At 41.6% G+C, this 922,746-nt stretch carries 810 protein-coding genes, 7 tRNA genes and 1 riboswitch (2 of these 818 running past the window's edge); of the genes, 484 read left to right on the top strand and 333 right to left on the bottom strand.

What is annotated here, in order from left to right:
- Positions 1–1,881 carry the 5' portion of a thioredoxin domain-containing protein gene (locus tag BFP97_RS05935; RefSeq protein WP_069841528.1) on the bottom strand. It extends 264 nt beyond the left edge of the window, so only the first 1,881 of its 2,145 coding nucleotides appear in the window; the start codon lies at positions 1,879–1,881; its stop codon lies off the left edge, out of view.
- A gap of 71 nt (positions 1,882–1,952) precedes the next feature.
- On the opposite strand from BFP97_RS05935, the gene BFP97_RS05930 reads away from it, so the two are divergent.
- Complete coding sequence (locus tag BFP97_RS05930; protein WP_170827412.1) at positions 1,953–5,258, top strand: VCBS repeat-containing protein; 3,306 nt, start codon at positions 1,953–1,955, stop codon at positions 5,256–5,258.
- Between the two features lie 16 nt (positions 5,259–5,274).
- Here BFP97_RS05930 and BFP97_RS05925 read toward each other — a convergent pair whose 3' ends face one another.
- Together BFP97_RS05925 and BFP97_RS05920 are read right to left on the bottom strand one after the other, a co-directional pair.
- A complete protein-coding gene (locus tag BFP97_RS05925) occupies positions 5,275–6,681 on the bottom strand; it encodes an MATE family efflux transporter (RefSeq protein WP_069841527.1) in 1,407 nt (468 codons plus the stop codon).
- 157 nt (positions 6,682–6,838) lie between these two features.
- Positions 6,839–7,528 (bottom strand): SIR2 family NAD-dependent protein deacylase, encoded by a 690-nt coding sequence (locus BFP97_RS05920; RefSeq protein WP_069841526.1) that lies wholly within the window; start codon positions 7,526–7,528, stop codon positions 6,839–6,841.
- 108 nt (positions 7,529–7,636) lie between these two features.
- Here BFP97_RS05920 and BFP97_RS05915 point away from each other — a divergent pair, with 108 nt between their 5' ends.
- Positions 7,637–10,750 (top strand): gliding motility-associated C-terminal domain-containing protein, encoded by a 3,114-nt coding sequence (locus tag BFP97_RS05915; RefSeq protein ID WP_221406591.1) that lies wholly within the window; start codon positions 7,637–7,639, stop codon positions 10,748–10,750.
- On the opposite strand, the gene BFP97_RS05910 is transcribed toward BFP97_RS05915, so the two are convergent.
- The 3 genes from BFP97_RS05910 to topA form a co-directional block, all read right to left on the bottom strand.
- A complete protein-coding gene (locus BFP97_RS05910; RefSeq protein WP_069841524.1) occupies positions 10,747–11,289 on the bottom strand; it encodes an HD domain-containing protein in 543 nt (180 codons plus the stop codon). The genes BFP97_RS05915 and BFP97_RS05910 overlap by 4 nt on opposite strands.
- Positions 11,286–12,266: an alpha/beta hydrolase family protein gene (locus BFP97_RS05905; protein WP_069841523.1), complete on the bottom strand. Its 981-nt coding sequence runs from the start codon at positions 12,264–12,266 to the stop codon at positions 11,286–11,288. The genes BFP97_RS05910 and BFP97_RS05905 overlap by 4 nt, the downstream gene beginning before the upstream one ends.
- A 64-nt stretch (positions 12,267–12,330) precedes the next feature.
- Positions 12,331–14,823 (bottom strand): type I DNA topoisomerase, encoded by a 2,493-nt coding sequence (topA, locus tag BFP97_RS05900; protein WP_069841522.1) that lies wholly within the window; start codon positions 14,821–14,823, stop codon positions 12,331–12,333.
- A 145-nt stretch (positions 14,824–14,968) separates the two neighbouring features.
- Here topA and BFP97_RS05895 point away from each other — a divergent pair, with 145 nt between their 5' ends.
- From BFP97_RS05895 to BFP97_RS05885, 3 genes are read left to right on the top strand one after another with little or no spacing between them, the layout of a single operon-like run.
- Positions 14,969–15,463 (top strand): SixA phosphatase family protein, encoded by a 495-nt coding sequence (locus BFP97_RS05895; RefSeq protein WP_069841521.1) that lies wholly within the window; start codon positions 14,969–14,971, stop codon positions 15,461–15,463.
- Between the two features lie 54 nt (positions 15,464–15,517).
- On the top strand, positions 15,518–16,798 hold the full coding sequence (speE, locus tag BFP97_RS05890; RefSeq protein ID WP_069841520.1) for a polyamine aminopropyltransferase: 1,281 nt from the start codon (positions 15,518–15,520) through the stop codon (positions 16,796–16,798).
- Entirely contained in the window at positions 16,795–17,835 is a 1,041-nt protein-coding gene (locus tag BFP97_RS05885; RefSeq protein ID WP_069841519.1) for an agmatinase family protein, read from the top strand. Before speE ends, BFP97_RS05885 begins: the two co-directional genes overlap by 4 nt.
- A 24-nt stretch (positions 17,836–17,859) precedes the next feature.
- On the opposite strand, the gene BFP97_RS05880 is transcribed toward BFP97_RS05885, so the two are convergent.
- Together BFP97_RS05880 and BFP97_RS05875 are read right to left on the bottom strand one after the other, a co-directional pair.
- Positions 17,860–18,513 carry a hypothetical protein gene (locus BFP97_RS05880; protein ID WP_069841518.1) on the bottom strand — a complete coding sequence of 218 codons (654 nt, stop codon included), beginning with the start codon at positions 18,511–18,513 and terminating at the stop codon, positions 17,860–17,862.
- A gap of 66 nt (positions 18,514–18,579) precedes the next feature.
- Positions 18,580–19,971 carry a hypothetical protein gene (locus tag BFP97_RS05875; RefSeq protein ID WP_069841517.1) on the bottom strand — a complete coding sequence of 464 codons (1,392 nt, stop codon included), beginning with the start codon at positions 19,969–19,971 and terminating at the stop codon, positions 18,580–18,582.
- A gap of 214 nt (positions 19,972–20,185) precedes the next feature.
- Between BFP97_RS05875 and BFP97_RS05870 the strand changes: the two genes are divergently transcribed.
- The gene (locus tag BFP97_RS05870) at positions 20,186–21,595 is read left to right on the top strand and encodes an alanine/glycine:cation symporter family protein (RefSeq protein ID WP_069841516.1); all 1,410 of its coding nucleotides are present in this window, start codon (positions 20,186–20,188) and stop codon (positions 21,593–21,595) included.
- Here BFP97_RS05870 and BFP97_RS05865 read toward each other — a convergent pair.
- Positions 21,588–22,202, bottom strand: a complete 615-nt coding sequence (locus BFP97_RS05865; RefSeq protein ID WP_069841515.1) for a TlpA family protein disulfide reductase — start codon at positions 22,200–22,202, stop codon at positions 21,588–21,590. The genes BFP97_RS05870 and BFP97_RS05865 overlap by 8 nt on opposite strands.
- 152 nt (positions 22,203–22,354) lie before the next feature.
- Here BFP97_RS05865 and BFP97_RS05860 point away from each other — a divergent pair, with 152 nt between their 5' ends.
- Both BFP97_RS05860 and BFP97_RS05855 read left to right on the top strand, forming a co-directional pair.
- The gene (locus tag BFP97_RS05860) at positions 22,355–22,753 is read left to right on the top strand and encodes a DUF4399 domain-containing protein (protein ID WP_069841514.1); all 399 of its coding nucleotides are present in this window, start codon (positions 22,355–22,357) and stop codon (positions 22,751–22,753) included.
- A complete protein-coding gene (locus BFP97_RS05855; RefSeq protein ID WP_069841513.1) occupies positions 22,754–23,128 on the top strand; it encodes a RidA family protein in 375 nt (124 codons plus the stop codon).
- On the opposite strand, the gene BFP97_RS05850 is transcribed toward BFP97_RS05855, so the two are convergent.
- The 7 genes from BFP97_RS05850 to BFP97_RS05820 form a co-directional block, all read right to left on the bottom strand.
- Positions 23,129–23,554 (bottom strand): VOC family protein, encoded by a 426-nt coding sequence (locus BFP97_RS05850; RefSeq protein ID WP_255399363.1) that lies wholly within the window; start codon positions 23,552–23,554, stop codon positions 23,129–23,131.
- A gap of 2 nt (positions 23,555–23,556) precedes the next feature.
- Positions 23,557–24,456 (bottom strand): GyrI-like domain-containing protein, encoded by a 900-nt coding sequence (locus tag BFP97_RS05845; protein ID WP_069841512.1) that lies wholly within the window; start codon positions 24,454–24,456, stop codon positions 23,557–23,559.
- Between the two features lie 47 nt (positions 24,457–24,503).
- Entirely contained in the window at positions 24,504–25,454 is a 951-nt protein-coding gene (locus tag BFP97_RS05840; protein WP_069841511.1) for a tetratricopeptide repeat protein, read from the bottom strand.
- Positions 25,455–25,565: 111 nt separating this feature from the next.
- Positions 25,566–27,878, bottom strand: a complete 2,313-nt coding sequence (locus BFP97_RS05835; protein WP_069841510.1) for a S9 family peptidase — start codon at positions 27,876–27,878, stop codon at positions 25,566–25,568.
- A 154-nt stretch (positions 27,879–28,032) separates the two neighbouring features.
- Positions 28,033–28,593, bottom strand: a complete 561-nt coding sequence (locus tag BFP97_RS05830) for a DUF2911 domain-containing protein (protein WP_069841509.1) — start codon at positions 28,591–28,593, stop codon at positions 28,033–28,035.
- Positions 28,594–28,656: 63 nt separating this feature from the next.
- A complete protein-coding gene (locus BFP97_RS05825) occupies positions 28,657–29,889 on the bottom strand; it encodes a nucleoside recognition domain-containing protein (protein ID WP_069841508.1) in 1,233 nt (410 codons plus the stop codon).
- A 9-nt stretch (positions 29,890–29,898) separates the two neighbouring features.
- Positions 29,899–30,588: a 16S rRNA (uracil(1498)-N(3))-methyltransferase gene (locus tag BFP97_RS05820; RefSeq protein ID WP_069841507.1), complete on the bottom strand. Its 690-nt coding sequence runs from the start codon at positions 30,586–30,588 to the stop codon at positions 29,899–29,901.
- 56 nt (positions 30,589–30,644) lie between these two features.
- Here BFP97_RS05820 and BFP97_RS05815 point away from each other — a divergent pair, with 56 nt between their 5' ends.
- Positions 30,645–32,120 carry an ArnT family glycosyltransferase gene (locus BFP97_RS05815; protein ID WP_069841506.1) on the top strand — a complete coding sequence of 492 codons (1,476 nt, stop codon included), beginning with the start codon at positions 30,645–30,647 and terminating at the stop codon, positions 32,118–32,120.
- Positions 32,121–32,169: 49 nt separating this feature from the next.
- Here the strand turns inward: BFP97_RS05815 and BFP97_RS05810 are convergent, their stop codons facing one another.
- Complete coding sequence (locus tag BFP97_RS05810) at positions 32,170–32,634, bottom strand: hypothetical protein (protein WP_069841505.1); 465 nt, start codon at positions 32,632–32,634, stop codon at positions 32,170–32,172.
- Positions 32,635–32,750: 116 nt separating this feature from the next.
- Positions 32,751–32,930 carry an acyl-CoA-binding protein gene (locus BFP97_RS05805; RefSeq protein ID WP_317039313.1) on the bottom strand — a complete coding sequence of 60 codons (180 nt, stop codon included), beginning with the start codon at positions 32,928–32,930 and terminating at the stop codon, positions 32,751–32,753.
- Between the two features lie 139 nt (positions 32,931–33,069).
- On the opposite strand from BFP97_RS05805, the gene BFP97_RS05800 reads away from it, so the two are divergent.
- Positions 33,070–33,714: a porin family protein gene (locus BFP97_RS05800; RefSeq protein WP_170827411.1), complete on the top strand. Its 645-nt coding sequence runs from the start codon at positions 33,070–33,072 to the stop codon at positions 33,712–33,714.
- Positions 33,715–33,789: 75 nt separating this feature from the next.
- Here the strand turns inward: BFP97_RS05800 and BFP97_RS05795 are convergent, their stop codons facing one another.
- From BFP97_RS05795 to BFP97_RS05765, 7 genes are all read right to left on the bottom strand, one after another.
- Entirely contained in the window at positions 33,790–34,278 is a 489-nt protein-coding gene (locus BFP97_RS05795) for an SRPBCC domain-containing protein (protein ID WP_069841503.1), read from the bottom strand.
- Position 34,279: 1 nt separating this feature from the next.
- Entirely contained in the window at positions 34,280–34,606 is a 327-nt protein-coding gene (locus tag BFP97_RS05790) for an ArsR/SmtB family transcription factor (protein WP_069841502.1), read from the bottom strand.
- A 139-nt stretch (positions 34,607–34,745) separates the two neighbouring features.
- Entirely contained in the window at positions 34,746–35,366 is a 621-nt protein-coding gene (locus BFP97_RS05785) for a DUF998 domain-containing protein (protein ID WP_069841501.1), read from the bottom strand.
- Positions 35,363–36,013 carry a YdeI/OmpD-associated family protein gene (locus tag BFP97_RS05780; RefSeq protein WP_069841500.1) on the bottom strand — a complete coding sequence of 217 codons (651 nt, stop codon included), beginning with the start codon at positions 36,011–36,013 and terminating at the stop codon, positions 35,363–35,365. Before BFP97_RS05780 ends, BFP97_RS05785 begins: the two co-directional genes overlap by 4 nt.
- 19 nt (positions 36,014–36,032) lie before the next feature.
- Complete coding sequence (locus tag BFP97_RS05775; protein WP_069841499.1) at positions 36,033–36,533, bottom strand: DinB family protein; 501 nt, start codon at positions 36,531–36,533, stop codon at positions 36,033–36,035.
- Positions 36,534–36,607: 74 nt separating this feature from the next.
- A complete protein-coding gene (locus BFP97_RS05770) occupies positions 36,608–36,964 on the bottom strand; it encodes a hypothetical protein (protein WP_069841498.1) in 357 nt (118 codons plus the stop codon).
- A gap of 147 nt (positions 36,965–37,111) precedes the next feature.
- Positions 37,112–38,002: a 3-hydroxyacyl-CoA dehydrogenase family protein gene (locus BFP97_RS05765; RefSeq protein ID WP_069841497.1), complete on the bottom strand. Its 891-nt coding sequence runs from the start codon at positions 38,000–38,002 to the stop codon at positions 37,112–37,114.
- An 85-nt stretch (positions 38,003–38,087) separates the two neighbouring features.
- Here BFP97_RS05765 and BFP97_RS05760 point away from each other — a divergent pair, with 85 nt between their 5' ends.
- Positions 38,088–38,753, top strand: a complete 666-nt coding sequence (locus BFP97_RS05760) for a copper homeostasis protein CutC (RefSeq protein WP_069841496.1) — start codon at positions 38,088–38,090, stop codon at positions 38,751–38,753.
- Here the strand turns inward: BFP97_RS05760 and BFP97_RS05755 are convergent.
- Positions 38,750–39,463: a hypothetical protein gene (locus BFP97_RS05755; protein WP_069841495.1), complete on the bottom strand. Its 714-nt coding sequence runs from the start codon at positions 39,461–39,463 to the stop codon at positions 38,750–38,752. The two genes, BFP97_RS05760 and BFP97_RS05755, sit on opposite strands and share 4 nt — an antisense overlap.
- Positions 39,464–39,487: 24 nt before the next feature.
- On the bottom strand, positions 39,488–40,594 hold the full coding sequence (locus tag BFP97_RS05750) for a hypothetical protein (protein WP_069841494.1): 1,107 nt from the start codon (positions 40,592–40,594) through the stop codon (positions 39,488–39,490).
- A 48-nt stretch (positions 40,595–40,642) separates the two neighbouring features.
- Here BFP97_RS05750 and BFP97_RS05745 point away from each other — a divergent pair, with 48 nt between their 5' ends.
- On the top strand, positions 40,643–41,500 hold the full coding sequence (locus BFP97_RS05745; RefSeq protein ID WP_069841493.1) for a S1 RNA-binding domain-containing protein: 858 nt from the start codon (positions 40,643–40,645) through the stop codon (positions 41,498–41,500).
- A gap of 257 nt (positions 41,501–41,757) precedes the next feature.
- Here the strand turns inward: BFP97_RS05745 and BFP97_RS05740 are convergent, their stop codons facing one another.
- The 3 genes from BFP97_RS05740 to BFP97_RS05730 are packed head-to-tail and all read right to left on the bottom strand — an operon-like array spanning position 41,758 to position 44,631.
- Positions 41,758–42,126 carry a hypothetical protein gene (locus BFP97_RS05740; RefSeq protein ID WP_069841492.1) on the bottom strand — a complete coding sequence of 123 codons (369 nt, stop codon included), beginning with the start codon at positions 42,124–42,126 and terminating at the stop codon, positions 41,758–41,760.
- 1 nt (position 42,127) lies between these two features.
- Entirely contained in the window at positions 42,128–43,369 is a 1,242-nt protein-coding gene (locus tag BFP97_RS05735) for a sterol desaturase family protein (protein WP_069841491.1), read from the bottom strand.
- A gap of 35 nt (positions 43,370–43,404) precedes the next feature.
- Positions 43,405–44,631, bottom strand: coding sequence for a sterol desaturase family protein (locus BFP97_RS05730; RefSeq protein ID WP_069841490.1), 1,227 nt, complete (start codon positions 44,629–44,631; stop codon positions 43,405–43,407).
- Positions 44,632–44,768: 137 nt separating this feature from the next.
- On the opposite strand from BFP97_RS05730, the gene BFP97_RS05725 reads away from it, so the two are divergent.
- The 9 genes from BFP97_RS05725 to rplT all read left to right on the top strand — a co-directional run bounded on the left by BFP97_RS05725 (position 44,769) and on the right by rplT (position 56,791).
- A complete protein-coding gene (locus BFP97_RS05725; RefSeq protein ID WP_069841489.1) occupies positions 44,769–45,239 on the top strand; it encodes a hypothetical protein in 471 nt (156 codons plus the stop codon).
- Positions 45,240–45,388: 149 nt separating this feature from the next.
- Positions 45,389–47,254 (top strand): DNA topoisomerase IV subunit B, encoded by a 1,866-nt coding sequence (locus tag BFP97_RS05720; RefSeq protein WP_069841488.1) that lies wholly within the window; start codon positions 45,389–45,391, stop codon positions 47,252–47,254.
- A gap of 6 nt (positions 47,255–47,260) precedes the next feature.
- Complete coding sequence (locus BFP97_RS05715; protein ID WP_083262447.1) at positions 47,261–50,020, top strand: DNA gyrase/topoisomerase IV subunit A; 2,760 nt, start codon at positions 47,261–47,263, stop codon at positions 50,018–50,020.
- Between the two features lie 153 nt (positions 50,021–50,173).
- Positions 50,174–50,857, top strand: coding sequence for a TrmH family RNA methyltransferase (locus BFP97_RS05710; protein ID WP_255399360.1), 684 nt, complete (start codon positions 50,174–50,176; stop codon positions 50,855–50,857).
- 82 nt (positions 50,858–50,939) lie between these two features.
- Positions 50,940–53,447: a DUF5686 and carboxypeptidase-like regulatory domain-containing protein gene (locus tag BFP97_RS05705; RefSeq protein WP_069841487.1), complete on the top strand. Its 2,508-nt coding sequence runs from the start codon at positions 50,940–50,942 to the stop codon at positions 53,445–53,447.
- A 105-nt stretch (positions 53,448–53,552) separates the two neighbouring features.
- Positions 53,553–55,505 (top strand): threonine--tRNA ligase, encoded by a 1,953-nt coding sequence (gene thrS, locus BFP97_RS05700; RefSeq protein ID WP_069841486.1) that lies wholly within the window; start codon positions 53,553–53,555, stop codon positions 55,503–55,505.
- Between the two features lie 92 nt (positions 55,506–55,597).
- Positions 55,598–56,143 carry a translation initiation factor IF-3 gene (gene infC / locus BFP97_RS05695; RefSeq protein ID WP_069841485.1) on the top strand — a complete coding sequence of 182 codons (546 nt, stop codon included), beginning with the start codon at positions 55,598–55,600 and terminating at the stop codon, positions 56,141–56,143.
- 18 nt (positions 56,144–56,161) lie between these two features.
- Positions 56,162–56,356, top strand: coding sequence for a 50S ribosomal protein L35 (rpmI, locus tag BFP97_RS05690; RefSeq protein WP_069841484.1), 195 nt, complete (start codon positions 56,162–56,164; stop codon positions 56,354–56,356).
- An 87-nt stretch (positions 56,357–56,443) separates the two neighbouring features.
- Entirely contained in the window at positions 56,444–56,791 is a 348-nt protein-coding gene (rplT, locus tag BFP97_RS05685; RefSeq protein WP_069841483.1) for a 50S ribosomal protein L20, read from the top strand.
- Positions 56,792–56,838: 47 nt separating this feature from the next.
- Here the strand turns inward: rplT and BFP97_RS05680 are convergent, their stop codons facing one another.
- Positions 56,839–57,273, bottom strand: a complete 435-nt coding sequence (locus tag BFP97_RS05680) for a hypothetical protein (protein ID WP_139135199.1) — start codon at positions 57,271–57,273, stop codon at positions 56,839–56,841.
- 221 nt (positions 57,274–57,494) lie between these two features.
- Between BFP97_RS05680 and BFP97_RS05675 the strand changes: the two genes are divergently transcribed.
- The 8 genes from BFP97_RS05675 to bshB1 all read left to right on the top strand — a co-directional run bounded on the left by BFP97_RS05675 (position 57,495) and on the right by bshB1 (position 65,324).
- Positions 57,495–57,568 (top strand) — tRNA-Met (locus tag BFP97_RS05675).
- 173 nt (positions 57,569–57,741) lie between these two features.
- Positions 57,742–58,137 (top strand): START-like domain-containing protein, encoded by a 396-nt coding sequence (locus tag BFP97_RS05670; RefSeq protein ID WP_069841481.1) that lies wholly within the window; start codon positions 57,742–57,744, stop codon positions 58,135–58,137.
- A gap of 79 nt (positions 58,138–58,216) precedes the next feature.
- Positions 58,217–59,920: an LptF/LptG family permease gene (locus BFP97_RS05665; protein ID WP_069841480.1), complete on the top strand. Its 1,704-nt coding sequence runs from the start codon at positions 58,217–58,219 to the stop codon at positions 59,918–59,920.
- Positions 59,921–59,992: 72 nt separating this feature from the next.
- Positions 59,993–60,268 (top strand): 30S ribosomal protein S15, encoded by a 276-nt coding sequence (rpsO, locus tag BFP97_RS05660; RefSeq protein ID WP_069841479.1) that lies wholly within the window; start codon positions 59,993–59,995, stop codon positions 60,266–60,268.
- 93 nt (positions 60,269–60,361) lie between these two features.
- Entirely contained in the window at positions 60,362–62,500 is a 2,139-nt protein-coding gene (locus BFP97_RS05655) for a polyribonucleotide nucleotidyltransferase (RefSeq protein ID WP_069841478.1), read from the top strand.
- Between the two features lie 90 nt (positions 62,501–62,590).
- Positions 62,591–63,454 carry an RNA polymerase sigma factor RpoD/SigA gene (locus tag BFP97_RS05650; RefSeq protein WP_069841477.1) on the top strand — a complete coding sequence of 288 codons (864 nt, stop codon included), beginning with the start codon at positions 62,591–62,593 and terminating at the stop codon, positions 63,452–63,454.
- A gap of 127 nt (positions 63,455–63,581) precedes the next feature.
- Positions 63,582–64,550 carry a thioredoxin-disulfide reductase gene (gene trxB / locus BFP97_RS05645; protein WP_069841476.1) on the top strand — a complete coding sequence of 323 codons (969 nt, stop codon included), beginning with the start codon at positions 63,582–63,584 and terminating at the stop codon, positions 64,548–64,550.
- A gap of 57 nt (positions 64,551–64,607) precedes the next feature.
- Positions 64,608–65,324, top strand: coding sequence for a bacillithiol biosynthesis deacetylase BshB1 (gene bshB1, locus BFP97_RS05640; protein ID WP_069844216.1), 717 nt, complete (start codon positions 64,608–64,610; stop codon positions 65,322–65,324).
- Here the strand turns inward: bshB1 and pdxH are convergent.
- Positions 65,321–65,962, bottom strand: coding sequence for a pyridoxamine 5'-phosphate oxidase (gene pdxH, locus BFP97_RS05635; protein ID WP_069841475.1), 642 nt, complete (start codon positions 65,960–65,962; stop codon positions 65,321–65,323). The two genes, bshB1 and pdxH, sit on opposite strands and share 4 nt — an antisense overlap.
- Before the next feature lie 105 nt (positions 65,963–66,067).
- On the opposite strand from pdxH, the gene BFP97_RS05630 reads away from it, so the two are divergent.
- The 3 genes from BFP97_RS05630 (at position 66,068) to BFP97_RS05620 (ending at position 69,056) form a co-directional block, all read left to right on the top strand.
- A complete protein-coding gene (locus tag BFP97_RS05630) occupies positions 66,068–66,643 on the top strand; it encodes a YqgE/AlgH family protein (protein ID WP_069841474.1) in 576 nt (191 codons plus the stop codon).
- Between the two features lie 60 nt (positions 66,644–66,703).
- The gene (locus tag BFP97_RS05625) at positions 66,704–68,881 is read left to right on the top strand and encodes a DUF349 domain-containing protein (RefSeq protein ID WP_069841473.1); all 2,178 of its coding nucleotides are present in this window, start codon (positions 66,704–66,706) and stop codon (positions 68,879–68,881) included.
- Positions 68,882–68,983: 102 nt separating this feature from the next.
- Positions 68,984–69,056 (top strand) — tRNA-Thr (locus BFP97_RS05620).
- 50 nt (positions 69,057–69,106) lie between these two features.
- Here BFP97_RS05620 and BFP97_RS05615 read toward each other — a convergent pair.
- Positions 69,107–69,472, bottom strand: coding sequence for a GerW family sporulation protein (locus BFP97_RS05615; RefSeq protein WP_069841472.1), 366 nt, complete (start codon positions 69,470–69,472; stop codon positions 69,107–69,109).
- Between the two features lie 4 nt (positions 69,473–69,476).
- Positions 69,477–69,983 carry a hypothetical protein gene (locus tag BFP97_RS05610; RefSeq protein ID WP_069841471.1) on the bottom strand — a complete coding sequence of 169 codons (507 nt, stop codon included), beginning with the start codon at positions 69,981–69,983 and terminating at the stop codon, positions 69,477–69,479.
- Between the two features lie 216 nt (positions 69,984–70,199).
- Here BFP97_RS05610 and BFP97_RS05605 point away from each other — a divergent pair, with 216 nt between their 5' ends.
- The 3 genes from BFP97_RS05605 (at position 70,200) to BFP97_RS05595 (ending at position 71,323) form a co-directional block, all read left to right on the top strand.
- A complete protein-coding gene (locus BFP97_RS05605) occupies positions 70,200–70,400 on the top strand; it encodes a dodecin family protein (protein ID WP_069844215.1) in 201 nt (66 codons plus the stop codon).
- 31 nt (positions 70,401–70,431) lie between these two features.
- Positions 70,432–70,779: a hypothetical protein gene (locus BFP97_RS05600; RefSeq protein WP_139135198.1), complete on the top strand. Its 348-nt coding sequence runs from the start codon at positions 70,432–70,434 to the stop codon at positions 70,777–70,779.
- A 91-nt stretch (positions 70,780–70,870) separates the two neighbouring features.
- A complete protein-coding gene (locus BFP97_RS05595) occupies positions 70,871–71,323 on the top strand; it encodes an Hsp20/alpha crystallin family protein (RefSeq protein WP_069841469.1) in 453 nt (150 codons plus the stop codon).
- Between the two features lie 2 nt (positions 71,324–71,325).
- On the opposite strand, the gene BFP97_RS05590 is transcribed toward BFP97_RS05595, so the two are convergent.
- Positions 71,326–71,736 carry a hypothetical protein gene (locus BFP97_RS05590; RefSeq protein ID WP_069841468.1) on the bottom strand — a complete coding sequence of 137 codons (411 nt, stop codon included), beginning with the start codon at positions 71,734–71,736 and terminating at the stop codon, positions 71,326–71,328.
- 192 nt (positions 71,737–71,928) lie between these two features.
- On the opposite strand from BFP97_RS05590, the gene BFP97_RS05585 reads away from it, so the two are divergent.
- A complete protein-coding gene (locus BFP97_RS05585) occupies positions 71,929–72,348 on the top strand; it encodes a cyclic nucleotide-binding/CBS domain-containing protein (RefSeq protein WP_069841467.1) in 420 nt (139 codons plus the stop codon).
- A gap of 19 nt (positions 72,349–72,367) precedes the next feature.
- On the opposite strand, the gene BFP97_RS05580 is transcribed toward BFP97_RS05585, so the two are convergent.
- The 3 genes from BFP97_RS05580 to BFP97_RS05570 are packed head-to-tail and all read right to left on the bottom strand — an operon-like array spanning position 72,368 to position 75,419.
- Positions 72,368–73,069 carry an ABC transporter ATP-binding protein gene (locus tag BFP97_RS05580; RefSeq protein ID WP_069841466.1) on the bottom strand — a complete coding sequence of 234 codons (702 nt, stop codon included), beginning with the start codon at positions 73,067–73,069 and terminating at the stop codon, positions 72,368–72,370.
- On the bottom strand, positions 73,066–74,325 hold the full coding sequence (locus tag BFP97_RS05575) for an ABC transporter permease (RefSeq protein WP_069841465.1): 1,260 nt from the start codon (positions 74,323–74,325) through the stop codon (positions 73,066–73,068). Before BFP97_RS05575 ends, BFP97_RS05580 begins: the two co-directional genes overlap by 4 nt.
- Positions 74,322–75,419: an efflux RND transporter periplasmic adaptor subunit gene (locus BFP97_RS05570; RefSeq protein WP_083262446.1), complete on the bottom strand. Its 1,098-nt coding sequence runs from the start codon at positions 75,417–75,419 to the stop codon at positions 74,322–74,324. Before BFP97_RS05570 ends, BFP97_RS05575 begins: the two co-directional genes overlap by 4 nt.
- 151 nt (positions 75,420–75,570) lie before the next feature.
- Here BFP97_RS05570 and BFP97_RS05565 point away from each other — a divergent pair, with 151 nt between their 5' ends.
- Positions 75,571–76,416, top strand: a complete 846-nt coding sequence (locus BFP97_RS05565) for a universal stress protein (RefSeq protein WP_069841464.1) — start codon at positions 75,571–75,573, stop codon at positions 76,414–76,416.
- 29 nt (positions 76,417–76,445) lie between these two features.
- Here the strand turns inward: BFP97_RS05565 and BFP97_RS05560 are convergent, their stop codons facing one another.
- The 9 genes from BFP97_RS05560 to BFP97_RS05520 all read right to left on the bottom strand — a co-directional run bounded on the left by BFP97_RS05560 (position 76,446) and on the right by BFP97_RS05520 (position 81,829).
- The gene (locus tag BFP97_RS05560; protein WP_069844213.1) at positions 76,446–76,808 is read right to left on the bottom strand and encodes a DUF6567 family protein; all 363 of its coding nucleotides are present in this window, start codon (positions 76,806–76,808) and stop codon (positions 76,446–76,448) included.
- A 205-nt stretch (positions 76,809–77,013) separates the two neighbouring features.
- On the bottom strand, positions 77,014–77,373 hold the full coding sequence (locus BFP97_RS05555) for a DUF1801 domain-containing protein (protein WP_069841463.1): 360 nt from the start codon (positions 77,371–77,373) through the stop codon (positions 77,014–77,016).
- A gap of 4 nt (positions 77,374–77,377) precedes the next feature.
- Positions 77,378–77,776 (bottom strand): TerB family tellurite resistance protein, encoded by a 399-nt coding sequence (locus BFP97_RS05550; protein WP_069841462.1) that lies wholly within the window; start codon positions 77,774–77,776, stop codon positions 77,378–77,380.
- Positions 77,773–78,603 (bottom strand): universal stress protein, encoded by an 831-nt coding sequence (locus tag BFP97_RS05545; protein ID WP_069841461.1) that lies wholly within the window; start codon positions 78,601–78,603, stop codon positions 77,773–77,775. The genes BFP97_RS05550 and BFP97_RS05545 overlap by 4 nt, the downstream gene beginning before the upstream one ends.
- A gap of 1 nt (position 78,604) precedes the next feature.
- Positions 78,605–79,444, bottom strand: coding sequence for a universal stress protein (locus BFP97_RS05540; RefSeq protein ID WP_069841460.1), 840 nt, complete (start codon positions 79,442–79,444; stop codon positions 78,605–78,607).
- 6 nt (positions 79,445–79,450) lie between these two features.
- Positions 79,451–80,284 (bottom strand): universal stress protein, encoded by an 834-nt coding sequence (locus tag BFP97_RS05535; protein WP_069841459.1) that lies wholly within the window; start codon positions 80,282–80,284, stop codon positions 79,451–79,453.
- Between the two features lie 102 nt (positions 80,285–80,386).
- Positions 80,387–80,842 carry an Hsp20/alpha crystallin family protein gene (locus BFP97_RS05530; protein WP_069841458.1) on the bottom strand — a complete coding sequence of 152 codons (456 nt, stop codon included), beginning with the start codon at positions 80,840–80,842 and terminating at the stop codon, positions 80,387–80,389.
- A gap of 82 nt (positions 80,843–80,924) precedes the next feature.
- Positions 80,925–81,461, bottom strand: coding sequence for a hypothetical protein (locus BFP97_RS05525; protein WP_069841457.1), 537 nt, complete (start codon positions 81,459–81,461; stop codon positions 80,925–80,927).
- Entirely contained in the window at positions 81,458–81,829 is a 372-nt protein-coding gene (locus BFP97_RS05520) for a hypothetical protein (RefSeq protein ID WP_069841456.1), read from the bottom strand. Before BFP97_RS05520 ends, BFP97_RS05525 begins: the two co-directional genes overlap by 4 nt.
- A 140-nt stretch (positions 81,830–81,969) precedes the next feature.
- On the opposite strand from BFP97_RS05520, the gene BFP97_RS05515 reads away from it, so the two are divergent.
- Both BFP97_RS05515 and BFP97_RS05510 read left to right on the top strand, forming a co-directional pair.
- Positions 81,970–82,824 carry a hypothetical protein gene (locus tag BFP97_RS05515; RefSeq protein ID WP_069841455.1) on the top strand — a complete coding sequence of 285 codons (855 nt, stop codon included), beginning with the start codon at positions 81,970–81,972 and terminating at the stop codon, positions 82,822–82,824.
- Positions 82,825–84,498, top strand: coding sequence for a Na/Pi cotransporter family protein (locus BFP97_RS05510; protein ID WP_069841454.1), 1,674 nt, complete (start codon positions 82,825–82,827; stop codon positions 84,496–84,498).
- Here BFP97_RS05510 and BFP97_RS05505 read toward each other — a convergent pair.
- Positions 84,491–85,606, bottom strand: a complete 1,116-nt coding sequence (locus tag BFP97_RS05505; protein WP_069841453.1) for a site-2 protease family protein — start codon at positions 85,604–85,606, stop codon at positions 84,491–84,493. The genes BFP97_RS05510 and BFP97_RS05505 overlap by 8 nt on opposite strands.
- Before the next feature lie 200 nt (positions 85,607–85,806).
- On the opposite strand from BFP97_RS05505, the gene BFP97_RS05500 reads away from it, so the two are divergent.
- The 16 genes from BFP97_RS05500 to ilvC all read left to right on the top strand — a co-directional run bounded on the left by BFP97_RS05500 (position 85,807) and on the right by ilvC (position 100,819).
- Positions 85,807–86,337 (top strand): DUF4136 domain-containing protein, encoded by a 531-nt coding sequence (locus tag BFP97_RS05500; protein WP_170827410.1) that lies wholly within the window; start codon positions 85,807–85,809, stop codon positions 86,335–86,337.
- A gap of 4 nt (positions 86,338–86,341) precedes the next feature.
- Positions 86,342–86,749 (top strand): cyclic nucleotide-binding domain-containing protein, encoded by a 408-nt coding sequence (locus BFP97_RS05495; RefSeq protein WP_069841451.1) that lies wholly within the window; start codon positions 86,342–86,344, stop codon positions 86,747–86,749.
- 113 nt (positions 86,750–86,862) lie between these two features.
- Positions 86,863–87,882 (top strand): PAS domain-containing sensor histidine kinase, encoded by a 1,020-nt coding sequence (locus tag BFP97_RS05490; protein WP_069841450.1) that lies wholly within the window; start codon positions 86,863–86,865, stop codon positions 87,880–87,882.
- A complete protein-coding gene (locus tag BFP97_RS05485) occupies positions 87,879–88,529 on the top strand; it encodes a response regulator (protein WP_069841449.1) in 651 nt (216 codons plus the stop codon). Before BFP97_RS05490 ends, BFP97_RS05485 begins: the two co-directional genes overlap by 4 nt.
- A gap of 160 nt (positions 88,530–88,689) precedes the next feature.
- Complete coding sequence (locus BFP97_RS05480) at positions 88,690–89,376, top strand: Crp/Fnr family transcriptional regulator (protein ID WP_069841448.1); 687 nt, start codon at positions 88,690–88,692, stop codon at positions 89,374–89,376.
- 3 nt (positions 89,377–89,379) lie between these two features.
- A complete protein-coding gene (locus BFP97_RS05475) occupies positions 89,380–89,835 on the top strand; it encodes a pyridoxamine 5'-phosphate oxidase family protein (protein ID WP_069841447.1) in 456 nt (151 codons plus the stop codon).
- 16 nt (positions 89,836–89,851) lie between these two features.
- The gene (locus BFP97_RS05470) at positions 89,852–90,787 is read left to right on the top strand and encodes a sodium:calcium antiporter (protein ID WP_069841446.1); all 936 of its coding nucleotides are present in this window, start codon (positions 89,852–89,854) and stop codon (positions 90,785–90,787) included.
- 97 nt (positions 90,788–90,884) lie between these two features.
- Complete coding sequence (locus BFP97_RS05465; protein ID WP_069841445.1) at positions 90,885–91,352, top strand: PepSY-like domain-containing protein; 468 nt, start codon at positions 90,885–90,887, stop codon at positions 91,350–91,352.
- A 440-nt stretch (positions 91,353–91,792) separates the two neighbouring features.
- Positions 91,793–92,749: a sugar phosphate isomerase/epimerase family protein gene (locus BFP97_RS05460; RefSeq protein ID WP_069841444.1), complete on the top strand. Its 957-nt coding sequence runs from the start codon at positions 91,793–91,795 to the stop codon at positions 92,747–92,749.
- 11 nt (positions 92,750–92,760) lie between these two features.
- On the top strand, positions 92,761–94,485 hold the full coding sequence (locus BFP97_RS05455; protein WP_069841443.1) for a GMC family oxidoreductase: 1,725 nt from the start codon (positions 92,761–92,763) through the stop codon (positions 94,483–94,485).
- A 5-nt stretch (positions 94,486–94,490) separates the two neighbouring features.
- The gene (locus BFP97_RS05450) at positions 94,491–95,192 is read left to right on the top strand and encodes a gluconate 2-dehydrogenase subunit 3 family protein (protein ID WP_069841442.1); all 702 of its coding nucleotides are present in this window, start codon (positions 94,491–94,493) and stop codon (positions 95,190–95,192) included.
- Positions 95,189–95,581, top strand: coding sequence for a rhodanese-like domain-containing protein (locus tag BFP97_RS05445; protein WP_083262444.1), 393 nt, complete (start codon positions 95,189–95,191; stop codon positions 95,579–95,581). Before BFP97_RS05450 ends, BFP97_RS05445 begins: the two co-directional genes overlap by 4 nt.
- Before the next feature lie 237 nt (positions 95,582–95,818).
- Positions 95,819–97,492, top strand: coding sequence for a dihydroxy-acid dehydratase (gene ilvD / locus BFP97_RS05440; RefSeq protein ID WP_069841441.1), 1,674 nt, complete (start codon positions 95,819–95,821; stop codon positions 97,490–97,492).
- Between the two features lie 6 nt (positions 97,493–97,498).
- Positions 97,499–99,220, top strand: a complete 1,722-nt coding sequence (gene ilvB / locus BFP97_RS05435; protein WP_069841440.1) for a biosynthetic-type acetolactate synthase large subunit — start codon at positions 97,499–97,501, stop codon at positions 99,218–99,220.
- Position 99,221: 1 nt separating this feature from the next.
- Positions 99,222–99,728 (top strand): acetolactate synthase small subunit, encoded by a 507-nt coding sequence (gene ilvN / locus BFP97_RS05430; protein ID WP_069841439.1) that lies wholly within the window; start codon positions 99,222–99,224, stop codon positions 99,726–99,728.
- 17 nt (positions 99,729–99,745) lie between these two features.
- Positions 99,746–100,819, top strand: a complete 1,074-nt coding sequence (gene ilvC, locus BFP97_RS05425) for a ketol-acid reductoisomerase (RefSeq protein WP_069841438.1) — start codon at positions 99,746–99,748, stop codon at positions 100,817–100,819.
- A 66-nt stretch (positions 100,820–100,885) separates the two neighbouring features.
- On the opposite strand, the gene BFP97_RS05420 is transcribed toward ilvC, so the two are convergent.
- The 4 genes from BFP97_RS05420 to BFP97_RS05405 form a co-directional block, all read right to left on the bottom strand.
- Entirely contained in the window at positions 100,886–102,283 is a 1,398-nt protein-coding gene (locus BFP97_RS05420) for a Gfo/Idh/MocA family protein (protein WP_069841437.1), read from the bottom strand.
- Positions 102,284–102,476: 193 nt separating this feature from the next.
- Positions 102,477–102,941: an SRPBCC family protein gene (locus BFP97_RS05415; protein WP_069841436.1), complete on the bottom strand. Its 465-nt coding sequence runs from the start codon at positions 102,939–102,941 to the stop codon at positions 102,477–102,479.
- A 21-nt stretch (positions 102,942–102,962) separates the two neighbouring features.
- On the bottom strand, positions 102,963–103,352 hold the full coding sequence (locus tag BFP97_RS05410; protein WP_069841435.1) for a VOC family protein: 390 nt from the start codon (positions 103,350–103,352) through the stop codon (positions 102,963–102,965).
- 106 nt (positions 103,353–103,458) lie between these two features.
- Entirely contained in the window at positions 103,459–104,544 is a 1,086-nt protein-coding gene (locus BFP97_RS05405) for a helix-turn-helix domain-containing protein (RefSeq protein ID WP_069841434.1), read from the bottom strand.
- Positions 104,545–104,737: 193 nt separating this feature from the next.
- Between BFP97_RS05405 and BFP97_RS05400 the strand changes: the two genes are divergently transcribed.
- From BFP97_RS05400 to BFP97_RS05390, 3 genes are all read left to right on the top strand, one after another.
- A complete protein-coding gene (locus BFP97_RS05400) occupies positions 104,738–105,418 on the top strand; it encodes a GOLPH3/VPS74 family protein (protein ID WP_069841433.1) in 681 nt (226 codons plus the stop codon).
- A 71-nt stretch (positions 105,419–105,489) separates the two neighbouring features.
- The gene (locus BFP97_RS05395; RefSeq protein ID WP_069841432.1) at positions 105,490–105,825 is read left to right on the top strand and encodes a PadR family transcriptional regulator; all 336 of its coding nucleotides are present in this window, start codon (positions 105,490–105,492) and stop codon (positions 105,823–105,825) included.
- A complete protein-coding gene (locus tag BFP97_RS05390; RefSeq protein ID WP_069841431.1) occupies positions 105,822–108,464 on the top strand; it encodes an ABC transporter permease in 2,643 nt (880 codons plus the stop codon). The genes BFP97_RS05395 and BFP97_RS05390 overlap by 4 nt, the downstream gene beginning before the upstream one ends.
- 13 nt (positions 108,465–108,477) lie before the next feature.
- Here the strand turns inward: BFP97_RS05390 and BFP97_RS05385 are convergent, their stop codons facing one another.
- Complete coding sequence (locus tag BFP97_RS05385; protein WP_069841430.1) at positions 108,478–110,022, bottom strand: hypothetical protein; 1,545 nt, start codon at positions 110,020–110,022, stop codon at positions 108,478–108,480.
- 174 nt (positions 110,023–110,196) lie between these two features.
- Here BFP97_RS05385 and BFP97_RS05380 point away from each other — a divergent pair, with 174 nt between their 5' ends.
- The 9 genes from BFP97_RS05380 to BFP97_RS05340 all read left to right on the top strand — a co-directional run bounded on the left by BFP97_RS05380 (position 110,197) and on the right by BFP97_RS05340 (position 120,878).
- Positions 110,197–111,360: a 2-isopropylmalate synthase gene (locus tag BFP97_RS05380; protein WP_069841429.1), complete on the top strand. Its 1,164-nt coding sequence runs from the start codon at positions 110,197–110,199 to the stop codon at positions 111,358–111,360.
- A gap of 1 nt (position 111,361) precedes the next feature.
- Positions 111,362–112,756 (top strand): 3-isopropylmalate dehydratase large subunit, encoded by a 1,395-nt coding sequence (leuC, locus tag BFP97_RS05375; protein ID WP_069841428.1) that lies wholly within the window; start codon positions 111,362–111,364, stop codon positions 112,754–112,756.
- Position 112,757: 1 nt separating this feature from the next.
- Positions 112,758–113,345, top strand: a complete 588-nt coding sequence (gene leuD, locus BFP97_RS05370) for a 3-isopropylmalate dehydratase small subunit (protein WP_069841427.1) — start codon at positions 112,758–112,760, stop codon at positions 113,343–113,345.
- The gene (leuB, locus tag BFP97_RS05365) at positions 113,345–114,457 is read left to right on the top strand and encodes a 3-isopropylmalate dehydrogenase (protein WP_069841426.1); all 1,113 of its coding nucleotides are present in this window, start codon (positions 113,345–113,347) and stop codon (positions 114,455–114,457) included. The genes leuD and leuB overlap by 1 nt, the downstream gene beginning before the upstream one ends.
- Before the next feature lie 93 nt (positions 114,458–114,550).
- Entirely contained in the window at positions 114,551–115,027 is a 477-nt protein-coding gene (locus BFP97_RS05360) for a histidine triad nucleotide-binding protein (RefSeq protein WP_083262443.1), read from the top strand.
- A gap of 59 nt (positions 115,028–115,086) precedes the next feature.
- Positions 115,087–115,824, top strand: a complete 738-nt coding sequence (locus BFP97_RS05355) for a YebC/PmpR family DNA-binding transcriptional regulator (RefSeq protein ID WP_069841425.1) — start codon at positions 115,087–115,089, stop codon at positions 115,822–115,824.
- A 124-nt stretch (positions 115,825–115,948) separates the two neighbouring features.
- Positions 115,949–116,359 (top strand): hypothetical protein, encoded by a 411-nt coding sequence (locus BFP97_RS05350; protein ID WP_139135197.1) that lies wholly within the window; start codon positions 115,949–115,951, stop codon positions 116,357–116,359.
- A 147-nt stretch (positions 116,360–116,506) separates the two neighbouring features.
- A complete protein-coding gene (locus BFP97_RS05345; RefSeq protein ID WP_069841423.1) occupies positions 116,507–119,041 on the top strand; it encodes a PIG-L family deacetylase in 2,535 nt (844 codons plus the stop codon).
- A 130-nt stretch (positions 119,042–119,171) separates the two neighbouring features.
- Positions 119,172–120,878 carry a sodium:solute symporter gene (locus BFP97_RS05340; RefSeq protein ID WP_069841422.1) on the top strand — a complete coding sequence of 569 codons (1,707 nt, stop codon included), beginning with the start codon at positions 119,172–119,174 and terminating at the stop codon, positions 120,876–120,878.
- Here BFP97_RS05340 and BFP97_RS05335 read toward each other — a convergent pair whose 3' ends face one another.
- Entirely contained in the window at positions 120,879–121,709 is an 831-nt protein-coding gene (locus BFP97_RS05335) for a restriction endonuclease (protein ID WP_069841421.1), read from the bottom strand.
- 48 nt (positions 121,710–121,757) lie between these two features.
- Here BFP97_RS05335 and BFP97_RS05330 point away from each other — a divergent pair, with 48 nt between their 5' ends.
- The 6 genes from BFP97_RS05330 to msrA all read left to right on the top strand — a co-directional run bounded on the left by BFP97_RS05330 (position 121,758) and on the right by msrA (position 126,369).
- Complete coding sequence (locus BFP97_RS05330) at positions 121,758–123,089, top strand: exonuclease domain-containing protein (RefSeq protein WP_069841420.1); 1,332 nt, start codon at positions 121,758–121,760, stop codon at positions 123,087–123,089.
- Between the two features lie 164 nt (positions 123,090–123,253).
- Complete coding sequence (locus tag BFP97_RS05325) at positions 123,254–123,439, top strand: hypothetical protein (protein WP_139135196.1); 186 nt, start codon at positions 123,254–123,256, stop codon at positions 123,437–123,439.
- Between the two features lie 151 nt (positions 123,440–123,590).
- Positions 123,591–124,514: a class I SAM-dependent methyltransferase gene (locus BFP97_RS05320; RefSeq protein WP_069841418.1), complete on the top strand. Its 924-nt coding sequence runs from the start codon at positions 123,591–123,593 to the stop codon at positions 124,512–124,514.
- Between the two features lie 61 nt (positions 124,515–124,575).
- Positions 124,576–125,118 (top strand): peptide-methionine (R)-S-oxide reductase MsrB, encoded by a 543-nt coding sequence (gene msrB / locus BFP97_RS05315; RefSeq protein WP_069841417.1) that lies wholly within the window; start codon positions 124,576–124,578, stop codon positions 125,116–125,118.
- Positions 125,119–125,181: 63 nt separating this feature from the next.
- The gene (locus tag BFP97_RS05310) at positions 125,182–125,658 is read left to right on the top strand and encodes a nucleoside triphosphate pyrophosphohydrolase family protein (protein WP_069841416.1); all 477 of its coding nucleotides are present in this window, start codon (positions 125,182–125,184) and stop codon (positions 125,656–125,658) included.
- 102 nt (positions 125,659–125,760) lie between these two features.
- Positions 125,761–126,369 carry a peptide-methionine (S)-S-oxide reductase MsrA gene (msrA, locus tag BFP97_RS05305; RefSeq protein ID WP_221406590.1) on the top strand — a complete coding sequence of 203 codons (609 nt, stop codon included), beginning with the start codon at positions 125,761–125,763 and terminating at the stop codon, positions 126,367–126,369.
- A 1-nt stretch (position 126,370) separates the two neighbouring features.
- Here the strand turns inward: msrA and BFP97_RS05300 are convergent, their stop codons facing one another.
- Positions 126,371–126,889: a hypothetical protein gene (locus tag BFP97_RS05300; protein ID WP_069841414.1), complete on the bottom strand. Its 519-nt coding sequence runs from the start codon at positions 126,887–126,889 to the stop codon at positions 126,371–126,373.
- A gap of 55 nt (positions 126,890–126,944) precedes the next feature.
- Here BFP97_RS05300 and BFP97_RS05295 point away from each other — a divergent pair, with 55 nt between their 5' ends.
- From BFP97_RS05295 to BFP97_RS05260, 8 genes are all read left to right on the top strand, one after another.
- Entirely contained in the window at positions 126,945–127,421 is a 477-nt protein-coding gene (locus tag BFP97_RS05295; protein ID WP_069841413.1) for a DUF456 domain-containing protein, read from the top strand.
- A 120-nt stretch (positions 127,422–127,541) separates the two neighbouring features.
- Positions 127,542–129,209, top strand: a complete 1,668-nt coding sequence (locus BFP97_RS05290; RefSeq protein WP_069841412.1) for an alpha/beta fold hydrolase — start codon at positions 127,542–127,544, stop codon at positions 129,207–129,209.
- A gap of 224 nt (positions 129,210–129,433) precedes the next feature.
- Entirely contained in the window at positions 129,434–130,234 is an 801-nt protein-coding gene (locus BFP97_RS05285; protein WP_170827409.1) for a hypothetical protein, read from the top strand.
- Positions 130,235–130,240: 6 nt separating this feature from the next.
- The gene (locus BFP97_RS05280) at positions 130,241–130,666 is read left to right on the top strand and encodes an OB-fold protein (RefSeq protein WP_069841410.1); all 426 of its coding nucleotides are present in this window, start codon (positions 130,241–130,243) and stop codon (positions 130,664–130,666) included.
- Positions 130,667–130,684: 18 nt separating this feature from the next.
- Positions 130,685–131,242, top strand: a complete 558-nt coding sequence (locus BFP97_RS05275; RefSeq protein WP_069841409.1) for a YceI family protein — start codon at positions 130,685–130,687, stop codon at positions 131,240–131,242.
- A gap of 6 nt (positions 131,243–131,248) precedes the next feature.
- Positions 131,249–132,109 (top strand): DUF5777 family beta-barrel protein, encoded by an 861-nt coding sequence (locus tag BFP97_RS05270; RefSeq protein WP_069841408.1) that lies wholly within the window; start codon positions 131,249–131,251, stop codon positions 132,107–132,109.
- Between the two features lie 162 nt (positions 132,110–132,271).
- On the top strand, positions 132,272–133,582 hold the full coding sequence (locus tag BFP97_RS05265; RefSeq protein WP_069841407.1) for a sodium-dependent transporter: 1,311 nt from the start codon (positions 132,272–132,274) through the stop codon (positions 133,580–133,582).
- On the top strand, positions 133,579–134,661 hold the full coding sequence (locus BFP97_RS05260) for a 2OG-Fe(II) oxygenase family protein (protein WP_069841406.1): 1,083 nt from the start codon (positions 133,579–133,581) through the stop codon (positions 134,659–134,661). The genes BFP97_RS05265 and BFP97_RS05260 overlap by 4 nt, the downstream gene beginning before the upstream one ends.
- Positions 134,662–134,678: 17 nt before the next feature.
- On the opposite strand, the gene BFP97_RS20695 is transcribed toward BFP97_RS05260, so the two are convergent.
- The 5 genes from BFP97_RS20695 to BFP97_RS05240 form a co-directional block, all read right to left on the bottom strand.
- Positions 134,679–134,822, bottom strand: coding sequence for a hypothetical protein (locus BFP97_RS20695; protein ID WP_170827408.1), 144 nt, complete (start codon positions 134,820–134,822; stop codon positions 134,679–134,681).
- 37 nt (positions 134,823–134,859) lie between these two features.
- Positions 134,860–136,290, bottom strand: coding sequence for a Gfo/Idh/MocA family protein (locus BFP97_RS05255; RefSeq protein WP_069841405.1), 1,431 nt, complete (start codon positions 136,288–136,290; stop codon positions 134,860–134,862).
- Positions 136,291–136,343: 53 nt separating this feature from the next.
- Complete coding sequence (locus BFP97_RS05250; protein ID WP_069841404.1) at positions 136,344–137,234, bottom strand: alpha/beta hydrolase; 891 nt, start codon at positions 137,232–137,234, stop codon at positions 136,344–136,346.
- Positions 137,231–138,478: a DUF885 family protein gene (locus tag BFP97_RS05245; RefSeq protein ID WP_170827407.1), complete on the bottom strand. Its 1,248-nt coding sequence runs from the start codon at positions 138,476–138,478 to the stop codon at positions 137,231–137,233. The genes BFP97_RS05250 and BFP97_RS05245 overlap by 4 nt, the downstream gene beginning before the upstream one ends.
- Before the next feature lie 145 nt (positions 138,479–138,623).
- Positions 138,624–140,540, bottom strand: coding sequence for a hypothetical protein (locus tag BFP97_RS05240; protein WP_069841402.1), 1,917 nt, complete (start codon positions 140,538–140,540; stop codon positions 138,624–138,626).
- 311 nt (positions 140,541–140,851) lie between these two features.
- Here BFP97_RS05240 and BFP97_RS05235 point away from each other — a divergent pair, with 311 nt between their 5' ends.
- On the top strand, positions 140,852–142,111 hold the full coding sequence (locus BFP97_RS05235) for a hypothetical protein (protein WP_069841401.1): 1,260 nt from the start codon (positions 140,852–140,854) through the stop codon (positions 142,109–142,111).
- 3 nt (positions 142,112–142,114) lie between these two features.
- Here the strand turns inward: BFP97_RS05235 and BFP97_RS05230 are convergent, their stop codons facing one another.
- From BFP97_RS05230 to BFP97_RS05220, 3 genes are all read right to left on the bottom strand, one after another.
- A complete protein-coding gene (locus BFP97_RS05230; RefSeq protein ID WP_069841400.1) occupies positions 142,115–143,449 on the bottom strand; it encodes a sensor histidine kinase in 1,335 nt (444 codons plus the stop codon).
- On the bottom strand, positions 143,449–143,922 hold the full coding sequence (locus tag BFP97_RS05225) for a hypothetical protein (protein WP_069841399.1): 474 nt from the start codon (positions 143,920–143,922) through the stop codon (positions 143,449–143,451). The genes BFP97_RS05230 and BFP97_RS05225 overlap by 1 nt, the downstream gene beginning before the upstream one ends.
- Before the next feature lie 61 nt (positions 143,923–143,983).
- Positions 143,984–145,357 carry a sigma-54-dependent transcriptional regulator gene (locus BFP97_RS05220; protein WP_069841398.1) on the bottom strand — a complete coding sequence of 458 codons (1,374 nt, stop codon included), beginning with the start codon at positions 145,355–145,357 and terminating at the stop codon, positions 143,984–143,986.
- Between the two features lie 176 nt (positions 145,358–145,533).
- Between BFP97_RS05220 and BFP97_RS05215 the strand changes: the two genes are divergently transcribed.
- From BFP97_RS05215 to BFP97_RS05185, 7 genes are all read left to right on the top strand, one after another.
- Positions 145,534–147,957, top strand: coding sequence for an ABC transporter permease (locus BFP97_RS05215; RefSeq protein WP_069841397.1), 2,424 nt, complete (start codon positions 145,534–145,536; stop codon positions 147,955–147,957).
- A 6-nt stretch (positions 147,958–147,963) separates the two neighbouring features.
- A complete protein-coding gene (locus tag BFP97_RS05210; protein ID WP_069841396.1) occupies positions 147,964–150,372 on the top strand; it encodes an ABC transporter permease in 2,409 nt (802 codons plus the stop codon).
- Between the two features lie 10 nt (positions 150,373–150,382).
- The gene (locus tag BFP97_RS05205; RefSeq protein ID WP_069841395.1) at positions 150,383–152,785 is read left to right on the top strand and encodes an ABC transporter permease; all 2,403 of its coding nucleotides are present in this window, start codon (positions 150,383–150,385) and stop codon (positions 152,783–152,785) included.
- Positions 152,786–152,825: 40 nt separating this feature from the next.
- The gene (locus tag BFP97_RS05200; protein WP_069841394.1) at positions 152,826–155,261 is read left to right on the top strand and encodes an ABC transporter permease; all 2,436 of its coding nucleotides are present in this window, start codon (positions 152,826–152,828) and stop codon (positions 155,259–155,261) included.
- A gap of 32 nt (positions 155,262–155,293) precedes the next feature.
- Positions 155,294–157,741 carry an ABC transporter permease gene (locus tag BFP97_RS05195; protein WP_069841393.1) on the top strand — a complete coding sequence of 816 codons (2,448 nt, stop codon included), beginning with the start codon at positions 155,294–155,296 and terminating at the stop codon, positions 157,739–157,741.
- 16 nt (positions 157,742–157,757) lie between these two features.
- A complete protein-coding gene (locus tag BFP97_RS05190) occupies positions 157,758–160,175 on the top strand; it encodes an ABC transporter permease (RefSeq protein ID WP_069841392.1) in 2,418 nt (805 codons plus the stop codon).
- A gap of 144 nt (positions 160,176–160,319) precedes the next feature.
- The gene (locus tag BFP97_RS05185) at positions 160,320–162,776 is read left to right on the top strand and encodes an ABC transporter permease (protein ID WP_069844210.1); all 2,457 of its coding nucleotides are present in this window, start codon (positions 160,320–160,322) and stop codon (positions 162,774–162,776) included.
- Positions 162,777–162,863: 87 nt separating this feature from the next.
- Here BFP97_RS05185 and BFP97_RS05180 read toward each other — a convergent pair whose 3' ends face one another.
- From BFP97_RS05180 to BFP97_RS05170, 3 genes are all read right to left on the bottom strand, one after another.
- Positions 162,864–163,259 (bottom strand): hypothetical protein, encoded by a 396-nt coding sequence (locus BFP97_RS05180; RefSeq protein ID WP_139135194.1) that lies wholly within the window; start codon positions 163,257–163,259, stop codon positions 162,864–162,866.
- A gap of 77 nt (positions 163,260–163,336) precedes the next feature.
- A complete protein-coding gene (gene mnmA, locus BFP97_RS05175) occupies positions 163,337–164,539 on the bottom strand; it encodes a tRNA 2-thiouridine(34) synthase MnmA (protein WP_069841390.1) in 1,203 nt (400 codons plus the stop codon).
- Positions 164,540–164,611: 72 nt separating this feature from the next.
- Positions 164,612–165,619, bottom strand: a complete 1,008-nt coding sequence (locus BFP97_RS05170; protein ID WP_139135193.1) for a helix-turn-helix domain-containing protein — start codon at positions 165,617–165,619, stop codon at positions 164,612–164,614.
- Between the two features lie 160 nt (positions 165,620–165,779).
- On the opposite strand from BFP97_RS05170, the gene BFP97_RS05165 reads away from it, so the two are divergent.
- Together BFP97_RS05165 and BFP97_RS05160 are read left to right on the top strand one after the other, a co-directional pair.
- Positions 165,780–168,194, top strand: coding sequence for an FtsX-like permease family protein (locus BFP97_RS05165; RefSeq protein ID WP_069841388.1), 2,415 nt, complete (start codon positions 165,780–165,782; stop codon positions 168,192–168,194).
- A gap of 144 nt (positions 168,195–168,338) precedes the next feature.
- Positions 168,339–168,905, top strand: coding sequence for a hypothetical protein (locus BFP97_RS05160; RefSeq protein WP_069841387.1), 567 nt, complete (start codon positions 168,339–168,341; stop codon positions 168,903–168,905).
- 96 nt (positions 168,906–169,001) lie between these two features.
- On the opposite strand, the gene BFP97_RS05155 is transcribed toward BFP97_RS05160, so the two are convergent.
- From BFP97_RS05155 to BFP97_RS05145, 3 genes are read right to left on the bottom strand one after another with little or no spacing between them, the layout of a single operon-like run.
- Positions 169,002–170,336 (bottom strand): amidohydrolase family protein, encoded by a 1,335-nt coding sequence (locus tag BFP97_RS05155; protein WP_069844209.1) that lies wholly within the window; start codon positions 170,334–170,336, stop codon positions 169,002–169,004.
- An 8-nt stretch (positions 170,337–170,344) separates the two neighbouring features.
- On the bottom strand, positions 170,345–171,706 hold the full coding sequence (locus tag BFP97_RS05150; protein WP_069844208.1) for an amidohydrolase: 1,362 nt from the start codon (positions 171,704–171,706) through the stop codon (positions 170,345–170,347).
- Between the two features lie 28 nt (positions 171,707–171,734).
- The gene (locus BFP97_RS05145; protein ID WP_170827406.1) at positions 171,735–173,426 is read right to left on the bottom strand and encodes an amidohydrolase family protein; all 1,692 of its coding nucleotides are present in this window, start codon (positions 173,424–173,426) and stop codon (positions 171,735–171,737) included.
- Between the two features lie 245 nt (positions 173,427–173,671).
- Here BFP97_RS05145 and BFP97_RS05140 point away from each other — a divergent pair, with 245 nt between their 5' ends.
- Both BFP97_RS05140 and BFP97_RS05135 read left to right on the top strand, forming a co-directional pair.
- Positions 173,672–175,612: a histidine kinase gene (locus BFP97_RS05140; protein WP_083262438.1), complete on the top strand. Its 1,941-nt coding sequence runs from the start codon at positions 173,672–173,674 to the stop codon at positions 175,610–175,612.
- Positions 175,612–176,370, top strand: coding sequence for a LytR/AlgR family response regulator transcription factor (locus BFP97_RS05135; RefSeq protein WP_083262437.1), 759 nt, complete (start codon positions 175,612–175,614; stop codon positions 176,368–176,370). The genes BFP97_RS05140 and BFP97_RS05135 overlap by 1 nt, the downstream gene beginning before the upstream one ends.
- A 371-nt stretch (positions 176,371–176,741) precedes the next feature.
- Here BFP97_RS05135 and BFP97_RS05130 read toward each other — a convergent pair whose 3' ends face one another.
- The gene (locus BFP97_RS05130) at positions 176,742–179,231 is read right to left on the bottom strand and encodes a zinc-dependent metalloprotease (RefSeq protein ID WP_069844206.1); all 2,490 of its coding nucleotides are present in this window, start codon (positions 179,229–179,231) and stop codon (positions 176,742–176,744) included.
- A gap of 122 nt (positions 179,232–179,353) precedes the next feature.
- Here BFP97_RS05130 and BFP97_RS05125 point away from each other — a divergent pair, with 122 nt between their 5' ends.
- Both BFP97_RS05125 and BFP97_RS05120 read left to right on the top strand, forming a co-directional pair.
- Positions 179,354–180,244, top strand: a complete 891-nt coding sequence (locus BFP97_RS05125) for a sterol desaturase family protein (RefSeq protein WP_069841384.1) — start codon at positions 179,354–179,356, stop codon at positions 180,242–180,244.
- A gap of 40 nt (positions 180,245–180,284) precedes the next feature.
- Positions 180,285–180,800: a hypothetical protein gene (locus tag BFP97_RS05120; protein ID WP_069844205.1), complete on the top strand. Its 516-nt coding sequence runs from the start codon at positions 180,285–180,287 to the stop codon at positions 180,798–180,800.
- 9 nt (positions 180,801–180,809) lie between these two features.
- Here BFP97_RS05120 and BFP97_RS05115 read toward each other — a convergent pair whose 3' ends face one another.
- Positions 180,810–181,586 carry a S1/P1 nuclease gene (locus BFP97_RS05115; RefSeq protein WP_069841383.1) on the bottom strand — a complete coding sequence of 259 codons (777 nt, stop codon included), beginning with the start codon at positions 181,584–181,586 and terminating at the stop codon, positions 180,810–180,812.
- Positions 181,587–181,850: 264 nt separating this feature from the next.
- Here BFP97_RS05115 and BFP97_RS05110 point away from each other — a divergent pair, with 264 nt between their 5' ends.
- Positions 181,851–184,100: an alpha/beta hydrolase family protein gene (locus BFP97_RS05110; RefSeq protein WP_069841382.1), complete on the top strand. Its 2,250-nt coding sequence runs from the start codon at positions 181,851–181,853 to the stop codon at positions 184,098–184,100.
- 233 nt (positions 184,101–184,333) lie between these two features.
- Here the strand turns inward: BFP97_RS05110 and BFP97_RS05105 are convergent, their stop codons facing one another.
- The 4 genes from BFP97_RS05105 to BFP97_RS05085 form a co-directional block, all read right to left on the bottom strand.
- The gene (locus tag BFP97_RS05105) at positions 184,334–185,641 is read right to left on the bottom strand and encodes a dicarboxylate/amino acid:cation symporter (RefSeq protein ID WP_069841381.1); all 1,308 of its coding nucleotides are present in this window, start codon (positions 185,639–185,641) and stop codon (positions 184,334–184,336) included.
- A 198-nt stretch (positions 185,642–185,839) separates the two neighbouring features.
- Positions 185,840–186,994 carry a DUF4105 domain-containing protein gene (locus tag BFP97_RS05100; protein WP_139135192.1) on the bottom strand — a complete coding sequence of 385 codons (1,155 nt, stop codon included), beginning with the start codon at positions 186,992–186,994 and terminating at the stop codon, positions 185,840–185,842.
- 178 nt (positions 186,995–187,172) lie between these two features.
- Complete coding sequence (locus BFP97_RS05095; RefSeq protein WP_069841379.1) at positions 187,173–188,273, bottom strand: MBL fold metallo-hydrolase; 1,101 nt, start codon at positions 188,271–188,273, stop codon at positions 187,173–187,175.
- Positions 188,274–188,609: 336 nt separating this feature from the next.
- On the bottom strand, positions 188,610–191,795 hold the full coding sequence (locus BFP97_RS05085) for a WD40/YVTN/BNR-like repeat-containing protein (protein WP_069841377.1): 3,186 nt from the start codon (positions 191,793–191,795) through the stop codon (positions 188,610–188,612).
- 236 nt (positions 191,796–192,031) lie between these two features.
- Here BFP97_RS05085 and BFP97_RS05080 point away from each other — a divergent pair, with 236 nt between their 5' ends.
- The gene (locus tag BFP97_RS05080; protein ID WP_069841376.1) at positions 192,032–192,721 is read left to right on the top strand and encodes a YciI family protein; all 690 of its coding nucleotides are present in this window, start codon (positions 192,032–192,034) and stop codon (positions 192,719–192,721) included.
- A 38-nt stretch (positions 192,722–192,759) separates the two neighbouring features.
- Here the strand turns inward: BFP97_RS05080 and BFP97_RS05075 are convergent, their stop codons facing one another.
- Genes BFP97_RS05075 through BFP97_RS05060 form a run of 4 tightly spaced genes read right to left on the bottom strand, consistent with a single transcriptional unit; the run spans position 192,760 to position 196,231 of the window.
- The gene (locus tag BFP97_RS05075) at positions 192,760–193,734 is read right to left on the bottom strand and encodes an NADPH:quinone oxidoreductase family protein (protein WP_069841375.1); all 975 of its coding nucleotides are present in this window, start codon (positions 193,732–193,734) and stop codon (positions 192,760–192,762) included.
- Positions 193,734–194,456: an SIMPL domain-containing protein gene (locus BFP97_RS05070; RefSeq protein ID WP_170827405.1), complete on the bottom strand. Its 723-nt coding sequence runs from the start codon at positions 194,454–194,456 to the stop codon at positions 193,734–193,736. The genes BFP97_RS05075 and BFP97_RS05070 overlap by 1 nt, the downstream gene beginning before the upstream one ends.
- 49 nt (positions 194,457–194,505) lie before the next feature.
- Positions 194,506–195,108: a YdeI/OmpD-associated family protein gene (locus BFP97_RS05065; protein ID WP_069841373.1), complete on the bottom strand. Its 603-nt coding sequence runs from the start codon at positions 195,106–195,108 to the stop codon at positions 194,506–194,508.
- A 55-nt stretch (positions 195,109–195,163) separates the two neighbouring features.
- On the bottom strand, positions 195,164–196,231 hold the full coding sequence (locus BFP97_RS05060) for an agmatine deiminase family protein (RefSeq protein ID WP_069841372.1): 1,068 nt from the start codon (positions 196,229–196,231) through the stop codon (positions 195,164–195,166).
- Positions 196,232–196,376: 145 nt separating this feature from the next.
- On the opposite strand from BFP97_RS05060, the gene BFP97_RS05055 reads away from it, so the two are divergent.
- The 4 genes from BFP97_RS05055 (at position 196,377) to BFP97_RS05040 (ending at position 201,151) form a co-directional block, all read left to right on the top strand.
- On the top strand, positions 196,377–196,985 hold the full coding sequence (locus BFP97_RS05055) for a 2'-5' RNA ligase family protein (protein ID WP_069841371.1): 609 nt from the start codon (positions 196,377–196,379) through the stop codon (positions 196,983–196,985).
- Between the two features lie 93 nt (positions 196,986–197,078).
- A complete protein-coding gene (locus tag BFP97_RS05050) occupies positions 197,079–197,531 on the top strand; it encodes a four helix bundle protein (RefSeq protein WP_139135191.1) in 453 nt (150 codons plus the stop codon).
- Positions 197,532–197,755: 224 nt separating this feature from the next.
- Positions 197,756–200,362, top strand: a complete 2,607-nt coding sequence (locus BFP97_RS05045) for a PAS domain S-box protein (RefSeq protein ID WP_069841369.1) — start codon at positions 197,756–197,758, stop codon at positions 200,360–200,362.
- Positions 200,363–200,422: 60 nt separating this feature from the next.
- Complete coding sequence (locus BFP97_RS05040; RefSeq protein ID WP_069841368.1) at positions 200,423–201,151, top strand: LytR/AlgR family response regulator transcription factor; 729 nt, start codon at positions 200,423–200,425, stop codon at positions 201,149–201,151.
- Positions 201,152–201,281: 130 nt separating this feature from the next.
- Here the strand turns inward: BFP97_RS05040 and BFP97_RS05035 are convergent, their stop codons facing one another.
- From BFP97_RS05035 to BFP97_RS04970, 14 genes are all read right to left on the bottom strand, one after another.
- The gene (locus BFP97_RS05035; protein ID WP_069841367.1) at positions 201,282–202,478 is read right to left on the bottom strand and encodes a glycosyltransferase family 2 protein; all 1,197 of its coding nucleotides are present in this window, start codon (positions 202,476–202,478) and stop codon (positions 201,282–201,284) included.
- 105 nt (positions 202,479–202,583) lie between these two features.
- Complete coding sequence (locus BFP97_RS05030) at positions 202,584–203,468, bottom strand: glycosyltransferase family 2 protein (RefSeq protein WP_069841366.1); 885 nt, start codon at positions 203,466–203,468, stop codon at positions 202,584–202,586.
- Positions 203,465–204,271 (bottom strand): class I SAM-dependent methyltransferase, encoded by an 807-nt coding sequence (locus BFP97_RS05025; protein ID WP_069841365.1) that lies wholly within the window; start codon positions 204,269–204,271, stop codon positions 203,465–203,467. Before BFP97_RS05025 ends, BFP97_RS05030 begins: the two co-directional genes overlap by 4 nt.
- The gene (locus tag BFP97_RS05020) at positions 204,262–205,569 is read right to left on the bottom strand and encodes a flippase (RefSeq protein WP_069841364.1); all 1,308 of its coding nucleotides are present in this window, start codon (positions 205,567–205,569) and stop codon (positions 204,262–204,264) included. The genes BFP97_RS05025 and BFP97_RS05020 overlap by 10 nt, the downstream gene beginning before the upstream one ends.
- Entirely contained in the window at positions 205,569–206,723 is a 1,155-nt protein-coding gene (locus BFP97_RS05015; protein ID WP_083262433.1) for a glycosyltransferase family 4 protein, read from the bottom strand. Before BFP97_RS05015 ends, BFP97_RS05020 begins: the two co-directional genes overlap by 1 nt.
- A 110-nt stretch (positions 206,724–206,833) precedes the next feature.
- Positions 206,834–208,018 carry a glycosyltransferase gene (locus tag BFP97_RS05010; RefSeq protein WP_069841362.1) on the bottom strand — a complete coding sequence of 395 codons (1,185 nt, stop codon included), beginning with the start codon at positions 208,016–208,018 and terminating at the stop codon, positions 206,834–206,836.
- A 166-nt stretch (positions 208,019–208,184) separates the two neighbouring features.
- Positions 208,185–209,630 carry an O-antigen ligase family protein gene (locus tag BFP97_RS05005; RefSeq protein WP_083262432.1) on the bottom strand — a complete coding sequence of 482 codons (1,446 nt, stop codon included), beginning with the start codon at positions 209,628–209,630 and terminating at the stop codon, positions 208,185–208,187.
- 86 nt (positions 209,631–209,716) lie between these two features.
- The gene (locus tag BFP97_RS05000) at positions 209,717–210,877 is read right to left on the bottom strand and encodes a glycosyltransferase (RefSeq protein WP_069841361.1); all 1,161 of its coding nucleotides are present in this window, start codon (positions 210,875–210,877) and stop codon (positions 209,717–209,719) included.
- The gene (locus BFP97_RS04995; RefSeq protein WP_069841360.1) at positions 210,874–212,952 is read right to left on the bottom strand and encodes a GumC family protein; all 2,079 of its coding nucleotides are present in this window, start codon (positions 212,950–212,952) and stop codon (positions 210,874–210,876) included. The genes BFP97_RS05000 and BFP97_RS04995 overlap by 4 nt, the downstream gene beginning before the upstream one ends.
- A 1-nt stretch (position 212,953) precedes the next feature.
- Positions 212,954–213,673, bottom strand: a complete 720-nt coding sequence (locus tag BFP97_RS04990; RefSeq protein WP_069841359.1) for a TolC family protein — start codon at positions 213,671–213,673, stop codon at positions 212,954–212,956.
- On the bottom strand, positions 213,670–214,848 hold the full coding sequence (locus BFP97_RS04985; RefSeq protein ID WP_069841358.1) for an acyltransferase family protein: 1,179 nt from the start codon (positions 214,846–214,848) through the stop codon (positions 213,670–213,672). The genes BFP97_RS04990 and BFP97_RS04985 overlap by 4 nt, the downstream gene beginning before the upstream one ends.
- Before the next feature lie 3 nt (positions 214,849–214,851).
- Entirely contained in the window at positions 214,852–215,610 is a 759-nt protein-coding gene (locus BFP97_RS04980; protein ID WP_170827404.1) for a sugar transferase, read from the bottom strand.
- 216 nt (positions 215,611–215,826) lie between these two features.
- The gene (locus BFP97_RS04975; RefSeq protein ID WP_069841356.1) at positions 215,827–217,866 is read right to left on the bottom strand and encodes an LruC domain-containing protein; all 2,040 of its coding nucleotides are present in this window, start codon (positions 217,864–217,866) and stop codon (positions 215,827–215,829) included.
- Between the two features lie 10 nt (positions 217,867–217,876).
- A complete protein-coding gene (locus BFP97_RS04970) occupies positions 217,877–218,272 on the bottom strand; it encodes a PleD family two-component system response regulator (RefSeq protein ID WP_069841355.1) in 396 nt (131 codons plus the stop codon).
- Between the two features lie 213 nt (positions 218,273–218,485).
- Here BFP97_RS04970 and BFP97_RS04965 point away from each other — a divergent pair, with 213 nt between their 5' ends.
- Both BFP97_RS04965 and BFP97_RS04960 read left to right on the top strand, forming a co-directional pair.
- Entirely contained in the window at positions 218,486–220,219 is a 1,734-nt protein-coding gene (locus BFP97_RS04965; protein ID WP_139135190.1) for a DEAD/DEAH box helicase, read from the top strand.
- Between the two features lie 234 nt (positions 220,220–220,453).
- A complete protein-coding gene (locus BFP97_RS04960) occupies positions 220,454–221,425 on the top strand; it encodes a fatty acid desaturase family protein (protein ID WP_083262689.1) in 972 nt (323 codons plus the stop codon).
- Positions 221,426–221,452: 27 nt separating this feature from the next.
- On the opposite strand, the gene BFP97_RS04955 is transcribed toward BFP97_RS04960, so the two are convergent.
- The 4 genes from BFP97_RS04955 to BFP97_RS04940 form a co-directional block, all read right to left on the bottom strand.
- Positions 221,453–222,397, bottom strand: a complete 945-nt coding sequence (locus BFP97_RS04955; protein WP_069841352.1) for a hypothetical protein — start codon at positions 222,395–222,397, stop codon at positions 221,453–221,455.
- Between the two features lie 6 nt (positions 222,398–222,403).
- Positions 222,404–222,766, bottom strand: a complete 363-nt coding sequence (locus BFP97_RS04950; RefSeq protein WP_139135188.1) for a hypothetical protein — start codon at positions 222,764–222,766, stop codon at positions 222,404–222,406.
- A gap of 100 nt (positions 222,767–222,866) precedes the next feature.
- On the bottom strand, positions 222,867–223,991 hold the full coding sequence (locus BFP97_RS04945) for a helix-turn-helix domain-containing protein (RefSeq protein ID WP_069841350.1): 1,125 nt from the start codon (positions 223,989–223,991) through the stop codon (positions 222,867–222,869).
- Positions 223,992–224,037: 46 nt separating this feature from the next.
- The gene (locus tag BFP97_RS04940) at positions 224,038–225,252 is read right to left on the bottom strand and encodes a DUF763 domain-containing protein (RefSeq protein ID WP_069841349.1); all 1,215 of its coding nucleotides are present in this window, start codon (positions 225,250–225,252) and stop codon (positions 224,038–224,040) included.
- A gap of 110 nt (positions 225,253–225,362) precedes the next feature.
- Between BFP97_RS04940 and BFP97_RS04935 the strand changes: the two genes are divergently transcribed.
- The 8 genes from BFP97_RS04935 to BFP97_RS04900 all read left to right on the top strand — a co-directional run bounded on the left by BFP97_RS04935 (position 225,363) and on the right by BFP97_RS04900 (position 231,222).
- Positions 225,363–226,451: an adenylate/guanylate cyclase domain-containing protein gene (locus BFP97_RS04935; RefSeq protein ID WP_069841348.1), complete on the top strand. Its 1,089-nt coding sequence runs from the start codon at positions 225,363–225,365 to the stop codon at positions 226,449–226,451.
- 94 nt (positions 226,452–226,545) lie between these two features.
- Positions 226,546–226,983: a thioredoxin family protein gene (locus BFP97_RS04930; RefSeq protein ID WP_069841347.1), complete on the top strand. Its 438-nt coding sequence runs from the start codon at positions 226,546–226,548 to the stop codon at positions 226,981–226,983.
- Positions 226,980–227,972: an FAD:protein FMN transferase gene (locus tag BFP97_RS04925; protein WP_069841346.1), complete on the top strand. Its 993-nt coding sequence runs from the start codon at positions 226,980–226,982 to the stop codon at positions 227,970–227,972. The genes BFP97_RS04930 and BFP97_RS04925 overlap by 4 nt, the downstream gene beginning before the upstream one ends.
- Positions 227,969–228,193, top strand: a complete 225-nt coding sequence (locus tag BFP97_RS04920; protein WP_069841345.1) for a DUF4266 domain-containing protein — start codon at positions 227,969–227,971, stop codon at positions 228,191–228,193. The genes BFP97_RS04925 and BFP97_RS04920 overlap by 4 nt, the downstream gene beginning before the upstream one ends.
- Positions 228,178–229,389, top strand: coding sequence for a DUF3570 domain-containing protein (locus tag BFP97_RS04915; RefSeq protein WP_069841344.1), 1,212 nt, complete (start codon positions 228,178–228,180; stop codon positions 229,387–229,389). Before BFP97_RS04920 ends, BFP97_RS04915 begins: the two co-directional genes overlap by 16 nt.
- A 68-nt stretch (positions 229,390–229,457) precedes the next feature.
- The gene (locus BFP97_RS04910; RefSeq protein WP_069841343.1) at positions 229,458–229,883 is read left to right on the top strand and encodes a Rieske (2Fe-2S) protein; all 426 of its coding nucleotides are present in this window, start codon (positions 229,458–229,460) and stop codon (positions 229,881–229,883) included.
- 7 nt (positions 229,884–229,890) lie between these two features.
- Positions 229,891–230,076 (top strand): hypothetical protein, encoded by a 186-nt coding sequence (locus BFP97_RS04905; protein ID WP_069841342.1) that lies wholly within the window; start codon positions 229,891–229,893, stop codon positions 230,074–230,076.
- A gap of 102 nt (positions 230,077–230,178) precedes the next feature.
- Positions 230,179–231,222, top strand: a complete 1,044-nt coding sequence (locus BFP97_RS04900) for a PepSY-like domain-containing protein (protein ID WP_170827402.1) — start codon at positions 230,179–230,181, stop codon at positions 231,220–231,222.
- 94 nt (positions 231,223–231,316) lie between these two features.
- Here BFP97_RS04900 and BFP97_RS04895 read toward each other — a convergent pair whose 3' ends face one another.
- The 5 genes from BFP97_RS04895 to BFP97_RS04875 all read right to left on the bottom strand — a co-directional run bounded on the left by BFP97_RS04895 (position 231,317) and on the right by BFP97_RS04875 (position 238,453).
- Positions 231,317–233,941 (bottom strand): carboxypeptidase-like regulatory domain-containing protein, encoded by a 2,625-nt coding sequence (locus tag BFP97_RS04895; protein ID WP_069841340.1) that lies wholly within the window; start codon positions 233,939–233,941, stop codon positions 231,317–231,319.
- A gap of 28 nt (positions 233,942–233,969) precedes the next feature.
- A complete protein-coding gene (locus tag BFP97_RS04890) occupies positions 233,970–234,920 on the bottom strand; it encodes a FecR family protein (protein ID WP_069841339.1) in 951 nt (316 codons plus the stop codon).
- A gap of 54 nt (positions 234,921–234,974) precedes the next feature.
- A complete protein-coding gene (locus tag BFP97_RS04885) occupies positions 234,975–235,490 on the bottom strand; it encodes an RNA polymerase sigma factor (RefSeq protein ID WP_069841338.1) in 516 nt (171 codons plus the stop codon).
- Between the two features lie 9 nt (positions 235,491–235,499).
- Entirely contained in the window at positions 235,500–237,356 is a 1,857-nt protein-coding gene (locus tag BFP97_RS04880) for a glycoside hydrolase family 13 protein (protein ID WP_069841337.1), read from the bottom strand.
- A 98-nt stretch (positions 237,357–237,454) separates the two neighbouring features.
- Positions 237,455–238,453: a hypothetical protein gene (locus tag BFP97_RS04875; RefSeq protein ID WP_069841336.1), complete on the bottom strand. Its 999-nt coding sequence runs from the start codon at positions 238,451–238,453 to the stop codon at positions 237,455–237,457.
- Positions 238,454–238,609: 156 nt separating this feature from the next.
- On the opposite strand from BFP97_RS04875, the gene BFP97_RS04870 reads away from it, so the two are divergent.
- From BFP97_RS04870 to BFP97_RS04850, 5 genes are read left to right on the top strand one after another with little or no spacing between them, the layout of a single operon-like run.
- Positions 238,610–239,944, top strand: a complete 1,335-nt coding sequence (locus tag BFP97_RS04870; protein WP_069844203.1) for a M24 family metallopeptidase — start codon at positions 238,610–238,612, stop codon at positions 239,942–239,944.
- A 46-nt stretch (positions 239,945–239,990) separates the two neighbouring features.
- Positions 239,991–241,877 (top strand): sensor histidine kinase, encoded by a 1,887-nt coding sequence (locus BFP97_RS04865; protein WP_170827401.1) that lies wholly within the window; start codon positions 239,991–239,993, stop codon positions 241,875–241,877.
- Positions 241,874–242,257: a response regulator transcription factor gene (locus BFP97_RS04860; RefSeq protein WP_069841334.1), complete on the top strand. Its 384-nt coding sequence runs from the start codon at positions 241,874–241,876 to the stop codon at positions 242,255–242,257. Before BFP97_RS04865 ends, BFP97_RS04860 begins: the two co-directional genes overlap by 4 nt.
- A gap of 55 nt (positions 242,258–242,312) precedes the next feature.
- Positions 242,313–242,897 carry a YqaA family protein gene (locus BFP97_RS04855; RefSeq protein ID WP_069841333.1) on the top strand — a complete coding sequence of 195 codons (585 nt, stop codon included), beginning with the start codon at positions 242,313–242,315 and terminating at the stop codon, positions 242,895–242,897.
- A gap of 59 nt (positions 242,898–242,956) precedes the next feature.
- A complete protein-coding gene (locus BFP97_RS04850) occupies positions 242,957–243,466 on the top strand; it encodes a hypothetical protein (protein ID WP_069841332.1) in 510 nt (169 codons plus the stop codon).
- On the opposite strand, the gene BFP97_RS04845 is transcribed toward BFP97_RS04850, so the two are convergent.
- Both BFP97_RS04845 and BFP97_RS04840 read right to left on the bottom strand, forming a co-directional pair.
- Positions 243,463–244,155: a DUF6090 family protein gene (locus BFP97_RS04845; protein WP_139135187.1), complete on the bottom strand. Its 693-nt coding sequence runs from the start codon at positions 244,153–244,155 to the stop codon at positions 243,463–243,465. The two genes, BFP97_RS04850 and BFP97_RS04845, sit on opposite strands and share 4 nt — an antisense overlap.
- Before the next feature lie 33 nt (positions 244,156–244,188).
- A complete protein-coding gene (locus BFP97_RS04840; protein ID WP_069841330.1) occupies positions 244,189–245,250 on the bottom strand; it encodes a bestrophin family protein in 1,062 nt (353 codons plus the stop codon).
- Positions 245,251–245,323: 73 nt separating this feature from the next.
- Between BFP97_RS04840 and BFP97_RS04835 the strand changes: the two genes are divergently transcribed.
- Positions 245,324–246,229, top strand: coding sequence for a hydroxypyruvate isomerase family protein (locus BFP97_RS04835; RefSeq protein WP_069841329.1), 906 nt, complete (start codon positions 245,324–245,326; stop codon positions 246,227–246,229).
- 21 nt (positions 246,230–246,250) lie between these two features.
- On the opposite strand, the gene BFP97_RS04830 is transcribed toward BFP97_RS04835, so the two are convergent.
- Positions 246,251–246,937, bottom strand: coding sequence for a hypothetical protein (locus tag BFP97_RS04830; RefSeq protein ID WP_069841328.1), 687 nt, complete (start codon positions 246,935–246,937; stop codon positions 246,251–246,253).
- 63 nt (positions 246,938–247,000) lie between these two features.
- Entirely contained in the window at positions 247,001–247,363 is a 363-nt protein-coding gene (locus tag BFP97_RS04825) for a hypothetical protein (protein WP_139135186.1), read from the bottom strand.
- A 116-nt stretch (positions 247,364–247,479) separates the two neighbouring features.
- On the opposite strand from BFP97_RS04825, the gene BFP97_RS04820 reads away from it, so the two are divergent.
- Positions 247,480–248,031 carry a CIA30 family protein gene (locus BFP97_RS04820; protein WP_069841326.1) on the top strand — a complete coding sequence of 184 codons (552 nt, stop codon included), beginning with the start codon at positions 247,480–247,482 and terminating at the stop codon, positions 248,029–248,031.
- Here BFP97_RS04820 and BFP97_RS04815 read toward each other — a convergent pair.
- On the bottom strand, positions 248,028–249,035 hold the full coding sequence (locus BFP97_RS04815) for a dienelactone hydrolase family protein (protein ID WP_069841325.1): 1,008 nt from the start codon (positions 249,033–249,035) through the stop codon (positions 248,028–248,030). The two genes, BFP97_RS04820 and BFP97_RS04815, sit on opposite strands and share 4 nt — an antisense overlap.
- Before the next feature lie 142 nt (positions 249,036–249,177).
- Here BFP97_RS04815 and BFP97_RS04810 point away from each other — a divergent pair, with 142 nt between their 5' ends.
- Positions 249,178–251,388: a DUF5916 domain-containing protein gene (locus BFP97_RS04810; RefSeq protein WP_069841324.1), complete on the top strand. Its 2,211-nt coding sequence runs from the start codon at positions 249,178–249,180 to the stop codon at positions 251,386–251,388.
- A 328-nt stretch (positions 251,389–251,716) separates the two neighbouring features.
- Here BFP97_RS04810 and BFP97_RS04805 read toward each other — a convergent pair whose 3' ends face one another.
- The 4 genes from BFP97_RS04805 to BFP97_RS04790 all read right to left on the bottom strand — a co-directional run bounded on the left by BFP97_RS04805 (position 251,717) and on the right by BFP97_RS04790 (position 258,057).
- Complete coding sequence (locus tag BFP97_RS04805; RefSeq protein WP_069841323.1) at positions 251,717–254,992, bottom strand: S41 family peptidase; 3,276 nt, start codon at positions 254,990–254,992, stop codon at positions 251,717–251,719.
- Between the two features lie 107 nt (positions 254,993–255,099).
- Complete coding sequence (locus BFP97_RS04800; RefSeq protein ID WP_069841322.1) at positions 255,100–256,194, bottom strand: carboxylate-amine ligase; 1,095 nt, start codon at positions 256,192–256,194, stop codon at positions 255,100–255,102.
- An 84-nt stretch (positions 256,195–256,278) separates the two neighbouring features.
- Positions 256,279–257,232: a GNAT family N-acetyltransferase gene (locus BFP97_RS04795; RefSeq protein WP_069841321.1), complete on the bottom strand. Its 954-nt coding sequence runs from the start codon at positions 257,230–257,232 to the stop codon at positions 256,279–256,281.
- A 15-nt stretch (positions 257,233–257,247) separates the two neighbouring features.
- Positions 257,248–258,057: a 1-acyl-sn-glycerol-3-phosphate acyltransferase gene (locus BFP97_RS04790; RefSeq protein ID WP_069841320.1), complete on the bottom strand. Its 810-nt coding sequence runs from the start codon at positions 258,055–258,057 to the stop codon at positions 257,248–257,250.
- A gap of 225 nt (positions 258,058–258,282) precedes the next feature.
- Between BFP97_RS04790 and BFP97_RS04785 the strand changes: the two genes are divergently transcribed.
- From BFP97_RS04785 to BFP97_RS04750, 8 genes are all read left to right on the top strand, one after another.
- Positions 258,283–259,365, top strand: a complete 1,083-nt coding sequence (locus tag BFP97_RS04785; RefSeq protein ID WP_069841319.1) for a DUF4249 family protein — start codon at positions 258,283–258,285, stop codon at positions 259,363–259,365.
- Positions 259,366–259,432: 67 nt separating this feature from the next.
- Entirely contained in the window at positions 259,433–259,804 is a 372-nt protein-coding gene (locus tag BFP97_RS04780) for a cupin domain-containing protein (protein WP_069841318.1), read from the top strand.
- Positions 259,805–259,909: 105 nt separating this feature from the next.
- A complete protein-coding gene (locus BFP97_RS04775; protein ID WP_069841317.1) occupies positions 259,910–260,182 on the top strand; it encodes a MoaD/ThiS family protein in 273 nt (90 codons plus the stop codon).
- Between the two features lie 83 nt (positions 260,183–260,265).
- Complete coding sequence (locus tag BFP97_RS04770; protein WP_069841316.1) at positions 260,266–261,357, top strand: sialidase family protein; 1,092 nt, start codon at positions 260,266–260,268, stop codon at positions 261,355–261,357.
- 71 nt (positions 261,358–261,428) lie between these two features.
- Positions 261,429–261,560, top strand: a complete 132-nt coding sequence (locus tag BFP97_RS04765; protein ID WP_069841315.1) for a 30S ribosomal protein THX — start codon at positions 261,429–261,431, stop codon at positions 261,558–261,560.
- 100 nt (positions 261,561–261,660) lie between these two features.
- Complete coding sequence (locus BFP97_RS04760) at positions 261,661–262,161, top strand: antitoxin Xre/MbcA/ParS toxin-binding domain-containing protein (protein ID WP_170827400.1); 501 nt, start codon at positions 261,661–261,663, stop codon at positions 262,159–262,161.
- The gene (locus BFP97_RS04755; RefSeq protein WP_083262430.1) at positions 262,161–262,616 is read left to right on the top strand and encodes an RES family NAD+ phosphorylase; all 456 of its coding nucleotides are present in this window, start codon (positions 262,161–262,163) and stop codon (positions 262,614–262,616) included. The genes BFP97_RS04760 and BFP97_RS04755 overlap by 1 nt, the downstream gene beginning before the upstream one ends.
- A gap of 120 nt (positions 262,617–262,736) precedes the next feature.
- Positions 262,737–264,116 (top strand): GH1 family beta-glucosidase, encoded by a 1,380-nt coding sequence (locus BFP97_RS04750; protein ID WP_069841312.1) that lies wholly within the window; start codon positions 262,737–262,739, stop codon positions 264,114–264,116.
- Positions 264,117–264,119: 3 nt separating this feature from the next.
- Here the strand turns inward: BFP97_RS04750 and BFP97_RS04745 are convergent, their stop codons facing one another.
- On the bottom strand, positions 264,120–266,756 hold the full coding sequence (locus BFP97_RS04745; RefSeq protein ID WP_083262429.1) for an ABC transporter permease: 2,637 nt from the start codon (positions 266,754–266,756) through the stop codon (positions 264,120–264,122).
- Positions 266,753–267,100 (bottom strand): PadR family transcriptional regulator, encoded by a 348-nt coding sequence (locus BFP97_RS04740; protein ID WP_069841311.1) that lies wholly within the window; start codon positions 267,098–267,100, stop codon positions 266,753–266,755. The genes BFP97_RS04745 and BFP97_RS04740 overlap by 4 nt, the downstream gene beginning before the upstream one ends.
- Before the next feature lie 295 nt (positions 267,101–267,395).
- On the opposite strand from BFP97_RS04740, the gene BFP97_RS04735 reads away from it, so the two are divergent.
- Positions 267,396–267,848 carry a cold-shock protein gene (locus BFP97_RS04735; RefSeq protein ID WP_069841310.1) on the top strand — a complete coding sequence of 151 codons (453 nt, stop codon included), beginning with the start codon at positions 267,396–267,398 and terminating at the stop codon, positions 267,846–267,848.
- 46 nt (positions 267,849–267,894) lie between these two features.
- On the opposite strand, the gene BFP97_RS04730 is transcribed toward BFP97_RS04735, so the two are convergent.
- The 3 genes from BFP97_RS04730 to BFP97_RS04720 all read right to left on the bottom strand — a co-directional run bounded on the left by BFP97_RS04730 (position 267,895) and on the right by BFP97_RS04720 (position 270,575).
- Positions 267,895–268,293 (bottom strand): hypothetical protein, encoded by a 399-nt coding sequence (locus BFP97_RS04730; RefSeq protein WP_069841309.1) that lies wholly within the window; start codon positions 268,291–268,293, stop codon positions 267,895–267,897.
- Positions 268,294–268,523: 230 nt separating this feature from the next.
- On the bottom strand, positions 268,524–269,555 hold the full coding sequence (locus BFP97_RS04725) for an AI-2E family transporter (protein WP_069841308.1): 1,032 nt from the start codon (positions 269,553–269,555) through the stop codon (positions 268,524–268,526).
- Positions 269,556–269,729: 174 nt separating this feature from the next.
- Positions 269,730–270,575 (bottom strand): hypothetical protein, encoded by an 846-nt coding sequence (locus BFP97_RS04720; RefSeq protein ID WP_139135184.1) that lies wholly within the window; start codon positions 270,573–270,575, stop codon positions 269,730–269,732.
- Between the two features lie 132 nt (positions 270,576–270,707).
- On the opposite strand from BFP97_RS04720, the gene BFP97_RS04715 reads away from it, so the two are divergent.
- Positions 270,708–272,798 carry a winged helix-turn-helix domain-containing protein gene (locus BFP97_RS04715; RefSeq protein ID WP_221406589.1) on the top strand — a complete coding sequence of 697 codons (2,091 nt, stop codon included), beginning with the start codon at positions 270,708–270,710 and terminating at the stop codon, positions 272,796–272,798.
- An 84-nt stretch (positions 272,799–272,882) separates the two neighbouring features.
- Positions 272,883–275,606 carry a prolyl oligopeptidase family serine peptidase gene (locus BFP97_RS04710; protein ID WP_083262428.1) on the top strand — a complete coding sequence of 908 codons (2,724 nt, stop codon included), beginning with the start codon at positions 272,883–272,885 and terminating at the stop codon, positions 275,604–275,606.
- A 61-nt stretch (positions 275,607–275,667) separates the two neighbouring features.
- Here the strand turns inward: BFP97_RS04710 and BFP97_RS04705 are convergent, their stop codons facing one another.
- Positions 275,668–277,122: a serine hydrolase gene (locus BFP97_RS04705; RefSeq protein WP_069841305.1), complete on the bottom strand. Its 1,455-nt coding sequence runs from the start codon at positions 277,120–277,122 to the stop codon at positions 275,668–275,670.
- 258 nt (positions 277,123–277,380) lie between these two features.
- On the bottom strand, positions 277,381–278,361 hold the full coding sequence (locus tag BFP97_RS04700) for a helix-turn-helix domain-containing protein (protein ID WP_069841304.1): 981 nt from the start codon (positions 278,359–278,361) through the stop codon (positions 277,381–277,383).
- A gap of 127 nt (positions 278,362–278,488) precedes the next feature.
- Here BFP97_RS04700 and BFP97_RS04695 point away from each other — a divergent pair, with 127 nt between their 5' ends.
- The 4 genes from BFP97_RS04695 (at position 278,489) to BFP97_RS04680 (ending at position 281,832) form a co-directional block, all read left to right on the top strand.
- The gene (locus BFP97_RS04695; RefSeq protein ID WP_139135183.1) at positions 278,489–278,959 is read left to right on the top strand and encodes a hypothetical protein; all 471 of its coding nucleotides are present in this window, start codon (positions 278,489–278,491) and stop codon (positions 278,957–278,959) included.
- Positions 278,960–279,032: 73 nt separating this feature from the next.
- Complete coding sequence (locus BFP97_RS04690; RefSeq protein ID WP_083262426.1) at positions 279,033–280,142, top strand: DUF2911 domain-containing protein; 1,110 nt, start codon at positions 279,033–279,035, stop codon at positions 280,140–280,142.
- A gap of 21 nt (positions 280,143–280,163) precedes the next feature.
- Positions 280,164–281,240, top strand: coding sequence for a hypothetical protein (locus tag BFP97_RS04685; protein WP_069841301.1), 1,077 nt, complete (start codon positions 280,164–280,166; stop codon positions 281,238–281,240).
- Positions 281,241–281,289: 49 nt separating this feature from the next.
- Complete coding sequence (locus tag BFP97_RS04680; RefSeq protein WP_083262425.1) at positions 281,290–281,832, top strand: retropepsin-like aspartic protease; 543 nt, start codon at positions 281,290–281,292, stop codon at positions 281,830–281,832.
- Here the strand turns inward: BFP97_RS04680 and BFP97_RS04675 are convergent.
- Both BFP97_RS04675 and BFP97_RS04670 read right to left on the bottom strand, forming a co-directional pair.
- Entirely contained in the window at positions 281,821–283,149 is a 1,329-nt protein-coding gene (locus tag BFP97_RS04675) for a sensor histidine kinase (protein ID WP_069841300.1), read from the bottom strand. The two genes, BFP97_RS04680 and BFP97_RS04675, sit on opposite strands and share 12 nt — an antisense overlap.
- Positions 283,139–284,458, bottom strand: a complete 1,320-nt coding sequence (locus tag BFP97_RS04670) for a sigma-54-dependent transcriptional regulator (RefSeq protein ID WP_139135182.1) — start codon at positions 284,456–284,458, stop codon at positions 283,139–283,141. Before BFP97_RS04670 ends, BFP97_RS04675 begins: the two co-directional genes overlap by 11 nt.
- A gap of 162 nt (positions 284,459–284,620) precedes the next feature.
- On the opposite strand from BFP97_RS04670, the gene BFP97_RS04665 reads away from it, so the two are divergent.
- Entirely contained in the window at positions 284,621–287,044 is a 2,424-nt protein-coding gene (locus BFP97_RS04665) for an ABC transporter permease (RefSeq protein ID WP_069841298.1), read from the top strand.
- Between the two features lie 97 nt (positions 287,045–287,141).
- Here the strand turns inward: BFP97_RS04665 and BFP97_RS04660 are convergent, their stop codons facing one another.
- From BFP97_RS04660 to BFP97_RS04650, 3 genes are all read right to left on the bottom strand, one after another.
- Positions 287,142–290,018, bottom strand: a complete 2,877-nt coding sequence (locus tag BFP97_RS04660; RefSeq protein WP_069841297.1) for an ATP-binding protein — start codon at positions 290,016–290,018, stop codon at positions 287,142–287,144.
- 323 nt (positions 290,019–290,341) lie between these two features.
- Positions 290,342–291,043: a YybH family protein gene (locus BFP97_RS04655; RefSeq protein WP_069841296.1), complete on the bottom strand. Its 702-nt coding sequence runs from the start codon at positions 291,041–291,043 to the stop codon at positions 290,342–290,344.
- Between the two features lie 86 nt (positions 291,044–291,129).
- On the bottom strand, positions 291,130–292,143 hold the full coding sequence (locus tag BFP97_RS04650) for an AraC family transcriptional regulator (RefSeq protein WP_069841295.1): 1,014 nt from the start codon (positions 292,141–292,143) through the stop codon (positions 291,130–291,132).
- 138 nt (positions 292,144–292,281) lie between these two features.
- Here BFP97_RS04650 and BFP97_RS04645 point away from each other — a divergent pair, with 138 nt between their 5' ends.
- A complete protein-coding gene (locus BFP97_RS04645; RefSeq protein ID WP_069841294.1) occupies positions 292,282–292,689 on the top strand; it encodes a c-type cytochrome in 408 nt (135 codons plus the stop codon).
- 9 nt (positions 292,690–292,698) lie between these two features.
- On the opposite strand, the gene BFP97_RS04640 is transcribed toward BFP97_RS04645, so the two are convergent.
- Positions 292,699–295,566, bottom strand: a complete 2,868-nt coding sequence (locus BFP97_RS04640) for an ATP-binding protein (protein WP_069841293.1) — start codon at positions 295,564–295,566, stop codon at positions 292,699–292,701.
- A gap of 537 nt (positions 295,567–296,103) precedes the next feature.
- On the opposite strand from BFP97_RS04640, the gene BFP97_RS04635 reads away from it, so the two are divergent.
- The 8 genes from BFP97_RS04635 (at position 296,104) to BFP97_RS04600 (ending at position 311,431) form a co-directional block, all read left to right on the top strand.
- Entirely contained in the window at positions 296,104–302,895 is a 6,792-nt protein-coding gene (locus BFP97_RS04635; protein ID WP_069841292.1) for a beta strand repeat-containing protein, read from the top strand.
- 385 nt (positions 302,896–303,280) lie between these two features.
- On the top strand, positions 303,281–303,622 hold the full coding sequence (locus BFP97_RS04630; protein WP_069841291.1) for a hypothetical protein: 342 nt from the start codon (positions 303,281–303,283) through the stop codon (positions 303,620–303,622).
- Between the two features lie 183 nt (positions 303,623–303,805).
- The gene (locus BFP97_RS20915) at positions 303,806–304,375 is read left to right on the top strand and encodes a 2'-5' RNA ligase family protein (RefSeq protein WP_069841290.1); all 570 of its coding nucleotides are present in this window, start codon (positions 303,806–303,808) and stop codon (positions 304,373–304,375) included.
- Positions 304,376–305,593 (top strand): DNA polymerase IV, encoded by a 1,218-nt coding sequence (dinB, locus tag BFP97_RS04620; RefSeq protein ID WP_069841289.1) that lies wholly within the window; start codon positions 304,376–304,378, stop codon positions 305,591–305,593.
- 126 nt (positions 305,594–305,719) lie between these two features.
- Positions 305,720–305,956 (top strand): four helix bundle protein, encoded by a 237-nt coding sequence (locus BFP97_RS04615; protein ID WP_139135180.1) that lies wholly within the window; start codon positions 305,720–305,722, stop codon positions 305,954–305,956.
- A gap of 214 nt (positions 305,957–306,170) precedes the next feature.
- Positions 306,171–309,197, top strand: a complete 3,027-nt coding sequence (locus tag BFP97_RS04610; protein WP_069841288.1) for a DNA polymerase III subunit alpha — start codon at positions 306,171–306,173, stop codon at positions 309,195–309,197.
- A 54-nt stretch (positions 309,198–309,251) separates the two neighbouring features.
- Entirely contained in the window at positions 309,252–310,565 is a 1,314-nt protein-coding gene (locus BFP97_RS04605) for a dipeptidase (protein WP_069841287.1), read from the top strand.
- 335 nt (positions 310,566–310,900) lie between these two features.
- Positions 310,901–311,431, top strand: coding sequence for a DinB family protein (locus BFP97_RS04600; RefSeq protein WP_069841286.1), 531 nt, complete (start codon positions 310,901–310,903; stop codon positions 311,429–311,431).
- Positions 311,432–311,435: 4 nt separating this feature from the next.
- Here the strand turns inward: BFP97_RS04600 and BFP97_RS04595 are convergent, their stop codons facing one another.
- The gene (locus BFP97_RS04595) at positions 311,436–312,221 is read right to left on the bottom strand and encodes a LytR/AlgR family response regulator transcription factor (protein ID WP_069841285.1); all 786 of its coding nucleotides are present in this window, start codon (positions 312,219–312,221) and stop codon (positions 311,436–311,438) included.
- Positions 312,214–313,341, bottom strand: a complete 1,128-nt coding sequence (locus BFP97_RS04590) for a sensor histidine kinase (protein ID WP_139135179.1) — start codon at positions 313,339–313,341, stop codon at positions 312,214–312,216. The genes BFP97_RS04595 and BFP97_RS04590 overlap by 8 nt, the downstream gene beginning before the upstream one ends.
- Positions 313,342–313,509: 168 nt before the next feature.
- Between BFP97_RS04590 and BFP97_RS04585 the strand changes: the two genes are divergently transcribed.
- Positions 313,510–314,145, top strand: a complete 636-nt coding sequence (locus BFP97_RS04585; protein ID WP_069841283.1) for a DinB family protein — start codon at positions 313,510–313,512, stop codon at positions 314,143–314,145.
- Between the two features lie 240 nt (positions 314,146–314,385).
- Here BFP97_RS04585 and BFP97_RS04580 read toward each other — a convergent pair whose 3' ends face one another.
- The 3 genes from BFP97_RS04580 to BFP97_RS04570 all read right to left on the bottom strand — a co-directional run bounded on the left by BFP97_RS04580 (position 314,386) and on the right by BFP97_RS04570 (position 316,732).
- A complete protein-coding gene (locus BFP97_RS04580) occupies positions 314,386–315,126 on the bottom strand; it encodes a hypothetical protein (protein WP_069841282.1) in 741 nt (246 codons plus the stop codon).
- 135 nt (positions 315,127–315,261) lie between these two features.
- Positions 315,262–316,110: a DUF2911 domain-containing protein gene (locus BFP97_RS04575; protein ID WP_069841281.1), complete on the bottom strand. Its 849-nt coding sequence runs from the start codon at positions 316,108–316,110 to the stop codon at positions 315,262–315,264.
- A gap of 85 nt (positions 316,111–316,195) precedes the next feature.
- Positions 316,196–316,732, bottom strand: a complete 537-nt coding sequence (locus tag BFP97_RS04570; RefSeq protein ID WP_069844199.1) for a DUF2911 domain-containing protein — start codon at positions 316,730–316,732, stop codon at positions 316,196–316,198.
- Positions 316,733–316,801: 69 nt separating this feature from the next.
- Here BFP97_RS04570 and BFP97_RS04565 point away from each other — a divergent pair, with 69 nt between their 5' ends.
- The 6 genes from BFP97_RS04565 (at position 316,802) to BFP97_RS04540 (ending at position 322,666) form a co-directional block, all read left to right on the top strand.
- Positions 316,802–317,398 carry a DNA-3-methyladenine glycosylase gene (locus BFP97_RS04565; protein ID WP_069841280.1) on the top strand — a complete coding sequence of 199 codons (597 nt, stop codon included), beginning with the start codon at positions 316,802–316,804 and terminating at the stop codon, positions 317,396–317,398.
- Complete coding sequence (locus BFP97_RS04560; RefSeq protein WP_069841279.1) at positions 317,380–318,315, top strand: 2-hydroxyacid dehydrogenase; 936 nt, start codon at positions 317,380–317,382, stop codon at positions 318,313–318,315. Before BFP97_RS04565 ends, BFP97_RS04560 begins: the two co-directional genes overlap by 19 nt.
- Positions 318,316–318,438: 123 nt before the next feature.
- Complete coding sequence (locus BFP97_RS04555) at positions 318,439–318,777, top strand: PadR family transcriptional regulator (protein WP_069841278.1); 339 nt, start codon at positions 318,439–318,441, stop codon at positions 318,775–318,777.
- Positions 318,764–321,403, top strand: a complete 2,640-nt coding sequence (locus BFP97_RS04550) for an ABC transporter permease (protein WP_069841277.1) — start codon at positions 318,764–318,766, stop codon at positions 321,401–321,403. Before BFP97_RS04555 ends, BFP97_RS04550 begins: the two co-directional genes overlap by 14 nt.
- Before the next feature lie 80 nt (positions 321,404–321,483).
- Positions 321,484–322,167 carry a hypothetical protein gene (locus BFP97_RS04545; RefSeq protein WP_069841276.1) on the top strand — a complete coding sequence of 228 codons (684 nt, stop codon included), beginning with the start codon at positions 321,484–321,486 and terminating at the stop codon, positions 322,165–322,167.
- Positions 322,168–322,234: 67 nt separating this feature from the next.
- Complete coding sequence (locus BFP97_RS04540) at positions 322,235–322,666, top strand: hypothetical protein (protein WP_069841275.1); 432 nt, start codon at positions 322,235–322,237, stop codon at positions 322,664–322,666.
- 171 nt (positions 322,667–322,837) lie between these two features.
- Here the strand turns inward: BFP97_RS04540 and BFP97_RS04535 are convergent, their stop codons facing one another.
- From BFP97_RS04535 to BFP97_RS04525, 3 genes are all read right to left on the bottom strand, one after another.
- Positions 322,838–323,422: a hypothetical protein gene (locus BFP97_RS04535; protein ID WP_069841274.1), complete on the bottom strand. Its 585-nt coding sequence runs from the start codon at positions 323,420–323,422 to the stop codon at positions 322,838–322,840.
- Between the two features lie 54 nt (positions 323,423–323,476).
- Entirely contained in the window at positions 323,477–324,298 is an 822-nt protein-coding gene (locus BFP97_RS04530; protein ID WP_069841273.1) for a hypothetical protein, read from the bottom strand.
- Positions 324,299–324,379: 81 nt separating this feature from the next.
- On the bottom strand, positions 324,380–325,060 hold the full coding sequence (locus BFP97_RS04525) for a tetratricopeptide repeat protein (RefSeq protein WP_069841272.1): 681 nt from the start codon (positions 325,058–325,060) through the stop codon (positions 324,380–324,382).
- 95 nt (positions 325,061–325,155) lie between these two features.
- Between BFP97_RS04525 and holA the strand changes: the two genes are divergently transcribed.
- From holA to BFP97_RS04490, 7 genes are all read left to right on the top strand, one after another.
- Entirely contained in the window at positions 325,156–326,178 is a 1,023-nt protein-coding gene (gene holA, locus BFP97_RS04520; protein WP_069841271.1) for a DNA polymerase III subunit delta, read from the top strand.
- A gap of 73 nt (positions 326,179–326,251) precedes the next feature.
- Complete coding sequence (locus BFP97_RS04515; protein ID WP_069841270.1) at positions 326,252–329,314, top strand: tetratricopeptide repeat protein; 3,063 nt, start codon at positions 326,252–326,254, stop codon at positions 329,312–329,314.
- Positions 329,314–330,969, top strand: coding sequence for a hypothetical protein (locus BFP97_RS04510; protein ID WP_139135177.1), 1,656 nt, complete (start codon positions 329,314–329,316; stop codon positions 330,967–330,969). Before BFP97_RS04515 ends, BFP97_RS04510 begins: the two co-directional genes overlap by 1 nt.
- A gap of 75 nt (positions 330,970–331,044) precedes the next feature.
- A complete protein-coding gene (locus BFP97_RS04505) occupies positions 331,045–331,998 on the top strand; it encodes an SPOR domain-containing protein (RefSeq protein WP_069841268.1) in 954 nt (317 codons plus the stop codon).
- A 1-nt stretch (position 331,999) separates the two neighbouring features.
- Entirely contained in the window at positions 332,000–332,680 is a 681-nt protein-coding gene (locus BFP97_RS04500; RefSeq protein WP_069841267.1) for a MotA/TolQ/ExbB proton channel family protein, read from the top strand.
- Positions 332,680–333,069, top strand: coding sequence for an ExbD/TolR family protein (locus BFP97_RS04495; RefSeq protein WP_069841266.1), 390 nt, complete (start codon positions 332,680–332,682; stop codon positions 333,067–333,069). Before BFP97_RS04500 ends, BFP97_RS04495 begins: the two co-directional genes overlap by 1 nt.
- A 1-nt stretch (position 333,070) precedes the next feature.
- Positions 333,071–334,051 carry a hypothetical protein gene (locus BFP97_RS04490; RefSeq protein ID WP_069841265.1) on the top strand — a complete coding sequence of 327 codons (981 nt, stop codon included), beginning with the start codon at positions 333,071–333,073 and terminating at the stop codon, positions 334,049–334,051.
- Here BFP97_RS04490 and BFP97_RS04485 read toward each other — a convergent pair.
- A complete protein-coding gene (locus BFP97_RS04485; RefSeq protein WP_069841264.1) occupies positions 334,048–334,701 on the bottom strand; it encodes a head GIN domain-containing protein in 654 nt (217 codons plus the stop codon). The two genes, BFP97_RS04490 and BFP97_RS04485, sit on opposite strands and share 4 nt — an antisense overlap.
- 119 nt (positions 334,702–334,820) lie before the next feature.
- Here BFP97_RS04485 and BFP97_RS04480 point away from each other — a divergent pair, with 119 nt between their 5' ends.
- Genes BFP97_RS04480 through BFP97_RS04470 form a run of 3 tightly spaced genes read left to right on the top strand, consistent with a single transcriptional unit; the run spans position 334,821 to position 337,346 of the window.
- Positions 334,821–336,041, top strand: coding sequence for a bifunctional folylpolyglutamate synthase/dihydrofolate synthase (locus BFP97_RS04480; RefSeq protein WP_069841263.1), 1,221 nt, complete (start codon positions 334,821–334,823; stop codon positions 336,039–336,041).
- 1 nt (position 336,042) lies between these two features.
- Complete coding sequence (gene trmB / locus BFP97_RS04475) at positions 336,043–336,705, top strand: tRNA (guanosine(46)-N7)-methyltransferase TrmB (protein ID WP_069841262.1); 663 nt, start codon at positions 336,043–336,045, stop codon at positions 336,703–336,705.
- Positions 336,702–337,346 carry a phosphatase PAP2 family protein gene (locus BFP97_RS04470; RefSeq protein WP_069841261.1) on the top strand — a complete coding sequence of 215 codons (645 nt, stop codon included), beginning with the start codon at positions 336,702–336,704 and terminating at the stop codon, positions 337,344–337,346. The genes trmB and BFP97_RS04470 overlap by 4 nt, the downstream gene beginning before the upstream one ends.
- Positions 337,347–337,350: 4 nt before the next feature.
- Here BFP97_RS04470 and BFP97_RS04465 read toward each other — a convergent pair whose 3' ends face one another.
- Complete coding sequence (locus tag BFP97_RS04465) at positions 337,351–338,934, bottom strand: ArnT family glycosyltransferase (RefSeq protein ID WP_069841260.1); 1,584 nt, start codon at positions 338,932–338,934, stop codon at positions 337,351–337,353.
- Positions 338,935–339,015: 81 nt separating this feature from the next.
- Here BFP97_RS04465 and BFP97_RS04460 point away from each other — a divergent pair, with 81 nt between their 5' ends.
- A complete protein-coding gene (locus BFP97_RS04460; RefSeq protein ID WP_069841259.1) occupies positions 339,016–339,960 on the top strand; it encodes a glycosyltransferase family 2 protein in 945 nt (314 codons plus the stop codon).
- On the top strand, positions 339,941–340,867 hold the full coding sequence (locus tag BFP97_RS04455; RefSeq protein ID WP_069841258.1) for a lysylphosphatidylglycerol synthase transmembrane domain-containing protein: 927 nt from the start codon (positions 339,941–339,943) through the stop codon (positions 340,865–340,867). Before BFP97_RS04460 ends, BFP97_RS04455 begins: the two co-directional genes overlap by 20 nt.
- Before the next feature lie 365 nt (positions 340,868–341,232).
- Here BFP97_RS04455 and BFP97_RS04450 read toward each other — a convergent pair whose 3' ends face one another.
- Together BFP97_RS04450 and BFP97_RS04445 are read right to left on the bottom strand one after the other, a co-directional pair.
- A complete protein-coding gene (locus BFP97_RS04450; RefSeq protein WP_069841257.1) occupies positions 341,233–341,727 on the bottom strand; it encodes a SixA phosphatase family protein in 495 nt (164 codons plus the stop codon).
- A 91-nt stretch (positions 341,728–341,818) separates the two neighbouring features.
- On the bottom strand, positions 341,819–342,400 hold the full coding sequence (locus BFP97_RS04445) for a hypothetical protein (RefSeq protein ID WP_069841256.1): 582 nt from the start codon (positions 342,398–342,400) through the stop codon (positions 341,819–341,821).
- Between the two features lie 210 nt (positions 342,401–342,610).
- Here BFP97_RS04445 and BFP97_RS04440 point away from each other — a divergent pair, with 210 nt between their 5' ends.
- The 3 genes from BFP97_RS04440 to rpe are packed head-to-tail and all read left to right on the top strand — an operon-like array spanning position 342,611 to position 345,639.
- Positions 342,611–343,351 carry a hypothetical protein gene (locus tag BFP97_RS04440; protein ID WP_069841255.1) on the top strand — a complete coding sequence of 247 codons (741 nt, stop codon included), beginning with the start codon at positions 342,611–342,613 and terminating at the stop codon, positions 343,349–343,351.
- On the top strand, positions 343,335–344,951 hold the full coding sequence (locus tag BFP97_RS04435) for a S8 family serine peptidase (RefSeq protein ID WP_069841254.1): 1,617 nt from the start codon (positions 343,335–343,337) through the stop codon (positions 344,949–344,951). The genes BFP97_RS04440 and BFP97_RS04435 overlap by 17 nt, the downstream gene beginning before the upstream one ends.
- Positions 344,952–344,982: 31 nt before the next feature.
- Positions 344,983–345,639, top strand: coding sequence for a ribulose-phosphate 3-epimerase (rpe, locus tag BFP97_RS04430; protein WP_069841253.1), 657 nt, complete (start codon positions 344,983–344,985; stop codon positions 345,637–345,639).
- 547 nt (positions 345,640–346,186) lie between these two features.
- Here the strand turns inward: rpe and BFP97_RS04425 are convergent.
- Positions 346,187–346,537 carry an arsenate reductase family protein gene (locus tag BFP97_RS04425; protein WP_069844198.1) on the bottom strand — a complete coding sequence of 117 codons (351 nt, stop codon included), beginning with the start codon at positions 346,535–346,537 and terminating at the stop codon, positions 346,187–346,189.
- A gap of 190 nt (positions 346,538–346,727) precedes the next feature.
- Between BFP97_RS04425 and BFP97_RS04420 the strand changes: the two genes are divergently transcribed.
- The 5 genes from BFP97_RS04420 to BFP97_RS04400 all read left to right on the top strand — a co-directional run bounded on the left by BFP97_RS04420 (position 346,728) and on the right by BFP97_RS04400 (position 353,358).
- On the top strand, positions 346,728–347,186 hold the full coding sequence (locus BFP97_RS04420; protein WP_069841252.1) for a hypothetical protein: 459 nt from the start codon (positions 346,728–346,730) through the stop codon (positions 347,184–347,186).
- A gap of 118 nt (positions 347,187–347,304) precedes the next feature.
- Positions 347,305–348,465, top strand: coding sequence for a hypothetical protein (locus BFP97_RS04415; protein WP_069841251.1), 1,161 nt, complete (start codon positions 347,305–347,307; stop codon positions 348,463–348,465).
- A gap of 80 nt (positions 348,466–348,545) precedes the next feature.
- Positions 348,546–351,089 (top strand): DNA gyrase subunit A, encoded by a 2,544-nt coding sequence (gene gyrA, locus BFP97_RS04410; RefSeq protein ID WP_069841250.1) that lies wholly within the window; start codon positions 348,546–348,548, stop codon positions 351,087–351,089.
- A gap of 28 nt (positions 351,090–351,117) precedes the next feature.
- A complete protein-coding gene (locus BFP97_RS04405) occupies positions 351,118–352,296 on the top strand; it encodes a tetratricopeptide repeat protein (RefSeq protein WP_069841249.1) in 1,179 nt (392 codons plus the stop codon).
- 723 nt (positions 352,297–353,019) lie between these two features.
- Positions 353,020–353,358, top strand: coding sequence for a TfoX/Sxy family protein (locus tag BFP97_RS04400; protein WP_069841248.1), 339 nt, complete (start codon positions 353,020–353,022; stop codon positions 353,356–353,358).
- A 21-nt stretch (positions 353,359–353,379) separates the two neighbouring features.
- Here BFP97_RS04400 and BFP97_RS04395 read toward each other — a convergent pair whose 3' ends face one another.
- The 7 genes from BFP97_RS04395 to BFP97_RS04365 form a co-directional block, all read right to left on the bottom strand.
- The gene (locus BFP97_RS04395) at positions 353,380–355,815 is read right to left on the bottom strand and encodes an ABC transporter permease (protein WP_069841247.1); all 2,436 of its coding nucleotides are present in this window, start codon (positions 355,813–355,815) and stop codon (positions 353,380–353,382) included.
- A 2-nt stretch (positions 355,816–355,817) separates the two neighbouring features.
- Positions 355,818–358,214, bottom strand: a complete 2,397-nt coding sequence (locus BFP97_RS04390) for an FtsX-like permease family protein (RefSeq protein WP_069841246.1) — start codon at positions 358,212–358,214, stop codon at positions 355,818–355,820.
- Positions 358,207–360,573, bottom strand: coding sequence for an ABC transporter permease (locus BFP97_RS04385; protein WP_069841245.1), 2,367 nt, complete (start codon positions 360,571–360,573; stop codon positions 358,207–358,209). Before BFP97_RS04385 ends, BFP97_RS04390 begins: the two co-directional genes overlap by 8 nt.
- 14 nt (positions 360,574–360,587) lie before the next feature.
- Positions 360,588–362,981 carry an ABC transporter permease gene (locus BFP97_RS04380; protein WP_069841244.1) on the bottom strand — a complete coding sequence of 798 codons (2,394 nt, stop codon included), beginning with the start codon at positions 362,979–362,981 and terminating at the stop codon, positions 360,588–360,590.
- Positions 362,982–362,983: 2 nt separating this feature from the next.
- A complete protein-coding gene (locus BFP97_RS04375) occupies positions 362,984–365,389 on the bottom strand; it encodes an ABC transporter permease (RefSeq protein ID WP_069841243.1) in 2,406 nt (801 codons plus the stop codon).
- A gap of 11 nt (positions 365,390–365,400) precedes the next feature.
- Positions 365,401–367,767, bottom strand: coding sequence for an ABC transporter permease (locus BFP97_RS04370; RefSeq protein ID WP_069841242.1), 2,367 nt, complete (start codon positions 367,765–367,767; stop codon positions 365,401–365,403).
- A 155-nt stretch (positions 367,768–367,922) separates the two neighbouring features.
- The gene (locus BFP97_RS04365) at positions 367,923–370,313 is read right to left on the bottom strand and encodes an ABC transporter permease (RefSeq protein ID WP_069841241.1); all 2,391 of its coding nucleotides are present in this window, start codon (positions 370,311–370,313) and stop codon (positions 367,923–367,925) included.
- Positions 370,314–370,508: 195 nt separating this feature from the next.
- On the opposite strand from BFP97_RS04365, the gene BFP97_RS04360 reads away from it, so the two are divergent.
- The 8 genes from BFP97_RS04360 (at position 370,509) to BFP97_RS04325 (ending at position 379,626) form a co-directional block, all read left to right on the top strand.
- On the top strand, positions 370,509–371,888 hold the full coding sequence (locus tag BFP97_RS04360; RefSeq protein ID WP_069841240.1) for a sigma-54-dependent transcriptional regulator: 1,380 nt from the start codon (positions 370,509–370,511) through the stop codon (positions 371,886–371,888).
- Positions 371,878–373,221 (top strand): sensor histidine kinase, encoded by a 1,344-nt coding sequence (locus BFP97_RS04355; protein WP_069841239.1) that lies wholly within the window; start codon positions 371,878–371,880, stop codon positions 373,219–373,221. The genes BFP97_RS04360 and BFP97_RS04355 overlap by 11 nt, the downstream gene beginning before the upstream one ends.
- 72 nt (positions 373,222–373,293) lie before the next feature.
- On the top strand, positions 373,294–376,212 hold the full coding sequence (locus BFP97_RS04350) for an FAD-binding and (Fe-S)-binding domain-containing protein (RefSeq protein ID WP_069841238.1): 2,919 nt from the start codon (positions 373,294–373,296) through the stop codon (positions 376,210–376,212).
- Positions 376,209–376,961 carry a molybdate ABC transporter substrate-binding protein gene (modA, locus tag BFP97_RS04345; protein WP_069841237.1) on the top strand — a complete coding sequence of 251 codons (753 nt, stop codon included), beginning with the start codon at positions 376,209–376,211 and terminating at the stop codon, positions 376,959–376,961. The genes BFP97_RS04350 and modA overlap by 4 nt, the downstream gene beginning before the upstream one ends.
- Before the next feature lie 177 nt (positions 376,962–377,138).
- The gene (gene tnpA, locus BFP97_RS04340) at positions 377,139–377,627 is read left to right on the top strand and encodes an IS200/IS605 family transposase (RefSeq protein WP_317039312.1); all 489 of its coding nucleotides are present in this window, start codon (positions 377,139–377,141) and stop codon (positions 377,625–377,627) included.
- Positions 377,628–377,684: 57 nt separating this feature from the next.
- Positions 377,685–378,083: a molybdopterin-binding protein gene (locus tag BFP97_RS04335; protein ID WP_069841235.1), complete on the top strand. Its 399-nt coding sequence runs from the start codon at positions 377,685–377,687 to the stop codon at positions 378,081–378,083.
- Entirely contained in the window at positions 378,083–378,754 is a 672-nt protein-coding gene (modB, locus tag BFP97_RS04330; RefSeq protein WP_069841234.1) for a molybdate ABC transporter permease subunit, read from the top strand. The genes BFP97_RS04335 and modB overlap by 1 nt, the downstream gene beginning before the upstream one ends.
- Positions 378,751–379,626 carry an ATP-binding cassette domain-containing protein gene (locus BFP97_RS04325; RefSeq protein WP_069841233.1) on the top strand — a complete coding sequence of 292 codons (876 nt, stop codon included), beginning with the start codon at positions 378,751–378,753 and terminating at the stop codon, positions 379,624–379,626. The genes modB and BFP97_RS04325 overlap by 4 nt, the downstream gene beginning before the upstream one ends.
- Here BFP97_RS04325 and BFP97_RS04320 read toward each other — a convergent pair.
- Positions 379,623–380,018: a hypothetical protein gene (locus BFP97_RS04320; protein ID WP_069841232.1), complete on the bottom strand. Its 396-nt coding sequence runs from the start codon at positions 380,016–380,018 to the stop codon at positions 379,623–379,625. The two genes, BFP97_RS04325 and BFP97_RS04320, sit on opposite strands and share 4 nt — an antisense overlap.
- A gap of 108 nt (positions 380,019–380,126) precedes the next feature.
- Positions 380,127–380,483, bottom strand: a complete 357-nt coding sequence (locus BFP97_RS04315; RefSeq protein WP_069841231.1) for a DUF6249 domain-containing protein — start codon at positions 380,481–380,483, stop codon at positions 380,127–380,129.
- 149 nt (positions 380,484–380,632) lie between these two features.
- On the opposite strand from BFP97_RS04315, the gene BFP97_RS04310 reads away from it, so the two are divergent.
- Entirely contained in the window at positions 380,633–381,193 is a 561-nt protein-coding gene (locus BFP97_RS04310; RefSeq protein WP_069841230.1) for an RNA polymerase sigma factor, read from the top strand.
- Positions 381,190–381,588 (top strand): hypothetical protein, encoded by a 399-nt coding sequence (locus BFP97_RS04305; RefSeq protein ID WP_069841229.1) that lies wholly within the window; start codon positions 381,190–381,192, stop codon positions 381,586–381,588. The genes BFP97_RS04310 and BFP97_RS04305 overlap by 4 nt, the downstream gene beginning before the upstream one ends.
- Before the next feature lie 7 nt (positions 381,589–381,595).
- On the opposite strand, the gene BFP97_RS04300 is transcribed toward BFP97_RS04305, so the two are convergent.
- Positions 381,596–382,636, bottom strand: coding sequence for an oxygenase MpaB family protein (locus BFP97_RS04300; protein ID WP_069841228.1), 1,041 nt, complete (start codon positions 382,634–382,636; stop codon positions 381,596–381,598).
- Between the two features lie 246 nt (positions 382,637–382,882).
- Between BFP97_RS04300 and BFP97_RS04295 the strand changes: the two genes are divergently transcribed.
- The 4 genes from BFP97_RS04295 to tyrS all read left to right on the top strand — a co-directional run bounded on the left by BFP97_RS04295 (position 382,883) and on the right by tyrS (position 386,780).
- Positions 382,883–383,758, top strand: coding sequence for a hypothetical protein (locus tag BFP97_RS04295; RefSeq protein WP_069841227.1), 876 nt, complete (start codon positions 382,883–382,885; stop codon positions 383,756–383,758).
- 140 nt (positions 383,759–383,898) lie between these two features.
- Positions 383,899–384,954, top strand: a complete 1,056-nt coding sequence (locus tag BFP97_RS04290; protein WP_069841226.1) for a ParM/StbA family protein — start codon at positions 383,899–383,901, stop codon at positions 384,952–384,954.
- Positions 384,954–385,427 carry a polymer-forming cytoskeletal protein gene (locus BFP97_RS04285; RefSeq protein ID WP_069841225.1) on the top strand — a complete coding sequence of 158 codons (474 nt, stop codon included), beginning with the start codon at positions 384,954–384,956 and terminating at the stop codon, positions 385,425–385,427. Before BFP97_RS04290 ends, BFP97_RS04285 begins: the two co-directional genes overlap by 1 nt.
- 66 nt (positions 385,428–385,493) lie before the next feature.
- A complete protein-coding gene (tyrS, locus tag BFP97_RS04280) occupies positions 385,494–386,780 on the top strand; it encodes a tyrosine--tRNA ligase (RefSeq protein WP_069841224.1) in 1,287 nt (428 codons plus the stop codon).
- 10 nt (positions 386,781–386,790) lie between these two features.
- Here the strand turns inward: tyrS and BFP97_RS04275 are convergent, their stop codons facing one another.
- From BFP97_RS04275 to BFP97_RS04245, 7 genes are all read right to left on the bottom strand, one after another.
- Positions 386,791–387,648 carry a DUF4249 domain-containing protein gene (locus BFP97_RS04275; protein ID WP_069841223.1) on the bottom strand — a complete coding sequence of 286 codons (858 nt, stop codon included), beginning with the start codon at positions 387,646–387,648 and terminating at the stop codon, positions 386,791–386,793.
- Positions 387,649–387,650: 2 nt separating this feature from the next.
- Positions 387,651–390,002: a TonB-dependent receptor gene (locus BFP97_RS04270; RefSeq protein ID WP_069844197.1), complete on the bottom strand. Its 2,352-nt coding sequence runs from the start codon at positions 390,000–390,002 to the stop codon at positions 387,651–387,653.
- A 186-nt stretch (positions 390,003–390,188) separates the two neighbouring features.
- Complete coding sequence (locus BFP97_RS04265) at positions 390,189–390,965, bottom strand: patatin-like phospholipase family protein (protein ID WP_069841222.1); 777 nt, start codon at positions 390,963–390,965, stop codon at positions 390,189–390,191.
- A 2-nt stretch (positions 390,966–390,967) separates the two neighbouring features.
- Positions 390,968–391,816 (bottom strand): MBL fold metallo-hydrolase, encoded by an 849-nt coding sequence (locus tag BFP97_RS04260; RefSeq protein WP_069841221.1) that lies wholly within the window; start codon positions 391,814–391,816, stop codon positions 390,968–390,970.
- Between the two features lie 9 nt (positions 391,817–391,825).
- Positions 391,826–392,488, bottom strand: a complete 663-nt coding sequence (locus BFP97_RS04255; RefSeq protein WP_069841220.1) for a DUF6090 family protein — start codon at positions 392,486–392,488, stop codon at positions 391,826–391,828.
- Positions 392,488–393,156 carry a DUF6090 family protein gene (locus BFP97_RS04250; RefSeq protein WP_069841219.1) on the bottom strand — a complete coding sequence of 223 codons (669 nt, stop codon included), beginning with the start codon at positions 393,154–393,156 and terminating at the stop codon, positions 392,488–392,490. The genes BFP97_RS04255 and BFP97_RS04250 overlap by 1 nt, the downstream gene beginning before the upstream one ends.
- An 85-nt stretch (positions 393,157–393,241) precedes the next feature.
- A complete protein-coding gene (locus BFP97_RS04245) occupies positions 393,242–394,189 on the bottom strand; it encodes an acetyl-CoA carboxylase carboxyltransferase subunit alpha (protein ID WP_069841218.1) in 948 nt (315 codons plus the stop codon).
- Positions 394,190–394,327: 138 nt separating this feature from the next.
- Between BFP97_RS04245 and BFP97_RS04240 the strand changes: the two genes are divergently transcribed.
- The 5 genes from BFP97_RS04240 to BFP97_RS04220 all read left to right on the top strand — a co-directional run bounded on the left by BFP97_RS04240 (position 394,328) and on the right by BFP97_RS04220 (position 399,947).
- On the top strand, positions 394,328–395,410 hold the full coding sequence (locus BFP97_RS04240; protein WP_069841217.1) for an AI-2E family transporter: 1,083 nt from the start codon (positions 394,328–394,330) through the stop codon (positions 395,408–395,410).
- Positions 395,411–395,418: 8 nt separating this feature from the next.
- Positions 395,419–396,312 (top strand): FAD:protein FMN transferase, encoded by an 894-nt coding sequence (locus tag BFP97_RS04235; RefSeq protein WP_069841216.1) that lies wholly within the window; start codon positions 395,419–395,421, stop codon positions 396,310–396,312.
- A gap of 41 nt (positions 396,313–396,353) precedes the next feature.
- Positions 396,354–397,703, top strand: a complete 1,350-nt coding sequence (locus BFP97_RS04230) for a Gfo/Idh/MocA family protein (protein ID WP_069841215.1) — start codon at positions 396,354–396,356, stop codon at positions 397,701–397,703.
- Positions 397,704–397,733: 30 nt separating this feature from the next.
- Positions 397,734–397,976 carry a PLDc N-terminal domain-containing protein gene (locus tag BFP97_RS04225; protein WP_255399339.1) on the top strand — a complete coding sequence of 81 codons (243 nt, stop codon included), beginning with the start codon at positions 397,734–397,736 and terminating at the stop codon, positions 397,974–397,976.
- A 261-nt stretch (positions 397,977–398,237) separates the two neighbouring features.
- A complete protein-coding gene (locus BFP97_RS04220; protein WP_069841213.1) occupies positions 398,238–399,947 on the top strand; it encodes a carboxypeptidase-like regulatory domain-containing protein in 1,710 nt (569 codons plus the stop codon).
- Here BFP97_RS04220 and BFP97_RS04215 read toward each other — a convergent pair.
- A complete protein-coding gene (locus tag BFP97_RS04215; protein WP_069841212.1) occupies positions 399,924–401,420 on the bottom strand; it encodes a hypothetical protein in 1,497 nt (498 codons plus the stop codon). The two genes, BFP97_RS04220 and BFP97_RS04215, sit on opposite strands and share 24 nt — an antisense overlap.
- A gap of 122 nt (positions 401,421–401,542) precedes the next feature.
- A complete protein-coding gene (locus BFP97_RS04210; RefSeq protein WP_069841211.1) occupies positions 401,543–402,283 on the bottom strand; it encodes a hypothetical protein in 741 nt (246 codons plus the stop codon).
- A gap of 95 nt (positions 402,284–402,378) precedes the next feature.
- Here BFP97_RS04210 and BFP97_RS04205 point away from each other — a divergent pair, with 95 nt between their 5' ends.
- A complete protein-coding gene (locus BFP97_RS04205) occupies positions 402,379–403,449 on the top strand; it encodes an N-acetylmuramoyl-L-alanine amidase (RefSeq protein ID WP_083262421.1) in 1,071 nt (356 codons plus the stop codon).
- Positions 403,450–403,520: 71 nt separating this feature from the next.
- On the opposite strand, the gene BFP97_RS04200 is transcribed toward BFP97_RS04205, so the two are convergent.
- From BFP97_RS04200 to BFP97_RS04160, 9 genes are all read right to left on the bottom strand, one after another.
- Positions 403,521–405,821 carry a family 65 glycosyl hydrolase domain-containing protein gene (locus BFP97_RS04200; protein ID WP_069841210.1) on the bottom strand — a complete coding sequence of 767 codons (2,301 nt, stop codon included), beginning with the start codon at positions 405,819–405,821 and terminating at the stop codon, positions 403,521–403,523.
- Positions 405,799–406,476 (bottom strand): beta-phosphoglucomutase, encoded by a 678-nt coding sequence (pgmB, locus tag BFP97_RS04195; RefSeq protein WP_069841209.1) that lies wholly within the window; start codon positions 406,474–406,476, stop codon positions 405,799–405,801. The genes BFP97_RS04200 and pgmB overlap by 23 nt, the downstream gene beginning before the upstream one ends.
- Positions 406,473–407,465, bottom strand: coding sequence for a carbohydrate kinase family protein (locus BFP97_RS04190; protein ID WP_069841208.1), 993 nt, complete (start codon positions 407,463–407,465; stop codon positions 406,473–406,475). Before BFP97_RS04190 ends, pgmB begins: the two co-directional genes overlap by 4 nt.
- Positions 407,466–407,472: 7 nt before the next feature.
- Positions 407,473–409,071, bottom strand: coding sequence for a sodium:solute symporter (locus BFP97_RS04185; RefSeq protein WP_069841207.1), 1,599 nt, complete (start codon positions 409,069–409,071; stop codon positions 407,473–407,475).
- A gap of 25 nt (positions 409,072–409,096) precedes the next feature.
- Positions 409,097–409,915 (bottom strand): family 16 glycosylhydrolase, encoded by an 819-nt coding sequence (locus tag BFP97_RS04180; protein ID WP_069841206.1) that lies wholly within the window; start codon positions 409,913–409,915, stop codon positions 409,097–409,099.
- A 137-nt stretch (positions 409,916–410,052) separates the two neighbouring features.
- Positions 410,053–411,282, bottom strand: a complete 1,230-nt coding sequence (locus BFP97_RS04175) for a family 16 glycosylhydrolase (RefSeq protein ID WP_083262420.1) — start codon at positions 411,280–411,282, stop codon at positions 410,053–410,055.
- Positions 411,283–411,286: 4 nt separating this feature from the next.
- A complete protein-coding gene (locus tag BFP97_RS04170) occupies positions 411,287–412,849 on the bottom strand; it encodes a sugar porter family MFS transporter (RefSeq protein WP_069841205.1) in 1,563 nt (520 codons plus the stop codon).
- 30 nt (positions 412,850–412,879) lie between these two features.
- Positions 412,880–413,746 (bottom strand): glycoside hydrolase family 16 protein, encoded by an 867-nt coding sequence (locus tag BFP97_RS04165; RefSeq protein ID WP_083262419.1) that lies wholly within the window; start codon positions 413,744–413,746, stop codon positions 412,880–412,882.
- 76 nt (positions 413,747–413,822) lie between these two features.
- The gene (locus BFP97_RS04160; RefSeq protein WP_139135176.1) at positions 413,823–414,719 is read right to left on the bottom strand and encodes a hypothetical protein; all 897 of its coding nucleotides are present in this window, start codon (positions 414,717–414,719) and stop codon (positions 413,823–413,825) included.
- A 229-nt stretch (positions 414,720–414,948) separates the two neighbouring features.
- On the opposite strand from BFP97_RS04160, the gene BFP97_RS04155 reads away from it, so the two are divergent.
- Positions 414,949–417,819, top strand: coding sequence for a triple tyrosine motif-containing protein (locus BFP97_RS04155; protein WP_069841203.1), 2,871 nt, complete (start codon positions 414,949–414,951; stop codon positions 417,817–417,819).
- Here the strand turns inward: BFP97_RS04155 and BFP97_RS04150 are convergent, their stop codons facing one another.
- From BFP97_RS04150 to BFP97_RS04130, 5 genes are all read right to left on the bottom strand, one after another.
- Entirely contained in the window at positions 417,820–418,827 is a 1,008-nt protein-coding gene (locus tag BFP97_RS04150; protein WP_069841202.1) for a LacI family DNA-binding transcriptional regulator, read from the bottom strand. It lies immediately after the preceding gene.
- Positions 418,828–418,829: 2 nt separating this feature from the next.
- Entirely contained in the window at positions 418,830–419,267 is a 438-nt protein-coding gene (locus tag BFP97_RS04145) for a (4Fe-4S)-binding protein (protein ID WP_083262418.1), read from the bottom strand.
- A gap of 95 nt (positions 419,268–419,362) precedes the next feature.
- On the bottom strand, positions 419,363–419,923 hold the full coding sequence (locus tag BFP97_RS04140) for a hypothetical protein (protein WP_069841201.1): 561 nt from the start codon (positions 419,921–419,923) through the stop codon (positions 419,363–419,365).
- Positions 419,924–419,958: 35 nt separating this feature from the next.
- A complete protein-coding gene (locus BFP97_RS04135; RefSeq protein ID WP_069841200.1) occupies positions 419,959–420,549 on the bottom strand; it encodes a YceI family protein in 591 nt (196 codons plus the stop codon).
- A gap of 82 nt (positions 420,550–420,631) precedes the next feature.
- Positions 420,632–421,417, bottom strand: a complete 786-nt coding sequence (locus tag BFP97_RS04130) for a LytR/AlgR family response regulator transcription factor (RefSeq protein ID WP_069841199.1) — start codon at positions 421,415–421,417, stop codon at positions 420,632–420,634.
- Positions 421,418–421,579: 162 nt separating this feature from the next.
- Here BFP97_RS04130 and BFP97_RS04125 point away from each other — a divergent pair, with 162 nt between their 5' ends.
- The 10 genes from BFP97_RS04125 to BFP97_RS04080 all read left to right on the top strand — a co-directional run bounded on the left by BFP97_RS04125 (position 421,580) and on the right by BFP97_RS04080 (position 437,084).
- Positions 421,580–422,818, top strand: coding sequence for a DEAD/DEAH box helicase (locus BFP97_RS04125; RefSeq protein WP_069841198.1), 1,239 nt, complete (start codon positions 421,580–421,582; stop codon positions 422,816–422,818).
- Between the two features lie 117 nt (positions 422,819–422,935).
- On the top strand, positions 422,936–423,301 hold the full coding sequence (locus tag BFP97_RS04120; protein ID WP_069841197.1) for a VOC family protein: 366 nt from the start codon (positions 422,936–422,938) through the stop codon (positions 423,299–423,301).
- Between the two features lie 232 nt (positions 423,302–423,533).
- Positions 423,534–423,860 carry a PadR family transcriptional regulator gene (locus BFP97_RS04115; protein ID WP_069841196.1) on the top strand — a complete coding sequence of 109 codons (327 nt, stop codon included), beginning with the start codon at positions 423,534–423,536 and terminating at the stop codon, positions 423,858–423,860.
- A gap of 2 nt (positions 423,861–423,862) precedes the next feature.
- Positions 423,863–426,466 (top strand): ABC transporter permease, encoded by a 2,604-nt coding sequence (locus BFP97_RS04110; RefSeq protein ID WP_083262417.1) that lies wholly within the window; start codon positions 423,863–423,865, stop codon positions 426,464–426,466.
- Positions 426,459–429,074, top strand: coding sequence for an ABC transporter permease (locus tag BFP97_RS04105; RefSeq protein WP_069841195.1), 2,616 nt, complete (start codon positions 426,459–426,461; stop codon positions 429,072–429,074). Before BFP97_RS04110 ends, BFP97_RS04105 begins: the two co-directional genes overlap by 8 nt.
- Positions 429,067–431,712, top strand: coding sequence for an ABC transporter permease (locus BFP97_RS04100; protein WP_069841194.1), 2,646 nt, complete (start codon positions 429,067–429,069; stop codon positions 431,710–431,712). Before BFP97_RS04105 ends, BFP97_RS04100 begins: the two co-directional genes overlap by 8 nt.
- Positions 431,705–434,302: an ABC transporter permease gene (locus tag BFP97_RS04095; RefSeq protein ID WP_221406588.1), complete on the top strand. Its 2,598-nt coding sequence runs from the start codon at positions 431,705–431,707 to the stop codon at positions 434,300–434,302. The genes BFP97_RS04100 and BFP97_RS04095 overlap by 8 nt, the downstream gene beginning before the upstream one ends.
- A 68-nt stretch (positions 434,303–434,370) precedes the next feature.
- A complete protein-coding gene (locus BFP97_RS04090) occupies positions 434,371–435,465 on the top strand; it encodes a serine hydrolase domain-containing protein (protein ID WP_170827399.1) in 1,095 nt (364 codons plus the stop codon).
- Between the two features lie 126 nt (positions 435,466–435,591).
- A complete protein-coding gene (locus tag BFP97_RS04085) occupies positions 435,592–436,359 on the top strand; it encodes a CDP-alcohol phosphatidyltransferase family protein (RefSeq protein WP_069841192.1) in 768 nt (255 codons plus the stop codon).
- A 59-nt stretch (positions 436,360–436,418) separates the two neighbouring features.
- Positions 436,419–437,084 carry an NAD(P)-dependent oxidoreductase gene (locus BFP97_RS04080; protein WP_069841191.1) on the top strand — a complete coding sequence of 222 codons (666 nt, stop codon included), beginning with the start codon at positions 436,419–436,421 and terminating at the stop codon, positions 437,082–437,084.
- A gap of 162 nt (positions 437,085–437,246) precedes the next feature.
- Here the strand turns inward: BFP97_RS04080 and BFP97_RS04075 are convergent, their stop codons facing one another.
- Positions 437,247–439,178 carry a c-type cytochrome gene (locus BFP97_RS04075; RefSeq protein ID WP_170827398.1) on the bottom strand — a complete coding sequence of 644 codons (1,932 nt, stop codon included), beginning with the start codon at positions 439,176–439,178 and terminating at the stop codon, positions 437,247–437,249.
- Between the two features lie 411 nt (positions 439,179–439,589).
- Between BFP97_RS04075 and BFP97_RS04070 the strand changes: the two genes are divergently transcribed.
- Together BFP97_RS04070 and BFP97_RS04065 are read left to right on the top strand one after the other, a co-directional pair.
- Positions 439,590–439,985, top strand: coding sequence for an iron chaperone (locus BFP97_RS04070; RefSeq protein WP_069841189.1), 396 nt, complete (start codon positions 439,590–439,592; stop codon positions 439,983–439,985).
- Between the two features lie 294 nt (positions 439,986–440,279).
- Positions 440,280–440,912: a DUF4386 domain-containing protein gene (locus BFP97_RS04065; RefSeq protein ID WP_069841188.1), complete on the top strand. Its 633-nt coding sequence runs from the start codon at positions 440,280–440,282 to the stop codon at positions 440,910–440,912.
- 126 nt (positions 440,913–441,038) lie between these two features.
- On the opposite strand, the gene BFP97_RS04060 is transcribed toward BFP97_RS04065, so the two are convergent.
- From BFP97_RS04060 to lpxB, 4 genes are all read right to left on the bottom strand, one after another.
- Complete coding sequence (locus BFP97_RS04060; RefSeq protein ID WP_069841187.1) at positions 441,039–442,703, bottom strand: FAD-dependent oxidoreductase; 1,665 nt, start codon at positions 442,701–442,703, stop codon at positions 441,039–441,041.
- 5 nt (positions 442,704–442,708) lie between these two features.
- Positions 442,709–444,109 carry an ATP-binding protein gene (locus BFP97_RS04055; protein ID WP_069841186.1) on the bottom strand — a complete coding sequence of 467 codons (1,401 nt, stop codon included), beginning with the start codon at positions 444,107–444,109 and terminating at the stop codon, positions 442,709–442,711.
- A gap of 488 nt (positions 444,110–444,597) precedes the next feature.
- A complete protein-coding gene (tnpA, locus tag BFP97_RS04050) occupies positions 444,598–445,050 on the bottom strand; it encodes an IS200/IS605 family transposase (RefSeq protein ID WP_069841185.1) in 453 nt (150 codons plus the stop codon).
- 5 nt (positions 445,051–445,055) lie between these two features.
- Complete coding sequence (lpxB, locus tag BFP97_RS04045; RefSeq protein WP_069841184.1) at positions 445,056–446,183, bottom strand: lipid-A-disaccharide synthase; 1,128 nt, start codon at positions 446,181–446,183, stop codon at positions 445,056–445,058.
- Positions 446,184–446,300: 117 nt separating this feature from the next.
- Between lpxB and BFP97_RS04040 the strand changes: the two genes are divergently transcribed.
- From BFP97_RS04040 to BFP97_RS04025, 4 genes are all read left to right on the top strand, one after another.
- Positions 446,301–447,287 (top strand): Gfo/Idh/MocA family protein, encoded by a 987-nt coding sequence (locus tag BFP97_RS04040; protein WP_069841183.1) that lies wholly within the window; start codon positions 446,301–446,303, stop codon positions 447,285–447,287.
- 118 nt (positions 447,288–447,405) lie between these two features.
- Positions 447,406–448,230 carry a prohibitin family protein gene (locus BFP97_RS04035; RefSeq protein WP_069841182.1) on the top strand — a complete coding sequence of 275 codons (825 nt, stop codon included), beginning with the start codon at positions 447,406–447,408 and terminating at the stop codon, positions 448,228–448,230.
- Between the two features lie 100 nt (positions 448,231–448,330).
- The gene (locus tag BFP97_RS04030; RefSeq protein WP_069841181.1) at positions 448,331–449,617 is read left to right on the top strand and encodes a citrate synthase; all 1,287 of its coding nucleotides are present in this window, start codon (positions 448,331–448,333) and stop codon (positions 449,615–449,617) included.
- Positions 449,618–449,719: 102 nt separating this feature from the next.
- Positions 449,720–450,130, top strand: a complete 411-nt coding sequence (locus tag BFP97_RS04025; RefSeq protein ID WP_069841180.1) for a nuclear transport factor 2 family protein — start codon at positions 449,720–449,722, stop codon at positions 450,128–450,130.
- A 44-nt stretch (positions 450,131–450,174) separates the two neighbouring features.
- On the opposite strand, the gene BFP97_RS04020 is transcribed toward BFP97_RS04025, so the two are convergent.
- Positions 450,175–450,669, bottom strand: coding sequence for a hypothetical protein (locus BFP97_RS04020; protein WP_069841179.1), 495 nt, complete (start codon positions 450,667–450,669; stop codon positions 450,175–450,177).
- Positions 450,670–450,849: 180 nt separating this feature from the next.
- Here BFP97_RS04020 and BFP97_RS04015 point away from each other — a divergent pair, with 180 nt between their 5' ends.
- Together BFP97_RS04015 and BFP97_RS04010 are read left to right on the top strand one after the other, a co-directional pair.
- Positions 450,850–451,794, top strand: coding sequence for an AraC family transcriptional regulator (locus BFP97_RS04015; protein ID WP_069841178.1), 945 nt, complete (start codon positions 450,850–450,852; stop codon positions 451,792–451,794).
- Between the two features lie 55 nt (positions 451,795–451,849).
- Positions 451,850–452,515 carry a hypothetical protein gene (locus BFP97_RS04010; protein WP_069841177.1) on the top strand — a complete coding sequence of 222 codons (666 nt, stop codon included), beginning with the start codon at positions 451,850–451,852 and terminating at the stop codon, positions 452,513–452,515.
- 352 nt (positions 452,516–452,867) lie between these two features.
- Here BFP97_RS04010 and BFP97_RS04005 read toward each other — a convergent pair whose 3' ends face one another.
- Positions 452,868–453,947, bottom strand: a complete 1,080-nt coding sequence (locus tag BFP97_RS04005) for an o-succinylbenzoate synthase (protein ID WP_069841176.1) — start codon at positions 453,945–453,947, stop codon at positions 452,868–452,870.
- Entirely contained in the window at positions 453,944–454,531 is a 588-nt protein-coding gene (locus tag BFP97_RS04000; RefSeq protein WP_069841175.1) for a riboflavin synthase, read from the bottom strand. The genes BFP97_RS04005 and BFP97_RS04000 overlap by 4 nt, the downstream gene beginning before the upstream one ends.
- Before the next feature lie 191 nt (positions 454,532–454,722).
- Between BFP97_RS04000 and BFP97_RS03995 the strand changes: the two genes are divergently transcribed.
- The 5 genes from BFP97_RS03995 to BFP97_RS03975 all read left to right on the top strand — a co-directional run bounded on the left by BFP97_RS03995 (position 454,723) and on the right by BFP97_RS03975 (position 457,857).
- Positions 454,723–455,118 carry a DUF4345 domain-containing protein gene (locus BFP97_RS03995; protein WP_069841174.1) on the top strand — a complete coding sequence of 132 codons (396 nt, stop codon included), beginning with the start codon at positions 454,723–454,725 and terminating at the stop codon, positions 455,116–455,118.
- Between the two features lie 72 nt (positions 455,119–455,190).
- Positions 455,191–455,688, top strand: coding sequence for a thiol peroxidase (gene tpx, locus BFP97_RS03990; protein ID WP_069841173.1), 498 nt, complete (start codon positions 455,191–455,193; stop codon positions 455,686–455,688).
- Positions 455,689–455,796: 108 nt separating this feature from the next.
- Positions 455,797–456,444 carry a protein-L-isoaspartate(D-aspartate) O-methyltransferase gene (locus tag BFP97_RS03985; protein WP_069841172.1) on the top strand — a complete coding sequence of 216 codons (648 nt, stop codon included), beginning with the start codon at positions 455,797–455,799 and terminating at the stop codon, positions 456,442–456,444.
- Positions 456,445–456,650: 206 nt separating this feature from the next.
- Positions 456,651–457,175, top strand: coding sequence for an acyl-CoA thioesterase (locus tag BFP97_RS03980; protein ID WP_069841171.1), 525 nt, complete (start codon positions 456,651–456,653; stop codon positions 457,173–457,175).
- 94 nt (positions 457,176–457,269) lie between these two features.
- A complete protein-coding gene (locus BFP97_RS03975; protein ID WP_069841170.1) occupies positions 457,270–457,857 on the top strand; it encodes a hypothetical protein in 588 nt (195 codons plus the stop codon).
- Positions 457,858–457,865: 8 nt separating this feature from the next.
- Here BFP97_RS03975 and BFP97_RS03970 read toward each other — a convergent pair whose 3' ends face one another.
- The 3 genes from BFP97_RS03970 to alaS are packed head-to-tail and all read right to left on the bottom strand — an operon-like array spanning position 457,866 to position 463,077.
- Positions 457,866–458,984: a TlpA family protein disulfide reductase gene (locus tag BFP97_RS03970; RefSeq protein ID WP_069841169.1), complete on the bottom strand. Its 1,119-nt coding sequence runs from the start codon at positions 458,982–458,984 to the stop codon at positions 457,866–457,868.
- Between the two features lie 2 nt (positions 458,985–458,986).
- Positions 458,987–460,450, bottom strand: a complete 1,464-nt coding sequence (gatB, locus tag BFP97_RS03965) for an Asp-tRNA(Asn)/Glu-tRNA(Gln) amidotransferase subunit GatB (protein WP_069841168.1) — start codon at positions 460,448–460,450, stop codon at positions 458,987–458,989.
- On the bottom strand, positions 460,447–463,077 hold the full coding sequence (alaS, locus tag BFP97_RS03960; protein WP_069841167.1) for an alanine--tRNA ligase: 2,631 nt from the start codon (positions 463,075–463,077) through the stop codon (positions 460,447–460,449). Before alaS ends, gatB begins: the two co-directional genes overlap by 4 nt.
- Positions 463,078–463,187: 110 nt before the next feature.
- Between alaS and BFP97_RS03955 the strand changes: the two genes are divergently transcribed.
- The 3 genes from BFP97_RS03955 to dprA all read left to right on the top strand — a co-directional run bounded on the left by BFP97_RS03955 (position 463,188) and on the right by dprA (position 465,699).
- Complete coding sequence (locus tag BFP97_RS03955; RefSeq protein ID WP_069844191.1) at positions 463,188–464,180, top strand: M23 family metallopeptidase; 993 nt, start codon at positions 463,188–463,190, stop codon at positions 464,178–464,180.
- Between the two features lie 77 nt (positions 464,181–464,257).
- The gene (locus BFP97_RS03950; protein WP_069841166.1) at positions 464,258–464,596 is read left to right on the top strand and encodes a MerR family transcriptional regulator; all 339 of its coding nucleotides are present in this window, start codon (positions 464,258–464,260) and stop codon (positions 464,594–464,596) included.
- Between the two features lie 2 nt (positions 464,597–464,598).
- On the top strand, positions 464,599–465,699 hold the full coding sequence (dprA, locus tag BFP97_RS03945) for a DNA-processing protein DprA (protein WP_069841165.1): 1,101 nt from the start codon (positions 464,599–464,601) through the stop codon (positions 465,697–465,699).
- 217 nt (positions 465,700–465,916) lie between these two features.
- Here dprA and BFP97_RS03940 read toward each other — a convergent pair whose 3' ends face one another.
- On the bottom strand, positions 465,917–467,296 hold the full coding sequence (locus BFP97_RS03940; RefSeq protein WP_083262415.1) for a serine hydrolase domain-containing protein: 1,380 nt from the start codon (positions 467,294–467,296) through the stop codon (positions 465,917–465,919).
- Between the two features lie 4 nt (positions 467,297–467,300).
- Positions 467,301–468,152: a hydroxymethylglutaryl-CoA lyase gene (locus BFP97_RS03935; protein WP_069841163.1), complete on the bottom strand. Its 852-nt coding sequence runs from the start codon at positions 468,150–468,152 to the stop codon at positions 467,301–467,303.
- A gap of 211 nt (positions 468,153–468,363) precedes the next feature.
- On the opposite strand from BFP97_RS03935, the gene BFP97_RS03930 reads away from it, so the two are divergent.
- Together BFP97_RS03930 and BFP97_RS03925 are read left to right on the top strand one after the other, a co-directional pair.
- Positions 468,364–468,690, top strand: coding sequence for a PadR family transcriptional regulator (locus BFP97_RS03930; RefSeq protein ID WP_069841162.1), 327 nt, complete (start codon positions 468,364–468,366; stop codon positions 468,688–468,690).
- Positions 468,691–468,725: 35 nt separating this feature from the next.
- Positions 468,726–471,299, top strand: coding sequence for an FtsX-like permease family protein (locus BFP97_RS03925; protein ID WP_069841161.1), 2,574 nt, complete (start codon positions 468,726–468,728; stop codon positions 471,297–471,299).
- Between the two features lie 103 nt (positions 471,300–471,402).
- Here BFP97_RS03925 and BFP97_RS03920 read toward each other — a convergent pair whose 3' ends face one another.
- The 5 genes from BFP97_RS03920 to BFP97_RS03900 all read right to left on the bottom strand — a co-directional run bounded on the left by BFP97_RS03920 (position 471,403) and on the right by BFP97_RS03900 (position 475,657).
- A complete protein-coding gene (locus tag BFP97_RS03920; RefSeq protein WP_083262414.1) occupies positions 471,403–471,900 on the bottom strand; it encodes a fasciclin domain-containing protein in 498 nt (165 codons plus the stop codon).
- 75 nt (positions 471,901–471,975) lie between these two features.
- Positions 471,976–472,794, bottom strand: coding sequence for an anti-sigma factor domain-containing protein (locus BFP97_RS03915; RefSeq protein WP_069841160.1), 819 nt, complete (start codon positions 472,792–472,794; stop codon positions 471,976–471,978).
- Positions 472,794–473,351, bottom strand: a complete 558-nt coding sequence (locus BFP97_RS03910) for an RNA polymerase sigma factor (protein WP_221406587.1) — start codon at positions 473,349–473,351, stop codon at positions 472,794–472,796. Before BFP97_RS03910 ends, BFP97_RS03915 begins: the two co-directional genes overlap by 1 nt.
- A 79-nt stretch (positions 473,352–473,430) precedes the next feature.
- Positions 473,431–474,711: a DEAD/DEAH box helicase gene (locus BFP97_RS03905; protein WP_069841158.1), complete on the bottom strand. Its 1,281-nt coding sequence runs from the start codon at positions 474,709–474,711 to the stop codon at positions 473,431–473,433.
- A 106-nt stretch (positions 474,712–474,817) separates the two neighbouring features.
- The gene (locus BFP97_RS03900) at positions 474,818–475,657 is read right to left on the bottom strand and encodes a dienelactone hydrolase family protein (protein ID WP_069841157.1); all 840 of its coding nucleotides are present in this window, start codon (positions 475,655–475,657) and stop codon (positions 474,818–474,820) included.
- Between the two features lie 190 nt (positions 475,658–475,847).
- On the opposite strand from BFP97_RS03900, the gene BFP97_RS03895 reads away from it, so the two are divergent.
- Positions 475,848–476,354, top strand: coding sequence for a ClbS/DfsB family four-helix bundle protein (locus BFP97_RS03895; RefSeq protein ID WP_069841156.1), 507 nt, complete (start codon positions 475,848–475,850; stop codon positions 476,352–476,354).
- Here the strand turns inward: BFP97_RS03895 and metF are convergent.
- The 7 genes from metF to BFP97_RS03860 form a co-directional block, all read right to left on the bottom strand.
- On the bottom strand, positions 476,346–477,299 hold the full coding sequence (metF, locus tag BFP97_RS03890) for a methylenetetrahydrofolate reductase [NAD(P)H] (RefSeq protein WP_069841155.1): 954 nt from the start codon (positions 477,297–477,299) through the stop codon (positions 476,346–476,348). The genes BFP97_RS03895 and metF overlap by 9 nt on opposite strands.
- A 57-nt stretch (positions 477,300–477,356) precedes the next feature.
- A complete protein-coding gene (locus BFP97_RS03885) occupies positions 477,357–477,722 on the bottom strand; it encodes a four helix bundle protein (protein ID WP_069841154.1) in 366 nt (121 codons plus the stop codon).
- Between the two features lie 67 nt (positions 477,723–477,789).
- Positions 477,790–480,474 (bottom strand): methionine synthase, encoded by a 2,685-nt coding sequence (gene metH, locus BFP97_RS03880; protein WP_083262688.1) that lies wholly within the window; start codon positions 480,472–480,474, stop codon positions 477,790–477,792.
- 4 nt (positions 480,475–480,478) lie between these two features.
- Positions 480,479–481,489: a homocysteine S-methyltransferase family protein gene (locus tag BFP97_RS20910; RefSeq protein ID WP_069841152.1), complete on the bottom strand. Its 1,011-nt coding sequence runs from the start codon at positions 481,487–481,489 to the stop codon at positions 480,479–480,481.
- 43 nt (positions 481,490–481,532) lie between these two features.
- Positions 481,533–481,637, bottom strand: a riboswitch (SAM riboswitch).
- A 46-nt stretch (positions 481,638–481,683) separates the two neighbouring features.
- Positions 481,684–482,400, bottom strand: a complete 717-nt coding sequence (locus tag BFP97_RS03870) for a hypothetical protein (protein WP_139135175.1) — start codon at positions 482,398–482,400, stop codon at positions 481,684–481,686.
- Between the two features lies 1 nt (position 482,401).
- Entirely contained in the window at positions 482,402–483,148 is a 747-nt protein-coding gene (locus BFP97_RS03865; protein WP_139135174.1) for a hypothetical protein, read from the bottom strand.
- Complete coding sequence (locus tag BFP97_RS03860; RefSeq protein ID WP_069841149.1) at positions 483,148–483,687, bottom strand: hypothetical protein; 540 nt, start codon at positions 483,685–483,687, stop codon at positions 483,148–483,150. Before BFP97_RS03860 ends, BFP97_RS03865 begins: the two co-directional genes overlap by 1 nt.
- 150 nt (positions 483,688–483,837) lie before the next feature.
- On the opposite strand from BFP97_RS03860, the gene BFP97_RS03855 reads away from it, so the two are divergent.
- On the top strand, positions 483,838–484,734 hold the full coding sequence (locus BFP97_RS03855) for a Ppx/GppA phosphatase family protein (protein WP_069841148.1): 897 nt from the start codon (positions 483,838–483,840) through the stop codon (positions 484,732–484,734).
- A gap of 50 nt (positions 484,735–484,784) precedes the next feature.
- Here BFP97_RS03855 and gyrB read toward each other — a convergent pair whose 3' ends face one another.
- Both gyrB and BFP97_RS03845 read right to left on the bottom strand, forming a co-directional pair.
- Positions 484,785–486,743 (bottom strand): DNA topoisomerase (ATP-hydrolyzing) subunit B, encoded by a 1,959-nt coding sequence (gyrB, locus tag BFP97_RS03850; protein ID WP_069841147.1) that lies wholly within the window; start codon positions 486,741–486,743, stop codon positions 484,785–484,787.
- A 110-nt stretch (positions 486,744–486,853) separates the two neighbouring features.
- A complete protein-coding gene (locus tag BFP97_RS03845; RefSeq protein WP_069841146.1) occupies positions 486,854–487,219 on the bottom strand; it encodes a CoA-binding protein in 366 nt (121 codons plus the stop codon).
- 102 nt (positions 487,220–487,321) lie between these two features.
- On the opposite strand from BFP97_RS03845, the gene BFP97_RS03840 reads away from it, so the two are divergent.
- Positions 487,322–488,539 carry a thioredoxin family protein gene (locus tag BFP97_RS03840; protein WP_170827397.1) on the top strand — a complete coding sequence of 406 codons (1,218 nt, stop codon included), beginning with the start codon at positions 487,322–487,324 and terminating at the stop codon, positions 488,537–488,539.
- 83 nt (positions 488,540–488,622) lie between these two features.
- Here the strand turns inward: BFP97_RS03840 and BFP97_RS03835 are convergent, their stop codons facing one another.
- Positions 488,623–490,203: an NAD(P)/FAD-dependent oxidoreductase gene (locus BFP97_RS03835; protein WP_069841144.1), complete on the bottom strand. Its 1,581-nt coding sequence runs from the start codon at positions 490,201–490,203 to the stop codon at positions 488,623–488,625.
- 140 nt (positions 490,204–490,343) lie between these two features.
- Entirely contained in the window at positions 490,344–491,312 is a 969-nt protein-coding gene (locus BFP97_RS03830; RefSeq protein WP_069841143.1) for a tryptophan 2,3-dioxygenase family protein, read from the bottom strand.
- 63 nt (positions 491,313–491,375) lie between these two features.
- Between BFP97_RS03830 and BFP97_RS03825 the strand changes: the two genes are divergently transcribed.
- The 5 genes from BFP97_RS03825 (at position 491,376) to BFP97_RS03805 (ending at position 497,302) form a co-directional block, all read left to right on the top strand.
- Entirely contained in the window at positions 491,376–492,590 is a 1,215-nt protein-coding gene (locus BFP97_RS03825; protein WP_069841142.1) for an acyl-CoA dehydrogenase family protein, read from the top strand.
- A gap of 169 nt (positions 492,591–492,759) precedes the next feature.
- Positions 492,760–493,041, top strand: coding sequence for a hypothetical protein (locus BFP97_RS03820; protein WP_069841141.1), 282 nt, complete (start codon positions 492,760–492,762; stop codon positions 493,039–493,041).
- Between the two features lie 9 nt (positions 493,042–493,050).
- A complete protein-coding gene (locus tag BFP97_RS03815) occupies positions 493,051–494,898 on the top strand; it encodes a MutS-related protein (RefSeq protein WP_069841140.1) in 1,848 nt (615 codons plus the stop codon).
- Between the two features lie 142 nt (positions 494,899–495,040).
- Complete coding sequence (locus BFP97_RS03810) at positions 495,041–496,405, top strand: hypothetical protein (RefSeq protein WP_139135173.1); 1,365 nt, start codon at positions 495,041–495,043, stop codon at positions 496,403–496,405.
- Positions 496,406–496,531: 126 nt separating this feature from the next.
- Complete coding sequence (locus BFP97_RS03805) at positions 496,532–497,302, top strand: SGNH/GDSL hydrolase family protein (protein ID WP_069841138.1); 771 nt, start codon at positions 496,532–496,534, stop codon at positions 497,300–497,302.
- Positions 497,303–497,316: 14 nt separating this feature from the next.
- Here BFP97_RS03805 and BFP97_RS03800 read toward each other — a convergent pair whose 3' ends face one another.
- On the bottom strand, positions 497,317–497,994 hold the full coding sequence (locus tag BFP97_RS03800; RefSeq protein ID WP_139135172.1) for a hypothetical protein: 678 nt from the start codon (positions 497,992–497,994) through the stop codon (positions 497,317–497,319).
- Between the two features lie 172 nt (positions 497,995–498,166).
- Here BFP97_RS03800 and BFP97_RS03795 point away from each other — a divergent pair, with 172 nt between their 5' ends.
- The 20 genes from BFP97_RS03795 (at position 498,167) to BFP97_RS03700 (ending at position 518,947) form a co-directional block, all read left to right on the top strand.
- Positions 498,167–498,730, top strand: a complete 564-nt coding sequence (locus tag BFP97_RS03795; protein WP_069841136.1) for a helix-turn-helix domain-containing protein — start codon at positions 498,167–498,169, stop codon at positions 498,728–498,730.
- A 75-nt stretch (positions 498,731–498,805) separates the two neighbouring features.
- Complete coding sequence (locus tag BFP97_RS03790) at positions 498,806–499,870, top strand: hypothetical protein (protein WP_139135171.1); 1,065 nt, start codon at positions 498,806–498,808, stop codon at positions 499,868–499,870.
- Position 499,871: 1 nt separating this feature from the next.
- Complete coding sequence (locus BFP97_RS03785; RefSeq protein WP_069841134.1) at positions 499,872–500,741, top strand: carboxypeptidase-like regulatory domain-containing protein; 870 nt, start codon at positions 499,872–499,874, stop codon at positions 500,739–500,741.
- 115 nt (positions 500,742–500,856) lie between these two features.
- On the top strand, positions 500,857–502,275 hold the full coding sequence (locus BFP97_RS03780) for an MATE family efflux transporter (protein WP_083262413.1): 1,419 nt from the start codon (positions 500,857–500,859) through the stop codon (positions 502,273–502,275).
- Positions 502,276–502,459: 184 nt separating this feature from the next.
- On the top strand, positions 502,460–504,148 hold the full coding sequence (locus BFP97_RS03775) for a formate--tetrahydrofolate ligase (RefSeq protein ID WP_069841132.1): 1,689 nt from the start codon (positions 502,460–502,462) through the stop codon (positions 504,146–504,148).
- Positions 504,149–504,164: 16 nt separating this feature from the next.
- A complete protein-coding gene (gene fdhD / locus BFP97_RS03770) occupies positions 504,165–505,007 on the top strand; it encodes a formate dehydrogenase accessory sulfurtransferase FdhD (RefSeq protein WP_069841131.1) in 843 nt (280 codons plus the stop codon).
- Positions 505,004–505,366: a DUF7009 family protein gene (locus BFP97_RS03765; protein ID WP_069841130.1), complete on the top strand. Its 363-nt coding sequence runs from the start codon at positions 505,004–505,006 to the stop codon at positions 505,364–505,366. The genes fdhD and BFP97_RS03765 overlap by 4 nt, the downstream gene beginning before the upstream one ends.
- A 15-nt stretch (positions 505,367–505,381) precedes the next feature.
- Entirely contained in the window at positions 505,382–507,031 is a 1,650-nt protein-coding gene (locus tag BFP97_RS03760) for a (2Fe-2S) ferredoxin domain-containing protein (RefSeq protein WP_069841129.1), read from the top strand.
- An 11-nt stretch (positions 507,032–507,042) separates the two neighbouring features.
- A complete protein-coding gene (gene fdhF, locus BFP97_RS03755) occupies positions 507,043–509,835 on the top strand; it encodes a formate dehydrogenase subunit alpha (protein WP_069841128.1) in 2,793 nt (930 codons plus the stop codon).
- A gap of 16 nt (positions 509,836–509,851) precedes the next feature.
- Positions 509,852–510,388: a molybdenum cofactor guanylyltransferase gene (locus BFP97_RS03750; protein ID WP_139135170.1), complete on the top strand. Its 537-nt coding sequence runs from the start codon at positions 509,852–509,854 to the stop codon at positions 510,386–510,388.
- A 47-nt stretch (positions 510,389–510,435) separates the two neighbouring features.
- Complete coding sequence (locus BFP97_RS03745) at positions 510,436–510,771, top strand: DUF6970 domain-containing protein (RefSeq protein WP_069841126.1); 336 nt, start codon at positions 510,436–510,438, stop codon at positions 510,769–510,771.
- A 327-nt stretch (positions 510,772–511,098) separates the two neighbouring features.
- A complete protein-coding gene (locus BFP97_RS03740) occupies positions 511,099–514,155 on the top strand; it encodes a gliding motility-associated C-terminal domain-containing protein (protein WP_069841125.1) in 3,057 nt (1,018 codons plus the stop codon).
- Between the two features lie 47 nt (positions 514,156–514,202).
- Positions 514,203–514,934, top strand: a complete 732-nt coding sequence (locus BFP97_RS03735; protein ID WP_139135169.1) for a DUF1080 domain-containing protein — start codon at positions 514,203–514,205, stop codon at positions 514,932–514,934.
- A 153-nt stretch (positions 514,935–515,087) separates the two neighbouring features.
- Positions 515,088–515,867: a tRNA pseudouridine synthase A gene (locus BFP97_RS03730; RefSeq protein ID WP_069841123.1), complete on the top strand. Its 780-nt coding sequence runs from the start codon at positions 515,088–515,090 to the stop codon at positions 515,865–515,867.
- A gap of 76 nt (positions 515,868–515,943) precedes the next feature.
- Complete coding sequence (locus BFP97_RS03725) at positions 515,944–516,429, top strand: RNA polymerase sigma factor (protein WP_069841122.1); 486 nt, start codon at positions 515,944–515,946, stop codon at positions 516,427–516,429.
- A complete protein-coding gene (locus BFP97_RS20610; RefSeq protein ID WP_069841121.1) occupies positions 516,416–516,907 on the top strand; it encodes a hypothetical protein in 492 nt (163 codons plus the stop codon). The genes BFP97_RS03725 and BFP97_RS20610 overlap by 14 nt, the downstream gene beginning before the upstream one ends.
- Positions 516,897–517,403, top strand: a complete 507-nt coding sequence (locus BFP97_RS03715; protein ID WP_170827396.1) for a DUF4252 domain-containing protein — start codon at positions 516,897–516,899, stop codon at positions 517,401–517,403. The genes BFP97_RS20610 and BFP97_RS03715 overlap by 11 nt, the downstream gene beginning before the upstream one ends.
- Positions 517,404–517,516: 113 nt before the next feature.
- Positions 517,517–517,954: a hypothetical protein gene (locus BFP97_RS03710; protein ID WP_069841119.1), complete on the top strand. Its 438-nt coding sequence runs from the start codon at positions 517,517–517,519 to the stop codon at positions 517,952–517,954.
- Between the two features lie 61 nt (positions 517,955–518,015).
- On the top strand, positions 518,016–518,555 hold the full coding sequence (locus BFP97_RS03705) for a dihydrofolate reductase family protein (RefSeq protein WP_069841118.1): 540 nt from the start codon (positions 518,016–518,018) through the stop codon (positions 518,553–518,555).
- 122 nt (positions 518,556–518,677) lie between these two features.
- Positions 518,678–518,947 carry a carboxypeptidase-like regulatory domain-containing protein gene (locus BFP97_RS03700; protein WP_069841117.1) on the top strand — a complete coding sequence of 90 codons (270 nt, stop codon included), beginning with the start codon at positions 518,678–518,680 and terminating at the stop codon, positions 518,945–518,947.
- Positions 518,948–518,961: 14 nt separating this feature from the next.
- Here BFP97_RS03700 and BFP97_RS03695 read toward each other — a convergent pair whose 3' ends face one another.
- The gene (locus BFP97_RS03695; RefSeq protein WP_069844189.1) at positions 518,962–520,452 is read right to left on the bottom strand and encodes a YfcC family protein; all 1,491 of its coding nucleotides are present in this window, start codon (positions 520,450–520,452) and stop codon (positions 518,962–518,964) included.
- Between the two features lie 252 nt (positions 520,453–520,704).
- Between BFP97_RS03695 and BFP97_RS03690 the strand changes: the two genes are divergently transcribed.
- From BFP97_RS03690 to BFP97_RS03660, 7 genes are all read left to right on the top strand, one after another.
- Positions 520,705–520,896 (top strand): cold-shock protein, encoded by a 192-nt coding sequence (locus tag BFP97_RS03690; RefSeq protein WP_069844188.1) that lies wholly within the window; start codon positions 520,705–520,707, stop codon positions 520,894–520,896.
- A gap of 160 nt (positions 520,897–521,056) precedes the next feature.
- A complete protein-coding gene (locus BFP97_RS03685; RefSeq protein ID WP_069841116.1) occupies positions 521,057–522,193 on the top strand; it encodes a Re/Si-specific NAD(P)(+) transhydrogenase subunit alpha in 1,137 nt (378 codons plus the stop codon).
- A gap of 4 nt (positions 522,194–522,197) precedes the next feature.
- The gene (locus BFP97_RS03680) at positions 522,198–522,509 is read left to right on the top strand and encodes an NAD(P) transhydrogenase subunit alpha (RefSeq protein ID WP_069841115.1); all 312 of its coding nucleotides are present in this window, start codon (positions 522,198–522,200) and stop codon (positions 522,507–522,509) included.
- 1 nt (position 522,510) lies between these two features.
- Complete coding sequence (locus tag BFP97_RS03675; RefSeq protein ID WP_069841114.1) at positions 522,511–523,920, top strand: NAD(P)(+) transhydrogenase (Re/Si-specific) subunit beta; 1,410 nt, start codon at positions 522,511–522,513, stop codon at positions 523,918–523,920.
- 105 nt (positions 523,921–524,025) lie between these two features.
- On the top strand, positions 524,026–524,625 hold the full coding sequence (locus BFP97_RS03670) for a hypothetical protein (protein WP_069841113.1): 600 nt from the start codon (positions 524,026–524,028) through the stop codon (positions 524,623–524,625).
- 9 nt (positions 524,626–524,634) lie between these two features.
- Complete coding sequence (locus tag BFP97_RS03665) at positions 524,635–524,832, top strand: YwbE family protein (protein ID WP_069841112.1); 198 nt, start codon at positions 524,635–524,637, stop codon at positions 524,830–524,832.
- Entirely contained in the window at positions 524,832–525,521 is a 690-nt protein-coding gene (locus tag BFP97_RS03660) for a pseudouridine synthase (RefSeq protein ID WP_069841111.1), read from the top strand. Before BFP97_RS03665 ends, BFP97_RS03660 begins: the two co-directional genes overlap by 1 nt.
- On the opposite strand, the gene ppk2 (BFP97_RS03655) is transcribed toward BFP97_RS03660, so the two are convergent.
- The 3 genes from ppk2 (BFP97_RS03655) to BFP97_RS03645 all read right to left on the bottom strand — a co-directional run bounded on the left by ppk2 (BFP97_RS03655) (position 525,518) and on the right by BFP97_RS03645 (position 528,327).
- Complete coding sequence (ppk2, locus tag BFP97_RS03655; RefSeq protein ID WP_069841110.1) at positions 525,518–526,321, bottom strand: polyphosphate kinase 2; 804 nt, start codon at positions 526,319–526,321, stop codon at positions 525,518–525,520. The genes BFP97_RS03660 and ppk2 (BFP97_RS03655) overlap by 4 nt on opposite strands.
- Positions 526,321–527,220, bottom strand: a complete 900-nt coding sequence (gene ppk2 / locus BFP97_RS03650; protein ID WP_069841109.1) for a polyphosphate kinase 2 — start codon at positions 527,218–527,220, stop codon at positions 526,321–526,323. The genes ppk2 (BFP97_RS03655) and ppk2 (BFP97_RS03650) overlap by 1 nt, the downstream gene beginning before the upstream one ends.
- 99 nt (positions 527,221–527,319) lie before the next feature.
- A complete protein-coding gene (locus tag BFP97_RS03645) occupies positions 527,320–528,327 on the bottom strand; it encodes a DUF1573 domain-containing protein (RefSeq protein ID WP_170827394.1) in 1,008 nt (335 codons plus the stop codon).
- 129 nt (positions 528,328–528,456) lie between these two features.
- On the opposite strand from BFP97_RS03645, the gene trpS reads away from it, so the two are divergent.
- Together trpS and BFP97_RS03635 are read left to right on the top strand one after the other, a co-directional pair.
- Positions 528,457–529,431, top strand: a complete 975-nt coding sequence (gene trpS / locus BFP97_RS03640) for a tryptophan--tRNA ligase (RefSeq protein WP_069841107.1) — start codon at positions 528,457–528,459, stop codon at positions 529,429–529,431.
- Between the two features lie 83 nt (positions 529,432–529,514).
- Positions 529,515–530,057, top strand: coding sequence for a hypothetical protein (locus BFP97_RS03635; RefSeq protein WP_069841106.1), 543 nt, complete (start codon positions 529,515–529,517; stop codon positions 530,055–530,057).
- On the opposite strand, the gene BFP97_RS03630 is transcribed toward BFP97_RS03635, so the two are convergent.
- Positions 530,054–534,181 carry a T9SS type A sorting domain-containing protein gene (locus BFP97_RS03630; protein WP_069841105.1) on the bottom strand — a complete coding sequence of 1,376 codons (4,128 nt, stop codon included), beginning with the start codon at positions 534,179–534,181 and terminating at the stop codon, positions 530,054–530,056. The two genes, BFP97_RS03635 and BFP97_RS03630, sit on opposite strands and share 4 nt — an antisense overlap.
- 419 nt (positions 534,182–534,600) lie before the next feature.
- Between BFP97_RS03630 and BFP97_RS03625 the strand changes: the two genes are divergently transcribed.
- The 5 genes from BFP97_RS03625 (at position 534,601) to BFP97_RS03605 (ending at position 540,091) form a co-directional block, all read left to right on the top strand.
- Entirely contained in the window at positions 534,601–536,640 is a 2,040-nt protein-coding gene (locus BFP97_RS03625) for a M3 family metallopeptidase (protein WP_069841104.1), read from the top strand.
- A complete protein-coding gene (locus BFP97_RS03620; RefSeq protein ID WP_069841103.1) occupies positions 536,637–537,803 on the top strand; it encodes an MFS transporter in 1,167 nt (388 codons plus the stop codon). Before BFP97_RS03625 ends, BFP97_RS03620 begins: the two co-directional genes overlap by 4 nt.
- Positions 537,800–539,068 (top strand): RNA polymerase sigma factor, encoded by a 1,269-nt coding sequence (locus tag BFP97_RS03615; RefSeq protein ID WP_069841102.1) that lies wholly within the window; start codon positions 537,800–537,802, stop codon positions 539,066–539,068. Before BFP97_RS03620 ends, BFP97_RS03615 begins: the two co-directional genes overlap by 4 nt.
- 68 nt (positions 539,069–539,136) lie before the next feature.
- Positions 539,137–539,493 (top strand): YciI family protein, encoded by a 357-nt coding sequence (locus tag BFP97_RS03610; protein WP_069841101.1) that lies wholly within the window; start codon positions 539,137–539,139, stop codon positions 539,491–539,493.
- A gap of 118 nt (positions 539,494–539,611) precedes the next feature.
- Positions 539,612–540,091 carry an SRPBCC family protein gene (locus tag BFP97_RS03605; protein ID WP_069841100.1) on the top strand — a complete coding sequence of 160 codons (480 nt, stop codon included), beginning with the start codon at positions 539,612–539,614 and terminating at the stop codon, positions 540,089–540,091.
- On the opposite strand, the gene BFP97_RS03600 is transcribed toward BFP97_RS03605, so the two are convergent.
- Positions 540,092–540,679 carry a peptidylprolyl isomerase gene (locus tag BFP97_RS03600; RefSeq protein WP_069841099.1) on the bottom strand — a complete coding sequence of 196 codons (588 nt, stop codon included), beginning with the start codon at positions 540,677–540,679 and terminating at the stop codon, positions 540,092–540,094.
- Positions 540,680–540,708: 29 nt separating this feature from the next.
- The gene (locus BFP97_RS03595; protein WP_069841098.1) at positions 540,709–541,821 is read right to left on the bottom strand and encodes a DEAD/DEAH box helicase; all 1,113 of its coding nucleotides are present in this window, start codon (positions 541,819–541,821) and stop codon (positions 540,709–540,711) included.
- 85 nt (positions 541,822–541,906) lie between these two features.
- On the opposite strand from BFP97_RS03595, the gene mog reads away from it, so the two are divergent.
- The 5 genes from mog (at position 541,907) to BFP97_RS03570 (ending at position 552,910) form a co-directional block, all read left to right on the top strand.
- Positions 541,907–542,452 carry a molybdopterin adenylyltransferase gene (gene mog / locus BFP97_RS03590; protein WP_069841097.1) on the top strand — a complete coding sequence of 182 codons (546 nt, stop codon included), beginning with the start codon at positions 541,907–541,909 and terminating at the stop codon, positions 542,450–542,452.
- A 237-nt stretch (positions 542,453–542,689) separates the two neighbouring features.
- Entirely contained in the window at positions 542,690–545,551 is a 2,862-nt protein-coding gene (locus BFP97_RS03585; RefSeq protein WP_139135168.1) for a TonB-dependent receptor, read from the top strand.
- Between the two features lie 11 nt (positions 545,552–545,562).
- The gene (locus tag BFP97_RS03580; RefSeq protein ID WP_069841095.1) at positions 545,563–547,053 is read left to right on the top strand and encodes a hypothetical protein; all 1,491 of its coding nucleotides are present in this window, start codon (positions 545,563–545,565) and stop codon (positions 547,051–547,053) included.
- A gap of 46 nt (positions 547,054–547,099) precedes the next feature.
- Positions 547,100–549,940, top strand: coding sequence for a TonB-dependent receptor domain-containing protein (locus tag BFP97_RS03575; RefSeq protein WP_069841094.1), 2,841 nt, complete (start codon positions 547,100–547,102; stop codon positions 549,938–549,940).
- A gap of 168 nt (positions 549,941–550,108) precedes the next feature.
- Positions 550,109–552,910: a TonB-dependent receptor domain-containing protein gene (locus tag BFP97_RS03570; protein ID WP_069841093.1), complete on the top strand. Its 2,802-nt coding sequence runs from the start codon at positions 550,109–550,111 to the stop codon at positions 552,908–552,910.
- Here BFP97_RS03570 and BFP97_RS03565 read toward each other — a convergent pair.
- Positions 552,907–553,782, bottom strand: a complete 876-nt coding sequence (locus BFP97_RS03565; protein WP_170827393.1) for a TolB family protein — start codon at positions 553,780–553,782, stop codon at positions 552,907–552,909. The genes BFP97_RS03570 and BFP97_RS03565 overlap by 4 nt on opposite strands.
- Before the next feature lie 121 nt (positions 553,783–553,903).
- On the opposite strand from BFP97_RS03565, the gene BFP97_RS03560 reads away from it, so the two are divergent.
- The 4 genes from BFP97_RS03560 to BFP97_RS03545 are packed head-to-tail and all read left to right on the top strand — an operon-like array spanning position 553,904 to position 556,316.
- Entirely contained in the window at positions 553,904–554,917 is a 1,014-nt protein-coding gene (locus tag BFP97_RS03560; protein ID WP_069841091.1) for a pirin family protein, read from the top strand.
- Between the two features lie 57 nt (positions 554,918–554,974).
- Entirely contained in the window at positions 554,975–555,403 is a 429-nt protein-coding gene (locus BFP97_RS03555) for a hypothetical protein (RefSeq protein WP_069841090.1), read from the top strand.
- A 56-nt stretch (positions 555,404–555,459) separates the two neighbouring features.
- A complete protein-coding gene (locus BFP97_RS03550; protein ID WP_069841089.1) occupies positions 555,460–555,765 on the top strand; it encodes a hypothetical protein in 306 nt (101 codons plus the stop codon).
- A gap of 20 nt (positions 555,766–555,785) precedes the next feature.
- Complete coding sequence (locus BFP97_RS03545) at positions 555,786–556,316, top strand: hypothetical protein (RefSeq protein WP_069841088.1); 531 nt, start codon at positions 555,786–555,788, stop codon at positions 556,314–556,316.
- Here the strand turns inward: BFP97_RS03545 and BFP97_RS03540 are convergent, their stop codons facing one another.
- Positions 556,317–556,742: a hypothetical protein gene (locus tag BFP97_RS03540; protein WP_069841087.1), complete on the bottom strand. Its 426-nt coding sequence runs from the start codon at positions 556,740–556,742 to the stop codon at positions 556,317–556,319.
- A 187-nt stretch (positions 556,743–556,929) separates the two neighbouring features.
- On the opposite strand from BFP97_RS03540, the gene BFP97_RS03535 reads away from it, so the two are divergent.
- The 8 genes from BFP97_RS03535 to BFP97_RS03500 all read left to right on the top strand — a co-directional run bounded on the left by BFP97_RS03535 (position 556,930) and on the right by BFP97_RS03500 (position 564,216).
- Positions 556,930–558,648: a phospho-sugar mutase gene (locus BFP97_RS03535; protein ID WP_069841086.1), complete on the top strand. Its 1,719-nt coding sequence runs from the start codon at positions 556,930–556,932 to the stop codon at positions 558,646–558,648.
- Positions 558,645–559,097 (top strand): DinB family protein, encoded by a 453-nt coding sequence (locus BFP97_RS03530; protein WP_069841085.1) that lies wholly within the window; start codon positions 558,645–558,647, stop codon positions 559,095–559,097. Before BFP97_RS03535 ends, BFP97_RS03530 begins: the two co-directional genes overlap by 4 nt.
- Positions 559,097–560,110, top strand: a complete 1,014-nt coding sequence (gene murB, locus BFP97_RS03525; protein WP_069841084.1) for a UDP-N-acetylmuramate dehydrogenase — start codon at positions 559,097–559,099, stop codon at positions 560,108–560,110. Before BFP97_RS03530 ends, murB begins: the two co-directional genes overlap by 1 nt.
- Positions 560,111–560,112: 2 nt before the next feature.
- Complete coding sequence (locus BFP97_RS03520) at positions 560,113–560,457, top strand: hypothetical protein (RefSeq protein WP_069841083.1); 345 nt, start codon at positions 560,113–560,115, stop codon at positions 560,455–560,457.
- A gap of 40 nt (positions 560,458–560,497) precedes the next feature.
- Positions 560,498–561,706, top strand: a complete 1,209-nt coding sequence (locus tag BFP97_RS03515) for a TCR/Tet family MFS transporter (RefSeq protein ID WP_069841082.1) — start codon at positions 560,498–560,500, stop codon at positions 561,704–561,706.
- A gap of 32 nt (positions 561,707–561,738) precedes the next feature.
- A complete protein-coding gene (locus BFP97_RS03510) occupies positions 561,739–562,614 on the top strand; it encodes a dimethylarginine dimethylaminohydrolase family protein (protein ID WP_069841081.1) in 876 nt (291 codons plus the stop codon).
- 52 nt (positions 562,615–562,666) lie between these two features.
- Positions 562,667–563,716 carry a helix-turn-helix domain-containing protein gene (locus BFP97_RS03505; RefSeq protein ID WP_069841080.1) on the top strand — a complete coding sequence of 350 codons (1,050 nt, stop codon included), beginning with the start codon at positions 562,667–562,669 and terminating at the stop codon, positions 563,714–563,716.
- An 83-nt stretch (positions 563,717–563,799) separates the two neighbouring features.
- Entirely contained in the window at positions 563,800–564,216 is a 417-nt protein-coding gene (locus BFP97_RS03500) for a cupin domain-containing protein (RefSeq protein ID WP_221406586.1), read from the top strand.
- A 47-nt stretch (positions 564,217–564,263) separates the two neighbouring features.
- On the opposite strand, the gene BFP97_RS03495 is transcribed toward BFP97_RS03500, so the two are convergent.
- The 3 genes from BFP97_RS03495 to BFP97_RS03485 all read right to left on the bottom strand — a co-directional run bounded on the left by BFP97_RS03495 (position 564,264) and on the right by BFP97_RS03485 (position 568,691).
- Positions 564,264–566,372, bottom strand: coding sequence for an OmpA family protein (locus BFP97_RS03495; protein WP_069841079.1), 2,109 nt, complete (start codon positions 566,370–566,372; stop codon positions 564,264–564,266).
- A 137-nt stretch (positions 566,373–566,509) separates the two neighbouring features.
- The gene (locus tag BFP97_RS03490; RefSeq protein WP_069841078.1) at positions 566,510–567,478 is read right to left on the bottom strand and encodes an ABC transporter ATP-binding protein; all 969 of its coding nucleotides are present in this window, start codon (positions 567,476–567,478) and stop codon (positions 566,510–566,512) included.
- 61 nt (positions 567,479–567,539) lie between these two features.
- Entirely contained in the window at positions 567,540–568,691 is a 1,152-nt protein-coding gene (locus BFP97_RS03485) for a PQQ-dependent sugar dehydrogenase (RefSeq protein WP_069844186.1), read from the bottom strand.
- Between the two features lie 108 nt (positions 568,692–568,799).
- On the opposite strand from BFP97_RS03485, the gene BFP97_RS03480 reads away from it, so the two are divergent.
- Entirely contained in the window at positions 568,800–570,713 is a 1,914-nt protein-coding gene (locus BFP97_RS03480; protein ID WP_069841077.1) for an ABC-F family ATP-binding cassette domain-containing protein, read from the top strand.
- Here BFP97_RS03480 and BFP97_RS03475 read toward each other — a convergent pair whose 3' ends face one another.
- On the bottom strand, positions 570,714–572,144 hold the full coding sequence (locus tag BFP97_RS03475) for a hypothetical protein (RefSeq protein ID WP_069841076.1): 1,431 nt from the start codon (positions 572,142–572,144) through the stop codon (positions 570,714–570,716). It lies immediately after the preceding gene.
- The gene (locus tag BFP97_RS03470) at positions 572,141–572,698 is read right to left on the bottom strand and encodes an RNA polymerase sigma factor (RefSeq protein ID WP_069841075.1); all 558 of its coding nucleotides are present in this window, start codon (positions 572,696–572,698) and stop codon (positions 572,141–572,143) included. Before BFP97_RS03470 ends, BFP97_RS03475 begins: the two co-directional genes overlap by 4 nt.
- A gap of 98 nt (positions 572,699–572,796) precedes the next feature.
- Between BFP97_RS03470 and BFP97_RS03465 the strand changes: the two genes are divergently transcribed.
- Positions 572,797–574,068, top strand: a complete 1,272-nt coding sequence (locus BFP97_RS03465; protein WP_069841074.1) for a DUF5103 domain-containing protein — start codon at positions 572,797–572,799, stop codon at positions 574,066–574,068.
- Here the strand turns inward: BFP97_RS03465 and cas6 are convergent.
- The 3 genes from cas6 to BFP97_RS03450 all read right to left on the bottom strand — a co-directional run bounded on the left by cas6 (position 574,065) and on the right by BFP97_RS03450 (position 576,603).
- Positions 574,065–574,877: a CRISPR-associated endoribonuclease Cas6 gene (cas6, locus tag BFP97_RS03460; protein ID WP_069841073.1), complete on the bottom strand. Its 813-nt coding sequence runs from the start codon at positions 574,875–574,877 to the stop codon at positions 574,065–574,067. The two genes, BFP97_RS03465 and cas6, sit on opposite strands and share 4 nt — an antisense overlap.
- Before the next feature lie 132 nt (positions 574,878–575,009).
- Positions 575,010–576,107, bottom strand: a complete 1,098-nt coding sequence (ychF, locus tag BFP97_RS03455) for a redox-regulated ATPase YchF (RefSeq protein WP_069841072.1) — start codon at positions 576,105–576,107, stop codon at positions 575,010–575,012.
- 151 nt (positions 576,108–576,258) lie between these two features.
- Positions 576,259–576,603 (bottom strand): DUF3276 family protein, encoded by a 345-nt coding sequence (locus BFP97_RS03450; RefSeq protein ID WP_069841071.1) that lies wholly within the window; start codon positions 576,601–576,603, stop codon positions 576,259–576,261.
- A gap of 182 nt (positions 576,604–576,785) precedes the next feature.
- Between BFP97_RS03450 and BFP97_RS03445 the strand changes: the two genes are divergently transcribed.
- Complete coding sequence (locus BFP97_RS03445; RefSeq protein WP_069841070.1) at positions 576,786–577,691, top strand: DUF58 domain-containing protein; 906 nt, start codon at positions 576,786–576,788, stop codon at positions 577,689–577,691.
- A 58-nt stretch (positions 577,692–577,749) separates the two neighbouring features.
- Here BFP97_RS03445 and BFP97_RS03440 read toward each other — a convergent pair whose 3' ends face one another.
- Entirely contained in the window at positions 577,750–578,094 is a 345-nt protein-coding gene (locus BFP97_RS03440) for a 4Fe-4S dicluster domain-containing protein (protein WP_069841069.1), read from the bottom strand.
- A gap of 148 nt (positions 578,095–578,242) precedes the next feature.
- On the opposite strand from BFP97_RS03440, the gene BFP97_RS03435 reads away from it, so the two are divergent.
- Positions 578,243–579,253 (top strand): acyl-CoA reductase, encoded by a 1,011-nt coding sequence (locus BFP97_RS03435; RefSeq protein ID WP_069841068.1) that lies wholly within the window; start codon positions 578,243–578,245, stop codon positions 579,251–579,253.
- Here the strand turns inward: BFP97_RS03435 and BFP97_RS03430 are convergent.
- Entirely contained in the window at positions 579,242–581,806 is a 2,565-nt protein-coding gene (locus tag BFP97_RS03430) for an ATP-binding protein (protein WP_069841067.1), read from the bottom strand. The genes BFP97_RS03435 and BFP97_RS03430 overlap by 12 nt on opposite strands.
- A 78-nt stretch (positions 581,807–581,884) precedes the next feature.
- Here BFP97_RS03430 and BFP97_RS03425 point away from each other — a divergent pair, with 78 nt between their 5' ends.
- Together BFP97_RS03425 and BFP97_RS03420 are read left to right on the top strand one after the other, a co-directional pair.
- Positions 581,885–582,670, top strand: a complete 786-nt coding sequence (locus BFP97_RS03425) for an avidin/streptavidin family protein (RefSeq protein WP_069841066.1) — start codon at positions 581,885–581,887, stop codon at positions 582,668–582,670.
- Between the two features lie 21 nt (positions 582,671–582,691).
- On the top strand, positions 582,692–583,870 hold the full coding sequence (locus BFP97_RS03420; RefSeq protein ID WP_069841065.1) for a pepsin-like aspartic protease: 1,179 nt from the start codon (positions 582,692–582,694) through the stop codon (positions 583,868–583,870).
- A gap of 52 nt (positions 583,871–583,922) precedes the next feature.
- Here the strand turns inward: BFP97_RS03420 and BFP97_RS03415 are convergent, their stop codons facing one another.
- Positions 583,923–584,642 carry a hypothetical protein gene (locus BFP97_RS03415; protein WP_139135167.1) on the bottom strand — a complete coding sequence of 240 codons (720 nt, stop codon included), beginning with the start codon at positions 584,640–584,642 and terminating at the stop codon, positions 583,923–583,925.
- An 80-nt stretch (positions 584,643–584,722) separates the two neighbouring features.
- On the opposite strand from BFP97_RS03415, the gene BFP97_RS03410 reads away from it, so the two are divergent.
- From BFP97_RS03410 to BFP97_RS03325, 18 genes are all read left to right on the top strand, one after another.
- Complete coding sequence (locus tag BFP97_RS03410) at positions 584,723–586,087, top strand: short-chain fatty acid transporter (RefSeq protein ID WP_069841063.1); 1,365 nt, start codon at positions 584,723–584,725, stop codon at positions 586,085–586,087.
- 2 nt (positions 586,088–586,089) lie between these two features.
- A complete protein-coding gene (locus tag BFP97_RS03405; RefSeq protein ID WP_069841062.1) occupies positions 586,090–586,839 on the top strand; it encodes a hypothetical protein in 750 nt (249 codons plus the stop codon).
- A gap of 119 nt (positions 586,840–586,958) precedes the next feature.
- Complete coding sequence (locus tag BFP97_RS03400; protein ID WP_069841061.1) at positions 586,959–589,223, top strand: aconitate hydratase; 2,265 nt, start codon at positions 586,959–586,961, stop codon at positions 589,221–589,223.
- Between the two features lie 126 nt (positions 589,224–589,349).
- Positions 589,350–590,900 carry an L-serine ammonia-lyase, iron-sulfur-dependent, subunit alpha gene (locus BFP97_RS03395; protein ID WP_069841060.1) on the top strand — a complete coding sequence of 517 codons (1,551 nt, stop codon included), beginning with the start codon at positions 589,350–589,352 and terminating at the stop codon, positions 590,898–590,900.
- A gap of 83 nt (positions 590,901–590,983) precedes the next feature.
- Positions 590,984–591,442 carry a hypothetical protein gene (locus BFP97_RS03390; protein ID WP_069841059.1) on the top strand — a complete coding sequence of 153 codons (459 nt, stop codon included), beginning with the start codon at positions 590,984–590,986 and terminating at the stop codon, positions 591,440–591,442.
- A gap of 131 nt (positions 591,443–591,573) precedes the next feature.
- Positions 591,574–592,461, top strand: coding sequence for a hypothetical protein (locus BFP97_RS03385; protein WP_069841058.1), 888 nt, complete (start codon positions 591,574–591,576; stop codon positions 592,459–592,461).
- A gap of 149 nt (positions 592,462–592,610) precedes the next feature.
- Positions 592,611–593,102, top strand: a complete 492-nt coding sequence (locus BFP97_RS03380; protein WP_069841057.1) for a DUF4440 domain-containing protein — start codon at positions 592,611–592,613, stop codon at positions 593,100–593,102.
- Positions 593,103–593,384: 282 nt separating this feature from the next.
- Positions 593,385–595,493: a tetratricopeptide repeat protein gene (locus BFP97_RS03375; RefSeq protein ID WP_170827392.1), complete on the top strand. Its 2,109-nt coding sequence runs from the start codon at positions 593,385–593,387 to the stop codon at positions 595,491–595,493.
- 278 nt (positions 595,494–595,771) lie between these two features.
- Positions 595,772–596,149 (top strand): DUF1428 domain-containing protein, encoded by a 378-nt coding sequence (locus BFP97_RS03370; RefSeq protein ID WP_069844185.1) that lies wholly within the window; start codon positions 595,772–595,774, stop codon positions 596,147–596,149.
- 185 nt (positions 596,150–596,334) lie between these two features.
- A complete protein-coding gene (locus BFP97_RS03365; protein WP_069841055.1) occupies positions 596,335–596,742 on the top strand; it encodes an EthD family reductase in 408 nt (135 codons plus the stop codon).
- Between the two features lie 34 nt (positions 596,743–596,776).
- Positions 596,777–597,574 (top strand): nucleotidyltransferase domain-containing protein, encoded by a 798-nt coding sequence (locus tag BFP97_RS03360; RefSeq protein ID WP_069841054.1) that lies wholly within the window; start codon positions 596,777–596,779, stop codon positions 597,572–597,574.
- A gap of 133 nt (positions 597,575–597,707) precedes the next feature.
- Positions 597,708–598,307: a short chain dehydrogenase gene (locus tag BFP97_RS03355; protein WP_069841053.1), complete on the top strand. Its 600-nt coding sequence runs from the start codon at positions 597,708–597,710 to the stop codon at positions 598,305–598,307.
- Positions 598,308–598,362: 55 nt separating this feature from the next.
- Entirely contained in the window at positions 598,363–598,587 is a 225-nt protein-coding gene (locus BFP97_RS03350) for a putative signal transducing protein (protein ID WP_069841052.1), read from the top strand.
- 72 nt (positions 598,588–598,659) lie between these two features.
- The gene (surE, locus tag BFP97_RS03345; RefSeq protein ID WP_069841051.1) at positions 598,660–599,493 is read left to right on the top strand and encodes a 5'/3'-nucleotidase SurE; all 834 of its coding nucleotides are present in this window, start codon (positions 598,660–598,662) and stop codon (positions 599,491–599,493) included.
- Between the two features lie 68 nt (positions 599,494–599,561).
- Entirely contained in the window at positions 599,562–600,272 is a 711-nt protein-coding gene (locus BFP97_RS03340) for a class I SAM-dependent methyltransferase (RefSeq protein WP_069841050.1), read from the top strand.
- 88 nt (positions 600,273–600,360) lie between these two features.
- Entirely contained in the window at positions 600,361–601,464 is a 1,104-nt protein-coding gene (locus BFP97_RS03335) for a flavin monoamine oxidase family protein (RefSeq protein ID WP_083262406.1), read from the top strand.
- A 146-nt stretch (positions 601,465–601,610) separates the two neighbouring features.
- Complete coding sequence (locus tag BFP97_RS03330) at positions 601,611–602,471, top strand: substrate-binding domain-containing protein (protein WP_069841049.1); 861 nt, start codon at positions 601,611–601,613, stop codon at positions 602,469–602,471.
- Between the two features lie 40 nt (positions 602,472–602,511).
- Positions 602,512–604,152 (top strand): hypothetical protein, encoded by a 1,641-nt coding sequence (locus BFP97_RS03325; protein ID WP_069841048.1) that lies wholly within the window; start codon positions 602,512–602,514, stop codon positions 604,150–604,152.
- 2 nt (positions 604,153–604,154) lie between these two features.
- Here BFP97_RS03325 and BFP97_RS03320 read toward each other — a convergent pair whose 3' ends face one another.
- The 5 genes from BFP97_RS03320 to BFP97_RS03300 all read right to left on the bottom strand — a co-directional run bounded on the left by BFP97_RS03320 (position 604,155) and on the right by BFP97_RS03300 (position 611,456).
- Complete coding sequence (locus BFP97_RS03320) at positions 604,155–607,517, bottom strand: ATP-binding protein (RefSeq protein WP_083262405.1); 3,363 nt, start codon at positions 607,515–607,517, stop codon at positions 604,155–604,157.
- A 9-nt stretch (positions 607,518–607,526) separates the two neighbouring features.
- Positions 607,527–608,393, bottom strand: a complete 867-nt coding sequence (locus BFP97_RS03315; RefSeq protein WP_069841046.1) for a response regulator — start codon at positions 608,391–608,393, stop codon at positions 607,527–607,529.
- Between the two features lie 247 nt (positions 608,394–608,640).
- Positions 608,641–609,681 (bottom strand): hypothetical protein, encoded by a 1,041-nt coding sequence (locus tag BFP97_RS03310; protein ID WP_069841045.1) that lies wholly within the window; start codon positions 609,679–609,681, stop codon positions 608,641–608,643.
- Positions 609,682–609,750: 69 nt separating this feature from the next.
- Entirely contained in the window at positions 609,751–610,188 is a 438-nt protein-coding gene (locus BFP97_RS03305) for an energy transducer TonB (protein WP_069841044.1), read from the bottom strand.
- Complete coding sequence (locus tag BFP97_RS03300; protein WP_069841043.1) at positions 610,188–611,456, bottom strand: hypothetical protein; 1,269 nt, start codon at positions 611,454–611,456, stop codon at positions 610,188–610,190. Before BFP97_RS03300 ends, BFP97_RS03305 begins: the two co-directional genes overlap by 1 nt.
- A gap of 235 nt (positions 611,457–611,691) precedes the next feature.
- Between BFP97_RS03300 and BFP97_RS03295 the strand changes: the two genes are divergently transcribed.
- From BFP97_RS03295 to BFP97_RS03275, 5 genes are all read left to right on the top strand, one after another.
- Entirely contained in the window at positions 611,692–614,415 is a 2,724-nt protein-coding gene (locus BFP97_RS03295; RefSeq protein ID WP_069841042.1) for a WD40/YVTN/BNR-like repeat-containing protein, read from the top strand.
- Between the two features lie 74 nt (positions 614,416–614,489).
- Positions 614,490–614,984 (top strand): GNAT family N-acetyltransferase, encoded by a 495-nt coding sequence (locus BFP97_RS03290; protein WP_069841041.1) that lies wholly within the window; start codon positions 614,490–614,492, stop codon positions 614,982–614,984.
- 32 nt (positions 614,985–615,016) lie between these two features.
- Positions 615,017–615,454 carry a GNAT family N-acetyltransferase gene (locus BFP97_RS03285; protein ID WP_069844183.1) on the top strand — a complete coding sequence of 146 codons (438 nt, stop codon included), beginning with the start codon at positions 615,017–615,019 and terminating at the stop codon, positions 615,452–615,454.
- A gap of 70 nt (positions 615,455–615,524) precedes the next feature.
- Positions 615,525–616,058 carry a hypothetical protein gene (locus tag BFP97_RS03280; RefSeq protein ID WP_069841040.1) on the top strand — a complete coding sequence of 178 codons (534 nt, stop codon included), beginning with the start codon at positions 615,525–615,527 and terminating at the stop codon, positions 616,056–616,058.
- 61 nt (positions 616,059–616,119) lie between these two features.
- Complete coding sequence (locus BFP97_RS03275) at positions 616,120–618,558, top strand: ligase-associated DNA damage response DEXH box helicase (RefSeq protein WP_069841039.1); 2,439 nt, start codon at positions 616,120–616,122, stop codon at positions 618,556–618,558.
- On the opposite strand, the gene BFP97_RS03270 is transcribed toward BFP97_RS03275, so the two are convergent.
- Positions 618,555–619,442 (bottom strand): LysR family transcriptional regulator, encoded by an 888-nt coding sequence (locus BFP97_RS03270; RefSeq protein ID WP_069841038.1) that lies wholly within the window; start codon positions 619,440–619,442, stop codon positions 618,555–618,557. The two genes, BFP97_RS03275 and BFP97_RS03270, sit on opposite strands and share 4 nt — an antisense overlap.
- 280 nt (positions 619,443–619,722) lie before the next feature.
- Between BFP97_RS03270 and BFP97_RS03265 the strand changes: the two genes are divergently transcribed.
- Positions 619,723–620,415 carry an aspartate/glutamate racemase family protein gene (locus tag BFP97_RS03265; protein WP_069841037.1) on the top strand — a complete coding sequence of 231 codons (693 nt, stop codon included), beginning with the start codon at positions 619,723–619,725 and terminating at the stop codon, positions 620,413–620,415.
- Here the strand turns inward: BFP97_RS03265 and BFP97_RS03260 are convergent, their stop codons facing one another.
- Both BFP97_RS03260 and BFP97_RS03255 read right to left on the bottom strand, forming a co-directional pair.
- The gene (locus BFP97_RS03260; protein WP_069841036.1) at positions 620,416–623,058 is read right to left on the bottom strand and encodes an ABC transporter permease; all 2,643 of its coding nucleotides are present in this window, start codon (positions 623,056–623,058) and stop codon (positions 620,416–620,418) included.
- Positions 623,058–623,399 carry a PadR family transcriptional regulator gene (locus tag BFP97_RS03255; RefSeq protein WP_069841035.1) on the bottom strand — a complete coding sequence of 114 codons (342 nt, stop codon included), beginning with the start codon at positions 623,397–623,399 and terminating at the stop codon, positions 623,058–623,060. The genes BFP97_RS03260 and BFP97_RS03255 overlap by 1 nt, the downstream gene beginning before the upstream one ends.
- 161 nt (positions 623,400–623,560) lie before the next feature.
- Here BFP97_RS03255 and BFP97_RS03250 point away from each other — a divergent pair, with 161 nt between their 5' ends.
- Positions 623,561–624,577 carry a DUF6090 family protein gene (locus tag BFP97_RS03250; RefSeq protein WP_069841034.1) on the top strand — a complete coding sequence of 339 codons (1,017 nt, stop codon included), beginning with the start codon at positions 623,561–623,563 and terminating at the stop codon, positions 624,575–624,577.
- A 49-nt stretch (positions 624,578–624,626) separates the two neighbouring features.
- On the opposite strand, the gene BFP97_RS03245 is transcribed toward BFP97_RS03250, so the two are convergent.
- From BFP97_RS03245 to BFP97_RS03240, 3 genes are all read right to left on the bottom strand, one after another.
- Positions 624,627–626,723 carry a S9 family peptidase gene (locus BFP97_RS03245; RefSeq protein ID WP_255399327.1) on the bottom strand — a complete coding sequence of 699 codons (2,097 nt, stop codon included), beginning with the start codon at positions 626,721–626,723 and terminating at the stop codon, positions 624,627–624,629.
- 26 nt (positions 626,724–626,749) lie between these two features.
- Positions 626,750–626,911 (bottom strand): hypothetical protein, encoded by a 162-nt coding sequence (locus BFP97_RS20690; protein WP_170827391.1) that lies wholly within the window; start codon positions 626,909–626,911, stop codon positions 626,750–626,752.
- Between the two features lie 153 nt (positions 626,912–627,064).
- Entirely contained in the window at positions 627,065–627,847 is a 783-nt protein-coding gene (locus BFP97_RS03240; protein WP_069841033.1) for a LytR/AlgR family response regulator transcription factor, read from the bottom strand.
- Between the two features lie 108 nt (positions 627,848–627,955).
- Between BFP97_RS03240 and BFP97_RS03235 the strand changes: the two genes are divergently transcribed.
- From BFP97_RS03235 to BFP97_RS03225, 3 genes are all read left to right on the top strand, one after another.
- Positions 627,956–628,330, top strand: a complete 375-nt coding sequence (locus tag BFP97_RS03235; RefSeq protein ID WP_069841032.1) for a hypothetical protein — start codon at positions 627,956–627,958, stop codon at positions 628,328–628,330.
- Between the two features lie 38 nt (positions 628,331–628,368).
- Complete coding sequence (locus BFP97_RS03230; protein ID WP_069841031.1) at positions 628,369–629,793, top strand: alpha/beta hydrolase family protein; 1,425 nt, start codon at positions 628,369–628,371, stop codon at positions 629,791–629,793.
- A 125-nt stretch (positions 629,794–629,918) separates the two neighbouring features.
- Positions 629,919–630,335 (top strand): GNAT family N-acetyltransferase, encoded by a 417-nt coding sequence (locus BFP97_RS03225; protein WP_069841030.1) that lies wholly within the window; start codon positions 629,919–629,921, stop codon positions 630,333–630,335.
- Here the strand turns inward: BFP97_RS03225 and BFP97_RS03220 are convergent.
- Positions 630,322–631,626 carry a M28 family metallopeptidase gene (locus BFP97_RS03220; RefSeq protein WP_069841029.1) on the bottom strand — a complete coding sequence of 435 codons (1,305 nt, stop codon included), beginning with the start codon at positions 631,624–631,626 and terminating at the stop codon, positions 630,322–630,324. The genes BFP97_RS03225 and BFP97_RS03220 overlap by 14 nt on opposite strands.
- Positions 631,627–631,681: 55 nt before the next feature.
- Here BFP97_RS03220 and BFP97_RS03215 point away from each other — a divergent pair, with 55 nt between their 5' ends.
- Positions 631,682–631,984: a DUF3817 domain-containing protein gene (locus BFP97_RS03215; RefSeq protein ID WP_069841028.1), complete on the top strand. Its 303-nt coding sequence runs from the start codon at positions 631,682–631,684 to the stop codon at positions 631,982–631,984.
- Here the strand turns inward: BFP97_RS03215 and BFP97_RS03210 are convergent.
- Positions 631,981–632,595 carry a MarR family winged helix-turn-helix transcriptional regulator gene (locus BFP97_RS03210; protein WP_069841027.1) on the bottom strand — a complete coding sequence of 205 codons (615 nt, stop codon included), beginning with the start codon at positions 632,593–632,595 and terminating at the stop codon, positions 631,981–631,983. The genes BFP97_RS03215 and BFP97_RS03210 overlap by 4 nt on opposite strands.
- Positions 632,596–632,690: 95 nt before the next feature.
- Here BFP97_RS03210 and BFP97_RS03205 point away from each other — a divergent pair, with 95 nt between their 5' ends.
- From BFP97_RS03205 to BFP97_RS03175, 7 genes are all read left to right on the top strand, one after another.
- A complete protein-coding gene (locus tag BFP97_RS03205) occupies positions 632,691–635,063 on the top strand; it encodes a TonB-dependent receptor (RefSeq protein ID WP_069841026.1) in 2,373 nt (790 codons plus the stop codon).
- Position 635,064: 1 nt separating this feature from the next.
- Positions 635,065–635,766, top strand: coding sequence for an SDR family oxidoreductase (locus BFP97_RS03200; protein ID WP_317039310.1), 702 nt, complete (start codon positions 635,065–635,067; stop codon positions 635,764–635,766).
- Between the two features lie 136 nt (positions 635,767–635,902).
- Positions 635,903–638,143 carry a sodium-translocating pyrophosphatase gene (locus BFP97_RS03195; protein ID WP_083262404.1) on the top strand — a complete coding sequence of 747 codons (2,241 nt, stop codon included), beginning with the start codon at positions 635,903–635,905 and terminating at the stop codon, positions 638,141–638,143.
- A 305-nt stretch (positions 638,144–638,448) separates the two neighbouring features.
- Positions 638,449–638,976 (top strand): RNA polymerase sigma factor, encoded by a 528-nt coding sequence (locus BFP97_RS03190; RefSeq protein WP_069841025.1) that lies wholly within the window; start codon positions 638,449–638,451, stop codon positions 638,974–638,976.
- An 84-nt stretch (positions 638,977–639,060) separates the two neighbouring features.
- Positions 639,061–640,098 carry a FecR family protein gene (locus tag BFP97_RS03185; RefSeq protein ID WP_069841024.1) on the top strand — a complete coding sequence of 346 codons (1,038 nt, stop codon included), beginning with the start codon at positions 639,061–639,063 and terminating at the stop codon, positions 640,096–640,098.
- 201 nt (positions 640,099–640,299) lie between these two features.
- Positions 640,300–643,614, top strand: coding sequence for a SusC/RagA family TonB-linked outer membrane protein (locus tag BFP97_RS03180; protein WP_069841023.1), 3,315 nt, complete (start codon positions 640,300–640,302; stop codon positions 643,612–643,614).
- Between the two features lie 28 nt (positions 643,615–643,642).
- Positions 643,643–645,187 (top strand): RagB/SusD family nutrient uptake outer membrane protein, encoded by a 1,545-nt coding sequence (locus tag BFP97_RS03175; RefSeq protein ID WP_069841022.1) that lies wholly within the window; start codon positions 643,643–643,645, stop codon positions 645,185–645,187.
- A gap of 531 nt (positions 645,188–645,718) precedes the next feature.
- Here BFP97_RS03175 and BFP97_RS03170 read toward each other — a convergent pair.
- The 7 genes from BFP97_RS03170 to BFP97_RS03140 form a co-directional block, all read right to left on the bottom strand.
- Positions 645,719–646,372, bottom strand: a complete 654-nt coding sequence (locus tag BFP97_RS03170) for a molybdopterin-guanine dinucleotide biosynthesis protein MobB (protein WP_139135166.1) — start codon at positions 646,370–646,372, stop codon at positions 645,719–645,721.
- A 207-nt stretch (positions 646,373–646,579) separates the two neighbouring features.
- Positions 646,580–647,254: a hypothetical protein gene (locus BFP97_RS03165; protein WP_069841020.1), complete on the bottom strand. Its 675-nt coding sequence runs from the start codon at positions 647,252–647,254 to the stop codon at positions 646,580–646,582.
- Position 647,255: 1 nt separating this feature from the next.
- Positions 647,256–647,933 carry a hypothetical protein gene (locus BFP97_RS03160; protein WP_069841019.1) on the bottom strand — a complete coding sequence of 226 codons (678 nt, stop codon included), beginning with the start codon at positions 647,931–647,933 and terminating at the stop codon, positions 647,256–647,258.
- 270 nt (positions 647,934–648,203) lie between these two features.
- Positions 648,204–648,878 carry a hypothetical protein gene (locus BFP97_RS03155; RefSeq protein ID WP_069841018.1) on the bottom strand — a complete coding sequence of 225 codons (675 nt, stop codon included), beginning with the start codon at positions 648,876–648,878 and terminating at the stop codon, positions 648,204–648,206.
- A gap of 103 nt (positions 648,879–648,981) precedes the next feature.
- On the bottom strand, positions 648,982–649,593 hold the full coding sequence (locus BFP97_RS03150) for a hypothetical protein (RefSeq protein WP_069841017.1): 612 nt from the start codon (positions 649,591–649,593) through the stop codon (positions 648,982–648,984).
- A 95-nt stretch (positions 649,594–649,688) separates the two neighbouring features.
- A complete protein-coding gene (locus BFP97_RS03145; RefSeq protein ID WP_069841016.1) occupies positions 649,689–651,023 on the bottom strand; it encodes an ABC transporter permease in 1,335 nt (444 codons plus the stop codon).
- 2 nt (positions 651,024–651,025) lie between these two features.
- The gene (locus BFP97_RS03140) at positions 651,026–652,306 is read right to left on the bottom strand and encodes an efflux RND transporter periplasmic adaptor subunit (RefSeq protein ID WP_069841015.1); all 1,281 of its coding nucleotides are present in this window, start codon (positions 652,304–652,306) and stop codon (positions 651,026–651,028) included.
- A gap of 284 nt (positions 652,307–652,590) precedes the next feature.
- On the opposite strand from BFP97_RS03140, the gene BFP97_RS03135 reads away from it, so the two are divergent.
- The 9 genes from BFP97_RS03135 (at position 652,591) to BFP97_RS03095 (ending at position 660,914) form a co-directional block, all read left to right on the top strand.
- Complete coding sequence (locus BFP97_RS03135) at positions 652,591–654,450, top strand: ABC-F family ATP-binding cassette domain-containing protein (protein WP_069841014.1); 1,860 nt, start codon at positions 652,591–652,593, stop codon at positions 654,448–654,450.
- Positions 654,451–654,540: 90 nt separating this feature from the next.
- The gene (locus tag BFP97_RS03130) at positions 654,541–655,089 is read left to right on the top strand and encodes a hypothetical protein (RefSeq protein WP_069841013.1); all 549 of its coding nucleotides are present in this window, start codon (positions 654,541–654,543) and stop codon (positions 655,087–655,089) included.
- A 121-nt stretch (positions 655,090–655,210) separates the two neighbouring features.
- The gene (locus BFP97_RS03125; RefSeq protein ID WP_069841012.1) at positions 655,211–656,140 is read left to right on the top strand and encodes an adenylate/guanylate cyclase domain-containing protein; all 930 of its coding nucleotides are present in this window, start codon (positions 655,211–655,213) and stop codon (positions 656,138–656,140) included.
- Between the two features lie 36 nt (positions 656,141–656,176).
- Positions 656,177–657,073, top strand: a complete 897-nt coding sequence (locus tag BFP97_RS03120; RefSeq protein WP_069841011.1) for a carboxypeptidase-like regulatory domain-containing protein — start codon at positions 656,177–656,179, stop codon at positions 657,071–657,073.
- A 54-nt stretch (positions 657,074–657,127) separates the two neighbouring features.
- The gene (locus BFP97_RS03115; RefSeq protein WP_069841010.1) at positions 657,128–657,346 is read left to right on the top strand and encodes a hypothetical protein; all 219 of its coding nucleotides are present in this window, start codon (positions 657,128–657,130) and stop codon (positions 657,344–657,346) included.
- 17 nt (positions 657,347–657,363) lie between these two features.
- On the top strand, positions 657,364–658,194 hold the full coding sequence (locus BFP97_RS03110; protein WP_083262402.1) for an alpha/beta hydrolase: 831 nt from the start codon (positions 657,364–657,366) through the stop codon (positions 658,192–658,194).
- A gap of 193 nt (positions 658,195–658,387) precedes the next feature.
- Entirely contained in the window at positions 658,388–659,224 is an 837-nt protein-coding gene (locus BFP97_RS03105) for a serine O-acetyltransferase (RefSeq protein WP_069841008.1), read from the top strand.
- Positions 659,221–660,099 carry a cysteine synthase CysM gene (gene cysM / locus BFP97_RS03100; RefSeq protein ID WP_069841007.1) on the top strand — a complete coding sequence of 293 codons (879 nt, stop codon included), beginning with the start codon at positions 659,221–659,223 and terminating at the stop codon, positions 660,097–660,099. Before BFP97_RS03105 ends, cysM begins: the two co-directional genes overlap by 4 nt.
- A gap of 170 nt (positions 660,100–660,269) precedes the next feature.
- Positions 660,270–660,914, top strand: coding sequence for a toxin-antitoxin system YwqK family antitoxin (locus BFP97_RS03095; RefSeq protein ID WP_069841006.1), 645 nt, complete (start codon positions 660,270–660,272; stop codon positions 660,912–660,914).
- Between the two features lie 37 nt (positions 660,915–660,951).
- On the opposite strand, the gene BFP97_RS03090 is transcribed toward BFP97_RS03095, so the two are convergent.
- Entirely contained in the window at positions 660,952–662,028 is a 1,077-nt protein-coding gene (locus BFP97_RS03090) for a methyltransferase domain-containing protein (protein ID WP_255399324.1), read from the bottom strand.
- Between the two features lie 217 nt (positions 662,029–662,245).
- Here BFP97_RS03090 and BFP97_RS03085 point away from each other — a divergent pair, with 217 nt between their 5' ends.
- From BFP97_RS03085 to BFP97_RS03020, 14 genes are all read left to right on the top strand, one after another.
- Entirely contained in the window at positions 662,246–664,402 is a 2,157-nt protein-coding gene (locus BFP97_RS03085; RefSeq protein ID WP_069841005.1) for a prolyl oligopeptidase family serine peptidase, read from the top strand.
- Between the two features lie 269 nt (positions 664,403–664,671).
- Positions 664,672–665,142, top strand: a complete 471-nt coding sequence (locus BFP97_RS03080) for a nuclear transport factor 2 family protein (RefSeq protein ID WP_069841004.1) — start codon at positions 664,672–664,674, stop codon at positions 665,140–665,142.
- 175 nt (positions 665,143–665,317) lie between these two features.
- Positions 665,318–666,193, top strand: coding sequence for a LamG-like jellyroll fold domain-containing protein (locus tag BFP97_RS03075; protein WP_069841003.1), 876 nt, complete (start codon positions 665,318–665,320; stop codon positions 666,191–666,193).
- Positions 666,194–666,363: 170 nt separating this feature from the next.
- The gene (locus BFP97_RS03070; RefSeq protein WP_069841002.1) at positions 666,364–666,789 is read left to right on the top strand and encodes a VOC family protein; all 426 of its coding nucleotides are present in this window, start codon (positions 666,364–666,366) and stop codon (positions 666,787–666,789) included.
- 16 nt (positions 666,790–666,805) lie between these two features.
- A complete protein-coding gene (locus BFP97_RS03065) occupies positions 666,806–667,183 on the top strand; it encodes a DUF2200 domain-containing protein (RefSeq protein ID WP_069841001.1) in 378 nt (125 codons plus the stop codon).
- A 103-nt stretch (positions 667,184–667,286) separates the two neighbouring features.
- Positions 667,287–668,816 (top strand): prolyl oligopeptidase family serine peptidase, encoded by a 1,530-nt coding sequence (locus BFP97_RS03060; protein ID WP_069841000.1) that lies wholly within the window; start codon positions 667,287–667,289, stop codon positions 668,814–668,816.
- A gap of 141 nt (positions 668,817–668,957) precedes the next feature.
- Positions 668,958–669,704, top strand: coding sequence for an energy transducer TonB (locus tag BFP97_RS03055; protein WP_069840999.1), 747 nt, complete (start codon positions 668,958–668,960; stop codon positions 669,702–669,704).
- A gap of 138 nt (positions 669,705–669,842) precedes the next feature.
- Positions 669,843–670,655 (top strand): helix-turn-helix transcriptional regulator, encoded by an 813-nt coding sequence (locus tag BFP97_RS03050; RefSeq protein WP_069840998.1) that lies wholly within the window; start codon positions 669,843–669,845, stop codon positions 670,653–670,655.
- A gap of 71 nt (positions 670,656–670,726) precedes the next feature.
- Positions 670,727–671,200 (top strand): VOC family protein, encoded by a 474-nt coding sequence (locus BFP97_RS03045; RefSeq protein ID WP_069840997.1) that lies wholly within the window; start codon positions 670,727–670,729, stop codon positions 671,198–671,200.
- 161 nt (positions 671,201–671,361) lie between these two features.
- Complete coding sequence (gene greB, locus BFP97_RS03040) at positions 671,362–671,835, top strand: transcription elongation factor GreB (RefSeq protein ID WP_069840996.1); 474 nt, start codon at positions 671,362–671,364, stop codon at positions 671,833–671,835.
- A 295-nt stretch (positions 671,836–672,130) separates the two neighbouring features.
- Entirely contained in the window at positions 672,131–672,529 is a 399-nt protein-coding gene (locus BFP97_RS03035) for a DUF1801 domain-containing protein (protein WP_069840995.1), read from the top strand.
- 68 nt (positions 672,530–672,597) lie between these two features.
- Positions 672,598–673,167: a Crp/Fnr family transcriptional regulator gene (locus BFP97_RS03030; RefSeq protein WP_069844179.1), complete on the top strand. Its 570-nt coding sequence runs from the start codon at positions 672,598–672,600 to the stop codon at positions 673,165–673,167.
- A 69-nt stretch (positions 673,168–673,236) separates the two neighbouring features.
- The gene (locus BFP97_RS03025) at positions 673,237–673,686 is read left to right on the top strand and encodes a nuclear transport factor 2 family protein (protein WP_069840994.1); all 450 of its coding nucleotides are present in this window, start codon (positions 673,237–673,239) and stop codon (positions 673,684–673,686) included.
- A 139-nt stretch (positions 673,687–673,825) separates the two neighbouring features.
- Positions 673,826–675,208 carry a mercuric reductase gene (locus tag BFP97_RS03020; protein WP_069840993.1) on the top strand — a complete coding sequence of 461 codons (1,383 nt, stop codon included), beginning with the start codon at positions 673,826–673,828 and terminating at the stop codon, positions 675,206–675,208.
- 100 nt (positions 675,209–675,308) lie between these two features.
- Here BFP97_RS03020 and BFP97_RS03015 read toward each other — a convergent pair whose 3' ends face one another.
- Positions 675,309–678,416: a S41 family peptidase gene (locus BFP97_RS03015; protein ID WP_069840992.1), complete on the bottom strand. Its 3,108-nt coding sequence runs from the start codon at positions 678,414–678,416 to the stop codon at positions 675,309–675,311.
- Positions 678,417–678,597: 181 nt separating this feature from the next.
- Here BFP97_RS03015 and BFP97_RS03010 point away from each other — a divergent pair, with 181 nt between their 5' ends.
- The 4 genes from BFP97_RS03010 to BFP97_RS02995 all read left to right on the top strand — a co-directional run bounded on the left by BFP97_RS03010 (position 678,598) and on the right by BFP97_RS02995 (position 680,489).
- Positions 678,598–678,924, top strand: a complete 327-nt coding sequence (locus BFP97_RS03010) for an ArsR/SmtB family transcription factor (RefSeq protein ID WP_069840991.1) — start codon at positions 678,598–678,600, stop codon at positions 678,922–678,924.
- Positions 678,921–679,382 (top strand): SRPBCC domain-containing protein, encoded by a 462-nt coding sequence (locus BFP97_RS03005; RefSeq protein WP_069840990.1) that lies wholly within the window; start codon positions 678,921–678,923, stop codon positions 679,380–679,382. The genes BFP97_RS03010 and BFP97_RS03005 overlap by 4 nt, the downstream gene beginning before the upstream one ends.
- Positions 679,383–679,452: 70 nt before the next feature.
- Positions 679,453–680,277 carry an alpha/beta fold hydrolase gene (locus BFP97_RS03000; protein ID WP_069840989.1) on the top strand — a complete coding sequence of 275 codons (825 nt, stop codon included), beginning with the start codon at positions 679,453–679,455 and terminating at the stop codon, positions 680,275–680,277.
- 5 nt (positions 680,278–680,282) lie between these two features.
- Positions 680,283–680,489 (top strand): hypothetical protein, encoded by a 207-nt coding sequence (locus BFP97_RS02995; protein WP_069840988.1) that lies wholly within the window; start codon positions 680,283–680,285, stop codon positions 680,487–680,489.
- Between the two features lie 2 nt (positions 680,490–680,491).
- On the opposite strand, the gene BFP97_RS02990 is transcribed toward BFP97_RS02995, so the two are convergent.
- On the bottom strand, positions 680,492–680,929 hold the full coding sequence (locus tag BFP97_RS02990) for a DUF2147 domain-containing protein (protein WP_069840987.1): 438 nt from the start codon (positions 680,927–680,929) through the stop codon (positions 680,492–680,494).
- Between the two features lie 73 nt (positions 680,930–681,002).
- Between BFP97_RS02990 and pdeM the strand changes: the two genes are divergently transcribed.
- The 23 genes from pdeM to BFP97_RS02875 all read left to right on the top strand — a co-directional run bounded on the left by pdeM (position 681,003) and on the right by BFP97_RS02875 (position 705,397).
- On the top strand, positions 681,003–681,635 hold the full coding sequence (gene pdeM / locus BFP97_RS02985) for a ligase-associated DNA damage response endonuclease PdeM (protein WP_069840986.1): 633 nt from the start codon (positions 681,003–681,005) through the stop codon (positions 681,633–681,635).
- 73 nt (positions 681,636–681,708) lie between these two features.
- Positions 681,709–682,608, top strand: coding sequence for a cell division protein FtsX (locus BFP97_RS02980; protein WP_069840985.1), 900 nt, complete (start codon positions 681,709–681,711; stop codon positions 682,606–682,608).
- Positions 682,609–682,612: 4 nt separating this feature from the next.
- Entirely contained in the window at positions 682,613–682,822 is a 210-nt protein-coding gene (locus BFP97_RS02975; RefSeq protein ID WP_069840984.1) for a DUF3098 domain-containing protein, read from the top strand.
- A gap of 3 nt (positions 682,823–682,825) precedes the next feature.
- Positions 682,826–683,617, top strand: a complete 792-nt coding sequence (locus tag BFP97_RS02970) for an undecaprenyl-diphosphate phosphatase (RefSeq protein ID WP_069840983.1) — start codon at positions 682,826–682,828, stop codon at positions 683,615–683,617.
- The gene (gene truB, locus BFP97_RS02965; protein ID WP_069840982.1) at positions 683,618–684,319 is read left to right on the top strand and encodes a tRNA pseudouridine(55) synthase TruB; all 702 of its coding nucleotides are present in this window, start codon (positions 683,618–683,620) and stop codon (positions 684,317–684,319) included. It abuts the gene before it with no gap.
- 3 nt (positions 684,320–684,322) lie between these two features.
- The gene (locus BFP97_RS02960; RefSeq protein WP_069840981.1) at positions 684,323–685,255 is read left to right on the top strand and encodes a bifunctional riboflavin kinase/FAD synthetase; all 933 of its coding nucleotides are present in this window, start codon (positions 684,323–684,325) and stop codon (positions 685,253–685,255) included.
- A 10-nt stretch (positions 685,256–685,265) separates the two neighbouring features.
- Entirely contained in the window at positions 685,266–685,967 is a 702-nt protein-coding gene (locus BFP97_RS02955) for a CoA transferase subunit A (RefSeq protein WP_069840980.1), read from the top strand.
- On the top strand, positions 685,967–686,626 hold the full coding sequence (locus tag BFP97_RS02950; protein WP_069840979.1) for a 3-oxoacid CoA-transferase subunit B: 660 nt from the start codon (positions 685,967–685,969) through the stop codon (positions 686,624–686,626). The genes BFP97_RS02955 and BFP97_RS02950 overlap by 1 nt, the downstream gene beginning before the upstream one ends.
- A gap of 121 nt (positions 686,627–686,747) precedes the next feature.
- A complete protein-coding gene (gene gldC, locus BFP97_RS02945) occupies positions 686,748–687,095 on the top strand; it encodes a gliding motility protein GldC (RefSeq protein ID WP_069840978.1) in 348 nt (115 codons plus the stop codon).
- A 199-nt stretch (positions 687,096–687,294) separates the two neighbouring features.
- A complete protein-coding gene (locus tag BFP97_RS02940) occupies positions 687,295–690,114 on the top strand; it encodes a TonB-dependent receptor (RefSeq protein WP_410527945.1) in 2,820 nt (939 codons plus the stop codon).
- 14 nt (positions 690,115–690,128) lie between these two features.
- The gene (locus tag BFP97_RS02935) at positions 690,129–691,796 is read left to right on the top strand and encodes an SGNH/GDSL hydrolase family protein (protein ID WP_069840977.1); all 1,668 of its coding nucleotides are present in this window, start codon (positions 690,129–690,131) and stop codon (positions 691,794–691,796) included.
- Between the two features lie 383 nt (positions 691,797–692,179).
- Positions 692,180–693,376 carry a DegT/DnrJ/EryC1/StrS family aminotransferase gene (locus BFP97_RS02930; protein ID WP_069840976.1) on the top strand — a complete coding sequence of 399 codons (1,197 nt, stop codon included), beginning with the start codon at positions 692,180–692,182 and terminating at the stop codon, positions 693,374–693,376.
- Entirely contained in the window at positions 693,373–694,104 is a 732-nt protein-coding gene (locus BFP97_RS02925) for a 3-deoxy-manno-octulosonate cytidylyltransferase (protein WP_069840975.1), read from the top strand. Before BFP97_RS02930 ends, BFP97_RS02925 begins: the two co-directional genes overlap by 4 nt.
- Positions 694,104–695,183 carry an iron-containing alcohol dehydrogenase family protein gene (locus BFP97_RS02920; protein WP_255399320.1) on the top strand — a complete coding sequence of 360 codons (1,080 nt, stop codon included), beginning with the start codon at positions 694,104–694,106 and terminating at the stop codon, positions 695,181–695,183. The genes BFP97_RS02925 and BFP97_RS02920 overlap by 1 nt, the downstream gene beginning before the upstream one ends.
- 54 nt (positions 695,184–695,237) lie before the next feature.
- Positions 695,238–695,777 (top strand): VOC family protein, encoded by a 540-nt coding sequence (locus BFP97_RS02915; RefSeq protein WP_069844176.1) that lies wholly within the window; start codon positions 695,238–695,240, stop codon positions 695,775–695,777.
- Between the two features lie 50 nt (positions 695,778–695,827).
- Positions 695,828–696,709 carry a sugar phosphate isomerase/epimerase family protein gene (locus BFP97_RS02910; RefSeq protein ID WP_069840974.1) on the top strand — a complete coding sequence of 294 codons (882 nt, stop codon included), beginning with the start codon at positions 695,828–695,830 and terminating at the stop codon, positions 696,707–696,709.
- A complete protein-coding gene (locus tag BFP97_RS02905; RefSeq protein ID WP_083262399.1) occupies positions 696,710–697,171 on the top strand; it encodes a GNAT family N-acetyltransferase in 462 nt (153 codons plus the stop codon).
- A 45-nt stretch (positions 697,172–697,216) separates the two neighbouring features.
- A complete protein-coding gene (locus BFP97_RS02900; protein WP_069840973.1) occupies positions 697,217–698,557 on the top strand; it encodes a sugar porter family MFS transporter in 1,341 nt (446 codons plus the stop codon).
- Between the two features lie 100 nt (positions 698,558–698,657).
- Positions 698,658–700,619, top strand: coding sequence for an LVIVD repeat-containing protein (locus tag BFP97_RS02895; protein WP_069840972.1), 1,962 nt, complete (start codon positions 698,658–698,660; stop codon positions 700,617–700,619).
- Positions 700,620–700,696: 77 nt separating this feature from the next.
- On the top strand, positions 700,697–702,646 hold the full coding sequence (locus BFP97_RS02890) for a hypothetical protein (protein ID WP_069840971.1): 1,950 nt from the start codon (positions 700,697–700,699) through the stop codon (positions 702,644–702,646).
- Positions 702,647–702,666: 20 nt separating this feature from the next.
- Positions 702,667–703,869, top strand: a complete 1,203-nt coding sequence (locus tag BFP97_RS02885) for a YncE family protein (RefSeq protein WP_069840970.1) — start codon at positions 702,667–702,669, stop codon at positions 703,867–703,869.
- 79 nt (positions 703,870–703,948) lie between these two features.
- Positions 703,949–704,021, top strand: a tRNA-Gln gene (locus BFP97_RS02880).
- A gap of 512 nt (positions 704,022–704,533) precedes the next feature.
- Complete coding sequence (locus BFP97_RS02875) at positions 704,534–705,397, top strand: hypothetical protein (RefSeq protein WP_069840969.1); 864 nt, start codon at positions 704,534–704,536, stop codon at positions 705,395–705,397.
- A gap of 140 nt (positions 705,398–705,537) precedes the next feature.
- Here BFP97_RS02875 and BFP97_RS02870 read toward each other — a convergent pair whose 3' ends face one another.
- Positions 705,538–706,197, bottom strand: a complete 660-nt coding sequence (locus BFP97_RS02870; protein WP_139135164.1) for a hypothetical protein — start codon at positions 706,195–706,197, stop codon at positions 705,538–705,540.
- A 133-nt stretch (positions 706,198–706,330) separates the two neighbouring features.
- On the opposite strand from BFP97_RS02870, the gene BFP97_RS02865 reads away from it, so the two are divergent.
- The 6 genes from BFP97_RS02865 (at position 706,331) to BFP97_RS02840 (ending at position 711,510) form a co-directional block, all read left to right on the top strand.
- Positions 706,331–707,953 carry a M1 family metallopeptidase gene (locus BFP97_RS02865; protein WP_069840967.1) on the top strand — a complete coding sequence of 541 codons (1,623 nt, stop codon included), beginning with the start codon at positions 706,331–706,333 and terminating at the stop codon, positions 707,951–707,953.
- Positions 707,953–708,954, top strand: coding sequence for a glycosyltransferase family 2 protein (locus BFP97_RS02860; protein WP_069840966.1), 1,002 nt, complete (start codon positions 707,953–707,955; stop codon positions 708,952–708,954). Before BFP97_RS02865 ends, BFP97_RS02860 begins: the two co-directional genes overlap by 1 nt.
- A gap of 55 nt (positions 708,955–709,009) precedes the next feature.
- Positions 709,010–709,930 (top strand): ribose-phosphate pyrophosphokinase, encoded by a 921-nt coding sequence (locus tag BFP97_RS02855; RefSeq protein WP_069844174.1) that lies wholly within the window; start codon positions 709,010–709,012, stop codon positions 709,928–709,930.
- 10 nt (positions 709,931–709,940) lie between these two features.
- Positions 709,941–710,582: a 50S ribosomal protein L25/general stress protein Ctc gene (locus tag BFP97_RS02850; protein ID WP_069840965.1), complete on the top strand. Its 642-nt coding sequence runs from the start codon at positions 709,941–709,943 to the stop codon at positions 710,580–710,582.
- A gap of 66 nt (positions 710,583–710,648) precedes the next feature.
- Positions 710,649–711,209, top strand: coding sequence for an aminoacyl-tRNA hydrolase (gene pth, locus BFP97_RS02845; RefSeq protein ID WP_069840964.1), 561 nt, complete (start codon positions 710,649–710,651; stop codon positions 711,207–711,209).
- Entirely contained in the window at positions 711,202–711,510 is a 309-nt protein-coding gene (locus BFP97_RS02840; protein WP_069840963.1) for an MTH1187 family thiamine-binding protein, read from the top strand. The genes pth and BFP97_RS02840 overlap by 8 nt, the downstream gene beginning before the upstream one ends.
- On the opposite strand, the gene BFP97_RS02835 is transcribed toward BFP97_RS02840, so the two are convergent.
- From BFP97_RS02835 to metG, 3 genes are all read right to left on the bottom strand, one after another.
- Complete coding sequence (locus BFP97_RS02835) at positions 711,507–712,058, bottom strand: hypothetical protein (protein ID WP_069840962.1); 552 nt, start codon at positions 712,056–712,058, stop codon at positions 711,507–711,509. The two genes, BFP97_RS02840 and BFP97_RS02835, sit on opposite strands and share 4 nt — an antisense overlap.
- A 63-nt stretch (positions 712,059–712,121) precedes the next feature.
- A complete protein-coding gene (locus BFP97_RS02830) occupies positions 712,122–713,354 on the bottom strand; it encodes a M20 family metallo-hydrolase (RefSeq protein WP_069840961.1) in 1,233 nt (410 codons plus the stop codon).
- Position 713,355: 1 nt separating this feature from the next.
- Positions 713,356–715,416, bottom strand: a complete 2,061-nt coding sequence (gene metG / locus BFP97_RS02825) for a methionine--tRNA ligase (protein WP_069840960.1) — start codon at positions 715,414–715,416, stop codon at positions 713,356–713,358.
- A 136-nt stretch (positions 715,417–715,552) separates the two neighbouring features.
- Between metG and BFP97_RS02820 the strand changes: the two genes are divergently transcribed.
- Positions 715,553–716,128 carry a carbonic anhydrase gene (locus tag BFP97_RS02820; protein ID WP_069840959.1) on the top strand — a complete coding sequence of 192 codons (576 nt, stop codon included), beginning with the start codon at positions 715,553–715,555 and terminating at the stop codon, positions 716,126–716,128.
- A 55-nt stretch (positions 716,129–716,183) separates the two neighbouring features.
- On the opposite strand, the gene BFP97_RS02815 is transcribed toward BFP97_RS02820, so the two are convergent.
- Both BFP97_RS02815 and BFP97_RS02810 read right to left on the bottom strand, forming a co-directional pair.
- Positions 716,184–717,137 (bottom strand): universal stress protein, encoded by a 954-nt coding sequence (locus BFP97_RS02815; RefSeq protein WP_069840958.1) that lies wholly within the window; start codon positions 717,135–717,137, stop codon positions 716,184–716,186.
- A 16-nt stretch (positions 717,138–717,153) separates the two neighbouring features.
- Complete coding sequence (locus tag BFP97_RS02810; RefSeq protein ID WP_069840957.1) at positions 717,154–718,116, bottom strand: sodium-dependent bicarbonate transport family permease; 963 nt, start codon at positions 718,114–718,116, stop codon at positions 717,154–717,156.
- Positions 718,117–718,206: 90 nt separating this feature from the next.
- Between BFP97_RS02810 and BFP97_RS02805 the strand changes: the two genes are divergently transcribed.
- From BFP97_RS02805 to rlmF, 3 genes are read left to right on the top strand one after another with little or no spacing between them, the layout of a single operon-like run.
- Entirely contained in the window at positions 718,207–719,133 is a 927-nt protein-coding gene (locus BFP97_RS02805) for a LysR family transcriptional regulator (RefSeq protein WP_069840956.1), read from the top strand.
- A gap of 57 nt (positions 719,134–719,190) precedes the next feature.
- The gene (locus tag BFP97_RS02800; protein WP_069840955.1) at positions 719,191–719,436 is read left to right on the top strand and encodes a VF530 family DNA-binding protein; all 246 of its coding nucleotides are present in this window, start codon (positions 719,191–719,193) and stop codon (positions 719,434–719,436) included.
- Positions 719,437–719,445: 9 nt separating this feature from the next.
- On the top strand, positions 719,446–720,495 hold the full coding sequence (rlmF, locus tag BFP97_RS02795) for a 23S rRNA (adenine(1618)-N(6))-methyltransferase RlmF (RefSeq protein ID WP_083262398.1): 1,050 nt from the start codon (positions 719,446–719,448) through the stop codon (positions 720,493–720,495).
- A 27-nt stretch (positions 720,496–720,522) separates the two neighbouring features.
- On the opposite strand, the gene BFP97_RS02790 is transcribed toward rlmF, so the two are convergent.
- Positions 720,523–721,008 (bottom strand): hypothetical protein, encoded by a 486-nt coding sequence (locus BFP97_RS02790; protein WP_069840954.1) that lies wholly within the window; start codon positions 721,006–721,008, stop codon positions 720,523–720,525.
- A 228-nt stretch (positions 721,009–721,236) separates the two neighbouring features.
- Between BFP97_RS02790 and BFP97_RS02785 the strand changes: the two genes are divergently transcribed.
- The 6 genes from BFP97_RS02785 to BFP97_RS02760 all read left to right on the top strand — a co-directional run bounded on the left by BFP97_RS02785 (position 721,237) and on the right by BFP97_RS02760 (position 728,264).
- Positions 721,237–722,850, top strand: coding sequence for an ABC-F family ATP-binding cassette domain-containing protein (locus BFP97_RS02785; protein WP_069840953.1), 1,614 nt, complete (start codon positions 721,237–721,239; stop codon positions 722,848–722,850).
- A 107-nt stretch (positions 722,851–722,957) separates the two neighbouring features.
- Positions 722,958–723,350, top strand: coding sequence for a hypothetical protein (locus tag BFP97_RS02780; RefSeq protein ID WP_139135163.1), 393 nt, complete (start codon positions 722,958–722,960; stop codon positions 723,348–723,350).
- Positions 723,351–723,400: 50 nt separating this feature from the next.
- Positions 723,401–723,955 carry a GNAT family N-acetyltransferase gene (locus tag BFP97_RS02775; RefSeq protein ID WP_069840952.1) on the top strand — a complete coding sequence of 185 codons (555 nt, stop codon included), beginning with the start codon at positions 723,401–723,403 and terminating at the stop codon, positions 723,953–723,955.
- Entirely contained in the window at positions 723,948–724,838 is an 891-nt protein-coding gene (locus tag BFP97_RS02770) for a DNA-3-methyladenine glycosylase family protein (RefSeq protein ID WP_069840951.1), read from the top strand. Before BFP97_RS02775 ends, BFP97_RS02770 begins: the two co-directional genes overlap by 8 nt.
- A 145-nt stretch (positions 724,839–724,983) precedes the next feature.
- A complete protein-coding gene (locus tag BFP97_RS02765) occupies positions 724,984–726,579 on the top strand; it encodes a serine hydrolase domain-containing protein (protein ID WP_083262396.1) in 1,596 nt (531 codons plus the stop codon).
- A complete protein-coding gene (locus BFP97_RS02760) occupies positions 726,576–728,264 on the top strand; it encodes a serine hydrolase domain-containing protein (protein ID WP_170827390.1) in 1,689 nt (562 codons plus the stop codon). The genes BFP97_RS02765 and BFP97_RS02760 overlap by 4 nt, the downstream gene beginning before the upstream one ends.
- A gap of 35 nt (positions 728,265–728,299) precedes the next feature.
- Here BFP97_RS02760 and BFP97_RS02755 read toward each other — a convergent pair whose 3' ends face one another.
- The 4 genes from BFP97_RS02755 to BFP97_RS02740 all read right to left on the bottom strand — a co-directional run bounded on the left by BFP97_RS02755 (position 728,300) and on the right by BFP97_RS02740 (position 734,993).
- A complete protein-coding gene (locus BFP97_RS02755) occupies positions 728,300–730,882 on the bottom strand; it encodes an ABC transporter permease (protein WP_069840948.1) in 2,583 nt (860 codons plus the stop codon).
- On the bottom strand, positions 730,875–733,451 hold the full coding sequence (locus tag BFP97_RS02750) for an ABC transporter permease (protein ID WP_069840947.1): 2,577 nt from the start codon (positions 733,449–733,451) through the stop codon (positions 730,875–730,877). Before BFP97_RS02750 ends, BFP97_RS02755 begins: the two co-directional genes overlap by 8 nt.
- Complete coding sequence (locus BFP97_RS02745; RefSeq protein WP_069840946.1) at positions 733,448–733,786, bottom strand: PadR family transcriptional regulator; 339 nt, start codon at positions 733,784–733,786, stop codon at positions 733,448–733,450. Before BFP97_RS02745 ends, BFP97_RS02750 begins: the two co-directional genes overlap by 4 nt.
- Before the next feature lie 106 nt (positions 733,787–733,892).
- Positions 733,893–734,993: an adenylate/guanylate cyclase domain-containing protein gene (locus BFP97_RS02740; protein ID WP_083262395.1), complete on the bottom strand. Its 1,101-nt coding sequence runs from the start codon at positions 734,991–734,993 to the stop codon at positions 733,893–733,895.
- A 116-nt stretch (positions 734,994–735,109) separates the two neighbouring features.
- Here BFP97_RS02740 and BFP97_RS02735 point away from each other — a divergent pair, with 116 nt between their 5' ends.
- The 4 genes from BFP97_RS02735 (at position 735,110) to BFP97_RS02720 (ending at position 739,670) form a co-directional block, all read left to right on the top strand.
- Positions 735,110–735,655, top strand: coding sequence for an RNA polymerase sigma factor (locus BFP97_RS02735; protein ID WP_069840945.1), 546 nt, complete (start codon positions 735,110–735,112; stop codon positions 735,653–735,655).
- On the top strand, positions 735,652–737,583 hold the full coding sequence (locus BFP97_RS02730) for a hypothetical protein (RefSeq protein ID WP_069840944.1): 1,932 nt from the start codon (positions 735,652–735,654) through the stop codon (positions 737,581–737,583). The genes BFP97_RS02735 and BFP97_RS02730 overlap by 4 nt, the downstream gene beginning before the upstream one ends.
- A gap of 75 nt (positions 737,584–737,658) precedes the next feature.
- Positions 737,659–738,660: an NAD-dependent epimerase/dehydratase family protein gene (locus tag BFP97_RS02725; RefSeq protein WP_255399318.1), complete on the top strand. Its 1,002-nt coding sequence runs from the start codon at positions 737,659–737,661 to the stop codon at positions 738,658–738,660.
- 26 nt (positions 738,661–738,686) lie between these two features.
- Complete coding sequence (locus tag BFP97_RS02720) at positions 738,687–739,670, top strand: glycosyltransferase family 2 protein (RefSeq protein ID WP_069844169.1); 984 nt, start codon at positions 738,687–738,689, stop codon at positions 739,668–739,670.
- A 59-nt stretch (positions 739,671–739,729) separates the two neighbouring features.
- Here the strand turns inward: BFP97_RS02720 and BFP97_RS02715 are convergent, their stop codons facing one another.
- A complete protein-coding gene (locus BFP97_RS02715; protein ID WP_069840943.1) occupies positions 739,730–741,103 on the bottom strand; it encodes a M28 family peptidase in 1,374 nt (457 codons plus the stop codon).
- A gap of 446 nt (positions 741,104–741,549) precedes the next feature.
- Here BFP97_RS02715 and BFP97_RS02710 point away from each other — a divergent pair, with 446 nt between their 5' ends.
- A complete protein-coding gene (locus BFP97_RS02710; protein ID WP_069840942.1) occupies positions 741,550–742,134 on the top strand; it encodes a hypothetical protein in 585 nt (194 codons plus the stop codon).
- 12 nt (positions 742,135–742,146) lie between these two features.
- Here the strand turns inward: BFP97_RS02710 and BFP97_RS02705 are convergent, their stop codons facing one another.
- The 9 genes from BFP97_RS02705 to xerD form a co-directional block, all read right to left on the bottom strand.
- Complete coding sequence (locus BFP97_RS02705) at positions 742,147–743,013, bottom strand: nucleoside phosphorylase (protein ID WP_069840941.1); 867 nt, start codon at positions 743,011–743,013, stop codon at positions 742,147–742,149.
- Complete coding sequence (locus tag BFP97_RS02700) at positions 743,013–743,978, bottom strand: rhodanese-related sulfurtransferase (protein WP_069840940.1); 966 nt, start codon at positions 743,976–743,978, stop codon at positions 743,013–743,015. Before BFP97_RS02700 ends, BFP97_RS02705 begins: the two co-directional genes overlap by 1 nt.
- Positions 743,979–744,014: 36 nt before the next feature.
- Positions 744,015–744,647, bottom strand: a complete 633-nt coding sequence (locus BFP97_RS02695; RefSeq protein WP_069840939.1) for a NeuD/PglB/VioB family sugar acetyltransferase — start codon at positions 744,645–744,647, stop codon at positions 744,015–744,017.
- Between the two features lie 62 nt (positions 744,648–744,709).
- Positions 744,710–745,984, bottom strand: a complete 1,275-nt coding sequence (locus BFP97_RS02690) for a DUF2851 family protein (protein ID WP_170827389.1) — start codon at positions 745,982–745,984, stop codon at positions 744,710–744,712.
- Positions 745,985–746,008: 24 nt separating this feature from the next.
- Positions 746,009–746,824: an orotidine-5'-phosphate decarboxylase gene (gene pyrF / locus BFP97_RS02685; protein WP_069840938.1), complete on the bottom strand. Its 816-nt coding sequence runs from the start codon at positions 746,822–746,824 to the stop codon at positions 746,009–746,011.
- Positions 746,821–747,462 (bottom strand): LolA family protein, encoded by a 642-nt coding sequence (locus tag BFP97_RS02680; RefSeq protein ID WP_069840937.1) that lies wholly within the window; start codon positions 747,460–747,462, stop codon positions 746,821–746,823. Before BFP97_RS02680 ends, pyrF begins: the two co-directional genes overlap by 4 nt.
- Positions 747,463–747,482: 20 nt before the next feature.
- Entirely contained in the window at positions 747,483–750,005 is a 2,523-nt protein-coding gene (locus tag BFP97_RS02675; RefSeq protein WP_069840936.1) for an FtsK/SpoIIIE family DNA translocase, read from the bottom strand.
- A 91-nt stretch (positions 750,006–750,096) separates the two neighbouring features.
- Positions 750,097–751,125 carry a quinone-dependent dihydroorotate dehydrogenase gene (locus BFP97_RS02670; protein WP_069840935.1) on the bottom strand — a complete coding sequence of 343 codons (1,029 nt, stop codon included), beginning with the start codon at positions 751,123–751,125 and terminating at the stop codon, positions 750,097–750,099.
- A gap of 115 nt (positions 751,126–751,240) precedes the next feature.
- Positions 751,241–752,140: a site-specific tyrosine recombinase XerD gene (gene xerD / locus BFP97_RS02665; RefSeq protein WP_069840934.1), complete on the bottom strand. Its 900-nt coding sequence runs from the start codon at positions 752,138–752,140 to the stop codon at positions 751,241–751,243.
- Between the two features lie 67 nt (positions 752,141–752,207).
- Between xerD and aroQ the strand changes: the two genes are divergently transcribed.
- From aroQ to ppgK, 6 genes are all read left to right on the top strand, one after another.
- Complete coding sequence (gene aroQ, locus BFP97_RS02660) at positions 752,208–752,630, top strand: type II 3-dehydroquinate dehydratase (RefSeq protein ID WP_069840933.1); 423 nt, start codon at positions 752,208–752,210, stop codon at positions 752,628–752,630.
- Positions 752,593–753,936, top strand: a complete 1,344-nt coding sequence (locus tag BFP97_RS02655) for a carboxypeptidase-like regulatory domain-containing protein (protein WP_069840932.1) — start codon at positions 752,593–752,595, stop codon at positions 753,934–753,936. Before aroQ ends, BFP97_RS02655 begins: the two co-directional genes overlap by 38 nt.
- A 35-nt stretch (positions 753,937–753,971) precedes the next feature.
- Positions 753,972–754,544: a MarC family protein gene (locus BFP97_RS02650; protein ID WP_069840931.1), complete on the top strand. Its 573-nt coding sequence runs from the start codon at positions 753,972–753,974 to the stop codon at positions 754,542–754,544.
- Positions 754,541–754,999: a ribonuclease HI gene (gene rnhA, locus BFP97_RS02645; RefSeq protein WP_069840930.1), complete on the top strand. Its 459-nt coding sequence runs from the start codon at positions 754,541–754,543 to the stop codon at positions 754,997–754,999. The genes BFP97_RS02650 and rnhA overlap by 4 nt, the downstream gene beginning before the upstream one ends.
- Positions 755,000–755,007: 8 nt before the next feature.
- Positions 755,008–755,715 (top strand): tRNA1(Val) (adenine(37)-N6)-methyltransferase, encoded by a 708-nt coding sequence (locus BFP97_RS02640; RefSeq protein WP_069840929.1) that lies wholly within the window; start codon positions 755,008–755,010, stop codon positions 755,713–755,715.
- A 77-nt stretch (positions 755,716–755,792) separates the two neighbouring features.
- The gene (gene ppgK, locus BFP97_RS02635; protein ID WP_069840928.1) at positions 755,793–756,536 is read left to right on the top strand and encodes a polyphosphate--glucose phosphotransferase; all 744 of its coding nucleotides are present in this window, start codon (positions 755,793–755,795) and stop codon (positions 756,534–756,536) included.
- On the opposite strand, the gene BFP97_RS02630 is transcribed toward ppgK, so the two are convergent.
- Positions 756,527–757,198 carry a hypothetical protein gene (locus BFP97_RS02630; protein ID WP_139135162.1) on the bottom strand — a complete coding sequence of 224 codons (672 nt, stop codon included), beginning with the start codon at positions 757,196–757,198 and terminating at the stop codon, positions 756,527–756,529. The genes ppgK and BFP97_RS02630 overlap by 10 nt on opposite strands.
- A gap of 120 nt (positions 757,199–757,318) precedes the next feature.
- On the opposite strand from BFP97_RS02630, the gene BFP97_RS02625 reads away from it, so the two are divergent.
- Entirely contained in the window at positions 757,319–759,667 is a 2,349-nt protein-coding gene (locus BFP97_RS02625) for a penicillin-binding protein 1A (protein WP_069840926.1), read from the top strand.
- An 11-nt stretch (positions 759,668–759,678) separates the two neighbouring features.
- Here the strand turns inward: BFP97_RS02625 and BFP97_RS02620 are convergent, their stop codons facing one another.
- Positions 759,679–760,404 carry an SGNH/GDSL hydrolase family protein gene (locus BFP97_RS02620; protein WP_069840925.1) on the bottom strand — a complete coding sequence of 242 codons (726 nt, stop codon included), beginning with the start codon at positions 760,402–760,404 and terminating at the stop codon, positions 759,679–759,681.
- A 142-nt stretch (positions 760,405–760,546) separates the two neighbouring features.
- Entirely contained in the window at positions 760,547–761,890 is a 1,344-nt protein-coding gene (locus tag BFP97_RS02615; protein ID WP_069840924.1) for a saccharopine dehydrogenase family protein, read from the bottom strand.
- A gap of 123 nt (positions 761,891–762,013) precedes the next feature.
- Between BFP97_RS02615 and BFP97_RS02610 the strand changes: the two genes are divergently transcribed.
- On the top strand, positions 762,014–762,502 hold the full coding sequence (locus tag BFP97_RS02610) for a cytidine deaminase (RefSeq protein WP_069840923.1): 489 nt from the start codon (positions 762,014–762,016) through the stop codon (positions 762,500–762,502).
- Positions 762,502–763,146, top strand: coding sequence for an alpha/beta hydrolase (locus BFP97_RS02605; protein WP_069840922.1), 645 nt, complete (start codon positions 762,502–762,504; stop codon positions 763,144–763,146). Before BFP97_RS02610 ends, BFP97_RS02605 begins: the two co-directional genes overlap by 1 nt.
- On the opposite strand, the gene BFP97_RS02600 is transcribed toward BFP97_RS02605, so the two are convergent.
- The 3 genes from BFP97_RS02600 to BFP97_RS02590 all read right to left on the bottom strand — a co-directional run bounded on the left by BFP97_RS02600 (position 763,143) and on the right by BFP97_RS02590 (position 766,583).
- Positions 763,143–764,141 (bottom strand): beta galactosidase jelly roll domain-containing protein, encoded by a 999-nt coding sequence (locus tag BFP97_RS02600; protein ID WP_069840921.1) that lies wholly within the window; start codon positions 764,139–764,141, stop codon positions 763,143–763,145. The two genes, BFP97_RS02605 and BFP97_RS02600, sit on opposite strands and share 4 nt — an antisense overlap.
- Before the next feature lie 200 nt (positions 764,142–764,341).
- Complete coding sequence (locus BFP97_RS02595; RefSeq protein ID WP_069840920.1) at positions 764,342–765,031, bottom strand: response regulator transcription factor; 690 nt, start codon at positions 765,029–765,031, stop codon at positions 764,342–764,344.
- Entirely contained in the window at positions 765,024–766,583 is a 1,560-nt protein-coding gene (locus BFP97_RS02590) for a sensor histidine kinase (protein ID WP_139135161.1), read from the bottom strand. The genes BFP97_RS02595 and BFP97_RS02590 overlap by 8 nt, the downstream gene beginning before the upstream one ends.
- A 135-nt stretch (positions 766,584–766,718) precedes the next feature.
- Here BFP97_RS02590 and rpsF point away from each other — a divergent pair, with 135 nt between their 5' ends.
- From rpsF to BFP97_RS02540, 10 genes are all read left to right on the top strand, one after another.
- The gene (rpsF, locus tag BFP97_RS02585; RefSeq protein WP_069840918.1) at positions 766,719–767,081 is read left to right on the top strand and encodes a 30S ribosomal protein S6; all 363 of its coding nucleotides are present in this window, start codon (positions 766,719–766,721) and stop codon (positions 767,079–767,081) included.
- On the top strand, positions 767,078–767,329 hold the full coding sequence (rpsR, locus tag BFP97_RS02580; protein ID WP_069840917.1) for a 30S ribosomal protein S18: 252 nt from the start codon (positions 767,078–767,080) through the stop codon (positions 767,327–767,329). Before rpsF ends, rpsR begins: the two co-directional genes overlap by 4 nt.
- A 20-nt stretch (positions 767,330–767,349) precedes the next feature.
- Positions 767,350–767,793 carry a 50S ribosomal protein L9 gene (gene rplI, locus BFP97_RS02575; RefSeq protein ID WP_069840916.1) on the top strand — a complete coding sequence of 148 codons (444 nt, stop codon included), beginning with the start codon at positions 767,350–767,352 and terminating at the stop codon, positions 767,791–767,793.
- Between the two features lie 204 nt (positions 767,794–767,997).
- Positions 767,998–769,059 carry a hypothetical protein gene (locus BFP97_RS02570; protein WP_139135160.1) on the top strand — a complete coding sequence of 354 codons (1,062 nt, stop codon included), beginning with the start codon at positions 767,998–768,000 and terminating at the stop codon, positions 769,057–769,059.
- Entirely contained in the window at positions 769,049–770,401 is a 1,353-nt protein-coding gene (locus tag BFP97_RS02565; RefSeq protein ID WP_069840914.1) for a hypothetical protein, read from the top strand. Before BFP97_RS02570 ends, BFP97_RS02565 begins: the two co-directional genes overlap by 11 nt.
- A 428-nt stretch (positions 770,402–770,829) precedes the next feature.
- Positions 770,830–772,773, top strand: coding sequence for an alpha-1,4-glucan--maltose-1-phosphate maltosyltransferase (locus BFP97_RS02560; RefSeq protein WP_069840913.1), 1,944 nt, complete (start codon positions 770,830–770,832; stop codon positions 772,771–772,773).
- 9 nt (positions 772,774–772,782) lie between these two features.
- A complete protein-coding gene (locus BFP97_RS02555) occupies positions 772,783–774,405 on the top strand; it encodes a hypothetical protein (RefSeq protein ID WP_069840912.1) in 1,623 nt (540 codons plus the stop codon).
- A 2-nt stretch (positions 774,406–774,407) separates the two neighbouring features.
- Positions 774,408–776,360, top strand: a complete 1,953-nt coding sequence (glgB, locus tag BFP97_RS02550) for a 1,4-alpha-glucan branching protein GlgB (RefSeq protein WP_069840911.1) — start codon at positions 774,408–774,410, stop codon at positions 776,358–776,360.
- A 12-nt stretch (positions 776,361–776,372) separates the two neighbouring features.
- Complete coding sequence (locus BFP97_RS02545) at positions 776,373–778,796, top strand: DUF3536 domain-containing protein (RefSeq protein WP_083262393.1); 2,424 nt, start codon at positions 776,373–776,375, stop codon at positions 778,794–778,796.
- A gap of 231 nt (positions 778,797–779,027) precedes the next feature.
- The gene (locus tag BFP97_RS02540; protein ID WP_069840909.1) at positions 779,028–779,423 is read left to right on the top strand and encodes a hypothetical protein; all 396 of its coding nucleotides are present in this window, start codon (positions 779,028–779,030) and stop codon (positions 779,421–779,423) included.
- Positions 779,424–779,573: 150 nt separating this feature from the next.
- Here BFP97_RS02540 and BFP97_RS02535 read toward each other — a convergent pair whose 3' ends face one another.
- On the bottom strand, positions 779,574–779,882 hold the full coding sequence (locus BFP97_RS02535; RefSeq protein ID WP_069840908.1) for an isoamylase early set domain-containing protein: 309 nt from the start codon (positions 779,880–779,882) through the stop codon (positions 779,574–779,576).
- A gap of 243 nt (positions 779,883–780,125) precedes the next feature.
- Here BFP97_RS02535 and BFP97_RS02530 point away from each other — a divergent pair, with 243 nt between their 5' ends.
- The 3 genes from BFP97_RS02530 to priA all read left to right on the top strand — a co-directional run bounded on the left by BFP97_RS02530 (position 780,126) and on the right by priA (position 785,738).
- A complete protein-coding gene (locus BFP97_RS02530; protein WP_069840907.1) occupies positions 780,126–781,106 on the top strand; it encodes a GSCFA domain-containing protein in 981 nt (326 codons plus the stop codon).
- A complete protein-coding gene (locus tag BFP97_RS02525; RefSeq protein WP_069840906.1) occupies positions 781,099–783,135 on the top strand; it encodes a thioredoxin domain-containing protein in 2,037 nt (678 codons plus the stop codon). Before BFP97_RS02530 ends, BFP97_RS02525 begins: the two co-directional genes overlap by 8 nt.
- A gap of 86 nt (positions 783,136–783,221) precedes the next feature.
- Positions 783,222–785,738 carry a primosomal protein N' gene (priA, locus tag BFP97_RS02520; protein ID WP_139135159.1) on the top strand — a complete coding sequence of 839 codons (2,517 nt, stop codon included), beginning with the start codon at positions 783,222–783,224 and terminating at the stop codon, positions 785,736–785,738.
- On the opposite strand, the gene BFP97_RS02515 is transcribed toward priA, so the two are convergent.
- Complete coding sequence (locus tag BFP97_RS02515) at positions 785,735–787,117, bottom strand: cation:proton antiporter (protein WP_069840905.1); 1,383 nt, start codon at positions 787,115–787,117, stop codon at positions 785,735–785,737. The two genes, priA and BFP97_RS02515, sit on opposite strands and share 4 nt — an antisense overlap.
- Positions 787,118–787,330: 213 nt before the next feature.
- Between BFP97_RS02515 and folE the strand changes: the two genes are divergently transcribed.
- From folE to BFP97_RS02490, 5 genes are read left to right on the top strand one after another with little or no spacing between them, the layout of a single operon-like run.
- Positions 787,331–788,020 (top strand): GTP cyclohydrolase I FolE, encoded by a 690-nt coding sequence (gene folE / locus BFP97_RS02510; protein WP_069840904.1) that lies wholly within the window; start codon positions 787,331–787,333, stop codon positions 788,018–788,020.
- Positions 788,017–789,528: a cysteine--tRNA ligase gene (gene cysS, locus BFP97_RS02505; RefSeq protein WP_069840903.1), complete on the top strand. Its 1,512-nt coding sequence runs from the start codon at positions 788,017–788,019 to the stop codon at positions 789,526–789,528. The genes folE and cysS overlap by 4 nt, the downstream gene beginning before the upstream one ends.
- A gap of 4 nt (positions 789,529–789,532) precedes the next feature.
- Positions 789,533–790,051 carry a dCTP deaminase gene (gene dcd, locus BFP97_RS02500; RefSeq protein ID WP_069840902.1) on the top strand — a complete coding sequence of 173 codons (519 nt, stop codon included), beginning with the start codon at positions 789,533–789,535 and terminating at the stop codon, positions 790,049–790,051.
- Complete coding sequence (gene yidD / locus BFP97_RS02495) at positions 790,051–790,299, top strand: membrane protein insertion efficiency factor YidD (RefSeq protein WP_069840901.1); 249 nt, start codon at positions 790,051–790,053, stop codon at positions 790,297–790,299. The genes dcd and yidD overlap by 1 nt, the downstream gene beginning before the upstream one ends.
- Positions 790,283–791,218: a polysaccharide deacetylase family protein gene (locus tag BFP97_RS02490; protein WP_069840900.1), complete on the top strand. Its 936-nt coding sequence runs from the start codon at positions 790,283–790,285 to the stop codon at positions 791,216–791,218. The genes yidD and BFP97_RS02490 overlap by 17 nt, the downstream gene beginning before the upstream one ends.
- Here BFP97_RS02490 and surE (BFP97_RS02485) read toward each other — a convergent pair.
- From surE (BFP97_RS02485) to dnaG, 7 genes are all read right to left on the bottom strand, one after another.
- Complete coding sequence (surE, locus tag BFP97_RS02485; RefSeq protein WP_069840899.1) at positions 791,215–791,991, bottom strand: 5'/3'-nucleotidase SurE; 777 nt, start codon at positions 791,989–791,991, stop codon at positions 791,215–791,217. The genes BFP97_RS02490 and surE (BFP97_RS02485) overlap by 4 nt on opposite strands.
- Before the next feature lie 111 nt (positions 791,992–792,102).
- Complete coding sequence (locus BFP97_RS02480) at positions 792,103–792,927, bottom strand: hypothetical protein (protein WP_069840898.1); 825 nt, start codon at positions 792,925–792,927, stop codon at positions 792,103–792,105.
- Between the two features lie 57 nt (positions 792,928–792,984).
- Entirely contained in the window at positions 792,985–793,713 is a 729-nt protein-coding gene (locus BFP97_RS02475) for a hypothetical protein (protein ID WP_069840897.1), read from the bottom strand.
- Between the two features lie 379 nt (positions 793,714–794,092).
- Positions 794,093–794,821 carry a hypothetical protein gene (locus BFP97_RS02470; RefSeq protein ID WP_069840896.1) on the bottom strand — a complete coding sequence of 243 codons (729 nt, stop codon included), beginning with the start codon at positions 794,819–794,821 and terminating at the stop codon, positions 794,093–794,095.
- A gap of 74 nt (positions 794,822–794,895) precedes the next feature.
- Complete coding sequence (locus tag BFP97_RS02465; protein WP_170827388.1) at positions 794,896–795,534, bottom strand: hypothetical protein; 639 nt, start codon at positions 795,532–795,534, stop codon at positions 794,896–794,898.
- Between the two features lie 117 nt (positions 795,535–795,651).
- On the bottom strand, positions 795,652–796,815 hold the full coding sequence (ribB, locus tag BFP97_RS02460; RefSeq protein WP_069840894.1) for a 3,4-dihydroxy-2-butanone-4-phosphate synthase: 1,164 nt from the start codon (positions 796,813–796,815) through the stop codon (positions 795,652–795,654).
- A 50-nt stretch (positions 796,816–796,865) separates the two neighbouring features.
- Complete coding sequence (gene dnaG / locus BFP97_RS02455) at positions 796,866–798,803, bottom strand: DNA primase (RefSeq protein WP_069840893.1); 1,938 nt, start codon at positions 798,801–798,803, stop codon at positions 796,866–796,868.
- Positions 798,804–798,914: 111 nt separating this feature from the next.
- Here dnaG and BFP97_RS02450 point away from each other — a divergent pair, with 111 nt between their 5' ends.
- From BFP97_RS02450 to BFP97_RS02430, 5 genes are all read left to right on the top strand, one after another.
- On the top strand, positions 798,915–800,009 hold the full coding sequence (locus BFP97_RS02450) for an Mrp/NBP35 family ATP-binding protein (RefSeq protein ID WP_069844166.1): 1,095 nt from the start codon (positions 798,915–798,917) through the stop codon (positions 800,007–800,009).
- 4 nt (positions 800,010–800,013) lie between these two features.
- Positions 800,014–800,250 carry a NifU family protein gene (locus BFP97_RS02445; protein ID WP_069840892.1) on the top strand — a complete coding sequence of 79 codons (237 nt, stop codon included), beginning with the start codon at positions 800,014–800,016 and terminating at the stop codon, positions 800,248–800,250.
- Positions 800,251–800,396: 146 nt separating this feature from the next.
- Positions 800,397–801,197 (top strand): PASTA domain-containing protein, encoded by an 801-nt coding sequence (locus BFP97_RS02440; protein WP_069840891.1) that lies wholly within the window; start codon positions 800,397–800,399, stop codon positions 801,195–801,197.
- Positions 801,142–803,073, top strand: a complete 1,932-nt coding sequence (locus BFP97_RS02435) for a T9SS type A sorting domain-containing protein (RefSeq protein WP_069840890.1) — start codon at positions 801,142–801,144, stop codon at positions 803,071–803,073. The genes BFP97_RS02440 and BFP97_RS02435 overlap by 56 nt, the downstream gene beginning before the upstream one ends.
- A 1-nt stretch (position 803,074) precedes the next feature.
- Complete coding sequence (locus BFP97_RS02430) at positions 803,075–803,371, top strand: rhodanese-like domain-containing protein (protein ID WP_069840889.1); 297 nt, start codon at positions 803,075–803,077, stop codon at positions 803,369–803,371.
- On the opposite strand, the gene BFP97_RS02425 is transcribed toward BFP97_RS02430, so the two are convergent.
- The 3 genes from BFP97_RS02425 to BFP97_RS02415 are packed head-to-tail and all read right to left on the bottom strand — an operon-like array spanning position 803,368 to position 805,677.
- Entirely contained in the window at positions 803,368–803,955 is a 588-nt protein-coding gene (locus BFP97_RS02425) for a class II aldolase/adducin family protein (protein WP_069840888.1), read from the bottom strand. The two genes, BFP97_RS02430 and BFP97_RS02425, sit on opposite strands and share 4 nt — an antisense overlap.
- Entirely contained in the window at positions 803,948–805,048 is a 1,101-nt protein-coding gene (gene mtnA / locus BFP97_RS02420) for an S-methyl-5-thioribose-1-phosphate isomerase (protein ID WP_069840887.1), read from the bottom strand. The genes BFP97_RS02425 and mtnA overlap by 8 nt, the downstream gene beginning before the upstream one ends.
- Positions 805,045–805,677, bottom strand: a complete 633-nt coding sequence (locus tag BFP97_RS02415) for an HAD family hydrolase (protein WP_069840886.1) — start codon at positions 805,675–805,677, stop codon at positions 805,045–805,047. Before BFP97_RS02415 ends, mtnA begins: the two co-directional genes overlap by 4 nt.
- Positions 805,678–805,752: 75 nt before the next feature.
- Here BFP97_RS02415 and BFP97_RS02410 point away from each other — a divergent pair.
- Positions 805,753–805,826, top strand: a tRNA-Ile gene (locus BFP97_RS02410).
- Between the two features lie 175 nt (positions 805,827–806,001).
- Here the strand turns inward: BFP97_RS02410 and BFP97_RS02405 are convergent.
- From BFP97_RS02405 to BFP97_RS02355, 11 genes are all read right to left on the bottom strand, one after another.
- Positions 806,002–806,475 (bottom strand): YHS domain-containing (seleno)protein, encoded by a 474-nt coding sequence (locus BFP97_RS02405; protein ID WP_069840885.1) that lies wholly within the window; start codon positions 806,473–806,475, stop codon positions 806,002–806,004.
- 32 nt (positions 806,476–806,507) lie between these two features.
- Positions 806,508–806,864 carry a hypothetical protein gene (locus BFP97_RS02400; protein ID WP_069840884.1) on the bottom strand — a complete coding sequence of 119 codons (357 nt, stop codon included), beginning with the start codon at positions 806,862–806,864 and terminating at the stop codon, positions 806,508–806,510.
- Positions 806,865–806,878: 14 nt separating this feature from the next.
- Positions 806,879–807,232, bottom strand: coding sequence for a hypothetical protein (locus BFP97_RS02395; RefSeq protein WP_069840883.1), 354 nt, complete (start codon positions 807,230–807,232; stop codon positions 806,879–806,881).
- A gap of 101 nt (positions 807,233–807,333) precedes the next feature.
- Complete coding sequence (locus BFP97_RS02390) at positions 807,334–808,386, bottom strand: helix-turn-helix domain-containing protein (protein WP_083262392.1); 1,053 nt, start codon at positions 808,384–808,386, stop codon at positions 807,334–807,336.
- Positions 808,387–808,501: 115 nt separating this feature from the next.
- Entirely contained in the window at positions 808,502–808,882 is a 381-nt protein-coding gene (locus BFP97_RS02385) for a DUF6768 family protein (protein ID WP_069840881.1), read from the bottom strand.
- Entirely contained in the window at positions 808,875–809,429 is a 555-nt protein-coding gene (locus tag BFP97_RS02380) for an RNA polymerase sigma factor (RefSeq protein ID WP_069840880.1), read from the bottom strand. Before BFP97_RS02380 ends, BFP97_RS02385 begins: the two co-directional genes overlap by 8 nt.
- A 99-nt stretch (positions 809,430–809,528) precedes the next feature.
- On the bottom strand, positions 809,529–813,233 hold the full coding sequence (locus BFP97_RS02375; RefSeq protein ID WP_083262391.1) for a hybrid sensor histidine kinase/response regulator: 3,705 nt from the start codon (positions 813,231–813,233) through the stop codon (positions 809,529–809,531).
- 121 nt (positions 813,234–813,354) lie between these two features.
- A complete protein-coding gene (locus tag BFP97_RS02370; protein WP_069844165.1) occupies positions 813,355–814,254 on the bottom strand; it encodes a 3-hydroxyacyl-CoA dehydrogenase NAD-binding domain-containing protein in 900 nt (299 codons plus the stop codon).
- A gap of 257 nt (positions 814,255–814,511) precedes the next feature.
- Positions 814,512–815,564 (bottom strand): phosphotransferase family protein, encoded by a 1,053-nt coding sequence (locus BFP97_RS02365; protein ID WP_069840878.1) that lies wholly within the window; start codon positions 815,562–815,564, stop codon positions 814,512–814,514.
- 45 nt (positions 815,565–815,609) lie between these two features.
- Positions 815,610–816,806, bottom strand: a complete 1,197-nt coding sequence (locus tag BFP97_RS02360) for an acyl-CoA dehydrogenase family protein (RefSeq protein ID WP_069840877.1) — start codon at positions 816,804–816,806, stop codon at positions 815,610–815,612.
- Between the two features lie 112 nt (positions 816,807–816,918).
- Positions 816,919–817,686, bottom strand: coding sequence for a glucose 1-dehydrogenase (locus BFP97_RS02355; protein ID WP_069840876.1), 768 nt, complete (start codon positions 817,684–817,686; stop codon positions 816,919–816,921).
- A gap of 146 nt (positions 817,687–817,832) precedes the next feature.
- Here BFP97_RS02355 and BFP97_RS02350 point away from each other — a divergent pair, with 146 nt between their 5' ends.
- The 9 genes from BFP97_RS02350 (at position 817,833) to BFP97_RS02315 (ending at position 825,532) form a co-directional block, all read left to right on the top strand.
- The gene (locus tag BFP97_RS02350; protein ID WP_069844164.1) at positions 817,833–818,807 is read left to right on the top strand and encodes a zinc-dependent alcohol dehydrogenase family protein; all 975 of its coding nucleotides are present in this window, start codon (positions 817,833–817,835) and stop codon (positions 818,805–818,807) included.
- A 26-nt stretch (positions 818,808–818,833) separates the two neighbouring features.
- Entirely contained in the window at positions 818,834–820,123 is a 1,290-nt protein-coding gene (locus tag BFP97_RS02345; RefSeq protein ID WP_069840875.1) for a serine hydrolase domain-containing protein, read from the top strand.
- Positions 820,124–820,771: 648 nt separating this feature from the next.
- A tRNA-Thr gene (locus BFP97_RS02340) sits at positions 820,772–820,866 on the top strand.
- Between the two features lie 299 nt (positions 820,867–821,165).
- Positions 821,166–821,251: transfer RNA gene (locus BFP97_RS20685), tRNA-Tyr, on the top strand.
- Positions 821,252–821,283: 32 nt separating this feature from the next.
- Positions 821,284–821,365 (top strand) — tRNA-Leu (locus tag BFP97_RS02335).
- A 636-nt stretch (positions 821,366–822,001) separates the two neighbouring features.
- Entirely contained in the window at positions 822,002–823,102 is a 1,101-nt protein-coding gene (locus BFP97_RS02330) for a slipin family protein (RefSeq protein WP_069844163.1), read from the top strand.
- Between the two features lie 154 nt (positions 823,103–823,256).
- Positions 823,257–823,775: a hypothetical protein gene (locus BFP97_RS02325; RefSeq protein WP_170827387.1), complete on the top strand. Its 519-nt coding sequence runs from the start codon at positions 823,257–823,259 to the stop codon at positions 823,773–823,775.
- A 71-nt stretch (positions 823,776–823,846) separates the two neighbouring features.
- Positions 823,847–824,074 (top strand): hypothetical protein, encoded by a 228-nt coding sequence (locus BFP97_RS02320; RefSeq protein ID WP_069840873.1) that lies wholly within the window; start codon positions 823,847–823,849, stop codon positions 824,072–824,074.
- Positions 824,075–824,098: 24 nt separating this feature from the next.
- The gene (locus tag BFP97_RS02315) at positions 824,099–825,532 is read left to right on the top strand and encodes an RtcB family protein (protein ID WP_069840872.1); all 1,434 of its coding nucleotides are present in this window, start codon (positions 824,099–824,101) and stop codon (positions 825,530–825,532) included.
- Between the two features lie 97 nt (positions 825,533–825,629).
- On the opposite strand, the gene BFP97_RS02310 is transcribed toward BFP97_RS02315, so the two are convergent.
- From BFP97_RS02310 to BFP97_RS02280, 7 genes are all read right to left on the bottom strand, one after another.
- Entirely contained in the window at positions 825,630–830,099 is a 4,470-nt protein-coding gene (locus BFP97_RS02310; protein ID WP_069840871.1) for an Ig-like domain-containing protein, read from the bottom strand.
- Between the two features lie 282 nt (positions 830,100–830,381).
- Positions 830,382–831,407, bottom strand: a complete 1,026-nt coding sequence (locus BFP97_RS02305; protein ID WP_069840870.1) for a c-type cytochrome — start codon at positions 831,405–831,407, stop codon at positions 830,382–830,384.
- A gap of 18 nt (positions 831,408–831,425) precedes the next feature.
- Positions 831,426–832,751, bottom strand: coding sequence for a hypothetical protein (locus BFP97_RS02300; RefSeq protein ID WP_139135157.1), 1,326 nt, complete (start codon positions 832,749–832,751; stop codon positions 831,426–831,428).
- Between the two features lie 19 nt (positions 832,752–832,770).
- A complete protein-coding gene (locus tag BFP97_RS02295) occupies positions 832,771–833,184 on the bottom strand; it encodes a YeeE/YedE family protein (RefSeq protein ID WP_069840868.1) in 414 nt (137 codons plus the stop codon).
- 7 nt (positions 833,185–833,191) lie between these two features.
- On the bottom strand, positions 833,192–833,758 hold the full coding sequence (locus BFP97_RS02290) for a YeeE/YedE family protein (protein WP_069840867.1): 567 nt from the start codon (positions 833,756–833,758) through the stop codon (positions 833,192–833,194).
- 16 nt (positions 833,759–833,774) lie between these two features.
- Positions 833,775–835,184 (bottom strand): MBL fold metallo-hydrolase, encoded by a 1,410-nt coding sequence (locus BFP97_RS02285; RefSeq protein ID WP_069840866.1) that lies wholly within the window; start codon positions 835,182–835,184, stop codon positions 833,775–833,777.
- Between the two features lie 89 nt (positions 835,185–835,273).
- A complete protein-coding gene (locus BFP97_RS02280) occupies positions 835,274–836,989 on the bottom strand; it encodes a SulP family inorganic anion transporter (RefSeq protein WP_255399314.1) in 1,716 nt (571 codons plus the stop codon).
- Between the two features lie 154 nt (positions 836,990–837,143).
- Between BFP97_RS02280 and BFP97_RS02275 the strand changes: the two genes are divergently transcribed.
- The 3 genes from BFP97_RS02275 (at position 837,144) to BFP97_RS02265 (ending at position 838,628) form a co-directional block, all read left to right on the top strand.
- Positions 837,144–837,710 (top strand): Crp/Fnr family transcriptional regulator, encoded by a 567-nt coding sequence (locus BFP97_RS02275; protein ID WP_069840864.1) that lies wholly within the window; start codon positions 837,144–837,146, stop codon positions 837,708–837,710.
- Between the two features lie 73 nt (positions 837,711–837,783).
- Complete coding sequence (locus tag BFP97_RS02270; RefSeq protein WP_069840863.1) at positions 837,784–838,245, top strand: carboxymuconolactone decarboxylase family protein; 462 nt, start codon at positions 837,784–837,786, stop codon at positions 838,243–838,245.
- Positions 838,242–838,628: a DUF1330 domain-containing protein gene (locus BFP97_RS02265; protein WP_083262389.1), complete on the top strand. Its 387-nt coding sequence runs from the start codon at positions 838,242–838,244 to the stop codon at positions 838,626–838,628. Before BFP97_RS02270 ends, BFP97_RS02265 begins: the two co-directional genes overlap by 4 nt.
- 43 nt (positions 838,629–838,671) lie before the next feature.
- On the opposite strand, the gene BFP97_RS02260 is transcribed toward BFP97_RS02265, so the two are convergent.
- From BFP97_RS02260 to BFP97_RS02245, 4 genes are all read right to left on the bottom strand, one after another.
- Positions 838,672–838,956 (bottom strand): GNAT family N-acetyltransferase, encoded by a 285-nt coding sequence (locus BFP97_RS02260; protein WP_069840861.1) that lies wholly within the window; start codon positions 838,954–838,956, stop codon positions 838,672–838,674.
- Positions 838,956–839,237 carry a UBP-type zinc finger domain-containing protein gene (locus BFP97_RS02255; RefSeq protein WP_069840860.1) on the bottom strand — a complete coding sequence of 94 codons (282 nt, stop codon included), beginning with the start codon at positions 839,235–839,237 and terminating at the stop codon, positions 838,956–838,958. Before BFP97_RS02255 ends, BFP97_RS02260 begins: the two co-directional genes overlap by 1 nt.
- A 90-nt stretch (positions 839,238–839,327) precedes the next feature.
- A complete protein-coding gene (locus BFP97_RS02250; protein ID WP_255399549.1) occupies positions 839,328–839,996 on the bottom strand; it encodes a hypothetical protein in 669 nt (222 codons plus the stop codon).
- A gap of 87 nt (positions 839,997–840,083) precedes the next feature.
- Complete coding sequence (locus BFP97_RS02245; RefSeq protein ID WP_069840858.1) at positions 840,084–842,477, bottom strand: tetratricopeptide repeat protein; 2,394 nt, start codon at positions 842,475–842,477, stop codon at positions 840,084–840,086.
- A 154-nt stretch (positions 842,478–842,631) separates the two neighbouring features.
- On the opposite strand from BFP97_RS02245, the gene BFP97_RS02240 reads away from it, so the two are divergent.
- The 17 genes from BFP97_RS02240 (at position 842,632) to BFP97_RS02160 (ending at position 859,889) form a co-directional block, all read left to right on the top strand.
- Positions 842,632–843,507 (top strand): hypothetical protein, encoded by an 876-nt coding sequence (locus tag BFP97_RS02240; protein WP_069840857.1) that lies wholly within the window; start codon positions 842,632–842,634, stop codon positions 843,505–843,507.
- 73 nt (positions 843,508–843,580) lie between these two features.
- Positions 843,581–845,278: a DUF885 family protein gene (locus tag BFP97_RS02235; RefSeq protein WP_069840856.1), complete on the top strand. Its 1,698-nt coding sequence runs from the start codon at positions 843,581–843,583 to the stop codon at positions 845,276–845,278.
- Between the two features lie 5 nt (positions 845,279–845,283).
- Positions 845,284–846,327, top strand: coding sequence for an aldo/keto reductase (locus BFP97_RS02230; RefSeq protein WP_069840855.1), 1,044 nt, complete (start codon positions 845,284–845,286; stop codon positions 846,325–846,327).
- Between the two features lie 8 nt (positions 846,328–846,335).
- Complete coding sequence (locus tag BFP97_RS02225; protein WP_221406585.1) at positions 846,336–847,736, top strand: Na+/H+ antiporter NhaC family protein; 1,401 nt, start codon at positions 846,336–846,338, stop codon at positions 847,734–847,736.
- Entirely contained in the window at positions 847,733–848,110 is a 378-nt protein-coding gene (locus tag BFP97_RS02220) for a TIGR04076 family protein (RefSeq protein ID WP_069840853.1), read from the top strand. Before BFP97_RS02225 ends, BFP97_RS02220 begins: the two co-directional genes overlap by 4 nt.
- Positions 848,111–848,146: 36 nt before the next feature.
- Positions 848,147–849,190, top strand: a complete 1,044-nt coding sequence (locus BFP97_RS02215) for a helix-turn-helix domain-containing protein (protein ID WP_069840852.1) — start codon at positions 848,147–848,149, stop codon at positions 849,188–849,190.
- A gap of 81 nt (positions 849,191–849,271) precedes the next feature.
- On the top strand, positions 849,272–850,837 hold the full coding sequence (locus BFP97_RS02210; protein WP_069840851.1) for a PQQ-dependent sugar dehydrogenase: 1,566 nt from the start codon (positions 849,272–849,274) through the stop codon (positions 850,835–850,837).
- 111 nt (positions 850,838–850,948) lie between these two features.
- Entirely contained in the window at positions 850,949–852,190 is a 1,242-nt protein-coding gene (locus tag BFP97_RS02205) for an MFS transporter (RefSeq protein WP_069840850.1), read from the top strand.
- Between the two features lie 156 nt (positions 852,191–852,346).
- Positions 852,347–852,790 (top strand): hypothetical protein, encoded by a 444-nt coding sequence (locus BFP97_RS02200; RefSeq protein ID WP_069840849.1) that lies wholly within the window; start codon positions 852,347–852,349, stop codon positions 852,788–852,790.
- Positions 852,790–853,014, top strand: a complete 225-nt coding sequence (locus BFP97_RS02195; RefSeq protein WP_069840848.1) for a helix-turn-helix transcriptional regulator — start codon at positions 852,790–852,792, stop codon at positions 853,012–853,014. Before BFP97_RS02200 ends, BFP97_RS02195 begins: the two co-directional genes overlap by 1 nt.
- 29 nt (positions 853,015–853,043) lie before the next feature.
- Positions 853,044–854,015, top strand: a complete 972-nt coding sequence (locus tag BFP97_RS02190) for an NAD(P)-dependent alcohol dehydrogenase (protein ID WP_069840847.1) — start codon at positions 853,044–853,046, stop codon at positions 854,013–854,015.
- A gap of 269 nt (positions 854,016–854,284) precedes the next feature.
- A complete protein-coding gene (locus BFP97_RS02185) occupies positions 854,285–854,503 on the top strand; it encodes a hypothetical protein (protein ID WP_069840846.1) in 219 nt (72 codons plus the stop codon).
- Between the two features lie 80 nt (positions 854,504–854,583).
- Positions 854,584–856,485 (top strand): beta-N-acetylhexosaminidase, encoded by a 1,902-nt coding sequence (locus BFP97_RS02180; RefSeq protein ID WP_069840845.1) that lies wholly within the window; start codon positions 854,584–854,586, stop codon positions 856,483–856,485.
- A gap of 3 nt (positions 856,486–856,488) precedes the next feature.
- Complete coding sequence (locus BFP97_RS02175; protein ID WP_069840844.1) at positions 856,489–857,346, top strand: helix-turn-helix domain-containing protein; 858 nt, start codon at positions 856,489–856,491, stop codon at positions 857,344–857,346.
- A 93-nt stretch (positions 857,347–857,439) separates the two neighbouring features.
- Positions 857,440–857,943, top strand: coding sequence for a DUF1772 domain-containing protein (locus BFP97_RS02170; protein WP_069840843.1), 504 nt, complete (start codon positions 857,440–857,442; stop codon positions 857,941–857,943).
- Between the two features lie 18 nt (positions 857,944–857,961).
- Positions 857,962–858,786: an SDR family oxidoreductase gene (locus BFP97_RS02165; protein WP_069840842.1), complete on the top strand. Its 825-nt coding sequence runs from the start codon at positions 857,962–857,964 to the stop codon at positions 858,784–858,786.
- A gap of 194 nt (positions 858,787–858,980) precedes the next feature.
- Positions 858,981–859,889 (top strand): phosphate/phosphite/phosphonate ABC transporter substrate-binding protein, encoded by a 909-nt coding sequence (locus BFP97_RS02160; protein WP_170827386.1) that lies wholly within the window; start codon positions 858,981–858,983, stop codon positions 859,887–859,889.
- Between the two features lie 3 nt (positions 859,890–859,892).
- Here the strand turns inward: BFP97_RS02160 and BFP97_RS02155 are convergent, their stop codons facing one another.
- The 8 genes from BFP97_RS02155 to BFP97_RS02120 all read right to left on the bottom strand — a co-directional run bounded on the left by BFP97_RS02155 (position 859,893) and on the right by BFP97_RS02120 (position 871,175).
- Positions 859,893–860,522, bottom strand: coding sequence for a Crp/Fnr family transcriptional regulator (locus tag BFP97_RS02155; protein WP_069840840.1), 630 nt, complete (start codon positions 860,520–860,522; stop codon positions 859,893–859,895).
- A 24-nt stretch (positions 860,523–860,546) separates the two neighbouring features.
- Complete coding sequence (locus BFP97_RS02150; RefSeq protein ID WP_069840839.1) at positions 860,547–861,089, bottom strand: ferritin; 543 nt, start codon at positions 861,087–861,089, stop codon at positions 860,547–860,549.
- A 72-nt stretch (positions 861,090–861,161) separates the two neighbouring features.
- Positions 861,162–862,661, bottom strand: coding sequence for a TolC family protein (locus BFP97_RS02145; protein WP_083262388.1), 1,500 nt, complete (start codon positions 862,659–862,661; stop codon positions 861,162–861,164).
- Between the two features lie 4 nt (positions 862,662–862,665).
- Positions 862,666–864,024 (bottom strand): HlyD family secretion protein, encoded by a 1,359-nt coding sequence (locus tag BFP97_RS02140; protein ID WP_069840837.1) that lies wholly within the window; start codon positions 864,022–864,024, stop codon positions 862,666–862,668.
- Between the two features lie 3 nt (positions 864,025–864,027).
- Positions 864,028–866,199, bottom strand: coding sequence for a peptidase domain-containing ABC transporter (locus BFP97_RS02135; protein ID WP_083262387.1), 2,172 nt, complete (start codon positions 866,197–866,199; stop codon positions 864,028–864,030).
- Between the two features lie 11 nt (positions 866,200–866,210).
- Entirely contained in the window at positions 866,211–866,888 is a 678-nt protein-coding gene (locus BFP97_RS02130) for a TetR/AcrR family transcriptional regulator (protein WP_069840836.1), read from the bottom strand.
- 954 nt (positions 866,889–867,842) lie between these two features.
- Positions 867,843–868,703, bottom strand: a complete 861-nt coding sequence (locus BFP97_RS02125; protein WP_069840835.1) for a DUF4249 domain-containing protein — start codon at positions 868,701–868,703, stop codon at positions 867,843–867,845.
- 3 nt (positions 868,704–868,706) lie between these two features.
- Positions 868,707–871,175: a TonB-dependent receptor gene (locus BFP97_RS02120; protein ID WP_083262386.1), complete on the bottom strand. Its 2,469-nt coding sequence runs from the start codon at positions 871,173–871,175 to the stop codon at positions 868,707–868,709.
- Between the two features lie 144 nt (positions 871,176–871,319).
- On the opposite strand from BFP97_RS02120, the gene BFP97_RS02115 reads away from it, so the two are divergent.
- The 7 genes from BFP97_RS02115 to speB all read left to right on the top strand — a co-directional run bounded on the left by BFP97_RS02115 (position 871,320) and on the right by speB (position 879,655).
- Positions 871,320–872,381, top strand: coding sequence for a sensor histidine kinase (locus BFP97_RS02115; protein WP_069840834.1), 1,062 nt, complete (start codon positions 871,320–871,322; stop codon positions 872,379–872,381).
- Entirely contained in the window at positions 872,368–873,096 is a 729-nt protein-coding gene (locus BFP97_RS02110; protein ID WP_069840833.1) for a LytR/AlgR family response regulator transcription factor, read from the top strand. The genes BFP97_RS02115 and BFP97_RS02110 overlap by 14 nt, the downstream gene beginning before the upstream one ends.
- Before the next feature lie 139 nt (positions 873,097–873,235).
- Entirely contained in the window at positions 873,236–874,534 is a 1,299-nt protein-coding gene (locus BFP97_RS02105; protein WP_083262385.1) for a DUF4270 family protein, read from the top strand.
- A gap of 1 nt (position 874,535) precedes the next feature.
- Positions 874,536–875,531, top strand: a complete 996-nt coding sequence (locus BFP97_RS02100; RefSeq protein ID WP_069844160.1) for a Kelch repeat-containing protein — start codon at positions 874,536–874,538, stop codon at positions 875,529–875,531.
- A gap of 2 nt (positions 875,532–875,533) precedes the next feature.
- Complete coding sequence (locus tag BFP97_RS02095; protein ID WP_139135156.1) at positions 875,534–876,775, top strand: outer membrane beta-barrel protein; 1,242 nt, start codon at positions 875,534–875,536, stop codon at positions 876,773–876,775.
- Positions 876,776–877,166: 391 nt separating this feature from the next.
- Positions 877,167–878,834: a glutamine--tRNA ligase/YqeY domain fusion protein gene (locus BFP97_RS02090; protein WP_069840830.1), complete on the top strand. Its 1,668-nt coding sequence runs from the start codon at positions 877,167–877,169 to the stop codon at positions 878,832–878,834.
- Entirely contained in the window at positions 878,834–879,655 is an 822-nt protein-coding gene (gene speB / locus BFP97_RS02085; protein ID WP_069840829.1) for an agmatinase, read from the top strand. Before BFP97_RS02090 ends, speB begins: the two co-directional genes overlap by 1 nt.
- Here speB and BFP97_RS02080 read toward each other — a convergent pair.
- The 3 genes from BFP97_RS02080 to BFP97_RS02070 form a co-directional block, all read right to left on the bottom strand.
- Complete coding sequence (locus BFP97_RS02080) at positions 879,648–881,555, bottom strand: DUF3857 domain-containing protein (protein WP_069840828.1); 1,908 nt, start codon at positions 881,553–881,555, stop codon at positions 879,648–879,650. The genes speB and BFP97_RS02080 overlap by 8 nt on opposite strands.
- Before the next feature lie 23 nt (positions 881,556–881,578).
- The gene (locus BFP97_RS02075; RefSeq protein ID WP_083262384.1) at positions 881,579–883,600 is read right to left on the bottom strand and encodes a DUF3857 domain-containing protein; all 2,022 of its coding nucleotides are present in this window, start codon (positions 883,598–883,600) and stop codon (positions 881,579–881,581) included.
- A gap of 142 nt (positions 883,601–883,742) precedes the next feature.
- A complete protein-coding gene (locus BFP97_RS02070) occupies positions 883,743–884,927 on the bottom strand; it encodes an aminotransferase class V-fold PLP-dependent enzyme (protein ID WP_069840826.1) in 1,185 nt (394 codons plus the stop codon).
- Between the two features lie 303 nt (positions 884,928–885,230).
- Here BFP97_RS02070 and mltB point away from each other — a divergent pair, with 303 nt between their 5' ends.
- The 3 genes from mltB (at position 885,231) to BFP97_RS02055 (ending at position 888,370) form a co-directional block, all read left to right on the top strand.
- Positions 885,231–886,241: a lytic murein transglycosylase B gene (mltB, locus tag BFP97_RS02065; protein WP_083262383.1), complete on the top strand. Its 1,011-nt coding sequence runs from the start codon at positions 885,231–885,233 to the stop codon at positions 886,239–886,241.
- A 208-nt stretch (positions 886,242–886,449) separates the two neighbouring features.
- Positions 886,450–887,367: a helix-turn-helix domain-containing protein gene (locus BFP97_RS02060; RefSeq protein ID WP_069840824.1), complete on the top strand. Its 918-nt coding sequence runs from the start codon at positions 886,450–886,452 to the stop codon at positions 887,365–887,367.
- 97 nt (positions 887,368–887,464) lie between these two features.
- Positions 887,465–888,370, top strand: a complete 906-nt coding sequence (locus tag BFP97_RS02055; protein WP_069840823.1) for an SDR family NAD(P)-dependent oxidoreductase — start codon at positions 887,465–887,467, stop codon at positions 888,368–888,370.
- Between the two features lie 12 nt (positions 888,371–888,382).
- Here the strand turns inward: BFP97_RS02055 and BFP97_RS02050 are convergent, their stop codons facing one another.
- The 8 genes from BFP97_RS02050 to BFP97_RS02015 all read right to left on the bottom strand — a co-directional run bounded on the left by BFP97_RS02050 (position 888,383) and on the right by BFP97_RS02015 (position 894,487).
- Positions 888,383–888,769 carry a hypothetical protein gene (locus tag BFP97_RS02050; protein WP_069840822.1) on the bottom strand — a complete coding sequence of 129 codons (387 nt, stop codon included), beginning with the start codon at positions 888,767–888,769 and terminating at the stop codon, positions 888,383–888,385.
- Entirely contained in the window at positions 888,769–889,998 is a 1,230-nt protein-coding gene (locus tag BFP97_RS02045) for a sulfite oxidase (protein ID WP_069840821.1), read from the bottom strand. The genes BFP97_RS02050 and BFP97_RS02045 overlap by 1 nt, the downstream gene beginning before the upstream one ends.
- Positions 889,999–890,224: 226 nt before the next feature.
- The gene (locus tag BFP97_RS02040; protein WP_139135155.1) at positions 890,225–890,500 is read right to left on the bottom strand and encodes a hypothetical protein; all 276 of its coding nucleotides are present in this window, start codon (positions 890,498–890,500) and stop codon (positions 890,225–890,227) included.
- Positions 890,501–890,777: 277 nt separating this feature from the next.
- Positions 890,778–891,467 carry a hypothetical protein gene (locus BFP97_RS02035; RefSeq protein WP_069840819.1) on the bottom strand — a complete coding sequence of 230 codons (690 nt, stop codon included), beginning with the start codon at positions 891,465–891,467 and terminating at the stop codon, positions 890,778–890,780.
- A gap of 3 nt (positions 891,468–891,470) precedes the next feature.
- Complete coding sequence (locus tag BFP97_RS02030) at positions 891,471–892,226, bottom strand: hypothetical protein (RefSeq protein ID WP_139135154.1); 756 nt, start codon at positions 892,224–892,226, stop codon at positions 891,471–891,473.
- Between the two features lie 173 nt (positions 892,227–892,399).
- Positions 892,400–893,179 (bottom strand): hypothetical protein, encoded by a 780-nt coding sequence (locus BFP97_RS02025; RefSeq protein WP_139135153.1) that lies wholly within the window; start codon positions 893,177–893,179, stop codon positions 892,400–892,402.
- A gap of 77 nt (positions 893,180–893,256) precedes the next feature.
- The gene (locus BFP97_RS02020) at positions 893,257–894,024 is read right to left on the bottom strand and encodes a HEAT repeat domain-containing protein (protein ID WP_069840816.1); all 768 of its coding nucleotides are present in this window, start codon (positions 894,022–894,024) and stop codon (positions 893,257–893,259) included.
- Positions 894,011–894,487, bottom strand: a complete 477-nt coding sequence (locus BFP97_RS02015; protein WP_255399308.1) for an RNA polymerase sigma factor — start codon at positions 894,485–894,487, stop codon at positions 894,011–894,013. Before BFP97_RS02015 ends, BFP97_RS02020 begins: the two co-directional genes overlap by 14 nt.
- 180 nt (positions 894,488–894,667) lie before the next feature.
- Here BFP97_RS02015 and BFP97_RS02010 point away from each other — a divergent pair, with 180 nt between their 5' ends.
- Entirely contained in the window at positions 894,668–895,432 is a 765-nt protein-coding gene (locus BFP97_RS02010) for a YdcF family protein (protein WP_069840814.1), read from the top strand.
- Positions 895,433–895,444: 12 nt separating this feature from the next.
- On the opposite strand, the gene BFP97_RS02005 is transcribed toward BFP97_RS02010, so the two are convergent.
- Both BFP97_RS02005 and BFP97_RS02000 read right to left on the bottom strand, forming a co-directional pair.
- Positions 895,445–895,747: an ArsR/SmtB family transcription factor gene (locus tag BFP97_RS02005; RefSeq protein ID WP_221406584.1), complete on the bottom strand. Its 303-nt coding sequence runs from the start codon at positions 895,745–895,747 to the stop codon at positions 895,445–895,447.
- A 174-nt stretch (positions 895,748–895,921) separates the two neighbouring features.
- Positions 895,922–897,334, bottom strand: a complete 1,413-nt coding sequence (locus BFP97_RS02000; RefSeq protein WP_170827385.1) for an OmpA family protein — start codon at positions 897,332–897,334, stop codon at positions 895,922–895,924.
- A gap of 183 nt (positions 897,335–897,517) precedes the next feature.
- On the opposite strand from BFP97_RS02000, the gene BFP97_RS01995 reads away from it, so the two are divergent.
- Positions 897,518–898,024 (top strand): metallophosphoesterase family protein, encoded by a 507-nt coding sequence (locus tag BFP97_RS01995; protein ID WP_069840811.1) that lies wholly within the window; start codon positions 897,518–897,520, stop codon positions 898,022–898,024.
- A gap of 47 nt (positions 898,025–898,071) precedes the next feature.
- Here BFP97_RS01995 and BFP97_RS01990 read toward each other — a convergent pair whose 3' ends face one another.
- Positions 898,072–898,413 (bottom strand): hypothetical protein, encoded by a 342-nt coding sequence (locus BFP97_RS01990; protein WP_069840810.1) that lies wholly within the window; start codon positions 898,411–898,413, stop codon positions 898,072–898,074.
- A 156-nt stretch (positions 898,414–898,569) separates the two neighbouring features.
- Between BFP97_RS01990 and hisS the strand changes: the two genes are divergently transcribed.
- The 4 genes from hisS to BFP97_RS01970 all read left to right on the top strand — a co-directional run bounded on the left by hisS (position 898,570) and on the right by BFP97_RS01970 (position 903,152).
- Positions 898,570–899,934: a histidine--tRNA ligase gene (hisS, locus tag BFP97_RS01985; protein WP_069840809.1), complete on the top strand. Its 1,365-nt coding sequence runs from the start codon at positions 898,570–898,572 to the stop codon at positions 899,932–899,934.
- 92 nt (positions 899,935–900,026) lie between these two features.
- Positions 900,027–901,787, top strand: a complete 1,761-nt coding sequence (locus BFP97_RS01980) for a gliding motility-associated C-terminal domain-containing protein (protein WP_069840808.1) — start codon at positions 900,027–900,029, stop codon at positions 901,785–901,787.
- A gap of 22 nt (positions 901,788–901,809) precedes the next feature.
- On the top strand, positions 901,810–902,142 hold the full coding sequence (locus tag BFP97_RS01975) for a YbaB/EbfC family nucleoid-associated protein (RefSeq protein WP_069840807.1): 333 nt from the start codon (positions 901,810–901,812) through the stop codon (positions 902,140–902,142).
- Positions 902,142–903,152 carry a glycosyltransferase family 2 protein gene (locus BFP97_RS01970; protein ID WP_069840806.1) on the top strand — a complete coding sequence of 337 codons (1,011 nt, stop codon included), beginning with the start codon at positions 902,142–902,144 and terminating at the stop codon, positions 903,150–903,152. Before BFP97_RS01975 ends, BFP97_RS01970 begins: the two co-directional genes overlap by 1 nt.
- Here the strand turns inward: BFP97_RS01970 and BFP97_RS20815 are convergent.
- Positions 903,149–903,367 carry a PspC domain-containing protein gene (locus tag BFP97_RS20815; protein WP_069840805.1) on the bottom strand — a complete coding sequence of 73 codons (219 nt, stop codon included), beginning with the start codon at positions 903,365–903,367 and terminating at the stop codon, positions 903,149–903,151. The two genes, BFP97_RS01970 and BFP97_RS20815, sit on opposite strands and share 4 nt — an antisense overlap.
- Positions 903,368–903,493: 126 nt before the next feature.
- On the opposite strand from BFP97_RS20815, the gene BFP97_RS01960 reads away from it, so the two are divergent.
- The 4 genes from BFP97_RS01960 to BFP97_RS01945 all read left to right on the top strand — a co-directional run bounded on the left by BFP97_RS01960 (position 903,494) and on the right by BFP97_RS01945 (position 907,741).
- A complete protein-coding gene (locus BFP97_RS01960) occupies positions 903,494–905,269 on the top strand; it encodes an OmpA family protein (protein WP_069840804.1) in 1,776 nt (591 codons plus the stop codon).
- 136 nt (positions 905,270–905,405) lie between these two features.
- Positions 905,406–906,383, top strand: coding sequence for a pyruvate dehydrogenase complex E1 component subunit beta (locus BFP97_RS01955; protein WP_069840803.1), 978 nt, complete (start codon positions 905,406–905,408; stop codon positions 906,381–906,383).
- A 58-nt stretch (positions 906,384–906,441) separates the two neighbouring features.
- Positions 906,442–906,939 (top strand): AAA family ATPase, encoded by a 498-nt coding sequence (locus BFP97_RS01950; protein WP_069840802.1) that lies wholly within the window; start codon positions 906,442–906,444, stop codon positions 906,937–906,939.
- 58 nt (positions 906,940–906,997) lie between these two features.
- On the top strand, positions 906,998–907,741 hold the full coding sequence (locus BFP97_RS01945) for a hypothetical protein (protein ID WP_069840801.1): 744 nt from the start codon (positions 906,998–907,000) through the stop codon (positions 907,739–907,741).
- On the opposite strand, the gene ffh is transcribed toward BFP97_RS01945, so the two are convergent.
- Entirely contained in the window at positions 907,742–909,076 is a 1,335-nt protein-coding gene (ffh, locus tag BFP97_RS01940; protein WP_069840800.1) for a signal recognition particle protein, read from the bottom strand. It lies immediately after the preceding gene.
- Between the two features lie 138 nt (positions 909,077–909,214).
- Here ffh and BFP97_RS01935 point away from each other — a divergent pair, with 138 nt between their 5' ends.
- Complete coding sequence (locus tag BFP97_RS01935) at positions 909,215–911,647, top strand: YfhO family protein (RefSeq protein WP_083262382.1); 2,433 nt, start codon at positions 909,215–909,217, stop codon at positions 911,645–911,647.
- 3 nt (positions 911,648–911,650) lie between these two features.
- Here BFP97_RS01935 and BFP97_RS01930 read toward each other — a convergent pair whose 3' ends face one another.
- On the bottom strand, positions 911,651–912,835 hold the full coding sequence (locus tag BFP97_RS01930; RefSeq protein WP_069840799.1) for a glycosyltransferase family 4 protein: 1,185 nt from the start codon (positions 912,833–912,835) through the stop codon (positions 911,651–911,653).
- An 80-nt stretch (positions 912,836–912,915) separates the two neighbouring features.
- On the opposite strand from BFP97_RS01930, the gene BFP97_RS01925 reads away from it, so the two are divergent.
- Together BFP97_RS01925 and BFP97_RS01920 are read left to right on the top strand one after the other, a co-directional pair.
- A complete protein-coding gene (locus tag BFP97_RS01925; RefSeq protein WP_069840798.1) occupies positions 912,916–913,635 on the top strand; it encodes a hypothetical protein in 720 nt (239 codons plus the stop codon).
- Entirely contained in the window at positions 913,635–915,113 is a 1,479-nt protein-coding gene (locus tag BFP97_RS01920; RefSeq protein WP_069840797.1) for a lipopolysaccharide biosynthesis protein, read from the top strand. The genes BFP97_RS01925 and BFP97_RS01920 overlap by 1 nt, the downstream gene beginning before the upstream one ends.
- On the opposite strand, the gene BFP97_RS01915 is transcribed toward BFP97_RS01920, so the two are convergent.
- Positions 915,102–916,400: a hypothetical protein gene (locus BFP97_RS01915; protein ID WP_069844158.1), complete on the bottom strand. Its 1,299-nt coding sequence runs from the start codon at positions 916,398–916,400 to the stop codon at positions 915,102–915,104. The genes BFP97_RS01920 and BFP97_RS01915 overlap by 12 nt on opposite strands.
- A gap of 111 nt (positions 916,401–916,511) precedes the next feature.
- On the opposite strand from BFP97_RS01915, the gene BFP97_RS01910 reads away from it, so the two are divergent.
- A complete protein-coding gene (locus BFP97_RS01910) occupies positions 916,512–916,958 on the top strand; it encodes a hypothetical protein (RefSeq protein WP_069840796.1) in 447 nt (148 codons plus the stop codon).
- Here the strand turns inward: BFP97_RS01910 and miaA are convergent.
- Positions 916,935–917,855: a tRNA (adenosine(37)-N6)-dimethylallyltransferase MiaA gene (gene miaA / locus BFP97_RS01905; protein ID WP_069840795.1), complete on the bottom strand. Its 921-nt coding sequence runs from the start codon at positions 917,853–917,855 to the stop codon at positions 916,935–916,937. The genes BFP97_RS01910 and miaA overlap by 24 nt on opposite strands.
- A gap of 54 nt (positions 917,856–917,909) precedes the next feature.
- On the opposite strand from miaA, the gene BFP97_RS01900 reads away from it, so the two are divergent.
- The 4 genes from BFP97_RS01900 to BFP97_RS01885 are packed head-to-tail and all read left to right on the top strand — an operon-like array spanning position 917,910 to position 920,090.
- A complete protein-coding gene (locus tag BFP97_RS01900) occupies positions 917,910–918,665 on the top strand; it encodes a response regulator (protein ID WP_069840794.1) in 756 nt (251 codons plus the stop codon).
- Positions 918,666–918,670: 5 nt separating this feature from the next.
- Positions 918,671–919,057 carry a response regulator gene (locus tag BFP97_RS01895; RefSeq protein WP_069844157.1) on the top strand — a complete coding sequence of 129 codons (387 nt, stop codon included), beginning with the start codon at positions 918,671–918,673 and terminating at the stop codon, positions 919,055–919,057.
- Positions 919,057–919,332, top strand: a complete 276-nt coding sequence (locus BFP97_RS01890; protein ID WP_069840793.1) for a hypothetical protein — start codon at positions 919,057–919,059, stop codon at positions 919,330–919,332. Before BFP97_RS01895 ends, BFP97_RS01890 begins: the two co-directional genes overlap by 1 nt.
- On the top strand, positions 919,329–920,090 hold the full coding sequence (locus BFP97_RS01885; protein ID WP_069840792.1) for an MBL fold metallo-hydrolase: 762 nt from the start codon (positions 919,329–919,331) through the stop codon (positions 920,088–920,090). Before BFP97_RS01890 ends, BFP97_RS01885 begins: the two co-directional genes overlap by 4 nt.
- Before the next feature lie 43 nt (positions 920,091–920,133).
- On the opposite strand, the gene pyk is transcribed toward BFP97_RS01885, so the two are convergent.
- Positions 920,134–921,567: a pyruvate kinase gene (gene pyk / locus BFP97_RS01880; RefSeq protein ID WP_069840791.1), complete on the bottom strand. Its 1,434-nt coding sequence runs from the start codon at positions 921,565–921,567 to the stop codon at positions 920,134–920,136.
- 1 nt (position 921,568) lies between these two features.
- Entirely contained in the window at positions 921,569–921,997 is a 429-nt protein-coding gene (locus BFP97_RS01875; protein ID WP_069840790.1) for an IPExxxVDY family protein, read from the bottom strand.
- A 112-nt stretch (positions 921,998–922,109) separates the two neighbouring features.
- Between BFP97_RS01875 and BFP97_RS01870 the strand changes: the two genes are divergently transcribed.
- The gene (locus BFP97_RS01870) at positions 922,110–922,343 is read left to right on the top strand and encodes an acyl carrier protein (protein WP_069840789.1); all 234 of its coding nucleotides are present in this window, start codon (positions 922,110–922,112) and stop codon (positions 922,341–922,343) included.
- A 29-nt stretch (positions 922,344–922,372) separates the two neighbouring features.
- Positions 922,373–922,746 carry the start of a beta-ketoacyl-ACP synthase II gene (gene fabF / locus BFP97_RS01865; RefSeq protein ID WP_069840788.1) on the top strand. The gene runs 877 nt beyond the window's last position, so 374 of the gene's 1,251 nt are visible here — the first part of the coding sequence; its start codon is at positions 922,373–922,375; its stop codon lies beyond the right edge, outside the window.

Genomic DNA, 922,746 nt, shown 5'->3' with positions numbered 1-922,746 from the left:
GTTTGAATCTCTGAGGCGAGCCTGAATCCAGGAGCCAGCAAAAGCCAAAGCACCATTTATCTCATTTTGCCCTTCTGCTAGCATATTCTTGGCTTTATCTTTCCAATTGCTCCGGCTATCATAATAGAATTCTGAGAGCATTAACAAGTTGTTAGCAGCTTGGGCATTTCCTGAGGGTAGATCGGTATCTAAGACGGGAACGCTTTGCATGAATAGTCTGGTACTTTCAGCACTCTGGGTTAGCAAGGACTGTCCTTCCACTTCAAAAGCTTGTAGCATACCTTCAGAAAGAGTTTCCGCAGTCTTCAGCCAAGGCTCTTCAAAGCTTACTTGGTAGAGTTGGATCAACGCACCAGCCATTAGTGAATAATCTTCAAGAAAGCCGGCCTGGCTTATGTCTTCTGTTCTTGAAACCTGGGATTGTTCCTTAAGGGTATGATTGTCTATTAAGTAGCTACCTAATTCTTTAGCATAGTCCAGGTAAGTCTGATCAAAGGAAGCACGATATAGCTCAACGAAGCCTTCGAGTGCTAGTGCGTTCCATCCAGTGATGATCTTCTCATCTTTAGGTGGAGCTTGTCGCCTTGACCTTTTGCTGAGTAAACTTTCCTTGAATGGACCATCTATAGCCTCTAGATAATTTTCTTTTGACGTGCCAAGGGCAAAAAGCACATTCTGACCATTTTCCCAATTTCCTGTCTGACTTATGTTGAAGAGGTTCATCACTTGGCCGGATTGGTCTATTGCCTCAATTTCGGCTAAGGTCCAGGTATAATAACCTCCTTCAACCTCATCGCTTACTGCATTGATAGAGGAGAAGAATCCACCTTCAGTACTCTTGAATTCATTGATCAGACATTGAGCCGTTTGTTCTGCGATATACAAATAGAAGGGGTCATTGAACTTCCGGTAGGCTTTGGCATAAATGCCCATGAGTTGAGCATTATCGTAAAGCATTTTCTCGAAGTGAGGTATTTTCCATTCACTGTCTGTCGAATAGCGTGTAAATCCACCACCTAGATGGTCGAACATGCCACCGAGTGCCATATTATCGAGTGTCTTCTTCAAGAATTCATCAAGATTTTGACTTGGTCGATAATAGGTAAAATCAAGCAGTGCTGATAGATAAGGAGAGTTCGGGAATTTCTGAGCACCATTGATTCCCCCATTGGCTGTGTCACTCTGGCTTAACCATACTTGTTCAATTTCAGAGAGTTCAAGATCGAATGCCTGATCTTCAATTGCTCGCTTCTGGCTTAAGGTATTAGCCAGGGCTTCAGCCTGCGCCAGAATTTCTTCAGGGTTGTCTTGGTACAGATAGCTTGCGCGTTGAACGATGGCCTGCCAATCGCTATTCTCGAAATAGGTGCCTGCAAAAAGAGGCGTACCGTCAGCAGTGGCAATGATATTCATCGGCCAGCCTGAAGTGCCAGTCATTTTTTTGGAAGCTTCGGCATATACCTGATCAATATCGGGTCGTTCCTCACGATCCACCTTGATGGAAACAAAATTATCGTTCATGAGGCGAGCCACCGTGGTGTCCATAAACGTTTCTTTTTCCATTACCTGACACCAATGACAGGCATAATAGCCAATGCTAATGATCAATAGTTTTTCTTCCGCTTTCGCCTTTTCAAAAGCTTCGTCCCCCCAAGGGTACCAATCTACTGGGTTGGAGGCATGTTGAAGGAGGTATTGACTGCTTTCTGATTGTAGACGGTTAAGTTTTTGGTTTTCTTTCCTTGAAGTGTTACAACTTACGGATAATAGAATAATTCCAAGAGATGTCAATAAATTGATAAAAACCTTAAAAACCGTTTTTTTACCGCCCAAAGCGGATTTTAGGGGTGAATAGTCTATATTCGAATCTTTACTGGGCATATATGGTGATGAAAGGTGTAATGTTACGAGAATGCAATACGAATTGCAAACCGCTTTTTTTTACTTTTTCTGTGATTTTGGCGCTAGCCATTCTATCGGCTTGTAGCTCGAACAATGAGAAGAGCAACCTAGACTCTGAGGCTAAAACACCTATAGAAGACCCAATTTTCAAGGAGATTTCCTTCACACAATCTGGCATCAACTTTCTTAATACCATTCGGGAAGATGAAACCCACAACTTCTTTAATTATAACTACATCTACAATGGCTCTGGTCTGGCGATTGGCGATTTCAATAATGATGATCTTAACGACATTTACTTCGTTTCGAACCAGGCGAGGAATAGACTATTCCTTAATAAAGGGGAATTAAAATTTCAGAATATTACCGATTCAGCTGGTGTACATGCACAGGGAGGGTGGAAAAATGGTGTGACTGTGGTCGATATCAATCAGGACGGTTTCGATGACATCTATCTATCAAAATCCGGCAGGTATGAGGATGCCAATGAAAGGGCTAATTACCTCTATATTAACAATGGTGATATGACCTTTACCGAAAGTGCAGCAGCATATGGTCTGGCAGACAAGGGTTACGGTATTCAGGCTTATTTCTTTGATTATGATCGGGATGGAGATTTAGATCTCTACCAAATGAACCATCGTATTGATTTCAATAATAAGAATACGATCATGTTCCTGCGTAATGAGAAACCAAAGGACTATGATCCATATTCAAGAGACAGGCTCTACGAGAATAGAGGAGGTCGTTTTGTGGATGTTTCAGATAAGTCTGGCATAGTGAATAGCGCCTGGGGCCTAAGTGCTGTTATGGGTGATTTCAATGAGGATGGTTGGGATGATATCTATGTAGCTAATGATTATCTCTCACCTGATTTCCTTTATATCAACAACCAAGACGGGACTTTTACAGAATCCATTCAGGATTATTTTCAGCATATGTCATTCTTTAGCATGGGAAGTGACTGGGCTGATATTGACAATAATGGTCATTTTGATTTAGTGACGCTTGATATGGCCCCAGAAGATCATGTAAGGTCAAAGCGCCTTATGGCAAGCATGAGCAATGAGTTTTTCAGAACTATGGTGGATGAAGGTCTACAGCACCAGTACATGATCAATACGCTACAGTACAACCACGGTGACGGGAATTTCAGCGAGGTTTCTCAAGTATCTGGTATTGATAAGACCGATTGGAGCTGGACAGCACTCTTTGGAGATTATAATGCGGATGGGCTTAAAGACTTGTTTGTAACCAACGGTATTCGAAAGGACATCACGGATAATGATGCAGTAACGGCTACCGATAGTCTTTATGCCTTGGGTCAGCGCGTTGCACTGGGACAGGTGCTTAAGCTACTGCCTAGCGAAAAACTACAGAACCCCATTTATAAGAATGTAGATGGACTGAGATTCAAAAGGAGTAATCTGAATTGGGGACTAAAAAGAGCCTATAATTCCAATGGAGCAGTTTATTCGGACCTTGATAATGATGGTGACTTGGAGATCATAACCAATAACATGGATTTGATGTGTACTCTCAATCAAAACCTAACGGTTGAAAAGAAAGGTAAGAGACTTCGAAAGTTTGAAGTGATAGGTCCAGAGGGCAATCGGGAAGGTTTTGGAACAACACTCAAGATCAGAACTACTGATAACAAGGTAATACTTGAAAAGGTGAGAGGCAGCAGAGGTTACCTGTCTAGCTCAGATCGAGCTATATACCTTTCTGAATACATTCAAATCAAAGAAATTGAGGTTTACTGGCCTACTGGTCAACAATCGGTTATTAGCGAGCTATCTCAAATTGCCGATGGCATCATAGACTTTGCAGATGCGGCTTTCACAAATATTGAGACAGAAGAAGTCAAAAGTTACTTCACCGAGGTAGAAACTCCTGTGATTGATTTCAAACATGAGGAGAATCAATTCGATGATTTCATAAAGGAGATTCTGTTGCCCCATAGACAGTCGGAACATGGCCCATTCATCGCCAAAGCTGATGTAGATGGCAATGGATTGGAAGATGTTTATGTGGGAGGTGCCAAAGGGCAGGCAGGAAGCTTGTATACCCAAGGAACTGATGGAAGGTACAGCAAGTCAACTCAGGTAGCTTTTTCTAACGATGCAGATCATGAGGATATGTACTCAACCTTTTTTGATGCCGATGGTGACAATGATTTAGACCTATATGTGGTTAGTGGAAGTGGAGAATTCTATCAGGGCAACGCTAACCTTTTAAGAGATAGACTATATCTGAATGATGGACAAGGCAATTTTACCCGTGCTTCAGATGCTCTTCCAAATGATCAGATGGGAGGGAGCAAAGCACTCACTTCAGATATTGATAAAGATGGAGATCAGGATTTGATTGTACTCAATAGAAACGTTCCAGGGGAGTATCCACAGGGTCCTAGAAGTTTTATTTATGTGAATGAAAGCGGTCGTTTTGTTAATGCGACAAAGAATGTTTCTTCGGACCTCTATGATTCTCCCCAAATGCTAACAGATGGTATTATGGTCGATTTGGACCAGAATGGATTCGAAGATTTGGTGGTAGTCGGAGAGTGGATGAGCCCAAAAATATACCTAAATGATGGAGGCGAATTCGAGGAAGCCGATAATGATTTTGAAAACCTAAAAGGCTGGTGGCATAGTGTTAAGCCCATAGATATCGATAATGATGGAGATATAGACTTTGTGGTGGGTAATATTGGATTGAACAACAAGTTTCACCCAAAACCTGAGTCACCTTTGTATCTGTTCTACAACGACTTTGACGAGAATGGTATTGGTGATATTGTACTATCTAAGAGCAATGGAGAGGAGTTACTTCCTGTCCGAGGCCGCGAGTGTAGTTCTCAGCAAATGCCTTTTATCCTTGAGAAGTTCGATAATTATGAAAAGTTTGCCAACGCAGATTTGACCGCGATTTACTCGGAGGAGAGGCTTGATGCATCCCTCAAACTAGAAGTCAATAATTTTGCCTCAGGCATACTGATCAACAATGGTGACATGAATTTTGAATTCAAGGAATTACCAACCTTGTCTCAATTTGGAGCGGTTCGAGATATTATTTTGAAAGACGTCAATAATGATGGCCTAACCGACTTGATTTGTGCGGGCAATTTCTATGGATCGGAAGTAGAAACCGTGCGTTATGATTCCAATTTTGGTTCTATTGTAATTAACAAAGGCAATAATGAGTTTCAAACCCTTTCACTCAAGGAATCCGGATTGATCTTAAATACAGATGTCAGAGACCTGGAGACTGTAACCATCAACAATGATGAGTATCTCATAGCAACATCGAATAATGATGTGCTAAAGAGTTACAAGTTCACCAAACGTCCCTAACATCTGATTTAACAGTTTATACCTGAACTGTTTTCCATTTACCTTTTCTGAATAACCAGATGGAAACCATGGCAATTAGAATTTCCGCCAGTGTAATCGCTGAGAATACGCCCATAGGCCCCCAATCGAAAGTGATTGCTGCCAAATAGGCAAATGGTAGCTGAAATACCCAGAAGCAGAAAAAGTTGATTATGGTCGGTGTTTTTGTATCTCCTGCACCATTGAAGGACTGGGTAATTACCATTCCATAGGCATAAAAGATATAACCAGCAGCGATTACCTGCAGACTTAGTGCGCCATAATTGACCACATCATCAACATTGCTAAACAAACCGATGATGTACTTCGCGAATATGAGATAGATCACAGAAATCACTGCCATGAAAATGGCATTGTACTTTCCTGTTTTCCAAACTGATATTTCAGCACGATCGGGTTGTTTGGCTCCTAAGTTCTGGCCCACTAGTGTTGCTGCGGCATTACTCATACCCCATGCAGGCATCAATGTAAACATCATCACTCGGATGGAAATCGTATATCCAGCCAGTACATCACTACCGAATTCCGACATGATCCGCATGAGAAAAACCCAACTTGAGGTACCGATTAAGAACTGACCAATTCCACCCAATGAAACTTTGATCAGGTTCCACATCACGGCAAGGTTAATTACGAAATCTCGGATACCAATCTTGATCCTTCCCCAACCAAAGAAGAGAATCATAAACTGACCGACAACGGCCACACCACGCCCAATGGTTGTGGCAATGGCCGCACCTTCCACGCCAAAGGCCGGGATAGGACCCAGACCAAAGATGAATATCGGGTCGAGAATAATGTTGAGTCCATTGGACAACACTAGTGTCCACATGGCCACAGAAGCATCACCAGCACCTCTGAATACAGCATTGATCAGGAAGAGCAACATAATGGTAATATTACCTCCGATCAGTATTCTCGTGTAACCATAGCCTTCTGCAATTAAGCTTTCCTCACCACCCATTAATCCCAAGATTTCTTTCGGGTAAATGATGCCTAGTACACCGATTATCACTGCGATGGTTGCTCCTAGAAATATGGCTTGTACAGCCGCTTTTGCAGCTCCAGCCTTATCTTTTTCACCAATTCGCCTTGCCACTACAGCAGTGGCCGCCATACTTAAGCCAATGGCTACAGCATAGAGCAGGGTGATTACCGACTCTGTTAATCCTACAGTGGCGACCGCATTCACTGATACTTGCGAAACAAATATGATATCCACCAATGCAAAGGTCGATTCCATCAGCATTTCCAGAATCATGGGTATGGAGAGCATGAAGATGGCTTTGCGTATGCTGCCCGTAGTGAAATCTTCTTGTTTACCACCGATGGCCATTTTAAGGTATAGCCAATACCTATGTATAGTATTTTTTGACTGTGTCATTTTTGAAAGTTATGTCGTATAAAAAAGTAAAAGCGGGGGTGCTCGCAAGTTGCTTAGCAACTCACGTTCAATGACAGCTCTGGGATGGCTGTTGATATGAACGTGGATTTTCTCATAACTTCATGATGACGCAAATGAAGTTTAATTATTTAGAATTTCAAAATCCTAATTGGTCTGAGAGGATGTTTTTTAGCTTTTTCATGCCCGATGTCGCATTTTCTGGGATAAAAATAATGTCTGAGCTATAGCTGGGAGGGTTGGGGTCAACCAGATATTTCCTACTCTGGGCCTTTACAAAGTCGATGAGGCTAGCTGCTGGATACACTTGTAGTGATGTGCCCACGATAAGAAATATATCGGCTTCCTGACTGAATCTCACAGCTGGTTCCATCATCGGTACAGCTTCTCCGAACCAAACAATATTGGGTCTCAGCTGACTTCCCTTCTCACAGAGATCGCCAAGCTTCAGTTCCCAATGATCCATCTTGTACACAAGATTTTCATCGAAAGTACTTCGTGATTGAAAAAGCTCGCCATGAAGATGTAATACATTGGAGCTTCCCGCTTTTTCATGAAGATTGTCGACATTCTGCGTAATGATTTGAACATCATAATGACTCTCAAGCTCCGCTAGAATGGTATGCGCCTCATTCGGCTGAGCCGTTTGGGCTTGCTTTCTTCTTTGATTGTAAAACTCTAAGACTAGTTCTGGATTGGAAGACCATCCCTGGGGAGAGGCTACTTGCATAACATCATGCCCCTCCCAAAGCCCATTCGAATCCCTAAATGTCTTCAGCCCGCTCTCTGCACTAATTCCTGCTCCCGTAAGCACTACCAGTTTTTGCATCATTTTTTATGTCTTTAATTGACGCATTACACGTTTATTAGAAGTAAAGCTTCAACCAATGAGGTTTAGGCTGTATTTTGACCCAACAACTGAAAGGCAAAACACGCTTTGACTCCTAAAATCGTAAATAATTTTATTCTTTTCGTGGCGACTGTCTTGCTATGGTCAATTTCTCAACCTGTATTGGGGCAAACAGGAAGTACAGAAGGGAGAGAATTTTACGTAGGGTTTTTGGTAAATGGATCGGGTAACAACGACAACAACATCAGCATTTTTGTAAGCAGTAAAACGAATACTTCTGGTATTGCTCAAATAGCCGGGACTAATTATCGGGTTCCTTTCGATGTAGTTGCAGGAGGAAGAACAGAATTGGCAATACCGTCTGAGTTTAAACCGACAGGACCTGAAATTAGAGAACGTATTGCTGTGAGGATCACTACGGTTGATGAAGTGACCGTTCATGCTTTGAACGAAGACATCGCCTCGGCAGATGCTACTATGGTTTTGCCCATTAATTCATTGGGAGAGAGTTACCTAGTACATACTTATAACAATGACAACTTCCAGGTAGGAGCGACCCAAAATCAGCTTTTGTTGGTAGGCACAGCTGACACTACCATATACGAGGTTAGACCTGTGGTTGACATGTTGGATACGGATGGCACAGTGTCACACCCTGCGAATGTAACGTTTCAAGATACACTGCTGTTGGGAGAGCAGATCGCGTATTATGCCACCCTCAATTTATCGGGAACTACAGTGAATGTCATTAATAATGATCCCGAGGTGTTCTGTAAGCCAATTGCTGTATTCTCTGGTCATATCAGCACACTAGTTGACAATTGTAACTCTGCCGATCACTTATACAACCAAATGTATCCCACAGCAGACTGGGGAAAGGAATATGTTGTGGTACCGTTCGAAACCAGATCACGGGGTGATATTGTTCAAATCCTTGCTGCTGAAGATAATACCAGTATTACCACCACTACAAGCCCAGTGCCGATTACGCTTGACCGTGGGGATCGAACAACCTTGCGTGTAGAGAACCCATTATATATCGAATCCAATAGGCCTATTTCCGTGATGCAACTGACCACCGGAAAGGCTTGCGATGCTGATATTAGAGGAGATAATCTCGCGGACCCTTTCATGATTATTTTGAGTCCGTCTAATCAGATTATTCAAGACGTGGTTTTTCAGGTGATGACGAGTCCAAGAACCCAGAAATACTTTATAAGCATGGTGACGCCCACTCAGAATTTGAGTGTTAATTATGATGGTACAGATATTAGCAGTCAGTTTCTCCCCGTTCCTGGGAATGCTGATTTGTCTTATTTAACCATAGAAACAAATCAAGGACCCAGAAGGCTAATTAGCCCCAATGGAGTGGTCGCTCATGTTTATGGTTTCGGTGATTCTGAATCCTTCGGTTATGCAGTAGGAGGTGATTTGGGAGAGTTCGATGTTGAAATCAGAGATGAACAACTTGGGGTTATCCAAGATGAGATATGCGAGGCTTCTGAGTTGACCTTAACGGTCACTTCAGACATCCAGATTTTAAAAGATGCATACACTTCATTCAGATGGGAAATTAGCGATGGTACCATACTTTTTGGTGACGTGGTGACACATGAATTCACAGAAGATGGTGAATATGTCATCGACATGATCGCTTCCAAAGGGACTAGTCAGTGCAGCAACTTGGTGGTTCGAAGAACAATTAACGTGATTGCCGATGGCGTAGATGGTATTGTGGGACCCGCTTCGGTTTGCCCTGACGCTCAAGATATACAGTACTTTGCCTTAGGAACGTTGCCAGATTACACCTATGAGTGGTTTGTAGATGGGGGAACTATAGACGGTTCTAGTATAGGCAATTTTGTGACCGTGGACTGGGATATCAGCAATCCAAATCCGAGAATGAGGGTTTTGGCTAAGTCGCCCTCGGGCTGTCTTAGCGATACAATAAGCTACAATGTGCTGCTTAGCGAAGCCCTTGAACCTTTAGCACCGACTGGGCCAATTGACCTGTGTTCGGATGATTTCGAAGGCATTTTATATACAACACCATTTGCTACCGGCTCTACCTATACTTGGGAAGCTATTGGAGGATCTATAATTTCAGGGCAGGGCACTAATGAGGTCCTTGTCGACTGGGATGGTCCTGGTCAGCATACGCTTAGGTTTTTTGAAACCACAATCATAAGCAACCAATGCGATGGTGTTTCTCAAGACTTGACAGTTATTGTCTATGAACCGCTGACGATCACGGAAACCGTAATGCCGGTCTCATGCTTTGGAGAAGCAGATGGAAGCATAGAAGTATCCATAAATGGCGGTTTGGGGCCATATACTGCTACTTGGGATGTCGGTGTCACCGGAAATAGCCTTACTGATCGATCGGCTGGGACTTATTGTGTCAACATCACCGATGCTTTGGGTTGTACATTGACTCAGGAAATAGTTATTGGCCAGCCAAATGAACTTGGTGCCACGGTAACACCAATAGATGCGGTTTGCAATGGTGCTAGAGGAGGAGCCATGGTATCTGTAACAGGTGGCACAATGCCTTATTCCTTCAATTGGAGCAATGGAGTGACTACATCAACATGTGATATAAATGGTCTTTCCAAAGGCGATTACAGTGTACAAGTCGTTGATGCCAACAATTGTGAGGTTAACCTAGATTTCAGTATTGCCGAGCCCGCAGCAATAGAAGTTGATTTTGTTGAGAAACAAGCGTGTCCAGATGTTGCAGATGGGGGGCTTACGTTAGAGGTAAGTGGAGGGACAGCACCATATACATTCCTTTGGGCTCAAAACACTTCCACCACTGGTAATGAATTAAACAGTCTTGGTGCAGGGGACTATAATGTCACTGTAATGGATGCTGCGGGTTGTTCATTGTCAGTGACAGGCACTGTCACTAACCTGAAGCCATTAGTTAACTTCCCCACAGCTTTTTCACCGAACAATGATCAGACAAATGACACCTTCGGTGCAGTGTTTAATTGTGTGCTTGACTTTGAAATGGTGATCTACAGTAAATGGGGAGAAGTGGTCTTTAGTACCAACGAAATTACTGGACAATGGGATGGCACTTTTGGCGGTGAACTTGTTCCTCAGGGAGTCTATACCTATCGTGTTCGCTACACGGCTGACTTCAATGGAAATGAGTTTGTAGAAAATGTAAACGGAAGAATTAAAGTAGTCTATTAGCCAATTTTCAACTCTTCCTTGTTTTCTAATAAAACATTGATAATGAATTGAATATGTTCAGTGATGTCAAGTTTTAATAAGTCAACTCCTGCCTGAATCTCGTCTCGTTCTACCTTAGCTGCAAAGCTCTTCTGTTTCAGCTTCTTTTTTACCGATTTCGGTGTCAAACCTACTATACCGTCTGGCCTCACTTGACAACAAGCCACGATAAAGCCAGTCAATTCATCAGAAGCCAATAAAGCTTTGCTCAAGAGCGTGTCATATGGGACATTCCACTTGGTATAATGAGCGGAGATTGCATGTGCTATTTTTTCCTCGCCTTTCTCTCGCATCATGGCTACAATTCGGTTTGGGTGTTCCTCTGGGTAGGCCTCATAATCGGCATCATGAAGCATTCCTGTAATGGCCCATTCTTCGGGATCTTCATTGTAATGCTTGCCATAGGCTTCCATAACTAACTCTACCGTACGTGCATGGCGCAATAAACTTTCACCCTTCGTCATTGACGCTAGGATTTCTCTTGCTTCTTCTCTTGTCATTTGGTTGTAGCGAGATGTTCTTTGAAAAAGGAGGTAACCACCAATTTGAAATCTGGATTCAGTGGTAAATCAGGATTGCTATAGGTAGCAATATTGGCATTTCGTTCTTTTGGGGCATTCTTTAAGACATGATTCATGCCATCTATAATGATCATCCTTGCGTCAGGATTTGCCGCTTTCAAGCGATTTGCATCATCCATAGTGACTTGAATATCAGTAGTGCCATTCACTACCATACTCGGAATACTCAATTTTTTGAACTCCTCTTGTGGATCGTATTTGAGCCATGAGCTTATGAAGGGTTGAATACTTGGACGAAACAGACTAGCGAAATAGGAGGGGATATCACTGACTTTGTTGCCTTTTTTTAGTTCATCCATAATGTTTTTAGCCTCATCTATGATCGCAGGAGGGTTGGCTGGGTTGCTTTTGAGCTGGCCCATGATCGTCTCACCAATACCCAGCGAAGGACCTGCAATAGAAACGAACACAGATGCCGATTTCTCTTGAGCGACTAGCATACCGATCAATGAACCCTGGCTGTGACCAGCGATTCCGACCTTGGTAAAACGCTTTTGGCTTGATAAATAGTCAAACCAAAGGCTTGCATCAGAAACAAAGTCATCAAAGACTAAATTTTGCTCTTGCTTGCCAGCTGATTGGCTCAGCCCCATACCGCGCTTATCAAACCTCAGGCTTGCAATGCCTTGTTCAGCAAGTGCCTCGGCAAGCATTTTCAAAGCATTGTTTTTTCCTGGTGCTCCGATCGAGTTTCCATCTTTATCGGTGGGGCCTGAGCCCTGAATAATCATAACAACAGGAAATTTCTGTCTTTTCTTCCCCTCTGGCAAAATGATTATGCCACCCAGGTTGCCATTTTCAACAGGGAGTATAACCTCTTCTTCCTGATAAGATTGTGCATTGCTTACAGATAATGTAAGGGCAAATATGAGGTAACTGAAGGCAAACTTTTTCATAGCGGATCGTTACTGAAAAATAGTGAAATCAGCCGAAAGCATGAAAAAAATGATGTTTGAATGGCTACTTTTTACGTTTTGCCCGAGGCTTTTTGGCTGGCGTATTCTTCTCTATTAAGGTCTTGGCTTCATCAAGTGTCATTTTGGATACATCAACGTTTTTCCCCAATTCCACTTTAATCTTGCCTTTTAAAACATTATGACGACCCCAGCGGGCTTTTTCAACTCTGATGCCTTCTTCTTCCCAATTGTGAATGACTTTGTCCTTCTCCTTTTGGATTTTGTCTTCAATGAGCTCCACAATATCCGCATCTGACAGATTATCCCAATCATACTTCTTGTTCACGTTGATGAACATATTGTTCCATTTGATAAAGGGACCAAATCTCCCTTTTCCTTTTTGAACAGGCAGGCCATCATGGACATAAATGGGAGCATCAGCAGCTTCTTTTTCCTTAATCAATACAATGGCCTCATCTTCGGTAATACTTAGTGGATCAGCATCTTTTGGAAGTGAAACAAACTTGTCATCAAACTTGATATATGGGCCAAAACGACCTATAGCAGCAATGATTTCTTTGTCTTTGTACTGGCCAACCTCACGCGGAAGCTTAAAGAGCTCAAGGGCCTCGTCCAAAGTAATATTTTCGATAAACTGACCAGCCTTTAAGCTGGCAAACTGTGGCTTGTTTTCCGGATCATCAGGATCGGTCTCACCAATCTGGACCAGAGGTCCAAACTTACCAAGCCGGGCAATTACTGGCTTACCACTTTCGGGATCAATACCCACTTCTCGGCTCGAACCTACATCACTACGGCTAATCTGTTCTGTAGCTTCAACCTTCTCATGGAAACCTCCATAGAAGTTCTTGATCATTTTCTCCCATTCCTGACCACCACCAGCAATATGATCGAATTCCTCTTCGACTTTGGCAGTGAAACTGTAGTCAATCACATTAGGAAAATGCTCCACAAGAAAATCATTTACTACCATCGCGATATTGGTAGGGAAGAGCTTGGCTTTTTCGGCACCCGTAATTTCTGTTTTGCTGGCAGATGATACTTGATCATCTTTCAGCGTTAGTTCTGTATAGTGTCTTTCAACACCCTCGCGATTCTCCTTAACCACATACTCGCGCTTTTGAACAGTAGATATGGTTGGCGCGTAAGTAGAAGGTCTACCGATACCCATTTCCTCAAGTCTCTTTACTAAACTTGCTTCAGTATAGCGTGCAGGAGGCCTGGTGAAGCTTTCTCTGCCAAGAATATGGTCTAATATAAGCCCCTGACCAATGCTGAGTGGTGGAAGCATTCCCTTGGCCTCTTCATTAGGCTCCTCATCATCAGATGATTCAATGTATACTTTTAGGAACCCTTCGAATTTGATGACTTCACCATGGGCAATAAGCTTTTCGCTAGTCGAAGAAATCCCAATGGTTACAGTAGTTCTTTCTAATTGTGCTTCAGCCATTTGTGAAGCGACAGCCCGTTTCCAGATCAAATCGTAAAGTCGCTGCTCATTGTAATCTTTACCAGCACTACGATTAGAAAAATCCGTGGGTCTTATAGCTTCGTGAGCTTCTTGAGCAGACTGCGATTTAGTCTTAAACTTTCTAGTCTTTACAAACTCTTCACCAAATGAAGATTTGATTTGGTTCACAGCACCAGCTATAGCCTCATTCGATAGGTTAAGCGAGTCAGTTCTCATATAAGAGATCTTACCAGCTTCATATAGCTTTTGAGCCACTGTCATGGTTTGTGAAACAGAGAACCCTAGTTTTCTACTGGCTTCTTGTTGCAGGGTAGAAGTAGTGAATGGAGCAGCTGGAGATCGCTTAGCAGGCTTTTTCTCAAGATTCTCAATTGTGTAATCAGCACCGACACAACGTTCCAGAAAACTCTGGGCTTCTTCCTTGGATTCGAATTTCTTAGGAAGTTCGGCTTTCATCTCGCGTCCTTCCACATTAAAGAGCGCACTTATTTTAAAGAAAGACTTTGCTTCAAAGGCATCGACCTCTCTTTCTCTTTCTACGACCATTCTCACCGCCACGGACTGAACCCTTCCAGCCGAAAGACCACGTTTTATCTTTTTCCAGAGCACTGGGGATAGCTCGTAACCTACCAGTCTATCTAAGATTCTTCTTGCTTGCTGTGCATTTACTAAGTCGACATCAATATCTCTCGGGCTAGACATGGCTGCTTGAATCGCAGACTTGGTAATTTCTCTGAATACAATCCGCTTGGTATGGGCGGGGTCTAGTTTTAAAGCCTCTTTTAAATGCCAACTGATGGCTTCTCCTTCACGGTCATCATCACTCGCTAGATAGATGGTATTCGCTGCTTTGGAAAGCTTTTTCAGCTCTTTTATCACCTCCCTCTTGTCAGAGGTGACTTCATAAGTAGGTTTAAAACTATTCTCAATGTCTATAGCTTTATCACCCTTAGGCAAGTCTCTTACATGTCCGTAACTTGATACTACTTTGAAGTCTTTACCGAGATAACCTTCAATTGTTTTCGCCTTGGCGGGGGACTCTACGATGACAAGATTTTTCGACATTCCTTACTTTGTGTTTTTATTCAGAGCGCTCAAAGATGCGCATAAAACTTTCAAAAAAACAAACTAAAACCATTCTGCAGTCGATAGACATATATCAAAAAAGCAAAATTGTCGTTGTTTTGCACATAACTGAAACAACAACACAATGGTTAAAAACTTATTGCTAATTCGTCATGCAGAAGCTGAGTATCCGGATAGTGACAAGCGTGATTTTGAAAGAAAGCTAACAGAAAATGGCAGTAACCAAGCAACAATCTTGGGAGAATATATTCATGGTCTACCTATTAAGCTTGACGCCATCTATATAAGTCCAGCCTTTAGAACATTAATGACAGCCAAGGCCATTGTAGAACAAATGGATTATAGTCCTAGGTTGATGGATGCCGAGGAACTCTACGAAGCCACTCAGAACCTAATGAAGGCTTTTGTGAATAGAGTTGACCCTCTCTTTAGTAATGTGGCTATTGTGGCACACAATCCATCGATAGCACAACTCTTTGCTTACTTAACATTGTCTGTCAGAGATTACTCGCCAGCGACCTGCGCTTGGATTGAGTTAGCTACAGACGATTGGAAGGCAGTCTCTGGTAATATGGGTACTGAGAAGGGGTATTATTACCCTGGAATGTCTGCACAATAAATAATTTTCAGAAGGGTAGTATCAACCAATAAGTTTTGGTTTTAATTTTGGCACATGGCGTCATTAGGTAGACATATCATCGTGGAGTATTATGATTGTACTCCAGAGATTCTGAACGATGTTACTCTCATTCAAGAGAGTATGGAAGGAGCAGCCGAGAAGGCTGGAGCAACAATTATCAATTCTACGTTTCATCATTTTTCACCCTATGGGGTTTCTGGAGTAGTGGTGATTGAAGAAAGTCATTTGGCCATTCACACGTGGCCAGAATTTGGCTATGCTTCTGTGGATCTATTCACTTGTGGAGAATCCGTGGATCCATGGATATCTTATCAGTATTTGAAAGAAGCCTTCGAAGCAGGTCATGGATCGGCAGTAGAACTGAAGAGAGGTGAGATGGCTCTTTTATCCAAGAAAGACTTTGATGTAAAGCAGCTTAGAGATGATAAGAGTGCTGATGATGGAAGTCCAATCAGAACAAAAGATGTTTGGTTTACTGAGAGAGATGATAAGATCGCTCTGTCTTTGAAACATGATGGTAAGCTTTACGATCAACAATCAGATTTTCAAAGAGTAGAGGTCTACAATACTCAGGCATATGGCAACATGCTTACGTTGGATGGTATGGTGATGACCACGGAAAAGGATGAGTATGTCTATCATGAAATGATAACTCACATTCCATTGCTAACACATCCAAACCCAAAGAGAGCACTCATTATAGGAGGAGGAGATGGCGGTACGGCCAGAGAGATGCTTCGTCATGAAGGCCTAGACGAAGTCGTGATGGTAGAGATTGATGACAAAGTAATTGAAGCCTGTAAGCTTCATTTGCCAAGCATCGCCTCGGCTTTAGATCACCCTAAATTGAAGCTGATTGTCGATGATGGAATCAAGTATGTGAAGGAAGCTGCAGCCGGAAGTTTCGATGTGGTTGTAGTTGATTCTACCGATCCAGTTGGGCCGGCTGAAGGCCTCTTCTCTGTTGAGTTCTATAAAGAAGTATATCGTATTTTGAGTGATGACGGAGTGATGATTACCCAGAGTGAATCTCCTCGTTTTAACAACAAAGTATTCAAGGAGATTTACGAAGTCTATGGCTCCATTTTCGGGAATGAAAAGGTACACTGTTATCTGGCTTATATACCGACTTACCCTACAGGTATGTGGTCATTTTCCTATAGCGCAAAAGGGAATGCGCATCCTTTAAAGGGTTTTGATTCAGGAAAAAGCCGTAAGTTCTCAGAAGTACATGGTCTGAGTTATTACAACGAATCCATTCATGAGTCGGCTTTTGCACTGCCTAACTTCGTTAAGAAAATGATTAACAAGTGAGCCAAATAAATGACTTCGATCCTAACAGCGTAGGTGTCAAAGGCACTCTTTTCGGTTTGCCTTACACGACCGAAAATGCACAAATAGTAGTTATCCCAATACCATGGGATGTCACAGTTTCCTACAATGCTGGTGCAGCCCAAGGACCGAAGGCTATTTTGGAAGCATCTACCCAGATAGATTATGAAGTTCCAGGTATTCCAAATGCTTGGAAATTAGGTGTCGCAATGGCCGAAATTCCTGAAGTGTGGGAGTCTTTGGGCAGATCACTTAGAGTCAAATCGGAAATCTATATCGAATGGTTAGAAGCCGGAAGTGACGAGGCGCTGAAAGATGAAATGGACGAGCGTCTTGCCCAAATCAACGCAGAGTGTACTCAACTGATGCGCTACGTTGAGCAAGAGACTGAATATTGGCGACAACAAGGCAAAATGACTATACTCTTAGGCGGAGATCATAGTACGCCCTTGGGGCATATGTTGGCTTGTGCTAAAGAAGGAGAGTTCGGTATTCTACAAATTGATGCCCATGCCGATCTTAGGAAGGCTTATGAAGGTTTCGATTACTCTCATGCCAGTATTATGTTTAATGCACTTCAGTCTTCCAAAATCAATAAGTTGGTACAAGTGGGAGTGAGAGACTACTGCGAGGAGGAAAAGAATTACATTGATGCTTCTGATAAAAGGGTTGTGACTTTCTTTGATCAAGACATTAAAGAAGCTCAGTACAAGGGAAAAACCTGGAGTGAGCAATGCACTGAGATCATTAAGGAGTTACCAGATAAAGTTTATATCTCTTTCGATATAGATGGTTTAGACCCAAAACTTTGCCCTAACACAGGTACGCCAGTTCCTGGAGGCTTGGAATTAGATCAAGTCAACTACCTAATCAAGGAAGTAGTCAAAAGTGGTCGAAAGATAGTAGGAGCAGACCTGACTGAAGTTTCTCCCGGAATTGATGAATGGGATGCTAATGTGGGGGCAAGGGCTTTATATAGATTGACTAGTTTGATTGGAGTAAGTCAGAACATGTTGTGATCGTTACTGTAACCTGACATAACATTATTTCCTTAGAAAAGTCACCTTTCTAATGTTCATAGCTCTTAGTTTGCTCATAATAAAGTTCACGAATTCACTAGGAGTCGCAGGATCTGCTCTTAATATGAATTGAGCATTATCCATGCTTACATTACGTTGTGAAAGCTTATCAACCGATTCAAAAATGACCGCTTCGAAACTGTTGATTGGAAGGTCTTTACCTTTAAACTGCACAAGCCTTTTGTCTTCCAAGTACAATTCAAATTGGGCGTATTTTTCGGAGATGAGTTGGTAGTAGGTAAGCAGTGCTATGGATACTTGGTCGTTATCGTTTAGTGCCAAGATATCGACACCATTTCTAAGGCCCGTAATTGGGGCTTTATCAAGGAGCTTGACTATACCGAAATCTTTTGGTTGAGCTTTTTCGGCCATAGCATCAAGTTTGGTATAGAGCTGTGATGGATTGTTTAAATCTTCTGGAGCTAAATATTTCTTTTCTAAAAGCTGATCTCTGAAGTTTGTGAGTAACGAAGAAACGTTAATCTCAACTCCCTCTTTGCGATATTCTTTTTCGAGTACCTCAGTAATAGGTTGTGAGGTTTGAGCAATAAATATTAAGGGGATCAGAATTATTCCCAATGATAAGGTAATGGTGTTTTTGAGTTTTTCCTTTTTCATGATATTAATATAACTAATTAGTTAGTTAATAAAAATCACTACTCAATATTCAAAAGGGGAGGTGGTCTAATTACTACAATTTCCGTCTAGGATATCTTGAAGGGAAGGGTTGAACCCATTCTCAGAGACCTTATACTCTCCACTTAGTCCACCGGCACTAGCAGCATTTGTAAGACCGCAGAAATCACTTAATGACTGATTAATTTCTATAGTAATAGACTGGATTACCTCTTCAAGTGCTGCAAAGCCATCAACATTTGTAATGATGGGGTTTTCACTTACTAATAGACGATATGTTGATTTTATACCTGATAAACCATTTACATTTTCCAGTACTGGATTTTTAAGTATTTGTATATCTGCACCAAATACAATTTCATTAAGCTCATCAATATTATTAAGCTTGTCATTCTCAGCAATCACCAGTGTGACCACACTATCCTGTTGGGTAATAGTCGGCAGTTTTTCGACTAAGGGTAGATCAGCAAAAACTAGGTCAGAAAGTTTTCCACTGAAGGTGTAGGCTTCGAAACTTTGAAGTTTTGGCAGACTCCAGAAGGAGAGTGTACTTCTTTCTTGCACAAAGCTAATATTGGTTTGAAGACCGTTTAATGACTCCAAGTTTGCATTTTCTGCAATAATCAGATTGCCTCTGAAATTCGTGATATTGTTCAACCCTGTTAAGTCAGTAAGCGCAGAGTTTCCTCTAAGGTATAAACCAGTAGAGCCCGTAATGCCTTCTAGTCCTGATAAACTGGTGAGGCTGGGGTTATCTTGTATGGTTATGTCAGAAATAGCGTTTAGGTTAGAAAGTCCTGTGATGTTTTCGAGCTGAAAATTTTCTATAAGCCTAATACTGAAAGACACTGTTTGCAAATTGCTCAGACCGTCCAAGTCAGTGATGTTGGGTAATTCAGATAAGAGTAAACTGCCTACTGATCGAAGACTACCAAAAGCATTCAGGTTCGGGATAGACAGTCCCCCTATTGAGAAATCTCCTCCAACCGTTGTGAGTGACAAGTTCAAATTGAGGTTTTGTAGAAGGTTATTGGTGCCTATATTAAAACCTCCGCCAACTGCTGTTAGGTTCTCGATTCCATTGATACTCGTCAAATCAGCATTATAGATTATAGATACACTACCTCCTACATATTCAAGGTTTTGGAGCCCTCCTAAATTCGTAAGTGTTGTCGTACCGACTATATTCAAATCACCTTTTATAGAGTCAATTGAGTTAAGAGGAGTGAGGCTTACGATATCTCTCGGGTCATTTAGCGATCCACCTATTCGGATAGAACCTTCTACTGTTGAGTATCCATTGTTTCCGAAGTCCTCGATTTGGGCTTGGGTTTGTAATTGAATATCCCCAATGAATGTTCCTGCTTCTTCAGGGCTATCGTCATTCTTGCAACTCAAGGGTGCTACTAGTATCAATAAGAATCCAAGTCTTTTTATCATTTCAATGGAGAAATTGGTGTAGTCAATTTAATAAATTCTTCGAAATCTTAGCCGGCTTGAGAACGGAACAGTCTTAACCGGACTGGTACTCTAGCTCATGGTATGGTTCATCCAATTTTGCCGCTGTTACTATGGTTTCCCTATAAAATCACCATAGTGCTTGTCGCTTCTGGTCAATTGGGCTATTATAGGGGTTTACTTAACGCAAGAAATTTTGGAATTCATAGAAAGCGCAGTACGAGATTTTAGTAATTGGATTTGGGGCATTCCACTTCTTATTTTGGTAATGGGAGGAGGCTTATACTTTATGGTTTATGCTCGGTTTACTCCCTTCCTTTACTTCCGGCATGCCATCAATGTATTGCGTGGTAAGTATGATGAAAAGGACAAAGAAGGGCAGATTAGCCACTATGAGGCGCTATCTACAGCGATAGCATCTACCGTAGGGATGGGGAATATCAGTGGTGTAGCGGTTGCTATTACGGCAGGTGGGCCTGGAGCAATCTTTTGGATGTGGGTCTCTGCATTCTTTGGTATTGCAACTAAATTCTTCACTTGTACACTTGCGGTGATGTACCGTGGTAAAGACTCAGAAGGAGAGGTAAGAGGTGGCCCCATGTATGTAATTACCGAAGGTTTAGGTCAAAAGTGGAGACCTTTAGCTGTATTCTTCTGTATTGTTGGTTTGGTAGGTGCCCTTCCAATTTTTCAGGCCAATCAGCTTACAGCTGCTCTAAATACGATTTTGGGTCCTGCTGTGGGATATAACACAACTTCTTCCTTTAACTTCCTAGGAGCCAATATTGCCTATTCTTCCTTGATTACTGGTTTAGTGTTAACCGTGTTGGTTTCCACCGTGATTTTCGGTGGTATTAAGAAGATTAGTAAGGTGGCCTCTAAGTTGGTGCCATCTATGGTGGTGATGTATTTTGTTTTGGTGATTTACATTCTACTCCAGAATGCAACAGCAATTCCGGGTATTTTCGGTTCTATTATAGATGAAGCTTTCACGGGTAACGCCATTTTAGGTGGTGGTTTGGGTGCTATCATTATTCAAGGGGTAAGAAGAGCTGCATTCTCTAATGAAGCTGGCATTGGTACAGCGCCAATGGTTCATGGTGATACAAAAACAGATGAGCCAGTGAGAGAAGGGCTTGTAGCCATGTTAGGCCCCGCGATTGATACTTTGGTTGTATGCACGTTAACTGCATTAGTGATATTGAGTACAGGAGTTTATGAACCTTATTTAGGAGACAGTATTGAGGGGATTCCGTTGACATTGGAGGCCTTCAATGCAGCTATTCCGGGAGGAGCCGGTGGATATCTGCTGGGACTCGCTATCTTGATTTTTGCGGTTTCTACACTGTTATCATACTCTTATTATGGCGTAAAGTGTATGTCTTTTATGCTGGGCGCTAAAAGGGGAAATATCTATAACTATATCTATATCGGTACCATAGTAGTTGGTTCAGTGGCTTCTTTAGATTTCGTATTTACCTTGATCGATAGCAGTTTTGCGCTTATGGCCATTCCGACTATGGTTTCTGCAGTAATCTTAGCACCAAAGGTGATTAAAGCTTCTAAAGAGTATTTCGCCAAATTGAAGCGGGGCGAGTTTAGTTAGAAACGGAACTTGTTTCTGAAAGCTTGCTAAGCAGTTTTCTAAACTTTCGAGTGTTATAGTTGGCTAATCCTGTATGCTTTACGACAACTTCTCCTTCAGGAGATATCACGAAGGTAGAAGGAACATAACCTGTTTCATACATATCAGGTAATGGAGTAACAGTTTTGTAGATGGGCAGATCGAACCCTTTCTTATCTACCCACTTTATAGCGGTTTGTAGGTCGCGGTCTTCAGATATCATGAGGAAATGAACATTGGGATCATCTTTGAATTTTTCTCTCAACTTGTTGATTCCAGGCATTTCAGCTACACATGGAGCACACCATGTAGCCCATACGTTGATAAAAATCGTTTGACCGCTCAAGTCTTTTACATCTAAAATATTTCCATCACGATCGGTAAGCTTAAAGTCGAGATTGGCCTGTTCGTAAGCCTCTTCATCTAGCTCAGATGCATTCATGACTCCCGTATGAAGAAATACTTGTTGAACCTTACCGAAGACTTCGGCTTGGGCACCTGTTAAGTAGATAGTCGCAAATATGCCAACAATAACAATGAGTTCAATAATGTCTCTTTTAGTAACGCTGGCCTTCTTTTGTTTCTTCATACACTACTCTATACAGTAAAGCTAAACAACAAGTTCAGATTAAAATTGTAATGTGTCTTTCAGATATCTTAAAATATTCAAAACCTTAGACACATGCTTGTGTTATTGTTCATGATCGCTTCATATTTTAGCGGCCTTAAACAAAACCAAAAATGAAATTAGTAAAAAGCCTTTCACTTACCCTTCTCATTTCTATGGCTGTACTGTCTTGTGGGACAGCAGATGGTGTTTATTTTGAAAACCTTGAAGACGGACAAGAGGTAGGCACTTCTGTTTTAGTAAAAATGGGAGTGAGTGGAATGGAAATTAAGCCTGCTGGCGAGATTATTAAAGGTACAGGACATCATCATATCATCATTGACGGCTCTTCGCTAAAGACTGGAGAGATGGTTCCAGCCGATAAAACACATATTCACTTTGGAAAAGGCCAAACTGAAACAACATTGGAATTGACTCCGGGAGAACACACCTTAACGCTTCAATTTGCTAATGGTGTTCATCAGTCTTATGGACCAGAATGGAGCAAGACTATTACCGTTATTGTCAAGTAATTGGAAAAGATTACTGCCAAAGGAGCTCCCAAGGCCTTAGGGCCTTATGTTTCAGCTATCAAATCTGGTAACCTGGTTTTCTGTTCAGGACAGACGGGTATAAATCCTGATACCGGAAAGGTGGAAAGTAGCACCGTTGAGGGCCAGACCAAACAAGTCATGACCAATTTAAAGGCAGTACTTGCCTCACAAGGTTTAACGATTCAAAACATTGTGAAGTGCAATGTTTACCTCAGCGATATGACCAATTTCGAAAAGATGAATCAGGTTTATGGGGAAATGCTTGAGGGGCATACACCAGCCAGAACAACTGTGGCAGTCGCAGGACTACCACTCGATGCACTGGTCGAAATAGAATGTATTGCTGAAATGTAGTTACTTATGCTGATCGATCAGGATGGAGTTACCATCTGGATCTAATAGTGTAAATGAAGCTGGCCCTTCTGATTTATCCATACCAGTGGAAAAGGTTGCTTTCAGTCCACTATCTGTGGCACCTTTAAACATACTCCTTGCATCTTTTGGGTTTATGGTGATTGTGTTTTGAGGAAAAAAACCTTGGAATAGACCTACTTTGGCTTTTCCGTTCTGCATGATTAGCCATTTCTGCTCCACGCCACCCTGCCCATCGAGTGCTGAAAAACCGAGCTTCTCATAAAAGGCCTTTGAGGCGGCAACATCCTTTACATTTAGGGAGATGGAAAATGCTTCTATCTCTGACGTGCTTTCTTTAGAATTGTTGGCAAAGATTAATGTTGCTGAAAGCAAGGTGATCACAGTGGGTACTAAGTATCGCTTCATATCTATTCTTTTATTTTTTCAATTGGTACACAACAAAGCAAGTCGAAAGTCTCCCAGCCAATTTCTTCTGGGCCTTTCAAAAAGGATTCGATCGCTGGAGAATGCCTAGGTACATAACTACTATTGGGTAACCAATCCTTGTAAAGAAAGTCCCAAGCTTGAGCTACTTTAAGGATGTCTCCCTGGCAATGTACGATGGCGTATAACCCTTCTGGTATTACAGCCTTTTCAATTTGACCTTCTGAAGAGAACTCTTCTTCCATTTCAACCGCAAAATCATATCGGTAGTGGTTGGCAGGAGTAGTATCTGGATCATCAATCGACATACCATGTCTTCTCGACTTAGATCTACTTTTGCCGTCTCTTTCATACCAAGTCATGAGTTTTTCATAAGCTGCTACTAATTCAGAACCATCAGCACCGAAAATTGCCTTGATCAGCGCTATGGGTCTCTCACTTTCTTGCCCTAGCTCAACTTCAAATTCCATAGCAGGAAGTTCTCGACTTTTATCATAAGCAAGATGGAAGCTGTTTTCTGAACTGTCTTGATAAATCCTGCTATTCAGTAATTCTTTATTATTTCTCAGTTCACTGGGACTTATCTCAAACCGAGATTTGAATTGACGGGTGAAGTTTTCAGCGGAGCCAAAGCCTACCTTCTCAGCAATCTCAAGCATTTTGAGTTCAGGGTGGTGCTTAAGGTAGAAAACTGACTTTTCAAGTCTTCTTCTTAGAATGGTGTCGTAGGGAGATTCTTCTTTTAGAGCTTTGTATAACCTTTGAAAATGGAAAGTCGAAAAACTAGCAGCTTCAGCAACCTGGTCTATTTTAATATCTTCTGAGAGGTTATTGTCTATAAAGTCTAAAGCCTTATTAATCCTTGTGTAGTAATACTCTTTCATTATCCATCAGCAAGATAATAGAAAGCCAATTATTACAACGGTGAGACTTACTTCAATCTTTTGAGTCCATCTTTGGCTAGCTGCATGTTTGGATCTTCTTTAAGAGAAGCCTCATAAAGCGTCTTCGCTTTTGCTTTATTACCCATCTTCTCATAGACCATAGCAAGTCGCATTTTTGCGGCAGCATAGGAGGGAGAACCCTCTTGCAGCTCCAACGTCATATAAGTCTCCAGCGCTTTAATTCCTTTTTCAGGTTGAAGACCAGATAATGCACTGGTTCGACCGATCTGGTATACTGCATTAGTATTCTCTGGCTGAGAGACGCTCATTTTTTCGAAATGAGCAAAGGCTTTATCATACATCTGGCGAGATTGGTAGAAGGTACCTAATGACGTAGCATAGTTGCTGTCAAGAGCGACTAATTCAATGAAGGCTTTTTCCGCTTCTGGATACTTTTCATCTCGCTGATAGACTGTAGCTAGGGCCCTATAACCCTCTTTTTCGTTGAAGCTCATGATTACATTAGCAGTGGCTGTCGCTTTTTCCATACTACCACCCATCATGCGGGGTGCCTGAGTATAATACTCGATTAGGCCCCACTGAGCATCTAGGTTTTCTGGGTCAAGCGCAACGGCTTTTTCGTAATTCTTCTTGATTTTTGGCGCGACCATTCCCTGACGAATTTTACTAATGTTTTGGGTATAAACACCATAGGCATTTCCCAGCCATGCATAGTAATCGGCACTTTGGTCGTTCTTTTTTATGGCTTCTTTAAAGTAGTCAATCGCATCACTATACTCGTCCTGATTAAAGGCAATTCTACCTAGATAGTATTGAGCTTTTTCATACTCTTCACTTCTTGAGCCATAGTCCTCAAGGTTAGCTTTGGCTTCTTTTAGCTTCCCTTCTTTGTAGAGCTGAATTCCTTTTTGAAGGTTTTGAGCAAAGCCATTGATAGCGAGTGAGCAGAGCAGAATAATGAGAAATGACCGTTTCATGATTTGAGCTTTTGATTGAAGATGGCAAAAAATGATTTACAGTTGCATTGTGAATCAAAAAAAATGCCAACCCGATGGTCCGGATTGGCATTTGATTTTTGGAGATGTTCATTAATTGCCATCAGGCAGATCTATCTCCACATTGTTTCGATAATCACCCAGTAGGTGCTCAGCGAAGAAATACCACATCATTTGCTCGTAATAATCTCTCTTACTGCCATATCCGTGGCGTGCGCCTGGAATAGGCATGTAATCAAATCGCTTACCTGCTTTGATTAACTCATTCGCCAGGCGCAAACTATTCGCAGGGTTCACGTTATTATCTCTTGTGCCATGCGTGATCAGAAGGTGCCCTTTTAAGTTCTTAGCAATAGAAGGGTTAGTTTTCACTTTAGCCTTCCAGGTAGTTTCAGTGTACTCGTTGCCATCATCGTCCTTTTTCTTCTTATCAACTCGAGTAACGCCATTGTGCGTTTCACTCCACCATTTGTTATAAACGTTGTTGTCATGGTTACCGGCCGAAGAGGCGGCTGCATCGTAGAAGTCAGGGTACATCAACATGGCTGCGGTGGACATAAAGCCTCCGCCAGAGTGGCCAAAGATTCCAACGTTGTCCAAGTCAATGAAAGCGTGTCTTTCTGCAAGTTGCTCTAACGATCGCTTGTCATCTGCCAGGGCATAGTCCCTTAGGTTTTCATAGCCATAAGTATGGTAGTACTTGTCTCTCAATGGACTACCGCCTCTGTGGCCCATACTAACCACAATAAAACCAAGTTGCGCTAATGCTGTATTGTAGCGTCCCGTTATGGTAAAGTCATTTACGAACGACTCAGTCTGTGGCCCAGGGTATACGTACGAGATCACTGGGTACTTTCTTGTTGAATCAAAATCGAATGGTTTGTACATCACCCCATAGAGATCGGTAATACCGTCATCAGCCTTAACCATAAAGCGTTCAGGCATTTTCCAACCTGCTTGGTGAAGCAGAGAAAGGTCTGCAGTCTCTAAATCCATGATTACATTGCCATTGCTGTCTTTCAATACCGACTTTGGTACCATATCAACAGCCGAATAATTGTCTACATAATACTTCGATGACTCCGACATGTTCATAAAGTGATTAGCAGGCTCAGTACTGATTGGTCTAAAACCTGATCCATCGAGATTCGCCTTATACATTAATGCATAATATGGGTCAACTCCTTGCTCGCGTCCACGTCCTTCGAAATAAACCTTGCGGCCTACAGTATCAACCTGCTGGATTCTTCCTGTCACGAAATATCCACTGTTGGTGATTTTGTTTTTAAGTGCTCCAGTGTTACCGTCATAGAGGTAAAGTTGGCCCCAACCATTTCTTTCCGACCACCAGATTAACTCTTCACCTTCATTCAGAATAGAAAGCTGAACATTAGGAGAGTAGAAGTAAGGATAATTAGCATCGGTAAATAACTCTTTTACTTCGCCAGTATTCGTATTGATGGACACAACATCCAAAGAGTCACTGGTTCGGTTCATTCTGGTCATGAACATTCTGTCAGAAGTTTCACCAGGTAGGTATGGTCTTATCGTCTGATCAATGTATTTATCAATATCCACATCGATACGATTACCATCTGGTATTTCAAATATGCTCAAGTAGCTCTGTGGAACGTCTTGCTCACCAGGCATAGCATATTTATATATCTCTACTTCCGGTCTTGGATTGCTCAGATCATCGATTACGAAAAGTTCTTTCACCTTTCTGGAATCTGATCGGCTAACATAGATTTTTGATTCATCCTTGAACCATCGAGCTGCTGCTCTGTACTTCTTATCTTTTGTGGTGTCTCCACGATCAAAACCATAGCTAAACCAACGTTCTCCATCATCAGCAAGTAAGATTTCTGTCGAATCAGGATCATCAGCCTTCATCATGTAGAGATCGTAATTCTTAGCATAAGTAATGTAAGTACTGTCAGGAGAGTAGGTAGCCCAATTATTTCTTTTATTAGCTTTTTCTGTTGAGTCACCCTTAGTGATCAATTTGCTGTTGATGTCGAAATGATAGTCGACACTATCCACCATAAAGGTGAACGTCTTATTGTCATCTTCTAGTTTCCATGCTTTTAGACTTAGGTTCCTATGATCCCACGGCTTACTGGTGAGTTCACTAAGCTGCGCAGCAAAGTCCAGATTGTTAAAAAGTAAGGATTTGTTCTTTTTAGCTGGATCTACCAGATAGAAGTTTTTTCCTTCTGTAGTGGTATAAGTGTACCAAAACTTGTCACTGTCTTTAAACCACCTTGGGTTTACTCTAGTCGACTTCAACATCTTTCTAATATTGGTCGATTTGAATTTCTCGGCCGCCTTGAAGTCTGCTTTATGCTGCGAAAATGCAGGACTTGCAAAGATTCCTAAGACGAGAAGTAGTATGATCTTTCTCATGATATGGTTGATTTGAAACCTAATGTTATGGCTTGAAAACTATTATTGCAAACCGTTTATGCGACAGACCCTTTTCTGGGGATAAGCGGAAATAAAAAAGGCCCCAACTTCCATGATATAGGAGTGAGGCCTTAGTTTTTAAATTAGTCTCTTTTTAGAACTTGATTGGCATTTCCGCAATAGTGTTTTGCCATCCAACTACTAAGTGAGCTCCACCATCAACTTCTTTAAACATCATTGAAAGGGCTTCGATTTTTTCATCGGACTTACTAACAACTCCATTTATACGGGTTATTTCGGAGCTTCCTTTGTCTAATGTATATCTACCCCATGTGTTTAACTTGCTGTGCAAGATGAAGGTCCAAGTATTTTCAGTCACTTCGGCAAACAAAGAATAAGTACCAGCATTAATTTTAGCATCTCCAATGGTTACATCTTGGTAGAATGTGATCTCGTTTGCTTCATTCGCACCCATTCTCCAAATGGAGCCGTTCATGTGCTTAGTAAGCTTGTCCACACCTTTTAACTGAGGGCGGCTATAGTATATTTTCATTTTTGCAGGCACATAGTCTTCTCTAAAGTCAGATTTTGGAACATTCGTAGGAAAAAAAGCTACATCGAGTGGACTTGCATCCAGGTCTTCAAATTCCTGCGCAACTGCACCAAAAGAAATTAAAGCAAAGGCAAGCGTGAATAATAAAAATGATCGTTTCATAGTATGTTTTAAAATTTAAGACTTCTAATAAACTGTTGAAATTCAACAAAGGTTCGAAGCTAATTAATAGAAGAAGATATAGGAGATGATTATAGCTGCTATTACACCTACAAAGTCAGCTATAAGACCGGCAGTAGCCGCATAGCGTGAGTTTTTAATTTTTACGGCTCCAAAGTACACGGCTAATACATAAAAAGTGGTCTCTGTGGAACCCTGAAGTACGCTGGCTACACGGCCAGGAAAGGAGTCAACACCAAAGTTCGTATAGGTTTCTAGCATTGCGGCACGAGCTCCAGATCCGCTTAAAGGTTTCATCCAGGCAACTGGTAAAGCATCTACAAAGTCAGTATTTACTCCTAAAAACTCAAAGAAGACCCTAAATCCATCATTGATGAAGTCTAGCGTTCCTGATGCTCTGAAAACACCTATGGCAACCAAAATGCCTACTAGATAAGGTATGATCTTTATTGCCACATTAAAGCCATCTTTTCCGCCTTCAATAAGGGACTCATAAACATTCACCTTATTTTTCATTGCCATAATAATGAAGGCTGAAACGATGCCAAGTAATATCAAGGCAGCCACGGTGTTGGAGATCGTGGTCACTTGTTCCTGAGGAATTGACTGGAAATATAATAGCGAAGCAACAATTAATAGAGTGAGGCTGCCTACATAGGCGAGTATCACTTTATTGAATAGGTTGATCTTTTGGAAAATTGATACGGTAATCAAACCGGCTAGTGTTGAAAAGTAAGTGGCAAGGAGTATTGGTATGAAGATATCTGCGGGGTTTGCTGCACCTTCGGTGGCGCGATACGCCATGATAGAAACAGGAATAAGGGTCAGCCCTGAAGTATTCAGTACCAAGAACATTATCTGTGAATTGGAGGCTTTCTCTTTTTCGGGATTCAATTCCTGTAAACCCTCCATGGTCTTAAGGCCAAGCGGTGTTGCTGCATTATCAAGCCCTAAAAAGTTCATCGAGAAATTCATAAGCATTGGACCAAAAACCGGGTGGTTCTTCGGTATTTCGGGAAAGATTCTGGTGAACAAGGGGCTAATACCACGGGCAATTACCGCCACAACGCCACCTTTTTCTCCAATTCTCATAATACCCATCCAGAGGGTTAATGCTCCAGTAAGGCCTAGTGAGATTTCAAAGCCGGTTTTAGCCATGCTGAAGGTGCTTTCCATCATCTCTGGAAAGACCTCAGTATCTCCGAAGAAAATGAGCCTGATAAGTGCTACGATAAAGGCAATTAAGAAGAATCCTATCCAGATGTAGTTCAAGGCCATGGGACAATCTTAAGGAAATAAATTCAAAATATGTACTGCGGCAATAGCAGCTGTCTCAGTTCTCAGTCGACTTTGACCTAAGGAGACCTTTTGAAAACCATTGTCAATGGCTAGGCCAACTTCTTCAGGTGTGAAGTCACCTTCTGGCCCAATCAAGACAATATTCTGTTCAGTAACCACAGATTTGAGTTCAATGGGGTTATCAAAATCTACGTAGGCTATGAATTTATTCTCACCTTCGGCTGAGTTTAGAAACTCCTTGAATGTGACCATTTCATCAATGGCCGGAAGCTGAGCTTTGATTGACTGTTTCATCGCACTGATCGCTTTTTTGACCAAACGATCGGTCTTAAGGACCTTTCTTTCAGAGTTTTTGGTGAGGACAAAGGAGATCCGATCTACACCGATTTCCACAGCCTTTTCGACAAACCACTCGGTCCTGTCAAGGTTTTTGGTAGGGGCTATTGCGATGTGTCTGAAACCCTTTCGCTTTGATTCTTCCGTTTTATCAACGATCTCGAACTCACACTTCTTATGGCTGTCATTAGTGATGTGTGCTTTATAGAATGTCCCATGACCGTCAATGAGGTTGATCTCATGGCCGATTTTTAAGCGTAGCACTTTAATGGCATGTCTTGATTCATCTGCATCCAGATGACGAATTCCATTGACCAGTTCCGGTTGATAAAAGAGTTGCATGGCTTTGTCTCACGAAAATATAAAGAGTAAGTGGCTAATCAACTATATTCGTTTCAATGATGCCCAAGGAGTTTATCGATTCCCGTCAATACCGCAGCATTCAGGTATTGTCTAATGTATTTTTTTTAGTGGTCTGGTATCTGGCAAATGACGGCTTGGCCTTTTGGGATGATTTCACTTATGTCAATTTCGCTAACCAAATCAGTCAGGGTAGCTTTGAAATTACTACCAACCACTTTACCAGTAGGGTGGGCTTACTCTATCCAGTTTCTTGGTTGATCGATATTTTCGGAGTCAATCAGTATACGATCACTATATTTCCACTTTTATGTGCACTGATAATCCTCAACCTACTTTTTTGGATAGGCCATCGGCATGGACATTGGATTGGGATTATTTCTGGTGTACTGCTGATCGCTGACTACCATACGATTACTTTTGTTACCCATCTTTTCCCTGAGATTCCTATTGCCTTAGGCATTTTCATAGCCTTGCTGTGCTATGATTTTGTCAATAGAAGGGAAGGGGATTATCGTTTATTGGCGCTACTGATGGCTCTGGCACTTTTTGGCGCCTTCCTGATCAAGACAAGTATTTTGATCATATTTCCACTCTTTGTTTACCTCATATTCAATGATTTTAGAAGAGATAACAACAGAGGCTTTTGGTATATCTCAGTGAGCCTACTGGTTTTCTTTTTCTTACTTCATGGCTTTTGGTACAAGGAAACTTTTGGGGATTTCTTCTATCGTTTTAATAACATCTCAGACAATCACGAAGCTTCTGTGAAGACCTTTTTCGATAAGGATTCTGTTGAGATATTGAAAAGGCTAACCTATTTGCCATTCCTGGGCTTCTTACGGGGAGGCTTCTTTATACCCCTTGGTTTTGCCTTGCCAGCCTTGCTTACATTAAGAAGAAATGACTGGCGACTCAATAAGCCAGAAATGCTCTGGCCGGTGGCTAGTGTTTTCATGATTGGCTCATGGTGGTTTATCAGTACAAATTGGAAATACTATAGCCCCATGCCGGTGGATACCAGGCACATTACCTTTGTGATTCCAGTACTCATTATGGCTGGAGCTTATTATTGGTCGGATAAGGTGGTGTTTGCCAAGGTGATGGGGGCAAAGCTCAAATGGCTGCCTCTGGCAGTAATGCTTGCGATTCCTGCCTATAAAATCTACAGGGCAGGAGATAAGAATTATGCTGAACTTCAATCCATAATAACATCAGAGTTTGTTGAAAATCCAGCGGCACAAACGATCATCACGGATGGTCTCGTTTCATACGGCTCACCTTATTTCTATAGGTTTGAAGCCTCTAATGACACTTATCAGTGGTGGGTGGAGTTGGACTTTAATGAGGTAAAACCCGGAGATTATCTACTGGTAAATGAGTCTACACTTAATGATCGCTATGAAGAACCCGGTTACTTGTCTCTATTGAGAAACAGTATTGCGTCTAAGGGCTGGAGATTAGAAACAGTGTACGAGGGCAAGGTGGTCTTACAAGTGATCGAAGAGCAATAAAAAAGCCGCCTCGATCCATCGAGACGGCTTTGATTTTATTGGCCTTGAATTAGCCTATTTTTCTTAGTTGTTCTTCACCAGCTTTCATTACGGCATATTCCTTCCATTCTGAAAACTCTTGCTCATCAAGGATTTGATCAGCAGCTCCTACTTCAGGAGGAGTAAAGGTAAAGCCTGATTCCCACCACTCTCTGGCGTATTCTCTGGCTTTGTCTCTGTCAATTTCAAACTGAGTGACCTGACCGTCACCTACTAACCAAGGCTTGTCCTTGGAGCTGTATTTCTGAAAGATCATCGTTCTCATTTTGGTACCCATTTCGTCATTCTTTTCGAAATGCGCTTTAGAGTAAGCCAAAGTCTCTGGCTCAATCATCTTATTATCCCAAAATCTTTTTGATTTAATGATCTGTGCGGAGGTAAGCAAATAACCTTCTCCGTATTCTAATAATGAACCTTCTAATTCGCACGCTCGTGCAGGTTTCTTTTTCTTCTTACCGAAGCTGAATAATCCCATTGTTGTTAATTCTATTTTGAGTTTTAAAACCGGGCGCAATATGCGAATAATATCCCAATTTTTAAATAACCTTTTGTTATACGAGTGTAAACGATTTCAGGGTTCAGAAACTTAACCTAAACGGATTTTAACCTGCCTATAAGGTCGATGTACTGGGTCATGGCTGATTCGCTGCTTGTCCCTTCAAGACTTTTCCAGGCATTATATTTTGCCGCTGCCTTAAAATCGAAGCCCCCTGGCGCATCGCCTGTACAATCCCCTTCCGTGGCTTGCTTATAGAGTGAATAAATTTTCAATAGATCTTAGTTTGAAGGTCGTTCAGCTATGCTTGAAGATGCTTTTACTGCATTTTCGAAGTCAGTTTCCAGTGCCATGTGAGTTATTCCTGTTAATTTTATGCCGAATTTATTGATAAATCATACGATTTTCCAACGAATGCCTACTAAGCTGAAGACTCTTTTATTGGTTTTGATCATGATGTGTATGTCATCAGTGGTTTCGGCTCAGGTTTATAGCACTGATCATCAGGCAGGAGCCATTCTCAAAATTGTTAGTGCAAGGATGAATATCAATAGTGAATTGGTGAGTACTTCGAGTACAGAATCAGAAGTGGGTTATCAGTTTGGAGGATTCTATCGGGTTAATATTGACCGAATTTATGTTCAACCTGAACTACTATTTTCTAAGATTAAGACGCAACTGGTTTTCAATGATTACAATGGAGTTTCTGGCTTTAATCCATTGGCGCAATTCGAATTCAATACGTTAGAAGTACCCATCAATATTGGATATCGCATTGGTAACCTGAGATTAATGATGGGGCCTTCCTTTAGTATACTCATATCTGGAGAACGTTCATTTCTCAACGAAGTCCAGAAGGTAACTTCAGAGTATAATCGAACCAACTTTATGTGGCATTGGGGAATTGGAGGAGACTTTCAGCGGATTTTCATTGATATCAAATACGAGTCAGGTCTCAGCAAAACAGGGGAGAGCCTGAGTAACCTCATAGGCCGAGAGTTTGTACCTAAACAGAGGCAGTGGGTATTTAGCGTTGCCTTGAACCTTTTGCGTAATTGATGTCAATCAATTGAAGTTGGGTGGATAAAAAAGTGCGTCTGCTGACACCATTTACCAGCAGACACTTATCCTAGATTAGTCAGTTGATATTGATGTAAGTACGATTTCTAAACTATCGAAAGCCATATTCAAGCCTTCTTTCATTCCCATTTCAATGACTTGCTTTAGGTGTTCCTCGGAAGCGTATTTTGTGATAATTGTCACGCTTGTACCGGTACTCTGTGCAACGAAATGATTGTGGAATTCAGCTACAGGAAAAGCGTCATTAACATTACCCTCACTATCGCAAAACGCATCTTCCCCTGAAAATTCAACCTGTGCCTGAATGGATTTGTATGTAGTAAGTCCCCAGTGCTCTTCTCCTTCTGGACCTACCATTGCGTATAGGCGCTGTCCAGATTCCTTGAAGTCCATTGATTTTGTTTTAGACTGCCAAGGAGAGGGCGCCCACCATTGATCCAGTAACTCTGCTTCTGTCCAAGCTCGCCAAACAGCATTGAGGTCTGCATTGAATGTTCTTTTGACGGTGAGTACATTTTTGTCTGCTTCGAATTGTGTTTTCATGTTACTTAAATTTTCCAGGTCCTTTGATATTTTCTAATAAGTGGTCTAATTCATTAAAGCGTGCCTTCCATAGTTCTTTGAAAGGCAACAACCAATCAGCTACCTGAGCCAACTTTTTGGTTTCTAACTTGCAAAATCTTTCACGTCCTTCCTTTTCAATACTAATGACCCCACATTCATCCAAATACTTAACATGAAGCGAGACGGCTTGTCTGGTCATATCAAACTTCTCGGCCAATGCATTCACATTAGATCGTTTCTCAGTCAATGCAATAAGTATGTCGCGTCTAGTAGGATCGGCAATGGCATTGAATACATCTCTTCTCATAAATCTCAGTTTACGCAAGTAATTGCTTGCTAATATATGCGCAAGAATTAGCTTGCGCAAATAATTCGACTAATATGTTTTCAAGACAATTCTGTAAGTGATTATCAGGAGCTAGTCATAGTCCTACTGGCATTATGAACTAGTCGTTGGAATCTTCCTGCTTAGGCTGTCCCTTGAGCAAGTGAAGAGATGTTACAAATGTCCACCCAAAGACAACACCAAATACAAGTCGATGGGTGATGGGCATAGAAAAGAGATTGATAGCACCGCCTATCATAGACAAAACGAGTATTATGGCAGCTACATTGGCTCTTAACTTGGTGTTTTTGCTTATTGATGCCTTTCCGCTTATTCTGGCAAGCCCAAACAACCAGAAAGCCAAGGCAAGACAAATGGCTACTACATGAGCCTTGGAAAAAGTCGTGTCTGTTTCTCCTAAATCAATTGGAACTGAAGTGAGGGTAAAACCTAAACCGAACAAGGCCAGAAGAAGTCCTGTAAGCCGATCGTTGAGTACTTTTCCAAAGCTGATGCCGAATCCAATCAGGAGTATTCCTACCATCACAAAGCCAATGATGTTCCACCAAAGTGCATTGGGTTGACCATATGCTCCTAGTTTGCTAATCACGTCATCCAAGAAATTGAATGTCGGATTTAGCAGCCCGAAGATGATGATTGAGGAAAGAAACAGTGTAAATGAAGCGATGCCAAATACTGCTGTATTCGATGTCAAACGATCGGTACGTGTAGCTGGCTTCATGATTTTGACTTGACCCTCATAGATTTATAGTGATCGTGGAAACCTTCACCTTTCAGGATTTTTGGAATGCACTTTTCTATCCGAGAGACTCGGGTCTTTGATTGCTTGGGTTGTGAGAAATGAATGATATATCCCCTTTGGCGTCCAGGCGTGAGGGATTCAAAAGCGTTTTGAAGAGATGGGTCTTCATCAAACTTGGTTTGGAGTTCTTCTGGTACAGGCTCTGGATTCTTTTTGAAAGTAACTTCCAAACCTGCTTTTTCAACCTCTATGGCTTCGAAAATATAAGCTTTTATATCTGGTATTATCTCTTGGATTTCCTTGAGCGATGTGAATTTTAATAGCCGCGCAGATTGCGAATTTTCTCCTGGTTTTACTAAGTTTCCTAAGCTATCATTCAGTAAAACACCCTTGAAGAAACTGATGGCACAGTAATTCTTGAATGCGCTTATCATCAATACGTTTTTACCATTAAATGTATAGCAGGGAGCGCCCCATTTACATTCTTCCACAAGACCACATGCTTGAACTGTACTTCTCAAGAGTTTTAGTTCAGATGTCCAATTATGAACTTTGCAGTCAGGTGTTGCTCCGAGAGGACATCGGCCACAGCCTTCGATTAAATAGTTGTCAACGGTTTGATTCATTATGATGCATACTAAAAAATTATGTTGGATCGAGATATCGTTTCTTAATGATGTTTATATGATGTTTCTCATGTCCTATGATTGATTTAAGGAACTCTTCCAGTGTTACTGTGTATTGGCGTGCTTTGCCTGTGAGCGTAAGCTGAGCTTCTGAAAACCCTTCAATCAAACTAATTGAGGATTCTCTGACTTTCTTAAAGTCGGTAAGCAGCTGATCAAAACTTAGTTCATCAAAACGACTGCCTTTGACTAATGCCTCCTGATCATAGCCCCAAAGTTCCAAACCCTGTCCTCTGCTTAAAAAGAAGGCTCTATTGATTTTTATTCTTTCATGATCAGTAATGTGTCCTACTACTTGCTTAATGCTCCATTTACCAGCTGCATATCTATGTGTCGAACTTTCCTCGCTGATTGAATCAAGAAATTCAAAAGTGTCATTTGAACGAAATAACGAGACTGCTCGGTCAACACCAATAAGGTCTAAGTAGTAAGGAAATCCATCTTGGGGTAAATACTTCATATCCGCTATGAATGTATTTAAATATACAGTCCACTGCAAGCGGGTAAATTAAGAGCACTTAGGTCAGGCAGTTTCTAGTCCTTTGTCCAAACAGAACTATCCTCTATTCTTCTAATAGAACCAGCATCGATAATCTCAAAGCTGATATTGAATGAGCTTGTAGTACCCAGGTCAATGATGATTTGACTACCATTGACAGAGTAATTTCCATTCATGACAATGTCACCACCACCAGCGAGTATAGAGACTTCTGTTCCGCTTGTAAATTCGACCCATTCGACACAATTCATTTCAGGGTTACCAGTATTGTCACAGTTGGGAACCTCATGCGTAAATCTACTTCCAACCAGGGCAGAGGTGGTTTCTTCTTCACAAGAAGTCACACCAATGAGTACTATCAATACTGAGAGAACGAAATAAGACTTCTTCATGGCTGATAAATTAACGAATTACCTAAACGAAAGACACACTTCAGTACGGCAAGGTTGTTAAAAAGCAAAAAGCCACCACGATTTCTCGCAGTGGCTCGGCTCTTCTTGAACCTTGAACCTTGAGGCTTGCACCTTACAGCTCGAAAGCTATTTCTTAAACTGATCCGATACAATCAAATCCTTAGTGCCATGCCCCCAAGAGTAGAAGCCCTCGCCTGATTTTACACCCAGGTAGCCTGCAGTCACCATATTCACCAAGAGTGGGCAAGGTGCATATTTGGGGTTACCGAAGCCTTCATACAACACATTCATTATCGATAGGCAAATGTCCAGACCAATAAAGTCTGCGAGTTGTAAAGGTCCCATAGGGTGGGCCATACCTAGTTTCATTACGGTATCGATTTCCTCTACGCCAGCAACACCTTCATGCAAAGAGATGATCGCTTCATTGATCATAGGCATCAAAATACGGTTGGCGATAAAGCCAGGGTAGTCATTTACCTCGGTTGGCACTTTACCCAGCTTCTTTGAAGTCTCCATAATCAAGCTAGTTACCTCGTCAGAAGTAGCGTAGCCACGGATTACTTCTACCAATTTCATTACCGGTACAGGGTTCATAAAGTGCATTCCAATCACCTTATCAGGTCTTTTCGTGACAGAACCAATTTTCGTAATCGGAATTGAAGAGGTATTCGAAGCAAGAATACATGAAGGCTTAGTGAATGATTCTAGGTCTTCAAATATTTTCAACTTGATGTCCACGTTTTCGGTAGCGGCCTCTACTACAAGGTCAGCATCAGAAACACCTGTTTTTAGGTCCGTATGAGTAGTGATATTAGCCAATGTCGAAGCTTTTTGAGCCTCTTCAATTTTTTCTTTGGCTACCATTCGGTCCAAGTTCTTTTCTATAGTTTTCAAGGCACGATCGAGGGCATCCTGGGAGATGTCGATCAAATTCACTTTAAAACCACTCTGTGCAAAAACATGGGCGATTCCATTACCCATTGTTCCTGAACCTATTACTGAAATTTGCTCCATTATATTATTCTAGTTTTCCTGATCGCAAATATAAAAGCAACATCGGCAATAATTGTTTAGCTTCGAATTTATTGAACAAACGGTAATGTCTAAGCTTGAAATATGTGCTAATTCGATTGAGTCTGCCTTGAACGCTCAAAATGGCAAGGCGGATCGAGTAGAATTATGCTCAGAGCTTTCAGTAGGTGGTATAACACCGAGCAAGGGCATGATTCAAATGGCCCGTGAACTGCTGGATATTCCCCTTTACGTACTGATTCGGCCCAGGTCGGGAGACTTTTGCTACTCCATTATGGAGCTGGAAATCATGAAAGAAGACATCGCCTATTGTGCTGAAGTTGGCTGTGAGGGTGTGGTCTTTGGAGCACTAACTACAGATCGCAGAATCGATGAGGCCAAAACCATGCTTTTGATGCAGGAGGCAGGCTTTATGGATGTGACATTTCACAGAGCTTTTGATGAAGTCCAGAATCAATTTGAAGCACTAGATACCTTAAAGGAGCTAGGTGTTCAACGAGTTTTAACTTCAGGCGGAGCAGAGACTGCGCTATCAGGTATTGATACGCTGGGTGAATTGATCGATGAAGCCGAAGATGAAATCATCATCATGCCGGGTGGAGGTATTAGACCGGAAAATATTGAGCTATTGAAAGGCATCGGAGCAACAGCATATCACAGCGCTGCTATGGTGAATGGTGCTAAGCATGCGGATTTGGAGATGATTAAGTCCTTAAGGAAGGCCTTGACCTAGTTAATCTCTTCACCCCAAAGTTCAAGTTCCCTATTCACCGCTACAACGATGAGGCTATCACTTCCTCTATTATTGACTGTTGAGTTTCTAAGGCTGTAATAGCCCTCTATTAGTCGATTGAGTTTATTAATGGCAACATTACTAAAAAGGATGGATCGGTTTGCTGGTGTACCGCCTGCATTCAGATTGAGCTGATCCTCAATCTCGTAGAATTGCTTTACATAATCGTTGATCACTTCCTTTCGATTTATCCTGCTCTGGTTATTGCGAAAATGCATTTGAAGCTTGCCTTTGAGATCGTCATTCTTAATGTATGAGTAATATTCGCTATCCAGTTTTTCATACTGAGGAGATACAAAGATCCATGGGGTCAGACTATTGATAACACCGTCATTAATCAGGTTGATGATTGAATCGGCACTCGTCCTTGTTGGGATTGCCATGAGAGAATCAACGACCTCAAGTTGTCGGATAGTACCATTGATATAACCTTGACCGTTAGATCGCCTGTATTCACTATTAAGTTCATAATTGAATTTCCCTTGATTTTCTTCTAGATCACTCTTGAAGTCTTTGAGATATCTTATGTACTCATTATTCTTATCTCTTTGGTCCTTTATATTGTCAAAATAGAAGGCACCCAGTACGCTGAGAAAAATCAACAATGCCTCTCCAAACCACCGACCAATTGGCTTTTTATCTCGTCTCATAGTCGAAATCTACTAAAAACGGCACTATTTTAATACTAAGTCCAATAGAATGGGGAGGTGGTCGCTGTAGCCACCAATGTATTTCGGGCCTTGATATGTTCGCAAGGGTCTAGTCGCTCCGGTGGCACCTTCGGTAAGTAAAAAGGGCATATCGAAGACTTGTGCGGTTTGTCCCAGGATGGAAGTATTGGCAGAAACATCCAACAGGTTGCCTGAAACAATAAACTGATCAATGATACTCCATTTGTTCTGAAAGCTGTGCGTCCCTGTCTTGAAGCGAATTGGGTACATCAGGTTGTAAAGGTCTGTGGACTTTAATTCACTGAGGTCATTATTTACCGCCAGGCCTTTTATAATGCTATCCTCTTGTGGCTCATCATTGAAGTCACCAGTCAGCACAATTAAGGTTTCGGGGTTTATTGAGAGCAAAGAATCTACTTTGCCTCGAAGAAATTGAGCTGCATACATACGCTTAGGTGCTGTTTCAAATTCGCCTCCATATTTAGAGGGCCAATGATTAACAAAAAAGTGTAAAGTATCTTGGTTGGGTAGTTTTCCAATGACATGGAGAATATCTCTGGTTCGGTTAGCAGTATCGAATGGGAACTTTACTGTGTAATATTCATAGTTGATCAATTCAAACTTGTCAGGTCTATATATGGCCGCCACATCAATACCGCGATTATCGTGAGAGTCTTGATGAATAACCTCATAACCCGCATTTTTTAAAGCAGTAAAAGCAGTCAGACTATTCAGGACGTAGCGGTTTTCTATTTCGCAAAGTCCAATCAATCCAGGTGGTTCCCAACCTCCGAGCGCCATGATAGTCTGGGCCAGGCGATTTTGTTTGGTCTGGTATCGAGCTTTTGTCCAATACCTTCCACGGTTAGGCAAAAACTCCTCATCCATTTTGGTAGAGTCATCGAAGTAGTCAAAGAGGTTTTCAACATTATAAAAGACGATCCTGAGGCGATCATTTCCTCTTATAGACTCATTAAAGCTTTCTGAGGCTAAATAAGGTTTTGGTTTCTGCCCTTGGCATAGAAGTACATTGATTACTAGTAGGTAGAGTATTAAAACTGACCTGGTCAGAATATTGTGATATGTAGATTCGAAGACCTTTTTAATCATACCTTTGTGCGTGTATTTAGTGAAAATACAAAGACGAAGAGACTTTAAATGATAGAGATAGGAAAAATTCAGAAGTTAAAGATCGCTCGTGCAGTAGACTTTGGCTGTTACTTGAATGATGGGGAAGACTTGGCAGATGAAATTCTAATTCCCACCAAATACTTGCCTGAGGCATATGAGATAGGTGATGAGCTGGAGGTATTTGTTTACACCGATCACATGAGTCGCCCTATTGCGGTTACGCGTATGCCGAAGGGCCAAATCGGGGATATGGTTGGCTTAAGGGTCAAGCAGGTTACTGACTTTGGTGCATTTCTGGATATTGGCCTTGAAAAAGACCTGTTCGTCCCAAATAAGGAACAGGCAATCGAGATGGTCGAAGGACGATCCTACCTGGTGAGACTCTTACTGGATCATAAGACTAATCGTATGATCGGTACGAGCAAGATCTCAGCTTTTTTGAGTAACGCCTGCCAATTGGCTGTAGGTGATGAAGTCAAAGTACATATTTGGCAAAGAACTGACCTGGGTTTTAAAGTGGTGATCAATGAGATGTGTCAGGGATTGATTTACAGTAATGAGGTTTTTGAACACCTCAGCATAGGTGATGAAAAGAGGGCTTTTGTTAAGACAATAAGAGAAGATGGTAAGATTGATCTTTCCCTTCGAAAGCAAGGTTATGAAGCGGTCAAAGACATGAGTTCTGAAGTCCTGGAACGCCTTGTTGCGGAAGGGGGAACTTTCGAAATGGGGGATAAAAGTAGTCCGGAGGAAATCAAGGAAGCTTTCGGCATGAGTAAGAAAAATTTCAAGAAGATTTTGGGAGGCCTATACAAGGCAGGTAAGATCGAGATTTTTGATTTTCAGATTAGGCTTAAAAAAGTGGAAGGTCAGCCTGAGGAGTAGCTAACCTTCACCTAAACTACCTATAAAACTAAAACTAACTTTGAGCTAATTTTAATCTTTACTGACTTACCATTTTAACGAGTAAAACGATTGCACGAAAGCCAATAAATCAATCAGCTTATTCATCTGATTAAATCTTAATTTATGTAATTTTTTCGATTTGAGAAATATTATTCTGGAAAAAATAGAGACGAAAAAATAATCCCCTTCTAATTTCCGGAATGACCTTATTTTCTACTAAATAATTAGTTGGTTAGTTATTTGATATTCACCTCGTTAGCGATTCCAAGGGATGTAAATCGCATCTCTAGAATTCTAGGTTCTTCAGGACTACTTTCACAACCAGGGGCTGGATCGATATAGTAGACATAATAGGTTTGGCTTCGCTTGTACAGCTCCTGGTCTTCTGGTTGCCCGAGCGACTTAATGATGGCTTTCTGATAGAGACCAAGAAACTTCGACTTCACTTTGACCAATTCGTCAATCATTTCAGCACGATCTCCCTTGCAACCATTGATATCTTCCTTCCACCTTTTGGTATCGAAATCACCCAAGTCAGTGGGGCTTGAACAACCTACAGTGAGTATGATGATGAAGAAGGTAATAAGTAGAGATATGCGCTTCATATTAGCTGTTTTTCACAGCCTGCGAAGTTACTGATCGGGTCTTCAGTAACCAAAACAATGACCCAAAGATAAATACCAATGTTGCCGTTATCGTTATCGGAGACAGGTCAAAATTGGTCAGAAAGTAAAGGAGTGTTACCGGAACAAGAAATAGCCTAAGGATTTCCAGAGGCAAGGCCCAGCTTCTAGATTCAAATAAGCCACCAAAACTTACGGTAGAAATAATGATTAAGCCAGCCACGGCTGATTTCTCTAGGAGGCTTTCATCAAAACGAGCCATATTGAAGAGAAAGAATGCTGTTCCAGCTAAAAGAATAACATAGTGCATAAAGACATAGGCATTCACAGCCTTGATCGCATGAAGATCATACTTCTGATAGGTTTTCCTATCGACATCATAAGGAGCTCGATACCCACCCATACTCTCAGGGAGCCATCCGGGTTTTTGAAAAACATACTTCAGTTTGTCGGAGAATTTTGGGATACGTTTGATGTCAGCAATCATGTCTGAGTAGTGGGCTATATTAGCCCAAATGGGGTTCCAACTGTTAAGGTTCTTAGTTATGCCGTAAGTAGGTTTTTCTTCTTCCACCTTGAAGGTGCCGAACATTTTATCCCATATGATAAATGTTCCTGCATGATTCTTATCAATGTATTTCGGGTTTCTCGCATGATGTACTCGATGATGGGAAGGTGTATTCATCACGGCTTCAAACCATTTTGGAAGTCTGTCGATCGATTCGGTATGAATCCAGAATTGATAAAGGAGGTTGAAACCAGAAACCGACAGGAGTACAAGTGGATCGATGCCTGCAAAGGCCATGGGGGTATAGAAAAGCGATGTCCAAATGATCTGCGTGGAGCTTTGCCTAAGTGCTACAGAGAGATTGTATTCTTCGCTTTGATGGTGCACACTATGCCCTCCCCAAAACAAGTTTACTTGATGACTCATCCGATGTGCCCAGTAGTAAAAGAAGTCGTAGGCTATAAAGGCAATAACCCAGGTTAAGGCACTGTTTTCTATCGTTTCAAATCGAAAATGCTCATAGAGGTAAGTATAGAAACCAATGGAGAACACTTTGAGGAAGGCCCCGGTGACTTGAGAAGTGACGCCACAATTGATATTCGCAATGGCATCGTTCAGTCGGTATGACTTAGTTGCCTTGATGCGATGAACGATCAATTCAATGCCGATGAGGAGGAAGTAGACAGGAATGGCAATGACGGTCGGGTTCAGACTCATTCCACTAACTTAATGAAAAAAGAATTCTGAGTAAATCAGGTCGAAAGGGTAACTGCTTTTTGCCTTGTTGTTTTAAACCAAATAGATGAGGATAGGAGGTATACAAGGGCAATGATCAGCAATGTGAAGCCCGGATTAAGACCACCGAAGATATAGACAAAGCCGATGGACATAAATACAATTCTTATGACTTCAAGTCCTCGACTCCATTTTCTATGTTCAAACAGAAGGCCAAAAGAGGCCACAGAGAAGATGATCAAGATGGCTGATATTACCTTTTGGGCAATATCCATCTCGGTAAGAAAGTACAAGAAAGAGAGGGTGGTGAGCATAATCACTACAAACTGTATGATTACATAGAGATTGAGTCGGGTAGAGGTTCGGTTTTGGAACTTCTTATAGTTAGGGTCTATTTCAGGAGCAGGCTGATAGCCACCCAGGTACTCAGGTTGCCAGCCAGGTTTGTTCACCAATAGCCTCAGCTTGTCCTTCAGTTTAGGAATTCTCTTGAGATTCTTATAAATCTCTGTGTAGTGTGCAAAGTTTGCCCAGACTGGATTCCAACTTTTCAATGGTTTTGTGATGCCGTATTGGGGTCTTTCTTCTTCTGCCGCGAAACTTCCAAAGAGCTTATCCCAAATGATTAAGGTCCCTGCATGGTTTTTATCAATGTATTTTGGGTTTCTGGCATGATGTACCCTGTGATGAGAAGGCGTATTAAAGACAGCTTCGAACCATTTGGGCATTTTAGAAATCGACTCAGTATGAATCCAGAACTGGTATACCAAATTGATCCCCTGAGCAACGATAAACACGATAGGATCAACACCCAAAAGTGCGATGGGCAAATAGAACAGAAAGGTCCAAAGAATCTGGGTTGAACTTTGTCTGAGCGCCACTGAAAGATTGTACTCCTCACTTTGATGGTGCACGCTGTGACCTCCCCAAAAAAGATTGATTTCATGACTCAATCTATGTGCCCAGTAGTACATAAAGTCAAAGGTGATAAAGGCTACAGGGAATGCCCACCATACCATAGGAATGTGGAAAAGTCCATAATTGGCTTCCATGTAGGTGTAAGCATTAAAAAGTATAACCATGAGGAAGGCTCCAGTAATCTGAGATACAACACCACAATTGATGTTGGTCATGGCATCCTTTAGGTTGTAAGATTTGGTAGCATTAACCCTGTGAATGATGAATTCGATGCCTATCAGAAGAAAGTAAACAGGGATAGCAATTACAGATGGGTTAATGCTCATTGACCAACTATTATGTAAAGTGTCTTGGTTAAAGACTCTAATCTCTCTTAAGAGGTTGCCGCAATCACCGAATATTAAATTGATATACCATGAAACCGGTTCTATTAATTATCTTCGCGCTCGATTAATAGTGAGCAATGGATAAGTTTATAGGGTTCTTCAGAAATGTGACGATTTTATTATTTACTGGAGCTTTGATCTGGTCTTATGCCTTTATGGCCAGTCAGGTAAATTACAGGTTTGATCCTGCTGGGGATGCGCTCGGTACAGCCAACAAGAATACCTACTTTTTCGGAGCCATGGCCATCTTTCTTCTGGCTAACGTAGTTTGCTATTATTTCACAAGAGTACTCAAGAAAATCGATACGACAGAAGATGGTAAGGGGATCAGAAATCGATCTCTGAAGAAAGACCTTATAACATGGATTAAAGGTTTTGCAGGGGTACTCAATTTGTTCTTCAGTTTGATACTTGTTTTCCTTGGTTTAATGAACATGTCGGCAGACTACAATATCAAGACTCTAGGCTTTTATGTTTACTTAGGACCTATATTGATTTTGGGTTGGTTCTTTTACCTGGCAGTCATACTTGGCAAACGAAGAAATTAGTAATCTTCTCATTATCAGAGCATGAGCAATTGCTTCTTCGGAAGCTGGCTTATTGACGTGCATTTCTAGATTTTTAATTCTAAATTCCGCTTTCAATTTTGTGCTAATGAGCACGGTTGATTTAGAACCTTTTTGTTTTGAAATTTTGAATGGCGAATCAAGTAGCGAATTATACCGAAGATAGCATTCGGTCCCTCGATTGGAAAGAGCACATTAGACTAAGACCCGGGATGTACATTGGGAAGCTTGGCGATGGATCGGCTCAAGATGATGGCATTTACGTATTGGTAAAAGAAGTTGTCGATAATAGTATCGATGAACATATGATGGGTTTCGGAAAAACCATCGATGTCAAAGTTTCCGAACACAAAGTCGAAGTTAGAGACTATGGAAGAGGTATTCCTCTGGGTAAAGTAGTCGACTGCGTTTCCAAGATCAACACCGGTGGAAAGTATGACTCAGGAGCTTTTCAAAAGTCTGTGGGTCTTAATGGGGTAGGTACCAAAGCAGTGAATGCCTTGTCCACTTATTTCAAAGTACAGTCTTACCGCGATGGCATGACCAAAATTGCCGAATTTGAGCGAGGTGAGATTACTAATGATGCAAAGGAGATTAAAAGCAGTGGTAGAAATGGTACTCAAATCGTATTTAAGCCAGACGACACGGTTTTCAAGAATTACCACTTCATTCCCCAATACTTAGATGATCTCATTTGGAACTATTGCTTCCTGAATGCAGGGCTCACCATCAATTTCAATGGAGAAAAGTATCACTCCGAAAAGGGACTATTTGACCTGCTATCGAGAAAAACTGATGAAGACAACCTAAGGTACCCAATTATTCATCTGAAGGGTGATGACATAGAACTCGCCTTATCTCATACCAATCAATACGGAGAAGATTATTATTCATTTGTAAATGGTCAGTATACTACACAGGGAGGTACGCATCAGGCGGCCCTTCGCGAAGCAGTTGTTAAGACCTTAAGAGAGTTTTACAATAAGAATTTTGATGCATCCGATATCAGAGCTTCGATAGTTGGTGCTATTGCGGTGAGAGTACAAGAGCCAGTCTTTGAATCGCAGACCAAAACTAAGTTAGGTTCTCAGAATGTTGCTCCCGATGGACCTACCATGAGGACTTTTGTGAACGACTTTGTGAAAAAAGCCCTTGATGATTATCTCCATAAGAATCAAGCAGTGGCCGATGCCTTGTTGAAACGTATTCTACAGTCAGAACGCGAACGTAAAGAGATTGCGGGCATTAAGAAATTGGCCAATGAAAGGGCCAAAAAAGCAAACCTTCACAATAAGAAGTTGAGGGATTGCAGAGTGCACCTTAACGATACTAAAAAGGATGAGGAGCTGCGAAATGCAACTACGCTTTTTATCACAGAAGGAGATTCTGCTAGTGGATCGATTACCAAATCAAGGAATGTACAAACCCAAGCGGTTTTCAGTTTGCGTGGAAAGCCATTGAACTGTTTTGGACAGACCAAAAAAGTGGTTTATGAGAACGAAGAGTTCAATCTCCTGCAGCATGCACTCAATATAGAGGATGGACTTGAAGGACTTCGCTATGACAAAATCGTAATTGCTACCGATGCCGATGTTGATGGCATGCACATACGATTATTGTTGTTGACCTATTTCTTGCAATTCTTCCCAGACCTGGTGAGAAGGGGGCATGTCTACATCTTGGAAACCCCACTTTTCAGGGTGAGAAACAAGAAGGAGACGATTTACTGCTACAGCGATGAAGAAAGGCAGCGTGCCATAATGAAACTAGGTAATAAACCTGAAATCACCCGCTTCAAAGGGCTTGGTGAGATTTCTCCGGATGAATTCAAGAATTTTATTGGTGAAGATATGAGACTGGAGCCAATCATTCTCAAGAAAGACACGAGCATCCAGGAGCTGTTGAAATTCTACATGGGAAAGAACACACCAGACAGACAAAACTTTATTATCGACAATCTAAGAATAGAGAAAGACTTGGCTGAGGAGGCCGCTTAGACTAGCATGAGTGACGAGACTATTGACGATTTAAGCAACGAGGAAGACGGAAAGATCAGGGAAGCGATTCCCGTATCGGGTATGTACGAAGGTTGGTTCCTTGAGTACGCATCATATGTAATTCTTGAAAGAGCAGTACCTGCCATTGAAGATGGACTGAAACCGGTTCAAAGAAGGATTCTACACTCCATGAAGGAGATGGATGACGGTAGGTTCAACAAGGTGGCCAATGTGATTGGTCAGACTATGCAGTATCATCCTCACGGAGATGCTTCCATTGGCGATGCCATCGTAAACATCGGTCAGAAAGACTTGCTGATTGAAACTCAGGGTAACTGGGGAGATATTAGAACTGGAGACAGAGCAGCAGCAGCCAGGTATATTGAAGCCAGACTTTCGAAGTTTGCCCTTGAGGTAGTTTTTAATCCACAGACTACCGAATGGCAGCTATCTTACGATGGACGTAAGAAAGAGCCAGTAACACTTCCCGTTAAATTTCCACTTCTACTTGCACAAGGGGTAGAAGGTATTGCAGTTGGGCTTTCAACCAAAGTGCTTCCGCACAACTTTATTGAGCTTATTCAAGCTTCTATTAAGGTGCTTCAAGGTAAGAAACCGAAAATCTATCCAGATTTCCCGACAGGGGGAATGGCTGACTTTTCTGAGTACAATGAAGGAAAGCGTGGAGGAAAGGTAAAAGTTAGGGCAAAAATAGAGGAGGTCGATAAGAAGACAATCGCAATTAAAGATATACCGTTTGGTACCACAACCACTGGATTGATTGACTCTATCATTAAGGCCAATGATAAGGGCAAAATCAAGATCAAGAAGGTTGTTGATAATACGGCAGAGGACGTTGAAATCCTTATAGAATTAGCCTCAGGTCAATCACCTAACATTACCATTGATGCCTTGTACGCCTTTACAGATTGTGAGACAAGCATTTCACCAAATGCATGCGTGATCATTAAAGACAAGCCTCATTTTGTCACGGTGACGGAAATGCTCCAGGTCTGTACTGAGCAGACCGTAGAACTGCTAAGGCAGGAACTGGAAATCCGCAAGGCTGAACTCTTAGAGAAGATTCTATTCAGTTCTTTGGAAAAAATCTTTATCGAGAATCGCATCTATCGCGATATCGAGGAGTGTGAAACTTGGGAGTCGGTTTTAGAAACTATTGATAGGGGGCTAGATCCTTTTAAGAAAGAGTTTTATCGAGAGATTACCACTGAAGACATTGTTCGACTTACCGAAATCAAGATCAAGCGAATCTCCAGATTTGATGCCTTTAAGGCGGATGAGCTCATGCGAAAGCTCACAGAAGAGCTTGCAGAGGTAGAACATAACCTAAAGAATCTGGTAGAGTATGCCATCTCTTATTTCCAACGACTTCTTGAGAAGTATGGAAAGGGACGTGAGCGTAAGACAGAAATCAAGTCTTTCGAGAATATCAAGGCTGCAGTGGTGGCGGCTAACAACGCCAAACTTTACGTAAACCGAAAGGATGGCTTTATTGGTTATGGACTAAGGAAGGACGAGTTCGTCTGCGAATGCTCGGACATTGATGATATCATCGTTTTCAGAGCTGACGGAAAGTTTCAGGTTGTGCGAATCTCAGACAAGATCTTTGTTGGTAAGGACATCCTGTGGGCTGGTGTGTTTAAGAAGAACGATGAGCGTATGGTCTACAACATGATGTATCTCGATGGTAAGTCGGGTCGAACCATGGTGAAGCGCTTCCAGGTTTTGGGTGTTACCAGAGATCGTGAATATGATCTAACCAAAGGTGAAAGAGGCTCAAAGACACTCTATTTCACCGCAAACGCTAATGGTGAAGCGGAGCTAGTCACGGTTTATCTGACTTCGGGTGCTAAGGCCAGGGTGAAAGTATTCGATTTCAACTTTGCCGATATCGACATCAAAGGAAGAGGCTCTGGTGGAAACATCGTCACTAAGTACCCAGTAAGAAAGATTCAGCTCAAGATGGAAGGCCGTTCGACTCTCGGTGGATTAGATATCTGGTATGATGAGTCTGTCGGTCGATTGAATCGTGATGAACGAGGAACCCATTTGGGTAACTTTCAGGCCGATGATAAGGTATTGGTGATTTACAATAATGGAGAGTACGAATTGACCTCATTCGACTTAAGTAATCGATACGATCCACCAAAGATTCACTATATCCATAAATTCGATCCAGAAGGAGTCATCTCTGCCATTCACTATGATGCCGCTACTGGAACACATTATGTGAAACGTTTTCAAGTAGAGACTTCCACTAAGGATAAGAAGTTCATGTTCATAAGTGAGGAGAAAGGCTCGAAGCTACTTCTGGCAACGACACTTCAGGATGCACAAATTGAGGTGCATTACACAGTGAAGGGCTCTAGAGAAAGAAAAACCACGGTCTTTGATATGGACATGCTCATTGATGTCAAAGGCTGGAGGGCTACCGGTAATAAGCTATCACCTCATAATGTTAAAAAGGTGGTACTTCTTGGTGGAAATGACAAGTCCGCTGCGGAAGGAGAGTCAGCACCAGAAACTGAAGCTGAAGAGGAGGTAACTTCAGTGCCAAAGGTTGAAGCGGAAAAGACTCCAGTCGAAAAGGAGCCGGCTGAACCAAAGGAGGAAAAGCCAGTAGAAGAAAAGAAGGCTCCTGAAACACCAAAAACGGAAAAACCAAAGCCAGCACCAGAAAAGAAGGATGATGACAAAGGTGGTGCAGGTAATTATAATGTAGGGGACACGATAGAATTGTTTTAAGAGTTAATGCTCGGTAAGGGTGTCAACAATATGGATTGTCTTTAATTCAGACGGTCTTGAACAGCCGTTCTAAGGTTGTTAAAATATTGTTTGTTCATCTTCCGAAGCTGTTGGCCTTTTTGTCAACGGCTTTCTTTTTTTAATGACCACACCTTGAGGAAACAAATAATTGATATGTTGGAGGAGTATGTGACTCCTCATAAGGTAGCCACCATAGATGAAGTCCTTTCCCAAAGAACACGTCATCTTACGGTCGTATTGGAGGACATCTATCATGCCCAGAACGCGAGTGCTGTGATGCGAACTTGCGATTGCTTCGGCATACAGGACTTATACATTACCCAGCGCTTGCATGACTATGAGGTGAATCCTAATGTGGTCAGAGGAGCATCCAAATGGGTGAGCCAGTACAAGTATGAGCGAGAGGAGGAAAGTACCGCTAAATGCTTTCTCGACCTGAAAAAGAAAAATTATCGCATAGTTGGGACAACCCCATCTAAGGAAGTTGCATCTATCCACGAACTAGATATAAGTCAGAAAACTGCCATCGTTTTTGGTACGGAACTAGAGGGCTTGACGGAGTATGCAAAAGAGCAGGTAGATGAATTGGTTCACATACCGATGTACGGGTTCACCGAATCATTTAATATTTCGGTGAGTGCAGCGTTGTTGCTCCAAGAATTAGTCTCAAGACTAAAAAGTAGCAATATCGTCTGGCAATTGACAGAAGATGAGAAAGAAGAATTGAAACTTGAATGGTATTCTAGAATAGTGAAACGATCAGATATTCATATAAATAATTTCATGAGGGAACATTCTCAGAATTCTAAGAGTTAACAACAGAATTAAATTAGCCTTACCCTGACTTTTTATCTCTTTATTGCGTTAAAGAAGAGTTTGTAATTAAAAACACGCCACTTTGAAACTGAGAATACTTTTATCTCTTACCATTTTACTCTCCTTAGTTTACACGCTCCAAGCACAAACAGTGATTGAGGGTAAAGTGACAGATGCCGAAAGTGGTGACCCTATTCCATTTGCCAGTGTTGTAATCAAAGGTACTGCTGTAGGTTCTCCGACAGATTTTGACGGCTTCTACCGAATTGAAGGAGATGCGGCCTCAGATACCTTATTGGTTTCCTTCATAGGTTATGAAACTAAGTATAAGGTTTATCAAAAAGGGATCACTCAAACGATCAATTTCCAATTGACCCCAGAAGCAAAAAGCCTAGATGACTTTGTGGTGTTTGCAAGAAAGCAGGAGAACCCTGCTTTTGCCATCATGCGTTCGGTGATCAAAAACAAGAGCAAGAACGATAAGAGAACACTAGATGCCTATGAATACGAGAGTTATAATAAGATTCAGATAGATGTAGATAATATCTCTGAGCAGTTGAGGCAAAAGAAGTACATGCAGAAGATTACTGCAGTACTAGATTCCATTGAAGTGATAGCCGGTGAGGATGGGAAACCCATCTTGCCATTGTTTATATCAGAATCACTCTCTAAGTTTTATTATCGTGATGATCCAAGGTTACAAAAGGAGGAGATTCAAAAAACTCGAATAAAAGGTGTGGCCATTGAAGATGGGTCGCTGATTTCTCAGATCATTGGTTCTTCTTTTCAAGAGTATAATTTCTATCAAAACAGAATGAACATTGTAGAGAAGGAGTTTGCTTCGCCTATTGGGGATGCATGGCGAATTATCTATGATTATGAACTTCAGGATAGCCTTTATCTGGGAGATGAGTTTGTTTATCTACTTGACTTTAAACCTAAGAATGATCAGGAGTTAGCATTCTTTGGGAAACTGTGGATTAGTAAAGAAGATTATGCGGTCAAGCAGATTGATGCAACAATGCAGCCAACGGCCAACTTGAATTTTATTGATAGAATCAAAATTCAGCAAGAACTAGAGAGAACCGAAGCTGGTGCCTGGTTACCCATTAAATCCAGAGTATTGATTGATGCTTCGGAAATCACAAAGAAGTCTGCTGGATTCCTTGCCAAATTCTACACGTCCAACAAGAACATCAAGATTACCGAACCTAAGCCTACTAGGTTTTTTGAAAGAACAGTAGAACTAGCCGAAGATGCCCGATATACTGATGAAGACTTCTGGAAGAACAGCCGTCACGACAAGTTGAGTGATACAGAGGTCAATGTAATGGCGATGATAGATTCGTTGAACAACATCAGGTTTGTGAAAACCTGGACCAACATTCTCAAAACCGTTGCAAGGGGATATTTTGAAGTTGGAAAGTTAGACTTGGGCCCATGGCCTTTTGTTTTCGGTATCAATGATGTAGAAGGCGTGAGACTTCGACTTGGCGGTAGAACGAATGAAAACTTCAGTCGTAAGTGGCAGTTCAATGGCTATGGTGCCTATGGATTTGATGACGAGCGATTTAAATACGGTGTTGGAGCGAATGTAATTCTGAACCGAGAGAAGTGGACAACACTCAACTTAAGTTATCGGAATGATCTGGATCAATTCGGAATTCAACCTGATGCTGTTACCTCACTATCGGATGGGAGTGCCTTTTTGGCTTTGACCCAATTGGGGAATCTTGTAAGGCCTTTTAGATATGAAAGGTATCAAATCGAAGGTTTCAGGCAATTCTCAAGATCCTTTTCAGCAGCCATTCAGTTGAAGAAACAAAACTACAATCCTGAATTTAATTTCAGGTATAGCACAGATTTCAACAGGGTTGATGCACCGCTGGCGTCTGATTTTGAGACAGCTGAAGCAACCATCAGACTCAAGTTTGCCAGAGACGAGACTTTCTTGGTCAATGATAACAACCGTTTCAGTTTGGGTACGCTCAGATGGCCTATCTTCTTACTTTCCTATACAAGAGGCTTCAAAACGCTGGGTGGAGACTTTGAGTACAACAAGATCAATTTTGGCGTTTCACAAAGAATCAAATTAGGCTTTTGGGGAGTTTCAAGATATCAAGTAAACGCTGGACATATTTTCGATGATGTACCTTACCCGCTATTGACTGCGCATATCGGCAATGAGCAATTCGTATACACTGATATCGCCTTCAATACTATGAACTTCTACGAGTTCGTCAGTCAGTCTTTTGCTTCCCTTCGATATCAGCATAGCTTTGAGGGCTTTGTCTTCAATAGAATACCGTTGCTCAGAAAACTGAAGTGGAGGCTTGTTGGTACTGGTAATGTACTCTTTGGTGGTGTAAGTCAGAGCACTTTAGACGCTCAAATTAGAACCGATGAAGGTGGCAATGATCTGCCTTTTTTCAATGTACTTGAAAATGGAAGGCCTTTTGCCGAGGTAGGTTTGGGTGTTGAAAACATATTCAAAGTTTTCAGAGTAGATTTCATCCGTAGACTGACCTATTTGGAAAACCCAGGAGTGGATAGAACAAGTATCAAACTCAGTTTCAATTTATCGCTCTAAATCAATCAATAAAGAGCCTTTTCAGTAATTATTATTGCATATTTGCATTCGCAAAATTTGATTTTAATAAATCCTGTTGGTTTGTAGCAGCAGGTACCGATTAAAATGAGCCAAGAGCAAATAAAAATCACCTTACCTGACGGTAGTATCAGAGAATACGCCAAGGGATTATCAGCGATGGATGTCGCTTTAAGTATTAGTGAAGGATTAGCCAGAAATGTACTGGCTGCTGAAGTAAATGGAGAGGTTTGGGACGCCAATCGAACCATAGATCAAGACGCTACGGTAAAACTACTCACCTGGAACGACCAAGATGGTAAATCGACCTTTTGGCACTCTTCAGCACACTTAATGGCTGAGGCATTAGAAGCGCTCTATCCAGGAGTGAAGCTTGGTATTGGTCCATCCATTGAGCATGGCTATTACTATGATGTCGACTTTGGTGATCAGGAATTTGATGCAGCACATCTCGATGTGATCGAGAAAAAGATGTTAGAGTTGGCTCGCCAGAAGAATGTTTACGAAAGAAAGGATATTTCTAAAGAGGAGGCCGTGCGCTATTTTGAAGAGAAAGGTGATGAGTACAAGCTAGAGCTCCTCGAGGGACTTGAAGATGGTAACATTACCTTCTATCAGCAAGGAAACTTCACGGATCTTTGTCGTGGCCCTCATATTCCTCATACTGGTTCTATCAAAGCAATTAAGTTGTTAAGTGTGGCAGGGGCCTATTGGAGAGGTGATGAGACCAGAAAGCAACTGACCCGTATATATGGAATTACTTTCCCTAAGCAGAAGGAACTTACAGAGTATCTGCACATGCTTGAAGAAGCAAAGAAGCGGGATCATAGAAAGCTCGGTAAAGAACTAGAGCTATTTACTTTCTCAGAAAAAGTGGGGATGGGGCTTCCATTGTGGTTACCAAAAGGGGCTAAGCTGCGAGAACGCCTCGAATCCTTTATGAGAAAGGCTCAGGTTAGATCTGGATACGATCCTGTGGTTACACCACACATCGGTCATAAAAACTTATATGTGACTTCTGGTCACTATGAAAAGTATGGAGCTGATTCTTTCCAGCCGATCACTACACCGCATGAAGGAGAAGAGTTCTTGTTGAAGCCAATGAACTGTCCTCATCACTGTGAGATTTATAAATCGCAACCAAGATCTTATAAAGACCTTCCGATTCGCTATGCTGAATTTGGGACGGTTTATCGATATGAGCAAAGTGGAGAGCTTCATGGTCTGACAAGGGTTAGGGGTTTTACTCAGGATGATGCCCACATTTTCTGCATGCAAGAGCAGGTAAAAGGTGAGTTTATCAAAGTGATCGATTTAGTACTCTATGTTTTCGAGTCACTTGGCTTTGAAGACTTTACCGCTCAGATTTCTTTGAGAGATCCAGAGAACAAAGAGAAGTACATAGGTACGGATGAAAACTGGGAGCTAGCAGAGCGAGCAATCATCGAAGCTTCTGAAGAGAAAGGTTTAAATACAGTCACTGAACTAGGTGAGGCTGCTTTCTACGGACCTAAGCTGGACTTTATGGTGAAGGACGCATTGGGTAGGAAGTGGCAATTAGGAACCATTCAAGTTGACTATACATTGCCAGAAAGGTTCGAACTAGAATATACAGGTTCTGATAACCAGAAGCATAGACCGGTAATGATTCACAGAGCACCTTTTGGTTCGATGGAACGATTTGTGGCCGTGCTGATTGAACATTGTGGAGGTGAGTTTCCGCTTTGGCTAACACCAGATCAGGTTGCTATTCTTCCTATTTCAGAAAAGTATGCTGATTATGCTCAAAGTCTTTACAAGCTTTTAGAGTCAGAAGATATCACAGGATTTGTGGATCACCGTGATGAAAAAATCGGAAGAAAAATCAGAGATGCTGAGGTAAAAAAGATTCCAATCATGCTTATTGTTGGTGAAAAAGAAGCTGAGGAAAATGCAGTTTCTGTTAGGCGCCACGGACAGGGTGATGTAGGAAGTTTTAAAATCGATGATTTCATTTCCTATTTTGCTAAAGAAAAGGCTGCCTCAATGGGGCAGCAATAATAATTTAATAAAAAACGTGAGTATTGGTTATTAGAAAATATTGCCGATATTTGCAGTCATTTTGATAAAACAAGGAGGTAAAAATCGCTAAAATGAGAAGGCGCTATCCCCCGAGAGGAAGGGTAGAAGAGCCATATAAAGTAAACGGTAAGATAACTGCACGCGAGGTTCGTGTTGTAGGAGAAAATGTAGAACAAGGTGTGTTTCCGCTAAGTAAGGCCTTAGAAATGGCACGCGAGCAGAGTTTAGACCTTGTAGAAATCTCACCGAAAGCGGTACCACCGGTTTGTAAAGTAATTGATTACTCGAAGTTTAAATACGAGCAGAAAAAGAAGCAAAAGGAGATTAAAGCCAAAGCTGCTAAGACTGTTCTGAAAGAAATCAGATTCGGACCCAATACAGATGATCATGATTTCGACTTCAAATTAAAGCATGCAATCAACTTCCTAAAAGAGGGAGCTAAGGTAAAAGCCTATGTTCACTTTAAAGGAAGAACCATTGTATACAAAGAGAGAGGAGAAATCTTACTCTTAAAATTTGCTCAGGCTTTAGAAGAGTATGCTAAGGTGGAGCAATTACCAAAACTTGAGGGTAAGAGAATGTTTCTCTTTTTAGCCCCCAAGGCGACTAAGAAATAATTAATAAATAATTATATAATGCCTAAAGTAAAAACTAAATCAGGAGCGAAGAAACGTTTCAAATTGACAGGTACTGGCAAGATCAAAAGAAAGCATGCTTTCAAAAGCCACATCCTGACGAAGAAAGAGACGAAGCAAAAGCGTAATCTTACTGGTACAGGTTTGGTAGACAAATCTGACGAGAAGAACGTTAAGCACATGCTCAACATTTAAAAAACCATTAAAGGTTTCATGTTTAACCGGAGTTTTGGTCTTAAGAACCTTCGAAAGTAGGACGCCAAAAATCAAAAACTTAGAAAAATGCCTAGATCAGTTAACACAGTAGCTTCAAGAGCTAAAAGAAAAAGAATCCTCAAGCAGGCCAAAGGCTATTGGGGAAGAAGAAAGAATGTTTGGACGGTAGCAAAAAATGCCGTTGAAAAAGGTCTCGTATATTCTTACAGAGACAGAAAAGCTAAGAAAAGAGAGTTTAGAAAGCTTTGGATCCAGAGAATCAATGCTGGGGCGAGACTTCACGGAATGTCATACTCTCAGTTTATGGGAAAACTTGGCCAGTCTGGTATCGAGTTGAATAGAAAGGTACTTGCTGATTTGGCAATGAACCACCCAGAGGCTTTTGAAGCTGTAATCAAGAAAGTAAATAAGTAAGATAGCTTACTGCTTTAAGAACCCCGACTTGAGAAAGTCGGGGTTTTTTATTTTAGATACAGTTTGGTAGAATGCATGAATTTGATTTTTAAGCCCTCATCTGACTTTTCCAGAAGCATGCTCTCATACCAGGATCTGTCGCTGGGAGTGATGCCTTGATTAAAATAGTAGAGGTGAGCTAAAGAGCCTTCGGACTGAATCACTGGATCTAAGATGGACCACTTTCGGCCTAAAGTGTTTGGCATTAGAGATAGAAGGCTATCGGTATTCCAAATCACATCATGTTCGAACATTTCGAAGTCTTCTGTAAGTATTGAGCTCATCAGTGTTGTGTCGCCAGTCCCAAGCGCTACAAAGAAATCCAAAGCAACAGAGTTCACTTCGTCATCAGTGATAGGTGAACTAGATGTTTGTCTATCCACGGACATGCAGGCAGATAAGAGAAAAAGGGTAGTGAAGAGTATTGAAATGAGCTTTTTCATAGCGATTTATTTTGTCCTTACAAGTATCGTCATATTGACATAGAATTTTTGAAAAAAGGTGTCAATATATGTTGTGTTTTCAAACGATGAATACATATCTTTGCACCTCCAAAAATGGCGAGGTACCTGCCTGCGGCAGGCAATGCTCAGAACTGAGCAAGGGTACACAATCAATTTTGGATCAATGTCATGCCAAGGAGTGTCATTGATTATACCAACATGGCGAGGTAGCTCAGTTGGTTAGAGCGCAGGATTCATAACCCTGAGGTCACGGGTTCAACTCCCGTCTTCGCTACTAAAGCCCGGTTCTATTTGAGCCGGGCTTTTTTGATAACCAATCAAATGATTGTAAGTGCATTAAATCAATTGTGAATGCGATCATTCATGACAAAAGACTGCTCATTAGGTATGCGGTTTGTTATGTAATAAATAAGTCATATATTATTTCATCAAGCGATTTTTTAGCCTATGGGAAAGAACAAGTTTATCACCGAATTCGAGATTAACGCTTCTCAAAAAATGCTTTTTCCATACCTGAGCACAGCCAGTGGTTTGGCTCAATGGTTTGCAGATGACGTTAACATTAATGAAGACAAGGTTTATAGCTTTCTTTGGGACGGAGAAGATCACAGAGCAATAAAAGCAGCTCAACGTGCTAATGTGAGTGTTAAGTTTGAATTCTTGCCGGAAACGGACGAGGACAAGGATGATCCAAACTATATAGAGCTCAAGTTGAATGTGAACGAACTGACTCAGTCCGTTTTTATTCAAATTACCGATTACTCAGACTTGGATGATCCAGAAGAGCAGCAAGACCTATGGGAAAACATAGTCTACTCGCTTAAGCAGATCATTGGGGGCTAATCTTTATTTCTTCATTTCTTTTGAAAAAATAGCTTAAAGGCATGATCTTTGAGACGTTACCGCGCGTATTGATATTTGAATGAAGAAGATAGACAGGTTAGTATTTGGGTCGTTTATAGGGCCCTTTTTGTTGACACTAGTCGTAGTAGATTTCATATTACTCTTGGTTACGCTCCTTAAGTACTTTGACCAAATAATGGGCAAAGGTTTAAGTGTAGCTACGTTTGGTGAACTTATTACATACTTCTCCATATCAAGCTCTCCCGATGCTTTTCCTTTGGCAGTGCTGCTGAGTTCCATCATGACCTTCGGTAATTTGGGAGAGCACTCAGAACTCACTGCGGTTAAGAGTTCAGGTATTTCGTTGGTGCGCGCCCTGCTGCCAATCTTCCTTTTTGTCGTGCTCTTGACAGGTTTTACATATTATTCCAATACGCAATTGGTGCCAAAGACCAATCTTAAGACTTATAGTCTGCTTTGGGACATGAGAACTAAGAAGCCAGCCTTGGATATTAAGGAGGGTGTGTTTTATACAGGAATCCCGGGCTATAGTATTAAGGTGAATGAAAAGATCGGTGACGAACAACTTAAGGATATTATCATCTACGATCATACAAATCCTAATGCTCAAGGTAATACCAAAGTGATCTTGGCTGATTCTGGTCGTATGTATTCATTCATGAATCAAAGATATCTGGCCTTGGAGCTTTATCGTGGTGTGCGGTATGAAGAAGGAGTGAGTGAAAAGTATGAGGAAAAGGTAGCTGGCGGTCAGTTTGTGAGAGATAAATTCACAAGCAGCCGTATGTACTTCGACCTGTCATCTTTCGACATGGGTGATACGGATGAGAGTTTGTTTAGGCGTAGTCGATTGGTTCAAACACGTGAACAGTTGATTACCGGAATCGACTCAATGCAAAGGGACATCCATCAGAAGGAAGAACAGATGTTCAATTTCGTGGCTAATACCTTTACCTATCACTATGTGAAAGATGTTCCAGTGCCGGACCAAATCACGATCCCAAAGGCATACTATGATTCCTTGAGAGATGCCAGGCGAGAAGTTAAAGAGACTTTGAGAGACTCGATTGATGTAGTGCCTAATCCCGAAGATAAGAAGTTGGCCGTTGTTGAAAATAAGCAGGTACTTGATGTTCAGGAAGGAAAGGAGCCTTCAGGTGGTTTGAAGGTCGCGGCTAAAGGCATTACCGCTAAAACAATTGCTCAGCAATCTAATGAGCCTGTAGTAAATAAGAACACCTTTGAGCAAAACATGAGGCGTTTTAATGATTACTACAAAGGGGATGGTACAAGAATGAGTAATGCGCTGAGTTATGGAGTGAATAAATCTCGATCGGCCAGAAACGTACTGAATTCTAGAGTGATCGCCTTAGACGGGGTCAAAAGAGACCAAAGAAAGTTTGTAGTGACTAAGAATCAGCAAATTGCAAGGTCATTGGCGTGCTTGGTGATGTTTCTCATTGGAGCACCTATAGGGGCGATTATTAAGAAGGGTGGTTTAGGGTTGCCAGTAATCGTTTCCGTTATATTCTTTTTAATCTACTATGTGTTCAATACGACTGGCGAAAAGTGGGGGAAGGAAGGGGTAATGGACCCTGCCATTGCTGTCTGGATTTCTAATGCTGCATTGTTGCCTTTCGGTCTTTTCTTCTTACGACAGGCAAGAAATGATGCGCGTCTCTTTGAACCAGACTTTTATGTAAATGCCCTTGATAAGGTCAAAAAACTCTTCAAGAAGAAGAAAGAATTAAAAACAACCTAGTTTGCTAGTTCTCAGTTATATGCCTACCTTTGCGGCTGTTTAATTATTTATTACATTTTATTTTAGCTAAGCATGTATTTATCAAGCGAAAAGAAACAAGAGTTGTTTGAGAATCATGGTCGGTCAAAAGCAAAAACAGATACGGGTTCTCCTGAGTCTCAGATATCGCTTTTTACCTTCCGTATCAACCACCTTACAGAACATTTAAAAGTCAATAAGAAAGATCACTCTTCAAGATTAGGTCTTTTGAAATTGGTGGGTAAAAGGAGAAGATTGCTAGATTACCTTTATGCAAAGGATATCGAAAGATATAGAGCAATCATCGCAGAATTGAAATTGAGAAAATAATATATGAGGGAATTCGTAAGAGTTCCCTCTTTTTCCTTTCGAACTAAACGCAGGTTGTAACGACACCCTGCTTTCTTATTTTATAAAACATATATGACAAAAGTTATCACTAAGTCCATCAAAATGCCCGATGGCGCTGAAATTACAATAGAAACGGGTAAACTGGCAAAACAAGCAGATGGCTCAGTTGTGGTTAGAATGGGTGACACAATGTTACTCGCCACTGTAGTATCTTCTCAAGATGCCAAAGAAGATGTAGACTTCCTTCCACTATCAGTGGACTACCAAGAGAAGTTTGCAGGAGCAGGTAAAATACCTGGAGGATTCCTTAAAAGAGAAGGAAGACTATCAGATCACGAAGTATTGATCTGTCGATTAGTTGACAGAGCTTTAAGACCACTCTTTCCTGATGATTACCATGCTGATACGCAGGTAATGATCTCAATGATTTCACACGATGAAAATGTAATGCCTGATTCATTAGCGGCTCTAGCTGCGTCTTCAGCATTAGCAGTTTCAGATATTCCTTTCAACGGACCAATTTCTGAGGTACGTGTGGTAAGACATGAAGGAGAGTTCAAAGTGAACCCTAGCAAAGCGATTACAGAAGAATCTGATCTTGAAATCATTGTTGCTGCCGATAAGGACAACATCATGATGGTTGAAGGTGAAATGAGTGAAGTTTCTGAAGCAGATATGCTTGAAGCAATGAAAGTCGCTCATGATGCCATTAAAATTCAGTGTCAAGCACAAATCGAACTTTCAGAAGAGGCAGGTACTACTGAAAAAAGAACTTACGATCATGAGAAGAAGGATGATGCGCTTTACGAAAAGATGCATGCCGAACTCTATGACAAGCTTTACGCTTCTGTTTCACAGGCAATTGCAGACAAATATGTAAGAAGCTCTAATATTGGAGCTATCAAAGATGAATGGATGGAATCACTTCCTGAAGATCATGAATACGATGGTTTCCTAATCAAACAGTTCTTTAAGAAGATTCATAAAAAAGCAGCTAGAGACTTCGTTCTTAACGATTCTAAGAGGCTTGACGGTAGAGAGTTCAATGAAATCAGACCGATTTCATGTGAAGTAGACTACCTTCCATCAGCACACGGTTCAGCTCTATTTACTAGAGGTGAAACGCAATCTTTGACTTCATGTACTTTAGGTACGAAGCTTGATGAGCAGATGATCGATGGTGCTACCATGAACGGTTATAATAAGTTCATTCTTCACTACAACTTCCCTGGTTTCTCAACTGGTGAAGTAAGACCAAACAGAGGTCCTGGTAGAAGAGAGGTTGGACACGGTAACCTTGCCATGAGAGCTATCAAAAAGGTACTTCCACCAGAAGATTCTAATCCATACACAATGAGAATTGTTTCTGACATTCTTGAGTCTAATGGATCGTCTTCAATGGCAACCGTATGTGCTGGTTCATTGGCACTTATGGATACAGGTATCAAGATTTCGGCTCCTGTTTCTGGTATTGCAATGGGTATGATCTCAGATGCTGAAACTGGAAAATATGCTGTACTATCTGATATTCTTGGAGACGAAGATCACTTGGGTGATATGGACTTCAAGGTAACAGGTACTGAAAAGGGTATCACTGCTTGTCAGATGGATATCAAAGTAGACGGATTGTCTTACGAGGTATTAGAGCAAGCCCTTAACCAAGCGAAAGAAGGTAGACTTCACATCCTTGGTAAAATGGCTGAAGCGATTACCGAACCTAGAGAAGACTACAAACCACATGTGCCTAGAACTGAGCGTTTCAAAATTGACAAAGATCAAATTGGAGCGGTTATTGGACCTGGTGGAAAAGTAATTCAGGAAATTCAGAAAGAAACTGGTGCTACAATCAATATCGAAGAAGTGGATGACAAAGGTGTCGTTACAGTGTTTGCTGTAAACAAAGACGCTATGTTGGCTGCTGTCGGTCGAATTAAGACTATTGTAGCGGTTCCTGACGTTGGAGAAGTATATGAAGGTAAAGTGAAGTCAATTATGCCTTTTGGTGCATTTATTGAGTTTATGCCTGGTAAAGATGGCTTACTTCATATTTCGGAGATTAAGTGGGAACGTCTAGAAAAAATGGACGGAATACTGGAAGTAGGAGAAGAGATTAGTGTTAAACTAATCGGTATTGATAAGAAGACTGGTAAGTTCAGACTTTCTAGAAAAGTGCTTCTTCCGAAACCAGAGAATAAAACTGAACAGAAATAGAATATTGAGCGTTTGATAAAGTAGGAACTTTTCCTACTTTTCATATTGTTCGAAATGTTTCTATTACACAAGGATAAACCCAAAGTTTGAATGAGACAGCTTAAGATTAGTAAGCAGATTACCAACAGAGAGTCGCAGTCTCTTGATAAATACCTTCAGGAAATAGGCAAGGTGGATCTTTTGACCCCTGACGAAGAAGTAGATTTAGCGAAGAGAATCAGAGAAGGCGATCAACTTGCGTTGGAAAAATTAACTAAAGCTAACCTTCGTTTCGTTGTTTCTGTTGCCAAACAATATCAAAACCAAGGGCTTTCATTAGGCGATTTGATTAATGAAGGAAACCTGGGACTGATTAAAGCAGCACAGAGGTTTGACGAAACGCGTGGTTTCAAATTTATATCGTACGCAGTTTGGTGGATTAGACAGTCGATTCTACAAGCATTGGCTGAGCAATCTCGTATTGTACGTCTGCCATTGAACAGAGTAGGGTCTTTAAATAAAATCTCAAAGACATTTTCAGAGTTAGAGCAGCGGTTTGAGCGTGAGCCATCTCCGGATGAATTGGCAGAAGTATTAGAAGTAACTACCAAAGAAGTGGTAGATACTATGAAGATTTCTGGCCGACACGTATCAATGGATGCACCATTTGTACAAGGTGAAGAAAACAGCTTGTTAGATGTACTCGAAAATGATCAGGAAGAGAAGCCTGACACCGGCCTTATGAATGACTCCTTAAGAAGAGAGGTTCAGAGAGCTTTGTCTACATTGACGCAGCGCGAGGCAGATGTCATTACACTTTACTTCGGTCTTAATGGAGAACACTCCATGACGCTCGAAGAGATAGGTGAGAAATTCAACTTGACAAGAGAGAGAGTAAGACAAATTAAGGAAAAGGCAATCAGGAGGTTAAGACATACTTCTAGAAGTAAAGCTTTGAAACCTTATTTAGGTTAATTTATAAGATAATTGGCAAAAGGAAGGCCTTCGAAAGAGGGCCTTTTTTATTTTGACATGATCGGGGAACAATCCTTTGATAAAAAGTTGTTAATCGATTAGTTTTGATGAAACAGGAAATTTGGAGATGACGACAGAAAACGTAAAAGTATTAATCATCGGCTCTGGCCCGGCAGGATATACAGCGGCCATTTATGCATCAAGAGCAGGTTTAAGCCCAGTGCTTTATACCGGAGGCCAGCCAGGTGGCCAATTGACAACGACAAATGACGTAGAAAACTATCCAGGCTATCCTGACGGAATTAATGGTCCTCAGATGATGGTTGATTTTCAGAAACAAGCAGAGCGTTTTGGAACCGATTTAAGGTTTGGTCTTGCCACCAAAGTTGATTTCTCTAGTTATCCTCACAAGGTTTGGATTGATGATAAGCATGAGATAACTGCTGAGTCAGTAATCATCTCCACAGGGGCAAGTGCTAAGTATTTAGGGCTTCCTTCTGAGCAAACTTTCGCTAATAAAGGTGTTTCTGCCTGTGCAGTGTGCGATGGTTTCTTTTATAAAGGAAAATCTGTTGCTGTTGTTGGTGCTGGCGATACTGCAGCAGAAGAGGCTACATACCTTGCCAACTTATGCCCGAAGGTCTACATGATTGTAAGGCGTGATGAAATGCGCGCTTCTAAAATCATGCAAGAACGTGTTAAATCCACTCCAAATATTGAAATCCTTTGGGATACTGAAACAGAAGAGATTCTCGGTAATGATGAGGTTGGCGTAACAGGAGCCAGAGTTGTGAATAACAAGACTGGAGAAAAGAGAGAGCTAGAAGTAAGCGGTTTCTTTGTGGCCATTGGTCATAAGCCAAACACCGATATCTTCAAAGGCTGGTTAGATATGGATGAGACAGGCTACTTGAAAGTAAAGCCGGGAACATCTCATACAAATATAGAAGGTGTATTTGCAACGGGAGATGCCGCAGATAAGGTATATCGCCAAGCGGTCACAGCTGCAGGTACTGGCTGTATGGGAGCATTAGACGCGGAGAGGTTCCTTGCAGAAAAAGAATTTGAAATGTCTACAGCGGAAGTAGCTGAGTAGACAAAAGCCAAAAGCCACCCCGATATGTCGGGGTGGCTTTTTTATTTCAAGAACATGATAAAACTAGATATTCTCGCCTTAGCAGCCCATCCGGACGATGTGGAATTGTCATGTGCTGGTACCCTGATCAAGGCTGTCCAACAAGGAAAAAAGGCAGGTATTGTCGATTTTACAAAAGGAGAACTTGGTACAAGAGGTACTCCTGAAATCAGAATGCAAGAGGCAAAAGCGGCAGGGGAGATCATGGGGATTTCAGCACGTGAGAACCTTGGGTTCAGAGATGGTTTTTTCAAAAATGATGAAGCGCATCAATTAGAGGTCGTTAAAGCGATCAGAAAATATCAACCAGAAATTGTTCTTGCCAATGCAATTGATGATCGCCATCCAGATCATGGAAGGGCCTCATTTTTATCTAAGGAAGCTTGTTTTCTGGCCGGTTTAGCCATGATCAAAACAGAAGTTGATGGTGTTGAACAAACGCCCTGGAGACCTAAGGCAGTTTATCATTATATTCAAAGTATCCCACATACACCAGATTTTATAGTCGATGTAAGTTCTGCTTGGGAAACTAAAATGAAGGCTATCAGAGCCTTTAAAACGCAGTTTCACGATCCAAATAGCGATGAGCCAGAAACCTATATCTCTTCTCCGAGATTTATGAAAATGATCGATTCTCGCGGAATCCATTATGGTCACGAGATTGGTGTCGAATATGGAGAGGGCTTCACTGTTGAGCGAACGGTAGGTACTAATTCAGTATTTGATTTGATTTAAGGCGCAAGTCGAGAGGCCTTCCAGTTCTCACTTTCCTTTTCGTAAAGAAGGCGATCGTGTAGGCGACTTTGCCTGCCTTGCCAAAACTCAAAAGATGTCGGTTTGATCTTATAACCACCCCAAAAATCTGGCAACGGTACTTTGCCTTCCTTAAATTTTCGTTTCATTTCGGCAAGCTTCATTTCTAAGACATTGCGAGAGCTTATTACGGAGCTTTGCTGAGATACCCATGCTCCCAATTGGCTTCCGTGAGGCCTACTCGTGAAATATTTGAGTGATGTAGCAGTACTTACCTTCTCGGCAACACCTTGAATGCACACCTGACGTTCCATAGCATACCAAGGAAATAATATCGACACTTGATGATTTTCCTCAATCTGCTGAGCCTTGCGACTCTTGTAATTCGTATAGAATACAATGCCATCAGTATCTAGGGCTTTCATGAGTACCGTTCTTTGGAAAGGTTGACCTGATTTGTCAGTGGTACTCAATACCATTGCGTTTGGTTCAAGCAGCTCGCCTTTTTGAGCTTCCTGAAACCATCTTTCAAATTGTTTGAAAGGATTAGAGTCAGCAGATTCTATATCAAGAGAAGCTTTGGTATACTCCTTTCTTAAATCAGCAATGGTGTCTGTCATGTATCCAATATTTCAGTGCAAATATAACAACACCTTTAGACGAAAGTTTTTCTAATTCGTTAGGCAAAGTAAAAATGCATTTATAATTTTCTTTGAAGCGAGCATATGTTTCAATACGACAAAAATATTCCCGATCCAGAACCAGGAGATTTCCTCTTATCTGAACCGTTTTTAAATGATCCGAATTTTGAAAGAACAGTCATTCTTATTTGTGAGCACAATGATGAAGGAACCTTCGGCCTTGTGCTGAATAAGCTTTCGGATTTGAAGCTGGATGATGTATTGGAGGAGAGGATTACTTTTCCGACTTACTTGAATATAGGTGGCCCTGTAGAGCAGAATACCCTACATTTCATTCATCGACTTGAGGATAAAGTTGAAGGCTCAATTCAATTAAACGATGGTCTATATTGGAGTGGGGATTTTGAGCAAATCAAGTTTTTGCTGAATTCTAATCTCATTAGAGAAGAAGATATTCAGTTTTATCTCGGTTACTCGGGTTGGGGTGTTGGTCAGTTGAGATCTGAATTAGACAAGCAGTCCTGGTTCGTCCGTAAAAAAGCCACAGCTAACGAGATTTTCGATATGGAATCAGACATCCTCTGGAAGTCTATTTTGAAGCAAATGGGAGGTAAGTACAAGGTGTTTTCAAATTACCCGGTTGATCCTCGCTTGAATTAATAGTTTTACTAAATTTGATACTGTAACGGTGCGGCTGCAAAGCCGATAGCAATTAGAGACATGAGTGAAGACAAGAATAAGAAGGTGGAGGAAAAGGATCAGCCAGAATCTGCGGCTGAAGAGCAACAAGAAGTAACCCCACAAGAAGAAAAGGACACAATCGAAACACCTCAGGCTGTAGAAGAACCATCTTCTGACAAAGAGGACTCAACAGATGCTCCAGAAGTAGAAGCTAAAGTTGAGGAAGACGCTCCTGAGACTGCTGAAGAACCAAATCCAGTGGTTGTTACCGAAGAAACTGAGGATAAGACTGCTGAAGAACCGGCTACTGAGGTTGCCACTGAAGAGGTGGAGGATAAACCTGCTGAGGAGGCTGCTGTGGTTGAAGTTCAAGAAGCCGAGTCCCCTGCTGAAGTAGGTACTTCTGAAACACCTGAATCTAGCACCACAGACGAGGTCTCCAACGAAGAAACCACCGATAAAACTGAAGAAGAGTCTAGTGCGGAAAGCGAAGAGGAGGAAGAAGAGCTTCCTGATTACACCACTTATACTCGCGAGCAGCTAGTTGAGGCCATAGAGGAGCTCACCCAGCAAGATAGCTTCAAACGTGCCGATCGTGTACTAAAAGAAATTGAACCCCTTTTCACAGAGTTTGAATCGAATCTCAGAAAAGAAGCAGAAGAAAAGTTTAAGGCTGAGGTAGGAGAGGAAGAAGAAGGTTTTGAGTTCAGGCATGATGAGCTCTATAATCGTTTCGATGCTTCTCTTAGACTATTAAGGGATAGAAAAGCCTCTTATTACAAAGAGCGTGAAGCCAATAAAACCCGTAACCTTGAAAAGAAGCAGGAACTGCTTGAGAAGCTAAGATCACTAGTCGATGGTGAGGAAGCTACCACAAGCCTAAAACCTATTAAAGAAGTTCAGGAAGTTTGGAAAGCGATCGGTCCGGTGCCGAGCCAGTACAACAAGACGCTTTGGGCCAATTACAATGCCCTATTAGACCGTTTCTACCACAACAGACATATACTTTTTGAGCTCAAAGATCTTGACAGAAAGAAGAATCAGGTAGCAAAAACCGAGTTATGTGAGAAGGCAGAGGCCTTGAATGACCTTGAGAATGTCAAAGACGCTGTGATTCAATTGAATGAATTACACGAAGAATATAAGCGCATTGGGGCTGTACCAAGAGAAGTGCAAGAAGAACTTTGGAAAAGGTTCAAAGCGGCTTCAGATGTTATCTATCAAAAGCGTAAAGGCTTCTTAGAGCATTTGAAAGGTGACCTCAAGGAGAATTTGGTCAAGAAGCAAGAACTCATCGATGAGTTGGCCACTTTCTCGTCATTCAATTCAGACCGAATAAATGATTGGAACGCTAAGACCAAAGAAATCCTCGATTTGCAAAAGCGTTGGGAAGCCATTGGTGGTGTGCCTCGTGAAAATGCGAAAGAGATTAACCGATCGTTCTGGTCTACTTTCAAGGGGTTCTTCGCTAACAAAAATGAGTTTTTCAAGAAGCTCGAGTCTTTAAGAAAAGAGAATCTTGCTAAGAAGGAAGCTTTAGTAGAAGAGGCCGTTGCTCTTCAAAGCAGTGAGGAATGGGATAAAACCGCAGAGCAGTTAAAACAGCTGCAGCGTAGGTGGAAAGAAATAGGGCCAGTTCCTGAAAAGCAACGTAATGCAGTTTACGCCAAATTCAAGGAGGCCTGTGATGTATTCTTTAATAACAAGCGTCAACAACTCAATCAAACCGAGTCGGCTTACGTGGAGAATCAGGAGAAGAAAGAGGCAGTACTGGCTGAAATGGCTGAGAAGGCTAAAGGCAAAGCAGGTTCTCAAGAAGAGTTGATGGGATTGATTGCATCTTATAACGAAATTGGTTTTGTACCTCGTGGTGCCATTAAATCTATTGAAGCAAAATTTCAGGAGTCTGTCAAGGTATATGTAGATAGCCTTGGACTTGAAGCTTCAGAGGCTGAGTCATTGATGCTAAAAGCAGAACTCTCTAGTGGAAATAAAGGAGGGGGAGCAGACAAGAAATTCCAGAAGAAGGAGTCTACGTTAAGAAGGAAGATTTCCGAACTGGAGGATAATATTTCACTTTGGAACAATAACCTCGCATTCTTTGCTAATTCTAAGACGGCTGATAAGCTGAAAGAAGAGTTTGATGAAAAGATTGCTAAGGCTGAAGAAGAAGTCCAAAGCCTTAAAAAGCAACTAAGAATCTTAAGAAGTATTTGACAACCAAAGGGTTGAAAAATCTTTGAAAATTTGACATTAGCAGCTTTGCAATTTTAGAAGACACTTCTATCTTTGCACTCGCTTTGAACGAAAAGCAAAAAAGCCTCCTTAGCTCAGATGGTAGAGCAACTGACTTGTAATCAGTAGGTCATTGGTTCGATCCCGATAGGAGGCTCATAAAAGACAGTTACGAAAGTGACTGTCTTTTTTGTTTTACCCCTTCCTTCAAACTTTCACAGTGTCCTTTTTACTCGCCATCATTTTTTCAATCAGTTGAGGTACTTTCTCGAAAACCGCGGATAGCCCCTTGTTCTGATGCGTACTAACGAACGAGATTTGGTCGCCTTTCGATACCAGGAAACCAATAGGGTCTATACCCATTCCAGCACCAGCTCCACCACCTTCTCCTGTTCCGGTTTTTGGGGAAGAACCAGTTCCTCCACCGCTACCAAAACCAACTCCTAGGCGTATTACGGGTACACAAACGAAATCTCCTAGTTTGAATTCGTCACCTACTACTGTTTCTGTTTTGGCCTCAGTTTCTATAAAGTCTGTTAATTTCTGAAGCATTGTCTCAAAATTCATTTCCATAATATTATCTTTTAAATAGTTGTTGAATAAGTGCGATCAGAATGACATGCAATCTGATATGGGCTTCTAACTTCAAGGTGGTGATACCTTCAAAATTGAAATGAACCGATCGATGCCTTTCAGCATTTGTCAAGAAGTACCCTATGGGCACCAGTTTTGCATTCAAAACAACATCTCCCGTATCCACGTCTATCAATAGCTTTTTAACCTTGAATGCCCTCATACACCTTTTAAATAGCTTTATCGGGTGCCGAACCTTGCGTTTGCCGTCCTTCTTCTTCGACTTCTTTCTTTTCTTTTTCTCGTTTGAATCAGTTCGAACTCTTCTTCCAAGAATTCTTAATTCTGTTGTGATCAACTCACCCGTGAGAACTGAGAAAGAAAATGTGCCTTTTTGAAAAACCTGGTAGGTATTTGAATGCGAATCACAAATAATGACGATAGGCTTTACAAGTACCCATATGACCACGATCACGACAACCAATAAAGGGATATAGATCACCCAATACACTTTAATTATTTAGTCTACGAAGTTACCCATTGACGTTGGCTGATCAGATGAGCCCGGTCATCACCAGCCGTGATTCCAATCACTATAGGGTTGTTTTGCCAGTAGATTACTGAACAATGGCTGTCCTTGATGATCAATGTCATCCAGCTCAAAAACCAGTGTCATTGCTGTCGACACAATTCCTCACTTAATTAGGACCCATTTAAACAAATGATCATGGGAGTTCATAAAGTAGTAGAAGTGCTTGCCTTTTCTACCAAGAGTTGGGAAGACGCGGCACAAGAAGCAGTAAAACAAGTCTCAAAAAATGTCAGAAACATTGAGTCGGTATATATCAAGGAAATGAGTGGAAAAGTAATTGATAATCAAATTGTTCAGTATCGAGTGAATGCAAAGGTGACATTCGGTATAGAGTAAATGTACCTAGTACCTCATACTTAAAATAATTATGAGCAATCGCATAGATAGACCTTTTCTGTTTTACACTCCTCGATTATTATCGATGGTTTTATTGGTCGTGTTATCAGTCTTTGCCATCGAGGCATATCAGGAAGCAGCGACTGATGGCATATCGAATTCACCCTTCATCGTCTACCTATTCCCAGTTTTTGTCCTCTTAATCATTACAGCCATTTCATGGCGAAAGGCCCGCATTGGTGGAACGCTCTTTATCATGGGAGGTTTCTTTTATGCTTTCTTTATGGACGAGTTCTCTGCTTCATCACTTGCAATGGTCGCCACACCTCTAATCCTTCTCGGGGTCCTATTTCATGTCAGCCAATACTTTCGAAAGTGACTACAATCACCCAGGAGGTTGACTCGCATCATAGGCTTCTGGGTACTCAGTGTCTAATTTCGGAGGGAAGAAAAGACTTAAACACAGAAATATGCAACGAGATAGAAACCCAAGATGGAGAAGAATAAAGAGTAGTCCGTTTCACAGGATAGGGGATGCTTATGGAAGTTTCTTTGATGGAGAGCACTTCCTGGGACGCAACGCTTTTGATGATAGTTGGATCGCGCCCAAGATACCTGCTAACATTAAGAAAACGTCTAAAACCTATGAAATCGAAATGGCCTTACCAGGCTTTGTCAAAAAAGAAATCACGATTCTCGTAGAAGGAGATTTATTAAAAGTTTTAGCGGAGAAGGACATGAAAGGAGAAGTCAATGATTCTGAAAACTTAGATTATGACATACTGGGAAGAAGCTTCCAGCTAGAGCCTGATATTGACAGAGACCGCATTAGTTCAAAGTTCAAAGATGGATTACTTAAGATTTACCTGCCGTATAATGGTGAGGTAAAGAAGAAGCCTAGGGTTAAAGTTAAGGTGACTTAATTTTAACTTCGCTGTTTATAGAAATCCCTGATGGCAGCCTTTATCTGATTGGTTGTCATCTTATCGGCCCTACCAATGGGGTGTATGTTAAACGTGCGGTCATTCGCTTTATCCAAATGATTAAGCAACCCTACCTTGGCTTCAGCAGGTCCTGTTATCATTACTTCCAGGCTTCCTTTTAAGTGCGCTTGGATCCTATCGTAGTAGTTCTTGGTTTGGTGCTTTCTGCGTTCCAGATGTTTCTTTTCTGAAACAGCCTCTTGAGGTCCATAGGGTGTCGAACTTCCAGAGCCTCCAACCAAATGGAAATGCTCAACCTCAGAATCGACAATCACAAAATCATTCTTACCCTTTTGGAGGTGATAAATAAATGCCTGATCAAAATCCAGCCATATCCCTGTTACTCTTTCCATTTTATTAGCTTTTGATACAAGATATTTTGAAAGTTATCGCTAGGCAATGACAGATGTTAGGGAAGAGGTTGACAAGCATCAGCTAAGTCTATGACTGTGTTTACGGAACTGATATAAATCACCTATTCAGCTAAGCGATCTCAGGTGCTGCAGGCTATTTGATCATGTAGCTTTAGTCAAATTAAAAAGCCTATGAATATTAAGATAGCCGACTTAATGGTCAAAAATGTAGTAACTACAGAACCACATAAGTCAATCGGTCATGTCAAGGAAATGATGACCAAAAATAGAATCAGCTGTGTTCCTGTGGTGAATTCTGATAACGAACCGGTGGGTATCGTAACCACAAATGATTTTAAGATCAACCCGGGTGATAGTTCTCAAGTGAGTCAACTCCTGTCCGGTCATGTGTATACGGTTCCTGCATACAATGACGTTTCAGTGGCTGCCAAAGTGATGCGTAAACACCACTTTCACCACCTGATAGTGACACACGAGAAGGAGATTGTTGGCATTATTAGTTCATTCGACTTATTGGCACTGCTTGACGATCATAAATTTGTGATGAAAAATCCGCCTACACCTAATAAGAAAAGTAAGCAGAGGATATAAAGAAGGTTTATGGGACGCCTTATGCTCGATAGGCGTTCCCATTGATCTGGCCATCAGCCATCTCAATGATTCGGTCAGTTTTCTGTGCAAAGTCCAGGTCGTGTGTGACCACCAGTAGTGACATCCCTTTTTGATCGCTGAGTTGTTTGAGAATGTCAAATACATTATCAGAATTCTTGCTATCCAGGTTTCCGGTAGGTTCATCGCCCATAATGATAGTTGGTTCATTGATTAAAGCTCGTGCTATAGCCACACGTTGTTTTTCTCCACCGGAAATTCTGTAGGCTAGTTTATCCGCTAAATCTCCAATATCTAAGAGGTCTAGCTTTTGCATGGCATCTTCTCTTATTTCTGCTAAAGACTTCTTTGCCAATTTCTTCGCAGGAAGCATAACATTTTCTAGAACGGTGAACTCAGGAAGCAAGTAATGAAATTGAAATACAAAGCCTATATGCTCATTTCTGACCACGGAGAGTTCCTTATTTGACTTTCCATAAAGTTCTTCACCATTGAGTAGCAGGCTGCCATCATAGTCTGTATCCATTGTAGATAAAATGTACAACAGAGTAGACTTACCACAGCCTGACTTGCCCATGATTGATACAAATTCACCAGGCTTAATGCCAAAGCTGATATCCTTCAATACATGAAAAAGTACTGGCTCTCTGAAATACTTGTTGATATTTCGAGCTTCGAGTACATATGGTGTATCAGTGTTCATTGTCCTCGAATTATATCCACAGGATCAATTTTCTCAGCCTTTGAGGCGGGCAGGTAGCCAGCAAAGAAGGTAGCCAATAAGGCGAAAGTTATGCCGATGATGTAGAAACTCGGATCATTGTTTACTGGAAAGGTAGTGATGGTTGGAAGCGCCTCAGTCTCAAAAGGAATGTACGATATGCCCACTGATAACCCGAAACCAATCATCAGGCCGAGTACACCTCCAATGCACCCTATAATCAGAGCTTGACTTATGAAAATCATCTTTACGTCCTTACCAGAAAAACCTGTTGCCTTGAGAATCGCAATGTCATTCATTTTCTCATAGATCATCATATTCAGGATATTGTATATCCCAAAGCCAGCTACTATGAGTAAGGTGACTGATACAGCATAGGTAATGATATTCCTGATTTGAGTGCCTGTCTCAAATTGAGCATTGGCGGTTTTTATATCAATAGCAGTAAGATTATACTGGCTGCTGATTTGTGATGCCATTAATGGGGCTTCTTCCATATCGAAGAGCTTCACATTAATATCGGATATATAGTTTTTGCCTTCTCCCAAAATGCGTTGTGCTGTGGGCAGGTTCACATAGCTCTGAACATTATCAATATCGGCAAGACCGCTTTGATAGAAGCCTACAATTTTGAGTGGGAATAAGCCTCCATTGACAGAACTCAGCTGTACACGATCACCAACTTTGAGGGACAATTTTTTGGCCAGTCCGGCCCCAAGAATAATTCCATTATTATTTCTGGCCAGGTCTTGAACACTGCCTTCAATAATATAGTCGCCTATGTTGAATAGCCGATCTTCTTCCATTACATCCACCCCAAAGACCACGCCATTCAGCTCAATTGAACCAGCTAGATAGAATACCTGAGCTTGTACCTGTGGAATTACCCCTCTGACACCTTCTTGGTTTTTAAGGTGATTAATCAAGGGTAGGGCGTTGTGAATACGGAGTTGACTTTTTTTCGGCTTGATCGAATGAATGATGTTGATTCCATCCACAAACTCATCTGCAAGCGTTATCGGCTGTTCTTCTGAAGGGGCTATTTCGTTATAAATATGAATATGCGGGGTACGATTCAGTATCAGACCATCAAGCAAGCCGTTGAGCCCCGTCATAAAGCTGCCGAGTGTAATAAAGGTGCCAATACCGAATGTGACCCCTAAGGCGGCAATGGAGGACTGCTTGACTCTTGACTTTAAGTGTGTTTTAGAAATACCAAGTATCGTTGACCAATTCATTGCTTAGGGAGATAAATTTTTGTCGTTGCATCAATACCTGATAAAATTTCTACCTGATCCAGGCTCTGAAGTCCGGTTTGGACAGGTACCAAACCATCCTCGGTCTTAACCTCATTCTTATCTGTTAAGTATGTTCTTGGGATTACCAGAGCTTCTTCTTTCACTCTTGTTATGATGTTAGCTTCTCCTGAAAGTCCGGAAAACAGTTTAGTAGGAGGGTTTAAAAACTTGGCTTCTACTTTAAAGGTCTGGGTGGCCATGTTTTTACGGGGATAGATTTGGCTAATGAAAGCGTTGAATACTTCATCGGGATAAGCATCCAGTGATATGATTGTGCGCTGACCAAGGACTATCTTGGTAATATCCACTTCATCAATCTCCATTTCAATAATGAATTGCTTGGCATTTCCCAGGACAGCCAATGGTTCTTGAACATTTACAATTTCGCCAGGCTCTTTCATTACCTCATAGACACGTCCTTCGATTCTACTTTTTATTGTGTAATCACCTTGAGTGCTTTTTGCATTGCGATAGTTGTTTTGGGCTTCTTCCCATTTCGTTAGCAGGTCTTGTTCTGTTCTCAAGAGTCGGTTATTCAATAAATTAAGATTGGCCTTGGCCGTGAGGTAGGCAAGTTCCCGGGTTTCATAGGTATTTTGTGTACCGATATTTTTATTCCAGAGATTTCGCTGCTTGACAAAGTTGATTGAATCGTTCTCGAGTTTCAATTGGGCAATAGAAATCTCATCCCTGATTTCATTCAAGACATTTGCCCTGCCTTCATAATTGCGCTTGGCTAAATCCAATGCCAGTTGTGCATTTCTTAAGTTCATTTCAGGGTTGGTGCTCTTAATCTGTATCAGTGGTGTTTCGTATGCGACTGAATCACCCTCTTCAACTAAGACATCCTTGATAATACCTCCTACGGACGAGTGGACATTGTAAAGGTCCTCCGGTTGGACGGTAATCGAAGCATATACCGATTCAGTCAGTGTAGTCACTTCTGGGCTCAAGGATTGCTCTGCTCTTTGGCAATAGGAAAGTGCAAAGAGCGGAACACCAATACACATCAGCCGATATACTTGCTTTTTCATTATTAGAATTTAGTCGCTTTGTTTTACTAGTCATAAGTAAGCAGTCAAGGTTCAATTAAAGCGCTACTAAAATCAGTAAATGAGATGATCCTCATCATGTTATAATCTTGTCATTATTAGTTGTTTAAGGTGTAATTAAAATTGAAGAAAGATGGAGGAAAAATATCAAATTCTAATACCAACAGACTATTCTGAAACGGCTGATCATGCCTTGGCCATTGGTGCTGATCTGGCAAAACGTTCAGGTGCTCAAGTACATGTCTTGCATATTGCGGATATTCCACCGGATTGGGTTTCAATGGTTGAGAAATCGGAGGGAACCATGTATGCTATGGTGAAAGATCAATTGGGCATCACTAGAAAAGAATTGGCCGATAGAACTACTTTGCTACATGATAAAGGAGTGCATGCTGAAAGCTTTATGGTATATAACAAGGGGTATAGAGCTATTTTGGGACACTCAGAAAACTATGAGTCCGATTTAATTATAATGGGGGCTCATGGACGATCTGGAATCAAAGGGCTCCTGATTGGCTCGTTTACCTTGAGGGTACTTCACCATACAAATGTGCCTGTTTTTGTGACCAAGAAGACAGACATGCCGACTGATTTGAACAAGGCGGTATTCGTCTCTGATTTCGATTCAGAACATAAAGGTGAATTAGCAGAGGCGATAAAGCACATTCAAAAATTCAATATGCGATTGCGATTGTTTTTTGTCAATACACCGGCCACCTTCAGAGAGTCTCACGAAATCCAGAATAGGATGAATGAATATGTCAAATCTATTCCTGAAGGTTTAGTGGAGCAAGTCGATATCGTCAATGCCTATAAGTTTGAAACAGGCCTGCTTAGGTACTGTGATGATAACGCAATCGACATGGTATCCATGCCAATTTACGGCAAGCGCCACTCTTGGGAAGCGATCGGCAGTACTATTGAGGATGTAATCAAGTTTACAGAAATACCTGTTCTGGGCATCCCAGAGGGTAAATAGAGTACGAATAATCGGCTTGGTTGGATTGGCTATTTTGTAAATTCGACCACATGTGCACTAACTGTTATGGTCCGCTCATAATAAAATGGGGGAACTCCACCAATGTGCTCTTCAGTGACAATGTTCACAAGAGCCCTGGAACCGGTTAACTCTGCTTTTTTGACCATCTCAGCGTAGGCATTCTCATATAGACGCTTTTTGTTCATACCTCCAAATATCAGGACATAGGCAACCTCTGAGCTTCCACTAACTCTGCTAATCACTTCATAATTATTATTTGAAAGGTGTACCTGAGTCGAAGTTTGGCTATTAATGTAGGCCGCACTTGTTCCACAAGAACTTAGTAAGCCCAAAGCCAAGATTATTGCTGAGTACTGGATTGTTTTTTTCATGTCTTTTGTTTTTGATAATGCGTTTGATTCGATCAATAAATCAGTTTGCGTTAATGAAGGCATTAAGTTAAGTGTCTTAATATCAGTATGCTATGACTGAGGTCATTTGTGAAATTGACCTTGGTTATCACATGGTGCCAAAGTCAAATTGCCTTGCCTCTTGACAACAATGAAGTATCACTAAACCTAAGAAAGTAGATGAGTTTTATTGTTTGTTTTGAGTCGAACTGACTTGAGTGCGCTCATGTACTAAAAGGATAAGCTTCACGACTCTCTTTTCTTCTATTTTCTCTAAACTGAAAACCTCAAGATGTCTCATCGTTTTCCCCTTTCCTTTGAGTAGAAGCCTTTCCGCCTTGGACAAACCTTTGAGTGCAAAACCGATATTAACATGGGTTTTGAGTGCTACGATATAATAATTGCCGTGATCATATGAAGGAACTCCCCATTTCATCTCTTCCTGAACACCAGGAAGTGCTTCCAGAATTATGCGCCTTAGCTCATAACAGATTTCCCTCTGAGGAGACTGTTGCTTTTCTATATAGGCATTGACATGCTCATCCATTCGGTTAAGTTTTTGGGGTGCCCCACATGAGAAAATATAATCTGCTGACCAGCACACTTTCGGATTTACTGGTTCCTCCAAAAGCATTCGCAATCTGATTCACTCCGTGCATGATTTTTCGCTTTAAATCTTTCGTAAAGGTTTCACGGTGTGCTAAAAAATAGGCTTTAAACAGTTGGAAGGCTTCTTCCTTGTCAAAGGCTTCTTCAAACAATACTTTCAATTGGGAATACATTACCTGATTACTATCCAACGAAGATGAGGTGTCGTCCCATTCAGTTTCGATAATCTCCTTGATTTTCCGCTTCTCGACAGTTCTTACGTGGTTGTCTACCGTTGCCATGGCGTAGAAGAGTCTTGCCAAGTTTTCATAGAAGGGGAGGTCAAGCTTCTCCGGCTTCATTTTGGAAGGACCAAAAGTGGAAGCGTGGTATGATAACTCAGCTTTTTAGATAGGCTTTTATGAAAAAGTCTGTCAATGAAGCGATAAGATCTACCTATTAATGCGATCATCTGGATTTCATTTTCCAGTGCATATTGGGTGATACCATGCTCTATGTCATCATCATTTACAAAGTGATAATGATGATCAATATGGGGCAATTCAGCATCATAGTGACTCATTTGCGCTTGATTCAAAGACACTTCACTAGGCGCTAGATCCTTGATTACATTTACTATATGCAATTCCGATTGTAGCGTAGTCGCAATAGCATTCAATACCTTTGTGCCCTCCTGCTGATGTTCATCTTCAAAATCTAATGCAAGGAGTATGCTTTTGATAGACTCTACTTGAGCGTTTTCTGGAACAATCAGTATTGGAATGTCCGATCGCTTCATAATTCCTGAGGCTACGCTGCCGAAGAACTCCCCGATGCGATTGTTACGACCTTTTGTACCCATAATCATGAGGTCGGCCATTTCTTCCTCAGCAACATCCCGAATTTTGTCTACCGAAAACCCAGTCGTTTGCACAAATTTATGTGAGACCTGTTTCAACTTTGGGAACTTATCCAAAAGCTCACGGAATGACTGGTCAACTTCTTTTTCTGTTCTATCCAGAATTTCCGCGTTAATAAAAAACATAGCATCACCACCTGCAGCTACAGGGTTGATATGGCAAATGATCAGTTCGGATAGGTCCTTAGTGGCCATGCTGAGTGCGAGCTCAAGTGCTCGATCGGCACAAGTAGAAAAATCTGTTGGTATAATGATTCTATCTATTGCCATTTTATTTGATATCTGGAATAGTCAGTAATGGGAGTTCAGTATGCATGACTGTCCTTCTCGTGATTTTCTTTTTAAAGAGAGAACCTGGAAAATGGTGTTTCCTGGCAATCAATACCAGAAGCTCATTTTGGTGTTCACTTATATGATTATCAATGGTGGATTCTATGGGAGCATTGTCCTTGATAAAGTGATAAGCATGATCGGTATGTCCAAAGAACTCTACTATGGCCGAGGCCTCTTCTGTCTGATGCATGTTCAATTCAGACCAACCATGGCCTACGTGTAAAATTTCAATTTTGGCATTGAATAGGGTAGAAAGTGTCTTGATAATTTCCAGGTTTTTCAGGTCTGCGACAAACTTAAAATCTGCAGCAAATAGAATTTTTTTGAGAGGTTTGAAAGTAGCCTCTTCAGGAATGGCCAGGACAGGCAGTTTAGACTTTTTAATGGTTCGGTAAGTATTGCTACCGAAAAAGTTATCTATTCTATTATCGGCCCCTCGAGTACCCATTACGATCAGATCAGCTTCTATTTCTTTTGCGGTATTGGCAATTCCATCATTGATGAAGCTTATTTTGATCTCCTCTTGGAAATCTACTTTTGACAGTGATTGGAGCCGTTCTTTCAAGAGCTTGAAATTTCGCTCGGCAGTCTGCCGATATTCATGGGCCAGTTCAGGTTGTAAATCGGTGGTTATTTCAGCTGCTGGAATATGCACCACATAACAGTGTAGCAGCGTTAGTTTCGCCTCTGATAGCGCAGCCAGCTCAATGGCATACTCCAGTGCATTGTTAGAACATTCTGAGAAGTCAACAGGAACAAGTATGTTTTTTAGTTTCATTATCTCTTAGTTTTCATGAAGAACCAATAGTGGAATCTTAGAATGATATGCCATTTTCTTTGTCACACTGGCTTTGAATATTCTTTCTAGTAGTTTATGCTTTTTCGGTACAATGACGAGTAGATCAATATTATGCTCATCGATGTAATCATTGATACCATCATCTACATGCTGGTCTAACTTAAAGTGAAAGCTATGTTTGATGTTTTTGAAGTACCGATCGAGTTTTTGAGCTTCATCTGTTTCACCTGATTGAATTACAGGTTCTTCGCTTACATGTAGCACATGAATTTCGGAACCCGAAGCTTTCGCGATTTTTGATAGCATATCAAAAGTGTCTTTACCAGGTGTTTCCTGATAGTCTCCAGCCATTACAATGTTTTCAAAACTTGTGACCGATGATGCTTCAGGAACCGCCAGTACAGGACATTGTACATTTTTGATAACCGAGTGCGTATTGCTTCCATAGAGTATTCCCTTAAGGCCACTGGCTCCTGTTGTACCCATCACAATGAGATCTGTATTTCCTGCTTGAGCATGGGAGATAATGGCGTCTTTTGGAAATGCATGCTTCACCTGAAATTGATGCTCCACATCTCGGAGTGCACCTAATGAAGCTTCTACACTTTTGAAGGCGTCTTTTGCATTGACTTCAGCCTCTCTCATAAGGTCTCGCGAGTAGGCTGTAACGCTTGCATCCGTATAGGCCGCTGGCTTTTGACAGGCATTCATAATGGTAATAGTGGCATCAATGCCTTTGGCCAGATTAATGGCTACTTCTAGTGCTTTGATTGAGCACCCTGAAAAATCTATCGGAACTAGTATTTTCTGTTTTGTCATAAAGTATAAATGTTATTAGGCTGGCTCAATCTCTCTTACAGAATGCTATGTCAGACAATTTTGAAATTGAACCAGCCTGGAATAAATCAACCACATCAAGTGCTATCCAACCTTGATTTCTTTTTTGGTTGATAATTTTTTAGCCTCTTCTTTTTTTGGTAGAGAGACTACCAACACCCCGTTCTCGTATTTAGCCTTGATTTTATCCTCGTTGATCGACTCGGGTAGTCTAAATGATCTCGTAAAAGAGCTGTAGCTGAATTCTTTACGCGTGTAATCATCCGACTTGTCTTCTGATTCTTCTTCCTTCTCAGAACTAATGGTAAGAGCACCATTTTCAATATCGATTTTAAAGTCACCTTTTGCCATTCCAGGAGCTGCCAAATCAATGATGTATTCATTTTCGTTTTCTTTGACATTCGCTGCCGGAATACGACTAGGCCAGCCATTGCCCATTCTTGGAAAGTCAAGATTGAAAAAACTGTCATCATCAAAAAAGCCTGAAAGCAAGGAAGGCGTTTCAGGAAAAAGACGGGAACCTTTTACTAACTGTGTCATTGTGATATCCTCCTTTATTTAAATGATACATTGATTTATACCTAAAGTTCCTTTAATCCACCCATCATTTTAATGACTCGAATCAGTGGACAATATGATTTTGATCAATGGGTTTTGAGAGTATATGAGGCCTGAGTTTATCGAGAATTTGAACTGTGTAATTTTCGATTTGATCTTCCTTAGATGCTCCGCTGATTGCATCCACATCTTCTAATGCATATCCACCATCACCGGAAGTAGAGAAGTAGACGATATGATCAAGTTCCTTCCAGTCAGATGCGAATTGTCTGACCGCGTTTGGTGCTTTGTAGTATTCCCAGGTGTGAATGACTAATATGGCATTCCACTCTTCGGGTGAAATGGATTCTAGGCGAGAAATGTCCTTGACTTGAATGAATAGGGGGTGTTTTTCTAGGGAATCAACAAGTTGATTGACCAATCGATCCTTGAAAGGGCTGCTTTGTGTAGCAATGAACAGGCTGGTCTCAAAATGAGGTGAATTGACCTGATAAGACCGGGCAATATCCATCGAATAAATGGCTCTATAAACAATTGCGAAAATCGTAAAAGCAACAATTACAATGGCGAGACCAATAAAAAAGGCTCTGGGTTTTTTCATGTCTTGCGTTTTTGGTTGAGAATTGAAAAGGCTTTCAACTGTTGTAGCGCAACGTTGCCATTATCTGGATGCCCATTGATACTGAGCAGGTAATTGGCAAGCTTGGATAGCTTCCAATCCCGATAGATTTTGTGATTAGTACCACGGAAAGCAGTACGAATATGATAGTGCACAGGCACTTGAGCGGCCTCCAGAATTCTGTAGGTTCGTTCAAGAGCTTCTTCGAAAGCAGCAAGATCATTGTAGACCGAACCGATAAGTGATTCTGACGCATAATATACAAGGTGAGCATAGTCAACGGCATCCAAGAAAGATGCCGGACCACTGAAGGTCTGTGAGCCGTATGAAACCACAATTGATGTCTTCATTCTCAATGAGTTGAGTTACCTACATAAAACTAAATTGAACACTGTATTTTGTTAATGATGGTGATCACTGAAGACAATGACAATGGTCATGAGATATGCTCTGGCATCTTCGTTGATTTATGGAGCTAATAGTTAAGTCAATGAGAAATATCGCTATTCATACAACTGATTTTAGTGCTTTGGGTATGCTGACCACGATCTTAGCTACGCTGTGTTTTTTCGCAACCGTCCTTGGTTTGGTCAACAATGATCTGTACATGGATGGGGAATGGGTCAATGCACAATGGCTTGGTCAGGATTTCATGACACTAGTTGCGGCCATTCCCACACTGGTTTATTCTTCCTGGATGGCCATAAGAAAGCGTTCGCTGAAATGGGAATTGGTCTTGGGGGGTACACTTTTCTATTTGGTCTATGTGTACACTTTCTATGTTTTTGATGCCACATTCACACTACTCTACTTTCTTCACCTGCCAATATTTTCGATAAGCCTACTCTGCCTCTTTGTCGTTTTTCACCATATGCTGAATGCCAGAAATGACTATGCTTATAGAAATCGGTTTAGTCTTTACCTGATCATTGTCTTTCTTTTGATGATTGCTGTGATGTTAGGATCTCTTTGGATGCGTGATCTGGTAAATCACCTGATTGTGCCCGATTACTTCTCAGAAACTCCGGATGGTCAACCTCCGCTAGTAATCTATTCGCTCGACCTTGGTATCATTATTCCAATGATGGTGATTGCTGCACTTTTATTATTTCAAAACCATAGCTTAGGACTTATTATGACGGGTGTAATGCTGGTCATGACTGCATTAATAGGCTTTGCCCTAATGGCGATGTCTGCCAGCTTGTATTTTAAGGGTCTACATCCGAGTACTTTGCTAATTTTATTATGGTCATTGATTGGTCTCGCTGGTTTTTTGTTGTCAATAGTCTATTTGAGGCGTTTAGAAGTTTTTCCCCGAATGGTTGACCAAACTGATTTAAAATAGGTGTTAGAACATATCGACATATGGAAGTTTGCCGCTGGCTTAGGCTTGTTCTTGTTCGGTATGGCCCAATTGGAGAAGGGCGTCAAGGAATTGTCAGGGAGACGATTCAAAGTCTATATCAAGAAGCATACGACTAACAAACTCAAAGCAATTTTCAGCGGAACATTGATTACAGCTGTTTTACAAAGCAGTTCTGTGGTCACCCTAATGCTTCTCGCATTTGTGGGTGCTGGTGTAATTAGTATGCAAAACGCCCTGGGTGTTATTCTAGGGTCCAATTTGGGCACCACATTCACCGGTTGGCTTGTGGCAACGCTTGGCTTCAAGGTAGATATTGAAAATTTCATCATGCCTTTTATCGCAATAGGAGGACTTATGGTGGTATTATTTCCGAAGCGAGAGAACTTCTACAATACCGGGCTTTTGACAATCGGCCTTGCACTCCTTTTTCTAGGACTTTCCTTTATGAAGGATAGCATTGTTTACCTGGCGGAGAATTTTGACGTCAGCATTTTCGCGGAGTATGGTCCCATTGTTTTTCTATTAGTAGGGTTCGTATTTACTGCCATTATTCAGTCAAGTTCAGCCTCCATGGTAATTACCTTGAGTGCCCTGAATGCTGGAATTATAAGTTTTGAGGCCGGAGCCGCCATGGTAATTGGTGCGGATTTGGGGACAACCATAACTGTGATGATAGGAGGTATACAAGGTACATCATCAAAGAAGCGAGTGGCATTAGGTCATTTTCTGTTTAATCTCATCACAGATTTAGTGGCCTTTCTTCTTTTAGGCGTGCTGATCACTTTTGTTACTGATGTACTGAATGTCAAGGATGAGCTTTTTGGGTTGGTGGTTTTTCATAGCTCATTCAACATTCTTGGAATCATAATCTTCTTTCCATTCCTAGATCGTTTCGCCAAGTTTCTAATCAGCAAATATTCAAGTAAGGATGATAAGGTCGGTATTCTAGTTCATGAAGCCACTGTTGAGGTACCAGAAGCAGCGCTTGAAGCGCTACACCTTGAGACTAGGCACCTCATTTCATTGGTATTGAGGCTCTATGGCATGGCTTTTCTTCAGGAAACGTCAGTTGGAGACAATGCCGCGAAGAATGGTGGGCTTCTGAGGTCGGGTAACAGGTTTAAGGATCAATACCATAAGATAAAGAGGCTACAAGGTGAGATGATCAATTTCTATGGTGACCTACAGAAGCAGTCGTTGACCGAAGAAGAATCATCCAAACTATCTATGATAATAGCCACTACGAGTAATGCGCTTTATGCGGCTAAGGATATAAAGGATATTGAAAAAGACCTTGTCAGTTTTCGTAAGTCAAGCCGCAGTAGTTTAGAGAGGATTTATAGTTTCCTAAATGACTATAGCAGTGATATGATTCAACGATTTATCGGTATGCTTGATTCTGATGACGATGAGGTTTATTTCGAAGAGCTGGGAAAACTTATGGTTGATATTCAAAAGGAATATGATGATCTCTTAAATATGGTTTACGATCGGCCTAACCGAAGACATTTACGCGAAGAAGAAATTGCGACAGTGCTTAATGTAAATAGACAGTTATTTTCCTCTAATCGAGCGATTATACTTTCACTAAAAGATTATCTATTAGACCCGGAACAAGCCAGCGAATTTGAGAACCTTCCAAGTTTTAGGTAGGCTTGTGACGTTGTAAAATGGACTTCCATTGAGGAGTAGCCTGTTTTATAGCCAAAAACTCCAGAATGTTTTCCAGGTTGATCACTCCAACCACTTCACCATTTTCAGTAACAGGTACCATTACATTATTACGAAGTATTTGACTCGTATAGAGCTCCTTAAGGGAGGTTTCAGCAGGAATGTGTTCTAATACGGGATTCATGATAGATGAAAGCGTGGTCTTGTGATCCATCACTTTCAATGACTTAATAATTTGGTCTCTATTGACGGTACCCACGACCTCTTTGCTATCTGAATAAATTACAAAATGTGTTGACTGTCTATCAAGCACAGCCTCAGAGGCTTGTGCGATGGATAGGTCGTGATTAAGGGATGAGAAGTTGTGCATTACAATGTCTCCTGCTTTATGACCCTCCAATAAGGCCTGAGCGCTGACTATGGAAGATTCCGAAGAGGCTGATAGGATAATAAATCCTCCAATGAAAATGAGGAACGGATTGTAATAGAGACCCAAAACGATAAACCCTAACGCCAATAATAACCCCAGCCGGGCAGCATTCTTTGTGGCCTTTTCTCTGGGTTGAAACATAGATAAGATGGCTCTAAAAATTCTGCCACCATCCATTGGAAAAGCCGGTATTAAGTTAAAGAGACCCAAAGAAAGATTGACTATCCAAATGAGTGTCACAAAATTCTCCTGATTGATTGAACTCAAATCAAGGTTCAGGATCATGTGTGCACTGGGTTGGGTAATAAAGTACAGCACAAATGCGATGGCAAAATTGACCATGGGCCCAGCGATGGCCACAACAAACTCTTGAATAGGGTTTTCTGGAAGCTTTTCAAATCTTGCGAGTCCCCCGATGGGTAAGAGAATGATATCCTTGGTCTTAAAACCATATCTTCTCCCTGTCAGGGCGTGACCAAACTCATGTAGTATAACGCAACCAAAAATTGTGATTAGGAAGAGTAGGTGCCAGGCAATGGCATCAACCGATTGGCCAGCGGAAACTCCCGAATAGATAATAAAGGCAAACAGGATGAAGAATGTCCAGTGAACATAAACTTTGATTTGGGCAAATTGACCTAAAAATAAAGAGCCTTTCATTCCGCTTATTTTTTATTCAAGTAGGGCACAATCCCTTAAAAACAGAATGATACAGGTCATCTAGTATGTTGATTTATATTCGGAATTGTCCACTTTCTTTCCACTGATCAAAGTCATTACCGCTGTTGATGGCTATCATAACTTAGGCTTGCTCTGCACATTAGGTTTGTAGAAGTGTTCAAAACACAAAACCTATGTCAATGAGAAAATTCGTAGTACTAATAATAGTTTTCCTTCAGTTGAGCTGTTCTCAGAAGCTGTATGTTTCATCAGATTATGATAAAGCAGCTGACTTTAGCACTTATAAGACTTTTGCCTGGGCCAGGGAGCAAGAACCTGTTGGTAAGAGTCACCCTATGTATGATAATGAGCTGAATAGAAAGCGGATCAGAGATGCTATTGAAGCAGAAATGGCTTCCATTGGTTTCAAGAGATTCGATCTGGCACCCGATATTTTGGTTGACTTTCACATCACCATCGATCAGAAGATGGACTATATGGTCCATGACTACTACCCATTTGGTTTCAACTACTGGCCTGACTATGACATGGCTTCCTATAGTTATAAGAAGGGCGCTTTGGTCATCCATTTTGTAGATACCAAAAAAGAGCAATTGGTGTGGCAGGGGGTAGGTACCAAAACCTTATCGGATGTTCCCCCAGAGAACCCGGAGGAAAGAATCAAAAAGGCCGTTGAAAAGATATTATCAAAGTATTTGACCGTCAAATAATAGCATGATACTGACTTATAAACCAGAGCCAGAATCACCTAGAGGAGAAGTATCCGACAAGGTGAAGGACAAAGAAATCAGGATTGTCAAGAAGTTCTCAGGTGGGCTTTACCGAGAGGGAGAACGACTCAATAAACTGTTCTTTTTGATCGATGGTAAAGTCTCACTATTCAAAAGGAACGGTTATGGACAGGAAGTGAAGATTTTGACGATAGGCCAAGGAGGGTTTCTTGGTGTAGAAGCCTTTCAAGGAAATCATATACTCGACCATACGGCAAAGGTCATTAGGGCGGCAAAGCTTTTAGTGATTCCGCTGGTTCGGCTGCCTGAAGTCATGACCAGATGGCCAAAACTTAAGCATCAGGTGACGCTTCAGTTGATTGGTCAGTTAGATTTGCTTGAGGATATCTAAGTTGTTGGCACTCAATTTTTTGCCGTTTCTAACAAATACACTCCTTCGAGCATTAGTTATTTCCTTTTTATAGTCAAAGTGGATAACTTATTTACCTGCTTTAACCAAAACGGATGCCTCAGGATTATATAAAGGATAGTATAGTTTTTCCTTTGATATTCAACTGCTCAGTTGAAGGTATCCTAGTTACGAATTCGAAAGCTGAAATCGTCAGGATTAACCCAAGTTGTACAAGGATATTTGGCTATACCGAGGAGGAACTGATCGGTAAGAAAATCGAAGTCCTTATTCCAGAGAAGTTTCATGAAAGGCATGTTAAGCACCGTGAAAATTATGCCAAGGCACCTCAGGTCAGACGCATGGCAGCTGCAACGGATTTGTACGGCCTAAGGAAAGATGCAACCCAAGTGCCACTTGAAATAAGTTTGACTTATATCAAGCATGAAAAAGAGCTATTCGTCTTGGCTTTCATTGTGGATGTAACAGATAAAAGAAAGCTTGAAAAGGCTAAGAGTCTGGCACTTGTCGAAGGCGAAGAAAATGAAAGAAGAAGAATTGCGCAGGAACTGCATGACGGAATTGGTCAGGCCATTTCATCCATTAGCCTAAATCTTAATGCACTAGAACCTGAACTGGAAAAGTTCAATCATCGCTTTCAGGAAATCTATGGAGTTCTCAAGGGAGAAATTGAAAATACCATGCAGGAGGTAAGGACTATTTCCCATAATCTCACACCGCGCATATTGGAAGATTATGGTTTGCAACATGCCTTGGAACACCTTTGCGCCACTATAGACGATTCCACGGATGTTGAACTGCACCTGCACTTCAACGGTGAGGCCCTAGATTTTAAAGATGGTATTGGTATTGGGCTTTATAGAATGATTCAGGAAGCCGTGAACAACGCATTACGCCATGGAGCACCTAAAGTGGTAAATGTGCACTTGACCAGAACCGATCATGAGCTTTTAGTGCTTGTAGAAGATGATGGTTGCGGTTTTGACGTTGAAAACACACCCAAAGGCTTGGGAATGAACAATATTGAGTCACGGGCTCATTTATTGAAAGGAGAAGTTCATTTTGATTCAAATGAGCAGAGTGGAACAACGGTGTCTATAAACATTCCGATATGAAGAAGATCTCTGTTCTCCTTGTAGATGATCATACATTGGTTCGGGAGGGCATCAAGAACTCTTTGGTGACGCAAGAGCATATTCAAATTGTTGGCGAGGCGAAGAATGGTCTAGAAGCCCTGGATATCTTAAAGAAGTCAACACCGGATGTAGTGATCATGGATGTGAATATGCCGATCATGAATGGCACGGAAACCACCAAAAGCATTAAGAGGCTATATCCCGACATCAACATCATAGTGCTTACCATGCACAATGAGGAGGCGCTGATCAGTGAACTTTTACAATCCGGAGCGACAGGTTATCTTTTGAAGAGTACGAGTATGGCAGAACTGGTAGAAGCTATTGAAGTAGTATCTGGCGGAGAGACTTATTTCACCAAAGAAGTAGCCTTAAAAATGATGAATCGTTTTGTAAAGGGTACCGGCAGAACCAAGGCACTCAAGGCTGCTTCGCTGACGAAAAGGGAAGTAGAGATTCTAAAACTCATATCTGAGGAGTATACCAACCACGAAATAGCGGATATGCTCTTTATCAGCCCTCGGACTGTCGATACACATCGTAGAAACCTTATTCAGAAGCTGCATGCCAAGAATACGGCAGGTCTTGTACGCTATGCTATTCGAAACAACATTGCGGAGATTTGACATTGAAAACTAGTGAAAGGAAGTCGTGCTGACTTCATCTTTCTACGAATTTTTCTTAGATAAATACGCGTTTTCATTAGCCTCAAAATACGCTTTTCACGTCTACCATTAATGTCTATTCTGTGTGACCTTTAATCAACACTCACCAAAAGATATAGACATGATCGCACAGAAAGAACAAGTACTCGACACCCCACAAATAACCGAACTCCCCTCATTTTTTAAGATTGCCTCTGACAACTCACCCACTGGAGATTTTGAGGAAGATTTCTATGCCAAAGGACAGGTAGTTTTTAGGATCGACAGTTTGCCTCATGGTTTATACTATGTGAAGTCTGGCAAGGTCAAAGTATTTAAATATGGCAGCGATGGTAAGGAGCAAATCCTCACAATCGCAGGGGCAGGAAGGTTCTTAGGGTATAAAGACTTGCTGGCAGATCGAAGGTATACCTCCGGGGCAACTGTAGTTGAAGATGCAACATTGATTTTTATACCCAAGAGTGATTTCTTTGAGATTTTTAAGTCCGATGAAGCCTCAGACTATTTTACTGGTCTACTTTGCCGAGATCTGGCGGAAGCTGAGGAAAGAATGGTCTCAATGGCCTACAAGCCAGTAAGAGGCAGACTTGCCGAAAGCTTGCTTTCTCTTAATAAGACCTATAAAGATCAAAGCAGAGGCATTGATTTGACACGCGAAGAACTCGCTAACTTTGTCGGTACAGCCAAAGAGACTGTTATCCGACTCTTGTCTGAGTTCAAGGCAGAGAAGCTCATTCAGATAGAGGGTAGAAATATTGAAGTATTGAACCTTCAAGGGCTTAATCACATCCACAATATTTACGCTTAAGATATGCAAGGTATCCTCAATGATAGTCAGATTGATAGCCTGCTGAGATCGGAACTGGTTGGGCGATTGGCCTGTAGTGCCGATGGAAGACCATATGTAGTACCGGTGGTCTATGCTTACGATGGAGATTATATTTATAGCCATACGCGTGAAGGCAAGAAGATTCAAATGCTTAGAGAGAACCCTCAAGTTTGCTTCGAAATAGATCAGGTTGATGATCTTGCCAATTGGCGAAGTGTTCTTTTAAATGGAGAATTTCAAGAGTTGGATGATAACGGAAAGGCATCTGAAAATGCCATAAGACTCCTGACAAATAGAATGATGCCTTTCAAAGTAGGAGAGAGTAGTTTACCGAGGTTCGGCATGGAAAAACTCCCTCATATGATTGGCTCCAGTACAAATTTGGTTACCTATAGAATCAAGATTACTGATAGATCAGGAAGGTTCGAAAAAGAATGAGTCAATATTCTATTCTATGACATTGCCTTTGCTCATTCTTGGTTTATTGGCTTTATGGGCCGGAACTGAATTGCTGCTGAAGGGTGTAATGAGAGTTGCCGATCATTATGAGCTTTCTCATGTCTTTACAGGCATTGTCATTCTTTCCATTATTACTGATTTACCCGAGACCGCTATAGCCGTTACCAGTTCTCTAAAACAACTTCAAGGCATTGAAGCCTCAGGGCTCATCATCGGAAACTCTATTGGCAGCAGTATAGCTCAAATCACTGCCGTTCTGGGTATAAGCGGATTATACGGCTATTTCACCCTTACCAAATCTCAAATTTTCAATGACGGTGCCTTCTTTGTTGGTTCCGTGGCATTGCTCTTTTTCATCGCCCTGGACGGTCAAATCACAATGCAAGAAGGGAGTTCTATGCTGATCATCTATTTTCTCTATTACTGGACAATGATTCGAAGAGAAAAGATGGCATTGAAACTCAAGAAAAAGAGGATAAAGAAACTGCATATCATTATTGGCTACATTTTAGGCGGAGCATTTATTTTAATTACCGGATCGGAACTGGCCGTCAGAAACGCTCTTTTACTTGCAGAAAGCTGGGGCGTTTCTCAAACGTTTATTGGGATAGTGATTATCGGTCTAAGTACCAGCTTGCCTGAACTAGCAGTATCTATCTCAGCTGCTTTGAAAAAAGCTCCAGGGCTTTCAATTGGAAATATCATTGGTAGCAATATTTATGATATACTGGTTCCTATAGGGATAAGCTCGGTTATTTTCCCATTGAACTTCGAAAAGAGAATCATTCACGTAGATGTGCCCTTTCTTCTCTTCGTATCTGCTCTAGTAATATTCTTTTTCTGGAAGAAGAAGGGACTGCAACGAAAAGAAGCAATCGCCCTGATTGTGCTTTTTGGTATGTTTTGTTTATACAAAATCATACTGCCGTAAATCAATGTTGATCTAAGTCTTCTCTACTCAGAATACAAGTCATCGGTTAAGCTGTGGTTAAGAACTAGCTTTAGTCAAGCGATCTAAAGAAATACCTATGAAGACATTAAGACTCATTTTAGCCCTATGGTTGATGTGCTTGACACAAGTACTTGCGGCACAAATTATTCCTAACAAAACCAAATCAGTTTTCGATGCTAAGTACCCAGAAGCCACTCAGGTAAGTTGGTCTATTCTGGAGAATAGCAATGGTTATCAGGTCGGTTTTATAGATCAGAAAAAACATCGACATGCCATATTCTCCACTGAGGCAAAATGGGTCGAAACCATCACAATCATAAACAATAAAAGAGAACTGCCGGGATTGGTAAGGTTGACAGTTGACGAGACATATCCCAAGAGTAGTTATGATTGGATGAAGCTATCAGAAAAGCCAGAGGGAAGCTTCTACGTAGTGGCGATCACTTCAGGAACCGAAGAGAATGAGCATATGCTATTGACACTTACGAAAGAAGGTGACATTACAAGTGTATCAAGGGATAATAAAAGTCATCGCAAGCGATGACGAAGGTCATCGGTAGAGGAGGTAGTCTGCTCTATCTTTATATCATCAAGTAAGAGATAAAAGACAAGCGTTAAGTCGCTAGGTTCAATTATCAGATAACTCAGAAATTTTGATCACTTCGGTGACCAATTGGGAAAAGTGAAAGGTTAGTTGAATCAGATTTTGAAAACCATTCTTGCAAAAGATTGAATTAGTAGGATGAAGTCATAATAACTGTAGCTTGAGGTTTTGTTGTCTCTACGGAGTTAGTAGAATTAAATGGGTATTTACTTTGAAAGAAGTGGGTACCCATTTCTGTTTGGTTTCCTAGCTCGTGATTTGCTCAATTTTCTCACTTATACTCAGTCTTTTTCCAAGTCGTTCTAATCCTATGGCAAAAGTATATTGAGGCTCGAGTAAAATAGGTCTTGAATCTTGAGTGAATTATTTATCTTAAGGGGATGATTGATTCTGGACGAAGAGAATTTTTGACCAAAGCCTCGGCACTTTCTCTATCTGCCATTTTGCCAACATCCATGTGGCTCCCTAATCAAAGAATCAAACGTCAATTCAGAATTTGCCTAAACCCCGGAAGTATTGGTGTTCAGCTATCACAACAGGCTTTGCTGGATAGTGCCATAGCTTACGGTTTTGAAGCCATAGTGCCACTTACTGATCAGCTCGCCACTATGCGAGATCGAGGTCTTGACACTTTTCTGGAAAAGATGAAGGAGAACAATATCACCTGGGGTACTGCTAATCTTCCAGTACAGTTTAGAGAGTCTGCGCCAGATTTTCGATCTGACTTTTCGAGACTCAACGAAGCAGCTTATGCCTTAGAACTCTCGGGCGCCAAGAGAATGTCTACATGGATTATGCCTACGCACGACAAGTTGACTTATCGTCAAAATTTCGATCGGCATACGCGCAGACTTAAAGAAGTAGCGCAGTTACTGGCAAATCATGACATTATGTTGGGACTTGAATATGTTGGACCAAAGACGCTTATGTCGAGGGATAAATTCAGTTTCATCAGAACGATGACCGAATTGCAGGAGTTAATCGATGCGATTAATGAACCGAATGTGGGTTTTCAGCTTGATGCCTTCCATTGGTATTGTGCCGGGGAGTCCGATCAAGATATTCTAGGCCTAGATCCCAAAAGCATTGTCACAGTGGATTTGAATGATGCGAAAGCTGGAAGAACAGCAGCAGAACAACTCGATTGGGAAAGAGAATTGCCTTCAGCGACTGGAGTAATAGATATTGAAAAGTTTTTAATTGCTCTATTGGAGATTGGCTATGATGGGCCAGTCAGGGCAGAACCCTTTAATCAGGAACTTAATAGTTTAGATAATGAAGCGGCATTGCAAAAGACCATTGATGCTATGCGACAGACCATTTCCATTATTGAATAATAATCAACCTTATGCAGATAATTGAATCAGCCAAAACGTATGATGTAGCCATAGTAGGATCAGGTGCAGGTGGCGGAATGGCCACTAAAATCCTCTCCGAAGCAGGTTTCGATGTTGCGGTTTTAGAAGCAGGTCCATTCTTTGACCCAGCGCAAGATGAATACAGAAATCAATTGCGATGGCCTTGGGAATCTCCCCGAAGAGGAGCCAGCTCAGATAGAAGATCTTTTGGAGACTTTGATGCCGCTTATGGCGGATGGAATTTGGAAGGAGAACCTTTTACGAATGAAAGCGGAACCGACTTTCGCTGGTTTAGGTCCAGAATGCTTGGGGGTAGAACCAATCACTGGGGAAGAATATCGCTGAGGTTCGGACCTCTCGATTTTAAACGAAAAAGTATTGATGGTTTAGGCGATAACTGGCCCATTGGTTATGATGATGTCAAGCCTTACTATGATAAAGTAGATAAGCTGATCGGAGTATTCGGGAGTAAGGAGAATATCAAAAACGAACCTGATGGTTTCTTCTTGCCTCCTCCAAAGCCCAGATTACATGAGTTACACTATATCAATGCCGCTAGAAAAACAGGAATTCCAGTAATTCCTTCACGGCTATCTATATTGACCAAGCGTATCAATAACCAGCGTGGAAGCTGCTTCTATTGTGGGCAGTGTAATCGAGCATGTTCGGCTTATGCCGATTTCTCATCAGGAACATGTTTAATTTTTCCTGCCCAGAAGAATGGCGGAAAGGTTGAGCTCTTCACGGAAGCTATGGTAAGTGAAGTCACTACGGATAAAGAGGGTAAGGCCACAGGTGTTACTTATGTTAATAAGCTGGATAGAAAGACCTATCATTTGAAAGCAAGAACAGTGGTAATGGCAGCCTCTGCATGTTCTACCGCAAGGATACTTCTGAATTCAAAGAGTTCAGTGCATCAAGATGGCTTAGGCAATAGTAGTGGAGTAGTGGGTAAATATTTGCATGATTCTACAGGAGCCAGCAGAGCAGTATTCATTCCTAAACTGATGGATCGCAAGATTTATAACGAAGACGGTGTTGGAGGAATGCACGTTTATACACCTTGGTGGTTAAATGACGCGAAATTGGACTTCCCTAGAGGATATCATATTGAAGTCTGGGGAGGCATGGGAATGCCGAGTTATGGCTTTGGTTTTAACCCGAACGACCTCAATAAGATCACGGGTATGGGTGAAGTTGGTGGCTATGGTGATTCACTGAGAGAAGACATCAAGCGTTACTATGGTGCTGTCGTTGGAATTTCAGGCAGGGGAGAAAGCGTTCCTCAAAAGGACAACTACTGTGAAATCGACAATGAAGTAGTCGATGAATGGGGTATTCCAGTCTTGAAATTCAATTATCAATGGACGGACAATGAAGTCAAGCAAGCCAAGCACATGCAAGATACCTTCGAGGAGGTATTAAGTGCTACAGGTGGAATTCTCCTAGGAGATAAACCGGGTGCTGATCGCGAATATGGATTGACTAAGCCTGGAGAAATTATCCACGAGGTGGGAACTACACGAATGGGCAATGACCCAAGAACATCTGTGACCAACAAGTATAACCAATTGCATGATTGTGAAAATGTCTTTGTAATGGATGCAGGACCATTCGTTTCGCAAGCAGATAAAAATCCTACTTGGACGATTTTAGCCCTTGCATGGAGAGCATCTGATTATTTAGTAGACCAAGTCAAAAAACGTAATATCTAAGAGTTATGGATAGAAGAGATTCATTAAAAGGTTTGTTAGTAGGCTCCGTAGCAGGTGGCTTGTTAGTTACTGGATGTGCTCCAGATGTTGTGGAAGAAACGACTGAAGAAGCTGGTTTACCTGGCTACGGTAGAACGGTAAGGGAACAAGAACATGACAAAGAAGTACTCGCTGAAGTATTTTTGAACGAACATGAATTGGAAACTATAGCGGTATTGTGTGATATAATTCTGCCCGCAAAAGCAGAGATAGGTGGAGCAATAGATGCTGAAGTTCCGGCATTTATCGAGTTCATTGTCAAAGATATGCCAAGACAACAACTGCCTATTCGTGGAGGACTTGCATGGCTTGATAATCATTCCAATAAGTTGCACAACCTTGAGTTTAAGAAGCTAAACAACGAGCAGCAGTTGGCCATTTGTGATACGATTGCATTTCCAGGTAAAACAGCTCCAGAGCTAATGGCGGGAGAGAAGTTCTTTACCAGAATGCGCAATTTGACCTTGACGGGTTACTACACTTCTGAATTAGGCATTAAGGATCTGGGCTATCAGGGAAATCGACCTGGTGTCTGGGATGGGGTACCTCAGGATGTATTGGATGAGCAAGGTTTATCCTATGACGAAGAGTGGTTGGCTAAATGTGTAGACCAAAGTAAGCGCATGGATATTGCCCAATGGGATGATGATGGCAACTTGTTGACGTGATAAAGGTCCTAATACTATCGGTTTTGACGTTGTTTTCCTGTTCGAATTCGACTGAACAGGGAAATATCATCTCTAAAGTAATTTCAGTTGATGAATTGCAGCAGCTGATTAAAGAGAAAGCTGATTTACAACTGATAGATGTTAGAACAATAAGAGAATACAATGCTGGGCATCTCTCTGATGCCAAGTTGATTGATTACTATAAGTCTGATTTCAAAAGTCAACTTCAAAAACTCGATAAGGAAAAGCCTGTTGCAGTTTACTGTGCTGTCGGGGTTCGAAGTAATAGTGCCCTAAAAATTCTTAGGAAAATTGGCTTTAAAGAGGCCTACGATCTGGCCGGAGGAATAGAGGCCTGGAGAGAGAAAAGGCTTCCGATAGTTAAATGACAAAAAAAGACCCACTCCACAGTGGGGTTTTTATTGGATAATACACGAAAGCCGGCTAAAACGATGATCGTAAATCGATTGCAAAAACAGCTTTAAAGGCGTAGTTGAAATACATATAACTATCTATTAGTCAGTGGTTAGTGGTTTTTTTTCCTCCGCGAGAGATTGTATTCATCCAAAAGATTAGTGAAAGGAAGAATGGCATGATTTCTAAGTTCATTCATCAGAAATGATGTGATGGAACTGAACAAATACAGCAAAAGACTCACCCAAGACCCTACACAGCCAGCCTCTCAGGCCATGCTTTACGGCATTGGTCTGACGGAAGAAGACATGAGCAAAGCTCAGGTGGGAATTGTAAGCACTGGCTACGAGGGCAATACGTGCAATATGCATTTGAATGACCTTGCAGTTCAGGTAAAGGCAGGAGTCTTGGAGGCTGATCTGGTAGGTTTAATTTACCATACTATAGGAGTTAGCGATGGCATTTCCAATGGAACGGAGGGAATGAGATATTCACTAGTTTCCAGAGAAATCATTGCCGATTCCATCGAAGCGGTTGCGGGAGCCCATTACTACGATGGTTTGATCACAGTGGTGGGCTGTGATAAGAATATGCCAGGAGCACTAATGGCCATGGGCCGATTGAATAGACCATCCTTAATGGTTTATGGGGGTACGATAGCTTCAGGGTGCTACAAAGGCAAGAAACTCAATATCGTATCTTCATTTGAAGCTCTAGGAGAGAAATTCGCGGGCAATATCTCTGATGAAGATTACAAAGGTATTATCAAGAACTCTTGTCCTGGAGCGGGTGCATGTGGAGGCATGTACACTGCAAATACCATGTCATCGGCTATAGAAGCACTAGGCATGTCACTGCCTTATAGCTCATCAAACCCAGCGATCAGTTTAGATAAAACCGAAGAGTGTGCCAGGGTGGGGAGAGCTGTTCGAAGACTCCTGGAACTAGATCTTAAACCTAGAGACATCCTCTCAAAGAAATCATTCGAAAATGCCATTCGGCTTATCACTGTCTTAGGTGGTTCTACCAATGCCGTAATGCATCTGATCGCTATTGCCAAAAGCGTTGATATTGACTTGACGCTCAAAGACTTTCAAAGACTTTCCGATCAAACCCCATTTCTCGCAGACCTTAAGCCTAGTGGACAATATCTGATGGAAGATTTACATGAGGCAGGCGGAGTTCCTGCTGTGATGCGGTTTATGCTTGATAACGACATGCTTCATGGGGATTGTATGACAGTTACCGGCCATACCATTGCTGAAAATCTATCGGAAATTGAGGCTATTAAGCCTGAGACTAATCTCTTGAAGCCATTGAGCAATCCTATCAAAGAAACAGGTCATCTACAAATGCTCTTTGGCAATTTGGCCGAAGAAGGCTCAGTAGCAAAGATTACTGGGAAGGAAGGAGAGCGTTTTGAAGGGAAGGCCATTGTCTTTGAGGATGAGTTTTCCGCGATTGAAGGGATAAGAAATGGATCGGTAAAGGCAGGCCATGTCATTGTCATTCGCTATGAGGGGCCGAAAGGCGCACCTGGAATGCCCGAAATGCTGAAACCTACGTCCGCCATTATGGGTGCCGGCCTGGGTAAGTCCGTGGCCTTAATTACTGATGGAAGATTCTCCGGTGGAAGCCATGGCTTTGTGGTTGGGCATGTTACGCCTGAGGCACAAGTAGGAGGAGCGATTGCTCTGGTCGAAAATGGAGATGAGATTATTATTGATGCTCAACAGAACACGATCACACTTAATATCAGTGATGAGGAAATGACGAAGAGGAGAGCCAACTGGAAATCCCCTTCACTCAAAGTAAATGCAGGAGTACTTAAAAAATACGCCAAAACGGTCGCTTCAGCCTCAGAAGGCTGTGTTACCGATAATTGATTCAGTATGGAAGCAACACTAAAACCGACAACCGAGACAAAACTCCATATATCCGGAGCCGAAGCACTTATAAGGTCATTGTTAGCGGAGCAGGTCAAGATGTTATTTGGCTATCCCGGAGGTGCGATTATGCCAGTATATGACGCCCTCTATGACTTTGAAGATGAGCTTCAACATGTGCTCACTCGTCATGAACAGGGTGCGATTCATGCCGCTCAGGGTTTTGCCAGAGCAACGGGTGAAGTCGGTGTGGTATTGGCCACTTCTGGGCCAGGCGCTACTAATCTTATAACCGGCATTGCAGACGCGATGATAGACTCGACTCCCTTGGTTTGTATAACGGGTCAGGTAGGTTCTGGTCTGTTGGGCTCTGATGCTTTCCAAGAGACTGATATTGTCAGTATCTCTATGCCTGTAACCAAATGGAATTGCCAGGTGACCAAGGCTGAAGACATACCAGCCGCATTGGCAAAGGCATTCTATATAGCGAAATCAGGACGCCCAGGTCCAGTGTTAGTCGATATAACCAAAGACGCTCAGTTCAAGCCTTTCGATTTTGAGTATCGAAAGTGTGTTGAAATAAGAAGTTACAAACCTGCCCCATCATTAGACCCAATTCAAATTAAGAAAGCGGCTGAATTGATCAATGAAGCTCAAAAGCCAATGATCCTTTTTGGTCAGGGAGTCATTCTCGGTAAGGCGGAGGAGGAGTTCAAACAGTTTGTTGAAAAGACAGGAATACCTTCGGCTTGGACCCTTTTAGGGCTTTCTGCATTGCCGACCGATCACCCTTTGAATGTGGGGATGCTTGGAATGCATGGGAATTATGGACCGAATAAGCTGACCAATGAATGTGATGTGCTGATCGCGATCGGCATGCGCTTTGATGATCGCGTGACGGGTAACCTAGAACATTATGCAAAGCAAGCCAAAGTCATTCACTTGGATATCGACCCAGCGGAGGTCAACAAGAATGTCAGGGTTGATATTCCCGTATTGGGTGATTGTAAAAAGACTTTAAGTGCTTTAACACAACAAGTACGACTTAAGAGTCATCGTACTTGGCTAGAAGAATTCAGAGCACTGGATAAAATAGAATATGACAAAGTCATAGAAAATGAATTGAAGCCTGAAGAAGGCGCTCTGAAAATGGGAGAGGTGATCAATGAGATCAACGAACTAACCAAAGGAGAGGCTATTTTGGTTACGGATGTTGGCCAGCACCAAATGATGGCCTGCCGATATACTAAATTCAATCAGAGCAGGAGCAATATCACATCGGGAGGTCTTGGAACCATGGGGTTTTGCTTGCCAGCAGCCTTAGGTGCAAAACTGGGAGCACCTGAGCGTGAAGTTATTGCGGTAATCGGTGATGGAGGGTTTCAAATGACCATTCAGGAGCTAGGAACAATATTTCAGACAGAAGCTGCTGTCAAGATTGTGATCCTAAACAATAACTTTTTGGGAATGGTACGCCAGTGGCAACAACTATTCTTCGACAAGAGATACTCAAGTACTGAGTTAGTCAATCCGGATTTTATAAAAATTGCTGAAGGCTATGGCATCAAAGGAAAGTCTTTGAGCGATCGTGATGATCTAAGCAAGTCAATCGAAGAGATGATCGCATATGATGGAAGCTTCCTATTAGAAGTAAAAGTGGGTAAAGAAGACAATGTCTTTCCAATGGTACCATCGGGTGCATCGGTTTCAGACATAAGATTGTCATAAGATGGTTAAATCATTTACCATATCAATTTTCACAGAGAACAGTATTGGTTTACTGCACAGGATCACTTCGATTTTCACAAAGCGACATCTGAGCATTGAAAGCTTAAATACCTCAGAATCAGAGGCTGAGAATGTTTTTCGTTTCACGATCGTGGTCAACGCAGAGGAAGAACTTGTTCAGAAAATTGTAAAACAAATAGAGAAGCAAATAGAGGTCTTACAAGCAGTTTATCACCTGGATGGTGAGACTGTTTTTCAGGAGATCGCTTTGTATAAAGTATCAACAGAGAAGGCTTCCGAAAACAACCTGGTAGAGCGACTTATCCGTGATAACCACGCGAGAATACTATCGATGGAACAGGAATTTATGATCATAGAAAAGACAGGTCATAAAGAAGAAACACAGGAATTACTCGAGTTTTTAAAGCCTTATGGCTTAATCGAGTTTGTCAGGTCTGGCAGAGTATCTGTCATTCGACCTAAAAATGAATTACAAAGAGAACTATAAACTTTAATCTGAATAAAATGGCTTTAATCAATTTTGGTGGAGTAGAAGAAAATGTCATCACGAGAGATGAATTTCCACTTTCAAAAGCACAAGATGTATTGGCAAATGAAACCGTAGCGATTATCGGCTATGGTGTTCAAGGGCCTGGGCAATCGCTAAACCTTCAAGACAATGGTATCAAAGTGATTGTAGGCCAGCGGCAGGAGTCTAAGACTTGGGACAAGGCGATTGCGGATGGTTGGGAACCGGGTGTAAGTCTTTTTCCAATAGAGGAGGCACTAGAAAGAGCTTCCATCGTTTGCTACTTGTTATCTGATGCTGCACAAATTCAGCTTTGGCCTACGGTTAAGAAACACTTGACGGCCGGAAAGATGCTTTATTTCTCTCATGGCTTTGGTGTAGCATACGCTGAAAAGACGGGGATCGTGCCTCCTGCCGATGTAGATGTTGCTTTGGTAGCTCCAAAGGGATCTGGTACGAGCTTGAGACGCCTTTTCCTAGAAGGAAAGGGGCTTAATAGTTCTTTCGCTATTCATCAGGATGCTACAGGAAAAGCCAAAGACAGAATTGTGGCACTTGGTATAGGTGTTGGCTCAGGGTATTTGTTTGAGACTACTTTTATTAAAGAAGTTACTTCTGACCTGACTGGGGAGAGAGGTACACTAATGGGAGCTATCCAAGGTCTCTTTATGGCTCAATATGAGGTATTGAGAGCCAACGGTCATTCACCATCTGAGGCCTTTAATGAAACGGTTGAGGAAGCTACTCAGTCTCTGTATCCATTAGTTGCAGAAAATGGAATGGACTGGATGTATGCCAACTGTTCTACCACAGCCCAAAGAGGAGCACTGGATTGGAAGGATAAGTTTCATGCCGCCACAAAACCTGTTTTTGAAGAATTGTATGCTTCTGTTGTTGCTGGTACTGAAGCTCAGCGATCAATTGACTCTAACTCTCAAGCTGATTACAGAGAGAAATTGCAAGAAGAACTTGATGAGCTTCACAACTCCGAAATGTGGAGAGCAGGGAAGGCTGTAAGGGCCTTAAGACCAGAAAATGCTCCTGCTATCAAGGAAGAAGAGTTGGTCTAATCAATCCTCTTATTAAATGAAATCCGTGGCTTATTATATGTCTAAGTCACGGATTTTTATTTCAAATCAGCTGATGATTCCAAGTGGAGCCGTTTCACCCCATCCACCTCGGGTGAAGTCAGGAAACTCCTGAGGCATTCCATCTTGCAACACAGAGGCCTCACTCAATGGTGACACTGCACTCCAGAAGCAGCCTTCATACACGTTTTGATCCATTGGCCAGCCATTTCGAAGGCACTCTACAATACGATAGCGCATTATACCATCCATACCACCATGTCCACTACCTTTGGCTGACTCAGACAGTCTTTTGTACAATGGGTGATCATACTTATCATATAAGGCTTGTAAGTCTTTTCCCTGAGCCCATTGGTGATGACTGTCAGTAACTCCCTCAACACCACCTTCTAAAGCTACGCGGGTCGGAAAGCCTGCTAATGTGCCCTTAGTGCCTTGTACGAGGTTTAATCTAGAATAAGGTCTTGGGCTGGTCTCGTCCCATTGTACCATGATGGTACGACCAAGGTTTGTTTTAATGATCGAGGTATTGAGATCTCCACCTTGATAGTCTAACTGATTCCATTTATGATCAGCAGCGTAGTTCTTCTTGGCGTAGTCTTGTCTACCCAAGGCAGGTGTAGAGAAAGACACTAGTTTTTTGAAAGTATCATCCGTTCGGGCAATGTTCATGTATTGAGCCACCGGACCTAGTCCATGTGTAGGGTAGAGGTTTCCATTTCTTTTCGCGTAGTGGTGTGTTCTCCAAGAGCCGGTGCCACGTTCCTGCTCTTCCATTTGAAATCTAAGTTCATGGATATAGGATGCCTCTGCATGTAACAAATCACCCACGATTCCTTGACGACACATGTTCAGATACATCAACTCATCTCTTCCATAGTTGACATTCTCCATCATCATGCAGTGCTTCTTTGTTGTTTCAGAAGTATCTACAATTGCCCACATTTCCTCAATCGTCAGTGCGATAGGGACCTCTACAAAGGCGTGCGCTCCCTTTTTCATAGCCTCTATGGCCATTGGGGCATGATTACTCCAATTCGTGCTGATAAATACAGCATCAGGCTTCACCTCATCGAGCATCACCTTCCACTGGTTTTCATCTTGAGTATATAATGCAATGTTTTGATGTCTTTGTCCAGCGCCAATCTCTTGACAGGCAGTTTTTGATCGATTTGCCCAGTCCTCGTAGAGATCACTAATCGCCACTATCTCTGTGCCTTCCAGCATGGCTAAATTTCGAGCATGTCCGCTTCCTCGCGCTCCAACACCTATAAGTGCTATTCGCACAGTTTCTAGTTTCGGAGCACCGAACCCACCCATGTATTGTGCATTCGAGGCCCTTTCGGGAGCATCTTGAGCACAGCTGTCAAAGGCAGTAGCCGTAGCGATGGCTGCAGCCGTCAGTGATGTCTTCTTGAGGAATTTGCGTCTGTCGAGGTTTTTCATGGGCCTTGAAAAGATTAGGTCGACCTAATTTGCAAAATAATCCAAGAAAATCAGCACCCTATTCATTTAAAGGGCAACTAAGGTCATGTCAATCGTCCTACTAGAAGGTAAGGGGCCTGATTGACAATGGGTCTATCCGTTAGTTTTGAACAGCAGAAGTGGCTTACATATAAAGCAGATTTAAATTTGATGATTATTTGTTTTCATCACTTTCCAGATCATAGTTCTCAACGAAGTCCTTAAAGTTATGCATCCATTTTTCAGCAGGCTTTTTATACATATTTGGAAACAGGATAGCAAAGAACCTGGGCAAGAACCAATCTATTCTTGTGTACTCAACTTCCGTTTCATAGCGTGTTGAGTGATCGGTCAGCGGAATGAATTTACATATCATTGTATTGTCCATATGCTTGTGATGGTAGAAGGCTTTAAGAGATTCCGGCATGTTATTGGAAATGATGGTTTCAGTGAGTTCCATTTGTCGCTTACCATGTTTATAATAGAGTTTTGATACTGCTCCGTTTTTCCCTGCCTGTCCACTGATCAGTTCTTTTCTTTCAAAGCCCTCTTGGTATTTTGCCAAATATCTAGGGTCCATGAATAACTCTGCCACTACATGTGCGGGTTTTTCGATAATAATATTTCCATTGTGCTTCATTTTTGTAAAGGCTATTATCAATCAATGTTTATTTAATACAATCATCCATTGCGTACCAAATTGATCTTTGAGCATACCAAAGCCATCTTTCATTGGGAAGAGGGTCTTTCCATTTTGGCTTAGGTCTTTGAAAAGGGAATGACATTTGTCTATGTCATCGATTAGAATGTATAGTGATATACCTGAACCAGGGGTCATTGGGTGATTGGGTAAATCATCCGAAGCTTTAATTCTGAGATTACCAGATTGTAATTCAGAATTGAAAATTCTTCCACTCACTTCATTAGGTACATCTATGGGAGAATCATTGTAAGTAGTTTTCGTAACTATCGTTCCACCCAGACAAGTGGCGTAGAATTCCATGGCCTGTTCGCAAGTACCAGGAAAAGTCAAGTAAGGTATAAGTTGCATACTCAATTATTTGTTTTGAGCTACTATGATGAAAAAGTATCTGGTTTAGGAGGTTACATTACCAGCGTTTAACCGTTTTTAGTGTTAATTGGTCAGATGCTAATGTTTATGGTTCTTTCCTTAAATCAGCATAGAAGTCAGAGGGAGACTTGTTTGTGTGCTTTTTAAAGGACCGGTAAAAACTTACCTTGTTATTGAAACCGGATTCTAAGGCGATATCAATTAAGTGGGTTTTGTTCTTTATAGATTGTTGCATCAATGTTTTTGCCTCTTTTACCCGATAGGAGTTTATAAAGTCTTTGAAAGATGAATTGAATTTCTGGTTGATCAACTCAGAAACATATTTCTTTGGCAGGCCAATCGCTATAGAAAAATCGTCTAAGGTGAGGTTGCTATTGAGGAAATCTTTGTCAGTTTCAAGCTTATTAATAATTAATTTCTCATCCTCTAAACGCTGATTTAGATTTGCCAACATGGGAGGGGTAGATTGTGTGAAAATATCTGCACCCAGAAAAAAACTATATGCCATGGATTGAATGACAAAACTCATAATCAACATTGTTACAATGTTGAACATGGGAATCTCTAACTGTCCAGATGGTAGTAAGACAAAATATACCAGACTTATGGAAAGGAAAAGGCTATAAAGCCAAAGAACCTTTTTATACCAGTTCGCTGGTTTATTATTTTTAACATGCCGGGTATAATTGTTAATTCTTAACAGTGATACTACAACATAAGACCCGATATGACCATAAAAGAGCAGGAATAGGTAAAAGTTAAAGTCGTCATAACCTGGGACTGAGGCAATGAATTCTTTGACCATTTGAAGCTTGTAAGTTCCACTCTGAAAATACATTGGGATATTCAAGCCTAGCATGAGGACAAATGGCAGAAGGTGAAAAAGATGAGTTCTTTTGAACTTAAAATCACCATTAGTAATGAGCATTCCTGCGAAGAAAATAGCAGGAGCCTTAAGGAAGCTAAGGGGATAACTAATTCCAATGAAATGGGGAAGCGCTTCAATTAACCCTGTTTCGGCCAAAAGCCTCTCAAAGAGTGTAATCCCCTCAATACTGAGTAAAATCGCCAATATTCGCTTTACTCTGGCACCATTTACCTGAAACAAGAATATTGAGGAGATGAATAAAGCTTGAAGCGCACCGAAACCTATTAGAATGTTCGCAATCATAGAAAAAAAGATAGCTGCATGCTGTTAAATCAAAAGAACACTTAGGAAGGTCTTATGTGAAAAATTAAAGTCACTGTCACATCTAAATTAAGAAAATTGGATAATTGTCATTCTCATTGAACCTGATCAAAAAAAGTCCGACTTTTATGGCGTGGTTGGCTACCGAAAAAATGCTCATTAGAAAGCCCGTAAAATGAATCTCGATCTGCTAGAAGAATACTTATTAATAGCCTTAGACGATAGTAAAGGTCAATTTGTAATTGATTCAACCCACCTTCATTATGGCTTTGCCGGTGCTGTTCTGTTAGAACTGGCTTTGCGAGAGAAAGTCAGTATTTCAGGAGAGTATGTGAGAGTGAACGACAGTTCTGCAGTGACCGAGGTGGCTTTGAACAAAGCATTGGAATACATTGGAGAAAAGGCGAAGTCAAGCAAGGTCAAAGATGTCATCAATGGCTTGGCTAAACAAGCTAACGACCTTAAACAGGATGTTTTACAAAGGCTAATCAATAAAGGCATTCTTAAAAAAGAGGAGCATAAAATCCTGTGGCTTATCCCCAATAACAAATATCCGGCAAGTGATATGACACCGGAAAACAAAGTGCGAGAACGGATCAAAGCCGTTATGCTCTACGGTGCTAAGTCGGAACCTCGAGATATTATGTTGTTGAGTCTTATCGATGTTTCCGACCTTACGAAAGAGGCTTTCAGGGATAAGGAGGACTATAAAAAGGTCAAGAAGAAGATCAAAGAAGTCACCCAAGATGTAAAGATCAGTGGTGCGATCAACAAAAGCATTCGTGAAATTCAGGCAGCTATAATGATTACGATTATGGCTTCTGTTGTAGTGACCACTACCATTACTTCCAATTAATTATAGCAGGAATGAAACCAACAATCCTTTCGGGCGTATTAATACATTGTTTAACAATGCATTGAAATGCCATGCAGTCTTCACAATTACTTAAAGGAACTTTTCAGACCATTATTCTCTCTGTACTTGCTAAACAGGGGCGCATGTATGGCTATGAAATCACACAGAAAGTGAAAGTGCTCTCTGATGAAGAGATCGTAGTCACGGAGGGCTCACTTTATCCCATTCTTCATAAACTCGAAGAGCAAGGCTGGGTAAAGGCCGAAAAAGTCAACATTGGCAATCGGGTTAGGCGCTACTATTCGCTCACTGAATCAGGCACCGATCAAGTGCAGATCAAACTTAATGAGTTCGAACGATTCGTGTCCATTGTCAAAGGAGTACTCTATTCAAAGCCAGCTTTATGAAAGATGCTCAGGTAGATTGGATTAGGGAAGAACTTAAAAAGCGAGGTGTTTCCTATGGTCCTTTATTTGATGACCTTCTAGATCACGTGTGTACCGAGGTAGAGTATGGCATGGCAGAGGGATTGAGCTTCGGGGAAGCCTATGAAAAGGCCATTGTCGGAATAGAACCGCAGGGCTTGCATACCATTGAAGAACGAACTATAAGAACTTTAAACTTCACTACTTTGATCAGGCATTACTTACTCATCTCTCTGCGTAATCTTTGGCGAAATCGTTGGTATACCAGTACTAATTTATTAGGACTGACAGTGGGACTAACCGCTTGCATGCTCATATTTCTATTTATCCGTTATGAGAAGAGCTATGACCAGGCACACCCTGAAAAAGACCTTTGGAGGCTCTATACTATCAGGCATGAGGGCAATGGTGTAAGTACACGAACCGCTTTTAGTGGCGCACCCTGGGGACCAGCCTTGGTAGATGAAATTCCGGCTTTGAAATCTACCATAAGGTTTATGAAATACCGTCTGCCGGTGCGCATCAGCGATCCAGCCACAGATGAGTACTTCTCAGAACCAAATCTCATTTGGGCCGATCAATCTGCACTCCATCTCTTTGATCTACCTCTGATAATGGGTAACCAGGAAACAGCCTTGCGTAATCCTAGGAGTGTGGTGCTTAGTGAGAGTACCGCCATTAAGTTTTTTGGAACTCGTGATGCGATCGGCAAGGCAATTACCTACAATGATGAGTTTGACCTTCAGGTAACCGGGATCATGAAAGACATGCCTGAGAACGTGCATTTCAAAGCTGATCTAATCGGTTCTTTTAATACCATGGGTGATGCTTTCTGGGATATTGTAGACAACTGGGGGATCTTATACTACTATACCTACTTTGAATTAGAGGAGCAAGCCGACCCTTCGGTAGTATCTGAGGCTGCCAATGACTTCTTTGCACGATACATGGGCAAGGAATGGACCGATAACCGATCGGTAGGTCTTCAAAAAGTTACAGATATCCATTTAAAGTCAGATCTTGAAAATGAACTCAAGGCTAATTCGGACATCAATAGGCTTTACTTACTTGCAGCCATTGCCGGAGTGATCTTACTACTCGCTTGTGCCAATTTTATTAATCTGAATATGGCACGTTCGGTAAAAAGAACTCGCGAGGTAGGGGTCAGAAAGGTCATGGGTAGCCTGAGGTGGCACATTGTAGTTCAGTTTATTTCTGAAAGTTTTACACTGGTCTTCTTGGCCACATTACTTTCCGCCTTGTTGGTATTGACCGTGCTGCCATCTTTTAACCAACTGCTGGGTTTAAATCTGGATCCTATCACTATGACCGATCTGACTTTGGTTGGTTATATAGTCTCAGTCCTTGCGATGATTAGCTTTTTGGCGGGTTTTATCCCTGGTCTTTTGAGCTCGCGTTTGCAGACGGTCAATGCATTAAAAGGGAGTTTTTTAGGTCTGAAAGGTTCATTGTCCATTAACAATGGGCTACTTCTTTTCCAGTTTACTATCTGTACCGCATTGCTTATCGCGATCGGTACGATTAGGCTTCAGCAGCATTATATCACCGAAAAGGACTTGGGTTATGACCAGAGCCAATTGTTGATGGTTTCAACCAACGATATCAACCAAGAGCAGGTAGATTTGGTGAAGCAAACTTTAAAAGAAATTCCTGCGGTAGATCAGGTATCCTTTACTTCACATAAGCTTGTGGGGGATCAACCTTACTATGCGAGCTACGCTTTCAATGCACCCAACACGTTGGTAGATACACTGTTGTTAGGTCGGCTGCACATCGATCAGGACTTCCTGGAGACTTACAAGGTGGAATTATTGGCAGGGAGGGATTTTAATCCTCAATTGGTAACAGACACGGCTTCTTTTCTGGTAAATGAAACTACCGTACGTAAACTAGGGCTTAAGACCAATGAGGATGCTCTAGGTTATCGTATTGAGTACCTTACCCAGGGCGTCAATGGTCGTTATCCCAGAAATGGTCGAATCATTGGTGTAGTGGAAGATTTTCACTTCCAAACGCTGCACCATGACATTGAAGGATTTGTCATGGACATTCAGCCTGCACGTTATCACTTTTATGCTTGTCGTATCACTGGTAAGGATTATCAGCAAGCAGCTGCTTCTGTATCGACTGCGCTCGATAAACTGATGCCAAATACCAGGCCTGACTACTTTTGGCTCGATGAACATCAGGCAAGCCTTTACCAGGCGGAAAGTACTTTTTCGACCTTGATTACAGTTGCGGTGCTGATTTCAATTGTACTTGCCTTAATGGGTTTGCTTAGTCTCGTATTGCAATTAGTAGCTACTCGAAGGAGGGAAGTAGGGTTGAGAAAGGTATTAGGAGCAAGTATACTCAGCATTATACAGCTCTTTTCTAGGCGTTTTTTCGCGACCATGTGCTTAAGTTTTCTTATTGCATGGCCATTGGTATATCTCTGGATGAACAGCTGGCTAAAGCAGTTTCCTTATCGAATAGATATTCCCTGGGTTTATTATGGTTTAGCCCCGGCCACCTTACTGATCTTGGCCTTGATTACCATTGCAGGTAGTACGCTAAAGACTGCCATTACCAGTCCAACTCAAAGCTTGAGATATGATTAGGGCTTAAGTCAGATCATTTAAGACTTTTGAATTTCTCTCGAACTACTTCCTGGACAGGCCTGTTTTCAATCCTGCTTTTAAGGTAGGAGAGTATGTCAAGGTATAGGAAAGGTCTCCGCTCATAGAGGTTTTCATTGAGCAATTCAAGCCTGTCATAAAGCTTTATGAATTCTCCTTTCAACTCGTCAGGCTTAATTTTGCCAGTTTTTCTTAAGAATTGAATGATCTCTTTCTGCACTTCTTGCTGATCGTTCATTTTACCAATAAACTGGAAGGTAGACTTGATCTGATACTCTAAATGAAAATCCTGGCCGTCTTCAAAGTGCGCAATTAGGTTGAGTATTCTGGCAAAGCAGTGGATGTCTTCTCGCAGCTTAACATCTTTGAAATAGATGATTTGATTGAGGTAGAAAATAGCCTTGCGATAGTTAGCATTTCCGAAGTATAGAGAGGCAAATTTATAGTAGAACATGAGCACCCGTTCTGGGTCAATTTTCCCTTCATACAATTTGAGTTTTTCAAGTATCTCGGGAATCAGGTCAATGCCCTTTTCGAACTGACCTTCCATAAAATGCTTATTAATTTTTGATATATATAAAAACTTGAATATCAGTATTTCAGAGTTCAAATCTTTAACAATTTGTTGGTCTTTGCTCAGTAACTCCACTTCGTCAAGAACTCTGCAGAATTCAGAGTAGTATTGTAATTGAAAAAGTGCCGCCAACAAGTTCCTATAACCCTTAATAAATAGGACAGGTTGTTTCCTTGCCATGGCGCTGTCTACTTTAAATAATTCGACCCAGGCTTTGGCATGCTTATAAGCGTTAGGAAAGTTCTGAACGATCTTATTAAACCATACATGAGACTGATGGTAGTAGAGCTTCTCATAGAAACTCAGTTCCTCCATTTCTACTTTTGGAAGATTTAACTCAAAATATGATCGGACCTGCTCAAACTCTGTTTCGGTTCTAGCATAGCCGTTTTTGAGAAATAGGCCGTATAGGTTAAGTGAAAGATTAGAAAGGCGGTGTGCGCTTTTAATTTTTGCGGTGGTACTGTCTACCTCATGTGCCAGTTGTTCAGCCCTGTTTTCAATACTCCTGGTGATGTACTCGGACTCGATCAGCTTTTCAAACTCGAGCACTTCCAAAGCGATCGTAAAATGTTTCGTATCCTGGGCTAGCGTCTTAGTCTTGCCAAGCATTTTTAGCGCTTGTTTATAGAATCCTTTGTTGTAGAGCACTTTCGCATGATCCATGTTTTCTCTCAGCTGAATATCTATGTTTTGACCGATATGGTAGTGGCGTAAACTGGCTAAAATCTGCTTGTAGAGATGAGCTTTTTGGTTGGAAAACTGACTCTTTTTGATACTCGGGACTTTGGCTAAAATCTTTTTGTCATCGTAGGTTTTACTCCCTTCCATGGCATCGAAGAGTTTGATGAACTTGACATCCTCCGTATTGCCACTACGATTTACGAAGAGGCGAAAGTGTCTTTTTTCCGTCTGAGTGAGGGATTTTATAAGGTCAAAAAGAGCATCGCTTTTAGTATTTGCCATTGTAAATAGAAACTTATTAAGTATCTGATTTTTAGGTAATTAAAATTAGAAAGAGATCAATTTGAAATAGTAGATAAATAGACTTCTACTATGGCATCAAAATGTCACAGGTCTAAATTCAATTATTCTGTAAAAAGCGATTTATAGAAAGACTGAAGACTGATCAAATAAACGATGTCAAATCAAAAAATACAAATCTTCGACACAACTCTCCGGGATGGAGAGCAAGTGCCGGGTTGCAAACTCAATACCCACGAAAAGGTTGAAGTGGCCAAGCGCCTGGAGACCCTTGGTGTGGATGTCATTGAAGCGGGGTTTCCCATTTCAAGCCCGGGTGATTTTGAATCGGTAGATGCCATTGCCAGAGTTGTAAAGCATGCGACTGTGTGTGGCCTGAGCCGAGCTGTCGAAAAAGATATCATCACTGCAGCAGAGTCCCTCAAGAATGCGGTTCGCCCAAGAATTCATACAGGTATTGGTACTTCTGAATCTCACATTAGGTTTAAACTCAATTCAACTCCCCAAAAGATTGTCGAGCGAGCAGTAGCGGCTGTTTCATTGGCCAAAAAACATGTGGAGGACGTGGAGTTCTATGCGGAAGATGCTGGTAGAACTGAAAATGAGTTTCTAGCACATATTTGTGAAGAAGCGATTAAAGCAGGGGCCACGGTATTGAATATTCCAGATACAACCGGATACTGCCTACCAGGCGAGTACGGAGATAAGATTAAGTTTTTGAAAGAAAACGTGAAAGGCGTGCATAATGTCACACTCTCCACACACTGCCACAATGATTTGGGAATGGCTACGGCCAACTCCATTTCGGGTGTAATGAATGGCGCTACGCAGATAGAATGCACGATTAATGGCATCGGTGAGCGTGCAGGAAATACCGCCTTAGAAGAGGTGGTTATGGTGCTGAAACAGCATCCTTATTTGAATATGACCACGGGAGTTGATACCAAACAGCTCAATGAGTTATCGAGGTATGTATCTGAAACCATGCGTGTGCCAGTACAACCCAACAAGGCGATTGTTGGAGCCAACGCTTTCGCTCATTCATCAGGGATTCATCAAGATGGAGTGATCAAGAAAAGAGAGACTTATGAAATTATCGACCCTAAGGAAGTAGGAGTTGATCATTCATCCATAGTCCTGACAGCGAGAAGTGGTAGAGCTGCTTTGGCTTATCGTATGAAGAATATCGGTTACGAGCTGACGCGGGACGAACTTGATGTGGTTTACAAAAGCTTCTTAGAGGTAGCTGACGCTAAAAAGGAAGTGATGGATGAAGATTTGCATGAGGTTGCCTCACTAAGACATAAAGTGGCCGTTTAAAATGGGAAAGACATTATTCGATAAGGTGTGGGATGCCCATGTGGTGAAAAGCCTTGAAGGAGACATAGATGTACTCTATATCGATCGTCATCTAATTCATGAAGTAACGAGCCCGCAAGCCTTCTCAGAGCTGGAAAAGCGAGGGCTGTCGCTCTTCAGAAAGGAAAAAATGGTGGCAACACCAGACCACAATATTCCAACCAAAGATCAGCACCTGCCAATCAAAGAGGCCCTTTCGAAGCATCAAGTAGATACGCTTCTGGCCAATTGTGCAAAGCATGAGGTTGAGCTGTATGGGTTAGGACATCCTTTTCAGGGTATTGTCCATGTAATTGGGCCTGAGTTGGGCATAACATTGCCAGGTAGAACAATGGTTTGTGGTGATAGCCATACATCCACCCATGGTGCTTTTGGAGCTATTGCCTTCGGTATAGGTACTAGTCAGGTGGCTCAGGTGATGGCCAGCCAGTGCTTGTTGCAAAGTAGGCCTAAGACCATGCGAATCACCGTGAACGGTGAATTGAAAAAGGGTGTTCTGGCCAAGGATATCATCTTGTACATCATCTCAAAGCTTACAGCGGCCGGAGGAACAGGATACTTCATAGAATACGCAGGCTCCACCATTGAGGCACTTTCCATGGAAGCCCGGATGACCATTTGCAATATGAGCATTGAGATGGGTGCCAGAGGTGGAATGATAGCCCCAGATCAAGCAACTTTCGATTATATCAAAGGGAGAGAGTTCGCTCCCCAAGGAGATGACTATGAGAAAGCGGTTGCCTACTGGAAAACGTTGAAAAGCGATTCGGATGCCAGCTTTGATAAGGAATATGCATTCTATGCTACTGATATTGAACCTATGATCACTTACGGTACCAATCCGGGCATGGGGATCAAAATCACAAACCAGGTTCCTATGGCAATCGGTGATGGAAGCCAGGATAGCTTTAATAAGTCATTGGATTACATGGGCTTCAAACCCGGTGAGTCTTTACTCGGTAAGCCGATTAATCATGTATTTATAGGAAGTTGTACCAATTCAAGGATCGAAGACTTGAGGGTTGTCGCTGACTATGTAAAAGGTAAAAAGAAAGCTGATAATGTGACGGCTATGATCGTACCTGGATCGAAGCAAGTGGAACAACAAGCCATTGCTGAAGGACTTCATGAAGTATTGTCGTCAGCGGGCTTTGAATTACGAGAACCGGGTTGCTCTGCTTGTCTGGGTATGAATGAAGACAAGGTGCCGGCCGGAGAGTACTGTGTTTCAACCTCAAATAGAAACTTTGAGGGAAGACAAGGACCAGGGGCTAGAACATTACTGGCAAGTCCCCTTGTGGCAGCCGTTACGGCCATTGAAGGCAAAATTGTAGACATAACTAAACACCTTAACTAGCATGGACAAATTTCAGAAAGTGATATCTACTGGTGTTCCATTGTCAATTGAAGACATTGATACGGACCAGATTATTCCAGCGAGATTTCTAAAGGCAACTTCCAGAGAGGGTTTTGGTGATAACTTATTTCGTGATTGGCGCTATGAGCAAGACGGAAGTCCAAAAGCCGATTTCGTGCTAAACGATCGGACTTACGGTGGAAAAGTATTAGTTGCTGGAAAGAATTTTGGTTGTGGATCTTCGCGCGAGCACGCGGCTTGGTCTATACACGACTATGGCTTCAAAGTGGTCGTATCAAGCTTCTTCGCAGATATTTTTAAGGGCAATGCCCTAAACAATGGACTCCTTCCTGTGCAGGTAAGTGATTCCTTTTTACAAGGCCTGTTGGATGCAATTACTACCGATCCTTCAACCGAAATTGAGGTCGACTTGGTAAGTCAAGTGATAAGCTATGATGATCAGAAGGAGTCTTTTGAGGTAAATGCGTATAAAAAGGAGTGCCTCATTAATGGATATGATGACATAGATTATCTCATCAACTTAAAATCAGAAATTGAAGCCTATGAAGCTTCTTCAAGCGTAATATAATGGGAGTTAGGAAGAACATTGGAATGCTACCCGGAGATGGCATTGGCCCTGAGGTAGTAATGGAAGCTAGGAAAGTGCTGGACGCAATAGCTGAGCGACACGGACATACTTTTGTGTATGAATATGGAGATGTTGGTGCTATAGCCATTGATAAGGCAGGCGAGCCCTTACCGGATGAAACACTGAGAACATGCGAGCAGTCGGATGCTTTTCTCTTCGGAGCCATTGGCGACCCAAAATATGACAATGATCCTTCGGCAAAAGTGCGTCCTGAACAAGGTTTACTGAAGCTAAGAAAGAGTTTGGGGCTTTTTGCCAACATTCGACCGGTGACGGCATATGATAGCCTTATCCATATGTCTCCACTCAAGACTGAGAAGATCTTAGGCGTAGACATGGTGGTCTATCGTGAGTTGACTGGGGGTATCTACTTTGGAGAAAAGGGGAGAACCGAGGATGGCGCTTTTGATCACTGTACCTATTCCAACTATGAAATTGACAGGATAGCCCACTTGGCGTTTCAGGCAGCTGAACATCGATCGAAGCGGGTCACTTTGGTAGATAAAGCCAACGTCCTGGAGACCTCGAGACTTTGGCGTGAGCGTGTTACCGAAATAGCTAAAGAATACCCTGCTATAGAACTGGACTGCATGTTTGTGGATAATGCAGCCATGCAGATGATTCAAAACCCCAAGCATTTTGACGTTATACTTACGGAGAACATGTTTGGTGATATCATTTCTGACGAAGCAAGTGTTATTGGTGGGTCTTTAGGCTTATTGCCCTCGGCTTCGGTGGGCGAAAAGACAGCCATGTTCGAACCTATTCATGGATCATACCCTCAGGCCGCTGGAAAGAACATTGCAAACCCTTTAGCCACGATTCTATCAGCGGCAATGATGTTGGATCATTTAGGTTTGGTCAATGAGGCTATCGAGATTAGACAGGCAGTGAATGCTTCTTTGAGAAACGGAATGGTCACAGAAGACCTCGCAAAAAGTGAGGGTTACGGTACCGATCGAGTCGGAGACTTTATTGCCAATTGCATTGCCGAAGGCGAGGAGTCCTGTGCTCAGGATAATATAAAATTAGGATTGAGTACGATCATCTAGTACTTGAAATTCAGGTTTGTTGATTTTAAAGCCCCGATTAGTCGGGGCTTTTTCTTTTAACTTTCCTAGTGATTTACCGTTTTGACAACCACTATGAAAAAGATTTTTGTCTTCGCATTCCTTGTAATAGGCTTTTATGCCAATGCACAATCCAAGGAGTATACAACCCAAAAAGAGAAAAAGCTCTCTGTTAAATCTCCTTTTGAAAAGATTTGGGATGGTGAGCTACCGGCCGAAATAGTCTATAAGGACAATGAAATCATTGCCTTTGTGCCCTTGAGAAGACAAACTCCTGTTCATTACCTCATTGTTCCCAAAAAGCGAATTCCCACCATTAGCGATCTTAAGGACGAGGATTTGCACTTAATCGGAAAGATGTACAAGGTGGCTAGAGACCTAGCCAAGAAGTATGGTATTGCAGACACGGGTTATAGACTTTCAATGAATACCAATGAAGATGCAGGACAATCTGTTTTTCATATTCACTTGCACTTGCTAGGAGGAATGAAAACAGGGCCAATGGTAGATCAGACCTTTATTGACCCTCGATCAAAAAAAGACGATAAATGAGGGCTCTGAATTTTCAAGACTTTTTAATTTTGATACCTCAATAAGAACCAAAGATTATAATGGGAAGAGCATTTGAATTTCGTAAAGGTAGAAAGATGAAACGTTGGGGTATGATGTCTCGCGTTTTTCCAAAACTTGGTAAGGCCATTACTATGGCTGCGAAAGAAGGTGGTCCTGATCCCGATATGAATGCAGCATTGCGTACGGCTATTCAAAATGCCAAGGCGCAGAACATGCCAAAGGACAACATCGATGGAGCCATTAAAAGAGCTACCAGCAAGGATGTTGAGGCATACGTAGAAATGAACTACGAGGGCAAAGGACCTCACGGTGTTTTGGTTTTTGTTGAGTGTGCTACAGATAACCAAAACAGGACAGTTGCCAACGTAAGATCCTATTTCAATAAAGTAGATGGGGCACTGGTGCCAACTGGTTCATTGGAATACATGTTTAATCGCAAGGCAGTCTTTGAATTTGAGAAAAAGGACGAAATGGATCTCGAAGAACTTGAATTCGAGTTGATAGATGCTGGCCTCGAGGAGATAGAAGAGCAGATAGAAGAGAATCAGGATGGAGAGGAAGTTACTTCTGTTTATGTCTATGGAGATTATACCAATTTTGGCTCACTGCAATCTGCATTAGAAGGCTTGTCTATTGATGTAAAGAGTGCCAACCTCAAAAGATTCCCAACTACTCCGGTCGAGTTTTCAGACGAGCAATTAGAAGAAATCGAAAAACTTCTTGATAAACTCGAAGATGACGATGACGTACAAGCAGTCTATTCTAATATAGCCTAAAACGCTAATTTCAAGTTTTTAAGCCCCTTTTTGATAGGTTCAGAAAGGGGCTTTTTTCATGCTCACACATTTTTGGCATCATTTTGGAAATGTACATAGCAACATCAACCAAAAGGAGGTCAAAATGAAAAAAGGTTTACTCATAGTATCTGTACTAGCACTATTGTCGAGTTGTGATATCACGCTCGTTGAGGTGCCATATGATGACAGAGATAACTATCTCGGTCGTTTTGAAACAGAAGAATACAGTGAAACTTACGATCAGCTGACTTATTACAATACGCGCATCGTAAGAGATTCGGATGACTTCAGTAATGTCATCTATATCAGAAACTTCTACGCTGTGGATATCGAAGTATTTGCCGAGGTAAGGGGAGATAGACTCACGATTCCTAGACAAATAATCGGTGGGTATGTAGTAGAAGGCACTGGAAGAAATGAATTCGGAGATTTGTATTTAACCTACTCTGTGGACGATACATTCTCACCTAATAAGCCAACAGATTTTTGTAATGCTGTGCTTGTCAGAAGATAAAAAATTGTTGTTTTGAGTTTTGATCCGGAGGTCGCTAGGAGTAGCGGCCTCTTTCATTATATACCGTTTACAAAAGTGTCTATATGTAGGTACTCACAACTTCCTATATTCGCATCCGTAGACAAATCCATTAGTTCAACGAGCCTTATGAAACTACAATTCAAGATTCTTCTCTTAATCTCACTATTCACGTTCGGCAATTTCGCATCAGCACAAGCACCCAAAAAGCTTAATGCGGCAGAAATAAAACAAGCTTTAAATAAACTAGAGGTGTTAGGATCTGTACTCTATGTGGCAGCACATCCAGACGATGAGAATACCCGACTGATTGGCTATATGTCACTGGAAAGAAAACTCCGCACGGGCTATTTGGCTATGACAAGAGGAGATGGTGGACAGAATTTGATTGGTACAGAAATAAGAGAATACTTGGGTATTATAAGAACCCAAGAGCTTCTAGCGGCTCGTAGAAAGGACGGCAGCGAGCAATTTTTTACAAGGACCAATGATTTCGGATTTTCGAAAGATCCTGACGAAACTTTTAATACCTGGGATCGGGATGATGCCCTTGCGGATGTAGTTTGGAATGTCAGAAAGTTCAGGCCTGATGTGATGATCGCAAGATTTGATACAACGAGAGGAAGACCTGGAATGCATGGTCATCATACCGCGTCTGCATTGCTTGCTATGGAGGCCTTCGAAATAGCAAATGATCCAACCAAGTACCCAGAACAACTGAAATATGTAAAGCCTTGGCAACCCAAAGGACTTTACTGGAACACCTATAACTTCGGTAGAGGTGGTGCCAATCACGAAGGTCAAGACGGTTATTATACCGTTGACTTGGGAGAGTATAATGCATTATTAGGCAAGTCTTATGGTGAGATTGCCGCACTGAGTAGCAGTGAGCATAAGTCTCAAGGCTTTGGGAGGATGGGTTCTCGAGGTCAGAACAAGGAATTTTTGATGAGCTGGAAAGGCGCTCTACCGAAGGGGGATGTCTTTGCCGATATCGATCAAACTTGGAATAGAGTCAAAGGAGGAGAAAAGGTGTCTGCGTTGATCTCAAAGGCCAACAAAGACTATGACCTGGAAAATCCTTCGGCTATTGTTCCAACGTTATTACAAGCTAGAGAGGCCCTGCTTAGCCTCGAAGATGAGTATTGGAAGAACGTAAAATTGAAAGAGCTAGATGTAGTTATCAAGTCGGCCATGGGGCTTTATCTTGAAGTCGCGGCTAGAACTTACAGTGCTGTACCCGGAGAATTAGTACCCATTTATTTCGAAGCCATTAACCGTTCTAATCTATCTACAAGACTCAAGTCAATCAGGTTGCCGTCTGTAAGTAAGCGCATAGCTGTTGGCAAAACGCTAAAGAATAATGTGAGATTGATCCAGAATGATTCTATCAAGATTCTTGATGATATGGCTTACTCTCAACCTTACTGGTTGGCGCAAGAGGCTTCTTTAGGAATGTACCGAGTAGATGATCAAGAAATGATCGGACTCGCAGAGAACCCAGGGGCTATTACCGCCACCTTCGAATTAGAAATTGACGGAAAGCCTTATGAGTACACCACCGATATTATTCATAAGAGAAGCGATCGTGTTAAGGGAGAGGTGTATAGACCATTTGCAATCACTCCCCCTGTAATGGCGGAGATTAAGGAAAGTGTATTGATCTTCCCTGATAATGAGCCAAAGACCATCAATGTGGTAGTGAAGGCTGGTAGATCTAACGTCAACGGTGTTGTAAGCCTTGACTTACCTTCAGGTTGGAAGTCCAACCCGGCATCGGTCGACTATGACCTAAAGCAAAAGAATGAAGAGCTATCTGTGGCTTTCAGTGTTTTACCTCCAACAAACCCAGAGGAGGCATATATTGGTGTAAGTGCTTCATATAATGGAAAGACCTATGACAGAGGTTTGAAAACGATCGAATACGATCATATCCCGGTTCAGACCATTTTTCCTAAGAGCAATACGAAAGTGGCTAGGGTAGATATTAATAGAACTAGTCAGTATATCGGATATATCATGGGCTCTGGAGATGCAATTCCAGAAAGTTTGGAACAGGTCGGTTATACCGTCACCATTCTTGACCCTAACAACATTACTGCCGAAAGCCTAGAGGCCTTTGAAACAGTTATTGTAGGTGTAAGAGCATACAATACAATAGAGCGAATGAGCGTGGTCCAACCTCGTTTAATGGAGTATGTCAAAGGCGGAGGTACAGTAATTACTCAGTACAATACTTCAATGAGAAATCAACGAGAAATAGGCCCATATCCATTTCGCATTTCACGAGATCGCGTGACCGTTGAAGAAGCTAACGTAACGATTCTGGCACCAGATCATCCAATTATTAATGGTCCAAATAAGATCACAGAGAAGGATTTTGAAGGTTGGGTACAGGAGAGAGGGCTTTATTTTCCAAATCAATGGGATGCAAAATATACACCAATTCTCTCGAGTAACGACCCTGGTGAAACACCGAAGAACGGAGGGCTTTTGGTAGCTGAATACGGTGAAGGATACTTCGTCTATACAGGTTATTCATGGTTTCGTGAGTTGCCGGCAGGGGTGTCGGGTGCATTCAGAATATTCACTAATATGATTTCACTAGGTCAGGAAAAGCCAAAAAACACTACCTTGAACTCAGTGGAAAACAATAAGAAATGACCGAAAAGATAGAAGAGGCGAATCAAGATAAGCCTCCATTTTTTAATTCCTGGTCTAAAATGTACTGGCTTGTAATGACAGTTTTAGGCATTTTAATCCTCTTGTTTCATCTCTTTACCCAATATTATTCATGAGTACTATTGACTGGATTGTACTCTTTGGTACGCTTCTTTCCATTGTGGCCTATGGTGTTTGGAAAACGCGTGGTACCAAAGACATGGACAGCTATTTAAGAGGTGGGAGCGATGTGAAATGGTGGGCCATTGGTTTGTCCATTATGGCGACTCAAGCCAGTGCCATTACCTTCCTTTCCACTCCGGGTCAGGCCTATACGGATGGCATGCGTTTCATCCAATTCTACTTTGGTTTGCCGATCGCAATGATCTTGATAGCGGTCTTTTTCTTACCGATTTACTATAAGCTAAAAGTTTATACTGCCTACGAGTATCTGGAGACACGATTCGATATGAAAACTCGAATGTTAGCTGCTTTTATCTTTTTAATACAGAGAGGTTTAGGTGCTGGTATTACAATCTATGCTCCATCTATAATTTTATCTTCTTTATTGGGTTGGGATCTCAAACTGACCAACATCATTATTGGTGTTATGGTGATTATCTACACAGTTTCAGGTGGTACCAAAGCAGTCACTCAAACACAGAAGGCGCAAATGGCCATTATGATGGGTGGTATGGTCTTGGCGGGATACCTCGTGATTGTTTCCTTGCCCTCGGGGGTTGGCTTCGGAGATGCGCTTCAGGTAGCTGGAAAAATGGGCAAATTGAACGTGGTTAACTTCGAATTTGACCTGAGCGATCGTTATAATTTCTGGTCGGGTATTACAGGGGCTGTATTCCTGTTTATGTCATATTTTGGCACAGATCAATCTCAGGTGCAGCGCTATTTATCCGGCAAATCGCTTTCAGAAAGCCGATTGGGGCTTATGATGAATGGCCTGCTGAAGGTACCGATGCAATTTATCATCCTGCTGATTGGCGCGATGGTCTTTGTATTTTATCAATACAATCAACCACCAGTCTTCTTCAATGAAACAGTGAAAGAACAGGTTTACGAAACGCCCTATGCCGATGAATTCCGTGGCTTAGAATCAGACTATGAAGACGTATTTGAGCGTAAGCTTGAGGCTGTAAATGACCTTACTGCAGCCGTTGACTCTGGAGATGAAACTCAAGTGGCAGTGGCAAAAGCACGTGTTAACCAGATGCAAACCCAATCTGACGCCATCAGAGATGAGGCAAGGGCAATGATAGGTGAGGCCGTGCCAGGCGCAGAAGTCAATGACAAGGATTACATTTTCATGAACTATGTCATGAGTGTTCTACCCATTGGTATCGTAGGTTTGCTCTTTGCGGTTATCTTTTCAGCTGCCATGTCATCAACCTCTTCGGAGTTAAATGCACTGGGTAGTACGACAACCATAGATTTTTATAAAAGACGTGTCAAACAAGACGGGGATGACCTTCATTATCTGAAATCTTCAAAGATGTTCACGCTTGCATGGGGCATATTGGCCATCATTGTGGCTTCCACACTCTCACTATTTGAGAATCTAATTCAGGCAGTCAACCTGATCGGTTCTTTGTTCTACCCAACCGTATTGGGAATCTTTGTAGTGGCTTTCTTCTTTAAGAGCATCAAATCAAATGCAGTGTTCATTGGAGCGGTACTCAGTCAGATAGCTATTATAGTTATACACTACCTGAATACGATCGGCCAGGCAGGAATATTCAAAATGGGCTTTCTATGGTACAATGCATTTGGGTGTATTCTGGTGATTGTTTTCAGCTTTATTATCAAGGTAGTGAGGGATAGATAATTAATCGCCTTTGACGAGTGACTTACACTCCTCAATGACTTTATCGGTCTTTTTAGAACGAATAAAGTTTAGCAGGGCTGGACGATCTAATATCTCCTTGCAGAGCACGACTTTTTGATCGAGTAAGAACTGTTTTTCTGACTTAGTCAATGAGCAGAGGCATGTAATCGGATATAAACCCGAGATGTCAATCCTGTCTCTAAGGCTTCCTTTGCTCGGGAAGTTCCAGGCCATTAGCTCAATGTTTTCTCCTGAAGCATAAGCAACTGCATCAGCAGTAAAACGAGTATTGGTGACAATCCAACACTTGTACTGTAGTTTGGGTGACTGCTGTTTCTTCAATTGTGACACCACATCATTGAATCGAGAATGTACATATAGGACAACTTTAATATCTGATTTGTAATTCTGGTTACTGTGATGTTTGCATTCCACTATGTATTGCACCTCGTGGTTTTTTGCCCAGACATCCACCTCATGTGTAATGCGTTTGCCTTTCATAATAACCCCCACATCTGAATCCAAACCCTGAAATGCAAAGAGATGAGAGACATACTCCTCGAAGGGGTAGCCAGATGGACCCAATTCCAATATTGCCTTTTGCAACTTGTATCGTGCGGCAAGCTGGAAAGACGATTTTCTGAGCAACTGAAAGGCATGTTTATATACCTCTTTTGTACTCAGGTTTTGGGTGGGTAAAGCTAGCACCGAATTGGTGATTTTTTGAATGAGTTCGGGGCTTGCCCCAGAACGAAAAAGCGAGTGTTCCAGCTTCTCGGTGGAGAAGGGAACCAGTTCTCCAGAAGACTTTTTTATCAATGTGCTTTTCATGCTTTTACAAAATAGTGAAAGCAAAAAATCTTCCCTAAATTTCATTCAATGTACGCGATTGTCGACATAGAAACTACAGGTAGCTCAGCGGCCTATGGCAAGATCACTGAGATTGCCATACTCATTCATGATGGCAAACGAGTGGTCGATGAATTCCAGTCATTGGTGAACCCTGAATGTGGTATTCCTATAGGGATCACTTCGCTTACGGGTATTTCTAACGAAATGGTGTATGACGCTCCCAAGTTTTATGAGATAGCGAAAGAGGTTCATCAGCTCCTGGAAGGCAATATATTTGTAGCCCACAATGTCAATTTCGATTACTCTTTCATCAAGAAAGAATTTCAAGAGCTTGGCGGAAACCTCAACCTCAATAAACTCTGTACTGTGAGATTGAGTCGTAAGATATTTCCAGGCTTAAAATCCTACAGCCTGGGAAGGCTTAGCGAGCACTTTGGAATTGAAAATGGGGCACGACATAGGGCTATGGGCGATGCTAGAGCCACGGTTGAATTAATGGACCTTTTGATCCAAAACGATACGGGGCAGATCGATCAATTTTTAAAGCGAAACTCGAAAGAGGCAGATTTACCGCCAAACCTTCCTAAAAAGACTTTTGAGGACCTTCCAGAGCTTACAGGGGTTTATTATTTCCGCGATGAACATGGAAAGGTGCTTTATGTCGGTAAGGCAAATAAGATCAAGGCCCGTATCAGAAATCATTTTTCTGCCACTGATGTAGTTTATAAACAAGGCTTGAAGGATCAGATTTACGATATCTCTTACGAGCTGTGTGGCGATGAACTGATCGCCTTTCTTCTGGAGTCCTTCGAAATAAAAAGACTGTTTCCTCCGTTCAATAAGGCGCAAAAATATCCTTCGGCCAAATACGGATTGTATCATTATGAAGATGTAAGAGGCTTTCATCGATTGTCTATAGGGAAAGTGCAAAAGGGGCACGTTCCAGTCAAGGCATTTACGTCTTTTGATAAGGCAAGAACCTTCCTGATCCAATTTGTAAAAGAACATAACCTCGATCCTGAACTGTGTAGCCTTCCAGCTTCAATGATGAAGTATTTCGGCTATTCTTTCAAAGACTCTGAAAAAGAAGAACTGAAGGAACGATTTAAAATCGCGATAGCCTCATTAGATGATGCCAAGCAGACCTATTGCTTGTTGGGTGAGGGTAGAACCATAGGAGAGAAGAGCGTGGTTCTGGTAGAAGAAGGTGCTTATAAGGGGTTTGGTTTTTTTGATAATGACTTCAAGGGAGATTCACTGGACGAATTGAGAGACATTGTTCAAGTTTATCCTGACAATCCCGAGGTACACCGGATTATCAATCAATTCAAAGAGAAGCGACAAATCTTGACATTTTAGTGGCACCCAAAAGTAGGGTGAGTGCTGACTTGGTTGTTTAATTTATTGAACAACATACCAACCGTAGATATAATTTTCCGTTGGAATAAATATTGGATAGAGCGTATCTTTTAGTAAACATCTAAGTGCTGGAAGATGTTATTATTACGTTAGATAAAACACCTATGAAAAAGACTAAAGAAATCGGAGGAAAATTGTTGAAGTATGCTGAAGAAAGCATCCAACAGCGATCTCTGAAAACAAGCAAGCGTATCAGGAAGTACGTGGATAACGTTAGTGACGTGAGCAAGGAGTTAATGCTTTCTAGTTCTCTAATGGCCATCCACAAGAAAATGAAGATCTCTGAGTAGGTCTTTCATCAAGGCTGTTTCGAATTAAGACGAATTTCCCAAAAAGAGAATTCGAAATTCGTTTTTGTGCATGTGAACAGTTAATTTTAAGCTTTGATCGATTGGTAGGGTTATTGACTACTTAACCGTACTATTATCAATTAAAGCATTTATGCTACAAGACACTGACTACTATTCCTATCTAAGCTGTCCGTTTACCGGTCGAAAGTTGCGTTTCCTTTCCGAACAGGAATTGGAAAATGTAAATGAACGAATTGGTAGACGCGAACTGTATTTCCACCCCGGAATATTAGTCTCTACAAAACTCACTCGCGCACTTGTTACAGAGCATCAGAGTTATATCTATCCAGTATTTGATAATATCTTTTACCTCAAGAGAGAGACCGCGATAGTTGCAAAAAATCGTACGGAAAACTATCTCAAAAGAGTGAGTCAAAATGTGATTGATGACTTTGAGTCAAGGTATGAGTTGAACACAGTGAATGAACAAGTGGTCACGAGTTCGTCTAAGAAACTCGAAATGCTCAGCCCTGATCGGGTTACTTCCCTGAGGGCCAACTATCCTAAAACTGGAGAAAACTTCGTTTCGATATGTGCCAATGATATTGATGCTATTTATAATCTGGTTTTTGAAACAAGGTATAAGCGATATATTCATGTGGAGTTCGACCTAAGAAAACTAAAGTCTATCGAGGCTGAACTGAAAGAAAACACGGTTTTAATTCTGGCAGATAATGGCAAGTTGCCATTCGAAGATGGGGCAATAGATGCAATGTTTTCTTTCGACCCCATTAATAAGTATGCTAAAGCCGATCAGAAATTCATCTATGATGACTTCAAAAGAGTCTTGAAGCCTGGAGCTCTCTCAACGGTGCTCTTTGAGAATGATAAACCTTTGCATGCTAAGCTGCTTTCAGGAGTAGACAAATTATCTAAGACAGCCAGGAGTGTTGTGATGCCTTGGAAAAGGTCCAAACTAGCAAAAATTGATTTTCAAGGAGTAAAACCAGCTCCAATCGAATCACAGTCCGATGAAATTGTCAGCAAGACTTCTCTTGGTAGACAATTTTCCTAATAACTCAATCCGAGACAAACCTTTTGTTCGTATATAAGGTTAGCAGTTTAAAATTATTCATATGAAGTCTAAAGTAATCTTGTTGTCAGGACTTGTGGTTATACTGGCAACTAGCTTTTTTGCTTTGAAAGGACAAGAAAGCGTGTCTCAGGATAAACAAAAGGATCAGTCAGAGAAATACGAGATCCAATTGTCAGAAGAGGAATGGAAGAAGAGGTTGACACCAGAACAATATCATATCCTTAGAGAACAGGGTACCGAACGTGCATTCACAGGAAAACTGAATAAGTTCTATGAGAAAGGAACTTATTATTCTGCTGCTTCGCTTCAACCCGTTTTTAGTTCTGAGACGAAGTATAACTCCTACTCAGGGTGGCCAAGTTTTTGGAAACCTATAGATGATGATGCCATCAAATTGGTGAAGGATACCACTTTCGGAATGGTAAGATGGGAAGTGGTGGATAGCAAAAGTGGTTCGCATTTGGGACACGTATTTGATGATGGTCCTGAACCCACAGGGAAGCGCTATTGCTTGAATTCGGCAGCTCTCATTTTTGTACCAGAAGGCGAAGAGCCTCCAAAATTTAAAAAACCTGAGAACTAATTCAGGAGAACAAAATATTTGATTAACATTGGCCTGATTTATCAGGCCTTTTTTATTTGACTTATGGAAGAACCGAAAGCACTCAACAGCGTAGCTGAATTTCACAAAACTTTTAAACACCCGATTTTACCATCACCACAAATTCCTTCTGCAGACAGGTGCAAGCTTAGAGTTTCTTTGATTGCTGAAGAACTGAAAGAGTTGGAAGAGGCAATTGCCGATAACGACTTAGTAGAAGTAGCAGATGCATTGGCCGATATACAGTATGTACTTTCTGGGGCTATTCTGGAATTTGGTTTAGGTGACAAGTTTAAGACACTGTTTGATGAGGTACAAAGATCAAACATGAGTAAGACTTGCAAGACTATGGAAGAGGCAGAAGCCACCAGAGCCCATTACCAGCAAAAGGATGGTACGGAAAGTTACATTGAGGAGTCTGACGGGCACTTTTTGGTGTATCGAAAAGGAGACAACAAGACGCTCAAGTCAGTTAATTACTCACCTGCTGATTTAAAAAGCATTTTAGCTGACCATCTCTGAAAACTTTTGACCTGTGCAGATCGTTAGGGAACCTGAAACGATTATAGGAAAGAAATGCAGGGAATCTATTCAATATTAATATCAGTTGTCTTCAATTTATCAATGAGCTCTTGTGCTCAAGATGGACAGACTAAACTTGTTGCCTTAGAAGCTCAGGACGGAGACGCCATTGCCACTTTTGCAGGAGGGTGCTTCTGGTGTACCGAGGCCGTCTTTGAAAGGGTAATTGGTGTGAAAGATGTTTATTCTGGCTACACTGGTGGCAAGGAAGAAAACCCAACTTACCGTCAGGTGAGTTATGGTAAATCGACTCATGCAGAGGCCATTCAGATTATTTATGATCCAGAGGTCATAAGCTATCAAGAGTTGCTTGATATCTTTTTTATTAGTCATTACCCAACACAGGTGAATGGCCAAGGGCCAGATCGAGGTGCACAATATAGAGCCGTTGTATTCTACCATGATGAAGCTCAAAAGAAAGCTGCCGAGTCGATCATTCAGAAATTGACTGACTCGGGAAAGTATAAGGAGAAAATTGCCACGACTGTTGAGGCATATGATAAATTCTGGATGGCTGAAGACTATCACCAGGATTATTACGAATTGAACCCTGGTAACCCTTACATCATTCAAGTGGCCATCCCCAAAGTCAAGAAGTTGAAAAAGTACTTTCCTGACAAGATCAAGGCGAAGTATAAGACAGAGAAATAATTCAAAGTTTGTTTAGGGCAGAAATGATTTTCTGCCCTCTGTTTTTAAATCCCGCTGTACCATAAGGGAGCTGGTCTTCTATCACAATGCGTAATTCATCCTTGAGCTCAGGAATGTTTTTGATGATGTTGTAGGCCACCGTCATCGAGAATACTTTCACTGCGACTGTCTCGTCATTTTTGGACAGGAACTTCATGGCGATATCCAATAAATCACCCCAAACATCTTCCTCGAGTTCGATTTCTTGTAGGTAGCGCATAGTATTGCGCTTGGCAGCTACATGGACGTCTGGGTTTTTTAGGTTCTGAATCATTTGAGGAGTGTAGGGTTTAATCCAGTCAGGCCTTGACCGTCCTAAATCACCGACTACCCAGGCAGACCTTTGAATAAGCCGGTAGGATTCATTTAAGAATATATCCATTAAATCGTCAACCTTTCCGGGATGAGCTTCAATGTATGATACGATTAATGCGGTATTCTCTTTTGAGTGTTCTTTTAAGAGTTGTTTTCTCAGGTCCATATTTTTATATCAGTGAAATTTAGGCATCTTTAATTTCGGTCAAAAGCAAAATTGAATGGATATTATTCTCGTCATTTTAGGGTCAATCTGTATGATTGTGGGTATTCTTGGGTGTTTTCTTCCAATTATTCCCGGCCCTCCTGTTAGCTTCATTGGCATATTACTGCTTGAATGGACTGAAAAGTCTCCCTTTGATTCAGATACTTTGTGGTTATGGGGGCTAGTAGCTGCAGGGGTTACGGCATTAGACTATGTGGTTCCTGTTTACGGCACCAAAAAGTTCGGAGGTACCAAGCGAGGTGTATGGGGTAGCACAATTGGCTTGATTGTAGGTTTGTTCTTTGGCCCACTAGGAATAATTCTCGGACCCTTTATTGGTGCTTTTTTGGGTGAGATGAGTACGGGGAAGGCCACTAATAAACAAGCCCTAAGAGCTGCATTTGGTGCTTTCGTTGGCTTTGCGGTTGGAGTGCTGATTAAATTAATCGCCTCCGGTTGGATGGCCTGGATTTTCTTCACTAATATCTTCTAGACATTCCTTGCAATCAATTTGAGATTCTCAGACTCCCGCCTTACTATTTTAGACATCAATTTGTATCTTTTGTTAAGCTGTGTTTCTACAGCTTAGATATAGAATTAATAAGCGTTAAGAATGTCTCAAAAGCCTGTCACCCGATATACAAAAAGTGGCCGAATCAACATTGCCTACCAAGTTTTTGGTACGGGATCAGTTGACTTAGTATACATCCCAGGGTGGGTGTCCAATATTGATTGGATGTGGTCATGTCCGGAGCTGGTGAATTTTCTCCAGGAACTTGGCAAAATATGTAGAGTTGTTCTTTTTGATAAGCGAGGGACAGGTTTATCTGATAGGGTAGTTGAACTGTCTACCTTGGAAGAGCGAATGGACGATATTCGAGCTGTAATGGATGCGATCGGCTCAGAGAAAGCTGTTTTGTTTGGACATTCTGAAGGTGGATGTGTATCGGCACTATTCGCTGCTACTTATCCGAATAGGGTAATCTCCTTAATCACTTTTGGAATATTTGCTAAACGTAGGTATGCCCCTGAATATCCCTGGGCTCCCACAGATGAAGAGCGCCAGGCAGTTTACGACATGATAGAGAATGGATGGGGCAGTGGGAGAATGAACCTAGAGTCTCTTGCTCCCTCGAAAGCTAATGATGATGTATTCATGAGCTGGCTGGCCAACTATTTTCGTTCTGGTGCTAGTCCTAGTGCTGCCATGGTACTGACCAAAATGAATACTGAAGTTGATATCATTAATATTTTGGGCTCAATCAGGGTGCCTACTTTAATTATGCAGCGCAAGCATGACGTTGATGTGCATATAGAAGAGGGAAGGTTTATTGCTGAACGGATTAGAGGGTCAAAGTTCGTTGAGCTTGAGGGCAATGATCACTTATTTTGGGTGGGTGATACTTCTAGAGTATTAAACGAGATGAAAGCGTTTATTACCAATGTTCAGCCAGCAAAGATTTATGGAGAAAGACTTTACACCCTGTTGGCTGCGAATGTGGTGCAGTCAAGCAAGACCGGCCCAAATCCACAGGAGATAATTAGAAATCTTGTTATTCAATATAGAGGGCAGATTGTTCAGTATAACCAAAAGACTTTTACAGCTATTTTCGAAGGCCCAAGTAAAGCCGTTCATTGTGGTATTGATCTAATCAGTACAATGTCTCGACTGAATATTCAGCTTTCTGTGGGGGTTCATATCAAAGAGAGTTTGACGAATGAGACTCACTTTATAAATGACCAAACCAAGCTGCTAATCGAATCTATCCTAAAACCAGCTGGACCTAACCAAATTTTAATTACACAACCTGTTAAGTTTTTGCTTTCTGGAGCCGGACTTAATTTAAAAGAGCATAAGACTATCATTGAACCGATTACAGGAGAATCTCTTCCATTGTTCCTTGCAACTGATCATTTGGAGGTCGAAGTCTCTCCTTTAGATAACGAGCGAAGGGCCTTGCCTCAAAATGACTCCTTCTTAGAGAACGTGTTGCAAGTGATAGAGAAAAATTTGAGTGATGAATTTTTTGGGGTAGAGAAGCTGTGCAAAGAGATCGGTGTTAGTGAGCGTCAGGTGCAACGGAAGTTAAAAGCGATAACGAATAAATCTCCCAATCAGCTGATTTCCTCCGTGCGGTTACATCGTGCCAAGGAGTTGTTGTTTAATAATACATTAAATGTGTCTGAGATAGCTTTTCAGGCAGGTTTTTCCAACCCATCTTATTTCTCCAAAGTCTTTAAAAAGGAATTTGGTTCTAGTCCTTCCGAATTGATCAGATAGAGACTTGCCTGTCTTTGTCGGAATTGTCTTAGACTATCGAAACCCTCTGAATATTTGTCGGAAATGTTAATGCATTCACCGGATTTGTGCTAGTCGGCCCTGTTCGGATGAGATAATTTTGTGTTGATAAAACACAAAAACGACTTCAGTTGAAATTAAAAATGAAAGTACGCAGCCTTTTTAAACCTCTGACTGTAATAACTACAAACCATAACACTAACTCAATGAAACAGATTAAACTCTTCTTGATACTATCCATGGCGACACTGCTCACATGGGCCTGTACCAATGATAAAGAACCACTGCCAGACACAACAGATTGTACTAATGTACTTAGCATTGCAGCCACCAGTCAGGTTGACTCGAATTGTGGTCAGAGTGATGGGGGATTTACGGTAGCCGTAACCGGAGGTTCTGGAAACTATACTTACCAAATTGCGTCCAGTGCCAGTCAGTCCTCACCGGTATTTGAAAACCTTGAAGCAGGTGTGTATACGGTTATAGCCACTGATACTGACCTAGGCTGCACCGCAGAAATTGAGCTGCAGGTCAGAAATCAGGATGGTGTCAATGCTACCTTAGCGACTACGGAAAGTGACTGTAATGTGCCAGGAGGCACCATACAAGTGACTGCTGCGGATGGCGTACAACCTTATGAATATAAGGTAGATGACGGTGCCTTCCAGGCATCATCAAACTTTAGTGATCTAGCGCCAGGTGCGTATGCAATAACTGTAAGGGATGCGAACGGATGCGAAGTGGAGTTGCAAGCTCAGGTCGGCTCTACTGTAGTGTTTGCGGAGATTAGAAACATTGTACAGACTAATTGTGCAGTCTCAGGCTGTCATAATGGTAATATTTCCCCTGATTTTAGAAATGATGCCAACATTCTTGGAAGGGCATCAAGAATTCAAGCTAGAACCAGCTCGAGAACAATGCCTCCGGCTACAAGCGGTAGATCTCTATCGAATGAAGAAATTGCTAACATAGTGTGCTGGGTTAATGATGGCGCATCAGGAAATTAAGAAATTATGAAAAAGAAAAGACTTTTAATCGCAGTCGCAATCATAGGTGCTATAGCAGCATACTTTGTTTGGGCGAATTTTTTGAAGACGGCACCTTCTATGAGGAAGCTGGATGCTGAATACGAGGTACAAGCGATACCCTTTTATAATGAGTTTGATAGCAATGAAGCCACTGCGAATACGAAGTATCTCAATAAGATAGTCCAAGTGACTGGAGAAGTGGCGGACATTGAAGTAACAGAAGGTAGTAAGCCTATAATAAGCCTTAAGACAGAAGGTTTTGGAGTCATCAAGTGTACCATGGAGTCTGATTTAGATCAGGAAGAGCTCTCTAGAATTGAGGGAAATGCTGAAATAACTATCAAAGCGGAGTGCATAGGTATGTTACTGGATGTGCTACTGAATCGCTCTATAATTATTGAATCGAACTAGTAATTGAAACCTAAGACAATGAAAACTATAAAAACACTTTTTACACTAACCTTATTATTAACTGCCATGGCAGTCCAAGGTCAAGACAGGTATTTGACCAGAACAGGTCATATCAAGTTTTTCTCACATGCACCGCTGGAAGATATAGAAGCGCATAACAACAAGGTGCTCAGTATTGTGGATTTGGCCAAAGGTCAGGTGGCCGTTGATATGCTGATCAAAGCATTTGAGTTCGAAAAGAAGTTGATGCAAGAACACTTCAATGAGAACTATATGGAGTCTGATAAGCACCCTAAATCAACTTTTAAGGGGACTTTTGAAGTCCCCGATGGGCTCAAATCAATGACTGAAGGTTCTTATGAGGTCGATGTGACGGGAGATCTTACAGTTCACGGTGTAACGAAACCTTTGAGTACTAAGGCTACTTTGGCAGTTGCAGGAGGTAAGCTCTCTGGAGGTCTTGTTTTTAAAGTGAAGGTAAAAGACCATGACATCAAGATTCCAAAAGTTGTAGTGAGAAATATCGCTGATGAAGTAGAAGTCACCGCTACATTCGATTTTGAACCTTATAAGTAAGCCCATATGAAAAGGATAAGTACATTTTTATCATTGTTTTGTTTGATCACTATGAGTCTAAGTGCTCAGGACGACCTTTTGGATTTGTTAAATGAAGAGCAAACCGAAGAAATCAACTTTACTTCTGCGACATTCAAAGGCCAACGCTTGATCAATGGTCATACGGTTGTTACCAGAAAGAAGGCTGAACTCGAGTTCCTTATTTCGCACAGGTTTGGTAGAATCAATAGCGGTATTGATGAGTTTTTTGGATTGGATGCTGCTAACGTTCGTTTCTCTCTGGAATATGGTCTCAGTGATAATATCACCGCAGGAATAGGCAGAAACTCACTCGAGAAAGTCTATGATGGGTTTGTCAAATACAACTTGATGAGACAGTCAACAGGAAAGGTAAATAACCCAGTGACGATTACCGGATTGAGCAGTATTGCCATACGTACAGCAGACAATTTTGACTTTGCTGACGATGATTTCGCATCAAAAGTATCCTATACACATCAACTTCTTATTGCTCGAAAGTTGAATGATAAGTTTTCTGTTCAATTGTCGCCAACATATGTACACAGAAATAAAGTACTGGAGAACCAAGAAAACGATATAATGGCTCTTGGAGTGGGAGGAAGAATGAAGTTGTCTTCACGAATAGCGCTAAATGCAGAATATTTCTATCGACTTACCGAAGAATTGAATAGTGATTTTAAGGACGCGATAGGAGTGGGTATAGAGATTGAAACAGGGGGGCACGTTTTCCATCTTAACTTCACAAATGCGCGGTCTATGGCCGAAAGAGCATTTATTACGGAGACAACGGGAGATTTCTTCGGTGGTGATATCCACTTTGGGTTTAATATCTCGCGAGTATTTTAAATGCTTATAGTACACTATTAATATATTAATATACATTTACTTATACATATTTAAATATGTTAAAATATTAATATATAATACGATTTCAGATTAGACTGTTTTAGGCGTTGGGTTTTGACTAATTTAGATCATAGATGATCAGTCAAGCTCAACGCCTTTTCTTTGAATAATACTCCACGCTTTACTTCAAAACTTGCAGCCATCCTGACCATGATAGGAGTGTCTGTTGGTTTGGGTAATGTATGGCGCTTTCCCTATATGATGGGCCAGAATGGGGGGAGTGCATTCTTATTCATTTACCTCATCTTCACACTCTTGTTTGCTGTCCCCGCACTGGTGAGTGAACTCGCACTGGGCAGAGAGACACGCAAAGGTCCTTTAGGCGCATTCACTTCCATTTTCGGAGTACGAATTGGCAAGTGGGTGGGTTACTTGTTGCTGCTCACCGTCTTGGTGGCAGACTCCTATTACTTAGTGGTTATCGGTAACGTAGCATTCAGTGCGTATTTCTCTTTAGCCGAAGGATTTTCATCGGACACCAATGAGGCTTATCAGCAGGGACTAAACAATGGGGGACTTCAACTTCTCATCACTTTTGTGATACTGTTATTGAGTCTCCTTATTATTCGTCTAGGATTAAAGCGCGGTATTGAAAGAGTGAGCAAAGTTCTGGTGCCCTTTTTCCTAATTGTGATTATCTATCTGACTGTTCAAACCCTCAATTTGGAGGGCGTAGGTGAGCAGCTAAGCACTTTCATTAGACCCGATATCTCAGCCATTACCATAGATGTAATTTTTGCCGGTTTAGGACAGGCCTTCTTCTCATTGGGCTTGGGAGGAACCTTTCTGCTCTTATATGGAAGCTATATGAAAAAGGATCAGGAGATAGTGGGAGTGGCCATTTCTACGGGCCTTGGTGACATGGCTGCAGCTGTATTGGCTTCGCTGTTTATTATTCCGGCTATTCTTGTGTTTAATCTCGATATGACTTCTGGGCCCAGCTTGTTATTCAATACACTGCCCGAGTTGTTCAGTCAAATGCCAATGGGAAGATTTTCAGGAAGCCTCTTTCTTTTAGCCCTAACGGGAATAGCCTTTCTCTCGAATATTGCTGCGCTCGAAGTATTTGCTAACGCCTTGAGGGAACAGAACAAAGTCAAAATTTCAAAGAATCAGATCATTTGGCTGTTGGGAGGAATCGAGGCAGTACTGATCATTCCTAGTGCCCTTTATCCTGAACTAATAGGCCATTTGGACTTGATCTTTGGTTCGGGTATGCAGACTTTCGGAAGTGTTATATCCATTATAGGTTTGGCTTGGTTTGTGAAAAGAAGAAGAGCGCTTCTACAAGTTTTCGGAGAACAATCCAAGGGAAAAATACCCTCTATATACTTCTTGTTGATCAAATGGGTAATTCCTGCCATATTGTTATTAATACTAATTAGCTATATCTATTCATCCATATTCTCATGATTAAACCCTCTAAAGAACACGGCATTGAAGCTGTAAATCAAGAGTTCAAAAAATACGAACAGGTAGATAAGGATCAGACTTATAATCTGGCTGAAAACGAGTCTGAGGACCAATTCGACAATGAATATGTCATCGAGACTTGTGACTTGACGGAGTTTTTTCATGGGGGTGATGAAGGAAAAGAGGCTTTTGCAGAAAAGCTGGGTAAGGCCATGGAAGGGATCGGATTCGTGGTATTGACAGGTCATGGTATTGATACAAGCTTATATGATGAAGCTGAAGAAAAGACAAGGGAGATATTCGAAGACATTAGTCTTGAAGATCGATTGCCATTTGAAGCACAAAGGCATGGATCGGTGAATCAAGGTTATTTCCCCATCAAAGAGACCACAATTATCCATCCCGATCTGGTCGAAGGATGGGTGTTTTGTAGAAGGGCCTTTGATATGCCAGGAAATAGAAATCCTGACTATAAGGCATCTGACTTCTGGCCAAAACCGGGCTATGAGCCATTTTTTAGGTCACTATGCCTAGAGCATGAGAAATTGATATTGCCCATCATGCAAAGCATTTTGAGGTATTTGGGCTGCGATCCGCATGCCTACGATCAAAAACTGACGAACACAAATTTCGGCTTTCGACTCAACTATTATCCACCAGTCACCCATGAAGATGATGCTTCTGGAGCCGGCCGTATGTTAGGGCATGAGGATGTTGATTTGTTCACCATACTGCCTTCTTCAGCGGTCGAAGGACTTCAGGTATTGAACCGTAAGAATATGAAATGGATTCGCCTAAATCCCCCGAAGGGAAGTATCATTCTAAATACGGGTGATTATATGCAGCGAATTACCAACGATCGATTGCCATCTACAACGCATAGAGTATCCAAACCAACCTCAAAAGGCCTGTATCAAAAGCCTAGAATCAGTGTTCCCATGGCCGTATATGTTTGGGAAGAAGAGATGCTTCAAGTACTTCCATGTTGTGGAAAACCTAAGTATGAGCCTATCAATGCTGAAACTTTCCATACACGCATCACCAGCAAGTACTATGGTGATGATTATTCGGATGACTGAAGTTCTTAAGAGATAATTCAGTCCTCAGACTTGTTTTCAAGTTTTTTGAGTCTTTCATCAATAGACTCCATGCCTTTAATGACTTCATTAAATCCTTTCTTAAGGACTACTATAGTTCCTAAGAGAAGCGTTATGCATGCTATACCAAATATTAAGTCCATGGGTTTATTGGGTGTCTTTAATTCTTAGTTAGAAGCTTTACCAACCAGTTCTGTATTCACGCTTGACGTACTGATTGGCCTCATCAAAGTTGGTGACTTTCATATTTTCAGCATCCCACAGCAATCTCTTTCTGCCATGGTATTTTGTACCACCCCAGAAACCTTGGTTTTTTGCTTTTGGATCAACTTCGAAATAAGCCTTGAGCGCCAGATTACCAATAAGCAAGCTTTCTGTAAATGGCCCTGCATAGTCAAAGGAAGAACTGGTATAGGCATTACCAAAGCCCGCAATACAGGCATTGACCCATTGTATATAGTGTCCTTCAGGAACTCTCGGGACGGTTTCTTTGACAGATACTTGCTCATTTAACGACAACGGCAGTAACCTTGGGTTAGCTCCATAGCAGTCTGCCAATAGTTTTCCTTTTGTTCCGATGAAAAGAACTCCGCCATCCCAGTTGCCAAAGGCTTCATCATCGCCTAATTCTTCAGGTCTTTCGGGCATTAGACCGCCATCCATCCAGGACACTTTTATAGTTCCTTTGCCATCTGTTCTAGGATATCTTAGGTGAATCTTGCTTGCCGTAGGGAAACTCTTAGGATAACTTTTTGTCTCAAAATTGGCCTTGAAGGCATCGGCCACGCTGCACTCTACACGATCGGGATATAGGATTGGCAGAATTCTATAGACAGGGTCCATAATGTGACAGGCCATATCGCCTAATGCTCCGGTACCAAAATCTGACCAACCTCGCCAATCGAAAGGTAAGTAGGCATCGTTATAGTCTCTTTTTTCGGCCGTTCCCAACCACAAGTCCCAATCTAATCCATTCGGAACCGGATCTTTAACGGTAGGGGTTTCCAACGCCATGGGCCAGATGGCCCGATTTGTCCAGCACTGTACGCTATGAACTTCGCCAATCAGGCCAGCATCATAATACTCTTTCATCTTACGAACTCCATTCCCTGAAGCTCCTTGATTACCCATTTGCGTAACCACCTTATATTTTTGGGCAGCTTCGGTCAATTGTCTCGCCTCGGCTATATCATGCGTAAGTGGCTTTTGTACATAAACATGCTTGCCACGCTCCATGGCATTCATCGCCTGTATGGCGTGCATATGATCGGGAGTTGAGATGGTAACAGCATCAATCCCCGTTTCTTTATCCATCATTTCCCTATAGTCCTTGTAATAGGAAGCTCCTTTGTGATCCCTTCTGGCTCTGGCGGACTGTCGGTCATCCACATCGCATAGAGAAACTACTTTTACACTCGCACTTTTGGCGCACTCGGCCAAGTCTGAATACCCTTTTCCACCTGCACCAATTCCCGCAATGTAGAGCGTGTCTGAAGGAGCAGTGAAGCCCTTACCCAAGACATGTCGTGGTACTATAGAGAATGCAGCGCCAGCAAAGCCGAGGTTTTTGAGGAATTTTCTTCTGGAGGAGTTGTTAGATGTAGAGCTCATACTTAATAAGGTTGAGCTTTAATTTAACGATTCACCCGATAACGACCATGTGATTATCGGAGTTTTGAGAGTGATTTTCCTTTAATGAACTCGATAATGGCTAGCTGGTATTTGTTTGAAGAATCACCGGATAAGTGCTGATAGAAATCTTTGTGATCAAACTCATGAGCATGCATTACTTCAAAGTCAATATTAGGCATCTCCTTCAAGGCCCTTTCTAGAATAAGCGTGTAGCGATAACTCTGACTTTCAGAAATGAGAAGCATCGGTGCAGATAAGCTTCTGAGATGTGTAGTGGGTGAGGCCTCATGAAGTTCTTCTCTAGTATCTCCAAAGACACCTTTCACATGGTTTTCTGCCAGGTCAGGACCGTTGTATTTCAGGTGCGTATCATAATAAGCAGGTATATCGTAGGCACCAGCAATAGGGATTACTCCTGCGATAAGATTTAGGGTAAGTCCTTCAGTTTCGAGGTACTTAGGATCGGTAGCGAGCAATGCTGACAGGTGACCACCAGATGAATAGCCTGAAACAAAAATTCTGTTTCTGTCAAAGCCATATTCCTCAGCATTGGTATAAATCCACTTGAAGGCACTGGCAACATCCTTAATGTGATCAGGATGTCTGATCCCAGTATTGAATTTCGGATCGGCCCATATGGCTGGACTCAGGCGGTAGTTTATCACAGCGACTGAAACCCCTTGATTAGCCAAAAACTTTGCTAAGGCGGCCTCATCCTTCTTGTCGCCAAAGGCCCAGGCACCACCATGAATCCATAATAAAATGGGGGAGTCCTTTTCATCCGATAGATAGAGATCAAGCATTTGCTTTTCGTTATTCGGAGCTTTTTCCGAATAAGCTAGATCTCTTATTACTTTGACCTCCTGAGCTACCAGTTGACTAATTGAAACTAGAAATAGGAGGGTGAGGTACTTTTTCTTCATATGATGTCCTGCATTAAGGTAGCCATTAAATGAACCGGGATTGGGCCTTTTGAAAGCAATTTTCTATGAAATGTTAGGTAATCGAAGTCACCAGAGGTTTTGGCAATGGCTAAGGCTTGTCTTATGGCAATATCTCCCAGCTTATAGGTGAGCACTTGAGCTGGCCACCTTTTCATTCGATTGATCTCTCTTAAGGCAATATCATCTTGTCCTCTGATGTGCTCTTTCCAAAAAGAAAGGGCCTCATCATCAGACCATCCATGATAGTTGAGACCTATATCCATTACAACCCTAGCCGAACGTATGAGATCCCAATTCCACTTACTAAGCTCTTCAAAAGGAGTCTGATATAGTCCAAGTTCCCAACCTAGGTTCTCTGTATATGCTGCCCAGCCTTCTATGAAGCCCATAGAAGGGGACAAAGCTATATGCTCTGGAATGTATAACTGCGAATGATAGTTTCTTTGATAGTGATGTCCGGGAATGCCCTCATGAATCAGTAAGAAGTCAACATCTGAGAGATTGAAGGGTTTATCGAACAGGTTGTAATAGAATGTATTGTTCGAATAGTAAGCTGGTGTTTGTGCCAGGGCTACATTTCTTCCTCTAGCTACGTTCAGTGAAGGCATTCTAGAGAATTTTGGAAGAAGTTTACCGAATTGTGTCTCAACTTTACTCAGCTTTGCATGGATTGATTTTTCAATAATCGATCGGTTATTGGTAAAATTAGAGCTTGGTATTTCTTCTTTTATGTCCAGTTGCTGAATGTGATTTTTCACTCGCTCGATTTCGGCCAAACCGAGATTGTAAATTTGGTTCATGGACAGGTCACTTCCCGTCCACTTTTTAACCAGATATTGATACCAGATACTTCCTTGCGGAAAGTCAAATATTTTGGGTTCAGTGCTAAGCTTCTTTTTACCTGCTGAGGCGATGAGCCTACACTTTTCTATTTGCAGTGCTGATTCAAATGATAAGAACTGATGATCAAACTGTTCTTCATTACTTAGTTCTTTTATCTCGATAGACAACAGTCGTTCCTGGATCGATTCGAAAAATGTAAGTTGTTCGTTCACATCTACTTCACCCAGTAGTGCATTGATATACGTTTTGAAGTCAATGCGCAGCGTTACGGGAGGGTGTATATGAAGGAACTCGTTGTAGTCATTCAGCAGTCTGTCGAGGCTTTCAGCCGATTGAGCCTGAGATTGAATAGGGAAGAGCGCGACTCCAAGTAACACCATGATGCAAAAGCCCTTAACCATCCTCTATTAAACAGACTTTTCTTAAAAAAGGATATGCCAAGTTTGCGAAAGACAAATTGAGTGATAAAGAACAAAAAAGGGGCTGAATAATATCCAACCCCTTTTCTCTATCCTTTGCTTGAAACTAGTTCGAAGCTACTTCCAACCAATATCTTCTAAGCTTAAGCTGCTCAGGGGTGGCACCCAAGTTAAACTCAAGCGCAAGAGGTGTTGGTACATCAACTTGTTGGTTAGGGGCACTCAATATAATTTCTTTTTTCTTTCCATCAATATCCCTTAAGACAGTAAATGTGAATGTCTCGAGTTGAGGGATTTTTGAAAACTGGTCAGTAATAAAAGTGTTAATTTCAGGTCCTAACGGAGGAAACTGCTCTCCGTTCATTTTAATCAGGATGTCACCATTTTGAAGCTTTAGTGCTCTACCCATATCGTCCATGGCCTGATCATTACCAATTGATAGGTAAGGCTTTCCTTCATGCTGAATTACCTGAATGTTAGACTGGTTCAAAACTATGCTGTACTGTTTGGTAGTACCATTGAGTACAACATCAACACCTACTTGATCGAACACTTCTTTGTAATCAATTGGCGTATTGCCAGCAACGTAGGTATTTAGAAAATCTCTGATCTCAGGATAGGTTAGGGCAACGATTTCGTCAAATAGTTCTTCATCTTTAAAGGATACATCTTTTCCATATTTCTTGGAAAGATCAGCCATCATGCTCTGTACACCATAAGCGCCATCAGAAAGCTTTCTTAGTTTGATATCTAGTGCAGCACCAATCAGCGCACCTTTTTGATAAACATTGTAATATTGATCTGCATACTGATCCAGAGCGCCAAGGCTCAAGTCGGTGAATGCCAAGGTATCCTTGAACTGCTGGGCGATCACCATTTTTTGACCTAACATGCCTAAATACTCTTGTGGTGAAACAAGTCCGTATTTGACTTGTACACTTCCAGCAAAGTATTCAGTCATGCCCTCATACATCCATAGGTGACGAGACATTTTCGGGTCATTGAAGTCGAAGCTGCCAATCTCTTCTGAATGAATATTCAGAGGAGTCACAATGTGAAAGAATTCATGCGCTGCAAAATCTCTCAATTGCTGATTCATTGGCCCAATGGTGCTTTCAGGCATGAAATAAAATGAGCTGTAAGAATGCTCTAATGCACCAAATGACTGTACAGGTTCATCTGTGAAATAGAAGATGAACGCATATTTGTCAACAGGTAGCTCTCCACCCAAAAACTTGCTCTGTGCATCTAAAACCTCACCAATGCTCTCAGCAATTTCCTTGGCTGTCACCTTATTGTTGGGAGAATAGCTAGCCACCAAAACCTCGGTATTTGCCACTTTAATGATGGCCGTGTCCGCTTGGCTATACATTAGAGGCGAATCAACGAGTCTATCGTAGTCTTCAACTATAAATCGATCAACAAACTTATCCTCATTACCCTGACGAATCTCTTCATTCTTTAATGACATTGTAGATATTGAACCCATCATGGCCGGTTTCAGTCCAGTAGCACCATAGAATTCTTGATCTCTAAGAAAGTTTACTACGAATGGCTCCTTTTTCATGCCTTCGAAATAGCCAAAGAAGCCACTTGGGTTGATGATAATGTTCTTATCTGCTTCAATATTGGTCCCTGCTGGTTGGAAAATGGTAGGCCCTTCTTTCTGAGTGTCATATGTGTCTTCTACCCAGTAGGTGATCTTTCGTAACTTCTTGGCATTTTTGATTGTCCAGGAGTTGTCATCTAAACGCTCCACTTTGATTTCACGACCTTTCTTATCAAAGGCTTTAAGTTCTGAAACCATTCGGCCATAGTCGGCAATGGCATAAGTACCCGGAATGATTTTGGGCATGTAGAAAGTAATCTCTTTCTGTTTGATTTTGGGAGTCGACAATTCTACGTAGACTTTATCATCTACTACTTTAGTCAAGTCAACAGTATACTTATATGGATTTGCTGCCCAGAGTGAAGTTGATAGGAACAAGCCTATAAACAGCACGAGCAATTTTGATTTACTCATAGGATTCTCTTTAAACGTTGTTTTTTGACGGCATTTGATGCCTTTTGGTTAATACCTTGTCAATTCTGGGGCCAAACATAACATAATAAGTAGTGACGACATATTGGACCGATGAAAAAGAGGTGGTGTCTTTTGCTAATCACTTTATGTGACTTAGGGTGGTTAGCATGATTAATGCCGATATCTATGTCACATAAACATGTGAATTTTTTCAATGAATCACCCCTAGAATCAAATCAAAGCAGGTGGATATTATGTAAGTGGTTTCCTAATGGCCAACCATCGTTCTTAAGGAAAAGAACCGAATACATATGAAACTGAATTTCCTTTCTTTGTTAATTATCCTTGTACTGATCTCTTGTGATTCGTCAGATGGTGACGAGTTAGCTCCGGTCATATTTTCACCCAGTGGCATTGAACATTTTGATATTAATAACCGAGGGAATGCCTCGGACATTCGCCTGTTCTTTGAGTTCTCACAATCTATACAGCATGTTAGAGAGTTCCGGATAATATTAGTTCCTGAAGGCAAACAGCCAGAAGTAAGTATTTCTTCATTCTTATCGGCTAGTAGTCAGGTGCAAATTGTTCCTGCACAACAAGGGGAGATTAAGCTGACATTGAATGCCTCACTGAAGGATTTGGATGGGAACAATATCAGCGATGGCACTGCCTACGCTGTGGCTGTGGCCTCTATTCACAAGACGAGCGAGGAGGACAGCAAGTTTTTGATTAGCAACCAGTCTGTGACTTTGACGCCAACAGAACTGAAAGACCTGTATATCAGTAACAGTAGGGGTAACTCCGTGGTCGTAATTGACGAGGTAACAGGAGAGCTGATTGGTAACTTCATTTCACCTGGAATTGGTGGGCTTGGAAATACTCAGGAATTAATCATCAATGAGGCGGGTAATTTTCTGGTAACTGGGGTTGATAATACTGCAGTGAAACTGTATGATGGAACAACTGGAGCATTTATTCGAGATTTTACCTCTGGCTATGTACTGGGAGCACCCACAAAAACCTCAATTGGACCCGATAACTTGCTTTACGTGAGTCAATGGACGAATAACATTAACAATGTCGCACGATTCAACTATGAAACAGGCGCCTTTGTGGATGAATATATCACCGGGGTAGATCGCGCCATGGGACATGCCTGGGATAGTGATGGCAATTATTATTTGGCTTTGTTCGGAACACCTTCGGTTGTTAAGTATGACAGTCAAGGAAATGAGGTGGCAAAGATTGGTGAGGGTCTGCTTCAAGGTCCTGTAAATGTCTGGGTAGACGAGAGCAGAAACGGACTTTTTGTAGTGGACTGGTCAGTAGGGCAGGTTAAAGAGTTCGATTTAACAACCGGCAGTTTTAAGGCCAACCTTGTCACAGGAATGCAAAGGGTTGAAGGCTTTCTATTCGGAAGAGACAATGCACTGTACCTGTGTGATTGGCAGAATAACTCAGTCAATGAATACGACTTAACTTCGGGCGCTTCCAGAAGAGTTATGCAGTTCGATATATTGAATAACCCCAATGGGGTTATCTACGGACCTAATATTGATCCCAACTAAGGGCTAAAATTTCAGTAGGAAAGAGGTGCCTCGATCCTTAGTAGAGCGCACCTCAAGGCTGCCTTTGTGCAATCGCATTATTTGTCGTGAAAGTGAAAGTCCAATACCTGATCCTGAAGTCTTTGTAGTATAGAATGGAACAAAAATATTCTCCACGATTTCATCAGGAATTCCAGGCCCATTGTCAGAAACCGTAATGGAAGTTCCTTCTTCATCTCGATGTGCGTGCAAAGATATGGTTGGTTTTTTTTGGCCTTGCAAGGCCTCAATAGCATTTTTGAACAAGTTGATCAACACCTGATCTATCAGGTCAGGGTCAATTTCAATTGTTAGTTCCTCCTCGAGGTTCAACGCTAGTTGAATGAGGTTTTGGTCAATATCGGCTTTAAATAGATTAACGAGCCTACTAATAAGCTCTTCGACCTTGACCGTTTGAATATCAGGTTTGGGAACTTTGGTAAGCTGATCGTAAGTCTTTACAAAATTGGCCAAGCCTTTACTCCGTGATTCTATCGTCTCAAGTCCACCCACCAAATCTTCAATACCTTCATCATCCAATTTGGATAAATCTGGCTGTCCCGAATCATCTTTGATCATTTGTAGAATTACGTCTGACAGCGTTGAAATGGGAATTACGGAGTTCTTGATTTCATGGGTCAATACTCTAATAAGTTTCTGCCAAGACTCAATTTCGTTGGCCTCAAGTTCGCTTTTAATGTCTTGAAAGGAGACCAACTTAAAAGCTTCATCTTGAAGTTTAAACTCAGTTGCAAGGATAGAAAGGTTCATCAACTTTCCTCCCAAAGTCAACTTCACCAATTCACGTTCGCCATTCTTTATATTGGTTATTGTATCTCTAAGCTCCTCCGAAAGATGCTTTAAAGATCGAATTGATGTGATCAGGTTTTTATCGAATAGTTCTTTTGCTGCGTGATTAACCAATTGAACTCTCATTTGATCATCAAAACAAACCAGTGCCACACGTACGTGCTCTACAATGGTCTGAAGGTAGATAAGGTTAGAGGCCTTCTCATTACGTAGTGTCTTGAGGACTTGATTGATCTCATGAAAGGCGTAATTCAAGTCATCCTCCTTTTTGTAGTGGTATGTATTGCTAAAGTCTTGTTGCTTGATAGCCAGTAAGAAGTTAGCCAGCTCGCGTCTCGATCGTTCAACGTACCGGACCAGGTTGATCAAAGTGACAATTAGTGCAAGAATCAGCCAGAAGGAAACGAGCCAAAAGTGAGTCTGAGTGATCACATAAACGGACCCGTAACCGAAAAGAATAATGAGAGAGATCCTGATGATGACATTCCATCGGAAGTATTTATACTCCATTAATCATCAACGGTTTTATTCACATAGAAGACTAATAGGCGAAATTCTGTATCGATCATTTTTTGACAACCCCAGCGTAAACCGTAATTAATATTCATCATGAATTCGTCCGGAGTGGTATATATGGAAGTAGCGGCTTTATATCCCATCAATTCGGTTTCCAAGCTAATGTCGTCATTTGACCCAAAAATGTAAGCTTCCTTTTGATCCCGGACATCGAAGAACATATAGCAGTCAGTTTTTGCCAGCAAGTACATTCTTACTGTAGTATTGCCCTCTACTCGTAGATAGCTGGTCGTCTTATTATTAACCCCTTTTAGTGTATAGTCGAAAGTGCCAAAGTGAACCCAGTCAGTGGTCTCATCTTTCATTTGGCTTTCGCGAATTAGATTGGCTGCATCATCTATAGACTCCTGACCCAAGACGGGCTGAATCCACAGCATGAGGACAAGGAAGGCAGTGAGGCTTTTCATCCAGGTTGAGAGATTGAGTTAGTCAAGACTAATCTAGTAAATACTTTCCTAAAATCTTAGACTACAATCCGTATTTCGACATCTTTCGATATAGGGTGCTGCGACCAAGCCCCAGAGCCTGAGCGGCTTTGGTAAGGTTACCTTCAGCGTTTCTTACAGCATTCTGAATGGCCTGTTTTTCCATTTCCTCAATATTGTAATTGTCGCTGGCAATCACATTTTGAGTCGGCCTTTCAATCAGTAAGAAATCTTCCGGGGCAAGCAGGTGTGAGTTGGCCATGATAACGGCTCTTTCAATTGCATGCTGTAATTCACGTACATTGCCTGGCCAGGAATATCGCTTCAATTTGTTGAGTGTAGTCTCATTGAGACGCATCTTTTCTTTGCGGTACTTCTTTCCGTACATTTTCAAAAAGTGCAGCGCGATCGGTTCAATGTCTTCAATTCGTTCCCTAAGGGGAGGAAGCTTAATCTCTACCGTATTGATTCGATAAAGAAGATCTTGTCTGAACTCGTTTTCTACAATCATATCGTAGAGCGGCATATTGGTAGCACAAATTAAGCGAGTGTCTAATGGTGTCACTTTATTCGACCCAACTCTCGATATCTGCTTGAATTGAATGGCAGTTAGTAGTTTTGCTTGCATCGCAAGCGATAGATTGCCAATTTCATCCAAAAATAGAGTGCCATCATTCGCCATTTCGAATCTTCCCGGCCGATCCTCTTTGGCATCGGTAAAAGCACCTTTGGCATGACCAAACAACTCAGATTCAAAAAGAGACTCAGAAACTGCCCCGAGATCTACCTTAATAAAGTTCTCGTCAGCCCTTGGAGACCTATTATGAATGGCTCTGGCAATGAGTTCCTTACCCGTGCCGTTTTCACCTAGAATAAGCACATTAGCATCTGTTACCGCCACTTTATCAATGGCATCAAAGACAGGCTTCATTGTAGGACTTACGCTGATGATGTCATCGAATTCTCGTTGCTGATCTCTGACAACAATCTTCTGACTAGTTTTTAGCTCCTTAACCTGTTTCTTGGTCTTACTTAGTGTGTAGATAGACTGCACCGTAGCCAGAAGCTTTTCTTTTTGCCAGGGCTTAACCAAGAAATCAACAGCACCTTCCTTCATGGCTTCTACAGCAATGTCTACTTCGCCATAGGCCGTGTTCATTAGAACATGCGCATCAAGATCCTTTTTCAGGATTTTCTTGAGCAGCTTAATCCCTTCTTGACCACTTGTGAGGCCATAAGAGAAGTTCATATCAAGGACAATGACATCGTACTTATGTTGATTCAATAGAAAGTCCAGTTTCAATGGATCCTTCTCTGTGATAACAGTTTCAAAATGCTGTTTCAAGATCATCTTGGCAGTGTATAATACTCCCTGATCATCATCGAGAACGAGAATTTTGGCGTCAGCTTTGTCCATTTTGCGTAGGGCTATTACCTAATTGTCCCCTTAAGGTATTTATTGTGTCAAACTGATACAAGTACTCGTGTCAATTTGATACGAAATTCTTTATAAGAGCCGGCTTTTTATTGGTAAGTGGTTGATATATAGTCTTATAGAATAATTGGTATAGTATTGGGCTATACTGTGTCAACATGTTCAAACACTTGGCTACTTTCAGTATCAGAATGGCTTTCAAGCATAGAAGCTTATCCATTGTCAACCTATTGGGTCTAAGCATAGGTTTGGTGGCCTTTGTGAGCATACTTTATTACGTGAAGTATGAAAGTAGTTTTGATACTTTCCATTCTAAGAACGATCGCCTACATAGGGTAATAATGTCTCGTTATGTAAATGGCGAATTAGCCAGCACAAGGCCTGATAACTACCCAGCATTAACCGCAGTGTTGGAAAATGACGTTACTGGCATTGAAGCTGTGGAGCCTCTTCTTTACAGTTCCAGAGGTGGTACCTTAATAAAGTTCAATAACCACAATGATTTACTCAGAGACGACCTTAAGGTACTCAGTACTTCAGCCGGTTTTTTTAGTCTATTCGATCTAGACTTGCTAGCAGGTGACTTTGCTAGGTTGGATGAACCCTTTACAGGTTTAATCTCTAATGAAATGGCCAGCACCATATTTGGTACTGAGAGCCCAGTCGGTAAGACATGGACAGAAGATGATGGGCATGAATATCTAATTCTTGGTGTTTACAAAAAATGGGAGGACAACTCTCACTTGGACTTCGACCTGATCAGGTCTTTTGAAAGTATTGGTGCCCGGCATCAGTCAACAGATCATCATGATTCATGGAGCTGGGGCAGAATGAAAACCTATGTGCTCCTTGAAGAAGGTGTTGACAGAAATCTTGTAAATGATCAAATAAAAGACATCATAGCCGATTATAAACCTCAACAAAGTGGTCTTGATTTAAGAGAGGAACTTTTTCTACAAAGGGTAAGTGACATTCACCTAAAGTCTGATTTTGACGAAGATCAGCTACTCAACAGAGCCACTAGCCAGGTTTATGGTCTTTTGGCAATCGGGATCATCATATTGCTACTTGCCTGGATCAATTTCGTCAATTTCTCGGTTGCAGGAGCCTTGGAAAGTATTAGGAGTTCCGGAGTTCAAAGGACCTTTGGAGCTAGTTCGAATTATTTGCTCTATAGACAGTTGTTCAATGCTTTCCTTGTGAATGGTATTGGACTTGTGTTAGCACTGAGTATTTGGCAATTAGCCCAGCCTCTTATCAATCAAATTGCCGGAATTCCTTCTTCCTATCAGCCTGAAATGAGCTTTTACTTAATAATCCTTTCTGTGGTGTTCACAGGTGCAATAATTAGTGTTTTGGCACCTCTGAGTATTTTAAGGAGAACGAAAATAGCTGATGCGTTAAAAGGTGCTACGGCTGGTGGCCATTTGGGTACAAAACTGATGAGAAAGGGATTAATTATCTTCCAATGGGCCGCGTCCATCTGTTTGATCCTTGCCGTAACTACCATATGGTCACAATCAAACTATTTGCACGGGATTGATCGGGGAGTCAAGACTTCGGGTATTTACATAGTGCAGCAGCCAAGGGATTTCGACTATGATGAATTTGCCAGCAATCCAGACCTAATTAAGGAGAAATGGCTGACTATTCCTGGCGTTAAGTCGGTTGCTTCTTCATATGCCATTCCAGGTAGTAGGCCATCTGCTTATGAAATAAGAGAGCTGAATGCTCCAATATCTGACAATGTGCCAATCCATGAACACCAGGTAGATCAGTCTTTTTTATCCCTCTATGGAAACAGGTTTTTGGCGGGAAGGAATTTCTCTAGTCAGTTTAGTTCAGATGATCAGGGGGCTATTCTTAATATTTCTGCAATGATGGCCCTATTCGGTAATATTGATCCAGAAGAAGCTTTGGGCAGACGAATTACCAGTCCTGAGAATGAGTACATCAGAACAGTAATTGGTGTAGTAGAAGACTATTATCAACTTTCTCCAGCAGAGCCTCAAATACCTATCAACTTCGTTTTTGACAGTGAAAGTCGTGGCTATTATTCAATTGCATTTGAAGGGCAGCAAATGACTAATATGATGACATTGGTAAAAAGTCGCTTCGAAGAAGTGTTTCCCGGAAACATCTTTCACTCTTTCTTTTTAGATGATTTCTACAATCGACAATTTGAACAAGAAAGACACACCACTCTGCTTCTTGGGGGCTTTTCGGTCATTGCCATATTGCTCAGCCTGATCGGAATATGTGCTTTGACGGTACTTGATCTGATTAAGCAGATGAAGGCTTTGAGTATCAGAAAAGTGCTTGGGGCTAATCTCAAGTCCTTATATCTACAAGTGGCAAAAGGGAATATTATGATGTTCGTGGTAGCGGCCCTAATCGCATTTCCATTGAGCTTTATTTTTCTAGATAAGTGGCTGGAAAAATTTGCCAACCGAATAGACCTGTCTGCCTATAAACTATTGATTCCGGTCATCGCAACAGTCGCTGTATTGGGAGCAGTGCTATGGCTTGTTTCCTATAAATCACTGATTCAAAATCCAATTGATCACCTTAAAGAAGACTAAAAGAAGATGTTTAGAAATTACTTCAAGACTGCTTTCAGAATTCATGTAAAGAATAAGCTTTACTCATTTATCAACTTCATAGGGCTGTCGATTGCTTTAATGCTCTGCTTTCTGGTTTACCTGTTTGTCCAGGACGAATTCAGCTATGACAACTTTCATCAGGATGGTGATAGGTTATTCCTTTTCCACGCCATAAACTATAAAACTGATAATCCTCAGTTGGAAGCTGGATTCTGGGATACAGAGCCTTTAAAGGGTGTTCGTAAGGAGGCTACTATGAACTTACCCTTTCTGAAACTTATCGAGACAAGTTTACCAGAAATAGAGAATGTAACGCGTATTGAATATCAACGATTGACTACAATTAAAGATGGAGAGGAATCTAGAGAGATCGTACATTATGTGGATCGAAACTTCTTTACCAATTTCTCCTACACCTTCCTTGATGGAAGTTCAGAAGTTGCCTTCGAGACAATCAACGATGTAGTTATCACCAAGGCATTCGCCATCAAACATTTTGGGACTGTCAATGCGGTGGGTGAGGATTTAGTCGTTCTAGGCTCGACCAATACGATTTATAATGTTAAAGGGGTTATTGATTTGCCACATAACACAATGCTCAACCTCAATATTATCGCCCCTGTTGAGAACTCCTATTACTTCAAAGAGCATCAAGATGACTGGAACTATTATGCTATATCAGTATTCTTCAAACTAAAGGAAAATGTTGCGGTAGACGCAGTCAATTCCAAGATTCGAGATGTTTTCCTTGATAATAAGGAGGAGACTTATCTATCCAGAGCTCGTGAAAATCTGAAGTTGTCTGAAAACAATCCAGTTGTCCAGTTCGGTTTAAAAAGTGTCTCGGAAGTATATTTAGATCCGACCCTCCAATATAATAAGAGTTCTTCTCCGCTATATTCCTATATACTTATTGCCATTGCTCTGGTCATACTCCTTATCGCAAGCATAAATTATCTGTCGATTAGTATTGCTTCTTCGGCAGTTAGAAGAAAAGAAATAGCCGTAAGAAAGGTAGTAGGGGCAAATATTCCTCAGTTGAGAGTTCAATTCTATCTAGAGGCATTAACCTTGACGTTGTTAGCCGTTCTCGGTGGTTTCACATTGATGCAAACCTTATTGCCAACATTTAACGAAATGTCTGGTAAGGCCTTACTTCCAAGTACCAGTGAGAACATGGTGTTATTGGGCTACGGGTTACTATTTGGCCTTTTTATTTCTTTTGTTGCAGGTGGTTATCCAGCTCAAATTCTATCCAGATTCAAAGTTTTATCAGGCCTAAAAGGCCAAATGACCAGTCGAGTGAGTCCAGGCTTGATTAAAGGAATGATGGTCTTCCAGTTTACGCTATGCCTTGTCTTCATTTCTATTAGCATAGTGATGCAAAAGCAATTCAGTTACATCAGTCAAAAGGACTTGGGTTTTGATAAGGACCAGATAGTAATGGTGGGTGGACTTTGGGGCCAAGCCGAATTAGTCAAGCAAGAGCTCATTAAGTCTTCATCCGTCAGAGATGCAGGAACAAGTAATGGGATATTCATTGGAGGAAGTGGTTTTGGTTCAATGATTATTGATGGCGTTCAGCACAGAATTAGACGTGTCAGAGTAGGTAAGGAGTTCCTCAGAACATTAGATATCTCCTTTGTTGATCGTGAGGGTTACCCATCACCTGAACAGTTCGAACTTAAGGAGGGAAAAAACTATGTCAGTGAGACCTACTTCGATTTGATTGCGGGGGACTCAACTATGTTTAGTTATCACAAAGATAAAATTGGAGGTGTCGTCAAAGACTTCCATTTTGAATCTCTTCAAACAGCTATTTATCCTATAATCTTTGAGTTAGCAAAACCCGAAGTGCTTTCAACGCTCTTTGTAAAGTTGGAAGCTGGAATGATAGAACAGGGAGTTCAAGATGTAAAGGCTGCTTTTGAGAAGGTTACTGGAGACCCACTGAATGAGGTGCGTTTTATGGATACTTTCTTGGCAACGCGCTACAAAGATAGTCAGCGGTGGCAACGGATCATTAATGCATCTACCACGCTGGGAATTCTCATAGCCAGTATCGGACTGTTTGGACTTACTGGAATCAACTTGGGAAATAGGATCAAGGAGATCAGCATTAGAAAGGTACTGGGTGCAGATTTTAATCAAATAGCCTACCTGTTGAACAGACAGACACTAGTGCTAATCTTCATATCCGCTATCATTTCGATACCGATCGCTTACCAGTTGACGACTAAGTGGTTAGACTCATTTGCCTATAGTACAGCTGTATCAGCAGATATTTTTATCATTTCAGTATTGGTATTACTAGGTATTGCTTTGGTCACAGTGCTATTTCATTCTATAAAATCAGTAAGGACTAATCCTGCGGAAGTACTGCGCAATGAATAAATAGAGAGCTATGCTAAAGAACTATTTCAAAACTACGATCCGATCACTGGCAAAGAATAAGCTCTTTTCCTTTATCAATATTATTGGTTTGGCTGTCGGAATGGCGGCTGTGCTTGTGATTTTCCAGTACGTAACTTATGAATATAGTTTCGATAAGTTTCATGAGAACAAAAGTGAGATATATCGATTGAACCTTGGAAGGCTTGATACCGGTGTCCCTTCTAGTGCGACAAGTGCAGGCGTGATGGGACCTATACTAAAGGATAACTATGCTGGCATCAAGTCTTTCGTCAGGCTCAGACAATTCCCTTCATTGGTTGAACATGATGAAACGAGAGTCCATGAAGAGAACTTTTATTTCACTGATTCTTCCTTTTTTGAGGTCTTCTCATTTGAGCTTCTGGAGGGAAAGAAAGATGAAGTTTTACAAGGACCAAATACCATTGTCCTAACTGCTTCCTCGGCCATGAAGCTCTTTGGAAGAACAGATAATTTAATTGGAGAATTTATCGAAGTAGATAATCGAATGACTTATAGGGTTGATGGAATTGCCAAAGACCCTGAGAAAAATTCTCACTTCAGCTTTTCGTATCTGGCTTCGATCGCTTCAGTGGCTAACCATTATAACGTACCACTTAGGACCTACCAATTCAATGAATGGTATGCACATTATGTGCATACTTACTTGTTATTAGAGGAGAATGCGGATGTCGAGCATCTTCAGGGTCTGATCGTCTCTGCTTCAAAGGAACACTCAAATCCTGAATACTATGAGCTTTATGGGACCAACATGGGCTTGTATTTACAACCTTTGACAGATATCCATTTGAATCCAATGTTTGGGGAAATTGGAGTGGCTGGTGACATGGACAATCTATATATTTTGGCGAGTGCTGGATTTATCATTTTACTCTTAGCCATTGTCAATTATATCAATTTGTCGACTGCCCAGTCAATGAAAAGGGCTAAGGAGATGGCTTTGAGAAAAACTCTGGGTGCTTCAGGGCAACAGTTGGTCATTCAATTCTTGAGTCACTCTGTATTACTGAGTCTTATTGCTTTCTTTTTTGCGATTACACTTTTACAAATTCTCCAGGAACCCTTAATTCAAGCTTTAGGGTTACCGAGTGAGAGTCTTTCTCAATTCTATTCAAAGTATTTGTTAGAAACCACTGGACTTGTCTTACTCATCGGGTTGCTTTCAGGCATTTATCCGGCAATTCGACTTTCATCTTCAGAACCCAATAACCTGTTTCGGGAACGATCGTCAGGCAAACAAAGGTTCCTATTGAGGAAGGTTATCATTTTCCTTCAGTTCTCAATTTCAATCGCTCTTATATCCAGTACGATTATTGTCTTTTCTCAGGTTCAGTTTATGAAAAGCCAGGATCTGGGCATTGATACAGAGCAAATACTTCTCTTGCCTACCTATGGCAACGATGAGATTCATGCCTCTTATGAGGTCTTCAGACAAAGATTAACTGAAATACCGGAGGTAGCATCATCGACTCTGGCAGAGCTATCTCCAGGAGAAAGCATTTTTGGTATTATCTCAAAGTTTGAAGGAATGGGGGAGTCTAAGTCTTTCGCTACAATTGGTGTGGACTATGATTACCTCAAAACCTATGACATATCGCTTATTTCGGGCAGAGGTTTCTCTCGAGAGATTGCCACAGATACCCAAGAAAGAGTCATCATTAATCAAAGGCTTTGTGAAGAACTCGGTTGGTCTGTCAACGAGGCAATTGGTAAGACCTATGATATGGGAGGAGATGGAGGAACTCCAGGGTTTGTGATAGGCGTTGTCGAAGATTTTCATTTTAATTCTTTGAAGCAGTCTATAAGACCCGTGGCCATGGTTATAGCACCAAATTTCTATCAAAAGGTTGCAATTAAACTCAATACTTCCGATTTCTCAGGGAGTTTGGCAGCACTGAGGGATTCATGGAACCAAGTCTTTCCACAATGGCCGTTTGACTACAGTTTAGTCAAGGAGGAGTTTGATCAGCAGTACAGCTCTGATCGCAGGTTCGGTAACCTGTTTCTTCTTTTCACATTCTTGGGCTTGTTTATTGGAGCACTTGGTGTATACGGTCTTATTCAGTTAATAACAGAGTATAGGAAAAGGGAATTAAGTATAAGAAAGGTGCTTGGTGCTGAGCTATGGAGGCTGGTCAATTTGCTATCCAAAGAGTATGTCAGTTTAATGCTGCTCGCTTTTGTATTCAGTGCTCCACTGGTCTATTTCTTTATGACGGAGTGGTTGGCAGACTTCGCCTTTAAGGTTGATATCGGTTGGTGGATGATAGGACTTTCGTTAGTCACCATCGCCTTAATATGCTTTTGTACCATAGGGTTAAAGATTTACCAAGCGGCCAAATCGAACCCTATTGATCATCTTAGATATGAATAAACAAGTAGGAAAAGGCCCAAGAAACTCAAAGTTGTAGGTTATGTTAAAGAACTATTTCAAAACAACATTAAGGTCAGTAATAAGGAAGAAAGTATTCTCCTTGGTCAACCTCGCTGGGTTGTCGACTGGTCTGGCTGCCTGCATAGTTATTTCGGCATTTATCATAAGTGAGACTTCATTCGATAATTTTCATACAGATTCACAAAGGACCTATCGCGTCATAGAACAAGTTGAGGGTGGTGAATTAGGACTAAGATTAAACGCTCAAGTCCCGGGAGCTGTTGGGCCGGAGGCTAAACAAAATATTGCTGGGGTGGATGAATACCTGAGAATTTTTGAACTAGGCGTTTTAAATATAAGAAATGGTGAGAATGAGTTTGGAGAACCCTTCTACAGCGTTGACCCTAACTTCTTTTCATTTTTTGACTATGAATTGATACTAGGAGATCGTTCGACAGTCATGAATGAGCTAATGGGCGTGGTTCTTTCGGAATCAGCCGCAAAAAAATACTTTGGAGATGAGAATCCGATAGGTAAATCTCTGGAGGCCCGAACTAACAATGGTGATTTCACGCTGGTGGTCTCTGGTTTGATGAAAGACATGCCGGAGAATTCACATTTGCATTTCGATATAGTGTTCCCGCATAGTATACCTGATCAGATGTTCAATGATTTCTTATCGTCATTTAATAGTAATTGGGGGTACAGTAATTTCACCACTTATCTAAAACTAGGAACTTCTGCCAATCAGGCGGTGGTTACAGATCAGTTAAATCGACTTACCTCAGCCAACAGACCTAAAAGTGAAGACAGGCTGTTTGCATACTCATTGCAACCCCTAACTGATATTCATTTTAAATCAGAATTACTTGAAGGAGACCTCAATTATAGAGAGAGTAGCAGTGACTATGTTTATATATTTTCCATTGTAGGTCTTGTACTGCTTACCATTGCCTTGGTTAACTATATCAATTTGTCAACCATTAAGGCGACTGACCGAATAAGAGAAATTGGTTTAAGAAGAGTAGTCGGTGCCAGTAGAAGACAATTGATTCTTCAATTTATGACCGACTCGGCCTTCTTCTCTACTTTCTCACTTGTTCTCGGGTTTACGCTGATTCAATTAATAAGACCATTTCTGACCTCAATGTTTGGGGTAGATATTATTATCTATCTGTTACATCCAACGGCAATCGCACTCATCATAGGGGTTGTTCTGATATTAGGCCTGCTAGCAGGTTACTATCCAGCTCTTATTGTTTTAAGAAGTAAGATGATAGCTTCTTTAAAGAATCAAACCATTGGAATGCATCGGCAAACTTTTTTCAAAGGAGTCACACTAATTCAGTTTGTAGTTTCTATTACCATGGTGTTGTCGACAATAGTCGTCTATAGTCAGCTTAACTATATTAATAATAAGAACTTAGGTTATGAGAAGGAAAGTGTTGCACTAATCGAAATTAACAGCAATCTGGCCAGAAGAAATCGACAACAAATAATAAACGGATTTCAGAGTATTCCTGAGGTCATGCAAGTTTCAGCAGTCAGTCGAGTACCAGCGGAATGGAAACAATATTATGAAATTGAATTGACTAACGAAGCAGGAGTTGTTGTTCCTAAAATTCCATTCATGACTGTGGATGAAAACTTCCTTGACCTTTTTAATATCGGTTTAGTTTCAGGCAGAAACTTTAGAACTGATAGCAGGGATTCATTAAAGGTTTTGATCAATGAAACACTGGCACAGCAGCTTGGAATTAGTCAAGTTGAAGGGCAAAATTTAACACTGAGTGGAATTAAAATGGGCGCTCAGGAGCTCGGTTTAGCCAGAAATCCTGTTTACGAGGTAGCTGGAATAGTTAAAGATTTCCATTTTCAATCCCTAAGGGAAAGAATACCCCCAATGGTCATGGGCTTCAAAAGAAATGTCCTTCAAAATATAGATTACTTTACGGTCAAACTTCAATCTGCAAACCCATCAGAAACTATGCTTCAACTGAAAGAGGTAATGAAGCTATATGACCCAAGCCCATTTGATTATAATTTTTTAGACGACAAGGTTGCCAGGTATTATGAGGAAGATGCTAAGAGAAGTAGCCTATTTATAGCCATGTCTTCAATAGCAGTGTTCATTGCCTTTATAGGGTTGTTCGCGTTAGTCAATGCCGCAATTCAAAGGCGAGTGAAAGAACTTGGCATAAGAAAAGTGCTTGGTGCTGGTTCAAAGTCGTTGGCTCTCTTACTATCATCAGAATATGCAGTTTTACTGGCTCTGGCAATGATTATTGCGAGTCCAATAGGTTATTGGGGCATCTCTCAGTGGTTAAATGACTTCGTGTATAAGACCGAAATCCATTGGTGGTTCTTCGGTTTTGCCTTGGTGATTTGTCTAATCATCACGGCACTGGCAAGTTTTACACAGATTTATAAAGCAGTTTCTAAGAACCCCTCCGAAGTATTAAGAACGGAGAATTAGAAGGTCAATAATAATTATCTAAACAAACAGAAATGTTAAAGAACTATTTCAAAACAACACTCAGGTCACTCAGAAAGAACAGATTGTTTTCTCTGATCAATATTTTTGGCCTGGCCGTAGGCATTACTGCCTCAGTATTTATACTTCAATACGCCTTTTTCGAATTGAATTTCGATCGCTTTCACTCGAAGTCTTCGACTATCTATCGTGTCATGAATGAGCGGTTTGAAGGGGAAAGAATGATCCAGCGAGGACAGATCACTTACTCTGCTGTGGGTAAGCAGATGTTTGAAGATTACCCGGAAATCGTGGATTACTTTACCCTCAGCACGTTCGGTCAAAACGTTATTGAACATAATCAAAACCCTGTAAAAATTCCTTTCTCGATTTTAGTCGAGCCAAGCTTTTTCGACATGTTCTCATTCAAGGTGTTGGCTGGGAATCCGAAAGAGGTATTTGATCAGAAACGTAAAATGATCTTATCAGAGAGCGTGGCTGAACGGTTGTTCAAGTCAGATGAAGGTGATTGGGATCAATACATTGGACAGATTATCCGAATGGGTTCAAGCCGTTTAGAGTATGAATTGGTAGGGATTCTGGAAGACGCACCATCTAACTCAAGCCTTCAATATGATGTGATTTTATCACGAGCTACAACTTTTGATTTTTTCGATCAGGCTGAGTTTGGCTGGTTAGGCTCGGATTACTTCCACTATATCCAATTAGATGAGAATGCTGATCCGGATGCTTTAGTAGCAAAGTTTGAAGATTTTAGCAGTAAGTATTTCAAAGGGGATGAGGTCACCGGAACTTTTGAAAAATTCCATTTACAGCCTTTAGAAGATGTTTATCTGTATTCCGACTATGAATATGAGAACCATAATACCTCAGAAGGCAGCACAGTCTGGATTTTGATTCTGATTGCCGTGTTCATTCTTGTCATGGCATGGATCAACTATATCAACCTAACCACTTCAAAGTCATTGCAACGTGCAAAAGAAGTGGGAGTAAGGAAGGTGGTCGGAGCCACAAAAAGACAGTTGATCATTCAGTTTTTGACAGAGTCATTGGTGCTTAACTTTTTGGCGTTTGTCTTAGCAATCACATTGGTGCAGTTTTTCCAATCTTTTTTCAACATGTTGGTGGAAAGAAATCTGGATTTGATCGAGTTTTTATCCTCTGAACTCCTTGGTACATCTGTGATTGTATGGGTATTGGGAGTGTTATTCCTGGGGTCATTTCTTTCAGGGGTTTATCCCGCGTTTATACTAGCTGCTTTCAACCCTTCAGAATCCCTCAAGGGGCAATTCTCCAAGAGCTCTAAAGGTCAGTTGCTAAGAAAAACATTAGTGGTATTTCAGTTTTCACTGTCAATCGCTCTAATAGCCGGAACCATACTGGTTTATCAGCAGACCAAGTTTATGAAAAGCCAAGACTTAGGTGTTAACATGGACAGGGTAATAACACTCGAAGCACCTGCTCTGACTAGAATGGATACCACCTTTGTAGAACGTATTTACCAATTCACGAACACCTTAGAAAGAAACGCCAGAATCAATAAAGTAGGCACATCAATGTCTGTTTTTGGAAGCCGATTGCCAAGAACTTTCAATGTGAGAACCAGTGCCGAAGGAGAGGGACACATGCTCAATAGACTCAATGCCAATTTTGGCTTTCTCGATGTATATGAAGTAGAGCTACTCGCTGGTAGGAACTTTCTACCGACCGATCATAACAGAGACTTTAACTTGATCAAGGGAACCATATTGAATGAGAAGGCGGTAAAGCTATTGGGTTTTGAAAATGCAGAAGATGCCGTCAATAAGAAGATAACCTTTTTTGGAAGAGATTGGGAAATCATAGGCGTGACTGCCGATTTCCATCACAGGTCGCTCAAATCGTCTATAGAACCATTAATGATTTCGCCTTTTTATAATGGAGGTGACGATACCTATCATATTCGAGTTGACGGGTCTAATTTGCCAGAAACCATTTCCTACATTGAGAAGACATTTGACGAGTTCTTTCCTAACGATCTCTTTGAGTATAACTTCATGGATGCTCGGTTTGATAGTCAATACAAAGCGGATCAGCAGTTTGGGAAAATTTTCAACCTTTTCTCATTGTTGGCCATTGCCATTGCTTGCTTAGGCCTGTTTGGCCTGGCAGGGTATACAGCAATTCAAAAGACCAAAGAGATTGGGATTAGAAAGGTATTAGGTGCATCAATTGGGAATATTTTGCATATGCTTTCCAGAGAGTTCTTCCTACTGATTCTCTTATCAAGCTTCATCGGCTTGCCTTTGATCTTCCTCGGTGGTAGAGCTTGGCTGGCTGGTTATGAGTATCAAACGAAAATTGGAACGCTATTTTTCTTATTACCGGTATTGATCGTCCTCTTGGTTGCTGCTACCATCATTGTGGGGCAGAGTCTTAAAACGGCACAGTCTAATCCGGTGAAGTCGCTTAGACAAGACTAAATCTAAATTGAGAATCATGATTATATCTAACATACGTTTCGCATTTAGACAGTTGAATAAGAATAAGGTCTTTACCACGGTTAATGTGGTAGGCCTGGCACTTTCAATGGTTGCCTGTCTCTTGATCTTTAAGTATGTCAGTTTTGAAAAAAGCTATGACACATACCATCAACAAACGGAAGATATATTTAGGATTTATCGTATCGCTGATGGTGAAGACCCGGACGATGGAGTGGCTTCTATCTTCCCAGGAATTACTCCGCTCTTGAAGCGGGAAATTCCCGAATTCAAGTATGTTACCAGAGTCATTGGGTCCGATAAAATCTTCCAGTCCTTTGCTTTCACACACTTTTCAAGCGAAGGCCAGGCAAGGACCTTCAACATTCCAAAGGCTTTTTTTGCTGATCATGATGCACTAGATATTTTCACTTTAAGTTGGCTAGAGGGAGAGGGCTCTCGCTCTTTGGCTAACCCGAACGAGTTGGTCATTTCAAAGTCATTTGCAAATCGGTTCTTCGGTGATGCCGAGGCAGTTGGAAAGGTCTTGAGATTTAAGAACATGGAGGTGGATTACCTGGTCACTGGAGTATTCGAGGATGTACCTGACAACAGTCATTTCAAGTTCGATATATTATGTTCATTTAGCTCTTTACCAAAGGAATGGGAGCTTGATACAAGCTTTGGATGGGGTAATTTCTATACCTATACCAAGCTGATGGATAACACCGATTTGGCATCTCTGGAGCCAAAAATGAATGATTTAATAGGTCAACATGGAGAGGCCTGGTATAAGGAGGAAGGTATCTACTTTAAGTTTCAGAACATTGCAGATATCCACTTGAATTCGCACCATAGTTTTGAATTAGAAGCGAACGGAAATAAATCCACCGTATCATTTCTTTCTATCATTGGTGTCTTCATTATGGTGATCGCCTGGGTTAACTATATCAACCTGAGCACTTCAAAGTTGGTAGACCGAGCGAAGGAGGTAGGTATCCGAAAGGTTATGGGAGGGTACAGAAGACAATTGATAGGGCAGTTTTTGTCAGAATCATTATTGGTTAACCTCTTTGCTCTGACCTTAGCACTCACGGTCCTTCAATTAAGCAGAAGCTTCTTCGAATCACTGATTGGTATTGAAGTCAATTATTTCACTGGCAATAACCTTATGGTGACATTGGGCTTTGCCATACTCTTCACACTAGGTTCCTTACTCTTTGGACTTTATCCGGCAGTACTCTTTTCGCGCCAGAAGATATCCAGTGTTTTAAAAGGGAGGTCCAGAGTGAGCAAGTCGGGACTTCAACTGAGAAGAGGCTTAACTGTATTTCAGTATGTGATAGCAGTGGTTCTTATTTTGGGGACGGTTGTCGTCAAAGCGCAGCTAGAATATATACAGAGTGAGTCGCTAGGGATGAATATTGACAGGACCTTGGTCGTGAAAAAACCCTTCATGTCTGAAGAAGGTCGAGCGTTGAGCAAATCTGCTTTTATGAACAGTGTAAGGCAAATGAGTGACGTAAACGCTATAAGCGCCTCTTCTGAAATTCCGGGTTATGAGATCTCATATATGCGATGGGTGGCCTTAGGGCCCGGTGAAGAGGATAAGGCGCTGTATGCTAAAGAGATAGCAATCGATGAGTCATTTATTGATTTATATGAAATTGAGGTGCTCCATGGGCGTAATTTTTCCAAAGAATTTGCCGATGCCAATGCTTTGGTACTAAGCTTATCAGCGGCTCAGGAGCTTTTGGGGACGGAGAATCTTGATGAATGGATTAACCAAACCATTTATTATGAAACAGCCCCTTACCGTTTGGTGGGCATTGTTGCTGATATCAGTCAGCAGTCCCTAAAAGCGGAAACGGAGCCTCATATTTATACCTATCGCAATCGGGATAAGTTCTATTCCATAAAGATCAATGACAGCAATCTGCAAGCTACCATTGGACGAGTTCAAGAGGCTTTTAATGCAAGTTTCGCAACGAGTCATTTCGACTACTTCTTTCTAGACTCTTATTTTGATCGTCAGTACAAGGCAGATAGATTATTTGGTCAAATATTCACTTTCTTCTCCCTGTTGGCCATCGTGATTACTTCATTAGGTCTATTCGGCTTGTCACTGTATAATATCGGTCAGCGATCTAAGGAAGTGAGTATAAGAAAGGTACTTGGAGCCTCAGTGAATAATATATTCTACTTATTGACAAGAGAGTATTTGCTGTTGATGCTACTTGCTTCAGTCATAGCACTACCGATTGGATACTATTTTGTAGACCAATGGCTGAGCGGCTTTGCGAGCAGAATGAGCTTAACCATGGTCCTTTTTATTCTTCCGGTCGTGATTGTTTCTGCTTTGACACTGTTGACCATTTTATATCAGGTGATTAAAGCAGCCTTTGCCAATCCTGCTGATTCGCTTAGGTACGAGTAGTAATAGGCGTATCATGATGAAACAAAAGTGTGTCATCATGATACGCTTTTTTTGGTTGAAAAATACCTATGTTATTGATAATCAGTAGTATAATGTTTTGGTACACGTATTGTAAATTACTTGGCAGATAAAACTCAAAATATCATGATTAAGAATCACCTTTTTGTAGCCTTAAGAAACTTTCAAAAGAGAAAGTCCTTCACATTCATCAATATTTTAGGCCTAACAGTAGGCATGACAGTCTGCCTGCTCATCTTGACATATGCTCGTTATGAAATGAGCTATGATAAGTTCCATAGCAATGCAGATGATATCTATCGAATCACTGTCGATTTGTATAATGGGACAGACTTCCAGATTGCTGATGCACAATGTTATCCTGGTGCCGGTTTACTGGCTAAGGAGGAATTTTCTGAAATCGAAGACTACGCCATGGCAAGACATTTTGGTCGAATGCTTTTGAAAAATGGTGATAGAGCTTATAACGAGGATAGGCTCTACTGGGCAAACCCAGCTTGGTTGAAAATTTTTGATTGGCAAATGATCAGTGGAGATGTTGAGACTGCACTTAACGACCCTGACGCCTTGGTATTGACGGAAAGTGCCGCCAAGAAATACTTCGGAGATGAAGATCCGGTTGGTAAGATGTTGACGGTAGTACCAGGAGGAGCAGAGGTTCCTATGATGGTCAAGGGAGTGGTTAAAGATGTACCAGAGAATGCGCATTTGAAGTTCGATGTACTGGGTTCCTATGAGTCTGCGGTTAAGTACATGGGCAGTAAGTACGAGGAGTTTGGAGGCAATAATGAGTTCTTGTATGTACTGGCAAATAAGCCCTTGGATCAGGATTTCAAAAGGCGCTTCAATACCTCATACTACTCCAAAACAGGAAGTTTTGAAGACAGAGGAGATAGTCTGGAGATTCAGCCTTTGACAGAAATTCACCTCAACTCCGATAAAACATATGAGGCTGATGTCAATGGAAGTCAGTCTATAGTAAATATCTTGTTAGTAGTTGCTGGTTTTGTCTTGTTGATTGCATGGGTAAACTACATCAACCTTTCTACAGCTAGAGCCATGGAGCGAGGCAAGGAGGTAGGTGTTCGAAAAGTCTTGGGCTCCAATAAGCAATCGTTGATTGTGCAATTCTTGTTGGAGTCGTTTATGCTAAACTTTCTAGCCTTAGTATTGACGATCACTTGTATTCAAGGTGTCCTACCGTTTTTCAATGATCTTGCCGGAGTATCTCTATCATTCAATGTTTTTAGTGAGCCTGATCTATTGATGCAGGTCGTAGGTATCTTCTTTTTTGGTTCAATCGCTTCGGGTATTTATCCGGCTTTGGTGCTATCAAACTATCGTCCGCTGGCGGTGTTAACAGGTCGCCTGAAGGATTCGAAAGGTGGTTTGATCCTTCGTAAAGGATTGGTTGTCTTCCAGTTCATGATCACTATGCTTTTGTTGGTTGGTACCGTTACCATTTACAACCAGGTAAATCACATGCGTTCACAGTCTTTGGGTGTGAACATAGATCAAACTATAGTGATAAAGGCCCCAATTCTGTCCGAAGATGATGAAGCACAAGTCTCTAAGCGAAATACTTTTAAGTCTGAGCTTAAGAAAATAGCCCAAGTCTCAGCTGTTACATATTCCGAGACGGTATTTGGTCAAGGTACTATTGATATGAATACCACTACAGGAATGACTACCATAGAAGGCAACATTGGTGATGGGATTAATTGGTCATTTTATCGAGTGGATGAAGATTTCATACCAACGTTTGAATTCGATATTCTTGCAGGAAGGGCTTTTGATAGCAACCTAGAGCAACTGGTACCAGAAAGAAACAGTCTTTATGAAGGAGTTATCATTAATGAAACGGGCAGAAAAGCCTTTGGCTTTGAGTCAAATGAAGAGGCAGTTGGGTCCAAAATCAATCGCTTTGGAATCGTATCGACTATTGTTGGTGTAATTGCCGACTACAATCACCATTCTCTAAAGACGAAGGTGGATCCTACAATGCTTTGGTTTGACAAGAATGCTTATTCAACCAGCTATGTATCGATTAAGGTTAACGGGGGAGAAAATCCTGGAGAGAGTTACAAAACACTCTTGAAAGACGTTGAGGGGGCTTACCGAGGTGTATATCCTTCAAGTGACTTTGATTACTTCTTCCTTGATGAAAGCTTTGAAAAACAATATCAGGCGGACAGACAGTTTGGATCTGTTTTCACAACATTTGCTGGGATAACGATTTTTGTTGCAGTTCTCGGCTTATTCGGTCTAGTCTTGTACGAAGTACAGCAGCGTATTAAAGAGATTGGAATTAGAAAAGTGCTGGGCGCGAGTGTGATGACGATTATTCAACTGCTTTCTTCTAGCTTCTTGAAACTCATCATGATTGCAATTGTGCTCGCTTTGCCGATCGCTTATTTCGGAATGAATGAGTGGCTATCGGGTTATGCTTATAGAATTGATCTTTCAGCATTACTGTTCATTGTACCGGCTGTCTTACTCTTAGCTGTGGCATTGATCACAGTGGCAACTCAGGCCATAAAGGCTGCCAATGAAAACCCAGTGAAGTCCTTGCGATACGAGTAGTACTCAACAGAGACAAACAAAAAGCCCCGACCCCCGAAGTTTCGGGGCGGGGCTTTTTTACAACCAAAAACATACTAAGCAAAACGGTTAGTTTCCACCACCGCGTCTGGCTCCTCGTTGAGCAGCCCTTTCTTCTTTCCACTTTTCATAAGAAGCCCATTGCTTCTCATTGAAAATGGCTTTTAATTTCTTATCGCTTTCTTCCTGAAACTTGGTTATTACATCACGCATTCCAGTTCTATCGCCACTTGCCCTCATTTCCTGGAGCTTTTCAGTGCGTGCTTTTCCTGTTGCTAGCAGCACATCATAAGTTTTCTTGTATTGGTCATCTGACAATCCAAATTGTTCCTGGAAATTCTCAGCTTGGGCCTTAGCTGCTTCTTCAGGACTCATTCTTTGTCCTCTTTGACCTCCGCCTCTCTGGGCCTGAGCTGCCATGCCTATAAACAAAAGCATACTCATTAATAAAAATGTCTTTCTCATGATCTTAGGTTTGTTAAGTCTAAGACAATTAAGTGCCGAGAAAGTTTAATAGATCAGAAAATATAGGTCTTGTCGGTTTAGGAAATTTCCCCAGAACCCACTAATTCATTGCCGTCATACCAAGCAACAAATTGTCCAGGAGCAATTCCCTTCTGATGCTCATCAAAAATGACATAGAGGCCATCTGGTTCCAGAAATAGCTCGGCACTCTCAAGAGGCTGGCGGTACCGGATTCTGGCTTGGTACTTTTTAGATTCGCCAATCGTGAGTTTGAGGTCTTCTCTGACCCAATGAATGTTTTCATTGGAGACAAAGAGTCCCTTTCTCAATAGTCCGGGGTGATTTTCACCTTGCCCCGTATAGATCACGTTGTTCTTGGTATCCTTTTCAATCACAAACAAAGGTTCTGGTGTACCGCCAACGGCTAGCCCTTTTCTTTGTCCTATAGTGAAATAATGCGCACCATTGTGTTCACCCACTAACTTTCCATCATCTGGACTATAAGTATAGGGAGTGGTCAATGCCACAAGAGACTCATGCTTTTCTTCAGTGTCAATGCTTACCTCGGGGTTATATGTACCGAAGTTATCAGCACTAGATGCGAGCTCTCTTATCTCACCGGTTTTCGGTGCCAGTTGCTGCTGCAAAAAGTCCGGAAGCCTCACTTTACCTATAAAGCAAAGCCCCTGTGAATCCTTCTTTTCAGCAGTCACCAGATCAAGAGACTTAGCAATCTCCCTAACCTCAGACTTTTGCAAATGTCCGATAGGGAAGAGGGCCTTTGAAAGTTGCTCCTGATTAAGTTGACAAAGGAAATAACTTTGATCCTTATTTTGATCAGCACCGGCTAATAGCCTGTGAACTTCCTGACCGTCTTTGATAATCGTTTCCTTCTGAACGTAATGTCCTGTAGCTACAAAATCCGCTTTAAGCTTCATAGCCGCCTTTAAGAAGATGTCGAATTTCACCTCTCTGTTACAGAGGATGTCTGGGTTAGGTGTTCTGCCTTTTTCATACTCATCGAACATATAGTCAACAATACGTTCTTTGTACTGCTCACTCAGGTCGATCACATGAAAGGGGATGCCTAGCTTTTCAGCCACGGCTAAAGCATCGTTACTATCTTCCACCCACGGACATTCTTCAGAAATAATGACAGAGTCGTCCACCCAATTGCGCATAAACATCGCAATTACCTCATATCCTTGCTCAATCAGCAAGTGTGCAGTAACACTTGAATCAACCCCGCCTGAAAGCCCAACAACTACTCTTTTTCCCATGATTTTCTCCGATTACGAAGCTTAACAATGATTCTGCAAAAATAGTTGAAAGAATGATAGATTTCTAGGTGCTCAAATTTGAATACTCTTCCTATATGCCGAAGGCGTTTGCCTTGTGAACTTTTTAAAGGACTGATTAAATGAAGACAACGAATTGAAACCACAATCAAAGGCAATGCTTGCAACCGTGAGATATGGTTGATCGATTAGTGCTTGCTTAGCTCTTTCAACTCTCAAATGATTGATATGGTCGTTGAAATTGACTTTATAGAATTCGCTAAAAGTAGCGGAGAGGATATGTTTCGGTACTGCGATTTGATCAGAAAGTATTGCTAGTGTAAACCCATTGTCTAGATAAGGGGTGCCTTCGTTCAAGTAAGAGTTTATTCTATTCGCATATTCTATTAATTCATCTTTCGACAGATGAAGGTTGCGATATTTCTTGTCACCCTCTTGTACAATTTTTGCTAAGTGACGAATAAGGTAAAAGCTTAGAGAATAGATGACAAAAGAATAGGTGAGCGGAGCTAGATAATAGGGATTAAATCTAAGCACATAATTGGTGAAGTATCCCAATAGAAATGCCCCAATGCCTAAAAGTAAAAGTAGAATCCAAGTTTTTTTCTCACCAGAGATTTTTGGCAAGAGCTTTTTTAAGTCAGAAATAGCAAGCGTCAAATAGATCAGTGATTGGATGAGCAAGAGGCTGTATGCTCCTTTGTACCAAAACGATTCCAGACTTAGCCAATTAGCGGCAACTAGTACTAATAAGGCAGGTATATAATGCACAAGGCTCCTTCGGGTCAACTTGTGACCTCCTTGCCTTCTTAAATAATGCCAAAGTAATGGTCCCGTTGCGAAATGAGCACTAAAACCAATGTTCATAACTACAATGTCAATGGAATCTGTAAAGAGGTAAAGTGTTGATTTTGCCACCCGAAGGCCTATGAGTAGTAGTAAAATGCTCAAAAGAAAGGTGCTCTTATTGCGCTCCTTGATCGACATTAAGTATAGGGACCAAAAGAAACTTTGAGCTGCCCCCAGACTACATACTATCAATAATATATCCCTTTGTTCCATAACTGCTCTTTCGAAATATAAGGACTTCAATCATCTGGCTGGTGACGAAGGTCGAGCTTTTCCCAAATATGTATAGTGATTAATTAATTCGTCAGAGTGTATTCTTAAATCCTGTCATATTCAATCCTGACTCACTTAAACTCGATAAACGATTTTAAATATGATTAGACATTATTTGATATCAACACTTAGGCAACTTTATAAATCACCAAAGTTTTATTTACTCAACATATTCGGACTGGCGATCGGCATTTCAGTTTTTCTAATCATTTATCAATATGGAAGCTTTCAGTTGAGTTTTGATAAATATCATCCAGATGCTTCCAGAATTCATCGACTCAATTTTGTCTATACGCCAGAGGAAGGACAAGAGCCATATGTAGGAGCGGCCATTTTTAGTGGTGTTGGACCAGCTATGGTGAATGACTTTCCACAAGTTGAACAAGCAACGCGCTTAGGGGAATCCTACGGTGGAGCAATACTGAGATATGAAGATGAATATTTCAAACAAGAACAGATTTTTTATGCCGAACCTTCTCTTTTTGATATGTTTCGTATAGACTTACGAGTCGGTAACCCAAGAACAGCGTTATCTGAGAAAAACACAGCGGTCATTTCGGAGAAGGTCAAGTTGAAACTTTTCGGTGATCAAGAGGCGGTTGGAAAAACAGTTGAGTGGAGAAATACTGCTGGAACCCGTACGGTACTAATCACAGGTGTATTTAAGAAGTCGCTTAATTCTCATTTAAAAGGTGAAATATACCTGTCATGGCTATCTCAGAGGTTGTTACTAAACCATGATCTTGAGGCGAATTGGAGATGGTTTGATTATGTGACATACATTAAGCTGGCAGAAGGTACAGATCCGAAATTGCTAGAGGCACAAATACCTGAATTTATTGATAGATATCGTGGTGATGGACGAGGTAGCAAAGTGGTAGATTTTGATTTGGTCAAGCTGACTGACATCCATTTACACTCAAATGTCAATCAAGAGTTAGGTGAAAATGGAGATTTTCAGGCAGTATTGATTCTGATACTAATTTCCGGGGTTGTCCTGTTAATTGCCTGGGTCAATTATATCAACCTCTACACGGCCAAAGCTGTGCAAAGAGGCAAGGAGGTGGGTATACGTAAGACCTTAGGTTCTTCAAAGACCGAATTAAGATGGCAATTCTTTGTTGAGGCCCTGTTTATAAACTTATGCGCTGTTTTGCTCGCGATTGTCCTGATTGTTCTCTTCTCACCAGGTATTGGGAACTTAACAGAGACTAATTTTCCGGTCTCCTTTTTAACAACAACTGAGTTTTGGATTATAGTGATTACAATATGGGTTGCTAGTACCTTTTTCTCAGGTGTTTATCCAGCATTGCTTATTTCCAAATTTGATATACTGGAGGCGCTGAAATCGGTATCTCAGAAGAACTCAGGAAGAATACGAAGGATAATTGTTTCATGGCAATTTTTGGCTTCAGCCACACTTATGACTTTCTCCACTATGGTCTATCATCAAATTGAGGCTATGAATAATCGACCTATTGGTATCAATACAAATGAGATTCTTGCTATTAACGCTCCTAATTTCACAGGCAGCGATGCTGTATATATAAATAAAATTCAAAGCCTAAAGACTCAGCTCACCGGAATATCTGGAGTTGAAAGGGTAGCATTATCTTCTGATGTACCGGGAATGCAAATAGGATGGAGAGGAAGCTCTTCGCTGTTGGGAGAAAATTCTGAAGATCCCGAAAATGCACTGGTGTTTAAGGCAACTGTTGGTAACGACTTTACTACGCTTTACGGTATGGAATTTTTGGCAGGTAGAGGCTATGAAAGGGATTCGGATAGCTTATCCGTTATAATCAACGAAAGCGCCTTGGCTTTGTATGGCTTCTCAGAGGCTGAAAAAGCTTTGAATAGGAAGATTGTTTTCCTTGGTATCGACACTTTAAGCGTCTTAGGAGTGGTGGCTAATTATCATCAAGAGTCACTTAAGGAGCCTTTTAAACCTACTGCCTTTATTAAGATCAGTCGTGAAATTGATATGCTTTCCGTGAAAATCCAGTCTTCGGAGATATCACGAATAGTACCTAAAATAGAAGAGATGTTTTCAAATACTTTCCCGGGAGTACCTTTCCAATGGGGGCTGGTCGAAGACAAGCTTGAGAATCGTCATCAAAATGAAAGTTCATTTCTGAAAACCTTCAATATTTTTGTAGGTCTATCGATTTTAATTTCTGTTTTCGGCTTGCTTGGCCTTGTTTCATTTACTATCCAAAGTAGGTTGAAAGAAATTGGCATTAGGAAGGTGCTTGGTTCTAGTATTCTTTCTATGGTAAAACTTCTGGTGTTTGATTTCGCAAAACTTGTCATCATTGGCAACCTTATCGCATTGCCAATCGCTTATTATCTGACTGATCAATGGCTGGCTCAGTTCTCATTCAGGATTTCCTACTTATGGTGGACACCGGTCTTAGTGCTGATTATATGCCTTATCTTAGCTTTTGTTTCTTCAGTATTCCATGTGCTGAAGGCTGCGAGGTTCAATCCAATTGATGTATTACAGACTGAATAACCCTTGCTATCGATTTTGAAGTTTGATGATATGGCCACCATGTTGGCATAAGCAAATCACAAGGTTTGTACTTACTAAAGCCAGTTTGGCATAAAACATAAAAAGCAGAGTTCTCAATTTCGTTCATAATGCAAAATCATCATTATGAGTACAAGATTGATCTTTACGTTATGTCTTCTCTCTTTTTTATTAAAAGATGTAAGTGGCCAAAGCAATACCACAAGCGAAAACCCAAATGAGCAATTGGCCTATTTAGTTGGCACATGGAAGTTGGCACTGGAAGGGTTCACTGCCTTCATGGATTTTGAGTGGGGTCCTAATAGAACGTATATATTCTCAAGAAACCGGAACATTCGGGATGGTGTTGAAACTATCGAAAATAGCGCTTTGATTGCATGGGATGGCGTTGAAGAGAAGTTTGTGATTAGTTCGGTGTATAACGATCCTGGTGGTCTCTTAGTCGGTAGGGGATTTGTTGAGTACAAAAATGGTGTAATTGCCCGTGACATCGAACTCCATTATGCTGAAGGTCAATATGCACCCTTTCTTAAGAGAACTGCACCTAAAGGAGGTTTAGTGATGGATTACCGCCAGCGCTGGACAAAAGTGGATGAGAGCTCTTTTGAGGGCGTTTTTGAAGTCAAGGTAAATGGAGAATGGATTGCTCCATTTAAGTCAAAGGGAGTGGAGCTTTGGGTTAAAGTGAAATGAAAACAAACTCAGGTTTACGCCTGACTGGGTGAATAAAAAAAGCCCCGACCACCGAAATCTCGGGGCGGGGCCTTTCTAAGGTTGAGGTTGAAGTGGTTATCTTTTCTTGATGTCGATGGCTTTCTTGTCCTTGTCAACACCAGGAGTTCTATTTAAGAATTCGTCATAAAGTCTGATTTGACGTGAAGTCATCGGTACTTTATATCCATCAATAAATAGGTCTGTAATTTTTGTAGCTGTCTCAAAAGGATCGCCAGTAGCAACGAAGATATTAGCCTTCTTACCTACTTCAATTGATCCAACCTGATCGCCAATGCCGAGAATTTCGGCTGCATTGATCGTAATTGCTTTCAAAGCTTCTTCACGTCCCATGCCGTAAGCAGCAGCAAAACCTGCATGGTAAGGCAAGTTTCTGACATTCTCAGAATCCATTGTTCTTAAGGCAACTTTAACACCTGCTTTAGCCATAATACCAGGATTTGCATAAGCGGCATCATAAGCGTCAGATTGGCGGGTAGGAATCGCTTGAACCGGTCCAGTAATCACTGGTAGTCCTGATTCTGCAATTTGATCCGCTACTCTCCAGCCTTCGGCTACACCCGTTAGGATTACTTGCTTGTAACCTCTCTCTTTTACCCACTCGATGGTCGCAACAATATCCTTAGCAGCATTTGCCTCAATGAAAAGCATCATTTCACCCTTAACTACAGGTACTAAAGCTTCAATTTCAGGGTAAGACCTTACTTCATCAGAATTCTCAAGCTTAGCATAAAGTTCAGCCTTGTCCCAAGCATCGTTAACTGTTTTGAGTGCTCTTTCCTGTCTCTTTTTAGCTTCCTCAGGAGAAAGTCTTCTGAACCTTCTTCCACCACCAGTAGAAGGGAAGTTCATTACAACTCCTTTAGAACCTGCGAACATCTGATCTGGCGTGTAACCGAACAGGTTGATTGTCGCGGCAGTACCAGAAAGAACACCACCTCTAGGCATAGTCCAAACCGTAGTGACACCGCTGACTCTTGTCACCGGAATGGCAGTTGAGTTAGGGTTTACTGCAGTCAGTGCCTGCATTTGAGGAGTTAGTGTACCAAATTCTCTGAAGTCATTGGCTTCTGAGATACTTCCAATCTCAGCCAAACCTAGTGTAGTACCTCCATCGATCATACCTGGGTAAATTTCTTTCCCCTGATAGTCAAAGACTTCAGCATCAGCTGGAATGCTCACGTTCGCGCCAACAGCTTCAATAATACCATTGTTAATAATGATCGTACCGTTTTCGATAATACCATTCGTAACGGTATAAATCTTGGCATTTGTTAAGGCAAACTTGCCAGAACGCGCTTTCATTACCTGATCATCCTCTTGCGCAAACGACATAAGAGGAGTGATGGCAAGCATGAGTAACGCTGCGAATAATGTTCTTATATTTTTCATCTCTCTTATCATTTTTTGTTAGAGAATAATTCTTCGAGTGACAATACATTAGCCCCTTCAAGGCATCTGTGATCATCATGTCTGTCATAAATCATTACTTCTTCAATAGAAGACTCCGGATTGATGAAAATTCTAACATCGCCTTTATCTTCAGATTTGTCAAAGTATTTGATACCATCCACAAAAGTCATCAATGGAATAGCGTAAACAGATAGTGGGTGACCTTCGAAAATTGCAATGTCAGCATCTTTGCCTTCTTCGATCGATCCAACTCTGTTGTCAATGCCTAATTGCTTTGCAGGGTTGAGTGTGATAAGGGCTAGTGCCTGATCATCCGATAGGTTACCATATTTCTGCGTTTTTGCGGCTTCATGGAAAAGGTGTCTGATTAATTCTCCTGAATCCGAATTAATTGAAGTAAGCACACCATTTTCAGTTAAGATGGCCGCGTTGTATGCAGTAGAGTAATATACTTCCAGTTTATATGCCCACCAATCGGCAAATACTGAAGCGCTTGCCCCAAAAGCAGCCAGTTCAGGTGCCACTTTGTAAGCTTCATTAGCATGTTGGAATGTCAATTTCGGAATACCGAAATCGCTAAACACCTTCATTAACATATAAATCTCATCTGCTCTATATGAGTGACAGTGAACAAGTACATCTCCATTCATTATGTCTACCAAGGTCTGCATTCTGAGATCATACTCAGGAGCAACTTTTCTGGCAGATTTATCGGCATTGTAAGCATCCCATTTTTTGCGATAAGCGATCGCTTCTGTGAAAGAGTTTCTGAGCATGTTTTCAACGCCCATACGACTTTGAGGTTGGATGCCTCTAGATCGGCCACCACGAGTTGGGTTTTCACCTAAGGCGAACTTGATGGTTCTCGGAGCTCCTTCAAACCTTAGATCATCCGGATTAGTCGTGCCATACCTTAGCTTCATCGTTTCGTTCTGACCACCAATTACGTTAGCCGAACCGTGCATCAGGTGAATGCTTGTCACACCACCGGCTAAAGCACGATAGATGGAGACATCAAGCGGGTTCACAACATCTTCCATGCTTACCTCAGCTGTCACTTGACTTGTTCCTTCATTAATAGCGCTACCCGCAATATGGGAATGTGCATCAATGATACCAGGCATTACGAATTTTCCTGTGGCATCTACAGTTTCCACGCCTCTAGGAGCTCGAAGCCCTTTACCGATTCTAGAGATTTTACCATTTCTCACTAATACATCGGTATTTTCAAGCGTACCATTGGTAACAGTTAAAACTGTTCCATTCTTTATAAGTATATCTCCTTTTTGGACTTGTGCCAGTGCCACTGTGCTAAAGAAGGCGAGGAGAAGGGTTAGTATATTTTTCATTTTCATGATTTGTATCTTTTTGAGTCGATTACTTACCGTCTTTTGAAGCAGTAAATCCTAATTCAAAGCTTTGACCGCCTACGGAAACCGAAGCTTCAGCATCAAATTCGGTACCGGAGATGCTACCCTCAACTACAACAGTTACAGATTGGCCACCAGCATCAATGTCAAAATCGAATGTTAATTGACCATCTCTAAAATTGATGTTATTCATGTCGTTGTCAGGTGTTCCATCATTGCTTGTCAATACTCCAGAGTATTTACCGTCTTCTCTCTTGATGATCATTTTACCACCTTGAGGTTCTCCTGGTGTTACCAGCTCATAAGACCAAGTACCTACAAGCGCATCTCCTCCTGCTGCAGGGGCCTCTTCAGCGTCTGCAGTGTCGGTGTCTTTCTTAGCCTTTTTCTCTTTTACTTCATAAACATGCTTGGTACCATCTACAAACATCATTTTAATCTGAGAATCCTTAGTGAAGTAAGGAGCGGTTGAAACCATGAGGTTAGCCATTTTACCGTTCTCGATGGATCCTGCTACTTGATCAATACCAAGCATTGAAGCAGGATTGGTAGTCAAAGCGGCTAATGCATCACTTTCACTGAGACCATTTTCAATCAAGGTCATAACACTCTTTTTGATCTTGCTGGCACTAGTACCTCTGGCTGAGAAACCGAACTTAACACCTGCTGATTGCAAGGCTGCAGCTTGACTTACATATTTGTTATAGAATTCCATACGTCTGGCCTCGAGCGCTCTGACTTCGTCTGAAACATCATCACCCTTGGCATCTTTTGGCTTGTCTGGAAGATCAAGCGATAAGAATATCGGTGTGCCAGTAGCCTTTAATTCGTCTACCAAATCCCAAGCTTGCTTAACACCTGAAACGATCAGGTCGAAACCAAGGTCATTTTGAAGGCGCATAGCGCGTCTTACATCCAGCATACTGCTTACATCGAACATTACTGGCTTACTTTTCCCGATCACAGGGTGGAAAGCTAAGCTTACTCTATCATTAACAGGTCTTGGTAGACCAGCAGGGTTCTGAGCATATAGCTCTGTATGGTTCTTGTGGTTTTCCGCATTACGGTAAAGGTTTCTCCACTTGGCCATCATACCTAAGATATTGCCAGGGTATGCTCCTGGAGCACCTACCCATTGTGCATAAAGCGCTACATCCTTGGCCAGAATGATCTCATCCATATGAGTGGCTTCGTTGAGCAGTAAAAGTGAACCTGAACCCGGAAGCATTCTTCCGTAAGGCACACTATGAGAGATGGCAAAACCAACTTTCCTCATGTTGGTGATGCTGCTACTCTTAATATCTATTTGACTGATTACGCTGTTTTCGGGAGTAATACCCGCATAATCGTTCGGTGGATCTGGTGTAAAGAGGTTTTGAGGTCTTGGTAGACTTTCAGGTCTTTTGGCACCGGTATTAGACATACCATCGATAAAAGCTGGGTATACGTATAGCCCAGTTGCATCGATTACCTCTGCGTCATTCGGTATGGAAACATTTTTTCCCACACCTATTATTAATCCATTTTTGACTACCACAGTGGCATCCTTCATTTCACTACCCGGCATCGTTATCACCGTAGCATTGGTAATTGCATAAGTACTGGTCACAGCAGACTTACCCGTAGGGTCACTCTGAGCTAACAAACTTGTTTGCAATACAGTGAATGAAAGCAGCAACACTAAGTGTAGGCGTAACATTCGAAGCGATTTCATATTGAGAATTTTAGTTATGATTTGTTCAAGGGGATAATATACTTCAAAGGTCCTATCATTTCAAAGTCAAATATGAGAGTGGTTCAATAATGATTTTGGGGGTAAGCTGATACCTGTTTTCACTCACATTTATCAACTGAGGGGCTACACTTATCAATTGACCTCAAGCTTTGGGGAATGAGTTATTACAATAGCTTAAATTAGATTGACAACTAAAACTAAACTTGACGATGATTCCAATTAGGATGAGGGCTGGCCTCGTAATTGGCGCCCTGATTTGCATAAGTACTATGTCCTGGGCTCAAAACGCTGAAGAGAAAGCGTTGACGGGTGTTTTAGACTCTCTTTATCGTGTAATATTCACTTTTAATTATGCCGATGAATCCACCTATGAACCCGGTTTTTCCCAGTTCGATAATTCGCTCGATTCTGTATTGAGCATTAGTGCCGAAAAAGATTACAAATCTGTTTACTACAAGGCGATTAACATACGTTTCATTCACCTCAAATATCAGGATGAGGTGGTCAAATCAAGGGCTTTACTTGACGAAACGATCGATCACGCCTTGAGCAATGGAGATTCATTGTACTATGCGCAATTCACCTACTTCATCGGTAATCTGTTTGCCAGAGAAGATCAGGATGACTCTGCCTTGGTTTATTTCGAAAAGGCATTAGACATATCCAGATCAATTGGTAAAAGGCAAGTAGAGGCGGCTTCGATTAATGCCATAGCAGTGACTTATGCCGGTCTTGATAGGGATGACCTGGCGGTAAAATACTATTACAAATCACTTGTCCTTGCCGAAGCCTTAAAGGATTCGTCTCAGATTGCCACAGCTGTTGGAAATCTGGCGACAGCATATAGCAGAATGGAGGTAGGAGACTCCTCATTTTATTATGCCAAAAGGGCCTATGACCTGGCGCTGGTGACTAATGAAATTGCTATCAAATGGCATGCCCTGAATTCGTTGACCATTGGGTCCTACCTCAATGGTGATTATCGAGGTGCTATTAAGTATGCTAATCAATTGAGGGATGAAGTGACCCCGATAGAGGAGTATGGCTTCCTCATTACTTCTCATCTGTATCGAAGCAAGACACTCGCTGCTCAGAATCAGCTGTCTGAGGCTTATAACTATGCGGAAGAGAGTTTGGAGCTAGCAAGGGCCTATGAAGTAACACGAAATGAGATTAATGCTTTAAACTGGCTGGTTGAGTTGGCTAGCGACAGGCGAGATTACAAGAATGCCCTTGGTTATGAACAAGAGAGAGGCCGTCTCCAGGACAGTTTGAATCAGGTAAAGGCCAATCAAAGAATAGAGAGGCTTTCTGCCAAGTATGAAACTCAGGAGAAGGAGGATAAAATCGCCTCATTGAACTTACTTCAAAAGGAAAGCGAGGCACGCCAAAGGACACAATTATTACTTTTCGGTGCTCTCGTGCTACTTCTCATTGTTACATTCTTATACTTCTATAAGGTCTTTAAATCCAAGTTAGAAATGGAACAGCTGGCTAAACAAAAGGCCAAGAATGATCTTTTAAGGTCTCAGTTGAATCCACATTTCCTTTTCAATGCGCTTTCTTCCATCCAGCTTTTTCTAATTGACAAAGGACAAGGTTCCAATGCCTTAAACTACCTCTCCAAGTTTGCGAAGTTGATGAGAAGGATTTTGGAAAACAGTCGGAGAGATTTGGTGTCGCTAGATGCCGAGGTATCAACGCTTAGGCATTATCTCGATCTTCAAAAGATTCGTTTCGATAACCGTTTCGACTATCGAATAGATATTGATACGATAGACGACATTAATGAAATTATGATCCCACCCATGTTTGCCCAACCCTTTATTGAGAACTCACTAGAACATGGCATTGCAGAAATCATGGATGGCTTAATACAGGTCAGCTTTAAGCAAGAGGGAGACCTTTTAATGTTCAAAGTTGAGGACAATGGAGTAGGGCTTTCTAAGGCTACAGCGCTGAAAAAGGCTAAAAGGGATAAGGGCAGTGATCATGAACCCCTCGCTACTAAGATTACAAAAGACAGAATCGAGCTCTTGAAGAAACAGCTTAAGCGGAATATTTCTTTTATTGCTAAGGATAAACTCGGTGAAAATCATGAAGTCATTGGTACCGAGGTGATTTTTGAACTTCCTATTCAATTCGATTGATGAATGCTGTCGTCATAGACAATGAACCTCATATCAGGGCAGGTCTAATTAAACTGCTCGAGATATACTGTTCGGAGATAAATGTAATCGGAGAGGCACAGAGTTGTGCATCTGGTCAACAACTCATCGATGAGAAAGCACCAGATCTAATCTTTCTTGATATTGAAATGGATGATGGTACAGGTGTTGATCTAATCAAGTCAAATCCCCATCTGGCAAGTCAGGTGATCTTCATTACAGCTCATGACAAGTATGCGATTGACGCTTTCAAATGTAGTGCTTTAGACTTTTTGCTAAAACCTATTGATTCAGAGGATCTTATAAATTCTGTAGAGAAAGCGAAGGCAAGCAAAATTGGTCTTAATCTACAGGCCAGAATTGAGATTTTAGAAAATCATTTGAATAGGAACAACCATGGAGCTAAGATTGTCCTAAGCGATTCTGAATGCATGCATGTCGTAGAAATGAATGACATCCTGTGGTGTGCAGCTGAGGGTAGTTATACGCGATTTGTTCTCTTGAATGATGAAGAGATCTTGGTGTCGAAAAACCTCAAGTCATATGAGGAGTTTATGAACGAATCAAATTTTGTCCGAATCCACCATTCCTATCTGGTAAATATTAACCATGTCAAGCGATTTGAGCGAAGTGAAGGTGGGTCTTTAATTATGACAAATGGGGCCACATTACCTGTTTCCGTGCGGAAAAAGGACAATTTGATGCAGGTACTCAAAAAGTGGAATAACATACACTTATAAGAAAGAAGCCATCATGTATACAAGTTGCCTAGCTGATTACCAATTACTAGTTCTACAGACGTTTATTTCATTTCATATTAGTACTGAAAGCACAAAGGCTATGCTGAATTTACTGAGATAAGGCTTAGTTAAGTGCTTGATGTTGGGGTTTCGATTCATACTTCGTGTGGGTGATTTTACGAAGTGAAGACAATCAGTCAAGTCAATTCTCTGGGCGCTTCTAAGCAATTCTGCCCAAAAGTTTTGGTTGTGTCAGGCATGGGGTCAGCACGTGATCCCATGCATTTATTTATGTCAAATCTTAGTTGAGTTGAGAATGAAAAAAGGGCCCACACGGGGCCCTTCCTTATTTATACTGAAAATAGACTGCTCTATTTAGGATCTAGAATATCTGCAATCCTATCCTTCAAGTCTTCCAAGTGAACTCGGCTTGCTCTGTCAGAGTACCTGCCTATAGCACTATTAACTTCTCTTTGCAGTGTCTTCAACTCAGATTTCACAACTGGTCTTATATCAGATTGACTCATATCCACCTGTCTCGCCTGAAACTGACTCACTTCATTGGTCATCATGAATTCTAAGCGCTCAACAAAGGCTCTCTGAAGATTCCTTCTATAGGTATTAATGGCCGTACCACTGGCTAACTCGGAAAAGAGACCTTTTCTAGTATCAGCAAACATCTGATATATGGTATAGGTATTTCTTCCTTTGAAAGCTTCAGCTTCGATAAGGCGCTGTGCCCTGGTTGGATCGAGTAGTCTGTTTAAGAAAGACACTTGTGTCGCTCTGATACGGTTAACAGCACCATAGCTTTCCATTTTCCTTAGTAAATCCTCGTCAAGAAGCCAATCTGGTTTAGCAAAGGCATATTTGTGCATCCAGTTCATGGCAGATACTTGCTGTGCTTCAGGAACTACATTATAAACAGTGCCTTCCTGATCGGTAGACTTAAAGTCTTCAGTAATACCACCCACATTGGTAATCACGTGACCCACAAATCTTCTCCATTGTCCGATCACCTCATTATAAATTTCTCGCGTATCGTCATAGTTTTCACCGTCAGTAGTCGTCCAATCTAAAAGATTAGGCACCACCTTCATGATGTTTTCCATGCCATAGGTACTCGCCAGGACGCTGTTATCGCCAAGGTCTTCTGTCTGGGCTTCTGGGTTAGAACCATTGCTACTACCGAAACGGAACATGCGATCATCAGCTTTGTCCAGAATCCACTGGTCTAAAGTGGCTTTTTCTGCTTCAGGGTTAGAAGCATTAGGAATCACTCGGTAGCCCCAATTGATTACATACTTATCGTATGGACCGATTTTGCGGATAAACCTAGTCACCCCATCACCCGGTTGAGCAATGTAGTTCACACGAGCATAGTCCATAATGGTTGGTGCTACTCCATATTCTTCAGCAAACTCTGGATTTCTTAAAGACTCCACAGGATAAGAAGAACTCGCTTTCATGTTATGCGGTAATCCCAGCGCGTGACCAATTTCGTGAGCGATGACGGCTCTCATCATTTCCCCGATGTCCTCAGCCGGAGTGTTCAGTGTTCTTGCTCTAGGGTTAGCCGCACCAGTTTGAATCAAGTACCAGTTTCTATAGGATCTAAGGTGATTGTGATACCAAATGATGTCACTCTCAATGATCTCACCAGTTCTTGGATCAGCAGTACTTGGGCCAGTCGCATTTCTCGTCATATTGGCGATGTAGCGCACGGTGGAGTAACGTGTGTCTTCTGGACTCCAATCTGGATCTTCTTCTTTAGAAGGAGGGTCTTTGGCTATGATTGCATTCTTAAAACCAGCTGCCTCAAAAGCCACTTGCCAATCTTCAATGCCCAATTTGAACCACTTTCTGAATTTCTCAGGAGTTGCGGGATCTAGATAATAAACGATCGGTTTTACAGGCTCAACTAATTCGCCTCTGGCATAAGCTGCCGGGTCCTTAGGCTCTAATCTCCATCGCTTCAAGAAGCGTACCTGATCTCCTTTGAGCTTATCAGAGCTGAAATTGATATTACCCATTGTAAACCAACCCACGCGTTGATCGGCAAGTCTAGGCATCATAGGGTTTTCTGGCAACTTGATCATGGACTGCGCCACCTGCATAGTGATTAAGCCAGTATTGCCATTAGAAGGAGGCCTACCAGCATCATAAGTCATTACCTGACGTACTTCAATATTTTGCGGAAAACTCTTTACGGATTCGGTATAGCTTTTCTCAGCATCGAGCCTCCTTACCTGAAAGGAGCTTCTGAAACGAGAGTTCATCGCACTAATGGCCTTAGTATCGCCAGTGAAGAACTTGGTTACGTCTACCAGGTAGGCGCTTGAGTCTTCGGGTTGGCCAGTCACTTTAAATGATCCAATGATGGGAGCAAAGTTGTTGTTCATTACCGATTTGTAGATAGCATCGGTACTATCGGCCACATTATTGAAAGAGATTTTTTTCAGAAGGATTTTGCCTTCTCTGTGTTCCCATCTTACTACCTGCTCAATCATCTTAGAGCCTGAGCCAACGAAGCCTCCACCGAAATTCTCAGGAGCAGAAACTAGCCTGGTTACCCATAGCATATCTTTTCCAAGTTCAGCCTTAGGGATCTCGTACATGATCTTGCCATCCTTTTGGTAAACCTTAAAGAGGCCCTCATCAGCGTTCATCCCTTTAACCAAGGATTCGTATGTCTTCTCTTTTTTCTTTGGAGGGGTTTGCGCTTTCTCCGTAGGAGTATCGGCAGTAGTTTGATTCTTTTTCTTTCTGCGTTGTGCTAAAGCATCATGACTTGGTGTTATTAGGCTCACAGTGAGCAAGCCAAGGCAAATCACTTTGAATACAGTCTTTGTCCTTTTCATAGGGTTAATTTTCATTTGAATGTAAAGAAGCATTATTCAGTGAAAGCATGAAAAGTTATTCTCAAAGTGGGTAATTGATTATGTTAGTGGTCAAAGAACAATGATAACCACTAATATTTAGCATGATTGACTGGCAGTTTGTAGGAGATGCATATCGAGGCTATGCCAATTATCTGTGGCAGGAAATTACCTTTCAATATGATTACAAGCCTTGGTGGCAAAATTACTTCTGGGCACTGATCGGTATTTCTCTGATATTTCTGGCCTGGGAGTGGCTTAGGCCATGGCGGAAAGATCAACCAAAATTCAGAAAGGACTTTTGGTTAGACGCCTTCTACATGTTCTTCAATTTCTTTCTCTTCTCGCTGATCATCTTCAATGCCTTATCAAACGTAGTTGTAGATGCCTTCAATGGACTGCTGTCAGACATGGGCATTACCAACCTTGCCGCTATTGAAATTGGTTCCTGGCCGGTTTTTCTTCAGTTGTTCACCTTATTCATCATAAGAGACTTTATCCAATGGTGGACGCATAGGTTACTTCATGCAGTTCCAGCGCTATGGGAGTATCACAAGGTGCATCATTCTGTAGAACAAATGGGCTTTGCAGCACACCTGAGGTACCATTGGATGGAAACCATTGTTTACCGGACCATTGAATATCTACCGCTCGCCATGATTGGTTTTGGCATAGACGACTTCTTTTTTGTGCACATGTTTACTTTGGCTGTAGGGCATTGGAATCATGCCAATATCAAAGTGAAGCTTGGTCCGCTGAAGTATATCTTGAATAATCCCAATATGCATATGTGGCATCATGCCCATGATTTGCCTGAAGATCGGCAAAGGGGGGTGAATTTTGGTTTGACCCTGAGTCTATGGGATTACCTATTCGGTACTGCGTATATTCCTTCGAGTGGAAAGTCGATCAAGCTGGGCTTTCCAGGAGTTTCTAAATTCCCAAAGACCTTCTTCGGACAGATATTCCATGGTTTCAGCAAGAAAAACCAATGACCGAAATCTGGTTATCTCTAATTTCCAAAAAACTAAGACCATGAAAAGACTTTTTAGCCTAGCTCTCTGTTTTTTAATATCCACATCTCTGAATGCACAAGACGCAAAACCCGAAGATGTTAAGTCTGCGGATGCCATCATCGCTGCTTTGTACGATGTGATTTCAGGCCCGGCAGGTGAGAAGCGAGATTGGGATAGAATGAAGAGTCTGTTTATTCCGGAAGGTCGATTAATGCCTACAGGAAAAGGACCCAATGGTGTAGGATATAGAACTTGGACAGTACAAGAGTACATTGATCAGGCGGGTGCCAACTTGGAGAAAATGGGTTTCTTTGAAGTGGAGATCAGCCGTAAAAGTGAAGCTTATGGTACTATATCGCATGTCTTTAGCACTTATGAATCGCGTAAAACCCTCGCAGACGAAAAGCCTTTTGCCAGAGGTATTAACAGTATTCAACTGCTAAATGGTGGTGATCGCTGGTGGATCGTCAGCGTATTTTGGATGGGAGAGACTCCAGAGTATAAACTGCCAGCGAAATACTTACCAGGCAACTGATCTCATCTTTTACTTATAGATATCGTTGATCACACCAGCCAGGCGAACTCCAGCTTGAAGCACTCTTTGCTTTACAAGATCAAAATTGTCGTAAGAGTAGCGGTAGCTCAGTCTTCCATTTTCAGGAACAGCATAGACTTGGTCTCGGAAGGACATGGATTCCATAGCCCAATCTCTAACTGTTGCAGATTGCCATGCTTTGATTTGTGATTTTGAGGCATGATTTACCCAATTGGCAAACTCAGTGTAGCTGAACTGCTTTCCGTCAATCATACGACTGTCCCATACACTGTGTAGGTTGGTATTGGTGCCGAACCACTGAACTTTCACATCATTTCCACCACGATCTTCTCCGTTGCCCACATGCAATGGCTGGTGAATGTCACCCACCAAGTGTACTAAGAACTTCAGATTTTTGGCCTCATCTTCGGCACTTAGGCCTCCGGCTTTTAACTCTTTGATAATCTTCTCAATGGCCCAAATTACATCACCGCCTTCTTGCGTAGGCGCTGTTTCGTAGGTCATTCCATCAGGGATAGTGCAATAGTGCCATGTGTTGGCGTATCGGTAGCTATTATCGGATCGAATTTCATCCATCCAGGTACTCACTTCTGCTAGTGTTTCAGTGCCCAATACACGTTTCACATGCTTGGTGGCTTTCCTCGAAAGCATGCCATCAGCAATATGTCCAATGGTCCTATGACCTATTTGTCCCCAATAAACCGGAGCAGAAGCGGTAAATGAAATTGCAGTGAGCAAAACGATCGGAAGCAGTAAACTTTTCATTGTAGAGGTCTTTGACTGCAAGCTTACGAAAAAGTCGGCTATCCTAAATTACCATTGGTTTAAATATTGGTGAACTTCCTTGATTACGTCACTCTGGACCATTTTAAAGTATACGTCATGCTGAACTCGTTTCAGCATCTAAATCGGAAAGACCCTGAAACACTCCGAAGGTTCGGAGCAGGGTGACGGTATCAAAGACCAGTTGTATAAAGATTATTAGCAATCCGGTGTCGATTGACTATTTTGGATCACAAACCATCAACCATGAAAAGATATATCCTATCCCTTACTATTCTATTCGCTCTTGTAACTTCTGTCTTAGCCCAGAAAACGGCTTTTACGGTCGAAGATGCCATCAATGTCAAATCACTAGGCAGCCAAACCCTTAGTAATGATGGGCAGTACCTTGCCGGTATCATTGCAGATGGCCGTGCACGGTTTGGTACAGATCATTTCCGTTTTAGAGACCCGAGCTACCTCAATTTAAGACCGGGCAGGCTGGTCATTATTAATACCGAAACAGGTGCTGAGACTAACGTATTTGATCAAGACACACGCGTGACAAGCTTAAGGTGGGATGATAATGGCGAGAAACTGATCTTCTTTGAGCAAAAGGATGATAAACTTGTCTTGGCCTACTACGATATGAAATCGGAGAAAGTCCGGTATGTAAAGGTCAAGGATGATAGAATCATCAGTACAAATGTTGGAATAGATGTAAGTGCCGATGGTAGTTCCGCGGTACTCGCCATGCGAAAGAAGGGTTGGATGGAAAAAGCTATGGCCGAATATAAGGAAGCTACCGAAGGGCCGATCGTTGTCTATGATGGCAATGATAACTTCTTGAAGTGGGATAAAATAGGCCTGACAGGTAGCCTTGCGGAAGTAGTGAAAGTAGACCTGAAGTCCGGCAAGGTACAAGACCTGTTGCCTGAGTCGAGCTATTCAGGTGTTAGTCTTTCAGATGATGGTCAATACCTCCGTTATAATGAGACTTTCAGAATGAAGACCTCTTACAAACGAAATGATGGAGTCGAATATCAGGCTTCAATAGTTAACATGGATAAGCTTGACGAGCCAAAGCATATTTACCCGAGAAATAAGAGACGCAGAAACTTCAGTTGGGATAGAACCAATGCACATTTTGCATGGGTTGACTCAGGTAATGTATATGTGAGTAGCGTCAGTACCTTCGGTGACGAAGAGCCTTTAAACCTAACAAAAGGCAAGGCTTTTGAGGATGATGACGAAGAGAAGGCGGTTAAGTTTTCGATAGGTAGATGGCATGCCAATGGAGATAAAATGCTTCTGACTTCGAAAGGCGGCTGGTGGACTATTAACGTTGATGGTTCTGATCTAAAACAGATCTATGAACTTCCTGAAGACGAGGAAGAAAAGAAGGAATTACCTAACAGAAATGTGGTAAAATGGTCTGAAGATGGTCAGTACCTGTATGTTTCATATTCGGAGAAAGAACAATGGAAAAGAGGTGTTCAGCGATATAATATCAATTCAGGAAAGTTTGAAGACCTCATGACCAATGACAATCTTTATTCAGGTTGGAGGTTTGCAAGCACTGGAGACAGAGTGGTGTATAGTAAATCAGATGGGGACAAGCCGAATGAAGTATTCGCTAATACTTTGGTATTTAATTCAGAGAATCGGCTTACAGATCTGAACCCATGGGTGGCCAATAAGAAATGGACCAACACTGAGTTAATCAGCTATCGTGATGCCGATGGCAAGGAACTCAAAGGTATTTTATACTATCCAGTGGATTACGAACCAGGTAAGCAATATCCACTAGTGCTTGAAGTTTATGAGACCTTCTTCAATAACGGATATCGTTCTTCTATGAACCTTGTGGCCAACCAGGGTTACTTTGGTCTTAGACCTTCGGTTGATTTGGTGCAGGGTTATCCAGGTGAAGGTTGGTTAAAAGGAGTCACCTCGGCCATCAATATGTTGGTGGACAAAGGGATGGTCGATAATAATAAAGTGGGTATCCATGGTACCAGCTATGGAGGTTATGCTACCTCGTTGATCATTACCCAAACCGATCGTTTTGCAGCGGCCATCAATATATCTGGGAAAGTAAACATTATCAGCTTCTTGGGTGATAGCCCTAAGATTGGTACAAGAAATTATGCAGCCGCAGAAGTAGGACAGGATAGGATAGGTGCTTCATTCTGGGATGCTCCAATCAAGTACTTCAATACCTCAGCAGTCTTCTTTGCCGACAGAGTCAAGACACCTCACTTACTGCTCAGTGGTGAAGGCGACTGGAATGTGCCTGGTACAAACTCCCGAGAGATGTACTATGCCCTAAGACGCCTGGGAAAAGATGTTCAATGGGTCAACTATATGCGTGGTGGCCATGGTGCTGGCTGGGCCAGTGTAGAAAGTGATTACTACGACCAGTGGCAGCGTATGTTTGACTTCTACGACAAACACTTCTTTCCCAAAAAAGACGAAGAGAAAACCGAGGAATTAGAAACAGATCAAGGCAATTAGAAGAACAGACAAATGGTGCTCACATGCTGTGAGTACATATCTTGAATAAGATGAGTCCGCACTGCAAGTGCGAACTAGGCAGTAGATTCGTGCACTACATAGTTATCTCGACATAGAAGAGGTAGTTTAAACTTTCAGACAATGAATTTATTTGGTTAGCTGTCCAAGTATCTTTTGGTAATGTCAGCCATAAATAATGAGTCAGCTGGTCTTTGTTATAGGACGAAATGTGATTAGGGAGTTTCATTCTTTTTTTGCCATCGATCAAACACGACACAAGCGGTCAGGTCTCCGGTGACATTCACAGCAGTACGGAACATTCCTAATATCCTGTCCACTCCGACAATAATGACCAAGCCTTCCGTGGGAATACCGGCACTTTGTAATACCGAAGCAAGTATTACTACACCACCACCAGGGATGGCGGGGGTGCCAATGGAGGCTGCCACAATCGTTACGGTGATTAATAACGTATTCATTACTCCCATTTCTATACCATATGCTTGCGCAATGAATAGCGCAGATATGCATTGAAATATAGCTGTTCCATCCATATTGATTGTGGCCCCTACGGGGATCACAAAGTCGCTGATTTTAGAAGCCACGCCTAGCTTTTCATCTGCAGTTTTCATAGATAAAGGCATAACCGCAGCCGAACTCGTAGTAGAAAATGCCAGCAACTGTACCTCACGGATTTTACTTAAAAATGTAAACGGGTTCATACCTCCTAATACAAAAACCACGATCATGTAAAGTATAAGCAGGAGAAATAGGCCTAGCAAAACCACGCCAATGTAATAGCCGATCCCAGCTAGTCCCTCAATCCCCACACTGGCAGTCATTTCAGCAATAAGTCCGAAAGCCGCATAAGGCACTAGTAACATGGCCCATGATACAATGGTCATGCTGATCTCTTCGATAGCTTCCAGAAAACCTAAAACTGGTTGAATGGTCTTTTTAGGTAATTGGATGATTGCAATGCCAATGATTATGGTAAAGACAACAATGCTAAGCATTTCACCGGTTACCATGGCTGCTAATGGATTTTCAGGTATCAGATCAGAAATTGCTTCGGGGATATTTGTGAGTGGGAGAGCTTCTGTGTCGTTTTGTATTGAGGTAGTCTGATCAAGACTGAAACCATTCTTCTCATGGATGTACCTACCTGGCTGAATTAATATTGTCAATGCCGACCCAATGGCAATTGAGGCTGTAGTAGTGAGCAAAAAATATGTGAGGAGCCGAAATCCCATTTTTTTAAGTTGATCGTTGCTGTTGCTAACTATCCCTGAAATGATCGAAGCGAAAATCAAAGGGATCATAATCATTTGTACCAACTTAAGAAAGAGCCTGCCGGGAAGGGAAAGCCAATTACCTATTGTTTGACTTAGAGCTTCCGAGAAAACACCTGAAGCCGGGTTCATGATCATCCCAACGATCAAGCCTAGAATTATGGCGATAATCACTTTTAGCCATAGCTTTCCTTCAATAAGCTTTCTGAGATATATGACCAGATCATTTAGCGGTTTTACTTCTACCATATCTTCTAATCAATTTATCTGCAAATTGAACCACTCAGAGTTCAAAAACATTGACTTGAGTCAGTTCTAGTGCTAATACTTATCAAAGTATATGAGTTTACACTCTTTCGTTATAGTGTTAAAATTGTAGAATGGACGGTCATAGAGTAAGTCATGCTGAACTTGCCTGTGCGCCTCAGGCAGGTTTCAGCATCTCGATTAAGTAGACCCTGAAACACTCCGAAGGTTCGGAGCAGGGTGACGCGTAAGGGATTTAAAATTAACCAAACCCAAAATCAGCATTAGGGGAATGACAGCAATGTCAAATTGTTGTATGCCGCTTAGCCAGACGATAATGGTCAAGATAAGGCTTCCTGAGAGGGTATAAGTAAGCAGCTTACTCACCTTGTTTCTGATCAATAAAGGAATGTAAAGCAAATACAGAGGATTACACCATAGGATATCTAGATTGTTCCTTATTTCAGGATGGCCAGAGAAGATCCAAAGCAGACCAAGCAAAACGCCCACTGCACCTATAATCAGGCAAAGCATAACCTTAACGGGCTTAGGGCTCCAGAATAACAAAATGACTAAGAGCACAGAGAACACTTTCAAAGGGGAGAAGATTTTCTGATAACTCGTTCCCAAGTCTTCGGGTAAAGGATTGAGGTTGTTTTCGCCAATGACCATTCCTTTGTTATGGAGTAAAGCCTTATCGACTTCTTCCTCAAATGAGATCGGTAAAAAAGCACTTTGAAAGCGATTGGAATTGCTGTCCATCATCTTACCGAGTAGCATATTCACTCCGAGCCTTAGCCAAGGGGTTCTTTCGAGGTAAGGATTGATTAGGTCTCGATTAGAAGCCTCAAGGGTGTCTTTTGAGAAGACCGCATCTATGCCTGAAAGCAGGTCTCTTAATTCCGTAGAGCAGTTTCTATTTAGAAATGAGTAATAATAAAACCTGTTTTCGGGTAAGTATAAGTAGTTAAGTCTTCTAACAATGGCAATTTCTTCTTCGTCAGTAAGCTCCAAGACCTGCTCTGAAACAAGTCGATTTTCTGAGGTGTAAGTTTGTACAAAGTAGGGGGTTGGGACGATGCCCAATTGATATTGTAGTTTTCCTTTTAAGAACTTGTATGCAAAATTGGGAGTATCAAAATCGAATATGCCGAAGTTATACACCTGATCGGTATCGTTTTGCCTGTCTATCACGCGCATAGAGGAGTGCCCAAAGACGGAATATACTTCAGTGCCAGGAGAGCATGTGAGTATACTGATGACGAATCTATCTTGTGAGATTGATAGACTGTCCTGCGACATGGCGAATTGACCTGTGGCGAGGAGTAGAAAAAGTAAGAGTGTTTTTGTTTTCAAGGCTCGGTACTGCTTTCAGTTCGAAAATAAGCAATCGTTCGTTGCTCAGAAAGTCTAAAGAATGGATCAGGAGATTCCTTCGGTCGATGCTCCCTCGGAATGACGTGAAGAAGGATTGTTTATATGAGGAAATTCTCCTCTTGACAAGGGGAGATACAGAGGGGTTGGCTAGAGGTGTCTATTTCAATTCAGACCACCAGTCCATTGTCGGTTCATCACCGAAAGTCACAACCTGACCAATTTCAGGGGTAGAGATTTTCTGGCCTTTGACTTCTGCAGCAGTAGTGAATCGCTCAATCGGGTCTTTCCAGGTGTGTAAAGCCAAAGGAAAGCCTCCCCAGTGAACAGGGATGGCAATGGATACGTGAGCATCTATGGAAGACTGTACAGTCTCTTCGGGAAACATGTGAATGGGATGCCATAGTTTATTGTACTGACCACATTCCATAAAACCCCAGTCAAAGGGTCCTAAACGTTCACCTACTTCCTTGAAGTGCTCATCATAGCCACTATCACCACTCCAATAAATGTTGTGATCAGCAGTTTTGAAGACCCAACCACCCCATAAGCATTTGGCACGATCGCCCAGACCTCGTCCGGAGAAATGCCTGCTTGGCGTAAAGGTGATATCAATGCCCTCGAGGGTCTGTTGGTCCCACCAATCAAATTCAGATATCGTTTCTGCTGGAATACCCCAAGCTTCTAAGTGTCTGGAGACACCGAGTGCCACATACCATGTACTCACTTTGGCTTTAAGCTTTTTGATACTGGCATAATCCAGATGATCGTAGTGATCGTGCGTCATTAAAACCATATCGATTGGAGGCAGTTGGTCAATGATGTCCAATGTGCTTTCACTAAAGCGTTTTACAGCAAAGGGAGCGATCGGTGCAGCATTCGGACCAAGCATTGGATCGATTAACAGATTCTTACCATTTAATTGAAGTAGCAAGACAGAATGACCATACCATATAAATTTAGGCTTGGTGGTATCTGTTTGAAAGGCTTCTTGATCAAAAGGAATGATAGGGATAGGTTGTTCTGGGCTTCTAAGTTTTCTGCCTGTGAACTGTTGTCTGAGTAGACCTGGTAATGTTTTGAGGTTAATATCCATCAGCGTTTCTGACTGATTCTCAAAAATCTTCCCATTCCATTGTGGTGACTTTGAGTACCTCTCGATGAGTTCTTTATTGACTTTGGCGCCAAACTGAGGGTGGAAATTGAGGAAGGCCCAGCCGATTAGGGCAAGGGCAACAATAATGGATAAGGTGATCAGCATATAGTTGCCAAAATAGAAACTAGAAATCAGTAAATCAGGAATGAAGACAATTGTTTTGGGCCAAGTATTGATTGATGGACTATTTTTAATCAGCCGGCATAGATATAATGCTTGCCGTAAGGTTGAAATTCTCCCCTTGGCAAGGGGAGATGCAGAGGGGTTCTTCTTTTAAAGTTGCTGATATTTTCAGAATGGTTAAGATTTCTCTCCCGATTCATCGGGATCGAAATGACGTTCCAATTGTGCTTGGGTATAAAACTAATCCATCCGACCGCTTAGAGCGGTCGGATGGACAGTTCTCGGCCTTGGACCTGAATTCTGCTTTCTGATAACTAACTACTTATCCCCGCCAGTTTTCTCAATTTCAATGGTTCTGTTCTTACGCTCGAGGGCTTTATTGAACTTTTGGATGTCCTCTTTGATCAGTTTGTCGAATTTGGCAATGGCATTCTCCAATCGATCACTTAGTACTTCTTTTACTTCACCTTGCTGATCGGTAGGTTTGAAGTCAATTCCGCTGCTATTGATATCGCTGGCGAGAGCACTCAAACGACCATATAGCTTAATAGGGGAGCGGAAGGCATCTTCTCGCGCACCTGTCAAGTGAATATCATAAAGCATGCTAGCCACTTCCTCTGCTGCAGCTTTTAAGCGAACGGCTTCACGTTGCGTTCTTCTATCGCTTACTTCGGCAATGATGTCTTCTAACTCTTTGCGAAGCACCTCAACAGCATTAATATTCACCACGGCAAGGTTCATAGCGTTTCTCAACTCCAGAGAGAAGGCCACCTGTGCCTCAATATCGGCTTGCGTTCCTTCTGCCTTAGGATCTTTCAATACATTAAGGGGCTTGCTAGTTGATTCAATTACATTCCCTTCCTTGTCTTTGATCACCAAGTGAGCCTCATAAGTACCTGGTGCTACTCTAGGGCCTAACTGACCTGCATTAAGGTCAAGGTCCCATTGTACCAATGGTCTCCAGCCTTCGCCATTCAATTGTACCCATGGTCGGCCTGGAGGTTGAACCCTAAGCTTAGGTCTGTAGGTAGATTCATATCGCAAGTTCCAGATCGCTCGATTTATGCCTTCATTGGCTCTGGTGTTGACGGTGCGAATTAGGTCGCCATCCTTATCCTTGATTTCAATACTGACGCTTCCCTCTACCTTCTCAGGTAAATAGAAGTTGATGATAGCGCCATTCGGAGGATTTTGTCCAGAGTTATAACTTGGTCCATCGGTTTTGATACTCTCTCGATTATTGAACCTGTAAGTATCTCTTATATCTACGATTTGAGCTTTTCCGCTGAGTTGATCTGCATTTCTAATAGCATTCATGTCATCAAGGATGTAGTAGCCACGTCCATATGTGCCGACTACTAAGTCGTCAAAGCGCTCTTGTATTTCAAGCCAGTAGACGGGAGCAGGAGGTAGGTTCAGTCTGAGGCGCGCCCAGGTTTGACCATCATTATGACTTACATAAATGCCCTTGTCAATTCCTGCATATAGTAGGCCTTTTCTTTTTGGGTCTTCCTTGATCACATGCACGAAGCTTGATTCTGACCTAGGGATGCCGTCAGAGATCTTGGTCCAGGATTGGCCGAAATCCGTTGTTTTGTAGATATAAGGATCAAAGTCTCCCATTTGGTGTAGGTCTACAGAGATATAGGCGGTACCAGCATCATTTGCTGAAGGGTGAATATTGGCAATGGTTCCCCATTTCGGTAGGTCAGGAATATTCGCTGTGAGATTCACCCATTCCTTACCACCATCTTTGGTCAATTGAACCTGACCGTCATTGGTACCCACCCAAATCATACCTGCCTGTAAAGGTGATTCCTCTATGGCAAATAGGGTGGACCCATCGAATGTCATTAGGTTGTCGATGGCCACACCACCAGAACTCTGTTGGTGACTCTTATCATTTAGGGTAAGGTCTGGACTGATGATTTGCCAGCTCTGTCCACCATCATCCGATTGATGCACGAATTGACTTCCTGCATAAACCCGATGTTTAGTGTGTGTAGAGAAGCTCAATGGGAAGTTCCAATGCCAGCGATATTTCATATCTGCCGGTGCCCAGCCGTATCCGGCTTCGGGCCATACCCGCACATCTCTTGTATGACCTGTTCGGAGGTCATGTCTGTCAAGTCCACCATCATAACAACCTGACCAGACAATGTTATTGTCATTTGGATCTGGTTTGGCAAAGCCACTTTCGCAGCCACCTACACCTTTCCAAAGCCCTAGTGGAATATATCCTTGCAAAGAATTGCTTGGTCCCATATAAGACCATCCATCTTGCCTGTTGCCGAATACGTTATAGGGAATTTGATCATCAACGGAAACGTGGTACATCTGAGCTATCGGCAAGACTACACGTTGAAAAGATTTACCGTGATTATAGGTGATTGAGGCACCACCATCGTGGGCTACCATATAGTGATCAGGGTTCTTTGGATTGATCCAAATGTCGTGATTATCGCCACCGCCTCTTGGTGGTCTTCGGTTTCGTGTTTTCCCTCCATCTAAAGAATGCGTAAAGCGAACCGTCATTGAATAGATTTCGTTCGGATCGCCAGTATTGACCCTCAAACGGGTATAGTAAGGTGCTCTTTCGTTCCAGGCATGCTCCTGGCTCATCAGTTCCCAGCTTAAACCTGTGTCTTTAGAACGCCATACTTCAGGGCTTTCGGCCTCAAAAAGGGCGTAAATGATGTTTGGATCGCTATGCGCCACGGCCACTGAGGTTTTTCCTACAGGTCTTTCAGCTCCAAAACTCAGACCGTACTTATTAAGAGGTTCCCAGTTGTCGCCACCGTCTACGGACTTATAAATGCCACTACCGGCACCTCCAGAATTCAAGCCCCAGGTATTGATATTAACCGACCACATGGCAGCATAAATGATTTCAGGGTTCTCGGGATCGATCGCCATATCTGATACTCCTGTACCTTCATCAATGAAAAGTACTTGCTCCCAGGTGTCCCCGCCATCTTTGGTGCGATAAACCCCCCGTTCTTTCTGAGGTCCATAAGTATGTCCTAATGCTCCAGCATATACCACTTTTGGGTTGGTCGGGTGAACAATTACCCTTCCGATTCTTCCTGTCTTTTCCAAACCCTTATGTTCCCAGGTCTTTCCAGCATCAGGCGAGAAATAAATGCCATTACCCATGGCATGCGCTGGGCGAATTACAAAGGTTTCCCCTGTGCCCACCCAGACCTGCTTGGGATCAGAAGGTGCTAACTCTACCGCGGCAACGGAAGAGATGTCTTGTTTGTCGAATATAGGTCGCCAGTTAATGCCCATATCTTCAGTTTTCCAAAGACCACCAGATGCAGCGCCAATGTAGGCTACTTGAGGATTATCTGGTTCTGCGATTACTGCGATGGTACGATTACCTTCTGGCCCAATAAATCGAAAGCGATGACCATTTAGATTATCATCTAAGGTTTCTTGTGCCGATAGCGTGAAAACGGTGAGAAATAGAGATAGGAGGATGGTGATTCTCTTTTGAAGCATAGTTGTAATGATAGTTCTGCTTTAATTTAATCAATCTGATACATTGACAAGGCTAATGTTTTGAAGGACAGTCAAATTGTGATGTGAATGGATAGGAGTCGGAAGGCTGAAGTCAGAAGCTGGAAGTAAGAAAGTGAATAAGCTAATAAGTGAATTGCAAGAGACTTAAGGCTTGAAGCTCATAACTCAAAGCTTAAACCCATATTTTCATTAAATTCGATGATAGCTTTTCAATCATGAGACTACTTGTTACATTTTTTGCGCTAGTCATAGTCACTTCACTATCTGCTCAGGACCCAATGCAGGGCCGTTATACTTTTGTTTTTCTAAATACTAATGAGGATAGAGCAGAACTGCCCAAAGAACAGGTCGATAGCCTCCAGGCTGGGCATATGGCAAATATTAACAATTTGGTCAAGGCTAGGAAGATGATTGCTGCAGGGCCGTTTTATGGTGGAGGCGGGATCTTTCTATTCGATACAAACCTTCAAGAGACGCAAGCGGTATTGGACACTGACCCAGCTATCGCGGCAGGAAGGTTTAAACTGGAAGTTTTACCCTTTAATATGGAGATAGGGAAGATCTGCCCTTTGTGGGATGTGCCGGAGGAAACCATCGAAATGACGACTTACTTTATCATACGCTATACAAATAAGTTTGACAGTGATGGTGCTTATGCTGCCAAGACCAACCGTTTTACTTTGGGTCACCTGAAAAAGGCCAAAAGAGAATTCAAGGACATTGAAATCTTGAGTGATATGGCCTTCGATGGGAACAAAGGACAGGTAGTGATTTTCAAGGGTGCTGAATCAAGCATGAAAGAATACGCGTCTTACTTTAGGAAGCAAAAGTTGGTAAAAGACGGTATTATGGACTTTTACTTGAGGCAGCTCTATTTTCCTAAAGGTGTTTTTTGTGAGAAGTGACGAGCGTAGCGAGTATTGAGTAATGCGTATTGAGTCTATTAAATTACCACCACATTTTTGCCGATCACTTTACGATCCATTAAATCGCGGATGGCCTGAGCACCTTGTTCTAATGGGTATTGCTTATAGATATTCTGCTTTAGCTGTCCCGATTTGATCCACTCAAGGATTTGTTGAAAGTTCTCAAAACTCTCTTTAGGTTGTTTCTGAGCAAAGGCTCCCCAGAAAACACCTACAACTGAAGCTCCTTTTAATAAGGGTAAGTTGAGTCGGATTGAGGCTGGTACACCCGCAGCAAAACCAACAACCAAATAGCGGCCTTCCCAGGCCAAGGCCCTTACTGCTGGTTCTGAATATTGATCACCTACCGGGTCGTAAATGACATCAGCCCCTTTTCCATCAGTGAGGTCTTTAATACGCGTCTTTAGATCTTCTTTTGTGTAATTGATGGTTTCATCGGCTCCAGAGGCTTTGCAGAGTTTTAGTTTCTCATCAGAACTGGCAGCAGCTATCACATGAGCGCCCATAAGTTTTCCGATTTGCACCGCGGCTAGGCCTACGCCTCCGGCTGCACCAAGCACAACTAATGTTTCACCGGCTTGAATGTTTGCCCTTTGTTTTAAGGCGTGAAGCGAAGTACCGCAAGTGTACATGGTAATGGCTCCAGTGACAAAGTCCATCCCTTCAGGCATTGGAAGGCACTTGTGTCCATCCGCTAATACATATTCTGCAAAACCACCCCAAATGGTAAGCGCAAATACTTTATCTCCGGGTTGTACATGCTTTACTTCTGAGCCCACTGCTTCTACAACTCCGGATACTTCACCGCCAGGAGCAAAGGGCAATTCCGGCTTAAACTGATACTTGTCTTGAATAATTAAGGTATCCGGAAAATTGACACCGCAAGCTTTTACCTTGATCAATACCTGAGCAGGGCCGGGGCTGGGTGTTTCAATATCTGACATCGTCAGTGTTTCAGGTAATCCAAATTGATGGCAGAGGAGGGCTTTCATTAATTCTTCTTTTGATGAATGAAGTATGAGATTCGGATGCTTTTCTGAAATTCCTGAGGTGCTAGGTTGAAATTAGCAAAGCTTCTATCGTCTGATGATTTCATGGCCATGGATTCCATCCGAGCTAAGGCATTGACTTGAAAAGGTTCGCCTTGAGTGTAATCTACACTTCTTACCGCTCCAACTTCAAAATTACCGGCACTGGCGAGCATTTGGGCTTGTCTGCTGGCATTTTCAAAAGCCGCCTTTATCAAGGCTTCTTCGGACTTGGCTTTAGCTTTATCACTGAAGTAACTGCTGGTGTTTACATTCACAGGCAAGTTGGTGTCTGCAATTACATTCAGCAATTTTATGATTTGCTCCTTATCCGCACCAATCTTCAACTGTAGTGTTTGGCTGGCAGTATAGGTGGTTTTGACTTCAGGTCTGTATTGATTGTCATTGATGTTTGTATAGAAGCCAATCGTCTTTAAGCTGTCTTTGCTGATCTTTCCTTTCTTAGTGAGGCATTTGATCATATAGTCTGTCATGTCATTGAGACTGTCGATCGATTGACGCTGGGCTTCGGTAGTCACATTAAACCTGAGATCAAATTGAAACAGGTCTGGCATCATTTCGATCTGTGCCGAACCTTGAACTTTTAAGGTGTTGGCCTCCTGATCTTGTGCGAAGAGGCTAAAAGGTAGTAGTACTACCAAGAGGATTGCATATGTTCTTTTCATAATCACTTTTAACACTGGCACTACAAGTACAATGCCATTGAGGTGAAATCTACTTTTTATACTTGTCATTAAGTCCAATGCCATTCTGAATCATAGGGATAATTTTTTCCAGACGCTTCTGTTTGGTTTCATCCCGTTTTGCAGTAGCGATATGTTCGGCAAAGTCTCTCTTATTGGTAAGGGAATGTGCTTCAAAGCTTTCATTGAGTTTGGGATCGGCATCCAAAACTGCCTTGAGTTCTTCTGGAATGATAAGGGGTTTGGCAGCCTTCTTTTGAGGTTTGAATTCCTTTCCTGCCAGTTGATTGTCAATGGCTTCCTGAATATAGGTTCGAATCAAATCTTCATTTTCCTGGATTTCCTCTATTGTATTAAAACGCCATTGACGCATGCCATGTGTCTTGCCTTCCTGGGCATTGATCAACTTTTGCGAAGCATCTTTAAGAAATACACCCTGAAAAAACCAGACTCCGGTATAAGCTTTGAATCCTCCCAGACCGATCACATTTTTCCCATTGATCATGTAGACAGGGAAGGCCCACTTCACTGTTTCATCAAAAGGGAAGGACATAACAATGCTCCTTAATAGATTCATTGCTTCTGGATGTGGTGCGTCTGCTGAAAAGTATTCCTCAATATTCTTCTTCTCCATGGTCGATTAATTATGACCATGGGAAGTTCCTAAAATCCGATGGGGGATGCAAGCACTATTGTGCTCTGGCAGCTAGGATGAGTCGCTCAGCATTCTCACCAGCTAATTGCCAGGTGAGACATCTTACACTACCACCCATAGCGCATATGCCTTCGGCATTTACTTCTATCACATTCTTAGTCGTATTCTCTCTTATTGTTCTCAAAGCAGCAGCTTCGTGACTCATTCCAAAAGTTGGCACATAGATATTATTAAAGGTAACTGTCGCATTGAGATTGATACCACAAGCCGATTCAAAGCCATCCCATTGTCCGGGAGGGTTAGTCGCGTACTCAACAGGCACCTCTATGATTGATATACCGGGAAAGGCCTTGTTCAACTCATTCATTACTTCCGTTCTTAAAGCTGGGTTAGTGCTATAGTCATTGATCAATAGTGTATCATTATCCACCCAGCTTACCATACCATCTGAATGAGCCAGTACTTCTTCATCTGGTGTGATGATGGCTACTTCACTTGCACCAAGTAAGTCCTTGAGCCGAGAGACACCTTCGGCATATGAGAGGTTATTGTCTTCCAGGAATCGGGTAGTGGTGATTACTCTTCCCTTGTAATTGTCTACAATATTCCCTCCATCGATTAAAAGGTCGGTTTTGGTTCGTACAATGTTGAGTTGGTCAGCCAATTGGCTAAAGCTTCCCTGAACTTCTCTGCTTTGCTGTCGCAACATGGAGGCCCAGGTATAGGTAAATTGTACAGGCGATAGTGGATTGACTGTTGTAAAGTCTCTCACCCAGATATCATATACATCTGCAGTGATCAATATGTCCTCAGGTACTTTGCCCTCATAGAAAGACTTAGTTTGACAATCAACGATAATCACCACATTGTCATTTCCCATGATTTGCTTTGCGTAGTTAATCTGAAAGTCAACGATCAGATCGAATGCAGGAGCGTAGTATTGCTCATTGACTGATGGTGCTGACAATACCAAGAGCATTCTTTCATTGCTCAAGGTGTTAGTTTGATTCTCTTTTGAATCTGAGTCCGGTGAAGGGGAGTTGCTGCAGGCTGCTAATGCAATTAGCACTAAGCTGATTAGTATCACTATTGTTTGTTTCATGATTTTGGTCTTTGGGTTGAATACGTTAAGGACAGAGATACCCTACCGATTGGTTAAAAATGTGCGATTCCTTTCAATTGGGATGTATTTCAGAAATACTAAAAATAGTAGTTTGTAATACTAATATATTTAGTATATTTGAGTCATGATTACAGAAAACACCAGCAAAATGTTTACCTATACCACGCTTAGTGAGTATATGGTCATTGCGCTTCCTTATGCCGAAATAAACGAGGAGGTAAAGCAATTCAAGAAAGAGTTTTTCCTTAAGTATGGGGCTTATGCTGGTCAGAATTCATGTGCTCATATTCGTTTGGTTTCCTTTTTTCAACCGGAGGAAAGAGAACAGAGGATATTAAATGCCACGCAAGAAGTGCTTGACGAAATCAATGGTTTTGAAGTGTTTTTGAACGGATTTGGGTTTAATGGAATAGAGAAGCATGTGTATCTGGATGTATTGAATAAGCAGTCGCTTTTAGATGTTTATAATCAACTAAGGCTTAGGCTTTTTAAAGAGCTAATCTCACTGGCCTTTCTGAATAAGCACTATCAGCCTGCTATGAGCATTGCGCGTGATTTGAATGCCTTTCAGTTTATGGAGGCGGTTAAGGACTACGAGCATGTGGCTTATACTAATAATTTTAGAATTACACGATTACATATACTAAAGAGAAAAGCACCTTTTAATACCTGGGAAAGTTTGACGACACTGCCCTTTGCTAAATCAGAAGGAGAGTTGCTAGGGCTTAATTAATGTTTAGGTTAGTCCCATGTCAGTTTAACTGACCAGTCTCCGCCATACCAGGTGGCGGAGATTGCAAGGGGCGTTAAGTTTAAAGAACTTGAGATGAAGACTTTTGGAAGTTTAAAAATATTGGAACAAGGCATGGAGATCGTGTCGACCACCCACCAGTTGGCCAGTAAATACACACAAACTAATATGGCTGGTTTGATTAATGAAATCAGCCTGTTGGCTATTGGTATTCCTTCAAGTATTGCTGCAAGCAGTAAGGAGGATACTACAAACGCTTATCAGGAAGGCTTACAATCTGCTTTAACCTCAGTTGAGCGGATTGATGAAAAATTAGCATATCTATCGGATGAAGAGCCTACTTTGGATAGGCTCAAATGCCTTATACATTTAGAGCATGAGTTAATCGCTCAGGCATTGGGTAAGTCTGGTCAAATGACCTTGAAAAGACCTGCAAAAACATCCAGACTGGCGCTGGCTTCAATGAAATCGAGAGCACCTATGCCTCATATCAAAGTTTCTCAAGGCGTACAGGGAGAGCTTTTTTAGATTTCATTCATCGAATTATTTGGTCAGTTATCGAAACATACCGTCAGTTATCGAAGGATGATGGTCAGTCAACGAATTATTAGAATTGTAGCATGATGGTTTAGTTCTTTTGAGTTAAAGTAACTCAACCCAGGATCAAACCATACATAAAGATAGGCCATGATGGCTTCTTGAAAGAAAGAAGCAGTATCTCTAATCATTTGATTAGTAGATATCAATTATGTGTGGGACAAAAACCTGATGAGCGCCTGCTAAAGCTTATTCTTGAGTCTTCCACGTCCGAATCTAAGGATACCCCACAACTTACTTTAGACGACATCATTGTTGATGTAAAAGTTGAACCTTCCAGCGATTTATACCATATTACTTTTTCTGAAAAACAGGATAGGGTATTGACGAACAAATTCAAAACAGACAAGTACAAGCTCCTAGTAGAGGCTGCCAATGATATTATTTATGAGATAAATCTACAGGGCCAGTTTACCTATGTAAACCCAAAGGCAAGCGAGGTTACTGGTTATTCCAGAGAAGAGTGCCTGGATATGACCTATCTGGAATTAGTAAGAGAAGACTGGAGAGGAAAACTTCAAAAGCACTACAGAAACCAAGTCAATGAGTCTATTCCATCAACCTATATGGAGTTTCCTATAGTTGATAAGAATGGTAATAAAGCCTGGTTAGGCCAAAATGTGCAGTTGATTGAGAATGGCACTGAGATTACAGGTTTAATGGCAATTGCCAGAGATATTTCTGAAAGACATGACAACGAAAGGGTCTTGGCTCAATCTGAAGAGAAGTACCGCGGTATCATTCAAAACCTTCAGTATGGATTGATGGAAGTCGATCTTGATGAGCGAATCGTATATGCGAACGAGGCCATGTGTATCATATCGGGATACACACAAGATGAGCTTGTGGGACAAATCGCTTCGGACATACTGGTCGATGATGATACGAAAGACATAATAGAAAGAGAGCATGAGAAACGCGGAGATGGTGTAGCTTCTGTGTATAAGATCAAGCTTAGGCATAAAGACGGTTCCCCGATCTATTCTCTCATTTCAGGAGCGCCCATTTATGATATTGACGGTAACCGAACGGGTTCCATTGGTATTCATATGGACATTACAGACAAGCAGAAGGATGAAGAAGCACTTATCGCAGCACGAAACCAGCTTGAAGCTCAAAACATCGAACTGAAGAATAACGAGAAATTTCTAAGTGCTATCAATGGTTTTGTGACAAAATTATTGGATGATGACTCATTGACTGACATTGCCTGGGAAATTGCAGAAAATGTCATTGATCAATTTGACTTTGAGGATTGTGTGATCTATGTGCTGAATGAGGAGTCAGAGATGCTCGAGCAGCTTGCTGCCTATGGTGCCAAAACAGAGAAGAATCGCATTATTAAAAACCCCATCCATATTCCATTAGGCGAAGGGATTGTGGGTAGTGTAGCACTTACCGGTAAGGCTGAGATAATTAATGATACTTCTAAGGATGATCGCTACATAGTAGATGATTCCATGCGCCTTTCGGAAATATCGGTGCCAATTGTTGCTAATGGCAGAGTGATCGGTGTGATTGATTCGGAGCATCCTCAAAGAAATTTCTTTACACAGCAGCATCTGGAGACCCTCAATACGATCGCTGTATTAGCCTCGAATCGCTTGAATAGGGCTTTGGCACATCAGAAGCAAAAGGAGGCCGAGGAGGAACTTAGGGATAATGAGAATAAGCTTCGTAAGATCCTTGATTCTGCTATTGACGGGGTGATCACTATTGATACAAAGGGTATTGTGACAGAGTGGAATCGTCAAGCGGAGGTGATCTTTGGCTACACTGCAGATGAAGCTATCGGTAAACCTCTGACCGATACGATTATTCCTCCTAATTTCCGTGAGGCGCATGATCGTGGAATGAAGCATTACCTAAAGACAGGTGAAGGACCAGTGCTCAATCAAAAGATAGAGATATCTGCCATCCGCAAGAATGGAGAGGAATTCCCAATAGAGTTGGCCATTATTCCTGTCAAGACAAAGCGTATTGAGACTTTTACCGCATTTGTTAGCGATATCACCGTTCAGAAAAAGGTGCAGGAAGAGACTGAAAAGGCGCTGAATAAAGAAAGAGAACTGAATGAACTGAAATCAAGGTTTGTGGCTATGACCTCTCACGAGTTTAGGACACCTCTTACTACCATAAAACAGAACACTGACCTCATTAACTTCAAGCTGGGAAGCCTTTTACCTGACGGAGCATCATCTTTTGATAAGTATTTCGATCGGATATCTTCGGAAATTGGTAGGGTAACCGGTCTTATGAATGACATTCTAATGTTAGGTAGAATAGAGGCTGGGAAAATAGAGATTAAGAAAAGAGAAGATGATTTAGTGGCCTTCTGTGAGCACTTGGTCCTTAAGCACAGATATGATGACGCTGATCCTAAGACGATTGATTTCAAGGTGGTTGGTGTTCCGAAACCAGTGGCCTATGATCGTCAACTACTTGATCATGTGATTAGCAATTTGGTTTCCAATGCGATCAAGTACTCGGAAAATAAATCAACTCCTGAGGTCACACTTGCATTTAACAAGTTGAAAACCGTGAACATACATGTCAAGGATTTCGGCATTGGAATTCCTAAGAAGGATCAGAAAGGACTCTTTCAATCTTTTTATCGCGCTACTAACGTTAAGAATATCCAAGGTTCAGGATTAGGCTTATCTATTGTCAAAGAGTTTACAGAAATGCATGGTGGTCATGTTTCTGTAATCAGCGAGGTAGGCGAGGGTGCTGAGTTTATTGTCGAACTTCCTTATAAGTAATTCTTATTAACGTGTGAATTAACTCCTAATTCCTATATTGATGGGAAATAAAACCACAGTATGAGTCAATTGAAAGTGCTGGTCGTTGAAGACGACCCTATGATAGCAGATAGTGTTAAAGACATCCTTGAATTATTAGACCATCAGGTTGTTGGAATCGCACCAGATGCTGAAACAGCCATTAGTTTATGTAATGAACATGAACCGCAGATTGCACTCCTGGACATTCAGATTGGTGGTGATATTGACGGAGTTGATTTAGCAGAGTTGATTAATGATCAATTTGATATTCCTTTCATCTTCACAACTGCCTTCGCGGATAACACAACCGTATCTCGTGCGAAGGAAAGAGGTCCCTTTGGATACTTAGTCAAGCCTTATGGAGTGAAAGAGATTAATGCGGCTATTGAGGTAGCAATGTCTGCTTTTCAGCGACTGAAGAAGGCTGAAGATAAGCCAGGCATGTCTAAGATTATAGACAACAGCATGTTCTTAAAGGTCGATTCTAAACTGATTAAGATCAATATCTCAGACTTATTGTACATTGAAGCAAAAGGTGATTACGCACTTTTCAAGACCAAGGAGAAGGGCTATATCGTACACTCTACCATGAAGCGTGTTATTGATCGCTTGAATGAGTACAACTTCGCTAAGGTGCACAGGTCTTATGTGGTTAACCTATCCAAGATTATCGACATCGAAGAGTCTAATCTATTGATTGAAGACAAAGTGATCCCAATTTCCAGAGCCAATAAAGAAGCACTTATTAAAAGGCTGAACTTATTGTAGTTGCAAGGTTCGAGGTGAAAGACTTAAGGTTTTTGTAATTAGTTGGTAAATACAGTGCTGGCAAAGTCTCTTACAATAAGTGATTTTGCTCTAAATATCTCATTAATTTTTTTGGCTCCTTGAACAACCTCTATTTCAATAGTTGGGTCTGACTAAGACTTATTGTTGAAGCTACTCTCTTGGATTTCTCCCAAGTCACCTGCTGTTTTCCACTGAAGTATTTGAGCCAGCCTAATACTATGCAGAGGTGCATAAAGATGAAGTAATAGGGGATATGTAGCCATTTGACATTGGTTTGGCCATCTCTGATCACATATCCGACAAATGCCAACAGGTAAAAGATCAATTGTGTCCTTAGCAACCCTTCGTAGAGCCAGAATTCACTCGCCAGCTGAAACGAGCATATCAGTATGAGCAATAAGGCAATGGGATTTAATGTCCATCTCAAGGCGCGGTGTGAAACGTACTGAAATGTAAGTTTACCATACTTAAAGAAATTCAGTAGCGGTAAGAGCTTAATGACGGCTTGTATTCCCCCGGCACTGATTCTGACTTTTCGCTTTTGTTCCTCGGCCATTGTTGCTGAGGCTGTCTCTATCGCCAAGGCCTTAGGTTCGTAGGCCACTGTATAGCCCTTGGCTGCCAAGTTCATGGTCATTATAAAATCTTCGATTAGTGTATTTTCTTCAATCGTCTCAAACAAATGGGTGCGAATGGCAAAGAGTTCACCAGCAGATCCCACTAAGGTGTTCCACTGCGCGTCCATGCGCTTTAGATAAGACTCATACTTCCAATAAAAGCCTTCTCCCGATGCGCTAGCACTATCCGAGGCTGCGCTCATTACGGTTTTTTCACCTGATACTGCAGCAACCCTGTTCCTTTGAAAATGATCCGTCATTTGCCTTAAACCATCTTTGTTGATCATGACATTAGCATCTGTGAAGACGGTATAGGGAGTGCTTATCAATGGCATAACTCGATTGACAGCGGCAATCTTTCCTTGTCTTAATGGTTTAAAATAGAGCTCGACCTCTGGATGCTTTCTGACAATGTTATTGGTATGATCATCTGAGCCATCAGATACTACGACTATTTTTAGTTTGTCTTTTGGATAGTCAAGAGATATGGAGTTGAGGATCTTTTCTTCAATAATGTCTTCTTCATTATAAGCCGCTATCAGCATTGTAACCTCTGGCAAATCAGTGTCGGAGAGAGGTGCTGGAGAAGGTTTCCCGCTTTTTAGTCTATTGAGCAAAGTCAAGGTTACTCCATATCCAATGAAGTGATAAAAAATAATTCCAACTGACGTCCAAAGTATGATTTCCATGTCTTTAAATTTTAGATCAAATTAGTTCAGACCAACACCTGATTTTGATTCTATCGATAACATGTCACATTACTTCGTTCAATGGCAGTTGAAAAGTGTTGACCATCAAAAAGCTTGTATTCCTACTCTTGGAACTATTAAGCCATGGATTATGGCTTTAGAAAAAGCTCTGAGGTGCACTAAATCTCTTTTAATTAAATGTTTCAGAAGGTTTTTTGGGGTTGATATGAGCACAAAGAAAGCCAGAAAGAAGATCCATTGTTTTCGATTGGATTTTCTCATAAAGTGAATTCTGTTTCTATTTTGATAGTAAACTTTAAGTGGACTGTTTTTACCTGTGGTTATGGACTCTTTGTGTAAGACTTCAATATCAGTTCTTACCTTAATCTCATAGTTCTTATTTCTAATGATTCTTGACCAGTCAAGCTCTTCATAATAGAGGAAGTATTCCTCTGGCATAAGACCACACTTTGTAATGACATGTCTGGGAATCATCACTGCTGCCCCATGAAAGTAGGAGGTATCTGCCAGCAATTTCTCGGGTTGTTCTTGGATCAATTCATTTCTTCCTGTAAGCGGATTGACTTCCGTGAAGCCAGCAAATTGAATCTGATCAGGTGTATCATAATATTTTAGAATGGGGCTAACGGCACCAATTCTCTCGCTTTTACTGAAGCTTTCGAGCATCTTTTTAATAATCCCTTCTGTTACTTCTGTGTCGTTATTTAACAAGAAAATAAAGTCTCCGTCCGATGCTTTAATGCCTACATTATTGCCACTAGCAAATCCAATATTCTCCCGTACATTGATGACTTTTACTTTCGGTAAATGCATCTTATAGATTTCGCTGTCGTCAGATTCTTGGGCATTGTCCACGATAATCGTTTCTAAATTTGGATATGAGAGTGCTGCAATAGAATCGAGTAATTCGCAGGTGACTGCACGTTGCTTATAGTTGACGGTGATGATACTTACTTTTGGATGTTTCATGATAATGGCTTTTGTCCGATAACCTGAATGGCATTTCCCCAATTGTTGGAGTGTACCAAGCGATCGGCATGAATGAATAGTTTAGCAATGGGGAGGGTGACGAGTTGCCCAAGCAACCCTGTCTTTTTCCCTAAATAGGCCAATTCCCAAGCGAACCTTGAGAGCCACCCATCTGAATAGGAGGCGTGAGTGATAATGAATCCTTCCCTTCGAAAACGACTTTTCAGGCCTTCCAGATCATAGATCTGACCAATGTGCTCTTCTTCCAGCCAGTCATGATGTTCGTCAAACCACTTTTCAGGGAATAGCGTTCTTTGGATGGCATTAGGGATTTTTACAATGAAGTGACCTCCAGGTTTTAGTTTGTCATATGCCACCTGGAAGGGCATTTTTTCAGGGGCAATATGTTCGAACACATCTATGGAAAATATAAGGTCAAAAGCCTTATCCCTCAAACCATCTATGGGTTTGCAATGTGTATGCATATTGTCTAACTCCAGTTTTTGAGTGGCTCTTTTTACTGCAGCAATGCGTTCAGTATCTATATCCAAGGCATGTACGCAAGCATTTGGGTATGCACTGGCCAAACTGATGGCATATTCACCATAACCGGTTCCCAGGTCGAGTATTTTGCCATTCTCAATTGAATGAGTATGCCGTAGGAGCTTCTTGAAAACGGTAAACCTAGCATAGTTGCCCACATTGGTGTATCCGAATATCTTATGGAAAAGCTTTGCTATACCAGGCCTACTTTTCAGTCTTTCACTGGTGTGTATTTGGGCTGTACCGAAGGTTAATTCCATGATAATGTCTTTAGCGTTTTAAAAATTGGTTTAGACGAATTCCTAATGTCTCGGATAGGCCTAATAACACTATGCTTCATCAGTCCGACTTGGCCAATCAGAATGGTAATGAGAATGCTTGAACTAGTCGCAATTGCCGCACCAGGTAGACCATATATAGGTATCAGGAGAGCGTTCATCACTAAGTTCAGTGCAACACTGATCAATAGCATTCGAAAGTTGATTTCTGGCTTACCAATGGCATCTAGTGTTAGTCCCAATACTCTGCCAATAGGCTTAAAGATCATGCCCACACTCAGTATAATTATCAGTTGCGATGAGTTGCTGTAATCCACTGAAGATAAGATTGATATGATTTCTCTATTAAACATTATGAGTATGAGGCATATAGGTATTACAAAGACTAATAATCTTAATACTGAGCTTCCATATTCAGTATTTAGATCACCTGTCCTTGGGCTCTGATAACTTGCAGATATTCTAGGGTAAATGACTTGGGATAAGGCATGAAGTGGCAGCTCGGCATAGTTCATGATCTTGGTGGCAAAATGGAAGATGGCAACAGCAGTCGGATCCATAAAAAAGGCAATCATCAGTACATCTGATTTATGGAATACCATGGACATAAGGTTTGTCGCGCTTACATATTTTCCAAAGCTCAAAAGGCTCAGTACATTGGTTTTCTTAGGCATTTGCCATTGAGGCCGAACCTTAATGAGGTAATAGAGGACTGGGCATATCAAAGCGTACAATTGACAATTGATTACTTGGACTAATGACAGCGTTTCTATTTGTGATCGTGTAATCAGAAGTAGGCCGGTAAAGCAAATCAGGTAGATCGTATTTACCTTGAAGTAGGTTTTAAAATCACCTTTGGCTTGACAATAGGTCGCAATGAGTTGGATGGTTCCTAAAACAGTCAGTGTCTTCAGGGCGTGCCGAAGTAGTTCGGTCAGTTTTAAGTCAGCAGTTAAGTATTGTGGAAGTATGAAAAGAAGAGTTCCTGCCAGACCTATGAATGCGTAGTTAATCATAAAACCCGCTGTACTGATTGCTTTAGCATTATCAGGCTGATGAATGATATGTCTAGTCAAACCGTTTTGTACTAAACCTTGTCTGACGGAGTCTGCAATTGAGATGGCTGTGATATATAAGGCCCAGCTACCAAATTCAGCTGTTGAGAACCTGTTGACCAATAAGAGGAATAGAATAAAGTTAGCCATTAAGAAGGCGATTTGACCTCCAAAGGCCCAGGCCGTATTTGTCGCAAATTTGCTTTTGAAGAGTTTACTGATCATTACTGAGCAATTTTATAGTAGGTGTCAATGGTGCGCTCAGCGATGGTAGACCACTTATACGAATGTTGTACTTTCAGCATGCCCTTAACACCCATTTGATGAGCAATTGTGGGTTTGCTGGAGAGATATTCCATGGCCTCAATGAATTCTAAGGGCTTACTAGGGTCACATAAAAGTCCATTGTGCTCGTTTTCAATAGTTTCTCGAATGGCCGGGATATCTGAGGCAATCACAGGAATTGCATGAGCATTGGCTTCAAGTAGGACAATGCCTTGTGTCTCATATTGACTCGGCAGTATAAGGGCCTGATAGTAAGGCAGCACTTCATGTACTTTGGCATTACTGTGCTCTCCAAGTAGCCGAACCCTGCCTTCTAATGCATATTGCTTAATAGAGGCTTGAATCTTCTGTTTTTCACTGCCATCACCAATAATATCCAGACAGATATTCTGGTTCGCGAACCTCATATGTTCAACGATTGCACTGATGCCCTTGACGGGATGGAGCCTGCCTACAAAAAGAAAGCGTTGAAATGCGGATCGTTTAGCCGTATTTGTGGAATGATCCGTATTGACACCATTTGGGATTACATGGACCTCATTGTCCGTGGATCGAGATACCTTCATTTGCCCTTTAAGGGTTTCGCTGACTGAAATACTAATCTTGGATTGTTCTAGGAGTTTAGACTCGAAGCTCTTTGCTAAATACCTGTGAATATGCCTGTTCAGGTCATACCATTTGATATGATTGTTTTCTAGTTCCACAAGTCCATGAACTGTACTGACTAGCTTTTGACGGATGCCCCTAAGTCCAAAAAGAAGGTAGCCACTTCTTCCTTGTGCATGAATAATATCAAAGTTGTGATGATGGTTTTTGACCCACTTTCTCACTGTTAGGTTGAAAGCAATTTCCTCTGCAGCAAAACTTATCGGCTTAATGTATCTCCCTGGAAAGTAGGGAAGGCTAATGATTTCAACACCTTTTCGCAGGGTTTTGACTTCATTACTTCTAAAGGGTCCACCCACGACAATCGAGACGTTATGATCAGCTTTCTTGAGTGCTTTGGCCAGTTCCCAGGTATGTGTTTGAATACCGCCTTTGAACTGCCATGGCATGGTCTTGCAGATTAAAAGTATGTTCAGCTTATTTTTCATGGTTACCTTGCTTTGCCTTTTTTTCTTCTTTCATTTCCCGTTTGGACATCATGATGCCATAGGCCATAGCCATTAGGGCTATTGGGATTGCTATCGGCCAGGGCATTCCTTCAAACATGAGCCTTCGTTAAACCATGAGGTGTATGTAGAAAAGTTCTTTTAGAGGCTTTCATCAATGTCAAAGCCTTACATGTTGAGATCACTAGGGATGGCATTGTCCGTATAATGGTCCATACACTTTTCACTAGGGATGGTAATGGCAAAACCATTAGATAAGCACCTGCGGTTGCTAGAAGACCAATTGAACTAAGGATTGTGAGTTCCGTAGAACCAGCGATTATTGAGCTCATTAGGCCAATGGCCAAAATAAAGGGGCTCAAAACCCTCGGTGGTAGTGCTAGCTGGATCGCTTTATGGAAATGATCTCTGTTCCCAGCCATCAATGATTTCACTCCTGGGTAAATGGATTGAAATAGAAAGCTATACTGTGCTTGTAGCCATCTACCTCTTTGTCTGGCAAATGATCGGTTGTCAGATACCTTTTCATCATAGGCAACCAAATCATGGGCATACTTGATGAAGATGTTTCTTTCGGTAATGGCCAGCTCTAGTTCCTTATCGAAACCTCCAACCGCTTCTAGACAGAAGACCAATGATTTGAATAGTTGATAGTCAAATACCATGACCGAGCCCGATAACTTGGAGGAAAGCCCCAGACGGTTGGCACCTGCACAAAGCATAGCTGTATTTGCTGCTTCAGATAGACCATCCATCAGTGCAATGTTGGTTTGTGTATTAGCGGCTTTCCTAAGCCCTTGAATGGCTTTGTGGCCACAGCTCAAGTAGTGACTGGCTTTATATAGAAAGTTGGTGTCAACCGTATTATCTGCATCTAAAATTACCACGCCATCATAATTACCATCATACTTTCGCATGGCCGCTTGCAGTGCCTTCACTTTTGTACTCTTTTCAAAGTTCACTTCTAAGACCTCGGCACCCAGCTGAGTCAGCCCTTTGTTTGTATCTGGTTGGAGGCCATCACTGATTACTACGTAGTCGAACCGGGCCGAAGGGTATTGATATTTTAAACTCATGTTGATTTTGGTACTATTGATGATCACTGCATCTTCTCGATATGAGGGTACTAAAACCAAAAGCCTTCTGGCTTCACCATCAAATTCACAGATGCATTTTGCTTTAAATCTGGAAGCTATAGCAAGTGTCAATTGATATAAACCTGCTAGCATCAGAAAGCCTATTAGGATGTAAGCGAGTATGTAGATAAGTCCGGTCATGGTTCTTTGTTTTTATTTGTTTAAAGCTAATTGAGGCGGTTTTGACTATTCAGAATAACCGTTGACTGACAGTGAAATGAGGATGAATGGAGATGTTTTGACGATGGGTAATGTGTAGAGCGTAGTGAGTAATTCGTAGTGCGTATTACGTAATGAGTAGTGGGTATTAGGATTGGGTTTTTCTAGTGAGGATAAAGAGGAAAGGGATCATCATATTCATAATCGGGCCTGTTGGCATTTGACCAAGGACTTGGTTGCCATAACTGGCGAAGACTATGCCGACAAATGAAGCATAAAAGCCCATGGCAATTGACTTGCGTTGTGATGAGGGCATGACCATAATGGCATGGCCAGACTTGCCGAGTATGTATCCGATAATCATTAGGTGAAGCAGTAGACCTACAAAACCCGTCTCGGCCCAGATCTTGACATACCAACTATCTGTAGCGGTATTGGCCATTAGGGAGTCCGGATTGAATCTGGCACCCCAAAACCCTGCGGTACCAATACCGCCACCAAAAGGCTTGTTGGCTAGGTATTGGCCAAAAATCTTTTGGTTGTCTAGCCTTACGCTCATCGACTTATTATTAGGGTCTAAGGCCGTGCGCATACGCCTGACTTGTTCAACGCCTTGAAAAAGAAAGGTGTATTTGAGTATACAAAAGACAATAACAATTCCAGCAAAGCCACTGGCCAATACTTTGAAATTTTTCATCAGAATGAGGTAGGCAATGCCACCGGCTAATGGCACCATTAGAGCACCTCGTGTTCCTGATATCGCAAAGCCCAAAAAGAAGATTAGTCCAAGTATTAAGTATTTAATCCTTTTCATCATAGGAGAGGGTCCCATAAAGAGAATCCCACACAGCAGAGCCATCATGGCCTGAGAAGCACCAAAGGCTCCTGCGTCTGAATAAAAGGAAAAGACCCTAAGCACTCCATGCAATACATGTTCTTCGTGATGGTCCAGGTCATAGAGCCAATAATACTCAGCCGCATCAACACCGAAGATTTGTTGCTTGAAGCCCCAAATAGTGCCCAGTAGGGATAGTCCAATAATGATGTTAAGGAACTTTTGTACATCACGATCTTCTCGAAATAGAAGGAAGACCAAGGGAATGGTCAGAAATTGATAGAAACCAATACCACGCATAGCATAGAACCAGGCGATGGGGCCATTGCCACTTGGGTTGACCATTTCCAGACATAGGTATAGCATCCAGATGCAGGAGATCCATACTAGATCGTTTTTGGCATTTTTCCAATTGACTCGGATTTGTTTATTCATCAACACAACCAACCAACACAGCGCGAGCAAGATATCAATTGACAATCCCCAAGGTCCGGGAACATAGCGGGTCAATCCCGAAGAGAGAAAACCCATCAATAGCGTAGCCCAAACGCCATATTTCGGCTGATTCCATAAGATAGAGATGACCAAAAGGCCTACGGGAAGCGCTAATAAAATCATTCCACCAGCGAGCCCGAGTATTTTGATCAAGAGGAACGCAGCGCCAAGGATAGCAAGAAGTAATAGAATGCCATAACCAGTATTAATCTGGCTAGCTCCTTGCGGCTGAATATAGCTAAGATTTGATCCTTGGGGTTTCACAGTGTAAAGATTAATTTTTCAGGTCTGCTATTTCCTAGGATTGGTCGAGCTGTACTGATTTGAAGTTAAATGGAAGAGTGCTAGCGTTAATTGCTCAAAAGACTTCTTATGGTTTGAGCCCTTTCATCCCACGAATTGCCTTTGGCAAAATCAATTCTAGATTGTGCTTTGAGACGATTGTTGTATCTGATTTCCCTTTTTACCAGGCTTACAAAGTCATCGTTATTCTTTGAGACACTTATTTTCTGTCCAAAGTCGGAAAGATCAGCAAAATCAGTACTGATCACAGGTTTGCCCATGGCTAGATACTCATTGACTTTCAGAGGATAAATGGCGGCTGTTAGATCGTTTTTCACAAAAGGGATTAAGCAAGCATCCATTTGACTGATTTTAGTGGGGAGCGCTTCCTGTGGAATTGCTCCATGGAATTTTACTCTATCCACCAGAAGTTTTGGTAAAACCACTTTCATGGGTCCATAGATATCGATTTGATAATCGGGCATGGCTTGACTGATATGATGCAGTAGATCGAAATCTATCCTGTCATCTACCGCACCGATGTAGCCCAGTGTTTTCGTCTTTTCGGTGCTAATCTTTGGGTTTTGAAATATGTCCAGATTGACTCCATTGGGTACGAGGTGACAGTTGACATTGTACTTTGACTTTTCCTTTTGTAACTGCCTGCTGGTTGTAATAATCATATCAACCTGTTTGGCAAAGGCTTCTTCAAAATCAGGTCCATGTTTTCCCGCCCATTGCGTGCCTGAAATCTCGTCATAGCAATAGTAGATGGTCTTTTTGGCTTTCCAGGCCTTTCTGGTATTCAGACCATAAATAGGATTGAGGGCGTTGAAAAGCGTAAAGTTATTGATGCCTAACTGGCGCTTGATTCTTCTGATGAAATGCCCTAACCACCAAGCATTGAGCTTTGCAAAAACCTTAAATATAGAGCGGTTGTTGATCCAGTTGACCGGGAGTATAGGAGGAAGGCTGACTACCTCTATCGTGCCATAAGGTGTTTTCTCCTTACGGATTCTATTCTTGATACCCATGAGCCTCTTTTTAGGCGCATTGGGATGTTTAAATAGGTCCTTCCAAGTGTAATGGTAGTCAATAAAGATGGCACGATGCGTGGCACTAAGCCTGGTCATCAACTCCAAGGTGGATTTAATATAAGGCGTATCCCAGGCAGGGAAGGAGTGGCAAACAATCACTTCCTTTTCTCTATTGTTGTGCCTCATATTCATACAGTAGCACTTTTAAAGCCTTGTGTCATCCAGTGATGTACCAAGGAGCGTAAACGACCTCTTCTTTTAGGGATGGAACCAATTACTTCCTCCATAACATCCGGTGAAACTCCGTTTAAGAAGAGCAGAGGCTCTTTTCCGGCTAGTTCATGATATACTTCTAGTGAATGTTGGTCAGCAGTGGTCCATTTACGATTAGCACGAGCGACCAGAAGATGCAAGTCGGCTGCTACCAAATCATTCTCCTGGTATGGCTCGTGCTGTATTGCCCCAATTTCTTTAAATCGGAATTCTAAGTTTTCTGCTCGGTCTTTTTCAGTAAGATATGTTTTGAAGTAGGTGCTTAACTGTTCTATTAGAAAGCTTTTACCTTCTCCATATTGCATGCTGAAAACGTTCACAGTTTTAGGGGTTGAAACACCTTTGGTATTTGCCCTAATTTGTTGTATTAATAAGTTCAATGATTGCTTATTAACTTGTTGAAAATCAATTGACTGTTTTTTTGTACTTGCTGGCTGCTTGATCATAAGGCCGCCAACTTTTAGTCCTGTTTCCTCAATTGCTCTTTCGGGTTTTTTGAGACTGCTGTCCAGTAGTTCAAGGCCAATCAAAAGTCCGATAGGTAAGACCAATCCTACCACAAAGGATAGAATAACAATCATCATTCTTTTAGACTTCAAGGGCTCCAATGGGTAATAGGGCGCATCTATCACCTTCAAATTGCTTGACATCATACTGCTATACTTATGAAGTCTTGCTTGATTATAGCTATGCAGGTTTTCTAAATACTCTCTTTCGGCCACATCAATTTCTCTTTCCAGTCTCTTTAGCGTAGATCCCAATGGCGCGAATTGGTCGTAAATCAGCTCATATTCTCTCTTGCGGTTGTCCATGACGGCCAGCTTGGCTTCTGACTCCTCTTTCGAGATGGTCTGGTTTAACCATTGGGTCAATAGCTCTTTTGTTTCGATACCATCTGGCGTTTGATTTACCATAATCAATCGATCTGCTATGTCTGACATTTCTTGCTTCAATAGGGTGATTTCTCCATTGAGGTTGGATTTTTTGATAGTCCGGGCATTGTCAGGGATAGTGTCCATTACCAATTCTAGCTGCGTCAGTAAAGTGGTTTGCTTAGATATTTTTGATCGATTGCTAGCAATACGAGACTGGAGCTCCGGAATAATCGATTTGTCTTCAATTTCGACCTGAATTTTGGATAAAGCCGATCGTGCACCAGCGGCTACTTTCAGCTCTTCCTGATACTGTCTTTCTAATTCCTCTTTATTACCCGAGATAAAACGCGTTTGCTCGTAGTAATTGATGATTCGATTGCTAACGCGAAAATTCAATAACTCATCTTCGGCACCCTTAAGCTTCGCATCAGATTTATCAACTGCAGCCTTAAAGAATCCAATAACAGAGTCTGTTTGGCCCTCTTTGATATTCTTTTGTTGATTGATGAAGATGTCTGTAAGTAGCTCCAGGGTGACTTGACTGAGGTAAGGGTCTATCGACTTATATTCAACCCTAATCATATCGCTTTTGCCTTCGCGACTCACTAGTATAGTTTCTAGCTGCTTGTTGCCGAAAAAAGGGTTTTCGGAATTAGTCAGCTCGTAAAATGGGTTAGACCTGTCTGCATCCCGTTGACGAATGATTTTGTACAGTACGGTCAGGTCGGTATCCTTGTCTCTTATTTCGATAGGAAGTCCTTTAATACTTTCTAAAAAGTCAGGATAATTTTCCTTTAGAATAGGCAACTTTTGCTGATGGTCTAGCACTAGAAAGCGAGCCAGTAACTTGGCCGATAGCTCCTTATTCGTTTCATAGGAAGTGGCCAGATTGATAAGGTTTTCCAGTTCATTGTTGGTCTTCGCATAATCAATGCGGCCTGCGCTACTACTTTCAATGCTATATCCTGAGATCAGCCCTGTATTGAGCAGGGTATGGGTTTCGTATTCCCGCTTATCGTTCTTGGTGGTAAAGAATACCAAGAGCGTCAGGCTAATAGCCGATAGCGCTATGTAATGGAAGTGCCTAACTAGTAATCTTATGATTTCTAAAGCATTCATATTATTTCATTATAGATTGACCAACCAATTCTTTCAAACTGCGCATGCAGTACCAGGCTTCGTTTTTCGATTTTTCTAATTCAAGCTGTGAGGTGTAATGTGAGTCAACTGCCATTCGATACTGCTCCATGGCCAGCTTTCCAGCTTTGAAGAAGTTTTCAGCAACCTTTAAGGCGATCTCATTCGCTTCAACTACTTCGGTTTGTAATTCCATTGACTTCAGGCATGATCGTAGGTCTTTATAGATTCTAATCACCTCTCTGCGAATGAATTCCTTTCTCTCATTCTTAAGTCCTTCTAGACGTTCGATTTCGAGCTTCTTAATCTTTATTTCATGCTTTCTGGACGAAACCTCGGTGAAAGGGAGTCGAAGGTTTAGACCAACGTTATAGGTGACGTTCTGTCGTGATAGATAGGTGAGTCTATTATCTGTAGAACCATCTGTTAGTTGGTCAGAAACAATGCCATTTCCGTAGTTCACGCCAGCTGTTAAGGCCAGGTGCTGAAGCCATTTTTTTTGGGTGATTTTTGTCTCTTCCCTATAGATTTCCTGACTCGTTGTGAGTGTATTTAGTGCAGCCATATTTCCAATGGCTAGATTAAGCAATTGTTCCAGTGGCTTGATTCGATCCATCGCAAGCTCTTTTTGTGATAGGTCTTGACCTTTTAATTGTAGAGTCACTATTACTATTAGGATGGAAATAAACTTTAGCTTTTTCATTGTTCTTCAGCGTTTATGGTGTGCTGGTCTTTTAAGTGATTCTCTTTAGCTTGAATGACTTTCACCAAAATTGTGAAGGCTTCTTTTTTCATAAAGGGTTGTTCAATACACTTGTAAAAGATCATGCTGCTAAGTAAGACCATAGGTAGGATGAGGATTAGACTTATCGATAACTGTAGCCAATAGGGGGATGAGTAACCGAACCGTCCGATGAGTGAATACACCAGTTCTAAGAGGGGTAGATGTGTTAAATAAATGGTATAACACATGCCGCCAATGATGCTGACCCAGGAATGGGTTAAGAATTTATAAGTCAACCTGCCCTTTAGGCATGCTGCGAAAAAACCTATCATGCCGATCGAGAAGATGAGCGACTTTCCAAGTTCTTCGGTCCAGGTGAACATCATAAGTACTATGGATCCAATGCCAATGAGGTCGAATCCATAAGACTTTTGGTTGTGCCAGTTCTTATTATTAGCATATACATCAGCCATAAACATTCCGATCAGGAAGTGCTGTAGTTGGCCAAGAATAGATGCACGGAGCGGTAAGATTTGCCAGCTAAAAGCATGCTGATAGATAATGAAAAGTGCTATCATCGAAAGGAGCAATGCGTGCCTGGATCTTATGTCTTCGAGCTTGAAATAGAAGATGGCAATAAAAGGCGCTATGAGATAATACTGAACCTCAACTTCCAATGACCATGCTACAGGGTTAATAATTGAAAATTCACCGAACAGCTGATTGTGTACATAAAAGATACTCGCCAAGTAGTGTTGACCGATCGTTTCCAGAGGTATTCCCGACTGGAAAAAGAGGATTAAACCAAATAGGGTCATCCAAAATATGTAAGGAGGTTCAAGACGGGTTAATCGTCTTTTCAAATAATCCTTGTAATGGAATGATTTGGTTCTTTTTGCAAAAGGAAGGCTAAGAATAAAACCACTGAGGGCAAAAAAGATCATAACACCGATTGCACCACGACTGATAAGATAGGACAGCTGTTGCTCTGCGGAACTTAAAGTATCCGGGTTAATGACATATCGCTGAAGCCTTTCATTTGCATGTAAAATGACGACTGGTATGATGGCTATAAACCTTATTCCATCTACAAAGGCTAGGTATTGCTTACCGGAAGTATCTCTCTTGAGGGATTTAAAGAATCTTGCGAACATGATTTAAACGTTTTCATGTTGAAGTGCTGCCAGAGGTGTTTTGAAAAGGATTTTCAAATCCATCCAAAAATTATGATGCTCGGCATATTCAATGTCCAGCGCAACTCGCTTTACAGGGTCGGCATTGTCTTTTCCGCGTTCGGTAACTTGCCAAAGTCCTGTGAGTCCTGCTGGTCCCAGAAACCTGCCTACTGTTTGGTCTGTGGTTAATTTTTCTGCTTCGTATAATGGGAGAGGTCTGTTACCAACCAAGGACATGTCTCCTCTAAGAATGTTGAACAGTTGGGGAAGTTCATCTATACTTGTATTGCGAATAAATTTGCCCACTCGCGTAATTCGAGGGTCATTCACGAACTTTACAAAGGCATTTCCTGTATTGTTTCTCTTCTGCCATTCGAACTCATCTAACTGGGCATAAATGCCATCTCCAACCACGATGCTTTTATACTCAGCGTTGGCGATTAGATTCCTAGTAAGCTTTAAGGTACGTGTTTCCTGTGCTTCAGATTTATATTGGTTGAGGTGCTTCATTTTCTCTACCAATTGATCGGCATTCACGCGCATAGATCTAAACTTGTAGAATTTGAATGTGTGATAGTTTTGGCCCACCCGATGTGCGTAATAGAATATGGGACCTTTAGACTCCATTCTTATGGCGATTGCAACGAGAATCCAAACAGGGGTAAGGGCCAAGATGAGCAGTGCTGATACTACAATGTCAAGGCTTCTTTTTAAGATGGGGATATGACGCTTTACCTTCATTATTTCTGCTTTTAAGTACATTACAAAGCTATTTTTATTGATTCCAGTAACCCGTTTTATTAGATGATTGAACTGTTTTGTAGGGTGGATGAAGGCTAGGCTAGGACAACTAAAATCAAGGGTTTTGAAGGTGAATATTTGACAGTAGGCCTTATACAAAAAGAGGCGCCTCCCGTGTGGAAGCGCCTACTTTTAACCTCAACCATTTAATCACCCTTATCGGGAGTAAATACCGTTTATGTTTCTGTAGCCTGTCTGGTTTCTATACCAGTCAAGGTAGCTATAGCCAAAACTCCTGGCCCAGTCGTCAAATCGCAAGTGACTATTTCGAATGTCAACTTTTTCTCTTGGGTAGGCGAAGCTTTCCGGCAGATGAATACCCCAGGGGAGGTCTGTTTTAGATCTATAGTATTGACCTATTGATAAGTCTGTATCATCATCTTGAGTACCTAAGAGAGATAAGTCCACGAGATCTGTTGGAGCATAGCCGGGTAGGTGGACTTCTCTTCCTCTGTTTTGGGAGATGATGACGAAGGGATTATAGGGAACGGTCCCAATTTCCGCATAGGTTTTAGGACTGGCTAAGTCAATCTCCAATGTCACTTCTTGTGGTTCATGATAAGCTGAAGTTTCCTCCGTATTTACGAATCCACCTGTTGTGAAATGGTCGTGCGCATTAGTTGTAACGATGAATACTGCATTGCTTTGTCCACTTTCTGTTCCGTTGCCATTTAATGTTACGCCTGCTCCATTAATGGAATGTCCAGACACTGTGGTGACGTCTGATGGTAGTAAGTCAGTAGCAAAACCAAAACCATTTCTGTAACCTGCACCGATCGCTCTAATCTTGAATTTAGGCGACATGCTTACCACTTGATTATCTGCATTTAAAGTGTGCTTGAATTGGTAATCTATTACCAGATCATTGAAATCGTAATCCCCGTAGTCAGGCCAGTTGTCTTCAAAGGCAAATGTGCCATAGGATGTTGAGGAAGGGTAGAAGCTGTCGTAAGCTTTGTTTCCATCATTTGGATATTCGTCCAGTATATCGTTAATACCATCTCCATCAGTATCTAAAACGCCAGGTCGGTCCACAGGACTTACATTATCTGTACTAATCGCTTCAATGGGATTAGAGGTAACAAAGAGGATGGCATCATTGAAATCCTGATCGCATTGGAAAGGAATGTTATCTCTACGAACATCTTCAAAGCCCAAGAGAAAGAGTTTGTTTTCATTATCCCAGAGCAGTACGTTATGCTGCCTTAAATCTTCATCTGGTTCAGGGTTTAAGTTCTTATCGGCAAAAACGATATGTTCATAATCTTCAGAATTACTGCCATCCCATCCGTTAGCGAGCAGTACTAAGCCAATAGAAGTACCAGCTTCAAATTGCCCGATGTTCACCTTGTCCCCAGATGTCATTCCACCTCCTGATCCAGAGAAGGAGAGATTAGGGAAGATCACATTGATGTTATCAATGTCTTCCAAAGACTGTGGAGGCGTAGCTGTTGGATATGTATAAAAGGCAATGGCATTTCTCCATCCGGCACCCTCATGAACAAAGGTGATCCAGACATCGCAATAGTCCTCAATGTCTAAGGTTGTTTTCTTTCCATTGGCCAAATAAGTAGGATGATATTGTGGAACGGGTTGACTCTCGGGAAGAGATGCGTTGATGTAATCTAGTAAAGTACTGGAAATAGCATCACGTTCTGACTCTAAATAATCTGGAACACCTCTTCCATTGTAATCACCCATATAGCTGATTGTAAAACTGTTGGAAGTCTGAAATGCCGCTGAGGCCACACCGTTTCCGTTATGTTCATTCGAACGCTGGTAGGTATCAATCGTTTTGGAAATAACCTGACCGTTATTGTATTCAAAATGAAATTGGTTTCCCTCAATGGGCACGTGAATGTTGTTAGGTATACCGATAAAAGACGTTTCTAATACTAGGCGATCGACATATGTAGGTAGTTCTACTGCGCTTTTCAGTTGACCATTACCGTCAGTAAATGCTTTGAATGCGACTTCTGTTTTAACACCATTAGCAACCTTCCATAGTTGAACCTTAAGCCCGGTGAAAGGGAGTCCTAAGTTATCTGTAAACGACAGGTCCAAGTTTACGGTTTGTGTACTTTTGAAATCAAATGAACTACCTTGTTCGGGTTCTGTATCCACTTGGATTTCAGGCTTTTCAATACAGCCTACCAATAGTAGACTCACGATGAAGTAAGTGTATATCTTTTTCATAATTTCTTAATTAGGCTACTGTTCTGATTGTATTTAATGATGAGACATGGAGCATAGCATCAATCCGCATGACGAGTTCTTTAGGGTTAAAGGGTTTGCTCAGGGTGTCTTTAGCCCCTAGCTCTAGCGCGTTGATTCTTTCCTGGCTTTTGTCCTGATCCGTTAATACAAACAGTGGGATATTTCTCCATTCGATTTGCATGCAAAGACATTGAAGCATTTGAAAGTCCTTCGATTGTTTGTCTTTGTAATCGCTCAAAATCAAATCCGGAAACGTGTTTTTCGTGCTATAATCAAGTGCCTCTTCAGGAGTAGAAACAGTAGTTACCTCGTAACTTTTGCTTAAGTAGTTTTGAAGAAACATGCGCATCATAGGATGATCTTCAATGATTAGGAGCTTTTTCATATCGGTGAATTTTATTTTTTGTTGCTTCGAAATTATGGTGAGCTCCTAAGACCAAATTAGGATTTAGATGAGTCGTTGTAATCCTTCGATGAAGTGATGCATATCAAAGACGATACTTTGATGGTCGAACGAGGGCTACTTGAGATAAATAGCAGAGATGCACAGTTTTACCAAAGCATATGGTTACCTTTGTGGCTCATTTAACAATTCCCATTGAGTCATTTTAGCAAATTAGGACTGTCACAGCCGATCTGTGATGTTTTAGAAAATATGGGCTTTGAACAGCCCACCCCAATTCAAGAAAAAGCCATACCTATGTTGTTGGAAAATAATCCAACGGACTTTATTGGCTTAGCACAAACCGGTACAGGAAAAACAGCAGCATTTGGACTTCCTTTGATCGATCTTATAGATTCCAAGAATTCGGCTACACAAGCCTTGATTATGGCTCCGACACGAGAGCTCGGTCAGCAAACTGCTCAGCAGTTGGTTAATTTCTCTAAGAGTAAGCGAGGTGTTAATGTGGAAGTGGTTTATGGCGGGGCCGATATTAGTAAACAAATCAAAGCCTTAAAGAAACCTACTCAAATTGTGGTGGCTACTCCAGGACGTCTTCTTGATTTGATAAAAAGAAGAGCGATCAACCTTCAGAATGTCGAGTTTGTTGTCTTAGATGAGGCAGATGAGATGCTCAATATGGGATTCAAAGATGATATCGATGAAATTCTATCACATACTCTAGAGAATCGAGTGACATGGCTTTTCTCAGCCACCATGCCCAAAGAGATCAGAAGGTTGGTGAATACCTATATGAAGGATCCGCTTGAGGTTTCCGTTGATGCAGCCCAAAAGAGTAATAAAGACATTTCTCACCAGTATGTGGTCACAAAGACCAACAATAAGCTCTCGGCATTAAAGCGCTTTCTGGATATCCAACCAGATATGAAGGGTATTATGTTCTGTCGTACCAAAATGGATACGCAGGAAATTGCCGATGAACTTTCTAAGCTGGGTTATGCTGTGGAGGCCCTGCATGGTGATCTCTCTCAAAGACAGCGTGATACAGTGATGAAACGCTTCAAAACCCGCTCAATGCAGTTGCTCATTGCTACTGATGTTGCTGCTAGGGGTATTGATGTTAATGATTTGACCCATGTCTTCCATCATAAGTTGCCAGATCAGTTGGAGAGCTATACGCACAGAAGTGGTAGAACGGGCAGGGCAGGCAAGAAGGGTATTTCTATGGCCTTTATCAATCCACGTGAAGGCAGGAAAATAACTGATATCGAAAGAAAAGTGAATGTGAAATTTGAAAAGGTCGCTATTCCAACGATTGATGAATTGAAGGTAAGTCGCTTGAACAATTGGGCGAGTCTTATTCTCAATACCAAGGTGGACGAAAAGGCAGAAGATATTCTTAATAGTCTCCACGGCCAGTTTGCTGATCTAACCAAAGAAGACCTTCTTAAAAGACTTATTACAAGTCAATTAGACCATTTAATGGTTGAAAGTGGAGGTGAAGACGACCTAAATGAGGGTCAAGGCAATGATCAAAAAGACAATAGAGAAAGAAAATCAAGGGCCAAGGATGGTGCTAATCGTTATTTTATCAATGTAGGTAGAATGGATGGCGTTACTGAAGCCGATTTAATTCACTTCATATCCGATGTAACCGGGATAGGTAGAAGACTCTTTTCGGATATATCAATACAAAAGAATTGTAGCTTTTTTAACCTAGATTCTAAGCATGATGATGGTTTGAGCAAACACTTTGAGTATATTGAGGTCGAAGGAAGACCTATTCGTGTTAATAGAGACGAAGAGGGAAGGCCTTCAGGCAGGCAAAATCATAGAAAAAGCAACAATAGGAATGACCGGGGAGGCAAGAATAGGTCCAAGCACTCCGCCAATCCTGCAGGCCGAAGAAACAGAGGCCGAAGAAGGTAAATCAGACAAAACTATTGACTATTAGTTGTTTCCTTTCAGACCAATCAATGAGTATTCGCTCAATGCTGAGGCCTAGTAGTTGCTTTAAAGACTAACATTATCAAGCATCCTAAATTTAAGAAGGGCCAAGGCTCTGACTTTTCGCGCGAAGTAAAAAGCCGTGTAAACAACTACTTTTCAGAGAGAGGTATTTGTAAGCAAGCCAACACAGGTATGGTCCTCAAAACCATACTCATGTTGTCTCTATTTATTGTACCGATAGTACTTATCAATATTGGAGTGGTTGAGCACGTAGCTTTGCTCTTTGCATTGTACCTCACCAGTGGCTTCGGCATGGCAGGTATTGGTATGGGGGTAATGCATGACGCAATCCACGGATCTTATTCTAAGAATAAAACCGTCAATCGATTGCTTGGCTATTCTATGAACATGATCGGGGCAAATGCTGGTGTATGGAAAATTCAACACAACGTATTGCATCATACCTATACCAACATTGATGAGGCTGACGATGATATTAATACACCGCCTTTCCTGCGTTTTTCTCCCAATAGAAAGTGGATGAAAGCGCATCAATACCAACACATTTACATCTGGTTCTTCTATGCCATCTCTACCATTTCATGGATCACGACAAAAGACTTTATCCGAGTACATCGCTATTGGAAAATGGGCTTAGTAGGCTGTAAAGGGACTTATAGAAAACAAATGATGCAGGTGGCCATCTGGAAGGCACTCTATTATACATATGCTTTAATTCTTCCCATGATCTTTTTGCCCTTTAGTCCTGGGGTGATCTTTTTGGCGTTCTTGAGCATGCATATGGTCACTGGCACGTGCATTAGTGCGGTGTTTCAAACTGCCCATATTATGCCTGATGTTGAATTCCCTAAGATGGACGAAGACGGTGCTATTGAGAAGGACTGGGCAGAACATCAGTTGGAGACAACGGCTAACTATGCACCAGGAAGTCGCGTATTTTCATGGTTGATCGGTGGGCTTAACTATCAGGTAGAACATCATCTATTTCCCAACATATGCCATGTTCATTACCGGAAGTTGTCGGAGATAGTGAGAGAAACGGCAGCCGAGTTTGGCGTGCCTTATTATAGTCATAAGACTTTTGCCAGTGCACTGGTACAGCATACTAGGAAGCTTCAGAATCTCGGTCAAGAACATAGTCAAGAATCTCCTCTGATGCATTAAAAAGGGCTTAGGTTTTCAATAAACCTCCTATTTCAGGTGAAGTCCATTTTGTTCGAATAGTGATTCGAAGTAATCTAAATCCTTCAGTATCGTTCTATATACCCATCTATAGTATTGCGTAGTCATAAACTGAAAGTGTTCTATTGCCTTATCCCTTCCAATAACCTGTGATAAAGTGTGGAACTCGAGATAACAAACACCTAAATGCAAGAAGGTGCTTTGTTCACTTCCAGCACCCTCAGGTGCTTCTGAAGGAAGGTTTGGGTACTTTTTCAGAAATGCTTCTCCGACTTTCTGAAAGCCCTCATTATCAGTCAGTGAATACCAATGCATTTGTTCATGAAGAAAAGTGGCAATAAGCTGAGTGTCTGTTTCAAAATCCGTACTCAGTGTCAATACTGGATGACTATGAGGAATAACTCCTTTCTCAATATTGATACTCTTAGTGAAAATGTAGGGTTCGAGGTCATACTTTATCAGGAGTTTTTCTAATCTCTCTTTTATGGCTATCTCCTCGGCAAGGTTGCCTTTGGACTTAATGATAATGGGTTCGTCCTTATTGGGTTTAACGACAGTCTCTATGATTCTCTTATTTGATACTTCTAGCCAAAAACTAGATTGAGACATGCCTTCTTTGTCCATGACGCCTTCAATTCTCTCATTTGTCATTTTGGCCTTGCAGTATGCGGGTCCTGAACGGAAACCGATAGAGAAAAACAAGGAATCGCCCTTTATCAATACAGCTTTAAGGTTCAAAGGGACTGGAATCAGGTTTGGCAGCATAAGCACTCCTTCATTCTTGTCAAAATCAAATTGAGCGCTGGCTTGTTGCTCACCTCTGGAGGCTAGATCAAAAATGCCTTTCCAGGTTTGATTGCCATCTTGAAAGGCCATGCCCTGGCAACTGGTAAGTATCATTACTATAAATGCAGCAATGGCAATTTCACGTTCTATTTTAAAAAGTAAGTTCATATCGGATTATTCAATAATGGTAAATGTGTTTTGCAGCTGGCTTAGGTTTTTGATTGAGCCTTGATCAGACCAGGTAATTATATTTTCCTGAAAGTGTCTCCAAACTGAGGAATGATAAGCAAATTCAAATTCCTCTTTGCTGCGCCAAGTCCAGGTGATGAGTATTTCACGATTGTTATCGTTGGCCATGATCTTTAAGTCTATTAAGCCTTCGGCTTGCCAGAACTTTTGAAGTTGGGCGGGGAGATAATCACTCGTTAGGAAGTCATAGTGGCTGGAGGGTGTTGTGAAGTGTAACTGATACAAATGACATCTCCAGTCGGTTTTGATTGCTAGGGACCGGGTTGTTCTTTCAAGTATTGACTCCATAGGCTTTAAGTTTCTGAAGCCAAACATAAACTTAGTTCTGGAAGCAATTGGGACTTGTGCAGTAAATAGGGTTCGACTTTCTAAAAATCGAACCTAAAAGTCAATTCAAGGCAGTTTTTAGGTAGTCAGACGGTGTCTTGCCCTTGATCTTTTTGAAGGCCGTGTTGAAAGAAGACTTACTTCTAAAGCCAACTTCTTGGGCTTTTCCCATGATAGAGAGATGGTTGTAATGGCTGTCTTTTGAAACCTCAATGAATGCTTCAATTCTATATTCATTGACCAACTCGAAAAATGTTTTATTCAGTTCTCTATTCAGTAATGCTGAGAATTGGTGAGGGGGAATCTCCAACATAGAAGCAACAGATGATTGGTTAAGGTCAGGGTTTGTAAAAACTTTTTGCTCCTTGAACAAGGTGTTGAGTCTTTGAGTAAGCAAACTTTTATCTCTGGAGATTTTGCCGCCAGACTTGTATTTAATCTTGAAGTCTGGAACTATGTTTCTTTCGTCCGAAAGTGCCTGATAAGCGATAAGATATACAAATACTGAGTAGATGAGGGTATTGATATAGTTGGCATCAGCATTATAGTAATGGGTGATCAGGGCATCTATAAAAAACCAAATAACGGCTACTCCAATGGCTATCATTACCCAGTTTAACCTTCTTAGCCATTTAATGCGAGATTCCTTAGATATCAGATAATCCTCACTGAAGGTGTGTTCAGCAGAAAGGATAATTCGTCTAGACAGGAAAAGATAAGTGGTAAGATGGAGTGCATAGAGGGCAAATCGGGTAAGGACAAGTGGCGTAGTTCGAATGCCATCCATGAGAAAGGCCTCAACTTGTTGCATGGAATCAGCTACGTTTCCGCCTGAAGGTTGGGCCATAAGAAGTACCAGACCCAAAATATAGCCGCTTAAGTGGAGGGTATGTTTCCATTTTAGTTTGAAGCTAGGTTTTACTACTGAAAGCACATAGAGGTAAATTGCTGGGCCAATGAGCAAAGTAGTTCCTCGACCAATGCCTGTTAAATAAGGGACTTCCAGATACAGTCTTGCTGAATACCAAAGGTTGCTCACGTTCATAAACAGGAGTATGACAAGCAGCAGTATCATCAACCTAGTAGCCGTCTTGTTGGTTGAAGGCCTAAGTAGAAAAAAGGCAATCAAGAATAGACATTGTGAAGCCGAGGCAATTAACAAGACAGACCAGAGATTGAGCGTCATATTTCAAATATAGAAAAGGACATAAGAAAGTGTGCAAATCAGGCCGCTAGAACAGTTCAAGCTGCCGCTTTACATTTTTTCGAAGTTTTCTTGCAGGTCCTTTCACTGTCATGCCTCCGTATTTATAGCTTTCAGCTCTTTCTTTAGCGATTACTTCTTCAAAGTTGGCATTTGGACTGAATGAATTCTCAAGTTTTTGAGCAATTTGGCTCAAGCTCTTAACAGCTTTAAGTTTATCACTATGGCCAATTTTAGCCTTTTCAAGACCAGTTCTTAGTATGTTTAGCGTCTCATCATAAGTCTTTAGCGGAACAGGAAAGGGATGACCGTCTTTACCGCCATGGGCAAAAGAAAACCGAGCAGGGTCGGTAAACCGAGATGGAGTACCGTGAATTACTTCGCTGACGAGAGTCAATGATTGGAGCGTGCGCGGTCCTACACCTTTCAGTAGCAGTAAGTCTTCAAAATTGCTAATATCGGTATCATGGGCCAGCGCCAAGGTGCTACCCAGTCGTTTGAGATCAATGTCCTCGGCTCTAACATCATGATGAGTGGGCATCAATACATACCGCTGAGCTTCTCTTGAAATGATATCGGGCTTCTCTTTTGTCATCTCCAGAATACCCTCTTTGGTTTGATCTGCTTCATTGGCCGTCAGGTTCAGTATGTCTCCCTGATTGTGACCAATAACTGAGGTGTGAGGCTCCTTTAGAAAGTCTTGAAATGCCTTTGAGTACCAATGATAACGCCTGGCGTAACCAGTAGCTTCATTCATTCCCTGTTGAACGACTGCCCATTCACCATCCTTCGCTAGAAAGAAGGAGTGAAGGTAAATGGAAAACCCATCCTGGACAGCTGTATTATCTACTTTAGCACTCAGTTTACTAGACCTGACCAATTCGTCTCCATTCAAACCCGTTTTCATGGCTACCTTTACAAGCTCATTAGGTGTTTGCCGAGAGTATTTGCCTCTACCACCACAAACATATAGTCCTAGTTCATCGGAAATTGGGTTGATGGCTCTTTTCAACGCACCGACCACCGAGGTAGTGATGCCTGAAGAATGCCAGTCCATTCCCATGACAGCACCGAGTGACTGAAACCACAGAGGATCACTCATTCGCTGTATGAAGGTTTGGATTCCATACTCGATAAGGATAGACTCGGTTATAGCCCTGCCCAGCTGTGCCATGCGACTGGCCAGCCATGGCGGAACTGTTCCATAGTGCAAGGGTAAATCTGCATGACCTGATCTATTCATTAATCTAAATTACTAAATATTTTAGTAAACTATATAAATTAGTATTCGTAATATGAATCTTGTGCATCGTCCTTAGCATGCACTCGGCTAGAATGACTAATTTGTATACAATGAATGAGAAGCTCAGAATAAAATGGTCGAAAATGCGCGTGATTACGATCGCGTGGATATCAGTGGCGATAGTGTTTGCTCTTGTGGACCACTGGACGATCAATTCCTCTTTTTCAATAGGTACCTCTGAGTTGTATTCATTTAGTAGCAACCTGACTTTTCACATTCTTTCAACGGTGATAGCTATTACTATAGGCGCGTCATTCTTAGTATTCTACCTTCATGATCGCCTAATCGATCGGCCTTACTGGCAGGGAATACTTACGATTGTTATTGTTTATATCACTGTAGTGACATTTATCACTTTGGTCTTCGGGTTAATACTCGTTCCGATTAATTCCAGTATTTCTATTGGGGAAGAGGGTTTTAGAGATGCGTATCAGGATTACCTCTTAGACTCGATCCACTTAAGAAATATTATGCTTTGGTCAATCGTTGTGGGTTCGACACAATTGCTCTTACAGATAAATGACAAGTTCGGACATGGTCTTTTAGGTAAACTCATTCTGGGGAAATATCATAAAGCAAGGGAAGAAGATAGGATATTCATGTTTCTTGATTTGAAGTCTTCTACCGCAACAGCAGAAAAGCTTGGTAATAAACTGTATCATGAATTCCTGAGAGATTATTTCTCGGATATGACGAATGCCATCATATTCAATAGGGGAAAGATATATCAATATGTAGGAGATGAGGTGGTGATTACGTGGACCAAGCAAGAGGGCATATCAAATTATAATTGCCTTAAATGCTACTTCGATATCAAGGAATCTATTGAGGAGAGGAAAGAAAAATATATTCAGAAATATGGTTTTCTACCAGAATTCAAGGCCGGATTACATACCGGTAAAGTCATTGCAGGAGAGATAGGCATAATCAAAAGGGACATCACGTATTCTGGAGATGTATTGAACACCGCTGCCCGAATTCAATCTAAGTGCAACGAGCATAATGTCTATCTATTAGCCTCTGAGAAGCTATTTGAGCTGTTTCCCAAAGGAATTCCATTCAAGAAGAAGAGTATCGGGGAAATTGAATTGAGAGGCAAGTCCCTGAAAGTGGCATTGAGTACATTTTCATTGAAGTAAGGAGTTCCGTTCTTCAGTCAGATAATTTTTTTAGAAGGGGGGTGGGGTAAACTCATAACTCCAGTATTCTCTAGTGATCAAGCAAAAACACTAGATGAAAAATTTACTCACCGTCCTCTCCTTAATCCTGCTACCATTCAGTGATTCCGTTGATTGGACTTTCGACTTCGAAGCGGCAAAAGCCAGTGCAGCAACATCCAAAAAGACCGTCTTGGTAGTCTTTTCAGGATCTGACTGGTGCAAGCCCTGTATACAATTACACAAAGAGCTTTTCGAGTCTGACGAGTTTAAAGCTTATGCAAAAGATAATCTGGTCTTAGTAAAGGCTGATTTTCCTTACAGGAAGAAAAACAGACTCTCAAAAGAACAGACCAAGCATAACGAAAAACTCGCGAGTCAATACAACCCCAATGGTGAGTTTCCTCTAGCGGTTTTCACAGGTGCCAGTGGAAAAGCCCTGGGAAGTTTTGGATTCGATAAGACCAAGCGTCCTGAAGATTACATCAAGGAATTCAACCAATATTTGAGATGAGACTGTTTTTGACCGTGATAAGTCTTCTGATATGCTGTTGTGCCGCCTTGGCACAACAGCCTCAGAAGTACCACAAGGTGCTGGAGTTAATGGGCTCGCGTTTTGAGATCAGCGCATTCGATGCAGATGCTCAAAAGGCCTGGGATGGCATTAATGCCGCTATTACTGAGATATCTAGAATCGAGCGATTGATCTCTTCTTGGGACCCGAATTCACAGACTTCCCTTATTAACCGAAATGCTGGAATCAAGCCAATCAAGGTAGATAATGAGCTATTCCAACTCATTCAGCGTGCTGTCCAAATATCAAGAATTACAGATGGGGCTTTCGATATATCCTATGCGTCAATGGACCGCATCTGGAAGTTTGACGGATCAATGAAAGAAATGCCTGATGCAGAAATTGTAAAAGAGGCTAGATCCAAAATTGGGTTCAGAAATATCCAATTAAATCCGGCCAAGCTTGAGGTATATCTAAAAGTGAAGGGAATGAAAATCGGGTTTGGAGCCATTGGAAAGGGCTATGCTGCTCAAAAAGCTAAAGAGAAAATGTCGGCCTTGGGGATCAAAAGTGGAGTAGTGAATGCAGCGGGAGATTTGATTGCCTGGGGCAAAGACATTGATGGCGAAAGTTTCAAAGTAGGTATTGCAGACCCGAGAAAGAAAAATCATGTTTTGTCATGGTTGAAGGTAAATAATACCTCGGTCGTTACTTCAGGAGATTACGAACGCTATGTCCTGTTTGACAATGTTCGATATGCACACATTATCGACCCCAGAACGGGTTATCCAACCACTGGAATCAAAAGTGTCACTATTGTCTCTGCAAACCCTGAGTTGGCAGATGCACTGTCTACCAGTGTCTTTGTACTCGGTATAGAAAAAGGACTTTATCTGATCAATCAATTGCAAGGAGTGGAATGCCTGGTGATTACAGATAATGATGAAATAGTAACCTCTAAGCACTTGGAAATCAACAATAAATCATGAACAAGAAACGACTTTTTATAGGACTGATAACCGCCTTAGGCTTTACACTTACACAATCGTGTACGAGTGTAAAGGGTTATCAAAAAATGTACTTGAATGATCAGGAAATGTCGCTGAGCGCTCGCTCAATAGACTATTTCTGTATCAATTTTCAATCGTATCGTGAAGGTGCTTCAGGTGCCAACGGTGGTAAAGTTGGCGGGGGATGCGGTTGCAATTAAGAGGAGTATTTTTCTTGGCTTTGCTGTCACTCGTTACGGCCAAAGTTGCTGCTCAGCGTGAAAAATCAGAAACCGATACTACTGGTTTCGAAATAAAGAAGCTGGCTGAATCAGATATCAGCCTTCTGTTCAGCTACTACACTCAGGACGGAAATAATTCACCTGTTACAGGTGGTCTGGGTACAGAGCAACTGACTGATCTGACATCCAAGGTCATTGTCAACTTGGTGCTGGATGAGAAAAACACCGTGTCTTTCGATGGCGGTTTTGACATGTATTCGTCTGCTTCAACAGACAATATTGATGACTTTGTGTCGTCTGCGTCAAGCAAAGACACCCGTGTACATGCGAATTTTGGGTATAGCCGAAAGGCCAAAAATGATTTGACATGGGGACTTAAACTTGGTGGATCAACGGAGTATGATTATAACTCTTTTCAGTTCTCTGGTTACGTCTCCAAGACCTCAAGAGATGGTAATCGAACATTTGGCTTGGCTGGGCAGGCTTTCATTGATAGATGGGAGATTATTTATCCAAGAGAGTTGAGAGACCGGCAATGGGTGACTACGGATCAAAGAAGGTCTTATAGTGTCTCAGCTAGTTTCTCTACAGTCATCAACAGGAGAGTGCAAGCAAGTATATCGGCCGATGTGGTAGCGCAGTCGGGACTCTTGAGTACGCCATTTCACAGAGTATACTTCACAAATCAGACTGAGGCTAGGGTAGAACGTTTGCCATTCAATAGACTAAAAATCCCTGTAGGACTAAGATTGAATTACTATGTGAATGACCTGTTGCTCTTAAGAAGTTATTATCGTTTTTACTGGGATGACTGGGGGATAACAGGCCATACAATCGCATTAGAAGCATCAGTGAAGCTGAACCGTTTCTTCTCGGTCTATCCGTTCTATCGATATCATACACAGTCGGAGGCCAATTACTTTGCGCCATTTGGTGAGCATACGGGTGAATTCCAGTATTACACTTCTGATTATGACTTGAGTAATCTATCGAGTCATCAGTATGGCATCGGCCTAAGGTATTCTCCCGCAGACGGAATAGGAAGATTAAGGTTGCCAGGTAGGAATAATAGACTTCTTACACTGAAGGAGATCAATCTCAAGTATGGGCATTACACACGAACCCCGAGCTTAAGCGCTAATATTTTCAGTATAGGAATGAACCTTAGTTTTTAGAAACATTAATAAATTAAAATATTAATACATGTAAAAATGTATATATGTTAAAATGATAAATATTAAATATGAATCGGAAAGACTTTTTAAAGAAACTGGGTGGGGGAGCTGCATTCGCACTCACGGCCACCTGCTTGGGAGGTTGCGCTGTTGAGAATATCAACCCAGACCAGCCTGGTAACAATGCTGCAATTGATTTTACACTAGACCTCAATGCAGCAGGCAATTCAAATTTATCGAATAACGGTGGATATGTCATTGTGAACAATCAGGTGGTGGTTGCAAGAACCACTGGAGGTGAATATGTGGCAGCTACAAGAACTTGTTCTCACGACCCCAGAAAAGAGGTCATTCTGAGAAATGGTGAGTGGTACTGCACTGCACACGGTGCGCGCTTCAGACTAGATGGCGCGGGATTAAATGGCAATGGTCGTAATGGACTAACCATTTATAATACTCAGTTAGATGGAAATATGCTTAGAGTTTTCGCTTAAAGAATGAATGATGAAGAAGCTAACAATGCTCATTACGCTTATCGTATTAATCGGCTTTTCAGGCTGTGAACAGATGAATCCGCCTGCTAATGCATCTGCTAGTGGCACAGATGTTCAGGTCACTCAGGGAGATCAAATGGGAGGCAATGAAAATGATGATGATGACGATGAAGAAGATGATGATGACGATTAATGAGAAATACCTCACCTAAGAATACCGCGAGAGCGTGTTGAAGAGGGCTTTGAAAGCCTGCAAGTGATAGAAATGATTTTAAAGTATTCAAAACTAGAAACAATGAAAATGATTAAAAATGTAAAGACCTATTTGGGCATGACAGCCCTGGCACTCTTAACGATTATGACATCTTGTGATAATCAGAACACCGATACTGTACCCATAGAAGAACAGGGCACGGCAGCGAGTAAATCACGACTTCGATTTGTTAATTCAAAAGACTATGATACTTCCGGAATGGACAGTTGGCAAGAGGTCACTGACGTACCAGGTGCGATACAGCAGTATGTAACCGACAATCACGCTAATGAGACTATTGAAGAGGCATGGATTACCAATACAGGTGAGTACATCATTCTTTTGAGTGATGATACTGTATTAGTTTTCAATGCTTCGGAGCAATTTATAATCTCGTTCAACTTAGAGGCCTATGCCGATGAATTTGAGGATGACTTTGAAGAGGTGGATTCTGCGGCATTACCGCAAGCGATTCTGGACTATCTAGTGGCAAACCATGCAGGTGTTGAAATAGATATAGCTGGAATAAATGCCGAAGATGGTGAATATGTGGTATTACTTGAATCAGGTGTTGTGTTGATCTTTGATATGGACGGTAATCTTCTTGATGAATTCACGGAAGACGACTATGATGACGATTACGATGAATATGAAGAAGTAGACACAACTTCGCTTTCTCAAGCTATTAAGGACTATTTAGCTACAAATTATACTGGTATTGCCATAGATTTTGCAGCCTTTGATACAGAAGAAGAAGAGTATCTGATCTTCCTGGAGAATGGGGTAATTGTGATTTTTGATAAGGATGGTAATTTCATCGAAGAAGAACAAGATGATGAAGACTATGAAGACGATTGTGAAGAAGTTGATATTGCCGATCTTCCAACAACCATCACCGACTATATTTCTGCTAACTACTCAGGTATTGAGATAGAAGAAGCATGGTATGATGCTGAAGAAAAGATATACTATATCGAATTGGCAAATGAAGTTGTGTTAGTCTTCAATGAGGATGGTTCTTTTGTAGAGGAATATACGGAAGATGATGATGATGATGAGGATGACGATGATGATGACGATGATTAGTCACCGATATTAGCTTATAAAAAGGCCCCGCCCCGAAACTTCGGGGGTCGGGGCTTTTTTAAGTTTAGAGATTTAAAATTGTTTAAGTCAAATACTAGAACCAGACGCGAAAGCTAAGGTTAGGAGTGAAGCCTAAAAAGAACTTAGTTCTTTCAAGTACGCTAATCTGATCATCCCGATCGAAGTCTACTGAATAAGCTGTGTTGAAGGTGTTCCTACGGTTCAGTAAATTGATAATACTGAGTCCTACTTCGCCACGAAATTTGGTGTTATCATTGCCGAACTTGTGCCAAACGGATAGGTCCAGGCGGTGATAATTAGGGAGCCTGAGCGCATTTGGAGTCGCAAATTCAAGGTCATAGATCAAATCGTCATCAGAAGGGTCTGGATCATCGTCATCATCATCGTCATCGTCAGATTCAGTACTAACCGTAAGGGTGGGAGTTGCCGTGGTAGGTAGACCTGTTTTGAATATATAACCTAAAGAAAACTCCCAGTTCTTCCAGTTGTAGGTGGTAGACAAGCGCAGCTGGTGTCTAATATTGAATGTTGAAGGAAAAGGGTTGTCAAAAATAGAATTTAATTCTACCTGCGAGTCTTGAAAGTTATAACTCAACCAGGACCTGAAGTATTTCCATCGTTTTCTAATCGTCAGGTCAAACCCTTGAATTAATTCAAAACCAGGTTCAAATGCCTGATCATTTTCGAATCCAAAACCTTGATTTACTGCCAAGATCCCGTCAATGTCCTTCACGTATAAATCAAGGTCCACCAACCAAGAGCTGTTATTATACACTAAGCCTAGAGTCGCTTGTCTGTTAATAATAATTGGTACGGTGGTTATTTCATCTTCATCGTCATTTAAGTCTGAGAGTAGCCAGTGTCGTTCGACTGCATTAGACAGCGTAAACTCAGACTCCTGTATAGTGCTCAAATATTGATGATAGATGCCAACCGAAGATTTAAATATCAAGTTAGACTTTAAGTTATAGTTGAATTTGGCCTGAGGGCTGAAATAAGCCTCTCCTAATGTTCCAACATGAGTCAGTCTTCCACTAAGAACAGCTTCTAATTTGTCATTCGGCCGATGGTTAAAGTCAAAGAAGAGGCTATTAACCAAACCTTCTGATCCAATGTCAGTAACGGCATCTTCCTCGAAGAACTCTGTTTCTGAGATTACATTGTCGACTGTGAATTGATTCAACTGGTAGCCGTACTCCAACATATTATTGTTATTGACTCTCCAGCTATTGGCTAATCGTAATTCAATGTTTCTAATGGAATTGCTTCTTGCAATTTCGTCATTGTCCTCTTCAAGTAAATCATCTCTCAAATTGGTAAAGGCATACTCCATGTCATAGTTAGAATAGCTTAGACTTGCCTTTAGAGAGTTGTTATCGTTAATTCTATGGCCGTACCCTAGGTTGAAACCAAAACTTTGGATTTTATGTCTTTGCTCTATATTGATTTCCTCAATTTCGTCTTGTTCGCGATAGTTGAAGTCACTGGAACTATTGACAATACTAGCCGTAAGCAGTGATCTGCTGTTCGGCTGGTAATCCCATTTCAGGTTGACATCATAGAAGCTCAAGTTGTTATCGAAGTCGTTTTCATCTTCTGTAACCTGATACAAACCTTGAGCATCTCGAGTTTCACTTCCAAAAAGCTTTGTTGAATAGGAATTATAAGTCCAAGTAGGGATGGCATCATTGTAAGACCTGCGTAATGCGATCATTAGAGAGCCCATATCTTGTTTGAATGGAAGCTTGGCATAAACGTCAGCGTGGGTCATATTGACGCTAGCTTCTGCCTTGGTTTCTCCATTGATCTGGTTTCTGGATGAAATGGAGATTAAACCGGCTGTGGCTCCACCATACCTCACTGGTACATAGTTCTTGTAAACATCTAAGGAGCCTATTGCCGAGGGAATAAAACTAGACACGTTGCCGAAGTAATGAGCCGTGTGATAAACCGGGATATCGTTCCAGTATAACAGCGTATTATCAGGAGCGCTACCACGGACGTTAATACCTGAGGCTGATTCATCATTTGAGGTAAGCCCTGATATAATTTGAGCTGAAAGCAAGACATCACGCTCTGAGAGGCCCGGCAAGATCTCCATTTGCTGAGGAAGTATCCTAAAGCTATTAGCTTTCGGGTCAGAGCCAATTCCCACATTAATATATTCCTTGATTTCGAAGTCTGTCAACTCAATGGGGGTAGGCTTCAACTTTACCTCAAACTGTTGCTTGCTATCAATTTCAGTGACATCAATAGTAAAGTCCTGAAAGCCCAGGTAGGAAATTTCTAAAATGGCCGATTTTGGATTCTGAAGGACCAGTTTTATCGTACCATCCAATCCAGCAACTTGTCCTAAAGCTGTGCCCTGGAGCCGTAGCGTAGCATAGGGTAGTGGATTACCTGTTTCATCATCTGAGATTTTTATGTCCAAGAATTTAGAAGCTGGTCTTTTAACAACATAGAACTGATCCTTGATTTTTTCTAATTCGAGGCTGGTCTGATCAATAATTTGCCCGAGAAGTTCCGATAAGTCATTATACCCTTGGGAAAGCGTGATCCGTTCATTCTTTATTTCATCAGGATTATAGGAAAAATAGATGGTAAACTGCTTTTCCAGATCGTTGAGTACCTGCTTCAAAGATCGGTTATTAGCACTGTAAGGCTTGTTGTCTTGCGCCTGGGTGTTAAGCGAGAACATTATTAAACAGACAAGTAGGATCGTTGATCTACTGACCTTTGATACCCAAGAGTACCAATCGCTTATTTGTTGAGTCGTATTGATATTCAATATTGTCTGCTCTTAGAACGAGTTTGATAGCCGCATTGACATCGTCATTCGGGAAATTACCAGTATATGGGGTTTCATCCAGCACTGATGTTGATTTAATGTCTATCCCAAATACATTCCTCAGTTCATCAAGTGCTTCCTTTAAAGTTACGTTTTCTAGCTCGGTTACCCCACTCATGATCCAGCTTGGTTTGCTTTCTCCGACTTCTTTCTTCCAAGCCCTTTTAAAAGATCCTTGATCAATTCTAACACCATCTCCAGGGGTTAGGTCTTTAGAAAATTCTCTTTTACTTACGTTGACCTTGCCGGTGTAGCAAACCACATCCAACAGTTCATTTCTGTTCCAGATATTGAATGATGTCCCCAATACCCTCACTGTACCCTGATCTGTCTCTACTTCAAAATTGATCCCTTTCGTTACTTCAAAGAAAGCTTCACCATCTAGGAGCAATCGTCTATTCTCGTCAAACTTGTCAGGATCGAATCGCAAACGAGAATTACTGTTAAGCGTAACCACCGATTGATCTGGCAGTGTAATGTTTTCAATTTGTCCTGCAAGGGTCTCGTAAACCGTATAATTAGGTCTTGTTAAGAAATAAACTAAAGATATGCCGATGACCACCACTGCGGCAGCAGCATATTTGAATAGGCTACCGAACTGAACTACTTTAGTTTCCGTAGGAGCAGAGGTGCTTCTTCTTGCCTTAAGCTTGGCCAGTTCGCTTTCAACATCGTATTCTGGCAGGGCTATTTTGTCTACGGAGCCAATGATCTCTTTAAACTCAGCTCCATCAGCAGAATTCTCAAATTCTTCTTTCTCCTGAGGTGTAAGGTCACCGCTCAGCCATCTGGCTAGAAAGTCTTCGCTATCGTTTATTTTATCGGCCATTTATACCAACTCTGCTTCTAAATACGTTGGGTCTTGTTTTACCCTACCTCTGGTTTAAATATTTTTATGAACCTGTCTAATTTTTACTAAAGCCTTGTGCATACGCTTCTCCACGGCTTTTACGCTAACATCTAGCATCTCTGCTATTTCATTATATGTTTTCTTTTCTATACGGTTTAATAAGAAGACCTCTCGCTGCCCCTCAGACAATTGGTTAATGGCTTCCTGAATTTGAAGGTCAAACTCAGAAAACTCCATTTGAAATTGAGGATCTTCTTTGTGTGTGGTTTTAGAAATAAATTGAATATGCTTTTGCTTGACCTTATCTTTGTCTACAAGCTTTAGCATTTGATTTTGTGCTACTCGATAGAGATATGCCTTGGCCATGTCTGGCATAACCTTTTCGCAGTTTTTCCAAAGCGTTAAGAAAGCTTCCTGAACCATATCAGCAGCTCTTTCAGCATCTTTGTATTTGTAAATTAGAAAATTGCGAATGGTAGGAGCTAAGGTTCGAAACAGCGATTCATAAAATGAATTATCACAGCTATTCTTTAAACCTGAAGTGTCCAAGTTCCTGTTTTACTTTAAGGTTAATACAGTGGTAGTCTTGCCAGCCACTGTGAAGTCCTTGCTAATATCGACTTTTTCGTCAGTTATCGCATTATGTCCTTCCGAATAACCTCTCAACATCTCAATGTGCTTTTGACGAGATATGGTAATGGGAGTATCATTCATATTCATGATCACCATTACTCGCTCATTATCGGTGTACCTGAAAAAAACATAGCTGTTGTTCTCTGGCACAAAATGTAACAGCTTTCCATGGTGGATCGCTTCGCTGTTCTTTCTCCAATTCGTGATTTTCTTGACATAGTTGAACATGTCGTTTTCCTCTGATGTTCTTCCTGATGCAGTAAAAACAGACCTTTCATCACCTTCCCAACCGCCTGGCATTTCTGCTCTTTTACCTGCATCTCCGCCTTGATTACCTTGTTTAAAAGCCAATTCAGTACCGTAATAGACCTGAGGTATACCTCTTGTGGTCAAAAGAAAGGTGTATGCCATCTTTAAATGCTCAGGTTTCTCCCCAAGCGTGGAATAGATTCTTCCAATGTCATGATTATCTAAGAAGATCACGTTCTTCATAGGGTCAGAGTAGAGTCTATCCTGTGAAAGCGCGTAGTAGAGTTTCATGAGACCACTTTCCCAGCCAAAATTGGAGTTGAAACCATCTCTTACGGCAAAATGGATCTGAAAGTCAGTTACGCTTGGAAGAAAGGAGTTGTATCCATCATTTTCACCTTCTCTATCTTCTTGCCAGTATGATTCATGGGCTACCGTCTCGACCCAAGACTCACCTACAATATTGAAATCGGGGTAGGCCTCGATCACTTCTTTCGCCCAACGGGCCATATATTCCTTATAAGGATAGACATAAGTATCCATTCTAATACCGTCAATGCCGCTATATTCGATCCACCACAATGTATTCTGGATCATGTAATCGGCCAATGTTTCATTCCTTTGGTCAAGGTCCGGCATTTCATCTACGAACCAGCCTTTGATCAGTCGGTCTTTGTCATGTTTTGAGGCATAGGGATCGGATGCTACGGGACTGCGGTAACTTGTGTTGCCATACACACTTTGGTCATGTACCCAGTTTTTAAACGGCAAATCCTTCATCCACCAGTGCTGATCACCGATATGATTGTGAATCATATCCATGATGACTTTCAGTCCTTTAGCATGGCAAGCATCAACAAATGCTACAAATTCTTCATTACTACCAAATCGCCTATCAATTTTATACATATCAGTAGCTGCATAACCATGATAAGCTTTGTATTCAGGTGTCTGATCATTTTCAAAAACAGGGGTCAACCATACGGCAGTCATTCCAAGTTCCTTAATGTAGTCTAACTGTTCTAAGACTCCCTGAATATCTCCACCGTGACGACCGCTTGGGTCATCTCTTCTGGCGGGTTCCAGCATGCCTTCGATGGTGTCATTATCAGGGTTGCCATTCGCAAAGCGATCAGGCATGAGCAAGTAAATCACATCCTCACTGGTAAAGCCCTGGTTTCGGCCATCAGGTGATGGTCTTTCTTTTAACTCAAACTGAACAGGCCGTTCCTTCTTCTTCTTTTTAAGGGTCAGATCAAATTTACCAGCGGTTACATCCGGCCCTAATTCAAGGTTTAGGAAGAGGTAGTTGGGACTATCGCCCGTTACTTGATTGACTAAGGTGATACCCGGTACATCTACACTTGCACGCCATGAAGAAATATCTTCACCATAAAGGGAGATTTGCAGCTTTTCGGTAGGCATGTTGGCATACCAAAAAGGTGGCTCTACCTTTAATTCTGGCAACTTCTGACCGAAGGCTACCTGTGATAAGAGCATTAGGATGATGAGAATCTTACTTGAGTTTTTCATTTTGCGCGTCTGAATGAATTTGAAACTAAGGAATTCTTGAGAATACCAGAAGCTAAACAACGTCTGATTGGGCTTAAGAGAGCTGCAAACGTTTGTTATTACTTGATTAGAAAGTCAATGACTTTGTCAACCACCGAGGCTGCGATCCAGGTCAGTAGTGGAATGATCAGAAAAAATACAAAACGAGAGGCTGTTGGAATGTTGACAGGTATTTCCAAGGTATTTTCAATAGTCTTCTTATAGCTAATCAGGTCAATTACGTTGATGTTCTTAAGGTTATTTCCAATCCGAGATCTTTTAAGAGCCTCATTGTCGCCCTCAATTGCGGCTTCTATCAGACGAATTTCTTTCTCTTTGGCTTCGACAATGCGCTTTCTTATGCCCTTTAAGGGTCGCTGAATCATAATAATTATAGTCGGCACCAATACAAGCATGGCGGGGTTGGTGGTAAGGTCATTAATACTGAAAGCAAAAATGAACAAGATGGCATAAACACCTGTAAATGCGAGCATGCTAATAATACCTGCACTGGTCAGAGGCATAAACCGTTGTAGGTTGAGCAAATCAACTTTGATCTTTTGAGAAAGTTGATTCATGATGGTCATGTTCCTGGTGTAAATGGAAATCGACTGGGTGATCACAATCCAAAGCATAACGAGGTGAACTACCCTCCACCAGTTGAGGTATTCGAACCTTGCCTCACCTTCCAAAATAGTTCTTATAAGGCCAAAATATGCGTGTCCTAAACCTACCATGGCGGCAATTAAGGTTTCGACCCAGAGACTTCTGTGATGATTGAAGCCTGAAGACCACCTCGTTCTTTCTTCTTCATTGAGCTCTGCATATCCCAAAAGCTGATTAAACTGCTTTTTGTGGCTGTTGTTTATCAGGTGAGAGATGTACACCAGGTATCCGAAAGATAAGACGTAAAAGGAGGAAATGTTCTCGTAGTTGTTCCAAGACAAAGCAATATTGTCTGCTTTAAAGACGATCGTCAAGGTAATAATACTAGGAATCGGCACCAGCAGTGCAACGATTAATGGTGGTACTTTGCCGGATGTTAGCCTAAGTAGAAGAGGGGTGTGAGGTTTCTTCATTGGCTTAAAATAAGAAATGATTTTCTACTTCTCACTAATGGCACTGAAGTCGATGGCTCAGGCATTCGTTTGCAATTCAATTTTTGTTCAAAGCTTTAGTATTGAGCATTTGATGTTAAGGGTGTTTTACCTATTTTGAAGGATCAAACCTTCGACATGAAAAGACTATTACTGGCGTTCTGCCTGCTGACTATCTACACCATTTCTTTTGCTCAAAACTCAGGTCCAGAAATACTCTCAATGAAGGAGAGGGCTAGCGTAATCAATGAGTTACTGGAAGACAAAGTGCAAAACTACCTCCCTGCGATAATGAGGCGAGAAGGCATTGATATGTGGGTCGTTATTTCCAGAGAGTATAACGAAGATCCTGTAATTAAGACGCTTTTGCCAGCAGAATGGCTGGCTGCAAGAAGGCGAACCATTCTGGTCTTTTTTGATAAAGGAGGAAACGAACCGATTGAGACTTTAGCCGTGGCACGATATGATGTGGGTTCTGTTTTTAAAAGTGCTTGGAATAAAGAAGAACAACCTGATCAATGGGCCAGACTATCTGAAATCATTGAAGAACGGAAACCGAAGAAGATCGGCATTAATAAATCAGCGTATTTTGGTTTGGCAGACGGCATCGTTGCTACTGATTTCGAGGAGTTTCAAGGAGCACTTAGTAAATCCAATCAAAATAAGATCGTTTCGGCCGAAAAAGTAGCCATCGGTTGGCTTGAAACTCGAACCAAAGCCGAAATGGCAATCTATCCACATATTGCTCGAATTTCTCATGATATAATCAAGGAGGCTTTTTCTGATAAAGTAATTACACCTGGAGTCACAACCACGGAAGATGTGGTTTGGTGGATGAGAGAAAAAGTCAGGGAATTGAAATTAGTGACCTGGTTTCATCCAACAGTAGATGTTCAAAGAGCAGACCCAGAGAGTTTTGAACACCTAAGGACATTTAGCAAAAGACCCGATAAGAATGTGATTCTCCCGGGGGACTTACTGCATTGTGACTTTGGAATAACGTATTTGAGATTGAATACCGATATGCAAGAACTGGCGTATGTGCTAAAACCGGAAGAGAAAGATGTACCACAGTTTTTGAAAGATGCACTAAAAGTGGGAAATAGGTTACAGGACATTTTCACCAATAACTTTAAAGAGGGTAGAACAGGAAACGAAGTATTAAAACTCAGCCGTGAACAAGCCATATCAGAGGGAATCAAACCATCAATTTATACCCACCCTATAGGTTATCATGGTCATGCTGCTGGAACTACTTTGGGCATGTGGGATTCTCAAGGAGGGGTGCCAGTTACGGGAGACTACCCCTTGCACCTGAATACTGCCTATTCAATTGAATTGAATGCTGCGACTTATATCAAGGAGTGGGATAAGGAAATTAGAATTATGCTTGAGGAAGAGGCCTATTTTGACCGCTCAGGAGTTTGGTATATAGATGGTAGACAGGAAGAGATATTTATTGTCAATCAATAGCATTCTCAATGCACAACTACTGTATGTTTCCGATAAATCTACTGAGTTGCTCAGATTAACTTTAATCGTCTTTGCCACCATATGCTTTCTGGGTGCTTTTCCAGCGCTTGGTCAGGAATCTAATGTCCTTGACTTGCGCTCAGCATCTTTCGAAAAGCCGATAGCGATTGATGGAGCATGGGACTTTTACTGGTCTGAATTAATTGAAGATCCGTCATCTGCAGAATCAATTCCGATTATCGCAAATGTGCCTCACCAATGGCCCGATCTTGAATTAAATGGGGCAACCTTACCAAGAACAGGTTTTGGTACGTATATAAAAAAAGTACGACTACCTTCCAGTAGTTCTGACTGGGGCTTGGAAATACCACATTTCTTTTCGGCATATAACCTTTATGTCAATGGAGATCTGCTCCACTCTTCAGGGCAGGTAGCCAAGACTAGAGAGGACTACTCTCCTCAGCGGGTTCCTAAGATTGTCTCTCTTGCATCAGTAGACAGCAATTACCTAGAGATAGTCATCCAAGTGGCCAATTTCGATCATCATAAATCTGGCTTTTTCTATAATATTGAAATTGGGGATCTTTCGATGCTTGAAAGAAAGTTTAACAGAAGACTCAGCTTTAGTGTATTTGTGGCGGGAGGGCTTTTTATCTGCGGATTAATAGTGATTTTCTTTTCCATAGTATTTCGTCAGTTATTGAATCAGGTATCGTTCTTTGGAATGTTCTCATTAGCCATTCTCTATCATATTCTGGGCTCAGATACTTATCCATTACACATCATTTTCCCCAATTATGATTTCTATTTAGCATTAAGAGTAGAGAGTCTAACCGCCTATTTGGCTGCTTTGGCGGGCGGTTTGTTTGTGTTTAATTTTTATGATCGCCAGACTAAGCCATGGATGAAGTGGTTTGTATTTGGAACTATAGGAGCTTTCTTATTATCCTCTTTAGTCTTACCTCCGATTTACGTTAGCGAAGTATATTTCTACTCGCACATTGTTCTCATTGCGTTTAATCTCTTGTTCTTTTATCTCATTGTTGTTGCAAAGGTAAGAGACGGTTTTGCGCCACCACATATTGTAGGAGCTTTCGCATTGATATATCTATGGTCATTCATGGAGATTTTTGAACATCTAGATTGGGTGGATGTGGATTTTACCTTGCGAGTGTCCTCTATGGTCATCATTCTGATTCTAAGTAATCTAGCCATCTTAGCATCTCTAGTATATCAGGTTAATAATGCTGAATTAACACAGGCTGAGATGGGGTATCAAAAGAATCGGCAAACGATGCTTTCTCTTATTTCCCATGAAATCAAAATGCCTATTGCCTCTCTCCAAATGAATATGGAGATGCTCAAGATGTCTAGTGAGAGGCCTGAGAAATTTGAGAAGGTCAAAGACAAGATAGTTGGCTTATCACTGAATGCAGTTGAGACCATAAAACGCATGCTGCATGACTTTATCTATTTCATGTCCTTGGATCAAAAGTCGAATGATCAATTGTCGTTTGATGACATTAAGTGCTTTATCTCGGACAATTGGAGCTTGCAGTTATATGCCAATGCCTCTGTTGATCTAGACTTGAAGCAATATCCCACTGATAAGCTGACGCTCAAATACATCTTAAATACAGTGGTAGGCAATGCCGAAAAGTATACGAAAAGTGTTGATAAGCCAGTAGAAATTCACCTGGAAGGAACTCGTGAAGCAGTAACCATTGAAGTAAGAGATTTTGGTATAGGCATGTCAGAGGAACAACTGGCGAAAATGGGCACCGAGCAAGCTAAAATTGATGAGAATCAGGAAATAACTGGGATGGGTTTTTATCTTGCAAAAGAATTAGCACAACGCCTGGGGCATGAGCTTTCGATTACTTCGAGAGGTGGCGAGGGTACTAGCGTGTTTGTTCAGATTAAAAGGGTATGATTAGTTTATTAATTGTTGAAGACGACTTTGCTGTAAGAGATACGCTCAAGGATTTCATTGAGTTTATGTATGATGATGTCAAGGTATCTGAGGCCGTTGATGGTAAAACAGCAAGTGCCAAACTGGATGCTGAGCAGTTTGATATTATGATAACGGATCAGATGATGCCTGATATGAAGGGCTCTGATTTGATTACTAAGTACTTTGAAAAGCTGACCAACGATGGTACTTGGATCTATGTATATAGCGGTCAGATGAGCAATGAGCTACGCAAACAATTTGAGGAGTTTCCCCAAATTGAGATCATCGACAAATTTACAAACCCGACCTTCTTTAAAGAGATCATTGATAAATTCAAAGAGTCTCAAAATCTGGCCTGAAATATTGATGCGATTAAAGTTTTTTCAATTACTTTAATCAGATCAACCGTTCTAAATGGCTCACAAGAATAAGGACTTCTACAACTATTTTTCCCAAAATCTAATCAAGGGTTTCATCTACCTCTTGGTGCTTATTGGCTTGATCATAGTTTTCAAGAGTACTTTTAAGAGTCAGTATGATATGATAGAGCATGCCGTTTCGGATAGCTATTATCTAATGTTCTTCATTTTTCTTATTTCTGAGTTTTTTGTAGGCATACTTCCCCCTGAACTTTTTATGATTTGGTCTAGCGATGACCCTTGGCACTATTATGCCACAGCTGTGACCACAATGACTATGGTATCCTTATTTGCGGGGTGGTTGAATTACCGCATTGGTTTAAAACTGGGAGAAAAGGAGTTCTTTATGAATTTTGTCAAAAAGAGACTTAGGTTCAAAAAGTATCAACAACGTTACGAACAGTATGGCAGCGGACTCATTATCGTTTCCGCATTGACGCCATTACCTTTTGCTCTCGTAAGCATGTTAACAGGCACATTAGCCTATCCACAGAAGAAGTACCTGATGTTTGCCTCTTTCAGAATCATTCGATTTGTCGTCTACGGGATCATTGTTTGGAATTTGCACGGAGTTATCTGATACTAAATACCAGTTTTTGAGTTATATAGATAAGTTGATTTAAAAATTGCTCCATAACTATGCATAAGCTTCTGAAATGTTTCTCAATTCTTTCAGTGTTGGCCTTTGTTGCCTGCAGCTCTAGCGATGAGGCTGTTGACCCTGAGGGATATGAAGGGGTTGATAGGCGATTGTGGTACTTCTTTGATGTATTTCAGCAAGAAGCTGAGGCTAGAGGTGTGTCTGTAGATCTAAGAGCGAGCGGATTGACAGGGCGTATCGGTAATATCGATGGTGTAAATGTGGCAGGTGGGTGTAACTTTCATGGCTCAGCGCCTAATCAGATCATATTGGACGCTACGTTTTGGAATACCTTGAGCTTTATACAGCGTGAGTTGATTGTGATGCATGAACTTGGTCATTGCGTTTTGTATCGCGATCATAGAGAAGCAATGGATGTCACTGGTCGGTGTTTATCGATAATGAGAAGTGGTCTGGGGCAGTGCAATGATGGTTACAGTGAGACTACTCGTGAAGGTTATCTCAATGAGCTATTCGATCCAGCCTTTGCAAATGAGATAACTCCTTAGTTCTCGAGCCTTTCATTAATGGCTTCTCGAAAACCGACAAGTTGTTCTCTAAAAGTATCGACTTGTCTCATATAGTTTCCATAGATCAATATATACCTCCAACTCGCCTGATTTCTATAGGTCTGGTCGGTAGTGGCAAATTCCATGTAGTCGTCTGACACAATCTCTTGTGCAAAATCAGAAAACCAATCATGCTGATCTCTCCAGGATTCAAGGTCCTTTGTAATGCTTTCTCGAATGAGTTCATCGATGTCGTTAATGTTCTCTATAGAAGCTGTCATAGACTGAACGATTTGATTGACCAGAGAATCTTCGTCATATGCAGAATTGAAGCTTTTTAATGCTTCATAGCCACGAATTTCAATGTTGAAAGAGTTGTGTCCCGTGATTAAAAAGGTGCAGTCTCGGCACTCTTTGAATTGTGCCTTGTTCATGGAGCCATTCATGATTTGCTCAAAGGCCTCCTGATTGCCGCTGTAGTATTTAACAACCCTGTCGATATCTGCTATGTCATTTTCGATGTCCTTCTGAAAGGTTAAGAAAATGTTTCTTAGCCTACCTTCTTGTTTTCTTCTTTCGCTAAAATTGTTGATTGAGAGCGCGATTAGAATACCTACAACTACCAAAGTTATTTCCCCGATAACATAAGTGAGATATCTTCCAAATCGATTACTTTTTAGTGTGCTCATTTTTGACTTTCTAAATAAGGTCATGATAAAATGTTACATCTGTATGTCATAAATAGGCTGGTAAGGTTCAGGAATATCCTCTTTGTCCTCATCCATCATTTCCCTCATGTCAATTTCAATCCCTCTTGACATGGTGGTAATAGGTACATCATTCGATGTTCCTTCAAATGGGTTTTCACCAGCAGTACCTATCCGTTGCATCGTGTTAAAAATCCATGAAACAAGTGCTGAGAACGGGACAGATAACCAGACAAAATAGGTGCCGATTTCATGGCCATTGGCTACTAACTTGGTGCCTATTTCTGAAAACTCCGGTACCACACCTAGCGGTAATAGAAAGATGAACAGGTTGACAAAGTCATAGGTAAGCGTGGCATACTGCCGTGGATAAGGAAAGTTTTTGATTCTCTCAGATTTACCTTGTAAAGTGAAGAACTCCTTCAGTACGCCCTCTAATTCTAAGAACGAGAATTCCCATATATGGCCACTTTCTTTTAATTCGCGAATGTGTTTTGACTGTAACGTCAATACGGCATTGGCTTTATTCTTCTTGGACATTACATACTCCAAATCTTCCTTTGAGAGTAACCTCGATAACTCTTCTTCCAGAGGTACATTCGTTTCAGGAAGGTTCAACATTTCTGTCCATTCCTTGTGAGACTTTGATTTAGATACCGTTTCCCAAGGCTTACCTTGTCTAAGTGCATATCTAAGGGCACTCATCCAGGCGATTTGCCTATGAACCAATTTGGTACGCTCTTCATTCAGAGATTCTTTTGACCGCGGTTCAACCGCATGGTCATTGTTAATCATATCTCTAACCATCATGGTCCACGTCCTGCTATTGTTAACTATACCACCCCAGATCATTCTGGCCTCCCAGATTCGGCCATAGGCTGCGTTGTTCTGAAAACCTATTAAGAATGCTACAGCTGTACCAACGAGGGCTATGGGTGTCCAGGGTAGTTGCATCCATTGTAAGCCCAATAATTCATATAAGGAAGTAATGATTAAGGCGAATATGAGGAAGAAACGAGTTTCTCGTTTTGTCCAACGCATCATATCTCGCTTAGAATATTTCTTTTTAGTGTACATACAGCAGGGTTTCTGTTTCTAAATATAATCAGCTCACGATATTTTGTATATTGATTACTTCCAAATTGCATTTATGAGAAGAAGAGATTTTATCCAATCCAGTGCCTTAGCGTCAAGTGGTTTCTTGTTGGGTATTGAAAGCTTAATGAAGTTTTCTGGTAGAGAGGAATTCCAATTGAACTATGCTCCCCATTTTGGCATGTTTAGGAATTCAGCACCGAATGGTTTCTTGAATGAGTTAGACTTCATTGCCGAGCAGGGATTCAGATCTCTTGAAGACAATGACATGAAAAAGCGCTCTTTGGAAGACCAGATGGCAATTGCCAATAGGATGGAGAAGCACGGCCTGACCATGGGTGTCTTTGTAGCGCATACTATTTATTGGAATGAACCTAATCTTGCAAGTGGCAGGAGTCAATGGAGGGCGGAGTTTCTTAAGGAGATCAGAGAGTCTGTGGAAGTAGCTAAACGGGTAAACGCAAAGTGGATGACAGTTGTGCCGGGCCATCTTGACCTTAGAAAAGATATGGGGTATCAAACTGCTAATGTGGTAGAAACTTTGAAACAGGCATGTGATATTCTAGAGCCTCATGGGTTGGTTATGGTATTAGAACCCCTCAATCCCAGAGATCATCCAGGGTTATTTCTAACTAAGGCATCACAAGCGTATGAAATTTGTAAGGCGGTCGATAGTCCATCATGCAAGATTCTATACGATATCTATCACCAGCAAATTACAGAGGGAAACCTTCTTCCAAACATTGAGGCTTCTTGGGATGAGATCGCTTATTTTCAAATAGGGGATAATCCGGGTAGAAAAGAACCGACTACTGGTGAGATAAACTATCGAAATGTTTTTAAATACATTTATGATAAGGGTTATCGCGATGTTTTAGGAATGGAGCACGGCAACTCCATTAAGGGAATTGAAGGGGAGAAGGCTTTGATCAAAGCTTATAGAGCTTCAGATAGTTTCTAATAAGTAGACTGCGTAACTGTCCTAGTACGCGGTTACAGTTTGTATCATTAAATCAAATGACTCCTTATCGGGAATCCATTCTCTGAATTTTCGATGTTTTAATAAACTCAAATCTGAAGTGGGGAAGAGGTATTTGATATGTGTCAGTGCCATCAAAAAGCTTCCGGTCATAGAGGGATGGAATTGGTCTCTTTGGTATAATTCGATCGTATCGTAGGACTCTCGGAAAGAACGCCAAATTTCTCCTCCCTTTATTAAAAGGGCCTTATTCAATTGGGCAGCATCCGTGTGATTCTTTATTACACCATCGAATGTTTGATAATACTGAACGGATGGCCAAACCATGAAATACGCGGGTTTTGCTTCATGCTTAATTGACAATTTGGAAATTCTGCCGCCAAAATCTATCAATGAAGTCCTGCCATAGGCTTGTGAAGACGGACCTTGTTGAAAGATCACATAATCGAATTCACCCTTGCTGACGCTAGCCTGGATTAACCCATCATTCCAGTGATCCTCTAGTCCATAATTTGGAAAGCAGATGCACTGTGTTTCAATTTTCTTATTGAGGCTTTTGCCAAGCCTTTCAACTATCTCAGGTAAGTCATTAGAATAGGTGAGGCTATTTCCTACGTACAGTATCTTCTGAGCATAAGCCCAATTTATGGAGCCTAAAAGTAAAAGGGCATAAAAAAGTGTTCTTCTCATCTTTCAAGTGGTAAACCGTTCAATCGAGAAAAACCCTTATTAGAAGGACGGTAGTGATGATGATTATCTAAGCTCCGAGAAGATCGTTTCCCCGTTGTATTCAACTTTGGAGACGTGATGTGTTGATCCATTATTAAGTAGGGACCAATATTCGGGGTATTTCAACGTGATTTGATTCCCTATAAGTTGTTTTTTTAGTGCTTCAATTTCGAGGCCCTGTTCAAGCCCTCTATTGATATAGAACATCTCATCGGTCTCTTTTAATCTGAAAACAATGTCTTTTTCTCCACCTTCAAAAATGTGAGAAACAGTGCCATTGGCAATTGACAACTGATTTTCAGGTAAGGAAGGAACCGGACGAAGTGTAAGGCTTAAAAGAATGATAACTGAAAATCCAGAGATTAAAAGGATTACAGGCTTCTTCATGTCAGTAAAGATTGATTTGGAAGACTTAAGTTCCTCAAAAAGAATGGAATATGCAATTCTCATACAATTCCGTAACAATCGAGAGAACAGTCTGTTAACATCCCAAATTCTTAAAAATGATCTATTGTTTGATATTGTTTACCAACCTTTTCTTCAATACAAATTCATGGGTGTTTGATTTTGGAGAAGGTAAGACTGGGGAAGAGTGGATGATCGTGAATGATGGCGTCATGGGAGGGCTTTCCCGTGGAAAAGTAGAGTTTAATGAAACAACCATTACATTCTCAGGAGATGTTTCATTAGAAAATAATGGAGGCTTTACCTCATTTAGATCACCTTACGGACTTTATGACCTATCTGAATATGACAAGGTAGAAATCAAGTATAGACTTGACGGCTTGAATTGTGCGTTGTCTTTTGATCAGAACAGGCGTTTTTGGCGACCTAATCATAAGATGCCATTGCCCAGTACGGATAATATTTGGATGACATTAGAAGCTAATCTTTATGAACTAAGTCAATATCAAATGGGCAGAGAAACCGGCAGAAGAATGTCTCCTTATAATGCAAAGAATACGATAAGGTTGGGTATCATCACTGATTCTAAGGAGGCTGGTAGCTTCAAACTGGAGATTGACTACATCAAATTTTTTAAAGCAGAGAACTAGTTGATTCCCAGCTTGGCCTTCAAATATGTCATCGTACGTTGTCTGGCCAATGTGCTTGCATCTCCATTAATCCCAGTGGTCTTTGAGTCGAAACTATGGTCAGCGCCCTGATAGTTATGTATTGTCGCTATGCCACCTCCATTGTTTGATACTGTCTCCAGCATACAATTGGAATTACTTGTCAACGGATCTTCTGAGGCCAAATGGATCATGAAATCCACTGTGGTCTGAAAGATGCTTGTTCCATTGCATGGATTGCCATAATAGCTATTATGAAATGATCCAGGATAATACATAACGCCTGCAACAAAGCCTCCAGCTTGTGGTGACGGGGCAGGACTTTGTATCTCATTAGTATAAACTGTCCCGCTATAGGATTGTGACCACTCCCAATCAGTCGGTATTACGCTTGTATCGAACAAGGTGCTTTGAACAGCCGTGCCGCCATGTGAAAAGCCTAGAATGGCCACATTATCTGACTGAAGTACTGGTGTACCATCTTCTCTCACTAGTTTTCTTAGTAGTTCAAGTGTACTATAAGCATCGTAGTTACGAACGAAGGATGCACTGATTTGAAATTGCCGGGGTGGATTCTTCCAGTCTCCTGCATTTTCTACAGTTCCTCTTCGGTAATAACTGCCTGGAAAAGCTGAGACAACATTCTCATTGTCGAATAACGCCTTCCATTGATTGTTTTGGCTTGATAATTCCCATTCGACTATCGTGTCATCAATACCATCATTGTCTGTGTCGGAGTCATTCCAATTACCTCCTGAGCCATGCATTACCACCATGCCTGGTAAATTGACGGAAGATGTAGGGATTGAAATGAAAATAGGGAGCGACACATTGTCTATGGCGTTTACAAAGAGCACCGTATCTCTTGTCGCATTGGGGATAACTATCTTTCCAGATAAATCTTGCTGCATCCCGCCTCCGTCATCATCTGATTTACAAGAGACCAAGACTAGAATCATTGCTGCCGCAATAAAAAATCGATTCATGGTTTGAGAATTTGATGGAAAGTTAGTTAATCGCCCCGATAATTTAGTGTCAATTTGTCTCAAGGAGGTCACTAAAGGAAAGAATCATATCCACTGGTGTAAATCTTAAGTCCCGAACGAAAAGAAGATTTAGTTTTGCAGGATGCGAAAGCGATTGTTCGGGGCACTCATCTTCCTTGTGGGTGCCTTTAGCTATGGTCAGGATATAGAGATTAAGAGGATTAACGAGCGGATCGTAATTGATGGGCAGATCGATGAGATTTGGTCATATGCTGATTCTGCCTATGATTTCCAGCAGTTCTTTCCAATGGATACCTCGTTGGCCTATGCTCAATCTGTGGCCAAGGTATTGTACGATGATCAGTTCATTTATGTGCTGGGAATTATGTACAACCCTGAAGGTGACCGAGGTTATATAACACCATCACTCAGGCGTGATTTTTTTGGCGATGCCAACGATTCCTTTTCCTTCTTGATTGATGCATTCCAAGACAATACTAACGCCTTCATTTTCGGTATAAACCCTTTTGGTGTAAGGAGAGAAGGGCTGATTTCCAATGGTGGAAGTGGGCGAGGAGGGTTCAGTCTTGACTGGGACAATAAGTGGAAGGGCGAAGCACGTCAGGAAGATGGGTATTGGGTCGCTGAAATGGCGATTCCTCTCAAGACGATTCGTTATGCCGAAGGCCAAACCAAATGGAATGTGAACTTCTATCGCGTGGATAGCGAATATGCCGAACGATCCACCTGGTCTCCAATTTCAAGGAATTTCTCAATCATTAACCTTGCGACAATGAGGAAAATGAATTGGGATGAACCCACGAAAAAGCCTGGTTCAAATATCTCTTTCATACCCTATGTGGCCTCTGGTATCAGTAAGAACTTCCAGTCAGGCGATCCGTCAGAAACGAATTTCGATGCTGGTTTTGACCTAAAGTATGCCGTAACTCCAGGCTTAAACCTCGATGTAACGGTTAACCCTGACTTCTCACAGGTGGAAGTAGATCGGCAAGTGACGAATCTGGATCGCTTCGAGATCTTCTTCCCAGAGCGAAGACAGTTCTTTCTGGAGAATGCTGATTTATTCGCCAACTATGGAAATCAGGGAACACGACCATTTTTCTCAAGAAGAATTGGTGTGGCTCGAGACGAAACCACAGGTCAGAACATTCAAAACCCTATACCGGCAGGCGCCAGGCTCAGTGGTAAAGTCAATGATAACTTGCGGCTGGGTTTTCTTTCTATGCAAGCTGGCAGGGAAGGAGATGCTGCGCTTCCATCTTACAACTATTCTGTGTTGTCACTGCAGCAAAAAGTCTTTGCCAGGTCAAATGTGTCCTTTCTAGTCGTGAATAAGCAGACATTTGATGACCTTGGCTCGTTTGATACGAATTTATATTCCGAATGGAACCGAACGATTGGTGTGGACTATAACCATGCTTCTGCCGATAATGTATGGAATGGAAAGGTATTCTATCATCAATCCATAGATCAGGTGCAACCTGATGATGCTTATGCTACTGGTTTAGAACTGAACTATGGTGTGCCCAAATGGTCCTGGAGACTATTCACGCAAAGGGTTGGGGCTAACTATAATCCCGAAGTAGGTTTTGTAAGAAGACGAGACATTCAGCAGTTGGCCAATACAGTGCGCTATTCTTTCTTCCCAGAAAAAGGTGGGATACAACGCCATGGACCAGGGTTTGATTTCGATATGGTTTGGAACGATGAGTTTGGCTTCCTAGACTGGGATATGAATATTCTCTATGATATCAACTGGAGAAGTTCGGCCCGCTTTAGTGCTCGTTTAAGAAGGCAATACACTTTTCTTTTCAATGGTTTTGATCCAAGTGGATCGGGAGGGTTGGCCTTGCCTAGCGGAACGGGATACCACAATAATTTGATTATCGCGAGCTATAATTCTGATCAGCGCAAGCTTGTGAATTTTAGCGTAAGTACCCGGTCTGGTGATTACTTTAATGGAACGCGAATCAACCTAGAAGGTAGTCTGAACATTCGCTATCAACCGCTCGGTTTTACCAGCATTAACTTTGCTTATAACAGAATCAGGCTGCCTGATCCTTATAGTGATGCCAACCTGTTCCTGATAGGACCTAGGTTTGACTTCACCTTTACCAAGAAACTCTTTTGGACCACTTTTGTGCAGTACAATACCCAGATTGAAAACTTGAATATCAATTCAAGGCTTCAATGGCGTTTTGCTCCTGTATCAGATTTCTTCTTGGTCTATACGGATAATTACTTGGCCACCAATGATGATGGCTTTATCAATATTGGAGACTCCAGGTCAAGGGCACTCGTTTTCAAACTCACCTACTGGTTGAATTTCTAAAATGGGTTATCGGTATGGGTGGTCAAGATTCTTCGTTGCTCTCAGAATGACGTTCTGAATTGATTTTATTGTAACATTATAACGTAGTCATCCCGAAGAATGAGGGATCCTATTCTCAAAGAAAGTCCTGTTCAGTGTTAATGGTTAAGGTTCTTCGCTGCACCTGTTTGCCGAGAGGCAGGCTCAGAATGAAAAGAGGAACGTAAACTTATCCTGAAGCCTTCTTATCCCGAGTTTATCGAGGGATCTTTACCGCCATACATGTACTTGTATTAATGGTAAAGATTCCTCGTACCTCGGAATGACTTATTTTATTTATTCTTGACTGCTAATTCCCCTTCTTAGCAGGCGTATTGTAAGGTGGTGGCGTAATCTTGGCCTTAGGTGTATTGCCTAAAAGTCTCAAAACTTCCTGAACCGCCCTTTCCAGTTGAGGGTCTCCACCATTGGATAAAGACTTAGCATCCTGTCTTACCTCAATATCAGCAGGTACACCTTCGTTCTCAGCCACAAATACATTGTTGATAGGGTCAAAGACAGCATTATCAGGCGCGGTCATTGAACCGCCATCTATGAATCGGTAGTGTGTTGATGACTTCACTAATCCACCCCAGGTTCTGGCACCAATCAAGGCTCCAGCCTTTTGCTGACGGAACACCCACGGGAAGAAGTCTCCACCTGATCCCGCCAGTTCGTTAATCAAGAGGACTTTAGGTCCCAAAATACCGGCAGGTAGCCTCATGGCTTGTCCATTTGGTACCTCGTTGGTCAGTCCAGCTCTTACGGTTCTGGTCATCAAGTCAACCATGTAATCATCAAGCAGACCACCGCCATTGAAGCGTTCGTCTATCACGGCACCTTCTTTATTCTGCTGCGCAAAGAAATATCTGTTGAAATTAACAAAGCCTGGTCCGCCAGTATTTGGCACCCAGATATAGCCCAGTCTACCATTTGATAGCTCATCAACTCTTCTTCGATTGTCCTCAACCCAAGCCCTTTGACGTAAAGCATTCTCACTACGAATTGGCTCAACTACCTCTCTCCATGCGCCCTCAAATTCTGGTTTGTCATTGATATGCAAAACCGTTTGTTCACCAACAGTGCCATCCAATAATTCGAATGGATCTTGCCCAGCAGTGAGTTCTTGGCCATTTACGCCAACGAGATAATTACCCTCGGCTACTTTGATCCCGGGTCTATCCAGCGGACTCGTTAAACCTGGGTTCCAGCTTTCAGTTGTATAAATGCGATCAATTCTCCATCTGTTTTTATTAATAGATAAGTCAGCACCAAGCATACCCATGGTCGAGCGATCAATCGAAGGGTAGTCGCCTCCACCAACGAAGCTATGCCCTACGGAGAGCTCACCATTCATCATGTCAAAGATGTAGTTAAGGTCCGCTCTATGTTTGACAAATGGAATTAGAGGGGCATAGCGATCGTAAACTGCATTCCAATCCCTGCCATGCATATTTGGGTCATAGAAGTAATCTCTTTCGTACCTCCATGCTTCTTCAAACATCTGCTTCCATTCTTCGGCACGATTTAGTTTCATTTTGAGACTCACTCTAACGGGCTTTCCACCTTTTCCACTAGGTCCGGCAGTACCTGAAACAGCCCAACGACCGTTCACTCTTGCTAGCATTTTCTTGCCATCTGCCGACAATGTGAATGTTCCAACCCCAGTTAAATAGTCTTTGGCCTTCCGGTCTTTCAAGGTGAATTTGTGAAGGGTTTGACTGAATGATCCCGGCTTTCTCTCTGCTATGAACACGGAACCCGCAGGCCCTGGAGCAGTCGTGGTATAGTTTCCAGAAGGTAATGGAAGAGCAATTGTTCTTCTATCAATACCCTCGAAATCGATTTTGATACCAGCATCTTCCTTGGCTTCCTCTTTTTTATCTTCCTTGCCTTTCGCTTCAGGCTTATCTTCTTTTTTAGGTTTTTCCTCCTTAACCTCTTCTTCATCACTACGTGGGATAAATGGTGAGTCAACCCCTTCTTGTAAAACAATCACATAAGGAGAGTAGCTAGGAGAAGCCGTAATTGAACTGGTATTGGCCCATCCTGAACCTAGCGCCACATTAGTACTGGCTAAGAAGTAGAAGTGCTTTTTGTCATTGTCCCAAGATGGGGCAAAGGCGTCCGCAAAGTCATTTGTTAATTGGCTGGTAGTATTGGTTTGACTGTCCCATACCATCACCTTTCGGAACATGTTTTCACCTGCCTTGGTATAGGCTAACTTTTTAGAGTCAGGAGCCCAAGCCAAACCGGAGCGACCCCTTTCCAAGTTAGTGCCACCGACACCAATGGTCTGTAAGTTGCCATTTTCCATGTTCATTACACGAATGCGAACATCATCATCCACAAAGGCAATGTGCTTGCCATCAGGAGACCACTTAGGTTCCCATCCTAACTTTGACTCGCCAATACTAAAGCTAGTGGGCTCTGAAAGGCCATCTTGATCAGCTAGGTAGAGCCTGTAGCCTTGGCCATCCATATCGGAGAACCAGGCGATTTTATCACCTTTTGGTGACCAAATGGGACGTCTATCTGCAGCACCAGAGCTTTGTGTGATGTTTCTAGCATCCCCGAATTCGGTGGGAACCGTGAAGATTTCTCCGCGTGCTTCCATCACTACACGCTTACCTGTGGCAGATAGTGATACTGCAGAAGCTCTATTTGTTACTGTTTCCCACTTGGTCTCAGCCCAAGGGAAGTCACCGATAACGTTGATGTTCAATTGCGTGGTATTACCATTCGAAGGGTCTACGGTATGTAGGTAACCGTTTTGTTCTATGATCAACTGGCCATTAGCACCCTTATTGAGTGACTTTACATCTGTGCCAGTGAACTGTGTTACTTGACTGAGTGCTTTAGATCTTACATCATAAGACCAAACATTCATATTCCAGTCACGATCAGATAGGAAATAGACTTTATTACCCATCCATAGGGGGTGAATGTCAGTAGTGCGTTCTTCATTAGGAATAAGTGTTTCACTCTGATCCCTTAGGTTGAGTATGATTAAAGGTGTGTTTTGTCCGCCTCTATAGGCTCTCCATTCCACATCCCATCGGCTCATTTTATCAACAGCAATTTGTCGGGCGTTTGATGAAAAGGATCCATCAAAGCCCCATTGGTGACTGAGCATGGTAGAAGGACCGCCTTCTACAGGAACAGTCCAAAGTCGGTTGTAGCCTGAAGGGGCTGTTTCTCTTGACGATGCATAGAGAATGCGCTTTCCATCAGGGGTCCAGCCTCTAACGATGGCTGCTGAAGGTTGCCATGTAAGTCGTTTAGGCGTACCGCCTTCTTTAGAGACGATATATACCGCTGTGTTACCCGAACGGTTGGATGAAAACGCTATCCAATTACCATCAGGAGAAAACTGAGGCTCACTCTCGATGGCTGGTGTACTGGTAATTCTTTTTAGATTTTGACCATTCAGGTCGGTGATCCAGATATCGCCACCATAAGTGAAGGCAATGTTTGAATCGCTCATGGTAGGTTGTCGTAACAAACGCGTTCCCTGAGCAAAAATACTTGTTGAAAAAAGACAAAGTGCGACCAGAACGGTCAGATTCGAGGATAATCTCTTCATGATTGATGTTTGGTTTGTAAGTGTATTTGACCAAACTCAATGTAGTTAATAATGCGGGGAATCGAAACCGCACTAGTGCCGATGGTGCCACAGTACTTTAAGTGTCATTAAAGACCTAAAACAGTCTGCTCCGCGATGTAATCAACGACTGACTCTACTTTCGAAGTTTCTTCAAACACTTTAAGTTGACGATCGGCACCCGTACCATTCTTCAGGATCTTAAATACATTTTCGACTTCTTCTCTAGAATCAAGATCATCCACAACATCATCTACAAAATCGACAAATTCAGCGATCAATTCGTGTACTGGAACCTCCGCTTCACGTCCAAAATCAATGAGTTTTCCATCAATTCCGTAGCGCGAGGCGCGCCACTTATTCTCAGTAATCAAGGATCTCTTGTAACTCATGTAATTCATATTGCCATGTCGCAATTTCACAAGTTTGGCAACCAAGGCTTGAATCAGAGCTGCAATGGTAACAGTCTCATCGATGGTCAATGGGATATCACAAATACGAATCTCAATGGTTGGAAATTTTGGATGAATTCGACAGTCCCACCAGATTTTGGTTGCTTCATCGATACAACCTGTCTTAATCAGTAGGTTGACATAGTCGTTATATTCTGAGACACTCTCGAAGTAATCAGGAATACCAGTCCTTGGGAATTTGTCAAATACTTTGGGCCTGAAAGACTTGAAGCCCGTATTTCTTCCTTCCCAAAAGGGTGAATTGGTTGACAAAGCATAAATATGCGGCAAGAAATAACGAATTGAATTGGCTACGTGAAGCCTCATGGTCTCGTCTTCAATACCCACATGCACATGTAAGCCGAAGATTAGGTTAGCTCTTGCCGTGTCTTGAAGCTCTCGGATGAGCATCTGATATCGCTCTTTGGGTGTGATGGGTTGATCTTTCCAATGGGAGAAGGGGTGAGAGCCTGCAGCACCAATTTTGTAGCCTAGACCATTAGCTATATCTGAAATACTCTTTCTAAGAAAGCTTATTTGTCTACGTGCATCTTTAATGTCAGTGCAGACTTTGGTGCCTACTTCCACCATAGCTTCATGCATTTCAGGAGTGGCCTGACCGGCAATCACTTTTTGCGCTTCTGTTACTATTTTTTGGTCGTGAGAAACCAGTGCTCTGGTTTCAGGATCTATGACCATGTACTCTTCTTCTATACCTAAGGTAAAGTCCATTGGATTCAATTAATCAAAACAATAGACCTAAGATAAAAAGGAATGTGATTAATCAAATGAAGGGAACGATCCTTTTAAGCCTGATTAAGGCTTTGTATAGCCGGAGCAATGCCTTTCAATCACTGATTCGTGTATGTCGCCTATGGTCACCATGAGACCCGTTTCTTCAACACCACCAAAATCAGGGTTAAAGGCAGTGCCAAAAGACATCATGGTAGAAGAAAGATTCATGTAAATGTTGATCAAAGGAGGGATCCATTCACCTCTTTCTTTCAAGAGCTTTTGCAATACCTTGAAACCGTCCTCAAATGAGACGTTATCATCAAAATTGGCTTTAAACAATTCATCAGAGTAGCCAGAAAAGAGTTCCTTCTTTGGTGTTGATAGATTGTCTTTGTCAGGGAAATAATTGGCCATAAAAGCGAGCAGTATATCCCTGGCTTCTTTGTTGTAACTGGTATACATGGTCACCTTGCCAAAGAAGTAATTCATTTGGCCTTCGTAATTGACTATCAATGCTCCAAGACCATCCCAAATATTAGCAAGGGCGAAAAGTCCCTTCCGTGGATTAACCGAAGGCTGATAGTTAGGCTGTACCCATGACCTGCCTAACTCAATAGAGTAGGGCAGATAGTCTTTTTTCATCTGCTCTGAGAAATCGAAGTAATGTGCAGTAGAAAGGTCAAAATCTCCTGTTTCGGGATTGTAGGCTCTGTCTCCTGTAATGAATCGATAGCCTCCGATAATTTCCTTGTCCTCAGGACTCCATACAATCAGTTGTTCATAGCATCGGTCGGTAGTGTCATATTCATCGATATCGATCTCGTGACCGGTTCCACCTCCAGCACCTCTAAAAGAAACCTCCCTTAGCCTACCAATCTCCCGCATTGTATGAGGGGAGTTATGATGATTTACAATGTAAATCTCATTGCCTCCTTTGTTTGTTGTTCTGACAAAACGATTGTTTTTCAATTCGTCTTCAATCAGTTCTCTTTCAACTGCTGGGATGATCGGCTTAAGTTCTTTGCTTTGCTTCATTTATTCCATTTAAGCTTATGCAAGCTTGTATACTTCTTCTTTTACCCATTGCGCCCATTCTTTCTCGTTCTTTGATGCATCGAAAGTAGAAGCTGGTATGGGTTGACCAATAGTAATCTTCATTTTAGTATTGTGTTGTTTATAAAACTCGTCTGCCAAATAGAACATTTCGATGTTTAGCTTGATTCCCAATGCCTTTCTAATGTTGGCTAATCGATAAAATCTATCGGTGAGTCTTCCCTCAATATACACTGGAACTATGGGTTTATTATACTTTATGGATTTGACCACAAAGGTTTTTTTCCAATCCAGGTCTTTAACCACTCCTTTGGTTCTGCGACTGACCAGCCCGGCAGGAAAAATAAATGTAGCATAGTCAGAACCGAACTGTTCGTCAACTCTTTGCAAGGAGTCTGCCTTATTTTTTCCTACCTTATTAACACCAATAAAACTGTCTTTCAGGTTGTTGAGACTTAGTAAGAAGTCGTTGACTATGAACTTGATATCAGGCCTAATCTCTTTTAGTGATGTGATGATGGCAAGTGCATCGAAGCCACCAAGGGGGTGATTGGCAGCAAAAATGATCCCTTCCGGAGGACGAGGCACGTTATCAAGACCGTGAATGTCAAGAGTCACATTGAATTTCTCCATTACCGCCTTGCTAAACTCATAAGAATCTGCCTCGGTATGGGCGGCCATAAATGCGTTGATATCATCTTGATGAATGATGCGTTCGATGTATCGAATGATGAATCCAGGTAACCACTTTAGTAGGGTTGGATTCTTATCGTGAATCAGCTTTCGGACATCTACGAATTTCTCCATTAAGGTCAATTAGCGCTTTGGAATAATTGGCAAGTATAAGGGCATTTATCACAGAAATCAAACTTGATTTGGCAAAGCCCTTGTCATAAGTCAGTTACTCATTTCCAAGCTTATCAAAATAGTTTTTATTCACGAAAAACGGAAGGTTTAAAATGGACAATCTCTTTTGACTAAATTATTAGTGATAAACCGTACGCTTAATTAAATTCAACTACTTCAACAGTAATGAATAAAAAGGTCATCTCGAAGCGCATGATATCAGCTGTCTTAGCAATTGCCATCACCTGGTTGATGATGGCTGGTTGTGCCGAGGTAATCGAGCTGGGTAGTAAACCCACAGCGCCTTCTCTAATTGTTTATGGAAGAATTACTGACGGAACAGCTGGGAACGAAATTACCATCTTTGAATCTTCAACCAGGAGCGATGGTGCGCAGCAAGCTTTAAGTGGGGCGACTATCGATCTTTTAGAGGATGGGAGTGTAATTGCTCAGTATGAAGAAGAACTTAATAATCCTGGCAATTACAGGTTGGTTATGCCGAACGATTCAGCAAGAGAGGGAAGGAGCTATCAGATAGCTATCACACTGCCTTCCGGAGAACAGGTTTTGTCTGAGCCCTCCATTATGCCTGGGCTCAAAGCCAAAGACTCCATTTATGTAGAGGTAGACTTGGTCGATGTTGTCGTTGATCAAGGAGGTATTCGTGAATTGAGAAGGCTTTCACAACTTCTGGTCGACACCGAAATACTGGAAAAAGAGACCGATTTTTATTTAAGGTGGAATGTAATCGAAACCTACACTGCGGTGCAAACGCAAGTCTGTTGTGGCCCACCACCACCACCATGTTATGTAACCAATGATATCACAGGGCAGGCACTAAGGCTTTTTAATGGAGCAAAACTAAAACCGGACTTAATCCCACGTCAAAATCTTGCTAATACCACCGTGGATGGTCGGTTTGCTTTCACCTATTTCTATCAGGTGGTCCAATCTACGATAGATGAAGGGGCCCATGCCTACTGGACCAAAGTAGAGGAAATAGCCAACTTATCAGGTTCTATTTTTGATAAGACACCAGCAAATATTGTAGGTAATCTTTATTATCCAGATAGACCAAAAGACCCAATTTTCGGTTACTTCGAAGTCGCAAGGGTGGATACTACAAGAACATGGTTGAACAGTGATCGCTTTGATTTCTTTCTAAGAGAACCCTGCCCCGCAGCTCGACTTGATGAAGCACCACCTGAGTGTGGGAATTGCCTTCTCATTGAGAATAGCTCTCATCATAGGCCTTATTTTTACCAATAAGACCATTTAAATGACCTTTGATGTTTTCTGGGTCAAAGGAATTATAAGGTTTCACTAATTTCGATCCATGGACCTTTCTAAGAAAAATATACTGGAGAAATTCGAATTATTCCAAGACCAATGGAAGCCCCATATTATTGGTGAACTCAATGGTCAGCAAGTGAAACTGGCCAAACTTCAGGGAGCATTTGTTTGGCATAGTCACGAACATGAAGATGAATATTTTCAAGTGTTTAAGGGGAAGTTATTCATGGAGTTTCGTGATAGAACGGAGGTTTTAGAAGAAGGAGATATGATCATTGTTCCGAAGGGAGTAGAGCACAATCCTTTTACCCGTGCCGATGAAGAAGTATGGGTGTTGCTTTTCGAACCAATGTCTACCCAGCATACTGGTGAGGTTGTACATGAAAGAACCCACAACGATCAAAAGTGGATTTGATTAGAGTTGAAGGACGAATTTAAGTTCAATAACCTCAAGAGGTCTCGATCGTTTGATACATCAACTTTGATTTTATAAATTCAATCGATTTGTGAGATTATAATTATGGCAGTAGTAAAGTTTACCAGCAACCTCAAACGGTTTTATCCGGATTTAGCACCCCTGGAAGTAAGTGGCAAGACGGTCTCTGAAGTATTAAATGAGATTGAGAATAGATATTCTGGCCTCAAGGATTACATCGTTGATGAGAATGGAACTTTGCGTAAGCACGTTAATATCTTCATTGGAAATGAGATGGTGAAAGACAGAGAGCGGCTGATGGATGAGTTGGTAGAAAAGGATGAGGTTTATGTGATGCAGGCCCTGTCAGGCGGATAATGTCCCTTTAACAAGGTGGCGATCGTCATGGATTGAGTATACTTTTTAGACAATAGATTTTTTAATCTTAATCATACCATATCATGGCTCAAAATCATCTTTTGATCGGTACCCGAAAGGGGCTGGTCACTTATAAGAAATCAGGTTCAGGAAAATGGGAGTATGACCATACTTCATTCGTTGGCATTCCAGTTACCATAGCCACAATTGATCAGGTCACTGGCACTTGGTGGGCCTTATTAGATCATGGTCATTGGGGTTGTAAATTACATCGATCGAGTAATGGCAAAGACTGGGAAGAACTAGAAGCTCCAAAGTATCCCGATGGAGAAGAAATCAAGGATGGTGTTCCTGCTTCAACCAAACTGCTCTGGGCATTCTCCAATGGAGGTGCCGATCGTCCCGGAACAATCTATATCGGCACTGAGCCAGGTGGTTTGTTCAAGAGCACGGATAATGGTGATTCTTTTGAATTGGTTAGAGGGCTATGGGATCATCCAAGTAGGAAAGATCAATGGTTCGGTGGTGGGAGAGACCATCCCGGGCTACATTCTATACTGGTTGACCCGAACGACTCAGATCATATCTATATAGGCATCAGTTGTGCTGGTGTTTTCGAATCTAATGATGGTGGTGATAGTTGGCATGTGATGAATAAGGGCCTAAGGGCAGACTACTTACCAGACCCTTCATCTGAGTATGGCCAGGATCCACATCTAGTGGATTGGTGTAAGGCAAACCCAAAGGTCATGTGGCAGCAGAACCACTGTGGTATTTTTAGAACAGTTGATGGAGGAAACAACTGGTCTGACATTACGGAGAAGGATGGTATTGCCAATTTTGGCTTTGCGGTAGCAGCACATGACACAAATCCAGATGTGGCTTGGGTTGTTCCTGGGGTAAGCGATGTGATGCGTGTAGCCATTGATCAATCGCTTTGTGTGAGTAGAACGGACGATGGTGGTAAAACATGGCAGCATTTTAGAGATGGGCTTCCACAAGGCTCTGCATTTGACATTACCTATCGCCACGCACTCAGCTTGCTTGGAGAAACTTTGGCCTTTGGTACTACGACTGGTAACCTCTATTTATCTGATAATGGGGGTGAACGTTGGGAAACATTGAGTAATAATCTACCTATGATTCACAGTGTTGAATTTGTTGAGACTGATTAATTGTTGATAATCAGTGATTTGGCATGTTCTGCTTCAATTAGTATCTTTCAATACACCAATGATTCAAAATTATGGGAAAGGGAGATGTCAAAACCAAAAAGGGTAAGATTTCTATGGGCACTTTTGGTGTTCGAAGACCTCGAAAGAAAAATGTTAAGAAAGTAGAGGCGCCAGTAGCCAAGAAAAAGAAGGCTAAGAAATAGTCTAATTAGGCCTTTCTGAAAATCTTGAACTGAGGTAAACTTTTTATTCTCAAAGCTCGTTTATATATTTGAGTCCCAATTGGGAATGAATAAGTTTCATATGAGACAGTCTATAAATGATCTTCAGAACGTACAGCGCTTCAGTGGCGTGTTCCAAATCAGTGATGATAGTACTGACTTTGGAAGACAGTTCAATATTAAAGGCAAGCGAATGACGGTGGCATTTCATGCTTTGGTCAACTATGACGGTATGGAGCCTGTAGATATTCCCGGTGCCTTTTTATCAGCCATTCCCGGCATTACAAACTTACCTGTTACCGATATTGCCAAAATGCTCGATATGAGTAAATCTTCTTTCTATCGGGCTAAGGAAGAGGATAAACTGGAGATGGATACGGTAGACAAAATCTCAAGTCTCATGAAGATTTATAGGAAGGGCCTTGAAGCATTTGAAGGTGATAAAAATGATTTTTATGACTGGCTAGATACACGAATCGCATCCTTAGGAGATGTAAAGCCGGCAGAATTGCTTAAAACTGAAACCGGCAGATTGTCTGTATTGAATGCTATAGATCGCATAGAGCAAAACGTCTACGGTTAATGCTCGTCTACAAAATTGACAAGCTAAAGTATAGCGATTACTTTCCCCCAAGAGGATCATTTTACAGTTCAGGTCGCTGGAGTAAGCGCGATATGTGGGTGGTTTATACTTCAGAAAACATCGCCTTAGCCAAGCTTGAGACATTGGCGAATACAGGCCAGTTCATCCCCAAGAATAGAGTCTTGAGAGTAATAGAACTCAAAGAAGACGCACCGATTGTCAATATCTCTATTGAAGACCTGCCAGATAACTGGTCGGATGTTCCTTATTCTGATCAATTGGCGAACAGTATCAGAAAGGTGATTGAATCTAAAGCTTATGTAGCGGCTATAGTACCTTCGGTTCAATCTGTTCGGGAGCGAAATTTCCTTCTATTTCCAGATTTCCCTGATTTTGATAAGTATGTAAGGCAGGTTGAGGTGATTGAGGAGTACTTTGATAGGCGACTTAAATAGCTCATCTGACTTTCCACCCCTCCAGTATTACTACATCAATATTACAACAGAGCATACTTTCTGCTATCAATAGATTGATGGTATTAAAGAGTATTTTATGTTTGTAAGAGAGACGCGATTATGAAAAACTTTCCTGAAAATTTTACCTGGGGTTCGGCTACCTCATCTTATCAAATTGAAGGTGCACACGATAAGGATGGCAAAGGGCCATCTATCTGGGATGCCTTCTGTACAATTCCCAATAGAATCAAGAACATGGACAATGGCAATATTGGTATTGACCATTATCATAGATTCAAGGAAGATGTTGCCTTGATGAAGTCCCAAGGGTTTAAGGCTTATCGTTTTTCCATTGCATGGGCTCGAGTCATGCCTGAAGGCAAAAGAGCTGTTAATGAGAAGGGTATACAGTTCTACTCTGATCTGATCGATGAATTGCTTGCCAATGGAATTCAACCTTGGGTAACACTCTACCATTGGGATTTGCCCCTGGCACTGCAAACAGAAGAAGATGGGTGGCTCAATCCAGTAGTAACGGACTATTTCAAGGACTATGCTGATCTATGTTTCGAAAGGTTTGGAGATCGTGTGAAGAATTGGATTACATTCAACGAACCTTGGGTGATTTCTGTGCTTGGTTATGGGCATGGTAGTTTTGCACCAGGTAGAAAGTCAAATAGTGAACCTTATCTAGCAGCTCATCATATCTTGCTTTCTCATTCAAAGGCTGTTGACTTATATCGCAGTAAGTATGCATCTCAAAACGGTTCTATAGGCATCACTAACAATTGTGACTGGCGTGAACCACTGACAGACAAACCAGAAGATAAAGAAGCTGCAGAACGTGCTTTACAATTCTTTCTGGGTTGGTTTGCCGATCCGGTTTATTTCGGTGACTATCCGCAAGTCATGAAGGACAGGCTGGGAGACAGGCTGCCTGAATTCACTTCGGAAGAGTCGAAAATGTTGAAAGGATCATCAGACTTTTTCGGTCTGAATCATTATACTACCATGTACGCTGCAAATGAAGAGTCGGCTGCACAGAACAATATCAAAGGTAACGGTGGAATTTCAGAGGATCAGGGGGTTAGTCTCACACTTGATCCAGAATGGACACTTACGGCTATGGATTGGGCTGTGGTACCATGGGGATGCAGAAACTTGCTTCAGTGGATAAGCGCTCGTTATAATAGCCCATCCATTTACATTACCGAAAATGGTTTTGCCTGTGATGATGAAATGATCAATGGTGAAGTTGACGATTCATCCACACGATTGGCTTACTACAAGGGCTATTTGATGGGTTGTCACGAGGCAATCGAAAGTGGGGTTGATCTTAAGGGATACTTTGCATGGAGTATGTTTGACAACTTTGAATGGGCTCATGGCTATGGTTCTCGTTTTGGGATCAACTATGTTGATTACGAAACACTTGAACGAACCCCTAAGGCCTCTGCCAAATGGTTCGCTCAAGTATTCCGAGACAACGGCTTCGAATAGGCGCTATTCTGTCCTTAAGTTCTTGATTGGGTTGGCCTTAGCGGCTGAAAAAGTCTGATAGGCAACGGTCAAGAAAGCAATGATCAAGGCCAGAAGGCCTGTTAGGGCGAATATCCACCAAGATAGATTGATTTGATAGGCGAAGCCTTCAAGCCAGTTCTTCATTAAGTATGCTGCTATGGGTGTGGCAATCACGAATGACCAGACAACGAGCTGCAAAAAGTCCTTTGAGAAGAGCTTGATAATACTGGCTACCGAAGCACCTAGAACCTTTCGGACCCCAATCTCCTTAATGCGTTGTTCTGCTGAGAACATGGCCAGGCCGAGCAAGCCAAGACAAGAAATCATAATGGCAAGTATGGCGAATATATTAGAGAGGCTGCTTACTACTTTTTCGTTTTTGTAAAGTTCAGCATATTCCAAGTCCATGAATTGATATTCAAGTGGATAGTTGGGGTTAATATTGGCGGAAACTTCTTCTAGGCTCTCAATCGCCTTTTGTGTTTGACCAGGGAGTGTTTTTACCATGATAATTCCAAAGTTCAGATCCTCCTTAACATCAACGATTAAAGGCTTAATTGGCTCGTGCAGCGAGTGCGTGTGATAATCCTTCAGCACACCTATGATTCTTCCTTGTTTTGTCCATGCAGAAATACGCTTGCCCAAAGGTTGATCGAGGTTCATTTGCTTCAATGCAGTTTCGTTGATCATAAAGGCAGCGGTGTCAGTAGGTATTGTTTTGTCAAAGCCCCGGCCTTCAACAATCTCTAAGCCCATCATTTCCAGGAAGTCAAAGCCTACGGATGTGGGTTTGAAACTCATCTGTCGATTCTCTTCCATGCCTTCCCAGGCAAAAGGGCCTGCTATTTCGAAAGCCATGTCATGAGGTGCTTCGCTGCTTCTATCAACCATAGCAATTCCAGATTTGGTCAATAAACTTTCTTTGAATAAGTGATACTTGCTGACAAGATCCCCTTCGATTCTTACGTAGATGACGTTCTCTTTGTCATATCCGAGGTTAGTGTTTTGAATGTAGTCAGTCTGTCGAGAAACGACCAGGGTAGCGATCAGCAAAAGGATGGATAGGCTAAACTGAAACGTGGCAAGGCCTTTTCTAAAGAATTTGGCAGTGTTAGTAAACCTTGCCATTCCCTTCAACACCTTTGCAGGCTGCAAGGAAGATAAGAATACAGCCGGATAGGCCCCAGAAAGGACTCCGGTGACTAAGACGATAATTATGAGAAACAACCAATAAAAAGGCTCGGACAGCGGTAGCGCCATTTCCTTACCCGTGAAGTTATTGAAGTAAGGAACAATTGCACTGACAGTGATAACAGATACAATCATGGCAATCGAAGTGAGAAGTATTGATTCGCCAAGGAACTGACCAATCAAGTAACCTTTTGAAGAACCTATTACCTTCCTGACACCAACTTCTTTGGCTCTTTTGAGCGAACGGCTTGTCGCTAGGTTCATAAAGTTGATACAGGCTATAATCAACACGAAAATGGCCACACCACTGAAAATGTTGATGTATTCAATGCGTCCTGAGACGGGTTTGCCATTTTCGAATTTCGAGATGAGATATTGATCGCCATAAGGTTGTAAGCCTAATTCTAACCTTTCGTAAGCAGGGTTATTACTAGAGTCATCGAATGCCTTAAGTTTTTGTGCGACTAATTCAGGATCAGCATTGGCATGCAATTGTATGAATGTAGGGGCTTTGTTATCGGACATGACAATAGGCAGGCTTTCGGCATCTTCCCAACTGATTAGGTAATCGAACTGAAGGGAACTATTGGCTTGTATGTTCTTAAAAACACCTGTGATTTTCATATCCAGCGTGTTCTCATAGCGGATCGTTTTGCCCACAGCGTCTTGAGGGTTCTCAAAGAAAATGGATGCCATGTATTCTGAAATAACAAGTGTTTTGGCTCTGGTGAGAGGGTTCTCTTTGTCTCCATATAGTATTGGATAAGAGAACATCTTAAAGAAGTCGTTTCCAGTAATGGCTCCTTCAAGTCGATGTTTTACATCTCCGACTTGGAAGGTGTTAGGGTATCCCCATGGAAGCTCATAACTTGTGATATAGGTAGCTATGTGCTTTATTTCAGGGATTACTTTGGGTAACTCTTCAGCTAGCCATACATTTCTATTACTAAAGAGCTCCCATTCTTTAATATCATAATCTCCGGAGACCTCACCATTAATCTCTGAAGTCAAATAAAGTGCGTATAAGTCGCCCTGATTTTCATGGAAGTTGTCGATTGATCTTTCGTCATTTACCCACAAATTGATCAGTAAGAAAGAAGATATGCCCAAAACAAGGCCCATTACATTAATGAATGAAAAGGATTTATTGCGGATAATGTTTCTTGTTGCCGTAGTGAAGTAGTGCTTAAACATAGCGGTAAATTGGGTTTTAGATCTGTTTGATTTCCTTTTGAATGAGACTGTGGATTTTAAATAAACTAGGACTTCAAGAGGGTATCTTAGTTTGGCATGCCTGAGTCCCTTTTTATCAACCATGTGCTGAAATCGCTCATGTAGATCACCAAAGACTTCTTCATGCAATTCATAGGGACAAAGCCATTCTACGAGCTTGTCCAGCCACTTGGGAGTGGACTTGTATTGGCTCATTGACTATTTAAGTTTAGTGAGGGGAGTGATCCAGGAGCAATGTTTCCCCATAGGTTATCCCGGACAGATTTGACGGTATGAAGCATTTGGCTTCCGAGGGTGGTCACTGTAAAGAGTCGTTTTCTTCTTCCTCCGCGTTCTTTCGTGGCCTCGCCCATAGCGGACTCCAGATAACCTTTCTTTTCAAGTCTCTGAAGAGCAGAATGAACAGCACCAGTCGTCACCACTTTACCTGTCTGTCTTTCCAATTCTTCGGCTACGGCTACGCTATATGCCGAAGGAAACAATACTGCAACTGTTAACAGTACAAGTTCCTCAAACTCACCTAAATCGCTCCTTCTCATAAGTTCATTTTGTATAACATCTATTTCGGTATAACAAATACTTTACCAAAAACGAAATATTAGTATTAGAGGCAATAGGCAGGGGTAGTGCTATGTAACTCGGGACTTACTTGTTCGATCTTGTACAATAATTGAATTAATAGCGTACAGTTGTTTGAGTGCGTTAAGGTCTTTCACCGAAGTGAATGAATCCTTTTATTCCTCTTTTAGAAATCTTTTGAACTGATGGGGCTCATAAACCCACACAAATTGGCTAAATTGCATCGAACCTAATTATCAAAGATTTATAGACTGAATGGCAAGATCACAGAACACGTTCCAGAAAAAAGAAAGAGAGAAGAAGCGCTTACAGAAGCGTAAAGAAAAGGAAATGAAGAAGGAGGAGCGAAGAGCTAATGCTTCTGGTGGTGGTCTTGATGAAATGATGGCTTATGTAGATGAGTTTGGTAACATCACCGATACGCCACCTGATCCGACAGTAAAGAAGAAAGAAGTTAAGGCTTCTAGTATTGAGATTGGAGTTCCAAAACAGGAGAAGGAAGATATGACTGCCGAGAGACGTGGCAAAGTGTCCTTTTTCAACGATTCAAAAGGCTATGGTTTTATCAATCAAGATGGAACCCAAGAACGATTCTTTGTCCACGTAAATGGCTTGATGGAGCCAATTCAAGAAGGAGATAAAGTGAGCTTTCTCTTAGAGAAGGGAATGAAAGGTATGAATGCTGTCAGCGTGAAAGTTATTCGCTGATATTCTGAATTACCTCTACATCTAAAAAATAAAAAACGGAAGAATATTATTCTTCCGTTTCTTTTTCTGCCTCTTCTTCAGGGGCCTCTTCGGTTTCATTGGCTACAGGAGTGCAGCTGATATTGAGCATAAACTGCTTGTCTAATTCGATGTGATAAGTAGCAACATCCATAAGCTCAATGGCCTTGCCCGACTGTTTGATCATTTCCATAAAGTCTTGCGCTACTAACGAAGTCTTGATGGCAACCAAAGGCTTGCTTTGGAAAATGTCGATTTTAAAGGAGTATACAATGTTCTTCTTAGGAGCTAGATCAGTAAACTCATGCTTTGAAAGGGGGTAAGACTGAGGTCCATTTTCGGCATCAACCATCAATTTCAGAACTACAGGCTTGTATTTTTTCCACAAAGGATAGAAAGCACTAATCTGGAGGTTATCGTTTCGCATAATTTGTTTTTGACCTTAGAAAGGTCGATTTGTTTTTAGAGAGGCTTAGATGAGCTGAACAAAAAAAATGATATTTAAGGCCAGCAGCAGTTAGTTATATTTTAGGCCTCAGGTTTTGTTTAAGCATAATTGTATTGCAAGTTAATGAAACCCTAGAGATATGTCGGGTATACCAGCCAATAAGTTTGACTCGCTTTTCAAGATTGATCGGTTTTTTGTGGTTGTCGCGACTAATCTTGCTGAATATCCCCATTTTGAGACAGCAAGATGGCCACCCTTCTAGTATTCTCGAATTGTGAAAATACAATTACCATTATCACGGTGATGGGTGTGCTCAAAAGCATTCCTGTAATCCCCCAAATCTGACCCCAAACAATCAGAGCAAGGATGGTGACAAGTGGACTGAGATTCAAAGAATTGCCCATGATTTTTGGCTCTACCACATTTCCAATCACCCATTCAATCACTCCCAGGCCGATCAGGATGATAAAGAAAGGTCCGAACTCTCCGAATTGCATTAAACTAAATACGGCTGGAAAAACGGTGGCTACTAAAGATCCAATGGTTGGGATATAGTTGAGCAAAAACATTAACAGGGCCCAGAAAAATGGAGAGTCAACTCCCATTATGGCCAAGAAGATATATCCCACAATACCAGTCAGCAAACTCACATACGTTTTCAGTCTGATATAGTCTCCAAATGAGTTTCCAATCTTGTTCAGCATTTTTGTTACTCTAGATTCTTCATCCGAAGACTTAAACATCTTTGTGAGCTTGTTCTTAAAGCTGGTCTCTTCAGAAAACATAAACGCTGCATACACCAGGATGATGATGGCGTCTCCCAAGACACCTGATATAGAGCCTGCTATACTTCCCAGAATATCGCCATAATCGAAACCATCTTGGGCGGTATTGAACTGCTCTTGAATATTTATATTAAAACTCTCGTTTACCTGATCTAACAGGCTGTTAATGTTTACTTTATAGATTTCATATGAGAGCATCAATGAGTCAATACTTGACGTGATTAACCTGGAAAGTCCACCAAAACCAATGACCAGAATGATGAAGACCAGAACATTCACCATGGTGGTGTTTAGTTTCTTTCCAATGACCGGAATTTTCGTAGTTAAGGACTTGAGTGATGTTCCCAAATACCAAAGGATAACACCAAATACGAGTGGGATCAGGATACTTTCGGCATAGATGAGAAGGGCCAAGATTCCAGCAATGGCTATGACACTGTACGCAAGTTTTTTCATGGATCTACAAATGAGTCAGAGCTGTGAAGGTAATCCTTGAATTCAGTTAATACAATGTCGATTGAATGAACTTGAGCATTGATCAATGTTGAACAGTAATAAAAAAGGCAGTAATCCAAATGAATGAATTACTGCCCAGCAACGCTTTGATCTATTAAGAATAGCTGTTAAGTCTTATTTCTCATCTAGATATTCAAAGTGCTGCAACTTCAACCACCAACTTGTTACTTTCTTTTGATCCGCATTGTAAAGGCCTTGCGCCAGTACATAAGGAGCCTCATTAATAATGTGGAATTGATGCATTATGGCTGAGGTAGGGTTGTTTGTGTTTTCGACAATGAAGGGCCTTTTCTTCGTTTTATCTGGCATGGTAAAGTCCACCTGATCCGTAACAATGCCTGCCGCTAAGGTGCTTTGTGCCGATGGTGCATTATAAAGTGGCTGTAGTTTGATTTTCTTACCAACCTCTAGATCCATAGCACCCCACATAAGAAAACGCAATTGGCGAAACCCAAAGCTTGGGGCCGAAGTCTTTAATTCTTTAAAGTCGACCTCACCGGTTGAAGTGTTCAACCTTGAGGTAGTGATCTTATCTTCTAAAACCCTCACACTGGTATAGTCTTGTGGTGTTCCGGCTTTCGGGCCAACGGCCATATACATTTGTAGGGTCTTTTCGTCCAAGTAATAGAACTGTGTTCTTGCATTTGTATCGTGGAACTCCTTAGCACCCACATCATGGTATTCAAAGAGTATCACTCTTTTTCCGTACCAGTAGACATACTGAGCCGACATTATGATCTGGTCATTGACTTTTTCGCCTCTGGCATTGGTATAGGTACGTCCATACACAGCTCTATAAGGGCGGAAGTTCTTTAAGTTAATATCCTTTGGTGCTGTAGGCGCCCAAGTCTGCATATCCGCAAACTTCTGCTTATAAGGATGTAAACCCTGCGCAAAAGCACCGCTTGAAATCAAAGCCAGTGTTATGGCGAGGGTAATTATTTTTGAGTTCTTTTTCATGATTTGAGATTTTGTTTTCATTTAAAACCATTCAAATCTTGTCCTTTCAACCTCGCTAAAAAGGATGGAATAGGACTTTTTATGTGACGATTTTGTGACTTGACCAATCAGAATTGTTATCTCCCGTATATTGTGTCAAAGAAGTATATGGGAATTAAGGAATCGTTCAAAATAGGTGATTGGTTGGTTGAACCCGAGTTGCTGATGATCTCTAAGGGGTCAGAAAATCGCAAGTTGGAATTCAAGACAATGGAGATTCTGACTTGCTTGGTGTCGCATCAGGGTGAGGTCGTCAGTAAGAAGAAACTTCATGATGAAGTTTGGTCTGATGTCTATGTGACTGACAATGCCCTCACAAGAGGAATGTCAAAACTCAGGAAGGCACTTGATGATGATCCCTTGAGCCCAAAGTACATCGAGACGATCAGCAAGTCAGGCTATCGTTTGATTGCGCCTGTGCGTTTTGGTGACTTTGCTTCCCAATCCGGTACTAACATTTTTAATGAGTCATCACGAACAAATGGTTGGCTCTGGCTTGTACTATCAGCTTTGGTGGTGAGTGCTGTTGGCCTGGTGAGTTCGCTCTCAAAAGATCAGTATACCGGCTTTTATGATCCAATTCCTGTTTCCACACTTCTAGGACCTGAGAGAGCACTCGCCATTTCTCCTGACGGTCAAAAAATATCCTTCAGTTATGCCGAACCGGGTTCACCTAATTCAGATGTCCATATTAAAATGTTGGACGATCTCAGTGAAATGAAATTTACAAAGCTGCCAAGTCCACAAGGTTACGGTATATGGTCACCAGATGGTAATTACATGGCTTATGTGAGTGCCGAAAATCGAAGTTGCGAGATCTTTAAAGAGCCTAGCTTTGGTGGAGAGAAAGTGAAGATAGGGAACTGTTATCGATCACCTGATGACTTTGTCTGGTCACCTGACGGGAAGACCATTGCCTTTACCGATATAAAGTCAGAAGGCGATAATCGAAAGATCTATTTCTTGGATATCGAATCAGGCGAGACTTCGGAAGCCATAGCTGCTGGAGGAATCGGAGATCGAGACCCAGTTTTTTCGCCCGATGGCAGTCACTTGATCTTTAGAAGAAATCTAAGCGGTCAACAGAGGGATATCTATAAAATGGAATTGGCCAGTGGCGATTTAACACGACTCACATTTGATGATGCCCAAATATTGGGTTTGGACATTTTCGATGAGGGCAAACAGATTGTATTTTCCTCCAATCGGGCAGGAACCTGGGCACTTTGGAGAACTTCTATTGACGGAGGTCTTATTTCCAGGCTTCATATCAACGATCGAGTACCCACAGAACCAAAGTTTGCTAGGCAGGAGGATAGAATGGTATATAAAAGCCTAAGGGATCAAACAAGAATTTGGTCTACAGAAAAAACCAATAATCAATTTGGACAGCCAATGGAGGTGGCCAGTTCTACAAGGGCTGAAATTCACCCGTCACTATCTCATGATGGGAAGAAGGCGGCCTTTATTTCCGATCGATCCGGTCACTTTGAAATCTGGGTCAAGAATTTCGAGGACAACAACCTGACTAAAATGACTTCATTGGAAGGAAGCTTTCTGAATATGCCTTCCTGGTCAGCTGATGACCGACAATTGATTTTTGATGCCAGAATTGATGGAGACCACGCGATATACTCTATTGATCTTGCTTCGAAAATGATGACTGCACTGGTTGACTTAGATGGCGATCAGGTCAATGCGCGTTTTGCAAGAGACGAGGAGTTATTTTACTTCGCTTCCAATCATGAAGGCAGTTGGCAGATTTGGAAACAATCTATTGAGGCGACTGAATCGGAACCTCAGGCAGTAACCAAGGAGGGCGGATATTTCATGCATGAAAGCCCTAAAGATGGCCTGCTTTATTATACTAGGATAGACACGATCGGCATATGGAGGATAAATAATGAAGGCAAAGAAGAACTATTCATTCCGACCATGAACAATGTGGACTGGGGTAACTGGATACCAACAGTAGAGGGTATTGTTTATGTCGATAGAAGCTTTGGCCTGCAGTTCTTTCTTCAGTCTTATGATATCAATGTTCCACCTGTACCCATTTTCACTCCAGCAAAACGAATTCAAGGTGCTAGCCCAAGTCTATTTGCAAATCCCGAAGGCACTAAGATCTTCTATGTGCAAATTGAACAAAGCGAAGATGAGATTATGATGGTGGACTTTAGGTGAGTCATACGCACCTTGTCTATAGCCTTATTTAAGTAGTATATTTAATGTGTCAAAAAGACATATTCTCAACCAAGTATACTAATCATGAAGATCACCCTCAATCAACGCGTTTTCAGTCTTTTATTTGTTTTGACTCTGTTTTTCCAGCCTATTGTTGGACAAGAGCTGAAACCGCTGACGCTAGAAGACTATGCCCAATGGAACAGAATAACCAACACATCTATATCACCTGATGGTCTGTGGATGACTTACGCCTATGCGCCCAATGAAGGCGATTCCAGGTTACATGTTAGAAGAATTGATGGTGACACGATCAGGACATCCATCAACGGGAAAAGAGTTTCATTCTCAGAAAACAGTAAATGGGTAGCCTACCTAGTGGATCCTGCTAAGGCAGAAGCAGACAAATTAAAAGCCTCGAAGAAGCGAGTACAAAGCAGCCTGCATTTGCTAAGTCTGAATGACAATAATATCCAGGAGTTTAAAGGAACCAGGTCGTTCTCATTTTCTGAGGCCACAAATTACATTGGTATTCACAAAAACGCAGTCGATCCAAAAGCAGAACACAAGGGAAGTGACCTGCTTCTGAAGGATTTACAAGGGAACCGGACATTGAACATTGGTAATGTCTCCAGTTATGCTTTCAACAAGACTGGAAGCCTTTTTGCCTATACGGTGGATGCGGACGAGGATAGCGGGAATGGACTCTATGTGATTAACTTGACAGACCTAAGATCATGGCCTCTGCATACGGGTGCCTACACCTATGCTCAAATGTCATGGAATAAGGGAGGGGACAAGATTGCAGTGCTATTTGGTGATAAGAAAGACGGTAATGTTGAGCGAGATAATAACATCTATTGGGCCGAAGGCTTGGCTGCTGGTATGACAAATCCAGCAAGCCAAAATGAGTATGCTATTCAGAAAGAAAATTATGTGATCAGCGAGTACAGTCCTCTTCGATGGAATGAGGCTAATACCCAGCTCTTCTTGGGTATTAAAGCGCAATCAGAGGAAGTTAAGAAAAGTGACATGTTAAAGGCCAACGTGGACGTTTGGCATTGGAAAGATGAAGTCGTCCAATCTCGACAAATGATTACGGCCAATCGTGATAAGAGAGCCACGCATACGGCTGTGCTGAATCTTGGCAATAAGCGATTGATTCAAATCGGTACTGAAGACATGTCTTTCGCACGGACAAATCAACATTCAAACTGGGCGGTTGCTTCGGTCGATACTGCCTATCGTGCGGTTAGAAATATGCCGGCCGGCTATGCTGATTTGTATGCAGTGAATACTTCCACAGGCGATCAGTCTTTGATTGCTGAGCGGGTGTATAACAATATGGGCATCTCACCAAAGGGTGATTATGCTTTATATGCTCGAAATGGAGCAACAATGCTTTACAATTTTGAAACCAAGGCCACGACCAACCTTTCAACCCGTTCGGATCTCAATTTTCAAAACCTTGAATTCGATAGGCCCGTGGAGAAACCCACCTATGGTATTGCTGGCTGGTCTGCCGATGGCAAATGGGTCATGCTGAATCATAAATACGATATATATGCTTTTTCACTTAACTCGAATGAAGTAATTAACCTAACACAAGGAATAGGTCAGGATCAGGAGATACGTTTTAGGCTTGTGCAGTTAGATCCCGATGCCGATCGTTTTGATGTGAGTGAAAATCTATTACTCAGCGCTTATGGTGAGAAAACCAAGAAGTCAGGTTATTACCAGGTAAAGGTGGGCAAAAAGCCTAAGGCCTTGCGTTTCGAGGATAAGATGATCGGCAGGTTGAATAAGGCCAAGAGTGCTGATAGGGTCATCTATACCGAGCAAACCTTTGTTGACTTTCCTGATTATTGGGTGTCTGACCTAACCATGAAAAGACCCAAGAAGGTGACAGATGCCAATCCCCAGCAATCAGGATACAAATGGGGCAAAAGAGTCCTTGTGGATTATACAGACAAGCGAGGTCATAAACTGCAAGCAACACTGGCACTTCCGGCTGATTATGAGGAAGGAAAGAAGTATCCAATGGTGATTTACTTCTATGAGAAAATGTCTCAGCGACATCATCAGTATTCTATGCCTACTTATGATGACCGACCGCATATGTCTACTTATGCCAGCAATGGTTATTTGGTGTTGATGCCAGATATCATCTATACCGAAGGCAAGCCGGGTACTTCTGCACTGGATGATGTGACTAGTGCAGCACAGGCTGTGATCGATCTAGGTTATGCCGATCCGGATAGAATCGGTCTACAAGGGCATAGCTGGGGTGGTTATGAGTCTTCATTCATCGTAACCCAAACGGATATGTTTGCCTGCGTAGTAACAGGGGCTCCATTAACCAACCTAATCAGTATGTACAATGTAGCTTATAAGCGATCGGGTAACTTGAACGGACCTATTCTTGAATGGTCACAAGGTAGAATGGCGGTAAGCCCATGGGATGATATGGAGCTTTATAGAAGCCAATCACCCATCCACCACGCACAAAACATCAACACGCCTTTTATGATATTACACGGTACTGCAGATGGGGCTGTGGACTGGGTACAAGGACTTGAGTATTACTCCACTGCCCGAAGACTGGGCAAAGAAGTGATTCTATTGTCTTACCCAGATGAACCGCATCACCTTTCCAAAGAAGAAAATCAAAAGGACTTTCAAATCAGAATGAAACAGTATTTTGATCATTACCTCAAAGATGCAGAAGCTCCTTTATGGATGAAAGAAGGGGTGAAGCACTTAGACAAGAAGAAGATCAAACCAGAGATGATGGGGAAGGAGAAATGATAGAGCTGCAACTTTTCACTAACCTTTGTCCTGGTTAGTGAAAAGCTGTCATTGTCATTCATCACTCTACTTTCACAAACTGTAAGCCTCCACCTGAGATTTCTTTTACTTCTCCTTGCTCGGTGACATGAAAAAGAAAATCCATAGGTCTTCCCGGAATTAGCTCCGCCAGTATCATGTCCTCATTAGCAGTGGGGACGGCTATGGCTGATAACTCTCCAAACCTGAATGACAGAGTTTCTTTCTCGATTGTAACTATGACATCGCCCATAAAGTCATTTTTGTAAGTTCCTGTATAGGCTTCTAGTTTCGTGGACAGACGCAGGTCATACTGCTTTGTCTGTTTGTCTCTTTCGATAGAATTGTTTTTTAGGTTTTCTATGAAGCCTTCAAGGTCCTTCAACTTTGACTCGTATTCTGTCTCGTCAGGTTCTAGACCCAAAAGCAGGTCATATGCATATGATGCAATGATACTATTGAGATTATCTCCAAAGTGTTGCTCATTAGCAAATACAGCAACACCAAGGTCTTCATCCGGTATAAAAGAAATGTGTGACTGATAGCCTATATAACCTCCAAAGTGATAGACGACTTGTTTATTTTTGTATGTCCCATTGTGCCAGCCTAGAGCGTACCCATTGTCAGTAAAGATTTGTCCCTTTTCCTCGGGATATTTTACAGTCTGCTTATGAGATTTTGAGATCACTCCTTTATAGGGCTGACTATTTCCTAGCCCTCCATTACTTAGGTTAAATTTTATCCATTGAGCAATATCTGCCACCGAACTGACCAAACCACCGGCTGAATGCATCAAAGCATCCGTTTTCATGGAGCCTTCAATGGTGCCCTCTGGCTGTGCTGAAATATATGGTTTAGCCATTGACCCGTTATTTGATATGATACTCGAAGTATTTATCATTCTAATAGGTTCAAAAATCTTTTCCCGCAACAAGTTTCTCCAATCATCACCAAATTCTTCACTCAGAAGTAATGCAAAAAGGTTGTATCCCAAGTTTGAATACTCATACTTAGAGTCGGTTTTTTGGGTTGCAGTTTCCAGTAATTCTATAGTTTTTTTATGGCTAAGGTTCCCTAGGTATGAACTTCTGAAGGTTATGAAGTTATTCGTTAACCCACTTGTATGGTTAAGCAGGTGGGTTATTGTCAGGTCATCGAATAAGGCATGGTTGCTTAATTCTTTGAAAGGCTTATAATTAGTCAAAGGAGCCTGTAAATCAACCCATCCTTCTTTTTCGAGTATTACTGCCAATGCTCCGATAAACGATTTGGTAGCAGAAGCAATATAAAACGCAGAATTTGCTGAAACGAGCTCTTTTGACTCTATGTCGGCATATCCATAACCCTTAGTAAAAACGGTTTCGTTGTTTTTAACTATCGTTATTGATAGTCCTGGTATTTCACTAAACCTCGCCTTAACGCTGTCTATAAACTTATCAACTCTATCGATTTCTTGTTGGTAGGGCTGGGCTTGGCAAACCACATAAAATAATAGCATAAAAAGACAAATTGGCCATTTGAAACTAGAACAGGTGAGTGATGGTGAAGAGCAATTTTCAGACTGTTGAGCCACATTTATTGTCTGACCTTTAGCACTTATCTCGATTGGGGTTTTAGTCTTATGTAGATTCATAAGGGCAATCTGCCATATTCTTAAAGCTCGAGTATCCTGATTTCGGAAATTCAGATATGAAAATGTATCAATAACTTATTCAGCTATTGCCCTCAAAGCTTGAATACAATTGTAAAAGAAAATTTAGGCAATGAGTTTTCTTTGGTACTCCCTTGGCGTCATGGATGTTTCCTTTTTGAAAACTGCGTAGAAGGTGGAAAGAGTGTTAAAGCCAGCATCAAAAGCTAATTGTTCAATTTTGGCCCCTTTGGCATCAGATTGCTTTAACTTTTCTTGTACATCAGAGATTCTTAGACTGTTTACCGTCTCTGGAAAAGTCTTCTTATAGACCTTCTTCGTTACTCTAGAAATAATGTACTGAGGAACACCTACCAGTTCAGAAAACTCTGATAAAGTTAAAGCTGACTGCCTGTAAACCTCATCTAACTCCAATGCATTTATGATTTTCTGCTCCAGCTGCAAGTTGACCTCTAGTTCATTTACCTTGGTCGAAAGTCTTGGTGCATATTTCAGAAAGTAAAAAAACATGCAATAAACCACAGCAGAAGAGATCGCGGTGCCTATGGCATATGAGTGTACATACTTGAAAAAGTATGGAAAAGTGAACGCGACTAGAAGGACCAGCATGAGCCTATAAAGCATCAAATCCCAGGGAGACAAATCATTATACGATGGGGAGCGAAAGATCAGAAGTAAATAAAAGCCTAGACTTATGCTACAAGCCAAATAAAACTGATCCAGGTAGTTGCCTAAAGTTATTATCCCTATGAAACCTGATACTGGGATAATGATATGAACCAAGTCGATCTTTCTGAAACTGAACTGATTTTCCTTGTGATATGAACCTTGAAAATAAAAGTAGAGAAGGGGTCCAAGGAGTGAAAACCCCAGGAAGCCCAAGGCAACACCAAAAGTTGATAGCTGTGGAATTAAAAAGAAAAATACTGACTTGGCGATCCTTACAGCCAAGGCCGAAACGATTAAGGCCAGTAATTTGGTCCTTGTGTTTAGTTGTTTTTTGACAAAAAGGAGATAGCTAATCATGAAAAAACACATGGCTACCGCAATGGAAGAGAATACAATAAGTACCACGTAAACGTTCATTCTACAATTTGTTGATTTTTCAAAACTGGCACTTGAGAATCCAGAAAAACTTTATCCGAATTTCTGAAATCAGGAACTTTGAAGCATTTTCCTGAGGCAAATTGGCATCGAAAACATATTGAATGCCATGCGAAATAAAGGAATTGTTGTCGTTGTCACAGCTCTACTTACCTGTTTAAACTTAAGTGCACAATCTTCTATAGACGATACTGATCAATTGAAAGAGTTGATCAACTCTATTTCAAAGGGAGTAAATAGTCAAAAATCCAACCTAATATTGGACGCATTTATTCATCCCTCGGCACTTATCTATTCTACTTTTCGGGGACTCTCCAGTGGTGAGTACTCTAAAAAATCAACAACGGCCCAAGGTCTTGCTGATTTTGTCAAGAATTCAGAAGAAAAGATCAATCAGGAATTTGACTTTATAGATGTTGAAATGATAGATGCAGGTAGAGCGATTGTCAAGACCTATTATAGGGTTCAAATAGATGGTAAAAAGTCTCACATGGGCGATGAGTTCTACTCTGTTATAAAAACAAAGGGCGGTTGGAAGATCATCTCGCTCATGTTCACTATGGAACTCTGGTCAGATTAACCCCTCCTGTTGAATCAAATTAAACCTTCCGAAAACAACATTTTAATATCAAACAATATCAAACCTCTTTAAGATGAAAGTCAGAAACCTAACTCTAATAATTCTATTTCTTACCACAATCAACCATTTGCAAGCACAACGGGCGAACGCATTTCACACGCTAAATTTACCAAGTGCTAGTCCACAGGTGAGAGAAATGCAGAAATTGGGAGTGACAGAAATCGAAATTGACTACCACAGCCCTGCACATAGGAATCGGGATGTTTGGAATAATCAATCGGTTATCCCTCAAAATGGGAATCCCTTTCCATGGAGAGCTGGGGCCAACATGAACACCACCATCTCATTCAGTACAGATGTAATGATTGAGGGCCAGAGCCTAAAAGCCGGTAAATATGGGTTTCACATAATACCCAATGGAAATAGTTTCGACCTGTTATTTGCCCACAACAACGACCTTTGGGGGAGCTATTACCTTGATGTTGACAAAGACGTGACACTAAGGGTAAATGTCACAGGGGTTGACACAGAGAATCAAGAGAGGTTGACCTATCGCTTCCTGGACAGAAAAGAGGACAGTTTGATAATTGGTTTGGAATGGGCAGATAAGCGAATTCCATTTACTGTCAGCGTAGATTTAAATGAGACAGTAGTTGCCAGTCTGAGAAGTGAGTTACGTGGTCTTAATACATATCGTTGGCAAGCTTGGAATGATGCCGCCAATTGGTGCTTACAGCATAATACTAACTTGGAGGAAGCATTACAATGGGTAGAAAGATCCATTTCCGGTGGAGTAAATGGTTTTGGGGCAAACAAGAACCTGACTAACCTAATGACCAAGGCAAACATCCAAAAGAAACTTGGTCTGGCTGAAGCTCTGGATTCAACCATTTCTGAGGCTATGAATACGATTGGTACACCAGCTGATGTAAATTACTTTGGTATTTTTTTAATGCGAGATCAGGAATTTCAAAAAGCTCAAGTACTTACCCAAAAAGGTCTTGATCAGAACCCCGAAACATGGTATTTACAGCTAAATCATGGCATTTGTAGTTATTTCCTAGGAAAGAAAAAGCAAGCCATTGCCATGCTGAATAGAGCTAAGGAAAATACTCCGGAGGCTTATAAGAGTTATGTCGATCGGGTTCTGAATGAAGTAAGAAATGGAACCTACAAGCTTTAGTCGAACGTGGTGGTGAGACGGATGAGAGCGACTTATTTGGCCTTTATAACTATTCTACTTACTGCTTCTAGTTGTATTAACCTTGATAGACAAGAGATTGAGTATTACAGTAAGCTCACTGGTATTATATCTCCTTATCTGGATTATAATCCCAGAGGTCAAGTTGACCTTGATACGTTGATGCCTCCTAGTTACTATAGAGTGAAGTACAACAGACGTGGTCAAATTTCTGATCTATCCTATTACAAGTCAGGTAAGCCAAGCAACAACAGTTATTATGGCACCCATAGGGTAGTTTATGAATACTCAAGGGGGCGCCTAATAAGGAAATACTTTGACACTGAGGGGAATAAAAGTGATATGAGTAGACACTATTATGGAGGTGGAGCTATTCATATGGAGGAATTTGAGCTTAGCGATTCTGGTATAAAGCAACGCCTATTTTTGCGAGATACTAACGGAATCAGGCTAACCTCTGGATTAGGACATTATGAGTTTAGATGGTCTTTGGCAACGGATAGTAGCGTTGTTCAGGAACAGTTTGATCAAGAGGGTAACCCGATTTATTTAACTTCCTATTTTCCCTTTCGGAAGTCAGTCATCTCCAAGGACAAAAGAGGTTATTTGGCGACAATTTCAAACCTAGACAACCAGAGCAACCGATTCGCCATGCAAAATGAGGCTGGCTATGCACATGTTGTTTTTGACTTTGACAATTACGGTAATGAAAGAGGCTGGTCGTTTTATGACATTCAAGGTGAGTTATCAAACCGGCAGGCTGTGGCTAATATGGAGTATGGTTATGCCCAGTGTCGATATGAATTTAAATATCGAAATCAGCCACTTGGTTTATCAGAGTATTTCTCCATGAATTTCTACGATAATCAGGATAGACCAGTAGAAAATGAATTAGGTATTCATAGGACTGTTTTTGAACTCGATCACAATGATAATTTAGTCGCCATGACATATTTCGATCAAAATCGGGAGCCCTGTGAACATCCGACACTTGGGTTTCATAGGGTGGAAATCAATTACGATGAGCTAGGGAATGAATTAAGCACAGTAAAATATACTGCGGATGGACAAGTCCAATAATTAAGCCCTTCAGAAAGTATTAATTGAATTAAGCCTAAACCTTTTCAAAATGATTTCAATAAAACAAGTATTCTTTATAGCATGTGTTAATCTCTTCTGGAGTTACCAGTCGACAGTAAACGCACAAGAGACGATAGCCAATTCTACGACTGAAATAGCTCTAGAGCACTTCTTAAAAGGGAAAGGGTATCGAAAGTTGCAAATGACGAGAATTGCTTCGGGTCATTTACATCTGGAGTGCACGCTTAATGGAGTAAACGGTAAGTTTATTTTAGATACTGGAGCCTCAGGTACTGTGATTGAGGTTCAAAACAGGGATAAGTTTAAAATGGCTGTTAAAAATGTAGACCAAGAGGCAGCAGGTGCAGGAGGAGCCAGCATTCAGATGTTCGTTTCTGAAGAGAATACCTTTGAAATGGGTGCATTGACCATAAATAAGATGCCACTTGTTCTTATGAGCCTAGATCATGTCAATAGTGCTTTTGAGCGCTTGGGCTTAGGCCGGGTAGATGGGGTAATAGGAGCAGATATTCTAACTAGTAAAGAGGCAATCATCGATTACACTAACCTAGCGCTATATTTAAAAAAGTGATATTTGATGAGATAAGAGAATTGTAAACTGAGAACGACCATCATCTCTAGCGTATTCTAGATTCCCTTTATGGGCCTTTATGATCTTTCGAGATAGCGCTAGTCCAATACCAGAACCGTCTTTTTTGGTGGTATAGAATGGGACAAAGATTTCTGAAATAGACTGTTCTGATACGCCAGGACCATTGTCTTCCACCTGAATCACTACATGATCGGATTCAGCGTAGATCTTTAATGAAACCATGGGGTCTTCTAATCCTCCCACAGCATCCATGGCATTTTTGAGCAAGTTGATCAGCACTTGAGCCATCAGTGCACGATCAACCTCCAAAGTCCCTTTATACTGATCATTTGTTCTTATACCGATCGCGGATGTTGAAGCAATCAAGGGAGCAATAGAATCAATCAACACTTTGCTTTCTACCGTTTCTAGGTGAGGCTCAATGGATCGATTGATTTGCTTATAGGCCTCTACAAATTTCAACATGCCAGAAGTGCGTTCCTCAATGGCTTCAAGGCTAGTGGCAACATTCTTTTGGTCTTTTGGTCCGAGATTAACTAGTTCATCTTCTTTGATGAGCTTCTTATTCACTACTCTGATCAATGATAGTATGGGCGTAGTCGAATTCATGATCTCATGCGTCATCACACGCATCAGCTTTTGATAACTCTCAAGCTCCTTAGTCTCCAATGAACTGCGAATGTCAGTCAGGGAAACGAGTGTATACGCTTTTCCCTTCAATTTGAAGGCTTCTGATTTGAGCAAAAGCTTCTGTCCATTTTTATGATCGATCCACTCTGAACTACTGATGGTCTCGCTGGTCATTGCCTGATGAATGTTGGGGTAGTCTTCGGCCAAACGATCGATATGTGTCAGACTGACAAGTTCAAGTAGGGTATTGAAGGTCTTGTTGGTAAAAACGACTTCACCATTTTCGCGATAGCAAATCACAGCAACAGAAACATGTCTCAATACCGTTTGGAGTAACCTAAATTCTGCTTCACGATCGGTGTGAAGACTTTCCATTCTTTCGGTTATCAGTTGGTAAGCTTCTTGAAGTTTTTTGGATTGTGTCTTTTTCTCGTAGGTACGATTGAAATCACCATATCGGACGGATTCAAGAAAACTAGCCCAGTTTCTTTCCTGAGATTGTTGCCTCCATGTCAGTTCGATGCTCACTATAAGTATGAGCACGGCAAACATATATGGGGTAATGGAAAGCTCAGTTTCTAAATAGGTGTAGACCATTCCGATTGAAAAGGCAACGATCAGGAGTACCCGAATCAGAACCATTAAGAAACCCTTGCTAAAGATCATATTTCTTCATTTTACGATAAAGGGTGTTTCGGCCAATACCCAATTCGGCTGCAGCATGGGTGATATTGCCGGAGTGACGTTCAATGATCTCCGCAATCTTTCTTTTCTCAACCTCATATAAGTTGTCGGTAGGCTTCTCTTGGTTTCCTGCCAAGTCAATGGCACTGCCCATAATCACCATTCGCTCAATGCTGTTTTTCAACTCCCGAATGTTCCCCGACCAATGGTATTCCTCCAAAGCTCTGAATTGATCTTTAGTCAGGTCAAAATGCTTGTCATACTTGCGATTAAATGCTTGTAGGAAATGCTCTGCTAATGGTTGGATATCGGCTTTTCGATTGCGTAAGGAGGGGAGTTCGATATGTACTGTATTGATTCGAAACAACAAGTCCTGCCGGAATTCGGAGGGATCTGTCAAGACGTCTATGGATTTATATGATGTGCTGATTAAGCGAATATCAATAGCCCTGGGTCGATGTTCTCCCACGCGATGAACCTCCCGATTTTGTAAGGCAGAAAGTAGTTTTGATTGTAAGGAGAGAGGAATACTGGCGATTTCATCGAGAAGGAGAGTTCCCAAATTGGCGCCTTCCATCATTCCGAGTTTATCTTCACTAGCATCGGTGAATGCTCCTTTGACATGTCCAAATAGGGTAGATTCAAATAGTCCTGGTGTAATGGCAGCCAAATCTGTGCTAATAAATGGTTGTGCGGCTCTCATGGACTTTCCATGAATTAACCTCGCGAGGGCTTCCTTGCCTGTACCATGAGCCCCTGTGATGAGTACAGAGGCATCAGTATCCGCAACTTTGCTGACTATATCCATGACAGCCTTCATGCTCTCTGACACGCCTACAACCAGGTTGTTGAATTGAGTGCTCTGATTGATCAATAGATCACGACTTGAGGTGACATCGGCTAAGTTCAATTGTGAGTTAGCCAGATTTAATCCAGCCTGAACAGTAGCAATGAGCTTCTCATTAGAAAAGGGTTTCTCAAGAAAGTCTGTCGCTCCTTGCTTGAGCGATTTGACTGCTATGTCCAGAAACCCATGTGCCGTAAGCACAATGATCGAGACATGGGGCCTCATGTCCTTGATTCGCTTAATCCAAGCCAGGCCTTCGGCACCATCAGAATCTCCAATGGCGAAATTAAGATCCAATACAATCGCCTTTACCTGCTCACTTTCAAGAACAGGAAGCGCGTTACTGGGGTGTTCTGCCGTATGAATATCTCCATAGGATTCTTCCAGTACCATGCTGATGGTATGGAGCATTAAGGGGTCGTCATCTATGGCTAGAATTTCCACAAATAAATATAGTAATTTACTGTTCTAGGTTGGAACAGTTGCCTGTACTATGGCGATCACTTTGTTGAAAGAATTACTTGGAAAAGTAGCTAACTACTTAATTGTTAATTAGTTAATTATTGTGGCAGATTTTTGGCCTTATATGGTCAAATACTAACAATTATGACCCGAACATTCATTCTCTCGATTATTAGAAACCTCTGGAAAAACAGAGTCACTTCTGCCATTAACATAGTGGCGCTTACTCTTGGGCTAAGCAGTCTCTTGTTTTTATACGTTCAAGAGCGCTATGAAAATAGTTTTGACATGGATCAACCAATGGCTGATCGAATCTACCGCGTCAACCTTACTCAGAATTATCCGAACAGGCTTCTCAAGACGGGGAATAGCCAATCTATGTTGGTTAAGGCCATTCGGAATGAATACCCTGAATTAGAGGCAGCCGTACAGGTTATCGGGCCAAACTTCTCTTTGGTTACTATCGATCCGGGCACTTCTGCAGAGAAGGTATTTGAAGAAGAAAGAAAGATGCTATTTGCCGATAGTGCCTTCTTGAAATATTTCGATTATGACTTTATCGCTGGAAATAATAGGACAGCTTTGGATGACCCAAGTTCACTGGTGCTCTCGACAAAAATGGTTGAGAAATATTACCCTGACTTTGTAGGTAAAGAAGCGGGACTTATGGGTAGGGAAGTGACCTTATTTGATTCACTGCGAGTATTCATTACCGGAGTGATCGATACACCTCCGAGTAATAGCAATACACCTTTCCAACTACTTACCTCTACTGAGATATATTATAGAATGAATGATTGGGACCGAGATAATTGGGGTAACGTTTCTTCCGGGCTCACCTATGTAGTGTTGAAGGAAGGACAGCGCCCTGAAGATTTTGAGGAACGCTTCCCACAGTTAGTGGATAAATACAGGACAGAAGCAGATGCCGAAATTACCAGTTATAGCCTGATCAACCTGAAGGATATTCATAATGATCCGCAATGGGGATTTTCAGGCAACTACACTAATGATCCATCCATTGCGGTTGCATTCTGGGCACTCAGCTTGTTTATCGCGCTTTCGGCATGTATCAATTTCATCAATATTCAAACCGCTCAAGTGGTCACTCGGGCGAAAGAAGTTGGGGTTAGAAAAGTATTAGGAGGTAGCCGTACTCAGTTAATCTTACAGTTCTTGGCAGAGACCATTTTCCTCACTACCATTTCGTTCTTCATTGCCATGTGGATCACAGAGTTGGCATTGAATGGCTGGAATGATTTGTTGACCATTGTTCAAATGGATATGCAAATAGATGATTCGGTCTGGATTTTTGGAGCTGGCCTCATCTTGCTGATCAGCCTACTCGCAGGCATTTATCCAGCAGTAAAGTTATCAGCTTATCGTCCCTCTGAGGCCTTAAGGAGTGGTTTCTCCGCATTGACCAAGAATAAGTCTGGACTGAATTTGAGACAGGCCCTGGTCCTTACTCAATTCTCTATTACCCAATTAATGATCATTGGTACCATTGTCGTCTCTGTACAGATGGATTATTTCATCAATAAAGACATGGGCTTTGATAAAGACCAGATGATTACGATAACTACTTTCAGCCCTGATAAACAACAGGTGGATCGACTTGCGATAGCCATGGAGTCTATGCCAGAGGTGATTTCTTATTCATTCGCTTCAGGTCCTCCGATGGATGCAGGGCGCTATTCTACATCATTTAGAGAGGTAGGACATGAAGATAAAGGGGATATCAGAGTACGAAACAAGTGGGTGGATGATCGTTATTTGGATACTTACGGCATTGAGTTGATAGCTGGAAGAAACTTCCGTCCAGGAGAATACAATGATACTATTGGTGGCTTTATTGTAAATGAAAAATTGGTCGAGCAACTAGAGGTAGAAGGTCCTCAGGAAGCGATAGGCAAGTTGATACGTTGCTACGGTACTCAGGCCCAGATAGTCGGTGTGGTCAAGGATTTTCATGTAGATAAGCTGAATCTTCCAATCGAACCTGTGATCATGTTTCCATGGCGGAGACAAGTGAACGGAGCTAATATCAAGGTGGCCTCTGGTAATCTGCAGAAAGTACTGACAAAGCTTGAGAGTGAGTGGTTACAGGTCTTTCCATCGCGCACTTTCCAATACCAGACCGTAGACGATTATATCAAGGAGTCCTATATAGTTGAAGATATTATGCTTAAGAGCATCCGCATTTTCTCACTGGTGGCCATCATCATTGGTTGTTTGGGGCTTTATGGTCTTGTCTCCTTTATGGCGGCAAAAAGAACCAAAGAAATTGGGATTCGAAAGGTCTTAGGTGCTTCCTTGGGGCAAATATTCTTTAGTTTCTCCAAGAGGTTCTACATCCTAACATTTATAGCTTTTCTACTTAGTGCTCCTTTGGCTTATAAAGCTATGTCCTTATGGCTTGAAGAGTATACCTATAGAATTCCCTTAAGCTGGGATCTTTTTGCAATAGGTTTGTTGATGACGTTGACTTTGACATTGCTTACAGTAGGCTATATTTCACTTAGAGCAGCACGTACCAACCCGGCAGAAACGCTTCAAGTAGAGTAGTTTTTATAAAAATGTATTTCAATAGGGGGGCTCAGCTATTAATATGGCTGAGCCTTTATGTATCTCTAGAAGGATAGCAGTTCCGTTCGGTTCAGGATCATTCCAAAAAGTCCTTGGTGTGCTTTTTCATTAAGTCACCAGCAGTAATGCCGAATCGCTCCTTAAATTTTTTGAAGAAGTATGATTTACTGTTGACGCCAACGGCAAAACAGACTTCACTTACCGTTTGATACTTAGATTTGGCAATAATCTCATAGGCTTTCAGGAGCCGTATTTCGAGAATGATTTTCACAGGACTCAAACCTGTTTGTTCCGTTACAATTTGGTTCAATCTGCTTTGGCTATAGCCGGATGTTTCTACCAGTTCCTTAACACCAAACTCCCCGTTGCCGAGATTTTCCAAAATGACTTCATTCAGTTTTTGCATGAGATCCGTATGCTTTCCTTCGAACTCCAATTTTTCCCCGCTGGTTTCATGCAATTGTTTACGGTACATTTTGTTTTGGAGCAGGAAGTTAATCCTTGCCACCAATTCTGAGGGTACAAAGGGTTTAAGAATGTAGTCAGTAATCCCCAAGGAGGACACTAAATCTTCAGGCTGTTCAGTAAAAGAGGCAGATAACATAATGAAAGGTGTGGTTTCATACTTTTCAACTTTGCGCAATTCATTGAATAATTCCACACCACCCATAATTGGCATTTTCATATCTGATATAATCAGGTCGAACTGTTGGGATTCAACTGCTTCTAAGGCCTCCTTACCGTTAAAGGCGTAATGGCAATCATATTTTTCTTTGAAGAGATCAGTTAAATAGAGCATCAGCTCAGCATTGTCGTCTACAACTAATAGCCTTGGCCTGTTTTGCTTGCTGTCAGTAGCTGGCGCATGCTGCTCTTGGTCCGTTATACATTGGAAGCTATCCTCGTAGTCCTCTTGTAGGTAGAGATCATCAGATTCAATAGTAAGTGGTAAGCTTACCTTAAATTGACTCCCTAAATTCAGTGCACTCTCTACATCTATAGTGCCATTGAGAGCATCTACCAATTGTTTGACCAATGCCAAGCCTACTCCAAAACCGCCAACATGTTGATGCCGCATAGACTGATAAAACCGATCAAAGACATGTTTAACTTCATCCTCATCCATACCCATTCCCTCGTCCTTTACCGCAAAAACCAGTCGGCCATCACTGATCATTGCGGAAATATGAATTGACTTTCTCGCGGGTGTATACTTGACAGCATTGTTTAATAGGTTGGAAATGATTTTTTCTAAATGACCAAAAGCATATTTAATGGAGGTGTCACTTTTGATATTAGATTTAAAATAGAGCTTCTGCTGTTTTTGTAGGGCAACTGCCTCAAAAGACTCCACCAATTCTTCGATAAAATTACCGAGTGGTTTTTGGGTCTCAACCTTATGGTCATCTATGGAACCATCTAATTTAGATAGCAGTAGATAGTTATTTAGATTATTGACTAGCGCATTACTATTTCTCGTAGCACGTGCGATGTACTTGACGGCATTGTCCCGGTTAAAGATGTTCTTGTTTAGAAGGTCCAAATAACCTGAAATCACGGTCAAAGGCGTTCTTATTTCATGAGATAGGTTATTAAGGAAATTACCCTTGATAAGGGCGACTTCCCGTGATTTTTGAAGCTCGACCTCCAGAACAGTCCTTCTTTTTATAGCCCTCAGTTTTACTACTACAAGTACAATGATAAAGAGCAAAACACTGACGCCTGCCAGTAGATAATTTCTTCTTTTTGCCCTTTCATTGTCAATTGCGGTTTTTCTCCTTAATTCTGCCACCGCTTCTTCCTTCTGTAGGTTATTATTGAGTGCAGCTGCTCTGAAAATCGCTAAGCTGGTTTCTACTGAATCAGAGTATGCTTGATAACTATTATATACATCTAAAGCCTCATATGGTTTATTCTGGTTTCGGTAGGCTTGTATCTGAGTTTCATAGAGATGAGACTGATAATGTGAATTACCGAAATACCTACCTTGAATACTATCCAAGTATATCATAGCCCTTTCGCTATCACTTTGAGATTGATAGACCTGTGCTCCGGCAAGCCTTCTAAGGTTCAATGCTTCCGACTCGACTAATTCCAGTTGATACATTCTGTTCAATATCATGAATGCACTATCGGGCATGTTGTTTTTTAAGAAGATGTTAAGCTGAGTAAAATAGACTTGGGCATTGATGTCAGCAGTTATACCTCCCTCGTTTATTTTACTATTATCAATTGTATTTAAAGCACTTTGATAATCTCCGATCATCATAAAGTATTGCCCCTTTAACCAACTAAATCTCCTGGTATAAGTGCCTTTTGTCCATGTTACTTCAGAGTTATCATAAGGGTAGTTATCAACAAGCTCTATTACCTCTTGAGCTAAAAAGGGAGCTTCTAACTGGAGGTATAACTCAATCAGGTTTAAGTATGTGCTAATGAGGTTCCCATTCTCTTCAAGAATAGGGGTATACTGGATGGATATTGCCTTGTTATAGAAGGCAATGGCATGATCATAAGCTCCCTTTCCTAGTAATGTTCCAGCTGTAAAAACAATGTTGGATAGCAGCCGTGGCAAGTTTGTTTCAGAGGCTTCGTACCGTTCAAAAAGTGCCAGAATATTCTCAACAGATTGATTAGAGGGTTCTCTGGATGCGAGTAGTTGAAAGACAACTGTCTTCTTCTGTATTTTCTCCAGCGCTTTGAACTCGGGGCTGTCTTTATCCTCTATTTGATCAATAAGCCTTTGTAGGTCTTGATCTAAATTTCCATACTCGCGAAGGTATAGGTTATTAAAGCGTCTAATGTTCCCTGCTAACCCAGCGGCCTCTTTATCAATTTCTCTTATTCGGTCATTATAGATTAAAGTGTCACTTAACCTAAAGACCTCTTGGCCAATGGTCAAATGGGTAGCGAATAAGCAAAACACTAACAAGCCCAACCTGGACATGGTCATGAATAAATTGATTTTCAACAAAAAATCTAAGGACTAAATAGCGTCAAGTGTGTTGTGTTTTGCTCTTTTAGAAATAAGACTAGACCACTAAATAGTGCCCCTTAGCGTGTCCCTAATAACAATAATACATTAACTGTGCACAGATGGCAAGAACATCAACCGGATTTATGTCCGAAAAACCGATTGATGAATTTGAAATACTTTTTTATGTATGTGTTTGACTCAAAACTGAGAAACGGACGCTTCACGAGAAAGGGATAGCAGACTATTTGGTCTGTTTTGAAGTGTGACCAATCGGAAAAGCAACGTTGATGAACTTAGTATCAATAATTGGAATCCATTTTCACCTGCCAGTTTCCATCAGATTGCTTCTCCCAGAGTAACATATAGGGCAGAGGATAAGAACCGCTACAGCGCCCGATTTCGTAGGCTATAGTGGGCGAAACGAATGCTATGTGTTTCGGTGTGAGCTTAAGAGAATAGTTTGAAGCATTCATATAGCTATACTCCTGACTGATCGCTTCCGTGCCTTTTATTACTCTGCCACGGTTGTAATAGTATGCTTCAGGTGTGTATAGCTGTTTGACCAATTCTGTGGCTTTGTGACTATTGCAGAGTTCCATCCATTTAGTGCGTCTGGATTCAAGTATAGAGGAAACATCCATAGGAGAATCGCGCTGATAAATTACAAGGAATTCGATATTCTGGGAAGGACTATTATTCTCACCTCTTATAAACATGACTGCGTATGATCCGTTATTTGATTGGATTTGTCCGATCTCATAGCTTAGGGATGAATTGACTTCCACACTGAATTCATGCTTATAAGAGTTGTATTGGTTGTTGGCCAAGAATTCTTGGACAAATTGCCTGATGTCTTTCTTTTCTGTTAAGAGACCCGACTTCGTAAGTATCAGTGCATCATTAGTTATTTGTTCAAACAGTGAGTTATCAGTTTCAGTCTGTGCCTGTATTCCTAATGCGATAACACACAGCAATATGGAAGTGAATAGTCTTTGTCTCATACCGTTTTATTTGTCCTTGCTAGTATAATTCAATACTTCTTTTGTGGTTTTGAGTTTACGTGCTAAGAGAATAGAAGTTAATAAGTTCATGGTTTTGAGCGATCCCTTTGATTTCTGAAAGTTTTTGGAGTTTGCCTGTGAGCTTTTCTGAAGGCAGAATAAAAGGCTGACAAGGCATTAAATCCACTTTCATATGCAATGGCCTCTATGGTGAAATGACTTTTGGAATGGTCCGTCAATAGCGCTTCTGCTCTTTTTATGCGAAGTGCATTAATCAATTCAGGGAAGCTCTTATCAAAATGTGCATTGACTGCTAGTGACACTAGATAGGCCGGCTCATTAAGTTGTTTAGCAAGCAAAGTGACACTCATAAAAGGGTTTGTGAATGTTTCTTCTTTTTCTAAGAGATTTGCTATGCGATGGCCCAATACTTCAATCTGTTGACTATTAGATCCTTTCTTAGGCTCATGCATAAATAGCTTGACTTGTTTTAAAGCATATAGGGTGAGTCCATACAAAATGAAAGCAGAAGCTATTATAATCCCCTGATAGATCAATGCATCAAAGAATAGTGATTGACTGAAGAATAAAACCATCAAGAGTCCAACCCCTATATTGAAGTATCTGGTCCATTTCCATCTCATATCATCTTTGCGATACATAGCACTAGACCTTCTGATATGTATCAACCCTGCAATGGTATAAGTGATCATTGCCAATAGAGCTATCAGGTAAAGCCCAAAGGCCAGTTCTACGGTTAAAAAAGGTAAGGCAGCAAGCGTCAAGATGAGGATGCTCAAATGATAATAGTGCTTGATAGTAAGTCGAAATGACGGACTCCATAGGCTTCTTAGGTAGAAGTAATACAATGGGCCGATAACAGAGAAGGACAGGGCCCCGATGTAAAGGCCTGTTAACTCAAAATCATCATATATGAGCCCTGCAATACAACCTCCGATTCTGATGGCAAGAAAGAAGAGTGTTGCAGCCAGTAGTTTGTTGGATAGTTTACTGCTTAACATTCTTAAGGCAACTACAAGAAAGAAGCAGTGCGCTATGACTGCAGCCCCTATTAGTAAAGGCAGTAATTCAATCAACATCTGTCAGTCGTTTAAACCCCTTGATTATACCTCTACAAAGAAGCAAGAAATTGGAAATACAGATGTCCTGATTTGCAAATGAGTATTTCAATAACTTCATGTGAGACTAAGTTTAGTGCGTATCAAACATGAGCACCAATGCAAAAGAAGTTAAAAAGAAGACTCGTTTATCTTATAGCTATCCCTATTTCTTTAGTCATTTTACTCTTAGTATTCCTCACAGTCTTTGAGTATTCAACCGTAGCCGATATCAAAGAATCACTGTCTAATGTAGACAAGCAGGAGTCCTTAGCCTATGGAAAAGTACTATTCGGCACTAGAGGTTGTGCCAGTTGTCATAGCATTGTGCCGGACGAGAAAAGCCTCGGCCCAAATCTTTTTGGCATTGCTTATCGCCAATCAGAAGCATATATCAAACAGTCTATTGTTACCCCTGGTGCGGTCATCATAAAAGGTTTCGATAATGTGGTTATGCCTAATTTTGGAGATATTCTGGATGATCAGCAGGTAAATGCCTTAGTAGACTATATTTCAACTATCAAATAGGGGTGGTCACTAAGCTGAAAAATCTTTGGAATGCTTTTTCATTAAGTCGCCAGCAGTAATGCCGAATCGTTCTTTAAATTTTTTGAAAAAGTAAGACTTACTGTTGATACCTACGGCAAAGCATACTTCACTTACTGTTTGGTACTTGGATTTTGCAATGAATTCATAGGCTTTCAATAAGCGTATTTCGAGGATAATCTTCACAGGGCTTAAACCGGTCTGTTGGGTCACAATTTGATTGAGTCTACTTTGGCTATAACCAGATGTCTCTACTAATTCCTTTACTCCAAACTCTCCTTTGTCCAGATTCTCTAAAATGATCTCGTTAAGCCTTTGCATTAGATCGGTATGTTTAGCTTCAAATTGAAGTTTTGCACCGTTAGTCTCGTGCAATTGCTTTCGGTACATCTTATTCTGCAGTAGAAAGTTGATTCGAGCTACTAGTTCTGAAGGCACAAAGGGCTTCAGAATATAGTCAGTTATCCCTAAGGTCGAGACCAAATCTTCCTGATGCTCAGTGAATGAAGCGGAGAGTATTATGAACGGAGTTGCTTCATAGTTTTTATCCTTACGTAGCTCATTGAATAATTCAACGCCTCCCATAATGGGCATTTTCATATCGGAAATAATCAGATCAAACTGCTTTGACAAGGCTATGTCTAAAGCTTCCTGTCCGTTGAACGCGTAATGACATTCATATTTGGTCTTGAACAAATCTGTTAAATAGAGCATTAGTTCAGCATTATCATCAACCACCAATAGCTTTGGTCTATTTTCATTGATTTCGACTGCGGCTGGAGTCTCCTCACCTTGAGTGATACATCTAAAGGTATCCTCATAATCATCTTGGACATAGAATCCATCGGACTCGATTGAAAGTGGGAGTGTGACCCTGAATAAACTACCTAAGTTTAGCGCACTCTCCACCTCGATAGTCCCATTTAGGGTGTCCACGAGCTGTTTTACTAATGCCAGCCCGACACCGAAGCCTCCGATATGCTGATGGCGCATTGATTGATAGAAGCGATCAAAAATATGCTTAACCTCTTCCTCATCCATACCCATGCCTTCATCCTTGATCGTGATCATTAGATTTCTTTCACTAATCATTGCCGAAACGTGAATTGCCTTTCTGGCCGGAGTATACTTGACGGCATTGTTCAATAGATTTGAAATCACTTTCTCTAAGTGTTCAAAGGCGTAATTGACAGGAACGTCTCTCTTTATATTAGATTGGTAATAGAGCGTTTGTTGCTTTTGGGATGCAATAGCCTCAAAGGACTCCACCAGTTCTTCGATGAAACTGCCCATTGATTTGTTGGACTCTATTGTGTGATTGTCTTGGGAGCCATCTAATCTGGATAATAGGAGATAGTTATTGAGGTTGCTCACCAGGGCATTACTGTTTCTTGTTGCCCGTTCAATGTATTTAACCGCATTGTCTCGGTTAAAGATATTCTTACCTAAAAGGTCAAGGTAACCCGAGATCACGGTCAAGGGAGTTCTTATTTCGTGAGATAAGTTGTTGAGGAAATTACTTTTAATTAGGGCAATCTCACGTGATTGGCTGAGTTCACTTTCCAGTAAGGTCTTCTTCCTTTCCGTCCTTATTCGATAATATGCCAAGGCTGTGATAAAGCAAATCAGAAGAATGCCAGCATACAGAATTGTGTCCTGTTTAGCTTTTGCCTCAGCAACCTCCTTTTGTCTGCTGATCTCAATTTGGGCTTCTTCGTTTTTCAAAAAACTGTTGAGTCCAATGGCCCTGGATAACGAGAGAGTCGTTTTGACAGAGTCAGAATAGTTTTTGAATGCCTCATATTCTTTGAATGCAAAATCGAGTGTTCTTATCTTTTGATAAGTCTCAATCTTTGCATCATAGAACAAGGATTGATAGCGCTGATCGCTGAATTGAAACTTCCCAATGCTGTCAATAAGTGATTCTGATTTGTCCCATCTTTCTTGCAGAAGGTTTACCTGAATAGCTGCCAGTCTTCTCAAGTTCAAATCTTCTTTTTCTTTTAGCGGTATTTCATACATGCTTTTTACAATACTTGAAGCGCTGTCGAGCATATTGTTCTTTATTAAAGCATTGGCAAAAGTGAAGTGAACTTTCGTATGCAAAGCTAGCTGTTGTTTGGATTTGTCTAGATTAAGCCCTTTTAATATCTCCAAAGCTTGACTATACTCGCCTACCATCATATGATATTGTACCTTATAGAGGGTCACGGCTTGACTAGACATTTCTTTATAGTTCCTATCAGGATTTTCTGGATGGTTATCGATCAATTCAATAATGCTCTGCGCGAGATAAGGCGCTTCTAGCTCCACGTACAATCCTAGAATGGAAACATATATATAGTATAAGAATTCTTCATTTTTGTTTTCCTTGTATAATATTGAAATCCCTCTGTTATAGAGCGTTATTGCTTCTTGGTAGGCTCCTTTTTGCTGAAGATATTGAGCAGTATAATCTAATATTATTTGAAAGAAGCCTAGATTGGTCTCATATTTCTCATATCGCTCAAAGAGTGCCAAGATGTCGCTTACAGATTGTGTTGCCGGCTCTCTCGATTCTCTTAATTCATACATTAATACTCGTCTAAGAAGTCTCCTTACTGCTTGATACTCAAGGCTGCTCGTATCTTCAATTTGGCTTATAATGTTTTCTAGCTCTATATCCACTTTTTTCAATTCCTCTAAGGTCTTGTCCAACATGAGTCTTTCATCAGAGGCATATTGTTGAACCTGATCAGGAATAGCCATGATACGCTCAAAAATCGCTGTTGTATCACTCAATTGAAATGCTTGTTGAGCAGTAGCTAGATGAGCTGTGATAGTGAATGCTAGAGTCAGAATAAACCTAGGTGCTGTCATAAATTGATAATCTTATTTCACAAAAATCTCCGGCTCCATAATACCAATTGAATCAAAGCTCTTCTTTCGCTCTCTTTCGAATAGAAAAACTAGACATTATGCAGCTCTCCCGAGACGAACTTCTTTAACAATAATACATTAACGACCGACAGATGACAAGGGCGCCATTTTGCTGTTCTGTGTCCAAAACGCTTAAATCTATCTGTATAGGTCTTTTTTATGTATGTGTATCAAAATAAGCATCGAATCTATTGAAATGAGCACCGACTCATTAAAACGAGCACTCATTTCATAAATACCGAAACCTTCCCAAGCTCTTGTTAGAGCCAATTTTGTAACGTGAGGTGTGAAAATCCTAAGGGGTTACAATTTTCGGGAAGGACGCAACATATAAGGCTCGGCAATAAGGTTTGCAAACAGATCTTATTCAAAGCCTCTTATGCGATAAGCTTATGCCTTGAAAAAGCCCCCAATAATTCCTTTCTTCTTAAACTTCCTATCTACAGTTTACTTCTTCTATTATGGTTAACACAACCAGTGCTCGGTCAAGATACGGATGGTGATGGCGTAGCTGATACTATCGACTTGGATGATGATAACGATGGTATACTTGACCTAGTAGAAAACAGCAATTGTGATATTGCGCTGAAAACTGAAGATATTGTCCTTTTTAGTGAGAATTTTGGTACCGGAACATCAATAACTTCCAATTCTGATGTTACTAACCTGACTTACGATCCAACAGGTAATATAAATCAGGGTGACTATGCAGTGGCTTCATCTCTGTCTCCAGGCTTGGATAAGAATGCTACAACTAATTTAACCGGTGATCTTGATGCTAATATCGATCAGTTTGGTGGTCCCGCAAATGGCAGTACAAATGGTCGCTATTTGGCGATCAGTCTTGATCAAGACAATATTGATATTTATCAGAAGTCCATTTCTGGGCTTATTATCAACGAGGATTATAGGTTTAGAGTAGATTTGGTAGGCCCTTGTGGAGCCAGAGATTGTGAGGGTGTTGGCTTTTTTAGGATAGAAATTAGAGATAACTCTAGCAATGTGCTGGCTTCCTTTTCAACATCTGGATTAGGCCTGGTACATGATGATGTTTGGACAAGAATTGCACTCAATTTTACGGCTAGTACTACTGATATAGTCATTGCTATTGTCAGTGAGCAACTTGCAGCTTCTGGAAATTTCGTAGGAATTGATAACATTGTAGTCAGCAGCTTGACTTGTACTGGCAGCCTAGCCGATTTGGATGCTGATGGAGTCATCAACTCTTTAGATTTAGACTCAGATAATGACGGTATTCCAGATAATATCGAAGCACAAACTACCACGGGCTATATCGCGCCCAATGCAGATGACCTTGCCACTTATGCGACAAACGATGGTGTAAATACCGCTTATCTGGGAGGCTTGATACCAGTTGATACGGATGGAATAGGAGAAGCAGACTATCTCGACCTCGATTCCGATACTGATGGATTGTTCGATATTAATGAATCCGGAGGGGGGTTGGCCGATGCTGATAATGATGGTCGTACGGATGGTGCTGTTGGGAGCAATGGCCTTGATGATACCCTGGATAATGGTGGAGTAGATGACTACTCTGATATCAATGGATCTTATGACAATACCCAAACAGACAACTTCACAGATGCTGATAACGATGTTGGTCTGGGAGGTAATGTTGATTATAGGGATACCAGTATCGGACCGGATAGCGACATGGACGGAGTTGCCGATGCAGTGGACCTGGATGATGACAATGATGGTATTCTGGATAATATAGAGGATGGTAATTGTGATATATCTATCAAAGAACCAGCAGATATACTCTTTAGTGAGGATTTCGGTACAGGTGCCACTCGAGCGACAAACGCCTTTGTTACAATTCATGCTTATGAAGCAACTATGGCTATTAATGATGGCTATTATGCCGTTATTTCTTCGGGACAGACTGGTGGCCTGGGACTTTTCAACAGAACTGATCAGACAGGTGATTTGGATGCGAACATTGATTTAAATAGCGGGCCTGGAGGTGGTTCCACAAATGGGCGGTATCTCGTAGTCAATTTGACTAATTCAGCCCCGATTGAATTTTACAGGCAGTCTATCACAAATTTAACCCCAGGAAATGATTATCAATTGAGATTAGACTTCTCAGGCCTTTGTAGTGGCTGCGCTGACCTTCCGATATTCCGTTTAGAGATTCGAAATACCAGCGGCACGGTACTTCATTCTATGACATCCTCTCAAATAGGTATTGCCAATGATGATGTATGGAGACGAGGTTTGATTGAGTTTACTGCTACTGTCCAAGAGGTAGATATTGTAATGGTCAACGAACAACCTGGGGGCTCAGGGAATGATTTGGGGATTGACAATATTGTACTTAACAGTTTGTCATGCCCCGCTCCACTGAATGATACAGATGGAGATGGTATTATCAACTCACTAGACTTAGATGCCGATAACGATGGTATTCCTGATAATACCGAAGCCCAAACCACAGCTGGATATATATCTCCCAATAATGATGACTTGGTTTCTTATATCACTAACAACGGGGTGAACACCGCTTATTTAGGGGGCCTAAGCCCAGTGAACACGGATGGTACAGATAACCCCGACTTCCTAGACACAGACGCTGATAATGATGGATTATTTGATATTGACGAATCGGGAGAAGGGCTTACTGATGCAAATAATGATGGGGCCACAGATGGTGCAGTAGGGGCTAATGGCCTTGATAATAGTGTCGATAATGCTATGATGGATGACTATAGCGATGTTAATGGACAATATGATAATACGCCAAGTGACAATTTTACCGATACTGATTCAGATGCAAGTCAGTCCGGTGGGAATGTCGACTTTCGAGACCTTGTTGCCGGTGTCGATCATGACGGTGATGGAATTGACGATGATACTGATTTGGATGACGATAACGATGGCATTCCCGATTTTATCGAAGATGGTAATTGCGATATCACAGCAAAGGAGGAAGTAGAAGTCTTATTTAGTGAGGATTTTGGAACAGGAGACACACGTACAACAAATTCTAATGTCCAAAATCATAATTATAGGGCAACAGGCTCAGTCCCTGACGGAGATTATGCAGTAGCTCGCTCTTTAAATGCTGGTTTGGCCGGCTATAACAGGACAGAGTTGACGGGGGATAGGGATGCAAATATAGATCAGTTCACTGGACCAGCTGGTGGAAGCACAAATGGCAGGTATCTCATTATAAATATGATCAACCAAGGCAATACCGAATTTTATAGACAGTCAATCACAGGCCTTGTCATTGGAGACGATTATAGGTTTCGTCTGGATATGGCAGGTTTATGTACGAAAACCTCTTGCCCAGATATTCCGATTTTCAGACTTGAAATCCAGAATACTAGTGGTGGAGTATTGCATGCTGTTTCTTCCGCGAGCTTGGGAATAGCCAACGATGATGTCTGGAGGCGTGCTGTGCTCAACTTCACGGCCACTACAAATGACATTGAAATTGTTATTATTAACGATCAACCAAGTGGTTCTGGAAATGATGTTGGTGTAGATAATATTGTTTTCGGCCGTTTACTGTGTCCAGTTAATTTGAATGATTCAGATGGTGACGGCATCTATAACTCTCTGGATTTGGATTCAGACAATGATGGTATCCCTGATAACATAGAGGCACAAACTACGATAGGGTATATCGCTCCTAGCGGTGTGAGTTCGAACATCACTGATGCAAATAACAATGGATTGGATGATAATTATGAAAGTGGACAGGGTGGAACAGACCTAAGCCCAGTCAATACGGATGGTACTGATGAACCCGACTATTTGGACTTGGATTCGGATAATGATAACGACTTTGACATTGTAGAATCAGGCTTAGCATTGACTGATGCAAATGTAGATGGCCGAACAGATGGCACAGTTGGTGCCAATGGTCTGGACAATGCGGTTGACAATGGTGGAATAGATGATTACAGTGATGTGAACGGAGCATTTGATGATACACAGACTGATAATTTTTTAGATGTCGATGAAGACGTTCTCTTAATTATGGGGGATGTTGACTATAGAGAGACTAATAATAATGTAGACACTGATAGAGACGGTATTGAAGATTCAATTGACATTGATGATGACAATGATGGCATTCTAGATACAATCGAAGGGAACATAAGCCCTTCTGTTGATACTGTGGTATTCCAATTCACTGGCGCTGACCAGACATATACAGTAGCTGATGATGTTACATCTATTACAGCCAAAATTTGGGGAGCCGGAGGTAGGGGAGATACTGAAGCAGGCAGAGGAGTAGGAGGTGCAGGAGGGTATACTGAGTTTACGATTAGTAAGGCCAGTTTGCTCAGCAATGATTTAATACTGACCGTGGGGGAAGGCGGTAACTCGAGTGAAGGAGCCGTCAACTATGGTAATGGTGGTGCAGGTTTAGTAGGTACAGGGACTGGTAACGGCAGAAATTATGGTTCTGGTGGAGGCATGTCGGCCATTAGTTATTTGTCTTTGTCTGATCCTAATTCAGTAGACCCTCAAAACCTTCTGGCGATTGCTGGAGGAGGGGGGTCAGTACCTTCTTTCACGAGTTCTGGAGATAGAGGTGGTGTAGGAGGAGGAACAACAGGTGGCAATGGCACCTTCAGTGGTAATTCAAATGGTGAAGGAGGCTCTCAGAGTTCAGGTGGTTATTCAGAGGGAAACCCAGGTGCATACCTATTAGGAGGAAATGCGGTAGTTGATGGTGCTGCTGGAGGAGGAGGTTATTATGGTGGTGGCTCCGGCTACCTTAAAATTACAAATGAGGGTTTAGGAGGTGGTGGCTCCGGTTTTGTCTCAGGATATGGTACCGGAAATACTACCCCCGGCAACTTGCAAACCCCTCCAAATACTGGAGACCCCGACTATATATTAGGTGTAGGAGAGGGTGGAAACAGTGGAGGTACCAATGGCGGCAACGGTCTTATAGTGCTATTGGTTACGAGGAATAATCCAGTCGATGATGATGATGATGGAATTATCAACTCGCTAGATATAGATTCAGATAATGACGGAATTCCGGATAATGTAGAGGCCCAAACCACTACCGGCTATATCGCCCCAAGCGGTGTGGCAAACTCTATTACAGACAATAATGGCAATGGGCTGGATGATAATTATGAAACTGCTCAGGGAGGAACAGACATTGTTCCAGTAAATACAGATGGTACTGACGACCCTGATTATTTAGACCCTAACAGTGATAATGATGATGACACTGATGCTCGAGAAAATGGTTATTCGAGCTCATCAATAAGTGGTTTTGATACAGATGGAGACGGCCTAGACGATGCTTTTGAAGGTAGTAATCTTGACGACCCAAATGATGTCAATGACGAAATTGACACGCCATCAATCAATCTGCCTGATTTAGACACAGACGTGAATGAGGTATTTGGCGATGTTGATTATCGAGATGTTTTGGCAAGTCCTGGAGGAGTAACAAATGATCTTCTATTATGGTTGAGAGCAGATGAAGGTGGGATATCCTGGAATGACCAATCGGGACAAAATGTGACCGTAACTGAGGCGTCTAGCGCCATTACATCAGCTTCTCTGCTAAATTTCAATGCAAATAACAGTTTTCCTGGTTCGACTCACTATGATACAAATCTGAGCATCAATGCTGGAATCTTTAGTGAAATAAGTGCTATTTCAGTCTTTATTCCATCGATTGGAACAGCCAATTCCGTTTGGGGAGAAACCCAATCAAATAGTGCTAGCTATCTCTATTTTGAACATAGCGCGAATGAGTTAAGAGTGTCTGATGGAAACTCACTTGATTTGATTACCACTAGTAATCAAGGTGTTCCAGTATTGGTTTCTACTATTATTAAACAAAGTAACTCTGTTAATTCAACGGTATATATTAATGGTGAGGCCACTTATGATTTTTTATCCAGTCACTCGACAACTCCAAATAACTTACTGGATGTAGGTGCTTCAGGAGATGGTGGTAATCAATTCAATGGACAAATAGCTGAGATTATCTTCTATAACGCTAATTTAAGTAATGGTCTAGAACTTCAAAAAGTTGAAAGCTATTTAGCACTCAAATATGGCTTTACCCTTTCTAGAGATACCGATGGAGACGGAAATGTTGGCGAAAGTGGAGAAGGAGATTATTTGGCTTCAGATGGTGCCATTTGGTGGAATGCCTCCTTGAATAGTGTCTATACCAACAATGTAGCTGGCATTGCCAGAGATGATGCCTCCAACTTCATGCAGCGTCAATCCAAAAGCATCAACCCTGATGCTATCGTTACTATCGGTTTGGATAGTGAGACAGACGGATTGGAAAATAGCAATGTCAGCAATCCTAATTACTTTACCCTCGACAAGTCTGCATTAGTTTGGGCACATGACGGTGCCAATTTGAATGATGGTACTGCTGGCCTCTCGGAATACGATCCAAATCAGGTTGAAAGCAGGTTGAATAGAGAATGGATTGCTCGTAAAACAGGTACGGTAGGTTTTGTCACCATAGAGTTTGACGTCAGTAATCTCCTAGGGCCGGATAATAATATTGGCACAAGTGACGAAAGTCAGATTCTATTAATGCTTGATGATGACGGTGACTTCTCAAGCGGAGCAACTACTGTCAGTCAATCTTTTGTAGAAACACATACTGATGGTAAAGTGGCCTTCAGTGTAAACCTCACTTCTATCACCGACCAGGTATATTTTACACTAGCTTCAGGCGAACCAGGGGCACTGCCCATCACATTGATGAACTTTGAAGCAGAACTTTCTGGAGATCAGGTCCTAATCGCATGGCAAACCATTACAGAAACGAATAATGCCCTCTTCAGGCTCGAACGATCTTCCGATGGGCTAAACTTTGAAATCCTGAGCTTAGTAGATGGCTCGGGGACAAGCGAGCTTTATAATGAATATGAATTCATTGACAAGTCTCCGATTGTCGGTTATAACTATTACCGACTAGTCAATATTTCAAATACTGGGGAAGAAGAGACTTCTGATGTCATTTCGGTGCTTTATCAGGTAGACTCAGAGTACATAATAGTGCCCTTTCCAAATCCGGTCAAAAGTGGCCATTGGCTAAATCTAGATGTACCAACAAACGCACAGGTAGGCCTTATCAAACTCTATGATATCAAAGGAACTTCTATTGAATTTGAATACTCGGCTCAAGCTAAGAGCATAAAAATGGCATCGACATTTTCAGGATTAGCCATTCTCACCATGGTGGTAGATGGAAAGGTTCATAAACACAAAATAAGAGTAAACAGATGATTAGGGTAGCACGAAGAAACATGTAGTGTGTCCTTCTACCAACTATTCGAGGTAGAGATTGGTAGAACTCTAGTGATTCCGGTAGTCAGACGGGCTGCCGGACTTCATAGCAGAAGGGACCACTAAAAGTCAGATTTAGAATCTCTGGGAAATTGGTCGCCTGTACTTCCAGGCATCACCATGTTTTGGTTTGTCCGGTGAACATTTAAGCCACTGGAATTTACTTTAACAAGTCTTATAGCAAGTATAAGACCCGAAAAAAACAATTAAATAGCCAAACACCGGTTTTCCAGCCGAGGGTTTGATATTAAAGTAAATCCGTTGGCCAGCGGCTGACGAATCTACTTTTGTATCTGCTATTAGTCATCGAATATAGAAATGAGGAATGTATATTCAAAAACATCATTGGTTTTATCGATGTAGGATAGAGCCACACAAAATTTACTACAAAGCACGAAATCTCTGGTTAAGAAGACTTATTCTACCTTGGAGCATTGCCAGGCGACTTGAAATCGAAACCTCTCAGATAGAGAGCTTCGAAGTTGCTCCATGTTGGTTAGGCTTTGTTATTTCTATTATGCCGAAACAATCAAAGACCTTAGGTTCTGAAAAAATGGTAAGACTATGGTTTGGCTATGACCCCCAGACTGTGGTTTACCTTATTGAAATCTTAGCTGGCCTTAAAGAAGAAAAGAAGATCGAATTACTAAGACGTACAGGTTCTTAAGTAATCAATATGACAAGCTAGTGACCTTAAGAGAATCAATCTAGCTTTTCGTAAACGGACGATTCGCCTGTTTTGGGGAGGACTCCATAGAAGCTAAAAGTCATGACATTAGTTAGATTTTATCTAATATTTTTAGTAACTAATAATTTTAGCTAAGTTTATGCTCCAATCAATAAATCAAGCATGTTGGAGTCAAACAGTCTATACTATTATTTAATAGTTATAAACCCTTCTGACCATGTCAGTAAAGAAGTAAGATGGATTAAGTCAGAATTTGCAGAGCGGTATGGTAGGTACAAGAGTCTTTATTCTCTTCCTCACATAACCATTACCAACTTCTTTCAGAGCTTAGATAGAAATGATCGAATACTTGAATGCATTGCTGACACTGTAAGTACAATACCGGCATTTGATGTCTCTTTATCAGGTTTTGATTTCTTTGATAGCAACAATACACTTTTCATTGACATAGAAGATAAGACCTCATTAGTAAGCTTATATAGCTCACTATGGTGCGAACTATACTTGAATTGGGTTCCCCTTAGCTTCTTTAAGAGCACCTACATACCTCATTTAACTATTGGTAGGACACTATCTAGTCGTCAGTTTATAGCATCTCAAAACGAATTCTATAGGCGTTCATATCGTAACAGTTTTAAAGCGAAGTCCCTTACCGTTTTAGGAAAAAATAGCCTTATGGCTAAATGGGACTGCATAGCAGATTTTCCCTTTAAACAATCACATATAAACTAAATGTCTACAGATAAAACCATAATGCACATGGATTTGGATACATTTTTTGTGTCTGTAGAGCGGTTATTGGATAGTCGTTTAAATGGAAAACCTGTGCTTATTGGTGGAGTAACCGATAGAGGTGTAGTAGCAGCCTGTAGCTATGAAGCCAGGGCCTTCGGAATACACTCAGCCATGCCTATGAAGAAGGCTAAGGAGCTTTGTCCCGAAGCGATTCAGATTCGTGGAAACTCAGGCACTTACTCCAAATACTCTGAAGATGTGACATCCATCATTAAAGAGACAGTACCGCTTTATGAAAAGACCTCAATTGATGAATTCTATGCTGATCTAACAGGTTTGGACAAGTTTCATAACAGTTATCAAATGGCGACAGAGTTACGCCAGCGCATTAAAAAAGATACTGGACTGCCCATATCCTTCGGCCTGTCAAAGAATAAAACAGTTTCAAAAGTAGCTACAGGTGTTGCTAAGCCCGATAACCTGCTGAAGATAGAGTATGGCACTGAAAAGCCTTTTCTGGCACCACTATCCGTGAGCAAAATTCCAATGGTGGGAGAGAAGACTCAACAGACGCTCTTTAGCCTTGGGGTAAAGAAGATTAAGACCATCCAGGAAATGCCTGTAGAACTGATGGAGAAAGTACTGGGTAAGAATGGTGTAAGCATTTGGAAGAAAGCTAATGGTATCGATAATGCACAGGTAGTTCCATACAATGAAAGGAAGTCAATTTCAACAGAAAGAACCTTTGACAAAGACACTATTGATGTACTTAAACTCAAAGGAATTCTTTTGGCCATGGCCGAAAACCTGGCTTTTCAACTAAGGAGAGGTCTTAAATTGACAGCCTGTGTCACAGTGAAAGTTAGGTATTCGGATTTCAATACCTATACACTTCAGTCCCGAATTCCATATACCTCAGCCGATCACGTATTGATTGCCAAAGTGATGGAACTCTTCAATAAGCTTTATAATAAGAGGTTGTTAGTCAGGCTAATAGGGGTGAGATTTAGTCATTTAGTTGAAGGTGGATATCAAATCAACTTATTTGAAGATGCAGAAGAAATCATCAGCCTCTATCATGCTATGGATAAGATCAGAGACAAGTTTGGCGACCGTAAAGTAATGCGTGCCTATGGCATAGGTGCTAAGACCATCAGCAGGTTTAATCCATTTACAGGAGAGCCGCCACCGTTGCTTGCTAATCGAAGACAGTGATGGGGTTACGAGTTGTGAGCCGCGAGCTATGAGAAATTAGTTACGAGCTATGAGCTCCGAGTGACAAGCTATAAGCTGCAAGTGCGAATAATTAGAGTGATCGATTATAGACATAGAAGATAAAGGATGAGAGACTTCAAGAAGTTGAAGATTTGGCAAAGTGGGATCCAGTTAGTAGAACAGGTTTACCAAGTCACAAATACGTTTCCTAATGCCGAGAAGTTTGGGTTGACAAGTCAAATGACAAGAGCAGCAGTTTCTATTCCATCAAATATCGCGGAAGGAGGCGCTAGGAACAGCCAAAAGGAATATAAGCGTTTTCTAGAAATAGCACTTGGTAGCGCTTTTGAGTTGGAAACTTAGTTGATAATAACCGAAAAACTTGGATGGATAAAGGGTGATGGATATGAACTTCTTATGAAGTTCCTTATTGAAGAACAAAAAATGATCTCAGGCTTTATAAGGCAACTAAAGACCTAAACACTTGAAGCTTGAAACTAGTATTTTGAAGCTCAATAATAAAATATGAATAAAACAACATATGTAAATATTTATTAATACATATACATAAATATTAATGTATTTAAATTCTCACACATATTATAGCTTCAAATACGGCACCATCAATACTAAGGAATTGCTTCTGCAAGTACAAAGGGCAGGGGTGAATCGTTTTGCACTCACGGATATTAATAGCACTGCAGCTTCTCTGAATTTCGTTCGCTTATCTGCTAAATACGATGTTAAACCAGTATTAGGGATTGATTTTCGTAATGGAGCAAATCAGCTTTTTGTGGGGATTGCCAAGAATAATGAAGGTTTTAAAGAGCTTAATGATTACCTGTCTGTTTACTTGCATTCCGGAGAACCTATCCCTGCCAGGGCGCCAGAGTTTAAGCATGCTTATGTGGTGTATCCCTTTAGTAAATACACTGGCTTCAAACTAAAAATATTAGAGTTTGTAGGAGTAAAGCCTACTGATTTACCTCGACTGGTCTATCCACCGCATCAAATGGATAAGGCTAAAATGGTGGTGCTTCAGACCCTTACTTTCCGGAGTAAGGTAAATGATCTAGGTAAGCGGGAGGTATTGAAAAGAGACTTCAATGCACACCGTCTACTCAGAGCGGTAGATAATAATACCTTGCTCAGTATGCTTCCAAAATCAGAGGAAGGGAGCCCAGAAGATTTCATCTACCCACTAGATGAATTGCTTGATCTATATAAGGACCATCGTTATATGATTGAGAACACAGAGCAACTGCTAGCTGATTGTTCTATTCACTTTGACTTTGAAGGAGAAGGACTCAATAAGAATCAGAAATGCTATACCAATAGTGAGCAGGAAGATTATGAGTTGGTGGAGCGACTATGTCATGAAGGTTTACCTTATCGTTATAAGAACCCTGATGATAAGATTCTAAAACGTATCAAAACAGAGCTTGACGTGATCAAGCAGCAGGGCTTTATGTCTTACTTTCTCATCAATTGGGATATCTGCAAGTATGCCCGAAGCAAAGGCTATTTCTATGTTGGGCGTGGGAGTGGAGCTAACTCTGTAGTCGCTTATCTTTTAAGAATTACGGATGTAGACCCGATCGAACTGGATCTTTATTTTGAAAGGTTTATCAATCTCTATCGGCAAAACCCTCCGGATTTTGATGTTGACTTTTCTTGGAAAGACAGGGAGGATATCACGCAATATATCTTTAACCGTTTTCCTCATGTAGCCTTATTAGCGACTTATAGCACATTTCAATTTAGGGCAGTAGTGCGTGAATTGGGCAAGGTTCTAGGAATTCCGCCACATGAGATTGACCACATTCAAAAGGCTAAACTTAGTGAGTTAGATGATGTTCACAAACTTGTCCTTCGCTATGGTAAATATATAGAAGGATTTCCTAGTCACTTAAGTATTCATGCCGGAGGAATTCTTATTTCTGAGAAGCCTTTACATTATTACACAGCAACTGACTTGCCTCCAAAAGGCTTTTCAACTACTCATTTTGATATGGTCATTGCCGAAGACATCGGTCTTTACAAGTTTGATATCCTGAGTCAGAGGGGCCTTGGAAAAATTAAAGACAGCCTTGAAGTAGTTCGGAGAAATCATCCAGATCATGAGCTCATAGATATTCATGATATCTCAAGGTTTAAAGAAGACCCTAAGGTGAAAGCCATGCTCAGAGAAGGGAAGGCCATAGGTTGCTTTTATGTAGAGTCCCCTGCTATGCGCATGTTACTTAAAAAGCTTCGGGTAGATGAATACCTGGGCTTAGTAGCAGCCAGTTCAGTCATACGTCCTGGTGTAGCGAAGTCAGGCATGATGCGACAATACATCCTTCGCTTTAGAGAACCGCATAGGAGAGAAGAAGCACATCCTATACTCCGAGATATTATGCCGGAGACCTATGGGGTCATGGTTTACCAAGAAGACGTGATTAAGGTAGCTCACTACTTTGCCGGACTTACGCTTGGAGAAGCAGATGTCTTGCGAAGAGGTATGTCGGGCAAATACCGATCGAGAGAAGAATTTCAAAAAGTAAAAGCGAAGTACTTTGAGAACTGTCTCAATAAAGGACATAGCTATCAATTGGCAGCAGAGGTTTGGCGACAGATAGAGAGTTTTGCAGGCTATGCTTTTGCCAAAGGCCACTCCGCATCTTACGCAGTGGAAAGTTATCAGAGTCTATTTCTCAAGGCTTATTACCCTTTAGAGTACATGGTGGCTACTATGAACAATGGTGGTGGTTTTTATCGTGTAGAACTCTATGCGCATGAAGCCTATATGCATGGTGGTGATATTCAGGCGCCTTGTGTAAACCAAAGTGAATACCTCTGTACCATATATGGTAAAACCATCTTTATGGGCTTAGCTTTTGTGAGTGAATTAGAAAAGACCACTGCTGAGGAAATATTAAGAGAACGCTATGGAAATGGTGTGTTTATGGGCTTTGATAATTTCTTAAAGCGCGTGAATATTTCTTTGGATCAATTAAGTCTGTTGATCAAAATAGGTGCTTTTAGATTTACAGGACAAACAAAGAAAGCCTTGCTATGGGAAGCTCATTTCCAGTTGGGAAGCCACAAGAAAACCAATCCAGTGAGAATGCTATTCGATCCTGAAGTCAAACGCTTTGAGCTTCCCGAACTCAGTTATGATATTTTGGAAGATGCTTTCGATCAGCAAGATCTATTAGGCTTTCCACTATGCAACCCTTTTGACCTCTTAAAAGAGCAACCTCCAAGGAATGTATTGGTACGCGAGATGGACCAGCATATCAATAAGACCGTTCGAATGATTGGCTATTTGATTCATATTAAGAATACCAATACCTCTAATGGTAAAAGAATGCAATTCGGCACTTGGTTAGATCGGGAGGGTTACTTTATTGACAGTACACATTTCCCATCTGTAGCAGCACGATACCCATTTAGAGGCAAAGGTATCTATGAGCTAACAGGTAAAATTGTAGAAGAATTTGACTTCCTGAGTTTAGAAATGATCGCTATGCGAAAACTCCCTTACGTACATGACCCTCGCTATGCCGAAGAACCCAGACATGCAACAATGGGTATAGCTAATTTCCTTCCACCCACATAAATCTGCCTGTGCATTTCTTAAAACATACTTAGGTTTGGGTAAAACCAACCTAAAATGAGAAGACTAACCTATTTTTTAGCCGCCTTGGCTTTAGTGTTTACAGCTTGTGAACCTAAAGAGAAATCAGTTGATGAAATGACGGAAGCAGAATTGCTGGAGTATGCCAAAGGCATTCATGAGCGTGTTATCACACTGGATACGCATGATGATATTAATACCACCAATTTCACTGAGGATAATAACTATACCAAGAAACTCCCTACACAAGTAAATCTTCCTAATATGGAAGAGGGCGGTCTAGACGTAGCCTGGTTTATAGTTTATACCGGACAGCGAGAATTAACAGATGAAGGTTTTGATCGTGCCTATGCCAATGCGGATGATAAGTTTAAAGCCATTCACCGATTAGCTGAAGAAATAGCGCCAGATAGAATTGAAATAGCCTATTCTTCTGACGATGTCAGAAGAATTAATGCTACAGGAAAGAAAGTTGCGATGATCGGAATCGAGAACGGTTATCCGATCGGTAAAGACATCAATAGAGTAAAGGAATTCTATGATCGTGGTGCACGCTACATGTCTCTAGCACATAATGGACATAGTCAATTAAGTGACTCTAATACGGGAGAAAGAGACAGTGTTTGGCTGCATAATGGCCTAAGTGATCTAGGCCGAGAGGTGATTGCTGAGATGAACAAATGGGGAATTATGATCGACTTATCGCATCCCTCAAAAGTGGCTAACATGGAAATGATGAGGCTTTCCAAAGCACCTGTGATTGCATCTCATTCAGCGGCTAGGGCCATGAATGATGTGAGCCGTAATCTAGATGATGAACAGTTAATGATGTTGAAAGAGAATGGCGGAGTGATTCAGACAGTGGCATTTAAAAGTTACTTGAACTCAGAAAAGCATAGAGCTAATCGTACAAGATCAAGTGAAGTGATTGCGCAGATTGCAGAGGAAGAAGGCTTTGAGATTAAACCTGGCAGTTTGTTTAGGGCAATGAGTCGAAATGAACGAACTGCCTATTTTGATGAATACAATGCCTTTCAAGAAAAGCACAAGGAACGTATCGATGCTGAGATCAATAGCGTAGCTCCACCAGTAAATGTTTCAGATTTCGTAGATCACATTGATTACTTGGTCAAGAAGATTGGAATAAAGCATGTTGGCATTAGTTCCGATTTCGATGGAGGCGGGGGCGTTGAAGGCTGGGATGATGCTTCAGAAACTTTCAATGTAACTTTGGAATTGGTAAGAAGAGGCTATTCCGAAGAAGAAATAGGTATGATTTGGAGCGGTAACCTGTTACGTGTATTAGACGAAGTGCAATCAATTGCCAAGCAAATTCAGGCTGCCGGATAAGACATTTAATATTCACAGTTTAGGGAGTCGATTGACTCCCTTTTTTATTGTCTTTTTGTTTGGCGAAATGGAAATCCTGCTCTTTATTTGTATTTAGATTAAGTCTAAATAAGAATGCTGAAATTTGAGGAGTTTGAAGAGGAGCAGGTGAAGGACGCAAGTCCATTTTCTACATTCATTGGCGGTCAATGCGACTGTTCTTTAAAGAAGTGCTGCAAGAAGTACAAGAAGAAGAGTAAGAAGATGTGCAAGAGCTGTCCTAAGCGATAATCTCTTATTTAATACAATAGAACTTAGTCCAATTCTATTTATCTTTTCATTACAATTCTCTCAATATGAAAAGGTTACTAAGTACTCTGGCACTTTTTTTCCTATTGTCCATACCTCAACTTTCTTATGGGCAAACCGGATTAATCAACGACATTCTATCTACCTGGGACAAGCACGCTGAGATGAATAGCCTGCTGATGACGGCAGTTAAAGATGACTATTTAAGGGATACTACAACTTCCGGAGGCCGCAATATTGCCGATCAGTTTGCACACTTGCATAATGTAAGAATGATGTGGCTTTCTGAGCTGGCTTCTGAGGCTCAAGCAGAGGGCTTGGATACCGAAATCGACAATGTCGAAAGCCTCAAGTCCGGCTATGTAAGTGATCAACTGACCAAGTCCAATCAACTTTTAAGAAGCGTGCTTTCGGATGCACTTAAAAGAAACGAGAAGAATTGGCCCATGTCTCCGGTACGATTTATGGGTTACCTTATATCACATGAATCCCATACCAGAGGGCAAATCATTCTGGCCTTAAAGCAATCAGGACATCCCGCACCGCCTCAGGTAGCTTTCGGGATTTGGCAATGGTAAGGAGCTACTTGTATTGATTTAGAATAAACTCAAGTCGGTCTTTATATCCTCTACTGAGTTTTAGCGTCTTCCCAGCCTTAAGATTGATCATATATTCTCCATGAAAATAGGGTTCGATACTATCGATTTGATCAACATTCACCATATGGGATTTATGAATCCTTAAGTGGGTTGTTGGGTCGAGTAAGCCTTCGAGTTGCTTTATAGAAAGGTTGGTGATTTGCATGCCTTTGGATAAATGAAGCTTACAAAAAGCCCCTTCACTTTCAACCCATATTACTTCCTCCACAGGCACAAACTTGATCACACCTCTGTGTTTGCACCCGACTTTCTTTAGGTATTTCGAATCACCTTTGCCGATAAGTATTTCTTCAAAGACGCTTAGTAGATCATCTAGTTTGTTAGCTTCACTATTGATCCTTGCTTTAAATTTATCTCTGATTCTGATTAATGCCTTGCTAAACCTTTCTTCATCGAATGGCTTGAGAATATAATCGAGGGCGTTTTCTTCGAATGCCTGCACCGCGTATTTATTATATGCCGTGACAAAGACTATCGTTGGTAATGGAGCATTGAGTTGACTAATTAACTCTATGCCAGAGATCTCGGGCATTTCAATATCGAGAAAGACCAGTTGGGGCTTTAGGCTTTCAATTTTCTCTATGGTGTCAAGCCCATCACCACACTCAGCCACAACCTCAAAATCATCTTCCTTTTGCAAGAAATGAGATATTACCTGTCGTGCGACTGGCTCGTCATCTGCGATTAGTACAGAAATCTTGTTACTCATGAATTAGCTGACTTGAAGTAGGTAAATCCAATATAGTCATTACACCTTTACCTGAAGTATCACTTTCTATTTGGAAACGATAGTCATTTCCATAGAGACGATCCAGTCTGTTCTTAATGTTTTGTAAACCAATTCCTTTCTCCGATTCATGATCATATGATGGGCCGTCATTATAAAGTTGAATTGATAACCGATCGTCAGACATTGATATGGATAATTTGATCAACGATGCCGATTTACTCTTCGCGATCCCATGTTTAACCGCATTTTCAACCAGGGGTTGCAATAACAAATTCGGGACATTGAGTGCGAGGCAATCGGATTGAACATCTTTCTCAATTACCAGTCGATCCTGGAAACGGACGGATTCAATTTCCAGATACAAATCAAAGAATTCCAACTCTTTGGCTAGTGATACCAGTTGATGTTCTTCAAAGTCCAATGTCCTTCTAAGGAAATCTCCCAATCGGGTTGTTACATTGGCCGATGACTCATTTTGTCCAATAAGGGTAAGCGATGAAATGGTATGAAGCGTATTAAAGAGAAAATGAGGGTTCAATTGAAGCTTGAGTGCCTGTAATTGTGCTTGTGTTAGCTCGTTCTGCAATTGATCGTTTTTGAGTTGAGCCAAAGCCAGGTCAAGTTCATTTTTCTTACGAATGCCATAAGCTCTAACACTTATGATAATGGCCAAAACGAAGAGGTAGATCAAAGTATCATTAGAAATCCTTGAGAAGAAATAAGGACTGTATTCCTGAATGTTCGTGTTTCTCAGATCTATATAACCGTGAGTCATAAACATATAAATCAAGGTGATATTGGTCATGATGAATAGCAGTCCCAGACCGAAAAACACATAAGCCAATAACGGTTTTAAGAAGTCATTGACACTTATTGGGTACTTGTTCACCATATGAAGAATGAGAGGAGTAACGATCGCCCAGAAATACCATATCGGAATTTGTCCTTTAAAGACAAACCACCATGTTGTGGTTACGCCATTTTTAACCCCATTAAAGTAGAGTTGTGTGCTCAGAAACACTGCCACGAATGTCCAGAACATAAAGAGCACTAGCCATTGCCTCCACCGAATACTCTTGTATGTTTCTATGATGCGCAACTCCTGAAAATAGGGTTTAATAAAACAAATTAAGCAATTCTCGATTCCAACAGTCCTTCAAACTGAACCAAGCGCTCCTTAAGCCACTTAAAGAGGCCTATTTCTATAAAGATCTTATCACAAGCGTACCATCTTGGGTTTGGAGTTTTGTGATCAATCTGAGCCCAGATGAAAGTCAATCAGGCCACTTCAGACTTTCTGATCAACTCGAATAGGTGGTTTCGCGCTTCATTAGCTAAAACAATTATGACTATGAAAATGAAATTCACGTTAAAAAGAACATTGATGGTTTTGGTGCTATTGGGTATCCAGCTATCGACCAAGGCCCAAGCCATCACAGCAGATGATGTATTGAAAACTTGGGACAATGTAACAAGGATGGTAGTAGAGTCTGCCAAATTGATGCCGGCAGAACACTTTGATTATTCACCAGGAGACCCGTTAAGAAGCTTTGCGGATCAAATCAATCATACCACACGATCGAATATCGGTTTTGCAGCCAGTGTAAAAGCCGGTCAGCCGAACTTTCCTGTTGACCCTAGAAACCCGCCTAAAGACAAGGAGGGAGTCATTGATCTCTTGGAGAAGTCATTCCAACACTTTAGAAGTGGACTTGAGAAGTTGTCTACTGAAGATTTATCGGAAACTGTCCCTTGGGGCAGACGGGGAAGCCAAAAGCAAATCACACGCTTGAAGGCAATTCTGATTGTCACAAGCCATTTGCAAAGAGAACATGGCAAGACCATGATTTACTTAAGAGAAAAGGGAGTTGCACCAGCACCGGCCGGCAGTTGGGTGTTTTAGTTGAAAGCTTTGATCTGAAGGCACTGAAAACGCGAGGTGAACTGGACCATGACTTTCACCAGAACCAAATAACACGAGTCCGAGAGACTCAAAAGAACTTCGTTTCATGGTTGTAAACTGAAGTATTCTGATTCTCAACGGGGTCAGAAAAAAAGGGGGCGAAAGCCCTCTTTTTAATTGTAGACAACCATAATTAATAATGGTATTAGAGGTATAGGCTTTTGCTAATTCAGGACTGCCTTATCCAGCTTGATATTTCCATTTGAACCTGACACCGCTATTCTTCATTTCGAGGAAAACTGGTCTCTCCTTGTGCAGCCAAAAAGTTTTCAGTCTGCTGCCATCAGAAATGATTTTCCATACTTTGATCCACTTCCCATCAAGTTTGTAATCCTCTTCAGCTACGACTTCTACATTCGCCCAAACGATTTTTGAACCGTCAGCTAATTCTAACATAGGCAAGGATGCAGTATAGCCAACTTCTAAGGGTAGGGCACTTAAGATATAGTGTAGAGTAGCTGGTTCAAATACTTCGTGGCTATAGGACTTATTATAGAGAAGTTCGGAATCAAGGCTGGAGTTTTCACCAGGAGTAATGGTTCCAGTTAAGGTGTTGTTAATAAAGTCGAGTCTTCCAGTGTAATCCGAAAAAGCATTATAGAACCATCTTTTCGTAACGCCCAAAGTTTTTGTAGAGAAGTATACTGAGTCTGGTGCTTCTTTACCGTTCACCTTAAAGTCAATAAAGAGACGATAATCTTCATCTGAGTTCACGGATGGTTTCGTGAGATTATAAACCATTGTGCCTCTGAATTTAGTATAGGTGATCTTTTGTGCTTCTACTTTGCTCAAATCGAGCTCGGAACTACCAGGGTAGACCTTGTGGTAAATGGCACCAGGGTGAACCGTAGTCTTTGAACTGCAAGAAATTAGGGAGGTGAGCAGTAAGATGCCACCATATAATTGATAAGGTTTTTGCATTTTTTAGCCCAAGTAATCAAGAGTATATGGTGGTCGAAAGTATTTAATACTCAGTGGGCATTTCTTGATATTGAACTGCTCTAAATCAAACAAAAAAGGGAGCGAAAGCTCCCTTTTTATGTACTAACAGTAGTGTTATTTTAAATCTGCAATCAACTTCTCATTAAGCCTTACATAGTCAGGATTACCTCCCGTTTTCGCTAATGCTATTGATTCTTTTGCTGTCGCGATAGCCTCACTCTTCATACCGAGTCTGGCTTGCAGTTTAGCTTTTAAGTGATATTCCCAATATTTCTTTTGTTCTCCACTACCTTCAATAGCTTTATTAGCCCAGGCAAGCGCTTGCTTTGAATCTCTTTCGGTATCATAGTAATAACCCGCTGCCTGGAAATAAACACCAGGGTTAGAAGGTGTAGCATCAATAACCTGTGCCTTGATGTCAGCCATTACGATGTCATCTACATCACTTTCAATGGTGAACATGGCTTTGGTATGTTCCCACTTCATATTGAGATTAGCCGAACTTCTGGTGAAATCCGAAAAACTCATGGTAAATGTCTCATAGTGGCTACTTGGGTGTTTCACTGGGACTTCAAATCTTAAAAGATCGTCTTTGGCATCATAGCCAAGCGATCCCCACCAAGTAAGGTTCTTGCTAAGAATTATAGTAGCAACTTCTTCAGTGAACATAGTATAGAGTGCATATTCACCCGCTGGAACGGCATTCCCGTTCAGTTTGACATCTGTGCTGAAAGTAATTTTAGTAGATGCATTAGCGCCAGTTCTCCAAACTTCATTATAAGGAATCAAGTTACCGGCCACTTCACGACCTTTAGCACTTGGGCGTGAGTAAACTACTTTAACCTCAGCTAAACCTACAGTCCCTTTCAATTCGAAAGTCGGGCTGGGAGGGGGCATTTTGATCTGTGCTATAGCACAAACTGAAAGTGTAAGTGCAATAAGTGTTAGTTGAATTCTTCTCATAGGTATCTTAATTATTCACACCAAAGATATAAAAAAAGCCTCCTACATATCCATGCAGAAGGCTTCTTTCAAAAGCTTATCTCGATTAGTTCTTAACGACAATCGGGAATTTTACCGAAACATTTCCCCAAGCCAATTCTAAGTTAGCTTTGTCCTTAGCTTTATTATCAAAGTCTGTAAGGTCAATTCTGAAAGTCTCTACAGAACCATCAGTAGTCGTTGCCTTTGCTGTGAAGCGTACTGCATCCTGTGATTCATCATACTGAGTTCCCCAGCTTTTCGCCTTGTTGATGATAATGGTCCATTCACCATCACCAGGGATCGAATACATAGAATACTCCCCAGCTGGTAAAGCTTTTCCACCAATAGTTACGTCCTTATTGAAGTTGATTTTGGTGTTTGCGTTAGCGCCCGTTCTCCATACTTTACCGTTAGGGGCAAGTGAACTTAAGGAACGACCCGCTAAACTAGGTCTTGAATAAATAATCGTCATTTCAGTATTACCAATAGCCTGTTTGACAGTAGCCGTAGGACTAGCAGCAGGACCTCTTTGTGCTAATGCACTATTTTGAAAGAAGACGAGTAATGCCAGTGAAGCGATAAGTGTTAAAGTTTTTTTCATTTTATTCATGGTTAAGTGGTTTCGATCCTTTAAACTGATTTCTCGGTTTTTGGTTGTCCTAATTTTAACATGAAGCTAAGTCCCACGTTTTATCAAAGCGAAAATGTCGTACAAGTTGCCAAGTCTTTGCTGGGAAAAGAATTGCACACCCATTTACGCGGAATACATACTTCGGGGATTATTACTGAAGTTGAGGCATATGCTGGTAGAGATGATAAAGCCTGTCATGCCAATAATGGATTAAGATCAAAACGGACCGAAATCATGTACCGTGCAGGTGGTGTAGCCTATGTCTACCTTTGCTATGGTATTCATCACTTATTCAATGTGGTGACCAATGTAGATGGTATGGCCGATGCAGTATTAATTAGAGCCATTCAACCATTGGATGGAATAGAAAGCATGTTGAAAAGGCGAAAGCTATCAGCGGCTGAATATAGATTAACTTCCGGGCCTGGCACCTTGACCGCAGCGTTGGGCATAAAAACAAAAGAACACTATGCAGCAGACCTTCAGGGTGATCAAATATGGATCGAAGATGCTCCAAAAGTTGGGGATAATTATATTGTGACCTCAAAGCGAATCGGTGTTGACTATGCCGAAGAAGACGCACTCAAACCTTGGCGATTTTACATTAAAGACAATCCATGGATAAGCAAAAAGTAGACATCCTTATTTCATCATCAGTATGGGACCCAAAACCTTGGGTAGAAGGTCTATCAAAATCAGACCTAGTTGGAAACATACATGTTTGGCCTACTCAGGCCGATCTTACGAATGTAAAGGTACTTTTCGTTTGGAAACCGCTTGATAAGGGAGTAATCGATTTGATACCCAATCTTAAATGGATCAGTTCGCTAGGGGCAGGAGTGGATCACTTAATGACAGACCCACAAATTCCTGAGCATATTCCAATCACCAGAATAGTCGATCCCTTTCTGGCTAGAGACATGACCAACTATGTCATTATGGGACTCATGATGCATCAGCGGAGTATGCTGAGGCATTTAGATAACCAAAAGTCTAAGACATGGGATAGAATAACTTATAAACCACTCAAAGTGGGAGTGATGGGGCTTGGAGCATTAGGAGGGCACCTTGCCGAAAAGCTAGTTGGTCTGGGCTTTGAAGTATTTGGCTATAGCCGAAGGCTAAAGCGTATAGAAGGGATAAAGTGTTTTGATGAATCTGACCAAAAAGAGTTCCTCTCGCATGCCGAAGTTTTGGTAAACCTATTACCCGTCACACCTCAAACGGTCAATATCCTCAACAAGCAACTCTTTAGTAGTCTTCCAAAAGGGGCTTATCTCATCAATGTGGCAAGGGGCAATCACTTAGTCGAATCAGACCTGATAAATGCGCTAGATGATGAACAACTCTCAGGCGCCTTGTTGGATGTCTTTTGGGAAGAACCTTTGCCTCCAAGCAACCCACTCTGGGAACACACCAAAGTGACTATCACTCCGCATGTGGCTAGCGTTACCACGCCAAATTCTGCCATTGCCTTGTTGCTCGATAACCTCAAGAGGCTTCGAGAGGATCGTGAGCTCTTGCATACAGTAGACTTGAACAAAGGCTACTAATTCATTACTGAGCATTTCCAGTTCAGTCACATGATCTAACGGTTCAGTACGGTAGTCATTTATTTAATTTGCAATAGTGAAACATATAGATTTCATTTACTATTGTGAAACAAATAAAAACCAATGGCTAGGATTAATATCGGGGAGTTCGAAGAGCTCGTGTTGCTAGTGGTCGCCATCCTTAATGACAATGCTTACGGCATTAGTGTAATGGAGGAGATAGAAGTTCAAACCAATCGTAAGATCAACATTAGTGCGGTGCATTCTGCCTTGGACCGATTGGAAGGCAAAGGATTCTTGAACTCTCATGTTGGCGGAGCCACCAAAGAACGGGGGGGTAGGAGAAAGCGGTATTTCAAGATTAATACAGCAGGCCAAGAGGCATTGAATTTCATCAGAGATCAGCGTAACAAGCTACATGATCAGATACCAAACTTAGGTTTAGAATATGTCTCAATTTGATCAGGAGCCTCCTCAGTGGGCCATCAGGTTTCTGCGATTCTATTGCAAACCCAGAGCCTTAGAAATCATTGAAGGAGATGCCTATGAACTGTTTTATAAAAGAATTGAAAGTGAAGGTATTCAGACCGCGCGTAAGAAATTCTCTTGGGATGTCCTTCGATTCTTTCGCTTACGATATATCAAAGGTCTGGAAGATATAAACTCTCTAAACAACATTGCTATGCTTAAAAACTATTTAAAAATCTCGATCCGCAGTTTGGTCAAGCAGCGGTTTTACTCATTCATCAATATCTCTGGTCTGGCCCTGGGTCTGGCCGCTTGCTTGCTCATAGTGCTTTACATTGGTCATGAACTGAGCTATGACAAATATCACAAGGACATTGATAAACTATTCTATGTCGCGAACAATCAATCAGGAGCATACACTCCCGCTAGATTGGGGATTCAAATGAAGCAAGACTTTCCAGAGGTGGCAGAGATTGCACGAATCCAAGGTCCGTACGCTCAAACCTTCATGGCTAATGGTCAGGCTTTTAAGGTTTCGAAAGGTTTTAATGCTGACTCTACATTTCACAGAATATTTTCTATTCAGTTCATAGAGGGCAATCCGGATGAGGCGTTAACGGAGCCTAATTCTATTGTGCTCACGAAGTCACTTTCCGATAGAATTTTCAACTATGAGAGTGCCTTGGGAAAAATTGTTACCGTAAATGGTGAGACAATTCAGGTAACGGGTGTAGTTGCCGACCCACCGAAGAACACTCACTTTGATTTCGATTATATCAATTCATACCCGAATGAGTCTTGGGTCACCATAGGTAATTGGACAGGGAACAACTTTTTTACCTATGCTAAACTCACCCCAGGTGCTACAGCGGAACAAGTAAAGGCTAGAATCCCTGATCTGGTTAGAGAACACATAGGACCAGAGTTAATAAAATATTCGGGGCATGCGAGTTTTGATGACTTTGTGGCTGCAGGTGGCAAGAAGACCTTCTCATTAATACCTATGTCAAAACTACATCTTCACTATCCAAACCTTGCTTTGAGATCAAGTGGAAGTATTGACAATGTATATGTTTTCGGGGCCGTAGCGCTCTTTATTCTGATTATCGCTTGTATCAACTTCATGAACTTGAGTACTGCTCGTTCTGCTATGCGATCAAAGGAGATCGGCATGAGAAAAGTACTCGGATCTCTCAGAAGTCAATTGATTAATCAGTTTCTATTAGAATCCTTTCTTGTTTGTACCTTGGCGACAGTTTTGGCACTTGTTATCGCCTCAGCAGTCTTGCCTTATTTCAATCAGTTGGCGAATAGGGAATTCAGTTACAGCGAGTTATTCGATATAAGCACTTTGGTGAGATTATTTGTTTTGATGCTTATCGTAGGGTTTTTGGCGGGATCTTATCCAGCATTCGTGTTGAGTGCGTTTAAACCAATAAAGGCCTTAAAAGGAGAGGCACAGAAAGGAAGCAAAGGGAAAGTGTTTTTAAGGCAAGGTCTGGTGGCTTTCCAATTCGCTATTTCCATTTTTCTACTCGTAAGCACAATAATCGTATATACCCAATTGCAGTTTTTGGGTAAACAAGAACTAGGCTTTAAGCCAGACCAGGTACTATTGGTAAAGAATGCTTTTCGTCTGGAAGACAAAGGTACTTCAATGATGAATCGTCTCAGGGCAATGCCCAGCATAGAGGCCGTCACACTCTCTAATCAATACCCATCAGGAAGTGTCTCTGATTGGGGTTATCAAACTGTAGAAGACAATCCGAGAAGTTATAGCTTCAATACCTTCTTTGCTACCGATCGGTTTATAGAAACTATGGGTATAGAATTGCTGGAAGGACGAAATTTCAATAATGATATGGTTTCAGATACGGCCAATATTATTGTCAATGAGGCAACAGTTCGCTGGTTAGGAGCAGACGATCCATTGGGGCAAAAGTTGAGCAGAGGGGATGGAGAAGATTACACAATAATTGGTATTATGAAGGACTTCAATTTCCGTAGTCTAAAGCAAGATATCAAGCCCTTTGTCCTTAGACTAATGGGAAAAGATGGTAGAATGGAAGCTGATTGGTTTGCAGGTAATTATCTCAGTCTAAAAGTCAGCGGAGATTATCAAAATACGCTAAAAGCTGTAGAAGACTTGTGGTATGAGACTGTGCCGGATGAACCATTTGAATACACCTTTTTAGACGAGTCATTTAATGCTCTGTATCAAGAAGAGGAGAGGTTTGGTAATCTATTTACCGCTTCTTCAGGCTTAGCCATTGCCATTGCATGTCTCGGCTTATTTGCATTAGCCGCCTTTACTCTTGAAAGGCGTTATAAGGAGATTGCCGTACGCAAAGTTTTAGGTGCATCTGTTCAGAAACTTACCCTAATGATAATCAGACAGTTTACCTGGTTGGTTTTGATTGGCGCCTTGATAGCGCTTCCTTTTGGTTTCCTTGTAATGAAAGACTGGCTCAGCGCATTTGCATATCAGATCGACTTGTCTAACCCAATCATTTGGTTGATTCCGGTATTGGCGGTTAGTACCATTGCCTGGTTGACCGTTGGTTACCAATCGGTTAAAACCGCTATGGGTAATCCGGTGAAAGCCCTTAGGAGTGAGTAACAAGGTATTTGATGATCACAATTTATTCCCTTTGTCCCATTAGGCGGCAAAGGGAATTTATGTTTGGATTAGATTGAATTATGATAAATAAGATAATCTATTCCACACTCTTAGTTTTTTGTGTCACCGGTCTAATCGCTCAAGATGTATTGACCAACACGCGTTTTGAAGAAGTCATACTGTCCAATGGCCGAAGTTTAAAATACGCGATTCACCTTCCCGAAGATTATGATGCATCAAAACCTTACCCTGCCATTATTGGACCAGGGGATGGGGTAAAGGAGGATTCACCTAGCTACTACTGGCATGGTACTCCTTCGAAATATGGATGGATTATAGTAGAGAGTTTGGCTCATTTTGGGTCGAATGGAGTCAGTCAGACCAGGCAGCTGATTGATCATATTAATGCGAACTACAATGTAGAAGGTGATAAATTTCATATGGTGGGTTTTAGTGCTAATAGTGCTAACTCCTTCAATGTAGGCATTGCGCTGGCCGATCGTTTTTACAGCCTTGTTGGAGTCGCTGGCTTTCCTAGGAAGAACCCGTCAGGTGCAGATTTGGAAAGAGTCAAGAACACCAAATTCTATTTTATTGTGGGAGACAGAGACAGGTATTGGATGAACGCCTCTAAAAAGGCACACGAATATCTCCTGCAGCAAGGTGTAGATTCTACAATAGAGATCATCAAAAACGGTCCACATGTACTTAAGCAAATCGATGGACAGCCCTTTATCGATTTAATGGAGAGGATGAGGAAGTGATCAAATTTTTCGGTGTGATTTAAAATGAGTTTTTGTAATTTCCATTTTAACCAAACCACACGTAAACATGGGAAGAGCAGAAAGGCGAGCAAATCGTCAAGCACGCAAAACACAAAGAAGAAGACTGATAGCGGCCGTTAAGAATGCTATTGAGAACAACACGATTACCTTCAAGCCAGATGATGATGGTGCAGAACCACCTTTTGCAGATGTCTTCAATCAGATATGGCCAATTTTGGACCCGGCTTTGAAGTTCACCGAAACCTATACCAACGATGCTACGGATGCTGTACTTCAGGAAGTATGGGCAGCCGGTAGTGCTATTGCCAATGGCGGGGGAGATGCAGATGCATCAGCTTTTCAAGCCAAGTTTGATCAAGTATGGGACAAGATTAGTTTCTACCTGGAACTGGCACAAACCTTTACCAATGACGCTACTGACAAAGTGATAGATGAGGTATTAGATATTGGAGACTGGATTGCTGGAGACGGTCAATAACACCTTTTAGAGCTGTCTTGGAAAATAATCAACGTCACCCTGAACCTGCCTGTAGCAGACAGGCTCGTTTCAGGGTCTGTTAGACTTCAATAAGAAATGACTTAGATTCTGAAATACCCCGAATTTTCGGAGCAGAATGACGAAAAACTCACCAAGACAGCTCTTTTTTTATTAATTGCCAGACCTGGGCGTAATCATAATATGTGCTCTGTAAAGACCCGGAAACATCACCCAAGGGTGCCCACCTCCATTGGGCTTTTCTGGTAAGCCTGTAGTCAATGACGTAGCAAGTGGTGTGTAGATTACATACCTGAAAGATCCACCTTCGACCAGCCCCGTTTCCGTATTGTATCGGGCATCCTTGCCATAATAGATTTGCAGAGTAGATCCATAACCGGGCTTTTGAAGAGAACCATCCATCATTTCCTTTTCACGGATATCGAATATCTCACCTCGATTTTTACCCTCAGCCTTTAATTCACGGCCACGAGCCATAAAAGGCTCTACATCCTTCGGGTAACACACTATTTCGAAGCCATCTTTGTTAGGATCATCTGCTCTTACAACAAAATTATTGGTGCCTTCTCGAAGGGTTATGAACTTTCCGTCATCATCAAAACCGTATACATGAGCACCGTCTCTGGCCTCAGCCGGAGCCGCTTGAACAGCCATTTTGATTTGATCTTCTTTATTCTTTTGAGCCAATGCGACAGTACTGATCAGCAATGTCAAAACGATAATATTGAGCTTTTTCATAGGTTGATTTTATCATTAATGAACGAAACTGAGAAATTAAGTTTAGCGAAATTATTATTCTCCAGTAATTCCATCTATTAAAAACACTTCATTGATGGATGAAGGAAGGAATAGGAAGAACATTAAAAACACAAAGCCCAAAACGAAACCAACACCTTTTCTAAAGCCTCTAAGCTGATAGTAATTCATCAACTTAATAAGAAAGTAGCATGATTGAATTAAGGGAAGAAAGTAAACGAAGAATATCAATGTGTTTGATTCGTCCGATGACACGTTCAATCCAAGAGGCCCGTTCACAATAAATGAGATGATGTAGATGGTAGCATATTGATAAATTAAAAAACCAATAAACACTCTCGCGTCCCTAGTCTTGATGCCAACAACTCTTTTCCAAAGCCACATTGCACCTATAAAAACAAATAGCAAGGCAACAAAGAAAAGGAAGAAAACCACCTGACTTATCCATTCTTCTTCAGTGGCATTGGTGGCAACTTCTTCTACCACCAAAAAAGTGAGCGATAGCATAAAAATACTTTTCATGAGATTAAAATCAGTGAAATAGCGAGCCTTTAAACCTTCTCCAGCCCGTTTCAAATTTTCTCTTTCAATATCACGGACATTTAGAGATATAGGCTTTATAATCCACTGAGATATGGTTTTCACGATAGACCAAAAAAGTTTAAAGTCCCCAAAAATAGAGTTACCTAAGCCCATGATAGTGTCTTTGATCTCTTGAATGAAATTATCCTTTGCCTCGATAATTTCTTCTTTGACATCGTCAATAAAATCGTCAGCTTCTTGTTTTACTTGATCAGTGAGGTTTTCAATTGAATTAACGCCTTGAAGTGCGTCAAGTGGATTTTTATCTCCGGACATGATGTAAGTGTGTTTTGGTTGATGAACAACAAATTACAAAAATCTGGAGCAAAGGAATATACAAGCCTTCTCTATGTTCGACTATTTCTTGCCTCGGTTTCCCTTAAAGAGATTCTTAGAGAACTCAGTAAAGTCCTTGAAGCCATCTTTTGTAAAGATTGATTTGATGACTTGCCCTCTGGATGGTTGCTTGCTTGAAGTTTCATCCGTGGGAGTAGGGGAATTTACTGGCTCAGTTTTATTCTCTGGTTTGTAGCCAACGAGTTCGTTCGACTTATCAAAACTCTTTTTGGCTTTATCCTGATACCCAAGCTTCTCTTCCACAAGTCCTTTATTGTTAAGCGCAATCGCATCTTCTGGGTCAAGTTCTATGGCTTTCTCATAATCGGCAATGGCACCCTCCAAGTCGCCAATTCGATCCTTAAAGAAGGCTCGGGAGGAGTAACGGTAAGGATTATTGGGTTCCAAAGCGAGTGCTTTTTCAAATGCTAAACTCGCTGAATCATTTTCATTATTTAAGTGAAGAGACACTGCATAATCTCCTATATATGAAGCATTTGAAGAGTCAATTTCAGTGAGTCTTTTGAAGTCAGTTAGTGACTCTTGAAGCTTACCAACTCTTGACAACGCTCTGGCTCTGTTGTACAAAGCCTCAACATTATTCTTATCTGATTCTAAAGCCTCAGTAAAGAATGAAACCCCTTTTCCAAAGGCTCCATTTCGACAAGATTCAATTCCTTTTTCAACTAATTTCGATGACATCTCAACCCGTTTGATGCAAATATAAACAGCTTATAAAAGTCTTAGTTCAATCACTCGAAAAATAGAAAGGACTGACTATATTTGATTCCAAATCTATGAGTCTGCATCCCGATCAGGTATTAAGCGATTTGAAGGCCGGAAAGTACGCTCCGGTATATTTCCTTCAGGGCGAAGAGTCCTTCTACATCGACCAAATTTCAGATTTTATTGAGACGAATTGTTTGCAAGAAGCCGAAAAAGGTTTCAACCAAACCATTATGTATGGCAAAGATGTGGTCATGAGTCAGGTGATTACCAATGCCAGACGTTTTCCAATGATGGCTGAACGTCAGGTAGTGATGGTAAAAGAAGCCAAAGACATTCAGGATATCGGCAAGGAGGAAGGGCAAAAGCTACTCATGGACTATCTCGATAATCCTGTGCCATCTACGGTTTTAGTCTTCGCCCACAAGCACAAGAAAGTAGATGGCAGAAAACCGCTGTCAAAAGCGCTGACAAAGAAATCACTCTTAGTCACTACGGCTAAGCTTAGAGATTATGAATTGCCTAAGTGGATCGAGGCTTATGTCAAGGACCAGGGGCTCAGAATTAACTATTCATCGGTACAACTACTGGCCGAATATATCGGTACCAATTTAGAGCGATTGAGTAATGAGATCAGCAAGGTGGCGATAAACCTAAAGGAGGGAGAGGAGATCAACGAAACCCTAATTCAGAAGTATGTCGGCATCAACAAAGACTATAATGTCTTTGAGCTGCAAAAGGCTATTTCTGAAAGAAATGTGCTTAAAGCGGGCAAGATTGTCAGCTACTTTTCAGCCAACATTAGAGCGCATTCCATTATCCCAATGATTGCCCTTTTGTATGGCTATTACACGAAATTATTAAAGGTGCATAGCGCAAAGGACAAATCTGATTCGGGATTGGCCAGGGCGATCGGTGTGCCGCCTTTCGTGGTCAAGGAGTATAAAATGGCGGCCTCTCATTATGCTTTGACTAAGGTGATGCAAAACATAAAGCATTTACACGAAGCGGATTTAAAGTCTAAAGGGGTCAATGCTGGGGCCATGAAAGAAGAAGAGGTGTTGAAGGAATTAGTATTTAAATTAATGCATTGATGTACTTGGTCGACAAGCTGACAATAATCATTGCCAAAAGGAGTTTAGAGTTTAAGCGAGCAAATAAATATTGATGAGAAAGATAACTTTTTTACTCACTATCTCACTTTTTGCTCTCGGGTCATTAAATGCTCAAAATACGCTACATCAAAACAACGAAAACCGATTTTATCGATTTGGTTTAGAGTTGCTTGATAAGCATAAGTATAGTGCTGCTCGAGAACAGTTTGAGAGATACCTCAACGAAGGGAATGACGAAATCAAGAAGGCCGATGCAGAGTATTACGTTGCCTATTGCGCCTTAAACCTTGAAAACCCTGACGGCACCCAACTGATTGCCGATTTTGTAGCCAAACGCCCCAACCACCCCAAAGCAGCTAAAGCCTATTATAACTTAGGGATCAACGCCTTCGAGGCGAGAGATTGGCAGACTGCCAATAAGTATCTCAAGTTGGCGAATATCAACGTACTGAATGATACCGAGCGGTCAGAAACCAACTTTAAAATTGCCTACTCTGCCTTTAGTCTAAATAATAAGAACGAATCCATCGAGTATTTCGACTTGGCGAAGAAGCAAAACAGTCCTTATTATGCTGACGCAAATTACTACTCCGGTTTTCTAGCCTATCTCGATAAGAACTATGATAAGGTATTGGTTGATCTGAAGCGAGCCGCTGAGAGTGATAAATACAAGTTCCGTGTGCCGATCATGATCACGAGTGCCTACTTCAAGCAGCAGCGCTTTGGAGAGGTTTTGAGTTATGCAGGCAACTTCAAAGACATTGCAACAGAGAGTCGCAGGATGGACTATCTCTATCAGATCTATCAACTGGCAGCAGAATCGGCTTACAATCAAGAGCGCTTCGAGGAAGCCATAGAATTCTATGATCTATATCGACAAATCGCTGGCCAGAGCATCACAGATGAGACATTGTATAGAATGGCCTACTCAAACTTTGTATTGGGCAATGGAGAGAAGGCCATAGAAGACTTTAAGAGAGTAGCCTTAAAGGAGGATACAGTGGCACAGTTAGCTTCCTACTATCTAGGACAACTTTACGTGGAGCAAGAAAACTACCTCTTTGCGGCCTCGGCCTTTGATAAAGCAAGTAAACTTTCATTTAATACAACGATCCAGGAAGAGTCAGCCTTCAACTTTGCCAAGGTGAATTTCGAAGCAAAGAAGTATTCTCAGGCCATCGTTTCTCTCGATCGCTTTATCAAGCAGTTTCCAGCTTCATCCTACATTCCAGAAGCTAACAACCTATTATCTGAGGCTTTTCTAAATACTAATGATTTCCAAAGGGCAATCGCCTTTATCGAAAGAATAGAGAATAAGACAGACAGGATTAAAGAAGCCTACCAGAAGGTCACCTTTTACAAGGGAACGGAGTACTTCAATACAGGCAAGTACAAAACAGCTATTCAATTATTTGATAAGTCGCTCACTTACCGAACGGATAAAAACTTAGAGACCGGTGCGTTATTCTGGAAAGCAGAAGCGCAAGCTACCTCTAGAGCTTACGCAGAAGCTATTCGAAGCTACCAGAAGGTTTTTGAAACAAGAAACAGAAACTCCGAATACTACCTGAAAGCTAATTACGGTGTGGGCTATGCTTACTATAATACTCAGGACTATTCGAGAGCACGTGTTTATTTGAAGCGATACGTTGATGCCCTTCAAAATGCTCAAAACCGTCTCAATTATGATGATGCGATTCTTAGGTTAGCCGATTGCTACTATGTAGACAAGGAATATGCAACTGCTATTTCTTATTACCAGCGAGCCATTGATAACAATAACCCCAATGTCGACTATGCCTATTTCCAGAAGGGGGTAGTGAGAGACTTTCAGAATAAGAGTGCTGAGGCCATTCAAGCTTTAGATATTGTCATAAATCGATACAGTCGCTCTAGATATTATGACGATGCGATCTATAAGAAAGCCCAAATCCAGTTGGAAGGAAATGATTACAGAGCCTCTATCCTTGGCTTTACCAGAGTGATCGACAGACTGAAACAAAGTCCTTTTATTCCTTACGCTTATGAGAGCAGGGCCTTGGCCTATTTTAACTTGAATGAATTGGACAAGGCAGAAGAAGATTATAAGACCATACTCGATAACTATGTGACCAGTAAAGTGGCGAATAGTGCATTGTTAGGGCTTCAGAATACTTTAAAGCTTAATAACAAGGTATTAGAGTTTGATCAATACCTGGCTAAGTATAGAGGAGCGAATCCAGACAATCAGTCTTTGGAAACCATAGAACTCGAGGCAGCGAAGAACAAGTACTACGGACAAGAGTATAGCGCAGCCATTGGTGCTTTCGAAGATTATGAAAAGAACTATGCTGAAAGCCCATTACGTCATCAGGCCAAATTCTTTAGAGCGGAAAGCTATTTCAGATTAGAAGATGCAGACAGGGCATTAGAGCTTTATTATGAGTTGGATAGAGAGTCGCAGATCAATGATATGGATGTAGTTTTTCAGCGCATTGGGCAATTACAGTTGCAGGCAGGTGACTTTCAGGAGGCAGCAAATTACTTCTCCAAGCTAGAATCCATTGCACGAAGTAAGCGCCAAGAGAATGATGCCTGGATCGGATTACTCGATGCAAATTTCAAGCTCGGTAAGTATGATCAGATGAGAACCTATGCGAACAACATCTTGACAAAAGGGAATATTTCGCAGGATGCGACCAACAGGGCTCAGCTTTATCTAGCCAAGGCAGCTTACAGTGAAGGGAATTTTGATGAGTCTATCGATCAGCTTTTGACTACAATAAATGATGCTAAAGACCAATATGGAGCTGAAGCACAGTATTTACTCGGTCAGATCTTCTATCAGCAGAAGCGATATCAGGAATCATTGAATACGCTTTTCGAGTTTAGTGAGACCTTCTCCGATTACGAAGACTGGTTGGGTAAGGCTTTCTTACTAGTGGCAGATAACTACATCGCCTTAGAAGAACTTTTCCAAGCGAAAGCTACAGTAAACTCTATTATAGAGAATTCACCCATTAAGGAAATAGTAGACGAAGCGCGAGTCAAATTGACACAGATAGAAAAGCTTGAAAAAGACCTTGAACAGGTTGCCGCTCAAGACACCACACAAAACAGGGGAGGGAATCAGTAATGAAAAGGTTTTTGACAATCATCGCTTTGTGTTCCCTTGTATCTATTGAAGGATTGGCCCAAGTTGGTACAACGGGCAGGCTTGAAGAAGAGGCTGAAATTGTAATCCGTAAGGACAGAAAAATCGTGTTGCCACCTGCAACAAGAAATTTTGAGAAGATTCCTCAATTGCCTGTATCGGGTGCGGTAACTAAACAAGAGTACCAGTTCAGGAGATTTCAGTACAATTTGAGTCCCTTAGAACCATCTTTTAGAACTGCGAATTATAGGTCAAGCCAACCAGCAGCCAATTTTACTTCCAATTATGTGAGAGCTGGTTATGGGAACTACGGCACACCTTATTTCGAAGGATACATTGGTTCGCCTAAGAGTCAGGACTATATAGTAAACCTTTATGTAAGGCACTTATCCTCTCAAAGAGGGCCCATTTTTGATGAGAATTCGGCCAGTGGTAGAACAGAGGCAGCCGTTGGTGGCAAGTTCTTCAATGGAGTTAATACAGTTTCAGGTAGCTTGAACTATACTGGCCAGAAGGTTCACTTCTTTGGTTATAATCCGGTGTTGGATCTAACCAGCGATGCCATAGAGCAGAAGTTCACGAGATTCTCGGCAAACGTAGGCGTTCAAAAGACGGAGAGAGACGAACAACTCAATTACAGTTTTGAGACCGATTGGGTATTCTTCCGAGATGCTTTAGAAGCAAAAGAAAATAAATTCGATTTTGACGTAGCTGGTGATTACCAACTATCTGAGGAATTAAGCCTATCATTAGAGGCAATCGCAGTCTTATCAAAGCGATCTGAAGGAGCTGTTGAAGCGAATAGAAACTATTTGAGCCTTCAGCCTAGGGTGAATTATGCTGGCGATAAGTTTGCCCTTAAGGCGGGAATTAATTTTGCAGGAGACAATGATTCTGGAAATGGTATGTCGCTTTATCCAGTAGTTGAGGGTTCTGTGAATGTGGATGCAGGACTGAGAGTTTATGCTGGCTATGAAGGTTTTCTGACCATGAATACGCTGGAATCTTCAATTGACCAAAATCCTTTTTTAAGACCAGGTTTTGACCTGAGAAACACTGAGACGGAGAGTAACATCTATGGTGGTGTAGAGATAGACCTATCAAAGGGTTTAAGGCTCAATGCTGGAGGTTCATTGGCTTCATTGAATAATTTGCAATTGTTTACCAATGCCGTGTCTGACTCATCTCGTTTCGAGATTTTGTATGACCCGGGTACAGTAGATCGTTTGAATATTTTCTCAGAGGTGAATTTTGAAAAGGCGGGAGAGGTGAGATCGTCCTTAAGGTTTGATTTCTACAATTACGACCTGAGTACAACAGCGGCCAATCTTGAAGAAGCCTGGCATTTACCGTCATTCAAAGCAGCATTTAATAATACCTTCTTCCCGATAGAAAACTTGACGGTGACGGCAGACTTATACTATATGGGAGGCTTGAATGCCTGGAATGGTGAGACAGCGCAGAAATTTGAATTAGATGATATTGTAGATTTAAATTTGGGAGGGAAATACAATCTAAATCAACAATTTGGTGTATTTTTACAATTGAACAATCTATTCGGCAGCGAATACCAGAGAAATCTTAACTATCCATCGCGAGGTATTCAATTTTTAGGCGGAATCTCAGTTTCATTCTAATTTACTGGTTACAGTACACCTCGTGTAGTTTAGATATATTGTACATTATATATTCTAACCATTAACCTTAAACCTATGGCAGCAAAACAGACAAATGACTCTTCAGAGGAGAATGAAAAGCCAAAAAGACCGGCTCGAAAAGCTCCTGCTAAGAAGACAGCTGCCAAAACTACTGGTAGTACTGCGAGAAAGAAACCAGCTGCAAAAAAGACCACCGCTAAGTCTACTACAGCTAAAAAGACCACTACAAGAAAGACAACAACTAAGTCTACAGCAGCAAAGAAACCTACTACAAGGAAGCCTGCACCTAAAAAAGCAAAGCCAATAGCATCGGATGATGACTTGGGTTTAGAAGATATCAGCTTAGAGGCAAATGATGATGCGGTCTTGCCGGTAGCTCAAGAACAAAAGAAACCTGAGAAGCCCAAGACAAAACCAAAGCCGAAAGCAGCTCCCAAGCCACAACCTGTAGAAGAAAGTGCTCCACCAATCAAAGAGGAGCCAAAAGCTGAGGTAAAGGAAGAGCCCGTCAAACAGTCAACAGAGCCAGAGGAACAGAAAAAGAAGAGTGGTGCAGGACCAGTTTTAATTGTGATTGTTGTTCTGGCACTAGCTACGGCATTCTATTTCCTGTTCTTTAAATCAGATGAAGAACCGGTGATTACACCACCTGTTCAGCAAGAAACAGAACAGCCGGTTGTTGAGGAAGAGACTCCGAAAGCTGAGCCAGAAGTGGTTGAGCAAACACCTGATCCCGAACCGGAACCTACTGTTGCTTTGACCACAATTTCAGAGCGTGGCGGACGTTTTTACATTATTGTTGGAAGCTTCTATGACGAAGATCTGGCCATTGATAAAGGCAACGAAATAGTAGCCGCAGGAATTAATGCATACCTACTAAAACCGACAGGAGACAAAACCCTCCATAGAGTAGGAATAAATGTAGTTGATGAACTATCTGAAGCCGCGAGTGCGATGGAGGATTTAAAATCGACATACGGTGAAAATATCTGGGTATTGAAATATTAAAATGACGTTGATTCAAAATTTAAGTGCTGCTGATACCACGAATGTTGGGGCAGGCGAAGATCAAGTATTGTTCTTTTTCGAACTGATCCTAAAAGGAGGGTTTTGGTTAATCCCCATCGCAGGTTTATCAATTGTAGCCATCTACATCTTTTTCGAAAGATTAAGAAACCTGAACAGGGCTTCGAAAACTCCCTTTGAGTTCATGGAGAAGATCAAGGATTTAGTGGCCAATGGAGATGTGAATGGCGCTAAACTCCTTTGTTCACAGACTGACTCACCGATTGCCAAGATGATTGAGAAAGGCATCCATAGAATAGGAAGTCCACTGAAGTCGATCGAGGCATCTATTGAGAATGTAGGAAAGATCGAGGTCTATAAACTAGAGAAGAACCTTTCCCTGCTAGCAACAACGGCAGGTGCTGCGCCAATGATCGGTTTCTTAGGAACCGTATCGGGTATGATTCAGGCCTTCATCTCTATAGCACAAGAAGAGGGCTCTGTCAGTCCTAAGTTGCTTTCAACGGGTATTTATGAAGCTATGATTACTACAGCTGCTGGTTTGGTAGTGGGGATTATCGCCTACTTAGGCTATAATTACCTGGTATCAAAAGTGCAGAAAGCGATCCATTATATGGAGTACACTTCGATTGATTTTATTGACTTACTTCAAGAGCCTCAATAATGGATATCAAATCAAAACATAAGGTTGATTCTGCATTTAGTATGTCCTCGATGACGGATATTGTATTTCTGTTATTGATCTTCTTTATGCTTACTTCATCCTTTATCACACCTTCGGGTCTACCGGTAGATTTACCATCCGCAGCCGCAACAAGCATCTCTTTGCAGAAGAATAGCGTTACAGTAGGGGAAGGCAATATCTTCTATGTGAATGATAATGAAGTTACCCTCGCCAATCTCGAAAGGGAGTTGGCCAAAGTAATCGGTGAACCAGGTGGAACAGTCAGTCTTCATTTAGATAAAACCATTACGGCCGAGATTTTCGTAAAGGTGACTGGGATTATTGCCAAGCTAGAGCAAAAGACAAATTTGGTAGCAAAAGCAGAATAGAATGTCGGATCAGGAAAAGAAAGATAAGAAGTTCAGCATTATCATGACCAGCGTGGTGCATGGGCTGATCATATTGCTCTTAGTTTTTCTTGTGGCATGGCGCGCTCCTGATCCACCTATCGAAGAATACGGTATAGAATTGAATTTCGGCTTTCAGGAACAGGGAGGCGGTGATATCGAAAGAGATACCGAAGCCCAATTAGAAGAAACCGAAGAAGATACTCCTCCGGATGCTGAAGTAGAAACTGAACAAACCGAAACTGAGACGGAAGAAACTGACCCGGTTGAAGAAGTTGTCGAAGAAGTAGCTAAACCAGAGCCAGAGGTTAAGAAAGAAGTTGTGCCTGCTAAGGTGGAGACACAAGAGACTGTAAAAGATCCACCCACTGAAGAAGTTATTGAAGACCCAATTACCACTAAGGAAGAATCTGAGGTAAAGGTGGAAGAAGTAACTCCGGTTAAGAAAGAAGAGATTAAAGAAGAGCCCCCAGTAGAGGAAAAAAAAGAAGAAGTCAAACCTAAACCAAAACCTAAACCTGTTGTGGACCAAAGAGCACTTATGGGTGGCAAAAAGAAGGATTCTGATTCAAAAGAGGCGGCATCAAACAATCAAGGAAAGTATCCTGATAAGAAAGGGAATCAGGGAGATCCAGAAGGCAATAAGAAGACAGATGGCATCAACCCTGATGGCTCAGATATCGGTTCAGTGAGTTATAGTCTTGATGGTTGGAAGTGGGAAAGACCTCCTGCTGAAAAAGATGACTCCCAAATTGATGGAGTAATCAAATTTGGTATTGATGTAGACGATAGAGGTAAGGTATTAACGGTTTCAGTCCTTCCAGGCACAACGATCAGTGATAATACGATTGTAGAGTTCTATAAGAAACAAGTGCTCAAGCTTAGTTTTATTCAAACTGACGGCTCTAAAGCACCTGCTCCAATTTCAAAGGGGGAAGTTACCTTTGTGATCAAGACCAATTAATTGGCCTTTCGGACGACACCCGCCCCGCTGATATTACTCGTGATTTCAGGATTTCCAATATATCGGACCACTCCTGCGCCTGATATATCCACATTTAGTGTCTCAGACACCCGAGTTTGAACTTCTCCTGAACCAGATACGGTAACGTTGGTATTCAGGGCCTGAAGGTCGTATGCCTCAATTTTTCCAGCACCAGTGATTTTGGTGTTCAGGCTTTCGGCATTACCACATACTTCGATAAGTCCTGCGCCCGTGATCTCTAATGCTAGGTTATCTACCTCAAGGCAGTTCTCAACGCGGATGGCACCAGCTCCTGTGATACTCAATTTTTCATAGTCTAGTGCCGAAACGTACACCTCCAATGTTTTTACGTTTCTCAGGTTATGATTCGTAGTAATTCTCAAGGTTGTGCCAATCACATCCGTATCAATGACCCTTAGTAAGTTCTCATGCGTCTTAATTCTGAATGATTCCCCAGGTTCGTTGGTGATGTAAACATTCGCAGGAACACTGAGAGATATTGAATTGAAGCCGTTGATTTCACGTTCTTCGTTGACAATGGCTCCATTGGCATCAATGGCATCGTTATCGCAACTAACTGTAAAAAGTACGATGAGCAAAAAGCCTAAAAAAGTGGTTTTGGTTTTCATGATTTTATGTTTTTGACGTTGTTCATTATTAAGACGGGAGAGATCAGTATCACACGTAAGCGCTCCTAAATTTTGCCTGACATACCTCAATAAATAAACACTAATTCTATCTTCGCAGCATGAATTACCAAGAGACGCTTGACTTTCTCTTTCAGGCACTCCCCATGTATCAAAGAGTGGGTAAAACCGCTTTTAAGAAGGACTTATCCAATACAATAGCATTGTGTGAGCATCTTGGTAATCCTCAAGAGAAATTCAAGAGTGTCCATATTGCTGGAACAAATGGAAAGGGAAGTTCATCCCATATGCTGGCTGCTATTTTACAAGCTTCAGGCTTGAAGGTGGGGCTATATACCTCGCCACACCTAAAGAACTTCACGGAACGTATCAGAATCAATGGAAAGGAGATTTCGAGGGACGCTGTAGTCGGTTTTGTTGAGAACAACAAGGAAGCCATAACTGCTATTAAGCCCTCTTTCTTTGAGATGACCGTAGCTATGGCCTTTGATCACTTTGCTCGAGAAAAAGTAGATATAGCGGTCATTGAAGTTGGTTTAGGTGGAAGGTTTGATTCAACTAATGTAATCACACCTGAACTATCGCTTATTACCAATATTGGCTATGACCATATGGATATGCTAGGCGATACATTGCCTCAAATTGCTAAGGAAAAAGCTGGGATCATTAAGCCGAATGTTCCAGCGGTTATTAGTGAGTCCGATCCAGAGGTTAATCCCGTATTTGAAGCTGTGGCTAAAGAAAAAGGAGCAACACTTTATTACGCTGATGGTCAAAATGAGATTCCCCCCACAGATCTTATGGGAAACTATCAGTCCAGAAATGTACGAGGAGTGTTAAAATCTATTGAGATTTTGCAAAGCCAAGGATGGTCCATCAGCAAGGAAGCCGTTTACAGAGGCCTATCTCAAGTAACCGCGCTTACGGGCTTAAAAGGCAGGTGGCAAATATTGAATATCAATCCTTTAACTATTTGTGATACAGGGCACAATAAAGAAGCATTTCAACTGATTATTAATCAGTTGGAAGGGTTAGACTTTTCTACCCTGTACATGGTACTGGGCTTTGTGAATGATAAGAATGTCGATGACCTTATCCAGATGATACCCGATAACACAAACTTGGTTTTCTGTCAGTCATCAGTGCCTCGCGCTATGCCTTTGCAAACCATAAAGGAAAAGGTTGAAAGTCTGAACATCGAAGCTAGGTATATCACAGATGTGAATGAGGCGATAGCAACAGCCACAAAAATGGCTAATGCAGATGACCTGATATTTGTGGGAGGTAGTACTTTTGTCGTGGCCGAAATAGATAACCTTTGATATGCCAAGAGCTAAGCTAAAGCGATTTGATGAGAATAAATCACTACACAACCTACTTCAAGATGGTAAGGAGGGGTTTAATGAGCTAAAAGGAAATTGGAATAAGGATCACTTCAAGAATGAATTACCTATAACAGTGGAAATGGGTTGCGGAAAGGGCGAATACACGATCGGCTTGGCGAGACAATTCAAGGACGCAAATTTTATAGGGGTTGATATCAAAGGAGATCGGCTTTGGGTAGGGAGCAAGCAAGCGATTGATGAAGGGCTAGAACAAGTGGCCTTTTTGAGGACCCTAATCCATAATATTGAAGGTTTTTTCGCTCCGCAAGAAATTGATACCATTTGGATTACTTTCCCTGACCCAAGACCTAAAGACCGGGATATCAAAAGACGATTAACTTCACCAAGGTTCTTAGAGATTTATAAAAAACTCCTTAAAAAAGGAGGGAAGGTGTATTTTAAGACCGACAATACGGCCCTCTTTGAGTATACACTTGAGGTATTGAATGAAAGAAACGATGTCCTTGATCTAAACTATACCTTCGATCTCTATGACTCCGACTATGTGGATGATCACTATGGTATTAAGACCAACTTTGAACAAAAGTACCTAGACTTGGGGGAGAAGATTAAATACCTGAAATTCACATTCGATACATGAAACATCGAGAACTTTTTGGAAAGCAGGTTAACTGGTTGACCGCTATTTACTTTTTGATTTTTGGGGTATTGCTAGTCTTGACCGCTCATGGTGATATCGTACTATGGCTAAACGATCGGCATACACCATTTTGGGATGTGTTCTTTAAATACTGGACTTATCTAGGTGATGGAGCGATTTTAGGTGTTTTGGGGCTTATACTCCTTTTTATTAACTACTATGAATTCCTGACCTTGTTGATTGCCATAGCGCTTCAAACCGTCTTTGTACATATTTTCAAACAATGGCTTTCGGCAGGTGAGCCTCGTCCTAAAACCTTCTTTGCAGATCAAATTGATACATTGAACTTCGTAGAGGGTGTAACTGTCCGGGGCTATGATAGCTTTCCTTCGGGTCATACAGCTTCAGGTTTTGTACTGTTTTTCTTCTTGGTTCTACTTGTTAAGAGCAAAGCCTTAAAAGTACTATGCTTTGTAACGGCCGTTTTGGTAGGCATTTCCAGAATCTATCTTATCCAGCATTTTGCCAGAGATGTATATGTCGGAAGTCTCTTTGGAGTATTAGCGGTTGTTTTAGCTGTTTATTTGATGCGCAATCAGGTTGATAATCAGAAGCTGCAAAAAGGCTTATTGAGGAAATAACAGGCTACTCTTTCGTTCTGTCCCACATCATAATCAAAGTGGTAGGATTCTCAAACAAATCTCTGGCTTCTGAAACATATTGAACACCCGGTATCTGCTCTAAGTCTTCTCGATGGTTAGTTCTTGAAATAATGTAGCCTTTTTCATGCTGAAGCATTGTTGCTTGTATTTCCGCCAATTCCGTAAATCGGGTAATCTCTCGCTCCAATTCGAAAACGAATGCAGCATTCAGCCTTTGATATGAAATGATTTTGGCCGTTGTGTCCATTTGCGGCACCAACTTGCTTACTGGATTCTCGGCATCAACTTTCGGAAAAATGAGATGAAAGAAAAGAATGATCACCACAATCCAAGAAGTAATATTGATTCTCAACACTACTTCAATATTTCTTTTAACAAAGGCGTAGAAGAGCATGAGTGCGCCTGAAATACTCAGGACTATAAAGTAGAAGCTTAGGTCAGTAAGTCCATAGATTGTTTTATCTCCCTGTATGCCAAAATAAATTCCTACAGGGAAGCCAATCATCAATATGGAATAAGCAATTAAGCCAATTCTGTTCCCAAGATTGTTGAGCCAGTCTGCCTTGATTTGGCTTACATAGATACCAACCAGAACAGCTAGCAGTGGATAAGCAGGGACAGTATAATTGGGAAGCTTAGTACTGGAGGTTGCAAAGAAGATCAGAATGATCGTTACGGCTAAACCACAGTATAGTAACACCTCATTTTTCCTTTGTCGAAAGGCATGCTTCAAAGACTGAAAAACGAAAGGAAGGTAGGTGAGCATACCCAGGAAAAAGACAAAGACGAAGGTCAATAGAAAGAGCCCCTCATGTCCTTCCATGGCTTCGGAATAGCGGGAGAAGTTATGCTTAAAGAAGAAATCATCTGTCCATGCACCATCCGTGGCTTTATGTACCGACCAATACCATGGAAAGGCCACTAGAAGGGAGAGGATTATCCCACCAAAAGGTTGAAGTCGCCAAATGGTTTTCCACTTCAGGTCTTTATTGAAAATAAGAAATGCTAGTGCGGTCAAACCGGGCAGAGCCAATGCAATTGGGCCTTTGGTCAATAACCCACAGCCAATGGCAAAATAATAGGAGAGCAGGTGCCATTTACTATGGGTCTTATAGGCTTCATAGAAAGAAAAGAATGCCCAAGTGGTAAAGAATACCAGATATGGATCTGGCACCGACATATGAAATTGCAAGTTAAAATGTATGGAAGCGATCAGCACCAAAGCACTGTTGATGGCCGCTTTCTCACTGAAATTCTTTCTAACAAAGAGGAAGGTGATCAATATCGTCAATATCCCCATCAGGGACGAAAAGAATCTAGCACCGAAGGCATTGACTCCAAATACTTGATAGCCTGCCGCCATGAAATAGTAGTGGAGAGAAGGCTTGTCAGTTCTTAATTCCCCGTTGTAATAGGGTACGACATAGTCCCCTGATTCGAACATAGCTCTGGCCGCTTCGGCATTTTTGGCTTCATCCAGAGCATAGACATCCAGTCCTCCAATATTGGCAAAGGATACTGCAAATGCGAGTGCTAGAATAATGGCAAGGGAGAGTTGCTTACTCATGGAATGGCAAAGCTACACGAAATGCGCTTTATTAGGTATTTGAGGTAGAACTCTTTTACTTTGCAACTTCAAATTTTCCCTATGAAGCTATCCGTTGTTGTTACCGTTTACAACGAAGAAGATAATGTAATCCCGCTCTGTGAAAAAGAGTATGAAGCCCTAGAAGGAATTGATTACGAATTGATATTAGTTGATGATGGATCTACTGACAAAACTGTAGAGAATGCCAAGTCCATTGCCAACGACCGCACCAAGCTCTTGATTTTCAATAAGAACTATGGACAAAGTACAGCCATGTCTGCCGGTATTGATGCTGCGCAAGGCGAGTACATTGTAACCATGGATGGAGACCTGCAAAACGATCCGGCTGACATTCCTAAAATGATACGTAAGCTCGAAGAGTCTGGAATGGATGTAGTCGCTGGTGTGAGGGCTAATCGAAAAGATGGTTTCGTGCTAAGGAAGTTTCCTAGCAAAATCGCCAATTGGATCATTAGAAACACGACTGATGTACGCCTCAGTGATTATGGATGCTCTTTGAGAATCTATAAGCAGGATATTGCCAAGAACTTAGGCCTGTATGGAGAGTTGCATCGATTCATTCCTGTTTTAGCGAAACTTCAAGGCGCTAAAATGACCGAGGTTGATGTTAATCATCATGCGAGAATTCATGGCGAATCGAAATATGGAATCAACAGAACCTTCAAGGTAATGGCAGATTTGATCTTAATGATCTTCTTCCAGAAGTACCTTAGGAGACCTATGCACCTGTTTGGAGGCTTGGGTATTCTGACTTTTGCCATAGGTTTTATGATTGACCTCTATCTGGTAATCTACAAGTTTGTAACCGGTGCCGATATATGGGGCCGACCCTTGCTCTTACTAGGTAGTATTATGATTCTTGCGGGTATTCAGTTTGTCACTGTGGGAATCATTGTAGAGATTATGATGAGGACCTACTATGAGTCTCAGAATAAGACAGTCTATCGCTTGAAAGAAACTTACATTGGACAAGCAAAGGCTTAAACGTTGGGTTAAGCTTTTTAGCCAAATTGTAATTGCTACGATCGCAATCTATTTCGTTCTGAACGAAATTGACGTTGACGAATTGAAGCGTAGCTTATTGGGAGCAAGGATTGGTCCTTTGATCATCGCCTTCCTGGCCTTCAATGCCAGCAAGATGCTGAGTGCCTTCAGGCTCAATTACTTCTTTAGAGTGCTGGGCCTGAAACTATCCGAAAACTTTAATCTGAAGCTATACTATCTGGGAATGTTGTATAATCAGTTCCTACCAGGTGGTATTGGAGGCGATGGCTATAAGGTTTACTTACTGAATAAAACCTATAAGACACCGCTGAAAGGATTGATCGCTGCAACGCTGTTAGATAGAATCAGTGGCGTTGTAGCCTTGGGTTTCTTGGCTGTTGGCCTCGGCTTATTAGGCTCGGCAAAGGATGCCATGGAGGGCTATGGTTTTCTGCTGTGGGTGGCTTTAGTCTTGGCTTATCCTGCCTACTATTTATTAGTGAATATCTTCTTCAAAACCTTCAAAAAGGTCAACCATATTACCAATCTGCAGGCACTTGGAGTTCAATCTTTACAATTAGTTTCTGCTTACTTCATCCTGAAAGCCTTACATGTTGAAACAGGCTTTATCGATTACTTCACACTCTTCTTAGTTTCATCTGTTTTAGCAGCTTTGCCATTTTCCTTACCAGGTGGCTTAGGTGTTAGAGAATTGACCTTTACTGTCGGACATGAGCTTTTCGGACTTAACGAAACTGCCGCTGTGGCACTGGCGTCACTGTTCTTTTTGATAACGTTGATTAGCTCGCTAATCGGAATTTTTTACCTGAAGATCGGAAAGCATCTACCTAAGTCCGATGCCACCACACCCACAGCATCAGAATTGGGTGAACAACCAAAAGCCTGACCCACATTACCCACACCGGTACACAAAGTCCTTCATGCACACACCCTCCCAATTCTATGAAATAAATATGAGAGGGAAGAAAAGCAATGAGCATGGCTATGATAAGATATGCACTGACTGTTCGTGTCCGCTTGAAGATTAAACCAATTGCCAGTATAATCTCACTTAGTCCGCTAATCAGATTGATTTCACGCGGCCATGGTAGGTATTCCGGGATCAATGGGTAATAGAATTCCGGATCAATGAAGTGATTTGCTCCAGCGAATAGGTAAAAGCCAATGAGACCATAAAGTGAAACAAGTCTTAAACATTTCTTCAATTGAGGTTTCATATTACCTCAACTTGAAGGAAGAAGATATGTTAGATCAGTAAGTGAGAATAGTTGCAGTTCCTTTACCAATTTCGGAGACACTGACCATATAGATTTTGCTATAGTCATCTTCAGACAGTTGTTTGAACTGATCAGAACCTGTCAATAAGTTGGCGACTAAAGGAGTCGTATTCGAGTGACCTGAAATGACAACCGTTTTTCCTTTGTGCTTCTCCATGATGTCCTTTAGAAAGTCTGCGCTTCTCGGATCGTAAATGTTTATTTCGAGTCCCTTCGCATCAGCGATCGGCTGAACGGTGCTTTTTGTCCTTTTATAAGGGGTAGAATACAATGCAGCGATATCAGCTTGCATTAAAATCTTATTTAGGGATTCCGCTCTCTTAATTCCTTCTTCGGACAAGCTTGGATCACGAGGATCGTCCTTTGATTTTTCCGCATGACGAACTAAAATAAAAGTGGTGACATCAGTTTGTGCATTCACGTTGATGGCTAGTGCTGAGATAAAAAGTAAGAGCGCAATTCGTTTCATAGCTATATCAATTATGAAATTAAGGTAAGGAGTCGAAGCCGATATTCGTACGCTAGAGGTAAGATTTTATAGGAATGGCAAGAATCACCTATTAGGCCAGGTCATCTATTTCCAGTAATTCCAAGATATCAGCTAGCTCATCAAAGTCTTTATAGCCAGGTCTTATTTCGCTTCCACCTTCTAAAACGATCCCTTTGGCATTTGAAGCTTCAAGTATCGAATCTAGGTTATTGGCATCAAAGCCATCAGATAGTAAAACAGGAAGATCCGATACAGAGTCGTCTATTAATGCAGCAGGGATAAGAACATGAGACAACTGCCCATTTGAACGTTTCCATGCCTCTTTAGCTTCTTCTAGGGTCCTAGCTACAAAGCTCACTTTCAAGCCCGTGTCCATGGCCGCTGCAATTTGTTCCAGACTTTCGACTTGTAGTGCATTCAAAGAAAATCCTGTGATGGTGTTAGCTATATCTGTAGCGGCATTTGTGATTTCGCCTACAAATTCGACTCCCGAGAGCCAATCACTCAACTCTTTGAACTTATCAGGATCAGTATAATTTGGGTGGCTCGATTCTATATTGAAGCCTAGTTCGTTTACCTCCATGCCTGCACAGTAGCGTGCATCGCTGAGGTTGTTGATTCCATTTACCCTTACAAAAGTCCTTAAAGCCATATTGAATTGATCGCGATTCGACCGCAAATTAAGCCAATAAAATCTATAATCGACAAGCTAATAAGTCAGTGTTGAAGCGATTTCTGGACATCAATATTAGGGTCTTTAGGCAAATGCATGTATTGAATAAGTGACAGCCAATTGTCAATGTGCTAAGATTAGTAGTTCATCGTTAACTATACATCACCTAAACCTGTTAATTTTACATCAATGCGCCTAAGATTTGAATACCTGCTGCTGTGCTTACTTCTGATAATTACTTCATGTGGTAATACAGATGTTGAGGATGCAGAACCGCCCTTAGATCCTGACTTAGGCAAATCCTATTTCTTTTTGGCTCCAAATAAGTATAGAGAATACGCTGTTTATGAAATTAGGTATTTGGCTGTGGATATCAGCGATACGCTTGAATATCAGTTAAGAGAAGAAGTACGCGAAGAGTTTACGGTAAATGGTGTTGAGTCGCGGCTAATTCATCGACTTACTAGAAATGATGAGAATGAAAACTGGCAACTTGATTCTGTTTGGTCTGCACGCGTTGAAGCAGGGTGGGCTGTGTCTGTTGAGAACAATGTGCCATTACAAAAGATGGTGTTTCCAGTAGATACAACGCGCAGATGGGATAGAAACCTGTTTAATAGTAGGGAGTCACGAGTTCAGAAATATTTGACTTTCAATCAACCTTTTACGCAGGGTTTCAATACCTTTTTAAGGGCTACGGTGGTAGAGGTGAGCAATGAAAGAAGCCAGAATCCGGATGGCATAGACGTAACGTTTAGGGACCTGCGTACAGAGGTCTATGCTGATAGTATTGGCTTGGTAAGAAAAGAGTATGAACAATTAAGGTTTTGCACGGTCGGACCATGCGCATTGCAAGAAATCGTTCAGTCGGGCCGTTATTACAGAGAAGAACTTATAGCTCATGGCTTTTTAGATGAAGCAGGTAACTAGCGTCATATTTCTATTCCTTTTCATTTCAGCGAACCTGTTCGCACAAGACCGGTATATGGTCTTCTTTAAGGATAAAGCCAATAGTCCCTATTCGATCAATACCCCAGAGGATTTTCTGTCTCACAGGTCACTCGCCAGACGGTTGAAGAATGACGTACAGGTTACGGAGGAAGATCTACCCGTGAATCCATCCTATATTGATCAAGTAGCGGGCTTAGGAATTGAAACTTATTTCTCCACCAAGTGGATGAATGGTGTTTTAGTCCAAATGACAGCAAGTCAGGCAAATAATGTGACTTCACTGGACATTGTGGATCGCATAGAGTATGTAGCTCCCGGTAATATTCTTACACCGATTCCATTTGCAAGGGCAAAGTTTGCCGATAGCCCTATTGAACCATCAAGAATTAGCGAACGCCAATATCAATTACTTGAAATGGACTTGATGCATCAGGCAGGTTTTATGGGCGATGGTGTTATGGTCGGTGTTTTTGACGATGGTTTTCAAAACTATAATTCCTTATCAGCATTTCAGCATGCTGTTTTGAGCGATAGGATGGCCTACACTTTTGACTTTACAAGAAATAGGGAGGATGTTGATAACAACTTCAATCACGGCCTGCGTTCCTTGTCACTGATTGCTTCGAACAGTGTTGACATTGTTGGTGGTGTTCCGAATGCCGAGTTCTTTTTGGCCATTACAGAAGCTCCTGGGGAATATCGAGTTGAAGAATACAATTGGCTCTTTGCTGCCGAGAAAGCCGACAGTGCAGGAGTGGATGTGATCAATACATCACTTGGGTATGGTGATTTTTTTGATGATAGTAGCATGGACTACTCAATTTCAGATATGGATGGTCAAACGGCAGTGATTACGAGGGCATCAAATATAGCTGCGTCTAAAGGGATCGTGTTGGTGACCAGTGCCGGGAATGCTGGTGATGACCGCTGGCGTATCATTACTGCCCCTGCTGATAGTGAAAATGTTCTAGCTGTGGGTGCTATCGATGAAGGAGGGATACTAGCCGCTTTTAGCAGCCAAGGTCCAAGTGCGGACGGTCGTATAAAACCCGATGTTGTAGCCCAAGGAGTAGCCACTCGGTTGCTCACAAGTTCAGGAGGTGTTGGGTTTCAAAACGGCACATCTTTTTCAGCGCCATTAATTACTTCCTTAGCTGCGGGACTTATTCAGGCCTTTCCAGAGATGACCGCAAGCGAAATCCGAGATATCATAAGAAGAGCGGGTGACATTGCTGATGAACCTAATAATCTGTTTGGCTATGGCCTTCCGGGCTTTATAAAAGCCTCTAGGATTGCGGATGAGGCATTGGCGCCAATAGAGGAAGGGGTTCTCACGTATCCTAATCCAACGACCCTACCTCACTTTACCGTGGCCTTTGAGGAAGGGTATATTGGTCAGACCATCGATGGTCAGTTATTGAATGGGGAAGGAGCAGTGATTCAGCACTATGATTTTACCCCGAATTTCTTTCAGAACAAATTCCAAATTGACCTTAGTGGTGTAAAAAGTGGCTTATTACTCTTGAAACTCGTCACGCCCGATGGTATTGTCACCAAAAAGATCATCAAGGGCCAATAGTTCAACAATCAATATTGGATTATATTTGAGAATGAATTCCCCAATTGTTGCCCCATCCATTCTTGCTGCTGACTTTGCTAACCTCCAACGAGATGTTGAAATGTTGAATCACAGTCAGGCCGATTGGATTCATATAGACATTATGGATGGTGTTTTTGTGCCGAACATTTCCTTCGGAATACCAGTATGCGAAGCAATCAATGAGCATGCAAAGAAGCCTTTGGATGTGCATTTGATGATTGAGAAGCCCGAGAAATACCTAAAGGCTTTTAGAGATGCAGGAGCTGCCAATATCTCCGTGCACTATGAAGCTTGTGATCATTTGCATCGCACACTTCAGGAAATTCGCTCAATGGATTGCCGGGCAGGCGTTGCCATTAATCCTCACACCAATGTTCAGTTGTTGGAGGACACCATATGCGATATCGACTTGGTATGCATTATGTCTGTCAATCCAGGCTTTGGAGGTCAGAAGTTCATTGAGAACACTTATAAGAAGGTGAGGCAACTGAAAGAGATCATAGCCGAAAACAGTGCTCATACGCAAATCGAAATTGATGGTGGTGTTAATATTCACAATGCCCCCAAGCTGATGGAAGCTGGTGCAGACATTCTCGTTGCCGGAAGTTTCGTCTTTAAGTCTGTGGACCCTCAAGAGACCATCCTGGAGTTGAAATCTATCGGCTGAGCTAATACCATCGCCACACCCTTTTCATCCTGAGCAGAGCGAAGGAACTCACTGGCCCTAGATATTATTAGATTCTTCGTTTCACTCAGAAAAAGAAGAGGTGTGGCTGGAGTTCATCGAAACTAAACCTAAAGTCACTTCTACAATAGGGAGGGCCAAGTACCACAACTACGTTATCCTTTTCATCCCGAGTTTACCTAGGGATCTTTACCGTGTATATGTGCTTCTATGCATGGTTAAGATTCCTCGTTCCTCGGAATGACGTTCTAAAATGACTTTTCCCGTACCGCTATCCCTTAGTCACCCTGACGATAGGAAGGGTCTTAACCGCCCATGGCCTGTCTCTCGCTAGGCAGGCTCAAAAAAGAAGAGGAGAGTAAAGGTGAACTCCTATGAACTATAAGAGAACTAAACATTACTCAGCTAGGGTTACGTACTTTCTTTTTCATCCTGAGTGCAACGAAGGAACTGGTGTTCTTGTAGTGAGATTCTTCGCATTCTCTCAGAAAAAGAAGGGAGTTTTCAAGGTTAATAGCCCAATGAAAGCCTAAGCATTCAATAATTCAGAAAGGGCAGCTACAGTCTTTTTACTATTGCCTATAAAGATTTGACCATCGACCAGGAAAACTGGACGCTTAAGAAAAGTGTATTCCTCTAAAATGTACTTTCGAAAATCATCTTCTGAAAGATCCCTTTCATTCAAACCAAGTGCTCTATACTTCCGCGCCACCTTACTGAATAAGCTTTCATAAGAAGCGGACAAGGCGTGCATTTCTGTAAGCTGATCGGCAGTAATTGCTTCTGTTTTAATATCCTGTTGAGTGAAGCCTTCGAGGTTGAGGCTGTTCATTATTCTTTTGCAAGTATCGCAGGTGGAGAGGTAATAAACTTTACGCATGATTGAAGAATATTCGTCAAATTTTAATAATGTGTCCAAAAATATCAGCTTTCTGTCAGAAATGGGGTGCTTTCGTTTGTATGTTTTCAACAAATCCCTTTTTTTGTATCGCTGTTAAAAGCAAACCAAACTACTAACTATATAGAAGAGAGTGTAACTACCTTTCTTACAAACTAAAAATTTAATTGAGATGATGAGATTAACGAAGGCCGTATTGGCGACATTAATGTTTGTGTTCGTTGGGGTGAACGCAGCAAGTGCACAAGACTTTACTGATGAGGACGTAAAAGATTATGCAGTAATCCTAATGGCACAAAAAGCGATCACTGATAAAATTAGCCCTTATGTGAATAGCCTGATTGAAAAGCAAGAGGGTATTGATGGTAACCGTTATGTAGAGTTGGATAAAGTAGCCAAGGGAAAACCTGCTAACCTGCCAGCCGATGCTACAGATTTTGAAAAGCAGTTCTACACTAGTGTTCAAGGACAGGTAGATAAAAGAAAGAAAGCAGCAGGCACAGTAGTAAGTAACCTGGCAAAATATACACTAGGCGGTAAAAAATACAATGCCATTAAAAAGGCTTACAAAAGTGATAGCGCTTTAAAAGCAAAAGTAGATGGCATTATGGCTGGAATGTCAGCTGAATAAGAACCTTAATCAACCTTAATATACTAATGCAAAGAAGACTGCTTTTAGCAGTCTTTTTTTATGCCTTCCATAATAATTGGTTTAGTTTGCCTTTAATAAAGTAAACGTTCCCAAACGCTTGAAAAATAAATCCTTTCTCCTCTTAGTCGTTTTTGCCTTGGTATGGAGCCATCAGGCAGAAGCCCAGCTCTTTAAGAGAAAGAAGAAAAAGACAAATGTATCCGGGCTTGTAATAGAAGAAGCACCAGACCTTGAGAAGGAAGAACGTAAATTCCAGAGGAGACTTGTCAATCCGATCCGAAAAACCATTAACCGTTTCAACTTTAGTATTGAAAAGGGTGTGGGTTACTTCTCTTATCGAAACCCGTTGAATGATGTATCGGTGATCAGAGACCCCAGGGGAGATCAGCTATACATTGTCCCGCTAGATGAAGAGCAAGGCCTCACAAGTCCAATAAACGCCTTTAACAACTGGTTTACAGACCTCACACCAATCGGCATCGAACGTATAGATGATGATAGCCATATCGTCAGAACCGACACTTCAAGTTTTACCTATAATAACAATGGTCGAATCAATCCATTGACCTTTCGCTTCTCCATAAGCCTTAAGAAGCTAGACAAAGGACATTACGAACGCACCAAGGAGAAAATCTATTTGGATGACGACATGATCCGCATAGGAGGTGGTATTGGTTTTGGAGGACTCAGGTTTCGAAATCCAGCTTCGACCCAGGATGTAAGTAGTTTGTTAAGGGGGTATACCTTGCCAGAGACTAAGCTTTCGACTACGAAACTCTTCGCTTCCCTGAGCTATAACATGTATACCATAGGCGATTACTCCATTCATGCAGATGTTCTGGGAGGTGTTTGGAAAGTGAAAGCAAAACAGGTGAATACGGATGTGGTGAATTATGATCCTTTCTTCAATATAGGTGTCATGTTCCAGATGAAATTCTCCAAATATTTTAAAGGGTATATACGTCCCTCATTCGAATTGAGAAGCTACACGGTTTCCAACGATTTGGTGAATATTCAGCATAAGTTTTCTGTCTTCACGATCGACTTGGGACTGCTATTTAAATATCCCATCTATCCGCGCAATAAATACCAGGCTGATCAGGTGCAAATGGAGCATATTTTCAACAATAAGATTTACCGCGGAAGACCCTTTTATCGCAAGCAAAACCCACGTTTTGGACAAAACAGAATCAGACGCAAACCCATAGGATCGTCTTTCCCGAGAGCCAGAAAAAATAAGTCTAGAAAAGGCAATTAAAGCCTTAGTTTTCGACTCATAAAACGGAATATTTTTGGTATCTTGCTGCCTTAATTAAACCATACTTTTTTAAGTAGTTTATGGCAGAAGGAGATAAGGAAACAATCATCCCGATTAACATAGAAGATGAGATGCGGGGTGCGTACATCGACTATTCCATGTCGGTGATCATTTCAAGAGCACTACCAGACGTAAGAGATGGCCTAAAACCCGTTCACAGAAGGGTTTTGTACGGTATGTTAGACCTGGGTGTTAACTGGAACAAGTCTTATAAAAAATCAGCAAGAATAGTAGGAGAGGTACTCGGTAAGTATCACCCACATGGTGACTCATCCGTGTACGATACCATGGTGAGAATGGCTCAGGAATGGTCATTACGCTACCCACTGGTTGACGGTCAGGGAAACTTTGGATCCGTTGATGGTGACTCGCCTGCAGCGATGCGTTATACAGAGGCACGTCTGCGTAGAATTGCAGAAGAATTATTAACAGATATCAATAAGGACACGGTTGACTTTCAGTTCAACTTTGATGATTCTTTAAAAGAACCAACCGTACTACCGGGTAAGTTGCCAAACTTACTCCTCAATGGTAGTTCAGGTATTGCTGTAGGTATGGCCACCAATATGGCTCCACATAACCTTACAGAGGTAGTCAATGGTGTGGTAGCCTATATTGATAACAACGACATAGATGTAACTGAATTGATGCAGCATGTGACTGCACCTGATTTCCCGACTGGAGGTACCATTTATGGCTACACCGGTGTCAAGTCGGCTTTAGAAACGGGTAGAGGTAGAGTAGTACTCCGCGCCAAAGCGGACATAGAAACTACTAAAACCGGCCGTGAGCAGATCATTGTGACCGAAATACCATATCAGGTCAATAAAGCCAGCATGATTGAAAAGACTGCGGGCTTAGTCAATGAAAAGAGAATCGAAGGCATTTCCGATATCAGAGACGAGTCTGATAGGAATGGAATGCGCATTGTTTATGAGCTGAAAAAGGACGCCATTGGCAATGTTGTTTTGAACAATTTGTTCAAGTATACGCAGCTACAATCATCCTTCAGTGTTAATAATGTAGCACTTGTAAAAGGACGTCCTTATACACTGAACCTCAAAGACTTAATCAGACACTATGTAGACCATAGACATGAGGTAGTCATCAGACGTACTGAGTACGAATTAAAAGAAGCTGAGAAGAGAGCCCATATTCTAGAGGGTTACTTGATTGCACTGGACAACTTGGATGAGGTCATTGATTTGATCAGAAGTTCAAGAGATCCGGAGATTGCCAAGGCAGGCTTGATTGAGAAGTTTAAGCTCAGCGAAATTCAGGCGAAGGCCATTCTGGAAATGCGTCTGCAAAGGCTAACAGGTCTTGAAAGAGAGAAAATCCAGAAGGAATACGATGAGATCATGGAGTTGATCGCCAAGTTGAAAGAGATTCTTGAGAAAGAAGAGCTTCGAATGGGCATCATCAAGGATGAATTACTTGAGATCCAGGATCGCTATGGAGACGAACGTAGAACGGATATTATCCACTCTGCGGAAGACTTCACCACTGAAGACATGATTCCTAATGAAGAGATGTTAATTACCATTTCTCATCAGGGATACGTGAAGAGAACCTTGTTATCAGAATATAGAACACAGGGCAGAGGTGGCGTAGGTTCTAAAGGAGCAGGCTCCAAAGACGATGACTTTACAGAGCACCTATTTGTGGGTATGACCCACAACTACCTGTTGATCTTTACGGAGTTTGGTAAAGTATACTGGAAGAAAGTTTGGGAACTGCCAGAAGGCGGAAAAACTTCCAAAGGTCGTCCGGTTCAAAACTTGATCAATATAGAGCCTGGTGATAAAATCAGGGCAGTGATCAATGTGGCCGACCTGAAGGACGAAGATTATATCAACAATAACTATGTGGTAATGTGTACTGAAAAAGGTACCATTAAGAAGACCACATTAGAAGCATATTCGCGTCCTAGAACGAACGGAATCAATGCGATTACCATCAACGAAGGCGATCGATTACTGGAAATAAAGCTCACAAATGGTGATAATCACATCATCATTGGTAAGCGTTCTGGTAAGGTTGTTCACTTCCACGAAAGTCAAACTCGAGCCATGGGCCGTACGGCGGCTGGAGTGAGGGGAGTGACCCTCGAAGGAGAAGACGATAGGGTAGTTGGCATGGTATGTGTAGCTAGGGAAGATGCTAACCTGTTAGTCGTATCTGAAAAGGGATATGGCAAACGCTCTCCAATAGATGATTACCGAATTACCAAAAGAGGTGGTAAGGGTGTGAAAACCATTAACATTACCGAGAAAACTGGTAACTTAGTTGCAATTAAAGAGGTAATCGATACCGATGACTTAATGATTATTAACAAATCTGGGATCACAATCCGTATTTCTGTGAGTGGTTTGAGGGTCATGGGACGAGCTACACAGGGCGTTCGCGTCATTCGATTAAACGATGGAGATGAGATTTCATCTGTAGAGAAAATTGAATTGATTGAGGGGGAAGAAGAAGAGGTTCTGGCCTCAGAAGACGAGAATACTACCACTGAGGCGTCAACAGATGAAGCTTCAGATGAGAATAATAAAGAGGAATAAAATAAGACTTAACTAGAATTACATACTCATGAAAAAGCTATTTTTCACAGCGGCATTAGCACTTTTGGCAATGGGCGTATTCGCTCAGAAGAAGGTGATGAAAAGTGCGCAAAAGGCCTTTAAGAAAGGTTCATACGAAGAAGCCACAACTTTGGCTAAACAAGCGGCAGAAAATGCTGAAACCAGCGGTAACTCAGATGTTTATTCATTATTGGGTAAAATCAGCCTTCAGAAATTCATTGATGGCGGACTTGAGGATCTGGAATTAGCCAAGGAAAGCTTAAACTGGTTCAACAAAGCATTAGAATTAGCTGATCCAAAAGCAAAAGAAGACATTTTGGAGCAAGCGCTAACCAATCCACTAAATGATCAAGAGGCAGTAGGTGGAGAGCAGTTAGGGCTATTAGAATACTGGTTAGTAGGAGTAGCTAACGTGGCCTTGGAAGATGAAGATTATGCCAAAGCATATCCTTACCTAGATCTTGCTTACCAAATTACACCAAGTGTTGACCGTGCATTCTTTACCGGTTATGCGGCTGATAATGCAGATAATGAAGAAAAAGCGGCAGAATACTTCAAGATTGTGGTTGCAGCGACAGAGGCTTACGGAAACAAATCCTATGCTTTTCAAAAGCTAATCCAAAGTAATATTGATGGAGAAAAGTTTGACGATGCCCTTGGGTACATCAGAACGGCAAAGGATACTTTCCCTGATGAAGAGCTGTATGGCAACTGGGAGGTGGAAGTATTGATTAAGGCTGAGAAGATGGATGAAGCTATCGCCAACCTAAATAAGATCGTTGAAGCTGGCAATGCCGATAAAGTAACCTATTACACTTTGGGCTTCTTACAGTGGAACAATGAGCAATTGACTGAAGCTGAAGTTAGTGCGAAGAAAGCTTTGGAAATGGATCCGAATTATCTAGACGCCTTTTACGTTGCTGGATCTGTAATCTTTAACCAAGGGGTAGAGATGATGAAGGAAGCGAGCATGAGTGTAGACGATGATGCGGCTTACGAAGCTAAGAAGAAGGCAGCGCAGGACAGATTTAAGGAAGCGCTTCCAATGTTTGAGAAATTGATCGCGGCAGATGCTGATGATGTATATGCACTTAGACCATTAAGTACGATCTATGATCAGTTAGGCATGGACGCTAAAAGAGACGAAGTTCTCGATAAGCTAGAGAAACTAGACGGAGGAGAATAGTCTAAAGATATTAGGGAGGAGAGATCTTCCCTTTCTTTATATTGGCTCTATTTTACATAATATAAATTATATAACACAACCCCAGTAATTTGCGTCCACAGCGTGGTTTACATAAGATCAGTTATCGTCACATTTGTGCTATAACGGTCGATCTTATGTTAAAGCAAATTATGGCCAGCCCAGACAAGCGCCTGTTATATAATAATATCATTTAATCCCGAGAGAAACCTCGGGAACCGAACGCTTTCGTTTTCCTTTGAAGATCTTTTGGGTCTCGTGAAGCGATTGACTTTGGCACCATTGTTATATAATTAGTTTTACCTGCCTGTCGGCAGACAGGTTTTAAATAGCCGCTTCGGCCAGCGCTATTGGCTACGAGAGCTTTTTGCTTTTGATAGCAAAAACTCTCGCGCACCAATCTGCATCCGCACGGCCGCCCTGTTCCAAAGCTGCTATTTTATTCTACCCGCCCGCTGTGCCGTGCCGGCAGTTCCCTGCGCTAAGCATAAGATTTAAAGGCTGTCTATTTTCTCGTGTACTGTACGTAGATATGAGGCCCAATTGGTCTGATAGCTATATGGCAGATGATGTCCATTACAATCAGGCTGGTGCCAAAGTGGTAGCGGACAGATACTATGCAGCCATGCAGAGTTTTCTACAATAAGTAGAATTGTCCCCTTTGAAGCTTTAAAATCGTCTTAGGCTTAGTTAGATTTGATTACTATGGCTTATAGCGATTTTTTAGTAGATAGAGTGCGCCAAAGACTCCACAATGCGGGACATGTAGTAGAAAAGAAAATGATGGGCGGCCTGATTTTTATGGTAAACGACAAAATGTGTGTTGGAGTCGATATTGACAAAAAGACCAACTCAGACCGATTAATGGTTAGGGTCGGAAAACTTCCATACGAAGACCTTCTCAATACCAAAGGCAGCCGAAAAATGGATTTTACGGGAACAGTAATGCGAGGCTTTTTATTTATTGATCCAGAGGGTTTTGATACCGAGGAAGATCTTGACTTTTGGATAGAGAAGGCCTTGGACTTCAATCAGATGCTGTAATTACGTCTAGGGTCAAATCAATTATTCACAACGTAATGAATCAACAGGATTAGATCTGGCTCCCTTAGCCACCTTCGAACCTACCGTCAATAGTGCGATGATCATCACGATAAGGCCCGAGGCGAGAAAGAATGTCCAATTCAAGCCTATTCGATAACTAAAATCGGTAAGCCACGACTTCAAATAGATATAGGCCAGTGGCCATGCGACCAGATTGGCGATTGCAAGCAGTTGAATGAAATCACTTGAGATCAATACCACGATGCGCTGAACGGAAGCACCAAGTACTTTTCTGATTCCAACCTCTTTGGTTCTGCGCTCTACAACAAATGATGCTAGCCCAAATAATCCAAGACAGGCGATAAACAGTGCGAAACCTGTCAGTACTGGCAAAATCTTTAGCAAATTAGTTTGTGCCGCATATTGTTGACGAATGGATTGATCCAGGAATGATATATTGAATGGCCTGTCTGGATAAAACTCACTGAAAACCTCTTTCACATTCTCGGTTAACCCCTCGTAGTCCTTCGTATTGGTTTTGAGGAAGATATTCCAACGACCTGAGGCCAAAGCGTTCGGATAAATCCCAACGATTAGTGGGGAGATTGGGTTATAAAGCGATTCAAAGTTGAAATCAGGAATAATGCCCTGAACCAATCCACCATATTTGGTACCTGTACTTGTTGGTTTGTCCATCTGCCTACCTATTACATCGTTGGGATCCCAACCAAAGGCCTTAATGGCGCTCTGATTTACAAAATATCGGACGGGGGCACCACTTTGATAAGTACCAATCTCTCCTTCTAACAGCTCTATATCAAATGTTTTGAAGAAATGATGATCAACAAACATCAATGGCATTCTAATTTGATCCTCTAAGGTCTTTCCTTCAGGGACAATGAACGAATTGTTTACAAATACACCAGGTCTCTGTTCTGTCGAAGTCACCCCTTCAATGCCTTCCAGGTTCCTCAATCTGTTTTGCATAAGCCCATACTTCTGGAGGTTTGCGGTGGTAACACCTGATGGCATTTCCATGTACATCAGTTGTTCCTGATCAAAACCCAAGTCCTTTTTCGAGACAAACATCAACTGTTTGTAAATGACGATAGAACCCAAGACGAGTAAAATTGAGACGGTGAACTGAAAGACCACCAACACTTTTCTTAGCGAAAACCTACCCTTTGCCTGTGCCTGCTCTCCCCTTAAGGCTACTAGAGGTTTGAACCCCGATAGAACCAAGGCTGGATAAACTCCTGCCAAAAGACCTATACCGAGCGTCACCAAAGCAAGCTTGCCTAGACTGTTCATAGACAATAAATTGAACGACAATGGTTTTCCAACGGCACTTTCAAAAAGCGGCCCGAGGGACTCTACCAGGACTATTGCTAAAACCACTGAAGCGAGTGTCAGCAAAATTGACTCTGTAATAAATTGAGTAAAAAGCTGTATTCTCTTAGCGCCTAAAACCTTCTTAACGCCTACTTCTTTGGCGTAAAGTGAAGATCTGGCCGTAGTTAGATTAATGAAGTTGATGCAAGCAATGATCAAAATAAAGAGGGCAATGCCAGATAGTACCTTGATCCCAGATGGATTTCCGACTACTTCAAAGCCATTGGCAATGTCTGTTCTTAGATATACATCCTTAAGAGGAGTCAGACTCAGGTCGGAGACGTCACGAATCTCTTCAGGGTATCGACTAGCTCTAAATTCGTCCAGGCGATCTTCAAAAGATGTCTTCGACTCTTGTTCATTGAGTTCCAGATAGACCATAAAGGCATTCCAACCCCAATACCAAACAGGGGTTTGTCCTTTCTGAAAACCCGTTAAGGCTTCAAAGGCTTTCATGGGTGCTAGAAAATCAAGCTGAATATGTGAATTGGAAGGGAGGTTTTTCAGAATGCCCGATACCTCAAAATCATTCGTCACATTCCAATATTGCTCAGTAACGGTGATCACTTTTCCGATTGCATCTATGGTACCAAAGTACTTCAATGCCGTTTCCTCAGTGATCAAGGTATTATCTAATTGATTTTGAAAGCCTTCGGCTGAACCAGACAGTAATTCAAAATCAAAAACTTCAAGGAAATTCTCATCAGCAAAGATGAAGTCATTTTCCATAAAGATTTGATCACCACTTCTTGTCAGCGAGTTGTCTGACTTATATAGCCTCACCGCCTGCTTCACCTGAGGAAAGTCTTCGGCTATGAGCGGCCCCTCTGGGTAATTCACCTCACCCAATAACGAAGTACCTGAAGAACTCTTTAACGACTTGGTTAACAGATAGATACTATCCTTCTTCGCATGAAATGAATCAAATCCAGTTTCGAATTGAATGTATAGGCCTATCATCACAAACAAGGCGAGACTGATAGATAACCCGGTCAAATTGATGAGTGTAATGAACCTTCTCTTTACCAGATTTCTAATGGCTGTTTTGAAATAAATCCCTAACATATCTATTGTTCTCTTAAGGTTTGAACTGGATTGATTCTCGTAAACTTTTGAGTGCAGAAGTAAATGGTAACTAGTCCAATGAATGTCATTCCCAACACCACAATTAATGGAATAATGGCAGTGACATTAATTCTATGGGCAAAACCATTCAACCACTCACTACCAAGGTACCATGCCAGCGGTACTCCCAAAACTAGGGCCGTCAACATGGTATATTGAAATTGCCTCGAAACAGCTGCAAAAATGTCTCTATAATGGGCCCCAAGTATTTTTCGAATACCTAGTTCTTTCATTCTGGACTGAATGTTGAGGCTTGTCATACCAAATAGACCGAAAAATGATATGGCAACGCTTACAACAGTGAAAAACAGCAGCGTATTACCTGAGGCTTTATCCTTGGCCAAAATCCTGTTATATCCCTCAGCGAGTGATTGGTACTCGAATGGCTGATCGGACACTAGCGAATTCCAGACACTTTCAATACCGGCAATGGCATCTGCTCTTCTGTTCTCAGATAGTTTGATATAAGCTCTGAAAAGCCTGTTTGGGTTTTGGTACATTAACATTGGCTTGTCTTTCTCTCTCAGTGTACCCGTCTGAAAGTTCTTTACAATACCAATAACATTAAGCTGCTTTTCATTCTCTCCTCTACCCCTAGTGACCATTGGTGAACCTTCCAAAGATTCAATCCCCATTAGCTTGGCAGCTGCTTGATTAAGTATCACTGCATCCTTGTCTGTGCTTAATTCAAAATCGAAATTACGTCCTTCAACGACCGATATATTCATTGAGGTGACAAAGTTGTCATCAATACTCATGTGATAGATTGTAATGTCATCTTCTTCCGATTTTCCTTCCCAACTATAGCCTTTACTAGAGTTAAATATTCTGATCACATCACTATCGGTGAAGGTTACAGCTTCAATCAGAGGGTTTTTGTTTAAGGCCTCAACGAAAGTTGATTTTATACCGTCATCGAATAAGTCGACCGAAACCACCGCATCCCTTTCAAAACCAGGATCTTTGGCCTGCATATACTTCACTTGGCTGTACACTACCACTGCTACCACCCCAATGGTCAAAGTGATGGTAAACTGCAATACCAAGAGTACTTTTCGTAAGCTTACACTTGATCGACCTATATTCACTTTGCCCTTCAAGGAGTCTACGGGTTTGAATTTGGAAATCACGAGAGATGGATAAAAGCCAGAGCCAATCACCAGAACCACCCATAACGATAGAATGAAAAGGCTAAAATTCAGATAGCCTAGCGATTCGACCATGGTGCCTGTATTGAAGCGAAGGCCGGTAAATTCAGTTAGTAGGTCTCCTAGAACTTCGAACAGGATAATACTCAAAACCATCCCTACGGTAACCTGTAAGGCCGACTCTGTCATAAACTGGACCATAACATTGGAACGACTTGCACCAATAGATTTTCGAACCCCTATCTCTTTTGCCCGCTCCAACGATCTGGCTGTGGACATATTGAAGAAATTAATGCAGACCAAAAGCACGATTAGGAAGCCTATTCCAGCCAAAATCAACATGTTTCGCTTACTAACTTGACCTGGAATATCTCCGAAGGCTACGAAATCCTGCATATGTATGTCACTTACTGCCTGTAGACGCAAGGCATAACCCGTCATATCATACTCACTATTCTCAACAACTATGTTGGAAATTTGACTATTGATTTGATCCTCAGTGACGTCTGGAAGAAGTTTGAGGTATGTGAAGCAATTAGAATTACCCCATTCCTGATCTATCGGTCTGCTTTGAAAGCCTCTGATAATATCAATACTGATGAGATAGTCGGGCCTGAAATGTCTATTAGCAGGAACATCTTTGAACACTGCCGCTACTGTAAGCCGCATTGGTTTTCCGTCAATGTCTTCATCAGTTTGAATTTGTTTGCCCAGAGGGTTTTGATCACCAAAGTATTTTTGAGCGAATTTTTCGGAAATGACTATTGTTTGTACTCCTTTTAGGGCTTCTTCTCTTGAGCCTAGGGCTAAGTCGATGTCAAGGACATCGAAAACTTCGGGGTCTGCATAGTAACCGTTTCTTTCACGGATGATGACATCTCCAACCTTAAAAACAAAGGGACCTGTACGCTGCACACGGGTAGACATCTCTACCTGCCCCATGTTTTTATCCATGTAAGGTTTGATAGCTGTTTGGACTATTACACCTACCTGACTCTCTTTCCAGACACTATTCACACGATATGTTCTTTCAACATCATCTATCTCTTTATCATAGCTAAATTCATAAATGACATAGGTGCCGATAAACAAGGCACATACTAAGCCAAAAGTCAGACTGGTGATATTTACGAAAGAAAACAGCTTTCTTTTGATCAGGTTACGATAGGCACTTTTGAGATACTTATTCATTTCTGAGAGAGTTTACAGGATTTGTCTTTGCCGCCTTATAGGCTATAATCGAAACGGTTAACCAAGCTATGAGTAAAGAAGCGACCACTACCCCTGCCAGACTCGATGGCATAATATCAATGTGATACTGAAAGTCTTGTAACCAAGAATCCATGGTATAATAGGCCAGTGGAACCATGAGCACCAAGGCGAGTACAGGAAGTGATAGAGACTGCCTTGAAAAGCCCAACAGAATCTGCCAAACACTGGCTCCAAGCACCTTTCTAACACCAATTTCCTTAACCCCTCTTTGCGCATTAATAGAAGTAAGGCCATAAAGCCCTAAACAAGAGATAACAATCGCGATTAGACCGAACACTTTGGCTAGGTCTTTAATTAAAAGCTCGCTTTTATACATAGCCTCATGCTCTTCCGATAAGAATTTATAATCGAAGAGATAACCTGGCATAAAGGCTTCGTATTTTTCCTTCAGCACCTCTACAGCACGTTGCTCCTGACCTCTAGCTGCTTTTATAGTCACATAATCACTATTCTCAGCATAATTCAAAATGATCAGAGGTTCGATCTCATCGTAAACAGAACCGGTATGGAAATCTTCGACTACCCCAATAATCTTTACATCATTGTCCCAAAACTTAACAGCCATACCCACAGGGTTCTCGACATTCATTCCTCTGACAGTGGCTTCATTTACTAATACCGTAGAGACATCTGATTCAATCTCCCTTGAGAAGTTTCGGCCTGCCACTATCTTGAGGTTCATTGTCGGAACAAAGTCCTGTTCGGTGAAGAGTACATTAAAGCTCGTTTTATCTCTTAATGGATCTTTCCCTTCCCAATCGAAGTCCCCTGTGCTGGCCTCTACATTCACCGGTGCGTGTCCAACGACAGTTACAGACTGTATGCTTGGGTCTTTCAGTAATTCAGAACGAAAACTCTCATATCTCTCCAGCAAGGCACCATCATTTTGAAGCATAATGACTCCCTCCTTGTCTACATTTCTTTGATTTTCGAAGATGTACTCTACCTGACCATTAATAATGAGTGTGGCAAAGATTAGAAAACCGGCAATAACGAATTGAAAAACTACTAAGCCCTTCCTAAAGTAGCCTCCTGCTCTAGATGTTCCTTTGGCATCTACTTTTCCCTTGAGTGCCTTTACCACATTAAAACTCGATAGCACGAGGGCTGGGTAGAGTCCGGAAACTAGGACAGTGAATATTCCCAAACCTCCCACCAAGCCCAGTAAATTGGTATCCAGCCAGTTAAGGCTTACTTCTTTTCCAGTCAGCGTATTAAAAGGGCCTAAAGCGATCTCGATAAAAATGACAGCTATGACCACAGACAAAACCACAATCAGGCTGGATTCGGTTAAGAACTGTTTGATTAGTATCAAGCGATTAGCTCCTGAGACTTTTCTGACACCTACCTCCTTTGCCCTCTTGAAAGCATCAGCAACCGATAGATTGATGAAATTGATGCAGGCTATGAATACGATGAATATACCTATTAGGGTAAACAGTCTTACGTACTCTATTCTTCCACCTGCTTCCTCACCTCCTTCATAGCTGCTTCTCAAATAGATATCATCGAATGATTTTAAGAAAAGCGACTTTGTATTTCCTTCTTGGTTCTTGCGAATTAAGTCTTCAATCTTTGTCTCCAAAGCCAATGGAGATGCATTTTCTTTTAATTGAATGAAGGTGAAGATTCCAGAATTGCCCCACCGCATGATCCAACTATTTCTTTTCGTCCAGTTTTCAATCGACAGGACAAAGTCAAATTGAAACTGACTGTTCTTTGGTGGATCCTTTACTACTCCGCGTATAATTCCGTCTCGGGTATTATCAATTTTAATCAACTCACCTACCACATTCGTTTTGTCAAACAGTTTGATGGCCATGCTCTCAGTCAAAATCACATCACCATAAGTAGCCAAGCTATTCTCTTCTAACTCCCCCTCGATAAATGGAAAGTTGAACATCTGGAAGAACTCTTCATCGACCATAATCCCCAATTGCTTGAATTTGCGATCGCCAACGGCTAGTTGGTGCTCTCGGCTATCTACCCTTGTGGATCGCTCTACTTCTGGAAAGTCGCTATCCATCACATTCTTGATAAGACCGTTTTGTCGACTTTCCGTTGCTATGTCTCCATTGTCCCGATAATCATGTGCCCAAACACCATAGACTCTGTCTGAACCCTTATGAAATTTGTCAAAATTGATCTCGTCATTGACCCATAGAAAAATCAATAAACTTGTAGTCAGCCCTACAGATAGGCCAAGTACATTGATCAAGGTAAACTCTCTCTTATTTAAGAGTTTTCTTACAGCGATTTTGAAGTTAGTTCTGAGCATCTGATTCGAGTTTGTTATTCGTAGCGAATAGAATTAACAGGGTTCATACGAGCTGTTTTTACCGCATGATATGCCACCGAAACAAAGGCAATGACAACGGCTCCAAGACCTGTCCAGAAAAATACCTTCCAGGAAATACCATTAGAATAAGCGAAGTTTTGCAACCACTTATCCATTAGATAGTAAGCCAATGGCCACCCCAGTACATTGGCCACCAAAACAAGCTTTAAAAAGTCTTTAGAAAGGGTATTTACCAAACCAAAGACTTCGGCACCAAGCACTTTTCTTATGCCTATCTCCTTGGTCCTTTGTTTCATCATAAAGGCGGTGAGACCAAAGAGACCGAGGCACCCAATAATTATGGATAAGAATGAAAAGCTCGTGAAGACCTTTAAAAAGCGATCTTCTGCTTGATAATGTTGGTTAACATCTTCATCCAGAAAGGTGAAATCAAATGGAATTGCTCCGGCAAACTGACGCCATGTTTCCTCAATTTTAGCAATGGTGTTCTGCAAGTCACCAGGAGCGACACGAACACTCATAAAGTTCAGACCCCAAGTAGCTTCAGAGTTCAAGGAGAAAACGGTGGGCCTAATTTCGCTATGCAAAGAAGCAAAATGAAAGTCCTTTACCACACCGATCACTTTGGCATTTTTTTGAGACCATTGAGACCCAGTATAAGCACTCCCTCTTAAGGAGGCTCCTACAGGTTCTTCAAAACCAAAAAAATTCACTGCAGCTTCATTGATCACATAGGCTTCCATGTAGTCCGTTTCAAACGACCGATCGAAAGCCCTGCCTTCCGCCATCTCTGCACCAAGGGTTTCAAAGAAATCATGTGAGATGATGACTGTTGGTGCCGAGATTTGCTCCTCTGCGTTTTCGGGATAATAACCCCTCCAGTGTCCTACACGATTCGCAGGATGATTATTGCTGGCCGTGACATTAACAATATTGGCATCACGCATTAACTCCTGTCGCAACAAATCATACTGATTATTGATGATACCAATTGGAACTACTACCACCTGCTCAGTATCAATACCCAAATCAGCATTTCTCAAAAATTTGATCTGATTGAGTATGATGAGCGTAGAAGCGATGAGAACAACAGCAATGAAGAATTGAAATACGACAAGTGCATTTCTCAAACTGAACTTACTCTTGCCATTTGAAAGTGTGCTTGCTCTTAAGGCATTAGTAGTTTTCATTTTAAGCAAAAAGACCGCTGGAAAACTGCCAGATACAAAGCCGATGATCAAGGCCACACCGAAAATCGCGAGAGATAACAGAATGTCTTCCTGAAGGTTAAAATCAAAACTACCTCCGGTCACCTGGTTGAAGAATGGCAAAGAAAATTCAACTAAGACAACTGCTACAATACAGGCCAACAAGGCCACTATCGCTGATTCTACTTGAAACTGGATTACCTGAGCCAATGGTTTAGCACCAAATACCTTCTTAAGCCCAACTTCAGTACCTCTTTGAAAGGCTGTGGCAATGGATAGATTGATATAATTGATGCAAGCCAGTAGCAGAATAACTATGGCCGTAGCAATGAATATCAGTACTGTGGTCTTGTTCCCATTTACGCCAAGCTCTCCTACCAAATCAGATTCAAGGTGAATTGACTCAATGGCTTGAAGGGAATATGCTGCCGGTGTTTCTTGTTCGTAGTTTTCATTAAGGAAAGCATTGATCCTTTGAGCCACATCACTCGGATCCATTCCTGCCGCAAGTTGCAAATAAGTGTAATGACTAGTTCCATTGAATAAAATGTGCACCCAGTCGCCATACCACTGAATGCCAGTAGACATTGGAATAAATATTTGGGCCTGAAAGTGGGTGTTTTCTGGTAAATCCTTAACCAAGGCAGCTACTTTGAAGTCTGTCTCTTGGACCCTGATTACTTCATTGATAATGTCTAGTTTGTTGAAAAGGGTTAATGCCGCTGCCTCTGACAGCACTATGGCATTTGGTTCGTTCAACACATTGGTCAAGTCTCCAGAAATGGCTTCAAAGCTGAACAGATCGAAGAACGTGGAATCAACGATAAGCATTTCGTCTTGGTAGATTACCCGATCACCTATTTCAATATTGGCGGCAAAATTATCTATCCGTGCAGATGTCTCAATTTCAGGAAAGTTGGCCTGAAGGAGTGGCAGTAAGGGATAAGTTGTCGTTGCAGAATATGTTTTGGCATCACCTCCCTGATTATAGGCTCCAGTCACCCTATAAATGTCCTCAGAATTGCTAAAGTGTTTGTCAAAACTCAACTCATGTCTAACAAAGAGCACGATCAGAACACAGGCCGCTAGACCTACAGAAAGGCCTGCAACGTTAATAGAAGAATAGAGCTTATTCTTCAATAAGTTTCTAATGGCGATTTTAAGGTAGTTCTTAAGCATGACTATTCATTTCTAAGTGAATCCACTGGGTTTGCACTAGCTGTCTTAAAAGACTGTACAGAAATGGTCGCACCGGCTATCCCAAAGGTGATTAGTGCTGGAATGAGAAAGACTGTTGCGTTCAAATCAATGCGGTATTGAAAGTTATCCAACCAGTTATTTACCAGATAATAAGCTATCGGTGTAGACACCACCAATGAGGCCAATACCAGCTTGGAAAAAGTCAGGTTGAGCATTACGACAAGTCTCTTTACAGAGGCCCCTAACACTTTTCTTACGCCAACTTCTTTGGCTCTTTGCTGTGCTGACAAGTGAGCCAAACCAAATAACCCAAGACATGAAATCAGTATCGCTAGGACAGTAGAAGTGGTAATGATTGACTTCCAGCGTTTTTCGGTCTCGTATGCCGCTCTGTTCTCCTCATCTACGAATTCTAAAGACATAGGCTGATAGGGTTCAATCTCTCGCCAAGCCGCATGCATTTCCTCTTTCAACTCTGTTAAATACTCTGGCTGGTACTTGATTAATATCTCATTGAATTTTGTGGACTCATCGCTAGGTAATAGCATCATCCCCATTATTCCTGATTTGGCACTCGAGAATATATAATCACTCACTACACCCACGATGCGATATTGAAAAGTGGCTGTCTCTGGATCGTCATCACCATCAGTGATTAATGCCCCAATAGGGTCCCCCTCGATCTCAAGCTCCTCAACAAACTTTTGGTTAACAACCACATTCGTAAGAGTGTCTTCGCCAAAAATGTATTGATCCTTACCGCTTTTCAATTCACGACCTGCGATGAGTTCCAGGCCTAGTATGTCCAAGTAATCTTCATCGATGGAATTGGAAATACTAAAGCTCGTCTTTTCCTTATGCCCAACACTCGTTCCTGCATTGTAACCATCTGTGAGTGATATCTTCTCAATACTTGGGTTCTGACCAATAATGTTCTTCAACAATTGGCCTTTGTCTTCATTACCAGTCAGGACAATTTTGGCCAAGTCCTGATCATCATAACCGAGATCAACTTTGAGCATATGACCAATTTGTTTGTTCATAGCGATCGTTCCGACCACCAAAACTGCGGCTATGGTAAACTGAAAGAGCACCAAGCCTTTGGTGACATACTGCTTTCCATTCAATTTCACCTTTCCTGAAAGGCTCTTTAACACTGAGAACCTGGATATGACGAAAGATGGGTAGCTACCAGCGATAAAGGCCGCTAGCATAACAAGAGCAAAACAGCCCGCCAAAAGCCCCAAATCACTGGTAACATTGTTGTTAAAAGTCTTTTCCGTTAACCTTCCGAAGAATGGGAGTAACAGCTCAGCGATCAGTAAGCCAATCACAAAAGCCATCAATGAAATACTGAATGCCTCCAATAAAAACTGAAAGCTCAATTGTTTTTTTCTGGCACCAAGTACTTTCCTTACACCGATTTCCTTGGCTCGAGGAAGAGATCTGGCAACTGAAAGGTTTGCAAAGTTGATACAGGCAAGTATCAGAATCAACAGTGCTATTCCGCTAAGTATGTAGGAATATGTGGGATCACTACTCCCCTTTACACCAACTCCTCCAGATAGGCTAGTGTCTAAATGAAGACTGGCCAGAGGCTGTAATATGGTTTTCACCCTGCGGGCAAACTCACCATCCTTATCTGGGTTTTGAGTATCTCTAACTTCTTTGAACTTGGGCAGTATGGCTTGTGCATCGGTACCCTCTTTTAAAAGAAGAAACGAAGTAAAACCAATAGATGTCCAAGGCTTCGGACGGTAAGTATGGAAGGTTTCAAACTTCTTCCATGGAAATACCATTTTTATTTCGAGCGATGAGTTTTCTGGTATGTTAGCGATTACTGCTCCAACCACATACTGCTCCATTTTGCCCTTGACCCTAATTGTCAGCTCTTGACCTGCAGCATCTGTAGTTCCTAAATATTTTTCTGCTAATTCTTCGGTAATCACCACACGATTCAACTCATTAAGAGCAGTCGACAAATCACCCGAAAGGGTCTCAAAATCAAAAATATCGAATAGCGAAGGGTCACTGAAAACTGTTTGGTGCTGATCGATATATTCCTCGCCCTTCTTAACGATGACCTGGGCAGACTCCATTCTGGTAAAGTCCTCTACCTCAGGTATATTCTCTAAATAGGCCGGAGCCTCTACAGGGCTCGATGCCGAAATATTACTAATTCCACCAAAGAAATCTATCTCCGAACCAATACGATAGATTCTATCAACTTTGGACTGATAGCGATCATAGGTTAACTCATCCTTTACATAAAGAAAAATGAGCATACAGCAGGCAATTCCAAGGGCTAAACCAGTGATATTGATGGCTGAATAGCCTTTATGCCGTGCGATGTTTCTGAAAGTGACTAAAAAATAGTTGCGAATCATGACTTTGAGTTTTATTCGTTTCTAAGGACGTTAGCAGGGTTCTTTCTGGTGTTGAAGTAACTGTGCACACCCAGTATTAATATAGACAGTAGCAATACTGCACTGATGGCAATACCGAAATACGGCACCACGCTCTCGATTCTATAAGGAAAAGATATCAACCACTCATTGATGAGGAGATATGACGCTGGAACTGAAATCAATATAGCCAGGACAATCAGCAAGGTGAACTTCTTGTTCAGGACTCTTATGAGGTTCATATAACTAGCGCCAAGCACTTTGCGAATGCTCATTTCCTTTTCTCTCAACTGATTCTCAAAAGTGGACAGGGCAAACAATCCTAAAAAGGCCACCACCATCAACAAACCGGTTAATAGGTCGAAAATATTCACAAGGCTCTCCTCTCGCTTATAGGTATCTGCAAAGAAGTCCTCTACCTCTTCCATCTCGAATTTTCCTTTTGTATTAAAGCCTTCCCATACCTTTTCTACTTGCGCAATAACCGCGGCTCTATCCCCTTCGCGAAACTTGACCTGGAGCTTACTGATTTGATCCATTTGATTATCGATCAGTATTGGACCAATCTTGGACTTACCTGATCTATAGTGAAAATCTTTGGTGACACCCCGAACTACCTTACTCTCCAATAGCTTTCGGCCGATCGGATTTCCCTCCCAACCCAAACGCTTCAATGCAGCCTCATTGATAATGACTGCGGTTTCAAGTTCAGAATCTGTCAAGCCCTCAAACCCATTGCCATAGATAAACTCTAAGCCAAAAAGGTCATTGAAATCCTTATCAGCTGCGCCATAGAAGTAGGTAACATCAAACTTATCCTCGCCCTCACCTACTGGAATATTAATGATTGAATTAAAGTTTGGTAATGGCGAACCACTGACCATCTCGATTTGAGGAATCCGTTCAACTTCCGTTCTAAACTCAACATACTTTTCGAAAAGACCTGCTTTAGTGAGGTCTAGACCAAGAACATTCTCCTCATTATAACCCAAGTCGAGATTAACTAAATACTCGGCTTGCCCTCTAATAATCAAGGCACTAGAGAGAAGACCTGCACAAATCAAGAACTGTAAAACGATAAGTGCCTTTCTGAAAATCGCCTTTGTGGACTTGGGATTTGTGCCCCTTAAAACAGAGGATAAGCTAAATGCAGACACTGTCAATGCAGGGTATAAACCGGAGATCAAAACCACTACTGACAAGATGCCAATCGGGAGCAAAAGGACCTGAGGTGAAGTGATGAAGTCTAAAGCCAAAGACTTATCTAAAATGCTATTAATCCCCGGTAGCGTAACCTCTACAGACACTACTGCAATAACAAGTGCAAAAAGCGATAAAAACAGCGTCTCTCCCATTTGATAGAGTACCAACCTTGTTTTTGTCGCTCCGATAATTTTACGGACAGCTACATCTTTTGACCTGGCAAATGATCTGGCAGTTGTCAAATTGATGTAGTTAAAACAGGCCACTAGCAATAAAAGTCCGCCAATAAGTGAGAAAATATAGACGTACTTCATTTGACCACCGAACATGGCTTTTTCTGAACTTCTCATGGTCCCATTTTCCATGTATAGGTCAGTGAATTTTGTATAACTGTACTCACCTGGAGTACCAGTGGTATCCTTGGACATTAAGACCCTTTTAGTGTCTTCCAATAATTTCTCTTCTGAGTAATCTGGCATGGTCAGTATGTAATTGAGCCCCGTCCCAGTATCCCATCTATCTACATAGAAGTCATAAGGTGCCTTTTTTGTATTGATTAAGGCCAAAAATTCAAATTGAAGGTGAGACTTAGCGGGAATGGGCTTCAGCACACCTGAAATTCTGAATGTTCCTTTGCCAATGATTTCTATGAACTCACCCACCGGGTTTTGACCGGAAAAATGCTTCTTAGCGATTTCTGAAGACAGTATGATATCATCTGTAGTACTCAAAGCTGTCTCTTCGCTGCCATATTTTAATTCAAAATCGAAGACGTCAAAGAGGCTTGGTTCGGTATAGAAAAATTCTTTTGATTCAAACTCCTCATCCTTAAAAGTGTAACTGACCCTTTGTGCCAAACTGATATTGACAGCGTCTAGGACGCCTGGGATTTCTTCGGTCATTGCCTCCCCTAACTTTACTGGTGGAAATAGAAAGAAGCTATTCGATTCGCCAAAGCTCATCATCATCTTAGGCATGTAGATATTATCAGCATTTCTATGCCACCTGTCATGTGTTAACTCATCTTGAACGTAAAGGGAAGTCACCAGAAAGCAGTACATACCAAGGGAAAGACCTATGATATTGACTACTGCAAAAAATCGTTCTCTTTTGAGACTCTTAATTCCAGACTTGAAGAATCTTAAGATGTTGTTCATGGTATTTTGAGATTTAGAGCCCTGGGCTTATCAATGGTCATTTCAAGCACCGTACCAAACTTAATTACTTGATTTTCAATTGATTGAATAGACTTCCTCTAATGCAATCATCCGTCAGCGAACTGTACCGACCGCCAGCGGACACCTACTCAGAATCAGTCAGTACGCAATGCGTTTATTGGATTTGTCCTAGCGGACTTATAGGATTGGAACATGAGTATACTCCAAACAATTAGTGTTAAGACCAGCAAAGGTGCGACTAACAGAATTCCATTAAGAGTAATATGAAAAGCAAAGTCAGAAAGCCATAAACTCATAAAATGATATACCAATGGAAGTGTTATTATGGCAACAACAACCATCAACTTGGTAACGCCATTATTCATAACCCAAATGATGTGGCCAACACCTGCTCCTAATACTTTTCTAATGCCAATTTCTTTGATTCTCTGCTCGGCCATAAATATGGACAATCCAAATATCCCTAAACCAGCGATGAAAATTGCGAGTAGGCTGAAAATGGAAAAGATATCGGAAAGTCTTTTCTCGCCTTCATACATCTCAGCGAAGTGATCGTCTAAGAACTTATACTCAAAGGGATAATCGATTGAGAAGTCTTCAAAGACCGACTGGACATGATTGACGGCTTCTTTTACATTAGCTCCATTGATCTTAATATAAGCCTGACTAAACCCTTCCTTAGAGGTCATCATTACCATTGGAGCTATCGCTGTTTTGGCAGAACCATAGATAAAATCATCAACAACTCCTGTTATGGGCGCCTGAAAGATTTTCTCTTCAAGTGGATTATCCCAACCAAACTTTTCAGCTGCTGTCTCATTGATCAGCAAGGCATTAGTCACTGCACTCTCGTCCATATCTGCAAAGGATTGTCCAGTATTAACCTTTATACCTAATGTGTTGAGGAAATTTGATTCCACCGACATGTAACTCACAGGTTGACTTTCTTCCATTCCAGCTATACCTGCATAAACAGACATATTCCCCTTGAATACGGAATAAGAAACACCAGTCACAGCGGAAATTGACGCATTAGAGAGCAATCGATCCTTAAATACAGGGTAGCTTTTCTGAAGGTTTGTGTCTCTCATTGAAACACCGATTATCTGATCTTCTTCGATTCCTAAGTCCATGTTTTGCATGTAGCTAAACTGGCTATACACAATGCTGGTGATAGCAATTAAACTAAGGCATACAAAGAATTGGAAGCCGACAAGCACCTTTCTGAAAGCAGCACCTCCTTTACCACCAGACACTCTACCGGTAAGCATTTGAATAGGGCTGAACTTAGAAAGGAAAATAGATGGATATATTCCCGACAAGAAGCTGATCAGCACCGTAAATAGTGCCAGTGTCATGTAGGTTAAGGGTGAGTCGTAAGCTAGAGCCAAATCCTTACCGATAAACCCGTTCAGTGTAGGCAGAGCCATTTCTGTGAAGCAAATTGCGAGTAAAAGAGAGATAAATGCCATTAAGGTGGATTCTAGAAAGAATTGCTTGGCAATTTGCATACGATGCCCTCCAACCGTCTTACGAATTCCAACCTCTTTTGCCCTTTTTGAATGGCGTGCAGTAGCCATATTCATATAGTTAACTATAGCTACGCCAAGAATGATAAAGGCAATAATTAAATAAAGCCGAGCATTAGACTCCTCTCCTTTTCTACCAAAGTAACCCTTATTCAATTCAGAAAAGTAAATCTCTGTCAGCGGGACCAACTTCACTAAATCAGATGGCCTGTGCGGAGCAAGTGCGCTTTGCAGACTCAATTCTACATTTTCGATATCGATAAGATCCGATCTAAGTTTGAGATACACCGGAAATGCCGAAACTGTACCCCAATCCATCACCGACTTGGCATCAGCACCCAGTGCAGCGTTATTTGGTCCAAAAACATGGGCCATAGCCTTGTCTGCATTTTCGAAAGAAATGAGATAATCAAAATCTAGATGCGTGTTATCTGGCAAATTCTCGAAGACTCCACTCACGGTCAAAGCACCAAAATCAACGATCTCAATCGTTTCTGATATTGCCTCTTCCACTGTGCCAAACATTCTAATGGCCACCTCTTCTGAGATTGCCATATGATCACCTGAGGCCAGTACACTTGAAGATGAGCCTGCTAAAAGCCGAATAGAGAAAAAGTCAAACACTGACTCATCGGTATAATAAACTTCGTCAGCCTGATACTTAATTCCTGTTTTCAATTTGATCACACGATTGTTCATTCTGCCAAACCGAATTGCCTCTGTGACTTCAGGAACTGTTTCCTTGAAAAGCGGTGCCATAGGAGCCATTGTCTGATAGGCATAATCACTTCTGCTACTGCTCGTATCGCTTAAATAAACTTGGTAGATAAGATCCTTATCCTCATGATATTGGTCATAGCTGAATTCCTTTCGGACAAATAAACTCAGCAAGATAAAGCAGCTCATACCAATGGATAAACCCAGTAGATTAATGAGGCTGTAAGATTTATTCTTCCAAAAGAATCTGAATGTCGTGGTGATGTAGTTTTTGAGCATAGCCTTAGTTTAATAGATTACTTTCCAATCACTGTACCAAATTTATCATACTGATAATCAACTAATTACATTAAAACAAACACCTATACCTATCCGCACACGAACTTTAGCGTCCGCTGGCGGACGGCTGTATTTGTTTGTATATTATCAACAGATTTTCTTTGTTGAAAACCTTAGGTCAAATACTCAAATCATATGAATTCAGGACGCATACTTATAGTTGATGATAACGAAGACTTGCTCAAGGCAGCAAGAATGTTCCTTAAAAGACACTTCAGCCAGATAGATCTGGAGAAAGATCCGACACTCCTTCCCGATCTTTTAAAAAACCAAAGTTACGATGTCATCCTTTTGGACATGAACTTTACACAAGATGTAAATTCTGGTGCCGAAGGTTTTCACTGGTTAGATCAGATATTAGAAATCGATCCATCGGCAGTTGTCTTATTAATCACCGCCTTCGGTTCTGTAGACCTAGCGGTCAAAGCGATCAAGGCTGGTGCCTCTGACTTTGTCATGAAGCCATGGGAGAACGAGAAGCTACTCGCCACACTTCTCTCTGCTATGAAATTGAAGTCCTCCAAAACGGAGATCCAGCAATTAAAGGATCAACAAGCCGTCCTTACTGCGGATTTAGATGAAAAATTCAAGGATATCATTGGGCAATCACCCAATATGATGCAGGTATTCGATACCATCGATCGTGTGGCAGAAACGGATGCCAATGTTCTGGTATTGGGAGAAAATGGTACTGGGAAAGAGCTGATTGCGCGATCCTTACACCGAAATTCCAAAAGGGCTGACAATCCATTTGTAAGCGTAGACTTAGGTGCAATTACTGAAAGCCTCTTCGAATCGGAACTTTTCGGTCATGTAAAAGGATCATTTACAGATGCTAAGACCGATCGACCTGGAAGATTTGAAGTTGCCAACAGAGGAACTCTATTTCTTGATGAAATTGGTAACCTTTCTCTTCCATTACAAGCCAAGCTATTAACTGCTCTTCAGAATAAAAAAATCACACGTGTCGGCTCTAATCGAGTCATCGATGTGGATATTCGATTAATTTGTGCAACCAACATGCCTTTATATGAGATGGTGCAGAAAGGTGAATTCAGACAAGATTTGCTTTACAGAATTAACACTATTGAACTACGACTTCCTTCTCTGAAGGAGCGGATTGAAGATATTCCCCTACTAGCCAGTCATTACCTGACTCAGTATGCTAAAAAGTACAATAAAGACATCTACAAGTTCAGCGAGGCAGCTATGACGCGGCTGGGTAAATATCATTGGCCAGGCAATGTAAGAGAGCTTCAACATGCTGTTGAACGGGCGGTGATCATGAGTAGAGATAATATTCTTCAACCAGAAGACTTCTTCTTTAATGCTGCGCAACAGCCTAAGGAAAACAGTGGAGAAATTAGCTTGGAGCAGTATAACCTTGAAGATGTCGAGCGCATACTGATTCGTAAAGTCCTTGCCAAACACAACGGAAACGTGACGCATGCTGCACAAGAATTAGGGCTAACCAGGTCATCACTTTATAGAAGATTGGAAAAGTATGGGCTTTAATCGATTTAGGCTTTTTGTCTTAATAAGAGTTATCGTACTGTTTTTGACAGTAGCTGCTTTTGTTTACCTCATATTCTTCGATGAGAAATATGTAACCACAGTGGTTACTGGTTTCCTGATCATCTTCGAGGTCTTCGAACTCTTTAACTATATAGAAAGCACTAATAAAAAGTTGAGGCGATTCTTTGACGCCATTAAATACAATGACTTCAATATGAGTTTCACCCATGACAATAAGCTGGGTAAGACTTTCAAAGAGCTCAATATTGCATTTAAGGAAGTGATTGATGCCATTCTGATTGAAAGGCAAAAGCGTGAAGAGTTCTTTCAAGAATTACAGGTGGTAATAGAGAACATTGCCTCGGGTATAATATCCATAGATAATGATGGACAAATCAAACAGATCAATAACTCTGCTTTTGATCTGCTTGGAATCACCAAACATCGGCATTCAAATCAGTTGAATATAAAAACCAAAGAGATTGCCAGCCTCATTGACCAACTGGATGGTAATCCAAGAGCTACCTATAAAACTCATGATGGACGTGAATTGGCGGTGTTCGAGACCAAATATAAATTGGGTGAGGGTTCGTATCGACTGTTTGCTATACAGGATATCAAGGCCGAATTGCAAGCAAGAGAATTGGAGGCTTGGCAAAACTTGACCAAAGTACTGCGCCATGAGATTATGAATTCAATTGCCCCTATTTCCTCATTGACTTCGACCCTTACGGAAATTATCGGTGAGGATATTGATAAGAAGGACGAACATAACATCATCTCTCATGAAAGCCTTGAAGACATAGAAGAAGGTTTAAAAACCATTTCTGGCCGATCGGATGGTCTTATCAACTTCATCAACGCTTATCGAGATTATACCAACTTACCAGAACCACATCGAGTGGATACCCCAATCAATCAGGTAGTTCAAAACACGGTCAACCTATTAAAGACTGATTTTAAAGAAGGTCAACTCGCAGTTAAAATGCCGAAGACAGAACAAAAATTGATGCTTGATGAGCAGTTAATTGAGCAAGTACTCATCAATCTGATCAAAAATGCCAGAGAGGCAACCGAACATCAGGATAATGGCCTTGTAATGGTAGAGGTGAAAGTTCAAAACCAGAGAACCTCAGTCATTATTCAAGATAATGGTCCCGGTATAGTGGAAGAAGCCCAGCAAAAGATCTTTATGCCTTTCTATTCTACCAAAAATCGAGGTTCAGGCATTGGCTTAAGCCTTTCCAAGCAGATAATGCAACTCCACGATGGTGACATACTCCTAGAAAGTGAGCTTGGAAAGGGATCGAAGTTCGAATTGATCTTTGGCTAATTTCAATCGAAACCATAATTTCTAAAACCTCTGACTTCCAGATTAACAGCAATACTCCTAATTTGCTGACGCATGAGTTTTACAGACTTACAGGCCTCACTTAAAGGCGAACTTTTTACTGACAACACCACTCGGAGACTTTATGCCACGGACGCCTCGGCCTATAGAGAATTACCTGAGGCAGTAGCTGTGCCAAACGGCAAGGAAGACTTGGTAACACTGGTCAATTATGCCAGAGAGAATAACACCTCCCTGATTCCAAGAACTGCAGGAACCAGTCTTGCTGGGCAGGTTGTAGGAAACGGTATCATTGTGGACATCTCGAAGCACTTTAACAAGGTCATAGAAGTCAACGAAAAAGAGGGCTATGCCTGGGTTGAACCTGGTATTATTCGGGATGATCTCAATAAGCACTTGGAGCCCTACGGTTTCTTCTTTGCTCCTGAAACATCTACTGCCAATCGTGCGATGATTGGTGGCATGATTGGCAATAACTCATGTGGCTCTAATTCAGTAGTTTATGGCAGCACAAGGGAACATTTACTCGAAGTAAAAACCATATTAGCAGATGGGACAGAATCTTGGTTTGGGGGCCTAGACAAAGGTGCCTTTTTGGATCGATGTAACGGACTTTCTGTTTCGGGCGAATTGCAGAATATCATCTATTTCGAAACACGCGAAATATTAAAGGATAAGGCCAATCAAAAGGAGATCATAGAGGGCTTTCCAAAGGCCGATATACCAAGAAGAAATACAGGATATGCCTTGGACATGCTGCTCAGACATCAACCCTTTGATGAGCAAGGAGATGACTTCAACTTCTGTAGTCTAATTGCTGGCTCTGAAGGAACATTGTGTCTGGTCACTGCGGCCAAAATTAAGCTCACTCCTCTTCCTCCAAATAACAAACGTCTAGTTTGCATTCACTCCAAAACCATAAACGATAGCCTCAAGGCAAATCTGGTTGCACTCAAATATCAACCATCTGCCTGTGAGCTTATGGATCACTACATCTTGGAAGCTACCAAACGCAATGCCATGTATAATGCGCTAAGGTTCTTTGTAGAAGGTGATCCTCAGGCAATACTAGTAGTCGAATTGAATGGAGATAGTCCGGAAGAAGCCGATCAGAGGGTAACAGACTTGATTGCTGACCTCAAAGGCCAAGGAAGAGGTTATGCATACCCTGTTATCAAAGGCAAGAAGATTAAATCCGTTTGGAACCTAAGAAAAGCGGGGTTAGGCCTATTATCCAATATACCTGGAGATGCTAAGCCTGCCCCAGTCATCGAGGATACGGCTGTTGATGTAACCGATTTACCGGCTTATATCGCTGAGTTCAATGAGATTCTGGAGAAACATGGACTATACTCGGTCCATTATGCGCATGCCGGTTCAGGTGAACTGCATCTCAGACCAATAATCAACCTGAAGACTTCAGAAGGTCAACAACAGTTTAGAACCATTGCCGAAGAAATCGCCACATTGGTGAAAAGGTACAAGGGCTCTTTATCAGGAGAACATGGAGATGGACGCCTTAGAGGAGAATTCCTTTCCCAAATGATCGGAGAACACAATTATGAATTGGTCAAACGTGTCAAAAAGATTTGGGACCCACAAAACATCTTCAATCCAAATAAAATTGTCGACACGCCTCCAATGGATACTTCCTTGAGGTATTCAAAGGATCAGGAGACGCCCGATTTTGAAACGCAATTTGATTTCTCCTCAACAGATGGCATCCTCCGCACAGCAGAGCTTTGTAATGGCTCTGGAGACTGTCGTAAATCAGAATTAAGCGGTGGCACCATGTGTCCCAGTTACATGGCAACACGTGACGAAAAGGATACTACAAGGGCACGGGCGAATATTCTAAGAGAAATTCTAACGAATTCAACTGACAAGAATCCATTTGCCAATGAGGAGATAAAAGAAGTAATGGATCTCTGCCTGTCCTGTAAAGGATGTAGCTCCGAATGCCCGTCTAATGTGGATATGGCTAAACTCAAGGCAGAATGGCAACACCAGTATTATAAGGAAAAAGGGATTCCATGGCGAACTAAACAGATTGCCGCTTTCTCCAAAAACATGAAACTTGCCAGCCTGGCGCCTTGGGCTTATGATTTTGCCTTTGGCAATAAGATCACAGGCAACATGATGAAGTCATTCGTTGGCTTTGCGAAAGAACGGAGTGTCCCCACACTTTCCAGGCAGCCATTATCTAAATGGCTCACAAAGGAATTCAAGCCCAAAGTCACAGACAAGAAGGTCTATATTTTCTGTGATGAATTTACCAATTACAACGATGCTGAAATTGGCAAAAAAGCTATTCTACTACTCGAAAAGCTGGGCTACCAAGTCATTTTCGTTCCTCATGCTGACTCCGGAAGGCCACAACTCTCAAAGGGTCTATTGGCAGAAGCAAAAGAGCTTGCAGAAGCCAACATAGATGTATTCAATGAGCTTCTAACTGCCGCCACACCTCTGATTGGTATTGAGCCTTCTGCGATCCTGACTTTCAGAGATGAATACATCAGCCTTACACGGGGCAAAAAGCAAGAACAAGCCAAACGCATAGCACAACATGTGTTTACCATTGAGGAATTTTTGGCAAACGAGATCGATGCGGGGCGTATCAAATCAGAACAGTTCACGAAAGAACCAAGGTTGATCAAAGTACATGGGCATTGTCATCAAAAGTCCTTGTCTTCCATGGTCCCGACTAAAAAGCTGCTCTCGCTGCCTGAAAACTTCAAAGTTCAGATGATACCTTCCGGGTGTTGTGGTATGGCTGGATCATTCGGTTATGAGAAAGAACATTACGAGGTCTCTATGAAGATTGGCGAGCTAGTACTCTTCCCAACCGTACGAGAACAACCCCAAGATGTAATTATAGCAGCCGCTGGTACCAGTTGCAGACATCAGATCAAAGATGGCACGAGTAGAAAGTCATATCATCCTGTGGAGGTTCTATGGGACAACCTGGTATGAAGAGGCAGTGGACCATATTACTCCTTCTAGTCCTTTGCCTCTCCTGCTCTAATCAGAACTCTAGTAAACTAACCATTGCAGCAGCGGCTAATATGCAATTTGCCGTTGAACAATTGGAAGAAGCATATGAATCCGAAACTGGAGAGGACATTGAGGTAATTCTAGCTTCATCTGGTAAGCTTACTAATCAAATCATCGCTGGTGCCCCCTATGACCTACTCCTTTCTGCCGACAGCCTATACCCTCAAACCCTCCTTCAAGAAGGCTTTGCCTATGACCTACCTGTAACATACGCCTACGGAAAACTGGTATTATGGACTTCAGTAGACTCTTTGCAAGTCGCTTCGGGAGCGATCGGTTTAAAAGAAATGAAGTTCGCTATGGCCAACCCTAAGACCGCTCCTTACGGCAGGGCGACTGTTGAATTTCTGAAGTCTGTCGGAGATTGGGAGTTGTTTCAGGAAAAGCTAGTCTATGGAGAAAGTATTTCACAAGTCAATCAATTCCTATTATCAGGAGCTGCGCCTGCAGGGTTTACATCCAAATCGAGCATCCTATCAGAAGCCTTCAGTGATAAAGGTTCGTGGATTGACGTTCCAACCGGCACATACACACCAATCGCTCAACAAATGGTTATACTTAACGCAAGGTCGGAAATGTTGAACCAGGCAAAGTCATTCTTTGATTTTATCCTTTCGGCAAGAGGTCAGAAAATTTTAGCAGATTTCGGGTATACCCCATATCCTTAATGTCACTCCTACGGAGTTTTGGTATCAATCTATTTTAGAAACCTTAAGACATTAGACTCCTACGGAGTAATTACTCACAGAACTCTGAATTAACTTAACAAAATCACTCTGATAAAATCATAAACATAACAGGCCTCGGAGAGGTCAAATGCCCATAGCTATCATTAAATTCAAGTAGTGCAAAAGCTCCAGAGGAGCGAAATCATGGCCAATACCTACACGCAACTTTACATCCAACTTGTTTTTGCGGTAAAATATCGCGAGAGCTTAATCGATGAAAAGATTCGGATTGATGTTCAAAAATACATTACTGGCATTGTCTCAAATCAGGAGCACAAATTGATGGCTATTTATGTCTTGCCAGATCATTGCCACATTCTTATTGGACTAAACCCCAAACAATCCATTGCCGATCTAGTAAGAACTATAAAATCTAACTCTTCAAAATGGATTAACGAATCAATGTCGCTTAAAAAGCGATTTCAGTGGCAAGAGGGATATGGTGCGTTTACCTACAGTCAAAGTCAAATCCCCTCAGTCATCAGCTATATTTTGAATCAAAAAGAACATCATAGGAAGAAGGGATTCAAAGAAGAGTACTTTGAGTTTCTTAGGAAATTCAATATTGATCATGACGAGAAATATTTGTTCGACTGGATAAGTTGAATCACTGGACTCAGATAATTCCCCAAAGACCATTAGATTTATCTCAATTTAGATCTTTTGAATTCCATCCAAGGCAAAATATCATCAATAGAGACTTCTGGCAGCTTGTCTTTGGTTGGTATTGAAACAGGGGCAATTCACCTTACTTCTATCGTTATTGACACCCCAGACTCACTCCCGCTTCTTAAAATCGGCAATGAAGTTCAGGCCATCTTCAAAGAAACTGAAGTGGCTATTGGTCTTGAAGAAAAACAGAAGATTAGCCTGCAAAACCAACTCCCAGGCACTGTTAAACGTATTGAAGTTTCGGAATTACTGACCAAGGTTGTGATCCAAATTGAGACAAACGAAATCTCTTCAATCATTACCACCAAAGCATTGCAAACTTTGGGCTTGGTAGAAGGAATGTCGGTGACAGCATTGATAAAAACTAACGAAATCATGATCTCCGAATAATGGATTGGGGACCGATCATATTGACCCTAAAGCTGGCCACTGTCACCACAATCCTCCTGATTCTGATTGCCATTCCATTGGCCAATTGGTTAGCGAATACCAAGACCAAGTTCAAACCGGCCTTAGAGGCACTTATCAGCATGCCCCTAGTCTTACCCCCTACCGTTTTGGGGTTCTACTTGCTGATTGCTTTCAGTCCCAATAACGCTTTTGGAGAATGGCTTGATCAATGGCTCGGCTTGCGCTTAATATTCTCTTTTGAAGGTCTAGTCTTTGCCTCAATAATTTACAGCCTTCCATTTATGGTTCATCCTATTCAATCAGGCTTGACCAATCTTCCAAATTCTTTAAAGGAAGCCTCATATGTTCTGGGCAAATCCAAATTTCAAACCCTCACAAAAGTTTTGTTGCCAAACATCAAGCCAGCAATCTTAACAGGTATAGTGTTATCCTTCGCACATACCATGGGCGAATTCGGGGTTGTGTTAATGATCGGAGGCAATATACCCGGACAAACAAAAGTTGCTTCCATTGCCATTTATGACGAAGTAGAATCTCTCAACTATGGCCTCGCCAACCAGTATTCATTAATACTCTTGGGTATTACGTTTCTCATACTGCTGATGGTTTATTCCTTGAACCGAAAAGGCATAAAAGCATTTTGGAAATGATACTCTTAGACCTACATAAGCAACTTAATGCCAATCAGGGCAGTATGGATCTGGAAGTCGAGCTGGATATAGCTCAAGGAAATTTCACGGCCATACAAGGAAAATCAGGGGCGGGTAAGACCTCATTACTGAGAATGATTGTTGGCTTGATGCAACCAGACAAAGGAGTCATAAGTGTTAAGAATCAGCCCTGGTTTGATAGCAAAGAGAAGGTTAATCTCGAGATTCAGAAACGAGGCGTTGGATATGTTTTCCAAGACTACGCGCTCTTTCCGAATATGACCGTCAAAGAGAATTTAGAATTTGCACTGCCCAAAGGTGATTCTGGAAGCATCATCCAGAATTTGGTGGAATTAATGGAGTTAGGAGACCTACAGTCTGTCAAGCCGGAAACACTCTCTGGTGGTCAGAAGCAGCGAGTAGCCTTGGCAAGAGCCCTTGTTCAGCAACCCAAGCTATTGCTACTGGATGAACCGCTTTCGGCTTTGGATGTCGAGATGCGGGGCAGGTTACAGCATCATATCCTCATGCTCCATAATGAGTTCAACCTTACTACACTCATGGTGACGCATGACGATGCTGAAGTTCTCCGCCTGGCCGATACTTTGATTGTCATGGATTCCGGCAAAGTTATTAAACACGGAAAACCCGCAGAGATATTGGGAGGCAGCACAGTCACAGGGAAATTTCAATTCACCGGAGAGATTATAGACATTAAGGCTGAGGGCGTTGTAAGCATCATCACCGTGATGGTTGCCAAAGAGCTTGTAAGGGTAGTTTCAGATGTTGAGGAAGCTACCTCCTTATCAGTTGGCGACAAGGTTTTGGTAGCTTCCAAGGCATTCAATCCGATTATTAGAAAGTTGTCTTAGTTTATTTCACCAAGACCACATGGATCAACAAAGCGGATATCAATATACGTTTGTGGCATGTTTGCAAGTGTTGCAAGACAAACAATACAATCACTATTGTCCTTTTCATCCGCAAAAGTGACAAAGAAAGAAGATTCTGGGTTGTCCGGATAATTATCAGCACAAGGGTTCATAAATGTGCTGAAGGTATTTTGGTGAACATTACCGTCACTATCTGTCCAGGTTTCGAGATTTAGGGCCTGATAGCCATTGACCACCTGTAAAACAGCGTTTCCACAAACGTTAGCTACCACACGGACCTCAATACAGTTAGGAACAACTTCACTTTCATTTTCACAAGAAGAAAAAGAAATAACAACCACTGATAGTATTGTCAAAAAGAATCGCTTCATAAGATTATGTTTAGTTTCAATATCTCTGACAGCGCCTATCTTATTTTGGTTGTAAAAGAAAAGGCCGAAGATTAATCTCTTCGGCCTTCAATGCTTCACGTTAAGGTTTTATACATCCTTATCCATTTCCTTCCTCATAAACATAAAGTATATCAAAAAGCCCAAAGAGGCAGCTGTAATGACAATTCCATAGGCAGCGGTTGAATCGTAATAAATGTCCATTGAGTTAATAATCACAAGACCTATACCACTGAAGAATAGAATCAAGCCCCATTTCAAGGAGCTATAATAACTGTCTTTAGCCCCCTCTTTCAGTAGTTCCATTGCCTCCTCATTGATTAGACCAGCCTCAATCATCTTTCTTCTTAACCTGTAATTTGTGATGCCTTTGATAATACCTATGGTTGTAAATCCAGTAAAGGCAAATGTGATCAAGACGGTTAATACGATATCAAATCCTTCCATTATTTCGAGTTTTTAAATTCCATTTGCCCCATCAGACAGCCAAGTGATTTTCAATGTTGCAGTTTAATAAAAAAAATATCGAACTTATTCTCCACAGTCTTTAGACTGTAGTGCAACATCTCAACACTCAACTTTGTCTAACGACTCATATGGATGATCATTCGCTGGTTAAAAGCGTATTAGGCGGAAACCAACAAGCCTTCGAATTTTTGATTCGGAAGTATGAAAAACTGGTTTTTCATATGATTCACAAGTTGACCAGCGAAGAGGTAATGGTCGAAGAGTTGGCACAGGACGTATTTATGAAGGTTTACGAAAAATTACCTGGCTTTCGATTCGATAGCAAACTATCCACATGGATAGGAACCATAGCTTACAGACATACGATCAACGTACTTAAAAAGACGAGTAAGATGAATTACAAAGCACTGGAAGAAGCTAATGAGGATCAATTCTTTCAAGAAAAGACTACTCCTGCCGATATATTGGAGTCGAGCAGCGTATCTGAATTCGTGCAAAAAAACATTGATAAGCTTCCCTCACATTACCGAAATGTACTTTACCTCTACCATATTGAGGAAATGAGCTATCCCGAAATAGTTGAGATCACAGGAATGCCAGAAGGCACTGTCAAAAACTATCTGTTCAGGGCAAGAAAGCTCCTCAAAGAAGAACTATCTAAATACATGCAAAAGGAGGAATTGCTATGAAAAGACAAAATGGAATCCACGAACAAATTGAATTCGATACTTCTGCTGATCATCAGGATCAAGAGCTTTACCAATTGTTGTTCGACCAGTTGGAAAAGGAGAAGGACATCTCCATTCACCCAGACTTTTCGAGCAATGTGATGAAAAAACTAAAAGAGAAGCACAGGAAAGAGGCGAGGAAGGACAGCATTATGTTTGCCCTTGCAATTATTGGAGTGTTGTTCTTTGGGTTTAGTGCTCTGAAAGTGATCTCTTCTTTTGGAGAATCGAATGCTTTCGTTTCTATCGGGATGCTAATGCCAGTACTTGCATTGGCCGCGCTTCTTGTCACCTTTCAACTGATTGACCATAACCTAGTTCGCAGAAAGAAAATAAAGCGACACTTGGGAATATGAGATAGATCTAAAGTGTGTCTTCTTTTGTTTCTTTAAAGCGAGCAAAGGCTTTGGCATAAGAATCTTGAGAGGCAAAGAAGTAATTCCTGAAGTTCATAAACATCTGATATGGCTTGAAGACCATGCGATCGTAGTTGCTAATTTCCATGCCTAGCTGCCGGGCGACTTTATCGCCTAAAAGATGAATCATAAAAGGTTTGGTTAGGCCATCTAATGGAGAGTCTTTTACGGCTTTTTCGTAATACTTGTACAAAGAATCTGTCAACTGCACCCCTGCTTCTGATGTTCTGAAATGTCTGAATCTAATCTGCTTTTCCAGATAAAAGGCCTCTTTATTGGTTTCAGGGATTAAATCTGGATGAAGCCCTAACAGCAAGCCGATTTTATTCCAATAGTCAATATAATCGAAGGCCTTCTTTGGTTCAATAAACTTTCCAAGCTTCCTCAATCCCCTAATAGCAATCAATGAAAAGGACAAGTTAGTCCCAGCCATATCTTCCTGATTAATCGGTTTACCTTTCTCATCACTATCCCAGTTGCGCGATTGATTGATATACCAGCGAGTGGCAGCATGTAATAGTCTGACCTTTAAAATACTCACCAATGCCTTACCATCGGACTCAAAAGCCTTCTTATTCGTGACATCGAAAACAAAAGAGGCCGTATCCATTAAGCGTCTTGCTGGGTCTTCCAAAATACGTTTTGATTGAACCAGCACCTCAGCACCATAGGCGGCCGTATAGCAGTAGGGCAAACTGAGAAAGCCCAACAAGAGCATAATGTCTGAGGCATACTCATCAAAGAAGTCTTGGCCTTTTGCTAAATCCTCTGATTTGAATGAACTGGAAGTCTCTTGTATGGAATCATAGAGTTCTTTAAGTTCTGCGACAGCATCTTCGGGTAAGACGTCATTATTGTCAGCAAGAGAAGATAGATGTAACTGCAGTAAATCTTTATTTGCCGGAAAGTACTTATCAATCACCTGATCTGCTAAGGGATCTTGAAGTGCACGAAAAGTATCCAGCCTTTTACTCGTGTATAATTCCATAATGGTAGTGTGTGTTAACTAAACCTAGATAATAAAGTTTAGTGTAAAAGCACTAGAATCTGGGTGTATTTTGGTTGCTAAAAAAATGAGCAATGTATTTTATTAAGTATATAAAAGTCTATAAATCAAATAATTAAATTATTTTTAATAAACTTATACTTCACATTTAATTTTAACCACTTGTACAAAGGTGTAACGGCATTATCTTTCAATTTTCTATCTTGTGAATGACCACAGAACAGACTTATGAAGACATTTTTTACCTGCATTTCGTTATTGACCGTCATCAACTTCGGGCTATCGCAAACTCCCCCACCAGATACTGACATCTTTGTTTTTGACTTGAAAGAAAAGAAAGGCAAACTCAGTATTTCCAACTCCAAAAACGTTACAAATCGAAAAGGTTACGACAACCAGCCCGCATTTTTCAACAACGATTATATCATGTACTCGGCTTATGAAAATGGTCAAAACGACATTATGATAGTTGATTTATACGATAACAAAGTGACCAACCTGACGAACACTACCAATACCAGTGAATACTCCCCCTTCCCCATGGAGAAATACAATAGTTTTGGAACAGTACGAGTAGAGGAAGACAATACCCAAAGGCTATGGTTGTTTCCTATGGAAGGAAAACAGTCTCCTCGTGTCGTTTTCGAAAAAATAGCACCAGTAGGCTATTTCGCCTGGAATCAAGATCAAATTCTAATGTTTGTCCTTGGCCAACCGGCCACTTTGGTAAAGGCCAACCCCAATAGCGTGGATGATAAGATCATTACAAGCAACATTGGCAGAACCATCAAAGTAATTCCTGATAGCCCTGACTTTGCCTTTGAAAAGCGCGAGGACAATGGTGATGTAATAATCCACAGGTTAAATAGTGTCAACAATGAAACGACTGCTATCATCAAAAAACCGCAAGGCGCTAGTGACTGGGCCATTACACAACAAGGAACATATATTACTAGTGTAGGCTCTAAACTCTTGTCTTACAATCCTAAAAGAGATGAAAACTGGGTAGAAGTGAGTGATCTGGGAGAAACAGGGGCTAAAGGTATTACCAGAATGGCTGTCAGCGGCAACAATAAAAGATTGGCTCTGGTGATTAATCAATAAGCTATTTTCAATTTTATATCTCAAAAGTATTTCGGAACTTCCGCCTGATTTTTTCAAGGCAAATGAGCAGTCAATGGTCTTTTAATCGTAATATTGCTGTTCATTTATTTTGGCTATTTCACTAGAACAAAACTCACAGCATGTTTAAGACTTATACATTCCCAAGTGTTTTCGAGGGAAATAATACGGATTTAAGAAACGTTTCTCCAGACCTGATCAATGGTCTAAAATTATATCATAATGGCGATGGTTACGTGGTTGGTAACCTTGCACTTACCGAAGGAGTATCTCCACACAGAAATATCAATAGTGCTCCGGACGAGCTAGACTATCATTTACTATTGAAATCAGGTATGCTGATCGCAAACCAGAAATTAGGAAATCCGCTTACACTTTCTACCGGCTTTCCATTCTCAACCTTTCAGCTTTATAAAGAAGTAGCCAGCGAATTGATCAATACACAACATGTAATCGAGTACGATGCCGCTACTTATGGCGGAGGCACTAGAAAGAATGTACAGGTTGAAATCGACAGTGTTCAGGTCATACCAGAGGTAATTAGCTGTGCCATTGCACTCCGCAAGGGACTTCAGAAAGCAACGGGCAACTTCTTTGTCATGTCACTTGGGTACGGAACACTAGAGGGGCTTTTGAGTACTGAAGGTGGTATTGTTCAAAGAACATCACTTTCAACTTACGGATTGAGATACGCTGTTAACCTGCTAGAAAAAGAACTGGCAAAAACTTACTATTTAGAGCTCAAAACTGAGCATCAGATTGATGCAGCTTTTCAGAAGGGAGTAATATTCTTAAATAGAAAACGTATTGATATTAAGGAGATTAGAGACAAAGTATTAAAGCAATACTATGAGGATGTAATCTCTCCTGCCATGAGAAAAGCTTTTAATGACAATGACTTTACCATCTCTCACGAGATGTTCTTAGCTGGAGGTGGTGCAATGTATCCGATGTTAGTTGATTGCTTCAAGAAAGAATTCCAGGACATCCTTGATCTTCAAGTAGCGAATGAGCCACAAACACTGGCAAGTAGAGGCTATTGCATTAACTCCGCTCAATTGAATGGCGGGGTAAAAAGCAATGCTGTCGGACTTGATATTGGAAATGCGACTACTATTCTTTCGATCTTTGACGAAAATGGTGCAACTTCAAATTCATCCATTCCATCTGATTACTAATGAGTAAGAGAGAATCAGCTTCGGTTAACCCATCGACCTACATCACACAGGTCAGGAATGGCTCTGTGATTTCAGGTAATATGAAATCTGAGCACAGCATCCGAGTAGATGGGTTTGTGACAGGGGATTTGATCTCAAGCGAGAAGATCATTATTGGTAGTCATGGTGAAATTGGAGGAAACCTAAGCGGTACAGATATCACCATCGATGGCTACGTCAACGGAGATGTTTTAGCCAATGGTCTCCTGCATATCTCTAAGACAGCCAAAATCTATGGTAAAATCTATTCTAAAAGAATTTCTGTAGAAAATGGCGCTGAAATGAATGGAAAGGTGAATGTCGGGGCAGAAGTCGAGATGCCTGAATTGAATAGTAGCTCACCTTCTAGGTCTACACAGAAAATTACTTTTACGACCAATACATCAAATGATGATGAGGATCGTCAAGACAATTACGGAGGAGTAGCCTGGTAGAACCGGGCTTTTTCCTTTTCCTCTCCCCTTTCATATTCTATATTTGCCCCCAAATCTAATTCCCTAATGAGTAACCCACTGGTTGAAGAATTGAGATGGCGTGGAATGATTCACGACATCATGCCTGGTACTGAAGAACAACTGTCTAAGGAGCTTACGGCTGGATATATCGGGTTTGACCCAACTGCTGACTCACTTCATATTGGCAACCTGGTACCCGTTATGCTGCTAGTTCACTTACAACGAGCAGGCCACAAACCAGTAGCCCTTGTCGGTGGTGCTACCGGAATGGTCGGAGACCCATCAGGCAAATCAGCGGAACGTCAGCTTTTAGAAGAAGATGTCCTCAATCATAACCTGGCAGGTCAAAAGGCACAATTAGAAAAGTTCTTGGACTTTGACTGTGGCGATAATTCCGCGGAAATCGTCAATAACTATGATTGGTTCAAGGGAATGGGTTTTCTTGAATTCATTCGTGATGTGGGAAAACACATCACCGTGAATTACATGATGTCTAAGGACTCGGTGAAAAATCGATTGGAAGGCGGAATGTCCTTTACCGAATTCACTTACCAATTGGTTCAGGGATACGACTTCTATCACTTATACCAAAACAAGAATTGTAAAATTCAAATGGGTGGTTCCGATCAATGGGGCAACATTGTCACAGGAACCGAACTCATCAGAAGGAAGGCTCAAGGCGAAGCATTTGCCTTAACGGCTCCATTGATCAAAAAGGCTGATGGATCCAAATTCGGTAAGTCCGAAGGTGGAAATATATGGCTGGATAAAGAGAAAACTTCACCATACAAGTTCTATCAATATTGGCTAAATACCTCAGATGAGGATGCTAGCAACTTCATTCGAATCTTCACTCTACTTGGCAAGGATGAAATTGAGGCCTTAGAAGCACAACATGCCGAAGCACCTCACATGAGAACCTTACAGAAAGCACTTGCTGAGGATGTGACCAGAAGAATTCATTCAGAAGAAGACCTTCAAATGGCCATCAAGGCCTCTGGAATTCTATTTGGTAAGTCCACCAAAGAAGACCTCACATCTTTAGATGAGAGCACATTACTGTCCGTTTTCGAGGGGGTTCCTCAGGTAACTATTGCCTCAAGCGAACTTGAGAGTGCAGCAAACTATATTGATTTACTCTCAGAGCTTACTAAAGGCATCATCTTCAGCTCTAAAGGCGAGGCTAGAAGAATGCTGCAAGGCGGTGGTGTCTCTATCAACAAGGCTAAAATTGCCGACATGAATGCCAAACCTGAATTGACCCTGCTTCAAGGAAAGTACTTCTTAGCTCAAAAAGGCAAGAAGAATTACTATCTGATCACTGTTGAGTAAACCCCAGAAACTAGTTTCCGGGGTCTTCAATTAATATATCATCACTATCCACAGCACTTACCTGAAAGTAGCCTAAAGCTCCATTGCTCAGGTTAGTTCTTGGATTTGCAGGTGGTGGGCTGAACATACCACCGTCATTATTGAGTAGATTAAAGAGGTCTGAATAAAATATAAATGCCTCCTGAGTTAGACTGTACATTTCCACCGTCACAGTCTCCCCTAGCGCATAATAACCTGCTATTTCTAGATCGTCAATCTTCTCTCCCAATAGTATATCATCAGAGAAGTAAATGTCAGTAGGAAAATCCTTAACGATCTCTCCATCACGATAGAACTTAAATAGGTATTGATCCTTTCTATCCTGAGGTTCTGAAGCATAAAATAGGACTTCGTAAAATCGTCCTTCTTCCTCTGGGTCTTCGAACTCTTCCTCATTCAATATTACCGTCAGAGAATCAATAGCTGTCACCGGTAACAACTCTTCCTGTGCCCCATACTGCTCTCCATCTACTTGAACATCCAAGGTGTAAACCGATCCTATTTGCCCTTGAAAATTATTCACCGGATAGTAGAAGCCATCTTGCTCAGGATTATCCGTTGGGTTATGAACAAATTGAAAGGTATTTCCATTATCATCAGAAACACTGACTAAAGCATTTTCGATAGCCTCAGCAGGCCCTGTTGCATAGAAGGATCGCGTTCGTGTGAGTTTCACATAGTGGTTTTGCTGATTGGTCACAAGACCTTCTATCACCACCCTTTCATCCAAATCATTGGTTTCAATGGTTACCGTCTCTTCACATGCACTGAAGATCAATATGACCAAGGCGATCAATGGTAGACTTATGTTTTTTAATTGCTTCCTCATGACTAAAAATTGATATTGAAGGTTACTGAAGGTAAAATTGGGAATAGGTAAATGAGACGGGCCTCTTTCTCTGTGCCGTCACCGATTACATTGTCATCATCATCTAGTCTCACTCGGGTGTAGATTGAAAAAGGATTCTTTCTGCTATAAACATTATAGAGCGAGAATACCCATGAAGTCTCATACTTCTTGTCTCGATTTTTTCTGGGAACCAAAGTGGCACTAAGGTCTACTCTGTGGAAATCCTGTAGCCTGAATCCGTTTCTCTCGGTAATAATATCCGCAACTTGCCCATCTCCAAATTCATAAGAACCGGATGGTAGCGTTATAGGGCGACCTGTTCCATAGGTAAAGCTTCCACCAAAGGTCCATTTATCATTATGATCATAGGTACCCACAATATTGAGGTTGTGACGTCTATCGTAGTTGGCCAAAAAGGACCTACCCTGATTCACACCGGGCACCGTCCTATCTACTCGAGACAGTGTGTAGGCTATAAAACCTGATAAGTCTCCTTTCTTCTTCTGTAACATTAGTTCTAAGCCATATGCTTCAGACTTTCCTTGTCTGAATTCTGTAGACAAATCCTGATTAAAGAAGATGCGAGCATTATCTGCAAAGTCTGTCACATTGCTGATGTCCTTGTAGAAAGCTTCCATTGAAAACTCAAATCGATTGTCATCGAAGTTTCTGAAATACCCTAAGGCAAATTGATCGGCAATCTGAGGTTTCAAATAAGTAGAACTTGGCGCCCAGGTATTAAAAGGCAATGGTACGGTACCACTTGAAATCAAATGCGTATTCTGGACCATTCTGTTATAGCTCGCTTTCAGACTACTCTCGTTATTCAATATATATCGTGCTGAAAAACGCGGTTCAAAATTGACATAGGTCTTTATATTCTCGAAGCTTCCATATTGTGTTGAATCTATCCTAATTGGATTTGTATTATCGAGCTTATCCAGGTAAGTATATACCGTGTTCTCTCCAATGTTTTGAAATACTGAAAGCCTGGCACCATATTCAAATGTAAGTTTGTCACTAATTTGATGTTGTAGACTTGCATACAAAGCATGATCTAAAGCAAATTCATTCTGGAGCTCAACAGTTTTGAAAATCGACTCCTCACTCGGAACAATTTTACCTGGCGCAAACTTTCTATAGGTCACATGATAACCAAAGTCCATCGTTAAACTAGGGTTAAAAAAGTAATTCAAATCTTGCTTAAAGCTGTACTCTTCAAGATTAGAATCCCATTGAAAGCCATCCGACTGCTCTTGGGAACCGAGTCCATAGTCAAAAGAACTGGCGATTAAAGAAGTATTTGAAAACAGCTTATCGTTAAAGAGATGATTCCAGCGGAAAGTTGCTGTTCTATTACCCCAATCGAAGCCAAAGTTACCATCGAAGTTAAAGTCATCTCGCCCTGTATAAAGCGCCAGAAAGAACCTATTCTTATTGTTAGCGCGCCAGTTAACTTTTGCATTGATATCATAAAAGTAAACGAGGTTCTTTTGATCGGCCAGTCTTAAAAAAAGGTCCACGTAAGACCTTCTGGCAGAGATGATAAAAGAACTCTCATCCTTTTTTATTGGGCCCTCTAGCATCACACTGCTGGCCAGAAGGCCAATACCTGCCTCTCCCTTTAACTCCTTGTTGTTACCATCCTTGGTTCTTACTTCCAATATGGACGAGAGCCTTCCGCCAAACCTTGAAGGAATACCCCCTTTATACAATTCCGAATCCTTGATCACATCCGCGTTAAAGACCGAAAATAGCCCAAACAAATGCGAAGGGTCATAAACTGGGGCCTCATCGATTAAAATTAGGTTTTGGTCTGCACTTCCTCCTCGGACAAAGAAACTCGATGTTCCTTCCCCTGCAGAAACTACCCCCGGTAACATTTGAATGGTCTTAATGATATCAGGTTCACCAAATAGAGCGGGCAGCTTTTTAAGCTGCTGAATATCTATTTCATTCTTACTCATCTGGATTCCGGTGACATTGACATCCTGACGCTCAGCTGTCACTACAACTTCGCTGAGCTCAACTGTTTCCTCTTCCAAGTTGATGTTCAGAGACAGATCCTTATTGAGCTGAATCTTTTCAACCTTAGTTTCAAAGCCTACATACCTAAATTGAATAGTGTACTCTCCTTCTGGAAGTGTCAATGAATAGAATCCATATGGATTTGTATTTGCCCCGCCACCTGTTTGTTCTATTAAAATGGTGACTCCAATGAGCTCTTCTCCGGACTTGGCATCCCGCACATATCCGTTCAATGTGAATTTATCTTGTGCCCTGACCACATTAAAAAATAACAAGGCACATACTGTAAAAAGTAGTGTTCGCATAGCGTGTTTTTGATTGAGTTTTGCCAGCACTCGCTGGCGACCTTTGTTGTTTGACGTAGCTGACAGAAACTACACGTATCGGTTTCTAAAATAATTCTCTTTATTAGTCGATTCTAATTGCAAAAGGTTGACCTCAAATCGATTTTTTTTCAATCCTGGTGCCAGACTCACACGGGGTGAGCTTCATTACACTAAGAGTTTTTGAATTACTTCAAGCTGTTGTTCGGTCTCAAAGATATGGTGGGTGGCTTGATAGCCAATGTCATATATGCTATCTGCACTTTTGATGTCAAATGTACCATACTCCCTAAGGGACTTTGGTTCAATGACCAAATCACATTTAGACTTACTCTCAGTTACATTAGCGTTGATGCTAACCATAGAAATCCGCTCAATCATTTTTTTGGTGCCGCTGAGGGTATCCTCTTTCAAAACAGGTGAGACGTTCACACCAATAACCACATCACATTCGTCCCTTAAGGTTTCTGTAGGCAAATTGTTAACGAGACCTCCATCGACAAATACGCTCTTCCCTATTCTTACTGGGTCGAATATGAATGGAATACAGCAAGAAGCCATCATTGGTTTAATAAGGGAACCCTCCTTAAAAACCTCTGGACGTCCGGTATTCAAATTGGTTGCAACGATTTGCAATGGGATTTTAGTAGCAGAAAAGTCGTCTTTCGGAAAGTGTTTTTTGAAGATCTCCTCACTTCTACTCATACTGAAGACTCCCTTCCAACTAAAGGCGGGCCAAACAACCTTAAAGAGGTTTGTCTTTGAGACTAGGTGTTTTGCTACTTCTACTTCAAAACCAAATGCGTGAAAGGCTCCAACAATAGAGCCAGCACTGGTCCCGGAAATGGCATGAACCTCTACACCCAATTCTTCCAAAGCCTTTAAAACTCCAAAGTGAGCAAAGCCTCTCGCTCCTCCACCTGATAATGCTAAGCCTACTTTCATTTCTACAAAATCTCTTTTAAAGGGAAGGTTCGATCTAGTTTGACACCTCTTTCCGTTCTTTTGACCGTACAACACTCATTGACGGCATCATGTTCTAAAAAAAGAACATATTCATTATCGGCAGCTTCTTCCAAAAATGCCTTCTTTTCTTGCAATGTGATCAAGGGTCTTGTGTCGTAACCCATTACATAAGGCAAAGGAATGTGTCCCACTGATGGCAGTAAGTCTGCCATAAATACAATGGTCTGGTCTTTATACTTGATTTTGGGCAACATCTGTTTATCGGTGTGACCGTCAACGGTATGAATATCAAACTGACTAAATGGAGAAGCACCCTGAAGGTCAACAAACTCTAACTGACCACTATCTTGCATCGGTAAGATATTCTCTTTGAGAAAAGATGCCCTCTCTCTGGCATTTGGCTCAGTCGCCCACTTCCAATGGTCCTGATTAGACCAATACTTCGCATTGGGAAAGTGTAGTTCTAATCGCTCTTTATTATCGCCTACATAATCAACGCCTCCACCGCAATGATCGAAATGAAGGTGAGTCAGGAACATATCAGTCACATCAGTCCGGTCAAAACCAGCTTTATGCAAAGATCTATCTAATGATGCATCACCATGTAAATAGTAATAGCTAAAGAACTTAGCGTCTTGCTTGTTACCAATACCGTTGTCAATTAGAGTGAGTCTATCCCCATCTTCAATCAAAAGACAACGCATAGACCAGGTGCACATGTTTTTTTCATCAGCAGGGTTGGTTCGTTGCCAAAGTGACTTAGGTACAACACCGAACATGGCGCCTCCATCGAGTTTGAAGTTGCCGGTGTTTATTATGTGAAGATTCATGCTTGCCTCCTATTCTAAGTAGGCCTCTAATTTAGGGATTAGTGCTTTGATATCTTCAAGTGTATTCTCATAGATACTGAGTTTTCCTTCCTTTAAATCTCGCCATCGCCCCAGTAGGTTCTGAAACTCTATATCTCTTACAAAACCGTTATCCGGAATATCACTGATAAAATAGTCAGAGTGCTTAGTTAGGTAAGGATTCATCTGATTCTGTTCAAAGGCTAAATTTTGTTCAAGAATCACATCTGTTTGATAAGTTCTGATACGGTAGAAAAAACTGATATCACTTCTTAATTCAAAGTCAGTGATGATATCAAGCTTTCCCCCACTCTTCAGTATTTCATATGTATTGCTATTGATGAGCCAATTATTCTTGTTCATGAAATTCCCTACATACCATCGCACAGAGTCCTCTCGAAAGTCCTTTCTTCGGCACATGTCCATAAAGGACTCCACGTTAGAGATATTTTCCTGCACATTGGCAATTTGATAGACAAAAGCGGCACTGTCTGATTTGAGATCATTGATCATAGTTCTTACGAACTCATCTCCCATTCGCACCTCCTTCCTTCTTTCGCCCCAATTACTCAGGCCAAAAGCAATGGAGATACCAATAATCACGATGATGATCTCTAACAAAATTGCCCCAAAAGTGACTCTTCTTCCTTTCATCAGTTTTTAAGGTTGCCAATCATTACTTTCAACTCTTTACACCTTGTAATCATGGCTTGATATTCTTGCTGCCTACTACTTAAGAGGTTATAAAAGCTCCCTAGAAGGTTAAATGCCTTATTGGTTGTTAACGGTGTATTGTCTTCAATCCCGTCCCTTCTTGCTGAAAAATGAATATTGTCAATCATGTAGGACTGTATTCTATTATCCGCCAAGTTCTTAATTACCTGATCCATTCTTTCCAGTTCTTTATACTTTACATTGTAAAGATCTGATAAGGCTGCTTTCAGTTCAAAATCTTTTATCACGTTGATATCACCGGAATTCATCAAAGACAGGTAGGTGCCATTCTGAGGATAGAAATAGGTAGCCAAATAACTGCTGGTCACATGATGTCTTTTATAGTATTCAACTGGTGCCTTTTGATAGTAAAACTGAAAGACTTCTGAAACATATCCAAGGATGACAGTGGTCGAGTCCACGATTTTTTGAAGGTCATTAATGTCCTTGTCAATATCCACTTCAATGGAGGCAAGATAGCTCTCCTCAAGTTCGTTCCTTTTATTCGACTCAGACCAGCCTTCCAAAGCAAAGGCAATGCTGATTCCGATGATGACTACAATAAGTTCTATAAGGTGCAGTCCCCAGGATATTTTTTGTTTGGCCATACTGACAAGGTTGTGACTGAAATTAGTTAAAAACAAAAAGACCACAAAGCAAAGCGATGTGGTCTTCAATTGATGTTTTTAACGGCTATTCTACTACCTCTCCCATATTGGAGAATTTTTCAATTCGAGTATTGATTCTCTCCTCACTAGTTTTGGACATGAGATCCTTTAACTCTGACTTGATGCGCTTTTTGAGGTTTTTGTACATCCAGTCCGTATCTCTGTGAGCTCCTCCTAACGGCTCCTCTATAATGCCATCCACTAAACCGAAGCTCTTCATGTCTTCAGCTGTAAGCTTCAAGGCTTCTGCCGCTTGCTCTTTAAAATCCCAACTTCTCCATAGAATGGATGAGCAAGACTCTGGCGAAATTACCGAATACCATGTATTCTCGAGCATCAACACTTTATCCCCGATAGCAATACCTAATGCTCCACCTGAAGCTCCCTCACCAATGATGATGCAGATTACAGGTACTTTTAGCATAAACATTTCCTGAATGTTTCGAGCGATAGCCTCACCTTGGCCTCTTTCTTCAGCCTCAAAGCCAGGATAGGCACCAGGAGTATCAATTAGGGTAACGATCGGCTTACCGAATTTCTCAGCCATTTTGAATAATCTCAAGGCTTTACGATAGCCCTCGGGGTTCGCCATACCGAAGTTGCGCATTTGGCGCTGCTTGGTATTTCTACCTTTCTGTTGGCCAACAAACATTACTGTTTGTCCGTCAATGGTTCCAAAACCACCTACCATGGCTTTGTCATCTTTAACGGTACGATCACCATGTATTTCTACAAAGTCATCTGTGATATTATAAAGGTAATCGAGTGTATATGGCCGGTCTGGGTGTCTTGACAGCTGGACTCTTTGCCAACGTGTCAAATTCTTGTAGGTATCCTCTTTTAGGCCTTGTATTTTCTTTTCGAGCGAAGCGACAGCTTCAGAAACGTCTACCTGGCTGCTTTCTGCCAATTGTTTCATCTCTGCTAGTTTGCCTTCGAGCTCAGTAATGGGTTGTTCAAATTCCAATGACATCAAGTAGTTGATTGATCAAGCTACAAAACTAAATATTAAACTGCTTTCGCACTTAATTTTTTGACATAAATGCCAATGCATCTTTTTTTGGTTATTTTCAGCCTTTAAGTAACTCCAAAACCCAAAAGCGAACTTTTTATGGCGCAAGGAATAAATTCAGATGTCCGGACCATTAAAAATATTCTGATGCTTTTTGCTGCGATCTTGTTGATCGTGCTGATCAAAACACTGTCCGGATTACTTATTCCTCTAGCCTTTGCCTTGTTCATAGGGATTCTACTTTCCCCCATCATTGAATATTTAGAAAAAAAGAAATGGCCTTACACCGTAAGCATTACCATGATCACCGTACTTACATTGGGTTTTATGTTCTTGATCGGCCTGGTAATCTATGACACTGGTTCCCAAATCCTTGATGAGAAAACGAAACTACTAGCCCAGGTTGAAGCCAGATTTGAGGTAATTCTTAGCCAACTAGAGTTTATTCCTGGTGTGAAGGAACTAGAAGCTGATGGATTTACTGCAGCCCTGAATAGGATCATCTCAAAAGACTTCATCCTTAATACATCTGGCGTAGTAGCAGGGCAATTAGGCACATTTACCTTCAACTTTATTCTCTCTGCTGTTTACCTGGTGGCTGTACTAGGCAGTATTGTCAAATACGAAATGTACATCAACTATCTGGAAGGAGATGATCAGCAAGGCAAAGAACGGCTCTTAAATTCATTCACAGAGGTGAAAGCGTCAATTGTCAGTTATATGAAAGTCAAATTCTTCACTAGCTTTTGCACAGGGCTCTTCTTTGGGGTGCTTAGCTGGATCTTTGGTATTGACTTCGCTTTGTTTTGGGGTTTCTTAGCTTTCCTGCTCAACTTTATCCCCACAGTGGGTTCCATTGCTGCCACGATTCCCCCGGTACTTCTTGGACTTATTCAAATTGATAGCAGCGGATCTTTTGTCCTTTTCATAGCCCTATTGATTGCAACACAATTCGTTTGGGGCAATGTGATCGAGCCTTACCTTATGGGTACCTCAGTAGCATTAAATACAGTAACGGTTATTCTTGGCCTTATTATCTGGGGCTACATTTGGGGCATTTCTGGAATGCTACTTTCTGTTCCGCTAATTGTTATGGCTCGTGTGATACTAGCACAAATACCCGATGCAGACTTACTGGTCAAACTTATGGGGCGTAGTAGGCTCGGGAAAGAAAACCAATAGAATTGGCCATGGAACACTTCGAGCACGATGCGATGGCAACGCAGTTTACACTAACCATTGAAGGTGAGTCTAAGGAGGATGCTGAAAATGCCTCCCTACAGGTATTTCAACTTATCGATCAATTAGAGCTTCAACTCAGCAGGTTTATACCCGATAGTGATATCTCACGCATCAATCGCATGAAGGCAAATGAACAACTTCCGATCGATTTTGAGACTTGGGAAGTGATGAAAATGGCTATAGAGATAAGTCAAATGACGAAAGGAGCCTTTGATATTGGCGTTGCGAGGCACATGGATATCTTCAGAGCATCGAAGCAGGGCATACTGAATGAGTTTGAGATGACCAAAGCCCTGGCAAATGTTCAGGAGGAAAAGCTAGCTGCAGGAATCTTCATAGATCCTGACAAGCCAATGGCTTATTGCGTAAAGGAAGGTGTTCAATTTGACCTTGGAGGCATTGGAAAAGGTTATGCACTTGACAAGGTAAAACTGAAGCTTACGCATTTGGGTATTGACACATTCACGCTGAGTGCCGGAGATAGCACTCTCTTAGTGAGCAACAATACTGAATTCAAAGACTCATGGCAGTATAGCATTGCCAGTAGCCAGGACAAAATGGAGTTAGAGCTTAGCAATGTGGTCGTGAGCGCTTCGGGTACTTTTTATCAGGGCAATCACATTTTCGATCCTAGAACAGGAAGCAATCAAATATCCAATAGTTATCACAGACTCTGGGTCGCTTGTCCATCAGCTGCCTATTCTGATGCATTTTCGACCGCTCTCTTTTTAACTGCGGAGGAAGAGATTAGAAAAATCTTGGCCGAAAGCGACAAAATTATCTGGGTGGCTTATTCAAAGGATGGAAATCTTCAATTCCTTTCAAAAAATCACATATATTAGGTTTTAATAAACCTAAGGCCTAAAACTTAATTCTGAGGAGTATGAAAGAATCTAGTAGACGAGATTTCATCAAGACCTCTGCCCTTTTCGGTGGTGGATTGATGTTAGGAAATCCATTTAACATAACAGCAAACCCACTAAGTGTTGCTGACAAAGTCAACATAGCTGTTGTTGGTTGCGGTGGACGTGGTAGCGGTGTATTATTCAACAACATACCAAAAATCCCGAGTGCCAATTTGGTAGCGGTCTGCGACATTGTGGAAAGCAGACGAGAAGGAGCAAAAGAGCGTTTTAATTCTCAATTTGGGGGCAAGGTCAATGCCTATGAGGACTTCTATGAAATGCTTGAGAAGGAAGAGCTGGATGCAGTTGTTCTAACCACTCCAGACTTTTGGCACAAAGCACATGCGGTTGATGCTATGAATGCGGGACTTCATGTCTATTGTGAAAAGGCAATGTCGAACAATATCGAAGATGCCAAAAAGATGGCTCAAGCGATGAAATCGACTGGTAAACTTCTACAGATTGGTAGACAAAGAAGATCAAACGACAGGTACCGTTTTACACACCAGGTTCTTCTGGAACGTGAACAAATGTTTGGTCGATTGACACATGCCATAGGCCAATGGAACAGATCTCGCATTTGGTCACAAAGACCCAATAAAAGAGATAATATAGACCTTAAGAAGCTGGATCGTTACGGTTTCAAAACCATGGATCAGGTTTACAATTGGAGAAACTATAAAGAGCTTGGCGGTGGTGTAGTATCAGATCTGGGTTCTCATCAAATCGATATCTTCAACTGGTTCTTTGGGGCCTTCCCTCATACGGTGTATGCCTCTGGTAATAACTCTTACTTTGGTTTAGAGCAAGCGGATACAATGGCGACCATACTTGAGTATGATACACCGAAGGGACCCGCTATCGGCATTTACGAGAATATATCGAACTCTAGGGCTGTTGGCGTGTATGAGCGCTTTATTGGAGACGATGGTGCCTTTATTATCTCCGAAGGCAAGGACAATAAGATTTACCGTGAGTCACGTGTTTCTTCCAAACGATGGAAAAAGTATATCGATAAAGGTTATCTCTCAAACCTGGCTGATATGCAGCAGTACAAAGAAAAGGAATCGGGAGATTCAGGTATTAAGGAAACTGCGCCTCAAATCAGTTATGACATCAAGGACATGAACGATATGGACAAGGTGTATAACCTGGCAGCGCACACGGCACACTTGTACAATTTTGTCGAGACAGTGCGTGGTGAAGAAACCTTGAATTATGATGCAGAGGAATCTTACAAATCAGAAGTCTGTATTTACAAGATTCACGAAGCGATCAATGCCGGTGGTAATAGGATTAAAATAAATCCAAAAGAGTATAAAATCTAGACCTACTTGATCAAAAATTAAGGCTTCATTTTGAAGCCTTTTTTAATTATCGATCCGTCCATTCACAGCATAAATGGTACTTCTATGTTCTTTATGATTATCGCATTCTATATCATTCCATTCCTAATTGTCGCACTGGCATTGATAGATGTGCTTAGAAATGAATTCGAAGGCAGTAATAAACTGATTTGGGTACTCGTAATCATCTTGATGCCCGTCCTAGGATCAATCCTGTACTACTTTATCGGGAGGAATCAGCGGATTAAGCGGTAACGAAATTAAACGTCCCAGTCTTTTTTGTGAGAGCTTACTTTGCTGTTTGGAAGGATGTAAGGTGCAACTATAGCAGCAATAAACAGGGCGATTACAATAAGTATAAACATCTCGTTTTTTTTTGACGCGAAGATGCGAATTAAAGTGAAATGAGAAAAGTAATTACATCAGAAATTACCTTCTATACCTTATCATAAAAGAAATTTAACAAAAGGCTGAAATAGGTTGCCACCTTTAATGGATAACTTGCGTCAGTAAAGTATGCGTTTACTCCTCTTCTGCTTCTTTCTGACCACCATCACCACCTTGACCGTCCGTGCTCAGGACTCGGTGTTGGTATTAAGAGGTCAGGTCATCGAACAGAAAAGTGAAGAGCCAGTGCCTTTTGTGAACATCAGGCTCAATGATTACTACTACGGAACGTCCACCAATCTGGATGGACGATTTGAGTTAAAGCTAAAACAAGGACGCTTCTCTGATAAAAATGAGCTTCAAATATCTTGCATAGGATACCAGTCTCTCGTCATCAAACTTTCCTCCCTGGATCCAAGCTTATATCAGACCATTCGATTAATACCGCGACAGAATAGCCTTGATGATTTTGTGGTAAGAAGCTCGAGGCTTAGGCGTAAAGAGAGCAATCAAGCCAGGACAGTGGTTATGGATGCTATAGACAGGATCCCGGCCAACAGAGCCAAAACTAATTATCTGGCCAAATCATTTTATAGGCATTACTGTAAAGAGGATACCAGTTATGTGAGGCTAACAGAAGCGGCTATAGCGCTTTTTCAGCATAAAAAGGGAGGTAAGTTTGTCCAGATCCCTGAGCAGCGACTTCATTTTGGCCTAAATCATATGCGAAGGAGCTTTGATTATACAAGCTTCGCAAAACTCTCACACCCCCCTATTTCCCTCAACTTCATCATGTCGAATGACCTGACCAATTATGAGTTCCACAATCCATTGAGACGAAATTTAGATCATTATGAATTCATGATTGAGGACACTACTTCTCTAAATAATGAGCCCATTATCGTGATAGGCTTTGAACCAAAAGAGCCTCAAAAGCGAAAGCTCAATTATGAAGGCAAGTTGTTCATCAACATGAAGGATAAGGGTTTTGTAAGAGCTGATATCAAAGAAATTCAGGTCTTCTCCAACGCTATTGATAGTATTCGTTCAACTGTAGACAAACAGGTCTTTTTCCAGAAGTTCAAAGGAAAGTACTTCCCACAGCGTTTACTATCAGATGTAAATGCCGAGCACTTCTTTTCGGGTTCGGATCAATCCGTTAGTCACCAATCTCATGTAGAGATCATGGTGAACGAGTTGATCCCCAAATCACAGGCTGAATTCGCAGCTGGGGAACCCTCTGAGGAAGATTTACGAGCCATTCAATATGATTCGGCCTTCTGGAATTCCTATACAGTACTAGAAGCAACACCGCTAGAGAAGAAAATTATTGATGATCTCTCCAAAAAAGTATCGCTACAGAATCAGTTCGAAGCGATCAATAGATTTAAAGAAGGCGTTCAGTCCATTATTGATAACTCAGACTTTCAAGCAGCCATAAGCGATTACAATGGAACCCCTGTTTATACCGTCTTATGGGCAAAGTGGGGCGTCCCAAATTTCTATGAAATAATTCCATCGCCTTACCTTAGAAAGTTGATGAAAAAAGGAAAAGTCAAACTCTTGATGATCTCTCTTGACGAGGATGAAGCCACGTGGAATGAAAACCGAGAAATCTACGGCCTGAATAGAGACTTTGTAATTCACAAGCGAGTTCCATTGGGATTAGGAGATGATATCGTTCAGAAGTTCTTTGAGGAGCTTGTTCCAGACTATTTGGTACTTGGCGTAGATGGAAAAATTCTAGACCACTTCCCTCCATTACCGAGCGTATCGGATGTCAAGTCTTACTACAATGAACTAATGAAACAAAAATCAGTTGAGTCGCAGAACCGATAGATTCAGTCGTTTATTATCCTCATCAAACTGGACTTTCAAAAGACGATCTTGAGACCAATTCATTAAGGATATATCCTCGTCTACCTTCAATGAATTAAGAGCTTTTGAACTGACGTCAAACGATTGATAGGTGTGGGCTTGAGGATATTGAAAATGGCTACCTATAAAGTGGTTCACCCTTGCCAATCTACCAAAATCGATCAGGTCAAAGGCAAGGCCTTGAGATTCAACTATCTTCAAATCAGAAGCTATTTTCAAATAGGCGGTGTGATTATAAGATATGCCCTGATTGACTGCCTTGCTCAAACTTTGATTCATAAATCTCATTTGTATCTGATCTGTGGCGGAGGCCCTATCAATCCGTCCTTCTAAGTCCCTTCCACCATTGGCCTCGAAGACATTCCTTCTTCCATATACATTCTGATCAATCTGGGCCGTACGATCCCTCGCGATAAACTCTCTTTCTAAAGCTCCCCTACTTCGGTATTCAGGCTTAAACACCTCAAGAGCCACCATTAACTGTCCATTCTCATTCAATCTCAACCCGTCCATGAATACAGATGCATTGGCCCCTCGAAACTTCTTTTCCTTGGCTTTCTCAAAACCTTCGGAGGATAAGTCCTCAAATGTCTGATAGGTCGAAATGCCCTTTAGTGATTTAAATGCTTCATGACTTAAAGCCCCTTCTCTACCATCAATTTTTCCCCAAAAAAGCCCCTCAACCTTATCTTTCGTACCAACACTGTAAGTACCCGCAATAAGCGCATTGTTAGCTGTATAGATCGCTTTCACAGCTCTCACCTTCTTCTTTTCAAAAGATGCCAGCATTTCATTTCTCAGAACATTGCCTTGCAGATTAAGTGATCTCCAGATCAAAGCATCTTTCTTTTGAATATCTGCCAGTATCAAAAAATTCAATCCCTTCGTTTCTGGATCAAACTTAGTTTCACCGATATACTTTACTCTGCCCGGCACCCCTACAGGTATTGTTTCAAAAGAGTTATCGGACTTCAGTTTAAAGATGACTGGATTCGGACCGATGAGCCCAGTCATCCACACATGATCATAATAAGTCTCTACTTGACTAACCTGAACCGCACCTGAAAATTCATACCTGGAACGTTCATAATCTCCGTATTCTGTATTCGCTTTGATTAACTCATAGCGCTTGCCTGATTTATCGGCAAAGAGGAGTATTATTCCTTTTGGGGATACTTGTTGAAAGACAGGAGACATTCCTTTGGAAAAGGGATACATGTTCTTCCATGTCTGCTCTAATTCATGATTCAGTCCCGAATATTCTAAGGCTAGGTCTCCAGTGCTAAGCTGCACCATATTTCTGTTCAGCAATACTACGCCCAATGTATCAACAGGATACACATTGTATGCCCCTTTAAAACTCGCAGTAACATCATCCTGAGCCAAGACGCCAAGGTTGAGAAGGGTAAAAAGGCCAAAAAGTAGTCGCTTCATAGTATCATTATGTCAAAAGTGAATTTAGAAAAGAACCTAGGAAGGAATCCACCTCAGAATATATCTTTTCATTTAGACTGACAAACACTATGTCTAATACGTTGTAAACGAGGAGTGCGTTTTCACTTCTTTTTATACCAATATTTGTTGGGGTTCGCTGGATCAAAAACATCTTTTGATAGGCCCTTAGATGCGTCAATATCCAAATAGTGCTCTATTTGCAACATTCTTCCATCCAAGAAAAAGGTTACGGTTTGTTCTACCCATCCCCCTTCTACTTTTTTATGGTCACTGTATTGAACATCTAATACAGCTCCCCTCCCCGTTTTACTAATTCTTCTTACGGTGTAGAAGTGATCGGCATCGATCCAAAACTGCTTCGTTTCCAAATCTCCTTCCTTCGCCCCAACAACATATGCTCGTTTGCCATTTAATCGATCCTCGCGGAAAACGGATGTGTCATAACCATATTCTTTGAGCTTATCCATCACCTTGGCAGGCGAAATAAAATACATTCCTCCTTTAAAGAGTAAGAACTCTTGAGGCTCAAAGCGAGCCGATTGGAAGTTGTAATCATGAAAGCGATAGGCAGAATCATTTCTGAAAATCACGAAACGTCCTTGATCGTTATAATCAATTCTAAATAGGTCAGGATAACTCACTGCCTCGTACCATATGGCTGTATCTCTGACGGCTCCATTCTGATTGTACCGAATCGTCTCTTGCGTGAAAGTGAATTCTTTGAACCAGTCACTACGATTCTTCACTTGCATGGCATCCAACAATTGACCTGTACTGGTGATTTGGGCATTTGAAGCTTGAAGTGAAATGCCTAAAACGAAGAGTATCAAAATTTGCTTCATGGACTAAAGCTAGTACTATCTAAAAACATACGAACGTGAGAACTTGCTAAAACACATCCCCAATCAAAGAAGTGTTCTTCACATAGCCCAAAACTATGTTGACAATCATCCTAAATTTTAGCATCTTCAAATCTGATTGCGATGGCAGCTCAGTGAAAAGATTTTTACTTCTCTTTATACTCCTTCAAGCCTTCTGGATTAATACCTCCATCGCCCAATCGACCCCAAAAACGGTTATTGCTGTATCTGGAGATGGCATCCATAAAATACTGATTAAGAACGGGTTTGACCCAATTAAGTATTACAAAGAGTTCGTACGCCTGAACAAAAAGAATATCAGCCGCTCCAATGGTCTGTTCATCGGCAAGAAGTATATACTTCCAAACGAAGGTAGTGGTACAACAAGTTCTTCATCTGCTGATGACAAGTCAATCGACTTTCCTCTTTTCGGCAAAAAGTACGCTAAAGTACCCATAGAAAGTAACGCCCTAAAAGGAGCTATCTATTATCTCATTTCAGGCCATGGCGGACCCGATCCGGGAGCGGTTGCAAAACGTAGTGGAAGAACCATCTCAGAAGATGAGTATGCCTATGACGTAACCCTCAGATTGGCCAGAAGTCTGTTAGCTCAGGGTGCTGAAGTTTACTTAATAATTCAGGACAAAAATGATGGTATCAGAGATGAGAGTATTCTCAAAGTGGACTATGATGAAGTCAACTACCCGAACCAGAAGATTCCAAGAAGTCAGAAACTGCGCTTAAGACAGCGAACGGCTTCCGTTAACAAGCTCTTTAAGCAAAATGGAAAGGCCTATCAACGCCTAGTGGTTACTCATGTGGATAGCCGTAGTCAAAGAGAGAAAATTGACGTTTTCTTCTATCATCATAAAAACAGTAAATCAGGCAAGCGATTAGCTACTAACCTTCAAAAGACCTTCAAACAGAAGTACGCCAAGTATCAACCCAATCGAAAGTATACCGGCACAGTAGAGAGTCGAAGCAATCTCTATGTTATTCGGAATACTCTTCCCCCGGTGGTTTATATCGAACTGGGCAATCTAAAAAACACTGCAGACCAAAGGCGTATTCTAAATGCTACTAATCGGGATGCTTTGGCCAAGTGGATTGCCGAGGGACTAACTTTGGACTACAGCAAATCCAAGTGATTATGATAAATGAAAGCCAAAAAAAGCCTATTGATTTCTCAATAGGCCTTTTTATATACTCGTAAGAGCTGTTAAGGCATATCAATGATGATTTCACTATTTCCAGCTAATGAATGCTTATCGTCAAAGACGTAAAGCTCTAAACCCTCAGCTGAATCATTCTTTATAGTGACAGCATTCTTTGAGGCAGAGATCTTGAGGTTACGCTCTCTAAATTTAATTTTGAACGAGTATCCCTCCCATTGATCTGGCAATGAAGGGCTGAAGTAGAGTTCTCCATTTCTAACCCTCATCCCTGCAAAACCTTTGGCGAAGGCCATCCATGTACCGGCCATTGAGGTGGTATGACAGCCATCTTCGGTATCATTATTATAATCATCTAAATCAAGACGAGCCGTACGGATGTACATCTCATAGGCCTTCTCTTTGCGACCTAGCTTAGAAGCAAGGATTCCATGCACACATGGAGATAATGATGATTCATGAACCGTTAGTGGTTCGTAGAAATCAAAGTTCCTTTCGATGGTTTCTATATCAAACTCATCCTCAAAGAGGTAGACGCCCTGAAGCGTATCAGCCTGTTTGATGTAACATGAGCGTAGAATCCTATCCCAAGACCACTTCTGGTTGATCGGACGATCCTCAGGGTTCATATCATCGGTTTTGATGAGCTCTTTATCCAAGAATCCATCCTGCTGCAAGAACACACCCAATTCTTCGTCATAGCCCAGGTACATGTTGTCTAGAATATGCTGCCATTTGTTTGTCTCTTCTACACCCTTGAAATTGATTTTCTCAAGGAGTGCTTTTAGTTTGGGGCTCTCCTTATACTGTTGTAATCCCTCAATTGTGTATTTCAGGGTCCACAATGCCATTTTACTGGTGTACCAGTTATTGTTGACATTGTTTTCGTACTCATTAGGTCCAGTTACACCCAGCATTACATACTGCTCCTTGGCTTTAGACCATTGGACACGTTGTGCCCAGAATCTTGATATAGCAATCAGTACCTCTAAACCATAGTCAACGAGATATTCATTATCGTCATGGTAATTGATATAGTCATAAATGGCGTATGCGATAGCGCCATTTCTATGAATCTCTTCGAAGGTGATTTCCCATTCATTGTGACACTCTTCTCCATTCATAGTCACCATTGGGTAAAGTGCCGCTCCATCGGTAAAGCCTAGTTTTTCTGCATTTTCAATGGCTCTGTCTAAGTGCTTATAGCGGTACATAACCAGGTTTCTCGCTACTTCCTGATCAGAAGTTGCCAGGTAGAATGGTAAACAGTAGGCTTCAGTGTCCCAATAGGTACTTCCACCATATTTCTCTCCTGTAAAGCCTTTAGGACCAATGTTCAGTCTTTCATCTTTACCAGTATACGTTTGATTCAATTGAAAAATATTGAATCGAATACCTTGCTGAGAAGACACATCTCCATCAATGGTGATATCACTCTTTTTCCAGCTTTCAATCCAAGCAGCTTTTTGCTCATCCATCAAGGCATCGAAACCTGTAGACATGGCATCTTCAACCTGAGTCTGACATTCTTTGGCAAGCACATCCTTCTCAAAGTTCATCGAAGAGATATTCGCTGCATACTTATAGATGGTGAAGGCCTCTCCCTCTGAAACACTTCCTGTTTCAGTCACTTCAACGTATTTGTCGCGATCGGCAGTTGTTCTTCCTTTAGAGGTCCATGATCCTCCTATTTTAAACGACATACCCGTTGCGACCCAGAAATCCGTCTTTTTCGTACTCGCCACGATATAAGAGAAATCAGAACCGGCCTGTTTAGACTGTTCTACCCAGAACTTCTCATCATAGTTTGAGTCTGCGTTCACTACATCAAAATCAACATATGGAGTGATTTTGGCTTCTCCAGAGAAATTCAATGGAGTTACTTGATAAGCGATGGCCCCAATCCTATTACGCACCATGCTGTTAAATCTGGTGGTAATGACTGAAACAGACTTTCCACTCGGAAGAGTGGCGGTAAAAGAGCGCTGTAGATAGCCCTCTTGCATATTCAATTCACGTCTGAAATCGGAGACTTCAGCGGTATGCAGATCTAAAGCTTCCCCATCGAATTCGATATTAATTCCAATCCAATTGGCAGCATTCAATACTTTAGCGAAGTACTCTGGGTAACCATTTTTCCACCAGCCAACTCGAGTCTTATCTGGATAGTACACTCCCGCGACATAGTTGCCTTGAAGTGTGTCTCCCGAGTATTGCTCTTCGAAGTTGGCACGTCCACCGAACATGCCATTTCCTATACTGAATATACTTTCTGAAATTCTATTGTACTCTGGAACAAAGCCTTCTTCTATGATCGACCAAGGATCATGCTTGATGTAATTCTTCATTACTGTATAATGCTTTTAAAAAATCAATATCTACTTTGGTTAAATCGCTGATTACTACATCAGCTTCTGATAACACGATTGGGTCTCCAACTCCAATACACTTCATGCCTCCGGCCTTTGCCGCTTTTACACCTGATATGGCATCTTCCAAAACCAAACAGTCTTCTGGGAAGAATCCAAGCTGTTCTGCTCCTTTTAGAAATACTTCTGGGTTGGGTTTTGATTGGGTGATCTGGTTACCATCCACAATCACTTTAAAGACCTTATCAAGCCCTACACACTTTAAAATGGTAGGCGTGTTTTTACTGGCAGATCCAATGGCTATGGCAATGCCATTGGCCTTGAGTTTATCAATGAAGTCAACAACACCGGGTAAAATATCCGATGGCGTCATAGAGGAGATAATATCCACGTATATCTCATTCTTACGTTCAGTATAGGCCTGAATCTCTTCGTCAGTCTTTTCAATATTGCCCAAGGAGAGTATATGCTTCATAGAGTCGAAACGACTTACCCCTTTAAGGTTCTCATTCTCGGCTTCGTCAAAGGCCACACCTACTTCATCTGCCATGGCCTTCCAGGCAGTGTAGTGTGCTGGTACGGTATCAACTATAACACCATCCAGGTCAAATATGCATGCTTTAGGTAAAATCATTTAAAATCAGGGTAGTGACCTCGCATCATGTCCTCCGTCTCATCAAGAGACTTGAAGACTTCGAAGGTCGTGCCTTGTGTACGTTGTGCGCCAAGTGCATTGGCATACATAGCGGATAAAATAAAGTTGTCGCCACCATCCTTCAAACCGTAGGCCAAGCCTCCTGCAAAAGAGTCGCCACAGCCTGTTGTATCGATAACCTGTTCCATAAAGATGGACGGGACAAATTCTTCTTTCAACTCACCATTGGGCTTTGTGAATACTTTGCAGCCAGACGCATCTGTGGTGATTATTAGCGCTTTTGGACCCCTGTCTAAGATGTAATCAGCCATAGGCCTTAAGTGATCCTGTCCGATATCATCTAGAAGGTCGGTCAATTCGCTTTCAGCATACTCATGCTTATACCAGGTACACCATGACTCTTCAAGGTTCATCTTCAGCACATCGATGTATGGTAACCATAGATCTCTTTCGACCCAAAACTTCTTATGCCGATCTCCTCCTATAGTCATGGTATGTGTAGGTCCATGGCCATCGAAGATTATGGTCCCTGAGCTATGCTCTTTGAGATACTTTAGGGTATCCAAAACGATCTCATGATCTGTGATCGGTACAAAGACAAAAGCATCACAGTCAATGTATGGCGCTAAATCCTTCGGCATGATTGGATTCATAAATGCCGTCTGCTTTTCTTCTCTGAAGTTTTGATCGATGAACTTCAGTTTGATAACGTCCCCACTGTCAGCTTCGTCACTCACCCCTGACATATCAATCGCAGGAAATGGCTTGAATATTTCCCGAACGGCTGGGGTATCAATTTTACGAATATGTGAGATCGGGTAAACCGTACCCTGATCTCTCAGTAGTTGCGCCAAGCCAATCACTGGATGAGTAATACAACCATACTTTTCGATCACCTCACCTCTGTGTGTGGTAATGTGATCTCGAGGGATTGGCCCTACAACCGCTACTTTGTATTTTCTGCTCATTTTATCACTAGCTAAAGTATATCCAAAGCGCTGCGATTATCGCAATAAGTACGATGGTTAGCAAAGTATCGAGCTTCTTTTTCCCTGATTCCGTTTGCACTCCCCGTTCATAGGTAATTCCATCTGTCTTTTCGGGTGCTGGAGCGGGAGTCATCAAACTCACAACGACCAAGACAGCACTACAAATGACAAAGAGGAATATGGCAAAATGAAGGAAGTTGAACGTAGCAAAATCATAGACAATTCCGGAAAGGGAATCTTGCATTTGCTCTAACACAAAACGCAAAGCTCCAATACCTAGTCCAGTCAGAAGTGCTGCCATAGCACCTTGTCCATTCAATCGTTTAAAGAAAATACCAAGCAAAAAGACCGCTGCAATTGGTGGTGAGATATAACCTTGAACACTCTGTAGGTAGACAAAGAGCGAGTCGCTCACATTCTCCATAAATGGAATCCACAGTAAACCGATAGCTACCATGATAATGGTTGCAATTTGGCCGATTACCACCAACTTCTTTTCCGGGGTTTCTGGCTTCCACCTTTTATAGACGTCAATTGTGAAAATTGTGGAGCAAGAATTAAAAACAGAGGATAATGAGCTCATTAAAGCCGCAAGCAAACCAGCAATCACCAACCCTCTAAGACCTGCCGGCACCATGGCCTTGACCATCACTATAAGCGACTGATCGTTACTCTCCAACTCTAACATCCCCTTTTGAGAAAGTGCATAAGCGATAATTCCAGGAACTACGAATAAAAATAGCGGAAGCATTTTCAAGAAACCGCCAAAGATGGTTCCTTTCCTAGCTTGTTCTATATTTCTGGCCGAGAGTACACGCTGTACTATGTATTGATCGGTACACCAATACCAAATTCCTAGAATTGGTGCTCCAAAAAGGATACCTGTCCAAGGAAAGTCGGGATGATCCATAGGTTGCCACATATCAAAGTAACTGTCTCCTACAGTCGCTTGAAGTTCTCCCCAACCACCAAGCGCTTGAAGACCAAAAATTGTAACGGCAATAGAACCACCGATCAGTACGAACATTTGAATCATATCCGTGTATAGTACTGCTTTGAGGCCTCCAAAGATTGTATATACACCTGTCGCGACAACAATGATTAGTGCACCTGTCCAAAACTCTACACCTATCGCTGTAAAGACTATTGCCCCTGCTGCAATGGTCACGGAGATCTTTGTAAGGATATAAGCAATGATTGAAACCCAAGTGAGGTAAGTTCTAGCCCCTGATGAATATCTTTTTTCCAGAAATTCAGGCATGGTAAAAACACCACTTCTAACATAGAATGGTACAAACACCCAACCCAAAAGTAGTAACATAAAACCTGCAAGAATTTCGAATTGGCCAACAGCAACTCCTGAACTGGCACCAGAACCAGCAAGACCTACTAGGTGCTCTGAACCAATATTGGAAGCAAATAATGAGGCTCCAATGACAAACCAACCCACATTCTTACCTCCCAAAAAGTAATCTGACGAAGAGGCATTAACCTTCTCTTTAATTGTCGCCCAGGCTGCAATACCAAAGACTACCAAAAAATAGCCAGCTATAATGACGTAATCGAGGCTAATTAAATCTACCATGTTTTTAAGTTAAGGTTGAGTTGTGTTAAAAGCTATATATCCTGACGTAGTCCACTTCCATGGATTGTGGCCATATGGAGTCATCAACTCCCCGAGAACCACCCCATGATCCTCCAACGGCTAAATTCAATATTACATAAAAGGGATGATCAAATGGCCAATCGTCCGCATCCTTCCCTGTATTCTCAAAAGTATGATACTGTTCTCCATCGATAAACCATTCAATTTTATCGGCTGTCCACTCAATGGCATACTCATGAAATACCTCCGAAGCATCTGAGATCATTGTGGAATCTCCTTTTTGTGTTCCCTTCATATGGTTGAATGATTGGGTGTGCACTGTCCCGTAAATCATACCTTGGTTATAGCCAACATGCTCCATGATGTCAATTTCTCCGCTTCTGGGCCATCCACCATATTCGTTCTTTGCGGGAAGCATCCATATGGCCGGCCATGTTCCAGTGCCCTGAGGGAGTTTAGCGCTTACCTCAATCCTACCGTACTTCCAATCACCTCTATTTTTTGTCATTACTTTGGCTGAAGAATATGCACTATTCTCTATGGAATCGTGCAAAGCAGTAATGACCAGTTTGCCGTCTTCAATGCGTAGGTTTTCAGAACGATCGGAGTAATACTGAAGCTCATTGTTACCAAAGCCACAAAGTTGAGGGCAACCATCGCCTACGGAGATAAACCATTTGTCCTTATCAAGATTAGCACCATCAAACTCATCTGACCAAACCAGTTTCGGCTCATTTGACCTCGTGCTCAAAAGAAATAGTAACAGGAATATTGCTGAAGCCGAAAAAGCCAAAGGCTTTATGAGCTTTTCTCTAAAAGTCATTCAATGTGTTTTAAATCAATGATGTTTCCCCCATTTCATTGTTTTCTACACAATTCAAAACTACAAGAAAAAGCCAAAGCGGAAATGACTTTGGCTTTAATTTCATAGTTCAATCCTATTATGGACGCTCAACCTAATCAGTTAGCCAATTCGTATACTCTGACATAATCCAAAATGAATTGCTGGCTCTGAATGCTTGGATCAATGGCTCCTCCCATTCCGCCACCCATAGCAAGGTTCACAATGAGATTCTGAGGCTTATTGAAGGGCCATTCTAATTCATCAGCTGTTTTGTCATAAGTGTAATAATACTCGCCATCCAAATAAGCTTTTACACCTTCAGGCGTCCACTCAATGGTGTAATTATGAAAGGTATTGGTCATGTCCTCTACCTCCTTTACAGCCGTAATATGAGTCCCCTCCTTGAAATAGTAGGTTCTGGTGTGGCAAGAGGCGTGGTTAATACCATTGCCAGTCTCGTCATCAATTTCGCTGCCAATGTTCTCAAGAACATCAATTTCTCCGCAATAAGGCCAAGAAAGCTCATCTCTGTATTCATCACCCAAGAGCCAGCCAGCTGCCCAAGTACCATCTTTTGAAGGAGACTTAGCTCTAAATTCTATTTTTCCATATAGGAAGCTAACTTTTCCTCTGGTCGTTAACCGAGCAGAAGTCCAATCTTGTCCCATATCGTTCTTGTGAGCTTCAATAATCAGGTTACCATTTTCAACCCGAGCATTTTCTCTTCTATCCTTGGTATAATATTGAGGTTCATTGTTACCCCAACCCCAGTTTCCAACATCATAAGTCCACTTGGTGAGATCGGGTGCACCATCTACATCAAACTCATCTGACCAGACCAATTTCCATTCAGATCCGCTTGTACTTTGGGTCATTGACTCAGGAGTCATTTCATGATCAATCATTTTAGTGAATTGAACACGATCCACCTCAACGTCACCTGACATGTGCAGCTTCATTTTGTGGACACCGGTGTTTAAAGGGCTACCATCTTTTCCCACCAATGAATAATCATTGCTATTGGCCACAATGGCTCCGGTGATATTGTATGTTCTTCCATCTGGATTATCATGGTAATCTTCAACCCAGACTGAACCGTTTCCTTTGGTCAAGACTTCCGTCTTATATCTGCCCACAGCGGGTACATTTAACTCAAATGTCACCCATGAATCTCCTGATGATTTTATACCCGAGGTATTCTTTTCGACACTTCCAGATGATTCTATGAAGTCTTCAGCTTCAAAAACCGCATCAGCATCGATGGTGGTTTTATCTCCAGAAGTTTGTCCACAGGCAATGCAAAGGACACAGAGTATTAGTATAGACAAATATTTTAAATGCTTCATTGAATTACTTTTTAACCAAGATACTTTCCAATTCTTCCAAACTCTTACCTTTCGTCTCAGGTACTTTGAGTAGAATAAATACTAAGCCAAAAACAGCAAAAACCCCATAAATCAAGAAGGTCATAGAACTTCCTAAAGTGGATAACTCCCAAGGAAAAACAGACTGAACACCAGCGCTGACCATTGAGTTGACAAAGCCAACAAATGAGATGGCAATGGCCTTAATCGATAGTGGGAATAGCTCGGAAAAGAGCACCCACATCACTGGGCCCAATGAAATCGCAAACGAAGCGATAAAACCTAAAATACCCACTAGTATCAATGTAGGATTCATTTCGATCGCTGCTGTGATCAATTCTGATTCGTAAATCTTCGCATCCTCAGGACCCAAAGCTTCTCTCAAGGCTTTTTTATAGACCACATCGTTTTCAAATGAATTACCAACTAAACCGTCTAATTTGGTCAACTCAATCTCTGCTGATAAACCAGACAAATTTTCTTCTTTTAGTTCATAGGTAGCCTGATTAAAGCCATAGGCAATGATGAACATAAAAATTGCAATACCGGCAACACCGAACGAGAGGAGCTTTTTTCTCCCCAGTTTATCAATGTATATCATGGCGATAATTGTGAATACCAGATTGACGAGTCCAACGATAATCGCTTGTTGAAAAGCTGCGTCAGTTCCTCCTCCAGTCTGTTCAAAAATCATAGGTGCATAGAAGAAAACAGAGTTAATACCCGTGATCTGTTGAAGGATACCTATTACCAAACCAATAGTAAGCACAAGCCCCATAGCCGGCTTGAACAAAGCACTTAACGGAGCCTTTGGCTTTCCTTCATCGGCAGCCAAAGTAGCCTTAACACCCTCAGCATCTGCTACAGCCTCTTCCTCACTTCTAAACATCTTCATCACGCTCAGTGCCTCTTCGTCATGACCTTTCATTAACAGCCATCTTGGGCTCCTTGGTACTGCATATAGTCCAAAGAAGTATAAAACAGCAGGAAGTGCTTCCAGTCCGAGCATCCAACGCCAGTTGTGCTCTCCAATGCCTAGGCTTTCTACCCAAGTAGCATCTGAATCTCCTAGAGACAAAATCAGGTAATTAGTAAAGAAGGCAAGCGAAATACCGATTACAATATTCAGTTGATTAAAGGAAACCATGGTTCCTCGAATCTTAGGAGGCGCAATCTCTGCGATATACATTGGGGCAAGAATCAAAGATGCTCCAACTCCAATACCTCCCAACATTCTAAAGATCAAAAACAGAATGAAATTGGGAGCCATGGCAGAACCTACTGCCGAAACCGTAAAGATTATAGCACAGGCTTTCAGTACTACCCTTCTGCCAAAGCGATCGCTTATGGTGCCAGAAAAGAGCATTGCAACAGCCGCAATGAATGTCAAAGAGCCAACAGAGAGCCCAAGCTGGGCATCTGTCATATCAAATTCTATTTGTACAAACTTGTTAACACCGGAAATTACGGAAGCATCGAAGCCCATTAATAACCCACCAAGCGCAACGATTGCCGCGACTTTATAGGTAAATCGTGATTGACTTTTCATAGGAAGAGGTTAAGTAAGAAGATTCGGATCTTACTGGAAGACCCGAACGTAATCTACAATTAAATATTGGGGAAATGTAGTAGTGCTATTTGGAGCACCTGGCCAATTTCCACCAACTGCTACGTTAAAAATGAAGAAGAAACTATTTCTAAATTCACTGAGTTGCGCTGGAGTTGTATCAATCGCATGATATTCTTGATTATCCATATACCAAGTGATGCGAGATGAAGTCCAAACGATTGAAAAGACATGAAATTCATCATGAAAAGTTCCTGATGGTAATGTTACATCGCCACCGAAGTTAGCATGCTGTCCATCATGTTGCCAGTGTACTGTACCATGAACCGTATTCTCACGACCACTACCACCAACCATTTCCATAATATCAATCTCACCAGAAGCAGGCCAGCCCACGGAATTAAAGTTTGATCCCAACATCCACAGTGCAGGCCAAATGCCTTGACCTTCAGGAAGAGCCGCTCTGATATCAATACGGCCGTATTGGAAGTCTTCTTTTCCTCGCGTGATCATCCTGGTGGAAGTATAATCATATCCCTGAAAGCTTTCCTGTTTGGCTTCAATGATCAAATGGCCATCTTGTGTATAGGCATTTTCAGAACGATAGTATTGAAGTTCATTATTTCCCCATCCATTGGTTCCATTCCCAATTTCAAAGGTCCAATCAGATTGATCTATTGTACTTGCTGAGAAATCATCTTCCCAGACCAAAGTCATATTCGGATAGGAAGTCGGAGAAGTAAAACCAGTAGCAGGAATATCTACACCTGAATCGGTGCCATCGTCATTATCATCTGGAGTATCACTATCGCTTCCTCCATCGCAGGACATAATTCCTAGAATTAAGCCCAGACAGCCTATTCTTAGTAGCTCTTTCATAGTCTCAGTATAAAAAAAGCACCCACCCTACACTATGAATGACTTCATAGGAGAGCAGGCGCCTTAAAAGAGCATCTTATTGTCTTATAAGTCTGAATGTCCAGTGAACACCAGCTGTAGTCTCAATTCTGAGTTCCATTCTTAAATCAGAACCAGTCTCAGTTACTGATTGTACTTGATACGTAATTGCAGATTGGAAATCTGTGGCACCGATGTGGTTACCCAATTCCCCAGCATTCGTCACTTTTGGTAAGCCTAGGTAGGCAGCAGTACCATTTACTGTTAGAGTGGCACCGTTGAAAGAGTAAGTGAATGAACCACCGTTTATTGGTGCAACAGGAGCGCCACAAGCATCTCCACCACCTTGCCATCCTTCGATCCAGGTATCAGCACCTACGGCTATAGTGAAAGAACCGTCACTTCCGAAGGTATAAGTATCGTCATAGAAGCATGCTCTTGTACCAACATCACCTGCCGAAATAGACCACCATTCTCCGCTTCCAGGGTTAGGACCAACAGCCAAAGATCCTGCAACCGGCTCCATTACCCATGTACCAGTAATATCCGGAATAGCACTGGCTACCGTAAAGTCAGCAGAAGCAGTTCCAGTATTACCATTAGTATCCGTTGCAGAGACAGTAATAGTATGGTCGCCAGCAGTTAAACCAGTCGCTGTGATTGTCCCATCCCAGTTATCACCTGTAGGAGTCAATGTACCATTCGCTACTTGAGCGCCACCAGATGTGATATTCCAGGTTCCGCTCGCTAACGTACTTGTAGTACTTCCTTCTGCACCATCATTAAAGGTTACATTTAAGGTAAAAGTACCTCCTTCAACTAAACCATCCATTGTTCCAATTGTAATAGTTGGTTCAACATCGACTATATCAAAGTCTGCGTTTCCATTGTCGCAAGATGCGACTGCCACTACTAGAGCGAGTGACAATAAACTTGAGAGAAATTTATTTTTCATAGTGTTAATTTTTGCTTCAATGTCCAATCATCTTTACATAGAAGCAAAAAAAACACCTTCACAAGAACACATCAGTATGGAGAAATTATATACATCAATAACTCATCAATGGTAGCAAATTGTTTGGTTTGAGACGAATAATCCCCATTTTTATAAAATCAAAAATCATACAAGCAAAATCTTCAATTTCACAAGCATCAATTCATCTTCAATCGTAGGCCAGCTTTATATGAAGTTTTGGAAAGCAATATTTTTGGCCAGTCTTACAGCCTTTTGTACACCCGTTCTGTCTCAAGACAGTCGCATTCAGGGGCTGCCTCTGATTCAAAATTACAGCCCCGAAGAATATAATGCTGGCATTCAAAATTGGTCTATTCTTCAACAGTCGAATGGGCTTCTATATGTAGCCAATAACATGGGCCTTTTGGAGTTTGATGGTCATAACTGGCAAAGTTATTCCGTACCCAACAGAACGAAAATAAGGAGTCTGTTCATAGACCAAAGTGATAACATCTATACCGGTTCTCAAGGAGACTTTGGTTACTTCTCTACAAATGAAATGGGAACATTGACCTACACTTCCTTAGCTGACTCATTGCCTGGTGGCTTCCGAGATTTCGATGAAACTTGGAAAATCTATGGCCAAGACAACTTGGTTTACTTCTGTACCTTCTCAGAAATCTTTGTATATGATGGTTTCAAATTTGATGTAGTTACCTCAGACTTTCCGTTGGAGATCTCTTTTTTTCATAATAACCAATTATATACTCAAGAATGGGGAAAAGGCCTTTCCAGGTTAGAAAACAATCAACTCAACCTGGTTACTAATGGAGAGTTCTTCAGCGACAAGCGCATTTCCAACATCTTTAACTATGACAATGAGAACTGGCTCATTAGCACCTTTGATCATGGCTTATTCATGTACAACAACGGAATCATCAAGCCCATGCCTGTTGACCCTTCTTTAGATTTAAAAAGGTTGATTGTTAATTACTCCACTCGGCTCAGCAATGGACAAATTGCCTTAGGCACCCAGAATGGAGGTCTGGTCATTATCAATAAAGAAGGTCAACTCATTCTCCAGATTGATCAGTCCACTGGGTTAAGAGATAGAACTGTCAACTACATCTACGAGGATCTACAAAGCAACCTCTGGTTAACCCTGAATAATGGTATTGCCAGAGTGGATCTTAACTCCCCCTTTACCCTTGTCAATGAACGTATGGGGCTCAGCGGTTCTGGGTATACTGCTTTGAATACGCCAGAGGGAATTTATCTGGGCACCAATAATGGACTCTATCTTTTCAATAATGGTCAAATGCGTTTCATAGAAGGCACTGCCGGACAAGTCTATTCTATTCAGCGTATATCAAACCGGCTATTTATTGGACATCACAATGGGCCGATGGAAATTAAAAGCGGAAAGTCTATACAGCTCTTCGGGGAAAAAGGCGCTTGGGTTTTCAAAAGGCACCCCAAATTATCGGATGTCATTTTCGAAGGAACATATCTTGGTCTAAACAGATTCAGACTTAGCGAAAACTCAAATCCCAGATTCCTGAAATTACCAGGCTTTAGCGAATCATCACGAGTAATGGAGTTCGATGATGAGTATTTGTGGGTAACTCAAGGTTATAAAGGTGCCTATCGTCTAAAAATTTCTGAAGATCTCAACGAAATCGAGGAGGTAAAGCTCTATAACAGTAACAATGGTTTCCCGTCCGATCTATTGATCAATGTTTACAAAATCAACAATCGACTCATCTTCACATCTGAAAGTGGTTTCTTTCAATACAATAAAGAACGAGATCATTTCGAACCCATTGAAAACTTCAACCAACTCTTGGGAATGCAATCCTCTATTGTTGATATGGAAACGGATGAAATTGGCAACATCTATTTCATAGAAAGCAACAAGTTAGGAGTACTTGAACCCAAGGGTGACTTTGATTATGACCTGTTTACCAACTCCTTTAATAAAGTGCGAAAATTGTTGAATGACGACTTGGGAAATATTACCGTAATCGACAATGAAAACGTACTCATTGGTGCTAGAGAAGGGTTTATCCACTACGCCCGAACTAAGGACGTACCCAAGCGCAACGCATTCAATATTATGTTTAGAAATGTATCCAACTCCGGTAGGTTTGATACAACCTTAGTAAATGGCCATTTGGTAGAGCAATCTGATATTCACAGGTTTAAGTTTTCTCAAAACTCCTTTTCGTTTGGATTTGCTGCACCCCATTTTGAGAGTGGAAACCAAATTAGTTATCAATTTAAGCTGGATCAATACGATGACGAATGGTCTAATTGGACGCCTTCTAATTTTAAGGAATACACAAACCTAAGAGAGGGAGATTATACCTTCTCTGTAAGAGCAAAAAATATATTTGATCAGGAAACGGAGACGATTCATTATGAATTTAAAATTGCCCCTCCTATTTACCGAACGACATTCGCCTATGCTTTCTATGGGCTTGGGAGCCTCATGCTACTTTTTACAGGATTCAAAACCTTAGATGCGCGTCATAAAAAGAAGGCGCTGTACCTAGAAAAAAAGAAGAACAAGGAAATTGATGAGAAACAATCTCAAATTGACCAGATCACATTGAAGTCCGAGGAAGAGATTATCAAACTGAAGAATGAAAAGCTGACAACAGAGGTTGGCTTAAAAAGTCAGGCACTTACTTCTTCTGCCATGAACTTGATTCAGAAGAATCAGCTACTCAATCAAATCAAGAATACCTTAAAAAACCTGAACAAGGAGCTTGATGACAAACAGCACATAACACAACTCAATAGAATCGTCAAATCAATAGACCGAGATTTAGCGTCTGGAGAAGAATGGGGACAGTTTCAGGACAACTTCGACCAAGTGCATGGACAATTTATAACTCGGTTGAAAGAAGCCTACCCTGGATTGACCCCTCAGGAACTTAAGTTTAGTGCATACATAAGAATGAACTTGAATACCAAAGAGATCGCAAACCTTTTGAACATTTCCGTTAGGGGTGTCGAAATAGGGCGCTATAGGGTCAGAAAAAAGTTAAACTTAGAGCGCAAGGATAACCTGAGCGATTTTATCCTTCGTTTCTAATTATCGAGACGAGTCTCTAATAATCACCCTAGAATCAAACTTTCTATTCTTCAAGTGAGGTGGAATATGCTTATTATGAATAACCTTAAACAATAGGTCGGCTGCAGCCTCTCCCATTTCTATCGGCTCATGAGTGACACTTGTTAGATGTGGTTCTACAATCTCACACAGATTACTATTCCCAAAACCCACCACTGACACATCCCTAGGCACATTCAATCCCATGCTCTTTAGCTTAAGAATTGCCTCTACAGCCAACTCATCACTGAAAGTAAATAAAGCGTCAGGCCCTTTCTTTGGGTCAGCAAACATCTTCTCAATTATCTCTCCATGGTCCTTATCAGGATCAGTGAAAACCACATAGTCTTCATTGATCTCATAATCGTATGTCTTTAAGGCCTCCATATAACCCTCATAACGACTCTTACTGATTCCCAAAAGACCTGGTCCACCTAAGTGAGCAATTCTCTTCCTGCCCCTCTTGATCAAATGCTCTACAGCTTGAAAACCTCCCGTAAAGTCATTTGCCTCAACGGTTGGCATATCAAAACCTGGCGCAATTCTATCGAAGAAAACGAATGGCGTATCATATGCTTCAAGCATTTCAAGATGGTCATACTCATTCGTTTTACTTGAAAGCGACAAGATTACCCCTTCAACCTTACAAGAAAGTAAAGAACGGATTTGATCTATCTCATTATGATAATCTTCATTTGATTGACAAATGATGGTGAAGTAACCATTGTCACTCACCACCTTCTGGATGCCATCAATGGCTGAGGCAAAAAAGGAGCTCGTGATGTGAGGTACAAGAATACCGATTGAATTTGATTTCTTGGTTCGTAGACCCGCAGCGATGAAATTCGTTTGATATTTCATCTCTTTCGCTTTCTCCGAAACTACTTTCTTTGTTTCCTCGCTGATATTCGGATGATCATTCAAGGCTCTAGACACCGTTGAAGGAGAAATCCGAAGGGCATTTGCAATATCTTTAATGGTAACAGCCATAGTTAATCTTCTTTTGGTTGGGCGTGCGTGCCATCACAGTACGGAAAATTCTTCGATCTCTTACATCGACAAAACGATACCGTTTCATGAAAAACTTCGGTGCTCTTTCTTTCATGCACCGTAGCACCCCCTTTGACTATAATCGGACCGCCTGGAATCAAGGTAACTTGTTGGTCGCTTCTATCCTCTTCCTTAAATCTCACACCTTTAATCGAAAGCGCTTTTGAGGGACAATCCCTCACCAGTGCTACGATGTCCTCAGAAGAAGCGGCTGTCATATTAATCCATGGCCGCTGTTTCAGGTTGAAGACCTTTGGGAGACCTCTCAGACAAATACCCGAATGAATACATTGCTGGGGCTTCCATATGACGGTAAGCTCTCCATTAGTGTACTCTTTTACCACAGGTTCTTCCACTTTATAATCTATTGAAAGACTCAAATTAGTGTAAAATGATCACTTAAGGAAACCCAAAAATCAGATAATTGTTTGTACACAGATTGTATACATATTAATAAATTAACATTTATTATTATTTACATATATTCATGCAAACGTTGCAACTCAGATGAAACAAAGGTTTGCCATCTCTGTTGTTCACTTATAAGTGTTCCATGATTGGTTTCTTCATCGTATTCAAAAGATTTTTCCTTGAATTTGGACAGCAAATATTTTATTGCCTTTCGATATTCCGACAAATCATCCACTCCTTTTTTCCCCATGGCAGCTATCTGCTTGCGCAACATTCTTCCATACACCTCGGCAATATCAAAGTGCAGTTTCTCATGTGCAAAAAGTGTGCTATCGGAAGTATCCGTTACCCAGGAATCTTCTTTTTTAAAGAGCACATAGACTTCGAAACTAGGTTGACCCTTGCTCATCCCTCCTCTTACAGAGTGTATTACAGCCGTAAGGGCCGTAGCATCCATGTATTCAGTATCTAATTGTTTGTAATCTGACCATGAAATGGGTCTTTCCTCACTCCAAACAATGTATTTAGTCGTGTCTACATTAAGATATTTTCCTGATTGGGCTGAAACCCAATTGGCTACTATTAACAGCTGGAGGACCCAACTCACTCTTAAAACCTGGCGCATATGCAAATGAATGCGCTGGTTATCACTAATTCAAATTAATTGCCCTGATCTTTGGCCTTTCTTGTCCAAAAGTCCACCTCGACACCAATTTCATCACCAATGAAGTTTTTAATGGAGGTATGTTTAAAGCCCACGCCAACACCAAAGTCTTTTCGGTTAAGCTTCCAGCTTAGCCCTATGGCAACTTGCGTTTTCCCCAGCTGCGTAGCCTTAAATGGAATATTCACCGTTTTGGTTACGCCATGCATGGTGAGATTACCTTGAAGTTCATATGCATCGTCAACCTGCTTTATACTTGTTCCTTCAAATACTATTTCAGGATACTTTTCAACTTCAAAAAAGTCGGCAGACCGCAAATGGTTATCCCTGTCTTCAATACCCGTATCTATACTCTTAGCCTGAATAACAAACCTGACTTTGGATTTGGTGAAGTCAACATCGTCATAATCCATGTACAGCTGGAAATCCATGAATTTCCCTCTCACCTTGGTGATTCCTCCTGCTATAGGCACCACAAAACCCACAGTGGAATGATTAGGTTCTACATTCAGTTTTACAATGGCCTTGTCTGCTCCAAATAACAGAGACAATACAACACCCAGGGATAGTAGTTTCAGAATTTTCATGATTTGATCTTTTGCTCAAGATTACGCCTTCAGACCATGCCAGTTGGTGAAATGTGGTGAAATGCAATTTTTCGGGGCGAACCTAAACGCGGATCGAATCCTCTATCGATTTTTTGAAAGTGCGACTAAGCTTAAGGGTGGAATTATCCTCTAGCAAAACTCTATATTGACCATTGTCTTGGTGGATCGCTACGACTTCTCTGATCGCAACTATCGTTGACCTATGAATTCGTTTAAAATGACCTGAATCTAACTTGGCTTCGATTTCCCTCAGGGGCATTCGCACCAGATGAAACTTATCCTTTTTGGTTCGGACTTTTATGTAGTTGTCATAAGCTTCGATCCATCTGATTTCCTCAACCGGGACAAAGCTTACCAGTCCTGCTTCCTTAACTTTTATCTGAGTCCAATATTCAGGCTTTGACGCCTCTGAGCCCTTCTTCTCAAAGACCAAAAATCTCCATGCTAAAACAAATAGAAAATACGCTATAAGCTCGAAATGAAGCCATTTTGATATTAAGAAACGGTATGAATTCCAGAAAGGATCTTCAGTCCATTGATAGATTTGCAGCCAATTAACAAAGTGCATCACAAACAAATGAAGCATACTCACCAAGAGCCCTGAAAGAACCAGTAGCAGCATCCTTTGGACACGGTTTTCTAGATTGGAGAAAGCAGATTTGGCACTATAAAAGACCAGTGGCAAAAGGAGCAGGTAGGTATAAAAAGTCCCAAAAGAGTTGACTAGGTTAGCAGTGTATGGAAATGGATAACTGCTATTATAAAAGATATAATACTGCAGGAATTGAATTCCGGCAATCAAAGTAAACGAATGAAAAACCCATAACAAGAGTCGTTTTTGACTCATAGGTCTTTCCCATATCAGAAGCTTTTTAAAGGAAGTCACAAAGAAAGATAATCAAGAAATTGGTTCTTAAATCATGACAATTTGGGCCTTGAATAAGTCAGGTGGCCAAAACAATGGCAGAATTTGATCAAATGGCAGTAATATCCGGTATCTTTGCGGCCCATGAAGTTCGAAGAATATCGTATAGCCGATGGCATTAAAACCAGCATTAGCAAACTAGGTTACAAGAAGCCTACAGATATTCAGTACAAATCCATACCCGCAGTACTCAAAGGTGAAGATGTTCTGGCCATTGCTCAGACTGGTACAGGAAAGACTGCCGCCTTTGCCATCCCAATTCTTCATGTCCTTCAAGAAAGAAAGTCAGCCAAACTCAGGCCCGATGGAGTAAAGTGTCTGGTGATGGCCCCTACTCATGAGCTTGCCTTACAAATTGAAGATGTATTCAAAACTTTAGGAAAACATACACGGGTCAATACACTTTGTATCCATGGAGGTGTAGATCAGGCGCCCCAAATTAAACAACTCCAAAAGGGAGTCGATGTGCTCGTAGCTACTCCAGGTCGCATGTTTGATCTTGTCAGTCAAGGTGCTTTAAAATTGTCGCGCATCGAAATTCTGGTACTAGATGAAGCTGACCACATGCTGGACCTTGGCTTTATCAAAGACATCAGGGATTTAATGCGTCACTTGCCGAAGAGAAGGCAAACCCTTTTCTTTTCGGCAACGATCAATCCTGAAATCAAGAAGCTTGCTTACTCTCTTGTTACAAATGCGATTCGGATTCAAATCTCACCAAAAAACCCGGTGGCAAAAAACATTGAACATGCCGTGGCTTTCGTTGAAATGGACCACAAGCGCTTCTTTCTGGAAAACATGATCAATAATGATCCGGAAAAGAAGATGCTGGTCTTCGTGAGAACAAAGGTTCGCGCTGAACGAGTGAAGAAAGCACTGGAAAGAGTGAAGCTAGTTGCTGACACTATCCACAGTGATAAACTTCAAAGCGAAAGAGAACAAACTATGAGGCGCTTTCGAAAAGGCGAACTCAAAGTGCTTATCGCTACAGATGTAAGTGCTAGGGGCATTGATGTGCCGAATGTCGAGTATGTGATCAATTATGACCTTCCCGAATCATCTGAAAACTATGTTCACCGCGTGGGTAGAACTGGTCGCGGCCGTGAAAAAGGACAGGCAGTGTCCTTTTGCAGTACGGAGGAAAAGGATCAGCTAACCGAAATTGAAGAGGCACTAGGTAAGCGCATTCAAAGGATAGAAATTTCAAAAGGTGAGTACCAGCTTATCCTGGACACCACAGAAGACACTTCTGATAATTGGAAACAATTGATGCGTGAAGCTGAGTCATCTAAAGACAACAGAAGGAAAAAGAAAAAAAAGTAGGCTATCGATAGCCTGTAGTCCCAACTACCCCATCCGCTTAGCTTTTGACAATTTGTGCCGCTTGAGTGTGCATCTCTGATCAAAATATGTGAAATTGAGTCAATCAACTCAAAAAATATGGACAATCCAGTACAATGGTTTGAGATTGCCACAAAAGATCTCGAACGGGCCAAAGATTTTTATGCTACACTTTTTAAGCTAGACTTTCAGTTCATCGAAATGCCCGACAGTAAGATGTATATGTTTGGTGCACCAGGTGCTCCTGGTTCTTCAGGTTCGCTGGTACAGGCCGATGAAAGCACACCGAGTTCAGAAGGTACCGTGGTTTATTTTACTTGTGAAGATGTTGCCAACCAATTGGCACAGGTGGAAGCCGCAGGCGGTAAAATCATGGTACCGAAAACCGATATTGGAGAATTTGGCTTCTTTGCTCATGTAATAGATACCGAAGGCAACAGAATCGGTCTACACTCAAACGTGTAAGACTGTTCCTCTTTCATTGAAAAGGAGTTGCTTTATCGTCTGCAACTCCTTTTTTATTTCATATCACTGCTTAATAAGTCACAACTCCCCCATTCTCGAGTGTCTAATATTTTTTTCACACTCATGCATCCTTTGCTTTATGAAGGAGTCACTTAATCAGATTTTTTATTAAAACTGCAATTACGAATAATATATTTCTATATATTTACTGCAATTACGAATAATATAAGAAATGAAAAAGACGAAACTCGGTGAATTTGAAGAACTCGTACTAATGACGGTAGTGGTTCTGCAAGCGGACGCCTATGGAGTAGAAATCAAGCGGGAGCTTGAAGATCGACTCAAGGAGACACTCAGTGTGGGTTCAATTCAATCGGCACTTAAGCGCATGGAAGAAAAAGGCTTTCTCACCTCCGAATTTGGAGAGGCAAGCCAAAAGCGAGGTGGAAAAAGAAAGCGCATTTACCAAGCGACACCTCATGCACATAGGGTATTGCAGGAAATGAAAGACGTTCGCTCACAACTTTGGGCGTCTATGCCCTCAATTGCCAGAAGCTAACCTTGAATCAATTACAAAACGATATTCACCCACCTCGCTGGTCACTGCGGTTACTTAAGTTCTTTATTAAGAGGGACTATCTCGAAGAAATCGAGGGTGACATGGAAGAGGTTTTCGAGGACAACCTTGAAATACATTCAATTAAAAAAGCCCGGAGATTATATAACCGGGAGGTCATAAAACTCCTAAGGCCCAATTTGGTCAGAGCCTTAGGTGGAAATCATCAACTCAATTATATCGGTATGCTACAACACAATTTACTTATTACGCTAAGAGGTTTTAAAAGACACAAAACCACGTTTCTAATCAATCTAATCGGCCTTTCTACAGGACTGGCTGCGGCCTTACTCATCTTTCTATGGGTAAACGATGAGCGTTCGGTTGACACATTTCACGAAAAGAACGACCGCCTTTATTGGGCTTTCACACATTTTCAGCTGACTAATAACAAATTCACTTGGGATTATACTTCTGGACAGCTTGCTAGCGCTATGTTAGAAGAATTCCCTGAGGTTGAAGAATCCTTGCGTATTTCAAACGCCATGCATAGACCTCGAGGAATCATTTCATTTGATGAAGAGAATTTCGAAGTAAACGGTCTATTCTCTGATCCCAATATCTTCGATGTCCTCACCTACCCTGTTCTTGTGGGTGACCCGCATTCTTTGGAAAATAAATCTTCGGTGGCCATTTCAGAAGACTTGGCAAAAAGAGTCTTTGGCACGGTCGAATCAGCTGTGGGCAAGACCATTGAATGGGAAAATGGATTCTTTAAAAATGAATTTGTTGTCCAGACTGTTTTCAAGGCTCCACCGGCAAACGCCACACACCAATTTGATATACTGGTAAACTACCAATGGCTTATCGATTATGACGAGTGGTCAAACGCCTGGAACGGTGGATATGCCCAAACTTTTCTTGTTCTGAAAGAGGGTACCAACATTGGAGATTTCAATAAAAAAGTGGCTGACTATATGGATCAAAAGATCGAAAATGACAACTTCACTCTTTTCCTTCGACCATACGCTGAAAACTACCTCTATGGCAAATACGATAATGGTATTCAAGGTGGAGGAAGAATTGAGAGCGTCAGACTCTTCACTTTTATAGCGGTATTCATTCTTATGATTGCCTGCATCAACTTCATGAACCTTAGCACGGCACAAGCATCTAAAAAGATGAAAGAAGTTGGGGTTAAGAAGACTATAGGAGCCAACAGACGCTCCCTAGTCTTTCAGTTTATCTCCGAATCACTGCTTCTCTCCTTCTTATCACTTACTGTTGCAATATTACTTGTCAATTTTCTACTCCCACAGTTTAATACATTAACATCCAAAAGCATTGTACTTAATTTAGCCGATTATCTGCCTCAATTGTTGCTTTTAGTACTGGTCACTGGACTTTTTGCTGGGAGTTACCCTGCTTTCTACCTTTCTAAATTTCGTCCAATTGAGGTACTCAAAGGACGATTCACAAACTTCAAAGGCGAAACTTGGATACGAAAAGGGCTTGTGGTTCTACAGTTCACCTTGTCTATCGTTTTCATTACAGCTGTTATTATCATTAACCAGCAAATCTCATTTACACTTAATGAAGACCTTGGCTATCAAAGAGATAACATCATAACTTTTGAACGGAAAGGTCAATTTGATAGAACCCCTCAACCGATGCTTTCAGAGTTGAGCAAAATTCCTGGTGTATTGTCTGCTGGAAATATGGCAGGAGATTTTCTCTGGGGATTTGACTCAAGTAGCGGTTATTCTTGGGATCCTTCCACTGAAGAGGACCAAAACCATCTATTCAAGTCACCCAAATTTGGCTACAACATCATTGAAATGATGGGACTTGAAATCGTCAATGGTAGGTCATTCTCAAAAGAGTTGAACGATGACCACAATAAAGTAATACTCAACGAATCAGCCGTAGAGCTTATGGGTCTTGAAGACCCAGTTGGCTTCATACTAAAAGACGGAGACAGACCACGTGAGATTATTGGCGTGGTCAAAGACTTTCAGTATGGCTCAATGCATCAAGAAATAGAGCCAATGGTGATTCGATTTAGGAATTTGGGTACTAACTATATGCTCAAGGTTCAAGAAGGCACTGAGCTAGTCACATTGAAAGCTGTCGAGGAAGTCTACAAAACATTTCATCCTAAGTATAATTTTGATGTAACCTTCTTGGATGACAATTATGAGGCACTATACAGTGCTGAAACCAAAGTGGCTAGACTTTCCAACTACATGGCTGGCATTGCGATCATCATTTCATGTCTCGGCCTATTTGGACTGGCAGCTTTTACCGCTGAAAGAAGAACAAAGGAAATAGGTATTCGAAAAATATTGGGGGCTAGCCATGCTACAATTGTGAGATTACTGACTGGTACTTTCACAAAGACAGTAGCATTATCCATATTGATCTCTGTTCCAATAGCCTATTTCGTTGCCCAAAAGTGGTTGGAAAACTTCGCATACACTGTTGATCTACAGTGGTGGGTTTTTGCGATTGCAGGAGTATCTGCAATTATCATCGCTTGGTTTACTGTTGGTTTTCAGACGATCAAAGCCTCTATGGTCAATCCCGCTCAGTGTTTAAGGAATGAGTAGAAATTCGGCACCACAAGACATCAAGCCACCGCATTGGCTTGTCAGAATTCTTAGGTTCTTCATCAAAAATGAATACCTCGAAGAGATAGAAGGCGACTTGGAAGAAATCTATTATGACTTAAGGAGTGTGCAGAGTGCCAAACGTGCGAATATCAAATACCTAACCGAAGTGCTTCGACTCTTCAAACTCAATCTTATTAAAAGCGTCATGAACAATCAAAAACATACAGCTTTTGGCCTCTTGGCCCATAGCATCAAACTATCATTTAGAGGTTTTAACCGTTATAAAACGTCATTTATAATCAATATCACAGGGCTCTCCACCGGAATTGCAGCGGCCTTACTTATCCATTTATGGGTCAATGATGAGTATAGCGTAGATCGATTCCACACAAATGGAGATCGACTCTATCAAGTGCTTTCAAACGAAGCTACACCTGAAGGCATTGAAACGGATTTTGGGTCGCCTTTTATCCTTGCTGATCCTTTAAAGGAGAAGTTTCCTGAGATCGAGCATGCCGTTACTATAAGCGATGCGGAAATGAGTCGAAGGGCGATTTTCAAGTCTGAAACTGACAACAAAGAGGCCAGTGCGAGTGGTATTTTTGCCAATCAAGACTTCTTTAAGGCCTTTACTTTTAATCTTTTATCGGGTAGCAAAGAAGAGGTTTTAACTCCAGAAAATGCCATCGTTATCTCTGAACAGTTAGCCATTGCACTCTTCGGTTCTATTGAAAATGCCAATGGCAAAGTCTTGAAAGCAAATCGCGATCTGTACAATGATTTATACTTAGTGACCGGAGTATTTCAAAACACACCAAAAAACTCTACCCTGAAGTTCCAATTCGTTGCGAACTACAAGATGGCCTTAAAACATGAAGAATGGCTGCGAGAATGGACCGCTAATGGTGCCATAAACTACATCACACTGAGAGAAGGTACTGATCTAAGCGCTTTCAGTGAAAAATTCGAAAAAGCCATTATCGATAAGCCTTACAGGGAAGAAGAACGCTTGGTTGCCTACCCTTTCGAGGAGCTTTATCTAAAGGGTGAATTCACAAATGGCAAAGTATCTGGAGGAAGAATAGCCTATGTCACACTTATGACGGCTGTAGGTATCTTCATCCTGCTGTTGGCATGTATCAATTTCATGAATCTCTCCACCGCCCAGGCCTCTAAAAGAATAAAGGAAATCGGAGTAAAAAAGGTCTTTGGAGTAAGACGTGATGCCTTGGTTTTCCAATTGCTAACCGAATCGTTCTTAATAACACTCATTGCATTACTCGTCTCCATTGGCCTTGTGAACTTAGTGCTATCCCCAGTAAATCAAGTCATCAGCAAAGAACTGTCATTGTTTGCTGAACCGTCAATGCTTTCTTTATGCCTTGGGATATTGGTGACCGTAACGATAATTGCAGGCCTCTATCCTGCTCTTTACCTCTCTAAGTTTCAGTCTCGAGATTTGATCCGCGGAAGACTCAAACGTGGAGCCAGTGATTTGTGGGTGAGAAAGGGCTTGGTTATACTTCAGTTTTCTGTCTCAACCCTTTTTGTCAGTGGGTTCTTAGTCTTAAACAACCAGATAGCTTATATCCGAACAGTGGACCTAGGCTATAACAGGGACGACTTGATTCATTTTACATTGAGGGAAGCAGATTTACGCCAACCCTTCCTCAATGAGCTCAACAAGATTCCTAATGTTGTTGCGTCAACCAGCCTGTATGGTGGAAGCATTGCCCAATTAAGAGGTAGCGGAGGAGGTTTCAGCTGGGGAGACCCGATTGAAAACGAGGAAGTAACCTTTAGAAGACCTCAAGTTGGTTATTCTTTCTTCGAGACATTGAATATTGAACTGCTAGAAGGCAGAGCATTCTCTCCAGATTTCAAAAATGAAACGGAAAAGCTGATGATCAATGAAGCAGCTGCCAAACTTATTGGTACTGAAGATATTGTGGGCAAAACCATCATGGATGGCGATACAGAAAAGGAAGTCATTGGTATTGTGAGGAATTTTAAAATCCAATCGCTTTATGAGCCCTTACAACCCGCTATTATCCGTTTCATACCGAATGGAAATCACTTTATGGTCAAAATTGCCAAGGAAAACCAGCCCGAAACACTTGAAGCCATCGAAGATGCCTATAATCAATTCAATTCTGAGTATCCATTCAACCCTAAGTTTGTAAATGATGAATATGACCAGGTCTATCAGGCTGAAGGAAAGATTGTTACACTCTCGGGCTATTTCACTATTGTGGCTATACTCATTGCTTGTTTAGGCCTATTCGGTCTAGCACTATACAACACTGAAAGAAGAACCAAGGAAGTTGGAATCAGAAAAGTACTCGGCTCTAGTACATTGTCTCTTGTGAAGCTCCTCTCTACAGACTTCATTGTCCTAGTTGCTATCTCGCTTTTTATCGCTTTACCCGTTAGCTATCTATTGGTTACAGATTGGCTTAATGGATTTTCCATGCACTATAAGCCAGACCTCTTGCTTTATCTGGTCGTAGCCATAGCAACTCTCCTACTGTCCTTTGCAACGGTCGGCTTTCAAACGCTAAAAACTTCTTTGATCAACCCTGTTGAATGTCTACGCAATGAATAACCCCAACATTCCACAATGGTCTAAAAAGCTCCTTCGGTTCTTTCTAAAGGAAGATTATCTCGAGGAAATAGAGGGTGATATGGAAGAGGTCTTTCAAGAGAATGTAGAGAAGTATTCAATCAAAAAAGCTCGAAGAATATATCATCGAGAAGTCATTAAACTAATTCGTCCAAACCTTTTAAAAAGACTAGGCAATAATCATAAGATAAATATCTACGACATGTTTAAGCACAATATTCGAGTATCTGTTAGGTCATTAAAAAAGGGGTGGCTGTACTCAGTGATTAACATGGTTGGACTTACAGTAGCCATAGCATGCTTCCTTCATTTGATTATGTTCGTGAAGCACGAGTCTTCTTACGACCAATTTATACCTGATCAAGAACAAATACATCGTGTAGCGCTTAACCAATCCTCCCCTGAAGACAATACAATTTCTAAATATGTACCTCACTCTTTGGCAAGCGCATTAAAACCTGAGGTACCAGAGATTATTGAATCAACCATATACTCAGGGCCATTCAGGGATATGCTCGTTTCTGTGTCAGCTGACACTGAGCGGCAATCATATCTTGAGGATGTATTAGCTGCAGACGGAGATTTTCTTTCTCTTTTTGGGTTGAAAATGATTGTTGGCAATTCGAAAACTGCGCTGAAAGCACCCAACTCCATAGTGCTCACTCGAACCATGGCTCAAAAATATTTTGGTAAGGAGAACCCGGTTGGGAAAACCCTAAATATGGCTAGAGATGAGTTCAAGGTAACAGGAGTTTGCGAAGATTTACCAGAAAACACACACCTGAATTTTCAGGTTTTGATGTCCATCAACACGATTAGGAGGTTTAATGAAGTGAATTTTACACGTCCGGATGTAGGCTACTATGTAAAATTACAAAAGGGCATTAATGCTACCGAAGTAAACACCAAAATGAGCAATGCAACATCCAAGTACGTCAGATCTGACTTTGAAAGGTCAAATGGTATATCTCAGAGTGCCGGACAAGGGCTAAACCTCTTCCTTGTACCACTTAAAGATCTCTACCTATACCCAAAAAATCTAGGGGGTATGAAAGCAGGTGGCAGTAAGCTCACCAATAATATTTTGCTGTTTGTGGCTTGCCTCATTTGCTTATTGGCATGTGCTAATTTCATAAGCCTAAGCACTGTCAGAGCAAATGCTAAAGCAAAAGAAATTGGGACGAAAAAGGTACTTGGCTCTCGTAGATCACAGCTCATATCTCAAATTCTTACCGAAACCTCCATTATTGTTATACTGAGTGTGTTATCGTCTCTCGTTTTAGTCACACTGACTCAGCCTGCATTCAACGGCCTCACAGGTAAAAGTTTAGGGCTACAATTCAACCTGTATACAGCATGTTGGCTTATTGCCTTTATTGTCTCTATTACCCTAATCACAGGGCTTTGGCCAGCAGTATTTGCTTCAAGATTGACACCCTTAAAGGCGCTAAAAAAACAATTCACCTCTGGCACTAATAGCCACTTATTAAGGAATGGGCTTGTGGTTTTTCAATTTTCAATCGGAGTAATCCTAGTACTATCTATGCTTGTTGTGAAAGATCAATTGAATTTCCTAACGAACAAAGACCTTGGTTATGATAAAGAGCAATTACTCATTATTGCCGGAGACTTCCATATGGATCCGCAATTTGCCGAGTCTTTTATTGGAGCCCTAGAGGGAATTCCTGAGGTTCAATCTGCCTCGGGAACACTGTCAATGCCTGGCTTTGGGATTTTTTGGGAAGACAATTACAAACAAACGAACGCCAATGATCCAGTCAACATGACATCCATGAAAGTTGGAGATGGTTTTCTTGAAACAATGACTGTACAACTGAATGAGGGTGTTCTATTTAGAGATGATTCCTCGGATTCACTATCGGTAGTGCTGAATGAATCAGCTGTTAAAGCATTGAACATACAGAAACCCATAGGTAAAAGCATAATTAAATTGACATCTGAAGGCATCCCCATTAAACATAAAATCATTGGTGTGGTTGAAGATTTCAATTTTGATGTTCTGTATAATGAAATCTCCCCACTCGTTATTCATAGCAACGAAAGTATCTTTGGAAGAAGCAGCAAAATCATAGCCCGACTTGCTCCAGGCATAAACATAAGAGGTTTTATATCCAAAGTAAACGCCAAATGGGATGAGATGAGACCAACTGACCCATTCACTTACAAATTTGCTGATGATGTGGTGGATGGCTTCTATAAAAAGGAGGCCAAATTATTAAGTATGTTCAAAATGTTTTCAAGTTTAGGCATGCTAATCGCCTGTTTGGGACTCTTCGCTCTATCAGCCTATACCACCAGTCTCAAGATGAAAGAAGTTGGTATAAGAAAGGTCTCTGGAGCCAGCTTGTCAAACATCATTGTACTTCTCGGTAAGCCTATCACTTGGATGGTGCTACTATCATTCTTGATTTCAATTCCCATTACATTGGGTTTGCTAGAAAACCTATGGTTAAATGGCTTTGCTTATAGAATTAACATTAGTTCGACACCAGTATTGTTAACCTTGGGTCTGATTTTGATCCTTTCATGGTTAACAGTTCTTTTTCACATCATCAAAGCGGCTACTGCTAACCCAATCAACTATCTCAGAAGTGAGTAAAAAGAAAGAAAACATAATACCACCGCATTGGCCAAGGCGTCTCCTTCGGTTCTTTCTAAAGGAAGATTATCTCGAGGAAATAGAGGGTGATATGGAAGAGGTCTTTCAAGAGAATGTAGAGAAGTATTCAATCAAAAAAGCTCGAAGAATATATCATCGAGAAGTCATTAAACTAATTCGTCCAAACCTTCTAAAGAGGTTAAGTGGCACTCAAAAACTCAACAACATCGGTATGCTACAACACAACTTAAAACTTACAATCAGAGGCTATTTAAGATATAAAAGTGCCTTTCTTATTAACCTGCTAGGTCTTGCCTCAGGTTTGGCCTGTACACTACTTATCTATCTATGGGTAAATGATGAACTTCAGGTCAATCAGTTTCATGAAAAAAGCGATCGGCTGTACCAGATTCTATCCAATAGTACTACCTCCAGTGGGGTTTTGACAGATAGAGCTACTCCTGGTCGGTTAGCAGCGGCTATGGCAGATGAATTGCCAGAAGTAGAATTGGCAGTCACCAAAACCTGGACGAATACTTATACGCTTTCACACGAAGAGACCAACTTAAAAGCAGTTGGTCAGTATGTCGGAAAGGATTATTTCAAAGTCTTCTCTTTTGAGCTCCTTCAAGGTGATCGAGACAAAGTGCTCGAACAAAAGAGAAACATACTTATTTCAGATGACCTGGCGATAAAGCTGTTTGGAAACACAACTGATGTGGTAGGAAAGACAATTCGTTTCCAACAGTTTCGAGATTATCAAGTCTCAGGGGTTTTCAAGAAACCACCACCATCTTCCACCCAGCAGTTCGACTTCCTGATGACTTATGAGGAGTTCGAAGAGTTGAATTCCTGGGTACTGAACTGGAAGAATAATGGACCTTCTACTTTTGTTGTATTGGCCGAAGGGATTAAGCTTGACGAATTCAATAACAAAATTAAAGACTTTGTCAGAGATCATAATGGAGAGGAAAATATTACTCCAATTGCCACTCTATATGCCGATCTATACCTGCATGGAAAGTATGAAAATGGCAGCTCGGTGGGTGGTCGCATTTCAAACGTTCGATTGTTCACCCTTATCGCTCTTTTCATATTAGGAATTGCCTGTATCAACTTCATGAATCTAGCCACCGCCAAAGTGTCACGAAGAATGAAGGAGATCGGTATCAAAAAGACCATCGGTGCTAGCCGACAGTCATTAGCTGGCCAATTTTTGAGTGAGTCTCTTTTGATGACGGTCCTGTCTTTGGCCCTCGCCCTGTTGGTAGCCTGGCTGGTTTTACCGGAGTTCAACCATATTACGGGAAAGCAGCTCTCCATTTCGTTTTCAACACAATTTGCACTGATACTCTTATCTATTCTTTTCCTAACTGGGCTGCTTGCTGGTAGTTACCCTGCCGTCTATTTATCTGCCATTAAGCCCATCAAAGTGCTCAAATCACAGGCTTCTAATTCGCTGCGGGAGCTTTGGCTTAGAAAAGGTTTGGTCGTTTTTCAATTCTCGATTTCCATCATCCTGATTGTATCGGTGTTGGTGGTCAACAACCAAATACAATACACACAAGAAAAGGACATCGGCTTCAATAAAGACAATATTCTATACCTCGAAGCAGAGGGTCAGATTGAATTGAACATGGAAGCCTTCATCACTGAGGTCAAAAAAATACCGGGTATTGCCATGGCCTCAAGTACAGCCCACAGCTTTGTTGAAGGAGGATATACTGGATGGAGGTATGATGTTGATTGGGAAGGGAAAGATCCTGAAGCCTCATACGGTATGGAATATCTACGTGTGAACTATGATATGATAGAACTCTTGGAATTCGAGATTGCCTCTGGCCGATCGTTTTCTCGTGATTTTAAAACCGACTATAACAAAGTCATTTTTAACGAAAAGGCCATTAGTCTTATGAACCTTGACCAACCTATTGGTTCGACAGTAAATATTGGAGGCCAAGACACGCAAATTGTCGGGGTCGTTAAAGACTTTCATTTCAGAACATTTCATGAAGAGGTCGGTCCAGCCTACTTTGTCCTTCAACCGGATGACACCTGGCTCATAATGGTACGCTTACAGCAAGGTCTTGAACGTGAAACCATTTCCCAGCTCGGAGAGCTTTATGCCCAATTCAATCCAGATTTCAACTTTGACTATAAGTTTTTAGATCAGGATTACGAGGCACAATATGTGGCTGAACAGCGTGTAGCGACTCTGTCAAAGTACTTTTCTTTCATAGCCATTCTTATCTCCTGCTTAGGTCTACTTGGGCTTGCTTCGTTTTCAACCGAAAGGAGAATCAAAGAAATTGGTGTGCGCAAGGCCCTAGGATCTAGTCGATTCGCAATAGTTCAATTGATATCCGGAGAGTTCACCAAAATTGTCTTAGCCGCAGTCGTACTTTCTTTACCCATAAGTTATTTCGTGACTAAGTCTTGGCTCAATGGTTTCGCCTATCGTATTGAACTCTCTTGGTGGTTCTTCCTACTTGCGGGAGTTTCCGCCTTGCTTATCGCTTGGTTGACCGTTGGTTTTCAAACCGTTAAAGCCTCAATGGTTAATCCTGCCCAATGTCTTAGGAACGAGTAGTTCACTTTTAGGGATAAATGGCCCAGTTTTTGAGTAGTAGGGTTCTCATAATTGACACCATAAAAACCATGAGAACCCTCACTACTCTCCTATGCCTTTCATTGACCTTTTCTGCTCATGCACAAGAAATTGAGCGCCTTATTGAAAAGCAAGGCAGATCACTACGGAAGAACAAAGAATTTCGTGCACTATCTATCGGAATCTATAAAGATGGACAAACCTATACGGATCATTTTGGGACACTGGATGGATCATCAAAACCCACCAATGAAACCATTTATGAAATAGCATCTGTGTCAAAAACCTTTACAGGATACTTGGTTGCTAAGGCCGTAATCGAAGGCAAAATCAACCTAGAGGACAACATTGATGACCTTATAGACGGAGACTTCTCAAACCTATCATTTGAAGGCAAACCCATAAAAGTTAAGCACCTATTGGCGCACACCGCAGGGCTTCCTCACTTTATGGCCCCTGGAATGGCTGAAGCCTTTGAGAAACCGGATGCAGAAGTACCAATAGCCTTTCAGGCTCTAGAACAAGAGATGAGCAAAGAGAGGTTTTTAGAACTATTAAAGGCGTTTAAGCCCCAAACAGCTCCCGGCACAAACTACAAATACTCCAATGCAGGGGCAGAATTACTAGCCTATATCCTCACCTCAGTCTATGACAAGCCCTTTGATGCAATTCTAAAAGATCAGATTTTCAGTCCTCTAAACATGAATGACTCTGGGATTAGACTTACGGCAGAACAGAAAGGTAGGCTTGCTCAGGGCTACTGGTCTAAAAACAAAACACCCTCTCCTTCTCAGATCATCCCATTATGGGGTGGTGGCAATGGAGTAAATTCTACTTTACCAGATTTAATGAAATGGGTTGAATTTAACCTGAACAGCCAGGAAGAAGCTCTCAAAGAATCCCAGCGGATAATCTACGAAAAGAAAACACGCTGGATGGCTTACTTGTGGAATGGGTGGAAAGACAAAAACGGCACTTCCTATAACCACCATGGAGGCACAACAGGCACCCAAAACTGGATTTTTCTTTTTCCGAAATACAATTTAGGATTTTCAATTATCGTGAACCAAAGTGACGAAAAGACACCAAGACAGCTGAGCAGCGCGATTTCCAAAATGCTCAAAGAAATTACAAAGTCACGTTAGTTAATTAAACTTGACTTTTTTTAGAACTTAAATGTGGGCTTCTTGTTAGTAGATGATTCCTGACCATTTGGATTGGCCAAATGCTAATAATTCAAGAATCAGGATCATCAACAACTTTAAGCAAACTTGTCCAAACTACCCCAATCGTTTCAATTCTTAGACCTTTCAGACTATGGAAGATCAATTGCTCGGCTTATTGCCAATGGACTGAAGAACACACGTTTTACCCCCATTCATGTTACCATTGGATTTATCATTTCGGGTATTTTGGCCATTTTTTGTATGTTCAATGGTAACTATTGGGCCGCTGCTTTCTTCCTCATCTTCAAATCCATATTAGATGCTGCCGATGGCGAATTGGCCAGAATAAAGAAGACTCCTTCGTACACGGGACGATACTTTGATTCGATAGCCGATATCATTTTGAATTTCCTATTCCTTACTGCCATATGGTACATTACGGAAGAGCACATTGGTTTTGCTCTACTGGCCTTTATGTTGATCCAATTGCAAGGTACCATGTACAATTATTATTATGTGATTCTGAGAAATCAACAAAATGGAGATAAGACGAGTCGAGTAATGGAAGACCATGCACCGACAGCACTTCCAGGTGAAAAACAAAAACATGTAGACCTCCTTTATCGGATCTACAACACGCTTTACATCGTATTCGATAAAACCATTTATTGGCTTGATAAGAAAGCACTTGACAATAAACCACTGCCAAAGTGGTTCATGACTGCTCTTTCAACTTTCGGTCTTGGTTTTCAGCTATTAATCATCAGTGTGATGTTAGTCTCAGGCTGGATTGATTTCATCATTCCGTTTTTTATTGGATACTCTTTTATGATCTTAGTCTTTGTAGGTATCAGAAGAGGTTTTCTGAATTAGATTAGCTCTTGATGCTTTTCGAATCACTATATACCTTGAATGTTCATAAAACCGAATAAATGGTTAATAAAAGGATCTTACTACTTGGGGCTACCGGAAGAACAGGAAGACTTGTTTTGGAGCAGGCCCTGGCTGAAGGATATCAAGTAAATTGTCTGGTCAGGAGTCCTGAAAAGATAAAAATCAAGAGCGATTCACTAGACATTTTTCAAGGTGATACGCAAAACAGAGATGATTTATCAAAAGCCATCGAAGCCTGTGAAGCCGTTATTAGCATATTGAATATCTCAAGAGCGTCAGACTTCCCCTGGGCACCCTTGCGAACACCGAAGGACTTTCTATCTCAGACAATGAGCCAGCTGAGCACTGTCGCCTACGAGCAAGGTGTAAACCGGATAGTGGTTTGCAGTGCCTGGGGCGTGGCAGAAACCAAGGCCGACCTCCCTGGCTGGTTTCGGTGGTTCATAGACAACAGCAATATTGGCGTTGCTTACAGAGACCATGAAAGACAGGAAGCACTTCTGGAGGCATCAGACCTCGATTGGACCATCGTAAGACCCGTGGGGCTCATCAATTCCAAAAAGGCCAAGGAAGTCATCGAAAGTCAAAATAATCAGCCCAAACCTAAACTGCTTATTAGTCGATTAAACGTTGCCAAGTATATGATCAACGTCTTGTCAAAACCAAAGACTTCGAAGATGAAAGTTGTGATTTCGACCTTATAAGGCCTCAAGCCCCACTCTCCAAGCCAATCCATATCAAGGCTTCCATTAGGTCTTTTCGAGCCTGTTGATCGCCTAGATTCTTACTCCTAACTTCTTACTCCTAACTCCTAACTCCTAACTCCTAACTCCTAACTCCTAAAATAAACTAACTCCTAAAATAAACTAACTCCCATTCCGAACCGGAAATCCCATTTGCGCCCAAACTAAGATACCCTCATCAATGATCGCTGCATTCTTAAACCCATTACGTTTCAAAGTACTTAGTACCCGTTCTGATGCCGCATGTGGACATGCACAGTAAATCACGATTTGCGTGCCATCATTAGGGATATCATTGATAAACTCTTCGGGTTCTTGGTAGTAGGGAACTGGTATCGCTCCAGGAATATGCATTTGTCGCCAAGCTACTTCGGATCGTGCATCGAGGATAACCATTCGCTTGTTATCCTTGATCGCCTGATTTACCTGTTCTGCAGAAACGAATTTGCCATCTTTCAATTCGAAAACAGGTGCTTCATTATCTTCATTCAATACATACTCCTCTGGTTTAGGAACGACAACACTATCTAACTTAGGAATATCCCAGCCAGATGCTCGGCTTCTTAAGAAAGCGGTCAACCCATCAATCTTTTCGTCACTCAAGCTGTCTTTAAAGGCGATCATTGGTGTACCATCTCGCCCTTCGGCAATTGCATACCTCAAAAAGTGATCGGTAGCCGTAGCCAGCAACATCGGATTTGCTAAGGCCGGAGCTGAGATTCCCTCACCATTTTCACCGTGACAAACGGCACAATTTTCTTTGTAAACACGCGCACCAAGGTCAATATCTCCCAAAACAGGTTCTCTGGAAAGATCTATCGGTTCTTCTACTTCGGCCATTTGGTATAGCCACTCCAGCAGTAACTCGATCTCAATATATTCCATCGGGCCACCCTGATTCTTCAAGTAACCCGCCATCGCACTATTTCCACGGCCAAATTGAATCGTATACCTCATGAAGTTATTATTCTTGCTTGTCGCAAGCAGGGATTTTGAGCGCAGTGAAGGCGCATTATCGGCAGCATAACCTTCGCGGTTATCCCCATGACATAAGGTGCAATATTTGGTATACAATTCCTGAGCGTGTACAATAGCGACACTATCAAGGTCTGGCTTAGGCATGAGTTTTCTAGCCATCAGACCTTGCTCATCTGACTCCTGCTCAAACTCTAATTGAACACCAAAGGCATGTTCTGGTAGTATTGTGATTAGATCAGCTGACTTCGAAAATGCCTCTTCCGGAAGTTCATTTTCAAAGTACTGATAAGTAGAATCCAGCTGCTCTACCTCGAACCTGAGTGCAAAAACACCCTCTCCTCTTTTTGCCACAAAGTCCTGGAGCGATTGATCCGTCTTGGCGGAAACTAAATGAAGTTCATGATTTCGATAAAGTTCATACCTGGCTGTGGTTTCCGTTTTATCGATCAGTTCGAAGCCCATCTTTTCAAACTCATCATGCGAAGCATCGAGGTCTTCTACCGCAACACGGATGGCAGACATCCCAATCACACCATTTGCATGCCCGTTAAACATTCTACCATAGACGTAGTAGGTTCTCCAGTCGCTATCTGTACCTGCATAATCATAACCTACACTCTCAATAAACCTGGGAAGATGAGCAGGTGGATTTGACACATCAAAATCCAGGCTTTTGGCTGTGGGCTCGCCATCATCCCAAGACCAGCCTTCAGGCTTTCGGGCGGTATTTCTAAAGGCCTCAACAGAATCCATAGCATAGCCATTCGTGGTTAATGCGCTAAAGGTAGAATCGGCCGAGGAACTTGACAGGGAATACAACCTTACGCCTTCATCACTTGACAAAAAGGTCTGTATAAATTCGGGGACGGTATTTTCTTCGGCCGAATCACTGATCCCGAGTAAGTTAAAAGAACTCATATCCGCAATGGAAATGGAAGCTGTCAAAGATCCATCAAAAGCACCTGCTTGGGCACCTCGTACATTGAAGCCTAGGGTATCGCGGTAGTAACTCATGGCGGTTTCTAAGTCCTTGACCATTAAAGTCGCATTGTTAATGCCAGTTCCCTGCCCTAGCAAAAAAGCCTTTTGAGGCGCTTCAGATTGACAACTGGAAAGTAAAAGACCCGATATAATAAGAGTAAAAAATAGGGGTAAGTTTCTACGGATATTCATGTGGTGGTAATGCTTAGATTGATTTTGCGGCTAGTGGTGTTTTTGTCACCTATCAATTTAATGTAACGAAATTGCATTATCACCAGAATCCTAAAAAAATATGAATTCAGCCAAAAAACAGAAAGCCTTGAACCTACTCCCCATCAGCATGTCTCCTCACTCGATCAGTGTCTCTCGAAGAGGACTCTGATCATTAAGCACATGAAGTTCCCTCGGTAAATTCGGGTGAAAAGGATTCCTCTCAAGCACAGATGATTTTATACAATGTTAGAAAACCGGAACTAGAAGCTAAATTGAAATAAAAATGAGAGGAACATGGAATTTAAAAGTGTGAACGAATACTTTGACTCGCTACCCGAAAACACGAAAGAGGTACTTTTGGAATTGAAGGATTGCATTCTTAAAGCAAAACCGAATGCAACTGAATTACTGAACTATAACATTCCTGCTTATGCTTTAGTGGAAAATGGAAAAAGAGAACAGCAGATTATGATTGCAGGATATAAAAAACACGTTGGACTTTATCCACACCCAACGACCATGGAAAAATTCGACACTGAATTGAGTGAATTTAAAAGGTCGAAGGGTTCAGTTCAGTTTCCATTGGATAAACCACTGCCCAAAGAGTTGATTATTCGAATGATAAAATATCGAATCGAATTATTCGATACTCTTGGCTATGATATCCTTAATTCATCCCGAGATGCATAGTTGGTTCTTTCTGGTTAAGTACACCCAAACCTCTATAACCTCCAAAATTTTCAACCCATCTGACCGCTTCGAGCGGTCTGATGGATAAGCACCAACACTTTCCTCACTCGATCAGTATCTCTCGAAGAGGACTCTGATCATTGAGCACATCAAGTTCCCTCGGTAAACTCGGGATAAAAAGGATTCTTCTAAACGTAGATGACTTTCCTCATTGTATTGGCAAAATCGAGAAGATAAATTGTTTCAAGTAGTCCTAAGCTTAGATTATGTTTAACAGTAGTCAACGGAATTCATATGAAGCATTACATTTCCAATACATCACCAAGAAAGGCCGCGATTACCGTGGGAGTTGCATTTATCACCTCAGTAGTTCTGGTAACGATAATTGATGATTTCCTGCTAGCCAATTTTGTTATTCCCGGTGACACATCAACTTTAGAAAAAGATATTGAGGCTGATAGACAGTCATTCATTTTGGCTGTTATTGGGTATTTCTTTGTGCTCATACTTGATTCGGTTATTGGACTTGCGCTTTACATAGTCCTCAAACCGGCCAGCCGGAAGCTTGCCTGGTATACCGCAGAACTTAGGTTGCTCTATGCATTCACTTTAATGTTCGGATTGTTTGCCTTGGTATTTCAAATTATTGATGTTCCTGACTATGCCTCATTAAAACTATTTGGGTATATATTTTTCGCCTTGCACCTCCTTGTATTGGGTTATTCAGTCTTCAAATCAGGTTATATACCAAAAAGCCTGGGCATATTATTGATGTTCACATCATTCACCTATATCGTTTTCTTTATAGATAGCAGCGGTCTAACTGAAATCCTTTCCCTTGCCATTATGCTTCTTATGCTTATTGCAGAACTTTCGCTAAGTATCTGGCTACTCTGGAAAAGAAATGGATTGCCTCAAAGAACTTAAACTACTCCTCCCTATCAGTGTCTCTCGAAGAGGGATCTGATCATTAAGGGAATCAAGTTCCCTCGGTTAAACTCGGGAGAAAAAGGGTTGCGCACGGTGACATATAGTTGGCTTACCAACTCGAAATCACATCTCCGCTAAATACTCATGTACAAACTTAATGGCCATAGCGCCTTCACCTACGGCTGAAGCTACACGGTTCATTGCTCCTGCTCTTACATCTCCAGCGGCAAGTATGCCTGGGGTACTAGTTTCTAATAAATAAGGCTCTCGCTCCTTTTTCCAAATTTTCTTATGGTCAGCTTCTTTGAGCAAGTCACGCCCTGTGATCACAAAGCCTCTATCATTCTTGATTACATCATCTCCCGTCCAATCGGTATAAGGCTTAGCGCCAATAAAGATGAGTAAAGCCCCAGCAGGTTTCTTGACTACTTCATTAGTATCTAGATTTCTCAATTCAACACATTCCAGGTTACCATCGCCTACCGCACCATCGATCACGGTTTTTGGCACCAATTGGATATTATCAGTACCATCAATCTGATCGATCAAATACTGACTCATACTAGACGATAAATCTGGCTTACGGATCACAATATGGACATCACAAGCAAATTTCGCCATATACATGGCAGCTTGCCCTGCGGAGTTGCCTCCACCTACGATATACACATTCTTTCCTCTACAGGCATTGGCTTCAGTGGTAGCCGCACCATAATAGATACCCTTTCCGGTAAAGTCATCGATTCCGCGAGATTCTAAGTGTCTGTATTGCACGCCTGTTGTGATAATCACTGCTTTGGCGTTGATCTTCTCACCACTCTCCAATTGAACAATCTTGTAATTATCCTTAGTCTCAATGCCTGTCACAGATTGTGGTGAGAGAAACTCTATACCAAATCGTTTGGCCTGTGTGATGGCCCTATGGGTAAGATCGGCACCGGAAAGCCCTTTCGGGAATCCTAAGTAATTCTCTATTCGAGAACTTGTTCCTGCCTGTCCACCTGGCGCATGCTTCTCGATCAATAATGTCTTGAGCCCCTCTGAGCCACCATATACCGCAGCAGCCATTCCCGCAGGACCAGCTCCAATAATCACGACATCGTACATTTCCTCCGTAGCCTTGGTTTGAAGACCAATTTTGTCTCCCAATGCCGTCATAGACGGATTTTTCAAATGGCTACCATCCTCAAAAAAGACAGCTGGGAGTTCTGAATACTCAATTTCGGCCAACTTCAATAATTCCTGACCTGCCTCTTCTGTCTCGACATCGAGCCACTGATAAGGCATTAGGTTTCTGGAAAGGAAATCCTTGATATCATGCGACTTTGGTGAATACTGATAACCCACTAATCTAATTCCTCTGAAAACGGGAATGTGATTGATTTGCCACTCATCAAGCAGATCATTTAATGTTGGATAAAGTTTCTCTTCAGGCGGATCCCAGGGTTTGTTCAAATAGTAATCAAGCTGCACATCATTGATCGCTTTAACGGCTGCCTCAATATCTGAGTAAGCGGTCAAAAGAACTCTTTTGGCTGTAGGATAAAGCTCTTTGGCCTTTTCAAGAAACTCAACACCCGTCATCTCTGGCATGCGCTGATCTGAAAGGAATAAAGCCACGTCTTCCCCTTTTTGTTTCAATTCCTTCAGTGCTTCCAGTGCCTCCTGAGCGGAGGTAGTGCTCATAATACGATAGTCTTGCCTATACTCTTTTCTGACGTCCCTTCTAATGGCAGCGAGTACTTGTTCGTCATCGTCAACAGTAAATATGATTGGTAATTTAGCCATGTGTATTATTGCGCATTAATGGGGAAACAAAATTCAAAAGTAGTTTTTCCTGGTTTGGAATCGAGTTTTATATGGCCGTGATGCCTGTCAACAATGTTTTTAACCACCTCGAGGCCCAAACCTGTTCCTTTACCAACGTCCTTGGTGGTAAAAAAGGGTTCGAATATTCGACTTTGAATATCTTCTGGAATCCCGGGGCCCGAATCGGTAATATGAACCATCACGTTAACGGCATTTTTTGTAGTCGATAATTCGAGTGTACCACCCTCTTCCATAGCATCCAGTGCATTGTCAATGACATTGGTCCAAACCTGATTAAGCTCTCCCGAGACCGCCTTAATCTTCGGTAAATCGGGATCTAGGTTCTCTACTAGGTTGACCTTACTCTTTTTCAACTTATGGTTGAGGATTGTTATCGTGCTGTGAAGGCCTTCGTGTACATTGGTCGGTTCAAATTCCGTGGAACGATCCATATGAGAATAGCTCTTTACTGAGTTGACCAGCTTAGAAATTCGGTTTGAAGCTTCTTTGATCTCTCCAACCATCTTTTCGGTAGTCAGGACATTTTCGACCCACGTGAGTACAGAAGGAAAGGTTTCCGCACCCAGCATATCCATCATAGTATCAAGTTCGGTATCACAAAAACCATATTCGGCCAAAGTCTCGCTTAGCATATAGCAATCGCCAAAGCCATTATCATCTAGCCAATCGGTGAGTTCATCTTCTCGATTGGTGCGCTCCATCAGCGATTCATCTTTGTTGATACCACCCTTTATTTTTCCAAAGAGTAATTCATTCACCTGATCCACCTGTTCGTTGGTCACCTTCATAGAGATCACCTTTTTGAACTTATCGGGAACATGCTGCAAATGCTCTTGCAGTGATTCGGAACTTCTGACGATGGCTGCCGCTGGGTTATTCAACTCATGGGCCAGGCCTGCGGAAAGCTTACCAAGGGCCATCAATTTTTCGCTTTGTTGTTGAGATTTGGTACTGCTCCTCACTCTGTCCGTCATCATGTGTACCAAAACCTCCGTGAAGCTTTGGCACTCACAAATCATATCGTGGAAGTAAGACTTGTTTAAGGTAAATACCTTGGAATCCAAGACTGCAGCTCCGTTGGCCGAAGAGGACTGTGCTCTGCTATAGGGCAATGCCCCTGAGATGTCGCCAGCATTAATGCGACCCACTTCCATATACTGGCCGTTACGCTCCATCATGAAGTTGGTGGCACCTTCCAGCATGATAAACAATCGATCAATGCTGTCGCCTCGATTGAAGAAGGTCTCGCCTGTTTTAAATTCTTGTAACTCCCCTCTTTCAACCACCCACTCGATTTCGGTACGTGGTACTTCTGTCAAAGATGGGAATTGGGAAATCTTATCGACTATGGTTTGCTTATCCATGATTGTGAAACTATCAATTTTCCAGATTAGTTTCCTTTGTCTTTGGTGTCTTAATCTAACCTACAAAAACGATGGCAATAGAGAGCAGATTCTGTAATAATAAATGACCAGATCCACGATCTTCTTATCAATGCTAGAAATAGATGGGTTCAAGAAGTGCTTTTAAATGAGCATGGTCAGAAATCCCGAAGGGATTACACATTGATAATCAGGGACGACCGATAAAGTTCGACCCTGATGGGGTCGTAATGCTAATATCAGCAGGGATTATATATATCGCACCCCTTCAGGGTACTTCGAGAACATATTAATTTCCGAAAGCTCCGAAGGGCTCCTACTTTCTTGCCAAAGTTTTTTTAAATCCCGAAGGGATTAGATATCGATAATTGGTAAATCTATATTTTATTCGCCCCCTAAGGGGTCGTACCTTCTTACCGAAGATATTATAAACATTGTACCCCTTCTGGGTAACAAGCTTCTACAACTCGTCAATCGAATAAGTACTTGTCCTCATGATCGATTTCAAATTTGGTCATGAAGTTTTTGTACTCTTCTTTAAAGGAAAGTTTCGCATGATGTTCTTTCTGGTTCTGTATGTAGGCTATCACATTTGAGATGGCCGATTGGCTATATGAAAAAGCACCATAACCCTCTTGCCACTCGAATTTCATCTTAGAGAGTCGATTCTCATTGATAAAGGCATTGGAAGACTTTTTAATTTCTCTTACCAAATCAGACAAGCGACAGGACGGAGACAAACCTACTAGCATATGGACATGATCTTCGACACCATTAATGGCTAAAAGCTTATGCCCCTTATTTGTCACTATGCCGGTGATGTATTTAAACAATTCACTTTCCCATTCAGGAGAAATCAATCTTCTCCTACCCTTGACTGCAAATACAACTTGAATATAAATTTGTGAGAAGGTACCTGGCATTATGATTAATTATTCTTCTTCAAATCATCGATCATCATTTGAGCCACTCGTTCGGAAGCACCTGTACCTCCTAGTTTTGTTTCTAATTCAGCGTAGTCAGCAAGAATTCTTTCTCTGGTCTCTGGCTTGAGTATCTCTTGAAGAGTCTTCGTCATTCGCTTCTCATTCAGGTCTGCCTCAATCAATTCGGGAACTGCTCTTCTATCCAGTATCAGATTGACCATGCAGATATGATTGATACTGATGATCCCTTTGAGCAAATAATAGGTCACAAAGCCAGGTTTATAACAAACCACCTGCGGTACTTTGAATAAAGCAGTTTCCAAAGTCGCGGTGCCCGAAGTAACCAATGCAGCCTCAGAATTATTTAGAATATCATAAGTCTTTCCGAAAAGTACCTTGACGCTACTTTTGGTATACTGATCATATAGGGATGTATCAATGGTTTCAGAACCCGCAATCACAAACTGGTAGTCAGGAAAGTTTTTGACCACCTTGAGCATCTTAGGCAGCTTGGTTTTGATCTCCCGCTTTCTGCTTCCAGGAAGTAGCGCAATGATCGGCTTATCATCTAGACCATTGTCTAATAGAAACTGATCCCGTTCGACTAGCTCGGGCTTTCGCTTCTCCATGGAATCGAGAATCGGGTGCCCTACATAATCCACTTTGTATCCGTAGGATTCATAAAAATCCGGTTCAAAAGGAAGTATGGCAAAGCGTCTATCGGTCCATCCCTGAATGGTATGAACCCTTTTCCTTTTCCAGGCCCAAGCCTGAGGAAGTATATAATAGAAGATGCGAGTCGACAGTTTCGAATTCTTGACAAACTTGGCGATCCGCAAGTTGAAACCTGAATTGTCTATCAAAATGAGCACATCAGGCTGAAAAGCCATAATATCCTCTTCACAGAACCTGAAGTTTTGCTTGATGGTCTTCAAATGCCTGACAACGGCAAACACTCCCATAAATGAAGTCTCACGAATGTGTTTTGCAAGTTCCTGTGCCTCCTCCGCCATTCTATCACCACCCCAAACCCTAAAATAGGCTTCAGAATCTCGCAGTTTTAACTGCTTCATCATGTTGGCGGCATGCATATCGCCAGAGGCCTCACCTGCTATGATATAATACTTCATTTATCGGTTTCTGATTCGAAGTTCTTAGTTCCTCGTTAATAATCAAACTTGAAGGTTCAAACTTAGAACATAGAACGATTAATCGTTACTTTTGCCCTCAGCAAAACCTCATCATTTATGCTTAAAATAGGCGTTCTCGGAGCAGGCCATCTTGGCAAAATTCATATCAAGTGCATCAAAGATATTCCAGAATATGAACTGGTTGGGTTTTACGATCCGATTGCTGAAAATGCCAGTGCTGTTTCTGAAGAGTTTGGCATCAAGAGTTTCGACACTATTGACGCGCTATTAGAGGTGGTCGATTTAGTGGATATTGTTACCCCGACACTATCCCACTTTGATTGTGCCAGTCAGGCCTTAAAAGCTGGTAAGCATGTTTTTGTTGAGAAACCTGTCACCAATACGATTGAGGAAGCCGAAGAATTAATTCGTTTATCTACGGAGCAAGGTTTAAAGATGCAGGTAGGTCATGTCGAAAGGTTCAACCCTGCCTTTGTAGCTGCTCAAGATTACCTCAAGCAGCCGATGTTTATTGAAACACATCGACTTGCACAATTCAACCCTCGCGGCTTAGATGTACCCGTGGTACTAGACTTAATGATTCACGATATCGATGTGATTCTCAAGGCTGTTGGTTCTGAAGTCGAAAAGATTTCTGCGAGTGGGGTTAACGTGGTTGCTGATACGCCAGACATAGCTAATGCCAGACTCGAGTTTGCCAATGGCTGTGTTGCCAACCTGACCACAAGCCGTATAGCAGTGAAAAACATGCGCAAATCACGTTTCTTCCAAAAGGATGCTTACGTAGCCGTAGACTTCCTGGAAAAGAAATCTGAAATCGTGCGCATGCAGGAAGCCACAGGTGATGAAGGACCATTCTCAATGGTATTGGATTTGGGAGAAGGAAAGGGCAAAAAAGAGATCATTTTCGAAAACCCGAAGGTGCATCCAACCAATGCCATCCGCGAAGAACTTTTCACCTTCCATGAAGCAATTGTCAAAGACACTGAACCAATTGTTACCATTGAAGATGGCTATAAAGCATTGAAAGTAGCGCACGAGATACTAGACGAAATTCAAAAAAAACTGATGAAAATCGGTTAATGTCCTCCCCTTGGGGAGGTGTCTAAAAGACGGAGGGGGCCCTTTTAGGCTAACTATTTATACCCTCATTAACCCCACTCCTTTTAGGAGTCAAATTTGAAACTAAAACCCTATTAATATGGACAATAGAAAATTATTACCCATCGTAGTGATTACGGTAATTGCGCTGATCGTTGTGATCGGCTTGTCATCGAGTATCTTTTATACGATTCAATCTAACGAACGTGCAGTAATCTTTAAGAAGTTTTCCGGTGGACTAGACAAAGAGGACATCAAGCAACCTGGTTTCCACTTGAAAGCACCTTGGAATGATCTTTATGTCTATGATGTATCAGAAAATCAAGCTGAAGAAACAATGGACGTGCTAGAGAAAAACGGTCTTTCGATCCAAGTTGATATTTCAGTTCGTTTCCACCCTATGTATGACAAGATCGGTGAAATTCACGAAACATTTACGAGAGATTATGTAAACAGATTAGTCATCCCCGAAGTAAGATCTACAGTGAGACAGGTAATGGGACGATTTACCGCTGAGGAAATCTATTCCACAAAACGCTCTGAAGTAGAACAAGCCATCATCTCCGAGACAGGAGAAGTACTAGGTAACGAAAACAACAACATCCAGATGAAGGCACTTTTAATCAGGTCAATCAACTTACCTGAGAAAATCAAGACGGCTATTGAGAACAAGCTTCAACAAGAGCAAGAAGCGCTAGCTTATAGATTTCGCTTAGATAGAGAAAAGAGTGAGGCGGAAAGAAAGCGTATTGCCGCAGAAGGAGAGTCTAATGCCAACAAAATCATTAACAACAGTTTAACTCCTGCACTACTTAAAATGAGAGGTATTGAGGCTACTTTGAAACTGGCGGAATCCACAAATTCAAAGGTCGTAGTGATCGGTCAGGGTAAAGACGGATTGCCTCTAATTTTGGGCAATAATTAAAAAGAATTGACACATCGGGAACAAGTGTTTTATTTCCGTGTTTAATAGTATAAATTCGCTCGCTGAAAAGGAGCACAATTACGTAAACACTATTTAGATAATGTCGAACACTGCAGAAATCAAAGTTGGCGGACAGGCATACGAACTTCCAGTTGTCACAGGCTCAGAACAAGAGCAGGCAATTGATATTTCTAAGCTAAGAGGCCAAAGCGGTATCATCACCATCGATCCGGGTTTTAAAAATACCGGTTCAACTACAAGTGCTATCACCTTCCTAGACGGTGAAAAAGGTATATTGAGGTATAGAGGCTATTCGATTGAAGACCTGGCTGAGAAGTCAAACTTCCTTGAAGTCTCTTATTTATTGATCTACGGTCATTTGCCTTCGAATGAAGAGTACAATGATTTTGTGGAAAGTATTACCAAGCATACTTTGGTACATGAAGATATCAAGAAGATATTAGAAGGCTTCCCTTCTACTGCCCATCCAATGGGCGTGCTTTCTTCTTTGGTTTGTGCGCAGACAGCATTCTATCCTGAGTCACTTGATCCCAATAGATCAGCAGACGAGGTTGACATGAGTATCATTCGCTTGATCGCTAAAATGCCAACTTTTGCAGCTTGGTCTTACAAAAACCAAATTGGACAGCCTGTTAACTACCCTGACAACAAGCAAAACTATGCTTCAAACTTCTTGAAGATGATGTTTGCTAACCCCGCAGAGCAGTACGAGGTTGACCCAGTAGTGGCTAATGCGCTTGACAAGTTGTTAATTTTGCATGCTGATCATGAGCAAAACTGCTCTACAGCAACAGTAAGAGTTGTAGGCTCATCTCATGCAAGTATGTACGCCTCTATTTCTGCTGGAATCAACGCACTTTGGGGGCCACTTCACGGTGGAGCCAACCAAGCTGTGATTGAGATGTTAGAAAACATCAAGAAGGACGGTGGAGATACTAAAAAGTGGATGGCTAAGGCCAAAGACAAGGATGATCCTTTCCGTTTGATGGGCTTTGGACACAGGGTTTATAAAAACTTTGATCCTAGGGCGAAAATCATCAAGAAAGCTGCTGACGATGTATTGTCTAAACTAGGCGTTAAAGATCCAGTATTGGATATTGCGAAAGGTTTGGAGGAAGAAGCATTGAACGATCCGTACTTCGTAGATAGAAAGCTTTATCCTAATGTCGATTTCTATTCAGGAATCATTTATAGAGCACTAGGAATTCCTACTGATATGTTCACCGTGATGTTTGCCATGGGTAGACTTCCAGGGTGGATCGCTCAGTGGAAAGAAATGAGAGAAAACAAGGAACCTATCGGACGCCCAAGACAAGTTTATACTGGTGCGAACGAAAGACCTTATGTCAGCATGTCTGACAGATAAATATTTGCTTAACCGCAATTGAAGGGTGCCTGGTGCACCCTTTTTTTATGCCCTAACGAATTATTTGAAGCCGCAAACTGTTGCACTACAAACGATAGAAAAATGGAACAGAAATTCCCTCTACCTCCTTTCACCCAAGAAACTGCCAAACAAAAAATTCAAGCTGCAGAAGATGGCTGGAACTCGAAAGACCCGATAAAAGTATCAATGGCCTATACCGAAGACACGGAATGGCGAAATAGAGATCAGTTTGTCAACGGTAGAAAAGAAGTGCAAGAGTTCCTTGCCGACAAGTGGAACAAAGAACTCGATTACAAGCTAAAGAAGTCTTATTGGGCGCACACGGATAACCGAATAGCCGTTCGTTTCGAATATGAATACCACAATGCCGAGGGCCAATGGTTCAGAGCCTATGGTAATGAAAACTGGGAGTTTGACGAGAATGGTTTAATGGCCAAGCGATACGCAAGTATCAACGACTTAGCCATCAATGAATCTGATAGAAGGCTATAACCCTGAGAAGAACTTTCCTCAGGGTTCTTTTGGCTGAGTTTGAGCTATTTTACACTCACTAACCAGTGCCAATGCTCTTCTCCTTTTTCTACTTTGGTAGCAGCTTTGGCAATACCTTCAGCCAAACCTATGCCTGCACCTAATTTCAAAGCAGATTTTGTGTTTTTTGCAAAGAAACCACTGGCAATAGCTGCTGTAGAAGCCGCTTTCTTAATCTCTTCTCGTCTCTGAGCTTCAGTCTGATCCAGTTCCTGGAAACCCACGATCATTCGAAGCGGAATTTTGTGACCTGAAAGCGTATTCTCAATTCCCGTTACTTTTACGATGTCGCCTTTTATCTCTTTAATTCTTACCTCTAGGCTTTTTACGTGCTTCCCTTTCTTATTGAGAAAGTGAAGCTCCACATAATCACCTATACTAAACTCTCGAGTCTCAGTGGAATCATCAGGGTTTGTCATTACAAGCGTAGTAGATACTTGGGCCTGTAAGGCTACAGAAAAACCTACTATTAGAAATAAAGCTATGATTGATCTTTTCATGTGTCTGTGTTTGATTTTACAAATGAGCATTACTATGTAATTACTTAATTTAGGCAATTATGAGATACGTTTCTAAGATTTAGCAAGTCGATTAATCTCAGTTATTACATTAATTAAGAGATATATCAGGACAAAATTCATTTGTATTCGTATGATTAGTCAATAGCTTAATATCTAAGAATGCGATTAACTGAGTTTCCGGATATTCAATGGCTACGAAAACAGGCCAATAACAACTTCCAAAACGGAAGGGATGTCAATAACCAGCCAATTACTCAACAAGGTTGGCCAAGTGTAGTGCTCAATACTACTTCTTTTGGTGCCGAACGAAACGGCATCAAAGGACCTTTTAGCATTTTCTTAAATCTCTCTGGTAAAAGCTTGGTAAAAGTTGGTGGTAAAACGGTAGAACTTACCAACGACAACCTATGCATGGTGAATAGCGGAGAGTTCTACGATCTCATCATTCCCGAAGGATCTGGCACGGATACCTTCAATGTTCACTTTGGTGAGCGACTATTCAATGAAGTACTCTCCTATTCCAACAGGTCAACTGATCAACTCCTTGATGACCCCATGAGGTCTTGTGAGGCGAATTGTACGTCCAAAATTCACTCTACCTGGAAAAGTGGTCTAATTCATGAAAAAGTGCTTGCCTTAAGTCAATTCTATCAAGTTCACAATGGAGAAAAAGATTTAGAATATGAGCTAATGGCCGATTTGCTTTCGACTGTTCTTCGGGACAAGGAATATGAGCATTCTTATGATGATGCCCTAGGCGCAACAAAGAACTCCACCAAACAGGAGTTATCCACCCGAGTTGGAATGTCAGTTGACTATATGCATGCTCATTTCAGGGAAACGGTCACTCTTGATGAATTATCTGCCATCGCCTGCATGTCTAAGTATCATTACCTCCGCACCTTTAAATCCATCTACAGGTGTACACCGCAGCAAATGATTGCGGAATTGAGGCTAAAAAAGGCTAGCCAACTCCTTATAGAAAACGATCAACCCATAAGTGAGATAGCGCCTTCTTTAGGCTTCAGCGAACTCGCTGCATTCACCCGTTTTTTCACAAAACGAATGGGGCTATCTCCCAAAGCCTTTCGATTGAGTAATTAGCAATTTGGGTTAAATTTATAACCTATCCACCGCATACATTTGAATAAAAAAAGAGATGGTACAATTCGGTTTCTATGCACTTACGGTTGCAATGCTCTCATTCGTATTCTATTTGCTCAAGTATGCGGCTAACCCACAAAAACTTAGAACAAATGCTGTAATTCTTCTGATCACCTGGGTCAGCTATGTAGTGATTATGAGCTTTACAGGAATTTTGGATAGTCTCTCCATGCCTCCAAGAGCACCCATATTCATCATCATCCCAGCCTTCATCATTGTCTTCATTACTACCTCAAGAAAGGGTTTCCGAAGTGTTCTACATAACACACCCAAGCATGTGGCCGTTTTGATTCAGTCTTTCCGGATCATTGTTGAAACCCTGATTTATGGTGCATTTGTCGAGGGATTCTTCCCACAGCGGGTCACGTTCGAAGGGCTTAACTACGATATTTTAATGGGAATCTTGGCCCTTCCTGTTGGGTTTCTGATTTATAAAGGTTTAATCAAAAGGCAAATCATTCTGGCATATAACATCCTTGGGCTAGTTGTGCTATCCTTGACAGGTTATGCCTTTATTTCCTCCTTCTATTTCTCAGACTTTATAGGTGTTGGTGGTGAGATTGCCCTAGTTCAAGTTCCCTTCATACTCCTACCTGGTGTATTGCTGCCTTTTGCCATCTTTTACCATGTGGTTTCGATAAGGCAGTGCCTGAGGTCATGAAAGTGGGTTTCTCTAAAGGTCATCGATCCCTTCGCTATAGTTTGAGTCAATAAGAGGAACTGTTGTCGTAATTAGTATCTCTTTTTATCCTGAGCATGGCGAAGGAACTTTCGTCATACGGTAGGCCCTTCGTAAACTCAGGGAAAGAAAGAACTGGGAAGGTTTTGATTCACCCTCCTGCCACTCTGTGTTCCTAATAATCGAGACCAGTTTCTACCCTTAACCGATGCAAATCCCTAAACAACTAGCCCGTCCCTCTTCGTATCCTGAGCTCAGCGAAGGAACTATCACAATACATAAGACTCTTCGTAAACTCAGGGATGAAAGAATTAGACTAGAATAAAAGTGAAGGCTACTCAACAATATCCCAAGCCTTAGGTGAGTTATACAACAACTCACCCCTTCGAATCTCAAGTGGAGATTCAATATTATTGTGATAGAGTTGCCCGGTACCCAAACCTTGGGGTAAGTTTGGTTTGTATTGCGAAGCGAACTGCGCAATGGCATTCAAGCCTACATTAGACTCCAGCATAGAGGTCATCCACCAGCCGATACCCTTATCCTCAGCTATCTTGATCCACTCTCGACAGGATTGGATGCCACCGACCAATGAGGGTTTGAGTATGATGTACTGTGGTTTTATAGTGTTCAGGAGTTCTTCTTTTGTTTTATAGTCGTGTACTCCGATCAACTCTTCATCCAAGGCGATCGGTAAGAGCCCTGAAGCACAAAGCCGCGTCATTAAACCATGTTGACCCCGCTTAACCGGTTGTTCAATGCTATGGATATCGAGAGCTGCCAATTGCATAAGCTTGCCCTCAACATCCTCTTCCGTAAACGCTCCATTCGCGTCAACACGTAGGGTAATGTCACTGGCTGAATATCGCTCTCGAATGTTCTCAAGCAATGCTATCTCCTGCTCAAAGTTGATGGCCCCTACTTTCATTTTGATGGTATTGAATCCGGCCTTGAGCTTCTCTTCAATCTGTTGATGCATAAAAGCCTCATCACCCATCCAGATCAGGCCATTGATCGGCATGCGATACTTACCTTCAAAGAAGTCGGTATGAAATAGTTTTCTGATTCCACCATTTACTAAATCGATTAAGGCGGTTTCTAAACCAAAACGGATAGAGGGTAAATTTGAAGGGATTTCTCGGGAAACTAGCGCCTGAATATCTTCAGTAGTCTCAGGAATTTCAACCTTCTCAATCGACTTTAAGATTTTTATTAAAAATTCCTGATAATCAATACTATAATCCTCACTTAACCCTTTCAATGGACTGGCTTCTCCAAGGCCGAAAACCTGATCATTTCCTACTATGAAGGCCTTGATAAACCAAGTCTCCTTTTCAGTAAAAGAACCACGGGAAGTTCCGGCCTCGAACCGAAACTTTAAAAGATGAGGAATTACCTCGAAGCGGACTTTCATGATTGTCCTAGCAGTCTCTTAACGTACTTACCAATGATATCAAACTCCAGGTTAACCTTGTCTCCAACCTTTAATTGATGGAAGTTGGTATACTCATAGGTGTAAGGAATGATGGCAATTCTGAATTTACCTTCCTCAGAATTAAAGCAGGTTAAACTTGTTCCATTTACACAAACCGATCCCTTCTCTACCGTTACATTTCCCTGAGAAATATCATATTCAAAGTCAAAAAGCCAGCTGCCATCCTGTTCTTGAATATTGGTGACTGTACCAATTTGATCCACATGCCCTTGAACCACATGCCCGTCAAATCGACCATTAGCGACCATACAACGCTCTAAATTCACAATTGAACCCGTTTCCCAATCTCCTAGATTGGTCTTTTGTAGCGTTTCGTCAATGGCAGTCACGCGGTGCACATTATCCATTACCTTCACAACAGTAAGACAGGTGCCATTATGCGCAATGCTCTGGTCTACCTTCAACTCCTTACTCACTTCACTCTTGATATCGTAGTGATAATTGGTACCCTCTTTCTCTATTGCGACCACCTCGCCTATCGTCTCTATAATTCCTGTGAACATGTTTGAATCTTTGAATGCGAATATACTCAGAAGTGGGGAGTTGATATGTAGAAATTAAGGACTGTATTGCAAGCTGCAAGCCACAAGGTTCTAGCTTCTAGCTTCTAGCTTCTAGCTTCTAGCTTCTAGCTTCTAGCTATAAGAAAAGATAATCAAGGCAATTGTTTAAATTCAAGCACTGATCCTAAAGTGTGAACAAAAACAAATTCTCCATTCTCAAAAACCTACATCTACTGGTCTCATTGACCATTGTAGTTCCGTTTGCCTTTATTTACGGACTCTCTCCAGCCGATACCCTTCCTGAGTATTTCGATTTTAATGTAGAAACCACAGATCTCAAGAATGTGTTTCGAGCCATTATGGGTTTATACCTTGGTATTTCATTTGTCTGGATATTAGGCATTATTAAACCGAACTTATGGAAGACAGCGACCATACTTCATGTAGTCTTTATGCTTGGATTGGCTTTGGGCCGTGCATTGAGTATGCTAATGGATGGCATTCCATCTCAAGCTTTCGTGACGGGCTTCATACTCGAACTTGTCTTAGGTTACTATGGGCTCTTGCAACTGAAAAGAATCAAGTGACAGCTAAACTTCTGCGACCGAAATTGAGTTACTTAGTCATTCAATAGAAATCAATTAAAACTAAAACGTCAGATGGCAAATATTACACTTGGAGGTACTCCTACTCACACGAACGGAGAACTACCTAACACGGGAACCGCAGCAAACAACTTTGAACTATCAGCTGTAGATTTATCAACGAAAACGCTCAGTGACTACAGCGGAAAGAGCATTGTGCTCAATATTTTCCCTAGCGTGGACACAGGTGTATGTGCCACTTCGATACGTACCTTCAACAAAACAGCGGCTGATTTAGACAACACTGTCGTGCTTTGTATTTCAAGAGACCTTCCTTTTGCTCAGGGTAGATTCTGTGGCGCAGAAGGTATTGAAAATGTAGAAATGCTATCAGACTTTAAAACCGGGCAATTCGGTAAGGATTATGGCTTAGAGATTATGGATGGCGCCTTTGCCGGCTTACACTCAAGATGCATCGTTGTGATTAACCCTGAAGGCAATGTAGTCTATACGGAGCAAGTGCCGGAGATTGGTCAGGAGCCGAATTACGAGGCTGCATTAGCGAGCTTATAGAAGAAGTTATCATTTAGAATTAAAGAGCCAATGGATGAAATCTGTTGGCTCTTTTTTAATAAAAGCCTCACAAATCTCATGGCTTAAACTATCTTCGCCTTAGCATAAATGGAAGACAGTTACAGACACAAAGGTATGCGCAGACAGTTGGTAAAAACTGTACAAGCGCAGGGTATTAAAGACGAACGCGTACTCGCAGCAATCGGTAAAATTCCACGTCATTTCTTTTTTGAAAACGCCTTGGTTGAACATGCTTACGAAGACAAGGCCTTCCCTATTGGTGCCGGCCAAACTATCTCACAACCATATACCGTTGCCTTCCAAAGTGAGCTGCTTCAAATCAAACCTGGGGATAAAGTCCTTGAGATCGGAACTGGTTCGGGTTATCAAGCAATAGTGCTTCTGGAATTGGGTGCCGATGTCTATACTATAGAGTATCAGAAGACGCTTTATGAGCATACTAAATCTTTCTTGCCCAAGATGGGTTATAAGCCCCACTTCTTCTATGGTGATGGTTCCCAAGGTTTGAGTCGATTTGCTCCCTATGATAAAATCATCGTTACTGCGGGTGCGCCTACCGTCCCCAATGCCTTGATAGATCAACTCAAAGTTGGTGGTTGTCTGGTGATCCCTGTCGGTAATCAGAAAACACAGCAGATGATGCGCATTACCAAGACCGGTGAAAGTAAAATCACGAGCGAAGTCTTCAATGACTTTAAGTTTGTGCCCCTACTCGGTGACGATGGGTGGAAGTGATCGTAGTGCGTAGCGCGTAATACGTAATCCGTATTGAGTAAAGCGTATTCCGCGGTGGTATTTTAGTGTTTTTAAATATATAAATTATCATAATTTAATATTTATATATGTTAATTTATTAATACATAATATTCCATTAAGATTCTCGCACTACATAGAAGATTTTATTGCTCCAATCGCTAATTTTGCAACAGACAGAATTTACTATGGCAAAGAAGCAGAAAACTTGTAAGGACTCATGTGTCACCATGACCGAGTTGGTACTTCCTAACGACACCAATACGCTTAACAATCTTATGGGTGGACGTTTGATGCACTGGATGGATGTTGTTTCAGCTATTGCTGCTCAAAAGCACTCCAATCGCATCGTAGTGACTGCTTCTGCCGATAACATCTCATTTCGAAATCCGATACAATTGGGTGATGTGGTAACACTCGAAGCTAAGGTAACCCGAGCATTCAGCTCTTCTATGGAAGTCTATGTTGAGGTATATGCTGAGAACATCCCCTCTGGGACACGTTTTAAGAGCCATAGCGCCTTCTTCACCTTTGTAGCGGTAGATCAGGGTGGTCGCCCAATTGATGTGCCTGAATTGAAGCCAGAGACTTCTGAGGAGAAAGAACTTTACGATGGCGCACTGCGCAGAAGGCAACTAAGACTTGTTTTGGCCAAGCGTATGAAGCCGGAGGACGCTACCGAGCTTAAGAGTATTTTCGAGACAGAGGTATAGCTTCTAGATGCTTACGAATGCTTGGCTGACAGGATAATTAACATTTTCCGTTTCAAGTCTGGGTAAACAGCTGTTTCGATTTATCTTTGATCGTATGAGTGATCAGAACTTCCTAGCGCATTTCATTGAAGAACCTCTCTATGTTATAAAGGAAGACGCAACCCCTACTCCAGATACCTCTACAACAGAACCCATGGAGAAAAAAGAGGAACCAAAACCACAAGAAGCTACACTTTCTCTTGAGGTGGGCGTAGTCGATGCACCAACAACGGTTGAGGAACCTGCAGCTCCTGTCTATGTCAAACCACTGCCGACCGCAGGGAATAACCTCAAGCACTGTATCGTATTGGTAGACTCATCTGAGGAGTTACTCGAGGAACCTCTCAAAGACTTACTCTACAAGATCATTGGAGCAGTTAAAAGAAACCCAGAGGACATCTTGCTCGCCAACTGCCGTGATGCTGGAAAGGACCAAATCGAAGCACTATTAGCTAATAACAACCACAAGCACCTGCTAGCATTCGGAACCGATGTATTAACCGAACTCAACGGCATTCAACCTTATGCAATTCACAAACCGAAGTACGTTGCTATGCTCAAAGCAGACCCTCTAAGTGAAATTGCTTCTGATGTAGACAAGAAAAAAGCGCTTTGGAAAGCGCTTCAAGAAATGTTTTTGTAAAAAGAGGCTTATTCCGTCTCTCCAAAAATACTAGCCAACTTATTCTGTAGAGCTCTTCCTCTTAAGTTTTTGCCAATTACCCGTCCTTCAGGGTCTAACAATAAGGCGAATGGTATGGCATTCACTTTATAAGTCATCGCGGCTGCAGACTGAAAGTATTTCAGATCAGAGACATGTGTAGACCACACTAAACCATCTTTGGCAATAGCATCTAGCCATTGGTTTCTCGTCCTGTCTAAACTTACGCTGAATACCTCAAATCCTTTGTCATTGTACTTATTGTACATATTCACCACGTTCGGGTTTTCGGCCCTACATGGCTTACACCATCCAGCCCAGAAATCGAGCAAGACATACTTACCTCTTAAGTCTTCAAGGCTTGCTGTCTCTCCACCTGGAGTAGGCAAAGTAATGTTAGGGGCAATCTCTCCCATTGCTACTGCAGGTCTAAAAAACTCAAGGTTTGATGTGAAATACTCCACGTCCTTTGAGTTGGGAATCTCCTTTTGAAGTTTGGTCGCCAATGAATCCAGAAAATTGAACTCATCGGACTTATTCGGGATATAGTCCGTGATCAATAGAGAAACAAGCGATCCATCGAAATCCCAAGCCATTTGCTTTAGCTTTTCGATCTTACCAGCTTCCAAAGCCAAACCTTCTGTTGTCAACTCTTCTAATAGCGTTCCATTACCTGAATCACGAGCATTGATATACTTTTGATTAAAAGCGGTAACCACATCACGATATTCACCTAGATAGTCGTACAACTGTTCGATGTATTCTGCATCATCAGATCCTGTAACACGAATCATGCTTCCGCCCTGCCCCTCGGCCTCTACTTTTAAATCATCACCGTCCAACACGATCGTCTCGAATTGTTGCCCATAGACATTGATTCGGTAAAAACCAGGCCCATCAATTTCTGTTTCAATCTCGAAATTGCCTTTGTGGTCAGAATAAGCGGTCAGTACCGGGGTAATTTGTCCAGTCTCATAACGCTCGAGAATCACCTCACCTTGAGGAATTGGGTTTTCAATAGTACCGGTAATTTTAATCATACCGTCTTTTGAACTACCACAAGCGTTTACTACAAATGCGATGATCAAAAGGTTTAAAAACTTCTTCATTCCTATCCGTTTAACTTCTTATTCAATATTTTCTGGACCTGTTTTGCATCTGCTTTGCCCTGGCTCTTTTTCATCACTTGGCCCATAAACAGTCCCATTAATTTCTTTTTGCCTTGTTTAAAGGCTTCCACTTCCTTGGGTAAAGATAATAATACCTCCGTTACCATGTCATCAAGGGCGTCTACATTATCAACTGAGAGTAAATCCTTGCTTTCAGCGATATGCAAAGCACTCAAATCATTGTTGAGCATCTCAGGCAAAACGGTATGAGTGGCAACTGTATTATTCAAGCGACCCGCTTCTAAGAGATCGATCAAACCTGCCATTCTTTCTATCGAAATTCCAAGTTCATCAATGGACAAGTTTCTTTCATTCAACAGACCCTTTACTGCACCATTGAGCCAATTGGCCGCAGCCTTCTTGTTCGCTACCTTCTCACACAACGCATGAAAGTATCTGGCAGTTTCCTTCTCTTCCGTTAAAAGCGCAATATCGTAGTCAGATAGCTGATATTCAGCTTTGAATAGTTGCCTGTACTCACTTGGTGTGGTTTCCATATTAGCCTTCAATGAGTCTAGATATGGTGCTTCTATTACCACAGGAGGCAAATCTGGGCAAGGAAAGTAACGATAATCATTCATCGTTTCTTTAAATCTCATGCTGGCAGTCTTTCCTGTATTTGGGTCAAAGGTCCTTGTCTCGACATCAATGTGTTCATTAGACTGGAGCATCTTCAATTGACGCTCGAGTTCATGCGAAATCGCCCTACGAACATTGCTAAAGGAGTTCATGTTCTTCACCTCTACCTTATTTCCCAACTGTTCTGAACCAATTGGCATGATTGAGATATTGGCATCACAACGAAGTTCTCCTTTCTCCATATTGGCCTCACTAATGCCTAAAAAGCGTACAATTCTTCGAATTTCTTGTAAAAAGGCCGATGCCTCATCCGGACCTTTGATACTTGGTTCGGTCACAATTTCAATTAATGGACTTCCTGCCCTGTTCAAGTCGATTAGAGTAGATTCTCCTTCATCATGAATCGACTTGCCCGCATCCTCTTCCATATGGATATGGTGGAGCTCTACATAAGGCTGCTGAAAACCTTCTCCGAATAATTCTACCTTTCCGCCAACACAGATCGGTGTTTTATCCTGTGTTGTCTGATAACCCTTCGGTAAATCCGGATAGAAATAGCTCTTACGGGCAAAATGATTGACTTCCGTAATCTCACAACCACAGGCTAAGCCCATAAGAATGGCCTTTTCTACCACCTCCTTATTCAAAACGGGCAGTGTGCCAGGATGTCCTAATGAAATGACACTGATGTTCTCATTGGGTTGTGCATCAGAGGTATTCGGATCTGAAGAAAATATCTTTGAATCCGTATTCAGCTGTACATGAACCTCAAGGCCAACAACCGCCTGAAAACCCGCGTCTCTTAATTTGGTGATGACTTTGTTCACAAAGCAGCAATCATTTCATTGGCCTTCTCGGCTACTCTATCCAAACCGAAAAGATCTTTACCACCAGCGGTAGCAAAGAATGGCTGTCCACCACCTCCACCTTTGATCTCCTTAGCCAGTTCGCGAACCATCTGACCAGCGTTGAGCCCTTTATCCGCAACGAGCTTTTCATCGATTACCACGGCTATCTGAGGCTTACCATCAACGTCAGCAGCCAATACTGCAACAAGGTTATCTACTTCATTTTTAAGCTCAAAGGATAGCTTTTTTAGCACATCACCATTAGGCAATAAAACTTTAGTAACCAGGTAATTAAACCCATTTCCTTCAACCACTTGACTCAATAGATCTTGCTTGATCAAGCCAGACTGCTTGGCATGAAGTCCTTCAATGATTTTAGTCAATCGCTTCTGATCATCAATAAGGCTTGATATGGCTTTAGTTACTTCTTTAGGATTCTTTAGAAGCTCCTTCACCTCATTCAATTCCTTCTCTTGTTTCTGAACAAAAGCGAAGGCTTTCGGGCCTGTATAAGCCTCTATCCTTCTCACACCTGCAGCAACAGCGCTTTCTGAAACTATCTTGAACATTCCAATATCTCCGGTGGCCGTAACATGCGTTCCTCCACAGAGCTCAACAGAGTACTCAGGGTCAAAAGTGATCACACGAACATGATCTCCATACTTTTCTCCAAAGAGCGCCATTGCACCTAAAGCCTTTGCATCAGCGATCGGGACATTTCTCTTTTCATCCAGAGCAATGTTTTTGCGAATATGGTCATTCACAATGCGCTCGATTTCTTCTATCTGCTCATCTTCTACTTTTGAGAAGTGCGAAAAGTCAAACCTGAGGACATTATCAGACACCAAGGAACCTTTCTGCTGAACATGTGTGCCCAATGTATCTCTCAGCGCTGCATGTAGTAAATGCGTTGCACTGTGGTTACTTCTGATCAGTGTTCTTCTATCGCTATTGATAACTGCTTTGAAAGTCGCTTGTGGATTGCTTGGTATTTTATCCGTGTAATGAACGATCAGGTCATTCTCCTTCAATGTGTTGATCACTTTCACCGTTTCAGCATCATTGGTCAATACTCCAGTATCGCCTATCTGTCCACCACTCTCTCCATAGAAAGGAGTTTTGTTTAAAACCACTTGAAAGACTTTGCCTTTCTTCTCTTTGATTTCACGGTATTTGATGATCTTAGCCTCTGATTCTTCCTGATCATAACCAACAAATTCTACCGAATCTTCTCCATGCACTTCAATCCAATCACCCTTCTCTGAAACGGCATCAGCCTTAGAGCGTTGCTTTTGGGTTTCCATAGCAGCCGTAAAGCCAGCCTCATCAATCGTCAAACTGTTCTCACGGGCGATCAATGCAGTAAGATCCAATGGAAAACCAAAAGTGTCATAAAGTTCGAAAACTTCCTGACCATCAATGGTTTTAGTGCCACTTTCTTCAAGTCTTTGTTTTATTTGATCGAGTCGCTTCAGTCCATTCTCTAAAGTTCTTAGGAATGAGGATTCTTCCTCACGAATCACTTTAGCAATCAGGTCTTTTTGACTTTCTAACTCATCAAAGAATCCCTTGTATTGACCGGCTAATACCTCGACCAGTTCGTACATAAAAGGCTCTTTCAAGTTGAGGAAAGTATAGCCATAGCGCACAGCTCTTCTTAGAATTCGCCTGATCACATAACCAGCTTTATTATTCGATGGCAACTGATCGTCTGCTATAGCAAAAGAGATCGCTCTGATATGATCAACAATCACGCGAAGCGCAATATCTGTTTCTTCCTTTACACCATACTTCACTCCTGCTTTAGCAGATAGGTGATCGATTAATGGCATAAAGATGTCTGTATCGTAATTAGATAGCTTTCCTTGTAAAGCCATCGCCAAACGCTCAAAACCCATTCCTGTATCGATATGCTGAGCCGGAAGGTTATCCAAATGACCATCGGCTTTACGATCGAATTGCATAAATACAAGGTTCCAAACTTCAACCACCTGAGGATGATCCATATTGACAAGATCCTTACCTGGCACTTTTGCGATTTCTTCTTCAGAACGCAGGTCAATGTGTATTTCTGAACATGGCCCACACGGTCCCGTATCGCCCATTTCCCAGAAATTATCCTTTTTATCTCCATTGAGGATGCGTGATTCATCGATAAACGCTTTCCAGTAATCATAAGCCTCCTGATCAAAAGCCAGGTTATCGGCCTTATCTCCTTCGAAAACCGTTACATAAAGTCGATCTTTTGGTAATCCATAAACCTCCGTTAGCAACTCCCAGGCCCAACTGATCGCATCTTTCTTGAAATAATCACCAAAAGACCAATTACCGAGCATTTCAAACATGGTATGGTGGTAGGTATCAATACCTACTTCTTCCAAGTCATTGTGTTTACCAGAAACCCGCAGACACTTTTGACTATTCACTGCACGCGTATAATCAGCCTTAGCATTCCCCAGAAAGAGGTCTTTAAACTGGTTCATACCAGCATTGGTAAACATCAATGTCGGATCATTTTTCAGCACCATAGGGGCTGATGGCACGTACTTGTGTTGCTTCTTTTCGAAGAATTCGATGAACTTCGACCTTATCTCTCTCGACTGCATACCGGAACTGTTATCTGCTAAAGTGCGTTTGATTAATTTTATTAATTTTGCTGGGTCTATGCATTAAAAGCAAAGCCACAAAATTAGGAGAATTTCAAAAAGGATTCTTAATGTCTAAAATAAAATATTACTACGATACCGAGACCTGTAAATACGAACGGGTAAAGGTTAAAAAAAGCGATATAATCATCAATGCATTGGGTTTTACGTCCCTCGCTGTGGTGCTCGCCATAGGCATTATTGTAGTACTCTCTAGGTACTTCGAATCTCCTAAAGAAATGGCCCTTATCAAGGAAAATGAGGAGCTTAAACTGTATTATGATCTAATGCAGGAACAGTTGACGGGCATGGACAACATGCTTGGGGTCTTGCAAGAAAAGGACGATCACGTTTACCGAACTGTTTTTGAAGCTGAGCCGATCGCTAGTACAGTGAGAGAAGCAGGATCCGGAGGCGTTCTTAAATACAGGAACCTGCTGGAAAGTGACTTAGACAATAAAGACTTGGTTGTCGGTACCTTGGAAAGGATAGACAGGGTTAAGAAAAAGATGTACATCCAGACCAAGTCTTATGACGAGATTCTTGATCTGGCTCGAAACAAAGAAGCCTATTATGCGGCAATGCCCGCCATTCAACCCGTTTCAAACGAAGAGCTAAGAAGACTTTCTTCTGGTTTTGGTAGAAGAATGGACCCTATTCTAAAGGTGAGAAAGATGCACTACGGCACAGACTTCTCCGCTGAACGAGGTACTCCTATCTATGCCACGGCAGATGGCACTGTGTCCAGAACAAGAAAAGACCTTACAGGGCTCGGAAATCACGTGAAGATTGACCACGGCTTTGGTTTTGAAACCTTATATGGTCATATGGTCCGTTACATTGTCAAAAAAGGACAAAAAGTAAAACGTGGCGATATTATTGGCTACGTTGGTAACTCAGGAAAGTCTACTGCTCCACACCTCCATTATGAGGTTCATGTGAACGGTAAAGCAGTGAACCCTGTGTATTATTTCTACAAGGATTTGGATGCCAATGAGTTTGAAGAAATACTGAGACTTTCTTCTATCGAAAACCAGTCGCTCGGTTCTTATTCTAATCGATAATTATTTCTTTTATTTCGGTTGATATTTAATCTTTAAGATTAAAGTTATTCTTTCAACATATTTTGTAACTTTCTGATATGCCGTACAAAGAGAAGCCTATTGTCAAAAAATATTTCACCATAGGTGAAGTAGCAAAAGAGCTTGGCGTGGCTACTTCTCTGATTCGTTTTTGGGAAACCCAGTTTGATTTCATTCGCCCCAAAAAGAACTCAAAAGGCAACCGCAAATTCACGCAAGACGATCTTAAAAAACTGAAGTTGGTTTACCACCTGGTAAAAGAAAAAGGGTATACCCTGCATGGTGCCCAAGACCATATCAAAAACAGTAAGGATAGCATTGATGATAAAGCGGAATTGGTAGAATCTCTCCAAAAGGTCCGTTCTTTCCTTGAAGAGATGAAAAACAATCTTCCTTAAAGATGGAGCAGCGTTACCAAGTGGCGCTCTCGCTTATCTCTGGTATAGGCCCTGTTCTATCCAAACAACTTATTAATCATTTCGGTAGCGCACAAGAGATCTTTAAGGCATCAAAAGGAAGAGTTTCTAAGGTAAACGGTTTCGGAGTAAAACTGTCCTCCCTACTGTCTGATGAAGAAAAGCTACTTCGACAGGCTGATCAACTCATTGAAAAGTCGTACAGACAAAACATTGCCATTCACTGCTTGAAAGATGACAGCTACCCAAAAAGACTCCTTCAAATACCCGATGCACCTTTAGTGCTTTACACCAAAGGGAAAGTAGACTTAAACCCCAATAAATCAGTCGGTATTGTGGGTACTCGAAAAGCAACTAAATATGGCCTGGCCACTACCGAAAGCATTGTCGCTGATGCTGAATCCAACCGACCAACGGTTATCTCCGGCTTGGCTTATGGAATAGATGTTAGAGCCCATGAGGCCGCTTTAGAAGAAAGCCTACCGACCATAGCAGTCTTAGCCTGCGGGCTGCAAACAGTTTACCCTGCGGGCAACAGGGAAACTGCGAATAAGATGCTTGATGCCGGAGGATTAATCAGCGAGTATCCGATCGGCACGAAGGCTGACCCAAGATATTTCCCAGCTCGCAACAGGATCATTGCTGGTTTATCTGATGCACTAATCGTGGTGGAAGCTGCCAAGAAAGGAGGTGCTCTGATAACGGGTAATATTGCTCATAGTTATGAGAGGCCGGTGTTTGCTGTACCTGGGCAACTAGATAAATCTAATTCCGAGGGATGCAACCAGCTTATTAGGAACTATAAAGCATCTATCTATACAGGTTTTCGAGATGTTGTGGAGGCATTGAACTGGGATAGGGAAAAAGAACAAAAAGTTCAAATGATCACTGCCAAACTCGAGAAGCTTACAGGGCTTGAGAAGAAGGTGGTTGATACCTTACTAGCGAATGGCCAACAGATGAAGCTTGATGACCTGAGTTGGCAAAGTCAGATCCCCTTGAACCAATTGGCATCTATCCTGTTACAACTAGAATTTGAGGGAATTATCAAACCTCTACCGGGTAAGGAGTATAGATTGGGATAGGAAGGTGATTAGGTGATTAGGTGATTAGGTGATTAGGTGATTAGGTGATTAGGTGATTAGGTGATTAGGTGATTAGGTGATTAGGTGAAGTTCAGGTTTGGCAAGAGCATTCCAACTATTCATTATTAATTCTTCATTAAACATTCGGCATTGCCTGGACATATTGACTAAACAAAAACTTGTACGGAATAATGAGACCAGGAAATTGTAAGTCACTTCACCAATGCATCCCCATCGTATAGGTTCCTTGTTTAACCCTTAACAACTCATATACCAAATTATGAATGTCGGGACGCACATTGAGTTGGTAGATTTTACTATTGTTTCTTGTGGGGTAAACTCTATTAGACAGAAAGACAAAGAGTAAATCATTATCAGGATCGGCCCATACCAGAGTGCCGGTATAGCCAGAGTGCCCAAAGCTTGCTTCGCTGGCACCTTTGGCGACACTGCTCAGGTTGGCATCATATTCCACCAAGGGCTTGTCAAACCCCATCCCCCTTCTATTACCAACTTCACAAAACTGACAATCCGTGAACTCCTGAATAGTGCTTTCTTTTAAATAGGTATTACCTTCGAACTGGCCGCCATTGAGCAGCATTTGATATACTTTAGCCACGTCTGCTGCACGGCTAAACAATCCAGCATTACCCGAAACTCCAAGCATCATTGCAGCACCTTCATCATGCACAACACCATGTAATATCTGCATCCTGAAAAAAGTATCTACCTCCGTGGGTACAATTCTATCTAAGTCGAACTGCTTACCTGCATTAAAGCGAAGCGTATTAGCCCCCATTGGCACGTAGAACTCGTCATAAAGGAATTGATCAAAGGACTTTCCAGTTAATCGCCTTACCAGTTCTGGAATGAGATAGAAAGTTAGACCAGAGTAAACATATCGCTTGTCTTTACTCACCTTCGACTTTCTGATCATTTTATAGATCTTCTTTTGAATAAAGTCTTTGTGCATGAAAAGCCCTGCTTCAGAAATTCTGTAAGGGTAGTTAGCCGATGAATCTCGGCTCACTGTCTTATTTCGATACTTGCCGTTTCGCTTTTGAGACTCGGACCAATAGGGAATCCATGCCCTCAAACCGGCTTGATGCGCCAGTACATCACGCATTACAAGGTTTTTCTTCTTGCCCTTGGCAACATCAGGAAAGTATTCACCCATCGTTTTATCAGGGTTGAACAAGCCCATATCATAGAGCTTCATTAGCGCTAAAGTGGATGCAGTGGTTTTGGTGACGGAAGCCAAGTCGTAGATATCAGTGGTATCGACAGGAATCACCTTATCATAAGTATGATAGCCAAATGCTTTGTGATAGATCACGAGCCCCTGCTTCGCGATCAGTACCTGTCCACCAGGAAAAGCCATCGAATCAATGGCTTGTTGCATAATCCGATCGATTCCGTCATTTAACTTCTTCGCATCTATCTCAAACACATCTGGTCGACCTGATCGGAGTCCATCCCCTGCTCGATTGATGCCCCTTACTACCTGTTTTTGAGTTATAAAAACTGGATCGTCCTGTCCCTGAACTTGAATTGCTATAAAGAGCATGGATAACCACAAACTACATCTTACGCTCATGACATTAGTTTACAGGGAAAACATCTAAACTCATTACCATAGCCTGATCAAACGCATTCTTGTTCAGTCCAGTTTCCTGACCAACAGTATTCAAATAGTCAAGGAGTCGCTCCGTTGCAATATTTCCGGTAAGATCATCCTTTGCCATTGGACAGCCTCCGAACCCTTTGATTGCCGTATCGAATCGTCTGCACCCCGCCAGATAGGCCGATTCAAGTTTTTCTTTGGTCTTTTCTGGTGTTGAATGAAAATGGGCACCAAATTCAATATCTGGGTATGTCGAAATACTCGTAGCAAACACACTTTCTATTACATCCGGTGCAGCCACACCTATGGTATCTGATAAACTGATAATTTGGACTCCCAAGACATTGAGTTTTTCAACAAAATCGGCAATAATTTCTTCATTAAAAGGCTCACCATACGGGTTTCCAAAACCCATTGAAATATAAGTTACCAGCGTCTTCCCATGCTTCTCACAAAGATTTTGAATATCAGCTACCGTAGCCAGTGCCTCATCGATCGACTTATTGGTATTTCGCAGCTGAAACTGCTCTGAGATTGACAGCGGAAAACCCAAGTAGTCTATTTCCTCAAATTGAATAGCTTGTTCAGCCCCTCTAACATTCGCGACTATAGCAAGAAGCTTTGTCGAAGTCTCAGAAAGATTGAGTTTGTCTAATACCTCGGCCGTATCTCTGAGCTGAGGTATGGCCTTTGGCGAAACAAAGCTTCCAAAGTCGATTGTATCAAAGCCCACCTTCAAAAGTTGATTGATATATAGCGCCTTTTTCTCAGTTGGAATAAATTCATGCAATCCCTGCATAGCATCTCTTGGACACTCTATTATTTTCATTGAGTAAGTTTATACCCTTGATTGGTTACATCCAAACTTATCTATCAATTTAGTGCCCTGACGATTTTATTAGCGACTATCCCTCCAAGGGATTGAAACCTGATACACTCTCCCCTATTCCTTCAACTAAGAATCATAGCTTATTAGTTCTACTATATCGAACATATAAAGTAATTTCTTATATTTGATCTACTTAGTAGAACAAATCAAGATGGTAAAAGAATATCTCGGAGAGCTTGAAGAGCTAATACTTCTATTGATTATAACCTTGAAAGATGATGCCTATGGTCTCTCAATTAGACGGTCGTTGAAAGACCAAGCCAATAGGACGATGACCATTGGCTCTGTACACGGAACCCTCAATCGCCTAGAAAAAAAGGGTTTAGCCATCTCACACTACAGCGATGCGACAGAAGTTCGAGGCGGAAGAAGCAAGAGAATTTTCGCTGTTACAGCCATTGGCAAAAGAGCACTAGAAAAGAGCAGGGATATCAAAGTAAATCTCTGGAAGCAAATCCCTGAATTGACAATAAGTTGAAGAGGTCTTCCCACATACCGAAGTTCGCAAGGCAGATGCTCAAGTGGATCTGTAAAGAAGAATATATAGAAGAGATCATTGGTGATCTCTATGAATACAATGATGAATTGAGAGAAAGGCCAGTTTGGCAGAAAAAGCTGTTCTTCTGGTTTCAGGTATTCAATTTCATAAAACCATGGTCAGTCAAAAACTTCAAAGGAAATCAACATCTAACACAAACAGCAATGTTCAAAAACTTCATCACTTCAGCCTTCAGGTCAATCAAAAGGCAAAAAACATTCTCGTTTATTAATATAATGGGATTAGCGATCGGCATATCCGTATCTCTTATGCTCTTCCTTTTTATACAAAATGAACTCCAATACGATAAATTCCATGAAAACAAAGAGGATATCTTCAGAGTAATCTCGCGTTACACGACCACCAGTGGGAACACAAACAGCTCGGCAATTACTTTCGGGTCAGTGGTTCCAGAGATGATCAAGTCTATTCCGGAAGTGCCGTATGCCACGAGAATTTACAATTATGGTGCGACTGAAATCATCTCAAACCAGACCAAGTATAAGGATCGTTCCATGTACTTTTCTGACCATGATTTCTTTAAAATATTCTCCTTTGAACCGCTCTATGGTAAAAGTATTGATCAAGAAGCCTTTGAAAACAATGGCGTAGTCATAAGCACCACGCTGTCCAAAACACTCTTTGGAGACACATCCCCGATTGGAGAGGTTATCAAAATCCTTGAGCACGACTACAGTATTATATCTGTGGTTGAGGTACCGAAAAAATCTCACCTCCAGTTCGACCTTCTCGTTTCACTCAGTGGCTTTCCAGACCTTGACACCTGGGCTTATAAAAGTGGTTTAGACTTTCACAGCTATGGCATGTACGCGAGTGATGTGAATCGCGCTACAGTGGATGCCAAAATTGAGAAACTATACAATGATCAAATGAATCAAAGATTTGCAGATTTCATTTCAATGTCAGACAACTATGTCCAACCCTTTGAAGATGTCTACCTTAATTCTCAGGGTATTTCTAGCAACATCAGGAGTGGAAGTAAGCAGACCATGTATGTCTTGGCAGGAATTGACATACTCATATTGCTCATTGCTATCATCAATTATATCAACCTTACTACCGCACAATATGAAAGAAGGATAAAGGAAATAGGAGTTAGAAAAGTCATAGGAGCGGACAGGAACAGCCTGATTATCCAATTTCTGGGAGAGTCTACCATACTCACCTTTATAGCCTTTGTCATTGCACTTGGCATAACCCAATTGTTAGTAGAACCCTTCGGTCAAATGATGCAGATACCTGCTGAAGTAACCTATTGGTCTGAGCCCGAGGTCATGCTAGGCATGTTCGTATCAACCTTTGTATTGGGCATTATTTCTGGTATTTATCCAGCATTGTTCGTTTCAAAATTCAAGCCTTCCAGAATTCTCAAAAGAGATTTCTCGAATGTCAAAACAAACATGAAGGGTAGTAAGATCCTTGTGACTTTTCAGTTCGCAATAGCCATCATACTTGTAATCAACTTCACTTTCATCAATAAGCAGATCTCTTATGTCAAAAATATAGACCTTGGTTTTTCAAAGGACCAGATTCTGGTTGTAAACAATCTTAGCAGCAAAATCAAAGCTTCTTATGATGCCATTGAATCGGAGGTGCTTACCTCTCCCAGCGTTATAGAGATGACTTCTTCTCAGTCTGCCTTGGGAAGAGGATCAAGTGGTCAAACGGCTCATTTAGCAACTGAAAGTCCTAATACAGCTCAGCCCATTGGAGAGCTAAGAACTGGCTACAACTTCATTAAAACCTATGACATAGAAATCCTTGAGGGAAGAGATTTTTCAAGAGATCTTACAACCGACAAAAACGCATTTCTGATCAATGAATCTGGAAAAAGACTACTCTTCTCAGGCAATGAAAGTCCGATCGGTAAATCGATTGTTGTAGCAGGACGGAAGGGCCCAGTCATTGGTGTAGTGAAAGACTTCAACTATTCACATTTAAAAAGACAAATCTCTCCCGTTGTGCTAAGCCTGGGAAGCCCATATAATCTTGCACTATCCATTAAGATTAGTACCTCAGGCATTCCACAAACAATTGAGCATATTGAAACATCACTTCAAAAAGTTGATCCTGATTATGAAATCGGGTATTACTTCCTTGACGACTATTTCAACGATATGTTTGAAGCTGAAGAACGAAACGCTTCACTTATCTCCTACTCAAGCATCTTAACCATCTTGATTTCACTAGTGGGTTTAGTCGCTCTCATTGGACACGGCCTAACCAAGAGAATGAAAGAGGTTGCGATTAGAAAGGTACTTGGTGCTAAAGTGAAGCAAATCCTTTGGAACCTGACTATAGAGTATTGCTGGATCATTATCATCGCTAACATACTGGCCATTCCTCTTTCTATAATTGCTATAAATGAGTGGCTACCGTCTTTTGCTTATAGAATTGATCCTGTGGATTATTGGAGTGTATTTGTTCTTATTGCGGTCTTGTCATTCACCCTTGCCTTGATGCTCATCTTCGTTCAAGTCTATAAACGCTCAAGAATGAACCCTGTGGAAGTACTTGCAAACGATTAGATACATTCCTTCACTTTCTTAGCAATCAGAAAGAATCAAGTCAAATGCCTTATAACAAAAAAGGCCCCGATTTCTCGGAGCCTTTCAACCTTAAACTTAACGCTTACATGTTAGGTGGTAAAATCACCTTGTCAATAATGTGAACAACACCATTTTTTGCTTTAACATCTGCAGCGACAACTTTCGCTCCACTAATCTTAACGGTACTACCGCTAATAGAAACAGATACATTTTGTCCTTGAACTGTTTTTGCCTTTTGTCCATTAGATAAATCCGTAGACATTACTTTACCAGCAACTACATGGTAAGTAAGAATAGCAACTAATTTGTCTTTATTCTCAGGCTTCAAAAGCATTTCTAAAGTTCCTGCAGGTAGTGCAGCAAACGCCTCATCAGTTGGAGCAAATACAGTGAAAGGTCCATCTCCCTGTAAAGTTTCTACTAAGCCTCCAGCTTTTACGGCTGCCACTAATGTTTTCAAGTTATCAGCACCAACTGCTAATTCTACGATGTCTTTTGACTGTGCTTTAGCAACAGATACGGTTAGTAACATTGCGAAAAGCGTTGCAGCTAATGATCTAAAAATTTTCTGAGTTTTCATAATTGGATAATTTTTCAATGTTTGATTAAAACTATCCTAGATACGACCTGCTCGGAGGGCTTGGATTTCGAAGTGTTAACTTTTTTTCAAAAAACCTTTAACAAAGGTCTTATCCACAGTGGCAATTGGGCTTCCACCCTCTTTTTCAAGCGTCACGGCAAATGCCTCAACGTTTCCTTTGATCACCTTCAATTCCTGAACCAATTGGTTATGATCAAATATACCAGCATCAATTGGCGCCAGTCCTGGCTTTATTGCCCACAGCTGATATTGATGCCCGTGGGGTGGTTCCGGAAGGTTGTCTACACTGATAAAAACAGCGTTACTCTTAGTATTCCAAAATACGTTTGCAAAAGACTCTGGTGATAAGTCAAGACCCTCCATCCTTATATGCACATTATCTTCACTTAAGAAATGAGCAATTCTCAATTGAGCATATTGAAGTTGTTGATCGGTTTGACTCACACGATTAGCCAATGAGGTCTGATCAGACTCCAAAGCGGCCAATTGATCTTTGGTATTCTTGAATTGAGAATAAAAAATGTAATTGAAACCCAGACTAATAAATAAAAGAATACTAGCCGCAATAGACCAAACCGGCACTATGTTAACACGCTGAATTTTAACTTCAGGCTCATCATCAAGAACTTTAAAAAACTTCTCCTTCTCAATTTCTTGAATTGATTCCAACGCTCCTTCAAGAATCTCTGAATTTGGGGATTTGGATTCTGCTTCTGCAAATTTCAACAAACTCTCCCTAAGCGAATCCAATTCCAAACGAACCTCGTTGTATTGACTTGCAATTCTATCCACCTCCTTCATCTCTTGCTCATTGAGCTCACCTGCCAGGTAGGCCTCTAAGATTCCCGATGATATGTACGCTTGAATATCCATTATATGATCGATCTCAAGTGCTTTATAGCAGTTCTAATTCTTGTTTTGACGGTGCCTAAAGGTATACCGAGCTTTTCGCATATCTCTTTATGAGTATAGCCTTCAAAGAAGGACATCTTTATCAGAGTCTTCAAATCCTCCGGAAGCTGTGCAATCAACTGTTTAGCATACAATGTCTCCATTTCGTCACCACTAGAAACACTCTCTGCTATACTTACGACTTCAACTCCGTTTTTAGATTCCTGAGAGAGTCGATAATCTTTAGTTCTTGTCTTATCGATCGCAGCATTTTTACTAACACGAACGAGCCAAGTAAATAGAGAGCCTTTAGAGCCGTCAAAATTATGCCCATTCTGCCAAATTTTCAATAAAACTGACTGCAAAACATCTTCGGACATGACCTCATCCCGAAGCACCCGATTAATGACATTCAGTAGCAAAGGACCGTAATGTGTGAAAACTAATTGAATGGCCTCCTTATTCCTTTCTGCGAGCAGATGGCTTATTTTACTTTCGACTGAGGAGGTCATCGTAAGCTGTTGGACTGAGAGTGACAAAGTTTTTCGGTTTGTGGTACAAACGCTCAGAACTTACCATTTGTTTAAACTTTTTGTTAATTCATTAAACAAAAAAACATTACCTTCTTTTCTTTCGCCTGGGCTTAGTGTTAGCTCCGTTGAAAGGCTTCTTTCTCTTATGTCGAGAATCGTTAGGTTTGTTCTGACCAGATTCTTTCTTCTTCCTGGTCAAAGGCTCCTTCTTGGCTTTAGGCTCCGCAGGTTGGTCAGTGACTTTGTAGCCTTCAGGAATTTCCGAAGGAATTCTTTCCCCCAACAACTTTTCTATCCCTCTTACTAAAGGCAAGTCATCATTTGACACCAAAGAGATTGCCTCACCACTGGCTCCTGCTCTACCAGTCCTTCCGATTCTATGCACATAGTCTTCAGCTACCTTTGGTAAATCGAAATTGATAACATGGGGCAATAAGGGTATATCAAGTCCCCGGGCGGCAATGTCAGTAGCTACTAATACTCTAACATCTCCCTTCTTAAACCCCGCTAAGGCATTTGTTCTCGCTCCTTGACTCTTATCGCCATGAATAGCAGCCGAAGTGATCCCCCGTTTATCTAGTTTTTTGCTTAATCGATTAGCTCCATGTTTCGTTTTGGAGAAGACCAATACTTGTCGCCATTCTCCTTCTGAAATCATTCTGATCAGAAACTCTGCCTTATCGGCCCTATCTAGTCGATAAATCTTCTGAACAATGACTTCTACAGCAGTATTTTCGGGAGTTGCTTCTACCGTCACAGGATCCATCATGAATGAGCCTGCCAACTGCTTGATTTCTTTTGAAAAAGTGGCTGAGAATAATAGGTTTTGCCTCCTTTCAGGAATCAATGACATGATTTTTTTGATATCCCTGAGAAAGCCCATATCCAACATTCTATCTGCCTCATCCAAGACAAAAACCTCAACATGAGCCAAAGAAACGAGCCCTTGTTGATGTAAATCCAATAACCTTCCGGGGGTAGCCACCAAAATGTCAACTCCATTTCTAAGCTCTCTTACTTGAGCCCCTTGTTTAATCCCACCGAAAATCACTGTAGAATTTAAATGTAGAAACTCACTATACGCGATAACATTTTCTTGAATTTGGGCCGCTAACTCCCTTGTAGGCGTCAGAATCAGTGAACGTACTGGCCTTCTCTTTGGCTGCTTTTCTTCTGAAAGAATTTGAAGAATTGGCAATACGAAACCAGCGGTCTTACCCGTCCCGGTTTGCGCTGAGGCCAAAACATCTTTTCTTTCTAGTATGACGGGAATTGCCTTTTCTTGAATAGGAGAAGGCGTATTGTATCCTACTTTGTCAATTGCATGAAGCAATGAGGTCGATAGACCTAGAGATTTAAATGTCATAAGAGTTGTTAGTGAAATGACAACTCTTCATTAAGCTCCATTTCCGGGTGAGCTGCTAAGGTAGGCTAATTCTGACCAAGTCTACCACTAAACCAGAACAATCGGCTTACTTGAATACTTCTTCAAAAAGAGATTTCATTCTTCCCCAGGAATCTTCATCTGCTGCTTTCTGATATTTCAGCGGCATATTGAATTGAGCACCCAATGTATCGGCATCAGGATTCGTAAAACCGTGAAGGGCTCCTTCATAAGACATGTACTCGTAACTGGCATTTACTGCATCCATAGCAGCTTTATAATCCACCACAGTCTGTGCTGGAACGAAAGGATCATCAGCACCATTAGCGACAAAGACACGCGCTGTTAAATCTTCTGATGGAGGAATTGGCAATCGTACACCAGCGTGAAATGCAGCTACTGCATCTAGATCATATCCGGCATTGGCCATGCTCAGAATAACACTACCTCCAAAGCAATAACCTATTGCTCCTATCTTATCTGGATCAACATCTGGATGGTTCTGCAGAACTTCAATCGCCTTTTCAAATCTGGCTTTTGCTTCATCCATATTAGCAAATGTCTGACTCATAAACTTTTGCGCATCCCCAGGATGTTCAGCCACTTTACCGTCACCATACATATCTACTGCTATGGCCACATAGCCCAATTCGGCAAGCATTTCAGCTCTCTTTCTCATATAAGGCGTGTGGCCCCACCATTCATGAACCACTAGAATACCAGGTCTTTTTCCAGACTGATTTTCATCCAAAACGAGGTATCCTTTAAGGTTAGTGGAATCTGTTGCGTAGGAAACCTCCTCGCCAACAATGTTAGGTACATGACTATCATTGATCGACTCTGAGGACTTCTTTTCACCTGAGCAGTTAGAAACAATTACAGCAATGATCGCTAGACCAAAAGTGAGTATATGGATTTTCTTTATCATAGCAGAAAAGTTTAATCTCTTCAAATTACAAAAGTTATACTGAAAGGGCTTATAGAAGTAGCACGGATGCTTCTTTATTCAAAAAAAGGAATGGCACCTTTCAAATGATGACAAATATTGGCTAATCAATTAACCTTAATCATTATATATTCGTCAGGAACACACGAATATTGATTTATCAAAACGGGTTATGGCACGACCGAAGACTAAAACAGAGCTCTTAGAGCTCGCTGAAAAAAACTATGAGAGACTGATCAATTTCATATCTGATCTACCTGAAGACAAATTAAATAAAGAGTTTCCAACTGGTTTTCTAAATCGAAATATCAGGGATGTGATCGCTCATTTATATCATTGGCATACCATGGTTCAAAGCTGGGTTGAGGTGGGTATGGCAGGTGACAAACCAGATATTCCTGCTAAAGGATATACTTGGAAGACTTGCCCTGAACTCAATAGATCAATTCAGGCAAAATATTCAAAAACACCCCTGGATGAAGCCAAGGATCTATTTAGCAAAAGTCATAAAGAAATGATCCAAACGATCGAGGCATACAGTAACGAGGAACTCTTCGAGAAAAAAAGATACAAATGGACCGGTACCACCTCGATGGGCTCCTATCTAACATCCTGTACTTCAAGCCACTATGACTGGGCGTATAAATTGATTAAAAAATGTCTTAAGACATCAAAATAAGGCCTCAGCAATCTTTTTAGTCACCAGTGACTTACTCATGGTGTAGTAGTGTAAGCACGGCACTCCTGCCTCTTTTAACTCTCTAGACTGCTCGATAGCCCACTCTACTCCCACTTCTCTTGCCGCGGTATTGTCCTTGCAGTCTTCAAGTGCATCCACCAAATCATCGGGTAAGTCCACATGAAATATACTTGGCAATACGTTCATTTGCTTGAGAGTAGTGATTGGCTTCAGGCCAGGAATTATCGGCACGTGGATATCATTGGCTCTACACTTCTCGACAAAATCAAAATACTTCTGATTATCGAAGAACATTTGAGTAACAATATACTCTGCACCCATTTCAACCTTCATTTTTAGGTATTTTAAATCGGACTTGAGGCTTGGGGCTTCAAAGTGTTTTTCTGGATATCCGGCAATACCTATGCAAAAATCCGTTTTGTTACGCTTCACTTCTTCATGCAGATAGGCGCCATCGTTTAAGTCTAGAACTTGTTGTAAGAGGTCACTGGCATATGAATGTCCATTTGGGTCGGCCTCAAAACGACCTTCGGACTTAATCGCGTCTCCTCTCAGCACCAAAACATTGTCAATACCCAAGAAATCCAGATCGATGAGGGCATTTTCCGTTTCTTCTTTGCTGAACCCTCCACATATGATATGAGGCACGGCATCAACTCCATATTTGTTGATAATAGCAGCACAAATACCAACCGTACCAGGGCGCTTTCTAGTAGAGACCTTTTCCAACAGGCCGTTCTCTCGCTTTTTATAGATGTATTCCTCACGATGGTAAGTCACATCAATAAAAGGGGGTTTAAACTCCATTAAAGGATCAATAGCATTAAATATACTCTGTACACTTTCTCCCTTCTGAGGGGGAAGTATTTCGAAACTGAAGAGTGTCTTTCCCTTTGCGTTTTTTATATGTTCGGTGACTTTCATAAGCTCATGTGATTAAGTGTTGATGTAATGGGGTACTGAAGTCAAGTCTATGACTAGTCATTTATTTCTTAAATATTTTATTAAAGCCAAGATAGTCGCCTTTGTTTCCTCTGTTTGACTTTGAAGATTTTCTATTCTGTCTCGTGAGAAATACTCAACATCTAAGAGTACATAACTCATACTTTTAACTTCGAGACATGAAGCCACAGAATAGTCCAAAAACTTCAGAAAGTCCTTATTTGAGTATCGGCCAAACCCTTCTGCTATGTTATTCATAATTGATAATCCAGCTCTTTTAAATTGAGATTTAGTATCAAAGTCTTTGGCTAATTCGCCCTCTCTGCTCATTCTGAAGATTTCACAAGTAAGCTTTCTAGCTAATTGCCAACACTTTAAATCTTCGAACTTTGTCACTTTTGCCATTCTTACCCTTTTTTTTAAAACCTAATTTTTTAGTCAACACGTCCGAACATCTATACTTCAGTTCTTACTAAATATCATAACTCAGGTTTGGGGCTAACCATTTTTCAGCTTTCGCTAGAGAGAAGCCCTTTCTACTGGCGTAATCTTCCACCTGATCTTTTTCAATTTTACCTAAGCCGAAGTATTTGGCTTCTTCATGCATGAAATAAAATCCAGAAACCGAAGAAGCCGGGTACATAGCAAAAGATTCTGTCAAACTGATGCCTGTATGCTTTTCAGCTTCTAGCAGGTTGAACAGTAGTTCCTTTTCAGTATGATCCGGACATGCAGGATAGCCTGGTGCCGGTCTGATGCCCTGGTAGCGTTCTTTGATAAGTGTTTCATTATCAAGTGACTCGTTCTCAGCATAGGCCCACAATTCCTTCCTCACTTTTTCGTGCATTAACTCTGCAAAGGCCTCAGCTAACCGATCGGCTACTGCCTTAATCATGATTGAATTATAGTCGTCATGATCCTTTTCATACTTTTCAATCAAAGACTCGATACCGATGCCTGCAGTCACGGCAAATCCGCCTATATAGTCTTTATTGCCTGTTTCCTTTGGAGCTACGAAATCAGCTAGGGATAAATTAGGAAGGCCAGCTCCCTTTTTACCCTGCTGACGGAGCATATGAAAGGTTGTCAGTACTTCTTCTCTACTATCATTGGTATACACTTCGATATCATCCCCAATTGAATTGGCAGGATATAATCCAACTACAGCATTTGCATACAAGAGATCATTCTCAATAATCTGATCTAAAACTATCTGTGCATCTTCAAAAAGTTTCTTAGCCTCTTCACCGATGACTTCATTATCGAAGATTGCTGGGTACTTTCCTTTCAACATCCAGGTATTGAAGAAAGGTGTCCAATCTATGTACTTGCGAATTTCTTCAATTGAATAATCCTTAAAGACTTGATTACCCAATTGTTTGGGTTTTACAAACTCTTTGGCACCCCAATCTACTTTGACTTTATTCTCCTGAGCATCGGTAAATGGGATGTAGTTCTTCACCTGCTTTCGATTAGCATGATCCTCACGGAGTTTGGCATACTCTTCTTTAGTCTTGCCATGAAACTGATCATAGGTTTCTTCACTGATTAGCTCTCCTGCTACAGGAACACTCTTAGAGGCATCGAGCACATGGACAACTGAACCCGAGTAAACCGGATCAATCTTTACGGCAGTATGAATCCTTGACGTGGTCGCTCCTCCAATCATCAATGGGAGTTTCATATTTCTGCGCTCCATTTCTTTAGCCACAGTCACCATTTCATCTAGTGATGGAGTGATTAATCCACTAAGACCAATGGCATCAACATTCTCTTCAATCGCTTTGTCCAGAATCTTATCTGCGGGTACCATCACTCCCATGTCTACTATATCATAGTTGTTACAGGCCAGCACCACCCCCACAATATTCTTTCCTATATCATGAACATCGCCTTTTACTGTAGCTAGCAGCACTTTCGAAGCCGCAGAAGTATCTTTATTGGCCGCTTTCTCAGCCTCTAAATAAGGTAGCAGATAAGCAACCGCCTTTTTCATCACCCGTGCACTTTTAACCACCTGAGGCAAGAACATCTTCCCACTGCCGAAAAGGTCACCTACTACATTCATTCCATCCATTAAAGGACCTTCAATCACATGAAGTGGCTTTGCGTGTTGCTGACGAGCTTCTTCCGTATCTTCCTCAATGAACTCTACGATACCCTTCACCAAGGCATGTTCCAATCTTTTCTCAACAGGTTCTTTACGCCACGCGTCATCCTTTACCTGTTTCTTACCTTCTCCCTTGACAGTCTCAGCAAACTCGAGAAGTCTTTCCGTTGCATCATCCCTTCTATTGAGCAACACATCTTCGACTCGTTCTAATAAGTCTTTAGGAATATCATCGTAAACCTCGAGCATAGTTGGGTTTACGATGCCCATATCCATTCCTTCTTTAATCGCATGATACAAGAAGGCTGAATGCATGGCCTCACGAACAGGGTTGTTACCTCTAAAGGAGAAAGACACATTAGAAACTCCTCCACTTACGTGGGCACCTGGAAGGTTTTCTCTTATCCAACGGGTAGCTCTGAAAAAGTCTGTAGCGTTATTATTGTGTTCTTCAATCCCTGTGGCTACAGGAAAAATATTCGGATCAAAGATGATATCTTCCTTTGGAAAGCCGACCTGATCCACCAGGACTCTGTAGGATCGTTCACAAATCTCGATTCTTCTTTCATAAGAATCTGCCTGTCCTTCCTCATCAAAGGCCATTACTATGACAGCGGCACCATATCTTTTTACCTTCTTGGCCTGCTCTATAAACTTTTCTTCTCCTTCTTTCAAAGAGATTGAGTTAACCACTCCTTTACCTTGAATACACTTTAACCCTGCTTCGATAATCTCCCATTTCGAAGAGTCAATCATGATAGGGATTCGAGCAATATCTGGTTCCGCTGCAATAAGATTGAGGAACTTCACCATGGCTTCTTTACCATCGAGCATCCCTTCGTCCATATTTACATCGAGTATTTGAGCCCCTCCTTCGACCTGATTTCGAGCAACTTCCAAGGCTTCATCATACTTTTCCTCTTTAATGAGTCGTGCGAATCTCAAGGAACCTGTGACATTGGTCCTTTCACCGACATTGATAAAATTCAACTCAGGTGTCACAATTAATGGCTCAAGGCCAGAAAGTCTTAGTGTAACTTTGCTCATCGGATTAAGCTTCAATAAGTTTTTCAATAGGACGCGGCTGATGTTTTGAAGCTACCTCCGCAATCATTTTTATGTGATCTGGAGTAGTACCACAGCAGCCTCCAACAATATTTAAGAAGTTATCTTCCAAGAAGCCGTCTATAAGGCTTGCCATCTCTTCAGGTGATTGATCATACTCACCAAATTCATTTGGTAGACCGGCATTTGGATGTGCACTCACATGAAATGGAGCCTTCTTTGAAAGTGTCTGTAGGTATGGTCTTAGTTGTTCAGCACCTAATGCACAGTTCAACCCGATGCTTAGCAGAGGTATATGTGATAACGAAACTAAAAATGCTTCCGTGGTCTGGCCAGATAAGGTCCTTCCACTAGCATCAGTAATAGTTCCTGAAACCATTACAGGCCATTCTTTTCCTCTATCCTCAAATACTTCTTGAATGGCAAATACGGCAGCCTTTGCATTTAGGGTATCGAAAACAGTTTCCACAAGCAAAAGATCCGCTCCTCCGTCTAAAAGGGCCTCTGCCTGTTGTCTGTAAGCAGTAACGAGTTCATCAAAGGTCACTGCTCTGAAGCCTGGATCATTGACATCTGGAGAAAGGGAAGCCGTTCTGTTCGTGGGGCCCATGGAGCCTGCTACAAAACGTGGCTTATGAGGTTCGCGAGCTGTGAACTCTTCTGCAACTTCCTTAGCAATCTTAGCCGACTGATAATTGATGCCATATACTGCATCTTCCAGGTGATAATCGGCTTGAGCTATGGTCGTACCACTAAACGTATTCGTTTCAGCAATATCAGCACCGGCCTCATAGTATAATCCATGAATCTCTTTGATGATGTCAGGACGTGTAATAGACAATAGATCGTTGTTTCCTTTTAAGGGATGATCGTGATCTTTGAACCTATCTCCTCTGAAATCTTCTTCCTCCAGTGTGTGCCTCTGGATCATGGTGCCCATTGCCCCATCCAAAACCAATATTCTATCCTTGAGGATTTCTTGAATCTTTTTCGCCATTCTTTTAATTATATGGCTTACCTAGAAAGTTAGAGAGTATCTATCCTCATCTTTTCCTCGATGGCTCGAGGCTAGGAATTAGCACCAGGTATTACCCAGGTTGCTAAGACATCATCGGGCCTAGTCCCTCCGTCTTTCTTGATAAGCAATGCAAATAAAATGATTTAGCGGAAATAGTTAATATGGTTTCCAAATTATTTAATGGAATACATCAGTTTGAAACTAAAGTTCAGCGAAGGCACTATTCCCTGGAATTCATCATCATAATCTCTACCGTACATACGGTCAAAATTTTCGGGTCTTCTTGCGTCTGGTGTGAAGTCTTGATTGATGAATCCAATTGCTCCTAAAATCTCTAGATCTATTGGGCCTATGAGGTGAGTAAGGAAACCGATATTCCAACGTACACCAATATCTTGCCTAGTAATTCCATAGGTCGCCTTTTCAAAGTACTCACAACCACTGCCACAGTCTAGCCTAAATACCCTAGTCCGATCATAATTGATTTCATTGAAGAGTAATTCAAGCCCAATGAACGGCAGTATACCAGTCCTTGGATTTCTATTCAACCAGCCTCTTAAACCGGATAAAGTCTGCGGTTCGCTGGCATACACTTTTAAAGTCACAGAGCTCTTAAATCCCGATTTATCGGCAAAATAGGTTACGTCATCTTCAAAAACATCCCAAGGCAAGATGCTTCCGTATCTATATTCAATGTTGAAGTTATTGCCCAAACGATGTTCTATAGCAGCAGTTACCGAGGGGAATCTCCAGGCTAGTTGAGTGGGAACAACTTTCACAGCAAATTTTGGTACTACCAGCTGACTATCTACTTCAGGTTGATAATACTCCTGCGCCTTTAAGTTGAGCGCAATGAGCATCAGCGTTGTGGTTAAAAGACTCTTAATCATTTTAATCAGCAGTTACGCTTCCCTGAACAGCACCTAAACTCGTATCACCATAGGTTATATTATAGAAACCATTATCAGTTCTAATAATAAGGTTCGTGTCTGATATAATTACATCTAAGGGAATTGCACCTGGTAACTCCTTGAAGTCTATCTCAGTCAAAGTTCCTGTATCGGTGTAGTGATACATGGTCAATCCGCCTTTCTCACAAACAAATAGTCGGGAATTACTTACAGCCAAGCCAAATGGCGATCGTGTTTCATACACTCGAAGTACTTTGGGGTTCTCAATATCAGATATATCGATAGCCTCCAAGAAGTCTATTGTTCCTGACCTGCAATCCGAAATCTTAAGAGTCGAAAATGCAATACCATCTCTCGCCACCACCGGATCACAAGCGGTCAAGTGCTCGTAAGAAGATATGTAACCAATTCTATCATCACTTAGAATCCCTAGAAAGTGAACAGCATTGCTGCTGCCAACCAACAGATTATTGTTACCGTACGGGAATATGGTTTCTAACTGCCCTCCTACAAATACTTCATTAACAAAGGTCAACTCTCCTCCAGGTTCTATGGTGTAGTTACGGACATTCTGACCATTTAAGACTACCAAGTGATTGTTTATAACAGTGAACTTGGCCAGCGATCCACCGGTACCTGTACCAGACAGTTCAGGACTGAAGTCATTGGCGTCATCGCTACAAGCAAAAAAGGCAAGTGTTATAAGTAATAGGATTGTCTTCTTCATCACTTGTAGCATTTAGGGTTTGTGATGGTCGTTAATCTCCAACCAACAATGATTCCTCTCGATTCATCTGGGCATTCGAAATAGTAGCCCGAAAGTGGTGGCAGCTGATCATCATACTCACCTGATTTTAGCACATCGAGGTCTCTTGAGATGATCTCAATATTATCCGGATCATTCACATCTATTGCCAATAAGGAGTTGTACTGATTCACATAGACAATTCCATTTCGAATGACCATGTTCTCGCTACCCTGAACCTGAAGAAAACCTCGATTTACAGGGTTAGATGGATCAGCATTGTCAATAATATGAATACCCTTTCCCACATCATTCAAGAAAACTAAATCTCCTAACACATAGATTTGACCTGGGTCTTCTACTGGCCGTGTAGCTGTGAGTGCTATGCTATTGTCAACTTCGGTTAGATAAACTGGTTCATAACCTACTACGTCTCCTTCCGGAAAGCTTGGAGGGGGCGTATTGAAACAGCTTGTGAGGAGACAAACCATCAGGAGCGTTAGAAAAATGGAGTTCTTCATAAACTAATAACTCTTATTCGACCGAAAGGCGCAACATTGTTGCATTAAGAATTTGTTAAGTATTCTCAGCGTTGCTTTGTGAATAAATTACCAAGCCTGCCCAACAAAACAGCGTGAAATGAATAAATTAATTGCTGTAAACTATAAGAATTGAAATTAGCTGCAATTGACATTGGCTCAAACGCCATTAGATTTCAGGTAACCAATGTGATCAACTATGATGGAGAACTCTCTTTCAAGCGATTAGAATACATTAGATTTCCGCTTAGACTTGGAAATGATGTTTTCAAAAATAGAAGCATTGGCCCTGAAAAGGAGGATAAGTTTTTCAGGCTGATGAACGCTTTTAAGTTATTAATCGATCTATACGAAGTTGATGACTATTATGCCTGTGCTACTTCTGCCATGAGGGAATCTCAGAATGGCAGAAGTATCGTTCGCAGCGTGAAGGAACTTTTGGGCCTACACATTCATATCATTGATGGTGATGAAGAGGCCAAATTCATCAACAATGTGGTGCTAAAAGACTTGCCCCCAGACACCTTTCTCCATATTGACGTTGGTGGTGGAAGTACTGAGTTGAATATCATAAACAACAGGTCCAATCTAAATTCCCAATCCTTCAAATTAGGCTCCGTGAGAACATTAGAACTGGAGTCTGCTTATACTGAAATGGAGAAAATGACCTCCTGGATTAAGGACAACCTTGGTAACAACATTGAAGAAATTAAAGCGATCGGCACGGGAGGCAATATCCAAAAGCTTTATGAACTCAGTCATAAATCGACCAAAGAGCGACTAGCCGAAATCGACAATTTAGAGGTGACTTTGGAATTTCTAAAAGACCTCTCGACTGATGAAAAGATCAACAGACTAAGACTTAATCCAGATCGTGCCGATGTGATTGTTCCCGCAGGGAACATTTATCTAAGTGCCATGAAGGCCGCTAAAGCTCAAGAGATTCTCGTACCTGATGTCGGTCTTAAGGATGGCATTATGCAGATGTTGTACGAGAAACACATACCCGATGCACTGTTGGGAATATGAATGCATAAAAAAAGGGACCGAAGTCCCTCTTTATATCGTTTCTAAAAATGCTAAACATCGACTTTGGCGTACTTGGCATTCTTCTCGATGAAATCTCTTCGAGGTGCTACCTCATCTCCCATCAAGACTGAGAACAAGTGATCTGCTTCAGCCGCAGAGTCAATTGTAACTTGCTTCAAGCTTCTGTGAGAAGGATCCATGGTCGTTTCCCAAAGTTGCTCTGGGTTCATTTCGCCCAGACCTTTGTATCGCTGCACATTCACAGTATCCTCTTTCCCTTCACCAGCCATTTCTCTTGTCAAGATGGCACGTTGTGCTTCATCCCAGCAATATCGCTGGTCTTTACCCTTCTTCAACAAGTAAAGCGGTGGTAAGGCAATGTAGATATAACCTGCATCGATCAATGGCCTCATATACCTGAAAAAGAAGGTTAGAATCAAAGTACGAATATGACTACCATCAATATCAGCATCCGTCATGATGATGATCTTATGGTAGCGTAGTTTTTCCATATTCAATGCCTTCTCGTCTTCCTCCGTACCGAAAGAGACACCCAATGCTGTGATCATATTCTTGATCTCATCATTGTCATATATCTTATGCTCTTGGGCTTTTTCAACATTAAGTATCTTACCTCTCAAAGGCAGAATGGCCTGGAAATTCCTATCTCGTCCCTGCTTAGCTGAACCACCAGCAGAATCTCCCTCCACAAGGTAGATTTCGCATAACCCTGGGTCCTTTTCGGAGCAATCGGCAAGCTTACCTGGCAAACCTGTACCCGAGAGTACATTCTTACGCTGAACCATTTCACGAGCTTTTCGCGCAGCGTGCCTGGCTTGAGCTGCCAAGATGACCTTAGAAACGATCTGCTTAGCACTTTTAGGATTCTCTTCAAGATAAGTACTCAAAGTCTCACCCACGGATGACTCAACTGCTCCAGTAACTTCTGAGTTACCTAGTTTCGTTTTTGTCTGACCTTCGAACTGAGGCTCAGCCACCTTCACAGAAATTACAGCTGTCAGTCCTTCTCTAAAGTCATCACCACTGATTTCAACCTTTACTTTATCCAGCAATCCAGATTTATCGGCATAGGACTTCAGTGTTCTTGTAAGTGCCCTTCTAAATCCTGATACATGTGTACCTCCTTCTATGGTATTAATGTTATTCACATAACTCACCACATTCTCAGAGTATGACGTATTGTAAGTCATGGCTACCTGAACGGGTACACCATTCTTTTCTCCTTCAATGTAGATCGGTTCGTCTACTAGGTTTTCTCTCGTCTCATCTAAGTACTCAACGAATTCGGTCAGGCCGCCTTCAGAATGGAAAGTGTCAGACAAGAAGTTTCCGTCATCATCAGTTTCTCGTTTGTCTTCAAGGGTAATTGTTATCCCGGAATTCAAGAAGGCCAATTCTCTTAATCGCGAAGCAACCGTCTCATACTTGTATTCACTAACTGTGAAAATCTCTGTGTCTGGTAAGAAGTGAACCTTGGTACCATTCGAACTGGACTTACCCGTTTCCTTAACAGGGTATTTCGGAATACCTTTAGAATACTCTTGCTTAAATTCCTTTCCTTCTCTGTGGACAGTCACTTCTAACATAGAAGAAAGTGCGTTCACACATGACACACCAACACCGTGCAATCCACCAGAAACTTTATAAGTATCCTTGTCGAATTTACCTCCTGCGTGGAGTACTGTCATTACAACTTCTAATGCCGATCTTTTCTCCTTCGGGTGCATCCCTGTAGGGATACCTCTACCGTTGTCTTGGACGGTGATAGAATTATCTTCTTCAATGACTACAGATATGGTGTCACAGTGACCTGCTAACGCTTCATCAATTGAGTTATCAACTACCTCCCAAATCATGTGGTGCAGACCTTTAATTCCTACATCACCTATATACATAGCAGGACGCTTCCTAACCGCCTCTAATCCTTCTAAAACCTGAATATTACCTGCTGAATAATCTTTTTTCTGATTCGCTTTTTCTTCGCTCATAGATCTTTCGAAAACAATAATTTTTAGGGTTAAAATCCGTCTTGGCTGATCCCAAGAAAAAGTGGGTTCGGACTACCCAAAAACAAAGCACGAATATAAGGAAAAAAAGCTTAGTAAACGCCAGTCGAAAGCATAACTAAAGTACAGGCTTCGATACATTCAATACCTGCTTTTTCGGCCTTAATTTTAAACTCCTGATTCTCAGTACCGGGATTAAAAATTATTCGCTTTGGAGAAAGGGAAATCATGTAGTCATACCAGTCTTTTTGCCGGGTTGGATTGATATACAATGTGAGTGTTTCAACGTCATCAATTTTAGGTCTGTTGTTGACATTCAATATCTCTCGGCCGAGCACTTCTCCTTCTTGTATTCCTAACGGAATAAAATCAAAATCACGCTCTTCTAGCATTACTGCTGCTTGATGTGCATAGCGGTAAGCCTTTGGCACACTCCCTACAATCACTGTTTTTCCCATTAACCTAAATTAACAACAGATGGAACTATTTCTGCCTATTTTTGTCATTGATTATAATCAATGCAAATACCCAGCGTTGATTGTGAAACATTGAGAGGAGTTATGAAAGTTCACCTGATTGGAATATTGCTATTGTTAGGCAGCTTTGTCAAGGCAAATGACCTTGTCCAAATTCCATTTATTGAGGTAACCAATGCCAACGAATGGCAGGCGGCTTTCGATCAGGCCAAAACCGAAAACAAACTGGTGTTCGTGGATGCTTATACTGACTGGTGCAGCTATTGCCACAAACTCGATAAGGAAGTCTATACAGACCAATCAGTCGTTGACTACTACTCCAAGAATTTTATCAATGTGAAATTCGATGCCGAAAGCGATTTCGGGTACCCAAAAGCCGATCAACTCAACATCTCTGGCTACCCTACTTTGCTCTTTATGACTGGGCAGGATCAGGTATTCAAAGTTGTGGATGGTTTTGTACCTGCTGAGGCACTTCTTTCTTATGGCAAAGAGATTTCACGTATGATTTCCAGGCGGCCTGATCTGGAAGCGAAGTTTGATGCTAATACAATCACCAGAGATGAGCACCTTGAATTCATCGGTATTTTGGAAGGGACAGATGAGGTTAAGGCCAGCGAGGTAGCCAAAGCATATGTCAAAAAACTTAAAGAAGAAGACTTTCTAGACCTTCAGAACATCTGGCTCCTAGCAAGACATCAGAATCAACTCAACGGTTATCCATACCTATACATCTCAACCCATAAAGACTTATTGGTTGAAGCCCATGGCATCAATGAGTATAACGATTACATGACGGCTGTTTACAATGACAACCTAGAGTTGGCCATCAAATATGGTGACGATCAGTTGATGAACGATATCGTCCTCAACGTGCTACCGCATTTTGTTGAAAACGATCAGCTCCCGAATGCCAGATTCTCGACTCGATCTGTTTATTACGGTCAACGTGGTGAGTTTGAGCGCTATAAAATAGAGGTTAATTCTTACATGAATAACCATCTTTCAAATGACAGTAAGGCTGACTTTGCCCTATCAACCACTTATGAGATTATCGAGAACTATGCATCTAACGACATGATTGCATTCTCAACACAACTCCTCAAGCAGGCACTGGATATTGACGAGAAGAATTTCGAATTGAATTCTATTATTGGTTATGCCAAAGGCCTTTTGGGTGATTATAAGGATGCTGATAAGTATATCGAAATCGCGAAGTCGCTAGCCGAAGGTGAAGAAGAACTGGAAATCGTTCAGAGCCTTGCCGATGCTGTCCAAATGATGAAGGAGGGACAGGATTAGCTTCTAGCTTCTAGCTTCTAGCTTCTAGCTTCTAGCTTCTAGCTTCTAGCTTCTAGCTTCTAGCAAAAGTTAATTCTTAATTCTTAATTCTTAACCTTTCCATACGCAGCGATCAATCGATCGGCACACTTTTCTCCATCCATTGCAGCTGAGAGAATTCCACCGGCATAACCGGCTCCTTCTCCACAAGGATATAGTCTTTTGATTTGAAGGTGTTCACAAGATTCTTTATCTCTTGGAATTCTGACCGGTGATGAAGTTCTGCTTTCCACACCAACGATTTGGGCCTCATTCGAGAGATAACCTTTCATCTTTCGGCCAAAGGCCCTTAAACCTTCTTTCATGCGCATATGAACGGCTTCTGGGAGGACTTCACTCATGTCTACCGATACTAGGCCGGGCTGATACGAAGTATCATTCAGCGTGCCGGAAACATGGCCATTAATGTAATCGGACATTTTCTGAGCCGGAGCAGCTTGTGTTCCACCAGCGACCGCACAGGCACGCTGCTCGACTTCCTGTTGGAAGGCGAGCCCGGCCAAGTTACCGTGCTTCTGATAGTCTTTTAAATCCTCTAGTTCAATTGCCGTCACAATGCCTGAGTTGGCAAACTTGGAATCTCGTCTGGAAGGGCTCATGCCATTTACGACCACTTCACCGGGCGCTGTTGCCGATGGTACAATAAAGCCTCCTGGGCACATACAAAAACTGAACACACCTCTTTGCTGGCCTTGGTACTTGGTCTGGTGCACCAAGGCATATGATGATGCCGGTAACCATGGTCCACGATCGGTAGCACAGTGATACTGAATTCGATCGATCAATTGTTGTGGATGCTCTATCCGTATGCCAAGTGCGAAAGGTTTGGCTTCAATCAAAACCTTCTTCTTATCTAGTAAATGAAAGATATCTCTGGCCGAGTGTCCTGTTGCTAGAATTACGCCTAGTCCTTCTACCTCACTCCCATCTTCAAGGACCACTCCCTTCATTTCGTCTTCCTTGACAATGAAATCAGCCACTTTGGTATCGAAGTGAATTTCACCACCAGCACCTAAAACTGACTCACGGATTTCCTGAACCACCTTGGGCAGCTTATTTGTACCAATATGGGGGTGAGCATCTACCAGAATGTCTTCTGTAGCACCATGTGCCACCAAGATTTCCAATGACTTTTGAATATCTCCTCGCTTTTTGGATCGGGTGTAAAGCTTACCGTCCGAGTAAGTACCTGCACCACCTTCGCCAAAGCAATAATTGGATTCAGGGTTAACCACATGGTCCTTATTGATGGCTGCTATATCTCTTCTCCGTTTCTGAACATCACTCCCTCTCTCGATCACGATCGGCTTATAGCCCAGTTCAATGAGTCGCAGGGCTGCAAACATTCCAGCAGGACCAAATCCTACAATCACAACCGGTTCTGCACTAGCCACATTTGGATAGTCTCGCTTGTAAGAAATCAGTGGTGGTAGGTCTTCTTTGATCGAAACGAGCGCTTCGACATTGATTTTCACGCGTTGTGATCGTGCATCAATCGACCTTCTTACGGGTCTTACTTCCGCATCAGGCGAGTGGACTTGGGCTCTCTTGAGAATGGTTTCCTCGAATAACTCGGGATTGTAAGCCTGCTCTGGGCTTAATGTGGTTTTTACAGTCTTTATCATGGTCTTGTAGCCTATTTATGGCCAAATTTTATCTCCTTCCTTGGGGAAGGTGTCCGCAGGACGGAAGGGGATTTTCACCCCTGCCCCCGCCAGTTCCCGCGCTGAAGCTTCGGCACAAGAGTAGCCGGGAATATCCTTATCTAATGCTTTCCTCCAAGTTGTTGTATCACCCAGTGTTTACCCCAATCTCTTCTTTCCTCTTCACTCCAGAGTTCTGGAAAGAAAATCACCCCTTGAAAACGGGGCGGCAAATACTTTTGCCAATTTGTCCCACCGGTAGCGGCAATATCTACAGGGTCTTTATGAAGATAGCGCACTGCCGATCGATAATGCGCCAATGGCCAATCCACGTTAGCCAATAGATCATACTTTCTCAGTTCAGCCTTCAGTTCATCATTACCTTCTGCATTGGCGTAATGTTTCTGGTAAAGCGCGTATAGGTTTGTTGTTTCTACATCCTCCGCCAAGCGCATAAACTCTTTCGAGTACTTTTCCTCGAAATGCTGGAGTGTCAAGGTCTTCTTCCCAGACTTGAGTTCCGTGGCACCCGTCTTCCAATAAATTGCATCATAGAGCTCCTCTAAAGAGGAATCTTCACTGACTTCATCTCTCTTATCCTTATTCACCAGGTTGATCAGGCTAGTTGAGCCGATTTCAATCATCCTATACTGACCAGATTGAAAGCCAGAGGAAGGTAATAAAGACATTCTAAACTGGAGGAATTGCTCTCGCTCCATACCATCTGTCATGATACTGAACGAGTGGCATAAGTGCTCGAAGTAGTTATTCAAACGCTTCACTCGTGCAGTAAAGAACTTCAAATCAGGGTGTACATGCTCATGAAGCTGTTTCAGCTCCCACATAGCCAACTTGAAATACAACTCTGTAGACTGATGATAGATAATGAAGATCATCTCATCTGGAAAATCTGTTTTGGGTTGCTGAAGGCCTAAAAGTGAATCAAGGTTGATGTAATCCCAATATTTTAAGAAGTCGGCATGCAGTAAGCCATCCAGATAGGAAGACATATCTTGACCCATTGCCTCATACTTCGCTTCCAGCTTCTTAATTCTGTCAATTATGTCTTGGTCGATTTCCGAGTTGTTCATACGTTTGCATACATTAAAAAGTGGCTCAAAATTGACCACATTTAATTCAGAAAACAAATCACTATGAGCACTGATTCTTCTTCAAAAATTCAAAAATCTGCCAAGCAAGATGTTTTTGAACATCCCGACTTCTATGGTATGGATGACTTACTGACAGAAGAGCACAAAATGGTGCGCGGTGCAGTGCGTGATTTTGTTAAAAGAGAAATCTCTCCTTACATCGAAAGCTGGGCGGAGAATAATCACTTTCCTTACGAGATCGTGAAGAAATTCGGTGAGATAGGTGCTTTCGGCCCTCAATTGCCCGTTGAGTATGGTTGTGGTGGCATGGACTATATCTCCTACGGACTGATCATGCAGGAAATTGAGCGTGGTGATTCGGGTATGCGATCTACAGCATCTGTACAAGGATCTTTGGTGATGTACCCTATATACAAATTCGGAAACGAAGAACAGCGCAATAAGTATTTACCAAAGTTGGCTTCAGGTGAATGGCTAGGCTGCTTCGGTTTGACAGAACCAGACCATGGCTCAAACCCTTCAGGCATGACCACCAACTTTAAAGATATGGGCGACCATTACCTTTTGAATGGTGCCAAAATGTGGATTTCCAATGCTCCGAAAGCCGATGTTGCAGTGGTTTGGGCAAAAGATGAGACTGGTCGTATTCATGGCTTGATCGTAGAACGCGGCATGGAAGGTTTCTCTACCCCAGAAACCCATGGCAAATGGTCTTTAAGAGCCAGTACCACTGGTGAGCTTGTTTTCGATAATGTGAAAGTGCCTAAGGAAAACCTACTTCCTAACAAGAGCGGCTTGGGTGCACCGATGATGTGCCTTGACTCTGCCCGATATGGTATTGCCTGGGGAGCTATTGGTGCCGCGATGGACTGCTATGAGTCTGCCAGAAGATACTGTGCCGAACGAATCCAGTTCGATAAACCGATCGGATCCTTCCAGCTACAACAAAAGAAACTGGCAGAAATGCTCACTGAAATCACCAAGGCACAGTTGCTCAACCTCCGCCTAGGTCAGCTTTTCAATGAAGGCAAACAAACGACTCCGCAAATCTCTATGGCCAAGCGTAATGCCGTTGAAGTAGGATTGAACATCGCCAGAGAAGCGAGACAAATTCATGGTGGTATGGGTATTACTGGTGAGTATCCAATGATGCGTCATATGGCCAACCTTGAATCAGTGGTAACCTACGAAGGAACCCACGACATACACTTGCTAATTCTTGGTGCTGAGATTACCGGGATTCCGGCTTTCAAGTAAAGCCCCTCTAAATCTCCCCTTAGGGGAGACTTTCGAAAACTATATACAAGTCCTCTCCTTTGGAGGGGTTTGGAAGAGGCGGCAGTATCGCTATATAATATTACTTCAGTTGCTAATTCCTAAGGTTTTGATCATCTTCCAAAATGCAAACTCTTTATTCTCAGTCTTAATGCCTCGATACTTTAAACGGAACTGGCAAGAAACAAGAGGTGATGAATTTGATTCATGGGGGACTTCCGTCTGGTTCTTTGAAGTTGATGATCATAACTTTCCAACTCGCCAAATTGAGGTTTATCAGAATGGGAAGAGACTGAGGTATGATTCAAAAAACCCTTTTGATGATTACGGGCAACTAAGTGATCAAGCCTTAGATCTGGAAGAATTCAAAGAATTGGAAATTAGGCAAGATCAATTTCAACTAGAATGGGAAAAACCTGAACCACGATCCTAGTAGTAATCCGTGAAGATTTACCAAGACCATATAGAACAGTACAAGCAAGAGGCTGAAGCACTGGAGGAGCAGACTAGGAGGTATTCTTTGCTGAGACTAGTCGCTTTTATCTTCTCATTTATTCTGATCATCATTCTGGCCAATGAAAGGTTATTGGAAGTTGTTTGGGTCGTAGGCCCGATCTGCATTTTTGTCTTTGTCTCCTTGTTGAAGCATTACAACGAATTAATGCGACAAAAACAGCGGGCTAACTTCTTAAAGCAGATCAACGAAAATGAGCTCCTCAGACTAAAAAATGAGCTTTCAGGCTTTGACAAGGGTTTATCGCAGCTAGATGAGGAACATGCTTACATGGCCGATCTGGATATTTTTGGATCGCACTCACTCTTTCAACTTTTAAATAGAACCACCACAGAATCCGGCAGTCTCCGGCTGGCACAGTGGCTATCCCGACCAGCGACTAAGCCCATAATTCTGGAGCGCCAGCAGGCAATACAAGAGTTGAACCCTAACATAGTATGGAGACAGGAATTTGAAGCGGCTGGGCTACCTTTTGCCAATACCAATAGCGAGTACCAAAAACTTCTCAATTGGGTCGCTGGTGACAATCAATTGTTGTCAAAAAAGAATGTCTACCTGGCGGGTAGCGTAGTCTTGGGTGTACTGGCGTTGACTTTGGGATTATTGAGTTTCTTTAACTCCACTTCCCCCGATCTAAAGTTCTACCTCCCTCCCTTTCTGATTGTGATGTTTCTTAATTACCGCATCCTTAAAAAGGTAGCACCACTGTCTGAAGACATCATAGACAGCACCCACCAGAATGTTCAGACCTTAGGCGGTTATCAAATGCTAGCCCGGACTATTCTATCCGAAGAGTTTCAGTCAAAGAGACTTCAAGGGCTTCAAAAGGATTTGCAGCAGAAGGATTCTTCTGCCATCGATGAGATGGGCAGTTTAAAGAAGATACTCAGTTTCTTCCAGCTAAGGGGTACTAAGCGAAGTGACAACAACAAGTTCTATGGTCTGTTGAATCAGTTCTTACTTTTTGATATCTATTGTATTCTCAAGGCAGAGCAATGGAAGAGTAGAAACAGGGCTCACATTCAATCGTGGGTCGAGGCGATCAGTGAATTCGAAGCCCTCAATAGCCTCGCAGGCTTTGCCTATTCAAATCCTGATTTTGCATTTCCAGAAATTAAAGAAGCACCTTATCATATTCAGTTCGAAACACTCGGGCACCCATTGATCAATGCTGAAAACAGGGTCTGCAATGATTTCAATCTCAGTGGGCAAGGACAAATCACCATGATCACAGGCTCCAATATGGCGGGTAAGAGTACTTTCCTCAGGACCGTGGGCACAAACCTTGTTTTGGCCTTGATGGGCGCACCTTGTTGTGCCAAATCAGGACAGGTATCGCATATGAAGATGTTTACTAGTATGCGTACCAAAGACAACCTCGAAGAAGGTGTTTCTTCCTTCTATGCTGAATTACAAAGAGTAGAGCAACTGCTCGCATTGATCACCAGCGGTGAACCGATATTCTTTATGTTGGATGAAATGTTCAAGGGCACCAATTCTGAGGATCGTTACAAGGGTGGAGTATCCTTAATCAAGCAACTCAACGAGTTAAATGCTTTTGGTATTGTTTCCACACATGATCTGGAGTTGGCGAACCTATCGGGCAAACATATGATTGTTTCCAACCTTAGCTTTAACAGTAAAATAGCCGATGGAGAATTGAGCTTTAATTATAAACTCACGGAAGGTATTTGCACAGACTTTAATGCCAGCGAGTTGATGAAAAGAAGTGGTATTAAGGTGCTGAAGGATATTGAAAGCTTGTCGTTGGACTGATAAGAGTAGCCTCCCTAAGTCCATGCCATCTTGGGTTCTCCTGACCTAAGGAGAGACAAATTGAGTTGCTTATCCGAGAACTTATTGACATATTCCTCAAAAACCGGATTAACAATAACCCTCATCTTGAAATAAGATTAGTATGTCACACCTAAGATTGTTTTTAATACTAGCCCTCCTCACAAGCAGTTTAAGCACTAGAGCGCAAGATACTTTGACGGTTTGTGGCTCTAGAGCAATCATGGGTACAAATGCGAAAAGGGAATTCAAAGAGAACCCCCCAATGATTGAAGAGGGTGAAAAGGTTCTTACTCTTAAACACTATAAGTCAGATTTCTCATATCACATCAAGGTCTTAACAGGGGGGTTGAAAGGGAAAACTGGCTTTGTCTCAGAATTTGATCTATGCAGTGAAGAAGATATAATAAGAAAGTACTCCTATGATTCTTCCCTTGTTCGTATCGACTATGGATTTACTTACGACAAAAAAGTCAATGGACAAAGTTTACTGTCGGCAGGAGACACTGTGATTTCTTGTGGTGATTTAATCATTTACCGCGAAACAGTTGAACGCTACAAGGGGAAAGAGTATGTCCAAATGGAGCGTTATCGTGATGACAGAAAGGTCCCCTTCGGAACAGCCGCAGTGATTATAAGTGAGGTACAAGATTCGAGAAATAGTAGATATTTCAAGATAAAGCTATTGGAAGGTAAAGAAGAAGAATACATTGTCGGTCGCACTTACTTTTGTCCATCGGAAAGAGTTTATGCGCAAATGGTGGCGTCCAAAAAAAATAAAGCGAAAAATGAGACTCTTTATCGCTCCATCATGAGTGAATTGGGCCATACAAGAAATGGGCTTTTATTTTTGAGTCTATCATTAATATATAGCATAGTGCTCTGGATTCTCACCAAACTATCACCAAAATTAGATTTACTCAGAATGATTGAGCGCTTGGGAAGGCTTATAAGAAATTTCTTGTACCCGGTAGCTTTAGCCTTACTCATATATGTAATTTACCTCTGGACTGCGCTCCAAGATGGGTATGGAGGAATGATATTCATGTTCATTTGGCTAATCGCTCCAGCCATGCTGGTTTTCGCCTTAATCGCAATGGACAGAAATAGAACCGAAACCCTATCAGGCACTGTAGGTGGTGTTCCAGCCCGGTTTAGTAGAGTAATTGGCTCAGAAGATGGAGACCCAGATTTGGGTATTGATCGAGCATATAATACGATGGCTTGGTCTCTGGTCTTATTTTTCATTTATATACCAATCCACATACTGATCTATTTTGGCAAAATTGATTCTTTTATGTTCAGAGATATTAAAATGGCTCTGGACGACACTATTGGAATGGTCGCTGTAGCAGTGCTGTCAATGATTTTTGGTCGACTCATCACACTTCCAAAACCTCTTATAAACTTCTTTACTTTCTTTGGACGTGGATTATATCTCAATTATTTCATTTTCTTGATTATTTGGGGCTTAGAGGTGGGTCTCTGATGGCACAATCAAGTCAAAGTACTATAACCTTGTTTTCAGTGTGTAAATAAAACTTTGTTAGTTACTTTTTTACTCATCTTTCTCTCGTGAAAAATCCTGATCACATAAAATAAGCGTTTTGACCAGATGAACCTGAAATACATTCTTGGCACTATCATTTCCATTCCCCTCCTGCCCATTATGTACTATCAAGGCAAGCGAATTCGAAAGACTATTCCTTCGTTGCCGGAAGCAAAGGGGCCTTCAGGTACAGTAAAGCAAGAGAATGAGGCTAAACCGATAACCATCCTTGCTATCGGGGAAAGCACCTTTGCTGGCGTTGGAGTAGCGACACATGATGAAGGTTTTACGGGTTCCTTTGCCAAGGCGATTGCAGCATCATACAACACTTCAGTAGACTGGAAAGTATATGCTCGAAGCGGCTATACGGCTAAGAAGGTCACGGAAAGAATATTACCTAAAGTCGAGGAAGCATCCGCAGACCTCATCCTCATTGGGCTTGGAGGCAATGATGCGTTTACTTTAAATCGTCCCCATCAATGGAGGAAAGACATCAACCTTCTAATCGAAAAACTAAGAAAGAAGTATCCAGAGACACCGATTGTCTTTACCAATATGCCGCCAATTAAGGAGTTCCCAGCCTTTACCCCATTGATTCATTTTGTGGTCGGTAACCTGGTCGAGATACTTGGCGAAGAACTCAATGAGTTAATAAAGCATCATCCCAAAGTCTATTATAATAGCGCGGTTCTCACTATTGCCCATTGGAGCAAAGTGCTTGGCGTACCACCAGATAAATCTACTTTCTTCAGTGACGGTGTTCATCCCTCAAGGTTCACTTATCAGGTATGGGCACAAGAGATGGCTAGGTTTGTAAAAGAGAATGAGATTTTATAGCTCAAACAGGAGGCTCAATCCTTATCAGACTTGAGGGCCTTATCGGCATTTGTGATCGGCCAAACTAATGCTCCATTAGGATTGACTTTCCCTGAAGCTCGTGTGATCAAATTGTGGAAGGTACTATTTAGTCTCTTTCTAATTCGGTTGATGATGATGCCGTTGATATTGATCAACATTTTCTGGTCTTGATAAACTCCCAGATAGGTGACTTTGACGTCTTTTCCTCTATACTTTTCAAGTCGCCATTGGGCAGAATAGAAGTCTACCAAATCATAATCTTCGTCTCTATCATATTCCCTGATTTGAGTGGACTTGGTATAAAAGGTTTCGTCTTTATAGTGAACATCTACTCTCACGCGGCCTGTTTTTTTCACAAACAACCAGGGAATCCGAACGAAGAAGTCAAACGTGAAGGAAGAATCCATTTGGTCTACTGAGAGCATTTTCGATTTACTTTCTCCTTCTACCCAGTCATAGCCATCTACATCCAATATCAGATTCATCACCTCATAGATGGTCGAGTTTTCAATAATGAAAGCGCCTCTCAACGCCTCATAACCATCAGCTAAAGTGTCCAGCTTAGTTATAGTCACACCATCATCCACCCATGTTTTTTGAGCAAAGGTTAGGTTAAATAAACCAACCCAGAATAGGAGCAAAAACATGGTCGGTCTCATTGATGATTTCATCTTTCGGCAAAACTATCAAGAATGGTGAAGAATCAACCTTCCGACTTCATGAATTAAGCATCATTTCTGTTAATCTTTGTGAATCTGATAAACGTCATAAAGAACACGTTCGGACGATCGGCACTTCGAAAACCTTGGTTATTCATCAACTTTTAAAGAACTTCCAGAGTAAGTGAAGAGCATTGTCAAAGCATACAGAGAGAAACAGGGGGCTACGCAGGCAGACCTCGCTAAGGGTACTGGCCTATCACTCAGAACTATTCAGCGCCTTGAGAGTAGCGGAAAAGCACCTAAAGGGCATACGCTGACCGTGCTTTCGAATGCATTTGGTTTAGAAGCGGCTGATTTTAAAAGTGAGTTTCAAAATTTGAATCAGTCCAAAACTTCTGATACCCTTTCCATCAAGTTCATTAACCTCTCTGCTCTTTGCTGTGTGGGTATTCCCTTTGGAAACATAATTCTTCCATCCATTCTTTGGAATCGGAATCGTCATTCTAAGATGGTGGATGAAGTGGGTAGAAAGATCATCAACTTTCAAATACTCTGGAGCCTCTCGCTCTGTCTACTGTTGTCCATATCTCCTTTCATAAATCAGTTTGTTCTCCCCTCCCAACCATTAATCTTATTTGTTTTGGCAATAGGGTTTCTTTTCAATTTCGTTGTCATCGGTTTGACAGCCCACTCCATCAACAAGAACAATCTGAGCGTACTGAACCTCCGTATAAGACTGCTCTAAGGCAAATGGGCAGCGAATTGTCGTAAAATTGGCGGATCGACCGCTCTCAATTCCGACTTGCATTTCCATTTATTTGTGGACATACATTTCGTTCACGGATTGGAAAAGATGATGGTCAAAAGGAAAACTAAAATATGGAAATACTTAAAATATACACTGGCTGCTATTCTTGTAATCTTTGTCATTGCAGCATCTGTTGGAATCCAAAAATTCAATAACTCCTTATTTGGAGAAAAACCTAACCTCCTGACTTTCACTCATGAGCCCAAACCGATAACCTTTGCTTGGGCCAATGACTCCATTGACCATTACTATGAAACGAAAGCCGCCATTATCATTCCCCTGAGAATTAAAGCCTTAGCTCATAAGTTCTATATGCAGTTTGATACTGGTGCTCCTTATTCCTATATCTATGAAAAAGACCTTCTCTCATTGAAGAAGATTGGGTTAAAACTTGAAGAGGTAGTGAAAGAGGAATCGCGATACATCAAGCACCTAGAATTTGAACTTGGCGGTAACAAGGTCAGTGCTTCCATGATTAAAATACTCGATAACTATGGTCACACTTTTAGCGCTACCGACACCATAGGTAACCTCAAAATTGGAACAATTGGTAGTGATCTTTTGGATGACTGCATTACGGCAATAGATTTTGCAAACCAACAGATTCAAATATACCAGAATCGGCCTGATTGGATGACTTCTCTTTCACCCTTTCAACCCTTCGACTTCAAAGGGAGGCGCATCATGTTACCGGCAGTAGTTGACGGAAAAAATCTAGAGTTGCTGTACGATTCAGGCTGTAGCGCTTTTGGTATAATCACCACTAGGAATCGGTTTAAAAGGTATACTAATGAAGAGACAGAAGCAGTAGAATATGGTGCGAACAGTTGGGGAAGTAGTATTCCTATTCTTAGTAAAACCACTAATGAGCCCATACAAATTGGGAGCACGAACCTAAGTATGGAACGAGCCAGCTATGTGAACATGTATGCCTGGACGCAGAGGTTTGTGACACCATTTACTCGAATTGGTGGCTGGTTGGGCAATAGACCATTTGTCGAAAGCACGCTGATTCTTGACACCAAAACGGAAGAGTTTACGATTGTAAAAAGTGCTCTCTTAGAAAATCTGCAGTGATATGGCGAGATTTACTTTGTGCATTTTATGCCTGACTTTTTTTGAAGTCATTATTTCTGGACAAACCCTCAAAAGCCAGGTGATTGATCGCAAAACAGGACAGCCCATTCCTTATGTTAATATTGGAATCGTAGGAAAGAACATTGGCACCGTGTCGGACAATAATGGAAGGTTTCAGCTGTCAATAGAGAATGCCGTTGACAGTGATACATTAAGGCTATCTATGATCTCTTATGTCACACAAGAATTCATAGTAGGCGATTTGAGAAGGTTGGAAGTTTTCGAGCTCATTGAAATGGATCAAAGACAAATTGAGCTAAAGGAGGTCACGGTATTGAGTCAAAGGCCATCACAAATCAAACTTGGTTTGGAAAAAAGGCACTGTTATCCGATTCCCTTATACAAAGGTGCTAGTTCCAATATAGCCTTTCCTCAAAATGGATATCGCCATGAGATTGGAACTCGATTTTCAAACGACCGGCCCTTATATCTCGACAGTATTCAGTTGAATTTTGCGGTGTCCTTTGTCGACACCATAGAATTTCGACTCAATATATACTCAATCCAAAATCAAGAAATTAGCAACATACTCTCCGAACCCATTTACATCTCTCTCAGTAAGAGTGAAGCGGAAAACTCCCCAGTAATCTACTTATCTAAATATGAAATTGAAGTCCACTCGGACTTTTTAGTAACAATCGAGAATTATCAGCAAATGCCGGTAGCCGCTGTGAAAATATTGGCCAACTTCAAATCCAAAGGCAGAGTATACCCGACCTACTACAGGTCCAATAGTCAAGGCAATTGGGTAAAGCTGCAAACGAAAAAGTCAAAAGACATTGGCATAAGTTTTATAGTATTTGGTCAGTAGTACGATAAGGCTATCTCTGAAGTGATAGAACTAGTTTATTGTAACTGGTCACAACAGAATAGGGTCTTTCTGACCCAACTGTATACACTCTTGAACCTCGCAACTAAGAGTCTATATGAATCAAATATTTCGACTGTCTTTCCTCCGATACTTGTTACTTTCGCTGCTACCCATGAAGCAAGTCAAGACATCGCTCACCGAAGGTAATATCCTCAAGGCACTGATCGCCCTGGCTTTCCCTATCATTGGAGCGAACTTGTTGCAAACCGGTTATCAGTTGGTGGATGCCTTCTGGGTGGGGCGTCTAGGTGCAAATGCCGTAGCTGCCGTTTCCGTCAGCTATCCGGTAAACTTCCTTCTGATTTCATTGACTTCAGGTTTTGCCTTTGCGGGCACCATTCTGGTGGCTCAATATGCGGGTGCCAAGAACCTCAAAATGGTCAACCATGTGGCCATCCAGTCGATGGTGATGGTTTTTCTCATGTCGCTTGTACTATCGGCAATCGCTTACAGCCTGTCTCCTCAAATACTGACCTGGCTGGGTGTCGAACAGGAAATATTCGCTGAAGCCAACTTGTTTCAGCGTGTTATTTTCATTGGTTTAGTATTCAATTTTGGCTTCATTCTCTTTCAATCACTACTGAGAGGTATTGGAGAGGTTAGAATTCCCTTATATATCAATGCATTGAGTTTGGGACTTAACTTTCTGCTTGACCCACTCTTTATCTATGGCTGGGGACCCATTCCAGCCTATGGCGTAGCTGGTGCTGCTTATTCCACTTTGGCTACTCTAGGACTCTCTGCTCTGATTGGTCATTACATTTTATTCTATGGAAAAACAGATTTCAACCTGAAATTGAGGGGCTTCAAGTTTGACTTTCCATTACTCAAAAAGGCTTTCAAACTGGGTATGCCTTCTTCCCTGGAGATTTCCGCACGTGCACTTGGTCTGACCTTGCTCACCGGTGTTGCCGCTAAATTTGGCACCGAAGTGTTGGCTGCCTATGGCGTAGGTGCGCGTCTGATCAGCTTTGTGGTGATTATCGCTCTTGGTCTTATGAAAGCCAATGCAACATTGGTCGGACAGAACATTGGAGCCCAAAAGATGGATCGAGCCGAGAAAACTTCCAACTACGCGGCTACTATAGCTTTTGTCTCTATGAGTATCATTGGTGTACTTTTCTTTGCCTTTGCCGAGCCGATTGTGAGAACCTTTCTTGATTCTACCGATGAAGTAGTTGCCATGGGCGTCTCCTTTGTCAAAATCACCGCCCCCTCCTTTGGCTTCATGGGCATGCAGTTAGCCCTTGTTGGGACTTTAAGAGGTTCTGGTAATACTGTAGAATCGATGATCTTTACCATCATTGGTATCTGGGTCATTCAATTCCCTTTCGCTTGGATATTCTCTAACATGGAGTCCATGGGTTACCTTGGTATCTGGTGGTCCTTCCCTGTCTCCTATGCCCTTCCTGCTATCATTACCTTCATCTGGTACAAAACCGGTATCTGGAAAAAGAAGCAGATTATTGGTTGAAGCGTAGTGCGTAATACCTAGTACGTATTTCGTACGAGGTACGCTGTACGAGATACTCGGTACTCAATACGCAATACTCCGTACACTCCTCAAACCACTCAGATAAAATAATCGAACAGGGCTCTGCAAACGATTGAAATGTCAGCGAAACTCTTATCTTCAGGGCCGTAAACCACTTTTGCCAATGGATAAGAAGACCCACAACCTGACTGATATAGATATTGCACAAGCAGCTGAGATCAGACACATCAATGAAATTGCAGCTAAGCTCAACCTGACACCAGACGATTTAGAGCATTACGGAAAGTATAAAGCCAAACTCCCGATGCATTTGCTTAACCTGTCAAGGATCGATGAAGGTAATCTTATTCTTGTAACCGCCATGACACCCACTCCTGCTGGGGAAGGTAAGACCACTACTTCTATAGGTCTTTCAGAGGGACTCAATAAGATTGGTAAAAAGACTTGCGTTGTCCTGCGAGAACCTTCCTTAGGACCAGTATTCGGAATCAAAGGCGGTGCAGCTGGTGGTGGCTATTCACAAGTCATTCCAATGGAAGACATCAACCTCCACTTTACTGGAGACTTCTCCGCTGTGGAAAAGGCCAACAACCTCCTATCAGCCTTAATTGATAACAATATTCAAAGCCGAACGCATAATCTCAATATAGACCCAAGGACCATCGCCTGGAAACGCGTAATGGATATGAATGACCGATCGCTAAGGCAAATTACCATCGGCTTAGGCGGTAGTACTAATGGTATTCCAAGAGAAGACGGCTTTAATATCACCCCTGCTTCTGAGGTAATGGCCATTCTCTGCATGGCTGAAAATTTCAGCGATCTTAAAAAACGATTAGGTAACATTTTCATCGGTTATACATTTGACAAACAGCCGATTTATGCTCGCGACCTGAAAGCAGAGAATGCTATGGCTATTCTGTTAAAAGACGCCATTCAACCTAATCTGGTCCAAACCTTAGAAGGAAATCCTGCCATCATCCATGGTGGACCATTTGCAAATATTGCTCAAGGTACCAATACAGTTATCGCGACTAAAATGGGGCTTTCCTTATCTGATTATGTGGTGACTGAAGCTGGTTTTGGAGCGGATTTGGGTGCCGAAAAGTTTTTTAACATTAAATGTGCTTCCTCTGGCCTTAAGCCAAAAGCAGTTGTCCTGGTCGCTACCATTAGGGCACTAAGACACCATGGTGGTGCCGAAAAAGAAGAATACAATACACCGAGTGCCGATCGCGTAAAAGTTGGCTTTGCCAACTTAGGTAAGCATATCGAAAACCTACAAAAATTTGGTTTTAATCCAGTAGTAGCCATTAATGCCTTCCCTTCAGACACAGAAGCGGAAGTAGAACTGATCAAAAAAATGTGTGCCGGACAGGGAGTTCATGCAGTAGTTGCTGACGGCTGGGCCCAAGGTGGCGATGGAATGACCGAACTTGCTGAGGCGGTTGTGAGCACCATCGAAAACTACGATAATGGATTCCAGCCATTATACAACTGGGATGCCCCAATCAAAGAGAAGATTGAAATAATAGCGAGAGAAATCTATGGCGCTAATCAGGTAGACTTTTCCAAAAAGGCCAAACTGCAAATGAAGCGCATCGAGCGATTAGGCTTTAGTGATTTGCCTATTTGTATGGCCAAAACCCAGAAGTCCTTAAGTGATAACGAATTCATCCATGGTAGACCGGAAAACTTTGATGTCAACGTTAGAGAGTTTGAATATGCTACTGGGGCAGGTTTTATCATCCCTATCCTAGGTCAAATGATGCGTATGCCAGGCTTACCGGCAGTTCCAGCTTCAGAAGGAATGTCGATTGATGATGATGGCGTAATATCTGGATTGTCTTAGAACCGTAATCTAATATATGGGTGTTCCTGTTCAACCGATACAAGTAATAAGAGTTGGAACTCAGTCAACCGAGGCCAAACCTGATCTAGTGGTTTCAGAAGAGCCATTGGAAATTCGTATCGGTCATGGACCTGAAGATAAAAGGGAACAATTCAGTGTTTCCGTTACCATGCGTACGCCCGGAAACGATGAGGCGCTTTGTCTTGGCTTTCTCTTTACTGAAGGAATTATCAACTCCATGGATGAGGTAATGAGTGTCAAGTATTGCGAAGACTTGGGGCGTGCCGAAGGTTTGGAAAACCTAATGCGTGTTGAACTCAAGCCTTCTGTAGTAATAAGCGATGATCAATTCAAACGAAACTTCTACACCACTTCGAGCTGTGGTGTTTGCGGAAAGGCTTCCATAGATTCCATTAAAGTAAGTTGTCAGCCATTATCTGGAGAAAAAATCCAGATCAACAAAGAAGTACTATTTGGACTATCGGAAAGCTTGAGATCTAGTCAAGACGTCTTCAAGCATACCGGAGGGTTACACGCCTCAGGACTTTTTGATACGGAAGGCTCATTGATCGCCCATCAAGAAGATGTCGGCAGGCATAACGCCCTCGACAAACTTATAGGGACCGGGTTGATAAAGAATACGCTTCCCTTCTCAGAGGCTGTACTGGTACTCAGTGGTCGCATTAGCTTTGAATTGGTGCAAAAAGCCCTAAGAGCTGGAATCCAAGTCATTGCAGCTGTTGGGGCACCTTCTAGTCTGGCGGTAAACTTAGCCGAAGAGTTCGGCATGACGCTGATAGGCTTTCTCAAAAACGATCGGTTTAACGTTTATTCAGGAAAGGAACGGCTGGTTTTATGAAACTGAGAATCCAAGACAATAGTATTCGATTTAGGCTCACCCAAACCGAGGTGAGCAATTTCGGCACAACCGGTTCTTGCGTTGCCACAGTGCAATTCCCAAACGGAAATGAGTTGGTCTACCAACTTACAATTGGTGATAAGATAGCAAGTAGTTTTGCTGATAACACCATCGATATAAGCCTTCCTAAGACAGCTATTGAAAGCTGGATTCAATCCGATCAGGTAGGAATCAAGGGAGAATTACCCCTAGAAAACGGGGATAAATTGAGTATTTTAGTTGAAAAGGATTTCAAGTGTTTGACTGCACGCTCCGAAGATGAGAGCGATATGTTTCCAAACCCAAAAGAAAGCCATTAACAGTTATACAATAAGATGTCAGAAAATCTTAGTGCATTATCAGGAAGAAAAGGCTTAGAGGACAATCTCTTCGAACAGCTGGTAGAAAAGTCTAAAGTAACTGGATCGCCAGACAATAAAGAGCTGAAGGCTTTGGCCGAAAAATACCTGATGGGTAACGCGATCACCTATGGAACTGCTTCATTTTATGATTTCATGAAAAAGGAGCACGAAGGTGTCAAAGTGCATGTTTGCAATGGCAGTGCGTGCATGGTTGCTGGTACTCAAGACAGTGTCAAAGGAAAACTCTCAAGACACTTCAAAGACGCTGAAGTTGGACATATGTGCTGCCTTGGCAGATGTCATGAAAACAGCGCGTTTAACTACAATGGCACGAATTACTCAGGGGATGCGATCAACCATTTAGAAGAGATAGTCAAAGACACTGACAAGGACTTAAGCGACAATTACTCCGTTGGCGCTACGGGTGAACGAGTGCTGACGGGTGAGGCAATGACTGCTCAACAGTTCAAGGATGAGTTCTCGAAAATTTTAGCAAATGGTCCAGAATGGGCATTAGAACAAATAAAGGCCTCAAATATCAGAGGCCGTGGTGGTGCAGGTTTTCCTATGAGCTTCAAGCTTAATGCTTGTAGAAATGAACCAGAACCACAGAAATTCATTGTATGTAATGCCGATGAAGGAGACCCCGGAGCTTATTCCGATCGCTATCTTCTTGAAGAACAACCTATGTTGGTCTTGTTTGGAATGATGACAGCCGGTTACATAGTAGGTGCAGATCATGGAGCTGTCTATATCCGTGGAGAATACCCTGAATCTGTAAGAGCTTGTACTGAAGCTGTTGAAGCCTTGGAAGCCATCGATATGCATGGCGATAACATTGGAGGTAGTGATTTCAATTATCGATTCAAGGTAATCGAAGGTGCCGGGGCATATATCTGCGGAGAAGAAACCGCACTTCTATCCTCTTTAGAGGGGCAACGACCAGAGGTTAGAGTGAGACCTCCCTTCCCTGCACAAAAGGGACTATTCAATAAACCCACAATCGTGAACAATGTCGAGACATTGGCGGCTGTGCCATGGATTATCAGAAATGGTGGCGATCAGTATGCGAAGCTTGGAACAGAAAAATCTACTGGAACCAAACTGGTTTGTCTGGACTCCTTCTTCAATAAACCGGGAATGTATGAAGTAGAAATGGGGCATTCCTTTAAAGATTTGGTCTATGAAACCGGTGGAGGTTTCAAGGAACCTGTAAAGGCAGTTCATGTCGGTGGGCCGCTGGGTGGAATTGTACCAACCCATAAGATAGACGACCTGAATCTGGACTTTGAGAGTTTCGCCAATGGTGGATTCTTACTAGGTCATGCGGGAATCGTCTCTGTTCCCGAGAAGTTTCCAATGATTGAATATTTGGAGCATCTATTTGAATTCACAGCCGATGAGTCATGCGGAAAATGCTTCCCATGTAGCATCGGATCTGTTCGAGGCAAAGAGATGATTGCTAACTCAAGAAATGGAGAGAAAATGGATCGCCAGTTGATGGACGATCTGCTGGAGACCTTAGAAATAGGCTCTTTATGTGCCTTGGGTGGAGGTTTGCCATTGGGCATCAAGAATGCCTTACAGTATTTTAAAGAAGAACTTAGAAGCTACTTTCTGTAAACACGATTTATATGAGTGATTCAAAAAACATAGCGTACATCAACAACGAACCCTTCCAGTTCGAAAGTGGTGAGACCATTCTTTCGTTGTTAAGAAGAAACTTTGGAGACAATCCTGTCCCGACCCTATGTGATGCACCAAACTTAGACCCATTCGGATCTTGCCGTGTATGTAGCGTAGAAGTAGCTCGAGAACAGGACGGTCCAACAAGGGTTCAAGCTTCCTGCCACACCCCCGTTATGGAAGGCTCATTCATCTACACGCATACTGAGAAAATGGAACGCTTGCGAAAGAACATCGTAGAGCTTGTTTTGACTGATTACCCCAAAGAGAAATTTGAAACTGACAACCCTAAGCATAACGAGCTCAAACGAGTTGCCTATGATGTAGGCATAAAAATGGAGGAAGTCCGCTATGCTCCTGGAAGAAACCACCTGGACAGAACTGCAGATACGGGTCATCCTTACATGCGTGCCAGTCTAGATTCATGCATCAACTGTTTCCGATGTGTGAGAGCCTGCGATGAGGTTCAGGGTGAAATGGTCTTGACCATGGAAGGTCGAGGCTTTGACAGCAAGATCGTTATGGGCATGAACGAAGGCTTTATGGAGTCTGATTGTGTTTCTTGCGGAGCATGTTCCCAAGCCTGTCCTACTGGAGCTATCACCGATGTTTTCGATTCTAAAACCAATGAAGCAGAGGAAACAACCAGAACAGTTTGTACCTATTGCGGGGTGGGTTGTAATCTGGATGTGGCCACTTCAAGTGGAGAAATTGTAAGCATTACCGCACCATACGATGCTGAAGTAAACCAGGGACATACCTGTCTCAAAGGAAGATATGCCTTTAAATTCTATGACCATCCGGAGCGCCTGCGCTCACCAATGGTGAGAAAGAACGGTCAGCTAGAAAATGTGTCCTGGGACGAAGCATATGACTACATAGTCAATAAGATTACCAATATTAGAGAAGAGCACGGTCCAGATTCTATTGCGGGTATATCTTCAGCGAGATGTACGAATGAAGAGAATTACCTCATGCAAAAATTCATTCGCGCTGTGGTTGGAACAAACAATATTGATTGTTGTGCTCGCGTGTGCCACTCCCCTACGGCCCTGGGTATGCAGCGTTCCTTTGGCACAGGAGCAGCGACCAATTCGGTCATAGATATTCAGTACACTGACTGTATGATGGTGATTGGTGCCAACCCTACTGCCGCTCACCCTGTAACCGGTGCTAAGATTAAGCAGGCTGCTATGAAGGGCACCAAGCTGATTGTGATCGATCCACGGGAAATTGAATTGGCGAAATACGCTGATCACTTCTTGCAACTGCGACCCGGTACTAATGTGGCCTTGTTGAACATGATGCTCTACTACATCATCGAAGAGGGATTAGCCGACAAAACATTTATTGACACTCGAACAGAGGGCTTCGATGACTTTGTCGAGAACATTAAAAAATTGGACATCAATGCTATGGAAGCTATCACTGGCGTTGATCGTGAGGATGTTCGGGCAGCAGCCATTACCTATGCTTCTGTACCAAATGCCATGTCTTTCCATGGCCTCGGGGTTACTGAGCATTCCCAAGGAACATTTACTGTACAGCAAATCGCTGACTTAGCCATGATCACAGGAAACATTGGCCGTAGAGGTGTTGGCGTAAACCCACTTCGGGGACAGAACAATGTGCAAGGAGCAGCCGATATGGGTGCGCAGCCACATCAAGGTGCTGGTTACTTGGACGTCACTGACCCAATGATCAACCAGAAATACGTTGACTTCTACAAAGCCGACAATATTCCATTACATATTGGGTATAAAATCCCTGAGATGTTCGATGCTGCCATTGCCGGTGACTTAAAAGTGATGTGGATCATTGGAGAGGACGTTGTTCAGACCGACCCCAACACAAGCAAGGTTAAAAAAGCATTGACCAGCCTAGATTTGTTCATTGTACAAGAACTTTTTATGACTGAAACAGCCATGTTGGCCGATGTTGTACTACCCGGTGCTTCCTTCCTGGAGAAATCAGGAACCTTCACTAATGGCGAAAGAAGAGTACAGCGTGTCAACAAAGTAGTTGAGCCTGTACCAGGCACCAAAGCGGATGGTCAAATTATAGTAGACGTCATGCAACGCATGGGCTATGATCAAGCCGATTATGCTCCTGATACTATGCTGGAAGAAATCTCTCAGATTGTACCTTTCTTTAAGGGTATTAAATGGGAAGAATTGGCTGAAAACGGAAAACAATGGCCTGTTCCAGAGGATGGTTCAAGCACTGAAATCATTCACATAGATGAATTCAAAAGGGGAAAAGGACTCTTTACTTATTTCGATTGGCGTGAATCCGAAGAGATTGTAGAGCATGGCGAAGAGTACCCATATATCATCACCACCAACCGCGAATTGGAGCACTATAACTGTGGTGCTATGACACGAAGAACTGGCAATGGCGAAATCCTTAAAGAAGACGTTCTATTAATCAACCAAAAGGATGCCAGTGACAATGGTATCTCAGATGGTGACATGGTTTGTGTTACCTCTGCTCGTGGTAAAGTAGATATTAAAGCAAAAGTGACGGATGAAGTGAAACCAGGGGTGATGAGCACTACCTTCCATTTCCCTGAGATTATGGTGAACTTGATTACTTCTGACGTTCACGACTCTGAAGCCAAATGTCCTGAATACAAAGTAGTTGCCGTGAAAATCAGAAAATCTAAGGGCGTCAATAAACTGATGAAATCCGGCCAAAGTGTAGGTATGGAAACTGCTCCAGCAGACAAATTGAAGGGCTAGGATTAAAAGGAAAACATTGGTCAAAGGCTTAATCTTAATGGGTGGGCAAAGCACCCGAATGGGAAATGACAAGGCCTTTGTTCAATGGAAAGGCAAAACATTACTGGATCATGCCCTATGTAATCTTCAGGAGATCACATCAGACATTTATCTATCGGTCAATACTGAGCAATTCAAGGCACTAAGTCCTCAGCATAAGTGCATTAAAGACCTCTACCCGGACAAAGGACCGATGGGTGGCATATTATCTGGACTGGAAACGCTCCAGAAAGACTTGCTCGTTGTTGCTGTTGATATGCCTGAATCAAGTGCTCCAATGATGGAAAGGCTAATTCAGAACTCCTCCAAGGTATCAGCTTTCAAAAACCCTGATCAAAAATGGGAACCTTTACCCTCCTTTTGGCCAGTATCTATTACTCCCGTGCTCAAAGGATATTTAATGAATAATGAATTATCACTTAGCAGCTTTCTCAACATACATGGCATGGCCGTAATTTCTGATGCAAACTCTTCATCCTTCAGAAACTTGAATCGTCCTGCTGACTTATCCTGATTCCAACCTCTTGAAGATCTTTTGGGTCAAAGTAGAAAAGGCACATTATGAAAAAGCTTCTCACTTATTTCTTCTTTCTCTCATGCTTAGTCTTATCCTGTGAGAATGATGACGTGCTTTCAGATTTACCCTCATGCATCCAATCAGAAATTGAAAGTGCTTCACAAGGCGGTTCAAGCGAAGCTTCATTGACCCAATACAGATACAATGGTCAGGTTGTTTATTCTTTTAATCCGGGAATAGTTTATCCAGATATGATGACAACCGTAGTCAATGAAGACTGCGAAGTTGTTTGTTGGTTTGGTGGTTTTGCAGGAACGAATACTTGTCCGGACTTTGTCGAAAATGCTGAAGTAATTGGCGTCATTTGGAGAAATGACTAATCAACACCTCACCAAAACACTATCAAGCATTTTAAATTCATGGCCTTGCAACAAGACCTGACTGGGTGAATTCAATATAACATTCCCTCCTACTATCGAACATACCAGTTCTTTTGTCAATTTGAATATTTCCTATATCGATCTCCTTAAACAGGCTGATGTCTATTAAGAAAATACATCAAGTATCTTTTCGGGTTAATTCAGTTATTACATCAGAAGGCTTTATAACAAATAAAATAAGAGAGTACTTTCTTCAGACAGGAAAGAATGATGCATTTCTGTTACTTTAAGTAAACAATAAGAATAAAGACATCTACAAATCGAAATATGTTAAGGCAGGTTTTAAAGGTTTTATTTCTTCTATTCACTATCTCAACTTCCTTACCTGCCCAGATCTACAACAACTCTGTTTTCATAAAGCATGACGCCAACCTTAGGGGAAACGCAAATCGTCTTCAGCAGTCGGTGCTGAATAAGAACAATAATTTAGTTTCCGTAATAAACAACACGCTAAACACAGTTACAGCCAAAGTTGTTGACTCAAACCGTGAAATCGAAATACCCACGAATAATTATATGGTCATGGAATCCAATGGTGACGGCAAAGTAGTCTGGTCGACTAGTATTGAGTTCATTAACAATGAACCAACTGCTTTATCTAGTTCTGCGGCTGTATCACTCAAGATAGGCTACACGAATGACCATTACTATATTCCTATTACGTTCCAAGGAGACCATGACTTAATACTTAATGGATCGCGGGCGATTAACCTAAATTCCAGAATGAATACGCTTGGTGTCATCGAATTGGATAGTCTTGGACAATTAACCAGATTCATGAGAGGAGACTTTGATGTGCGTACTTCTCGAGATTTCAAAGTGAAAGGTGATTACATGTATCAGCTTTATACCAAGATAGAATCAAATATAAATCAAGCCAACGCAGAATGTCCCGAACTCATCTATTACCTCAGAAAGACCTCATTAATTGATGGAACCTTCAGGCAAATAGATTTTAATGGTAAAGGATTTGATGCCGATGGAGACGATTTTTGTAGTAACAGTGGAGATAATGAGAGCTTTGGTGTATTTCAGGTTGATATAGATGATGAGGGGAATGTACTATTAGGTGGTAGCTTGCGAGGATCGTATCGATCAACACTGTCCAGAAATATACTGGCAGGAAATGATGAACATCGCAGCTTTATAGCCAAGTTAAACTCTGGCCTAATTACAGAGTGGGTTAGGCAAATCAACACGTTACGTGGAGAAAACCGAACCACATCGGGGCCTTTCGAAACTAAGCGCGTAATGGCACTTAAATCCGGGGAACTTTTGTTCATTTCCTCAAACAACAACCCCAACTACCAATTCGACCTCAATGGCTCATCTATAAACACCTCCGGTTTTAAAAAATTCTTCCCTGGCCTAACAAATTCAATTACCAAAATAGACCCTGATGGTAATTTTCAATGGGTAACTTTTTTAGACAGACCTGTCCAAGACATTCAAGAGATTCAAGATTCAGAAGACTTAATGGTTGTTTTTTCTACGTTTGGCTCCCTGAGTCCAACGGGGCCAAGAGCAGAAGTCTATTATTACAACAGCACAGGAAGAGAGCATACGCTAGTCAATCCAAAGTATCCCAATAATGAGAATCATGCAGGTTATATAAGAATCGACAATGAAGGAAACTATCTTAATCACAAATCCTGGTCGAAAATTTCTGTCCAGCCGAGAAGTATGTATGTTCATTTCTATCCTGTCAATATGCCCTGTAACGAATTTTATATGATAGGCTTTCCTTTTGGTCAGGTTGACATGTCGTTAGATTCTAATGTTCAAATCATAGAGGGTGAATCCGGTTCGGATACTTTTATTGCCAAATACGCTCCCCTACCTCCTGAGATAAATGTTACACCGCCTAATGAAGAGCAATGCATCGAAAGCGTTTACATGCTGCCATTCACAGTGACTGATGCATTGCCCGGTGAAATTGAGCTTGAGGTCAGTTCAAGTGATGAGAATATCTTGCCAAATGATAGTTTGACCATTTTGTTAGATAGCCCTGAAAATTTCATAAAAGTCTCGTCCGGTAACAGCCATGGGAGTTTTGAAATCATCCTTAGAGCCACCAATGAGTGTGATAAAACATCGGAAGTGCGTATACCTTGGGTAATCAAAGAACCAGTATCGGCACCATCGATTTTGAACGTAGAACGGAGCTATAATCTTTGTGAGGAAGAATCTGTCGTTTTAACCGCTTCAATAGACGATCCCCTTTGGTCTAATGGTGAGACAACCAAGTCTATCACTGTAGCAGAAACTGGTCTTTATTGGGTCTCAGCAATAGATCCCTTTGGTTGTAAAAGCGCCAACTCCGATACTGTTGATGTATTTATTTTTAAGACATCCGTCAAACCTATTATTGAAGCATCAGGGCCTACCGTTCTTTGTGAGGGAGAAGAGCTCACACTTACCACCAACTTAGATCGGAACATAGTATGGTCCACTGGGGAAAGTACGCAGTCTATAACGGTTACTGAAAGTGGTACTTACTCTGTATATCAATCATCTGTCAGATGTGGAGATGGTGTTCTTTCTGACCCTGTTCAGGTCGTATTTAACTCCCTACCTGAAAAACCTGAAATCATTATTGAAGACACCAATTTGGCGGCTGTCGGTGCCGATAGCGTAGCTATCTGCGAAGGCGCCAGTATTAACCTTACTGGACCTTTAGGTCAAAATATGATCTGGAGTAACGGTTCCACAGATAGAAGTATTGAGGTGACTACTTCAGGCAAGTATTGGTTGCACGTAGAAAGAAATGGGTGCTTAAGCCCAGCATCCGACACATTGGAAATAGTCATAGATCGCGATTTTGATATGCAAATTGCCACTGAAGCCACCATCTGTACGGGAACCGAAGAACTTGAGCTGTCGCCCGCACTCAGTGAATCTGATGTTGACCTCAGTTGGTCAAACGGTTCAAACACAGAAACACTTCTGGTCACCGAGAGAGGTGACTATTGGTTAGAAGCTAGTAGAGGGGCTTGTAGGAAGGAAAGAGTATACATTAGAGTTGATCACCTTTGCATCCCTCGTTTGTTTATACCCAATGTCTTTTCGCCAAATGGTGATGGTTCACATGATACTTTTGAGATAAAAGTCCTCCATACCACTTTCTTCGAAATCAGCATATTTAATCAATGGGGAGGAATGGTTTTTAATTCAAAAGCCCCAGACGAACAATGGGATGGCCTGTATCAAAACCAACAAGCCCCAGCCGGAAAGTACGCCTATCACATAACATATGGCGGTGCAGATGTAAATGGCAAGACCCAACTATTTAAAAGAAAAGGTACCTTGACCTTGATGCGTTGATTGCCTTTCTTCTTAATTTCCTATCTTCAATCCCAGAACTGAAAATCATGAAACTAAGACTTTTTACCTATTTGATTCTTGCTACTCTTATGGCAAGTTGTGGGAGCAAATCACAGACTGAATCTTCAAAAGAGGCAGATGTAAAAGAAACAACAAAGTGGATTACTCTTTTCAATGGAGAGAATTTTGATGGCTGGGAAATGTATGGCGAAGAGCCCTTCACAGAACATTGGTCCATTGTTGATGGATCGATCGCTTGCAATGCCGGTATTGGTGAAGAAAATGTTGGCTTCTTTAGATCAATCATGACGACAAAAGATTTTGGAAATTTTGAATTAGAACTAGAGTATAAAATCGCCAAAGGTGGAAACAGTGGTATCTTCTATCATGTGGTAGAAAAAGAAGAATGGGGCCACGATTATGTAAGTGGTCCAGAATACCAGGTGCTGGACGATGAACATTCCCGTTCCGAATCTGAGCCTTATAAAATGGTCGCCTCCAGCTATGCCATGTACCCTGCGGCAGCCACTAAGAAGCCGAATCCTTACATGCAGTGGAACAAAGTAAAGATCGTTTACAATGAAGGCCATGTGGAGCACTGGCTAAATGACCAAAAAGTACTGGAGTTCGAAGAAGGTAGCGAAGATTGGTTAGCCAAAAAGGCTGCTGGAAAATGGGCCAATGCCGACTCATATGCAGCTTCTAAGACGGGTAGAATCAGCTTGCAAAACCATGGAGATGAAGTCTACTACCGCAACATCCGGATTAAGGAGTTGTAGTTTATATTACTGCTTAAGTACTAGCACGTCATTTCAGAATTTTTCTTTGTACGTTTTACTTAAAGAAAAATGTCCAGAATCTAAAAGTCTTGTCAGTATCTAAAGAGATTCCACCCAAAGCTTAGGTTCAAATTGAGAGTTATCAATTGATCAATGAAAAGCAAGTACTACTACCTACTGCACATACAATACTTGGGATTTAGATTTCATGGTTGGGCCAAACAACCCAATGTCAAGACGGTGCACCATATGGTGGATCGTACCCTGACCTATGTATTTGAGCATTCAGCATTCAAAACTTTAGGGGGAAGCCGAACAGATGCCATGGTCTCTGCCGATCATTTTGTGTTGGAACTCTTTGTTGATGCTCCAATAGAAAATGAGGACAAATTTCTAAAGCTGTTTAACCTCAATCTGCCGGCCGACATTAAAGCACTGGCCATTGAAGAGACCAATGCTGAATTCAATATCATTCAAAACCCTAAGTCGAAGTCCTACCTCTATTTATTCGCCTTCGGGCAAAAGGCTCACCCCTTCTCAGCCCCTTTTATTACTTGCATTAACGATAAGCTGGATATAGAGAAAATGATTGCAGGCGCAAAGTTATTTGAGGGCACTCATGAATTCAGAGCTTATTGTAAAAAGCCTTCGGAGAAAACCAATACCACCCGTTCCATTGATGTCTGCACACTTGTTCCCAACACCTACTATACAGCCAGCTTCTTCCCTGACCCATCCTATGCATTGAAAGTCGAAGGCAAAGGCTTTATGAGAAACCAAATTCGTATCATGATGGGACAGCTCGTCCGCCTGGGATGTGGAGAAATCACTCTGCAAGAGCTAGAATCATCTCTTTTACCCGACTTCTCAGAGCATCTGAGCTTTATTGCCCCGGCTTCGGGTTTGATTCTGGACAAAGTGAGTTTCAATTAATTTTGATCCGCTTGTAATGATTCAGGCTTATCTCCGTATTACTCCCAAATCGATCAACTGATGAATGCTATTCTAGATGAGTGAAAAAGAGTTTTGGGACCTTATTTCGCCCTTAAACCCATCAATCTTAGGCTTTGCCATTCGACTGTTACATGATCCAGAGAAGGCTAAAGATGTTCATCAGGAGACACTGGAAAAGTTGTGGAATAGAAGACAGAAGCTTGATAGCGAAAGAAATATTAAATCTCTCGCGCTGACCATAACCAAGAACAAGTGTATTGATATGATTAGAAGGCAAGGTAGGTATGTAGAACAAAGCATAGATGAATTTCAAATGCATACGCGACAAGACTTTGAATCCAAGGATATGGTCGATCAGATTAAAAGACGCATGAAACAATTGCCGACAAAGCAGCAAATGGTAATTGAGATGAAAGATTTTCAGGGTTTTAGCAATCAAGAAATTAGTGAGATTATGGAAATGACTGTTAATACAGTCAGAGTAAACCTCTCAAGAGCAAGAAAGTACCTAACAGAACAGTTGAAACATGAGTGGCAATAGACTGGATTTCCTTACAGAAAAATTCCTCGAAGGTGAGCTAGATAGAGGCGAAGAACAGGAACTGCGCGAGCGCTTGCTCAAGGTACCTCAGCATCATTTAAACACCTATTTTAAGTGGATAGACCAAACTAATGCTGAGACTTCTGATTTCATTAATACTCAGCAGACGCTGAGCTTTTCAAGAAAGAGACTCAAAACTAGGGTTTTACGCTATGCCGCTGCAATTACTATTATTTGTGTTGCAGGGTATGTGACCCTCACTGGACTGAAACAGAACCAGAAGGATGTTATAACTGATTTTGAACTAGACCAAGCCTACAGCCAATCTCTTCAGGCAGTTTCTGCCATTTCAGGATTATTGAATGAGGGCATGGATGACATGTATTCAGAATTGGATTTCTCTACCCCATTTAAAGACTTTAAACAACTCAATGAAACAACAAAAGAAATACTCAATTATGAAAAAAATGACAATTAGGCTCCAAAAGCCACTGATCTTACTCGGACTGCTCGTACTATTAAGTGCATCCGTCTTAGGACAAAATAGAAATGAAAAGCTTATCAAAGTTATCGAGAGCTATTCTAATGAGAAAGGGACCAGCTACTTCGAAACATCGGAAGAGATGTTCAAACTCATGTCAAAGAGAGTAGGTGCAGAAGCAGATCCAAGAGTCCTCCAATACTTTCAAAAAACTAAGTACGTATCAAGTCTACAAGTTGGTTTGAAGCAAGGGAATGACTGGTTTGTTGATTCATTCGAAAAGAAAACTGATCTATCGAGTTACTCCCTTCTCATGAGGGGCAAGTCAGCAACTCGTAATTATAAGTTTTATAAAAGAGACCTTGACGACAAATACAGTGAATACCTGTTGGTGCACAGACGTGGTGTGTACTTTATGATCACAGCTATGGACATTTCCACCTTAGAGGAGATGGCAGGCGTTGTGGAAATGGTGAGCGAAGCTGGTCAGTAGACAACAAAGCATTAGTAGTCAAGCACTTTGAAAAAAGTGCTTTTTTTACGCTCAGGATTCAGGTTCTGGCATTTGATTTGTGTACATCAGGTTGGTTAAAAACTCAATCTGAAATGAAAAAAATTCTCTCAACCTCCCTAATTGTCTTATGTCTTTCAGGCTGCATTGGTTATGGCAATGGCATCATGTCCTATGCCATCAATGGCAGTTCTTCCAAAGACAGAAACTTTACCCAAGAAGAACTCGATAAGATCGAAGTCTTCTTTGGAGTCAATACAAAACCTTCACAACCCTACATTCAACTCTCCTATCTTGAAGCTACTGGCGAACATGGAGCTTCTATGGACGATTTGATTCAGCTGCTGAAGAGAGAGGCTGCTAAATACGGTGCAGATGCCATTATAGAAGTCAGCAGAATCTCTGAAGCCCGAGAAGTGGGAACAGTTGTAATGACTGAAGGAAACTATACCTATGATGCCATGGTGCTGACAGGGATAGCCATTAAGTATACCGAGAATGCTAAGAAACTTGATGGTAACTCCGGAAATTAACTGACCTCACCCATTGATTAGCAAAGCTGAGTACTCTAACTTAAGTCTCAGCTTTTTAAGGATGGAAAAGAGAAACAGCGTTTACATTGGTACAAGTCTTGATGGCTATATAGCCGATTCGGAAGGTAAAATTCACTTTTTAGACACCTTTACATTTCCCGAAGGCGAAGACATGGGTTACTATGCCTTTATGGATCGAATTGATGCCTTGGTGATGGGCCGCGTGACTTTTGAAACGGTCCTCGGCTTTAATGTGCCCTGGCCCTATAAGAAACCTGTTTATGTGTTAAGTAATTCTTTAGATCGGTTACCTGATGGCTATGAAGACAAAGCCTATTTAATCAATGGGCCGCTCGATCAAGTACTGCAGAAAATTCATAGTGAAGGACACCTAAGACTTTATATTGATGGAGGCAGCACTATTCAAGGTTTTCTTAGGGAAGATCTGATTGATGAAATGATCATCACGACCATTCCGGTTTTAGTCGGTGGTGGCCATCCTTTATTTGGAGAGGTTTCTCAAAAACTGGTTTTTGAATGTGTCAGTACACAGCGGTTTGCTGATAAGGTGGTGCAAAGTAGCTTTTTGAGAATGCGCTAAAGGCTTTTGACATGGTGAGTAGAATGTTAAAAGTGTCGGTCATTGCTTTAGTTTGCTTTGGTTGTGGGATAAAACCGAGATACAGGCATAGACCTGTTTTCATTTTCTCAAAAATTGGTTCTATGGACACGACCACAAGTAATGTCACTGGAAATGTCTTTGACGTTAGGGAAAAACTTGTTCTTGAAGGTGCTGTTGTGACTCTAATGAATCAACAATACACTTATCGCCAGGCATCCAATGGTGAAGGAAACTTTGATTTCAGTCATGTAGTATCAGGGAAATATGAAGTCTCTAGTCGTTTTCTTGGATACTATACTTTTAAGGATTCCATTCAGCTTGAACCAGGTGATATTGTCAACATAAAAATTGGGCACATTACCGACTGGTAACCCTGTCATTTCTACTAAACCAAGTACCCAACAATTAATATCAAAGCTCCAAGTACAGCGAGTGGTACCAGAAGCTTGACCACGAATTTCAACCAGATATTATAAGGCACATTGACCATGGCCAGGGATGGCAGAATCAGGCCTGAAGGGGTAATAAACTGCATCAAGCCAAAGCCAAAGAGATAGGCATTAACAATTTCCTCTGTAGGCACTCCTACTACCACGCCCAAAGCTCCCATGATCGGCATACTCACAAGCGCTAATCCGGAAGAAGAACTGATAAAGAATGCCAAAACGAAAAACACGATCATCAAGACGGGAAGAAAAACCAAGGGCGAAGTTCCTGATACGAGGTTTGAAGCTTCGTCCAATAATGTCCCCGAAATCAAACCATCATTGAGGACAATGGTAATCCCTCGCGCAACGCCAATAATCAGAGATACACCAAGAAGATCTTTGGCACCATTTACAAAGGCCGATACAAAATCACTTTCAGTCGCTCTTTGCACTATCCCCAGAATAATTGCTGCCAGCAGGAACAAGGCAGTCATTTCTTCGAACCACCAACCCAAAGATGAAACTCCATAGATCATTACCACAAAGGTCAAGGCAAAGAGCACTAAGAGCACCCAGGTTCCTGTCGTCATCTTCTCTTCCGCAGCTGACTTTTCTCTATCCTGAAACGGGTTCTTTACGCCTAGTCCATAGAGAATCGAGGTTTCTGGGTTCTGCTTCACCCGTTCGGCATATCGTACGATGTACCAGATTAGGACCAGGGCTCCAAGCAACAACATGGCAATACGGCTTTCAATACCCTCAGTCCAGCTAACCCCAGCGGCATCAGAGGCGATGATCGTTCCGAAGGGATTAATCAAAGCTCCCATCAAACCGATACATGAACCACCATATACAGCGGCTACTGGGACTATCAAATCATATCCAGCGGCAAGGAAGATGGGCACTAGAATGGGATAAAAAGCAATTGTCTCCTCCTGCATACCAAAGGTGGTTCCACCCAAAGCGATGAGGAGTATCAGTGAAATGATGAGCCATTTTTCTCTGCCTTCCATACGTTTTGCCAATAGGCCTACACCTTTATCCAGCGCACCTGAATGTTGAAAGACACCAATGAACCCTCCAATGATCAATACAAACAGAATGATATCTATGGATTCATAAATTCCCTTGATCGGTGCAAACAGGATTTCCTTTAACCCTTGAGGGACAGACTCCTGTTCATTATAGGTATTTGGAATAGAAATTGGCCTTCGAATCTTGCCTTCTTCAAATTTTGAAAGCTCCATATTTAGGCCAAGGCTGTCCAAAATCTCTTGTTTTGCCGGTAATTGGGCTTCCGTATTACCCGATACCAAAAATATTTTTTGATCCGAATCATAAGCCAAAGTATCAAAACTACCTGCAGGTAAGAGCCATGTAGCCAATGCGCTGAGGATGATAATGATATAGAGAACCGTGAATGGAGATGGAAACTTAAATCGCTTCATAATTGCCTTTAAGCTCATAATATACCGATTCTATGCTGAAGGAGTGAAAAAGTTGAAAAGTCATAAACAGTTCGAAGTCTAAGCCATAAAACCTCCTTTAACCAAAATTTAACCTGAAATTCATGTAAATAATTGAACCATAATTACTTCTACTCGTTGTTATGGTGGTTGACACAAAGTCAACCTTTTAGGAAAACAGCAGGTTAAGACCAATTTTATCTCTAGCTTGCGCGATTATTAATGAATAACAAAATGAAAGAAGGAACAGTAAAATTTTTCAATGACTCAAAAGGCTTCGGTTTTATCACTGATAGCGAAGACAACAAAGAGTACTTTGTGCACGTGTCAGGTCTTATCGATGAAGTTCGTGAAGGCGACACAGTGACTTTTGATCTCAAGGAAGGTAGAAAAGGCTTAAACGCTGTAGATGTAAAGGTTGCATAAACAGCAAACGAACATATACTACCAAGTCCTAGATAACCTTTAGGGCTTTTTTTATGCCTATTTCTCTCCTATTTAGCTCAAATACAACGCACAATCTGATTAATGGCGCTTTTATAACTCCTGATAATCAATATCTTAGTAAGACTAAAACTTACTATCTATGACCATAGGTCTCTTAAAGGAACCCGAAGGAGAGCATCGGGTAGCATTACTTCCCGAAAGCGTAAAGACACTCACCGATTTAAAAACCACCGTACTTGTTGAAAAGGATGCTGGAGCTTCTGCCTTCAGCGCTGATGACGACTATCAGGCAGTCGGTGCAACAGCCTCAGCCAGACAGGCCGTGCTTGAAGCGGATTTGGTTGTCGGTATCAACCCACCAACTGAAGATGAAATTGGTCAGTTAAAGCCTGGACAAACCCTTCTCTGCATCTTCCAGCCACTTTCTAATAAGCCACTTGTGGAAAGATTGCAGGCATTAAAGGTTACCAGCTTCAGCCTTGATAATGTACCGAGAACCACAAGAGCTCAGTCAATGGACGTGCTTTCCTCAATGGCGACAGTAGCTGGTTATAAGGCTGTCTTACAAGCTGCAGCGACCGCCCCGAGGTTCTTTCCTATGTTTATGACTGCCGCAGGTAGTATTATTCCTTCCAAAGTATTGGTATTGGGCGCTGGAGTTGCTGGTCTTCAGGCTATTGCGACAGCACGAAGACTAGGAGCCGTGGTAGAAGCCTTTGATGTAAGAGCTGCTGCAGAAGAAGAAGTAAAGAGTTTAGGCGCCAAGTTTGTGAAAGTTGAAGGTGCTAAAGACGATGCCGATGCTGGTGGCTATGCAGTAGAACAGACAGAGGAATATAAAGCCAAGCAGCAAGCACTCATTCAGGAGCATGCGACCAAGGCCAATATTATTATCAGTACAGCACAGATTCCCGGAAGAAAGGCGCCTGTCCTTATTCTGGCAGACACGGTTGCCAATATGCAACCGGGTAGTGTAATTGTAGACCTAGCCGCTTCCTCTGGTGGTAATTGTGAGCTTACAGAAAATGACAAAACGGTCCAGAAACATGGAGTGACCATCATTGGCAATTCCAACCTCCCTTCTTCCATGCCAATGGATGCCAGCAAGATGTTCGGCAAGAACATCGTGAACCTACTAAAACTGATGATCGACACTGAAGGAGACTTAAACCTCAACTGGGAGGATGACATCATTGCCAATACCTGTGTAACTCATGATGGAAATGTTATGAGTGAGCGCGTCAAAAATATTCTTTTCCAAACCGAAATCGCTTAGCCATATGCAAGACCTGCTATCACTGTTTTACGAAAACAGGGAGTTCATTTTTCTAATTATCGTATCCATTTTTCTAGGGATCGAAGTCATTTCCAATGTACCCGCTGTTTTGCATACCCCACTCATGTCAGGCGCCAATGCCATCCATGGTGTCGTCATCATTGGTTCTATCATCATCATGTTAGAGGCTTCACCAGATAACTATTTCGCATTGATACTAGGCTTCTTTGCGGTGGTACTCGGTACGCTCAATGTAGTAGGCGGATTTGTCGTCACAAATCGCATGTTAGAGATGTTTAAGAAAAAGGATAAGTAGCATGACGGAATTACTAGGACTCAGCATTCTCGAGCTTTGCTATATTGCAGCATCGATTACTTTTATCATGGGACTGAAAATGCTCAGCAGCCCTGATAAAGCGAGAAAAGGAAATCTCATTGCAGCCTATGGTATGGGCATCGCCATTTTGGCTACCATTCTTTTCAAAGAAGAATTGACTGCTGATAAGTGGTTGAACTACGCCTTAATACTAGCTGGATTAGTTGTCGGTACCGTGATCGGAACACGCATGGCGCTCAAGGTCAAAATGACCGCTATGCCACAGATGGTCTCATTCTTCAATGGTATGGGTGGGGCCTGTGCCGCTGTCATTTCTTTGGTGGAATTCGATCACTCCCTACACGCTGGTAGTGTCGATACGGGAATGATGATCGTGATCATTCTCGGTTTAATCATCGGAAGTGTATCCTTTGCTGGAAGTATAGTGGCCTATGGCAAACTTGAGGGGAAAATTGGTGATAAGGCCCTGCCTGCCGGCCAAATATTGAACATTGTATTGCTGATTGCCATTCTAGGCCTTGGTACCATTATGGTAATAGCTGATGTGCCGAACGAGACTTACCTTTACATCCTTCTCGGGCTTTCGTTGCTATATGGCGTTCTCTTTGTAATGCCGATTGGTGGTGCAGATATGCCTGTAGTAATTTCCTTACTCAATAGTTTTACGGGAATGGCTGCTGCTTTTGGGGGCTTCCTTTATGGAAACCAGGCCATGCTGACCGGAGGTATCCTTGTGGGTTCCGCGGGTACTATTCTTACTGTATTGATGTGTACCGCCATGAACCGATCATTGACCAATGTTATCATTGGATCATTCGGTGGTGGTGGAGCTGCGGCTGGTCAGGGAGGTGAACAAGGTACCGTCAAAGAGATTTCCGTAACCGATGCTGCAATTCTACTGGCTTATGCCAACAAAGTTTCTGTGGTACCTGGCTATGGTTTGGCCGTGGCTCAGGCTCAACATACAGTGCATAACCTGGAGAAGCTTTTGGATGACAAGGGTGTTGAAATGAACTATGCCATTCATCCCGTGGCAGGAAGAATGCCCGGCCATATGAATGTTTTATTGGCCGAAGCGGATGTACCCTACCCTAAACTTCTCGAAATGGAAGATGCCAATGATGATATGGCCAACACAGATGTTGTCCTCGTAATTGGAGCCAATGATGTGGTAAATCCTGCGGCAGAAAACGATCCTTCAAGCCCTATTTACGGTATGCCGATCATTGATGTGATCAAGGCCAAGAACATCATTGTAATGAAAAGATCGATGGGCAAAGGCTACGCGGGCATTGAAAACGAACTTTTCTTCCATGACAAAAACCGAATGCTCTTCGGTGATGCTAAGGACTCTCTCGAAAAATTGATTAGTGAAGTGAAGAATCTGTAGACAAACCAGTAGACCCTGAAACACCCCCGAAGCTTCGGGGCAGGGTGACGGACCATTTTCCTTTCTCCATAGGGTCAACAACCTTAAGTATTGTTTATAACAAGGATGATTACCATAAAACGGATTCTTCTAGTCACCCTAATTTCCTTTTTGACCAAAGGAGTAAATGCTCAAAAGCTCACTGTTGAGTACGTAAACAATTGGATAAAGTCGATAGACACTACTTTCGTACCTGACGAGCAATATGATATCTATATAGTAAATGGAGTACTCATAGAAAAAGAGGTGCTTGAAACAGAATTATCAGAATATGATCTTTCACAAGATAAAATTTCAATTGACTATTTAGATAGGAAAGAGATTGCCAAAGTCTTTAACCCCCGCCCTGGGGTATTTATATCAATCATTAGTAATAACTGGCAACTCAAGAAGAAATCCATTCGCAAATATCTAATGGAGTTTCGGGAGCGAATCCCTGAACCAACCATTAAAACGAATCATATTAATCTAGAATTGAAGCAACCAGTACTATTCCTCAACGGAGTTGACATTCCTCATAATGAGGCAGGAAAAGTACTAGCTAACCTAAGGGCTAAAGAGATCTTCAATATGTCTTACTCAAATAAGGCTCCAATCCAGTACTATGGAAAAAACGCCAAAAATGGATTGATCCAAATTTGGCTTAAGAAAAGGTTTTCTGACTAAATTTACTGCATGGACGGACAGCTCAGGGCAAACATTAAAATCGGTAGTGAGGTCAATATTGTATTGAAGAAAGATCAGCGAAATGGTACACTTACACATGGATTTGTCAAGGACATTCTCACCAGTGCTCCCAAACATACACACGGTATCAAAGTACGCCTGGAAGACGGTCAAGTCGGTCGCGTGAAAGAAGTTATCGAAGACTAGTGTCAACCCTCGAAATTCTCTATCAAGACGAATATCTTGTCGCTATCAATAAGCCTCATGGTCTTTTAGTGCACCGCTCTCCTATTGCCACCAATACAGATACATTCGCGGTTCAAGAACTAAGAAACCAGATAGACAAACATGTCTATCCGGCTCATCGGCTTGATAGAAAAACTTCTGGAGTCCTTTTGTTTGCTTTAGATAAGCAGATACTACCCCATCTACAGACTCAGTTCGCAGAGCATACTGTCCAGAAAACGTATTGGGCCATACTGAGGGGTTACACAGACGATGAAGGAACAATCGATTATGTGCTAACTAATGACAAGCGAAAATCTCAGGAAGCAGTTACACATTACAAAACACTCCAGAGAACAGAAATTGATGTGCCATTTGGAAAGCATCAAACTTCGAGGTACTCACTGGTAGAAGCCAAACCCGTAACGGGCAGAATGCATCAGTTGAGAAAGCACTTTGCCCATATATTACATCCTATCATCGGAGACAGACCTCACGGATGCAACAAACAGAATAAACTCTTTCTCGAAAAGTGGCAGATGGGCACCATGCTTTTACATGCCAAGTCACTTCAATTCAAGCATCCTGTTACTGAAAAAGGGCTTGAGATAAGCGCTGATCTACATAGTGAATTTCAACGGATGTTGAAGACCTTAGCGTTCGAGAATTAAGCCTCAACCTCTTCCTGCTTTTCTTGATAAGGAATGTTCTCCAACAAGTACTTGATAACATTGACGCGTGCTACAGTCTTCCGGTTAGCTTTTAGTATAACCCAAGGGCTGTTTTCAGTATTGGTATGCTCAAACATGCGCTCCTTGTACTCGGTATAAACATCCCATAGTTCTTGTGCACGATCATCTACAGGCGACATTTTCCAACGCTTCAACGGATTGTTCTTGATGTCTTCAAAGCGTTTGGCTTGTTCCTCTTTCGTGATGGAGAAATAGAACTTGATCAGAATGATCCCATCATTTGTAATCATCTGCTCAAAGTTGTTCACCTCAGCCATAAAGCGCTCATACTCCTCCTCTGTACAGAAACCGTTGACCGGCTCAACAACACCACGATTGTACCAACTTCTATCAAAGAAGACAATCTCTCCCGGGTTGGGTAACTTGTTAATATACCTCTGGAAATACCATTGACCTCTTTCTTGATCAGTTGGCTTTGGTAAAGCCACTACCTTATAATTCCTCGGGTTCAAATGGTGGGTTGCCCTTCGAATGGCACCACCCTTACCAGCGGCATCTCTCCCTTCGAATAACAAGCAAACTCGTTTATTATTCTTGATCACCCATTGCTGAAGTTTGATCAATTCAACTTGAAGATCTTCCAATGTCTTTTCTGCTCTTACAGTACGCAAGACTTTATCTGGGTTAAGCTGATCACCTTGCTGAAGCAACAGCTTAATGCCCAAATTGGAGTTAAGCAACTTCAGATCTTTTATCGAATAGTTTGGCTGATTTTCCATTACAGTAGATGATAAATTGAACGGTGAAACCTCATGACCACATTAGGGTCTGGCAAGACCACAGTATTTGCATTAGCCTTTCCTTCATATTCAAACTTTGACAAAACATGCCGGATCGCCTCCAAGCGTGCGATCTTTTTGTTATTAGTTTTTAGAATGGTCCACGGACTAAAATTGGTGTGGGTGCGAGCAAACATCTGTTCCTTATAGTAGGTGTAACGCTCCCACATTTCTTGCCCCTTTTCGTCTACTGGACTCAATTTCCATTGCTTCAAAGGATTTTTTCTTCGACTGTCGAACCTCTTGTTTTGCTCTTCCTTATTAATGGAAAACCACAACTTGATGACATGTACACCATCCTCAAAAAGCATATGCTCAAATTCTGGTACCTGACGCATGAATTGTTGATATTGATCTTCATCGCAAAAACCCATAACAGGCTCCACAACCGCTCGATTGTACCAACTGCGATCGAAAAAGACTACCTCCCCGGCATTCGGCAACTCCTTTATATAACGTCTGAAATACCACTGGCTTCGCTCTAAATCTGTTGGCTTATTTAGGGCGACAACTCTCAACGAACGTGGATTCATATGCTCAACAAAGCGCTTGATCGTTCCACCTTTGCCAGCGGCATCTCTTCCTTCAAATATGACTGCTACGCGTTGACCAGTATCAGCCACCCAGCGTTGCCATTTGACAAGTTCAATTTGCAGTTGCTCCAGTTGGTGCTCGTAATCTAGGTTAAAGAGAGCTTTTGTATAGTCTCTACCTTTTTGCTTCAATACGTTCTCGAGATCTTCTCCAGTTTGAATTTTCACGAAGTCCTCGTTCGTTATCTTTTTAGAGACATCAAACTTGTCTTCTAGGGCTTCATCTGTAATTAGGAACTCACTCATTCTTGACTTATTTCAGGGAATCCGAAGTTAACAAATTCGGGCAAGATTAGTCACTAGAAGTGCATGATCTATGTCATGTTTATCTCAATTCTCTACGCATTATTTGACATGTGCTCTAAAGGTCAGGACGAGTACAGGCTTCTGAGGATCGTTCGAAAAAATTGCGATGGTCTTTCTTTCCAGGCCATCTCTTCCTTCAGCATTGAATTTCACCCTAAGCGATTGTGAAGTACCAGGGTCAATCTGATCAATTTCATTAAATGATAGACATTCACAACTTGATTCTATCTTTTCGATCATTAATGCCGCTCCTCCGTTATTCGCTAGCGCAACTGTCACCTCCTTGGCCTGCCCTTCCTTTACTACTTTGAAGTCATGATTAATCAAGCTTGTCGATAGCTTTGGCCCGTTTACGGAACCTGCAGGTTTCGGTAGAAGCGTGTATTGAACAGGAAGCACTGTAACCAACCTTTGTCGATCGTATACCTTGATGGCTCGCTTCTCAAAGCCTAATTCACTTTGATCATTGGTTATAAATTCAATTCTCATTTTAGAGAAGGTATTATGCGCAACCTCATTCGTTGGAAAACTCACTTTGATCGAATCACCGGCTAATAGTTCTCTTGCTTTAATATCTCTTCCTCCCAGGTTATAAACATCGAAAACTGCTGTCAGGGTATCTCCGCGTTTTGCAGACCTCAAGTTGAAAACCTCTTCTTTTGCTCGAAAAGGGAAATGAACATTTCTGTATGCTTTAAACACATCTAGTTCACTCTGAAGCACCTTAAAGCTCATTTGAAAACCATGTAAAACCAGATCATTCTCATCAAGTACCCTGAGCTCATACTCATAATCACCTGCTTTATCAGGTAGTGCAATGCTAATGGGTATCTCAACTTCTTCTCCTCCTGCTATGGGTCTTTTGATAGGTTCAAAACTCAAATCTTCACTGTTACTCCATAACCTTATGCTTAGAGAGTCTGTTCCCTGACTGGTCCAAGTCAGTGTTCGGTTGTAGCGATTAAACTCACCTTCTACCACACCCAAATCAACAAATTCAAGTTCCTGTGCCCAACTTACCTTCGTGGAGAAAAGTAGAATTGACACCAACAAAATTTGAATTAACCTTACCCGTCCTGACTTGATCATCATGCTCCTCATCTAACTGATAAAATTAAACGTTGAATTGTTGAATTGAGCATGTCATTATTATTTAATTTGCCCAAAATTATACCAATGGCAAGAATACTAACCGGCATACAGAGTTCAGGAAAACCACACCTAGGTAATATCCTTGGTGCCATGAAGCCGGCTATCGATTTATCGAACGATCCTCAAAATGAATCTTTCTTTTTCATAGCGGACCTTCATTCATTAATTACCATAAAGGACCCTCAAACGCGGATTGACAACACAAATGCCGTGGCAGCTGCTTGGTTAGCATGCGGCTTCAATACAGAGCAAAACACCTTCTACAGACAATCAAGAATACCTGAAGTCTGTGAAATGAATTGGTATTTAAACTGCTTTGCTCCTTTTCCTATGCTGGCGAATGCACATAGTTTCAAAGACAAGTCCGATCGTCTGTCTGATGTGAATGCTGGATTGTTTACTTACCCAGTTTTAATGGCCTGCGATATTCTGATGTATGATGCCAATGTGGTTCCTGTTGGAAAAGATCAGAGGCAGCACCTGGAGATCACTCGAGATATTGCTAATGCCTTCAATAACCAATATGGTGAAGAGACATTTGTAATTCCTGAAGCCCAGATTGGTAAAGAGGTAATGACTATTCCGGGTATTGACGGTCAGAAAATGAGTAAGACCTACGCCAACACGATAGATATTTTTCAGGCCGATAAGCCATTGAGGAAAAATATCATGAAGATTGTTACTGATAGTACACCTTTGGAAGAACCCAAAGACCCTGATAATGACATTACCTTTTCTCTCTATTCGATTTTAGCCGATGAAAACCAGGTTGAAGAGATGAGACAAAATTACCTAGGAGGCAACTATGGCTATGGTCATGCAAAACAGGCGCTATATGAGCTTATCTTAGAGAAGTTTGCCAAGGAAAGGGAAACCTATAACTACTATATGGAGAACCCCGACCTACTGGAGAAAGAACTGGTGAAAGGAGAAGAAAAAGCCAGAGTTGTGGCCAAAGATGTACTGAAAAGGGTCAAATCCACTTTGGGCTTTATCTGATTTCGAAACATTGAAATCTTTTTAGGTGTTTAAAGTGCACCAAATGGTTAGAATTATCGTTTCATATTTGTAAACTTAGTCAAATGAAAAAGCTGTCACTTTCATTATCTCTAGTTCTGACCTTAATGATCACTTTTTCTTGTGGTAACGATGATGACTCGTCATCTGAATTTACTGGCAATGAGGTGAGAATGGAAATGATTCCTGGTACTGTTCAAGGGAACACAACCACAGGAACAATTCTCATAAGAGAACGAAGTAATGGCCAAGCTCAGTTAGAGATCAGCTTGAATAATGTTTTAAACAATGCTGATCATCCTGTGCACCTTCACCTTGGTAGCTTAGATGACGATGGAGATGTTGTTTTGCTACTTGAAAGGCTTACAGAAGAGAACGGTATTGGAAGAAGTGTTACTCTACTAGATGCACTTGATGACAATACTACGCTTAACTATACCAACTTCCTCAACTTTGATGGAAGTATCAAAATCCACTTTGAAGATTCAGGGCCACTTGAAAATGAAATCTTAGGAGCTGTTAATATCGGAATCAATACTTCAGGTAATCAAGCCTATTTGGATGGTGTAAAGTCTATTGCGACCTGTAATTCAGACTTTGCTAATTAATTAACAATTAGCTTCTTACTTACCTTTTTATTACCGTCAGACACGTGTATTAAGTACAACCCTTTTGGCATATTCTGCTTGTCTATTACCAGTTCATTTCCAGTCCGTACGTAGTTAGTTCTCCTGGCCTTTCCAGAAGCATCAAAGATTAATACCTGAAGGAAATCGGTGGGAGTTCTTTCGGTAAACTTCAATCTCAACTCCTGTCCGCTAGACACAGGATTAGGATATACTACAAAATCAAAAGCTGATTCACTTCCCTGAAAGAAAACCGACCGAATCTCAGAATACTCGAACTGACCGTTAAAATCGGTTTGCTTCAATCGATAAAACGATCGACCTGACAATGGCGAATGATCAGTTGTTCGATAAGTGATCAGTTGTTCTGAGTTTCCAGCACCACCTATAATTTCAATTGGAGTGAAATTCAGACCATCGATGGATCGTTCAATCGTATAAAAATCATTGTTCTCTTCTGAGGCCGTTACCCACTCTAAGTCAATAGTGGATTCAGTAGCCTGAACTTCAAAACTGACTAAAACTATTGGTAACCTATTCGTGGTATTATCCATAGCATATAGATCACCAAAGGCATCTATATTTGATATTGAGACCGTATTTGAAAGCGGGTTCACTGTTCCCCCCACATGCCAATCTAAGAATGCTTCTCCTGGAGGGGTTCGGTATATGGTCCCCACCATATTAGCCTCCGTGCCGGTAACATCTGCATCTACATAAGTGTAAGTCGCATCGAACCTAGGGCTTGAAATATCACTTGAAGATACGGTCCAATACCTGCTAATGTATGCCACCGCAGCAGTGCCATCATCGTCACCCCCCGCTCCAGTGTTATCTGTATCTCTATTCGGATGATCTGCATCTGTGATGGAGAAATCTAAGAAAGGACTAGCTCCAAAGGTTGCTGAAGTGATCGTGAACGAGTTAATGGGTGAATAATCATCCACATCACCAATAGGAAAGCTTAAAGTAGCTCCTGCTGCACTATAAAGTTGTCTCAACACACCGGTTCCAGAATCTTGTATATAGCTGGTTGAACCTCCTCCTGATATAATGGCACCATCCGCCATAATTAGGTTTTGGTTCCCCATAATCAGGTCACCTGCGGTTAGCGTAAGCACACCATTGATAGTGAACACAGCATTGGTTGTTGCATCTACTCCATCTGCTTTATCGATGGTGAGGTTATGGTAAAAGCCATCTGTTGTAGGCTCTATCAATTGATTGCTAGTGGTTCTATTGTAGGTTACTGTATTAGGGTTAGCCGATGCCGTGAAGTTCGTAATTGAAAAATTCCCAGTTGTTCCGCCATATGACATTACACCATTCAGACCATTCACAAAAGTGCCTGTACCCGAGCTGGTCGCCAGCCTGTCTGTGATATCTAGTCCACCTGTATTGGTATTGGTATAACTGGCTCCGTCATTCAAAAGGAAGTCTGACATAGTATTCATAGCTCCAGTACCAGAGATGGTTCCGGAAGTACTCGTGAGGGTATAAACACAACCCGTGGCTGTGCTGCAGCCTGTGAAGGTTCCGTTGTTCTCAAGGTTACCATTAATGGTTGGGTCATAGGCCGCTGTTGTATTCCATGTACCATTTGCATTCACAGTGATGTTATTATACGAATAAGTGCCTCCGTTACCATCATTGGTATAAGTTCCATTATCTACAGTTATTGTTCCCGTTGAGGTTATTATAGGACTGGCCACATTGATCGTGCCTCCCCCAGTAATATCCATATTCACAAAGCTGAGTGTACCCGAATTGATATCATTTGTCCCTCCACTAATGTCATAATCGCCTGCAATTGATAGGGTATTCGCTGCATTATTCTTCAAGAGTGAACCACTAGAAATGGTTAATCCTCCACTGGCATTTGAAAGGGTCAATGTTCCTTCTGACAGTGTCACTGAACCAGTAGCGATAGACATATCTGTAGCGTCAATTGTAGAGGGGTTTACTGGAGTTGTTGCCTCGTTCATTGTCATGGTGCCTCCTGTGATTATTATGTCACCTGTGATATTTAAATCACCATCATTATGATCGAAAGTGCCACTAGACATGGTAAGATCTGCACCAACATTGATAACGGCCTCGCTATTATTTGGCTGAAATTCTCCAGTGCCAGAAATAGCAATGTCATTAGTGACTGCCAAAAGGTGATCACCATTGATATTGACAATACCTCCACTAATAGTCATCCCTCCAGCAACATTTGAAAGCGTAAGGGTCCCATCTGCGAGATTTGCTGTGCCTGCAGAAATGATTAAATCTGTAGCATCGACTGTGCTGGTTTCACCACCCATATTCATAAGGCCAGTGCCAGAAATGGTAATATCACCAGTCACATTGACATCTCCATTATTGTGATCGTACTCTCCAGAGCTAATGGCTATGTCACCCCCAACATTAGTTGTTGCTCCAGTAGCGTTGGAGGTCAGTTCTCCCCCACTAATGGTGACATCATTGGTTACTTCTAATGTGCTCGTTGTGGTCACGGTAACGATTGAGCCCGAGTTAATAGTTAAACCTCCACTTGGGTTAGATAATGTTAAAGTGCCTTCGGGAAGTGTAACGGTCGCAGAGGTGACGGTCATATCGGTGGCGTCTACTGTCGAAGGACTGGTGGTCTCGTTTAAAGTCATAGTCCCACCGGTAAAGGTCATGTCGCCAGTAATATTAACATCTCCATTATTGTGATCGTAAAGACCAGCTGACATTAAGAGATCGCCACTAATATTTGCCACAGCCAGCACATTATTTGGAGAATACTCTGCTGTCGCATTAGCAATATTTAAGTCATTCGTAACATTCAAGGTTGCTGCATTATGTATCAAAACCCCAGCCGTATTCAAGGTAATTCCATCGGCACTGGCATTGGTTGCTGTAACCGTACCTCCTGACAAAGTCATTGTTGCATTTTCTATCGTAATCTGATCAGCATCGAGCGTGGAGGTTCCTGTGAAGGTTACTGTGCCTCCGGAGATCAAGAAATCATCTGTAATGTTGACGTCACCATTATTATGATCGTAGAGGCCTCCTGTCATTATTATGTCTCCACTGAAGTTAGCCACAGCACCGGTATTATTGGGCTCCAATTCACTGTCCGCTGTAATTGTTACGTTTCCTGTCACAGCCAAGGTATTTGCAGACTGAAGCCTCATCCTTCCTCGTGTAAGGGTTAGGTTATTGTTAACCGTTACGTTCGCACCGTTAACATCCACTCGAGTAGTGGAATTAGGTTTATTTATTTCTAGGTCATAGAAAGGGCCCAACGTGATATTCTCATTGCCTGTACCGTCATAAATAACAGTATTGCCAACTGTGTTTAAAGTAAAAGTCAATTCACTATAAGCTCCATTGTCTCTGAGATTTAACACTCCTGTGGCACCATTGACAAAAACTCCTGTAATAGGTGCCGCTGCACCATCAATGTTATCGGTTACCACTAGTAAGCCGTTGTTGGTCAGCGTAACACCATTATTAACGCGGATATCAGTAATATAAACTGTATCCGAACCGCTTATGGTTGAACCATTGGTTCGGAAGGTATAGCGACAACCAGTAGTGTTTGAACAACCATTCCAAGTATCCCCATTATGAACAATACTTCCGTCTATGTTGAATACCTCTGTGACATTACCATTGTCCCAAGTTCCTCCTGAGTTAACGGTAATATTGGTAAAGGTTTTAGTTCCTGTAGCGCTTGTAAATGATAAGGTACCATCAATTGTCGTGGTACCTGAATCAGTAAATCTGACTCCACCGATTGTGGCGGTACCAGATGGAATATCAAAGTTCCCTGTAACGTCAATTCTATGATTATTGTTGGTGCCGGTAAGGCTAGAAGTGCCTGACATGGTGAGGTCTCCACTAACATTTAACCTTCGATTTGCAGTCCAGTTAAGGTTACCAGAACCCTGAAGTGTAAGATTTGTGATATTTCTTGTGCCAGTATTGGCCATCGTTACCACATCACCTGTGGCTATCACGACATTATCTGAGGAGCCAGGTGTTGAACCACCCTGATCCCAGGTAGTTCCATCATCCCAATTCCCACCACCACCAGTGCTGGTAAAGGTTGTCTGTGCAGTTACTCGCAAAGACAGTAATATCAATATGTATACTAGACCAATTCTCACTAGTAATTGAGTAATATTTAGGTGAATTCTAGTAAAGGAAGTTTGGCTGATCCTACAGGACAGCTATTTGCAAAACGACAGGTCTAGTGTTTGCGTACGAATTGTTAGACTAAAGTACTCATAAAACCGCATAACTACCAGATTATCAACCAATCTCCTTACAACTGCACAACCCTTCTCTGTTGGTTAATAACCTTTTAATAGTAAATACCCTTCCTGAAATAGCATCTTTTTAATAAAAAAATAGGGTGAGAAAAACTTCGAATTAAAGAAGACGCTCTATCCTAAAAGCCTTCTGGCTAATTATTTGGTATATCTTTCTGCCTTGGAACAACAACTGGCTACAATGTTGTTTATAATTGCATCGAATAAATTAGTCTATGAATAACCCACTTGTTGATAAATCCGAAACACCTTTCAATACCCCACCTTTTTCGGCAATAAAGAATGAACATTTTAAACCTGCCATCGAGCAACTTATTGAGGTCGCGAAAGCCGAAATAGATAAAATCGTTGTGCGAAAAGATATTCCTGACTTCAATAATACCATTGAGGCATTAGAAAAGTCAGGCAAACAACTGGACAGGGCCTCTTCTATATTCTTCAACCTCAACAGCGCGGAAACCAACGATGAAATTCAGGCAATCGCCAAAGAAGTTTCTCCACTATTGACGGAGTTTTCAAATGACATTCTTTTGAATGAAGGCCTCTTTAATAAAGTCAAGGCAGTACACGATTCGGTTGACCATTCCGTCCTCAATACAGAACAACAGACCCTCCTGGCAAAAACGTATAAAGGCTTTGTAAGAAACGGTGCGCTATTAAATGGCGACCAGAAAGATCAGCTAAGAAAAATTGACGTTGAACTTGCACAATTATCATTGACTTTCGGTGAGCATGTACTGGCTGAAACCAATAAATACCAAATGGTCATTGAAGACAAGGCCGATTTGGAAGGGCTTCCGCAATTCGTCATCGACCAGGCAATTGAAACGGCCAAAGAGAAAGGGCATGAAGGTAAATGGGTCTTCACACTGGATTATCCAAGTTATGTGCCCTTCGTTACTTATGCTGCTAATAGATCGCTTAGAAAAGAACTTAGCATAGCCGCGGGTTCCAAAGCTTTCAAAGGAGATGATCTCGACAATCAGGAGATTGTTAAAAAAATCGCTTCACTCAGACATGAAAGGGCCAATTTGTTAGGTTACAAAACACATGCTCACTTTGTATTGGAGGAACGAATGGCAGAGTCTCCTGAAAAGGTAATGTCTTTCCTTTCTGAAATAGGCAATTACGGAAAAGGAGGAGCTGAAAGAGATGTTCAAGAAGTGTCCGATTATGCAAAGCAATTAGATGGTATAGAAGAACTTCAACGTTGGGATTTCGCTTATTACTCTGAAAAATTGAAAAAGGAAAAGTATACGATCGATGATGAAATGCTTAAGCCTTACTTCAAATTGGAGAATGTAATTGATGGCGTTTTTGAGACTGCTAAGCGACTTTTCGATTTACACTTTGTCGCTACAGATCAAATCGACAAGTACCATCCAGACGTAATGACCTATGAAGTAAAAGATTCTAATGGTAAACACATCTCAGTATTCTATGCCGACTTCTTTCCAAGAGCCGGAAAACGAGCTGGCGCGTGGATGACCTCCTACGCTGGTCAGTACAAAGACGCCCAGGGCGATCATCGACCTCTCGTCTCCATTGTTTGCAACTTCACGAAACCAACGAATAGTACACCTTCCTTGCTGACTTTCAACGAGGTTACTACCCTCTTCCATGAATTTGGACATGCACTGCATGGTATGCTTGCGGATGGTCAGTATGAAAGTTTGAGTGGAACGAGTGTATTCTGGGATTTTGTAGAATTGCCATCACAGATTTTGGAAAACTGGTGCTATGAGAAAGAATGTCTCGACCTCTTTGCAAAGCATTATCAGACTGATGAAGCTATTCCGGAAAATCTAATTCAGAAGATTAAGGACAGTGCCAATTTCATGGAGGGCTACCAAACCATGCGCCAGTTAAGCTTTGGTATGTTAGACATGGCTTGGCATGGACAAGACAACACCGCATTAGAAAGTGTTGCAGAATTCGAACGATCAATCATGTCTCAGACGGACGTTTTGCCACCTATTCCGAATACCAATATGAGTTGTGCATTTTCTCATATTTTTCAAGGTGGCTACTCGGCTGGATATTATAGTTACAAATGGGCAGAAGTACTTGACGCTGATGCATTTGAATACTTTAAAGAGAAGGGAATATTTAATAAGGAAATTGCCAATCTTTTCAAAGACAACATCTTGTCCAAAGGAGGTTCAGACCATCCAATGACACTCTACAAAAAATTCAGGGGACAGGAGCCTGATGTCAAAGCGCTACTAAGAAGAGCTGGACTCCTGGAGGATTGAATAAGGTACCAAAACGCATATTGCCCGTTATAGTCTTTGCCCAATTTGCGGGTACATCACTTTGGTTTGCGGGCAATGCCATCTTACCTCAAATTCAGGTTTCCTGGGATTTGCCTGAGAGCAGTCTGGCCAATGTGACATCGGCTGTGATGCTCGGGTTTATCACCGGAACTTTTGGCTTTGCTTTCTTTTCCATAGCCGACCGATTCAAGCCGAGCCGAGTATTTTTGATTTGCTCATTGCTAGGGGCAGCCTTCAACTTACTCCTGATGTTTCTTCCTAACACTTACTTAAACCTATTGGTACTTAGGTTCATGACAGGAATATTCATAGCTGGCATATATCCCGTGGGCATGAAAATATCCGCAGATTGGTTCGGAGGAAAACTAGGCAAGGCACTAGGCTACCTTGTGGGAGCACTTGTTTTAGGCTCTGCATTCCCCTACCTACTGAATCATTTTGGTACAGCCCTCTCTTGGAAATTCGTACTTATAGGCACCTCCATCTTAGCTCTACTTGGGGGTGTTGCCATGATGGCCTTCGTAGGGGAAGGGCCTCATAGAATTACAGGTGCACGTTTTGAGCCGGGTAAAATGATCGATGTATTTCGCAAAAGAGACTTTAGATCTGCCGCCTTTGGCTACTTCGGTCATATGTGGGAATTATATACGCTATGGGCATTTATACCTGTGATATTGCTCTACTATAATGAGACGCACAATGCTGATATCCCCATAAGCCTTTGGACATTCCTAATCATTGCCTTAGGCTCAGTCGGCTGCGTGTTAGGTGGGGTTCTGTCCACAAAACATGGAAGTGCAAAAGTCGCCTTTGGTTTCTTGATGCTCTCCGGCATCCTGTGCCTTACATCTCCCTTATTTTATGAACTGTCAGAAACCCTATTTTTAGCCATATTTCTCGTATGGGGATTTGCAGTAATCGGAGATTCAGCGCAGTTTTCTTCTCTCAATACACTCACAGCACCGCCTGAATTCAAAGGAACAGCCTTGACTATTGCGGTTAGTATTGGTTTCTTGCTGACAATTCCCAGTATTCAATTACTTGGGTATTTATCAAATATTATAGGAACCAGGTGGCTTCTATTTACACTATTGATCGGTCCAATATTCGGGCTAACCCATACCAGAAAACTGCTTGAATGAGCCAAAAGCCGAGTGATAAAAAGAGCAAGGTACTAGCCGAACACTTTTTTCGACTCGAGTATGCAAAAATAGTTGCGGTAATCACCCCCTACTTTGGCTTAAATCAGATTAACCTTGCCGAAGACATTGTTCAAGACACGCTCCTAGAAGCGATCCGCACGTGGGAGTTTAATGGAATTCCTGAAGATCCTTCGGCATGGCTCTATAAGGTTGCCAAGAATAAATCGGTCAATGCGCTTAAAAGAATTAAGTTGGAAGATGGGTATCGTAGCAGCATCGAAAGTGAATCTCTAATTGAAGGACTAAATTTCTCCGAAGAACAGATTGCTGACGATCAACTGAGGATGATGTTCGCTTGTTGTGACCCCTCAATTTCGCAAGAGGCTCAAATCTGTCTGATCCTTAAGACGCTTTGTGGCTTAAGTATTGGCGAGATTGCCAACGCCTTTCTCACCAACAATGAAACCATCAACAAACGACTAGTTCGAGCCAGAAGTACCCTGAGAAAAGAGCAGATTACTTTTGAACTGCCCAATGCCGATGGACTAAATGAACGACTTGAGACTGTTCTTAGGACGATATTCCTTCTCTTCAACGAAGGTTACAGTACCTCCAAAGGAAAGCAGTTAATCAACTATGATATTTGTCTGGAGACCATTAGACTAGTAGAATTAATTTGCAATCACTCTTTATTCGAAGACTTTGCAAAACCACATGCCCTACTCGCGCTTATGCTTTTGAACGCAGCTCGTTTTCAATCAAGAGTAGACAGCCAGGGCCTTATGATCCGTTTAGAGGATCAAGACCGATCGCTTTGGAACCGACAATTGATCAATCGAGGTCTGGCCCACCTCAATAAAATTCAGGGCTCAAAAGAGATCAGTATTTACCATATTCTAGCCACAATTTCAGCCTACCACTGTGTTGCAAAGGAGTTTACTCAAACTAACTGGCAAGGCATTCTCCAGATGTACGACACACTGCTGACGGTTGATGCCTCACCTTTGGTTAGACTCAATCGAGCCATCGCCTTGTCCGAAATATATGGGCCCGAAAAAGGAATAGAAGAGATTGAACAATTGAGCGATTCGATCCCACATAACTATATTCCTTTTCATACTGGGTTGGCTGACCTTTACATTCGAACGAAAGATTTTCGCCCAGCTATTAAGCACCTCAAAAAGGCGCTATCTATTAGTAAAAGCCCTTTTGAGACCAAAACGATTCAACATCGGATTGAGGAATGTGAAAAAGAATTAAAATAAGTTTAAAGAACATGTCCCTATTTTCGAATTCAGATTGTAATGAGGTCGAAAACTAAAAAACAGAAATTATGAAAGAGTTTATGGCATTCATTTACACCGAAGGAGACCACATGGCTGAGATGTCTCCAGAAGAACAACAACAACATGTGGAAAAAGTAGGCGCTTATATTCAAGGTTTAATGCAGTCTGGTAAGATGAAAGGTGCTCAGCCTTTAGAGTTATCAGGAATAACCATCTCTGGAACCCAAGGAAATCTTCAAGATGCTCCTTTCAATGAAACTAAAGAAGTGATAGGCGGTTATTATCACTTGGCTGGTGAGTCATTAGAAGAAGTTGCTGATTTAATCAGGAAAGATCCTCGCTTTGAAGATGGCCCTTGGAAAGTTGAGATCAGACCGATTAGGGTTGTCCAAGGAATAAATTGACCTTTTAGATCGGTGCGTTGGGTCTAAAAGACTAGCGCACCTTTCTCATTGAACTTTAATTTCAGCACGGTCAAACACTTTGACACAACCTGAAGTTGTCTTACCATATTTTCAACATATGGTATCTATAGAGGCTCATTCTGGTATTTATACACTCAAAACGGAGCAGTTACTCAATACTGATTTAGAAACAGCTTGGGAGTTCTTCTCTTCCCCCAATAACCTAGTCAAAATCACGCCCAAACATATGGCTTTTGAGATTACTTCAGGAAAAGCAAAAGCTATGTATCCTGGACAAATTATCACTTATAAGGTATCTCCTTTCCCCGGCATAAGAGCAAGTTGGGTAACAGAAATAACCCACGTAAAAGATCGCGAGTTCTTTGTTGATGAACAGCGCTTTGGTCCGTATAGTATGTGGCACCACGAACACATTTTTGAAGAAACTGAAAAAGGGTTGATGATGTGGGATAAAGTATCCTACAAATTACCTTTCGGTGTATTGGGAAGAATGATTCATCCCGTCATTGTCAAGAACAAGTTGACTCAAATCTTCACCTATAGATATAAGATTTTGGAGGAACTCTTCCCCGCTTGATTACCTACTTGAAGCAGGAACCTCAAAACCAAAAGTCGATATTTCTGCAGCTGTCATGCGGATCACATTGACATCTAATGTAATTGGCTTCAATGGCGTGTTGGTCGAATCCTTTTCCACTTTGACGATGTTGTCAACCACGTCCATACCTTTAAAAACCTGACCATAGATCATATAATTCCCATCTAACCTGGCCAGACCATTCTTGTTCTGTACAATATAAAATTGACAGGCTGCCGAAAGCTTACCCGGGTTATCGTCTCTTCCTGCCCCAAACGCACCATAGACGTGCTTTTTACCTGCTTCAAACTCAGGTTCCAAGAGATGAACAGAATAAGCAAAGCCTTCTGGGGTATCAGGGCAGCCACCTTGTGCCACGAAATTGTCTATGACTCTATTGAAAGTATAATCATCCCAATAGCCCTCATTCGCTAATTCAATGAAAGCTTTTTTGTGCTTTGGTGCTTCATCATATAGCCATACCAGTATTTCACCCATTGGGGTTTTGATCTGACCAACTTCGTAGGTTTTATCCTGAGCACAGGCTGTAGAACCAATAATAAACAGTAGGAAAAGGGCTTTCTTCATAATATTCGGTTTCCCTAAACTTATTAAAATTAGTTCAGTGGTTGAATTTTGATCTTCAATTCCTTCTGAAGAGAGTATATCTGTTCTTTCTCTCGATCAGTGACAAATAGCACGGAGTTTCCTTTCAAACCTGCTCTTCCGGTTCGGCCACTCCGATGGGTATAGTACTCCGTCTGCTGTGGAAGCTCGTAATGCACCACAAAGCTGAGTCCTCGAACGTCAATACCCCTTGCTGCAATATCGGTAGTCACCAAAAGGTCCACCTTCTCACTCTTGAACTTGCGCATTGCTTTATCCCGATCGCGTTGGCCCATATCTCCTTCAATCACTTCTACCTCCAAATTTTTGGACAATAACTGTTTGGCCAATGTCCGTGCTGTTCTTTTGGTTTGGCAAAAGATCATCCCTCTCTCCTCCTCATGATAAGCCAAAAAATGTAATAGTTCAGGAAGCTTATCCTTCGATTTACACAGTATGAACTCATGTGTGACATTGGAATTAATTCCTGTACTTCGATCTACTTCAACCTTCTGAGCATCTTTTCTCAAAAACTTCCTGATAATCTCTTTAATACCTTCCGGCATTGTGGCCGAAAACAGCCAAACACTCTTTTCGATAGGCACATAGCCTAAGATATAGTGGATATCCTGCTTAAAACCCATGCTCAGCATTTCATCAGCTTCATCCAAAACCACATGTTTTACTCTGGAAAGGTCGACAGCATCTCGTTTTATCAGATCCATCAGACGACCTGGTGTAGCCACAACTACGTGGGTAGGTCTTTTGAGACGCTGAATCTGATTATTGATGTCTGCACCGCCATAGACAGACTCAATAAAGATTTTCTCAGTGTACTTGGTGAACTTGAAAAGCTGTTTGGCAATTTGTTGACAGAGCTCACGTGTTGGGGCGATAATCAGGCCTTGCACTTCCGATTTGCTGGCATCAATATTTTGCAATAGCGGTAATCCGAAAGCAGCTGTTTTACCTGTTCCAGTCTGTGCTTGACCAATAAAGTCAGCTGTAGAGTTGAGCAGCAAAGGAATCGCAGACCTTTGAATGTCTGTCGGATCAAAAATGCTCAACTCATTTAATCCTTTAATTAATTGCTTCGAAATACCCAGTTCAGAAAATGTACTCACGCCTATTATTTTAAGAATGCAAAGGTAGAACGAATACTTCGCAATAAAGCATTGCAATAGTCTTTAGTGGGTTGTTTATTTGGGTATGGATTTGGATGGTATACAACCTGTCAAAATTGGAATCATTACAGTGTCTGATCGCGCGAGCAAAGGCGTTTACGAAGATCTTTCAGGAAAAGCGATTATAGATACCCTAAATGACTACTTAGTTACTAAATGGAAGCCGATTTATCAGGTGATCCCTGATGAGCAGTATCTGATAGAGAGTACCATTAAGCAAATGGCTGATAAAGAAAGATGTTCTCTGATTGTGACTACTGGAGGCACCGGACCTGCTGCCCGGGACGTAACGCCTGAGGCAACAGAGGCTGTGTGTGATAAAATGATGCCCGGCTTTGGGGAACTTATGAGACAAGTGAGTCTCCAATATGTACCCACGGCCATACTTTCCAGACAAACCGCTGGCATTCGAGGAAATTCCTTAATCGTGAACCTTCCAGGAAAGCCAAAATCGATAAGAGAATGTCTCGATGCTGTTTTTCCTGCAATCCCCTATTGCATTGACCTCATCGAAGGGCCCTACCTAGAAACAAACCCGGATGTCATCTCCGTTTTTAGACCGAAACAATAGCATTGATTTTATGAGCTGAAATGAAAAATTAACCATTTCAAATTAAATGTTCCAACACACAAAAACGTAAGTACTTAGCTATTAAGGCCTGTTTTTGTCTGCTACATAACTTTAGTTTCATTCATTTAGATCAATGGCAAAAAAACTTTTTGGACGGTAGTAACTTTTGCCTTGGAGAACGTTTTGTTTGCAGTGCCTAAGAAGGCATACCTTAAAAACTCTTAACAAATTACTAAATTGACATCTCGCACGCTCGCGAAAAGACTGATGAAGTCCATTTCGCTTACCCTCGTCATTTTGGCTTTAGTCCAAAGTAGCGCATTTGCCCAGATCATTGTAGGAAAAGTTGTACGACAAGGCGACAAAACGCCTATAGGCTTTGCTAACGTTAAATTTTCAGGCATCAACTATGTCGGCAGATCTGTAGGTGTTTCTTCGGATGAAAAAGGAGAATTCACCCTTGCCGTTAAGTCTTTTCCTGTTGAAATTGAGGTTAGTGCCTTAGGCTATAAAGCCAAAAAGGTGACAATTAATGAATCTGTTACAGACTTAGTCGTGGAACTTGAAGAATCCTCCAAGGCACTTGAAGAATTTGTAGTAACAGCAGAAAAAATCAGCCAAGAAGACTTACGTGCTCCAATCGAAACGATCAAGGTAGACATTACTGAAATCCAGAGCACCCCTTCATTTAACTTTTTCGATGCAGTGGGTAACTTGAAGGGAGTCGATTTAACTACGCAAAGCGTTGTTGTTAATACGGTCAACACCCGAGGGTTTAATTCTAGTACCAACCAAAGGTTTAGACAGTTTAGTGATGGTATCGATAATCAAGCACCGGGATTAAGTTTTTCACTAGGAAATATTGTTGGTCCAGGATCATTGGACATTGAATCTTATGAGATTGTTCCAGGCCCCTCCTCTGCTTTCTATGGCCCCTCCTCTTTCAATGGGGTATTAGAAATGAAAACCAAAAATGCTTTCGATTACCCTGGGTTCACTTTTTCAGCAAAGGGAGCCACGGTTTCCGTCCTGAAAGACAATTCGAAATTTTTGAACATCGGAGACAACTTCATTAGAGACATAGCCGGAAGGTATGCCTTCACTATCAAAGATCGCGTGGGTGTAAAAGTGAGTGCTGCGTTACTCGATGGGGTCGATTTCAGAGCAAGAAATTATGACAACTTTGGCCCGGGAAGACCTTTTGAAAATGTCCACTCTGGTGATAATCAAAGTGTAAATCTTGTCAATGCCTATGGAGATGACAGATCAGCCTTCTTAGTAGTACCAAGTGGTTTTTTAAACGCTGGCGGTGAAGGTGGAGGACTGATACCTACTTCATTAGACACAGCATTTACGGTCACTCGCTCGGGCTATCGCGAAGAGGACCTAGTGAACTATGATGCATCCAATACTAAAATCAATGCCGAGGTAGCAGTAAGAATAACTCCTGAAATGTCATTGGCACTTACTTCATTCTACAGTAAGACAGATGCAATGATTACAAGTGAAGACCGAATTGCGCTCAGAGACTTTGAAGTTTATCAACAAAAGGCAGAATTAAAAGGGAAACGCTTGCTCCTCAGAGCTTATTCAACTCAGCAGGATGCAGGAAACACCTACAACGTTGGATTGCTGGCAGATGAACTAGTACAAAGAGCCAAACCAGATGAAGTGTGGTACGATCAGTATACGCGACTATATAGTGCCGGAAGAGGTGTTATAGGCGCTCGTAACTTAGCCGATTCAAGGTTCCCAGGTAATTTCTTTACCAAATTCGAGCCTGGAACCGAACAATACGATTCCATAAGAAGCAAAATCATTTCGACAGAAGTTACTCAAGGAGGTGCTCGAATTTTCGATGAGTCCAGGCTTTATCACATTGAAGGAAAATATGAGTTAGAAGATGCTCAAGACTATTTCAGCAAGTTAACCGTTGGCGGTAATTACAGAGTTTATGACCCAGAGTCAGCAGGTACGATTTTTACGGATACCACTGGCAACGACTTAACCAATTACGAGTTCGGTGCATTTGTTGAGGGTACGAAAGCGATAGATGACCGTACTGACATTGGAGCTTCATTAAGAATTGATAAAAATGAAAATTTCGATGCGAAACTTAGCCAACGCCTATCGGTAGTTAGACAGTTGAAGGAAAATCAATTTTTCCGAGTTTCATTCCAAAGAGGTTTTAGGTTTGCCAATATTAGAGAACAGTTTTATAATCAAAACCTGGGAGACAAGATTATTATTGGTGGTCTAACAGAGGTCACCGATGAATATGACCTTCAGGGGAATGCTTTCATACAGCAATCATTACAGTCTTACCAAGACGCGTTAGCTTCTAGCGTAATTGACGATAATGCTCAGTTGGAGTTTGCCAAATTGCAGCATTTAGATATCGCTCAGAATGGAATTATTGGCCAAGATCAGTTTCGCGGCATAAAACCGGAACAAATCACCTCCTTCGAAATTGGGTACAAAAGCTTAATTCAAGATCGAAGAATCTTTGAAGTGAATTATTACAGAAACTACTATCAAAACTTCATAGGTAATTTAAGAGTAGTCAAACCTCGTACAAGTCCTTCGATTGACCTTTTGAGGGCCGTTGAGCAAGCTGCAAGTCCTGGAACAAGTGATGTAATATTTGTTACAGCTAACTCCGATAAACAGATTATCACTCAAGGCTTAGAAATGGTTTATGACATCACAGGGCTGTCAGGAGTAAACTTTGCGGTAAACGCAACTTTCGCAGATATCATCCAAGATTCTGAAGATCCACTAGTACCTGGTTTCAACACCCCTCCTTTTAAATTCAATGTGAAAGTTGGTCACAGAAGAATTAGTAGAACTTTTGCTGCTGAACTTACTTGGAGATCAAGAACAGGTTTTGAATGGCAGAGTCCGTTTGCCGATGGCGATGTCGGAGGCTTCAGTACATTCGATATTCAATTAACATTTAAATTACCTAGCTCAAATTCGCTTATCAGAATTGGCGGTAATAACATTTATAACATTGATCAGTTTAATTCTTTCGGAGGCCCTGAGATCAATGCATTCTATTATGTCAGTTTCACATATGATCCATTTCAAAGCAGATAAATAAACTCATTATGAAAAAATTAACACTTCTGCTCATCACATTTTTCGTAGTTACGGCTTGTGAATACGAATTTCCCGATCCGATAGCATTAGCTGAGCCTTCAGCTGACGCAGACTTGTCAAACATAGTCTTTGTTGGGGGATCCAGGTTTGCTGGTCTTGAAGATGGTGCACTGTCAATTAGGGGCAATCAATTTGCCGTTCCAAACCTATTCTTAAAGGAATTGGGATTTGTAGAACCTGATGAAGTAGTCACACCATTTGTAAATTCAGAGGCAGGTTTCAACATCTATGAAAATGATAACCTCACTGGTTCAGCGGGTGCCTACAGGGTCTTCTTCCCTTCTTCCGATACCGTGTTTTTTAAAAGGGAAATAACATCCGGAACAGCTTTAGCCTTTGACAATGCTGGTAGTACAGCACTCAATTCGTTTAGCTTTCCTGGCGCATCCATCTTGGATATCACTGAAACAGGTAGAACTGTCAATCCTTATGCAAGAACCTTCTTTGACAATTCACAATCCATCCTGAACCGTGCTGCGGCTGCCAACCCTACTTTCTTCGTACTCGACTTAGGTTATCAAGATATGCTAAACTTTGTACTGAATGGAGCAACCGGAGATATGGAAGCAAGCACAACAACTGCAGGAGTAGCGGACTTACCTAGTGAGGCTTTCTTTCGAACGAAACTGGAAGAGGCGACTGATGCTTTGTTGAATCAAGATCCTTCAATTAAAGGAGTTTTGGTCAATATTCCGGATTTCACGCTCTTTCCTTATTTTGTCAGAACCTCATTCGATGTGACTCCATTCGTGATTGACAACAATTCGGTAATCTTTGCTGCTCAAGGAGAGGCCACATCATTCAACAACTCACTCATTGGATTTTATCAACAAAACCCCGGAATTCCTTCCTCAGAAAGACGGCCATTCGTTGACTATGGCAATGATTCAAGGTTTAACTGGGGGATTATGGTAGAAGACCAAACACTCGCTGATGTGACTTTCAATGGGAACGTAATACCCAAGGTAAGACAATTGAAAATTGATGACTACATGTTCTACAAAGATGAACAAAGACTAAGAACAGGGTATGGTATGCAGGTTTCAAATCCTGTGCCCAATGATGGTTTTATCAGCTTTGAAAAGGGAGAAGAAATCAAAGCAAAAATTGCCGCCTACAATGCCATTATTGCCGATGTGGCAAATAATTCTGGCGGCAGACTAGTGGTAGCGGATACCTACACTGTTTTTAATGAGATGACTAACGGATTCGACAAACTTTTGGGTAATGCAGCTGACGGCTTGAATGTTGATGGCGTAGTATTAGAACCAACGATCAGTAGGTTTGGTGTTTTCTCAACAGATGGTCTCAACTTAAATCCAGTGGGTAATGCACTAATTGTGAATGCGATAGTCAGTGCCATTAATAATGGATTGAATGGAAATTTAAGTACAGTAAATCCAAACAATTTGCCTGGTACAAGCTTCACTAATAACTAACACTTAATAATTATAGGACAATAAGACCTTAAACTAATCTTTTTCTATGCTCAAGCTCCTTTATGTGAAGGTATCTATGACAGTGCTCTTACTCTTGAGCACTCTTCTTGCCCCCACAAATGTTGTAGCTCAGAGCGTTTCTGGAAAAGTCATCAACGCGAGGACCAAAGAACCGATTCCTTTGGTTTCCATTACTATACCAGCCATGAGTGCCATGGCCTTCAAAACAGGAGGATCTGCCAATGAGAAAGGTGAGTTTACCATTGATATAGACGCTGATCTGCCTGTTGAGTTAGAATTCTCTCATGTCGGTTATCTAAGAAAGAAAGTGATGATCACTGAGCTGAGGAATGACTTGGTCATAGAGCTTGTGGAAGACTTTACCCAATTAGATGATTTTACGGTGACCAGTGAAAAAGTAACCGTTGAGGAACTAAGGGCACCCATAGATATTCAAAAAATTGATCTTAGGACACTGCAGTATACACCATCCTTCAACTTCTATGATGCGATTAGTAATCTAAAAGGCGTAGACTTTGCCACACAGAGTACCATTATTCAGAACGTAAATACTCGGGGATTTAATTCCAATTCTAACCCTAGGTTTAGACAGTTCATCGATGGAATCGATACACAAGCCCCTGGCCTTAGTTTCTCATTGGGGAATATTGTAGGTCCTAGCTCCTTAGATATACAATCTGTAAAAGTAATCCCTGGTCCATCTACCTCCTTCTATGGTCCAAGTGCCTTTAATGGTATACTGGACATGCAAACTAAGAGTGCTTTTGATTTTCAAGGTTTCAGCTTTTCAGCAAAACTTGCCACAGCGGCAATCGAAGAGACGAACAGAGATTTTATAAACCTCGGAAACAACACCACAGAGTTTTCAGCAAGATATGCTGTCGCGTTTGATGATAAGATTGCTTTTAAGGTCAGCGGAACTGTCTTTGAGGGTGTGGACTTTAGGGCTCGTAATTATGACAATAAAGGTGCAGGCTTCCGTTTTGAGCAGGTGCATTCAGATAAGACCCAAGGTGTTGACGGTATCAATGTTTATGGTGATGATCGACCAACCGTGATGTTACTCCAAAAGAATAACTTATTGCCTGATGCACCAGACACTGTTTTCTATTTGACCCGAACTGGATATAGAGAAGAAAACATTGTCAACTATGATGCCCGAAATTATAAGTTCAATGCAGCTTTGAGCTATAGGTTGAATGAAGAGTCTGAGTTCAACTTGACTGCACAATATGGCCTGGCTGATGCAATGATTACTGGGGTTGACAGAATTGCCTTAAGGGACTTTGAAATCTCCCAGTTCAAAGCTGAATTTAAAAGTCCCAAGTTCTTATTACGAGCTTACACTACCAAACAAAATTCAGGTAATACGTACAATGCAGGAGCACTTGGCGAAGAGTTGGTACAAGCCGGTAAACCTGATGCACTATGGTTTCAACAGTTTAGAAATTTTTATGAAAATACTTTGGGAGGTGTACCGGGGATAGAATTTGCTCGAGAAAGAGCAGAGGGTCCCACGTCAGGCCTATTTTCTGGAAGATTGGACCCAGAATCGGAAGAGTATAATCTGGCTCGAACCCAACTGTTAAATAATAGCACTCCATCAGATGGAATAGCCATTAAGGATCAGTCAAGTTTGAGTCACCTTGATGTTCGGTATAGTTTCAAAGAGGATCAAGAATTCTTCGATGACCTCTTTTTAGGTGGTAGTTATAGGTTTTATGATCCAGAGTCGAGCGGTACCGTCTTTGTCGACTCAGCGGCAAATGATGTAACCAATTATGAATATGGAGTTTATGTAGAAGGCCAAAAAGCCCTGGACGACCGCACGAATTTAACCGTTTCATTGCGGTATGATCGGAACGAAAATTTTGATCCAAAACTGAACCAACGGATTTCTGTTGTTAGGAATTATAAGAATAATCACTACTTCAGAGCTTCTTTCAGTAGAGGTTTTAGATTTCCTAACGTCTTGGAGCAATTTCAAAACCAGAATCTAGGAGATGTTCAACTTATAGGTGGGCTTAGTGAAGTAACAGACAACTACGACTTAGTAGGAAACGCTTTTCTACAAAGTGCATTGCTCGACTACAATGATCGCGTATTTGAGGCTGTAAATGTAAATGGAGAACGCTATGTACAAGCTCAAGGGCAGTTTTTCGATATCATACGTGACAATATTGTCGCTGCAGAAGACTTTGATGGCCTTGAACCTGAAAGAATTACTACCATTGAGTTTGGTTACCGCAGCCTTGTTCAAGAAAGAAGAATTTTTGAAGTAACAGTTTACCGTAATTATTATCAGAACTTCATCGGTAACAGGCGGCTGGTTAGAACAAGGACAAGCCCTAGTATAGATCTGCAGCGCGCAATTGACCAGGCTAATAATCCGGCTACCAGTGACTTAGTATTCGTTACTGACAATGCCGAAGGTAACATCATCACACAAGGTGTCGAGTTGCTATATGATATTACTGGTCTCTCTGGTATCAATTTCGGTGTGAATGCCACATTCGCAAACATCATTCAAGATGCGAATGACCCTATTGTTCCTGGTTTCAATACAGCACCTTTTAAATGGAACGTGACGCTTGGGCATAGAAGAATCAGCAGAAACTTAGGTGGTTCTTTCAGTTGGAGGGCCCGTTCTGAATATGACTGGCAGAGTCCTTTTGCTGATGGCCCCGTCAGAGGTTTTTCGACCTTCGATATGCAACTCACGTACAGGTTGCCTGAGATCAGCTCTCAAATTAGAATTGGTGGTAATAATGTCTACAACATTAGACAGTTCAACACCTTCGGTGGACCAGAGATCAATGCTTTCTACTACATCAGCTTTGTTTACGATCCTTTTCAGAAGAACTAATATTCTTCACATAAGTATTGATTAATACTTATCCGTCCACGCCCTAACATAATGGACTTAATTTTTGATACTATTAGAATTATCCTTGATGAATAGAGGGGTAATTACAAGGTTACTGTATCAATTATAAAAATTGGCGTTACCTGAATAGTCTCTCAACCTTAAGACATGCGATTATTCTCAATTTGTTCTACTCTCCTATTCTTTGTTATTTCTTTAAATTCATCATATGCTCAGGTCGTATCAGGGAAGGTTCTAAACTCATCTAATAAATCAGGTGTTCCTTATGCGAGTGTCGTAATTGTTAATAAGAGCACTAAAAGCAAAAAAGTAGGGGTTGCATCAGATGAGCAGGGGAACTTCTTGTTGGCTATAAAAGCTTTACCCTTAGTACTCGAATTTTCCGCCACCGGCTTCATCACAAAAAGGTTGGTAATTGGAATTGATCAAAAGAGAGAAAACCTCATTATAGAGCTCGATGAGACAGTTAAACAACTATCAGACTTTGTAGTCACCACTGAAAAGATATCACAAGAAGAACTTAAGGCGCCAATTGAAACTATCAAAGTAGACTTGAAGGCTATTCAAAGCACCCCATCATTTAGCTTTTTTGACGCCATTGGCAATCTTAAAGGTGTGGATTTAACCACCCAAAGTGTTATCATAAACTCTGTAAATACCAGGGGTTTTAACTCAAGTACAAACCAACGCTTTCGACAATTCACAGACGGCATTGACAATCAAGCACCTGGCCTGAGCTTTTCATTAGGCAATATTGTTGGTGGCAGCAGCTTGGATATAGAAAGCATTGAAGTAGTGCCAGGTCCCGCATCCGTATTCTATGGTCCTTCCTCTTTCAATGGAATTTTGGAGTTAAAAACTAAAAACCCATTTGATTTTCCTGGTTTATCATTCACTGCAAAGGCAGCAACTGTCACAGTGGAAAAAGACCGATCTAAGTTCTTCAACATTGGGAACAGCTTCATCAGTGATCTTTCCCTACGATACGCCACCTCATTCAAGGATAGGATTGGATTGAAAATAAACACTGCACTCCTTAACGGTGTCGACTTCAAGGCCAAAAACTATAGAAATGTCGGTGCAGGAAGGTCATTTCATGATGAATACAACGGAGAAAATCAGGGTATTGACTTGGTCAATGTATATGGTGATGATCGCTCACTCCTGGTATCTGGACCGGGTTTACTTCAGGACACCGCGTTTACGGTCACGAGAGCCGGATACAGAGAAGAAGATCTCGTAAACTATAATGCCTCGAATGTAAAATTAAATGCCGAATTACAGTTAAAGATTACCCCTGATATCATTTTAGGCTTTACCACATTTTATGGGATCACTGATGCAATGATTACGAATGAAGACAGAATTGCCCTTCGTGATTTTGAAATATTTCAGCAAAAGGTACAATTAGAAGGAAAGAACTTTTTACTGAGAGCGTACAGAACTGAGCAAGATGCTGGTAATACTTTTAACGTTGGTGTGCTCTCTGAGGAGATACTTCAACGAACCAAGCCAAATGTTGTTTGGTTTGATCAATACAGAAGATCCTTTGAAAATGGTAACGGTGTTGTAATACCAAGGCGAATTGCCAATTCGACATTCCCTGGTCAATATTTAAAGTTTCTTGATCCCGAATCCGATGATTTCGATTCTCTCAGGAATATCATTGTCAACAAGCCAATAACTGAAAATGGCTCTCGACTTTTTGACAAATCCGGACTCCAGCATATTGAAGGATCCTATAGTTTCGATAAAATCCAGAATCTATTTGAAAAATTGCAGATTGGAGGCAACTACAGGCTATATGATCCAAACACCAACGGAACGATATTTACTGATAGCATAGGGAATGACCTCACCAACTTTGAGTATGGAACATTTGTTGAAGTAAGCAAGTCCATCACCTCTAATCTTGACATTAGTGGCTCTTTGAGATATGATGAGAATGAAAATTTCAAAGGGAAATTTAGTCAGCGCTTATCTGTCGTCAAACAGCAAAATGACAACCAGTTCTTCAGAGCATCGTTCCAAAGAGGCTTCAGGTTCCCAAATATTAGGGAGCAATTTTTTAATCAGGATTTAGGAGAAAAACTGATTATTGGTGGGCTTTCCCAAGTAACTGATAGATATGACTTGCAAGGTAATTCGTTTTTAGAGCAGTCCTTAGAGGATTACCAAAACGCTGTCATTAATGACATTGTGGTCGAGAATCGGCAAATAGAATTTGCAAAAATTCGTAACAGCAATATCATGGCTGAGGGAATTATTAGTCAGGACCTATTCAGAGGCCTTAAGCCAGAACAAATAACCTCTTTCGAAATTGGCTATAAGAACCTTATTCAAGGAAGAAGAATTGTGGAAGTCAATTATTACCGAAACTACTACCAAAACTTTATAGGAAACCTTAGAGTCATAAAACCCAGAACCAGCCCTGCCGTTGACCTTCAAAGGTCTATTGAACAAGCCATAAACCCTTCCTCTAGTGATTTAATCTATGTGACGGCTAATTCAGAAAAACAAATTGTAACTCAGGGGCTAGAAATTCTATATGACATAACTGGGCTCTCAGGAATCAATTTCACCGTGAATGCCACTTTTGCAGATATATCCCAGGACTCCGATGACCCCTTGGTGCCCGGCTTTAATACGGCTCCTTTTAAATGGAATGTTAAAGTTGGTCATAGACGTATCAATGAAAACTTTGGAGCAGAATTGACCTGGCGAGCAAGGACTAACTTTGAATGGCAAAGTCCCTTTGCTGATGGTTTTGTTCGTGGGTTCAGCACTTTTGATTGTCAGATGACATTCAAACTGCCTAAAGTAAACTCCCAATTGAGAGTGGGAGCAAATAATGTCTATAACATTAGACAATTCAACACCTTTGGCGGGCCAGAAATAAGTGCATTTTACTACGTCAGCTTTACGTACGACCCTTTTCAGAGCAATTAAAGTTCAATAGGAACCCAAGCTGGTTCACCGTGATAAGCATCACCGGATGTAATTTTAGTAAACTTCCCATCGGCCAAATCAATGGTGAAAATATGATCACCTGCGTCCGTAGTACCATGAAAAGCTATCTTATCCCCACCCAGAGACCAAGCAATCTCTTGTTCTGAATATGGGGTATCCGTCAGTCTGGTTATATCCAGAGTCCCTAGATCAAGGATATAAATGTCCTCCTTACTCCCCTCCTCATTTGTTCTCATGGTAAAGGCCACTTTAGTTCCATCTGGAGACCAAGTGTTATACTTTTCGACCAAGTCATTGTTTGTAAGCCTTTGTAATTCTTTGCTCTCAATATTCAGCAGATAAAGTTCATTGCTACCTGACCGATCTGAGATGAAAAGCAGCTTCTCTCCATTGGGAGAAATAGAAAACCGCCCACTATAAGATTGACTGTTAGTCAGTTGTATTCTTTCACTTCCATCTAGCTTGCACATCCAGATATTTTGATAATCGCCTTCTTTCTCGGTGTAGACGATCCTCTTACCGTCAGGAGTTAATTGAAAGTTCAACAAATCACTATTCGGTAAACTGTCCACCTGATCAGTGTCAAAAGAATAAGCAACAACAGAAAAGTTTCTTTCCTTATCATTGGTATAGTAAACCAATTTATTCAGACCATTGATCCATTTAGGTTGCCAATCCCAGCCCTCATTTGTTGTCAGCCTCTTCTCCCATTGCCCTAAGGGATCGATACCATAAAGATCGAAATTACCATCTCGACTCGACAAATAGACCAGACTCTCCACTTCACCTGATCGAGAATTATCACAAGCCATTGTGAAGAATAGAAAGCCTAATAGTAAAAACTGTCGCATAGTCATTAACTTAAAGTTGCCATAATAGTTCTCAAGAGTAATCTCGATAACGAATTAGGTTCCAATATAGAAATAGAAACCAAAATACCATTTTACATGTTGGTACATAAACAGAAAAAACATGTCATCCATTATATCTATTGAAAAACTCAACTTCCCTTGGCAAACACAAGATCCGTTTCTATTCTGTGCATTTCATGATGATCATTATCCTAAGGGAAATGGCAAACTTGGTCCGATAGATTCTCTATCTGGAAGACAAATTGGTTCCGATTTTAGTGGAAAAGATGGCTGGAGCATGTATCACGGTCAGCAAGTTCCGGGTTTTCCATCTCATCCGCACAAGGGTTTTGAGACGATTACTATAGCTGAGACTGGACTGGTAGACCATTCCGATTCTCTAGGTGCTGCCGGTCGCTTTGGCAATGGTGATGTCCAATGGATGACGGCAGGTGGTGGTGTACAGCATGCCGAAATGTTCCCGTTACTCAAGGAGGAGGAAGAAAACCCACTTTTGCTTTTTCAAATCTGGTTAAATCTTCCAAAAGCCAGTAAGCATGTCCCTGCCCACTTTGCAATGCTCTGGAATGAAGATATTCCTGTCTATGAGCATTCCGACAATGATAATCGTAAGACATCTGTCAAAGTAATATCAGGCACCTTGGGTGAAATAGAAAACCCTAGTCCTGCACCCGATTCCTTTGCTGCAAATGTTGATAATGAAGTGGCAGTATGGCTTATAGAAATGGAACCCAACGCCCAATGGCAATTACCATTAGCAGATAAAGCTACGAACAGAAGCCTCTACCTTTATGAAGGGGATACAGTCAGTTTGGGTGAACAAGAAATGAGTAAGGGCTTTATGGCCAAATTAATGGGCAATGAAGTGACCACCCTGACTAATGGGGAAGAGAGATCCAAATTCCTTTTTCTTCAAGGTAAACCGATTGGAGAACCCGTTGCCCAATACGGACCATTCGTCATGAATACCAATGCCGAGATTCAAGAGGCTATGAGGCAATTTCAAAGAACCCAATTCGGAGGTTGGCCTTGGCCTAGTAGTAGCCACACCCATGATCCTGAGAGAGGCAGATTTGCAAAGCATGCTGACGGCAGAGAAGAGGTTAGAAGTTAGTCTGAACTATAAACTCAATTATTGGTTATCTTTATTAGATACCAATACCTATTTAGGATGAAAAGAACTACACACAACAAAACGCTTTTAACACTTATCATTTTCTTCTCCATCATCTTTGGGAATGCCTCATTTGCACAAAGCTCAAGTGACACCACGGTTGGTGAGTTTGAAATCTTGGTGACGGAAACTCGCAAAAGCATTGAGTTAGAATGCAAAAGTGGTTGCGCTTGGACGGATTTGTCATTCACTATGAAAAATAAATATAAGCCCTATGGCATAGATGAACGTGGGATGGTGGACATCAATGATAAAGACATTGTCAAAGAAGGAGAACTTCAAGACTTCTTCTTTACTGTTCAAACAACGAATAAAGGCTTAAAATTTAAAGGCATCGGTGGTACTGCGTGGATTGATCTTACCTACTCTGATAGAAAAGGAAGAGCCTTTGTATTAACACAGCTCGGAGCTGAAAAGGTAGATTAGTCGGCAAGTCTGCCCAACTTTATGACTTAGCTCCCGTAATTTTTAAAAAACCTTCTATGGAAACACGTAAAACAGAGTTAACCATTCCTCGTTGGCAAATCGCCATATTGCTTATAACCAGTTTCTCCATTTTTGTTTTTTCTATCAGCTTTGAAACATACTTGGGTGAGTTAGATCTTTTATTCTTTGTAGGAAGTTTTCTACTTTTCATTCCGGCTTATATCATCCTCTTCACGGATATTGCAGCGAGACCAATTACACATCTTTGGTCTACAGCCATGTTAACAGTACCAGTAGTCACTCCATTTGTTTACTTGGCTTTTAGAAATAAACTGAAGCCTGCGATGCCTGAATTGGTTTAGTTTAGAACATCCCACCTTTCATGAGTCAGACATCTAGCTTCAAGGGCAAATGGGGAACAGCTGTCAGAAGCTTATACAAAGTAGAGAGTTCTCAATTTATTCAAGGTAATGCGATGAGGGCCGATGACCTGAGGATCCGTGCTATGAACTATGGCCAGCACTGGAGAACAGAGGGTATCCAGAGTATCGACTACGAAGTAAGACTCCCTCTATCTTATGTGTATGACTTCCTTAACAGCGAACTCCCAGAGTATATAATGGAAGCTAAAACGGATCGTGATGAAGAAGACGAACTGGACGGCCTCCTCGAAGCCTTCGGCTGGTCAGATGATGCGGCAAACCTTCTCATGAATGGTTCGAAAAGGCTAGTCGACCTGCTATTAGACTTTTATGCCTTCGAAATGCTCTTACATTGGTACTCCGATGGACAAGCACCTGATGGTGGTGGAGTCATTAACGCTCACGATCAATTCAAGATTGAGAATGATCATTTAATCATTAAGGGAAAGTGTAGAAAATCTGACCGACCTGTACGATATCAGGATGTATAACTACTTCTGAGCTCTCCAAGCCACTTGCTTAGCGGTGTCTCCTACCGTAACGATCAGACGCGTTGGGCCCGGAACAAGTACGATTCGCACTTCTTGATCTGGAAAGTCGTCTACAGTAACTGGAACACCTTCACCATACTCAATATCATAGCTGTAACGCCCTTTATGATCCTTTTGGTTACGGATGTAGTTCTTTGCAAAATAGGCGACTGGTAATAGTACGTCATTATCAGGGCAAAACTCGTCATGAACGTCAGCAATTGCCTCTTCTAACTCTTGGCCAAATTCTTCGAGAAAACTGTCTTCCATGTCATGAAGTTCTTCCTCCAAGTCATCATAGCGCTCATCGCTATAATCCATCTCGTCCAACTCGTTAATCTTGTCCGCTATTTGAGCAAAATCCTCATTTAACTTATCTACGTCCATGCCTTTTCAACTTTAATGCAAAGAAGTTTAGTTCAGGCAAAACATACAAGCATATTTACCAAAACGTACTTTATTTCTGACAAAAAGAGGAATAACTTTTACCTGCTCACTTAGCCTCTTATTTTTGTCAGAGATACGACTCTAAGAGTATCAAAAACTACTGGATGTCGTCAAATATGCCTCAAACATGATTGATCAAGCGACACAGGATAAAATAGACTTATGGCTAAACAGTGCCATAGACGAAGAAAGCAAGGCTCAAATAAAGGCCATGTCAGAAGATGAGCTCGTTGACTCTTTCTACAAAGACTTAGAGTTTGGTACTGGAGGACTTCGTGGAATTATGGGCCCTGGCTCAAACCGAATTAATAAGTACACGATTGGCATGGCTACTCAAGGCCTCGCTAACTACCTACTCAAATCATTCCCCAATGAGGACATTAAAGTGGCCATTGCCTATGATAGCAGAAACAACAGTAAATTCTTTGCTGAGACCACTGCGGCTGTGTTCTCGGCTAATGGCATCTACGTCTATCTATTTGAGGCACTTCGCCCCACACCAGAATTATCATATGCAATTAGAGAATTGGGCTGCAAAAGTGGCGTTGTGCTAACGGCTTCACATAACCCAAAGGAATACAACGGTTACAAGGCTTATTGGGATGATGGCGCTCAGGTAGTGGCACCACATGATAAGAATATCATCAACGAGGTTCAAGCCATCTCGGGAGTGGAAGCAGTGAAATTCGACAAAGTTGAAGCCAATATTGAATCCATTGGAAGGGCATTAGACGAAAAGTACATAAAGGCCATATTGGACCTCACACTGGCTCAAGATGCAGTGGATAGACAATCCGATCTAAAAATAGTCTTCTCTCCTATCCACGGAACTTCTATCACCCTTGTTCCAGAAGTATTAGAAAGAAAAGGATTCAAAAACCTAACCGTTGTCGAGGAGCAAGCGGAACCCAATGGTAACTTCCCGACAGTAGTATACCCAAACCCTGAAGAAAAGGAAGCAATGACCATGGCATTGGAAAAAGCCAAATCGATCGATGCAGATCTGGTAATGGCCACAGACCCTGATGCCGATCGGGTGGGTATTGCTGCCAAAAATAATCAGGGAGAATTCGAGTTACTCAACGGTAATCAGGCTGCTGCATTACTCATCTATTTCCTACTTTCTAAATGGAAAGAAAATGGCAAGTTGGACGGCAACCAAATGATCATCAAAACCATCGTCACCTCAGATCTTTTGAACAGGATTGCGGAAAGCTTTGATGTAGACTGTCCTGACACGCTCACCGGATTCAAATTCATAGCTGCCCTAATCAAAGAATTGGAAGGTAAGAAAGAGTTCATTGGCGGTGGCGAAGAGAGCTATGGTTATATGATCAGTGATTTTGTGAGAGACAAAGATGCTATTGCCTCATGTGCCATGCTCGCTGAAATGACCGCCTGGGCTAAAGATCAGGGATTGACTGTATTTGATTTGCTCACTGAAGTCTATTTGAAATTTGGTTTCTACCTAGAAACCTTAGTCTCCATGACCAAGACAGGAAAACAAGGAGCCGAAGAGATTCAAGCCATGATGGCGGGTTTCAGGTCTGACCCTCCATCTTCAATAGCAGGTAGTAAAGTGATAAAGATTTGTGATTATCAGCAGTCAGAGGAAAAGGACTTAGTCACAGGTACCGTTAACCCAATTGATTTACCCAAATCAAATGTACTTCAGTTCTTTTTAGAAGACGGAGCGAAAATTTCTGCTCGCCCTTCTGGCACTGAACCGAAAATCAAGTTTTATATTAGTGTAAATATGACTTTAGAAGCGAAAGCACATCAAGCCTCGGTAAAAGCTTCCTTAGAGAATAAAATTGAAGCCATTAAAAAGGATTTGGATCTATGAACGCTGTAATCGACTCGCTTAGCAGTCTTTATGAAAGGGACATTGACACGCTTCAGGCGGAAGTAAAGGCCTATAAAAGTGAAGCCAACCTTTGGAAGGTCAATGGTGAAATCACCAATTCAGGAGGTAACTTAGCTCTACATCTATGTGGAAACCTCCGACACTTCATTGGAGCGATGCTAGGCGGATCGGGATACATTCGCCAAAGAGATGATGAATTCAATCTGAAGGATGTTAAGCGCTCAGAATTGATAGATCAAATCAAAACGACAAAGAAAGTCGTAATTGAAACTATTGAGGGTCTAAAAGAAGATCAATTGGCAGAAAACTACCCAGTCAATGTATTCGGTAAGGAAATGAGCACGATTTACTTCTTAAATCACCTCCATGGTCATTTAAATTATCACCTAGGTCAGCTTAACTATCACAGAAGGTTATTAGATCAGTAATGACCACTTTTTCTGAAAACGTCTCACTCAAACCTTTCAATACTTTTGGTATTGAAGCCAAAGCGAGCCAGTTCCAAGTTTTCTCATCAATTCCAGAGCTCCAAGATCTGCTTAATTCTGTAGGAGCATCACCTCTACTCATTCTTGGAGGTGGCAGCAACCTTTTACTTACCCAGGACTTTAAGGGATATGTCTTGAAAAATGAGCTCAAAGGAATCTCTGTAATCAAGGAAGACGAAGACCATGTTTTTGTAGAAGTACAAGCAGGTGAGAATTGGCATGAATTCGTATTGCACGCCATAGCTAATGACTGGGCAGGTATTGAGAACCTCTCCTTAATTCCAGGGACAGTTGGTGCGGCTCCGATGCAAAATATTGGTGCTTATGGCATTGAAATCAAAGAAGTTTTTGATTCACTGAAGGCTGTCGAAATTGCCACGGGCGAAGTGCACACTTTCAATAAGGAAGCTTGTCAATTTGGTTACCGAGAAAGTGTCTTTAAAAAATCACTTAAAGGAAAATACGTTATTGCCTCTGTTGTATTTCGACTGAATAAAACTCCTCAGTTTAACACCTCATATGGCGCCATACAGGAAACACTTCAGGAAATGGGTGTCACAGGTTTAAGTATAAAAGCTGTCAGTGATGCTGTGATTAAGATTCGTCAAAGTAAACTTCCTGACCCGAATGAAATCGGTAATGCGGGTAGTTTCTTCAAAAATCCTGAAGTTGAAAAAATTGATTTTGAGGGACTCAAAGCTGAGTTTCCAAGTATTCCTGGTTACCAATTACCAGAAAACAAGGTGAAAATACCTGCAGCTTGGTTAATTGAACAAGCCGGTTGGAAAGGTAAGACCTTTGGCCAAATCGGAGTTCATAAGAATCAACCACTCGTACTCGTCAACTATGGACAAGGAAAAGGGGCTGACCTGAGAGATTTAGCTTTTAAGATTAGGACTAGTGTCACCCAAAAGTTCGGTATTGAGCTAACACCCGAGGTAAATATCATATAGGTATGGACAAGAAGAAACTCCTTGACTACTGTTTAGAAGAGGCCCGAAATGGCAAAGACTTCGGAACCCTCAGAGAGGAACTTCGTGCCTTTGAGTTGCAGCCCAAGGAAATTGATCAAATCATCAAGTATGTCGATGATCATCTGTTGAATCAAGCATTTTCGGGAGCTCGCAGAAGCCATAGAAGGGAGTATTTAATGGTTGGATGGTTTCTTTTAATTGTTGGCGTGCTTGCCACCGTGCTTACCTATACTGGTGTCATTAATATGGGCGATTCATATTTGATTGTCTATGGGCCCATCATCGCGGGACTTGGTTTAATTGTAGGAAATCAGACCGAGGTTTAAATCAGAGTTTTATCTATCTTCAGCAACTCTTTAATCAACCATGGCTAAGCGTACCCCTGCATTAGGCTTTATTCTTTTCACGGTATTACTCGATGTGATCGGCATCGGAATAATTATTCCTGTCATACCTGGACTGCTTGCTGAATTAGGAATACCTGATGCGGGAGAAGCATCTTTCACCGGAGGCCTATTACTCTTCACCTATGCCTTTATGCAATTCCTTTTCGCTCCAATACTTGGTGGCTTAAGCGATCAGTATGGCAGAAGGTTAGTCATATTAATTGCCCTATTTGGACTTACAGTCGACTATATAGTAGTAGCCTTCGCCCCTACCATTATCTGGTTGTTTGGAGCCCGGATAGTAGCTGGTATTTGTGGAGCAAGCTTTTCAACGGCTTCGGCCTACGTAGCGGATATTAGTGCACCCGAGGACAGGCCAAAGAACTTTGGAATGATTGGAGCTGCCTTCGGATTAGGGTTTATTCTAGGCCCCGTACTGGGTGGGCTTTTAGGTCAGGTAGACATCAGGCTTCCTTTCTTTGTGTCTGCAGGTCTTACCCTACTTAACTTTATCTATGGTCTTTTTGTACTTCCAGAGTCTCTCAGCAAGGAAAACAGAAGGAAGTTTGATTGGAAAAGGGCTAACCCCGTTGGTTCACTAAAAAACCTTTCCAAGTATCCGTTTTTGAAGAATCTCTTCCTCGCTTTTTTCATCATTTATGTGGCTAGTCATTCTGTGCAAAGTAACTGGTCCTTTTTCGGTAAAGAAGTGTTTGAATGGGAAGAAATAGATATTGGAATATCATTAGCTGTCGTGGGATTCTTTGTCGCCATTGTACAAGCTGTACTAATTGGCAGAGCAGTCAAAAAGTTCGGTCAAAACAAGACTGTATATATTGGCTTGGCCTGTAACCTTACCGGTTTTATTCTATTTGCGATTGCTTCACAAGAATGGATGATTTATTCCTTTCTAGCAGTTTATGTAATGGGCGGTCTTGCCGGGCCTACCCTTCAAGGCTTGATGTCTTCGCAAGTACCAGCTAATGAGCAAGGTGAATTTATGGGCGCTATTACTAGTTTACAGAACCTGGGTAATATCTTCGGTCCACTTATTATGACCGGAATCTTCTTCTACTTTACAACCAGTTCAAACTTCTACTTCCCTGGAGCAGCATTTGCTTTGGCAGCCCTCTTTTCAATCGTTAGCGGAACAATTATTTACAAAACAATCTCGAAGCGTGTTGAATGATTAACTTGGAATAATCTTCAAAAAACGATTGTTTGAAAGTTTATATTCCTAACGAGACAGCCCCTCTAGAAACTGTGATTTTGGGTATTGCCAATGATATGGGCGAGCCACTAGATATTAACCCTGTCAGTAAATCACACATTGACAAGGGCACCTACCCAACTGAAGCCGACATCATCATTGAATTAGAAGGCTTTGCGAGTGTTCTAAAAGAAGTTGGGGTAGAAGTACTTCGACCGACAAACCTTGTCGGTGTTGAGCAAATCTTCACTCGAGACATAGGCTTTGTTATCGAAGACAAGTTTGTTGTCGCCAATATGAAGGAGCCCGTCAGGCAGAAGGAGTTTCCAGGTATTGAACCTCTACTTAGTGACATACCAAGTACAGACATCCTGAGATTGCCGCCAGATGCCCTTATCGAGGGTGGTGATGTGTTGGTGCACAACGACTATGTATTTGTTGGAATAAGCAAGAGAACGAATCGTGCAGGTTATGAATTCCTAAAACAGCAGTTCCCTAATAAATCTGTTCACGCTTTACCTCTTGAGGTAAATGATAGCCCTGAAACTAATATTCTTCATCTCGATTGTGCTTTTCAACCCGTAGGAGAAAAATATGCTATCCTCTATGAGGAAGGCTTCAAAGCAAGACCTGAGATACTTTATCAGGTTTTCGGTGAAGACAGTTTTATTAAAGTATCCCTAGCCGAAAAGCAGCAAATGTTCCCCAATATATTCTCAGTAGCTCCTAACAAAGTCATTATTGAGGAGCAGTTTATCAGACTGAAAGAAGAGCTAGCCAGGAGAGAGATAGAGAGCATAGGGATCAAATTCTCGGAGACCTCAAAGCTAAGTGGACTCTTGCGGTGCTCGACCTTACCCTTAAGGCGATCTCACACAAATATGTGATCAGCAGGTTTTCCTCATTATCCTTATCTTGTTGGCATACGTAAGCTTATTTATGGAAGCCAAACTAGACATTTGGATAGTACTCTTTATCGCTGCAACTGCTCAGGGCGTTTTCCTCTCCTTTATGCTTTTCCTAAAGGGATCAGATTTAGAAAAGACCAAGAAGGCGCAGTACTTACTTGCCCTCTTGATGTCGGCTTTTACGATTACAATTGCCTACTATGTCTCTTATTGGACTGGTGTTTCAGGGATAAGTCCTGTGTTCGGAATTATCCTAAGGTTTACCCTACTATTCGGACCTCTTGCCTATTTATATCTGTATTATTCATTTCACCAGACCCTTCCTAAGTATTATGGGCTACACTTTCTACCCTTCCTACTGATCAACCTACTGGTGTTTTCCATTCATTGGATACAGCCTAATTTCCAAGCTTACCACTTATTCAATTCCTTGCCTACCTTTCACGTATTAGGCTATGCTATTTACAACTTATTTTTTGTCCATTCGAAAAATGGGAATAAATGGTTCAGACAAGTTGCTTTATCATTCTTTGGTTATTCACTCTGCCTGTTGTCCTATTATGTTCTGGTATGGACAAATGTCTTAGAATTGCAACACGACTATATGGTTTCGATGGGTATGACCGTATTCATTTACTTTATTGGATATCATGGTTTCAAGCATCCAATAGTCACCAAAGACAAGTTAAAGCAAGAAAAGTATCAAAAATCATCCCTCACAAACCAGGCTATCGATATAATTGCGAAACAGCTTGATGATTTAATGTACACTGATAAGCTATTTACAAATGGAGACTTAAAGCTGAATGAATTGGCTAATGCCTTGGGGCAAAGCCCTCATACAATCTCCCAAGTGATTAATGTGGCCAAAAGACAGAAGTTCACTGAATACCTTAATGATCTGAGAGTAGATGAGGCCATTACACTCATGTCAAAAAATGAATACCAAAATGCCAAACTCATTGCAATTGGTCTGGATGCAGGGTTTAACAACAAAACGTCCTTCCTCAATGCTTTTAAGAAAAGGACAGGAAAATCGCCTTCAGATTATAGAAAATTCGTATTGAGTCAGGTCGCATAGGTGGTTAGGGAAAATCCTAACGGCTTTACCAAGGGTCAAATTTTAGTTATGCTTATTACTATACCTCATCAAACCTTATTCGTATGTCACATAGAAGATCATTTATTGCCACTCTTGGGTTAGTTTTAGCTTCAAACCCCTTGAAACTTTTGGCCAAAACCACCTCAAAGGAACAAACTATGAATTCGAAGTTCTACGATATCGCCTCTCTTGAAAAAGAGCTCAAATCTGGTAATAGAAGGTATCTGCCCTTTCTGAATGTTGACAAATTGAGAACTGGGCTGTACGTTTTACCAGCTGGTGCAGAAGATACGCAACAGCCCCATGAGCACGATGAGGTCTATTATATTCTATCAGGTAAGGCAAAATTTGTAGCTGGTCAAAATGAAACTGAAGTTCAGGAAGGGGCCGTATTATACGTCAAGGCCAATATTGAACATAGGTTCTCTGAAATCGAAGAAGAATTGAAAGTATTAGTCTTCTTTTCTAACATGAAATAAAAAAGGGAGACAGTGATGTCTCCCTTTTGATAAATCTTCTCTTTTGTCTATTTCTTGCGTTCACCGTTCTCATCCACAAAGTAGAGCTCGACCCTTCTGTTAAAGGCACGTCCTTTTCTGGTACGGTTAGAGGCGATCGGCAAATCTTCACTAAATGTTTGAACGTCCATCTGACTAGCATCAACACCTCGGTCCTTCAAGTAGTTGAATACGGCCGTATATCTGCGTTGACCTAGTGCAACGTTATATTCATTCGTTCCGTAGGAATCCGTATGGCCAGCAACCATAATTCTAAGGTCTGTTCTCCTCTTTAACAATTCAGCAGCCTCATTCAAACGGTCAATAAACTCAGGTTTGATATTCTGCTTGTCAAAGTCAAAAAACACATTTGGTAATTCAATCAATTCCTCTTCCGGAACAACAATTGGATCTGGCTCTGGAGCTTTCTCCTCTTTAACCACTACCGGTGCACCTGCCACTTTCGTCACCGTATCTACGGCTGTTTCAAAGGCCTCTTCAACTTCTTCAACAACTTCCTCAACTACTGGCTCAGGCTCCTCTACTACTGGAATTACGATTCCTTCGGTAGATGGTGGATCCACTGATATATTATTTGGGTCTAGGTCAAAACTGTTGATCATTTTCACGTAGATCTCCTTTTCATTCTTTCCGCACTCGCCAATAAAGAAGTCTTGCTCTATTTCAAACTTATCTCTAAAAAGCACTCTGATCTGATGCTCCTTTTCGTAAAGGACTTCTCCATCTCTTTCAACGCGTAAGGTAAAATCACTTTCAATGGGCATGTTCATAAAATACACCCCGTACTCATTGGTCACTGCAGAGTATTTGTCTTCTTGACCCACAACTGATATGGTCGCATTACCTACTGCAGTGATATTATCACACTCCAGTACCTTCCCTTGGATCTGAGAGTTGTTGAACATAATCACTCGGTAAATGTCATTTTCTCCATAACCTTCAGGTCTACTCGAAGAGAAATAGGCATTCTTACCATAAAGTGTAAAGAAAGTATCATCAGTAGGAAGGTTAATGGGAGCCCCCATATTCTCAGGCTCTGAAAACTTACCAGTAGCACTATCTAGCCTAGTGCTAAAAATATCGTAACCTCCCATTGAACTATGCCCCCTTGAAGCGAAATACAATGTTCCATCACCCGCCACAAATGGAGCATCTTCATTCACTGGCGTATTCAGTTCTTCAACTGCATAAGGCTTAGACCACTTTCCATTAGCTTGCTTATGAACTATATATAAATCGGCATTCTCATTATCACTCTTGAAGTCAGACGCGTAGATAATTGAGTTACCGTTGTTATACATAAAAGCATGTGGTTCCCACTTTTTAGTATTGATAGGTAGAGGTTCTCTTTCTCCCCAGGAACCATCCGCTTGTTTTCTAGTAATAAACAGGTCATCATTCCTGAAGACAATCATTGTATTGTCATTATCCAGTAATTGTAAAGGAGCATCATAGTCTTCATCAGAGGCATAACCCTCCAGTGGATTGTCTTTATTCCAATTATCAAACTCGTTCATCTGAGATGTCATCAACTGCTCATAGTACTCTCCATCATCAGCTACTTCGCCCAGGCCCTCACGTCTGGCACTAAAGAAAATACCGCGTTGATCAGTGGTAACGACTTGACTATACTCATTTCCGACAGTGTTGACGTTTTGCCCAAGGTTCTTTACAATGATCTCCTTTGGATTTGGCAATAGGGTCTTTGCATTTTGGATGTTATTGAACACCCTGAAATACTCTGGTTTGACATAGTCCTCAAGCAAATTTTGGTTAACCCTGCGTAAAGTCCTTTCGGCATCGTCTACTCTACCTCCAAATAAATAAGCATTGGCATATGGAATCCAGAAAGAAGGGTCTTCTTCAGCATAAGGAAGTGCCTCTTTAAACAAAGCATATGACTCTTCAAAACGGTAACGCTCGGAGTGACAAATGGCAGCTAACCACTTGGCCTGATAATTCTTTTTCCTTTTGGCCATAATTGGTTCCAGGTAGCTTAAGGCCACCTCCCAATCTTTCTCCTCCATGGCTGCAAAGACCTTATTGAGGTTTTGAGCCTTGAGTGTGACGCTGCACATGACAATAAATGCCATAAATAAAAGTGCTGATCTTTTCATCGTTTAGTTTAGTCAGTTGAATAAAATAGTGTCTATGTATCGTGAAAGGTAAGTCGAAAAAGTTGATGACAGGGTTGAGGACGTATAGAAACTATACACAACGAAGATACGAAAAAAACTTCTATCAATACAGAAGGCTAAAACCTTAGCACATCCTTTGTATTAAAGCCAACTGAAATATTGCTCTCATCGAGGCCCAAATTCTCGCTTATAAAGAAGAGGTATTGACGATCTAATTCAACATCATTAGCTTCGACCAGATAAGTCCCTCCTAGAAAGATTAATCTTCTCACGTCAACTTGAATCTCGTAATCAAACCCCTTTCCTAACCTTAAGAACTCAGCACGCAAGAAGGAGTTTGCCTCTTTAGTGATATGGCTCACATCGTTCATATGACTAAAAAACTTGGCTACTTCGAGATTAATGGGCCAGTTGTAAACATTTGACGCTGTATCATTCTGAATCAATGCTCCTTCGGACAGAAAGGCTATTCTATCAGCAATCAGCATAGCATCCCTGGTGTCATGTGTTACAAAGATGAGCCCTAGCCCTTCTGATTTGACGATTTCAACTAACTCGATCAGCAAATCCTGCTTGGTTAGTGGATCGAGGTTACTGAAAGGTTCGTCCATTAAGAGCAGCTCGGGATCATCTGCCAAAGCTCTTGCAATGGAAAGCCTCTGTTTCTGGCCACCAGACAATTCTTTGGGTTTTCTGGTGGCAAACTCTGACAGGTTGCATAGATCCAGCAACTCTTTAGTGCGGTCTGCCTGATAGGCTTTGTCAAATTGTAGGAGTTTGTAACGGACATTCTCCTCTACCGTCATATTTGGCTTTAGCTGAAAGTCTTGAAATACAACCTTGATCTGAGAGTGACCGGCAATCAATTGTTCATCAGGGTTTTCTAAAGGTTCTCCCCTAAAAATGATATCACCATTATCCGGCCTCATCAAACCTGCTATGATTTGAAGCATTGTGCTTTTACCAGAGCCACTCTTCCCTACCAATGCTACTATCTCGTTCTCAACTACCTTGAGACTAGCCTTATTGACCGCTCCATAGTCTTCTCCGGGGTAGGTTTTTGAAATATTTCTGACTTCCAGCATTTGTTTCTAAATAACAAAAAAGGCCACCCATAAGGCGGCCTTTTGAATAATTATTTTTGCATTAGTCTTCGTAACTGATTCTATAAATACAGTGGTTTACATCATCAGAAACCAAGATAGAGCCATCAGGCATCTCCATAATATCAACTGGTTTGCCCCAACCCTTGTTTGTCTCTTCATCTAACCAGCCATCAGCAAAGATTTCGCTTTTGACCACTTTATCACCTTCAACCTGAATAAACCGAAGTTGGTAACCTATGTGACCAGCTTCCTGCGTTCTGTTCCAAGAGCCATGCTGGGCCACTAGGATATTGTTTTTATACTTGGCTGGAAACATATTCCCTTGATAAAACCTAAGGCCAAGGGGTGCAGAGTGCGGCTCAAATTTATAGGCTGGCTCTCTGTAATCACTTCTTTCTCTACCCTGGCCAAAATCCGGATCTGCAATATCACCTTGATGCCAGTAAGGGAAGCCAAAATGATCGCCCTGGGCTGATACATGATTTAGTTCACAAGCAGGAACATCGTCACCTAACAAGTCTCGGCCATTATCTGTAAACCACATATCCCCCGTCACCGGGTGCCAGGCGAATCCGACAGAGTTTCTTACACCTTCCACATAAACTTCCATATCAGAACCATCTGGGTTCATCCTGGTAATCGATGCATAAACCTTGTTCTCCTCTGACTTATCGCAGACGTTACATGGAGCACCAACAGGTACGTAAAGCTTACCATCCGGACCGAAGGATATAAACTTCCAGCCATGGTGTGTCTCAGTAGGATATCCATCGAAAATTACTTCTGACTTTGGAGCCTTCAGGTTATTCATGATATCCGGAAAGCGATGAATCTTGCTCACCTCAGCCACGAACAAGTCACCTTCGTGAAAATAGACACCGTTTGGCATTCTAAGCCCTGTCGCTATGGTATCTACCTTGTCCGCCACCATATCTCCATTGGTATCAGTCAAGGCATAGACATTTCTTCTTCTTCTATTTCCCACAAAGACCGTTTTCCCATCTGCTGTTCTGGCCAGCGATCGTGCATCGATGATATTACTAGCATACATCGAAATCTTAAAACCATCAGGTAGATTAATCTTGGCTAATCTCGCATCATATTCAGCCTCAGACTTCTCGCCTCTCGATTGACAAGCTGCGGAAAGACTGATTAAGCAGGTAAGACTTAGGGTAAGGATGAATTTGTTCATATGTGAAATTTTCATTTCCCGAAGGTATCAAAAATCAAGGATTTGCATGAATGCTATTTTATCAATGGCTGTGGTTTGATTTGTGTTAGGGAAAGCTAATTTTGCGGCATGATTGCCATTAATAATCTTTCCTATCTAATCGGTGACAGAGCATTGTATGACAATGCGTCTCTGCACATAAAGCCCAATGACAAAATTGGACTGATCGGATTGAATGGCAAGGGTAAATCGACTCTCTTGCATTTGATTATTGGCAATTATCAGGCAACCAGTGGGGAAATCTCAAAAAGTAAGGATTGTACCATTGGGTTCTTAAATCAGGATTTGCTTTCCTACCAATCCGATGAGAGCATATTGGCAGTTGCCATGCAAGCCTTTGAAAGAGCCAATGCATTGCAACAGAAGATAGACATCATTCTCAAGCAAATGGAAACTAACTACGAGGAGCACCTTGTAGATAAGTTGACCAAAGCTCAGGACGAATATGAAGCATTGGGTGGATATAGCCTACAATCGGAAGCCGAAGCGATCCTTGAGGGCATTGGTTTTCGCACCGAAGATTTACAGCGACCATTAAGAGAGTTCTCGGGTGGATGGCGAATGCGTGTTATGCTAGCCAAGCTTCTCCTGCAGAAACCTTCTCTCTTAATGCTTGATGAGCCAACTAACCACCTTGACCTCCCCTCTATTCAATGGATTGAGAACTACCTGAGAAATTACGAGGGTGCAATTATTGTGGTATCTCATGATAGACAGTTTCTTGACAATGTAATTACCTCTACGGTTGAGGTGGCCAGACAAAGTCTCACCCATTATGCAGGTAACTATTCCTTTTACCTCAAGGAAAAGACACTTCGTGAAGAAATTCAAAAGAATGCCTTCGAAAACCAGCAACAAGCGATTAAGCAGACCGAGCGATTTGTAGAACGCTTCAGGTCGAAGGCCACTAAAGCCCGTCAAGTGCAATCGCGAGTGAAAGCCCTCGAGAAAATGGACTTGATTGAAGATGTGGTCGATGAAAATATGACCATGAACTTCAAGTTCGGTTTCAAGCAGAAATCTGGGAGGTTCATTATTGAGCTGAACAATATATCTAAGGCCTACGGAGACCTACAGATTCTTAAAAACACAAGTGCACAAATCGAACGTGGTGATAAAATCGCCCTGATCGGTGCCAACGGCAAGGGGAAGTCTACCATGCTGCGCATCATTGCAGGTACAGAACCGATTGAAGGAGAACGCAAGGAAGGATTTAATGTACTGACCGCTTTCTATGCACAACATCAATTAGAGGCGCTTAACCTACAGAATGAAATTCTAGATGAGCTGAAACAGGCGGGTAGTAATAAAACCGAAGGAGAGTTAAGGGGGATATTAGGTTGCTTCCTTTTTCAGAACGATGAGGTTTTCAAAAAGATCAAAGTCCTTTCCGGGGGAGAAAAATCTAGAGTAGCGCTATCCAAAACCTTACTTTCCGAGGCAAATTTCCTTATGATGGATGAACCGACCAATCATCTGGATTTTCTATCGGTAAATATTCTTACTCAGGCCTTACAGCAATATGAAGGAACATTCGTCATCGTATCACACGATCGACACTTTGTTTCTCAGATTGCCAATAAGATTTGGTACATAGAAGACGCGCAGCTTAAGGAGTATCCTGGTACTTATGAGGAGTACGAATACTGGCAATCCAAAAGGGAGAAGCAGGAAGCAGCTGAAACAGCCAAGCCCAAGTCTGAAACTAAGGTAAAAGCCAGCCATCCTAAACCAAGAGACAACGAGCAGGAGAAAGAGCTGAAGCGACTGCAAAAAGAGCTTGCTTCGGTTGAAACTAAAATTGAGACCTTGGAATCTGAAGTGGCCAATATTGAAGAAGAACTGGGTAAGCCTGAAGTCTTTGGAAACCCTGACCTACTTGCTGAGAAGAGTACGATGCACCAAAAATCTAAGGATATGCTCGATGCAGAGCATTCGAAATGGGAAACACTAGCTTCTCAGATTGATGCCCTTGAAGCTTGACTATTCCTCTTTTCTATTCAAGAAGTAGTTGATAGAAAGCCCAAAGCCAAGCACCGAAGCGGGGGTAGAATTGACATCACTATTCTGGCTGGTAATAAACCTTCGGTAGCTGATATCTCCACTGATTCCAAACTGGTTGTTAAGTCTATAATTAAGTCCCAAACCTGATACTCCACTGATATTTGTTCTATTCAAGAAGTCGCTTTCTGATGGGTTGACTTTGCGTGTCTCGAGAAAGTTAAGGTCACCCTTAATCTTGTAAGCAAGGAAGTAGTCAACACCCACCCCTGCTCTCAAGGCCACATCAAAATTCCCAAAGCTCAATACTTTATAGCTAAAGGTACTTTGCAGGAATAAACTCTGTACGGTGTTCTCCAATTCATAATTCCCGATGAAAAACACATTGCTAGCATCAAAGCCTATAGGCGCATAAATGGGCAATGATCTACCATCTTCCACAGAGTATGCATTTGAAGTATTTCTAAACCTGAATTCTGAATATCGCGCTCCCAAGTTCAAAGAAAGTCGCTTGCTCAAATCCATAGTAAATCCGAAACCAGCACTTATCGCACCTAATGCCTGATCTTCTCCAGATTCCACGGAAGCCGAAAGTGTATTAAAATTATTGGGATCTCTCAAATCTGCACTCAATGCGCTATTAGAGAAGCCTGTTGATGATAAATTCAATACGCTATTACCCAGTGACCCATTAATGCTTTGTTGTCCGGCAAAATCATTAGGTTTCGATTCAGGAATATTACTAGCTAAGATTTCTGTTTCCTTCATTGGCTCAAGTGACATTTTAGCGTTGAACAGCAGTATCTCTGAAGCCAAGCTATAGCGATAGGGTTTCGATTTGGCCTTAGCCAGCACCAGACTATTGAAAACATCTAGGGCCACTGTATTATCAATCAACTTCAAGTCATTCGAAACCGCGTTATCATTATCACGACTTACTCCATTTGTCTCCTTCTTCTCCTGATTCACTCTTGCTTGTAGTGCATCATTAATAGATTGAGGGTCTTTTAATGCATCAATCGATCCTGGATTCACACTTTCAAGGGTCTTCTCATTCTCATCATCTTTTGATGCCTGATTAGTTTTGGTGTCTAAACCACTCTCTTCCAATTCCTGGTTGGTTTTATTACTAGGGTCTTCAGCGTTTGCCTTTTTGTCTTCTTCTTGCTCAACCTTTGACAACTCCTTTACTGGAACATTTGGCCCATTATTAAAGAACCCATCATTGTACAGGAACCCAAAAGTGAATATTACAGCCAGTCCGGCTGCAATTCCATAGGTCTGCCACATAAAGAAGATTCCTTTCTTCTTTTGGGCTGTCAAGGCAGCTTCAACACCAGCCCAGACCCTATCGGACGGTTGAAATTCTGCTCCCTCAAAAACATTTTGAATATCGTTTTCAAAATTGCTCATGACATTAACATATTAGATTGAACAACTCCATTTGCTTCATCAATCATTGATTTCAGAAGCGCTCTTGCCCTAGCATATTGCGACTTAGAAGTTCCCTCAGAAATTTCTAACTGCTCCGCAATCTCCTTATGGCCATAACCCTCTATTGCAAAGAGGTTAAATACGGTTCTGCACCCGACCGGCAGCTTTTGAAGCATTGCCATTATTTCAGTGAAATGCAGATTAGATATAATCAGTTCTTTTTCCACATGCAGTGGTGTTTTCTCTATATCCAGCATTGGTTGCTGATAGAGTTTCTTTCTGTTATGGTTGATAGATGTATTGATGACAATTCGTTTCAACCAAGTCAAGAATTGAGCTTCTTGGCGAAATGATTCAAGGCTTTTGAAAATCTTGACAAACGCGTCCTGAAGGATATCCTCAGCATCCTCTTGAGATTTTCCATAGCGCATAGCAACTGGCATCAGCTTTGCAGCATAGCGATCATAAAGTTCTCGCTGTGCCTTTAGCTCACCGTTAATGCACTTATTAATTAATTCTATATCTTGAATCATTGACGCAGAGCGCTCTCTTCTCTTGATAATATTGACACTACAAGGAACTAAAAGGTTGTTAAGGCAAGATATTAAATACCAAAAGGTTATTAACACAAATGAATACCCAAAAAACTAGTCTTATAGCGCTATTACTTGTCCTTTTTACATTCGTTGTCTTTGGACAACAAAAGCAATTGCTATACCAAGATCGTGCTTACGAGTCAACGATTAAAACGGTTCAGCTTTATCCATATGCCCCTTCCATTGAAGCGACCTTATCTCCTCCCGTTATCGATATTGATGATGGCAAAAAGCTTCTTTTAGAATTTGATGATTTACGCGAAGATGCTGACTACTACTTCGTGTACTTCATACACTGTAATGCAGACTGGACACCTTCTGACTTAAGAGCTCCTATGTACCTGAATGGATACAATGAGTTTGAAATTGTTGATTTTGAATTCAGCTCTCAAGCCAAGATCAATTATGTGCATTACTCCTACGAAATTCCAAAATTTAAGGAAACAGGAAACTATCTGGCTGTCGTCTACAGGGATAGAAAGAAGAAAGACATTATTCTCTCTAAGCGGTTTTCGGTATATAAGAACCAAGTTGCCGTTGGAGGAAATATTAACCGATCATCAGACATCGCGAATAGACTCACCAATCAACGCGTTGAGGTTACCTTAAACTATGCCGGTTTGAATAGTATCAATCCTGGTAAAGACTTTACAGTTGTAGTAAGACAAAACCAAAGACCCGATGCCTCTAAAATAGGCTTGGACTATACTTTTATTGATGAAAATGCCAAGCTGATTCGGTATCAGAATCTGGGTGAGGAAAATGATTTTCCAGGTGGAAATGAATTCAGGCTCTTCGATATCAGTACGGTGAATGGTGCTGGAAGAAACGTAGCTCAAATAGGCTTCGTAAATGATCGACCAAAAGCAGAATTAATGTCTGATCGGGTACGTGACCCAGCCTACTTTCAGACACTAGATGTAAACGGTCAATTCTATATCCGCGATCTGGAAAGTGGAAGAGCTGGCCGTCTGACCGGAGAATATGTTGATGTAAAATTTACCCTTAACTACCCCGAGACGAATGATCCCATCTATTTATTAGGCCAATTCAATCAATGGATCAAAGATGAGAATTCACAATTACGATATGATCCAATCAATAAAAACTACTACTCAAACCAACTACTAAAACAAGGCTGGTACAACTACTTATATACCATAGATTCAAATAGCCCATCGGAAATCGAACAGAGCTTTTTTGAGACTGAAAATACTTACGAAATACTAGTTTACTTCAAACCAATGGGCGGAAGAGGCGATCAGCTAGTAGGGTATAGCAGAATCGAGTATAACTCCAGACGTTAAGCCGTTACCAACTCTTTACTAAAGCTGTATTGCTCCGTTCTATCAATAGGATTGGCATTTGCGATGTCCAGCATACCAAAGCCTTTGTAAGTATAATTTCCTAGACCACAGTTAAATAAGAACTCCTGTACTTCCTTCGAGGCATAAAGTTTAAATGGAAGTGTATAACCTCTCACCTCATACTTCACGTCCATGTCGAACACAGAATAGATACGAGCAAATTTCTTTTCTCTTTCTCTTAATCTATTGAGATAGGCCACATCCGGGACAATTTGAAACTTGCTGAAACTCGCCATTTGCTCATCAGAATAAAGACCGGTGGACTCCATTCGTTGCATAGTGGAATCATACAGCAAATCTGAAAATTCATCCGTTTCTGGCAGGATAAATCTTTTACCTTCAGTATCATTAAAAGCTGCTTTTGAAGGAACTACAGGCGAAATACAGATGAATTTCATTTCGTCCGTCAGGTCGATACTCTTCTCAACTTCGGTATTGATTGGTGATACTTCTAAGTTGCCTAACTGTATATCATCGAATTCGAAAACCTGTTCTAATAGATAATCTAGAAAAGCCTGATCGGCAGAGGATATTACCAGAGTTACTAAGCTAGAATAATAATGAAGTCCATTTCTGGAAATCTTGGTCTGACCTTTGAGACCCGAGAAATTGAAATAGGGATAATGAATGTATTTTTCATTACCACCTTTGACCAAAACACCTTTTAAAAACTGTGCTAAAATATGTTGATGATGAAAGGGAAGATATGCCCCCCTATTCTTCAGTTTAAAAATTATTCTAACTCTCACGACACTCTCTTTTCAACTATACCTTCTAATCCTCAAGCACATACATGTGATCAAGTTATTGGCATAACCGAATGAGATTCGAGATTGTTCAACCACTCGAAAAAAAATAGAATAAATGTCAAATGGAAATCATCAAACGTTGAAACGGAAATGCATCACATCACCGTCTTTGACAATGTAATCCTTACCTTCCACCGCCATTTTACCAGCTTCTTTTATGGCTACTTCAGTTTTGTATTCTTTATAATCAGGGATTTTAATCACTTCAGCCTTAATGAAGCCTTTTTCAAAATCAGTATGAATTACTCCTGCTGCCTGAGGTGCCTTCCAGCCTTTTTTAATCGTCCAAGCCCTTACCTCAGTAGGACCAGCCGTAAAGTAGGTGATAAGGTCTAACAGGGAGTAGGAAGCTCTAATCAGCTTGTTCAATCCAGACTCAGTCAGTCCATATTCTTCCAGGAACATCTCCTTTTCATCTTCCTCCTCAAGCTCAGCAATTTGTGCCTCAATGGATGCCGAGATCATGATCACCTCTGCTTCTTCTGCCTTGATAGCTTCTTTAAGGGATTCTACGTGCTCATTGCCTGAATGTATAGCTTCTTCTTCTACATTGGCTACATAGATCACAGGCTTAATGGTAAGCAGCGAAAGGTCCTTTAGCACTTCTAATTCATCTTCACTGGCCTCTACTGCTCTGGCATTTGCACCTTCCTCTAAGGCAGCTTTGAATTTTTCGAGAACGGCAATTTGCTTCTTAGCATTTGCATCTCCAGACTTGGCAATCTTTTGATTTCTCTCAATTTTCTTTCCTATAGACTCCAAATCCTTCAACTGAAGTTCAGTGTCAATCACATCTTTATCGAAAACGGGATCCACGCTACCAGCAACGTGCACTACATTGTCATCATTAAAACAGCGAATCACATGGATGATGGCATCTACCTCACGAATGTTGGCCAAGAATTTATTACCAAGACCTTCTCCCTTACTGGCGCCCTTTACCAAGCCTGCAATGTCCACAAACTCAATCACGGTTGGAATCACTTTCTGAGGACTCACCAGACCTTCGAGTGTATTTAACCTTTCATCAGGTACTGTTACCACACCAACATTGGGTTCGATAGTACAGAAAGGAAAGTTAGCCGCTTCGGCTTTTGCGCTTGAAAGTGCATTGAATAGTGTAGATTTTCCAACATTAGGAAGCCCAACAATACCGCATTGTAATCCCATGAGATTTATTGATTTTTATCTGATTGACTTCATCTGAAATCGCGCGCAAAGATAATAATTATTGCATTCGGCAGAAATGTAAGCCTAAGTTAAGCACATAAAAAACCCTGCTCTATTTATAAAGCAGGGGTTCTATTTAAAGTTCTTGTTGTTAGTCCCAGCTTAGCTGGCTATCAGATTCTCCGTCAGCAGTATTCTCCATGCTGAACTCTCCATTTTCCTCGAATTGATCGAAATTAAATTCAGGCATTAATTCTTCTTTTACATGGTCTACTGTTTCGCTCAAAGCATTTACAAACTTGGCGAAGTCTTCCTTATACAAGAAGATTTTATGCTTCTCGTAGGTAAAACCATCCTCTTTGTATTTCCTTTTGCTTTCAGTAATGGTGAGGTAGTAATCGTTTGAGCGGGTAGCTTTGATATCAAAAAAATAAGTTCTCTTTCCTGCTCTTACCCTCTTCGAAAAAATTTCATTCCGGTCCTTTTGCTCTTCCACAATCTTCGTTTTATATCCCTTTCAAGGTCGAATTATTAAAAAAGTATGGCCTAATATAAACCATTAATAATTACTATTGCAATAACCGTAGAAATAAAAGGTTAAACTTCAGGTTGAATTATATAGTACCATTTAAGGGCTGTTTAACGCCTTTATCTCAATCTTAAACAAGTCTATAGAAGATGCAGTTCTCGCTCGAAGAAATTAAGAAGTTTGGCAACATCGAATTGCTTGCAAAGCAAATGGTTGAGGGATTCATCACGGGTTTACATAAATCTCCTTATCATGGGTTTTCAGTCGAATTTGCAGAACATAGACTCTATAACAATGGCGAGAGTACCAGACATATTGACTGGAAGATTTTTGCGAAGACCGACCGCCTATACACTAAGCGCTACGAAGAAGAGACTAACCTGAGGTGTCAATTGGTGATTGATCAGTCATCTTCTATGTATTACCCAAGCGAAAACTATGGGAAAATGCGCTTTTCAGTAATGGCCGCTGCCGCAATTACCTATCTACTGCACAAACAAAGAGATGCGGTTGGTTTGCATACATTCAGCGATAAATTAGAGCTGGAAACACAGGTAAAATCATCCCCAGCCCACATCCATAAATTATTCCTGCAGCTAAATAGCCTATTGGAAAAAGAGAAGAAAGAGAAGCGTACCAATGTGGCCCAAATTCTTCATCAACTTGCCCAAAAAGTTCACCGCAGATCATTGGTTGTTATTTTCAGCGACATGTTTGACAACCAGAGCAATGAGGAAGAATTGATGTCAGCACTTCAACATTTAAAGCATAAAAAACATGAAGTCCTCCTCTTTCATGTAACGGATCACAAGACCGAGTTCAATTTTGAGTTTGAAGATCGGCCTTATGAGTTTATCGATTCAGAAACGAAGGAAAGAGTCAGATTGAACCCTGCAACCATCAAAAAGGATTTCAAAAAGCAAATGGATAGCTACTACCATGAGCTTTACCTCAAGTGTGCTAAGCTGAAAATCGATCTAATCGAGGCCGACATCAATGAGGGCTTTGATCAAATCCTTAAATCATACTTAATTAAACGGGGTAAGATGTCATAAAAAAGGCCTCCATTTGGAAGCCTTATTATTAATTGTCAATTCTTAATTTCTAATTCACTTATACGTGCATCCAATCCTTCTTGGCGTATAGCTCCTCTTCTGTCTCTCTATAATCAGGATCGTCTACACAGCAGTCAACCGGACAAACTGCGGCACATTGAGGTTCTTCATGGAAACCCATACACTCAGTACACTTTCCTGAAACGATATAGTAAAACTCATCAGACACAGGTTCCTGCGCTTCATTGCCATCCACTTTGGTACCATCTTCTAATTCGATCTCTTTCAAATCAGTACCTCCGGCCCAGGTCCATTCCATCCCTCCTTCGTATATCGCTGTGTTAGGACACTCTGGCTCGCAAGCCCCACAGTTAATACATTCATCAGTGATTATAATCGCCATATTCTTCTATGTCTATTTCTTAACCTTATTATCAACAACAATTATCAAATGAAGTTTAGTGAAATAAGATTTTTTTCAGTCGCAAAAGTAATACTCAAATTAACTTGGAAGTAAACTTAAGGCGTATTTTTGCACCAACGATTGAAAAATGACTATTCAGGACCGAAAAGAAGGCTTATCAGCACTGGGAAAGTGGTTAAAGACCATTGAAAAAGATGAACTAGATCAGTTAATACTGATGGCTGGAAATGAAAATAGCTGGTTTACCCCTGACAGTATTCGCAGTGCCTTCAAAGCCTGGAGTCAAGTGCTTAGCCCCGAAAAAATAGAGCGTTGGACTGCCGACTATACCTTATCCCCCACGACACCAAAACGTATTGGGCTCATCATGGCTGGAAACATTCCACTAGTAGGACTTCACGACTTGCTAACCGTTCTTGTCTCTGGAAATGAAGCGCATATTAAATACTCTTCTCAAGATCGTGCTTTGATGAGTGAAGTCGTCAATCAACTCAAAGTGATCAACCCAAACTTTGGCGATCAAATTAAAGTCATCGAAAGACTTAATGATGTAGACGCCATCATTGCAACCGGTTCAGATAATAGTGCCAGGTACTTCAAACATTACTTTTCGAAGTATCCGCATATCATTCGTCAGAATAGAGTTTCGGTGGGTATCGTTAACGGTAATGAAACCGAAGAAGAGTTATCGAAAATAGGCCGAGATGCTTTCCAATACTTTGGCTTGGGTTGCCGCAACGTTTCAAAAGTCTTTGTGCCTAAGGGTTTTGAGCTACCCAAACTGATAAAATCTTTAGAAGCGTTCGGCCCAATACTCGACCATCATAAGTACCGAAACAACTACGACTACAATAAATCGATTTATCTGGTTAATGGTGAGAATCATCTCGATTCTGGATTCTTCTTGATGAGAGAAAGTGAAGACCTAGTCTCTCCTATCTCTGTCATTTACTACGAGCCCTATGAGAGTTTGGCTGCACTCGACCTTAAGTTATCCGCTAGCCGAGAAAAGATTCAGTGTATGGTTTCAAAAGGTGCCTGGTATGAAGGAAGTCTAGACTTCGGCACAGCACAAAGCCCTGAACTTTGGGACTATGCTGATGGAGTGGATACACTTGAGTTTCTATCAAGTCTTTGACAACTGATCTCTCGTCTTGATTACTCTACCAAGCAATACGGTCAACCCTTTCTCATTTGCAAATGCTTCTGCTTCGTCCAATAGGCTTAGGGCGTTACGGTTGTCTCCCGTTCTATCAAGCAGCAATGCCTTAAGCCTAAGCAACTCTGAATAGTACACTTTCTCGCCCGTTTCATTCGATACTTGAAGCCCTTCATCTACCAAGACCAGGGCCTCTTCATATTGTTCACTATTCAATGCAACTTCTCCCTTTATCAAAACATAGACTGAGTTGAAAAGTCGCCCTCCACTGGCTAGAAAATCCTTTTGGTACCCCTCATCGATTAACTGATCAGCACCTTGATAGTCTCCTTCAGTCATTAATAAGTACCCTTCGAACATCTTAGCCATACCTAGGTAAAAAGTGAATTCATACTTCTCACTCACTTCTCTTAACTCGGTATTGAACTTCCTAATCATCTCAATGTCCTCAAGATGAAACGCCAACCAAGAAGCAGTGCAAATTAGAATTGCAAAAGAAAATGGGTGGTCCAAAGCCTTCATCAGCTCATAGCTCTTTTCCAATTCTGCCAATGCCTCAGACTCTTCACCTTTAAGCCAAAGGGTCATGATCTTAAACTGATAGGCAAGTGACCTTGGATCTTGTCCAAAATCAAAAGTCAGGTCAGCATGTTTCTCAGGGTCGTAAATGTTTAAGGCCTGATCATAATACTTCTTTGTGTTTTCAACATCTCCCAACCAGTAATAGGTATTACACATCGACAAGCTACCTTTGATCAAGAGTCCCTCATCATTATTTTTCTCAGACAATTCGACAAGTTCCCGAGCATCATTCAATGAATCGTCCAACTCGAGATGGATCAGGTGCACTACCCAAAGTCCAAAAAGAACAGGTGCCGTTTCCGTTACATTATTTAGCTCTATTCCTAAATCCTTGGCCTCAATATATAGATCGATTACCCTCTTATTTGCCCATCCATCTATCTGCTTCAAGGCCACACTTTGCTGGATGAGCAGTTTGAGTCTCTTATGCTTTTTTTCTTCCCCATCGGGCAGAAGTGCATTTTGTGTGAGTGCTTTCTCATATGAAATCGATGCTTCTCTAAAGGCACTCATCCGGAGCGCATGTTTTGCGCTCAGTTCATAATAATCAACGGCTTTCTCAGGTTGATCGGCCATTTCACAATGGTGTGCCAACAATGAAGCCACAGAATCGATTTCATTTTCATAAATGGTCTCAAGTGCCTTGACAATGTCATCATGAAGAAACATCCTTTCACTAAAACCCAAATCGTTATAGAGGTATTGTTGAACAAGGCCATTGGTAAAATTGAATGGACTTAAAATCTTGCCATTTCTTCGTTTCGGTCTCAACTCATTCACTAACTGGTGTTTTTGTGCCAACTCACGCGTGAAATTCCGAACCAGCTCTCGTTCATTGATTTCTTCAATTTGGGAAATCACCTGTAGCAGAAACTCACGGCCCTGAGCACTGGCTTGTGAGAGTAACGATCTCATAGATGTCTCGAGTCGTTCTACTCTTTCCTCTACCACGGCTTCTACTTTCACTGGCATTTCATCCCAAACAAGATTATCTGAAACTTCCCATTCGCCTGCCTCATTTTGATAAAGCTTACCACTTTCTTGCATAGCCTTAAACAGCTCTGTAACAAAAAGGGGATTCCCATTACTAATCTTTATAAACTCCTTTCTGAAAGAATCATCAAGCTTATTCGGTTCTCGATCTATGATAGATGAAAGGAATTGCAACTTTTCCTCCTCGTTTTCAAAGTTCAAATCAAGAGATATATCTCCATGAATCGTTTTCAATTCATTTAGAACCGGTGCTAACGCATGCCTTTCTCCATTCTTCTCCACCTCTTCATAGCTGGTTCGGTAGGTACCCAGAAAAAACACGGGAAACGTCTCAAGATGACGACTAATATGAAAAAGAAGGTTGATAGAAGCTTCGTCCGCCCATTGAAGATCATCGATAAAGATCACGACCTTGTAATTGCTGGATAGCTGCTTGAGGAAGCTCACATACTGTGTGGAAATTTCGGCATCATTTAGTACAGGAGGCTCTTGATCTGTTTTGGTTCTCCAAGTGTCAATTTTTTCTTTTAAGCCTGATTCTTCCAATGCATACTTCCCAAGTTTATTGATTAGCCCTCCTGCGGGAACAAAAAGATCAATAAGGTCAGGGGCATTGTCGAGTAGTGCCTTGAATGCGAATCGTACTCCTTTATTTGCTAACTCCTTTTTGGGATCTAAGGCCTCTTTCTCTGAAAGGGAGTGAATGAGATCGTTCATTGCCTCCTTAAAAGGAAGGTAGGGATTACCGAAGCCACTTTTAGCATTACATATGCCCGTCCCCATGATTACATCATCTCTGGTTTCAAGACCCGATAAAAATTTGTGTGCTACGAAAGACTTACCAGAACCTGGTTCTCCCTTAATAAAAGCCAAGCTATGTTTACCATTCAAACAGCCCTCAAAAGCTGTAGACAGGTATTTAAGCTCACTTTCTCTTTCTTGTGTGTGTCTAATCATAAGAGATAAAGAGTTGCCTCTAAAATTATGCTTAATTTCACTACCTATCAATAACAATGTTACACACATACCTTAATTATGGAAACAACACAAAATGTTGGGCTCGTAGGAAGCTGGAAAAACTCCTACGGCTCACTCATGAAAATCAGTTCCCAGAGTGAATCTGGATTTATTTCAGGAACCTATTCATCAACCACTGGCGCCTCAGGTACTTACGCTTTGGTTGGTTATGCCCCTGTAGGCATATCAGGAAATTATCCAGTCTCAATCAGCATCTACTGGCGAAGTCTCGATGGAGGACAAAGCAACCCCACATGGAATTGGGTGAGTCAAATGTCTGGACAGGTTTTGACAGACAGCACTTCAGGTACTACTGAAATAGAACTTCTGCACGGCATGGTTGCATCTACTCCTTACTCAGCAGTCGGAGTACCAGAGCCAGGCGTTTATACAGAAACACTGGTTTTCACTCCTTACGATAGTTCAGAAAACCGAAAAGAAAGTACCGCTTTAATCGAGTCGAACGACAGTCTTGCCGGTAATTGGGTAAACAAGAATTCGGCAGCGCAATTACAATCTTTGCAACTAACCGTGGATCAATTCAGTGTCACAGGTCTTCTTCAATCAACAAGTTCCACCAACAACCTGGCTGGTCTTTATGACTATACCGCCACACAGGATATGTTGTTGTCTGTATCATTAACGGCCCTATTAGACAATGAGAGCTCAGTTTCTCTGGGCGGCTTTTTGAATCAATCTCTCAATGAATTGACATTGCTCACCTACAAGTCACATGGCACGACATACGGAAATAAATATGCCTCAGTGAATGTAGTAGGAACCGATGTCTTTAATCAAGTTTAGCCTTAATCAAACACACATGTTATGAGAAATTTATATACCCTAAGCGGCTTATGCTGCTTTATATTCTTATGTATTGGTTGCACTTCAACAAAGAACAATGAAACCCAGGAAGACTATGGAATCATTAAAATATCTTACCAGAAGGGACCATATCAAAACAATGGTGCCTCACCATGGTATGCAGAACTTGCTATGGGCACTCCACCTCAACCTTTAAAATTTGGGATGGACACGGGAAATAATGCGGACTGGGTGACCACTGTTCAGTGTAACACACCTGCTTGTACACAACCTGGAAGACATAGATTTGATATGTATGAAAGCACAAGTTTCCAGTGGATCTCTCAAAATCCAGATACATTGAGTTTTGGTCCTTGGGGACAAATGCTCGTTAACACCGGGAGTGATTACATTGATGTCAATGGAGTTCCTGTAAAATCCAAGACAAGCACATATTTGTCTCTCAATTATGACGGTTCAAAGTTTGAAGAGTTGAATTGGGATGGCGGAATTGGCTTCCCCTCTCAAGATGAAGATGCAAATACCGACTTCTTTCTCGAGCAAATGCTCAACCAAGGCTTGATAGATCCTGATAATATTTTAGTGAGCTTCTATACCAACCCGACCACAGGCCAAGGTGAAATAATGATTGGGGGGTATGATGAATCACTAGTCATTTCCGAAAGCAAGCTGACTTTTCCTTTTGTACCCTATGAGCTAAGTGGAGGAGCACTAGAGTATCTATGGACTGCTCCCATTGATAATTTCACTGTAGGAAATACACCGGTCGCCATTGATAAAACCTTCTGCTTTGATACGGGATCCTCAGAATTCAAAGGAGACACAACAATTATGAACAATTCACTCACCGCCATCCAAGCGTACTACAATCAATATGAAGTCTACCCAGAGGTAAAAATGTCTATGGGACAAAATAATGACGGTGAAACCGGTTTACTAGTGATAGGTCCCGATCAATATAGAACAGAGATAGAGGCTGGTGAAGGGCAAGGAACTATTGTGACGGCATTCACACCACTAGAAATTCAAGACATGATTTTGGTTGGCTCTGTACTGTTAGATTATGTATATCCCGTTTTTAAATACGAAGCGGAAGGCTCTCCAGGAGATTACCAGGTCAAACCTGTTGAAACCTGGCTTTTCAATAAAGTTGATGGGCCGATCATAATTCAGAACTAACGGCTGACAAGGGACTCAAGTGGTATTGAGTCCCTTATTAAGACTACCAGGACTATTTTGCATAGAAACCACGGACTAATTGAAAGAACCCTTTCATCCCCTTTTTGTAACGGCTTGCCATAATCTTTTCAATGCTTTGGTCCCCTTCTAACGCTTGAATGATTTCTCTCAGTAGGATTGGTTCTTCGCTATATAGGTAATTCACCAAGGCCCAAGAAACCCCATAAGAGTCATAAGTGGTTAATTCCCTCCATTCATCAGCTTCAACACTCAGAAACCGCGTTAATTTTCGAGTACTCTTTTCATTAAGCTTAAGATCTTCCGCAAAGTACATTGGCTCCGCATTGAACTTGCCGCTATCCGTAGGTTTATAAGAGGCTAAAAGATCAGCTAGGCCTTCTGACAGCCAAAAATGATCCTCAATTGGCTTCCCAGATAATAAGGCATGACTCATTTCATGGCTCAGTGACCTAATGAACTCTTCATTTTTGAAGACCACGACTTCATTCCTATTTCCATTGAAGAATGCTGTTGTGATATTCTCCATACCACAACAATTAAGCTCGTATTCGGAAAAATCAGCGTAATCACCAAAGACTTTGACTGTCACTTTCTCTTCAGAAAATTCCATCAGTTGTTTGCGGAAAAAGTTCTTTTGAAAAGAGAGCCTTCTTCTGATTTCGTCAACCTCCTCTTCAGATACCGAGCACTTAATGGGAGTGATTTCCAGTTGCTGTGCCTGTAACGAACCACAGAGAAGCAAGAGAACCATGAGGAATGATTTTTTCAGAGAGGTGATCATCAAATGGTTAATATAGTTGTCTAATCTTACTTTTTGATACAACTTTAGTCATGCGAGAAAACAGCCTGTACTTAAAGTTTGTTCGAAATGTACTCCCCTCTCCCTTCTCGATTGCGGTTTTACTTACCCTCATCACTTTCATCCTGGCGCTGATCTTCACCCAAAGACCAGAGAATGCCGGGTCTGCCTACCCATTGATCGTTCTGGAATATTGGGAAACAGGCTTTTGGGAATTGCTCCAGTTTACCATGCAGATGGCTCTGATTTTAATCTTGGGTCACACTTTAGCATTGACTCCCTTCTTTAACCGAATCATATCCATTTTCACTAAATATTGTAACAACACTGCTTCCGCAGCTTTATGGGTAAGTCTATTGACCATAGCTGTCAGCTTTGTCAACTGGGGGCTCTGTCTGGTCTTTGGGGCAATCTTTGCCAGAAAAGTAGCCGAGAAAGCCAAAGCTAATGGGTGGAAACTCAACTACCCACTAATAGGTGCTGCCGGCTATAGTGGTATGATGTGCTGGCATGGTGGTTTTTCTGGCTCGGCACCTTTGACGGTAGCTGGGTCTGATCACTTTTTGGTCAATCAGATTGGACAAATAGGAATTGAACAAACGCTGCTCTCCTCCATGAATCTTACCACTAGCTTGTTATTGTTGATTACTATACCCAGTGTTTTCTACATACTAGGGAAACGCAATGAAGGCAATGAACTCAATCACGTGAGTTTAGACAGTCAAAAAACAGATAACACAACAAGTCCTACCCATTCACTGACAAGAGCTGAACGGATTGATCATTCTATGCTAGCTGCGATCGTCTTAGGTGGAATCATTTGTGTAATTGCATTACGGAAGATTATTACCACACCAACAGGTGCTGGGCTAGACTTTATCAATCTCAACTTTATCAACTTCTTTCTTTTTGGCTTGGCCATTTTACTTCATGGTTCATTTGCTAAGTTTCTTTCCGCTATCCAAGAAGCCATCGGTGGAGCAGCAGGTATTATTATTCAATTCCCGCTCTACGCTGGCATTATGGGTATTATGAAATACTCAGGTCTTGCCGCTGGCGTCTCTTATGCCTTTGTTGACATTTCCAATGAAGTGACCCTACCCATCTACACATTTCTAAGTGGTGGTTTGGTCAATATCTTCGTTCCAAGTGGTGGTGGGCAATGGGCCGTACAAGGCCCCATTGTCATCGAAGCAGCACAAGCACTCAACGTTCCCGTCCCCAAAGTTGTGATGGCATTGGCCTATGGCGACCAATTGACCAACATGCTTCAGCCGTTTTGGGCACTTCCCCTTTTGGGTATTACTAAGCTGAAAGCCAAGGACATATTACCTTATAGTGGTATAGCCCTATTGGTGGGATTGATTATATTTATCACAACACTATTAATTTTTTAGCCTTGCCAAACCGCTATAGCCTTTCAGACGACAGAAGACGGAATCCATTGGGCTCACTAGTCCGAATAATCTTAGAACTCATCATTATTGTAATCGGGATTTACATTGCTTTCCAATTGGAAAACAACAGAGAAGCTAACAACAAGGCGGATCTCGAACGTAATTACCTGGAGCAGCTCCTTGATGAAGTTGTAATTAATGAGGGTGAACTTCTGGCAGATCAAGATGCAAGGAAGGAACAGCTCGTCTATCTAAGGAAGTTATTAGAGACACCATTACGCCAGGTAGATACCGATACGATCCGCAAAGCGATGGACCTCCTTTTAATGATTAGGCTTTATTCGCCCACAGATGCTGTCTATCAGGACTTAGTCTCTTCCGGTAATCTTGGGATTATCAAATCCGATGCTTTTAAAAGAGTACTAATGAATTACCGAAGGGCACTTTCGAGGGTTCCAAGCACTGAAAATAGAGATTTACAACTGATCACTAACATCCTCGAACCTTATCTACTCGACAAAGAAATGCTATCATTTCTGGAGCTTTACGGTGATGTTGACGAAATAGGAATTTCGAACGATCAGAAGGACAGAATGATACGCCAGTTACTAAGGGAAAGAAGGTTTATTGACATGGTCTACCTAAGGATTAATACTATCCAGGACGTGATCTTCTTTGAGAACCCTATGCAGTGGCACCTTCGGGCAATGAGGAACTTGCTAAGAGGGGAACTCGGCTTGCCTCCTGACTGACATTTTCAATTGATATCTAAGGCCCCTTCAAGTTTTATTTCCTACGTTTTTTGATAACTTTGCGACCCCTATGAGGGTTATTCTCATAGAGCAAGTTTGAAAACATTAAAACCTTTTCCATGGCGTTTGATATTGACATGATTAAGGCTGTATATGAAAGAATGCCCGCCCGGGTTGAAGCAGCCAGAAACTTAGTCGGAAGACCACTTACCTTATCAGAAAAAATCCTTTACTCCCACTTATGGGATGGTACTCCTTCGGAAGTATTCGAAAGAGGAAAGTCTTATGTAGACTTCGCCCCTGACAGAGTGGCTATGCAGGATGCAACCGCTCAAATGGCGCTGTTGCAGTTTATGCAAGCAGGAAAAGACAAAGTAGCAGTTCCTTCTACTGCGCACTGCGATCACTTGATTTTGGCCAAACAAGGTGCAGAACAGGATCTAAGAAATTCATTGACCGCTTCGGGCGAAGTGTTCAACTTCCTCGAATCAGTTTCAAATAAGTATGGTATCGGTTTCTGGAAACCAGGAGCAGGTATCATTCACCAAGTAGTGCTTGAAAACTATGCCTTCCCTGGCGGAATGATGATTGGTACTGATTCTCACACGGTGAATGCCGGTGGTCTGGGAATGGTAGCGATCGGTGTTGGTGGTGCCGATGCTGTGGATGTCATGGCAGGCATGGCATGGGAACTGAAATTCCCTAAACTGATCGGTGTGAAGCTAACTGGTAAAATGAATGGCTGGACTTCGGCCAAAGACGTTATTCTTAAGGTGGCAGGCATACTCACTGTAAAAGGTGGTACAGGCGCTATCGTTGAATATTTCGGCCCAGGGGCCAAATCATTGTCAGCTACAGGAAAAGGTACTATTTGTAACATGGGAGCTGAAATTGGAGCAACGACTTCAACCTTTGGCTATGACGATTCAATGGAGCGTTACTTAAGAGCGACAGATCGTTCGGATGTTGCTGATCTTGCGAACACAGTAAGACCTCACCTAACGGGAGATGATGAAGTATATGCCAACCCAGAGCAATACTTTGATCAAGTGATTGAAATTGACTTGAGTACTTTGGAGCCACATGTAAATGGACCATTTACCCCAGATAGAGCTACTCCAGTTTCTCAAATGAGAGCTGAAGCGGAAGCTAATGGATGGCCTACCGAAGTAGAGTGGGGATTAATCGGCTCTTGTACCAATTCATCATACGAAGATCTTTCAAGAGCCTCCTCTATTGCCAAACAGGCGGTAGATAAAGGATTGAAAACAAAAGCCGACTTCGGTATCAACCCGGGTTCTGAGCAAGTAAGGTTCACTGCTGAAAGAGATGGCCTACTTGAGATATTTGAAGATCTAGATGCCACCATTTTCACCAATGCCTGTGGACCATGTATCGGTCAGTGGGAACGAGCTGGGAATAATGAAAGAGTAAACACCATTGTTCACTCATTCAATAGAAACTTCTCTAAAAGGGCAGACGGCAATCCGAATACTCATGCTTTTGTTACCTCTCCTGAAATGGTAGCAGCAATTGCTATCTCTGGGGACCTAGGCTTCAACCCTATCACAGATACGCTAACCAACGAGAAAGGCGAACAAGTAAAACTTGACCCACCTGTTGGTGATGAATTACCAGACAGAGGTTTTGATGTTCAGGACAACGGTTATCAGGCTCCTGCAGCAGATGGTTCCGGTGTTGAGGTGGTTGTAAAACCAGACTCAAAGCGTTTGCAGCTCCTTGCTCCTTTTGCTCCATGGGATGGAGAAAATATTACAGGTGCTAAGCTTTTGATCAAAGCATTTGGTAAGTGTACTACGGACCACATTTCTATGGCAGGTCCATGGTTAAGATTCCGAGGTCACTTGGACAATATCTCTGATAACTGTTTGATTGGTGCCGTGAATGCCTACAATCAGGATACCAACAAGGTGAAAAACCAAATCACTGGAGAGTACGGTCCTGTACCGGCAACAGCTCGCCAGTATAAGGCAGAGGGTATTCCTTCTATAGTCGTGGGTGACCACAACTACGGTGAAGGTTCTTCTCGTGAGCACGCTGCTATGGAGCCAAGATTCTTAGGTGTGAAAGCGGTACTGGTGAAGTCATTCGCTCGTATTCACGAAACCAACTTGAAAAAGCAAGGAATGCTAGGTTTAACCTTTGCAAACGAAGCTGATTATGACAAAATCCAGGAAGATGATACCATCAACTTCCTAGACTTAGTTGACTTCGCTCCTGGTAAGCCTCTGACATTAGAGTTTGTGCATGCCGATGGTAGCAAAGACATCATCTTGGCGAACCATACCTATAACGAAGCACAGATTGGCTGGTTTAAAGCAGGTTCTGCCTTGAACCTAATCAAGGAACAAGCCGCGAGCTAAATCAGTCCTCTCCTTTCAAGGAGAGGTTAAAGCGCCTCAAAGAAAAAACCTCAGTCCTTAATCGGGCTGAGGTTTTTTTGAAGTTCATACGATTTGCAGCTAACTTATTAGAAATTAGATAAGTATATGTCTGCAGCCAGTATTTTCAATGATGTATTAGGACCGGTAATGAGAGGTCCTTCAAGTTCTCATAGTGCTGCTGCATGTAGAATCGGCCTATTGATTCGGGATTTAATGCAGCATGATATCTCAAGCCTCTCTGTAGATTATGACCCAAATGGTTCTCTAGTTACTACCCACAAAAGTCAAGGTACCGATATGGGCCTTTATGGCGGATTGATGGGATGGCAGGCTGACGACCCGAGAATGGTGGATTACGAGTCTCACCTATCAAATTCAGGTATAACAGTGCACGTCAATTACCTGAGCTATGGAGCTACTCACCCAAACCAATATCGCATTAATGTAACTAATGAAGATTTTACGCATAGCATTACAGCCATAAGTACCGGTGGTGGTATGATGGAAATCACAGAAATCGATGGTGTGCAATTGTCAATATGCGGAGACTATTACGAGCTATTAGTGTATCCAAATGGGGATGTTGGAACATTAGACTTGCCCGAATTAAGCCATGAGGTCGAGGTCACCCGAAACGGAGTCTTTATCCACTTAAGAAGTAGCCACTCATTTCCCAATGAGCTTATCGAAGCATTATCCTCCAAAGAGAAAGTTCTCAAAGCTGTTGTACTGAATCCAGTTTTGCCTGTCCATTCGAGACAAAACCTTGTAGTCCCTTTCAACACCTGCTCAAAAATGATGGAGATTGGCTTACGAGAAAACCTCTCAATATGGGAGTTAGCCATTAAATATGAAGCAGCCAGAGGCGGTATCTCTGAACCGGACATCCTCCAAAAGATGACTCATATTCAGGGCATCATGAGAAAAGGCATAGAGACCGGGCTAAAAGGAAAAGAATTTGACGATAGAATACTGCCTGTTCAATCAGTTGGCTTTCGCCACAAGATGCTTGACAAGCAATTGCTCGATGCAGGCATGTTGAACAGAGTCATTTTGTACACCACAGCCATGATGGAGGTAAAGAGCAGCATGGAAGTTTTCGTGGCAGCCCCTACCGCTGGATCTTGTGGAGCTTTACCCGGAGCAATATTGGGAGTTGCGGACCATATGAATGCCAGTGAAGATTTAGTCAACAAAGCCCTTATGGCTGCAGGCATCATTGGTCTATTCATTGCGGAACACGCCACATTTGCCGCGGAGGTGGCTGGTTGTCAAGCTGAAACTGGTGCTGGTGGAGCCATGGCAGCCGCTGGTCTTGTGGTATTAATGAACGGAACCTTAGAACAAGCAACCTCAGCAGCTTCTCTGGCATTACAGAATTCATTAGGTATTATTTGCGACCCTATTGGAAACCGTGTAGAAGCACCTTGTCTTGGGAAGAATGTAATGGCTGCTTCGAATGCACTCAGCTGCGCCAATATGGCCTTAGCTAACTACAAACATCTGATTCCATTTGATGAAGTGGTGCGAAGTATGAAGGAAGTGGGTGATATGATGGCCCATGAGCTCACCTGCACAGGGCTTGGAGGACTTGCCGCCACTCCGACCGGACAAGCGATCAAAAATAAACTGGAACAAAAAGCGATCTATTGTTAGAATAGTGTTACCCTACAGTATCATTGGTTATTCCAGAACTATTTAACAACTTCCGTATATAACAGTGTTGTGCATAATTGACCATGAAAAAACACCGGCAGATATTTGATAAGATTAAAGAACTTCTTTCTGAACAGTTCGGATCCGATTTGAACGAATACGAAGAAGGGGCTTACCTAAGTATCGGTGAATCTGAAATTTGGATTTCTGTTGATGATTCGGAATTAACGGTAGGTTATGGAATGAACCATAAACATTATCATTATGAATATGATGATATTAATGAAGCTGTGGATAAATTTTTCAATTTATTGACTAAGAAAAAGCGAATTACAGAATTCTATAAAGGAAAATATACATACAAGAACATAGCTGAAATTGAAAATTCAAATGGAGAATTTAAAGAATTAAGCACGTCATTGACCTGGTTGTTTCCGTATTGGAGAAAAACACGGTCAAAAACAGAAATTGAACCTAGTTTAATTGATTACTCAAAGATTGAAAAGGAAATTCTGCAAATAAAAAACTATGCACAACAATAGCTAAACCGCGTGGCTACTGTGGCAGTAAATAATAAGTTAATCAGAACTAATCACGCCTTGATGGTCTTGACCTATGGTCGGACCGCCACATCCGCTTAGTTGGTCCGTTAGCAACAAACAGAAAACTAATCATGAGCAACAATTCTGAAAAAGAGAAAGACAAGTATTTTCCATTATTTCTAAAGATCGCCATAGGATTCTTAATCTTGGCTTTCGTTTTCCCATTTATAGTAAATGGCTTCTTCTCTGATTGGTCTAAAAGTGGAACCTTTGGCGATACATTTGGGGCTTTGAATGCTGTTTTTTCAGGATTGGCATTGGCAGGTGTAATTGTTACAATTTTAATTCAAAGAACAGAACTGAAAAATCAAAGAGTTGAATTAAGTCTTCAAAGAGATGAGATGAAGGAAACAAGAAAAGAATTTCTTCTCAACAGAACAACTACCCTCGTTTATAATCAACTTGACCGTTTTGAAAAAGCACTAACTGATTTTAGAATTAATACACCAAACGGAACAAATCTTCAGGGTAATGATGCAATAGTATTCTTAGATGACAATAAGCAGACAGTCTACAAACCTTTAGGCAAAACTGAAGAAGAATATGCTGCAGAAATGAAAACTGCCATAATCGAATTATTAAAAATCTATACGCCAAACCAATCCGAAATTGACAAATTGGCTCATTCAACTTACACTTCTGTAGAAGTTCTAAAAAGACTCATTTACAAGACAGATTTGGGAATTGAACATCTTAACGATTTAAAAAATCTATTCTTTGTAAATATCGGTTTCATTAACATGGGTGTAATTGAGAGAATATCAGAAGTTGCAAAAAGCCAATTCGAATATTTGAAAGCCGAAGACTATGTTGAAAATAACTTGGATGTTGGCACTATAATACATGCGAACATTTTTTTAGAATCAATTAAAGATTTCTATCAGCTTCGCTTAACTGAAGAAAATTTTGGGGAACATAAATCTAAATGGATTGAAAACAATGGAAACTTGGAAAATTAAAAGTCAACTGCTAACACTGTATAAACCCCATGCTCCTCACAGGTGTTTTTACTAACCGTTATAGTAGTCAAACACCTCCTTCACAGATCTCTTAATTGTTTATTCAATAACTTATAGGCATCTTCAAGTACATCAATGAGTACTTGTCAATGAAAACCCTTAGTCTAGTTTTAGTATTGCTCTTTACCTCATTTCAGTCAAATACTCTCATTCAAGACAATGACCGAACTGAAGCACTAGATCGCTATTGGAAGGCGTTGGCCAAAACGGCCAAAGAAGGGGATTTTGAAGGGATGAGATCTCTATATCATGATGATGCAGTCTTGGTGAAAGAAGATACTACCATCGCCATTTCAGAAGCTTTTAAGTATCGTTGGAAAAAGGAAATCCTAGAAGTAAGGGATGGAAAAAGGGCCAATACACTCGAATTCCGCTTCTCCAAACGCGTAGGCAATCATATCACGGCCTACGAAGAAGGGATCTACCATTACACCTCGGTAGAAACTTCAACTGGTAAAAGTCTGGGAGATAGTTATATCCATTTTGAAACACTCCTCGTCAAAGTGAATGACCAATGGCTCACACTCATGGAATACCAGAAAACTGAAGCAAGTGAAGGGGAATGGGCCGCACTTAAGTAGGAATTGCAAACTGTCCAACTAAGCCACTAACTAATCCTCTCCTTTTAAGGAGAGGTGTCCTTGCGAAGCCCCTATCGTTTTGATGGACTAATTGGACGGAGTGGTTGCAGAGCTTAGATAACAATAAAAGGCTTAGGCTATCCTGCCTGAACAAGACTTACTAAAACATAACCCGCTTAAACCAAGCATCCATTTTGCCTAGAACTAAAAAAATCACTCGGATGAGCCTGTGTTTTTTTACTGACACCTAATGTGTTATGTTTATATAATCACTAATTCACTGTGTTCAAATTTATTCAAGAGTTAAAAAGACGGAATGTCATTAAGGCAACGATCTCGTATGTCGTCTTTTCTTACGCACTTCTTCAAATAGCCTCCTTATTGGTCGGCATTTTAGAATTGGATAAGGGAATCAATAAGATAGTCTTGATTATCCTCATTATAGCCTTACCCCTTTGGATTGTCTTTGCCTATATCTATGAATGGACGCCTTCCGGTTTCAAGAAGACAAATTCCATTGCGGAAGACAAAAGTATCCATGAGGTAACAAGCAAAAAACTCAACCACTATATCATAGCAGGACTCTTCCTGCTGATTATTCTCTTGGTTGTTGATCGCGTTTTTGACTTTACAGGCAACATAGTTAATAAGTCTAATTCCACACAAGTGATAGTTGTTTTGCCCTTTACCAGCGAAGGTGAAGATGAAGAAGAGTTCTTCAGTTCGGGTATTCATAACGATGTAATGACACGCCTTTCTAATATTGATGACTTCAGGATCATCGCAAGATCAGCCGTAGCTGGGTATAAAGACTATCAAGGCGACCTGAGAACGATCGGTGATCGATTTGATGCCAATTACATTCTTCAAGCCACGGTCAGAAAAAATGGTCAACGGGTAAGAGTGACCGCTGCTTTGATCAATGCGAAAAACAATCAAACTGCATGGTCTAATGTATATGATGGAGAGCTCTCCGATGTTTTTGAATTACAGTCGGATATTTCCATAAAGATCGCTAACCAGCTTGAAGCTAACTTAAGTCAGGAAGAAAAGGATGAATTGAAAGCTTTTCCTACCGATAACATTTCGGCCTACGAGGACTATTTATTGGCAAGACATACTGTTACCAAGCCGAATGCTGGTTATGATGAGTTCAATCAAGGGCTTATTATTTTAGAAAGAGCAGTAGCTGCGGATCCTAAATTTACGAATGCATGGACGCTGATTGCCGAGATACACAGTGTAAGGTATGACATACTGAAAAAGGACCCTAATAACCAAGAAGAGGCCGAAAAGGCTAAGGAGGCTACCTATGAAGCTTTTAAGGTTGCCCAAGCATTAGCACCAAATAACCCAGACCTCCTTTCAACACAGGCATTTATTTTAAAGAACATTGAACAAGATCCTCTTAAAGCACTCTCAGCTTTTGAAAAGGCCATTGAACAAAATCCGAGTGATTACATCTCTTTAAAAGAAGCAGCATTTCTTTACACCTACTTTGATCAACCCATCAAATCAAAGGAGGCATTAGAAAAGGCTTTTGCCTTAACCCAAGACAATGGATTCATCAGTTTTCAGCTGACTTTTGCCTATGAGGTCCTCGGTGAATACGAAAAAATGGTTCCAATTCTGGAGAAACTCGCTAAATACTATCCTGAGGAAAAGCATTACTTAGTGGAAGCCAAATATTACCAGTTCCTGAAAGATGGTAAACTTTCCTCCTTTAACGATTTCAAAGCAACACTTGAGAGTACAACTACAGAATTCCCATGGGATGAACGAGCTGTGAAAAACAAAGAAATGGTGGTGGCCATGTTCAACAATGAATTCGAGAAATATCATGACAAATGGGAAGGTCACATGGCATCTCATACTGCCGATGGACATAATGGATGGGTTTGCCCCATGGTAGCCAATGATAACCTTAATCAAGCAAGGCTTATGCTGACTATGGGAGATCCTACTGAAGGTCAGAAGATGTTGAACGAAGTAGAAAGCATTGTCTTGAAGCCCATAAACCTTTATTCAGTATGCACTTTTGATCCAGATATCTATCTTCCCAAGCTTGATTTTCTCAAAGGAGATACGGAGTTAGCAAAACAAAAGCTAGATGAAGTAGCGTTGCGAGTGATTCAGAATAAAAGCTTTCCTACAGGCGCAGTTGAACGCGCTGTTCTAGTACAGGCATCGGATATGATTGACCCTGGCAAAGTCTATACCTATTACAAGCAGGTGACTGACAACTCTGTTTCTTTCATCAGTTTTGAGGCTATTTGTGCTGAACCCTGGACCTACCCCAACCTGATCAAAGACCCTCGCTTTCAGGAAGAGATTAGAAAAGATGGCAGATTCGTGGAGTTCCTGAGCACATTCGGCTTTTTGAAGTCATAATTCCTCTTACCGCCTCTTTTACCTACAAATGATTCCAGCCATGTCTACCATAAGTCCTCTCCTTTTAAGGAGAGGTGTCCTTGCGAAGGCCCCTATCATTTTGATGGACTAATTGGACGGAGTGGTTGAAAAGCTCAAATGAAAGTCAAAATCTAGTCAATGATGACTAGGGTTTTATTGGCCTTGTTTAATTACACAAATGCCCCATGATTGATTTTTGAAGATTTATCGAGAACTTCCATTTACAACCGCGTTTGTATCATATTAAAATGAGAACCATGACAGACTATATAGACGGCTTTGTCCTGCGAATTCGGAGAGTACATTTAGACGAATACAGACAGGTGGCAGAAAGGGTTGCTGAAATCTGGAAAGAACATGGCGCACTTTCATACTTTGAATATGTCAGTGATGATTTATCATTGGAAGGTGTTCGATCATTCTCGGAAGTGGTTGAGGCCAAGGAATGCGAAGTAATCATTTTTGGCTGGGTCGTCTTTCCTTCGAAAGAAATTCGTGATCAGGCCAATGTTCAGGTTCCAAAGGACCCAAGAATGGCCGATTTAGTTGCGCCTTTGATCGATCCATCAAGGTTGATTTTTAATGCTTCGAGAATGGTTTATGGTGGGTTTCAACCACTCGTGCAATCCAAATAATCACGCGTTAATGGATTGGAGGTTCGACATCACCCTTTGGCCTAGCCACCAAATCGCAATACTACAATACTTTCACTGAGTTCTTCAAAAGTTGACGGATTCAATAGTATTTATCATCTTCCATCAGCACAAACTCCGAGCACACATCCTTGGAGCTATTTTTTAAACCACTAAACCCTACCACAATGAAACTAAAAGCGACACTCTTAGTGCTTAGCATCAGCACACTGCTTATCAGCTATACCGCAACTGAATCAACCGACTCAGTACAGGACAAAAAAGGAATGGTCAAAGTGACCATCATGTACCCCAATGGCGATGGTAATACTTTTGACATGGACTATTATACCAAGAAGCATATGCCCATGGTGGCAGACCTTTTAAAACCCATGAAGTTTTACAAAATAGACAAAGGCATAGGCGGCAGAACACCTGATGAGCCTGTTCCATATCTAGCCATTGGCTACCTATATTTTGACACGCTTTCCGACTACCAGGAGTCTTTCGGTGCCAGCGCACAACAGATTTTGGGAGATATTCCAAACTATACAAATACCCAGCCTGTACTTCAGATTAGTGAAGTGGTTGAATAAAGGCTTACTAGACTTTACATAGCACTCTAAGCCGATGTCAACATCCATCAGAGCTCACCACCAAAAGGCCATTGATCGGCTAGTAGAGACTTATCAGAATGACACTAGGTTTAATGCTTTGATTATTGGTGGCTCCGTGGCCAAGGGTTGTGCCAGAGACGATTCAGATGTTGATTTTTTCATTGTTGCAAATGATAATGAGTTTGACAAAAGAAAGTCAGAAGGCGATCTCTTTATCAATAGAACCGATCTTTGCGATTACCCAGGTGGTTTTGTTGATGGTAAAGTTGTGAGCTATTCTTATCTCCAAGAACTAGCTAATAAGGGAAATGAGCCATCACGGGCCGCCTTTGACGGGGCGTTCATTGCATATTCACACCTGGATGGCCTTTCTAGCATGGTTCAAAGCATACCTGTCTACCAAGAAACGGGGCATAAAGAACGCCTGAAGGCTTTCTATTCAATGGCTTTTATGCAAAACTGGTTAATGGGTGAAGCCAACCGGCACGACAATATATACACGAAGTCACGAGCCGCGACTCAACTAGCCTTCTATGCCGGGCGTTTGATTCTGGCTTATAACAAGGTACTTTATCCCTATCATAAATGGCTGATGCACTACTTGGAAAAATGCCCTGATAAGCCAGACTCTGTGCTAGAAAATATCAAGTCGGTGCTGAACGAACCAAACCTACAAAATGCCAATCGCCTGTTTCAGAGTATTCAAGACTTCAGTGACTGGGGGATCCCCGATCATGATGCATTTTTATGGTTTATGGAAGAAGTGGAATGGAGTTGGATGAATGATAATACCGCTCTCGAAGACCTGTAGTTTAACTAAGTGTAATCTAGGGTCTACTTAGGTTGCAATTAGTGATCTACATTTTTAAGAATCACTTCTCAATGGAACTTTGCCTTGATAAAATCGATTACCTTAACCGAACATTTTTTAAATCTCAAGCCTTATGAGAATACTCATCATCGGTGGAAATGGAACCATAGGAAATCCAGTTGCCACAAAGTTTGCCGAAGCGTACGAAGTAATCATTGCGGGAAGAAATAGCGGTGAAATCAATATAGATATCGCGGACAGCGCTTCCATTCGTGCAGCATTCGAGAAAACCGGAAAACTAGATGCTATTGTGTGTATTGCGGGTGAGGCGAAATGGGCTGCCTTTAACGATCTCTCAGAAGAAGATTACTATATCGGTTTACGCAGCAAACTCATGGGACAAGTAAACGTGGCCCGTATTGGTAGAGAGTTCTTGAATCCTGGAGGATCCATTACCCTTTCCACCGGGATCTTGGCAGATGATCCCGTATTGATGACTACAAGTGCTGCCATGGTCAATGGTGGCGTTCACAGCTTTGTCCAGGCCGCTGCGCTTGAAATGGAGAATGGACATAGAATCAATGCCGTTTCGTTAGGTATGGTAGAGGCTGCCTATGAAAAGTATAAAGGTTACTTCCCTGGACACAATCCAGTACCTATGGATGTCACGGTAAATGCTTATGTTAGAAGTGTCTTTGGCACAGATAATGGCAAAGTTCTGAGATTCTATTGAGGCTAATTTATAACCTCAATGTGTCTCAATCGTTAAATGCTAAGAATAAAAGACTATGGCTGAACTTACTTTAATCTTCGAAGGAACAGATTTTGAATCTAAAATTGTCAAAGGGCGTTTGGAAGACGCTGGTATAAAATCACTAACAAAAAGTGAAACCAATGCCGGGTTAATCTCAGGATTTGGTTCGGTCGATGTTAGTAGAGTTTTTGTCAACCCAGCAGACGTGGATAAGGCTTCAGAACTCATTGAAAAGATGAATTCTGACAAGGAGGCTTAACACCGTTATCACCTTCATTAGCTAACTTAATCTAGTATTAGTTAACTTGGTTGGATGACAACCCCGACCATAATGCCCTCGATCAAAAGAGCCTTAACCTGTTTCTGGCTTCTCACCTTTTCTTCTATTAGCTGTTTAGCACAAAACTACAGAGTGCTCATTACCAATGATGACGGTATATCTTCTCCTTTAATAAAAACCCTTAGCCAAGAGATTAGTAAACTTCCAAACGTTGAGGTTGTCATTTCAGCACCTGCAGAAAACCAATCCGGTAGCAGTCAATCGACTGATGGGCGTGAGTTGACGGTTGAGAAAATCGTGAAAGAAGGTGAATTCTTTGGCTATGCCGTTAGTGGACGCCCAGCGGATGCCGTAAGGTTCGGTTTAAGAGTTCTGGGCAAAGAAAAGCCTTTTGACCTTGTGATCTCTGGGATCAACCGAGGGTCAAATGTGGGCAAACTCTCACATTTATCAGGAACGGTTGGAGCGGGTATGGAAGCTCTATATCATGGTGTCCCAGCCATTGCAGTTTCTCAGGAAGTACGAGGTGTTAATACCGAAACCTCAGCTCAATTTGTAGCACAAATCGTATCTAAATACCAAAAAGATGGTGCACCTAAGGGGGTGGTTATCTCCATCAATATTCCCGCAGGTGAGTTGAAGGGCGTATCCATTAAGCCAATGGGTGAAGCTTATCTTGATATGGGTAATTATGTTTTGAAGAGCGATTCCGGCAGCACAAGTATCTACCAGCAAAGATTGGCTTTAGCCAAGGCAAAGGACACAAATAGCGATACATACGCTTACCAGCAAGGCTATATTACCCTTACTCCTCTAAAGTTTGATTGGACGGCATATGAACTGCTGGATAGCATGGCCGAATGGGATCTAAAAATAAAGAATTGATTTATTGATTTCGATCAAGTAGACTTAGTACCAAGCCTTCTCACTTTTGCGCTTCGAAAAAAGACCAAATGAAGGAAAAGATAAAACGGGCCTATGAAGAGTTGGCCGATAGCTACAGTGCTCACATAGATCACAAACCTCACAACGCCTATTACGATCGCCCAAACACCCTGAGTTTAGTAGGAAATGTAAAAGGTAAAAAGGTCCTAGATGCGGCCTGTGGACCTGGCAAGTATGCTGAAATCTTGATGAATCAAGGTGCAGAGGTCACAGGTTTTGATCTTAGCCCTAAGATGATTGAAAACTCCAAAGCTCGAAACCCAAATCGGGGTAATTTCTTCGTGCATGACCTTGAAAAACCGCTGAATTCTTTATCAGACGAGACTTTCGACATAGTACTAAGCGCCTTGGCGATGCACTATATTGAAAACTGGGAACAAACCATCCGAGAATTCAATCGCGTGCTCAAACCCAAGGGGCAATTGATCATTTCCATTGAACACCCATTTTTCGAGCATTTATATTTTAAATCAGAACGATACTTTGAAGTAGAGCCTGTCAAGTGTACCTGGAATGGTTTCGACCGGCCAGTTGAAATCAACAGTTATAGAAGGCCTCTCCAAGAATGTTTAAACCCCTTACTTGAGAATGGTTTTACCTTAGACAAATTATTAGAGCCAAAGCCTGTCGAAGCTTTTGAGGCCTTGGACCCAAAGCATTTCAACGAGTTAAATGCTTTCCCTGCTTTTATGTGTATGCGTGCATTAAAAAGGGGTTAAGCTCTAAGACTTTTACCTCACCAAAACCTATTGATTTTGGTTATCCGCTAACAAGTGACCAAATTCAAGGAAACAGTCGGTTGAGGCTATGAATAGAAAAGATTTTGTGAAAATGTGTGGGATCCTGGGCATTGGTGTCCCATTTCAACTCTCATTGAATGCGTGCAGCAATGATGATGCCCCTAACCCAGAGTTCAATGGCAGAGTGGTCATTATTGGTGCTGGAGCTGGCGGCATGTCAGCAGGCTACCTCCTTAGTCAGCTAAATATTGATTTCGAAATTCTTGAAGCATCTTCAATCAACGGTGGTCGCATGAGAATAGATACAGATTTCGCAGACTTTCCCATACCGCTTGGGGCCGAATGGCTAGAGACCAATGTGGGTGTTTTGGGAGAAATTGTCAACGATTCTTCTGTCCAAGTCGACATTGATACGGTTTCAGACGCCCCCGACCTGAAGTTTGTCAATTCTTCTTGGTATTCCTTCTTCCAGGAATACATCCTCCCCTCTGTCTCTTCCAAAATCAATTATAAGACAGTGGTCGAGTCCATAGACTATTCAGGCGATCAGGTTATAGTCCGTACGGCTAGTCAAGAGTACACGGCTGACAAAGTAGTTGTTGCCGTCCCGCTTAGAATACTTCAATTGGGTAATATCAATTTCACTCCACAACTACCGACTGACAAACTTAATGCAATCAATAGTCCTACCGTTTGGGAAGGTTTCAAAGCATTTTTTGAGTTCTCTCAAGATTTCTATGGAGATGGACATGCCTTTAATATTTCACCCGAAACAGACGGTCAGAAGATATACTATAATGCATCTCTTGGACAAAACACCACCAAAAACATCTTAGGTCTTTTCACGGTAGGTAAACCTGCTCAGGATTTGATCACTAAAACTGGAGATGAACTAAGAGACTATATCCTCAACGAACTAGATGGATTGTTTAACAATCAGGCCACCCCTAGCTACATAAAGCACATTACTCAAAACTGGAATGATGAGCCTTACATACAAGGAGGATATTTGACAGACCATGCCAACTGGCGTACTGTTAGAACCCTTGGGGAACCAGTGGCCGATAAAATCTACTTTGCTGGGGGTGCTTACACTGATGGGGAAGATTGGGTATCTGTTCATCTGGCGGCAAAATCGGCCCGTGAAGCAGTCACCAGACTCACTAACTAAGACAAGCGACAAAGGATATTGACGCGACCTTTGTGAGAGTTCTTTTAAAAGGATCAATAAATTCTTCAAACTAACAGCCTGAAGACAATATTTCTTTGTCAAAAGGCTAATTTCGGGATCGAACAGATGATACACTACTTCTGAACATGAGTGAAATAACGATCCGTATTGGAGGAGTTCCAGAACACTTTAACCTACCGATTCATTTGGCGACTGAGGATGGTTCTTTTGCCAAGAGTGGCATAAACCTGCAATGGACTGACTTTCCGGGTGGTACAGGTCAAATGACCAAAGCCCTCAGAGAAGATGAGGTCGACCTATGCATACTCCTTACGGAGGGCATGATTACGGATATAATCAAAGGCAATCCCAGTAAGATTATCAGCGAATACGTGATCACTCCATTGACCTGGGGAATTCATACAGGCTTGGAAAATCCATTAGAAGCGTATGATAATATCTTTGATAAGCAACATGCCATCAGTCGGTTCGGGTCTGGTTCTCATCTTATTTCCATTGTCAATGCCAATAGTAAAGGTCAAACCATCCGTCCTGATCAATTCACTGTAATCAATAATCTTGATGGTGCACTGGCCTCACTGAACGCACTGGAGACAGATGTATTCTACTGGGAAAAGTACACCACCAAACCCTATGTAGACTCAGGCCAGATCAGAAGAATTGGTGAATACCTCACTCCCTGGCCTTGCTTTGTAATCGCTGCTACGGATAAGATTCTGGAAAGACACCCTAAAGTCATAGATGAGTTGCTAGATATTATTCAGGCCAGCTGTCATCATTTCATGCAAGACGAAAGTGTCATGCCTATCGCCAGCAAGCGATACCATCAGGAACTAAAGGATATTGAAAGGTGGTACCATAGTACAGAGTGGGCACCGGATAGCTGGGTAAGTGACAAGATGATAAAGAGCGTCATATTCCATCTCGAAGCGGCCAGTATCATCGAAAAGAACCAACCCATTCCTGAACTCATTTGGAAGCGATAAAGTCTAAGCGATTGCTTATTTTTAAGGATAACCTTAAACTATGAAAGCCTCATCTTCTTTTCTTTGCCTATTCCTTATAGGTCTTAGTTTTTCTTGTCAAACCAATGCTCCTCAAGCTCCGACAACCACCAGGTATAACGATCTCGTATCTCTATTTACAGATTGGAGGGCATTCGAGAATCCCCCCCTATTGGATGGAGCACCGGACTATACCGCATCGACATTCGATGCGAGGTGGGATGACTTTCTGAATTTAAGAAGCCGACTCAATAGTATAGATACGAGCAGTTGGCCGGTAAGTGAAAAAGTAGATTGGATGGTTGTCTGGGCAGAAATGAATGGATATGAATTCAACTACAAAACTTTAAAACCATGGGTTCGCGATCCTGCTTACTACAAATCAGTCTGGATGTCTCGAAGCGATGTCCCCGCTCACGAAGGACCTACTCACCATGCAACAACCGAAGTCTGGACCTACGATTTTCCATTGAATCAAACCCAACGAACGGCTTTCCTAAACGACTTAAAAGTAATTCCTTCACTCAATACTCAGGCACAACAAAATCTAACAGGTAATGCCCGGGACCTATGGATCACAGGCATTAGAGATATCAGAACACAAAGCACCAATCTGATAGGCTTAAAAGCATTACCGGGTATCGCTGAGGATTCAGAAATCATCTCTGCCATTGATGCCGCAATTGCTTCAACTGACGACCTGGTCAGCTGGCTTGAAGCAGAGTCTTCATCCAAAACTGGACCCTCTGGTATTGGAAAAGATGCCTACTCATGGTATTTACAAAATGTACATCTGGTACCTATGACCTGGGAAGATGAAGTCATGCTTTTAAAAACAGAGTTAGCGGGTGCCTGGTCAGCCCTGAAGCTGGAGGAACACAAGAATAGGAATTTACCTCAACTAGAGGCAGCAGATTCTCCGGAAGCCTATGATAGGTTAGCCGATCAGGCCGCTAATAATTTGATGGATTTTCTTGAAAACCAAGAGATTATCACGGTTAAAGATTACTTCGAACCGGCCCTTAGAGAGCATTTGGGCTCATTTGTTCCCGAAGAAACCCGAAACTTCTTTTGGATCGCAACACATTATGATCCACGCCCATTGTATTCACACTTTTATCACTGGTTCGAACTAGCGATCATGGACAACGAACCACATGAAAGTGAGATTAGAAAGGGGCCATCGCTCTATAACATATTCGACTCAAGAAATGAAGGAATGGCTACGGCTGTTGAAGAACTCTTTATGGATGCGGGGCTTTATGAAGACTCTCCACGATCGAGGGAAATTGTCTATATCATGATTGCCCAAAGAGCCGCCCGTGGCTTGGGTTCACTGTACGCCCATGCCAACGAAATGACCATGGAAGAAGCGGGAGGCATTCACTCGGAATACACACCACGTGGATGGATGAAAACTGAAAAAGAGCTTCTCATTTTTGAACAGCACCTCTATTTGAGACAGCCTGGCTATGGGACCAGTTATATCACAGGTAAGCATTTAGTCAAAAATGCTTTGGCTGAATTTGCAAGAATGAAGGAAGCTAAGAACGAACCTTTTGTTGTCAAGGAGTTTTTCGATCGGATGAATGCTATTGGAAGTGTTCCAACAGCAATGGGCCATTGGCAGCTAACCGGTATAAACCCATTTGAGCAAAAGTAAGGCTACTGAATATCTTTAATAATGGCTTTATAAGCTTCCTCATCACCATTAAAGGCGGCATTGATGATGCGATCAACTAGTTTGCTTAGGGCACTACCCTCTTTGGCATTCAAAGTACTCAGCACATCTTCTATCTCTGTACTCTGATAGACCTTTAGTTCCATTAGTCTTGGAACCAACTCTTGAATCAATTCCAGTTCGGCTGTGCTTAGTGCTTGCTCCTCTCGGTCTACTGTCGGTTCATCAGTGAGTAATTGGGCATTGACGTTTGGCAAGGTAAACCAAAACTTAGCACCCTTATCAGGTTCCGAAATCACACCTATGTCGCCCTTATGTGCCCTTATGGCGAGTTGACAGAAGGCTAAACCAAGACCTGTTGATCTTGATCGACCAACCTCTTTACCTTCCAATTGAACATAACGATCAAAGATGGCTTGTTGCTTGTCCTTAGGAATTCCTGGTCCTTCATCTTCTACAGAGAAGTATAGTTGTCCTTCATTGTTCACTAATATTTCAACAGTCACTTTCGAATTAGCAGGTGAATATTTGATGGCATTGGTTAACAAATTGACTACTACTCTTTCCAGCAGCTCCTCATCCATCTCAGTTTTAAGCTCTTCATAAGCGATTAGCTGAAAATCAATACTCTTTTCATCAATTCCATCTTGGACATCTTCTATTGCCTGATTAACTACCTCATTAAAACTACCATGAACAAGACTTAGCTGAACATTCGCCTCCTCAAACTTTTGAACGTCAAGCATATTCAGTACTAAATTGAGCATGCGCTTAGCAAGGGTTGCGACCTTTTTTTCACCAGATCGAATGATGACACTTAACGGGTTTTTCAAATCATGCGCGATCATTGATGTCATATCTTCTTTGAACTGCCCCAATTCGATCAACTTTTGATTGTTTGTTTTTAGCTCTTCTGCCTGAATTGCTATTTCATCTTTCTGCATGATGATTTCCTGAGTACGCTCCTCAACGAGTCTCTCTAAGCGTTCTTTCTCCTTCAAAAGCCTGTGCGTATATGCCCTAACGATAATCCAAATGGCAAGAATAATCAGAAGGCCATATCCACCGAATGCCAAGGTACTTCTGTACCAAGGTGCATAAACTCTAAATTCAAACGTTGCTATTTCTCCCTCATGACCATATATGTTCTTAGACCTGACTTTAAATGTATATCTGCCTTCCGAGAGATTGGTATACTCTTTATAAGTACTCGTACTCCAGTCACTCCAGCTTTCTTCATAACCTTCCAGTTGATATCTAAAAAGGTTTTTTTCTGAATCCTCAAAAGAAAGAGCACTGAAGTCAAACGATATTGAATTGTTTTTATAGTCGAGTCCCGAACCGTTATCAAGAAATGCCTGCGCAAATGTCACCCCTCCAAACAAGACCTGATCACCTGTTTTCACTTGACTCATGACTGTTTTGAAAGGTGTTATTTCTTTGGGCACCCAATCGGGGTGATACTGAATTAAGCCCTCCGGGCCAACGAACAACACAGTGTTATCTGGAAGTGGGTAGATTTTTTGTGTCTGAAAATCATTGATTTTGGCAAATGAGGTGGTATCCAAGGAATAACCATCGTCATCCTTGGTAAACCGAACTTTGCGTCCAGCTGTAACGGTATACACATTACCATTTGGTGTCTGTTCTAAGATTCGATATTTATCACCTCCCACTAAACCCTCGAAAGGTTCAAAGAGCATGAAAGTATCTTTCTCTGCGTGATATTCGAAATAGTAGTCATCTCCAACGAAGAGTATTCCGTTCTTAGCTTCTGGGAAAACCACCACCTGATTGGCATCCATTCTAGGTAAGCCATGCTCGGGCCCAAAAGTCTTCATCTCTACGATTGAATCCAGTGCTGCATTTAGCTTGACTCTTCTTAGTGTATCCAAACCATCACCCATCCATATATAACCTGCATTATCCTCACCAATGACTGGGACATTTCCCCAAAACCCCTCTATCTGAGCCTCTCCAACTAGTTTTCCGTTTTTCAGTCCAAGTAAAAACAAATGATTATTGAAACCGTGTACAATGTATTTGCCGGGTCGTGTGGGAAGTGGTGCCAAACCCCAAGGTTCTGCCGGTATAACCTTTTCGCTTGGTCCATTCATATTCACCTTAACAATCGCATTGCCAATGGAAGCATAGAGCTTATCATCTATGATATCCAGATCCCAGGTTTCTTGTTGGGACGATTCGATTTGCTTAAAGGAATTTCCCTCCGAATACTTTATACCCCATGTCGTACCTAAAAAAAGCGTATCATTCTTAAGCATAGCACTCAGCAGGCCGGCATCAACTCCTGTTTTTTCATCGGCCATGGTGAATGGACTGTTAAGCATTACATAAGTCAAGCCTTTGTTTGTAGCCACCCAGTAATTCCCTGACTTGTCGACAAAACCTTTTCTCACCGCATTGTCTGAAAGGCCATCACGCTTTCTGAGGTGATGAATAACATTGAATCTTTCATCGGTTATAATCAACCCATCATTTGCCGAATTCATAGCATAACCGTAACCTGAAATTGGTACGATATCCATGACAAAAACGCCCCTCAATAGTTTCTTCAGGTTATCGAAGACGGGGCCCTCTGCCCTTACCGCTCCCTCATCGCTAAAGATTAAAGCATCACCGGTATATTCTATCAATAGGAGTTTATCATCCTCCCATGGCACCAATCCACTTGTCGTTGATCTAGGCATTGTCGCCTTTTCCCCACCTTTTACTAACTGAAAATCTCCATCTTCATAGGTATACAAGCCGGAAACGGGCAATAGGTAATAAACACGGTTGTTAACCATGTAACCTCTATTGATATTACCTCTTTCATTGCCAGCAAGAATTACCTCAATCTCATCATTGAAATACCTTACAACAAAATAAGGAGTCATAAAAAACACCCCCTCATCGGTGATATGGGTCTTATAAAAGTCGGGATTAGAATTCCTGTAGTCCTCCGGGACTTGGTCAATCAGTGACGTGAATTTGTGAGCTCCAAGACTATCTGTTTCCAAATATCCAAGATCACCGATGCCACCGACATAGATTCTTCCATTGCTATCCTTAGCTAATGACCTAACGGTATTGAAATTGCTTAGAAGCGTGGTATTCCAGTGCTTACCATCAAAGGTCAATATTCCTGTTTTGCTAGCGAAGTACATTAGCCCATCATCGCCTTGAAGTACATCCCAGTTCTGGCCCAATCCGTCATAATCCTTCGGGTTATAGGCCTGTAGATACGGCAGACCATACAGGTATGACTGCTGAGCAGTGACTTCAGAAGCAGCAAAGGCAATCAGCAAACTGAGAAAGACTATCCGTGTTATGACGTGACGTATCATGGTAAATGGCTAATCAATTTGTTCGATTACTTCTCTCAAATTCTCTTCTTCGGGAATATGCAGCTTCCTTTTCAACCGATACAAGGCTGTCCTGCTGCTACCAGAAGTGATGTTCAACAAGCGCGCGATCTCCTTGTTGTCCATTCTGAGCTTGATGTAGGCACAAATCTTTAAGTCTTTATGGGTAAGTTCATTTGAGATCTCTGTAAGCCGATCGAAGAAATGTGGGTTTACCTCTTCAAAATGCATCTTGAAGGTATCCCAACTACTATCAAGGTCTAAATCGTTTGAGATCTGACGCTTGAGTTGTTTTACTTGGTATCGTAATTCTTCCGTACTGATATCTGGTAAAGAAGACTCCAAACGAACTACTTTACCATGTAACTGCCCTAACAGACTATTCTTCTCTACAATGAGCATAGAAGTTGTGCTGAGCTTCCTGTTCTTCAGGTCTATCTCGCTTTGCAACAGCTCATTAATCGCCAATTGTTGCGCTTTAAGTCTCAAAGCTGTATTGATTCGAGCACTCAGTTCAATGAAATCTACAGGCTTGCGCACATAGTCTACAGCCCCTGCCTCTAATGCCGTTTGAAGGTCTTCGGAATTTGTCATTTTTCCCGTGGCCATAATCACTGGTATATCCTGTGTTGAAGAATCGTCCTTAAGTATACGAATTGCCTCCAGTCCATCCATAACTGGCATATCCCAATCCATCAAAATCAGGTCAGGTAATTCCTGCTTGGCAACACGGACACCGTTCAAACCATTGTTGGCATTGATTACATTAAAATTGATATGATGAGATTTGAGCTCATCTGCAATCATGCGAATGATATCACGATTATCATCAATGATCAAAATCGTTTTTCGTTCCATTGTGTTTTGGCTGTGCTATGAAACTAGCAATACTTTTGGTAGCAATCCAAGTTTAACTATTAATCGTTCAAGCTTTCCGACCTGTCAAAACGTAGACATGAGAGCTATTAAGGCAGAAATGATATGGAATCTTACCAATTCTCATGTTGACAGTTTGTTGACGCAGCAGTTCGTAATTATGCCATATCGAAAGAAATCCTGACAGCATAAACCACTGGCTTCGATCCGAATTAAAATGGCACAAGCGTCACTTTTTAGGAGCAGGCTTCCCTCCTGTCCCCTTAAGATTCACTAGCTTGTTCAGAATATCAAACCAGAAGGGACTTCCCATGGATACCGCGAATCCAGTGATGACCAAGCCCACAATTTTCATGAGGAAAATCAGTACATAGTTCCAAAAACCCAAATCGTCTTTGGACTTCTTCAAAGACAAAACGAAAGAATCCCAACCGAGCGGTAGACTCAAAGCTTTGAGCTCGGCATTAACCTCTTTTAAATTAGAGACGCTTCCCTTAATCTCATTAATTAAAACCATTCCGTCCTGGCCGATCACAACAGAATCCGTATTCTGGGCAAGAGCAGAACGCTCCATTACCTGTTCATAAAAAGCGACAGTCAGTGAATCCTGCGTACTCCTTGAGGCTTGCTCCACCAGTGCATCACGGACGTCCTTATTGTTATAAAGGTATTTCGAAAGCGTAATGGTGTCTGCGTTAAATAGGAACACTACAGTGAATGAAAATACCAATAGCCACTTTTGCTGCATATTCCGGTAGGTGCCTCCCACCCTAATCATACAGTTATCAAACCAATCTCCAACGCCTTTCTTTACCTCAAGCAACTCATCAATCACTTCATCCTTTTTGGCTTTGATATAGTTCTGTGCTTTGGTTTCTGCCTCGGTAATTTGCTGAAGGATATTTCTTTTCAAATCATTGGGAAGCAACTGCGATTTCTCAAAGGCACCTTTGATTTCGTTGACAGTATAAGTAACCCCATTGCCGTCTTCTTGATTCACGATATCAAATAGGGCATCAACAAAGTTCTGATCAGGTATGTAAGCTGGCTTCCGCCCTTTTTTCACTAAGGTTTTGATCAAATCATGATCTAGGAGTTTATCAGCTAAGCCTTCCTTCTCGAAAGTATCTTTTAACCAAGCCTCTAAGTTATGTGCGCGAAGACTTAGTGATTTTGAGCGAATTTCTAAGAGGATAGAAACTACAATACTGAGCAAAAAATAGATGAATATTATACCGATTACCAGGTCGAGAAATCCTAATCCAGTCATTGTGTGTAAGGTTGATTCCAGACTAAGATAAGCCTTTTTGAAAATTGAGTAAAGTGCTTACCTCAAAAGTCAATTCTTTAAATTAATCTGGTAGGTATAGTGCTTTGACTGTTTAACAGGCTCAGACTTGCTCTTGCTCACCTTTGAGGTAATTTGATAGTTGATCTTTTGGGTTTTCGGTTTAACCGAGGGGAGCTTAAAGTCAACTTTTAGTTTCTTGTGAGCCGTAACATTTCTGCCTTTATTGAAAGCCCTCTCGAACTTCAAAAGCTTGATTAGGCGAACCACTTCCTCATCACAACCATAACCGAGGCTTGTCAATATTTTAATGTTAGAGGTTCTTCCCAAACCATCAACATCATAAGCCGCTTCAACAGCACCTTCAATCTTTTCATCCAATGCTGATTGTGGGTACTTAAGGTTCTTTTCAATAAATGATTTAAGTGCGCTTTCACCCCCGCGATAACGAGGCATTTTCAAGGGCTTATCTTTTCTAGGTTTAGACATCAGTCTAGTTTAAACCTCCTGATTTCTATGGGTTTAACTTTAGATAAATCCAGATTCTTTTCCTGATCATAAGCTTGCCAAGGACTATTGGCCAAGTAATAGAAATAGCCATCTTTAACCTGACCCAGGGTTGGTTCTCCCAAACTCTCTCCTCCTCTATTGATGATCCTTTCCGACTCAATATTAAGGCCAGATGCATTTAAAAAGTATTGCACAACTCTATAAGGCTTTGTCCCATTATGAATCGCTATCAAGCTATTGTCATAGTAGTACAACCCATCAATTCCTTTCAAAAGGCTTGATTCGGGGGCAAAGACATCATCGATGTCGGTGTCATTGATGTCGATCCTGAAAAGCCCCTTAATGTAGTCTGAGACATATAAGTAATTCTCATCATCGGTGAGTGTTAGACCCTGTAGGTTGAAGTAACCATCTGACAAATCAAATTGCTTGCGATTGAAGGCACCTAAGTAGTCGGAAGTATCAGTGTTATCTCTACTAAGGAAAGGCGTCATGCTGTTTGATAGCCAAAGCCTATTTTCCTGATCAACTTCGAGGTCTCCAATAATTGATTCTTCATCGTAAGATATGCCTTGAATGATCTTACCAGTGTTAAGATCTATTTGTAATACAACCGATTTTCCATTGTCAGCCTGCTCAAAGCCTTTCATCTCCGGCATAGCAGCTGTGCTCACCCAAAGATTACCTCTGGCAAAATCAGCCTTCATACCCAAAACGGCATATGGTGTTTCAACCCAATCGGTAACCTTGCCATCAAGGCCCACTTTAACGATTTTCTTTTCACGAACGCTCCCGAGCAACATCTCCCCATTTTTGAGAATCACAAAGCTTTCAGGGTGCAAGTGACCAGCGTCAATCGTCATGTACAACTCATCGTTCACCTCTTCCTCGGCCAACCTGGTCTGAAGTGCAATGAGTCTTTTGTAATTCTTATGAGTTCTAACATTGTCAAAGTCCGGATTGTCGACAAAGTTGAAAGTGGCATCCATCAGTAGCATCTGGTTCAACTTTTGAATACTACGAATCTTCCTTCCTGTTAAAGCCCATGCAGCCGCCAGTTTAGGAACTATGGCTGGATGATTGGGTCTCATTTCATCCGCTTTGCGGATATTCTCTAAAAAGAGTTCGTAGTTCTTTGCTTCATATGCCGAGGTGGCAGCAGTATAGTAATCTTGAAGACTCTTTTCTTCCTGAGCGAATAGACTAAAAGATAAGACTAAAGCGAAACCCAGATATAATGATTTCATATCAACAAAATTAGGCCAAAAAAATAATTCCAGCTTGGGCTGGAATTATGGGTAGTCCAGATGAAGGAGTTTCCAAAACATCTTTCTGACTCATAAACAGTTCATACGGACTTTACCCTTAGGAGGTTGGCACAATCAATTCTACTCGTCCCTTTACCACTTATATAATCTTGGATTAGGCCTTTTGCCATAAAGGCTTTTTGAATTAATTTCAGACACTTCTAACCTTAAAATTATGATGATTAGAGTCCTCAAGAATATTCGATTTTTATCGCTTTTCGCACTGGTAGCACTCCTTGGTGCTCAAGATGCACAAGCGCAACGCATACCTGATCAGGTAGTAGAAAGTATCAAGTTCAGAGAAATTGGCCCAACACGACAAGGTGGACGTTATGTCGACTTTGCAGTGGTAGACAGAGCACCTAAAGTAATTTACGCGGCTACAGCCTCTGGTGGTTTATGGAAAACTATCAACAATGGCCAGTCATGGAATTCCATTTTTGATAATGAAAATATCATTTCTATCGGTGCTGTTGCTGTGGATCAGCAAGACACCAGCATTGTATGGGTAGGGACTGGAGAAGCTAATAACTCCAGAAGTTCATACTGGGGCAATGGTATTTACAAATCTACCAATGGTGGACAGAGCTGGACCAATATGGGGCTTCCGGAGTCTCATCATATTGGTAGAATCCTAATTGATCCGAACAACTCGGATGTGGTTTATGTCGCAGCATTAGGCCACTTATATTCAGAAAATCCTGAAAGAGGACTTTACAAGACGACCGATGGAGGTAAGACTTGGACTAAGTCTCTTGAAGTAAAAAGAAAAGATGGCAAGTACATCGGTGTGGTTGATATGGCGATGAGCCCAGACGATCCTAATGCACTGATTGCCGCAGCTTACGATAAAATCAGAAGACCCTGGACCTTTAACGAAGGTGGCGAGGGTAGCGGCATTTATAAATCTACCGATGCTGGTAAAACCTGGAGCAAACTTTCTAACGGACTACCAGGCGGATTCCTTGGAAGAATTGGTGTAGCTTATGCTCCTGGCAATTCAAACGTGGTGTATGCCAATATTGAAAATGTCAATGTGAAAGGGATCTCTGACAAAGAGCGTAGAAATATGCTCGAAGTTGGTATTCCTCTAAAAAGAGGTCAACGCGTTGACGGTGTACAGATGTACCGTTCAGACGATGGTGGATCTACTTGGAGAATGATTAGCCCTGAGGGGGTCGACATTGGAGGAGCTCCTTCTTATTACTATCAGCAAGTACGAGTCGATCCAAACGATGAAGATCATGTTTATGTAATCGGTATTCGCGTTTGGGAATCCAAGGATGGAGGAGACAACTGGGACACTGCCTTCCGCTTTGGTGGTGACAACCATGCTATGTGGATCGATCCAGATGATTCTGACCACTTTATCTTAGGCTATGACCATGGAATGGGAATCACCTATGATGCTGGAAAGACCTGGTATCACCCAGATGAAATTCCATTGGCACAGTTCTATGCAGTGGGTGTAGATATGGACTACCCTTATAATGTTTATGGTGGGCTTCAAGACAATGGTTCAGTAAAAGGACCAAGCACTATGAAAGATGGTAGTGCCATCAATTATGAGCAATGGGCTCGTGTAGGTGGTGGAGACGGTATGTATAATGTGGTAGATCCAAGCAACAACCGTTACCTGTATAATGAATCTCAATTCGGTCCACTAAGACGAATGGATATGGAAACGGGTGAATCGAAAGGTATCCGATATTCAAACCGTAGTATGCGTTGGAACTGGAATGCCCCAATCATGGTATCTCAGCATAATACAGATGTGATCTACCATGCAGGTAATAAGTTGTTAAAATCATCATTCCGTGGTGAAAATTGGGAAGAGATCAGCCCTGATTTGAGTAAAAATGATGCTGTAAAAGCAGCAGGAACGGGCAACATCCAATACGGAACGATTACTACCATTGATGAGTCTCCTTTGGATCCTGATGAACTCTGGGTAGGCACAGACGATGGCAATGTTCAAATGACTTTGGACGGTGGTAAAAACTGGACGCTCCTCAATGATAACATACCAAACAATCCAGAATACTGGGTAACCCGAGTAGAAGTATCTAATCACTTCCCTGGCACTGCCTATGTTACTTTCAATGGTATGAGAAGAGATGATTTTACCGCCTATGTCTATAAGACAACTGATCATGGCAAAACATGGACATCTATTGCCAATGGTATTCCTGCAGAAGCTGTCAATGTGATTAGAGAAGATCATAAAAATCCTAACCTCCTGTTTGTAGGAACAGAATTGGGAACTCATGCGAGTGTTGACGGTGGTAAAAACTGGACAAAGTTCATGACCAATATGCCGACCAACCCGGCCTATGATATGTTGATTCACCCAAGAGAGAACGAGTTGGTGGTTGCAACACATGGACGTGGTATTTTCATTGCTGATATTTCTCCGCTTCAAGGTATGACCGCTGAAGTAATGAATAGCGGTATGGAATTATTCGACATTACGCCTAGTGTTCAATATATCAGAGGCTTAAGAAATGTATCTGCCTACACCAACTTCAATGGAGAAAGCAGAAGACCTGGCTCTCATATGTATTTCTACAGTGCTAATGGTGGCAAGGCAACGCTTAAGATCATGCAAGGTCAGCGTGAATTATACAAAATGGAAATTGACGCAGATGCAGGCCTCAATCATGCCATTTGGCCTTTTACTAGAATTATCAGTGAACGTTCTCAAAAAGATCTTGATAATATGGCTGCTCGTTTCAAGAGATTCGGTATGTCTGATGCGCAGATTGCCTCACGCATGGAAACTGCCAAGTACATTACAGGTCCTGTTGGCCCTGGCACTTACCAGGTAGTATTAGAATCTGGAGGAAAGACCATCACAAAAGATGCGATTGTCCTAAAAGATCATTGGACGAATAAGTAATCACATAGATTCCAAGGAGCCCATTCTGATATTCAGGATGGGCTTTTTATTTTTAGCCTAAACCATAACAGCTTATGATTGGATTAACAACCGAAAGACTATTATTCAGACAGTGGCAACCTAGTGACTACCAAATATTCTCTGATTTTTACACCAAGAAAGAGAATGCCCAATATGTAGGTGGTATCAAAGGGCCTGAAGACTCTTGGCGTCTGATGGCTACTTATGTCGGCCATTATATACTCAAGGGCTATTCCTATCTCGCTGTTGAAGAGAAAAGTACAAAGCAACTGATCGGTACTGTGGGGCTTTGGAATTCAGAACCCTGGCCAGAGAAAGAGCTAGGCTATTGGTTATTACCTGAAGCACAGGGCAAAGGCTTTGGCTTAGAGGCTGGAATCGCTGTTCGTGATTATGCCCTAGAAATCCTCAACTTTGACTCACTTGTTAGCTATATTGATCCATCAAACAAAGCATCAGTGCAGTTGGCTACACGTTTGGGTGCCAAATATGATACAACGCTCGATCTCCTTGACTTTGGACCACATGCTGTCTACCGGTATAAGTGACATACGTATTCAATGACTTCAAAATCAATAACATGACTTCCCCTATACTCCCAGTTAGCAAAGAGGAATACCCTGAGATAGTAGAAGTATGGGAAGCCTCTGTCAGAGCGACTCATCATTTTCTTCCAGAGGCGGACATTCAATACTTTAAACCTCTTATTCTAAATACTTACCTGGATGCTGTTGAGCTACGTTGCATCAAAGATTCTGAAGGTAAAGTCCTGGGTTTTTTGGGTGTTGCTGAAAGAAGTATTGAAATGCTCTTTATGCATCCAAGTGTAATTGGAAAGGGTTTGGGAAGACAATTATTAAACTATGCCATTGAACATTTCAAGGCTTTCAAAGTGGACGTCAATGAGCAGAACCCAGAAGCTGTAAAGTTTTATCAGCACTGTGGATTTGAGGTGGTCAGCCGTTCTCCTTTAGACCCATTGGGTAAACCCTACCCTATTTTGCATCTCAGTTTATGAATCTTTAACGCTTCACCCTCTAGAATGCCCGAAATATTTATTTACTTCGTGCGCGTAAAATGCATATCGAATGAGAGGCGTGAATAAATTGGTACTGGCTATTGCTGTTTTACTGCTTGCCGCAAGCTGTAACAAGAAGGATGTTCCTCAGAAAGATTACTTCTTTACTTTCAAAGTAAAGATGAGTAAAAAGATCACTGAGCCAACCATTATTAACGGTTACTACGGTACAATGAACCTGTACAAAGGAGACTTTTCTGTAAGCGACTCAACCAATACCAAGCAACCTGTTCCGGCTACTTATGAGATATTGCTTTTTGAGACGAGTCAAAAGGACGTGATTGATGCGACATCTTACCTTAAAGATGGAAAACTCTTCTACGACCTGAAGAAAATCAAGAAAGCCAAAGTAGAAGCAAAGTTCATCATTACACCCAATAAGAGCGGTTTCTATCAATTTGATCCGAATGATGCAGACTACCTGGCCCTTATTTGTATCAACAAACGGACAGGCTACTATCCTGGTGGAATGGCCACTTTGCCCTCTCCGAATGGATCGACTCGCAAGCTGGATATGCGTGTAGATTATCAGGCGACTTTTTAAGTCAAAACTTTCCTTCCATAGCTCATTAGAATCAACGAAATTGATGGTTTAGCTTAACGCCTTGCCACAAGTAGAAATTGATCTTTCCCCTGCCGAAAATTGGTTCCAGTCCAAAGGATGGAAGTCTTTTCCTTTTCAAAGAAAGACATGGAATGCTTACCTATCAGGTAAGAGCGGACTGCTCAATGCTCCTACAGGTAGTGGTAAGACTTATGCCATCTGGTTAGGAGCCGTACTCGAGGCACTCAATGACCCCAAGCCTGCCAAAGGGCTTCAGATTATTTGGGTTACACCCCTCAGGGCTCTGGCCAAAGATATTCAGGCAGCGATGCAGGAGGTCAGTAATGACCTCGAGTTAGGCTGGAACATAGCCCTCCGAACAGGTGACACTACCCAAGCAGAACGCCAGAGGCAAAAGAAGCATATGCCTGAGGCTATGGTGACCACCCCTGAAAGCATCCACATTCTCTTGGCTCAAAAAGATGCTGTCAAGACATTCAGCTCGGTTAAAGCGGTAATTGTAGATGAATGGCATGAGTTAATTGGTGGCAAACGTGGAGTCCAAATGGAACTGGCCTTGGCTTATATGCGCCATTTGAAAGACAAGCCGATTAAAACTTGGGCGATTTCGGCTACCATAGGCAATCTGGAAGAAGCAGCTAAAGTACTCTTAGGTGAGCAATATGAGACCTGCGAAACGATCAGGGCTAACGTAGACAAGAAGATCGAGATTGAATCTATTCTTCCAGATTCGGTAAAGACATTGCCATGGGCGGGTCATTTGGGTATTCATCTTTTACCACGTGTTGTTCCCATTTTAGAGCAGCATACCTCCACCCTGATGTTTACGAATGTGAGGTCGCAAACAGAGATCTGGTATCAGAAAATGATGATGCAGCTTCCAGAGTATGCCGGGCTTGTAGCCATGCATCATGGCTCTTTAGATTTAGGTGTTAGGCAATGGGTGGAAGATCGACTACATACAGGCAAGCTTAAATGTGTGGTTTGTACTTCGAGTTTGGACCTTGGGGTCGACTTTCGACCAGTGGATATGGTCATTCAAGTAGGTGGCCCCAAAGGCATAGCACGGTTCTTTCAGCGTGCTGGGCGCAGTGGGCATCGGCCTGGGGCCACAAGTAAAGTATATTTTCTTCCGACACATTCTCTGGAGTTGATTGAAGCGGCTGTTTTAAAGGAGGCCATCGACAAGAAGCAGTTCGAAAGCCGAACACCTCTTACGAAATGCTTTGACGTATTAATACAGTATTTGGTCACCTTGGCGGTAGGCCCTGGTTTCTATCAGGAAGAAACCTATAGACAGGTCAAATCTTCTCACGCCTACCAAGACCTTAGCTTAGCGGAATGGCAGTGGTGCCTTGAGTTTATCACAACCGGTGGTAGTACATTAAGTGCCTATGACGAATACGCCAAAGTAGAAATTGAGTCAGACGGCAAATACAAGGTAAACAACCGGAGAACAGCCATGCGCCATAGAATGTCCATGGGTACCATTGTCTCAGACCCCATGGTTAAGGTCAAATATCAAACGGGGGGATATATCGGCACGGTGGAGGAAATATTCATTGCCGGATTAAAGCCGGGACAAACCTTTTGGTTCGCAGGAAGAAGTCTAGAACTGATTCGAGTGAAAGACATGACGGCTCAAGTCAAAAAGTCCAAGAAGAAAACGGGACCTATACCGCGCTGGGGCGGTGGCAAAGCATCATTCACCTCTCTCCTTTCTCATGGTCTCCGAAGGAAACTTGAGGATGCAGCCAATGGTATTTATGAAGGTCCCGAAATGAATGCCATAAAGCCGCTATTGGAAAAACATCGGGAACTATCTGCCTTACCATTGTCCAATCAATTGCTGATAGAGCAATTGCGATCTGATGAGGGCACTCACTTCTTTATTTATCCTCTGGAAGGGAAATACATCCATGAAGTGCTGGCTGCGCTTTGTGCTTATAGGATTAGTGTGAGTCAACCCATCACCTTTTCGATCGCATCGAACGATTATGGTTTTGAGCTACTCACCGATCAGGAGATAGAAATTGAAGACTTCCTTGAGCTTGACTTATTCTCTCGTGAAAACCTCTTGGACGACATTTATGCAAGCATCAATAACACCGAGATGGCTAAGCGAAAATTTAGAGATATCGCCACTATCGCTGGACTGATTTTTCAGGGTTACCCAGGCAAAGGAATTACAAATAGACACCTTCAGGCCTCATCAAGCATGATCTTCAAAGTGTTTGAAGATTATGACCCAGAGAACCTTTTGATGAAACAAGCGAATGAGGAAGTACTATCCCTCCAGTTTGAAAAGTCACGGCTGAACGAATCTTTAGAACGTATCAATCAGCAGGAAATAGTGATCAAGAAACTACTGAAACCCTCTCCACTTTGTTTCCCGATTATGGTCGATCGCTTCAGGGAAAGATATACTTCTGAGAAGTTGTCTGATCAAATTGAGAAGATGCAAATCGAGTTTGACTAGTGAACAAACTCTTCCTGAAAGTTTGATAGGAAGGCCTCAATATGTGGTTTGTTCCTGTTCTCTTCCTTAACCACCAGATAGTGCCTTCGCTTCAAACCATTCTTCCCTATTCTCTTAAAGACTAGGTCATCCGGTAGTTTGTAAGACTTAAGGCTCCATTTAGGAAGACATACAACACCCATATTGGCATTAACCATTTCCAATGAAACCTCGGTGAAAGGGATCGCTGTCACTTTCCGAGGAATAATCTTATTAGGTTTTAGGAAATGCTCATAAACTGATACGCTCTCCAGCGGAAAGGAATTTATGATCAAATTCAAATCAGCAAAGTGACTTACATCCAAATATTCATGATCGCTGAACCGATGTTCATTGTGCATGATCACAAAGATTTCATCCTCCAACACTTTCATTTTGAACAATGAGTCAGTGGCAGGCTCAGTGGTCACAATGGCAATATCGACTTGATTAGAAAGCACTTGCGAAATGGTCTGTTGCGATCCATCAAGTGCCAAATCTATCTCGATTTCAGGATAGAGCAATGCCATTTTTTGAACAAAGGCGGGCAGTCCATGAAAAAAAGACTGGCACTCAGCACTCAGCCTAATGGTTCCTTTTGAGCCTTCTTTGATCTGCTTAATGTTACTAAAACCGGCATCGATCTTCTCAAAAAGCTCGTTTGCAAGCTTATGCAGCTCTTTGCCTTCATTGGTCAGCTGCCAGTTGTTTCTGCTTCGCTGGAAGACTTTGAAGCCAAGCCGCTCTTCCAATTCACGTAATTGATGACTTAGGGCAGACTGGGTCAAAAAGAGTTTTTCCGAAGAGTTGGCGATGTTACCCTCCTCTGCAATGGTCTTGATTAATCGAAAGTACTTCAGCTCCATAACTTCAATTTACTACAGTTTATAATCGCTTGTAGTTGAAAATAATTCAACAAGGCTGTCAAAAGGCCTCAATCTCAAAATCTTGTAAGCTCTGTTCAAGACCATAGGTTTGAAAAAAGAAATAGAAATGAATTATGAAACTTCATGCATAGACTGTTGTCAGGTAAAAGATCACGAACACTTAGGTCTTTGGAAACTAACGCTGCTCCGTTTGAAGGAATATCTTACTTCAATTGAAGTAGCGGGTGCGGAAGACATGTCAAGGATTAAATAGACAAGAATGAAAACAATCGGAATGATAGGTGGAATGAGTTGGGAGTCTTCCAAAATGTACTACCAATATGCCAACGAATATGTCAAATATCGATTAGGAGGATCACATTCCTGTAAATGTGTAATGGTCTCGGTGGACTTTGCCGAAATCGAGCAATACACTTTTGCTGGACAGTGGGATAAGATAGGACAAATGATGGCAGACTGTACTCAACAGCTAGAAGCTGCTGGAGCTGATATCATTCTGTTATGTACCAATACCATCCACTTGGTCAGCGACTATATCGAAAAAAGTACGGACCTACCTTTTCTTCATATTGCTGAAGCCACCGGTCAAGCAATCAAGGCCAAAGCGCTCCATAAAGTGGGTTTAATTGGCACCAAATTCACAATGGAAAAGGATTTTTACACCTCCATTCTATCGGAACGCTTTGGCCTGGAAGTGATCATCCCTTTAGAAGGCGATCGGCAAGCCATACATGACATCATCTACAATGAACTTGTAAAAGGTCAGTTTACCGATGCCTCTAAGTCGAAATGCATTAGCATTATGGAGCAGCTGGCCTCTGAAGGAGCGCAAGGTATCATTATGGGTTGTACAGAATTGCCCATTCTAGTACCAGATGGTGATGTTCCAATGGCTACGATTGATACCACAAAGGTCCACACCCAACATGCGCTAGACTGGGCAATGGGCTAATTATTCTTCTTTGATTACATCCACTGGATTCATAAAGGCCACCTTTACAACCTGAAAACCCATAATGGCTAGCGACAAGAAAACGATAGTCAACAGAATCAGGCCTAATTCCAAAAAACTTGGGAATGATCTGTAGGCGAAACTTTTTAGCCATTGGTTAGAGACAAATTGGTTCACCGGAATAGCAATTACTTGTGCGATAATTATCAAAACAAGAATCTGTTTGTAAAAAAGAAAGGTCACACTGCCCACACTTGCACCAAGGACTTTCCTCAGACCAATTTCGGATTGCCGCTTGTTGATCGCAAAACTGAGTAAACCGATGAACCCTAAGACCGATATGATGATGGTCAGCCCTGATAAATAAGCCATTGATTTTACCAGTCTTTTTTCACCACTGTACTGTCTATCCAATTCAATATCCAGGTAATCATGCCTTATAGGTAGTTTTGGGTCAAATTCACTAATAGTAGCTTCAATCTGTTCAACTGACATGCGATGATCACCCTGAGAAAGCCTTACTAACAGTTGGTTTCCAAATTGCCTATTGTAAAAGATCACGATCGGCTCAACTGCTGTATGTAAAGAACCAACATTGAAATCTTTAAATACACCAATGGCTGTCATATGTCGGGGGTTTCCGTTCTCATCATTGGAGAAATACATTTTCTTACCAATTGGATCGTCCCAACCAAACTTGGTCTTTGCCGCTTCATTGATCATAAAGTTCCAATCAGCGTCTTGCCTAGATCCTGAGATAAACGATCGCCCTTCCAAAACTTCTAAACCCATCGTAGTGCCAAAATCATCATCTACTTGCATGTATTGACTGCCCACCGCGATGAACTCACCATCATCTTCAACATTCACTATGGTATGGTTTAGGTCGATCCCTGGCCTATTAGATGCAAATGAAGCATTGACAACGCCAGCAACAGTTTTCACCCGATCCTTAATCAAACTGCTATTGGCACTCAGCGTAGAATCTTCTAATTGAAAAACCACCACATTGTCCTTTTCGAAACCCAAATCCATTTTAGTGACAAAGTCTAATTGATGTCTGACCACAAAAGTGAACAGGATCACGATGGTAGAAATGCCAAATTGAAGCACCACAAGCCCTTGCTGAAGTCTACTGCTCTCTCTGGTGCTTTTAGACCTTCCTTTCAAGCCTTCCACTAATCGAATACCCGAAAGAATAACCGAAGGATAAATACTTACAAGTAGACCCAAAGCGACTGTTACTGTTACAAAGATTGATAAATGATTGAATGAAAATGGTGACACATCTACGCCCGATATCATCAGAAATTGACCACAAATGACCTTCACAATCAATAGTGAAACAGTCAAAGCTAAAACGATGAACAACAGGGTTTCTACCAGAAACTGTCCAGAAACGTTGAATCGCGAGGCTCCGATAACTTTTCTGACAGAGATCTCTTTCTTCCTTAGAGAATTTCTAGCCAGTGATAGATTTAAATAATTCACCAAAGCGATAATTACAAGGAATACACCGATCGCTAATAAGACATATACGCTAGTTAAATCTCCATTGGGATTGACCTCCCAAGTCAAATCAGATTTAAGATGGATATCCTCTATATTTTGAACTACCAGATCTGCTGTAGCATTCATTAGAGCAAAATTTGAAGCCATGTGCTTCTCAAAAAACTCAGGGAATTTGTCTAACATACCTTGAGCCTGATACGCTTCCTGAAGTTTTACATAGGTATAAACATGAGCTCCAAACCACCGACTGTTGAGCTCAGCATCGTAGTATCCGTTCCAGGAAATCAATACATCATATGGCAAATGCGTATTGCTGGGAACATCCTCAAAGACTCCCGTCACTTCAAAATACTTTTCTCGCTCAGCCAGCTGAATGCGTTTGCCCAAAGGGCTCTCGCTACCAAAAAGATTTTGAGCAAAAGACTCAGACAGGGCGACTGTATTTGGTCGATTAAGTACCGTCTTCATGTTGCCCTCTAGCAGCTTTCTATCAAATACCTGAAAGAAAGTAGAGTCGACTACGTAAGCATCTTCGGACTTTACAAAACCTTCCCTATACTTGAAATTACCTTTATGATTGTCTAAACCGTTGACACCAGCGACACGAGTGAAGCTCAATACTTCGGGGTACTCTTCCGCTAGTGTCGGACCGACCGGGCGCCCGATATTGCAGTAGGTATCTTCTTTTCCACCTACATTATAGTGAACCCCCAATCGCTTAATGACATCCTTGTTCTGATAGAAACTCTCGAAAGAGAACTCGTAATTGACCAATAACAAAACTAAGAAGCTAAACGCCAGACCGACCGAAAGGCCGAAGAGATTGATTCCGGTATAAAACCTGTCTTTCCAGAGGTTTCTAGCCCCGACTTTTACATAATTTCTAATCATTCCTATGTTGTTGTTTGAGTAAATGTCCTTTGCAAATCCAATGATCCCGGGTCGGAATAGTAGTATCACATCTATCAAGAACTTCCAATTGGCGAAGAATCGACCTTTTTGATTCACGCGTTCTTGATAGAGCTCTATTAAGTCTCCTTCCACATATAACTGAAGCTCTTTGCTGCAGAACCAGCGAAAGAATTTCATGACTAGCCAGGGTGGCCTTAGCTCATTGGGTATTTTGCTCATTAAAAAGCAATCTTTAAATCGAATGATACATCCGGAATATCATTCCACATGGCGTTTCTGGTATCTCTGGACAGTTCAAGTGCCTTTTTGCCTTCAGCGGTAATCGAAAAGTACTTCTTGGGACGACCAGCTCGCTCCGCGGTCCCCTCGCCTTCTCTTGATTTCAAAAAGCCTTTTTCCTCTAGTCTTTTCAATGCGGATTGCAAAGCACCCACGCTGACATTTCTAGATAGCCTGGCTTCAATCTCCTTTTTGATTGATACACCATAGGCTTCTTCATATAAGATGCCCACAGCCAACATGACCACTTCCTCGAATTCGCCCAGTTGTGTTCTTTTCATGATAATATTTTCCTAATTGCAGTATTTACAAAGCAAGGGGATTAAATAATAATTTCCTAATTGTAGTAATATTTATTTGAAGTGGTGCAATGTTCTGTTTTGAAACAGTGATATGCAATTCTGAATTCTTTTGAGCAATTTGAAGGAAGAAATTGTTAACCATGATCAGTGCCTTAAGAAGAGTCCGCAAAAGCCTTTTATCAAAAAACAGCTTCCTGAAGTACCTCTTATATTTGACAGGGGAAATCGTCTTAGTGATTGTCGGTATCCTGATCGCTCTTAATATCAACAATCGCAATGAGGAGAATAACAATGAGAAGAAAGTTGTTTCCACTCTCCTTCAGATACAGCAAGAGCTAGAAATTGATATCGACAAGGCAACTGAGCTAATTGAATATTATCGAGTCAAGGACTCACTGATATCTCTGGTACTGGCCAATAAATTGACACTGGAAGATTACAAAACACCTGGTAATGGTCTTTTTTCTGTCGTGACTAATGTGGTTGATTTAATAACTACCAATAATGGCTATAATAGCCTAATGCGAAATATTGACAATATACCAGCACGCTTTGAACCCTTAATAGCTGGACTAAATAAGGTTTATATTGATGACAAAACACAAGTAGACTATTATAACAGGAGCATTTCAGATGTAGCCAATAAGGTATTGGAAAAGTGGTCTGAGGATTACGAATGGTACTCAGAATTATTTACTGGTTTTACCAGCGATAAGGTTTATGACTACTTCTTGAACAGTCCATTTTACAAGAACGAGGTGGTGACTTACAACGTAATTTCTATGCAAAATCACCTTCCTTTTATTAAACAATACAGGACAGATGCTATAAAAAGTTATTTAGGAATTGCAGCCCTAGTTGATCCAACTAAACCGATAGAGAAGCGATTTATTATCCCAAGATATCTCTATCAAAATCTACCAGGCACCTATAGAATTCAAGATAACATTGAATTGGAAATCAGCTTTGACGAAGGTCATCTGATGTTATACAGAGATGGTCAGCCTCCTCGCGAATTGTTCCCGCTTTCTCCCACAAAGTTCTACGCTATCAATGCCAGACCTATCTTCAATTTCCACAAAGACGCAGATGGCAAGATCATCAACTTTACGATTTACAACAATAACGACCTACTGACTGCGAAGAAGATCAAATAAAAAAGGTGCTACCCATGGCAGCACCTTTTCATTCTTAGTCTTTCGAAGTTTATCTTTTAATCTGCATGGCCATGCCGTTTGACATGACTAAGTGCTCGATAAAGAATTCCATCATACGGTCAGTAGAAACAGCAGTATGTCCCCTATCCGGACCAACCTGCACTTCAAAGCTCTTACCAGCATCTTGTAATGCTTTGATCAACTGAAGTGAGTTAGATGGATGCACATTATTGTCCGCAGTACCGTAATACACCATGATTTCCCCCTTAAGGTTCTTAGCGTAGTTCATTAGGTTAAAGGCATCATAGCCTGCCTTGTTGTTCTCCAGCGTATTCATATACCGCTCGGTGTAGATGTTATCATAATTGATCCAGTCTGTCACAGCTGAGTTGGCTACAGCCGCATGGTATACATCAGGGAATCTCAACAGACTCATTGCAGCAGTAGTACCACCATAAGAAGTACCATATACGCCTACTCTATCCTTATCGAAATAAGGACGATCGTAAAGCGACTTAATACCTTCTGCAAAGTCATCTTGCTCAACGATACCTAGGTTTCCATACAACTGATCCAATAAACGCTTACCTCTACCACGAACATTTCTTCCATCGATATCAACGATCAGGAAGCCGTATTCAGTTAATGGGTTGGGGAAAGTAAAGGTCTCTCTGAACTCGTTGGTTGCAGGTCCACCATAGTTAGCGAGGATCAAAGGGTATTTCTTATTTGGATCGAAGTTAGACGGGAAGTGAATCAAACCGTGTAATTCTGTTACACCATCGGCCGAAGTAAATGTAAAAGCTTCGACAGTCTTCAGGCCAAGTTCTTCCCATTTAGATATATCACTTTCCACCAGTACTGCTACTTCTTTGCCCTTAGCCGTCATCAACCTAGTAGAAGGTGGTATATTGTGCGTTTGAACGATATCAATAAAGTGCTTGCCATCAGGAGCGATATTCACACTATGGTGTAACGAAGGGTCAGTCATACGGGTATCTTTCGTACCATCCAGCTTCACTCGGTGTAGCTGCATTTTCATGTGATTATCTCCACTTCTGGCCATGTAATACATGTATCCAGCCTTCTCATCTACTCTGACAATGTTGTTCACTTCAAACTCATGCTGTGTTAGTGGTGTGATCAACGTACCATCAAAGTTGTACAGGTAGTAATTGTTGAAACCTGTTCTCTCTGACGCCCAAATGAAACGTTCACCATCTTCTAATACCCTCATTTCAGGAGTATTCTTCGTAAAGCTTGGCAACCACTCTTCACGAACCACAGTTCTGGACTTGCCGGTATTAGGATCAGCAGCTCTGTACTCCATGATGTCTTGCTTTCGGTTGGTAGTGTGGTACAAAAACTCCTTACTATCAGGCGTCCAAGCCATTCCGTACAAGTATGTTCCTAAAGGACCATCAGCAAAGGGTTTACCATCTCTAGCCTCAACCTCTGTGATTTTCTTCGTCTCAAGGTCATACACCATTAGGTCTACCGGAAGATTAGGTTCGCCTACTTTCGGGTAAGACATTACTTCGAGTGAATCATAAAGTGCCAATTGATCTAACAATACATAGTATCGCTTAGCTCCCTGCTCGTTAAATTTATAGAAAGCCACTTTTTTACTATCTGGTGACCACCACATGGCTGTTGTCTGACGAAGCTCTTCTCCATAAACCCAAGTAGCAATACCATACTTTACCAGATTATCCATATTGCCATCTGTGGTGATGGCGATTTCACCACTGCCGTCAGGGTTGCTGATGTACATGTTTCGATCACGGGTGAAGGCCTTCAATTTACCATCTGGGGAATCCGCAGAAGCATATTGACGACCACGTGCAGGTCTGTTAAACCTTCTTCTTGGTGGTGGTGGAGGTGGATCGCCCATATCCGTCAATTTCTTTTTGCGAACATCATAAGACCACAGCTTTCCGTCTTTGATATACTCAAAGGTCTTACTGTCCTCGGCCCAATTAGCCGATAGTGTCCCTGGTTTTACAGATCTTCTGATCTGAGGCGCCACTGAGCGATACTGCTCGTATCCCGGCATGTTTTTCAACTTATCCTGTGCCTGACTTTGAAAGCCTGCAAGGGTAAATACTATGGCCAACACGAAGGTCAGCGTATACTTAATTTTCATAGGTTTTACTTTATGGAATACCATTTCTATTCTTCGAAGCCTAATACTACTACTTTCATGCCTAAAAAAGTAGTGCTAATTGTTCGGATGGTTTTTGGAGTAGTGCGTAGTGCGTATTGCGTATTGCGTATTGCGTATTGCGTATTGCGTATTGCGTATTGCGTATAAAGAATGAACGCGAAGTCCACAAAGAGGGGTTGGATGATTCTTTCTGTCGTACCCAGCCTTTGCGGCAGGCAGGCTCCCTCAGAATGATGTTAGGCTATTAACTCGTCACTCACAACTCGAGGCTTAAGGCTTGCAACTTGAAGCTTCGAGTTGCAACCACTAGGCAATACTTTTTATTGAGCCAATGCCTGTAAGGCGCTCTCCTTAAACTTTCGAGTGATATTTAGGGCCAGATCATCAAACATGACTTTCTCACGAGTAAAAGAGGTTACATGATGTTTATTAACTAAAAAAGAGCGGTGAATTCTCACAAAGTCTTCAGAAAGCGCGGATTCAAGGCTAGTTATAGTTGCTTTGGTCACAATGACCTCTCCCTCCTTCAAATGGATCTTTACATAGTCGCTTAGGCTTTCGACATACCGAACAGACGGCTCATCGATGCGTACCTGCTTACGTTGGCTCACCACAACAAAAGCCCTTTCCTCTTCCTTTCTTTGATCCAATATCAGTCCTTCATTCGTTTTCTTTTGTTTAACGAAATGTTGAAAGAGTACACTGAAGCCATGAATAAACACTATAGCATAAAGCAGCAAGGCCATATTGACGATATCTGCTACCTCTGGACTCAAAGAACTGAATTGATAATCGGCAATAAGCACCAATGACAAAACAACTACCCAGGTCTCAAGGTAAACTGAGATGATCAACAGGTAGAAAGCATACAATCCAAAGACCCTATAATTCTGCTTCAGTAAATACTTGGGGACCAAAACGTAATTAAAGTAGAGTGACGTGCCCAGAATCACCGGAAAAAGCATACCGCTGAAATACAAGCTCTCCTCTATGCCAAAAGTGGATTGAGCATATTTAATGACAAGTAATACAAATACTGCCAACCACATCAACACGAGTCTGATCGTTTTCATGAGGCGATTTTTCTCAATTCTTCTTATCATGTCAATGAATTTTGAATAAAGTCGATGACGGACAGATTTAGAAGGGGATTTGACATTGATTGGAACACTTCCCTAAAGCTAGTTTTACCTCAATAATTTTGTAGACAAATGGTGAAATTATTTATGCTTGGTGAGCCTCTCTATATGAGTATCTTGACCGTTCTATTGTTACTTATCCTCTTTCTGAGTGGCTATACGCTCCATAGAATATCCTTTGGGTTTCAGCGCATCTCCAATCGCGAAAGTAGAATAGCACTGATCAAGGGGCTTGGTCTGTTCAGTATCATTTTTGGTATGTTCACACAGTTCTTAGGCCTATATGGAGCCCTGGAAACTATTGAAATCTGGGGTGAAGTTGAATCAAACATACTATTTCAAGGCATCCGAATTTCCTTTATTCCCATGGGCTATGGTGTCATCATTTTTCTATTAAGCAAGGGGCTTACAAGTAAATCGCTCCATACAACTCAAGTGCTCTCCTAGAGCGCTCAATTCATCTTTTCACTCAAAATTCAATTCATATGCAACTGATCGAATCGGTTCTAGTACTCTTGGTACTGGTACAACTCATTTTCCTCTTTATTAACAAAAAAGAGAAGCAATCACTGGCTTTCGTTGGCCTGGGGCTACTTGCCTTTCACTTCATACTGGGTGAAGGCCGTTGGCAAATGTCCTTCCTCTATCTCATTGAAGTCATTTTGATCGGTATTTACCTCAAGCGCACCAAATCCTCTCGATGGATGCGTGTAATAGGTTGCTTCTTTGCTGTGATCCTGACTGTCGCCTCCGCTATCTTGGCATATGCCCTGCCAGTATTTTCTCTACCCTCACCCACTGGATCATTCAATGTAGGTCTTGAAAAACTGTACATACCGGTGAATTCTAGAGAAGAAACCATCACTGAAAATCCATCCGACAAAAGGGAACTGATGGTCAATGTATGGTATCCCACAAAGGACCCAACTGAAGTCAACTCTCCCTATTTGCCTCAAGTGGAAAGGGTCGGTTTTGCCACAAAATACGGACTTCCACCAGCTGCATTGAATTATCTGAATAAGGTAGAAACCCATCATCAACGGGATGCTCAACCTGCCGATGGCCAATTTCCTGTATTGATATTTTCACCAGGCTATTATACGCCTGCTTCAGGCTATTTGAGTATCATAGAAGACCTTGTGAGCCATGGTTTTATCATTTTTAACATTATCCATCCGCACGAAACCATGGGTATTGAATATCCTGACGGAAGAAATGTCTTCTTTGACATGGCCTTCAACGAAGCCAATAGCTGGGGCTGGAATGATGATGTTTCCAGTGCGGTAAACACGCTGCAAAGCTCCAATGACAACAATGAAAAGCGCAAGGCCACTGCACAAATGGCAAAAACCTATGGCAAGGATATCGTTAAGCGCTGGGCGGCCGATATGGGAAGTGTCATCGACCGGCTTACACAGCTAAATTCAGACCCTTCTTTCAGGCTTCAAGGGAAGCTAGATTTAGATCGATTGGCTACTTATGGGCATTCTGTTGGAGGCTCGGCAGCGATAGAAGCGGCCATCTTTGATGAAAGAATCAAGGCAGCGGTCAACCTTGATGGAGCACAATGGGGAAGCCTAATTGACACTGTGCTTAATAAACCTGCTGCCTTGATAAGCTCAAGCGCCACTTATGGCCAACCTGATGTCAATCAATACATATTTGAAAAATCACTAGGCAAAAACTTCCAGAACTTGGTCCTTCGTAATTCTGGGCATAGCAATTTCAGCGATATTCCATTTATGATAAGGGTGCCACAGCTCAACGAGGCAGGAAGTATCAGCCCGACAATTGCTGCTCAAAACACCACCGCGTTCCTTAATGCCTTTTTCAAAAAATATCTTCTTGACGAAACGATCGACCTAGACGATTGGGTTGATTCTAATCCATATTTAATGCACCGGGAATAATTTAAGAGTATTCAGTCAATCCACTGATAGCGCACTTATCAGTAGATAGTAAAAGAAGTTGTCCCCTATTTCAAACAAGTAGACTCTTAATTGCATGATTACTAAAGAACTGCTTAATTAAGCCCATGAGTGTAATAATTAAAAATATTACAGCGGAGGACACCTGGTCCCTACGCCACCAAGTCATGTGGCCGAATGAGGATATCGACTATGTGAAGTTACCTGAGGACGAATCAGGCATTCATTATGGCCTATTTATAAATGACGAACTCACGGCTGTGGTTTCGCTTTTCATAAACGATCGAGAGGCTCAATTCAGAAAACTGGCTACTGCAGTAGAGGCTCAAGGAAAAGGTTATGGAACAATGCTACTAAAGCACCTTATGCAAGAGGTTCAAACCCTCGAAGTGAATCGCATTTGGTGCAATGCCAGAGCTGACAAGGCCTCTTTCTATCATAGGTTTGGACTAAAAGAAACTGCCCGAACTTTTATCAAGAAGGGGCAGTCTTATGTCGTGATGGAAAGGCCTATCTCACATTAGCAGGATCAACCCTAGTTGGTGTATCCTGACCCGAAATCATGCGAACTGCAGCCGCTGCGAGTGCGCGTATGGTATTCGTCATATGATCAAGGTCAATTGTGCTTACTTCGTCAGACGCTTGGTGATAGTAAGGATCTACATCAATCTGCGTAGTACTGATCGAGTGTGCTGGCACTCCTAAACGAGCGAGTGTAGCATTATCTGATCTATAGAATAGGTTTTGTATTGGGTATGGATCGGCATAGAATTTATATTCAGTTCCTTCCACAGCTTTTTGTAATAGCTCTCCAAAATTCGACTTATCAAAACCTGTAATCCAGGCTGAGTTGGTGCCTTCTTTAGCAGCAGTCCCAATCATTTCGATATTGAACATAGCCACAATTTCATCTGGGTTTAGCTTTTGAGAAAAGTACCTAGAGCCAAAGCCTCCACTCTCTTCAGCAGTAAAGGCTACAAACATGATGGTACGTTCCGGCTTCTTTCCTGTGTCTTTAAAATACTTAGCCAGTGTCATCACTGCAGTAGTGCCTGACGCATCGTCATTAGCGCCATTGTAGATTTTATCTTCACCATCTCCGCGAATACCCAGGTGATCGTAGTGAGCGCTGAACAGGACAATTTCGTTAGGCCTATTACCCGTAATCTGACCTGCCACATTATTCAGCCTTTTGGTCTCAAGTGTATTCTTTACTTCAACCTTCAATGATTTGACCTCACTGACATCGGTCAAAACCATTACCATACCATTAGCTTCATCTAACTCCATAACGCTACTTGGTCTGGAGAAAAAACCTCTGAATCGTCTGAATAAACTACCATGTGCATTATTCACTAGCATAAGCGTTTTGCCTTTCATATTACGCGCTTGCCCAAACTTTGCCTGCATGTTGTCACCCTCACCGACCACAATGATATTGGTGCTAGCTACGTCATCAATGGTCATAGACTCAGAATTGATCATTCCAATTACATTCTCCCCCTTTATTGATTCACCATTGATACTCACGGATGTACTTTCATTAGTCAAAGAGTACATATTGAACTCTTGTCGATAACTATTCAAACCTTCGAGGTGCTCCAATCCAATTTTCTCAAATTCTGATTCAATAAACGCTGAAGCCTTTTCAATACCTGGTGTATAAATCATTCGACCTTCCATCTCATCGGAGGCCAGTGTGGTGATGATTCTGGTTACTTCGGCCTGATCAATAACTGCTTGTTTTTGACAGCTAGCTAATGTTGAATAGGATAAGGCGACTAGGCACAAAAGGAAACGAAAAGACTTCTTCATAGTATTACTGAACTGGTTTTTGATGAGCCGAATTTAGTACTATTTTCGCCAATCTATGAGCCATTCAAGTTCAAAGTCACTCAAAACACTGCGTCTACTAGCCATCTGGGAAGGTATTAGCTATTTGCTTCTCGTTGGCATCTGTATGCCTTTGAAGTATATCTTCAATATTCCAGAGCCCACATACCCTGTCGGATTGGCCCATGGCGTACTTTTCGTTGCCTATTGCATCTTTGTGCTGATCGTAACCTTAGAAAAGAAGTGGTCTTTTAAAACCATGATGCTTGCTGGAATCGCATCCCTTTTACCCTTCGGGACTTTTGTGGCTGATAAAAGGATGTTTATTAAGTATGTCTAAAGATCATACTTCTTTGCAACGTCCTCTTTGCTATAGTTTTCGTGGAGGTTCTGGTGAAAGTCATTGAGTTTTTTCAATAGCCCCGTAATCGTTGCTAACTCCTGACTCGTTAGGTCACCTACTAATAGGTTACTGAGTTTGAAGGCTTGTCCTTCGACTTGTTGTATAACATCCGCTCCACTTTCTGTCAGATATACCCTTTTGACTCTTCTATCCTTCTCATCCACCTCGTCTCGGATCAGACCTTTTTTCTGCATCCTCTTAATCGCCTCAAATACAGTGCTTTGTTCTCCGGTGCTTCTTCGAGCCAATTCTTTCTTAGTTGGGTTTGCCTCGTATTGCACTTGCTTCAAGATGCCGAAATCAATGAATCCGTTGATTGATAAATCTCTGAAAGTAAGCCTCTCCCATGCATCAGCAAAACCAATTACAGAACCGAGATAGTAACCAAAGGTGGCGTTAGTATCTTCCATAAATGGCTCCGAAAAATAGGTATTCGGTTTCTCAGGATTCTTTTGCTCCAGCCATTTACCAAATTCCCCAAAATTCTCTTGATTTCCCTCATCTATAAAGCGTTTCCAGTGCTCTAATAACTTGATCGCCTCCTCCATACCTTCAATTTATAACAAAATTGTAAAATTTTTTTAAACACTTCGAATCCAAGCTTGTTATTGATGTCGTAATTACTCCAAAAGCGAACTAAAACATGAAAAATAAATTACAATTTTGTTGTATTTTCTTCCTCATTCTGGGAAGCACCGTATTTGGATATCAATCCAAAGGGCAATTAACTGGTTACGTCAAGGATGCCAAAACAGGCGAATCCATTCCCGGAGCGACAGTTCGATTACTAGATACTCAATTAGGAACTAGTACAAACATTGAAGGTTTCTACACCATCGATAATATTCCTCCTCAAACTTATAGCGTTCAAGTTTCATTCGTTGGATACGAAACTGTAATCAAGTACGGTATCGTCATTCGGTCAGGTGGTATTCCTGATTTAAACTTCGAGCTCAAGGAGTCAGTCTCAGAACTGGATGAAGTAGTAGTGATCGCCAACCCTTTTGAGAAAATCGAAGAAACGCCTCTCTCTATCCAGAAATTATCTCGGGAAGAAATTGCCACCTATCCTGGAGGAAATAATGACATCGCTAAAGTGGTTCAGTCATTACCTGGTGTTTCCGGTTCCGTTGGAGGCTTTCGAAACGATGTGATTATCCGTGGTGGTGCACCTAATGAGAATGTCTATTATCTCGATGGCATTGAAATACCTAATATTAATCACTTTGCCACCCAAGGCAGTGCAGGAGGGCCTGTAGGTCTATTAAATGTCAGTTTCTTTGAAGGCGTTACGCTTTCCACCAGCGCCTTTGGTGCCCAATATGACAACGTACTTTCGGGTGTTCTTCAATTCGATCAGCGAAATGGCAACAATCGCGAAATGAAGACCAACATACGTGTAGGAAGTAGTGAAGCCGCTTTGACTTTAGAGTCTCCCCTATTCAAGGGCAATAGAGAGGAAAGCAATACCTCTTTTATCGCTTCTGTGAGAAGGTCATATCTGCAATTACTATTTGAATTAATCGGTCTTCCAATACTCCCTGACTATTGGGACTATCAATATAAGCTCACTCACAAGTTTGATAAGTACAATGAGTTGATCGTGACAGGTGTAGGTTCGATTGATGACTTTCGTGTCAACGAACTGGATGAATTTGACGCAGAGGAGCAAGCTACTCAAGACCAAGTACCTATCATCAAACAACAAACAAACACGATCGGGGTTAGCTGGAAAAATCGTTTCAAGAATGGATCAGGTTTTATGACTACTACGCTAAGTAACAACCGCTTAGAAAATGACTTTAGACAATTCACAGATAATATCAACCTGACAGGCTTATTTCTTCAGAACAAGTCTGTAGAGATGGAGACAAAACTGAGGTATAACTACACTAAGTTTTTAAAAGACTGGACCATTAGCGGAGGCCTGAGCCTTCAGCAAGTCAATTATGAAAACGAAACGATCGACCTGGTGAATAACTTTCAATACAACGCTGATTTAGATTTTCTCAGGTATGGACTCTTCGGTCAGGCAAATAGAACTTTTTACGATGAAAGGTTGAGTCTGTCTCTTGGCATCAGATTAGACGCCAATACTTTCACAGAAGATGGTAATAATCTACTTGAAACGTTCAGCCCAAGGATTTCAGGTTCTTATACCTTCGACAAGTTGAGAAAGTGGTCTTTGAATGCGTCACTGGGTAGATACTATAAAATCCCACCTTATACGATATTAGGTTTTACGGACAATTCCGGAGATCAAGTGAATCAAAACGCTCGATATATCCAAAGTGATCATGCTGTCTTAGGCTTGGAATATTTAGTCACTCCATCGGCACGCTTTACTCTCGAAGGTTTTTATAAAAGATATGACAATTACCCTGTGTCTATCACAGACAGAGTATCTCTTGCTAACCTTGGAGCCGACTTCTCTGTATTGGGGAATGAACCTATTGCCAGTGTAGGTTTAGGAAGAACTTACGGACTTGAGTTTCTTTATCAGAAAAAGTTCACAAACAATTACTACTTGATCGCTGCCTACACGCTATATAAAAGTGAGTATACGGCCTTTGACGAAGATGTTTACCTACCTAGTTCATGGGACAGCAGACATTTATTGACTTTGACCGGAGGCTACAAATTTGGAAATAACTGGGAAGTCAGCGGCAGAATGAGATATCTTGGCAGAACCCCTTTCGCCCCTGTTGATCAAGCGGCAACACTTGCCAACTATCCGGCCATCATTAGAGACTTTTCACAAATTGGCGACCAAAGGCTAAACACATTCAATCAAATCGATGTTAGGATTGACAAAAAATGGAACTTCACCAACTGGACGCTAAATGTGTTCTTCGAAGTGGAAAACATCTTGGGCTCCCAAATTCCTACAGAACCGGAGTTTGGTTTAGCTAGGGATATGGATGGCAATGAGCTATCTCCACGCAGCTTGGTAGAAATCATGGGTATAGATAACTCCAATGTTTTGCCTTCCATTGGTGTAGTAATCGACTTCTAATATGATGAAAGAAAAGAAAATACTAATTATTGGTGCAAGCTCTGGAATTGGAAAGAGTATTGCCCAGATGCTATCCGACCAAGGTGTTGAAGTTATTTCGGCCTCTCGAAACAATCCAAGTCTTGCTGGGGTCACGCATTATGACCTTGATATTACAGATCCATCTCCAGACCTTTCATTTATACCTGAAGTACTAGATGGACTGGTGTACTGCCCCGGAACGATCAACCTCAAACCCTTTCACCGGCTGTCGATTGAAGACTTTCAATCTGATTTGGATATCAATCTAATGGGTGCCATCAAAGTATTGCAGGGTGCCTTTAAGAGTTTGAAGAAGGCTGAGACAGCTTCTGTTGTGCTGTTCAGTACAGTTGCTGCCAAACTTGGTATGAACTTTCATTCTTCTATTGCCACTGCCAAGGGCGCCATTGAAGGTTTGGGTAAGTCACTAGCAGCAGAATGGAGTATGCATCAGATAAGAGTAAATATCTTATCCCCATCATTAACAGAGACTCCTCTGGCCGAGCGATTACTGGCGAATGAGGACAAGAAAGAGGCTTCAAACAAACGTCATCCTATAGGCAGATTTGGACAACCAGAAGACCTGGCTCACTCTGCGTTATTGCTCTTATCCGATCAGTCCAGCTGGATAACCGGTCAAGTCATCGGAATTGATGGTGGCGTAGGTAGTCTAAAGCCTTAGAAATAAAGAAACAACTCCCTTTCAATCAAGTAGTTAACCCAAGAAAACATGTCCAAGATATAATCTTAGACATGTTTTCATTTTTTAGGTGCTTCTTTTATCTTTGCGGGTCTTAAAAATTAACCGACTTTAAAATATGTCATATCTAATTTATGCAGTACCCGTTCTGGGTCTAATCGGCTTGCTCGTAATGATCGTGAAATCACGATGGGTGAACAACCAAGATGCAGGCGATCAAAAAATGCAAGACCTTGCCAACTACATCCGTGAAGGTGCCCTTGCATTCTTAAGCGCTGAGTACCGAGTGCTTTCAATTTTTGTAGTAGTAGCTGGAATTTTATTGGGAATTATCTCAACTGTAGTAGAAACTACACACTGGTTTATTGTTGTGGCATTTGTTATTGGTGCATTCTTCTCAGCGCTGGCTGGAAACATCGGTATGAGAATCGCAACAGCGGCTAACGTAAGAACTACTCAAGCGGCTAGAACTAGCCTTCCACAGGCTTTAAAAGTATCTTTTACTGGAGGAACAGTAATGGGACTAGGTGTTGCTGGCTTGGCAGTATTTGGTCTAAGTATCCTTTTCATCTTCTTGTTCCAATTCTTTATGAATGGTGAGTGGACAAGCACTGGTGATATGACTATAGTATTAGAAGCTCTTGCTGGCTTCTCTTTAGGTGCTGAATCTATTGCACTTTTCGCGAGAGTCGGTGGTGGTATTTATACCAAAGCTGCTGACGTTGGAGCTGACCTTGTAGGAAAAGTAGAGGCAGGAATTCCTGAAGATGACCCACGTAACCCTGCTACTATTGCTGATAACGTTGGGGACAATGTAGGTGACGTTGCAGGTATGGGTGCCGATTTGTTCGGTTCTTATGTGGCGACCGTATTGGCCTCAATGGTATTGGGTAACTATGTAATCCAGGACATGGGCGGAGCTATCACTGATGACTTTGGTGGTATTGGACCAATTCTATTACCGCTCGTTATTGCGGGTGCTGGTATCATCTTCTCTATCCTAGGAGCTATGGTGATTAGAATCAGCAACAATGACGCTAAAGAATCTGAAGTTCAAGCTGCTTTGAATAAAGGTAACTGGGGCTCAATTATATTGACTGCTATTGCATGCTGGTTCCTTATCGATATGATGTTGCCAGCAACGATGCAAATGAAATTATTTGGAGAAGGTATCGTTGAGATTACTTCTCTAAGAGTATTTGGAGCTGTTTTAGTTGGGCTCTTTGTAGGTGCAGCTATTTCTTACTTCACAGAGTTTTACACTGCTATTGGTAAGAAGCCAGTAATGAGCATTATTCAAAACTCATCAACTGGTGCAGCAACAAACATTATCGCTGGTCTGGCAACTGGTATGAAATCTACTTTCGCTCCTATTCTACTTTTTGCAGGTGCTATTTGGGGAGCTTATGAGCTAGCTGGTTTCTACGGTGTTGGTATTGCTGCTTCAGCTATGATGGCTACTACGGCAATGCAGTTAGCGATCGATGCCTTCGGCCCTATTGCTGATAATGCTGGTGGTATTGCAGAAATGAGTGAATTACCAGAAGAGGTAAGAGAAAGAACTGATATTCTTGATTCAGTAGGTAATACGACTGCTGCGATCGGTAAAGGATTTGCGATTGCTTCTGCAGCTTTGACAGCTCTTGCCCTATTTGCTGCTTATGTGACATTCACAGGTATAGATGGCATTAACATTTTCAAAGCAGACGTACTTGCTGCCTTATTTATCGGTGGTATGATTCCTGTTGTATTCTCTGCATTGGCGATGGAGTCAGTAGGTAAAGCAGCAATGGAAATGGTGAAAGAGGTAAGAAGACAGTTCAAAGAGATTCCAGGTATCATGGAAGGAACTGCTACTCCTGAGTACGGCAAGTGTGTTGATATCTCTACAAAAGCGGCCATTAGAGAAATGATGCTTCCTGGAGCCATCACGATCATCTTCCCTATCATTATCGGATTTGCAATGGGTGCTGAACCTCTTGGTGCTTATATGGCTGGTGTTGCTGTATCTGGTGTACTTTGGGCTATCTTCCAAAACAATGCCGGTGGTGCATGGGATAATGCTAAGAAGTCATTTGAAGCAGGTGTTGAAATTGATGGAGAAATGACTTATAAAGGATCAGAGGCGCATAAGGCAGCTGTAACTGGTGACACTGTTGGTGATCCATTCAAGGATACTTCAGGACCTTCAATGAACATCCTGATCAAGCTTACTTGTTTGATTGGTTTGGTGATCGCTCCTATCTTGGGAGAGATCGCAGGAACTGGTTCACATGCTGATGATCTTAAGGTGATCAATGATGATAATAAAGAACTTCACGTGGATGAAGTCGAAGAAATGATCACTGAGGTCAAATAGTGACCATTTAAATAAAGATAGTTTCAAAGGTCTCGATATTTCGAGACCTTTCTTTTTTCCCACATAAGGGGAGTTCATACGTTGAATTGTGTTGAATACGTAGGATTTGAAGATTGTTGAACGAAATATTCAGTTTTACAAAACTCGAACCTGCGAGATGCGTTAGCATTTTAGGTCAATTATTTAAACTCAATCAACATTATATGTTCTTTTCTTGGTCAAACTCGTTACACAAACAACACACTCTAAACAAATTACTTCAGACTAGCAGCGTAGTATTTCTCGGTACTTAAAGTATTGGCTTTATGAAGCGGTTGCTAGAAAAATTAAAAGCCGGAGACGAAAAGTCTCTGGACGAATTCGTGTATTTGAACCTTTCCAAGGTTTTCAATTTCTGTTATGCCCTGTTGAAATCTCGTGAGGAAGCAGAAGAGGTATGTCAAGATGTTTTTGTGAAGTTTTGGGACAATAGGGATAAGTTGGATTTAAACTTATCCGTAGATGGTCTACTCTTTAGAATAGCCAAGAACCTTACCCTCAATAAAATACGCGATAATCAAAAGTATAAAGGGTCACTTGAGCTTACCGATGCGCTGTTGGTGGGCAATAGCACTATGGAAGATGTCCTTTTTAAAGAAATGGAAGACACGCTTCACAAAGCCATTGAAGCACTTCCTCCAAGGCGCAGACTCATATTCGAACTCAGTCGTTTTCAGGGCCTTTCTAACCGAGAGATTAGTGAAAGGTTGAACATTTCAATCAATACGGTTGAGGGTCAGATCAGGAAGGCAATTAAGTCGATACACATCTATACAGATTCAATTTCTATATAGGTGAACAACATTTTTTAAGTGAGGAGTAACGGTAACCTCACTTTTCAGTGTATTTATTAATAGGTACCGTAATTTTTTAACTGTTTGGAAGATAAAAATCTGATATATCACTTTTTAAAAGAAGATTGCTCCCCGGAAGAGTTGGATCAACTGCATGAATGGTTAATCAGTGATCTCGATGAAGAAACTACCAATGAATTACTGAAATCATTATGGAAGAAGACACATGATGGCAATATTCATGAGATAGATGAATCCGAACTGACAGCCAGAATCCGAAAGGAGATCGCTGCTAACAATGGATTCGAACGAACGAAACCCACTAAAAAGAGAATTATCGTAAGAAACAGACGAAATAATTCGTGGGTGATCATTACGGCCATCTTATTATTGGTGATAACTGCCGGCTATTTTATTACAAGCAATAATCAGGCTGCTGACCCCACTCCTATTTTAGCGGAACAAATTGAAAAGAATACGCCAAGAGGCCACAGAAGTACCATCAACCTAAGAGATGGGTCGAAAGTTATTCTCAACTCAGAGACGAAAATCACCTATGATGAGAACTTCGGTATCGACAACCGAAGAATTCATTTAGAAGGTGAAGCATTCTTTGAAGTTGCCAGAGATGAAGACCTCCCTTTTGTTGTCATCTCCAAAAACCTGATCACAAGGGCGCTCGGCACTTCCTTCAATGTCAGAGACTATGGTGATGAAGACAGTGCTTCCATTGCGCTTGCTACAGGCAAGGTGAAAGTCAAAAGAAGCCAAAACCCTACGAATAAATTCAAGATATTCTTAAATCCCAATGAGCAGGTGGTCCTCAATAAAGCCTCTCAGAAATGGTCTAAAAGTACTTTTAGGCCTGAAAGAGTACTCTCTTGGAAAGACAATAGTCTAAACTTCAAAGAGATGTCACTCGCAAGAATCATCAAAACCTTGGAGCGATGGTATGATGTAAATATTGAAGTAAAAGGGCAAGGAATTGAAAAGCTGACCTATGAGGGAACGGGAAGCTTCGAGAAACAAAGCCTTGAAAATATACTCAACACCTTAGGTTATACCATGGGGTTTGAGAGTACAATAAACGAAAAACAAATTATGATTAAACTGACAAACTAAAGGAATGCCAATGAAGAAAAACTAGTCCCAAAAAATGCCAAGGCAGCCTATTGCAGTAGGACTACCTTGGACTTACTATCTATATGTTTAACTAAAAACACGAGCAAATATATGAAAAATATATACATGGCTTCGTTGCAGCGAGGCGTGACGTACTGTCTTTATGGGATAGTGCTTCAAGTTTTTTTGATATCATCACTAATGGCTAACCGTACTAGTGCTCAGAGCATTAGAGATTACAAGGTTAACTTAGAACTTCGAGAGGTCAGCATCACACAGGCCTTCCAAAACATCGAAGGCATCACACCTTTTAAGTTCTTCTACAAGAAGAAAGACATCAATCAAAAGGTAAAAATCAATCTACCACAAGGCGAATACACTGTGGCCGATATTCTTGAATCAATCTCGCGAAGTGCAGCACTGAACTTCAAGCAGATTAACAAGAATATATCAGTCGCTCAGGTACCAAACAGCGCCAGAGAAACTGACGAACGCGTGGTTGTAGTGGAGGAAAAAACACTCACCGGTCGAGTGGTTAGTGTAGAGGATAACCAACCACTGCCAACAGTAACGGTAAGAGTGAAAGGAACTACAATTGGCACTCAAACAGGTATGGATGGGCGTTTTAGCCTTACCGTGCCAGACAATGCAGAAGTGCTAGAGTTCCGTTTCTTGGGTTTCCAAACACAGGAAGTTCAAATAGGAAATCAAGCCGTTTTCAATATTGTTATGCAAATTGATGCGAAGCAACTTGACGATGTTGTTGTTACTGGTGTGGCTGCAGCTACGCCTAAAGAGAAGCTATCCTTTACCATTGCTTCTGTCGATTCAGAAGTATTGACTAAAGCACCTGCTGCTAACGCAGGAAATGCATTGGTAGGTAAAGTAGCGGGCCTTAGAATTTCACCAAGTAATGTTCCTGGTGCTGGTCCTGAGATACTATTAAGAGGTGCTACTAACCTAAGAACAGGTAATGGTCCATTAGTATTACTGGATGGTGCCATTCTGGAGGGAAGTTTATCGGATATCAGTGTGCAAGACATTGAGCGATATGAAATCTTGAAAGGTGCTTCTGCAGCTACTCTTTACGGTTCTCGTGCAGCCAACGGAGTAATTGCTATCTATACAAAATCAGGACAAGGCTTAGCCGTAGGCCAAACCAATGTCTTCTTCAGAAGTGAGGTAATTTCTGAGAACACTTACAAAGGTCGTCACCCTGAGAAAGCAAGGTTTCATAACAAGCAGACGGATGCTAACGGAGACATCATTACAGATAATGATGGTCTGGCTTTGGATAAAAATCCATCTATCAATGAAGTGCCTTTCTCTAGATACAGAGATCACTTAGAAGATTTCTTTTCTGGAAGCACATCATTTAGAAACTACATAAGACTCAGCAACAGAACTGCTGCTGGTAATGTGAGTGTATCATTTGAGCAGCAAAATGCTACTGGCGGTATTGACCTTCATGAAGGTAACAGACGTTACAACTTTGCTGTGGGTGTTGATCAGAACTTCTCCGATCGCTTTGACTTAAGCATTAGAGCCAGGTATATCTGGGATAGAGATGATCGCAGACCTAGAAATATTGGAAGTTTGATCTTCGCTTCTCCAGATGCTGATTGGTTTGCTCCTAATGAAGAAGATGGCAGTCCATTTAACTATGATGCCAACTCATTCATACTAGATTCATTCTTCAACCCATTCTATGTATTGAGTAATAACTTCAATGAGCGAGTGCGAAAGAGATTCATTAGTAGTGCTCAAGGTGATTTAAGCATCACAGATGACCTTAAATTCACTGGTATCTTTGGTTTTGATACACGCCAGGACAACTCTCAGGCCTTCCAAAACCCTGGTTATTTAGCTGTCGTAGGCGATCCTGGTCAAGGGGATATTGACAGAGGTTTTGCGGAGACTTTCTCAGTGAATGCTAGTGCAGCATTGACCTATGTGAAAGACTTTGGTGACTTCAATGTGAGATCTACCTTAAAGTACCAGTACGAGGATCGTCAGGATCAAGGGTTTACTATTGATGCTGACTTCTTAGGTGTAAGCAACTTCAACAACCTTGCCGCTACCAGGGCTGACACTAGTGGTCTTGGCTACCAGTTCTTCTCTGCTACAGATACCAGAGATATCCAGATAAGATCGGACAGTTATGCCTTTGCCGTAGGTGGTGATTACTTAGATAAGTATATCCTTGACTTTGTTGTGAGATATGATGGTTCATCTCTCTTTGGTGATCAAGAAAGATGGCAATGGTTCTCCAGAGCTTCTGCTGCCTATAGAATTACTGAGGATTTTGATATTCCAGGTTTTCAGGAGTTGAAAGTTTCTGGTTCACTAGGTACAGCCGGTGGTAGACCACTATTCAACGACCGATTTGAAATAGCCAATGTGAATGATGGATTGATTTCATTCCCTCAACAACTGGCTAACCCTAATCTGAAGCCGAATATCACAACAGAGACAGAGTTTACCTTGAGTGGTAACTTCTTGGATCGTTTTGACTTCTTGGCCTCCTACTCTAATCAGGAAAACAGAGATCAGGTACTCACTGTGCCGATATCTGTAGCTGCGACAGGTGGTAGGTCTACTCAAGTGCAGAACGCTGCGACATTATCAACCAATACTTTCGAATTCACATTGGGATACAACGCCATCAGAAAGCAAGACATGAACTTAAGGTTCGACTTGGTAGCTGACAGGACTGTTCAAACCATTACTGAATTTAATGCACCACAAGTATTGGCGGCAGGTGCAGGTATTTGGAGAGAAGGAAGTGAGCTTACTCAGATGTACGGAAGAAGATATGCTAAATCACTATCTGAATTAACCGTAGACGAGAATGGCATTGTCTTGAATGGTCAATTTGCCGGACTAGGAAACACTTCTACGCTAGATGATTATGAAATCAACGACTTAGGTTTTGTAATTCCTGCTGGTACTCAGTTCACCAATGACGAACGTGTAGTGCCTTTGGTTAATGAAGCTGGTGAGGAAGAGCAAGAGCTAGTGATTGGTAATGCACGTCCTGACCTAAACCTAGGACTTAGAACAGCCTTCAGATGGAAAAATGTAAACATCTACATGCTGTGGGAAGCTCAAATTGGTGGAGATGTCTATAATTCTGGACTACAGGCACTCGATAGAGACGGCTTGGGACCTGATTATGATCAGGCAGATCGTCCTGAGGGTCAAAGACACTGGACATCTTTCCGTCAATCTATCTACAATGGTCGAAGACTGAATGCTGAATATGTTGAAGATGCTTCGCATGTAAGACTTAGAGAGCTTTCTGTAAACTACGAGTTGGGTAATTCTACACTTGAGAAATTGGGAATGTCCAATGTCTTCAAAAGTGTTCAACTCAGCTTTATCGCAAACAACGTGCTGTTGCTTGCTAAGTACCGAGGATTTGACCCAACTGCGGGTGGAATCAATGCAAGGTTTGATGGCTATGCGTTCCCACTGATCAGAACTTTCTCAGGTTCTATCTCAATGAACTTTTAGTCGATTGAAAACATTAAACGAGACTTTTATGAAACTTAGAAGAAATATAAAATCAGTCTTAGCAGCGGTGCTCTTAATAGGGTTTGTGAGTTGCGAAGACTTAGAAGTTGAAAATTTAAATGCATTAGATATTAATGGTGTTTTATCTAATCCTGCTGAGTTCCCTGCCCTAGTGCAGGGGGCTTACGGGCAGTGGTGGAATCAAACACAGATATCTTATCCTAACATGTACTTGAGTGTTGCCGCACAGGTATTCTCATCTTCATGGACAAACTATGCCATGTTCGATGGTGGTAGAATACCACCAAGACCATTTGTTAACTCAAATACGGCATCAACGAGACTTGTTAACAGAAACCCATGGAGGGGAATTTATAACTCCATTGGTCCTGTAAACGATGTACTTAAAGTAATGAATGCCAACTTTGACGGCAAAGCAATTGATCCAGTTACGGGTGAAGACAATACCCCGATCGTTTTGGCGAATGCGAGAATGATGCAGGGACTTGCACTTGGCTGGGTATCTATCATCTTTGACAGAGGCTTTATTGTGAGCGAAGAATTGACCGATGAAGAACTTGGTTCTTTAGAGTTTTCGGGATACCGCGAATGTGCAGACGCTGCCAAAGCTAGATTCTTAGAGGCGGCTGCCATATTCGATGCAAACCCAGACATTACATTCAATGGCTTCAATGGTGTTACATTACCTGCTGATGAAGCAGCTAGATTTGCTCGTTCTTATGCGGCTAAAGTTGAAGTATTCTCTGCGAGAAACGCAGACCAGACAGTCAATGAAACTGATTGGAATGAAGTACTTCAATTGACTACCAATGGTCTAACAATTGACATCGCACCGAATGGTGATGGTGGTAACCAATGGTGGACAAGAGCACTGAGAAATGGACAGTTCGCAGGTTGGGTACGTGTATCTCAACGTCTGATTAACATGATGGAAGGTGGTACTGGAGGTAGAGACATTCAAAACCCTGCGGATACGGATCCTAATAATGCTACAGCTCCTTACCCATGGCAAGACAATGTGCTAAGCTACCCAGAGATTACGACTCCGAGAGATCAGAGAATTTTGACAGACTTTACTTACAACAGTAATGTTCCATTCAGATCTGATCGTGGGTTCTACATCTTCGGTAACTATAGCTACAGCCGTTACATCTACTTTGTCAATGACAACCTAGTTGGTCCTATGCCGCACTTTACGGTTACCGAGAACAATCTATTGAGAGCGGAAGCCCTTATTAGAACTGGGGGTAACAAAGCAGAGGCAGCGCAACTGATCAATGCCACCCGTGTAGATCGTGGCGGACTTCCTGCATTGACAGGAGCGGAAAGTGACGATGTTTTACTAAGAGAAGTAACATACGAGCGCTTAGTAGAACTTAGCTGGCATGCTTCGACAAACGGATATTTAGCCAGAAGAATTACAACGACAGAGGACTTAAAACTTCCTCCTGGTACACCATTAAGTATGCCGGTTCCTGCTTCTGAACTAGAGGCACTCGGAATACCGAATTACACATTTGGTGGTTTAGGCAACCCTGACGGGTCAGAATAAGAAATGAAGGATTGATGAGGGGTGTTATTCGAACATCCCTCATCAACAAATTAACCTGACGATGAGAGTTGAATTATGAACACTCCATTTTCAGAGAGGAGTTTTAACTGAAAAAATAGTGGCTAGATCAAATTAGTAAAGATGTAAGTCACAATGAAAAACTTCAGTGCCTTAAACGAACAACTACGCCTCGAAGAAATAAAGGAGATAAGTGCAATGCAGAAAAAGACAGTAAACAGTCCCTTTCTGCTAATAATGAAGCACTAAAGAAACATACTTCGCTTTCGTTTAGTCAGTATGTAATTTGTTTAGAGGGCTGGTTCTATACGAGAACCAGCTTTTTTATTCTTATAGGGTTCAATATAGAAAAATTAATTTTTCCTACCCCACATTAATAACAACTCATTGACAATTATACCTGACAATGCCGACATAATTTCTTTTCCGCCAGTTCGTCACCTAAACTTCTACAAAGAAAAAATCCCCGACTATGCAGCCAGGGATCCTTTCAATTATTGTCAGTCAATTTTATTAAAAAGCCCTACTTCCAAAGCTCCTTCCTCTTGGAGTTACAAAAGGGTTACTTCTGAATAACATATTTACCGAATTTTGGCCTATCTCAAGTACATTCGCTTGATCAATGCTTTTCAGTTTACCTCTAATTTCTACTCCCGTACCATCGTCATTCCTTACTTCCAAACGGTTTTCAAAAACATAAACCAAAGCACGCATTGGGTCCATTGTAATTTGATCTAAGTAGAAGATGGCTGCTCTTACAGGTCGACCGTCCGACCTTTCCATAATTACTATGTCCTGTATAAGGCCTTGAGATTTGTAAAAACTTCTGGTCCCTTGTGCCCCCGTACCTATAAAGCCTCCTCCTACTCGCTGAAAAGTCAAAGTATCACCTTCAATTCTAAAGAAGTTTACCAGCCCAGACTCAGGATAACTTCCGTGACGAACACCGTCATCTACAATAACTAAATCCTGTGCTTCCAGCCTTTGAACGAGCTGATCACTATTACTCCTGATCTTCTCTTCTTTAATTAGTCTTTTCGCCTCTGCCCGTTTTGCTCTTTTCGTTTTCTTGTCATTCACATCTGTGTCCATGCCAGCTGCCATAACTGTGGAAATACTCAACAGCACCAATATGACAAAACTGAATATCTTCTTACTTCTCCTCATATCCATTACTTTTAATTCAACATAATTCTCACATTGTAATCAACAACTATCATTCCAAACACTCGGATTTTCAAGCAATTAGATCCATTTATAAAAGAAAATTCGTTTCGAATACGAACTCCAACTTTTGGACGTTTCTAAGAAATAGGCAGGCAATAAAAAACCCTGAATGTTGCCATTCAGGGTTTTCAATTACTAATTCTTTACCTACCAACCGATAGCCGCACCATCACTGAAGAGTCCTTCTCCGTTGCGAGCCCTTCCTGAACTCCATAGCCTTCTTTCAAACATTAGAGAAGCTGAATTCTTGCCTATTTCAAAGACATTTGCATCGGTATTCTTTTCAGCCTTGCCTCTTATCAATAATCTGGACTCAAAGTCGTCTTTGACTTCCAACCGATTGGCAAAGACCATAATTGAATACTGCCTTGGTTCCAGTGTTAGTGCATCTCGGTATTCAATAATCACTCTGTTTGAATTCTCCAGAGTTCTAATTTTGGTGATAATACCCTGCCTTTTGTTTATGCGTGATATTGATTCAAAAGTTCTTTTTCCAGATGCCCTCTGGGTGGTTAGGGTATCTCCCTTAATCCTGAAAAAGTTGGATATCAAAGGTTCACTTGACCATCCCGATCTCATTCCATCATCAATAATCACTAGATCACGCTGTTCCAACAGATCAATCATCCGTTCAATATTAGCCTGAACTTTGGCCATTTCAATCTTTTGACGTTTTAACTTACGGACCTCCCGTTTGGTCAATTCTGGAGTGATATCACTATCGAGATGTTGACCATAAACAGGAACTATTCCGATGACAACCAAAGAGAATACAGTAATTGCTCTGCATATAACTTTTCTGTGTTTTGTGATATTAGCCATCTTACTGACCTCCTCTCCAACCAGTTAAAAGTCTACCTTCCCCGTCTCTCTTTCTTCTTCCATTTCTCCAGAGCCTTTGTTCCAAAAGTAGTGTAGTCGAATTCTGACCAATCTCCAGTACGTTAGCATCTTCATTACTCGCTAGTTTTCCTCGAATTAGTACGCCTGACCCATCATCATTTCGTACCTCAAACCGATTAGCATGTACAAAAATCAAAACTTGAAATGGCTCTAAAGACAACAACTCGCGATATCTTAAAAAGATACGTCTCGGACGACCTTGCTCTGAGTCCAAGACTTGGTATTCAAAAATTATTCCCTTTTTCTTAAAAATGTCAGGATCAGACTGGATACCAGTTCCCAAAGCATCAGCACCCATTCTTTGGAACGTTAGCGTATCACCTTTGATTCTAAAGAAATTCACTAAACCTGATTCTGGGTAAAGACCACGCCCTACACCGTCATCCATTACCACCACATCTCTTTTTTCGATCAACTGCACCAATTTTTTAGCATTGTAGCTAATCTTTCTCTCCGTCTTATCCTTTTTCGCTTGTTGACGCTTCATTCGTTTGGTCACTTTTGAAGTTTCCTCCGTATTAGTGTCTTGAGCCACAACCGTGGATAAACCAAAGAACAATAGAATTAAAACACCGAATATTTTGCTCAATTTCCCCATATCATCAGCTTTAGTTAATGTTAAATCACTACTGAATGACAACAAAAATCATTCCATTAGTACAATAATCTTATGTCAAGGGGAAATGTTTTACAATTTTTTTACACTTAATACCTGTGGCTATCAGCGTATCTCCTACAATTCTGGAAAAAACAGATATCAAGGTATTACTTGGCTAATCGACTGTCACGCCATGATCAATAATCACAATTCCTCATTGTTCTTTTTACGATCACAACTCTTACCTTAACTTGATTAATTTCAACCACACTACTCTCCTCCACGCCAGCCGTCAAGTATTTGTCTTCCAGATCGACTTGCTCTCCGCCTATAACCCAGTTGTTGATTCAAAAGGAGGGTTGTAGAGTTCTTACCAATCTCCAAGACGTTAGCATCTTCATTATTTGCTAATTTCCCGCGAATAAGAATACCTGATCCATCATCATTGCGTACTTCAAATCGATTAGCGTGTACAAATATCAAGACTTGGAATGGCTCGAGTGTGAGAAGTTCGCGGTACCTCAAGAATATCCTTTGAGGCCTGCCTGCTTCAGAGTCTAAAACCTGATATTCGAAAATGACACCTTTCTTCTTGAATATTTTTGGGTCACTCTGATATCCAGTTCCCAAAGCACTAGAACCAACCCTTTGAAAGGTCAAGGTATCTCCTTTTATTCTAAAAAAGTTAACCAAACCGGATTCTGGATATACGTCTCTACCAACGCCATCATCCATCACTACCAAATCCTTCTGCTCAATCAGTTGAACCAGTTTCTTCGCATTGTACTTTATCTTTCTCTCCTTGGCCTCCTGCTTTGCCAGCTGACGTTTCATCCGCTTGGTCATTTTAGGAGTTGTGTCCTGATTTGTGTCTTGCGCCATAATTGGAGATAGACCAAAGAATATCAGTGTTATAACAGCGAGTATTTTGTTCAACTTTCCCATATCATCAGTTTTAGTTAGTGAGAACACTATCGAATGGCAACAAAAATCATTCTATTAATTTCATATTTTTTTACGAGGGAAACTTTATACAAGTTCTTCTCGCTTAATACCTCTGGGCCGTTTCAACCAAGAGTCTATCGGAGTTAATTCCCAATTCACGTACTCTGGCTTTAGCAATAGAGTAGTGCTTTCCTCGAATTACGAGGCCAGTTCCATCTTCACGCCTAGCTTCCACTCGACTCGGAAAGATATATATGACTGTTCTTCGGAACTCTTGGGTAATTCTATCCAAATAGCTCACAACCACCCTTGGTGGTAAATCACCTTCGGACTCAAAAACCTTCAATCCCCTTATAATACCTTGAAATTTATCGATTACCTCATCTTCCTGAATACCTGTTCCTAGAGGTTTTGCGCCCTGTCTTTGAAAGGTGATCGTGTCACCCTTGATCCGAAAGAAGTTCACTAGTCCAGACTGAGGGTACAAACCACCACTTACACCATCATCCTTAATCACGAAGTCACGTGCGTCTATCAAGGCTAGTACATCTTGGATTTTGGCTTCAAGTTTCTTGGCTTTCGCCAACCTTCTCTTTTCTTTCTTGGATAATGGTTTTTCAGATTTCTCTTTCTCCTTTGACGTTTGACCATAAAGTGATGGCACGCTGAAAGACATTGCAAAAAGAACCAGGATAACTACAAACTTAACTCTCATAACTAAAAAATTTTCTTCAAGTTAATCAGAACCATGCCATAAGACAAAAGTCCAACCTATAGTCAATACAACGCCAAAACCTTTAAAAGTTGCAGCTACTCGTAGCGTAGAGAAGTAATGGGGTCTTGGCTCGCAGCTCGTCTGGCGGGTGCTATACCAAAAATCACGCCCACTGTAACAGCCACACCAAAGGATAAAAGAATTGAAAAACCACTAACAATTGTCGGTATATCGGCTAATTCGGCTATCCCAAAGGCGATAGTCAAACCTAAGATCACTCCCACCGCACCTCCGGAAAAACTAATCATGACAGCTTCTAATAGGAACTGGTAAATGATGTCTGCCTTCTTTGCCCCGAGTGATAATCTCAAACCAATTTCCTTAATGCGTTCTAGCACAGATGCCAACATGATATTCATAATCCCTATTCCTCCGACCAGCAAGGAGATACCGGCAATTCCTCCAAGTACGTAGTTGAAAATATTCTTGGTTCGCTGTTGCTGTTTGAGCATTAGTTCTGGTATCTCTATTTCATAGTCCACCACATCGCTGTGCTTTCTACTTAACAACTTCGAGACAACCTGAGCAATTGAATTGATCTGCTCTGTATCACGCACTTTGATGACCAATCGATCGAGCTGATGATAATTTACACCCGACTGATCATTATTCCTGTTTCTTCTGGCTTCTTGAATCAAGGAGTTGGTAACCATCAAGCGATTTTCATATCGGATCAAGGCTGTACTCAGCGGAGTGTAGATATCCATGTTATAATCCCGAATTCCTAGGTTGGTAATGCTCTTATCCGAAATGATGCGTTCCTCTAGGACACCAATTACCTTGAGCCAGTGCTTACCCACCTTTATGTACTTCCCTATTGGCTCTTCGCGACTAAAAAACTTTGACTTAATTGTTTTGCCTATAATACAGACTGGTGCTCCCTTTTGAATTTGTTCTTGATTGAAATAGTCTCCCTCGTCCAACTCAAAACCTGAAATCTTAAAAAATGTATTATCCACCCCAACTAACTTGGCCGTTCTACGAAAGCCTTCACGCGTGACTTCGGTGTCAAGAACGATCTCCGGGCTTATCATCTCTATACCAGGGACAATTTTCCGGATACTTTCAACATCCAAGAAATTTAACCCAAGCGAAAGGTTCTTTTTAGTCTCTTGAGTACCTACTGTACCTTCTTCTGGCTCCACATTGCCTTCACTCTGCTCTACCACCGGGTTAATGACGATATTATTGACACCCACAAGCTCAATTTGCTCAAGTATCTCCTGCTGAGCGCCTGATCCGATGGCCAACATGGCAATCACGGCAGCCACTCCGAAAATGATACCCAAAGCGGTCAGGAGCGATCGTATCTTATTAGCCAAAACCGCCTCTGAGGCGATGGCCATATTTAGGAGAATCCGCTGGATCATTATTAATCCTTTTTGGCTATAGCTTTATTTGTTTTGTCAATAAGACGCAAGGGTCGGCTCTCCATATTGTCAGGGTCAGACAAATAGATAGTACTTCCCTCATCCAGTCCATTAAGCACAACTACCTCATCAGAATTCGACCTGCCTAGCAGTACCTCTTGCCTTACAGAACTTCCTCCATCTTTTGCGAGTACGTAGGTAAGCGAATCTCCCTGACTATGCACGGCTTCCACCGGGATAAAAATCACATCCGAAAGCACTTCTGCTATAATTTTATTACTTGTGGTCATGCCAGGACGAAGTGTAGTGTCTGACTCATGAATTTGTACTGATATCTCGAAAACTTTTGAATCTGAATTTGGCCTTTGCTGTCCCATGTTAGCAACATCTATAACAACGCCAGTTAGTCTCTTATCTGGAAAAGCATCCAAGCCAATATCTACACGTTGACCTTCCTTAACATTGTTAATATCTACTTCATTGATATAGGTTTTAGAAACCATTTTAGTCAGGTCAGGAAGTGTCGCCACCACGGGGTCCCACGCACTTACCTGAGCACCAACCCCCAATTTATTACCTCTCCAATCCCTTTTATAAATCAGCATTCCTGGTTCCGATGCCATAATCGTGAATTGCTTCTGTAAGTTTAGCAAGGCATCCAATTTGGCCTTATCATCATTCATCTTAGCTTCCGCCTCCTTCATTTTGGCCACTGACTTTTGACGCTGCAGCTCATAGTTCTCAAGCTCTTGCTTGTACTGTTTCTCAGCTCTTTCAAGGTCCATTGTCTTCTCTTTCACCACAGCAGGTGGCTCGTATTGGGAATTCTCCAATACTAACTTCTTTTTATCAATTTCGAAGAGCAGTTTATCCATAGCATCCCTAGCCTTTCTTAACTCTATTGCAGAATCAAGAGAGGCTTGCGTATACTGTGAGGTACTTACAGTGTAATCAGACATACGTTGTTGGCGTTTAGTGCCCAACTCCGTCTGGTCCAATCGAGCAACATAATCACCCGCGTTTACTACCGTACCCTCTTCAATGATGTGCTCAATTTTAGTTTGGAAAATACCAGCAGATTGCATACCGCCAGGGCCTCTGATTTCAGCCGAACTTTTTGCAAACAACTCACCAGAGGCAATGATCTCAGACCGGAATTCACCCCTTTGTACTGTTGTAAAAACCTCACCAGTATCAGCTGAGCCTTTATTAACCTTGGTGATGAAGAATATTATAGCCGCGACAAAGACACCCGCAACGATAAGGAGGGATCGTTTTTTCATGTTGTTTAGATTTTGAGTTGAAGCCTATTTAACTATAAAAATAGTTTATTCAAACTATATTAATAATTTTTAACCCTTATTTAACATTATATAACTACGTACGTAATTCGGGTAAATTCATTACACGAATTCAGAAATACTTCAAATAATTTATTCAAACCACTCTTATTAAGAGATGAACGGAAGTCACATTTAGTTTGATTCGACTAATTAAAAATTAGATGTACCAATAATCTTCTGTTCAGCACCTCACATGTTTAATTTACTGTCGTAGTTTTGGACCAATGAACTATCTATCGGTTGAAAACGTCTCTAAAACTTTTGGGGACAGAATTATTCTAGATGACCTCTCTATGGGGATCGCTCAGGGTCAAAAAGTTGCCCTGGTGGGTATCAATGGATCTGGTAAATCAACGCTCCTGAAAGTCCTCACAGGTATTGAAACTGCGGATAGTGGCGAGGTTGTGTTTCGCAAGGATATAGTAGTTCGTTCGCTACTTCAAAACCCTCACTTCAAAGCTGGTCAGACTATTCTGGATGCCGTTTTTGATGAAAATGACCCCACCCAACAACTGATCATCAATTATGAGCGAGCGCTCGCCAATGGAGATGGCAATCAGATTGAACAACTGATCAATGAAATTGACGCAGCCAATGCATGGGATTTAGAAAGCCAGGCCAAGCAAATCCTCGGCAAATTAGGGCTTCATGAATTAGAACTCGAGGTCTCAAACCTATCAGGCGGGCAACAAAAACGTATTGCATTGGCCAGTGTCCTTATTCAGAAACCTGACCTGCTCATTCTAGATGAGCCCACCAACCATTTGGACATTGAAACTATAGAGTGGTTAGAGAGCTACCTGAGCCAGTCCAACATGGCCCTAATTCTGGTAACCCATGATCGATACTTTCTAGAAAAGGTCACTAGCGAAATCATTGAGTTGGACAAAGGCCAAATCCATCATTACAAAGGTGATTACACATTCTTTTTGGAGAAAAAAGCAGAGAGAGAATTATCTGAAAACTCCTCCATTGACAAAGCAAAAAACCTCTACCGCAAAGAGCTTGACTGGATTCGTAGACAACCCAAGGCAAGAGGTACCAAAGCCAAATATAGAGTGGATGCATTTCAGGATACCAAGAGCAAGGCTTTCAGTAAGGAAAATACTAATGACCTAAAACTAAAAGCTGAGGCACAAAGACAAGGCAAAAAGGTACTTGAGGTTGAAAGCTTAAGCCATGGATTTGATGACAAGTTATTGATCAAGGACTTTGATTATGTCTTCCCAAGAAAGGAACGAGTTGGGATTGTAGGACCCAATGGATCTGGAAAGACTACCTTCATCAAACTACTGATGGGAGAACTTGATCCAAAAGTCGGAGCTATAGACATAGGACCAACTACCAAATTCGGGTACTATCGGCAAACGGAGCTGAGTTTTGACAATGAGCAGACCGTCATTGACTTCGCCAAATCGATTGCCGAGGTAGTTGAAGTGGGCAAGGGAAGAACTGTACCGGTTTCTCAGTTTTTGACACGCTTTCTTTTTCCACCAGATGTTCAGTACAAACCGATTGGAAAACTCAGTGGTGGTGAGAAACGAAGACTGCAGTTACTGCAAATCCTAATTCAAAGCCCTAATTTTTTGGTGCTAGATGAACCAACAAACGATCTGGACCTGATTACACTCAACACCTTGGAAGCCTACCTTGAAGCTTTCGAAGGTTGTCTTATGCTGGTGTCTCACGATCGGTACTTCATGGACAAGCTAGTCGATCACCTCTTTGTCTTTGATGGTTCAGGTACAATAAGGGATTTCCCCGGTAATTACACGGACTATAGAGCCACAGCAAGTACAACTGCAACGCCAATCAACAAAACCAAAGAAACACAACCCAAACAGACATCTCAAAAGGATTCTTCACAAACTCGAAAGTTGACCTACAATGAAAAAAGGGAGTTCGAAGCACTTGAAAAGGAGATCCCAAGTTTGGAAAAAGAGAAGGCGGCACTGATTGCAAAGCTGAACGGAGGCTCAACAGATCATGAAGAACTAACGACCTGGTCCTCAGCCATTGAGGATATTACAAATCAACTGGATGAAAAAGAAATGAGATGGCTTGAGCTTTCTGAATTGGTTTAGCAGTTCTGTTCCTTTCGTTTGAGCCAGGCGTTTAAAACTAAAAGCTCGTTAATGATGTGGGCTTAATTCTCAACCAAAATCAACGACACAATGGCTGACCAGAGAAATATTTTCGATAAAGGGATGAAAATTCTAACCGTGTTCCTTCTATTGACACTTACCCTTTCTTGTGGAGAAAACATTGAAGATTTCACATCTGCATTCCAAAATGAGGAGCTAAAAGTCCACTTAGACAGTTTTGAAAGTGAGGCTCAGGCACGTGGAATATCTTTGGACCTCACACGAACCGAATTAGTTTTTGTGGGAGATATTTTCTTGAATGGACAGCAAGCTTGCAGTCGAAATTTTGAGAACTTCGAGAATCAAGGCAATGCAAGAATAGAAGTTTCTGCAAATCCCGACTGCTGGGAGAATAGGAATGATCAAGAGCGAGAAAACCTCCTCTTTCGCGAATTTGGAGAAGCACTACTCGATCGGTTGACTAACAATAGCAAACTACCCAATGGCCTACCAGCCAGCATCATGTGTAACGACTGTGATATTTTCAGCCTCTATGATGAATCAACAATCGAAAGAAGATTCTACTACCTGAATGAGCTCATGGGTGTCGATCAGGAGATACCAGATTGGGGCAGGTAGAATAAATCCCAAGGTTTCCGCAAGTCAGGGAACAATATGTGACATCACAAGTGTTTATTGCTAACTTCAAAAGATCGCTTAGATCATAAGAAGTATTGGGTAAAAGGGTATTAGCAAAAACATGGCAAAATTAGAATTCAGCAGCGATCATAAATGTGTCCAGACTTCGTCAGGACAGACCATCTTAGATGCTGCTTTAAAGCATGACATTCCTCACGTACACGCCTGTGGAGGAAACGCATTCTGCTCTACCTGCCGTGTATTGGTTCAGGAAGGCCTTGAGCATCTTCCTGAGAAAAACTCCAAAGAAGCAGCCCTTTCTAAACAGTTGGGTCTGCCCGAGGAAATAAGACTGGCTTGCCAAACTCGACCTACTGAGGATTTAAAAATTAGGCGATTGGTAATGGATAAAGTTGATGAAGATGTAATCCTTCAACACGGAGGAGAAGGAGCACCAAGGAGCCTCGGACAAGTAAAAGAAGCCTCTGTCTTATTTGTGGATATAGCCGATTACACGGCATTCACCGAAAAAACACCAGCTTATGATGTGGTACATGTGCTGAACAGGTACTTCTACATAGCCGGTAGTATTATCAAAAAGTATAACGGTAAAATCATCGACTATTATGGAGATGGTTTTCTGGCCATTTTCGGACTAGATGACGACCCCAACCATGCCGGAAACCTGATCAGTGCAGGTTTCGCATTGCAAGATGCTGTGGACAAGTTTGATCATGACATCCATGAATTGGTTAACCGAGATTTTAAAATCAGATTAGGAGCACACACAGGCAATGTGATCTGGGGTACCATAGGCATTACGGGCATGGAAAAAGAAGCGGCCATCGGTGATACCGTCAACTTTGCAAGTCGTATAGAACAGGCGAACAAAGGACTTAACACTAAGTTTTTGATCTCTGAAGCCTTATACAAGCAATTTGACAAGTGGTGCACCATCAGTGGCACTTATGAAATTGAGGCGAAGGGAAAGGAAGGTATGCACCGCGTTTATGCCTTAGACCGCATGCTCGCCCCTATGCCAACGGCATAACTACAGGTATTAGGAGCTCTTGATTGTTAATTCAATATGCATAGAGCGCTTCTCATTGCCATACTCTTATTCCTAGCGACTTTCGATTCAATCAGTCAAGTAAGACTTAGGGGGCGTGTCGTTTACTCTAAAAAGAATACTCCATTACCTCAAGCTGCAGTTTTTATAAAAGGTGCAAGGACTGGAGTTCAAACAGCTGAAACTGGAGAGTTTATGCTCAACTCTACCAAAGGCAGTGGCACGCTGGTTTTTAGATATCTAGGCTTTATTACCAAGGAAGTACCTTTCTCGACTGTAGAGACAGAAGGTGCGATAATAGATCTTGGTGATATCAAAATGGAAATTGGTACAGTTTGCTATGTCGAAACTGACTTGCTTACTCTCGGACCGTCTTACAGTGCTAACCATTTGGGATTTGGGTTCAAATTAAACGCAAGAATTCCTCCAGTATTTAACCTCTATCCAAGGCTTAGGCTTGAAGCTGATTTCAATGCACGCACCTCGAATTCGAGAAAATACTTCAGAGTAAGTCGTTACTCTAATTACATCGCCAGTGGGCTTAATTTGAACTTTGACCTCGAATATGCCTCACGCCAGGTAATAATCTCGGACCAAAGTCAGGGGTTGGAAGAAATCGGTTTAGTAACAAGTTTATATAAACGCAGGGGAACCTTCGGTATTGGTCTAGGCCTGAACAGAGCCAGAGAATCTCAGGGCCAGAAAGATTTTGCCCTAATCCTCGAGTATTACAAAGAATTAGGCTACCACATATCCGTCAAAACTCAACTCAAAAAATGGCATGAACATACACAACTGAGATGGAAGTTTAATTACAGCATCAATAGGATTAACTTGAATATAGGGCTTCAAGGAGAACACCTTAAAAATTACAATGAATTCATACTTTACCTTGCTTATGACATCAGGATTTGACTATATGCAATTTCTGGTTTAAAACCTTCAACTAAGCCTATCGTTAACATATTCATGAACACTACACTTTGGATTATTCTCGGAAGCCTGCTTTTGGTATCCTATGCTTTTATCTTCATTGATGCTTACAAGTCAAATAGGTCACGTGTTGGCAAACAACAAGTTCCCATGTTCCATGGACTGTTTATAGGTCCTCTCTACTATTTCATACTGACGAATCATCAGTTGAGAGAGCGAAAGCAGTTCATGAAGGGTATGCGCAGGTTCTCGTAATACAAATTCTTAAGTCTATGATACCAAAGAGTTTTATTTACACCACCCTTGGCTGCACGTTGTTGCTTTTTGCATTTCAAAGTACACTTTTAGCTCAAACTGAATCTGTCCAACTAGCAAATACTCAACAGTTTACTTTCAACTCCAGTCACATTAATGATGATTTCGAAATAATGGTGAGCCTTCCGCTCGGCTATCAGCAATCGAGCACCAGGTACAAAGTGCTCTATGTTCTCGATGCCAACGTAACCTTTGGCATGACACATGATATCCAAACCCTCATTTCATTTGAGCCTGAAAACCCACCTATGATTATCGTTGGCATTGGCTACAAGGACTTTGGAAATTGGATTCAGAAAAGGGCTCGTGATTACATGCCATCCAAAGTAAAGAGCGCTCCTGGATCGGGTGGTGCGGCTAAGTTTATGACTTTCCTGGAGGAACAACTCATACCTCATATCAATAGCAAATACAGAACGACAGAAGAGAAAATCATTTATGGACATTCCACAGCGGGCCTTTTTGGCCTGTATGTCCTTCTGAAAAAACCCGGTATGTTCGATGGCTACATAATCACCAGTCCATCCGTAGACGAAGACAGCGGGTATTCACTAGAACTCCTCAATTCAGCTACATCAGTACCTACGAAGCAAGTGAGGGTGTTTACGTCCTATGGCACTAAAGAGAAGCCATCATTTGTAGAAACTTATAAGGCCTTTGTTAAAGCCTTGGGATACAAAATTCATACGAATGTGAAATTGGAGTCTGGTCAGTTCATCGCCTCCCACATGGCATCAATGGCACCAGCCTTTGTGGCAGGACTTCAATTTGTCAATAACCGTGATTAGTTAATCTGAATTAAAAAACGTTATACAGATGTTAAAAAAACGAGCTTCATTAACATCTTCATAACACCCTACTAAATTTGTAGACCAAATAGACAACCTTAACTCCTATTTCGCGTGTCGTTTTAAGGACATTCCACTTCGACAAAAAACCTGGTTAGAGGAACTGTTTAACAAAGTCTTGACTTTAGATATCATGGATCGCGATTTCATCAATACCCTTTATATTCGACAACAGGCTTGCGCCAACTGCCCTGCACCAGAGGCCATTGCCCATTGGTTCAACGAATTGCTAGGCGTGCTTTTTCCCGACTTTGCTAAACAGCAATTCAATACGCAAAGAGAATTTGAACTCTATATCGAGCGATTAAAACTCCAGCTAGATCAAATCCTGTCGAAAAACCCCACCAAGGGAGAACTAGATCCCAGCCATGTCACTGAAAGGTTTTTCGAACTCCTACCATCCATTCACGAGCAGATGGAACAGGACATTACAGCCCTTTTTGAGGGAGATCCGGCTGCCAAAAGCCGTACCGAGGTAATTCGAACGTATCCCGGCTTTATCGCGATATCAGCCCATCGAATAGCCCATCAATTACATCAGCTAGGTGTTGGATTGATTCCCAGAATCATTTCAGAATATGCACATAGCAAAACGGGCATTGACATTCACCCTGGCGCTCAAATCGGTCACTTCTTTTGCATCGACCATGGTACAGGTGTGGTCATTGGGGAAACCACAGTGATTGGAGATCACGTAAAGATTTACCAAGGCGTAACGCTAGGTGCCCTGAGTGTCGATAAGAAAGATGCGAAAACAAAACGTCACCCGACTATTGGTGACAATGTTGTCATCTATGCTGGGGCCACCATTCTGGGAGGCAATACAGAGGTGGGACACGATTCAGTTATTGGTGGTAATGTATGGCTTACCCATAGCATCCCTCCTTTCTCCAAAATCTACTATCAGGCGCAGATGACCAATACTGAGGGCACTATTGATACCATCATATTTAAAGGCCAAAGCGCATGAACATCGAGGCATTGATTGGCAATACGCCATTGGTAGAATACAAGGGCATCAGTCCAAAGCCAGGAGTTCGTATTCTGGGGAAACTCGAGGGCAACAATCCCGGAGGCAGTGTTAAGGATCGTGCAGCCTATGGCATGATCAAGGGAGCGTTGGACCGCGGGGATATAAAACCGGGCGACAAACTGGTGGAAGCCACCAGTGGCAATACTGGAATTGCCCTAGCCATGATTGCCAGTATTATGGGTGTGGAAATGACCCTCATCATGCCAGATAACTCCACTCGCGAACGGGTCTTGAGCATGGAGGCTTATGGTGCCAAAGTAATCCTCACCCCTGCCAAGCAGACCATTGAGTATTCCAGAACACTAGCTGAGCAAATGGCCGATGAAGAAGGCTACTTTATGCTCAACCAATTTGGTAATACGGATAACTACGGGCAGCACTATAAAACCACAGGGCCCGAGATCTGGAAGGACACGGACGGAAAGATCACCCATTTTGTCTCGGCCATGGGCACCACAGGCACTATCATGGGCGTTTCCCGATACTTGAAAGAGCAAAACCCAGAAGTGCAGATCGTGGGCACACAACCTAAAGATGGTTCTAGTATTCCAGGCATCAGGCGATGGTCTCCTGAGTTTCTTCCCAAGATATTTGAATCCTCAAGAATCGATCGGGTCATTGATGTCAGTCAGGAAGAAGCCACTGACATGACCCGCAGACTGGCCAAGGAAGAGGGTGTATTAGCCGGTATGAGCTCAGGAGGAGCACTAACAGCTGCATTAAAAATCGCCAACGAAATCGAAGAAGGCCTAATTGTCCATATTGTCTGCGACCGGGGTGACCGCTACCTCAGTTCTGACTTGTTTGGGTAGGTCTTGAACGGATTTATTAATACATTTTTGATTTATACCCAAAAGGACGACTTGTCCAGTAAATAAAAAATAGGAATCCCCTTCTATAGCCCTTATCTTTTTTCAAAAGCTAAGTTAAACCCAAACTTTTGAAGAAATTCTATATATAAAAGTGTTAGTAAACATTAAAAATGAAACGACTAGTCATACTTCTATTTCCATTGATAATATCCGCTTGTGGACAAGGACTAAAGCAAAGCAAGGCATACCATTCGAATGGTCAACTTGCTTCTGAGGGACAACTCTTGGACGGGCAGCCACATGGACTTTGGAAATTCTACTATGAAGACGGAAGTAAAGAAAGTGAAACACACTTTGATAACGGTCTGAGACACGGAAATTCAATTCGTTGGCACCAAAATGGTACTCTTCAAGGAAAAGGAGAATACAAAAAGGGAGAAGTTGAAGGGACTTGGGAGGCATACTTTGACAACGGACAATTCGAGAAGGTATTTACTGTTATTGATGGCAAAATGCACGGAGATTACACAGAGTATTATCCCAGCGGGCAAGTCAAACGAAATGGTATTATGGACCATGATAAAGAAGTTGGAGAATGGTTAACTTTCTATGACACAGGAGAATTAAAGAGTAAGACTATAACGAGTGACGTTAAAGGGCAAGGTTTCATGACCATCTATTACAAAAGCGGCAGCAAACAACGAGAAGGTGGTTATATCAACCAAGACAAAGAAAACGGAACATGGAGTTATTGGGACGAACAAGGGGAATTAACTCATGAGATAGATTACGAAAGCGGAGAAATAAAGAAATAAAACGTTTGCCAACAATAGTTCTAAAGCATAGGTCTGATTACTTTATTACTTTAGCCTTAAAGAAGGTGTAGCAAAAGGTACCTCCTTCTGTGGTTTTGATCAGGTCGTCTATACCATCTTCCATTTCCATTTTAGTAATAGTTTTCGCATTAACTGCATCTTCTTTGACTCCTTGAATCATTGCCGTAAAAGTATTTTTTATAAATCCTTCGACCATTTCAGGTTTGGACGAATCTATGTATACCTGTCTGGGATTTACATGAATATTATTAAAACCTACATCATTGAGTAATGGAAACAACTGCCTTCCAATATTGGCATTACCTCCATTTTTTGATTGTAGGTCTACCTGAGCTTGAATAGCTTTTCTTGCGGCTTTACTTTCTGAAAAAAAATAAGTGGAACCATGATCGCCTTCTATTACCGTTAATGTTCCACCTTTTTTTAAGACTCGCTTTATTTCCAAAAGTGCTTCAACTGGCTTAGTCAGATGTTCTAGCAGGAAACAAACAAAGACATGATCAAATGAACCATTATCAAATGGCAAATCATATACATCCGCCTGAAAAAAAGTGACATTTTCAACTCCCAGAGTACTTATAGTCTCTTTTGCTTTTATCAAAGAACTTCCTGAAATGTCAATAGAGGTGAATTTGGTCTCTGAGTTTTTAGTACTTATAATGCTGGTTTGAGCACCAACTCCAAAAACAGTTGAATCTTTGTCCCAGACTGAATCGTAGTGAAGTAAATCTGACATTGTCTTTGCCTGATCATTCAATCGCTTGCTTTCGAGTTCAGAATAACCGTGGACGTAACTTTTTAATTGACTCTGGCTTATCTCTTTGACCTTTTTCTCAAGATCTTTTAATTGATCCAAAATACCTGAACCAGCGTCTCGGAGTTCTTTTCCTTCAGGAGTAAAGTATAACTGGTTATTACTTCTGTAAAAAATTTCAATACCAAGTTTTGATTCTAGTTCCTTGAGCTGATGACTGAGCGCAGATTGAGTTAAACATAATATGTCTGCTGCCTTATTCAATGACCCAACCTGTGCTACTGTATCAATCAAACGTAAATGTTTTACCTCAATCATAACTTCAAATTCTATAACCAAAGCTATCAAAATGGTGATTAGCTACCTGATTCAGATTATGAAATAAACTACTAACCCTTATGAGTTTATTTAATACCACTTATACTTAATAAGCTCCACAGTAAGCACCAAGCCCAATCGGTTTGCAAAGAGTAGTTGAACCAGATACTTTTGAGGTTTTTGAAAGACTAAGCCGACAGTGCTTAGTTAGGAGCTTTACAGTGATTAAATTAAAGACATGAAACAACTCTCTCTTTGGCAAACATGGGTAATCACAGGCTTACTGACCGTGATGTGCGCAACAGTCACCGCACAGGAAAGTGACCTCACCCTGGATGACCTCTTCGCAACGCCAAGACTAACAGGAACAACACCGTCTGGGCCTGCCTGGGCACCGGATAGCAAGCACTTCGCCTTTTCCTGGAGTGAACCGGGCACCCCTGGGCGCGGCCTATGGGTATCCACAAGCGATGGCAAGGAAGTTAGCCTTATTTCCAATACGGCTTCCGCCTCAGTGCGGGATATGGTCTGGACTGACGCAAACACCATCATCAGCCTGCGAGGTAACAACCTATGGCAAACATCGCTGAGCCCGGAAGAAGACCACCAATTGATGCCTGTAGAGGCAGGTGCAGGCAGACTGTCGATATCGCCCAATGGCAACCAAGCGGCTTATATACAGAATGGTGACCTATGGCTGGCTGACTTTACCTCTAAACAAAATCGTCAGTTGACCAAGATCGGTATCGCAAGTCTCTCTAGCTTACGGAAGGGGCGCTACAGCCGAGCAGAACGTGAAATCGGTCCAGGCATCTGGAGTGGACCAACGTATAAGTGGTCCCCGGATGGCAAGACCATCGCCTTTCACTCCGTTGACAGACGTGAGATGCGAAAGGTACCCTTCCCGAATTATCTCGCGGAGGAAACCAGTCCTAATGAAGTACGCAGAAGTTACCCGGGCGATCCAAACGAGATTCGTAGGGTTGGCCTGCTCAATGTAGAAAGCGGTAACATCGTATATCTCGATTTGCCAGACCCTCACGCCAACCAGGTCATCGACTTCAACTGGTCACCAGGCGGTGCACTGCTGATTGATACCGCATCCGACACTGCAGTTGAACGTAAATTATTCGTAGTTGCACCAGGAGAAAGCGAGCTGCGCGAGATTTGGCGAGGTGTCCGAGAGAGTCGTATGTATACATCGTTTGGATCTAGCTGGCATCCCGATGGAAAGCAGGTCGTTTTCTTGAGTGATATGGGTGATCGCTATGGTCTTTATGTAATCGACCCCTCAAAGGAAAAGGCTCGTCCGCAGCTCCTGACAGATCCCTCCTATGATGTACTGTCCGCCCCTACTGTTGCTGGTGATGCACTGTTTTATTCAGGTAATGGCGTTAATCCTTACGAACAACACGTTTATCGCCTAAAAATGTCCGGAGGTGATCCCGAGCAGGTGACCCATCTTGCGGGGCAGAACGTGGGCTACCCCTCACCGGATGGTCGGCATTTGGTATTCAGGCACAGCAACGACACCTCTCCACCCGAGCTTTATGTGGTAAGCAGCCAGGGTGGTGAGGCTACGCGACTCACACACTCTCCATTGCCGTCCTTCACCGAGCGGAGCTGGGCGGCTGCCGAATACGTTAGTTTCCCTAGTCTTGTAGATGACTACACGCTGCATGCCCGGATTATGAAGCCTGCCAACATGCAGCCCGGTAAGAAGTATCCAGTGCTTTTTGGACCCGTGTATTCGAATACAGCAAGGAACCGCTGGGCCGGTAACTACAGCCTGGTACAGCAGCTATTGGTAAAGAAGGGATATATTATTGTGCAGGTGGACTCGCGCGGTAGTAACGGTTACGGCCGGGCGTTCCGTGAAGAGTTCTTGCTGGGCTTTGCCGATCAGGACATTGAGGATTATGCCAGTGCTGTTAACTATATGGAGTCATTGGATTATGTCGATCCCGACCGCATTGGCATCTGGGGCAGCAGTTACGGTGGCACACTCTCCGTTTATTCCCTGTTGATGAAGCCGGGCTTATTCCAAGTAGGTGTTGCTGCTGCAGCAGCCGTTGACCCGCTGTTCTTTGGGACAGACGATGTCGCTATTGTTCGTAGCCCACAGACACACCCTGAGGTTTTTGAAAGAAAGGCGATTAAATACGCTGCAAATCTGGAAGACAAACTGCTGTTTATCCACGGCATGCAGGACCATGTGGTACCATTTAAGACTACAGCCACCTTAGCACAAGAACTGATTAAACAGGGCAAGGATTTCGACTTTGCCTTTGCACCAAGCGCGACACATGGATGGAGCGGTGATCGAAATAATGGCCGCTACCTGTTTGGCAAGTTGATCGAATTCTTTGATCGACACCTAAAGCCGTCTAAGTAGATATTTAAATAAGAACGATACAATGCTATAGCTATTGGAGACACCACTATCTACCAAAGCTTCACCTCAATGCGTTTACTGATTCCAATGATCATTTTTTGAGCTGGGATATCCATCAAAAACGGTTCTGAAAAACCGCGAAAGGAGAATAAGAGCTATTTCAAAAGGCACAATCGTGAAACACAGTGTAGAGTGTCGATATCCTTGAGTATTGTTATACGTTAACCTGTGGTACAATGCTTTTTAGTTTCAAACCATAAACAAAAAAAATGACCTCCAAGAACACTTTTAAATGCTTGATCCTATTCTCATTTTACTTTGTAGCACCATTTGCTTTATCTGCACAAAACGCAAATGAGACCCCAGAAAAAGTCAGTTTAGCCACGGACTTTGCAGATCGTAAGGCTATCCTGAAGACCATTGAAAACTTCTATATCGGTGACCATACCGGGAGTATAAAGCACAAGAAACTTTCGATGCACGAAAAAGGTGCCTACAGGTATGTGAATAAGGATGGTGAATATAGAGAAAGTACTTTCCAATTAGATTCGGATAATGCGGATCCCAATTACAAAGAAGAGTTATTGAGTATTGAAATCTATGAGAAAGTGGCACTGGCCCGACTTCGACTCCATCAATTCAGAATGGAAAAGCCTGAGTACAAACTAATGATACTCCATAAAGCAGGTGACGCATGGAAGATCACTAGTATTTCCTGGGGATTTGGTATAACGTATTGACATGGGTAATTATGGAAATCACGATTCACATTCGCGTAACCCCTGAGAGACTAAGGATCAACTAAATGAAAAGAATTCATCCTTAGTCTCAAAAATCTTCATATTCGATGGTGGCTGCTTTGATTGGGTATGATTTTCTTGGGTATTGACGTTTCAGGCCCAATACTAGTAGAACATGAAGACTTACAAATGCAAACTAATCATCGCCATAACACTGTGCTCACAACTCCTCTCCTGCCAGACCGATACTACAGTTGCCCTCAGAGAGGCATTGACTTTCCACGCCTCCTTCGACCAAGGTGTTACAGCTGACTTCTCCTTAGGGGACTCCAATATGTATACTGCCACTGGTTCCTATGTTGATATGGTAAGACAACTCGCAGATGTAGCACCTGGTATGAATGTTCCCCACCATCACCTCGTGAAAGATAATGGACGCTTTGGTGGTGCTTTAGAGTTTGGTAAGCAAAGAAGCAATCAGGTAATCTTCTACAAAAGCGAAAACAATGTGGCCTATAATGCAGAAAACTGGTCGGGTTCAATCTCATTTTGGTTGAGTGTAGACCCTTCGACTGATCTGAAGGGATATACCGACCCCATACAACTAACAGATGTCAATTTCAATGATGCATCCCTTTGGGTGGATTTCACCGATGAAACCCCACCTAGCTTTCGGTTGGGTGTTATAGGCGATAAAGCGGCCTGGAGTCAGGATACGATCACCTCCTCTTCCCAGGAGACATTTGAAAGGAGGATTATTAAGGTGGAAAAGCCTCAATTCTCCAGAGAGCAATGGACACATATTCTCATAACCTATAAAGGACTGGGGACAGCTCAGAGCAAGGCACAGCTCTATCTCAATGGTGAAAAGCAAGGGACTGTTAGTGGTATAGATGATCCCTTTTCTTGGGACATAGAGAAATCAAATATCTTTTTGGGGTTAGGTTTCACGGGCCTAATGGATGACTTATCCATTTTCAACAGATCACTAACAGAAGAAGAAGTCCAGCAAGTCTATCAATTAGAAAATGGCATTCATTCGGTTCTTTGAGATCGAAGGCCCATACACATCTCTGAGTACTCGGATTTCTCAAGTATTTGCAAAGAGGATTTGAATCTGATAGATTTAAGCTATAACTCGGTCAAGCCAAATTGCTTTGCCGGGTTTTGATTATCAACTTGTCTGAAACGGAAAGCAAATGATGGTCTAAATACCTTTTTATGGCAACAGTAAATCCCTACCTCTATTTCAATGGCAATTGTGAGGATGCCTTCAAGTTTTATGCAGCAGCTTTTCGCAAAGAGATTACCTATATGGAGCGCTACAAAGATGTTCCCAAAACAGACCGACAAATTTTCAAAGAGCCGGATAACAAGATTATGCACGCCACATTACCTATTAGTGAAGAAACCAGTTTGATGGGCGCTGACCATGCAGAAGCGTACAAAGAGTCAAATGCATTTTGCAAATTCTCCTTGATTATTCACACGGAGACTAAGGAAGAGACTGACAGGCTATTTAATGAACTCTCCGAAGATGGAGAAGTAAAGGTGCCTGTAGGTTTGACATTCTGGGGAGCGTACTATGGCCAATGTATTGATAAATTCGGCATAAGCTGGAAAATCACTTCAAGATCAAACACATAAAATCACTTAGTTAAAAATGGAAGTTACAGCCAAAAAGAACGAACAGGTTGCCAATATGATATTCGCATCCATCTATCCGCACTACCTAAACAGAATAGAAAAAAACGGTAGAACCAAGGAAGAATTGGATCAGGTGATTCAATGGTTTACCGGCTTTGACCAAGCTACTATACAAGCACTCATTGATGAGAAAGTGACATTCGGAACATTTTTTCAAAAAGCAAAAATCCATGCCAATGCTCATATGATTAAAGGGGTAGTCTGTGGTTATCGCATTGAAAATATAGCCGATGAATTTGAGTTGTATAGACAATGCAGACAAATGGAAAAACTGATCGATGAACTGGCGAAAGGTCGGAAAATGGAGAAGATTCTACGTGAAGAGAAGAAATAGATATTGATGGATACGCGACCTTGATGGTATCAGTCCATCCTTAGCTCGCTGCAACCAATAATTGCATAATCGCATCTTTAGAGCACACGCCAACTAATTGAAGATGAGATTAACATTCTTACTACTCCTAACCCTTTTCCAAGCCAACCTATTCATGGCTCAAACCTCTTTGGAGGAAATTGACCTTGAACATGGACAATACCACGTAGGGTTTAAGCATTATACAACATCTGACAGCACCAGGACTTATAGTAGAGCCTATGACTACACAAACAAGGAAATAGATAGACCCATCCCTGTTAGTATATGGTATCCGTCAGAACAAAAATCGAGCAGTCAAGAGCCATTGCTGGTTTTGGACTATATGAAAATTCTTGCAGAAGAAGAGGAATGGGAACACCTACCCAATGAACAAATCTTAAACTGGTTTTACTATGCTAATACCCCCGCTAACCAAAAACACCTTTCTGAAAAAACCAAAGCTTATAATACCCCAGGGTTCTCAAAAGGAAAATTCCCTGTGGTGATTTACTCACCAAGCTTTCAGGCATCGTCCATTGAAAACTTTGCGCTTTGTGAGTATTTAGCAAGTCATGGTTTTGTAGTCATATCGAGTCCCAGCCGAGGCACTAAGACCCGCTGGTTCAGTAACAACGATGCAATGGAAATGGAGACCCAAGCGAGAGATGTAGAATTTCTAATGAACGAAGCGGGTAAAATTTCGATAGCGGATAATGATAGAATCGCAATTATGGGCTTTAGCTTTGGGGGCTTGGCGAACATCATTGTTCAAAACCGCAATGACAAAGTAAAAGCCATTGTCAGTCTTGATGGCTCTGAAAGATATCAATATGGAACATTAACCCAGTCAAACTTTTTCGGTCCGCAACATATAGATGTGCCCTATATCCATATGGCTCAGAAAGACATTCCTGACGCAGTTTTAAAAGAAGACAAGGTTGACTCTGAACTTAACTGGAAATTCCAACTATTTGATAGCATTACAAATAGCCAGGCATATCAATTAAAGTTTCACAATCTTACTCATAGCCATTTCAGTACATTGGGAGTCCTCTTTGCCGATAGAGATACGAGACAGGATAAAGCCGATTCGGAAATAATGGTATCCTATCATTGGCTTGCCAAATACACGCTAAACTTTTTAGAGGCAATACTAAATGAAGGTGACAAGGCATTAAAGTATATTGAGAACAAACCAAGCGCGAATGGATTAACCGATCGCCTGCTAAGTCATAAGACTAAAGCCCCAAAAGAGAAGGTATTTGATTTTAGGAATTTTAACGATTTGGCATTCGCTCAGAACTATAAAAACCTCCCCGAACTCTATACCTCTACAACCAGAGAACATCCCTCCTTCAAGATACCAGAAGGTAATTTAAACACCCTTGGATTGCAACTGGTTTTCAACCCAAACAGATCACAGCAGGGAATAAACGTGTTTTTACTAGCAACTCAGCTATACCCCAATTCTTCCAACCTCTATGATAGTTTGGCAGAGGGATATTTATTTATGGGTGACGATCAAAAGGCGATCGAAAGCTTTGAAAAATCTTTGGAGTTAAACTCAGGAAATCAAAACGCTATTAGCCGATTAAAGCAACTGAAGAAATAAAGCAAGTTGTCGGGAACAGTAATCATCAATACCAGCTAAGCCGCCATCTTGCCCCTTATTGCATTAACTCGGTATCTTGACATACTCAATATAATTGCATTTTTCCGCCACGACACTTATACTTAAGGTTAGATATTTTTTATGAAATCCTTTCTGATCACTTTGACATCCCTTATCATCTGCAGTACATCTTTTGCGCAGGAAAAGGAACTGACTCCACAGCAGATCAGATCTATAAAACGCTTTGAAAATGCAAAACAACAGTTCCTGGATAGAGACTATAATTATGTCGTCACTTACTACGATTCGATTATGGCCGAATATGCATATACGCGTTTGGCAACATACAAGATGGCCAGTGAGAGTTATGAGCAACTAGCAATCATGCAACCCGATAGCAGCCTGACCTATTCAAACCTTGCCAAAGACGTTTACAATGAGGCTGAAAAATGGTATGGTAAAATGCAGCTTGCCGACAAGTGGGACGCCCTAAAAATTGAAATCAATGAGGAATCACAATCCGAGGGTGAGTCATATCAAAAACCGAATTTTCCCGGAGGGATGTCTGCCTTTTACGAATATGTACGTCAGGCATTACAATACCCTCAAGAAGCTAAAGAGATAGGAATCGAAGGTAGGGTTAACGTAGTGTTTGTAGTCAATAAAGATGGTAGTATTGATGCTGTAAATGCACTCAACCATCTTGGTGGTGGTTGTAAAGACGAAGCTGTAAGAGTAGTCGCGAATGCCCCAAACTTTATACCCGCGAGGCGAGACGGGAAGCCCGCGTATACTCAAATGCAGTTGCCAGTACTCTTTAGCCTTATAGAAGACACTCCCACAAAGGAAACCAAGAAGGAAAAAAGAAGGAGGCGTAGAAAGGGTTAACAAAATATGACAGAGACAGGTCTCTCGATAGGTCGAAATACTTACCATCCTACTTTATATCCAATATTTTAAGAGAACTTAAAGATGACCTGCTAGAGTGTGATGGCAATCAACTGAACTTTAAACTGAATTCATAACATGAACTATCAGACCTTTGAACCTCATCCCGATCTAAGTGCATTAGTGAAGTTTTATTGGACACTTCAAGTGCCTTTTGACCCAAATAATGAGAAGCAAAAGATCATCCCGGATGGTTGCATTGAGATGACCTTTAACCTAAAGGATAAGATCAAAAGATATGTGTCCGAAGATGACTACCTCCTCCACCCCAATGCGATGATTATGGGGCAAAGAACAAAGTCCTATTTCATAGAGCCTGTGGGAGATGTCGACTCATTTGCGATCTGTTTTTATCCTTATGGCTTTGCAAATTTTGTGGGTTCATCTCTGCAGGAGTTGGTGGATATTGAAACACCTCTTGAAACACTATTTGGAAAGGCAGCCGCTGACACTTTGGAGGAGAAGATCATTCATGCGGCAAATACCCAGGAACGCATTGCAGTGATTGAGGAGTTTCTTTTAGACAGATTGAATCAAAATACAACCATTGAAAATCTGGTAATGACCACCGTAGATGCATTAATGGAAACCAATGGCAATACACCAATCAATCAAATCTTGAAGGACAACCTGAAGCAAAGAAGGAAACTGGAGAGAGATTTCAGAAAGCAGATAGGTATTAGCCCTAAGCAGTTGGGTAAGGTATTACGACTACACACAGCATTGAAAATGATACTGAATGAGGAAGAAAGCCTTACCAACATTGCCTATGAAAGTGAATGCTTTGATCAGGCACATTTTGTCAAGGACTTCAAAGAGTTTATCGGAACGACTCCAAAGGAGTTTTTAGGAAATAAGCATATGGAATTATCTACCCTATTCTACAAATAGACCCTACTGTCGCATTTTTACAATTCCCATAAACTACGGTATTATAATTTGGACACATTATTACCATCACAATGAAAAGGCCATCGACAAACACCATTCTTGTACTCGCCATATCAATATTTGGCTTCTACCTATCAAACAAGCAACACTCGGTAAACGAAAAAAATCAAATGGATATGAACAGTTATATCTCCCTTTTTGAAATCCCGGCCACAGATATTTCCAGAGCCAGCAACTTTTATGAGAAAATATTAGATATCAGTGTAGAACAAATGGAAATCCCTGGGATGGAACTTGGCGTATTCCCCTATCAAGAACAAGTGGTCAATGCGGTCATCATCAAGGGTGAAGGCTACACCCCCTCAACAAATGGTGTGACCATTTATCTCAATGCCGGCAACAACCTCCAAACCGTCCTTGACAAAGTTGAACCGAATGGTGGTAAAATCATTCTTCCAAAAACCGCTCACGCAGATGAGAGCGGGTTTTTCGCCCTATTTCTTGACTCAGAAGGAAACAGAATTGGTTTGAATTCACCGAACTAAGAAGCCTCAAAGACAAATACAGAACAAGTGTTATAACGGCTTCAGATCTTCCTGGGCCGTTTTTGTCTTTTGTGAGTTCATCAAATTGAGGATTGCAAATACTGGGCTAATCATGACTATATTCGCGGATTCAGAGCTCAACTGAATTAATTTATCAAACTATGCGAACTCCCATGATCACCCCAGAAGGGATGGAAAAGCTAAAAGATGAACTCGATCATCTCTGGCGTGTAGAGCGCCCTGAAACTACAAGGAAGGTTTCATGGGCTGCGAGTTTGGGCGACCGGTCAGAAAATGCTGATTATCATTATAACAAAAGGCGTCTTAGGGAGATTGACAGCCGCCTCCTCTACCTGAGAAGGTGTATTGACAACTTCAAAGTGATTGAATACCACCCCCACCAGGAAGGAAAAGTAATGTTTGGTGCTTGGGTGGAAATTGAGAACAATAAGGGGCTAAAAAAACGATTGCGCATCGTGGGTTACGAAGAACTCATCGGTATGAAAGACTATATCTCCATCGACTCCCCCATAGCCCAGGCCTTACTCAAAAAACAGGAAGGTGACGAAGTTCTGGTAAAAACACCTGCCGCTAATTTCACCTGGAAAATTCATAAAATAGAATACGAGAAATAACCACAATACCATTTCATTCGAGCGCATCTTACAAGGTGGTAACGCTCATAAAAGTATTCGTGAAGATAAATTATAAAAGCAATTCAGGAGAGCTGTAGGGTAAGCCTAATGGATTAACCCCTACCGCTCTCAATACACTACCAAAAGACAACTTCTTTGCGATTCTGTGGCATTACATACTTTTCTGATTCTTATTCCTGCAGCATAGTAGCCGAAAGGCTTTTGGAAAAACAACAGTTTAAAATGAAGTAGAATCTTTTATGTTTGGAGCACTTTTAGCAATCTTGAATCTAAAATGACAGCATTACTTCGGTTTACAGGCAATGACATTCAAGACATTGACTTCAACGAATGGCTTGATCAGAAAGCACCAGACCTGCAGGACATAGTAGTAAAATGGTTTAATGCCATTAGGAATGCAGGCGACATGGCGAAGGTTATTTTCCATGATGGTCACCCTACTGGTTGTGTCGAAGGCGCTCCCTTTGCCTATGTCAATGCTTACAAAGCGCATGTAAATCTGGGTTTCTTCTATGGTGCTGAGTTCCCCAATGAATCTGGGCTTCTTGAGGGTAATGGAAAGCGAATGAGGCATATCAAGCTTTTTCCCGATCGGCAATACGATGATGAAAAAATCAGTTCTCTTATCGAAATAGCTTATGCCGATATCATAGAGCGAATAATGAAAGAATAGTCAAAAAAGAAATTTCAAGCCAACGAATAACCTATTCAACATTAACCCGTCCATACATAGGCATGCCAATGGATTCATTCAAATCTTTCCTTAATCAAATACACCCAGTAAGTGAAGCTACACTCCATCAATACGTTTCGCTTTGGAACGAGCACGAGGTTTCTAAGAAACAGACGATTACAGTACCAGGACAAACGGAGAAGTATCTTTATTATGTAATCGAGGGCATTCAAAAGTCTTATTACATGCATGAAGACAAAGAACATGTAATAGCATTCGCCTATGCTCCTTCTTTCAGCGGGATCCCAGAATCATTCTTTACCCAAACGCCCTCTCGATATTACCTAGAGTCACTAACTGAAAGTCACTTTCTTAGAATCTCCTTTGAACAGCATAGTAGTTTCTTGGAGAATCATAGGGAAGTCGAAACACTCTTCAGAAAGACAGTTGAGTTCTTTCTTAATGGCGTCATACAGCGGCAACATGAAATAATGGCCCTAAGCATGGAAGATCGGTTTAAGGAATTTGTGAGCAGAAGCCCTCACCTACTTCAATTGATCCCGCAAAAGGATCTTGCTTCCTATCTGCGCATTGACCCTACCAACTTCAGCAAGCTGATTAATAGGATTCACATCTGACTTCTTGGTATGCACCAAGATTTTTGATCTGCACATCACCGAGCTTTGATTCATCAATAAAAATGAATTATGAAGAAAGTAAGCGGTATTCTGCTCATAGCAATTATAACGTTGTCTGGCAACATCTATTCACAGACTAATCAAAAGAAAATGACAAATCGAGAAGTAGTTGAAAAATTTTTAAATGGGTTTAATGAAACTGAAAAGATCCACGAATCTTTAGCCCTACTGGCCGAAGACTATCATTTTAAAAATCCAATGGTAGCACTTAAATCCAAAGTGGAATTCATTGCCTTAGCCCAAGAAATAGGAAAAGTTTTAACAGGAGTAGAGGTACTGCGTGTAGCTGAAACGGATGATTGGGTAGCTGCCATGTATATTTTTAAATCTTCTATACCCGGTGTTGAATCCAATGTTGCGACAGAGTGGTTCCGTCTGGAAGGTGGGATTATACAAGAATCTCACCTGATCTATGATGCCTCAGAATGGAGAAAGATCTACGCCAGTATGGAGAAGTAGCAAGGTTGTTAGAGTAGTCATTCCAGAATGACTACTCTAACAGTTACAACTGTATCAACTAGGTAATCAGGTTTTGAGGTGAGTATATGTATAGGCAGAAAATCTTGGCTATCTTTCTTCTCAAGCCAATCTTACCTACATGAAGCACTTTGATCACCTTATCATTGGAACTGGCCAAGCCACAGGTACATTACTCGGGAAATTAATACCTACTAAGGCTTCAATCGGTGTTATTGAAGCAGATAAGGTCGGTGGAAGTTGCGTCAACTATGGCTGTACACCTACCAAGACCCTAGTGGCCTCAGCTAAGGCCTATCACCAAGCTAAAAGAGGAAACTTTTATGGCTTCAATGCTGAAAACCTTACCCTGGACTATTCCAAAGTAAGAGAGCGCATGAATCGCATTCGTAATGGGGGTAGCAACGGCCTATCATCATGGATGAATAACACACCCAACGTAGACCTCATCATCGGAAGAGCAACCTTCACCGGTGAAAAAGAAGTAGCGGTAAATGGTAAGACTTACACAGCTGACAAGATCTACATCAATGTAGGCACCAGACCTTCAGCCCCGCCTATTAAAGGACTTGATCAAGTCAATTGGCTGGATAGTGCCGGGCTGCTGGATCTCGAAGAGGTTCCAAAACACCTCATAGTAATCGGTGGCGGATATATCGGAGTTGAATTTGCTCAGGTTTTTAGGCGCTTCGGAGCCAAGGTGAGTATTGTTCAACGGAGTGGGCATCTTATGCCAAAAGAAGATGAAGACGTTGCTGATGCCGTACAAGACATTCTTGAAGAAGAGGGAATTGATGTTTATTGTGGGGCAAACACTGTCAAAGTCAGTCAAGATGGGAATAAGAAAGAAGTAATCATTGAGCTCAATGATGAGTCAAAATCCCTTGTTGGAGATCAGTTATTAGTGGCGGCAGGTAGGCTTCCCAATAGTGATACCTTAGCTCTTGAAAATACAGGAATCAAAACAAACGACCGAGGGTATATAACAGTCGATCAGTATTGCGAAACTGATGTAAAGGGCGTTTATGCCCTAGGTGATGTCAATGGTCATGGTGGGTTTACCCATACTGCAGTGAACGATGCCGAGATTGTATTGGACAAACTGTTCGGTGGTGATCGAACGCTCGATACCAGAAATGTCATCTATGGATTATTCACTGACCCACCACTGGGTAGGGTCGGCATGACAGAAAAGGAAGCCGTTGCCACAGGCAGAAAAATATTGAAAGCCACCAGGCCGATGGATCGGATAAGCCGAGCCAAAGAAATGGGCGAGACTAAAGGCTTTGCAAAATTATTAGTAGATGCGGAAACGGATTTAATTCTGGGCGCCTCTATTCTGGGAGTTGGTGGTGATGAAATCATTAATATGTTTGCCACCATTATACATTCTCAAATACCATGCAGACAGTACCGAAAGGTAGTTTTAGTTCATCCAACCGTTTCAGAGCTTATGCCCTGGATTCTCGATGGAATTCAAGAAGTAAGAGAGGCTGGGGAATAACAACCGCTAACCTCTCATACGCCCATTCATAGGACTAAGACTGCCTCATGTATAGTTCAAAGGCAGTTCACTTACATTGAATTGAAAGAAATATAGCTCATCAATTGCCCAACTGTTTCATCACCTCTTGAATGGCTCTGTCAAGCTGTGGGTCTCTCCCATTGACTCTATCACTAAAATCGGTTTCAACAAAGATGTCAGGGGCAACACCAACTTTCTCTAGGTTCTTTCCGTCAAGTGTATAGCAGCCCCATGATGGCAGTCTGTAGAACGATCCATCCACCAATCCGGCACCACTTGTAAAGATGATCCATCGGTAGGTTTCAGTTCCGATGATAGTTCCTAAACCCAACTCTTTGAAGCCTTGAGCGGTCATTTCCGCATCACTTAGGCTTTGTTCATTGATGAGCAGCACCATTGGCTTGGCTCCAGCTCCAAAATTTGCTTGAGTGGTCAACTTACCTTCTCTGTACTTCCATTGAAGGTAAGGTGTCCGAGAAAGGAACTTCAACACTTCATCATGCACATTTCCACCGGTGTTGTAGCGTAGGTCCAAAATCAAACCATCGCGGTTATAGGCTTCCGAAGTCATCTCAATCAAGAATTGTTGCAACGAACCTCCACCCATATTCTTCATGTGCACATAAGCCACTTTCTCGTCAGTAGCCGCATCAACTTTGCTTTGATTGTCAGCGATCCATTCATCATATAAGTTCACACGCATTAGGCCACTACTGGAAGGATGAACTTTTACCTCAAGGGTTTCCTTACCGCGCTTGATCGTTAGCGTTACCTCATCGTCAATTGATGGCTTTGACAGATAATACTCTCTATTCACTTTTGGATCAATAGTCTCTCCATTAATAGCCAATATTTGATCACCTGACTGCAAATTCATCTCCGCATAATCCGCTGGCCCCTCACTCACAACTCTTTCAATTGTATAAGGCGCATTATCAGAGAATAGTACTCCTAAGTTGAGACTATTCGTCCTGTAGAAAGTGTTCTCTTCAGAACCGAAGGAGCTAAAGCCCATATGAGAAGAGTTGAGTTCTCCTAAAAGGTCATTGAGTAAAACACGTAATTCAGAACGAGACTTTAGGTGCGGAAGAAATGCCGCATACTGAGTTTTCAGTTTGGCCCAATCCTGTCCATGGAAGGTTTCATTATAGAAGTTTTCTTCTACCCCCGCCCAGGTTTCGTAATAGATCTGTTCAAACTCATTGCGCATCGATCTACGGAAAGTGAAGTCGGTCTCAATAGCCGTGAGCTTTTTAGAACCAGGGTTTAGTTTGCTGATCTTCCCAGCATTATTAATGTAATAGTTCTTCTTTACTTTAATGATGTTGCCACCCGCTCGACCACTACCGGCTATTTTCTCTGTCTTATTTCTTTCGAAGGGACTAATCGTGGTCATCCATAAGGAGCGTTGGTTTTCATCGTGATTAGACGAATAGATGATGTGTGTTTTATCACCCGATTTGATCACGTAAGGATTCGATTGGGATCCGAAATTTGGACTGATCCTTTGTAGTGAGCGCATTAAATCCTGACTAAAATCAATGGATACAATAACCGTGTCTTTCTCCTTTTTATCCTCATCAAAAATGGCGTCAAGCTTGGTAGACTTATAAGGACGATCCTGTCTGGCCAATGGGACACGATATACACGACCATCCTGTAAGCCGAAGGGATAGCTTGGTTCCGTGCGATTCGAAACAAAGTATAAGTACTTGCCATCTGGCCCCCAGAAAGGACTCGTCTCGGTAACACCTGTCTTGGTATAATTGGTCAATGATTTAGTGGCAATATGGTAGATATAGATATCCTCTTCGAAGTCGTTCTTAGCTGTAAATGCGATATACTGACCATCAGGAGAGAATCTTGGTAGCGGGTTATAAAGACCCCATAATTCTTGATTAGCAATAGTTTCACTCTCCATATTGGCTAAATCGAGCAATCTCACTTCTTGAGTACCACTGAGATAGACCGCATGGGTCTTGTCAGCATTCATTTCCAAATTCCGATTTGACTGATCGTCATTAGTGAGTTGTTTCTCATTAGAACCGTCTGCAGCGTCAATGGTGTAGAGGTTAGTGTAGCCATTGACCGTTTGTGTGAAGAGCAATGTCTTATTGTCTTTCAACCATTTGACTTCGATAACTCTTTCCTTGGCATTGGTCCTTAATTGCTTGATGAATTTACCACTGATGTCTGAAACGAAAAGCTCACCACGAGATACAAAAGCCATCTTCTTCTCATCACCTGAAATATCGAAAACAGAAACATTCCCTTTGGTCTTAAAGTCTCTTTCTTGGGCTAAAGTGCTATTCTGAAAGACGTTGATTGACACCTTTCGGCTACGCTTACTACTGACATCATATACGAAAAGCTGATAGTCTTTTTCAAAAACCACTTTACCGCCATTGGCATTCACTTGCGGAGTCTTGATGGAGGTATTGAAATTCGTCAACCGTACTGATTGATCATTTTCAAGGCCATATAGGTTATACTCTCCGTTGGACTGATCTGAGACAAAGTAGACATTACCACTCCTATCAATGGTAGCCCACATATCTTTCCCCTCATAAGAAGTGTGCTTTTTGAAGCTTCCATTCTTAAGGTTATAAGATTTAATATCTGGATTAAATGCGCCTTTATAACGTTTCCGAGCCACCTGATTACTGCTTTCCCAACTTTCATTAAAGTAGATATCACCATCAGGATGAATGGCTAAGTTATGTGGCCAGTTAAAGTAGTGATCGAAAATGCGCTGAGGTGTTCCACCTTTTCTGTCAATGCTATAGGCAGCACGGCTATTATATCTGCCAGATCGAAAATAGATCGTCTTACTATCCCATGACCAAGCCTCCATTTGGTCTGCCGATGAATGAAAAGTGAGTCGCTCAATCTCTCCACCTTCATAAGGCATTACATATAGATCCGTATTGCCAAATTGGGCAGAAGAAAAGGCAATCCATTTGCCATCGGGACTCACTCTTGGGTAGGACTCTTGACCTGCCATTGCCGTTAGCCGGGTTGCTGTTCCTCCTTCCGCATTCACCTTCCATAAGTCTCCATCATAGGAAAAGATAATCTCTGAACCATCGGGATTCAAAGCAGGCGTAGATGCAAAATACACATCATTCTGTGCCAGCAAAACTGAACTCAAACAAGCAAAGGCAATGGTTAATAGCTTTTTCATCATAGGATATTTTTTGTCTATAAGGAGGTCCTAGTGGGCCTAAAAAATGAATTTAATGATTTTATCATTGGTGAAAAGCCCTCATTTGGCTTTGAATGTCAAATACTTGATAAACGGAAAATCGAAATAATTTGCGTAACCAAATAGTTACACATATATTTGTAACCAAACGGTTACTATTTAGATGAGAAGAGATGTTTTTCAAGCAATTGCCGATCCTGTTAGAAGGGATATTATCGACCTGTTATCAAAAGATAAACTGACTGCCAATCGTGTAGCAGAAAAGTTTGACGTCAGTCGACCTGCAATTTCCAAACACTTGAAAATCCTTCAGGAATGTGGATTGGTTCAAGTAGAACAGAAAGGCAGAGAAAGGTACTTCCAAATAAAGCCAAGTGAATTAGTACCGGCATTCATGTGGATCGATCAGTATAGAAAACTATGGGAAGACAGACTTGATTCCTTCGAAGAATATGTAAACGAACTCAATACTAAAAGAAAGAAACAATGAGCAACAACGAACTGGAAAGCAGAACGATCACAATGGAAAGAACACTTTCCGCACCCGTATCCTTAGTATGGGAAGCATGGACTCAACCCGATCACATTGCCAAATGGTGGGCGCCAAAAGGCATGGAGATGAAAATTATAGAACACAATTTCACCGTAGGTGGCAGTTGGAAATTCTCTATGGATATGCCCAATGGCAATGAATTTATCTCAGATGGTGCTTATACAGAAATAGTACCCGTGGAAAAGATTGTGACTACGGCCAATTTCAGACCAATGACCGAAGGCGTTGAATTGCACGTACTCCTAAAGGCCAATGGCGATAAAACCCATTTTACTTTTAAAGTGGTACATCCTACAGAGGAATATTGCAAGCAACAAGAGCAAATGGGCATCTATAACGGCTGGGGTTCCGTTTTCAATGGGTTGGAAGAGCACTTGAGCACTATGATCTCTTAATGGCTTATACGCTCAAGAACAATTGTCTTACGCTTTTGATTATTAGCTTTAGGCAATTAGTTCTTCTCTAATGAAACTACTCAAAGCTTATCTCTCCTTCTTAGACACTGTAGCTCCTTCTATAGCCGCTAAACGTGTCTATGAGGTAATGTCAAATCCAAGAATCAAAAAACTTCGAGATTTCGAGAATGAGGTTTTGGACCAGGCGGAGAAGAAAACCATCGAATTCAATCAGTTCCAAATTCAAACCTACCAATGGGGTATTTCGGGTAAGCGGACAGCTTTTCTAGTGCATGGTTGGGAAGGCCAGGCCGGGAATTTCGGAGGTGTTGTACCTGTGCTTTTAGAGAAAGGGTACCAAGTCATTTCTTTCGATGCTCCAGCGCACGGCTACAGTAGCAAAGGTGCTACGAACATGTTTGAATACATTGCTCTGGTCAGTCAGTTGATCAAGGCACATCAACCTCAATTCGTATTAAGCCATTCCTTTGGTAGTATTGCCTCTGCAGTAGCACTCACGGAAAATCAACATCTTGACATTTCACAATGGATCATGGTAACATCTCCATTCAGTTTCAGACAAAGGCTGGAAGGAATTCGACAAATGGTTAATGTGACCGATCGGACAATTTCCAGATTAATTAAGCAAATAGAAACGGATACGAACAAGCTGGTAGATGACCTAAGTATGGAGAAATATTGCGCTCAAATTTCCAACGTGAATCAAATCAGTATTATACATTCCGTGGATGATAAAATTTTACCCATTGCGAGTAGCAAGCAAGTACACGAACAATTGCCCAATGCCGAGATGATTGAACTATCAGGAATGGGACATTACAGAATTCTCTGGTCGGATGAGTTGAAGCAAATCATTGAGGACAAAGCGAAATAGTGCTCATGAAGAAGACCTTTTCTAATTTTCTCAAAGTCGCCCTTACTATATCTGTGATACTCTTCTTTATCAGTTTTTATTACCTGATGTATAATGAGAATTTACAACTGGATGCTGACTCAATGCTCTTGGCGCTACTGCTGGTCATTTTCACCGCGCTGGCCTCAGTAGTAATTTCGGTAATCCTCTTCATAATGCACCGAAAAGGATAACACTATAAAGATGAGCGAGTCCAAGTGACGGTTCTCCCGAACATGGTTAAGCCGATATATCCCCTCACCTGTAACTTCCCTTTCCTCAGTTTCATGTAGCATGAGTAAGTCTTACCGTTCTCAGGATCATATATTTTTCCTCCCTCCCAACGATCATCACCATCGAAAGTAAAGTCCCTCACGAGGTTAATTCCCATAATTGGTCTACTGCGCAATTCCTTGTCTGGATTTTCCTTATCAAGCTTAATCTCTCCTTTTTCGTTCTTAGGTTCCTTTAACCAAACGATTTTTCCAGAATACTTACCCGAGGCTTTGTAGATTTCAATCTTGGCCTTCCCATCATCGGTTTCCCAAATACCCAGGACATCATCTCCAGGATTTTGGAAGTTATTCGTTGAAATTATTGAGCTAAAAAGAAAAATGAGTAGTTGAAATTTCATACGTATGCTAGCTTATATTTGATCTCCGCTTTGAGGTTATTTTCATTAACTCAAAGCGCTTTTAATTGTTGGAATGATTAAACACAAATTAAGGCAGCAAACATTATACCTTCTACCTGAAAAAGCACTTTTCTGGGAAGAAAAAAAGTTATTAATCATTGCCGATCTTCACTTGGGAAAGGCAGGGCACTTTCGTAAGTCCGGTATACCCGTAAGTGATTTGGTTCACTCGAAAGATATACTCACTCTGGACAAACTTATTGAAAACCATAAGCCTCAAGAAGTTATACTGCTTGGCGACCTATTTCACAGCAACCATAATCAAGGCTGGGAGATATTTAAACGATGGCTCAAATCCAAAGCACCACTAAACTTTAAATTGATCTTAGGAAACCATGATGTGCTTGAGTTCTCGAACTACCGAATCGACAACCTTGAGGTATTGGAAAGCCTAGATATTCACCCTTTTAATTTTACCCATATTCCCGAAGACCATGCGCTTTATAATATAGCTGGGCATATTCACCCAGCCGTAAGGCTTCGAGGTAAGGCTCGGCAATCGGTAAGAATACCTTGTTATTACTTTGGAGAACAAAATGGCATTCTGCCTGCTTTTGGAAACTTTACAGGTACAGCAAAAATAAATATCGAAAAAACTGATTGTGTATTCGGCATAGCCGAAAGCAAGGTGATTAAAATCAACTGACCTTAAATAATATTAACCTTCAGCCGAAGTTTAACTAGTGAATTAATACTATTTTTGATCGAAAATCAGACGATTGGCTAAGGATTCGAAGAAATATAAGCGCAAAAAGAAATTAGGCTCTTACCATTATGTAAGTGTTGTTTTTAGCGCTGCTTTGGCGCTGTTTGTCATCGGTCTTTTTGGCACACTCATACTTCAAGCCAATAAACTAACAAGTGTAATAAAGGAGAATATAGAACTTCAGGTTTATCTCAATAAGGACATTTCTTCAAATCAAAGAACCAGAATAGAAAGAGAAATCACCTCAAGCGACTACATTCTCGTCACAGAAGGTAAACCCGAATTAACCTTCATCTCTAAGGAAGAGGCCGCTCAACAATTTATAGAAGACACAGGTGAAGACTTCACAGAATTCCTTGGCAAAAACCCTTTGAGAGACGCTTTAACCATCAAAGTCAATGAGACCTACCAATCCAATGAACAATTACAAAGTGTTCAGGATCAAATAGAAAGTATCAGTGGCGTATATGAAGTCACTTATGTTGAAAACCTTGCTGATTCCATCAATGAAAACTTGACGAAGCTCAGTGTCATTCTCATCGGTATAGCGCTTATTTTGGTGGTCGTAGTTTTGCTTTTAATCAATAATGCCATCAAGCTTGCACTGTTCTCTCAACGCTTTCTGATTCGAAGCATGCAGCTGGTGGGTGCCAAAAGCAGCTTTATTCGCACCCCCTTTCTTAAGCGATCTTTGTTACACGGGGCTCTCGCAGGGCTGATCGCTTCTGGCCTGCTATATGGACTTAAACAGTTTGCGAATAGTGAGATTAAGGGGCTTGAAGAACTACAACAGCAAGAACTAGTCTTTGCACTTTATGGGCTACTTATAGTTCTAGGAGCAGTAATTGCCTATTTTAGCACCCTAAAGGCAATGAACAAATATTTGAAAATGTCTTTAGACGAACTCTATTAATACTATGACAGAGAAGAAAAACAACTTCGCTTTCGGCAAGGAAAACTATAAATGGATGCTCATTGGATTGGGTGTACTGCTATTGGGTTTTATTGTAATGTCTCTGGACAGCACCCAGCACGGCCAGGGCTTTCTGGGCTTAACCTTAGGTCCAATCATAATTGTGGCAGGCTTCATCATAGAGTTCTTCGCCATTTTCAAAAAGTCGAAATAATACATGAGTCTTATCGAAGCGATTGTCCTTGGCATTGTTCAAGGGCTTACTGAGTTTTTACCGGTCAGCAGTAGCGGTCACCTAGAACTCACCAAGACCATTTTGGGAGACAACAGTGTACCAGAAGAAAGTTTAATGATGACGGTAGTGCTTCACGCAGCCACCGCATTAAGTACCATCGTTATTTTCAGAAAGGACATTATCGAGCTTCTGAGTGGACTCTTCCAGTTCAAGAATAATGAGCAGTTCCAATACTCATTGAAGATTGTCATCTCGATGATTCCTGCGGCAGTGGTAGGTGTTTTGTTTGAGGAAGAAATTGAACAGCTTTTTGGTGGACAAATTCTTCTTGTTGGCCTTATGCTCCTCGTGACAGGCACCCTCCTCTTCTTAACAGATAAGGCTAAGAACACCCTTAAAAATGTTTCTCTTCCAAATGCTTTGGTTATTGGAATTGCTCAGGCTATAGCCATACTCCCGGGTATTTCCAGGTCTGGTGCTACAATTTCCACCTCTGTTCTATTAGGGGTTGATAGACAAAAGGCCGCCAGGTTCTCATTCCTGATGGTTGTACCACTGATTTTAGGTAAAATGGTAAAAGACATTGCCAGTGGTGATTTAATGGAAAGTCAAACGAAAACCTCACTGCTTATAGTCGGCTTCATAGCCGCATTTATTGCAGGCTTGCTTGCTTGCCAATGGATGATCGGCTTGGTCAGAAAAAGCCAACTGAAGTACTTCTCTTTCTATTGTTACATAGTAGGACTAGCTGCCATAATCTATACATTAGTATAAATGCTTCAACTCGACGCCAATCTTAGCAAACAGGAAAACTTTCTGGCAGGCCAGGTTGTATTGATCGATAAACCTTTAGAGTGGACTTCCTTCGATGTTGTTAAAAAAATCAGGAATCTGATTAGAATCAAGAAAGTAGGTCATGCAGGAACCCTCGATCCACTGGCAACTGGCTTACTCATTTTATGCACCGGTAAAAAGACAAAGTCCATTGAGTCATTTATGGCTGAGGAAAAAGAATATACCGGCACGTTCACGATCGGCCAGACTACACCGACATATGACTTGGAAAGTGAGCCAACCCATCCAGTGGAGATTAATCACATCACGAAATATCATTTAGAAGAAGCTCGGAAGAAGTTCGTTGGGCAGATTGAACAGACCCCTCCTATGCATTCGGCTATCAAAGTAGATGGCAAGAGACTATATGAGTTGGCCCGTAAAGGAGAAACCATTGCTCGGAAAACAAGAAGCGTAATCATTTCGGAATTTGAATTGACAAAAGTAGATTTGCCCATCATAGACTTTCGTGTGGTCTGTAGTAAGGGTACCTATATTAGAAGCCTTGCGAATGATTTTGGAGAACAATTGGGAGTCGGAGCACATTTAAGTAGTCTTCGCAGAACCAGAATTGGTGATTTCAATGTTGACAAGGCCTACGATTTAGAAGAATTGGTAACGCTATTAAAAGAGCTTTCATAAGCGATGAAAATCCACCTCGGTACAGAAAAGATTAATGAAATTGAAAACGCAGTTGTAACCGCTGGTACTTTTGATGGCGTACATATTGGGCACCAGAAAATACTCAATCGCATTCGGGATGTGGCTGACCAAACCAATGGTCAAACTGTTTTAATTACCTATTGGCCACACCCACGCCTGGTCTTAAAACCTTGGGACAACACGCTACTTTTACTTTCCACCTTTCCCGAAAAAGCAAACCTGTTAGAGCAATATGGTATTGATCACCTAGTGAAAATTCCATTCACAAGAGAGTTCGCTTCCATGTCTCCTGAAGAATACATCCGGATCGTGCTGCACGAACGGATTAAGACAAGCAAAATGATCATTGGCTATGATCATCGTTTCGGAAAAGACCGTAGCGGAGGATTAGATGAACTAAAGTCCTTTGCCCCCAAATATGAATTTGAAGTGGAGGAAATCCCACGCCAAGACATAGATGAAATAGGCATTAGCTCGACTAAAATTAGAACAGCTCTACAATCAGGAGATATAGAAACTGCCAACAAATACTTAGGGAGAAGCTACAGTGTGGCAGGAAGAGTGGTGCACGGTAACAAACTAGGACGTTCTATTGGTTACCCAACAGCAAATATCGAAGTAAAAGAAAACTATAAACTCATCCCTGCCGATGGCGTATATGCGGTAAAGGTATGCAACAAGTACAAAAAGTTCGATGGCATGCTGAACATTGGCCAAAAGCCAACCATTGGAGGCGAGAACAAGACGATTGAAGTGAACATTTTCGACTTTAATCAAGATATTTATAATAGCGAGATTAGTATCGAGTTCATTGATCACATTCGAAATGAAGTGAAATTTGATTCAGTAGATGACTTAAAACATCAGCTTAAGGAGGATGAAAAGGCTGTGAGAAATCGCTTAAGTAGACTATAAATAGAATCACATGATTAACAAAGAAGTAGGCAATGCCGATGAAGCCATTCACGATATTGCCGACAATTCTACCCTTATGCTAGGAGGCTTTGGGCTTTGTGGAATTCCTGAAAACTGTATTGCAGCACTGGTCAGAAAAGGCACCAAAGGTCTGACCTGTATTTCTAACAATGCAGGGGTAGATGATTTTGGTATCGGTCTAATGCTGAAGACAAGGCAGGTAAAAAAGATGATCTCGTCCTATGTAGGTGAAAATGCGGAATTCGAACGTCAGTTGCTATCAGGGGAGCTCGAGGTAGATTTGATTCCTCAAGGTACCCTTGCCGAAAGAGTTAGAGCAGGTGGTGCAGGGATCCCTGCTTTCTTTACCCCTGCAGGCTACGGCACTGAGGTTGCCGAGGGTAAAGAAGTGCGTGAATTCAACGGCAAGATGCACCTCTTGGAAAGTTGGCTCAAAGCAGACTTTGCTTTAGTGAAGGCATGGAAAGGAGATAAATCTGGAAATCTTGTATTTAAGGGGACGGCCAGAAATTTTAACCCCATGATGGCAATGGCCGGAAAGATCACGATAGCCGAAGTTGAAGAGTTAGTTGAAATCGGTGAATTGGACCCGAACCAAATTCACACGCCTGGAATTTACGTTCAGCGAATTTTTGAAGGCAAGAACTACGAAAAAAGAATCGAACAGCGAACCACTAGAATTAAGGAATAATGGCTCTTGATAAAATAGGTATTGCGAAGCGAATCGCTCAAGAAGTTCAGGATGGTACGTACATCAATTTGGGGATCGGCATTCCCACTCTGGTCGCTAACTTTATTCCTGATCACATTAATGTTGTACTCCAATCGGAAAATGGATTATTAGGCATTGGCCCCTTTCCTGAAGAAGAAGCAGTTGATGCTGACTTAATTAATGCAGGTAAGCAAACAGTTACCACACTCCAAGGCTCCTCGCTATTCAGTTCAGCCGAAAGTTTTGAAATGATCCGGGGTGGGCACGTGGACCTTACTATTCTAGGCGCTATGGAAGTTTCAGAAAATGGGGATATTGCTAATTGGAAAATCCCAGGTAAGATGGTCAAAGGCATGGGGGGAGCAATGGACTTGGTGGCCTCAGCTGACAATATCATTGTGGCTATGCAACATACCAGTAGAAGTGGTGCCTCAAAACTACTTAAGGAATGCAGTCTGCCCATTACAGGAATTAAATGTGTTAAGAAAGTCGTGACAGACATGGCTGTTATGGATGTACTGCCAGAAGGTGGTTTCAAATTGCTGGAACGAGCCCCAGGTGTATCTGTCGAGCAAATTGAGGCGGCTACTGAAGGCACACTTGTTATTGAGGGAGAAATTCCTGAAATGCAGTTTTAATTAACCTTTCTCTTCCAACAGGGTTATATTAACGTTAAGATTAAGTGTCAACATTTTGTCTTTGATTTTAACACAACCAACACGGTGATAAGTGCTATATTTGCAGCGCTAAAATCAAAGCATGAAAGAATCAGAAATTAAACTCAGGGTCGAACTAGACCAAGAAAATATTCCCGAAAAGATCTATTGGAATGCCACCGATAAAGATGGCGATCAAGAGGAAGAAACGAAGTCCTTCAGTCTTTCCATTTGGGATCATAATAATAAAAGCACATTGCGAATAGACCTTTGGAACAAGGAAATGCCCTTAGACGAGATGAAGCGTTTCTATGTAGACTGCCTTGGTGGTTTAGCCCAAAGCGTGCTCAATTCGACTGGTGATGAGTTCATGTCAACGGCAATGAACAGACTTTGCGAAAAATTGGTGAAGCACTTAGAAGAGGAGAATCGCAATATTCAACAACAATAATCAGAGATCGCCATATAATGCAGGCGTCCTATTCAAAAAGACCAACTAAAAAATGTTATGCATGACGAATATTTTTTCGTTTAGTGCTTAATTCCTTCTAAAATCCTCTTATTTTTAGGAATTACACCTATGTTTTACAATCTTAATTAACTAGTCAAGCCAAACTTTATTTGTTTCAAAACTCTTAATGATGATGAATTTGAAAAGAATTTTCACATGTACAATACTGGTGCTACTGGCAATGCAAACGATTACATTGTCAGCTCAGGCACAAGTTAATGTAAGCGGTTCTGTTGTGGACGATGCCACAGGGGAACGCCTTCCGGGGGTAAACATCCGGGTCAAAGACAAAGTAGTCGGAACTATCTCCTTAGCGGATGGTACTTTTTCGCTAGCAGTCAGCAGCAGCGCTCCACTAACCTTAGTATTCTCTTATGTAGGTTATAAGGCACAAGAAATCGAGATCAATCAAAGCAACGTAACCAACCTGGAAATCAGATTAGAAGAATCCGTTCTCTTTGGAGAAGAGATTGTCGTTTCTGCGTCAAGGGTTGAAGAGAGTATACTTACCTCTCCTGTTTCTATTGAAAAGCTTGACATATTAGATATTCAAAACACACCTGCAGCGTCCTTTTATGAGGGTTTGGCATCATTAAAGGGAGTTGACTTTAGTACACAAAGTTTAACCTTTAAGTCCATCAACACCCGTGGTTTCGGTGCCAATGGTAATACCAGGTTTGTTCAATTAATCGATGGTATTGATAACCAAGCTCCGGGTCTAAACTTTGCAGTGGGTAACATTGTAGGGATTAACGATCTCGATTTAGAGTCGGCTGAACTTATCCCTGGAGCAGCTTCAGCACTCTATGGACCTAACGCCATCAATGGTATTTTGCTACTCAATTCTAAAAACCCTTTCGAGTACCAAGGCTTTAGCGCTTATGCCAAGACAGGTGTCAACAGTGTTGAAACCAACGCATCAGGCATGCTACAAGAAAGCGCGGAGTTTTATCAAGACTATGGCTTCAGATGGGCCAAGTCATTCAACAATAAGCTTGCTTTCAAGATTACGGGATCTTACCTAAGAGCAAATGACTTTGTTGGAACAGATACTAGAGATCAAGGTCTTGCAACCGGAGGGGTTGTTGAAAGAGGTGGTACATCAAGAGGCAATAATCGCTTTTACGATGGAGTAAATACTTACGGAGATTTTGGTATCACAGTAGGTCAAATTGCAGACATCGCTATTGCAGGTGGTAACACTTCACTGCCACCTATCAGAACACTAATTCCTGATGGTTTAGATGGTTTATTCACAGCAACCGGTTTCAATGAAGCCTCTTTTGTTGACAATACCACGGAGAGTATCAAATTAGGAGGTGCGCTTCATTATAGATTGAATGATAATCTAGAACTCTTCGGTCAGTATAATTTTGGTTCTGGTAGTACGGTTTATACGGCTAATGACAGGTTTGTATTGGACGACTTTACCATATCAACGGCTAAAGTTGAACTCAAAGGTTCTGACTTCTACGTTAGAGCTTATACAACTCAGGAAAATTCAGGAGATAGTTATGCAGCCAACACATTGGCTTCGTTGATCAATCAAGCAACTTACCTTGAACCATATCTCGGGGCTTTTGCAGCGGCTCGTTTGCAAGGTGCTGGAATTGACGCTTCTCATGCTGCGGCAAGATTGTTTGCCGATGCAGCACAACCACAGCCAGGCTCGGCAACTTTTGATGGATTAGCGAATCAGCTAAGAGGTGTTTCCATTGCCGATGGTGGTGCGAAGTTCTTGGATAAATCAAAGTTATTCCATGCGGAAGGTAGTTGGGATTTATCAGACAGAATTGATTGGGCCGAAGTGGTTGTTGGTGCGAACTGGAGAAGATATAGCCTGAACTCCGAAGGCACGCTCTTCGCCCTAGATAACAACGGTGATGAGATTAGCTTCAACGAATGGGGTGCTTATACTCAAGTTACTAAACGCTTCCTTGATGATAACTTGAAGCTTCAAGGTTCAGTAAGGTATGACAAAAATGAATTTTTCGAAGGGCAACTTTCTCCAAGAATTTCAGCAGTTGGAACACTAGGAGGAAACCACAACATAAGAGGTTCATTCCAGAGAGGTTTCCGAATCCCTACTACTCAGGATCAATTTATCGATCTAGATGTAGTGACTAGAAGATTGATCGGTAGTAATGACCTTTTAGTCGACAGATATAACTTCTTGACAAATCAAATCTATCAGACAAACAGTGTCGCTGCGGCTCAAGCGGCTGGAGACGCTTCTTTACTAGTCAATGAGACAAGAGTGAATCAAGATTTTAAAACTGAAAAGGTTAATACTTTCGAGGTAGGCTACAAAGGACTCTTCATGGATGGCAGACTCTTAATAGATGCCTACTACTACTACAGTGTTTACAATGATTTCATTGCTGAAATTGACTTTACACAAGCAGTTCCTAATGGTTTACAAGGTGCTAACCCTGATTCAGGTACTCCTGCACAACGCGATGCTATCGTGAATGGAACTGTAGCTACTCAACGTTTTGGTTTTGACATTAATGCTGACGGAGAGGTTAAGTCTCAAGGATGGGCCCTTCAGGTTGACTACACATTAGACGGAGGTTACTTCATTGGTGGTAATGTTGCCTACAACGAACTGATTTCACAAGACGATCTATTGGCACAAGGTTTCAGAGCAAGTTACAATACACCTAAGTATCGTTACAATTTGAAATTCGGTAATAGAAAATTGACGGACAGAGTAGGCTTCAACATTAATTATAGATGGCAACAAGCCTTCTTATGGGAGTCTTCTTTCGGAGTGGGAATCATTCCTGAATACGGAGCACTTGATGCTCAAGTGAGCTACAGAATGCCTGAATGGAAGTCAGTAATCAAACTTGGAGCAAGCAACTTGCTAAACGATCGATACACGACATCATTTGGTAACCCAGGCGTTGGCGGCATCTATTACATCCAAATCACTTTTGACGAATTCTTCAAGTAAAACTCAGAACGAAAATGAAAAATATTAAGATATACTTATTCGCAATCTTAGCATTAGCCTTCGTCATTCAGTCTTGCGATGAAGACCAGAAGCTGCTAGAACAACTGGAAGATGAAAATCCACTTCCAGGCCCTGCTACGGGTACTCCAGGGACTTTGGACCTGAGTAAATATGTTTCTGTTGGAAACTCGCTAACTGCAGGTTTCATGGATAATGCGCTGTACACGAGTGGTCAGGATCACTCCTTCCCTAACCTTCTGGCACAGCAATTTGCCATTTCAGGTGTTGGTGGAGGAGCCTTCAACCAACCAGACATTAATTCTGCAAATGGTAGATCGGGTGTCAACCCAGCTGGTGGATTCTTTGGCCGATTTGAATTAAGCTTAAGTTTGCTAAGACCAGTTCCCACAGTAGGTGAAGATGTTACTGCTTTTGCTGGTGACAAATCTGCATTGAACAACTTTGGTGTCCCAGGCATGAGATTAGTAGATGTTGCTGATGCAAGCCTGGCTGCAAGAAATGGACTTTATGGTCGTTTCGCTAGTCAACCAGGCGTAAGCACAGTATTGGGTGATGCAATTCAAGCTGACCCAACCTTCTTTAGTTTTTGGTTAGGTAACAATGATATCCTTGGTTATGCTGCTGGTGGAGGAGCAAATGAAGCGTTAATCACAGACGCTGGTACTTTTCAAACGACACTTACCCAAGCTTTGGGCGGATTGACTCAATCTGGTGCTCAAGGTGTGGTAATGACAATACCACAGATCATCCTGGCCCCTTATTTCAGAGCTGTACCGTATAACTCGATCCCTATGACAGATCAGGGGACAGTAGATGCGCTGAACAACTCGTTTGCCGGTTTGAATAACGCGCTTGACGGACTTGTGCAAGTGTCACAATTATCTCCGGCAGTGAATGTCACTCAAGCAGAAGCCGATCAAAGAAAGGTGTCTTATGCACTTGGTGCGAATCCAATACTAATGCACGATGATGCTTTAGATGATTATGACAGAACGGGTGGGGAGTTCGATATCTTGCTAGCGCTAAATATTATCACTCCTGCTCAAAGACAGGCACTGGCTCCATTCGGTCAATCAAGACCAGCAACTGCAGATGACCTTCCTGTATTAACAGCGGCAACTGCACTCGGACAACCACTCGTTGTGGGTGGAGTACCTCAACCTACAGCTGTTGTTGGAGTGAGTTACCCTGCTCCTGATAACTTGATCTTGTCAGCCTCTGAGGTACAAACCGTTGTGGGTACAAGGGCCACATTCAATGCTACAATCGCAGGTGTAGTTGCAGGCATTAATCAAGCCGCTGGAGCTGAAGTAATTACTTTAGTGGATGTACAACCAACATTCGCTGATGTAGCAGGATTAGATGCAGCAACAGCTCAATTCTTGGTTGATCCTACTATGGGAGCTAATGCAGCATTGGCAGCAATGGCTACATCAGCCGCAGCCGCAGCTGACGGTGAATTAGGTATAAGAGTCGATGGTGTTAATCTCGCGCCTGACTTTAGCCCAAATGGTATTTTCTCAACTGATGGCATCCATCCTAACCCTCGTGGATATGCGATCATTGCCAACTTGGTAATTGATGCATTGAATGCAAGTAAGGGATCGTCTATTCCAAGAATAAATGTACTTGCCTTAAGAGGTGTCTTGACTACAGATTAAAAACGATTTCTATCAAAAAGAAAAAGAGCCCCGATATATTGGGGCTCTTTTTTTATAGTGCCATAAGGCACAAAAAAAGAATCCCGAAAACGTATTTTTCGGGATTCACCTCAACCAAATAGATAAAATAACCATCAACTTCACCTACCAACTTCACTTTGTTTATTACTTAACCTGTACCCCTCTAATTGCAAGGCTCTTGCCAAAAGAGTAAAAAATTATAACTAACTGATTATTAGTGTTTTAATTTCTTTTTAAGGTTAAATGATCGTCAGTTTTGTTCCATAACTGGATTCTATTTCCCAAATCGGGAATTCAATTCACTTCTGACCTTATGAGACATCATCTTTTCTCTCTATTTTTGCCAGCAAAATCCCTCCCATATGCCAGGTTTTGAAATATTCGGTGAAGAAGAAAGAAAAGAAGTTAACGATGTGCTTGAGTCAGGTATTCTGATGCGCTATGGCTTCGATCACATGCGTAATGGTCATTGGAAAGCAAAAGAATTAGAAGAAGCTGTCCAAAGCACATTTGGAATCCAACATGCCCAGCTTACCTCGAGTGGTACTACCGCCCTATCTACTGCCATGGCGGTCATGGGTGTTGGTGCAGGTGATGAGGTAATCATGCCTACATTCACATTTGTCGCTAGCTTTGAGGCCATTATCGCGGCAGGTGCTACACCTGTTTTAGTTGACATCGATGAAACGCTCTGTCTTGATCCCAAAGCTGTTGAAGCAGCGATTACCTCAAAGACGAAAATGGTAATGCCAGTTCACATGTGTGGTTCAATGGCACAAATGGACCAGATCCAGAACATTTGTAAAAAGCATGACCTCTTACTCCTGGAAGATGCATGCCAGGCCATTGGCGGTACTTTTAAAGGGCAAAAACTGGGAACAATTGGTGACGGAGGAACCTTCTCATTCGACTTTGTCAAAACGATTACTTGTGGTGAAGGCGGTGTTTTTATGACTGATAATGAAGAATACTACATCAATGCAGATCACTATACCGATCATGGACATGACCATATCGGTAGCGATCGAGGTGCAGAAACCCATCCTTTTCTTGGATACAATTTTAGAATCTCAGAGCTACATGCAGCGGTCGGCCTTGGTCAAATCAAAAAGCTAGATTGGATTCTGGAAACACAACGAAAGAATAATGCAGTCATCAAAGCAGCCTTGAGTCAGGTGGAAGGAGTCACTTTCAGAAGAATCCCAGATCCGGAAGGAGACAATGCGTCTTTCCTTTCATTCTTCTTACCTACCGAAGACCTGACCAGAAAGGCACACAAAGAGCTTCTTGCGAACGGACTCGGAGGCAACTTCTATTGGTATGACAACAATTGGCACTACATCAAGAAATGGGATCACTTGAAAAACGCTACTTCCCTATTCCCGCTGAATCCTGGTCTTGTTTCTGCTATTGAGGCAATGGACTTCAATAATTTCAAGCAATCGGATGAAGTGATGGGAAGAACTATTTCATCGCTCATTAACCTCAGCTGGACAGAAGAACAAGCACATGAGCGTGCTGAGAAGATGGCAGCTACAATCAAATCCGTGCTTGCATGAAGGTAGTAGCACTTATCCCTGCTCGATACGATGCTACCCGCTTTCCCGGAAAGCTGATGGCCAAGCTGGGTGATCGATCCGTTATCCTCAGAACTTATGAAGCTGTGGTCAAAACAGGCTTATTTGCTGAGACTTATGTCGTGACAGACTCTGATGTTATTCATAAGGAAATAATAGATAACGGAGGTCAGGCAATCAAAAGTCAAAAAGAGCATGAATGCGGTAGTGATCGAATAGCCGAAGCTGCAGAACAGATCGAAGCCGATATCATCGTCAACGTTCAAGGCGATGAACCTTTCACTAAGAAAGAACCATTAACAGAATTATTGTCGGTTTTCGAAGGCCCTGATGCTGATCAAATTGACCTTGCTTCCCTAATGCAAGTGCTCACCAAGGTCAACCTCATTGAGGACCCTAACTATGTAAAAGTGGTCGTGGATCAAGAGAACTATGCATTATTCTTCTCTCGCTCTCCGATTCCATACCCAAGAAATAAGGCAGCCAACCCTAAGTACTTTGAGCATATTGGTGTCTATGCCTTCAGAAAACAGGCCTTGCTTGATTTTTACAATACACCAATGACTATCTTGGAAGACACCGAAAAGATCGAATGTCTCCGTTACTTGGAAATAGGCAAGAAGATCAAGATGGTTGAAACTGAATACATGGGCATTGAAATAGACACCCCAGAAGATTTAGAAAACGCAAAAGCATTTATTGAAGACTAATGACAGCATTCAAGAACTTCCCAATGGTAAAAATGGTCGTTTACGGCCGTGGATCATTTGGTCAAACCGCAGAAATCCTTTCTTCTCAAAGAAAAGGTGACTATCCATTTATCTTTTTGGTAGATGATTTTTTTCAGGAGAAACAAGACCTTATTAGTCGTATCCCTTTGGAAGGAAAAGATAAAATAGTCTTTGCCAGTGCCGATGACGAACCAAAAACTAAGCAAGTCGATGCCATAGCTAAAGAGCTGATCGAGGAGTTTGGTGAAGTATCCGGTGTTATTGGTATCGGTGGCGGTAGCATGCTCGATTTGGCAAAAGCTGTGGCCTTAATGATGACCAACCCTGGTTCATCAGCAGATTACCAAGGTTGGGATTTGGTAAAAGTACCAGGAGCCTACCACGTGGGTGTACCTACCCTTTCAGGCACAGGAGCTGAGGTTTCTAGAACTACGGTACTGACAGGGCCTGAACGTAAATTGGGAATGAATTCTGATTACACGCCATTTGATCAGATCATTTTGGATCCGGACTTAATCAAGAATGCACCAAAGAATCAACGTTTCTATACGGGTATGGACTGTTACATCCATTGTGTGGAGTCGTTAACAGGAACTTACCTCAATACTTTCTCCCAGTCATATGGGGAAATGGCCCTTGAGCTTTGTGAAGAAGTATTCCTTGAAAAAGACGTTTGGGACGAAGACTCAGATGCCAAATTGATGATGGCATCTTATCATGGTGGTATGTCTATCGCTTATTCTCAGGTTGGTGTTGCACATGCTGTATCATATGGTCTAAGCTTCTTACTAGGTACTAAACATGGTATTGGTAACTGTATTGTCTTTGATCAACTGGAAGAATTCTACCCTGAAGGTGTTTCGAAATTCAAGGCCATGGTTGACAAACATCAAATCCATATTCCAAAAGGAATTTGCGCTGGCTTGAGTGATGATCAGTTTGAAAAGATGATTGATGTAGCACTCTTCTTGGAGCCGCTTTGGGAAAACGCACTTGGAAGTAATTGGCGTGACACCATCACACGGAAAAAGCTCCGCGAGATGTACGAAAAGATGTAAATGAAAGCCGGTTTAACCGGCTTTTCTTATTTTGTGAGCTTATTCAATAAGACCATGAAAAAGCTACTAGCCTACACCCTCTTCTTTTCCTTACTCAGCAGTATTTGTATCGCGCAGGATAAATCAGACCATCCAGTGGAGTACTCCTCGGGCACCATATCAGTGGGTGTTGTGGTGAAGAACATGAAGAAATCACTTAAGTTCTACAAGGAAGTATTGGGCTTAAAAGAAACTGGAGGCTTTACTGTTGAGAGAGAAATTGCGAGAAAAACAGGACTCACTGGTGGCAAACCTTTCGATGTAGTGATACTCAAAACGGTGGATGAACCAAATGCTACAGAATGGAAACTGATGAGCTTTAAGAATAAGGCTCAACACCCTGAACAAAAACACATTCAAGATGATAACGGAATGCAATATGTCACTATGTATGTCAAATCACTTGATCCTTTTATTCCAAGACTCAAAAAAGCAAGAGTCAAAAAGCTTGGAAAAACCCCCACACAAATCCCTGACGGAAGGTATTTTATTTTAGTACAAGACCCAGATGGTACGTTTATTGAGTTAATAGGCCCAATGACTACAGATAAGTAGTTTGAAAGGTGGTTTTTTATTAGTTTGAAACGAATTACAATAAGTATTTAATGAAACGCAGAGATTTTATCCAAAAAGCCAGTTTAGCCTCAGCGGGTGTTATGGCAGCTTCACCATTACTTTCTCATCCTTTTGAAGATGGGGTCATCAAGAAACTTGGCTTCCAGGCCTATACCGTAAGGGATGTTATTTATAAAGACATGGCTGGTACGCTTAAGGCATTAAGAAAAGCCGGTTATAGCTATTGTGAGCTTTTTGATTTCCAGGATGGTAAGATTTTGGGCAAGTCGATCAGTGAGGCAAAGGCTATTTTAGACAAGTCCAAAATCTCGGTAAAGAGTATTCATGTGCCTACCGGTTCAGGAAAAAAGGTGTCAGGTACAATGAATCACGAGTTTCAAAGAGCCATTGACGATGCTAAAGAATTGGGTGCAGAATACCTTGTCTGCCCTTGGCTCAATACTGATGAACGCCAGAATATAGACCAGTACAAAGCCTTAACTGATTTACTTCAGAAGTGTGGGGAGATGTGTAACAACTCTGGTTTAGGCTTTGCCTATCACAATCACGAATTCGAATTCGAAGAATTAGATGGCCAAATTCCATTTGATCTTATTCTAGCCACGGATCCTAAGCTTGTTCAGATTGAGTTGGATATCTATTGGGTTCGTTATGCGGGACAGAATCCACTCAACATCATGCGTGAAAACAGAGGTCGAATTCCATTCTGGCATGTAAAAGACCTTTCATTAGATGAAGGTAAGCCAATGACGGAGGTAGGAAACGGGATTATCGACTGGAAGCAAATCTTCAGGCACAAGGAAGAGTCAGGCATGAAGTACTTCTATGTGGAGCAGGATAGGAATTTTGCCAACAACTCAATTGAGAGCCTAAAAACCAGCCTCAAATATTTAAAGAAAATCAATTACTAATTGGAAATAAAACGACTTACTAAGGCATCTGATGAAGATGCCTTTTTATTTAGTAGCATAGCCAAAGCGGCCAAGGCGCATTGGGGTTACCCAAAAGAATGGCTATCCCTTTGGGATGCCGACCTATCCTTTAACACAGAATTTCTGAATGCAAACCATGTATTCGTTATTAGCGTCAAGGACCAAACCATTGGTTTCTGTGTTATCATAGAGGAAAAGCAATTCTTTACCATTGAACACTGCTGGATTTTACCGGAACAAATCGGCCACGGTTATGGCAAACAATTACTGCGTTACGCGCTTTCTCAACCACTCTTCCAGAACCAGACTTTTAATGTGCTTTCTGATCCGAATGCCGTTGGTTTCTACCAAAAATTTGGTTTTAAAACGATCAAGATGATTCCTGGCACTCCCAAAGGCCGAGAACTACCACTGATGCAAATGACTAATACCGAAAGGTAATTCTGATAAGAAAACACTATCTTCCGAAGCATCATTTTCAACCTTATGCAATCAAACAAGCTTCGCTTTTGGGCCATCACCGTGGCCCTAGCAGGTTTTCTCTTCGGTTTTGATACCGTAGTGATTTCCGGTGCTAACCAACCCATCAAAGAACTCTGGAATACTACCCCCTTCTTTCACGGCACATTCATTATGTCCATGGCACTATGGGGAACCGTATTTGGGGCCTTATTGGGTGGCATTCCATGTGATAAGTTCGGAAGAAAGAAAACACTCTTCTGGATTGGTATTCTATATCTCGTATCCGCAGTTGGGTCGGCATTGGCGCCTGAGCCCTACTCATTCTCCTTCTTTAGGTTTATTGGTGGTCTTGGTGTTGGAGCATCATCTGTGGCGGCACCAACCTATATCTCTGAGATCTCTGGCTCGAAAGATAGAGGGAAATTGGTGGCGCTCTACCAATTCATGATTGTCTTCGGAATCCTGATCGCCTTCATCTCGAACTTCCTTCTCGATGGAGTCGGAGGAACAAATGATTGGCGTTTCATGCTCGGAATCGAGGGTGTTCCTGCTGTATTTTATTCCATTATGGTCTTAGGTGTTTCTGAAAGCCCTCGATGGTTGGTTTTGAAGAAAAAGGCAAGTGAAGAAGCGCTGAAGGTCTTGGAAATCATTAACCCAAAAAATGCGCTCGACAAGCTAAAAGAAATAGAACTGGACATTGAGCCAAAGCACCAACATACTGGGCTCTTCTCAAAGAAGTACTCCAAGCCGATCATGCTAGCCTTTCTTCTAGCCTTTTTCAACCAGCTGTCTGGCATCAATTTTATCCTTTACTATGCTCCTGAATTACTGGATACCGCTGGCATAAAAGATGCCCTTCTGAGCTCCATATCTATAGGAGGCATCAACCTGGTTTTTACAATGCTCGGTATGTTCCTCATAGACAGATTAGGTCGTAAACAACTTATGTATATTGGTTCAATTGGCTATATCATTGGTCTAGCAGGAACGGCCTGGTCATTTTATAATGGAGCTGACCCCTTGCTCCTTCTATCATTCATATTGATTTTCATCGCTTCACATGCGATCGGACAGGGAGCAGTGATTTGGGTCTTTATTTCTGAAATATTCCCGAATCAAGTTCGAGCCTTTGGTCAATCATTTGGTTCAGGGGTACACTGGGTATTTGCCGCACTGATCACATTGCTCACACCAGTTTTCATTGATAAAGACAAAGGTATTTTCGGAGAAAATCCATGGCCAGTTTTTGCCCTCTTTGCCTTCATGATGTGTTTACAACTACTATTCACCTGGAAAGTGATGCCTGAAACAAAAGGCAAGTCCTTGGAAGCCTTAGAAAAAGAATTAATCCATCAGGAATGAGATTTAACCAGTAATCCATTTGGTGACCACCCATATATATCATTCTTGTATCACCATATAGGATTGAGTACATTCCGTAAAATTCCTTAAACAAAATACCATGAAGTTAATCCGCATTTATATGCTGGCCTTGTTAATGACCTTGCCGGCAGCCATTATTGGTCAGGAAATCGTAATTGAACCTGAAAACATAGTACTCGAAGTTGGCGCTAAGAAAAAACTCAATGCCTATGTAATGAAGGATGGCAAAAAGCTCGATAATCCTGTTAGAATGTTCTCAAGAGCCAGAAGAAGTCTTTCTGTCGATTCCACGAATACATTGACGGCCATACTCCCAGGATCGTATAATGTTATTGCCATTTCTCCAGGAGCCCCTCGTAAGACTTTTGAGGTAACCGTGAACTTCCCTCCCATTGCCGAAATCAAAGTTGATGATGTGCCTAACCGAATTTATGCCGGCACACCGATAACCTTGAGCTACGCTGCAATTGATAAAGCTGGGCTCACCAGAAAGAACCCATCGATCTCTTTCACTTCAAAAGACGAGTCTATTGCGACCGTAAACTCTTTTGGATTGATAACCACCTATAAACCGGGCAGAACTTCCATTGAAATTCAGTCAGAAGATGTTGTAAATACAGTCAACATTAACGTGGTGAAAAATCCAATCACAAGAATTGAATTGACCTCTGATGGAGACCAGGCCAGAACAGGAGATGTATTCCACTTCTCGGCTAAGGCCTTGGATGCCAAGGGAAATGAAGTGCCAGACGCACCTCTATCTTACTCATTCTACGGTGTTTCTGACAATGTAAGTATCAATGCATCAGGTCTAATTAAGCAAGATGGACGCTTTGTAGCCGATGAAGCAGGCATGTACACTGTGACAGTTTCTTGCGGAGTAGCATCAGCTTCGAAAACACTGAAAATCAGCCCTCGTGAGGTAAAACGAAAGATCGAAGTTGTTGGACAAGGCTCTGTCACTGACAAGCATACTTCCGACTTCTGGGTATGGGAAGGCATTGATGGCAGAGATTATGCCGTAACCGGAACTTGGGGTGCCGATGGTACTGCTTACTTCTGGGATGTGACGGACCCTGCCAATATCACAAAAATCGATTCTGTTCAGGTGGACGCCCGAACAGTGAATGATGTGAAGATCTCTGAAGACGGAACACTATGTGTGATCAGCCGTGAGGGAGCTTCGAATAGAAAAAATGGGCTCGTCATTATCGATGTCAAAAACCCTAGAGAAGTTGAAATCATCTCTCGATTTGATGAGAACATGACTGGTGGTGTACATAATGTGTTTATCGCAGACAATCACATTTATGCCTTAAGCGGTGGACAGAAATACTACATCATCAATATTGATGATCCTAAAAACCCTTATGCGGTTTCTAAATTCGAATTAGATACCCCAGGGCACTCTATCCACGATGTTTGGGTGGAAGATGGCATTGCTTATTCTTCGAACTGGTCAGATGGTATTCAGTTGGTGGATGTCGGAAATGGTATTGCGGGTGGTTCGGTAAAGAATCCAACGCAGTTTGCTAGTTATGCCTACCCTAACAACGCCAACCATGCTTCCTTCCCTTACAGAAGTAAATCTACCGGTAAATTCTATGTGATTGGTGGAGATGAGATCTTCCCTTATGGTCTCAATACGCAAAAAGGTGGTGTTAACCGAGCTGCTGGTTACTTGCATATTGTCGACTTCACTGACTTGGATAATCCTGAGGAAATTGCACGCTTTGAAGTACCAAATGCAGGTTCTCACAACTATTGGATCGAGGATGACATCCTTTATGTAGCATTCTACAATGAGGGAGTTCGTGTAGTTGACCTAAGTGGAGAACTGATGGGTGATCTCAGAAAGCAAGGTAGAGAAATCGCCTGGATCGTACCGAATGATCCAAATGGTTATACAGCGAATGCACCATTTACCTGGGGCGCTCAGCTGTATAAAGGACATATTTTCTATTCTGACTTTAACAGTGGTCTTTGGTCTGCTAAGCTAGAACCAGAAAAGCCGAAAGAGACCAAGATCCAAAGTAAATAAGGTAAGAAAGTGATTGAGTGATGATTAAGGCCTAATCATCACTTATTCACCCTTTCACTTCTTAAATCAATGAGCATATGAAAAGATTACTTGTAACACTTCTACTTGTTCTTTTGGGGACAGGATTGAAAGCCCAAAAGAAAATCGTGGTATCAAACACTGATTTGACACTGGAGGTGGGAGATAAATTACAGTTAGAAGTATATGTAACTGAAGGTGGTGAAAGAACTGATGATCCAGTCAGGATCTTCTCTAGAGACAAGAAGAAAGTATTTGTCGACTCTCTGGGAGTAGCACACGCCTTCTTACCAGGCGAGGTAAACCTTTTGGCCTTTTCAGCTGGCGCTCGCTTGGCTTTTGATGTCAAAGTGAATTATCCCGAGATATCTGAGATAAAAATTACCGATATCCCTGAGCAAGTTTACAAGGGAACCCCGGTTCAATTCAAGTATACTGTTTTAGATAAGGCAGGACTTACCAGAAATGACGTTCAGGTAGATTTAAGTTCTAGTGACGAAAAGATTGCAACAGTTGATCCTTTCGGCTACATAAATAGTAGAAAAGAGGGTAAAGTGAATATCACTGCGAAGGCAGGCGATATTGAAAACACCATTAGCGTTAATGTTGTCAAAAACCCTGTGGATTACATTGAACTGGAAGTAGACAATGATCAGGGAAGAACTGGAGATGTCTTCCACTTCACTGCTAAAGCGCTCAATGAAAAAGGTCGCGTTTTAGAAGATATTCCTCTTCGTTATTCATTTGATGGAAAAGCAGATGACGTTTCGACCACTGCTTCTGGTCTGATTCGCCAAGATGGTAATTTTGTTGCCGATAAGGCCGGTGTATACACCGTTACTGTTTCTGCTGGCGTAGCTTCAGCTCAAAAAACACTCAGGATTGTTCCTCGAAATGTCAAACGCAAAATAGAGACTGTAGGACAAGGAACTGTAAGTGAAAAGTTTACCTCTGACCTTTGGGTTTGGGAAGGCCAGGATGGTCGTGACTATGCAGTGACAGGCACTTGGAGTGCAGACGGTACCGCCTACTTCTGGGATGTTACGGATCCTGCTAATATTGAAAGAATCGACAGTATCAAAGTGGATGCTAGAACGGTGAATGATGTGAAGGTTTCTGAAGATGGAAACGTAACCGTCATTAGCCGAGAAGGTGCTTCCAATAGAAAAAACGGCCTTGTCATTCTCGATACGTCAAACCCCAGAGATGTGAAAATCCATGCTACGTATGATAAAAACCTTACAGGAGGGGTTCATAACGTATTTGTAGATAAAGGCTATGTCTATGCGCTAAGTGCTGGACAGAAGTATTATGTGATCGACATTAAAGACCCTAAAAACCCAAAGGCAGTAAGCAAGTTTGAATTGGACACGCCTGGACATTCCATCCATGACGTTTGGGTGCAAGATGGGATTGCCTATTCTTCGAACTGGTCAGATGGCGTTCAGTTGGTAGACGTTGGAAACGGCATTGCTGGTGGCTCACCTGAAAACCCAGTTCAGTTTGCGAGCTACACCTACCCTAGTGGCGACAATCATGCGGCATTTCCATTTAAAAGTAAGTCGACAGGTAAATTCTATGTAATTGCCGGAGATGAAGTATTTCCTTACGGGGAAAATGGCTCTTACCTTGCGGGAGGATATCTCCATATGATCGACTTTACTGATTTGGATAACCCTAAGGAAGTAGCGCGCTTTGAAGTACCATTTGCGGGTTCGCATAACTTCTGGGTGGATGAGGAAACAGAAACACTCTATGCCACTTTCTATAATGGTGGTGTCCGCATAGTAGACATCAGCGGAGAATTAATGGGTGATCTTTTGGCCCAAGGCCGACAGATTAACTTTTTCATGCCAGGTGATCCTAACGGGTATATTCCAAACATGCCTCAAACTTGGGGCGCGCAACTGCATAAAGGATATTTATTCTATTCCGATATGCACAGCGGACTTTGGGTATCTAAAGTGGAACCACCTAAAGCAGAAAACGTAAAAATCGAAAGTAAATAAGGCGATTGATCTCTAAGAAAATGAAAAGAATAACACTATCAATAATCTTTGCAGCACTGTTTTCAGCTGCAACTTACGGTCAAGACTATTATGTCTATGTGACAGCCGAATCTGAAGATGAAGTATCTGTTGTCAAGTTTGATGGCAAGAAAGCAGAGACCATCAAGAATATCCAAGTAGGTGTTTGGCCTCAGGAAATTGAAGGGCCACATGGTATCACAGTTGACCCAAGTGGAGAATACTGGTACTTGAGTCTTGCCCATGGTAACCCTTATGGAAGGCTATACAAGTACAAAACTGGTACTGATGAGGTAGTTGGTTCTGTTGAACTCGGCCTCTTCCCTGCTTCTATGCAAATCTCTCCTGTGACAGGCTTACTCTACTGCGTGAACTTCAACCTTCACGGTGATATGGTGCCAAGTACAGTATCTGTCGTTGATGTGGAGAGCATGACTGAGCTAGACCAAATCACTACCGGTGCAATGCCTCATGGTAGCCGTATCTCAGCGGATGGCATGAAACACTACTCAGTAGCCATGATGTCTGGCGAACTATTCGAAATTGATGCCTTTAATCTAAAAGTAGCCAGAACGCTGGATTTAGATGAAGCTTCCAAAGGTTTGGTAGACCACTCAACTATGGATCATTCAAAAATGGACCATAGCAAGATGGATCATTCCGGTATGGACAAGAAGGAAGAAAAGGCTAAGGAAATGGACCACTCCAAAATGGATCACAGTAAGATGGACCATAGTAAAATGGACATGGGTGGCATGAAGCACTCAGCTTTCAAACCTACCTGGGTCAGCCCTCACCCAAGCAAAGACTTAGTGTATGTGGCTGGAAATGGTTCTGCTGAAGTTTTGGAAATCGACACCAAGACTTGGAAGGCTACGCGTAAGTTTACTACAGATAAAGGTCCTTACAATATTGACCTCAGCCCTGATGGAAAGTATATGGTAGTGTCTTACAAAACCGCTGCTAAAACTGGCATCTGGGATTTAGAAACAGGAAAAGAACTAGCAAGCCTCGAAAACAGCCAAAAGGTGACCCATGGTGTTGCCATTTCATCTGACAGCAGATATGCATTTGTGTCCGTAGAAGGAAAGAATGACGACCCTGGCATGGTGGATGTAATTGACCTTAAGACCCTTAAGGTTGTGGACACCGCGTACCTGGGGAAACAAGCAGGTGGCATCGCTTTTTGGAAAGTTGACGACTAAGCAAAGAACTCTAAAAATTTTCTAGAAAAGGTTTTCAAATAAAAAGGCAAGTACTACTTTTGTGAACCCAATTACAGGATGGTCTATGGTGTAACTGGCAACACGTCTGGTTTTGGTCCAGAAGAGTCTAGGTTCGAGCCCTAGTAGACCAACTTAAAACGAAGAATCCCGCCCTTAGGTGGGATTCTTTGGTTTATACTTATTTATGGGCGAGAAGCTGTAGCGCAGCGGAAGTCCCGATGAAACGCAGTGGATATCGGGAAGCCCTAGTAGACCAACAAAAGCTTCACAGAAATGTGAGGCTTTTTTTGTGCTCTTTCCTTTCTATCCTGAGTGGCAGCGAAGGAACTACGTACTTTGAATTTAGACCCTTCGCAAACTCAGGGAAAGAAGAAGACTGGAGCAGGCCTAAGACTCCTCCATATTCAACTTACAGTTAGACTCAAAAAAAGTAAAATTTCTCCCCCCTTTCTACCCTGAGTGATAACGAAGGAACTGTTTGAAACCATTTTGTTGGTGACAACATCAACAAAGGCTGAGAGTGAGAAGTTGAAGCAAAGCAAAAGCCCAAAAGACAGCTCATCAATTTCGGTTAAGCTGTTGCTTACTAGATATAATCTATAGTAATTGATGGTGTTTAATACTTAACATAAATAACCACACAATGACAACACTAAAGTGGGGTAGTTTTACTATCCAAACAGACTCTCACGCACCACCGCCAACTTACAGTAATCCAGGCCTCAAAGTAAATGGAGGCAGCATGTGGATGGCGAGTAATGTACAGGTACTTAGTAATGGCAATTTAGAACTGAGTCTTCAACAGAACTCTGGCCAATACTGGAACAATAATGGGCAACAAGAAGAAATTTGGGCTGCCTCAGAAGCCGTATTTCAGAACACTGTCAACTATGGTACCTATTGCTGCACATTTAAGATCACAGACGGCAATGGCAATTTGGCTTGGGATCAATTTGCGCTTAGCAACCCTTCCCCTCCTCAGCTCAACATGACCACTACTTTTGGTATTTTCCTTTATGACAAAGGTACTGGTGGAGGTAGCAATGCTCATTCAGAAATCGACTTTCTTGAATTAGGCTACCAAGGCCAACCCAATGATGGTTCAGGATGGATCGCCAACCAACCTGGCGGGCCTATCAAGAACAATGGCCAATTTACACTTCAGCCCTGGGATGCAGCCACGAAAGATAAGCCAGATTGGAATATCTTGAAGCGCATAGCCATTGACGTCACTAAAATTCCTTCATCTGGTGAAGTGACCGTTTTAGTCAAGTGGACTGCTGGGGGCACTCCAATAGAATTCTATTTAGCCTATGGGGCTTTTGACTCTTCGAAATTCCCTTTCACCAGTGTTGATACCATATCTCATACCACACCAACATCTGTGAATAGCTACGTGCCATCAAAGAGTTCAGGCATGAAACTTCATATGAACCTTTGGCCTTATGGAGGACCTTCAACTGCTAAACCGGTTTTCTGTGAGATTTCACATTTAGAAATGCCATAACCGGCAATACATTTAATGAAAAGAGCTCCACAGTGATGTGGAGCTCTTTTATATGCCATCCCTTTCCATACTGAGTAAAACGAAGGAACTTTTACCACTCTGATGACCATAACACCAACAAAGACTCGGCCTATTTAAACTTACAAATCAAGAAGATAACCCAGATTAAAGTTCAGGTTTCGATTCCTGGAAAAGTTGTTCCTATCCGCATCTCTTACACTGCTGTAAAAGGCGGTTTCTATAAAAACCCGCCCCTTACCAAAAGTCTTGCTTAGTCCTATAGTACCATGCATCCCATGGTCGAACCGGTTCAATCGATCATCATTACTCAAATCCAATTTAGAGCGCGTTGGGGCAACAATACCATCCAAATCCGTGATCTTTTCAAATGCAGTTGTCAGATAAGCCATACCATATCCTACTTTACCAAAGATCTCTAGTTTTCCGTTGAGCAAAGGCAACTGACCTTGCGCCATAATTGGTAGTTCAGCATACTTCAAAAACAGTTCAGTATCACCTCTAAAACCGGGGTCAATTACATTCCAACCAGGTATACAGGCGGCACCACGCTCAACATAACCCGGTTCAATGCCAAGGCTCAGGTGATCATTCACTTTGAGGTAGACCATTCCAGCAATATTGAATCCTTTAACATGAATGCGAGCATCTTCTGGTACATCTACATCATATTTCTCCCAGGCGCGCGTATACCCTCCTTTAAGGCCCATAGAAATCTGAGCAGAAAGTTGAAAAGTGAGAAATGAAAAAAGCGAAATCAGGATAAGTTTTTGAGTCTTCATAGGTCTTTTGGTTTATTCATTTGACACGACCACTCCCAGACAGGTTGGAATACGGAACTTACCATTGGAGGAACTAAGGCTAGCACTAGCTCTTCAAACCGCCTAATTCCCTATCTTGGATAAAAATTTTCGAATGAAACGATTCCTGGTTTTTACGTTACTGTTTACTTCTCTAAATGCTTTCGCCCAAAACTTCACCCGACAAGATTCATTGCGAGGAAGCATTACTCCTGAAAGAGCATGGTGGGATCTCACCTATTACCACTTGGATATTGAAGTACTACCAGAACAAAAAGCCATTCGTGGCACCAATACCATTCAATACAAAGTCATAGTTGGAAGTGACGAGATGCAGATAGATCTGCAAAAGCCACTTAGAATCACTAAAATCACTCAGAATGGTCGAGAACTAGACTTTCGTTCGGATGGCAATGCACATTTCGTGAAGCTGTGGAACAAGCAAATGTCAGGTGACATCAATGAGATTGTAGTCCATTATCAAGGCAAGCCCAAAGAGGCGCTTCGTGCTCCATGGGATGGTGGTTTCAGCTGGAAGAAAGATGCCAATGGCACAGATTTTATTGCTACTTCCTGTCAAGGACTTGGCGCTTCCGTTTGGTGGCCCAATAAGGACCATATGTATGATGAAGTAGACAGTATGGACATCAGTGTAGAAGTCCCGGAACACCTCACCAACGTTTCTAATGGTCGTTTGATTGGTACTGATCACAACAAAGAGAAAAAAACCAAAACTTACCACTGGGCTGTCAAAAACCCAATTAATAACTATGGCGTCAACCTGAACATAGGGGATTATGTCAGTTGGAAAGAAAAGTACAAGGGAGAAAAAGGGAAACTTGATATCACCTATTGGGCCTTAAAGGTGGACAGAAAAAAGGCACGCAAAACCTACCAAGAAGTTCCCAGAATGTTAGCCGCCTTCGAGCATTGGTTTGGCCCGTACCCTTTCTATGAGGACGGTTATCAACTTGTGCAAGCACCCTATTTGGGCATGGAGCACCAGAGTTCCATCACCTATGGCAACGGCTTTCAAAACGGCTATCTGGGCCGTGACTTAAGTACCACAGGTTGGGGTATGAAATTCGATTTTATTATTGTTCACGAATCCGGACACGAGTGGTTTGCCAATAATATCACCCATAAGGATCACGCGGACATGTGGATCCATGAGAGCTTTACCAATTATTCGGAAAGCCTGTTTCTAGACTACCATTTTGGTAAAGAAGCTGGCCAAGAATATGTCAGAGGCACCCGAACGGAAATTGGCAATAAAAAGCCCATGATCGGACCATATGGCGTCAATTATGGTGATTATCCCATAGATGTATACTACAAAGGTGGCAATGTACTGAACACCCTCAGAACCATAGTAAATGATGACGAGCAATGGAGAAAATTGCTTAGATCTTTAGGCAAAGAGTTCTATCATAAAACCGTATGGTCAGCAGACTTTGAAGCGTATATCTCAAAGACATTAGACATGGAATTAGATCACTTCTTTGATCAATATTTAAGAGACCCGAGACTTCCTGTCTTCGAATATTATTTCAAAGATGGCAACCTCAATTACCGATGGGTGAATGTGATCGATTCTTTCGATATGCCGATCGACATCACCGTAAATGGTCAAAGCACTCGTCTCTCTCCTGCCAGTCGATGGAAACGGCAAGCTATCGCTGGAGAAAGCCTTGAAGTTGATCCCAATTATTACATTGGCACAATGAAAAGCAGATAATGCGGGCGAAAGTCAGCATTATTATGCCAGTTAAAAATGTAGTACCCTACATTCATGACTGTATTCAATCCATTCAGGGGCAGTCTTTCACTGATTGGGAATTACTCGTTGTCGATGATCATTCAACCGACCAAACGGACAAGGTTCTGGCGAGCTTCCAAAGAGAGGATTCAAGAATCCATATATACCCAAATCAAGGAACAGGCATTATTCCAGCATTAAGACTCGCTTTAGATAAAGCCCATGGTGAGTATGTAACAAGATTTGACGGAGATGATATGATGCCTGAAGGGCGACTCCAAGAAATGGTCAGTGCCCTTGACAACACCCCTCCTAAGACGATCGTTACAGGCAAAGTAGAGTATTTCGGTTCACAACCTATCTCCAAAGGCTATCAGGTGTATGAGGTCTGGCTTAACGATCGCATAGATCAGCAAGACCATTGGAATTGGATTTATAGAGAGTGCGTCATTGCCTCACCAAATTGGATGCTGAGACGCGAAGAATTGATTGACATGGATGCTTTTGCCTCCATGACATATCCTGAAGATTATGACTTGGTATTGAATTGGTACAGACATGGCTTCACAGTCCGTGGCTTAGAGACAGTGACACTTCACTGGCGGGAGCATCCTCACCGAACGTCCCGTAATTCAGATCACTATAATCAGCAATACTTCTTTAAATTAAAAATCAGGCACTTCGTTGAAAACGATTTGGGTGATCATCCACTGGTTTTATGGGGGACTGATGTCAAAGGAAAACTTACGGCACAGTTGCTCGATGAGATGCATGTAGGCTTCACCTGGATGGGGCTTGAAAACAATGTCGAACCTAAACGTATCCTTGGCCACCGAATACTTTACTTCAAAGACATTGAAAAAATTACGAACCCCAAATTACTATTATCCATATATCCCTCTGAAAATCAGCGACTACCCCTTGAATCATACCTGTCTGATTTTCAATTAAACATAGGGAGAGACTACTGGTATTTATAATATAAATTTCTACCTTTGCAGCTCGATTTTAAGCACTGTGAAAAACAAAGCCCACGTGAACAAATTATTTGCTGGAAACGGATCTTTCGATCTCGGTAAGAAAATAGGTGAATTCTATGGTCAAGGTCTGGGTGCCATTGAGTTACAAAAATTCAGTGATGGCGAAATGGCTCCGTATTTTAACGAGTCTGTGAGAGGGGCAAATGTTTTTTTGATTCAATCTACAATGGCACCAAGCGACAATTTGATCGAGCTATGCCTAATGATTGATGCTGCCAAACGTGCAAGCGCCTACAAAGCGATCGCAGTAATCCCTTACTTCGGTTATGCACGTCAGGATAGAAAAGACAAACCACGGATAGCCATTGGTGCTAAAATGGTTGCCAATATCTTAACTGCTGCCGGTGCCGATAGAATCATGACATTAGACCTGCACGCAGGTCAAATTCAAGGCTTTTTTGATATCCCAGTGGATCACTTAAATGGTTCTGCCATTTTCGTTCCTTATTTGAGAAGTCTTAACCTTGATAATTTACTCTTTGCCTCTCCTGATGTTGGAGGTGTAAAGAGAACAAGGTCATTTGCACAGCACTTTAATGCTGAGATGGTTGTTATCGACAAGCACAGAAAAAAGGCAAATGAAGTTGCTGAAATGCGAATCATTGGTAGTGTAGAAGGCAAAAACGTTGTGCTTGTTGACGATTTGGTCGACACGGGCGGAACACTTTGCAAAGCTGCTAAAATCATTATGGAACAAGGCGCCAAATCTGTCAGAGCGGTATGTACGCATCCGGTACTTTCAGGAAAAGCCTATGAAAATATTAACAACTCCGTTCTAGACGAATTGGTAGTGAGTGACTCTATTCCGTTGCAGGGCAAATCGGATAAAATTAGGGTCCTTACTGTGGGTGAACTTTTTGCAAAGGCCATCGAAAACGTAACGTCAGACGGTTCAATCAGTCAATTATTTATTTAATATATATATCATGAGAGAAGTAGAGATTATAGGGTTTAAAAGAGCAAATCTCGGTAGAGCTGAAGCAAATAAGCTTCGCGCAGAAGGACATGTTCCAGGTGTATTGTATGGTGGTGATGATTTGGTGCAGTTTTACGCACCAGCGATTCAGTTCCGTCCAGTGTTATACACGCCAAATGCATGTTTCGTAAACATCAACATCGAAGGCAAGACGTACCGTGCTATCGTTCAGGAGTCACAGTGGCATCCAGTAAGTGAAGCATTGTTACACGTTGACTTGATGGAATTAACAGTAGGTAAGAAAGTAAAAATGGACATTCCTGTCAAAACAGTTGGTAATGCACCGGGTGTGGCAAATGGTGGTTCATTGATACTTAAAAACCCAAAATTGAAAGTATTGGCATTGCCTAAAGACATGCCTGAGTCTATCACAATTGATGTCTCAGAATTGAAAATGGGTAAGGCCATCAAAGTTGGGTCTATAGAAACAGACAATTTTGAAATCTTAACTAGTCCAATTGTAACAGTTGTCAACGTTGCTATTCCACGTGCCCTTAGAGGTAAGAGTGAGGAAGAGCTTGAAGCTGAAGAGGCAGAAGCAGCTGAAGCTGCAGCAGCCGAAGCTGGGGAAGAAGCACCAGCTGCTGAATAAGCGGATAAGTATTAGAATATTTCAAATCCTGTTCTTCACTGAACAGGATTTTTTTATTTTCAGCCTATGAAGTATTTAATAGTCGGTTTAGGAAATATCGGACCAGAGTACGAGTTAACCCGTCACAACATTGGATTCCTGACCCTTGATAGACTTGCTGATCAAAAGGGTGTCAAATTTGAAATGGACCGCCTCGCCTATCACACAGACTTTAAATATAAAGGACGTACGATCCACCTCATTAAGCCCACCACGTACATGAACCTAAGTGGCAAGGCCATGAAATACTGGATGCAGGAACTGAAGATTCCCAAGGATAATGTATTAGTTATTGTGGATGATATCGCCATACCTTTTTCAAAACTGCGCATGAGAGCCAAAGGCTCCAGTGCTGGACATAATGGGCTCAAAAACATCGAAGAACTCACCGGAGGGCAAAACTATGCCAGACTAAAGTTTGGCGTGGGTGATGACTTTCCCAAAGGCCGACAGGTTGACTATGTACTCAGCAACTTTACTAAACAAGAATTCGAAGAGCTTCCCTTTGCCATGGACAAAGCCATAGACATGACTTTAGGGTTTTGTACCATCGGTATATCCAGAACTATGACTCAATTCAATGACTAAAGCGAAACAGATCAACCTAGGGATACAAGTTGTACCGATTCTTGATTCAGCATCAAGCTACCCTATTATTGATAGCTGTATTGAATTGATACAGCAGTCTGGCATCAAGCATCAGGTCACACCCTTCGAAACAGTACTGGAAGGCCCTTACAAAGAAGTAATGCAGCTCGTAGATGACATCTTTACCAAAACTGATGAACTAAGCCCAGAAACAGTTATCAATATACGAATCCACAGTAAGCGCGATATAGACGTAATCGCATCAGAGAAAACGGAAAAATTCATTAAGAAGGGTAATTAAAAGCTGAACTGTTCAGATGCGATTTTTTCAGCAGGGCAATCGCAAGGCTCTGGATTAGTACCAAAGGTCACTTTCCAACAATCATCGTAGATAGACTTATAAATCATTTCGATCCTTATTCGTCCCAGTCTCTTTTGAAGTTTCCTAGTTTGATCATTCCATGAGAACCTGACCATAGGTAATTCATAACCTGATTCAAGCACATTGCCATTGACATTATGAATGGAGTAGTTATTCCAATCAATTCCATGTCCTTCTCCTAGAATTGTATCCAAAACCTGATTCAGCGAGTTCATCGGCTTATTATCCACCCAAAGCTTTAGAGACTCCACCATCGCTGGTCCAACTCCCTTATTGTAGGCCTCAAGAGCAAACCCATCACCATCATATTGCTGACCCATGAGCACATGTGGCCAAACCATGCTCTTTTGTTGTGCTCGCATAATCCTTACTTCGTAAAAGGAAACTCCCAGTGCACATGCACTAACAATGATGGCGGTGACTGCCGCAAAGGCTTCTGTCTTGATCTTAGTTTTAAAAATCGGCATGACTAAAAAAAATAGCTAATGTCAATTGAACCCAGAAACTGAAAAAATGTTTGACGACCTGCTTTAAGAAACGGCTCCTGATCGGTCGAGTACCGTATTTAATAGCACATTCGCTCCATTGACAACATCGATATCTTTTGAAAACTCTTCGATATTATGGCTTATCCCTCGAACACTGGGAATAAATATCATAGTTGATGGACAGCAATGATTCATCATCTGCGCATCATGGCCAGCACCACTTGGCATTCTCTTGAGCGACAAGCCAAGCTTGTTAGCAGCACCTTCCACCAAGTTTATCATTTCACCCGGAAAGTGTACTGGCCTGAATCGCACCATGCTTTCTCTATGTACCTCTAAATCCAAATCCTCAACTACCCGATCGATAAACCTATCAATCTCAATTTGTGCCTTTTCCAATGCCTCCGCCTGTGTACTACGCAGATCCAATGTGAACACCGCTTCGCGTGGAATGATATTAATCGTGTTAGGCACATAGTTTATGGCACCTACGGTCGTGAGCACCGGATTTTCTTCTTTTCTGGAATAGTCCCCAATAAACTTGATGATTTCAGCGCTGGCATAGCCCGCATCTTTGCGATACTGATTGGGTGTAGTCCCCGCATGATTCGCTTCGCCTTTGATGGTATAACGTGTCCAATGGATTCCCTGCACCATTTCGACTACACCTATAGCGATCTCTTCTTTTTCTAAAACCGGGCCCTGCTCAATATGAAGTTCTATGAAACTGTCGAAAGCCATGGCTCCAGGCTCCATATCACCATCATAACCAATAGCCTTAAGGCGAGAACCAATTGTCTCATTCGGATTATCATAGGCTTGGGAGGAAAGAATATCATTCAGATCGGCCTGACCACTATAAACATGACTACCCATCATATCAGGTGCGAATCGCACACCTTCCTCGTTGGTGAAGTTGACCAAAGCCAGAGGGCGCTCGGTTTCGATACCTGCATCATTTATCGTATGGATGAACTCTAGTCCTGCCAACACTCCCAATGCACCATCATATCGGCCTCCGGCATAGACAGTATCCAAATGTGAGCCGAAGGCTACCGGTTTTAGATTCTGCTTTCCTTCCCTAAGACCAATCATATTGCCTAGCTGATCAATATGAACCTCCAGTCCCAGACCAAGCATTTGATCTTTCAGTAAATCCCTAGCTTGTTTGTCTTCCTCAGACAAGGCGATTCGTTCAACACCTATTTTGCCCATTTTGCCGATCTGAGCATAACGGGCTATATTTTCTAATAGACGTTGACCGTTGACCCTCATTTTAGCTTATGACCGAACCTGGGTTAACGGCTTCATTAGGTTGAATTAACCTCAGATTACCTTCAGTATCTTCTGCCATTAGGATCATTCCCTGAGACTCTACACCCATCATTTTGCGGGGAGCCAAATTCGCAATAATAGTTACTTGCTTGCCGATCATTTCGGCAGGATCATACTGCTTGGCAATGCCACTTAATATGGTTCGCTTATCGACTCCTGTATCGACAAGAAACTGAAGTAACTTATTTGACTTTTCAACCTTTTTGGCCTCGATAATTGTACCTACTCGAAGATCTAACTTCATAAAATCGTCAAATACAATATCCTCTTTCAGGGGTGCCAATGCGATCTCTTGATTTTCCATTTCGTTTTGTTTCTTAGTGTCCTCAAGCTTTTGAACTTGGGCCTCGATTGTTTTGTCTTCTATTTTCTCAAAAAGTAAGCTTGGTTTCTCCAGAGAAGCCCCTTCAGTCAGTAATTCATCATTCCCTGCACTTGACCAATCCAGCTTTTCGAGATTCAACAGGCTTCTCAGTTTCTCAGTACTAAAAGGAATGAAAGGCTCTGCCACTATAGAAAGGTTGGCCACTAGCTGTAGGGCAATATTGAGAATGGTGCCTACTCTTTCCTGATCAGTTTTGATAAGCTTCCAGGGCTCAGTGTCAGCTAAATACTTATTCCCCATTCTAGCCAATTCCATCATTTCAGCCAAGGCTTCTCTAAATCGGTACTTCTCGATTGACTCCCCCACCTTCTTAGGCACTTGACCTAGCTCATCTAGTACTTCTTTGTCTATCTCGAAGACTTCTCCCCTTGTAGGAATTTTACCATCAAAGTATTTATGGGTTAGCACCACTGCTCGGTTCACGAAGTTTCCGAGTATAGCGACAAGCTCATTATTATTTCTTGCCTGAAAATCCTTCCAGGTAAAGTCATTGTCTTTGCTTTCTGGCGCATTAGAGCAGAGTGCGTAGCGTAGCACATCCTGTTTTTCCGGTAAATCGATTAGATATTCATGCAGCCAAACTGCCCAGTTTCTTGATGTAGATATCTTATCACCCTCAAGGTTCAAAAATTCATTGGCAGGAACATTATCAGGCAAAACATAATCTCCCATTGATTTCAGAATAGCAGGGAATATAATGCAGTGAAAGACAATATTGTCCTTACCGATAAAATGTACCAGCTTGGTATCATCAGATTTCCAGTATGGTTCCCATTCCTTTCCTTCTCTTTCGGCCCATTCACGTGTGGCTGAAACATAGCCAATAGGTGCATCGAACCAAACATAAAGCACTTTACCATCAGCACCTTCTACAGGCACCTTGATCCCCCAATCTAGGTCTCGTGTCATTGCCCGAGGCTGTAAACCTCCATCAATCCAGGATTTACACTGTCCCCAGACATTGGGTTTCCAATCCTTTTTATGGCCTTTAACGATCCACTCGTTTAACCAAGATTCATAATTCTGAAGAGGCAAATACCAATGTTTGGTCTCTTTCTTTATAGGAGCATTCCCCGTTAAGGTGGAAGTTGGATTAATTAAATCGGTGGGATTCAAAGACGAACCACAGTTTTCGCATTGATCTCCGTATGCAGACGGATGACTACAATTTGGACAAGTTCCTGTGATATAGCGATCGGCCAGAAACTGTTTGGCTTCATCGTCATAATATTGCTCGCTTACACGTTCTTCAAATAAGCCTTTCTCGTAGAGCTTCCTAAAGAACATTTGAGCCGTCTCATGATGAGTTTCATTAGAGGTTCTCGAATAGATGTCAAATGAGATCCCCAACTGATCCATAGAACTCTGAATCATTCCATGGTATTTATCAACAATCGCTTGTGGAGTTGTACCTTCCTTTCTTGATCTCATCGTAATGGCCATTCCATGCTCATCAGAGGCACAAATGAAGGCCACATCTTCTCCTTTGGATCTTAAATATCTAACATAAATATCTGCGGGTACATAAACACCTGCCAAGTGGCCAATATGGATGGGGCCATTAGCGTAAGGTAAGGCAGCAGTCACAGTATGCCTTTTGAAATCTCTCTGACTCATATGGGGCAAAGATAGTTTCTTCCATCATAGTAGTCAGTATTTCCATCTTACATTTTATAGAATCAAGCGCGGGAAATTGTCAATTCCATTTTAACTTCTTTATCTTAAACGAGGAATTAACTTTTTAATAAGACATATGACAGCAAAAGAAGCCCTAAAATTACTCAAAGAGGGAAACAAAAGATATGTAAAGGGAGACCTGAAACACCCGCATACTGACCCAGAAAGAAGACACGAAATTGCAGATGCTCAACACCCCTTTGCGGTAATATTGAGTTGTGCAGATTCACGCGTTGTACCAGAACTACTTTTTGATCAAGGTCTTGGTGACTTATTCGTGATTCGAGTGGCAGGTAATGTAGCCAAAGACAAAGTATTTGGCAGTATTGAGTATGCCGTTAAATACCTCAATTCCAAGCTTATCGTTGTGCTTGGACATGAGAATTGTGGTGCCGTAAATGCAAGCTTGGGAGACGCGGACCCTGGAGGTCACATCGGCTCTATCATTGAAAAAATTAAGCCAGCAGTTTATATGGCTAGAAGAATGAAAGGCGATTTACTCACAAATGCCATCAAAGTAAATGCGCAGATTGTGGGCGAAGAATTAAAAGAAACTAAGCCAATTCTATCAGATGCAGTTAAGACTGCAGGTGTGGAAGTTGTTTCTGCCTATTATAAGCTTAGCAATGGTGAGGTAGAGTTCCTCTCATAAAGAAAAACATTCAAAAAGGCCTGATTTTTAATATTCAGGCCTTTTTCATTGCCCTTTAGAGTTTAGCTCCCAAGTTGAGAAGGCTATTGAGAAATCCTTTATTCTCTCCTTCCCTCTTAATAATCAGTGTCATATGCTCTCCATTATGTGGCAAAACACTTTCTGAAACCTCTCCCAGTAAAGCAGTAGCTGAAGTTGTCTTTCCCTTGGACCCCATTATCAGAAGATCAGGTCTAATCGTATCGATCAAAGCATCGATCGGTTGACCTACACTCCTGCCCCGCTCAATACTCGCCAAGTGACCAATAACAGACTTCTTTTTCATTTTTGCCAGGTAATTATCGAGCTCATGTTTGGCGTAATCATTGAGACGCTTGTTAATCTCGCTCCGCTTTGAAAGAATGGCATCAATCTCATCGGCCGTCTCAAATACCTGACTCAGGTACTTGGTCGCATCCTTATAGACATGCAGCGCATGAATTGTTGGCCCTAGACCTAAGTGCTCAAAGTCATTCACCACATTCATGGCCAAGTCAGAATATTCCGAGAAATCCAGTGGCAAGAGAATGGAATTTACAGATTCGATGTAACGATCTGGCATCAAAATCACACTACAAGAAGACTTACGTACCATCTTTTTACTCAAAACACCGACACGATTCATATTGCGCCTTCCCAAGATCGCCAGGTCTATTTTATGAGCATTCTCGAACTTTAGCAATTCCGTCAGTTGATTCCCCGATTTTACATGAACCGTGACCGGCTGTTCAGGATGAAATGTATCACTGACCAGTTGCTCCAATTTTGACTTGGTCTGCTTAATATCCGGAAGCATTAAGTCTGGAATATCCATTAACACTTCCTTTGGTATATCCAGGTCCTTAGCCACATAGACTAAATGAATTTCATTAGGGGTAAATTGATCGGCCAGAGCCGATACATTCTTTAATAGATTTAATTCTGAGTTGTTGACATCTACGCCAATCATCCATCTTTCAAACTTCTTCATAGTGAGTTCTTAATTATCAAGTAATCTGGATTAAATACATGTAAATAGGCAGTCCCAGTGTGATATTAACCGGGAAAGTTATCGCCAAGGCCATAGGGATATAAATACCCGGATTGGCCTGAGGAACAGCTATTTTCATAGCCGCAGGAACTGCAATGTAAGATGCGCTGGCACCCAATATTGCAAAGATGAATCGGTTACCGATATCATCCATTATAAAACCACTTATCAGCGCGATCACACAGCCATTGAACAAGGCGAAAATGATCGCAAATGAGGTTGTAAACCACCCCTGATCTAAGAAAGACTTTAGCTTTTTACCACTTTCAATACCCATATCTAATAAGAATATGGCCAGGAAACCCTTGAAGAGGTCAGTGGTAAATGGGGCAATACCCTGTGCTTGTTCTTCACTGGCCATCCAACCGATCGCAAGGCTACCTAGGATCAGTATTACACTACCATTGGTGAAGGCATGCTTAACGAGTTTACCTATGCTCGTAGATTCAGTTGTCCCTTTGGAAAAAAGGCGAATGAGTATAACACCAATGACTATTGCTGGTGCCTCCATAAAAGCCATCACTGCCACCATATGTCCGCCAAAATCGATGCCCTGCATCTCTAAAAAAGCGACTGCAGTAACAAAAGTCACAGCGCTAACCGAGCCATAAGCTGCCGCAATGGCTCCTGAGTTTTCTACCGTGAGCCTGCGCTTCAAGATGAAAAACGCTATACATGGAATCATTACCGCGATGAATATCCCAAAGACAACGCTCCAGATAATATCGCTATTAAAGGTACTGTGGGCTAGCTCCTGTCCTCCTTTGAACCCAATGGCAAAAAGGAGATAAAGAGAAATGAACTTTGATGATGTCTTTGGAATTTCCAGGTCACTCTTGAGTTGAACCGATAGTATCCCAAGGATAAAAAAGAGTAGTGCTGGATTGGTGAGATTCTCAGCAAGTAGGTCAAGATTCATAGATCAGTTTTGTTAAACTGAGTGCAAATATGATTCGTCTAATTCATATATTTTTATTTATCTTTATTATGATTATCATAAATATTTTTTATGAACTATACACTTCACCAATTAAAAGTCTTTGTCACAATTGCGGAGCACAAGAGTATTACGCTAGCCGCAGACGCGCTTCATTTAACTCAACCTGCAGTCTCCATTCAGCTCAAAAATTTTCAGCAACAGTTCGATATTCCACTCACAGAAGTAGTTGGTCGTCAGCTATATATTACTGACTTTGGTAAAGAGATAGTTGAAGCAAGCCAGAACATTCTAAATGAGGTAGACGTCATCAATCAGAAGTTGATCATGTTCAATGGGCAAATTGCTGGAAAATTAAAGTTGTCAGTCGTCTCTACCGGGAAGTACATTATGCCCTATTTCCTGACGGATTTCTTAAGAGACAACCCCGGTGTTGAGCTCAAAATGGATGTAACCAACAAAGCTGCGGTAGTCAGAAGCCTTGAAAATAATGAAGTAGACTTCTCTCTCGTGTCTATTCCACCTGAGCGACTTGCCCTGGACCAAATCCCACTCATGGATAACAAGCTCTTTCTTGTGGGTAATAACGAGAGCCCACTTCAAACCAAGTCAAGTCACAAGCAAAAAACCCTTGAATCCCTTGATCTAATTTTTAGGGAAGCTGGCTCTGGTACACGACAAACAGTAGAAAGGCATATCCAAACGGAGAATCTCAAGATTAGCCGAAAACTAGAATTGACCTCCAATGAAGCAGTTAAACAGGCTGTACTCGCTGGACTCGGACACTCTATTATGCCCTTGATCGGCATAAAAAACGAACTGGAGTTGAGTGATCTCAAAATCATACCGGTGAGAGGGTTCCCCCTTCAGTCTACATGGCAGTTGGTATGGATGAAAGAGAAAAAGCTTTCCCCAAGTGCAAAAGCTTTTTTGCAATATGTTGAGGAGAAAAAAGAAAGCATCATCAAAGAAAAGTTTGGTTGGATCTCTGACTACTAAGTACAAGGACAGATGCCACTTGTAACCTAACATTTATAACTAGCTTTGCACCTGCTTATGCCCATAGAATATAAAAAATCACAGCCTAAAGAAGGCCAAGCCAACAACCCACTCCATGGGGTGAAACTTGCCGATATATTGGAATACCTTGTAGCTACACAGGGTTGGGATAAAATGGCTCAGGTGGTATCTATCAACTGTTTCAAGAGTGATCCCAGTATCAAATCAAGCCTTAAGTTCCTCAGAAGAACGCCCTGGGCTCGAACCAAAGTAGAAGCGTATTACCTAAGGTGCATTAAGTAAACTTTTAACATGAAGAATTCACCTGAACATAAAAAGTCAAGTCGCTTTGCCGAAGCTTTGCGAAACAAGGCTAAAGAAGTAGCTCCTTCAAAGTCAAAGATCAGAGAGATCAAGCCAAAGAAGGGTTCCAAGCTACATCCGCGCAATAAGCATCATGGTCGATATGATTTGAAGCAGTTGGTAAAAGTCAACCCTCCCCTTAGTAAGCACATTGTCAAAAGCTTGAGAAATGAAGACACGATAGACTTTTCCAATCCAGAAGCGGTGAAATTATTGAACGAAGCCTTGCTCAAACACCACTATGGCATAGCGTATTGGAGCATCCCTGAAGGCTATCTCTGCCCTCCTATTCCTGGCCGAGCAGATTATATTCACTACATCGCTGACGTGATTGCTGAAAGCAATTTTGGCAAGGTGCCAAAAGGAGTGCAAATCACTTGCCTCGATGTCGGTGTTGGTGCCAATTGTGTCTACCCCATCATTGGCAATGCCAGCTACGGCTGGTCATTTATCGGTTCGGATATTGACCCCGTTTCCATAGCCTCTGCAAAAAAGATAGTTGACAATAACAAAAGCCTCAAGGGCAAGGTGGAAATCCGTTTGCAAGAGAACCCAAAGGATATTTTATATGGTGTAATCGATCATGAGGAAAAGGTAGATGTCGTAATCTGCAACCCTCCATTTCATGCTTCACAAGAGGCTGCATTGGAAGGTACTTTGCGCAAGCTGAGTAATTTGAATAAAAAGGAAACCAAAGAAGCGAAGCTAAACTTTGGCGGACAAGGTGGTGAACTTTGGTGCGAAGGTGGAGAGAGGCGCTTTGTGGGCGATATGATCAGAGAAAGCAAGAAATTCGGTAAATCCTGCTTTTGGTTTTCTTCTTTGGTCTCAAAACAATCTAATCTAAAGGCCATTCAGGAATACCTTCAAATTGCAGGGGCGGCTGAAATCAAAGTTATGGCCATGAGCCAGGGTAACAAAGCCAGTCGCATTGTTGCCTGGACCTTCCTGTCTGAAGCTGAGCAATCAGACTGGCAGAGAACCAGATGGAGGCAGTAACTGACAAGCCACTACCTCCTCTATCGTCTATCTTTCGAATACATGTCTATTACGCATAAAGTACTCTGATTCACCCTCGTACTTCACCATTTTTATGTAGACGATTTTTTCAGGAGTGACGTCCACAGTCTGCTTAAACGATGCCTTTTTGTTATTATCACGCCCTTCACTAGACATTTTCAGCTTCCAATGATCCAAGTCGGTAATTTCGCTTTCGTCTAATTTCCAACTGCCATTGTAGAGGATCTTATTTTTCTTGATTTCGAACATTCCCTTTCTCTTCTCAACGCGTCCGTCTCCCTCATTATAGAAATACTCGAATTTCAGTTTTTCATTGTCAAATTTCGCGACCATACGGACCGTCAAATCAACCATGGTTTTATCATCTCCATAATTGAGATAAGTCAGTGTTCCGTTCCACTCGCCCTCATATACCTTTAAGTGATCAGAAGTCAAATCTTGGTTCAGTAAAAAACCGAGAGATAAAAGAATTGTGCATACTAGAGTTTTCATTGCTTTTTCGTTTTCCCTTCCAGTTACCAAAGGCTTGCCAAAAACACAACCAATTGATTACAAGTAGTTTATCTTTCAAAACGATTGAAAAACTGTTTCACTACGAAACACAGCTATGATGCAAAGCGGAACAAACTAACCCTGACAGGAAGGGTTTAACTTAAAGTTTCCAGCACAGTTCTCATTTACAGACAATAACATTACCTTTGCGGCCAGAAAAATTAGGCTATGATTGCAGCACAAAACATATCTCTCGCATTTGGTAAAAGAGTTCTCTTTGACGAGGTAAATATTAAGTTCACAGGTAATAACTGCTATGGCGTTATTGGTGCCAACGGTGCGGGTAAGTCTACCTTTCTTAAAATTCTCTCAGGAGATCAGGATCCAAACTCAGGTAAAGTGATCATAGAGCCGGGTAAGCGCATGGCGGTACTCAAGCAAAATCACTTCGAGTTTGATGAGACTTCCGTGCTTGATACTGTCATGATGGGTCACACTGTTCTCTGGAATATCATGAAGGAGAAGGATGCTATCTATATGAAGCCCGATTTTTCTGAAGAAGACGGTATCAAAGCCTCTGAACTTGAAGCGCAATTTGCAGAGATGGATGGCTGGAATGCGGAATCGGATGCGGCAGCCCTCTTGAGTGGCCTAGGGATCAAAGAAGACCTGCACTACAGTCTAATGAAAGACCTCAACGGTTCTCAAAAAGTCCGTGTTTTACTAGCTCAAGCCCTCTTTGGCAATCCAGACATTCTTATTCTTGATGAGCCTACGAATGACTTGGACCTGCAAACCATAGCCTGGTTAGAAGACTTTCTACTGGAGTTCAAGAATACAGTGATTGTCGTATCTCACGACAGACACTTTTTGGACACCATTTGTACAAACATTGTAGATGTAGACTTTGGACAGGTAAAGCTATTCACTGGTAACTACAGCTTTTGGTATCAGTCAAGTCAATTGGCACTAAGCCAACGATCAGCAGCCAATAAAAAAGCAGAAGAGAAGAAAAAAGAGCTACAAGAGTTTATTGCCCGATTCTCAGCTAACGCATCTAAATCTAAGCAAGCCACGAGTAGACGTAAGCTCTTGGATAAAATCAATGTAGAAGACATTCAACCTTCTACAAGAAGATACCCTGCCATCATCTTTCAGCAGGAAAGACAAGCGGGAGATCAAATATTAGAGATCAAGAACCTTAGCAAATCCACTTCGGAAAAAACACTTTTCAGTGGCCTGGACCTCTTTGTAAACAGAGGAGACAAGATTGCTGTATTAAGCAAGGATAGTCTCGCCACCACGTCACTGTTCCAGATCCTAATGAATGAAGTAAAAGCGGATACTGGCGAGTTTAAATATGGTCAAACCATCACCAAATCATATCTACCCAATGAGAATGCTGAGTTCTTCACCAGTGACTTGAATCTGGTCGATTGGTTGAGACAGTTCACTGAAGGAGAAAAAGATGAAGTCTATATGCGTGGATTTTTGGGGAAAATGCTTTTCTCAGGTGAGGAAGTTTTCAAAAAGTCAAATGTCCTTTCCGGGGGTGAAAAAGTCCGTTGTATGCTTTCTAGAATGATGCTCGCTCAAGGAAATTTGCTGATCATTGATGAACCCACAAACCATCTTGATCTGGAATCTATTCAGGCATTCAATAATGCGCTTAAAGACTTCCCTGGTACAGTGTTGTTCAGTTCTCACGATCATGAATTCACACAAACAGTGGCCAATAGAATCCTTGAAATCGGACCAAAAGGCTATCTGGATAAGCTTTGCACGTACGATCAGTATATTGAGAATGAAGCCTTTGAGGCGCAGCGTGCTGCTATCTATTAATACTGCCTTCCGTTCATAGGTAAAAAGTATGCCATTCACTGAATTGAGTTAACAAATTGCTCCTAGGGTTCGACCTTGGAGTAATTATTAACCCAAAAGTGAATCAGATGAAAAAAATATTTCTAGTACTCCTCCTCGGAGCCTTTGGATTGAGCGCTCAAGCTCAAGACAAAGAACCCGCAAAAATCGATGGCACATGGACTTTGACCATGAATACTCCTCGAGGTGAAAGATCAGGAGAAATTGTAATTACCCAGGATGGCGCTGAAGCTACTGCCGAAACTGAAGAAGGACAGGAATTTGAGATTAGCATAGATGGTGATGAAGTTACTTTCGTTCAAACGATAGAGTCCCCCATGGGTGAAATCGAACTGAAATTTGTCGGAACGGTTTCTGGCGGAGAAATGGAAGGAACTGTGACCATGGAATCAGGCCCTATGGCAGATCAAGAAATGGAATGGACCGCGGTAAAAGAGGAAGAAGATAGCCCAAAGCAATAGATTCCCAACAATTATTATGATACGAGTCTGGTCTAGGGCTATATTTAGGCATGCGACTTGAAACTGACCGACTCGTATTACATGAACTTTCCTGGAATGACCTCGACACCATCCATGCTTTTCACAGCATCCCAGATGTTGCAAAGTTCAACACGATAGGCATTCCTGAGGATGTAGGCGTTACCAAAAACATCATAAAAGGCGCCATAGAAGATCAGAATAACAAGCCAAGGTCTATTTATGGATGGAGTGTAAGGCTCAAGCTTGACAATACATTTGTCGGTGAAACCGGAATGTCCCCATCGAACGATCGCTTTAAACGAGGTGAAATCCACTACCACATAACACCCGATTTATGGGGGCAAGGCTATGGTACAGAAATCGCCAAGAGGCTTATTAAGTTTGGTTTTGAAGATCTCAAACTCCATAGAATAGAAGCCGGAGTTGCCACCAATAACATGGGCTCGATAAGAGTTCTGGAGAAATCAGGCATGCAAAGAGAAGGCATACGCAGAGGTATTCTTCCAATCAGAGGTGAGTGGTGTGATAATTATATGTACGCGATCTTGGAAGGCGACTATTTCCAAAAGGAGCACAGTGACTAGGACAACCACACTCCAAACCCCTGCCCTCTTTGATTTTGATCAATGCTATTTCTTCTTAGATAGAGGCTATGACGAATGCCTATATCGATTGGATAAGCAAAAAGTACATCGGGCCATTACCTATGAGGAAGTACTTTTACCTTTTTCGGTAATGCACAATAATAATGAGCTCATTATTGAAACACCCAAAAACCTAAATGACAATCAGTTAGAATTCATCAAAGAATACGTCACAGAGTGGTTCGATCTAAAACGAGACATTCAACCCTTCTACGATCTTCTAGGCTCAAAAGCGAGCCTCAAACTACTAGTAGATAAGTATCATGGGCTTAGGCTGATTGGCATTCCAGACCTTTTTGAAGCCATGTGTTGGAGTATAATCGGTCAGCAAATCAACCTCACCTTCGCTTTTAAACTGAAGAGGAAGTTGGTTGAGCTTTATGGAAAATCAATCGAATGGAACGGTCATAAACTATTCCACTTCCCAACGCCTGAAGCCCTGGTACACTTAGATGAAGAACTCTTACGTGCAAATCAGTTTTCAAGAGGAAAGATTCAATACCTCAGAAATGTAGCCTTGGCTTTTACTCAAAACGGACTCAGCAAAAAATCCATTAGTGAAATCCCTGATTTTGAGTCTAGGCAAAAGAAACTTATTGACATTAAGGGTATAGGCATCTGGTCTGCCAACTATGCCCTGATGAAAACTCTCCACCAACCGGAAGCAATTCCCTTTGGTGACACAGGCTTGACTCAGTCCTTATTTAACCACCAAATCATTGCCGACAGAAAAGATGAGGTTGCCATTAAGAAGTTCTTTCAGACAGTCAAGAACTGGGAGGCTTATACAGTCTTCTATCTGTGGCGAAGTTTGGCAGATTAAACAAATGTCATTAGTAGATCAAAACAGGCCATTAGTCGATTGAAAATGCCAAATTCTTACAGATTTATAAATCTGTAATTCCCTTTTATCGCCTCGAAACCTTGATATCAAGTCAGTCGCTACATTTCCAGCAACAAATAGTTGAATGAGAAACGTATTGCTGATAATAGCTTGCCTTATCCCTTTGGGGCTGAGCGGGCAAACATTGGATCAGAAGATCCAAGATGAGATATTGGATATCTTGGAGGTTCAAGAGAAGGACACGCTACCCGGTGGTGCACTTCTGCTATTGAAATCTGGAGAACCAATATTCAAGAAATATTTCGGGCTTGCCAACTTAAGCGAAGGTATAGAGATCAATAAAGACACACGTTTTCACCTTAACTTTCTGACCCAAGACTTCATAGCGCTTGCCATAAAACGCTTTGAAGAAAAAAAACTCCTTTCTTCAAGTGACTTGGTTAAAGAATATATTCCTGAGTTACCAGAAGTAGCCAAGAACGTCACTATTCACCATCTCTTAAATCACACCAGTGGCTTATACGACTATTGGGCCCTAAAATCACTCGGTGGGTGGGACTATGACGATGTTTTCAAAAAACATCAGGCTTTTGAAATGTTGAGCAAAATTGAATCACTTAACAGTCCTTCTGGTCAGCGGTATAACTTCTCCAATACCAACTACTTCCTACTTGCAGAAACCTTAAGACGCGTATCGGGCAAAAGCTTGAATTCGATCTTAAAACAGGAGTTTTTCGAGCCCTTAAATATGGGAAGTGCATTTATATCTGAAAACTACGCGCAGCCCACTCAGAACAAAGCTCACTATTACTTTGACTATGGAAATGGCCCCCAAACCAGTTATGCCAAATATGGTAATGACTCCGGCACAGTAGGTCTGTATATGACTTTAGATGACTTTCAAAAATGGCTGCATTTCATTAATAATGAGACGCTTACAGAGGCATTACCGACTTCCAAACAAGAAAGTGGTGGTCGTAATTTCTACTATCAGGATGCTTATTACTTCGGCTATAGAGGTTTTGTCGGGACATTTCCGAATGAAGCGCTCACCGTTGTGCTTCTGAGCAATGACTACTACTACAATACGCACGATCGTGGACTAGAAATAGCCTCTCTCCTCTTACCTGAGACCCCAGAAGCTCAAAGCCCACCAGATGAGCTACAAAGCCTCACAAGTCCGAAGCAAATCACTGGACATTATTGGGACTCAGTTGGAATGCATGCCAAACATATTAACCTCAGAAATGACACCCTTTACTATCAAACTCCAAGGGGTTGGTCCAGTCCGTTGGTGTTAGAAAACGGAAAATTCCGTATGATTAACAGCGGATCTAACCGATCGATCCGATTCTTCCATGAGAATGGGGAAATGAAAATGACGATCTATTCCAATGACGTTCCCGCGAATAATTATACTCAGTTCACTCCACAACAATATGGCGTTAACACACTTGAGTCATTTACAGGTAAATACTATTCAGAGATAGTCGGATCGGTTTATGAATTTATCATACGAGATGGTTATTTGGTCGCTACCAACCTCAGAACAGAAGACATTATTCTTGACCCACTCACCGAGGACAAATTCGCCAGTGAAGATGCTTGGTACTTCAGTACTGTGAAGTTTTCGAGAGATACTCAAAGCCAAATCACCGGCTTTTACCTAAACACCCCTGAGATAAAAGATTTATGGTTCGAAAAACTCAAATTAAAATGACGAAAAGCAGAAAATCGTATTTACAATTCATCGTGTTCATTGGCTTACTAATAAGCACTTCAGCACATGCCCAATCAAGTTATGACTTGACAACAGTCAAATCCAAAGCGGACAGTGTTTTCAAAGAATGTCTCAACGCCCCGGGCTGTGCAGTGGGAATTATGTACAAAGAGGAACCAGTTTACACGAAAGGTTATGGCTATTCTAATCTTGACTACAATACAACCACTACAGAGGAAACCGTTTTTGAAATTGGTTCTCTGTCTATGCACGCTACAGCAAGTGCCATAATGCTACTTGAAAATGAAGGAAGAATATCGTTGGATGATAACATCAGGAAATATCTTCCCGAACTTCCTGACTACGCTGAAGGTACCATTACGATAAGACACTTGCTTACGCACACCAGTGGACTCCGTGATTATATCGTGTTAATTATGGCCGGTGGTCGACCGCTAGATATTGAATTTGACAACGAAGACGCACTAGAACTCATGAGCAAGCAAAAGTCTCTTTGTATGATTCCAGGGTCGAGCTTGAGGTTTTCATTCTCAAATTATACAGCCCTGGCCTTAATCATAGAGCGAATCACTGAGAAAAGCTATGCGGAATACATGACGGAAAACCTATTTGGTCCTGCTGATATGATCAATACAATGGTCTATCAAAACCCACAGGAAGTTATTTCCAATAGAGCAATCTCTTACGAGGGCGATGCACCCAACTATCAAAAAGTGCTATCGGAAAAGTTTACGGCTAATGGCAGTCTTCATATTATGACTACCATCAATGACTTTATCAAGTGGAATAGGTTTCTAAAAACGAGGAGACTAGGAAATCAAAGCCTTTTTGATAAACTCTCCACAGTTTCCTCTCTCAACAACGGTCAACAGCTTACCTACAGGTTCGGTTTAGAAGGAGGTACTTTTAACGGATATGAATTAATGGCGCATAATGGGTATGCCTTTGGCTACAGTGCCATGTATCTAAACTTTCCTGAGGAAGAACTCTCGTTGATTGCCATGAGTAGTAATATGAATTTAGCTGCTCCAGGCAAAGCATACGATCTCGCTGATGCAATTCTACCTCCTAAGTCAACATCATCTACTTCAAACACCACTGCTCAGACAAGAAAGACCATCAAGCTGAGAAAAAAACAACTTGACAAATTCAGTGGTGATTACTTCGACTCAAAGTTCGCTTATACGCGAAAGGTTTATGTCAAAGGTGATACGCTCAGACTAGAAATTAATCCCGAAGCGATTCGCACATTAGTACCTGTCTCAAAAAACGAGTTTACCATACCAGGTTCCTCTTCTCATGTTAGCATTGTATTTGATGAGCTAGTGGGTAACATGAGGATGTCAGTATCGATTGATGGAGGTGAACCAGCAGTTTACGAATCCTTTGCTCCTGCGAATTACACGAGCAATCAACTTCCCCAATTTAACGGAGAGTTCTTTTCTGAGGAATTGGGTGTAACCTATACCCTAAAGCATGAAGGCACAACACTTTCCACCTATGTCGGAGAAAGAAAGCTCGTTGATTATGTGGGAATCATGGCCGATAACTTTACCTCCGAACACGATGGTTATATATCTTTTCAAAGGGACTCCAATGGCAAAATCATTGGCTTTATTCTATCTGACTACTCGCTAGGAAGTATCTCATTCACTAAATCCTAGTGTGAGAGGTGTGGCTGAGCCACACCTCTAATTTCCTATTCTGTTCTTAAGGTTTCTGCCGGGTTCATCAGCCTGACTCTTCGCATTTGAATGTTTATTGTCAAAGCAGCCACAATGAGCAATAATAAGCTGGCCAGTCCTAATGGAATAATATCCACCGGTAAGTGTTCACCGTAAACACTTACAAGCAATAAACTGACGACTTTGACTGCCAGCAAACTCCCGGCAACGACCGCAAACAATACGATGAACGAGAACCGTTTGTAAACATCTCTCAATAAACTCAAGGCAGAAGCGCCTAATACTTTCTTAATCCCGAAATCCTTAAACCTGGCAGAAATACTAAGTGATACTAAACCAAATAGTCCCATGGCTGAAAGCAATACCGCCAGGGAAGCGGTAAAGACCAATACATTTCTCAGTCCTCTCATATCTTCAAACTCTCTTTCGCGCACATCAGACTGAAAATGAGCAGAAAATGCAGTCTCACTATCCACCTTCGACCAGGTTTCCTCAAGCTCATCTCTCAATGCTATCATTGTGCCACTTCTAGCCTGAAAGGTCAGAGTGGTTAAAAGAGAGTCGGCCTCAGCTTTGAAAACTGCCGGCTCGATGCCATCTTGGAAAGAACTGTAGAAATAATCCTTCAGGACTCCCACTACTTGAAAATTGGCACTATCAATTGTCACCGTTGTGCCGACAAAATCTTCCAACTGAAAAGCCTTAACGAAGGCTTCATTCACAAGTACTGCAGAAGTCAAGTCGCTCGGTAGCTTCTTATCGAAGTAGCGGCCTTCGACCAGTGGTATTTCCATAAACTCGGGATAGTATGCGTCACTTCTTAAATACTGCCCTTCATATTCAAGCTCGCCAACTTTCATTTTCCGAAAGTCCCAGTGATTATTCAGACTATTAAAACTGGCTGCTACATCCAAGACATTAGGGTTTTTCATTGCCTCAGATCTAAAGGCCTGAAAATTCTCTTTTGACAAGTTGACAACCAGCTTGTCATTTTGGTTATAACCCCAAGCCTTGCTCTCGTAGAGGTTATTATTCTGGACTGAAGAAACTCCGGCAACAATGGTAATCATGGCCAGCACAAATTGAAAGGTCAATAGCGCCATGGTAAACCTCCTCTTTCCACCCACTTTTTCAGCACCCCTGAAAATTCTAACGGGCTTGAATCTTGAAACGAAGAACGCAGGGTAGGCACCCGAGGCAAAAGTCAAAAAGAACAAGAGGCCAAGAAGGAAGATTTGAAGATTAGCATGGTTAAGAATATCCAGCTCTAGTGTACTCCCTGAGATAACATTGAACTTTGGAATAAAAAAGCCAGCCGCTAAGAGACAACCAACCGATATTGCCAAGGCACAAAGGATGAAGTTTTCAGTTAAAAATTGAACTACCAGTTGCCCTCTTTTACTACCAATAACTTTTCGAATACCGATCTCTTTGATCCTTCTAGTAGCCATAGCAGTGGCGATATTGATGTAATTGAAAGTGGCCAAAATCAACATAAAGGAGGCAATACATGCCAGTAAGATCATCGGTGCCATTGGGGGCACCGAACCAATACCATATCGGATACGATCGGCATTTTTTGCCATTGTTGTTAAAGGCTCTAAACCTATTGCCTCATACTTTCTATCCAGGTTAAAACCGTTCTGAACTTCGACCAAAGACTGTAATTGACCTAGAACTTCTTGAACTGCGACACCTTCTTCCAGCTCTAAGAAAAAATTCGCAGTTGTTTCTTTCGGGTCAGCATCTACTGTATAGAAATCTGGGTGAATAATGACTTCAGGCCTTAGACTTGAGTTATTAGGAGCTTCTTCAAAGACCACTCCTACTTCAAATTCATAACTTTCACTACCAATAGTTATCGCCACGGTCTTCCCTATTGGGTACTCATCGTTAAAATATCTTTTTGCGGTTTGTTCGGCCAAGCCAATCTTATCTTTACCTGCCAAAACCTCTTTTTCACCATATAAAACATCAAATGAGAAAACATCAAAGTATTCTTTGGTAGTGAATGCGGCATACTCTCCAAAACTCCTATTAGTTAGGTTGACTTCCACACCCCTAGTGTTGTATTGTACCACGTTTTTGACACCAGCATAATTCTCTCTAATGAGATCACCGATAGCCCATGAGAAGTATCCGTATTCATGCACATCATTTTCCTCAAAGGCTTGATGTGTACCGAGGTAAATGCGATCACCGTTTTCATGAAAAGAATCTCTAACCAATTGAAATTCGATGTACTTAAATGCGACCAGACAGCAGCCTACAGCTAATGAGAGCCCAATCATATTGATAGTTGAAGGCATCCTCTGTTTCCAAAGATTCCTAAGACCGATTTTGAAATAGTTTTTGAACATACCTATGTTGTTTGAATTTTGAGTTTTGTTTGATTTCCTCTTAATATTCGACCACCTAAACAGGCGTATGACATCCCAGGCAAACGACCTCTTTGCCTGCTTGATTCCTTTTTCTTCTAAGCGCCAATAAAACAGCTCATGTACATCTCCTTGGATCTGCTCTAATAGCTTTGGGTTACAGTACCAGCCTAAAAAGCGATCGGCCCACCGAGGAGGTTTTTCTATTCGATCACTCATTTCTTAGCGTATCCACAGGGTTTATTCTAATAAGCTTTCTTACTTGAGTATTTACGGTAGATATCATGACCAATACCAATACAAGAATACCAGTAAGGATGATCGCTAGATTAAAATCTGGATAGTAAGTATGAGCCATATCAAGGATTGGGGAGATCAGGATTACTGAAGCGCTGCCACCAATAATGAAAGCGATCAGGCTAATGACACCAAATGGCCTGTATACATCTTTATACAAGTGCTTTTGTTCTGCTCCCAATACCTTCTTAATACCAAATCGCTTAATGTTATGCTTAATATTCAAAGATACCAGTCCGAAAATGCCCATAGCCGCGAGAAAAATGGCAATCGAAGCACAAAATATCATAAGGTTTTGGGTTCTTGTACTATCAACAAAGTAGACATCAAGAATATCTTCCATTGGTATTAATAGAGCATCTGTTGTTTGGGTATCCATCAAAATTTCTTTAATAGCGTTCTCTACATCACCAACTTTTCCGTCAGACACTTTAATAGTAAGATGATTGTAATCAACATCTTCACCTACCTTTATAATTGTTGGCAATATTGGACTTGAAAACCCATTGTAAAAATAGTCTTTCACGATGCCCACTATGGAAAATTCTGCGCTATCGAGTATGACCCTAGAATTCAGGCTGTCGAGGCCCGAACGCCTTAGAAAAGCTTCATTTACTACAATTGAGTTAGCTTTATCGGTAACGCTCTCCTCATCAAGAAAACGGCCTTTCAATAGTCTTAAGCCCATCAACTGCGCATAGTCAGCTTCTGCATAGGCGACCCTTGTCTGAATAGACCGATCGTTTATCTCTATATTTAAAAACCTTCCTAAACCAGTTATCCCACCACGATTACCCGAGATTGATTCAACACCAGATAGACCTTCAATCTTATTTCGTAGCACTTTAAAATCACCCCCTTGTACATTAGCCATGGCTAGTCTATTAGACCTTTCAAAGCCCCAATCCCTACGTTTATTATGTTGTTCCGTATAAATAAACATCAAAGCATTCACAAGGGTGATTAGCGCGAGTGCTAATTGAATCGAGAGTAATACTCCGGTAAGACGTCTTTTGCTTTTCTTACTGGTCGCATCTCGGAAGATAGCGGTGGGCCTCATCTTTGCTGCTATATACGCAGGGTACACCCCGGACGCCAGAGTAATAAAAGTCAATAGACCCAAAATGAAAAGGAGTATCCTTGGATTACCAAAATCAAAGAAAAACGCCTCATCAGCTACAACATTAAACCATGGCAAAAAGAAGCCCTTAGCCAATGCTAGCCCTAACAATATGGACAAGAAACAGAGTATAAAGTTCTCTGTCAAAAACTGTAGGATAATATGAAACCTATTGCTTCCAACCACTTTCCTGACACCAATTTCCTTAACTCTGCCCATGGCCATTACCGTTGAAATATTGATATAGTTAAAGGTGGCAAGCGTCAACATGAAGAGTGCAATTACACCGATAATCAGGATTCCTTCATAATTTATTCCCCAAGCGAAAGTGCCTGCCAATTGAACACCTAAATCCATCATCATAGTAAATGGCACCATCTCTATAGAGCGGTACTGGGAGGCTATATCCTCAGGGAGTAAATTGAGCATCTCATTGAGACTGTTGGCTACCGTTGCAATGGACTCCTTATTTGGAATGGTAAGAAATGTAAAGGTGCCACGACCAATGACCTCCTTTAATGCTGGCATACTTGAATAGTTGATCAATACGTCTACTTGCATATTTGTTTCATGCTGACGATCATATATCACAGCTGAAACAATAAAATCCTGCTTTACCCCGGCCCTCACATTCAGAGTGACTGTTTTCCCAATAGGATACTCACTACCAAAAAGTTTCTCAGCTACTGATTCACTAAGGACGACCTCTCCAATATTTGTCAGTGGCTTTTCTTCTCCATACTTTATTGGAAAGGTGAATTCACGGAAGAACTCAGGGTCAACAAAAGATATTGACTGCCAAAATTCCTTGTCATTAACAGAAACATCTCCAACACCTGGATAATATCTTACTATGGACTCAATTCCAGCTACATTTCCGGGTATCAAACCACCGATATCTGATGTAGTGCGTGCGTAGTATCTCAGAGTGCCTTCAATCAGATGAACCGGAGTAACCAGATGAATCTGATCCTTCTTTTCATGAAACTTGTCAACAATGAAGTCTTTAATAGAAAATTGGTAAGCGACCAAGCAGCAAGCGACAGCCAGGGCTAGGCCAAAGCCATTAATCAAGGAGGGCATTCTCTGCTTCCAAAGATTCCTAAGACCGATTTTGAAATAGTTTTTGAACATGGCAGTGTTGTTTAATTTTTGAGTTTTGTTTGATTTCCTCTTAATATTCGACCACCTAAACAGGCGTATGACATCCCAGGCAAACGACCTCTTTGCCTGCTTGATCCCTTTTTCTTCTAAGCGCCAATAAAACAGCTCATATACATCTCCTTGGATTTGCTCTAACAGCTTTGGGTTACAATACCAGCTTAAAAAGCGATCGGCCCACTTAGGAGGTTTTAATTCGTCTTTACTCATTGTGAGAAACTATAAGAACCTGAAGGTGATAATTGGTTGTATAATTTCTCTCTGACTGTTCTGACCTGATCTAAAGTCGCTCGGCCACTGGAAGTCAGATAATAATTTCTTTTCCTTCTCCCTCCTCTTGTACTCGAGGATCCGCCCATTTCAGAGCGTAGAAAACCTTTTTCCTCCAATCGATTCATCACTGCATGCACGGCACTGATATTAACCTCACGACCTGTCTGCTCCTTGATTTCTTTGAGTACCGAAACACCATACGCTCCTTCATACAGCACTCCTACCACTAGTAATACCAGTTCTTCTAGCTCGCCAATGTTAGTCCCCTTCATATCGAAACAATTATATTTACAAACATAGATCAAATCTATAACATCTATATTTGTAAAACAAATAAGTCCGAAATTTTAGCAGATAAAAGATTGGTTCGATTGAGAATTAAGATCTAAGAACTGAGAAAAGTTCGATTGGTTTATCCCTGCCTCTCAGTGCAAAGGAACCTTTCGAAACCGACTCTATTGAGCCATTAAGACTGATTTCTTCAAGCAGATCCCTTGAAATTAGAAGTTCGGCATTCAATTCGTTGCACAAGGATTGTATTCTGGCCGTCACGTTAAGCGCATCTCCCGTAAACAATAACTCTTTCTTCAACACACCCACTTCCCCTCTGGTTACTTGACCAATGTGGATCCCTGCCTTAAACTCAGGTACTTGACCAAAAGTCGATTTATAAACTTCAGCTTTCTTTTGAATTGCCTCCTTGATCCTGTAAAAGCATTCAACGCAGTTGTTGTTCTCCAAGCCATCTTCGTCACGCCATGACAACACGATTTCATCACCTATGTACTGATATATCTCCCCTTCAGATGCCACAATAGCCTTCGTCATATCTCGGTAATATCTATTCAGAAAACGATAGTACTGCTGATGCCCCATTTGCTCTGCAATAGTCGTTGAACCCTTCATGTCCAAAAACATAAATACCCGATGCTCCACCTTTGAGTCATGATATTTTCCAGTAAAGAAATTCACCACTTGGCTTACCCCGATATTGTCTATCATCTCTTTAATAAAAAGCGCTAGGGTGATAAAGGCAGCACAGTGAATCAGGGCGCTCCAAAAGGCATAATCCGATACAAAGTCGGAGACTGTCCGGATTACTTCTGGATCTGTTAATCCAAGGCCCAGTGCTTGTGCATTAATTGGAAATGACAAGCTCACAAGAAAGATCATCAACATAATGGCATAGACAACCACTTTAATAGAGATCTTTAATAAAAAGGGTTGGTTATTGAGTCGATACCTGAAAAAAGTGAGTTCTGAAAAACCCAGGGTCATACCCAAAAAGATACTACCCAAGATGATCGAAAATCCAGAAGCGTACGCATCATAAGGGTTTCCTGTGGATGGGTAAAGCACTGCCTCCCCCAACAAGCCTCTCTCAACATTGAAGTAAATAACTCCCCCTACAGTAAAGACTATCACGTAGGTCAGCCAAGAAAGTAGGAAGACTCTATGCTTGGGAGACAATCGCATCATACGATGAAATTAAACCAATTGCGCATGGCAAAGACACAATTAGAAAAATATTTTACCAGAATGTAACCTATTCCCCGGTCAGGCGACTATCCTCCTAAGAATCCTTATTTTCGATTATGGCCAATACCAAACAAGACGAATTCATGAAAGCCTATGACGCTTGTCATGACCGTTTTTTGAGGTACTGCTCTTCCCTTGCTTATGGCAAAATGGACGTGCAGGACCTTGTCCAAGATGTACTGGTTTCGGCCTATCATAAATTTGAGAAAATTGAAAATAAGGATCAGTTATTACATTACTTGATTCGAGCAGCTCGCAACAGGTCAATCAGTATTTGGCGAAAACAAAAGCCTCAAACTGAATTGACTCAATTACATGCCGATCGCTTAGCGGATCAAGGAGTAAAACCTGAAACTGTACTTGACATTCAGCTTCTCTATCGCATGCTCGATAAACTTCCGTCAAAACAGAAAGACGCTTTGGTACTCTTTGAGATCAACGGGTTTAGCATGAAAGAGATTGCCGAAATACAAGGCAGTAATGAAGGTGCAATTAAGACTAAGATTAGTCGCGGGAGAAAGAAACTAGCAGCCTTGATGAAAGACGACTCATCGAACTCGGTTGATAGTTTAATGGAAACACTTCAAACAATCACACTATGAGCGCCAAAGACACTTCATATTTGATTGAAATCGCAAGGCAGGCTCCGACTGAACTGTCTAGGAAAGAAGTGCTAGGATTTATTCAAACTATACCTACCCTTCCTCCTCCATCCAATAACTGGTTTCAAAATTTCAATTTAAACTCAATTATCATGACAACAACAGCCATTGCACTGGTCACCAGTGCGTTAATCTATTTTTCATCTCCGACTGAAAAGCTCGACATGGAGCCAATCAGTCCAGAGACCGCTATTGCTCCTGACTTAATTTCGGATGACTTAGACGAGGAGCCAAAAGAGTCAATCATCAAACTGACTACCATCCAGTTTGAAGGACTTCAGGAAGTTGTTTCGGTGGAAACCTCTACCGAGATTATCCCTATTGAACCCATCACTGAGCTTCAAAGCCCTGATGAGGTAGTAGAAGAAGTCAAATCGATCGACCGAGGCAAAACCTCTGGTGATCCTAAGTCAGTTACCTGGTCCGAACCTGAAACTTCTGAGCCTGATACAGATCTTAGGGTTTCGTTAGATGAAGATCAATTGAAATCTTTGAAGCGATCCTTACAGGACTACATTAAAGAGGACAATTTCAATTGGGGAAAAAGTAGGTTTATAATAATCGATTATACCGAAGACAATCTAGCGATTAACTACAAGACACTGTCTGAAGAGCAGAAAATCAAGTACCAAGAACTACTTGACTCATATTTGATTAAGCCTGGGCCTGAACGACATCTTATCCTAAACAAAAACTACATCATGGCAGGTGACTTTACTGACAAGGGTTTTTCAGGCAGTGCCTTAGGTTGGGCAATGGAAGTTAATATGAAAAAGAGACCCGTGTCAATCAGACAGTCAAAGGATGACCTGATTTCGGATGGCAAGGTAACCCGAAGCGTCTTAGAGATTAGACGATTAAATGAGCCTAAAAGGACGGGCGGATACATTTTTCAGCCAGCCACTCCTAGTGATGCCAAACCTAAGCTAACCCGTACTGAATTGAGGATCTTAAAAAGGCAACTACTCAAATTGCTGAGAGAAGATAATATCGACCAATCAGGCATATCAGATTTTAGCACTCTATGGTTTACGGCTGACTTCCTGAAATTGAACAATACTGAACTGAAAGGGGAAATGTACAGTCGATATGCTACTGTCATCAAGTCATTTCACATTAAGCCCGCCCCTGAAAGACGAGTAGTCATTAACAATGACTTCATTCAAGTCGGAGACTATACAGACAAGGGTTTTGATGGACAAGCGCTGGGCAAGCACATGGAAATCTACTTCATAGATGATCCAAAGGGCAAAAAAGGGCTATTCTCCGAGGACTCAAATACTGGTAAGTCAATCATGGAAGATGCGGATGATGATACCATTTTAAAAACCAATGGTGAATTCAAAAAGTCAGAAGTCAACCTCTCGAAAGTTGATCGTATTTTAAAGAGTCAGGGAGATGCACCACCGAAAGATGGCAACAGGTTTTATGACTCAGGTAAAGAGGCTATATCAATATATACAAAAGAGACTGAGCGTACCTTGATTGAATTGAATGGAGAACAATTGAGATCGCTTAAAAAGGAGCTCTATCGAGAGCTTCAAAAGGATGACTTAATCGAGAGTCGAAGAGATGACGTGAGGCTATTGTTTGATGAAGATGACATTCTGGTGAATGACATTAAATTGACAGGGCAGATGACATTCAAATACAAAGGCTTCTTGGGGAAATATGGCATTGAGTCTGCTGAAATGAGAAAAGTCCTTATGTGCTTAGATTTCATCGTGGTAGGTGACTTCATTAAAGGAAACTTCCAAGGCAGTCTTCAAGGCTCACTGAACTCGCAAGACATAAGGGAAAGTATTTTCAAGCAAGACTTCAAAGATTTTCCAGTCTTTGGCTTTGACAAGGCCATGAAAGATAAATAGGCCGGAACTGACTAATTCGACCAAAGTATATAACTTACAAAATGCAGCTAAAGCTGTATTTTGTAAGTTATAATAGTGAAAGAAATTACATCCCTCGTGACTGGTGGAGCCGGATTTATCGGCTCACATCTCGTTGACAACCTTGTTAAACAAAGGCATAAAGTTGTTGTTCTTGATGATTTAAGTGGAGGTTTCGAAACCAATGTCAATTCTGAGGCCATATTCATTCATGGCAGCATCTTAAACAACCAACTTGTAGATGAATTATTTCGAGAGTACAACTTTACCTATGTCTTCCATTTAGCCGCTTATGCGGCAGAAGGTTTAAGTCACTTTATCAGAAGATTCAATTATCAAAACAACGTAATTGGAAGCGTGAACCTTATTAATGCTTCCGTGAAATTTAAGGTCAAACGTTTCGTATTCACATCTTCCATTGCCGTTTATGGAAGCGTAAATCCTCCTTACATTGAAAATCAAACACCAGAACCCGAAGACCCTTATGGTATTGCGAAATACGCCATTGAAATGGATCTTCGCGCAGCAAATACGATGTTCGGACTTGACTATGTAATTTTTCGACCCCATAATGTTTTTGGGGAAAGACAAAATATCGCTGACCCATATCGGAATGTGGTGGGCATTTTCATGAATCAAAGCCTACAAGGTTCACCATTGACTGTTTTCGGAAACGGAGAACAATCCAGAGCATTTAGTTATATCGCAGATGTTGTTCCATTAATTGCAAACTCTGTCAATATTGACTCAGCAAAAAATCAAGTGTTTAACATTGGATCTGATTCAACAAAGACGATAAATGAATTGATAGAAGCACTTGAAGATGTAACTCATAGAGCTTATCAGGTTAAGTACTACCCAAAGAGAAAAGAAGTAACTCATGCCTTTGCGGATCACTCAAAACTGAAATCGGTATTCACGCAAGCCAAAACTACCACAACACTCGCTCAAGGCTTACGTCAAATGTGGCAATGGGTAGAACAGCAAGGAGCTCAGGAGACTACTAAATTTGAATCAATCGAATTGACTAAAAACCTGCCTAACAGTTGGAAACAGTGAACGAGACTCCCCTTGTATCGATCATCATGGCAGCGAAAGATACTGCTGTATATCTTGAGGATTGCCTTGACTCAATAATTGCCCAGTCTTACAAGAACTGGGAGTTGATTGCCATTAACGATCACTCCTCTGATGCAACCCCTGAAATACTTGAGGAATATGCTAGGCACGATACCCGCATTCGTGTTTTTCACAGCGATCGCCCTAAGTTGATCCCTACACTGAAATATGGCTATCAATTTGCCAAGGGTGAATTGATTAATCGCATGGATTCAGACGATAAAATGCCTATTGATAAGCTCGAAACCCTTATAACAGAATGGTTAAAATATGGAAGAGGAACAATCATAGCGGGAGGCACGAAGCACTTTGTCGATGAGGGAGAGGTAGGTGGCGGCTTCCTTAGATATGAAGAATGGCTCAATGAAGTGGCCAGAGACAATCGCCATTATGAAGAGATTTATCAGGAGTGTGTAATCCCCTCCCACTGCTGGATAATCCATAAAGACGACTTCGACTTGGTCGATGGCTTCAATCCGGAAATATACCCTGAGGATTATGATCTATGCTTCAGGTTTTACAAGCACAAGCTCGAAGTCATTGGAATCGACAAGGTTCTTCATCATTGGAGAGATCGATCGAACCGAATTTCACGAACATGGGAAGAATATAAAGACAACCGCTATTTCGACATGAAATTGAGGTATTTCTATGAGTTAGATCGCGATCAATCAAGGCCGTTGGTACTTTGGGGAACTGGCCGAAATGGTAAGGATATGGCGCGACTACTTCTAGAACGAAACGATACTTTTCACTGGGTTTCTGATAGCGAACGGAAAATCGGTGTAAACATCTATGGTGTCATAACGGAAAATTATGAGATGATCAATGACATTGAAAACCCTCAAATTATGATCGTTGTTGCTTCTCCGGATGGGAAGACCGAAATCAGGAACCAGTTAGATCAATGGGGCAAAGAACCTATAAGGGATTATTGGTTTTTTGCATAGAAAAGTTTATCGAAAAAAGCAGCGCTAGGCTGCCTTTTTCAAATTCTTCGATGGCTCTCCTATCTCCTTCTCCTGATCTGCTGAGCAGGAAAAACTACAGGAGACTCATTGCCATCTTTTCCAACCGCGGATACTCCGAAGTAGTAATTATCGATAACAATTCCTTCAAGCGTAAACTCATTTACTCCCGAGACATATTTGAAATTGTCCCAAGTCGGAGAAGTCGTCAATCTCCAATAGAGCTTGTAACCTGCAATATTTGGATCATCTGACTTTGCCCATTGCAAAGTAGTGGATGGTCTAACCGCACCACCAATTCTTACCTCGGTCGGTGCTGGTGGTGCCCAAGCTAATCCGGCCAATGAAATGGCATTGACGGCTGTCAGTTTCTTCGCATAAGGAAAGTTCACTCCTTCTATGACATCACCATATTTGACACCATTTTCCTCACGAATATCCTGATGTTGGCGGTTATAGTTTTCATGGGCTTCCATGATTCTTACACCTGCAAACCCCAGGTCATTGAAAGGCCTATGATGTCCTCCTCTACCAAAACGATCAAGACGATAGATCATCATTGGATTCATCTCGGGCATATAAGTTTTGACCTGTCCATGTATATACCTTGCTAATTGGCGAGATATACCGTCTACTTCGCCACCAGCGAACCTTCTTGCCCTTCTTTGTCTATCCGTTTCATTTGCTGGTGTAGGTTCAGAAAAGATTCTAAAAGTGCGATTATCGATCACCCCATCAACTCCTTCGATATTACCAATCATATCATTATTGAGGATACCGATCATATTCCAACTATTCTCCTGAGCGTATTTAGCAAGCCCTCTTCCTCCAAACAGCCCTTGCTCTTCTCCAGAAAGGCCAACAAAGACTACGCTGTGTTTGAACTTGTACTTTGACATTACTCGGGCGGCTTCAATTGTTCCAGCCATACCTGAAGCATTATCATTAGCACCAGGTGCATCAATTTCATAGTTCATCGTATTTGAAGCTCTGGAATCGATATCTCCGGACATCATCACATAAGAATCAGGGTAGTCGGTTCCTCTAAGGACTGCAACAACGTTCACAATCCAGGCACTATGCGGCACTCTGCTTCCCTGTGTCTTTTCTACAAAGTCTTTTTGATAAAACACTTCGAGACAACCACCGCATTCTTGTGATATCTTTTCGAACTCGGACTTTATCCATCTACGAGCTGCTCCAATGCCTCTGGTTTCGGAAATGGTGTCAGAAAATGTATTCCTTGTTCCGAAGCCAGCCAGCTTTCTGATATCGGCTTCTATGCGATCGGCAGAGGTAGCATTAATAATATCAGAAATTCTGGTGTCAATTTGTGGAGGTGCTTCTTGTGCACTTGTTGTTTGAAAGGCAAGCATTAGCCCTAGCAAACCCATTGTCTTAAAGACTTTCTTCATTAGTATTTCAGGTTAATCTTATGACTAAAAGTAAAAAAGAAACTTTCCCCCTAAAATGGATAAGTGATGGATGGAGTTTATTCTTTAGTCATAAGGGTTTTGGCGGCCTCAGGTGTATTAGAGTTACAATCTTTGTAAAAAAAAGAATATTTTTCTTTGAGTGTAACAAACTTGGCACATTGATTGTCGTATAAGAGAGGTAAGGATAATTCAAAAATGAAAAAGAAAACACTATTAATCACAGCAGCAGCAGTAATTGCCACAGGTCTTGGTATTTACAGTATTGCGGGTAAGAAAATCGCATTGCCGAAAAAGAAGGCATCAGCAAAGTAAGACTAGCCTACTAGTCCGAACATCTCGTTAAATACTGTTAAGTTATATCGCCTCGGTGACACCGGGGCTTTTTAGTGTCTAAACTTTGTTAATTTAGCCGCACAAAATTTCCTATGAAGAAGGCATTTCTCATTTCCCTTTTATTGTTTTTCGGAGCGTTGAGTGTACAGGCCCAAATCCGACCTGAAGACCCAAGACTGTACATAGACTCTGCTGTGGTTCTAATGGATCAGGAAAAATATGGAGAGGCTGATGGATATTTTATGAGAGCCTTAGATAGAATAGAGGTACTCCCTGCCGACTTCTGTTTCCATTTTGGAAAAAACTCTCTCTTCCTGAAGAAGTATTCGCAAAGTATCGACTGGTTGAACAAGTATCTAGAACTGAAAGGGAGTCAAGGTCAGTTTTCTAAAGAAACACTGCTGTATCTTGAAAAAGCTGAGGAAGGCTTCAGAGAAAACCGTGGTATAGCGACTTCTGCAGATGTTAACAGCAAGTTTTTCTACAAAAACACGATCAAGTGCGATGATGAGAAACCCATCATCTGCCCTGTATGTCGGGGAGATGATATCATCATCACTATAGATGACTTAGGGGAGAAAATTTACAGACAATGCCCTTATTCAAATAATGGAGTCCTAACCTGCACCGAATTCAACTTGCTTATTCAGGGTAAACTGAAGCCCAAAAAGAAGTAAGTCTTCTGTTAGTTAGAAAATAATTCTCTCCAGCACTCTTTTGATTAGGCTATCAACAGCCGCTTCATGATTTTCAGAGAACTCGTGACGTGCTCTATTCGCAATCAAAGCGTTAAGGCTGATCATTTCGTGACCTAGTAATTTGGCCATGGCATAATAGCCAGCAGTTTCCATTTCCAGGTTGGTAAAAGGACCAAATGGAGTATCCATGGCCGCTAGTTTATCTACCAAGCCATTGACTCTTGGCTTAAGCCGAACTTGACGTCCCTGGGGAGCATAGAAACCAGGAGCCGTAATGGTAACTCCTCGATAGAAGTCATCGCCAAAAAGGCTCAGCAAGCTTTCAGAGGCATTGGCAAAATAAGGCTGAAAGTTAAGCCCTAGTTCTTCTTTAACTTTTCTTGTGAATTGTTCAATGGGGGTAGTACTGCTCCAATTATAGAAACTCATCAACGTATCCAGTCCAAGAGCTGCATTTGATACCAAATGTGCATCAATGGGAATTTCAGGCTGCAGACATCCTGATGTACCAATGCGTATGATTTGAAGACTCTTTAAATCCCGTCTGACCTCCCTAGTTTTCAAATCGACATTAACGAGCGCATCTAACTCTGTCATCAGTAATTCGACATTATCAGTCCCCATTCCAGAACTGATTACCGACAGTCTTTTTCCTCCAATAGTACCCGTATGCGTTACCAATTCGCGACTATTGACCTGATGCTCAATTTTGTCGAAGTAGCAACTCACTTTTGGCACTCTCTCCGGATCGCCAACGACTATGATCATATCTGCCACCATCTCTGGCGCTAGATTCAAGTGATATACTCGTCCCTGAGGCGTAAGAATTAATTCGGACTCAGGGATTCTTGTACTCATTACTTGATTGTAGCTGGTTCGCGTTTAACCCCTTTCAAAGGGTTATAGTGATTCGTATTCTTTTGGTAATACCCAGTGCCATCATAAGGTCTTTTGGCAGGGTGCTGCCTGCACTCATCAGAGCAGCAGCCATCCATTAGCCAACCTGCCTCTTCACTCATAGGAATATGTGCATTACATTCAGGATTAGCACAGTTGACCATGCGATCGGTAGGCTCACCTGTTATATGACACTTAGAAAGAATACTTGGGTTTACATGATTGACATCTGCGGTAATGCGGTTGTCAAACACATAGCACTTTCCTTCAAAGTCTTTCCCCTCGGCCTCAATACCATACTTAATAATGCCGCCATGGAGTTGATATACATTCTCAAAACCCTGCTCAAGCAAATAGGCACTCGCTTTTTCACATTTAATGCCACCAGTACAGTAGGTAATCACCTTCTTATCTCTCAAGTGATCTAACTCCTTAACCTTTTCAGGGAAATCCCTGAAGTTATCAATATCAAGTGTCAAGGCATTTTTGAACTTGCCCACATTATGCTCATAATTACTACGAACATCCAAGATCACAGTATCTTCAGGTTGCTCCTCCAGAATCTCCTTGAATTGATCTGGCTCAACGTACGTGCCTGTCTTTTCTCTGGGGTTGATATGTCTTAGACTAGAATGAACAATCTCTGGTTTTACGCGTACGTGAAGCTTGGCAAATGCCATACGATCGTGCGCCTCCACCTTAAATTCCGTGTCTGCAAAGCGGGCATCGGACCGTACGTAGTCCATATACTTTTGACAATCTTCTTCCAGTCCAGACAAAGTACCATTGAGCCCTTCAGGAGAGATAATGATTCTTCCTCTTAGATTGTTTTCTACACAAAAAAGATGATGCAGCTCTCTGTACGCTTCAAAATCCTTGATTTCGGCATAGCAGTAATAGAGTAATATTGAATATTTCTTTTCCATAACTTCTGCCCTATTGCTTGTAGGGTGAATTTACTTTTAAACTTCTTTGGCCGGGTTTCCGAATACGGTTTTGTCTTTCTCGACATCACCGATTACCACGGAACCCGCTCCAATTCTGGCATTCTTGCCTATTTTAACACCCGGCACAATTGTGACACCAGAGCCAATAAATACATTTTCTTCTATTTGCACTTCCGCACCGATAGTACTCCCGGCACCCACTTGCACAAGGTCACCCAAATTAGCACTATAGTCAACTACCACATTACTATGCAACATACAATGGTCTCCCAACTTTGCATTTGCTCCAATGATCACCCCGCTATTGATAAACTCTCCATGACCTACATGTGCCGATGGTGCAATCTCCGTGTTGCTGTGGATAGCATTGACGGGCATCATCTTTCTACGCTCTTTCATAAGCTTCACGATCCCCTTACGAAGGTTTCTGTCATCTGCTGCAATGAAGCCTTCACACTTCTTACCAATCAACTTCAAGAACCCATCATCATCCGTTCTTCCCAAGATTGATAGTTCTCCTAACTCAGTCCCATGCAGCTTCTCATCATCATCTAAATAACCATAAACAATGATATCGTTACTTTCAAAAATCTCTCTTGCTGCTTGCCCTAAAGCGCTTGCTCCGAATATAATTACCGGGTTTTTCATGCATTAATTAATTGGAGTGCAAAGATAAAGTATTTCGTAAGAATAAGCTCTATTGGAGTCAATTAAGCCTTTACCAGTTCAGCACCTATACCGCACTCAATGCAGCGCTTTTGCTTACAGAAACTGTTATGCAATTCAATTAATCCTTGACTATCAAAAGCTGACGACACATTCCAACCTACGGCTTTCCAGAGTCTAGTGACTTTATTCTCTTCTTTGGGCAAAGCCATCAATAGATTCAATGCTTTATCCAAAGGTTCGGTTGAGTCTTTGTATTTGGCAAAGGCGACAAGGAGCGGCACAGTAGTATTGATCAATAGGCTTTCTTTTGCTGATTTAGCCAGTCCTCCAATTTTAACCTTACTCTCCTTATCCATCACTACATGGGTTTGCCAATAGGCAGATTGTGTGACCTGAAGCTCCTTTATCAGCGTTTTGGGATCATCAAACTCGGTGAATAATGAGAATATATTCTGATGATGGTAGAGCATCGCGGCCAACTGCCCAATCCTAACAGTTGGGAAGTTTGCAGGTCTGGCTCCTGAAAAATGCCATTGATTATAAGTCAGGAGTTTATTGAGTTGATACTTCTTAGACAGATAGTCAAACTCAGACCTTAGAGCTTTAAGGTATTCATCCTTTAAATCAATACTGAGCAAGCCTGAAGCTCCAAACAGCAGTGCTTCGTACTGATCGAGTTGATTATGCTTATGCAGTATTCTTGAAGGCACTAACTGAGCGAGGGCCAGCATAGATTCGGCATTTGTCTTGAAACCTAAGCCTTTAGCCAGCCATTGATAAGCCGTTTCTTCCCAGTCGGAGTTATTGGCCTTCAGCAATGCTGTCACCTCTTTTGCCTTATATTCAACTCTGCTAATTAAGGTTCTTTCCAACATGGAAAGTCTTGTAATCACTTTTACTGAATGAAGTTGCTCAGCACAAGGAATCTGCTCATCGTTTTGGAGCATATCGCTATACCGCTGCAACATCTTTGGTTTTATCAACCCCTTGAGGCTCAATGTTGGCAGCGGCTGGCCATGATTATCTAAAACCTCTTTGTCATGCTCATAAACTACATGAAGAATAACATTATCATAATTAGGGTCACCGCGGTGACGATGTTTATCCCAATCGGAAGAGTTCAAATGAATCTCGACAGCCCCCGCCCATTTCATGCCATCAATGCTGATCACAGCTTCTTTGAAATCGGGTCCCGCTAATTGATTATGAAAGCCAACTTTTTCAATAGTGATCGCTTCTCCTGAATGTGTGCGGAGATTGGTCTTGTTGAAGTACTGATTTTTCCACACAAAGTGCAGAAATGCTTCTTGGATCATCTGGTGCATGTTTGCACCAAGAATTTAAAGGTATTTTTTCAGAAAACCAGCCATTTGTGACTGCAGTTCTTCCGCTTTTTGACGGGCGACCTCAGCGAAACTCTCCGAGTTATTGGCATAAATTATGCCCCTTGAAGAGTTGACAAGAAGACCGCAGTGATCATTCATACCATATTTAGAAACTTCTTCCAAACTTCCTCCCTGGGCTCCTACACCAGGCACTAGTAAGAAGTGATCTGGAACAATATTTCTTATGTTTTGTAGGGCTTCCGCTCTAGTGGCGCCTACCACATACATGAGTTGATCAGTATCTCCCCATTCCTGACTTTTCCGGAGTACTTCTTCGTAAAGATCTCCCCCCTTTGTCAAACCTAGGTTTTGAAAGTCTTTACCTCCTGAATTGGAGGTCAATGCCAATAGAATAACCCACTTGTTTTCGAACTCAAGAAAAGGCTTTACAGAGTCCTCTCCCATGTACGGAGCTACCGTAATCGAATCGCAATCCATTTGGTCAAAAAAGGCACGAGCGTACATCTTTGAGGTATTGCCGATATCCCCTCTTTTGGCATCAGCAACAGTAAAGATATCGTTGGGAATGTACTCTATCGTTTTTTGCAAACTCTTCCAACCGGCAATTCCATGCGCTTCGTAGAATGCTATATTGGGCTTGTATGCCACAGCATAATCAGCCGTTGCATCAATGATCTGCTTATTGAACTCGAAGATGGGATCTTCATGATCTAAGAGATGCTTTGGAATTTTTTGGATGTCTGTATCTAAGCCTACACAGAGATAAGACGATTTCTTTTGAATTTGCTCAAAGAGCTCAACTCTATTCATTCGTTACGCAAATCTTCTTTGTGTTGAACTGGATTTGCTTCTTCATCAAACTCGAAGTACTTAGCGTCAAAAACCTGATTGGGCTTAAATGCCGACACTTCAAAATTGGTTTTGGCACCATCATAATCGATCAAATCCCAAGCCTTTAAATAAGCGTCTTCCTGACCGATATACATGACAATATTGGTAAAGTCAGCATCTTCATCTGTACTGATGAGTTCAACCACATCAACTAGTTCGCCATTGACATTATCTTGGCGTTTGTACTCATAAGTAAAGCCTTCTTTGTAGATATCGTAGATATTAGCCGGATTAATGGCTCCTTCTTCTGGCTCAAAATTGCTAATCGTCAATTCCTGAGATTCAACCAAATAGGTCCACAATACAGGGCCATTGCAATAGATCTGCTGACCTTCAATTCTTAATACAAACTTCTCTTTGGCAACGGAGGCAGAGCCTGCGGTTCTGGCAATTACTTCGGCTTCGCTGAAATTCTTTTGAACAAAGGATATCTCAAAGCCTGCCATTGCTTTATAAGTACTGCTCATTTTATCCAAGACAGCCTTTGCATCTCCACTTTGCCCATTAGCTGCTAAAGCAATAACAGCTAAAACCAACACATATATTAACTTCTTCATCTTCTTTCTATTCCTTGGAATCAATTATCATCGATGGTATTCAATAACTGTTCCAAACTATATTCATCTGATATCAACACTTGTCTCGCCTTGCTACCTTCAAATGGTCCAACAATTCCTGCGGCTTCCAATTGATCAATTAAACGCCCTGCCCGGTTATATCCGAGCTTCAACTTACGTTGAATCAAACTGGTACTGCCTTGCTGGTGTGCTACAATTAGTTTTGCAGCCTCCTCAAACAATGCATCCCTATCTGACAAATCTATGTCTCCACTACCTGAATCTCCTTCATCACCGGTGAACTCAGGCAATATGTAAGCAGTTTCGTAACCTTTCTGCGAACCAATAAAGTCGCAAATTTCGTCTACTTCTGGCGTATCTACAAATGCGCACTGCAATCTTGTGATATCAGAGCCCATGGAAAGGAGCATATCTCCCTGGCCAATCAGCTGATCCGCCCCGCCAGCATCCAAAATCGTTCTGGAGTCCACCTTTGATGTTACTCTGAACGATAGTCTTGCAGGGAAGTTCGCTTTAATGATACCAGTGATAACGTTTACAGAAGGTCTTTGTGTTGCCACAACCAAGTGAATACCAATTGCCCGAGCCAATTGGGCTAAACGTGCAATAGGTGTTTCCACTTCCTTACCAGCTGTCATCATCAGGTCAGCCAACTCATCTATCACCAAGACGATGTAAGGAAGGAATTTGTGTCCCTTCTCAGGGTTTAACTTCCTATCAATGAACTTCTGATTGTATTCTTTAATGTTTCTACAAGCAGCATCCTTCAATAAATCGTAGCGCTGATCCATCTCAATACACAAAGAGTTAAGCGTATTGATTACTTTCTTGGTGTCCGTGATAATGGGCTCTTCGTTATCAGGTAGCTTGGCTAAATAGTGCCGCTCGATTTTATTGAATAGCGTCAACTCCACCTTTTTCGGATCGACCAAAACAAACTTTAACTGGGAAGGATGTTTCTTATACAATAATGAAGTCAGAATGACATTCAGCCCAACTGACTTACCCTGCCCTGTTGCACCAGCCATCAGCAAGTGTGGCATCTTGGCCATGTCCGTTACAAATACCTCATTCGAAATTGTCTTACCCAAGGCGATCGGAAGGGCCATGTCAGAGTTCATGAATTTGTCAGTTGAAATCACAGACTTCATAGACACCATTTCCTTATTCTTATTCGGCACCTCTATGCCGATCGTTCCCTTGCCTGGAATAGGTGCAATAATTCTAATACCCAAGGCAGCCAGACTCAAGGCAATATCATCTTCAAGGTTCTTGATTTTTGAAATTTTGACTCCGGCCTCTGGTACTATTTCGTAAAGCGTTACCGTAGGACCTATAGTCGCTTTAATACTCGCAATACCAATTTTAAAATTGGTCAGCGTTTCAACAATCTTATCCTTATTGGCTTGCAGCTCTTCTTTAGTTACTGAAATCTTTCCTGTGGAGTACTCCCTCAGAAGGTTCACTTTCGGGAATTGGAATTTGGCCAAGTCCAAAGTCGGATCATAGTGACCTGCCTTTTCTACCAGTTTTTCAGCCTTCTCATTGATTTCAACTTCAAAGGCTGGCTCAGCATCCGGAACTTTAGGCTGTGGCTTGTTTACAAGTGCTACTTCCAATTCTAAAGCTGCCTCCTCAGGTTCTTCAATTGGTGTCTGAACTGGCTCAGGAACTACCTCCTCGACCTTTTCAATCGTTTCTATTTCCTTGGCCTCCTTCTCTTCTTTCAAAGAAACCACCCAGTCTTTTAACTCAGCTTCTGCATCTACAGCCTCCTCAGTTTCAGGTGCTGTGGACAATGCTTCACTCACTGGAGTATCTTCAATGACTGGTAATACCTCATTGTCTTCATCGTCAGTAGTAGCAACTTCAGGTGTCTTTTTTAGAGATAAAATCTCGGTGATATTAAAGAAGAAAATAACAAATACTAAAAGTGTAAAGGCTAGGAAAAGCACTGTACCAAAGCCGAGAAGGTTATCAAAGAAAATCGAAAGCTGATAACCCAGACCACCGCTGTAAAAGCTCCATTCCGAAATAGATTCATCTCCTTTGATCATGGAGCCCATTAGCAGGCTTATCCAGATTAGGAAAAACAAAGTGAAAACAATGGCTCTTGATAGCTTAACCAACGCCTTACCCCAAATGACTTTGTACCCAAAAATGAAAAGCAATGGAGGGATGAGAAAAGCAGCAATTCCAAACCATGAGAATATCAGTTTATGTGCTACTAGCGCACCCAACAGTTTCATCCAGTTACCTGCTTCCTGACCTAAAGATTTTACCGTTTCATTCTGATCGAAGAATGCCTCCACAACACTCTGGTCCATTTTTCCAGTGAAGAGGTAACTAACACAGGCTAGGAAAATGAATACTGCCGTGAGTAGAAGGAAAAAACCGATGGACAATTGAAATCTTCTATCCCGAAGAAAGGGAATGTCGATTTTCAGCGAACGTTTCTTTTTGGGGCCTTTGTCCTTGGTATTGGACTTAAAAGTGTTGGACTTATACGTGTTTTTAGCCATCTAAAAATCTAAAACCTGATAATACGAATTTAATCGAATATTATGAACCTATACTGATCATTCATCAAACGACCTAAGCCTTACTTTCTTTCTATTTTACTAGACCTTTGTTGATTCTCTTGATCATTCCTGGCCCTTCATAAACAAAACCGGTATATACCTGAACCAAACTGGCACCAGCCTCTAGCTTTTCTTTTGCATCTTCTGCAGTCTGTATGCCACCTACTCCAATAATTGGAAATGAACCATTCGATTTCTCATGAAGGAATCGGATAACTTCGGTCGATCTGTTCTTTACTGCCTTACCACTTAATCCTCCGGCACCAATTTCCTCGATGGTAGTCTTAGGTGTTTTTAAACCTTCTCGAGAAATAGTTGTATTCGTGGCAATCACTCCATCGATGCCGGTCTCATTCACAATTTCTATAATGTCTAGTAACTGCTCTTCTGTCAAATCAGGAGCAATCTTAAGTAAGATGGGTTTCTTGTCAGCGAATGCCTTACCTGCCTCTTGGAGACTATTCAAAATATGTTTGAGCGGTTCTTTCTCCTGTAGGGCTCGAAGGTTTGGCGTATTGGGTGAACTTACATTAACCACAAAGTAGTCGACATAAGGATGTAGTCCATTGAAGCAAATCAAGTAGTCATTAACAGCCTCCTCATTAGGCGTTACTTTGTTTTTACCTATGTTGCCACCGATTAAGACGTCTGTTTTCCGATCTTTCAACCTCTCAATGGCCTCATCGAGTCCGCCATTATTAAAGCCCATTCGGTTAATAAGGCTCTGGTCTTCCGGTAACCTAAACAACCTTGGCTGAGGATTTCCTGCCTGAGGCTTGGGCGTAATGGTACCAATCTCAATAAACCCAAAACCCAATGCTGACAACTCATTGTAGAGTTTGGCATCTTTGTCAAAGCCAGCGGCTAAGCCAACCGGGTTTCTAAACTTCAGACCAAAACATTCGACTTCCAGTTCTTTATTCCGAAAATCATACAGACTTTTACTAATTGCTGCTACTCCGGGAATCTTAAATAATCGTTTGAGCCACCTAAAGGCAAAATAGTGAGCTGATTCTGCGTTTTTGGTGAAGAGAAAGGGGCGTATTAGAGTTTTATACAATTGGGGGAATCTTTCCACAAAAATAGAGCTTAATATGGAAAGCTATAATGGTTTCTAAAGGAAATACTCAGGCTTGTTTCTTGTACACTCAGAAGGACCTTTATCAATACCATTACTAGCTTCTAGGATGATACTCCTGAATCACTTGTCTTAGATAATCTCTGTCCAAATGCGTATAGATTTCAGTAGTCGTAATCGACTCATGTCCCAACATTTCTTGCACCGCTCTTAGGTCTGCTCCTCCCTCTATCAAATGCGTTGCAAATGAATGTCTAAACGTATGAGGACTAATCGTTTTTTGGATTCCGGCTTTGGCCACAAGGTCTTTGAGGAAAGTAAAAACCATTTGTCGCGTCAGCTGCCGGCCGCGTCTATTTAGAAACAGGAAAGACTCATGACCAGGTTTTATATCAAGATGAACACGCACCTCATCACGATAAATATTGATATGCTTCAAAGCAGTTTTCCCGATAGGAACTAGACGCTCTTTACTTCCCTTACCAAAGACTCTTATGAACCCCACATCAAAATGAATATTGGACACCTTAAGGCCGATCAGTTCGGACACACGCAAGCCTGAACTATAGAGCGTCTCTAGCATAGCCCGGTTTCTTGTACCCTCGGGTGTTGAATGATCAATGGCCTCGAGTATTTGGTCTATCTCTTCAACGCTAAGCGTATCCGGTAGCTTTCGACCGAGCTTTGGTGCTTCCAGCAAAACCGTAGGATCACTGTCTAGTTCTCCCTCATAGACCAAAAACTTGTAAAAGGACTTTAAACCTGAGATTATCCTTGCCTGGGAAAAAGCACTCATCCCCACTTCGTTAATCCACTCCACCATATCCTGAAGTTCGACTATGGTGACCTGCAGAGGATTCAGGTCTTTTTCTCTTAAGTCTAAAAACTGCTTGAGCTTCACGATATCGCGAACATAGGCATCTACAGAATTTTCACTCAGCGATCGTTCCAGCTTGAGGTAATTCTCATATTCCTGAATGTAGATATCCCAAGACATGACCAAGTATAAGCAAAACTTAGTATAGATTCTGAAAGAAATCTAGAATGGATTAGATTTGTCCATCATGAAGGTAATCATCATCAACGGCCCAAACCTCAACTTACTCGGAACCAGAGAAAAGAGCATCTATGGTGATCAAAGTTTCGAAGCTTACTTCGAAACACTGAAAAGTAGCTTTTCAGCCATTGAGTTGGAATACTATCAGAGTAATGTAGAAGGTGAATTAATTAACAAGCTTCATGAAGTGGGCTTTAGTCATGATGGCATTGTCTTTAATGGCGGTGGCTATACGCATACTTCAGTGGCCATATCCGATGCTATTGCCGCAATCGAGACTCCAGTAGTTGAAGTGCACATCTCAAATATTCATGCACGTGAAGAGTTCCGACACTTAAGCCTTATCACCAAAGAATGTGCAGGCCTGATTACCGGCTTTGGCTTGAAGGGTTATGATATGGCCCTTTGGTACTTACGAAACAAAACATAAGACTCTGCCAAAATCACTGCGCTTTTTTTATTCCCTGTCACTGTTTATTCTACTGCACTCCTTCGGTCTTGCACAAGTAAGTATAAATGGGCAAGTACTTGATGCCAAAACAAATGAAGCAGTTGCATATGCACATATATTGTTTCTGAGAGGCTCTGTTGGCACAGCGGCTAATCTTAAAGGGCTTTTTCAGCTCACTTTAAATGACGCCAACCTGAATGATAGCGTTATGATTAGGAGTATTGGGTATTCCCCTGTCAAGCTAACTGTAAGCGACCTATTAAATCAACAAGTGGTTAGGTTAGCTCCTAACACAATTGAACTTGGTGATATTGAAGTAATCGCTGAACAAGACGAATTTGAGACCCGGACCTTCATGTTGGATGTGGTCAAAAAGTATAATCAACAACGGAATAAAAACTCTCACATTGCCACTACCCATTTCAGAGAATACGCACAGTACAAAGGGAAATTTATCATGTATTTTCAAAGCCTTGGTTATTCCATTATGGTTAAGTTGAACAAAAACACCCCTCTAATTGGCAACTATCACTTCTTCTATGAAAACACAAGAGCACATATCGAAAATACAGCCTGGGCGGCTTATGATAATAATTTAAATGATGAGTACAACCGGGGGAATGTTCGGCCTTCGGCCTATTCCATTTTAAACCTGTTTAGAAGAATTGAAGTATGGGGAATCCTTTCAGAAGAGTTTGTAATCCAACACAAATTCAAGTTTCTGAAAGAGTTCAAAGAAAACTCAAGGCTTGTTTATCAAATCAGTTACAAGTGGAAGGGTGATCGCGGAATCATTCAGGTAGACGCTCATTCACTCGAGGTCATTCGAATCGTTGCAGATACTAACAATTACTTTAGTAACCCCTTCAATAAAGAACTCAAGGCCAATGCTACACTCAAATTCAGCTATTTTAGCGGCACTCCTTACCTATCATCTGCAGATATTGACTACAAGCATAAAGGGCTTAGCCACCACCTAGAGTTGCAAGTCCTAAGCCAAAAGCTCAAAGACTTTGAAATAGATAAGGAAGAGTTGAAAAGCCTTGGTCTGTTTGAACGCAACCCACTCATTCAGTACGAGGCAGAAGAGTTCCAGTTTCTAGATTTCATTGGTAAAAGTCCAAATGAGCAAATAGCCATTGACTTGGTTGGGTCTAAAGATAGACTTGAAGGTTATTTCAAGGCTTATTCGGGCAAATGGTTGGGTCATGAATTCAGGAAGACAAGACCTGTTCCTTCAGGAGACATTCTGAAAAAATTAACGGACCTTAAAAAGAATTTCTGACCACCAATCTCTAGCTTTGCAAAAACACTTTTGTGATGCTGAGTTTCAAGGAAATCATCTCTGTAACACTGATCCTATTTTCTGTCATAGACATATTGGGTTCAACGCCTGTTATCATAGATTTAAGGAAGAAAAACGGACATATCCAGTCCGGCAAAGCCACTCTGGCTGCTGGTGTTCTGATGATTCTGTTTCTCTTCGTAGGTGATAATCTGCTAGGCCTTTTTGGTATTGATGTTGGCTCATTTGCCATTGCAGGTTCATTGGTCATGTTTATCATCGGTTTGGAGATGATCCTTGGTAGAAACTTCTTCAAAAACGATGCTTCAGCCGCAGGCACCTCTTCAATAGTCCCAATAGCATTTCCATTGATCGCAGGAGCAGGAACGCTTACCACAATTATCTCCATCAGAGCTGAGTATAGCGAATGGAACATTCTTGTGGGTATTATTGTCAACCTTGGCTTTGTATATCTCGTGCTAAAATCAACCAATTGGCTGGAGCGAAAAATTGGTCCGGCAGGCTTAGGTGTTCTTCAAAAGGTTTTCGGAATTATCCTTCTCTCTATTGCCATCAAGTTATTTAAGGATAATATTGCCAATATATGATTGTAATCTATACGGATGGTTCCTCAAGAGGCAACCCTGGCCCAGGTGGCTATGGCACAGTGATGAAATACAAAGAACATCGCAAAGAGATGTCTCAGGGCTATAGAAAAACCACAAACAACCGTATGGAGCTGCTTGCAGTCATCATTGGATTAGAGAGTCTCAAGGTCGAGAAGGCCAAAGTGAAGGTATATTCAGACTCCAAATATGTGATTGATTCTGTAGAAAAGGGATGGCTATGGAACTGGATGAAAAAGGATTTCAAGGGTAAGAAAAACAAAGACCTTTGGCTTCGCTTTGCTGAAATTTACAAGAAACACTACGTCACTTTTCAATGGGTAAAAGGCCATGCCGGTATTCCTGAAAATGAAAGATGTGACCAGCTTGCTGTTGACGCTGCTGAAAGTAGTGATCTATTAGTGGACGAAGGCTTTGAGTCTGGACTTTACTCTTAATTCCTGTTTTGTCGAATACCTACTTCCAATTCAAACAATTCCGTATTGATCAGCCGATTGATGGCATGAAGGTCACTACAGATGGCTGCATCTTTGGAGCACTTATCAAACCTGCGCAAGAAGGTAAAATACTGGATATTGGTACGGGAACTGGTTTGCTGTCCTTAATGATTGCCCAGAGAACCAATGCCAAAATTGATGCTATAGAAATTCATCCTGAAGTGGCTGAACAGGCGGCTCGAAATATTGTGAACTCGCCTTGGTTTGATCAAATCACTGTGCTCAATCAAGACTTGAGCACCTACAAGTCCAAGGAACACTATAATCAAATTGTCTGTAATCCACCTTTCTTTAAAGACAATCACAAAGGAAAGTCCAAAACGAAGAATACCGCAATACATGATGACACACTCCCGATGACATTGCTATTAGCACATTCATTTGAACTACTAATGCAAGAAGGTTCTTTTTGGGTAATGTATCCGGCTCATGAAATGAGCCTGTTTGAGGACTTGGCCACCTCGAAGGGATTCTCCATAAGACAGAGAACGAATATCTATAATAAGCAAGGCGGCTCAGTCTTTCGTGTGATCTCCGAATTCACTAAAGGGATAAACCCCGATTTTGTTGAAACCAGCCTAACGATTAAAGGACAGGATGACTCCTACTCAAAAGAGTTTATACACCTTTTAAAAGACTATTACCTCCACTTATAAAGTCAATCCATTCCATTAAGTGTCAGGCTTGCAGTCACTAAATAATTCCAATATCTTGCGCCCTTTCTAAAAGCACCATGGAAATACTAGGCATAGACGTTGGCGGCAGTGGAATTAAAGGTTCGATTGTCAATACTGACACTGGATATTTGATTTCAGATCGATTCCGAATACCCACTCCCGAAGGTCGGAGACCCGATGATATTGCTGATGTCATCAGTCAAATTCAGGAGCACTTCAATTGGAACGACAACATTGGAGTGGCCTTTCCAACCGTGGTCGTGAATGGAAAAGCCAAATACCATAGCAACCTCGATGAAAGCTGGAAGGGCATGCAGATCGATGACTTGTTCAGAGGACGGTGCAATCAAATCTTTAACGTAATCAACGATGCGGATGCAGCTGGCTTGGCAGAAATGAAGTTTGGCGCTGGACGCCATCATTCGGGCGTTGTGCTGATGGTCACTATTGGCACTGGTTTGGGCAGCGGTCTTTTTTATGATGGGGTATTGGTTCCCAATTTTGAACTTGGACACCTCTATTACAAAAATGGCGACCTTATCGAGTTTTATGCCGCTGATTCAGCAAGAAAAAGAGAAGAACTCTCTTTCGAAAAGTGGGGTAAACGACTCAATAAGTTCTTGAAGCATATTGAACGTGTCATCAATCCTGATTTTATCATTCTTGGTGGTGGTGTGAGTAAGCATATACACAAGTACCGCGATCAGATTACGATTCAAACCCCCTTTGTGGTGGGAGAAAAAGAGAACAACTCCGGAATCATTGGGGCTGCCGCCTACGCAGCAGATCATCATAAGTGATTCAACACCTCTTCCAGTTCGGGAAAGTCATTTTGATCGTAGATAACCTCTCCTTTATTCAAAAACCTTTGCATGCCGAGCATCACCTCAAAGTTGGGTTGATGTAAGTGTTTTGGAATCTTATAGATACGTTCGTCCTTTCTGTCAAAAGGGGTTTCTACTTTTGATCCAAATAAATAAGGCATCAGAATCTTCGAACAGCTAAAGGCAATTCTATCAAATTCATTCTCTTTAAAGTGCCGTATGAGGCGAGTGTTGATATCTTCAAAAAACAGAAGGGTCTTGGCTAACCTTACCCTTGAACCAGCTCTTGACTTACCCTTTGTTTTTAAGTGCTTGATTTGACTTGTCCCTTGTTTTTTACGGACCATATAAGCCGTAAACACCTTATGCTCCAAACACTTTCCCCCCTGAAACACCCCCACAGACGCGCTACCCGTCTGCACTAACAACATCAGGTATTTGACTTCTGAATCAGTAAGTACAGCATCGGCAGATACCTTGACTGTAATCGGAAGCCTTAGCTGAAATCCATTTCCTTCTCTACTAAAGTGGATGGAGTGCTTTTCAGAATTATAACTTCTGGAAAAATCGGTATTGTCCATAGCCCTAACGAATTCTAGTACGCCATCCCGATTAAGAAAATGATGCTTTTCATCCACACGGCAATAATCTTCATTTTAGCCTAGAAAACACAACCTTTGAACAGGAAACATGATTACTTAACTTTATATGGTAATCGCATAAGATGCACCTAAACACCTCGTTACTTACTAGACTCAATGACCAAGAAAAGAACGAAACGCAATAAGCTACTCAAATGGCTGTTCGGCCTATTGGCAGCAGGAATCCTTGCGGCTTTTGGATTCTTCTTAAGTGTCTATTGGGAACTATGGGAACCACTTCCATCCAAAGATCAATTAGCAAATATCCGCCAAAGTGAAGCCACAGAGGTTTATGCTGAAGGTGGCGAGCTGTTAGGCAAGTACTTCATTTTTGATCGACAGCCTGTCACCTATGATCAAATCCCACCTCAGCTCATTGATGCGCTCATTGCCACAGAAGATTCTCGATTCTTTAAGCACAATGGTGTAGACCGAAGGAGTTTGCTCAGGGTCATTTTCAAAACCATCTTATTGCAAGATGAATCTTCCGGTGGAGGTAGCACACTCTCGCAGCAACTGATCAAAAACCTTTACCCAAGAAAAGATCATGGACTCTTTTCCATGCCCGTGAGTAAAGTTAAAGAGGCGATTTTGGCCACTCGACTAGAAAACATCTATTCGAAGGAAGAAATCCTGACCCTTTACTTAAACACCGTTCCTTTTGGCGATAATACCTTCGGCATTGAGAGTGCGGCTGAAAAGTTCTTCGGTAAGGCTGCAGAAGACCTAAAGCTTGAAGAGTCAGCAGTTATAGTCGGGATGCTGAAAGCTTCATATCGTTATAACCCCAGAATATTTCCAGAAAGGTCCAAGCTAAGGCGAAATGTAGTATTGAATCAGATGACGAAATACGGATATCTTTCAAACGAAGAATACGATATAGTTTCCCAAAGGACCTTAGACCTCTCCTATCGACCTTTCAGTCATGACAAAGGCATTGCTCCGTATTTCAGATCCTCCCTGAGGCAAAAGGTCCAAGATTGGTTAGATAATTACAATGACTCTACTAATAACGACTATAACCTGTTCACCAGTGGGCTCAAAATTTACACTACGCTGGACTATGATATGCAACGGTTGGCCGAGGAATCTATGACGGAACATCTCCGTGATTTGCAGACGGCCTTTGAAAAGAGCTATGGTGCCAATGCACCTTGGTTGAAAAACACGGAGATCATCAGAAATGACATTGTTCAATCACCCACTTATAAAAGATTAAAAAGCAAAGGCTTAAAAGAGTCAGAGATCATTGACTCCATGAGTGTCAAGCACAATGTAGAGTTATGGAATTGGGATGGAAAGAAAGTTGTAAAAGCTAGCACACTAGACAGCATAAGACACTATAAAAAGTTCCTCAATGCAGGCGTACTATCCGTCAGTCCATTTTCAGGTCAGGTCAAGGCATGGGTAGGTGGAATCAATTTTGAGCACTTTCAGTACGACCATGTCAGACAAAGCAAAAGACAAGTAGGCTCGACTTTTAAGCCTATCGTCTATGCAACAGCTCTAGAAAACGGCACAGACCCCTGCAAATTTTACTCTGCCCGCCAGGTTACCTATGCTAACTACAATAATTGGACACCAACCAATGATGGCGCATCGGATTATGACAAGCGCTACACTATGAAAGCCGCGTTAAGCGGATCGGTCAATACGGTCGCGGTCAAAGTAATGGAGGATGGTGGAATGTATAATGTCATCGATTTGGCTCATAATATGGGCATTGAATCGGAGATTCCTGAAGTACCCTCTATAGCCCTTGGAACAGCAGAAATGTCCGTCATGGAATTGGCAAAAGCCTATACTAGTTTTTTGAATAGTGGACGGCCTGTGACACCTCACTTTATTACTAGAATCGAAAATAGTGAAGGTGAAGTACTCGCCACTTTCGATCCAGAAATAACAGAAGAACCCGTTTTCACTGAGGCAACGCGAGAAGTGATGATTGAAATGATGAAGGGTGTGATTGAGGATGGTACTGGCCAGCGTCTTCGTTGGAAGTATGGACTTCAGAATGATATAGTAGGTAAAACTGGTACTACGCAAAACAATAAAGACGGATGGTTTGTAGGTCTAACCCCTCGCCTCGTCACCGTAACTTGGGTGGGTGCCGATGACCATCGTATTGGTTTCAGAACAACGGCCATGGGCCAGGGTGCTAATTCAGCGCTTCCGATATTCGGTAAGCTCTTTCAAAAGATGAATGCAGACATGCAGTTCGATCGGTATACGAAAGTGGAATTTCCTCCTGTCTCAATTGATGTCCTTAATCGAATGGGCTGTGCTCCTGAAAAGAAAGAAGGGCTGTTAAATCGTGTTTTCGTAAACAACGAAAAACCTAAGGTATCGGAATTCAAAGGAGGGAATAAAACCGCTGAGCCTAAAAAGAAGGAAGGTTTGTTTAAGAAGATTGGCAACCTCTTCAAGCGCAAAGACAAGAAAAAGAAAGATAGAAAAGGCACTTAATCCTTGACATCTTATTGGTTCAGCACTGAAGCCAGCGCACTGTAATACCGGTCTGCCACCACTTTTGCCCCTTCTGCCGTATAGTGCACCCTGTCGAGTAGATAGGAATCTGACCACCCACTAGCCATATCAACAGCTACTACGGTTGATAGACCTGTAGCCTGGGCATTGGCCAGCACAGATATGTTGCTATTGAGCTCTCCCAATATTTCCCAGTCACGGCTTGACATGGCATCGGACTTTGCTGGAGCTATTTGCTCTACTACTATGATTATCTCTGAGTTGAGTGCCTGTAAGAAGTCAATGATGAGATTAATATTTTCAGCAACCTGATCGGGGGTGACCCCTCCGGTTAGGTCATTTCCACCAATTCCCAGTAAAACGATATCAGGAATATTTAAAGGGTCGATGATACTGGTGAAATTATCCAGAAGTGTGCTGGACCTCCAACCACCAAAACCGGCATGGTCTGGATCAAAAACAAGGTTTTGGTGAGAAGGATAACTGATTAGATCAGTTTCCGGGCCGATCAGGTTGAAACTCCAACCATTGTCCACCAGGTTTTTCCAGAAATCGTAGCGATAACTGCGATGGCCCTGTAAACTAGATGATCCATCCACCCTAGAATCACCCATAGCCATAATCTTATAGGTAATGATAGGGTTCTCTGTACTATCATCACTACTACATGAAACAGCAATTAAAAGTAGAAAAGTGTATAGAAAGACTTTTTTCATAATCTGATTGATTTGAATAAAGCCAGCCGAGAAGTAAAAGCAAATTTGATAAAAATAATGGATGTACAAGTCAACATTCCAAGATTAATCGACTCTACAACGTGAACCCTTGCAAAAGCGTACAGAGATCAGGAAAAAAATCTCAGTCCAGCACTACTTCCTCCTCGACAAACTCAAAACCAAGGGTCTCTAATTCGTCTAAAATTGGATTGTAAAACTCTGGGGTAATCGGAATTTGAACACCTCTCGCCTCTATCTTTCCCTCCATCAGGAGTTTAGTCGCAATGCCCAGTGGCAAACCAACCGTCTTTGACATGGCTGTATCATAAGCGTTCTCGCCAGTAGCAACCATAGCAGAGCGGATTCTTTTTGTTTGCCCTCCCTCCTTGTAATCGAAGAGGTGCCACATCACAATTTGGTCTTTCTTCTCAGGACCAATGGTCCATTTCTTTTTTAGAATATGCTCTAGTACCTGAGCTGGAGTACCCTTCATCAAACCAACAGGTTCTTCATCAAACATACCCAACCACCTCAGCTTATGCATTTCTGTTCCGTCAACGTCCAGCTTTAAATAGTGCGCTAATTTCAATTCTATCGAATCATTCGGGTTGTAGGATAGAAACGAATTGACAAACTGCCTATGGGTCATGTCTGACACACCTTCCATCTGATAGGTGTCGTCCGTGGCACCGAGTTGCACGAAAATATCCCAGGCCCTACAAAAACCCGGTCTTCGAAGTGTTCCCCTATAAAGCGTTTGAATTCCATGAAGTCCATAAACATCCAAATACTTCAATGAATCCCTGTTGGCATAGCCTTCAAAATATCCATGACCCGGAATGTGGATCATTTCTATTCGTCTGAAAAGTCTGGAATATGGAATGTACTTATACCTGCCTTCCTGAATAAACTTAACTGTTCCCTGGCCAGCCAGTACTACGTTTCTTGGGTTCCAGGTAAAGGCATATTGCCAAGGGTTATCATCAGTAACATCCGGTGCTAGCAATCCGCCAGTAAAAGACTCAAAAGCCCTTAACTCTAAACCTTTCTCTTCACGAATATGATCGATCACCTTTTTTGCAGACATATGATCGATCCCTGGATCAAGGCCGCACTCGTTTAAGAAAAGTAACCCTTTGGCTTTGGCCTGTTCATTCAGGCTGGTCATATCATCAGAGACATATGAAGCTGTCAATAGGTGCTTTCCAAATTTCAGGCAGGTCTCGGCCACAATCGGATGAAAAGAAGCTGGTAGCATAGAGATAACTACATCACTCGAGCTGATCAAGGCATCTCGTTCATCTTCTTGATTAATATTAAAAGCCACCGCTTTCCCATTGGCAGCCCCCTCCACCTTCTCTTCCGCCAATTGAAGGGCATAATCGGCTACCGTGACCTTCCAGTTTTTCGCGCTTGCTTCTTTGAGTAAATAGGTAATGAGTGAAGTGGCAGAGCGACCTGCTCCTAAAACCAGAATGTGATCCATAGATGAGTTCGTTTAACCCCGAAATAGGCGAAAAGCATGTTAACTTCAAATGATTAATTGAAATGCTTCGAGACAACCTTCCTACAAAAGATACGTATCTTCCCATCCGCTTTATATTACTAAATGGCAAAAGAACTTAAGCAAGAAGTCTCACTTCTCATCTATCAAGAATCTGAGTTAGACAATACGACACTCGACTTGGTTAATAAGGCAAGGGAAATCGGGAAGCAAGCAAGAGCTCCCTACTCTGGTTTTCAAGTTGGGGCAGCAATATTACTCTCCGATGGATCGATCGTCTTAGGCAACAATCAAGAAAATGCAGCATACCCTTCAGGACTCTGTGCCGAACGCGTTGCCTTCTTCGCTGCTAAGGCCAACAAGCCAGAAGCAAGTATAGTGAAAGTGGCCATTGCCGCATTGAGCATGAACTCGAGTGAACTCAATATCCCCGCACCATGTGGAAGTTGCCGACAGGTGATGAGCGAATATGAAAATGATCAAGACAAACCGATCGAAGTCTATTTAACAGGTGGTACTGGCGATATTCTCAAGTCAAATTCTATTGACAACCTCTTGCCCTTTAAGTTCTCTTCTGACCAACTGGGAAATTAATGGAACATAGAATTTCATTCGAATTCAATGGACGGTATGAAATGCTTGGAGAACCAAGTGAACAAACTGAGCAATTATGGTTTGTCTGTCATGGTCATGGCCAACTCGCAAAGTATTTTATCAAGAAATTCGAGACGCTGAATGACGGCAAACATGTTATTGTCGCGCCAGAGGGTTTGTTCCGATATTACTTACAAGGCTTTACCGGAAGAGTCGGGGCCACCTGGATGACCAAAGAAGACAGAACTTTCGACATTCAAAACTACCTCACCTTCCTAAGTGCGGTTATGCAAGAAGTTAAGCAGAAGCTAAATCCGCAGGTCAAAGTGACGCTATTTGGCTTCTCTCAAGGTGCTGCAACGATTTCTCGTTTTGCCACACAAACGGACGTTACTTTTGATCAATTGGTATTGTGGGCGGGAATCTTCCCTCCTGACCTTCCACCTTTAGAGAGTCAGAGAAGATTATCGGATAAAACCTGCTTTTTGGTCTATGGATTAAAGGATCAATACCTGACGGAGCCTAGAATAAAAGAACAGGAATCTATTGCGGCTCAAATAAAAGTGACCCCCGAAGTATTAACCTTCGAGGGTGAGCATGAATTGAATGATCAAGTCATTCAGCAAATCAGCCAGAAGACTTAGCGCCAGAACCTAAATTCACGCGTAAACTTCGTGACAATTCTTGAAGGGATAATTGTAACTGGCCCTCTGTAGATACCTCCATTATCTCCGATATCTTCTACCCTAACCGCTACGGTATTCTTGCCGGGTTTTAGTACACCTTCCGGTATATCGTATATCCTTAATTCACTAAAACTTCTAGATCGACCTATTCTCCTGCCATCATTGGTCTCACCGATTTTTACGCCATTAACGAAGATTTCATCAAAGTCATCAATGTATCCCCCTATTAGCGTGAATTCGGTCTCTTTACCACCAGAAGGCATTTCGAACTCCTTTCTATACCAGGCAAAGCCTTTGTAATTACGCATGCCGATCGTCTTCCAATTTGATGGCACTACGATATCTTCCCATCGAGAGTCGTCATAATCAACATCGGCAAATTCATCACGATCACGTCTGGATATTTTCCAAAGGCCTTCTAGCGAGTACATTTCATTGTAAGCGGCATCTGCTACGAGCAGTCCTACCTCCCCACTATAGATTCCTCCTTCTCCACCCTTATCAAAGATTCTTACAGCGATAAGATTCTCACCATCGTAATTGAGTAATTCATTGGGAATTCGGTATTCACGTTTTGCATTCCAAGCAGTGTAATAATCGGGCGGAAACCCTCCTGAAAAACCTATTTTAACCCCATTGAAGAAAACTTCATCTACATCATCGATGTACCCCAGGCGTAGATAGTGGGCGCCTTCCTTTTCAAGTTCGTCTCCACTGAAAGTGGTACGATACCACGCATAACCGTCATAGCCGTTAAAGCCCTCTCTCTCCCATCGTCTTGGCACGTAAATCTCTTCCCAATCAGAATCGTCATATTCCACACCCGCCCATTCTTTATGGTCTCCAATGGAAAACTTCCAATACCCTCTTAGGTTAAGAAGACGATCGAGGTCTTGTGCCTGAGTCGCTGCAGTGACCAACAGCAGCATTCCTATCATTAATCTTTTAAACATTCTTTCGCGTTTCTAAAAAACCAACCGCTCTACTTAGAGCGATCAGTCAGTTACTAGTTTAGTTGTAATTCGTTTTTGCCCTTGGGCTTCGTTGTTATATTTCAAACATACGAGGCTTTTGAAAGGTGTATGTCATGTTGGGGTAAAGAGATGTCATAAAATGTCACAAGTCAAACACCATGATTTTAAACACCTATATATCAATTACTTATAAACTTGTATCCTACTCCATGTACGGTTAATATATATTTAGGTTCATTTGGATTTTCTTCAATTCTTTGCCTTAGTCTAAGCATGAAATTGTCAACTGTCCTTGTCGTAGGCTGACTTTCATAACCCCAAACCTTATTCAATAGATCATAACGACTGACCACTTCATTTTTGTGTTCCATCAGGTATTGCAAAATCTCATACTCCTTATGAGACATTCGCACATCACCATCACTATTTTGAGCAGTAAATAAGGAGAAGTCAATGGTCAACTTACCGATTACGACAGGGCCCTCTACAGCACTATTCTCTGGAGTTTTAATTCTTCTTAGAATGGCCTTTACCCTGGCAATCAGTTCTCTCAAACTGAAGGGTTTTGTCAAATAGTCATCAGCCCCGAGCTCAAGGCCCAATACCTTGTCAATCTCTTCGCTCTTCGCTGTCAGGAATATAATCGGAGTCATGATTCCCTTTTTTCTGATGGCCTTACATACATCAAAACCTGACATTTTCGGCATCATAACGTCCAATATGATCAGATCAAAATTTCCGTTCTGAGCCTTTTCCAGTCCCTCTTGACCATCAATAGCCACCTCGACAGTATAGGATTCAAATTCGAGATTATCTTTTAAGCCAAGGCGCATGGCCGGCTCATCTTCCACGATCAGTATGTTAGACATCTTCTTCTTTATATAGTGGGAAAATCAATTTAAAGGTACTGCCCTTGTCAGGGACGCTATGGACTTCAACGGTGCCCTCGTGAGCATCCATAATATGTTTCACAATAGTCAGTCCCAAACCCGATCCTTTTGTGTCATGAACATCTCCATTGGGTACCCGATAAAACTTTTCGAAAAGCTTGTTCAATTGATTCTTTGGAATTCCCATTCCATGATCTGTAACTGCCACAAATGCTTTTTGTCCTTTTAGACCCGTCTTAATTGTCACCTGCTTCTCTTCCAGGCTATACTTCATAGCATTGTCAATCAAGTTGACCAATACCTCAGTCATTGCCTCCGAGTCGGCATTAATAAGAAGCCTTTCGATATGACAATTCAGGTCGTATTGAAAGCCATTGTTTTCGAGGTGATAAGAGTAGGTATTGAAGACATCTTTCACGACTTCATTAAGATCCAATTGTCGCTTGTCATAGGTGCGCTTGCTGGCTTCAATTTTTGAGAAGCTTAGGATACGATTGATCATATTGGTCAATCGGCTTACCTCTTTGGTAATTATACCATAATACTCCTTCTTCTTCTCCTCGGTCCTCACTCTATCCATCAGAAGGGTTTCCGCAAACATGTTGATCAGCGCCAGAGGTGTTCTGATTTCGTGTGACACATTCGATACAAAATCGGCTTTCTTTTGGGCCAATTTCATCTCTTGCTGAATATTTCTGAAGACCAAATAGATCCCCATGATCATCACCAGCATCAAAAGACCTAATGCCAACAAGCTTTGACTTTTACGTTTATTCACCGCCTCTTCAACAGTTCCTCCGGCCCTTGTAATACCGATCTCATATTTCGGCAGGAGATCGATCGGCTCGCTCTGAATACTATTGGGTGCCTGATCAGAAGTAGAATACACTAAGTACCCATCAGAAATTCTTCGGCACGTAAGAATAAAATCTTCTCTGGCAATTTCCTGGAATTTAGGCACCAGATATTGTTCGATCATTAGAACCGCATCAAAGAAGTATATACCGTATTTGGCTGATTCACCTGATCCTAGCACAAAGAAGAAAAAGTCCAGCTCCTTTCCATTATTGAAAAACGGGCTGTCGCTTTTTTCAATTTTCATAAAATCTCCAGCCTCCTTATAGCGGAGCAAGCGACTAAATACAGCGACATTCTCACTGTATATACTGTCGGCTACAACTTCAAGACCATCATCCATATGCGAGCCCAGCGTATACAACTGTTCACCAGGGCTATTCGCATCTTTTAGATAAAGCGCCCAAAAGAAATTGTAGGTACTCAACTCATCCATCCACTCACTGTCGGAAACTACACCAAGATCACGATCCATCATGGTGGTAATGTCCGAGACTTTATCCTGAACACTTTGATTAATAGAGAAGAGAACGGACTCTAATTGGCGTTCATAAATCTTCTCCAATTCACGTTCGTCAACGGTCAGTGAGTTCAATTCAAAAACACCATATACGATCACGGGGATGACTAATATGGATAGAATAGCGATGAGCGGTCTATTTGCGCGTTTTTTCAACCTGGGGCGTATTATATCTGCTCGAAAATACAAAAAGGAAAGGGTGCCAATTAATTCTGTGACAATCTTTTACAACCCGTGGATTTTTCAAGACTAATTCATATCTTTGCAGGCCGAAAAACAAATACATTAAAAATGTTAAACAATTACGAGACAGTATTCATTTTAAATCCCGTTTTGTCTGATGATCAGATGAAGGATGCTGTCGGCAATTACGAACAACTCCTAAAAGACAATGGAGCAGAGATCGTGAACCTAGAAATGTGGGGACTTAAGAAATTGGCATACGCCATTCAGCACAAGTCTACAGGTTTCTACAACTTGATTGAGTTCAAAGCCGACCCAAAAACAGTAGCAGCCCTAGAGATTGAATTCAAAAGGGATGAGAAAATCATGCGATTCTTAACCGTGTCTTTAGATAAGCACGCAGTTGAGTATAACGCAAGAAGAAAAAGTGGCGCTTTTAATAAGAAGAAAAAAGAGGAGGCAGCAGCATGACATTAGTAAACGAACCAATCAACAGAGAGCAGCAACGCAAGAAGTATTGCCGCTTCAAGAAAAATGGAATCAAATACGTTGACTACAAGAACCCAGATTTCTTGATGGCCTTCGTAAACGAGCAAGGTAAGATTCTTCCAAGAAGACTTACTGGTACAAGCTTGAAATATCAAAAGAAAGTGACTCAGGCAGTAAAAAGAGCAAGACACATTGCTTTGATGCCTTACGTAGCTGACGGATTGAAGTAAACCCTAGACTGTATATAAAGATGGACGTTATATTAAAGACTGATATTAAAGGTTTAGGCTACAAGAACGATACTGTTAGCGTAAAACCAGGTTATGGTAGAAACTACCTTATCCCTCAAGGCTTTGCTGTACTAGCAAGCGAGTCAAACAGAAAGATGGTTGCTGAGAACATCAAGCAAGCAGCTCACAAAGCAGACAAAATCAAAGGAGACGCTCAGGCGATTGCTGATGCAATTGGCGATACTGCTCTTGAGATCAAAGCAAAAGCTGGCGACAGTGGCAAAATCTTTGGTGCTGTAACTACCTTGCAGATTTCTGATGCTTTAAAAGCTAAAGGAATTGATGTAGACAGAAAGAAAATCTCTTTCAAAGGAGAAGTAAAAATGCTTGGCGAATACGAATTAGAAATCGATCTACACAAAGAGGTGAAGAAAGATTTAAAATTCTCTGTAGTCGCTGAATAAGGTGATACCAAACGAATTAGAAAGCCTTTCCGATAATCGGAAAGGCTTTTTTTGTACCCGAGCGCTCCTAGCTCCTAGCTCCTAGCTCCTAGCTCCTAGCTCCTAGCTCCACATTACGAAAGCTTTACATAATAGAAATACATTTTATAAGAATAATTACTTAACTTTTTAATCTATAACTATTGAATGAAAAATCAGATTTTTATGAAGAATATATACACACTCCTACTTCTCTTATGCACCACTTTTTTAAGTGCCCAGTCCTATGTGGATAAAACCGGTGATACAATGACTGGAACCTTAACCATGGGATCCAATGCTCAAATAAAACTCAATCAGACTTCAGACTTTTTAGGGCTAAGGACAACCTCAACGGGAAACAACACAACCAAACTTCATTTCTTTAGGAACTTCTCTTATGAAGAGAGCGATGCTGACCTTATTACCCTAGATCGCTACGGTAAACTCGGCATTGGAACTACTTCGCCAGTGTACCTTCTTGATGTCGCTGGAGGCGGTCGATTCCAAGGAGCCGCCTATTTTGATGGTGGAAATAACATTATCAATGCTACAACGAATGAATCCGGATTCGTTTTCAGAAATAATAACAACACAAGAGCCCAATTTGCTTGGATAGAGAGTGGTGGTTATATGGGCGTATGGAATGCTAGTACAGGAATCTGGCAGCAACGCTGGAAGAATAGTGGTCAAACAGAAATTAATGTAAATACACTCATTAATGGCAAACTTCAAATGGCCGGTAGCCCACTACCTAGATGGAATAATAGTATCAGCAGCTATGTGGTTGAATCTCCTCATTTTTATGGAACAGATTCTGATATGGCAATATTTCTCGGTGAAGCCGGTAATGAAATATCGATTAGAGGTTCATTAGGTATTGGTGTTACAAACCCATCGGAAAAACTCCAAGTCATCGGTAATGCGATCATCAACGGCAACATCGAATCCAAAAAAGTAAAAGTGACTGCAACCCCAGGCTCAGTTCCTGACTATGTCTTTGCCAGCGACTATAAATTGAGAACGCTTACAGAGCTTGAAGACTATGTTAATACCAACAAACACCTTCCTAATATCCCATCCGCAAAAGAAGTAGAAAACAACGGTCAGGATGTGGGTGATATGCAGTTGAAACTCTTGGAGAAAGTCGAAGAACTCGTGCTCTATACCATTGAACAGCAGAAGACAATAGACAGGTTACTAAATAGAATTGAAAAACTCGAAAACCCTAAGAAAGATGAAAAGTAGACTCACACTAATTGGACTTATTATCTCGACCACAATTATGGCCCAGTCCTATGTAGACAAAACGGGTGATACTATGACTGGAGACCTCAGTGTTACAACCAACGGTGGCACCACTGTTTATAATGGACTCGGTATAACTTATAACCGGACTACCTCATATTTAAGGCCAGACAATAACCTTAGTCGTAACCTATACATGGGAGGCTATTCCCCTGGAACTAACGATTGGATTAACGTTCACATCAGAGCTACCAACTTGTACTGGAACGACTCCAGGTTGTTAACAGAGGCAGGAGGAAGTATAACCGGAGACCTCATGATTGGCAGTAATACTAGAACTTCAACCAACTTGAATCTTACCGCAACAAACACGGCTGGTGCTCCAGCCATGACCACATCTATCAAAATGACAGGATACGAAGGCCGTGGTAAAGGCACTTTCTTCAATGACATTTCCTATGCAGGTGAGTGGTTTGCCGGTGTTCCTTATGCTTCTATTCACGACCTTTATCAAATTGGCTTTGATGAAAACGGTGGTCAGGCGGAGTATAAAGCCAATGCAGTTTTTAGTATCTCGCATACGGGTGCCACAACTTTGGCAGGCAGGCTAACCACCAATGGTGGAAACAATATTGTTAATGCAACAACAAATGAATCAGGCTTCATCTTCAGAAATAACAATAATACACGAGCACAATTCGCTTGGATAGAGAGTGGTGGCTATATGGGCGTTTGGAATGCTAGTACGGGAGTTTGGCAACAGCAATGGAAGAATAGTGGTCAAACGGAAATTAATGTAAATACACTCATTAATGGCAAACTTCAAATGGCCGGTAGCCCACTACCTAGATGGAATAATAGTATCAGCAGCTATGTGGTTGAATCTCCTCATTTTTATGGAACAGATTCTGATATGGCAATATTTCTCGGTGAAGCCGGTAATGAAATATCGATTAGAGGTTCATTAGGTATTGGTGTTACAAACCCATCGGAAAAACTCCAAGTCATCGGTAATGCGATCATCAACGGCAACATCGAATCTAAAAAAGTAAAGGTCACGGCCAATCCGGGTTCAGTGCCTGATTATGTATTTGCAAGCGACTACAAATTGAGAAGCCTTGCGGAGCTTGAGAGCTATGTCAACACGAACAAGCACCTACCTAATATCCCCTCAGCCAAAGAAGTAGAAAACAATGGTCAGGATGTGGGTGATATGCAGTTGAAGCTCTTGGAGAAAGTCGAGGAACTAGTGCTTTATACGATTGAACAGCAGAAGCAACTAGAAAAGCAACAAAAGGAAATTGAAGCACTTAAGAAACAAGTCAAGCGCTTAAAGAAATAAAACAATAACCCTCACAACCTTAGCACCAAGAGTCTCCATGCCATCAGATGGAGATTCCCGTATTCGCGGGAAGGACGACTGGATTTGCATCATCTCCTTACATTTCACCTATTCACCTCCTCACTTCATTACCTGTTCACCTTTCACTTCATCACCTCTTCACATTTCACCTCATCACTTCTACCCGCTCAAAGCAATCCAACCGACAGCCAATATCCTTTGAAGGAAGTAAGAAATACTGCCAACCTGAGTTCTTAATCCTTCACCCTAAAACCTTCCCTCTTCAAATAGGCAACCGTTTGCACAATAATTCATAAGACAAGGCTTGAATAGCCCATCAATTTTGCCTTATTTCCCACTGAATCAGAAGATTAATTCGCCAGAATTGAACAAAAATCAACCTGTAACCTCCTAGCTATCTCCTTATCATGAAATCAGGGCAAAAAAGAGTAGTCATTGAAAACGTTTCCCCAGAAATCAATTGTGGTCAACATGCGGCAAAAAGAACTGTCGGACAGACTTTTCAAGTAACCGCTGACCTACTGGCTGACGGGCACGATGTACTCAATGCGCACATCAAGTATAAAGTTGGCAATGCCAGAAGCTGGAAGTACGCTCCAATGCATTTCGTAGAAAACGATGTTTTCGAAGGTGAATTCACCGTTGAAAAGCAAGGGAATCATACCTATACAGTAGAAGCCTGGGTAGACTACCCCCTCACTTGGCAACATAATATCGAGCGTAAAATAGCTGATCAACAACACGTGGATGTCGAACTGTTAGACGGTATCCAATACTTGGAGACTGCCTTAAAATCAGCTCAGGGAGAGAAGGAATATTTAGAAGAACTGATCGAAGCCTTCAAGAACCCTGAAGCTTACAATTATGCCATTGCGGAAGCGCAGTCCAAAAGACTTCATGACATCTTCCATGGCAATCCTACCAAGGAATTTGCTACAACATATGACAAAGAACTTCCACTCTACGTAGACCGTAAAAAGGCACTCTTCAGTACTTGGTATGAATTCTTCCCAAGGTCTACTGCGAAAAAAGAAGGTAAGCATGGAACCTTCAAAGATTGCCTGGATGTAATTCCTTATGTCAAACAACTCGGTTTTGATGTCATCTACTTCCCTCCGATTCACCCAATCGGGACGGCACATAGGAAGGGGAAAAACAACACTACCACGGCACTACCAGATGACGTAGGTGTGCCATGGGCAATCGGCAATAAAGAGGGAGGTCATAAAGACATCCTACCCGAACTTGGCTCGCTGAACGATTTCAAAAAGGTGATCAAAGCGGCTGCCGAAAACGGTATTGAAATCGCACTAGACTTTGCGCTGCAGTGTTCTCCTGATCATCCTTATGTGAAAGAGCACCCAACCTGGTTTAAGTGGAGACCTGACGGCACCGTTCAGTATGCCGAAAATCCACCTAAAAAGTATCAAGACATCTACCCGATCTACTTCGAATCAGCAGATTGGGAGCCTATGTGGGATGAGTTTATCAGCATAGTCCTCTATTGGAACAAACTGGGGGTAAAAATCTTTAGGGTTGACAATCCGCATACGAAACCGTTTGGTTTTTGGGAATACCTCATCGCAGAAGTGAAGAAGGTGGATCAAGACGTTCTTTTCCTTGCAGAAGCCTTTACCAAACCGAAAACCATGCAGCGTTTGGCTAAAATCGGTTTTAGCCAAGGTTATACATACTACACCTGGAGAAACAATAAGGCTGAGCTCATTGAATACATGACTGAGCTTTCGAAAAGTCAAATGAAAGACTACTTCAGACCGAACTTTTGGCCCAACACGCCTGATATCAATCCCTGGATGCTTCAGGGGGGAAACGAAAACCTCTACATCATCAGGCATATGATGGCGGCAACGCTTTCTTCTAACTATGGCATGTATGGCCCGGTGTATGAGCAAATCGATAATGCAGCCTACATTGGTAAAGAGGAGTATCTAAACTCTGAAAAGTATGAAGTAAGACAGTGGGATTGGACAAAGACCAACAAACTGACTCAGTTGATCACCAGAATCAATCAGATCCGAAATGAGCAATCAGCATTCCAATACACCAACAATATTGACTTTTGCAGCATAGAAAACGATCAAATACTCGCTTATTTCAAACAAAGCGAAGATGGTGAGAATAGCATTCTATGCGTTGTAAACCTCGACCCATATAATAAGCAAGGAGGTTGGGTTCAGGTACCTCGCCATAAAATGGGCATCTCGGGAGATACCCCTATGCGCATGACCGATTTAGTGACAGGTAACAGCTATATCTGGAATCAAGAATGGAATTTTGTCGAACTGGATCCTTATCAGGTTCCTTACCATATATTTTCAATTCATTACTAATTTGTAGCTATGTCAGGCAAAGCGGTAAAATCTAAAGTAAGCTGGCAACAGCACTTTGAGGAAGAATCATTCAGAACCCAACTGAGTAATGAGGTACTGCCTGCCTATATGATGACTACCCGTTGGTATGCAGCCAAAACTCAAAAAATCAAAACCATAAGGATAGAGCAGTACATGCCATTTCTTATGGAAAATGATGATCTGGCCTACTTCATCACTATTGAAGTTAACTTTGAAGCGGGTTTTACGGAGTACTATTTTATGACCCTTGCCTTCGTCAGTGATATGATTGAAATCGAAGAAAAGGGGAAAGTTCATCAGACAGAAATTGAAGGCAAAAAAGGGTGGATCATCGATGCACTCTATTTTGAAACGTTTAGAAAATCTCTCTACGATCAGATCATTTCACAAAAGTCTATTAGTAACGGATCGACCAAGCTCGTTTTCGAACGCGGCAAGGTGCTTAGGTCAAGTCCTCCTTATACGAGCTCAAGGGTAATGGGCTTTGACCAGAGCAACACCTCCATAGAATATAATGGACAGTTCTTCTTTAAGGTATATAGGCGTCTCTTCCAGGATGACAATCCAGATTTAGAACTCACAAAATTCTTATCCGATGACAGCGACTTCAAGAACAGTCCCAAATATGGTGGAAGTATTAGTTGGATAAAAAACGAATACGCTACCCTATCCATCGGCATTATGCAGGAAAAGGTAGAAAACATAGGAGAAGCCTGGAACCACACCTTGGATATGATGAAGGGTTACTTCGATCGTATTGAAGCGACCGAAATTGATGTAGCGGATATTCAGGCCATCCCAAGTTTTAGTTTCAACAGCCCAGACGAATTAAAATCAGATTTTAGACTGTTGATCGGTGATGATGTCCTCTCCAAAGTAGAACAAATGGCCCTTCGTGTAGCAGAAATGCATGTGGCGCTATTCAAAAACAAGGTTGACACAAAATTCAACCCGATACAGTTTAATGGTGACTATACCGTTTGGCTAAAGAACCGAATCATATATCAGCTGAATGCCAGATTTATCTTGGTTGAAGAAAATATCGACAAACTGGAAGGCCTGGCTCAACAGTATGCCGAAGACTTTGTAGCGGAAAGAGAAGAGATCACGGCTCGCTTTTTGGCCTTTGATGAAGTAGAGCTTAACAGTAGTCGAATAAGAATTCATGGAGACCTCCATTTAGGGCAAATCTTAATGACCGAAGCGGATGATTTCTACATCATTGACTACGAGGGTGAGCCTGAGAGTACAATTCGGGATAGAAAGGTAAAGCAGACACCATTGAAGGATGTAGCAGGGATGCTCAGAAGTTTTCACTATGCAGTCTATGCGACCATCTTCGGATCTAAGAACAACTTCAGGTTGTCTCAAGACGAACTCTTTCAGGCAGGAGAAAAATACTACCAGGCCATTTCTGCAGTATTCTTAAACAAATATGTCACGACTGCGATGAGCGACAATTTGGACATTGGATACCAGTCCGAAATCAAATACCTATTGAAATATCACCTGCTGGAAAAAGCAGTGTACGAAATTGGCTACGAACTAAAAGCCCGACCTGATTGGGTCATCATACCATTGACCGGAATCAGACAAATATTAGAAGATTAATTATGGAACAACATCAACATACCACTGCACACTCTTTAATGACAGACTTTGATGGTGAGCTGTTCAAGTCTGGCAAGCACTTTAAACTCTATGAAAAACTAGGGTCGAAGCTGATTGAAGTTGAAGGCAAAAAAGGAACTCAATTTTCCGTTTGGGCTCCAAATGCAGAAAAAGTGCAAGTCATTGGCGATTTCAACCACTGGAATGGTGATGGTTATGAATTATACCCTAGATGGGATGGTTCGGGTATCTGGGAAGGCTTTGTACCAGGAATCGAAAAGGGAACCGTATATAAGTATAAGATCCATTCGAACAACTATGGCCAAATCCTCGAGAAAGGCGATCCATTTGCCATCCACTGGGAAGTACCTCCGAAGACCGCCTCAATCGTATGGGAGATAGACTATAAGTGGAAAGACAGCAAATGGCTGAAAGCCAGAAAAGAAAAAAATGCCCTTGACCAACCCTACTCTGTATATGAGGTCCATTTGGGTTCGTGGAAAAGAAAAGAAAACGGTGAATCGCTGTCCTATAAAGAGCTTGCAAAAGAACTGGTGAATTACACCAAAGAGATGGGCTATACGCACATCGAATTCCTCCCGGTAATGGAGCACCCTTTCTTTGGGTCATGGGGCTACCAATGCACGGGTTATTTTGCACCTTCTTCCAGGTACGGTACGCCAGAAGATTTCATGGCCATGATAGATGCCTTCCATAAGGCTGAAATCGGAGTTATTTTGGACTGGGTACCATCTCATTTCCCAAGTGATGCGCATGGACTGTTTAATTTTGATGGCACTCATTTGTATGAGCACGCTGATCCGAGACAAGGGTATCACCCAGATTGGAGCTCGTACATTTTCAACTATGGCCGAAGTGAAGTCAGGGCATTCTTGATCAGTAGTGCTATGTTTTGGCTCGATACCTTCCATACGGATGGTTTGCGTGTAGATGCTGTAGCCTCAATGCTCTATCTAGACTATTCCAGAAAAGAAGGTGAATGGATTCCAAATGAACACGGTGGAAGAGAAAACCTAGAAGCCATTTCATTCCTCAAAGAACTGAACGAGACTGTATACAGTGAATTGGAAGGAGTTCAAACCATTGCGGAAGAATCAACTGCATGGCCAGCAGTATCCAGACCAACCTACCTTGGCGGCTTAGGTTTTGGAATGAAATGGATGATGGGCTGGATGAACGATACGCTAGAGTATTTCAAGAAAGATGCTTACTACCGTCAGTACCATCAAAATGACATTACTTTTAGCTTGAATTATGCCTTTACTGAGAACTTTATGCTACCCCTTTCTCATGATGAGGTGGTACATGGTAAAGGCCCTTTGATTGACAGAATGCCTGGAGATGAATGGCAACGATTTGCGAACCTTCGCCTCTTGTATGCTTATATGTATACCCATCCGGGAACGAAACTAGTATTTATGGGAGGCGAAATAGGCCAAACATCAGAATGGCAACATGACTATTCAATCCCTTGGGATTTGTTAGAATTCGATCCTCACAAAGGCATGAAAGAGTTTACCAAAAGCCTTAATCACCTTTACAAAGGTGAGGCTGCACTCTATGAGCACAGTTTCAGTGCCGAGGGCTTTGAATGGATTGAGTTGAATGATCATCAAAATTCAGCATTGAGCTATATCAGAAAGGGTAAAAACCCTGAAGATGATATTGTGGTTGTTTGCAATTTCACCCCAGTTGTTCGTGAAAGTTATCGGATCGGCATTAATGGTGGTGATTGGGAAGAAGTATTTAATTCAGATGATACCAGTTTCTGGGGCAGCGGCATTAAGAACGCAGGCGTTATTAAATCAGACAAAGAACCACAACACGGCAGACCAAGTTCTTTAGACTTGAAATTACCACCACTTGCGGTAGTGATGTTCAAGCAAGTCAAGGCTAAACCCAAAGCTGCTAAGAAAACAGTAAAGAAAAAGTAGAATAAGCGATTGATGGATAGGTATTTATGTATTCACGGGCACTTTTATCAGCCCCCGAGAGAAAATGCCTGGTTGGAAAAAATAGAAATACAGCCGAGTGCATTTCCATATCATGATTGGAACGAAAGAATTACCAGAGAAAGCTACTACCCTAATGCTTTTTCAAGGGTACTGAACGATCAGGGAAAGATTATTGACATTGTCAATAATTACTCAAAGATCAGTTTCAATTTTGGCCCTACCCTATTGTCATGGATGGAACAACATGCGCAAACTACTTATCAAGCCATTCTTGACTCTGATAAGGAGAGCATGCAAAACTTTGGTGGCCACGGTTCTGCTGTCGCACAGGTATATAACCACATGATCATGCCTTTGGCCAATCGCAAGGACAAAGAAACACAGATCATCTGGGGTATTGAAGATTTTAAAAAACGTTTCGGGCGGATGCCTGAAGGCATGTGGCTAGGTGAAGCCGCGGTGGATACTGAAACCCTCGAACTGATGAATGACCAGGGAATTAAATATTCTCTATTAGCCCCAAGGCAAGCCGCTCGATATCGTAAGATTGGATCAAAAGATTGGATAGAAGGCATTGATCCAAATAAGCATTACAGCTACAAATTGCCCAACGGTGAACGCATAGCCCTCTTCTTTTACGATGGTCAACGATCCCAAAATGTTGCTTTCAAAGGTATTCTCCAAGATGGAAGGCGTTTTGCCGAAGATTTAATGGAAGGCTATCGCGATACGAATGAAAGAGAATTCGTCCATATCGCAACCGATGGCGAGAGTTACGGTCATCACCATAAGAATGGCGATATGGCCCTTGCCTATTGCCTCAGGTACATTGAAGAAAACGACCTCACAAAGCTCACCAACTATGGCCAGTACCTTGAAATGTTTGAGCCAGAGTACGAGGTTGAAATTCATGAAAACAGCTCTTGGAGCTGTGTTCATGGCGTAGAGCGTTGGCGCAGTAACTGTGGCTGTCACACCGGAGGTGAAGGTCACTGGCACCAAAAATGGCGGGAACCATTAAGAACAGCGCTAGACAATGCCAGAGATCATATGATTGATATCTATAAGCGAGGAGTATCAAAATTTACAAATGATCCATGGGCGATGCGTAATGATTATATCCGTGTAATTATGGATAGGTCGAAAGCAAACGTGTCACAGTTCCTTAAGCGCCACATCAAGGAGACGCTCAGCGATGATGAAAGAACTCATGTCATGCGAATGCTCGAAATGCAACGTAATGCCATGCTGATGTATACGAGTTGTGGATGGTTCTTTAATGACATTTCGGGTATTGAGACACTTCAGATCTTGCAATATGCTTGTCGTGCCATTCAATTAGCAGAGAGCGAGTCAGATCAGCAGTTAGAGGACAAATTTCTCGAGGATCTGGCTAAAGCCGAAAGTAATGTGGCGAGTGAAGGCACTGGAAAAGACATCTACCTCAAACATATTCATCGCTATCAGCTATCACTGACACAGGTAGGGATGCACTATGCCGTAGCATCTCTATTTGCAGATAACCCACAGAGTTTGACAGTACTTAACTATGACTGTAAAAGTATCTTCTTTGAGAGAAAGAGTGCCGGCCTTCAAAAGCTGGCCTATGGTACGACTGTAGTTAACTCAAAAGTCACCACTTCAAAAAAGGAATTCAGTTTTGTGGTTATCTATCTAGGGCAACACCACTTGATTGGAGGTACTTCTAAAAGACTATCTAAAAAACAGTTTGAACCGATCTCAACGGCATTGACACATGCCTTCGAGCGCAGTAATGTGGCTGAAGTTGTTGATATCATCAAAGAAAAATTCAGGGCTCACACCTTCTCTTTCTTTGGCATGTTCAAGGATGAGCAGATGAAGCTGGTAAACCAATACTTAAAACAAAGTGAAGAATTGGCTTATGATTCCTACAGGAAGATTTATGACCGCAATTATGGAATCCTTAACGTAATGAAAGGTCAAAAGCTCCAAATTCCACCTACTCTGAAGCAAAACATTGATGATGTCATTAACATTGAGTTCAAAGACCTTTTTACCAATGGCCATTTTAATATTGAGCGGATGGAAGAATTGGTGGATGAAACCCTCAAGTGGGACGTCAAATTGAACAATGAGCTGATCAGTGCTAAGTTAAATACCAAACTGGATGACATGTTCGGCCAATTTGAGCAAGACAATGACATTTCCGTATTGGACAAGATTCTCAAAGCACTTAGGCTTTCCAAAAGAGTAAGCCTCAACCCATTGCTCGTTAACTTGCAAAACGATGTATTTGAGTTGAGCAGAGACTTTCTTTCAGGCAGTAAACTTCCTGTAGATGGTAATCAAGTGATTCTGGAAACTCTCGAACAGATCGCTGTAGAAATAGGAGTTGATCTGAGTTTTATCAAAAGTCAAACTGTAAACGCATAATTTGGGTGCTAGTAAGTTCCGTATCCTTGGAACTTACTAGCATCGTTCAAGTATCCACTTGAGGAGCCTTTCTCATAAAGTGTGCTAAAAGCAATCAACATGTGTACGTTTTTAGTACACAATAAATCGTTCAAAATCGTTCACTCAATTTTAAGTAATTGATTATCAATAACTTGCAATTCTTGGCACAGGCATTGCAAACTATTGGGCAGGTCAGTAAAAACAACAATCATGAAAAGCCCAATAGTCAACAAAACAAAAAACAACAGTCGCTCAAACGTTCGCAACTTCAGTGCAATCATCGCAGTTGTACTTGCAGCGGTAACATTACTTCAAGCTAGTAACGTCAAATCTAACGAGCTTGAAAATCGTGAGATGTCCATGCTAGAAGTCGAGTTAATCTCTGAAATCGATCAGTTCTTCGCTGAAGAAGAACTTTCTCTGGAAGAAGAGATCGTTATGGAAATGGAAGAAGCTGCAGATTTAGAAATCAGCGTTTATGACAACGATAACAATCTGTTAGCCTCTGGAAACCCTGAAAACAACGCAGAACTTAGAAAACTTGTGAACCAAGCAGATTACTTAAGCAGCTTTGGTAGCAAGGAGTATTACAGAATCACTAAATAAGCTCACAAAAGAATTTATCGGGGTTAAATATTGGTTGTAAGCCGGTCGAAAGATCGGCTTTTCTTTTGCCTAAAAATGAAAAAGCGGTCGTCAAGGCAACGACCGCTTTAGAGCTCTCAACGAGAACCACCTATGGATTTTTAAAGAAGCTTAAACTGTAACTACAGAATTTTCCTCGTATGTGAAGTTATTCGGCACATACTTGTCCGCTTCCCAATCATTCTCCCAAGTTTGACCGTCAATCAAGTATCTAAACTGATACTCCTTACCTGTTTCCAGTTTAACAGTCGCTTTGAAAGCACCTGATTTCAATTTCTTCATTTCGACTGCGGACTCATCCCAATCGTTGAACTCACCTACCACGGCTACTTTGCTTGCTTCAGGAGCTACTTCAGCGCCTAATTGAAAAGTTACGTTAGCCTCTGGCTTAGTTTTTAAGTATTGTTTCTTAATGCTCATGTCAAAAATAATTTCCTAAACAAAGGTTGACTGAATCCGAAACGAGCACAAACATGTGATCAAAAAAATGGTGAAACGTTTGCACAGAAAAAGGAGGATAACTCACTATAAAACAGGCAATTCTAAATAACAAACGTTTGTTTTTCATTTAAACATAGGCAACCGATTCCACTGTCTCATCACTTTCACAAAGGGCTTTTCAAAAAGGCAGGCTCAAGCCAAAAAGATAAAGTATCTTTGATCATGTTTCGAACAGAAATTGAGCAGCTCAGAATACCTTTCTCAATTGATCATAAGGATCATTTGATTACGCTAGGAAGTTGTTTTTCAGATGAAATAGGTCAACGACTATCTCTAAACAAGTTTGAAACATTAGTCAATCCATTTGGCACCATTTTCAACCCACTATCAATCTTTGAACTGATAGATATGGCGATGGAACCCTCAACTTTATTAGAGGAGGCCGTCCTGAGCAGAGATGGGCTCTACTTTAACTATAAACTCCACTCATCATTTAGAAGCGAAAACAAAGAGAGTCTATTAGAAACAATTCAGAGTCAGCTAAATGAATCAAAGCAATGGCTTACCAAAGCAAAAATCCTGTTTCTCACTTTTGGTACAGCTTGGGTCTACCGTACCAAAGACACTGAAATGCTAGTAGCCAACTGTCATAAACAACCACAGAAAAAATTCAACAAAGAGTTAATCAGTGTAGAAGAAATTATGACAGGCTTCATGACTATGAAGGAAAGCCTACAAGAAGTAAATCCAGACCTTCAAATCGTTCTGACTGTCAGTCCTATTCGACATACCAGAGATACGCTTAGCTTAAATGCTACGAGCAAAGCAATACTTCGGCTGGCCTGCCACTATCTTTCTGAAATGGCCGAAGATGTCCATTATTTCCCTTCCTATGAGATCGTGACTGATGATTTACGAGACTATCGGTATTACAAAAAGGATTTGATTCACCCTAACGAACAAGCGATCGATTATATATGGGACTTCTTCGTGAAGACGTTCTGCTCATCCGAAACGAAAAAGACCTTAATAGATTGGCAAAAAATCCAAAGAGCCCTTTCACACAAACCTTTCAATCCAAAAGAGAAAAAACATCAAGATTTTCTTCGTCAAACATTGGCAAAGCTTCAAAACCTACAGGGTCAAATAAGGTTAGAAGATGAAATAGAAAGTATTAAAGCACAATTGGCAACGAATGGCTAACAAAGCATTTACCAACAGGCTCGCAGAAGCTTCATCTCCATACCTATTGCAACACGCCCATAACCCAGTAGACTGGTTCCCTTGGGGAGAAGAAGCACTGGAAAAAGCTAAGAAAGAAGACAAACCTATCATCGTAAGCATAGGTTATTCGGCCTGCCATTGGTGCCATGTAATGGAACGTGAGAGCTTCGAAAATGAAGACATTGCCGCTATTATGAACGAGCATTTCGTGTGCATAAAGGTAGATAGAGAAGAAAGGCCTGATGTAGATCAAGTATACATGGATGCCGTTCATGCCATGGGACTCCAAGGAGGTTGGCCATTAAATGCATTTCTCCTCCCCGATCAACGCCCTTTTTATGGAGGGACTTATTTCCCACCCCAAGGCTGGGCACAACTTTGTAACCAGATTGGTAAAGTCTTCAAAGAACAACGTAATGAGCTAGAGAAATCTGCAGCCGGTTTCATGCAGACTTTGGGCCGAAGTGAGGTTGAAAAGTACGGACTCAATAGTACCGAAGAGCAATTCACGAAAGATAAGCTCTCAATGATGGCCAAAAAGTTTGCCGAAAACTTTGACTTAAATAAGGGTGGCAACAATCGAGCACCTAAGTTTCCAATGCCGGTAACCTATAGATTTCTCTTACGCGAAGGTGTCATTAATCAAAATCAAGAATCTCTCGATCATGTGGAGAGAACACTGAATCACATGGCCTGGGGTGGTTTATATGACCAAGTTGGGGGTGGATTCACCAGGTATTCAACAGACATGGACTGGTTTGTGCCTCACTTTGAGAAGATGCTTTATGATAATGGTCAGTTGATGACACTTTATAGTGAAGCCTTCCAAGTATTCAAACATCCACTCTATAAACAAACCGTTCTGCAGACCATCGACTGGCTGGAACGAGAAATGACAAGTCCTGAGGGCGGCTTTTATTCAGCCTTAGATGCTGATAGCGAAGGCGAAGAAGGAAAGTTCTACCTATGGAAGGACATCGATTTTGAAACGCTCCTCGGACCAGACGCAGAGCTAATGATCGACTACTATAACATCACATCTGGAAACTGGGAGCCGAATAAGAACATTCCTTTTAGGAGTACTGCGAATGAAGAATTTGCCACAGCTCATAATATTGGAATCGATGAGCTTGAAGACATTGTCAGATCAACAAACCTCAAATTGCTTCAAGCCAGAAGCGAGCGGGTAAGACCTGGACTTGATGATAAAATATTGACGGGATGGAATGGTCTGATGCTTAAAGGTCTCTGTGATGCGTTCGCAGTCTTTGGAGAAGTTAGTTTCCTAAAATTGGCCCTAAACAATGCTCACTTCTTGCTGGAGAACATGCACTATGAAGGGCGACTCAAACGGAACTTCAAAAATGGGAAAGCTTCTATTGATGGGTATTTGGAGGATTATGCTGCGGTTATTCAGGCTTTCATTGCCCTTTATGAAGTTACCTTTGATGAAACCTGGTTGCAGCATGCCGATCGACTCGTCAAAACTACGTTGACTGAATTCTATCATCCTGAAGAGGAGCTATTCTTCTTTACTGCCAATTCTGCTGAAGCCCTTATTGCTCGAAAGAAAGAGATTTTTGATAACGTCATTCCTTCTTCGAATGCCTTGATGGCTACCAACCTCTATCACCTCGGAATGTTACTTGAACGCCAAGACTATATCGACAAATCCGACATCATGCTGAAAAGGATTGATAGAATTGTCACCATGGCACCACAGGATCTAGCGCATTGGGCTACACTTTATACCCAAAGGACCTACCCCACTGCAGAAATAGCATTAGTCAGTGAGCATCCGGCACAAGACATACACGCTCTCCATGATAGCTTCATTCCTAATCGCGTCATAGTAGGAAAGAAACCCGGCTCCCATTCAAGCCTACCCTTGTTAGAGAGTCGTGAGCTCGTGAATGAGCAAACCACCTTCTACCTATGCTATAACAAGGCCTGTCAGCTACCCGTAAATGATCCAAAACAGTTAATGGAACAGCTCTCAACTCCTTGAGCATCTTAGGGATTGGAATTATTTTGTATTAGGGTTCACTTTCAATCGAATTACCCTTACTTTCAAACTCTTTAGATTCAGGTTTATTGGGGGAACTACAACTTAATATTGATGCACCAGACAGTGGTGAAATCTACTTTGCAGATGTGGCATTGCCACTGCCTATTCCTCAATTATTCACTTACCGTATTCCTGATGAGTTCTTGGAGCTACTTCAGCCTGGCATCAGAGTTATTGTCCAGTTTGGACGTCAAAAGGTTGTAACTGGGATCATCGATAATATCCATCAGAATGCTCCTGAGATTTATGTAGCTAAGCCTATCCTAGATATTCTAGATGCTGAACCTGTCGTGACTAATCAACAAACACAGTTGATGAAATGGATGGCCGGTTACTATATGTGCACCTTAGGTGAAGTTTTAAATGCAGGCCTCCCCTCTGGACTGAAACTAAGCAGTGAATCAAGAATTCAATTACACCCCGATTGGGATTGGAATGACACGGACCAACCTTTGGATGATCGAGAGCTTATTTTACTGAACGCACTCGACAATAATGATTCACTCACCTATCGCGAAGCGGCCGACTCTTTGGGGCTAAAAAGTGCTTATAAGTACATTAAATCCCTGGTCCAAAAGGAGCTGATCATCATTTATGAAGAGGTCAAAGAGCGCTACAAACCAAAAAAGGTCAAGAAGATTCGCTTGAATCCCGACTTCTTGGAGTCAGAAGAGCATATGGAAGCGCTTTTCAAAAGCCTAGAAAAGCGACCCAAACAAACCGACATTCTGCTCCGATACTTACAGGAAGTACCCGTTTATCAATCACCTGAATTAAATGAGCTAGGCATTGACAAATCCCTCTTCAATGAAGCCGATCTATCTGTTTCTTCCCTCAATACGCTGATCAAGAATAGCGTCTTCGAAAGTTTTGAAGTAGTCATCTCAAGGTTCGGAGAATCCACTGAGCAAACTTTGAAAGAAGTCAATCTTACCGAGGAGCAGGAAAAGTCAAGAGATGAAATATTAGGCCACTTCAAGACTAAACCCACAGCACTCCTACACGGCATTACCGGAAGTGGTAAAACGGAAGTATACGTCAGCCTAATCCAAGATGCATTGGAAACTGGAAACCAGGTACTTTACTTGCTTCCCGAGATTGCCCTTACAGCACAGATTGTCAATAGGCTCCAAGCGGTTTTTGGAGACAGAATGGGTGTCTATCACTCTAAATTTTCAGATAACGAACGTGTAGAGGTATGGCATGGATTGCTCGAAGGTCGTTTCGATTTTATTGTTGGTGTCAGGAGCGCAATCTTCCTACCATTTAAACAGTTAGGTCTGATAATAGTGGACGAGAGCCATGAGAATTCCTATAAACAATTTGACCCAGCTCCGAGATACCATGCTCGAGATGTAGCAGTTTATTTGGCATATCTTCACCAAGGAAAAACCCTGTTAGGATCGGCAACTCCTTCTTTAGAATCTTATACCAATGCCTTGCAGGGAAAATATGGGCTGGTAGAACTGAATAATCGTTTTCATAATGCGCAACTGCCAGACATTCAAATTGCAGATATCAGAAGCGAGAAAAAGAAGAAAACGGCAATTGGTGATTTTACCTCTGAGCTTATTGGAGCCTTGAAAGAGGTGCTGGAGAAAGGTGAGCAAGCCATCATATTCCAGAACAGACGTGGCTTCTCTAATTATCTGACCTGCGAAGACTGTGGTTATATTCCCGAGTGTCCTCGTTGTGCTGTGAGCTTAACTTACCACCAATACAAGAACCAGCTCAACTGTCATTATTGTGGACACAAGCAACCTGTACCTCTGGTTTGCTCTGCATGTGGAGGAACACGTATCCATACAGTGGGCATTGGTACAGAAAAGATTGAAGAAGAACTGAAATTGATATTACCCGAGGCACGAATCCAGCGTATGGATCTAGAAACGACCAGAGCTAAATATGCTTATCAAAACATCATTCATGACTTTGAAAAGGGCAATATTGATATTCTGGTTGGTACTCAGATGGTGAGCAAGGGACTTGACTTTGACCGGGTGAGTTTAGTTGGTGTTTTTGACATTGATCGCATGATCCACTTCCCCGATTTCCGATCGCTAGAACGTACTTTCCAACTCGTAACGCAAGTGAGTGGTCGGGCTGGACGCAGGGATGTTCAAGGCAAAGTCATTATCCAAACAAGAGATCCAGATCAGGGAATTCTTCGGCTTATTCAAAATCATCAATTCCTCACTTTCTATCAAGGAGAGATGTTTGAGCGTGAGAAGTATGACTACCCTCCTTATACCCGAATGATTTTCCTTTTAGTGAGAAGCAAGGATAAAAAACTCACCAATGAGACGGCTCGTTTTCTCGCCAATATCCTGAAAGAAGACCTTGGTCAAAAAAGAGTACTGGGTCCTCAAGAACCCCTAATCAACAAGATCAGAGACAAATACTTGATGGATATCTACTTAAAAGTTGAACGAAAGTACAAGATTGAAGCCGTCAAGGATATTATCAAAGCTGCTCAAATGGAGTTACTCAAAAAGAAGGAGTTTGCTTCAGTTGAGGTGATAGTGAATGTGGACCCTTATTAATTTTCAGACTTTTCTTCAGAAGGTGAATCGCCAGGTTCCTCAGAATCCTCTTCATCATTTATAGCCTCTTTTGGGGCAACAGCCTCACTTTCGGCTTTTGCATCTTCACTCATTCTTGAAACAAAGTATGACACTTCACCGCTGCTTCCAGTCTGATTTAGTGCTTCGGCAATTACTTCTTCGGGCTCCTTTGGTGGCTCCACATTACTGTAACGCACAAGACCCCACGTCATAATGATGCTGGTAGCCAGAATTGTAATTAAAATAATATCGGAATTGAAAGTCTCAGATGCCAATTCTACAGGAATCGAAAAGAATAAAAGGACTGTAATCAAGCCTCTTGGAGTAATGAATAACTCAGGGAGAATACTTTTTTTAAGGAAGAATGCTTTGAGTAGCAGAAAACGCGAGGCATAAAACACAGCTACAATAATCAAACTCACACCAACAATTTCCAGGTCAAGAAGGGCCCTGAAATCAATGGTAGTTCCAAAAACTACAAAGAAAAATGTTCGGACTACAAAGGCTGATTCTCTTGTCACAAGGTGTAAATCTTTAAGCACCCCACTGATCATTTTAGCATCAAGCCATGTCTTTAATTTCCCAAAGAAGAATAGGTGTGTATTGTTCAGCAACAAGCCAAAAACAAGAATAATAACCAAAGAAGACAGGTGTAATTGCTTACCTATGGCGTAAAGCAAAATCAACACAGCAATCAACATAAACAGCTTCACATCCCCTACTATGCGTTGGAAAAGCATAACTAAGGCATAGCTGATAGCAATTGAAACTACTATCGTGATGACGATATTTCCGATAATACTATAAACGACCGTGCCCGTACTTTCAGCACCTACATTTTCTATCAGGAAGTAGAAGAACATGATTCCAAGAATATCAGAAAAAGTACTCTCGTAAATCATAAACTCCTTCTTGTCCTCGAACAGACTTGTAACACTGGGTATCACAATAGCACTACTCATAATTGAGAGTGGAACCGCATAGACTAATGAGATAATAGGATCTTCATGAAAGACCTGATTAATGATAAAGGATATGGCAAATGCACAGACCAACAAGGACAGCAAAGCCACCGTAAATGACTTCCAGATAATGGGCCATTTCTCTCTTGAAAGCTCTAAATCAATAGCAGCTTCCAGGACAATCATAATAAGCCCTACAATCCCAAGCACCTCTAAAGTACTGAATATCAATGCATCTTGATTATAGTCATTATAATCCATAACCAACTTAATACCCACACCCAAAAGGATCAGTAGAATTACGCTTGGTATCTTAGTACGCTTAGAAACAAAGTTGAATATGTGCGAAAAGATGATCACACAAGACAATGCTATAATGAGGTTGTACGCATTCATGGACTAATATTAGCTAATTAATCGCTTTGAAGGTGTACTAATAAAAAAATAAAATGAGTTGAAAGACAACATTTCTGCTTATTCACTCTTGGCATAAGGGACCACATTCTTTACCCCTTCACCGCTTCTATAACACACGAATTAATAGTACTTTTGCCAAACTTTTCTGTCTGGTGAGAGTACAATGACAGATAGCATAAGAACACCATTCAAATGGATAATAAAAACAAGACGTCAGAAGAATTATTGAGGGAGATTGAAGCGATGGGTGATGCACATATCATGTCATCAATCGCCACCCCATTGAGGGATGATGCATTTGATCTTTCTGATGCAGAGAAAATCGAGCTGATTCAAGGTTACTTCGAGAAGATCATGCACACTTTGGGGCTTGATTTGACTGATGATTCTCTTCAGGGAACTCCTAAACGAGTTGCCAAACTTTATGTCAATGAATTATTCAAGGGTCTCAATGAGAAGAATAAACCTTCCATGTCGACTTTTGAAAATAAATATCAGTACAAGGAGATGTTGGTTGAAAAAGACATCACTTTATACTCCAATTGTGAGCATCACTTCCTACCAATTGTTGGTAAAGCACACGTTGCCTATATACCAAATGGAAAAGTGATCGGCTTGTCCAAAATCAATAGGATCGTTGACTATTTCGCAAGAAGGCCTCAAGTTCAAGAGCGTTTGGCATTACAAATCCTGAACGAGTTGAAAGACGCCCTTAATACAGAGCATGTGGCTGTGTTTATAGATGCTGAGCACATGTGTGTCAGTTCTCGCGGAGCCTCAGATCAGTCTTCTTCTACAGTAACCGTTGAGTATAGCGGCAAATTCAAAGAAGAAAAAACCAGAAACGAATTTTTAGCCTATATCAACAATAAGTTGAAATGAAACTCTACGAACAGTACCCGGTAAGCGTTCAAAACACTCTCACTAAAAAGAAAGAAAAATTCGAGCCTCTTCACGAGGGAAGAGTGGGTATGTACGTTTGTGGACCAACTGTTTACAGTGATGTTCATTTGGGCAATGTTCGAACCTTCTCATCTTTTGACATCATCTTTAGATACCTGACCTACCTTGGATACAAGGTCCGCTATGTCCGAAACATAACTGATGTAGGACATCTCGTAGGCGATGCCGATGAAGGTGAGGATAAGATTGCGAAAAAAGCAAGGTTAGATCAACTCGAACCTATGGAGGTGGTGCAAAAGTACACCAATGGCTTCCATGATGTGATGCAGCTCTTCAATACCCTTCCTCCTTCTATCGAACCGACTGCTACTGGTCATATCATTGAGCAGATTGAGTTTATCAAGCAGATTATTGATAACTGCTATGCATACGAAGTAGATGGCTCGGTCTACTTTGATGTAAAAAAATATAATAACGATCAGCCTTATGGCGAACTCTCTGGAAGAAATGTAGAGGAAATGATGTCCAATACACGAGAGCTGGCCGGTCAGGATCAGAAAAAGAATCAGTTGGACTTTGCGCTTTGGAAGAAAGCTGAGGGCGGTCATCTTATGAAGTGGCCATCTCCATGGGGCGAAGGTTTTCCGGGATGGCACTTAGAATGCTCTGCGATGAGTACCAAATATCTTGGACAAGACTTCGATATACATGGCGGTGGCATGGACTTGAAGTTCCCTCACCACGAAGCAGAAATTGCTCAAAACAAAGGTTGCAGCGGTCATGGGGGGGCTAAGTATTGGGTCCATGGTAATATGCTCACAGTCAACGGCCGAAAAATGGCCAAAAGTGAGGGTAATGGATTTACTCCAGAAGAACTGCTTACAGGTAATCACAAACTACTTGAGCGCGGTTATAGCGCCATGACGGTCCGGTTTTTTATGCTTATGAGCCATTATGCCAGCACGCTCGACTTCTCAAACGAAGCGCTGCAAGCAGCCGAGAAAGGTTATAAGCGATTGATGGCCAGTGTTAATCTCATTGAGAAACTACCTACTGCTGGGACAGGAAAAGTTGATCAAGCCAAATCTGAGGCTTTCAAAGCCTTAATTGATAAGGCTCTGACAGACTTAAGTGACGACTTCAATACGGCTAAGGCAATTGCTTCATTATTTGAGATTTGCAGTCGTATCAATACCTTCTATCAAAAACCATCTGAACTGGCCGTTATAGACAAATCAGTGTTTGACGAGACCATTGGTCATTTCAGGGGCATTATCTCTGATGTTCTAGGTTTAAGAAACGAATTGATTGGTGGACAGGACGGAGCAGTATTGGATGGTGTAATGGAAGTACTGATAGAGCTAAGAAAGCAGGCTAAGTTTTCTAAGAATTACGCGCTCTCTGATAAAATCAGAGATGAACTGAAGGCAAGAGGTGTACAAATAAAAGATGAAAAAGGAGGCGGCATGTCCTACTCTATAGATTAATGCTATGATTCTATCAGGTAAGGAAATCAAAAGAGAAATTGGCAAGGGGATCAACATTGAGCCTTTTAGTGAATCTCAGCTCAATCCCAATAGCTATAATCTTAAGCTACATAATGAGCTGATGGTTTACTCGAATCCGGTTTTGGATATGAAACATCCAAACCCAGTCGAACCACTCACCATCCCTGAAGAAGGTCTCCTATTGGAAACTGGAAAACTCTACTTAGGGAGAACTGTTGAGAAAACTGAGACCTCGAAATTTGTCCCTATGCTAGAAGGTCGATCTTCTATCGGAAGACTGGGACTTTTCATTCACGTGACAGCCGGGTTTGGTGATGTCGGGTTTAATGGTTATTGGACCCTAGAGATTTTCTGTGTCCAGCCTATCAGAATTTATGCCGGAGTAGATATTTGTCAAATCTTTTACCATACGATTGAAGGAGATTTCGACACTTATAAAAACGGAAAATATCAGAACAACGAGGGTATCCAAGCCAGTATGCTTTATAAAGACTTTAAGTAATGAAACAGGTCATCAAGACCATATTCATTTTTCCTATTCGTGTCTATCAATATGCGATTTCTCCTCTGTTAGGAGCAAATTGCCGTTTTAATCCCACATGCTCAGCTTACACCGTTGAAGCCATCCAGGAATGGGGACCAATTAAAGGTATTTGGCTAGGGATGAAAAGATTTAGCAAGTGCCACCCCTGGGGTGGACATGGCTATGATCCTGTACCAAAAAAGTCTAAGGATGAAAATACTCAATAGCTCCATCTTAGTAGTAGTTTGTTCCTTACTTGCCTTTAATGCTTTCAGCCAGAAAAAGGTATCGCTTACGATAGATGATTTACCCGTTGTAAGTTATGGCATCAACACCCCTGCACACCTAAATGAGGTGACCGACAAACTCATCAGCACTTTCAAGCAGTATCAGGTTCCAGCCATCGGTTATGTAAATGAAATCAAACTCTATAGCAACGGTAAACGAGATAAGTTCAGCATAAGTCTTCTTGAAAAATGGCTATCAAATGGATATGAATTAGGCAATCACACCTATTCACATATAGATTACCATAAAGTCACTTTAGAGCGATTTTCAGAGGACTTTCTGAAGGGTGAAAAAATCATAAAGCCACTTGCGAAAAAGTACGACCAAGACATCAGGTTTTTTAGGCACCCTTTCCTTAGATCAGGAGAAACCAAGGAACGATCGGAGGCCTTGGAGGAGTTTATAAGGAGCAAAGGATACTTATCGGCACCAGTTACACTCAACAGCGATGATTATCTGTTTGCTCAGGCTTACGCACAAGCGTATAAAGAAAAGGACGAAACCGAAATGGAAACAATCGGCATCGCCTATATCGACCATACTGAAAAGAAACTCAAATTCTATGAATCATTATCGGAAGCCGTATTTGATCGAGCAATAGCTCACACCTATTTGATGCACGCCAATTTGCTTAATGCAGACTACTTAGACGAACTCTGTGATATGTTCAAAAAAAATGGATATACGTTCGTCTCTCAAAGCGAAGTACTAAAAGATCCGGCTTATGCAGAACCAGTAACTAAGTTCGGTAATTGGGGAATGTCTTGGCTATATCGTTGGTCGCTTTCAAAAGACAAAGGAAAGGCCTTGTTTGTAAAGGACATTCCGCTGCCAGCCTTCCTTAAAACACCTGATTAAAAATCCCAGTCATCATTGATCTGGGCGATCGCATGGTGAGCAGTTAGGTCATACTGACAAGGTACAACAGCCACATAGTTATGATCAACAGCCCAAACATCGGTATCTTCTCCCTTATCGTTGTTCACAAAGTTACCAGCCAACCAGAAGTAAGGTCTTCCATACGGATCTTTACGGTGATCAAACTCCTCTTCCCAATGCGCCTTGGCCTGGCGGCAAATTTTTATGCCTTTAATTCTCTCATTCTGTTTTGGTGGGAAATTGACGTTCAGGGCAACACCTCTGTTTAATCCATTCTTCAAAACTTGCTCCGCGATATGCTTTACAAAATCCTCAGTGTGAGAAAAATCAGCATCATGGGAAAAATCAGATAATGAATAACCTATGGCCGGAAAGCCTTCAATGGCTCCTTCAATTGCTGCGGACATGGTGCCAGAATACAGCACGCTTACAGCCAGGTTACTACCGTGGTTGATACCACTTACGACCAAATCAGGGTTTCTGTCTTTCAGCACATGATGTTTAGCCAGTTTCACACAATCAGCAGGTGTCCCAGAACACTCATACGCTTGGACATCCAAGTCGTCAAAGATTGAGGTCTTCACAAGCCTCAATGGCTGACCAATCGTAATAGCATGCCCCATACCAGACTGTGGACTATTGGGTGCCACCACGATCACTTCTCCCAAGGTACTCATCACTTCTACTAAAAAGCGAATACCATTGGAGGTTATACCATCATCATTAGAAACAAGAATAAGAGGCTTGGACATAGTGCAATTATTGAATTGCTCTAATTTCGAAACATTAGGCTTCTCAAATGCAACGATTCTTATCTTTTTATAAAATTAATTTGCGGGAAATATGAGTCAGACTTTGGCTGATCAGAGGTCTGGAATCACGTACAAAAGGTGTCTATTTCGTCTTAATTGATCAGGCACCAATACACCCGATGCCTTTTCATACAGTTGATTATATTCATGAAACAAGACTGCAATATCACCAGTTCGATCAAGTTTTAGTCTTCTTCTCTTCATGATCCCTTTTACTTCGGAGTACCTTTCTCTAAAAAAACTCAGAACATTCCTTCGATTTTTTTTAAGCAGTTTTACTTCTCCTTCCTCAGATATCACGTACAACTCCCTTTCTAAGCTCCTTCTATTGACAATTCTATCTTCGGTTATACTCCGTCTGACAGATTTATTACGATTTCCATCAAGATCGAAACGATGTTTACCCCTATATTGTCTTTTGCGACTAGGAACGGCTGACACCAGTATTCTTTCGCGCATCAATAGGTTTACCTCACCTTCAACAAGAAGTTCAAAGAACCCGGGACGCGCATATTCATTTTTAGTGGGCAACAGATAAGTATAAAAGGTTCGGTTCCTATCAGTATCTTGCTCTATAATCTTGAACTTTTCAACTTGACTTGCGGCAAAGGTCTTGATAACTTGGCCTGTCTTGACCTGAACAGCATCATGAACAAAATCATACTTGATCACCCCTTCAACGCTACCTTCATCAAAGAGAGTCACTGTACCCTCGTGCCATTTATCGGCTGAATACATTCTTTCTGACACACTTTTAGGGAAACGGACCTCCTCATTTCTAGGAGTTCTGGCATAAACCATATCCCGCATATTATTGATCTGAGCATCTAAGCCAAGAGAGGAGAAAATAAAGATAAGTGGTATCCATTTCTTCATACTTGTATTCTTTTGAATAATACATTATGACCTCAACTACCGAAAACTAGGAGAGAATTATTGATCAACCAGCTTATTGTACTCTTGAACCAGGGTGATGACATGGCGCATATCATACATATTAAGCTTCTCCTCTTTGACAATACTCTTTAATTCATCATGCTTGCCATCAAAGCCTTTGATCACACTACCTCGTCTTCTTTTGATTTCAGTAATTTTTCCCTTCGGATTGATCAGGTATAACTTTCTACTATAAAACACATTGCCTTTAACCCACCTGCTGAGTAAACTAGTATTGCCCTTAACAATCAGCTCAAACAATTTGGGGCTTTGAGAGCCTTTTTCTCCAGCATAAGGCAGACTGTAATAGACAGCTTTTTTTCTTTTCTCCCCAACACTAGCACTCGTGGCACCTGGCGATTCCTCAAAGATTTCTAACTTAGAAATATGGCTCTCTCTATAAATCCGAGTCTTACCCCCAACCTGCACTTGAATAATTTTCCTGGCACGATCATACCTTAAGGGCCCATCAAATCTTGCCCCATCTTCAAACAAGACCGTACCTGATTGCCAGAGAGAAGGAGAAGCTACCTCCCTACGTCTATGAGACCAAAGACTCCCTGCTAAATCACTTTCACCTGGTTCCCCAATCCAATTAATATTTCTATCTGCAGTCTCAGAGAGTTCTCTCCAACCATCGATCCAACCATCTAAATCTATGTTTTGAGCACTGAGCCCAAGAGAAATAAAAATAAGGCAAGCTGTTATCGAAATCTTTGTCTTCATCACGGTAAGGTTTTTTTGTGAATACTCTATTTTCTTAATCTTTAGTCTAAACCATAAGCTTAAACCTTAAAGCCCTTGTTAAGAATTCTAGTTTCCTGATTGGTCAATTAAGACTTCTGTCACACAAGAGCAGAAATCTCATTCTAAAATTCTCTTACTATTATTAACAACGGTTATCATAGGTTTTGTTACAGAAAAAAACTGTTTTATACCAAAATAAATTATAGCCTAATCCATTCAATGCTTTTTACTGAGTCCTTTCATCAGAAAAGGTGAAAGTTGCCCATGATCTTCAAATTCAGGATAATGAAATGATCTTCTAAATAGGCTTGAATCCTTAGGGCTCAATATTTAGGAAAATAGATAATCGGATAAAGGCCTAATGCTCTTGAAGCTTGTTATACTCGGCTACCAATCGCATTACGTCCCCTATTTTATACATATCGAGGCGTTCGCGTTTCGCAAACAATTTTAACTCGTCATGTCTTCCATCGAAAGACGCTATAACTTGCCCTCTTCTCTTTTTAATCTGAGTAATCCCTCCATCTGAATCCCTAAGATAAAGCTTGCGATCTGAACTTCTGGTACCATAAACCCACCTTCTCAAAAGGCTAGTATTACCCTCCATCAACACCTCAAAGAGCTTGGGCCTTGCATAACCATTCTTACTACCGTATGGTAGGCTATAATATTTGGTTCTTTTTGCTTTTAGATTGGGGTTAGCCCACCGAAGTTGTGGCCGACTTTTGTAAATTTCAAAGGCTCGAATTTGATGTGCTGCCAATATTCTAGTGGTGTCTTTCGACTGAATTTGAACAACGTCCCTTTTTATATTGTGTTTGATAGCCCCTTTTAATAGACTCCCATCTGAAAGTAAAATGGTACCTGTATTCCAAACAGGAGGAAATGAAAAGGACCTGGCTCTTTTGCCATTACGACTCCTAAAGAGATCAGAGTTATTGGTATCAAAGTTTGGATTTACACCCCTGTTTCGCTGCTCCGCCAAGCCTCTCCAATCATCTATCCAACCATCCAAATCCAAACCTTGGGCACTAGCAAAAAAGGAAAAGAAAAAGAAACAAGCCGTAAGCGAAACCTTGACATTCATGATATTGGCTTTAGTATCTACTTTATTTCATCCTCAACTCAAAACTCAACTTCAGGATGCGCTTGAAGGTTTTCCTACTGCTCACCCAACTTGTTGTATTCTGCGACCAAAGTGGCTACATCATCAATGTTATTCATCTTAAGACGGTTGCTCTTGATGATCTTCTTCAAATCAGCGTATTTATCATCAAAGGAATAAATAACATCCTTCCTCTTTTTATTCAGAGATGTGATTTTACCTTTACTATTCATAAGAAACAGGTCGTGGTCCAATACCCTTACACTTCTACTGCCTCCATAAGGATTATATCTTAGTCCTCTGGAAAAGTAAGGGTCTCTCGGTGGACGTGTAGTAATTAAAATCATTTCTCTAGCAAGCAAGCTCGTCTCTCCCTCAAAGATCAGCTCGAAAAACTTAGGCCTTCGATAGCCATTTTTATTTAAATAGGGAATGGTATAAAATGACCTGAACCTGCCGATATCCTCTTGTAAAATTTTGAATTGTTGGATTTGATTGGCGGCAAAAGTTTGAACTTTATCATCCCGATTGACTTGAATTACATCACCGAGAATATCATACATTATTGTTCCTTGAATAGTATTTCCATCGGCTAATACCACTTCTCCCCTGTGCCACATTTCACTCGGAAACTGGAAGCCAAAGTTTTGAGCTTGAGCACTTAAGGCACTCAACAAAAAAACGTATGCAATCAATACCCTCATCCTATATAGTAACAACGTTATCTATACTTTTTGTTACAGAAAAAGGCTGCTTTTAGGGAAAAAATCAGCGAATTCCCGAGATGTATTGCAATCGAGCAATGATTTTGGCTAAGAAATCACATTTTGAGATGCACTTTGGCCTTTCAGTTCAACATACTCGGTGATCTCAAGACCATAGCCTATGATACCGATTCGTTTCTGTGGATTGTTAGATATTAACTTCAGCTTAGACACACCTAAATCCCTGAGAATCTGCGCACCCACTCCGTAGTCCTTTTCATCCATCTTGACACCAAACTTGCGGTTTAGTGGCTTATCAGTGATACCTTCTTTCTTCAGGGCTTGGATTTCATGGATCAATCGCTGGCCTCTCGCATTTTGGTTCATATAAAGTACGACACCCTTGCCTTCTTCTTCTATCATGCGCATGGCATATTTAATAGGATTACCGGCATCAAACTTGAACCCAAAAATATCTCCTAAGGTACTTGACGAATGCACGCGAACGAGCACCGGCTCATCTGGTTCCCATTCTCCTTTAACCACGGCCAAATGAATCTCTCCGGTATTGACTTGCTTATAGGCCTGTAAATGAAAATCGCCATACTCTGTTGGTAAATCAATTCCGATTTCCTTTTCTATGAGACTTTCATTTTCTAACCGATAGGAAATCAAATCTTCAATAGAAACCAACTTCAAGTCAAAGCGATCGGCAACGCCCTTTAAATCAGGGAGCCTTGCCATAGTGCCATCCTCATTCATAATCTCAACCAATACACCGCCAGGTTTCAGCCCTGCTAGTCGCGCAAAATCAACAGCTGCTTCGGTATGACCTGTTCTCCTCAAAACACCACCTTTTTTGGCCCTTAATGGAAATATATGACCTGGTTTACCTAACTCTTCCGGACGTGTTTCTGGATTGATCAATGCTTGAATTGTCCTTGATCTATCTGATGCAGAAATGCCGGTAGTACATCCATGCCCGATCAAATCAACTGATACAGTAAAAGGAGTTTCATAGGCAGCTGAATTATTCCTGACCATCAGATCGAGCCCTAGATCATTGCAACGATCTTCATATAAAGAAGCGCAAATGAGACCTCTACCATGTGTCGCCATAAAGTTGATGATCTCAGGTGTTACTTTCTCTGCTGCACAGATAAAATCCCCTTCATTCTCACGGTTTTCGTCATCCACAACAATGATCACTTCACCGTTCTTTATGGCTTCAATAGCCTCCTCAATGGTATTTAACTTGATTTCTTCAGCCATTCCTCTGATTTAAGCGATGCAAAGGTAATAAGTATATAATCGCTTCAAAACTACCTTGATATTACCACACCGAGTTCGGTACTTACCTCATCGAACATGGCTTTCAAATGCATCTTCATCTTGAGTAACTCGTCCTGTTCGGCAATGTTCTCGGTATCCTGAGCCTTTTTGAGTGCATCATCATTCTGTTGAATTAGCGAATTCAACTTTTTCCACTTTAGGCGAAGTACAATTTTATAGGAGGCTTCCGCCAGGTCCTCAGATTCGTGGATTATCGTGATGCGGTGCTTTTCCTGCCAGCCTTCACTGACAAAGTACTTCATCTCTAGCAAATCGATAACCAATTGACTCATAGCCGGATCTTGTGGCCCAATAAACTGGTCAGGTTCTATTTTCTTTCCTTCACTCACCAGGTTGGCTGCATGGATGAAGGTCTTCTCAATCATCTTATCCTCAAAATTCACAGATTCCGTCTCGTGTAAGACAAACTCTGCCACGCTCATTTCTTCATCGTAAGGCTCATTACCATAGTTAACGAGTAACCTAAGGCACTCCCTTTCTACGTGATATGAGGTAAGCTTTATTGCCTGTTTTGGACTGGCTACTTCCGGTTCTGGCAGTAGATCTACAGCCTGAGCTTCTGCTCTGTCACGGCTTTGTCTTTCCTTTCTTTGCTTTTGAATAAGAATCTTATTCAACTCGCTGATGAGGACCTGTTCTTCGATCTCGAGTTGATCGGCACAACTTCGGATGTATACCGATCGCTTAATACCATCGGGAATGAGAGAAATGCTCTCAATTACGTCACGGATGACTTCTACTTTTTTAACAGGATCAATTTGCTTTCCCCCATCCGTAAGGACGTTCGTTTTGAAGGTGATGAAATCCTGAGCATTGTCTTCCAGATACTGGCGAAACGCCTCAGAACTCATGCTTCTGGAAAAACTATCGGGATCTTCGCCTTCCGGGAAAACTACTGCTTTAACATCGAGGTCATTCTCTAAGATCATATCGATCCCTCGGAAGGATGCCTTAATCCCAGCACTATCACCGTCATAGAGCACCGTAATCTTTTTGGTATAGCGACTGATTAAGGTGATCTGTTCCTTGGTTAAAGAAGTCCCACTGGAAGAAACCACATTTTCGACACCTGACTGGTGAAGGGAGATTACATCCGTATAGCCCTCTACCAAGAAACATTCATCGGCATTGCGGATCGCCTGTCTGGCCTGGTGAATACCATAAACGATATTACTCTTGTGGTAAACCTCCGTTTCCGGTGAGTTAAGGTATTTAGGCGTTTTCTTATCCTTTCGGAGTGTTCTCGCTCCAAATGCAATGACTTTTCCTGCGACATTATGAATAGGGAAAATCACTCTCCCTCTAAAGCGATCGTATTTCTTTTGCTCTTTTTCTGAAGTCAGTATTAACCCGGCTTTCTCAAGCATTGCTTCCGTATGGCCTCGTTCTTTAGCCGCTTTCAGCAAGCCATCCCAAACATCCAGTGAATAGCCTAGGTCAAATTTCTTAATTATCGCTTCGGTGAAGCCTCGCTCTTTAAAATAGCTCAGACCGATCGATTTCCCTTCGTCACTCTTATGAAGGAGGTCTTGAAAATACTCACTGGCAAAGTTGAGCACGATAAAGAGGCTTTCTCTCTCATTCTGAGCTTCAATTTGTTCATCGGTAAGTGCCTCTTCCTGAATTTCAATGCCGTACTTCCCCGCCAAGTATTTTAGGGCCTCTATATAGCTGATACCCTCCACTTCCATGACAAAGGATATGGCATCACCTCCTTTTCCTGAGGAGAAGCATTTATAGATCTCTTTGGAGGGCGAAACGTAAAAAGAAGGTGTCTTTTCGTTTGTGAATGGGCTCAATGCGCGATAGTTACCTCCCACTTTTTTGAGGGTGACAAAATCACCAATAACATCGACTATATCGATGCGATTCTTGATGTCTTGGATGGTAGCGTCACTGATTGCCATTTCGGATTTCAAATATAGCGATTGGAAACACTTTTCTTGAACTAATATCTTACACAGCTGTTAATGAAAAGTAAATCGAATGCATTTTATTTGCATCTGAAATTGAAAGCAATGGAGTTGACTAAGGAGAGTGTTTTAAATGCCCTACGCCATGTAGATGATCCGGACATAAAAAAGGATCTGGTAACACTGAATATGATTCGTGATGTAGTGGTTGATGGCAACAAGCTGTCATTTACTGTGGTATTGACAACACCCGCCTGTCCACTAAAGGAAGTCATCAAGAATAACTGTCTTGATGCCATTAGTGAGCATATAAGCCCTGACGTTGAGGTAGAAATAGAAATGACCTCAGACGTAACTACTACACGTGATAATACGCCCTTGCTACCAGGGGTTAAAAACATTATTGCAGTAGCCTCCGGAAAAGGTGGAGTCGGCAAGTCAACCGTAACGGCTAACCTGGCAGTGGCATTGGCGCGTCAAGGTGCAAAAGTCGGGATCATCGATGCCGATATCTTCGGACCTTCTATGCCTACCATGTTCAATTGTGAGCATGAGCAACCGGGCATTAGAAAGGAAGGCGAGAAAAACCTGATCATTCCTATCGAGCAATATGGAGTAAAACTGATTTCTATTGGTTTCCTCACCCCTGCCGAAAATGCTGTGGTTTGGAGGGGCCCAATGGCCAGTAGTGCATTGAAACAATTTATTGGGGATACCGAATGGGGAGAACTTGACTATTTATTGATCGATCTGCCTCCAGGCACTAGTGATATTCACCTGACTATGGTACAAACCGTACCTGTGACCGGTGCAGTACTCGTTACCACTCCTCAAAAAGTAGCCCTTGCTGATGCTCAAAAAGGGCTGAATATGTTCCTACAACCTCAGATCAACGTTCCTGTGCTTGGGGTCATAGAAAATATGGCTTACTTTACACCTGAAGAACTACCTGATAACAAATACTATATCTTTGGTAGAGACGGAGGAAAGAAACTTGCTGAGAAACATGAGGTTCCTTTCCTAGGTGAAATCCCTCTGGTTCAAGGCATTAGAGAAGGTGGCGATATCGGATATCCTGCCATTATGCAAGAAGGTAAAACGGCAGATGCCTTTGTAGGTATTGCCGAAACTGTGGCGCAACAAGTAGCCATTCGAAATGCTCAAAAGGCAGAAACGAAAAAGGTTGAATTAAAAGTTTAATGATATGTTGGATAGAGTTGAGGCAGCCTTAGAAAAAATTAGGCCATTTCTGATTGCCGATGGTGGCAACGTAAAGGTATTGGAGATTACCGATGATTTAATCGTGAAACTAGAATTGGAAGGAGCATGTGGAACTTGCCCTATGTCACCCATGACCATGAAGGCAGGTGTAGAAGAAGCTCTGAAGCGAGACGTTCCAGAAATAAAGGGCGTTGAAGCGATCAACGTTGCCGAAGTTTAAAACATTCTAGGCCTTGAGAAATCGAGGCCTTTTTTATTGTCTCATTCTGCCGATAATTTGTCAGTTTTACTTAATAACTATCTTTGCCAATAACTTCTCGTACCGCATAAAATGAACAACGCCTGCGGACGTTACTTTTACTGAAGATGAGCAATAAGCCTTTTACCATTATTCGTTTCTTGAAGAACATTGGTATCATGGTAGGTATTTCGGTGGTCTTAGTACTATTCTTTTTTTACATATACCTTCCAGCCAGTACAAACCACAATGAAACTATCACAGTACCAGATCTTGTGGGTACTCCTTTTGAAAGTATCGATGAGTTTCTGACGAATAGAAATCTTCGATATGAGGTAGAAGTTGACTCTGGCTATTCGGAAAACTTTGACCCAGAAGTTATTCTAAGTCAGAACCCAAAAGGTGGTGCAAAGGTGAAGGAAGATCGAAAAATCTACTTGACACTGAATGCCAATGTCCCTCCCCAGGTAAGAATGCCTAACCTGATCAATACGGACTTGTTGAATGCTGAGGATATTTTGACCAGCAATGGACTCAAACGAGGTGAGATCACTTATGTACCCGATCTGCGTGAAAATGCGGTAATCAAACAGGAATTAGAAGGTGAAGAAATTGAGCCTGGCACGATGCTTTTCAAAGGGTCTGTCGTTGATCTTGTCATCGGGAATGGTATTGGAGTCGAAACTTTCCCTATTCCCGATTTTCTAGGAAAGACACTGGAAGAGGCAAAATTTCAGATTGAGGCAGCAGAATTACGCTTGGACATCGTTAACTACATTAAAAACGATACCGTACCACTAAATACCATCTACAAACAGCTACCTCCTTTAGGCACTGTGGTTAGAAAGAACCGCATCATTGAACTTTGGATCAATGGAGATGAGCCGCCTGAAGAAGAGGAAGAAGGAAAAGAGGACAGCGGCAATTAATTTGAAGCTCAAGGCGATCATATTATCACTCTTCTTTGTTAGCCTTTCTGCGATAGGCCAAATCGTGGAAAGACCTTTGCCTAATAAAATTAAGTCGAGTAATTCGCCAAGGTTTTCAAGCAATCAGTCCAATCAAGTTCTTGCAACCGTCAACATACCTTTTTGGGATGACTTCTCGACTAGCAGCATAATTCCCTCTGTTGAGCGATGGTCTAACTCTGATAACGTCAGAATCAGTAATGGTTTAGGTCGAAACGCTCCTACGCTTAATGTCGCTGTATTCGATGGAGTTGATGTAAATGGTGCACCTTATGATGCGAATAGCCTGATCAATGGTGCTACCGATAGCCTTGTTTCTCAATTGATAGATTTGTCCCTTTTAGGTCCCGATCAAGTTGACTCTGTTTATTTGAGTTTCTTCTGGCAGCTTAATGGTAACGGAGAAATACCCGATTCAGAAGACTCTTTGGTACTACAATTCAAAGATCCTACGGGTCAATGGCAAAACGTGTGGTCCCAAGTCGGTGGTACAGAAAATGAGTCCATTGATTTCACACAACAACTGGTTCAGGTAACATCGAATTACTTCTTCGATAGTTTTCAATTCCGTTTCCAGTCTTTTTCAAGATTGGCCGGGGCTTTTGACACATGGCTGGTCGATTATGTATACCTGAACGACTCAAGGCATGCGAATGATATTGCCTATCCCGATAGAGCGCTGACTCGAAAACCGTCATTCCTTACGGCTCCATATTCCGCCATGCCCACTGAACAGTTCTTTGCCAACCCAGGACGATATTTGGTCGAAACCAGCGCTGAGTTTTTCAACTTGAATGAGTTTTTTCAGCCTATTCAGTTCAGCACGGTTGTAAGGGAAACCTCAGGAGATACGCAAATTGAGATTCTTAATAACGAAACCATTGCAAACCCTATTCCTGATGCTTTTGAGCGAAGGATATTTACTTCACCTGTGCTAAATGCCAACCTACTAGATGCGAATGCAGATTCACTTCTTTTAGAGACAAGTTACTTCATTAGGTCGGGGGATAACTTCTTAATTGAAGCCATTAACCCAGGGATTGACACAACATTCAACCAGTCAGTTGACTATCGCTTGAATGACTCCGTTAGGGTTACAACCGTCATTGATGACTATCTGGCTTATGATGATGGCGATCCCGATTTCGCGGCTGGCATTAACCAGCGAGGCGGTCAAATTGCCTACGCATTCTTTGCTGAGCAAAGGGCGCTCTTGACTCATATCGATATCAATTTCCCATTTACACAACAAGCAGGTGAACCCATAGAGCTCTTGGTTTGGAGTGAATTGGATAATGAACCTGAGTCAGTCTTATTCCAAGACTCATATAGCGTAATCCGACCTGCAAGTATTGGCGATCTCAGGGCTTACGAATTAGACACCCCGGTTTTTGTTCAGGACACTTTCTATATCGGTTTTCAGCAAGCCACTAATGAGTTTTTGGCCGTAGGCCTAGACAAAAACAACGACACCGGGGACAAGCTCTTCTTCAATGTCAGTGGCGAATGGAGACCTAATGAGTTTGTGACGGGTAGCCTCATGATGCGACCTCGTTTTGACAAGGAAGTAGCGGCCAATTTTGTCCCAATTAATCAGGCACGAGCAGAGGCTCCTAGCGTTTACCCTAACCCTAGTGATGGCCAAATCTTCATTGCAGATTCAGAGATTGAGTCACTCAAAATTTATGATAACTGGGGCAATGAGAGTTTGTTTGAGGTGCTAGAGGCCACCGGAGGTATAATTATCGATCTGAGTAAGAACAAAAAAGGAATATATTTGCTCAAATTCTCCAAATCAGGAGATGTATTCACAAAAAGGATTATTCTAAACAACTGAAATGCAGGAAATTACAGTTCAAGAATTAAAACAAAGAGAAGCAAACAATGATGACCTAAACATCATTGACGTTCGCGAACAATGGGAATTTGAAGAAGACAATATTGGAGCACAACTATTGCCTCTCGGGGATTTACCTCATAGAATCTCAGAAATAGCGCACTTGAAAGACCAAGAGATCATTGTCCATTGTAGAAGTGGCGCACGATCGGCCAAGGCTCAGAAATATTTGACTTCGCAAGGCTTTAGTAATGTGATCAACCTGGCTGGAGGTATTCTGGCCTACAGGGAAGCTTAGGCAAACACCTCTAGAAAAGGGCGAGCTGCCTCTTCCAAGTTTTTTCCAAAGGCAATAAGTCCACCTTGATGGCCCGCCATCGCCAGCACATTCATTGATCGATTTTCATTGAACAATCGGTGAATTTCATAGGCCATTTCTGGAGTACCATAGGGTACATTTTCGTCTGTCGTTGGGATCTTATTGAGCCAAGACTCCCATTGCTGATCATGATGAATATGGATCACTGCCCTTATCTCAGCATTTGCCTCATAGATAGCTGCATGGGTTAATGATTCTGAGGATGCTTTAACAGGCCCCATACAAGTCAATCTGTTTTCCGCTATGTTGTAATCAATCACTTCTGTGTAGTATTCTGGACCCAGCTTAGGAATATGGCCTGTTTGTGTGCCTGAAATAATGAACTGATCCTTTCTTGAGAGCATACTGATGTTCCCAAAGCCAACATCATACTTATGATCATGCCCGATAAGGCCTAAATCATACATGCGATCACGCCAATGGATCAGGTCACCTAGCCCCTCGCAATTGGGAGCCTCTCCCTCCCGCCATTCAAGGCTAAATTTGATTACGCCATCATCCATCAGTACTCAATCTCTCAGGGTATAGTCTCAACAAACCTTCTTTGGAGGCTTCGCATACTCCTCTGTCTGTGATCAATCCGGTGATTAATCGGGCCGGGGTTACATCAAAACCGTAGTTGGCCGCTGGAGTTCCTTTAGGGCTTAGTTTTACCTGAGTCATCTCCCCTTTGGACCAACCCCAAATAGAAGTCACCTCTTCCCCACTCCTTTGTTCGATTGGAATTTCTTTGACGCCATCCTTTAGATCCCAATCTATGGTTGATGATGGCAGGGCAACATAAAAAGGAATCTGATTATCATGTGCAGCGAGGGCTTTCAGGTAAGTACCTATCTTATTGGCCACATCTCCATGTGCAGTGGTCCTATCCGTCCCTACAATCACCATATCCACCATACCATGTTGCATCAAATGGCCTCCGGTATTATCTACGATTAGCTTATGTGGAATTTCCTCCTGCAATAATTCAAATGCAGTAAGATTAGCACCCTGATTTCTTGGTCTTGTTTCATCTACCCAAACATGTACTGGAATCCCCTCTTGCATGGCTTGATATATGGGCGATGTGGCGGTACCCCAATCTACCGTGGCCAGCCAACCAGCGTTGCAGTGAGTCAAGATATTGATGGTGCGCTGCTCTTTCTCATACAGTTCCCTAATAATCTCCAAACCATGCTTACCTATCTGACGACAGATTTCAATATCATCTGCCTTGATCTTTTCGGCTGCTTTTAATGCCGCCTCTGCCCTTTCATTGATTGGCAAACTCAATAGTTCATCCATCACCAAATCAACCGCCCAGGCTAAATTTACAGCAGTAGGTCTAGAAGCTTTTAACAAAGATGCTGCTTCAGATAAGGCCTTGTCAGATGAATCGGCCAAACAAGCTAGGTACAGACCATAGGCAGCAGTTACACCGATCAGAGGTGCACCTCGGACAATCATATCTGATATGGCCGTAGCGGCTTCAGATGCACTACGAATCTCGTGAACTACAAACTGATGAGGCAGCACGCGCTGATCAATCACTTGGATAGTATCTCTGCTCCCTTCCTTCACCCAGATGGTGTGATAATGTTTCCCTTCAATCCTCATGGTCTATCCTTCAGCAATTCTTCAATGGATTCATGCGCTTTCAGATGATGTCCTTGCCAGCCTAAGCGCTTTGCTGTGGTTATATTTTCTTCCAAGTCATCAATAAACAAAGTCTTACTTGGGGACAGGGCTGCATCTTCCATGAGATGCTCATAAAACCCTGCATTGGGTTTACGCTCACCTACTTCATTTGAAAGAAACACCTTATCAAAATAGTTATAAAAACCCTTCTGTGGGGAAAAATGATCGGCAATGCGTAAGATCCTCTTCATATGAATCGCATTCGTATTGCTCATTAAATAGAGTCTGAATTCCTCAGCAAGCTGATCCAATAATTCAAACTTGCTTTTGGCAATTGGACCCAACATGGCATTCCAAGCCTCATCCAAGATGTCCTCTGGTCCTTTGAATTCAAGTTCTTCTCTGAGGTGAGCCCTAAAAGTAGGATCGTCAATCTCACCCACCTCATATTGTTTAAAAAAGTCCTGATGCGCCAGCTGTTTTACATCATCCAAACTCAAATCGCCAAGGCCCGCAAAAGCCTGGTAAGTTCTTTCCGTATTGAGGTCCAGGATTACGCCTCCAAGGTCAAAAACTATAGTATCAATTTTCGTGGTATCTAAGGCCATTGGAGGTTGTTTAATTAGCAGCAAATATGTAACATTGCAATCCAATTTTCAAAGGCCTTCGACAGCTTTTGAATAGGGCCTATAACTCAGTTGGTTAGAGTATCTGACTCATAATCAGAAAGTCCCTGGTTCGAGCCCAGGTGGGCCCACAAAATAATGAAACCCAGCCACTAGGTTGGGTTTTGTGTTTTAAGGCCTCTGGTTGAGATATGCCTTCGTTTTACTTCGGCAGTCAAAAAGACTTTCTTGATGAAGTATAGCAGGTTTAGCCTCGCTTATCTGCAAGGCCAAATCCTATTCTATTATCAACCAATGAAAACACTACTAGTTATAAGTAGACTTTAGCTTGCTCCAATTGTCGTTCGCCTTGGCTACTAGTTTCTTATGGTTTTTCTCATTGAGCCATAATCCCTTGGCATCAAGCTCTACATCATTTAGGTAAAGAAAGTACTTCCCGTCTTTGACAATAAATTTATTCGGATCCACTCTGAACTTGGCCCCTGCATAAGTTCCAAAAGCACAAAACCCACCATACTGAGGAAGGTATTTTGACGGGTTCTTGTCAAAGGTTGCTTTTTGCTCCGCAGAGGTAAAGTAGTAATTGATCTTTTTATAGGTCGACTTATACGCCTTGTTACCTCTTTGAGCAAGTCCAAGATCTAGATAAGAAACAGGACTGTATCCCTGAAGGGCAATATTACTGTTGTCAATATTGTTGGCCTTTTTGTCTTGTGCCTGTATTGCTGTACCACCTAGTAGTAAAAACAGGACGGTGAAAATTTTAATTGAATTTTTCATTTTATCAGTTATTAATTATTGATTATCAGATTTTAAGACGCGACTGGTTCTGGCTTATGTAGACTGACTACAGTCAGTACAGCTGCTCCATTTACCCAGTAATAGATGGCGTCAATTCCTTCAAAAGCGAAGATGAATGGTGCAACGACAAACACTACTCCGACTAAGAAATCGACAATAAGATGTCCATTGTAAGAGATCAAAGGGTATAGCCCTAAGTGATGGTCTGTTAACACCGTCAGAATGAATGCTGCCACGCCAGTGGCCACAGAGAGCTGGAGCGCCAATGGGCTAGAATCTCCCAAACTCAATAGGAATGGAAGGCCCATTAAGGCAATTGCTACAGGATAATCTAAAAACGCATGGATTCTTTTTGTTACAAACTTCATAGTCCAGGTGTTTTTTACTGTGCGTTGAAATACTCTTCGTGTACTACAAGTCCATCATCACTCCATACTCTTCGAATGATCTCATGCCAGAAAATTGAGCTGCCATCTTTCATGTCGAAATCGAAAGTAAACTCAGAAGCCGTAGCTTTATCGCTTGTCATAGTACGGTGATGTGTGATGCCGTTTACTTTAGCGATGCTGCCCAGGAAGCCTTCCATTTTTCCGATCATTTCAGCTTTGTTAGACATAACTGTCTTGCCATAATCAGATGAGGTAGCATGCTCCGAAAAGAATTCTTTTACGGCATTTACGATGTCCCCTTGAGACACCATGCCGTCCATTTTTTGTACTTGGTCTTTGATATTCATTGCATTAATGTTTTAAAAACTTATGCAACAAAGGTGGCCGGTCAGCCCGAACTGATTAGTACAAAAAAGACGCTATAACTGGTACTTTTTGAGAAAGGTTGTTAGGAATATGATGTGACTTTCATTTTGAACTCCGTTGGCGAGAGTCCAGTATATCTTTTAAAAAAACTAGAAAAATGATTGGGCTCTTCAAATCGCAATTGACGAGATATTTCAGAGATGGATTCCGATTCGGCCAGCATCTTTTGAGCCGTTAAAATCATCTCTTGACGGATTAACTGACCCAATGAGGCATTCATTTTGGATCTCACTTTTTTTGAAAGGCCCTTAACCGACATATGCATTTTGTCTGCATAGAAGTCTAATGTCTGCTTATCCTGATGATATGTTTTAATGATGCTTAGTAAGTCCTGTACGAATAAATCACGTTGGAGACCATAGATCTCTCTGAAGTCCTTCGGGTTTTGCCCGGTTACTTTTTTGAAGATTCGATTAAAGTAAGAGGGATCTTTAAAGCCCATATCATAAGCAACCTCCTGAACATTCTTCTCTGTAAAGGCCAACTCTTTTTTACTTTCCAACAAGAGTTTATTGGACAGTAACTTTTTTATGGAAAAGCCGACCTTGTCTTTGACGAGTTCCTGAGCAACGTTTCCATTGATGTTAATAAGGTCGGCTACGTCATTATGCGTCAAGTGATTTTGGAACTCCTGATCTATTACTTCCTTGATATCAAAAATAATGTGGTACTCTTCTTTACTGGCCTGAAATGGGTTTTGCCAAAACCATTGCTTGGAGGAGACATCTATTATGCTGGCGTTTTCTTTGTTGAATACAGTATTCGACAGATACCGCTGGCAATCTTGACATTCCTGAAAATTGATATAGCCTAAGGACACGAGATGTTTAAAGAGCACCCTGACTTCTTTGTCCTGAAACAGCTGCTCATCTTCGAATTCTATCTTCCGGATTACAAAATTGGTAGAAAGAAATTTGATGTACTGCCCCTTTTCAAGATAGATAAGCTTGTCCTTCCAGTCTGTATAGTTTTTGAAATCGACTTGGATACTCCCACTCCCCTCCAAAATATGGAATAAGGAGTTTCTTTTTACAAAGTAAACTTTGTCCGGTTCGGGGATGAACTTGGCTATCAATTTGATTTCAGTCTAAACTCACCTAAATATAATCACCTAATCAAAGTGACTTATGTAATGTATAAGACACTCTTCTGAAGGTTTACAGACTCCAATGACCTGAGAATATAGCCTGTTACTCTTTTCCTTTAAGCAGGGACACTTGATATTCAAGTCTCTTAATTTCACGCATAAGGGCATTTTTATCCATTTGGTTCCAACTCCAAAGTTTCATCATCATCATTGCCATAAAACCGATGAGCGAGTAAAACATCCACTCGACTTTCTCCATCATAACTTCAGCATTCAGCATATTAGTAAACGTATAGATGGCCACAGCAAAAATCACCAGATTCATAAAGACCATCAGCACGTTCATCCATTTGTTTCGTCCTTTAAAAAGACTCAATATTTGACCAGGGATATTCTGTTCTCCCATTTCATCGAAGTATGCGGCTTCCTCTTTAGAAAGTGCCTGATGTATCAAATCGTCAATCTCTTTGTCTGATTTATTCATGATTCATTTCTTTTAGTTTTTCTTTCAATTCCTTTCGTGCGTAAAAGAGTCTAGACTTCACGGTGCCTTCTGGTAGGTCCAATTGCTTTGCAATCAACTTTACTGAATGCTTTTCCAAATAGAATAGTCTTAACATTTCCTGATGCAATACGGGTAAGGATCGTATGCACAGTAACAGCTGATGGATAACCTTCTCTTGCTCATTGTCACTTTGGTCGGACACCTCCAATGAGTGGCGTCTTTCTTCGACCACTTGTCTATCTCTTTGAAGTTTTCTGATCGCGTCTGCAGACCTTCTTTGAACGATTCTATAGGCCCAAAACCTGAACATTGCAGGGTCCTGAAGCTTATGTAGGCTCTTGAAGATGGACATCCAGCTCTCCTGAGCAATCTCATAGGCCTGATCTTGATCTTTCAAGAAGTTAAACGCCCAGCTTAGAAGTTTCGGTTGCCAGCGCTTCCACAAGAGGCCAATGGCTTCCTGATCTTTCTCCTGACATCGGATCACGAGTAATTCATCGAATATCTGGTCTGAACTGCGTCCCATTGAACTTCACTAAGGAGTCTTAAAAAAGACTCGAAGGTTCAATGAAATTAGAAATATTTTGAATTGACATGATTGGACAGCAAAAAAGAGATGGGTCTCTTAGGCCTCAACCTTTTCATTGCCCTCTAAAAAGGAATTCACTGTATCGATCAACTTCTTATAGCTCACGGGCTTAGTGAGATACTCATCCATACCGGCTTCCATACATTTCTCACGTTCCCCAGCCATGGCAGCCGCGGTTAAGGCAATAATTGGAATATTCGCTTTCCTTCCTTCCATTGCCCTAATCTGCCGTGTGGCCTCGTAACCATCCATGATCGGCATTTGTAAATCCATAATAATCAGATCGAAATGGTGATCTTTAAACTTCTGAATTGCCTCCTCCCCATTCTCAACACAGGTGACTTTCATCCCTTTATTACCCAACATCTTCAAGGCTACTTTCTGATTGGTTGGGTTATCTTCCACTACCAATATTCTGGCTTTTGAGAGTACCGGTCTCTTAACTGATTTTTCTTTCCCCTTTTTTCTTAAAGGCTGTTCCTCACTTATGTACTCTTTAGACTTAACGTAGAATTTAAATATGGATCCTTTACCCACCTTACTTTCAACCCAAAGGTCTCCTCCCATCTTTGTCACCAATTCCTTACTAATACTCAGTCCCAAACCAGTGCCACCGTATTTTCTAGTGTTACTGGTATCAGTCTGAACAAACCGATCGAAGATTGTTTCCTGAGCCTCTTCGGGAATACCTATACCCGTGTCGGTCACGGTAAACCATATCTCCATTTCACCTTCATCCTCAGATAATGCCTCTGCAAAAATTGACACTCCACCTTCATGGGTGAATTTTATGGCATTTGACAACAGGTTAGTCAATACTTGACGCACATATCTTTCATCGCCCAAAACTAAAGGCGGCACATCTGGTAATACCCAATACTTAACAGTGATGTCCTTCTTTTTGGCAGGTATTGAAAATGTAGCAACAATATCGTTAAGTAGATCTTTAACACTATATGGCTCGCAGGACAGTTCTATCTTGCCAGACTCAATTCTCGTGATATCCAGAATATCATCTACAATAAGTTTGAGTGAGGTAGCAGAACTAGAAATAGTCCTTAATATGTCCTTTTGCTCTTCATCCAAATTGTTGTCCAGTGAATACTCAGTAAGCCCTATGATTCCATTCAATGGCGTTCTTATTTCATGGCTCATGTTGGCCAGAAACTTATTTTTGATTGTGTTTGCGTCTTCAGCAACCACCAGTGCTTGAACTAAAGCCTCCTCAACTTCTTGCCTTTGGTTAATTTCTCTTCTTAACTCTGAAGAACGGGCGTTAACCATAGATTCAAGTTCCTGTCGCTTCCGTACAGCTCGCTTCTCTCGGAGCCAGAGCAATAAAAATATTACGCCTAAGCCTGCGACTACAATGAGTGATCTAAACCAGAAGGTCTGGTAATAGTGCGGTTCTACAATAATTGTTAATCTGGTTTCTTCTGACCACTCTGGCGAGAGCCTACCTTTTGACTGAAAAACAAAGTCAAATGACCTATCGGCTGGAATGTTTTGATAGGTCGCTTTACCGGTATTCTTTACTTCCGTCCAATGTTGATCATGCCCCTCAAGCTTATACCGATAGACTACATCATCGGGTCTCAAATAATCCAAAGCAGAGAAATTAAGTGTAAAGTCATTTTGCTCACAATTGAGCCTGAGTGACTTCAACAAAGAGATGTCTGTGACCTCTCCATCACTGTTTTTTGGAGCAAATGGCTCACCATTAACAGAAAGACCAATGAAAGTGGGTCTATGAGAAACTTGATAATCTATGATGTCTTCCGGACTAAATGTCGTTACTCCACTCAATCCTCCCATAAGAATTTCACCATTGGAGGTTATGGAACTCGCCTTTGCAGAAAATTGATTGCCTTGGAGCCCATCTGAAATGTCATAATTCCTAATAGCGAAACTGTCAAGTTTACTATCGACCTGAAACAGTTTACTGGCACCACTATTCGTTGAAAGCCATAGATCACCATGAGTATCCTCAATTATGGATCGAATATCATTAGAAGCAAGACCACGCTCTTTATTGAGCTGATGCAATACTAATCCTTCATTATCAATGGCTAAAACTCCATCTTGTTGTGTCCCCAACCAAATACGATTTTGGGTATCCCGAAAAATCATATTTATAGGTATTTCTGTAGACATGCCCTCTTCCAGGTTGGTCAATTCCATTTTGATGAGTGCACCGTCTTCAAAATTATAGAGTCCCTTATCAGTAGCAACTAATATTTGATCCTCGAATTTCTTGATATCGCTTATTTTCGGGTAACCGGAAAAGCTCAGTTCTTCACCAAAAAATGGTACCTCACTAAGCACACGATTTACACTTGAATACACCTTGACACCCTGAGTGGCTGTGCCGAGCCACAAATTGTCTTCTTCATCAGCCATTACAGAGAGAATCTCCAAACCCTTTAACTGCTCAGGCATCACGTAATTAAATGACTTACCTTCTCCAGTCCATTTCACCAGTCCATCGTCAGTACCCAACCAGAGGTAGTTGGCACTACACTGTGCAATGGACAAAACCTCACCCGCCCGCTGACTAATATCCTTGCTGAATGGATAATGCTTGAAGGTTTTAGAGACTGCATTATATCGAGAGATCCCTTTCCTGGAACCAATCCAATTATCTCCTGACTTTGAGGAAACGATGGAAAAAACATTATAATCCATCAAGTCAGTCTCAGTTCCTTGCTCATCAGACTGACCTATATAACCAAACAAATTATCTGCTTTATGAAAATAGTTGATTCCCGAATTTGGGGTTGTTATCCAAACCGATCCCATTTCATCCTGATAAACCTCACGGATCACTCTATCGGAAAGTGAAAATCCATTGTCGAAATCATACTGGTAAGAGGCTACCGAATTGTCTTTGAGACTGAGCACATTGATGCCATCCATGGTTGACACCCAAATCTTATCTTGGTCAATCAGCGACACATCATTTACGAAGTCATTGTTCAATGTGTATTGTCTGCTGCTTGTTGAAAATAAATCAACTTTATTTTCAACGGCATTGTATCTGATCAATCCATCTCCCCTTGAACCCATCCACAAGCTGTTTTCAATAGCCAAAAGGCTGGTGATTTCAGACCTATCACCAATACCGGCATTCGAGAGCCTCTTTCCCCTGAGTTCATACAAGCCTTCTGACGTACCTGCCCATAAATTAGTTTGATAGAACTCAAGATCGTTTAGCTTCAACCTGTTTCCCCGAACACCTTCAGCTACAATGACCGAGGTTAGTTCCAAAGAAACCCCATCCAGAACAACCAGTTTGTCATTATTGATAAGCCATATATCTCCCTCTTGATCCTCAACTATGTCGTAAATGGTATTGATAGTTTTTCCAAGCCCATCGGAGTCCAACGCGAGTCGACTGAAAGTTTTCGTGTCTCGATTATAAAGATTTAAGCCATCGCGAGTACCCACCCAAAGCCGCTTGCGGCTGTCTTCAAACAGCACTGTAACATGATCATTGCTGAGGGTGGAGGTATCCGTACGGTCATTTCTATAGATGTCAAACTCAGAGTAGTCCGTCATTCTGTTAAGCCCCTCTTCTGTACCGAACCAGAGAAATCCTTTATAATCCTGTAGGGAAACAGTGGTTTTGTCGCTTGACAAGCCGTAATCCGCGAAAAGTTGATAGAAAAATGGACTAGCCGATTGGGCTGAAATGCTTAAACAAGAACAGCATAGCATTATACTGAGTAGTAGTAGTCTCATGTTCGTGGTCCAGGTGAAGAAGCAAATTAGTATAAATGTGCCTTAAAAAAAAATTACAACTACCTGATTAACAGAGATTACAAACCTTGAAGGGTTAGAAACCCACAAAATGTAAAGTTCGTCAAATACCTTTGATAAAGCTCTCTTTTTTAAATGCTGGATCTGGGTACTTATAGAAACCCTCTCCGGTTTTCACACCCAGCTTACCGGCATCCACATATGTTTTGAGCAATGCAGCAAAAGCTTGACTCTTTTTATCCGGTTGACTGCTGGTAATATGCCATGCTGTATCTAAGCCCACAGTATCTAAAACACCAAAAGGTCCCATATCCATTTTGAAATTGCCCATCCAACTTCGATCAATATCTTCTATACTACCCACATCCATTGTTTTTAAGGCCCCAGCCGCGCCAATCAAGGCCATAAGCATATAGTTAAAAATGTAACCCGGGTTTTCCTTTTTGACGAATACTGGTGTCTGCCAAAGCTTCTCTCCCATTTGGAAGAGTAAGTCTGGAATCCAGGAAGCAGTAGTTTGATGGGGCATAATATCGACTACATTGGCATAAAAGACATCATGGAAATGGAAATTGCAGAACCGTTCTGTCCTGCCTGTAGCGTCTGCCAGATCAGAAGGTAATAGGTACGAAGTGTTAGAGGTAAACAGTGTCTTATCTGGACAAAGTTTTCCAAACTGCTCCCATACCTTCTTCTTCAGTTCGAGGTTTTCGGTGACAGATTCGTTTAAGAAATCAGCATTGTCAGCAGCATCATTTGCATTAGTTGTGAAAGTCAAACGCTGTTTTGCGGCTTCTGCCTCTTTTTCGGAAAGCTTTTCATTCCTAACAAGCATCTTCAGAATGCTCTCTTGGATTTTAATCGCAGAATCAAAAGTGGATTCATCAATGTCATAAATCGTGGTTTCGAAACCACTGATTGCTGATTGTAAACCTACTCTCAAGCCTAGCGTGCCTGCACCCAGAATGAGTACTTTGTTGATGTCTTCAATTTTCAATTCCATAATTTCATATTTAACCACCTCGGCCTTCGGCCACTCCTCCTTACAAGGAGGAGACTATTAGTTCACAAAATTTTAGTCCTCCACTTTTCAAGGGGAGGTGCCCGCAGGGCGGTGGGGTTGTCAATTTTACTCTTCTCATTGCCTTAATCATTCCGAACCCTCTCAAATAGATCCTGAAACAAGTTCAGGATGACGTCTTATTTTCATATCACCTCAACCTCTGGCCACTCCTCCTTACAAGGAGGAGACTTTTAAAGTCAAATCTTATCTTTCTCTATCGCCTTTGCCGCATTAACCCCACAGGCTTTTACAGCATATATGAGGTTGGCAAAACGAGCGTCTTGTGTTAATCCTTTCTTATATCGAGCGTATATCTGCTGAATAATGACACCGATCTTAAAGGCCCCAAAGGCGTAATAGTACACTAAGTTTTTTAGATCGAAACCTGTTCTTTCTCCATAGCGATCGGCAAACTGAGCCCGATTTAAATTACCGGGTAGCCAGGTAAGACTGAACGGTTTCAAGGCTTCCGAATCGTCAGCCTGAGCCCAATAAGCAAGTGAAGTCCCCAAATCCATCAATGGATTACCTACGGTGGACATTTCCCAGTCCAACACGGCAGTAATCTCACTTAAGTTATCTGGGTTGAGTACGAGGTTATCATACTTGTAGTCATTGTGTATAAAACTGACGTGCTCCTGTTTTGGCAAGTGCTCTTCCAACCATTTCGTGACAGCATTCATTGATCCCAGCTCGTCAGTCTCGGCTTTATGATAGCGTCTAATCCATCCTTCTACCTGCCGTTGCGTATAACCCTCGGGTTTACCGAAGCTGTTGAGGCCAGAAGTCTCAATGTCCATTGTATGCAATGCCGCTAGGTTGTCAATGCAAGCTTCTGAAATAGATTTCATCAAGTCGGGACTGAGGTTAATGTCCTTCGGGGGTCTTCCTCTAAGAATAACACCCTTTACGCGCTCCATCATATAGAATTCAGAACCTAGTACAGACTCATCATTACAGAACAATACGGGTGAAGGAACTTTCGGGTAAACTGGTTTCAACAAGGACAATACCTTGAATTCCCTACTCATGTCGTGTCCACCTTTGATATTGGCACCGAACGGAGGTCTTCTTAAGACATATTCTCTATTGCCCGATTTCAGCAGATAGGTGAGATTAGAAAAGCCACTAGGGAATTGAGACACCGCTATTTCTCCTGAAAATTCTGGCAGGTTATCCGATAGAAAGGCCTTAAGTCTATCAAGGTCTAACTCCTCTCCTTTTCGTATGTCTTTGGGTTGGTCAATCATTTAATAAGTCTCTAGCAGTAAGGATCAAGGTTGAAGAGGTTCATTTTATAATCCATACTCTTTTAGTATGCTCCGAGCCAGACTGGATTTATGTACTTCATCAGGTCCATCATATATTCTTGCCCCTCGTTCATGCCTATACCAAAACGAAAGCAGAGTATCATCTGTAATTCCAAGAGCACCGTGTACTTGTACCGCTCTGTCCAAAACTTTCATCAAGACATCAGCCACGTAGAACTTGATGGTCGATATTTCTATTCTGGCAGCTTTACTTCCTTCGGCATCCATTTTCTGTGCAGCATGAAGCACCATATATCTAGATGCATTGATCTCAGCGCGACTTTCTGCTATCCAGTTCTGTATCGTCTGCTGATGACCCAGTTTTTTACCTTCTCTGAGTTCTCTACTAGCAGCTCTTTGGCACATCATATCAAAAGCTCGTTCGCATATCCCAATCCAGCGCATGCAGTGGTGGATTCTTCCAGGACCAAGGCGCTGCTGTGCTAGCATAAAGCCCTCGCCCATTTTACCGATCAAATTAGCCTTCGGCACACGGCAATTATTAAACCTTACTTCGGAGTGACTTAGGTAGCCACCTCCTTCATCTCCCATGATAGAGATATTCCTTACATTTTCGAACCGAGGATTATCCAGCGGCACGACAATCATGCTCGCGCGCTCATAGGGGCTTGCATCAGGATTAGTGACGGCCATTACAATGGTAAAGGCAGCACCATCAGCAGCTGTAGTAAACCATTTGTGCCCATTGATTACATACTCATCCCCCTCCAACACTGCCGTAGTGCCTAGGTTCACGGGGTTGGATCCAGCAAATTCAGGCTCGGTCATGGCAAAGCAACTTCTGATATCTCCGTTGATTAGCGGCTGTAGATATTGAGCCTTTAATTCATCAGAAGCAAACTGATGCATCAGTTCAATATTACCTATATCAGGGGCTTGGCAATTGAGCACATAGTGGCCGAGTGGTGTTCCTCCCAAAAGCTCAGAGATTTGACCAAACTCCGTCATGCTCAGCCCAAGTCCTCCTTCTTTTTCAGAAAGATATGGTGTCCATAGTCCCAAGGATTTAGCCTTATTCCTGAGCTCATCCAGCTGATGTTTGGTTTCGCTCCAAGCACCATGAATCATTTGTAACTCCAATGGACATACATCCTCTTCTATAAAGGTCTTCACCTTCGGGTAAAGTGCTTTGAGTTTATCTGTAGCAAATAGGTTGGTCATTGGTTATTGGTCAGTAGTCAATAGTATTAGTGATTGGTTAATCAGAAATCAGGGTGTTAAAATTACTAGGCAGTGTATCCAAATTTTTTAATTCTACATTCTTCATTCAACATTAGATAGTATACCCCCCATCAGCGGTAATCGATGCACCCGTTACAAACTTAGAGGCGTCACATGCTAAGAAGAGCGCCAATCCTGCAATATCTTCTGGTTGTGCGAGCATTGGTAATGCCTGCTTCATCATCACCATTTTCAAAATCTTATCGTTCGAGGTCAGTACCTCACTGAATTTCGTTTCTATTAATCCAGGGCAAATCGCATTGGCTCGAATATTATCCGGACCCCATTCTCTTGCGAGGACCTTGGTTAACTGAATCATTGCTGCCTTACTCACCGAGTAAAGCCCCAAACCTTGTCCAGGAGTTATCCCTTCAATGCTACTAATATTTACCACAGATCCTCCACCTCTTGATTTCATAGAATCATAAGCATACTTGGCAAGGTTCAGCGGCCCTTTGACGTTCACATCCATGATCTTATCAAACGCATCGTCTCCGGCATCTTGCACTGGACCGAACACGGGATTTGCAGCAGCATTATTCACAATAATGTCAATACCTCCATAGGTGGCAATGGTCTGTTCAGCTAATGCTTTCACTTGAGTATCATCGCCCATGTGACAAGGAATTCCTATTGCTTTTAGACCAGCAGCGATAAACTCATCTGCTACCGCAGTAACAGCATCCAACTTCCGACTGGAAACAACCACTTCAGCTCCCTGTTGGGCAAGCGCCTGAGCGATATACTTGCCAATTCCCTTACTGGCTCCCGTTACAATGGCCACCTTGCCATCCAACCTAAAATTCTCTGCGATCTGCATGGATTAATGATTTTTATCTGCGTCAATGAAAGATAAATAATTAACTTGTTATGCTTGACGAGTATCACGTATTTCTCGTCTCAAACACCACCTCGCCTTTCAGGCACTCCTCCTCAAGGAGGAGAGTGATAGAAAAAATAATAAATATGAAAGCTGTACAATTTGAATCCCTAGGGAAGCCAACGGACGTTCTTCAAGTCGTTGACATTGCCATTCCAGAACCTGCTCCCGGAGAAATCCGAATCAAAGTAACCAAAGCCAATATCATTCCTGCCGATATCATGTTCATTCAGGGCATGTATGGCATTAGGCCTCAAATTCCACAAATCGGTGGCTTTGAAGGTACTGGAACGATCGATGCTTGTGGCGAAGGTGTAGATATGCCGGTTGGCAGTGGAGTTATTTTCACAGCCCTTGGATGTTGGGCAGAGTATGTATGTGTAGCCGCCAATAGCATCATTCCGAAACCTCCTACCATGTCTGATGATGTAGCATGCCAGGCCTTCGTCAATCCTTTAACAGCCTACGGAATGCTGATTGAGGCAGACTTGGAAGAGGGTGATTGGTTGATGTTGACAGCAGCAGCTTCGGCCTTTAGTAAATTTGTGATCCAAATTGCCGCAAACCGGGGAATCAATGTAATTGGAACGGTTAGAAGTGACGACCAAAAGCAGGCACTTTTAGACTTGGGCGCAGCAGCAATCATCAACGAAAAAACTGAGAATATCTACAAAGCTGTAAAGGCAGCCACAGGCGGAGCTATGGTTGGTGCTGCCTTCGATGCTGTAGGTGGTGAATTAGGAGATAAAGTGCTCAATGCGCTTCAACCGGGTGGGAAACTACTCGTCTATGGTCTATTGAGTCTACAACCCATACCTCTCAACAGCGGTCTTCTTATCTTCAAAAACCTGACAGTAAAAGGATTCTGGTTAACCACATGGTTTACGGGATTGTCTGGTGACGAAAGAAGAAGCATAGTACCAAAAATATTAGGAATGCTCACCGAGCAGTCTCTTAAGGCTGATGTAGAAGCACATTACTCACTAGACGAAATTCACAAGGCCATTGAACATATGGAAAGCCCAGGCCGAAAAGGAAAAATACTTCTCAACATCTCATAAGCTCTTTAGCCTCTAAAACTCAAACCATGAAAACTAGATTAACACTCGCCTTTTTGCTCCTTTTTAGCGTTGCAGTATTTGCTCAAAATGGGGCGACACTCACTAAAGGTCAGCCTGCCTCAGTTGGCATGTCTTCCGATGCTTTAGACAAGATCGATCAGCACGTGCAAGCCTATATGGATAAAAACAAGCTGCCAGGTGGATCATTTATGGTAGCCAAAGAAGGAAAAGTCATTTATAACAAAAGCTTCGGCTTTCGGAGCTCCAAAAACAAACAGGCCTATGGCGAAGGAGATATTTGGAGACTAGCATCAATGACTAAGGCTGTTACTGCGGTTTCTATTATGCAGCTCTATGAGCAAGGTAAAATTGGCTTGGACGACCCTGTTCACAAATACATTCCAGCTTTTAAGGATCAGGTAGTGCTAGACGAATTCAACGAGGCAGACTCTAGTTACACCACTGTACCTGTGGAAAAAGATGTCACTGTCAGAAATCTGCTGACGCATACCTCAGGTATTGTATACGGTAGCTTTAACCCAGGTAAATTGATGGCGGTCTATCAGAAGTTCGATATGAACGTTGGTTTCTCGCATGAGACCTGGACAACTGAGGAGTGGATTAATCGATTGGCTAAAGTACCATTGGCACACCAGCCAGGAGAAAGATTCTCTTATGGTCTGAACATGGATGTACTCGGTAGAATTATTGAAGTTGTATCAGGGACAACCTTAGATAAATACTTCAAAGCCAATATTTTCGATCCATTGGGAATGAAAGACACCTACTTCTACCTGCCGGAAAGCAAGTTTGATCGATTAGTTGGTGTTTATGCCAATCTTGGAGACCGATGGATGACCGTAGAAGAAATGGGCAGGACCCAGGGCACTGACTACCCCAAAAAAGGCCCTCGAAATATTTTTGCTGGTGGTGCAGGTCTTTCCTCAACTATGATGGACTATGCAATTTTCATCAATACCCTGGTCTCTGGTGGTGGAGATATTCTTGGTGCAGATGCGCTGGCAGAAATGAGCAGAGACCAAATGCCAGATGTTATTAATGATTACAAGCCCGACAGATATCAGATGATCGGAAGTGCTTTTGCATTGGGTTTTACGGTTTATCTTGACTCACCGACCAAAAGAAGTCCGAAAAGCCCAGGCACCTATGAGTGGGGTGGTTACTTTAATACCAAGTTCTTCATCGACCCTCAGGAGCAGATGATCTTTGTAGGCATGACTCAGATAGCCGGCTTCAATGACAATACCTTCTGGGAAGACATGTACAAGCTCATCTACGAATCAATAGAAGATTAATATTTGGATAAACGGGTAAGCAATATATATTCAGTACAGAACCTATATTTACGTGGCTCAAATATTTTTTTAATATTTTTTTAATATCCTAATTAACTGAAAAACAGACTGTTGTATCGTCATAAAATTTCCTTCTTTGCTTTCTCCAAAACTTAATCTTTGGAATTACGAAAACCTTTTTAATACATTTGCAGCACAGAAAAACGAAATGACAAAAAGTTATCTACATAGCGAATTTACAGCACCAGCTCTACTGCTGGATAGCCAAAATTCAATTGTATCCCGGTTCGGGGAAAGTTAATTTTCAGATGAAGAAATTGACAACCCGAGCCATATGGTTCGGGTTTTTTTGTGCTTAAAATTTGAGAAAATGCTACAACTGATGAAGCAAATACAAACGAAGAATTTAAATCAACTCAACCAGAGTCATTATGACTTTGCTTGTGAGGGAATAAATATGATTCAAAAGGTCGATGAAATGATGACTTGACAAAACTGATTTATCGGTTTTGAAAAGCCCGGCCTTCTGAAGGTCGGGCTTTTTTTATTCCTGTCAGGGTGGCCGAGTGACTAGGTACTGGTCTGCAAAACCTTTAGGAGGGCCTGTCTGCCGACAAGGTTCGAGCCTTGGCCTGGTATCATTTGAATTGACCTATAGCTCAACGGGTTAGAGTGCCAGTCTTGTAAGCTGGAGGTTCCAGCCTTGCCTGCCGGCAGGCAGGGTTCAAGTCCTGGTAGGTCGACTGAAGTGAGCATATCCTCCCTTTGGGGAGCCTTGCCTACCGGCAGGCAGGGTGCTCGAAGAGCTGAGGGGTAAAGCTAGTTACCCCGAAGGAAACTAGGATGCTAAAGGAGAGGCAGAACGGGTGTCTCCTGATTTAGAGAAGGCCTGCCTGCCGCAGGCAGGGTTAAAGGCCCTAAACAGTCTCCCGAAGTTTCGGGACGTTCGGGTTGTGATGTTTGTAAAAGCTCTAAAGTGAATAGCAGGTTATTCTGACACAAAGCTTGTAGATCTCAAGCCTAATGAAAGGATAACCTAAATGGAAATGCGATAACGTAGGAGAGTTATATCGGTCTGTAAAACCGATGCCATGCGCTGAATAGGTTCGAATCCTATCATTTCCACCAAGAGTGAGGCTATCTAGAGAGCCTCACCTTCTGTCTCAGTGGTGAAACAGGTATACACAGCAGTTTTAGAAACTGCCTCCACATGGAATGTAGGTTCGAATCCTACCTGAGACACGGAAATTAAGTTCAGGTATAAGACCTGATGAGGGCTTTGTAATGCCCCATAGTGCTTAGCCAATAGGTTAAAGTATGCTGCTTTTAGTTGGATAAGGTTTCCATCATGACGCTTAAGACGGAGGTTCGAATCCTCCCCCCCGATTGTATCGGGGTAACTCAGAGGTTAGAGTAGAGCACCCTTTTGAAACGGGGAATGGACTGTTAATCCATCAGAAGTACTGACTTCTTTAAAAACCAGGAACACCAGGAAGTGGTGTTTGATAGGTCCCTGAATAACTCTTCGAGTTAAAAAGGAACATTTTGATATAACCGAATGATCAGGATACCGCTTGTTGCGGTACTTGACTCTCTCATGACAATGGATAGTACTTATGGGTGGCACCCATACTTATTGTGCCTGAATCAAGAAAGACTCATGTATCAATTCAAACTCAATGTGATTTCCGTTTTGGACGAATGACCTATCACCACCCTTCCTATTTGAAAGACATTATTAGGCCAATAGTGATATATAATAATTAACCGAGTGGCCTCATCCCCAGCCCTTCTCCATCTGGAGTAGGGAGCAATAAAGACTTGCAAGTCCTCTCCTTTGGAGAGGATTTAGGAGAGGCGCTCACAAATTTTAGAAAAATGAAAAGGATACGAATTAACCAAGGTAAAGTGGCGCTGGTTTTCAGAAATGGAGACTATCGCAACATGCTTACGGCTGGTACGCATTGGGTATCTCTTTTCGACAATGTAGTCGAATATGATATGGCCAAAGAGTTCCTGGCACCCAAGTCACTAGACTTGCTTTTGAGAGATGAAAAACTCGCATCACAATTACATGTGATCACCATAGGTGACTCAGAAATTGTATTGAGATATGAGAGAGGAAACTTTCAAGAGGTGTTAACACCAGGTACTTATACCTACTGGAAAGGCCTTGTCGACTACGAATTCATTCCAATTGATTTGAGTGATTACGAGGTCAGCAATGGTCTGGACAAAGCCGTACTTATGTCTGGTGACCTTCACCCCTACCTAAGGGTGTTTACCATCGAATCATATGAGCAAGGTTTGCTTATGGTAGATGGAAAGTTTAGCAGAAAGCTCGCTGAAGGTATTCACTACTTCTGGAAAAACAGAACACCTTTGATTGTACTGAAAGCTGATATGAGGCAGGTACAAATGGAGGTTAGCGGCCAAGAAATTCTAACCAAGGACAAAGCTGCGTTGAGAATCAATTTTTATGGTCAATACAAGGTAAAAGACATTGTCAAAGCCTTGATAGACAATAAGGATTTCGAGAAACAACTCTATGTGTTCATGCAAATCGCGCTGAGGGAGTTTGTCGGCAGATTTACATTAGATGAATTGCTTGAGGAAAAAGCTTCTTTGGCCACTTATGTCAAAGAAGTGCTAAAAGCCAAAGCCAAGGATCTGGGAATTGAGATCAGGGACTGTGGTGTCAAGGACATCATTTTGCCCGGTGAAGTAAAAAACATCATGAACCAAGTATTGGTGGCACAGAAACAAGCGCAAGCCAATGTAGTCACAAGAAGAGAGGAAACTGCCTCTACTAGAAACTTACTTAACACCGCCAAATTGATGGAAGACAACGAAATGTTATTCAAGTTGAAAGAGATGGAATATGTTGAAAAAATCGCTGATAAAGTGAGCAACATTTCACTCTCAGGTGGCAACAAGGTGCTAGACCAGTTGAAGGAATTCTTCACTGGGTTTAAATAAGTTTTAAAAACACGGAACTCAAGGGTACGTCACCCTGAAACACACCTTTCTTGGTGGGTTCAGGAGACGTTACCTGATGGTTCTGGTGTCAAAGAACAAGTATGGAGAACATATTAACCACTTGAGGGCTAGCTGCCCTCTGAATTTTAGAAAAATGGACATTTACGAAACGTACATCGAAAATGTGATTCAGTTGGCAGATGAAGCCATGAATGATGGTAATTATGAAGAAGCAAAGAGTCTACTTGAAAGTGGCTTGATGGAAGAGCCTGGCTATGCAAAATTGCATATGAAAATGGGTGACTTCTATCAGTACCACTTAAAGAACCCTGGGCTATCCGAAATGCACTATCAGTTGGCCATAAAGTTTAATCCAACATTAGAAGATGCGTATGAAGAGCTTATTGAGCTTTACAATGAACATAAAAAATATGCCGGCCTTCGCTACTGGATGCTGAAAGCAGAAAAAGTAGAAGGCCTTAATAAGGCATTTGTTTATACACAACTGGGCCTGCTTTCCGAAAGAGAAGGTGGGTTTCAAAAAGCAATCGAGTACTTCAAAAAAGCGCTTCTAGATGCTATGGACAACTATGACACTGATGAATTGAAAAAGCACATTAAGAGAAACAAGTATAAATCTGCAGAGCTGGGTAAGAAGTCCGGCTCTGCTTAACCAAGATGGTCACTGAATAAATGGTACGCTCAGCATCAGCATCTTGAAAAACTGCTGGGCGCAAAACAATTATGAAGTTTACATTGAAAGAAATCGTAAAAGACAATCAGGTATATTTTTCTCATTATTGGGCAGATCATCTGTATTACCATGTTTCGGTAAAAGAAATTAAATACAGTTTCCCAGTTCCACTCGAGGATATTGGCGATGCCACATTCTTGAATGAAGACAAGGCCATTATCATGATGAGATACATTAGAAAAGCAATCGCGGACGGCACTTTCGTCAACGCGAATTAGAGAATAACATTAAATTATAAAATCATGGCATCTAGAAAATTAACAGGAAAGGACCTGAAAAAGCTAGGTTTCCCCGAAGGGAGAGCCATTGGTGAAGCCATGCGCGTGATGGAAACCGCCTACAAAGGCAAGTCCATACTTCACAAGAAGTCTATGCTTAAAAAAGTATTGGAAACCCCAGCACTTTACGCAAAGCATGATACCCTTGGCCCAGTGGCCACTGCATTGATGATAAGCGAGATATCCAATAAACCGTTGGAGATGCGCCAAAAGAGAATTCCATATGCCATTTATGGGCAAGAGGGAATTGAACCTGGCGCTATCAACCAAATGGAGATTGCGATGAAGTTACCTGTTGCCAAGTCTGGCGCTTTGATGCCGGATGCTCACCAGGGATACGGACTTCCTATTGGAGGTGTACTGGCCACAGAAAACGCAGTGATTCCATATGGTGTAGGGGTAGACATTGGCTGCAGAATGTGTATGACGCTATATGACATCCCTCCTGCTTATGTGCATCAGAGCACAGCAGCATTAGAGAAGATGTTAATGGACAATACCCATTTCGGTCAAAGCTCATTCAAGCGTCCAATGGACCATGAGGTACTTGAAAATAGTCTTTTTGGTGAAATCAATATCATCAAGTCGCTGAAGGACAGAGCATGGAGCCAGATTGGATCTTCTGGTGGTGGCAATCACTTTGTTGAATTCGGCATTGGAGAAATCCTATCTGATGACAATGAAATCAATCTACCTAAGGGCAAATACTTATCGGTACTCTCCCACTCAGGATCGAGGGGACTCGGTGCGAATATCGCGAGACATTACACCAAGTTGGCCATGGACATGACCAAGTTACCGAGCGAAGCCAAACATTTGGCCTGGCTGGATCTAGATTCAGAAGCAGGACAAGAATACTGGTTGGCCATGAATTTGGCAGGTGAGTATGCCTCGGCATGCCATCACCAGATTCATGAAAGGTTAGCCAAGGCTCTTGGAGAAAGGCCGCTGGCAATGGTAGAAAACCACCACAACTTTGCTTGGAAAGAGCAAGATGGTGATGGCAATGAAATCATTGTACACCGAAAGGGAGCAACTCCAGCAGGTGAAGGGGTAATGGGCATTATTCCTGGATCCATGACATCTCCGGGCTTTATTGTCAGAGGTAGAGGGGTTCAAGCATCTATCAACTCTGCGGCACATGGGGCAGGTAGGTTAATGTCTAGAACCAAAGCCAAGCAGAATCTTTCGAAGAAAGAAGTGAAACAGCATATTAAAGAAGCTGGTATCACCTTGATTGGCTCTGGACTAGATGAAGCACCACAGGTGTATAAGGACATCCATCAAGTGATGGACAGACAGAAAGACCTTGTGGATGTAATCGGCACATTCCAGCCCAAAGTGGTGAGAATGTGTGGCGCAAACGAGGCCAAAGGCGGTTTTCAGGAAGTGGATTAAAAAAGGAGGCACTAAATAAGTGCCTCCTTTAATGGTAGTAATGAGACGAAAGCTTTATTTTAATCTGGCGCAACTCAAGCGAGTGCGATAATCCTTACTACCTTGAAACAATCAATCTCTCAGTGTAGCTACTTCCATCTTCAAGCTCTACCTTGAGCAGGTAATACCCTTCCTTTACATCACGCAAATCAATTTCATTTGCACCCTCGTACACCTTATACTTTTTACCATCTGGATAGATCAAAATCAACTTGTCAATGGGCAAAGGCGCATCGATCAGTATTCTATCACTGGCCGGGTTAGGATATAACTTTATAACAGCCCGAGGCCTCAAAGGATCTATAGAGGTCACTACGGTCACAATAACCGTTAAATTGACGCTAGCCGAGTATTCTCCATCACTCACACTAATCTCAAGCTCATAGGAATTATCCCCATTTTCATCCAAAGGTTTGTGAAAACTAGGAAGAGACTGGAAATTCAATATTGAACCTTTAATAGTAAAAAATGAAGCGTCTGCACCTGATAAAGTAAAGCTTAAATCATCATTTTCAGGGTCATTGGCAAATAGTTCTAACACCTCTACGACATCCCCCTCTAAAGAGGTTGTTCTTGGTATATCAATGGAAGGTGCTTCATTTTGATTGATGACCGTGATAGTCACCGATTGATTGGTATCAAGACTTCCATCACTCACAGTAACTTCTACTTCATACTGACCGTTCTGGTCAGCATCACTTGGGGCTTCAAAGTCTGTTGCTTCGATGAATTTCAGGTTAGTCCCCTCTATCTCAAAGAGTGAGGCATCTGCACCAGACAAAGCCCAGCTTAGATTATCTCCCTCAGGGTCTATAGCTATCAGTTTGACAATGGCGGTAGTGTTCTCTTCTATAGAAACTTCTGAATCCAGATCAAACTCAGGAGACTCGTTTTGATTAGTGACTGTGACAGTCACCGATTGATTAACATCAAAGGTGCCATCACTGACGGTTAGACCCACCTCATACTGACCGTTCTGGTCAGCATCACTTGGGATTTCATAGTCTGCAGCATCTGTAAATTTCAGATTGGTTCCTTCTATCTCAAATAGCAAGGCATCTGCACCTGATAAAGTCCAGCTTAGATTATCTCCTTCTGGGTCTGTAGCTACCAGTTCGACAATGGCGGTAGTGTTCTCTTCTATAGAAACTTCTGAATCCAGGTCAAACTCTGGGGACTCATTTTGATTGGTGACGGTAACGGTCATCGATTGACTGACATCAAAGGTGCCATCACTTACAGTTAGCTCTACCTCATACTGGCCATTTTGGTCGGCATCACTTGGGGCTTCATAGTCTGCTGCATCTGAGAACTTAAGATAAGCTCCTTCTATTTCAAATAGTGAGGCATCTGCACCTGATAAAGTCCAGCTTAAATCTCCGCCTTCCGGATCAGTTGCAACCGGAACGACTATTTCCACGGTATTCTCTTCCACACTAAGTTCCGTGCCCACATTGAACTCTGGTGCTTCGTCTTGGTCTAGCATATTGACCCTTAAGAATTGAGAAAAGCTACTGGAAGCATCAGACACTTCAACCTCCAACCAGTAGATACCGTCTTGATCTCCATCTGATGGATTTTCATAGTCTAACTCTCCTTGCAAGATTAGATTCTCTCCATCCAATACAAACTGATCAGCATCTTCTCCTTTTAAGGTCCATCTGAATTCGCCACTTTGAATTTCAAGATCAGAAAGTGACAGTGTGAACTGACTATTTTCCTCCACCTCAAAATGGTCTTCCAGTACAAACCTCGGTACCAAGTCAGCTTCCTGCACAACCACTCTTTGAGATACAAAGGTTGGTTGGTTGTTTTCATCTCCTGCCTGACGTGCCATAATTTCAACTTCTCCAATGCCATGGATGGTGGCGATATTATCGTCAATAGAAATAATTGAAGGATCGGAACTAGACAGAGTGACCTCTAAACCTGATGAAGCTGATGCTATTAGTTCAAATGGTTCATCTGCCTCGGTTTTATCCTCTATCCATTCAAAGGCGATGTATTGTAAACTTTGATCAGCAATCCAGGCTTGTGCCTCTGTAGTAATATCCCACCTTAGCGTATCTTGAAAATATATTAGCTGATCAGCCTTAGAAGACAGACTAAAGATTTTGTAGATATTATCTCTTCCTCCTTGATAGTCCCTTTTAGAACTCAGGTCAGGAATTTCAGGGTTCTGCATGTTTCTATAAACCTTCTGGGCGAATTCATAGCCATAGATATCATAGAAGTAAATCAATAGCCCACTCATCATATCATTAATACTATTCCATTGACTCCATGGAAACAAAGATGATTTCCAAGTATTTTCAAACGTATACCCTCTGTTATCAACGTAAGTCCTTAAGTAACCTACATGACGATCATACCACAACTCTAGATCCCAACCGAAATAGTTCACTTCATAACCAAGTTCTGTAGGCAAAACATATGGAGTAAACCCAGTAAATCCATTAGTCCAAAAACCTGATACAGCATCACTCTCATCCATTATCCAATCAATCTTATTCAAGTTAGATGGTAACCAAAAGTTCCTGGTTTGCTCATAAATAAATATCTGATGTATCCTTGGTTCTAAGATCGAATTGTACTGTTCATCCAGAAAGGCTATGCCATATGAGGACCCTGCTGCACCATGTCCAGCAAGGCCACCTGCTCCACAATTATCTTGTAGAATTTGAATCACAGGTTTACCATTAACCATAGGGGGGCTAACGGGGAGATCATAAATGCCCGAAAGATCTTCCAACCCTCTGTACAAGGAGTCAAACATCTTGACCACATTCCTCATGGCACCATAGTCTCTATCACCAGGTCTTTCTCCTTCTACCGCAATAGCAACCCTTTCACCTTCCCAGATGGTGGCTCTAGTCACTGGTAATTGACTACAGTTCATCTCAAGACTTTGCACATAGGGTATTCCAGTACAATTAGAAATTTCATCGAATGAATTACATTCATATACAGTAACTTGATCAGGGATTCCACCTTGCGTGAAGGTTTTCCTTAACACTTCTCCCTCATCTGTGACACAGATTGAATTCAAATATTCATTTCCCGAAAGCAGAAGTGTATTTAAACTACTCCAATTAATGCCGCTCATGTTTAGGCATATTAAGCCATTATCCATAAGGCTTAAAAACTCAAGATTTTCATGCGTCCCCAATGCGAAGCTCACGATCACATTATCATCTGCATGCAAAACCTTCAATTGAGACATCCCAGAGAGATTCAGAGTCGACAAGTTGTTATCATTGATATTGAGTTCCTCGAGGTTTGTAAAATTATTAAGCCCTCTAAGGTCAGCAATCTCTAAACCTGAGATATCTAAGGCAGTCACCTCTTGAGCCTCTGAATGCTCAATATTACCATTCCCATTAAGGTCTACTCCTCTATCTATAAGAGCTTGAAATAGATTCTGATCTGGAAAGGATATATAATCACAATTCACTATAGTGACCCCATCAGGAAAACCACCAATATCAAACTCACGATTAGAAGCGAGATCTACATCAGGCACACAAACGCTTTCTAAATGCACCCCATCCAAAGCCAAAGCAGAAAGAAAGTTAAAATCCACACCACCCATATCCAGATATGAGAAAGGATTGTTGTCGGCATACAACTCTTTTAGTGCTGGTTTAAAACCTAATCTTAAAGTGGTCAGATTATTTCCACTACAGTCTAACGAGAATAAGTTGGCTTGCTGGGAAAGCTCTAAAGTTGAGAGCTGATTCAGACTACAATTGAGTTTTTGAACAAGAAGGTTATTACCCAAATCTATTTCAGTTACTTCATTGCTCATAAAATCCAACTCCTCGAGCAAAGGGTTATGACTTAGATCGAGTGACTTTATCTCATTTTCATAGATCATCAGCTTCTTGAGTCTATTATTTTCAGAAAGGTCAATTGTTTCGATGCGATTCCTATAAAACTCAAGCAACTCCAACTCACTCAAATTACTTAAGTCAAGATTAGTCAGTTTATTCTCAGCACATCTTAACTCTTTTATAGAAGACACAGTACCTAGTAATAATTCTTCTATCTGTCCATTCCTTTCACAAAAAAGATATTTGAGTTTAAGACTATTGCTCACATCTAAGGATGGAAGTCTATTTCCATCAACATCAAGAGTTTCTAATTCAGTCAGATTGGACACGTCTAATGAGGTGATCTGGTTATATCCAGCACCAAGATTTTTAAGCTTGGTTAATGAGGAAACATTTAACTCGGTGAGACTATTAAAGAAACAGGCCAAACGTTCCAGGTTAACAAAGTACTGGATGCCTTCCAGACTCTCGATGTTAGAACGGCTCACATCTATGTCTCTTGGAACAAGCGCTTCAATTTCCTGAATCACACCATCACCATTGGTGTCTATTCCTAAATCTATGAGTTTGTCTAAGAAGTTTTGATCCGGGATAGAAATCTGCGCCTGAGCGGAAACTATACTAAGTGAAAACAGGGCAATGGGTAAGAGCCAAATGCGAAGCTTCACACTTGGAGAGAAAAAGTTAAAAGACATGGCTTAACAAGCTTTTGGGTTGAAACTTATTTATAGCCTGCCGAGAAACTGAGCTAAAGATAATTAAAAAAGTAATTCAAAAAACGGCCACTCCTATGCATCAAGGGTATTTTTGATCTTCAACGAATTCCTTTGTTGGTGAGATACTTTAAACAAATAAGAGAGTCCGATAGATGTTAATGATTGCACATTTTCAGGCTTACGCTGAGCTTCTAGCTTCTAGCTTCTAGCTTCTAGCTTCTAGCTTCTAGCTTCTAAAGAAACGAAAGGTTATCGGTCCAGTTACTTAGTTTTCTTAATCCCATACTCCTTCTCATAGAACTCCATAATAGGTTGAAAAGGACCATACTTATGCTGCAAAGAAGAGAATTGATCTTCCCAGGGACCATAAGGTGTTGATACAGGCTTGAGCTTTTTGTCTGGAAAGTCCACTTCTGGATTTGACTTCTGGGGCCTTTCAAAGCTATTGATATAGGCAGCCACATGGTAGGCCTCTTCATCCGTGAGTACTGGTTTTTCCAGCGTGGCTTGAAGGTAAGGCATATTACCTTTGATAAACTCTGCTGCGGTAATTACTCTGTGCATTCCCGCTCCATGATTATAGGTGTCTGTCCCCCACAAAGGCGGGTAAAGATATTTCTCTGTGTCCGAAGGTCTTTGTCCCTGACCATCTTCCATATGACAGGATTGGCAATGTTGTATGTAAACCTCCTTACCTCGAACCGGATCAGCGGCTTCATCGGGCAGCTCGACTTTAGCGAAGCCTTTGAATTCTGCCTCCCTTTCAGCCGGCACATCTTCACTCAGCCATTCCATATAAGCGATGATTGCCTGCATCTTGAGCCCACCTTCCGGCAGCACTTCACCATCCATACTGCGTTCCATGCAGCCATTGACACGCTCGATCAACGAGCCCATCTTATTTTCTCGACCTCTGAACTGGGGAAAGCGATTGGCAACTCCAACAAATGATGCCGAACCAGATTTTCTACCAGCATCTAAGTGACAGCTTTGACAACTCAGGTTGTTGCCTGCCAAGCGGTTCTTAATTTCCGGAGCTAAAGGACCAATATGTTTACTGGTTTCAGTAATGATTTCATAACCGAGCCTTACCAAGTTCTCTCGCGGACTGGTGCCTAGATCGATCTGTGCATTGCGTGGTTGCCAGTTTTCTGGAGAGGTTTGTGGCGTATAAACCCATTCCGGATTTGTCCACAGTACGATCAAAAAAAGGAAGGAAACAATAACCAATACAAAAACAGCATAGATGGCTTGAGTAGCTGTCTGTATCAGTTTTCCTAAATCCATAGATTCGTATACGGGTTTCTAGAAGGTATAGGCCAAGATTAGATCACTGTGGAAGAAATCGATACGATTGATTCTATAATTTTCAAAAACAATCTCGTTACCAACCGAAAACCTTTTGGCCAGATACAACTCAGCCGAAAGTCCCTTGAACGAACCGGCCTTAGGTGAATATTTTATTGAGGCATCTAAATGCATATGTGGTGGCAAACCCAACTTATTCTTATTGAATTCCTCTGGTGCTGGCGTAATGTGCCCGCCCAAGCTGGTGAAAAAACGAAGGTCTCGTTTTTCATTGCTCCAATTCCGTGTCCACTTGGCCATCAATGCGGTGACGTTACTCAAGCCCTCTACTCTTGTTCTGCGCTGAAAGGTGTAAAAAGGTTCCAAGCCCCATTCTCTCGGCAATTGCAGTCTACCATCAAGACCGATCACTGAGACATTGAATTGAAAGGAGTGGTTATCATACTTCTTTTCGGCCCTTAGGCCCAAGTATACCCCATTTGTTCCGCCTCTGACATAGGCCAAAATAGGATTCACGTTGCCTCCATCTCCGACTCTGGTTTGTAACATAAACATTCCCTTTAAAGTCAAAGCGTTTTGGAGTTTCAGTGTAGGCTCTATCAAAAAGGTATTGAAAACATTATCGGCATAGTAATTCCAAATATCTATCTCAATTTGATTGTTCAGTTTGAAGTTAAGATTTGAAATTAACAGGTAATCTGAATTGACATTACCAGGATACCTACTCGGTGAGCCTCCCGTATTGACTCCAGTAGCAGCCAAACCGATGGTTCCCCCAATATTATCAAAGCGGCCAGTGAACCTCGGTGCTATTCGATCAATATAACCGAACTGAAATTTGAACCGCTCATTGTCATACTTATACCACAAGCCTTGCATTGCATTCGGAAAAGGCCATGGTTCAGGGTTGACGATTGGTGTTTGTTGCAAAAACCTTCCAATTGTTATCCTATGGTTCCCAAAGTTAAGGTCAGCATAGAGCTGACTCAATGTTCCTTCTACCCTTCCGTCAAGGTAGTTCGGGTGCCAAAGATTAGCTTCGAAGATCGGGCCAGAACCTGTTTGTGCATCTCGTTTGGTTATGTTATCCAAGCCGTAATGTATCAGTCCGTTAACCTGCCCACCAAAGGTAAGCCAATCATTAAGCCCCTTTTCATATTTCAAAAAGCCGTAAGACACTGCGCCAGAAAAATCGGCCAAACTGCCTTTGTTGGCCGTACGCATGTAGCGTGTCGTAAAGGTGCCATCAAAATCACTCTGATCTTGGGCCAGAGCGGATGAAACAACCAAGAATGTAATCAGGAAAAGAAGGGTAAGTTTCAAATCAAAAAATTTACCCCAATTAATGAGGTAATTTGTTCCTAAACAAGCCATAGACATAAGTACCTAGCAATCCGGAAGCAATAGCCACCAACATCACCAAGTATCCATTGCCCACTTGAACGAACAAAGGTCCCGGACAGGCTCCTGTAAGCGCCCAGCCTAAACCGAAAATTGTTCCCCCAATTAAGTACCTGGCATAAGAGAACTTCTTTGGTGAAATAACAATTGGGTCACCAGACATTGCCTTCATGTTTGTTCTTTTAATATACTGGGTAATGATTACTCCCAGTACCACAGCCGAACCAATTACCCCATACATATGGAAGGATTGGAATTTGAACATCTCAAAAATTCTGAACCACGAAATTAGCTCAGCTTTCGTCAGGACTATGCCAAAGACTGTTCCTAGAATTAAATACTTGAAATACCTCATAACAGTCTTAAAGGGTTAGAATTGAAGGAAGAATTAACCAGGTCATTAAAAGACCACCAGCAAAGAAACCGATCACTGCCAAGAGCGAAGCAGGCTGCAGATCACTCAAACCACTAATGGCATGACCCGAGGTACAACCACCTGCATAACGGGTTCCGAAACCCACTAAAAAGCCACCTAGAACAATCATAATCAAGCCTTTTGCTGTTAGTAATGATTCAAAATTGAAGATTGACTCTGGCATCATGCCTTGCCCTGGATTCTCAACACCAAGCGAGGTCAGTTCTTGAACTGTAGCATCACTGATAGCCACAACTTCATTGTTCATCAGAAATTGACTGGCAATGACCCCTCCCAGTATAGTACCGACTACGAATACGATGTTCCACATCTGCTTTCTCCAATCGAAGTCGAAGAAATCACAGGATTTTCCTGCGCCCATAATGGAGCATATATTCCTGAAGTTGGCTGACATACCGAAACTGTTTCCGAAATAGATCAGTCCGAACATGACAAAGGCAATGACTGGCCCTGCCACATACCATGGCCAGGGCTGACTTATAAATTCTAACATGTCTTGATTTTAAATACTAATCGAGTGTGCTTGGACAGACAAAATCTGTTACCGGAATTCCTTCTTTGACAATAGCACCAAAGCCGCCCGCTACATCAATCACTTTGTCATAACCACGTGATTTCAGAATAGAAGCAAATATCACTGATCGATAACCACCTGCACAGTGTACGTAGTACTCCTTGTCCTTATCGATACGATGCATCTCATCATTAATAAAGTCTAGCGGTGTATTCTTAGCCTTTTCAATATGCTCTGCCTGATATTCTCCCGGCTTTCTCACATCCAGTACATTGATTTGCTCTGTTGCTAACTTCTCTTTTAAGGTGTCAGCACCTACCGATACAATGGTATCAATTTCCTTACCCGCAGCTTTCCAGGCTTCAATACCTCCTTGGAGATAACCGAGCGTATTGTCATAGCCTACTCGTGAAAGCCTTGTAATGACTTCTTCTTCTCTACCTTCGTCTGCAAGCAAAACGATCGGCTGTTGCAAGTCAGCAATCAAGGCACCTACCCAAGGGGCAAAACTTCCGTCAACACCAATGAAGATTGAATTAGGAATGAATCCTTTTACGAAATCTGATTGATGACGTGTATCCAGTACAAGCGCACCTTCATGGTTGGCCATGGCTTCAAAAGTTTCGACATCAAGGGCTACATTGCCTTTAGCCATCACATCATCCAAGCTATCAACCCCTGTCTTATTGAGCATGGCATTCTTAGCAAAATACTGAGGCGGAGGCAAGATGCCCTCAGTAACTTCCTTGATAAATTCTTCCTTGGTCATATCTGCCCTGAGCGCATAATTAACCTTCTTCTGATTACCCAAAAGATCGGTCGTTTCCTTGCTCATGTTCTTACCACATGCTGAACCAGCACCATGTGCAGGATAAACGATAACATCATCTGGAAGCGTCATGATCTTATTTCGCAGGCTCTCAAAAAGCATCCCAGCCAAATCTTCTTGACTCAGATCAGATTTAACCGCTAAATCAGGTCGGCCGACATCGCCAATAAACAAGGTATCTCCACTGAAAATAGCATGCTCCATACCCTGCTCATCGATCAGCAAGAAAGTAGAGCTTTCTGGGGTATGACCTGGGGTGTGAAGTACTTTAATCTTTATATCACCCAATTCAAAAACTTCATCGTCATGCGCTTCATGAATATCATAACTGGTTTTGGCTCCAGGTCCATAAACAATTGTGGCACCCGTTTTCTTGGCTAGGTCTAGATGACCCGAAACGAAATCGGCATGGAAGTGGGTCTCGAAAATATACTTTATCGAGGCATTATCTTTTTCAGCCTTGGCCAAATAAGGGTGTGTTTCACGAAGTGGATCTATAATCGCTACTTCACCTTTGCTTTCTATGTAGTAAGCGCCTTGTGCCAGGCAACCTGTATAAATCTGTTCTATATTCATCGTTCTCTTTTTTCTTTCTCTACAGTCCTAAGACGTTCATATTTCAAATTACGTTCCTTGATCAATCAAAGACTGTAACTCTTGTTACACTAGGCATTGGTTTGCAAGGCTAGTTTGGTGCGAGACGCCTCCACTTCTTCAGACAAGCAATATTTCACTGCATCGTCTGTCGTTAGAAAGAAGGTTTCTCCAGATTTGATATTCACCAAGTCATTCTTGTAAAGGGCATCCCTAACGGGTCCAATTACCTCTGCAAATAAAAGTGTAATCTCCTTTTCCTTCAAGGATTCTATCAGATCTCTGACACCAATAATTCCAGTAGCATCCATGTGCACCACGGAAGCGGCATCTAAAATCACAAATTTCAATTTCTCATCTCTTTTCAGCGCCTCATTGATGATTCTCTCTTTGATGGTTTGAATATTCACAAACACGAAAGGAACATCTACCCTCACAATCATTAGTTCATCCCAGGTTTCCAGATCATCAAAGCGCTTGAGGTTTCGATATTCTGAAAAGCCATTAACTCGACCTAACAAAGCCATATGCGGGTTCGCTGCCTTAAAAAGCAGTATCAGTACCGAAAGTATAATCCCTGAAACAATACCCGGTACCATGCCGAAAGTCAAAGTGACCAGAGCGGTAGCCAGCAGAAGTCCCAACTCCACTTTATTCGTTTTCCAAAGCGTGAGCACGTATTTGGTATCAATCAAACCTGAGACCGCCACCATTATGATAGCTGCGAGTATAGCATGTGGAAGATGGTAGAAAAGTGGCGTTAAGAATAATAGCGTTAACGCGACCAAAACAGCACTGATGATTGAAGCCAACGGAGTTTGTGCACCGGCCTGCTCATTGACAGCAGATCGTGAAAAGCCTCCGGTAACCGGGTAACTCTGAAACAGAGAGCCTACAATATTTGCAGCACCCAAAGCGATCAACTCCTGATTAGGCATCACCTTATAATTTCTTCTTTTCGATTCAATAGCTTTTGCCACAGAGAAAGCCTCCATATAAGCCACCACAGCAATAGTCAGTGACAATGGCAAGAGCTTCTCTACCAGTTCCCAGGATACATTAGGTATTATGAAAGCAGGTAAACCTTGAGGAATATCGCGTACTACGCTCACTCCTTTTTCGTCCAAACCTAATGCAAAGACCACCAATATCCCTACCACCACCGCTATAAGGGCTCCGGGTAGTTTAGAGCTGAGTCTTTTGGAAAGCTTGATGAATGCGATTCCTGCCAAGCCAATGATTAAGGTTAGCCAATGCACCTCTCCTATCTTTTCAAAGGCACTTGCCAAGACTTTATGAATTTCGTGGCCTCTTGCCACATCTATCCCTAGCAAATATTTTAATTGGTTAAGGCCTATGATCAATGCGGCTGCCGAGGTAAAACCACTGATGACGGGCTTCGACAATAGATTGGTAATAAAGCCCATTCTGATCAAACCCAAGCTGAATTGCGCTATCCCCATAAATAAGGCCAGCATAATGGCAAAAGTGACATAGGCATCAGTACCCTCGGTTGCAAGGACCGAAACGCCTGTTGCGACAAGCAGAGAATCCATGGCAACTGGTGCTACTGACAACTGTCGAGATGTGCCAAAGATGGCATAGATGATCTGTGGCACTACAGAAGCGTAAAGACCATATACTGGAGGTAATCCAGCGATTAGAGCATAAGCCATTCCCTGAGGAATTAGCATAACTCCAACCGTCAACCCTGCAAAAAGATCATTGCTTAAATAATCCCTCTTATAGTTGGGCAACCAGCTGAGTATTGGAAAAAACTGCTTCAATTGTAGGTTCATTAAATGATCACACAAAAGTAGGGCGATTCATTTGTTCAAAAGTAACCAAAGTTACTAAAGCTCTACCACAGCGATTTGGTAGGGTATATCGACTGATTTATCTGGTTCTTTTGAAATGCCTTGCCGAAATTACCACCTACCTATGAAAAGCCAGCTACGCAAATACCTTGAGAGACACATCACACTTAGTGAGGACGAATTCGAAGCATTTTATGCTTGTTTTGAGCAAAACACTTATCAGAAGAAAGACTTCTTATTGAAAGAAGGTGAAACCTGTAGACACAAACACTTTATTCTGAAAGGTCTAGTCAGATCCTTCTATATAGATGAAAAAGGAACCGAGAAAATCACACAGTTCGCTATCGAAAACTGGTGGGTGACTAACACAGAAAGTTTTGCACTCCAAAAACCTTCTAACATCGACATTCAGGCGGTAGAAGAAACAACCACACTGAGCATAAATAAAGTTGAGTTCGAGAAGTCTTTAAGTCAAATTCCTCAGTTGGAAAGGTTCTTTAGAATTGTAGCGGAAAACATGGTCATTGCCATTCAACGGAGATATGGGTTCTATATGAAAATGAATAGCAAAATACGCTACGAACACTTTGTGGAATGGATACCTGACTTTGCACAAAGAGTTCCACTTTATATGATTGCATCTTACCTAGACATCACTCCTGAATATTTAAGCCAGTTACGTAAAGGTTAATTTCTTAAGATATCTTAAGGAGCGTTGCTCTACGCGCAACATACATTTGATCCCATAATTAAAATCGAAAATTATGGAACGAATATCCTATCAAGAAGTCCCCAAAGAAATGTTTGATAAGCTCATGGACATTGAGCTTCTAATTAAGAACTATGGCCTAAGCACTCATCTGCTTGAACTTTTGAGATTAAGAGTAGCTCAAAAAAATGGCTGTGCATATTGCGTTGATATGCACCATAAAGAACTGAAGCATCTTAATGAGACAGAATTGAGACTTTCTTCCGTCTGTGTATGGGAAGACACGCCCTATTATACTCCTGTCGAACGAAGCGTCCTAGCCTATGCTGACAGCCTCACACGTTTAACGCGAGGGCCATTGAAAGATCAAATATTCGATGCATTGCTCATACATTTTTCAAAGGAAGAAATATGCTACTTGACGCTGGCTATCACTCAAATCAACACTTGGACCAGACTGATGAAATCATTTCAGTTCACTCCTGGTAATTACAAGGTTCAGGCAAACCAGTCATGAAGAAGCGCATTTCCATATTAAGCACCTGCCTTAGCCTATTACTTAGTTCAACTCAAAAAGATAACGCAATGATGATTCAAGAAGACTCAAAAACTACGCTTATAGTAACCTCAACACCTAATATGACACAGCAAGAATCGCTAAAGACCTATGTCGAAGGAGTAATGCCTATGTTGTTAGAATTGGGAGGTAAGGTAGTCAAGAGAAGTAAAATTGACACTACCTATCTGGGAGACCCAACCTTTACCCACCTGCTGATTATGGACTTCCCCTCTAAGGAAGCATTAGTCGAAATGTTTGACGGAGAAGAGTATCAGAAATTGGTATGGATAAGAGATAAGGCATTCTCACAAATCAGTATTCAATTTGCAGATGATCTTTGATTAACCTGAGAGGTCGCTGAACACCTCTAGTCAGTAGGCGATCTCAAAGCAAGCTATTATGCTCAGGATATCTTTCGAACATCTTTTGCGTGAAATTGCACCTTGGGACTACTGAAAGTTCATTGGATTTGGCATATTCAATCATTTGATCAAACAGCCGCTTCCCTAAGCCTTTTCCTTTTTGGGATTGATCCACTTGAGTATGTTGGACAATGATCCGATCAGGAAAAGGTCTGGAAAACATCATGTGGGCAAGCATCGCATCACCTTCCCACAACTGGAATTCTCCTCCTAAGTCATCCGTTTTGAGTCTGCTTTCAATGGACATTAATAGGCCTTTGGATTGAAACTATCATGCTCAAAGCAATAAGACCATTTTTCTCCAGGTTCGGCTGAAACCACCACGCTGTGACCTTCATGAGATTCAGCATGCTTTCGAGCATGTTGATTAGGTGACGAGTCGCAACACAGGGTAGTTCCACAGGTTTGACACTTTCTTAGGTGCAGCCAAGAGTCACCAGTTTTGGTGCATTCGTCACACACATACTTATCAGGTGGATTTACCTCCAAAGTTTGGAGGTGTTCACAAATCTGTGGTTTCAGTGACATTGGATGATGGCTTTAAACGAAAAATGATCGGCTAATAAAGTTAACCGATCATTCTTCAATGGCAACATTAAATATGTAGATCAATAGAAATTAGTTATTCTCTATCATTGAAATAAGCTCTTTCAGGGCCTTAATCGCCTCTTTATACTTCTTCAGCTGCTCAACGATTTGGAAACTCCTACCTAAGACCAAAACTTCCATGCTTTTGTCCGACAAGATGGATTTATAATCCAAGTTGGCCGTGGGGCGCGGATCGTCTGTATAAAAAGGGACTATCTCTGCCTGTGTGTTATGCTTTCCCCATAGGTCAGGGTGTTGAATCATGACTGCCACCTCGTACTTATCTTTGATAAAGGTATTTGAAATGGCCTCCCTTTCTTTCAACCCCTCTACTAACGCATAGTATTCCGCGATTTGATTCTGAAGTTTATCGGTTAATGCTGCAATCTCTCCAGATTTATTCAAGAGGATAAACCCATTCCTTTCAGCTTTAAAATTATACTCCAATACCAGATTAGTGAGGTTACCTGCAAAACGATCACTTATAGGGATGAGCGTTTTAAACTGTTTTAAAAGAGAATCCGCAGCCTGATATTGTATTTGAACCAAGCTATCCAGGCGCTTCAGTTCTTGAAGGTCTACCTCCAGGTTTTGCTTGAAAATTACTAGGTGAGCCTCTGCAGACTTTTCGAGGTTGCGTTTTTGGTTCCAGTTGTTCACCTGAACCGCCAAAATAATCCCGATCACAACTAGGAGAATTTCGCCTACAGCATACAGAAGATAGCGTCTAACCTTACCGCCTTATATCATCTTGTTTCTCAGTTTTCGGAGTAAGAAAATCATCTTTTAGTTGATTTGACCTCTTAATTCTTCCTCGGGTCTTTCTACCAATACTGATAATCTACTATAGGCATCATCTACCCAAGGCGCATACATTTCGTCAGCATTCCGATAGGCTTCCGTGAAAGTCTTGTAATACGCTATAGCTTCATCTTTTCTTTCTAGCTTATCATACATTTGGGCAATACGGTACACATTAAAACCCCAGGTGAAGCTAGAGAATACAATATTGAACGACTGTGTCTCTAAGGTGTTAAGGTAAATTTCTAAGGCTTCCTTATAACTTCCCTCCATGATTTTCATTTCTGCTAAATGAAAGTTTCGTGGTTTCGACAGGATTGTGGCATAGTCCAAAGCCACCCTCTTTACCCTGGTCACTGCCGAATCGAATTTGGTCTCTGCACTCTCCATATCTCCACGAGTGTAATCTATAAAACCCGCCAAATTAAAGTATAGCAACCTTGCCTGATCCTTTACTTTTCCTAAAGGAGTTACCGTTTCATCATCAAAGTAACTCTTGATTATTTCTAGCTGCTCATTGGCTTCAGCCAAACTATCATCATACAAAAATGCTAAGCCTATCATGTAATCCATTTCTACTTGGGACCTATCGGGAAACATCTTGATTAGTACTTCCTTAGTTGCCCTAAGCTTGGTTATGAGGTCATGAGCATATTTCTTCCAAAGCGGAATCTCCTCGAAACTGGCTTGTACCATAAGCAAAAGGAGATCGCGTAGTGCTCCGGTTTGATCAAAAGATGCAAAATCTTTTACAACTAAGGTATCATGCTGACCGCCAAAACTGGGTTCCAGAAAACCAAACCAGTTGTCTTGACTAGAAAAACGTTCATCGATTGCCTGTACTCTTTTCCCTACCTTAAATCCATCATAGAGTTGAATTTTTCGCCTTGTGACAAAGCCAAAATTAGGTTTTAAAATCTGAGATAATTCCATGATTTCCTTATCAGAGACCGAATCCTGAAGCATTACTCGCCTAAAAGGTATGCCATATTGCTGTTCAGATTCCGGGTTCAGGCGAGCAGCATAGGCATTGAAGGATTCAAGATCACCTTCTTCCTCCTCAATTTCTATGATGTGAATAAAGTATTCGTCCTTAGTAGGATCAAGTTCAATCAATCGCTCAAAATAAGGTTTGGCGTCAACCTGGTTACCTGCCACTATAGGCCGATGATGAAAAATCGACTCTGCCAGACCGTTAAGAATTTCGACTGATTCTCCATATTTACTTAGGAGCTTACGGAATTGGTCTTCAGATGAGATATCTGAATTAAGGTAGGCCATCCTAGCTCGAACGACCTCTCCATTTTTTCCTTTCAGGTCTTTACTCAGTGTTTCTAATCGATCGAAATAAGGACTATATTCTGTTAATCTTCTTTCCGAATTTCTAACCGCGTCTATCCATCCCGCGTTTTCAACATATCGATAATAACCGAGGACAAAATTGGTATCTGCTTCGACACTTTCTCTAAAAAAACCTAATGCCTCCTTGTGTTTACCAACCCTTGCCAGTTGTATTCCTCTAAGAAAAGGAACAATGCTCTCCAGTTTATTAGTGGTCAACACCGCTTCACTATCAAACTTACTTCCTTGCTCATTGAGCTCATCTGCTACCAATCTTCTGATGATATTATCAATCCTACTCATCAGCTCGGTTTCCGTTCCGTCTTCAATAATCGGATTGCCAACCGGCTGACCTTCCTTGTTATATTTAGAAATCTTGACCTCAAGTAACTCTCCTACTTGAGTAATACTCCCTAAGATTACTCTATTTGCTCCTAGCTCAGCCGCAGCTTTAGCAGCAGCAACAGGGTTTCTATTATCAAGGCCTTTGGAATTAGCAACACCAAGAATAATATTCGGATCCGTGGCATTTAATCCCGGCATAGCATCCAGCTTGCCACTGATCAGGTCAACCATGCCATCTTTTAAGTACTGAATTTTGATCCCTCCTTGAACCGAAAATGGAAAAACGGCTATCGATTCCGTTCTTTCTGTTTCTGATGACCTTTCCGCACTGAGATAGAATTTATCAACCAGCAGGAAGAATACAGCCAAACTCAAAATTGAAATAGTGAGTCTGTTCAGGCGTTTTCCTGTATTGACCGAGGTCGATTTTTCCGTGTCAACTGAATCTGTCTTCTTAAGACCATCGGTGGTCAATTCATAGATCCAAGAGACTATTAGAACTATTGGAGCCCCCGCCAATAAGGTGACAATTACAGCAGTAGTTGCCCATTTTGGGAAATTCAGATATGGGAATACCGTGGCAACAAACTGGATGATCAACCAAGCCGAAACAGCATAGAAAATAAAAGCGCGAACTACATTGCGCTTCTTTAGTTCTTCCCAGAAATTATTGAGTTTGTCAAATCCTGACATTGGTAGTGCCTAGCGTATTCCGTTAAGAATGATGTAACCGAAAGTAAGCAATTATTCTTAGAAGTATTCCGACATGTCCTTGTACTCAGGTCAGATTCCTTATTGCTAATGATTAATCTTTTGACCAACTTACCCGAACCAAATCTATAGTCATTTGCCAGAAGCCTTGAACCTCCCATTGTCACTCCACATCAAGTGTTTAGGATTATTATTGATAGCCTTTGCATCATTGTCATGCAGCAAAACCGAGCACTCTTTTATCCCTAATTATGGCACTGAGGTTGACTCTGCCAGATATTACTTCTTAAAAGGCTGGGAAGAAATTCTGGACAATGGTCGCTGGACTGAATCTGAAGTTGCGTTTCGAAAGGCTTCGGCACTCGATCCTGACTGGCTACTTGGTAAAAGCATGATTGGCCGGATCACCCGAAATCTGGAAGAAAGACAACGACTTTTTGCGGAACTAGATAGTCTTAAGGACAATGCCGGAGAGGACGAACGAATGCTCCTTGATGTGAATCTGTTGAGCATGCAATCTGCGAATAACAGAGGTTTGGGCATTCCAAACTCTCCAGAAGCCAACAGAAGACGTGTAGAGCTGGCCGAAAGGAACTTCGGGAAATTTAGTCGCAAGTATCCTAGCGACAACTACTTTAAGGCTGAGTATATTGAGTTCCTACACGCCATTCATGGCGCTCGAGTCGCCCTTGATTCACTTAATATTTTAGCCTCTGCTGAGCAGCAACAATTAGGCTTCTACCTTGCTTATGCAGCAGACCTTGAACTTGAACTGGGTAACACGGATCGGGCTATGGCACTATCATTGGTATTGGATGAAAAGCTGAGTGATCCTTCTTATTTGAGTCCGTTGATGCTAAAAGCCAACATCTACATCTCATTTGATAGCCTCGAAAAGGCAAGCGAGCTGGTCGATCGTGTGGTAGCGGCAGACTCTAATCATATGATAGCCAAAGGCCTTCAATCAAGAATTCGAGAGGCGATAGCCAATGAAGCAACAGATAACGACTAGTCCGTCTATTGGTCTCTATAAATTCTCAGGCTCAATCCTTATCTTTCCCTTCTAATCTTCGACCTGTCCTGAAATGAAAACCCATAGCGTCTTTCTAATACTCATACTTCTTGGTTCACAAACTGTGTTGAGAGCACAAAGCCAAAGCGAGGGTTACATTGACATTTGGAAGGCTTTTTATCCTTCTCGAGCCTTATCAGCCGGAATGCATGATGCTATCTATCAATATGAAGATCCATCACCAAGAAAAATTAAGACATGGATCTCATTTAACAAGAAACTACTCCCTAACATATCCAACAAGACCATCAATGGTCGACTTCTTAGGGTTCAGGTCAAAGAAGAGATTCACAAATGGACAAAAGAACAACCTCACCTAAACTCCCTGGCCTTTTATAGCAACCTAATTACTTCCACGCTTCGAAGCGTTACAAGTGCGGACTTTCTAACAGAACAAGAACGGGCTAATTTGTTCTGTCAACGATTGGCAAGCATCAGGCAGATTAGCGACTATGGCCGTACAAAACTGAAAAGCGTCAAGACCAGAGATGCCAGTAGAGCCAATGCCCGACTGGGAGCATTGGTTGAATACTTATCAAATGACTTTAAGGTCATCATCAAGGGATATCAATCGAATTGTGATTATGATCAACTGATCAAGGAGGCCATCTGGGCGATCAAAGGCTTAATGACACGTGCCAAGAAGAAGCTTATGCCCTATGCTGTGAGTTCAAGTCCAATTCTAGGCAATGCTGAATACAGTCGGAGATTGTCGCTTTACACAGACAGTGACTTAACACCTGAAGCACTAGCAGCAATAGCACTTCAAGAAATTGATACTGTAAGAACGTTAATGGCGGAAGTATCACGTCAGTATTTGAGCGAGCAATATCCTGACAAGCCTTTACCAAACTCTTTAGAAGAATTGACCAAGACGGCCTTGGGTGATATGGAAAAAGATGCTCCTCTAAATGCGCAGGACTATTTGGATTTTTGGCAAGAACTGGCTGCCGATGCCATGCTATTTATTGAAGTAAATGGTATTGCCACACTGCCAAAGAACAATACCCTTGAGATCAAAACAGCTCCAGAAAGTGCTGGTGCACAAGCCAGAATTGGTTGGGTAAGTAGTGCTCCACCATTTGATCCTAATCCCGTAACTACCCTATATCTTCCTTCGATTCCAGAGACACTGCCAAAACAGGAACAAATTGACTTTTGGGCGTCATTCAACAAGCCTTTCAACCGCATGATCGTCATTCATGAGTTATTGCCAGGCCATTATATGCAAATGAAGATCAGTCGCGAAACGCCACATCCCGTTCGCCTACTTTTCCCTTTCGGTATCTATACCGAAGGATGGGCCACATTCACCGAACGTGTACTGCTGGATGCCGGATGGCAAGCCGGGAACCACCTGACTATGCTGGCTCATTTAAGAAAGCGACTTGAGAATGCCAATCGGGCATATACCTCCGTTCAAGTGCATACGCAAGGGTGGACACAAGAGCAGGTCATGAAATTCTCTACCGAAAGATCCTTACTAGCCCCCCAGTTTGCCAAGAGTCTTTGGGGAAGGATTATGAGGTCGCCTATGCAACTCACCTCTTACTTCTTGGGTGGAGCGCAGTTTAGCGCCCTGCTTGAATCCGAAAAGAATAGACTTGGTTCATCCTTCGATCTAAAACTATTTATGGACACCATTATGAAGGCAGGCCCTATTCCTATTGATGAATTCCACGGTATTTTTCAGCAAATCATTTCCAAATAACAAGAATGGATAGGATTGAAATTAGGCCCGGCTATTCCATTTCTAAAGTGATTAAAGGTGGATGGCATCTGGCTGGTGGGCACGGCAAGATCGATGAGCAACAGGCCATTGAAGATATGCATGCCTTTGTAGAAGCGGGCATAACCACCTTCGACTGCGCTGATATCTATACAGGAGTAGAAGAACTGATCGGAAAATTCCTCAAAAAGTATACCCCAGCTATCGCATCGGGAGAATTGGCTCCAGTTCAAGTCCACACTAAGTATGTTCCTGATTATAATGCGCTTTCAACACTGACGCTTGACGACACTACCAAAATCATTGACAGATCTTTAAAACGTTTGGGGGTTGAGCGATTGGATCTGGTACAATTCTCATGGTGGGATTATCAATTCGACAATTATGTTGGAACAGCCTTACACCTGGCTGAACTTCAAAAGCAAGGGAAAATCAGATATATCGGTGTAACGAACTTTGATGCTCAGCACTTGAGAGAGATTCTTGAAGCTGGTGTTGATGTCGTTTCCAACCAAGTTCAATATTCTATTCTGGATCATCGGCCCGAAAGCGACATGGAAGCGCTTGCCAAAGAGAAAAACATTCCCTTTCTCTGCTACGGAACGGTAGCCGGAGGTTTTCTGAGCAACAGATACTTAAATAGTCCTGATCCAAAAGAACCGCTTGAAAACAGGTCCTTGATTAAGTACCGTTTGATTATTGACGAGTTTGGAGGCTATAAAAAATTCCAAGAGGCGCTGGAATTGCTAAATGATATCGCCCAAAAACATGGTGTTAGCATTGCCGAAGTGGCCAGCCAATACATTCTGCAAAAACCAATGGTAGCGGGTGTGATTATCGGAGCTCGGAATAAAAGTCATTTACAACGATTGGAACAACTCACCCAATTTCAATTGAGTACTGATGATGTCTTTGGCATAAGAGAATTTATTTCACATTGCCCCGGACCCAAAGGTCCAGTTTACGACCTTGAACGTGACAAAGAGGGAAAACATGGTCGTATTATGCGCTATAACCTGAATGATGCCTAGACATGGAGATGGACTTAGATACATCAGATAAAGAAAGATCATTAAGCTTTTATGGCGGCATTTGGGGCACAATCCTACCCTTCCTGGTTTTTATTACTGGCGTAATCATCATTGCCTTATCGGGTGCACCAGACGAAAAGGGTTTTTGGCCAGTACTGATTGTGGCGATGGCCCTGGGGCTATTGCTGGCCAAGGATCGAAAAGCGTATTCTGAAACGATTATCGATGGTATGTCCAACAGAATTGTGATGGTGATGATCATCGCCTGGATTCTAGCTTCAACCATCGGCATACTCATGCAAATCACTGGCTTTGTAGATTCCTTGATCTGGGTTTCAGAAAAACTAGATTTACATGGTGGCGCATTTGCCATGGCTACCTTTGTCATTTGTTGTATTGTATCACTTTCCACTGGTTCAAGTTTTGCAACCATTCTAATCTGTGCTCCACTGCTCTATCCCACTGGTGGCCAAATAGGCGTTCATTTACCTACTTTAGCTGGGGCTATCATTGGAGGGGCTACAGTGGGTGACTTTGTTGCGCCAATATCTGATACAACAATAGTAAGTGCCTTAAGCCAAAAGGCAGAAATGGGCCCTACGGTCCGTAGTAGAATCAAGTACATTCTTCCCGTAGCGCTATTGGCGCTGATTGCCTATGGGCTCAGCGCTGGTGCATCAATTAGCATTTACAACAAAAGTCCATGGACTGTAGGTGGTAGCCTTGACGGCCTGCCGATGCTATTGATTCCTGTATTGATCATCTTTCTCTTCCTAAAAGGTAAGCACCTGTTCGTAGGCCTTATCAGTGGCTTAATGTTTGGGATAGCCTTGGGGCTAAGCTTGGGTTTGCTACCCATGGACCAACTCATTTCCTTAGATCTGGAAAATTTTACTGCCAAGAGCTTCATCATCGATGGTATTAACCGAGCAGTCGGTATTAGCTTCTTTACCATTTTACTGATGGGCCTCGTGGCCACTTTAAAAGCGAGTGGATTAATCAAACAACTAGTCGATTATGCTGCTGAAAGAAGCAGTACCAAGCGTCAGGCTGAATACTGGATTTCAGGCACTATCAGTGCTGCAGTATTGCTAACCACTCATAGTGCCGTGGCCATCTTAATGGTCTCAGAGTTTGCTAACAAAACAGGTGAGAAAATGGGCATTTCAAATATCAGGCGAGCCAATCTCCTGAGCCTTGTTGCCTGCACCTTCCCATTTTTACTCCCCTACTTTATTCCTGTAATACTGATGACCAACATGTCGAATTCCGGTGAAGCTTTTGGTGTGCCTTCTGTATCTCCTCTGGAAGTAGGCCTCCATAATTTCGTTTCCTGGGCCTTATTGGTGATGGTCATCATAGTAGTTATATTCGGTTACGGACGAAAAGAAAAAGCGAAGCAGAAATGAGCGATACTTCAAAACTGAGAGAAGACCAATTTGAGCTCTATGACTTAAAGGTGGTGGTCGAGAAAATTGATGGTAACTGTACTTGTGAGATGGCGATTGGCGATGCTTTCTATCTTAAAGGTGGAAAACTTTCTATCCCTGAGGGTAAAAACTTCTGTCTTTATGCTTTGCAATCCACACTCCCGCTCTTACCCGCCAAGCAAAGGAAAAACCATCCTGCCGACTGGATGGAAACAGATGCCCGAGTGATCTGCCCCGATCCTGAATGTAAACTTGTCATGCGGATCGACAGAGAAGCCTCAAGAGTCCTGAATCATGATGATGTAAGCCCAATCGAATGGGATGGATTGCATTCCAAGAATTCGGAGGGATAAGGGAATAATACTGCTCAAACCACTAATTTCGTAGTCATGTCGGCCCTCTTTCTCTTTGCTAGCCTGGGAGTCATCAATGGAGTACTCTTAAGCCTATACCTTCTAACGAAAAAAGGGCGGCATATCGTGGATATCTATTTTGGTGGCTTAATCCTTGCCTTATGCATTCGGATTGGGAAGTCCGTTCTGGTACACTTCGATAGGGATACGGACAAACTCATCCTTCAAATCGGGCTTTCGGCCTGCCTTTTCATCGGTCCCTTTTTCTATCTATATGCCAAGTCACTGAAAAAGAATGAACTACACTTTAAACGAGCTGATGGTTTTCTGCTATCGACTTTGCTCCTCGCGATCATTGTTATCGGCCTTACTTTCCCTTATCGTACCAATCCAGGTTTTTGGAATCTGTATCTGGTCAAGGGAATCTATATTGTTTGGGCTGGCTTCGTAGCAGCTGGACTTTATTATACACGTTCACTTTTCACTAAAGCATTTGGCGACTATGGCCAACTCAAAGCAGATGAACGCTATATTTTGGGCATTGCGCTATCGGTTATCTTCATCACCATCACCTATCAAATAGCCCTATTTGTAGACGGCTATACTTACATCTGGGGCTCTATCATTTTTTCCATAAGCTTCTACTATTTGGCCTTGAGGAAGCTGTTAGGCAAACAAGCTTTAACGCCAAAAACCACCCAAGCTCCACTTGAAGAAGGTGCCAAGCTTTTCGAAAATGTGGAACAGTTTATGGTGGATCGGAAGCCTTTCATAAATCCAAAGCTAAAACTCGATGACTTAGCGCTTCAAGTAGGTATGTCACGGCATTTGTTATCGCGCGTTTTGAACGAAGAGTATAAACATGGCTTTTCACATTATGTAAAGGCGCACAGGGTCAATGAAGCGAAGCAACTTATAGAAGTAAGGCATGAGTTATCGCTGGAAGGAATTGGTTTCGAAGCTGGTTTCAACTCAAAATCCTCCTTTTTTGAGGCGTTCAAAAAAATCACCCACCTCACTCCTTCGGCCTACAAAAAGACCCTTCTTCCCGATCAGGAAGTCCAAAAAACTCCAGAATGATCATTTAAGACTTCTTCGATCCTTCATTACTATCCCTTCAGACCAACACCTCCGTAATTGAGCTTGAATAAAAACTCAATTATGAAACTCAATACACTTTTTACAGCACTCCTACTGATCATTAGTCTACATCTAAAAGGACAAAGTGATCAAGAGCAAATCACTTCGGTACTTAATGATTTTATTGAGGGAACTAGTTACAATTACCCAGATAAAATTCTCAGTGCGTTTTACCCGGGTACGCCTATGTTTCTGCATAATGATGCGGATACAGTTATGATCTATTCTGCTGAACGCTATGCATCACTGTATACCCGAAGGCCTCCCGGCACGAGAAACAAGAGGTACGGAAAAATCCTCTCCATTGATGTGGTAAAAGATATTGCCTCAGCGAAAATTGAAACCCTCATTCCTTCATTTGACAAGCAATTTATTGATCTGGTGCTCCTAAAGAAAATCGAAGGACACTGGAAAATCATCTCGAAGGCCGCCACCGCCTGGTCCATACCTAAGGCTACACCTAAACCTGGTAAACAAGTGATCATGGAAGGTCTGAACCGACCTTGGAGCATGGCTTTCCTCTCAGAGGAAGAGGCCATTGTGGCTGAGAAGGATGGAGATATACTTCTGGTCAACTTAAAGGAGAAAACTCGAGAAAGTATTCAAGGGCTCCCCAAAGATGTGGGAAGAAAAATCCTGATAGACACGGTGAAACACCCCAATGGAGTTTTTCCGGGCCCTACCCATGGTCAAATGCACAGCTTTAATGCTGGGTGGTTTCAAGTGCTCCTTGACCCTGAGTTCAAAAACAATAGCTACCTCTACATTTCTTATGCTGCAGAAAATGAGGAGAAGGCCAGTACCACCAAGGTAATTCGAGGTAAACTAAAAGGGAATCAGATCACGCAAGTTGAGACCTTGTTTATAGCTGATCCATATTCTCATGGCCTTTTTCACTACGGAGGTGGAATGATTTTCGGTCGCGATGGGAAGCTCTATATCTCCGTTGGAGAGCGAAATTTCTATGAACACCTCAACCCAAAAATCCCTGTAGCTCAGGATATTTCGGATAAAAGAGGGAAAATCATAAGAATCAACCCCGATGGCTCCATCCCCGAAGACAATCCAGATTTTGGAAAAGATGCTATTCCGGGGCTATACGCTACGGGCATCAGAGCTGCGCAAGGCTTGGCTTTAGATCCTAAAACAGGAAAGATTTGGTTTAGCGAACATGGCACGATTCAAGGAGATGAGCTAAACATACTATCACCAAAAGCCAATTACGGCTGGCCCAATAGAACCAGTGGTGGGTATAGGACCAAAGGCTACGAACCCTATGAAATTCCAGGTACTGAATATACTGACCCTAAGTACTTCTGGCAGCACACCATTGCCCCAACAGGCCTTAACTTCTACAATGGTTTGGAGTTTCCTCTATGGGGAGGAAACATCATATTACCCGGGTTAAGCAGGGGGAATTTATGGCGAATCATCATTGAAAACGATGAAGTAATCGGCACAGAAGAGCTCTTTATCAATGACAGAGTGAGGTTGAGAAAAGCAGAAGTATCGCCAGACGGTCAGCTTTACCTTTTGACAGATGAAGAGAATGGAAAAATACTCCGAGTAGTAAACACCAATAAATAAACCAGGCATTTCATACATCCTTTTGAAGGCCCCGGACTCTGGCAAAGTTCGGGGCTTTTCCGTGACTGAGAGAATTGGTATTTGAATAATTATTAACCACCTTTCGTTCGAATGAAGGCTAGAAAGGTACTCTTACTTTTTACCATGATGCTGGTTGGCGAGGGAGTTTTCCTTCTCCCATTTGTAGTCACAAGAGTCTTCAGGCCCACCTTTCTTAAAGTATTTGATATTACTAACCTTGAGTTGGGTACTGCCTTTTCATTGTATGGCATTGTGGCTATGATTTCTTATTTCGCTGGTGGACCGATTGCTGATCGGTACTCTCCAAAAAAGCTATTGATCGTTTCCCTATTGGTTACGGCACTAGCCGGAATTATCATGGCCATGATTCCATCACTTGCCACACTAACGCTTCTTTATGGCTTCTGGGGGCTCAGTACCATCCTACTTTTCTGGGCAGGTTATATCAAAGCAATCCGTCAGTTTGGAGGAGAAGAAAGTCAGGGCAAATCTTATGGAATTGTAGATGGTGGCAGAGGATTGGTAGCCGCCATAATTGCTTCAAGTTCTGTACTCCTCCTAGATGCCTTTTTGCCCTCGATTGTTGAAAATGCTTCCATCGATCAGCTATCAAATGCCCTCAGTAAAATCATCTTTGTCTTTTGTGGCGTTGTGGCGGCCAGCGCTGTCCTTGTTTGGTATGTGTTTCCCAAAGACGATCTGGAACAAGTATCTACCGGCCAAAAACTATCGCTGAATGGAGTCAAAGAGGTCATGAAAAGGAGGTCCATCTGGCTTCAGGCAATCATATTATTATGTGGCTATGTTGGCTATAAATGTACAGATGACTTTGGGCTCTACGCCAGTGATGTATTCGGTTATAATGATGTGAACTCTGCCCACATTGCAACCATCTCCTTTTGGGTACGACCCATTGCAGCAGTAGCTGCCGGTATCTTAGGAGATAAGTTTGGTCACTCAAAAATAACCTCCCTGAGTTTCTTAATTCTCATTGCAGGCAGCTTTGTTATTGCTACAGGCTTGCTTCGACCTGGCATGGAACTCATGATTGCACTAACCATTGCCTCCACTAGCCTTGGTATTTATGGCTTAAGAGGTTTGTATTATGCCCTCTTTCAAGAGTCAAAAATTCCGCTATCCATTACAGGCAGTGCCATCGGATTTGTTTCAGTAATCGGTTATACACCTGACATCTTTATGGGGCCACTTATGGGAGTGATTCTCGACAACAACCCTGGAGCCCTGGGCCATCAGTATCTGTTTGGATTATTGGCCATTTTCGGTTTGATAGGGCTATTCGCATCCATCCTTTTCAGAAAAACGCTCAGTTAAAAACTCTTTCTCAATTATTTCTTTTGATTCAACCCATTGAATGTCAACTACTTGAAAAAATCATGTATATTTTATTTTACTCAATGTAAAACATTTTATACATTTGGTCCGTAATCTTTTACATCAGGTCAAATTTTTTATACTAATAAGTTCAAGATGTCATACCAAGAAAAAAGAAGTTTAGTTAATCTGATCAGTGCCGTTGCAGTGCCTGGCATTTACTTCTGGATTATCTTTCAAGATGCACCGCAGGTTGGTCTCACCACAGATGAATTGCTCAAATTTTGGGGCACAACTATGATAACGTATATACCCATTGCCATAGTCGCCAGGATAGTCATTCACATCCTTTTCGGAATTTCGAATACCATCATTACAAAAGAGAAAATGGATAAAATGGATGAGAGGGATCGAATAATCGAGTTAAAGTCCAAAAACATTGGTCAAGCCATATTTGCAATTGGCTTAGTCGGTGCTATGGCCACTCAAGCCATGGATTACTCAGCTAATGCTCTTTTTGTAACCATACTTGTGGGCGGGGTTATTTCAGAGATATTTGAAAACAGTCTACAATTGATGTTTTACAGAAGAGGGTTTTAATGGCTAAGCACAAAATTTCAAATAAAATCAGAACGCTGCGCTTCATGAAAGATGAGATGACACAGCAACAACTCGCTGAACAAGTGGACGTCACTCGTCAAACCATTGTAGCCATTGAAAAAGGTAAGTACTCACCTTCACTGGAACTCGCTTTTCGAATTGCTCAGGTATTCGAAGTACCCTTACACGAAGTATTCTCCTATGACGATCAGGAGGCTTCATAAAAGATTTTGGTCAATTAATTCAAAACAACATGAAATCATACGTTAGAAAAACCTACGGGGGTCCGGAAGTTCTGGAACTCACAGAACTCTCTACCCCTGTTCCCAAGCCAAATGAGGTTTTAATCCAGATAAAGTCTGCTTCGATTAACCCCGCTGACTGGCGAATTTTAAGAGCCGACCCATTTCTTATTCGCGCTGGCCATGGTCTCCTTAAGCCCAAATTCTCTCACTTGGGGAGTGACGTCTCTGGCATTGTAGTATCTCTGGGTACCTCTGCCACAAAGTGGAAAGTGGGCGATGAAGTGGTTAGTGACATTATGGGCAGCGGAATGGGCGCTTACGGAGAGTATGTAGCCGTACCGGAAGATATACTGGTCAGAAAGCCCTCGAACGTATCATTTGATGAGGCGGCTGCAGTACCCATTGCCGGATTGACAGCCTATCAAGGCCTTCTCAAATATGGTAAGCTGGAAAAAGGTCAAAACGTACTGATCAACGGTGCTTCGGGAGGGGTTGGTACCTATGCTGTGCAAATTGCAAAACATATAGGAGCTAATGTAACAGCCATTTGTAGTGCAAAAAACGAAGAATTCGTGCTAGCACTCGGTGCGGACAAGGTGATCGCATATGACAAAGAGGATTATCGTATTACTACTACTCAGTTCGATTTAATAATGGACAATGTTGGGAATTGTTCTGTCAAAGACGCTAAGTCAATGTTAAAGCCAAAGGGCATTGCTTTACTTGTAGGCTGGGGTGGTTTCGGTCATATGCTCCGCTTCATGAGTCAGGGTGCGATAGCCAGCAAAACGAGTGGAAGGACCTTTATGGGAATAGCAGCTAAACTGGACACCGCAGATCTGGAAGCATTAATGGAACTCTTGTCAAGTCAAGCCATTCGATCGGTCATCGATAAATCCTTCCCTATGGACGATCTCACCAAGGCCATTATCCTTCAGGAAAAAGGAAGAACAAAAGGTAAAATTGTTGTCCATAATTAGCCGGCCCAAACGTCAAACTCAAAACAACACAGCTATGCATTATCTCATAATACTCACTTTTAAATTTTTTGAACACGGTTATAAACTCTCGGCCAAAGGGGTCAAGCACCTTTGTATCAAACTAAGCCATATTCATCCATTAGATTGCGAAGGCTGACATTTCAGGCTAGGATATGAGGGGTTTACAATGATAATTCACCGCTTCGGCCAGAATTAAATTCTTTACCCCTGACAATTCGTAGAAATTCAAATACTCAATCATTAGCACTATGAAGCTGCTCATTTTTAAAACCAATATTGAAAACAGGCTCAAAGCCAGAAAAGTCAACTCCATCTTTGCCTATTCTCCAAAAATATTTGAATGGTCAATTGATATGGAGGACATTGATAATGTTCTAAGGGTGGAAGCCGATGATCACTCCTCCGAAAGAGAAATCATTGAAATGGTTTCTACCTGCGGGCTTCAATGCGAGGCACTGCCAGATTAGACTAGTATCCGTAGTTTAACGGACATTCCAATTCGTTTTAGGTCTCATATTTGCTACCTTTTGAACGAATTGGAAAGTATATGCGAAAGGTCACTCTACTCTGTCTAAGTACAATAATTTCTCTTGGCACCCTTGCTAATGACTTGGACAAATACTTAATCAACCCGCCTCAGAAATTAAGTATTGAAGACGGCTGTTACTCGAACATCCACCTACAAGCCAGTCAACTAAGGAATTTCGTGCTTTCTCTTAGGAAAGTTGACCTATTGGGTGAAATCTCAATTGCTCAGCCTATTGACTCAAAGGTTTCTTTTGACTTTAGCCTTGACTCCATTAACCTACCTCAACAAGGTTATGAGCTCGACATTCAGGGAAGTGAGATGCATATAAAAGGGCATAGTTTTTCTGCTTTATATTATGCCAAACAGACCATACTTCAACTTTTAGAATATTCCATCAATGAGAACAAACCCCTACCCTGTTTAAGCATCAAAGACTGGCCAGATTTTGAAAGAAGAGGCTATATGCTGGACATCAGCCGTGATAAAGTTCCTACCATGGAAAGCTTATACCAGCTGATTGATCAACTTTCTGATTGGAAAATCAATGAGCTTCAGCTTTACACTGAACACACCTTTGCTTATCAGGATCATAAAGTAGTATGGGAGAATTCCAGCCCGCTGACTGCTGAGGAAATACAAGCACTGGATGCTTATTGCAAAGCCAGGTACATTGATCTGGTTCCTAACCAGAATTCCTTCGGACATATGGAAAACTGGTTAAAACATGATGAATACCTTGATTTAGCCGAGTGCCCAGAGGACTGCCAAACGGCTTGGGGGAAAAGAAAAAGAACGAGTCTTGACCCAACAAACCCAAAGTCGCTAGAGCTAATGAAATCTCTCTATGCCGAAGTATTACCCAATTTCTCGAGTCAGTTTTTCAACATTGGTGGAGATGAGACAGTGGAACTCTGTGAAGGAAAAGCCAAAGCCGAGTGTGAAAAAATTGGTAAGGGGCAGGTGTATCTAAACTACCTCAAAAAGCTGAATAATGAGGCTAATCAACTCGGCTTTAAAACTCAGTTTTGGGGTGACATTATCTTAAACCACCCGGAACTCATTAGTGAATTACCAAAGGACATGACGGCATTGGTTTGGGGTTACCAAGACGATCATCCATTTGATGAACAGCTGCCCAAGTTCAAGGATGCTGGGATCGACTTTTATGTTTGCCCGGGCACTTCATCATGGCGTTCAATCATAGGCAGAAATAAGAATGCCTTCGGGAACCTCAAAAATGCTGCGCTCACTGGTAAAGAGAATGGAGCAAAAGGATACCTGAATACCAACTGGGGAGATTATGGTCATTGGCAACCCCTATCAACGATCTATCCTAGCATTCTGATTGGTGCAAGCTATGCCTGGAATTACACCGATAGCACTCTACAACACTTGGAATTCCAGTTGAACCAATATGTATTTAAAGACAAGACTGGCAATACTGCCAAGGCTGTCTTACAACTGGGAAACGCTTACCTTGACACGAAAATACCTAAGGGCAATGCCAATGCTTTTCACTTACTTTTGAGACGTTACCTATGGACCATGCAGGGAAACTATCAAACCAAGGTCTTGACAATAGAAAACTTGGAAAAAGCACGTGAGACAATACTCCAGGCAATTGACTTACTCAAGAAAGGTCAACCAACATCATATGATGCTGAATTTATCAATACTGAACTCAAACAAGCAGCCGCTTTAGCCATGCATGGTATTGACTTGGGTATTGCTAGGCTCAAAACCGAAGACTTTCAGACCAAAAGTATTCCAGCAGAAAAAAGAGAAGAATTAAGTAATGCCCTCAGACCATTAATTGCAAAACATAAAGAACTCTGGCTGATGCGAAACCGCCCAGGAGGTCGATCAGACTCAGCGGCTAAACTGGAAGATATTCTCACCTTTTATAAAGATGATCAATAAGCTATGACCCGTGATATCATCGAAATCAATGGCTTTATCGTTCTGATAGAGTATGCCTCCAGTGACACCAAAGAAGTTGAAATCTGTGGTTTTGCTGAGGATGTAGTAGGCATTGCTTTCTATGGTTCAGGTGAGGTGGAAATGAATATTCGATGTGGTGATCAAGTAAGCACTTATCAAAACACGAAAGGAGTCGCCTTGTCTTTTTTTGCGTCCAAAGGTTCAACTTTCGAGCACACAATTAGCCCCAATAACCCCATGCAGTCCATCTGCATCGTCTCTACCCTAGGCAATCTTGAAAAGCTCCCTCAACATGAACAGGAGTTCTTTCAGACTTACTTGAAGTCACTTGTCAATCCAAATGCAGAAATTGTTGGCGGCCCTGGCTTTTATATGAACCATGACATGCAAAATGCCGTGAGCAAAATCTATAGTAGCACTTATACCGAGAACATGCGGCAAATGTTCTTAAGAAGTCAGGTGACAGAACTATTGGCTCACTTTTTTGCACAAGTATCATTACCGGAACGACCAACACTCAATGATGAGGATAGGCTCAAAATCCATCAAGCCAATGAGATAATGCTGGAGAACATAGCCTCCCCTCCTTCTTTAGCAGAACTATCTAGGCAAATCGGTCTGAACAGCAATAAGCTCAAAAAGAACTTTAAAGAAGTCTTCGGCATGCCTGTATTTAAGCACCTTCAAAATGAACGTTTGATCAGGGCACATGCGCTTTTGAAGGAGGCTAATCTCGGCATACAAGAAGTTGCCTGGCAAGTGGGTTACGAGAGCATTAGCTCCTTTTCCAATGCATTTATGAAAAAGTTTGGCTTCCGACCGAGCGAAATCAAAACTTAGTTCCTTTGGAACAAATCAGAATTCTTTTCAAACAAATCCCTGATGATTAACTGAGCCAATTTTGTGTCAACGAAAGACATAAAACACTCAGTTATGAAAGGAAATATTTTACTCATCACCACACTCATTACGGGTTTGTCAGCGGGCCTATTCTATGCATGGCAAGTATCTGTTATTCCCGGAACACGTAAGCTTTCAGATTTAAGCTATTTGGAATCTATGCAATCCATGAATCGCGAGATTCTCAACCCATGGTTCTTTATCATCTTCTTTGGCCCAATGGTCATGATGATTGTATCAAGTCTAGGACTTTTCAAAATAGACCATGATCATGGCTTCATTTGGGTTTTCGTTGCCACTATCGTCTACATCGTTGGCTTGATAGGCATCACCGCTTTTGGCAATGTTCCTATGAACAATGCCTTAGATGTCATCGACCTCTCCAAACTGACGCTGGAGCAGCTCAGGGAAATTCGCGTGGAGTATGAGACCAAGTGGAATCAATATCATCTCATCAGAACAGCATTTTCAGTGATCTCCTTTGCCCTACTCTTATGGGCATCTAAGGCTCACTTTATCAATACAAATTTTCAATAATCATTAAACAATAATAAAATGACTCAGAACAACATTTTAGTAATCGGAGGCACCGGAAAAACGGGCCGAAAAGTAGTAGAAAGATTAACCAGGCGCGGCATCAACGTGCGCATTGGATCTAGAAATGCCAGCCCAAGCTTCGACTGGGAAAAGCCAGAAGACTGGAAGACTGCTTTGCAAGGAATGGACAAGGTCTATATTACCTTCCAACCGGACCTAGCAGTACCTGGTGCCAAGGAGGCCATTACCGAGCTCACAGAGCAGTCGAAAGCATGTGGCATCAAAAAACTGGTCATACTTTCCGGAAGAGGCGAACACGAGGCAGAACTATGTGAGCAAATTATTCAGCAATCGGGAATCGACTGGTCAGTAGTAAGAGCAGATTGGTTTAATCAAAACTTTAGTGAGAGCTTCTTCCTCGACCCAATATTGGCAGGTCAAGTGGCGGTTCCAAGAGCTGAAACGAAGATCCCATTTACCGACACTGATGATATTGCGGACGTGGTAGTAGAAGCGCTCCTTGACGATCAATACACAGGTGAAGTTTTGGAGCTTACAGGACCGGAACTTTGGTCGATGGAGGAAGTGATTAAAGAGATCGCTAAAGTGACAAATAGAGAGATTGGCTTTCATTCGATAAGTCTTGAAGATTATACCAAAATGATGCGAGACCATCAGGTACCTGACGCCTACATTTGGTTGATCAACTACTTGTTCACCAATGTGCTTGACGGGCGCAATTCCTCTACAACCAATACCATTGAAGAGGTATTAGGTAGACCTGCAAAACGCTTTTCTGACTATGTCAAAGAAACGGCAGCTACTGGAGTTTGGAATGGATAATTGTAATATTCTTTGGAGAGGCGAGCAGAATCAAAGATATGCCGCTCTAAAAGAGTATCTAGAAAGCAGGACTAGATTCTTTCAAGAAACGCTCATGTAAATTTGAAATGAGGTATGAAAGTTTTTTAGTAAATCGCCCCACTTCCATTGGGGCGATTATTTTTTACAAGAAAAAATCAGAACATCCGACAAACATGAAAATCAACTTCAAAACTCTCTTATCCATAAGCCTGACTTTTTTATTGACCTGCGGCTGTAATCAGGAAGAAGAGCCCATGACGTTAGCTACTTATACTTACCACACGAATAATAGAATTGAAAATCTTAAACCCTTAGCAGAAATACTTCAGTCCGAACTGGGACGTAGAGTGATTGTAAAGAGTTATGCAGATGTCGCAGCCATGCTCAGAGGTATTGATTCGGACAGCGTGGATATTGGATTGATCAATACCCTAGGGTATTTAAAATGGTCTATTGGCCATCAAAACATGGAAGTGGTAGCAGCCCTTCGTACCAAAGAAGAAGCAAGAGACAATTACAAAACTGTCTTGCTGACTAATAGAGAGGATATTGATCATCTTGATGATATCGTCCTTAAAGCAAAGGGTTTGAGAATGATGTTTGTCAATGAAGGCTCTACCTCAGGTAATTTGGTACCCAGATTACTGTTTGATGCTATTGGCATCAATTCACCTAATAACCAATTTATGAATGTAAGCTATGGTGGCAATCATACAGATACCTGGAAGAGGCTACTCCAAGGTGAGGCGGACCTTTGTGCCATTGGGAGTAATGAATACTATTCACAGTTGGAAGAGAACCCTTCCCTAATTGAATCGCTAAAACCTATATGGATTTCCGATGAAATCCCTCTGGGTCCGGTGCTCTTGAACAACCATTTGGAAAGTGAGACAATTAAGAGCATCACCGAGGTCTTACTTTCGCTCCACAGGAGCAATCCTGAGGCCCTTGAATCTGTTAAATCAGGTTGGTCCGAGGCCTTACAGGCCGAAAAGTTCTATCAGATCAATGAACAAGACTATGATTCTATCAATACTGCTTTCAAGAATAACAAGGAGCTTCAATTGATATTCAATCGCTAGCGATTAAAGCACCTCTATCCTATTTCGATAGAGTTCTACTTTATCTTCTTTTTCAAGTTTTTTGAGTAAGCGAGAAATTACAACACGTGAGGTATTCAACTCCTGAGCAATTTGTTCATGCGTCTTTTCGATCACAAAAGATCCTTGACTTTGCTTCTTATCCAATAGATACTTCATCAAACGCTCGTCCATGTTCATAAAGGCGATGCTATCGATGGTATGCATCAGCTCGTCAAAACGATCTTGATATGAATTGATCACAAACCTTCTGAAAGAGGGATACTTAGCCATCCAGCCTTCGACCAATGACATTGGGACTAACCAAAGGTTGACATCTGTTTCAGCAACTGCCTTGAACTGGCTGATTTGATTACTGAAGCAACAACTGATGGACATGGCACAGGCATCGCCACCTTCCAGGTAGTAGAGAAAGACTTCATTGCCTTCTTCATCTTCTCGCATGATTCTCAATGTACCGGAAACCACCATGGGCATGGCATTGGCCTGCATGCCGGGGTTGATCAGGGGCTCCTCAGCCTCTAGTTTCTTTTCCTTTCCAAATCGTATGATTTCATCTATCAGCTCTGACTCAAAGGCCAGACCGACCAGAATATTTTTGAAAGAAGCTAACATGAATTAAGGAATACAGCGTCAGCCTTATTCTGTAGGGCCATCAACAGAGCCAACAAGGTTCATTATTTCCTTGTCGATCGTCCAAAGTCCTACGCCATCTTCACCAATCAGATCGAATAGTTCAACAGCTCTTCTCGCAAGTGTTTCTTCTTCTCGCTGCTCTTCAACGAACCAGTTTAGAAAGTTCATTGTAGTGAAATCCTTAATCTCGTAGCAGTGATTTACTATCTCGTTAATAGAGTTGGTCACTGCAATTTCGTGGTCCAAAATCGTCTCAAACACCTCTCTCAGTGAATTGTAATGATGCTTGATATCTTTGATTTCAGGCTGAATTGAATGCCCGCCAGCTTCATTCACGTAATGGAAGATCTTGAGCATATGCATTCTTTCCTCATCCGAGTGCAGATACAAGAACTTGGCTGAGCCCTCGTAACCTGTCATCTCACACCAAGAAGCCATTGATAGGTAAGAGGCACTTGAACTACCTTCCATCATGATTTGGCGATTCAATAAATCCTCAGTTGCTTTAGTTAGGGAGCGTTTTGCGGTTACTTGTTGTCTTTCCATTTTGTATTGTTTTAATGACTGCGAAGATAATCAATAAAGGAGTAAACAAAGTTCCTAAACTGTGAGAATAGCTTAATTAGAACCATTCAAATTAAAGTTAAGATAAGGCAGCCCTGCGGACCAGTAAAGTGTCACTCTGGCCTTCTCCATAGCCGATCGCATCTTCATCAATTTGATTTGGGACTCGAGGAGTTTGTCCTGTTGGAAGTTGATCTTAAAAAGATCACTTTCCCCGTTCGCCAAATTGATTAATTCTAAGTCGAGCAAAATCGTATAATTATTTACCGCTTCCTGCATTAAACTCAACATACCTCTCGTATTATCAAGCTCAAAAAACGAAGCCTCTATGCCATTGAGAATTTCTCTTTCTAACTGGCTCAGTTCATAAGTAGTTTGCTCAATCTTAATCTCTGTCTGACGTAATTTAGAACGCTCCTTTCTAAGGAAAAGTGGAAACTCGAACTCAATGCCAAACTTGTAATTGTTTCTCAGTTGAACCTCTACAAACTCACCTTGTTGATTTACCGGTGAATTGATCAGATTATAGTTGAGGTCAACCCGAGGTTTAAGATTCTCTCTTGCCAGCCTTCTGTCAATATCCAATTGATCAAGTTTGAAATTGGTCTTAACCAGTTCCGGATGTTTTTGAATCGCTAGCAAACGCAGGCTATCTAATGAGATATCCGAACCCAAAAGGTTCAAACCAAAGTCAAGCTGAGGAACTATGTTATCCTGAAGGACCATCGGCTCCTCATTTTGCCCCCATAGGTAATTGGAAAGCATCAAGCCGGCCTTCCTAAAATCAATCAGAGCCTCACTTCTATCGACTTTCCGGTTTTGCAGTGTAATGGCTGCTTGAACAGTGTCTATAGCAGCAGCCTCTCCAAACTCGAAATCTGTTAGAACCCTTTGATATACATTTTGTGAGATATTTAAACTCTCTTCGATCAGCAGATAATTGTAGAATGCGAAATACCACTCCCAATAGTCTTTCGAAGCTGATAATAGGACCTTATTGATCATTTTAATTCGCTCGGCATCGGTAATCTGGGCAAATAACTCTGCCTGCTTCACCGTAGCCCTTCTCTGGTCTATCAATAAACCTCTCCCGATTGGCAAGCTCAAACCTGCGGTCACCTGTTGAAAGTCATCTGAACCCGGGATTGAATTTTCTGGATTCACAAACTGTCCCTTGTTACGATCAAAACTCACCTTTGGGTCCACCGGAAACCAAGTGGGTACTTTAAGAGTGGTATTGAACAAATCCCAGTACTCCTTGTCATCAAAGTTTTTCACGTCCCAGGAAGACTCCAACTTAGGGTCGAAGGCTCCCCTTGCTAATCGTATTTCTTGTTTAGCATTCTCCGGTAACAAATTGGCCTGCTTTACAACTGGGTGACTTAGCAACACCATATCCACGAAGGACTCTAATGGGAGAATACGCGTGGTATCTGCCGTATTTTCGGTCAGTAACTCATCTAGAGATTTTACCTTTAAATCCTGCGCATAACTTGCAACAGTCGCCAGGCTCAAAATCGTCACCAGCGAGAAAAAAGTGATTTTTTTCTTCATAGGACTACTTTTTTTCTGCCGTTGCCTTTTCCTTTACTTCTTTAGGTGCTTCATACAGGCTTGGCGGGAAACCATTCAGCTGACGCCAGATTTCATACCATACTGCAACATTGTCGAGCATGACCCATCCCTTTGTCCCTGAGCCAATTCTTAGTTGCTCAGGCCATGGCTCATCTTCTGGGTCTGGTGTTACTAAAATTCTATATTCACCACCTGTGCTATTTACTAGGTCAATCACACGAACCACACCTCCGAAGGTACCAACAGACACATTGGGCCAGCCTGAAAACTGTAATGCCGGCCATCCATCGAATTGAATTCGGACTTTCCTGTCCATACCGATCAAAGGCACATCCATTGCCTTGACATACATTTCAACAGCCAACTCAGGGTTTTCCGGCATAATCTGGGCCACCGACTCTCCTTCTTTGATGGTTTCTCCGATACCTGCCTTCATCGCCTTTACGATATACCCATCCTGAGGAGCGATCAATTGGTACTGCTCATTCCTGATGGTCATATTGGCATACTCGTTTTGAAGCTTTGCCAGACTACCTTCACCCTCAAAGATCTCTGCTAACGTATTGTTTCGATCAGATTCAGCTTTACTAATCTTATCTAACAGCTCTGATTTAACCACTTCAATTCCGACCCTTGCGTTGATCAACTCCTGCCGGCTCTCATAGAATTTATTCTCCTTGCTTGTAACCTTACCCTTGGCAGCCTGATACTTGGATTCGAATTCCTGGATTTTGGTTAGCGTTATATTTCCCGCCTCTCTCCTTTTCAAGTTTCGTTGATACTGATCTTCTGCATTTGCAAAAAGAACCTTCTCAGCCTCGTAATCCACACTATCGCTGACCAGTTTAAATCCAGCTTGTTTAAGCTTATTTTCTGCTTGCTCTGTCTTGGATACTAGCAAATCGTTCAGCGCCTTTATCTGATTTTCTAACGAAGTGACTTTATCCTTTTTGGATTCTATGCTCGAGCTTTTTGCATCAATTTGTTCCTTCAAACGATCGAGTAAATCCGGGTCAAAGAACTTGTCTTTGACCTCAGAGAGTGTCAAAATTGTATCTCCCTTGTTGACAAACTGTCCTTCCCGCACTTTCCAACTCTCAATACGCCCGGCAATCGCGGTTTCTACGGATTGAGGTCTTTGACTTGGCCTGAAGGCCGTCAACTTTCCATTACCTCGAATATTCTGCTGCCATGGAAAAAACAGTAAAATGAAAAACAAAAAAGTTACGGTCAGTAATATCCTTGCCAGTTTCTTCCCAGCCTTAGGAGAACCTAAGGTTTTAAACAGAACACTCTGCTGATGCTGGATCTCTTGATCTTTATTTTCTGATAGATTCAACATGACTTAAACTTTTATGATTTTGTTTAACAATCCTTCTGATAAGAGATCACTATAGGTGCCTTCAGCTTTCACAGTGCCTTCTTCCATGACAATTACGCGATCGCATGCTGCCATTACTAATGGGTCATTCGATACGGCCACAAGTGTACATTCCGCATTGCTTGTTACCACATTTATCAAGTGTTCCTTCTCTGACCTCTGGAATGAGGAGAAGAAATCGTTCAGTATCAGTAGTCTTGGTCTCTTGACGAGACATCGAGCAAGGATGATCTTATGAACAAAACTGCTCGAAAAACCTTTACCTCCACTAATGATCTGAGTACTGTAGCCATTAGGCAGCATATTGATCTTATCCGAAAGCCCAACCTTATTGATGGCTTCAACAGCATCTCTTGTCGACACTTGTGGTTTGCCTACCACAATATTATCTAAGATTGTTCCCTCGAAAATATCTTCGGCCGAAACGTTCTTAGCAAGTTTATCTCTTAGGTTGGTTAGGTCTAGATCTCTTAGGCTATAATCATTGATCGTCAGGGCACCTTCATAGTTCTGATTAATACCCGAAATGGTATTGGTCAGGGTTGTCTTTCCTGATTCATTTCCACCAGAAATACAAACTTTTTCACCACAAGCAAAGCCCGTATTAATGCTGTGTATGGCAGGTGTTTTTGCACCTGGATAAGTATAACTCAGGTTTCTTAGTCTAATGGAAAAGCCCTTAGTCAACTCTTCGTTATTAAGGTCGATACCCCCTACTTTCTCCAGTGGCAAATCCGTCACCTGACTTATCTTATCGACTGCCGTCAGCATGTCATATACCACATCCATATAGGTGATAATTTTCTCTACTGAGTTCAGGATTAGAATGATAATAACCTCAGCAGCAACGAATTGACCGAGCGTAATTTCTCTATTGATCACTAGGGATGTACCAATAATTAGTAAGCCACCAGTGATAACGGCCTTAAACAAGACGATATATACATACTGATTAACCAACACCTTAAAGTGTACTTTTCGATTAATCAGATAATTGTTGACGTTGTATTCGGTCTTCTTGACTGGTAGATTTGTATTACCCGAGATTTTGAATGAGTTCAATGTTCTGGCAATCTCTTCAAGCCAATAGACTACTTTGTATTTGTATTTTGATTCCTTGATTGAGGATTGAAGACCTTTAGGACCTGTCAATCGAAAGATCAAAACCAGCGTCAGAATCAGCACCAATCCAAAGAACACAAAGAATGGGTGGTAAAATGATAGTAATACCAGTCCGAATATGATTTGGATGATCCCTGATGTCAAGTCTCCCAATAACTTTGGCAAGCCTTTCTGGATAGTCAACACATCAAAAAATCTATTGATCAACTCAGGAGCATGAAGATTGCTCAGTGACTCAATCTTCATACGAGGAATCCTAAATGTGAATTCCAGTGCTGCTTTTGTGAAAATTCTTCTTTGTAAGTATTCCACTAGTGTGATTTGCATAATCTGTAAACCACCAGAAGCCAGAATACCCAGAAGCACCAGCCCTATCAGTAAGTAAATGGAGCTGAAAACGACACCTCCGGAAACCAGTTCGACAGTTGCCTGGATTCCCAATGGTAAAGTCAGAGAAACAATACCAACAAATGCGGCATAAACAAAAACATAGAAAATATCTCTCTTTTCTTCACTCAGAAGCCTAATGAGGCGCTTTACAGGAGAAAGCGGTTTAGGAATCTCTCCTTCCTCATGCTCTGAAACCAAACTCCTATAACTAAATGCTCCGAGTAGCATAATTTCGCCCTGCTCATCGCGCATCAACGTTGATTTTATTTCGTCAAAGTCAACTTCTAAAGTAGCTTCCGGGGTGATTTCAAGGACTTTTATGTTCTTCTTTGCCTTAGTCAAGATAACGGGAGCAAAACCTTCTTCAGACTGTTTAAAGGCAATCAAAGGGATATTCACATCTTTGATAAAAGAAGCCAATTCTACTCCGGCCAGAGATTGATCCAATAATACGATGCGGGTTTTGTTAGCCGCTTCAATCAAGTCCCTTTTAAACTCAAATGCCTCATCAATTGCATATGACTTTGCATTGACCTGAAGGTCCTGAAGCAAAGCCTCTTCAAGGCTATTGTTGAGTAAAATTGAGACCTCCTTTATGGAATTCGCAATGTGCTGATTCGTCATAAGATTAAACTTTACGCCTTAATGGCCTTGTTTATGAGTTCAAGAAGAAACTTATAATTCTGTTGGTGGATATCGCCCTGTGCAGCCTTGTGCTCAGTTAAGGACGGCAAGTGCTCTGCGAAAAATACCTGCTGATGTGCTGCTTGCAAAACTGTACTGATTAGAGCATGTGAGTACTTATAGTCAGGGTTGATCTCTTTGATCATATCCGCGATTCTCTTACAAAGAGTTTTAAAACCTCGAAAGAGTCCCTCTTTATTATCACTATCAACCTGTTTTGTGAGATAGGTCTTATCTGACTCATTGGTGACGATTCGCTGGAGAGCTGACTCGTCCACCGATGGAAAACTGGAGTCGTAACCTTTTTGCTCGGTGACCAGACGCAACGCAATCGCGAGCCTGTCTTGAGCAGACATTACATTATGCGTTTCAAAATCAATCCTATACTCCAGCCAGTTCCAATACCAAGCGATCAGGTAAACGAGTAATTTATGCTTGTTTTCGAAGTAACGATAGATGGAAGCCTCGGTAGAATCAATAGCTACCGATAATTTCTTAAAGGTAAAAGCCTCCAAACCCAACTCATCGATCATACGAATGGATTGGTCAATAATTTTTCTCCCCAAATCTGTTTCCTGCGGATCACGCAGAAAGAGATTAGCATTCATTTCAAGCCGTAGTAGTGCCATATCTTAGTAAAACGATAATTAACTATCTTAAATAATAGTAATACTATTATCAAAACTAGTAAGACAACGATCAACTTGAAAAAAGGTTTAGAATAGGCACAAAAAAAAGAGACCACTCCCCAGTGGTCTCTTCCAGTATTTTTTCAAATACCCCCAAATAACAAAGTCAGGGGACGATTACTCGTCCCCTGCTCATCTTTAAATAGCGTGAACTATTTAAAGACGCCAAGTTACTGTTCAGAACTTTGCCGAAACTTGAAGGCCCAAGCAATCAAGTTCAAACGCTGTCTTTTTTCGGCTTCACCTATAGTTCGGTGCTCAGCACCAATCGCTTATGCGAAGCTTTTGCAGTCTTGTACATCTTTGCAGATATCCACCAACGTTCTTTGTCAAAACTACCCGAAAGTAGCCTCCACATATTCCACCTTCTCTTGCAAGAAGGTGTCAATCACCGTTGCCGATGATCGCTGGTCGTGATTAGGAGCATACCGAAGTATTTCCTGACGATAACTAATCCTGATTGCTCAGTACTCGTTAAAGTCAACTGTTAAAAGCGCTGTCTAGTCACCTTTCATAGAAAGATTTTTAGAACGTCTTATGATTACTCCCTTTCAAGTAGTGATCACAAACGCTTGGAAATTATCCCTGAAGTAAATTTCCGATATCGCCTCCTTCAATTGCTATCCGGAGAAATACTAACAGCATCACTTTGACTGTCTCAGATTAACATTTGCATGTCAACCCTTTCACTACACTTTTTCGGGCTTCCCCCGAAGAGAGACTGAAGTAAAACTTCTGTTCTTTATCCCTCACTTGGTATACCTAAGGTACTCTACATAACTTTACAGGCAAACTTTGTAACCCCCTAGTTTTCAACAAGTTTCCCACTCAGCTATTCACATAGTTATCCACCGGGTTATCCACATGTTTATGCACATTCCACTCTGATTTTTGCTATTGAACCGTAATTTCCTGTTGAGAAACTTCACTTGCTTCGAAATAGCCTAAAGGATAGAGTGCATCATTACTCACATTTTGAACATTACCACGCAAAGTAGCCGGAACTACATCGCCCCCCCCAGGTGCAAGACCCACCGCCTGTTCATAGAAAATCCGATAATAATCGTATGCCTCCTTCGAGAGGGCATATTGTCTCACCAAACCACGATCTCCTGGCTCAAAGGAAAAATCACCTGCCAATTCAAAACCTACTACTTTCAAGCCATCGTAGAACTCATCTGAAGAGATCAGGTTAAATTGATTCCCCACATCAGCCCGAATCAGCAAAGTATCATTGCGATAGGTTTGCCAATGATAGTAGTTTTCTATACCCTCAGGATCCTGATAATCCAGCAACAGGCCTATGCCCTCATCTCGGAAAATGGTCTCCTCTCTAAATTCTTGATCCAAGCGATCGATGGATGCCACAGCGAGCATTTCTTCAGTAGCTTGATAAATACTGGATTCATATCGAACCTCAAGTCGATAGGTAAAACCGACCGTTGGGGTCATACCGAAAGTCTCATAAATGCCCGGCTCATCGGCTGACTCGGCAAAGACATAGGTGACATTGGTCTCAAGCTCTAGTACTTCAACACTTGCTCCTCGTGCTGCCGGTGTTTGTTCATTTTGAAAATATGGAGCGGTAGTAGATAGTCGAATGAACTGATAGCCACTATTTGACCCTTCCTTTTGCCTTACCAGTCGGCCTTCAACAACCAAACGGACTTGTCCTTCTTCCAAGTCTACATCCAGCTCGTCAGTACAAGCTGTCAGCATAAATGCTCCTGTCAATAGAATTAATAACTTCTTCATGTCTTAGAATTTTAGGTTATAAGTGATGTTTGGGAAAAAGCCGATGTACGATTGAGTCGCTTGGGTATTGAATCGGTCAGTGTAGAACTGTGAAATTTCTGCCCCTCTTTCTGCTCCGGTGGGACTGAAAGTGATGTCGTAGGCATTCTGATTATTATAAACGTTATACAAACTAAAAGTCCAGCTACCATCCCATTTTGGTCTTTGTTTTGTATTTACCGTTAGGGAGAGGTCAAGTCGATGATTATCTGGAATTCGGGCTTGATTACGGGATTCAAAGTTTGCCCCCACTATACCGCCAAACTCATAGCGACTTTCCGGATAGGTGATCGGCATACCGGTCTGGTAAATAAAGTTGGCAGAAAATGTCAGGCTTTTATTGATCTTATACATTCCCGTCAAACTCAGGTCATGTGTCTTATCGAAATTGCTTGCATAGTATTCCCCATTGTTAATACCAGGACCTCCTGTACCCTCACCATCTATTTTGCGTTCACTTCGCGACAGCGTATAACTTAACCATCCTGTGAGTCGTCCCTTGTTCTTTTTGACATACAATTCCAGTCCGTACGACCTTCCAATACCGCTCAGTAATTCAGTTTCCAGATAGTTATTCAATTGGATGTCTGCCCCATCGACATAATCTACTTGATTGCGCATGTCTTTGTAATAGACTTCCGCTGAGGCTTCATAGGTGTTATCACGGAAATTTCTGAAATAACCGAAGGCGACTTGATCGGCCAGTTGTGGTTCTAAGTAAGGGCCACTTGGTGTCCAAATATTTAATGCTGTCGGAGATGTGCTATTTGAAATCAAGTGAATGTATTGAACAGTTCTATTGTAGCTTGCTTTTAAAGAACTCCTGTCGTTCAACTGATAATTGAGTGAAAGCCTTGGCTCCAGATTATAAAAGCTGGAAATAACTTCTCCAGACCCATAGGATTCAAAACCAACCACATTAGCTTCTTCATATCGCCCCAACTGACTGTTGTAGACTACAGGCTGATCGTTTTCATAAAGCCGTACTTCTTCGCTCCCCATTCTAAGAAAGGAAGAGAGTCGAAGACCAGCTTCTATCGTCAAATTACTGGAAAGCGTACGCTTGGCACTTACATATAGCGAAGGCTCGAGGGCAAACTTAGGATCGAGAGTCGTAGGCACAGTAGTAGACTCGGCATTCGGGCTAATGTCGCCTGGATTAAAATCATAGTAAAGTAAGCTAGCACCAAAATCCAATTGATTATCACCTTGCTGGAATAGCGTGAAATCTGTCTTTAGATTGAAATTTTCAATATGGGCTTCCCATGAATAACCGTCTGTTCTTAGAATGTCGAAGTTGTATCGGTAGTCACTGTAAATGAGCGATACATTCGAAAAGAGATTTTCATTCAACACTTTGTTATACCGTAGGTTAAAGGCCAGATTTCCCCAATCATTGTTTAAAAAGTCGTCTACGCTGAAGTTGTCTCTCCCGAAATAGCCAGACACAAAGAGTCTGTTATCAGCATCAAAGGCATAATTTGCTTTTAGGTTGATGTCATAGAAAAAAACCGTTGGTGGATCGTCCAATACCGAAGGCAGAAAGAGATCTACATAGGACCTCCGACCCGCCACCAGAAAGGATCCCTTGCCCTGATCTATCGGACCCTCAACATTCAATCGGCTGGACAATAAACCAATACCTGCACTTCCTGCCAATTGCTTGCTATTACCATCCTTTTGCCTTACATCAAGGACAGAAGAAAGCCTGCCACCATAGATCGAGGGAATTCCACCTTTATATAGTGTTACATCTTTAACCGCATCCGCATTGAATATGGAAACCAGCCCAAAAAGGTGACTTGTGTTAAAGATTGTCGCTTCGTCTAGCAGTACTAGATTCTGATCTGCTGCTCCTCCTCTTACATTGAAACCACCAGATGTTTCTCCCGCGCTGCTTACCCCCGGTAACAACTGGATGGACTTCACAAGGTCTGCCTCTCCAAAGACTGTGGGCAACTGCTTAACCGTATTCGCATCAATCTTAGCCACGCTCATCTTCACACTCTTGACGTTTTCGTCTTCTGCCTCTGCATAGACCACCACCTCTTCGAGTTCATCGGACTTAATCGTTAACTCGAAATTCAACTCTGTATCTCCTTTTAATTCGATTTCTTGTTCTATTGTCTCAAAACCGATATAGCTCACTTTTATATTGTACTTGCCGGGTTTTAAAACCAGCGAATAAAATCCGTAAGCGTTGGAAACAGCCCCACTACCCGTCTGTTGGACATAGATAGTTGCGCTGATGAGATCTTCACCAGTGCTTGCGTCTCTTATTCTACCTTTTAAAACTGCTCTCTCCCCTTGTCCATAACTTTCAGTGGCTACCAAAAGGAAAATGGACAGGTAAAAAAAGAGCCGGCTGAATCTCATCAGTCCGGACTTTTCTGTTTCACTTCTTGCCTGTTTAAATGTCAAAGTTTTGACCATTGCTTTATATGTTTTGGCTTAAGACACACCCGAACTGATTATTTGTTATCTCTTGTTGGATAGCATTCAGTGAGTGATGCCAATTATTCAGTGAATAACACCCTCACTCAAAAGATTCTCGGTTAAGCGACCTATTTTTAGGAGGTGAAAATTTCGAAGCATTACATCAAGTGGCTCCATATCGGTTTCTGGCTGATACTGTTCTTATTCCCTTTTACTTTTGGAATTCAGGAGGAGCCTCTAATTCCTGTACTGACAAGAATATCTCTGCCCTTTGCGCTTCAAATCGGTCTGGCCTATTTCAACCTATATGTGCTGGTACCCAAACTGTTTAAAAGAAAAAAATATGGGCAATACGGACTCTCTGTACTTGTACTGCTTGTAGGAGTGAGTAGAATGCTAATTTGGTGGTTCCGATCAAACCTGACCGAAGCTCAGCTAAGTCGGACAATACCAGGCAGTGAATTTACTTTCGCTGATCTGCCCCAACCGGTACAGATTTTTCCTCCTTTGATTTTAACGCTGATCATACTGTTCATCAGTACAGTCTATGCCTTGGCCATAGACCAATCGAAAAAAGAACAAGTCACCATTCTTCTGGAAAAAGAAAAGACGGAAGCAGAATTGAAATTTCTGAGATCGCAGATCAATCCACACTTCTTTTTCAATGCGCTAAACAACTTGTATAGTGTATTCAAGCTCAAACCAGAAAAGACCGATCAGTTTATACAAAAGCTGAGTGAAATGCTGCGCTATGTTACTTATGAATGTCAGAATGGGCAGATAAAGCTCTCTCGGGAAATTGAAGTAATTGAGAGTTACATCTTTTTTCAGAGCATGAAAGATGAAGCTAATATTGAGGTTAAGCTGAAGAAGGAGATTGACAACCCCTTAGCCGAAATAGAACCTATGATTCTTATACCTCTTTTGGAAAACGCTTTCAAACATGGCTATTCTATTACTGGCGAAAACCTAGACATAAACATAGACATTCAGCACCGAGGGCATAATACAAGCATCCATATCGAAAATAGTTTTATCCCCTCTGCATCTCAACCTAATAAAGCGCCTTCAGAAACTGGAATTGGCTTAAGTAATATTCAACACAGACTCAACTATGCCTACCCTGATCGCCATAAATTCGAGTCTGTTCAAAAAAACGGCAGGTTCATCATCAACATAAACATCAATCATGACGCAGTCTGATATATCCATAAAATGCATGGTGGTAGATGACGAGCAGTACGCACGGGAGCTACTCATCCACCTGATTAAAAAACAGCCACAGCTTCAACTGGTCGCCTCTTGTAAGAATGCCTTTGAAGCCAAAGCAGCATTAGAGAGTGAACGCATTGATGTTATATTCCTAGATATACAAATGCCACACAAGACGGGACTGGAGTTTCTTGAAGAATATGAGATTGAGTCTAAAATAGTATTTACTACTGCCTATCAAGACTTTGCTCTGAAAGGCTATGAGTTTGATGTTTTAGACTATTTGCTAAAGCCGATTCTTGAAGCGCGCTTTATGAAATGTCTTGAAAAGATTAAGAACACATTCATGCTTGAAGAAAAGGCTTTTCAGTTTGAGTCTTTGCAGAATGATCAGACACAATACATTATAATCAAATCTGGTTATGATAAACATCGGCTCAAACTCGGTGAAATTGAATTAATAGAATCAGTAGGAGAATACATTCGCTATTATACAAAGGATCGAAAATTCCTGGTACTCAATTCACTGACTAAAATGGAAAAGGAGCTACCAGATAGCTTCATTCGCACCCACCGTTCCTTTATAGTGCCAAAGCAAAAGATCAAGAGCAAGACAGGTCATACACTCATCATGAATAATGGCATGAAGGTACCGGTCGGTAAGACCTATCGAACAAAAATTTCGAATACCGATCTTTTTATTTAGGACGTTCAGCTCTCCTGTTCCATTAACTGAGTGAGAAAGTCCATTCACAAAGTTTAGCAATTGGCTTTACGAATTTTAACAATCTGCATGGTTTTCCTCATGCACTTAAGTTGTCTATTTGGGGCAACAACGAGTATTCATGAGGAAATCAATTGTCTTAACGACCACGATATTTATGTTCCTGGCACTTCTTAGCTGCGAGGAAAAAGGAGAGATTGCCATTGACGATCAGTCAGTGTTTGACTTTTTCTTTGTTGACACAGTAAGGCTTGATATTTCGACCATTCATGTAGATTCCATCATCACCCAAGGAACTCCATCCTTGCTGTTGGGAGCCTATGAAAACGAATTACTTGGTTCAATTACCACAAGAAGTTTCTTTCAATTTTCATTAGGCACCGGCCTTGAGGTTGATTCTGAGGATACATTTGATTCACTGGGACTTATCATCTATCCCTATACCAGCACCTATGGAACAGGAGCTGATCAGCGTATAGAAATCTACAGAATTGAAGATGATTATGAACCCGAAGAGGACTTCTTCTATCAGTTCGACCATCTTGACTTCAATCCAACACCTGTTGGAAGTTTTATTCTGGAGGCAGAGGAAGATGAGGACGATTCAGTCTTTGTTCGGCTCTCACAATCATTGGGTGAAGAAATCTTTCAAATGGCTCTGGACGGTGATGATGTTCTCGATAGCGACTTTGACTTCAGAGAATATCTTGGTGGGTTTGTAATGGTCACGGTAGACGAAAACGCTGAATTCATCAACACGATCCCCTTTGATGAGACCAATGTTAAGCTCAATATGTACTATCGTATACCGATCGATGATGATATAGATGAACAGATTTACACTTTCCCTATCGGTGCTGTCAATAACCAGTTCACGGAAGTTCAAATTGAGGAAACCAACTCAGTTTTAAACCAAATCATAAACCAAGGGGAACTGGAAAGTTCTGAAACTGGAGGCATTAGCTTTATTCAAGGTTCGACAAGCCTAGTCACCAAGATCAGCATACCTAACATTGAAAATATAGAAGCAGCTTTTGAGACTTTCACGATCAATAATGCCACGCTCGAAGTCAGGCTAATCGATGGATCTTTCGATAAAGATACCCCTCTGCCCTCTCAACTCTCGCTTTACTACCTATCTAAGTTCGAAAACATAGACCAGGTACTGGTGACACCACCAGAAGGTAGACTCGTAAATGGAGAGCTTTTTCTAGATGATGAACTGGGACTGGATACTTTTTATGAATTCAATGTCGGGGCCTTTCTGGAAGACATGATTCAAACAAAAACACTTGATGATGAGAGTCTATACTTGGCCTTGCCTTTGGGGCTTGCCAGCAGCAACATACAAACGCTAGCCATTGATGCCTCTCGATTCGAGACAAAACTTAAAATCTATATCTCAAAATACAATGATTAAAATGAAGAACATACTTGTGAAATACGCCTTATGGTGCACTATTATAGGAATAACGGTTGGCTGCAGTAACTCAGACTCAACCACTCCTGACGAGGGCAACTGGGTAGAAGAAAGTGACTTTGAAGGTGCCACAAGAAGTGGAGCGGTGGTATTTGTGATTGATGACTTTGCCTATGTGGGCACCGGATATGATGGAGACGATCGGCTTAGGGATTTTTGGCGTTACGAGCCCGGACGTAATACATGGTTTAGAATAGCAGATTTCCCAGGTGTAGCCCGAAACTCAGCTGTAGCTTTTGCGGCCAATGGAAAAGGATACGTTGGAACCGGTTATGATGGGGATGAGGAGCTAAAAGATTTTTGGGAGTATGACCCAGGACTCGATCAATGGCGACAAGTAGCCGACCTTCCTGGTCCAGTAAGGTTAGGAGCAATCGGTTTTTCCTTAAACAACGAAGGCTATGTGGGTACAGGAAATGATGGTGACAACAACCTAAAGGACTTCTATAAATATTCTCCCACTACGGATACATGGGTTCAGATTTCCAGTATGGGAGGATCAAAAAGACAAGGTGCCTTTCATTTCGTGATTGATGGAAAAGCCTATGTAGGTGGTGGTATTCACAATGGCATCCACCAGGAAGATTTTTGGGAGTATGACCCAGCAACTGACCTCTGGACGGACAAGAACGATCTTGACGATGATGACAGTGGAGATCCAGGTGTACTAAGACAGTACGCCTCAGCCTTTACCATAGGTAGTTTTGGCTATTTATCCGTTGGTTCCAGATCAGCTGCACTGATTGATACCTGGCGTTACAATCCTGATACGGATGTTTGGGAAGAGCTAACCGAGTTCGAAGGAGCTTCAAGGGAACAAGCGGTCAGCTTTACGATTGGTGAGTTTGGTTATATCACGACTGGAAGGAATGTAAACACAAGGTATGATGATATCTGGGCCTTTCACCCATTAGAGGAATTTGACGAGGAAGACTAGTGGTGAATCATTTCACATACACCCTGAGAGTCCTCGTGGTTTGGTTGTTGTTTGTTTTGCCCGTAACCTCTAGCGGGCAAACAGGCACAATATCTACTTCTTTCGGATCGTTCAGGAATACCGCTGACAACGCTTATTATATCGTTTTTTTTAATAAAGAGAACAGCGCAATAAGTGAAACCGCAAAAGCAGAGCTTCGAAATAACAATCGAGGCATTGAGGTCATCATTGAAGGTGAAGATTTCAAACTGGACGAAATTGAAACCATAGTCAATGATGGTATACGCTTTGGCAATATAGATGAGAACAAAGTCATTGTCATCGATGCTTCGTCTGCTTCTGAGGCGAGCCTTGCCATCTTAGAGCAAAATAAGTTTGAGCCATCGATGACTTTAGTCTTTGGCGAATTCAATACTGAGGTGTATAACAAAAGACCGGGTAGAGCACAGTTCTATCCTGTCAGCGCACTCTCCAACCTAAACCAGTTTAAAGATGCATTGGACCCTAGTGGCATTCGAAGAAAATGGGGTTTTGAATTGGGAGGTAAAATGATCAGAAACTCTGTTGAAAGTGACTCTATTGTAAGACGGTCGAACAAAGGCTTGTTCCATATAGATTTCCAGATGGGCACATGGTTTCTACTAAGTGATCAGGACATTGGGAATGAAAGGTTCAATATTGCTAATAATGGCAGACACTACAAGCTCAATTTGGGTTATGGTCTTTCAGATCGCTTGATACTCCAGGCAGGGCTTGGTTTTTCCTTTAAACTACCCAATGAAGACAAGCAGAGACAAGCCTTAGGAACACCCGTGCCGGGCTCCAGCTTCTCTAACCAAACAAGAAATCAGGTCATACTTTCTCCATCCATAGGAATGAAATACTATTTCAAGAAAGGCAAGTACAAATATTATGGTATTCTGGGCTATGAGCATGTGAGCATGGAGCTTATCAACTTTAAAGTGTTCACCAATACCAATGGCGATATCAGAGACCGAAGATCAACAATGAGTAAAGAAACGCATGGGTTACGGTATGGTATAGGCGTGGAAGCTCCCATCCTTCCCAGGGTGTATATGACCTTACAGTTTGAAGGATTTAAAAGTCAGGAGTTTGATAGCCCCGTCAATGGTGTCACCAATTACGACAACCTAAACTTTAACTTCGGAATCGGCTACAAATTTGGAAGTCCGAGCATAAAAACCAGACGAAAACATTCAAAATCAGAAGGTAAGAAGCGTTAACTGATAACTTATATGCCTTGGCTGAGTATTGTTTAAACCTATCTGTCTAAGGGCTATCTTACCTATACTAGTAAAGATACTAGCTAAATAAAACCCATATCCAATCCTCTAATTGCCTCGACCAAATGGGTCGGGGCATTTAACTTTTAGTCCAGTATGGAAGGTAAAGCATCCAGTATAAGCAATTAAGACCAATAGGCAGATTGAGAACTAGATAATGACCATACTACAATCTGTACGCCCCGATCATACGGATCGGGGCTTTTATATTATCAAAGCTGACTATCTTAAGGAGATAAAGTCAGATCGTTGCGCACAAATGATTTGCCTTATTTCTCGTTCATATGACCGTCTTTTAGTAAAATTGCACCTAATTCAGAACAAAGAGGAAATGTCGGAAAACGAAAACAGAGAATCGCTCAACTTTATCGAGCAAATGATAGAAGAAGACCTAAAATCAGGTAAGAATTCTATTGTCCAGACGCGTTTTCCCCCTGAGCCTAATGGTTACCTGCATATTGGACATGCCAAGTCCATTGTACTCAACTTTGGCCTGGCCGAAAAGTACAATGGTAAGTGTAATCTCCGCTTTGACGATACTAACCCTGCAAAAGAAAGTACTGAGTATGTAGATGCAATCATCGAGGATATTGAATGGCTTGGGTACGACTATGGTGACAAACCACTCTTTACTTCTGACTACTTTGATCAACTTTATGACTTTGCACTGAAACTCATCAAGAAGGGTAAAGCCTATGTGGATGACCAGAGTGCTGAAGAAATTAGTGCCGGTAAAACCAACCCTACAATCCCGGGGATAAAAAGCCCTTTCAGAGATAGAAGCATAGAAGAAAACTTAGCCCTCTTCGAAGACATGCGAAATGGCGCTTGTGAAGAAGGCAGCCGAGTGCTTCGTGCTAAAATAGATATGGACTCTCCCAACATGCATATGAGAGATCCGATTATCTATAGAATAAAAAAAGTGCATCACCACCGTACTGGAGATAAATGGTGCATTTATCCTAATTATGACTTTGCGCACGGGCAGTCGGATTCTATCGAGAATGTAACCTACAGCTTGTGTACACTCGAGTTTAGAGATCATAAAGCACTGTATGATTGGTTGATTAACGAGTTGGAAATTTTTCCTTCTGAGCAAACTGAATTTGCCAGGCTAAACCTTGGCTACACCATAGTGAGCAAGCGTAAGCTATTACAATTGGTAGAAGAAGGCCATGTAACAGGTTGGGATGATCCACGCATGCCGACTATCTCCGGTTTAAGGCGAAGAGGTTACACTCCGGAATCTATCAAGAATTTCGCTCACAAAGTGGGTGTGGCTAGACGTGACGGCATCACAGATATTGCATTACTGGAGCATAGCATCCGTGAGGACCTGAACAAGAAAGCGAATCGTGTCTTCGGTATTCTTGATCCATTGAAAGTAACCATTACCAACTGGCCAGAAGATAAGACTGAATTGATGCCCGCAGTGAATAATCCAGGTGACGAATCAGCTGGCACGCGCGAAATGCCTTTAACCAGAGAAATCTACATAGAACAGGGCGACTTTTTAGAAAACCCACCTTCTCCGAAGAAATGGTACCGCTTAGGTCCAGATCGCGAAGTGAGGTTGAAATATGGATACATTGTAAAATGTACTGGTTTCGAAAAGGATGCTGAAGGTAATATCACTGAGTTATATTGCGAGTATGATCCGGAAACCCGCAGTGGTCATGATACCAGCGGAAAGAAAGTGAAGGGTACACTTGGATGGGTTTCGGTCGATCATGCTGTGAAGGCTGAAGTAAGAATGTACGATCGCCTTTTCACTACCGAAAACTTGAGTGCCATTGATGACGAGTTTACTAATCACTTGAATCCAAATTCACTGGAAGTAAATCATAATGTGTTGTTAGAACCATCTTTGGCCAAAGCCAAACCGGGTGATTTCTTTCAATTTGAAAGACAAGGCTACTTCATTGTCGACAAAGATTCAACGGATGATAACTTGGTATTCAATAGAACGATTACTCTTCGGGATAACTGGAAAAAGTAATGGGACTTATCAGGAGTACACTTGATCAACTCAATGCGAATGATATTGCATTGGTAGGTATTCCCTTTGATGAGAACTCATCTTTTATGCAAGGCCCAGCCAAGGCGCCTGAATCGATTATTGATTCTATTGAATCTGATTCGGCTAACTTCTTTGCTGAAAACCTGACTGATCTCAATGAGCATCCACGAGTAAAATGGTGTGGCAATACAGAACTGACTGGTTACGAAAGCATTAGAAAACCTATTGAACAAGTTCTAGCTCGAGGAGCAACTCCATTCTCACTGGGTGGTGATCATTCAATGACCTTCCCTATCATGCAGGCCATAGCCGAAAGACACCCTGATCTTCACATCGTTCAGTTTGATGCTCATGGCGACCTATATGATGAGCTTGATGGGAATAAGCATTCACATGCCTGCCCATTTGCAAGGATTATGGAGAACGGTTTGGCTAAGAACCTAACGCAAATAGGCATTCGTACCATGACGCAACATCAAAAAGAGCAAGTCGATCGCTTTGGAGTTGATGTAATTGAGATGAAAGACTGGACTCCGGACATCAACCTTAGCTTTGATGGGCCTGTCTATGTGACCTTTGATATGGATGTACTTGACCCGGCCTTTGCCCCTGGTGTCTCTCATCACGAACCCGGTGGATTCAGTACACGGGAGGCGATCAGCATGATTCAGAAGCTCAATGCAAATATTGTAGGCTGTGATGTAGTGGAATACAACCCCGATAGAGACATTAATGGCGTTACGGGCATGGTTGCGGCAAAGATTGTCAAGGAATTGCTTTCAGTAATGCTATCTAAGTAGTTTTATTGACAACCACTTTAGGAGCCTCCAGTCGATTAATCGCTTTTATAAATCCTTCATAAGCTTCATAACCTACACTTGGATACTTCCCTTTCTTGATAACTACTTTTCTTGTGAAATGAACAATACCGCTCTCACTTTCTATATTACTTTCAAAGGAGCCAAACTCGGTAGACACTTTACCGGGCTCAGGTAAGTATTCGAACCTAAAGTTCTCAGGAATCCTGAATGTCACTGAATCAATTTTGGTAACACCATCTTTTATCTCAAAAAACTCATCCTTCAATAATGAGTCTGGCCTCGAAACGGGTTGGCGCAACTCAGCAAAAGGGTTCAGTTCAAAGAATAAGCGTTTTCCTGAAACTCTGGCATACTTGTTCAAGTCATAGCTCGTCTTTATATGTGCTTCTGGTAAATCACTCTTGACAAGTTTTAGATCGTAAGCGTTTAAATCAAAATTTGAAAATCCGGAGTTTTCCAAAACCCATTTCTTTTGAATATCATTGTTCATATTCAATACAAATGCCAAACCATCTTGCTCATAAGACAATCCTCTAAGGGTGGTATTTACATCTGCCTTGGCATCCCCATTTGCTTCTATGCTAATCTCAATGTTGTGCTGTTCACTATTAGTGCTTTGGTCATAGGTTGGTGTTCTTACAATTTTCCCTTTTCCATCATCGATCAATAAAGCATTCCGATTACCAGTAAAAGAACCCATATAGCCAAAAGGATTTGTCTGACTTGTGCACTCCAACCACACAGTATCACCCTTATTGGGGACACATAAAACTGCATGATTGAAGTTTGATTGTGGAAACTCTGGGATGATCGGCCTTGGATCGTCTCCAGCTGAAATGAGTACATACTTTGAGTCTATTCCTACAGCTTCCAACAATGATTTCGTGTAAAAAGACAATGCTTTGCAGTCACCATATCCTTCATTGTGTACCGTTGAAGCCAAAAAAGGCTGATAGCCACCAATGCCCAACTGTATACTCACATACCTCGTGTTGGACTGGAGGTAATCATATATCATTCGAATACGATCTCTATCGTTTGATACATCAGCTACAAGCTTTTCAATTTCTTTACGAACAGTTGTATCCAGATCGTTTCTACCATTATTTAAGGTCTCGATCCAGCTAGCAAAATCATCCCAAGTAGAAAAATCTCCCTGGTACCCATCATATTCAAACTTAGAGGGAGAAGTGTTAATAATTGGCAAATACTTCAAAGCTTCTTCTCCCCTTAAGCTTTTGCTTATTGGCTTGACATTTTGAAACTCCCATTTCAAATGAGACCTACTTCCCACAATGCTTTTCTTAAAGCTAGAATCCGCAATATTCTTTTGGAATACTCTGGGCTCCATTTCTGTTGGGGAGTCTATCTCAAATCTAGATGACTGAACCAGAACATTCTTAGCAGGAATGACGTACCAATTCGGCATATGGAAGGTGTGCTGGTAACTCTTCTGTACCTCATACTCTATGGTGTAAGGATAGCTTTGCTGAGTTAAGTCAAGCCATTTAATCCGTCCATCCTCGAAAACACTGATGCCACTTATATTGCTCTGATCTCCTATATCTGACTTCTTGAGTTTATAAATCAGGTCACCCTTGCTATCATAAACTTTTGCTGAAATAAACTTCACACTAGAGAGACCATCATAATACTCATTCAATTCAGCAAAGTGCTTGGCCTTCGCATTGAGAATTGTGGCCCTAAATGATTGATTAAAAGTAGCTTCCGTTAGAGATTCTATTTTAAAAAGACCGTGATCCTTGTGAATAATAGCATTCACATTCTTCTCTTGGAAAGCATGATTAAAGACAGCACTTGAGCAAATCGCTAAGGCTGTTGACAGAAGAAAAATGGTTAATACCGATCTTTTAAACATTCAGCTCGATTTGAATTATTGCCTTACTCTGTTACCCGTTTCAAAACAATTTGTTGACCTTCCTTTTCTACCATCATTGCAAAGAATTGTCTCAAGGCAGGATAATCTATTCCGGTAAATAGGGACTGCTGAATACTCATTTTCATAGAAATCGTCAATTGATTTCCTTGTACACCAACCAAGTATCTCAATATACCTGCTTTGTTTGGCAAAGCTATCGAGGCTCTTTCTGGTACCTCATCAAAGGTGAAGCCTTCAGGAATACTTAAGGTATAGACATAATTGAAGCGTTGAGGTGCCACAAAATCTACAGGAAACTCTCTCTTTTCAAGTTTGAAAGGGTTTTCATCAGTCTGTTCAATTATAAATGGGTTGATATAAATCAGATTACCCAAAACTTCTACCCCTTGCTGAGTTTTTAAATCATATGAAACTGAAATTGGTTTAGTAAGGTCCTTTAGGTTATCAATCTTAAGTGAATCAATTTTCCAACCCATTCTTTCTTCCTCTTTAGTCTGTATATCATCTTTAGACATAGCACTCCTCTTAGATCGACCAGAATATCCACCGTACCGAGTTAAAACGTTTCCGGTTAAAACACCTTCCTCTGTCAACGCCATATTTGCACTTACCATAGTATCAAACATCCCCGTTGCACTCACGTCAACCCAGCCAAATTCCTTATCACCAACCTTAAAGCCCTGTTGATTAATCGCACGTAATGGAATAAGGTGCATTGGAAGTGACCTGTCGGTAGCATCCAAGAACACTTGTTTTTCATCTAGGTTAGCTTGGACAATTACATAATTGAACTGGCTAGAAAGCGGGAATTGCTCTTTGATAAATCCATTACTTCTAGTGCTCACAAGGATGGGACTGACGTCTATTCCCGCTTTGATGAGCATATTGGCCAATAACAAATTGATATCTGCACTGGAGCCCTGGCCGCTTTCTATTATTTGCTTAAAGCTTTTATCAGCATACCTTCTGTTATAACCGTTCCACTCCACCTTATTCTTTACAAAGTCGTAGATGGCACCGGCTTTCTCCGCTGCCGTAGTCTTACCAGCAATTAATTTCTCTACATCTTCTTTGAGGAAATTACTACCTCTGAGTCTGCCTCCAAAATCATCGTTATTAAGAAAGCTTTTATTAATATCCGCCCAAGTACCCATGAATTTCTTTACACCGTTGTTTGGGAATTTAGTGCTGGCCAATTCAAACTCTACCTTTGAAATATAGTTATTCCGACTGTTCATGTACGGCTCAGTTTTGAAAGCTGGTATTTTCTCTGCCGCCCAGTGATAAACCGTTTTATCATAATTATAACGGTCCGTCCTGTAACTCCCCCTTGTAGCTCCTAAACCTCTCTCATCTCCCACCTGCCGTGAAGTAGAAGTTATAGTTTCTGTGAATTTACCTTCATCATTAATGACCATCGGGTGGTAGCCTTGCATGATTTTCTGATAGTTAAAGTACTCTGGCACACCTACTCGATATTCAGACCATAAAGTCGGCACATTATGCTGAAAGGTCCAGTCGTGTAAATTGAAGAAATAGTCAGATTTCACTGAATAGACATATTCAATAATTGACCCCTCTTTAACATCAGGTAGCGTATATTTTATGCGATCCCAATAATCGTTAATCTTCTCTTTGAAGTTCTGCTTCTTCTTAGTTTTAGTTTGCTTGACTTTGCCATCTACCATGTTATAGGTGATCGCTTTAAAGCTGCTAAGATCTTCTCTTACTGATCCACTATGATAAAGTGGTATTTCAATATCAGCATATTTATACCCTTCAGTACTCAATACCTTTATTCTAGTATGCTTTTCAAAGAACAAATACCAACCTCTGTTTTCATCGTATTGAATTTCAGAAAACCCCAAATCAGCTAATATAATTGCACTGACAGACGAGTCTCCATCAAACTCGATAATATCAAAATTGGATTTATCAAGATCACCATACTTCAGTTTAAGCTCTTGGGCACTGGCAGTATAAAAACAAAAGATCACCAGGCAACAAGTAAAAAATCGAGTCATTAGTTTAAGGTTATGAATGCCACAAAAAACTAATTAAACCCTGAAAATATTATAATCAAAATTTATTCAGCAATAAAATTCTGGCAAAAAACGACAGTTACCAGATGGACAATATCTACGATCTTCTGAGGTCGAGTACAAGTCAGGAACTACTAGCAAGTACAGCTAACTCATGAGTGAAAAAGTCAATCTCCTCCTTTGTATTGTAATAATGTACTGAAGCACGGACTATCTCTTGTAAGCCTCTCGCTGTCATATCGAGATAAGTATTCGGTACACCGTTCCAGGAGACATTGATATTTTTAGTTAAGAGATATTCTTTAACCTCATTAGCCGATTTACCCTCTACCGTAAAAGATACTATGCCACTTTTCACTGATCCAATATCATGCACTTGGACACCGTCTACTTTCGATAGTTCATTTCTCAGGTAAGCTCCAAGCTCTTGCACTCGCTCCCATATGTTGTGAATACCAACATCCAAAATATATTCGCAAGCAACTTTAAGCCCCATCGTGTTTGCTCGGCTTCCTTCCCAATTCTCAAACTTGCGTGCATCAGACCTTATTTCATAAGAGTCCTTACCCGTCCAGTTGGCTGAATGTAGATCGACATAGTATGGCCTCAGTTCGGGCAAAATTGATTTCCTTACATAGAGGAAGCCCGTTCCTCTGGGACCTCTCAGGTACTTCCGCCCAGTCGCAGAAAGCATATCGCAGCCAATCGCCTCAACATCAAGAGGGTACTGACCTGCCGATTGACAAGCATCTAAAAGGTAGAGTACTTGGTGCTTTCTACAGATTTGCCCTATCGACTCTGCCGGTGCCACCAACCCTCCATTCGTTGGCATGTGCGTAATGGAAACCAATTTTGTTTTCGGAGAAATCATCCTTTCGAAGGCCTCGAGATCGGGATCACCATTGTCGCGGTTGGGGATCAGTTTAATCTTTAAATCACGTGGGTGATGTAGATAAGAAATGTAGTTACTGGCATAATCCGATTGATTGGTGATGACCTCATCTCCGTCTTGCCAGTCAATGGCTTGGAAAGCTGCATTCCAGGCTACCGTAGCATTTTCTACCAATGCAATCTCCTCTCTTGATGCATTAAGCAGTTTTGCAATCACATCATAGGTGAGTTCAATCTGCTCAAAGTATTTCGAATGTGTCTCATAGCCCCCATAGGTTGCTTCTTCAGCAGTGTAGTAAATCACCGCATCACGGACAACATTTGGTGGCAGCGCACTACCAGCGTTATTCAAATGAATAACCTTTTGGGTTCCATCTGTTTCTTCTCGAAAACGTTTTATGTCTTTGGCATCAAACATGCATGAAAGATAGAGAATTATGTTAGGAGCTAGAAGACGCGAGACTAAAGTTAGAAGTGGGAAGTTGGAAACATTTGTTTTTATTAGAACGTCATTCTAAGCCTGCCTGCATAACAGGTAGAAACAGCGATGAATCTTGGCCATTCTGAAAGTAGAAAGCTCATTTTGATGGTTAAGATCCCTCATACTTCGGGATGACTTAGATTAAGAAGGTTGAAGACTAAAGACTGGAGTTGGGAGTTGGAAGATAGAAGCCGGAAACTTCAAATAAATTAACCGTAAATAGGATAAGGCTTTGACGGTATGCTACGTGTTCTATATTTGAAAACAGATATCAACTCAATGCGCAAAACCTTCTCTGGAATTCTTATATCACTGATTACTATTACCTCCCTCGCTCAGGTAGACCCTGCCGCACTGGAGAAATTCGCTGCTGATTATGCTGCCAAGCATGATCACTTCACTAAGGAAGAAGTAATGGATGTTTTGAATCAAGCAGAGTTTCAACAAGAGATTATTGATAAGATTTCAAGGCCTGCAGAAGGCACCATGACCTGGGAGCGATACCGGAACATCTTCCTCAAGCAAGGCCGAATTGATGCGGGTATTGAATTCTACAAGGAACATAAAGCTACTTTAGAAAGAGTAAGTACTGATACTGGTGTTCCTACTGAAATTATACTGGGCATTATAGGGGTTGAAACCTATTTCGGTAGGATTAAAGGTTCTTACAAGGTGTTGGATGCCTTATATACTTTAGGCTTTGGCTATTCCCGAAGGGGAAAATTCTTCAAATCTGAACTCGAAAAATTCTTGACCCTATCCAAACTGGAAGAATTAGAAATCACCGAAGTACTAGGTTCTTATGCCGGAGCTATGGGTTATACCCAGTTTATGCCGAGCAGCTATATTGCTTATGCCAAGAGCTTTGAGGAAAATGGTACTCGCGACCTGATGGAAAGCCCTGAAGATGCCATTGCCAGTGTCGCTAATTACTTAAAGGTACATCGATGGAAAAAGGGGCAGCCAATCACATCTAGGGCTGAGATGACACGTAAGATCACTGGACTCAGAAAGCAAGCCCTAAGACCAAAAAACAAGGTGTCAGATTATACCAAAATAGGCTTTAAACCTGCCGAAGAGCTGCAATCCGATCTTCCAGCCACTATGCTTATATTTGATAAGGAGGGCAAGACAGAACACTGGTTCGGCCTCTATAATTTCTATGTAATTACGCGGTATAACCATAGTCCACTCTACGCCATGGCTGTATACCAACTAGCTCAGGAGATCAAAAAGGGATTTGGAGAGTAAGTCATTAGGTAATGATGTAAAAAGGTCAAAACGTGTTTCCCATATCCCAATTGAGACAAATTGGGAAGAGCCAAGTTATTTCATAAAAACATATGCCTCTAATCCAGTTACCCCCTGCGAAATAGATTCATACTTCTTGGAAATGAATAGATACGCAGTCTGGCAGACCCATACCTTCACTTACGCACTAATTAACTAATTTCAGTATATGGAAAAGATCATACATGTGAAGAGTATTGCTGAGGTCTACAACTTCCTGGATGCAAAGACGCCTACTCACCCGTTGATTACCGTCATAAGAAAATGGCCGAAGTCAAAGATAGACCTTGGTACCGCGAGGTTCACAAGCGACTTATATTACATGGCCATGAAACGAGAGATTAGAGGAAGTTTTCAATACGGAAGAAACTCCTATGACTTTCAGGAAGGCACTATGCTATTTATAGGTCCAGGTCAGGTAGCTAACTTTTCTCATGCGGCTCAGTTTGCTGACATATCAACACCATCTAATGGATGGACCATTCTGTTTCATCCAGACCTAATTAGAAAATCGGAACTGGGCAATATGATAGACCAATATTCCTTCTTTGGATATGACAACAACGAGGCTCTGCACTTGTCAGATAAGGAAAGGCAATTCCTTAATACTTTGGTGGATACCATTGAAGAAGAAATCAATCAGAATATGGACCGTCATTCGCAGCAACTCATTATCCAAAACTTAGAGACTATTCTGAAATACAGCAGCCGCTATTACGATCGTCAATTCTATACTCGCACTAATGCCAACAAAGATTTAATCTCAAAATTTGATCACTTTCTAAAATCTTATTTTAACTCAGAAGAACTTGTTCAACAAGGCCCACCTACGATTGAACAATGTGGTGAGGCGTTAAATATGTCCGGTCCATACTTAAGCGATTTATTGAGGTTAGAAACGGGAAGAAGCGCTAAAGACCACATTCATTCCTATCTCATCGATCGTGCAAAGACCAAGCTGCTAAACTCAGGTGAGTCAGTGAGTGAAGTAGCCTTCCAACTAGGTTTCGAATACCCTCAAAACTTTAGTAAACTGTTTAAGTCTAAAACAGGAATGAGCCCCAGTGAGTACAGAAACCTGAATTAATCTGTTTCCTGCGAAATTCATAAGTTAATCTGCGAAAAGAACACATAGGTCCGTTGTCTTTAATATTCCTTTGAGGTGTAAACCAAAAAAGTGAATCATGAAAAGAACAGCTTTTGAAATTATAGCAAATCAAGACCTAAGCGGAAAGGTATTTCTCATTACTGGCGGGTATTCAGGCCTAGGAGCCATTCATGCCGAAGCCTTATTAATGGCCAATGCCACAGTCATCGTTGCAGGGCGTAATGAACAGTTGCAGCTTGATTTTCAGAATAGACTGAAGAGCAAACCAAACTTAAACTTTGAAGACCATCAACTAGATGTCTCAAAAAACATTGACTTAGGAGATCTTCAGTCCGTGCAGGAGTTTGCGATCTACATAAAAAAGAAATACACTCAAATTGACTGTCTCATAAACAACGCTGGCGTAATGTTTACACCTCCTGGCAAAACCAAAGATGGCTTCGAAATGCAAATGGGTGTCAATGTAATTGGTCACTTTCTCTTGGCTAAAATATTGGTTGACATAACCAAAAGACAAGTTTGGCTTTCTTCTAAAGGTCATATAAGATTTGGAGCACCGAGAATAGATCTAAAAGCAATAACCGATGTCGATGAGAATAACTACGTGACCAGGGCCAGATATCAACAGTCGAAACTTGGTGACATCTTACTTGCCAAGCAATTCGCCCAGAAACACCCTCATTTAAAAGCAGTCTCAGTTCATCCGGGGGTTGTCAAAACGAATTTAGGACGTCATATGACCATGGGCAAAAAAATACTATTCGTTCTACAGCACCCCATAGCTCTGATGAACATGTTGGAGCCCGAAGAAGGCGCTGCAACTCAAGTTATGTTGTCTATACAGTCTGAGACAGACCTAGTCAACGGAGCTTATCATGCTGACTGCAAGGTAATTGAAGAAGCTGAAAGTGCTAGGAACATGGATGACGCAAAACTGCTATATGACTATTGTGATGAGGTAACGAAAGCGTTTCAGGTTTAGAACCTTAGTTGGTCAATTGAGTTCATACCACTCTCCCACTTCCAAATTAGTTCTACGGCCTTGTTGGGCCGGAGCATAGTGGGTAGAGAGGTAGTCTAGAATTTTGACTTCATTGTCACCCAAATCCCAAAGGTTTTGCGTTTGTTGCATCCATACGATCATGCTCTTCCAACCATCTCGGGTAGCTCGGTTTTGTGTGACTAGCTTTATGGAATGGCAGCCAGAACACTGACTAAAGACTAGGTTATTACCTGGGGCGTTAACTAAACCGTTCTTATCTAGCATCAGTTCTTCAGTTTCAGGTGCTTGTACTTCGTCTACAGTCTTCTCTGGAGCGGAGCATGCCCATATTATCACAAACAGCAGAAAGCAAAGAATTATAGTTGTGAAATGCTTCATTAGGCTTTGACAACTTTAACCGCAATACGATGACAAGCATTGTTGAGGTAGCCCTTGGGATTCCAACCCGGAACCACCATCGGTTGACTTTTGCCATTGGCATCAGTTGCTCTTGCCCAAACCTCATAATAGCCTTTCTGAGGTAGGCTTACTTCGGCAGTCCATCGCTGCCAAGCATGTTTGTTTCTAGCACGAGCTAGTTTGGCCCGTTGCCAAGTTGCACCGAAGTCAATAGAGACCTCCACCTTATCGACACTCAGCTCTCCTGCCCAGGCATGGCCTCTCACTTGGAAGTTTTGGCCTTCTTTAACTATAGCTCCAGTCTTTGGGTAGGTAATCAATGATTTCACAGGCATTGACTCAATGATCTTCATCTTATCATCAGGAACTTCCGTTCCAGGAGCCACAGGTTCTGAGGGTACTCGATAGGCTGTACCCGTCATCTTGGGGCCATCGTGGACAATATTTCTAACGACCAATCTGTTGATCCACTTACCAGAGGCTGAAGCTGGAAATCCTCCAGCTACCAAACGCAAAGGGTAACCATGGGCCAAAGGAATGTCTTTGCCGTTCATGGCATAGGCCACCAAGGTTTCGTCTTGCATCCCTTTTTTGATGGGAATTCCTCTAGAAATAACCACCTTGTTAGGGTCACCACTTAAATGTGTGTCTTTGCCATAATAGCCGATATAGACAGCATCATCTTTGACCCCTACATCAGCGAGTAGGTCTTTCAGCCTTACACCTGTCCAGTTAGCACAAGATACCGCTCCGATGGTCCACTGATTTCCTTTTGCAGGTGGATTAAACTCACTACGGCCATTACCTCCGCACTCTAATGTAAGTTGATAGGTATAAGCTTTGAATTTCGTTTTAAGATCTTCTAGGGTATAGGTCTTTTGGCTCTGGGCAGACTCCCCTTCAATGGTCAATGTCCAAGTATTGGCATCTATTCTTTTTGGAATCACACCATTATTGCGGATAAACATCCTGTCCTCGGGAGTAACCTCATCGTCCAATAAATGGGCCTTGGCTTCTATATTCCAAGGACGATCGTTGAGTGTTGTCATTTCGGCATGTTTACCGAAGAGGGTTTGAGGATTATTGTCCTGCACAAAAAGTGGTTCGTAGCCGCTTTCCATCTTCTCACCAAAAACGATCTCAGTTCCGATTAGCGTTGACATACTGGCCAACACGCTCTTCTTTATAAATTGTCTTCTTTTGGTCATGATACTGAGCGATTGCGGTAATCAAATAAAAATAACAATCTTCTTTCCCCAAACCATCTATGAATTTCCGATCTGGAGAAGTGAATATCATAATTATCCATCAGAACAATAGACATAGTCTTGGCTCTTTGTCAAATACAGTACAAAAAAAGATCCTGACGGGTTACGCCAGGATCGGGATAGAAAACACCTGTTTTAATTTACCTCAAACCAAAAACTAATCAGGTTATCTTAAATATCTTGTTCGTTCGATAAAGTGCTTTACCGCGCTTTGGGTGATCACTTCTTTTCCTTCTTCTTTCAATTCATCTAATAGCATTTCTGCCATCTTTTCGTCCACCATTTCTTCCGACTTGACTGCCGAATTTGATCTATTGATGATGTTGAGGTGATCGGTTAATAACTTCCTGCATTCTTCTTCTACATAGAACACCACACCGCTGAGTGTAATTTTGTGTTGACCGTTCATGGTTCCTAAGTACAAAGTGGGTTGAGTAAACATTATCCTATTCTTTCTCTATTAGACTCCGGCTTTTTGAAATGGTTACCGAAGTAATGGTTGCCTTTGTAGTATAGATGCGCCCAATCGAAAAAATGTTGCATTACTCAGCAGGAATTAACAGTTGTTAAGGCTTTTTAACTTCTAAATAGCAAGAATTAACCTTTTCTGAGGAGGTAAACTGTCATCCGAGTATTTAACATTTCGAGATTCCGGACATTTTTCTTTCATCAAATTAAGGGGAAAGACAAATTCCGGAATGACGTTTACCCCACAAACCTTAACCCTTTCTTAGGTAAATATCACTTGTCACAGTTTCCAGCTTCATGTAGCGACCACCGTCTTTGTAGATGGTTTCCAAATCATGAGAACTGATAATTGGCAAGCCTTTATCCCTCGTTGCTTTAAAATCAAAGTTGGTATAGATAGAGCCATTGACTGTTTTCAACTGAATGTCTGCCCCATGTTTTTCGGGCCAGGTCAGGTCGATATCTCCTGTTACTGTTTTAATATCGAGATCTTTAAACTCCCCGTTCACCAGAATATCGGCAATCACAGATTCCATTACCAAGTCGGTCCCCTTAGGTAAAAACACTTCGACAAAGATATCAGCACATACACGTGGACCATTTCTGCTTCCCCAAGTCATGGCGTCTTCTTTCTCACAATCCCTGACATCCGCATTTCGCATCATTCTTTCATCAATATCTAATTTGAGTCTAATGCGGTGTTCCTGTTCTCGCAAGTCAATTTCGACTGCCTCGTTCAATTCACCGCCATTTAATTCATAGGTGATTTTGACCTTCACCTCCCTCTTATCCCAATTAGAAATGGAAACCTGACTCGCAAAATCTGCTTGCAAATCGATGCGCTGATCCTTGAAGTCGATCGACTTCTCAAAGACTTCTTGTTGCGCAAATGTCATATGCGTAATAAGCATTGACACAATGATAAAACTGAGCTTTTCCATGACTTAGTTTTTGCGCAAGAAGACGTTACCGTACTGAGAATCTACTTTAATAGACTTGCTACCTCGACCGTTCTGGATTCTTGCAGTCATTTCCTTCCCCGGCATATCATTTCCACCAATGTCCATCTTCTTGGAAAGATTGGCATAGATCTGCCCCCAGGAAGTCGCGGCCCAAAGTGATTCGATTGAAGATTCTGAAAGGCTGATGTCTGCCCCTCCATATTTGGCTTCCACATTAATGCTGCTCGGCAAGTCAATCACCTCTACCATTCCATATTGTGCATCGACTGTTAAGTCAGCCCCCTTAGGAACCATCACTTCCAGAATGACAGAAACCCTGACACCATCATATCGGCTTTTTCCACCTTTGCCTATGGTTACATTCGTGCCATTTTTTGAAATAATGACATCTCCATCATGGTCATCATCTTCATCATCGCTCCGGCCTATGTAATAACTAGTGTTTTTGAATTTACCCAGATTTTTGATTTTTGATTTGATTCTTATAGCTCCACGTTCCCTGTCGGATGACAGTTCAAAACTATCGTTATCCTTACCACCATTGATGTATAGTGTTGACTTGATCTGGACTTCGTCCTTGTCCCAAGTTTTGATTTGGACAAGTTCTGGATACTTAAAATCTAAAGTGATTTTATCAGACTTCTTTACTGGAAAAGACTCTGTAACAACTTCTTCCTGACCAAAGCTGGTCACTGTCATTATACAAAGTCCTACCAGTGTGAGGATTGTTGATTTCATGATGTTCGAGTTTTTTGACCTTTTAATTATGGCCAGTTGATCATAGGGTAATTCTAAACCCTGCCCGCTATTGCAGGCAGGATATAGCGTCTCTTCTATTTAAACTAGCACTCTTTAGATCCTGAAATAAATTCAGGACAACGATTCTAAATAGTGTGGTTATAGCCACAAGCCTATTTCTTTCTTAAGTAAGCGTTGCTGTAAGAAGCCTTGATAGCCAATTCAACTCCGCCACCATTTAAAGTACCTTTTACCGTTGAGCTTACTTTGCGCATGTCATCTGACTTAGGGAATTCAATATCCATATCTGAATAAGCTTCGCCATAAGGGGTTTTGATACTCACATCTGCCTTTGTATTGGCAGGTAGCGTTACATCCACCGTAGAATAAACAGAGACCAATGATGTAGGACCAGACTGGCTGAGTTCTGTGAAAATCGCTTCCACTTTCCCATAGACAGTATTCACAAGTGCAGGACCGCTTACATCTTCTAGATAAACGCTGTTGTATCTGCCGGAAACCTCTAATTCTCCAGTGATTCCATACACCTCTATCTTACCACCTTCCCAGTTTCCAGTGTGCTCAATTTGTACTTTCACTGATTTAGGTACTTTTATTGTGAACTTACCTTGAGGCCTTCTCGCTGCCTGAAAGATGGTCACTTCATTCCCATCTTTCTCGACATTAAGACCTATACCCGTATTGTCTTCTCCTCTAGCACTTAGTGCTTTTAAGCCTTCGGCACGTTCTGGTTTAGCATTTCCTTTACTATTTTCTATCAATACTTCTGAACCATCATAGGCCTCAACGCTTACACGGTTAACCTCTTTGATAATAATGGTTGTATTGGAGGGGTTGGAAATACTAACAGAGTATCCTTCCTGTGCACTCAGGCTGATAGTTGCAAATAAAGCCAGTGCTGTTAATGCGATCTTTATATTTAACTTTTTCATATTCATTTTTTTCTTGTTGTTGATACTTGAGTTTTTGCCCTCTGGGCTATTTTGGTATTAAAATCGATTCTAATGGTTTATAATTCTTTCAATTTGAAGATGCCTAAGTGAGCCTCTTCTTGTACTTCTTTGAGTACGCTTTGATCTTTTGTTATCTGTTCTAATGTTTGTGTAGCTCCTTCTTCCTTAAGATTCACTAACCCCTCAATCAGGGCGATCTGCACTGCTGGCTCAGTTTCGTTCAAAAGCGCATTAGAGAAGGCCTTTGACACTTTTTTGTTACTCCCAAACTTGGTGAGTGCCTCTACCGTCTTGGTACGCACATGCATGCTCTCATCGTTTTTCAGTAAGGCAATCAAAACATCTACTGTTTCATCATCAGCTTCTTCCAGGTTCATGGAATTGTTTACCGCTTGAAGCCTACCACTTGCAGAACTACCTTCCATCTGAGCGAACATGATATCCTTCATTTCCTCAAGCTGGGCCTGCATTTGTGACATGTCATTGTTAGAGTTTATCTGGTTACCTACCCAGAAGCCTACTAACACCAGGGCCACTGCCGCAGCGACTTTGTACACCCACGAGAAGCTGTAAGATTTCATTTCGACAACCTTGGTTTCTTCTGCTTCTTGCTGATCCAGCTTAGCAAAAAGGTCATCGCTTGAAAACTTACTCGTCATATCTGAAACAACTTCTGACATTCGAAACTGGTCTTGATATGACTTTAGATGGTCGGGGATGCTTTCTCCTTGGAAAAAAACATGGAGTTGCTTTTCGTCTTCCAGAGAAGTCTCCCCGTTATAAAATTTTTCTATGAGGTTTTCTATGTCTTTATACTCCTTCATAATTGCTCACTTTTAAATAAGCAGCTCTTGCCGCTTTTCTGGCTCTTGAAAGCCCCACTCGAATGTTGTTTACCTGAAGACCCGTTTGTTCTGCAATTTCTTCAAAGGAAAACCCCTCCACATCTCTCAATAGTACCAGCATTCTCTGCTGCTCTGGCAAACCCTGGAAGGCATTCATCATCACTTGCATACTCTCTGACAACTCAAGGCTCTTATAAGGATTCAGAAAGCCGGAGTCTAGCTCCATATTCTGAATGTCCATTTGATTCTTATGTTTCTTAGACTTGAGTTTGTCAAGGCATTGATTCTTTGTAATCGTTACTGCAAAGGCTTCAATGCTCGAGTAAATGCTGAGTTGCTCCCTCTTATTCCAAAGTTTTACCATTACATCCTGAAGAGTGTCTTCAGCTTCTTCGACCGATTTTAGCATGCCCAAGGCAATTCTAAACAACCGATCCTTCAAGGGTAGAACCTTTGATTTAAACTCTAGCAACTCCATTCAATGAGATAGACGAAGGTGTGACAATGGCATTACACAATGCGTGAAAAAAAAGACAATTTGTTCTTGAAAAAGATTTATCATACTGATAATCAAAGGATAAGGAATATAGAAATCTAGGAGGTAATTTCGTGCTAATCAACCATGTTTTTCATTCTCTCTAAAATACTGGCATTTTTTGTTCGACCCATCACGTGGATGATCGGATTGTTTTTACTATCGGTTTGGCTAAAATCGACCAAATGGAAAAAGCGATCATTTTGGGCCGGTGTCTTTCTATTAGTTTTCTTTTCTAATCAATACATCAGCAATAGAGTGATGCTTTGGTGGGAATATGCCCCAATTCCAATGGAAGAGGTTGGAGTATATGATGTGGCCATAGTTTTCTCTGGAGTGACGAAAGGAAGTAAAACCCCGAGAGATCGAGTTTACTTCGGTAATGGTGCAGATCGAATCACTCATACCTTACAACTCTATAACGAAGGCAAGGTCAAAAACATCATTGTTAGTGGTGGACTTGGTTTTCAGCAAGTAGAAAACAGTAATGCAGCCGATAGACTAGCATCATTTCTGGCAATGGCCAATGTCCCTGACTCGGTGATCGTACGAGAGCCGGATGCTGTCAATACATATGAAAACGCTGTCAAGGTTGCCGAAATTCTCAAGGAAAAGTTTCCTAACCAGAAATACCTTTTGATAACATCTGCCTTTCATATGAAGCGCTCTAAGCTCTGTTTAGAAAAGCAGGGGATCAAATTTGATATTTTTCCTGCAGGTTTTCTAACCACCCGTTCTACTACTCACTTTGATGACCTTTTTATACCCAAATCAGAGGCAATCGGACGATGGGAACAATTGATAAAGGAGATGGTAGGTATTGCTACCTATAAATTGATGGGGTATATCTAATAGGAATTGGTCTTAAAAGACCATGACGTTCACGTCTTCCAGAATCTTGATAAGTTCTGGTGCCTCCTTCATTTTCAGATAATAGAAAATATTCTTTCCTTCACGCTTACTTCCAAGCACACCTTTCATCTTCATATTAGACAGATGGTGGGAAGTTAAGGATTGTTCAAGGCCCAGATAAGCTGTGATGTCATTAACAGACATTTTCTCATTAACACTTAAAGCGTCAATGATGGCCACACGCATTGGATGTGCTACTGTCTTGAGAACGAATGCAATCTTCTCAACTCTCTCATGGTCAAGTTGCCTCTCCATTACGCTTAGGTTATGTGACAAATATATGAACATACTTTCATATTAAAAAAGAAATCTTCAAAATTTCTCTCATATAAAGCGAATTCGTCTAAAAACCGTCTTTCCTAGACTGAATGGAACAAAAAAAGGCCACGACAAGTCGGGGCCTTTTTACTAAATGAGTATTATTCTCTATTAATTGAATACTATTTCTAGCTCAACCCTTCTGTTAGCTGCTCTACCTTCTCTTGTATTGTTATCTGCAACAGGATTGGCTATTCCATAACCATCAGCAGTCAATCTACTCTCTGCCACACCTTGTGCAATAAGATAAGCCCTTGTTGCATTAGCTCTACGCTTCGATAATTCGAGGTTACTATCCTCATTGCCTGTGTTATCTGTATAACCACTTAGTTTCAGACCGAATGTTGTGTTTTCCTTCATTAGTTCTGCCACTTGATTAAGCGAAGCGTAAGACGAAGTTTTTAATACATCACTACCACTGTTGAACTGAATGTTCTTCACAGCAAGCTCTAGTGCTTCTTTGACTTCCTCTTTTACTTCAGGACAACCATTGTTAGCAGCAATACCGGCAATTTGAGGACATGTATCATCTTGATCTCTGATACCATCACCATCTGAATCTGGGCAACCATTCAGGGTTCCTGCCACTGTCGGGCATGCATCGTCACTATCTTTCACACCATCACCATCCTGATCAGGGCAACCATTAAGCGTTCCTGCAACATTAGGACATTGGTCTTCTGAATCTTGTATACCATCACCATCCGAGTCTGGGCAACCTCCGAATTGAGCAATGCCTGCTACTGTAGGACAAGCGTCTTCTGAATCTTTAATACCATCACCATCTGAATCTGGGCAGCCTCCAAGAGTTCCCGCCTCATTAGGACAAGCATCGTCTTTATCAAGAACGCCATCACCATCCGTATCAGGCCAAGGACAACCCATGTTTTCAGCCGGTCCTGCTGTATTTGGACAAGCATCTTCCTTATCGTAAATACCATCTCCGTCTGAATCCTTCTTCTTGCCCAAAGAGAAGGAAACACCTAAAGAATATTGCATATAACTAGGTGCATCTTGGATACTATTGTTAAAGGCCGCTTTTGTCGTAATACTAGCTCCTTCTGTTACTTTAAACTCAATACCGGCACCCATTGGCAAATTAGCATAGGTCCCCTCCTCAAATTCATCATAGATTCCTTCAACGTTACCAAACCAACTCAGGCCTGCTCCTAAAAACACAAATGGAGCAATCTTAGAATCCTCCTTAATAAGGTATCCATTGGCTAATTTGTATACCAATCTAAGATCAAGATCGGTAAGGTTACTTTCATAAATATTTTCATGTCTCAGTTTTCCATAGGAGAAGCCAAACTCAGCATCGAAACTTTTAGATAGATATCTGTCTAACCCTACTCTAAAGCCTGAGTTGTCAAGCTGTCCAAAATCATAGAGGCTTTCAAAAAAGCGATAACTGAATTTGTTATTAGTCAACTCAATGTTCACCCACCATGGATCATCTTGAGTTTGTGCGATAGATGCTAGTGTAAAAAATCCGAGCATCAACATCATAAGGTACTTGCGCATAGTTTTCATTTTTAGTTTTCGTAGTAATAGCCAAAAGTCTACCACTTTGTACTAATTCATTTTATTTAACTAAAAGTTAAAACTAATAATGTTTTTTTCACATACATGAATAAATAAGTTTAATGGTTTTTATGTTTTACTTCTCTAATTTGAACACAATTCCCAAAATGAGAATTTCAATTTATGAAGAGGATAGGATTAATCTCTGATACCCATAGCCATTTGGACGAAGCAGTCTTTAGACACTTTGAAAACTGTGACGAGATATGGCATGCCGGAGATGTAGGCAATATCAATGTGCTGGATCAACTCGAGGCTTTCAAACCTACAATAGCAGTGTATGGCAACATTGATGGACAAGAAGTTAGACTTAGAGCTCCTGAGAAACAAATATTCACGATTGAGGGAGTTAATGTATATATGATACATATTGGAGGAACTCCCCCGCGGTATGCCAAAGACGTGCTGGACGACTTGGGGATGGAAAAACCGGACCTATTCATCTGTGGCCACAGCCACATCTTAAAAGTAATGCCTGACAAGAATTTGGGAGGAATGCTATATATGAATCCAGGAGCTGCCGGCCATCACGGTTTCCATCGAGTCAGAACCCTACTGAGATTTGAACTGAGCGAGGGTAAGATTCAGAAGCTTGAAGCCATTGAGCTCGGTAAGCGGGGTAGAAACTAAAAAGGCCCCGACTGATCGGGGCCTCTTCTTTAATTTTTCAAGCTTAATTACTCAGCCGCCTTCTCTTCTTCAGCAGGAGCTTCTTCTTTCTTTGCAGCCTTCTTCTTAGGAGCCGCTTTCTTAGCTTTTGGCTTTTCCTCTTTAGGTGCCTCAGCTTTTACTTCCTCTACAGCAACCTCAGCAGTTTCTTCAACAACCTCAGCCTTTGGTGCTTCCTTCTTTGCCTTGGCTTTCTTAGGAGCTTCAGCCTTAGGGAAAGATGCGATTAACTCGTCCTTATCCACATTTTTGATCACTGGCTGAGCGGTCAATTGCTTGATGTTATTATTTCTTTTAGCCGCAGTTTGCTTATTTCTTCTGGCTTTTCTTTTTAATCTTGTGATTCCCATGATATAGGCTTTTCCTAAATTGAGCGGCAAAGATAAGAGTTTGTTTACTTTTTTCGAACTATCTTTTCATTAATTCTTCAGAATAATTTACCAAGTAGCAGACGGGGCTTATTCTTTCACATTCCATTTTAGTAGTTTTGCTCAAAATCAGAGCTAATGGCACAAAAACCTTCCCTTCCTAAAGGCACCCGAGATTTCGGACCACTTCAAATGTACCGTAGGGAATATTTGTTTAGTACGATCAAGCGTGTTTTCAAAAAATATGGCTTTATGCCATTGAAAACTCCTGCGATAGAAAACCTTAATACCCTAACAGGAAAGTACGGAGATGAGGGAGACCAATTGCTCTTTAAGATTTTGAACTCTGGTGATTTTTTGAACAAGACCAGCGAAGCGGATTACCAAAATGGTTCTAAAGCACTGACCCCAAAAATTGCCGAAAAGGGGATGAAATATGATCTGACTGTGCCATTTGCCAGGTATGTGGCCATGAACCGTAATGATATCGCATTTCCTTTCAAGCGTTTCCAAATACAGCCTGTTTGGCGTGCCGATCGCCCACAAAAAGGCAGGTATCGAGAGTTCTACCAATGTGATGCTGATGTTGTCGGTACAGACTCCTTGATCTGTGAGGCTGAACTTTTGGCAATTGTTGAAGAGGTCTATGAAAACTTAAAGTTTGAGGACTACCAAGTCTCACTCAGCAGTCGAAAAATACTTGAGGGCATTGCAGAAGCATGTGGTGCCTCCAATGAATTCTCCAGGTTCTGCACGATTCTCGATAAGCTGGATAAAATTGGACTAGACAAGGTGATGGAAGAACTGGATAAAATCGGTGTAGATGAGGCTGGCCTTTCTAAGCTTCAAACCATCTTGGCCATTGAAGGGAATAACAACGAAGTCCTAAATACGCTTTCGGATTTATTACAGGGTACTGAGGCCGGTACAGTTGGCATCAATGAAACACGTGAAACCCTCGATCATTTAAAAACTTTAGGTAAAACTGGAGATAAGGTAAAAGTAGATTTAACCCTTGCCAGAGGACTCTCCTATTACACAGGGATGATTTATGAAGTAAAACCCACTTCTATCAGCATGGGAACGATAACCGCAGGTGGTCGCTATGATAACCTCACAGGTGTATTCGGCCTGGATGGCGTATCAGGTGTGGGTATCTCATTTGGTATTGATCGCATTTACGATACACTCAACGAGCTGAATCTCTTTCCTAGTGAGAATACGGAGGTCACTAAGGTGCTTTTAACGAATTTTGATGAGAGTGCTCAAGGCCATGCGCTCATGATTCTGGGAAAACTGAGAGATCAAAACATTGCTAGTGAGATTTATCCTGAAGCGGCAAAACTCAAAAAGCAGATGACCTATGCCGACAGGAAACAGATACCTTATGTTCTCATGATTGGTTCCAGAGAAATTGAGACTGGTATCTATACCCTCAAAAACATGTCCACCGGAGATCAAAAAGAGGTGAACTTAGATCAACTTATTGCAGCACTGTCCTAGCCAATGCGCCTTGCTTCTGAAGCAGAATAGGCAGAATTGTTTTTTTTGAATAAGTTTCGGGATCATGCACCGTTATCTGTGCAGAGGCTAGCATGCAATCAAAAGTTCTATATCATCTCTCCAAGCTGATTAAAAAGGCAGCTTACGTTGGATTATTTCTGCTGATAGGTCTGGGGCTCCAAGCCCAAGAGGTGAGTCAGAAAGGATGGTTCAGTGCTGATTTTGATTTTGGCTGTCGTAACTTGACTATAACGATTACCCATACCGGAGTTAACTCAGGTGATCTACAATTTAATTTCGAAGGGGACCCCAACGATCCCTTCAATCTATTCTTCGATCCGAATCCAGCCGGAAATTCAGGGAATTTTTCGTCAGGTCAAACAAGAACTTTTACCTATACAACTCCAGGGACTTACATAATAAGAGTTGTGGACCTCTCAAACACAGGATCCCCAGCAGATCGATTTGACTTCCTAACCATTACTGTACTTGACAGGTTTTCTCCTTCAGTGGCGGCCAGAATCTGTTCTAATAATGAGGTACGACTTTTCTTTGACTATGCATTCGATCCATTTGAATCCTTTGATATAGACTATGGAGATGGCACCCCTATTGTGAACTTTGTTAAAGATGTGAATGCAAACAACGCATCAACACCTCACACTTATGCAGTTAATGGTGTCTATGACATTACAGTTACCGGGATATTCTCAACTGGAGGAAATAATGCCGATTGTAACTCAGTGACTATTCGCGTTTCGACCCTGGAGACCATTGATCCTCCAATACTAAATGCAATAACGGTGGTCGACCAAACCAACATCAGCTTTGATTATGATCCTATTATGGACGGACTACTTTACTTCTTGGAGATTGATAGAGGAAATGGTTTTGAGGCTTTTGCTGATTTAGACCCTCTTATAAATCCCACTACAATCACTGTGGAAGATCTTTCGCTCGACAATAATCAAGAGACTTATGATTTCAGAATTAGAGCAACAGATATTTGCAATAGCATTCAAGCCAATTCATCAACAGGTTCAAGCATTGCTACAGACTTCAGCCTGAATAATATCGATACCACGATCGATATTGATTATACCTGGAATACGTCACCTGATAACTTCACACAAATCGACTTTTTCATTAACAACACATTATCAGCTTCATTCAATGAGCCATCGAGCACAATTCCCCATACCATAAACCATACAAATTGCGCTCAACTACTGCCCTTCTTTTTTCAAACCGTCACAAATGGTATTGTGAGCACAAGTCAAACCCTCACTCCTTTCCCTAATTCAAGTCTGGTTTTACCAGCTACAGATGCTCCTTTAGCTGAGCTTGTTGGTGGCAGTATACAACTCACCCTGCCCAACACAAATTTCCCATTGGGCGAATACCAAATACTGCGGAGAGACGTCAACGCAACATTCAATCAAATTGCTACCACAACGCTCAGCAATTATATAGATACTACCGTACCACAGGGCACAGCAGAGGCATGTTATCAAATTCGATATACCGATGAGTGCGGCAACCTATCTATGATCAGTCAAGAAGTCTGTGTGATCATCGAAGCGAAATTGGGAATACCTACAGCGTTCACCCCGAACGGAGATAACATCAATGATTTCTTTACCGTAACGGATGGTATCTATAATAATTTTCAAATGTTGATCTACAATCGATGGGGATCTTTGGTTTTTCAAACCAATAACCCGAGTCCAGGTTGGAATGGTACCTTTGAAGGAACTGAAGCACCAAGTGGTAGCTATTCTTATCGCATTACATTTCAGAATGCTGATAACTCTAGGGTGAACAGGTCGGGAACTTTTGTATTAATTCGATAGATTTGACAAAAAATTACAGCACATGTTTGACATGATGAAAATGATGGGCAAAGTGAAGGAGATGCAATCCAAGATGAAGGAGGCCCAAGAGCGATTGGAATTTATCCAGGAAACCGGTGAAGCAGGTGCAGGCATGGTAAAAGCCACGGTTAATGGCAAGAAGCAGGTCATCTCCATTGAAATTGACGAGAGTCTATTGACCAAAGAAGATAAAGATATGGTGCAAGACCTTTCAGTTGCGGCCATCAACAATGCCTTGGAAAAGGTTGAAGTCAAAGCCAAGGAAGAGATTAAGAATAGCACAGAAGGAATCCTTCCGAATATTCCCGGTATGGACTTCGGAAATATGTTCTAATGAGTACACTATCGGTTGTTCTTCTCAACTTCAATGGGAGACATCATCTAGAAGCTTTTCTACCCTCAGTAGTAAAATTCTCCGCTCCGCATGAGGTGGTGGTTGTAGACAATGGCTCAAATGATGGTTCCGTGTCCTTTGTGAAAACCGCCCACCCTCAGGTAAAAGTGATAGCCTTTGAAGAGAATCATGGCTTCTGTGGTGGATATAACAAAGCATTACAACTGATAGATTCGGAATATGTAGTACTGCTCAATACTGATGTTGAAGTCACCAAAAATTGGATTGAGCCTGTATTGAGTCAACTACAGCGAAATACAGAAGTAAAAGCAGCCCAACCGAAAATCCTAGACCAAAAAGCCAAGGAAAAATTTGAGTATGCTGGTGCTTCAGGTGGCTTTATCGATAAACTCGGCTATCCCTTCTGTCGCGGTAGAATCTTTCAAACCCTGGAAAGAGACGAACAGCAATATGAGGACAATCGAGACATCTTCTGGGCATCTGGAAGTTGCTTATTCATTCACAGAGAAACTTACTTAGAGCTCGGTGGCCTGGACCAAGATTTCTTTGCACATATGGAAGAGATCGACCTATGCTGGAGAATTTGGAGTTCTGGAGGGCGCGTGATGGTCGTACCAGAGAGCAAGGTGTATCATGTAGGAGGTGGAACCCTTGACAAGTCTAAACCTAGAAAGACATATCTCAATTTTCGAAACGGTTTGAGTCTTCTTATCAAAAATGAACGTGCCAGCATTCTTATCTGGAAATTACCGCTTAGGATCGTTCTGGATTGGGTGGCACTTTTAAAATTCTCATTGGAAAGCGGCCCGCAACATGGGGTAGCCATTCTCAGAGCTCATGCGCATGTTATTTTCAATATTGGGTCAATTCTCAAAAAAAGAAAACCAGCAAAAGGCCATGTTGCTTCACCTCGATATCAAGGATGGGTGATCTGGTCTTACTTCATCAGAGGCAAAAAGAGATTCTCAGATTTGAGAATGAAATACTAATTATACCACACCGGATTTTTTCTCCTGCGCAAATGCTTACGAAAATTAATCACATAAGCAAGACCAAGATATACTATCAGTGGAGATCCAAAGGTCAGAAAGGACGCGTATATAAAGAATAAGCGGATACTGGAGGTTGAAAGGTTCAACTTCTCACCCAGCTTGGTGCAAACACCGAAGGCTTGATTTTCGAAAAACTGTTGAATTCTTTCCATTATCGGTAATCTAAAATACGAAATTAGGAACAATTTATTAATCGTAAAATCGGAATCTACTAAAAAATTACTAAACTTGCACCCTGTTGGAATACCCTTAAACAGACGAAAACAATCAAAATTCTTATGAAAACCCAAACTGCTAAAATTATTTTCCCTTTGCTGCTCATAGGGGTCATGTCAATCTCAGGATGTGCCTTGAGTCAGATGAAAAAAGCAGCTAAAAATCAGGAACTTGTTGTAGCGCCTAGTCCACTAGAAGTACATGCTGACACCGTTAGGTTTGAATTATCGGCTAATCTTCCAGTAAAAATGCTTAAGCCTAAGAAGGTTTATGAACTAAGTGCGTTCTACAAATATGGTACTCAGGAAAGAGCTCTTAGAAAGATCGAATTCAGAGCCGTAGATTATCCTAACTCTAATACTGAACAACCAAAAATTACTCAGGAGTATGTATTCCCTTTCAGAAAGGGCATGGAGAGAGGAAATATCGAAATTCAGGGTAAAGCAATCAACCCTAAATCTGGAAGCTATCTTGAAACTGAAAGATTGGGTATCGCAGAAGGTTTGATTACTACTTCTCAATTGGTTCAACCGTCTTACTATGCTGCTTACGCTGACCACGGTTATAACGATCAGGAAGAGTTGATCCCAACGAACGTTGAGTTTTTCTTCGACCAAGGAAAGTCTGTTTTCAAAACATCAGAAAAAGATAGTGACAGAGGTTCTCGTTTTGCAGCGTTCATTGCTGAAAAGAACGTGACTAGAACTGTGACTATTACAGGTTCTCACTCTCCTGAAGGTAAGGAAACCATCAACAGTGAATTAGCTCAGGAAAGAGCTGATGCTATTGAAAAATGGTACAGAGAGCAAATGGACAAATACGATTACCAAGGTTTAGCTAGCAATATCAGATTCATTATCAAGCCAGTTGTTCAAGATTGGAATGGATTGAAAGCAATGTTAGCGAGCTATGATGGTATCTCATCTAGTCAAAAGTCAGAATGGAACAGTATCATCAATGGTTCTGGATCATTCGAGCAAAAAGAAAAAGAACTTCAAAAGCTAAGTACTTACAAGCAAGTATTCGAAGATGTATACCCTGCTTTAAGAACAGCAACTACCGAAGTATTGACTGTTAAGCCTAAGAAGACTAAGGCTGAGATTGCTACAATGGCGTTAAATTCTGCTAGTGAACTTTCAGTTGAAGAATTAGCTTATGCTGCGGCAAATAACCCTTCTCTAGAAGAGAAGAAAAGTATCTACGAAGCAGCTGCTGCTAAAAATGATACGTGGGCGATCCATAACAACCTAGGTGCAGTTCACCTGCAAATGGCAATGGGACAAACCGGTAGGGCTCAGAGAAATTCAATCACTACAGCATTGAACCACTTCAACATCTCAAACCAAAAGAATGCGAATGTTGAGGCTCAGTCTAACATTGGTATGGCTATGGCTATGCAGGGTAACCTTTGGGGTGCACATGCTGCATTGACTAAAGCTGCTACTATGAGTCCCGGAAATGATGTAAGACAAGGTGTTAATGGTGCTAAAGGCGCTGTTGAGATTATGGTAGGAAGATATGACCTAGCGATTGCATCATTGAACAGAGCATCTAACAGCTCGGTAGATCAATTCAACAAAGGTTTGGTTCAATTACTTAGAAAAGACTTCAGAAATGCTCAGACTACTTTAGAAAGTGTGATCAGCAATGACAGAGGTTATGTTTGGGCGCACTACGTTGCAGCTATTGCAGCCGCTCGCCAGGACAATGAGAACAAAGTAATCGAGCACTTAAGAAATGCTACTAATGCCGATGCTTCATTGAAGCAAAAAGCTTTAACCGACTTAGAATTCAGACAATTCTCAGGTACGGATGCATTCCGTAGCATTGTGAACTAATCGGAAATAAAGAACAAATGAAAAGCCTCTTCCCTTTCGGAAAGAGGCTTTTTTTATGCCTCAGATATTGCATAAATCAGTATTGGTAATTGAACACTGAATGTTTATTTTTACGGCCATTAATTAAAAGAATTCAATGAGAGTTATACAGTTCAGAGAGGCCCTTAGAGAAGCCATGTCAGAAGAGATGAGAAGAGACGAAAAAGTCTTTTTGATGGGCGAGGAAGTTGCGGAATACAATGGTGCTTATAAGGTGAGTCAAGGAATGCTTGACGAGTTTGGTGCTGAACGTGTTATCGATACCCCTATTGCGGAGTTAGGCTTTGCAGGAATTGGTGTCGGTGCTGCAATGAATGGCCTTAGACCATTGATTGAGTTTATGACTTTCAATTTCTCTCTAGTCGCAATTGATCAGGTGATTAACTCAGCGGCAAAGATGATGTCAATGTCTGGCGGCCAATTTCAAGTGCCGATCGTATTTAGAGGCCCAACTGGTAATGCAGGAATGTTAAGTTCTCAGCACTCGCAGAACTTTGAAAACTGGTATGCTAATACGCCAGGCTTGAAAGTCGTTGTCCCTTCTAACCCATATGATGCAAAAGGATTATTGAAATCTTCGATCAGAGATGACGATCCAGTAATTTTCATGGAATCGGAGTTGATGTACTCTGACAAGGGTGAAGTACCTGAAGGAGAATATCTTTTACCAATCGGTCAAGCACATATTGTTAAAGAAGGTACAGACGTAACCTTATTGTCATTTGGTAAAATGATGAAGATCGTTGACGAGGCTGCTGCCGAACTAGCTAAAAACGGTGTAAATGCCGAAGTAATTGATCTGCGTTCCGTAAGACCAATTGACTATAAAACCATTATCGAGTCAGTTAAAAAGACTAATCGATTGGTAATTGTCGAAGAGGCATGGCCATTGGCATCTATCTCCACAGATATTGCATTCAATGTTCAAAAAGATGCATTCGACTATTTGGATGCTCCGGTTAAAAGAGTCAACAGTTTTGACTTACCACTGCCGTATGCTCCTACCCTCATCGATGCTATTTTGCCGAATGTAAAGAGGACATTGGAAGCTGTGGATTCAGTGATGTACCGATAGAAAAGAATTAAATTCATAGAAAGTCAGGCCAACAACCTGACTTTTTTTATGTTTAGACATGGCCAAGTTAATTCTTATTGGAGGCGTAAGCAGGTCGGGCAAGTCCAGGCTTGCAAAAGCACTACAACTTGACCTACCAAATGCGCATGTATTCCATCAAGACGAGTTTGTCCTTCCTGATGATCAAATACCTCCAATTAGAGATCGAATTGATTGGGAAAGACCAGAATCAATGGATTGGAATAGGCTCTTGGATGCCTATGAATTGGCAAACACCAAATATGAATACATCATAATAGAGGGCATATTTGCGTTCTCCAATGCCAAACTTAACCAGAGCTCAGATTTCACAGTGCTCTTGACCCTTGACAAAGAAAAATTCCTTGAGAGGAGAAAAAAAGAGAAGCGTTGGGGTAAAGAGCCAGACTGGTTTATCGAACACGTATGGAAAAGTCATGAACGCTTCCATAACCCTCATAACATCTCACCTAATTGTGAGCTACCCTACCCCAACCCAGCGGATTACTCAGAAATACTTGCTCAATTAAAGTCTTAGTTGATATTACTTGCATAGAACTTATCAATGTTTTAGATTAACGAAGAATTTAGTTGAAATGAAAAGACTTACCTCGCTCACATTGATCGTTTCCCTTCTGATGATTGGATTAAGTTGTTCCAAACCAAAAGAAGTTGAAGAAGAACAAGAGGAAATCCCAATGCCGAAAGAGGTAGAAAGGGAAAAAAGAGCCATTGTTGAAGCTGATATTCCATCATATAAATTTGAGTTCTCCTCATTAGCCCTAAATCAAAGAATTGAAGACTTGGATAATTTTGTCTTCAAACATTATGGGGAGTTCTACACTGAAGACTTCAACATCTTTCGATTGGATAGAATAGATTATCTGGCGGAATCTCATGAGATTGACGATATCAACCTTTATTATATCGATAGTCTATTAGTAAAAATTCAGGTCTATTTGCGAGAGGACAAAACCGATGAGTTTTTACGAAGATACGGCAATGCCAAGATCCAAATGGCAGACTATCATAACAAGAAACTACTGGAAACAGAGAAGGTCCTTGTGAAAAGAGATGGCAAGTATCAGGTAAATGAAAAGCTAGACGCTTTCAGCTTGAAATGGGATCGTCAGGACTTGGATATCAAATATGACGTTAGCAGAAAGCCTGATAGTCTATACACACAAACCTCAGAAGACTTCAAAGGCTTTGATGACAAGTCGAAGCACTTCAAAATCACATTTCAAACCAAAGACTTTGATAACCAGCTTGCTTGGATCAAATGGGAATCTTATAAGGATTCAAAAGGTCTGAAGGCAGAATCTGCGAGTGACAGATAGTTATCTATTGCCCATCATATTGGCCAAGCCTGACATCGCGCGTTTACCACCCATCTTGTTCATGGCTTTCATCATCTTTCGCATGTCTGCAAACTGCTTCATAAGGTTGTTCACCTGCTGAATTGAAGTACCAGAACCTGTTGCAATACGTTTTCTACGGCTACCATTCATTAACTCCGGATTAGCACGTTCTTCTTTGGTCATGGATTTGATAATCGCCTCGATCGGCTTGAAGGAATCGTCATCAAGGTCAACACCCTTCAAGGCTTTCCCCATACCCGGGATCATTCCCATCAAGTCCTTGAGGTTACCCATTTTCTTAATCTGCTCTAGTTGAGACAGGAAATCGTCAAAATCGAATTTATTCTGGCGAATCTTCTTGTTTAGTTTCTTAGCTTCCTCTTCATCGAAAGACTGCTGTGCCTTTTCAACTAAAGAGACAACATCGCCCATACCGAGGATTCGGTTAGCCATACGATCGGGATGGAAAACATCAATGGCTTCCATCTTCTCCCCTGTTGAAATGAATTTGATCGGTTTCTCGACCACATTTCTGATAGAAAGGGCGGCACCACCACGTGAATCACCGTCAAGCTTTGTTAAGACAACCCCATCAAAATCGAGTCTTTCATTAAAGGTCTTGGCAGTATTGACAGCGTCCTGTCCAGTCATTGAATCTACAACAAACAAAGTCTCAGACGGACTCACAGCTGACTTGAGCTGCTCAATCTCCTGCATCATTTGCTCATCAACTGCCAAACGTCCGGCAGTATCGACAATGACTATTTTCTTTCCATGTGCCTTGGCATGCTTAATGGCATTGTTGGCAATTTCAACAGCGTTCTTATTCTCTGGCTCAGCATAAACGTCTACCTCAATCTGCTCACCTAAGACCTTCAATTGGTCAATCGCTGCAGGGCGGTAAATATCACAGGCTGTCAATAAAACCTGACGCCCTTGAGACTTAAGCATTTTAGCCAGCTTACCGGAAAAAGTAGTTTTACCAGAACCTTGTAGACCTGAAATTAGGATTACCGCAGGGTCGCCCTGAACAGACATATCAGCCTTCTGTCCTCCCATCATTTCAGTCAACTCTTCGCTGACGATCTTCGTCAACAATTGACCTGGAGAAACGGAGATAAGCACGTCCCTTCCGAGCGCTTCTTGCTTGATTTTATCAGTTACTTCCTTGGCTACCTTATAGTTAACATCCGCATCGATTAATGCACGTCTAATCTCTTTAACCGTAGTCGCAACATTGATCTCGGTGATCTTTCCTTGACCTTTTAACGTCTTAAAGGCTCTATCTAACTTTCCACTTAAACTTTCGAACATATCTGCCAACAATTTGGGCCTCAAAATTAGCCAAATTTCCTAGCAATAAAAGGCTCCAAAGCCTTCATTTAGCATACAAAACCTTTTGTATTACACCGCTTATCGAGATATTGGGCCTTGGTTTACAAAGGTCCGATAATGATAAAGATCAATTTTCAAAAAGATGTACTACCACACTTAGTGGCCCTTATAGTTTTCCTAGTCTTAACCATCATCTTTTTCAAACCTGTATTCTTTGAAGAGAAGACGCTTTTCCAGAGTGACATTATACAATGGCAGGGCAGTGCTCAAGAGCTATTTGATTATCGGGAACAAACGGGCAAAGAAGGTCTTTGGACCAACTCTATTTTCGGTGGAATGCCAGCCTATCTCATCAGTGTAAAATGGGGTAATCAGCTTATAAAAGCAATCCATGCTGTATTCACATTAGGCCTTCAACATCCGGTACGCATAGTTTTTGCCTCTATGTTGTCCTTCTACATCATGCTGCTTTGCTTTAAAGTAAGGCCGTATCTCGCCTTAATTGGTGCCATTGCATTCGGACTTTCGTCTTATAACCTCATTGGCCTCACGGCAGGACATAATGCCCGGATTTCAGCTGTCTCCTTCATGCCTCTGGTTATGGGAGGAGTGCATCTTTGCTTTACTAGAAACAAGCTGCTAGGTGCTAGTCTTACAGCTCTCGCACTTGCTATGCAATTGAGGGTGAATCACCTGCAAATCACTTATTACCTCGCATTTGTAATCGGTATTTACGGACTAATTCAATTAATCTATGCGGTAAGAGAAAAGCAAATGCATGAGTATGCAAAAAGGCTTGGTCTATTAGTCATTGCACTTGTGCTGGCTATTGGAACATTTTTCGGAGAGTTCTATGCCACTTATGAATATGGGAAATACTCTAATCGGGGGAAAACTGAGTTATCTCAACAATCCAATGAAGAAATGAATACTGATGGCCTCGGTAAGACCTATGCTTTTCAGTATTCCAATGGAATATGGGACCCTGCTACTCTCTTTATCCCGAATGCTCTAGGTGGAGGCGGACCTTTCCCCCAGGATGGTGAGCTAGCGCAGTTCTTAAGACAAAACAATGTGAATGGCGCCCAACTTCAGGGCCTTCTAAACGGGATACCCACTTATTGGGGACAAGAATCAGCAACTACCTATTACGCGGGCGCTGTAATGGTTTTTCTCTTCGTATTAGGTCTTCTATTGGTCGAAAGAAAATATGTGATTTGGCTAAGTGCTGTGGCCATTTTAGGCATTGTACTAAGCTATGGCCGAAATATGCCGGGCATTAACAACTTCTTGTTTGACTATTTCCCGGGCTATAATAAGTTTAGGTCGGTCTCTTTTACAATTGTACTCCCCATTTTCAGCATTTCTCTTTTAGGAATGCTGGCCCTTGAAAAGTTGCTAACTCAGCGGTTTAGCAAAGAGGTCCAAAAGAAACTTTTTATTGCCTTTGGAGCTACCGGAGGACTTGCGCTTCTACTCACTCTATTCGCTGGAGTACTGACTTACAGGGGTGCTATTGACGCGCAAATTCAGGAGGTAATCCTGGATGCCGTTCGGTCGGATCGAAAAGCCTTATTCAGAAGTGATGCCTTGAGGGCATTTGGTTTTATCACAGTATTTGCTGCTCTATTATACCTGTATGCTAAAGAAAAGCTTTCAAATACAGTAGCTGTTTTGGGCTTAGTAGTGATTGGTTCTCTAGACGTAGTTCTCGTTGGGTCAAGGTTTCTTTCGGATGACAACTTCAATCGAGCTACCTCCAGACAAAATTTTGCAGCCACCCCTGCCGATCAGTATATCAACCAGAATGAATCTCTTGGGGACAGGGTTTTGGATTTGACCTCTGGGTTTTACAATGGAAAAATTGCTTACCATCATCACCTGATCAATGGCTATCATGGAGCGCGGATTCGCAGATATCAGGAAATAATTGACAATAAATTACTGACCGAGCTGTCAGGGGTAGGACAGAGTATTCAAGCGGGTGGCTCAGATTTTCGTGCTTTCCCAATGATCAATATGTTGAATACGAAATACTTGATCAAAAACCCTGGAACTCCACAAGGGGTTGTGATTAACAATAATACATTGGGCACCGCCTGGTTTGTTTCTGAACTTGACTACGCAGAAAATACCGATCAGGAATTCAATCAAACTTTGGCTCTCAGTAACCCTGAAACGAAAGCTGTTGTGAATAGAAATGAGTTACCGGACAATATTGGCTTAAGTGGATCAGGCACTATAGCATTGACAGAATATCACCCTGGTTATTGGAAGTATGAATCCAGCAATTCCGGTGATGGCTTTGCCGTGTTTTCAGAGATTCACTACCCTAAAGGATTCGAAGTGACAATTGACGGTCAGCCAGTGGATATGCTCAGGGCGAACTATATCTTGAGGGCATTGTCCGTCCCAGCAGGTGATCATGTCATAGAGTTTAAGTTTGTTCCTAAGATATACACCGTTGGTTCTGCCCTCATGCAGGTTTTCTCAATCTTAACCTTGCTCGCTTTCTTAGGGACTGTTTACCTATCCTTGAGAAAGAAATAAAGTCTAGTCATAAAGTTCGAGAAGTCCCTTGCTGGTTTCATTCCAGTTATACTTCTCAATAACGGCATGTTTACCGGCCTCCCCCATTTGTTTAGCCTCTTCAGGATTGTGGTAAATCTTCAATATACAATTAGCCAGATCTTCGGCATCCTTGGCTTTGAAGACAAGACCACACCCCACTTCTTTGACTACATTTTCCTGAGAAGGACAATCACTTACGATTAATGGCTTTGTACCAGCCATGTATTGAAAAATCTTATTTGCAAAAGTAGTGTCATGGTGCTTATTTCTGTGCAAAGGTGAAATGCATACAGAGGCACTTTCGATATACGAGGGGAACAGCGAAACATCCTGCCAGCCCTCAAACAATACATTTTCTTCTAGCCCTTTCGAACTTACCATTTGCCTCAACTGCTCGTCCTGAGTACTTTTTCCTACAACCACCAGTTGAGCATTAGGAACAACCTTTAACACTTTCTTCATTGCAGCTATGGCGGTATCAAGCCCTCTTCTGATTCCCGTATCACCAACATAGACAATATTAAAATACCCTTTCAGGTTTTCAGTTATTCGATCATCCAAGGGATAATTAAAATAGATTTCAGGCTCTATGGTGTTGGCGACAGCGGTAAAACTAGAACGTTCTCTGCCTGAAGCAGCCATTGCATCATCAATCGCCTCGGGCGTTACAAGTACGACATGATCGGCTCGTTGGATTAGGCTTGTCTGGGCAGATCTCCATCTCTCGATATTAATCATATACTTCCCCGGAAACCTTTGCAAATGTGGGTAAAACTGAAGAATCTCAGGCCGGTTCTCATGCAAATCGAGGGTAAGTGGCAATTGAAAAAACCTATCATTAATATCCATGACTGCCTTGGCGATTAGCATGTCATGTACATGTAGTGCTTCAGGCTTGACCTTTTCTATGAAAGCCTTGATTTTAGAATGGAGAAGCCAATGAAATATAGGCAAATCATAAGCTAGCGCTGAAAGTCGGTAGAGAAAATCAGAAGCATCAATTCGATGTACTCTGATACCATTTATTTCTTCCTCCTTGGGCTTTAGCTCCTTAAAATTTAGAGAAAACAAATCGACCTGATGCCCAGCACGTACCAGAGAATAAGCTTCGTTCTCAACTCTTGAATCAGGCGGGAAAGATTGATCAAGAAAGAAGGCGATTTTCATGAATTGAAGATTAACTAAAGCATCTAAATATCAAAGATATTCTTTCTTGAAGATTGGTTTGTTAGATTTGCCAATCGCTTATGACCATTTCAGAGCAAGAGTTTTTAGAAGTTAAAGCAGATATTGAGCTTAACAGATTTGCAGCACAGAATTATGCCATTACGCAGAGCAAATTGGGCTATATCAGATATAGGTTACTTAGACCAATTCTGAAGTTCAGATTTACTCGCTTTTTGCGCAAACACAAATACGTACCTTGGATATGTCCCGATGCTGTTCAAGCATTAAGAGGGCTACTGAATGACAAAATGACTGGTTTTGAGTATGGCAGTGGAAAAAGCACAATATTCTATTCAAAGCTTTTGAAAACTATCCATAGTATCGAGCATAATGAACCTTGGTTTAACAAGGTAAATGAAATGATTAGTGATCTCAAAATCACTAATGCGAAGCTGGACTTGGTACTGCCAAATAAGCCAGTCGATCAACAACACATGAGTAGTAAAGCACAATTATCATTGACCCGAGAAGAATATCCGGTTAAAGATGAAGTCTTCAACAAATATGTGCGTGCAATAAATTCGTACGATGACTCGTCTATTGACTTTGTGTCGATTGATGGAAGAGCCCGTGTCTCTTGCACGGAAATGGCTGTACCAAAACTAAAGTCAGGCGGTATACTCCTTTTGGATAACTCTGAGAGACTTAGATACAAAAAAGTTCATGAGACCTTGAAGTCATGGCCATCTATGAACACCACCACAGGCCTCACTGATACAACCATCTGGAGAAAACCTTAATGGGCATAGTAATACGACAAAGTATAAAATCGTCTATTGTTGCCTACTTGGGTGTTGCTATAGGCTATATCAACGTGCTTTGGCTCTACCCCTATTTCTTGTCAACAGAACAAGTAGGCCTTTTCAGACTAATACAAAGCTCAGCCTATTTACTTGCCACATTCGGTCAAGTCGGTTTGGGTCAAAGTTTAGTCAAGTTCTTTCCCGAGCAGAAAGACAACAAAAGCTTCACTGGTGCAATCCTCTTGGGTGGACTAATGGGTTTTTTACTACTCTGCGCGGTCGTATTGATCTTTAGACCAAGTATCTTTGGATATTTCTCAAGTGAATCGGAACTCTTTGTCGACTACTTTCAAGTCACTCTGTTAATTTCATTCTTAATCATACAGTTTCAGCTTTTAGAAGCTTATTCAAGAAGTCTCTTACAAATTGTCACACCTACATTCCTCAGAGATGTTGGTCTTAGGATTTTAACAACAGTGATCCTGCTATTCTATGGGTTTGAGTTCATAGCGTTTGAGATGCTTGTTTATTTGCTCATCGGCATTTATGGTTTTGTTTTCCTGAGTCTGGCATCCACGTTGAGGATAAAGGGTCAGTTACCACTTGAGTTCGACTTCTCTTTTTTAAAAAATGGTGTTGGAAAGCGTATTCTGAACTACGGTTTCTATTCACTGATTGGCGCTGGTGGTACTCAGATTATTCTGCAAATCGATAGTATTATGATCAGTGGTGCTATTGGCTTAGAAGCTACTGGTATTTATACTATTGCCTTTTTTATTGGAGTTGTAGTTGAAATGCCCAAAAGGGCGATAACTCAAATTAGCTCTGCTCTACTATCTCAATCATTCAATAAAGGCGATATGGCTGCCGTAAAAAAACTATATCAGCAAACATCAATTAATCAAATGATTATAGGCACGCTGTTGCTCATTGGCATATGGGCTAACCTTGAGAACATTTACCATTTTGTACCAAATCGTGAGAGCTATATTGGTGGATTCAATGTTGTCTTGTTCATAGCGTTGGGTAAGTTGTGTGACATGGCCTTTGGCACTAATGGGGAGATCATTGTAATGTCAAAGTACTATCGTTTCAATGTTGTAGCCGTTTCCTCCTTAGCCATTTTGACTATTCTTTTGAATCTTTGGTTGATACCCGAGTATGGGATAGAAGGCGCTGCAATTGCCTCCTTCCTTTCAATGTTTTTTTTCAATCTCATTAAGTATATTTTTGTCTTTGCAAAATTTGGAATACAACCTTTCACTCGCTCTTCAATAGTTTTCGTAATTATTGCCGTACTCACCCTTGTTATCAACTACTTCCTGCCTTCAATGCCTAGTATCTATTTAGACATAATTGTCAGGTCCTTGGCTATTGTGATCGTCTTAACTGGATTGACTTTTGCACTCAAGGTTTCTTCAGAATTGAATCACTTATTGAGCACCACCCTGTCAAGAGTTATTTCAAAGAGATAAAATCCATTCAGACAGGTTTTTGGTCAAATTTCTTCTCTCATACAGCTCAATATTTCTGAATTGCCATTTGGACTTACCAGACTTCCAGTCCTCAAATTCACTTCTTACAAAGGTTTTCAGTCCTTCTCTTGAATCATATTGGAAAGACTCACCTACTGAGCAAGATTGGATAACCTTCGAAAGATCATTATCCTTCCTTCCAATGGCCAGAATTGGTCTTCTTGCACTTAAGTACTCAAACAACTTCCCTGGGAGTTGAGAATTCGCACCATCGTCATTGGTCTGCACGAGAAGTAATAAGTTACTTGAAAGATACTCTTCGTAAACCTTATCATGAGGTATTGAATCCTGCGTGCTCAACCTTTCCATAAGTCTGGGATACGTTGATATAGCAGCCTGTACTTCTGCACTCAGAATGCCAGTCAATTTTAAGTTTAAGACCTCATAAAATGCCTGATCCTGACATAATTCATCCAGTACGGACCATAAGTTCTCAGGGTTTCTATCTTTACTCAGCATACCCACATGACTGATAACAAACTTATTATATGGTCTTCCAACATCTTCCGTTAGGTCTTCCTGATCAAAACCATTTGTGATATAATGAGTGCGCCTTGCCCCTAGTGCGCTGAATTCCTTAGCAGCAGAGGGCCCTATAGTCAGAATTGCATCTGATATCTTTAAAACCTCCTGTTCGAGCTTCATGTGTTTCTTCCAGATAAAAGGGGTAATCCGCATCTGCTTTAAAATATCCCACAGTGACCAATGGTCTCTAAAGTCTGCTATCCAAGTAATGGCTGGATTCTTCAATTTGAGGTCTCTTCCAATTAAATGGGCGCTGTGAGGTGGGCCAGTAGTAATGATATAATTAATCTGATTTGTCTCAAGAATAGACGTTAAATACTTAACTGAAGGCCTTCTCCAAAACCTTTTAGGATCTGGCACAAACAAATTACCCCTAATCCAAACTGCGATTTTCTTGAACAAGCTGTCATTACCCGTTTCTAGGATTTGCCCTTGCTTTAGTTCCTTCTTTCCTGTCAATCTTTTAAACAAGCCATAAGGCTCCCAAATTGGAAACTTCAAAACTTCTACACTTGGATTGATGTCCTTCTCTAAAGAAGGATCTTTTTGATCAAAATCGGGATTCTCTGGAGTAAAAACTATAGGATCCCAACCAAACTCTGGCAGATACTTGCTGAACTTTAGCCAACGCTGTACACCTGCACCTCCGCTAGGAGGCCAGTAGTAAGTAATGATCAGAATTGACCTTCTTTTTTCTTCCACTGTCTGCCCTAAAGATTGGTCATTATTGCAGTTCAGCAAAATGCCACTTGCAAATATTAGTAAAAAAAATTTACTTCAGCTTCAATTTAGGTCAAACTCAAATTTAGTTTCATGGGATATGTTCCAATTTTCGTTGCACTACTAGGTCTGGTACTGCTATATACTATCTACACTTACAATCTAATCAAACCTAGAAAGGCGAGGCTCACTCAAGTCATTGACGAAATGGCAAGAAATAGTGGGGTCAGAAAAAATATCGTTTTGAGTTACGACAGAGAAAATGAGGGATCCTCACTTTCCGAAGTAGCAGGAATGTTAAAAAAGACCTCTACCGATCGTTTTCAGAGTTATAGAAAAGAAGAAGAATTAATGTCTGCAATTGAAAACGGAGCTAATGGTTTATCTGATCAAAAAGTGAGTGATGAGCTTCTCGAAACCAACAAAACTCAACAGGAGCTGATTAAAAAACTTCAGTCTGTATCTAACGAGTATAACGCTTTCATAAAGAAAGCTCCTGCAAGTATGGTAGCTTCATTATTTGGTTTTAGACCCTTCTAACTTACTCATCACGAAGGCTTCAATCTTAGTATAATCGTTAGGATCAAACCATTGAGTATTCTCATTTCTTTTAAACCAGGTAAGCTGACGTTTAGCATAGCGCCTCGAATTTCGCTTTAGTAAACGAACCGCTTCTTCCTGATCATATCGTCCTTTCAGAAAACCGAAAATCTCAGTATATCCTACAGTCTGGAGCGCGTTCAATTCTGAATAGGGCAAAAAGCGTTCTGCTTCTTCGAAAAGTCCGGCAGCAATCATCTGATCCATTCTCGAATCTATTCGATCATACAGTACTTGGCGGTCAAGTTCAAGGCCAATACTAATGACTTCAAATGGTCTAGGGGCAGGTTTTCTCTTGCGAAAGGAAGAAAAAGATTTGCCTGTCGATCGTATGACTTCCAAAGCCCTGATGACTCTTTGAGGGTTTTTTTGATCAACGATCAAATGGTATTCAGGATCTAAAGACTTTAACTCTTCATTGAGTTTCTCTAAACCATTGCGCTTGAACTCATTGTTCAAAGCTTCCCTTACACCTTTCTTCACTTCAGGTAGATCATCCAAGCCATTGCAAACCGCGTCTACAAAGAGGCCTGATCCTCCTACCAAGATTACTGCATCATGTTCCTTAAAGAGTTCATCGAGTTTCTTCAAAGCCTCCGACTCATATTGACCTACGTCATACGAATCATTTATGGAAAGAGAATTAATGAAGTGATGGGGTACCTTTATAAGTTCTTCGGCATCAGGTTTGGCTGTCCCAATTTCAAGTTCACGATAAAACTGGCGTGAATCGGCTGACAGCACCTCAGTTTTCAATGCCTGAGCAAGTTGTATACTGACACTAGTTTTGCCCACTGCCGTAGGGCCTACAACAGAGATCAGATACTTTTTTGACATGCTGCTCTTTAGAAGTTAGCCGTAAATATATTATAATTGATATAACGCGCGCTAATGAGGAATACCAAAGGGACAATTTTGGTTGTTGACGATAATGAGATCAACCGAAAATATGTCAAAACAGTATTAAAGAACTTAAACAGGAAAGTCTATCTGGCCGAAAATGGTTTTGAAGGGTTGTCGTATGCTAGTTCAAAGAGCATAGATCTTGCTTTAATTGACATTCAGATGCCGAATATGGATGGCTTTGAATGTTATAATAAGATGAGAGAGGAAGTTGGGTTGAATACACCTATCCTTGCCATAACAGCGTATTCTGACGCTGCTGATCGGGATAAATTTATCGAATTCGGTTTTAACGATTACATCACCAAACCTGTCAAACCTGAAGTACTGAAAAACACCGTTCAATATTGGCTAGACGAGTCAGCCAAATTGATCAATCGCCAAGAGGAGAATAAAACTCCAGATTTTGACTTAAACACAGTCAATGAGCTTAAGCGCTACGCTAGCAAGAAAGAATTAATAGAATTGTACAATGAGTTCATCGAGGAAACTAACAGATTGAACGAAAAGCTTCTCTTTTTACAAAATGCAAACGATGATTCTGAAATTTTGAGTATCTTGCATACCATTAAAGGTAATGCTGGGTCATTAGGTTTTACCAAGCTTTCAGAGTTAGTGGGGCTACTTGAAAGCGATATAAAAAATAAAAACGATCTCTCTCTCAACGAAAGAATCAGTGAAATCGTAGACTATACCAGTGAAATTTTTAGCGAATACGCAACGCAACTGAATCTTAATTTATGAGCATTATGACGGAAGTGGACTATAAAAAAGTTCTTGTGGCTGAGGATAGTTCAGTAATCCAGAATTTACTGAAGAAAATTCTACTTTTTGAGAACTGCAAGATTACCTCCGCCAAAGATGGCAAGTCAGTCCTTAGCAAGTTTGAATCAGAGGATTTTGATCTCATCATCATGGATATTAACCTTCCTCTTTTGGATGGCCTATCCGCGACTAAAGAGATACGATCAGGCAAGACCAAAAAGGCCAACATACCTATTATTGGCATTTCAGGTAATGCCAAAAATTTGCCAGTTTCTGACTTTTTTGAAGCAGGTATGAATGATTACATGCAGAAACCGCTCGATTACGACAAGCTGATTGAGTTAGTAAAGAAGTATACTGGAAGTTTTTAATGACAATTCGCTACACAAAGCAGTTCCTCAACAAACTTGAAGATATTTTCGCTGAGTCTGACTACGTGTTGCGTTATGAAAAGGGCAATTTCAAATCTGGTTATTGTCTCTTGAATGATACTAAAATTGCAATCGTCAATAAGTACTATACCACTGAAGGTAAGATTAACTGCTTAATTGACATCCTTAAATCTATCGAAATCGACAAAGAAGCGCTTAGTGAAAAGAACGTAAACTTGTTGATTGAGCTTTCCCAAACTACACTCGAGCTTTGAAGATAACTGTTCTTGGATCAGGCACGTCTCAGGGTGTTCCGGTGATTGGATGTCATTGTGAAGTATGTCGTTCGTTAGATTTTCGGGACAAAAGACTCCGAGTTTCCATACATATTGAGGTAGATGGTAATAGCTTTATTATTGACTCCGGTCCGGACTTCAGACAACAAGTTCTTCGTGAAAGGATAAACGCTTTAGACGCGCTGATCTTTACCCATGAACACAAAGATCACACAGCAGGAATGGACGATATTCGCTCCTTCAATTTCCTTCAGAAGCGAGATATGCCAGTTTATGGTCGAAAAGAAGTACTGAATCAGCTTAAAAGGGAGTTTGCTTACATATTTGATGAAAACAAATATCCAGGCGTACCTCAGGTTCAGCTTCATGAGATAGAGAATACCCCTTTCGTTATTAATAACATTGAGTTTCTCCCAATTGAAGTAATACATTATATGCTTCCGGTTTTTGGGTTCCGAATTAAGGACTTCACCTACATTACTGATGCCAAGACCATTAGTAGCAAAGAGAAGGAAAAGATTAAAGGATCTAAGGTGCTAATACTTGATGCGCTTCAAAAAGAAGATCACTTGAGTCATCTAACGCTTTCTGAAGCCTTGGCCCTCATTGAAGAACTTGATGTTGAAACGGTTTATCTAACACATATTAGTCACAGGATGGGCTTACACAATGAGGTAAATAATGAATTGCCTGAAAACGTCATGCTGGCATACGATGGTCTTCAAATCGAATTATAAGTCAATTAACCTTTCACCTTAAAGTCAAGAATCCTAGAAGCTTTTAGTCAGCAACGTTAAGCTTCAGCATATTGGTTCTACCTTTATCATGGATTGGCATACTAGCTGTAGTAATGAAGATGTCTCCACTATCCAGATGTCCATGTGACTTAAGTGTATTCTCCTGGTCTTTAAAGGTTTCATCAGTAGAAACCAAATCGTTATAATGGAAACCTTCGACACCCCAAATCAAGCTTAACTTCGTAAGCAGACTTTCGTTAGGTGTGAAAATAAAAATCTTGGCCTTAGGCCTACTCGAGGAAAGTTTGAAGGCTGTATAGCCAGAAACCGTATTTCCGATAATCGCTTTAGCATCCACACGGTCGCTTAATTTACAAGCACCATAGAGAATATTATCGTTCATAAATGTCTCGCTTTCTCTAACGGGCATCCCAACTTTGTCATAAACGTTGGCAGACTGCTCTACTGAAGCAATGGTTCTTGCCATCGTATTCACCGTTTCCAGAGGGTACTTACCAGCCGCAGTCTCAGCGGATAACATCATAGCATCCGCACCATCCATTACCGCATTTGCAACATCATTAGTCTCAGCACGAGTAGGTCTTGGATTATTGATCATGCTTTCCATCATCTGCGTGGCAATAATGACAGGCTTCGATGCTTTATTACATTTGTCGACCATCATCTTTTGTGCCATTGGAACTTCTTCCATGACGATTTCTACCCCTAGGTCTCCCCTGGCCACCATTAGCGCATCTGATTCAGCAATTATTTCATCAATGTTTTGAAGGGCTTCTGGCTTTTCAATCTTAGACACTACACGTATGTCTTTTCCAGAGGTTGAAATTCTATTTTTAAGGTCAACGATATCTTCAGCGGAACGGACAAATGAAAGTGCAATCCAATCCACTCCCTGCTCAATACCAAAGGCTAAATCTACGATATCCTTCTCTGTAAGGGCCGGAGCAGAGACCTTGGTAAAAGGTAAATTGATCCCTTTTCTTGATTTCAAAGAGCCACCATATTTTACCTCACAGATTACATCGCCACCACTAACGCCTTTAACAACTAATTCTAGGTTACCATCATCAATCAAGATCATATCCCCAATATTCACATCATTGGGTAGACTTTGATACGAGGTACTTACGCGTTGGGCCGTCCCTTCACAGGACTCATTTGTGATCACAATCTCATCACCTGGCTGAATAAAAACTTCTCCGTTTTCTACACTCTCCACCCTGATCTTAGGCCCTTGAAGGTCTTGAAGTATGGAGATATGGGTGCCTAATTCTTGGTTTACTTCACGAATCCTTTGGATAACTTCGGCATGTCCTTCATGCTCACCATGGGAGAAATTCAGTCTAAACACATTTACACCAGCTTTGGCTAGTTCTGTTAACATTTCTTTGGACCTACTCGCTGGCCCTACTGTAGCCACAATCTTGGCTCGCTTATTCACTGTCTCGTGACCCATATTAGAATATCAGGTTATCTCTGGATTTTAATGCTTCGGTTGCCACTTTTGTGGCAAATTGCACGAAAGGTATTTCTTTGATCTTGCTTATAAAAGCATTCTCATCGAAAGTATTGGATTCGTTTTCCAAAAGTAAGAAGTAGTCAAAATTCTTCAACTCAGGAATAAGAAAAGCGTCAAACTGCTCTTCACTTTCCTCAGCTCTATTACGCAACAACCTTATTGTGCGGTACTCACCCACATCTATATAATTAACTACGTTGAGCTCCCTCCCCGATTTAAAATCAATTTCTATATTGTCAGATTTTGATAGATTAAGTTTCAAGTCCTTATTGATGCTCCATGCCAATCTATATGGTTTTACATTCGCGTTAAGCGCCAACAATGTAAAGTCATAATCATATGTGACTTGTAGCTTTTTTTTAGCCATAACTATCAAAATTCACCCCGTTGAGGGACTCAGACAAGATTAAAAAATTTGTTTGACATTAACCGCAAATTGCATTTCTTTGCATCGAGTTTTAACTAAAATTTTATCCAAAATGTCAGAAATAGCATCAAAAGTTAAGAGTATCATTATTGATAAATTAGGTGTTGAAGATTCTGAAGTTACGCCAGAGGCTAGCTTTACGAATGATTTAGGCGCTGATTCTCTTGACACGGTGGAATTGATTATGGAATTCGAAAAAGAATTCAATATTTCTATTCCTGATGACCAAGCTGAGAATATTGCTACCGTAGGTGATGCAATCTCTTACCTGGAAGCAAACGCATAATAATTTACCCTTACTATTACGACTCATATATGCAACTAAAGCGAGTTGTAGTCACTGGACTTGGCGCACTTACACCATTAGGCAACAATCTAAATGATTACTGGAATAACCTGATTAAAGGTGTAAGTGGAGCCGGCCCGATCACAAGATTCGATCCCGAAAAATTTAAGACCAAGTTTGCCTGCGAGGTAAAAAACTATGATCCTTTAGATCACTTTGATCGCAAAGAGATGAGGAAAATGGATGCTTTTACCCAGTATGCAATGATCACTTCCAAAGAGGCCATTGAGGATTCTGGTTTAGACCTTGAAAAGATTGATAGGTTAAAAGCTGGAGTTATCTGGGGTTCTGGAATTGGTGGGTTGAAAACTTTTCAAGAAGAAGTCGAAGGCTTTGTCAGTGG

Source organism: Roseivirga sp. 4D4 (assembly GCF_001747095.1).
Lineage (GTDB): Bacteria > Bacteroidota > Bacteroidia > Cytophagales > Cyclobacteriaceae > Roseivirga.
The sequence above is the reverse complement of the archived record's forward strand: the minus strand, read 5'-3'. Positions and strand labels throughout refer to the sequence as shown.

Excerpts from the sequence above, each read along its gene's own strand:
- BFP97_RS05925 (WP_069841527.1), bottom strand. The coding sequence starts at position 6,681 with ATGACACAGTCAAAAAATACTATACATAGGTATTGGCTATACCTTAAA.
- BFP97_RS05920 (WP_069841526.1), bottom strand. The coding sequence starts at position 7,528 with ATGCAAAAACTGGTAGTGCTTACGGGAGCAGGAATTAGTGCAGAGAGC.
- BFP97_RS05910 (WP_069841524.1), bottom strand. The coding sequence starts at position 11,289 with ATGACAAGAGAAGAAGCAAGAGAAATCCTAGCGTCAATGACGAAGGGT.
- BFP97_RS05905 (WP_069841523.1), bottom strand. The coding sequence starts at position 12,266 with ATGAAAAAGTTTGCCTTCAGTTACCTCATATTTGCCCTTACATTATCT.
- topA (WP_069841522.1), bottom strand. The coding sequence starts at position 14,823 with ATGTCGAAAAATCTTGTCATCGTAGAGTCCCCCGCCAAGGCGAAAACA.
- BFP97_RS05895 (WP_069841521.1), top strand. The coding sequence starts at position 14,969 with ATGGTTAAAAACTTATTGCTAATTCGTCATGCAGAAGCTGAGTATCCG.
- speE (WP_069841520.1), top strand. The coding sequence starts at position 15,518 with ATGGCGTCATTAGGTAGACATATCATCGTGGAGTATTATGATTGTACT.
- BFP97_RS05880 (WP_069841518.1), bottom strand. The coding sequence starts at position 18,513 with ATGAAAAAGGAAAAACTCAAAAACACCATTACCTTATCATTGGGAATA.
- BFP97_RS05875 (WP_069841517.1), bottom strand. The coding sequence starts at position 19,971 with ATGATAAAAAGACTTGGATTCTTATTGATACTAGTAGCACCCTTGAGT.
- BFP97_RS05865 (WP_069841515.1), bottom strand. The coding sequence starts at position 22,202 with ATGAAGAAACAAAAGAAGGCCAGCGTTACTAAAAGAGACATTATTGAA.
- BFP97_RS05860 (WP_069841514.1), top strand. The coding sequence starts at position 22,355 with ATGAAATTAGTAAAAAGCCTTTCACTTACCCTTCTCATTTCTATGGCT.
- BFP97_RS05850 (WP_255399363.1), bottom strand. The coding sequence starts at position 23,554 with ATGAAGCGATACTTAGTACCCACTGTGATCACCTTGCTTTCAGCAACA.
- BFP97_RS05845 (WP_069841512.1), bottom strand. The coding sequence starts at position 24,456 with ATGAAAGAGTATTACTACACAAGGATTAATAAGGCTTTAGACTTTATA.
- BFP97_RS05840 (WP_069841511.1), bottom strand. The coding sequence starts at position 25,454 with ATGAAACGGTCATTTCTCATTATTCTGCTCTGCTCACTCGCTATCAAT.
- BFP97_RS05835 (WP_069841510.1), bottom strand. The coding sequence starts at position 27,878 with ATGAGAAAGATCATACTACTTCTCGTCTTAGGAATCTTTGCAAGTCCT.
- BFP97_RS05830 (WP_069841509.1), bottom strand. The coding sequence starts at position 28,593 with ATGAAACGATCATTTTTATTATTCACGCTTGCCTTTGCTTTAATTTCT.
- BFP97_RS05825 (WP_069841508.1), bottom strand. The coding sequence starts at position 29,889 with ATGGCCTTGAACTACATCTGGATAGGATTCTTCTTAATTGCCTTTATC.
- BFP97_RS05820 (WP_069841507.1), bottom strand. The coding sequence starts at position 30,588 with ATGCAACTCTTTTATCAACCGGAACTGGTCAATGGAATTCGTCATCTG.
- BFP97_RS05815 (WP_069841506.1), top strand. The coding sequence starts at position 30,645 with ATGATGCCCAAGGAGTTTATCGATTCCCGTCAATACCGCAGCATTCAG.
- BFP97_RS05810 (WP_069841505.1), bottom strand. The coding sequence starts at position 32,634 with ATGGGATTATTCAGCTTCGGTAAGAAGAAAAAGAAACCTGCACGAGCG.
- BFP97_RS05800 (WP_170827411.1), top strand. The coding sequence starts at position 33,070 with ATGCCTACTAAGCTGAAGACTCTTTTATTGGTTTTGATCATGATGTGT.
- BFP97_RS05795 (WP_069841503.1), bottom strand. The coding sequence starts at position 34,278 with ATGAAAACACAATTCGAAGCAGACAAAAATGTACTCACCGTCAAAAGA.
- BFP97_RS05790 (WP_069841502.1), bottom strand. The coding sequence starts at position 34,606 with ATGAGAAGAGATGTATTCAATGCCATTGCCGATCCTACTAGACGCGAC.
- BFP97_RS05785 (WP_069841501.1), bottom strand. The coding sequence starts at position 35,366 with ATGAAGCCAGCTACACGTACCGATCGTTTGACATCGAATACAGCAGTA.
- BFP97_RS05780 (WP_069841500.1), bottom strand. The coding sequence starts at position 36,013 with ATGAATCAAACCGTTGACAACTATTTAATCGAAGGCTGTGGCCGATGT.
- BFP97_RS05775 (WP_069841499.1), bottom strand. The coding sequence starts at position 36,533 with ATGAAGTATTTACCCCAAGATGGATTTCCTTACTACTTAGACCTTATT.
- BFP97_RS05770 (WP_069841498.1), bottom strand. The coding sequence starts at position 36,964 with ATGAAGAAGTCTTATTTCGTTCTCTCAGTATTGATAGTACTCATTGGT.
- BFP97_RS05765 (WP_069841497.1), bottom strand. The coding sequence starts at position 38,002 with ATGGAGCAAATTTCAGTAATAGGTTCAGGAACAATGGGTAATGGAATC.
- BFP97_RS05760 (WP_069841496.1), top strand. The coding sequence starts at position 38,088 with ATGTCTAAGCTTGAAATATGTGCTAATTCGATTGAGTCTGCCTTGAAC.
- BFP97_RS05755 (WP_069841495.1), bottom strand. The coding sequence starts at position 39,463 with ATGAGACGAGATAAAAAGCCAATTGGTCGGTGGTTTGGAGAGGCATTG.
- BFP97_RS05750 (WP_069841494.1), bottom strand. The coding sequence starts at position 40,594 with ATGATTAAAAAGGTCTTCGAATCTACATATCACAATATTCTGACCAGG.
- BFP97_RS05745 (WP_069841493.1), top strand. The coding sequence starts at position 40,643 with ATGATAGAGATAGGAAAAATTCAGAAGTTAAAGATCGCTCGTGCAGTA.
- BFP97_RS05740 (WP_069841492.1), bottom strand. The coding sequence starts at position 42,126 with ATGAAGCGCATATCTCTACTTATTACCTTCTTCATCATCATACTCACT.
- BFP97_RS05735 (WP_069841491.1), bottom strand. The coding sequence starts at position 43,369 with ATGAGTCTGAACCCGACCGTCATTGCCATTCCTGTCTACTTCCTCCTC.
- BFP97_RS05730 (WP_069841490.1), bottom strand. The coding sequence starts at position 44,631 with ATGAGCATTAACCCATCTGTAATTGCTATCCCTGTTTACTTTCTTCTG.
- BFP97_RS05725 (WP_069841489.1), top strand. The coding sequence starts at position 44,769 with ATGGATAAGTTTATAGGGTTCTTCAGAAATGTGACGATTTTATTATTT.
- BFP97_RS05720 (WP_069841488.1), top strand. The coding sequence starts at position 45,389 with ATGGCGAATCAAGTAGCGAATTATACCGAAGATAGCATTCGGTCCCTC.
- BFP97_RS05715 (WP_083262447.1), top strand. The coding sequence starts at position 47,261 with ATGAGTGACGAGACTATTGACGATTTAAGCAACGAGGAAGACGGAAAG.
- thrS (WP_069841486.1), top strand. The coding sequence starts at position 53,553 with ATGAGCCAAGAGCAAATAAAAATCACCTTACCTGACGGTAGTATCAGA.
- infC (WP_069841485.1), top strand. The coding sequence starts at position 55,598 with ATGAGAAGGCGCTATCCCCCGAGAGGAAGGGTAGAAGAGCCATATAAA.
- rpmI (WP_069841484.1), top strand. The coding sequence starts at position 56,162 with ATGCCTAAAGTAAAAACTAAATCAGGAGCGAAGAAACGTTTCAAATTG.
- rplT (WP_069841483.1), top strand. The coding sequence starts at position 56,444 with ATGCCTAGATCAGTTAACACAGTAGCTTCAAGAGCTAAAAGAAAAAGA.
- BFP97_RS05680 (WP_139135199.1), bottom strand. The coding sequence starts at position 57,273 with ATGAAAAAGCTCATTTCAATACTCTTCACTACCCTTTTTCTCTTATCT.
- BFP97_RS05670 (WP_069841481.1), top strand. The coding sequence starts at position 57,742 with ATGGGAAAGAACAAGTTTATCACCGAATTCGAGATTAACGCTTCTCAA.
- BFP97_RS05665 (WP_069841480.1), top strand. The coding sequence starts at position 58,217 with ATGAAGAAGATAGACAGGTTAGTATTTGGGTCGTTTATAGGGCCCTTT.
- rpsO (WP_069841479.1), top strand. The coding sequence starts at position 59,993 with ATGTATTTATCAAGCGAAAAGAAACAAGAGTTGTTTGAGAATCATGGT.
- BFP97_RS05655 (WP_069841478.1), top strand. The coding sequence starts at position 60,362 with ATGACAAAAGTTATCACTAAGTCCATCAAAATGCCCGATGGCGCTGAA.
- BFP97_RS05650 (WP_069841477.1), top strand. The coding sequence starts at position 62,591 with ATGAGACAGCTTAAGATTAGTAAGCAGATTACCAACAGAGAGTCGCAG.
- trxB (WP_069841476.1), top strand. The coding sequence starts at position 63,582 with ATGACGACAGAAAACGTAAAAGTATTAATCATCGGCTCTGGCCCGGCA.
- pdxH (WP_069841475.1), bottom strand. The coding sequence starts at position 65,962 with ATGACAGACACCATTGCTGATTTAAGAAAGGAGTATACCAAAGCTTCT.
- BFP97_RS05630 (WP_069841474.1), top strand. The coding sequence starts at position 66,068 with ATGTTTCAATACGACAAAAATATTCCCGATCCAGAACCAGGAGATTTC.
- BFP97_RS05625 (WP_069841473.1), top strand. The coding sequence starts at position 66,704 with ATGAGTGAAGACAAGAATAAGAAGGTGGAGGAAAAGGATCAGCCAGAA.
- BFP97_RS05615 (WP_069841472.1), bottom strand. The coding sequence starts at position 69,472 with ATGGAAATGAATTTTGAGACAATGCTTCAGAAATTAACAGACTTTATA.
- BFP97_RS05605 (WP_069844215.1), top strand. The coding sequence starts at position 70,200 with ATGGGAGTTCATAAAGTAGTAGAAGTGCTTGCCTTTTCTACCAAGAGT.
- BFP97_RS05600 (WP_139135198.1), top strand. The coding sequence starts at position 70,432 with ATGAGCAATCGCATAGATAGACCTTTTCTGTTTTACACTCCTCGATTA.
- BFP97_RS05595 (WP_069841469.1), top strand. The coding sequence starts at position 70,871 with ATGCAACGAGATAGAAACCCAAGATGGAGAAGAATAAAGAGTAGTCCG.
- BFP97_RS05590 (WP_069841468.1), bottom strand. The coding sequence starts at position 71,736 with ATGGAAAGAGTAACAGGGATATGGCTGGATTTTGATCAGGCATTTATT.
- BFP97_RS05585 (WP_069841467.1), top strand. The coding sequence starts at position 71,929 with ATGAATATTAAGATAGCCGACTTAATGGTCAAAAATGTAGTAACTACA.
- BFP97_RS05580 (WP_069841466.1), bottom strand. The coding sequence starts at position 73,069 with ATGAACACTGATACACCATATGTACTCGAAGCTCGAAATATCAACAAG.
- BFP97_RS05575 (WP_069841465.1), bottom strand. The coding sequence starts at position 74,325 with ATGAATTGGTCAACGATACTTGGTATTTCTAAAACACACTTAAAGTCA.
- BFP97_RS05570 (WP_083262446.1), bottom strand. The coding sequence starts at position 75,419 with ATGAAAAAGCAAGTATATCGGCTGATGTGTATTGGTGTTCCGCTCTTT.
- BFP97_RS05565 (WP_069841464.1), top strand. The coding sequence starts at position 75,571 with ATGGAGGAAAAATATCAAATTCTAATACCAACAGACTATTCTGAAACG.
- BFP97_RS05560 (WP_069844213.1), bottom strand. The coding sequence starts at position 76,808 with ATGAAAAAAACAATCCAGTACTCAGCAATAATCTTGGCTTTGGGCTTA.
- BFP97_RS05555 (WP_069841463.1), bottom strand. The coding sequence starts at position 77,373 with ATGGATGAGCATGTCAATGCCTATATAGAAAAGCAACAGTCTCCTCAG.
- BFP97_RS05550 (WP_069841462.1), bottom strand. The coding sequence starts at position 77,776 with ATGAAGCCGGAGAAGCTTGACCTCCCCTTCTATGAAAACTTGGCAAGA.
- BFP97_RS05545 (WP_069841461.1), bottom strand. The coding sequence starts at position 78,603 with ATGGCAATAGATAGAATCATTATACCAACAGATTTTTCTACTTGTGCC.
- BFP97_RS05540 (WP_069841460.1), bottom strand. The coding sequence starts at position 79,444 with ATGAAACTAAAAAACATACTTGTTCCTGTTGACTTCTCAGAATGTTCT.
- BFP97_RS05535 (WP_069841459.1), bottom strand. The coding sequence starts at position 80,284 with ATGACAAAACAGAAAATACTAGTTCCGATAGATTTTTCAGGGTGCTCA.
- BFP97_RS05530 (WP_069841458.1), bottom strand. The coding sequence starts at position 80,842 with ATGACACAGTTAGTAAAAGGTTCCCGTCTTTTTCCTGAAACGCCTTCC.
- BFP97_RS05525 (WP_069841457.1), bottom strand. The coding sequence starts at position 81,461 with ATGAAAAAACCCAGAGCCTTTTTTATTGGTCTCGCCATTGTAATTGTT.
- BFP97_RS05520 (WP_069841456.1), bottom strand. The coding sequence starts at position 81,829 with ATGAAGACATCAATTGTGGTTTCATACGGCTCACAGACCTTCAGTGGT.
- BFP97_RS05515 (WP_069841455.1), top strand. The coding sequence starts at position 81,970 with ATGAGAAATATCGCTATTCATACAACTGATTTTAGTGCTTTGGGTATG.
- BFP97_RS05505 (WP_069841453.1), bottom strand. The coding sequence starts at position 85,606 with ATGAAAGGCTCTTTATTTTTAGGTCAATTTGCCCAAATCAAAGTTTAT.
- BFP97_RS05500 (WP_170827410.1), top strand. The coding sequence starts at position 85,807 with ATGAGAAAATTCGTAGTACTAATAATAGTTTTCCTTCAGTTGAGCTGT.
- BFP97_RS05495 (WP_069841451.1), top strand. The coding sequence starts at position 86,342 with ATGATACTGACTTATAAACCAGAGCCAGAATCACCTAGAGGAGAAGTA.
- BFP97_RS05490 (WP_069841450.1), top strand. The coding sequence starts at position 86,863 with ATGCCTCAGGATTATATAAAGGATAGTATAGTTTTTCCTTTGATATTC.
- BFP97_RS05485 (WP_069841449.1), top strand. The coding sequence starts at position 87,879 with ATGAAGAAGATCTCTGTTCTCCTTGTAGATGATCATACATTGGTTCGG.
- BFP97_RS05480 (WP_069841448.1), top strand. The coding sequence starts at position 88,690 with ATGATCGCACAGAAAGAACAAGTACTCGACACCCCACAAATAACCGAA.
- BFP97_RS05475 (WP_069841447.1), top strand. The coding sequence starts at position 89,380 with ATGCAAGGTATCCTCAATGATAGTCAGATTGATAGCCTGCTGAGATCG.
- BFP97_RS05470 (WP_069841446.1), top strand. The coding sequence starts at position 89,852 with ATGACATTGCCTTTGCTCATTCTTGGTTTATTGGCTTTATGGGCCGGA.
- BFP97_RS05465 (WP_069841445.1), top strand. The coding sequence starts at position 90,885 with ATGAAGACATTAAGACTCATTTTAGCCCTATGGTTGATGTGCTTGACA.
- BFP97_RS05460 (WP_069841444.1), top strand. The coding sequence starts at position 91,793 with ATGATTGATTCTGGACGAAGAGAATTTTTGACCAAAGCCTCGGCACTT.
- BFP97_RS05455 (WP_069841443.1), top strand. The coding sequence starts at position 92,761 with ATGCAGATAATTGAATCAGCCAAAACGTATGATGTAGCCATAGTAGGA.
- BFP97_RS05450 (WP_069841442.1), top strand. The coding sequence starts at position 94,491 with ATGGATAGAAGAGATTCATTAAAAGGTTTGTTAGTAGGCTCCGTAGCA.
- ilvD (WP_069841441.1), top strand. The coding sequence starts at position 95,819 with ATGGAACTGAACAAATACAGCAAAAGACTCACCCAAGACCCTACACAG.
- ilvB (WP_069841440.1), top strand. The coding sequence starts at position 97,499 with ATGGAAGCAACACTAAAACCGACAACCGAGACAAAACTCCATATATCC.
- ilvN (WP_069841439.1), top strand. The coding sequence starts at position 99,222 with ATGGTTAAATCATTTACCATATCAATTTTCACAGAGAACAGTATTGGT.
- ilvC (WP_069841438.1), top strand. The coding sequence starts at position 99,746 with ATGGCTTTAATCAATTTTGGTGGAGTAGAAGAAAATGTCATCACGAGA.
- BFP97_RS05420 (WP_069841437.1), bottom strand. The coding sequence starts at position 102,283 with ATGAAAAACCTCGACAGACGCAAATTCCTCAAGAAGACATCACTGACG.
- BFP97_RS05415 (WP_069841436.1), bottom strand. The coding sequence starts at position 102,941 with ATGAAGCACAATGGAAATATTATTATCGAAAAACCCGCACATGTAGTG.
- BFP97_RS05410 (WP_069841435.1), bottom strand. The coding sequence starts at position 103,352 with ATGCAACTTATACCTTACTTGACTTTTCCTGGTACTTGCGAACAGGCC.
- BFP97_RS05405 (WP_069841434.1), bottom strand. The coding sequence starts at position 104,544 with ATGATTGCGAACATTCTAATAGGTTTCGGTGCGCTTCAAGCTTTATTC.
- BFP97_RS05400 (WP_069841433.1), top strand. The coding sequence starts at position 104,738 with ATGAATCTCGATCTGCTAGAAGAATACTTATTAATAGCCTTAGACGAT.
- BFP97_RS05395 (WP_069841432.1), top strand. The coding sequence starts at position 105,490 with ATGCAGTCTTCACAATTACTTAAAGGAACTTTTCAGACCATTATTCTC.
- BFP97_RS05390 (WP_069841431.1), top strand. The coding sequence starts at position 105,822 with ATGAAAGATGCTCAGGTAGATTGGATTAGGGAAGAACTTAAAAAGCGA.
- BFP97_RS05385 (WP_069841430.1), bottom strand. The coding sequence starts at position 110,022 with ATGGCAAATACTAAAAGCGATGCTCTTTTTGACCTTATAAAATCCCTC.
- BFP97_RS05380 (WP_069841429.1), top strand. The coding sequence starts at position 110,197 with ATGTCAAATCAAAAAATACAAATCTTCGACACAACTCTCCGGGATGGA.
- leuC (WP_069841428.1), top strand. The coding sequence starts at position 111,362 with ATGGGAAAGACATTATTCGATAAGGTGTGGGATGCCCATGTGGTGAAA.
- leuD (WP_069841427.1), top strand. The coding sequence starts at position 112,758 with ATGGACAAATTTCAGAAAGTGATATCTACTGGTGTTCCATTGTCAATT.
- leuB (WP_069841426.1), top strand. The coding sequence starts at position 113,345 with ATGGGAGTTAGGAAGAACATTGGAATGCTACCCGGAGATGGCATTGGC.
- BFP97_RS05360 (WP_083262443.1), top strand. The coding sequence starts at position 114,551 with ATGAAAAAGATTTTTGTCTTCGCATTCCTTGTAATAGGCTTTTATGCC.
- BFP97_RS05355 (WP_069841425.1), top strand. The coding sequence starts at position 115,087 with ATGGGAAGAGCATTTGAATTTCGTAAAGGTAGAAAGATGAAACGTTGG.
- BFP97_RS05350 (WP_139135197.1), top strand. The coding sequence starts at position 115,949 with ATGAAAAAAGGTTTACTCATAGTATCTGTACTAGCACTATTGTCGAGT.
- BFP97_RS05345 (WP_069841423.1), top strand. The coding sequence starts at position 116,507 with ATGAAACTACAATTCAAGATTCTTCTCTTAATCTCACTATTCACGTTC.
- BFP97_RS05340 (WP_069841422.1), top strand. The coding sequence starts at position 119,172 with ATGAGTACTATTGACTGGATTGTACTCTTTGGTACGCTTCTTTCCATT.
- BFP97_RS05335 (WP_069841421.1), bottom strand. The coding sequence starts at position 121,709 with ATGAAAAGCACATTGATAAAAAAGTCTTCTGGAGAACTGGTTCCCTTC.
- BFP97_RS05330 (WP_069841420.1), top strand. The coding sequence starts at position 121,758 with ATGTACGCGATTGTCGACATAGAAACTACAGGTAGCTCAGCGGCCTAT.
- BFP97_RS05325 (WP_139135196.1), top strand. The coding sequence starts at position 123,254 with ATGAAAAAGACTAAAGAAATCGGAGGAAAATTGTTGAAGTATGCTGAA.
- BFP97_RS05320 (WP_069841418.1), top strand. The coding sequence starts at position 123,591 with ATGCTACAAGACACTGACTACTATTCCTATCTAAGCTGTCCGTTTACC.
- msrB (WP_069841417.1), top strand. The coding sequence starts at position 124,576 with ATGAAGTCTAAAGTAATCTTGTTGTCAGGACTTGTGGTTATACTGGCA.
- BFP97_RS05310 (WP_069841416.1), top strand. The coding sequence starts at position 125,182 with ATGGAAGAACCGAAAGCACTCAACAGCGTAGCTGAATTTCACAAAACT.
- msrA (WP_221406590.1), top strand. The coding sequence starts at position 125,761 with ATGAGCTCTTGTGCTCAAGATGGACAGACTAAACTTGTTGCCTTAGAA.
- BFP97_RS05300 (WP_069841414.1), bottom strand. The coding sequence starts at position 126,889 with ATGGACCTGAGAAAACAACTCTTAAAAGAACACTCAAAAGAGAATACC.
- BFP97_RS05295 (WP_069841413.1), top strand. The coding sequence starts at position 126,945 with ATGGATATTATTCTCGTCATTTTAGGGTCAATCTGTATGATTGTGGGT.
- BFP97_RS05290 (WP_069841412.1), top strand. The coding sequence starts at position 127,542 with ATGTCTCAAAAGCCTGTCACCCGATATACAAAAAGTGGCCGAATCAAC.
- BFP97_RS05285 (WP_170827409.1), top strand. The coding sequence starts at position 129,434 with ATGAAACAGATTAAACTCTTCTTGATACTATCCATGGCGACACTGCTC.
- BFP97_RS05280 (WP_069841410.1), top strand. The coding sequence starts at position 130,241 with ATGAAAAAGAAAAGACTTTTAATCGCAGTCGCAATCATAGGTGCTATA.
- BFP97_RS05275 (WP_069841409.1), top strand. The coding sequence starts at position 130,685 with ATGAAAACTATAAAAACACTTTTTACACTAACCTTATTATTAACTGCC.
- BFP97_RS05270 (WP_069841408.1), top strand. The coding sequence starts at position 131,249 with ATGAAAAGGATAAGTACATTTTTATCATTGTTTTGTTTGATCACTATG.
- BFP97_RS05260 (WP_069841406.1), top strand. The coding sequence starts at position 133,579 with ATGATTAAACCCTCTAAAGAACACGGCATTGAAGCTGTAAATCAAGAG.
- BFP97_RS20695 (WP_170827408.1), bottom strand. The coding sequence starts at position 134,822 with ATGGACTTAATATTTGGTATAGCATGCATAACGCTTCTCTTAGGAACT.
- BFP97_RS05255 (WP_069841405.1), bottom strand. The coding sequence starts at position 136,290 with ATGAGCTCTACATCTAACAACTCCTCCAGAAGAAAATTCCTCAAAAAC.
- BFP97_RS05250 (WP_069841404.1), bottom strand. The coding sequence starts at position 137,234 with ATGAAGAAAAAGTACCTCACCCTCCTATTTCTAGTTTCAATTAGTCAA.
- BFP97_RS05245 (WP_170827407.1), bottom strand. The coding sequence starts at position 138,478 with ATGGTGTTACTTGGAGTCGCGCTCTTCCCTATTCAATCTCAGGCTCAA.
- BFP97_RS05240 (WP_069841402.1), bottom strand. The coding sequence starts at position 140,540 with ATGAGTAAATCAAAATTGCTCGTGCTGTTTATAGGCTTGTTCCTATCA.
- BFP97_RS05235 (WP_069841401.1), top strand. The coding sequence starts at position 140,852 with ATGAAACTGAATTTCCTTTCTTTGTTAATTATCCTTGTACTGATCTCT.
- BFP97_RS05230 (WP_069841400.1), bottom strand. The coding sequence starts at position 143,449 with ATGGAGTATAAATACTTCCGATGGAATGTCATCATCAGGATCTCTCTC.
- BFP97_RS05225 (WP_069841399.1), bottom strand. The coding sequence starts at position 143,922 with ATGAAAAGCCTCACTGCCTTCCTTGTCCTCATGCTGTGGATTCAGCCC.
- BFP97_RS05220 (WP_069841398.1), bottom strand. The coding sequence starts at position 145,357 with ATGGACAAAGCTGACGCCAAAATTCTCGTTCTCGATGATGATCAGGGA.
- BFP97_RS05215 (WP_069841397.1), top strand. The coding sequence starts at position 145,534 with ATGTTCAAACACTTGGCTACTTTCAGTATCAGAATGGCTTTCAAGCAT.
- BFP97_RS05210 (WP_069841396.1), top strand. The coding sequence starts at position 147,964 with ATGTTTAGAAATTACTTCAAGACTGCTTTCAGAATTCATGTAAAGAAT.
- BFP97_RS05205 (WP_069841395.1), top strand. The coding sequence starts at position 150,383 with ATGCTAAAGAACTATTTCAAAACTACGATCCGATCACTGGCAAAGAAT.
- BFP97_RS05200 (WP_069841394.1), top strand. The coding sequence starts at position 152,826 with ATGTTAAAGAACTATTTCAAAACAACATTAAGGTCAGTAATAAGGAAG.
- BFP97_RS05195 (WP_069841393.1), top strand. The coding sequence starts at position 155,294 with ATGTTAAAGAACTATTTCAAAACAACACTCAGGTCACTCAGAAAGAAC.
- BFP97_RS05190 (WP_069841392.1), top strand. The coding sequence starts at position 157,758 with ATGATTATATCTAACATACGTTTCGCATTTAGACAGTTGAATAAGAAT.
- BFP97_RS05185 (WP_069844210.1), top strand. The coding sequence starts at position 160,320 with ATGATTAAGAATCACCTTTTTGTAGCCTTAAGAAACTTTCAAAAGAGA.
- BFP97_RS05180 (WP_139135194.1), bottom strand. The coding sequence starts at position 163,259 with ATGAGAAAGACATTTTTATTAATGAGTATGCTTTTGTTTATAGGCATG.
- mnmA (WP_069841390.1), bottom strand. The coding sequence starts at position 164,539 with ATGGGAAAAAGAGTAGTTGTTGGGCTTTCAGGCGGGGTTGATTCAAGT.
- BFP97_RS05170 (WP_139135193.1), bottom strand. The coding sequence starts at position 165,619 with ATGGAACAAAGGGATATATTATTGATAGTATGTAGTCTGGGGGCAGCT.
- BFP97_RS05165 (WP_069841388.1), top strand. The coding sequence starts at position 165,780 with ATGATTAGACATTATTTGATATCAACACTTAGGCAACTTTATAAATCA.
- BFP97_RS05160 (WP_069841387.1), top strand. The coding sequence starts at position 168,339 with ATGAGTACAAGATTGATCTTTACGTTATGTCTTCTCTCTTTTTTATTA.
- BFP97_RS05155 (WP_069844209.1), bottom strand. The coding sequence starts at position 170,336 with ATGAAAAATATAAGAACATTATTCGCAGCGTTACTCATGCTTGCCATC.
- BFP97_RS05150 (WP_069844208.1), bottom strand. The coding sequence starts at position 171,706 with ATGAAAAATATACTAACCCTTCTCCTCGCCTTCTTTAGCACAGTGGCA.
- BFP97_RS05145 (WP_170827406.1), bottom strand. The coding sequence starts at position 173,426 with ATGTTACGCCTACACTTAGTGTTGCTGCTTTCATTCACTGTATTGCAA.
- BFP97_RS05140 (WP_083262438.1), top strand. The coding sequence starts at position 173,672 with ATGATTCCAATTAGGATGAGGGCTGGCCTCGTAATTGGCGCCCTGATT.
- BFP97_RS05135 (WP_083262437.1), top strand. The coding sequence starts at position 175,612 with ATGAATGCTGTCGTCATAGACAATGAACCTCATATCAGGGCAGGTCTA.
- BFP97_RS05130 (WP_069844206.1), bottom strand. The coding sequence starts at position 179,231 with ATGAAAAGGACAAAGACTGTATTCAAAGTGATTTGCCTTGGCTTGCTC.
- BFP97_RS05125 (WP_069841384.1), top strand. The coding sequence starts at position 179,354 with ATGATTGACTGGCAGTTTGTAGGAGATGCATATCGAGGCTATGCCAAT.
- BFP97_RS05120 (WP_069844205.1), top strand. The coding sequence starts at position 180,285 with ATGAAAAGACTTTTTAGCCTAGCTCTCTGTTTTTTAATATCCACATCT.
- BFP97_RS05115 (WP_069841383.1), bottom strand. The coding sequence starts at position 181,586 with ATGAAAAGTTTACTGCTTCCGATCGTTTTGCTCACTGCAATTTCATTT.
- BFP97_RS05110 (WP_069841382.1), top strand. The coding sequence starts at position 181,851 with ATGAAAAGATATATCCTATCCCTTACTATTCTATTCGCTCTTGTAACT.
- BFP97_RS05105 (WP_069841381.1), bottom strand. The coding sequence starts at position 185,641 with ATGGTAGAAGTAAAACCGCTAAATGATCTGGTCATATATCTCAGAAAG.
- BFP97_RS05095 (WP_069841379.1), bottom strand. The coding sequence starts at position 188,273 with ATGCTGATCACCTTATCCATTATTGTTGCCCTTGCCCTAATCGGCTGG.
- BFP97_RS05085 (WP_069841377.1), bottom strand. The coding sequence starts at position 191,795 with ATGCTTCAAAAGAGAATCACCATCCTCCTATCTCTATTTCTCACCGTT.
- BFP97_RS05080 (WP_069841376.1), top strand. The coding sequence starts at position 192,032 with ATGAGACTACTTGTTACATTTTTTGCGCTAGTCATAGTCACTTCACTA.
- BFP97_RS05075 (WP_069841375.1), bottom strand. The coding sequence starts at position 193,734 with ATGAAAGCCCTCCTCTGCCATCAATTTGGATTACCTGAAACACTGACG.
- BFP97_RS05070 (WP_170827405.1), bottom strand. The coding sequence starts at position 194,456 with ATGAAAAGAACATATGCAATCCTCTTGGTAGTACTACTACCTTTTAGC.
- BFP97_RS05065 (WP_069841373.1), bottom strand. The coding sequence starts at position 195,108 with ATGGAGAAGAAGAATATTGAGGAATACTTTTCAGCAGACGCACCACAT.
- BFP97_RS05060 (WP_069841372.1), bottom strand. The coding sequence starts at position 196,231 with ATGAAACAAACAATAGTGATACTAATCAGCTTAGTGCTAATTGCATTA.
- BFP97_RS05055 (WP_069841371.1), top strand. The coding sequence starts at position 196,377 with ATGATTACAGAAAACACCAGCAAAATGTTTACCTATACCACGCTTAGT.
- BFP97_RS05050 (WP_139135191.1), top strand. The coding sequence starts at position 197,079 with ATGAAGACTTTTGGAAGTTTAAAAATATTGGAACAAGGCATGGAGATC.
- BFP97_RS05040 (WP_069841368.1), top strand. The coding sequence starts at position 200,423 with ATGAGTCAATTGAAAGTGCTGGTCGTTGAAGACGACCCTATGATAGCA.
- BFP97_RS05035 (WP_069841367.1), bottom strand. The coding sequence starts at position 202,478 with ATGGAAATCATACTTTGGACGTCAGTTGGAATTATTTTTTATCACTTC.
- BFP97_RS05030 (WP_069841366.1), bottom strand. The coding sequence starts at position 203,468 with ATGAAACATCCAAAAGTAAGTATCATCACCGTCAACTATAAGCAACGT.
- BFP97_RS05025 (WP_069841365.1), bottom strand. The coding sequence starts at position 204,271 with ATGGAATTAACCTTCGGTACAGCCCAAATACACACCAGTGAAAGACTG.
- BFP97_RS05020 (WP_069841364.1), bottom strand. The coding sequence starts at position 205,569 with ATGATCAGTAAACTCTTCAAAAGCAAATTTGCGACAAATACGGCCTGG.
- BFP97_RS05015 (WP_083262433.1), bottom strand. The coding sequence starts at position 206,723 with ATGAAAAATAAGCTGAACATACTTTTAATCTGCAAGACCATGCCATGG.
- BFP97_RS05010 (WP_069841362.1), bottom strand. The coding sequence starts at position 208,018 with ATGACCGGACTTATCTACATACTCGCTTACATCCTAATAGGCTTTCTG.
- BFP97_RS05000 (WP_069841361.1), bottom strand. The coding sequence starts at position 210,877 with ATGAATATGAGGCACAACAATAGAGAAAAGGAAGTGATTGTTTGCCAC.
- BFP97_RS04995 (WP_069841360.1), bottom strand. The coding sequence starts at position 212,952 with ATGAATGCTTTAGAAATCATAAGATTACTAGTTAGGCACTTCCATTAC.
- BFP97_RS04990 (WP_069841359.1), bottom strand. The coding sequence starts at position 213,673 with ATGAAAAAGCTAAAGTTTATTTCCATCCTAATAGTAATAGTGACTCTA.
- BFP97_RS04985 (WP_069841358.1), bottom strand. The coding sequence starts at position 214,848 with ATGTTCGCAAGATTCTTTAAATCCCTCAAGAGAGATACTTCCGGTAAG.
- BFP97_RS04980 (WP_170827404.1), bottom strand. The coding sequence starts at position 215,610 with ATGAAGGTAAAGCGTCATATCCCCATCTTAAAAAGAAGCCTTGACATT.
- BFP97_RS04975 (WP_069841356.1), bottom strand. The coding sequence starts at position 217,866 with ATGAAAAAGATATACACTTACTTCATCGTGAGTCTACTATTGGTAGGC.
- BFP97_RS04970 (WP_069841355.1), bottom strand. The coding sequence starts at position 218,272 with ATGAAAAAGCTCCTAATCATTGAAGATCATCCTATGATGCGCATGTTT.
- BFP97_RS04960 (WP_083262689.1), top strand. The coding sequence starts at position 220,454 with ATGTTGTCTCTATTTATTGTACCGATAGTACTTATCAATATTGGAGTG.
- BFP97_RS04955 (WP_069841352.1), bottom strand. The coding sequence starts at position 222,397 with ATGAACTTACTTTTTAAAATAGAACGTGAAATTGCCATTGCTGCATTT.
- BFP97_RS04950 (WP_139135188.1), bottom strand. The coding sequence starts at position 222,766 with ATGGAGTCAATACTTGAAAGAACAACCCGGTCCCTAGCAATCAAAACC.
- BFP97_RS04945 (WP_069841350.1), bottom strand. The coding sequence starts at position 223,991 with ATGACGCTCAATCTCTGGTCTGTCTTGTTAATTGCCTCGGCTTCACAA.
- BFP97_RS04940 (WP_069841349.1), bottom strand. The coding sequence starts at position 225,252 with ATGAATAGATCAGGTCATGCAGATTTACCCTTGCACTATGGAACAGTT.
- BFP97_RS04935 (WP_069841348.1), top strand. The coding sequence starts at position 225,363 with ATGAATGAGAAGCTCAGAATAAAATGGTCGAAAATGCGCGTGATTACG.
- BFP97_RS04930 (WP_069841347.1), top strand. The coding sequence starts at position 226,546 with ATGAAAAATTTACTCACCGTCCTCTCCTTAATCCTGCTACCATTCAGT.
- BFP97_RS04925 (WP_069841346.1), top strand. The coding sequence starts at position 226,980 with ATGAGACTGTTTTTGACCGTGATAAGTCTTCTGATATGCTGTTGTGCC.
- BFP97_RS04920 (WP_069841345.1), top strand. The coding sequence starts at position 227,969 with ATGAACAAGAAACGACTTTTTATAGGACTGATAACCGCCTTAGGCTTT.
- BFP97_RS04915 (WP_069841344.1), top strand. The coding sequence starts at position 228,178 with ATGCGGTTGCAATTAAGAGGAGTATTTTTCTTGGCTTTGCTGTCACTC.
- BFP97_RS04910 (WP_069841343.1), top strand. The coding sequence starts at position 229,458 with ATGAATCGGAAAGACTTTTTAAAGAAACTGGGTGGGGGAGCTGCATTC.
- BFP97_RS04905 (WP_069841342.1), top strand. The coding sequence starts at position 229,891 with ATGATGAAGAAGCTAACAATGCTCATTACGCTTATCGTATTAATCGGC.
- BFP97_RS04900 (WP_170827402.1), top strand. The coding sequence starts at position 230,179 with ATGAAAATGATTAAAAATGTAAAGACCTATTTGGGCATGACAGCCCTG.
- BFP97_RS04895 (WP_069841340.1), bottom strand. The coding sequence starts at position 233,941 with ATGTTCTCGCTTAACACCCAGGCGCAAGACAACAAGCCTTACAGTGCT.
- BFP97_RS04890 (WP_069841339.1), bottom strand. The coding sequence starts at position 234,920 with ATGGCCGATAAAATAAACGATAGCGAAGACTTTCTAGCCAGATGGCTG.
- BFP97_RS04880 (WP_069841337.1), bottom strand. The coding sequence starts at position 237,356 with ATGAAAAACTCAAGTAAGATTCTCATCATCCTAATGCTCTTATCACAG.
- BFP97_RS04875 (WP_069841336.1), bottom strand. The coding sequence starts at position 238,453 with ATGAAGAAACCTCACACCCCTCTTCTACTTAGGCTAACATCCGGCAAA.
- BFP97_RS04870 (WP_069844203.1), top strand. The coding sequence starts at position 238,610 with ATGAAAAGACTATTACTGGCGTTCTGCCTGCTGACTATCTACACCATT.
- BFP97_RS04860 (WP_069841334.1), top strand. The coding sequence starts at position 241,874 with ATGATTAGTTTATTAATTGTTGAAGACGACTTTGCTGTAAGAGATACG.
- BFP97_RS04855 (WP_069841333.1), top strand. The coding sequence starts at position 242,313 with ATGGCTCACAAGAATAAGGACTTCTACAACTATTTTTCCCAAAATCTA.
- BFP97_RS04850 (WP_069841332.1), top strand. The coding sequence starts at position 242,957 with ATGCATAAGCTTCTGAAATGTTTCTCAATTCTTTCAGTGTTGGCCTTT.
- BFP97_RS04845 (WP_139135187.1), bottom strand. The coding sequence starts at position 244,155 with ATGAGCACACTAAAAAGTAATCGATTTGGAAGATATCTCACTTATGTT.
- BFP97_RS04840 (WP_069841330.1), bottom strand. The coding sequence starts at position 245,250 with ATGTACACTAAAAAGAAATATTCTAAGCGAGATATGATGCGTTGGACA.
- BFP97_RS04835 (WP_069841329.1), top strand. The coding sequence starts at position 245,324 with ATGAGAAGAAGAGATTTTATCCAATCCAGTGCCTTAGCGTCAAGTGGT.
- BFP97_RS04830 (WP_069841328.1), bottom strand. The coding sequence starts at position 246,937 with ATGAGAAGAACACTTTTTTATGCCCTTTTACTTTTAGGCTCCATAAAT.
- BFP97_RS04825 (WP_139135186.1), bottom strand. The coding sequence starts at position 247,363 with ATGAAGAAGCCTGTAATCCTTTTAATCTCTGGATTTTCAGTTATCATT.
- BFP97_RS04820 (WP_069841326.1), top strand. The coding sequence starts at position 247,480 with ATGATCTATTGTTTGATATTGTTTACCAACCTTTTCTTCAATACAAAT.
- BFP97_RS04815 (WP_069841325.1), bottom strand. The coding sequence starts at position 249,035 with ATGAATCGATTTTTTATTGCGGCAGCAATGATTCTAGTCTTGGTCTCT.
- BFP97_RS04810 (WP_069841324.1), top strand. The coding sequence starts at position 249,178 with ATGCGAAAGCGATTGTTCGGGGCACTCATCTTCCTTGTGGGTGCCTTT.
- BFP97_RS04805 (WP_069841323.1), bottom strand. The coding sequence starts at position 254,992 with ATGAAGAGATTATCCTCGAATCTGACCGTTCTGGTCGCACTTTGTCTT.
- BFP97_RS04800 (WP_069841322.1), bottom strand. The coding sequence starts at position 256,194 with ATGGACTTTACCTTAGGTATAGAAGAAGAGTACATGGTCATAGATCCT.
- BFP97_RS04795 (WP_069841321.1), bottom strand. The coding sequence starts at position 257,232 with ATGAAGCAAAGCAAAGAACTTAAGCCGATCATCCCAGCAGTTGAAAGA.
- BFP97_RS04790 (WP_069841320.1), bottom strand. The coding sequence starts at position 258,057 with ATGGAGAAATTCGTAGATGTCCGAAAGCTGATTCACGATAAGAATCCA.
- BFP97_RS04785 (WP_069841319.1), top strand. The coding sequence starts at position 258,283 with ATGAATAAAAAGGTCATCTCGAAGCGCATGATATCAGCTGTCTTAGCA.
- BFP97_RS04780 (WP_069841318.1), top strand. The coding sequence starts at position 259,433 with ATGGACCTTTCTAAGAAAAATATACTGGAGAAATTCGAATTATTCCAA.
- BFP97_RS04775 (WP_069841317.1), top strand. The coding sequence starts at position 259,910 with ATGGCAGTAGTAAAGTTTACCAGCAACCTCAAACGGTTTTATCCGGAT.
- BFP97_RS04770 (WP_069841316.1), top strand. The coding sequence starts at position 260,266 with ATGGCTCAAAATCATCTTTTGATCGGTACCCGAAAGGGGCTGGTCACT.
- BFP97_RS04765 (WP_069841315.1), top strand. The coding sequence starts at position 261,429 with ATGGGAAAGGGAGATGTCAAAACCAAAAAGGGTAAGATTTCTATGGGC.
- BFP97_RS04760 (WP_170827400.1), top strand. The coding sequence starts at position 261,661 with ATGAGACAGTCTATAAATGATCTTCAGAACGTACAGCGCTTCAGTGGC.
- BFP97_RS04755 (WP_083262430.1), top strand. The coding sequence starts at position 262,161 with ATGCTCGTCTACAAAATTGACAAGCTAAAGTATAGCGATTACTTTCCC.
- BFP97_RS04750 (WP_069841312.1), top strand. The coding sequence starts at position 262,737 with ATGAAAAACTTTCCTGAAAATTTTACCTGGGGTTCGGCTACCTCATCT.
- BFP97_RS04745 (WP_083262429.1), bottom strand. The coding sequence starts at position 266,756 with ATGAGCCAATACAAGTCCACTCCCAAGTGGCTGGACAAGCTCGTAGAA.
- BFP97_RS04740 (WP_069841311.1), bottom strand. The coding sequence starts at position 267,100 with ATGAGAAGGAGCGATTTAGGTGAGTTTGAGGAACTTGTACTGTTAACA.
- BFP97_RS04735 (WP_069841310.1), top strand. The coding sequence starts at position 267,396 with ATGGCAAGATCACAGAACACGTTCCAGAAAAAAGAAAGAGAGAAGAAG.
- BFP97_RS04730 (WP_069841309.1), bottom strand. The coding sequence starts at position 268,293 with ATGCGAAACGATAACCTCCAGATTAGTGCTTTCTATCCTTTGTGGAAA.
- BFP97_RS04725 (WP_069841308.1), bottom strand. The coding sequence starts at position 269,555 with ATGAAAAAACTTGCGTACAGTGTCATAGCCATTGCTGGAATCTTGGCC.
- BFP97_RS04720 (WP_139135184.1), bottom strand. The coding sequence starts at position 270,575 with ATGAAAAAGAACTCAAAAATAATTACCCTCGCCATAACACTGGCTTTG.
- BFP97_RS04710 (WP_083262428.1), top strand. The coding sequence starts at position 272,883 with ATGAAGATCACCCTCAATCAACGCGTTTTCAGTCTTTTATTTGTTTTG.
- BFP97_RS04705 (WP_069841305.1), bottom strand. The coding sequence starts at position 277,122 with ATGCTATTATTTTATGTGGTTTGCCAAGCCCAGCCCTACCAACAAGAA.
- BFP97_RS04700 (WP_069841304.1), bottom strand. The coding sequence starts at position 278,361 with ATGAACGTTTACGTGGTACTTATTGTATTCTCTTCCATTGCGGTAGCC.
- BFP97_RS04695 (WP_139135183.1), top strand. The coding sequence starts at position 278,489 with ATGCGAAATAAAGGAATTGTTGTCGTTGTCACAGCTCTACTTACCTGT.
- BFP97_RS04690 (WP_083262426.1), top strand. The coding sequence starts at position 279,033 with ATGAAAGTCAGAAACCTAACTCTAATAATTCTATTTCTTACCACAATC.
- BFP97_RS04685 (WP_069841301.1), top strand. The coding sequence starts at position 280,164 with ATGAGAGCGACTTATTTGGCCTTTATAACTATTCTACTTACTGCTTCT.
- BFP97_RS04680 (WP_083262425.1), top strand. The coding sequence starts at position 281,290 with ATGATTTCAATAAAACAAGTATTCTTTATAGCATGTGTTAATCTCTTC.
- BFP97_RS04675 (WP_069841300.1), bottom strand. The coding sequence starts at position 283,149 with ATGATCTTTAGCAAGGGTTTCTTAATGGTTCTGATTCGGGTACTCCTG.
- BFP97_RS04665 (WP_069841298.1), top strand. The coding sequence starts at position 284,621 with ATGACCCGAACATTCATTCTCTCGATTATTAGAAACCTCTGGAAAAAC.
- BFP97_RS04660 (WP_069841297.1), bottom strand. The coding sequence starts at position 290,018 with ATGACCATGTCCAGGTTGGGCTTGTTAGTGTTTTGCTTATTCGCTACC.
- BFP97_RS04655 (WP_069841296.1), bottom strand. The coding sequence starts at position 291,043 with ATGAGACAAAGACTATTCACTTCCATATTGCTGTGTGTTATCGCATTA.
- BFP97_RS04650 (WP_069841295.1), bottom strand. The coding sequence starts at position 292,143 with ATGTTGATTGAATTACTGCCTTTACTAATAGGGGCTGCAGTCATAGCG.
- BFP97_RS04645 (WP_069841294.1), top strand. The coding sequence starts at position 292,282 with ATGCAAAAGAAGTTAAAAAGAAGACTCGTTTATCTTATAGCTATCCCT.
- BFP97_RS04640 (WP_069841293.1), bottom strand. The coding sequence starts at position 295,566 with ATGACAGCACCTAGGTTTATTCTGACTCTAGCATTCACTATCACAGCT.
- BFP97_RS04630 (WP_069841291.1), top strand. The coding sequence starts at position 303,281 with ATGTATATTCAAAAACATCATTGGTTTTATCGATGTAGGATAGAGCCA.
- BFP97_RS20915 (WP_069841290.1), top strand. The coding sequence starts at position 303,806 with ATGTTGGAGTCAAACAGTCTATACTATTATTTAATAGTTATAAACCCT.
- dinB (WP_069841289.1), top strand. The coding sequence starts at position 304,376 with ATGTCTACAGATAAAACCATAATGCACATGGATTTGGATACATTTTTT.
- BFP97_RS04615 (WP_139135180.1), top strand. The coding sequence starts at position 305,720 with ATGAGAGACTTCAAGAAGTTGAAGATTTGGCAAAGTGGGATCCAGTTA.
- BFP97_RS04610 (WP_069841288.1), top strand. The coding sequence starts at position 306,171 with ATGTATTTAAATTCTCACACATATTATAGCTTCAAATACGGCACCATC.
- BFP97_RS04605 (WP_069841287.1), top strand. The coding sequence starts at position 309,252 with ATGAGAAGACTAACCTATTTTTTAGCCGCCTTGGCTTTAGTGTTTACA.
- BFP97_RS04600 (WP_069841286.1), top strand. The coding sequence starts at position 310,901 with ATGAAAAGGTTACTAAGTACTCTGGCACTTTTTTTCCTATTGTCCATA.
- BFP97_RS04595 (WP_069841285.1), bottom strand. The coding sequence starts at position 312,221 with ATGAGTAACAAGATTTCTGTACTAATCGCAGATGACGAGCCAGTCGCA.
- BFP97_RS04585 (WP_069841283.1), top strand. The coding sequence starts at position 313,510 with ATGAAAGTCAATCAGGCCACTTCAGACTTTCTGATCAACTCGAATAGG.
- BFP97_RS04580 (WP_069841282.1), bottom strand. The coding sequence starts at position 315,126 with ATGCAAAAACCTTATCAATTATATGGTGGCATCTTACTGCTCACCTCC.
- BFP97_RS04575 (WP_069841281.1), bottom strand. The coding sequence starts at position 316,110 with ATGAGAAGAATTCAACTAACACTTATTGCACTTACACTTTCAGTTTGT.
- BFP97_RS04570 (WP_069844199.1), bottom strand. The coding sequence starts at position 316,732 with ATGAAAAAAACTTTAACACTTATCGCTTCACTGGCATTACTCGTCTTC.
- BFP97_RS04565 (WP_069841280.1), top strand. The coding sequence starts at position 316,802 with ATGAAGCTAAGTCCCACGTTTTATCAAAGCGAAAATGTCGTACAAGTT.
- BFP97_RS04560 (WP_069841279.1), top strand. The coding sequence starts at position 317,380 with ATGGATAAGCAAAAAGTAGACATCCTTATTTCATCATCAGTATGGGAC.
- BFP97_RS04555 (WP_069841278.1), top strand. The coding sequence starts at position 318,439 with ATGGCTAGGATTAATATCGGGGAGTTCGAAGAGCTCGTGTTGCTAGTG.
- BFP97_RS04550 (WP_069841277.1), top strand. The coding sequence starts at position 318,764 with ATGTCTCAATTTGATCAGGAGCCTCCTCAGTGGGCCATCAGGTTTCTG.
- BFP97_RS04545 (WP_069841276.1), top strand. The coding sequence starts at position 321,484 with ATGATAAATAAGATAATCTATTCCACACTCTTAGTTTTTTGTGTCACC.
- BFP97_RS04540 (WP_069841275.1), top strand. The coding sequence starts at position 322,235 with ATGGGAAGAGCAGAAAGGCGAGCAAATCGTCAAGCACGCAAAACACAA.
- BFP97_RS04535 (WP_069841274.1), bottom strand. The coding sequence starts at position 323,422 with ATGAAAAAGCTCAATATTATCGTTTTGACATTGCTGATCAGTACTGTC.
- BFP97_RS04530 (WP_069841273.1), bottom strand. The coding sequence starts at position 324,298 with ATGTCCGGAGATAAAAATCCACTTGACGCACTTCAAGGCGTTAATTCA.
- BFP97_RS04525 (WP_069841272.1), bottom strand. The coding sequence starts at position 325,060 with ATGTCATCGAAATTAGTTGAAAAAGGAATTGAATCTTGTCGAAATGGA.
- holA (WP_069841271.1), top strand. The coding sequence starts at position 325,156 with ATGAGTCTGCATCCCGATCAGGTATTAAGCGATTTGAAGGCCGGAAAG.
- BFP97_RS04515 (WP_069841270.1), top strand. The coding sequence starts at position 326,252 with ATGAGAAAGATAACTTTTTTACTCACTATCTCACTTTTTGCTCTCGGG.
- BFP97_RS04510 (WP_139135177.1), top strand. The coding sequence starts at position 329,314 with ATGAAAAGGTTTTTGACAATCATCGCTTTGTGTTCCCTTGTATCTATT.
- BFP97_RS04505 (WP_069841268.1), top strand. The coding sequence starts at position 331,045 with ATGGCAGCAAAACAGACAAATGACTCTTCAGAGGAGAATGAAAAGCCA.
- BFP97_RS04500 (WP_069841267.1), top strand. The coding sequence starts at position 332,000 with ATGACGTTGATTCAAAATTTAAGTGCTGCTGATACCACGAATGTTGGG.
- BFP97_RS04495 (WP_069841266.1), top strand. The coding sequence starts at position 332,680 with ATGGATATCAAATCAAAACATAAGGTTGATTCTGCATTTAGTATGTCC.
- BFP97_RS04490 (WP_069841265.1), top strand. The coding sequence starts at position 333,071 with ATGTCGGATCAGGAAAAGAAAGATAAGAAGTTCAGCATTATCATGACC.
- BFP97_RS04485 (WP_069841264.1), bottom strand. The coding sequence starts at position 334,701 with ATGAAAACCAAAACCACTTTTTTAGGCTTTTTGCTCATCGTACTTTTT.
- BFP97_RS04480 (WP_069841263.1), top strand. The coding sequence starts at position 334,821 with ATGAATTACCAAGAGACGCTTGACTTTCTCTTTCAGGCACTCCCCATG.
- trmB (WP_069841262.1), top strand. The coding sequence starts at position 336,043 with ATGCCAAGAGCTAAGCTAAAGCGATTTGATGAGAATAAATCACTACAC.
- BFP97_RS04470 (WP_069841261.1), top strand. The coding sequence starts at position 336,702 with ATGAAACATCGAGAACTTTTTGGAAAGCAGGTTAACTGGTTGACCGCT.
- BFP97_RS04465 (WP_069841260.1), bottom strand. The coding sequence starts at position 338,934 with ATGAGTAAGCAACTCTCCCTTGCCATTATTCTAGCACTCGCATTTGCA.
- BFP97_RS04460 (WP_069841259.1), top strand. The coding sequence starts at position 339,016 with ATGAAGCTATCCGTTGTTGTTACCGTTTACAACGAAGAAGATAATGTA.
- BFP97_RS04450 (WP_069841257.1), bottom strand. The coding sequence starts at position 341,727 with ATGAAACGAATTGCGCTCTTACTTTTTATCTCAGCACTAGCCATCAAC.
- BFP97_RS04445 (WP_069841256.1), bottom strand. The coding sequence starts at position 342,400 with ATGGCTTTAAGGACTTTTGTAAGGGTAAATGGAATCAACAACCTCAGC.
- BFP97_RS04440 (WP_069841255.1), top strand. The coding sequence starts at position 342,611 with ATGCGCCTAAGATTTGAATACCTGCTGCTGTGCTTACTTCTGATAATT.
- BFP97_RS04435 (WP_069841254.1), top strand. The coding sequence starts at position 343,335 with ATGAAGCAGGTAACTAGCGTCATATTTCTATTCCTTTTCATTTCAGCG.
- rpe (WP_069841253.1), top strand. The coding sequence starts at position 344,983 with ATGAATTCCCCAATTGTTGCCCCATCCATTCTTGCTGCTGACTTTGCT.
- BFP97_RS04425 (WP_069844198.1), bottom strand. The coding sequence starts at position 346,537 with ATGCGTAAAGTTTATTACCTCTCCACCTGCGATACTTGCAAAAGAATA.
- BFP97_RS04420 (WP_069841252.1), top strand. The coding sequence starts at position 346,728 with ATGATGAGATTAACGAAGGCCGTATTGGCGACATTAATGTTTGTGTTC.
- gyrA (WP_069841250.1), top strand. The coding sequence starts at position 348,546 with ATGGCAGAAGGAGATAAGGAAACAATCATCCCGATTAACATAGAAGAT.
- BFP97_RS04405 (WP_069841249.1), top strand. The coding sequence starts at position 351,118 with ATGAAAAAGCTATTTTTCACAGCGGCATTAGCACTTTTGGCAATGGGC.
- BFP97_RS04400 (WP_069841248.1), top strand. The coding sequence starts at position 353,020 with ATGGCTTATAGCGATTTTTTAGTAGATAGAGTGCGCCAAAGACTCCAC.
- BFP97_RS04395 (WP_069841247.1), bottom strand. The coding sequence starts at position 355,815 with ATGTTAGGGATTTATTTCAAAACAGCCATTAGAAATCTGGTAAAGAGA.
- BFP97_RS04390 (WP_069841246.1), bottom strand. The coding sequence starts at position 358,214 with ATGAATAAGTATCTCAAAAGTGCCTATCGTAACCTGATCAAAAGAAAG.
- BFP97_RS04385 (WP_069841245.1), bottom strand. The coding sequence starts at position 360,573 with ATGCTCAGAACTAACTTCAAAATCGCTGTAAGAAAACTCTTAAATAAG.
- BFP97_RS04380 (WP_069841244.1), bottom strand. The coding sequence starts at position 362,981 with ATGCTTAAGAACTACCTTAAAATCGCCATTAGAAACTTATTGAAGAAT.
- BFP97_RS04375 (WP_069841243.1), bottom strand. The coding sequence starts at position 365,389 with ATGATTCGCAACTATTTTTTAGTCACTTTCAGAAACATCGCACGGCAT.
- BFP97_RS04370 (WP_069841242.1), bottom strand. The coding sequence starts at position 367,767 with ATGAACAACATCTTAAGATTCTTCAAGTCTGGAATTAAGAGTCTCAAA.
- BFP97_RS04365 (WP_069841241.1), bottom strand. The coding sequence starts at position 370,313 with ATGCTCAAAAACTACATCACCACGACATTCAGATTCTTTTGGAAGAAT.
- BFP97_RS04360 (WP_069841240.1), top strand. The coding sequence starts at position 370,509 with ATGAATTCAGGACGCATACTTATAGTTGATGATAACGAAGACTTGCTC.
- BFP97_RS04355 (WP_069841239.1), top strand. The coding sequence starts at position 371,878 with ATGGGCTTTAATCGATTTAGGCTTTTTGTCTTAATAAGAGTTATCGTA.
- BFP97_RS04350 (WP_069841238.1), top strand. The coding sequence starts at position 373,294 with ATGAGTTTTACAGACTTACAGGCCTCACTTAAAGGCGAACTTTTTACT.
- modA (WP_069841237.1), top strand. The coding sequence starts at position 376,209 with ATGAAGAGGCAGTGGACCATATTACTCCTTCTAGTCCTTTGCCTCTCC.
- modB (WP_069841234.1), top strand. The coding sequence starts at position 378,083 with ATGGATTGGGGACCGATCATATTGACCCTAAAGCTGGCCACTGTCACC.
- BFP97_RS04325 (WP_069841233.1), top strand. The coding sequence starts at position 378,751 with ATGATACTCTTAGACCTACATAAGCAACTTAATGCCAATCAGGGCAGT.
- BFP97_RS04320 (WP_069841232.1), bottom strand. The coding sequence starts at position 380,018 with ATGAAGCGATTCTTTTTGACAATACTATCAGTGGTTGTTATTTCTTTT.
- BFP97_RS04315 (WP_069841231.1), bottom strand. The coding sequence starts at position 380,483 with ATGGAAGGATTTGATATCGTATTAACCGTCTTGATCACATTTGCCTTT.
- BFP97_RS04310 (WP_069841230.1), top strand. The coding sequence starts at position 380,633 with ATGGATGATCATTCGCTGGTTAAAAGCGTATTAGGCGGAAACCAACAA.
- BFP97_RS04305 (WP_069841229.1), top strand. The coding sequence starts at position 381,190 with ATGAAAAGACAAAATGGAATCCACGAACAAATTGAATTCGATACTTCT.
- BFP97_RS04300 (WP_069841228.1), bottom strand. The coding sequence starts at position 382,636 with ATGGAATTATACACGAGTAAAAGGCTGGATACTTTTCGTGCACTTCAA.
- BFP97_RS04295 (WP_069841227.1), top strand. The coding sequence starts at position 382,883 with ATGAAGACATTTTTTACCTGCATTTCGTTATTGACCGTCATCAACTTC.
- BFP97_RS04290 (WP_069841226.1), top strand. The coding sequence starts at position 383,899 with ATGTTTAAGACTTATACATTCCCAAGTGTTTTCGAGGGAAATAATACG.
- BFP97_RS04285 (WP_069841225.1), top strand. The coding sequence starts at position 384,954 with ATGAGTAAGAGAGAATCAGCTTCGGTTAACCCATCGACCTACATCACA.
- tyrS (WP_069841224.1), top strand. The coding sequence starts at position 385,494 with ATGAGTAACCCACTGGTTGAAGAATTGAGATGGCGTGGAATGATTCAC.
- BFP97_RS04275 (WP_069841223.1), bottom strand. The coding sequence starts at position 387,648 with ATGAGGAAGCAATTAAAAAACATAAGTCTACCATTGATCGCCTTGGTC.
- BFP97_RS04270 (WP_069844197.1), bottom strand. The coding sequence starts at position 390,002 with ATGCGAACACTACTTTTTACAGTATGTGCCTTGTTATTTTTTAATGTG.
- BFP97_RS04265 (WP_069841222.1), bottom strand. The coding sequence starts at position 390,965 with ATGAAAGTAGGCTTAGCATTATCAGGTGGAGGAGCGAGAGGCTTTGCT.
- BFP97_RS04260 (WP_069841221.1), bottom strand. The coding sequence starts at position 391,816 with ATGAATCTTCACATAATAAACACCGGCAACTTCAAACTCGATGGAGGC.
- BFP97_RS04255 (WP_069841220.1), bottom strand. The coding sequence starts at position 392,488 with ATGAAAGGAAGAAGAGTCACTTTTGGGGCAATTTTGTTAGAGATCATC.
- BFP97_RS04250 (WP_069841219.1), bottom strand. The coding sequence starts at position 393,156 with ATGGCCAAACAAAAAATATCCTGGGGACTGCACCTTATAGAACTTATT.
- BFP97_RS04245 (WP_069841218.1), bottom strand. The coding sequence starts at position 394,189 with ATGTCATTGGAATTTGAACAACCCATTACTGAGCTCGAAGGCAAACTA.
- BFP97_RS04240 (WP_069841217.1), top strand. The coding sequence starts at position 394,328 with ATGGCGCAAGGAATAAATTCAGATGTCCGGACCATTAAAAATATTCTG.
- BFP97_RS04235 (WP_069841216.1), top strand. The coding sequence starts at position 395,419 with ATGGAACACTTCGAGCACGATGCGATGGCAACGCAGTTTACACTAACC.
- BFP97_RS04230 (WP_069841215.1), top strand. The coding sequence starts at position 396,354 with ATGAAAGAATCTAGTAGACGAGATTTCATCAAGACCTCTGCCCTTTTC.
- BFP97_RS04220 (WP_069841213.1), top strand. The coding sequence starts at position 398,238 with ATGCGTTTACTCCTCTTCTGCTTCTTTCTGACCACCATCACCACCTTG.
- BFP97_RS04215 (WP_069841212.1), bottom strand. The coding sequence starts at position 401,420 with ATGAAGCGACTACTTTTTGGCCTTTTTACCCTTCTCAACCTTGGCGTC.
- BFP97_RS04210 (WP_069841211.1), bottom strand. The coding sequence starts at position 402,283 with ATGAAGCAAATTTTGATACTCTTCGTTTTAGGCATTTCACTTCAAGCT.
- BFP97_RS04205 (WP_083262421.1), top strand. The coding sequence starts at position 402,379 with ATGTTGACAATCATCCTAAATTTTAGCATCTTCAAATCTGATTGCGAT.
- BFP97_RS04200 (WP_069841210.1), bottom strand. The coding sequence starts at position 405,821 with ATGAAGAATTACATCAAGCATGATCCTTGGTCGATCATAGAAGAAGGC.
- pgmB (WP_069841209.1), bottom strand. The coding sequence starts at position 406,476 with ATGATTTTACCTAAAGCATGCATATTTGACCTGGATGGTGTTATAGTT.
- BFP97_RS04190 (WP_069841208.1), bottom strand. The coding sequence starts at position 407,465 with ATGAGCAGAAAATACAAAGTAGCGGTTGTAGGGCCAATCCCTCGAGAT.
- BFP97_RS04185 (WP_069841207.1), bottom strand. The coding sequence starts at position 409,071 with ATGGTAGATTTAATTAGCCTCGATTACGTCATTATAGCTGGCTATTTT.
- BFP97_RS04180 (WP_069841206.1), bottom strand. The coding sequence starts at position 409,915 with ATGACTTTTAGAGAAAAGCTCATAAAGCCTTTGGCTTTTTCGGCTTCA.
- BFP97_RS04175 (WP_083262420.1), bottom strand. The coding sequence starts at position 411,282 with ATGAAGCATTTAAAATATTTGTCTATACTAATACTCTGTGTCCTTTGC.
- BFP97_RS04170 (WP_069841205.1), bottom strand. The coding sequence starts at position 412,849 with ATGAAAAGTCAATCACGATTTACCTATAAAGTCGCGGCAATCGTTGCG.
- BFP97_RS04165 (WP_083262419.1), bottom strand. The coding sequence starts at position 413,746 with ATGAAAGAGCTACTAAGAATAGGCTGTCTGGGCTTAATTCTAGGAATT.
- BFP97_RS04160 (WP_139135176.1), bottom strand. The coding sequence starts at position 414,719 with ATGAAAAATAAATTTCTCTCAAGTTTATTGTCACTCGCTCTAGTAGTG.
- BFP97_RS04155 (WP_069841203.1), top strand. The coding sequence starts at position 414,949 with ATGAAGTTTTGGAAAGCAATATTTTTGGCCAGTCTTACAGCCTTTTGT.
- BFP97_RS04150 (WP_069841202.1), bottom strand. The coding sequence starts at position 418,827 with ATGGCTGTTACCATTAAAGATATTGCAAATGCCCTTCGGATTTCTCCT.
- BFP97_RS04140 (WP_069841201.1), bottom strand. The coding sequence starts at position 419,923 with ATGCGCCAGGTTTTAAGAGTGAGTTGGGTCCTCCAGCTGTTAATAGTA.
- BFP97_RS04135 (WP_069841200.1), bottom strand. The coding sequence starts at position 420,549 with ATGAAAATTCTGAAACTACTATCCCTGGGTGTTGTATTGTCTCTGTTA.
- BFP97_RS04130 (WP_069841199.1), bottom strand. The coding sequence starts at position 421,417 with ATGAGTCAAAAACGACTCTTGTTATGGGTTTTTCATTCGTTTACTTTG.
- BFP97_RS04125 (WP_069841198.1), top strand. The coding sequence starts at position 421,580 with ATGAAGTTCGAAGAATATCGTATAGCCGATGGCATTAAAACCAGCATT.
- BFP97_RS04120 (WP_069841197.1), top strand. The coding sequence starts at position 422,936 with ATGGACAATCCAGTACAATGGTTTGAGATTGCCACAAAAGATCTCGAA.
- BFP97_RS04115 (WP_069841196.1), top strand. The coding sequence starts at position 423,534 with ATGAAAAAGACGAAACTCGGTGAATTTGAAGAACTCGTACTAATGACG.
- BFP97_RS04105 (WP_069841195.1), top strand. The coding sequence starts at position 426,459 with ATGAGTAGAAATTCGGCACCACAAGACATCAAGCCACCGCATTGGCTT.
- BFP97_RS04100 (WP_069841194.1), top strand. The coding sequence starts at position 429,067 with ATGAATAACCCCAACATTCCACAATGGTCTAAAAAGCTCCTTCGGTTC.
- BFP97_RS04090 (WP_170827399.1), top strand. The coding sequence starts at position 434,371 with ATGAGAACCCTCACTACTCTCCTATGCCTTTCATTGACCTTTTCTGCT.
- BFP97_RS04080 (WP_069841191.1), top strand. The coding sequence starts at position 436,419 with ATGGTTAATAAAAGGATCTTACTACTTGGGGCTACCGGAAGAACAGGA.
- BFP97_RS04070 (WP_069841189.1), top strand. The coding sequence starts at position 439,590 with ATGGAATTTAAAAGTGTGAACGAATACTTTGACTCGCTACCCGAAAAC.
- BFP97_RS04065 (WP_069841188.1), top strand. The coding sequence starts at position 440,280 with ATGAAGCATTACATTTCCAATACATCACCAAGAAAGGCCGCGATTACC.
- BFP97_RS04060 (WP_069841187.1), bottom strand. The coding sequence starts at position 442,703 with ATGGCTAAATTACCAATCATATTTACTGTTGACGATGACGAACAAGTA.
- BFP97_RS04055 (WP_069841186.1), bottom strand. The coding sequence starts at position 444,109 with ATGGATAAGCAAACCATAGTCGATAAGATTTCCCAATTCCCATCTTTG.
- tnpA (WP_069841185.1), bottom strand. The coding sequence starts at position 445,050 with ATGCCAGGTACCTTCTCACAAATTTATATTCAAGTTGTATTTGCAGTC.
- lpxB (WP_069841184.1), bottom strand. The coding sequence starts at position 446,183 with ATGAAGTATTATATCATAGCAGGTGAGGCCTCTGGCGATATGCATGCC.
- BFP97_RS04040 (WP_069841183.1), top strand. The coding sequence starts at position 446,301 with ATGCTTAAAATAGGCGTTCTCGGAGCAGGCCATCTTGGCAAAATTCAT.
- BFP97_RS04035 (WP_069841182.1), top strand. The coding sequence starts at position 447,406 with ATGGACAATAGAAAATTATTACCCATCGTAGTGATTACGGTAATTGCG.
- BFP97_RS04030 (WP_069841181.1), top strand. The coding sequence starts at position 448,331 with ATGTCGAACACTGCAGAAATCAAAGTTGGCGGACAGGCATACGAACTT.
- BFP97_RS04025 (WP_069841180.1), top strand. The coding sequence starts at position 449,720 with ATGGAACAGAAATTCCCTCTACCTCCTTTCACCCAAGAAACTGCCAAA.
- BFP97_RS04020 (WP_069841179.1), bottom strand. The coding sequence starts at position 450,669 with ATGAAAAGATCAATCATAGCTTTATTTCTAATAGTAGGTTTTTCTGTA.
- BFP97_RS04015 (WP_069841178.1), top strand. The coding sequence starts at position 450,850 with ATGCGATTAACTGAGTTTCCGGATATTCAATGGCTACGAAAACAGGCC.
- BFP97_RS04010 (WP_069841177.1), top strand. The coding sequence starts at position 451,850 with ATGGTACAATTCGGTTTCTATGCACTTACGGTTGCAATGCTCTCATTC.
- BFP97_RS04005 (WP_069841176.1), bottom strand. The coding sequence starts at position 453,947 with ATGAAAGTCCGCTTCGAGGTAATTCCTCATCTTTTAAAGTTTCGGTTC.
- BFP97_RS04000 (WP_069841175.1), bottom strand. The coding sequence starts at position 454,531 with ATGTTCACAGGAATTATAGAGACGATAGGCGAGGTGGTCGCAATAGAG.
- tpx (WP_069841173.1), top strand. The coding sequence starts at position 455,191 with ATGGCAAATATTACACTTGGAGGTACTCCTACTCACACGAACGGAGAA.
- BFP97_RS03985 (WP_069841172.1), top strand. The coding sequence starts at position 455,797 with ATGGAAGACAGTTACAGACACAAAGGTATGCGCAGACAGTTGGTAAAA.
- BFP97_RS03980 (WP_069841171.1), top strand. The coding sequence starts at position 456,651 with ATGGCAAAGAAGCAGAAAACTTGTAAGGACTCATGTGTCACCATGACC.
- BFP97_RS03975 (WP_069841170.1), top strand. The coding sequence starts at position 457,270 with ATGAGTGATCAGAACTTCCTAGCGCATTTCATTGAAGAACCTCTCTAT.
- BFP97_RS03970 (WP_069841169.1), bottom strand. The coding sequence starts at position 458,984 with ATGAAGAAGTTTTTAAACCTTTTGATCATCGCATTTGTAGTAAACGCT.
- alaS (WP_069841167.1), bottom strand. The coding sequence starts at position 463,077 with ATGCAGTCGAGAGAGATAAGGTCGAAGTTCATCGAATTCTTCGAAAAG.
- BFP97_RS03955 (WP_069844191.1), top strand. The coding sequence starts at position 463,188 with ATGTCTAAAATAAAATATTACTACGATACCGAGACCTGTAAATACGAA.
- BFP97_RS03950 (WP_069841166.1), top strand. The coding sequence starts at position 464,258 with ATGCCGTACAAAGAGAAGCCTATTGTCAAAAAATATTTCACCATAGGT.
- dprA (WP_069841165.1), top strand. The coding sequence starts at position 464,599 with ATGGAGCAGCGTTACCAAGTGGCGCTCTCGCTTATCTCTGGTATAGGC.
- BFP97_RS03940 (WP_083262415.1), bottom strand. The coding sequence starts at position 467,296 with ATGAGCGTAAGATGTAGTTTGTGGTTATCCATGCTCTTTATAGCAATT.
- BFP97_RS03935 (WP_069841163.1), bottom strand. The coding sequence starts at position 468,152 with ATGAAAATAATAGAGTGTCCAAGAGATGCTATGCAGGGATTGCATGAA.
- BFP97_RS03930 (WP_069841162.1), top strand. The coding sequence starts at position 468,364 with ATGGTAAAAGAATATCTCGGAGAGCTTGAAGAGCTAATACTTCTATTG.
- BFP97_RS03925 (WP_069841161.1), top strand. The coding sequence starts at position 468,726 with ATGCTCAAGTGGATCTGTAAAGAAGAATATATAGAAGAGATCATTGGT.
- BFP97_RS03920 (WP_083262414.1), bottom strand. The coding sequence starts at position 471,900 with ATGAAAACTCAGAAAATTTTTAGATCATTAGCTGCAACGCTTTTCGCA.
- BFP97_RS03915 (WP_069841160.1), bottom strand. The coding sequence starts at position 472,794 with ATGGATATTCAAGCGTACATATCATCGGGAATCTTAGAGGCCTACCTG.
- BFP97_RS03905 (WP_069841158.1), bottom strand. The coding sequence starts at position 474,711 with ATGACATTTAAATCTCTAGGTCTATCGACCTCATTGCTTCATGCAATT.
- BFP97_RS03900 (WP_069841157.1), bottom strand. The coding sequence starts at position 475,657 with ATGATAAAGAAAATCCATATACTCACTTTTGGTCTAGCGATCATTGCT.
- BFP97_RS03895 (WP_069841156.1), top strand. The coding sequence starts at position 475,848 with ATGGCACGACCGAAGACTAAAACAGAGCTCTTAGAGCTCGCTGAAAAA.
- metF (WP_069841155.1), bottom strand. The coding sequence starts at position 477,299 with ATGAAAGTCACCGAACATATAAAAAACGCAAAGGGAAAGACACTCTTC.
- BFP97_RS03885 (WP_069841154.1), bottom strand. The coding sequence starts at position 477,722 with ATGGCAAAAGTGACAAAGTTCGAAGATTTAAAGTGTTGGCAATTAGCT.
- metH (WP_083262688.1), bottom strand. The coding sequence starts at position 480,474 with ATGAGCAAAGTTACACTAAGACTTTCTGGCCTTGAGCCATTAATTGTG.
- BFP97_RS20910 (WP_069841152.1), bottom strand. The coding sequence starts at position 481,489 with ATGGCGAAAAAGATTCAAGAAATCCTCAAGGATAGAATATTGGTTTTG.
- BFP97_RS03870 (WP_139135175.1), bottom strand. The coding sequence starts at position 482,400 with ATGATTAAGAGTCTTTTAACCACAACGCTGATGCTCATTGCGCTCAAC.
- BFP97_RS03865 (WP_139135174.1), bottom strand. The coding sequence starts at position 483,148 with ATGAAGAAGACAATCCTATTACTTATAACACTTGCCTTTTTTGCTTGT.
- BFP97_RS03860 (WP_069841149.1), bottom strand. The coding sequence starts at position 483,687 with ATGAAGAACTCCATTTTTCTAACGCTCCTGATGGTTTGTCTCCTCACA.
- gyrB (WP_069841147.1), bottom strand. The coding sequence starts at position 486,743 with ATGAGCGAAGAAAAAGCGAATCAGAAAAAAGATTATTCAGCAGGTAAT.
- BFP97_RS03845 (WP_069841146.1), bottom strand. The coding sequence starts at position 487,219 with ATGGGAAAAACAGTGATTGTAGGGAGTGTGCCAAAGGCTTACCGCTAT.
- BFP97_RS03840 (WP_170827397.1), top strand. The coding sequence starts at position 487,322 with ATGAAAGTTCACCTGATTGGAATATTGCTATTGTTAGGCAGCTTTGTC.
- BFP97_RS03835 (WP_069841144.1), bottom strand. The coding sequence starts at position 490,203 with ATGATAAAGACTGTAAAAACCACATTAAGCCCAGAGCAGGCTTACAAT.
- BFP97_RS03830 (WP_069841143.1), bottom strand. The coding sequence starts at position 491,312 with ATGAACAACTCGGAAATCGACCAAGACATAATTGACAGAATTAAGAAG.
- BFP97_RS03825 (WP_069841142.1), top strand. The coding sequence starts at position 491,376 with ATGAGCACTGATTCTTCTTCAAAAATTCAAAAATCTGCCAAGCAAGAT.
- BFP97_RS03820 (WP_069841141.1), top strand. The coding sequence starts at position 492,760 with ATGCCTCGATACTTTAAACGGAACTGGCAAGAAACAAGAGGTGATGAA.
- BFP97_RS03810 (WP_139135173.1), top strand. The coding sequence starts at position 495,041 with ATGTCACACCTAAGATTGTTTTTAATACTAGCCCTCCTCACAAGCAGT.
- BFP97_RS03805 (WP_069841138.1), top strand. The coding sequence starts at position 496,532 with ATGAACCTGAAATACATTCTTGGCACTATCATTTCCATTCCCCTCCTG.
- BFP97_RS03800 (WP_139135172.1), bottom strand. The coding sequence starts at position 497,994 with ATGAAATCATCAATGAGACCGACCATGTTTTTGCTCCTATTCTGGGTT.
- BFP97_RS03785 (WP_069841134.1), top strand. The coding sequence starts at position 499,872 with ATGGCGAGATTTACTTTGTGCATTTTATGCCTGACTTTTTTTGAAGTC.
- BFP97_RS03780 (WP_083262413.1), top strand. The coding sequence starts at position 500,857 with ATGAATCAAATATTTCGACTGTCTTTCCTCCGATACTTGTTACTTTCG.
- BFP97_RS03775 (WP_069841132.1), top strand. The coding sequence starts at position 502,460 with ATGGATAAGAAGACCCACAACCTGACTGATATAGATATTGCACAAGCA.
- fdhD (WP_069841131.1), top strand. The coding sequence starts at position 504,165 with ATGGGTGTTCCTGTTCAACCGATACAAGTAATAAGAGTTGGAACTCAG.
- BFP97_RS03765 (WP_069841130.1), top strand. The coding sequence starts at position 505,004 with ATGAAACTGAGAATCCAAGACAATAGTATTCGATTTAGGCTCACCCAA.
- BFP97_RS03760 (WP_069841129.1), top strand. The coding sequence starts at position 505,382 with ATGTCAGAAAATCTTAGTGCATTATCAGGAAGAAAAGGCTTAGAGGAC.
- fdhF (WP_069841128.1), top strand. The coding sequence starts at position 507,043 with ATGAGTGATTCAAAAAACATAGCGTACATCAACAACGAACCCTTCCAG.
- BFP97_RS03745 (WP_069841126.1), top strand. The coding sequence starts at position 510,436 with ATGAAAAAGCTTCTCACTTATTTCTTCTTTCTCTCATGCTTAGTCTTA.
- BFP97_RS03740 (WP_069841125.1), top strand. The coding sequence starts at position 511,099 with ATGTTAAGGCAGGTTTTAAAGGTTTTATTTCTTCTATTCACTATCTCA.
- BFP97_RS03735 (WP_139135169.1), top strand. The coding sequence starts at position 514,203 with ATGAAACTAAGACTTTTTACCTATTTGATTCTTGCTACTCTTATGGCA.
- BFP97_RS03730 (WP_069841123.1), top strand. The coding sequence starts at position 515,088 with ATGAAAAGCAAGTACTACTACCTACTGCACATACAATACTTGGGATTT.
- BFP97_RS03725 (WP_069841122.1), top strand. The coding sequence starts at position 515,944 with ATGAGTGAAAAAGAGTTTTGGGACCTTATTTCGCCCTTAAACCCATCA.
- BFP97_RS20610 (WP_069841121.1), top strand. The coding sequence starts at position 516,416 with ATGAGTGGCAATAGACTGGATTTCCTTACAGAAAAATTCCTCGAAGGT.
- BFP97_RS03715 (WP_170827396.1), top strand. The coding sequence starts at position 516,897 with ATGACAATTAGGCTCCAAAAGCCACTGATCTTACTCGGACTGCTCGTA.
- BFP97_RS03710 (WP_069841119.1), top strand. The coding sequence starts at position 517,517 with ATGAAAAAAATTCTCTCAACCTCCCTAATTGTCTTATGTCTTTCAGGC.
- BFP97_RS03705 (WP_069841118.1), top strand. The coding sequence starts at position 518,016 with ATGGAAAAGAGAAACAGCGTTTACATTGGTACAAGTCTTGATGGCTAT.
- BFP97_RS03700 (WP_069841117.1), top strand. The coding sequence starts at position 518,678 with ATGGACACGACCACAAGTAATGTCACTGGAAATGTCTTTGACGTTAGG.
- BFP97_RS03695 (WP_069844189.1), bottom strand. The coding sequence starts at position 520,452 with ATGAAGCGATTTAAGTTTCCATCTCCATTCACGGTTCTCTATATCATT.
- BFP97_RS03690 (WP_069844188.1), top strand. The coding sequence starts at position 520,705 with ATGAAAGAAGGAACAGTAAAATTTTTCAATGACTCAAAAGGCTTCGGT.
- BFP97_RS03685 (WP_069841116.1), top strand. The coding sequence starts at position 521,057 with ATGACCATAGGTCTCTTAAAGGAACCCGAAGGAGAGCATCGGGTAGCA.
- BFP97_RS03680 (WP_069841115.1), top strand. The coding sequence starts at position 522,198 with ATGCAAGACCTGCTATCACTGTTTTACGAAAACAGGGAGTTCATTTTT.
- BFP97_RS03675 (WP_069841114.1), top strand. The coding sequence starts at position 522,511 with ATGACGGAATTACTAGGACTCAGCATTCTCGAGCTTTGCTATATTGCA.
- BFP97_RS03670 (WP_069841113.1), top strand. The coding sequence starts at position 524,026 with ATGATTACCATAAAACGGATTCTTCTAGTCACCCTAATTTCCTTTTTG.
- BFP97_RS03665 (WP_069841112.1), top strand. The coding sequence starts at position 524,635 with ATGGACGGACAGCTCAGGGCAAACATTAAAATCGGTAGTGAGGTCAAT.
- ppk2 (WP_069841110.1), bottom strand. The coding sequence starts at position 526,321 with ATGGAAAATCAGCCAAACTATTCGATAAAAGATCTGAAGTTGCTTAAC.
- ppk2 (WP_069841109.1), bottom strand. The coding sequence starts at position 527,220 with ATGAGTGAGTTCCTAATTACAGATGAAGCCCTAGAAGACAAGTTTGAT.
- trpS (WP_069841107.1), top strand. The coding sequence starts at position 528,457 with ATGGCAAGAATACTAACCGGCATACAGAGTTCAGGAAAACCACACCTA.
- BFP97_RS03635 (WP_069841106.1), top strand. The coding sequence starts at position 529,515 with ATGAAAAAGCTGTCACTTTCATTATCTCTAGTTCTGACCTTAATGATC.
- BFP97_RS03625 (WP_069841104.1), top strand. The coding sequence starts at position 534,601 with ATGAATAACCCACTTGTTGATAAATCCGAAACACCTTTCAATACCCCA.
- BFP97_RS03615 (WP_069841102.1), top strand. The coding sequence starts at position 537,800 with ATGAGCCAAAAGCCGAGTGATAAAAAGAGCAAGGTACTAGCCGAACAC.
- BFP97_RS03610 (WP_069841101.1), top strand. The coding sequence starts at position 539,137 with ATGAAAGAGTTTATGGCATTCATTTACACCGAAGGAGACCACATGGCT.
- BFP97_RS03605 (WP_069841100.1), top strand. The coding sequence starts at position 539,612 with ATGGTATCTATAGAGGCTCATTCTGGTATTTATACACTCAAAACGGAG.
- BFP97_RS03600 (WP_069841099.1), bottom strand. The coding sequence starts at position 540,679 with ATGAAGAAAGCCCTTTTCCTACTGTTTATTATTGGTTCTACAGCCTGT.
- mog (WP_069841097.1), top strand. The coding sequence starts at position 541,907 with ATGGATTTGGATGGTATACAACCTGTCAAAATTGGAATCATTACAGTG.
- BFP97_RS03580 (WP_069841095.1), top strand. The coding sequence starts at position 545,563 with ATGAAAAAATTAACACTTCTGCTCATCACATTTTTCGTAGTTACGGCT.
- BFP97_RS03575 (WP_069841094.1), top strand. The coding sequence starts at position 547,100 with ATGCTCAAGCTCCTTTATGTGAAGGTATCTATGACAGTGCTCTTACTC.
- BFP97_RS03570 (WP_069841093.1), top strand. The coding sequence starts at position 550,109 with ATGCGATTATTCTCAATTTGTTCTACTCTCCTATTCTTTGTTATTTCT.
- BFP97_RS03565 (WP_170827393.1), bottom strand. The coding sequence starts at position 553,782 with ATGCGACAGTTTTTACTATTAGGCTTTCTATTCTTCACAATGGCTTGT.
- BFP97_RS03560 (WP_069841091.1), top strand. The coding sequence starts at position 553,904 with ATGTCATCCATTATATCTATTGAAAAACTCAACTTCCCTTGGCAAACA.
- BFP97_RS03555 (WP_069841090.1), top strand. The coding sequence starts at position 554,975 with ATGAAAAGAACTACACACAACAAAACGCTTTTAACACTTATCATTTTC.
- BFP97_RS03550 (WP_069841089.1), top strand. The coding sequence starts at position 555,460 with ATGGAAACACGTAAAACAGAGTTAACCATTCCTCGTTGGCAAATCGCC.
- BFP97_RS03545 (WP_069841088.1), top strand. The coding sequence starts at position 555,786 with ATGAGTCAGACATCTAGCTTCAAGGGCAAATGGGGAACAGCTGTCAGA.
- BFP97_RS03540 (WP_069841087.1), bottom strand. The coding sequence starts at position 556,742 with ATGGACGTAGATAAGTTAAATGAGGATTTTGCTCAAATAGCGGACAAG.
- BFP97_RS03535 (WP_069841086.1), top strand. The coding sequence starts at position 556,930 with ATGATTGATCAAGCGACACAGGATAAAATAGACTTATGGCTAAACAGT.
- BFP97_RS03530 (WP_069841085.1), top strand. The coding sequence starts at position 558,645 with ATGAACGCTGTAATCGACTCGCTTAGCAGTCTTTATGAAAGGGACATT.
- murB (WP_069841084.1), top strand. The coding sequence starts at position 559,097 with ATGACCACTTTTTCTGAAAACGTCTCACTCAAACCTTTCAATACTTTT.
- BFP97_RS03520 (WP_069841083.1), top strand. The coding sequence starts at position 560,113 with ATGGACAAGAAGAAACTCCTTGACTACTGTTTAGAAGAGGCCCGAAAT.
- BFP97_RS03515 (WP_069841082.1), top strand. The coding sequence starts at position 560,498 with ATGGCTAAGCGTACCCCTGCATTAGGCTTTATTCTTTTCACGGTATTA.
- BFP97_RS03505 (WP_069841080.1), top strand. The coding sequence starts at position 562,667 with ATGGAAGCCAAACTAGACATTTGGATAGTACTCTTTATCGCTGCAACT.
- BFP97_RS03500 (WP_221406586.1), top strand. The coding sequence starts at position 563,800 with ATGTCACATAGAAGATCATTTATTGCCACTCTTGGGTTAGTTTTAGCT.
- BFP97_RS03495 (WP_069841079.1), bottom strand. The coding sequence starts at position 566,372 with ATGAAAAGATCAGCACTTTTATTTATGGCATTTATTGTCATGTGCAGC.
- BFP97_RS03490 (WP_069841078.1), bottom strand. The coding sequence starts at position 567,478 with ATGCTGGAAGTCAGAAATATTTCAAAAACCTACCCCGGAGAAGACTAT.
- BFP97_RS03485 (WP_069844186.1), bottom strand. The coding sequence starts at position 568,691 with ATGAACAAATTCATCCTTACCCTAAGTCTTACCTGCTTAATCAGTCTT.
- BFP97_RS03480 (WP_069841077.1), top strand. The coding sequence starts at position 568,800 with ATGATTGCCATTAATAATCTTTCCTATCTAATCGGTGACAGAGCATTG.
- BFP97_RS03475 (WP_069841076.1), bottom strand. The coding sequence starts at position 572,144 with ATGAGCAATTTTGAAAACGATATTCAAAATGTTTTTGAGGGAGCAGAA.
- BFP97_RS03470 (WP_069841075.1), bottom strand. The coding sequence starts at position 572,698 with ATGATTCAAGATATAGAATTAATTAATAAGTGCATTAACGGTGAGCTA.
- BFP97_RS03465 (WP_069841074.1), top strand. The coding sequence starts at position 572,797 with ATGAATACCCAAAAAACTAGTCTTATAGCGCTATTACTTGTCCTTTTT.
- ychF (WP_069841072.1), bottom strand. The coding sequence starts at position 576,107 with ATGGGATTACAATGCGGTATTGTTGGGCTTCCTAATGTTGGAAAATCT.
- BFP97_RS03445 (WP_069841070.1), top strand. The coding sequence starts at position 576,786 with ATGCAGTTCTCGCTCGAAGAAATTAAGAAGTTTGGCAACATCGAATTG.
- BFP97_RS03440 (WP_069841069.1), bottom strand. The coding sequence starts at position 578,094 with ATGGCGATTATAATCACTGATGAATGTATTAACTGTGGGGCTTGCGAG.
- BFP97_RS03435 (WP_069841068.1), top strand. The coding sequence starts at position 578,243 with ATGACTATTCAGGACCGAAAAGAAGGCTTATCAGCACTGGGAAAGTGG.
- BFP97_RS03430 (WP_069841067.1), bottom strand. The coding sequence starts at position 581,806 with ATGATTAGACACACACAAGAAAGAGAAAGTGAGCTTAAATACCTGTCT.
- BFP97_RS03425 (WP_069841066.1), top strand. The coding sequence starts at position 581,885 with ATGGAAACAACACAAAATGTTGGGCTCGTAGGAAGCTGGAAAAACTCC.
- BFP97_RS03420 (WP_069841065.1), top strand. The coding sequence starts at position 582,692 with ATGAGAAATTTATATACCCTAAGCGGCTTATGCTGCTTTATATTCTTA.
- BFP97_RS03415 (WP_139135167.1), bottom strand. The coding sequence starts at position 584,642 with ATGGTTCTCTTGCTTCTCTGTGGTTCGTTACAGGCACAGCAACTGGAA.
- BFP97_RS03410 (WP_069841063.1), top strand. The coding sequence starts at position 584,723 with ATGCGAGAAAACAGCCTGTACTTAAAGTTTGTTCGAAATGTACTCCCC.
- BFP97_RS03400 (WP_069841061.1), top strand. The coding sequence starts at position 586,959 with ATGGCGTTTGATATTGACATGATTAAGGCTGTATATGAAAGAATGCCC.
- BFP97_RS03395 (WP_069841060.1), top strand. The coding sequence starts at position 589,350 with ATGTCTGCAGCCAGTATTTTCAATGATGTATTAGGACCGGTAATGAGA.
- BFP97_RS03390 (WP_069841059.1), top strand. The coding sequence starts at position 590,984 with ATGAAAAAACACCGGCAGATATTTGATAAGATTAAAGAACTTCTTTCT.
- BFP97_RS03385 (WP_069841058.1), top strand. The coding sequence starts at position 591,574 with ATGAGCAACAATTCTGAAAAAGAGAAAGACAAGTATTTTCCATTATTT.
- BFP97_RS03380 (WP_069841057.1), top strand. The coding sequence starts at position 592,611 with ATGAAAACCCTTAGTCTAGTTTTAGTATTGCTCTTTACCTCATTTCAG.
- BFP97_RS03370 (WP_069844185.1), top strand. The coding sequence starts at position 595,772 with ATGACAGACTATATAGACGGCTTTGTCCTGCGAATTCGGAGAGTACAT.
- BFP97_RS03365 (WP_069841055.1), top strand. The coding sequence starts at position 596,335 with ATGAAACTAAAAGCGACACTCTTAGTGCTTAGCATCAGCACACTGCTT.
- BFP97_RS03360 (WP_069841054.1), top strand. The coding sequence starts at position 596,777 with ATGTCAACATCCATCAGAGCTCACCACCAAAAGGCCATTGATCGGCTA.
- BFP97_RS03355 (WP_069841053.1), top strand. The coding sequence starts at position 597,708 with ATGAGAATACTCATCATCGGTGGAAATGGAACCATAGGAAATCCAGTT.
- BFP97_RS03350 (WP_069841052.1), top strand. The coding sequence starts at position 598,363 with ATGGCTGAACTTACTTTAATCTTCGAAGGAACAGATTTTGAATCTAAA.
- surE (WP_069841051.1), top strand. The coding sequence starts at position 598,660 with ATGCCCTCGATCAAAAGAGCCTTAACCTGTTTCTGGCTTCTCACCTTT.
- BFP97_RS03340 (WP_069841050.1), top strand. The coding sequence starts at position 599,562 with ATGAAGGAAAAGATAAAACGGGCCTATGAAGAGTTGGCCGATAGCTAC.
- BFP97_RS03335 (WP_083262406.1), top strand. The coding sequence starts at position 600,361 with ATGAATAGAAAAGATTTTGTGAAAATGTGTGGGATCCTGGGCATTGGT.
- BFP97_RS03330 (WP_069841049.1), top strand. The coding sequence starts at position 601,611 with ATGAGTGAAATAACGATCCGTATTGGAGGAGTTCCAGAACACTTTAAC.
- BFP97_RS03325 (WP_069841048.1), top strand. The coding sequence starts at position 602,512 with ATGAAAGCCTCATCTTCTTTTCTTTGCCTATTCCTTATAGGTCTTAGT.
- BFP97_RS03320 (WP_083262405.1), bottom strand. The coding sequence starts at position 607,517 with ATGATACGTCACGTCATAACACGGATAGTCTTTCTCAGTTTGCTGATT.
- BFP97_RS03315 (WP_069841046.1), bottom strand. The coding sequence starts at position 608,393 with ATGGAACGAAAAACGATTTTGATCATTGATGATAATCGTGATATCATT.
- BFP97_RS03310 (WP_069841045.1), bottom strand. The coding sequence starts at position 609,681 with ATGACTGGATTAGGATTTCTCGACCTGGTAATCGGTATAATATTCATC.
- BFP97_RS03305 (WP_069841044.1), bottom strand. The coding sequence starts at position 610,188 with ATGTCTAAACCTAGAAAAGATAAGCCCTTGAAAATGCCTCGTTATCGC.
- BFP97_RS03300 (WP_069841043.1), bottom strand. The coding sequence starts at position 611,456 with ATGAAATCATTATATCTGGGTTTCGCTTTAGTCTTATCTTTTAGTCTA.
- BFP97_RS03295 (WP_069841042.1), top strand. The coding sequence starts at position 611,692 with ATGATGATTAGAGTCCTCAAGAATATTCGATTTTTATCGCTTTTCGCA.
- BFP97_RS03290 (WP_069841041.1), top strand. The coding sequence starts at position 614,490 with ATGATTGGATTAACAACCGAAAGACTATTATTCAGACAGTGGCAACCT.
- BFP97_RS03285 (WP_069844183.1), top strand. The coding sequence starts at position 615,017 with ATGACTTCCCCTATACTCCCAGTTAGCAAAGAGGAATACCCTGAGATA.
- BFP97_RS03280 (WP_069841040.1), top strand. The coding sequence starts at position 615,525 with ATGAGAGGCGTGAATAAATTGGTACTGGCTATTGCTGTTTTACTGCTT.
- BFP97_RS03270 (WP_069841038.1), bottom strand. The coding sequence starts at position 619,442 with ATGGAGCTGAAGTACTTTCGATTAATCAAGACCATTGCAGAGGAGGGT.
- BFP97_RS03265 (WP_069841037.1), top strand. The coding sequence starts at position 619,723 with ATGAAAACAATCGGAATGATAGGTGGAATGAGTTGGGAGTCTTCCAAA.
- BFP97_RS03260 (WP_069841036.1), bottom strand. The coding sequence starts at position 623,058 with ATGAGCAAAATACCCAATGAGCTAAGGCCACCCTGGCTAGTCATGAAA.
- BFP97_RS03255 (WP_069841035.1), bottom strand. The coding sequence starts at position 623,399 with ATGAAAAGAACACAACTGGGCGAATTCGAGGAAGTGGTCATGTTGGCT.
- BFP97_RS03250 (WP_069841034.1), top strand. The coding sequence starts at position 623,561 with ATGATCAGTGCCTTAAGAAGAGTCCGCAAAAGCCTTTTATCAAAAAAC.
- BFP97_RS03245 (WP_255399327.1), bottom strand. The coding sequence starts at position 626,723 with ATGAAAATTAAGTATACGCTGACCTTCGTGTTGGCCATAGTATTTACC.
- BFP97_RS03240 (WP_069841033.1), bottom strand. The coding sequence starts at position 627,847 with ATGATAAGAAGAATTGAGAAAAATCGCCTCATGAAAACGATCAGACTC.
- BFP97_RS03235 (WP_069841032.1), top strand. The coding sequence starts at position 627,956 with ATGGTGAAATTATTTATGCTTGGTGAGCCTCTCTATATGAGTATCTTG.
- BFP97_RS03230 (WP_069841031.1), top strand. The coding sequence starts at position 628,369 with ATGCAACTGATCGAATCGGTTCTAGTACTCTTGGTACTGGTACAACTC.
- BFP97_RS03225 (WP_069841030.1), top strand. The coding sequence starts at position 629,919 with ATGAGTGTAATAATTAAAAATATTACAGCGGAGGACACCTGGTCCCTA.
- BFP97_RS03220 (WP_069841029.1), bottom strand. The coding sequence starts at position 631,626 with ATGAAGAAGTCTTTTCGTTTCCTTTTGTGCCTAGTCGCCTTATCCTAT.
- BFP97_RS03215 (WP_069841028.1), top strand. The coding sequence starts at position 631,682 with ATGAGCCATTCAAGTTCAAAGTCACTCAAAACACTGCGTCTACTAGCC.
- BFP97_RS03210 (WP_069841027.1), bottom strand. The coding sequence starts at position 632,595 with ATGGAGGAGGCGATCAAGTTATTAGAGCACTGGAAACGCTTTATAGAT.
- BFP97_RS03205 (WP_069841026.1), top strand. The coding sequence starts at position 632,691 with ATGAAAAATAAATTACAATTTTGTTGTATTTTCTTCCTCATTCTGGGA.
- BFP97_RS03200 (WP_317039310.1), top strand. The coding sequence starts at position 635,065 with ATGATGAAAGAAAAGAAAATACTAATTATTGGTGCAAGCTCTGGAATT.
- BFP97_RS03195 (WP_083262404.1), top strand. The coding sequence starts at position 635,903 with ATGTCATATCTAATTTATGCAGTACCCGTTCTGGGTCTAATCGGCTTG.
- BFP97_RS03190 (WP_069841025.1), top strand. The coding sequence starts at position 638,449 with ATGAAGCGGTTGCTAGAAAAATTAAAAGCCGGAGACGAAAAGTCTCTG.
- BFP97_RS03180 (WP_069841023.1), top strand. The coding sequence starts at position 640,300 with ATGGCTAACCGTACTAGTGCTCAGAGCATTAGAGATTACAAGGTTAAC.
- BFP97_RS03175 (WP_069841022.1), top strand. The coding sequence starts at position 643,643 with ATGAAACTTAGAAGAAATATAAAATCAGTCTTAGCAGCGGTGCTCTTA.
- BFP97_RS03170 (WP_139135166.1), bottom strand. The coding sequence starts at position 646,372 with ATGAGGAGAAGTAAGAAGATATTCAGTTTTGTCATATTGGTGCTGTTG.
- BFP97_RS03165 (WP_069841020.1), bottom strand. The coding sequence starts at position 647,254 with ATGGCTAATATCACAAAACACAGAAAAGTTATATGCAGAGCAATTACT.
- BFP97_RS03160 (WP_069841019.1), bottom strand. The coding sequence starts at position 647,933 with ATGGGGAAATTGAGCAAAATATTCGGTGTTTTAATTCTATTGTTCTTT.
- BFP97_RS03155 (WP_069841018.1), bottom strand. The coding sequence starts at position 648,878 with ATGGGAAAGTTGAACAAAATACTCGCTGTTATAACACTGATATTCTTT.
- BFP97_RS03150 (WP_069841017.1), bottom strand. The coding sequence starts at position 649,593 with ATGAGAGTTAAGTTTGTAGTTATCCTGGTTCTTTTTGCAATGTCTTTC.
- BFP97_RS03145 (WP_069841016.1), bottom strand. The coding sequence starts at position 651,023 with ATGATCCAGCGGATTCTCCTAAATATGGCCATCGCCTCAGAGGCGGTT.
- BFP97_RS03140 (WP_069841015.1), bottom strand. The coding sequence starts at position 652,306 with ATGAAAAAACGATCCCTCCTTATCGTTGCGGGTGTCTTTGTCGCGGCT.
- BFP97_RS03135 (WP_069841014.1), top strand. The coding sequence starts at position 652,591 with ATGAACTATCTATCGGTTGAAAACGTCTCTAAAACTTTTGGGGACAGA.
- BFP97_RS03130 (WP_069841013.1), top strand. The coding sequence starts at position 654,541 with ATGGCTGACCAGAGAAATATTTTCGATAAAGGGATGAAAATTCTAACC.
- BFP97_RS03125 (WP_069841012.1), top strand. The coding sequence starts at position 655,211 with ATGGCAAAATTAGAATTCAGCAGCGATCATAAATGTGTCCAGACTTCG.
- BFP97_RS03120 (WP_069841011.1), top strand. The coding sequence starts at position 656,177 with ATGCATAGAGCGCTTCTCATTGCCATACTCTTATTCCTAGCGACTTTC.
- BFP97_RS03115 (WP_069841010.1), top strand. The coding sequence starts at position 657,128 with ATGAACACTACACTTTGGATTATTCTCGGAAGCCTGCTTTTGGTATCC.
- BFP97_RS03110 (WP_083262402.1), top strand. The coding sequence starts at position 657,364 with ATGATACCAAAGAGTTTTATTTACACCACCCTTGGCTGCACGTTGTTG.
- BFP97_RS03105 (WP_069841008.1), top strand. The coding sequence starts at position 658,388 with ATGGATCGCGATTTCATCAATACCCTTTATATTCGACAACAGGCTTGC.
- cysM (WP_069841007.1), top strand. The coding sequence starts at position 659,221 with ATGAACATCGAGGCATTGATTGGCAATACGCCATTGGTAGAATACAAG.
- BFP97_RS03095 (WP_069841006.1), top strand. The coding sequence starts at position 660,270 with ATGAAACGACTAGTCATACTTCTATTTCCATTGATAATATCCGCTTGT.
- BFP97_RS03085 (WP_069841005.1), top strand. The coding sequence starts at position 662,246 with ATGAAACAACTCTCTCTTTGGCAAACATGGGTAATCACAGGCTTACTG.
- BFP97_RS03080 (WP_069841004.1), top strand. The coding sequence starts at position 664,672 with ATGACCTCCAAGAACACTTTTAAATGCTTGATCCTATTCTCATTTTAC.
- BFP97_RS03075 (WP_069841003.1), top strand. The coding sequence starts at position 665,318 with ATGAAGACTTACAAATGCAAACTAATCATCGCCATAACACTGTGCTCA.
- BFP97_RS03070 (WP_069841002.1), top strand. The coding sequence starts at position 666,364 with ATGGCAACAGTAAATCCCTACCTCTATTTCAATGGCAATTGTGAGGAT.
- BFP97_RS03065 (WP_069841001.1), top strand. The coding sequence starts at position 666,806 with ATGGAAGTTACAGCCAAAAAGAACGAACAGGTTGCCAATATGATATTC.
- BFP97_RS03060 (WP_069841000.1), top strand. The coding sequence starts at position 667,287 with ATGAGATTAACATTCTTACTACTCCTAACCCTTTTCCAAGCCAACCTA.
- BFP97_RS03055 (WP_069840999.1), top strand. The coding sequence starts at position 668,958 with ATGAAATCCTTTCTGATCACTTTGACATCCCTTATCATCTGCAGTACA.
- BFP97_RS03050 (WP_069840998.1), top strand. The coding sequence starts at position 669,843 with ATGAACTATCAGACCTTTGAACCTCATCCCGATCTAAGTGCATTAGTG.
- BFP97_RS03045 (WP_069840997.1), top strand. The coding sequence starts at position 670,727 with ATGAAAAGGCCATCGACAAACACCATTCTTGTACTCGCCATATCAATA.
- greB (WP_069840996.1), top strand. The coding sequence starts at position 671,362 with ATGCGAACTCCCATGATCACCCCAGAAGGGATGGAAAAGCTAAAAGAT.
- BFP97_RS03035 (WP_069840995.1), top strand. The coding sequence starts at position 672,131 with ATGACAGCATTACTTCGGTTTACAGGCAATGACATTCAAGACATTGAC.
- BFP97_RS03030 (WP_069844179.1), top strand. The coding sequence starts at position 672,598 with ATGGATTCATTCAAATCTTTCCTTAATCAAATACACCCAGTAAGTGAA.
- BFP97_RS03025 (WP_069840994.1), top strand. The coding sequence starts at position 673,237 with ATGAAGAAAGTAAGCGGTATTCTGCTCATAGCAATTATAACGTTGTCT.
- BFP97_RS03020 (WP_069840993.1), top strand. The coding sequence starts at position 673,826 with ATGAAGCACTTTGATCACCTTATCATTGGAACTGGCCAAGCCACAGGT.
- BFP97_RS03015 (WP_069840992.1), bottom strand. The coding sequence starts at position 678,416 with ATGATGAAAAAGCTATTAACCATTGCCTTTGCTTGTTTGAGTTCAGTT.
- BFP97_RS03010 (WP_069840991.1), top strand. The coding sequence starts at position 678,598 with ATGAGAAGAGATGTTTTTCAAGCAATTGCCGATCCTGTTAGAAGGGAT.
- BFP97_RS03005 (WP_069840990.1), top strand. The coding sequence starts at position 678,921 with ATGAGCAACAACGAACTGGAAAGCAGAACGATCACAATGGAAAGAACA.
- BFP97_RS03000 (WP_069840989.1), top strand. The coding sequence starts at position 679,453 with ATGAAACTACTCAAAGCTTATCTCTCCTTCTTAGACACTGTAGCTCCT.
- BFP97_RS02995 (WP_069840988.1), top strand. The coding sequence starts at position 680,283 with ATGAAGAAGACCTTTTCTAATTTTCTCAAAGTCGCCCTTACTATATCT.
- BFP97_RS02990 (WP_069840987.1), bottom strand. The coding sequence starts at position 680,929 with ATGAAATTTCAACTACTCATTTTTCTTTTTAGCTCAATAATTTCAACG.
- pdeM (WP_069840986.1), top strand. The coding sequence starts at position 681,003 with ATGATTAAACACAAATTAAGGCAGCAAACATTATACCTTCTACCTGAA.
- BFP97_RS02975 (WP_069840984.1), top strand. The coding sequence starts at position 682,613 with ATGACAGAGAAGAAAAACAACTTCGCTTTCGGCAAGGAAAACTATAAA.
- BFP97_RS02970 (WP_069840983.1), top strand. The coding sequence starts at position 682,826 with ATGAGTCTTATCGAAGCGATTGTCCTTGGCATTGTTCAAGGGCTTACT.
- truB (WP_069840982.1), top strand. The coding sequence starts at position 683,618 with ATGCTTCAACTCGACGCCAATCTTAGCAAACAGGAAAACTTTCTGGCA.
- BFP97_RS02960 (WP_069840981.1), top strand. The coding sequence starts at position 684,323 with ATGAAAATCCACCTCGGTACAGAAAAGATTAATGAAATTGAAAACGCA.
- BFP97_RS02955 (WP_069840980.1), top strand. The coding sequence starts at position 685,266 with ATGATTAACAAAGAAGTAGGCAATGCCGATGAAGCCATTCACGATATT.
- BFP97_RS02950 (WP_069840979.1), top strand. The coding sequence starts at position 685,967 with ATGGCTCTTGATAAAATAGGTATTGCGAAGCGAATCGCTCAAGAAGTT.
- gldC (WP_069840978.1), top strand. The coding sequence starts at position 686,748 with ATGAAAGAATCAGAAATTAAACTCAGGGTCGAACTAGACCAAGAAAAT.
- BFP97_RS02935 (WP_069840977.1), top strand. The coding sequence starts at position 690,129 with ATGAAAAATATTAAGATATACTTATTCGCAATCTTAGCATTAGCCTTC.
- BFP97_RS02930 (WP_069840976.1), top strand. The coding sequence starts at position 692,180 with ATGCCAGGTTTTGAAATATTCGGTGAAGAAGAAAGAAAAGAAGTTAAC.
- BFP97_RS02925 (WP_069840975.1), top strand. The coding sequence starts at position 693,373 with ATGAAGGTAGTAGCACTTATCCCTGCTCGATACGATGCTACCCGCTTT.
- BFP97_RS02920 (WP_255399320.1), top strand. The coding sequence starts at position 694,104 with ATGACAGCATTCAAGAACTTCCCAATGGTAAAAATGGTCGTTTACGGC.
- BFP97_RS02915 (WP_069844176.1), top strand. The coding sequence starts at position 695,238 with ATGAAAAAGCTACTAGCCTACACCCTCTTCTTTTCCTTACTCAGCAGT.
- BFP97_RS02910 (WP_069840974.1), top strand. The coding sequence starts at position 695,828 with ATGAAACGCAGAGATTTTATCCAAAAAGCCAGTTTAGCCTCAGCGGGT.
- BFP97_RS02900 (WP_069840973.1), top strand. The coding sequence starts at position 697,217 with ATGCAATCAAACAAGCTTCGCTTTTGGGCCATCACCGTGGCCCTAGCA.
- BFP97_RS02895 (WP_069840972.1), top strand. The coding sequence starts at position 698,658 with ATGAAGTTAATCCGCATTTATATGCTGGCCTTGTTAATGACCTTGCCG.
- BFP97_RS02890 (WP_069840971.1), top strand. The coding sequence starts at position 700,697 with ATGAAAAGATTACTTGTAACACTTCTACTTGTTCTTTTGGGGACAGGA.
- BFP97_RS02885 (WP_069840970.1), top strand. The coding sequence starts at position 702,667 with ATGAAAAGAATAACACTATCAATAATCTTTGCAGCACTGTTTTCAGCT.
- BFP97_RS02875 (WP_069840969.1), top strand. The coding sequence starts at position 704,534 with ATGACAACACTAAAGTGGGGTAGTTTTACTATCCAAACAGACTCTCAC.
- BFP97_RS02870 (WP_139135164.1), bottom strand. The coding sequence starts at position 706,197 with ATGAAGACTCAAAAACTTATCCTGATTTCGCTTTTTTCATTTCTCACT.
- BFP97_RS02865 (WP_069840967.1), top strand. The coding sequence starts at position 706,331 with ATGAAACGATTCCTGGTTTTTACGTTACTGTTTACTTCTCTAAATGCT.
- BFP97_RS02860 (WP_069840966.1), top strand. The coding sequence starts at position 707,953 with ATGCGGGCGAAAGTCAGCATTATTATGCCAGTTAAAAATGTAGTACCC.
- BFP97_RS02850 (WP_069840965.1), top strand. The coding sequence starts at position 709,941 with ATGAGAGAAGTAGAGATTATAGGGTTTAAAAGAGCAAATCTCGGTAGA.
- pth (WP_069840964.1), top strand. The coding sequence starts at position 710,649 with ATGAAGTATTTAATAGTCGGTTTAGGAAATATCGGACCAGAGTACGAG.
- BFP97_RS02840 (WP_069840963.1), top strand. The coding sequence starts at position 711,202 with ATGACTAAAGCGAAACAGATCAACCTAGGGATACAAGTTGTACCGATT.
- BFP97_RS02835 (WP_069840962.1), bottom strand. The coding sequence starts at position 712,058 with ATGCCGATTTTTAAAACTAAGATCAAGACAGAAGCCTTTGCGGCAGTC.
- BFP97_RS02830 (WP_069840961.1), bottom strand. The coding sequence starts at position 713,354 with ATGAGGGTCAACGGTCAACGTCTATTAGAAAATATAGCCCGTTATGCT.
- metG (WP_069840960.1), bottom strand. The coding sequence starts at position 715,416 with ATGAGTCAGAGAGATTTCAAAAGGCATACTGTGACTGCTGCCTTACCT.
- BFP97_RS02820 (WP_069840959.1), top strand. The coding sequence starts at position 715,553 with ATGACAGCAAAAGAAGCCCTAAAATTACTCAAAGAGGGAAACAAAAGA.
- BFP97_RS02815 (WP_069840958.1), bottom strand. The coding sequence starts at position 717,137 with ATGAAGAAGTTTGAAAGATGGATGATTGGCGTAGATGTCAACAACTCA.
- BFP97_RS02810 (WP_069840957.1), bottom strand. The coding sequence starts at position 718,116 with ATGAATCTTGACCTACTTGCTGAGAATCTCACCAATCCAGCACTACTC.
- BFP97_RS02805 (WP_069840956.1), top strand. The coding sequence starts at position 718,207 with ATGAACTATACACTTCACCAATTAAAAGTCTTTGTCACAATTGCGGAG.
- BFP97_RS02800 (WP_069840955.1), top strand. The coding sequence starts at position 719,191 with ATGCCCATAGAATATAAAAAATCACAGCCTAAAGAAGGCCAAGCCAAC.
- rlmF (WP_083262398.1), top strand. The coding sequence starts at position 719,446 with ATGAAGAATTCACCTGAACATAAAAAGTCAAGTCGCTTTGCCGAAGCT.
- BFP97_RS02790 (WP_069840954.1), bottom strand. The coding sequence starts at position 721,008 with ATGAAAACTCTAGTATGCACAATTCTTTTATCTCTCGGTTTTTTACTG.
- BFP97_RS02785 (WP_069840953.1), top strand. The coding sequence starts at position 721,237 with ATGATTGCAGCACAAAACATATCTCTCGCATTTGGTAAAAGAGTTCTC.
- BFP97_RS02780 (WP_139135163.1), top strand. The coding sequence starts at position 722,958 with ATGAAAAAAATATTTCTAGTACTCCTCCTCGGAGCCTTTGGATTGAGC.
- BFP97_RS02775 (WP_069840952.1), top strand. The coding sequence starts at position 723,401 with ATGCGACTTGAAACTGACCGACTCGTATTACATGAACTTTCCTGGAAT.
- BFP97_RS02765 (WP_083262396.1), top strand. The coding sequence starts at position 724,984 with ATGAGAAACGTATTGCTGATAATAGCTTGCCTTATCCCTTTGGGGCTG.
- BFP97_RS02760 (WP_170827390.1), top strand. The coding sequence starts at position 726,576 with ATGACGAAAAGCAGAAAATCGTATTTACAATTCATCGTGTTCATTGGC.
- BFP97_RS02755 (WP_069840948.1), bottom strand. The coding sequence starts at position 730,882 with ATGAGTGATCGAATAGAAAAACCTCCTCGGTGGGCCGATCGCTTTTTA.
- BFP97_RS02750 (WP_069840947.1), bottom strand. The coding sequence starts at position 733,451 with ATGAGTAAAGACGAATTAAAACCTCCTAAGTGGGCCGATCGCTTTTTA.
- BFP97_RS02745 (WP_069840946.1), bottom strand. The coding sequence starts at position 733,786 with ATGAAGGGGACTAACATTGGCGAGCTAGAAGAACTGGTATTACTAGTG.
- BFP97_RS02740 (WP_083262395.1), bottom strand. The coding sequence starts at position 734,993 with ATGATGCGATTGTCTCCCAAGCATAGAGTCTTCCTACTTTCTTGGCTG.
- BFP97_RS02735 (WP_069840945.1), top strand. The coding sequence starts at position 735,110 with ATGGCCAATACCAAACAAGACGAATTCATGAAAGCCTATGACGCTTGT.
- BFP97_RS02730 (WP_069840944.1), top strand. The coding sequence starts at position 735,652 with ATGAGCGCCAAAGACACTTCATATTTGATTGAAATCGCAAGGCAGGCT.
- BFP97_RS02720 (WP_069844169.1), top strand. The coding sequence starts at position 738,687 with ATGGCAGCGAAAGATACTGCTGTATATCTTGAGGATTGCCTTGACTCA.
- BFP97_RS02715 (WP_069840943.1), bottom strand. The coding sequence starts at position 741,103 with ATGAAGAAAGTCTTTAAGACAATGGGTTTGCTAGGGCTAATGCTTGCC.
- BFP97_RS02710 (WP_069840942.1), top strand. The coding sequence starts at position 741,550 with ATGAAGAAGGCATTTCTCATTTCCCTTTTATTGTTTTTCGGAGCGTTG.
- BFP97_RS02705 (WP_069840941.1), bottom strand. The coding sequence starts at position 743,013 with ATGAGTACAAGAATCCCTGAGTCCGAATTAATTCTTACGCCTCAGGGA.
- BFP97_RS02700 (WP_069840940.1), bottom strand. The coding sequence starts at position 743,978 with ATGGAAAAGAAATATTCAATATTACTCTATTACTGCTATGCCGAAATC.
- BFP97_RS02695 (WP_069840939.1), bottom strand. The coding sequence starts at position 744,647 with ATGAAAAACCCGGTAATTATATTCGGAGCAAGCGCTTTAGGGCAAGCA.
- BFP97_RS02690 (WP_170827389.1), bottom strand. The coding sequence starts at position 745,984 with ATGATCCAAGAAGCATTTCTGCACTTTGTGTGGAAAAATCAGTACTTC.
- pyrF (WP_069840938.1), bottom strand. The coding sequence starts at position 746,824 with ATGAATAGAGTTGAGCTCTTTGAGCAAATTCAAAAGAAATCGTCTTAT.
- BFP97_RS02680 (WP_069840937.1), bottom strand. The coding sequence starts at position 747,462 with ATGAAGAAGTTAATATATGTGTTGGTTTTAGCTGTTATTGCTTTAGCA.
- BFP97_RS02675 (WP_069840936.1), bottom strand. The coding sequence starts at position 750,005 with ATGGCTAAAAACACGTATAAGTCCAACACTTTTAAGTCCAATACCAAG.
- xerD (WP_069840934.1), bottom strand. The coding sequence starts at position 752,140 with ATGTCTTGGGATATCTACATTCAGGAATATGAGAATTACCTCAAGCTG.
- aroQ (WP_069840933.1), top strand. The coding sequence starts at position 752,208 with ATGAAGGTAATCATCATCAACGGCCCAAACCTCAACTTACTCGGAACC.
- BFP97_RS02655 (WP_069840932.1), top strand. The coding sequence starts at position 752,593 with ATGATATGGCCCTTTGGTACTTACGAAACAAAACATAAGACTCTGCCA.
- BFP97_RS02650 (WP_069840931.1), top strand. The coding sequence starts at position 753,972 with ATGCTGAGTTTCAAGGAAATCATCTCTGTAACACTGATCCTATTTTCT.
- rnhA (WP_069840930.1), top strand. The coding sequence starts at position 754,541 with ATGATTGTAATCTATACGGATGGTTCCTCAAGAGGCAACCCTGGCCCA.
- ppgK (WP_069840928.1), top strand. The coding sequence starts at position 755,793 with ATGGAAATACTAGGCATAGACGTTGGCGGCAGTGGAATTAAAGGTTCG.
- BFP97_RS02625 (WP_069840926.1), top strand. The coding sequence starts at position 757,319 with ATGACCAAGAAAAGAACGAAACGCAATAAGCTACTCAAATGGCTGTTC.
- BFP97_RS02620 (WP_069840925.1), bottom strand. The coding sequence starts at position 760,404 with ATGAAAAAAGTCTTTCTATACACTTTTCTACTTTTAATTGCTGTTTCA.
- BFP97_RS02615 (WP_069840924.1), bottom strand. The coding sequence starts at position 761,890 with ATGGATCACATTCTGGTTTTAGGAGCAGGTCGCTCTGCCACTTCACTC.
- BFP97_RS02610 (WP_069840923.1), top strand. The coding sequence starts at position 762,014 with ATGGCAAAAGAACTTAAGCAAGAAGTCTCACTTCTCATCTATCAAGAA.
- BFP97_RS02605 (WP_069840922.1), top strand. The coding sequence starts at position 762,502 with ATGGAACATAGAATTTCATTCGAATTCAATGGACGGTATGAAATGCTT.
- BFP97_RS02600 (WP_069840921.1), bottom strand. The coding sequence starts at position 764,141 with ATGTTTAAAAGATTAATGATAGGAATGCTGCTGTTGGTCACTGCAGCG.
- BFP97_RS02595 (WP_069840920.1), bottom strand. The coding sequence starts at position 765,031 with ATGTCTAACATACTGATCGTGGAAGATGAGCCGGCCATGCGCCTTGGC.
- rpsF (WP_069840918.1), top strand. The coding sequence starts at position 766,719 with ATGTTAAACAATTACGAGACAGTATTCATTTTAAATCCCGTTTTGTCT.
- rpsR (WP_069840917.1), top strand. The coding sequence starts at position 767,078 with ATGACATTAGTAAACGAACCAATCAACAGAGAGCAGCAACGCAAGAAG.
- rplI (WP_069840916.1), top strand. The coding sequence starts at position 767,350 with ATGGACGTTATATTAAAGACTGATATTAAAGGTTTAGGCTACAAGAAC.
- BFP97_RS02570 (WP_139135160.1), top strand. The coding sequence starts at position 767,998 with ATGAAGAATATATACACACTCCTACTTCTCTTATGCACCACTTTTTTA.
- BFP97_RS02565 (WP_069840914.1), top strand. The coding sequence starts at position 769,049 with ATGAAAAGTAGACTCACACTAATTGGACTTATTATCTCGACCACAATT.
- BFP97_RS02560 (WP_069840913.1), top strand. The coding sequence starts at position 770,830 with ATGAAATCAGGGCAAAAAAGAGTAGTCATTGAAAACGTTTCCCCAGAA.
- BFP97_RS02555 (WP_069840912.1), top strand. The coding sequence starts at position 772,783 with ATGTCAGGCAAAGCGGTAAAATCTAAAGTAAGCTGGCAACAGCACTTT.
- glgB (WP_069840911.1), top strand. The coding sequence starts at position 774,408 with ATGGAACAACATCAACATACCACTGCACACTCTTTAATGACAGACTTT.
- BFP97_RS02545 (WP_083262393.1), top strand. The coding sequence starts at position 776,373 with ATGGATAGGTATTTATGTATTCACGGGCACTTTTATCAGCCCCCGAGA.
- BFP97_RS02540 (WP_069840909.1), top strand. The coding sequence starts at position 779,028 with ATGAAAAGCCCAATAGTCAACAAAACAAAAAACAACAGTCGCTCAAAC.
- BFP97_RS02535 (WP_069840908.1), bottom strand. The coding sequence starts at position 779,882 with ATGAGCATTAAGAAACAATACTTAAAAACTAAGCCAGAGGCTAACGTA.
- BFP97_RS02530 (WP_069840907.1), top strand. The coding sequence starts at position 780,126 with ATGTTTCGAACAGAAATTGAGCAGCTCAGAATACCTTTCTCAATTGAT.
- BFP97_RS02525 (WP_069840906.1), top strand. The coding sequence starts at position 781,099 with ATGGCTAACAAAGCATTTACCAACAGGCTCGCAGAAGCTTCATCTCCA.
- BFP97_RS02515 (WP_069840905.1), bottom strand. The coding sequence starts at position 787,117 with ATGAATGCGTACAACCTCATTATAGCATTGTCTTGTGTGATCATCTTT.
- folE (WP_069840904.1), top strand. The coding sequence starts at position 787,331 with ATGGATAATAAAAACAAGACGTCAGAAGAATTATTGAGGGAGATTGAA.
- cysS (WP_069840903.1), top strand. The coding sequence starts at position 788,017 with ATGAAACTCTACGAACAGTACCCGGTAAGCGTTCAAAACACTCTCACT.
- dcd (WP_069840902.1), top strand. The coding sequence starts at position 789,533 with ATGATTCTATCAGGTAAGGAAATCAAAAGAGAAATTGGCAAGGGGATC.
- yidD (WP_069840901.1), top strand. The coding sequence starts at position 790,051 with ATGAAACAGGTCATCAAGACCATATTCATTTTTCCTATTCGTGTCTAT.
- BFP97_RS02490 (WP_069840900.1), top strand. The coding sequence starts at position 790,283 with ATGAAAATACTCAATAGCTCCATCTTAGTAGTAGTTTGTTCCTTACTT.
- surE (WP_069840899.1), bottom strand. The coding sequence starts at position 791,991 with ATGTCCAAGCCTCTTATTCTTGTTTCTAATGATGATGGTATAACCTCC.
- BFP97_RS02480 (WP_069840898.1), bottom strand. The coding sequence starts at position 792,927 with ATGAAGAAATGGATACCACTTATCTTTATTTTCTCCTCTCTTGGCTTA.
- BFP97_RS02475 (WP_069840897.1), bottom strand. The coding sequence starts at position 793,713 with ATGAAGACAAAGATTTCGATAACAGCTTGCCTTATTTTTATTTCTCTT.
- BFP97_RS02470 (WP_069840896.1), bottom strand. The coding sequence starts at position 794,821 with ATGAATGTCAAGGTTTCGCTTACGGCTTGTTTCTTTTTCTTTTCCTTT.
- ribB (WP_069840894.1), bottom strand. The coding sequence starts at position 796,815 with ATGGCTGAAGAAATCAAGTTAAATACCATTGAGGAGGCTATTGAAGCC.
- dnaG (WP_069840893.1), bottom strand. The coding sequence starts at position 798,803 with ATGGCAATCAGTGACGCTACCATCCAAGACATCAAGAATCGCATCGAT.
- BFP97_RS02450 (WP_069844166.1), top strand. The coding sequence starts at position 798,915 with ATGGAGTTGACTAAGGAGAGTGTTTTAAATGCCCTACGCCATGTAGAT.
- BFP97_RS02445 (WP_069840892.1), top strand. The coding sequence starts at position 800,014 with ATGTTGGATAGAGTTGAGGCAGCCTTAGAAAAAATTAGGCCATTTCTG.
- BFP97_RS02440 (WP_069840891.1), top strand. The coding sequence starts at position 800,397 with ATGAGCAATAAGCCTTTTACCATTATTCGTTTCTTGAAGAACATTGGT.
- BFP97_RS02435 (WP_069840890.1), top strand. The coding sequence starts at position 801,142 with ATGGAGATGAGCCGCCTGAAGAAGAGGAAGAAGGAAAAGAGGACAGCG.
- BFP97_RS02430 (WP_069840889.1), top strand. The coding sequence starts at position 803,075 with ATGCAGGAAATTACAGTTCAAGAATTAAAACAAAGAGAAGCAAACAAT.
- BFP97_RS02425 (WP_069840888.1), bottom strand. The coding sequence starts at position 803,955 with ATGGATGATGGCGTAATCAAATTTAGCCTTGAATGGCGGGAGGGAGAG.
- mtnA (WP_069840887.1), bottom strand. The coding sequence starts at position 805,048 with ATGAGGATTGAAGGGAAACATTATCACACCATCTGGGTGAAGGAAGGG.
- BFP97_RS02415 (WP_069840886.1), bottom strand. The coding sequence starts at position 805,677 with ATGGCCTTAGATACCACGAAAATTGATACTATAGTTTTTGACCTTGGA.
- BFP97_RS02405 (WP_069840885.1), bottom strand. The coding sequence starts at position 806,475 with ATGAAAAATTCAATTAAAATTTTCACCGTCCTGTTTTTACTACTAGGT.
- BFP97_RS02400 (WP_069840884.1), bottom strand. The coding sequence starts at position 806,864 with ATGAAGTTTGTAACAAAAAGAATCCATGCGTTTTTAGATTATCCTGTA.
- BFP97_RS02395 (WP_069840883.1), bottom strand. The coding sequence starts at position 807,232 with ATGAATATCAAAGACCAAGTACAAAAAATGGACGGCATGGTGTCTCAA.
- BFP97_RS02385 (WP_069840881.1), bottom strand. The coding sequence starts at position 808,882 with ATGAATAAATCAGACAAAGAGATTGACGATTTGATACATCAGGCACTT.
- BFP97_RS02380 (WP_069840880.1), bottom strand. The coding sequence starts at position 809,429 with ATGGGACGCAGTTCAGACCAGATATTCGATGAATTACTCGTGATCCGA.
- BFP97_RS02375 (WP_083262391.1), bottom strand. The coding sequence starts at position 813,233 with ATGAGACTACTACTACTCAGTATAATGCTATGCTGTTCTTGTTTAAGC.
- BFP97_RS02370 (WP_069844165.1), bottom strand. The coding sequence starts at position 814,254 with ATGGAATTGAAAATTGAAGACATCAACAAAGTACTCATTCTGGGTGCA.
- BFP97_RS02365 (WP_069840878.1), bottom strand. The coding sequence starts at position 815,564 with ATGATTGACCAACCCAAAGACATACGAAAAGGAGAGGAGTTAGACCTT.
- BFP97_RS02360 (WP_069840877.1), bottom strand. The coding sequence starts at position 816,806 with ATGACCAACCTATTTGCTACAGATAAACTCAAAGCACTTTACCCGAAG.
- BFP97_RS02355 (WP_069840876.1), bottom strand. The coding sequence starts at position 817,686 with ATGCAGATCGCAGAGAATTTTAGGTTGGATGGCAAGGTGGCCATTGTA.
- BFP97_RS02350 (WP_069844164.1), top strand. The coding sequence starts at position 817,833 with ATGAAAGCTGTACAATTTGAATCCCTAGGGAAGCCAACGGACGTTCTT.
- BFP97_RS02345 (WP_069840875.1), top strand. The coding sequence starts at position 818,834 with ATGAAAACTAGATTAACACTCGCCTTTTTGCTCCTTTTTAGCGTTGCA.
- BFP97_RS02330 (WP_069844163.1), top strand. The coding sequence starts at position 822,002 with ATGAAAAGGATACGAATTAACCAAGGTAAAGTGGCGCTGGTTTTCAGA.
- BFP97_RS02325 (WP_170827387.1), top strand. The coding sequence starts at position 823,257 with ATGGACATTTACGAAACGTACATCGAAAATGTGATTCAGTTGGCAGAT.
- BFP97_RS02320 (WP_069840873.1), top strand. The coding sequence starts at position 823,847 with ATGAAGTTTACATTGAAAGAAATCGTAAAAGACAATCAGGTATATTTT.
- BFP97_RS02315 (WP_069840872.1), top strand. The coding sequence starts at position 824,099 with ATGGCATCTAGAAAATTAACAGGAAAGGACCTGAAAAAGCTAGGTTTC.
- BFP97_RS02310 (WP_069840871.1), bottom strand. The coding sequence starts at position 830,099 with ATGTCTTTTAACTTTTTCTCTCCAAGTGTGAAGCTTCGCATTTGGCTC.
- BFP97_RS02305 (WP_069840870.1), bottom strand. The coding sequence starts at position 831,407 with ATGGATTTAGGAAAACTGATACAGACAGCTACTCAAGCCATCTATGCT.
- BFP97_RS02295 (WP_069840868.1), bottom strand. The coding sequence starts at position 833,184 with ATGAGGTATTTCAAGTATTTAATTCTAGGAACAGTCTTTGGCATAGTC.
- BFP97_RS02290 (WP_069840867.1), bottom strand. The coding sequence starts at position 833,758 with ATGTTAGAATTTATAAGTCAGCCCTGGCCATGGTATGTGGCAGGGCCA.
- BFP97_RS02285 (WP_069840866.1), bottom strand. The coding sequence starts at position 835,184 with ATGAATATAGAACAGATTTATACAGGTTGCCTGGCACAAGGCGCTTAC.
- BFP97_RS02275 (WP_069840864.1), top strand. The coding sequence starts at position 837,144 with ATGAAAAGCCAGCTACGCAAATACCTTGAGAGACACATCACACTTAGT.
- BFP97_RS02270 (WP_069840863.1), top strand. The coding sequence starts at position 837,784 with ATGGAACGAATATCCTATCAAGAAGTCCCCAAAGAAATGTTTGATAAG.
- BFP97_RS02265 (WP_083262389.1), top strand. The coding sequence starts at position 838,242 with ATGAAGAAGCGCATTTCCATATTAAGCACCTGCCTTAGCCTATTACTT.
- BFP97_RS02260 (WP_069840861.1), bottom strand. The coding sequence starts at position 838,956 with ATGTCCATTGAAAGCAGACTCAAAACGGATGACTTAGGAGGAGAATTC.
- BFP97_RS02255 (WP_069840860.1), bottom strand. The coding sequence starts at position 839,237 with ATGTCACTGAAACCACAGATTTGTGAACACCTCCAAACTTTGGAGGTA.
- BFP97_RS02245 (WP_069840858.1), bottom strand. The coding sequence starts at position 842,477 with ATGTCAGGATTTGACAAACTCAATAATTTCTGGGAAGAACTAAAGAAG.
- BFP97_RS02235 (WP_069840856.1), top strand. The coding sequence starts at position 843,581 with ATGAAAACCCATAGCGTCTTTCTAATACTCATACTTCTTGGTTCACAA.
- BFP97_RS02230 (WP_069840855.1), top strand. The coding sequence starts at position 845,284 with ATGGATAGGATTGAAATTAGGCCCGGCTATTCCATTTCTAAAGTGATT.
- BFP97_RS02225 (WP_221406585.1), top strand. The coding sequence starts at position 846,336 with ATGGACTTAGATACATCAGATAAAGAAAGATCATTAAGCTTTTATGGC.
- BFP97_RS02220 (WP_069840853.1), top strand. The coding sequence starts at position 847,733 with ATGAGCGATACTTCAAAACTGAGAGAAGACCAATTTGAGCTCTATGAC.
- BFP97_RS02215 (WP_069840852.1), top strand. The coding sequence starts at position 848,147 with ATGTCGGCCCTCTTTCTCTTTGCTAGCCTGGGAGTCATCAATGGAGTA.
- BFP97_RS02210 (WP_069840851.1), top strand. The coding sequence starts at position 849,272 with ATGAAACTCAATACACTTTTTACAGCACTCCTACTGATCATTAGTCTA.
- BFP97_RS02205 (WP_069840850.1), top strand. The coding sequence starts at position 850,949 with ATGAAGGCTAGAAAGGTACTCTTACTTTTTACCATGATGCTGGTTGGC.
- BFP97_RS02200 (WP_069840849.1), top strand. The coding sequence starts at position 852,347 with ATGTCATACCAAGAAAAAAGAAGTTTAGTTAATCTGATCAGTGCCGTT.
- BFP97_RS02195 (WP_069840848.1), top strand. The coding sequence starts at position 852,790 with ATGGCTAAGCACAAAATTTCAAATAAAATCAGAACGCTGCGCTTCATG.
- BFP97_RS02190 (WP_069840847.1), top strand. The coding sequence starts at position 853,044 with ATGAAATCATACGTTAGAAAAACCTACGGGGGTCCGGAAGTTCTGGAA.
- BFP97_RS02185 (WP_069840846.1), top strand. The coding sequence starts at position 854,285 with ATGAAGCTGCTCATTTTTAAAACCAATATTGAAAACAGGCTCAAAGCC.
- BFP97_RS02180 (WP_069840845.1), top strand. The coding sequence starts at position 854,584 with ATGCGAAAGGTCACTCTACTCTGTCTAAGTACAATAATTTCTCTTGGC.
- BFP97_RS02175 (WP_069840844.1), top strand. The coding sequence starts at position 856,489 with ATGACCCGTGATATCATCGAAATCAATGGCTTTATCGTTCTGATAGAG.
- BFP97_RS02170 (WP_069840843.1), top strand. The coding sequence starts at position 857,440 with ATGAAAGGAAATATTTTACTCATCACCACACTCATTACGGGTTTGTCA.
- BFP97_RS02165 (WP_069840842.1), top strand. The coding sequence starts at position 857,962 with ATGACTCAGAACAACATTTTAGTAATCGGAGGCACCGGAAAAACGGGC.
- BFP97_RS02160 (WP_170827386.1), top strand. The coding sequence starts at position 858,981 with ATGAAAATCAACTTCAAAACTCTCTTATCCATAAGCCTGACTTTTTTA.
- BFP97_RS02155 (WP_069840840.1), bottom strand. The coding sequence starts at position 860,522 with ATGTTAGCTTCTTTCAAAAATATTCTGGTCGGTCTGGCCTTTGAGTCA.
- BFP97_RS02150 (WP_069840839.1), bottom strand. The coding sequence starts at position 861,089 with ATGGAAAGACAACAAGTAACCGCAAAACGCTCCCTAACTAAAGCAACT.
- BFP97_RS02145 (WP_083262388.1), bottom strand. The coding sequence starts at position 862,661 with ATGAAGAAAAAAATCACTTTTTTCTCGCTGGTGACGATTTTGAGCCTG.
- BFP97_RS02140 (WP_069840837.1), bottom strand. The coding sequence starts at position 864,024 with ATGTTGAATCTATCAGAAAATAAAGATCAAGAGATCCAGCATCAGCAG.
- BFP97_RS02135 (WP_083262387.1), bottom strand. The coding sequence starts at position 866,199 with ATGACGAATCAGCACATTGCGAATTCCATAAAGGAGGTCTCAATTTTA.
- BFP97_RS02130 (WP_069840836.1), bottom strand. The coding sequence starts at position 866,888 with ATGGCACTACTACGGCTTGAAATGAATGCTAATCTCTTTCTGCGTGAT.
- BFP97_RS02125 (WP_069840835.1), bottom strand. The coding sequence starts at position 868,703 with ATGAAGAAGTTATTAATTCTATTGACAGGAGCATTTATGCTGACAGCT.
- BFP97_RS02120 (WP_083262386.1), bottom strand. The coding sequence starts at position 871,175 with ATGGTCAAAACTTTGACATTTAAACAGGCAAGAAGTGAAACAGAAAAG.
- BFP97_RS02110 (WP_069840833.1), top strand. The coding sequence starts at position 872,368 with ATGACGCAGTCTGATATATCCATAAAATGCATGGTGGTAGATGACGAG.
- BFP97_RS02105 (WP_083262385.1), top strand. The coding sequence starts at position 873,236 with ATGAGGAAATCAATTGTCTTAACGACCACGATATTTATGTTCCTGGCA.
- BFP97_RS02100 (WP_069844160.1), top strand. The coding sequence starts at position 874,536 with ATGAAGAACATACTTGTGAAATACGCCTTATGGTGCACTATTATAGGA.
- BFP97_RS02090 (WP_069840830.1), top strand. The coding sequence starts at position 877,167 with ATGTCGGAAAACGAAAACAGAGAATCGCTCAACTTTATCGAGCAAATG.
- speB (WP_069840829.1), top strand. The coding sequence starts at position 878,834 with ATGGGACTTATCAGGAGTACACTTGATCAACTCAATGCGAATGATATT.
- BFP97_RS02080 (WP_069840828.1), bottom strand. The coding sequence starts at position 881,555 with ATGTTTAAAAGATCGGTATTAACCATTTTTCTTCTGTCAACAGCCTTA.
- BFP97_RS02075 (WP_083262384.1), bottom strand. The coding sequence starts at position 883,600 with ATGACTCGATTTTTTACTTGTTGCCTGGTGATCTTTTGTTTTTATACT.
- BFP97_RS02070 (WP_069840826.1), bottom strand. The coding sequence starts at position 884,927 with ATGTTTGATGCCAAAGACATAAAACGTTTTCGAGAAGAAACAGATGGA.
- mltB (WP_083262383.1), top strand. The coding sequence starts at position 885,231 with ATGCTACGTGTTCTATATTTGAAAACAGATATCAACTCAATGCGCAAA.
- BFP97_RS02060 (WP_069840824.1), top strand. The coding sequence starts at position 886,450 with ATGGAAAAGATCATACATGTGAAGAGTATTGCTGAGGTCTACAACTTC.
- BFP97_RS02055 (WP_069840823.1), top strand. The coding sequence starts at position 887,465 with ATGAAAAGAACAGCTTTTGAAATTATAGCAAATCAAGACCTAAGCGGA.
- BFP97_RS02050 (WP_069840822.1), bottom strand. The coding sequence starts at position 888,769 with ATGAAGCATTTCACAACTATAATTCTTTGCTTTCTGCTGTTTGTGATA.
- BFP97_RS02045 (WP_069840821.1), bottom strand. The coding sequence starts at position 889,998 with ATGACCAAAAGAAGACAATTTATAAAGAAGAGCGTGTTGGCCAGTATG.
- BFP97_RS02040 (WP_139135155.1), bottom strand. The coding sequence starts at position 890,500 with ATGTTTACTCAACCCACTTTGTACTTAGGAACCATGAACGGTCAACAC.
- BFP97_RS02035 (WP_069840819.1), bottom strand. The coding sequence starts at position 891,467 with ATGGAAAAGCTCAGTTTTATCATTGTGTCAATGCTTATTACGCATATG.
- BFP97_RS02030 (WP_139135154.1), bottom strand. The coding sequence starts at position 892,226 with ATGAAATCAACAATCCTCACACTGGTAGGACTTTGTATAATGACAGTG.
- BFP97_RS02025 (WP_139135153.1), bottom strand. The coding sequence starts at position 893,179 with ATGAAAAAGTTAAATATAAAGATCGCATTAACAGCACTGGCTTTATTT.
- BFP97_RS02020 (WP_069840816.1), bottom strand. The coding sequence starts at position 894,024 with ATGAAGGAGTATAAAGACATAGAAAACCTCATAGAAAAATTTTATAAC.
- BFP97_RS02010 (WP_069840814.1), top strand. The coding sequence starts at position 894,668 with ATGTTTTTCATTCTCTCTAAAATACTGGCATTTTTTGTTCGACCCATC.
- BFP97_RS02005 (WP_221406584.1), bottom strand. The coding sequence starts at position 895,747 with ATGGAGAGGCAACTTGACCATGAGAGAGTTGAGAAGATTGCATTCGTT.
- BFP97_RS02000 (WP_170827385.1), bottom strand. The coding sequence starts at position 897,334 with ATGCGCAAGTACCTTATGATGTTGATGCTCGGATTTTTTACACTAGCA.
- BFP97_RS01995 (WP_069840811.1), top strand. The coding sequence starts at position 897,518 with ATGAAGAGGATAGGATTAATCTCTGATACCCATAGCCATTTGGACGAA.
- BFP97_RS01990 (WP_069840810.1), bottom strand. The coding sequence starts at position 898,413 with ATGGGAATCACAAGATTAAAAAGAAAAGCCAGAAGAAATAAGCAAACT.
- hisS (WP_069840809.1), top strand. The coding sequence starts at position 898,570 with ATGGCACAAAAACCTTCCCTTCCTAAAGGCACCCGAGATTTCGGACCA.
- BFP97_RS01980 (WP_069840808.1), top strand. The coding sequence starts at position 900,027 with ATGCAATCAAAAGTTCTATATCATCTCTCCAAGCTGATTAAAAAGGCA.
- BFP97_RS01975 (WP_069840807.1), top strand. The coding sequence starts at position 901,810 with ATGTTTGACATGATGAAAATGATGGGCAAAGTGAAGGAGATGCAATCC.
- BFP97_RS01970 (WP_069840806.1), top strand. The coding sequence starts at position 902,142 with ATGAGTACACTATCGGTTGTTCTTCTCAACTTCAATGGGAGACATCAT.
- BFP97_RS20815 (WP_069840805.1), bottom strand. The coding sequence starts at position 903,367 with ATGGAAAGAATTCAACAGTTTTTCGAAAATCAAGCCTTCGGTGTTTGC.
- BFP97_RS01960 (WP_069840804.1), top strand. The coding sequence starts at position 903,494 with ATGAAAACCCAAACTGCTAAAATTATTTTCCCTTTGCTGCTCATAGGG.
- BFP97_RS01955 (WP_069840803.1), top strand. The coding sequence starts at position 905,406 with ATGAGAGTTATACAGTTCAGAGAGGCCCTTAGAGAAGCCATGTCAGAA.
- BFP97_RS01950 (WP_069840802.1), top strand. The coding sequence starts at position 906,442 with ATGGCCAAGTTAATTCTTATTGGAGGCGTAAGCAGGTCGGGCAAGTCC.
- BFP97_RS01945 (WP_069840801.1), top strand. The coding sequence starts at position 906,998 with ATGAAAAGACTTACCTCGCTCACATTGATCGTTTCCCTTCTGATGATT.
- ffh (WP_069840800.1), bottom strand. The coding sequence starts at position 909,076 with ATGTTCGAAAGTTTAAGTGGAAAGTTAGATAGAGCCTTTAAGACGTTA.
- BFP97_RS01935 (WP_083262382.1), top strand. The coding sequence starts at position 909,215 with ATGATAAAGATCAATTTTCAAAAAGATGTACTACCACACTTAGTGGCC.
- BFP97_RS01930 (WP_069840799.1), bottom strand. The coding sequence starts at position 912,835 with ATGAAAATCGCCTTCTTTCTTGATCAATCTTTCCCGCCTGATTCAAGA.
- BFP97_RS01925 (WP_069840798.1), top strand. The coding sequence starts at position 912,916 with ATGACCATTTCAGAGCAAGAGTTTTTAGAAGTTAAAGCAGATATTGAG.
- BFP97_RS01920 (WP_069840797.1), top strand. The coding sequence starts at position 913,635 with ATGGGCATAGTAATACGACAAAGTATAAAATCGTCTATTGTTGCCTAC.
- BFP97_RS01910 (WP_069840796.1), top strand. The coding sequence starts at position 916,512 with ATGGGATATGTTCCAATTTTCGTTGCACTACTAGGTCTGGTACTGCTA.
- miaA (WP_069840795.1), bottom strand. The coding sequence starts at position 917,855 with ATGTCAAAAAAGTATCTGATCTCTGTTGTAGGCCCTACGGCAGTGGGC.
- BFP97_RS01900 (WP_069840794.1), top strand. The coding sequence starts at position 917,910 with ATGAGGAATACCAAAGGGACAATTTTGGTTGTTGACGATAATGAGATC.
- BFP97_RS01895 (WP_069844157.1), top strand. The coding sequence starts at position 918,671 with ATGACGGAAGTGGACTATAAAAAAGTTCTTGTGGCTGAGGATAGTTCA.
- BFP97_RS01890 (WP_069840793.1), top strand. The coding sequence starts at position 919,057 with ATGACAATTCGCTACACAAAGCAGTTCCTCAACAAACTTGAAGATATT.
- pyk (WP_069840791.1), bottom strand. The coding sequence starts at position 921,567 with ATGGGTCACGAGACAGTGAATAAGCGAGCCAAGATTGTGGCTACAGTA.
- BFP97_RS01875 (WP_069840790.1), bottom strand. The coding sequence starts at position 921,997 with ATGGCTAAAAAAAAGCTACAAGTCACATATGATTATGACTTTACATTG.
- BFP97_RS01870 (WP_069840789.1), top strand. The coding sequence starts at position 922,110 with ATGTCAGAAATAGCATCAAAAGTTAAGAGTATCATTATTGATAAATTA.